This window comes from Lacrimispora indolis DSM 755 (assembly GCF_000526995.1).
GTDB lineage: Bacteria > Bacillota > Clostridia > Lachnospirales > Lachnospiraceae > Lacrimispora > Lacrimispora indolis.
In genome coordinates this window covers 4,977,938-5,900,683 of record NZ_AZUI01000001.1, presented here as the reverse complement: position 1 = coordinate 5,900,683, position 922,746 = coordinate 4,977,938, and the positions used below count along the sequence as shown (strand labels likewise).

Below are 922,746 nucleotides of genomic sequence, written 5' to 3'. Positions count from 1 at the left end.
GGAGTAAGGAGGAGTCGTGCGCAAATTTATCTGGTTAAACCCTGTGGTAACTAAAATGTATGTAAATGAAACGCTGGAAAAGTATTTGGTGGAAAAAGGTTATGAGCCGGTGTCCTGCCGGGAAGATCATATTGCTGCAGTTAAGGGGAAATACAGGTCTGCCCTAGACAGAGCCCGCACCTGTATCGCAGATGTCCGATGTCCCATGGCTGTAGACTACATAAAAGAAGTATATTCTCCGGATTTTCTGGAATTTCCACCTATTGAGCCGATTCTTATACACTGTGCCAGAGAACTGCATAAAAGGCTGTCCGGTCAGGGAGCTTTATGGATCATCACGCCCTGCAAGGCGCTTTCTGATTTGGGAAGCCGCATCGGACTGCCAGAGACAAGTTTTTGTACGTGGAAAGAATTTGCCCGTTTAGAAAATATCCCGTTACTTGGAAAGAAACTGGCTGATAGTCCGATTCCTCCGGGCTTTTTTAGCGGTCATGAGGAGCAGGTGGTCGTGTTGGATGACAGGGAAAAAATCGATCTTTACTTTTCCTCAATTAACCGGAAGTCCGAGAAAGGGATCGTGGAGCTTCTGTACTGTTCCAGAGGGTGTCATCATGGAGACGGGGTATAGGGAGAGACTATGAGAAAAATGTGGAAAGCAGCTTTGCCACTTGGACTACTGTTTCTGCTGTGGCAGACTGTATCGGGTATGGGAATATGGAGTCAATATATTCTGCCTAGCCCCGAACGGGTTTTTCAGGCGTTTCTGACTATGATTCAGAACGGTTCGCTGTTTCAGCATATTACGGTCAGTCTTCTGCGGGTTTTTACCGGGTTTATAATCGCTTTTGTGCTGGCGCTCCTCCTTGGGGTCCTGGCAGGAGTGTATCCTGCAACCACGCCGTTTTATAAGCACCTTGTGGAATTTATGCGTAATGTTCCGCCGTTAAGCCTGATCGCACTGCTGATTCTCTGGTTTGGCATCGGAGAGACATCCAAGACCATTATTATTGTCCTTGCCTCCTTTTTCCCAATGTTTCTGAATATTAAAAAAGGACTTGCAGCCTGTGATGTCAAACTTTTGGAAGTAGGATATTCGTTAGGATTTTCCAAAATGAAGGTCTTTTTTAAAATCATGCTTCCCAATGCACTTCCGGATATTCTTGTGGGCATGAGAGTGGGCCTGGGGTACAGCTGGCGCGCAATCATAGGTGCAGAAATGATCGCGGCCTCCAGCGGTCTGGGTTATATGATTCTGGATGCTCAGCAGATGTCCCGTTCTGATAAGGTGGTTGTGGGGATTTTTGTGATAGGTATTGTGGGCTATCTGTGTGACCGTCTGCTTTCCCTGGCGATCCGCAGAATATTACATGGAGGTGTGGATGACAGCTGGAGTTAAAATAGAGAAGTTATGCAAAAGTTATCAGGTGGCAGAGAATCGCATGAAGGTTCTGGATAACCTGACGGCAGAATTTCCGAAAGAGAGCATAACGGTGATTTTAGGAAGAAGTGGCTGCGGCAAGACTACGCTTCTTCGGATTCTGGGCGGATTGGAGCCCTACGACAGCGGCACCCTGGATATCCCGGACCATGGCAAGATTGGTATGGTTTTTCAGGAACCCCGCCTGATGCCCTGGCTTACTGTCTGGAAAAATATAGGGTTCGGGCTGCCCCAAAGACGCATATCCGTACCAGATATTCAGGCCCTGATCCATACCGTAGGACTGACAGGTTTTGAAAAGGCCCGTCCCATGCAGCTTTCCGGAGGTATGCAGCAAAGGGTATCCCTGGCCCGTGCGCTGGCCTATAATCCGGAATTGATCCTGATGGACGAGCCCTTTGCCGCATTGGATTATTTTACCAGAACTGTCATGCAGGATGAATTGATACGTATTTATTCCCTGCAGAAAAAAAGCATTGTTTTCGTAACCCACAGCATTGATGAGGCTCTTTTAATCGGGCAGAAAATTCTGGTTCTTAAGCAGGGAAGTGTGGAACAGGAAATTTCTTTGTCGGGCTACACCTATCCAAGAGATCTTCTTTCCTCGGATCTTATAGAAATTAAAAAAAATATTATAACTACATTATGACAAAGGAGCGATATATGAAATTGAAGCGTATTTTATCTATATTTATGTCCGCCTTAATCGGCGTTTCCGTATTGACGGCCTGTGCCGGTTCGTCTAATACACAGCCGGCAGGAACAGGAGCCCCGGCAAACTCTGCAGAATCTACGGAAGAGGAATCAGAAACGGCAGCAGAAACGGATCCTCAATTCACCGTAAGCAAGATCGGTATCACCTATGTAAAATCTCCGTTGAATGTGCCGTCTATTGTGGAAAAGGAAAGAGGAATTTTCAATGAAGTCTATTCCCAATATGGACTTGAAGTGGAATACTCCAATTTAACAACCGGTCCAGAGCAGACACAGGCGCTGGCTTCCGGCGACATTCAGTTTTTGTATGCAGTTGGTGCCACCTCCGTTATTTTGTCTGCAGCTAATGATGCGGATATAAAGATCATCAGCACCTACAGCCGCTCTCCGGAAGCTTTTCGGCTGTTCACTGGAAAGGACAGTACGATACAGACCGCTCAGGATTTAAAGGGAAAAAAGATCGCGGGACCCAAGGGAACCATCCTGCATGAGCTACTGGCTGCATATCTGGCAGCAGCGGGAATGTCGGAAAGCGATGTGGAATTTGTTTCAATGGGGATTCCTGATGCACAGGCAGCGCTTGCCGGCGGTACAGTGGATTGTGCTCTTCTGGCAGGCCCGGTGGCTTATAATATGGAAAAGGACGGTTACCGCATCGTGACCAGCGGCAAGGGACTTGTTGATGCCATTATCGTAGTCGCGACCAGCAACGAATTCTATGAAAAAAATCCTCTTTTAATAAAAACATTTCTTGAGGCTCAGGATAAGATCCAGGATTACATGAAAGATAACCCGGAGGAAATCCTGGACATTACGGCAAAAGAAACTGAACTCAGCATTGACGCCGTGAAAGAAATGTTTCCCATGTACGATTTTAACACGGAAATAACGGATGATGATATTGTATCAATGAAGAAAACAGAACAGTTTATGAGAGAGAATGGGATGATTGAAACAGAAGTAAATATTGAGGATCTGATTCTCCGCTTGAAATAACCATAGAAGAAGAGCATTTAAAAGGCACGTCTCCTTAGATGGAAAAGGCGTGCTTTTTTTGCTCAAGCAATTAAATTTATATTACAAAATTCTCTTGACAAAGCACATGAAACAGTATAAGCTATTAACAGTGTTAGTTGTGAATGCTGATACCCGTTTGAAAGCTGGAGGTGAATAGATTGAGCAGTATAGAAGAACTGGTTGATTCATTGAGTGAACTGATGTCCCGTGGAAAAGTCATGGATGAATATAATCGTTCTGGAAAAGGTGAAATTTTCATTTTACGATATCTTTATACGAAAGAAGCACCTGCATCGCCTTCTGAATTAAGTGAGGCGCTATGCAGCAGTACGGCCAGAATCTCTGCGGCCCTCCGTACCCTGGAAAAGAAGGGGCATATTCACCGTGAAATAGACACCACGAACCGGCGCTTTATTCTAGTTACAATAACAGAAGAAGGCCGTGAGCGGATTCGTGCAAACATTCAGCGAATGCAAAATCATTTGATTCAAGTGTTAACTGAAATGGGTGAAAAAGACGCAAGGGAATTTGTCCGCCTTTCCATGCGTTTCTTTGAGATTGCCCAGAGCACCAGACCTGATCCTTTTGAATAGAATAATGGGAAACGGGGAATAAGAATAGTAAAATAAGAATGCAGACCAAACAGGTCTGCATTTAAGGGACGGATATCTAACAGCGTTCAATATGAACAGTAATAATAAGGAGGCTTTTTTCTATGATTAGAATTTTTAAATATCTCAAGCCCAAAGAATGGCTGATGGCTTTTATCAGTTTGGTTTTTGTGGTGGTACAGGTATGGCTGGATTTAAAATCGCCGGATTACATGTCAGAGATAACCATGTTAGTACAAACGCCTGGTAGTGCCATGAGCGATATTTGGCTTGCCGGGGGTAAGATGCTTCTTTGCACACTGGGCAGTTTGGCAGGCGCTGTTATCGTTGGCTTTTTTGCGGCACGGATTGCCGCCGCATTTTCCAGACGTCTGCGCAGCCTGCTCTTTCATAAAGTGGAGTCCTTTTCCATGGAGGAAATCAACCGCTTTTCCACTGACAGCCTGATCACCCGTTCTACAAATGATATTACACAGATTCAGATGTTGATTACAATGGGGTTAATGCTGATTATCAAAGCTCCGATTATGGCTGTTTGGGCGATTACCAAAATCGCGGGTAAAGGCTATGAATGGTCACTTGTCACAGGAGCGGCAGTTGCGCTTTTAGTTGTCATGATCGGTATTATCATGATCTTTGTGATGCCGAAATTTAAGAAAATGCAGGCTTTAACAGATAATATGAACCGGGTTACCCGTGAAAACCTCACAGGACTTCGTGTAGTAAGAGCTTATAATGCCGAGGATTATCAAGAAAAGAAGTTCCGGGAAGCCAATGAGGAATTAACCGGTACCCAGTTGTATACAGGCCGTGCTATGGCAATTATGATGCCCATTATGTCAATGATTATGAGCGGACTGTCCCTTTCCATCTATTGGATCGGTGCCTATTTAATTCATGCGGCGCAGATGGCGGATAAACTGACGCTGTTTTCTAACATGGTGGTATTCTCCAGCTATGCGATGCAGGTTGTTATGTCGTTTTTGATGCTGGTCATGATTTTTATTATGCTCCCGCGAGCCAGCGTTTCCGCCAGGCGAATCAATGAAGTGCTGGACACCGAACCTACAATCCTTGATGGAGGCCTGACAAATGGAGTACCTGGTCTGGAAGGTGAGGTTACGTTTAAACATGTGGGCTTTAAATATCCGGATGCAGCGGATTACGTGCTGGAGGATGTGAGCTTTACGGTAAAGAAGGGGGAAACGATTGCTTTCATCGGTTCCACAGGAAGTGGTAAATCAACCCTGATCAACCTTGTGCCTCGCTTTTTTGATGCGACAGAGGGAGAAATCCTGATTGACGGTGTGGATATTAAGGAGTACACACAGGAGGCACTGCACAATAAAATTGGTTATGTGCCGCAGAAAGCGGTTCTGTTTAAGGGCTCGGTTTCCTCCAATGTGGCATACGGAGATAATGGGGGCAATGGCTTTTCAGAAGACGAAATCAAAAGAGCTGTTGCAATTGCACAGGGTACGGATTTTGTTGAACGCATGGAAGGCAGTTATGAAGCAGACATTGCCCAGGGCGGTAACAATGTATCCGGCGGGCAGAAACAGCGGCTTGCCATTGCCCGCGCTGTCTGTCGAAAGCCGGAAATTTATATATTTGATGATTCCTTTTCAGCACTGGATTATAAGACGGATCGGATTTTGCGTAATGTGCTGAAAAAGGAAACCGCAGGTGTTACCAGTATGATTGTGGCACAGCGAATCGGCACGATTATGGATGCCGATCAGATTATCGTGCTGGACGAAGGCAGGGTTGTGGGCAAAGGCAAACACAAGGATTTGCTGCAGAACTGTGAGGTATACAGGCAAATTGCCATGAGCCAGTTAAGTGAGGAGGAGCTTGTGTCATGAGTGAACAAAGAACGAACAGAAGGCCGGTAGCCGGAGGTCCTGTGGGACAGGGGGCTGTCGAAAAGCCAAAAGATTTTAAAAGAACATGGGGAAAACTGATCGCCTATTGTAAAAATTATATGCCTGCAGTGGTTGCCGCTCTTGTTATGGCAGCAATCGGAACAGTGCTGCAAATTATCGGTCCGGATAAATTGAAGGAAATGACCAACGAGATCATGAAAGGATTACCAACGATGATCAATGGTGTTCCGGTCGCCGGTGCAATCGATTTTGGTGCGGTAAAAAGCATTGGGTTTCTGCTGGTAGCTTTTTATGCAGGCTCAGCGCTCCTCAACTTTATTCAAAGCTTTATGATGACAACGGTAACGCAAAAAATCAGCAGAAATATGCGTACCGGTATATCACAGAAAATCAATAAGCTGCCTTTGAAATATTTTGACCGGGTAAGCTATGGCGATATTCTCAGCAGGGTGACCAATGACGTGGATACCATCGGCCAGACCATGAACCAAAGCATCGGAAATCTGGTTACATCCATCACCATGTTTGTGGGCTCAGCAATTATGATGTTCTACAATAACTGGATTATGGCGTTGACCGCTGTGGGATCAAGTGTTTTTGGTTTTATTATCATGGGTGTTATCATGGCAAAATCGCAGAAATATTTCGTTCAGCAGCAAGAAGATCTGGGTGTAGCCAATGGTCATATTGAAGAAGTTTATTCCGGCCATAATGTGGTGAAGGCTTATAACGGGGGGAAAGAGGCCGGACGTTTTTTTGAAAATGTGAACGAGAGCCTGTATGACAGCGGCTGGAAGAGCCAGTTTATGTCTGGATTGATGATGCCGCTTATGACGTTTATCGGTAACTTTGGATATGTTGCTGTCTGTGTGGTAGGTGCGGTGCTGGCTATGAACGGAACCATCAGCTTTGGTGTGATCGTTGCGTTTATGCTGTATATCCGTTTGTTTACCCAACCGCTTTCACAAATTGCACAGGCATTCCAGAACCTGCAAAGAACCGCGGCCGCCAGTGAGCGCGTCTTTGAGTTCTTTGATGAAGAGGAGCTGTCTGATGAGAGCCAAAAAGCAAAAACCCTTATCAACGTGAAAGGTGATGTGGAATTCCGGCATGTAAAGTTTGGTTATACCCCGGAAAAAACCATTATCAATGATTTTTCAGCTCAAATTAAAGCTGGACAGAAAATAGCCATAGTGGGTCCGACCGGTGCAGGGAAAACAACAATGGTCAATCTGCTCATGCGCTTTTATGAACTGGATGGGGGAGAGATATTGCTGGATGGCATTCCAATCAGCCAGGTGCCAAGAGAGAATGTCCATGAGCAATTTTGTATGGTATTGCAGGATACATGGCTTTTTGAAGGCACCATCAAGGAAAACATTATCTACAGCAAGCCGGGGGTGACAGATGAACAGGTGATCGCTGCATGCAAGGCAGTAGGACTTCATCATTTTATCAGAACTCTGCCTCAAGGGTATGACACATTGCTGAATGACAGGGCTAATCTTTCACAGGGACAAAAGCAGCTTGTCACCATTGCCAGAGCCATGATCCAAAATGCTCCCATGCTGATTCTGGATGAAGCAACAAGTTCCGTAGACACACGCACCGAAATTCTGATTCAGGAGGCTATGGATAAGCTGACGATAGGACGCACATCCTTTGTCATCGCACATCGCCTGTCCACCATCAAAAACGCCGACTTAATCCTGGTCATGAAAGATGGGGACATTATCGAAAGCGGCAGTCATAAGGAACTGCTGGAAAAGGGAGGTTTCTACGCGGAGCTTTACAACAGCCAGTTTGAACCTGCAGCATAGATCTGTTTAGTTTCTTTTGAAATTTCTTTCATTGATATAAATCTAAAAATACATGAAAACATCAAAAAATTCGTTCCGCCCTCTCACAAATCCGGCAGTGAGGGGGTTTTCTTCATTTCTCTTTTATCATTCAGCATCTGAATTTTTAAGTGAAAGTTTACTTTCATTTTACCGCACATTGGTGGATAAGTTTACATAGTACAATTATACTGAAGGTGAAACAAAAATGATTTTAAAGTTGTGACGCCGTTTTTAGACTGTATCAGGTCATTCGGCAAACCATAGGATAAGGAGGTGGCTTTATGCAGCTGCAATTTCCGGCCTTGCCGGAAGAACTGACCAGCGCAGAACAAAAAATTGTAGAATATATCAGCAGCCATACCGACGAATTTTTGTTTAAGCCCATAGGGCAGCTGTCTGCCTGTCTGGGAATATCGGATGCCACACTTTCCCGTTTTGCGCGGCATGTGGGATGTAAGGATTTTAAGGAGCTTAAGCATGTAGTCATGCAGCAAAGTACGGGACATGGGCTGACACAGAAAATGGCTGCAGCCTTGATGCAGGAGAGGGGATTTATATTGCAAAACTGGCTCTTGCGACAGCAGTTTTGCTTGCAGAAAACCCTGGAGCAGCTGGAAGTATCGGAATTTGAGCGTGCAATTAGGGCGATTATGGAGGCAAAATGCATCTTCATCCACGCGAAAAATGCCTCCTCCTCGCTGGGACAGCTTCTGTTTTTCCGCCTGCGCCGCCTGGGGCTTTCCGTGATGCTCCTCCCCTCCGGCAGCTCCGAGGGGCTTGAGGGTTTGGCACAGGCCGCAGCAGGAGACCTTGTCATCCTGTTTAACTTATCTAAAGTTTCCCGGGAGGGACGTATGATTCTCGATTATCAGAAAGAAGCCGCTTATCATACGCTGGCCTTTACCAGCAGACTGTATGCACCTGCTGAGCAAAAAGCGGATGTGCAGCTGTATATTTACCAGGGCGAGGAAAGGGAATACCATTCCATGTCAGCCCCTGCTGCTATCGTAGATGGGCTGGCTGTGGCAATGTCCGAACGAATAGGGTTTGAATCTGCCCCGTGGCCGTAAGGAGGAAGGTACATATGAATCCTGCAAGTATACTGTCTGAGATTCTAAACGGAGGCCACATTCGGTCGGTTTACCAGCCTATTGTTTCCTTCCAGGATGGCCTCATCTGGGGCTATGAGGCTCTGAGCCGCATAACGCTTCCTGACTGCTATTTAAACATCGAGCAGCTTTTCGAACTGGCGGTAAAAACCCGGAAACTATGGGAACTGGAAAAACTCTGCCGTACCCAGGCTCTGAAAGGTGCCCGTACCAAACCTGCCGGGATGAGACTTTTTCTCAATGTGGATCCTAATACCGTCTATGACCCAGGATTTATCGCCGGATTTACCCGTGAAAAACTTTTGAAGTTAAAACTGAACCCTGATGATATCATTTTTGAAATTACGGAAAAGAATGCCGTCAGCTCACTCTCTGTTTTTACAGAGGCATTAGGCCATTACCAGCAGCAGGGCTTTCAAATCGCCATCGATGATTTTGGTTCCGGTTACTCCGGCCTTGCCCGTGCCTGCGTCTTTTCCCCCAATTACTTAAAAATTGACATGTCCATTGTCCGGGGCATCGACAGGGACAGGAGAAAACGATCCGTTGTTCTGGGAATTGTGAAGTTCTGCCGGGAAGCAGGGATTCAGATCATTGCTGAAGGGATCGAAACCCGGGAGGAGCTGTCCGTCCTCATCGATCTTGGTGTGGATTACGGGCAGGGGTACTTTCTGGCCCGGCCCGATGAGGCGTTCCCAACCCTTCGCGGAGAGGTGGAGCTTCTGATTCGCCGGCTTTGGAAGGAGAAACAGGCTCCGGCCCCATTGCCCTTAGGATTTGATACTGTTGGATCCATCTGCCAGCGAAAACCGCCAATCTCCCCAAAGGAGCATGCCCTTCCTATCTACGAGCGTATGAAAGCAGACCCCTCGCTTACGGAACTTTGTGTGGTGGATGGGGAAGGCCGCATTCACGGCATCCTTACCCGCAGTTATCTGCTGGGGAGCTTCAGCGGACAGTTTGGATACACACTTTCTTCCCGCCGGACTGTGGGTGAGCTGCTGGGGCAGGACTTTATGGCTGTAGACTGCTGTGCGACTGTGGACGAGGTGGCAGCCCTGGCAATGGAGCGGGATTTTTCCAGTGTCTATGATGCTGTAATCGTGGTAAACCATGGGAGGTATCTGGGTGTGGTCACTGTCCGGGATCTGCTGATTGCCGCCATCAGCATACGGGAAAGAAATGCGGCAGATGCCAGCCCCCTCACAGGTCTGCCCGGCAACAATGCCATCCAGCGCACCATCTTTGCGCTGATTCAGGAGACGGAACCCTATGCCATTGTTTATCTGGATCTGGATAACTTTAAGGCCTACAACGATGCCTATGGTTTTGCATACGGGGACTGTATGCTCAAGGCTCTGGCTCAGACAATGAAGCTCTGCTGTTCTGAGGAAGATTTCATGGGCCATATCGGCGGGGACGACTTTGTGATTATCACCCGGGACATGGAGCGTTTACCAAAGCTGTGCGGTGATATCATTGTCACCTTTGCCGGCCAGATTGAGTCCCTCTATTCTCCTTCCGACTGGGAGAGGGGATACATTGTTTCCAAGGACAGGAATGGTTTTTCAGATAATTTCCCCATTTCGACCCTGTCTATTGCCGCCGTTACCAATCGTGACCATAACTTCACCGAGACCGAAGTCCTTTCCCAGACCATTGCAAAAACCAAAAAGCAATGCAAGCAGCAAAAAGGCAACGCAGTAATCATTGTATAAAGCCTGTTACTTAAAGTGAAAAATACAACATATGCAGAAAGTAGGAGTGCAATGCCAAAAACTTATGTGCTAGATACCAATGTGCTGATTCAGGCCCCTTACGCCTTAGAATCCTTTGAAGAGAACTACGTTGTCCTTCCCCTGGCGGTGCTGGAAGAGCTTGACAGGCTGAAGAACTCCGACGGAGATCGGGGCAGCAACGCCCGGCAGGCGATTCGGTTGCTGGAAAATCTGCGCCTTTCCGGAAGCCTCACCGAGGGAGTTCCCCTTCCCGGAGGTGGATTCCTGCGATTGGAGGTAAACCATGTGGATGTTCCGCTGCCCGAAGGAATGCAGCCCTGCAGTCAGGACAACCGCATTCTGAAAGTGTGCAAGGGATTGTGCAATCAAGGGGAATCTGTCATTTTAGTTACCCGGGATATTGTAGTCCGGATCAAGGCACAGATGATGGGGATTCCTGCGGAGGACTTTACTACCGATCAGGTTCCCGCTCCTTCGGGCCAGTACACTGGGCGAGCGGAAGTATATGCTCCCGATGAAGCCCTGTCCTCCTTTAAGAAAAAAGGAGTGCCGGCTGAGCTGCTTTACACCGTGGATGATGACGGAACAACGGTCCCGGTAAAACTCATTGAAAATCAGTTTGTACTGATCCGCTCGGATATTTCGGAAAAAAAGACTGTACTGGGCCGCTTTCATAAGGGAAAAGTTGTCGCGTTGGCTTACAAGAATATCCGGCCGTTCGGGGTAAAAGCACGTAACGTGGGCCAGCAGTTTTTGCAGGAAGCCTTGATGCTCCCCGCTGATGAGGCCCCCTTGGTGATTGTAAAAGGCCCTGCGGGTACGGCTAAGACATTTTACGCTCTGGGGGTGGGATTGGAAAAAACAGTGGAGCAGTCACAGAAAGAATACCGCAAGCTTCTCATCTGCCGTCCCAATGCTCAATTTGATCAGGACATAGGTTTCCTTCCGGGAAGTGAGCAGGAAAAAATTTCTCCACTTCTTCGCCCTATCGTGGATAACCTTGAAATACTTCTGGATCACGGTCCCCATGAATCCCGCTGGGATGAAAAGGAACTGCACAGCAGAATCGATTATCTTTTTACGACAGGTATTATTTCAGCCGAGGCGATGAACTTTATGCGGGGACGTTCCATCACTGATACCTGGCTTATCATTGACGAGGCACAAAATCTGACTCCGCGGCAGGTGAAAGGAATTGTTACACGTGTGGGCAAGGGCACTAAAGTCATTTTGCTGGGAGATCCGGCCCAGATAGACCATCCGCTTCTGGACGAGCGCACCAACGGCCTTTCTTACGCAGCAGAGCGGATGAAGGGCAGCCCGCTCAGTGTTCAGCTTACCATGCTCTCTGATGAATGCGTGCGCTCGGACCTGGCCTTGGATGCTGCTCAGAGGATGTAAAAGCCACGCAGAAAGAATTGGGAAGCCGGCTATGTCCGCTAAGATCAGAAGCCGCAGGCGTAAAAGCCTGCGGCTGTTTTTCACTCAACAGAGACGGACAGCTGGTAAAAATTAAAGACAAAGAATCTATAAAGAGGCCTTTATTTCTTCCGCTGTATAGCTCTTTTTACGGCTGCCGCAATATCCTGGGCCGTAAGCTCGAATGTATCGCCAGCAAGACGTAAATCTATCTGCTTTGGAGCGAATCCTAGAAAAGGCATTTAACAATGACCGGCCATGGGACGAGTTGTTTTGCTAAAGGGGCTGTTGTAAAGGTAGACTGAATCACCTACCGGAGCAGCAGCTCCGTTTTTATGCTTAAAAGCGAAAAAGCAGGTTTTGAAGAACCTGCCATCCATGGTATAATTAATTATGCAAATAAAAAATGATTCAAAGTAAAAATAGTAGAGTTGTTCATAATATGCAAAATGAATACAGGAAAAATAAAAGCGTAATATTTAGAAAGGTGGTTCCTGATTACGCATTATAAAAATATTAATTATAAAAGGAGAACTTCTAAGTTGAAAAAAATCCTCGTAATTGACGATGAGATTGCAATCAGAGATCTGATTGAATTGGTGCTGAAGAGAGAAAATTATCAGGTGAAAACTGCTGAAAACGGTGCTATTGGACTTATGGAGATCAACTCTTTTCATCCGGATCTGGTTTTGCTGGACTTAATGTTACCAGACTATTCCGGTTATGATCTTTGCAGGGAAATAGTAAAAAAATCCACAATCCCCGTAATCATGTTATCTGCAAAAAATGAAACAATTGATAAAGTGTTGGGCCTTGAGCTTGGAGCAGAAGATTATTTGACAAAACCTTTTGACAACAGAGAACTCATAGCCAGAATCAAAGTTGTATTAAGAAGATATGAACCCGGTGACCAGATCACAAACAGCAATACGAATCCGGTTATATGTGGTGATCTGGAGATTGATTTTGAAACAAAGAGGGTGATAAACGGAGGAAATCAAGTTTCTTTGACAGCAAAGGAATTTAAAATCCTTGAAACTCTTTCCAAAAGGCCTAAAAAAACATTTACCAGAGATGAACTCCTGGAAATTATATGGGGGTACGATTATATAGGTGAAAGCCGGAGTGTTGATATGACAATTATGCGGCTAAGAAAGAAACTGGAAGACGATTCCGAGAATCCAAGATATGTAAAGACCATCTATGGATTCGGTTACCAGTTTGGAGGTGATACTGATTGAAGTATGCAACCAGGCTTCTGTTAAGTTTTTTATTTTTCTCTATATTATCCTTTTCCATTATAATTATCTGGGTTAATAAAGCCATTGATCACTATAGCTTTGTGACAATAGAGAAACAGATGATGGAAAAGGCAGATATTTGTGAGCTGTCTTTTAGAGAGATACTGACAAAGTATGAAAAATCAACTGATCAGGAGGAAGCTTCCCATGTGGCAAAGGCTGTACTGGAAGTCTTAAAGGCTTCAGGAAAAGAAGTAAGAATCTATGATAATCATCTGAAGCTTTTAGGATTGGCTGAAGATGGAATTGTCGTGTATCATTCCTCTCCTAAAATTTTTATAGATAATATTAAAAATGCCTTAAAAGGAAATTATTCTTACACAGTCACTAATAAGAGTTTGATTTATTTTGCAATACCTATTCAAGATAAATATTATCAAAATGCATATATTTTCGAGATAGTAGAAGATATATCTTATTTTTACGATATTATGGATAAGATTAGATTTGTATTGATAATCGGTGCAGGTGGGTTTATCTTTCTCATAACTCTTTCAAGCTTTTACATTGCCCGTAAAACAACAAAGCCGATTAAATATCTTCTTGGAGCGACGGAAAAGTTTTCCAGGCAGCAATTTGATCCGGTCGAATTAAAAAGAAAAGATGAGCTTGGGATGCTTGCAGCAGGATTAAACCAGATGGGTATTAAATTAAACGACTATATACAGTATCAAAAGCAGTTTATTTCCAATGTTTCTCACGAGCTGAAGACACCCCTTGCCGCAATTCGGGGATTTTCTCAATATTTATACGAGGGAGAAAATGAGGATAAAGACTTAAAAAAGATATACTTCCATCTGGTAAATGAATCGGAACGACTTACAAAGCTCATCAATGAGCTTTTGACCCTTTCCAAATTTGATAATGCAGCACCGGAGCTTAACACGGATAAGGAAGATTTAGCGGAATTAACTTATCATGTTATTGAGGAGATGAAGCCAAAAGCGGAAAAGAGAGAAATATCAATAAAAGCAGATTTGGTAAAAGGAGCTTGGGCCAACGTTAATAAAATATTGATGACACACGCAATTGCAAATATTCTGGATAATGCAATAAAATACTCTGATAAAGGAGGACACATCAGAGTAGAGACTTCTATTGATCAAAATACAGCAGTTATAAAGATAAGTGATCAGGGCATTGGCATTCATAAGAGTGACCTTTCCCTTGTCCAGGAAAGATTTTACAGGGCTGGAAATTCGAATTTTGCAAATGGTTCTGGGCTGGGGCTATCTCTTTGTAAAGAGATCGTAGAGAAATTTAAAGGCCGGTTAATAATAGAAAGTGAGATTGGAGTCGGGACTAGTGTGTCACTTTTGCTTCCATTAGCATAATGTTACAAGAATGATACAAGTTTGTTATTACTCTAATAAAACTTTCATTTATAATCACACTGAGACAGAAATAAATAGACTTAAAATATTTGAAGGAGGAATAACAATGAAGGTATTTAGAAAAATGGCTATAATGGCCATATCTTTTGTATTTTGCGGAATGGTTTTAGGAGGGTGTGGTAAATCACCAGGAAATGCATTAACAGATACGCCAACCGACACACCAACTAATTCCGCTGGCGAAACCCAGGCTGGTACATCGGCTGAGACTGTAGAGGACAGTTCAACGGATGGTTCCGAAGAAATAATAAAAGAAGGCACGGTTGAAAAGAGCGGAAATGTTGTTCTAAAACAGCTGGCATTTGTGTACAAAGAGAATACCATTGCCATTTCAGACATTGCAGATGATCAGAAAATTGAGAGTATGCTGGGAAAGGCAGATGAGATTAAATCTCATACTTATTCTGAGGACGATGGTTTAAACATGGATCAGCTGAACGGATTGACAGAAAAACAGTACCAATATCCTGGTCTTGTTATAAAAACCATTGATGCGGCCGAAGATAAGAAGTCATTTATCTTTCGTATTGAAATCACTGACCCCCAATATCCTACAGTAAGAAATATCAAAGTCGGAGATAGCTTTGAAAAGCTTAAAGAGGCTTATCCTGAAGGGAATTTAATGGGAGGTGAATTGAGTGACCAAGAGGATGATTTCCGGTATGAACCGGTTAATTATGTGGATGTGATGAGCTTTCATATAAAAGATAAAAAGGTTGAAAGCATCCTGATATATTCACTTATAGATTAATGGGCAATTCAGAAAGCTGCAAGGCAGGGGAAATTTAAAATGCTTCTGTGACATCTGGAAGATTACATGAAAAACGACATAATAAAGCCAAAGGGCGGTCTTGGATAAACCAAGGCCGCTGTTCTCTTTTAAAGCATTGGTCCGGATTGACATAGTATCGTTTTTTAATAATTGTCCATGGTATTAAATTATTCCCCATTGTATCAAAGGCTAAAATTATGTATAATAACCTGGCAGTTAGTTTTGCCTAACAAAAAGTAGGAGGCCTGTTTTGAAAAAGGTAAAATTCAGTTCCGTAAATAATAAAAAGTCATTTCCTTTCAGGCTGGTTGTTGCTCTTTTATGTGCCGCCCTCATTCTGTCAGTATTTTTGGCTCTTGGGCTTGGTGCGGTACACATATCCCTTACTGATACATATGCCATCATTATGAACCGCCTGTTTGGTATAGAAAGGCAGGGAACAGGTGAAATTTTAAAGAGCGCCAATGCTTCCATCATATGGAAAATCCGCTTTCCCAGAGTTTTGCTTGGTGTTGCCGCAGGTGCCGGTCTTGCACTGTGTGGATCAGTCATGCAGGCAACAGTACAAAATCCTCTGGCAGAGCCGTATATTCTGGGGATATCTTCCGGAGCGTCGCTGGGAGCTACGATTGCGGTTTTTATCGGTACCGCGATTCCGTTCATCGGCAGCATATCTTCGGTATCCCTGCTGGCTTTTTTGGGAGCAGTGGGAGCTACCGGTGCGGTTTTATTCCTGGCCTCTGTGGGCGGACAGGCCACATCAGGCAAGCTGATTCTTTCCGGAACTATTATTAATGCCATATGCACCTCTTTTTCAAATTTTATTATTTCAGTAGCCGGCGATGGAAACGGTATGTTAAGCATAAAATTCTGGACAATGGGATCCCTGACCCGGGGAAGCTGGAATAACCTTATTTTGCCCAGCTGCGTTGTGGCTGCCAGCTGCATGTTTTTTCTCAGCCAGTACCGGACTTTAAATACCATGCTGCTCGGTGATGAGGCGGCATCTACCTTGGGCGTAAATCTCAGCTTTTACAGAAAGCTGTATATGGCAGCGGCGGCTCTTTTAACCGGCGTATTGGTCTCTGCCTGTGGTGTGATCGGCTTTGTGGGGCTTATGATTCCGCATATTGCAAGAGCTGTAGTGGGAGCGGACCATCGCCGCCTGCTGCCTGTTACGGTTTTGCTGGGCGGAATATTTCTGGTTTGGGCGGATGCGCTGGCAAGAGTTGTAATACCCAATGGGGAGCTTGCCATTGGAATTGTAACATCTATGATTGGCGCACCGTTTTTTGCCTATATTTTAATAAAACGGCATTACCGTTTTGGTTAGTGAGGTTTGAGAATGGATGTTACTGTACGGGACTTAAAAGTTCATTTAGCGGCAAATGAGATTTTAAAAGGAGTATCCCTGGAGGTTAAAAATGGAAAATTTATTGGTGTTTTAGGGCCTAACGGCAGTGGGAAATCCACGCTGCTTAAAACGGTATACCGTATGCAAAAGGCATCTGACGGTGTGGTAATGCTGGATGATAAGCCATTGCAAAGCTACAAGCCAAAAGCATTGGCCCGGGAAATGGCAGTCGTAGGGCAGTTCAACAATATAAATTTTGATTTAACGGTTGAAGAAATTGTTATGCTGGGGCGTTCCCCTCACCTGGGTGCCTTGGAAAGGGAGAAGCAGAAGGACCGGGATCTTGTGGCGGATTCTTTAGCAAAGGTAGGTATGGAAAGCTATGCAAAACGAAGTTTTGCCACCTTGTCAGGAGGAGAAAAGCAGCGGATTGTTTTGGCGCGGGCGCTGGCACAGCAGCCGTCCCTTCTTATTTTGGACGAGCCCACAAATCACCTGGATATTACATATCAGCTGCAGATTTTAAGTATTATCAAAAATTTAGGTATTAACGTTTTGGCAGCCCTTCATGATTTATCTTTGGCAGCACAATATTGCGATGCCATTTACATTTTGAACAAAGGGATGATTGATTCCTATGGATCACCCAAAGAGATTATTGACCGCGAAATGGTACGCCGGATTTATGGGGTGGATTGTAAGATAACAGAGGACAGTCAGGCAGGAATGGCAATCAGCTATTTTCCGCTTGTGTAACATGACAAATTTAACCTCATTAAGCAGCGAAGCGGATTGCGAATATCCGATTGATTAAAAAAGGAGTAAGAAATGAAAAATAACAGGATGAGAAAGAACATGGCGGCTTTTACAGCAGGTACTATGATTTTAGGAGCAATTTTAAGCGGATGCAGTCCAAAGGGGGATAACTCTCAGGTTACTGCTGCCCCACAAAGTACGTCCTCCCCTTCGTCAGAAGTTTCACAAAGCGGTAGCGTGAATACCGGGTATCCGATTACGGTAGAAACAAAAGGCAGTGACTTTGTCACCATAGGGCAGACATATAACAAGGCTCCGGACAGAGTTGTTACAGCCAATGCATCATCCATAGAACTGCTTTACAACTTAGGTCTTTCAGACAAGATTGGGGGCACAATAGCCATTGACAATGCACCGGGAGAGGAGTGGAAAGAACTGTATGATTCACTGGACATTCTGGGTGATAAGATGACCATCAGCAAAGAGGTAATTGCGGCAGCCCAGCCGGATGTTATTATCGGACGCAGCGCAACGTTTGCAGAGGGTACCTTTGGCTCCATTCCGGAACTAAATGAGCTGGGGATCAACGTTTATGCACAAAAAGCAAGTGATATGAGCACGGATGTTTCCATGAAGAATATTATTGATGACGTAACTGCCCTGGGTGAAATTTTTGATGTTCAGGATAAAGCAAATGCATATGCCGAAAACCTGACAAAGCGTTTCAACACAGTTTCAGAAAAGGTTGCGGCTTCAGCTGGAGACAAAACGTTTCGTGTGTTGGTTATGGCAACTTATAAGGAAGGAACATTTGTGGTTTTCGGTGCAAATGCGAAACTGCAAAATGGAATGCTTTCCGCATTAAATTGTGTAAATGTCATGGATAAGGGCGGTTCCAATCTAACATTGGAAAACCTTGTAGAAGCAAATCCAGATGTTATTATTTATATTACCGCGGACCGCAATGCGGAAAATGATGCAAAGGCTGTAGAAAGTATAAAAAATGAAGAAGTACTGGCATCAATACCGGCTGTCGTAAATAACAGGATCATTGAAATACCCTATGATGCTTTTATGGACTATGGTGTGCGTAACTTCGATACGTTGGAAGAACTTTCAGACTTCCTCTATAACTAATTAAGGTGGAACAAATGGAAACAATTCATGCAGCAGGGAGAGACTTGGAACTGTTGGTGCCACCCGGCTTTTCTTCCGGAACAAGCAGTTGTCCGGTTGTATATGCGCTGGATGCAGACCTCATTTTCCAGGCACTGGAAAAAATTCCGGAAGAAAAGAAATCATACCCCTTTCTTTTAGTCGGAGTGCCGCCTTTGAACCGGCTGTCCCAGTATACACCCTGGCCTGCCAAAGCGCTTCATGAACGCTTTGCCGATTTCGGAGGCAAGGGAGAGGAATATCTGGATTATTTGGAGAAGGTTCTCATTCCAAGCGTTAATAAGGAACTGTTTGGCAATGTACCTCCTGCCAAGACAGCATTATTGGGACACTCCCTTGGCGGGCTGTTTGGGATATATACTTTGTATAAGACAGATGTTTTTGATCATGTTGTTTCAATTTCGGGTTCCTTCTGGTATCCGGAATGGGCTGAGTTTGTGAAAAAAAATGCTCCGGTCAACAAAAACGTGTCCGTATTTCTTTCTTCAGGAGAAGATGAAGGGAAAGATGCCCATGATATTAAAAGAAATGCTGCACAGGCAACAAAAGAGACTTATGAAGCACTCCTGAATCATTTGCCCCAGGGCAATATAGAAATGCAGTGGAATTCTTATGGTCATCATGAAAATATACCTCTGAAATTATCCGGGGCACTGGCTTACTTGGATGAGAGGTTCCCATAACAAGCATAAACACATACGAATTAAAACCTATTTGGGAAAACACCGCAAAGGAACAGTCTGTCCTTATGCGGTGGTTTCCCTATTACCATATGGAAAGAAAGGATGGATCAAATGGAGGCTCAAACTGCTCTGAATATACTGAAACAGGCTTATCGGCTTTCCCCGTTCCGTGTGAATAATGTAATAAAGTTTGTGAAATACCCATCGGACAAGCCTACCTCTTACCAAACCATACACGGAGCATTTATCTTTCCCCTTGAGGGAGAAGCAGAGATAAGGTTCGATGATAAATGCTTTAATGCAAAGCCAGGGACAATGGTGCATGGCTGCCCTGGGTGTCAGCTTACTTTTCACGTTTTAGGGGATAATCCGTTTACTCATATCAATATTTATTACCATCAGATAAGCAGTAATTTATTGTTTTTCATGCCCATTGATTTGCCTGCTGTTTTACCGGTTTTGCAAGAACTGGCCGATGCCAATGAACAGATAGATATTCATTCCATTCTTCAAAAGCAATTGCTGTCCCGCCAGGTTTTTCAGAACATTTTCTTCAACGGTGAGAAGGATAATGCTGCCGAAGATTACCATATTGTGAAAGAGCTTGTGGACTATATAGAAGATAACTACAGGAATGCACTGACAATGGAGGATTTGGCAAATTATATCGGGAAAAGCAAATCACAGCTTTCCTATCTTTTTTATAAATACACACAATGCCGGCCCATTGATTTTCTCATAGATTACAGGATTAATGTGGCTGCTAAGCTTCTGCGGGAGCAGGGGTGTACTGTGACCCAGGCTGCGGATGCTGTGGGGTATGCGGATCCGCTTCATTTCAGCCGTTTATTCAAAAAACGCACCGGCTATGCGCCGAGCCAGATACAAAGAAAAAATGGAGAATAAGTACATTATGGTAATGTATCAATATATGCCGGATTTATCTATTACATCAGCATCATATGAACCTCATGTAAGGGATCCCAGGGGCAATAGCTCATAGTTTTCTGATTTTACTATGAATATTTTTTGGTGGTTTTAGGTTTGATTATATTTTTTGTAACAATAACATGGGCTTTTTGGGCAAAGGCCCATAAGCCATATAAGTCTTGAAATTTGATTTCGATTAATGTTCAGGCTTTGCTGAACCAATACGTTCGCTATACGTAAAGAATCATATCTATCTATACGTTCTTAAAAACTCGTTTGATCTCTTGGCTAAGCATTTGATTTTCAACGTCTCTTTTCCATTACTTATGATTTAAGAATTTATATTAACCAGTTCTTGATGCATTTAAAGTTTTGAAAGCCTTCTTGATGTTTAAAGAATTTTGATGTTCTTTGTTATAACAAAATCTTATGTATTCTTCTTTAGAAGGCCCGGAATTTGTTAATAGTTCAAGCTATTTACGAAGTTTCAGGTTTTCTTGTGCTCGTTTTTGATTTCATACTGATACAAATAAAGCGCGGTTCCACGTTCTGGAACGCACTTTATTCGTATTCTTCAGGTTCACTTATCCAACGATATAAAGAACTATAATGAATGAAAAGTTCCTTTGGCATTTCTGAAACAGACATACCATCTTTATGAAAAAGTTTTACTGCAACAATTTTAAATACTTTATCAAAGTTCCTTCTTGCTATAGCGCAGACTACCTTTCACAATATTCCCTTGACTATGTGTTTATTTTATTACACCATATCTACAACACCCTCTTTTAATATGTCCTTAACAAAGGGTGCAGTTTGCTTGTTATGATACGCTTACTTCCGATCAGTACACCGATTGGACTCAATTTTAAACACTGCTTTCATACTAATTCGTTTTCTGACAAACTTGTCACTCAATACATATTATAGGGTATAAAGAATTCAAAGTTTCTTTATATATTCTGTTTTAAATCCTGTACAGAATACTTATATGCAAAGAATTAAAACACCACACCTTAACAGGAGGGGATTATAATGAGTAATTGTAGAAATTGTAACGATAATTTCCGCTGTGATAGTCGTAGTTGTTGCGCTGGTCGCAGTTGTTGTGAGGGTTCCGGAAGCTGCCTAGGACCAACTGGCCCAACTGGACCGACTGGGCCGCAGGGACCAACAGGGCCAACTGGTCCTGGACCTATTGGAGCAACTGGCCCCACCGGCCCGACTGGTCCCATTGGTCTTACCGGAGCAACTGGCCCCATAGGACTTACCGGTGACACTGGTCCAACCGGTCCCACTGGCCCAACAGGCTTAACAGGCCCTATAGGGCTTACTGGCGACCCTGGTCCAATTGGCCCCACTGGCCCCATCGGACTTACTGGCGACCCTGGTCCAACCGGTCCTATTGGACTTACTGGAGATACTGGCCCAATTGGGCCCACCGGACCTACTGGAGATACTGGCCCAATTGGGCCCACCGGATCTACTGGAGATACTGGCCCAACCGGTCCCACCGGACCTACTGGCGTTACTGGTCCCACCGGACCTATCGGTGACACTGGCCCAACAGGCCCCATAGGGCTTACTGGAGATACTGGCCCCACCGGACCTACTGGAGATACAGGACCTACTGGCCCTATCGGACTTACTGGAGAAACTGGGCCTACTGGACCTACAGGCCCAACCGGCCCCAGCGGACTAACTGGAGATACAGGACCTACTGGACCTATCGGAGATATTGGCCCAACTGGGCCAACCGGACCTATTGGCGATACTGGGCCAACTGGCCCCATCGGACTTACTGGAGACACTGGACCTATCGGAGATACTGGCCCAACTGGGCCAACCGGACCTGCCGGAGACACTGGGCCAACCGGTCCCATCGGACTTACTGGAGATACTGGCCCAACCGGTCCCATCGGACTTACTGGAGATACTGGCCCAACTGGGCCAACCGGACCTACTGGAGATACTGGGCCAACTGGCCCTATTGGGCTAACTGGAGACACTGGCCCAACTGGGCCAACCGGACCTACCGGTGACACCGGCCTAACGGGAGCAGATGGAGTGACCGGTCCGACAGGCCCACCGGGTCAACCTGCCCAACTGTCAGGTATTCAAGTGCAATATATCATTACCTCGACGGAAACGATTAATGACGGCGACCTCATTCCGTTTAACCAGTTAATTGACAGCAATGGCACTTATATTAATTTCAATGCTAGTACAGGAGAGCTCATATTGCAACAACCGGGTAGCTATTACGTTAATTGGTGGGCAGCGGTAGGCGGTTCCCCTATAGCAATCACATTCTCACTTGCTTTACAGGTAAACGGGGTGGTTCACTCAAACTCTTCTTCGATCATTAACAGTGAGCAAATATCCGGTTCAGATTTTCTTAGCATCACAACCACGCCGGCTGTCATTACACTCAACAACGTGACGGGCAACGAAATTTTCTTTTTCGAACTTCTTGCAACCGCAAATCTGAGCATTATTTATCTTGAAGTGTAATTTTAGATAGTTTCATCATTTTGGCATTCCTGGGGCCTTCTGTTCTTAATGAGAGCTGAAGGCCCTAATGCCATTATCCTGAACGTCTTCCTCCGTAGTCCGCATTCCATTATCATTTTTTACTTGGAACGGCCAGTCTTTGAAGGGTCAAGCTCGGAAAAGTCTAGAAAAAGGCTTGGTTTTTAGGTCAAGTCCCATAAGGATTCACAGTCCCTTCTTTATACATCGGGCCCAACATGGCCCGATGTTCTGCTGTTCAGATACAGAAATACCGCTCTGCTTGTCCAATAGGGCTGTATACTGTGTAAAGGTGGCGGAACATGTTTTATTTTGAGAGTTTCTATTCGGGACATAGAATAAAGCGTTTCCCATTTTCCTTATATGTGCGCCCCTACCGGCCCCGCCGGGCTTGCTGGTGACACCGGCCCCATCGGGCTGACTCTGATTACGCAAGCATATGCAAATGCAAATATACCAGAGCAGACGGTAGCTACAAATGCTGCTGTCACGTATGGGACCAATACTACAGTTGGAACATTAGCGGCTGGGGACACCGTACAGGTTGTAAACGGAGCTGTTGAGACTGTGACACTGGCGGAAAGCCCTGGTGTTACCGGCAGTGCCGGACACCTGATGTTTTTCAGGATCGCGGATATGGGAGGATAATTTTAACGGCAAGAGCAGGCGGGAATTGGCATTCGTCAATTCCCGCCTGTCTAATGCGATTTTGTCTGAGGCATATACAGAAAAGCACTTCCATTCTCTGGACTTTATGTTTTCGACTTCTATGTAAAGCAGTAGCGCTGCATTCATTATACAAGTAAGGGATGTACCTCCGTTGTTCCGTAATCACAGCTGAAATACCTCTGCCGGAATTATTATATGGAATGCATTCTGAAAAAATATTCATGACTCTTAGCTTATTAATATTGATCAAATGGTGCAGTTGTTAAGGTGACCTTTCAGCACCAATATATATTTTTTATATTTCGGACAAGGAGGAGAGGATATTTCCCCAATATTAATATAGTGGTAGGTTTACATCAGTTCAATTGCGGGCAAAGATTTTTGTTTGAATAAATAATATAATACTTGACAAAAAGAATAAGGCAATCTATTCTATAATTGAACGTTGTTCAATTACAAAAGGGGAATAATTATGACTCATCGCAGGACAATGAAAAGTTTACGGCTAATGAGTTGCTCCAATGGAATTTGAAAAAGTGCAGTGAATTCGCTGCTGATTGCTTTCGGGCATTTAGGGAATATAACTGACTTGGTCATTATTGAAAAAACCGAAGGTGCGATTGCGGGTACAAGAACCCTCTGCACTTACGGAAAATCCAAATTCTAAGGAAACAGAAAAATGGCTATTATTTTTGAGGTAAAAGCTGTGATAGGAGAATCTTAATGAAATCGGAGAAAACCAAAGAAAGAATCGTAGAGCAAACCATAGAGCTGATTCAGGAATCCAATGGTCTGACAGAAAACATCACCATCCGGAAAATTGCTGAAAAATCAAATGTAGGTTTAGGACTGATCAATCACTATTTTGGTACAAAGGAAAAGTTGATTGAGGAATGTGTGCAGGGAATCATCAGCGGGGTGATTGGTGCTTTTCGCCCAAACTATACGGAAGAAGAGGACTGTGTTGCAGCCACCAAGCGGGTTGCCAAACAGGTGATGGATTTTTTAATGGATAATCCGGAAATATCAAAAGTCTCTATTTTGGGGGATTTAAAGCAGCCTGAGGAAAGGGATAACACCATGGGTACTGTTTACGGTTTTGGCAGCCGGCTGTCCGGCGGGAATATGCAAAACTTTCATAAGATCAATTCATTTATGATTACTGCTGTCATGCAGGTAGCATTTTTGCGTAAGGATATCCTGCGCCTGACACTGGGGATTGATCTTAATGACAAGGTACAGCGGGATGTTTTTATTGATGATTTAATTGAGAAGTTTCAATAACACGTTCACCATCGCGGGGAGCCCGCCCCAAACGAGGAAAAATTACAATTATTCAGGAGGTGATATCTTGGGGAAGAAAATAATTATTGTAACGATCCTGCTAGCTATCATGGCTGGCGTAGGTTTTCTGGCAGACTATCTTCTTTCGGTTCAAAGATACAAAGATATGATTGCCAATATTACTTATGTTAATGTCAATGCCTCCGATGTGCCGGATGGTACGTATATTGGCGATTATGATGCCGGATTTATTTCTGCAAAAGTAGAGGTTGCTGTAGAAAATGGCATGATTACCAACATAACCTTGTTAGAGCATCACAATGAAAGAGGCAAATCTGCGGAGGGCATTGTAAACGAGATCGTGGCCAAACAAAAGATTGATGTGGATGCAGTTTCCGGGGCCACCAATTCAAGCATTGTGATTAAAAAGGCGGTTGACAATGCTCTGTCTAACGTTAATTCGTATCCGGCACTGGATTAAGGTATATCAAGAGTTGAATTAAATTTAAAACGGTACATATGGTTGATGCATGCAATTAAAAAGGTAAGGATATAAAAATTGAAGTCTGGTGCAGGTTGATTATGAATAAACCCTGCTTTCCCATTGGGAAGAGCTGGAAGAAATGGTGAATGGTATGGGGAGTAATATTGAAAAATTATCAAAAAGCAGACATCAGTTAAAAACAGTGGTAATGTTAGGATCCTTTGCTTTTGGTTTAATGTCATTTGTATTGCCGATTTATAGTAAAAAAATTGGTGGAGATGCATTATCTATTGGAGGGCTGTTTTCAATATTCAGCCTTGTAACTTTGCTGTTAAGGCCAGTGATCGGGAAAGGTACTGATAAATACGGCAGAAAAGTTTTTTTCGTTGCAGCGTTTTTCTTTTATGGGCTGTCCATGTTGTTGTTCTCATATTCAACCAATATTCTCATGTTGTATATGAGCCGGTTTGTCCAGGCAATAGGTGCTTCGTTCATGTGGATTTCAGCATATTCCATTGCTATAGATACCGCAGAGGATGAAAAAAAAGGAGCGGCTATTGGGCAAGTTGATGGTGCAAGCAGTAAGGGATCGTTTTATGGTGCCTTGATAGGCTTTACATTAATGGGCAATTTCACTCTTATGAGCGGTTGGAGTATTTTATTTAAGGGATATGCAGTATTGTCCATTGCAGCAGGCTATATAGCATACAGGCATATACCGGAGACAAAATCCTTCGGACATGAACCGGCTGATTGCGGCAGCAGTGAATGGAACCATGGATTTGTAAAATTATTATTAGTAGTATTTTTCAGTGCAATATCAATATCCATGGTGAGCCCTCTGCTGATGATTTATCTTCAGGAGAAGTTTACCACTGATGTGGGTGAATTGGCGGCCGCTTTTGTGCCCGCAGCTGTAGTATATGGGTTTTTACCTGGAAAGCTGGGCAAGGTCAGTGATAAATTTGGCAGGATCATGCCCTTGGTTATAGGACTGATTGCTTCAGGTATAGTTTCTTTATGTTTCCCCGGTGTTCACAGTATGAAATTATTGGTTGTACTTTGGGTCCTGGAGTCCATAGGGGTTGTCCTGGCTTCTCCTGCAGAGAAAGCATTGGTCGCAGATATGGCGGGAGAAAATATCCGCGGTTCGGCATATGGCATGTATTTGTTTGCAGCTAGTCTGGGCGCAGTCATTGGGCCGTTGATGGGCGGATGGCTGTATGACACTTTCGGATATGGGTTTCCGTTCTATGTCAATGGGATTACGCTGTTGCTTGATGCAATTTTAGCAATAATTCTGTTGGGTCAATACAGAAAAAATGTGCCGAATAAAAATTAAATGTTTTTTATTCCGCTATTTAGATATAGCATTGAATAAACAGTTACAAGTATTCAATGCTATATTTTTTCTTTTTTATTTGCTATAATTAATCAAATCAGAATTTTAAAATGAGAGGAGTAAGACAATGATTGTTAGAAAAGCCAGTTCAGATAAGATAAATGACATCATAATCTTTTATGATAAGATGTGTAAGATGCTTGGTAATTCCTCTTTTTTACCTGAAGGAAATAAAGGAGGATTTCCCTCCGGAAGATTAATAGCAGATTCTATTAATAATGATGAATTATTTGTCGGAATTGAAGATGATTGCATTATGGCTGCATATATCATAAATCATCTTTGTGATGCTTCTTATGATAACGTAAAATGGCAGGTTGATGCCAATAAAGAAGAAGCCTCTATTCTCCATGCACTTCGAATTTCTCCGGACTATAGTGGGCGTGGTTATGCAAAGAGATTAGTTGAACACGCAATCCAGACAGCAAAACAGAATAAACAAAAGGCTATTCGCCTGGACTGTATTAAAGGGAATGATGTGCCGCAAAAAATGTACCTGTCATATGGGTTCAAGCATATCGATACTGTAGATATTTTTTATGAGGACATTGGGATAGAAAGGAAGTTTCTATTATTTGAACTTTTGCTGTAAATAAGAATCAGGTATACAGTAGTAAAATGCCGTTTACATATCAATTTCCCAGTAGAAGACTGTGAGGTGAGAACCTAATATGACACTGCAAATAAAACGAATCTATGAATCTTTTCAGGAAAGTGATGGGATCCGTTTGCTGGTGGACCGCCTGTGGCCGCGGGGGATTTCCAAGGAAAGGGCACACTTGGACGGCTGGGTGAAAGAACTGGCTCCCAGCCAACAGCTACGGATATGGTTTGGACATAAAAAGGAAAACTTCGGCAAATTTGCCATGCTTTACCGCACTGAGCTGGATACAGATGCTGAGGCACAAGCAGCTGCCCGGCAGGTCATCCATCAAAGTAAGGAAAATATGGTTACCTTGTTGTATGGGGCAAAAGACCCTCAGATAAACCATGCTGTTATTTTAAAAGAATATCTGGAATCTAAAATAGATATGGAATAATAAAGTCAATATATGGTTAAAAGAATCTGGGGTAAGATGGTCTGCTTTATGGAAAAAAGCAGCCTTGATAAATCGAATAGGAAGAATACGGAGAAAGTGCGTTTCCATACATGGAACCGCACTTTTTTCGCATCAATATGATTCTTCTCTCTTATGAATTGGATGGAATATTCACCCATTGCTGCTTCTGGTTGCTTTCAAAGATTTTACTGCACAACACCATTTCATGGAGTCCATCCTCAAAGGTGGCATACTCACGGATGACTTTAGGATTGTCAATGCTGTTATACACATTGGCAAAACACTGCTTAAAGGCGTCGGGAAAGCCCTCCAGATGACCGAAAGGATAAGCAATCAGAGGCCTGGTATTGGGATGAACCGTTGCTATGCCTTTTTCCATCACCTGGTTGCAGCTGTCCCGCTGGCCGATGGTCAGCTGATTGCAGACTTCACTGTTCCACTCCGCAGATTTCTTGTAGCCGCCTACCAATAAGTCGATTGCCACGGATTTGCCTGCGATTACCTGGGAGAAGAAGGCGCTTCCCTTTGCGCCGTTGCTGAACCGGAACATAACACTGGCATTGTCTTCTGTATCAATGGCAATGTCCTCATAATCTTCCTCTGCGAATTTTTCCTTTGAAAAGGCAATTACATGTCCCTTTGGTTTTTTGCGGGTCGGATGAATCGTTGAAAAATCTGCATTCACTGCAACGATTTTCTGACCTGTCACATATTCGGCCAGATCCATCCAATGAGAGCCGATGTCGGCAACAGCGCGTGTGCTGCCGGATTCGGAAGAATTCAGACGCCAGCTGTAATCAGTCTCGTACAATAGCCAGTCCTGGGTATAGCTTCCGGTAATAGAGAAAATTTCCCCTAATTCACCATCCTGAATTACATTTTTTAAATGGTTGTTCATGGGATAGAAGCGGTTATGAAAATTAATGGCCGCGATTAATCCGGTTTCCCTGGCTTTTGCTGTCAGTGCCTGGGCTTCTTCTATGGATACGCACATGGGCTTTTCGCAGATAATGTGAACTCCGTGGTTCATGGCGTACATTGCGATTTCAAAATGAGTATTATTGGGAGTGCAGATATGTAACACATCCAGTTTCATGGTATCGATCATCTGCTTATAGTCGGTAAAATACTGCGGAACATTCAGAGACTCAGCCGCTTCTTTTGCACTGATTGTATCGGCAAGAGCCACGACTTCAACGTTTCCAAGACGCCTAACGGTTTCAATGTGGACCCGTCCGATAAAGCCGGTTCCAACAACTCCCATTCTGTAAATTTTCATATTCCATTCCTTCTTTCCTTATTGGGTTGTGATTTGTATGGATAAAAAGCCATCATAATAATCCTTCCATAGAGCGGGATCCTGAGGCTGATATTCACGGCAGGGAAATGCCTCCTTTACCAGGGCCCGTCCTTCTTCCACAGACCGGATCTGTCCGTCAGCCATGAGCTGCATCATAATATTGCCTATGGCAGTGGCCTCTGCAGGACCGGCATATACGGGGAGGCCGCAGGCATTTGCAGTGAATTGGCACATCAGCTTGCTTTGAGCGCCGCCGCCTACAATATGAATGCCGGTAAATGTTTTTCCCGTATGCTTTTCCAGCAGCTTTAAATTCCATCGGTATTTGCAGGCCAGACTTTCGTAGACACACCGCACCATTTCTCCTACAGAAAGGTGTACATCCCCATACCGTTTCCGGCAATTGTTCCGGATCTTCTCCGGCATATTTTCCGGAGAGAAAAAACCTTCCTCATCCACATCAATGACATATTGAAAGGGGGAAGCCAAAGCGGCCATTTCCTCCAGCTGTGAATAGGAATAATCCGTTCCCCGTTCCCGGTAATAGGCTCTTATCTGCTGAATGATCCAGGTTCCCATGACATTGCGCAGGATCCGGTGATGGCCATGGTAACTGCCTTCATTTGCAATATTGTATTGAAAGCCATACTCATTGATGATGGGAAGCTCTGTCTCGGTACCGATCAGGGCCCAGGTCCCGCAGCTGATCATGGCATGGTCCTGGCCGGCCTGGGCAGCCAGAAAGGCGGAGGCAGTATCGTGTTCACATACGGCGGCGATCTGAAAGCCTTTGGTGTTTAGCTGGGCATTGAATTCTTCCGTAGTTTTTCCTATCATAGTTCCGGGATAGGAAATATCCGCAAAAATATGAGAAGGGATCTGGTAACGGTCTAAGATGACCGGACTCCAGGTCTTTAGATCATAGTCATACAGCTGACTGACGGAAGCCAGTGTGTATTCGGTCTGCTGCCGGCCGGAGAGAAAATATATCAGAAGATCGGGTATGAAAAGTAATTTGTTCCCCTCTTGATAATAATAGGTCTGTTTTTCAAAATACATGGAGGCCAGCTGCATCAGTGTATTAAAACTGGCATTCTGGTTACCGTTGACACGGTACAGCTCTGAGGGAGACATGATGCCGTATATTTCTCCGGCATGCTTAATCGTCCGGTCATCCCGGTAGCAGTGAACCTGAGAAAGCAGTTCTCCTGCCGGTGAAACAAAGGCATAGTCGTTGCAGAAACTGTCGATGCCAAGTGACCGTATGTTATCCCCGGTAATGTTTACCGCAATGCGCAGGCCATGAACCAGCTCCCGGTAGATTTCCAGGATGTTCCAGTACAGGCCGCCGGAGAGTGATACCGGGCCATGTCCGAACTGGTGCAGGGTCCGAATGGACAGGCGGTGATTCTCGTAGGTGCCAAGTACTATTTTGCCGCCGCTACCGCCTAAATCAAATGCAACGTAATTCATAAGGTTCCTCCTGGTGAAGATTGTTATTTTGCTGCAAGAACCTCCACATTGGAATATTTTAAATAAGCCAGCTGGGCCAGATCCGTTTTGCTGTCCGTAATTATATAATCAATTTCGGCTAGGTCCATTAGATATACCTGGCCAACCTGATTGAATTTGGTGTAGTCGGCTAACAGGTATTTGGTCTGGGAATGGAGAAGCAGAGCCTTTTTTATATCGATTTCGTGGATCCCGGAATCGGTTATATGGTTGCTGCTGTTAATTCCCGTGCACGAGAAAAATGCTTTGTTTGGATAATAGTGTGCAGCGTTTTCAATTGCAATATTCCCATAAATGGACAGGTTTGAGTTTTTGAAAATTCCGCCCAGGCATACAACGGTATGATTTGGGTTTTGGTTTTTGGAGCATTCAAGCAGAAAAGATATGGAATTTGTTATAAAGGTGACCTGGATATCCGGAGGTATGTATTTGTACAGAGATAAGCAGGTAGAGCTGTTATCAATGAAAATGGTATCTCCGTCCTGAATGACCGAAGCAGCCGCTTTGCAGATCAGCCGTTTTTCCTCCACATTCTGAATGTTCCGGACCTGTATGGGTGATTCATAGTTCTTCCTGTGATCAGGGGACAATGCCCACTGTAAGACAGCGCCGCCGTGAGTGCGCTTCAAAGCGCCGGATTCTTCCAGCTCGCACAAGTCTCTTCGTATGGTTTCCCTGGAGATATGGAAGAATTGGGCTAATTCCGCTACGGTAACACTGCCATTGCTCTTTAGCCGATACATAATTTCCGATTGACGTTCCAAATTGTACATACCGTTAACCCTTTGCTGTTAGTATAAAGCTTTATTCCTTTCCGATCAAGCTGCTGGTGATGGAACAGAACGCATCGCATTCAATCCGCTCCAGCATACTGTAAGCTAAATAAATATTCGGACCGGATACAACCACGCCATGAAGGGGCAGGATCACGCCGATGGGCTTTTTCATGGCCAGTTCCCGGTGATCTTCAAAATACTGGTAAACATTCATGGAAAGCTCAGGAGTATAAGCTTTGGTGTACTCAATACAGCCCACATAGCCTCTGCCCATGGTAGCTTCCGTTAAATTGGGGATAGGAGCGGATTTTGCCACAAACGGCATACAGTAAAAGGGATGGGCATGTATGGTGCATCCGATCTCCTTGAAATTTTTTAAAATAAGGGCATGCATCAGGCCTTCCCTTGAAAGCTTTCCCGTACCTTCCAGGATGTTCTCCTCGTAGTCGATCAAAAGGAAATCCTCGGGTTTTAATTCACAGTGTTTCTGCTCCGACATCAGGGACGGACTGATTAAAATCCTGTTTTCATCTGCACGCACGGCAAAATTACCGCCTGCGGCGTTGGTTAACCGGCGTTCCCACATTAATTTAGCAACCTTGCACATCTCTTCACGCAATTCGATATAGGATAAATTACTCAATGTTAACACTCCTTTTCTTATTTATAATGTAATTTTCGTTATCTGTACCTGTGATTCCAATTCCCTTGCCCGGTTTAAATCAAAGCCAACCGAGGACGAGGATTCCGCTGTGGCGGCAGAAATTGCCGTGGCCAGACGTAATGTATTGGAAAATGAATAATTTTGCTTCAAGCCATAGATAATTCCAGACAGGAAGCAATCTCCGCAGCCTATGGTATTTTTAACCGCGATCTTAGGCGGCTGTACCCGGTAAATTCCTTCCGGTGTTTTTACAATGGAGCCGTTTCCGCCTAAAGAGACCGCTATAACGGGAATGCGGTACTTTTCCAGGGATTGAATGGCATGGATTATTTTTTCATCCGTATCCAGTGTTTCATTGCAAAGGCTGGACAGTTCATCCAGATTGGGCTTGATTAAATAGGGGGATTCCTGAATGCACTGTCTTAAAGTCTCTCCGCTGGTATCCAGAAAGACCTTTAAGTCTTTGTCCTTCAGCCTCCGGATTATGGTGTTGTATATGGCAGAATCCGGACAATTGGTTGCGTCACCGGACAGAACAAGATAGTCTCCATCGTTAATCTGACTGATCATGTTTTGGATCAGCTGGTCAAGCTCCATCTGTTTCAGCAATACGCCTCTGGAAGCTAAGGTTGAGCAGTGGCCGTTCTCTTCTATAATTAAATAGTTGGTCCGGCTGTCTGTATCAGCGGTCTCATCCATAATAAAATTAGTAAGGATTCTGTGCTCATTCAATAAATGAATGATTTTTTTTCCTGTGGGACCATGGGCGATTCCAAAAGCAGCACTGTCCAGACCGAGAAGTTTCAGATTAATCGAAACATGAGTTCCTTTGCCGCCAATGGTGTCATCGGAATACTGCAGCCGGTTGGTTATGTCCTTTTGGAAATGTTCTAAATACAGAAGCTTGTCTATGGCAGGATTTAAAGTTACGGTATGTATCATTTCTTAGGTATACTCCTTTCCCTGATGTATTTTTGCTGGAGTGTGCGTTTTTGACCGTAATATTTGCGTATACGATTAAAAAATAAAGAAATCATTTAACTCCAACCACATAGTAACACGAAACGGGCACAAACGCAACATTAATTTTGATTATCTTTTAAAACACACAAAAACGGTTATCGTAATTTGTGCAAATATGACAAAAAAGAATGATATTGAAAATTTTTATTGAAATAAACGTAAATACATGATATATTACACACATAAACAAAAACAAACGCACAAATGCAAATAGGAGGACGATATGGATTACAAAAAAACATTACTAGAACCAATTAAAATAGGAGACCGGATAGCACCTAACCGTTTTTTTATTCAGGCAATGGAATGTAATTCGGAAGATGAAACGGGCAATCCCTCGGAGGAGACAACAGAAAGATACTGTAATCTGGCAAGAGGAGAGGCAGGACTTATTTCCCTGGAAGCGATTACGGTGACCAGAGAAAGCCGCGCCAGAGATAATCAGCTGACGATTTTGCCTAAGAATGAGAAACCATTGACCGCTTTTGTGGAAAAGGTCCATGCAGCCAATCCGGAATCCCTGTTTATATTTCAGCTGACACATTCAGGGGAAATATCCAATCCGGCATTTTCCAAACGGGTGACGCCCAATCCTCTTCCGGGATATGGCGGAGAGCTGCTGACGGAAGAAGATGTTGAAAGGATCATGGACAGCTTTGTGACTGCGGCAAAGATTGCTTATAACGCCGGAGCGGATGGCATTGATATGAAGTTATCCCATGGATACTTGGGATGCCAGATGATTCGTCCCCACAATAGCAGGGACTGGAAGTACGGCGGAAGCTGGGAGAACCGGAGCCGGTTTGCTTTTGAATTAATTGAGAGGATACGAAAAGAAATACCGGACCAGAAGTTCCTGGTGGGCTCAAAAATATCAGCCTGGGAAGGCTTTCCGGGAGGCTTTGGTACAGATGGCCCCGGTTCGCCTATCATGGACTTAACAGAACCGCTGGCTCTGATCAAGGGCCTGGAAGAGAGAGGGGCTAACTTTATTATTCAGTCTGCAGGCAGCCCGTCCATTACCATCAGCCTGACCCAGGTGGACAGACATATTCCATACTATGCTTATCTGCACCAGTATTGGGCAAAGGAATTTCGAAAGGTGCTCAAACCGGAAACCGTAGTCATAGGCTCCAATTTCTCTCCTTATCGAAATGGAAAGAATGACTTGTGTGCGGTAACACCGGAGGAGAGCAATCTTCTTAATTATGGCGCATGGTGTGTTGAAAATCATGTGACCGATATGATCGGTTTGGGAAGACAGTCATTTGCCGATCCGTTTTTACCGAAAAAGCTCAGGGAAGGAAAAGAAGAGGAAATCAAGTTCTGTCTCCTCTGTGACAAATGTCTGGAGCTGCTGATCCAGCAGAGCAAAGTAGGATGCTGTGCGTATGATAAGGCTGCCCATGAGGAACTGGTCAGAACGCGCAAGGAGAAAGGTAACTTAAGGATTCATCATACCTAAGTGGTGATCAAATAAAATTTAACTTATTGGAGGAGGAACAATGGTAAAAAAACTAGGAGTGCTTTTCATGACAGTGGTCCTGCTGGGAAGTATGGTTGCTGGATGCGGACAAAACACATCGAAAAGCGGAGGCAATGATGGAAAAGAGAGCTCAAGCGCAGCAGTAACCAGTAAAGAGGATCAGACTTCAGCAAGTGCAGAGGAGAAATCTGCCGGCCTGATCGGTATTGCCCTTCCCGCGGCCGACCACGGCTGGGTTGCAGGAACTATTTACTATGCGGAACAGAAATGTAAGAGTCTGGGGCTTGATGAGGGAAGCGGCTATAAAATAGTAACTTCCGCCAATGTAAATGAACAGGCCAATCAGATTGATGAATTGATTGCTCAGAAATGCTCTGCAATTGTTCTGCTGCCCCATAATGATGAAGTATCCGTAGCGGCACAAAAAATCATTGATGCAGGAATCAAGCTGATCGTATTTGACCGTAAGGTTACAGGCGATTATACCGCTTATGTTGCCGGAAATAATGCCGGCATCGGTACGAATGCAGCAAAATACCTGGGTGAAAAACTGGGCGGAAAGGGGATTGTTGCGGTCATGTCAGCTCCCAGCGTTGGCTCTGTCAGCGTAGAACGGACCGAGGCCTTTAAAAAGGAAATAACGGCATCCTATCCGGATGTCCAGATGATTGAAGTTTCTGCTTCCGGATTTACTCAGGAAGCCGGTTTGTCCATGGCTACGGACATGCTGGTGGCAAATCCTCAGATCGATGCGGTATTCTCTATTGATGATGAGCCTTCTCTGGGGATTCTCCAGGCAGTCAAGGATGCCGGCCGGACCGATGTGAAGTACATATCCGGGGGAGGCGGAGCTCAGTCCTGGTATTCTAAGATTCAGAAGGAAACCGATATCAACTGCTTTACTGAGACCTACAGTCCTTCCATGATCAGCGATGCAATTCAGGCGGCAAAGGATATTCTGGATGGGAAATACGTACCAAAGGATACCATCATTGAACCGTCCACTGTTGATTTAAGCAATGTTGCAGATTTTGTGAATTCAGATTCCCCATATTGATGAAAGAATAAGGGTGCAAAAAAAGCAGGCTGTTGTATTTCCGGTGAGATATACGACAGCCCTGCTTTCAACAGGAGTGAGTATTATGAGCGAATACATAATCAAAATGTGCGGTATTGAAAAAACGTTTGGAGCAAACTGTGTGCTGCATCATGTGGATTTTTCTTTGAAAAAAGGCAGCATTCATGCCTTGCTTGGAGAAAACGGAACCGGAAAGACGACGTTAATGAATATACTGGGCGGGGTAATTCCGGGAGATGCAGGGGAAATTGCAATTGATGGAGCTGTCAATAAAATCGGAGACCGAATGCATGGGAATCTGAATGAGATTGCATTTATTCATCAGGAACTGACTCTGATCAATGATTTAAATATTTATGAAAATCTGTTTTTGGGCCGTGAACTGAAAAAGGGCGGCCGGTTGGACAAAAAAAGTATGTATGACCAGGCGGCGGAAATCCTGGGCAGAATGAAGATCGATCTGGATCCGGCTGCAAGAGTGGAGGATATCAATGCCTCATATAAGCAGATTGTAGAAATAGCAAGGGCATTGATGAAAAATTCGAAAGTTATCATTATGGATGAACCTACCACATCACTGACCAATGTGGAAATTGCCCATGTGTTTAGTATCATGAAGGAATTGAAATCACAGGGAATCAGTTTCGTATTTATTTCCCATAAATTAAATGAAGTAATGGAAATCTGTGATGCGTATACGGTAATGAGGGATGGCTGTGTGGTCAGCAGCGGAGCTGTTGGACCTGATATTTCGGAACAGCTCCTGGCAAAGTATATGGTTGGTAAAGAACTGTCCTATAATGATTTATATATGGAAAGAACAATCGGCCCGGACATCCTGAGGGTAGAAAATTTATCCAGAGCCTCAGAATTTTCAAATATTAATTTTCATGTGGGCCAGGGAGAAATTGTTGGATTTACGGGACTGCTGGGAGACGGCAGATACGAGGTCTTTAATACTGTCTATGGCTGTAATAAGCAGTATACAGGGAATATTTTTATAAGGGATTCCAAATATAAGATGGACAGCACAGTAAAAGCCAAAAAGCTGAAGATTTCTTATTTGCCAAGAAACAGAAAAGAGAACGGCATTATTAAGGATTTAAGCATTGCCCATAATCTGTCCATATCCATTATAAAAAGGCTGCAGAAGCGTTTCTTTATTGAAAAGAAGAAAGAGAAACAATTCAATCAGGATTATGTGGAGAAATTAAATATCAAGCTGAATCATTTAAATGATCTGATCGTGAGCCTTTCCGGGGGAAATCAGCAGAAGGTTATTCTGGCCAGGGCGCTGAGCTCCAATCCGGATCTGGTTATCCTGGATAATCCAACCCAGGGCGTGGATATCGGAGCAAAGCTGGAGATATACGGTATTATCATGCAGCTTGCAAAAGAAGGAATGAGCTTTGTTGTTCTTTCCAGCGAGGCCCAGGAAGTGCTCATGCTGTGTGACCGGATTTATGTTATGTATCACGGGGAAATACGAAAGGAATTCCCTCGGGCAGAAGCAAATGAGGAGAATATTATGATTGTTGCCACAGGCGGCAAGCTATGAGGAAGATGGAAAGGTGGTATACAATGAAAGGAACTGGTTCATCAAGAGACTGGAAAAAGACAGCCAGCGATAACAGCGCTCTGATTGCATTTGTTGTACTGTTTCTTTTGGCGGTGGCATTGAAAGGGACAATGTTTCTGTCCTGGAACAACATTATTAATATTTTAAGAAACAACTCGATTATTGGTATTATCGCTCTGGGCATGACTCTGATCATTATTACCGGAGGAATTGATTTATCCGTGGGATCCCAGCTTGCCATGATCGGGTTTGTGGCAATTAAGGTGCTTAATACGACACAGAGCATTGTGCTGACCATACTGGTATCTGTGGCAACCGCAATTGTTTTCGGCTTTTTAACCGGAGTTCTGGTGGCAAAGTTCAGAATTCCCGCCTTTATCACTACCCTTGGAACGATGACCATGTACCGGTCCATATCCCAGTATTTCCTCAATGGTGGAGGCGTAATGGCCAGCGGAGAAAAAATGGATGCCTACATAAAAATATCCAATACCAATTTATTCGGCAAAATCCCGATGCCAATCATATACTGGGTGATCTGTGTGGTCATCATCCATCTGCTGGTCAACCATACCGGAATAGGAAGACATATTTACGCAGTGGGAAGCAATGAAAAAGCTACGTTGTTGTCGGGAGTATGTGTCAGCAAGGTGAAGTATTTTGTGTACACAGTATCTGCAGTTTTAGTTGCCGTTGCCACCATAGTGGAAACCTCCAGACTGGGGAGCATTAATTCCTCGTCTTCCGGCTCCAGCTATGAAATGGATGCCATCGCTGCGGCCGTCATCGGCGGAACCAGCATGTCCGGCGGCAAGGGAAAGATCCTGTTTACCGTTTTTGGCACACTGACCCTGGGGATTATTAATAATATGATGAATCTGCTGGGTGTAAACGCATTTTTAGTCGGTGCGGTAAAAGGTGGGATCATCATTGTTGCAGTCCTTTTACAGACCAGATTAAATAAAGAATAAGGGCGGAAAATGGAATTATACCGTGATCAGTTCCACGCCATAGTTGGCGAGATAGCTGCAGCTGCTTCTGTCTGCCTGACTGTCGGTGATGATATAGTCTATATTGTTGAAAGAGGATAAAAAGATCTGTCCGTCTTTCTCGAATTTGCTGTGGTCTGCCAATACAAACACCTGGTTGGACAATTCGATCATCAGCTTCTTTGTTTCCAGCTCCTGGATGCTGGAATCGGTGATCATACGGTTGGCAGAGATTCCGGAGCAGGAAAGAAACGCTTTATTGGGATAATATACCTTGGCATTATCCAGTGACATGTTGCCGTAAATGGATAAGTTGGAGCTTTTGAATATGCCTCCCAGGCATATGTACATATGGTTCTGGTTATTCAATTTAGCGGCTTCCAGTAAGAACTGTATGGAATTAGTAATAAATGTCACCGGTATATTGGCGGGAACATACTGGGCCAGATAGGCCGTTGTAGAACTATTGTCCACAAAAATGGTATCCTCCGGCTGGATATAGGAGGCCGCCAGCTTGCAGATGGCCTGCTTTTCCTGAAACCGGCGTATTCCCCGGACGGATACAGGATACTTGTCCTGCATGACGGCACTGTTTGTTTTCTGTTCCGCGGGCATGGCGCCGCCATGGGTCCGGATCAGGACTCCTTCCCGCTCCAGATCCCGGAGATCCCGGCGGATGGTTTCCTTTGATGTCTGAAACTGTGCGGCTAATTCGGCAACATTCACATTTTTGTGTGTTTCCAACAAATTTATGATTTCTGATTTTCGTTCTATATTATACATGGCGCCTCCGGATTCTTAATATAAAAATACTTGATTAAGCTCATAATATCAATTGTTCCGGGGATAGTCAATACATATTGTGATAATAAAAGTTGATTTATAACAGAAAAAATTATACAATAACAGAAACAAACGGGCATAAAAAGAGGAAGTAAACAAAGAACGAAGAAATGACAATATTGAGGAGGTAGCAAGATGAAACTGGGATTTTTTTCTGCTAATTTTAGTGAGAAGCCGTTGGAGGAGGTAGTGAAGCTGGTATCAGCCTATGGTTATGAAACTCTGGAGATCCCTGCCTACGAGGGCAATGGGCAACTGGAGACAAAGGACGTTATAAAGGGCAATGCCGCTTCCGATGTCCGGAAAATGGTTGAAAGCTATGGAATGTCCATACAGGCATTAAGCAATCATGCCGATTCCTTTCTGATTATGGGACCTGCCGGCAAGGAAACGGATTTTATTTACAAGGGGACCCCGGAAGAGAAGATCAAGCATGGGACTGAAAGTCTGATACGCACGGCCCAGGCTGCCAATGCCCTGGAGGTGCCCATTGTGGTCGGATATCCGGGAGTGGAAAACTGGGGAAGATTTTTCTTTTTTCCCTATGGAGAGGGCTGGAAAGAATACGAAGAACAGTTTGCGGAGCGTTTTACGCCGATTCTGGACAAGTTTCAGGAATATGGAGTGAAATTTGCCATTGAGATTCATCCAAACAGCTTTGTATATGATATTTACACAGCCGAAAAGGCGTTGGAGCTGGTAAATTATCATCCGGCGCTGGGATATAATTTTGATCCGGCCAATATTATGTATCTGATGATCGATCCGGCCATTGTAATCGACCGGCTGAAAGACAGGATTTATCATGTGCATGCAAAGGATGCGGAGCTGGCCTCCCATAACCTTCCCACAGGAGGAACTCTGATGCATGGAGATATGTCGGCATTAAACCATACCTACCGGTTCCGGATTCCCGGCTGGGGACAGGTGGAGTGGAAGCGGGTCATTACAGAGCTTTCCATGGTGGGCTACAACGGTTCCTTAAGCTATGAGCATGAGGATGTTACCATGAGCAGAATGGATGGAGTGGAAAAAGTGGCTCAGTATTTAAAACCCCTCATGATCAAGAATCCTTATGAGGGAAGAACGGACAAATTATTTAACAAAGAATAGAGGAGCAGATTCTCCATTACAGCCAATGTCAGGCCGTCCTGACATTGGCTTATTTTTTCAGACCCAATTATAGCAAAACAAGCTTATTTCCTAGCAATTAGGAAACAGATTTACTTCCAAACTCTCTTTGTACGGATTATAGTTAATATCAAAGAACCATTCGGTACGAAAGTACCGGCCGGTTAAATAATAAGAGAGGGGTTATACATATGGCGAGATTGGGTATTTCCGTTTATCCGGAGCATTCTACTGAAGAAAAGGACATGGAATATATCAGAAAGGCAGGGAGATTGGGTTATAAGAGAATCTTTACCTGCTTCTTAAGCGTTGAGGGGAAGAACAGGGAAGAGGTAATGGGCCGTTTCCGAAGACTGGCGGATGAAGCCCATGCCTGCGGTATGGAGATCATACCCGATGTGAGCCCTGCCGTATTCTCAAGGCTGGGAATCTCCTATGAGGACTTATCCATATTTCAGGAAATGCATGTGGATGGCATCCGTCTGGACGAAGGCTTTGACGGCATGAAGGAAAGCCTTATGACTTACAATCCTCATGGACTTAAAGTGGAACTTAATGCCAGCACCAAGCTGGCGTATGTGGAAAATATTATGGACCACCATCCGGACCGTGACAAGCTGGTCACCTGCCACAACTTTTATCCGCAGAAATATACAGGATTGAGCCTGAAGCATTTTAATGCCTGTAATGATAAGATGAAATCACTGGGGCTTAAGGTGGCGGCATTTGTTTCCTGCAATGCACCAGGAGCATACGGCCCGTGGCCCGTAAACGAGGGGCTGTGTACTCTGGAGATGCACCGTGGATTGCCGGTCGATTTTCAGGTGCGCCATCTCTTTGCCACCGGCTCGGTAGATGATGTGCTCATTGCCAATGCCTATGCCACTGATGAGGAACTGAACGCTTGCGCAGCCCTCAATCCCAGCCTCCTGACCTTTGGCATTCAGAGGGAGAAAGAACTGACTCAGACCGAGAGCCAGATCCTGGATTATGAGCTTAAGCATGTGGTAAGAGGTGATATGGGCGAGTATATGATCCGTTCCTCCGGACCCAGGGTTACATTTGCGGACCGGTCTATCCCTGCTGCTAATACCAGGGACTTAAAGCGCGGCGATGTGGTTATTTTAAATGAGGGTTATCCCAAATATAAGGGGGAACTCCAGGTCGTTACCAAGGACATGCCAAATGACGGCCGCAAAAATGTGATCGGTCATCTTCCTGAACATGAGCATGTTTTGCTGGATTATGCAAAACCATGGACAGTGTTCACATTCCGCACCCTTTGAACAGGTGTACTTACAGAAGAATGAAGAAAAGGGGTATTTAAACATGCAGAATAAGAGACAGGAGCAGCTGCTTGCCATATTATCTGAGCGGGGAGACTGGTTAACCAGCCGGAGCCTGGCCGGTCTTCTGCAGGTGTCGGACCGGACCATACGTTCCGATGTGGAATCCATCAACAGACACATGATCCCGCCTCCCATAGAGTCCAATGTGCGGCAGGGCTACCGCATCTGTGAAAAGGCCAGGCTATCGCCCCTTCCATCTAAGGAATCCCGTGAAGCGGGGATCCCCCAGACTCCCGGTGCCCGCTGTGCATACATAATACAGAAGCTCTTATTCGAAGTGAAAGAACTGAACCTCACTCTGCTCCAAAGCCAGATCTATGTCAGCGGAGCCTCCATTGACAATGATTTGAAGCGCATACGGAAGATGCTGGAACCCTATCCCGGCTTAAGGCTGGTCCGCAATAAGGAATGTATTTCCTTGAAGGGGGATGAGGCCGGAAAACGGCGGTTTTACAAGGATTTACTCATGGCCGAGGTGCAGGAGAATTTTCTCAACTTAAACATGCTGGCTAATTTATACAAAAGCTTTGACTTGATCGAGGTAAAGGATATATTCGTGGATGTGCTGAAGGAATACGGTTATTCCATTCATGAATCCATGTTTCCCATGCTTATGCTGCATGCCGGTACCAGCATTGAACGGATGAACTGTGCCAACTACATCAGCATGGAAGAGGAGATACAGGATTTGGAGGATACCATTGAGTATCAGATTTCTAAGGATTTTTTTGACCGCATCTCCAAGCGTCTCCACATAAAGATCCACGACAGCGAAGTTGGTATGTTCGCCCTTGTGGTCATGGGCAGAAAGGCTTCCAATTATACCGGTGATTTCGTGAATTTCGGCGGCAGCTGGCTCAGTACCGGGAAACTGGTAGGCGAGGCTCTGGGACAGATATACGCCTTGTTCGGGCTGGATTTCCGTCAGGATGAGGACCTTATCGCAGGCCTTAAGATGCATATTCACGGACTGGTTGAGCGGGTCAGGAACCAGGCCCGTATGGAGGATGTGTTTGTGGAAGGGATCAAGCGCAAATATCCTCTAGTCTTTGAGATGGGCATCTACGTGGTAGAATTTCTGGAAGAAAGGCTTGATACTCCCATATCCGATGCAGAGAGCTGCTATATTGCCCTCCATCTGGGAGCTGCCAGTGAGCGCATGAACGCAGGAAGGAAGTACCGTGCCGTCATGATCCTGCCCCACAACCAGTCTTTCTCTGACATGTGCTTAAAGAAAATTTCCGATATGTTTCGTGAGAGGATGGAAGTGGTGAAGGTCTTTGGTTATTTTGAAGAGGAGGCAGTATCCTCCCTGGATCCGGACCTGCTGCTCAGTACTTTTCCCTTAGAGCACGGTTTGGCTGTGGAGACAGTTTCCGTTAACCTGTTTGTGGATTCCGAGACAGAGTCCAGAATTCTACAGGCCATCAACCGTCTGGATAAGAAAGGATTCCGTCTGGAGTTTTCCTCCCACATGGGCAGCCTGATCCGGCGGGAACACTACCACACAGAGGTGGACTGCGCCAGTCCGGAAGAAATCATCCGCATGCTGTGCTCCGGCCTGGTACAGGCGGGTGTTGTGGAACCGGAATTTACAGATGTGGTTTTAAAGAGGGAACAGATGTCCCCTACCTCCTTTGTGAATACATTTGCAATTCCCCATGCTTTCGGAGCCTTTGCCAGGAATTCCGCCATTGCGGTGGCTCAGCTTAAAAATCCTGTGAAATGGGGCGTCTTTGAGGTACGGCTGGTGATGCTGTTTGCCATCAACAAAGGGGATGCCAGGCTGATTAAAATCTTCTTTGACTGGATATCCAACATCGTGAATCAGCCTGAAGAGCTGGCAAAATTAGCGGCTCCCTGCGAATATGAAGAATTTATTGACCGGATCATGGAGTGAATTTCCTAAGAGCTAGGAAATGCATTTAAGGAAAAAAAGTGAATCACTGCCTTATAATGATAATCAATAAAGGCAGCTTAAGTTAAGATGCAGCGAACAGAACAGTTTTGCTGCATTTTGCTTTTTATCAATACATACAGGAGGCAGCAATATGTTAGAGGGATTAGAAATGATTTGCTTTAAAATCATATCCAATGTAGGCGGGGCACGGTCCAGCTACATTGAGGCGATCCAGAAAGCAAAGCAAGGGGATTTTATGGGTGCAGGGGAATGTATCAAAGCCGGTCATGAAATGTTTCTGGCAGGACATGAGGCCCACTTTGAACTGATCCAGAAAGAGGCCCAGGGTGAGTTGGTGGGCAATTCCCTGATCCTGATCCATGCGGAAGACCAGCTCATGAGCGCAGAAAGCTTTAAAATCATCGCAGAGGAGATGATTGCCAGCTATGAGAGGATCGCAGAGCTGGAGGAGAAGGTGGGGAATCAATGACGGGAATAAAAAAATGCAAATAGCAAGGAGGATTTTACAATGAAACGAGTGTATTTATTCTGCAGTGCAGGGATGTCAACCAGCATGCTGGCGAGCAAGATGCAGAATGTAGCTGACGAACATAACCTTCCCATTGAAGTGGAGGCGTTCCCGGACGGCAAGATCGGCCAGATCATCGATGAAAAGCAGCCGGATGTGATCCTTTTAGGGCCCCAGGTCAAATACCGCTATGGTGAAATTGTGGAAAAGTACGGAAGCAGGGGTATCCCCATTCAGGTCATTGACCAGACCGATTACGGCATGATGAATGGTGAAAAGGTCCTTAAATCAGCAATAAAACTTTTAAAAGCTTCCAAATAACGGCTATTAAAAAACAGAACATTAATAATAGCAAAAACAAATAAAAACGGGGGAATAACAATATGTTAAGTAAATTAGAGTCAATACTCATGCCTTTGGCAGAGCGGATCGGAAAGAACAAGTATCTTATTGCAATTCGTGACGGCTTCCTGCTGTCCATGCCGCTGTTAATAGTGGGTTCCTTTTTCTTGTTAATTGCCAATTTCCCGATTCCCGGGTGGACCAACTTCTGGGCAAGGTTCTTTGGGGAGAACTGGGATGCCTACTTTGCCAAGCCAACCGATGCCACGTTCTCAATCATGGCAATGCTTGCAGTCGTTGGCATCGGCTATTCCTTTTCCGAACAGATGAAGGTAGATAAGCTGTTCGGCGCTGCCGTATCACTGGTATGCTGGTTTTTGATCATGCCTTATAAGATCATGGTAAATGATACTGCCGTGTCCGGCATTCCCCTGGGCTGGGTGGGTTCCAAGGGAATCTTCGTAGGAATTATTGTGGCATTCCTGTCTGTGCATATCTATGCGTGGGTCAATAAAAAGGGGTGGATCATCAAGATGCCTGACGGTGTCCCGCCGACTGTGGCAAAGTCCTTCTCCGCCCTGATTCCTGCCGGAATTTCCGTACTGGTGTTCTTCATCATAAACATTATTTTTGCCATGACCCCATATGATAACGCATTCAACTTTGTGTTCACCATCCTGCAGACTCCTCTCCTTAAGCTGGGCAACACCCTTCCGGCTATGGTAATCGCTTATATTTTCCTCCATCTTTTCTGGTTCTTCGGAGTAAACGGCGGTTCCGTGGTAGGGGCGGTATTCAATCCCATCCTTCAGACCCTGTCTGCGGAGAACCTGGCTGCATTTCAGGCAGGCCAGCCGCTGCCCAATATTATCTCCCAGCAGTTCCAGGATTTATTCGCCACATTTGGCGGCTGCGGCTCCACCTTGTCGCTGCTGATCGCAATGCTCTTTTTCTGCCGTTCCAAGCGTATTAAGGAGCTGGGAAAACTGGCTTTTATCCCGGGCCTCTTCGGTATCAATGAGCCCATCGTGTTTGGTCTGCCTATTTTGCTGAACCCAATGATGCTCATTCCTTTCATGCTGGTGCCCACCATCAACATTGTGATTTCCTACTTCTGTATGAGTATCGGCCTGGTTCCTCTGTGCTCTGGTGTAGCAATCCCGTGGACCATGCCTGTCATCCTCTCCGGGTTCCTTGCAACCGGCTGGCAGGGAGCCGTGCTTCAGTTGATTCTTCTTGTTCTGGGCGTATTCATCTATATGCCGTTCATTAAGATGATGGATAAACAATACATAGAAGACGAGACCAGAAAAACTGAGAAAACCGACGATGACGATATTGATCTTAACGATCTTTCTTTTGATGATCTATAAAATGAGGTATACGGTATGAAGCTTATTATGATATATGACCAGATTCAGTCAGGACTTGGAACCAAGGACGACACCATGGTTCCCCTTACAGGGAAAAAGGAGCCCATCGGCCCTGCAATCATGATGGAACCTTTCTTAAAACAGGTGGACGGACACGTAATGGCCTGCCTGTGCTGCGGCAATGGCACATACCTTGCCGATCCGGAGGAGGTCAGCCGCAAGCTTTGTGCCATGGTAAATAAGCTGCAGCCGGATGTGGTAATGTGCGGACCGGCCTTTAACTATGCGGACTACGCACAGATGTGCGCCAAAGTAGCCTGCGATATCAACGCCACCACCAAGGCAAAGGCATTTGCAGCCATGTCTGTGGAGAATGCAGATACCATTGCAGCTTATAAAGATAAAGTATGGATTGTGGAGACGCCGAAAAAGGGCGGTCTGGGCCTTAATGATGCCTTAAGAAATATGTGTATTCTGGCCAGGGCCTTAGCCGACGGTGCGGACACTTCAGAACTGATTCATGAATTCTGTTTTAAATAAAAGGAGGCCTTTGCAATGTGGGGTATGATAGCAACCTGGCGTATGGCTGTAGAAGGAATCACAAAGGGAGCTGAGATGCTGAAAGAAAGCGGCGACGCGGGAGATGCCATTGAGGCGGCCATCCGTCAGGTAGAGGACTTCCCTTACTATAAATCCGTGGGCTATGGCGGACTGCCTAACGAGGAAATGGAAGTGGAAATGGACGCAGCCTATATGGACGGCAGCACACTGGATATAGGAGCAGTGGCTGCCATCAGGGACTTTGCCAATCCGGTGTCGGTTGCCAGGCGTCTGAGTCAGGAGAAAGTCAACAGCATGCTGGTGGCTGAGGGAGCCGAAAAATTCGCCCACAAGGAAGGCTTTGAGCGCAAAAATATGCTGACAGACCGGGCAAAGGCACATTACAGGAAGCGGATAAAAGAGATGGCGGCCCAGGCGGCCGCCAAGGAGCTTAAACCTTATTCCGGTCATGATACCGTGGGTATGGCATGCCTGGATGGAAAGGGTAAGATGACGGCGGCCACCTCAACCAGCGGCCTGTTCATGAAGAAAAAAGGCAGAGTAGGTGATTCTCCCATATCCGGCTCCGGCTTCTATGCCGACAGCAAGAAAGGAGCCGCCAGTGCCACAGGCTTAGGAGAGGATCTGATGAAAGGCTGTATTTCTTATGAGATCGTCCGCCTTATGGGAGAAGGAATGCATCCCCAAAAAGCCTGTGAGACAGCGGTGAACCGGCTGGATAAGGAACTCCGGGAACGCCGGGGCGAAGCCGGTGATATATCCCTCATTGCCATGAATCCTAAGGGAGAGTGGGGGGCTGCCACAAATATCGAGGGATTTTCTTTTGCAGTGGTCACGGATGAGCTGGAACCCACGGTTTATCTGGTAACCCGCGGGGAGGACGGCCGCTGCACTTATGAAAAAGCCTCTGAAGAATGGATGGAAACTTATATGAAGACGCGCATGGCACCTATAGAGGATTAAGATATGGGATATGGAAAGATTGAAAATGAATCAGATAAGAAGATACTTGACTGCGTGGACCGGTTAAAGGACCGGTTCATCAGCAGTGTCCTGGAGCTGGTGCGCATTGACAGTGTGGAAGGGGAGGCTTGTGAGGGAGCTCCCTTTGGCACTGGTGTGAAGCGCGCTCTGGAATGTGCCCTGGATATCAGCGGACAGCTGGGATTTGACACCGTGAACCTGGATCATTATATTGGTTATGCCCAGTATGGCAGGGGAGAAGACTATGTCTGCGCCATTGGTCATGTGGACGTTGTCCCGGCGGGAGAAGGCTGGAAGCAGCCGCCTTTTTGCGGCTATATGGAGAATGAAGTCATTTACAGCAGGGGAGTGCTGGATAACAAAGGGCCGGTCATGGCCTGTCTCTATGGTCTGGCCGCCATTAAGGAGGCCGGACTTACCCTTAAGAATCCGGTGCGCATCATCTTTGGCTGCGACGAAGAATCCGGATTTGAGGATCTGAAGTATTATCTTTCAAAGGAGAGGCCGCCCCTCTATGGATTCACACCGGACTGCAAGTACCCGGTGGTTTACAGCGAGCGGGGAAGGGCCATGGTGCGGATTACAGGCGGTCTGAAGCAGCTGGAGTCATTTTTTGACTTTGTAAACAAATATTTTATCGGAGCCGGGAATACAGGTGACAGGCTGGGGATTGACTTCTGCCACAAAGAATATGGCACGATGGAGATGCGGGGATATAAGCTGAGTGTGGTTCCTGGCAGTCTGAATGGTAAGAGCCAGGCGGCCTTTGATGTCACCTTAAGCTATCCGGGAGGCGTTACCATAGACGAAATCATGAAGCGCATGGACAATAAGGTCGGAGTAGAAGGGTTTAAAGCCCAACTCATACAGAATTTTGGCCCGGTGGTATTCCCAAAGGACACGCCTATGGTTAGGGCCATGCAGGAATGCTATGAACTGGTCACAGGGCAGGACGGTACCCCGGTGACCACCACAGGCGGCACTTATGCTAAGGCTATGCCGGGCATTGTCCCCTTTGGTCCAAGCTTCCCGGGACAAAAAGGCATCAGCCACAATCCCAATGAGTGGATGAGCGTGGAGGACTTAATGACCAATGCAAAGATCTATGCACTGGCCTTGTACCGTCTGGGACAATTATAACAAATGGAGCATGATTATGTTGGAGGCTTGAAGCAAATCCCCGCCGCTTAATCTTTTTACAATTCATCTATCATATCACTTGATTATCGGATAACGGATAATCGTTTTCAATTTATCGGGAGATGTTTTGCGTGGGTCGCTTAAATACAATTCATGGTGTTTACGATTCTCTGAAAGGTCAAGCTTATATCCCGAATCAGTTATGAAGGTTTTTAAGGTTTGAATCGTTGCAGGTTCGCTGTCATAAGGGCCAGTGTGCATAATTTGAGCACAAAGTCCCTCATTAAAAATTTCAAGCCGCGCAATAGAAGAATCGAGGTTTGGTTTCTTTTTGACTAGACTCTTTTTTGCCGCTTCAAAAACTTCCGGCGTAACAAAATCAGGCATCCGTATCATGGAAGTCCAGCGAAACGCGCTCTTTTCTGTTATGCCAATTTCAAAATCGTCTGCATCCTTTGACCATAATCCTTCCAATGGGGGAACAACAAAATCATAATACCCTTTGGGTTGATTGCCGCCCATTTTACTCATTTTTACAGTATAGGACAAGCCGTATAGAACTTGTAAAGCAGTCTGGTATGCTTCGCTTTTATTTGGGTCGCCTCGCCCATCAATCATAATGAAAACCATTTCCGGCACTTCAATGACGGACGGTTTTGCGTCGGGTTGATATAAATCTTTTTGCGTCTTTTTGAAATCAGTCGCCATAGGAGATACCTCCTTTCGCAGTTTTATTTTGCTTCTTCAATACAAGATATATAACTTATACCACATATAACTGGACAGCTGTATGTCATATTAAGATGTTTTTGTTTAAATATCATTTACCCATTCAGTGTCAAGCGAATTAATATTACTGTCCGTTCGTCCCGGAGTTCGAGCTTCAAAAGATCTATATTTATGTTTTTATAAATAATATCTTCTCTTATCTTTTCCCTTCGCTCTTTTCTTATATTCTGAATATCATCACAGACCTCCTTGATTCCGGGTGAAAAGGAATTTTCATGGCTGTTGAAAACCAACAAAAAATTGTTTGTTAACAAAGCGTGTCAAGAAGCTTGCCTGTATGACAGAATAAGGATAAAAGAATATCGAAATATAGGAATAAACAAAATGAGATATATAAGCATTGAATTTTACTTTTGTATGCTATAATATTCTAAATGATGAAATGATATATAAATGAGGCAGCGCAGTGCTAAGACAAGGAGAATGATTATGGCAATTGAAAACGTAAAAGCTTTTTTTAAACAATACAACATGGATACCCGAATTCAAGAATTTGAAGTGTCCAGTGCAACCGTAGAACTGGCTGCATTTGCACTAAACTGTGAACCTGAAAGAATTGCCAAAACGCTTTCTTTTATGGTAGACAGACAAGCAGTTTTAGTGGTTACTTCCGGCGATGCGAAGGTTGACAACAAAAAGTTCAAGGAGTATTTTTGCACAAAAGCTAAAATGCTTTTACCTGATGAGATTACAGATTTGGTGGGACACGCAATTGGGGGTGTTTGCCCTTTTGCTGTTAAAAGTGACGTTGCCGTCTATCTTGATATATCCCTCAAACGGTTTGAAACGGTCTATCCGGCCTGTGGGAGCAGTAACAGTGCCATTGAGCTTACAATAAAAGAATTGGAAAAATACTCTGGTTATTCACAATGGATTGATGTGTGTAAGGGCTGGAATGATTAATTTATGGCAGCTTGCCTTGCAAAAGCATAAAAATGTGCAGAAGGAGCGTTTATGGTTAAAATCGATTGTCTGGGCGATATGTGCCCGGTACCTGTTTTGAGATTAAAAAATGTCATTCATTCCATAAAAAACGGTGAAGAATGTATGCTGGTAACGGATCATAGCTGTACGATTACTAATATTGAAGCTTTTTGCAAGGCAAATGATTTAAGTTATGCTACGGATGAAGTCATTAACGGGGTATGGGAAATCACCATTTATGCTAACAAATAGTCTCTTTTAGTATTGTTTCAATGTATTTGATGAGCTTTGAAGATTCACAATTGAGAGGGCCGCTTGCTGCATTTTTTACGGAATAATATTCATTATCAAATTCCAGGCATGGACATTCAATGATACGAAGCTGCTTATTGTAAATTTCCTTCTTGATAGCCATATAGGGGAGAAATGCAAGGCCGAAGCCGTTGATTGCGGACAGTTTAATGGATTCCGTGGATTCAAGAGTATAAGGGATATGCAGCTGATTGATGCGGATTCCGTTTTTGTTCAGCATTTTATCCAGTACCTGTCTTGTTTTTTGGGTTTTTACCAGCATCAGCAGCGGGTAATGATAAAGATCCTGGCAGTCTAACTGGGAGGGAACCTTCATTTTTTCCCCTGCAACCAGAAAAACCCGGTCAGAAAATACCTTTTTGGCAGACAGATTTTTATCCTTGGGCTTACCGATGATAATTCCCATATCAGCAAAGCCTTTTGATATTTTTTCTTCTATGATTCTGCTGGACATCATTTCCATGTTAAGCGTATATTCCGGATATTTGTTTTTTACATGGTAAAACGTGCATGGCAGGGCATAAGAATATACGCAGGGAGAAGCAAGGATGTGTATGGCTTTATTTTGATTCTGTGCGTTGGTGATATCAGCCACCATTCTGTCATAGGACGATAATATCTCAAGAGCGCGGTTATAAACAATCATACCAATGTTAGTGGGAATCACACCCTGATAGTTCCGCTCAAAAAGCCGTGCGCTGAATTCCTGTTCCATGACTCGCAGCTGCTGGCTTAATGCGGACTGGCTGATATTCATCTGTTCGGCAGTTTTAGAGATGCTGCCGGATTCCACAATTTTTATAAACATGTTCAGGTTATGAATGTTCATGTTAACCCGCCTTTCTGAATTTAACCCCAAACCATTTGATTGAACTGTTAAAAACTTAACAGTTCTTTTTTTGCCCTTTCATTATAGCAAATAAGTTTCCCTATGGCTAGTGTGATAAAATAATAGGATATAAGTAAATCTTATGACATATCAGATTCTTGATTAACTGGATTTTGATAATTGTGGTATAATTTGAATTGCGATTTCGTTATTATATTAACAAATACTATTTTAAGAAAGGGGGATTTATGTGTCAGAGGTTAACACAAGCGTAAGTGGGGAAAGAGTGCGCAAACCAAGAAAACCCAAAAAGAGCCAGATTCCATATGCAATTCTGGTTACAATCCTGATCATTGCTTTTGGATTTTATTTGGCAGGAGGGAACAATAAGCTGCCTGTTTACTGGGGATTCGGTATTGCATTCGGGTACATCCTGCAGCGTTCTCGTTTTTGCTTTACGGCAGCATTCCGTGACCCGTGTATTACAGGAAGCACATCTGTAACAAGAGCCGTACTGGTCGCAGTTGCAGTTGGCAGTGTGGGATTCTGGGCGATCAAGTATGCCAGTGTCATGGCAAATGCAGAATCCAATTACAGCATGGCCAGCGTATCGCCCATTGGTTTGCCCTTGATCATCGGTGCGGTTATGTTTGGTACAGGAATGGTCATTGCCGGAGGCTGTGCATCAGGAACTTTGATGCGCGTTGGAGAGGGGTTTGCAATGCAGGTACTGTCTTTGGTATTTTTCATAGCAGGTTCCTTCTGGGGTGCACACGATATGAACTTCTGGAGCAAATTCAATACAAATGCTCCGAAGATATTTTTACCGGACGTGTTTGGCTGGTTTGGTGCAATCCTTGTACAGGGATTGATCATTGTGCTGTTATACATAGCGGCTGTCAAATGGCAGGAAAAGAAAATGGGAAGTGCAGAATAAAATAATTTTAAATTAAAGGAGATATAAAATGGCAGAATTTACATTAGATTGTCTGGGAGAGGCTTGTCCTGTCCCGCTTATGAAAACTGAGAAGAAGATCGGTGAGCTATCCGTAGGAGATGTTTTGGTCGTATCCATTGATCATAGCTGTGCAATGAAAAATGTTCCTGAGTGGGCAAGAAAACAGGGACATAACGTAGAAATTGAAGAAGTGGATGACGGAGAGTGGGAAATTGTCATTGAAAAGACGAAGTAGATAACTTCCGTGAAAGCAGGTGAATAAATTTGAAACAATTTTTTATTAAGCTTGGCGATCATCCGATTTACAAAAAGCTGTTAAAAGAACCCTTAACATATGTGTCCGGTGCGGTTTTGCTTGCAGTTTTTCAAATCGCCCACTTTTCTGCCCTGGGCAGCGGTTGGGGAGTGACAAGCGCATTTGCCAACTGGGGCACCTGGATTTACAAAGCACTTGGGGGCGACGCAAGCGGCTGGGTATACTATGCCTCTGAAAAAATGCAGAAAGAACTGAATACCAGCTTTATGGCAGACGGCGGTTCCATCCGGAATCTGGGCATAGTGCTGGGGGCCTTTGTGGCAACGTTATTTGCCTCGCAGTTTAAAATCAAAAAGATCAAGTCTTTCCGGCAGGTGGTAGCGGCAATTCTTGGCGGTTTGTTAATGGGTTATGGAGCAAGACTTGCAAATGGCTGTAATATAGGAGCTTTATTTACTGCGATTTCAGCCTTTTCCTTATCCGGATGGGTGTTCGGGGCATTTTTACTGGTAGGTGCTTTTCTGGGAAGCAAATTATTAGCCAAATATTTTATGTGATTTGTAATCATGGGGCGATCATATTTGATTGCCCCTAAATAATATAAACGCCCTGCCACAGGAAAAAAACGGCTATGGAGGAAGAATAAGAATATTCAGAAAGGAACAGGTTGCAATGGCTAAAAAAACAGAATCATATGATGTGGTAATTATCGGAGGCGGAGCGGCCGGCTTAACTGCGGGAATCTATTGCGGCAGAGCCAGGCTTAAAACCCTGATCATAGAAAAAACCCTGGTAGGCGGGCTTGCCACATATACCAATGAAATAGAGAATTACCCCGGTTTTCCTGAAGGGGCAACGGGGCTTGGACTGATGGAATTATTCCATAAACAGGCGAAAAAATTCGGTGTGGAGTTTAAACTGACAGATGTGAAATCCGTATCCTTAGAAGGGGAGGTGAAGCTGGTAGAAACGTTCCGCACCATTTACCAGGCAAAGACTGTGATCATCGGAAGCGGCGGGAAGCCCCGTCTGACCGGTGCAAAAAATGAGGATTTATATCTTTATGATAAAGGAATTTCATTCTGTGCCACCTGTGATGCGGCGGCAAATACCGGGAAGACCGTTATGGTAATCGGAAGCGGTGACGCAGCCATTGAAGAGGGGATATTTTTAACCAAATTTGCAGACAAGGTGATCGTATCCGTTATGCATGAGAATGGCAAAATGGACTGCAATGAGATCGCAAAGGCACAGGCTCTTGCCAATTCCAAAATGGAATTTATCTGGAATACAGTTGCAGATAGCTTTGAAGGTGACGAAAGGCTGCACACGGTTGTGTTAAAGAATTTAAAAACAGAGGAGAAAATCCCAGTTCAAGTGGACAGCTGTTTTCTGTTTATCGGTTACCTGCCAAATACGGAATTATTCCGCGGCGTTCTGGATATGAATCGGGGAGGTTATCTCATAACAAATGAGCGGATGGAGACAAACATACCCGGAGTATTTGCAGTAGGAGATGTGCGTGACAAATACTTAAAACAGGTTGCAACAGCGGTGGGAGACGGAGCCGTTGCCGGATACGGTGCGGAAAAATATGTATCGGAAAGCGAAATATTTGAAAAACAGATTATGAATGAAGGCAAACCTTCCCTTGTGTATATTTATAATGCAATCGATCCCCAGTCAAGAGAACTGCTGCCGGTTTTCAAAGAGTTTGAACAGGAGCATTGCGACTTTAGGGTATCCTGCATCGATATTTATAAATCAGATGGACTTGCAAAGCGCCTTGATGTGGAGAACGCCCCCTGTATGGTCTGGATCAAAGAATGCCAGATCATGGAGAAATGTTATGGTGAATTGACACCGGAGCGCATTAACAGCGTATGCAAATAGAAAAGATGCCAGGGCTGACTATTCGTGTATCAGAGAGATTGATTGGATCGTCTATGAAAATAAATTTTTGGACTTGTTATTTATTGTAAATACATTTACAATATTTTAGAGTACCAGGTGATAGAAATTACGAATAGACAGGAGCGTGGCTATGCCGCTGTTAAATCTTTTAATTAAACCTGCATCAGGCAATTGCAACATGCGATGTGAATATTGCTTTTATGCAGATGAACTGAATAATCGTACCATCCAGTCCTATGGCAGGATGTCGGTGGGTACTTTGCAGACAATTGTTGACCGGTCGATGGTTTTTGCAGACGGAGAGTGTACCTTTGCATTTCAGGGCGGAGAGCCGACTTTAGCGGGATTGGATTTTTATAAAAGTCTGGTCAGTTATGTTGCCGCTCATCCCAATCCAAAAAAAATCAGAATTCATTATGCCATTCAGACCAATGGCTATAATATTAATGAAACATGGGCCGCCTTTTTCGCAGAAAATCACTTTTTGGTGGGAGTTTCTTTAGACGGTATGAAAGAAATCCATGACAAATACCGGGCCAATGCTGCCGGAGAGGGAACTCACAAACGCGTTATGGCGGCAATCCGTTTGCTGGAAAAGCATGGAGTGGAATATAATATCCTGACCGTTGTAACTGCCGCTGCTGCCAGAAATGGTCAAAAGATGTACAATTTTTTCAAGAAGAACCATTTTGAATTCCAGCAGTATATTGAGTGCCTTGATCCCATCGGTGAAGAACCTGGCGGTCATGAATATTCGCTGACACCGGAAAGGTATGAACTCTTTTTAAAAAGTATCTTTGATGCATGGTATTTAGACCGGAAGGCCGGAAACCATGTGTATAACCGTTATTTTGAAAACCTGATGATGATAATAGCCGGGCAGATTCCGGAAAGCTGCAGCATGCGGGGAGTTTGCGGAAGGCAGTGGGTGATCGAAGCCGATGGAAGCACATATCCCTGCGATTTTTATGCGCTGGATGAATGGCGGCTGGGGAATGTGAATACGGACAGTTTTAAGGATATGGAACAAAGAAGAGAGGAACTTGGGTTTATAAAATGGTCGGAAAAGGTACCTGAAGAATGCGGAACCTGTAAGTGGTATGGTTTATGCCGCAATGGCTGCCGCAGAAACCGGGAGCCGGTAACCTCTGAGAATACGGGAAAGAATTATTTCTGCAGTGCATACTATAATTTTTTCGAATATGCGTATCCAAGATTAATAGAGATCTATCGGAAATTGATTTGATTTTTATATCATTGGGAGTTCTCATCTGTATTTTTTCCATATGCAGAAACGGATCTTATAAAAACTGCAGCAATCGAAAGGCTTAAAAATGCCTTGGATTGCTGCAGTTTTTAATTTATTAACTTATACTTCGCCCTTGCATAAAAAATAACATAAAACCAATGGTTTTGCTATAATTAAAATTCCGTATGCTGACACCTTGCTGGACGGCTGTAATAATATTTATTCCAGTAACAGCATTCTTCTCGTAACAGAAAGAGAAAAAAGTTGTTTAAATGATGCGAAGGAAAAGAATAAACGTTCTGTCTGAATTTTATTGTATTAAACTTTTTGTATACATACTTATATACTAACATCATTTTTATTGACAACTTAATTCCTAAGTGCTATATTAATATCAGAAATTCAAGTATGCAAAATCAATTCACATATATGAATTAAGAAAAGATACCGGTAACCTTGTAAATTAATTGGCGAGGTGCTATATTTAAAAATGAATTAGTGAATTAAATTCATATATGTGAAAAGGAGAAACATATGGGAGTTAAATCTGCAGAACGCGTTTTAGAAATTTTTGAGTTATTAAAAGAGTATCCTGATGGGTTGACATCAAAAGAAATAGGTGAAGCGCTTGGGTATGCTGCAAGCAGTACATTTAATCTGGTTAAGACACTACTGGATCAGGGATATCTTTTAGAGAATGAGAACAAAAGGTATACGCTAGGGGCAAAATTGATTCAGTTGGGGGCGTACGCATCTTCCTATCTGGATTTGAACAAAATAGCAGCTCCTGTTTTGAAGCGACTTATGGAAACTTTAAAGGAAACTGTTTTTATGGCTGTTTTATCTGATGAAGACATCGTGTATGTTGCAAAAGTAGATAACTACCGCTCTATTTCAACGAATGCAAGATTAGGCGGAAGGAAACCTATTTACTGTACGGGATTGGGAAAGGCTTTTCTCACCTTTATACCGGATGATCAGCGAGAAGCGCTCATAGAGCGTTTGAAATTTGTTCCCATAACAGAACATACAATCACAAAAAAGGAGGAGTTGTATGACCAAATAAAAACATTTAAAAAGCTTGGTTATGCTGTAGATAATGAGGAGATTGAAGTAGGACTTTGGTGTGCGGCTGCTCCGATTTTTAACAGAAATGGTGAGATGGAAGCCGCGGTTAGTGTATCAGGGCCAACAGAAAGAATGAGAGGAAACAAAGAAATGATTGTGAATCTTTTATTACAGTCAACAAAAGAGATCTCAGAAAAGTTGGGGTACATAAGAAAATGATAAAAAGATAAGAGGAGTAAATATGGGAAGTTTAGCAGGAGTAAATCCACCGTCAATTACAATTTTTAATGAGATAGGACAAGTCAATTATGAAGCGATGAAACGCCACACAGATTTTATGATTGAACAGGGTGTTAATGGAATTGCTTATCTTGGAACATCAGGTGAATTTGGGGTTATGACAGTGGAACAGAAAATAGAGCTGATTCAAGTTATGACTGCATATGTAAATCACCGAGTTAATGTTTTGGTTGGTGTCGGAGACACATGTTTAGAATATACGCAGAAAATGATAGTAGCAGCACAGGAGGCAGGTGCCGATGCCGTATTGGCAGTTGCTCCGTATTTTAGTATATATGCTGAAGATAACATAGAAGTTTATTACAGGGAATTGGCAAAAATTTCTCAGCTTCCTGTTATTGTATATAACTTTCCAGATCTTACAGGGTTTGATATGAGCCCGGAATTAGTGAAAAAGTTGGCATTGTCATGTCCGAACATTATAGGAATTAAAGATACCGTTCCAGAGATGGCTCATTTAAAAGCTATGGTGGAAATTAAAAAAGATAAGCCAGAGTTTATGGTATTTTGTGCTTATGAAACGCAGGCATATGAGATGATGAAGGAAGGGATTGACGGTTTTATCAATGCAACCAGTAATTTTGTACCTCAGTATACAGTGGGGCTGTATAGGGAATCTCTGGAAAATAATGAGGAAAAGATGCAGGAGTACTTTAAAAAGATGTGTGTGGCTTCAGAAGTATATCAGTATTCGCTTCCGTTGCTGCTGGCAGTAAAGGAAGCCGTTTACCAGAAAGTGTTGCATCAGTCGGGAGCGGAGAAATTGCCGGGGTTGTCATTAAACCAAAAGGATAAAGAAAATATTCAGGAATTGCTGAAAAAACTATAGGAGGATAAGGTTATGGGAATTATGGGAAGAAAAATCATTGAAATCAGAGCTTATGTTGCTGAAGGGGGTGGAGCGGATTACCATGATCAAGGGCAAGATCACTGGATCGTAAAACAAATTTCCACGCCAATGAGTATCTATCCGGAGTATAAGGCGACTAGAACAAGCTTTGGTATCAATGCATTGAAGACCCTTGTTGTTGAAGTAGAAGCCGACAATGGGGAAATTGGATTTGGGATTTCAACCGGCGGTTATCCGGCGGCGTGGCTTATTATGAACCATTTAGATCGGTTTATTATCGGGCAGCCGGTTGAAAATATTGAGCAGATGTGGGATCAGATGTATCGTGGATCTCTGTATTATGGAAGAAAAGGTATCGTAATGAATGCTATATCTGCGGTTGACTTAGCGCTATGGGATCTTTTGGGAAAATTAAGGCAGGAACCGGTTTATGCCATGCTGGGAGGTAAGGTAAGAGAAGAATTGTCATTTTATGCAACAGGACCGCGCCCCGATTTAGCAAAAGAAATGGGATTTATAGGCGGTAAGCTTCCGCTTGTATATGGCCCAGCAGATGGTGAGGAGGGACTCAGAAAGAATGTGGGACTTGCAGAGAAAATGCGGAATGCTGTCGGTGATGATTTCATGCTTATGTGGGACTGTTGGATGTCCCTGGATCTCCCGTATGCAAGAAAGCTTATGCATGAGTCTGAAAAATTGGGATTCAAATGGGTAGAGGAATGCTTTAATCCGGATGACTATTGGGCATATCGGGATTTAAAAAAGGCAGCAGGAAATACCATGATGGTATCAGGTGGAGAGCATGAGGCTACACGTTATGGATTCCGCATGCTGATGGAATTTTGTGATATTGATTTGCTTCAGCCGGATGTAGGCTGGTGCGGCGGTATGACCGAGCTGATAAAAATAGGGAACATGGCAGAAAGTTATGGAAAAATGGTAGTGCCGCATGGAAGCGGAATTTATAGTCATCACTATGTTATTACAAAAGTAAATAGTCCGTTTACGGAGTGTATCATGATGAGTCCCGATGCAGATACAGTAATTTCACAATACTATCCGTTGATTAAGGATGAGCCGCTTCCGATCAATGGAAAGCTGAAGATAAAAGATACGCCAGGATTTGGTGCGGAACTGAATAAAGAAGGCTGCAATCTGATTGCTGTAAAAAAGGGAGGAAGGCTTTAAATCGTGAATGCGAAAGGAATCAATAAGGATAAGATCCAAAGTGCCTTAAATTTAGTTACATTTCGTTTGCAGCATCTTCAAAGGCCAGAAAAAGAGGAAGAGCTACTTAAGAATCAGGAAAAAACAAAAAAGGTTATCGGAGCATTTCCAAGGGATTTTGGGATGGATGCGTGGGACTGGCCTCAGGGAGTAGGTTTATATGGGATGATGAATCTGTATAAAATTACCGGAGATCAGGACATTAAACTGTATATTCAGCAGTGGTTCCAGAGGCATATACAGATGGGACTGCCGGTACGAAATATAAATACAACCTGTCCGCTTTTGACAATGGTAGATTTGGTAGAATCTAATGAAGAATACAGGGAGATCTGTGAGGATTGGGCAAAGTGGATTATGTATGAAATGCCTAGAACAAAAGAAAATGGTTTTCAGCATACGACGACTAAAGATGCAGCCAGGGGTTTGTTGAACATGAACGAAAATCAGATATGGATTGATACATTATTCATGACAGTGCTTTTTCTCGCAAAATGGGGAGTCTATACAGATAATGAAGCTTATCAGAATGAGGCAGTCCATCAGTATCTAATCATGCTGAAATATTTATATGACAAAGAAGCTGGATTATTTTATCATGCATGGACCTTTGATGAAAACAAGAATTTTAGTAAGGCATTCTGGTGTAGAGGAAATTGCTGGTATACTGCTTCGGTACTGGATTTTATAGAAATATTAGGAGATAAGTTAAGTCCCCCAGTGAAAGAGATTTTAATCGACGCTTATAAGGCACAGGTATCTGCATTATGTGAGTATCAGAGTGAGTCAGGATTATGGCATACGGTTTTAGATGATCCGGATAGCTATGAAGAAACATCGGGATCCGCAGGTATTGTATATGGGATACTTAAGGGACTTCGAAGTAAAGTGCTGACAGCAGACCATGTAGAAGCAGCTGAGCGTGCGGTGAATGGAATCTTAGATAAGATCAGTTCAGATGGCACAGTAGAAGGGGTATCCGCCGGAACACCTGTAGGAAGGGGTAGGGATCATTATAAAGGAATTATGATAGCTCCCATGGCATATGGCCAGTCACTATGTATAATGGCTCTTTCAGAGGCATTACAATAAAATTCAAGGAGAGAAAATTATGGGAAGATGGAGTAAGAAGGTATCGGCAGTAGTACTGTCAACCGCAATGGTGGTAGGTTTGACTGCATGTGGGACAAACGTAAAGAACAGTTCATCACAAGCGGGAAATGAGCAGCAGACAGAAGGATCTTCCAAACAACAGGAAGACACTCAGGAGGGCGGAGACAAGGACGTACGCCTTAAGATAAGCTGGTGGGGCGGTGACAGCAGACATGAGGTGACTTTAAAGGCAATAGAGGTATTTGAGAAAAAATATCCTAATATTAAAGTAGAAGCACAGTATGGAGCCTGGAATGGATGGCTGGACCAGCTCTCCGTACAAATGGCAGGAGGTACGGAACCAGATGTGATGCAGATAAACTGGAACTGGATTTATGAATTCTCCAAAGATGGAGATGGTTTTGCAGATTTAAACCAATATGGGGATGTAATTGATCTGAAACAGTACCCCGAAAGTCTGTTAAAGCAGATGACAATTGATGGAAAGCTTCAAGGAATTCCCATAGCCTCCACTGGAAAGGTGTTCTATTGGAATAAAACTACTTTTGACAAAGCAGGAATAGCGGTTCCGGCTTCCTTTGCGGAGATGATTGAGGCGGGAAAGGTATTCCAAGAGAAGCTGGGAGAAGCTTATTATCCAATGGCATTGACTCCGTTTGAGCAGTCACTGGTTATGGTGTATTATCTTCAGCAGAAATATGACAAGCAGTGGATTGTGGATCAGAAGGTTAATTTCACAGAAGAGGAAGTAGCTGACGGAATTGCATTTATAAGAATGCTTGAAGATAACCATGTATTCCCCAGCCAGGAAAAGCTGGCAGGAGACGGAGCGGATACAATGGACAAAAATCCAAACTGGATTGATGGAAAGTATGCAGGATTCTATGAGTGGGATTCTTCACAGGCTAAATTTGCCAATGCATTAGAGGAGGGACAGGAGTTTGTAATGGGCGGCTACCCTTATGACTATGGTAATGTAAAAGCAGCTACTGTAAAGATTGCAATGGCCTTTGGAGTTAGCGCTCACAGCCAGCATCCGAAAGAAGCAGCAATGTTGATTGATTTCCTGTTAAATGATCCGGATGCAATAGAAATCATGGGGCTTGAACGAGGGGTAGTATCGAATGTGAATGCGCAGAAGATACTGGAGTCCGCAGGAAAGCTTTCTGATCTGACCTATGAAAGTAATGTAGCGGCAATGGAGAATGCAGGATTTGCATTGGATCCATACTTCGAGGATTCCAAATTGAAAGATAATACAGGTTTATATTTTGAAATATTTGAAGATTTAAGCTATGACAACATTGATCCTAATGAACTGGCGGCAAGGCTGATTGATGGGATTAATAAAGTACAGGATTCAAATAAATAGAATGTAAAACTCAGGGAATCAGTCTTCAGGCGGACTGGTTCCCAAATCAGAAGATAAACGGAGCGGGCAGGATAGGTATGAAATTCAGGGTAATATTTAAAACGGCAAGGAAGATTACAATCGAACTTCTGGATGCGGGGATTTTTTATACGGATTTTACTTATGATATATATATTAATGGAAAGAATCGTATGACCAGCCGCCGTGTAGTGGAGACTGTTGATGGGTTGAAACCAGATACAGAGTATACGATACAGGTGGTAGGCGAAGGTACTAGGTCTGAGACTGTAAATGTAAGGACAGATTATGAATTTGTGACTTTGGATATTAAGAAATTTGGGGCCGTAGGGGATGGAGCTCATGATGATACCCTTGCAATTCAGGCAGCTATCAGTTCCTGTCCTCTGGATAGCAGAGTGCTTATACCAAAGGGAATTTACAGGGTATCCTCCATTTTTTTAAAAAGCAATATTACAATTGATTTGGCAGAAGGCGCCGTTCTTTCCGCCTTTACGGAACGGGAGAAATTCGCTGTCCTCCCTGGATTAATTGAAAGCTGGGATGAACAGGAAGAATATAATCTAGGAAGCTGGGAAGGAAACCCATTAAGGATGTTTTCTTCCATCATCACAGGAATTGGTGTAACCAATGTCGTGATAACAGGAAAGGGCGTTATTGATGGCAATGCCAGCTACAATAACTGGTGGAATGATTTTAGAACTATTAAAGGAGCATATCGTCCCAGGATGATTTTCTTAAATAATTGTGAGAATATCACTCTGCATGAATTTACAACCAGGAATACTCCTGCATGGAATATCCATCCGTATTTTTCCAGGAATCTTAGATTTATTGGTCTTCATATTCTCAATCCGAAAGTTTCACCGAATACAGACGGGATGGATCCCGAGTCCTGTAATGGTGTAGAAATTGTAGGGACGTATTTTTCTGTTGGAGATGACTGTATTGCAATTAAATCCGGAAAGATATATATGGGGAAAAAGTACAAAGAACCGTCTCAAAATATCGAAATTCGACAATGCTGTATGAAGGACGGACATGGTTCTGTGACATTGGGGAGTGAAATGGCGGCCGGAGTAAGAAACCTTATTGTAAAAGACTGCCTGTTTCTTAATACAGACAGAGGTTTGAGGATAAAAACAAGGAGAGGAAGGGGAAAGGATGCGGTTATCGATAATGTTGTGTTCGAGAATATCCGGATGAATCATGTCTTAAGTCCTTTTGTAGTGAATTCCTTTTACTGGGATTGTGATCCTGATGGTCATACGGAATACGTGGCTTCCAAGAACCCGCTGCCATTGGATGACAGAACACCTGTCATTAAAAGCATGGTATTTAAACATATCAAGGCTCACAATTGTCATGTCTGCGGTACATTTATTTATGGTTTGCCTGAGGCTAAGATTCAGAATATAACGATGGAAGATATTGAAATTGATTATTGTGATAATCCTACACCTGAATTTCCTGATTTGTTGGCAGATGTAGAAAAAATCACAAAAATGGGGATATATGTCCATAATGTTCAATATTTAAAAATGGATAACATACGGATAACCGGTCAGGAAGGATCGGCCTGGATCATCCACCAGGTAGATAACTTTTTTAAAGATGGAAAGAGAGTGGAGGAGGGGGAAGATGCCTCAAATGACAAATTTGAAACGGAATTTAAAAAGGATTTTGCGCAATAATGAAGGTTTTTTATATATATTACCATGGCTAATAGGATTTTTAGTATATAAAGCATATCCGTTCGCATCTTCATTGTTTTACAGTTTTACGGATTACCATCTGTTTAATGGAATTAGGGAGTTTGGATTGATGAATTATAAAGATATTTTCAATACAAAAAAGATCATGGATGCTTACGAGGTTACCTTTAAATATGCGTTTATGACAGTTCCGTTAAAACTGATATTTGCTTTATTCATTGCTTATATATTAAATTTTAAAATTAGGGGAGTGAACATATTTCGGACGGCATATTATATTCCTTCAATCCTGGGAGGTTCTATAGCAATTGCTGTGCTCTGGAAGGCCATTTTTAAGAACGATGGTATTATCAATATCCTTTTAGGGTATTTTGGGGTAGAAGGGCCAAATTGGTTGGCCAGCCGTACTCACGCATTGTTTGTAATCTGTTTTTTACGTATATGGCAGTTTGGGTCGGCCATGGTAATATTTCTTGCTGCATTAAAGGGCGTTTCACAGGACTTATATGAAGCTGCTTCCATTGACGGAGCGGGTAAATGGAGACAGTTTTTCAGCATTACCGTACCGCTTATTACACCTGTAATCTTTTATAATCTGGTTACTCAATTATGTCAGGCATTTCAGGAATTCAATGGCCCATATATTATTACTCAGGGTGGTCCCAGAGGTTCAACAACCCTTATTTCACTGTTGATCTATAACAATGCATTTAAGAGTTATGAAATGGGTATGGCCAGTGCACAGGCGTGGCTGCTGTTTCTTATTGTAATGACACTTACTGCAATTGCATTTGTAAGTCAGAAAAAATGGGTTTACTATTCGGATGAGGAAGGGAGATAGATGACATGACCAGAGATAGAAGAATGATGATTAATACATTTTTTCGGTATTTGGTATTGATTGCAGTAGGTCTTATTATGGTATATCCCCTGATCTGGATGGTAGGTGCATCCTTCAAAACAAATGCTGAAATTTTTAGCGGAATTGGGTTCCTTCCTAAAAAGCCCACCTTAAGTGGCTACCAGGGTGCTTTAAAAGGTTATGGGGGAGATATCAATATTTTTAAAGCTATGTTAAATACTTATGAGATTGTAATTTCAAAAGTAGTGTTTACGATTACGTCAGCTACTATTACAGCTTATGGTTTTGCCAGATTCCAGTTTAAAGGAAAGGGTATCTTTTTCGCAATCCTTATGTCTACTTTGTTTTTGCCTCAGGTTGTTTTAAATGTACCTCAGTTTATCATGTACAATCAGTTTAATTGGATTGATTCGCCTCTGTACCTGGCACTGATTGTACCGACCCTGTTTGCGACGGATACTTACTTTGTTTTCATGCTGATACAGTTTTTAAGAAATATTCCAAAAGAATTAGAGGAGGCAGCGAAGATTGATGGCTGTAATTCTTTAAAAACATTATGGCATGTAATTGTGCCGATGTTGAAACCATCAATTGTTTCCTGTGCCTTATTCCAGTTTATGTGGTCATCCAATGATTTCATGGGCCCGCTGCTTTATGTTAATACTCCTGCCAGATATCCGGCTTCTATTTTTGTTAAAATGTCCATGGATGCAGATGCAGGGTTTGAGTGGAACAGGGTTCTGGCTATGTCAATGATTTCGATTATACCGTCATTAATTGTTTTTTTCCTGGCTCAGAAATCTTTTGTTGATGGAATTGCAGCAGGCGGAGTTAAGGGATAGGTTTATAGGATGGAGATGACAGTGGATAAAGTAGTAAAAAAATATGTAGATGAATATTTAGATGAGTGCAAGGACTGGAATGAGAAGACTATTATGGTCCTTCTGGGCTTGAAAGCCATGTATGAGGCAACGAAGGATACTTATTACAAAGAGAGAATCCTTGAATGCATGGAAAGGTTCATTGATGGATATGGATATACAAAAGATCTTAATGGCATTGCCTCTGGTCGAGTAATGGCAGGTGTCAGGATATTAGATTTTGCTTATCAGATGACCTTGAATGAAAAATATAAAAAAGCTATAGAGCAGACCGTACAAGCGTCAGTAGAAGCATTATATCTGTTTCCCGAAGAATTTTACATGACGGAACCTTCTTATATGTTATATGAAACAATATATAATAAAAAGGAAGGATATAATCGGATACACAATCATTTTAAGGAATTAGAAGCGTATTTACTGAATGGGGTTTCTTTGAATGGTCTGGGCTGGTACATGATGGCTTTAATTGATTCATTTGGAATCATATCAGAGCAGATTTTTGAACAGATGAAGTATATTCAGAAACTATTTAAGGATCAGTTAAAAAATATCTTGGAGAAGAACATTATTTGGAATGATCAGAGTGAGCTGGTTGCACTTATGATATCTTATTCTATCATGAAGAGTTGTCGGTTAGAGGCTATTTCAAAAGAACGATATTATGATGTTGGAGCAGATATATATCAAACATTTCTACGAAAGATGGAGGAGAAAGAATTAGGAAGCGTGTTACAGGATGAAATATTTATAAGTACTTTTATGATGGCTTATAGTGAAGTCATATTGAAAAACTAAAAATATGATTTCATGTCATTGTGCGACCAATGTCATTAAGTTAAGCGAACGTAATGCAGCCAATAAGGAGCTGATCATGTAGCAATACATGGTTGGTTCTTTTTTTGTTTGTCCGCCATAGGCGGGCTCTAATACAATGTCATTAAGTTAAGATATGAGCCATACTTCTGAAAAAGAGATATGGATTTTTTATTTCATACTTGACAAACTGCCATACATATGTGGGCTCTTTACTGATCAAGGATTAGTAAGGTGCCCCTTGCAATTAGTAGATATTTTAGCTAATTACAAGGAGGTCTCGTACAAATAAAGGATAATTACTCTCATAAAAAACACTGTATAGATTAATTGATAAAAGCAGTAAGAATATAAATGATTTTGTTCAAAATTCCAATCATGATCATACTCGCAAACGAAAGATTTCTTTTGAAGACACTATTCACAAAATGCGAATACTACCTGTTTGATGAATGTAACTGTGCTTACTCCTTAGTCCGTTTTTATAAAGTCTCTTGTTATAGAAAGCATTTTGTATGCTTCCAATTATCTAAAGTAAAACATTTTTTCATACATAATTCAATGAGCAGAAATTACAGAGGAAAGAAGCTGTGCTTATTTTACGAACCATGTATGTTGGATGCCTATCTCATAAATTCCTCATTCGATAGTTGCTTCCTATGCGGGTCAGCCTTTCGATAAACTTTTTGTCAGACGCCGCTCAGGTTTGGTGCTATTAAGGTACCATACCAACAACATTTTAATTAGACATACCGGAAAGGCAGGTGGTTCTTTGAAACCTTTCGAGGCTTAGTTATCTCCTCATAAGGAATTCCGGTACTTAAGCGGAGTCATACCATAATAACGCTGGAACATGGCAATGAATTTACTGCAGTTATGGTATCCCACCTGTTTTGAAACATCGGCAACGGATAGAGAAGCTTCGCTAAGCAGATTGCAGGCAATGGACATTCTAAGAGAAGTCACATATTGATGGATGGACATGTGATACAGATGGGAAAATCCTGCCTTTAATTTCTGCGTATTCAAATACACCCGCCCGGCCAGTTCTTTTATGGTGGGCGGGGTGCAAACTTCTAAAGTGAGAATGTTGTGTGCTTCGTGAAGCGCTTTTTGATCGCTTTCACTTAACAGTATATTTTTCCCGGAAGGTAAGGTGATGATCAGCTGGGATGGCTCTGAGAAAGTTTTCGGAATAATCTTTTGTGAGTAGGTTTTGGTAAGCTCCGATATGATTTCCAATACTTTACCTTCTATGAGCATAGGGGTAAGCGTGCCCAGGTTTGCGTTATATTCAAGGTTTTGGAGAAGCTGTAGCAGTATGGGAGAAAATGAATTTTGTAAAAGGTCGGGAGGAAGATCCTCAAATCTGATGCAGTAAGGGGCATAAGCTTTCGCTAAGTATTCCTTAAAGTATCTCTCTCTTATAACAATTTCCGCTGCATGATAATGCTGCCCCCCTTTCCAGGTCTGGGAGCCTTTTCTGCCGGTTCCTGTTAATAAAAATGAAGTGGGACACAATTTAAATAAGGGTTGTCCCAAAAGCTGGTATTCACCTTCTCCTTTTAAAAGATTGCTCATCTGGAAATAACGCTCTTCAATCGAAAACTTTAGTGAGAAAGTCCGGGCAGGCGTGTAATTGCTGATGAATAACTTATAATATCCCTCTTTCTCAAAGTAATAAATCTTCCCCAAATCCGGTTTTTGCGGGTGGGAGTATATGGAATAAAACCCCATATTTTTTTGTTCAAATTGAAGCTGCTTAAAAAAACCGGCATGATAATCATCCATATTCTTATATATCATAATAGTAAGTTCCTCTGTATTCTATGCATTTCTCTGTATTATCTCATTTTAGCCCTTAACAGAAGAAATTATATCCCAATCAGATGCTGCACTTGACAACCCATATCTTATTCGTTATAATCAACCCTGTTCTGCTGGTTAGTCTGTTCTAACTATTGCATTATAGGTTATTTTCCTATGCATGTAAAGAAACTTTTATGAAAAAACACATGCAGAAGCCGGCAGAACATAGAAAGATTCGGAGGAATATCCATGGAATTAAGTGCAAAAGGGCTTTCCCTGTGTTATGAGGGGAAAGAAGTGGTTCATCAGCTTGATGCCGGAGTCAGAGAAGGAAAAATTACAGCATTAATCGGCGCAAACGGCAGCGGAAAATCCACCCTTTTAAAAGGCTTTGCAAGACTGTTAAAGCCTTCAGCCGGAGAAGTGCTGCTGTTTAATGAACCTTTGGCGGCATACGACACGAAAGAAATCGCCAGGCATTTATCCTTATTGCCCCAAAGTCCTCAGGCACCCATCGGAATCAATGTCTTTGAGCTGGTCTGCTTTGGCAGGTATCCTTATCTGAAAAGATATAAAAACGATCTGACAAAAGACGATTATATAAAAGTGGAAGAGGCCATGAAATTGACCGGTACCTGGGAATTTCGTTACAGGGATATTAATGCTTTATCAGGAGGCCAGAGGCAAAGGGCCTGGATCGCATTGACCCTGGCACAGGACAGTAAAATATTATTGCTGGATGAGCCTACTACGTTTTTGGATTTAACTCACCAGCTGGAAATACTGAAGCTTTTAAAGAAATTAAATCAGGAGTTTAAAAAGACGATTGTGCTGGTTATCCATGATTTGAATCAGGCGGCAAGGTTTGCAGACGATTTAATTTGTTTAAAAAGCGGAGAGATATTGTACAGAGGAGAAGTCAGGGATGTATTTACCAGTGAAATGCTGAGAGATGTATTTCAAATCGATGCAAAAATTGTTCTTGACCCAAGAAGCAGCAGGCCGGCATTCCTATCCTATGATCAAGTTGAAAAGGCATAAAAAATGCAGCATAAGAGTGAATACATGAAAAAAACAGATAATGGAAAAGACTTGCAAAGGAGGCTGTACAGGCTGATATTTGCCTTAGGTATCCTTACGTGCTTTCTTATAACAGCCAGTTTACTGGTGGGACTAAAAAATTACTCCTTTAAAACACTTTGGGAAAGTGTTACCGCATATGACCCTTTTAATCAGGCTCATCAGATTATATATACAGTACGCCTTCCAAGAATCATAGGCGCTTTATTAACAGGAACCATACTTGGAATCTGCGGACTGATCATGCAAAGTATCAGCAGCAATCCATTAGGAGACCCTTCTCTCCTTGGTGTATCAGGGGGAGCCAGTGTGGTAATTGCAGTCAGTTATGCCATCAGCATGAATATTGGTTCCGTTCAGCGTTCTGTCATTGCCATGGCAGGAGCTGCACTTGCCATGATATTTGTCAGTCTTTTATCCGGTAAAATGGGAAGAAGAACGGACCCCCTTAAACTGATGCTGGCAGGAACGGCTGTTTCTAATTTCTTTGGGAGCTTATCTCTGATCATAGGAATCAGAAGCAAAACCTCAAGGAGTTTAAGCTTTTGGATAGCAGGCAGCCTTGCCGGGATCAATGCAACGGACCTCTTATTTTTGACGGTCAGCTTAATCGTAATTCTTCTCATCATTCTGTACTACCGGAAAGATTTTGCACTGATGGTTTTAGGAGATGAGCTTTCAACGGGACTCGGGGCTAATGTGGACAGAGCACGCAAAGCAGGACTTCTGGTGGTGGTGATCGGTACAGGAATCAGTGTTTCTGTAATCGGAAACGTAGGATTTGTCGGACTGTGTGTCCCTCATATTGCAAGACTGCTGTTTGGAAGCCGTTTTTCTTTCCTGCTTCCGGTGGTAGCCGTTATGTCGGCATTTTTACTGGGAGCAGCAGATTTCATGGCACGTTCGGCCAGCGCGCCTCTTGAAATTCCGGTAGGTGCCATTACCGCTCTGATCGGTGCGCCGTTCTTTTTGTATCTGGCGAGAACGCAGAAAAAGAACGGAGGAAGGACTGCACAGTGAAACAAAAAGAAAAGGATGTAAGATATCTTGCTGCAAAAAGGTGCAGGGGGATATTGACCATTGGTATTATATTAATCGTTATTACAGTTGTTATTTCGCTCAACATGGGAGCCATCTCCATCTCCCCCGGTGATATGATCCGGACATTGGCAGGATTTGGAACGCCTAAAAACCAATTGGTACTGTTTTCTTTCCGTCTGCCAAGGCTGGCAATGATTTTCATAGTGGGTACCGGTATGGCTCTCAGCGGAGCTCTTTTACAGGGCATTACCAGAAATGATCTGGTTGATTCGGGAGTCATGGGAATCAATGCAGGAGCAGGCCTCTTTGTCGTGTTATACATTTTCTTTTCCGGCGGTGATGCACAGATAGTAAAGACCACCCAGTATTGGATGCTGCCTGTGACAGCCATAAGCGGAGGGCTGTTGACAGCCATGATCGTCTATGTGCTGACCTGGAATAAAGGAATATCTGCCATAAGGCTGCTGCTAACGGGCGTGGCCGTAAATGCTGTCATAAATGCCTTGATTTTAATTTTTCAGTTAAAAATGAATGAATACAATTTTAACAGAGCAATGGCATGGCTGTCTGGCGATATATGGAAAGCAGATTGGCCCCTGATCACCCTTCTTGGCGGCTGGACCCTGATCCTTTGTATTCTTTTAAACAGGCAGACACAGGAGCTTGATATTCTGAGATTGGGAGATGAGTGGGGAGTAACCTTAGGAGTTAAGACAGAAAAGAGCAGGCTTCTGCTTTTATTAACGGCTGTTGCCTTCGCCTCCATAGCGGTGGCAGCAGGGGGAACCATCAGTTTTCTGGGGCTTCTTTCGCCTCATATTGCACGAAGGCTTACAGGAGGATTAAGCAGATACTACCTGCCCGTTGCCGCATGCATTGGAATAGGAATCACCTTGTTTGCTGACGTATGTGCCAAATTCATATTTTCCCCCGATGGCATACCCATTGGGTTAATGGTTGCTATGGTAGGCGCGCCCTATTTTATCTATTTAATTGTAAAATATAATTAAAAATATATGTAATTGAAAGAAAGGATGCCGCTGAATGATCTACGCGGCTGTACTGCGAAAAAATGTAGTATATGGTATTGAAAATGAAACGAATGATTCATGTGCTGACAGGCCTGGCTTTGACTGCTGCCGTTTTAACAGGCTGCGGAGCGAATAATGGAACTGCTGTACCTGGCGCATCACAGGCCTCTGAACCTAATAAAGGCGGAACCCATACATTTAAAGCAGTAAATGGAGACGTAGAAATCCCTGATGATCCCCAGAGAGTAGTAGTGCGTACTTATCTTGGTGAAGTTATGGTATTAGGAATACCTGTCGCAGGAAGTGAAGAATGGAGTCTTGCAAATCCTTATATTGATGAAGAAAAGAAAGCTCAGATAAAAGATGTCGGCTACCCCATGAATGTGGAAGAGGTTCTTGCTCTGGATCCTGATCTGATTATTACGGATTCAGAAGAAGGTTTGGCTGAAATGGAGAAGATAGCACCTACTGTTTTTATCCCCTTTAATACCAACAGAGATATTAAGTCCTCCATTCGTTATTTTGGAGAAATGTTAAATAAACAGTCAGAAGCAGAAGCCTGGATTGCTGAATTTGAAACAGAAGCCGCTAAGGAGACAGAACGTTTAAAGGAAGCGGGAATGGATATGAATGCCAGTGTGGGTCTCTTTGAATTTGCCAACGGTAAAGTATATGCATTCGGAGATAATATGGGAAGGGGCGGACAGGTTTTAACATCAGGACTTGGCCTGAAACTCCAGGAAAAGTTACAGGAAGTCAGTGACGGACAGGGCTGGGCAGAAATATCCATAGAAGCACTGTCCCAGTATGCGCCGGATTATATGTTTGTTACTGTTTACACTGCAAATGGGGAACCAAGTAAAGATGTAGAAGAGATGAAAAAAACTTCTGTATGGAAAAACCTCTCTGCAGTACAGAATAACAGGGTCATTGAATTGCCCTTTGAACAGGTTTATTACTATGATCCGATTGCTGTGCTGCAGCAGTTAAAAATCGTAACGGATTCCATAATAAATACAATGAAATAATATTGTGCTTATAAAGAGCAAAACACCTCCTGGCTGCACAGCGTGCAGGGAGGTGTTTTCTTATACCCAATCGTTTTATTCACAGCAGAGGACTTGCCCTATAAAACTGGATTCCCTGTTGCTGTTTCCGTAGTTATCAGCTGTCTCGCTTGTTTGAGCCTCCGCACTTAAGACCGCAGCAATTTCATGCATGATCCACTCAAGGTCGATCAGGGTGATGACACGGTCATCCGCTTTTGCTATGCCGATGACAATGTTGTCTTTGTCCCCATAAAGCTCCGAATCCGGCTTTTCGATGGTTTCCCACGAAATCCGGCTGATGGCATCTGCCTGATGGACATGAAAGGCCATGCCCATCTGTTTAAATCCCATAATAATCAATAAGTCATGTTCAGGATCTTTCGAAGCAGGAAGATCCAGATATTTTGCAAGATCCACCACGGTAAACGCTTCACCCCTAAGATGTACCGTTCCTTCGATACAGGGATTGGAATGGGGGATCCGCTGAACATCCTGATACCATGCCAGCTCCTGAATCTTTGCGATGTTAATACCAAACGTGTTACCGGCAACTCCTGTTACCAGCACCTGCAGTTCATTTGTTGAACTCATTCTTTCTTCCATGATACACCCTTCCTTTTAGCTGTCAGCCGAGGGAGCATGTTTAGGTTCTAGATGCCGGGTTCCATGGGACTCCGGCTGACAAAACTGATAACTCCCCAATGATTCTTTCCATATTTTAGTATCTTCCAAAAGGATTATTTTAATCCACATTTTGATTATATTATTTCCCTTTCTTCTTATGCCAGTATATCTATTTTATATTTTTCATGGATTATGCGTGTAGTGAATTGGCGGTTTGATATCCTGAATTGAGTGTAATGGAAAAATTTTCCTCTTAAAAGATATCCGACAGCTTTTATTGAGAAATGTTATTAATAACATTAAGCACATAAGAAGCTTCATCGGATACATTAATACTCCTATCTGGTGAAAAAAGTCGTATATTGTAACATAATGTCATCCATTGCTTTGAAAGCTAATTGGGAAAAGCCATGGAGAGTCAAAAACTACTAAGGAGGAAAGAGTTATGAGCTATGAGGGTAAACGTTTATCGCTTCAGGCAAAGGGGATGGTTGGAGGTAGGGGGATTGATCGGGAAATTGGGTCTATGATGGGCAAATCAGGGCCTTTATGATGGAAAAGTGTTAAAAGAAGTGATAATTTAAATATAATAAGGCGGTGTTGTAATGAGAAATCTCAAATTACATCTTAAACTAATCATAAGTTTTGCAGTTCTGATATTATTTTCTGTTATTATAGCTATTGCAGCAATATCAAGCATGAGCACTATGAATGCGGCAGAAGATACCTTGTATTCGGAGCAGTTGACAGGGGTTGAAATTGCAGGAGAGATCAGCCAGAACTTTTATCAGCAAAAGACGTTTATACGCAATATTGTAATATACGAACCGGAAGATGAATCATTTAAGCAGGCTCTGTCCATGCTGGATCAGCTGGATACCGAGATGCATCAATTATTTGATTCATATCAAAAGACGATAAATAATCCGGAGGATCAGGTGAATTTTGATGAATTCAAAACCATTTATACTAATAATTTTGCTGCTGCAAAACGTAAGGTAACTGATTCTGGCAAGATAAATGATTCCGCCGGTGCCAAAAAGTCGATGGATGAAGCTGCGGCAGACACGGACCGGATAACAGATTTGCTCAATATAAGCAGGGATATGAATAAAAGGTATGCATATGAAATGCTGCAGTCCAATACACAAACATTTCAACGTTCCAAAATATTGATCACCCTTATCCTGCTCATCTCCCTTTTGGCAGGGGTTATCCTTACTGTTTACATAACCAAAATTATTGCCGGCCCTATTGGGAGACTGAAAAAGGTGATGGAACAGATTGCAGCCACCGGTGCGCTGGAGTTTGAAAAGGATTTACAAATGGAACTGGATAATGATAAGCAGTTTAAGGATGAGGTTGGTCAAAGTATAGCTGCTACAGAAAAGATGGTTATGCACATCGTGCATATATCAGAAGAGCTAAAAGTCATTGCCGGGAAGGATTTAAGCAGTGAAGTGAAATTATTGTCCCAACAGGATGTATTAGGCATGGCATTACTGACAATACAAGATAATTTAAATCACCTGTTTGGGGAAATCAATCTTGCTACGGAACAAGTGGCTACCGGCGCCGTGCAGGTTGCCGATGCCGCTCAATCATTGGCTCAGGGCGCCACAGAGCAGGCGGCAACTGTGCAGGAATTGAGCATGACAATAAAAGGCGTTTCCGAAGAGATGAGAAGCAGTGCTGCTATGGCCGGCGAGGCAAAAACAATGGGAGATGAAATTCAGCAAAAGGCTGAATCAGGATCCTCAAAAATGGAAGAAATGATGCTGTCCACACAGCAGGCCAATGCTGCCAGCAAAGAAATTGCTTCTGTGATCAAGATTATTGATGAAATTGCATTTCAAACCAATATACTTGCGCTGAATGCAGCCGTGGAAGCTGCACGTGCCGGTCAGCATGGAAAAGGGTTTGCGGTTGTAGCAGATGAAGTGCGCAGCCTTGCTGCGAAAAGCGCGGAGGCTGCAAAGGATACGGCAGCGCTGATTGATACGACCATAGAAAAAGCGGCCCAGGGTTCTGTAATATCCAGCCAGACATCGGATGCCCTGCAAAAGATTGTGGAAGGCGTGGTCCAAAGCAGTGAGGTTATTACAAGCATTTCCCAATCAGCAGGTAATGTGGCAGATTCCATGATACAGATCAGTAAAGCGGTTGAACAGGTATCCCAGGTTGTGCAGGCCAATAGTGCTTCCTCTGAAGAATGTGCTGCCGTAAGTGAGGAAATGAGCGGACAGGCAGCTTTACTGAAAGAGACAATTGCTCAGTTTAAATTAAAAGAAGACTTTCAGGGCATCAGAATTGGAAACACATTATATCCAATGAATCAGCAAATTTCCATAAAACCTTCACCGGAAAGCATGGGATTTTCCATGGCTCATAGTAAATACTAAAATACAACCCTTCTTAAATGACCTTTATGAGCGGTGATTTATAGTCCTTTCCACGTGAAGCTGCGGTTTTTACGGCGCCTGGCATGTTGACGCCGGAATTCCATGTCCGGAATAAGGATATCAAATGGACGGGAATTATGTGCATAAAATCTGCAAACCATGCGGTGCTTATCTGTTGATAGGTGCCGCATTGGTTTTGGAACGGTTTCGTAATATTGTGGTGCCAATTTCAGAACGAAAAATGCTGTATCCAATCAAATTGAATATTAGGAACAAAAATTGTATATATGAAAAAAAGATGCTTGCATCTTCGTGAGAGAAGGAGTAGACGGATATGATAGAAAAGCTCGACATCATGTTTTCAAAAATGGTTTACAGGAAGACTTTGCGAATCCTTCGCAGAGGGGTGTTGTCGATGATGCCGCTGGTGTTGGCCGGTTCGGTTGTTTTTGCTCTGCTTACCTTGCCGATTCCGTCCTATCACCGCTTTATGTCTGGTATATTTGGGGAAGCATGGCAGGAAATCGGCCTGTCCTTTCATTATGCCACACTTCAGATCATGGCGCTTTTGGCGTTGATTGCGGTCAGTTATGCCGCAGCTAAGGAAATGACACTTGTAAGGTCCGGTGAGGTAAGCTCTGTCAGCATTGTGATTACGGTATTTGCCTCCTATATTGCACTTACACACAGAAATCTGATTGTGCAGGCACATGAAGCAGGTTCCTCCGGTATGTTCAAGGCCCTTTTCGTATCCATAGCTGCGTCCCATCTGTTTTGTTTTTTTTATAAGCTCTGCTGCCGTACCCTGCCCTCCAATGTCATTCCCCATCTGGGAGGCGCTTTGACTCAGGCCTCCTTTCTGGCCGTTATGCCATCCTTTCTCACTGTTTTTGTGTTCAGCGGGGCAAAAGTTTTGCTGGTTTCTACAGGTATAAATTCATACCCAGGGATACTCCTGCAAAGGATAAATGAAACATGGATGACAGGAGCAAACTTTGTTTCCGCCGTGTTGCTGATCCTTTTAACCCATATCCTGTCATTCTTTGGTGTGCGGGGCGAACCAATGATAGCAGATGCAGTATCCGGTGCAACCAGGGTCGTTACCTCTTTTGAGGGTCCGAATATTCTTACCAAGGGATTCTACGATACGTATGTGTATTTAGGAGGTGTTGGGGCAACACTGGGATTGCTGCTTGCGTTTCTGCTGGCCGGTGAGAATAACCGTCTTGTGAAGATTTCCGTACCCCTTGGTATTTTTAATATCAACGATACCGTGCTTTACGGTTTTCCGGTCATCTTCAATTCCTATTATTTTATTCCGTTCCTTTTGTCACCTGTTATCCTTGGATTAAATGCATATCTTGCCCTGCTTTTGGGCTTTGTGCCGCCAGTCACACAGGCGATAGAATGGACGACCCCGATTTTTTTATCCGGGTTACTTGCCTCCGGATCGGTTTCCGGAGTTATACTGCAGGTGATAAACCTGACGGCAGCTGTGTTGATTTACCTCCCTTTTGTCCGGCTTCAGGCAAAGAATCAGCAACGTGACCGCCTGACTACCTTCCATGTTTTATCAGAGGAGCTGCAAAATACCTGGGAAAAGAGGCAGGAAAAGATCATTTCCCGCCATGACGATGTTGGTTTGCTCGCCCGCACCCTTTTGGCTGAAATCAGGAGCAGCCTCCAGGGCTGTAAAAGAAGCCTGTATCTGGAATACCAGCCAAAGGTGAACTATTGCGGTGAGGTTATGGGAGGTGAGGCCCTGCTGCGCTGGATCCATCCTGTGTACGGATACATATCGCCTCATATTGTATTAAGCATCTGTGATGAGGCCGGACTTACCAACCAATTGGGCATTTGGGTAATCCGCAAGGCTCTGTCTGATTTGCGGCGTTGGCAAGATCAAGGATATGGCGGATTATCCATTTCCATCAATTTAAACCCGAATCAGCTGAAGGATGACGATACGCTGATTGAAACTGTGGAGAGACTGATCAATGAACATGGCCTTAAGCCCGGCTGCATAGAGTTTGAGCTTACAGAAAATGCTGCAGTTGATCCCGGCGATTCCACACGGGACAAGCTTAAGCAAATCAGGGAGCTGGGTGTGGATATCTCCATTGATGATTTTGGGATGGGACACAGTTCCTTATTGTATTTGTGTGATTTCCATGCAAATATTGTGAAGATCGACGCTTCCCTGGTTCACCGCATTGCCAGCGACAGGAGGCGGCAGCAGATTGTGGAGACAATCCTTACTCTCTGCAAACAGATGAAGGTTCAGGTTGTGGCGGAGGGAGTTGAAACAAAAGAGCAGGTCCAAATGCTCCATGAACTTGATTGTGATTACTATCAGGGCTTTTATTTCAGCAGGGCCTTGAGCTGCGATAAATTTATGGAATATGTGAATCAGCACGGCATATCAGAGAATAAAAAGATGGAAAGCGTTACGGCGAGATAGAAATGCTTTAAAAGCCGGCAGCGCAATTGTCAGAATCATGGGGAAAGGTTGTGTAAAAAATCATTGACAGTGCCAAAATACTCTGATAATATCAATAATAAATAACGGATGATGAATACGAGAGAGAGCACAAATCTGTGCCGCCGAAGGGGAAGGCAGAAACTCTCAGGCAAAAGGATTGTATTCGGACGTAACTCTGGAGAACATTTATGTACCGAAGAAGTCAATCTTTCAGGTAAAAGGACAGAGGCAGACAGAAATATCTTATACGGATATTTTTCTCTGCCTTTTTTTGTGCAGATAAACGGAAGATGTTCCTGATTATGAAAATAGTAAGATGTCTTTATAACCGGATGGACGGCAGTAAAAGACACTGCCTTTATCATATAAATTTAAGGAGGGTTTACACATGGAACGAAAAACACCGCTTTATGAAATGCATTTGAAATATCATGGCAAAATGGTCCCCTTTGCAGGATATCTTCTTCCAATTCAGTATGAAGAGGGAATCATAAAGGAGCATATGGCAGTGAGAACAGGAGCAGGGCTTTTTGATGTTTCCCATATGGGAGAAATAAGCTGTAAGGGAAAAGACGCACTTGAGAATCTGCAGCGGCTGCTGACCAATGATTTTACCGGTATGGCGGACGGCCAGGCAAGATACAGCCCCATGTGCAATGACCAGGGCGGGACAGTGGATGATCTGATCGTATATAAGAAAAAAGAAGAAGATTACTTTATCGTTGTAAATGCTTCCAATAAAGATAAGGATTACCGGTGGATGCTGGAACATAAATTAGGAGAAGCGGTGTTTGAAGATATTTCGGATCAAATCACACAAATTGCCCTGCAGGGTCCCAAATCACAGGAAATACTCATGAAACTGACCACAGATATTCCTGAAAAATACTATCATGCTGTTTTTGATGGAATGGTAGGAGGGATCCCATGCATGGTATCCAGAACCGGTTACACAGGGGAAGACGGTTTTGAGCTTTATTTGGACAATACATATGCTGAGACGATGTGGGAAACGCTTATGGAGGCAGGTAAGGAATACGGACTGATGCCCTGCGGGCTGGGGGCCAGAGACACTTTAAGGCTGGAGGCCGGCATGCCGCTGTACGGACATGAAATGAATGATGAGATAAATCCTGTGGAAACAGGTCTCGGGTTTGCCGTGAAAATGCAGAAGGAGGATTTTATCGGTAAGAACCATTTGCCGGATAAGGATTCCCTTACAAGAAAACGGGTAGGCTTAAGGGTGACAGGAAGAGGGATCATTCGGGAACAGGAAGATGTGCTTGTAAACGGAAAAAAGGCAGGCTTTACAACATCAGGAACCCATTGCCCATATTTAGGCTATCCGGCTGCCATGGCCATTTTAGATAAGGAATATATAAATACAGGTACAAAAGTAACAGTAATCGTGCGAGGAAGAGAAGTAGAGGCAGAAGTAGTGCCCCTTCCATTCTATAAAAAATCAAAATAATTAATCCAGGAGAAGGAGAATCAGTCATGAAGGTATTAGAAAATCTGGTTTACACAAAAACCCATGAATGGGTAAAATTTGAAGATGAAACAACCGCTTTGGTAGGCCTTACGGATTATGCCCAGCAGACATTGGGGCAGCTAGTTTTCGTCAATCTTCCGGAAGAGGATGACGAGACGGCAGCCGGCGAAGTATTTGCCGATGTGGAGTCTGTAAAAGCTGTTTCAGATGTATATTGCCCGGTAACAGGGGTTGTATCGGAAATCAACGAAGAGCTTCTCGATTCACCGGAAAAGATCAATGAGGCTCCTTATGAAGCCTGGTTTGCAAAGATAACCGGTATTACGGAAAAAGAAGAATTCTTAACCCCAGAGGAATACGAGGAACTTGTAAAAAAAGAAATGGAATAAAGGAGATCTGCATATGGGTTCATTTGTACCGGCAACCGATCAGGACAGAAAAGAAATGCTGTCGGCGATCGGCATTGATAGCATAGAAGAACTTTTCAGGCAGCTTCCCCAGGAAGTTCTGTTAAAGGAAGGATTAAATCTTCCCCCTGGTATGTCTGAAATGGAAGTTTGTAAGAAAATGGAAGGCATTGCAGCAAAAAATACGGTATTTCCGGTCATTTTCAGGGGTGCAGGGGCGTACAGGCACTATATTCCTGCTGTTGTAAAAAGTGTGTTATCCAAGGAAACCCTTTACACGGCCTATACCCCGTATCAGGCGGAAATCAGCCAGGGAATTTTACAATCCATATTTGAATACCAGACCATGATCTGTGAGCTTACAGGAATGGATGCGGCCAATGCTTCCGTATATGACGGCGGTGCAGCGGCGGCGGAAGCGGTAGCGATGTGCAGGGACAGAAAGAAAAACAAGGCTTTTGTATCCACAGCGGTTCATCCTCAGGTGATGGAGACCATAAAGACCTATTGCTTTGGAAACGGGATGGAACTGACTGTTATTCCTGAGAAAGATGGCATAACGGATCTGGATTTTCTGAAGGAACATATTGACAGCCAGACCGCATGTGTCTATATTCAGAATCCCAATTATTACGGCAGCTTAGAACCGGCAGCTGAAATCGGAAGTACAGCAAAGGAATCCGGGGCGCGGTATATCATGGGTGTGAATCCCATTTCATTAGGTGTAATCAAGACTCCGGCAGAATACGGCGCTGATATTGCGGTGGGAGAAGGGCAGCCCCTGGGACTTCCCCTGGCATTCGGCGGGCCGTATATCGGTTTTATGGCATGTACAAAAGAACTGACCAGAAAACTGCCGGGAAGGATCGTCGGAGAAACCGTTGATTCCAACGGTAAAACAGGATATGTCCTGACCCTTCAGGCGAGAGAACAGCATATCCGAAGAGAAAAAGCATTAAGCAACATCTGCTCAAACCAGGCCCTTTGTGCATTGGCTGTAGCAGTTTATCTATCTGCTATGGGAGCCGAAGGCTTAAAACAGACAGCCATACAGTGTATGTCAAAGGCCCATTACATGGCTGACCAGCTGGAAGCAATCGGGTATCCGGTTGTAAACCGGGGTGAATTCTTCCACGAATTTGTGACCGCTTCAATAGTTCCGGCAGAAAAGATGTTGAGTGCACTGGAAGAACACGGAATTCTCGGCGGTTATCCATTAACCGGTGAAAGAACGGGGCAGATCTTATGGTGCTGTACGGAAATGAATGCAAAAGATGACATTGACCGTGTCATTGGCATTTTAAAGGAGGTGTAAGGTTATGCTGATATTTGAAAAAGGGCAGGAAGGAAGATCGATGACCATTCTGCCGGAATGTGATGTGCCGGTTAAACTGCCGGAGGAAGGCAGTTTAAGAAAAAAGAGCCTCCGCCTTCCCCAAGTGTCTGAAAATGATATAAGCAGGCATTATACGGAAGCGGCGAAAAAGGCATATGGCGTCAATGACGGCTTTTATCCTTTAGGTTCCTGCACCATGAAGTATAATCCCAAGATCAATGAAAGCATGGCAGCTCTTCCGGGATTTGCACAGATTCATCCCATGCAGCCGGAGCATACGGCACAGGGCTGTATGGAAGTGCTGAAAACGGCAGAAAAGTACTTATGTGAGATCACCGGAATGGACCGTATGACCTTTCAGCCGGCAGCAGGAGCCCATGGTGAATTTACCGGACTTTTGCTGATGAAAGCATACCACGAAAGCCGCGGTGATAAAAAAAGAACAAAAATTATCGTACCGGACTCCGCACATGGAACCAATCCGGCAAGCGCATCCATGGTGGGCTTTTCGGTAATCAGCATTCCGTCTGCTAAAGACGGGGGAGTGGATTTGGAGGAATTAAAAAAGGCAGTCGGGGAAGATACGGCCGGACTGATGCTGACAAATCCCAATACATTGGGACTTTTTGACAAAAATATATTGGACATTACAAAAATCATTCATGAAGCCGGGGGATTGACTTACTATGACGGTGCAAATTTAAATGCCGTCATGGGGCTAATCAGACCGGGAGACATGGGATTTGATGTGGTCCACTTAAATCTTCACAAAACCTTTTCCACTCCTCACGGAGGCGGAGGTCCGGGAAGCGGACCGGTAGGCTGCAAGAATCTTCTGGCCGAATTTTTACCTGGCAGCATGGTAGAGGAAGAAAACGGATATACGTTTAAAGATCCTGTTCAAAGCATTGGGCAGGTGAAAAACTTTTACGGAAATTTCCTGATCGTAGTCAGAGCCATGACGTATTTATTCATGCTTGGAAAGGAAGGAGTTCCGGAAGCTGCAAAGCATGCCGTACTGAATGCCAATTATATGATGGCAAAATTAAAGGATGTATATGATATGGCATATCCGGGACCCTGTATGCATGAATTTGTCATGAGCCTGGCCAGGCTGAAAAAAGAAACTGGCATATCCGCCATGGACATAGCAAAAGGACTTTTGGACAATGGCATTCATCCGCCGACCATGTATTTCCCTCTCATCGTACCGGAAGCGTTAATGGCGGAACCAACGGAAACGGAGTCAAAAGAAACTTTGGATGAAGTGATTTCAGTATTACGCGGCTTGCATGAAACGGCAAAAGCCCAGCCGGATACCCTTCATCAGGCTCCTGTTCACACTCCGGTCACCAGGCTCGATGAAGTAAGGGCAGCCAGAAATCCAATACTAAAGTATGATTTTTCAGATAAGGAAACAGATAAAGATGATACAGGAAATTAAATACGTAAACGGAAGCAGTCATGACCCGTATTTAAATCTTGCCATAGAAGAGTATTTATTAGAATCAGTAAGTCGGGATACCTGCATCTTATACCTATGGCAGAATGAAAATACCGTTGTGATCGGCAAAAACCAGAACCCATGGAAGGAATGCAGGATCCTGGATTTGGAGCAGGCAGGCGGCCATCTGGTAAGACGGCTTTCAGGAGGCGGCGCCGTATTCCATGATCTTGGCAATTTAAATTTTACGTTTCTTGTCCATAAGGATCATTATGATCTGGATAAACAGCTGGAGGTCATCTTACGCGCTGTCAAAAAGCTGGGAATCCATGGGGAAAAATCAGGAAGAAACGATATTACCGTATCAGGCAGGAAATTTTCCGGCAACGCCTTTTACACCAGAGGGGAGAAGTGCTATCATCACGGGACCCTGCTGGTTCATGCAGATATGGAGAAGCTTTCTAAATACTTACAGGTTTCAAAGGATAAGCTGGAATTAAAAGGAGTGGATTCCGTTAAGGCCAGGGTAACCAATCTTTCTGAATATCAGGCCGGCCTTACCATTGATATGCTGAAGGAAAAGCTTTTGGAGGCATTTGAAGAAATCTATGGATGCAAGGCGGTTTTCTGCAGCCAGGAGGATTTAGACCAGGAAGCGCTGGCCCAGGGAAGAAAGAAGTTTTCTTCCTGGGATTGGCTGTATGGACGCACCATGGATTTTCAGTATGAGCTGTCAAAGCGGTTTGTATGGGGAAATGTGATCTGGCAGTTCCAGGTTAACTGCGGGATCATACAGGATCTCCAATTGTTTTCGGATTCCATGGAGCCGGATCTTGTGGACCGGATCCCAAAGTATTTAAAGGGAAGCAAATATGAGAACCAGGATATCTGTAATAAACTGGATCAGGTGCCTGCAAAGACCCAGGCCCAGTCGATCATGATAAATGACCTAAGAGAGTTTTTTGCTGCTGCAGAATTATAAAAGCCAGGGAGGGATAGGATGGAGGAAATATACGATCTGCTTGTTATTGGTGCAGGCCCCGGAGGATATGTGGCGGCCATTAAGGCTGCAAAGCTGGGAATGAAGACTGCTGTTATTGAAAAACGGGAGGTGGGCGGAACCTGCCTAAACCGGGGCTGCGTTCCCGCAAAAGCCATGCTGCACGCTGCCAAATTGTATCAGGAGGTCCTGTCCGGAGAACGGTTTGGAATCATTTCAAAAGAGGTGACCTATGATTACGGCAAAGTGATGTCCTATAAAAATGAAACTTCCGAAAGTCTCAGACTGGGAGTGGAACAGCTCCTTAAGGGAAATAAAGTAAAGCGGATCCAGGGAACCGGAACACTGACAAAGGATGGAAGGGTCAGGATCAGGACAGAGGAAGGCGAAGAAATCCTTCAGGCAAAACATATCCTGCTGGCAACAGGCTCCAAGCCTTCTCTGCCGCCTATTGAAGGAATCCGTCTTCCTGGAGTTATGACCAGCGATGAGCTGTTTCAGCTTGATCACGTGCCGGAGAGCCTGCTGATCATAGGCGGCGGGGTCATAGGAGTGGAGTTTGCCACCGTATTCTCTTCCTTTGGTTCCAAGGTTACATTACTGGAAGCGGAAGACAGGCTTCTGCCTGGCCTGGATAAAGAAATCTCACAGAATTTAAAGCTGATTTTGAAAAAAAGAGGCGTTGACATTCATACCAAAGCATTTGTGCGGAAAATTGAAAAGGAGGGCCGGGATTTTATCTGCACCTATGGAGAGATGGCAAAGGATAAAGAAAAAATTGAGGTTTTAAAGACGCCATACCTGCTTTCTGCCGTGGGGCGCATTCCCAATACAGACGGCCTGCTGGAGGAAGGGGCATCACTGGAAATGGACCGGAGCAGGATCGTGGTAAAGGATAATTTTGAAACAAGCATGCCGGGGGTGTTTGCCATCGGAGATGTGATCGGAGGGATTCAGCTGGCCCATGCTGCCAGTTCCCAGGGCATCTGTGCGGTGGAGCAGATGAATGGGAAGGAGCCGACCATCGATCTGTCGGCAGTTCCGTCATGTGTTTATTTTGATCCTGAAATTGCATGCGTGGGAATCACGGAAGACGAAGCAAAGGAAAAGGGAATTGAGACCCTTACAGGAAAATTTTTAACCCATGGCAACAGCAAATCATTTATAACAAAAGAAGAGAGAGGCTTTGTTAAGGTTGTAACAGATAAGGAGACCGGCGTATTACTGGGAGCGCAGATGATGTGCGCCAGAGCTACGGATATGATCGGTGAGATGGGAACTGCTATTACTAATAAGCTAACTGCAGAGCAGCTTTTAAAAGCTATGCGGGCTCATCCCACCTATAATGAATCGGTAGGAGAAGCGCTGGAGGAATGCATTGGCGGAGCGATTCACGCCCTGCCACGCAGGTAATTAGTTTTAAAAATACAGATATGATAAAAAAATATATCGGTTCTGCCTTCATAAGGAACCGATATCACAATTCCTGTTAATGTCATCAAATAAACCGTCAAATTTCGATATGAAGTTTGACGGTTTATTTTTGGTGTGCCCGGCGGGCGCATGTTCTAATGAGTGCAAGTCTCGAATCCGCCCGGTAGTGGGAAGGATATAGCCAAGACCAAGGGTGTCGTCCGTGAGAACGAATCTGAAGGAAGGTGGAGGCAAATCTCTGGTCTGACGAATAGAAATCTTATCAGGCTGTAAATGGGGGTAAGGTTGCCAAACAAGCCAAAGCCCAATAACTACACGGAACCATTTGCAGTAAATAAGGCAGATAGATGGAGAGAAAGAGCATGCGAGTACCCGGGGAGATCTCACGGACGTGGAGAGTTTTTTTTTACGAACGACGGTTGAAATAAGATTTATCGTGAGAAGTCAGCAGAAACCATAGTACCATGCCAGTCGACGGGTATGGGAAGGGTGGAACTTTAGGAGGTGGGAGTAAATGAATGTTACCGAAGTCGAGAAAAGAGAAAGCACAAAACATTGCTGTAGCAATGGCTGCCGCCGGAGGGATAGTGCGGAACACGAAGAGAATGGCGGAGCGCTTATTGACAAGAGGATAACTGAAAGCAACGCCACCAACGCCGACAGAAAAGTAGATGGATTGCTGGAAATAATCGTCAGTAATGAAAACTTAAACCGTGCATACCAACGAGTGAAACGGAATAAGGGAGCAGGCGGAGTCGATGGAATGGAAGTAAATGAACTTTTACAGTATCTAAAAGACAATGGCGATAAAATAAGGAAATCCATACTGGCAGGAACCTATCAGCCAGCCCCGGTAAGGAGGGTAGAGATACCCAAAGAAAACGGGAAGAAAAGAAAACTGGGAATACCAACAGCAGTAGACCGTGTCATTCAACAGGCAATTGCCCAGATATTAACGCCCATATATGAAGAGAAATTTGTGGAAACGAGTTACGGATTCAGACCGGGAAAGAGTGCCCATGATGCCCTGTTAAAGTGCCAGACATATCTGGAAGAAGGGTATATTTGGACGGTAGATATGGACCTGGAAAAGTTTTTCGATACTGTGAACCAGAGCAAACTTATACAAGTCCTGTCAAGGGATATCAAAGATGGAAGGGTGATATCCCTGATCCATAAATATCTAAAGGCAGGAGCAGTATGGTGTGAAAAGTTCGAGGAAACAGGAATCGGTGTACCACAGGGAGGACCGCTTAGTCCTCTTTGTGGAAATATCATGCTAAATGAACTGGACCAGGAACTAAGGAATAGAGGGCACCGTTTCGTCCGCTATGCGGACGATATGGTGATATTTTGCAAAAGTAAAGCAAGTGCAAAGCAGACACTTACCCATATCATACCGTATATAGAGAAGAAGTTGTTCTTAAAAGTGAACCGGGAAAAGACGATTGTATCATATGCAGGGAAAATAAAATTTCTGGGGTATGGTTTCTATAAGAGTCGTTTGGGCTTTCGAATGAGAGTACATGGGAAGAGCAAAGAAAAGATGAAGGCAAAGGTCAAGGAACTCACAAGTAGGAGAAATATCCAAAGCTATGAAGAGTGGAAAAGAAAAATGAAACAATTCATAGTGGGATGGATAAACTACTACAAGCTGGCAGATATGGAAAATCTGTTAAAAGAGACGGACGAATGGATGAGGAGACGAATCCGAATGGTATTCTGGAAGTGTTGGAAAAGAGTGAAAACGAGGTATCGAAACCTTGAGAGCCTTGGAATCAGCAAAACCAATGCAGGAATCCTTGCAAATACAAGGAAAGGCTACTGGCGTACAGCCAGCAGCCCAATTCTAAAAGCAGCCCTGACGAATCAAAGGATAGAAAAGGACGGCTTTCAGTTTTTCAATTCTTACTACAAATCTGTGATAGCGTAAACTAGGGAAACGCCCAGTACCGAACGGTATGCTGGGTGTTGTGAGAGGTCGGCTGACTAACTAATGGTCAGCCTCCTACTCGATTTTGATTAGGTGTTAGAATAAGGATAAATGATTGCACACATGCTCAAAGCAGGAATTGGGATTGCCGATGATTTATATTCGTGGAGGTTAAGTTTATGGATGACTTTACAGAAAAAGATATGGAGGAAGCACTCCAGGCAATAACTTCAATGATCAGCAGGACTGAGAAAGCAAAAGAGAAATTTGCGCAGGGTACTTCTCAGCATACGTTACAAAAGAACAGGCTTAAAGCGCTTCATATAGCTTCATCACTGATATCAAAGGGCCTGGCAGAGAGTGATGCTGTGGATTGTTATACCGAAGAAGACTTGAAAAATGCTCTTGCACCAATCACTTCTCTGATTAGCAAATCTGAAAAGGCAAAAGAAAAATTAACGCAAGACACTTGGCAGCATTTGATGCTTAGTAATAATCTCAAAGCGCTCTATATCGCTTTGCCATTGTTAACGAAGGCATTGAGGGAGTGGCCGCATGTTTCTGAGTAATCTCAAATATACTTTTCCTTCTAGCTTCAAAAAAGACATGCTTTCCGCCAAGTTCATGATATCATAGGGTACAGTTAAAGCAAATGCTAAAAAATATTATTTTAAAGCGAAAACGTAAACAGGATACCGGGCATGATGTGGTATCCTGTTTTATGTATTTCGATTTTGGTGCCATCCTGCCGGCTATTTTAGAATTGGCTTGGAAGTTACATAGCGTGACTGATAGTGGCTGTAACCAATATAAGTAAATAATGCAATGTACAAAATAGAAATGAGCATAGTCATTGGAATAGAATAGGGACTTGCAACGCGTCCGGAAATGGCAGCCAAATGATAGCTTGGGAAAAAATAAGCAACAGCAGGGAAGCGGTCGCTGTGAATAAAAACGGCAGCTTCAATCGGTTCCATTAAAATATATAGTAAGCCTAAAACAATTATCATGGACTTTCCTTTCATAAATGTAGAAATCATGGTAAAAGCTGCTGTATACGAAAGCAGCAATAATGTTTGGGCTGCAAACATTATGAAGTAATCCGGCAGACTTATTTTTCCAAAGCCGAAAATAAAGGACAGACCCACAGTATTTACAAAAAGTCCCAATAATACATATGTCAACAATCCTTTTGTATTTGAAAAAAGCATGGATAAATAGGATTCTTTACCGCCATTTTTGGCTGTTGCCCCTGCCAATACCGCCGCACAAATGGTAATCAGTTCAGCTGACGAAGCTATGGTGTATACTGCATTTGAACCATTTGGAATAAATCCATACACGGATTGAACATTGAGCTTATGCCCCTCGATAAGCGGTGCCGTATCAAGATAGGAAATTGCCCCAATGGTAGCCAATGCGTATACAACTATTATGCAATAGATTGGCAGGTTTGTATTTCTCATTTTTGTATCTCCGCCGGGAAGGATACCATTGGCAAACAGACCGTAAAAGGCCATTAAAACCCCACACAAAACTGCTCCCGGTATGGTGAAAGTAAAGTGGATGCGCTCAAAAAAGAGCTTAATCGTATCATCTTCAAATATCATTCTGATTGCCATGTAAGTTAAATATCCGGCACATAGGTCGTTTAGAATTGGAAATTGTTCTATCAACTCCGACATTGAATCGCTGAATAGAAGCAAAATAAAAGCCCCGAATATAAGTCCGGCAAGAGCGACAACTATTTTTTTCGAGTCTAACATAGTTCCATCTGTGGAAATAATGCTGGATATGGCAATGGCGTCATCTAAGCTCATACTGATAACAGCAACTGAAATAGAAATTACGGCTTCAAAAAAGCTGTCCTTTTCTTTGTTCTCTGATTGCAGCTTTCTATCAAAGTTCTGTTTGCTATGAAGCAGCATATTAAACGTGATGTAGAGCAATAATGCTCCTCCGACAATACGGATATGCAGCCATGGTATAGCAAATAGAGCGCCTGCAATAGCAATGAAAGTCAACTTAAACACCAATGATAAACCAACACCAATTCGATGAACTTTCTTTGCCATGCCCGGCAGCAGCCCATTGGTAGCTAATGCGAATACGCCGACATTTTCACATGAAATTACCAGATTGATAAGTAAAACCTGTATGATAAAGTTCAATTTGTGCCTTCCTTTCCCGTATTTATGTCCGTATCTAATTATTATCAGTAGTATAAAAACATATTGTCACGTACCTGACAATATGCTTTTCTTATGTCCTGACTTTGTAATATTTTTTAGCAGATGTACAGGGAAAGGCTTCTGATTGGTTCCAGAAAAGTTAAAAATATTAAGTCAGGTACTTGACATTAAAACGGTCAGGTGTTACACTGATTAAAAAGTCAGGTACTTGACATATGAAAATAATAGGAATGATAGCAGGAGGACTTAACAGTGGATGAAATTAAAGGCACGATCAACGGACAACTGCAGCAGCTTCAAATGCTCATGCACCGCGCAATGTTTAACCATTTTGGCAAAATGCACAACCCTCACAGGGGGCAAGGCCGGGTGCTGGCAATTCTCAAATTGAAACCCGTAATCAGTCAAAAGGAATTGACCTATTTGCTCAATATGAGCAAACAATCAGTTGCAGAGCTGGTTGCAAAGCTGGAAAAATACGGCTATATAACCCGCGAACCGTCAGAGGACGATAAGCGGGTTATGACTATCCGGCTGACCGAAAAAGGCGCGAATGCCGCCGGCAGTACGGACGAGAGCGAGCCGGACGTTTTGAAAGTCCTTGACTGTCTGAATGATGATGAACTGACTGATTTTAGTAAATACCTGGGGCGAATCATCGGGCAGTATGAGGAGCAATTTCCTGACGAGGATTTCGAGGAGAGGCGTAAGTATATGGAGAAATTCATGTCGTCTTACGGACACGGTTATGAACATTGGCAGCACGCCGGTTATGGATTTGGTGGGCATGGACATGGACACTGCCAGACTGGAACAAGACATTCAATGTTCAAAAAAGGAGGGATTGGACATGACGAGGACGACAAGTGAAAATCCGCCCATGTGCAGTAAGGATAATTGGTCTGTGTCAACCGGGATAAGGGCCATTTTACCGGACATTATGGTTAATTATATCTGGGAAATTGCGTTATGGGGTGATTGGAGAAACGAAGAAAAACAGTCATTCGTACTTGAAGCCGGGAAACTAAGCGGACGGGACATACAGGACATATACCATGTTTGCAATGGCGGCAATTCAATGGATAAGCGTCGGGTATACGGTGTAGACCCTGTAAACTGCAAATTGCAGGTAGTTAATTATCAGGGCAGCTATCAAATGCAATTTTATATGAGCCAATGAAAAGCCGTGAGTCTGCCGAAACCTACTTAAAAGCCATTTTTCTATTGCGGCAGAAACTTGGCAATGTCCGTTCTATTGACGTTGCAAATGACCTTGGCATATCAAAACCGAGTGTCAGCGTTGCTGTGAAAAAACTTAGTAATGAGGGATTACTCACAATGGATCGTGACCGTAATCTCATTCTGACTGAGGACGGACTTAAATATGCTGCTTCTATATTTGAACGCCATGTAGTAATTGAAAACTTTCTGAAGGATATTCTCGGCGTTGGGGAAGAAAACGCACATAAAGATGCCTGCCGTTTGGAACATATAGTAAGCCCGGAAACATTCAGCAAAATCAAAGAGGTTTACGGAGAAAAAACAAAGTCAGATCGTTAATGTTTTTATAAAAACCTCATCAACAAGGGGAACGAAAAACATTGTTGTAATTGCTGAAGGGTTACACTTAAAGGAGTAGAAGGTGGTTTTGAAAATTGAAACCGCTGTCTTTCCTTTTACTCTGTCATGGAACAGGTTTTCGTTTGCACCTCGGATTTTCACTGATTGTTTAAGAAACAGCATCAAAATAATAAAGAAAAAACATGTAACGGCAGATGATCCTTGTATTGTTAAGAGACGGGATTATCTGCCATTATTCTGTTATATATACTCTTAAAAGTGAAATACAATTGGAATCGGAACCTTGATGAACGCCAGATTTCCGGATGAAAGTTTAAGCAGACTGATACTGGAAATATTATTCAATCAGGTCATTTTTGCACCGTTTATCTGAATGGGCAGTTTTACACATGTGGCAGCCTATGGTGTTTATGAATGATAAAAGCTTGTTGGAAAAAAGAAGGAAATTGTTCGAAACATGTTTCTTAAACATAAATTATTGTAAGTATTGTCAATAGCAGAAAATGAACTTGACGTATTAAAATAGTTATACATTATAGAAAGCGCTTTCTTAATCAAAATACATGAAATAGCAGGAGGATAAGAACTGAAATATATCAAAAATAAATCAATAGTATCAAAATAAAGGCGTATATTTCACTGCATTTTACTTCGTACAGAAAGCGTTGTAAATGAAGGAGATATTGGAATATGGCTACAATATACGATGTTTCAAGAGAATCAGGTTTTTCCGTTTCTACGGTTTCCAAGGTGATAAACAATTACAAAGGTGTCAATAAAGAGACCAGTGCCCTTGTAAAGCAAACCATAAAGGAACTGGGATTTGTACCAAATAATACGGCAAGAACACTGGCGACCCAGAAATCCTGGCTGATCGGGATCGTTTTTGCAGAGGAACAGGGAATGGGGATCATGCATCCCCATTACAGCGGCATTCTTCAGGGATTTAAAATGGTGGCAGGAGGTTATGGCTATGACATTGTTTTTATCAACAATTTCCTGGGAGAAAAAAAGATATCTTTTCTGGAACACTGCAAATACCGGAATGTAGACGGAGTCTTGCTGGCGTTAAATAACAGCTTCTTAGAGCAGTTTAAGGATTTGCTGGATGCTCCCCTGCCAAAAGTATCGGTGGAGGGAATATTTCCGGGGGTTCCGTCTGTCATTTCTGATAATGCCATGGCCGCCAATCAGAGCTTAAAGCATCTTTATATGCTGGGGCACAGAAAGATAGCGATTCTGGCTGGCCCTCAGGATACGGTTTCCGGAAGCGAAAGGTTTAAGGAATACAGGCGGTTCATAAGAGAAAACAATCTGGAATGGAATCCCAAGTACTGCGTGGAAGCATCCAAGTATTCAAGAGAAGCCGGATTGGAAGCGGTGAATATCCTTTTTCAGCAATGCTGGGATGAATTTCCTACTGCCATTTATGCCACGTATGATGAGTATGCCAGTGGGGCCATAGAGATCCTGAGGAAGAGGGGATTTCGGATTCCGGAAGATGTATCTGTGATCGGAAATGACGATTTGCCGGTAGCTTCCTATGTTTCACCGGGAATTACGACGATTCGCCAGGACAGGGAGCAGATCGGAGCACAGGCAGCAAGGCTGCTGGTGGAAATAATGGAAAAGAAAACAGGGAGTACGGAGACAATAAGAATTCCAACAAAATTGATTGTAAGGGAAAGCACGTTCCGGATGCCGTAAAAGAACTGAGAAAGCCTGTTTTAAGACGAAACAGAAAAAAGATAGGAACAGACGACTATGACTTTAATTCATAATCCTATTTTAAGAGGATTTAATCCTGACCCTTCTATTTTGCGGGTTGGACAGGATTATTACATTGCCACTTCTACATTTGAGTGGTTTCCGGGAGTAAGGCTTTATCATTCGACCGATCTGGTGAACTGGGACCTCATCGGATATCCCCTTGATTCAACAGAAAAAATCAATATGCTGGGGGAAGATAATTCCTGCGGGGTCTGGGCCCCGTGTCTGTCCTACAGTGAAGGGATCTTTTATCTGGTGTATACCGATGTGAAGTCCTATCGGGGCAGTTTTAAGGATACCCATAATTATCTGATTACGGCTGAAGACATCTGCGGACCATGGAGCGAACCGGTTTATATAAACTCCAGCGGCTTTGATCCGTCGCTGTTCCATGACGAAAACGGAAAAAAATACTTTTTAAACATGCAGATGGATTACCGCTCTTATCATTCCAAATTCGGTGGAATTGTTCTTCAGGAATACGATTGCAGTAAGAAAAAGCTGGTTGGAGAGCAGAAACTGATTTTTAAAGGCTCTCACATCGGATATGCAGAAGGCCCCCATCTGTACCAAAGAAACGGGTACTATTATCTGATCACAGCAGAAGGTATGACAGGCTTTGACCATGCAGTCACAGCAGCGAGGAGCCGGACGATTTCAGGGCCTTATGAGACTGCTCCCAATACGCCGCTTCTTACGACGCGCCATCTGCCGGAGTGCGGACTGCAGAAAGCAGGACATGCCAGCCTTGTAAGCACGCCGGATGGAGAATGGTATCTGGCACACTTATGCAGCAGGCCGGCCGGCGAAGACAGACGGTGCATACTGGGAAGAGAAACAGGGCTGCAGCGGGTGATATGGCGCAATGACTGGCTGTATATGGAGAACGGAACCATAGGACCGGATATGGTGCTCCAGATAGGAATGGGAGAAAAAGAAATTCCGGTTGATCCTGTGGAGCTGTTTGAGGATTTTAACGGCAGCACATGGGACAAAAATCTGCAGACACTGAGAGTCCCCCTGGGAGAAAGAGGGGATTTAAAAGCAAGAGAAGGCTGGCTGAGGCTGTATGGGGCAGAATCCTTAAATTCAAAATACAGGCAGTCTCTGCTGGCCCACCGGCAGCAGGAATTTTATGTGGAAGCAGTTACAAAAGTTGATTTTGAACCTCAGAACTTCCAGCAAATGGCCGGACTGACGTATTTTTATAATACGGACTGCTACTATTACCTGTATCTTTCCAGAGATGAATATGAGGGAAAGACACTTTCCATTCTTCAATGTGATTTGGGAAGAGGGAGCCATCCCATAGGAATGGGAGTTTCCATCCCGGAGAATAGGGAGCTGTATCTCCGCCTGAAGACATCAAAGGAAAAAGCACAGTTTTCCTATTCCTTTGATGGAGAGACTTATTTAAATATCGGAGATGCCATGGATGCCACAAAGCTTTCCGATGATTATTTTCAAAGTACCGGTCATGTTATGTTTACAGGAGCTTTTATTGGCATATGCTGTCAGGATTTATCCGGTATGGGAGGGTATGCGGATTTCGATTTCTTTTCTTACAAGGAAGAATAGGTTTTGGGAGGGATATTAATGAAGGGATTCGAGTATGTCTGGAAAAAGAAGTGGTCTTATCTGATGCTGCTTTTTCCTGTGCTGTATTATATCATTTTTAAGTACATTCCCATGGGAGGCCTGGTAATGGCTTTTCAGGACTACAATATCTTCCGTGGGGTGTTTGACAGCAAATTTGTGGGTTTTTCGGTATTTGAAAAGATTTTCAGGGACAAGCAGTTTTGGAATGTTGTCAGAAACACTCTTATGCTGAATCTGCTCACCCTGGCAATGAATTTTCCTCTTACCATAGGCTTGGCGCTGCTGCTCAATGAGGTTACCAATGCCCGTTTCAAAAAGCTGTCACAGTCTCTGCTGTATTTGCCTCACTTTATCTCCTGGGTGGTTGTAGCGGGAATCGCAATGAACCTTTTTTCAGTTACATCAGGAACTTTTAATCACATGATCAAGGCGGCAGGAGGAAATCCTGTTCCGTTTTTAAGCAGTAACGGCTGGTGGATATTTACCTATGTAATCTGCAATGTGTGGAAAGAAATCGGCTGGGGGACGGTGATCTATCTGGCGGCACTGACCGGAGTGGATGAAAGTCTTTATGAGGCTGCTTATCTGGATGGGGCTTCCAAGCTAAAACGGATTATACATATTACCATTCCAATGATCAAGCCTGTGATCATTACCATGCTGATTCTGTCAGTGAGCAAAATGATGTCCATTGGACTGGATGCGCCTCTGCTTCTCGGCAATACAAAGGTCATGGGGGTATCTGAGGTGATCAGTACTTATATCTACAGGATCGGTATTGAAAAAGCACAGTATTCCCAGTCAACAGCGGTCGGACTGTTCCAGTCGGTTGTCAATATCATTGTTTTGCTTGCAGCTGATAAGTTTGCAAAGAAGATCGGGGAAGAAGGGATCATATAGCCGAATGAAAAGAACAGGAGGATATGGAAATATGAAGGGGGATACCTACGGGAAAAAGAAAGGGATAAAGATCGGAACGGCGGCACTTTACGGGGTACTGACAGTTACGGTGATCGCCTGCATCTATCCTTTTTTAAATGTATTGGCTTACTCTTTGAGCGGAAATGCGCCTGTACTGTCAGGAAGAGTGACATTTTACCCCATAGATTTTACTTTAAATGCATATAAAGAAATTCTGGTAAAGCAGACACAGATCTGGAGCGCGATGTATGTTTCCGTCATCGTAACCATTCTGGGAAGCGGACTCGGACTGTTTTTAACCGTGGCGGCAGCCTATGTATTATCTGATCCCACCTTAAAGGGAGGGAAATTCTTAACCGGTATCATCCTCTTTACCATGTATTTTAACGGAGGAATTATACCTACCTTTTTGGTAGTGAAGGGAATTGGGCTCTATGACAGCATTGCCGGTCTGGTGATCCCGTCCGCCATGAATGTATTTAACTTTATTGTCATGAGAACCTTTTTCCGGGGAATGTCCAAGGAATTAAAGGAGGCAGCCTATATTGACGGCGCAAGTGAGATGCAGGTATTGTTCCGCATTGTCCTGCCTTTGTCTGCCCCCATTATTGCAACCATCGGACTGTTTTATGCAGTTTCCTACTGGAATGATTATTTCAGTGCCCTGCTGTATATTCAGACGCCGAATAAATATACGTTGCAGCTGCGGCTCAGACAGCTTTTGTTTGCAGGACAATTGAGCCAGGTATCTGCTTCATCGGACAATCTGGGGACTGCCGTTATGGCGGAGTCCTTAAAGATGGCCAGTGTCATAGTTTCAACCGTTCCGATCATTCTGGTATATCCATGGCTGCAGAAATATTTTGTAAAGGGTGTTATGGTCGGTTCGGTAAAAGGGTGATTTGTTTCAAAAGTGTATGAAATAAAATAAACTATAAAATGGGAGGAAATGCAAATGAAAGGAAAATCAGCAATTTGTCTGGCAGCTGTAATGCTGCTGAGCGGCTGCAGCGGAACTGGAGGCAGCAGTCAGCCGGGACAGACAGCAGCAGAATCTGCTGCATCAGAAACTGGTTATGTTACCACTTACGGAGAGAAAACATTTGATAATGTGACGATTACAGTGGAGCTTTTTGACCGGAGCACGGCACCGGCAGGCTCTACCATTACGGAAAACCGATGGACAAATTATATAAAAGAAGAAATGAATAAGGTGGGCATTAACGTAGAGTTTGTTGCGGTTCCCAGAAATGAAGAAACCACAAAGATTCAGACCATGATGGCCAGCGGCACGGCGCCGGACATTATTATGACTTATGACCCCACCCTGGCAGAAAGCTATTACGTTCAGGGTGGTACCTATGATTTAAGTCCTTATATTGACGGAGACGGTCAGGCGAAAAATTTAAAGGCATATGTGACGGATCAGGTACTTGATCTGGGCAGAAATACGGAAGGCGGATTATGGGCAATTCCTGCCAGACGTTCCATTACCGCACGTCAGAATGTGTTTATCCGGAAGGACTGGCTGAACAAGCTGGGAATGGAGATTCCGACCACAACGGATGAACTGTACAACGTATTAAAGGCTTTTAAAAATAATAATCCGGATGGAAGAACGGATGTGGTTCCGTTTTATTCTACCTACATGAAGTCCGACTGGACAACATGGCTGTCGTCAGCGTTCATGCAGACGCTGGGAGATGAGGCGGCGGCAGGTGTTTCCTATAAGATGTCAGCCTACTTAGATCCGGGATATAAGGACTATCTGCAATTTATGAATAAATTATATAACGAAGGTCTTCTGGACCCTGAATTTTATACCAGTACCGATCAGGATGGAACTCTGAAGGAAAAATTCGTAAATGGGCAGCTGGGAATCGGAGAATACAGTGCAAACGGAAATGTGGACGCCTTAAGAGGAGGGCTTTTGCAGAATCTAAAGGCCCTGGAGCCAGAGGCTGATATGGTTTCCATTCCGCCTTTAAAGAATGTGAATGACGGGAAACAGTATAATCCTCAGTATTCCCTGTGCGGAGCCTATAACATTGTTCCGAAAACCTGCAAAAATCCGGAAGCAGTGGTGACCTATCTGGATTGGCTGAGTACCAAAGAAGGCGGCTTTGCCATCTTCCATGGATTTGAGGGCGAGCATTACAACTTAGAAGACGGGGTACCCGTGGTCATCAATTCGGATTTTAATGCCGAGGATAAGGACTGGATCCGTCATGACCTGTTCCTGGTAGGAAATCAGGGATATTACGCTTCGGAAGAAGATTTCATGAAGGCCACTTCAAAGGAGATTCCAGGTTATGAGGAGTATGTAATGGACAACTTCGAAAATGCCATTGCAGGAGACCTTGTGTATGATCCCGCATATACTTCTCCTACCCAGTCAGAAAACAGTGCAAAGATCCTGCTTGCAGATGACGAATATCTTGTAAAATGTATGACTTGTGCTCCAGAAGATTTTGATAAAACCTTTGATGCATATATGGAAGCGCTGAAGGAAGCCGGAGCAGAAGAGGTGAAAACGGAAAGAGAGGAATATTTCCGGAATAAGTGATGTGGTACATAAGTCTGGTTTTGAGGCGGATTGCTTTCCGCCTCAAGACCAAAAGCTGGCGGAGAGGAAGGATAGAATATGATTCAAGTAGCGGTCATAGGTTTGGGAAATATATCGGGCAATCATTTGAACGGGCTTCTGGCCTTTCAGGAACGGTGCAGAATTGTCGCCCTTTGTGATATTTATCCGGAAAAGGCACAGGCGGCAAAAGAACGCTTCGGCCTTACAGAGGCAAGGATATTTGCCGATCATAAGGAGATGCTGGATTACGGACTGGAAATTGATTTGGTCCATGTGTGTACACCCCCATCCAGTCATGGGGAAATTGCCATAAACTGCATGAATGCCGGAAAAAACGTATTGGTAGAAAAGCCCATGGCTCCCAGCCTGAAGGAATGCGATGAAATGATTGAAGCGGAACGGCGGAATGGAGTGGTCATGGCCTGTATTGCACAGAACCGCTTCCGGAATATCATCTGGAAGCTGAAAAAGCTGGCAGACAGCGGTCTGGCAGGAAAGATCCGCTGCGCCCACATTGATTCTCTCTGGTGGAGAGGCCATTGCTATTATGATTTATGGTGGCGTGGAACCTGGAAAAAGGAAGGCGGCGGTCCTACTCTTAATCATGCCGTACATCAGATCGACATGCTGAACTGGATTCAGGGATCTCTTCCTTCGGAAGTATCCTCCATGCTCGCCAATGTGATGCATGACAATTCAGAGGTAGAAGATCTGTCCTTTGCGGCGCTTCGGTATGAAGATGGATCTGTGGCAGAGGTGACCAGCTCTGTTGTGCATCACGGCGGAGAGCAGGGAATTATGCTTCAGTGCGAGTATGCAAAAATAGCTGCCCCCTGGTCCTGTGCGGCTGAAATTACACAGGAAAACGGATTTCCGTTACCGGAAAAGAATACGGAGCTTATGGAAAAGCTGGAACAGGCTTATGGAGAAATAAAAGATCTGGAATATGAAGGCCATACCGGAGAAATCGATGATGTTCTCAGCGCCCTTGAGCACGGAAACCGGCCGTTGATCACCGGGCTTGATGGAAGGAAGACCGTGGAACTGATTACCGCGATCTATAAGGCCGGATTTGAGAAACGGACGGTGTCCTTACCCATCACAACGGATGATGAATACTATACGGCAGATGGAATTGGCAGGCATGCCATCCATTTTTATGAAAAGGCAGCGAGTGTAGAAAATTTTGCGGCGGCGGATATATCCGTCGGGAATTATGGGGAGAAAAAGAAATGACGGTAAATCAAAAAGACGGAATGAACTATGCCCCCAAAGGAAAACCGGCCCCGGTTGTGAAACCGGGGGAATTTATCATAGGGGCAGTGGGTCTGGACCACGGACATATTTATGGAATGACCAACGGACTGTTGGAAGCCGGTGCAACATTAAAATGGGTGTATGATCCGGATCCGGAAAAGGTGAAAAAATTTTTGGAGACCTACCGGGAAGAAGGTGTTATGGCGGCTGAAAGTGAAAATCAGATACTTTCAGACCCGGAGATCAGCCTGGTGGCGTCGGCATGCATCACCTCAGAGCGCGCAGCTCTGGGAGTAAGGGTCATGGAAGCCGGAAAGGACTGCTTTGTGGATAAGGCGCCTCTGACAACTCTGGAGCAGCTGGAGATGATAAAGGCCGCAGTAAAGAGGACCGGCAGAAAATATATGGTGAGCTACAGTGAACGGCTGCATGTGGAAAGTGCCGTGTATGCAGGGGAACTGATCCGGGCAGGTGCAATCGGTAAGGTTATTCAGGTACTGGGACTGGGCCCTCACAGATTAAATGCTGCTTCCAGGCCGGATTGGTTTTTTGAAAAAGAAAAATATGGAGGCATCCTGTGCGATATCGGAAGCCATCAGATTGAACAGTTTTTGTATTATACAGGTGCCAGGGACGCAACAGTGGTAAACAGTGAGATCGGAAATTACAATCACCCGGAATACCCGGAGCTGGATGATTTCGGTGACGCCACCCTGGTAGGTGACAACGGAGCCATGGGATACTTCCGTGTGGACTGGTTTACGCCGGACGGCTTGTCTGTCTGGGGAGACGGAAGGACCTTTGTCCTGGGAACGGAAGGATATATTGAGCTTAGGAAGTATGTGGATATGGAAAGGGAAGGCGCCGGTGATTTTGTGCTCTGGGCGGATAAGGAGGGAGAGCATTCCGTCAATGTCCGGGGCCGTGTAGGTTTTCCGTTTTTTGGTCAGTTGATCCTGGACTGCATCAACCGTACGGAACATGCCATGACCCAGGAACATGCCTTAAAAGCGGCGGAGCTGTGCGTAAAGGCACAGATGCTGGCCAGAAAAGTAAAATGAGAGGATGAATCGCATATGCTTAGAATCGGGATTGCAGGGCTTGGTGTCATATCGGAAGTTCACAGGAAGGTGATTGGCTCTCTGCAGGGCGAAGCAGAAGTAACTGCAGTCTGCGACTGTGATATCCGGAAAAAGGAGAAAGCCCTGGAAACTGTATTTTATACGGATCTGGCACAGATGCTTAAAAATGAAAGCCTTGACTGCCTGCATATCTGTCTGCCTCACCACCTGCATGTGCCTGCGGCAAAGCTGGCTGCATCTATGGGAGTTTCAGTTTTCATGGAAAAACCGGCTGGCTTGAATACAGAGGATATAGACGCCCTGCTTCAGAATGAGGACCTTAACCACATTCATCTTGGCGTGTGTTTTCAGCACCGCTATGATGCTTCTGTCCAGAAAATGCTCAAAATTCTGGAAGAAGGAAGCTATGGGAAGCTTTTGGGCTGTAAAGCCGCGGTCACATGGAACCGGACCGGGGATTATTATAACAGAGATCCCTGGAGAGGAAAAAAGGCAGAAGCCGGAGGCGGAGTCATGTTAAGCCAGGCGGTTCATACCATGGATTTAATGGAGTTGTTTTGCGGAAAGCCTGTCTGGACAAAAGGAATGGCAGGAAACCTTCTTCTGGAGGATATTGAGGTAGAGGATACGGCATGCAGCTTTACGATGTTTGAAAAAGATGTTCATGGAGTATTCTACGGCACGGTTACCCATTGCAGGAATTCCAGTGCTGAACTTGAGGTCACAACGGAAAAAGGAACCTTTTTTTTAAGAAACGACAAATTGACTGTGTTGAAGGATGGGCAGGAAAGCGTTTTGGCAGAGGACCATGCAGAAGGTGGAGGAAAGGATTATTACGGGTACAGCCATTCCCGTGCCATCCGGGAATTTTATCATATGCTGGCAGGCAGCGGAGGGTCTTGCATCAGTCTTAGGGAAGCCAGAAAGGTCAGCGTCCTGATCGACAAGATCCAGGAATCTGCAAAGACTGGAAAACGGGTTTATTTTGATCTGTAAACAAAAACCAATATTTGATGAGGCTTTGAATATGAAACAGAAAAGTGAAAGAGAACGCAGACTGTGGGCTCAATTTGATGCACTGCAGCTGGGAAGCGGCTGGGCAGAGGAAGATATTGAAAAGCCCCAGATCCTGATTGAAGATGTATATGGGGATTCCCATCCGGGAAGTGTCCATTTAAACCGTCTGTCAGATCAGGTGAAATGGGGTGTGCTGTCAGCCGGAGGATATGGCGCACAGTATCACGTGACAGATATTTGTGACGGCTGTGCACAGGGCCATGACGGAATGAATCTGGTACTGGCATCAAGAGAAGCCATCTGCGATATGGTGGAGGTTCATGCCGGTGCTGTGCCTTGGGATGGGATGGTTCTTTCCAGCTCCTGTGATAAATCGGTTCCGGCCCATTTAAAAGCAGCGGCCAGAATGGATATTCCAACGGTTTTTCTGCCGGGAGGAAGCATGAGGCCGGGGCCTTATATGACTACTTCTCTGGTGGCCGGAGATATATCCCTAAGGGAAAAAAGAAAGAATGAAATAACAAAGGAGGAGATCCGGGAATATAAATTGACCGGCTGTCCTTCTGCGGGGGCATGTACCTTTTTGGGAACGGCTTCCACCATGCAATGTATGGCAGAAGCTTTGGGAATGGCTCTTCCCGGCAGTGCCCTGGTTCCGGCCACCATGCGGGATATTTCGGAATACGCAAGGCGGGCGGGAAAAGCGGTCATGAATCTGGCCCGGATTGATTTAAAGCCGTCCCAGATTATGACCAGAGAGGCGTTTCAAAATGCAATCATCCTGCATAGTGCCATCGGCGGTTCTACCAATGCCACCCTGCATTTGCCCTCCATTGCATCGGAACTGGGAATGGAGCTGCCTATGGAATGGTTTGATGAAATCAATCACGAAATCCCTCATTTATGCAATCTTACACCCAGCGGAACTCAATTGACGGAAAGCTTCTGGTTTGCAGGCGGAATCCCAATGGTTCAGATGCTGTTAAAGAATTATTTGAACCTGGATGTTATGACTGTGACCGGAAAAACCCTTGGAGAAAATCTGGAGGATATCCGTAAAGAAGGCTTTTTCGAACGGAATCTGGGATATTTACATAATTACGGATTGAAACGGCAGGATGTCATTCAGGAACCGGAAGATGCAGAAGAAAAAGGTTCCATTGCAATCCTGAAAGGGAACTTAGCTCCCGAAGGATCGGTCATTAAATATTCTGCCTGTGCAGGAGAACTGCGCTCCCACACAGGAACAGCAAAAGTGTTTGACTGTGAGGAAGATGCTTTTTCTGCGGTTGTCAGTCATGAAATAGAGCAGGGAGATATTCTTGTGATCCGTTACGAGGGGCCCAGAGGAAGCGGTATGCCGGAGATGCTTATGACAACGGAAGCCATTGTTTGTGATAAGGACTTAAACGGTAAGGTTTCTCTTGTGACAGATGGAAGATTTTCCGGTGCGACGAGAGGTGCAGCCATCGGCCACGTGTCTCCGGAGGCTGCCAGGGGCGGACCGTTGGCTTTTATAAGGTCAGGAGACTTAATTCATTATGATGTGGAAAAAAGAATTCTGGATATCGTAGGGATCGCCGGAGAAAAAATGACACCGGAAAAAATTGCTGAGGAAATGGAACGGAGAAAATCAGAAGAAGATCCCAAACTGCCCGCAGGAAGAAAAGGGCTTTTTGGCAGGTATACCAGGCATGCACTGTCTGCGATGCAAGGGGCAGGTTATTAGGGAAGGAAGAATATGAAGAAAGCAAATTATTATACACCTGTTGTTACTGTCTTTGATGAAACAGAAAAGCCGGACAGCAACGGAAACCGGAAAATCTGGGAACACCTGATAAGCGGCGGCGTCAGCGGTCTGGTCATTATGGGAAGCATTGGGGAATTTTTTGCTCTTGATTATGAGGAAAAGCGCCGTCTGATATGTGATGTGACGGACTATGCAAAAGGAAGGACCAGGCTTTTAATTGGAACCGGAGGCATGAATGCGGAGGAAACAGTTTTACTTTCCAACTATGCGCTGTCAAAGGGAGCGGATGCAGTGCTGGTAATAAGTCCGTACTATTTTTCCCTGTCTGAAAGGGAAATACATCATTATTATGACACGGTATGCGGTAAAATCAAGGGGAAGGTTTATCTGTATAATTTTCCTGCCAGGACCGGCTATGACATAAGTCCCCAAACCACCCTTGAGCTTCTGCGCAGCCATGGAAATATTGTAGGTTATAAGGACACTGTGGGGGAAATGGGACATACCCGTGCCCTGATCCAGACAGTGTCACAAGAATTTCCTGATTTTGAGATATTCTCTGGTTTTGACGAATTCATGCTTCATAATATGCTCTCAGGAGGAAGCGGCTGCATAGGCGGATTATCCAATATTTATCCGGAATTGGCTTCGGCCTGGGTCCGGGTAGTGGATGAAAGAAACCTTGAGGCTTGTGAAAACATTCAGGGAATTTTTGACCAGCTTATGGAAATTTATTCTGTGGCAGAGATCTTTGTGCCGGTCATAAAGGAAGGAGTCAGGAACAGGGGAATTGAGATAAGTATTAAGTGCAGGAATCCTTTGACACCTTTGACGGAAAAACAGAAAAAGCATTTGTCAACAATTATGGCGGCTTGCGAAGACCGGATGAGGAAATGCCATATTTTGTGATATGGAATCAGGAACTTAGGTTGTGCCAGGGAAGCAGGGGGTGAAAGAAGGAATGGATGCAGTGAAAGGAAACATGGATTTATTTCTGTTTATGGGTCAGTCTAATATGGCAGGCAGGGGGATTCCGGATGGAAAAACCGGAGAGCAAGCTCCGGTAATTTTGCCTGGTGCCGGCTATGAATACCGTGCCGTGACTGCGCCGGACCGCCTTTTTTTAATGGAAGAGCCTTTTGGGAAGGAAGAAAACCGGGAAGGCGGGATCGATGATGGGGATAAAAAGACCGGCTCCCTGGCGGCTGCCTTTATCAATGCCTATTACCTTTGTACGAGAATTCCGGTTGTTGCAATTTCAGCCTCCAAGGGAGGTTCCTCCATTCTGGAGTGGCAGGCAGGAGGAGAATTTCTTGAAGATGCGAAGGAGCGTTTGCGGTCTGGCAGGAAGTATTTGGTGGAACAAGGCTTTTGTATTCGCCATATTTATATGCTTTGGTGCCAGGGAGAAACCGATGGAGACCGGGGGTTGGAGCCTGAGGAATACCGGTTATATTTTGAGAGGATGCTGGGGGAAATGAAGGAGACAGGCACGGAAAAGTGCTTTCTGATCCGGATTGGAGAATATAACGGAGAGGAAGCGGTAAATTATGATAAGATAATAAAAGTGCAGACCCAGATTCCCAAGGAACATCCCGATGTGGTTTTGGTTTCCACCGATTTTACAGAAATGAAAAAGCGAGGCGGAATGAAAGACTGGTATCATTATTATCAGTGGGCATACAATGAGGCAGGGTTAAAGGCCGGGATGAATGCCGGTATTTTTGTTAATACCGGCAGGGAACCGGTCTTGTATGATCCTCACTATAAAAATATATATTTTAGTAATCAAGATGCGGTCAACTAAAGGAACCGGTATTGTGGAAAATATTTGATATGTATTACAAAGATTATCATAAAATTTAGTCCAATTGCATAAAAAGCAGCACAGGACAATTTCCATTAGAATAAACTGAACTGAGAATGAAAATGCGTTAATTTCAAGCAGTTTGCAGGAGTTTATATGGACAATATCAGTTATAGTGATGAAGCAATGGCAAGTGCAGGATTACCTTATGATAATATAAACTGGTATAGTATTGCGGGCCAGCCTTTTGGTACTGCCTCCAAATTTAATGTTATTATTTTTAACGATGCCAATAACATTGTTGATGTTGAAGGACCTGTAGCAATAGGCGGAAGTTTTTACAGCCCAAGAGGATTGAGTGTTGGATTTGTCAGAAGAGGTAACAAGGAAGTCAGTTACTCACCGGATTTAGTACGCTTTTTAGTTGGCGGTAATGTATCTATGACCGGCCCTTTGGTTGTGATCGGCCATGTGGTTGTGGGAGGCGGATTCCGTGCAGCCAAGGGAAGTACGTATTTAATTGGAAAAGGTGGTATAAATGATGGGATACAAGAACTGAAATTTTTATACCAGGCCAATGGAGGCAGCCAATATTGGACACCATCGGATAAGGGTGATCACTATGTGGTTCCCAGTTATGATGTACCAAGATATATACCTGCAAGCAGGATAGGCGCCGATTTACCCAGATTTTTCAATGATGCCAGGGAAAACATCGGATACTACAAAGACTGTATTGAAGCATTAACTCCAAATGGAGTTGTTGTGGATAATAATTTCGAGTGGATTTTAAGAGGCAATGACCCTGTACAAAATGTATTCCTTATTGATGTAAGGCCAAATGGTTTAATCAACAAAGGAATACGTGCAGAGGTTCCACAAGGAAGCAGGGTTATTGTAAGGCTGAGAACGGGAGCAAATGCTCATTTGCAATACGGTGTTTACGGGGAAAGAAGTAAGGCAAATCAGACATTGTATTTGTTTGAGGATGCATCCAATATTTATATGGAAAAGTCCTCCGATATCTGGGGAAGTATACTGGCACCACAGGCAATGTTCCATGCACATTCTACAGGCGGCCATGTAAGCGGTAATGCTGCTTTAGGCTCGTTTGCAGTAAATGCTGAAAGCGGCTTTGAATTTCATTATTTCCCCTTTGTTGGAGGAGTGGAATGTCAGGGCATAGCACCAGCCCCTGTGGTTCCCACTCCGGAAGTACCTCAGGTATTGCCGGAAAGTGAGGAACAGCCTGCTCAGGTGTGCCCGGAATGCCCGGTGTGTCCGGCTCCGACAATTTGTCCACCACAGGAACCCTGCCCGACGTGTCCGGTGCCGCAACCTTGTCCGCTGCCTGAACCATGCCCGATACCGGAACCCTGTCCGACGTGCCCGGCGCCGCCGCCATGTCCGGAACCGGAACCCTGCCCGACGTGTCCGACGTGTCCGACGTGCCCGACGTGCCCGACCTGCCCGGCGTGCCCGGCACCACTGCCATGTCCGGAACCGGAACCCTGCCCGGTGTGTCCGCCGCCAACGCCTTGTCCTCCCTGCCCGGTGTGTCCGGTGTGTCCGGAACCAACGCCTTGTCCTCCCTGCCCGGTGTGTCCGGAACCAACACCTTGCCCGGCCTGTCCGGTGTGTCCGGAATGCCCGGCGCCAGAACCTTGCCCACCTTGTCCGGAGCCGGAAACGATATTTATTCCCGTTCCAATACCCGTACCTGCAGAGTGCCCGGAACCCGAACCCTGTCCTGTTTGTGAGGAATGCCTGATTAAACCCTGTATTATTATGGGGTGTATTTGGGGCTGCCGGTGCGATAATTTCCATGATTGGGATGTGAAATTATATGAGAGATGCAACGGCATAGACACGTTTCTGTGCTGTTTACAGATTAACGGTTGTGGCTGCTTTAAATTCACAGTTCCTTTTGAAGGCCTGTATGTTTTAAAAGTAAGGCTGTCTGATAGCTGCAGCAAGACATACCGGTGCAAACCAGTCATTACTTTTAGTAATATTGGTGTTGAATGTTTTATGATTGAATAATTTCATATCAATTTGCCGTGTGTTATTATTTTTCTGGACTGCTGCAAGCGGGTCATACCTTATTGCAGCAGTTTTTTTATTACAAAAGAATATGGTTGATTCTAAGGAGGACCGTTGGCAGCACGCTGAGGCAGTGATGCTGATTATTCATTCTTGACAGAATATGGAAAAGGGAGTAATGTTATATATGTCTAAACGACATATATAAACCATGATTTTATAAAGGAGCAATCTCATGATAGAGTTGATTATCTTAGGATTTTTATCCTATAATCATTCACTCACTTTATATGACATAAAAAAGGGAATGGAAAGAAGCACTGAATATTTTGCAAGTACAAGTCAAGGCGCAATCCATCCAACTTTAGTGAAACTTGAGAAGAATGAATATGTAACTTCAAAAGAAGAAGTTAAGAATAACAGGACAAAAAAATTATATAGAATTACAGAGAATGGAAGAGAACGATTTAGTATGTTAATGAGACATGATCTGGGTCCTGATAAGTATAAATCCACACAATTGCTAAAGATGTTTTTCTTCAATGAGTTAACCAAAGATGAACGGCTGGAATCCATTAACACCCATATTAAGAACTTTAGAGATATGCAGCGAGACCTGGTAAACATCAGAGATGAAGGAAAACTGCAGCTTGAGAAACTAGGGCTTTCTTTAGAAGACTGTAAGCCAGCCAAATATGAAAATGATGCTCTTGAGTTTGGTCTTGCATATTCCGGCTTTGTTATAAAGTGGTTTGAGGATTATTTCATAAGGATTGAGGAGGAGTCATGAAGATATCGATTTTTGATTTAGGGAAAAACACAAGAAAAGAATCACTGGCTCAGGAAATTAAGAATTATTATACGGAAAAGAATAAAGACGCTGAAGTGATTATCTATCATTCTATTGATACCGAAATAAAGGATTGTATAGGCTGCTGGAGCTGCTGGTGGAAGAGTCCTGGAAAATGTGCTTTAAATGATGATGCCTATAAATTGTATAAGGACTATATAAACAGTGATGAAGTGGTCATTCTTTTTCATACAGAAAATGGCTTTATTGACGGCAAGGGAAAAACATTTTTGGACCGTTTAATACAGCATTATTTACCCTACATTAAAATAAGAAACGGTGAATGCGGTCACCTGAAAAGATATCATAAATATCCAGTAATGAACTTCTATTTAGAAAAAAGCGGGTTGAGTGATGAGGAAGTAAAAGTCATAAAGAACCATCTTGCCCGGACAGCATACCATTTCCATAGTGCTTGTAAAGAACTTCTGTATGAAAACGAAAGCGTACAGACAATGAACTTAGAATGTACAAAACCTATGGCCGAGGTTCTGGCAAAGGAAGTTGTTGGAAGAAAAACCAGCGGTAAATGGGTGATTTATAATGGCTCTCCAAGAGGAAATCATTCTAACAGCAAGCGGATCATTGAAAAGATAATTACAGGGATGAAAGAACAGGGAGCAGAAAATATAGAGGTAAGGAATCTGATAAATGTAAAAGAACATAAAATATGGGCTGAGGATTTCAGTTCTGCAGAAAATAATTTATTTGTTTTTCCGCTTTATGTTCATGCCATGCCTGGCTCAGTAATGAAATTCTTTGAACAGCTAAAACCAATAAACAATAAAGAAGTACATATGGCATTTTTAGTTCAGTCCGGTTTTCCGGAGACCAGCCAGTCGTACTATTTGAGACCTTATCTTGAACTTATTACAAAAAGGCTGGGGGTATCCTTTGATGGAACCATTATAAAAGGCGGCGTGGAAGGCATTCAAATGAAACCGGAAAAAGCCAACAAAAAGTTCTATGATCAAATGGAGGCAATAGGACGAACCTATGCAGACAAAGGAATTATGGATTTAAGCTTGAAAAAGGAATATGAGAAGTCCGAATACCTGTCAAAGGGTATACAATTATTATTCTCCCTGTTTTCTTTAACCGGATTAACAAACTATTATTGGGACTTCAATCTTAAGAAAAATGGTGCTTATGAAAAAAGGTTTGCAAGACCATATGTGGAATGAAAGCAAGACAAATCCACAAAGCTTTAACTGCAACCGGTGCAAAAATGCCAGTTAAAAGCTGGTGTGAATCATGTTACAGTAAAAAGAAACCTGGAAAATATTAAATATAAGGAGCAATTACAATGAATGATTTTATGGATTTATGCCTTCGCAGGCAAAGCTGCAGAAATTTTAAAGATCAACCGGTAGAACATGAAAAGCTGGTCAAATGTGTTGAGGCGGCACACCTGGCACCATCTGGCTGCAATGGTCAGCCCTGGAGTTTTGTGGTAGTTGAAAATCCGGAACTCATAGAACCGGTTGCAGAATGTGCACAGCCTCTGGGAACAAATGGGTTTGCTGCCAAAGCACGGGCATTTTTTGTTGTGGTCGAAGAGTACGCCAATTTAATGCCTCATGTTAAGCGCCTTGTAGACAGTCAGTATTTTGCTCCCGGGGATATTGGGGCGGCAATTGCCTATCTTTGCCTGGAAGCTGAATCACAGGGAATCGGTACTTGCATATTGGGAATGTATGACAGAGAAAAGGTTGCTTCGCTGCTGAATATTCCCAAGGAAAAGCATATATGCGGATTAATTGCGGCCGGATATCCGGCAGACCAGACGGTACGGAAGAAATCCCGTAAACCGCTGGATGAAATTGTCCGGTTTATATAAACATATCCCTGCACTAATACAACTAGATACGGCAGATCCCCAATACATTTTAACGGAAATGGGAGTTGGATACAGATTGTTAGAAGAAACAATAACAGATATCTGATGATCATTTCATGATCTTTTCTGCATAGTTTCCGTGGAAATACAAAAACTATCGACAGATAGGAGGTATCATTATGGCAAAAGCAGGTATGAGAAGACCCAGTCCTTATGATTCAAATAATCATGGAACGGAGAATCATGAGAAAATGCACCGTCCAAAAAATGAGCAGGCCCAAGTGCCGGAAATCCAGGGAGCAGCAAAAAATGGGAATGATAAAGCTGGCCCGATCAATGCTCCAAACTGGGCCAGGGACGATTACAAAACGGGAAATAAGCATGACGGTGTTTAACCTCATCAAATAGCAAAGCGGAGAGTCCGCCCGATGGTGCTGGAAGCGCTGTGACCTTTGGTCATTGCGAATATCCGATTGAGGAAAGAGGGTTGCAGCTTCTTAGCAAATGGCTATGAAGCTGCAACCCTCTTATTATAAAGTGTTCAGACCGCTATTTAGGTGGGTTTACATCGTACCATGAAAGGAACTGAGTAAAATGCTCATAATCTTGGAGTCCGCATTTTAACCAGCTGAAGAAACCTTTCCTGTGAAGGTAAAGAATTTTGAAGCTCTTTGTATGGAAACCCTTTGTCAAATTCTTTTGCTGCTTCTTCATCAATTTCAAATATTGGGTCTTCAAAGAAGCGGCCGGAACAATTGGACAATGAACCTTCAATTAATTCAAGAGCCAGTAATGGAGCAGCATACATATGATCCGGTGTGCCGATTTTGTAAGTTTCTGCCCCAACAAAACCAAATTTACTGTAGTAGGAAGGATCACCGTAAATCAAAATTGCCTTGCAGCCCAATTCCTTTGCAAGCTGTTTGGTGTGTTCGATGAGCAATCTACCTATCCCTTGCCCTTGAAATTCGGGTAAAACCGAAATGGGACCAAAGCTGATAACCGGATAATTGTCCCCATTATCACACAGTATGGTTGCCTTTGTGTACATGATGTTTCCCACAATCTTTTCATTTTCAGCAGCAACAATGTCCAGTTCTTTTATAAATGACTGTGATTCCCGCATAATGTGCACCAAATAATGCTCATTGCAGCCGGGGACATGATGATTCCAAAACGCTTCACGGGTTAATTCTTCAACAATCCTGTAATCCGATGCGTTTTCCTGACGTAATCTAATATTTTCCCTATGCAAGATTTTCTCCCTCCAAACTCTTATATCATATAGCTTATCGGAACTTGCAGATTCCATTGCAAACCGTTGATAAGCTGTGATTTATGATTATCATACCATAGATCACAGCTTATTTCCACAGTCCTTATGAAGGCTGAGCAAGCGGATGAAGGGGAGTTTCATCTTCGATTATGTACTGGTTTTATTTCCTTCCATCTGCTGTATGCGGTTCATGTGCTGCCTCTTCCGGCTTAAAAATGACCGGTCTTAGTCCGTTACCGGAGAGGCAGACCTTTCCGCAAAAGCACAGCGCCAGAGGTCATAATAACAAAAAATACAATTAAATAAGCGACTGCAGCCATTCCGTGGGCAAACCAGGCCGCTGTGACCATAAAGATACAACCTGCGAGAGATACGCAGGGCATAAATATCCGGTTAAAAAAGTTAAGCTCTTTCCCCTTTACCATGAACATAATAAAAATAGGGATATATAGAGCATATATTGTAATAATAGGCAATTCCGAAGAATCAAAACTGAAAAATCCAAACCAATTGGAGGTTAAGTTAGCCCCATAAAAATAAAATAACCAGATGGCACAAAGAAACAACCCCATAATTGCGGAATTCACAGGCATATTGGTCGCCGGGTCTATTTGGCTGAAAACCTGGGGTTTAGGGCCAAGGCCTCTTGCGGCAATGGAATAGATTCCCCGGGTGCAGCCAAGCATCAGCCCGTTTAAGGTCCCCAGGCATGAAATGATGACGAATACAAATAAAAGGGAACCGCCTGCTGAGGTGAAAACCGTCTGGAATGCCAGCTTGGCGCCGGATTCCCCACCGGCCATCATCACCTCATTTTTAATTGTTCCGGCCAGACCGATGTAATACAGAATATAAACGGACATGGTTATAAAAGTACCCACAATCAAAGCCAATGGAAGATTTTTTTTTGCATTTCTTAATTCCGCGTTAATACAGGTTGCAATGATCCAGCCCTCATAAGCAAAACTGGCTGCTACAATAGCGGTGAATAGTCCATTGGAAGAGCTTTGGGACACGTAATGGGTGAAATTATACAAGGTCATGCCGCTTCGGAGTCCTGCAAAGGTCCCAACCACTGCCATTAAAAAGAGGGGGATCAGTTTAATGACCGTAGTGCTTACCTGAAACTTTCCGGCCAAAACAGGAGACAGGGCATTTATTGTAAAGCTTGTAACAAGGTAAAGGCAGGCAATGGTCATACATTCTCCGCCTGTAATGGAAAAACCGAAAATCACACAGGTGTACCGGGCGGAAACCCATGCAAGAACTGAGGTAATTGTGGGATAATAAATCACTGCCATAAACCAGCCGACATAATAGGCATATGTTTTTCCCATTGCGGCTTCTGCATAATCCACCACACCGTTGATATACTGATATTTGGTAGCCATGACAGAAAATGTGTACGCACAGGAAATCATGATGATACCGCCGATCACCCATGCCAGGATGCCCTCTTTTAAATTGCCTCCTGTTGCTGTGAGGATCTTTTCCGCCTTAAAAAATACGCCGCTGCCGATGACGATGCCTACAACCATTGCAATGGCTGTAAAAAGACCATATTTCTTTTCTAATTTCGGTTCCATAGTTTACCAGTCCTATTCTTCCATAGGATTCCTTTTTTGATTATTCTTTCAACATAAAAAATAATTGCCATAAAATCAGATTTGATAACATCGAGGCAATTATTTCTTGATGACGAAACTTTTTTTATTTTATCATAAAGTTAGACATAATTCAGCAAGATTTTTTCTTTTTGGAAAAAAAATTGGTAAATATAAATATTTTCCAATTCATGCAACAAATGGGCAATGGGCAGATTTCATGGCTCGGATTTCCGGTGTAAAAGACTGTTAACCGGGATTGACAGCTTTGCAGAAGATAAGGTATGATAAATTATCAAACAATGACAGCATAACTTCGCAGTAGGAGAAAACATAATCAAAGAAGAGTCTGCAGCCATGGATCCGGTTTCCGCGACGGCGGACCAACAAAGTGTGTAAACGCCGGGGATCAAAAGGGTGAAAGGAGAAAGGCATTATGGCAAAAATCAAGGAATTTACGCTGGAAAATATGGAGGAAATCTGCGAGTTCGGTAAGGCGGTCTCATCACCTGTCCGGCTGGAAATCATCAAGCTTCTGTATCAGAACAATTATTCCATAAGTCAGATCGCGGAAGCCCTTAATCTCCCTCAGTCCAGCGCTGCCTTTCATTTAAAGCTTCTTGAGGCGGCAGACTTGATCCGCATGGAAGAACAGCCGGGGAGCCATGGGACCATGAAGGTATGCAGCAGGAAGCAGGACTATGCCAATCTCTGCTTTCTCCCCAGAAACAGCCAGATCAATGAGGTCCTAAGCCTTGAAATGCCGGTGGGTGCATTTGTTGATTGCAGTATTTTCCCTACCTGCGGCTTGTACGCGCCTTTTGGGGTAGTCGGAATGGAGGATAAGGAATACAGCTTTTATCTGCCGGAGCGGATGGAGGCCGGTCTCTTATGGACTTCCAAAGGCCATGTGGAATACAGGTTCCCCAATCAGCTTCCTGCAGGAAAACAGCCAGTGCGCCTGTCTTTTTGTATGGAGATATGCTCGGAGGCGCCTGGGTATGCGGAGGACTGGAAGTCCGATATCACCATATGGGTAAACGGAGTAGAATGTGCTACCTGGCACTGCCCGGGAGATTTCGGGTCCAGAAGAGGGCGGCTTACGCCAGCTTTGTGGCCAAACGGTTCTACTCAGTACGGTCTTTTGGTAAAGTGGGAGATCCGGGAAGATGGAAGCTATATTAACGGGGAGCGGGCTTCCAAAGTCAGGATCAGTGATATCGGGCTTTCGCAAAACGCCTTTATTAGTATGACCGTTGGCAATAAGAAAAATGCAAAGTATGAGGGTGGATTTAATCTTTTTGGAAAGGCCTTCGGTGATTATGCTCAGGACATTATTATGGAAATCGAATATTGATGATATATGACGAAAGTGAAAACAGCTGTCTGGAGAATATTTATATTTTCCGGGCGGCTGTTTTTTCTCTGTCTTCCGTGTGGAGAGGAGAGGGCTTGTATTATAACAGGAATCTTATTTTTTTAAATGGAAGAGATAAATAATAAAACAGTAGTACTGTTGTAAATGTAAAAAATAAACAAATAAATATATAAAATATAGAATAATATATTGACTTACACAATGAAAAGGTGTATTGTTGATGTATTAAATCAGTAATACTGTTGCTAATTCGACTTTTTACGAGCCGGAAGGACAACAGGCTGTTTTATGGTTTATGTGGTAAAACAAACAAATCAAGGAGGTAATTATGAGAAGGGGTAAAAAATGGATGGCTGCATTAGGTGCAGCGGCACTGGTTATGGCAGCACTGTCAGGCTGCGGAAGCAGCACAGCAACACAGACGACAGCAGGATCCCAGGCAGCGCAGGAAACTCAGGAGAGCAAGGAGACTTCCGGGGGTGAAACTACGGCAGCGGCAACGGAAGAAACAAAGAATGTCAATGACGACGGAACGGTCAACAATCCGGAGCAGGTGGCGGTAGATTCCAATAAGCTGGTTATGTGGTCCCTGTTCAGCGGTGGTGACGGTGGTTTCATGAACAAGATGATCGAAGAGTATAACGGCACCAGCCCTACCAAGCAGGTACAGTCCATTATGCTGGTATGGGCAGATTATTATACAAAGCTTCAGACAGCCGTTGCCGCAGGAAAAGGGCCGGATATCGGTATTTCCCATGCCTCCTCCCTGCCTCAGCTGGTGGAAGACGGTGTGGTACAGCCCATTACTTCTTACCTTGATGAACTGGGAATCGATTTGAGCCAGCATTATTCCAAGGCCTCCATTGATGCCGTGACCTTTGATGGAGAAGTCTATGCGATACCTTTAGATACTCATGCAGAGATCATGTACTTTAACAAAGGCATATTAGAGCAGGCCGGCGTGACCTTAAATGCGGAGGGTGCAGTTGACATTAAGAACGTGGATGAGTTCTATGCCGTTTGCGATAAGATCAAGGCTGTGATCCCGGAAGACGGATCAACCATTGCAATCACCAATAACGGAGACGATCCTTACCGCTTATGGTGGGCAACCTATTTCCAGATGGGAGGAACCCCTATTGTCAGCGAAGACGGCAAGGAGGTAACCCTTGATAAGGAAAAGGCAGTTAAGGCGGCAGAATTTGTAAAGGGTCTGTATGATAAGGGCTATATTAAGGAAGGAATTGATGATCACCAGAAGTTCTTCCAGAGCGGAAAAGCAGGAATCTGCATCGGCGGAACCTGGGCAGTAGGCGCTTTTGAGCAGACGGATAATTTAAGCTTTGTTCCAATGGCTTTCCCCAAGCTTTTTGATACGGATAACTGCTGGGCTGATTCTCATACCTTTATTCTTCCTACAAAGAAAGCAAGGAATGAGGCTGACAGCAAGGCAGCAGTGGAATTTATGGCGGCTGCATCCATGAAGGGCGGAGTGACCTGGGCAAGCTCAGGCCAGATTCCCGCATGCAAGGAAGTTCTTGCAAGTGATGACTATAAGGCGCTTCCATACAGAAGCAGCTATATGTCAGAGGTAGAGAAGGCAGTCCTTCCGGCAAAGGTATCTACTTTTAACGGGATGAAGAAAGGGATGATCGACAGCCTGGATACCATCTGGACAGGAAAGGGAGATGCTGCCTCCGGTATTGATGCGCTCTATGATGAGCTTGAATCAAACCTTCCGTAATTTTATGAAACAGAGGGGGGGATCCTTCTCCCCTCTTAATATAGAAGCATTGCATGGTTGGGGAGGACAGTGATTTGAGCAGAAGCAGAAAAATAAGAGATATGGCTACAGGCCTGGGATTATGCCTTCCCTTTTTGGCCTTATATACGGTTTTTACCATATGGCCGGTTATCCAGGGGCTGTATGTGAGCCTGCATAAGTGGTCCTTAATGGGTAAGGTAAAATTTATAGGACTGGATAATTATATTAAGTTTTTTTCAGATCAGAAATTTATTGACGCATTGGGACATACGGTCTTTTTTGTCATCCTGTCCGTACCGTTTTTGGTGATCATGGCCTTGATACTGGCGCTGTTTGCCAACAGGCCGGTGAAGATCAGGCGGGGATTAAGAATCGCGTTTTATCTTCCCAGCATTATATCCGTTTCTGTTGCGTCATTTATTGCAAAATACATGTTTGCACCCTATATGGGCTTTGTAAACGGAATTCTCCATCTGACCGGGCTTTTAAGCCCGGGATCAGAAATCCAGTGGTTGATTGACACAAATCACGCATGGGCGGTAATTACCATGATGACCGTATGGTGGACCGTAGGATTTTCCATGCTTTTATATTTATCGGCTCTGCAGGACATCTCTCCGGAGATTTATGAGGCTGCGGAAATCGACGGAGCGGCAAAATGGCAGCAGCTTTTTTCCATTGTCCTGCCGCTGTTAAAGCCCACCACCTATTTGATCGTCATGCTGCAGATCATTGCCAGCTTTAAGGTGTTCGGCCAGATTTACTTAATTACCGTAGGAGGGCCGGCAGGAAGTACAAAGCCTCTGATCCAGTATATTTATGAGACAGGGTTTACCAAGAACAATATGGGCTATGCTGCTGCCATGTCCTATGTGCTGTTTGCCATTCTGGTGGTGTGCACCCTTATTCAGAAAGCGATTCAGAGGAAGGGGGAGAAGGAAGATGAAGCATAAGAAAGTAACGCCAGGGAGCGTTGTTTTAACCCTTCTGTCCGCAGCGCTTGCCGTCATTTTTCTGGCACCTGTGTTCTGGGCTTTTTTCGTATCCCTGCAGTATGAAGGCAAGCAGATCAAAAGCGTGTCCAGCTGGTTTTCTCCTCCTTATACCTTTGGAAATTATCTGGACTTAATCATCGGTTCCGATGTTGCCAAGTGGCTGTTCAACTCTGTGATCGTTGCAGTACTGGTAACGGTTTTAACTGTCATTTTTTCCGCCATGGCAGCCTATTCTCTGGCAAAAATCAAATTTACGGGAAGAAATAAGCTGTATTTCTATTTTTTATTGGGACTCATGGTCCCAGGGGAAGCGACCGTTGTTCCGCTGTTTATAACGGCCAATGGGCTGCACCTGATTGATTCTTACGCAGGGCTGCTTCTGCCGTCTGTGGCAGTGTCCATGAATCTGATCATCATGGTGACGTTTTTTAAGGGGATTCCCGATTCCCTCATTGAAGCTGCAAGGATCGACGGCGCCGGAGAGCTTATCATTTTTGCCAGGATCATCATGCCTTTATCAAAGGCAGTGGTTTCCACTATCAGCATTTTCGCATTTATCGGAAGCTGGAATAATTATCTGTGGCCTCTGCTTTGCGCCATGGACAGCAGTAAATTTACATTGCCTGTGGGCATCCCCATTTTTGCCGGGACTTACACTGTGGATTATGTGAAGCCTATGACGGCCAATATGATCGCATCCATACCTGCCATTATCATTTATCTAATATTTGAAAAACAGATTGTGCAGGGAATCACCATGTCCGGCGTTAAGGGCTGACTTAAGGAAAAAAGGAGAGGAGAATCATTACATGCTATGCTATCAAAAGGACTATCCAAGACCCCAGTTTGTCCGTAAGGACTGGACCAATTTAAACGGAAATTGGGACTTCGGTTTTGATGATGACAATAAAGGCGAAGCCGAGGGCTGGTATGAGGGCTTCCAGACGGAAAGAGAAATATGCGTGCCCTTTACCTATGAAACGAAGAAAAGCAATATCCATGACCAGGAGGTTCACCATTTTGTGTGGTATAGCCGCAGGTTTCAGGCGCAGAAGGAGAAATTATCCGGAAATAAGCTGTTTCTGCATTTTGAGGGAAGTGATTTCCTCACAAAGGTGTGGATCAACGGGAAGTTTGCCGGCATGCATGAGGGAGGATATTCCCGTTTTTCCTTTGATATCACAAACCTTGTAAAAGATGGGGAAAACCTTGTGACAGTAAAGGCGGAGGATCATATGGATCCCCAGCAGCCAAGGGGAAAGCAGCGTTGGGTTTCTGAGAATTTTGGCTGCTGGTATGTTCAGACAACAGGGATATGGAAGACCGTATGGATGGAGTATGTGCCGGACATCTGCTTAAGTTCGGTGAAGATGACTCCTAATTTACCAGAGGGCAGGCTTGAGCTGGAATATACCGTGGACTGTCCGGCTGCCCTTGACGGGAGAAGGCTGGAGGTGGAGGCGGTCGTAAGCTTTGAGGGCAGGTTTATCACCAGAACCATTACCGGTATAGGGAAAAATCCCACTAAGGTTTCCATTGACTTAGAGGCGGCTGAAGCGGAGAATCCGTGGGGGATACGCACATGGACCCCGGCAGCTCCCCAGCTTTATGATATCAGCTTCTGCACCCGGTACGACGGAGAGGTGTGTGATGAGGCAGGATCTTACTTTGGCATGCGTGAGATCCGCATCGATGGTCCCAACATTCTTCTCAATGGAGCACCGCTGTATCAAAGGTTGATCCTTGATCAGGGATATTGGGAGGAAACTCATTTGACACCTCCTGATGAGGACGCGTTGATCGAAGATATTGATAAAATCCATGCTTTGGGATATAACGGTTTGAGGAAGCATCAGAAGACAGAGGATGAACGGTTCCTTTACTGGTGCGATGTAAAGGGAATGCTGGTCTGGAGCGAGGCTCCGGCAGCCTATATTTATTCCGACCGGGCAGTGGAGCTTTTTACAGGGGAATGGCTGGATATTGTGAAGCAGAATTATAATCATCCTTCCATTATTACATGGACGCCCATAAATGAATCCTGGGGGGTTCCGCAGATTGAGACGAGCAGGAAGCAGCAGCATTTTACGGAAGGAATTTATCATCTGACGAAAAGCGTTGACCAATACCGTCCGGTGATTGTAAATGACGGATGGGAGCATACGGTTTCAGATATCATCACCCTTCACGATTACGAAGAGAAGGGGGAAGTGCTTAGAAAACGTTATACAGAATACAAGGATGAGATTATGACGGCAGAGGTTTACCACTCTACCTCTAAATCGGCTTTTGCCAATGGCTTTTCTTACAGGGGCCAGCCGGTGATGATCAGTGAATTCGGAGGCATCGCATTTGACAGTGACAAGGAAGGCTGGGGCTACGGAAATAAGGTCAATACAAAGGAGGACTTTTTAAAGAGGTTTGAGAGCATTACCACAGCCATTAAGGAGATACCCTATGTATGCGGCTATTGCTATACCCAGGTCACGGATGTGCAGCAGGAGGTCAATGGACTGATGGATATCAGGAGAAACTTTAAGGTGGATCCGGAGAAGATAAAAGAAATTAATGAAAAGAGAGTTGCTTTTTGGAGGAATGAACTCCGGTAGTACACGTCTTTTGCCAGAACTGGATCAATCATAATTTTTATTGTGGATAATTGTTAAAAAAACAGTCACTCCCGCAAAAGGATATTTGCCTTTTTGCAGGAGTGGCTGATCTTTTTTATTTTGGTGCGATGATTGTGTGAACATAAGTCAGCATTTCTTCTTTCGACTGTATGGTTTGAGTATGATCGATGATCTGCTGCTGTGCTTGAGCAGGCAAGGAAAAAAAGTAATCCATTGCCTTATATTCTTCAAGTGCCAGGCCTAAGCCTACCGGCAATTCTGCACCGCTGGTATATTTTTCCATCGTTAGCCCTCTTTTTTATTAAGATTTTTATACGGCCTTTTATTTGATTGCAGATGCTGGAAATAATCGTCAGGATTTGTCCATCATCTGTTTTTCCTGCTCTTCAATCATTTTTTTTACCATGTAACCATATTGATAAGACGTCATTTTGCCATAATCATTGCTTGTGATAGGGAAGCCGGTTTCTTCGGCAATTTCATATTTAAACCTGTCAAGTGCCTCCCTTGCTTCGGGAATTACATTGCTTTTTGGCATAGATTCACCTCAATTCGTTTTATAAGATATTATTATGTTTTTTAGGAAAAATATTCAGAAGCTTAAATTTGTGGAAGTATTCTTCAAAACGGGACAAACAGCTGGCAAACAGGTAACGTTTAGGTAAACGGATACGAAGTGAAAAGGGCAATATCATACAAGAATCCTGTTGTGGTTTGTGGTACACTGAATATCAGAGAGTCAGGAAAGGAGGACAAGTTATGAAGAAAGAGATAAGAACGGTAAAATATGATACTGAATTGAATGTGGAAGCTTATCATTTTCAAGGCATTATGCAGAAATTCCCCAATCATTTTCACGAGTATTATGTGATCGGTTTTATTGAAAAAGGCTGCCGGTATTTATCTTGTAAGAACAAGGAGTATACCATAGAGCCGGGAGATTTGGTGCTGTTTAATCCGCGTGATAATCATACCTGCGAGCAAATTGATGGTAAAACCCTGGATTACCGCTGTATCAATATTCAGCCGGATAAAATGAGCAAGGCCGTCTTTGAAATAACAGGAAACGAATATCTGCCTTATTTTACCCCTCAGGTAGTTTTCCATAGTGAATTGGCGGCAGTACTCAGTGAATTGCATCAAATGATTATGGAGGAAGAAAAGGACTTTAGGAAAGAGGAAATTTTCTTTTTCCTTTTGGAACAGTTGATTGAAGAATATACGGATCAGGCACTGCCCGCAGGAAAAACGGAGCAAAGTGCACAGGCAAGGGAAATTTGCCGGTTCTTAGAAACCCACTACATGGAAAACATTTCCCTGGAAGACCTTTGCAGACTGACCGGATTGAGCAAATACTATCTGCTTCGTTCCTTTACCAAACAAAAGGGGATTTCACCTTACAGCTATTTAGAAACCATACGGATTGACAAAGCAAAGAAACTGCTGGAACAGGGCATTTTGCCCATTGATGCAGCGTTACAGACCGGGTTTACGGACCAAAGCCATTTTTCAAACTTTTTCAAAAAATTTATCGGGCTGACGCCAAAACAGTATATGAACATTTTTAAGGATATCTAAAGCTGATTTTTTACATAGAAAGGGATTTCATGGACGGAAAAAAAGAAATTCAAGGACACTTACTTGCATTTGTGACAATTTTTATTTGGGGAACGACTTTCATATCAACCAAAATACTCTTAAAAGCGATTTCACCCATTGAAATATTGTTTATAAGATTTGCCATAGGCTTTGCCCTTTTGCTGCTGATCTGTCCTCACAGGCTCAGGATCAGGGAGAGAAAGCAGGAACTGTATTTTGCAGGGGCTGGTTTATGCGGAGTAACGCTGTATTTTCTGCTTGAGAATATTGCATTGACCTATACCTTTGCCTCCAATGTAGGGGTCATTGTATCCATTGCGCCGTTTTTCACCGCCATTCTTGCTCATTATTTTTTGGATGGAGAGAAATTGAGACTGGGGTTTTTTATGGGGTTTGTCCTTGCTGCTGCCGGAATTTTTATTATCAGCTTTAACGGAAGCAGCCGCTTGGAGCTGAATCCTATGGGAGATATACTAGCTCTTTCAGCAGCCGTGGTATGGGCGGCCTATTCTGTTTTGACAAAGAAAATCAGCGGGTTCCATTACAATACCATTCAGACAACAAGGCGAATTTTCTTTTATGGGCTGCTGTTTATGCTGCCAGCATTGCTGATATTTGGATTTCACCCAAGCATAGATCAACTGATACAGCCGGTTAATCTGTTTAATATCCTGTTTTTAGGCTTTGGAGCATCTGCCCTTTGCTTTGTAACGTGGAATTCTGCTGTGAAACAATTGGGTGCAGTGAAAACCAGTGTTTACATTTACGCGGTTCCCGTAATAACCGTTGTCACTTCCATTCTTGTGCTTCAGGAAAGAATCACAGGAATTGCTGTGCTTGGGATTGTGCTTACACTGGCGGGATTATTGGTTTCCCAGGGCAGGAGACTTTTAAAGACAAGAGGAGTGTTGAAGTATGAGTGATATGAAATGTGTTATAATTATAGATTCAGAATTACCTATTGGCATTATGGCCAACACCTCAGCTATTTTGGGCGTGACGTTGGGAAAACTTATCCCAGAACAAGTCGGTGCAGATGTAAAAGACGCTTCCGGTCAAACTCACTTAGGCATCGTTTCAATTCCTGTTACAATGCTGGGTGGGGATAAAGCCCTTCTGAAGGACTTGCGAAGTCGTCTGTACGGTTCGGAATTTGACGACCTGGTGGTTGCCGATTTTTCTGATGTAGCGCAGGGCTGTAACATATACAGCGAATATGCTGCAAAAGCGGCTGTCACAACGGAACAGGATCATAAGTATTTTGGGATTGCTATTTATGGGAGCAAGAAAAAAGTAAACAAACTGACAGGATCCATGGCGCTTTTAAGATAAAATGCATAACCTTCCTTCGCGGCAATGGATTTCGGGAAGGAAGGCTTGGAAAGAGCTATATAATAAACCACCAGACAAGAATTGTAAGCCCTGCGCCGACAATGCAGCAGATCATATCATTCATGGTATCCACAAGACCGGCAGGCTGGATTGCTTTTTCAGATACATGGTTAATGGAAGCATGGACCTTTTGCCATCGCTGTGCATTTCCATGAAATATACAATCGGTTATATATTCAAGTACCTCCCAAAACACATGAAGTGTTATGGAAAAGGTAAAACCAAAGAGCAGGATTACCAATTTTATAATATCAGAACCTATACCGGCAATTGCAATTCCAAAACCCACAAACCCAACGCCGGACAGGAAGTGTATTGACCGATCCCACCATTTATATTTATCATAAAACTGGAAGGAGCTGCCCAGGTATAATGCCATAAATATGATGATCAGATAAACAAGGATGCTGAAGGCATCAACCTGTATTTGAAATACAGCATGTAATAATTCAGGTAAGAATGACAACGCAAATACCAGGATAACGGATTTCATTAACTTATATTCCCGTTTGTAAATATGATAAATTGCCAACGCAAATAAAACACACCGAAATATAATCTCGCAGAGACTTAAAAGCTTCATATCATCACCTCACGAGTTGAGTATGCACAATGGCTGAAAAAATATGCGTTTATTGAAAATACAGGCCATTTTGTTTATTATCCTGTTCTTACCTTGCTGTTGTCTGAAGATCTAAAATCGGTAGCATTAAAAACGAAATTCCTTCTCAATCAGTTTTTCCGCATATTCTTCTACGTCCTTCTCGATCTTCCTGTAAGTCTCAAGAACTTCTTTGCCTTTCTCAGTTAAACGGGTTCCTCCCCGCTCGTTTCCGCCCTTTTCAGAAATAACAACAGGAAATCCCAATTCTTCTTCCAGGGTCCGGATCATCCGGATGGCCTTTGGATAGGAAATCCCCGTGTATTCCGTTGCTTTTTTTATGGACTTATTCAGTTCAATGGCATCCAGCATTTCTTTTACGCCTTTGCCGATAAAAATTCTTTCTTTGCCGATCCTTATTCTTGTAACTACGCGCATCATTTGCCTCCTAATGAATAAAACGAATATGCTTGCTTATCGCCTTAGATTACTATACAAAGATTTTTAATTTGTGGCAAGGGGAATGTGAAGCAGAAAAAATCTACAAATCAAAATTTTTGTTAGCTTGATTTTTTAAATCCGATATATTAATATATTTATATCGAAAAAAAGAGAAATTCCTCCTGGTTTTTAATTGGTTTGAGCAAAATAATCAATATTTGTTAAAACTTTATCATAAAAAAATTTGTGATTTATAAAAAATCAGGAGAAAAAAAAGAAAGGAATTATTTATCATGCGGAGAATACCAAAGAAGAAACGCATCTATTTGTCCGGATTGCTCTTATGCATCACACTTGCATTGAGCGCCTGCAAAGGAGCTGGAACCAATGCCGGTTCATCAGCACAGGAGACACAGACAGTAACGGAGGGCAGTTCTGCCGGGGCCGGCGAGACGGCAAAAGCAGAGAAGGAATCATCCCTTGCGGCACAAAACGATTCAGCAGTCCAGGAGGTCACGGACCACTCAGGACGTAAGCTGGAACTGCCTGGGGCCATCAGCCGCGTATATTCCACCAGCCCTATAGGCACCATGCTCATGTATACCTTTGATGACAAAATGGTGGCAGGTGTAAATGTGAACATATCTGACGGGGAAAAGGCTTATTTGACGGAATACTATGCATCCCTTCCTAATTTAGGAGGCTGGTACGGCAAAGGAAACCAGGGAAACATCGAAGAAATTATTAAAGCAGCTCCTGATGTGGTTCTTTCCAGCGGAACGGATCAGGGAAGCATTGACCAGGCAGAACAGCTGCAGAAGCAGCTGGGCATACCGGTGATATTGGTGAAAAGTGATTTGACGGATCTGCCGGAAACCTACCGCTTTTTAGGCAAGCTTTTTAACAGGGAAGATCGGGGAGAAGAACTGGCTTCCTATACTCAGAAGGCATTGGATGATGCAAAAGAAATCACAGCTCAAATTCCTGAGGATAAAAAGATACGTGTTTATTATGCAGAAGAGCAGGATGGCCTTCATACCGACCCTTCAGGTTCCTCTCATTCCCAGTTAATTGATTTGTGCGGCGGAATCAATGTAGCGGATTGCGAAATTACCCCTGGATACGGGCGCACTGCTGTTTCCATTGAGCAGGTTATGAAATGGAATCCGGAGCTGATCATCTGCAGCGTTGACAATGGATTTGCGGATTCCAGCAGCTATAACACCATCATGAACGACGGAAAATGGTCGACCATTCCGGCAGTTAAAAACGGTCTTGTGTTTGAGACACCGATGCAGCCTCAGAACTGGTTTGACAGGCCGCCTTCTGTCAATACGATCATCGGAATCAAGTGGGTTCATTCCATTTTGTACCCGGAGTATGTGGACTTTGATATTAAGGAAGAAACAAAAGAATTTTACAAGCTTTTTTATCACGTGGAACTGAGCGGCCAGGATGTGGAAAATATCACAAAGAACGCTCTTCGGAAGTGAATCAAATCATGATAACAAAGGAATTATTAACAAATAACATTGCTATGGTTTTAGAAACCTATCCCTATGCCGGCGACTTTTTTGCAGCCTCCGGCATAGATGGTTTTTCTGAACAGTCTCATTCCAGCGTCCAGCAGTATATTGACTCGGTTCCCGAACATTTGCTGGAGGATATCGGCGCGTCCCCCTCTCAGTTGGCAGATCATTTTATCCTGTTTTTAAACCGGATGGAATCTTTAAAGCAGAAAAAGAAATCCGTGGAAAAGATCACCATTATAGGAGGACAGAACAAATTCGGAGAAAGTGAAAACCTGTCCTTTACCATTGAAAAGGGTGAAATTATTACGGTTATGGGTCCTACGGGATCAGGAAAAAGCTGCTTACTGGCAGATATTGAGTGCCTTGCCCAGGGCGATACACAGACAAAACGGAGGATCCTGATAGATGACCGAATCCCCAGTGAAAGGGAGCGCTTTCAAATCGAAAACAAGCTCATTGCTCAGCTTTCCCAGAACATGAACTTTGTCATGGATCTTCCTGTCATGGATTTTTTGCGCCTTCACGGGGAGAGCCGGATGATCGAGTCCCTTGACAGCGTGACCGGGAAAATCTTTGATGCAGCCAATGACCTGGCAGGAGAACGGTTTTCTAAGGAAACACCTTTAACAGAGTTAAGCGGAGGCCAGTCCCGCGCACTGATGATCGCAGACACTGCCTTTTTAAGCACTTCCCCCATTGTGCTGATCGATGAAATCGAAAATGCGGGAGTGGACCGGAAAAAGGCGCTGCTCCTGCTCGCCCAGGAGCGAAAAATCGTGCTCATGTCCACCCACGACCCGATCCTTGCTCTAATGGGAGATAAGCGCATTATTATTGAAAATGGCGGCATGAAAGCCGTTCTGGAAACAAGTGAAATGGAAAAGAAGAATTTAAAGGAACTGGAAGATATGGACAGAAGAACAACAAAGCTGTTACAGATGCTCCGCAGGGGAGAGCGGGTGGAGATGTCGGTTTCAATGCTTTAGTCAGGAGGTTTTTTGTGATAACAGGAACAATGAAGCTAAAGGAAATCTTAAAACAGTATCCGGAAAGTTTTGAAGTGTTCCGGTCAAATGGCTTTGAATATGAAGAACCGGAGGATTTTTTAGAAGAGGTTGGGCCGGATACCATGTTAAAGACCTTGTTATATGTAAGAGGGGTCAATCAGGAACTTTTTTTATACCATCTGGATCATGCCGTTTTAAAGGCAGAAGCAGAGCGCCAGTATCTGCTGGAAGATTTTTCGCCGGGAGAGAAGCTGGATTTTTATGGAAATACCATATGCCCCCTAAAATTCACCTTCCGTGATGCATTGGAAGATCTGGAGCGGAAACACAAAGAGCACTATGGGATTTCAAGAAAGTGCTACTTGGAATTTGGGAAAATGACAAACGATACCTGCGAAGAATCCTGGGCAGACCCTGATCCAAAGCGTTTTCCCGGACTGCTGTTTTCAAAAGAATTTAATGAATACCTTGGCTTGGATTTTCAAAAGAAAATGGCCGGTATATTTGCAGGAGGCTACATCCAAAACATGAATCCTGCATTAAAGGCGGCAGGCCTGTGGGACCCGGAGGATATTTATACGGTTTACGGCGTAATGGCCGAAATGTTTATGATCGATAAAAAACGGCTGGGCAGCCTTCCGGTTCCCAGGACTCTGGAAGACTTACTTGACCCGGTTTATGAGAACAACATCATTATCTTTGGAAAAGACCGGGAAACCATATCCAATGCCATGTTTTTATACTTATATAAGCTGTATGGCGAGGAAGGGATCCGGAAATTTGCCGGGAACGTGAAACACGCCCTCCATGGAAGTGTGATGTCAAAGACAGCGGGAAGCAGCAGGCAGGAAGGAGGAGCCATTTATCTGGTTTCCTGGTTTTTCGCCCAGACCTGCGTGCGGGATGAGGTGGAGATTATATGGCCTGATGACGGAGCAATTACCTTGCCCATGTATATGCTTGTGAGAAAGGATGAGGCTGAGAATGTAAAGGATATTACGGATTATATCACCGGAAAGGACTTCGCCCAGGCTTGTGTGAAGGCCTATACGCCGCCTATGAACGGAGAGGTGGATGCAAAGCTGCCGCCTGGTGCCGCTTTTCAGTGGCTGGGCTGGGATTTTATCCGTGAACATGATATTCCTGCTTTGGCGGAACACTGCCTGGATGTCTTTTTTCAGGAGTGGCACAGGCTTCATCCCGGGGGTGTATTATGCCCATGAAATTGATTACGGTTTCCGGGCCGCCTTCTGCGGGAAAAACCTCAGTTCTGATCCGGATCATCCAACAGCTGGGAAAAGAAAAGGTGGGAGTGGCAAAGTTTGACTGCTTATCCAGCTCGGATTCAGACCGGTTCGGGGAGCACCAGATCTCTTCTGTTGTGGGGCTTTCGGGTAATTTATGTCCAGACCATTTTTTTGTCAGCAACATTGAAGAGTGTGCGGCCTGGGGCTTTAAAAATGATTTTGAATACCTTGTGATCGAAAGCGCCGGGCTGTGCAACCGCTGTTCTCCTCATTTGCGTGAATTTTTGGCGGTATGTGTCATTGATAATTTATCAGGCATTAATACCCCTCATAAAATCGGGCCCATGCTGCGTTATGCAGACCTGATTATTATTACAAAAGGGGATATTGTATCCCAGGCGGAAAGAGAGGTCTTTGCCTTCAAGGTAAAGATGGCAAATCCTAAAGCTGACATATTATTCCTTAACGGAATTACAGGACAAGGCTCTTTTGATGCCGCGGAATATTTCCGCAGGGGAAAAAACCTTCTTTCGGCGGATATGCAGGATTGCCGCCTCCGGTTTACCATGCCTGCGGCCCTTTGTTCCTATTGCCTGGGAGAGACCCGTATAGGTGAAAACTTTCAAAAAGGAAATATTAAAAAAATGAAGATAGGATGATCGGAAGTGGATCAAACAAAAAATAAAATACCGCCGGCGCAGGTGCTTTGGCTGCTTGCAGTTCTTCTGCTGGTTTCCATATTAGTGTCTTTGCTGGCAGGACGCTTCCCTATATCGCTGGCAGACGTTATGAAGGTGCTGTCAGGTTATTCGGACAATGAGCAGATCTCCCATATCATTTATCAGGTCCGGCTGCCGCGGATATTTGCTGCCATCCAGGTAGGGGGAGCACTGGCGGTCAGCGGCGCGGCGTATCAGGGGATGTTTAAGAATCCCCTTGTGTCACCTGACTTACTGGGAGCGTCTTCGGGCGCTTCTTTTGGTGCTGTGCTGGGCATTGTTTTGTCGGTTGGCATTGTTGGCACCAAGATGATGGCATTTGCATTTGGCCTTCTGGCTGTTATGATGGCCTGGTTTATTGCCGCGCGGATCGGAAAAGGCAATAACATGGTGTTTTTATTGGTCCTTGGGGGAATTTTAGTCAGCGGCCTGTTTCAGTCGTTGATCACCTTGATGAAATACACTGCGGATACGGAAAACAAGCTGCCGGAAATCACCTTTTGGCTGATGGGGAGCTTAAATAAAGCCACTTACCAGGATGCCCTGGGCATGATGGCGCCCTTTTCCATATGCATTGCGGTTTTGGTGTTCTGCAGCAATAAGATCAATATTCTTGCCCTGGGTGAGGAGGAGGCAAAGTCTTTGGGAGTGAATACACGGCTGCTTCAAGTGATCATCACTGTTTCAGCTACCGTTTTAACGGCGTATTCCATATCAGTGACCGGGACAATCGGCTGGATCGGGCTGATCGTTCCTCATCTTGCAAGAATGATGATGGGGCCCAATTTCAAATATGTGATTCCAGGCTCCCTGCTTTTAGGGGCGGTTTACCTTTTGCTGATGGATGACTTGTGCCGCAGCTTAATGACCATTGAAATTCCCCTTGGAATCACAACGTCCCTGGTTGGAATCCCTTTCCTCATATTTCTGATGAGCAGAAGAGAAAGCGGTTGGTGAAGCAAATGAAAATGGAAATGAAAGATCTCAGCTGCGGCTATCATGGCCATGAGGTGATTGAACATATCAATATGACCATCAAGGCAAAGGAAATGTGGTGTGTTCTGGGCTCAAACGGCGTGGGGAAAACCACGTTTTTTAAGACAGTCCTTCGATTGCTGGGGCCCATAAACGGCAGCATCTCATTAAATGACATTCCTCTCGAAAGCTGGAACCGGAAGGAGCTGGCAAAGCAGATCGCCTATGTTCCACAAAACCATGTCCCGCCCTTTGCTTTTACGGTTAAGGAGGTCATTGCCATGGGAAGGAATCCTCATCAGCAGGGCTTGGGCAAGCTTAACGGAGAAGACCGGAGGGCAGTGGAAGAAGCCATGGAACTGCTGGGGATCGAATATCTTTGCAACAAGGATTATACCCGGATCAGCGGAGGAGAGAGGCAGCTTACCCTGATCGCGCGGGCCATTGCCCAGCAAACGCCCATATTGGTTTTGGATGAACCTGTTTCTAATCTGGATTTCGGCAACCAGGCCAGGATCATTTCCCACATCTGCGGTCTTGTTGAAAAGCTTGACAGGACAGTGATCATGACAACCCATTTTCCGGATCACGGGTTTTTGGCGGATGCCAATGTGCTGCTGCTTTACAAAAATAAAAAGCACTGCGTGGGGAAGGGGAAGGATATTATTACGGAACAGGCTGTAAAAGAATTGTACGGTATTGAGAACAGGATCCTGTATCTGGATTCCTGCAAAAAGACGGTCTGCGTCTCACTGTGAGAAAAGGGCGGAGTGACGGCAGGGCTGTTAAGTGGCTGGCTGCGTGTCTGCAATGCAGATGTTAAAAGCTGGTATTGACCCTCAACCGTTTTTTTAGTATTATGGTACAAATAGCTGGAAAAAAGCGGGAAAAAGGAGAATGCCATGAAACATCTGGGAACGGAATATCTGGAAACACAACGGTTGGTACTGCGGCGGTTTACCCTGGAAGATGCTGAAGCAATGTTTCAAAATTGGGCTTCCGATACCGATGTAACAAAATATCTCACATGGCCGGCCCATAAGGATGCCGGCATCAGCAGAATGGTATTGAACGAATGGGTAAACGCTTATTCCAGGGCGGACAAATATCAGTGGGCGATTGCTTTAAAAGAATCACCGGCTGAACCCATTGGTTCCATAAGTGTGGTATACTTAGATGACAGCGTTGCCTCAGCCCAGATCGGATATTGCATTGGCCGCAGGTGGTGGCACAAAGGAATTACTTCTGAGGCGCTTAAACGGGTAATGGATTATTTGTTTGATGAAGTAGGGATGAACCGCATAGAAGCAATACATGACCCTTTAAATGCCAACTCCGGAGCTGTCATGGCTAAATGCGGTATGAGATATGAGGGAACAATGCGCCAGGCCGGACGTAATAATCAGGGGATCTGTGACCACTGTTATTATGCCATGTTGGCCTCTGACAGAAGATGACCTGTTGTAATTCAATGAAATGCCGGGCAATGTTTTAAATTAAGGGGCTGCCGCAAAACGGAGGATCCGGGCCGGATATTGCATATAACACATCAGTGCAGCAATATCTGGCTTTGGTCTTCTTTTTACGGCAGCCCCTTGTCATCATATCAGCAGGTTAGGTTTGATTTTATCCGTATTGTGATTATTTCCAGCGCTTAAGAGTCGGCAATAAAGCTGTCATTTCATTTCTTGCTTCTTCCTTGCCTATGGATTTACCTAAAACAGGTACGATCGTATCGATCATTTCTTCCATAGTCATGTCCGGGTCAATAAATTTTCCGCTTTTATAACAGTTTGTGCAGTAAATGCTTCTGCTTCCGTCAGGTTCTGTTGCAATAAAGTGAGCGTGTTCTCTGTTAAAAGGTAGACCGCAGCTTTGACACATAGATACTTCTGCCATTTCCATCATTCCTTTCTATGGTGACTCAGTCAACGATTTGCTTTATATTGCAAATAAAGGCTGATTTTATTATAAAGGAGATCTGTATGGGTTGTCAACGGCAAACCAGACGGCTTTTATGGGGGCCATATTTACCGGCCTGTTAAGGTTCTGATGACGGGCATTAAAATACTGTTAAGATTTCCCTTTTCCTATTCCTTTTTTTAGTGAATTTCATTAAAATGACAATAGAAAAGGAGGAGTGATTTATGAATGCCGTTATTATTTTGTTGATTGCCGTTTATGCGGTCATAGGCGGGTTGTCCACCCTGTATCTGTTTTTAAGCATGCCTGCAGTTATTGTTTGGAAGATCTACCGGAAGTTTAAATATCACATATCCTTAATGAATTAAATAGTGCATAAAATCCAAATTTTATTAAAGGGTGTCCCTAATTATGATTTTTCATAATAGAAAGGGACACCCTTATGCGTTGGAAAATGTTTCGGCTCTTTACGAGAATGGAAGGACTGACCAGGTCATTAAATATTTGTAAGTCTTCGAAACAGATTATTTACATCAAGCTGGCCATAACCCCATACGTTATTTGGATAAACAGCGGGAACTTCACGCCGTGCACCTCTTATCAGGAGACGGTTAACATCGTATCCAGTCATGGAAGTGTAATTTCCTCTGGGAATGGCCCATTCCATGATCATGGCTATAGCTCCGGCTGTGTGGGCTGCCGCTGCCCCTGTTCCGGTAATGGTTCCATACTGATTCCCCGGGCCCGGGATAGCGCAGGGAAGCTGGTAGCCCGGAGCTGCGATATCTGGTTTGACCAGGCCGTTTCTCGTATAGCCTCTGCTTGATTCAATGAGTATGCTGTCATTAAACTGGTTATAGGCAGTAACCGTCAGCTGATGGAGCCCGTTGCCGGGAGAGGTTATGGTGGTATCAGGGTTTGGATTGAGGAAAAAAGTTTCATTTGAAATAATGTCTCCGGAGGGCAGCCAGGTATGGAAGGATATGGGTTCATTTTCAGTACTTTGAACCCGGATGTTCCAGACCCCTGGCAGGGGATCCCTGAAACGCAGCAATATCAGCTGGTCTCCGGTTTCCTCCTCGAATATAAAGTTATTGACCCAAATCACGCTTGGGGTGAAAATGAAGTTGAACATTCTGCAGGAACCGATGGTGGGATAGATCAGCTGTGTGGATTCCCTGTTTGGGGAAGATACGTCAACAGCCAGCCGTCCAAGAGCGTAAGGCCATATTTCCATGGAGAACAATCGGTCCTGTTCCCCCACTCTTAATTCAAAGTCATTGTAAAAGGGAGCCTGTGTAGTGTTGTTAAAGTAATGCCTCCGGTTGTTTCCTTCATTCCCGGCTGAAACGGAAAGACCGATTCCTGGAAGCCTTCCTAAATAGTTTAAATAATTGCTCAGGGCGCCGTTGCCGTCATGGCCTTCCTGGCTGCTTCCCAGGGCGATGCATATAACCACGGGACGGCTTACACTTTGCGCATAGGCATTTAAGTAGCGTATCCCAAGAATGATATCGGATTCCTGAAAGCACAGGATGTCGTCTGATACGAAAAAGGTTTCTTTAAGGTTTTGCTTTGCATCCTTTAATTTTACAACTAACAGTTCGGACTCCGGGACAATGCCGGAAAAAGTACCTTCTATATTTGGTTTACCGGCAATCACGCTTGCGATGGAGGTACCGTGGCCATTGGTGTCAACGGAAGGCACAATGGATAAGGGATTATCTGATCTCAAGGCAAGATTAATAAGCTCTCTTTTGTATTCGGTGCCAAATGTAAATCCTTCAGGAGGGGAAGTACCCTGTATGGACTGGTCCCAGATCGAGAGGATTCTGGTGGTGTTGTCATTATAAAGGAAGGCCTGGTGCCGGTAATCAATTCCTGTATCTATGACTCCAACGATGACCCCTCTTCCAAACAGGCCTAAAAAAGGATTTCGCTGTACGGTGCCGATTCCTGATTTTTCAATGCTCACAGTGGAAGTTGGTACATAGAGAGTCGGAAAGCTGTGATAAGGATAAATACCTAAGTTGCAGGGATCCGAGTTTGTCTTAGGGATGTGGAGAAGAGAGTGCCTGAAATTCAGCATTGTAATGTTGTCCCCGGAAGCATACATGGGAATTGAAACATTATTAATAATTAGGTCGTAGTAGTTATTGTCCAGAATTTTTTCCAAATTTCAGCCTCCAGGTCTGATTCGAAAGGAGTATTTGTTTTATATTATGCAGCAGGAGTGCTATTATGAGCAGCATAAAGGTTTGTTTTCTTTTGGATTTATGCCTGAGGCTGAGAATATCTGATACTGAGCGGTCACCATGTTAAAAAAATCACCATATATTATCAATAATATATATAAGCGGAGACCAAAGGTGAATTTCGCTGTAAATAAGTGTGCACAGAAGATATACCTTCAACAAGCTCCATTTAGACAGAGAGAACTTGATCCCAATAGAATAAGTGTGCCGGTAGGTTATCAAATAGAAGTCTTTGCTCAAGGATTAAACGCGCCAATCGGTATGGTTTTTACAGATGCCGGTGATATGCTGATTGGAGATGCCGGAATCGGTACATTGAATCCACGGGTTATGCGTATAAGCAATGGAAGAATAGAAGTTGTTGCTGATGGCTTTAATGTCCCGCTGACTGGAATAAACTATAGAAATGGACATATTTATGTATCCCATAAAGGAGTAGTAACTGTCATAAATCCCAATGGTGCAAGACAGGATATTATAAGCGGCCTGCCAAGCAATGGGGACTTCAGCAATAACCGGGTTGAGCTTGGCAATGATGGAAAAATCTATTTTGGACAGGGAACGGCAACAAATTCCGGCGTAGTAGGCCTGGATAACAGCTGGGTTCTTGAGCATCCTCATTTACATGATTATCCAGGTTCCTATATATTTCTTAACCAGATCAATTTTGAAACCAGAAATTTGCTGATACCTGCTATGGAATCAGCCGTTACCGGAGCCTTTTCCCCCTTTGGGGTTCCCACAATTCAACGATATCAGGTGAAAGAGGGGAGACTTTTAGCTTCTGGCAGCGTATTAAGAGCAAATCTGGATGGCTCTGATATTGAACAGGTCGCATGGGGGCTTCGCAATCCATTTTGTATGAAATTTGACAGCTTGAATCGGCTGATCATATCAAACCAGGGAATGGATACCAGAGGAAGCAGACCGATTGCCAATGCATTGGACGAATTACATTTATTTAATGTGGGGGCATGGTATGGCTGGCCGGATTACTCGGGGGGAGCTCCAGTTACAATGCCCAGGTTCACTCCGATCAGAGGCAGAAAGCCAGAATTATTACTTAACACCATTCCGGCGTTTCCGCCAACACCAATTGCAGTTTTTCCGTCTGGTTCCAATGTGATGGGATTCGATTTTAACGGGTCATCAGATTTTGGACTGATTGGAGATATTTACATTGCGTGTTTTGGAGGAGTCCAATACGAAGAATCAAGCGATTATATACGTTCAGGTGTAGGACATAGGGTATTGAGAGTTAATGTTGTTAATGGAGATATATTGACATTTGCTATCAATAAATCAGGGTTTCCGGAAGAAAGGGGGTTAAGCAGACCCACTGACGTTGCTTTTGGACCTGATAATGCGATGTATATATCAGATATGGGGATTGATGATTTGGAGATGCGAAATGTTTATTTACCAAATACAGGAGTAATATGGAGAATTACAAAAGTAATGATATGATATGCTGGGTTTGGCGGTAAGTGACGTTATGACAGCTAAATTTGAGGGTAGCTCATTTCAGCACCAGATCATTAAAATCATTCATGACAAAATTAAAACTGTTTTTATAGAGGAAAGAAAAATCATTCCATAAAACGATCATATCCGGGTATGGTGAGTTGAGTGTGCTAATTAAGAAATCGTTGAATGCAATTGGTATTTCAAATCTCTCCCAATCTGTCAGCACGAAAAAAGTGTAGGTTTTTAGACTAACCATAATCTAGAACCTACACTTTTTTTCTTTGGCTGATGCTTTTTGGAAAAATGGAAAAATCCATAAAGCAAATTTTGCTTTTAAAAATATCTATAAGGTAATTCAACAGAATGCTTCCTGGGAACCCAATTTATATTCATATCAGTATACGGTAACATTCACAGTTTCATTAGGGAATAACAAAGCGAAAAGGACATTAATAATCGCCTCAGAGCCCTAATATCACAATATACTTAATGATTTTACTTAGGTTTTGCTTCATTATCATTTAAAGCCATCTAATTTATCTAAAATCATCTAATTACTTAATTGAACAATCGTTAAAGAGCGATTCATATAACCTAAAACTGGAAAATCTGTAATAATACTTACGCCTACTTCATCTCCTGCTGATAAGGCGGCTTGAACCACAAATGTTGAACTACTTCTATTTGCTATCTTAAAGAAAGTAGTAGTATCGCCAAAAATCGGTACACCGTTGACAGTAATTATAGCATTCAGATATGGTTGATCTGGATCCGGATCAACGGTGGCTTCAGCGTTAATAGATATCGTTATTTGATAAATTCCGCTTTCTCCTACCACTAATTCGTTGCCCGATAGGCTAACTGTGATAGTATTCGATAAAGGTCCAACTATACTAAATGGTACAGGTGTAAATATTGCCCCAGGTGTCTCTACACTACCACCTCTTAAAGATCCGTAAGCCAAAACAACTTCTCCAGTTGGGCCGGTCGGTCCAGTAGGCCCGGCAGCACCGGTGGGTCCAGTAGGTCCGACAGAACCTTCAATCCCTTGTGGTCCCTGCGGCCCCTGAGGTCCGGTGGGCCCAACAGAACCTTCAATTCCTTGCGGCCCCTGAGGTCCCTGAGGTCCGGTGGGTCCAACAGAACCCTCAATTCCCTGCGGCCCCTGAGGTCCCTGAGGTCCGGTGGGTCCAACAGAACCTTCAATTCCCTGCGGCCCCTGAGGTCCCTGAGGTCCGGTGGGTCCAATAGGTCCCTGGGCACCAGTAGCACCGGCAGGTCCGGTGGGTCCGGTGGGTCCAACAGAACCTTCAATTCCCTGCGGTCCCTGAGGTCCCTGAGGCCCGGTAGGCCCAATAGGCCCCTGAGCACCAGTAGCACCGGCAGGCCCGGTGGGTCCGGTAGGTCCGACAGAACCTTCAATTCCTTGCGGTCCTTGAGGTCCCTGAGGTCCGGTAGGCCCAATAGGTCCCTGCGCACCAGTAGCACCGGCGGCACCGGTCGGTCCGGTAGGTCCGACAGAACCTTCAATTCCTTGCGGTCCCTGAGGTCCCTGAGGCCCGGTGGGCCCGGTAGGTCCTTGCGCACCAGTAGCACCGGCGGCACCGGTAGGTCCAGTGGGTCCAACAGGTCCTTCAATTCCTTGCGGTCCCTGAGGCCCGGTGGGGCCGGTAGGTCCTTGAGCGCCAGTAGCACCGGCGGCACCTGTAGGTCCGGTGGGTCCAATAGGTCCTTCAACTCCCTGCGGTCCGGTGGGCCCTGTAGGTCCCTGAGCACCAGCAGGCCCAGTGGGTCCTTGAGAACCGGTAGGTCCTGTAGGCCCTTGAGCACCAGTAGCACCAGCAGGCCCGGTAGGTCCGGTAGGTCCTTGGGCGCCGGTAGCACCAGCAGGCCCGGTAGGTCCTGTAGGCCCTTGAGCGCCGGTAGCGCCAGCAGGTCCGGTAGGTCCTGTAGGCCCTTGGGCGCCGGTCGCGCCAGCAGGTCCGGTAGGTCCGGTAGGCCCTTGGGCGCCGGTCGCGCCAGCAGGTCCGGTAGGTCCGGTAGGTCCTTGGGCTCCGGTAGCGCCAGCAGGTCCGGTAGGTCCTGTAGGCCCTGGGGCACCAGTAGCACCAGTAGGTCCTGTAGGTCCTTGGGCGCCGGTCGCGCCAGTAGCACCGGTAGGCCCGGTAGGTCCTTGGGCGCCGGTAGCGCCAGTAGCACCGGTAGGCCCGGTAGGTCCTTGGGCGCCGGTCGCGCCAGTAGCACCGGTAGGCCCGGTAGGTCCTTGGGCGCCGGTAGCGCCAGTAGCACCGGTAGGGCCAGTAGGTCCTTGGGCGCCGGTAGCGCCAGTAGCACCGGTAGGGCCAGTAGGTCCTTGGGCGCCGGTAGCGCCAGTAGCACCGGTAGGCCCGGTAGGTCCTTGGGCGCCAGTAGCGCCAGTAGCACCGGTAGGGCCAGTAGGTCCTTGAGCGCCGGTCGCGCCAGTAGGTCCAGTGGGTCCGGTAGGCCCTACACAACGACAGCAATTGCATTGGCAGGATTTACACGCTACATTTTGTTGACCGGAGCATTTATCACATGAACATTTATTTGCATTGGCGTAATAACCGCAATTGCATGCATTCATTTCGTCAAATTCTTCAGGATACATAATGCTTCCTCCTATACATTAATAAACAGCGTAATTAGACGCTTAATGTATTATATTCGAGAAATAGTTAGGTTGATATTGGAAGGAGCTTTTGACCCTGGACAGGAAACCGAATTTTTTTTGAAAAAGAAGACGAATTAAATAAAGGGGAACATAACAGATTTGTGAATCCTATATGGAGAGAGCCGTATGTGTTGTTGGTTGCCCAGTAGAAAAACTGCTGGCTGAAAACAAGAGATTAAAAATGAAGTGTTTTAAATGGTTGGTCCGATAACTTTAGAAGCGCGATAGCTAGGCAGATGAGGACTAAAAAGGGAAATACTTGAATTGGAAGGTTTGCAAAACTCCGGTAAACGTAAAGATTTTGCCAGCGATTCATTATTATAGGAAAGAAATCAGATTGTTTGAGTCTGGCTGATTTATATGATTTGTAAGTAAATTGAACTGATATTTTAGGTTGAGCCAGCAAGGAATACAGAATAAACCTTGCTGACTTAGCTGTAATGATTAAACATTGCTCTGACTTTTTAATATACAGATTGTTGGTACATATTCATTTTATCAATGTGGTGTTTTGAAGAAAATGGATAAGCTAGATGTGATATTAATACGGTTAAGGATTAAGCGACGGATACGTTTACTGCCTGTAAACCACGAGCACCGTTAGTTGTCTCAAAAACGACTGACTGGCCATCTTCTAAAGATTTGAAGCCATCCATAGCAAGACCGGAGAAATGAACGAATATATCGTTACCTTCCTCATCGCAGATAAAACCAAACCCCTTTTGTGCATTAAACCATTTTACTGTACCTTTTTTCATGAAAGATACCTCCTTAAAATTATATTGTATTTGTCTAAAATCAAAAATCGCATATATGTGTAAATCATCAATAGAATAATGACTTACAAATATATGCGAAATCAAAACTTTATCTAAAATACTGATTTAGTGTAGCACGGTATCTCTAAGAAGTCAACCCCCAAATCATCCATTATTTTTCGATACTAAAACGACACTTATCCACAATAATGTGGAAATAATTGTGGATTACTTGTTAATGTCTGAAAATACGACACAAAAATGCAAATAGTTACAAGCTTCGCAAAGGAATGAATTTGCAAAGTTCTTACAGCAGTACATTAGAAAAACAAAAACACCGGAAAACCTCGTGTTTACGAAGAACTCCGGTGTTTCTACCGTTTATGGGAAACTGGAAGTAATGGGGCTCGAACCCATGACCTTTCGCGTGTGAGGCGAACGCTCGTCCCAGCTGAGCTATACTTCCCTATCATGGAGATAGCGAGACTCGAACTCGTGACCTATGCGTTGCGAACGCATCGCTCTCCCAGCTGAGCTATATCCCCATGAATAAATTATAGCACGATGATTCTGAATTACAAGCATTATTTGTGCAAATAATACATGAAATTTTCCAATTTTCATTCTGATTTTGTTCTACAGAATGATGTTTGACTGGCAGCCTTCCATCCAGTTTGTGATGTTGTCAAATACAATTTTTGCCCGGGCCTCCATGGATTGCTCTGAAGCAAAGGCCACGTGAGGGGTAACGATCGTATTTTTGCTTCTAAGAAGTGGATGGGCCGGATCCAGGGGAGGTTCTGTTTCAAAGACATCAATACCTGCACCGGAAAGGTAACCGGTGTCTAAGGCTTCAGCCAAAGCATTGGAATCCACCACAGGACCTCTGGCGGCATTGATTAAATAAGCGCCTTTTTTCATTTTCCCAATGGTTTCCCTGTTTATTAAATGGCGGGAGTCGTCGTTTAATGGACAATGAAGGCTTACAATATCCGCGCGGGACAGGAGTTCCTCAAGGGATACGAATTCAATGAAGGAAGGTTCGTTTCCGGTCAGGCGCCGTTTGTATGCCAGAACCTTACATCCAAAAGCGGAACAAAGCTCCGCGGCCCTGATGCCGATGGCTCCGGCACCTATGATGCCCACAGTCTTTCCCATCAGCTCACATCCCACCAGGCCATCTTTTGTTTTTCCTTCTCTGCAGCGGGCTTCCACTTGGGGCACATTGCGAAGGAGGGAGAGGATCAGGCATATGGTAAGCTCTGCCACGGCTTCCGTGGAATATCCGGCCGCATTGCTGACCTTTATTCCCCTTGATCTGGCTGCTTCCAGGTCCACATGATCGACCCCTGTAAATGCAACATCTATAAACTTTAAATGTTCGCAGGCAGATATTACCTGTCCGGACAGAGGCATATTGGCTATCATGATAATATCTGCCTGTCCGGCCCGCTGGATCTGAACTTCGGGATCAGTATCCTTCTGATAGGCGGCAAAATGGTGACCGGCCTTGATCAGCGGTTTTGCGTATTCATTTAAAAGGCTGTCCGGAATGCCCAGGGATTCTAGTAGCACGATGTTCATAAGTATCACTCCAATCATTGTAAGAATTACAGGGCCGCAGTAAATGCGGCCCTGCAGATTCTATTATAGCACTGATGGAAGGATTAAAAAAGTAAAGATTAACAGTCTTAAATATTTGCATTTAACCTGCTATCTCAGCCAGTCTTTCTATGATGGGCAGATGCTGTGTGCAAAGCTTCTCGCATTTACCGCATTTGATGCAGGTTCCGGCGGAGTCTTTTGATATCTGCCAGTGACCTTTCAGCCGTTCAAACATATCATTTCCCAGCAGCTTCATGTTGTAGGCATCCATGAATTTGGGGATATCAATATCTTTGGGACAGTGCTTGCAGTATGCACAGCCTGTGCAGAGATCGTTGCTGATCATGCCTTTATTCTCATATTCCTCATAGATTTCAGCTGCGGGACGTTCTGATAAGTTTTCTACGGCTTTCACGGCATCATCTACATGAGCTTTCGTGGTGCAGCCCGCCAGGGTGATTGTGATCTCTTTGTGGGAGGCCACGAAATTTAAGGCAGCCTGTGCTACGGTTAGGTCTGTTCCTTCAGTCAGATAGCGGAATGTATTCGGGTTTCCAGGTATCAGGCCGCCTCCCAATGGGTTCATGACTACAACACCCATACCACTGTCATAGGCGGCTTTGATGCCTGTCTGGCGGAAGCGGTAGTTGAGGGCATTGTAACCAATGAGCATTCCTTTAAATAGATTGGAAGCGACTGCGTTCTCCAGCTCATTGCCCTGCATATGGGATGAAAATACGATATTGCGGATCAGTCCTTCTGATTTTGCTTTCTCAAAGAATGAGTAAAGAATATCCACCTGTTTGGAAAAGGAATCCAGATTTAATATGCACCACAGGTGATAAAAGTCCAGATAATCCACCTTCAGCCGGCTTAGTGTCGTTTCCAGCCTTCTGCGAAAGTCTGATTCTGTATAACTGCCGCCTACTGTGCCCAGATTGGTTTTTGAGGAAATATAGTAACTGTCTCTGGGAAGCTGGGAAAGGGCCATGCCTGTGATGATCTCGCTTTTATCATCGCAGTAATAAGGAGCAGTATCAAAATAGTTGATGCCTTTTTCATGGGCGTACAGCGCAACTTCAGCGCATTTTTCGAAATTGCCTGATTTTACATCGTCTGCGTCATATCTCATACAACCCATGCCGATGGCGGAGACCTTCATATCGGTGTTCCCATATTGTTTGTAATACATGTTATACCTCCAGGATTTATTTGTGGGTTTAAAACGTTTTTAAAGATACCCCAGTGATTTTAAGTGTATTTTTAACCCTGTTTCAAGGGGGGTATCCGGCAGGCGGACACCGGCCTCCATCAACGCAGACAGATCATAGATCCGGTGACATAAGTGGCCGCTGTACTCCGGGTGTTTTTCAAGGTAACCTGTCAGCGGAATCTCTTTTATGTTCACATCTCTGTCAAGCAGCTGCCCGATGATCTCATAGTATCTTCGGTTTTCCACCGCCTTCGGTCCTCCAATACAGAAAATGCGGTTATAAGCGCCTGGTTTGTCTGCGCAGTCCAGCATGGAATTTGCTAAATCGTCCACAAATACGGGCTGGGTGAGATAGATCCCGCCGCCTACAAGAGATATTGGCTCCCGGTCCAGGATGAGCTGGGGAAGTTCCTTCTGCCTGCTGTGCTCCGGGTAGCATCCCATAAGAAAACCGGGTCCGTAGATATGACCGGGGCGAAATAGTGTGATTGCCATGGAGGTGCTTTTGAAGTTGTTCATAAAGACATGTTCCATACGGCGTTTATTGCCTGCATAGGTGAGTGCTTCAGGCTCCCCTTCTTCCTCGACGAAATATCCGTCTTCTTTCTGCGGAGTGCCTTTCCTGCGGGGATCATATACAGAATCCGTGGAAATCACTACCAGGCGCTTGGTTACTCCGGGAAATACATTTAAATCCTGCATGGCATGTCTTTCATTCATACATATGCAGTCAAAAACAATGTCCCAGACCGTATCCGCATCTAAAATCGTTTTCCGGAAATTTTCAGCATCGTTTCTGTCGGCTTTCAGAAGATGGATCTTGTCACCTAAGGGGCGCTGCCCTCTGGTAACTGCCCAAACTTCATATTCTTCTTTTGCCAGGGCAGCCAGACGGCCGCTCAGTCCTCCGCTTCCTCCGATGATGAGCGCTTTCTTCTTCATATCGATCCTCCTCTTTATTTGAATGCCTCCACATTTTTCTTCCTCTCCGGCGGGAGCAGCTTTGAAGGGGGGATTCCTTTTTTTTCTTTAAATAATTTTGAAAAATAGTATATATCGGAGAATCCGCTTTGGAGAGCTGCATCTCCCACGTTGCCCTCGCCGCTCCTCAGCATATTTTCCGCATGATTCAGGCGCAGTGATATGAGATACTGTTTGAATGTCATGCCTATGGCCTTTTTAAACAGATTTCCATAGTATACCGGATGGATATGGAACAGATCAGCCATGGTATCAATGCTTACATCTTCTGCAAAATGAGTGCTCATGTAGCGGATGCTGTTGATGATACGGATATCTTTACTGCTGATCCGGTTCTCATTGAAAAGGAGATCCAGTATATGGTAGAGGATCAGGCACATACTGGCCCTCACCTTTAGTTTGTAACCGAACTCACGCTTCAGCCACTCTTCGTGGATCTCATGGAAGCATGAAATGAGCTGGGGAACGCTGCCAATATGGCTGATTAATTCAAGGGGCAGGGAGATATCATCGCCTTTCTGATCTCTGAGGAAAAGGTTTGTGGAGTAACATTCCATCAGATCCTCAGGGACGCTGACCGCCGCTCTGTGAGTGCCTCTGGGGATGCAGATTAAATCGCCTTTCCGGACGATATATTCTGTACCGTCTATAAAGTATCTGGCTTTTCCCGCAATGACATATGTGATGTCAATGAAAGGTATGTAATCCGGGTCTATCTTCCAACTGGCAGTACATTTTCTGTGGATGTAGTAGTGCAGTTCGGGAATCATGTTATCAAAATTTACTTCCATAAGCTGCGCCTCCCATTATTTTTTTGTCATTTTTTTAGAAAAATACGGTGACTGTCTCTGATATACGTTTTTTATTGTATATTTAGTATATCTTGTTCAGTAAAGTTGTGCAATAGAGAATGCAAAGTAAAAAATATATTTAAAAATTACAAATAGTATTTTAATAATACATTCACAATATTGGAGGATTTGGCTAAAATATAAAGCATAATAAACGTTTATTTAATCAAAATGCTGACACACCCAGGAGAACTGTTTAGAGAAAGGAAGTATTATGGTAGGTATCATCGGAACGGGCGTTATTGCAGAGGCACATCTTAGGGCATACCTTACACTTTCGGACAGATGCCGGGTAGTTGCGCTGTGTGATATCTTTCCCGAGAAAGCACAGCGGCTGAAAGAGAAGTATGGCCTGGAGGCAGCGGAAGTTTATGGGGATTATAACGAGATGCTTAAAAGACAGGATATTGATCTTGTAAGTGTGTGTACCCCGCCTTTCACCCATTTGCCTGCTTCCATAGCATGTATGAGGGCAGGAAAGCATGTGCTGGTGGAAAAACCCATGGCTTTATCTCTGGAGGAATGTGACGAAATGATAGCAGTCCAAAAGGAGACCGACACTTATTTAGGAGTCGTCTGCCAGAACCGTTTTACGAAAGAAAATCAGATTCTTAAGGCACTTATAGACAGCAAACCCGTTGGCAGAGTGCTCTTTGGCCAGGTGGAGTCATTCTGGTACCGGGGCCACAGCTATTATGATCTTTGGTGGAGAGGCACCTGGGAGAAGGAAGGCGGAGGCTGTACCATCAATCATGGTGTACACCAGATCGATCTGCTCAACTGGATTATGGGTCCCCCTGAGACTGTAACGGCTGTTCTGGCAAATATTGCACATGATAACGCCGAGACAGAAGATTTGTCAGCGGCAATACTTACCTATAAAAGCGGGGCAGTCGTGACCCTTGCGGTGAATCTGGTGACCCATGGCCAGTATCAAAGGCTTGCTTTCCAGTGTGAAAAGGCGGGCATCTCCTCTCCTTATGAGGTCAGGAGCAGCAGCTCTACAGATACAGGATTTCCGGTAGACGACCCGGATACTGTGGCAGAGATAGAGAAGGTGCGGGAATCGTTCCCGGAACCAACGAAAGAAAATCATGAGGCGCAGATTGAACGTGTGATCAGCTTTATTGAAAAGGGAGAAATACATCCGGAGGACAGTGCCGATGGCCGCCTGGCTCTTGAAGTTATTACGGCTATCTATCAATCCGGATTTACGAGATCAACAGTCCGCCTGCCTTTGGGAAAGGACAGCCTGTTGTATGATAAAGACGGTATAAATGAAAACGGAAAAAATTTCCATGGGGCGAATCAAAACGCCGTCAGAGGAAATCAGGAGGAACTTAAGTGATGTCAAAAACAAGGGATCTGTGCTGGCTGAAAAAGAGAGTACATCAGCCGGATATATCCAGTTATTATATTAAAAATAGAAGAGACAGTGTTGTAATGAAAACCATAGAGAGAGAGCTGTCCCTTCTGTTTGAAGACGCAGAGCCGTCGGATGATGCAAAATCCCCGTTGGTATTATCACTGACAGGTGACGGAACAGGCGACGGATATGAGATAGAAAAGACAGAGGCAGGCTATGCAGTAACAGCCTCATCTGAGAAAGGTCTTCTCTATGGAGTATTCGGTCTGCACCGTATTCTGATCACCAAAGGACGGCTCCCCTTTAAGAGCCAACCGGACCAGAGCATCCGCATGATAAACCATTGGGATAATTTCGACGGCTCCATTGAACGCGGTTACGCGGGAGAGTCGATCTACTATGATAGAAACCACTTTAGAGGAGATATGGAGATCGTCCGCTCCTATGCCAGACTGCTTGCGAGTACAGGTATCAATGCCGTATCGGTCAACAATGTAAATGTGCATAAAAAAGAGACGTTCTTTATAAAGAGTGAGAATTTAAAAGAAATCAGAAAGATAGCCGATGTATTCAGCGAATACGGAATCAGGACATATCTCTCTATCAACTTTGCCGCTCCCATAGTGGTAGGCGGGCTTGACACGGCGGATCCCCTTTTGCCGGAAGTGGCCGCATGGTGGGAGCAAGTGACTGCTGATATATACAAAGAGATCCCGCAGTTCGGCGGTTTCATCGTGAAAGCGGACTCCGAGGGAGAGCCGGGCCCGTTTACATATGACAGGACACATGAAGATGGTGCAAATATGCTGGCGCGGACGATCAAACCTTTTGGAGGCATCATTATCTGGAGATGCTTTGTATATAACTGCGGACAGGACTGGAGAGACAGATCTCTTGACCGTGCCAGGGCTGCTTATGATATATTTATGGCTCACGACGGCAAATTTGAAGGCAATGTCATCCTTCAGATCAAAAATGGTCCCATTGATTTTCAGATCAGAGAACCTAATTCTCCGCTTTTCGGGGCACTTAGAAAGACAAATCAGATACTGGAATTTCAGATTACCCAGGAGTATACAGGGCATCAGGTGGATATTTGCTATCTGGTTCCCATGTGGAAAGAGACTTTGGATTTTGATACCTGTTATGGAAAGGATGCTTTCATAAAGAATGAGATCAAAAAGAACTCACCGGATCCCAAACGATCAGGAATAGCGGCGGTGGGAAGTGTAGGCATGGACGCAAACTGGACAGGCAACAAACTGGCTCAGGCAAATCTATACGGATATGGCAGGCTTGTATGGGACAACTCCCTCAGTTCAGAGGAGATAGCCAGGGAATGGGTGAATCTGACCTTTGAACTTCCCGAAGACCAGGCGTCGAAAATTGTGGATATTCTTACTACTTCCAGAGGCGTTTATGAAGATTATACATGTCCCCTGGCAGTGGGATTTATGTGCAGGCCCAATGTTCACTACGGGGCAGACATAGACGGATACGAATACGACAGATGGGGCACCTATCATTATGCGGACCGCAACGGAGTAGGCAGAGAACGTTCGGTTGCAAGGGGCACCGGATATACGAGACAGTATTCAGATGCCAGATTCAGAGAATATGAAGACTTATCCACCTGTCCTGATGAGCTTTTGCTGTTTTTCCATCATGTACCCTATACCCACGTCCTGCGTTCAGGAAAGACTGTCATTCAGCATATATATGACACACATTTTGCAGGAGCGGAGAAGGTTGAGCAGTACGAGAGGACCTGGGAGAGCCTGGAGCCTTTCCTGGATGAAGAAAGCTACACCAATGTGAGGGACCGTATTAAGAAACAAAAAGAAAATGCAATCAATTGGCGGGATCAAATCAATACATACTTTTACCGCAAGTCGGGAATTTCCGATGCTCATGGCAGAAAGATCTATGATTAAAAAATGTCAGTTGTGAATGGCATAAATGACCGCACATAATAAAATCAGGCGGCACGGGGGGTCACAAACCCTGCAAATATAATAAGAAAAAGAAAAGGAAGGAAAAGGTATTATGAAAAAGTGGAAGAGAAGTTCAGCTGTACTTGCAGCAGTTTTAGCGGCAACAGTCAGTTTCACCGGCTGCGGAGGCAATGGAGGAGGTTCGGCACAGACGAATGCGGTAACGTCGGGGAATGCCGGTGAGGCAAAGACAGATGCCGCCGGCTCCGGTGAGCTTGCACAAATCAGTTTTTCCTGGTGGGGGAATGACGACCGCCATCAGGCGACACAGGAAGCTATTGACGCATTTAATGCGGCTCATGCGGGCGCCATCGAAGTGACAGGAGAGCCTTCCGGCTTCGGGAACCTGGAAGAGACCTTTGCCACTCGTTACGCAGGCGGTACGGAAGCAGATATCATGACTGTCAATTATCCGTGGCTCATCAAATACAGTCCGGATGGAACTGGCTTCTATGATTTGGATCAGTTATCCGATATCATTGACTTTTCACAGTATGATGGGGGATTTTTAGAGACAGGAAAGACGGGCGGTGTGATGCAGGCTATTCCTTACGGACAGAACACTCTGGGCGTTTATTTGAACAAATCCGCATTTGAGAGAGCGGGCATTAATGAAATCCCGTCTACATTTGAGGAGTATAAGGAAGCGGCCAAAGCTATTACAGCACAGAATCCAAATGCTTATTTAATCGTAAGCCCCACGTTCCGTTTTGCTGCCGTTTATTATCTGCAGCAGAAGACCGGTAAAGGCGAATTCGATGAAAACTTAAATATGAATTATACGGTAGAAGACTACAAGGAAGCTATGACCTGGTACAAGGAACTGGCAGATCTTCATGTGTTCTGTTCCAGACAGGATTACCTGGAAAATGTAGGAAATGACCCCGTATCCATCGCCCAGAATGCAAAATATATTGACGGCGGATATTTGGGAGTCCTTGAATGGACAGGCGGTATCGCTTCCAATGCACAGACACTTGCAGATAAAGGAGATGAGCTCATCGTAGCCCCCCTTCCGACCATAGACGGAGCAGTATTTAAAGGAACCATGGCAAAACCGTCCCTGACATTTGCCATTTCAAAAAATTCCAAGCACCCCAGAGAAGCAGCAGAATTTTTACAGTATATTTTAAATGATCCGGAAGGCACAAAGCTCATGGGCTCCAAAAGAGGTATGGTGGCATCAAAGTCTGCAAAAGCTGCTCTTGAAGCAGACGGGCAGATTACGGGAGCCGTAAAGCAGGCTTATGATTTCACGGATCAGGCAGAAGTTATCAACAACTCCCCTATCTTTGAGGATGCCGTATTTACAAGCTCTTTTGAGAGCAATTATGAGAAATACGAATTGGGAGCAAGTACCGCAGACGAAGCTGCACAGGCATTCTTTGACGAGGCAGCCGCTCAGGTTGCAAAGCTGAAAGCTGAATATGGAAAATAAACAGAAATAATAACTGCCGGTTGGGAAATCAGTCCCTGTCTCATTGGTCATTGCGGGTCTGCCTGTGCAGCCCGCAATGACAAACCGGAAAGTTATAAGGTGCTTTATCTGATGTAAGAAGAACTATTTCTTCTGTTATCTGATTTGGAAACTTATTAACCATATAGCTCTTAGAGGCTATATCATTCTTAACTAGGAGGAATTTCTTTGAAAAACAGCAAGATCGGGCTTTTGTATATTCTCCCCTGGATAATCGGAATGGTTTTTCTTACATTGTATCCGTTTATTAACGCGCTTTTTATCAGCTTTACGGATTACAACCTGGTCAGGGAACCAAATTTCATAGGATTTGCCAACTATGCGAAGCTATTGAAAGATAAAGACTTTTTAGGCACATTGAGACAGACGCTTAAATATACGGTAATCACAGTGCCTTTGCAGCTTGCATTTGCACTTTTTATTGCATTTATCCTGAATTTTAAACTAAAGGCTATCAATTTCTACCGGACGGCATATTATGTACCTTCCCTTTTGGGAGGAAATGTGGCGGTTGCCGTATTATGGCGTTTTTTATTCCAGCAGGATGGGTTTATTAACCATTTTCTCGGCATATTCGGCGTGGGACCTGTAAAATGGCTATCTTCCGGACCTGGAGCCATGGCTGTTATCGTGCTTTTAAAAGTATGGCAGTTCGGTTCTGCCATGCTGATATTCCTGGCAGCCCTTAAGGACGTGCCTCAGGATCTTTATGAAGCTGCAAGCGTGGACGGAGCGACGAAGCCTTATTCGTTTTTCAAGATCACGATCCCTTTGATCACACCGACGATTTTCTTCAATTTGGTCATGCAGCTGGTCAATGCTTTCCAGGAATTCAACGGACCTTACCTGATCACAAAGAAAGGCCCTTTAAATTCCACTTACCTTACCTCTATGTTCATTTATGACAATGCCTTCCAGCTTTTTAATATGGGTTATGCAAGCGCCGCAAGCTGGGTACTGTTTCTCATTATTGTATCTGTTACGGTAGTATTATTTGCTACCCAGGACCGCTGGGTATTTTATTCGGATAAGGGGGAATAACATGGCACGGACAATGTTGATCAGCCAAGTGGAAAGACGCAGAAGAAGAAAATTCATTATAAATGCTGTTTTCAGATATACCATACTTACGGTAGTTGCTCTGGTTATGATTTACCCCATTATCTGGCTTGTGGGAGCTACTTTTAAGACGAACAATGAGATTATTTACATCAATAAATTTCATGCCCAGCAGAATCGATTTTACGCCGTATATCAATGGCTGGAAAACCAGAACGAAATTTACCTTTACCACGTTTTTTTTAAACACATTCAGTTTCGTTATACCTAAGATCCTGTTTTGTCTGATAACCAGCACACTGGTGGCCTATGGATTTGCCAGATTCAATTTTCCGCTCAAAAAGGTATTTTTCTCCATACTTATGGCGACTATGTTTTTACCGTCGGTAGTAACAAGGATACCTCTGTACATTTTATGGAAAAATCTGGGACTTTTAAATACTTATGTACCTTTGGTGGCTCCAACCTTATTTGCAAACGAGCCATTTTTCGTATTTATGCTGATCCAGTTTATGCGTTCCATACCCACATATTTAGATGAGGCGGCGACCATAGACGGCTGTAATTCGTTTGGAATTTTAACAATGATCCTGCTCCCTGCATTAAAACCGGCACTGATCAGCTGCACGATCTTTCAGTTCGTGTGGAGTTTTAATGATTTTTTAGGCCCTTTGATCTACGTGACCAGCCTTGGGAAATATCCTGTGTCACTGGCTCTTAAAATGTCCATCGACCAAAGCAGCGGTATTGTGGAATGGAATCAGATCTTGGCCATGTCATTCTTAGCTCTGCTCCCTGCCCTGATCCTGTTTTTCTGCTGCCAGAGGTATTTTGTAGAGGGAGTGACCAGTTCGGGAGTAAAGGGATGAGCGGTTTTTGTGTCACACCGTATATATCAGATCATGCAGTTCTTCAGAGAAATGAATTCATACCCATAAGAGGTACGGCTGGTGCAGGAGAGCGGGTAGAGGCCATACTTTTTAAAGAAGATGGGGGAGTGGAATTCAGAGAGGAGACCTTGACAGAAGAAGACGGAAAATGGAAACTTGTGTTTATGCCCATGGAGGCAGGGGGTCCCTATTCCATTTCCATTACATGGACAGGCGGGAGAAAAGTATTTTCCGATATTTATATAGGAGATGTCTGGCTCATGTCCGGTCAGTCCAATATGCAGCTGCCCATGCACAGGGTAAGATATCGTTTTCCTGAGGAGTATGGTAAAGTCGGGGATCCCCTGATCCGCCAGTTTACCGTGCCGGCCAAGTGGGATTTTAAGGCACCTGCAGACGAATTGCCGGACGGAAAATGGGAAAGTTATTCTTTGGAGTGCGCTGCTTACTTTTCCGCTGCAGGATATTTCTTTGGGGTGAAATTGCGGGAACGATATCATATACCCATAGGCCTCATACTCACTGCAGTGGGGGGAACGCCGATCGAGGCATGGATGAGCAGAAAAGCGCTTACGGTTTTTTCAGGAAAAACAAAGGCAGACGACCAGTGCAAATCAGATGACTATGTCAGGCATATACAAAAGGAAGACGAAGAGAGGGTTTTGTCGTGGTATAAGAACCTGGATGAGTCGGATCAGGGGATTCAGAAGGATTGGCTGAATACCGGTATACAGAATACATGGAATACAGTCAATCTTACCGATGATTTTAATGAAAATGAAGATTTTATAAAGCCAGGTTCTGTCTGGTTTAAAAAGACTGTGACCATCCCGCTTAAGCTTTCGGGCAAGCCGCTTCGTCTCTCACTGGGGACCATTAAAGATGCGGATTACACTTACGTAGACGGGCGGTGCATCGGAAATACCACTTATAAATATCCGCCCAGGGAATATCACTTAGATGGCCTGTCTCCAGGGGATCATGAGATCACCATACGGGTGATATCTGTATCCGGGCAGCTCAGCTTTACCAGGGGGAAATCTCATCAAATGATTTTTGGAACAGGAGAGGTGCTCCCTGTCTCGGAAGGCTGGAAGTATAAAAGAGGGGCATCTATGGAAGCTCTTATTCCTCCGGTCTTTTTTGAGAGAAAACCCATGGGTATGTACCAGTCTATGATAGCGCCTCTTCATGATTTTCCTATCTGTGGTATGTGCTGGTATCAGGGAGAGAGCAACGCAGACGATGATCTTTCCTATCCTCAGTATTTCAAGCGTATGATAGAGGATTACAGACGAAAATGGCATATGGGGAAGTTTCCTGTTATTTACGTCCAGTTGCCTAATTATGATCTGGAAGATGGGGGAAACTGGATTCAATTCCGAAATATGCAGCAAAGCCTTGCAAAGCTGCCAAACTGTGCCATGGTGGTCACTATAGACTGCGGCGAATACAATGACTTACATCCAACGGATAAAAAGACGGTAGGAGAGAGAATGGCCATGGCGGCCTATGAGATTGCATATCATGAGCCGGGGGAGTGGCTGTCCCCAATATTCTCCTGTGCTGAAAGGAAAGATGATGAGATAATACTTCACTTTGATCATGGGGATAGTGGATTTACTGTATCAGGCGGCCCGCCTGGCGGCTTTGAGGTCTGCATATCTGGAAAATGGACCTCAGATTGCATAGATGTCCGGACCCAAGGCGGTACGGTGATTTTGCATGTCCAAAAAGGAGAGGCAATTACCGGAATACGTTATGCCTGGTCAAACAATCCTGTGAATGGAAATCTGCGCGGGGGATCGGGGCTGCCGGTATCCCCATTTGAGACAGTGATTGTATGAATGATGGGAAAAGAAGGATAATGGCATAAAATATACAGGACCGCAGTGGACGCGGCCCTGTATATTTTATTTGTAAGATTTAAACGATGTGATTTACTTTGCTGCTTTTTCTGAATAAGTGGTAGTTACAAGGTCCTCATAGGGAACACGTTCCTTTAATTCTCCGGATTCTTCCAGAATGTTTTCCAGAAGTTCAAAACTGTCTTTTTCAAAAATGGTATCTTTTTTCCAGGTATCCTGCGCTTTATACCGTTCAATGATAGTTGCAATAGTAGCTACGTCGGTTTCTTTGAACTGGGGCTGAATCACCTTTGCGATCTCTTCTGAGGAATGGGAATTCACGTATTCCATACCTTTTTGAATGGCATTGGTGAATTTCTGGATGATTTCCGGATTCTTTTCCATATAGCTTTTCTTTGCGCTGTAGGCGGTATAAGGGATATAACCGGAATCAACGCCCAGGGAGGCTACCACGTGGCCGCTGCCTTCTTTTTCAAGGCCTGTGGCAAATGGTTCAAACTCCACGGTATAGTCTGCGTCATTGCTGGTAAAGGCCGCAGCAGTCAGTCCAAAGTTTATGCTCTGGTCAATGGTTAAGTCCGTGGCTGGATCAATGCCGTTTTTCTTCAGGATGTACTCAAATACCATTTGCGGCATTCCGCCGGCTCTCCCGCCGAGTACCTTTTTTCCTTTCAGATCCGTCCACTTAAAGTCAGGCTGAGGTTCTCTTCCTACAAGAAAGTTTCCGGCTCTCTGGGTCAGCTGGGCAAAGTTAACGGCATAGTCCTTGGAGCCATTTGCGTAAGTATAGATGCTGGCCTCTGAGCCCATAAATCCGATATCAGCATCGCCTGATATCAAGGCAGTCATGACCTTGTCGGCGCCGGCCCCGTTGACTAAGGTCAGATTAATGCCCTCATCTTCAAAATATCCCAGTTCAATGGCTGAATACTGGGGGGCATAGAAGATGGAATGGGCAACTTCATTTAGTGTGACCGGAGTTAATTCGGACGCTTTTGCTTTTGAGCCGCAGGCAGTCAGGCTAAGTATAGAAGCTCCGGTGAGTATGGCCGCCAGAAAAAAGTGATAGGCTTTTCTCATAAAATCCTCCTTTGGGAAATCTTAATACTACATTTTATTATGAGAATATGGGAAAGTACTTTGTCTCAGAAAATATTTATATTCTTCTGTCTGCGGCGGATACATAATAAAAAAGCGGCCTTATATGCTTTCTGGCCGTTGTTCTGCAGCTTGTCAGTGAGACAGCCAGCGTAAATGCCGCCAGTAGTAAGGCGATTGTCCTTTTCATATCGTGCACCCTTTCTCAGTATCTCCTAGTGACATTGTATGAAAGCGGCCAGGCTGCGGTTCCCTTTTTTCTTTCAATCTTATATTTCTGTATTTTGAGATGGAATAAGAAGAGAAACTGTGTTATACTGCTATAGTAAAATTTACATAACAGGAGAAATACAATGGACTATCGGATGATCGTGCTGGATTTGGATGGGACGCTGACGAACCGGAATAAGGAGATCACGCCCAAAACCAAGGAAGCGCTTTTTGAATTAAAACGACAGGGCGGAATTATTGTACTGGCTTCTGGAAGGCCTACTTACGGGGTGATGCCTCTTGCGAAGGAACTGGAGCTTCATGAGTCAGGAGGTTATATTCTGTCCTTTAACGGAGGGCGCATCATTGACTGCAAAACCGGGGAAACTGTTTTTGCAAAGGAATTGCCTGTGTCTTCCAATTCCAGAATTATCCGCATGGCAAAGGATCATGGAGTGAACATTCTGACCTATGAGAATGATCTCATTGTCACTCCCAATGCCGGAGATGAATATGTGGAAAAGGAATCAGCCATTAACAAGCTGGAAGTAAAAGAAGTCGGTGATATGGAGGCTTATGTACAGTTTCCGGTTGTGAAGTTCCTGATGCTGGAAGAGGGCGATTACCTTGCCATGGTGGAACCCAGGGTAAAAGCAGCTTTAGGGCGGGATTACAGCGTTTACCGCTCAGAGCCTTATTTTTTGGAGATTCTTCCCAAGGGAATAGACAAGGCGGCAAGTCTGGAGCGCCTGCTTTCAAGGCTTGGCATGAGCCGGGAAGAGATGATTGCCTGCGGGGATGGCTATAATGATCTGTCCATGATCCGGTATGCAGGGCTTGGAGTTGCTATGGAAAATGCAGTTCTTCCTGTAAAGACGGCAGCCGATTATATAACCTGCTCCAATAATCATGACGGAATAGCCTGCGTTGTAGAAAAATTTATGCTTTCCTGATGTCCGCGGAGGGTGGACTTTACAACTTTAATATGTTAAAATGCAGCTGAGAGCAAAAACAAGAAAAAGGGGATTGATCAATACTATGAATAAAAAAATTAAGACAGATGCGGTAGATCATCTGTTTGAGGCCATTTTGACCTTAAGATCATCGGAAGAGTGCTATACTTTTTTTGAGGACGTATGTACCGTCAATGAGCTGCTAAGCTTATCCCAGAGGTACGAGGTGGCGAAAATGCTGCGGGAGGGCCGTACTTATCTGGAAATCGCGGAAAAGACGGGGGCATCCACTGCAACCATCAGCCGTGTAAACCGCTCCTTAAATTACGGGAACGATGGGTATGATATGGTGTTTAAGCGTTTGGAAGAAGAGAAGAGAGAAGGTTGATGAAAACAGGGACAAGCCTGGAGTTGGTACTTGCCCCTGTTTTTATTATACCATGAAGGCAATGAGCCAAGCGCCGCAAAGCGGCATTGGCCTTATTTTTTCTTTTTCATGTTAACAGGCTCGGTTTCCCTTAAATCATCAATGATCTGTTCAATGATCTGCTTTTTTAAATACACATCAAAGGAAAGCTCACAGATCCAGGAAAAAAGGCGGAGATATTCCAGATCATCTTCCGGAAGCCCTTTGTCTTCAAAGGTTTTGCCGGCATGCTGATGTTTTTGGATAATGTCTTCTTTGATGCGGTCTATGCCCCCTTCTACCTGAGAGAAGATCTCCCTGTAGATGTCCTCTAAAGGAATCCCTTCCGGAGAATTGAAATGTTTTTCCGTAATAGGCCGGAAGAGCTGTTCAATATCATGGAAGGAAAGCAGATTTTTAAAATAATATATAAATATTAGAAGAAAAATGTGTTCTCTGGAGTATTTCTTTTTATTAGGAGCCGGAAGGAGATTGTTCTTTGCATAATTATTGATCATGGTTTTTGTCAGAACCTTGTCTTCCGGATGGCGTTTGGTATCCTTTAAATGCTCATCCATAAAAGTGGTGACCTGATCCATGTACAGATCAATATTAGGAATGGTTTCCGGTCTGATATGATCTAAGGATTCCAGATACTTTAGGATGTCCTGCATTCTTTCGTCGTTGGTTTTCATGTGTTTTCCTCTTTCCTGCCCATGCCTTTTGAGCTAAAGGTTTGCCCGCAGGGCGCCGACCTTCTGCGCGGCCGCTGCCGCACACGAGGGATGATCCCCTTTATTATATCATATTATATAGTATTCAATACCAGATGACAAGGGGGAAAAAGATATAATAAACTAAATTTTTTTAAGAATACCTTAAAAAGTTTCTTGACTTTTGCAGAATGTGTGCTAATCTAGAATTATCAGAGAGATGAACGAAAGGAGTCACATTATTATGAAAAAAGTATTAGCAACAGAAAAAGCGCCGGCAGCAATCGGCCCATATTCTCAGGGCGTTCGTGGAGGCGATTACGTATTTATATCAGGACAGCTTCCTATTGACCCTGCTACCGGCGAGTTTGCAGGTGATGATATCGTATCCCAGACAAGACAGTCGTTGACAAACATCAAGTCCATTCTGGAAAGCGAAGGCTTATCCATGGATAATGTGGTTAAGACAACCGTTTTATTAAAGAATATCAGTGAGTTTGGTGCGATGAACGAAGTTTATGCATCTTTCTTTGCAGGAGAGTGTCCGGCAAGAGCTGCATATGAAGTGGCAGCACTTCCAAAGAACGCTCTTGTTGAAATCGAAGCAATCGCTTACTGCGGCAAGTAATGAGCCGGATCAGTTTCTGAGAATTTGTTTTAAGGGAACGAATGCAGGGAGTACAGCACTTTGAGATGCTTTACAGCGTTTCAGAGGGCTTGCTCTCTTTTTGTATTTCTGTAAATATGAGGCACATTTCAAGGGCAGTTGTAGAAATAAAGGGCTTTTTGCGAAAGAAATGGGTTGCATATTGACGGACATATATTATAATAAACTAGATAGTCCGATTTTTTTTACCCGTCGGACGGCTGGTTTTCCGGATCAGGCCCCATTGGGGCGGTGTTCAGGAGGAAAATCAGGCTTGAAATTGAGATGGAAGCTGGTACACTAACGATGAAGATTGACGAAACGGCAGAAGAATATCTGGGTCGGATTCCCATGTGGACCAGAAAGAAAAACTCTCTGGAAGATATCCGGAAATTCCTTTGTGAAATGGGGGAACCGGATGAAGGGATGAAAATTTTTCATGTGGCAGGTACCAATGGAAAAGGGTCGGTATGTGCATTTTTACAGTCTGTTTTAAGACAAGCAGGCTATAAGGTAGGTACCTTTACCTCTCCTCATCTGGTGGAAATCAGAGAGCGTTTCTGCATAAACGGAGAAATGGCTGCAGAAAAGTTTTTTGAAGAAAGTTACCGGGCGGTCAGAATCGTTTCCCAGAATATGATGGAAAAGGGCTATTGCCATCCGTCTTACTTTGAGTTTCTGTTTTATATGGCAATGGACATGTTCCGTAAGTTGGAAGTGGATATTGTAATTCTGGAAACCGGCCTTGGAGGAAGGCTTGATACCACCAATGTCATAAGGCATCCCCTGGTGTCGGTGATCACCTCCATCAGTCTGGATCATACGGAATATTTAGGAGATACCATTGAAAAGATCGCATGGGAAAAGGCCGGGATCATAAAAAAAGGGATTCCTGTAGTCTTTGACGGAAACGACAATCGTGCTTCCCAGGTTATCCGCACCAGGGCAGAGGAGCTTGGTTCTCCTTTCCAAGAGGCGGACATGCAGGGGTATGAGATAACCGGATGCAAAGATAAGGGCTATGAAGTGAGATTTTTTAGAGCCGGGGGAGATTTTATTGAGGTTACCGTTCCGACTGTGGCGGAATATCAGGTGATGAATGCTTTTCTTTCCTTTAAAGCCCTTGAGGCAGCGGGGCTTGAGAAGGCCGATGGCCTTCCTATAACCCAGTTGCAGATAAAAGAGGGGATCGCCCGAATGTACTGGCCGGGAAGGATGGAAGAGGTGCTGCCGGGAGTATTCCTTGACGGAGCACATAATCCGGGCGGTATTCAGGCTTTTGCCAAGGCTGCGGCCGGTTTATGCCAAGGGAGAAAGAAACGGGCTGATCTTTTGTTTTCGTCAGTATCCGATAAGGATCATGGTAAAATGATAAGGGAAATTGCGGAGGCGCTGCCTCTTGACCAGGCGGCAGTGGCTCATATTAATTCCGAGAGAGGACTGGAAACAGGGGTCCTGCTGAAAGAGTTTCAAGATGCCTGCGGCTGCGGTGTGGAAGGATTTCAGACAGTAGAAGAGGCTGTTTTATACATGCTTCATAAAAAGGATGAAGGGCATCTGCTGTTTTGTGTGGGTTCTCTTTACCTTATGGGGGAGATAAAAGCAGTTTTAAGGAGGAACGGATATGATTGATTTTGAAGCCGAGATTAACAGCTACAGGCCAAGCCTGGAGGTTGATGCCATTGAAGATGCCATTGTAAGAAGTGATCTGACAGATATGAATGACTTAATGATGGATCTGATAAAAGAAGTCAACAAGGAATAGGCGGTTAAGATATGGATTATGAAAGAAAAACCAGGGTAATCGCAAACAGTTATTATAACATAGGGCTGGAACGGGCAAAACTCAGGGATTTGTCAGGCGCATCCGAATGCTTGAAAAAAAGCCTTCATTTTAACAAGTATATGACAGATGCAAGAAATCTTTTAGGGCTGATCTATTATGAGGTCGGTGAGGTCGGAGAAGCTCTTGTGCAATGGGTGATCAGCATGAACCTACAGCCTGAGGAAAACCGTGCGGATCACTACCTGGGCGAGATACGGAGAAAATCAGGCACAATGGAGGCTGAGCGGCGCGCGGTAAGACGGTTTAATCAGGCCTTGATCTATGCCCAGAACGGAAGCGAAGATCTGGCTATCCTGCAGCTTAACAAGGTTGTGGAAAGTAAGTCTAATTATGTGAAGGCCCAGCTATTGCTGGCACTCTTATGCATTGCCAGAGAGGATTACCAGAAGGCCGGGAAAGCAGTTTACAAGGTATTGCAGATTGACCGCAATCATCCCAAAGCGCTTTATTACAAATCCCTGGTACAGGATGGCGGGGGGAGCGTAAAAAATGAACGGGAGCCGGAAAAACGGAAGCTGAAAAATGTGCTTTCTCACAGGCAGATGGAAGATGATGATGTGATCATCCCTCCAAGCTACCGGGAAAACACCAAGGATCAGGCGGTTTGGAACATTCTTGCCGGTCTTTTGCTGGGGGCTGCGGTGGTCTTTTTTCTGGTAATGCCGGCCAATACCAAGTCTATTAATGAAGGCCATAATAATGAAATGTTAAAATACAGCGAAGCGTTGAGCCAGGCCAACCAGAAAGTCGACAGCCTGACAGCACAGCTGGAATCCCTGGATGCAGATAAGAAGACTGCAGAGGCTACCTTAGCCTCCCTCACCAGTGATTCAGACAGCGTTCTGGCCCAGTATCAGGCTGTGATCGGAATTCTTCAGGCATATAAGAAAGATGATTTTCCGTCTGCGGTACGTATTTACGCCGGGTTGAACCCGGATCTCATCGCTTCCCCTGATGTTCAGGCGGTAATCGGTGAGATAAGAAAGGATATGACGCAGAACGGCTGCCCGATTTTGGAAGGTCTTGGGGACAAGGCAATGGAGGCAGGAGATGCTCCGACTGCCCTTGCTTACTATTTAAAATGCATTGATTTAAAACCGGACAGCTGGCAGGCAAAATTCAAGGCAGCGGTCATTTATAAAGGAATGGATCAGAAGGAACAGGCCAACGGGCTGTTCTCCGACATCATAAATAACAGTAAAGATGAAGAGCTATCTGCAAAGGCAAAATCAGAACGTGGTTTTTAAGGTGCAGAAAGCAGGAAAAGACACTACAGAAGAGATTTTTTTGTGGTGCCTTTTTTGTTCTACGGTTCTTTTCCAGAGAACAAAGGCGTTCTTTTCTGGTATTACGGACAGACAATAAAGAATGGAGGAGTATTGCATATGAATCAACCATACTTTACATATGAGGCAGATGGACAAGCCTTAATCGTTCATCTGCCGGAGGAGTTGGATCATCATAACTGTTCAGGGCTTAAATACGAAACTGATTTAATCCTTTCTGAAAACTATATTAAGCGTATTGTTTTTGATTTTTCAAAAACCAGGTTCATGGATTCTTCGGGGATTGGTATTTTACTGAACAGGTATAAGCAGATGGCTTTAAGCGGGGGTACCGTTAGTCTCTACGGTGCAGGTCCCCAGGCTCTCCGCATTCTTAAAATAGGGGGCATTTTAAAATTAATGAAATTATATGACTCTAAGGAAGCTGCAGTCACAGGTTGAGGAGGAACGTATGTCAGAACAGAATAAACCAGAAATTCTGAAAATGGAATTGGAGGCCCTGTCAAAAAATGAAGAGTTTGCCAGAGTGGCAGTGGCTGTTTTTATGGCAAGGTTAAACCCCACTCTGGAAGAGGTGGATGATGTGAAAACAGCCGTGTCGGAGGCTGTCACCAATGCGGTCATCCATGGATATCAGGGGCAGGGAGGGATCATTTATTTGGAAGTGAGGGTAGACGGACAAGAGATTACCGTAACCGTTGGGGATACGGGTATCGGTATCCCTGATATCAAGCTGGCCATGGAACCTATGTATACCACAGACCCTGACGGTGAACGGTCAGGCATGGGATTTTCCTTTATGGAAGCGTTTATGGATCAGGTGGAAGTGAAGTCGGCGATCGGAGAGGGAACTGCCGTGACCATGAAAAAGAAGATTAGCAGGTGAGCCTTATGGATGAGACCATGAGATTGATACAAATGGCTCACGAAGGAGATAAAGCGGCAAGGGATCAGCTTGTGACCGACAATTTCGGGCTGGTTTGGAGTATTGTACGCAGATTTACAGGGCGTGGTTATGAACCTGAGGATTTATTTCAAATCGGCAGCATCGGCTTAATGAAAGCCATCGATAAATTTGATTTATCCTATGAGGTGAAATTTTCCACTTACGCAGTGCCCATGATAACAGGAGAGATCAAGCGTTTTTTAAGAGATGACGGAATGATCAAGGTCAGCCGCTCCATTAAGGAAATGGGGCTTAAGGTGAAAAACGTCAGGGAGGAATTGATATATCGTCTGGGAAGAGAGCCCACGGTGGAAGAAATCGCCGGAGAAATAGGGGCCAGCAAGGAAGAAGTGGCGGCTTCCATTGAGGCAGGAGCGGAAGTAGAATCCTTATACCGGTCTGTCAACAAAAATGACGAAAACAGTATTTTACTCATAGATAAAATTGAAGAAGAAAGCTCCGCACAGGAAGAGCTTTTAAACCGCATGGTACTAAGGGAGCTTTTAACGGCACTTTCTGACAAGGACAGGGAAATTATTATCAGGCGCTATTATTACAATGAGACTCAAAGCCAGATTGCGGCAAAGCTTGGAATATCCCAGGTCCAGGTTTCCAGGCTGGAAAAAAAGATTTTAAAACAGATGCGGGAAAAATTGTAGAATAAAATAATTTTATACGGCTCATACTAGCTTTGAAAAACCAGAGAAAAGGATGTGAGCACGTATGGAATCCGTAAAACATAAGCTTGTCATGGCGCTTCTTGTGTTATGCCTGATTGCAGTGGCCGCTGCTATCTGGTATATGATCGCTGTTATGCCGGATGGGGCGGAAAAAGAAGGGACGCTTGTAGAAGCCATTCCGGGATTGGAGATGATGGTTTCGTGAGCAAGACCGTTTATTTAAATATCAGCCAGATTACAGAGGTCAGGCACAAGGAGATCCAGTTAAAGGATGTGGCAGATGTTTATTGCGATGATTCGGCTATTATGAACAAGTGCAAAGCACTCCGTATCAAAACCATCCATCTGGACCGAAACAAGCGGTATATAGAAAGTACTCTGGATGTCATCAAGAAACTGACGGAAATGGATTCTACTCTTCAGATCAATAATGTGGGAGAGGTAAACTTTATCATAGACTACCATAAGCCCAAGCCTCCCAGCTGGGTCTGGGAGTGGGCCAAAACCATTTTTGTCTGCATCGTATGTTTCTGCGGCGCATCCTTTGCCATCATGACCTTTAATAATGATGCCAGTGTTTCGGACGTTTTCAAGGAAATTTACCGGATCATCATGAAGCAGGAGTCCAGCGGATTCACGATTTTGGAGGTCAGTTATTCCGTTGGACTGGCTTTGGGAATCGTGGGATTTTTCAATCATTTCGCAAAATACAAGATCAATACCGATCCAACGCCGCTGGAAGTGGAAATGCGGCTTTACGAAGACAATATCAGTAAGACCCTGATTCAGAATGATGGAAGAAAGGAGTCGGATATTGATGTTTCTTAAAGAAGTATTCCTTGTTTTTATTGGGCTCAGCGCTGGCGGCATTATAGCAGCCGGCGTTTTTGCTTTTCTGGCAATTATTGGCATATTTCCCAGGCTGATTGGAATCACCCATACAAAAAAGCATATTATGCTTTATGAATCGCTGATCATTCTTGGTGGAGTCCTTGGGAATGTATGGGATATTTATGAATTTCCCATAGGATTTGGCGGAAATCTGGTTCTTGGAATATACGGGCTGTCGTCAGGAATCTTTGTAGGCATCCTTGTCATGTCCCTTGCGGAAACATTGAAGGCCCTACCCGTAATCAGCCGAAGGATTCATCTGGCCGTTGGACTGCAGTATTTGATCCTTTCCCTCGGACTTGGCAAATTGATCGGTTCTCTGCTTTATTTTACAGGGAATCTTGGGAAGTGACAGGAGTCAAAGGATTTACAGAATGGAGGAAAAACATGGAAATAAACAAAAAAGCATACGAGGCTTATGTAAAAGAGGTGACTCCGGTCCATAAAAGATGGCCGGGGCTAATAAAGGCTTTTCTGGTAGGCGGAGCCATTTGCCTCTTTGGCCAGTTCGTTACCACCTTATTCATGAATTGGGGCCTGGAAAAGGAAGCGGCTTCTGCCTGGACCACTCTGGTTCTGATTGCAGCCAGTGTCATCCTTACCGGATTTAACATTTATCCTAAGATTGTAAAGTTTGGCGGAGCAGGTGCCCTGGTGCCGATCACGGGATTTGCCAATTCCGTTGTAGCCCCGGCGGTGGAATTCAAGGCAGAGGGCCAGATATTTGGAATTGGCTGCAAGATTTTTACCATTGCAGGCCCTGTCATACTATACGGGATATTAAGCTCCTGGATCCTTGGAATCATCGCCTATGTATTAAAGGCCTTCCGCATGCTGTAGGAATGAACCGGTCAGAGAAATGGAGAGAGAAAATGCAGATAGGAAAAGCGAGTATTAAATTTGAAGAACCTCCGATTATTGAAAGCATGGCTTCCATAGTCGGTAAAAAAGAAGGGGAAGGTCCTCTGGGAAAACTGTTCGACGTGGTGGAGCAGGATGACATGTTCGGAGCTGATACCTGGGAAAAAGCGGAAAGCGCCCTTCAGAAGCAGACAGCTGATCTGGCTATTGAAAAAGGAGATATCCGGAAAAAGGACATTCGCTATTTATTTGCGGGAGATTTACTGGGCCAGCTGATCGCCACGTCCTTTGGAACGGTGGATTTGGAAATTCCTTTATTCGGCCTCTTCGGAGCATGCTCCACCATGGGAGAGGCGCTTAATCTGGGCGCAATGACTGTTGCAGGGGGCTATGCGGACAAGGTCATGGCAATGGCTTCCAGCCACTTTGCAACGGCTGAAAAGCAGTTCCGTTTTCCTCTGGGATATGGAAACCAAAGGCCGTTTTCCGCTTCATGGACCGTTACAGGCTGCGGCGCGGTGGTGCTCACCAAGAACAGGAAAGAAGGGATCGCAGCCATAACCGGGATCACAACCGGGCGCATGGTGGATATGGGAATCAAAGACTCCATGAATATGGGAGCAGCCATGGCTCCGGCCGCCTTTCATACTATTCAACAGAATTTTGATGATTTTCAGGTGGATGAATCCTATTATGACAAAATCATCACAGGAGATTTAGGCCAGGTCGGCCGGACGATCCTCCTTGATTTCATGAAAAATAAGGGACATGACTTGGAATCGGTGCATACGGATTGCGGAATCGAAATATTTAACAGCGAGGAGCAGGATACCCATGCGGGAGGAAGCGGCTGCGGATGTGCGGCTTCCACTCTTTGTGCTTATATACTCCCTAAAGTACAAGACGGTACCTGGAAACGGGTTCTGTATGTTCCTACAGGCGCTCTCCTTTCCACAGTGAGCTTTAACGAAGGTGAGACGATCCCAGGCATCGCCCATGGGGTTGTGATTGAGAATGTAGGAAACCTATAGCCCGCATTCATAATTTGGCGGTGTATTTCCGTCAAATTATGAATGGCATGGCGTCGTATGTTTACTAAATTAAAAATGGCATTACCAACACACAGCCAGTATAAAAGAAAGGAGACAGCCATGGATTACGTGAAAGCGTTTTTAGTGGGAGGAGTGATCTGCGCTCTGGTGCAGATATTAATGGACAATACGAAATTGATGCCAGGGCGCATCATGGTCCTTCTGGTGGTGACCGGAAGCATTCTGGGAGCAATTGGAATCTACCAGCCCTTTGCCGACTGGGCCGGAGCCGGGGCAACAGTTCCCCTTCTGGGCTTTGGAAACACCTTATGGAAGGGTGTATGGAAGAGCATGGGAGAGGATGGATTCTTAGGGATTTTTAAAGGAGGGTTTACTTCCAGCGCCGTAGGAATCTCGGGAGCATTGATTTTCGGATATTTAGGATCCGTTATATTTAAACCCAAGATGAAAAGCTGATAAAGTTGTGATAAAAAAAGAAGAGCAGTTATAGAAAGGGTGCCGGAAAAGTTAATTTAACTTTTCCGGCACCCTCGTGTTTTTTTCTTAATAACCTCCCCAAGGAGGAATCTGCGTTACGCCTCCGGGATTCTGGGGCGTATATCCAGGTCCGAACTGCTGGGGAATTCCGCCGGACGAGTCTGAATCATCTCCCGGAGGAAGGATGATGGAGTTGGCGGAATGGATGGTGCAGTAGCCTGGCATAGCGTATTTGGAATCATCTGTTGCCCCTTCTTCTCCCGCAGGAATTGCCATGAATATGGCTGTAGTCCGCTCCGGACAATAAGGAGTAGGCAGACGGTGGGATACGGAGCAAACCGTAGCCCGTACGTGGTTGTTGCATACGTCCGTGGGAACAGTACCCTTTGCAAAAAATTCCGTGTATACCGCATTGCCTCTGGGGTCATTATTACAGATTCCGGAGACTGCCAGCTTGCCGGATTTTCGGCAGATCTGGGCGGTTTCTATGCTGTCAGGAACCGTAAATCCGGGATCAGACATTCCTTCATGGACCCTGGTCATGATTTTCCTCCAGATAGCTTTGTGGAAGGAAGTGCCTCCGTTTTGTTTTGTCAGCTTCTGGTTGTCATCGCAGCCTGCCCAGATACCGGCAGTGTAATAGGGGGTAAAGCCTACGAACCAGATATCATTGTTTGCGGTGGTTGTACCGCTTTTTCCTGCTGCCGACATGCCTGGAATATGAGCGGCGGCGCTGGTGGAGCTTGGCCCCGCGCTTGAAAACTTCCTGCTGCTTTCCATGGAGTCTGACATGGCATCGGTCAGAAGGAATGCGGTGGAATCCTTTAATACCCGGTGAGTTTCCGGCGTATTATCAATTAACACCTTGCCGTCGTGATCCAGAATCTTGGTAAAGAATATGGGTTTTTTATAAACCCCTCCGTTGGCTATGGTGGCAAAGGCGCCGGTCAGTTCTAAGTTGGAGACACCGGTGGTGATTCCGCCAAGGGCAAGGGCCGGGTTATAATCCGTGTCAGTTAAAGAGGTGATGCCGAAATTCTTGGCATATTCCACCCCAAGCTGAGGTGTTACGGTCTCCATCAGGCAGCGGACGGCAACGATGTTCATGGAATAGATGATTCCGTCCCGTATGCTGGAGTAACCCTGATAGCCGGAACTGTACCAGTTGGAAAACGTTTTATTGCCTACCGTGTAAACGGAATCGTAATAAACCGTTCCAAGGGTGGCCCCGCAGGTGTCAATGGCAGGTGCAAAGGCTGTTAAGATCTTAAAGGTGGAGCCTGGCTGCCGGTATGTGTTGCTGGCCCGGTTTAAGGTCAGGCTGGCAGTTTTCTGCCCCCGTCCGCCGCTAATGGCCTTTACTTCTCCTGTTGTCTGGTCCATGAGAACAAAGGAAGCCTGGGGCTGCAGCGTCTTATGAAGGCTTTCTCCCAGAATGGTATCCCCTTCTTTTAAAAGATAAGCCTTGTATCCGTCCACATCGGCCTGAACCGCTTCTTCGGAATTATATAGGCCGTCATACCCGGAATCTCCGTTTTCCCTGTGGTAATGCTTTATATTCTCCTGGGAGTAATGGGTGGTGGTTCCATCCTTGTGAGTAACTGACAGTCTGTATTCTATGGAATATCTGGCTGCGGAATAGTTTTCAGGATTGTTGATCTCCTCGTCTACAATGGTCTGGAGCTTGGGATCCTGGGTGGTATAAATGGACAGGCCGCCGCTGTACAGTAAGTTGTGGGCCTGGGTGTCCGTATACCCCAACTGATCCTTCATGGCCCGTTTGACCTGTTCCACCAGCTCATCCGTAAAATAGCTGTATGGGGAGGAAGTTTCTTTTGTGGCGGTGTCAACATTCTGGATTCTGGAATACACATCGTCGGACAGGGCATTATCCTCTTCTTCCTTTGTAATATATCCCTGGTCAAGCATGTATTGGAGAATTACTTTTTGCTTGTCCGAATTGGCCTTTTGTCCTGTGATTGGGTTAAACTTTGACGGGTTCTGGGTGATTCCTGCGAGGACAGCGCATTCTGACAGGGTTAAATCCGATACATTCTTATTGAAATATCTCCTGGCTGCTACCTTGACTCCCAGGGAATTGTTGCCCAGGTTGATGGTATTTAAGTAGTTGGTTATGATCTGCTCCTTGGACATGGCTCCGTCCAGCTTGACGGCTAAAAACCATTCCTGCAGCTTTCTTTCCAGCCGCTCCCCAAAGCTCTTTTCCATCCCCCCGCCGAATACGCTGTTTTTAATCAGCTGCTGGGTGATGGTGCTTCCTCCGCCTGCCGTGGAATCGCCTGTCAGCACGCCTTTTACAGCGCGCATAATGGAACGCAAATCAATTCCGTTGTGCTCCCAGAACCTGGAATCCTCATAAGAAACAAATGCATTGATAAGATTCTTGGGCAGTTCCTCATAGGTGGCCTCCTCCCGGTTGGAACCTGCGGTTACCAGGGTTTCAGTGACGTTGCCGGCACTGTCATAGACCGTTGTTGCATATTCATTTGGAACAATGGTTGCAATATCCACTTCAGGAGCATTGTCTATGATACCTTTTGCCATGCCAAAGCAGACGCTGGCGACAACGATGCCGCCAAATAAGCACAGCACAAATAAACTCTTTAAAAAGGCAAGAAAGACCTTGGTGGTGTATTTCCTTGCTTTTGAATTGGCAGATCTGATTTTTTTCTCTGTTGATTGTTTGCCGTAATTCATAGGAAACCTCCTTTACCGGTTCATTATACCAAAAATTGTCGTACAATTCAACACTTACCATTTTTGGAGATAATCGGACAAAATATACATGAAAGCTTGCCTGGACCAGGACTTTTGGATATAATGAAAGGAATCGGTTAAAAGAAGGAATGAGGAAGTTTATGAGAAAGGCTTACAGGATTTTGTATCAGGGAGGCACAGGGGAAATAACGGAAAAAAAGTCCCGGTTCATTGCCGGTTTAAAGCCTGTGGAAACAGAAGAAGAGGCGCTGGCTTTTATTGAGGAAACGAGAAAGCGGTATTGGGATGCAAGGCATAACTGCTACGCCTGGATCATAGGAAGGGGCGGGGAGGAAAAGCGCTTAAGCGATGACGGAGAGCCAAGCCAGACCGCCGGAAAACCCATGATGGATGTGCTGGAAGGCGAGAAGCTTGTAAACCTCTGCGCGGTGGTTACCCGGTATTTTGGAGGCACGCTTCTTGGTACGGGAGGCCTGGTAAGAGCTTATTCCAAGGCAGTTCAGGAAGGGCTTAAGAATTGTACGGCTTTGACCGTGGAACCGGCAGTAAAGCTTTCTGTGACTACGGATTACAATGGCATTGGAAAGATCCAGTATCTTCTGGGGCAGCAGGAGATCACGACCCTTGGCGTTGAGTATACGGACCGGGTGGAGCTTACGGCCCTGGTTCCTGATGGAGCTCTGGACAAGGTTCGGGCTGATATTACAGAAGCGACCAGCGGAAGAGCAGGGCTGCATATGTCAGGAGAAGTTTATTACGGCATTTTTAATAAAGAGGTGATTTTGTTTCCTGGATGAGAATTGGAAGGCTTTAAAAAAGTGTCGAAAAAACAGAAAAAATCTTGCAATATAGAATTTAGGATGTTATACTGAATAATTGTGATAATGTAAATGAAACTAAGGGCGGATACGGTCCTTAGTTTTTTATGATATGGGAACATGATTGCCTGTATTATAAAAATGTACTTTGTCCGGTATACCTTATGACGGACAAAGTACATTCTTTGTTTAAAGAAAAGAAAGAAGAGTACATTTTATGAAGATGAAAAGAGAAGACGTAAGAAATGTGGCAATCATTGCCCACGTCGATCATGGTAAAACAACGCTGGTGGACGCCCTGCTTAAGCAGAGCGGTATTTTCCGTGAGAACCAGGAAGTCATGGAGCGTGTCATGGATTCCAATGATATTGAGAGAGAGCGGGGAATCACCATTTTATCCAAGAATACGGCCGTTCATTATAACGGGACCAAGATCAATATCATTGATACTCCTGGCCATGCTGACTTCGGCGGCGAGGTGGAACGCGTTTTAAAGATGGTAAACGGCGTAATTCTGGTTGTAGATGCTTATGAAGGCGTTATGCCTCAGACGAAGTTCGTGCTTCGGAAAGCCTTGGAGCTTGGCTTATCCGTAGTGACCTGTATTAATAAGATTGACCGCCCGGAGGCAAGACCTGAGGAGGTGGAGGAAGAGGTATTGGAGCTTCTCATGGACTTAGATGCCAGCGAAGAACAGCTGGACTGTCCCTTTATCTATGCTTCTGCAAAAGCCGGCTTTGCCAAAAAAGAGCTTGAAGATGAGGAAGTTGACATGGGGCCGCTGTTTCGGACCGTAATCGATCATATACCGGCGCCGGAAGGGGACCCGGATGCATCCACCCAGCTGCTCATCAGCACCATTGACTACAATGAGTACGTCGGACGGATCGGCGTAGGCAAGGTGGACAACGGAAAGGTAAGGGTAAATCAGGAGTGTGTGATCGTTAACCACCATGATCCGGATAAATTCCGCAAGGTAAAAGTGGGAAAACTGTACGAATATGAAGGACTTAACAAGGTAGAAGTCCAGGAAGCCACCATCGGCGCCATTGTCGCCATTTCCGGAATTGCAGATATTCACATCGGCGATACCCTCTGTTCTCCGGAAAACGCGGAAGCTATCCCGTTCCAGAAGATATCAGAGCCTACGATTGCAATGAATTTTATGGTAAATGACAGCCCTCTTGCGGGACAGGAAGGAAAATTCATTACATCCCGCCATATCAGGGAGCGCCTATTCCGGGAATTGAATACGGATGTCAGCCTTCGGGTGGAGGAAACCGATTCTCCTGATTGCTTTAAGGTTTCCGGACGCGGGGAGCTTCATCTGTCTGTTCTGATTGAGAACATGAGAAGAGAAGGCTTTGAGTTCGCTGTCAGCAAGGCGGAGGTTTTATACCGCTTTGATGAGAGAAACCACAAGCTGGAGCCAATGGAGATCGCTTATGTTGACGTACCGGAGGAATTTACAGGAGCCGTTATCCAGAAGCTTACAAGCCGTAAGGGAGAGCTTCAGGGTATGAGCCCGGCCAACGGGGGCTATACAAGACTGGAATTTGCCATTCCATCAAGAGGCCTCATCGGATACCGGGGAGAGTTTATGACGGATACAAAAGGAAACGGAATCATGAATACGGCATTTGACGGCTATGCGCCATTTAAAGGAGAATTATCCTACCGCAAGACAGGATCCCTCATCGCGTATGAATCAGGGGAATCCATTACCTATGGTTTGTTTGGCGCCCAGGAAAGAGGAAGCCTGTTTATCGGGCCTGGAGTAAAGGTTTATTCCGGTATGGTTATAGGGCAGAATCCAAAGGCAGAAGACATTGAAATCAATGTTTGCAAGACGAAAAAGCTGACCAACACCCGTTCTTCCAGCGCTGATGAAGCTCTTAAGCTGACCACGCCAAGGGAAATGAGCTTGGAGCAGTGCCTTGACTTTATTGATACCGATGAGCTGCTGGAGATCACTCCTTCAAACCTTCGGATCAGAAAGAAAATATTGGATCCTACCTTGAGAAAAAGGTCATCTCTTAACAAAAAATCATTGACGTAAATTGTAATATTAAGGGGAATGCTGCCTTCATTAGCCGAAAATTCGGCAATGCGGCGGCATTCCCCTTTATTTTCTTGGGAATTCTGCCTTGTTGTGTCGATATTTTTGGATTGTTTTCTATCATTTTAGGGGATCTTATGACATAAATTTAATATTAGCTGTGAAGCATATTAGCAAATAAGTGAAAGAAGAGGGGAAATACAATGTCAGAAAAAATGATTGAAAACAACAAAGTGAGCGTTATCGGAGAGATCATCTCCGGCTTCACCTTCAGCCATGAAGTATTTGGAGAAGGATTCTATATGGTGGATGTTGCTGTAAACCGTCTCAGTGAACAGGCAGATGTTATACCGCTCATGATTTCAGAACGCCTTATTGACATAGAAGGGGATTACAACGGCTTAACAGTGGAAGCTGTCGGCCAGTTTCGTTCCTATAACCGTCATGAAGGAACAAAAAACCGGCTGGTGCTTTCTGTTTTTGTGAGAGAAATCCATTTTATAGAAGAATTTACAGACTATACAAAGACCAATCAAATTTTTCTGGATGGATATATCTGCAAAGCTCCCATTTACAGAAAAACACCTTTAGGCAGGGAAATTGCGGACCTGCTCCTTGCGGTTAACCGCCCATATGGAAAATCAGATTACATACCCTGCATCGCATGGGGGAGAAATGCCAGATATGCTTCCGGATTTTCGGTAGGAACAAGAGTAAAGGTTTGGGGTAGAGTCCAGAGCAGGGAATACACCAAAAAATTAAGTGAAACAGAATGTGAAAAAAGAGTGGCCTATGAAGTATCGGTCAGCAAGCTGGAATGTGCGGAATAGGAACTGTCATTTATAAATAAGGAATGCCTTACGGTATATCTCTGCACCCATAAAACGGTGCGGCCTTACTAAAAAAAGCATGGAAATAATAAGGAAATGTTAAGAAAACTTGCAAAAAAATTAAAATTATGATACGATAAGCGGGTTCTAACATAATATGTAAATAATTGCTTTTTAGCTGTTATGAGGTGCTGAAGGATGAATAGAGGTGCAATACAGGTTATTTGCGGGGAAGGAAAAGGAAAGACTGCAGCCGCGCTGGGTATGGGAATCGGAGCTCTGACCAGGAACAGAACTGTTATCATGATACAGTTCTTAAAAGGCTGCCCCGGCCGGGATTCATTTGATGTAATGAAATGTCTGGAGCCTGAGATGAAAATATTCCGGTTTGAAAAGTCCGATGGTTTTTTTGAAAGCCTATCCAAAGAACAGCAGGAAGAGGAACGGAGAAATATCCGCAACGGCTTAAATTTTGCAAAAAAGGTCTTATCAACAGGGGAATGCGATATGCTGATCCTGGATGAAATTCTTGGACTGCTGGACCAGAAGATCATAGAGGCAGAGGAGCTGATAAAGCTGCTTCAGTCTAAAGTTGATGAGATGGAAGTTATATTAACCGGTAAAGTATTTCAAAAGGAAATAGAACCTTATGTAGACAGTATTCTGGAAATCAACCATGTTAAAGTTGACAACACAAAATAATAATGATAGTATGGTAACATACATAATAGAGTAGAGGTTGCGTTGCTTATAAGTACTCTGTCCGATGTATCAGGTACAGATGAGGGCAGGGGGAAGGAAGAAACGCCGAAGAACGGTATGGCCTGAGCGTACCTGTTCTGGGCATATGGTTAAGAGCCATATGACTGTCATCCAATCGGATGGGGAGCTACTTAAAGAAAGATGAGATTACCAGATTCTGAACTTTAAGAGCTGACCCTGTGTCAGCTCTGTTTTTTTTCACAGGAGATTACGCTCTGTGAATCAAAATACGCTCCGCCATGGAAGCCCAGGATACACAAATGCACCATGGCCGCTAAGGTGCTCCTTTTTGGAGCGGAATCTGGTTCGCAGACTCCTTGCTCCGCAGATTATGGACCGGATGAAAGTTTACTGTGTATGACGAAAAAGAATCAGGAGGATAATATTATGGCAATTTTTGAAGGCGCAGGTGTAGCTCTTGTCACACCATTTAAAGAAAGCGGTGAGGTAAACTATGAGAAGCTGGAGGAGCTGGTAGAAGAGCAGATCGCTTCGGGAACTGACTCCATCATTGTCTGCGGCACAACAGGCGAGGCTTCGACCATGACCCATGAGGAGCATTTAGACACGATCAAATACGTATGTGAAGTGACGAAGAAGCGGATCCCTGTTATCGCAGGAACCGGCTCCAACTGCACGGATACGGCGGTTTATCTGTCTAAGGAGGCGGAAAGCCAAGGTGCGGACGGGCTTCTTCTCGTGTCTCCCTACTATAACAAGGCAACTCAGAACGGATTGAAGGCTCACTTTAAAGCCGTTGCCAATGAAGTGAAGATTCCCATTATCCTGTATAATATTCCGGCAAGAACCGGGATAAACATTGCGGCCGAGACCATAGCTGATCTTTGCTTAAATGTTGAAAACATTGTGGGCGTTAAGGAGGCGAGCGGCAATTTTACAGCCATCGCGGATTTAATGAGCTTAACAGACGGCAATGTGGATCTTTATTCAGGCAATGATGACCAGATTGTTCCCATGATGTCCCTGGGAGGAAAAGGTGTTATTTCTGTTCTTTCCAACATTGCGCCTGCCCAGACTCACGAAATCTGTGAAGCTTATTTTAAGGGAGATGTGAAACGCAGCGCCGCTTTGCAGCTGGCAGCCATTCCTCTCATCAATGCCTTATTCTGTGAGGTCAACCCCATTCCTGTTAAGGCTGCCTTAAATCTTATGGGAAAGGCCGCAGGCCCCATGCGTCTGCCCCTTACCGAGATGGAACCTAAGAATCAGGAACGCTTAAAACTAGCCATGAAAGAGTATGGAATTCTGTAATCGGTTAACGATATATGATACATGGAGGAAATACCCTGGGGATTCCTTTGCGCCCGGAAAGCGTGGGCACAGTGTGACCCAGGGAAGACGCCACAGAAGTGTCTGACCGTGGGCAGGAAAGAGGAAACACCCTGCGGGTATACCTTTATGCCCAGAAAGCGTGGGCAGGAAAGAGGAAACATGATTAGGATGATAATGCACGGCTGTAACGGGGCCATGGGCCAGGTGGTGACCGGGATTGCGGCAGAGGAAAAAAATTTAACCATTGTTGCGGGTATTGATCCCAATGATGCCGGCCAGAATCCGTATCCGGTATTTCCGTCTCTTGAGGCCTGTGACGCGGAGGCGGATGTGATCGTGGATTTTACCTCTGCCAAAGCGGTGGAGGGTCTTCTTGAATACAGCGTAAGGAAGAAAATACCTGTGGTAGTTTGTACCACCGGCCTTTCAGAAGAACAGATGAAAAAGCTGGAAGAGGCTGCAAATCATGTTGCTGTCCTTAAGTCTGCCAATATGTCTCTTGGAGTGAACCTGCTTATGAAGCTGGTAAAAGATGCGGCCCAGGTCCTTGCTGCTGCAGGATTTGACATTGAAATACTGGAAAAACATCACAATAAAAAGCTGGATGCCCCCAGCGGAACAGCCCTTGCCCTGGCAGATTCCATCAATGAGGCCATGGATCAGGAATATCATTATGTTTATGACAGAAGCCAGGTAAGGAAGGCCAGAGACAAAAAAGAGATGGGGATTCAGTCTGTCCGCGGAGGAACCATTGTTGGAGAACATGATGTGATTTTTGCGGGAAAGGATGAGATTGTCACCTTTCATCACACCGCTTATTCCAAGGCTATTTTTGCAAAAGGAGCCGTTTCTGCGGCAAAGTTTCTGGCAGGAAAAGCTCCGGGATTATATTCCATGAAAGATGTAATAGATTCATAAATTTTCCAATATCTTCCACCATAATTCGTTCATCCTTTACACATACTAATCGTAGAAAATGAAAGGAGAATGTATTATGAAGAGAATAAAACCATATGCAATTACACTTATTGTCATCATGGCAGTAATGTGTATGACTGCCTGCGGCACCACGAAGGGAAATGATGGAACTTCAGCAGGTACTACAGCGGCAACAACCCAGACAACAGCAGCAACGACGACAAAAGAAACTACTGCTGCAGGAGCTACAACAGGTGCTGATGAGAGCACTGGTGTGGTTAACGGAGTCGTTGATGATGTAGAAAAAGGGGTTGACAAAATCACAGGGGAAAGCAATGGCCAGCCAACCACTGATGCTACAAAGGCTCAATAATAAGAAGGTTGAAAAAAAGCTTCAGGCATGGAATCAATGCTTGAAGCTTTTTTTAATATAAGTTATAATGGAAACAAGACATATCTTGCCGTATTTTAAGGCATTTCTTTTGATTTTTGTTTAAACGCCCATATTCCGGACAGTTATCCAATAAAAATGTTAAAAAAATAACATGGCCTGCTTGGCAGAGAGGCAGAAGATATATGAAAGGGAAATTTGATTATTTTAAATATCAGAGGTATAATAAAAAGAGGAAAAAGCCCTGGAGAAGTCTTAAACGGTTTATTCCCAACGGAGAGGCCAGAAACATGCGCATAAGAAAGAGTCTGATTCTTTTCCTCGTTGTGGAAGGAGCAGTGATTTCCCTGTTCCATGAAGAAATTGCGGGGAGCAATGTTCCCGCCTTTCTCCTTGCCGGACAGGAAATGGCTGAGGAGAAGGAAGTGACGTCGGAAGACTTCTGGGGCCGGAAAACCGGGGAAACAAGGGAACAGGGAGTTTCTTTTGACTGGAAGGAAGGCACGGTTAAGCTGTGGCAGAAGGTGGAGCGTGTGATCCTTCAGGGGCCTGATTGAGAAACAAAATCCCATGGTGGTCATAAGTATTTATAATAATAAAACCAGTTGCAATCCCATTTTTACTGTATTATAATTTCTACTGAAACACCGTAGTTTTATTTGAAAAACTTATAAATTAATTCAGAAAAGGACAGGTGGCTATTGTGGAGAAAAAAGAATTGCTGTATGAGGGAAAAGCGAAGAAGGTTTATACAACGGAAGATCCGGATATATTGATTGTTTCATACAAAGACGATGCCACAGCATTTAATGGCCTTAAAAAAGGCACCATTGTAGGAAAGGGCGCGGTCAACAACCGGATGACCAACTTTATCTTCAAGAAGCTGGAAGCAAAAGGCGTTCCCACCCATCTGGTGAAAGAGTTAAACGACCGTGAGACCGTTGTAAAGAAAGTGGAGATCGTGCCTCTTGAAGTAATCATCAGAAACTACTCCGCAGGAAGCTTTGCCAAGAAGATGGGTATGGAAGAAGGCATAAAATTTGCCTGCCCGACTCTTGAATTCAGTTATAAAAATGACGACTTAGGTGACCCGTTCATCAACGACTATTATGCTTTGGCCTTAGAGCTGGCAACTCAGGAAGAGATTGATAAAATCACGGAATATGCCTTTAAGGTAAACGAAGTACTGAAAGAATATTTTGACGGTTTAAACATTGATTTGATCGATTTTAAGATTGAATTCGGCCGTTATCACGGGCAGGTCATTCTGGCTGATGAGATCTCTCCTGACACATGCAGGCTGTGGGATAAGGATACCCATGAGAAGCTGGATAAGGACCGTTTCCGCAGGGATTTGGGAGGCGTGGAGGACGCATACGAGGAAGTATTCCGCCGTCTTGGCATCAGGTAAACAGCACAGGGAGGAAACACCCTGGGGGTATGCCTTTACGCCCGATGCCCCATAAAGCGGGGCAGACTCTCAAGGGGGCGGGCTTTGCCCAAAAACCATGGACAGGAAAGAGGAAAGACATCTGATGAATAACGAATGGGATTTTAATTTTGAGGAAGAGTTACATGAGGAGTGCGGCGTATTCGGAATGTACGATTTTGACGGAGGCGACGTTGCTTCTACCATTTATTATGGATTGTTTGCGTTACAGCACAGAGGCCAGGAAAGCTGCGGAATTGCGGTCAGCGATACAGAAGGCCCCATGGGAAAGGTAAGCGCCCATAAGGGGATGGGGTTATGCAACGAGGTCTTTACACCGGAAATTTTAGAAAACCTCCACGGCAACATTGGCGTAGGCCATGTTCGTTATTCGACTGCGGGCAGCAGTACGAGGGAAAATGCCCAGCCGCTTGTACTCAATTACTTAAAAGGGACCCTGGCCATGGCTCATAACGGCAATCTGGTCAATGCACCGGAGCTGAGACGTGAGCTTGAATATAACGGAGCCATATTTCAGACGACCATTGATACAGAGGTGATCGCTTATCACATTGCCCGGGAAAGGGTAAATGCTGCCACAGTCGAAGCTGCAGTGGCAAATGCCATGAAAAAGATCAAGGGGGCTTATTCCCTTGTTATTATGAGCCCGCGTAAAATGATTGGAGCCAGGGATCCTTTTGGATTTAAGCCGCTGTGCATTGGAAAACGTGATAATGCTTATATTCTGGTATCGGAAAGCTGTGCCCTTGATACCATTGGCGCAGAATTTATACGGGATGTCCGCCCGGGAGAGATCGTGACCATAACAAAGGCGGGAATTGTTTCTGATACAAGCCTCTGTCCTGAGGACAAATCAAAGGAAGCCAGGTGTATTTTTGAATATATATATTTTGCAAGGCCGGACAGTGTCTTTGACGGTGTCAGCGTCTATCACTCCAGGATGTGTGCCGGACGCGCTTTGGCAATGGATTCTCCGGTGGAAGCGGATCTTGTGGTTGGAGTACCGGAATCAGGAAATGCAGCAGCACTGGGGTATTCCCTTCAGTCCGGGATTCCTTATGGGACTGCCTTTGTAAAGAATTCCTATGTTGGCAGGACATTCATTAAACCAAAGCAGAGCAACCGGGAATCATCGGTCAGGATTAAGCTCAATGTGCTGAAAGAAGCTGTGATGGGAAAGCGTGTCATTATGATCGACGATTCCATTGTCAGAGGAACCACCAGCGCCCTTATTGTCAACATGCTTCGGGAAGCAGGGGCAAAGGAGGTTCATGTGAGGATCAGTTCCCCTCCGTTTCTCCATCCCTGCTATTTTGGGACCGACATACCCAACGAGGAACAGCTGATCGCACATAACAGGACCATTGAGGAAATCCGGATTATTCTGGGAGCGGATTCTTTATCTTACTTAAGGACTGACCGGCTGGAAGAAATGGCAGAAGGGCTTCCCATCTGCAACGCCTGTTTCAGCGGAAATTATCCCATAGAACCGCCAAAAGAGGATATCCGGGGAGAGTACAGCGAGTAAAAAGTTTATTATCAGAGCCGGGACCGCCGGGCTGGCCACAGTTGAACAGGCCCGCAGGCGGTTCCTGCTTTCTCTTTTCATGACACAAAAAATATGCTATTATGAAGATAAATAAAAACCCTAAGGAGGAATATTGAGAACATGACAGATAGATACCAAAGCCCGCTGTCTGAGCGCTATGCCAGTAAGGAGATGCAGTACATCTTTTCTCCGGACAGAAAATTTAAGACATGGAGAAAGCTGTGGGTCGCCCTGGCGGAAGTGGAAAAGGAACTGGGACTTCCTATTACAGAGGAGCAGATAGAGGAATTAAAAGCCTATCAGGATGAGATCAATTACGATGTGGCGGTACAGAGGGAAAAAGAGGTCCGCCATGATGTCATGTCTCATGTATATGCATACGGCGTCCAGTGTCCGAAGGCCAAGGGAATTATCCATCTAGGAGCAACCTCCTGTTATGTGGGAGATAATACGGATCTTATTATCATGAGGTCAGCACTGAAACTGGTTCGAAGAAAACTCATCAATGTGATCGATGAACTGGCTAAGTTTGCTGACGCATATAAGGACTTACCCACCCTGGCTTTCACCCATTTCCAGCCTGCCCAGCCTACAACTGTGGGAAAAAGAGCCACCCTATGGCTTCACGATCTGACCATGGATTTAGAAGACTTAGACTATATGATCGGTTCCATTCAGCTTCTTGGCTCCAAGGGCACCACAGGGACGCAGGCCAGCTTCCTGGAACTGTTTGACGGAGATATGGACAAGGTGAGAAGGGCGGATGCCATGATCGCGGAGAAACTGGGTTTTTCCGGCTGCTATCCGGTTTCCGGCCAGACCTATTCCAGAAAGGTGGACAGCCGAGTGGTCAATGTGCTGGCAGGCATTGCTCAGAGCGCTCATAAATTTTCCAATGATATCCGCCTTCTTCAGCACTTAAAAGAAGTGGAAGAGCCCTTTGAAAAAAGTCAGATCGGTTCTTCTGCCATGGCTTACAAACGCAATCCCATGAGAAGCGAACGGATGGCTTCCCTTTCCAATTATGTTATGGCAGATGTGATGAACCCCATGCTGGTTTCTTCCACCCAGTGGTTTGAGAGAACTCTGGATGATTCTGCCAATAAGCGCTTAAGTATTCCGGAAGGTTTTCTGGCAATCGACGGAATTCTGGACCTTTATTTAAATGTCGTGGATGGGCTTGTAGTATATCCCAAGGTCATTGAGAAGCACATGATGGCTGAGCTGCCTTTCATGGCTACGGAAAACATCATGATGGATGCGGTAAAGGCAGGCGGAGACAGGCAGGAGCTTCATGAACGGATCAGGGAACTGTCCATGGAAGCAGGCCGGAATGTGAAGGTCAATGGCCTTGACAACAATTTACTGGAGCTTATCGCAGCCGACCCATCCTTTAATCTTTCCCTGGAGGACTTAAAAAAGAGCATGGATCCCAAACGATATGTTGGCTGTGCCCCTGCCCAGGTGACAGCTTATTTAGATGAGGTGGTAACCCCCCTTCTTGATGAAAACAGGGAGCTTCTTGGGCTGAAGGCAGAGATTCACGTATAAAAAGCTTACAGGCAGACATCAGGGATTTTATGAAGTCTGCCTGTGTTTTTCTCGATTTTTCATATCAGGAGGGATCCATGAGCAGCAATTTGGAATATTACAAGGTATTTTATTATGTCGCCCAGCTTGAAAGCATTACCCTTGCGGCAGAGAAGCTGTGTATTTCCCAGCCGGCAGTGAGCCAGGCGGTAAGACAGCTGGAAAAATCCATGGACAGTCAGCTTTTTTTGCGGACTTCCAAAGGGGTCCGTCTGACACGGGAGGGAGAATTTTTCTACAAATATGTAAAATCCGGTTTAGAAAATATCTGGCGTGGGGAAAGTATGTTAAACAGGCTGAAGGATTTGGATACAGGCGAGGTGTGCATCGGGGCCAGTGATATGACCCTTCAGTTTTATCTTCTGCCGTATCTGGAGAAATTCCATGAGCTGTATCCTGGTATCAAGGTGAGAGTTTCCAACGGGCCGACACCTGAAACGCTGCGGTATTTATACGACGGCAAAATCGATTTCGGGGTAGTCAGCACTCCTTTTGAAGCAAAGAGCGAGGTCAAGCGGACCGATGTAAAGGAAATCAGGAACGTCTTTGTGGCAGGGGATAAGTTCCGCTATTTAAAGGATCAGGAACTGGATTATGAGATTTTAAAGGATCTGCCCTGCATTTTTCTCGAAAAAAACACCAGCACCAGGACATTCATGGATGAGTATCTGGCAGGCCACGGTATAGCGGTGGAACCGGAGTTTGAGCTTTCCACCAGTGATATGATCGTCCAGTTTGCCATGCGGAATCTGGGAATAGGCTGCGTGATGTCAGGGTTTGCACAGATGGAGCTGGAAAAGGGAAATCTTGTGGAGTTGAAGTTCCGGGACGAAATGCCGAAACGCCATTTTACCATTGTCACTGACAGCAAAACGCCCGTATCCCCGGCCGGGAAGCGCCTGTTGCAGCTGATGACAAGTAATATAATTTGAGATTATGCCAAACATAAATAATATTGATTTTACTTATGGACGATCTTGCGCTATCATAAGTAAGTAAATGGTATTTTTCACTCGAAGGAGGAACATTCAAATGGTAAGAGCAATCGTAGGCGCCAACTGGGGCGACGAAGGAAAAGGCAAGATCACGGATATGCTGGCAAAGGAATCGGATATTATCATCCGTTACCAGGGAGGCAGCAATGCCGGGCATACCATCATTAACAACTATGGCAAATTCGCCCTTCATCTTCTGCCCTCCGGTGTATTCTATAATCATACAACCAGCATCATCGGCAATGGTGTGGCATTAAATATCCCGTTTCTGGTAAAGGAAATTGAGGATCTCGTAAGCAAGGGCGTTCCAAAGCCTGATGTTCTGGTTTCAGACCGTGCCCAGATCCTGATGCCGTACCACATTCTGTTTGACCAGTATGAGGAAGAGCGCCTGGGCAAAAAGTCCTTTGGTTCCACAAAATCAGGGATTGCTCCATTTTATTCAGATAAATATGCAAAGATCGGATTTCAGGTCAGCGAGCTTTTTGATGAAGAATCTTTAAAAGAGAAGGTGGAACGGGTTTGTGAAACAAAGAATGTTTTGATGGAACACCTTTATCACAAGCCGTCCATTGACCCGGCAGAGCTATTTAAGACTCTGCAGGAATACCGTGAAATGGTGAAGCCTTATGTATGCGATGTATCCAAATACCTTCATGAGGCCATAAAAGCAGGCAAGAACATTCTTTTGGAAGGCCAGCTGGGCTCTTTAAAGGATCCTGACCACGGTATTTATCCCATGGTTACCTCTTCCTCTACTCTGGCGGCATACGGTGCCATCGGCGCAGGAATTCCGCCCTATGAGATCAGGAATATTACCACCGTTGTAAAAGCTTATTCCAGTGCAGTAGGGGCTGGTGCGTTTGTCAGTGAAATATTCGGAGATGAAGCGGACGAGTTAAGACGGCGCGGAGGCGACGGCGGCGAATACGGCGCAACCACCGGAAGGCCAAGACGTATGGGCTGGTTTGATGCGGTTGCATCCAGGTATGGCTGCCGTATCCAGGGTTCTACGGAGGTTGCCCTCACCGTTCTTGACGTGCTGGGATACCTTGATGAGCTTCATATATGTGTAGGCTATGAGATCGACGGAAAGGTTACAAAGGACTTCCCTACGACCATAGAGCTTAACAGGGCAAAACCGGTATACACCACCCTTCCTGGCTGGAAATGTGAGATCCGGGGAATTAAGACCTATGAAGATCTTCCGGAAAACTGCAGGAATTATATAGAATTCATTGAAAAAGAAATGGAAACACCGATTACCATGGTTTCCAACGGACCGGGAAGAGACGAAATCATTTACCGCAGATAATCTGACGGGGAACTATAAAAATGGAGAACAAGGAAAAGAGCGCCTGCTTTTTTTCTGTTCTCCGTTTTTTATTATGAGCCGCGGCCCTGCTGAGCAAGAAAAGTGTGGAACCATGTGGTTTTAAATCGTCCCGATCAAACCGCTTTTGATGAAAATATAAACACCTAGTCCAATGAAAATGATTGGCACGGCAGCATGCTTATGCTTTTGTATTGCGGCCGTTATTCTGGGAAAATCAGTAATGGTACTGCCCAATAAGCACCATAATGCCATCATAAGAAAAAATACGGTCATAGTCACAACGATCTGCATGATGGAGTATCCGGTGAAGAGAGGGATATATACGCCTATGTTATCCGCTCCATTTGAAACAGCAACAACCACAACGCTAAATATCTCAGGATTAACTGCATGGAATATCGCGCACTTTGCTTTTATTAATACATATTGCAGTCTGCTATATTCCTTACCGGGTGATAATGAAATATTCTTTATCTGCTCCTCATTGATTGTTTCTGCTTTCCTGTCAATCCCGTGGCATTGAGCTGCAGGGAGGCGTTTTTTGATTTTATAATTGATCCATTCCCTGACTCCTAAAGCTATGGGGAGCAGTCCAAGAAAGCCGATATATTCTTGCGGAACAAAGTTCAAGCCGAAAGCACCTAATATACTGATCAAAACCAAAACAGCAAGTCCCAGATATTGTCCAATGACAATATGCTTCTTTTTTAGTTTTTCATCTACCTGAGCATAAAGCAGCATCATTACAAAGATATTATCTATATTCGTGCTGACAAAAGAGATGACAGATGCTGCAACTGTACCGGTCATGATTGCTTATTGCTTCCTGAAGGATCCGGGTCAGTTTTGTCCGGCTTAAGCACACGGGCGACCAGCTGAACAGCATAAAGAAGAATAGGAATAACCGCAGATGAAATAATAGCGGCCATAAGCCAGTTTTTTGATTCCGGGCTATGGGAAAAGGCTGATATAAGGGCAATGGCGTACATGGCGAGAATGAGCAACAGTCCGGCCATGGCCAGGAAACGTTTCCATTTCACGGGAATTACCTCGCTTTCTGAACATGTTTATTTTTTACTATTATAGCCTATAAAAAGAAAAATAGGAAGAAGAGCTTTTTGTTCATAAAAACTTTAAATTTGAAACCTGTACTTTTCCTTGGAAATATAGTAATATTTTAAATATAAAAAACGGAAGGCCTGGAAGGAGTGCAAAACTCTTGAGGAAACGATGGATAGCGGCAGCAGGTATTATTCTCACCCTGGGAAGCATGATGACTTCTATGGCAGCAGAAGAGATGATACAGGAAGAAAGCGAAAGCCAGCAGGCGGCATTATCGGACTGGCAGTGGCAGGAGGAGCCCGACGGCTGGAGATACGTCAATGCCGCGGGAGAACTTAAAAAAAACTGCTGGGAAGAAATCAACGGATATTGGTATTACTTTAACCATGAAGGATATATGGCTTCTGATTGGACAAGGATCAGCGGGATGAATTACTGCTTTTCCGAGACAGGGGAGCTGATACTTGGCTGGTGTTATAACGACGAGGAAGAGAAATGGCATTATTATAAGGAAGATGGCACAGCCCAGAGGGGGTGGTACCAGGAGACAGACGGAAGCTGGTACTGGTTTTCCATAAAAGGAGAGATGGCGGCTTCCGGCTATAAGACTATATCAGGGAAACGGTATTATTTCTTTGATAATGGACAGATGGCGGCCAATCAGTACGTTGGCCTTTTCTATATGGACGAAAGCGGCCAGAGAAACAAAGAATTCGATATCACCATTGACGGAAAGAAAACTTCCTCTTCTTTGTCTTCTGAGGTGAGGGATGTCTTTACGGAGGCAACCAAGAACATCCCAAGAGATTGGATAAAGAAGTTTATTGATCAGGGGTGGGAGATCATCTATTATCCCGGAAAACGGTATTTTTCTGCTCCAATGACAGAAAGCGGTATTTATTATGTGTGCCATAAACTGGATACCAATTATAAAAAAATAAAAATATGCCTGCCGGAAGATTTAACAGCAGCTTTTGGAGAATATATCGGTTATGCCTCCGGCTGCTACGGCAGTTCCAGCCAGGATGCCACGGATCTGCTCATGAGCAGGGTTTCGGTGGAGGATTTCGTGGATATACCGGATTATTTTTCAGATGACATGATGTTTTATTTTGGAAAGCTGGTGTCAGCTTATGTGGAGAGTTCTTCTACCAGAGAAGAGATGGAAGAGGAGGCGCCCCAGGTAACGGAGATTTTAAAGAGAATATTGTATGCCGGGTAAGGCAGATTAAAAAATGGAAGGCTGTCCCAAGACAGCTTTCCATTTTTTGACCCTTTATTCCGCCAGCTCTTCCCACAGCTCATAAAGTTCTTCCAGCCGCAGCCTGATGGTTTCTTTCTCTTTATTAAGTTCCATCAGCTTTGAGACATCGGTAAAAATCTCTTCTTTTCCCAGAGCTTCATCGATTTCTCCATCCCTTGTTTCTAATTGGTGGATTTCATCCTCTGTTTTCTTTAGATCATTCTGGCGCTTGCGAAGGCGGGCCTGTTCTTCCTTTTGCGTTTTCCAGTCCAGCTTTGTCTCGGAAGTCTCTTCCTGGGAAACGGCCTTTACGGAAGAAGGAGGAGCAGCATACAAATTCGTCATGATCTCTTTCTTTTCCAGATAGTAGTCGTAATTTCCGATATAATTGACCAGGGTCTGGTTGGTTAAATCCAGGATTCTGGTAGCAGTTTTGTTGATGAAATAACGGTCATGGGACACGTACAGAATGGTCCCGGTATAATTGACCAGGGCATCCTCTAAAATTTCCTTTGAAGTAATATCCAAATGGTTGGTTGGTTCGTCCAGAATGAGGAAGTTGGCTTCGGAAAGCATCAGCTTTGCTAAGGATACCCTGCCCCGTTCCCCGCCGCTTAAATCCTTTACCCGCTTAAATACATCGTCTCTGGTGAATAGAAAGGCTGCCAGGATGTTACGGATCTGTGTGTTGTTCATGGAAGGATACGTATCCTGCAATTCGTCAAACAGTGTTTTTTCCATGTGAAGCACCTGGTGCTCCTGGTCATAATAGCCGATATGTACCTTGGAGCCTAAGGCGATTTCTCCTTCATCCGGTTCTAAAATACCGTTCAATATTTTTAGTATGGTGGTCTTTCCGGTTCCGTTGCCACCAATGATAGCTATCCGTTCCCCGCGTTTTACCTCAAAATTAATGTCATCAAAAAGCAGGTTCTGTTCAAATGCTTTTTTCAGCCCACGGACGGTGAGAACATCGTTCCCACTGATGATATTGGGCTCCAGTCGGATCCGCATTTCATCGTTTATTTCCGATGGTTTTTCCAGCATTTCAATTTTATCCAGCATCTTTTCCCGGCTTTCCGCCCTCCGGATGGATTTTTCCCTGTTAAAGGACTTTAATTTGGCAATGACCTCTTCCTGATGCCTGATTTCCTGCTGCTGGTTTATATATGCTTTCATCTGGGCTTCCCGTATCATAGCCCGCTTTCCGCTGTAATCGGTGTAATTTCCCTGATATACGGTCATAAGGCCGTTATCCAGTTCAATGATCTTTGTGACCACCCGGTTCAGAAAATAACGGTCATGGGCAACGATGATAACGCTGCCGTCATAATTGAGCAGATATCCTTCCAGCCAGGCAATGGACTCCATATCCAGGTGGTTGGTTGGCTCGTCCAGGAGGATAATATCCGGTTTGGTGAGGAGAAGGCGGCCCAAGGACACCCGAGTCTTCTGGCCCCCGGATAGTGCTGTGACAGGTTTATGAAATTCCTCTTCCGTAAATCCCAGGCCTTTTAACACTCCTGTTACTTCACTTTCATAGGCATAGCCGTTTAACAGCTCAAATTCATGGTTTAACCGGCTGTAGGCGGCGAGCATGGACTCAAGCTCATCTCCGGCTGCATGCTTCATATCTACCTCAAGCCGGCGGATCCGCGCCTCCATATCCATAATAGGCCGTTTGGTTTCCAGAACCTCCTCATAAACGGTCCGCTCTCCGGACAGGTCCTGGTGCTGCGCCAAATAACCGATGGATTTTCCCTTGGAAACCACCACATCTCCTTCATCTGCGGGAAGCTCTCCGATGATGATCTTTAAAAGAGTGGATTTTCCGGCGCCGTTGATCCCGACAATTGCCGCTTTTTCATGGTCTTCTATATGAAAGGAAGCGTGCTTGATCACCTCATTGCTTCCAAATGCTTTGCTTATATTACTGCATGACAAAATCATGTCTCGTTTCCTCTTTCCTGCCTGTTTTTCAGGGCATAAAGGTATACCCGAAGGGTACAAAGGTATACCGAAAGGCGTTCTCTCCCTGTATAAATGTAAGGCAACAGAACTAGTATAATATAGGTCCTTGCTTTTTTCAAGGATACAATCACAAAACCCGTTTGACATTATTTTGTCATGCAGTTATAATGATCTTAGTTTAATTATAAGTTAAAGAAGGTGAAGAAGTGTCAGAGAGAGAAATTTCCAAAGCAGTGATTACCAGGCTTCCGAGATATTACCGGTATCTGGGCGAGTTAATGGAAGATGGAGTGGAACGTATTTCCTCCAATGAGTTAAGCAACAGAATGAAAGTGACCGCTTCCCAAATCCGCCAGGATTTGAATAATTTCGGCGGGTTCGGCCAGCAGGGTTATGGCTATAATGTAAAATATTTATATGCAGAGATCGGGAAGATACTGGGAATTGACAGGCAGCATAATATCGTTATCATAGGCGCTGGAAATTTAGGTCAGGCAATTGCCAATTATGCAAATTTTGAAAAACGTGGCTTCCTCATTAAAGGAATGTTTGATATCAATCCACGGCTGATCGGCCTTGTGGTCCGTGGAATTGAGATCCGCAGCGTAGATGATCTGGAGCAGTTTGTAAAGGACAATGATGTTCAGATTGCTGCTCTGACCATTCCAAAGACAAAGGCACCGGAGATTGCGGACCGCCTTGTAAAGGCAGGGATCAAGGCGATCTGGAATTTTGCTCATACGGATCTTAGCGTGCCCGATGATGTGGTGGTGGAAAATGTCCACTTATCGGAAAGCCTGATGCGGCTGTCTTACCGGGTCTGTAACATGCAGGATCAGAACGAGGAAGAAAAAAACAAGCAAGCTGAAAAAAAGGGGTAACATGCCTGCCGGCAGGTGAAGGGGAGACTTTTCGCTGCCGGTAGTTTTTCTATGACAAGGTTTAAGGAAACACCCTACGGGTATACCTTTACACCCGATGGAGCGGGGTGGACCCTGCCCAGAAAGCATGGGCTATAATAAGGAAAGGCGGGAGAAATATGAGATATCTGGTAACAGGAGGACAGATGAAGGAGGTGGACCGCTATACCATAGAGAAGGTGGGGATCCCCTCTCTGGTGCTTATGGAACGGGCAGCCCTGGCGGTTACAGAAGAAGTAGTAAAATACGGGAAAAAGACGGACCGGATATGGGTCTTATGCGGAAACGGCAATAACGGGGCGGACGGAGTCGCAGCTGCCAGAATGCTGCATTTAAAAGGATATGCAGTGTCAGCCTTGCTTGCAGGAGGAAGGGAAAAGGGAAGCGGTGAATATCTTACTCAGGTTTCCATTGCAGAGCATACGGGCGTCCATCTGGTGGAATTCCCTGATTTTAAACCCGGCTCCATCCATATTCTCATTGACGCGCTTTTTGGCGTGGGGCTGGACCGGGAGATCCTTGGTAAATACCGGGAAATCATTGAGGCAGTTTTTTTCTACAGGCCGGAATTTACGGTGGCAGTGGATATTCCCTCAGGCATTCATTCCGATACGGGACAGGTCATGGGCATTGCCTTAAAGGCGGATGTGACCGTCACCTTTGGCTATGAAAAGCTGGGGACCATGCTGTATCCCGGAAAAGAATACGGCGGAAAGGTTCTTGTGGCTGACATCGGTTTTCCGGGCAAAAGCCTGGAACGCCTTAAACCGGAATTTTTTACTCTGGATCCAGGGGATGAGGAACAGCTCCCTAAACGCCCGGCTTATTCCAATAAAGGGACCTTTGGAAAGGTCCTTGTTGTGGCTGGATCGAAAAACATGAGCGGAGCCGCTTATTTAAGCGCCCTTGCCGCTTACCGGACAGGGGCAGGGCTGGTGAAGATTTTTACTGTAGAGGAAAACAGGACCATCCTCCAGACAGGGCTTCCGGAAGCCATCATCACCACCTACGACGCAAAAGAGGCAGAGGCATGTACGGCAGGATTTAAAGAGCTGCTGGTAAAGCAGTGTGAGTGGGCCACCGCAATTGTTCTGGGGCCTGGGCTTGGGCAGGAAGTCTATGTGAGGAATTTGGTGGAGGAAGTCCTTGCAAATGCATATGTTCCCATTATTCTGGATGCAGATGGCCTGGGAGCCATCGCTTCAAACCCGGAACTAACCAGCTATTTCACGGAAAACATCATTGTGACGCCTCACTTAGGAGAGATGGCAAGGCTAACCGGCAGTTCTGTGGGAACCATAAGGAAAAACTTGGTGGCAACTGCCAGGGAATATGCGGACCGGTTCGGCATCACCTGTGTGCTGAAGGATGCGGCGACCATTGGAGCGTTAAAGGATCAGAGGACCTATATCAATGGAAGCGGCAACAGCGCCATGGCAAAAGCCGGTTCAGGAGATGTGCTGACAGGGATTATAGCCGGGCTTCTGGCCCTTGGCTTAGAAGAGTCGGATGCAGCGGCTTTTGGCATATGGCTTCATGGCCGTACAGGAGACATGGTAAGAGAGAAACAGGGAGATCACAGTCTTCTTGCCAGGGAGCTGGCAGAAGAGATACATTCAATATGGCAGGGACAAACGAGGTAACAGAGAGATGAAATTATACAGCAGAGTTTATGAGACAGTGGATTTGGATGCCATTGGGCACAACATGGAAGCCATGAAGGCAAATTTAAAGGAAGGGACCAGGATGATCGGTGTTGTGAAATCCGACGGATACGGCCACGGAGCGGTTCCCATAGCCTGGGCCATAGATCCTTATGTGTGGGGATATGCGGTGGCGACCGTGGAGGAAGGCGTGATCTTAAGAAAACACGGGATCAAAAAGCCCATTCTGGTCCTGGGCGTAGTGCCCTTGGATGGATACGGCCTTTTGGTGGAAAATGAAATCAGCTCTGCGGTATTTCAGCTGAAACGGGCGGAACGCCTTTCCTGTCTGGCAGAAAAGGAAGGAAAAAAAGCAGTCGTCCATCTGGTAGTGGATACGGGCATGAGCCGGATCGGATATCCGGTAACAGAGGCAGCGGCGGATGAGGCTGCAAAAATCTGCAGCCTTCCGGGAATTGCAGTGGAAGGGCTGTTCACTCATTTCGCAAAGGCGGATGAAAGGAATAAGGAAGCCACAGATAAACAGATTGAAAAGTACGAAAAGTTCGTGACAATGCTCACTGAGAGAGGGATCACCATTCCTATCCTTCACTGCTCCAACAGCGCCGGGATCCTGGATGTGCAGAAGGCCAACTTTCATGCGGTACGGGCAGGAATATCCCTTTACGGCATTTATCCCTCGGAGGAAGTTGACAGGAACACGGTAAAGCTGGAGCCTGCTATGGAATTAAAAAGCTTTATCTCCTATGTGAAAACCATTGAGCCGGGAACTTCCGTAAGCTATGGAGGAACCTTTACTGCTGACCGGGAAATGACGGTCGCTACTATTCCCGTTGGATACGGTGACGGCTATCCAAGAAACCTTTCCGGAAAAGGGGAAGTGCTTATCAGGGGACAGCGGGCTAAGATCCTGGGGAGGGTCTGTATGGATCAGTTTATGGTGGATGTGACCGGAATTCATGGAGCAGAGGAAGAGGATGAGGTGGTTTTAATCGGCAGGCAGGGAAATGAAGAGATTACGGTAGAAGAGCTGGCCAGGGTAGGCGGCGGCTTCCACTATGAGATCGTCTGCGATATCGGCAAGCGGGTGCCCCGCATTTACATAGAAAAGGGCCGGGTCATTGGCACGAAAGATTATTTCAATGATTCTTATGAAGGGTTTTGCAGGGTCTGATAACAAACTCCATGTCCAAAACATATGATAAGGTATGCGGCGGAAAAACTTAAGTGAATACACGAGTCAAAGAAGGTCAATACTAGACTTAGGCGTGATTTGTTAATTGAAGCAAGGGTTGTACAGCCAAAATTCAGCAAATCAGCCGTTCGGTGAGCTTTAAGGCGAATCGAGCTTCCTAAATAATTGACGGAGTGTGAGAGTGTGATAATCAGACGTGGAGACATTTATTATGCCGATCTAAGGCCGGTGGTAGGCTCTGAACAGGGTGGTATCCGTCCGGTTCTTATTATACAAAACGATATAGGTAATAAGCACAGCCCTACCGTAATCTGTGCGGCAATTACCTCAAGAATGAACAAGGCAAAGCTTCCTACCCATGTGGAGCTGGATACAAAAAAATGCGATATGATCAAGGATTCGGTGATTCTTTTAGAGCAGCTTCGCACCATTGATAAGCAGAGGCTGAAGGAAAAGATCTGTCATATTGATGACGAGCTTCAACAGGAAGTGGACTGTGCATTAAGGGTGAGCCTGGAACTGGATACATAGTTCACCAAATCGAACTTTCTTGACGGATTACTGAGAAGATGGTATATTTCTAAATAGTTACGAGAAAAAAATACGAATGATAATGGACAAAAGGAGTAGATTTTTAGAATGGACGATGGCAATCCGCTTTTACGCGTGATTATTTTTATTGCTTTTATCGTGCTGGACGCAATATTCTATGGGTTTGGAGCGGCGATCCAAAACGTGAATACAAGCGAACTGGAGCATCAGATGGAGGAGGGTAGTAAAAAAGCCGGTCAGCTGTTACATATTGTAAACAGGCCTACCAGGTTTGTAAATACTATCCAGATCACCACTAATTTAATAGGCATGGTAACAGGAGCTTTTGTTTTGGAACAGCTGGGAGCAAGGCTGGAGACGGTTCTCTCCAGAGGCAGGGTTTATCCCAGCCAGTGGGTATCCTTAATCAGTCTTCTGCTGGTTTCCGCGCTGCTGATTGTGCTTTTGATCAGTTTTGGCATCATTATTCCAAAACGATGTGCGGCGGAAAATCCTGAAAAATGGGGCTATCGGATGCTGCCTGCAGTATCCCTCATCATGATTCCCCTCCTCCCATTTACCTGGCTGGCAAATATGGTGGCATACTTCGTTTTAAAGCTTATGGGAATCGATATGGCATCAGATAATGAGAACGTTACAGAAGAGGACATCATGTCCATGGTGAACGAAGGCCATGAACAGGGCGTTTTAGAGGCCAGGGAAGCGGAGATGATCACAAATATCTTTGAGTTGAATGATAAGGAAGCCGGAGATATTATGACTCACCGGAAGAACCTGGTGGCTTTGGACGGAGAGATCACTCTCCGGGAGGCAGTGAATTTTATACTGAAAGAGGGATTTAATTCCCGCTACCCGGTTTTTAAAAAGGATGTAGATGACATTATTGGGATCCTTCATATGAAGGATGCTTTGATTGCTGTGGAAAATAAACGGAATGCATCCCGCCAGCTGTGTGAAATCGAAGGGTTGTTAAGAGAGGCTCATTTCATTCCGGAAACCAGGAACATTGATACCCTGTTTAAGGAAATGCAATCCAGAAAGATTCATATGGTGATCGTGGTAGATGAATACGGCCAGACGGCGGGCATTGTGACGATGGAAGATATTTTGGAAGAAATCGTGGGCAATATCATGGATGAATATGATGTGGATGAAGAATACATTGTCCCTTCTGAGGATGGCTCCTATGTGGTAAGCGGCATGACCCCCCTGGAAGAAGTGGAAAAGACCTTAAACATTGAGTTTGATGAGGAGGATTATGACTCCTATGATACGGTCAATGGTTTATTGATTTCAAGGCTGGACCGGATTCCCCAGGAAGGGGAGGAAACGGAGGTGTCCATTCTGGGATACCGTTTCAAAATCCTTCGTGTGGAGAATAAGATCATTCACACCATCCGGGTCTGGAAGGAAGAACCGGAAGAGAAGCAGGAGGAAGATCCGGAGCTTAGGAAAATGGAGGCCAATGAGGAATCCTTAGTAGAAAAAGTGTAAAATCAGCACAGCTGCCTGCGCTCCCTGTCAAATAAAGGGAGAATCGGCGGCTGTGTATTATTTTTTCTTGCAAGATGAAAAAAATAGTGCTAAAATAGGAAAGATGTTGATTTTTAAAGATCATATGGACGAAGTAGAGAAAGAAAAGGAGTGTTGGAAACAATGTCAGGACATTCAAAGTTCGCAAATATTAAACACAAAAAAGAAAGAAACGATGCTGCAAAAGGCAAGGTTTTCACTATCATCGGAAGAGAATTGGCGGTAGCGGTGAAAGAAGGCGGACCAGATCCTGCAAACAACAGTAGGCTCCGCGATATTATCGCAAAGGCAAAGGCCAACAATATGCCCAACGATACCATTGACCGCGGCATTAAAAAAGCAGCCGGCGATGCAGGCTCCGTCAATTATGAAACCATTACATACGAAGGATACGGCCCTAATGGGGTTGCAATCATCGTAGACACGCTGACAGACAACAAGAACCGGACTGCAGCAAACGTAAGAAACGCATTTACCAAAGGCGGCGGCAATGTGGGAACTCCCGGCTGTGTGTCCTTTATGTTTGATAAAAAAGGCCAGATCATCATTGATAAAGAAGAATGTGAGATGGATCCTGATGAGCTGATGATGATTTCTCTGGAGGCGGGCGCAGAAGATTTTTCTGAGGAAGAGGACAGCTTTGAGGTAATTACCGGACCTGAGGAATTCAGCGGAGTGCGTGAGGCACTGGAAGCAGCAGGCATTCCCATGGTGGAAGCAGGCATCACCATGATCCCCCAGACATGGGTGGAACTGACGGATGAGGATTCCATCAAAAAGATGAACCGGATTATGGATCTTCTTGATGTGGAGGACGACGTACAGGCCACTTATCATAACTGGGATGAATAAATAGACGATAAAAGTGAGGAAAGAGCTTTGCAGCAGGCTTTCCTCACTTTTTTTAGTTGATTTCCGTTAAATTCCTTACGGCATCTTCTATTTCTTTAACAAGTTCATGGATCCTTTGATAGACGGATCCTGAATTCTTTGAAATATCTCCGAATTCTCTGGCTACCACGGCAAAGCCCACCCCTGCTTCCCCTGCCCTGGCGGCTTCGATGGAGGCATTGATGGACAGAATGCTTTCCATGGAAGCGACTTTCTGGAGATCGTGAGTCTTGTTTGTTACCTCACTTAAGGAATTCTGAATTTTGCTTATCTCCGAATCAAAAATATCATTTCTTTTCTGGGTAATGGTTTTTATATATTCCAGATTAGCCAGCTGGTTTATAACGTTCCCCAGCATTTGCGCAGAAGCCCGGATCATGCGTTCGGACTGTACTGGGTCCGTCTGAAACTCCTCACCACAGGAGTCTTTCTTAGACTCCTTTGGAAGCCCGCCGATGATGGCTCCCGCCTTCTCCCCGTTTATGATAATGTCTGTGGAAAAATCTGTGGGGTTTGTATGGGAGGAACCGGAAAAACCACTTCCCTTTGTTATGTAATTCCCTTCTGCATCCACCACAACGGCCGCTAAGCCGGTGGATTCGTAAAATTGATCCTGGATTTTCTGTAAGGCGCTTAGGTCAAGGAACTTTTTGATATCAATCATACTCATTTTGCCGCCCTTTCTGTAGTAAAGTGCTGTACAATTTTTATATATAATATTATATAATAATGAAGGGGGAATTACAAGCAGCTACTTAAACGAAAGAGAAGAGAAATGGATGCACATCATGAAAAATGGTACGGAGTTAAAAAAATGGAAGAGGATTGAGATTATGGAAAGCGGTCGATTGTACCGGGTACAAAAAGAAGATGTGGAAAAATTAAAGGAATTGCTGACGGAATGCTTTGCAGGGGACCCGCTTTACTGCAGACTGATTCCTGACGGAAAGACCAGGAGCCGTTTGCTCCCGGAATTATTTGAATGTGATATGGAAGAATTTTTTGAGACTTGTGAAATATATGCCGACAGCCCGGAAATCAACGGGATCCTTGTGGTGGATGACGAATCCCAGCCTTATAATGCCTTTCATTATTATCTGGCGGAAGCTGCCGCCCTGTTAAAAACAGACGGTTATCTGATAAAGGAGGATCCTTCCTTTAAGACATTCTGGAATTTCTTCCAGGGAAGAGATTATTTAAATTCCAGATGGACGGACCAGCTTGACCAGGAAAAACGGCTGCACATCATTTATCTGGCAGTGCGGCCGGCCATGCAGCATCATGGAATATCGTCCCTCCTGTTAAGGGAGGCAATAAACTATGCGGATGAGAATCAGCTCATGATTTCCTTAGAAACACACAATGAAAGTAATGTATCATTCTATGAGCATTTCGGTTTTAAGGTTTTCTGCATTGTGGAAAAGCGTTTCCGGTTAAAACAGTACTGCATGGTCCGGGAAATAAAATAGGGTTTAATATATATAATAGGACAGGCTTTCTGTAATCTGAAAGCCTGCCTTTTTATATAATGCCATGGCAGGCAGGTTTTGGCCGGACACCTGAAGAAAAAGCTTTTTAGGTTTTTCCGGTCCCGGCAGTGAAAAACAGGTTTCCAGAAGCAGAAAAAGGCAGGCACTTCCCAGACCATGGTTCCGTAAATTCTCTGCAATTTCAAATCCGTAAAAATAGGCGGACTGTCCCCGGAAATCAAGATAACAGGAGCCGACAGAGCTGCCATTCATCAGAAACGTACATCGGGAGGGACCTTCTTCCGGATCATGGGCAATGGATAAGGAAAGGGACTCAGCAAGGCAGTTGCTCTTTGCCGGACCGGTTTCAGAAAAAACGGAGGCAGTAAGCTCCATTAAGTGCTCCTGATACCAGAGGACCGCTCCTAATGCGTCAAGGGTCCTGACCGTGTCTTCAGAAGTTTCATCCACAGGAAAGACCAGATCAATGTCCCCGGATTCCTTTAAAAGTTCTTCTAAAAGCAGGGCAAAATGTCCCTTCCGCCTGTTTGCCGGAAGGGTGCAGGCATAACATTCATATTCCCCGTTTTCATTAAAAAAAGCGGAAAGAGCGGATAAGAGGCTGTCTTCGTCGTATAATAAGTAAAAAGTACAGTCTTCTTCCATGGGAAAGGAGAGGGAAATATGGTCATGCTTTCTGCAGGTTTCCTGCAGGCGGAGCAGGCTGTTTTTCTGGGTATTGCTGGGGGTTTTTGTTCGTATGATATTCATGGCAGGACTCCTGTTCGTTTTCATAATGTAGTCTATCTGAACTCGCAGCGCAAATGAAGATAAAAGAGCTGCCTTTTAGCCCGTTCATCCTATTATCGAAAGCGTTTTTGCATCCGATAATATAATACAATAAAAAAATGTGAAAATTCAATAAAATATTTTCCATATTGCTGATTGTCTCTTTGAAATATGGGTGATAGAATAAACACAAGTGAAGCAGTTGGAGGGATCTATTTGAAAAAGAGAGAAGAAATACCGGTTTGCGATACCTGGAACTTGGCGGATATTCTGCCGTCTGAGAGTGCATGGGAGGATTTATTCCGTGAAACAGAAAGCTCGCTTTCAGGTTATAAGCGTTACGAGGGACATCTGGCCGACTCAGGCAAGATGCTTTTTTCCTGTCTGAAATTTGACGAGGAGATATCCCTGAAAATTGAAACTCTGTTTGTTTACGGGAAACAGAAATCCGATGAGGATACGGGCAATGCCAGATATCAGGAGTTTTCCTCCAAGGCAAGATCCCTTTCCTATCAGGCGGCCGGGCTGTCATCATTTTTGGTGCCGGAAATCTTAAGTCTGCCGGAAGAGACCCTTGCTAAGTACCGGAAGGACACCCCGGAACTGAAGCGTTATGACAGGACTCTTGAGATCATCTTAAAGAAGAAAGCCCATACTCTGTCAGCTCCGATGGAAGCTCTGCTGGCAAAGTCCATGGAAGCGACCTCCGGCCCTTCGGAGATCTTTAATATGTTTAACAATGCTGATGTGAAATTCCCTGAAATCATGGATGAAAAGAATCAGCCGGTCAGGATTACCCATGGAAATTATATTGCCCTCATGGAAAAGCAGGACAGAAGGGTGAGGAAATCCGCGTTTGAAGCCCTGTACAGCGTTTATGGGCAGTTTGTCAATACCCTGGCAAGTACTTTTTCGTCCAATGTAAAACAGGCGGCTTTTTACGCCAAGGCAAGAAATTACCCTTCTGCAAGAGCCCATTCTCTTGGAGAGAATGAAATTCCGGAAGAGGTGTATGACAATCTTATAAAAGCAGTTCATGAAGGCCTTCCCAGCCTCCATGAGTATATATCCATCAGAAAAAAGGCTCTTAAAGTGGATGAACTTCATATGTATGACCTTTATGTGCCCATGGTTTCAAGGGAAGAACACAAAATCACCTTTGAAGAAGCCAAGGCCATGGTGCTGGAAGGCCTTAAGCCTCTTGGGGAAGAATATTTGTCTCTTTTAAAGGAGGGCTTTGACAACCGGTGGATCGATGTATATGAGAATGAAGGAAAGCGGAGCGGCGCTTATTCCTGGGGAGTTTACGGGATCCATCCTTATGTGCTTTTAAACTTTAACGGGACACTTGACAGCGTTTTCACCCTGGCTCATGAGATGGGGCATGCCCTTCACAGCTGGTTTTCCGATAAAAACCAGACCTATATTGACGCAGGATATAAGATCTTTGTGGCAGAGGTGGCTTCTACCTGTAATGAGGCGCTGCTCATCCGGCATTTATTGGAAAAAACAGAAGATAAGAAGGAACGGGCTTACCTTGTTAATCATTTTATGGACAGTTTCCGGGGAACTCTTTACCGGCAGGCCATGTTTGCTGAATTTGAGGCAGAGGCTCATTGCCGCGCAGGGGAAGGCGAAGTGCTCACCGGGGAAGTCCTTTGCAGGATATATCACAGGCTGAATGAGGAATATTTTGGTCCGGATATGGTGGTTGATTCGGAAATCGGTTATGAATGGTCCAGGATCCCGCATTTTTACACACCTTTTTATGTATACCAATATGCCACCGGGTTTTCGGCTGCCATTGCCATCAGCAGCAGAATTCTTACGGGGGATGAAAATGCGGTCAAAGGTTATTATGAATTTTTAAGCGGCGGAAATTCCATGACGCCCATAGACCTTTTAAAGCTGTGCGGCGTTGATATGGGGACGGCGGAGCCGGTGAAGGATGCGCTGTCAGTATTTGCCGGGCTTTTGGAGGAAATGAGCCGGCTTATTTAAGCTGATTGTTGGATAGAGGAGAGGGGAGCAGGTATGAATCTGTATCAGATGATATTTAAAAGAAGATCGATCAGGAAATTTAAGAAGGAGCCGGTCCCGGAACAGCTGTTAAAGGACATCCTTTATTTCGGTGATAATATACCAAGGCTGCACGGGGATATTCAGATCAAAATGGAGATAAGTGAAAATCCGGATTACCACCTGCCTGTTAAGGGGCTGTGGAAAGTGGAAGCACCTTATTATCTGGCATTTTACTCCGAGGAAAAGGAGGGGTACCTGGCAAACGCGGGATATGTGCTGGAGCATGTGCTTTTGTATATGACAGGTAAGGGGCTTGGAACCTGTTATCTGGGGAGCACAAAGGTCCCGGAGCCTGTCCCTGCAGGGATGAAGCGGGTGATCGTAGTGGCTTTCGGCTATCCTAAAACCCTGCTTTACCGTGACCCGGCGACGGCCAAGCGGCTTCCTTTAAAGGAATTATGTGTGTTTAAGGAAGAAGCAGGAGAATCCATGAAGAATATACTAAAGGCTGTCCGCCTTGCTCCGTCGGCTATCAATACCCAGCCCTGGCGTTTTATCGTTTATCATGACAGGATCTATATTTTTTCCTGCAGGGAATTCCTGCCCTCATCTTCCCTTGTTGCCATGCGGGAGATAGGTACAGGGATCATGCTTTCCCATTTGACCATTGCTGCGGAGGAAATGTGGATGAATGTAAAGCTGGAAGCAGAGAAGGCCATGGAGAAAAAGTCTTATAAAAGCGGTGCATATGTGACTACGGCATTTTTAAAAGAGTATAAATGCTGATCAGCTTCTTTAACTGGTACAGACAAAAAGGGAAGACCCTCTGTTTAGGGCCTTCCCTTTTTGTCCGTACCGGTTTGATTTATTCAATGGCGATATAGCGGTTTTCCTCGATCTGCTTTGGCGCTTCTTTTGGAAATACCAGCTTTAAGATTCCGTTTTCAAAGGCTGCCTTCACATCTTCCTGTTTCAGGCCGGACCCTACGTAGAAGCTTCTTTTCACAGAGCCGCTGTAACGTTCCCTTCGGATATAATTTTTCTGATCCTTCACCTCGTTTTCAGAAACAGTTTCCGCGTAAATGGTCAGATACCCGTCTTTCAATTCGGCCCGAACATCTTCTTTTTTATAGCCCGGAAGCTCAATTTCAATGACATAGTTGGTTCCGTCGTCTTCAATGTCAGTCTTCATCAGGGACTGTCTGTTGTGATAGGTATCCGTAAAAAACGGATCATTGAAAAATTCATCAAATAAGTTGTTTCTTCTGGCTAATAACATAAAGAGTTCCTCCTTTTTTAAGTAATTTATTTGCCATCGGCTTTTCCGATGGATTTCTACTTGTTATACATGTAATATAACACACATTGTTAGCACTGTCAATAGGTGAGTGCTAATTTTTTTGAGAAAAAGAAACGAATCATTATTGAATGTAGGTTCAAGAGATGGTAGAATATCCATGTTTGTTAAGAAAAAAGCTGAGAAAACACTCTGCAGGTATACCTTTATGCCCAAGGAGTATGGGCGGAAATGAGGAAAATCATTCATGAAACGGGAAATCGATTGGAAAGAGATCTCAGATGGAAAATTATATGGCTTAAATGATATGGTAAGGGCGGATTGCGGCGACTGCAAAGGCTGTTCGTCCTGCTGCCAGGGGATGGGGCAGTCAGTCATCCTGGATCCCCTTGACTGCTTCCGGCTGACAGAAAATCTTCATTGTACTTTGGAGGCACTGCTGGCGGACAAGCTGGAACTCCATGTGGTGGATGGGATCGTGCTTCCCAATCTGAAAATGGGAGGAAAAGAAGAAAAGTGCGGGTTTCTGGACCATGAAGGGCGATGCGGGATCCACAGCTTCCGTCCAGGCGTCTGCCGCCTGTTCCCTTTAGGACGGATTTATGGAGAAGAGGGGTTCCGGTATTTTCTCCAGATCCATGAATGCAGTATGGAAAACAGGGCAAAGGTCAAGGTGCGCAAATGGATTGATACCCCTGATGTAAAACGGTATGAAACGTTTGTGTGTGACTGGCATTTTTTCCTGAAACGGCTGGAAGGGAAAATGGAAGAAAATAAGGACCAGTCTTATGCAAATCAAGTCAGCATGTACGTTTTAAAACAGTTTTATCTTACACCCTATGACAGGGGCCAGGATTTTTTCGATCAGTTTGGCAAAAGGCTTGAAGCCGGTTCCTTCTTATGATAGAATTGGTAAGAATAGAGAAAAATAAGGGCGAAGAGATCCAAGGAGGAAACTATGATCAGGCAGTTAATAGACAAAATTCAAAAAACAAAGGCACCGATCTGTGTAGGTTTGGACCCCATGTTAAACTATATACCGGAGCACATTACGAAAAAGGCATTTGAAGAATTCGGTGAAACCTTAGAAGGTGCTGCGGAAGCTATCTGGCAGTTCAATAAAGAAATCGTAGATCATGTATATGATCTGATCCCATCCGTAAAGCCTCAGATCGCCATGTACGAACAGTTTGGCATCGAAGGCCTGAAAGCGTATACAAAGACTGTGAACTATTGCCAGGAAAAGGGGCTTTTCGTCATTGGAGATGCTAAGAGAGGAGATATTGGTTCCACATCAGCCGCTTATGCTATGGCACACATCGGCCATGTGAAGGTTGGAAACAAAAGCTTTTCTGCTTTCGGTACAGATTTCCTTACGGTCAATCCATATTTAGGGACCGATGGCGTAAAGCCCTTTGTGGATGTGTGCAAGGAAGAGGACAAGGGCCTTTTCGTTCTGGTGAAAACCTCCAATCCTTCCAGCGGCGAATTTCAGGACAGGCAAATCGACGGAAGACCCCTGTACGAGCTGGTTGCGGAAAAGGTGGTTGAATGGGGAGCAGACTGCATGGATGGCGATTACAGCAATGTGGGAGCTGTTGTGGGAGCCACCTACCCGGAGATGAGCAGAATTCTTCGTAAGCTTATGCCCAGCACCTATTTCCTGGTGCCTGGATACGGCGCCCAGGGAGGAACAGCAGAGGATTTAAAGCCTTGCTTTAATAAAGATGGCTTAGGAGCCATTGTAAACTCCTCAAGAGGAATCATTGCGGCCTATAAATCTGAAAACTACGCCCGGTTTGGCGGGGAGCATTTCGGCGAAGCTTCCAGGCAGGCGGTCATTGACATGGTTTCCGATATTAACAGGGTATTATAGGGGAGAAGCAATGGCAAAAGTTAAGGAAAACGCAGTGGTTGCAAGCCAGACATGGCTTGGCGACGATGTATACAGTATGTGGATCGAGACAAAAGAAATTACTGCCCAGGCAGCGCCGGGACAGTTTGTTGACTTATATACAAAGGATGGAGCAAAGCTTATGCCCCGTCCAATCAGCATTTGCGAGATTGATAAGGAAAAGGGTCTTTTAAGGCTGGTATACCGGGTCGTTGGAGGGGGAACGGAAGAGTTTTCCCATTACAAGGCAGGGGACACCATTGAGATCCTGGGGCCCTTGGGCAATGGATTTCCACTGGAAGCAGGAGAAAAAGGAAAAAAAGCCTTTTTGATCGGCGGGGGAATCGGAATTCCTCCCATGCTGGAGCTGGCAAAGCAATTGCCTTGTGAGAAGCAGGTGGTTCTTGGATACCGGGATGCTTTGTTTTTAAACGAGGAGTTCCGCCCCTATGGGGATACCTATATTGCTACTGAGGATGGAAGCGCCGGAACAAAAGGAAATGTCCTGGACGCCATCCGGGAGAATGGCTTACAGGGAGATGTGATCTTTGCCTGCGGCCCAACTCCAATGCTGAAGGCGCTGAAGGCTTATGCTTTTGAAAATGGAATGGAGTGTTATCTTTCTCTGGAGGAGAAGATGGCCTGCGGCATTGGAGCCTGTCTTGCCTGTGTCTGTAAAAGTTCCCAGGTAGATGAACATTCCATGGTCCACAACAAGCGTATCTGCAAGGATGGTCCGGTATTTAAGGCCGAGGAGGTAGAATTTTAGATGAATACGAAAGTGAATCTGGCCGGAGTGGAGCTTAAGAATCCGGTTATGACTGCTTCCGGCACCTTTGGTTCCGGTGAGGAATACAGCGAGATGATCAATTTGAATCATTTGGGCGCTGTGGTTACAAAGGGTGTGGCTAATGTGCCGTGGCCGGGTAACCCAACACCCAGAATCGCGGAAACCTACGGAGGCATGATCAATGCCATTGGCCTTCAGAATCCGGGAATGGAGGTCTTCATTAAGAGAGACATTCCGTTTTTAAAGCGATACGATACAAAAATCATTGTCAATGTCTGCGGAAAGACTACAGAGGATTATATCCAGGTGGTGGAAAGACTGGCAGATGAGCCGGTGGATATGCTGGAGATCAACATCTCCTGCCCCAATGTAAAAGAAGGCGGAATCGCTTTTGGGCAGGATCCCAAGGCGGTGGAGGCCATAACCAGGGAAGTTAAAAAATATGCAAAACAGCCGGTTATCATGAAACTGAGTCCAAACGTGACGGATATTTGTGTAATGGCAAAGGCGGCTGAGGCCGGCGGCGCAGATGTGCTGTCTCTCATCAATACCTTAACCGGCATGAAAATCGATATTAACCGCCGCACCTTTGCGGTGGCTAATAAAACAGGAGGTTTATCCGGCCCGGCCATTAAGCCCATTGCAGTACGCATGGTATATCAGGCGGCCAATGCGGTGAAGCTTCCTATTATCGGCATGGGAGGAATCATGAATGCCGAGGATGCAGTGGAATTTATTCTTGCAGGAGCTACGGCTGTTTCCGTGGGAACGGCGAATTTCCGGAATCCTTATGCAGCGGAAGAGGTAGTCAGGGGCATAGAGGATTATATGAAGAAATATCATATAGAAGATATTGGGGAACTGATAGGCGCTGTACGGTAATCCCATGATTTTGAATAGAGAGGATAAAAAGATGGAACAGTATAAGCAGGAATTTATTGAGTTTATGGTGGACAGCAAAGTCCTTAAATTTGGCGACTTCACGCTGAAAAGCGGAAGAAAGTCCCCGTTTTTTATGAATGCAGGCTCTTATGTGACGGGGGCACAGCTTAAAAAGCTGGGTGAGTACTATGCAAAGGCTATCCACGATAATTTCGGGGATGATTTTGATGTTCTGTTTGGGCCGGCTTATAAGGGGATTCCTTTAAGCGTTGCCACTTCCATCGCCTTTCATGAGCTGTACGGAAAGGAAATAAAATACTGCTCAAACAGAAAAGAGGAGAAGGATCACGGCGGTGATGCAGGAATTCTTCTTGGAAGCCCCATTAAGGATGGAGACCGTGTGGTGATCATCGAAGATGTGACTACCTCAGGAAAATCCATTGAAGAAACCTTCCCCATCATCAAAGCCCAGGGAAATGTGGAGATCTTAGGCCTTATGGTTTCCTTAAACCGCATGGAAAAGGGAAAAGGAGATAAGGGAGCTTTGGATGAGATCCAGGAAAAGTATGGGTTTAAAGCAGCCGCCATCGTTTCCATGGCAGAAGTCATCGAACACCTGCATAACAGGGAGTTCGATGGAAACGTTATAATTGATGATGCCATAAAAGGGGCCATTGACGCTTATTATGATATCTATGGTGTAAAATAAGCCCTTTCAAGGATACCTTTATGCCCAAAGAGCGTGGGCAGGAAAGAGGAAAGGAGAGTTTGTTATGGAAAGAGTTTATAAGTCTATGAGAAATATAGGAGCCTTAAATATTGCTGTTGGAATTGTGGTGACCGTGATCGGACTAGCCGCTGGAACCGTATCAATTATAAACGGAGCAATTCTGTTGAAGAGAAAATCTGAAATTACATTTTAACTGAATCAGGCAGCGATAGCTGCTATTCGGTTATGCCCGGTGAAGCGGGGCAGGGCCTCCCCCGCATTATCGGGGACGCTGTGAGCAAGTAGCGAAGCGGATTGCAAATATCTGCTTGACCTGTTATGATCGGAGAGGATGCTGTTAAAAAGGCGAGGCTTTTGAACAGCCTCTCTCTTTTTTGCGCGAGTAATGAGCGGAATGAATATGCTTGCATATTCATTGGGCGAATACCGCGGCAGCTAAAGAAAACTTCTTTTCCTTAGCTGCCGTATATAGATGGAGCTGTTATGATTAAAAATGCGACGAAACGGCAGAAAATGGGTTGGGTAATCTTCATATTTTACCTGATCTTTTTGGCATACTTTTTATTTTTTTCCGATTATTTTGGCAGAGGCAGCCATGCTCAGGCGGAATATGCATATAATCTGACCCCGTTTAAGGAAATACGGCGTTTTATCGTTTACCGCCATGTGGTTGGAATGGAGTCCTTTCTGCTGAATATCGTAGGCAACATTGTGGGTTTTATGCCCTGCGGTTTCTTTCTTCCGGTCATCAGCCGCAGGAGCCGCCGCTGGTTTAATACGGTGCTGCTAAGCTTTTTGTTCAGCTTATGCATCGAGACCATCCAGCTTATTTTCAAAGTGGGCAGCTTTGACGTGGATGATATGATACTGAATACACTGGGAGGTATCCTTGGATACATCCTGTATAAAATCGTTCAGCACATAAGAGTAAGAGTTAGGAGGAGAAGGCGTGCAAAAGCAGAAAAGAGTGTCCTACATTAGAAAGCCCTTTGCAAAGAGGAGCTTTCTCTCCCTGGGACTTGCAGTTGGGGCATTGGCCCTTGGAATCATTGGAATCGTCAGTGCCGTGATGGCGGAAGGCCAGGCGCAGCTTAATGTGGCGGCGGTCTGCTTTTGCAGCCTGGTGATTTCCCTTTTTTCACTGGTTTATGGTGTCCTTTCTTTCTTTGAAAAGGAAAAAAAATACATACTGTCCAAGATTGGAATAGGGATCAGTGCAGCCTTGGTCATTCTTTGGGCAGTTCTTATCATTATAGGAATAAAGGGGTAAAAAATTATGGATTATCAGGTAATGTTTCAGCAGGAAAATGAAAATATTATGGAACGCTTTGAGCTGTCCATGGAACGGATCGGCCAGATTGCATCAGAACATACCGTACAGGAGCCGTATCATGATTATTTTGCCAGGACAGCAGCCTTTATCAGCATGGTGGGAGAATATCTCCGGTTCCTTGAGTCCGGAGATCAAAAGACGGCGCCCGTGGAGGTTTTAAAGGAATGGAACCAGAAGTTTTATCAGGATATTTTACCCGGCCATTATGAGGAAAGCTATGCTAATCCCTCGTATGCAGTATCAAAGCTGGGAGATGGTTACGGCCAGCTTTTATCCTATCTCTATAAGGAGATACGGGGGGACATTGTTTTTGTTCACGAATGGAGGCTTACGGACTTTACCATTTTAAATGAAACTCTTATTGAAATTTACAACATGTTTGAAGAGGGAATCCCTCAAGTGTCCGCCATTAAGGAAGTGATCTATTGGTTTGTCAGCGATTATACGGATCACACGGTTACTTTCCGGGTAAGGGAAGGCCTTGATCCGACCCTTTCTTTTGCAGCGGATATTATCCGGGAAAATGATTTAAGGGATTTGCGGTATTTGTATTATTTTGGAGAGTATATTTCCGATTCCCAGTTAAAGACTGCAGAGTTCTTAAATTCTCTTCCAGAGGAAACGGTGCGCCTTATGGCAGATACCTATACGGAAGGGTACCGTAAAGGCTTTGAGGTAATGGGAAGGGATTTAGAGAAAAAGGGAGCAGTACAGATCCGCTATGAGCTGGGCTTTGAGCGGATGGTAAAATATGCCATAGAGAATTTTGAAAAGCTTGGCCTTAAAGTAATCCTTTGCCGTTCAGCCATCTGGACGGTCAATACCAACGCAGGCCGGAAGTCCGGCTATTACAGCAAATCTCCCAACAGGCAGTATGACTATGACCATCGTTATGATGATGCTCTTTATTTAAATAAGGCATTTAAGGACCGTAAGGCAGCTGTCTTAAAGGTAGCCTATGAAACCTACAAAGAGCAGGCGGCAGCCTTTGCAGGTCCTGCGGTGATTGAAACCTTTGGAAAAGAAGGTTTTGAGCCGGTGAATAAGCCGGAAGCCAATCGTCTGGATGCCAGACAGGAAAAGCTTTCAGCGGAAATGTCCAATGAAACCTCAAGAATTCTCAATCAGTACGTACCGGGAGATGAGACCAGCTTTACCATCATCGCGTTTCCGGTGCCGGAAATCGGGGAAGATTTCGAAAAGATCTTTGAAGAGACCATTGCTATCAACACCCTGGACTATGAGAAATATAAGGCGATCCAGCAGGCGGTCATTGATGTTTTAGATGAGGCGGAGTACGTGGAGGTGACGGGAAAAGGAGACAATAAGACTCAGCTTAAGGTAGCCCTTCATCCATTGAATGATAAGGATAAGGAAACAAAATTTGAAAACTGTGTGGCTGATGTGAACATTCCTCTTGGAGAGGTGTTTACGTCCCCAAGGCTTACGGGAACGGAAGGAACTCTGGAGGTCAGCACGGTTTATATTACGGACTTTCAGTTTAAAGATCTTGTCATGACCTTTGAAAATGGCATGATAAAGGACTATTCCTGCAGCAATTTTAAAGATCCGGAGGAGGGAAAAGCTCTGGTAAGGCAGGTTATTTTAAAGAATCATGACACCCTTCCCATGGGAGAGTTTGCCATAGGCACCAATACCACGGCTTATGCCATGGCCAGAAAGTTCGGTATCATTGATAAACTCCCCATCCTGATCGTAGAAAAAATGGGGCCTCATTTCGCAGTGGGCGACACCTGCTACAGCTGGGCGGAGGATAGTCCTGTTTATAATCCCAACGGCAAAGAAATAATCGCAAGGGATAATGAAGTATCCGCACTGAGAAAAGAGGATTTATCAAAGGCTTATTTCAGCTGTCACACGGATATTACCATACCCTATGCGGAGCTGGATAAGATAGAAGCTGTAACGGCTTCGGGAGAGCGGATTCTGATCATTGATGACGGAAGATTTGTATTAAAGGGCACGGAGGAATTAAATGTTCCATTATCAGAGGCCTGATTGCTAAAAATTTAACCGAATCAAGTAAGTCCCCACTTCAAATGCGACAAGCATTAAGCGGTGGGGACTTGCTTGTGCCAGGCGGAGTACAAGCTCTGCCTGATAAGCAGCGAAGCGGATTGCAGATATCCGCTTGAGAAAAACGAAAAAGTATGCAAATATTCAACAAATTATTTTAAAGTGCTTATAAAATGGAAGAGCCTGCCGATAAGATATACGAAGGTTAAGGTTGAAAGAATAATATCTTTCAACCTTGAGTTTATGAACAGGGTGCCGGCTCTGCGGGGCATAAACTGGATATGCAGATATATCCGGTTGTTTCATCAGTATATAAAAATAGGATAGATAATGTGATTGGAGGACAAAGGTGAAGAATTTAAAGATAGGTAAAAGAATTGGACTTGCTTTTGGAGCTATCCTCGTGCTGTTTTTAATAGTTTCCACCATTTCTGTGGTAAGCTTAAGACAAAACAACGGTAAGTTTGTAGATTTTTTTAACAACGGACATCAGGTCGCAGTTCAGGCTCTTGAAATGAGACGTGATATCCAGTCCGCAGCTAAAAATGTGGGATATGCGACCATGAGCCTTGATTTACAGACCACAGGAGGTTATGTGGATGCTGCGGAGGCAGATCTGGAAGACTTCCAGAAGAGGATGGAGTTTTTAAGAGAAAATTACCAGGGGGACCAATCTCTGGTGGATAGCATTGAAAATACCTTAAATGAGGCTCAGCCTTACAAGGAAGAAGTATTTAGCCTGGCAAGGGAAAACAAGACCAGACAGGCTGCGGATATATTCTTTGAATCATTAGACCCTTATTTCACCAAGGTGCAGGAAGACTTAGTCAAGGTCAGTGATTTTGCCAATGCAAAAGCCGATGATAATTATAAGGACGCTCAGACGCTGGTAGGGATTACTCTGACCACTGTGGTGGCTTTGCAGATCCTTGCGGTGCTTGCCACCCTGGGCTTTTCCATTTTCACCACAAGAGGCATTGTGGCTCCTGTAAAAGAGATCGAGAAGGCTGCGGAGGAGATGTCAAGGGGAAGTCTCCATGTCATGTTGAATTACCAGTCAAAGGACGAGCTGGGCTCTTTGGCTGACAGCATGCGGACCACCATTTCCAATATTGGAAACATGATAGACGATATCAGCAGCATGCTGGGGGCATTGGCGATCGGTGATTTCCAGGTGAACTCCAAGCACCGGGAACAATATGTCATGGATTATGAACCGATCCTTCTGGCTATGCAGTGTATCAGGAACAACTTAAGCGAAGCGCTTTCCCGCATTAACCAGTCGGCCGATCTGGTGGCCAATGGTTCGGAGCAGGTATCTTCCGGCGCCCAGGCATTGTCCCAGGGAGCTGCGGAGCAGGCTTCTTCCGTACAGGAACTTGCAGCTACCATAAGCGATATATCAAACCAGATAAACACCAATGCAAAAAATGCGAAAGAGGCACGTTCTACCTCAGAAGAAGCAGCCAGAAACGTGGCAAAGAGCAATGAGAAAATGTCTGAAATGAACCGGGCCATGACGGAGATCAGCGATAAATCCAATGAAATCGGAAAAATCATAAAGACCATTGAAGATATTGCATTCCAGACCAATATCCTGGCACTGAATGCTGCCGTTGAAGCTGCCCGCGCCGGGGAAGCCGGAAAGGGTTTTGCAGTTGTGGCAGATGAAGTGCGCAACCTTGCAAGCAAGTCAGGGGAAGCGGCAAAGAATACCACGCTGCTCATTGAGGAAAGCATGCAGGCGGTGGAAAATGGAACCAGAATCACTTCTGAGACAACCCGGGCCATGCAGGCGGTTGTGGAAGGCAGCCAGCGTATTAATGCGATCATTGAGGAAATCGCAATGGCTTCTGATATGCAGGCGGCGGCAGTTGACCAGGTAGCGCAAGGAATTGATCAGATATCCTGCGTGGTTCAGACCAACTCAGCCACAGCAGAACAGAGTGCGGCAGCAAGTGAGGAACTGTCAGGTCAGGCACAGATTATGAAGGGACTTGTTGAGGGCTTTAAGCTTTATGATGGAGAGCTGGAAGAAGAGACTTCCAAGTCCGCAGCAGAGCCCAAAGCCAGGAAATCTTCTTCGGAAATGCCGGTTTACGTGGAACACAGGGAGGATCCGGTCCTTACCATTGATCCGGTTTATTTTGAAGAGCCTTCCGCATTTGGCGGCGGAAAGTATTAACCATACATAGCAGGCGGAAGGGCCGGAGAGAATGTTACATATCTTTCCGGTTCTCCCGCCCTTTTTATGCTCTTGTGAATGAGCTTAAATTTTTAAAGAAAACCATTGACTCAGCAGAAAAAAACTAGTATTATAATTAATAAGAAATGGTTAATTAATAAGCGATAATTATTAGCAAAACTAATAAACTGCATTACTGCAAATAATGAGTAATCACATCAAACAAAATCAAAAGGAGAATTTACTATGGCAAAGGTATCAATTGTTATGGGAAGTGATTCTGATATGCCTGTTATGGCTCAGGCGGCAGATGTATTAAAAAAATTCGGGGTGGAGTTTGAGATGACAGTGATTTCCGCCCATAGGGAACCGGATATATTTTTCGAATATGCCAAGACGGCGGAGGCAAGAGGCGTAAAGGTTATTATTGCCGGTGCGGGGAAGGCAGCTCATCTTCCTGGAATGTGCGCCGCCCTGTTTCCCATGCCTGTGATCGGCATTCCCATGAAGACCTCTGACCTTGGAGGAGTGGATTCTCTTTATTCTATTGTGCAGATGCCTTCCGGAGTTCCGGTTGCCACGGTTGCCATAGGCGGCGGAACCAATGCAGGGATCCTTGCGGCTAAAATTTTAGCAGTGGGTGATGGAGAGCTTTTGGGAAGACTGAAGGAATATTCTGAAAATCTTAAAAATGAAGTTTCAGAAAAAGCGGAGAAGCTGGACCAGATCGGCTATAAGGAATATTTATCCCAGATGAAGAAGTGAGAAAATCGGAGGCGAGGAGAAAAAATGGATTATAAGAATGCCGGAGTGGACATTGAAGCCGGATATAAGTCGGTGGAATTGATGAAAAAGCATGTGCAGGAAACCATGAGGCCGGAGGTTCTGGGAGGGATCGGAGGATTTTCGGGAGCATTTTCCATGTCAGCTTTTAAGAATATGGAAAAGCCCACCCTTGTATCAGGAACCGACGGGGTTGGTACAAAGCTGAAGCTTGCATTTTTAATGGACAGGCATGATACTATTGGCATCGACTGCGTGGCCATGTGCGTCAATGATATTGCCTGCGCAGGCGGCGAACCCTTATTTTTCCTGGATTATATCGCCTGCGGCAGGAATTACCCGGAAAAGATCGCCCAGATTGTAAGCGGAGTTGCCAATGGATGCAAACAGGCTCATGCTGCGTTGATCGGCGGTGAGACTGCGGAAATGCCGGGATTTTATCCGGAAGATGAATACGACCTGGCCGGTTTTGCAGTAGGCGTGGTGGATGAGAAGGATCTTATCACCGGGGCTGATGTGAAGGAGGGAGATGTGCTCATTGGTATGGCATCTTCCGGCATTCACAGCAATGGTTTTTCTCTGGTACGCAAGGTATTTGACATGACAAAGGAAAGCCTGGACACTTATTATGAGGAATTGGGAAAAACTCTTGGAGAGGTACTGATCGCTCCTACTAGGATTTATGTAGATGCATTGAAACGTGTAAAGAAAAGCGGAGCAGTGATCAAAGCCTGCAGTCACATTACCGGAGGCGGTTTTTACGAGAATATCCCCCGTATGCTGCCGGAGGGCATCCGCGCTGTTGTGGATAAAGACAGTTATAAAGTGCCTGCCATCTTTAAGCTGCTGGCAGAAAAAGGCGATATTGAGGAAGAAATCATGTACAATACCTATAACATGGGAATCGGAATGATTCTTGCAGTAAGCCCGTCAGATGTGGATACAGCCATGGAGGCAATCCGTGAGGCAGGAGAGCTTCCTTATGTGATCGGCCGTATAGAAAGAGGAGAGAAGGGTGTGACTTTATGCTGAGAGTCGGCGTGCTGGTTTCCGGCGGAGGAACCAACCTTCAGGCAGTTTTAGATGCCATGGACTGCGGAAGCATCACCAATGCAGAGATAAAGGTGGTCATCAGCAACAACCGGAATGCTTATGCCCTGGAAAGGGCCAGAAATCATGGAATTCCGGCTTTCTGCATTTCTCCCGGAGATTTTAAGGGGAGAGAGGAGTTTTATGAGGAACTTCTTTTAAAGATAGACGAATACTGCCTTGACCTGATTGTTCTTGCCGGATATCTGGTCACGGTTCCGGCGGCTATGATACAAAAGTACAAGAACCGGATCATCAACGTTCATCCCTCCCTTATCCCGGCTTTTTGCGGAAAGGGGTATTATGGGCTTAAGGTGCACGAAGCTGCCCTGGCCCGGGGAGTGAAGGTTACTGGAGCAACAGTCCACTATGTTGATGAGGGGATGGATACTGGTCCGATTCTTTTGCAGAAGGCAGTTGAAGTTTTAAAAGGAGATACGCCGGAGTCATTGCAGCGGCGTGTCATGGAAGAGGCAGAGTGGCAGATCCTTCCCCAGGCCATACAACTGATTGCAAACGGACAGGAGGAATCGCGATGAAGGTCTTGATCATAGGCGGCGGCGGGCGTGAACATGCCATTGCATGGAAGACAGCCCAAAGCCCTAAGGTGGATAAATTATATTGTGCCCCTGGAAACGCAGGGATCGGAGAGATTGCGGAATGCGTTGACATCGGAGTAATGGATTTTGACAGGCAGGTGGCCTTTGCCAGGGAAAAGGGGATCGATCTGACTATTATAGGGCCGGATGATCCTTTGGTAGCAGGAGCTGTGGATGCGTTTGAAGCAGCCGGGCTTCGGGTATTCGGTCCCCGGAAATCTGCGGCTTTGCTGGAAGGATCCAAATCATTTTCCAAGGATCTGATGAAAAAATATGGGATTCCCACAGCAGCATACGAAGTCTTTGACTCCCCGGAGGCTGCCTTAAGCTATCTGGAGACTGCCGGAATGCCCATTGTTTTAAAAGCGGATGGCCTTGCCTTGGGAAAAGGAGTTCTGATCTGCAATACAAGGAAAGAAGCGGAAGACGGAGTAAGAGCCCTGATGCTTGATAAGCGTTTTGGCTCCGCAGGAGACCGGATCGTGGCGGAAGAATTTATGGTTGGCCGGGAGGTATCTGTGCTCTCCTTTGTGGATGGAAAGACCGTTAAAATCATGACCTCCGCCCAGGATCATAAGCGGGCAAAGGACGGGGACCAGGGCCTTAATACAGGGGGTATGGGAACCTTTTCACCTAGTCCGTTTTATACGGAAGAAGTGGATGAGTTTTGCAAAGCTTATATCTATCAGGCAACAGTAGATGCCATGAAAGCGGAAGGACGGGAATTTAAGGGAATCATATTTTTTGGACTGATGCTGACGGAAAAAGGCCCCAGAGTGTTGGAATACAACGCCAGATTCGGGGATCCGGAGACACAGGTGGTGCTTCCTCGGATGAAAAATGATATTGTGGAGGTTTTTGAAGCCTGTATTGACGGGACTTTGGAAGAAATGGACTTACAGTTTGAAGATAACGCGGCGGTCTGCGTGGTTCTGGCGTCGGAAGGATATCCGGAAATATATGAAAAGGGGTATCCTATTGACGGGCTGGAGGCATTTAAGGACAGGGATGGATACTTTGCCTTTCATGCAGGAAGTAAGCTGGACGGCAATGGAACTGTGGTGACCAACGGCGGCAGAGTGCTGGGAGTGACGGCAGTCGGAAGAGACTTAAAGGAAGCCAGAGAAAAGGCCTATGAGGCAGCGGAGTGGGTTTCTTTTGAGAATAAGTACATGAGACATGATATTGGTAAGGGGATCGATGAAGCCGGCTGATTTTCGGCTTTGGATCAGCCGGAAAAATTAAAAAGCGTAAATGACACCCCCCGGTTTGGGCAGCTGAACCGGGGGGTGTTATATGTACTCTGTCTTTTGTGAAAGATAAACGGTTTATATCACAAATTTCATAACAATAGCCGCAATCGTGAGAACGGCACCGATCATGGATATTGTTCTGTAGATTTTTACTGATTCCAGATCGTCTTTCTCTTTGCGCAGGTAGATCATGCCCCCAAACAGCATCCCCAGACCTACGATTAGGAATAAGATAAATAATAACCATCCGTTCATTTTATTTTCCTCCATTTTAATAGCAGTGATGAATTAATAATAACGGCGACTGAGCCGGCATTGTGTACCAGCGCCCCCAGCACCGGGGTTAAGACACCTGTAATGGCAAGAGCGATGGCAATAAAATTCAGCATCATGGATGCGGTAAGGTTGACCCTGATTGTCTTCATCGTCTTTTTTGCCAGCTGCAGGAGATGAGGGATTTCCCTGATATCGTCGCCCACCAGGACGATGTCCGCTGCATCGATGGCAATATCACTGCCAATGCCGCCCATAGCAATGCCCACCAGGGCGCTTTTCAGAGCCGGTGCATCGTTTATGCCGTCACCTACCATGCAAACCGGTTCGCCTTGTTCCTGAAACCGGCGGATTTCCTCCAGCTTCTTTTCCGGCAGGCAGTCCGCCCGTACATCCTGGATTTTTGCAGCCGCAGCTATATGAGAAGCAGCGGCTTCCGTGTCTCCTGTCAGCAGTACTGTCTTCACTCCGGTTTGGTGAATTGCTTCCACCATCTGGGCAGAGTCAGGACGCAGGGTATCTGACAGCGCGATCATGCCGGCGGCAGCCTGATTCCTTGCAATATAGATGATGGTGGATCCGTCTGCCTTTGCCTTTCTTGCAGATGCCTGAAGTTTCTCTGAAATAGAAATTTTCTGCTCTGTCATGAATGCTTCATTTCCAGCGAGAATTTTCTGCCCGGAAACCTGGGCAGCAACACCTCGCCCGGCCAGCAGCTTAAATTCCTCCGGCTGTACCGGCATGGTACCGGTCTTTTGCCGGTAGTCGGCAACAATTGCTTTGCCTAAGGGATGTTCCGAACGTGATTCCGCTGAAGCAGCTAAGGTAAGCAGTGCCTTTTCCTCTAATTCCGGATCCATACTATGTATCTGCGTTACGGCAGGTTTCCCGTAGGTAAGGGTACCGGTTTTGTCAAAAGCAATGCGCTTTACCTGGGACAGCCGCTCCAAAGCATCCCCCTCCCGGACGAGTATCCCCCATTTTGCTGCGTTTCCGATACCGGCCACAATGGCGGTGGGAGTGGCGAGCACCAGTGCACAGGGACAGAATACAACCAAAATAGTAACAGAACGTATGACTTCCCCTGTAACAAACCAGGTAATTGCGGCGGCCAGCAATGCGATTACAACGATCCATGTCGCCCAACGGTCAGCAATGCCCACGATTTTTGCTTTTCCGGCGTCAGCGGACTCTACCAGGCGGATCATTCGCTGCAAGGAGCTGTCCTCGCCGACTTTTTGTGCGGTCATGTCAAAGGTACCGAATTGATTGACTGTTCCGCTGAATACCTCATCGCCTTCGCTTTTGTCCACAGGAAGGGATTCTCCTGTCATGACAGACTGATCGATGGAAGTCTGCCCCTTGAGGATGGCACCGTCAACAGCAATGGTTTCTCCAGCCAATACGCGAAGCACATCTCCGATTTTTACCTGTTCAGCAGGAATGATCTCTTCTTTGCATTCCCGCACCACACGGGCGGTGGTGGGTGTTAAATGAACCAGTTTTTCAATGCCTGCACGGGCATTGGCCACCGTGCGTTCCTCCAGATAAGCTCCAATGGCCATAATAAATGCCACTTCTCCGGCCGCAAAGATCTCTCCGATGACAATAGACGCAACAAGCGCAATGGATACCAGAACATCCGCCTTAATGTCAAATTCCGTGACCAACTGGGCGGCAGCCCCTTTTACAATGGGAATGCCGCAGAGTAAAATAGCTGCCCACGCCGGGTCAACCGGAAAATTACCAATATGAAAAAAGCTGACGATCAGTGCGGGAGCAGATAGGATGAGGAAAAGCACAGTCCGTTTTTCGTCATCTTTTATAAATGAAATCAAGTTAACACTCCTTTCCATACCTATGGGGGTATGGGTATATTATACCCATGGGGGTATGGCTTGTCAATAAAAAAACAGTTGCTTTGAAAAGCAACTGTCTTTTATTATTTGATTTCCTTATGACATTCTTGAAAAGTGTTCAACGGCCTTGGCAAAATCCGCTATGGTTTTTTCCGCGTCTCCATGCTCAATGCCTTCCCGGACGCAGTGGTTTAAATGGCCTTCCAAAATCACCTGGCCTACCTTATGCAAAGCATTTTTTGCGGCGTTTATTTGAATGAGGACATCTTCACAGGGAACATCCTCGTCTACCATTTTATCAATAGCATGAAGCTGTCCCATGATTTTGTTCAGGCGTCTGTGCAAATTTTGAGAATCCATGCATTGCCGCATAAGCTCACCTCCTTTATACCCATGGGGGTATGCATACAGTATACCATTTTTACCTGATACCGTCAACAACCCAAAGCTTAAAACAGAAAGGAATGAAATGTGAAAAGACTTTCTGTTTTCATATGGCACAGCAATCTAAAATTTGGTATACTGACATCAAAAATGAAAAGAAAATCAAGGGAAAGCAATACATTAAGGTATAGAACCGCCAGCAGCTGATCAGGGATCTAAAGGATGAGGTTCCTGTCTTACAGCTGTGGTAAAAGGTTAAAAGGGGGCCCATATGGACAGAATATTAAAAGAATACATATTAGGAGACATGATTGCACGCTATTATCTGGATGAGGAACAGCATGTTGGGCTGGAATTATATCCAGGGGATATGCCGGTTCCAAAGAATCCAGGAAAAAGGGCAAAGCTTGACGCCATGGTGCAGATAAAACTGGCAGGGGATATTTATAATGGAGCCTATGCTCCGGGCAATACTCTGCGAAACGGGGAAAGCACAGACCGTCTCCGCTATAAGAGCCAGGAAGTGATCATGGAAGGGGACTCACAGACGATCCTTACATGCCTGTGGGATGAACGGGGCTATGAAGTGCGGCACTCCCTTGAATGGGAAAAAGGGCAGACATGGGTGGAAATGTGGAATGAGCTGCTTAATGAAAGCAGGTTCCCTATAGAGGTGGAGATGATTTCCAGCTTTTCCCTGACAGGCATCTCCCCTTACCTGGAAGGCGACGGCCATAATCAGGTGATGGTGCACCGCCTGATGAGCCGGTGGAGCCAGGAAGGAAGACTTACCAGCCAGACCATGGAGGAGCTTCAGCTGGATACCTCCTGGTCCAGGGAGGCGGTAAGATGTGAACGATTCGGACAGGTAGGTTCCTTACCCGTAAACCGTTATTTCCCGTTCCTGGCCATGGAAGATAAGAAAAATCATGTGTTTTGGGGCGTCCAGCTGGCCCACGGCGCCTCCTGGCAGATGGAAATTTACCGTGTTGATGAAAACATTGCCATCAGCGGAGGACTTTCTGACAGGGAATTCGGTCATTGGATGAAAACAGTCAGGCCCGGAGAGTCATTTGTGACTCCAAAGGCCATTGGAACGGTATGCCGAACGGACTCTGTCGATATTTTAACAAAGAGGCTTACTGATGCAGGGCAAAAGGCAGCGGATGAGGGGCCTGACCCGGAACAGGACCTTCCCATGGTGTTTAATGAATACTGCACCACCTGGGGCTGTCCGTCCCATGAAAACATCCGGAAGATTCTGGAATCCATAAAGGAGAAAGGTTTTTCCTATTTTGTCATTGACTGCGGCTGGTACAAGGAGGCCGGGGTTCCCTGGGATATCAGCATGGGGGATTACCATGTATCCCGGGAGCTGTTCCCAGAGGGATTGGAAAAAACCGTAAAGGCAATCAAAGAGGCAGGCCTAAAGCCCGGCATATGGTTTGAGATCGAAAATGTGGGAAAGGCTTCTATGGCCTATCAGATGGAGGAGCATCTTCTGCACTTAGATGGAAGGGTGCTCACCACCACCAGGCGGAGGTTCTGGGACATGAACGATCCATGGGTGGAGGAGTATTTAACGGAAAGGGTCATCGGCCTTTTAAAGAAGTATGGTTTTGAGTATATGAAAATCGACTACAATGATACCATTGGAATGGGCTGCGACGGCTATGAGTCCATAGGAGAGGGGCTGCGGAAAAACGTGGAAAAATCCTATGAATTCCTGGAAAAAGTGAAACGGGAAATCCCAGGGATCGTGCTGGAAAATTGCGCCTCCGGCGGACACCGGTTAGAGCCCCGTTTTATGGCTGCCACAAGTATGGCTTCCTTTTCCGATGCTCATGAATGTGAGGAGATCCCCATCATTGCGGCCAACCTCCATCGGGCCATCCTGCCCCGGCAGAGCCAGATCTGGGCGGTGGTCAGGGAACAGGATTCCTTAAAACGGATCGCCTATTCTGTAATCAATACCTTTCTGGGGAGGCTGTGCTTATCGGGGGACGTGACAAAGCTGGATAAAAAACAATGGGAAGTCATTGAACTGGGAATGAGTTTCTATAAAAAAATTATTCCTGTCATAAAGAGCGGGCAGTCATACCGGTTTGGGCCGGATGTAGCGAGCATACGCCATCCGGAGGGCTGGCAGGCCGTGGTCCGTATAGGGGAAGACGGAGAGAAGGCCTGTGTCATCCTGCATACATTTGACGGCAGTCTGTCGGAGCAGATTGAGATCCCTCTTCCTCCAGGGTGTCCGGTGGATGTAATTGAGGTATATTCGGACACACGGGAAGAGGTTTTCGTTAAAAATAACGTATTCCGGTATCGGCCCAAGGAAAACAGGAAGGCAGTGGCAGTGCTGCTAAAAAGAATATAGGTTTACTTTCGTTTCATAAAAAGTCATTGACATGGTCGGTTTTTCATGATATTGTATCTGACAGGTGATGCGATTATGACAAAAGGTCAATTAGAAGCCAGGATCAGTGAAATTGTCAGCAAATTTGAAGTGGAATATATGGGAAGGGGTCCAAAGACCATCCGCACCTATATTTTAAGTGATATGATTATTGTCAGATTAATAGGATTTTTAAGTCCTTCTGAGAAAAAGCTGACAGAGAGTCCGCAGGGCGTCGAATTACTTAAGAAAGTCCGCACTTCATTATTTGAGGGCGGCAGGGAATATCTGGAAAAATTATTAGCAGATATCATGGATGCAGCGATAGTCAGCACTCACTCTGATATCAGCACGAAAACAGGTGAAAAAATCATTGTCATCACTGTTGATAAGAATTTAGAAGAGCTTTTTACAGTTAAATAACACCGGAAGACGTCACAAAGTAGAATTAACATTCTAAGTTGTAAGTAAGCCGATATCCATTTCATGGATATCGGCTTTATATATATCACAGGAAGGAGGCGATGAAAGGATATAAGACGGAAATGAAGGGAAATCCCTGGGGTTTTCCCGTTATAACGGAAGGTACGGGCATGAGAAGGGGAAGGTTTTTCCAGACAGCCCCGGATTGATCACATGCCTGGAATATTAAAATAGAAACTATGTAATACTTAATAAAATTGGGAACAAAGGTTGAAGAGAATCACAATTAATTACATGGTTTGTGCCGGCCCCATGTACGGCGCAAATTTCAGATGTGCATAAGGGCGTGCGCAGGAACGGAGGAAAATATGCTGGAATCTTTACGTGATATGAATTTACCCGAATATGTACAGGACATATTGGCTCAGTCAAAAGGTGTTGTTATTCCAAAGACAAGGGAAGAGCTGCTGACCCTGGCAATGGGAAATGCAGAGAATACCGAGTTTCGCATTGAATATGAAGTGAAAGGCAAAGGCACGGTATTGGAAGCAACCGCTACAAAGTGTAAAAACGGTGTTGTGGTCAATTATACGGATGACTATATGAGAAGGCGTGATCCGGACTGTCTGCTGATTGCAGATAAGAAGCCAACGGATAAACCCAGATATGAGGAGGTTTATCCGTCTGATTTTGATTCCTTAAGAACGGAAACCTTTGACTGGCTGAAAAATCAGGAGCTGATTTTTTTCCCATTTAAATCAGGCGGACTTGAATATGGATATGATTCGATTTTGATCTCGCCGTTAAACGCAGGTTTTTTTGCTGCCGGACTTGCAGATTTGCAGGGATTTTTAAATATTGACGAGATTTCTTCCGGCTTTGAGCCAAGAGCCGTTGTTTTTCTGGCTCCTCCATTCAGACATACTCATTTTGACGGAAAGCAGATCGTTGTCCATAACCGTCTGGAGGAAATTCATGAAGTATATTCCTATAATTTATATCCTGGCCCAAGCGCCAAAAAGGGAATTTACGGAGTTCTTCTAAATATCGGTGAAGAGGAAGGCTGGGTGACTGCTCATGCATCAACCGTAAAAGTCATCACCCCTTATGACAATGAGATCGTGATCATGCACGAAGGCGCCTCAGGCGGCGGGAAAAGTGAAATGATCGAAGACATCCACAAAGAAATGGATGGCAGAGCTATCTTAGGCAGAAATACGGTGACTGGTGAAAAGAACTATCTGGTATTAAATGAAACCTGTGATCTCATACCTGTGACAGATGATATGGCATTGTGCCATCCGAAAATGCAGAATGACAGCAAAAAGCTGGTTGTCAAGGATGCAGAATCCGCATGGTTTCTGCGGTTGGATAATATCAAATGCTACGGTACTTCACCCCAATATGAAAAAATACTGATCCAGCCGGAAGAGCCTCTTATTTTCTTAAATATGCAGGCAGTAGCCGGTGCAACCTGTCTGGTTTGGGAGCATACCCTGGATCAGAACGGAAAACCCTGCCCCAACCCCCGTGTCATTTTACCAAGAAGGCTGGTTCCCAAGGCCATTGACACTCCTGTGGAAGTGGATGTGAGAAGCTTTGGCGTACGGACTCCCGCATGTACAAAGGAAAACCCCACCTACGGAATCCTTGGAATTCTGCACATCCTGCCCCCCGCCCTGGCCTGGTTATGGCGTCTGGTGGCACCAAGGGGATTTAACAATCCAAGCATTATTGATTCTCTGGAAATGACCAGTGAAGGCGTCGGCTCTTACTGGCCTTTTGCAACCGGTAAAATGGTGACTCAGGCCAACCTGCTCCTTGACCAGATTTTGCATTCGACCAATACCCGGTATGTCCTGATCCCCAACCAGCATATCGGCGCCTATGAGGTGAGCTTTATGCCCCAGTGGGTTGCCAGAGAGTACATTGCCCGCCGCGGCAGCGCCAAGTTTAAACCGGAGCATCTGGTGGAAGCACGCTGTCCGATTCTGGGCTTTGGCCTTGATTCCTTAAAAATTGACGGCCAGTACATCAGAAGAGCATTTTTAAGGCCAGAGACCCAGCAGGAGGTGGGAGTGCAGGGATACGATGCCGGAGCAAAAATACTGACAGACTTCTTTACTCAGGAGCTGATGAAATATTATACCGATGATTTAAATCCGTTAGGAAAGCAGATCATTGATATGTTCCTTGCAGGGGCTACGGTTAAGGAGTACTTGGAAATCCTCCCAATGAGATATTAAAATTCCCCATACAGATCCATTTGCTGCTGCCCGGAGGCCGAAACCTCCGGGCAGCAACGTACTTGTATACTAGTGCTTGACAATGATAAGGATTTCGCTTATTCTATGTATGAACAGAATTTGAGAAAAGAGGTCATGGTATGCGGCTGACAGAACGGTATTCCAAAGAGACAGGAAGGGAATATGCACTGAGGATGTTAAAGGATAACATCATACATCTTGATTTAATTCCCGGGAGCATGTTGAGCGAAAATGAATTATCCGCGGAAATGCATTTGTCCCGGACTCCGGTACGGGAAGCCTTAATCGAGCTGTCAAAGGTGAAAATCGTGGAGATTTATCCGCAAAAGGGAAGTGCGGTGGCTTTGATCGATTATAATCTGGTGGAAGAGGCACGTTTTATGCGTAATGTCCTGGAATGCGCAGTTGTGGAGCTGGCCTGTAAGATGGCTGGAAAAGAAGCGGTCATGGAGCTGAAAGAGAATGTAAAGCTTCAGGAGTTTTATTTGGAAAACCGTTCTCCTGAAAAGCTTCTTAAGCTGGATGATGAATTTCACCGGCTGCTGTTTCACATAACCGGCAAAAACCAGGTCTATCAGCTCATGGACAGCATTACCATTCATTTTGACCGGATACGCAGCATGTCACTGATCGCTGTGAAGGATTTGAAAACGATTTCCGACCATCAGGCCATTGTGGAAGCCATAGCTGCTAAGGACGGAGCCATGGCAAAAGAATTGATGGAAAAGCATTTATCCAGATATAAGATCGATGAGGAAGCTCTGAGAAAAGAGTATCCGGGGTATTTTCGTTGATCTGGTTTGATTCATAGAACGTAATTCTTTAAGAATAAATAAGAGCGGCAATAAAAGATGAAAAGGCATCCATCTTTTATTGCTGCTTTTTTTCGTCAGCCTGAAGAGGGTTATTGAAAAATAGGAAAGCTTTGTACATAATGTATAAAAAAAAAGTGGATATTTATTAAATATGCTGATTGAACTACTAGTATACTAGATATATACTAAAAGCAAGACTTAATAGTCATAAATTATTGCGTTTAGAAAAGAATAAGGAGCAAGGAAACGGAGGTATTGCAGCATGAAAATGATTATGCGTTGGTTCCCTTTCGGGGATGACAGCGTGACGCTTGACCAGATCCGTCAGACCCCGGGAGTTTCCGGTGTGGCTACCTGCCTGCCCAAAGTGCCTGTGGGACAGGTTTGGCCCCTGGAGACCATAAAGGCCCTGAAAGAAGAGATCAATGGGGCCGGTCTTGAGATGGAGGTAATTGAAAGCGTCAATATCCATGAGGACATAAAAAAGGGCCTTTCTTCCAGGGATGAGTATATTGATGCTTATATAAAGACCCTGGAGCATTTAAGCCTGGCAGGCGTCAAATGTCTCTGCTATAATTTTATGCCGGTCATGGATTGGGCACGGAGTGACCTGGCTTTTCCGGCAGAGGATGGAAGCTATGTTATGGCATACCGCCATGATGAGGTGCTTCAGATGAATCCGGAAAAGATGGCAAAGGCCATGGAGGGAAAGGCCAGAGGGTATTCCCTGCCGGGCTGGGAACCGGAGAGGCTTTATGCCATGGCTCAGGACATTGAGTTTTACCAGAGCATGACAAGGGAACAGTATTGGAACAATATGAAATATTTTCTGGATGCAGTGGTTCCCTATGCGGAAAAGTATGATATTAAAATGGCGATCCATCCCGATGATCCGCCATGGCCTCTTTATGGGCTTCCAAAGGTCATTACCAATGCAGAAAATATCAGGACATTTCTTGCATTAAACAACAGCCCTTATAATGGACTGACTCTGTGTACAGGCAGTCTGGGAAGTGATTTAAGCAATGACCTTCCAGCTATGATGCGGGAATTTGGAGGTATGAAACGGATCCATTTTGCCCATTTAAGGAATGTACGCCATACTTCGGAAAAGGATTTTGACGAAGCTGCCCACCTTTCTTCCTGCGGGGATTTAGACATGTTCGCCATTGTGGAGGCTTTGTATGAGTCTGGCTTTGAAGGGTATATCCGGCCGGATCACGGCCGCATGATCTGGGGAGAACAGGCCCGTCCGGGATATGGGCTGTACGACCGGGCCATTGGAGCAAATTATCTGCTGGGTCTTTGGGAAGCCATTGATAAAACCCATAAAAATAAAAAATAGGAGGCATGGATTTATGAAACTGAATCAATCCTGTTTAACAAACCGGGAGGCCTGGGAAAAGGCTTCCATAAAGCTGCCGGAATTTGACTGGAAAAAAATGATAAAGACTACGGATGAATCACCCAGATGGATCCATTTTGGAGCAGGAAATATTTTCCGGGGATTTATTGCGGTGCTGCAGCAGCGTCTTCTGGAGGAAGGCCTTGAGGAAAGCGGCATCATAGCGGCAGATACCTTTGATTATGATATCATTGATAAAATATACACTCCCTTTGACAATATGACCATGATGGTCAGCTTAAAACCGGACGGAACCATGGACAGGGAGGTGATTGCCAGCGTTGCCAAAGGCGTAAAGGCCGATGTTGGCAATGAAAAGGATTTCGGATATCTGGCGGAGGCTTTTAAAAATCCGTCTCTTCAGATGGTAAGCTTTACCATTACGGAAAAAGGATATGCCCTGGCAAACTTCCGTGGAGAGCTTTTTCCTGTGGTGGAAAAGGACATGGAAGAAGGACCGGAAAAGGCCTGCCATGCCATGAGCGTGGTCACAGCCCTTCTTCTTAAACGGTATCTTGCAGGAGGCGTTCCCTTGGCACTGGTCAGCATGGACAATTGCAGCCATAACGGGGAGAAGTTAAAAGACAGCGTTGTTTCCATTGCAGGAGCCTGGACAGAAAAGGGCTATGCTCCTGAGGGGTTCCTGGCCTGGATCTCAGATGAAAACAAGGTTTCCTTCCCCTGGACCATGATCGATAAGATCACGCCCCGGCCTGCAGAGGAAGTGCAGCGGTCCCTGGAAGAAGTGGGCATGGAAGACATGGCCCCCATCATTACCAGCAAAAACACCTACATTGCTCCCTTTGTCAATGCGGAGATCCCACAGTACCTGGTAGTAGAAGACAGGTTCCCAAACGGCCGGCCAAAGCTTGAAAAGGCAGGAGCATATTTAACGGACAGAGACACGGTAAACCGGACGGAACGGATGAAGGTCACCACCTGTTTAAATCCCCTTCACACGGCTTTGGCAGTCTTTGGCTGCCTGCTGGGGTATAAAAGCATTGCAGCAGAGATGAGAGATGAGGATTTAAAAGCTCTTGTGGAGAAAATCGGCTACAAAGAGGGGCTGCCGGTGGTTACGGATCCGGGGATCTTAAGTCCGGAGGATTTCATCAGAGAGGTCATTGAATACCGTCTGCCCAATCCCTTTATTCCCGATGCGCCTCAGAGAATTGCCACGGATACAAGCCAGAAGATCCCCATCCGCTTTGGAGAGACCATAAAGGCATATCTGGCAGATGATCAGCTGGATGTGCAGAGCCTGACCGCCATCCCACTGGCCATTGCCGGCTGGCTCCGTTATCTTCTGTGCGTGGATGATGAAGGAAACCCCATGGAGATCAGCAGCGATCCCATGCTTTCAGAATTAAAGGACCAGTTAAAGGGGATTAAGCTGGGAGAACAGCCTGAGGAAAAGGAAGGACTGGAAGAAATCCTGTCCAATCCTGTTCTTTTTGGAACTGATTTAGTTTCAGCAGGCCTTTCTCATAAGATTGAAGCCATGCTTTATGAAATGCTGGAAGGTCCCGGAGCAGTGAGAAAAACGCTGCACCAGTATGTAAAATAAGTTTTTGATCATGAGGAGCCGTTGGTTATGGATTGAAATCAACGGCTCCTTGTGTTAAAATGGGTCTGTTGGAAAAAGAACCGGAAAGGCGGACAAGGCCCATGAACATACAGATTTTTGGAACCGGAAAATGCTTTGAAACCAAGAAAGCGGAGCGATATTTCAAGGAACGGGGAATCAAGTACCAGTTTATTGATATGAAAGAAAAGGGTCTGAGCAAGGGCGAGTACAATGGAGTTAAGCAGGCAGTAGGAGGACTTGACGCCATGCTTGATGAAAACTGTAAGGACCGGGAGGCTCTGGCGCTTATTCAGTACATCGCTGACGAGGACAAGGATGAAAAGGTCTTGGAGAACCAGAAGGTGCTGAAAACTCCCATTGTGAGAAACGGAAGGCAGGCCTCGGTGGGTTACCGGCCGGAAGTGTGGAAGAATTGGAGTTAGGGACTTGCAAAAAGAAAGAAGATAAGGAGAAAACAGGATGAGAGAGCCGGAGAAAAATCAAAAATGGGTATTCAATAAGGATATAGAAGGAGTACAGGCAGCAGAAGGCGTTGTCAGAAAGGTTCTGGCATACTGTGATGGTATGATGTGTGTGGAGAACCAGTTTGAGAAGGGGGCTGTCGGAAAGCTTCACAGCCACCCCCATACCCAGATCACTTATGTTGCCAGCGGAAAATTTGAGTTCACCATAGGAGATGAAAAGAAGGTAGTAGAGGCGGGGGACAGCCTGTTAAAGCAGGATGGCATCGTCCATGGCTGCGTTTGCCTTGAAAAGGGGATATTGGTAGATATTTTTACCCCTATGCGAGAAGATTTTATTTCATAGAATTAAATAGGACATGTGAAACAAACCTATTGATAAAAATGGTATTATATGCTATAAAGAAAGCACAGTGAAGTTAAAGGAGGTGATAGGATGGCAAAGTATGTTTGTGAGCCATGCGGATATGTGTACGATCCTGAAATCGGTGATCCGGATTCTGGTATTGAGCCAGGTACTGCATTTGAAGATTTACCTGAGGACTGGGTTTGTCCAGTTTGCGGAGTTGGTAAGGACATGTTTGTTGAAGAGTAAGATTGCGGCTATTATGCCAGCAATAAAACCTTCAAGCTGTCGGCAAGGATTTTGCCGGGCTTGAAGGTTTTTTGTTTTTAAGAACATTCCAGATTGGGGATTGCCGGGAAAGCATTGTATGTTTCTTTATTGTTTATAAATTACAGGTAGTATGTAGTTTTCATTATAATAAATGGAAAGTCAGGACAAGTGATGCAAATACAATGGAAACCATGGAAGTAAGCTTTATGAGAATGTTGATGGAAGGCCCGGAAGTATCCTTAAAGGGATCTCCCACGGTGTCGCCTACCACAGCGGCTTTATGCTGGCTGCTTCCCTTTCCGCCATGTGCACCCTGTTCAATATATTTCTTTGCATTATCCCATGCGCCTCCGGAGTTAGCCATCATGACTGCAAGAACAAAACCGGTAACAGTATTGCCCGCAAGAAGAGCTGACACGCCTTCCGGCCCTAATAAAAGGCCGATTACGATAGGAATGACCACAGCTATCATGGCCGGTGCGATCATCAGCTTTTGAGCCGATTTTGTACACATATCAACGCAGGAAGCATAATCCGGTTCCGTTTTTCCTTCCATAATACCGGCTATGGTCTGAAATTGACGGCGGACCTCCAATACAATGGATTGTGCGGCCTTGCCTACTGCGTCCATGGTAAGGGCTGCAAACAGGAACGGTAATACACCACCAATTAACAATCCGACCAGTACTTTTGGATTGGTTATAGTTAAATCCAGGTTCAGGTTTGGCTGAATCTGATGCACTTTATCAACATAGGAAGCGATCAGCGCAAGAGCGGTCAAGGCAGCGGAACCGATAGCAAATCCTTTTCCTGTAGCAGCCGTGGTGTTGCCAAGAGAGTCCAGTGCGTCTGTTCTCTGTCTAACGGAAGCATCCATATGTGTCATTTCAGCGATGCCGCCGGCATTATCAGCAATGGGTCCGTAGGCATCCGTTGCCAGTGTAATACCCAGAGTGGACAGCATCCCCACTGCAGACAATCCGATGCCGTAAAGTCCCAGGTTAAAATCATTGGCACCTCCGGAACAATAGTAACTTACAAGTACAGAAATGCTGACGATCACTACCGGTGCGACAGTGGAAAGCATGCCAAGAGATAACCCGCTGATGATGACTGTTGCAGCTCCGGTTTCGCTGGACTGGGCTAATTTTTGGGTTGGGCTGTATGTATCTGATGTGTAATATTCTGTAATAGCTCCGATCAACACGCCGGCAATCAATCCTGAAAGGACGGCAGCATAAAGCCCCATATGGTCAGGAAGCAGCATCCTTATGATAAAAAACGCCGCAATAATAATGACCGCCGCACTGATATAGGTACCGGTTCTAAGGGCCTTTAAAAGATTCTTCTGGGAGGCACCTTCCTCTGTTTTAACAAAAAATGTACCGATAACAGATGCGATAACTCCCAGCGCTGCCAAAAGCATCGGGATGGATACGCCCTTGATTCCATATCCTGCAGCAACTGCAAGAGCTGCCGTTGATACAATAGAACCTACATAAGATTCGTAAAGATCAGCGCCCATTCCGGCTACGTCCCCTACATTATCCCCCACATTATCGGCAATAACAGCAGGATTACGTGGATCGTCTTCGGGAATACCGGCTTCTACCTTACCAACAAGATCAGCTCCCACGTCAGCGGCCTTGGTAAAAATACCTCCGCCGACCCTGGCGAAAAGGGCCATACTGGATGCGCCCATTCCAAAGGTCAGCATATTAGCCGTTATTTCCGTAATGCGCTGGTCTACCGGAAGATTATGAAAAGCAGCATTTAAAATGAAATACCAAATAGAAAGATCCAGAAGTCCAAGCCCGACTACGGTAAAACCCATAACCGAACCGGCTGAGAAGGCCACCTGGAGTCCTTTATTTAAACTTTTTGAAGCTCCTTCTGCTGTTCTGCAGTTAGCCATAGTTGCTGTACGCATTCCTATGAATCCGGACAGACCTGAGAAGAAACCACCCGTTAAAAATGCAAACGGGGTAAAAAAGCTAAGGAAACCATTAAAAGCCATAATTAATAAAATACAAAAAACTGCAATAAAAAAAATTGCGACCCCTGAATACTGGCGTCTTAAGTAGGCATTTGCCCCTTTTCTTACAGCCTCAGAGATCCTGGCCATTTCCGAGGTGCCCTCCGGTTGCTTTTTAACACGAAGGAACATAACCCAGGCAAAGAAAATCCCCAACAATGACCCCATTGATACAAAATAAATTGCATCCATTACTTCATACCTCCTGTTTCGTATTTTGATGACTCCATTATAGTACCAACTAATATATATTTTCAACAGAAAAATAAATAAATTTACTAATAAAAGAGCGAGATTTGGCCAATAATCGTGAAGAAGTCAGGAATTTAATGCTATTTTTTAACACTTTCTTAACGGCATTCTTTAACCGAATCAAGTAAGTCCCCTACTTCAAATGCGAAAAGCATTAAGTAGTGGGTGGGACTTGCTTGTGTCAGGTGGAGTACAAGCTCCACCTGACAGGCAGCGACAGCTGCTGTTCGGTTATGCCCGATAAAGCGGGGCAGGGCCTCCCCCGCACTATCGGGGACGCCGTGAGCAACTAGCGAAGCGGATTGCGAATATCCGCTTGACTATTGTTACTGCCATTGGATGAAAAAACCCCTGTCTCTCATTGATGAGAGGCAGGGGAGTTAGGTACGCGGGCACCTTTTTAGGCAAAGTTTTGGTTGTGTTCTTCATTGAAGAGCCATTGATACAGCAATTAACTGACGCCCGGTCCCTTGCCGTCAGAGGCAGGGAGAGGAGCAGCGGTTCCTTCATTCTGGTTGTTGGTATCCTGGGCTGCCTGAGCTGTTTGTGCTGGCTGTACTGTCTGGGTAAGTGTGGATTTTCCGGCTTTTTGCAGATATTCCATGATCCCTTTTGCATCTGCCTCTCCCAGGGCCTTGTACTGTTCTTCTGTTGACAGAAACAGGGTTAAGTCGCTGGTGTGGTTTATAAAGCCGTGCTCAATGATAAAGCCCCGGATCCCATACATCTGTGAATAGCGGGGGATTGCATAATAATCGGCCTGGCTTCCGTCAGGAAACATGGTTCCGTTTTCTGAATCCCGGAGGATCAGTCCCCGGTTGTGAAGTCCCAGAGTGCTTAGCTGCTTTAAAATAGTATTGGCAGCTTCCTGGGACTGGAGGGCCAGGTCATTGTTATACCTTCCGGTTCTGGGAGCCATGGAGCTTACGCCATAAGCATTTTTTACCGTACCGTTCCCCAAAGCCGAGTCCACGTGCTGGCTTACAAAAAGGTCTGCCTGGACAGAGGCGGCAAAGGCTGCCCGCTGATCAAGAGGTACGGTTGTTTCCGCACTGTCCTTTGTTAAATAAACCGTATAGTTAGAGAACTGCTCCAGATACTGTTTTGTGTAGGAAGCAATCTTCATGGTGATCTCATCTTCATAATAGGTGATTCCGTTATATTCAAAGTGGCAGCCGGAAAAATGTCCGCCGGTCTTGCCGTGGCCGGGATCCAGGACTACTACAAAGTTGGAGTTGTTTCGCATGCCCGGTCCGATTTCAGGGGCGGTTATTTTCGTGATCGGAGGTGCAAAGGCCGGTCCGATCTCTTCTTCTGCCCATGAGACGGAAGAGGAAGCGGCGGAAATAAGGACGGTAAGGAAAAGGGCCTTTGCGGCTGCTGGCAGTAAGTTCTTTAATTGTGTCATGATGGATCCTCCAGAATAATGGCATTTTGCTTTATATTATATCACTTCCTGACAGATTCTGTAAATGGGCTTCTATGAATTTGTCACCTGATGTGGTAAAATGTACCGATATAGAATTCATAAAAGATGGAGACTGAAATATGAAGTATTATTTTGCCCCAATGGAGGGGATCACCGGCTATGTTTACCGGAACGCTCATCATATGTTTTTCAATCATATCGATGAGTATGTCACTCCTTTTATTGTACCCACCCAGAACCGGAAGTTTACCTCCAGGGAAAAAAATGATTTTCTGCCGGAGCATAACCGGGGATTGCATGTCATCCCTCAGATTCTCACCAATAAAGGAGAAGATTTTATATGGGCAGCAAAGGAACTGAAACAATACGGCTATGAGGAAGTGAATTTAAATCTGGGCTGTCCTTCTCCAACAGTGGTTTCCAAGGGCAGGGGATCAGGCTTTCTTGGGAATCCGGACCGGCTGGAGGCTTTCTTTGATGAGATATTTTCCGCACTGGACATGAGGATTTCCGTGAAGACCAGAATCGGAAAGGACAGTCCTGAGGAATGGGGAAGGCTCATGGAAATTTATAATAAATATCCCATAAAGGAACTGATTCTCCATCCCAGGGTCCAGAGGGATTTTTACAGAAATGAACCCAACTGGGAGGCCGTAAAAACAGCGGTTTCCTTAAGCAAAAACCCCTTATGTTATAATGGAAACTTATTTTCCATGGAAGATTATAAGAAATTCACCGCTTACTTTCCATCCATAGACCGTGTCATGTTTGGAAGAGGGCTGGTGGCAAATCCAGGTCTTGCAGGAGAAATAAAGAACGGGGAGAGCATGGAGAAGGGGCGGTTAAAAGCCTTTCATGACGAAGTTTTGAAAGGATACGAAGAGATCATGTCAGGGGACAGGAATATCCTGTTTAAGATGAAGGAGCTGTGGGCTTATATGATCCAGATGTTTGAGGGCAGCGAAAAACACGGGAAAAGAATCCGCAAATCCCAGCATCTTGAAGAGTATAAGGCGGCGGTGGACAGCCTGTTCGGAGAACTGGATTTAAAGGAGTATGGAGGGGCTTTTGACGGAAGATAAGGACAAAACCCCTGTTTATAAGAAAAAAATAAAATGATCATAAATTTATTTAATGAATCAACGGACATTTTGAACTTGAAGCTATAGTTACTATAGGATATATAATGACCTCAATTTTAAACGGCGGCATGTTGCCGCTTTGGGAATGGAGGAATAACATGGCTTCAAAAGTTCTGATAAAAAATGCCAAAGCAATTGTGACCTGCGATGAAAATGACCATGTGTACAAAGACGCCGATATTCTGATGGATGGGCCCAAGATTGCGGCCATAGGCCGTGAGATGGAGGAAGAAGGTGCAACAGTCATTGACGGGACAGGGAAGTTTGTATATCCAGGTCTAATTAACACCCATCATCACTTCTTTCAGACCTTTGTAAGGAATCTGATCACCATTGATTATCCCAATCTGACGGTCATGGACTGGATCCACAAGATCTACCGGATTTTTCAGATCATTGATAACGATGTCATTTACTACTCAACTCTTACGGCTTTTGCCGACTTAATCAAGCACGGCTGTACCTGCGCCTTTGACCACCAGTACTGCTATACAAAGAAAACCGGCAAGGACCCGGTGGACCGGCAGATGGCAGCGGCGGAGCTTATGGGAATCCGCTATCATGCAGGAAGGGGAAGCAACACGCTCCCCCGGAGCGAGGGAAGTTCTATTCCGGATAATATGCTGGAAACTACCGATGAATTTTTAAAGGACTGCGAAAGGCTCATCCGTCTCTATCACGACCCAAAACCCTATTCCATGCGCCAGATCGTCATGGCGCCCTGCCAGCCCATCAACTGCCGGCCGGATACGTTTATTGAAACCGTTGCTGCAGCCAGAGCCATGGGTGTGCGGATGCACACTCATTTAGGGGAAGGGGAGACGGAAGGAATCAAGGCCCGCTACGGAAAACGCACCCTGGAATGGTGCCGGGATATTGGCTTTATAGGAGAAGATGTCTGGTACGCCCATAACTGGGAAGTGCTTCCGGAGGAATACCGCATACTGGCGGAAACAGGAACCGGTATTTCCCATTGCCCTACGCCGGCCGTGCTGGGAGGCTTTCCCATTCTTGATATCAGGGCCATGCAGGAGGCCGGCGTTCTCATAAGCCTTGGCTGCGACGGGTCTGCGACCAATGACAGCTCCAATTTACTGGACGCCCTTCGTTTATCCTACATGATGCAGGCTTACCATACAAAGGAACGAGGCGGCTGCGTATCTGCCTATGATATGTTAAAAATCGCTACCATCAACGGAGCAAAGACTTTGGGAAGGCCGGATCTGGGTTCTTTAGAACCGGAAAAGGCTGCCGACTTGTTTATGATCGACGGGGAAGCATTGGAGCTTGCGGGAGCGGTCCATGATCCTAAGAACCTCCTTGCAAGGGTTGGCTTGACAGGAAACGTATGGCTCACTATGATTAATGGAAAAGTGGTTTATAAGGATGGCGTGATCACCGGAGTGGATGAGAAAAAGCTGGCTTCTGAGGGGGAGGCGGTCTGCACCAGGGTGATACGGAATCCAAGTGAGGCGTTCCGTCCGTTTTTATAGGCAGCCTGACCACGGAAAGTTGAGGAAAACGGTTTGAAGGACTTTTTATCCATTGGAGAGATGAGTTCCCTTTTCGGGTTAAATATACAGACCTTGTATTACTATGACAGCATAGACATATTTAAGCCACGGATGCGGGACATAAAAAACGGCAGAAGAAAATATGAGTTTGACCAGGTTTATGAGCTGGCAACCATATGTTATATGCGAAAGCTTGGTTATTCCCTGGAGGAAATCTCAAAGCAGCGGAGCACCCAGCACGCAAATTCCGCACTGGATTCTTTAAAACAGCGTTCAGAAGAGCTTCACAGGCAATGGAAGGAACTGATTTCCATTGATGAGGCCATTCAGAGAAAGCTGCGTTTTATTGAAGGAGAGATGAAGAATATCCGTACAGATGAAATTACTGTCCGCCATTTTGAGGACAGGGCCTACCTTGCCATTGGAGAGGAAGAGGCTCTCTACAGGCAGAATTCCTTTTATTTTTATCCCACCATCGCCTTTTATCAGGGGGAAGAAAAATATTTCGGAGCCTATTTATATCCTTCAGAAGAGCCGTTGCCGGATCATTTAAGAAAGGACCAGATACGAAGGATCCCTGCAGGCGATTTCCTCTGCGGCTATCACTTAGGCCCTTATGAGACTGTTCCCGCCACCACCATGCGCATCCGAAATGCAAGACCGGATTTACACTTTGAAGACCTTACCATTAATTTTAATATTCTGGACCAGTTTGTGGAAAACCAGAGTTCCGGCTATATCACCCATACGCAGATCCGGATATTGAAACCATAAAGCAATGACCCAATTGACCACAAGAGAGGAGAAACATTATGAAAAACATGAGAAAGCTGGCAGCCCTGGTTCTTGCTGCCTCTATGGCGGCAGCATCTTTGGCAGGCTGCACAAAAGCGGCAGAGACAAAAGAGGTGCAGGAAACAGCGGGAACAAAGGCTGAGACTGCAAAAAACTTTAAGGTGGCGCTCTGTCTTTCCGGCGCAGCAAACGACATGGGCTGGTGCCAGACCGCCTATGAAGGATTAAAGCTTCTGGAATCCGATTATGGCTGTGAAACCGCTTATACAGAAAATTTAACTCCTGATGACATTGAAGCCGCATTTGCTGATTATGCCGCAAATGGTTATGATGTGGTGATCGGCCATGGCTATGAGTTCGGTGATCCTGCCGTTGAAGTTGCCGGACAGTATCCGGATACAAAATTCATTGTAACAGAGGGTGAGGTTTCTGCCGACAATGTAGCTTCCTATGTGACCAAATGCGAAGAAGGCGGTTACGTCATGGGAATGCTTGCAGCGGGAATGTCAAAAAGCAATAAGATCGGTTTTGTAGGTCCCATTCAGGGTGCCTCCCTTGTGAAAATCATGAATGGCTTTGAGGATGGGGCAAAGTCCGTGAAACCTGACATAGAAGTACAGACTGCGTGGACCGGCTCCTTTACAGATACGGCTCTGGGAAAGGAGGCTGCCCAGGCCATGATCGATAATGGAGCTGACATCATCGGCCATTGTGCCAATGAATCCGGCACAGGCGCCATCAATGCGGCAAAGGAAGGGAAGATTTATGCCACAGGCGATTCCTATGACCAGAACGGGCTGGCTCCTGAAACGGTTCTTTCTTCTTCCGTATATCATATTCCCAAGGTGATCGAGGCTGCATTTAAGACAGTGGCTGACGGAAGCTTTGCAGGAGGAATCTATGAGCTGGGCATGAAGGAAGGGGCGGTGAGCATTGCTCCATACCATGAACTAGAGGCTCAGATCCCGGATGAGGTGAAGGCAGAAATTGAAAAGAAGGTGTCGGCCATCACATCCGGAGAGTTTACCGTTCCATGTGATACAAAGGTGAGATAGGGAGCTTCCATATGCCATTATTGGAAATGAAACACATTACAAAAGCATTTTCCGGTGTATATGCCAATCAGGATGTAAGTCTGTCTGTGGAACAAGGGGAGATCCATGCCCTGTTGGGGGAAAACGGGGCAGGAAAGACCACGCTCATGAACATTTTGTTCGGCATTTACCAGTCTGAGGCAGGAGAGATCCTCTATAAAGGAGAGCCTGTCCGGTTTAAGTCTCCTGCCGATGCCATAAGCCGTGGGATCGGCATGGTTCATCAGCATTTTTCCCTGGTAAACCGGATGACGGTGCTTGACAACATCATTCTGGGGTATGGCCATAAGAAAGAAATCCTTGACAGAAAGGCGGCCTTAAAAGAGCTTTGCCTGCTGGCAGGGAAGTACGGACTTTTTGTAAATCCCCGGAATCAGGTTGGCAGCCTGTCTGTGGGAGAACAGCAGAGGGTGGAAATTTTAAAAGCATTATACCGGAAGGCAGACCTGCTGATTTTAGACGAACCAACAGGAGTTTTGACCCCTCAGGAAACTGAAAATTTCTTTAACGTATTGAAGCGGTTAAAGGAAGAAGGGCATGGGATCATCATCATTACCCACCGATTAAGTGAGATCATGGCAATCAGTGACAGGGTCACTATTTTAAGGGATGGCAGGGCGGTTAAGGAACTGGTCACAGCGGATACTACACCGGAGGAATTGTCCGCCCATATGATAGGCAGACCCCTTTCCGGCAAAAAGGAAAAAGGTCAAAAACCATCAGAGGAAACAGCCTTAAGTCTGGAAGGTGTTTCCTTGTCAAAAAAACGAGAGAGTAAAAAAATCTTGGATAACATCTGTCTTACGGTTAATAAAGGGGAGATCCTTGGAATTGCCGGAGTGGAAGGAAACGGGCAAAAGGAGCTTTCCGAGGTAATTACGGGAATCCGTAAGCATACGGAGGGAAGCATTGTCTTCCGCGGGGAGGCCATTGACAACAGGTCTGTAAAGGAACGCTTTCATAAGGGCATTTCCTATATATCCGATGACCGCCATAAAGACAGTCTGGTCGTGGATATGACGGTAACGGAAAACCTGATTCTGCGCACGTTTAACCGGCCGCCATTTTCAAAAAATCTGATTCTGGATTATAAAGAAGCTGAGAACCGGGCATTAGAAGCCGTTACAGAGTATGGGATCCGTACGTCGGGAAAAAGCGGGATCAGGACGCCGGTAAAGCTTATGAGCGGCGGAAACCAGCAGAAGGTGATTTTATCCCGTGAGATTTCCAATGAAGCCAGGCTCATCGTGGCCAGCCAGCCTACAAGAGGCTTAGATATCGGGGCAACGGAATTTGTTCATCAGACTCTTGTCAGGCAGAAAAACAAGGGAAAAAGCGTTTTGCTCATTTCTGCCGATTTAGATGAGATCCTTTCCTTAAGCGACCGGATCGCAGTGATGTTTGAAGGACGGATCATGGGGATCCTTGACAGAAAAGAAGCCGATGTATTTAAAATCGGGCTTTATATGGGCGGAGTGACACAAAAGGAGGTAGGCAATGGACCAAATGAAAAAAATGAAGGCAGCTGAGCTGGGGAAAATTGCTTTGATTTCCATTGGTGCGGCAGCTATCCTTGTCCTTTTGTCAGGAGCTGACCCTCTCACGGCAAGCCGGATGTTTTTCAACGGAATCTTTGGCAATAGGAGCGGGTTTGGGGAAGTGTTTGTGAAAGCAACTCCCTTAATCCTCACCGGACTTGGCTGTTCGGTGGCCTTCCGGACCGGATTTTTTAATATCGGCGGGGAAGGGCAGTTTTACATAGGAGCCCTTGCCTCAGCCTGGGTGGCTTTAAATACCGCCGGAGTTCCGGGGATTTTCCGGATCTTTCTGGCAATTGCCTGCGGATTCCTGTTTGGCGGACTATGGGCATTGCTGGCAGCCATTTTAAAGGCAAAGCTTGGAATCTCGGAAATCATATGCACCATTATGCTGAATTATATTTCCATGAATCTTTTGGGCATAGCTGTCCGCACCTTTCTCATGGATCCGGCGGGAAGCATCCCCCAATCGGAAAAAATAGATGCCTCAGCAACGCTTTTACGCTTTTTAAAGCCCACCAGGATTCATACAGGTATTTTTATAGCACTTGGTGCCGTGCTTTTTGTGTGGTTTCTCATGGAAAAAACGGCCGCAGGCTATGAGTTCCGGGTAGTCGGCTTTAATAAGCGGGCTGCTGCGGTAAACGGTATTTCCGTGGTGAAGAACATCATCCTGTCGGCGGTGTTAAGCGGAGGACTTGCCGGGACCGCAGGAGCTGTGGAGGTACTGGGAGTTCAGAAAAAACTGCTGGAAGGCATTTCCGGAGGCTGCGGGTATACGGCAATTCTCATAACCCTTTTGGCCTCCAACCATCCGGTGGGAGTGCTGATTGTCTCTGTTTTATTTGCTGCCCTGGAGGTAGGCGCAAATTCCATGCAAAGGCAGATGGGGGTTCCGTCCTCCATTGTGGATTTTCTCATCGGCTTTATGGTGCTGCTCATTTTGGGCAGAGAGCTTCTTGCCGGGAAAATGAGACCAAAGGAGGGGAAATAGATGCTGGACCAGATTTTAACCGTCAGCTTTCTGACTGCCTTTTTATCGGCGGCAGTACGAATGGCTGTGCCTCTTGCCTATGCAGGGCTTGGGGAGACTATTTCGGAAAAAAGCGGAATTCTGAACATCGGAATGGAGGGAGTCATGCTTTCCGGCGCATTTTTCTCTTTTGCAGGTGCGTTTTACTCAGGAAGCATGACTCTGGGGCTTCTTTGCGGCATGGCAGGGGGAGCTGCTGTCAGCATGATCCATGGAGTCTTGTCAATTAAGCTGTCAAAAGACCAGTCAGTCAGCGGGATCGCCATCAATATTTTTGTGATGGGGGTTACCGGTTTTTTGTATAAGCTCATGTCGGGGGGACAATCCTACCAGCAGATCCAGCCTCTTCTTAAGGTACGGATCCCGGTGCTTTCCGGCATTCCGCTCATTGGAAACGCTCTTTTTTATCAGGATATTCTCACCTATCTCATGTATTTTCTGGTCATAGGGGCAGCTCTCTTTTATAAAAAAACAAACACAGGGCTTTCCTTTGCAGCCATTGGAGAAAGTCCCCGTTCCGCAGATTCGGCAGGGATACCGGTTTACAAGTACCAGTACATTTCCATGGTTTTAAACGGAGTGCTGGGGGGAATGGGAGGTGCATATCTGGTTCTGGTACAGGTGGGGAATTTTTCGGAAAATATGACCTCCGGGCGGGGCTACATTGCCCTTGCAGCTGTTATTCTGGGCCGCTATGTTCCTTTTGGAATGATGGGAGCAGCCCTTTTGTTCGGCGCCGCCAATGCGCTGCAGATCCGCCTTCAGGCAGTTGGTGTTCCCCTTCCCTCCCAGGCATTGTCCATGCTTCCCTATCTGATCACGTTGGCCGCCCTCCTGGGTACCGCTGGGAGGAGCCATGCACCGGAAGGTCTTGGAAAGCCTTATGTACGCGGTTCCAGATAAGATCTTTCTTTTAAATGAAAACGCCTGAACTCTTATTTTGTAAGAGTTCAGGCGTTTTTTACTCGTTGGTTTTTCAGCCTTTCATTTCATGATAAAAAAAGAAGAAAATATCCTGAGAACGAATATTTTGTATGTCAATGGTTGAAATTAACTATATGTTGTGGTATATTTTTACATGTGATATTGGATAACAGTTATTGATACTAATATAAATCATGGAATGGCGGGAATTATAAATGGACAAGAGAAATGGGAAACAGGAAATTCTGGAATATTTTAAAGCGGTAGAGGAACTGGAAGAAGTATTGGACGGAATCCAAAAGGAGTGGGATTCCCCATCCTATGACCTGGATCACCTTTCCATAAAATTCACAGGGTTTTGCAAGAAAGATATGAGCCTTGAGGAGCGGTTGGGAGCACTGATCCAGGCGGCGGTGGAGCTGACGACCCAGGAAGCGCCGGACTGGGAATATATAGGAGCAAGACTTCTCCTGCTGCGTTTTGACATCAGGTTAAAGGCAGAGCTTGACCAGAGGCAGATTGGCAGCTTTTACGATAAAATCTGTTTTCTTACAGAGGAGGGGCTTTACGGAGATTACATACTGGAGAATTACAAGGAGGAAGAAATCCACCGGTATGAAACGTTCATGGATCAGGAGAGAAACCATCTGTTCAACTATTCAGGGCTGGAGCTGCTGCTTAACCGGTATGTGATCCGAAGCCGTCAGAATACGCCTTTGGAAACACCCCAGGAAATGTTTCTGGGAATTGCCATGCATCTTGCCATGCTGGAAAAGGAAGACCGGGAGACTTGGGTAAAACGGTTTTACGATATGCTCAGCACCTTAAAGGTCACCATGGCCACCCCCACCCTTTCAAACGCCAGAAAGCCTTACCATCAGCTTTCCTCCTGCTTTATTGATACAGTGCCGGACAGCCTGGATGGAATTTACCGGAGTATTGACAGCTTTGCTAAGGTCAGCAAGTTCGGAGGAGGCATGGGCCTTTACTTTGGAAAAGTCCGAGCTGCAGGAAGCGCGATCCGCGGTTTTAAGGGAGCTGCGGGAGGTGTGATCCGGTGGATCAAGCTGGCCAATGATACCGCCGTGGCAGTGGACCAGCTGGGAGTGCGGCAGGGGGCGGTGGCGGTTTACCTGGATGTCTGGCATAAGGATCTGCCTGAATTTCTGACTCTGAAAACCAATAACGGCGATGACCGGATGAAGGCTCACGATGTTTTTCCTGCCATCTGCTACCCCAATCTGTTCTGGAAGCAGGCAAAGGAGAACATCGAGGGGGACTGGTACTTAATGTGCCCTCATGAAATTCTGACTGTAAAGGGCTGGGCGCTGGAAGACTCTTATGGAGCCCAGTGGGAGGAGCGTTACCTTGATTGTGTAAATGACAGCCGCATCCAGAAGCGGGTCATCCCCATTAAGGACATCATCCGTCTGGTGTTAAAGAGTGCCGTGGAGACCGGAACGCCTTTTACTTTTAACCGGGATATTGTAAATGAGGCCAATCCCAACAGCCACTGCGGCATCATTTACTGCAGCAACCTTTGTACGGAAATTGCCCAGAACATGAGCGCCGTGGAACACGTGGAGCAGCAGATCCAGACAATGGACGGGGAAACCGTTGTGGTAACAATAACAAAACCTGGTGACTTTGTGGTCTGCAACTTAGCAAGCCTTTCCCTGGGAAAAATCGATCTTAAGGATACCCGGGAACTGACGGAACTGACCAGGAGCGCCATCCGGGCGTTGGACAATGTGATTGACTTAAACTTTTTCCCTGTTCCCTATGCCCAGGTTACCAGCCTTCGTTACCGTCCGGTGGGGCTTGGGGTGAGCGGATATCACCACATGCTGGCAAAAAACGGGATCTCCTGGGAATCAGAGGAGCATTTAAAATTTTCCGACCGGGTGTTTGAAGCAATCAATTATGCGGCGATCCAGTCCAGCTGCGACTTTGCTGAGGAAAAGGGAAGATATGATCTGTATGAAGGCAGTGAATGGCAGACAGGGGCGTATTTTGATAAACGGGGATATTGCTCTGAAAAGTGGAAGAGCCTTCGGGAAAAAGTGGCTGCCCACGGAATGAGAAACGGCTGGCTCCTTGCCATAGCGCCCACCAGCAGCACCAGCATGATCGCCGGAACCACGGCAGGACTGGACCCTGTTTTAAACCGGTATTATCTGGAGGAAAAAAAGAACGGTCTGGTGCCCAGGGTGGCCCCGGACTTATCGCCGGACACATTCTGGAAGTATAAAAATGCCCATTACATTGATCAGAAATGGTCTGTGCAGGCGGCAGGAGTCCGCCAGCGCCATGTGGATCAGGCCCAGAGTATGAACCTTTATATAACCAATGACTACACCCTTCGCCAGGTGCTTGGACTTTATATCCTGGCCTGGGAATGGGGTGTGAAAACCATTTATTATATCCGCTCCAAAAGTCTGGAAGTGGATGACTGCGAGGCCTGCTCCAGCTAAAGGGCCTTTAGGAGAATAATAAAACTGGAGAAAGTGAAAAGACCGATATGGAACAATTAAAAAAGAGGCCCCTTTTTCATCCGGATGGGGAAATTGAGGTAAGAAAACGCCGGATGATCAACGGCAACACGACAAACCTTAATGATTTTAACAACATGAAATACACCTGGGTAAGTGACTGGTACCGCCAGGCCATGAATAATTTCTGGATTCCGGAAGAAATCAATTTGAGCAGGGACCGGAAGGACTATCCTTTATTAAGTCCTCAGGAGCGGCGGGCTTATGATAAGATATTGTCCTTTCTGGTGTTCTTAGACAGCATCCAGACCGCCAATTTACCGGCCCTTGGGGAATATGTGACTGCTAATGAGATCAATCTCTGCCTTTCCATTCAGACATTCCAGGAGGCGGTGCACAGTCAGAGCTACAGCTATATGCTGGATACCATCTGTGAGCCTCAGAAGCGGAATGAAGTCCTCTATCAGTGGAAGAGCGACCCTTATCTTCTTGCCCGCAATACCTTTATCGGTGATCTGTATAATGAATTTCAAAAGGACAAAAGCGCATTTGCCTTTATGAAGGCGGTTGTGGCTAATTATATTCTGGAAGGCGTGTATTTTTACAGCGGTTTTATGTTCTTTTATAACCTGGGACGGAACCATAAGATGACAGGTTCCTCCCAGGAGATCCGCTACATCAACCGGGATGAGAACACGCATCTTTGGCTGTTCCGCAACATGATCCTGGAACTGGTAAAGGAGGAGCCGGAGCTGTTTACCAGGGAACGGGTGGAGGTTTACCGGGAAATGATCAGGCAAGGCTGTGAGCAGGAGATCGCCTGGGGCTGCTATGCTATCGGAGACGAGGTGCCGGGCCTTACCAGGGAAATGATCACAGACTACATCATGTATCTGGGAAATTTACGGTGTGCAAGCCTTGGCTGGGAAAAGATCTATCAGGGCCATGACAGGGAGCCGGAGACCATGTTTTGGGTCAGCCAGTACAGCAACGCCAATTTGATCAAAACTGACTTTTTTGAAGCCAAAAGTACGGCCTATGCCAAGAGCAGCGCCCTGATTGACGATCTGTAAAAAGCAGAATTTTAATAATAATAATTGTTTTTATTTTAACGATGTGGTATGATAAGAAAAAAGACTTTTAAGGAGGCTATTTATGGAACGCATCGTTGTAATCGGGGCAAACCATGCCGGAACGGCAGCAATCAACACAATTTTAGACAAATATAAAGATAAAAAAGTCATTATATTTGATTCCAATGACAACATCAGTTTTCTGGGCTGCGGTATGGCTCTTTGGATCGGGGAGCAGATCCATTCCTCAGAAGGCCTGTTTTATTGCAACAAGGACATATTTGAAGAAAAAGGCGCAAAGGTTTACATGGAAACCAAAGTGGACCGCATTGATTATGATAAAAAGCTTGTTTATGCTGTGGGAAAGTATGGCAGGAGATACCAGCAGGAATACGATAAACTGATTCTTGCAACAGGTTCTCTTCCCATATCTCCTGATATTGAAGGGAAAGATCTGGACAACGTCCAATATGTAAAGCTGTTTCAGAATGCCAAGGATGTCATTGATAAACTGCACCATGACTCCATAAAGGATGTGGCAATTGTAGGGGCAGGGTATATTGGCGTTGAATTAGCGGAAGCATTCCGCCGCGTAGGAAAGAATGTCACCCTGATCGACAACATGCACACCTGCCTGTCAGGCTATTATGATCAGGAATTTTCCGATATCATGTCCGAGAACTTAACAAGCCACGGCATTCAGCTGGTTTATGGAGAAACCGTGAAAAAGCTGTCCGGAAACGGCAAGGTGGAAAAAGTGATCACCGACAAAAACGAATATCATGCCGACATGGTAATACTGGGAATCGGTTTTAAGCCAAATAACCAGTTAGGCAGGGACGAGCTGGAGCTGTTCTCCAATGGAGCGTATCTGGTGGACAAACGGCAGCAGACCAGCCGCCCTGATGTATATGCGATCGGTGACTGTGCAACCGTTTTTGACAATTCCATTCAGAAAACAAACTACATCGCCTTGGCCACCAATGCCGTACGTTCCGGAATTGTGGCTGCACATAATGCATGCGGCACTCCCCTGGAATCCATTGGCGTCCAGGGATCCAATGGGATCTGTATCTGGAACCTGAAAATGGTTTCAACAGGAATTTCTTATGCAAAGGCCAAAAAGCTGGGGTATGATGCGGCAGCAGCGGATTATGAGGATACCCAGAAACCGGCCTTTATTGAGCATGACAATTATAAAGTGAAAATCAGGATCGTTTATGATAAGAAAACCCGGATCATCCTGGGTGCACAGCTGTGTTCAGAATATGATATTTCCATGGCAATCCACATGTTTTCCCTTGCGATCCAGGAGCAGGTCACCATTGACCGGTTAAAGCTGACGGATATTTTCTTCCTGCCTCATTTTAATCAGCCTTATAATTATTTTACCATGGCTGCCCTGCAGGCGGAATAGGCCGGGAGAATATGAGTCTCAGGAATTGAGAGAAGAAAAACGTTAAAAATAAGGAAGTCAGCCTCCGGTCGTTCCCGGAAGGGAATGGCCGGAAGCCGGCTTCTTTTATTTTATGACAAAAAAACACAGAAAGGGAATCTTAAGGCAGCATTGCCACAAGGTAATGGCGGCAGCCAAAGCGGAGGTCTTGACAATTGGTTTCATTCATGTTAGTATGAGAATGCTCTCCAGAAGAGTACCAGTCAGGGGCAGTACTGGTTTCGACAGGGGCTATGCAGCTGGTGAAGCTATCCGCATGCGATGCGTTAAATGGCAAACCTAAATATAAACGCTAACAATAACGAATTAGCATTAGCTGCTTAATGCAGCTTGTCGGCCTTAAGGCACTCACACTTTAAGATCCCGGCATCGACGATGTGAGAAACGACGTTTGCAAAGCTTTGAGCATACGGTCGTAATATGAAGCTACTGAAGCTGTCAGGGTGTTAGTTCCCGGGCGGTGGAGGGAATGTCAATAAACTAACTATGATAGTAGAAGAACAGGGAATTGGTTTTTGGACACGGGTTCAACTCCCGTCTGCTCCACTCAAAAAAGTCTGGTATTTACCAGGCTTTTTTATTTTTGCGTTGCACATTATGTTGTGTTGGCTCATATTGCCGGTTAATATTATGGCTCAGCTTTTTTCCTGCATAGCTTTTTATGGGTTCTTAAGCATGAAAAAGGAGCAGCTGCTCCAATAGATTCTTTCATCCATTTGTGCACCAGCCCCTTTTTCTTTTATTTGGTCAAAAAAACAGTTCGTTTAAAATTCCGCAGAAGCGCAGTTGTCGCCTGAAGCGAATGTCATTTTCTTAATGTTCAACTTATCTTTTAGCAGGCTGTAGAAAACTTCTATGAGGTTTTCGCAGGTCGCAACTTTCTCAACTACCACAAGACGGCACTCAGGATAAGCTTTTGCCAACGCGGTATCAAATGGCTCGCCAACCATGGTATTGGTTTCTGCACCGTCACGGATTCCCTGTGCTTCATATACTTTTAATATTTCCGGTAAGATGGGATCTTCCTTCTGTAAAATCAGAGCATGGTCAAAGTTTTTTAAGTAATCCCAGGCAATACGTTTGATACTGTTGCAGGGGTACACAAAGCCTGTTCTGCCGTCAACATCACCATCAACCTCAATGGTAAGCAAACCGGTATGTCCGTGAAGATACTGGGCCTCTCCCTCATAATTGAGAAAACGGTGGGAGTACTGAATGTTTAATTTTGTTATAGATCGCATGATAAATACCTCCTTTTATATTTTAAGCACATACTCCTTAGAGTCATGCTTATTTGCTGTCTTTTCCCTGTCTGCAAGAAGGGCAAATATAGCTGATTTTTAAATCATAAGAAAGAACTTCTTCTCCAATTTCTTTTTTTAGATTTGCCGTTAGATCCTTAAGTACAATATCGGATAAACGCCCGCACTGTTTACAGACCAGATGATCATGTCTTATGATGTTTTTGTCATATCTATCTGGACTTCCCTCTATTACAACCTTTTGAATGAGCTCATTCTCATACAATGTATTTAAATTATTGTATACAGTTGCCAGCACGATCTTTGAGGAAGTCTCCTTCAATTTCAGATAGATCTGTTCAGCAGTAAGGTGTTCTTCTGATGAATTAATAATATCGAGAATTAGTGATGAATAAGCAGTCATATTATTACTCCTTTTAGAATTATTCTAATTATAATATCGCGGGTGGGTGTTAGTCAAGGCTAACTTTTTTGAATTATCTTTAAGCATAAACCTTGATTGTTTGTCAAAAGCAAAAGCTGATGAAACAGCGGAACATCCATCGGACCAAGCAGCCCTGTTGTCAATCACCATTTCATAGGATCGTAAAGTTTTAGAGAAACGTTTACTGCAGTTTTTCTTCTTCCGGCTTGTTTCTGAATGGCAGATAGTCTAAAAATCTCTTAACAGCGAGGGAAGCAGTTTTTTTATCTTTCATTGCTAGACCAATATTGCGGTAGGCAGGTATATCCAATTCCTTTACTGCAATCCTATACGGAATACGCTGTAAGATCAGTTCCGGCAGAATGCTGATACCCAATCCACTTTCTACCATAGACATGATAGCGTAATCGTCCCATGTCGTAAAATGAACTTTTGGTTTGATATTGCATTTTTCAAATATTTCCCATATTTCAGCCTTAGCGCCTTTTTCTAAAAGCATGAAAGGGTAATCACACAGCGCTTTTACCGGAAAGCGCTCACAATGAGCCATAGGGTGATTTTCCGGCAGAACTGCCAGCAGTTTATCTTGATCTAAAAAGGTTGTTTCAAACTCTGAAAGTGTAGGCAGTCTGAGAAAGCCGCAATCCACACGTCCCTCTAAAATCCAGCTTTCAATTTCTGTGTAGTCACCCAGCAGAAGCTCATAATCAATATTAGGGTAATCCTTTTGAAACTTTTTAATGATATTAGGGAGCCAATGAGTTGCCACGCTGGAAAACGTACCAATCCGAATCAGGCCGGACTGCAAACCGTTTAATTCGTCTACCTGTGCCTGTAATTTTTGATATTCGCTGCACACCCTTTGAGCAAATGGCAGCAGCATTAATCCATCAGAGGTCAGGCGTACACCAGCCCGTCCACGCTCAAGCAGCGAAACCTGCCATTCCTTTTCTAAATCATTAATCATGCGGCTGATGCCGGATTGGGAGTAATTCAGCAGCTCTGCTGTCTTAGTAAAACTGCCATACTCAACGGTTTTAACGAAAGCCATGTATTTCTGAATGTTCATGTCCATATAATTTCAACCTCCTTTCATCTGATTTTGTCATTCTAACCATGATAAACATTTGTTTTTGTAATTTATGAAACCATGATACACTATGAATGCCAAAAGTGCAAGGGAAAGGAAATTGATGATGTTCTTTATAAGTGATATTTATACGACTGCGCCGTCCGGGTTTAAAACGGATTTACAGGAAAAAACATACCATGCGCTTAATATTCTCCATATCCCATTTGAGCGTGTGGATACCGATGAAGCAATTACAATGGATGATTGCTTCCAGATTAATGAGAAGCTGAACGTGAAAATGGTAAAGACCTTGTTTCTCTGCAATCGCCGGCAAACAGCCTTTTACCTGTTTATTACTGCAGGTGATAAACCTTTCAAGTCAAAGGAGTTCAGCAATGCATTAGGGCTGTCTCGTGTATCCTTTGCCCCTGCGGATTTAATGGAAAAGATGTTGGGAACGAAGATTGGTGCGGCAACAGTTTTCAGCGCAATGCTTGATACCGATCATGCTTTGGAAATAGTCTTTGACAAAGATGTTGTCCGTGAAGAATGGTACGGGTGCAGCGACGGTACAACCACGGGTTATATGAAGATCGAAACAAAGCAGATTATTCACAGGTTTTTGCCGCTTACAAAACATATGCCGGCAATTGTTGAGGTGTAATATGGGATTGTATCAAAACCGAATCGTAGTAAAAGTCGGCACTTCCACGGTGACAAATGAAATCGGCAGAAGTGTTGGAACACTGTTTGCCGGGAGGGGGCAATGAATCATGCATACGCTTTGAAATCCGCCTCTTTCACATCTTGTCTAAGCGTCCCATATAATATAGTACATAAATAAAAGAGAGGTGTGAAATATGGGCTGCTTTTTCGGATCCTGCTGGAATAACTGTAGATGCAATAACAATTGCAACAACAACTGCAACAATAATTGCGGCGACCGTGATAATTGTGCAGAAGAAAGAAGAAGAGCATACTGGGCCGGCTTTAGAGATGGGTGCAATGATCCACGCTGCCGTTGGCGCAATGAAAACGATAATTGTGATTAAGGACGGAGGAGCGGAGGCCTGCATAGGATTCAGGCCTCCGCTTTTTCATGGACCTCCTGCTTTTGGATTCCTTGGTCCTGTCATGAAATAATACAGACACAATTTCCGGGACCTCTGCATATGCTGAATGATATGATAAAAGTGTCGAAGGAAATTCAGGACAATGCGCGGGGAGAAAATGTGGCGGAATCGCATTTGGGATGGAAGGCAGTATGATCATGGGGTCATCAGGCTTCAAGTAAAGGGAATATCCTGTTACAACAGGGCTGCGAAGTATGAACCAAAGATTACAAGGCAGGTCAGGGCAATGGCAAAACGGGCAGGAATGGACATGGCGGGAATGGAAAACCGCATAAAATCCAGGAATTCATATCTGAAAAAGATCCAAAGGAAATACGGTCCGGGATTTCAGGGATATGAGGTAAAGGACATATTAAGATATACTTATACGGCTCCTGCGGAAGAGCTTGCGGAGAAGGTTTTAAAAACCATGGAGCTTTATTTGGAATCAGGCTATGATACAGTTGAAATCAAGAATTACTGGCTTGACAGGCAGAGTCCTTATAAGGGAATCAATACCACCTTGCGCTCTCCTGAAGGCCAGATTTTTGAGCTGCAGTACCATACGCCGGAAAGCTTTTTAATAAAGAACGGAAAAATGCATGAGTTATATGAAATGCAAAGGCCCATAAAAGACATGAGCAGCAAAGAGTACTTAGAACTATGGAACCAGATGCTTTTACTTTCTGATTCTGTGAAGATTCCCAATGGAATAGAAAAGGTAAAGGGTTAGAAAAAAATCTGATTTCTGCAGTTGACCGCCGTGATGCCATGCCGCCATGAAAGATCCATGGCTGTTATAGGCAGCAGGGCGGAAAGTTTTTTGGACATGGGAATGGAAGCCCTAAAATGGGTTATCATAGTAGAAAATTCACAAAATTTTCAAAATTTATCGGGTTGCAAACCAGGGTATAAGGTGATATACTGCTGTATAGTTAATTAGCTAATTATTAGTAAGCTAACAGAAAGGGGAATATTTGCAAATGAAACCAATGTGTCCGTTCCGGGATAAAGGATTAAAGGGAAACCTTTCGCCGACCCATGGCGTGATGGTAAGATATATGAGGATTATGAAGCTGCACCGATATATTCTGGATGAACGCTTAAAGCAGACAGGGGTATACCGCAGTCAGCATCAGATTCTCATGATGCTTTCCGATCACTCCAATGCCTCCCAGAAGGAGATAGCAGAACGCCTTTATGTGTCCACCGCAACCATAGCTGTATCGGTAAAAAAATTGGAAAAAGGGGGATACATCACCCGGGCCGTGGACCAGGAAGACAACCGGATGAATAAGCTCTGCCTGACGGAAAAGGGAAAGCACATGGTGGAGCACAGCCGGGAATTTTTTCATAATGTGGAAGAACGGATGTTCCGTGATTTTTCAAAGGAAGAATTGGCCGCCATGGGACAATATCTGGACCGCATTTATGACAATTTATCTCAGATCCCCTTGGAAAAGGACATGACAGAAAGAGAGGATTGATAACTTGAAACGATATTGGAAATATATCAGACCGTATCTGGGAGCCTTTATCCTTGGCCCGCTCCTGATGCTCACAGAGGTTTTAGGAGAAATCATGCTTCCCAAGCTGACCTCCATGATCATTAACAACGGAGTTGCAGGAAGAGACATGGGATACATTTTAAGTATGGGCGGGAGAATGCTGGTTATCGCCCTTTTCATGGCAGCAGGAGGGATCGGAGGCTCTTATTTTTCTTCCAAGGCTTCTATTTGCTTCAGTACGGACTTAAGAAGGGATGTTTTTCATAAGGTTCAGCAGTTTTCCTTTAAAAACATCGATGATTTCAGCACAGGCTCCCTGGTCACCAGGCTGACCAACGATATCCAGCAGATTCAGAATGTGGTGATGCTGAGCCTGCGTCTGATGTTCCGTGCACCGGGAATGCTGATCGGAGGCCTTATTATGGCCTATCTCATGAACCGGCAGCTGATGGTGATATTGCTGGCAGTGGTCCCCATACTGGTTCTGGCCATATTCATTATTCTAAAAATAGCATTTCCCCGTTTTGAGGTTATGCAAAAGAAGATCGACCGCTTAAACTCCGGAGTGCAGGAAGCGTTGACAAATGTGCGGGTGATCAAGTCCTTTGTCAGGGAAGATTATGAAGAAAAGAAGTTTCAGGCCACAAATCTGGATTTAAAGGAAGGCAGCTTAAGTGCTATGAGGATCGTCATAGTAAGTTTGCCTGTGATGACCCTTGCCATGAATATCACCACTCTTGCCGTGGTTTGGTACGGAGGAAATCTGATCATAGGCGGAAACATGCCGGTAGGTGATCTTACGGCATTTACCACTTATATTGTCCAGATTCTCATGTCTTTGATGCTCTTATCCATGGTATTTTTACAGGCCTCCCGTGCTATGGCCTCTTTGAGGCGTGTGAGAGAAGTTCTGGATACAGAAATTGATCTGACCGATGACCATGCGGCGGAAAAATCTGCCCAGGTCACAAGGGGAAGGGTGGAATTTAAGAATGTTTCCTTCCAGTATGTAAAGGGAAGGTCGAAAAATGTTTTAAAACACATTGATTTTACGGCGGAGCCTGGAGAGACCATTGGAATCATCGGTTCAACTGGAAGCGGAAAGACGTCTCTTGTGCAGATGATTCCCCGCCTTTATGATGCGGACGAGGGACAGGTCCTGGTGGATGGCATTGATGTAAAGGATTATTCCATCAGAAACCTCCGAAAGGGCGTTGGAATGGTTCTGCAGAAAAATGTTCTTTTTTCCGGGACCATTGAAGAAAATCTTCGATGGGGAGATGAAAACGCCACCATGGAAGAGGTGGTGCTCATGGCGGAAAGCGCCCAGGCCGACGGCTTTGTCTCCAGTTTTACGGACGGGTATGACACGGATCTGGGCCAGGGCGGCTCCAATGTATCCGGCGGCCAGAAGCAAAGGCTTTGTATTGCCAGGGCTCTTTTAAAGAAACCGAAAATACTGATCCTGGATGACAGCACCTCTGCCGTAGACACGGCAACGGAAGCCCGTATCCGCCAATGTTTTCAGACGACTTTAAAGGACACCACCAAATTCATCATTGCTCAGAGGATCGGTTCCGTAGAAAATGCGGATAAGATCATCGTGCTTGATGACGGACAGATCGTAGGCATGGGATCCCATGAAGCGCTGCTGGAGTCCTGTGAAGCTTATCAGGAAATTTATTATTCCCAGAGAGAACGGGAAGAGGAGGCAGGTGCATGATGGATAAGCGGAAAAAAATAGACAGCCTGAAAAAGCGTTACGGCCGGACTTCTCTGCCCGTCAAGAGCCAGGGAGCAATGGGAGGGCCCGGAGGAAACCGGCAGGTAAAGGGCGGCATTCCGAAAAATGCCAAGGCAACGATCCGTCGGCTGATGTCTTATTTAAACAAATACAAGTTTTTCATGGGAGCGGCGCTTTTCTGTGTCATCATCGGCACCATTGCCATGCTGGCCGGCTCTTACATGCTGCGTCCCATCATCAATCAGTATATAGCCCCTTCCGGCGGAGGAAGGGGAAGTGTTTCAGGACTTGCAAAAGGTCTTATGGCCATGGGAAGCGTTTATTTTATTGGGGTGATCGCCAACTATGCCCAGTCCAGGATCATGCTGACGGTGGCACAAAACGCCCTGCAGGAAATAAGGGATGACCTGTTTAAAAAGATCCAGACTCTGCCGGTGCGGTTTTATGATACAAATAACACCGGAGATCTCATGAGCCGGTTCAGCAACGATGTGGATACCATCGGCCAGATGTTAAGCAATACCCTGATCCAGCTTTTTACCGGTGCTTTAAGCATCATAGGCACTCTTGTACTCATGATCTACACGAACATCTGGCTGACTCTGGTGACCATAATCATGATACCTGTGATGATGAAGGTGGGCGGCTTTGTGGCTTCAAAAAGCCAGAAATTCTTCTCCGCCCAGCAAAGCTCTTTGGGCGCTGTGAACGGATATATTGAAGAAATCATCAGCGGCCAGAAGGTGGTAAAGGTATTCTGTCATGAAGATGTGGCAGAAGAAGAGTTTGAGATCCTCAATGAGGATTTAAGGAACAATATGATCCATGCGCAGTTTTTCGGAGGCGTAATGATGCCGGTTATGGGGAATTTAAGCCAGTTAAACTACATCCTGACCGCATGCATCGGAGGACTGCTCTGTGTGCTCCGGGGCTTTGATGTGGGCGGGCTGACCGTATTTTTAACCTTTTCAAGGCAGTTTGGACGGCCCATCAACGAAATGTCCATGCAGGTGAGCAATGTTTTCTCCGCCCTTGCCGGTGCGGAACGGGTATTTTCCATTATGGATGAGGAGCCGGAGCAGGCAGATGACGAAGATGCGGCAGAGCTGGAGCCTATGAGCGGATATGTAGAACTGAAGCATGTGACCTTTGGTTATGATCCTGATAAGGTGATCTTAAAGGATTTAAGCCTTTATGCAAAGCCTGGGCAGAAGATTGCCTTTGTAGGCTCCACAGGCGCAGGAAAAACCACGATTACAAATCTTTTAAACCGTTTTTATGACATTCAGGGCGGTGAGATCACCATTGACGGAGTGGATATCCGCCATATCAAGCGGGAGAATCTCCGGCATAACATTGCCATGGTCCTTCAGGATACCCATCTGTTTACAGGGACTGTAATGGAGAACATCCGTTACGGAAGACTTGATGCAACGGATGAAGAGGTGATCCAGGCCGCAAAGACAGCTTCCGCTTATTCCTTTATCATGAGACTGCCCGCCGGCTTTGATACCGTTCTGGAGGGCGACGGGGCTAATTTAAGCCAGGGGCAGAGACAGCTTTTAAACATTGCCAGAGCAGCTATTTCAAAAGCGCCGATCCTGATCCTTGATGAAGCTACCAGCTCCGTGGATACCAGAACGGAAAAGCACATTGAACGGGGCATGGACCGCCTCATGGCGGACCGGACCACATTTGTCATCGCTCACCGGCTGTCTACGGTGCGCAATTCCAATGCCATCATGGTATTGGAAAACGGTGAGATCATTGAACGGGGAGACCATGAGGATCTTTTAGACCAAAAGGGCAGATATTATCAGCTTTATACCGGGGCAGTGGAACTGGATTAACCAAAGGCCACACCCTGCATTCCCATTTGGGAGCATTGGAGAAAACGGCAGCCATGCAGTCACTTGTGATTCCGTTTCCCAATGTTCCTTTTTTATTTATTAAAAATTCTAATAAATAAAGGGCGTAAGTGATAAAATTCATCCATTAAAACCCATGAAAAACTTTTATAAAAACGAAAATTTAACAAAAATTTCACAAAGTATAGTGTATAAATTCAAATACACTGTCATAAAAAGGGAGATTATGAGGATTAACAAAAAAAGAACCGGATTGATTGTATTTCTATGAAAACATAAAAGGCTCACTTTTTTTGAGAATCGTCATTTATTTAACACAATAAAAGGGTCTAAAACGAGGTTTTGCTCCTGATAAATGAAAAGAGTTGTATATAAAACACAGTATACAATATGTAATTATGCATTGTTTCGATTTGCGAATTATGTTATACTGTCTCAGGAGGCAAAATGCTGAAATTTTGCCGGGAGAGACAAAGAAATGTATAGAAAGAGGGTTAGTTAAATGGGTCTGGCTACATTTAAAGGCGGCATTCATCCTTACGAGGGAAAAGAATTGTCGGAAAATAAACCTGTACAAGTGTTGCAGCCAAAAGGCGAGATGGTGTTCCCAATGTCCCAGCATATCGGGGCACCGGCGAAACCTTTGGTGGCGGCAGGTGATCAGGTGCTGGTTGGACAGAAAATCGGGGAGCCGGGGGGCTTTATTTCAGCCTGCGTGATCAGCTCCGTTTCAGGTACCGTAAAAACCATTGAACCAAGACTGGTTGCTAATGGCTCTATGGTCCTGTCCGTTATAATTGAAAACGACGGGAAGTATCAGACGGTAGAAGGCTTTGGAAAAGAACGTGATCCTAAGACTTTATCAAAGGAAGAGATCAGAAACCTGGTAAAAGAAGCAGGTGTAGTAGGGCTTGGAGGTGCAGGATTCCCCAGTCATGTGAAGCTGACGCCAAAAGATGAATCAAAGATTGATACGATTATCGTAAACGGTGCGGAGTGTGAACCGTATTTAACTTCCGATTACCGGATGATGTTGGAAGAGCCGGAGAGTATCATAAAAGGGCTTAATATAATCCTTCAGCTCTTTGACAATGCAAAGGGAGTCATTGCTATTGAAAGCAACAAGCCGGAAGCCATCAAGCTGATGACAGAGCTTGTAAAGGATGAGCCAAGGATTACCGTCTGTCCTTTACAGACGAAATATCCACAGGGAGGGGAGCGTACCCTGATCTATGCTGTGACAGGAAGAAAGATCAATTCCACCATGCTTCCTGCAGATGTTGGCTGCATGGTAGACAATGTGGATACGGTTATTTCTATATATAATGCTGTTGCAAAGAACATTCCTCTGATCCGCCGCATCATTACGGTGACAGGAGATGCCGTGGCAAATCCCCAGAACTATAATGCAAGGATCGGGACCAGCTATACCGAGCTTTTAGAGGCTTCCGGAGGTTTTAAGACAGAAGCTGCAAAGGTGATTTCCGGTGGCCCGATGATGGGGCAGGCTCTGTTTAATTTAAATATTCCCGTTACAAAGACTTCCTCCGCCCTTACCTGCATGACAAAGGATGAGGTGGCGGAAAATGCGCCCAGCGCCTGTATCCGCTGCGGAAGATGCGTAAAGGTGTGCCCTGGCAATATTGTTCCACAGATGATAATGGAAGCTGCGGAACGGTCGGACATGGAGCGTTTTATAAAATTAAACGGCATGGAATGCTGCGAATGCGGCTGCTGTGCATATATCTGCCCTGCCAGAAGGCCTCTTACCCAGGCATTTAAAGAGATGCGCAAAGAAGTTGCGGCAAGCAGAAAGAAAGCGTAGGAGGAGGAAGCATGAGTAAATTGTTAAACGTATCATCATCGCCTCATGCAAGGGATCAGGTCACAACACAGAATATTATGCTGGATGTTGCCATTGCCATGATTCCTGCGTCTGCGTATGGTGTATATCAGTTTGGATATAAAGCAGCGCTGATTTTGCTGGTCAGCGTATTGTCCTGTGTTCTCAGTGAATATTTATTTGAATCCCTTATGGGAAAACCTGTTACAGTAAGTGACGGAAGCGCCCTGGTGACAGGAATGATCCTGGGCCTTAACATGCCCCCTGCCATACCTTTATGGATCCCGTTTCTGGGAGGCGTATTCGCCGTCATCGTGGTGAAGCAGCTCTATGGCGGTCTTGGACAGAACTTCATGAACCCGGCTTTGGCGGCCAGATGTTTCCTGCTCATTTCGTTTGCAGGAAAGATGACCACATTTACATACAATGATGCGGTTGCAGGCCCCACTCCTCTTGCTTCATTAAAGGCAGGAGAGGCAGTTGACTTAACGGCCATGTTCATTGGAAAGATTTCGGGAACCATTGGCGAGGTGTCTGTGATCGCCCTGCTCATTGGCGCAGCCTACCTTTTATTCAGAAAGGTAATTTCCATCCGGATTCCGGCTGCTTATATCATCACTGTAGCTGCATTTGTCTTTGTTTTCGGCCGTCATGATCTTACGTACGTGCTGACTCATATATGCGGCGGCGGTCTTATCTTCGGTGCTTTCTTCATGGCTACCGATTATGTGACAAGCCCCATCACCCCAAGGGGACAGATTATTTTCGGCGTTCTTTTAGGCGTGCTCACCGGATTATTCCGTTTGTTCGGCGGGTCTGCGGAAGGTGTTTCCTATGCCATCATCATCGCCAACATTCTGGTGCCTTTGATCGAGAAGATCTCTCTTCCGGTAGCATTTGGAAAGGAGGGGAAGTAAGATGAAAAACGGCGGATTTATGAAAGATGCAGTGATTTTATTTTTAATCACCCTGATTTCCGGCTTTTTGCTGGGCGGCGCTTATCAGATCACAAAGGAACCTATTGCAAAGGCAACGGAGGCCGCGAATCAGGCGGCGTATAAAAAGGTATTTCCGGAAGCAGCTGATTTTATATCGGATGATGAAATGAAGGCAGCCGTGGAAGTCTGTAACGCAGAACTGCTTTCCCAGAACTTTGGAAAGGCAGCCGTGGACAATGCTCTTCGGGCAGTGGACGGAAGCGGGACCGTTATGGGATATGTAATTACTTCCCATTCTGATGACAGCTACAGCGGTGTGGTGCAGATCTCCGTGGGCATTAAAGAAGACGGAGCCATTAACGGCATTGAGTTTCTGGCCATCAGCGATACTCCGGGACTGGGCTTAAAGGCCAAGGAACCGGCGTTTAAGGATCAGTATGCAGGAAAGAATCAGGAATCTCTTACCGTAACAAAATCCGGCAATGCCGGTGACGGCGAGATCAATGCCATCAGTGGAGCTACCATTACATCAAGCGCAGTAACCAATGCAGTCAATGCCGCATTGTATTACGTGCATCACAGTATTGACCGGTAGGAGGTGGGAAGATGAACAACAAATGTGTAGAACGTTTATTTAACGGTATTGTAAAAGAGAACCCGACCTTCATCCTGATGCTTGGCATGTGTCCGACTCTGGCTGTTACCACGTCAGCGGTGAACGGGGTGGGCATGGGGCTTTCCACGACCGTGGTGCTTTTATTTTCCAATATGCTTATTTCTGCCCTTCGTAAGATTATCCCGGACCGGGTGAGGATTCCGGCTTATATCGTTGTCGTTGCGACCCTGGTTACGATCGTGCAGCTTCTTTTAGAGGCCTATGTACCAAGTCTGTATTCTGCCCTTGGTATTTATATCCCTCTGATCGTGGTAAACTGTATTATTTTAGGCCGGGCAGAGTCCTATGCTTCCAAGAACGGCGTGATGGAATCCACCTTTGACGGAATCGGTATGGGGCTTGGCTTTACCGTTGCCCTTACCTGCATCGGCCTTGTCCGTGAGCTCTTAGGCTCCGGCGCAATATTCGGATATACCATCATTCCGGAAGATTTCCATATTTCCATTTTTGTCCTGGCTCCAGGCGCGTTCTTTGTGCTGTCTATTTTAACAGCCCTTCAGAACAAGTTTAAAGCGCCTTCCGCAACCAACGGTTCTTCTTCTAATTCTGAATTAGCCTGCGGCGGCAACTGTGCTGCTTGCACCGGTTCCTCCTGCATGTCCAATCATGAGGTTCTTCAGGCCAGAAAGAAGCAGATGGAAGAGGAGGCCCTGGCAGCAAAGAAGGCACAGGCAGCAAAAAAGGAAGCAGAAGCAAAAGCGGCGGCTTCCAGGAAAGATGAATAGGAGGATGGGTAGATGAAAGAATTGTTATTGATTGCCATTGGCTCCGCATTGGTCAACAACGTAGTGCTCAGCCAGTTTCTCGGCCTTTGTCCATTCCTTGGTGTTTCCAAAAATGTGAAGACCTCTGCCGGTATGGGCGCAGCCGTTATTTTCGTAATTACCATTGCAGCATTTGCTACCAGCGTGATTTATAAGGGAATCCTGGTAGGACTTCATCTGGAGTTTTTACAGACCATCGTGTTCATCCTGGTCATTGCGGCTCTGGTGCAGTTTGTAGAAATGTTTTTAAAGAAATCAATGCCTGCTCTTTATGAGGCGCTGGGAGTGTATCTTCCTTTGATCACCACCAACTGTGCAGTTTTGGGCGTGGCCTTAACCAACGTGCAGAAGGGATATAACATTCTGGAAAGTGTTGTCAACGGTGTGGGTATTTCCGTAGGCTTTACCATTGCCATTGTTATGCTGGCGGGTGTCCGTGAGAGAATCGAATACAATGACGTTCCCCATTCTTTTAAGGGGTCCCCAATTGTCCTGATTACCTCCGGCCTGATGGCAATCGCATTTTTCGGATTTTCCGGATTAATCAAATAAGGAGGAGACGAAAGAATGGTAACAGGTATCATATTAGCGGCAGCTATTGTGGGCGTCATCGGTATTTTGATCGGTGTGTTCTTAGGGATTGCCAGCGAAAAGTTTAAAGTAGAAGTAGATGAAAAAGAGATTCTTGTCCGTAATGAGCTTCCGGGAAACAACTGCGGCGGCTGCGGATATGCAGGCTGTGACGCTCTGGCCAAGGCCATTGCCGCAGGTCAGGCAGATGTTGCTGCCTGTCCTGTGGGCGGTGCAGCGGTAGCAGAAAGGATCGGCAGGATCATGGGAATTGAGGCCGGTTCTTTGGATAAGAAGGTCGCCTTTGTAAAATGCAAGGGAACCTGTGATAAGACAAAGGTCCAGTACAATTATTACGGAATTGACGACTGCCGGATGATCTCGGTGGTGCCTGGTTCCGGAGAAAAAGCCTGTGTCTATGGCTGCATGGGATACGGCTCCTGTGTGAAGGCCTGTGAGTTTGACGCCATACATGTGGTTAATGGTGTGGCAGTGGTGGATAAGGAGAAGTGCGTAGCCTGCGGCAAATGTGTTTCTGCCTGTCCAAGCAAGCTGATCGACCTGGTTCCCTATAAGGCAAAGCATCTGGTTCAATGTAATTCCCATGACAGGGGCAAAGACGTGAAGGCAAAATGTGAGGTAGGCTGTATCGCTTGTACGCTGTGTACAAAGCAATGTGAGTTCGACGCCATTCACATGGATAATAATGTTGCAATCATCGATTATGAGAAATGTACCAACTGCGGAAAATGCGCGGCAAAATGTCCTGTAAAGGTGATTCAGTAAAATAAAAAGGAGTTCGGTCTTTTAAAAAGGACCGGCTCCTTTTTTGCTTGAGGTATTACTTAATGCCGTCAGCTGGGCTGAGTTTATTGCTCCATGAAGCGGCATAAAGATGCGCATGGAAAAGGCTTTAAGCCCCTTTCCATGCGCATTATTTATTTTGAGCCATACAATTACATAGATTGGAATCATGACTTCATATCTGCAGTTTTTAATTAAATTTCAAAATTGAAATACCTTACAGCATTGTTAAAGGAAATTCCCTCAATGATTTCTTTCAGGGCTTCCTGGTCATCCGGATATTCTCCGTTTTCCACCCAGCCGCCGATCAGCTCGCAGAGGATCCTGCGGAAGTATTCGTGTCTTGTATAAGATAAGAAGCTTCTGGAATCGGTAAGCATTCCGATGAAGTTACCAAGGCTTCCCAAGTTTGCCAGAGAGGTCATCTGCTCGGTCATGCCGGCCTTATGATCATTGAACCACCATGCGGAGCCCTGCTGGATCTTCCCGGGGAATTTGCTCTGGAAACAGCCCAGGATGGTTCCTATGGAGGCGTTGTCATTGGGGTTTAAGGAGTAAATGATAGTCTTGGGTATCTCATCGGTTGCGCTCAGTGCATTTAAGAAATCAGCCATCTGTGCGGAAGGAGCGTAGTTGTTGATGCAGTCAAAACCAGTGTCAGGACCTATCTGTTCAAACATCATGGCATTATTGTCACGCTTGCAGCCATAATGAAGCTGCATCACCCAGCCCATGCGGTTGTATTCTTTTGCAGCGAACAGCATGAAAGCAGTCTTGTATTTTAATTCATCTTCCCTTGAAATGGCCTTGCCGCCAAGTCCTTTTGCAAAGATCTCATCAAGCTCCGCTTCATCGGCAGGAGCGTACATAACGTATTCAAGAGCATGGTCGGATACGTTGCAGCCCTGACTTGCGAAGAATTCCATACGGTTCTTTAAGGCAGCCTTTAAGGAAGCGAAATCCTTGATTTCCACGCCGCTTGCAGCGGATAATTTTGCCATATAGGCGGCAAAATCTGGTTTTTCGATGTTCATAGCCTTATCAGGCCTCCAGGCAGGAAGCACTTTTACTTCAAAGGAAGGATCCTCAGCGATTTTTTTGTGCCATTCCAGCGTATCTGCAGGATCGTCGGTGGTGCAGATCAGTTTGACATTGGACTGTTTGATGATATTTCGCACGCTCATGGAATCCTCATGAAGCTTTTCGTTGCATAAATTCCATACCTCTTCCGCGGTATTACCATTTAAATGGCCGGTATAACCGAAATATCTCTGAAGCTCTAAGTGGCTCCAGTGATAAAGAGGATTGCCGATCAGCTTTGGCAGGATTTCTGCCCACTTCTGGAATTTCTCGCGGTCAGAAGCATCTCCGGTAATATATCTTTCATCCACGCCGCAGGAGCGCATCTGGCGCCATTTATAATGGTCGCCTCCCAGCCATACCTGGGTGATGGTATCAAATTTGCGGTCTTCATAGATCTCCTGGGGATTGATATGGCAGTGGTAGTCTATGATGGGCATGTTCTCCCCATAGGTGTGATAAAGTGCCTTGGCTGAATCGGTAGACAGTAAAAAGTCTTTGTCCATAAACTGTTTCATGTTAGAGAGTCCTCCTTGAATATATGAAATTAAAAATTAGTAGTACCTCGTTTTACCAGCTCAGGGGTAATGGTAGTTTTCGTAGGGACGTTACCCACTTCCAGTACCTTCATGAGAGTGTTCACGGTGGTGGTGCAGAGCGCTTCCACCTTATTGTCGACGGAAGTGATCTCAGGGGTGGTGCACTTAGACAGGATGGAGTTGTTGTATCCGATGATGCTTAAATCCTGAGGCACCTTAAGTCCAGCCTTGTCTGCATACTTTACAGCTCCAACAGCCAGAATATCCTCAGAAGCCAGAACCGCATCAAAATGGACTCCGGAGCGGGAAAGCGTGTCCAGCCGGTCCATGGCAGCATCCAGATCTTTGTGGCAGAGCACCATAAGCTCTTCCCGTATGAGAAAACCGGCATCTCTTACAGCAGCCCGGTAACCGGAAATCTTGTGCAGATTACTGAAGGAATTTCCGGAATAAAGGTAAAGCACCGAGGATCGGCCGGAGTGGTAAAGCCGTAAAGTGGCATCATAGACCGCGGCGTGGTCGTCACAAACCGTGCTGTAGATCTGTTCACCGTCAAGACTTCCGTTGACCAGCATAATGGGAAGGTCCTTTGCCGCCTCTATTAGATAGGCATTGTCCTTTGCTTTTGCCTCTATATAATGGGAACCGGTCAGGATAATGGCATCCACCCGCTTGGAACGCAAAAGTTCCAGGTATTTCTTTTTGGTTTCAGGAAGATAGCCGGTGCAGCAGAGGAGGGAATCATAACCATTGCCCCGCAGCTCCTTTTCCAGATAATAGATAGCTTCCGCCAGCCACGGATCAGAAGAATCAGCGCACATGATCCCAATGGTTTTCATCGTATTTAATCCCAGACTTCTGGCAAATACATTGGGAGTATAGCCCAGTTCTTCCATGACGTCCAGAACCCGTTTCCTGGTCTTTTCACTGACATTGGGATTCCCGTTGATGACACGGGAGACAGTGGCAATGGATACGTGAGCATGTTCGGAAACATCGTAGATATTCAAAAACATCACCTCCGTAATTGTAAGTATTTACATACTCAGTTTATTATACATAATTCTGATAGATATTACAATCCCTGATTTGTGGTTTTCAAAAAATATCAAAAGAAATCCCGGTTATTTTGTAAACACTTACAAATGTTTCGCATATACGAAATTCATCTTGCTTTTTTTTGGTTTTCAGGAGTATACTAGGACATAGAAATGGAGGCAAAACCATGAAACTGAACAGAACGACACAAAGAACTGTGGAGATCTTAAAGCTGATCTCCAGAACGCCCCAGGGGGCTACCTTAGATGATCTCTGCGAAAAACTGGACTTACCCAAGACCAGCGCCTACGATATCGTGACGACCCTTGCTGAAATGGGTATGGTGAATGTGACCAGAGGGCAGAAGCAGAATTATACCATAGGTCTGATGGCCTACCGCATTGGCGTTAACTATACGAACAATCTGGACTTTATCGGAATCATTGAGCCGGTGCTGAAAGCATTTTCAAAGGAAGTGGGAAAAACGGTCTTTTTTGGAATTCCGTCGGATCATCATGTGGTATACATATGTAAGTTCGAACCGGAGAATCCTATTATTACCACAGCTACCGTTGGTTCGAAAAATCCTATGTACTGCACCTCCCTTGGAAAGGTGATCCTGGCCTACAGCGGGGAGGAAGCCAGGGAGCAGATGATCAACCGGCTGAAATTTACTCAGTTCACAGAGCGGACCATCAGAAACAGAGGACAGCTCCTTGAAGAACTGAAGAAGGTGAGGGAGAGAGGCTATGCCTTTGATGCAAGAGAAATGGAGGAGCATATGCAGTGTGTGGGAGCGCCGGTTTTTGACCGGGATGGCAATGTGCTGGGAGCCATCAGCATCTCCAGTCTTTATAAGCCTTCGGAAGATTATGAGGCTTTGGGAATGCTGGTTTCCCAAAAGGGCATGGAGGTTTCCCGTTTGTTAGGATTTCTTGGAAAAATATAAGGAATACCTGTTGACAAAATGGCCGGAAACGATTAATATTTCAGGTATAGGAATCGTAAATATGAAGTTGATTCGTATATGCGAAAATAAAGAAGGAGAGAAGAAGGATGATGAAAAAGGAACAGGTTTTATCAAGGATGAAAAAAGACTGTCTGGTAGCTGTTGTTCGTGCAAAGAATTTTGAGCAGGGCGAAAAGGTAGTTGACGCCATCATTGCAGGCGGCATCAATTTCATTGAAATCACAATGACCATGGATGAAGGAAATCCAATTGAATTCATCGCAAAAATGTCTGAAAAATATAGCAAAAATGCAGATGTAGTAATTGGAGCAGGAACAGTTCTTGATCCGGAAACAGCAAGAGCTGCGATCCTTGCAGGAGCCAATTATGTGGTAAGCCCCGGCTTAAACGTTGAGACGATCAAGCTTTGCAACCGTTACAGAGTGCCTATGCTGCCGGGAGTTATGACACCTACCGAAGCAATCACCGCTTTAGAGTGCGGCTGTGACGTGATCAAGATCTTCCCAGGCAACATCATGGGACCGGAAGCAATCAGCTCCTTTAAAGGACCCCTTCCCCAGGGAGAGTTCATGCCCTCCGGCGGCGTTGACGTTGACAACGTGGATAAGTGGATCAAGGCCGGAGCCTATGCCGTTGGTACAGGAAGCAGCTTAACAAAAGGCGCTAAGACCGGAGATTTTGCGGCAGTCACAGCAAAGGCAAAGGAATTCGTCGAGGCAGTAGCCGCAGCAAGGTAAATGGCGGCGAAGCCGGCAGAGAGGGCCCCCTGGGGCGCGCAGATAAGCTAAAGCTGATAATAAAAATAATAACAGAATTTTAGGGAGAGAATAGAAAATGGCAAAACTTGTGACCATGGGCGAGATCATGTTAAGATTATCTACCCCAAATAATGAGAAATTTATCCAGGCAGATGAGTTTGATGTAAACTATGGCGGCGGTGAGGCTAACGTAGCCGTTTCCCTGGCAAACTATGGACATGACGTTCAGTTCGTAACTGCAGTTCCGGGGAACCCCATCGGTGAGTGTGCAGTGGCTGCTTTAAGAAAATACAACGTAGGAACAAAGCACATTTCAAGAAGCGGAGAAAGACTTGGAATCTATTATTTAGAGACAGGCTCCGCCATGAGAGCATCTGCAGTGGTATATGACAGGGCACATTCCTCCATTGCAACGGCAACTGCGGCAAATTTCGATTTTGACGAGATCTTTAAGGATGCAGACTGGTTCCATTTTACAGGAATCACACCCGCTGTAAGCGATGAAGCGGCAGAACTGACTGAGGCAGCTTTAAAGGCAGCCAAGGCTCACGGCGTAACCGTTTCCGTTGATTTGAACTTCCGTAAGAAATTATGGTCTTCCGAGAAGGCTCAGAGAGTTATGACAAACCTGATGCAGTACGTTGACGTGTGCATCGGCAACGAAGAGGATGCAGAAAAGGTTCTTGGCTTTAAGCCGGGCAATACCGACGTAACTTCCGGTGAACTGGAATTACAGGGCTATGTGGACATCTTCAATCAGATGATCGATAAGTTTAACTTCAAATACGTGATCAGTTCCTTACGTGAAAGCTACTCAGCTTCCGATAACGGCTGGTCAGCATGCATCATGGATGGCCAGACCCGTGAATTCTACCACTCCAGGAAATACCGCGTTACCCCTATCGTTGACCGTGTGGGCGGCGGCGATTCCTTTGCAGCAGGCGTGATCTGCGGCCTGGTTGACGGCAAGGACTATAAGGGCGCTTTGGAATTTGCTGTTGCTGCATCTGCATTAAAGCACACCATTCCCGGAGACTTCAACCTGGTAACCAGAGAGGACGTGGAAACTCTGGCAGGCGGCGACGGTTCAGGACGTGTTCAGAGATAATTTATATAAAGGAAATTTTCACTGAGAAAATTATGCCAAAGAGATGGGGAGTCATTGGGCAATGACTCCCCTTTTAAAAATTATGGAGGAAAGTTCAAGATGAGTGACAGACCTTTTGATTTACTGAGCCTGGGAGAACTGCTGTTACGCCTGTCTCCGGAAGGTGTGGAACGGCTTGTCCGGGGAGATTCCTTTCAAAAGCAGGTGGGCGGCGCGGAATTAAACGTTGCCGTAGGCGCGGCTCTTTTAGGGCTTCATACCGGCGTGGTTACCCAGCTTCCGTTTAATGATATAGGAAATTTTGTGAAGAATAAAGTCCGTTCCTATGGAATCAGTGACGACTATTTTGTTTATGACAGCAGCTCTAATGCAAGGCTGGGGCTTTATTATTATGAATACGGGGCATATCCTAGAAAACCCAAGGTCATTTACGACAGAAAGAACAGCTCCTTTGTTCAGATCAGCACCTCATCCTTCCCGGAGGAAATGTATCAGGCAGCCACCTGCTTTCACACCACAGGCATTACCCTGGCCCTGTGTGAGAATACCAGGAAAACCGCTGTTGATATGATTAAGAAATTCAAACAGTCAGGAACCATCATTTCCTTTGATGTGAATTTCCGGGGCAATCTCTGGACAGGAGAGGAAGCCAGAGATTGTATTGAGCAGATTCTTCCCTATGTGGATATTTTCTTCTGCTCCGAAGAGACGGCCAGGCTGACCTTTAAGAAAACAGGGAACGTTAAAGAGATGATGAAGAGCTTTACGGAAGAATACCCTATTTCCGTTGTGGCCTCCACCCAGAGAATCGTTCACAGTCCCAAGAGCCATACCTTTGGATCTGTGATTTATGATGCTTCCACAAAGGAATATTATGAGGAAGAGCCTTACCATAACATTGATGTTGTGGACAGGATCGGAAGCGGAGACGCATATATTGCAGGCGCCCTTTATGGACTTTTAAGCAGCGGAGGCGACTGCATGAAGGCAGTGCAGTACGGCAATGCAACGGCTGCCTTGAAAAATACCATACCCGGGGACCTTCCCACCTCTGATTTAAGTGAGGTTAATACTGTTATTAAAGACCATAATGACAAAGGGCCACAGAGTGAGATGAGCAGATAACCTTCAAAGAGACCTTGACACCAACAAAAATCCAGCCAGGAATGACTGACCGGACTTTTGTTGTTCAAAACAGGTTTTAATTTCCGCATTCAATGCTGATCTCATTAAACTTCTCTAAAATGTGCTCCACATCCACATTGGACTTTTCTTCCCCTGCTTTATCAATGATGGCATTTCCCTGATGCATCATTATCAGGCGGTTTCCGTATTCCACCGCATAGCGGAGGTTGTGAGTGACCATAACGGTGGTCAGATGCTTTTCTTTTACAATCTTATCCGTCAGTTCCATAATGATCTCAGCGGTTTTTGGATCCAAGGCAGCTGTGTGCTCATCTAAGATCAGGAATTCGATGGGAGTCATGGTTGACATGAGAAGGGCCATGGCCTGCCTCTGGCCGCCGGAAAGAACGCCTACCTTTACATGAAGCTTATCCTCTAAGCCAAGGCCAAGGAAACGGAGCTGCTCCCTGTAATAGGAGATCCGCTGCTTGTTGGTTCCGGGAAGAAGGTTAAATGGCTTTCCCTTGGTATCAGCCAGGGCCATATTTTCCAGGATAGTCATGTTGGGGCACGTGCCCATTGCCGGGTTCTGGTAAACTCTTCCGATGCGGCGCTGGCGTTTAAACTCCGGCATACCGGTAATATCAACGCCGCCCACCAGAATGGAGCCGCTGTCCAAGGGAATGCTTCCGCAGATGATGTTTAGCAGGGAAGTCTTTCCGGAGCCATTGCTCCCCACCACTGATACGAACTGCTGATCTTTAATGGTGAGGTTAAAGTCCTGGAACAGGCACATCTCATTGACTGTTCCCTGGTTATAATATTTATTGATGTTTTGAAGTTCAAGCATGATGTTTCACCTTCTTTTCCCTGCCGTTGCTGAACACCAGAATGACCAGGAACAGCACAGACGTGATCAGCTTTAAATCCGATGCTTCCATTCCCAGATAAATGGCCAAAGACACGCAGGCCTTGTAAATGATGGAGCCGATAATGACCGCTGTTGTGGATTTTACAAATCCCGCCCGCTTAAACAGCTTTGTGCCGATGATCACATTGGCAAGGCCGATCACAATGGTACCGGTGCCCATACTGATTTCAAAAAATCCTTTTTGCTGGCAGTATACGGAGCCGGCCAGGGCAGCCAGGCCATTTGCGATGGCAAGGCCGATGACCTTTACCATGCCTTTATCCTTGGCCAGAGAGGTGACAAGTGTTTCATTGTCACCCACGGCCCTTAGTAAATACCCGGAGCGGGTCTTTAAATACTGGTCAAGTAAAAGCTTAACGATTACCACAATGAAAGCCAGTATAAGCACAACGCTGACAGCTGCAAGCTTTTCGGAAAACAGACCATTTACAAAGCTGTTTTCAAAAATAGAATCATTGTTAAAAAAAGGAACATTGGATTTTCCGGCCACCCTTAGGTTTACTGAATAAAGGGCAGTCATGACAATAATACCTGACAGAAGATCACGTACCTTTAACTTTACATGGATGAATCCGGTAATGCACCCGGCCAGAGCGCCCACGGCAAAAGCGATAAAAAGCGTTGCCACCGGGTTGATTCCGGCCAGGATCAGGGTAACGGTGATAGCGCCTCCCAATGGGAAGGTTCCATCCACGGACAGATCCGGAAAATCCAGAATTTTATAGGTGATGTAAACGCCCAGCGCCATAATGGCATAGACCAGGCCTTCTTCCAAAACGCCAAGTATGATTGACATGGTTTATCTTCCTTTCAGTTATTGTGTGATGTCTGTAAAAATTTCAGCCGCGGAGCCTGTGAGCTCTTCCGGAAGGGTGATCCCTAAATTCCCGGCTACCTTTGAGTTTCCGTAGAATGCGGCGTCCTTGATCACTTCAAAGTTAATTTCACTTGCCTTTGCTTCGCCCTTTAATACCTTTGCAGCCATCTTGCCGGTCTGCTTGCCTAAGTCCACATAATCCAGACCCATGGAAGCCAGGCAGCCGATTTTAACCTGCTCCACTTCACTGCCGAATACCGGAATGTTTTTCTTCCCTGCCTTATCAAGAATCAGCGGAAGAGAGCTTACTACCGTATTATCCGTTAAATTGTTTAAGCAGTCGACCTTTTCTAAAATGCTGTCGGTTGCCAGGGGAATGTCAGCAGTTGCGGTAACAGGGCCTTCTACAATTTCAAAGCCGTAGGCGGCTGCAGCGGCCTTGTATTCCTTGATCGCTGTTTCAGAGTTCACTTCACTGGTGCTGTAAAGGATGCCGATGGTTTTTGCATCGGGAAGAATCTTGCGGATCATTTCCAGCTGTTTTTCCACTGGAAGCTTGTCGCTGGTTCCTGTGATTTCTCCTGCCGGAGTTCCGTCCTCTTTTGCTAAAGCAGCTGCTATTGGATCCGTAACTGCCGTAAAAATAACAGGGACATCAGCTTTTTTTGCTCCGCTGTAGGCGGCCTGGGCCATTGGGGTTGCGATGGCGCAGATTAAATCCGCTTTTTTGGAAAGGAAGTTGTTTACGATCTGGCTTGCGGTGCCTCCGTCAGCCTGTGCATTTTCATACATAACCGTTAAATTCTTTCCTTCTTCGATCCCTTCTTCCGCAAGACCCTGTAAAAAGCCTTCCCGGCAGTTATCTAAGGAACCGTGCTCGGCAAACTGTCCGATACCGATGGTATAGGCTGCGCCGTCTTCGGAGTTTTCACTCTCAGAGGACGCCGCAGAGCTTCCTGCATCTGCACTGGAAGAAGCCTGGGAGGTGGAATTGTTATCAGAAGTATTTTCTGGGGCCGCCTTGGAAGAACAGCCGGAGAGTGCAGCAGCAGCTAAAGCTGCCAGTAACAGAGTCTTGATTGATTTTTTCATAATATTTCCTCCTTAAAATTGTTCCCGTTGACAGGACGAGAAAGTGAGCCGGATGGCTTGATTAAACAAAAAAAGTCCCAAGTACGTTAAAAAACGTACTTGAGACGAATCATACAATCCGCGGTGCCACTCAAATTGACTTTATAAAAGCCCACTTTTCATATACTAGCATATATGCCACGAGAAATAACGGTTGTGGTCTCCGTCAGCCCCTACTGGTACAAGGATTCAGGGCCGCCCTCAAAAGTCCATTCAGCTATCAGCTTTATACCGCACTCACACCAACGGCGGCTCTCTGAAATATTGCAGGAAAGCTTACTCTTCTTTTTCAACGGTTTATTATTATTTCATTTAATCAGTATATTAATACGTCTGTATGGATTTGTCAACTGTTAATTTGAAAAAGGCAGGCAATTGCCTGTCTTTCCCAAATGGGCTGTTGTACGTCCCGTCCGCCTTTTTTACCTTATCAGGCAGCGAAGCGGAGGCTCCGCCCGATGGTACGGAATGAGCTGTGACCTTTGGTCATTGGGAATATCCGATTGACCATGACCTCAGATGGTTGCTGTTAATAATCCAAAAAGCGATAAAAAATATATGCTTACAGGCAAAAAATGTGATAAACTATAAACAACATTTATTATCGGAGGTTTGTCCATGAAAAAGTTATTGATCGTAGTAGATATGCAGAAGGATTTTATTGACGGCTCCCTGGGAACTTTGGAAGCGGTGTCTATTGTCCCAAAAGTAAAAAGAAAAATAGAGGAATACCAGGCAGCAGGAGATGAGGTGGTCTTCACCCTGGATACCCATGAAGAGAATTATTTAAATTCCCAGGAGGGGAAAAATCTTCCCGTGGTTCACTGTATCAGGGAAACTTCTGGTTGGGAACTGGATGATTTTCTAAAGGAGTTCCAGGGAAAACGATTTGAAAAAAACACCTTTGGCAGCGCAGAGCTTGGAGAGTATGTGAAAGAAAGAGAGTATGAGTCCATTGAGCTGGTGGGTTTATGTACGGATATCTGCGTGATTTCCAATGCTCTGTTAGTCAAGGCCTTTCTTCCGGAAACTCCGGTGCAGGTGGATTCAGCCTGTTGTGCAGGCGTCACCGTAAAGAGCCATGAAAATGCACTGGAAGCCATGAAGATGTGCCAGATCCAGGTTTTATAAAAACTTTTATCCATATTATCAGAACAAGAAAGAATCCCGCAAGCGGGATTCTCCGCCTGCGGCGGGTTGCCCCAGCGACATCCAACCCTGCCGCCGCAGTGCGATCCACCCGGAGGGTTTTTATCGTATAGGACGAACTTTCCTATACGATAAAAAGATGCCGGGCTGAACTTATGTTCTCCCGGCATCTTTTCCAGTCATAAAATGGTGACTGATCCATTTCATCTCATCAATCTCTCCAGGTCCTGATAGAACTCCGGATATGAAATATTCACACATTCAGCGCCTAAAATCTCCGTTTCCCCTTCTGCGCACAGTCCGGTCACCGCAAAGGTCATAGCGATCCTGTGATCCAGTTTGCTGTCTATGACAGCGCCGTGAAGAGGTTTTCCGCCTCTGATGATCATGCCATCCTCAGTTTCCGAAACATCAGCGCCCATGGCAGATAAATTCTTCACCATGACCTCAATGCGGTTGGATTCCTTTACCTTTAATTCTGCCGCATCCTTAATAATGGTTTCCCCTTCTGCAAGGCAGGCCATGGCAGCGATCATGGGAAGCTCGTCGATCAAAGTGGGAATGATGGCACCGCCTATGGTAACGCCATGGAGAGAGCCGGATTTTACCAGGATATCCGCGGTAGGTTCCCCGGAATCCGTATTCCCATCCAAAAGGGTGATATCAGCACCCATATCCCGGCATACGTGAAGGATCCCGTCACGTGTAGGATTGATGCCTACGTTCTTGATCAGTATTTCCGAGCCTGGAATCATCAGGCCTGCAGCAATAAAATAAGCAGCAGAAGAGATATCTCCCGGCACAACGATTTTATTGCCGTAAAGCTCTTTGGCAGGAGCGATACAGGCAGTGGTACCTTCTGTTTTCACGTTGGCTCCAAAGTGTTTCAGCATGATTTCAGAGTGATTTCTGGATACATAGGGTTCCGTCACTTTTGTCTCACCCTCTGCATACAGTCCGGCTAAAAGAATACAGGATTTTATCTGGGCGGAGGCCACAGGACTGGAATAATGGATGCCATGAAGCTTTTTGCCGGTTATGGAAAGGGGAGCGCAGCCGTTTTCTTTTACACTCTTTATATCAGCACCCATCATGGACAATGGCTCCATAATTCGCTTCATGGGACGTTTCTGAATGGATTCATCTCCGGTTATGGTTACGTCAAAATCCTGGGCAGCCAAAAGGCCGGAGATCAGGCGGGTGGTGGTTCCGCTGTTCCCGCAGTCTAAGATGGTTTCCGGCCGTTTTAGTCCCCGGAGTCCGTTTCCGTGGACAATGACGGTGTTATGGTTGTTTTCAATCTGAATTCCCATTTGCCTGAAACAGCTGATAGTGGAAAGGCAGTCAGCTCCTTGAAGAAAGTGGCTGATTTCCGTGGTTCCCTTTGCAATGGAACCAAACATCACGCTGCGGTGAGAGATGGATTTGTCACCCGGTATGGTTATTTCGCCCTTTAAAGGGGAGGCTTTCATGAATTTCATAAGGATCCTCTCTTTTAATTTGAAATTAAATCGTAGTGGTACCGTTCCAGCTGTTTCCATGCGTTGTCCATGGTCTCTTTGTCATAGAAAGCAATCCTTAAAGTGCCTTCTCCATGCTCCCGGTTGTGGTTGATGCCAATGTTCTTAATGCTGATGCCTTTTGCAGCCAGGATGACGGATAAGGTGGAGATAGCACCCACTTCGTCAGCCATATCCACTGTAAAGGAATAATCCGGAGCAATGGATCCGGGAACCTTTTCTGAAAAGGAATTGCGGTAATCCCTGGAGGTTTCAAAAAGCTGGTAAATAAATTGGCTGTCATTTTCCTTAAGCTCCTTTAAAATCTTGCTTAAAGAGGAGATATAGCGTTCCAGAATCACGGAAAGATTCCCGCTGTTTGTCATGCAGATCTGCTCCCACATTTCCGGTGAGGATGAGGCGATTCTTGTAATGTCCTTAAAACCTCCGGCAGCAAGCCGCTTCATAATCCCTTCTTGATTGTCGGAAGACTTTACAAGGTTTACCAGGCTGGAAGCTATGATATGGGGAAGATGGCTGATTGCGGCGGTAATAAAGTCGTGTTCGTGATAATCAAGGACAAGGGGAATGGAGCCGATCATGCCCGCGATCCGCACCAGACGGTTTACCTGTTCTTCTGTGGAAGCAGCGGTGGGGGTGATAATATAATAAGCATTTTCAAGCAAATGGTCGGTGGAGTTTTCGTATCCGGTCTTTTCCGAACCGGCCATTGGGTGACCTCCCACAAACTGGCTTTCCATACCAAGGCGGTTTACCTCTTCATGGATATCCGTCTTGGTGCTGCCTACATCGGTGATAATGGCTCCCGGCTTTAAGAAGGGCTGGATTTCCGACAAATACTTTGCATTGTACTCCACAGGAGTGCAGAGAAAGATGAGATCGCATTCCCGAAGCTCTTCTCCGATTCCATCCAGGATGACATCTACGATTCCGTCTTCTTTTGCATGCAAAAGCCTGGACCGGGTACGCATGTAGGCCATGATCGTTGTATTGGGTTCTTCACGCTTGATCCCTCTTGCAATGGAGCCGCCGATGAGACCAAGCCCGATAAAGGCAATGGAGGCATCACTCATGAAGTTGTCCTCCCCGCAAGCCTGGCGTAAGGCTGTAATTCTTCCGTCAGCTTTTCAAACTGTTCAAAGGTCAGGGACTGAGGGCCGTCGGACAGAGCGCAGGAGGGACAAGGATGAACCTCCACGATCAGTCCGTCGGCGCCCACTGCTATGGCAGCTTTTGAGATGGGCTCAATATACGCCCGCACTCCGGTGGCATGGCTTGGATCGACGATGATAGGAAGGTGGCTCTTTGTGCGGATAACCGGTACGGCGCTGATATCCAGGGTGTTTCTGGTAGCAGTTTCGTATGTACGGATGCCGCGTTCACAAAGCACGATATTGGGATTTCCTTCAGAAGCAATGTATTCCGCCGCGTTCAGCCATTCATCAATGGTGGCGGAAAGTCCTCTCTTTAACAGAACGGGAATTCCTGCTTTTCCGGCTTCTTTTAAAAGCTCGAAATTCTGCATGTTCCGCGCGCCGATCTGGATCATGTCCACATATTTTACGGCTGTTTCAAGGGACCGCAGGCTTGTGACTTCGCATACAATATTAAGCCCGGTGGCTTCCCTGGCTTCTTTCATGTATTTAAGCCCTTCTTCCTCCAGGCCCTGGAATGCGTAAGGAGAGGTCCTGGGCTTATAGGCTCCGCCGCGCAGGAACTGTGCCCCGGCCTTTTTTACGGCAAAAGCTGTTTTCAGGAGCATATCGTGATTTTCAATGGCACAGGGACCGGCCATCATGGTGAGGTATCCTGGGCCGATCTTTGCGTTTCCAATGGTTATGACAGAATCTTCCGGATGGAATTTTTTATTCACCAGCTTGTAGGTTTCGGTCACAGCGACGATCTTGTCTACGCCTTCCAGCAGTTCGATGTTTGCGCCCTGAAGCTTTGTTTTATCGCCTACAACGCCTACAATGGTCACTTCCGTCCCTTTTGATAAATGGGCCTGAAGTCCGTTTGATTCGATTAAGTCTTTTATTTTACCGACAGCTTCCTCGGAAGCGTTAGGTTTCATGATGATGATCATATGTTTCTTTCCCTTTCTTTTGCAAATATTTAATCCCCATTGTAATCCATTGGAGGAGACTTGTCAACGCTTTTACACGTTAAACTTTGACACTTTAAAGTAAATTACTGCCGCGGAAGGACTTAAGACCATACTTTGCCAGCAAAACAGTGGAATATTTGAAGTCATTGTGATAGAATAATTAGTATAACAGCAGAAGCAATAGTATTTCCGCGAGAAATGGGCCAAAGGAATATGATGTATATACGTTTGGCCCATGCCGCGGCAGCTGAGAAAAACCTGCATAGCGTGTTTTTCTCAGCTGCCGGCAGAATAAATCTCCGGCCGGGCAGCGAGTCGCTGCCGGGATTTTCATGGTATGGAAAAAGGCCGTAATCTGCTGCGAAGTACTTCCGCACATTGCATGTGCTTCCGCCTGCGGCTTGTACGTCTTCGCATCTTACGGCATCAAATTTGTATTGCTTCTGTTGTTTTTTCGTAAATAAAGGAAGAATTTTAAAATATTACTGGTATGGAGGAGCCGATGTATCAGACAGATTTGTGGAAATACTGCACACCGGATTACTGCAGAGACATGCTGCTATCTTTCCGGCTTCTGGGGAATACCAGATGGCCGGACCAGAAGGTAATGGCATGTCTTTATGCGTTCAGCAACCACGCGGAACGCCATTATGGTATTGTATTGATACCAAAAAAGAACGGAAAATCCAGGAAGCTTCTGGTTCCGGATTACATGCTCATGAAAATACAGAGGAATATCCTGCACCACATTCTGGACGGATATTCTGTTTCCGGCTGTGCCACAGCCTATCACAAGGGTGCAGGAGTGGTGTCCAATGCCGCAGTTCATAGGGGAAAGAACGTGGTGGTAAAGCTGGATATAAAAGATTTTTTCGGAAGTATTTCATTTCCAATGGTATTAAGCAGTGCGTTTCCCGTCCAATATTTCCCTACGTCAGTAGGGACCATGCTGACTGCCTTATGCTGCTGCAACGATTTTCTGCCTCAGGGAGCGCCAACTTCGCCTGCGGTTTCCAATCTGGTTATGAAGCATTTTGATGAATCCATAAACAAATGGTGCGAAGGCAAGGGAATTTCCTATACCAGATACTGCGATGATATGACGTTTTCCGGTGATTTTAATCCGGGCCTGGTTATCAGGAAGGTTTCCGGCTTTTTAAATGCCATGGGGTTTGAACTGAATGAAACCAAGACCAGGATTTTGTACCGTAACGGGAGGCAGGCAGTTACGGGGATCGTGGTCAATGAAAAGCTTCAGGTTTCCCGGGATTACAGAAGGAAGCTGCGGCAGGAGATTTTTTACTGTCTGAAATACGGGGTAAAATCCCATATAGAGAAGTTGGGAAATGATGCACGGATCAGTGAGGATCAATATGTTCTTTCTCTTTTGGGAAAAATACGATATATCCTCCTGGTGAATCCTGAGGATCATTGGTTTCAGGAAGCGGAGGAGAAGGTTTTGGCTGTACTTGGGAGGAAGGCAGGATAATGGATGCAAATAAAAATATAACTCTGTTGATTGCAGACGATGAAGCGGCCATCCGCAACGGGCTTTCTACGGTCGTTCCCTGGGAGCAGTTCGGCATTACCATAGTGGGCACTGCAGAGGATGGCAGGGAGGCATATGATATCATAAAGTCCTGCAATCCGGACATTGTTATTACTGATATCCGCATGCCCGGCATGGATGGACTGCAGCTCATGGAACGGGTAAAACATGAAAAGCTGCAGACTAATTTCATTATATTAAGCGGTTATGGGGATTTTAAATATGCACAGAAGGCCATTCAGCTTGGTGCTAAGAATTATTTTCTAAAGCCCATTAAGATCGATGAGCTGGTGACGGAAATCAGGCAGCAAAAAGAAGAGATTCTCCAATCCAACCATATTCATTCTTATTCCGCCTATTTAAATGTTAAATCAGAGCCAAAGGAGAAATTTTTAAAAAGGCTGTTAAAGAACGAGTTTTATTCTTATGAAGAGATCCGGGATGAAATCCACCGGCTGGAGCTTAAATTAAATGACAGCCCCTTCCGGGTCATGGTTTTTTCCATTGAGGGAAAAGAGGACAGGGAACAGGAGGATGAATTCCAGCAGATCAATTATCTGATGGATATTGTGAGCGAAGAGCTTCAGGAAACCAGATATGAATTTCTTGTGTCAAGCTCCAGCGAGCTTTTGACGATTATCCATACCCTGCAGCCAAAGGCTGTGCCCGTGAATTACCGCTTCCTCGCGGCCCGGTGTTTAAAACGGGTAAACCGGGATTCCACCATGGATTTAACCGTGGGAATCGGTAAGGAAGGAGCTGCGCTTACGGATTGCTCCAATTCCTATAAGACCGCTCTCATGTGCCTGTCCTACAGCTTTTATGAGATAGAACAAAAGATCTTCGATGAAACCATCCTGTGTACCACTCCGCCTCCTGCAGCCGCTAATCAGATGGATTATAATAATCTGATATATTCTATCACAACGAATCAGACTGGGAAAATACGGGAATTCTGCCGGGAATATTTTTCTCAGCTTCTTTATGTGCCCATGCCGTCGCCCAATTATATCCGTGGGATGTGTATTTACTTAATAACGGACATTCAGAAGGCACTGGGAAACGGAAAGGAGTTTTCTCAGGCAGAGGCCGTTCTTCCCATTAATACCATACGGACCTTCGAAGAATTAAAAGCCTATATGGAGGATTTTCTCGTAGACTGTGCCGGAAAGCAGGGATCAGGAGGAAACGGTTCTAAGAACCAGATCATTCAGGCAGCGGAGTATTATATCAAATCCCATATGGGAGAAAAGATTCTGGCCAAAGACGTGGCAAGGCACGTAAACTTAAGTGATGTGTATTTTACCAGCTACTTTAAAATAAAGACTGGAGTTAATTTCAGGGATTATGTGATCCGGATTAAAATGGACTATGCCAAGGGCCTTATGGAGCGGAGGCCGGACATGCCGGTGGCGGAAGTGGCCGCTGCAATCGGCTACGACGATTACCGTTCCTTTTACAGGGTATTCAAACAGAACACTGGTGTCGCTCCTTCGGATTACACCAGAAACAGCGGAAAAGCGCCGTAATTTGGAAAGGCAGATATGATAAAACGGTTAAAAGAAACGGTTTTTAAATTTATTGGAGACAAAAAGATCGCATCCAAAATCCGGATTTGCATGTTCAGTATCGATATCATGCTTACTATTTTTATATGCATTTTTGCCCGGGGATATTTTAACAAGCTTTATTATGAAGAAGTGGAAATGCAGATGCAGGATACCATGAATGTTATTTCGGAATCCTTAAATAATATGTATGACACGCTCATTACCAATGTGAACAGCTTTGCCTCTACACCCGCCATACAAAGAGTGGTGATAAGCGGCCGGGAAGAGAGCAATTATCTAAACCCGGAAGGAGTCCAGGTTCAGCTCATCAACCTTTTAAGCAGCAACAGCATGATTGAGTCGGTGTTTATGGTCAATCGGGACGGAACCTGCCATACGGTATACGCTTACGGGGTAAGACCGGAGAAAAACCTTTCTGATTTCCTTGCTGATTACGGAACCATTGATGAAATCACCTGGCTTCCCAACTGCCAGAGTCCTTTTTTGCAGCAGCAGGACGTGATCCCTATTGTGATTCCCTTATCGACCCTGATTCCCGGTGATAACGTGGTGATTACCACAAAGGGGGAAGAAGTGGCCACCAGGCTGGTGGTCCTGTTAAATTTACAGAAGTTTCAAAGCAGGCTGTCCTTATCAAATGCCAATTACTTTGAACGCTCTTATTTTGTGGTAAATTCCATGGGGAATAACATCAGCCTTAAAAATCCCCTTTCCATGAGAATGGTGCTGGAAGACCAGGGTTTTATCAAAGGAGTAAGGGAAAACAACAAGGATACCCAGATCCGCCAGATTGCAGACCTGACGGATAATGTGGTTTATTCCCAGATGCTTCCCTTTTCGGATCTTCAGCTTATCAGCGTTCTTTCAAAAGAATCTTTAAACAGGAAGATCGCTGCCATGAATCAGTTCATTGTTCTCATGGGCGGTGCAGGCCTGATATTTTCTGTGGCATTTTCCGCTCTTTTGTCCAAATTCATTACTTCTCCCCTGGAACGGCTTATGGAGAGCATCCGGCAGATCCAGGAGAATCATTATGACGAGCCATATAAGACAAAATACAACGATGAAATCGGCCAGCTGAACACAGCGGTCAATTCCATGTACAGTACCATACAGTCTCAAATCAGCCAGATCAAGGAGGATGAGCATGAGAAATACCAGCTGGAGATCCAGGTCCTGGCAGAACAGATCAATCCCCATCTGCTCTACAATACTTTGGAAGGCATTAACCTTGAAGTTTTAAACAACCACACTCTGGTGGCATCTTCCATGATCAATAATCTTGGGACCTTTATGCGCATTGGTTTGAATTATGGGGATGAGCTCATCATGATCAGAAATGAAATCGCTCATGTGGAAGCTTACATCAATATCATGAATCACAGGACAAATAAGTCCATTTCCTTCCAGTCTTATGTAGAGGAGGGGCTTATGGAGTACCGGATTCTAAAATTGATTCTGCAGCCGCTGGTGGAAAACTCCATTAAGCATGGTTTCCGGGATGAAAAGTGGGGGGAAGCGGTGTGTATTCCTTCCATTGATGTGCGGTTTTACCGGAAAGAGGACTGGATTTTTATAGAAGTCATTGACAATGGCTGCGGTATTGATATTGATAAGGCCCATGAGTCCATTTACCGGGATGAACCTGCGGGCGGTCATCATATCGGGCTTCATAATGTTTATACAAGATTAAAAATCTATTACGGAGAAGCGGAGATGGACTTTCAGACCATTCCATATTTCAGGAACAGTGTGGTGATCCGCATTCCCGAAAATCAAGATGCTTAAAAGAGGTATCCCAAATGCCGTTCAATGGCTTACGGGATGCCTTCTTTCATTTTTTTCTGCCGTCTGCAGGGGTACAATGTTTAAAAGTGTTACATGAATCATGGAAAATGTCATGTCATATTAAAACGGAAATCGTTAGAATAATATCATCAAGGCAATACGTTATGAAACGTTGAGAAAGGAGTAGGTTATGAAAAAAAGAGCTTTAGGTTTCATGATAGCAGGAGTACTGGCTGCTGCATCACTGACCGGCTGTTCCGGTGGAGGAGGAACGGCTGAAACAACTGCGGCCCAGAATCAGGCAGGAGGAGCTGGAGAGACCAAGGAGGGTACAAAGGCTGCTTCAGCAGGAGAAACCGTGATTAAGGTATGGACCAATGACCGCCATGACTCTGAGTATGTGGATCAGAAGATCAGCGAGTTTAATGAGTCCAATGACAAGGGCATTAAGATTGAGATGACTGTGGTAACAGATGATTATGCAAATATGCTTTCCATGGCATATTCCTCCGGCACGGCGCCTGATATTGCAGGCATCAGTGCTGGTCAGAGCGGCTTTGACTTAAAGACCTTTGCAGATGCAAAAATCCTGGAGCCGATCAATGACAGAATTACAGATTCAGAATATGAGAAGGTGACCGAGGCCAGTAAGCTTCAATACGAAGGAATCAACATGATCAACGGCAATGTATACTGGATCCCCACCGGCATGAGAAGCGGCGTAAGAATGGAGTACAACAAGGATCTGGTGGAAGCAGCAGGAGTTACCGAGTTTCCAGATACCTTGGATGGCGTCATTGATCTGGCTAAAAAAGTAACGGACAACGGCGGCGGAAAGAACTACGGCATTGCTTTTACCTCAAGCGTTCCCTTCATCAGATGGATAGAAGGCACCTGTGAGACAAGCGGTATTTACCGTTATGATTATAAAAACGGTAAATTCAATTTTGACGGCTATAAGCCGGTGATCGAAAAGAGCAACCAGTTCTTTAAGGATAACAGCGTTCTTCCGGGATCCGTATCCCAGGGTGTAGACGCTATGAGAGCACAATTTGCAGAGGGGGCATTTGCTCTCTGGGGCAATGCGTCTCAGGAAGCAGGCGTGTTTACCGATCAGTTCCCTGTAACCAAATTTGACTGGGGAGTGTCTACGGTTCCCACTCTTGACGGAGAAGTAAAGGGTGCTTTGACCATTCAGCCTCAAAAGGGGTACATGATGCTTTCTTCTTCCAAGAACAAAGACGCTGCATGGGAAGTCATCAAGTTCTTTTCCAGTGAAGATTTCTTAAAGGGCTACTTAGAGGGCGGCTATTGCCTTCCCATCTCCGGCTATATGAGCGGAGTCATTGATTCTTCTAAGACCGGCAGACTGGCAGATTTTAAATTACAGGATTACGAAAGCGTATATCCGGCAGTACCGGCTGTTGCAATCCAGGGTGATGACTATGTGGCAACTCTTTGGAATGCTATTTTAGGCAATGTCAGCGCTGACGATGCCATTGCAGATTTAAACAAGAGATACAACGAAGCGCTTGACAATGATGTAAGCATGGGCAAGATTAAAAGACTTATTATTAAGGACTTTGACCCGATGCATCCAAATGCAGGAACCATTGAGTACTTAGACAAATAAGTGCAGAGAGCAGAGGGGCTGTTTTTAGAAAAACTAAAAGCAGCCCCTGTTTTAAAGAAAGGTGATACGGCTCATGAAAGAAAAATTAAGCTTTGCGGAACGAATGAAGCGGGCAGGCAGCAGGGGAGATTTTGCTTCCGTTTTGATGCTGCTTCCGGCAGTGTTTTTGCTGGTGGTGATATCCATCTATCCATTCTGCTGGCTTTTCCGATATATTTTCTATGATTACAACGGGTTTACCGCTTACTATATAGGATTTAAAAACTTTACAAGAATGTTTCAGGATGCCGTTTTCTGGCGCAGCGTCCTTCATACCTTTGAATATGCGGTGATGAAGCTGGTGATCATCATACCTTTATCCCTGCTTCTGGCTGTTTTACTTAATCAGAAGATCAAGGGAAGCGGAATCTTCCGGGGTATTTATTTCATGCCAACGGTCATAAGCTCCGCGGTTTACAGCCTGATATTCGGCTTTATCTTTGCCGTTTACAACGGGGTATTGAATGCTTATCTCCAGAAGCTTGGAATGATCCATTCTCCCATTGACTGGCTTGGAAGTGCGTCCATTGTTATGATTTCCATTATTATTGTGGCGGTATGGGGCGGCTTCGGTAACTATATGATTTTGTTCATGTCCGGCCTTTCCAGCATTTCAGAGGAAGTATACGAAAGCTGCAAGATGGATGGAGCAAATGGGGTACAGTCCTTCTTTTATATCACCCTGCCCATGCTCAGTCCTGTTTTAAAGGTCATTTTAATGCTGGCCATTACTACGGCACTAAAGGATTATGAATCCATCCTGGTACTTACCAATGGAGGACCAAACAGCAGGTCAGAGGTAATGTTTACCTATATATACAAGCTGATTTTCGGTTCACAGACAACGCCTCAGATCGGCTATGCCACCGTGCTCAGCATTATGGCAGCCCTTATCATCGGCGTGATTACGGCCATTTACATGTACCTTGCAAGAAAACTGGATGATGTGGTTTAAGGAGGCAGATATGGAAAAGACACATACCGTATATTCAAAAAAGACAAAAGCAATGCGAGGCCTTCTGTTCCTGCTTCTTCTGGTTGTTTCGTTCATCACCCTTTACCCGGTCATTTACATTGTTCTGGGATCATTTAAAGCGAATAACGAACTGCTTTTGGGAGGAACCGGCATCCTGCCCAAAACATTTATCTTTGACAACTACAAGCAGGCATGGGAAAAGGCCAATTTCGCGGTCTACACTGTGAACAGCCTGATCATAAGTCTTGGGGTCATGATATTGACCATTCTGACAACCACCATGGCCGGCTATGTGTTTGCAAGAAAAAAATTCAAGGGAAAAGAGTTGCTGTACAGCATTTTTGTGGCTTTTATGTTTGTCAACGTAGGAAGCGTAAGCTTAAGACCTCTGTTTGAGCTTGCCGTGAAGGTGAAAATGAACACTTCTCTTTTAAGCATCATCCTGATTTCCACTGGAATGGGGCAGGCAACTTATATTTTCCTGGTGAGGGGATTTATGAATACCATTTCCAGGGAGCTTGATGAAGCGGCGAAATTGGATGGCTGTACTTTTTTCCAGATTTATTATAAAATAATACTGCCCCTTTTAAAACCGGTCATCGCAACCATCGGGCTTCTTTCCTTCCGTACGGGTTGGAATGAATACATCATGCCCCTGGTATTCACCATGTCCAACGACAAGCTCCGTCCCCTGACCGTGGGTGTTGTCATGTTAAAGAACAGCGGAGACGGAACGGCTGCATGGAATCTGATGTTTGCAGGTTCCACGATATCAATCATACCGATTATAGTTATTTACATGTGCACCAGCCGCTACTTTATGAGCGGACTGACTGCCGGTGCGGTGAAGGGATAAGAAGATGGAGAAATTACATTTAAACAGATCGGGCTTTCTGACCAATTACCTGGTATCCGGCCCAAGAGAAACGGATTTTATCAATCATGAAACTGACGACAACCAGCTGCGCTATGAGAAATATTTAAGATCATTGGTTGCAGACAAACCCATGGCACCACCGGAAGGTACTGTGGCTTTGGGAGAAACCAGCCGTCTTGGTATGCCATGGAGATACTATTACCACTATGGAAACTGGTTTGTAGATGAGAGCACCTTTTATTCCACCCTTCAGAAGGTGGAGCTTGATGCCGTTACGGGAATCCTGGCCGAGAGGGATTTGACGGCAAAGGCCGTTGTATGGTCTTATGCTGCAGTGACTGTCTGGTGCAACGGGGAACTTATGTGCCATATGGAGCCGCCGGTTTACAAACCCATTCGTAAGGAGACCATGGAGCTTCAATTAAAGAAAGGGATCAATCAGATCTACGTCAGTCTCCAGACCCTGGGCGTCCGGGATACCAGAACCTTATTCGGAATCCAGATCAAGGACCATGAGGCTGAAATTGCTGTTGTTCTGCCGGATGAGGAAAAGACTGACGAACTTGTCCGGGCTGAAACCTGGCTTGGCTCCCTTTGCTTAAGGGATTCTGTCATGACTTATGAGGGAAATGCTCCCCGTGGGACCTGGCTTGCCTATGACAGCCAGAGCCCTGACTTTGCCCAGGTGGATAGCAGGAAGGAGTGGCAGGAGATCAGCGGCAGGGATAATGTGGCCCTGGACGAAGAAAGACCCGGTGTGATTTTAGTGAGTGTAAGGAAGGAACATGCCGTTCTCACCAGAAAGGTGGAGAATATCAAGGCCCAGAAGCCGGTGTATTCGAAGGAAAAGAGTTTTAAGGCAAACAGGGATGCCATTTTCCGAAGGATAGGGACCGCAGAAAGCTTATCCAGAGGAGACAAGTTCGGTTTTTCCATTTCCAATATCCTTGCAAGAAAAGCTCTTGGAATGGAAAACGGAAAGGATATGGACTTACTTTATGAGACCCTTGACCAGATTGAAAGCCGGTATGACTGCTCTGATTTTCTAGTGTGCGGCTTAATCCGGTATTTGAAAAATTATCCGGTGGATGAAAATATGGCAGAACGGGCCAAGGAGGTGCTTCTTAACTGGAGATACTGGATGGACCAGAACGGCTCCGATGCCATGTGCTTCTGGAGTGAGAATCACTCCCTGATGTTTTATACCTGCGCCATGAATGCAGGGGAAATGTATCCGGATGATTACTTTCCCCGCGGGGATATGACCGGAAAGGAGCTGTCTGAAGCAGGCAGGGCAAAGGTGGAATGCTGGCTGGAGGACGTGGAAGAACATGGCTTTGAAGAATTTTTAAGCACCGTATACATGTGCGTCACCTTTGCAGCTCTGCTAAATGTCATTGATTTCTCAGAGCCAAAGATTTCTGAACGCGCTGAAAAGATCACAGACCGCCTGTTGGAAATGCTGTGCCGCCATACTTATGACGGAGTGATTATCGCTCCCATGGGACGTGTATACCGGGAGGTAGTCCATCCCTTTGAACAGGGAGCCCAGGCGCTGATGAATCTCATCAATCCGGAAGTTCCTTATTCCTTTGGGGAGGGCTGGCTGGGCTTTTTCGCCAGCAGCAGATACCGTCTGCCTGACGGTTTGACACGGCTTATGGAAGAGCCTGCAGATGAAAGTTATTCTACGGGAAATGCCCTGATCTGTCTGAAAAAAACCTCGGAATACTGCTTGACCTCTGTTCAGTCCCCAAGGCTGGATCAGGGATTTAACCGCTGGAAGAATTTAACTCTGGACCCGGATGCAGATTCCTCAGCCTGTGAGTATACCAAGTCCCTCAATGAAAGATTCCACGGAACCACCTGCTTTGAGCCGGGGGTATACGGTTACCAGCAGCACATGTGGTATGCCGCGCTGGATAAAGAGACGGACTTGTTCACCAACCATCCGGGAGGAACCTGTGACTCCAGTTCCATGCGGCCGGGCTTCTGGTATGGAAACGGCGTGATGCCGGCTCTGGTTCAAAAGGGGAATCTTCTGGGAGCTGTTTACCACATTCCTGAGGAGCATCCCATTCATTTTACCCATGCCTATTTTCCGGTTCCCAAATTCCAGGAAACCAGAATCAGGGATCATTGGCTGTTAGGCAGGCAGAAAAGCGGATATGTTGCTTTGTGGTGCAGCGGCGTCATGGAACCAGTTGATGACCAGCTGTTTGATTGTGAATACAGGACCTACGGGGATGATATGGCATATTTCTGCGTATGCAGCAGCAGCCATGACGTTCATTCCCTGGATGAGTTTACGGCTTATGCGGAAAGCCTCCGGCCGGAATTTAATAAGGAGGAACGCACTCTGACAGCTGGCGGGTTATTAGTGAGGTTTATGGAGAATCATGATAAGACACAATATATTTAGTGAAGATACTCAAAAGGCGGTTGCTTCTGCATCCGCCGTTTTCCGCAGCCATCCCTATTTTATGAGCAATTACAAATGGTGCAAGGAGCTTCTTCTGAAAGAGAAGAACCCGGAAAAAGCCTCAGAAGCCATAGAACTGGGGATCCGGCACGCTGAAATGCTGAATCTGGATGCTTATATGCTTCCGGTGGTTTATATAGACTGGATGCTGCCGGAGGTTCTTGAGGATTCCCGGAATCAGGGGATTCCGGAAGGGATTTTTCTGGAATCCATGAAGGATGTTGAAATCTGGATCAAGGTTTATCAAAAATACCATGAGGGCAGGATAGGCCTTGACCAGATTGAATGGGTGTTACGGTCTGTTTCCGGAAAGGTGCGCCGGTTCGGCAGCCTGCAGTTTGAGGAGGTAACTTATGAATTTCCCTTCCTGATTTTTAAAAGCAGACAGACCGGCGAATACAGAGCATTGGCATGTCCAGGCTTTAAGGTGGATCAGGATGGTTATTTTTCAGGGACCAATGGAAGAAGCTTTACCAGGGAGTATGAAACCTATGTAAACTGCCTGGATAAAACGGTGACCGGCTTTTCGGCAGATTTAAAACAGGGAATGGTTAACATGGACAGGCCGGTGACCCTTCATCTGTCTGACTGGGAGCTTCATCTGGCTCCGGGGGAAAGGGCAGTGGCAGTCCATATCCCGGAAGGTGCAGATCTTTCGCCGGATAAAATTGATTCCTCTCTGGAGGAGGCAAAGGAATATTATGGAGAAAGCCTTTTTGTCTGCGACAGCTGGCTTCTGGATCCTCATCTGAAGTTTATCCTTCCGGAGAAAAGCCGGATCATAAGCTTTATGGAGCGTTTTTATAAAATGCCCTTAAAGGCAGAATGTCCCCAGATCCTGGAACGGGTCATGGGGTTTGATTGCTCCATGGAAAGACTGAAAAATTACCCGTGCAGCACTTCGCTGCAGATCTCGCTAAAAAAATATCTCCTGGAAGGGAAGGAGATGTTTACAACGGCAGGTTTCCTGCCGTGAAAATAAAACAATAAGGAGAAGGGGATATGAAAGGATATTTTGCAGGATTGGATATTGGCGGAACCAATGGAAGGCTTAAAATCTGCGATTCTCATGGAACCGTACTTGGGGAATTTACGGCACCGGGATGCAGTCTTAATACGGATGGAGCGGAGAAAAGCCGGCTTCGGTACCGGGAACTGGTGCTCCCGGCTCTGCACGGGTTAAACCTGGAACCGGGGTGCTGTCTGGGGATTTGTGTGGCAGCCAGCGGGATCGATTCTCCTTCGGATGAGCATGCTTGTAAGTCCAGCTTTGAAGAAATGGGATTTCCTCATGAAAAGCTTCTGGTGTTAAATGACTGTGAAGTATTTCTTCATATGACAAAGGAACCGGCTCTGGTAGTCATATCAGGGACCGGTTCGGTATGCTTTGGGAGAGATAAAAACGGAACCATACACCGGACCGGCGGCTGGAACCACATCATCAGCGATGAGGGAAGCGGGTTTGACATGGGCCTAAAAGTCTTAAAAGCGGTAGGAGATGATCTGTCCGGACGAATCAAATGTCCCATTCTCACACCACTTATTGCAGAGAAAACAGGGCTTGATACCCTGGAAAAGATAGACGATTTTATCAATGCAAATCTTATGGAAAAGTCTGAAATTGCGGGATTATCCCTGCTTGCATATGAGGCAGCAGCCCAGGGAGACCATGAAGCCATCCGCATTCACCGGGAATGCGGGGAGGCTTTGTGGGGCCTTATTCGGGATACTGCATCCAAAATGGAGGAAAAGAATCCGGCGGACAGGCTGGACCTCTGGCTCTGGGGCAGTGTTCTGGTTAAGAATCATTTGATACGGAAGATGGTGGAAGAGAAAGCAGAGGAAGGGCTGCCGGGCGCTGTGGTGGGGATACCGGCGATGAGTGCCTTAGATACGGCTCTTAAAGCAGCAATGTCACTGCAATAACATGATATTGCAGCCGTAGTGTATTTTTATTCCCAATTCTGTGAAAAATGTAAGGAAGAATCTTATAAAGCGGATGAAAAAAGAGAAGATGGTCAAGCCCTCTTCTCTTTTTTGTAATTAAGAAAATGTCTAAAAAATATTTGTGCAAATTGCACCTTTTGCTTGCAATTATATGACATTTTTAGTAAAATATCCTTATAGACTTAAATACCGAACAGGAGGAATGTTTATGAACGTGTATGGAACCAAACAAATCCGTAACGTCGCCTTACTTGGGCACGGGGGCGCCGGTAAAACTACCCTGGCAGAAGCTATGGCGTTGATTACCGGAGCCATCAGCAGAATGGGAAAAGTCACCGATGGCAATACCATCAGCGATTATGACAAAGAAGAGATCAAGAGACAGTTCTCCATCTCCACTTCCCTGATTCCTTTGGAGTATAAAGGAGAGGATGGACCGATCAAGATCAACCTACTTGATACTCCCGGATATTTTGATTTTGTTGGCGAAGTTGAAGAAGCCATCAGCGTTGCGGATGCAGCGGTTATTGTAGTGAATTGTAAGGCTGGTATTGAAGTTGGAACATTAAAGGCATGGGAACTTTGCGAAAAGTACAAGCTTCCCAGAATTTTCTTTGTAACAAATATGGATGACGATCATGCAAGTTTCCGTGAATTGTTGTTAAAGCTGGAAAAAGAGTTTGGAAGAAAGATAGCGCCGTTCCACCTCCCCATTCGTGAAAACGAAAAGTTCGTAGGTTTTGTCAATGTTGTAAAGATGGCAGGCCGGCGTTTTACTGTCAACAGTGATTATGAAGAATGTGAGATTCCTGAATATAGCCAGAAGAACCTGGGGATTGCCCGTGAAGCACTTATGGAAGCCGTGGCAGAAACCAGCGAGGAATATATGGAGCGCTATTTCTCCGGTGATGAGTTCACCATTGATGAGATTTCTTCTGCTCTTCGGGAACATGTGATAAAAGGAAATATCGTTCCGGTTATGCTGGGTTCCGGAATCAACGCCCAGGGTGCCAAGATGGTGCTTCAGGCTATTGATAAGTATTTCCCGTCCCCCGACTACTTTGAGTGCATCGGCGTGGACATTTCCACAGGGGAGCGCTTTACAGCCAAATATAACGATAATGTATCCCTGTCAGCCCGTGTGTTTAAGACCATTGTGGACCCGTTCATCGGAAAGTATTCCCTGCTTAAGATCTGTACCGGTACCTTAAAGCCTGATTCCGCCATTTATAACGTGAATAAGGACACAGAGGAAAAGATCGGAAAGCTTTATGCGTTAAGGGGAAAGGAAGCCGTTGAGGTTTCGGAATTAAGAGCAGGAGATATCGGAGCGGTATCCAAATTGAATGTGACCCAGACCGGTGATACCATTGCCCTTCGTTCTGCACCGATTGTATACCATAAGCCGGAGATATCCACTCCTTATACGTATATGCGGTACAGGACCAAGACAAAGGGCGACGATGACAAGGTTTCAACCGCTCTTGCAAAGCTGACGGAAGAGGATTGGACCTTAAAGGTAGTCAATGACACGGAAAACCGCCAGTCTCTTCTTTATGCCATTGGAGACCAGCAGCTGGAAGTGGTTGTAAGCAAGCTTTTAAACCGCTATAAGGTTGATGTGGAGCTGAGCAAGCCTAAATTTGCTTTTCGTGAGACCATCCGCAGGAAAGTGGAAGTTCAGGGCAAGTATAAAAAGCAGTCCGGAGGACATGGACAGTACGGTGATGTTAAGATGACCTTTGAGCCTTCCGGAGACTTGGAAACTCCTTACGTATTTGATGAATGTGTATTTGGCGGGGCTGTGCCCAGAAACTATTTCCCGGCGGTTGAAAAGGGAATTGCCGAGTGCGTCTTAAAAGGACCTCTTGCCGCTTATCCGGTGGTGGGATTAAAGGCTACGCTGACTGACGGCTCCTATCATCCCGTTGACTCCTCTGAGCTGGCTTTTAAGATGGCTGCAACCATGGCCTTTAAGAAGGGATTTATGGATGCAAATCCGGTTCTCCTGGAACCAATTGCTTCCCTTAAGGTTACTGTTCCGGATAAATTTACCGGAGATGTAATGGGAGATTTAAACCGCAGAAGAGGCCGCGTTCTTGGAATGAACTCCAACCACGGCGGAAAGCAGGTCATTGAGGCAGACGTGCCCATGTCCGAACTGTTCGGCTATAATACGGACTTACGCTCCATGACAGGCGGAATCGGAACCTTTGAATATGAATTCAGCCGCTATGAACTGGCTCCTGGTGATGTTCAGAAGAGAGAAGTGGAAGAGCGGGCTTCTAAGATTGACAGAGTTGAAGTTTAAATGAACCGCCGCTTAAATGATTGACAAAGGGCCAAAAGCCCAAAACCCATGGCATTACCTGCTTGAAAGGTATTGCCATGGGTTTTTTTGTATTTGTGTGAGCAATGCAGGGAACGGAGCCGCATCGTCTTTTCTGTCGCCTGATTCTGGGCCCGCCTATGGTTTTTCAACCGTTAAAAATTAAGCTGATTTAACAAATAATAAGAGAAAAGAATAGATATTCTGAAGATTGGTACAATAAAAAGAATGTGGTTTAAAAGAAATAAAACTAATATATTAGTATAAAAACCGACATTATTTCCGCACATTCGACATTGTTAATATATTGAATTAAAGAGAAATGAATCAAAATATTTTGTGAAAATCATACAAAAAAATCACAAGAATATTGGTACAATACCCGTATACAATCTGATATTTTAGTACTAATATATTAGTATGAGTGGTGGTTTACTGCCGCTTAAGGGGTGGCGGAAAGCTTAAGGGGCTTTCTGCAGGTTTCTATAAACTTTATTTTTTTAAGGAGGGTTCATATGAACGTCAATGTTATCATCGGCATTATCATGATTCTGTCTTTCCTGGGCATGGTATGGTATTGTGTAAAAGGCCTGAACCTCATGGTGGGATTTGCAGTCATGGCAACTTTCTGGACAGCGCTTGCGCTGGTGGGGAATTCCATTTCACCCAATACCGCTATGGAAGGCAAGTCTTTTATTGATGTGCTGACCTATGTATATGCGGACGGTCCGGCCGGGTACGCAAAATCGATTCTGGTCAACGTGTTCTTCGGAGCATTCTTCGGCAGGGTTCTGGTTGATACGGGAATCGCATCAACACTGATCCGTAAGGTTGTTGAGCTGGGCGGTGACAAACCGAGAATCACCATGGGATTGTTATGCATTGTTACAGCAATCATCTTTATGTCCATGACAGGAATCGGTCCTGTAATCTCCATTGCGGTTATTGTGCTTCCTATCATGCTGTCTCTCGGCGTACCGGCGCCAATTGCCATGTTCAGTTTCATGGGGTCCATTATGGCCGGTATATTTGGCAATATTGTTAACTTCAAGCAGTATCAGACTATTTATGCAGGCTTTAACCCGGCTGCGGAAAACTATACTTACAACGATTATTTCCAGATGGGAGTGATCTGTATGGTAGTTGCACTGGTGGTGGTGCTGATCGTAGCCAACCTATCCATGAGCAAAAAAGCGGCTCATGCCTGGGCGGCAAAATCCTTTACCGTAAGTGACAATGCTCCGGCCATCTCCTGGATTTCCGTAATTCTTCCGGTTCTGGGTGTTGTAGTTTTTCAGATCCCGATTATCCTGGGATTCTGCCTTGCAGGTATTTATGCACTGATCACTACAGGAAAGCTGAAAGGAACCTATTCCGATATCTGCCGGCTTTTTGCCAAGCTGTTTACCGATGGTTCCATTGATGTTGCTCCTATGATCGGTTTTTTGCTTACTCTGTCCATGTTCAACAACGCTGCCGCATATGCCGCACCGTATTTTACTGCGATTCTGGGAGGCTTTGTTCCAAGAAGCGCACTGATCCTTGCACTTATTTTTGCAATCCTGACTCCTCTGGGCTTCTTTAGAGGTCCTTTGAACCTTGTTGGATGCGGAACCGCAATTCTGGCAGTAGTCATTGCCGCACTTCCGGACGCACCGGTTGCTTTCTTATACCCGCTGTTTGCCATAACAACCATTGCGCCGCAGCATCTGGACATCACCCAGTCCTGGGTGGCATGGGGCTTTGGCTATACAAAGGTTTCGACAAAGGATTATATGAAAATGTCCATACCCACAGGGTGGATCGTCGGCTTTATCTGCTGTATCCTCGCCTTTGTCCTTTACGGCGGTTTGATGTAAGCCAATGGGATACTCACAATCTGCTTTGCTGCCTGATGAGGTTAAAATATGAAGTAAATAAGGAACTGGCAGGGAATGCTGCCAGTTCCCTCTTTAGAAAGGAACGGTCATAATAATGGGAAGATCAGTAAGAATGGGCATCGATGTGGGAGGCACTCATACAAAGGCGGTTGCCATTGATAATGCCACCCATGAAATAATCGGGAAGTCTTCAGTAAAGACAACCCATGACGATCCCAGAGGCGTTGCGGCAGGAGTGGTTAAGTCCTTTCAGAATTGTCTGCGTGAAAATCAAATCAGTCCGGAAGACGTAGTATTCGTCGCCCATTCTACAACACAGGCCACCAATGCGCTGATCGAGGGTGACGTGGCTGCGGTAGGTGTTATCGGCATGGCAAAGGGCGGCCTGGAAGGAATCCTTGCTAAAAAACAGACCAGACTTGCGGATATTGATCTGGGAAATCAAAAGAAAATTAAAATTGTCAATGATTTTTTGAATGTTAAAAAAATGGAAAAGTCTGCAGTGGAAAAAACTATCAGCGAGATGCAGAAAGCAGGAGCAGAGGTATTTGTTTCTTCCATGGCTTTTGGCGTAGACGACGGAGGACCGGAGCAGGAGGTCTGCGAGGCGGCCGGCAAAAGAGGTGTTCCCACTACCATGGCTTCTGATATTACCAAGCTTTACGGGCTTACCAGACGGACAAGAACCGCTGCAATCAACGCCTCCATCCTTCCGAAGATGCTGGATACCGCCAATTCTACGGAAGACTCCGTAAGAGAGGCCGGGGTTCATGTGCCGCTCATGATTATGAGAGGCGACGGCGGGGTTATGGAAATCTCTGAAATGAAAAAGCGCCCCGTTCTGACCATGCTGTCAGGGCCTGCTGCCTCTGTTATGGGTTCTCTCATGTATCTTCGCGCCTCCAACGGCGTTTATTTTGAGGTAGGAGGAACCACCACCAACATCGGCGTCATCAAAAACGGCCGTCCTGCTATTGATTATTCCATTGTCGGCGGTCATCCCACCTATATTTCTTCTCTTGATGTGCGGGTTCTCGGCGTGGCCGGAGGATCCATGGTACGTGCGAACAAGCAGGGTGTTCTGGATGTAGGCCCCCGTTCCGCCCATATTGCAGGACTGGATTATTCCGTGTTTACGGATCCGGTTAAAATCAAAGGGCCAAAGGTGGAGTTCTTCTCCCCCAAATCCGGTGATCCTGCTGATTATGTCCGGATCCGGCTGGAGGATGGTTCTGCGGTTACTCTTACTAATTCCTGCGCGGCCAATGTGCTGGGACTGGTAAAGCCGGAGCATTTTTCTTATGGAAATGTGGAAGCCGCCAGAAAAGCCATGACAGCTCTGGCCGATTACTGCGGTACCACAGCAGAAGACATTGCAAAACAGATCATGGAAAAAGCCTATGCAAAGATTGAACCGGTCATACTGGAACTGGCTGAGAAATATAAGCTGGAAAAGGATCAGATTTCCCTGGTGGGAGTAGGCGGAGGAGCCGCCTCCCTGATTGTATATTTCAGTGAAAAGATGGGGGTCAAATATTCCATACCGGAAAATGCTGAGGTCATTTCCTCCATTGGAGTTGCCCTTTCCATGGTGCGGGATGTGGTGGAACGCATTATACCCTCTCCATCCAAGGAAGATATCCGCGCCATTAAGAATGAGGCTTTAAACAAAGCAATCGAATCCGGAGCAACGGCGGAATCGGTAGAGATCCACATTGAGATTGATTCTCAGACCTCCAAGGTAACTGCGATTGCAACCGGATCCACGGAGGTTAAGACTGCAGATCTTTTACAGGAATGCGATGAATCGGAAGCCAGGCATCTGGCAGCCCAGGATATGCGGATTGCAGATGAGGATACAAAGCTTCTGGCAAGTTCGGATTACTTTTATATCTATGGGGAAAATGTTGAGGACGATTCTCCCAGTGCCATACGTATTGTTGATAAAAAGGGATTTATTAAGGTTCAGAGAGGAAGAGGTATGTGCCTGAAGATCAAAGCGGCAGATTATTTAGATGCGTTAAAACAGCTTTGGGATGATATGGCTGTTTACCAGACCGACCTGGTGATAAGGCCTGACTATTATATTTGTATGGGGGCCAGGGTCACGGATTTTGCGGCCCAGGATTTTGAACAGCTGGAATTGCTGATCGAACTGGAATTATCATCTCTGGAGCCGGATGAGGAAATTATAATTGTAGGTGCCAACGTAAAACAAAATTAAATATTTGGAGACGGATATGTCGGAAATGATATTGAGGGAAATGGCAGAAGGCCTGGCACAGGTAAATGATCTGTCCTGGGGAATGTATGCATTCTCCAGGGACATCCTCCGGGACAAAATCAGTGAAGCGGAAAAAAAGAGGATGATTGAACTTGCGATCTGCTGCGGATATGAAATGGCAGATAAGGTTATGAGCAGTCTGGGGACCTGGGATCCCTGGGAACTGGCAGAAAAATTTAAGCTGAAGGTAGAGTATGCAGACAGGGGGCAGATAGCAGACAGGGTGTTATTTGCCCTTTTTACACCTCCTGACCAGATACAGATCATGAAGGAACCCATAGAGCTGGCGGCGGAAAGCGGGCTGCCGGAAGGCCTGCTGACAATGGATCAGATCAAAAGTCTGATCCTGGGACATGAGATTTTTCATTACCTTGAGGAAGAGGAGGAGGGGATCTACACCAGAAGGGAAAAGGTGGTTCTGTGGAGATTGTTGGGCTACAAGAGTGAATCAACTGTCAGGGCGCTGTCTGAGATCGCCGGCATGTATTTTTCTAAGAAAATAAATGGATTTCTTTATTCACCATTTGCGCTTGATATACTTTTGTATTATAATTATAATTCAAACGAAGCCCTGAAGATGTACAGGGAAGTATTAAGTTATTAACGGGAGGCATTCATGGGCGGCACAGAAAACAACCAGGAAGATACCATTTATGATGTATTGAGATCCGATATACTGGATTTAAAGCTGCGCCCTGGAATGATATTCAGTATCAAGGACATAAGCGAGTCCTATGAGGTTGGAAGAACTCCGGTCAGGGATGCATTGATCAGCCTTTCCAAGGAGGGGCTTATTACATTTCTTCCCCAGCGCGGGACTATGATATCCAAGATTGATTATGATAAGGTCCGCAATGAGCGGTTTTTGAGGATCTGCGTGGAAGAAAATGTAATGCTGGAATTTATGGCAGTATGCAATTTAAAGGCGATCACCGCATTGGAGATGTCTTTAGACAGACAGGAGCAGCTTGAAAAAAAGAAAGATATCCGTGGATTTCTGGCAGAGGATATGTATTTTCATTCCATCTTCTACGATGGAGCCAACAAAGGATACTGCAATGATATTCTGGCTGCCAACTCCGGCCATTACAGAAGGATCCGGATGTTGGCCATGGCGGATTCAGGAATTGAGCCAGGGGTTGTAAAGCAGCACAGAGAAATGGTGGATGCCATCCTTGCAAAGGATTCTGAACGGCTTCACGGAGTGTTAAACCATCATCTGAACCGTCTGGTCAGCAAGGAATGGCCCCTGGTATCCAAATATCCGGACTTGTTTGACCGTGAAAGCCAAGAGATAAGAAGAGAACCGGCTGGGCTGGGCATTGACTTTCTTGTGGATACAAAACTGAAATATCATGCATAGCCCGGATCCGGTTTGAAATAACATTTAAAGCAGTGTCATCCCCAGTTCTGTGATCTCGCACCCTCCTCTGGTGCGGTTGATTTTAATGAGGCCTTCGTCGGAAAGCTCCTTTAAAATAGAACGCAGCTTTCCCTCGCTTAAAACGGTTCCCCGCAGGGTAAGCACTTCCTTTATGCCGGAGCGGCCTATACGGGGTGAGGCGGCAATCAGGGACAGAATGGAGTTTTTAACAGCACTCTGTCCGGACAGGGGCTTTTTCAGCCGTTTTCTGATGTAGGAAGGCAGCTGGGAGAGTATCAGGGGATGAGCCGCATAATTGGTGAAAAAGAAACGGGTGAGATTTAGGAGCTCCTGAACATTTCCAGGATAATCATAGCTTAACAGAAAATCCATCAGGCTTGGGGATATAATATCTTTCAGACGAAGATTGGTATCGTGGAACAGGTTTTGAAAGAAGTGCTCCATTAGTAAAGGGATGTCCTTTCTTCTTTCCCGCAGGGGAATGGTGTCAATGGAGGCTGTGTTCAGCAGAAAAAACAGCTCTTCCCGGAAGGCGCCGTTTAGAACATCCTCATATAAGTCGTGCCCGGCAGTGGCAATGATGCGGAAATTGGAAAGAGGGCGGCTCTGAAAAAAAGGGGTCTCCTGACTGCTGTTTTGCAGGACTTCAATGAGAAGATCCTGCATTTCAAGGGAAAGGAGCTCAGCCCGTTGGATGAGCAGCGTTCCTTTGTCTGAGGAATTGAGGACTCCGGTCAGCTGATGGCCTAATGTGCCTTTTTCCGGGGGCTCACAGAAAGAATGGAAAACTGCAAGGGGCTTCTGTCTTCGGTTGGAGGCCCTGTGTATGGCTGCGGCGATCATCTTTTTCTGTGTTCCGCTTTCTCCCTGGATCAGCACCGGAAAATCATAGAGAGCCAGGCGCCGGGCATATTCCAGCATGTTTTTTACCTGGACTGTGGCGGTCAGGATGTTTGAGAAACCATTGTTTAAAAAGTGGGCCTCCTGGCTGTCAGCCCGTTTAAAGGCAAGCCGCCGTTCCTCGTCCTGAGACAGAGGGGTATTTTTGCTGGTGATCAGATAAAGAGGGGAATGGTTGGGAAGGGAGAGTTCCAGGATGCTTAATCCGAGAATGCTCCCTTTTTTGTTTTCCAGTTCATAATCCGCGCTCTGGCAGAAAGTTAAGGAAGAATACTTAGCGGGAAGTAAGTCGGAAAACTGCTTCCCGCAGGCATTCGATTCCTGAATTTCCAGGTCCAGGGAGAACTGCCGGTTCATCATGGTGATTTCCCCTTCCGAAGAGATCAGACAGATCCCCTGGGAAAGGTTTTGAATGACAGCCTGCAGCAGCTGATGGGAAAAAATATAATTGCTGTAATAGGTTCCGGTCAGCTTGGTGATCTGCAGGATGCGGTTGATGTATCCCTGGGTGATCTGGTTGGAAAGACTGGCCGGTAAGTGGAAGCAGACACATAATTCATTGATGGTCGAGATGTCTATGATGCGGTTTCCTATATTGACTACATTTTTTATATAAGCTGGAACCAGCTGCGGCTCCCCAACAGTGACGGCATATTGTATGGATTCATCCGTTTCGCCGCAGCCCGGATAATAGGGGATAAACTGATACTGAGTAATTCCTGCCTCCCGAAACTGTTCAATGAGGGTTGGAATGGATTCGCCCACATCATTAACCAGATAAACTCTTTCGCCGGGAGGGATCCGGATGATCTGATCTAAAAACGCATGGTTAAAGGTCCGGGTACAGATAAGCTGCGTCACATCTTCAGGAACCTGAAGGGGAAAGGCGCTCTTTACATAGGCGCTGGAGAATAAAATGCACTGGTATCCAGTGATCTGGGAGGGCGTATGGACCTGATAGAGGTCAATGGTATCAAAAGAGATATATTTACCCAATATGGAATGAAGATACGACTGGAACTCCAGGCGTATGGCGGCGCTTATACATACGATCAAAGCATGGTATCTGGGCGTTTTCAGCATCGTTTTCCTACCTCCTCATAAAGTTATTGGGCATATTATATCAATAATGCCCCCTTAAAACAACCTAAAAGATTCAGAATCTTAATTTTTACAGAGAGGAGGTATTTGCTGCCGGAGATTTGTTTGACAAATCAGAAACGCTGCGTATAAAATGGCTTAAAAGCAAGGAAGCTTACCGGTTCAGGGGCTTGCCTTGCTCTTTTTGTATAACCAGAAAAATGAGGAGGAAATGCTATGAAAAGAGGATGGTTAACGTTGTGGACAGCGGCAATGCTCACTGCATCAATGACATTGCTTACGGCTTGCGGTTCTTCATCAGGAACGCAGAAAGAATCTGGCGGAACATCTGCTTCCGAAGCTGCGGAGACTACGGCCGGGGCAGAGGGAGATTCGGTTTCTCAGGACATGGACGTCACCGCTGCGGTGAGAGTTGATTTTACAACTATGGATCCTATGGATACCAGTGATACCCTTTCCGGCGGCATTCAGCGTATGATGATGGACGGCTTGTTTGGCTTTGATGATGAAATGAAAATTTATCCCATGCTTGCCACTGGCTACGAGGCCAATGAGGATGCCACCGAGTTTACAATCACGTTGAGGGAGGGAATTTCTTTTACGGATGGAGCTCCATGGAATGCGGAGGCAGCCATTGCAAACTTTACGAAGTGGGGCGATAAGACGCTTGGGCTAAAGCGCACCACATTTTTATGCAATACCCTGGATCATGTGGATAAGGTCGATGACTATACCATTAAGGTAACCTTAACATCACCTTTCGGCGCATTTATCAATAACCTGGCTCATCCGGCCTGTGTGATCATGAGCCCCAAACAGATCGAAGCGGGGCCGCAAGTTTGCGCCCAGGCTCCCGTAGGCACTGGACAATATAAATTTGTGGAATGGGTGGCAGGTGATCACCTGACGCTGGAGCTGAATAAGGACTGGTGGGGTTATGATCCGGATATCAGCGGAGGAACAGCGCTGGCAGACCGGGATGCCGGCTTTAAAACCATTACCTTTAAACCCGTGGGAGAGGATGCGACCCGTGTGGCTATGATCCAGTCCGGAGATGCACAGATCATATGGCCGGCTCCCACGGAAAGCGTTGAGGCGCTGAAGACAGACTCCAATGTGACGGTAAATCAGGGAGAGGGCATTGTGGTATGGTATTTCATGATGAACAACCAAAAAGCTCCCTTCAATGACGTAAGGGTGCGCAGGGCAGTCAGCTATGCTATCAATAAGGAAGCTTATGTCCAGGTCGTTATGAATGGGTTGGGAACGCCGGCTACGTCTATCATTGGTCCGGCAGTACAATATTACAAGGGAAATGATCCCCTTGCCTATGATCCGGCAAAGGCAAAAGAACTTCTGGCAGAAGCCGGATATCCCGATGGCTTTACAACCACTCTCATGTATCAGAATACTTCCGCCAACCAGAAAAAGGCTGAGTTTTACAAGCAGCAGCTGGCTGAGGCCGGCATCAATCTGGAATTGAACGGTATGGAAAGCGCCATTGTAAATGAAAAGGTTCAGGGGGCTACCGGCCCGGGCTCAGAGGTAGAGGTTGAGTGTTATTTATCCGGCTGGTCTCCTTCCACCGGTGATGCTGACTGGGGAATCAGGCCTTTGCTTGCCAGGGAATCACAGCCGCCCATGAGCTATAACATGTGTTATTACGAAAATGAGGAATTGGAAGAGTGCATAAAGGCAGGTCTTCAGAGTGCGGATGATTCGGTCCGAAGAGAGGCTTATGCAAAAGCGCAGGATATTATCTGGGAGGATGTGCCCCTGGTATGTGTTTCGCTGGATTACAATACATGGGTGACCGGCAGTAAGCTGTCAGGAGTAAAGATCTATCCCGATGGCGCCATTAACATGAAGAATGCTAAAATGACCAAATAAATGGATGTGGAATCATTGATGCGGCGGGGGTGTCTTGTTACCAGGGCACCTTTGCCGCATTGCCCCATAGAATCATAGGAGATGAGAAGGATGCTCAAGTTTACATACCGGCGCGTGCTGGGAACGATCCCCACGCTGATCATTGTAATAACCTTTGTTTTTTTCTTTGTAAGGATGATTCCCGGTGATCCTGCAAGGCTGGTGGCGGGGGAGCAGGCCACCCAGCAGGATGTGGAGGCCGTCAGGGTCCAGCTTGGCCTTGACAGGCCCATAGCAGTTCAGTATATCCGGTATATCGGAGGACTTTTAAAAGGGGATCTGGGGAATTCTCTGCGTACCAAACGTCCGGTTTCAGTTGAAATAGGGGCCAGATATTGGAATACCCTTGTCCTTACTGCAACAAGTCTTATCTGGAGTACCCTGGCCGGTGTGTTTTTTGGCGTATGGTCCGGAAAAAACAGGGGAAAATGGCAGGACTATACGGGTATGACCGTAGCGGTTTCAGGTATTTCACTTCCTGCATTCTGGGTGGGATTTCTTCTGATCATGATATTTGCCGTAAAGCTCCGCTGGTTTCCCACAACAGGAGCAGGAAAGTTTAAGAATCTGGTCCTTCCCTCCATCACCTTGGGCATCAGCATAGCGGCAGTGATCGCAAGGTTCACAAGATCCTCTGTCATAGAGGTTCTGAAAGAGGATTATATACGGACAGCCAGGGCAAAGGGACTTAAGGAAAAGGCCGTAACCTGGAGACATGCCTTTCGCAATTCCATGATATCAGTGGTTACGGTGGTGGGGCTTCAGTTTGGTTATCTTCTTGGAGGATCTGTGGTTACGGAAGCGGTATTCGCTTATCCGGGTCTTGGATCCCTTCTCATTGAATCGGTCAACTACCGGGATTATCCGGCCATTCAGTCACTGATCCTTATTTTTTCTTTGCAGTTTATCATCATCAACCTGGTTGTAGATATCCTTTATGCAATCCTCAACCCGGAAATCAAGCTTGGTTAAGGGAGGTTCCATCGTATGGCTGAAAAAAAGGAAATAAAAAAAGGATCAGATATAAAAACTCCTGTATCTGAGATGGTGCGAAAGTTCAGAAGGCAGAAAAATGCGGTTACGGCGCTGGTATTTGTGCTGTTCCTGGCAATACTCGCTCTGGTGGGACCGGTTCTGGCGCCTTACGGCATCAATGAATATGATTATTCTTCCATTCTTGAGGGGCCCGGCCCGGCTCACTTTTTCGGAACCGATGAATTTGGCAGAGATCTGTTTTCCAGGATTTTATGCGGAGCCAGGATCTCACTTTCCATCGGCCTGCTTGCGGTTACGGCGGGAGCGGTGTGCGGTACCATTTTAGGCCTTATGGGAGGTTATTACGGCGGTATGATTGATTCCGTAATCATGAGGGTTTGCGATACCCTGTTTGCATTTCCCGGGATCATTCTGGCGATTGCCATTGTGGCAATTCTTGGCAGCGGCCTGTATAATGTGGTCATTGCTGTGGCGGTATTTTCCACTCCCACTTTTGCAAGGCTTGTAAGAGGAAGGACGCTGTCTCTTAAAAATATGGTGTTTGTCCATGCGGCCAGAAATCTGGGGGCTTCGGATGCCAGGATCCTGTTCAAGCATATTCTGCCGGGAGCGGTGCCGGACATTATCGTGCAGTATACCATGTCCATTGGTTCCTCCATTCTGACAGCCTCCAGCTTAAGCTTTCTGGGCATGGGAGCCCAGCCGCCCACGCCCGAGTGGGGCTTGCTTCTGTCCAATGGAAGAACCTATATGATGACCAGTGTCCACACGACTCTGTTTCCCGGCCTTGCCATCTTTCTTACGGTCCTGAGCTTTAACATTCTCGGTGACGGTCTGCGTGATGCCCTGGACCCCAAGCTTACGGATTAATAAGGAGGCGGTAACCATATGGAAGAAAAGAGAAACATACTTGAAATTAAGAATCTTCATACTTACTTTTATATTGACAGCGGAATCATAAAATCCGTGGATGGCGTAGACATTGAACTGAAGGAAGGTGCTACCTTAGGGATCGTAGGTGAATCTGGAAGCGGTAAAAGCGTTACCGCTCTGTCTGTCATGGGCTTATTAATGGGAACCAGAGGCCGGATTGTTGGAGGAGATATCATTCTCGACGGCAGGGATATCGTACGGATCAAAGAAGAAGAAAGAAGGAAATTAAGAGGAGGCAAGATCTCCATGATCTTCCAGGAGCCAATGACCAGCCTAAATCCGGTTATGAAAATCGGAAGACAGTTGACGGAATGCGTGCTTCAGCATGAGAATATTTCCAGGAAGGAGGCTTATAAAAAGGCAGAGGATATGCTTCGTACGACCGGTGTTCCAAGAGTAGAGCGGATGATGAAGGAATATCCGTTCCAGCTTTCCGGAGGGCAGCGCCAACGGGTCATGATTGCTATGGCTCTCGTCTGCAAGCCTCAGGTGCTGATTGCCGATGAACCCACCACAGCTCTTGATGTAACGATACAGGCCCAGATTCTGGATCTGATGAACAACTTAAAAAAGGAAACCGGAACCTCTATCCTGTTTATTACCCATGATTTAGGCGTGGTGGCGGAGACCTGTGACGAAGTGGCGGTCATGTACTGCGGACGGGTGGTGGAAAAGGGGGATGTAAGATCAATTTTTGCAGCACCTGCCCATCCATATACCAGAGGGCTTCTGGCTTCCATACCAAAGCTGGGGGTTTCGGTTGACGAGCTGGAATCCATCCCCGGCAATGTTCCAAATCCCAGGTTCATGCCTGAGGGGTGCAAGTTTGCGCCGCGGTGTTCCCAGGCCTTTGACAGGTGCAGGAAAGAGGAACCGGGATTTTTTTTAATGGGCGGAGGCCATGTGAGCCGCTGCTGGCTTTGTGAAGGGAAGGGTGGTGAGGACAAATGACGGAAAACCTCTTAACTGTTAAGGATATGAAGATTTATTATCCCGTTTCCGGCCGCAAATTCGGAAAAACCGAGTATGTAAAGGCTGTGGATGGAGTTTCCTTTGAGGCAAAAACGGGGGAGGTATTCGGCATCGTGGGAGAATCCGGCTGCGGAAAGTCCACTCTGGGGAGAGGGATCTGCATGCTGGAAGAACCGACCTCCGGTGAGATTATTCTTGACGGAGAAAATATTTCCGGCTATAACAGCAGGCAGATGCGTCCGGTGCGTAAAAAGGTCCAGATGGTATTTCAGGATCCTTATGCCTCATTGAATCCAAGGATGTCGGTGTTTGATATCATTGCGGAGCCTCTGGTCATTCACGGGCTGACGTCGTCAAAGGAAGAGCGGAAGGATAGGGTCCTGGGCCTTTTGCGGAAGGTAGGGCTGGATGATTACCATGCAAACCGGTATCCCCATGAGTTTTCCGGCGGACAGCGGCAGAGGATCGGCATCGCAAGGGCCCTGGCGGTAGAACCCAGGCTTATCATCGCTGATGAGCCGGTATCAGCCCTGGATGTATCAATCCAGGCTCAGGTGTTAAACTTATTAAACCAGTTAAAAAAGGAATTTTCCCTTACTTATATTTTTGTGGCCCATGACTTAAATGTAGTGGAACACATCAGTGATCGGGTAGGGGTCATGTATCTTGGAAATTTCGTGGAGGCAGGAGTCAAAGAGAAGCTTTATAAACATCCCCTCCATCCCTATACACAGGCGCTTTTATCGGCAGTACCGGTTCCTGATCCGGAAGTGAAACGGGAACGTATCATTCTGGAAGGGAGCATTCCCTCCGCTTTAAATCCGCCTGACGGCTGCAAATTTCATACCCGTTGTCCAAAGTGCATGAGTATCTGCAGCATGAAAGCGCCGGACCGGTATCAGGCGGATGAGGATCATTACGTTTACTGCCATTTATATGATGATAAAACCGGTAAAAAATGATAACAGAGTTAAGAGGAGAAAATAATTATGGATATGGAAATGTTAGGCAGACTGTCAAATGCCTTTGGTCCAAGCGGCTTTGAAGAAGATGTGGTGCGGACGGCGGCAGGGTATTTAGGCAGATATCAGGTTGAAAACGACGCGATGAACAATTTGTATGCCTGCATGCCTGAGGCGGAGTCAGGAAAGCCAGTGATTCAGCTGGATGCTCATCTGGATGAATGCGGTTTTATGGTGCAATGCATACACAGCAACGGCTGTCTGGGGATCCTGATGCTGGGAGGATTCCATCTTACCAATGTCCCGGCTCATTCCGTGCTTGTGAAGACCAGGGACGGAAGGCTTATAAAGGGCATTATCACCTCAAAGCCCGTTCATTTCATGAACGACGAGGAACGCAGTTCCCAGAGCCTTGACATAGAAAGTATATATGTGGACATAGGAGCCTGCAGCCGGAAAGAGGCGGAAGAGGATTTTGGCATATCTGTGGGTGATCCCATGGTTCCCGATGTGTCCTTTTCTTACGACAAGGACCATGGGATCTGCTTTGGTAAAGCTTTTGACAACCGGGCCGGCTGTGCTTGCATTATTGAAACCATGAACAAGTTATATGAGGAGAGAAAGGATCTTTTTGTGAATGTCGTAGGAGCCTTCGCCTCCCAGGAGGAAGTGGGAATGAGGGGAGCCACTGTCACAAGCCAGATTGTAAAGCCGGATCTGGCCATTGTTTTTGAGGGCTCTCCCTCGGATGATTTCTTCTTTGATGCGGCTGTCACTCAGGGGAAAATGAAGGGAGGCGTGCAGATCCGCCGAATGGATAAGAGCTATATTTCCAATCCTGCCTTTGTGGAGTATGCCATAGAAACAGCCCAAAGCCTGGGAATCAAATACCAGGAAGCTGTCCGCAGGGGAGGAAGCACCAATGCAGGAAAACTCAGTCTGACGGGGAAGGCGGTTCCGGTACTAGTGCTTGGCGTCCCCACCAGATACGTTCATTCCCATTATAATTTCTGTGCAAAAGCGGATTTGGAAGCGGCCTGCCAGTTGGCAGCCGAAGTGATCCGAAGGCTGGATCTTTCTGCGATCCGCCATATCTGCCGCCAGGATCTGCTGTAAAACCATAAAAGGAGTGGTGACTTGAAAAAACCTGTGATCGGTATTATGGGCAATACATTTATGACAGAAGTGGGAATATTCAACAGCATGGAACGGGTTTATGCCAATACCGCCTACGTGGAAGCAGTACTCAGAAACGGAGGCATTCCGGTTGTCATACCGGCAACCGGGATTCTGGCCGGACCGGAAGAGGCAATGGCATTTTGCGACGGCCTGCTGTTTCCCGGAGGGGAAGATATTCACCCATGGTATTATGGGGAGGAACCTCTGCCTGTTTTGGGGGAAATCCGGCCGGAAATCGACGAAGCTCTTTTTCGGGCGGGGCAGTATGCCATAACCCGGAGCATTCCCATGCTTGGGATATGCAAAGGGCATCAGTTCTTAAATGTTCTTATGGGAGGAAGCCTTTATCAGGATATTTCTCTGCGGGAGAAAGAAAGCCTGCAGCATATGCAGAAACGGAAAAGAAGCTATCTGACCCATCGCGTGGAGGTTTTAGAAGAAACAAGGCTTGCCTCCGTACTGGGGGCAGGAACGCTGGAAACCAACTCCATGCACCATCAGGCAGTGAAAAAGCTGGGACGCGGGCTTAAGGCATCTGCTTATGCATCCGATGGAGTGATAGAGGCTTTGGAGGATAAAGAGGGGCTTATTATGGGGATTCAATGGCATCCTGAAAACTTAATTGATTCTGTTCCCGCCATGAACCGGCTGTTTTCTTTTTTTAACGGGCATTGTGCCAGGATGAAGAGTCAATAAGGACTGTAACCTCAATTCCGCCTCTTTGGTTAAATCAGGCTTTGCAGGCTGCCCATCGTGGAATAATTGCGCTTTTCTCTGATCTGTGATAAACTGATACCAACTGGCAGGAGGTATGAAAATAGTGGAAGACAGAAGAAGTGCATGGAAAGCGTTTTCAAGAGTGGGAATCGGATATGGAGCATTCCTTCTTGTGACGATTATTATACAGCTTGAGGTGGGAGTCATCGCCCTTGCCCTGTCCCGGTTCGGAATGGAAATAACCTTTGGGAACTGGTATATGGTGGTTGTTTCTCTGGCTAATTACGTTGTCGGGGGAATTATCGTCTATCTCATTGTGAAGGATATGCCGGTTTTATGCAGGCCCAGAGGGAAAAAGGCCGGGGCAGGAATGCTTGTTTCCGGATTTTTGATCTGTATGAGTGCCCTGTTTTTGGGGAATCTTATTGGTCAGGCTCTTATGAGCCTTGTCAGCGCCCTTTTGGGAAGGCCTATGATTAATCCGGTAGAGGAAGTGATAAAGGATTTGAGTACCTGGGCGATTTTTGTCACAATGGTGATAATGGCCCCTGTTTTTGAGGAGATCCTGTTTCGCAAGGTCCTGGTCGACCGGATCCGGCTGTATGGAGATAAGGCGGCGATCCTGGTATCCAGTGTTGTCTTTGGTTTAAGCCACGGAAATTTCTACCAGTTCTTCTATGCCTTTGGCATTGGTCTTGTGTTTGCCTATATTTATATTCAGACGGGAAAGCTTCGTTATACCATAATTTTTCACATGATAATCAATTTTCTCGGCTCCATTGCGGCCCTTCACATTGGAGATAATCCACTGCTTGCTGTGGGCTACTCCATATTCATGCTTGGGGCAGTTTTTGCAGGAATCATTTTGCTTTTTATCAGCCGGAGAAAGCTGGTGTTTCATCCGGGGCTTATGGAAACCTGGGGCAAAGGTTCCTTTAAAACGCTGTTTGTAAACCTTGGAATGATCCTGTTTTTCCTTCTTTCGGCTGTAACCTTTGTCGTTTCTTCTGCTTAATCGGAAGGGTGGAATGGACAGTATTTACGGAGCCCTCCGGCACATATTTGCGGAGTGTCCTGGGATTTCATAAAATGCGGTTGACACATTTCGTCAATTATGTTACATTTGTAGTTAGCAAAAATACTTTGATTAGGAGTAGTAAGCTGTCTGAAACATGCAGAGAGCCGGCGGGTGGTGGAAGCCGGTTGTGGATGACGGCTGAACTGGCCTTTGAGTAGCGTGCTGAAGGAAGCCATGCTTTCTGCGTAGGCATTGCCGGTGTCCCGACCGTTACAGCGGGCGGATATGATGATCATATCCAGTGAGAGCATACGGACATCGTATGAAATAGAGTGGTACCACGCGGCAGATCCTGCGTCTCTATGGCCTTATGAACGGCCGGAGGCGCATTTTTTATTTACTCTTAAGGTCATTATTTTATCCGCGGACATTTAAAACAGGGAAAATCCCTTTCGTAAAAGGAGGAAGCACCCTACGGGTATACCTATATGCACAAAAAGCGTGTGCGAGAAGGAGGAAATTTTGTTATGGCAGCATCATACAACCATACCGCCATTGAGAAAAAGTGGCGTGAAAACTGGGCAAAGAACCCCATCAATGTTGATGACGGAAAGAAACAGAAATATTACTGTCTGGATATGTTCCCATATCCGTCAGGAAGCGGTCTTCATGTAGGCCATTGGAGAGGCTATGTAATTTCCGATGTGTGGAGCCGTTATCAGATTTTAAAGGGACATTACGTGATTCATCCTATGGGCTGGGATGCTTTTGGCCTGCCTGCAGAGAATTATGCCATCAAGATGGGAGTCCATCCGGCGAAATCCACGGCAGAAAACGTCATGAATATCAAACGCCAGATCAATGAGATCGCAGCTGTCTATGATTGGGATATGGAGGTCAACACCACTGATCCCGGATTTTATAAATGGACCCAGTGGATTTTTGTCCAGATGTTTAAAAAAGGCCTGGCTTATGAGAAGGAATTCCCCATTAACTGGTGCCCATCCTGCAAGACAGGACTTGCAAACGAAGAAGTGGTAAACGGCTGCTGTGAGCGATGCGGAACCGGAGTCACAAAAAAGAACTTAAGACAGTGGATGTTAAAAATCACCGCTTATGCAGACCGCCTGTTAGATGATCTGGATAAGCTTGACTGGCCGGAAAAGGTCAAGAAGATGCAGACGGAGTGGATCGGAAAATCCTATGGAGCCGAGGTTGATTTTAAGGTGGACGGAAAAGAGGAAAGTATTACAGTTTATACCACCAGACCTGATACCTTATACGGAGCCACCTTTATGGTGCTGGCGCCTGAGCATGCTCTTGCCGCCGGCCTTGCTTCCCCGGAGAATAAGGAAGCGGTTGAGAAATATATTTACGACGCTTCCATGAAGTCAAATGTGGACCGCCTTCAGGATAAAGAAAAGACCGGCGTTTTTACTGGCAGCTATGCTGTGAATCCTTTAAGCGGTGCCAAGGTCCCCATCTGGCTCTCCGATTATGTCCTTGCCGACTACGGAACCGGTGCCATTATGTGCGTACCGGCTCACGATGACAGGGATTTTGAGTTTGCAAAGAAGTTTGATATTCCCATTGTTCAGGTCATCTCAAAGGATGGCAAAGAAATCGAAAACATGATCGAAGCTTACACCGAGGCCAATGGAACCATGATCAATTCCCGTGAGTGGAATGGCATGGAGTCCTCTGTCCTTAAAAAAGAAGCTCCAGTCATGATCGAGGAGCGGGGACTGGGAAAGAAGACCGTAAACTTTAAGCTCCGCGACTGGGTATTTTCCAGACAGCGCTACTGGGGAGAGCCGATTCCCATTATTCACTGTCCTCATTGCGGCAATGTCCCGGTTCCGGAAGATCAGCTTCCGCTCACCCTTCCGGAGGTGGAAAGCTATCAGCCAACCGGCACAGGAGAATCTCCGCTGGCAGCCATTGACGAATGGGTGAACACCACATGTCCGGTGTGCGGTGCTCCGGCTAAGAGAGAGACCAACACCATGCCTCAGTGGGCAGGTTCTTCCTGGTACTTCCTCCGTTACGTGGACAGTCACAATGATAAGGAACTGGTATCCAAAGAGAAAGCAAAGAAATACCTTCCGGTGGATATGTACATCGGCGGCGTGGAGCATGCCGTGCTTCATCTTCTGTATTCCCGTTTCTACACCAAATTTTTAAACGACATCGGTGTGGTGGATTTTGATGAGCCCTTTACCAAGCTGTTCAACCAGGGTATGATAAACGGAAAGAACGGAATCAAGATGAGCAAGTCAAAGGGAAATGTGGTATCTCCTGATGATCTGGTTCGTGACTATGGCTGTGATGCCCTTCGTATGTATGAGCTTTTCGTAGGACCGCCGGAGCTTGATGCAGAGTGGGATGACAGGGGAATTGAAGGCGTCAGCCGTTTCTTAAACCGGTTCTGGAAACTGGTGACGGAAAGCAGCGGTAAGAATGTGGAGCCTACCAGGGAAATGCTCCGCCTTCGCAACAAGCTGATCTTTGATATTGAACAGCGTTTCAGCCAGTTTAATTTAAATACGGTTATTTCCGGATTCATGGAATACAACAATAAATTGATCGAGTTGGCTGGGAAGACCGGAGGAATTGACAAAGAGACGTTAAAGGCTTTTGTGGTTCTGGTTGCACCCTTTGCACCTCATATCGGTGAGGAACTGTGGCTTCGGCTTGGCGGCACGACTTCCGTATTCCATGCACAGTGGCCGGAATGTGATGAAGAGGCCATGAAGGAAGACGAAATTGAGGTCGCGGTCCAGGTTAACGGAAAGACCAGAGCAGTGGTGAAGCTTCCTGTAGGCGTATCAAAGGAAGAGGCCATTGAGGCCGGCAAGGCTTTGATCCCGGATAAGATAACAGGACCCATTGTTAAGGAAATCTATGTTCCCGGAAGAATTATAAACATCGTGTGCAGGTAAAACCGTCAATGGAGTAAACCTTAATTCTATTAGTATGAAATGTGAGGGCATTATAGGCCATAGAAATATGGCTTATAGTGCCCTTATACAGCTTCAGGAACCAAGGAAATTCTCAATGATTGCTAAGTGTGGAATCTATAAAAGGAAATTTCGGTTAGAAAAAAATTGTTGACATTTTACAAATTCTATGCTATCTTTTACTCAAGAGTTGTTACTTTAAGTAGGCCACATCTATCTTGTATGATGTTGTCTGCTTTTTTTTTGTATATATCATACAAGCATTTGGATTGGTAATATTGAGGTCAGAAGAAAAAAAGAAAGGAGCTATATGAAGATAACGAAAGTAATTAATAATAATATAGTGCGCTCAATGAATGAGCGGGGGCAGGAAGTTTTATTACTTGGAAAGGCTCTTGGTTTCCAGAAAAAAGTTGGTGATGATATTCTGGATCATGCAATTGAAAAGATCTATATATTAACCGATAAACAGTATGAGAATGATTTGCTTTCACTGTTATCGGATGTTGATTTTTCCAATATCCAGGTTGTTAACAAGATTGTTGAAGATGCTGAATCTACAATGGGAAGGGAATTGCCTGCAAGTGTTTATTTTTCCTTGCTGGATCACGTTAATTTTGCTGTGGAAAGATATCATAACAATCAAATGTTTGAGAATAAACTTCACAATGAAATTAAGCGTTTCTATACGATTGAATATCATATCGGTGAAAGAGCTGTAGGAATTATTAACAGCGCGCTGAATATACAATTGCCAAATGATGAAGCATCTTTTATTGCCATGCACATTTTGAATGCACAACTTGATGATAATTACTTTAACAATACTGATTTTATGACCAAAATTATCAACCAATCCTTAAACATAGTACGTAAAAATTTGAATATTGAATTTGATACTGATTCAATCAGCTATGAAAGATTCATGACTCACCTTAAATTTTTTTCAATGCGTTTAATAAAAAACGAAAGATTACAGGTGGATAACTCAAGCATTCTGGAAGTAATCAAGAAAGAGTATGAGGAGGCATACCGCATTTCATTGGAGATCAGGAACTATATTGAGAATACGTTTGATGTAAGTGTTGAAGAAGCTGAAATCATGTATTTAGCAATTCATATCAATACTTTTATCAGAAGGAATACGAAGAATTGAGGTGGAAACGTTGAAAAAGTACCGGACGATTGTGAGTGGTGCCACTTTCCTTGGACTGGCTGTGGCATCTTGTGATCCAAACAATACGTTAATTGTTGAACGGGGCAATGTCCTGGGAAGTGACTATTACACGAGCCTTAGAATTGACCGCTTGGGCAATTACCAAATGAAAGAAGCAGCAACGAAAAAATTGTATCAAAGTATTATAAAAAACAAGCATATGTATTATGAGGATCTGTTGATTATAAGTGAAATCATGCCGGTTATAGGGAATTTTGTAAAAGAAATGAATATAAATATTCTTTTGGACTGCACGGTTATGGAAAAAGTGCAAAAATCCCATGGATTAGCGGTGGAAGCGTTTTGCCGGGATCAGGTGATGACCTTTGAATCTGACTATTTTATTGATACGACTGCTGATAATCTTAAACTCCCACATGAAATGTCGTGTTGTTCATTAGTAAGAAGCAAAGGAAGTGATCCAGTGGTTTGCCGTGATGGAAGCCATTATGATCTTGGGAATGGCGTATACTGCCTGGAGATCCCTGTGAAAACCGCAAGTATGAAAGATAACAGGAGACAGGTCCTTGCTCATTTTGAAAAACCAATGAAAAGTGAAGATGAGTTATTGATGATTGCAGAAACGCCATGCATTCGTGGAAAGTATGAGGCGGAAAGAACAGGTAATATCATTTATGCTTGCTCAAGTCTTACACAAAATGTGTTTGAAGCAATGGACAAGGGTGTCGAACTATGGAGGGATCTGTGATGCGGACGCTGAATTGGCTGGCGGATGGAGAATCCAAAATGATAGAATTGAACGAGGTAATATACGTTGATAAATTTGACGTGATTGTAGTTGGCGCAGGAACTGCCGGAAGTATTGCGGCTGTCAAGCTTGCGAGCTTGGGACACAAAGTGCTCGTAATTGAAAAAAAGAGCTTTATGGGCGGCATTTATTCAAGCACCATGTTTCAGTACTATCGGGGGTCCATTGGTGGAATATACGAAAAGTTTGATGCAATGGTGGAAAAAATGCAGGATAAGTACCAGGTATCCAAAGCATTTGGCTCTCAGCCAATGATTCGCCGTGTAGTGTATGATAAGCTTCTTGAACAGTATGGGGCAAACATAGAATTTAATGCTGTTGTTGTGAGTGTATACAAACAGGATCAAAGGATAGAAGGAATTCAGTATTTGACGTGCAAAAAAAAGGTCAATGTAGAAGCAAAAGTATTTATTGATGCAACAGCAGACGCTTCGTTATGCAGGATAGCCGGTTTGACATTACATAAGGGCCGGGAGTTTGATGGGTTGTGCCAGCCTTTCTCAAATGTAAGGCTGTATTATGATTTTCTTGCGGATCGGATAGAATTCAATAACATTGATGCCGGAACTATGAAGCAGGAGAATCCGGAAGAGTACTCAAAATCTGTAATTGATTCCACAAATAATTCAGTATATTCCAATCCGCAAGAACACCAATTCACATTGGGAATGTCTCCGATCATTGGAATCCGCGAAGGTTTTTCCATCGATGGATTAAAGAAAATTACCATGAAGGAAATCGTCGATGGGTATATTTCCAAAGAACCGTTATATTATTCAAGTGCTAATTTCGACAATCATACAAAAGAGATGGCATTTGAAAGCGAACAGCTTTGTGATTGGGTTGTTGGACTGAGCATGTGGTCAGCCTTGATATCCGTTCCCATTGAGAAAGAAGTAATGATACCAAAGGGGATTGAGAATATTATGGCGATTGGAAGAATGATGTCATTGGATCATGATATCGCATCCCATACGCGAATGATGCGTGATTGTCAGAAGTCAGGCGAAGCCAGCGCTATTGTTATTGATTCTGCTTTAAGAAATGATTTGAAATTGGCAGATGTCAAATACAGCCAAATTAAATCGCTGCTGGAAAAAGACGGCTGCCTCAATGAAGAAAACAATTACGGATTGAAGGATAACCCGCCTCCGGATATAAATACGCCTATGTGGTTTCCGGAAACAGATTCAGAAATTGTAAAAGCGATGAAATCAGATAGGCCTGGATTTGCCATGCTGGCAGCGTATAGAGGAAGAAAAACCAGATTGCTGAAAGAGGGACTGCAGTCAAATAACCAGAATATGAGGGTGAACAGCGGGATTGTTCTTGCTCTTTTAGATGATAACACCGGTCATGACATTTTAGTTCAGGCTGCGAAAAAACGTGACTCTTATAAGCCGATGACAAGTAAGTCATATAATATGCTGAGAGGTTTGAGTGCGGTATATTGTCTTGGACGATTGCATCAAAAAGAGAGCTATTCTGTTTTGTACCGTTTACTGCAGGAGCATGAGTCTTTTATTGACGATGAAATGGAATTTGATAAATTTATAGGAAGCCGCCAGGATTATCATTTCCAATACGTTGCACATATTGTAAGAGCGCTGGTTAACATTGCAGACCATAATGAAGATATGAAAGATAAAGTGACAGGCGGGATCCATCAGATTGTGTACAGAGATGATTTTAAAGTATATACGTCACTGAAATCAAATCGTAATGATTTACATGATATGACATTTAAGTTAAGGGAATTTATTCAATGGAAGCTTGGTCTGCAAGGCTCCGATTACGTGAAAGCGGCAAAAACAGGAGAGATTGACAATTGCAGCAGGAAGGGAGAATCATATGATTGAACAAAATATTATTGAACAAATTATTGAGGCAATAGGTGGAATTGACAATATTGAACGTATCAGTAATTGTATGACACGTTTTAGAGTTGTAGTTTTTGACAAAGATAAGATCGACAAAGAAAGGCTCAAAGAGATTCCCGGCGTACTTGGTGTAGCAGGGAAAAATTACAACCCACAAGTTATTCTTGGTCCGGGAAATGCTGAATATGTCCGGGGTGAAGTTCAAAAAATGATGGATGCCCGCGCGCAGAAACAGGCTGTTGTTAATAAAGCAGATATTTTCAGAGAAAAGAAAAAGAACCGAAGCGAAATATTCACGATGATTTCTCAGGTGTTTACACCGATGATACCTGCATTGGCCGGAACAGGTCTGCTTTATGGATTGTTGAGAATTTTTCAATATATTTTCATATATTTTAAAGTGGATTTCTTCAACCCTGCTGCAATCGCTGATGGGGGGTCTGTATTTATGGCGGCATTAAGCGTTATTGCAGGATCTTTCTTTTCGATTATGAATATTGCTGTTGCGTCACAAGCGGCTAAAACAATGGGAGGCAATCCCTTTGTCGGTATGGCAATTGGAGCAATTGTAACGAATGTGGGCCTTTTAAATGGTGTATCAATGAGCATCTTTAACTTAGAATTTAAAAGTGGTATGGGTGGAACCCTTGCAGCCTTGCTTGGCGGTTTCTTAGTTGCAATACTTGAAAGAAAATTCAGAAAAGTTATTCCGAATGTCTTGCAGGTACATTTTCCGGCATTATGTTCAATCTTGCTCACCGGTATTGCTGTACTGTTTGTGATTCAGCCAATCAGCGGTATGATTGCAAATGCACTTGCCAACGTTGTTATCTGGCTTGTTTACAACGCGGGAGCAGTCGGAGGTGCAATTATCTCCGGAACATTCCTGCCGCTGGTTGCTTTGGGAATCCATCACATTGTTACTCCGATCCAAACCACTTTATTACAGGAAGTTGGTTACACATCCCTGCAAGGATTCCTTTCACTTGCCGGGGCAGGACTGGCTGGTGTTGCTTTAGGATTACTTATTAAATATCGCAAACAAGAAAAATATAAAAAACTGCGTGCTGCGGTAATTGGTAATTTACCGACACAGCTGCTTGGTATATCTGAGCCAATGATTTATGGTATTTCAATTCCTTTGTGGCGGCCATTTATTGCTGCAAATCTTGGCGGTGCATGTGGCGGCTTTGTATTAGGCCTTTTCCCAGGACAAGGAGCCATTGCCATGAATGTATCGGGGCTGCTGGGTGCATTGGTTAATACCAAACCAGGTGCATACTTATTGAGCTATCTGGCGGCAGTGATCGGTGCAGCTTTCTTTACAAACATATTGGGAGTAAAGGATGAAAACATGGAGATTTTCCTTGGCAATTAAAGGCCTGTTTTTAAGATTCCATACTGACAAGAATAAAGTGCGGTTCCATGTCTGGAAACGCACTTTATTCTTATTATATCATAACCATCGGCTCTCTCTTTTTTGCAGTCCATGACAAAGGGTGCAGTTTGTCAGGTTCTCATTTTGTATTGCGTTTCATGAAGTTTTTAGAGAGCATCCGAAAGGTATCGATCCGTTTCCGCTCATTTTGATCCATGTTGGCGCTCATGATGGAGATGAGAAGATCTGTTTCCTGGTCATTAAACTGAATGCCTTTCTGGCTCGCTTCCGCATTTAAGCTTAAAAGCGTTGGAAGAAGCTGGTCTTTTGGGGTGGTTTCCACTCGTTTTGCAAATTCATTCAGCATGGATAGCTTTTGCGGATTCATGTTTTTTAGTCTGGGGTCTTGTTTCCAGTTTGCGTTCATAGATTACTGTCTTTCCTTTCTATGGGGATATGTAAAGGGAATCAAGGTAGGAACAAAGATTAATTCATCTGCTGCATGGCGGACATCATAAGCTGCATGGTTTCCAATTTGGACTGTTGATCCGGAGGCATGAAGTTCTTTAGCTGGTCAAAAGACATCCGTCCAAAGGGATTGTTATTTTGTCTTTGGTTATTGGCAGGCCTGCCGGGTCCTTCGGACTGGGTTTGGGTTTGGGACTGGGCCTGGGACTGGGCCTGAGCCTGGACAGGAATGGTGGAGCTGGGAACGGGGTCAGGGAAAGAACCGGCCAGCCTAAAGCCCTGGAAGAAGTTGATAACAAGGTCGATGAGATCCTGTTCTGCCGGATTGGCAAAGGGCTTTATGGTGTTAAGCATATCAATGGGGGAGTCGGACTGGCTTCTCTCTCCTGCGGAGCAGATTCCCATGGTCGCCACTTCTCCCTCTTCAAACAGATTGATGGTGCGCTGCAGCTCGTTTATTTTTACGAAGTAGGAGATAAAGCGCTGTTGGGAAACACTCATATAAGGCAGGGCGGCCTTCATCATCTGAAGATGATTATCACCGATAAGGGAGTCCAGATCATTGGCGCGGACATTTTCTTCATTGTTCATGGCATGAGATTCCTTACTTTTCTTGTTGACAATATATGCGTCTGCATATATTAGTATTACAGGAGAGTGATTTAGATATGGAAAGCAGATTGATCATAGATGGAAATGCAGTATATGAAATTGATGAAGAATGTATGAAAAGAAAGCAGAATAGAAACTCTTTAAAGGGCGGAAACGGCCAGAACCCTTTTCCAACGTCCGGAAAGGGTAGCGGCCAGAGCCGTTCATAAATGAAAACAGGGCCCGATCTGTGAAGAAGATCGGGCCCTGTTTTATGTTTTGCTTAGCAGCAGAAGTTATTTCCGCCACCGAAGCCGCCGCCGCCACAGCAGCACAGAAGAATGATGATCCAAATCCAACTGCCACCATCATTTCCGCAACCGCCGCAACTGTTACCGCAACTGTTGCCGCAACCGCCGCTACCGCCACCACAGAAGCACAGGATAAGAATCAGCCAAATAAGATTGAAACCACCGCTGTTGCATCCTCCGCTGTTGCAATCGCATCCGCATCCACAGTTAGTTGCTGCCAGATCACTCATATAGGTTCCTCCAAATAATTTGTTTACACTGTAAGTGTATGAATGCCAGCTTGCCACTGTTTCCACATTTTTCTCAAAATTTTTAGATTTGATGTGATTGAACTTATCCAAATGTTGTGTATAATTAGAACAACAGAGAAATGAGGAGCAAAAGATGGATAAATTATATTATAACAGACCATATGTAAAAAACTTTGAAGGGGAAGTGCTGGATTGCGTCCAGGGAAAGGACGGTTTTTTTCAGGTGCTTTTAGACCGGACAGCCTTTTATCCGGAGGGCGGAGGCCAGCCGGCTGATATGGGAAGCCTGGGAGAGGCAGCAGTCCTTGACGTAAGGGAAAAGCCGGAAGGCATTGTCCATATTACGGATAAGCCTCTGAAAGCGGGCAGCCAGGTAACCGGGGCCATAGACTGGGAGAGAAGATTCGGCCATATGCAGAATCATTCCGGAGAACATTTATTATCGGGTATCGTACATAAGCATTATGGTCTTGATAATGTAGGGTTTCATATGGGAAAGGATGAGGTGACTGTGGATTTTAACGGCCCTCTGACTCTGGAACAGATAGAAGCGGCAGAGATGGAAGTGAATGAGCTCATCTGGCGGGATATTCCGGTCCTGGAATCTTATCCGTCAAAGGAGGAACTTTCCAATATAGATTACCGGAGCAAAAAGGAATTAACCGGACAAGTACGGCTGATCGAATTTCCGGGAGGAGATGTATGTGCCTGCTGCGGTACTCATGTAATGACCTCAGGAGAAATCGGCATTCTGAAGGTGACGGGGATGATTCATTATAAAGGCGGTGTCAGGGTGACTATGGTATGCGGACGGATGGCTTTTGAGGATTACCACAAAAAACAAAAGGCAGTGTCCGGCATTTCTGTCCTGTTATCGGCAAAACCGGATGGCGTTCTGGAAGCGGTTGGCAGGTTAAAAGAGGAAGGGTTTAAAAAGGAAGGAAGGATCAGCCAGCTTTCCAAAGAGCTTCTTGAGAGAAAGGCCGCAGATTATCCACAAATGGATGAGCCTCTCTTGGTATTTGACCGTGATTTGTCACCGGTACAGCTGAGACAGTTTTGTACCATGCTGTATGAAGGAAAGAAAGGAAGCGTGGTTTTGGCATGTTCCGGAGATGAGAGAGCCTTTCAGTATGCGCTTGGAAGCAGCCAAAAGGACATGAGGGCATTGAGCAAAGCATTAAATGGAAGATTAAACGGCCGGGGAGGGGGAAGTGCCCTGATGGCTCAGGGAACTTTTCAGGCTTTTGAGGAAGAGATCAAAAAAGCTTTTTTGGAAGAGTTATAAAAGGAGAGAATGATGGAATTCAATGACAGTACAATAAAAAAAATACGGGGACTCATTGTATTTGCCGTAATCGTGGTGGTGGCAGGCTGGAATTACAGAAGCCTGTTTGCCCTGGCCATGAGGCTTATAGGGTTTGTCTCGCCCTTTCTTTTGGGAGGGGTCATGGCCTTTATCCTCAATGTACCCATGCGCAGAATTGAAAAGATGCTGCCGGTAAAGGAAGAGAGCAGGCTCCGCAGGCCATTTAGCCTTTGCCTTACCCTGGTGTTTGTGGTAGGGGTTCTGCTGCTTGTCATCTTTGTGGTGATGCCCCAGCTTTTTGAGACGATTTTAAGTCTGCAAAACAGCATTCCGACTTTTCTTGCAAGTGTGAAGGAGGAAGCGGAAAGGCTGTTTGCCCAGAATCCGGAGATCGCTGACTATATTAACAGCATCCAGATCGACTGGAAAGCCTTTTTGGAAGGAGTGGTCGGATTTTTATCCACCGGAGCGGGATCAGTGCTTTCCTCCACGGTATCAGCCGCCATGTCCATTATAAACGGAGTGACAACCTTTGTCATTGCCCTGGTCTTTGCCATTTATATTCTTCTTCAGAAAGAGACTCTTTCACGCCAGTTTCAAAAGCTGATGAAGGCCTTTCTTCCGGAAGCGGTAATGGTGCGGACCCTTGAAATTTTAAAGCTGGTCTCCGAAACCTTTTCCAATTTCCTTGCCGGACAGTGCCTGGAGGCGGTCATCCTTGGAAGCATGTTCTTTTTGACCCTGTCTGTTTTCCGCCTTCCTTATGGGCTTCTCATCGGCGTCCTGATTGCATTTACAGCCCTTATACCCATGTTCGGGGCATTTATCGGATGTGCCATCGGAGCATTTTTGATGCTGATGGTAAAGCCGCTTGATGCGGTCATCTTCCTGATCATATTTTTTGTCCTTCAGCAGGTGGAAGGAAACTTTATCTACCCCCATGTGGTGGGAAATTCTGTGGGACTTCCTTCCATCTGGGTCCTGGTGGCTGTCACCATCGGCGGCAGCGCCATGGGGATTGTGGGAATGCTGGTGTTCATCCCTCTTTGCTCCGTGGTGTATGCCATTCTCAGGGAGATCGTAAACGGAAGGCTGGAAAAGAAGAAGCCGATTAAAAACAAAAAAATATAGATGTACAACAAAAAAAGAGGGATTCATGGAACCCCTCTTTTTACTATTCACCCTGGTACATATACTTGATGAGCCGTTCCACATCCTCCGGATCATGGGCAACCAGTTCCAGTTCACTGATGATGCTGCCATTGGAAAAAATGGTAGCCATGGAAAGGTACTGGCTTAATTTGGATTTTAAATTGATCCGGTCGCCTTCCTTGGAGACCAGCTCAACAGTGCCTTTGCACTGCTCGATAACCTTAAAAAATTTTTCTACATCCGTGATATTTTGAATTTTCATGTGAATTCCTCCTTTTGGAATGTCCGTGAAATAATTGTCAATTCCTACGCCTTTATTATAGCAGTGTTTTTTCTCTGGTACAATATGGAAAAAACCAGAAAATGAACGTATTCCGAAGTTTTTTATGTATAATAAGAACATAAATGCAAAAGAGGAGGAAAGGATCATGAAGAGGATACGGGAATATGGTATTATCACGGGGAAACTGGCTCCGGGGCCCCTTAATAAAATTACCGATGTGGAAGGGGTTTTGGTGGGACATGCCACCATCAATACCAAAGATCATAAAACAGGAGTCACAGTCATTTTGCCCTGTAAGGACAATCCATTCTCCAGAAAACTGGTGGCGGCTGCCTATATCCATAACGGCTTTGGAAAGAGCCAGGGTCTTATCCAGGTGGAAGAGCTTGGAACCCTGGAAACGCCTGTGGCTCTTACCAATACGTTAAATGTAGGGAAGGTCCATGATGCCCTGGTAGATTTCATGCTTGAGCAGTGCAATAAGGAGGGAATAGAGGTCACCTCCATTAATCCCGTGGTAGGAGAATGCAATGATTCGGTCTTAAACAAAATCAGTGACAGGGTGGTTGGCCTGGAAGAAGTGAAAGCGGCTGTTGCAGAGGCCACGGCAGATTTTGAAGAAGGAGCAATAGGTGCAGGCTGCGGTACCGTATGCTATGGGTTAAAGGGCGGGATCGGCTCCGCCTCCAGAAGGTTTCAAATCGGAGGAGAGACCTATACCCTGGGGGCAATTGTGCAGTCAAATTTCGGAAGCACGGAAAACCTGATGGTGAACGGAATGGCTGTTGGAAAGGAAATTTTCCGGCTGACAGAGCCGTCAATTTTGGACAGAGGTTCCGTCATGACGATCGTAGCAACAGATCTTCCTGTCACAGACCGTCAGTTAAAACGGATTTTAAAGCGGGCAGGAGTAGGGCTGTCCAGAACCGGTTCCTACATGGGCCATGGAAGCGGGGATATTATGGTCGGCTTTACCACGGCAAACCGGATACCGGAACGGCCGGAAAAAGAGCTGATGTCCATAAGCATTTTAAAGGAAAGCGCCCTGGAAAGTGCATTTATTGCTGCGGTGGAAGCGACGGAGGAAGCGGTCCTCAATTCTCTTGCCATGGCAAAAACAACCACAGGCCACAAGGGAAATATAGTGCGTTCCCTCACAGACCTGTGGCTTTCCAAGGATCGGCCTTAGTCAAAATCTACATGGTAGACTTGATCAGTGGTGTGAATGTCAATGACGCTTAAATTAAACTGGTCTTCGAAAATCTGGATTTTATATTCAAAAAAGGTATCCTCCGTTTTCTTTGACATGAATATATATGCCCCCGGCTCCTTGTCCTCAATTTCGTCACAGATCTCGTTGTAGATTTCTTCCCCATCCACAGGGCCTTTATATCCGGCCGTGCGTATGGCTTCTTCGATTGCCTGATAGAATTCTTCCATAAAACAGTACCTCGTTTCTGATTCATTTAACCGAATTAAGTAAGCTGCTATTCGGTTATGTGCCCGGTAAAGACGGGCATAATGTGAGTAAGTGGCGGAGTGGATTGGGAATATCCGCTTGACTATGGATACTATTATAAGCAATCTTTTCCATTGCTGCAAGAACTACTTGAATCTTCATTTAGAGGGTGTATAATAGGAGGGCAGCCGCCAAGATCAGGCAAGCCTGGTTTTGGCACGTTGCCTATACGGGAATAAAATGGAGGGATTGGATATGGATTTGTTATACAGACCGAGAAGATTAAGAACATCAGATACCTTGAGAAAAATGGTACGGGAAACCAGAGTTTCAAAAGAGTCCCTGATCTATCCCCTGTTTGTGGTGGATGGAGAAGGCCTTGTGGAAGAAATCCCTTCCATGGAGGGCCAATATCGTTACAGCGTGGATCAGCTTCCGCTGATCATAGACAGGCTGATGGAAGCCGGAGTTGGAAAAGTCCTGCTGTTTGGGATTCCGGCCCATAAGGATATGTGCGGAAGCCAGGCTTATGACGAGGAGGGAATCGTCCAGCGGGCCATCCGTTTTATTAAAGAACAGTATCCTTCTGTATACATTGTCACTGATGTGTGCATGTGTGAATATACCTCCCACGGTCACTGCGGGATCCTGGAAGGGGAGTATGTGGATAATGACAGGACTCTGGAATATTTGAACCGCATTGCTCTTTCCCATGCAAAAGCAGGAGCCCATATGGTGGCCCCTTCCGATATGATGGATGGAAGGATCGGTTCCATGAGGCAGGCCCTGGACAGCGCAGGTTTTGTGAATGTGCCGGTCATGGCTTATTCCGCCAAATACGCTTCCGCATTTTACGGGCCTTTCCGGGATGCTGCCGGATCTGCGCCTGCCTTTGGGGACCGGAAGAGCTATCAGATGGATTACCATAACAGGAAAGAGGCTTTAAAGGAAGTGGAACTGGATGTGGCGGAAGGAGCCGATATTGTGATGGTAAAGCCGGCCCTCTCCTATCTGGATATTATAAGAGAGGTGGCTGACCGCCATGACCTTCCTGTGGCTGCTTACAGTGTAAGCGGAGAATATGCCATGATAAAAGCAGCTTCCAAAGCCGGTTTTATTGATGAAGAAAAGGTGGTATGCGAATCGGCGGTGAGCATATACCGCGCTGGCGCGGATATTCTCATCACCTATTATGCCATTGAGCTTGCCGGTTTTATGGACGAAGGGAAGATTGGCTGATTATAGCCCCTTTTCCCGCCGTATCCTCTTGATGTCATCAAGAAGAAGAACGGATATCCGAAGACCTCCCCGTCCGGCTCCCAAGCTGATATCAGGTTTGTTGCTTCCGTGAAAGTCTGAGCCGCCTGTGGGAAAAAGGTCATACTGTATGGCCAGTTTTTTCAGCTTGCCGCTTTCATACTGGTTGTTGGAAGAGTGATAGACCTCCAGTCCGTGAAGTCCCAGCTCCTTTAAATAGCGGACCAGTTCTTCTGTTTTTTTATCTCCCAGGTGATACTGGTATGGATGGGCCAAAACAGGGGAAGCCTTACAGCTTGTAAGGATCTTCATGGCGTGCTCCGGAGTGATCTTTTCTTTGCGGGGGCAGTAAGGGCCGCTGTAGTCTAAATATTTTTTAAATGCCTGGTCCATGTTCTTTACATAGCCCTTTTCAAGAAGGATCCGGGCAAAGTGGGCACGGGTTATGACTGTGTCAGGATTTCCTGCCATCACCTCTTCCAGTGTGATGGAAATGCCGGCATTTTGGAAGCGGCGTATTATTTCTTCGTTCCTTTTTTTCCGGATTTCCTTAAGAGCATCTGTTTCAGAGATAAATTCCCGGTCTGTCGGATCGACAAAAAGTCCCAGAATATGAATTTCTTCGCCCTGGTAAACACAGGAGAGTTCGATCCCCGGAATGATCTCAATGGGAAGGCCGGCGGCAGCGGCCTGTGCTTCCGAAATGCCGTCAATGGTATCGTGATCGGTCAGTGCAATGGCCGCAAGTCCCTTTTCTGCGGCCAGAGCCACCACTTCGGAGGGAGTGAAGGTGCCATCCGAAGCATTGGAATGAACATGCAAATCGACAAATTTCATAGAAACCTCCAAAAAGAAATAGTTTGGTAACACTATAGTAACATGTTTTTTTTAATCTGTAAAATGTAGAAAAAACGCGAAAAATAATTAAGAAAATTCATAAAATCGTAATAGCATTTCCCACAAAGTATGGTATACTACTCAGTGTAAAGCTACAAAATCATGTAAAAAGGTGAAGTTAATGAATCAGATAGATAACAGACAAAGAGGTGGGGGAAGAACCAATTCTTCCCGGAAGGTCAGCAGTAAAAGTGCATCGGAAGCAGGCCGCAGAACAGGACAGGCCTACAGAACGGGCAGCCCCTATCAGCAGAGGCGGGGAAAGAAAAGAAAGAGAGGGCCTCAGTACAGCGTCACAAAGATACTTCTGGGGATCATTCTGGCCGTTGCCGCCTTTATCTGCATCATGGCTGCCATGAAGGTTATTGGAGGAAGCAAAGCTAAGGAGGCGGAGGCAAATACCACAACCGTTTCGGAGCCGGAACTGAAGAAGGAAGTTAAAGTGGATGGGATAACCATCACCGGCATGTCCAGGGAAGAAGCCAAAGAAGCTATTGATAAACAATACCCGTGGGGGATGAAGGTCACCTATAATCAGGAGCAATACGAGCTTAAGAACCTGATGGATAAAAAAGTGGATGCCCTGCTTGATGAGATATATTCAGGAGAACCAAAGGAAAGCTATACCATTGACTTCGACGGACTGGAAGAGGATGTTCAGGCCGAAGTAGAAGCCATTGCAGGAAAATGGGATGTGGCAGCTAAAAACGGCTCCATATCAGGATTTGATAAAAATACCGGAAAGTTTATTTATTCCGGAGAGAAAAACGGAGTAGTGATCGATCAGGAGAAGCTGGCATCTGATATCATGGCACAGCTTCAGGCCAAGAATTTCCAGGCAGACATTCAGGCCACAGGCAAGGAAGTCGCTCCTAAGATAACCGAGGCCCAGGCAAAGGAGATGTATAAGGTCATCGGCACTTATACAACGACAACAACAACCAATAGTGACAGGAATAAGAATATTGAGCTGGCTTCTGATTCTTTAAACGGCCTGATCCTTCAACCAGGAGAAGAGTTTTCCTTCAATAAGGCCACAGGGGAACGTTCCACTGCAAAGGGATACCGTCCGGCAGGCGCATATTTAAACGGAGAATTGATCGAAGAACCCGGCGGAGGCGTATGCCAGGTGTCTTCCACCTTATATAATGCGGTTGTATTTGCAGGGCTTTCCACTACGGAGCGCCATGCCCACAGCTATGAACCTTCCTATGTAACACCGGGGGAAGATGCCATGGTCAGCTACGGCGGGCCTGATATGAAGTTTGTCAATAATTCTTCCACAGCCATTGCCATCAGGACCAGCTTTGCTGACAGGAAGTTAAAAATCTCCATTGTAGGGATCCCGATTCTGGAGGAGGGCGTTACCTTGTCCATGACATCAAAGAAAACAGCGGAGTTAGATGCTCCCGCACCGGTCTATGAGGAGGATCAGACCCTTCAGCTTGGAGAGGAAAAGATCGTTAAGGCAGAGACCAAGGGAAGCCGCTGGGTAACTAACTTAGTTACTAAAAAGAACGGCGTTGTAGTAAGCGATGAGCTTTTGCATAACAGCACCTACCGGGGAAAACCGGCGACCATCAAACGGAACCAATCAGGAGTCGTCATTCCGGCCACGGATCCGGCCGGCTCCGCTGCTGAAAGCAGTCCGGCAGAATCCCCGGGAAGCGGGGAAACCACCGCTCCCAACGGCAATGAGCCAGACGGAAATTCCGGCGGACCTCAGGGACCGGGAACAACGGAAACCCAACCTTCCCAGACTCAGGGACCTTCTTCTACCACAGAAGCGGCAGATGGTGACGGAGGCCAGAATGTAATTCCTCCAAACCCATTCAACTAAAAACAGATTAAAATCAGACAGGACTGGACAGATTATTCGTTCCAGTCCCTTTTTATCGGATTGTTTCGAAAATAATACTTAAATTTCCTGTTTTAATATTTGCAAATTGTTGAATAATTGTTATAATAATGTAAGGTCACTTTCCCTATACGGGAACCAATTTATACATTATTCACATTTGCAGGAGGAAATCAATAATGGCAAGAAAAATGAAAACCATGGATGGAAACCATGCAGCAGCTCATGCGTCATACGCATTTACTGATGTAGCGGCTATCTATCCGATCACCCCATCTTCACCTATGGCTGAAGCAACGGATGAATGGGCAACAGACGGAAGAACCAATATCTTCGGTCAGACAGTACAGATTACGGAGATGCAGTCCGAGGCAGGTGCAGCAGGTGCAGTACACGGTTCCTTATCAGCAGGTGCGCTGACCACCACTTATACAGCTTCCCAGGGTCTTTTACTGATGATCCCGAATCTTTATAAAATCGCAGGCGAGCAGTTACCAGGTGTAATCCACGTATCGGCACGTGCAGTTGCCAGCCATGCTTTATCTATCTTTGGTGACCACTCCGACGTATACGCATGCCGCCAGACAGGCTGTGCCATGTTATGCGAATCCAGCGTACAGGAAGTTATGGACTTGACTCCGGTTGCTCATATGGCAGCTCTTGAAGGCAAGGTACCGTTTATTAACTTCTTCGACGGTTTCCGCACATCCCACGAGATCCAGAAGATCGAAACCTGGGATTATGAAGATTTAAAAGAGATGGTAAGCATGGATGCGATCGACGAATTCCGTCATCGCGCTTTAAATCCAAACCATCCGGAATTAAGAGGCTCCGCACAGAACCCTGATATCTTCTTCCAGGCAAGAGAGGCTTGCAACCCGTATTATGAAGCACTGCCTGCAATCGTTCAGAAATATATGGACAAGGTCAATGCAAAGATCGGAACCGATTATAAATTATTCAACTATTATGGAGCTCCTGATGCAGAACATGTGATCATTTCCATGGGTTCCGTAAACGATACCATTGAGGAAACTCTTGACTATCTGCTGGCATCAGGCAATAAGGTAGGTGTGGTGAAAGTCCGCTTATACCGTCCGTTCTGTGTAGAAGCTTTCATTGAAGCTATCCCGGATACCGTAAAGACGATTTCCGTATTAGACAGAACAAAAGAGCCAGGTTCCATTGGTGAGCCTTTATACCTTGACGTTGTTGCAGCACTTAAGGGAACAAAGTTCGATCAGGTGAAGGTTTTAACCGGACGCTACGGCTTAGGTTCCAAGGATACAACACCGACTCAGATTGTTGCTGTTTATAACAACAAGGAGAAAACACCGTTTACCATCGGTATTATCGATGATGTGACCCATCTCTCTCTTGAGACAGGTACACCGATCGTTACAACACCGGAAGGAACCACAAACTGCAAGTTCTGGGGTCTTGGTGCAGATGGTACCGTAGGCGCTAACAAGAACTCCATTAAGATCATCGGCGACAACACGGATATGTACGCGCAGGCTTATTTTGATTATGACTCCAAGAAGTCCGGCGGCGTTACCATGTCTCACTTACGCTTCGGACACAAGCCGATCAAATCCACCTATTTAATCCGCCAGGCTAACTTTGTGGCATGCCATAATCCGGCTTATATCCGCAAGTACAATATGGTTCAGGAACTGGTTGACGGCGGTGTCTTCTTACTGAACTGCCCATGGGATGCAGCTGGTCTTGAGAAGCATCTGCCAGGACAGGTGAAGAAATATATCGCTGACCACAACATCAAGTTCTACACCATCGACGGTGTGAAGATCGGTATTGAGACCGGAATGGGACAGACCCGTATCAACACCATCCTTCAGTCCGCATTCTTTGAACTGACCGGAATCATTCCTTCCGAAAAGGCAAACGAACTGATGAAGGCAGCTGCAAAGGCAACCTACGGACGCAAGGGCGAAGAAATCGTCATGAAGAACTGGGCAGCTATTGATGCAGGTGCGAAAGGCGTTGTTAAGGTAGAAGTTCCGGAAAGCTGGAAAAACTGCGAGGATGAAGGACTTGATTATAAGTTCATCACAGAAGGCAGAAAAGATGTTGTTGATTTCGTTAATAACGTTCAGTCCAAGGTAAACGCACAGGAAGGAAATTCCCTGCCAGTATCCGCATTCAGCGATTATGTTAACGGTTCCACACCATCCGGCTCAGCCGCATACGAGAAGCGCGGTATTGCAGTTACCATCCCAGGCTGGGTTCCGGAAAACTGTATCCAGTGTAACTTCTGTTCCTATGTATGTCCTCACGCTGTTATCCGTTCCATTGCTCTGACTGAAGAAGAAGCAGCAGCAAAACCTGAGGAGATGAAGACCCTTCCAATGACAGGTATGCCGGGATATCAGTTCGCTGTGACCGTATCCGCATTTGACTGTACAGGCTGCGGTTCCTGTGCAAACGTATGTCCAGGAAAGAAGGGTGAGAAAGCTCTTGTTATGGTCAACATGGAAGAAAACTGCGCAGAGAAGCAGAAAGTATTTGATTTCGGCCAGACACTTCCGATCAAGCAGGAAGTTATCGATAAGTTTAAAGAAAACACCGTTAAGGGCAGCCAGTTCAAGAAACCCCTTCTTGAGTTCTCAGGAGCATGTGCAGGCTGCGGCGAGACACCTTATGCAAAACTGATCACACAGTTATTCGGTGACAGAATGTATATTGCAAATGCAACCGGATGTACTTCCATCTGGGGCAACTCTTCTCCATCCACACCTTACACCGTAAATGCAAAGGGACAGGGCCCTGCATGGGCAAACTCTTTATTTGAGGACAATGCCGAGTTCGGTTACGGTATGATGCTGGCTCAGAGCGCCATCAGAGGCGGCTTAAAGGCAAAGGTTGAAGAGCTTCTGAATTCCGAAAAGGCTTCTGATGAAATCAAGGCAGCCTGCAAGGAATATCTGGATACCTTTGAGTCAGGTTCAACCAACGGTTCTGCAACTGATAAGTTAATTGCAGCAATAGAGGGCGTTGAATGTGATACCTGCAAGGCGATCCTTAAGGATAAGGATTTCCTGGCTAAGAAATCTCAGTGGGTATTCGGCGGCGACGGCTGGGCATATGATATCGGCTTCGGCGGCGTTGATCATGTTCTTGCAAGCGGCAGGGATATCAACGTTATGGTATTCGATACAGAGATCTATTCCAATACCGGCGGTCAGTCTTCCAAGGCTACCAAGACAGGTGCTGTTGCACAGTTCGCTGCAGGCGGTAAGGAAACAAGAAAGAAAGACTTAGCAAGCATCGCTATGAGCTATGGCTATGTATATGTGGCACAGATCGCCATGGGCGCTGATTATGCACAGACTGTTAAGGCAATCTCCGAAGCAGAGGCATATCCGGGACCATCTCTGATCATCGCTTATGCTCCTTGTATCAGCCATGGTATCAAGAAGGGCATGTCCAAGGCTCAGACAGAAGAGAAGCTGGCTGTAGAGTGCGGTTACTGGAACAACTTCCGTTACAATCCAGCTGCTGAGAAGAAGTTCACCTTAGACAGCAAGGCTCCTGTATTAGAAGGATATCAGGATTTCTTAAAGGGTGAGGTTCGTTACGCTTCCTTAGCAATGAAGAACCCTGAGAGAGCAGCTGAATTGTTCGCAAGGAATGAGGCAGATGCAAAAGACAGGTACGAATACCTGAGAAAACTGGTTACTTTATACGGTAATGACTAATTGGCTAAATAATTATTTAATAGTAATCTAAAATACGCCCGGATGAGAAAATCCGGGCGTAAGTTTCACTATCTGTTTTTTCATATACAGCATACATGAAAAAATAAGGGAGGGAATCCGGATTTTGCGGATTCTCTCCCTTATTTTATTTACGTTGAGCAAGGATAATGATCCATTGTTAACTTATACGTTTATCTGGCAGAAATCTGGTTACATCGCACTGGGAAGCGTCGCCTGAATCAGGCCGTTATTGTCCAGCCTGGAAAGCTCCATGACCTTATCCATGGACAGACCTGCAGCTTTTGTAAAGCGCTCTCCATACTCAGGATCAGCCAGATAGCAGTGGACCGCATGACGGTATTTGATATTCTCTGTGACAGGAGCTATATCTCCAGCAGTATTTTCAATGAGGATCTGTTTCTTTTCTTCCGTCAGTACGCGCCATAAATCACCGCCGGCACGGAAGCAGTCATCTGTTGGGTCATCCTTTGGGTCGTAACGGTACATGGCGCCTTCCAGATCCAGAGGCGGTTCCATAACTTCAGGCTGGGCAGTCCAGGCACCGTAGCTGTTGGGAGAATACGCAGGAGCGCCGCCGTAGTTGCCGTCCACACGCATTGAGCCGTCACGGTGATACTCATTGACTTCCACCTTGGCACGGTTCACCGGGATTTGATTGTGGTTTACGCCCAGGCGGTAACGTTGTGCATCGCCGTAAGAGAATAACCGTCCCTGAAGGAATCGGTCCGGACTAAAGCCGATGCCGGGAACCACGTGAGCAGGAGTAAAGGCGGACTGCTCCACCTCCGCAAAAAAGTTTTCCGGATTCCGGTTTAGCTCCAGTTCGCCGACTTCTATAAGGGGATACTCCCTGTGGCGCCAGATTTTCGTAATGTCAAAGGGATTCTCGTAATGGTTTTTGGCCTGTTCCTCAGTCATGATTTGCACATACATGGTCCATTTGGGGAAATCGCCCCGCTCAATTGCTTCATATAAATCCTTTCCATGGTATTCCCGGTCCATGCCATTGATCTTGGCGGCTTCTTCGTTGCTTAAGTTTTTAATGCCCTGCTGGGTCTTGAAATGGAACTTGCACCAAAAACGCTCATTCTTTTCATTGTAAAAGGAAAAGGTGTGTTCGCCGAAGAAATGCATGTTGCGGAAGGAAGCAGGAATGCCCCGGTCGCTCATAACCACGGTGATCTGATGAAAGCATTCAGGCAGCAGCGTCCAGAAGTCCCAGTTATTCTGGGCGGAACGGCGGCCGGTGCGCGGGTCTCGCTTTACGGCACGGTTTAAATCGGAGAAATTATGTACATCACGGATGAAGAAGGTGGGGGTGTTATTGCCGACTAAGTCCCAGTTCCCTTCCTCTGTGTAGAACTTAACAGCCACACCGCGGATGTCCCGTTCGCAGTCAGCGGCCCCCCTCTCACCTGCAACTGTGGAGAAGCGAAGGAATAATTCGGTCTCAGCACCGGGCTGCAGAACCTTGGCCTTGGTATATTGGGAGATGTCATGGGTAACGGTTAATTTGCCGTAAGCACCCCAGCCCTTTGCATGCATGCGGCGTTCAGGGATAACCTCGCGGTTGAAGTGGGCCATCTTTTCCATCAGCCATACGTCCTGCATTACCACAGGTCCCCGGGGGCCAGCTGTGAGGGCGTTCTCATTATCAGCTACTGGAGCACCAACTTCATTGGTTAATTTCTTGTACTCGTCGTTCATGATAAAACTCCTTTCTATTTTTTATTTTTATGTAAATACCAAATGAATACCTGTGGGAAAGGTTACTTTTTGACACGATTGGGATTTTCAGGAAACCAGCCTTTTTGCACCCGCTTGGTTTGCTCCTTAAGCTCTCCGATGCTCCAAAGCATGGTGAAACCTGTTACCGCCAATGTGGCTGATAAGATGATTTGATGGGCGAACAGTGACAATGCACAAAAAATGAGTCCTCCGATTAGAAAGACAGGCCATATCCGATCCGTAAAATAGTATTGGCAATGAATCACGATCGGATGAAAGATACCGATAATAAGAAATGAAATAGCGCCGATTATTACTCCTGACCAAAGCATCACAAGATCACTCCTTTTTATTTTTTATGAAGGATTGCAGTTCACAAGGATAGGCACATGACCAGCATCCATAAATAAACGCATGTTTTTGGCAGCATCAGCATGCCTATTTTGGGATTCCGGCTGGACCAGAGCACTACCGGAAGATAAAAAACAAAGCTGAGGATAATGGCAAGCCACATGAAGCCAAGACCCGGCGTTATGCTTCTTTGCAGAAAGAACAATCCTGCAACCATGGTACCCAATAGAAAAAAAGGCACGTTGCGGAAGATTCCCCAGCTGACCGGGGGATGTCTTTCCTGCCATTTGTTATGTGGCAGAAGGCACAGCAGAATCCGAACAGCAGCCAGAAAATAGATCAGGCAGGACCAGAAGCTTATGCCCTTTGGGGAGAAAATAAGGAGTCCGATTTGCCATAGAAACAGATAAAACACGGTCATTGTGATTGAGGTGATCTGCTTTCCATGGCCAAGAGCCTCAAGCAGCCGTTCCTCTTGATGGGTGATGATTACCATCATGCGGGGCAAAAGGTGAAAGGCATCGCCGCAGACTAAAATCAAAGCCATCATACCGGCAAGCATGGAAACGCTGCTGGCGGATCTGGTTAAAAGCAGCATAAGACTGAGGGTAAAGGCGGTAATGAGATACAGCATATCAAAGACAGCTTCAAAAATACCAAATACCCGCTTCATGATTCATGTCCCTCCTTTTTTTGTTTAGCCTTGGAAATCCAGAGGATGTGGAGCGTTACAGCAGTGCCAATGGAAAAAAGCATAAGTGAAATCCAGACTGTTTGAATTACCACCATGGAAAGCACCAGCATTCCCCATAAGTAGCTTAAACTGATCGTCACCGTTTTCCTCGAAAGGCCTGTCCTGTTTTCATAGTTTTCTATGTGTTCTCTGAAAAATGAAATACTTGTAATCCACGCTCTCAGAAGAGGTGTACGGGAAAAGCAAGCGGCAGAAACCAGAACAAATGGGGTCGTAGGCCAGACCGGCAGCAGAAGCCCGATCGCTCCAAGACCCAGGAATAAAAAACCGAACCCTGTGAGCAAAATGTTTTTTATCTGCAATTACTCACCTCCTTCGATTTTATTTTACAAAAAATAACGAAATTCATTACTGTTATCATACTTCTAAAGGTAAAAAATGTCAATATATAGATTATAATATGGATATAAAGTAAGAAATTATGAATTTCAGATGGAAATGCCTCATTAAATGAAATGCAAATCATGGCATTCCCTCAGATTATTAATAAAAAGACAGGGACTTAAAGGGAGACAGGCACTGGGCATTAATGAAGGAATAAACTTACTATATAACTATCATAAAAGAGGGTTTCTATGGGAATTTTAACTTATATGCAGAATGATACGGATATGGAAACAAATCCGCCGCCAGGCCCCGAAGAAGACGAGTTTCCCACGGGAGGAGAAAACAGTGACATTACTGATGAAACAGGGGAAGAGCCGCCGGAGGAAAATAATGAGATCGTGCCCCCTCCAAATCTGGAAAAGGAAACGCCTCTTCCCAATTTCCCCTTTCCTAATACAACTACTGATGGAACCGGGAGTTCTATTATTACGGTATTTCCCAAACCCATCATCCCATGCTTTTTCTGCGGTTCCGGAGAATATGGACTTGTCCGGTTCTTAAACGCGGCGGCCGGCTATAATCCATTTCTCGTTTATATAAGCAACCAGCTGGCAGTCAATGGGCTGGCTAATGGGGAGATGAGCCAGTACGGCCGGGTTTTGGCAGGACAGCAGACTGTAATCTTAGGAGGACAGAACGGATATGTTTACTTCGAAAAGCAGATTACAGTTACAGTTAACCGCGCAATCACTGTTGCAATCATCAATACGGATTCAGGACTTGATTTAATGGAGATTGAAGATATCCATTGTAATGGGGGGATTAACACAGGCTGTTTCCGTGTGTGCAATTTATCCATAACAAACCGCAGGGTCCATGTAGCATTAAACGGCGGAGTTGTAACCTTCCGCAATGTGGATTATCAGGAAGTGACCAACTTCCAGTATGTTTTAACAGGCTTTTATATGGTTTCCGTGTCCAACGCCAATGCTTCCGGAGGAAATATCCTTTTGAACTCTAATATCTATATAAGAGGCAATGCTTCCTACACCCTGTATGTGTTTAACTGGAGCAATGCGGAGGATGCCATCCGTATCCTGATTGTGGAAGACAGGAGAACCTAGAAAAACAGAAACCTCTGATTGACAGGTCAGAGGTTTTTTGCTATACTAAGTGTATTATGAGTATTAGTACAGATTAGGAGGTGGAATATGATACTGCTTGATTATAAAGACCGCAAGCCCATATACGAGCAGGTTGTGGAAAAGCTTAAGGATCTTATGATATGCGGCGTATTGGAACAGGATGCCCAGCTTCCGTCTGTCCGCGCTTTGGCAACAGACTTATCCATTAATCCCAATACCATACAGAGAGCTTATGCAGAGCTGGAGCGAAGAGGGTTTATCTATTCCGTAAAAGGAAGAGGAAGCTTTGTAGCCGACACCAGTTCCATAAAAGCACTTAAAAACAGTGAGTTGAAAAGAAAGCTTGTGGGCTGGATCCAGGAAGCCAAACGGGCAGGAATGACAGAGGATAAGGCTCATACATGGATTGCGGAAGAATGGGTAAAACAGGAATATTTGGCAGGGGAGGAGAGAGCGGATGATAACAGCAGAGAATCTGACAAAAAAATTTGATGATATTATGGCAGTAGACCATGTAAGTGCAAAGATACGGGATGGAAGCGTTTTTGGACTCATTGGAACCAATGGAGCGGGAAAAAGTACCTTTTTAAGGATGTTAAGCGGTATTTTAAAACCAGATGAAGGAAATGTTACCATTGATGGAGAACAGATTTTTGAAAATGAAAAGGTGAAAAGCCGGTTCTTTTACATTTCAGATGACCAGTATTATTTTAATAACGCATCGCCCCTTGATATGATGGAGTTTTACAGCAGGATATACCCCAGGTTTGACAAGGAACGCTTTCATAATCTTCTTGGAAGCTTTGGGCTGGAAGCCAGAAGAAAAATCCATACGTTTTCAAAGGGAATGAAAAAGCAGCTTTCCGTCATATGCGGAATATGTGCCAATACGGACTATCTCTTCTGCGATGAAACCTTTGACGGACTTGACCCGGTGATGCGCCAGGCTGTGAAGAGCATTTTTGCCAACGATATGTCGGAGAGGAACTTAACTCCTATCATTGCTTCCCATAACTTAAGGGAGTTAGAAGATATCTGCGACCATGTGGGTCTTCTCCACAGGGGAGGGATACTGCTTTCCCGGGATTTGGATGATATGAAGCTTAACATCCACAAGCTGCAGTGTGTGTTAAAGGATGGGATGACAGCTGAAGATCTGGCAGCTCTGCAGCGTATTAAGACAGAAGCAAGAGGAAAACTCTATACCATAACGGTACGCGGAACCAGAGAAGAAGTGGAAGGGCTGATGGAATCATACCAGCCGGTATTTTACGAGATCATACCATTATCTCTGGAGGAGATATTCATTAGTGAGACGGAGGTGGCAGGATATGACATCAAAAAGCTTATTTTATAATTTATTAAGAGAAGATGGCAAAAGACGCCTTTGGTCTATGGCACTGTCATTCTTGGTATTTTTCTTTACCTTTCCGGTGAGGACCGCTCTTTCCTTAAGCGAAAGGCTGAGAGGGCAATATGATTATCCGTATATTGTATCCAGCTTAGAACAGTGGCTGGGCTTTCGCAACGGCTGGGTGGCGGCGCTGCTCATCCTCCTGTCCCTGATCATGGGAGTGACCAGCTTTTCTTATCTCCATTCCAGACAGAAAGTGGATTTTTATCACGGCATTCCAGTAAACAGGAAGCATTTGTTCTGGGTCAACTATTTTAACGGAATTTTTATTCCGGCAGCAGTATATGGGATAAATCTGATCATCACCCTGGGAGTGGTGGCAGTAAACGGCATTTCTCCTTTTGAGGTTTTGGGATCGGCCATTACGGGATTTTTGCTGTTCATGATCCATTACAGCATGATGTATTCTGTGACTGTAATAGCCATGATCCTGACAGGGCATGTCTTAATCGGCGTTTTTGGAACCATGGTCCTGCAATTTTATTTTGTTTGCGTCATAGGGGTTCTGGAATTCTGCTACAGCCGTTTCTTTTATACCAGTTATCGGGGCGGCAGGGATGTATTCAGCTATTTTATGGATAAATGTTCGGCAGTTGTCCTGTTCCTGATGAATTTAGAACGGCTTCAGCCGGGGACTCCGGCGGGAACACAGGCTGTCAGGATCTTTGCAGTTTTAGCTGTGACGGCAGTTTTGACCTTCCTTTCTTTCTTATTATATAAAAAGAGAGGTTCGGAAGCGGCAGGAAAAGCAATGGCTTTTAAGGTGAGTATGCCGGTGATCCGGATCCCCATTGTGGTTCTGTCGTCCCTTAGCGGAAGCATTTTTTTCTGGTCCATGCACACCAGTGTGGGCTGGGCGGTATTCGGGCTGATTTGCGGAATGTTTTTATCCCACTGCGTCATTGAGATCATATATCATTTTGAATTCAGAAGGCTGTTTTCCCACTGGAAGCAGATGGTGGCCTGCGCCTTGCTGGCAGCAGTGATATTCTGCGGCTTCCGCTATGATCTGTTTGGGTATGACAGCTATATACCGGCTGAAGCGTCCATTGAGTCCGTTGCAATGTCCATGCAGGATGCAACCTACTGGGTCTCTTACGGAAGCCCGCGGCAGGATTCCCTGGGAGAATATTACTGGGAATACCAGAACTCTGATGACTATGCATTCAGCCATATGGAACTGAAGGACACTGCACCGGTTCTGTCTCTGGTACGTGATGCGGTGGCCAGAAACCAGAAGCTGCACCATGAAGATGATGGTTTCAACGATTGGGAGGATGGAAGTATAAGGTATAGTTTTTCCATAAAATATACGTTGAAAAACGGTAAGGATGTTTACCGTTCCTACCAATTATCCAGCGATGAAATCCGGCCGGAGATCGTAGAGATCTTTGAAAACCAGGAGTTTAAGAAAGCAGTTTATCCAATCCTTGTTCAGACGCTTGAGGATACTTCCTGGGTCAGGGTGAGCAGAGGCGAGCAGACCAATATCGTAAGCCGTGACAGAAACGGGACAGATAAAGCCATGACTGAAAAACTGCTCTCTGCGTATCAGGAGGATCTAAGAAATTTAAAGGTGGAAACCATGGAAAATGAAAATCCAATAGCCACCATACAGTTTTTGACGAAAATGCAGGCAGAGGCGGAAACAAAACGAGATGAAACTCAAAGCTCCTGGAAGTACAGCGATGTCACTTCAAGAGGATATTACCCCATCTACCCGTCCTTTAAAAACACCCTGGAACTGTTGAAAGAGTCTCAGGTTGATGTGGAAAGCTGGGGTAATCTGGAACATGTAAAAGAAATCAACATAGATGCCAGTCAGTTTTATTCCTATAAATACACCTATGAGGATAAGGGATCACAATACTTAACCATCACCGATCCCCAGCAGATCAGCCAGATCATGAGCAATGCGGTGTTGGAGGAATATTCCAGCATGAATCCTTTTGGCAGTAAAAAAGGGGAGTGGGTCAGCTTTTCTGCTGTTACGGAATCCGGCAGAAACAGAAATGAGGTGGGATGCTCCATCTCATTGGACCGGTTGCCGGTATCTGTAAAAAATGAGATCGAAAAGATAAAAAAAGATGTGTAAACAGTCTTTCATTGACTTTTTCTTCCAATGAAGTTAAAATGGTAGAAGCATAAGTCAAAGGAGGAATCACGGATGGCATTTTTTGAAGAGCTGGGAAAGACACTTAGTGATACCGGCAAAGAGGTTGCAACCAAGGCAAAAGCGCTGACTGAAACGATACAGCTGAAGACACAGATCAGTGTAGAGAAAACGAAGCTGGAAGAAGCTTATGCAGTCATCGGCAAACAATTTTATGAAGCGAACAAAGAGCCGGAGGAAGCTTACGCAAAGGCTTATGAAGCTGTCAGGGCCAGCCGGGAAAGAATTGCCGCTCTGGAGATTGAACTGACCCAAAGCGAAGGAACCCGTATCTGTGCGGAATGCGGAGCCAAGGTTCCAAAGAATTCCTATTATTGCGGAAAGTGCGGAGCCCATGTAAAAGAGGCATCCCAGAAAGCTGATACAGAAGATGAGAATGTAGAAGAGGTTGAACAGCCAGAGCCGGCAGAGGAAGTGAATCCGGCAGCTGGAATTAATACGGTTAGTGAAGACGCATTTGAACAGACAGAAGAACAGGAATAGTTACTTAAAAGGCCGGCCCTTATAAGCCGGTCTTTCTTAATATCATAGGAAAATGTGTCCTGTGACAGTAAAAGCCTCCGGCGCAAGAGTCTGCAAAACAGGCTTTCTGTTCCTGTTATTTTGACTTTTTAAAAAAAAGTATGTAAATTTCCCGTAAAATGTGATAGACTAAATCCGACTTTGAAAAGTACTAAAAGGCAAAGAGGTATATCATGAAATTATATGTGAAGTGGCTTGGAAGGATTTTTGTATTTTCAGCCATGATAAATGTTTTTATTGAACTGGCCAGCAGAAAATCTCTGACAAGCCTTGGTCTTTATATATGGGGAAGCTTCCCTGTTTTTTTACTGAACACGCTGATCATCACCCTTCCTTTTACGGTTATATTTGTGACAAGACGCAAGGCTTTTGTATGCATTACCTTATCCTTGATATGGTTCTTTATGGGAGTGGTAAATGGCATTCTGCTTATCTTCCGCACCACACCTTTTACTGCGGCGGATTTCCGCCTGGTGAAGTATGCGGTCAGTCTGGCCACGGTTTACTTTACCTGGATGCAGATCATTTTAATCGTGGCAGGCATAGTGTTTGCAATTCTGTTTTTAGCCGCAGTCTGGCGCAAGGCGCCTGTTTCCAGGGAAAGAGTGAGGTACGGCCTTGGATCCGGGCTTATAGCCATAGGCATCGTTGTTGTTCTTGGAGCCACAAGCGCTGCCATGAAGACAGGATTGGTTGCGGTTCATTTCGGCAATATCGGAGATGCATTTAAAAGCTACGGGTTTCCCTATTGTTTTTCCAACTCCCTGTTTAACACCGGGATCTCCAAGCCTGAGGGATATGGGACTGAGACAATGGAGGCCATCCGGGATGAAGAACTGGTTCCGGAGAATACTTATGCTTTGTCAGAGGATACAAAGCCAAATGTGATCATGATCCAGCTGGAGTCCTTTTTTGACCCTTCCTTGTGGAAGGACAATCCGGTAAATTATGATCCTATCCCTTTTTTTCATCAGCTTCAGAAGAATTATCCCGGCGGCTATTTAAGCGTGCCTGCTGTGGGCGCGGGCACCGCAAACACGGAATTTGAGTCCATCACAGGGATGAACTTAGACTTTTTCGGCCCGGGAGAGTATCCTTATAAAACCGTATTAAAGAAAACTTCCTGTGAAAGCGTTGCCTTTGATTTAAAAAATCTGGGCTATAAAGCCCATGCCATCCATAACAATGAGGCCACTTTTTATGACAGGAACCGGGTATTTGCCCAGCTTGGTTTTGATACCTTTACTCCTATTGAATATATGAATAATATAGAAAGAAATCCTACGGGCTGGTGCAAGGACAAGATTCTCACCGGTGAGATCATCAGGACCCTGGATTCTACGAAAGGTCCTGACTTTATCTATACCATTTCCGTTCAGGGACATGGGAAATATCCAAGCTTTGAGTATTACTGCCAGCAGATCGGGGAAATGGACCAGTTTATCCGTTCCCTTGTCAACACCTTACGGACCAGGAAGGAACCCATTGTTCTGGTGATGTACGGGGACCATTTGCCTGGATTTGTGTGGTCACAGCATCAGATGAAAAACCGTTCCCTGTTTCAGACCGAATATGTGATCTGGAATAACATGAACCTTCCTGTGGAGAAAAAGGATGTAGAGGCATACCAGCTTGCTGCCCATGTATTGGACATGCTTAATATTCATGAGGGGACGATGATGAGATTCCATCAGAACTATTTCAGCAACCCAAAAGCAGAGGAAGAAAGCTATTTAAAGGATATGAAGACCCTGGAATATGACATTCTCTACGGTAACCGGGATGTTTACGGCGGAGAGAATCCTTACCAGTCCACGGACCTTAAAATGGGAATTGATGATATCATAATTGACCATGTGGTGTACAATGATTCCAATGTTCTGGTTTACGGAGAAAATTTCACTCCTTATTCCAGGGTCTGCTTTGACGGAAAGGCTGTGGAAACCACCTTTGTCTGGCCGGAGCTTATTATTGCCAAAAATGTTCCTGAAAAAAAGATGAAGGATTCGGAGCTTTCAGTCTGGCAGATCGGAAGGGACAAGGTACCTCTGGGACAGGGAGTAACCCGTTACAGGGCCAGGGAATTGAATTAAAGAATGAAAGGATATGGGAGAGCACAAAATCATATGCCCTCCCTTTTCGTAATTATGGTTTATATAAAACAGTATTTCTGAAAGTCTGTGGTATTACAGGGTGATCAGCTGGTATTCCTCATTTCCCAGGCCGATTTTCACCGCATGTTCAATGGAGGATCTCCAGTTGGTGTTTGGATGGGTATCTTTGAAATGGTCATGGTGATGACTGCCGTGCTTTTCCAGGATGCTTCCTGCCATAACAGGCTGGCGGTTCACCGCATGGACACAGGCCATATCCAGGGCTACCGGGTCAAAGGAAGCAAACATGCCCACATCAGGAATGATGGGAATATCGTTTTCAGAGTGACAGTCACAGTAAGGAGATACATCCATGACCAGGCTGATGTGGAAATTGGGACGGTTCCCGATCACTGCCTGGGTGTATTCCGCAATCTTGTAGTTTAGGATGTCGTTAGACTCATCAAAGTCTGTCTCAACGGCATCCACGGGACAGACTCCGATGCAGCGGCCGCAGCCTACACAATGGTTTATGTCTATGAAAGCCTTTTTGTTTTGGAAGGAGATGGCGCTGTGGGCACAGTTCTTTTCACAGGCATGGCAGCCGATACAGGTCTCCTCGGTTACATGGGGCTTTCCGGAGTTATGCATTTCCATTTTCCCGGCTCTGGAGCCGCAGCCCATTCCGATATTCTTTAAGGCACCGCCGAATCCGGTGCTTTCATGGCCCTTAAAATGGGTGAGAGAAATGAAGATATCCGCATCCATAACTGCCCGTCCGATTTTTGCTTCCTTTATGTATTCCCCATCAATGGGAACCAGGCTTTCGTCAGTTCCCTTTAAACCGTCAGCGATCAAAACGTGGCAGCCGGTTGAAAAGGGGGAGAACCCATTCTCATAGGCAGTATCCAGATGATCCAGGGCATTCTTGCGGCTTCCCACATACAGGGTGTTGCAGTCCGTTAAAAATGGTTTTCCGCCCTGGGATTTTACAAGGTCCACCACTGCTTTTGCGTAATTAGGGCGGAGAAAGGATAAATTCCCCAGCTCTCCAAAATGGATCTTAATGGCCGTGTATTTGTTCTGGAAGTCGATCTGCTCCAGCATTCCGGCGGTTTTGATAAGCCTTTTAAGCTTTTGCGGAAGGTTTTCCTGAAAGGTGGTATGAAAATTCGTATAGTAAACCTTTGATTTTTCCATAGAGGTCTCCTTTGATAAGTTTATGATATCGCTATTATACTGTAAGCAAACAGGGAATTCAAGAAGGCAATTAGGACTTTATTTCCAGATCCATTTATGATAAACTAGGAGAATCATATGACTAAGTTTTACAGGAGGAAAAGAGATGAGTCAGAACGGGCGTTCCAGAGAGACAGTTTGTATCCAGGGCGGCTGGCAGCCGAAAAGCGGCGAGGCCAGGGTGCTTCCTATTTTTCAGAGCACAACATTTAAATATGATGACAGTGATAAAATGGGAAGACTGTTTGATTTGGAGGATGAGGGGTATTTTTATACCAGGCTGGCAAACCCCACCAATGATGCTGTGGCTTCTAAAATCTGCGAACTGGAAGGCGGAGTGGCGGCCATGCTGACTTCTTCCGGCCAGGCGGCTAATTTTTATGCGCTTCTTAACATCTGTGAAGAGGGGGACCATGTGATCAGTTCTGCCACGATTTATGGGGGCTCCACCAATCTGTTTACCGTAACCTTAAAAAAAATGGGAATCGAATCCACGCTGGTGGACCCGGATGCTTCGGTGGAGGAACTTGAAAAAGCGTTTAAGCCTAATACCAAAGCAGTGTTTGGGGAAACCATCGGCAATCCTTCCCTTGTAGTTCTTGATATAGAGAAATTTGCAGGGGCTGCCCACAGGCACGGGGTTCCGCTGATTATAGATAATACATTTGCAACTCCAATCAACTGCCGTCCGTTTGAATGGGGAGCAGATATTGTAACCCACTCCACCACAAAATACATGGATGGCCATGCTACCAGCGTAGGCGGCTGCATCGTTGACAGCGGAAATTTTGACTGGGAGGGCCATGGAGAAAGGTATCCTGGACTTACCACACCTGATGAATCCTACCATGGCATCGTATATACTGAGAAATTCGGCAAAAAGGCTTATATTATTAAAGCCACAGCACAGCTGATGAGGGATCTGGGCTCCATTCCTTCCCCCATGAACTCCTTTTTATTAAATCTTGGCCTGGAGACCCTGCATCTGCGGGTTCCCCGCCACTGCGAGAATGCTTTAAAAGTGGCCCGGTATTTAAGCTCCAGGGAAGATGTGGCGTGGATCAAGTATCCGGGACTGGAAGGGGACAAATATCATGATCTGGCAAAAAAATATATGCCCGATGGCACCTGCGGCGTGATTTCATTTGGCTTAAAGGGAGGAAGGGAAGCTGCTGTTAAGTTTATGGATGGACTGAAGCTGGCGGCTATTGTAACGCATGTGGCAGATGCACGTACTTCCGTTTTACATCCGGCCAGCCATACCCACAGACAGCTGACGGATGAGCAGCTTGTTGAAGCAGGGGTTGATCCGTCCATGATCCGGCTGAGCGTTGGCATTGAAAACGCAGAGGACATTGCTGAGGATATCAGGCAGGCACTGGAGGGATAAGATTAAGATAAGGGAAAGAAACGGCGGGAAGACTGCGGTACCAGCGGTTTTCCCGTTTTTTCGGCTTAGTGGGAAAAGGGATACAGAGGCGGCAAGGTGTTGCAAGAAAAGGAGACAGGCTGTATAATTGAGGGGATATCATCAATGGAATCGGCAGCATGGGAGGTGCACAGGATGAAACAGATCAGGAGAATGCTAAGAATTATTTTTGGCCGGACTACATTTGCGGCCGTTTCTCTTATCATACAAGTGGCGATTCTTATTGCGTCATACCGTTTTTTGAGCCGTTACCTTGCGTATTTTTACGGCGGTTTTGCTCTGCTCAGTGCATTTGTTATCATTTATATCCTGAATAAGGAAGAAAATCCCAGCTTTAAGCTGACCTGGATGGTCCCTATCGCGGCTGTTCCTGTATTTGGAACGCTTTTTTACCTGTTTGTAGAACTGCAGATCGTGGGAAAGCTGATGAATAAAAGGCTTCGCGTTAACATGGGGCATACGGAAAGCTATCTGACCCAAAACCCCAGGGTCATGGAGGACTTGTCCAGGATAAGCAGGCAGAATGCCAATCTGGCTCATTATATTAAAAATTCGGGCCATTACCCGGCATATAAAAACACCAATGTGCAGTATTTTGCCCTGGGGGAAGCCATGTTTGAAGCGATGAAGAAGGAGCTGGAGGCAGCAAAACGGTTTATCTTCATGGAATTCTTTATTGTGGAGCGGGGAGAAATGTGGGATACCATATTGGAGATCCTGGAGAGAAAAGCGAAGGAGGGAGTAGAAGTCCGGTTCATGTATGACGGAATGTGTTCCCTTGTACTTCTTCCCTTTAGCTATCCAAAGGAATTGCAGGCAAAAGGGATCAAGGCAAAGATGTTTTCCCCCATTAAGCCTGCATTTACCACCTACCAGAATAACCGGGACCATAGGAAGATACTGGTGGTGGACGGCCATACGGCTTTTACCGGGGGGATCAACCTGGCAGATGAATATATTAACAGGCGTGTGCGTTTTGGCCATTGGAAGGATACGGGCGTCATGCTGAAAGGGGATGCAGTTACCAGCTTTACCATGATGTTTCTGCAAATGTGGAACATTTCTGAAAAAGGAACTGAGGATTATGGGCAATATTTAAGGGACCCGGAATATTTTTATCCCCTGGAGTTAAACATGGATGGATTTGTGATCCCCTATGGGGACAGCCCTCTGGATCAGGAGAACTTGGGAGAGCAGGTTTATTTAGATATCATAAATTCTGCCAGACATTATGTACATATCATGACGCCGTATCTGATTCTGGATTATGAAATGATCCAGGCACTTACCTTTGCTGCCAAACGGGGAGTGGAGGTTATTATCATTATGCCGCGGATACCGGATAAAAAATACGCTTTCCTCCTTGCAAGGTCTCATTACGAGGAGCTAATAAGGGCCGGAGTCCAGATTTTTGAGTACGTGCCTGGTTTTGTACACGCCAAGGTATACGCAAGTGACGACACCAAGGCAGTAGTCGGAACCATTAATATGGATTTCAGAAGCCTTTACCTTCATTTTGAGTGCGCGGTCTATTTATACCGCAGTGAGGTGATCCGGGATATTCAGAGAGATTTTCATAACACCCTGGCCCAGTGCCGGAGAATCACCATGGAAGACTGCAGAAATTATCCCTGGTATGAGGTGCTGGCAGGGCGGGCATTGCGGTTGTTTGCACCGCTTATGTAGAGCGATGGGGAATGTACTGCTGTCTATGGAAAAATGCGTCGGAAGCATATGCTTCCGACGCATTTTTATAAGATCATGGATCTTTAAAATGACTTCATATCAGTAATTACTGGGAAACTTCAAAAATAACCATGTGTGCCTGAACTGGGGTCGCACCGTAAGAAACGGTCTGCCCAGTTGTGTTAACAAGTGCAATGGTAGATGGAATAGCGCCTACAGTAATCAGGGTAATTCCGCTTAACTGGCCTGTTACGATCGGCGAGCATGATGCGATGCCGCTGCTTCCATTTATCTCTAAAGAAAATTCCACATAAGTGGATGGGCCTGCACCATCTGTAGATACCCACCAGGATACATAGTAATTTTGTTCCGCATTAAGCGTTGCAACGCCTGTTGTTGTGTTATAAGAGATATTAAGGCTCTGGTTGTTTAAAATGGTATTGAATATAACAGGACTTCCGTTTGCTACTGAAGTACCTCCAGTGAGCTGTAAGTCAAATCCACGTAACTGCGTAAATGGTCCTGCAGGGCCAGTAGGTCCGGTAGGTCCTTGAGCACCAGTAGCACCAGTTGCGCCAGTCGGTCCAGTCGGTCCAACAGGTCCTTCAATTCCCTGTGGTCCCTGAGGTCCGGTCGGCCCAACAGGTCCCTGAGCACCAGTTGCGCCGGTAGCTCCGGTAGGTCCGGTCGGTCCAACAGGTCCTTCAACTCCCTGTGGTCCCTGTGGTCCCTGAGGTCCAGTCGGTCAAACAGGTCCCTGAGCCACCAGTAGCACCGGCAGGCCCCGTAGGTCCGGCGGTCCAACAGGTCCTTCAACTCCTGTGTCCTGTGCGTCCTGAGGTCCAGTCGGCCACAGGTCCTGAGCACGCAGAGCACCAGTACGCCAGCTCGGTCCAGTCGGTCCTGAGCACCGGTAGCCACCAGCAGGTTCCAGTTGTGCCCCTTCAGGTCCTTGCGGCCTGAGCACCGGTAGCACCAGTTGCACCGTCGTCCAGTCTGTCTGGCACCGGAAGGCACCAGCAGGTCCAGTTGGCCTTCAGGTCCTTGCGGTCCCCTGAGCGCCGGTAGCGCAGTAGCGCCAGTCGCTCCAGTCGGTCCTGAGCGCCGGTAGCGCCGAAGGTCGGTCGGTCCCTGCGGTCCCGAGCGCCGGTAGCGCCAGTTGCCACCAGTCGTCAGTCGTCCTGAGCGCGTAGCGCCGGCAGGGTCCGGTCGTCCCTGCGGTCCCTGAGCCGCCGGTAGCGCCGGTAGCGCCAGTCGGTCCAGTCGGTCCCTGAGCGCCAGTAGCGCCGGCAGGTCCGGTTGGCCCTTGTGGTCCCTGAGGTCCTTGCGGTCCCTGTGGTCCCTGGGCGCCTGTAGCGCCGGTAGCACCAGTCGGTCCAGTCGGTCCCTGAGCACCAGTAGCGCCGGTAGCACCGGTCGGTCCGGTTGGTCCCTGTGGTCCCTGCGGTCCCTGAGGTCCTTGAGCACCCGTAGCACCGGTAGCACCAGTCGGTCCGGTTGGTCCCTGCGGTCCCTGAGCGCCAGTAGCGCCAGCAGGTCCGGTTGGTCCCTGTGGTCCCTGTGGTCCCTGAGGTCCTTGAGCACCGGTAGCGCCGGTAGCACCAGTTGGTCCGGTTGGTCCCTGTGGCCCCTGAGGTCCCTGAGGTCCTTGAGCACCGGTAGCGCCGGTAGCGCCGGTTGGTCCGGTTGGTCCCTGTGGTCCTTGTGGTCCCTGAGCGCCGGTAGCGCCGGTAGCACCAGTTGGTCCAGTTGGTCCCTGAGCACCGGTAGCGCCTGTAGCGCCAGTTGGTCCTTGTGGTCCCTGAGCGCCGGTAGCACCGGTAGCACCAGTTGGTCCGGTAGGCCCTTGTACTCCCTGAGGTCCCTGAGGCCCTACTGGTCCTTGAGCTCCTGCAGGTCCCTGAGGTCCTTGCGGTCCCTGAGGTCCGGTCGGTCCGGTTGGTCCCTGGAATCCTCTAGGCCCCATTGGTCCGGTTGGTCCCTGTGGTCCTCTAGGCCCCTGAGGTCCGGTTGGTCCCTGGCAGCCTCTAGGCCCCATTGGTCCAGGACATCCTCTGGGTCCCTGCGGTCCAGTTGGGCCGCAGCAGCCACCACAGCCACTGCAGCCGCAATTATCGTCCCAATTTCTATAATTATTCATTATAATTCCCTCCTGTTAAGGTGTGATATTGTGATTTTCTGCTTATAAGCATTCTGTACAAGATTAAAATCAGAATATAAAGGGCTTTCGTACTCCTTTATACCTTATCATATGTACCAAATGGCAAGTTTGTTAGAAAGATAAATCAACTTATTAACCCCGTCAGGATCACTGTATAGGGGAGGGAAACATTCTGGAATAATGGTATGGAAAGTTCTGAATTTATAGAAATTTATGGGAGAGGATAAGGTCTTTGTTTGCCTCACGGGGTTGTCCCAAAAGAATTGTAGATTATTTAACATACAGCTACAGCAGATTTTTTCAGCCTTGCCCTCACCGGGTATCTGATATGCTGTGGATTAAAAAATGCTCCTTTTTGATAAGAGTTCAAATACCCAGGAACTTATCAAAAAGGAGCTGCCCACTGTAAACATACAAGTTATTTTACCCTGCAGGAATAAGGTCAAAAGAATTTTCATATTAGATACCGGTCAATAGATATTCGCTTTTATTTCATCGATCAAAGCATTTAGCCCTAATTCGTTACAATCGTTAATGAGTCCCATAGTAATAAAACCGCCGAAGGAGTTTTTGGTTCCTTGCTTATCGTTGGAATTTAATGATTGGACCGCTTTGTCGATCAAATTCAAAGCCTCGTTGTTGATTTCATTGTGTTGATTATAATACATGGATAATTTTTGCAGTTCATTGAGTACTTTTTCATTCAGTCTGCTGTTCATGATGTTTAAGACCTGGCTGCTGGGAGCGGGCTCCTTTGCCGCCTCGGAATCGTCGGTGATCTTTCCATCCCCAACAAAACTGATTTGAAGGTTTGAATCGGCACTGTTTTTTGAAATAAGATCGCTGATTAACTCATAGGCCTGGTAGGTGAATTCTTCGTTATTGCACAGAAACGAATAAATTTTACCGGAACCGGTTTCAAAATGAATACCCTTGAATTCTTTTTGCTTCCTTTCCCAGTAAATCCACGCCGCCGGGTACAGGATCAGAGCCAGCAGGACACCAATGATACTTCCAGGGCTGGTACCAGATAAGGCAATGAGCAATAGAATAAGAACAAAACGGACAGGAAATGGTTTGTCAGGACAGTTTCCTATCCATATATGAGAAATATTTTCGGTTTTGATCATATGATCTTCCCATCTGATCGTATTTTCTTCAATCGCTATGGTAGAATCTTTAAATTTTAAATTCGTTTGATTCGCCATGAAATTCTCCTCTAAACAATTTCATTATTATTAACTACAACAGATGCAATGAGAACCGGATTTGTGATCGAAATGGTACCGGTGGTATCAAAGCTCATAATTTCTACATATACGCTGTAATTGCAGCACTTACATCCCATGGAGTCACAGTCATAAGCCGTGAAAGAAAAGGTATTTGTTTCCCCGCTGTCTGAATTTCTGCTGTAAACCAGACTGGAACTGACAGGTGTGGAAATTGTCTGGCCGCTTCCTCGCTTAAACAGCTGAAATCTAAGATGCATGCGGGCATTGGTGGTGGCGATATTACAGGAAAAATTGAAGTGGATCAAAAAGTTCCTGTAGCTGCATGTATCCATGTTAAGCGAAGCTACGTTATATGTAGCGTTCTTATCTGTATTTTCAGGTAAAATGATTCCTCCTAAAGCAGAACTCTTTAATAAAAGCTGGTTTCCAGGGGAAGGCTCACAGGTGTTTTTTTGAATATTTTGAATACTTTCGATGTGGTTGTCTTTTTTTGGCGGAGCAGGCTGAGGGCTTCTGTTTACTGCATTATGATATGGACAATTGGGACGGCATGGTATACTCATACTGAATAGGCGGTTATACATAATGACCCCAGCTCCTTATTTGAATGCTCATAGATAGAGCATTCAGCCTGGTTCAGCCAAATACCCTATCTATGAAAAAAGTTAGTTTATGCAGCTATTGGACAAACATCCCCTCGTACCCACCGTTTAAAGTTGGAATTAAAAGCAGTCGTTATCTACGATGATTGCAGCAAGAGATGCATTGTTAATGGCAGTAACGCCTACCGTAGCAACGCCGGCAACCGTAGCGACTACGCTGTAAGTGCAGCAGTCATCGCCGCAGGTATCACAATCGCAAACGAAGAAGGAGAAGGTGTTACTATCAGTAACAGCAACAAGCCGTGAGAACGTCCAGATCGATCCTACGGGAATAGGAGTCAGCTGGTTTCTGCACTGTTTGAATATCTGGAAATTCAGAGTGATAACAGCAGCAGTCGTCACGATATTACTTGCAAATTCAAATTTAATGCATGGGTTTTTTAAGCCTTTTGAATCTACGGTTACAGTGGCCAAGGTAAAAGTTGCTCCGGCAACCGTTGCTACTGGAAGGCTAACGCTGCCTTGGCTGCCGCATTTTAACATTGTTCTGTTGGGTTTAAGGTACTTTTTGGGCCGTTCGCATGTGCAGTTACAGTTGCACGCACAATCCTGGCATTCATCACATTCGCAATCACATATTCTCATATCAAGATCATTCATGATGTGGCCTCCACTTTACTTAATAAATTAGGAATATTTCGTTATACCATCATGGTATACTACATTATATTATCAAGAAAAAAATGTGCTACAACTCAATAGACAATATCTTGTACGGCTGTCATCTATTGGCTGATTTGAGGCATTTATGGATTTGATACTTGAAAAATTTTGCTGCAAGACTTCAACTGTAAGTAATAATTCTCCGTTCATAAATAATTAAAATTCTGCTTTCTTCAATTACCGGATGGTTAAAACCAGATCTTTGTTCTTCATGGTGACCAATAACCGGTATACATCATGCTTCCATGAAATTTTCAGACGTTCATCGGTGATGGGAATTACCTCTTTTTGTATTTTGGATGCACCTTCAATGAGGAAACTGCCTAAGTTTCCTACTTTAACAGTATCTCCATTTACAACCGGCTCCTCATAAAACATAAGTGATAATACCGGATATGGAAGATCCCCCTCATAGTGATCGGAAATGATAATTTCCTTTCCCTTATTAAGTACAGCGTTCCGGGTATAAGATCTGATCCGCTCATCCGGGTAGGCGGCAGCTAAATCCATGGAGATCCGGCAGTCAGAAGCTCCTAATTGGTGGGTCACGTTTTCCGCCCGGTAATCAGCTCCATCCTTTTGCATGATCTGGGTTTTTCCGTCAAAAAAGGTGGGGAGGTTATGATAGCGGGACTGCATGGTCCAGATGTCATAACGGTCTTTTGAAAAGGTCTTCTTTGTATAAGTTTCCACTCCCACATCAATAAACATGGGATTTCCATCCTTGTAAATGGTAAAGCTTCCCGTATCATTGTGGTTATGGCTGTCGTCATTATCTCCGGCTTTTACTGCAAGATAAAGGTGGCTCTCTCTGGCAATGAAAAGTCCCGCGCTCTCATACCAGAAATCCCGGTGGACAATGGGGGATTTGGCAAAGGAAACCATTTCCTGATGGGTAAAGACTGTCTGCAGGCGGTAAAATAAGTTATGTTCCTCTGCTGTTAAGGGATCTTCGCTGTTTTGGTAATCCCATGCGGCAAAGGACATAAGTTCCTTATTGCCGGTCCGCCTGCCAAACAGGAATTCCCTGGCTCCGCACCGCCCGGCAATGGGAGAGCAGTCAGCAAAGTTCACATAATAGACATCATCGATGTGGGCGGTCAGGATATAAGAAGCAATGTTCTTGATTTTCCCGATCTCATATGCAGGGAGAAAGGCATTGTCTGATATTCCGTTTAAAACCTCCAGGCAGTTAAACAGGCAAAGCCCGGCGTGACGGTAATACTGGGCTCCTTCGTCACAGCAGCCGTCTTCCCCGTACTCTGCCAGAAAATAGTCAATGCTTTTGCATGCCTTTTGAAATATGTTCTCCTTTTGGATCTGGGGAAGTTCTCTTGTAAAGGCGGAGAGAAGAACGTTCTGGGTACACCAGACCGTCCAGTTGTTCATATGGCTGTCTCCATCACCCATCCACCAGAAATGTTCGTTAAGATAAGGAGTGAAGATCCGTTCATCAAGATTTTTATTGATCATCTTTGAAAGGAAGGGAGTGACGGAAAGAAGCTCCTGCCTTAAAAGATATTCCGTCACTGACAGGACTGCGGCTGTTTCCGCTGCAAAGAGGTCGATCACAGGGCGGGTGACATCGGGAAGGATAAAGGGAGGAGTATCCCGGATGTAGGAATTGTGGGCAGGAAGCTGCCAGGCATTTTCCTCACAGATCAAATAAAGCCCGTTGATGATGTCATCAAGGAAACGTCCTTTATATTCTGCACATTCAGCCAGAACCAGGGCATCCAGAACAGTCCTTCTTAAAAACAGCTTGTCCTGGAAACGGCTTCTGTTCCCATTTCTTGTAAATTCCATATAATCTGCTGCGGTCAGGGAAGGATAATCAAAGTTTAAAAAGGTTTCCCCGCTTTTAATGAGACGGCTTTTAAGATCCTCCGGAAGAGAATCCCAGGAACTCCGGTCAGAGGCCTGGGGAAAGGGGGTAAAGCTTGATAATGGTTTCTTTTGGTCTTTTGCAAGTTCTGTGATCATGATGAATACTCCTTATTTGTTTTCGTCAGGATTGACGGTATTTTGCTGTATAAATTCCCGGGGAGAAAGCCCGGTAACTTTTTTAAATACTTTACTGAAATAAAAGGCGCTTTCAAAGCCCAGCTGATCGGCTGCCTCATAGATTTTCATGTCCTGTTCCATGAGGAGGGCTTTGGCCCGGTTGACCTTTGCCTGGGCAATGTATTCTGAAAAACCGACCCGGCAGTTCTTCTTAAACAGGATGCTTAAATAATTGGGGCTTAGGCCGAACACTCCGGCCACTTCGTTTAAGGTGAGCTTTTCGGATATATGGTTGTTGATGTATTTTTGTACATTGGTGATGACGTGGGCTTTGTAGGTTTTCCGTTTGGACCGCAAAACGTCGCAAAGGCCGTCACGGAAGATCGTCATCCATTCTGCGATCTGCTCCACATTGGTAAAGCGGTAAATGGAACGGTAGCTGTCGCTGTAGGAGGAAAAGATCTCCGTCATATTTTCTTCTCCGTCAGGCAGAAGAGAGAGGGCCAGGTAAAGGATGTTGCAGGCCCCGTCCGCAGCCTGGGAAAAACGCAGGGGATGGGCTTCAAACAGCCTAATGATTTCAGTCAGAGTGCGGTATAAGATATCCGTATCAAATTCATTAAATGCCTTGGTTATTTCATTTTTAAATACGGAAATGTTGAAAGCGTTGCGGATGGAGGCCGCATCACTGCCGGTGAACATCACGACAGGCTGTTCTGAGGAGGTCCGCCCAAAGGCCTGGCGGGCTTCCTGATAGGACTCGCTGATCTTCATGGGCTGGCTGACCGGAGTTCCGATTCCTGTGAGAACGGTCACATTAAAATAGTTGCGGATCATATCGGCTGCGTTGCGAAATGCGTTAAAAACAGCCTCTTTCCGGTAGTCTGCCTGATCGGGAAGGTGAAATACCACTGCAAAATGTTTCATATCCAGGCTTACCACATAGGCGGGAAGATGTCTGCCGATGATTTCCTTTGCCATTTGCAGAGCGCTGTTATAGAGGTTCATGAGCTTTCCGTGATCCATATCCTTACGGGCTTCCTCCCGTATCTGGCAAAGGGCCGTGAAATAACAGTTTTCCGAAAAATCCAGTCTTAAATCCCTGGACTGGAGCTCAAACTGTTCTTCGCTGTCAAAGAGGTTATGCAGGAGCCGCATGAAAAATTTTTCATAATAGCTCTGCAGGAGAGGGCGGCCGGAATCCTTATATTCCATGGAAACCTGAAGGGTCTCCAGGCGGGAAAGGGCCTTTTTGGCTGCCTCGGACAGGGAATCGGCATTTAGTTCCAGCTTGATTAGATAATCCACCGCTTCATAGGACATGGCTTCCTTGATGAGCTGAAATTCCTCGTAGCTGGTAAGAAAAATGAACAGGGGTATTTTACCGTATGTTTCCCGGCAGGACCTTGCTAAGTCCAGTCCGTTCATGATGGGCATGCGGATATCGGTAATGACAATTTCCGGTGAGTATTCTGCTATCATTTCCAGAGCATTTTTACCGTTTACGGCGGTACCGCAGATTTCAATGCCGTAATCCGCCCAGTTTATCATGGATTTTAATCCGATCTGAACCAAAGGTTCATCATCAACAATTAATAGTTTAGTCATAAAATTACCTTCCTGCTGATTTCTTTTCCGAATGAAGCACGTAAGGCATTAAGATGGTCATAGTGGTAAATTCGCCTGGCCTGCTTGTTATGGTGATGCCATATTCCGGGCCGAAGTCGTGCTTAATTCGTTTATTCACGTTGCTGATGCCGACGTGCCGGAAAAATTCTGTTTTGTTCTGATTGTCGTCTTCCTCACAAAGAACCTTGCGGATAGCCTCCTGGGACATGCCGATGCCGTTGTCCGTTATGCTTATTTTCAGCGCTTTCTTCCGGTAACCTTCCGTTGTTTCGGCGGACACTGTAATCTTTCCTGCGGTTCCTGTGGGCTCGATCCCATGGAACAGGGCATTTTCAATGATAGGCTGCAGGGTGAAGCGGTGGATCTGGCAGTCGTATAAAGCTTCAGATTCAATGAAATACTCTATGGTTACACTGCCGCCGTACCGGTACTGCTGGATCAGAAAGTAATCCTTTACCAGAGCCAGCTCATCCCTTAAGGGAATCATGGAAGCGGTTCCCTTAGATACGTTTTTAAGAAGCCTTGCCAGAGCAGTGGTCATATCCGCGATTCCGCTGGCATTCTGGATGGTGGCCATCCATTTGATGGAATTTAAGGTATTGTATAAAAAATGAGGATTGATCTGGCTCTGGAGAATCTGGTATTCCAGATCCTTTCTCTGCTTTTCATCATCCACCCGTTTTTCCATCAGCGTGACGATGTTTTCTGACATGCTGTTGATGCCCCGGCCGACCTGTCCCAATTCATGGTTCCATTCGATGGAATTGTCCCTGGAAAAATCTCCGGCCGATATATCGGCTATCTTGCCGCTGAGCCTGTGAATGGGCTCCATGATGATCCTGTTTAAGAGAAAGGCCAGCAAGACCCCAAGGGAAACGATGGTGAGACAGATGGCGAAGATTAAAAGGGTATACAGCAGCTTCTGCTGACCAAACTGCTGCTCGGAGAGAACATTGGTTAAGCTCCAGCCTTCCATTCCCTCCACCGGGCGCTCCACCAGGATCCTTTTTTTTCCATCGTCCATAGTAACGGACAGAACCCGGGTGCCTTTGGATAAGGAATCACTTTTGGTTAATTGCACCGGATCCGTATAGGGTGTCCCGATCTCCTGCCATCCACCGGACTTTAAGCTGTAGGACTTCCCTCCTATGGTAATAAAAAGCATGCTGTCCGAAGGGAGGGGATAGTGTGCTAAGTAATCGGTAAACAGGCGGGAGGAGATTTCCACATAAGTCCAGCCTATGATTTCTGTACTGAATTCATCATAAACAGGCCGGACGATGGGAATGTACTGGTCCCGGCTGATGCTGGAGAAGGGATCGTTTACAAAGCCGATCCATAAATAATCTTTAGAATCATAAAGCTTTTGAAAAAAATCGGTCTGGCTGATAATACGTGCCGCATAAGAGGAAGAGTTGTTGGCCAACGCGGCCATTTGAAGGAAATTATTTTTATTATTTGTGGAAATAATAACCCTTGACATGTATTCGTATGCCCGGTTGTAGTAATATTCCTCTTTTAAGCGGTTATGGCTGGAAAGGGCCGTAGGGCGTAAATTTTCCAGGTCCGTTGAGAGTGTGGGCAGCTTTTGATAATTCTGAAAGGCTTCCAGATAGTCTAAAATGGCACCGTTGGAGCAGCACCATTTGCTGAAATAGATGATATCCTTCATATCGGATGTTATGTTGTTGCTTACGACCTGAAGGCTGAATTCCGCGGACTGGATCTGATTTTTCCTTAAAAAAGTCTGGAAAACCGAGAAACATACCGTTGTAGTAAGAACAGTGATTAACAGGGTAACGGCGGCTGTTAGAATCATGATTTTGCCTCTTATGGTCTTTGGTAAAAACATTTTCCACATGGTAAAACTTACCCCTTCCTTATATATTGCAACATAATGCTGCTGCACTTATTATCTACAAAGGTAGCTTATTTATTGTAAAATGTCAATGAAAAACAGCGTGGTTTTTTGTGAAAAAGTGATATATTGTATACAAGAGAGAAATTTTACTGCTAATCATAAAAAAATACATGATTTAACAAAGTGTGAAAGAAATGTGAATAAAAAGTGAATATTTTATTAGATAAATTCCATTCTTAAAAAAACAGTCAGGGGTTATAATTCAGATATGGTAAATCACATGTAAAAAATGCGCGGTTTACTGAAAACAAATTCAAATCAGGAGGGAATACAATGAAAAAGAGAACACTCAGCATTGCGCTGGCATGTGCGCTGGCAGTGACCAGCCTTGCTGGCTGCGCCGGCGGCGGTGGCAATGAAACCACTGCAGCGGCTTCGGAAGGGGATAAGGCGGAGACCACTGCAGCGGAAGCGACCACCGGGGCCGGAGGACAGACTACCCTGAAATGGTCTGTATGGGATATCAATCTTGCGCCTTATTATCAGCCGCTTATTGATGCTTTTGAAGAAAAACATCCGGATGTCAAAATCGAGATGGTTGATTTAGGCTCCAGCGATTATCAGACCGTTCTTGCTACGGAGCTTACAGGCAGCGGTTCAGATTTCGATGTGGTAATGGTAAAGGATGTTCCCGGTTACATGACTCTGGTAAATAAAGGTGTATTGGAGCCGCTGGACAGCTACATTCAGTCTTCCGGTGTGGATTTAAGTCTGTATAAAGGCCTGACCGATCAGATTACCATTGACGGCAAATTGTATGAGCTTCCGTTCCGTAACGATTTCTGGGTACTGTTTTATAATAAAGATGTCTTTGACAAGGCAGGAGTGCCTTATCCAACCAATGATATGACATTTGAGGAATACGATGCCCTGACAAGAAGCCTGGCGGTTGAGACCCCGGGTCAGGAGGTTTATGGTTCCCACTACCATACATGGAGATCTGCAGTACAGCTTTTTGGTGTTCTGGATGGCAAGCATACGATTCTGGATGGCAAGTATGAGTTCTTAAAGCCATATTATGAAATGGTACTCAGCCAGCAGGAAGACGGAATCTGCCAGGACTATGCAACGTTAAAGACAAGCGGTCTTCACTATTCCGGCGCCTTTGCACAGGGCAATATTGCAACAATGAACATGGGCACATGGTTTATTTCCACCTTAATTGAAAAGATCAAAACCGGAGAATATACCAACTGCACCAACTGGGGAATTGCAAAATATCCTCATGCGGATGGCGTAGAGGCGGGTTCTACCCTTGCAACCATTACTTCCCTTGCAATTCCTACCAATGCTCCCAATAAGGATCTGGCCTGGGAGTTTGTAAATTTTGTAAGCGGTACTGAAGGCGCTGAGATCCTTGCTTCCACAGGAACGATTCCGGCAGTTATGAACAGTACGGTGGCTGATTTGATATCCAATACGGAAGGATTCCCGAAGGATGACGATACCAGCGTCGATGCACTCAATACAGCGAATCTGTATTTGGAGATGCCTGTAAATGCAAAGAATTCTGAAATTGAAACCGCATTAAATGAAGCTCATGACGCGATCATGACAGGCGGCATGTCCGTAGACGACGGCATTGCCGAAATGGATGAAAAAGTAAGCGCAATTCTGGCTAAGTAATAAGCCGAAAGAAATAAAACAGAGGCGGGCAGCAAGAAGGCCCGCCTCATTTAAAGAAAATTTCTGATTTGATTTTGATGGAATGAAAAAACGAGAAAAGGAGGATAAGCCGTTTCATTTGGCTTTCATTATAAAATATGGCTAAGACAATAACAGAAGCGCAAAGACAGGAAAAAATCGTGGCTTTAAACGAGAAACGGGAAGCTCTGAGCCTTTTGCTAAAAGATGCCCGGGGAACCCGAAAGCGCGATGGGCTGATTGCGAAAATCGAGACAATAGATGAGAAAATAAAAAAAGTGCGGACAGGGGAACGTTTCACACGTCAGGAAAAGAGGGATATGATCGCCTATTCCTTCATTGCCCCTAATTTCATTGGGTTTGCAGTCTTTACACTGGGCCCCATTATATTTGCCTTTGTCCTGGCATTTATGAAATGGGATGGAAACAGCCCCATGGAGTTTGCCGGACTTAAGAATTTTTTTGATATGTTTGTAAGCGCCAGGTTCCGGGCGTCCTTTACCAATACCATTGTATACTGTATTGCAACGGTTCCTTTGACACTGGCCTGTGCCTTAGGTCTTGCCGTGGTTCTAAACCAGAAGATAAAGGGAAGGAATTTCTTCCGTACCGTGGGCTTTTTCCCTTACGTGGCATCTTTGGTGGCAGTGGCTGCCGTGTGGAATATGCTGTTCAGTCCTCAGAAAAGCGGCCCGGTGAACATGATCCTTTATCACCTGGGAGTCCATGCCAAGAGCCTTCCAAAGTGGTCCGCAGATCCCCACTGGGTGATGTTTACCATTGTATTGTTCAGCGTTTGGAAAAATATGGGATACTATATGGTCATATATCTGGCAGGACTTCAGGGAATCAACGGAGAGCTGTATGAAGCGGCAGGCCTTGACGGCTGCAATTCCTGGCAGAAATTCCGCTATATTACCTGGCCCCAGCTTCAGCCCACCACCTTCTTTGTGACCATTATCCTGACCATCAACTGCTTTAAGGTTTACGATATCGTTTACATGCTGGCAGGCGGTTCCAACGGCATTGTAAGCTCTCAGGCAATGGTTCTTGTTTACCACATTTACGAAGAAGCGTTCCGCAACTGGAATTTAGGCTATGCAAGTGCGGTAGCCATGGTATTGTTCTTAATGGTGCTCGCAATCACCCTGGTTCAGTTCCGCGGTGAGAAGAAATACGCAAACTAAGATAAGGAGGATTAAGAAATGAAAATAAAAAGCACAAGTTATAAAATCAGCAGATGCCTCCTCTACGTGGTTTTGCTCATTCTGACAGCCGTTATGCTGATTCCTTTTGTATGGATGATGTCGGCTTCCTTAAAGCTTGACAAGGATGTATTCATTTTTCCCATTCAGTGGATACCGGAAAATCCAAGATGGCAGAATTATCTGGATATCTGGACAAAGATCCCGCTTATGACCTTTGTACTTAATACGGTAAAAATCACCCTGATCGTTACCTTTTTACAGCTTTTAACCAGCAGTTTTGCCGCTTATGCCTTTGCAAAGCTGAAATTCAAATACAGAAATCTCTTATTTACGGCTTACATCGCAACCATCGCGGTTCCGTGGCAGGTGTATATGGTTCCCCAGTTCATGATGATGAGAAATTTCGGCCTGAATGATTCCCATCTTGCCATCATCTTTCTCCAGGCGTTCTCTGCATTCGGGGTGTTCATGATGCGCCAGTTCTATCAGGGGATCCCTGATGAACTGTGTGAGGCGGCCAGGATAGACGGCATGAGTGAATATCAGATTTATGGAAAGATCATGCTGCCATTGTCAAAGCCGGCGCTGTCTACTCTCACTATCTTCACCTTTGTCAACACCTGGAACGATTTTTTAGGGCCATTGATCTACTTAAAAACAGAAGCAAAAAAGACCCTGCAGTTAGGGCTTAAGATGTTCATCAGCCAGTACAGTTCCGAATATGGACTGATCATGGCCGCGTCCGTGCTTTCCCTGATCCCGGTCCTTATCGTATTCTTATCCCTGCAGAAATATTTCGTAGAAGGCATTGCAGCAACAGGAGTGAAAGGATAAGAAAAACCGGCCTTTTTGGTCATGAAAGAATATTACAAGGAGGTAAAAAAGCGTGAACAGACAGACGGAAGCTCTTCTTAGAGAAAAACCGGAGCTTACAGAAGAAAAGTGCAGGGAGGCCATGGATTTTGCTGCGGAGCAGGTAAAGGACAATTTAAAGGAATTTACGGAGTCTTTTAAGAAGGCATACAGTGAGGATGGATTTTACAATCCCACCCCCAATGTTAACTGGACCACAGGCTTCTGGACAGGACAGATATGGCTGGCTTACGAGTGGTGTAAGGAGGATGAACTGAAAAGGGCCGGACAGATTCAGGCAAAAAGCTTTTTGGACAGGATCGACCGCAAAGTGGAAGTGGATCATCATGATATGGGATTTCTGTATACCCCTTCCTGTGTGGCGGCATATAAACTGGTGGGAGATGAATCGGCAAAGGAGGCAGCGATTAAAGCGGCAGACCAGCTGCTCAGCCGTTTCCAGCCGGTGGGAGAATTTATCCAGGCCTGGGGGCCTATGAACCAGGTGTCAAACTACCGCTTTATCATTGACTGCCTTTTAAACCTCCCCTTATTGTACTGGGCCACAGAAGAAACAGGGGATCCCCAATACCATGACATAGCGGAAAAACACATTCATACGGCAATCGCAAATGTCATAAGAGAAGATTATTCCACCTGGCATACGTTTTTCATGAACATGGAGACAGGAGAGCCGGATCATGGGGCCACCTGCCAGGGATACAGGGATGGCTCCGCCTGGGCCAGAGGACAGGCATGGGGAGTCTATGGCTGCGCCCTTGCTTACCGGTATACAAAGCGTCCGGAATACATTGAGGATTTCAAGAATGTGACCGGATACTTTTTAGACCACCTTCCCTCAGATCTGGTGCCTTACTGGGATCTGGAATTTGGTCAGGGCTCTGAGGAACCGAGAGATTCTTCTTCTGCTTCCATAGCAGCCTGCGGAATGCTTGAAATGGCAAAATATTTAAACGAAACTGATGCTGCCTGCTATATTTCCATAGCCAAAAAGATCATGGAATCGGTTGTGGAGCATTACGCAGTAAAAGATTTAAGTGAATCCAACGGACTGGTGCTTCACAGCACCTACTCCAAGAAATCTCCTTACAATACCTGCACACCGGAAGGGGTGGATGAATGCAACATCTGGGGAGATTATTTCTACATGGAGGCTCTCACCAGGCTGTCTAAGGATTGGAATCCATATTGGTAATAATCGAAATAATTCGAAAAGAGGCGAATATAGATGAAACTTGAAACAAAGAAGGATTTCCAGCAATGGATGTTTAAGGTATTAAACCCGTTAAAGCCATTGTACAGCCAGGGCCGCGCCAGGCTTTCTCTTGGGGACACCGGAGTGACATATCAGGCGGTGAGCATAGAGATGGAAGCCTTTTCCCGGCCTTTGTGGGCCTTAGTGCCCTTGTGGCTTGGGGGAGGAAGGGGATTTGAGGAGATTTACCAGAAGGGCCTTGCTAACGGTACGGATCCTGCCCATCCGGAATACTGGGGCGGTTTTAAGGATTATGATCAGAAGTTTGTGGAAATGGCAGCCATAGCAAGCGGCCTGATTTTTACCCCGGAAAAATTATGGGAGCCTTTATGTGAAGAAGAAAAGAAAAATCTGGCAAAATGGCTTTACGGGATCAATGAATACATCATTCCTGACTGCAACTGGCAGTTTTTCATGATCCTGGTGAATATTGCATTAAAAAAGCTGGACTGCCGGTACAGTGAAGAGCGGCTGTCCTCTGGTCTTGAAAAAATAGAAAGCTATTACGTGGGAGAGGGCTGGTACCGGGATGGGGCTTCCAGTCAGAAGGATTATTACATTTCCTTTGCCCTGCATTACTACGGGCTGCTGTACGCGGTGGCAATGGAGGATGAGGAACCGGAACGGTGTTTTCGGTTTAAGGAGAGGGCAAAGAGATTTGCAAGGGATTTTATATATTGGTTTGATGAAAATGGGTCTGCCCTTCCTTACGGAAGAAGCTTGTCTTACCGCTTTGGAGAAGCTGCATTCTGGTCAGCTTATGTGTTTGCAGGACTTAATGATATTCCAGCAGGGGTTGTTAAGGGGATTTTATCGCGCCATTTAAACTGGTGGCTGGAGCAGAAGATTTTTGACCGTGACGGAGTTTTAACCATTGGATACGGATATCCCAACTTAATCATGGGAGAACGGTACAATGCGCCAGGTTCCCCTTACTGGGGCATGAAGACCCTTTTGTGCCTGGGACTTCCCGATGACCATCCCTTCTGGACCGCTAAGGCCCGGGAACTGCCGAAGCTGGATAAAGTAAAAATGCTAAAGCAGGCTGACATGGTGATGCACCGTCATGGAAAGGATGTGGTGGCCTATCCGGCAGGAGTGTGTGAGAAATACGGCCATGGCCATGTGCCGGAGAAATACTCCAAGTTTGCCTATTCCACCCGTTTTGGATTTTCCGTTGCAAAAAGTCAGATCGTGCTTCATGAAAACGCCCCGGATTCCTCCCTGGCTTTTGTCATTGACGGAGATGATTACGTGTTTGTCCGGAAATACAGCGATTCCTATGAGGTTTTTCCTGACAAGGTCGTCAGCAATTGGCATCCCTTTCCGGGAATCACGGTCACATCCACAATCATTCCCAAGGAGTACGGCCATTTGAGGATCCATGAAATCCAAAGCCAGTATGATTGCACTGCTTATGACTGCGGTTTCTCCGTGAAAAAATTCACAAGTGGTTATGAACAGAAAGCAGCGGGAAATGCCGCTTCAATATCCCATACAGATCAGGGCTGCACAGTATCAGGGAAAGGCCCGGAGGCAGCAGGCCGGGTGATCGAGGCTGATCCTAATACCAATGTGCTTTACCCCAATGCTTCCATACCTGCTGTTTCCTACCGGATCAATAAAGGAGAAACCGTTCGGCTGGAGACAAAGGTGGAGAGTTTTGTATTCTAAGATGATCCGTTGATTTTAAAACTCTTTGGCTGTATAATAGGTTCATAAACAGGAACCGGCGAGGAGGGCGACGAAGATGTGGATAAATAACAAGCAGAATTTAAAGGCTTCTTATTATAACAGCTTCTTCGCCCTCATCGTCATCCCCATTCTTTTTATTATCTTACTTTCCATTCTCATCATCCGTACCATGATGGTGGATTCCTCCGTTTCCAACATCCGGCGCGCCCAGGATAACATTGCATCAGCCCTGGGAGGCGAAGTGAAGGATGTGTCCCTCCGTTTATCCCATTTCGTGTATGTCAATGACAATGAAATTATAAAAAATGCGGCCAAAACCAATACAAAGGACGTGGCTGAAAAATACCGCTATACCAAGATCCTCACCGAATCCTTTCACTATGCCATGGTTCCGGTGCAGGACATCCTGTCTGCCGTATTCTATATGAAAGACGGAGACCATATCTACATGAAGGATGACATTACCCTTGGCATGGAGGAATTGAAGGCAGCCTCCTGGTATCAGGAAGCCTTGGCAGAGCCTAACGTGGTAAAGGTAGGCTTTTATGACCGCAGTGTGACTAATTCCAGAAGAAATGCCTATACCCTGACCATTGCCGCAGGAATATCTCCCGGAATGGATGTGGACAGGGATGGAGTCATAGAGATGGCGGCGCTGTTTACTTCCTCCCGGGCAGGCTGGATGATAAAGGATTATAATAAGGAGCGGGTATTGGGATCCACCATGATTGCGGACAAGTCAGGAAATGTTATTTTTGACGCGGAAGGCACCATGGCCCTTTTGCCCCCCGGCATTTCCTTAGAACAGCCGAAGTTCCGGTACAGGGCAGACGGCAAACGGTATATGGGCGTGGTGACCGAAGAGCCGGTGACAGGCCTTAAGATCATCAGCGTGGTGGCATATGAGACCCTTACAAGAAAATTTAACCAGACAGCAGCCGTTATTGTGGCTGTTACGCTCATCCTGTTTGCATTGTTTTACCGTTTTTCCAGTTATTTCCTGAAAAGCATCATTGACCCCATTCATCATACGGTGGAGGGCATGAAGCGGGTAGAGGAGGGGAATCTTCTGGTCCATGTGGAGCCAAAAGGGCAGCCGGAGCTGCGTCTGATGATCCATTCCTTTAACCGCATGACAAGACGGCTGAAACATCTGATGCAGGAAAATGAGGAGCAGCAGCAAAAGAAGCATGAGGCGGAAATCAGGGCGCTCCAGTCCCAGATCAATCCTCATTTTCTGGTGAACTCCTTAAATTCCATCCGGTTTATTGCCCAGATGTCAAAATATGAGTCCATTGCCCGTATGGCAGAGGCGCTCATTAAGATTTTATCCTGCTCCTTCCGGAGCAATGGAGAATTTTATCCTTTAAAAGAGGAACTGGAGGTTCTGGACGGTTATATCTATCTGATGAAAATCCGTTATTCCGATGGTTTTGAGATAAATTATGACATAGAGCAGTCCTGCCAGTCCTGTCTTGTCCCCCGGCTTATTCTCCAGCCTGTGGTGGAAAATTCCATTGTTCACGGTTTCAGCGGCCTGATGGATGAGATGGGAAAGATCTGGCTGACGGCTTATGAAAAGGAGGGGTTTCTTTTCATCGAGATCCGGGATAATGGAAAAGGGATGTCTGAGGAAGAGATACGCCGGATCATGAGCGGAGAAGAGAAGCGGGAAGGGCAAAAGGACCATGTGAGCATTGGAATCACCAACGTGAAAACCAGACTGGCCCTCAATTATGGCCCAGGCTGTGAATTTAAGATGGAAAGCGGGGAAGGCCGGTTCACAAAAACCTCCATCCGCATCCCCATAAGAAGAAAGGAGCCGGAAAACATATGAGGAATGTCCTGATCGTGGATGACGATACCATTATCCGGATCACCCTGCGCTCTCTGGTCAACTGGGAAGAGATGGGGTATCATATTGCTGCCGATGCCATCCACGGGCAGCAGGCCTTGGAATATATAAAGGATCATCCGGTAGATTTGGTGATCACGGATATGAAAATGCCGGTCATGGATGGAATCGGTCTTTTGGAAGAATTGAACCGTTTGAAAAACATGCCTGCAGTGCTGGTATTAAGCGGCTATGACGATTTTAAGCTGGTTCGGGATGCGTTCCGTCTGGGTGCCCATGATTATCTTTTAAAGGCCGGATTAACGGAAGAGACTCTTGTATCCATGCTGAAACGCATGGATGAGGAGGTCTTTCAAAGCCGCAGCAAGGAAACACAAGGAGAGAGGGAACCGGCCGCAAAAGTCCCGGATTCGGCCCTCCTTGCGGACATGGCCGTTGGAAAACGGTCTCTTGAGGAATCCTTTTTTCAACATGAATATCTGGTGATGCAGTTTGAAATAGAGGATTTTCATAAAGCATCGGCCCGTTTTGGTGAGGATTTTGAAGAAGAGCTGATAAAGCCCATGCTGGAACTGGCCGGTCAGATTCCAAGGGTAGCTTCCCGCTGCATTCTTGGGGCAGTGGGGCCTTCCCGCTATTGTTTGCTGTACCGCATAACTGATCCGGGACAGTATAAGGAAAATTCGGTTTCCGCCTGCAGGCAGTTATGCAATGTGTGGAAGCATTTTATGAACCTCTCCGTGTCCGCGGGGATCAGCAGGCCGGGAAAGGGGGCGGCGGATTTCCTAAACCGTTTTGAAGAGGCAGGAGAGCGGTTAAGGCTTAAATACTTAAAAGGAAAAGGAAAGATCTGCGATCCATGGGAAAAGGATATGGTTTCCTTTAAGGAAGTCCGGCAGACAGGGCAGGATTATGAAAGGCTTTTAAAAGGGCTGATGGTGGGAGATGAGCTGGCCGTATGGTCGGAAAAGAAACGGCTTTTTTCAGAGCTTTACAAAATGGAATTAAAGGCTGCCAAAGAGACCTGCCTTTGCATCATCTGCAGTATGGCCTGGCAGCTTTCGGATAACCACGATGATATCGGCGCCCTGTTTGTGGAAGAGGTCAATTACTATGAAAAAATCGGACGTCTGGATGAGATGAGAAGCCTGGAATTATGGCTGAATAATTTTTTTCGCTGGATCATGGATTATAATGCCCACCAAACGGACCGGAGACAGGCGGATATGATGATCCGGGCAAAACGATTCATCATGGACAATTACGCCAACCCGGAACTGACCCTTGGAAGCGTGGCGGGCTTTGTTGGTCTTAATGAAAAATACTTCAGCACCAGATTTACGAAGGAAGAGGGAATGACCTTCAGCAATTATTTAACAGAGGTCCGGATCCGAAAAGCAAGGGAGCTGATGGAGACAACGGATTTAAAAATTTATGAAATCGGCCAGAGTGTGGGCTATAACAGCGTGGAGCATTTTACCAGAGTATTTAAAAAGCTGTGCGGAGTCAGCCCGGGAGTGTACCGGAAATAAAGATCTGACAAAACATCAAGTTTTCAAACCATATCTCATGGAGAAGCTTGTTTTGAAATGGTAATATAGTTATCAGAAATCGCTTTTCAGATTTCCGATAAAAGGCAGTGCTTTTACTGCCGTCCATCTGACTATGAAAACGTCTTTTTGTTTTCATAATATAACGTCATCAAAACAAGGGAGGTATTACAGCAATGAGAAAACGAGTGTTGGCTTTGGGACTTTGTGCAGCAATGGCTATGGGAACAATGGCAGGCTGCTCCCCGTCAAAGGGAACAACGGAAACCCAAAAGGAAGAAACTGCGGCAGCAGGTCAGGATGGGGCTTCCACGGAAGCAGGAAAAACAGAGGCAAAGAATGACTTGGAAGGCAGTCTGGTATTTGCAATCTGGGACAATAACCTGATGGATTATATTGATGAAAATGATATGGTTGGGAAATTCCAGGAGAAATATCCCAATGCGGAAATTGAAGTAGAAAAGATCAAGGATGATTCCGAATACTGGAATGCCATGAAGATGAGAACTTCGGCAAACCAGCTTCCGGATGTCATGTTTAACAAACCATTTACCTTATCCAGATTTAAGGATTATCTGCTGGATTTATCTGACTTAGAAGCAGCGAAAAACAACGAGCTTGCCTCCGGGTATGCAATGGATGGCAAGGTCCTGGGGATTCCCATGACAGCGGGCTATGAATACGTGTATTACTGGAAAGACATGTTTAAGGAAGCCGGCGTAGAAGTTCCCACCACCTGGGAGGACTTTGAAAAGGCTGCTCAGACCCTTCAGGATCATTACGGAAAAAATGACCCGGATTTCATGGCAATTGCTCTTGGAGCAAAGGATGAATGGCCGGATTATCCCTATATGGAATTTATGCCGGCGCTTCAGGGCGGCAATGGACAGAACTGGAATGACATGGCAAAGTCAGACGCACCTTTTGCAGACGGAACGGATATTAACAAAGCGTACAATAAGGTATACAGCTTATTCACCAAGGATGTGTTCGGCAAAGATCCACTCGGCATGGGCAATGACCAGGTAACTGCTCTGTTTGCACAGAAAAAGGCTGCCATCATTGCACTGGGAGACTGGGGCTTACAGAACATTCAGAGCGGTACGGATGACGCTTCAGAACTGGGTACCTTCTATCTTCCGGTAAGAGATACCAAGGATGATCCTTTCCGTGTCATTGTACAGGGCGATTCCTTTATGGGAGTGACCACACACAGCAAGAATCCGGAGCTGGCAAAGGCATTTGTGGAATGGTTCTACAGTGAAGACTGGTATCCCGGATACATCAACTATGTGACCAGTGCCTCCTCTATGAAGAACTTCCCCAAGGAGAAGGATCCTATTCTGGCCCAGTCGGATGAGCAGCAGCCGGATAAGGAACTGGTTATGTATGACGGCGGCGGAGACAGTTTCCAGGCGATACAGAACGAAATCGCATTTGATTATAAGAAGCTTGGATCCCAGATGTTTACCAATGGCTTTGATCTTAAGGCGGAACTGGATGGGCTTAATACAAAATGGGCACAGGCCAGAACCAAGCTGGGAATTAAATAAACAGAATGGAAAAGGGGGCAGGGTGATGGAATCCTGTCCCTTTTTCCTCCAAGGACTTATATCAGGAGGTTTCTATGAATTCATTAGAAAGACAGAAAAAAAGGTTTATTGTATGTTCCCTTGTGGTGCCTATGGCATTGCTCATTGCATTTGTGGTGTTTCCGGCCCTTGACTTGATCCGCATGAGCTTCACAAACTGGGATGGATACTCCAGGACCTACGATGCCATTGGTTTTGGCAATTACACTGCCATGTTCCGCAACAAGGACTTGTGGCTGTCCCTTCGAAACAACGCAGTGTATTTTTTCGGACATCTGATATTCATACCCATTGAGCTGATGTTCGCTGTTCTTTTGACTTCCAGGCTTCGGGGGGCAAAGTTTTATAAAACCATGGTTTTTATGCCATATATCATCAACGGAGTTGCCATTTCCTATGCTTTCTCTTATTTCTTTTCTCCCATTAACGGAGCCTTTGATGAGATATTGACCGTATTTCATCTGGAAAGCTTTATCAGGAACTGGCTGTCAGACCCTAAAATCGTCAATTTCGTCCTTACCTTTGTTTCCCTGTGGAGGTTCTCCGGGTACCATGTCATCCTTTTCATGGCAGCCCTCCAGTCTCTTCCTCAGGATGTGCAGGAGGCGGCCAGAGTGGATGGGGCCAATGCATGGCAGATGTTCCGGTACATTCAGATACCCTCCATTATGCTCATGGTGGATTTTGTCCTTTTCGACAACATCCGCGGCGCCCTTCAGGTATTTGACATTCCTTATGTCATGACCAGCGGAGGACCGGGGTATGCTTCCTCCACCTTTACCCTTTACACCATTGATACGGCCTTTAAATACAGCAACTTTGGCCTTGCTTCCACCATGGCCGTGGCGATTATGATCATGATTGTTGTCATTTATCTGATCCAGAACAAGATCATTCACGGAATCATTTTAAAAGGGGGGGAAAAATAAGATGAAAACACGTACAATGGAACAAGGCTTCAAACAGATCTTCTGCATGGGCATGGTCCTGATCGTTCTGGCGCCCATTGCTTTGACTTTGTTTGCGGCTTTTAAGACAAAGGCGGATATGGTGAACACATCCCCCCTGCTTCTCCCGCCAATTGACAGAATCACGTTTTTAAACTTTACAAAGGTGCTGGGAGATAAGTATCTGTTGATCGGCTTTAAGAATACGGGCATTATACTGGCGGTCAGCATTCTGTTTAATGTGCTGTTTGGCACCATTACCGCGTTTATTCTGGAACGTTTTGAGTTTAAGCTGAAAAAGGTGATCATGGGCCTGTTCTTCCTGGGCATGCTGATCCCCAGCTTTGTAACGGAAATTGCCAGGTTTAAGATCATTAACAGCATCGGGCTTTACAATACTCTTGGCGCTCCCATTGTGATTTATGTGGCGTCAGATTTAATGCAGCTTTACATTTACCGGCAGTTCATTTCAACCCTTCCGGTATCTCTTGATGAAAGTGCTCTTTTAGATGGCTGTTCCTATTTCGGCCTGTTTACAAAGATCATTTTCCCGCTGCTGGCACCTGCCACGGCTACGGTGGTGATCATCAAAGCCATTACCATCATCAATGACATGTACATCCCATATCTGTATATGCCAAAGAACAGGCTGCGGACCTTAACTACCTTTCTGATGAATTACGCCAATGCCCAGCAGGGATCCTGGCAGAAGCTGGCGGCCGGCATCATCATCATCATGCTGCCCACCATCCTGATCTATATCTTTTTCCAGAAATACATTCTTGCAGGAATCGCAGCCGGAGCAGTAAAGGAATAAAAGATACATGAAATCGTAAAATATGCAATGGATTCTTGAATCACAGTCGCTTATAATGGATCTAGAGTATTTATAGAAGGAGGTTTCTTTCAATGGAACAGAAAACCGCAAAACTGGAATGGCTGGAGGATCCCCGGGTCTTTGCAGTGAACCGGCTGGCCCCGCATTCCGATCACCGCTATTACGAGACGGAAGAGGAAGCTATAAGGGGGAGTATGGGGCTGCGACAGTCCTTAAACGGAACGTGGGGATTTTCTTACGCAGAAAATCCTGCTGCAAGGAAGGCGCATTTCTACGAAAGAGATTTTAGCCTGGACGGCTTTGGCACCATAGAGGTTCCGGGACATATAGAGCTCCAGGGATACGGCAGATGCCAGTATATTAATACCATGTATCCATGGGATGGTCTGGCCGATATCAGGCCGCCTCACACGGACAAGGAGAATAACCCGGTTGGAAGCTATATCAGAGAATTTGAGCTGGAGGAACCACTGAAGGGAAAACGGCTGTTCTTATCTTTTCAGGGAGTGGAAACGGCCTTTTATGTCTGGCTTAACGGGACCTTTATCGGATATTCCGAGGATTCCTTTACGCCCTCGGAGTTTGAGATTACAGACGCCCTTCTTCCGGGTACCAACCGCCTTGGGGTGGAGGTTTATAAAAGAAGCAGTGCAAGCTGGATCGAGGATCAGGATTTCTTCCGGTTTTCCGGTATTTTCCGGGAAGTGTATTTATATGCTGTTCCGGAATGCCATATAAATGATTTATTCATCCACGGAGATGTGTCTGATGATTACCGGGACGGCTTATTCCGGGCGGCGCTGACCCTTACCGGAGAAACAAAGGGAACCATCCATGCCGTATTAAAGGATCGGGCAGGGGAAACGGCCGCATCCTGGGAAGCCATTCCCGCAGAGAAAGAAGTGGAATTCTCCTGCCGCATTCCCAATGCCCGTTTGTGGAGCGGGGAGGACCCTTACCGGTATGAGCTTACGGTCACCTTATACGATGAACATGGAAATGTGAAAGAGATCGTTCCCCAAAAGGTGGGCTTCCGCCGTTTTGAGCTGAAGGACCGTCTGATGTGCTTAAACGGAAAGAGAATTGTGTTTCGGGGGATCAACCGGCATGAATTCAATGTGAGAAGAGGCCGCTCCATCACAAAAGAGGACATGCTGTGGGATATCCGGTTTATGAAACGCCACAACATCAACGCGGTCAGAACCTGCCATTATCCGGATCAAAGCTTATGGTATGAGCTTTGCGATGAATACGGGATCTATCTCATTGATGAGGCGAATTTAGAAAGCCATGGTTCCTGGCAGAAAATGGGAGCCTGCGAGCCTTCCTGGAACGTGCCAGGAAGTCTTCCTCAGTGGAAGGACTGTGTGGTGGACCGGGCAAGGTCCATGTTGGAGAGGGATAAGAACCATCCCAGCATCCTGATCTGGTCCTGCGGCAATGAATCCTATGCAGGAGAAGACATTCTGGCAATGTCGGAATTCTTTAAAGAAAGGGATCCTTCCAGGCTGGTCCACTATGAGGGCGTATTCTGGAACCGGGAATTTGACCGGACCAGTGATATGGAAAGCCGGATGTATGCCAAGCCTTCTGAGGTAGAGGAATATTTAAAGAAAGATCCGGGGAAGCCCTTTATTCTTTGTGAATACATGCATGCCATGGGCAATTCCCTTGGAGGGATGAAAAAGTACACTGATTTAGAAGACCGGTATGAGATGTACCAGGGCGGTTTTATCTGGGATTATATTGACCAGTCCTTAATGAAAAAGGATGCTTTCGGCAAGGAGCATATGACCTATGGCGGAGATTTCGGTGACAGACCAACCGATTACAGCTTTTGCGGAAACGGGATCGTTTATGCTGACAGGACCATTTCCCCAAAGGCTCAGGAGGTCAAATACTTATATCAGGATATCCGCCTGATTCCTGACTCTAAAGGCGTATCCATAGAAAACAGGAGATTATTTGCAGATACCTCTGATCTGGAGTTTGTCTATTCTGTTTTAAAGGACGGAGAACCGGTTTATCAGAAGAGCTTCCACACATCAGTAAAGCCTTTGGAAACAGGATATGAAGTTCTTCCAATTCCGGATTTCACTGAGCCGGGAGAATATGTCCTCCAGGTTTCGGCTCTTCTTAAACATGATGCCTTGTGGGCGGAATCCGGCTATGAAACAGCCTTTGGGGAGGCGGTCACAGTGGTAGAAGGCCGGCAGGAAAAATCCTGTAAAAAGCCTTTGACGGTGATTCACGGCGATGTAAACATCGGTGTTATGGGAGATGGCTTCCGGGTATTGTTTTCCAGACAGGAAGGCAGCATGGTTTCTATGGTTTATGATGGGAAGGAATGGCTGGGAAGGCCGTTGATGCCGGTATACTGGAGGGCGACGACGGATAATGACAAAGGAAATAAGTTTTCCGCAGCAAGCTCCGTGTGGTATGGGGCAGGCAGATTCCCTTATTACAGCAATGAGAATTGCAAGGTGGAAGAGAAAGAAGGAAGTATAAAGGTGACCTATACCTATGAGCTATCCACTGTTCCCCAAGCGGCAGCAGAGGTTTCCTATGAAGTAGATGGAAGCGGGGCCATTAAGGTAAGAGCATTATTTAAGGGGCAAAAGGGCTTGCCTCAGCTTCCAGCCTTTGGCATGAGGCTCATTACACCGGAAGCAGCTAAAAAGTTTACCTGGTATGGAAGAGGCCCGGAGGAAAATTACTGCGACAGGAAGGAAGGAGCAAGGCTGGGTATCTATGAGGATACGCCTGATAACAACCTTTCCCGTTATCTGGTGCCACAGGAGTGCGGCAACAGGACCGGAGTCCGCTGGCTTAAGATAGCGGACATGGAAGGCCATTCCCTCACCTTCCGCGCATCCGGCCTGGCTTTTGATGCTTCCGTACTTTCCTATACCGCGGAGGAACTGGAATCCGCCACACACAGAGAGGAGCTTCCCCTCCCAAGATATACGGTAGTGAACATTTTAGGAGCAATGAGAGGCGTAGGCGGCGATGACAGCTGGGGAGCGCCGGTTCATCCGGAGTATTGCATAAGCGGGGAAAAGGAGCTTATAACGGAATTCATTATAGAAGGAAGATCGTAAATGCAGGCGGCAGATGGCAGGAGTATAAAAAATCCTGCTGTCAGCCGCGTTTTTGTTCTGCCAAAGAGAATCAATGCTATTGATAAAAATAATCAGGAAATCTCACCCCATTTCCCCCAGATTGTACTATAATAGGATTGAACAGGCAGAAGTCAGCTGGAACCGACAGAAAGCAGCTGAAAGCAGAATGTGCAGGAGCAGATGCAAAGCCGAAAACCAGGAAGAAAAGATAGAGGAGGAAACAGGATGTCTACTGCAATTATTTGCGTAATTTTAATCATCATTTGCTATTTTGGATTGAGAAGCACCATAAAAAGGACGAAAAATGGCTGCTGTGGAAGCGGCGGCGATGAGGTGAAGAAAATCAAGGCAGCTGATAAAGATATTTCCCATTATCCTTATACCCGCACCTTAGAGGTAGAAGGAATGACCTGCGGAAACTGTAAAATGAGGGTTGAGAATGGATTCAACAGCCGGGAAGGGCTGTATGCCTCTGTGGATTTAAAGAAAAAACTGGCTGTAATCCATATGAAAGAGCAGGTTCCGGAGGAAGAGCTGAAGGACATCGTGAGAAAGGCCGGATATACCCCTGGGAATATAGAGTAAGCGTTCTGTCCATTATGATAAGGCAAAAATGTTACCGGAATTTGCAGAGAAAAGAAGATGATTGCAAACAGCAGCGGGCAATGATGGTTTGATTGGAAACCCATTATTGTCCGTTGTTTTCTGTTTTTCGGGAAAAAGAGAATTATCTGGAAAAATAGATTGTTTTTCCCTGTTATACGTGGTAAGTTGATAGCAGACAGGAGGTGGCCTGATGATAAAAGTTACATTTTATGATTCTGCAGAGGATCATTTGCTGGATTTTGCAGTCATTGTTTCCCGGTACAGGGATCAATGGATATTTTGCAAACACAGGGACCGAAACACCTTTGAATTTCCGGGAGGGCACCGGGAAAAGGGAGAGGATATCTTAACTGCTGCAAAGCGGGAACTTTATGAAGAGACAGGAGCCGCAGAATATACTTTAAAGCAGGTCTGCGCCTATTCGGTTCAGAGGCTTGATGATAAAGAGGCGGATTTAAAAGAGTCATTTGGCATGCTCTTTTATAGTGAGGTAAAAGAACTGGGAGAAATGCCTCCTGGCTATGAGATAGAAATGATCCGGCTGTTTGATGAAATGCCGGATTCTCTTACATATCCTGAGATCCAGCCGGAATTAATGGAAAAGATTCTCCGCTCTGTTTTCTGATGGCCGGAAGGCAAGAACGAATACACTAGAAGTGTAGTTTTTAGAAAATGAGAAAGGTGAGGAAGATCATGATCATTGATTTTAACGAAACAGAAGAAACCATTCTCCCCCATTTTAATGGCGGAGAAAAAGAGTTTAAGGCAAAAATGCTTGTGGATGGGAACAATAAGATCCTCTATGGAAGGCTGGAGCCAGGAGCAACCATAGGGCTGCACACTCATGATACAAGCAGCGAAATCATCTATTTCCTGCAGGGAACGGGGAAGATGCTGATCGACGGCGGGGAGGAAACCGTACAGGCAGGATTATGCCATTATTGCCCAAAAGGGCATACTCACAGTATGATCAATAACAGTGAGGCTGATTTGATTTTCTTTGCGGTTGTCCCCCAACAGTGACATACTGCTGTCATATTTGGGATGATATAATTTCAAAGAAAAGAAGGGGGAGTTATGAAGTTTCAAGGCTCTGCGCCAGCAGTAACAAACACGGAAAGGCAGGAAGAAAGGAGATCACATGCTGGAATATATACCGACCCAAGAGGAAATGACTTCACTGTTGGGAGAGGCTTTATTTGAATCATGGAAAAGCCTTTGTGAAAGAATTGAAGAAAAATATGATATGGAGTGCCAATGGAACAGGGGAGGCAAGGCGTGGAAGTATGAGTATAAATACCGCAGGGGCGGGAAAACTCTCTGCGCTTTGTATGCAAGAGAAAAGTGCTTTGGATTCATGGTGATTCTGGGGAAGGCGGAACGGGAAGCCTTTGACCAGGAACGGGAGAACTACTCCCCTGAAGTTCAAAGGGTATACGATGAATCAACGACCTATCACGACGGGAAATGGCTGATGTTTGAAATAAAGGATCCATCGCTGTTTAATGATATGATGGGGCTTTTGAGGATAAAGAGAAGGCCGAATAAAAAGTAGCCGGAATGATTGGGAGGAGATGTATGAAATATCATTGGATCGATGAATATTTGAAATCAATGAAGGGAGTATCCAGTGATTTCAAGGAGGAATGGAACTGGACCAGATATCTTCTTGGGGATAAAATGTTTGCCGCGGTATGCAAGGATGATCAGGGCAGGGATCAGCTGATCACATGTAAGCTGGAGCCGGCAGAAGGAGATTTTTTAAGGCAGAAATATGAAGATATCATACCAGGCTATTATATGAACAAGGTTCATTGGAATTCCATAAAAGCAGACGGGAACGTGCCGGATGATTTGGTGAAGGACTTGCTGGAGAAATCCTATTACCTGGTTTTGACCGGGCTGACGAAAAAGAAGCAAAAAGAATTGCTGGGAGAGTGAACCTCATCTGTTGCAGGATTCTCCGGCAGGAAGCATAAGGAATGTAGGTGTGACCCATGAAATATTTTGGAGAAGGATTAAGCGATGTTCATAAGGCTTTAAGTAAAATAATCCGCAAGGAAGAAGAGACCGGGCAGGCAAAAGCTCTCTTTTTAAACCTGCACAGGGAACTTCACCTTTCAGAAATATCAGAAGGGGAAGAAAATGAGGTGGACAGACTTCTTGGAGATCTGAAAGCAAACGAGTACGCCATCATGCCTTCCGAAAAGGATGAAACCATAGCATGGGTTTTATGGCATATTGCCAGGATCGAGGACCTGACCATGGGCATTCTGGTGGGAGGCAGGAACCAGCTTTTTGATGACGGCTGGAAACAAAGGATGAACTCTTCCATTACAGATACCGGCAACGCTCTGTCAGACGATGAGATCATGGATCTAAGCAGAAGAATCAATATTTCAGAGCTGCTGCATTACCGGAACGAGGTTGGAATCAGAACCAGGAACATAGTTAAAAGTTTAACATCAACTGATATGAGAACAAAGGTTCCGTTATCAGGGCTTGATAAAATCCTTTTGGAAGGCGGAGTGACAAAGCAGGAGGATTCTGTCTGGCTTCTGGATTTTTGGGGCAAAAAGGACAAAGCAGGGATTTTGCTGATGCCGCCTACCCGCCATGTCATGCTTCATCTCAATGACTGCTGTAAGTGGAAGGAGCTCATCAGGACAAAGAAGAGGTTTTACAAGAGTTCCTGAGGTTTTTTGCAGCAGGAAAGTGACTGGAAAATAAAGTTAATAAATTGCTTGACAAAATAAAGAATTGGCAGTATTCTAGTAATTGTACGATAAATACCAATAATTCTAAGAAAAGGAGGCAGAAACGATGAAACGTTACTATTACACAATCGGAATGAATAGAATAGCGAAGTTATTTTATATGAATTCAGTCTGCCTCAGAGAAGATAGAATCTCATGATGATATTGTTATGGGCTAAGTGACGGCTTTTATCAAAAGCCGCTTCTATGAGTATTTAACCGCAGTCTGAATGAACTGCGGTTATTTTTTTGCCATTTACCGGAAAAGGCCGCCTTATGCTGCCTTTTTCGGTTTTTTTACATATACGGGTGGTTAACCCATTCATGCTTGCAACAGGTAAAGGAGGAAAAGTATGAAAAATCTATGGAAGTATGGAAAGAAGTACAGTTTCTTGTATGTTTTGGCGGTTGTGGCCATGGTCGTCAGCATTCTTTTGGATGCAGCGGCTCCCCAGATCACAAAGCATATCATTGACGATGTCATTGTGGGAGGACAGATGCAGATTCTCATGAGGCTGCTTTTAGGGCTTGTGGGAATTGGACTTGGAAGAGCGGTGCTTCAGTACACAAAGGAGTATATTTTTGACTATGCGGCATCAGGAATCGGCTGCAGCTTGAGAAAGGATTTATTTGACCACATCCAGACCCTGTCCATGGGATACTTTGACAGCCACAACACGGGGGAGCTGATGGCCAGGATCAAGGATGATGCGGAACGAATCTGGAACGCCTTCGGATTTGTAGGAATGCTGGTTTTGGAATGTTCCATTCACACGGCAATTGTAATGGTCTGTATGTACCGTTTAAGCCCCATCCTCACCCTGATTCCGCTGGTGATTCTCCCTCTCATTGCCTGGTATGCGGTCAAAATGGAAAATGGATTGGGAGAGGTTTACGATAAGATCAGCGAGCAGACTGCTGAACTGAATACGGTGGCCCAGGAGAATCTGGCAGGTGTCCGGACTGTTAAGGCCTTTGCCAGGGAAGATTACGAGATCGATAAATTCAGAAAGCACAACAAACAGTATTATGACTTAAATATGAAACAGGCCAGACTGATCGTCCGTTACCAGCCTAACATCTCCTTTTTATCAAAGGTGCTTTTAATGGCGGTCATTGTTGTGGGCGGCATTTTAGTCATTAACGATAAGATGACCATTGGAGATCTGGGGGCATTTTCCGAGTATGCCAACAACATTATCTGGCCCATGGAAATGGTGGGCTGGCTCAGCAATGATATTGCAGCAGCCGTGGCCTCCAATAAGAAGATCAAAAAGATCATGGAAGAGCAGCCGGTCATCTGCAATCCGGAAAGTCCGGTTCTGCCGGAAAAGATCCAGGGAGAGCTTGCGTTCAACCATGTGGACTTTGAACTGGATGGAAAAAGCATTTTAAAAGATATTGATTTTACTTTAACAAATGGGAAGACACTTGGTATCATGGGTGTGACCGGTTCCGGTAAAAGCTCCATTGTCAATCTGATCGAGCGTTTCTATGACGTAACAAAGGGAGAAATTCTTTTGGATGGAATCAATGTAAAGGATCTGCCTCTATCCCTTCTCAGAGGTCAGGTATCGGTGGTCATGCAGGATGTATTCCTGTTTTCAGACAGCATAACGGAAAACATTAAGACAGGAAATAAAGATGCGACGGAATGGGAAAGCGTACAGCAGGCCTCCATTACGGCAGGCGCCCATGGCTTTATCCAGAAGCTTACAGAGCAGTATGATACGGTAATCGGGGAGCGGGGAGTCGGACTTTCCGGAGGACAGAAGCAGAGGATCAGCATTGCCAGAGCCATTGCAAAACAAACGCCTCTTCTGATCCTGGATGACTCTACCTCGGCTCTTGATATGGAGACGGAGAAGGAGATCGAGGCCCATCTTACAGAGTTAAAGGACAGTTCCAAAATCATTATCGCCCACCGCATTTCAGCAGTGCGCCGTGCCGATGAGATCCTGATCCTGGATGGAGGACAGATCGTGGAACGGGGAACCCATGAAGAGCTTATGGAAAAGCGGGGGCAATATTATAAAACCTATCAGGTGCAATATGGAGAGGAGGAGATAAAATGGCAGTCAATTCAAGCAGAATAGATGAAGATCAGAAGGAAATTTTCAAAAAGGATACCCTGCTCCGCCTGTACCGGTATCTTCTGGACTTTAAAAAGCAGATCGTCATCGTTCTTTTTATCATGTCAGGAACCATAGCCATCAGCATGTCGGCACCCCTTATGATGGAATATGCCATCAATACCTGCGTAGCCCAGAAGGATATGGGCGGCCTGATCCGGCTGGGAGCGGGAGCAACGGTGCTGTTCCTCTTATTCCTTGCAGGAACTAAGATGCGAATGCGCCTTATGGCCGATGTGTCCAACCGGGTGCTTTTAAATATCAGAGAAGAGCTTTATAAACACATTCAGACCCTGGGCTTTGGTTTTTTTGACAGCCGGCCTACGGGAAAGGTACTTGCAAGAATCATCGGGGATGTGAATTCCTTAAAAGATGTTCTGTCAGACAGCGTGACCCAGCTGATACCGGACTTACTTACAGTCCTCTGTGTGGCGGTCATCATGCTGATAAAGAATTACCGCCTGGCAATGGCAGCGCTGCTGACTCTTCCCATATTGGCGGTGGGCATGTTCCTGATCGAAACCACTGTTCATAAAAGGTGGCGGATTTACCGCAAGAAAACATCAAATTTAAACGCTTATGTTCATGAAGATTTATCCGGTATCAGGATCATACAGAGTTTTGCTGCGGAACCGGAGACAAAAGAGGTATTTCATGATCTGGTAAACCAGCATTACAAATCCTTCATGGACGCCGTCATCGTGGCGGATGGCTTCGGCCCTCTGGTAGAAGTTACATGGGGCCTGGGAGGCTTCCTGCTGTATTTCATCGGAATCAAGATTGTTGGAGTGGAAAAAATCGGAATCGGTACGTTTCTTGCATTCTCCACCTACATCGCCATGTTCTGGAGCCCCATCCGGAATCTGGCCAACTTTTATAATAAGCTGACTACCAACATTTCTGCTGCGGAACGTATTTTTGATATCATTGATACGGAAGCAGAGATCATTGATCAGGAAGGAGCCGTGCCCTTACCGGAGCTTAAGGGTGAGGTGGTCTTTGAGCATGTATCCTTTGCTTATGGGGATGAGCCGGACCGCCTGATCCTGGATGATGTGAATTTTTCCGTTAAGCAGGGAGAAACCATTGCCCTGGTAGGCCCTACGGGTGCGGGGAAAACCACCATCGTAAACCTGATCAGCCGTTTTTACGAAACAACAGGGGGAAAGGTTTTAATCGACGGTCATGAGATCAAAAAGGTGACTTTAAAAAGCTTAAGAAGCCAGATGGGGATCATGACCCAGGACAATTTCCTGTTTTCCGGAACTATTCGGGATAATATCAAATACGGACGTCTGGAAGCGTCTGATGAAGAGGTGACGGAGGCCGCCAAAGCAGTCAACGCCCATGAATTCATCATGAAGCTGGAAAACGGATACGATACAATGATCAGCGAAAGGGGGGCAGGACTGTCCATCGGACAGAGGCAGCTTCTGGCTTTTGCCAGGACCATGGTGTCAAAGCCTGGGATCCTGATCCTTGATGAAGCCACCTCCAGCATTGATACCCATACCGAGCTCCTGGTGCAGAAGGGAATCGATGTCCTTTTACAGGGCAGGACTTCTTTTGTCATTGCCCACCGCCTTTCTACCATCCGCAAGGCAGACCGCATTTTTGTCATTGACCAGGGCAATATCATGGAGGCAGGAAACCATGAAGAACTGATGGAAATGAGGGGTGCGTACTATAAACTATACCAGAGCCAGTTCTCCTAGTTTGGAAAAAGGATTGACCGGAGGGTCGAAATGCAATAAAATAGGAGGCGAGGTGATAAAATGACAGAAGGAGCATTGGTTTTAGAAGGGGGTTCCCTAAGAGGCGTATTTACGGCCGGAGTGTTGGATGTGTTCATGGAACAAGGGATCGAAATGTCCTATGTAAATGGGGTATCGGCCGGTTCCATGTGCGGCATGAGCTATGTGAGCAAGCAGATCGGCCGTACCATTAAAGTGGATTTGGATTATGTCAATGATAAACGGTTTTTAAGCTTTCGGAATATGGTAAAAAACCGCTCCATTTTTAATTTTGATTTCCTGTTCGGGGAATTATGCGATACCCTGGTTCCCTTTGACTATGATACTTTTTGGAAATCACAGCAGACCTTTGAGGTGGTTGCCACCCGCTGTAAGACGGGAAAACCGGAATATTTTGAAAAGAGTTCCTGTGATGATTTCGTCAGCGCGGTAAAGGCTTCCAGCAGCATTCCCATTTTATCCGGCATGGTTTCTGTAAAAGGGAAAAAGTATCTGGATGGAGGCTGTTCCATGCCCATTGCATATCAGAGGGCCATTGATCTGGGATATAAAAAGATCGTTGTAGTCCTCACCAGAGAACACGGGTTTCGGAAATCCCAGCTGGACAAATGGACAAAAAGAGGGTATGAGCGTTATTTCGCTCCTCTGCCTGAGTTTATGAAGGCTTTGAAGGAGGTTCCTGACCGGTATAACCAGATGCAGGAAGAGATCGACCGCCTGGAAGAGGAAGGAAAGATCTACGTCATCCGTCCGGATAAGCACGTGACGGTCCAAAGAACGGAAAAGGATAAGCGGAAGCTGGAGGCCCTTTACGAAGACGGGCGCCGTTTGGCGGAAGAACATATGGGGAAGCTGAAGGAGTATCTGGAGATTGCAGAGTGAGGAAATGTCATGGAGGCATAGCTTTGTGCCCGGAAGAATCGGGCCATAGGGCAGAAATGCAAAAGGCATACTTTTATGTCCTGGGAAGAAGGGCAGTAAAGAGGAAACTCCATACAGGTATATCTTTATGCCTTGGGGAAAAGGACAATAAAGAGGAAACTCTTTACAGGCATACCTTTATGTCCTGGAAATAGGGCAGTAAAGAGGTTACACCTTACAGGTATCCCTTTATGCCCTGGAAAAAAAGGCAGTAAAGAGGAAAGGAAAGTACGGTATAGTTTATGAGTATTTATGATACGTTAAATCCAATGCAAAAGGAAGCGGTACTCCATACGGAGGGACCGCTTCTTGTGCTGGCAGGAGCCGGGTCTGGCAAGACCAGGGTTCTTACACACCGCATTGCTTATTTAATAGAAGAGAAGAACATCAATCCATGGAACATCCTGGCCATCACCTTTACCAATAAGGCGGCAGGAGAGATGAGAGAGCGTGTAGACCGTCTGGTGGGCTTTGGGGCGGACAGCATCTGGGTCTCCACCTTTCATTCATCCTGTGTGCGCATTCTCAGGCGGCACATCGAAAATCTTGGCTATACGACGAATTTCACCATATATGATTCCGATGATCAGAAAACTCTGATGCGCCATGTATTAAAGGGCCTTGATATGGATCCAAAGATCTATAAAGACCGTGCCATGCTTGGACTTATTTCCACGGCAAAGAACGAGCTTGTGACGGCGGAAGAATTTGAACTGAATGCGGGCGGTGATTTCAGGCAGAAAAAAGCAGCTCAGATATACAAAGAATACCAGAACCAGCTAAAGAAGAATAATGCCCTGGACTTTGATGACCTGATCATGAAAACCGTACAGTTATTTCAGAATAACCAGGAAATCCTGGATTATTATCAGGAACGCTTTAAATACATTATGGTGGATGAGTACCAGGATACCAATACGGCCCAGTTTAAGCTCATAAGCCTGCTGGCAGGAAAATACAGAAATCTTTGCGTTGTGGGGGATGACGACCAGTCCATTTATAAATTCCGCGGCGCCAACATTGAAAATATCTTAAATTTCGAAAAGGCTTATCCGGGAGCAATCGTAATTAAGCTGGAACAGAACTACCGGTCCAGCCAGAGCATTTTAAATGCAGCCAACGAAGTGATCCGCCATAACCGGGGGAGGAAAGACAAAACACTGTGGACTGCCAATCAAGAAGGCCCTCTGGTGCAGTTTAAGCAGTTTGAAAATGCTTCCGAAGAGGCAGATACCATTGTCCGGGACATTTTAAACAGCTCCTCCGATTACCAGGACTGTGCTGTTCTTTACAGGACAAATGCCCAGTCCCGTCTGATTGAAGAAAAATGCCTTCAATACAATGTTCCATACCGCATGGTGGGAGGCGTGAATTTCTATCAGAGGAGGGAGATCAAAGATATCCTGTCCTATTTAAAGACCATTGCCAATGGAAGGGATGACTTATCCTCTTTGAGGATCATCAATGTGCCAAAGCGAGGGATCGGAGCTACCAGCCTGGGAAGAGTGCAGGCCTTTGCATCGGAACATGGATTTGCCATTTATGATGCATTTTGCCGGGCAAAGGCTGTGCCCGGACTTGGGAAAGCGGCGGAAAAGATCCTTAAATTTACGGAGCTGATCGAAGATTTCCGGGAAAGGCTTGAGGAAGAGACCTATTCCATCCATGAACTGATTGAGGACGTTCTGGATGAAACAGGCTATCAGAAGGAACTGGAAGCAGAAGGCGAGATCGAGTACCAGACCCGTCTGGAAAATATAGAAGAATTGATCAATAAAGCGGTCAGCTTTGAAGGAGAACATGAGCACCCCAATCTGAGTGAATTTCTGGAAGAGGTGGCTTTGGTGGCTGATGTGGACCGGATGGATGATTCGGAAAACAGGGTGACCCTTATGACCCTGCACAGCGCCAAGGGCCTTGAGTTCCCAAGGGTGTATTTAAGCGGAATGGAAGACGGCTTGTTCCCAAGTATGATGTCCATTTCTTCTGATGATAAGGAGGATGTGGAAGAGGAGCGCCGGCTCTGTTATGTGGGTATTACCAGAGCCCAGAACTTCCTGATGATGACGGCGGCAAGGCAGCGTATGGTCAATGGAGAAACCAGATATTCCAAGATCAGCCGTTTCATTGATGAGATCCCTGATGATCTTTTGGATTCTAATAAACTGGAGTCAAGGCTGTCTTCTTCCAGGACCGCTGATTATGATGACAGCGGACTGCCATGGGGAAAAGCAAGGTCAACCGGCAGAACGGCAGGTGTCAGCAGCTTTGGACCGGGGAACAACGCATATGCATCAAAAACTGCAGCGCCAGCGTCAACACCTGGCTTTGGCAAAGCCTTTACCGTTGAAAAAGCGTCTTCTTTAAATTATAAAGAGGGGGACCGGGTCAGCCATGTAAAGTTCGGGGAAGGCCAGGTACTGGAGATCAAGGATGGCGGAAGAGATTTTGAAGTCACCGTCCGGTTTGACCAGGCCGGCGTCAAGAAAATGTTTGCTTCCTTTGCAAAGCTGAAATTAGTGTGAGTTTAATTTGAAAATACATAATTTATTAAAAAAAAGCAAAAATGATAGTAAAAGAATCAATATAATGGTATAATAACTGCGACAGGCAGAGAGACTAAAACTTAGCCGGAAGATATGAAAAAATGCTTTGCAGGCATACCTTTATGCCTGAAGGGCTGGCAGAAAAAAAGCAGGGCTCTCAGAAAGGACGTGGAGACATGAACAGATTTGATGCAATGAGTAAAGAAGCCATGAGCAGGCTGGAAGATTTTATGAACTCAAGCAAGATGAATGAATTGCTTCATAAAAGGGAACAGGAAGAGAAGAAGAAAAACTGTATCCTCTGGATACTGGCTATCATAGGTGCAGTGGCTGCGGTAGCAGGGATTGCTTATACCGTATACCGTTTCTTCACACCGGACTATTTAGAAGATTTCGAAGACGATTTTGATGATGATTTCGACGATGATTTCTTTGAAGATGATAAACCGGGCGAAGGTTCTGAAGAGTAGGATCGGCATTATAAAAGGGAGAGCGTGCCTCAGACAGTGAGACACGCTTTTTTGCTCGGTTGGGAGACATGAAATACTTATGGCAGGTTATGGGGGGGGGTTGCCCCCTGCGGCAGCCGTTGGATACAGGAATGTTGGCATTCCTGTGTCTGGCCATTGTTTGCAGAAATAAAGTTAGAAGAGGAGCACGTAAAGTGAAAAAGGGTGAGATATACGAAGGGACCATCGGAAGATTTGACTTTCCGGACAAAGGGATCATGGAGCTTCCGGAAGGGAAAATTACGGTAAAGCATTCACTTCCCGGCCAAAAGGTGCGGGTTATGATAAATAAAAAAAGAGGAGGGCGCTGTGAGGGGCGGATTCTTGAGGTATTGGAGCATTCAAGCCTGGAATCGGCAGCAGATCCCTGCCCTCATTTTGGAAGCTGCGGGGGCTGTGTTTATCAGACCATTCCGTATGAGGAACAGCTTAAGATCAAGGAGCAGCAGGTAAAGGCCCTTATAGACGGTGTCTGTGAGAATTATGAATTTGAAGGGATACGTCCAAGCCCTGTGGAAGCTGAATATAGGAACAAGATGGAATTCTCTTTTGGTGATGAATATAAGGATGGCCCCCTGGCCCTGGGAATGCATAAGAGGGGGAGCTTTTATGATGTGGTGACCACTACGGAATGCAGGATTGTTAATCCGGATTTCTGCAGTATCTTAAAGGTGGCAAAGGAATATTTTGAAAACCTGGGGATCGGGTTTTATAAGAAGATGCAGCACACGGGTTATCTGCGCCATCTTTTGGTGCGCAGGGCCGTGAAAACCGGTGAAATTTTGGTGGCATTGGTTACCACGACCCAGGAAGAGGTGGATTTAAAGCCTTTTACGGAAATGCTGCTGGATCTTCCGTTAAATGGAAAAATCGTTGGGATTCTTCATATTTTAAATGACAGCCTGGCGGATGTGGTTAAGAGTGACAGGACCGATATCTTATATGGACAGGATTATTTTTATGAGGAGCTTTTAGGGCTGAAATTCAAAATTTCTCCGTTTTCCTTTTTTCAGACCAATTCCCTTGGGGCAGAAGTCCTGTATGAGACAGTGAGAGGGTATGTGGGAGATACGAAAGATAAGGTGGTATTTGATTTATACAGCGGAACCGGTACGATTGCCCAGATCATTGCTCCTGTTGCTAAAAAAGTGGTGGGCGTAGAGATTGTGAAAGAGGCTGTGGAAGCAGCAAGAGAGAATACGAAGCTGAATGGACTTGAAAATTGTGAATTTATTGACGGGGATGTTCTTAAGGTTATTGATGAATTAAAGGATAAGCCGGATTTGATTATTTTGGATCCTCCGAGGGATGGGATTCATCCAAAGGCGTTGGGGAAGATCATTGATTTTGGTGTGGACAGGCTGGTGTATGTTTCTTGTAAGCCGACAAGTTTGGTAAGGGATTTGGTAGTTCTTCAGGAGAGAGGGTATCGGGTGGAGAAGGTTTGTTGTGTGGATATGTTTCCTTCTACGGCTAATACAGAAGTTGTAGTCCTGTTGCAACGTTAAAAATATTGATGATTGGAAATGAGCAGTACCCCTTGAGCGTGAGAGCGATTTTGCTTTTGCGCTCTTTTTCTTAGAGTAACTAAAAAAATTTAATAAGGAGAATACTTTTATGAAAAAGATTACGTTTATCCCGGCTATAAACTCTTTGAAAAATACCGGAAAATTAAAGGTTGCGGCATATTGCAGAGTCAGTACCGAGCGCGAAACCCAGAAAAGTAGCATTGATCTACAGATCAATTATTATACTGACCTGATTCAGGCAAATCCTGAATGGGATTTTGCGGGCGTATTTTATGATTATGAAAGCGGGCTTAGAAAAGAGAAACGGAATGGTTTGGATGCGATTCTTAAGAAGGCATACCGTGGTGAAATTGACTATATCATTACCAAGTCTATCAGCAGATTGTCCAGAAATATATTAGATATGCTAACTATTAGCCGGAGTTTAAAAGCAAAAGGTATAAATATCTATTTTGAAAAGGAAAATTTAAATTCACTTGAATCAGAAAAAGAAATAGATATTACAGTCAATGGGATTTTAGCACAGGAGGAGAGCAGGAATTTAAGCGAAAATGTTCAATGGGGATACAAACGTAAATTTGAAAGAGGGGATGATTTTGTCGGCAAGATACCCATGGGATACAAGCGTGACAATGATGAATGGATAGTTGTGCCGGAAGAAGCTGATATCATAAGGAGAATTTACCAGTTGTATTTGGAAGGCAGCACACTGCAACAGATAAAAGAGTATCTGGAAGATCATCAGATTAAAACCGCTACAGGGAAAGACGCATGGGCAACAGCAGTTATTCAAAAGATACTGAAGAATGAGAAATATAAGGGCGATTCCTTACTTCAAAAGACCTATACAGAAGATTTTATAACAAGCAGAAAAAGCAAGAATGTTGGGCAAAGAGAACGTTACTATATAACGAATAGTCATCCGGCTATTATTACTGCCGAAGTATTTGATAAGGTTCAGGAAGAAATGTCTAGACGCGCAAGGCTAGTTCGTAAAGACGATGGCACAGTGGAATCTAGCACTAGCAAATATAGTGGCAAATATCTTTTGGGAAATCTTCTTGTGTGTGGAGACTGTGGTGCTTCATATCGGAGAAGAAAAGAAAGGGGAAAGGTGGTTTGGAGATGTGCAACGAGAATCGAAAAGGGCAAAGATATCTGTCCCCATTCCCCCACTCTAGATGAAAGATGGGTTAAAAATGTCTTAGTCGAAAAGATTTGTGAGAACGGAGTATATAACGAAGAAGTCGTCAAAAATGAAGTTGATTGTATTTTCGTGTTTAGTAGAGATTTGCAAATCCACGGCAAAGATGAAAGCATATTTAGCGTTAAGCTCTTACAGAGCAAAATGTGATTTTCTTTTCTTCGTTGACGCCTTGCATCAAATTCAAATTTGCGATGAAAAATAATAAGCAGACTTGGATAAAATGTTTTCTACTGAAAAATGGTTAATATTAAAATCTTCTGAATGTTACTGTCAGAAGTTCCCTTGACGCTATATTGGAACACCGATATAATGGCTATGGGTGATGAAAATGACAATAAAATATGGACGCTGGAAAGACAAACAGAAAAACTTATTTGGAAACTGGATTGCCAGAGAGCATTCAAAAGGCAATAAAGGAATACGTACAAGGCGAAAAGGGACAGGTGCTCTATCTCGATTGCTTGTGGGGAGAATTATATGGAGCTATTAATTCTAACCTTTGGGCTGGCTTGATGACAGAGGAACAGGCAGACTATCTGCATGTAAAATATCTTGGTACAGAGGGAAAGGAGAACAACTTTCCTAATTGATTTTACATCGTATGAGATAAATAAATTCAGCATCTACGACGAGGCAAACGGGAATAAAACTAATATTCTTTATAATGGAAATAATGATATGTTTAAATTTCCACCTGCTACAAGCCATAATAAAACCATGATTTATACCAATGGGTGTATCAGTGAATAGCCTGTTGGAGTGAAAAGATTGATAAATCAAAGGCATTCAAGATTGTAAAAGAGGAAAGAATGTGAGTTTTTTGCCTTGATAAGTACTGGAGAAAGATTGTTTTCTCCGTGAGGTAAATCTATATGTTTAAAATTGAATTTAAGATTACGGCTATAATGCGTAATTATTAAGTTGCTTTTAAAGAGTGTAAATATGGATAGAGTAATTAAAAGTGGACTATTTAGTTTCTATTTGAGGTCATTAAGATGAAGAGTACGAAAGGAGTGCGTGAAAAGTGAGACAATCAGTTATCCTGCCAAGTACACATGATCATATTTTTCTTTATGAAGCACAAGACTCGGGTTTAGTAAAGAGAATTCCTTCGTATGCGGATGAATTATATGATTCCAATGAGTTAAAAATGGCAGAGGAAGACTATAAAAATCATTTGAGAAGTATACCTGGTTTAAAACAAGAACTGTTTCAATCAATTTTACTTTTTGATGAAATAATTTTGGATAAAGCGGATATGAATTATAATTACAAAGATTTAGAAGAAACAGGACTTTTTAGAGTCATTGATTTCGAGAAATCTTATTACTATAATCCCATGCAAGAGGAAGGTCATATTGAATATGCTGGTTATTTAGAACCTGCCATCATTCCTGTTCTTTTAAAAAGATTAAATCGATATTTTCCTTTGATTCCTAAGGGAATTAATTTCACAAAGTTTGTTACTGCGTTTTACGAAATGGTTTTGATGAAGAAAAAATTAACAAAGGAATACCATAATTTAATAGAGATAAACAAAAAAGAGTTTGATAAGAAATACAAATTTGATAAATGGTATGGAAGACTAAAATCATTTCAAGCTCCCTCAATTATGTTGGAAGGTAGATACTATTATGATATACAAAGTCATGTAATAACTCTTTATGATTCTTTGTGCTGGCAATTAATGATAAGTTCTGATTATGAATCTGCAATTATGAATAGTGAGTTTGAACTGGTAAAAATAGGCTGTGAGTCATTTACTGGTAATATTGATTTATCTTTACAAGCATATAGAATATTACAAGTTGAATGTTCAAAATTAATTGGTACTTTACCAGAAGTAAACACTATGAGAGACATGCTTAAGTTAAAAGAAACGAGAAAAAACGATATTAACAACTTAAGACGGGAATTGTCTTATCTAGAACAAATCCTTCGAGATGGAGGAACTGAAAAAACAATAGAGCGAATTGCAAAAGATATAAAAAAAGCTTCCAAGGCATTGTCTACAGGTAACAATATAAGAGAGGTAGGTAAATGGGTAAATCGATTTCTAATTCCTGCCGATTTATGTACAGGATTACTTAGTATATCTTCTGAATCAATAATTCCTAAAATAGCTTTGGGTGGATTGTTGATGGCAACAGCGATAGGACAGACCGCTCCAGAAATAAGCGAATTTATAGAAAGTAAACATAAATGGTTCGAGGTAGTAACTAAATAGTTAAAAATGGGTTGATACATATCTTTTTACTATTGATATAATACACAGGTGCGTCGTTTCCCTGGAATGAGGCAGCAAAGAGTAAGATAATGCGAAGTAATCAGCAGGGGGATATTTTCGCTCCTACTGAAAATGGTTAAGGCTAAGATTTCCAGTGGGCTGGGGATCTTAGCTTAAAGTATCACATTTATATATTGCACAAGTCAAGAGAAAACATGGTATAATTGAAAGGGTTAATTATAATGTTGGTGATGGGAAAGCAAACGTGCCACAAGTATCGCCAGAAAAAGAAAAGGCTATTGAGGATGCGTTAAGATATTTTCAAATGATATAAAAAATCTGAACATGGCTTATAATATTATGAATGGAGGCAATGTATTAACATGGATGCCATATTAAAAAAAGACGCTCAATATCAATTAGGACTTTATTTATTACAATTTGAAACATTATGTCATTTTAATTTGATAAAATGTTTAGTTGAAATTTTCAAAATAGATACATTGCAGCCTAAATACGGTTGTGAAGCAGGACTAAACACTTTTATAGCAATAGGTTATCAACTTGATGCGTCTGTTATCTTATATGAAAGTATAAAGCATTTTTGTATATTTTCTGAGAAAGAAAGTAAAGCGTTTACAGAACAGCCATGTTATCCCGATTTAGAGGTAGTGCGAAATAATATTCATACATATTTTAAAGATGGTGGATTTGCTGAAAAAGCAAATACTATTATAAAAGATAAACTAAAAGAATACAAACTTGAAAAACCGGACATGTTTTCCGCATTAAGAAATGATATTTCTTTGGTGTTCCATATTAAAAATAACTCAAGACGTCTTATCGGCTGTGATTACTTTATTTATCACTGTATTTATGAAAGTGAAAATAAAAAATGGGAGGGAACAGACTATCGTGATTATTCTGAATTTCTGTCATCTAATATTAAAGCTATTGCTTCAACAGTAGATGAAATACCATATCAGTTATCTCAATTGCGCTTTCGTGAGCAAATGCCTACAGTTGAATTATTTGATTATAAAAGTGCTGATTTGATGAATTGCAGTGTGGTTTCCCCTGCATCTACTTTTAGATTAATGCTAATCTTGTATCAAATTAGCTATGCATTGCTTTTAACAGATGAAATATTCGATTATAAAATTATTGATAAAGATGATATGTGGTCTTGCTTTTTTATTAAGATTGTAGCTATTAAATATGATGAATCTTTTGATAACTTTCAAAGCTTATTAAAATTTTCCCCAAAAGAAGATATTAAAATTTTGAATAAATATTTTGAAAACGAAAAACTCAATCTCGAGAATTTAGGAGCCAGAGGATTTGCTCAAAAACTTAGAAACACATTACACTATCAAGAAATATTGTTAGACACCAATAAAATGACAGGAAATTCTACTAAAGACATTGTTACAGCAATTTACTTGTCTAACACTGAAACAAATTCTATGACGGAATTTAGAAATAAGGGCTTGAAAATGATAAATGAAATGAGATCATTACAAAGAATTATTCGTAAGATAATTTCGGTAGACAAGAATTACATTGAATAGAAAGTGCAGCGATTTAGTTTGAGAAAATATTCACCGTTTTCAAGATTTCCTAAAGACTGTTGTGGTCTTACATGTGACTTATTAGGACAGTATTTGTCTGAAAATGGTATATAAACATATCTAATGAACGGTGTATGCAAATGCGATTCATTATGGCATCATGTATGGTTATTGACTATTGATGCGATTGTAATAGACATTACTGGAGACCAATTTGTGGATAAATTGGTTTCTTCAATAGAGATTAAAGCGGTACATGTCGGAATAGAAGGAGTCATACATAGATTATTTAACTTGAGAAGACAACCTGAGAAAAATACTGTTTTTATTGACACTAATGATTTTACTGGTTTTGGGGGGCATCCAAGTCCACGCCAACAAATATTAATGGAAGTATACGAAATAATATGTCGATATTTATAATTTAAAATTGAACAAAATCGCTGAACCATAACCTTAGCAGGTTATCGCAACGCTGATTTTGTTCAATTCCAGTTTATCTCTATATAGGAATAGAAAAATACAATTGTTTTGAAGGATAGGCTTGAGGGGAATTGAACCCCTCGGTGTCCAAACATTACTTGTCTTTGTTCCTCATTTAATAGTTCTATGCAAAGCCTACACGCACCTGCACCTACCAAAATGTTTTTAAATAGTTCAATTATTGACATAAGCGTACTTCCTGAAAAGATAAATCTAAAGGTAAAGTTTCTTTTGGGGCTGGTAGCATAGAGGACGGAACAACAAGAAAATATAATACCAAGTGATGCATTAACTGGCAATTTTACTATCAGAATTATTATATACCTAATTAGCGAGAAAATCAATATTGGAGAATATAGACTCATATTATTCATATTATAATAATTAAGGGAACTATTTTTATATGAATTAGAGAAAGACAAATTCCGATTTGTGAAGAGAAATGATAGTGGATCCAAAGATAGTATTTTCTACCGAAAACTACTAAGGGCTTTATTATTAGCAGTCTTTATCTTTATTAAAATATACATCAATAAATAGGAGTCGCCATGTTCTAATTAGCATAGAATATTTGTGAAAAGGAAAGGCTGAGCGTCAGAATTATTGAAAATATAACTTGACGTCAAGGGAGGAGTGGGTTCGATGGTCATCAGAATTACAGCAACAAGGAATACAGAATGTTGCGTTCTGTTGCAACGGGAGGCAAATTAGAAAAATGAATATTTGATACACAAACAGCGTGAAGGTTATTCAAACCTTCACGCTGTTTGTGTATCAAGGAAAGGAAAACATAGTAAGCGCCAAGTATTAGGGTGGCTGGCACTTCGCCACCAAATGCTCCATAATGATAGATAGCTAGATGCAAGTACTTTACTCTGGAATGCAGCGCATTCCGTTGATAGGTGCGGGCATTTCACTACATATTCATGGAGGTAATTAAAATGTCCAGTTATCATGCCAGAGTTCCGGCAGATCAGCAATACCAGTTGATCATGGAATGTCGGAATAGTGGACTCTCCGACTATCAGTGGTGTAAGGAACACGGAATTCATCCGGGAACCTTTTACAACTGGGTTAGTCTGCTCAGAAAGAAAGCTTGCTGCGAAATCCCAGAATCCATTTCCAAAGAGAATCCGTCGCCAGCTCTTGTTCAGGAAGTGGTTCGCTTAAACCTTCATTCAAAAGCTGAGATGCAGGAATCGGTTGTTTTGGTCCCACCAGTTTTAGCGGATTCCACCAGATCATCCGGGATTGCTGCCATGATAGAAATATCACTTGGACATGCTACTATCCGGATTGCCAATGGCACAGAGCCCGCCATGCTGGATCGTATCCTGAGTCTTGTAAAAGGTGCGGTATGCTAGGCAATATTTCGGTGGCTGACAACATCTATATCATCTGTGGAACTACCGATATGCGTAAATCAATTGATGGTCTCTGCAGTATCGTACGTGACAAACTTTCCATCGACCCGGATCAGTCATCCTTGTTCCTTTTCTGCGGAAAGCGCTGTGATCGGATTAAGGTACTGCTCCATGAACCAGATGGGTATGTGCTCCTTTACAAGCGCTTGAGTGTCACACAGGGACGATACCGTTGGCCACGAAAGAGTTCAGAAGCACAGGCGATTACCTGGCGGCAGCTTGACTGGCTCCTCAGTGGTCTGGAGATTGAACAGCCCAAGGCTATCCAGACCGGATAAAAAAATCTATTGTGAAATCGCCGAAATTTTTCGGCTGTATTTCACCAACAAACGTGGATAACTGTTCCGTGTTTTCTCCTGATAGGGATAACTTTTGCAAGGCTCCAGCTATAACGGATTCTATGGCTATATGAGACATTTATGGCAGTAAATATGTTTTGTTATCCAGTCTTTTTGATTCTGCCAACGAATTATCCACCGTCATTATGACAAAGTGCGGCTCTGTCTGAATTCGCTTTTTTCTCTGTTTTCTGGTAAAATACCAGTAACGAAACAAAGGAGCGAAAAACCATGGCATCCAGCGTAAAGGATATCCAGTTCAAGGAACTGAAGGATACGATCTCACAACTGAATACAACCATACGTACCCAGAATGATCTAATCACATCCCTACAGAAGATGCTTGAGGAACGTAACGCAAAGGATGATGAAAAGGATCGGGTCATTGCAAATCTGCAGGCACAGCTTGAATATTTCAAGCAGAAGCTTTTTGGCAGTTCCAGTGAGCGGCGCAGTGACATGCCAGGTCATCTGGATCTTTTCGCCGATCCTGATTCCGAAGAGGAACCTTTGCCGGAACTTATCGAACCGGAGTTCATCGATGGGAAGGCAGGCAAACGGGAACGTAAACCCAAAGCGAGCTACGATGAGATGTTCGCAAATCTGCCAATCCACTATGAAGAAGTGTATACACTGACAGAAGAAGAAAAACAATGCCCGGTCTGTGGGATCATGATGGTACCAATTGGTCATGAAGAGATACGAACCGAAATACGCTATACCAAAGCAAAGCTGGAACGCATCGTATACGTTGCAACCACCTACGGCTGCTCAGTCTGTAAAGATACGGAAAATCCTCAGTTCATCAAGGATGAAGGGATCCCGGCTCTGATCCCGGGTGGATACGCCTCATCATCCCTCGTATCACACATCATGTACGAGAAGTATGCAGATGCCCTTCCTCTATATCGGCAGGAAAAAGGCTTTGAACTTCTTGGCGTCAGTATCAGCAGAACGACCATGGCGAGTTGGATCATCATCTGTTCCCAGAATTATCTGAAACCAGTGTATGACTACTTTCACCGCGAACTGCTGAAACGGCATTTCGTGATGGCGGATGAGACACCAATCCAGGTATTAAAGGAACCAGACCGCAGACCACAGAGCAAGTCCTATGTCTGGCTGATGCGTTCCGGAGAAGACCGGCTACCGCACATCGTTGTGTATCACTATTCAGAGACACGGGCCGGAGAACATGCCGTCAGTTTCCTGAGAGGGATCGAGGATGGTACTTACGTCATGGTTGATGGTTACAGTGGCTATAACAAACTGAAGAATATCAGGAGGTGCTGCTGTTACGCTCACATCCGAAGATATCTGATTGAAGCCATTCCAAACGGCCATGATAAGGACTATAGCCATCCGGCGGTTCAGGGCGTTGTGTACTGTAACAAGCTGTTTGAGTATGAACGCAGCTACAAGGCAAAGGAATTGCCTTATACGCAGGTTTACAAACGCCGCCAGAAGGACCAGAAGCCGGTCGTGGAAGGTTTCATGCGCTGGCTCGATGCGCAGCATCCCGAAAAGGGAAGCCGCATGGATCGGGCAGTGACTTATATCCGAAATCGAAAAGACACCTTAATGACTTATCTTGAAGACGGACGCTGCAGCCTGAGTAACAACCCATCGGAGAATTCAATCCGACCACTGACCTTAGGCCGCAAGAACTGGCTATTCAGTGACAGCCAGGATGGTGCGAATGCGAGCATGGTAGTTTATACCATGGTAGAGATGGCCAAAGCCCATGGGCTCCACCCGTACAACTACCTGCAATACTTGCTCGACAGTCGCCCTGGCAAAGATACTACCGATACAGAATTCGAAGTTCTCGCACCGTGGAGCGAAAAGGCTAGGATAGAATGCAACAAGAAATCAGAGTAAAACGCTCGCAACCCTGACATCACATGTTGGTGCCGGGGTTAGCGTGTTGGGATACCCTAACACTTGGCGCTTACAAAACATATGAAGAAAGTTATAAAATTACCAGTAAGAGATTTGGAGAGCAGTGTAAATCAAAAGAAACGGGTTGCGGCCTACTGCCGTATCAGCACGAAATTTGAAGAACAGCACAAAAGTTTAGAAATGCAAATGAGTTACTATAAAAATATGATTTTGAATAATTCAGAGTGGGAATTCGCAGGCTTTTTTTTCGACTGCGAGAGTGGTCTGAGAAAATCAAAGCGTAGTGGATTAAATAATTTGATGGCCATCGTATGAGCTGGACATATCGATTGCATATTGACGAAGTCTATCAGTCGGGTTTCGAGAAACGTGTTGGACACATTGCTGATTGTCAGAGAATTAAAAGAAAGAGGCGTTGATATATATTTTGAAAAAGAGAATCTCCATTCCATTGACAGTGCAAAAGAGATAGACATTGCTTTGGGGGCAGTATTGGAACAGGAAGAAAGCCATAATTTAAGCGGAAATGTACATTGGGGGTATAGCAGAAAATGTGAAACAGAAGCAAATATCACGCTAATCAAGCCAGTGTATGGTTTTAGATGTGAAAATAATGAACTAATTATTGTTCCACAGGAAGCATCTATTGTTAAAGAAATTTTCCGTCTATATCTGGAGGGTAAAACAGTTCGACAAATCAAAATCTCTTTAGAGGAGAAAGAAGTGCTATCGTCCAGTGGAAAAACAACTTGGGCAGATACTACAATTCAGCAGATTTTAAAATGTGAAAATATAAAGGAGATGTTATGTTTCAAAAAACTTATATTGAAGATTATCTGACCGGAAAGAGGAAAGTTAATTGTGGGCAGCGCCAGAGGTGTTATGTTACGGGTAATCATAAAGGAATTATATTCCCTGAAGTTTTTCATCAGGTTCAGGATGAGATGTTTAGCAGGGGGCACGGGTGGTTTTAAATGAAGATGGAGAACAAATTAGCACTGGGAATAGATATAGTAGTAAATATTTATTCGGTAATCTTTTGAAGTGTGGAAACTGTGGTGCAAGTTATTATCGTCGAACCGAACGCGGAAAAATCGTATGGAGATGTGGGACAAGAATGGAGAAAGGGAAAGAAGTTTGTGGACATTCACCTACTTTACAAGATGATGAAATTAAGAGTTTTTTGGGTGAAACAGTGTGCGGAAATTCCTACAATGAAGCAATTATTAAAGATAAGGTGAAGAGAATAGATGTATATGAAAAGCAAATTATCATTTGCGTATCTGGCACAGAACAATATTTTATTTGTGAGCAATAGATTTGAGATATCTGAACAGAGATAGCCGTTAGAGAATGCAAGTGTAACTCCAAGTATGTATGAAAAAAGATTTTTAATTGGGGAGAAAATTCCTTTATTATAATATAAACCAATTTCTTTTATCCTCGAATATATTTAAATCATGAGTATGAATGTAGTCACTTCAATTTATGGAATCGAGGTGAAGCAGGAAATATTGATATATGTTATTTGAATTTATAAGTAAATTACATATGTCAGTCAGAATATAAATGAATTTTCTGACTGACATATGTATTGTTGAATTATTATGTTGAGATATAATGATTTTGCATATATAATCAAATATATAGAAACAACTGGAAGAAAGATTTTCTGAGATAAAAATCGATAAAGAAAGAAAAGTTGGACGAAATGAAAACTAAAACTACAAAGAGTGAAAACGGGCAAATGTAAAATATATATAATGCTTTAAAAATATCTATAGATAAGGGGGAGAATAATATGTATTTAAAAAAAATTATTATAAAAAACTTTAGAACTTTTGATGAAGACGGTATATCACTAATCTTTAATAAAGGTGTGAATGCAATTATTGGTGAAAATAATTCTGGAAAATCTTCTGTAATAGATGTGCTTAGAATTGTTTATTCAACTGTAACATACAGAAAGGATATATTTTTTTCAAAGTCGGATTTTCATGTTAGTGAAGATGGGGGAGTGGCCAATTACGCCCAATTTGATGTATATTTGGAGGAGGTCCCGCGCAGGTTGGTAGAAATTTGGAATCCGAGGAGTGAGAGTGGTGAGGGAGGCGATTTTCATATTAAATTTGAAAAATATGTTTCTCCAAATGGAACCGAAAAGGTTAGATCAGTTTATTGGGGATTTGGAACAGAGGGAAATCAATTATCTGCCGATACGTTTGAAGCAACAGATGTAGTTTTTTTAGGTGCATTGCGGGATTCAGAAAGCGAGATGAAACCTTCAAGAAATAGTAAATTGGCACAATTACTTAGAAATTTGGTTCCGGGAGAAGAGGTCAGGGCAGAATTAGTTCAAATTTTGAATGATGCTAATAATAGTCTTCTAGAAAAAGAGCAGTTAAAAAAGACACGAAATACAATAAATCAAAATCTTGCAAGAATTGAACAGGAGTTTTTAAATCAACAAATTGACATTGGTTTGGTAGAGCCGAGATTTGATTCAATTGCCGCTTCCTTGCGGGCGTGGGTTAAGCCTAAGTGGATATTGATAAATAAATTAGATCCAGTTTATGAAAAAGCATATATCTATCATCAAAATCACAAAAAATCAAAGAAAATACAAGCTGATGAAAAAGGCATATACTTCGAAATTTCTATTTTGGCTGATGAAACTGGATTTGACAAGGAAATGGCCAACAGAATTGGTGACATTGCGAATAGCTCTTTTGAGCTATATCAGAATGGATTAGGGTATAATAATTTATTGTTTATGTCAGCTGTACTTGGCGATATGGCAATTGAGAAAGGTGGGGTTTATCAGAATCTTCTGCTAGTGGAGGAACCAGAAGCTCATTTACATCCTCAGCTGCAGGAATTGGTGCATAGTTTTCTGGCAGATGCCAATAAAAGTGATGGTAATATCCAGATTATATACACATCGCATTCTCCGACATTAGCTTCTAAAGTTGATATAGCAAGCATCAACCTGGTATATGAATATGGACATAAGAAATATTGTTTGCCTTTTTCGGAAACGAATTTGACAGAAGAAAATAAAGGATATTTGCAGAGGTATCTGGATGTCACAAAATCTCAGATGTTTTTTGCACGAGGAATTTTATTTGTGGAAGGGATTAGTGAAGCAGTTTTGCTACCTACAATGGCAAAGGCATTAGACAGACCTTTTGAAAAGTATGCAGTGGAATTAGTCAATGTAGATAGTGTTGCATTTGCACCATTTGTAAATCTTTTGTCATCTGATAGAGTAAAGACTTGTTTTTCAAAGGTGTCGATTATTACAGATGATGACAGATGTGCAAAAAAAGATGAGGAAGAATACATTGATAAAAATTATGATTTCGATGATATTTGCAATATGGTTGTTACAAAATTACAAAATGGACATCCCTCAGATAGGTGTAATAATTTAATGGTATTATGTTCCAGTGCAGGAATTAATATATTTACAGCAACCAAAACATTAGAATATGCATTGTGCTGTAGTGAAGATAATGTTTACTATATGATAAATGCATTGAAGAAATGTTATACAGATTTGGGGACTAAGTTAGAAGCAAAGGTTGCAGCCTTATCTCAATTAAGTGAAAAAGCAGCGTGTGTGTGGCTGTTTATTAGAACCAGAGATAAATGTAAAGGAGCTGTTGCACAATACATAAGCCAGGTTATCAGTAATCAGTATGAATTAAGAAAAAAAGGAGAACGAATTGAAAAGGAGTTCACTATCCCAGATTATTTAAAACATGCGATTTATAGTGTGACGGAACAATAGTATGGTAGAGAAAATGACGGAAGAACAAAAAAAGTTTTTAGCTGCAGAAGGTAAAGTGGTTGTAAAGGCTTGCCCGGGAAGTGGAAAAACGTATACAGTTGCACACAAATTATTATCTTATGTAGATAATTGGAAAGATTATCACAGAGGTGTTGCAGTGTTATCGTTTACGAATGTGGCAAGTAATGAAATATATATAAAGGCTCAAACAATTCATGGGAGTTTAGGTAAACTGGGATACCCTCATTTTGTTGGGACAGTTGATAGTTTTATTGATGAATTTATTGTGTTACGTTATGGGCATCTTCATACGGTTGGTAAGGTGCGCCCGAGGATGGCACTGGCTGATAATTGGAAAATACCATATAAATATTGGAGGTCAGAATGTCATAGAAATGGCTGCGTAGACAGTGTAGAACAATTTTATTATGGAATTGATGGGAACTTTTATAAAGGAAATAAGCAGGTGACCTGTGACCGTAAAAATGCAAGGGCACTTCCGTGTCAACAATATAAGAGGATGTTGTCAGAACGAGATATTGTTTTTCAAAATGAGACAGCTTTATTTGCATATCAGTTATTAAAGAAATATCCAGAAGTGGCGAATGCTATAACGGAAAGATTTCCGATAATTATTATTGATGAAGTCCAAGATACATCGATAAACCAAATGGCAGTTTTTGAATTGTTAAGTGACTCAGGGTTGGAATCAATGTTTTTAGTGGGAGACTCGGATCAGTCGATATATGAATGGAGAAATGCAGACCCAGAGTGTTTTATCCGGAAATTAGAGGATCCAAATTGGAAAACTATAGAACTGACCGGAAACTTTAGAAGCTCACAGAATATCTGTAATGCTACTTCACCTTTTTCTGCTAGTTTGAGGGGTACTAGTAATAATAATGCAATAGGGGATTGGAAAGATGAGAAGGAAAAACCAGTTTTATTACTGACAAAGAAAAATTCAGAGGATGATATTATCCATTATTTTTTGGATAAGTGTAGAAAGATGGGAATAGAGGAATCGCCGGAGAATGTTGCAATCTTAACTAGAGGGAGAATATATTCTGATACAGATATAACAGGATTATGGAAAAGCAAAGAAATAGAGTTGTTTGCTAAAGCAGCATATGAATGGAAACGTGGTTCGAGAAAGCGAGCATACCAAGAAGCATCAAAGGCATCCTATGATTTGATTTTTAATGAAGATGTAGATGAATATGTGATGAAGCAAAAAATCTGGGAGTACACCAACGAAGAAACATGGAAAGATTATGTCATAGATATTTTGGTAGATATGCCTGATATTGAAATGGGAATTGCGGAATGGGTAAAAAGCTTTTCGGTTATCTTTTGCTCAATATGCACTAAATACGGTTATGAAATTTCACCACATAAAGATATCAAGAATATTTTTAAGATAAAACAGAGTGACAAAAATGTACCGTATTTTAAGCAAATATCGTTAAGTAAATATTTTGAAAAGAAGATAGAAGATAAATATACCCGATCGTCAATTCATGGAGTAAAAGGAGAATCTTATGATGCAGTGCTAATTTATATCAAAAGCCGTACAGGAAGTACAATTACCCCTAAACTACTGATGGAGGGCTCTCTTGATCAGGAACTGATGCGTTTGGCATACGTTGCTATGACTAGACCAAGAAGATTACTAATGATTGCTATGCCAGATACTAAAGGAATAAAAAATTGTGGAAGATTTCCAGAAGAATTGTGGAAATATGAGTTTTTGGAAAGCGGTTCATGAAAAATATTTTGTTATATGATGATGGTGGTGTGATAGTAGGTGCTATTATATTTGGTAGCGGTCACTTGAATTTACGCAAGATTGGTCGAACTAGAAGATATCAATGTATGTTGAGGTAAATAATGAGCAAATTAGATAAATTAAGTGTATTTATATCTCTTGTATTAAGGCATAAACCAGATGCTGCGAATATTAAGTTAGACGAGTTTGAATGGATGAATACTAAATTACTTGATGGAATGAATGATACAGGCAGAAAAATCAATATGGAGGTATTAGAAGAAATTGTTGCAACGGATAATAAGCAGCGTTATAGTTTTAATGCAGATAAGACGCTAATCAGGGCAAACCAGGGGCATAGTATTCCGGTTGATGTAGAATTGATAGAGCAAGAACCACCTGAAGTTTTGTACCATGGAACAGCAGGAAGATTCTTATCAAGTATATTATCTGATGGACTAAAACCGATGAGTCGATTATATGTACATCTATCAGATGATATGGAAACAGCGATTAGAGTTGGTAAGCGGCATGATAATCCTATTGTTTTAAAAGTACATAGTGGCGAAATGTATAAGATAGATTGAAGTTCTATTTATCAATCAATGGTGTATGGCTAACAAAATGTGTAGAGAACAAGTATTTTGAATTGGAAGACTGATTTTAAAAGAGAATAAAGGCATGAATGAAAGTTGACTTTTTAATTATATTTTAGCTTATTAGGATTTCATGTAAACTATGAAATTATAATGGACGAAACAGAAAGCGTTTTATCTAAAATAGAAGCTACTTTATGATGCTGACGCATCTTGGAAATCCACCGCCCAAATGGAAGAATTATCTCATCGTGATCGAAGTATGATTGGAAAATATATCAGAAATATTTTTAGAAGAAGTGAATCAGAGAAAAAATCAGTGTGGGCAAAATCTACCCACGCTGTCTCTGATAAAAACAACGTGTAAAGTGTTCAAATTGCAAATAACTAATTAATGGATTTAATCAAGTTATACATTGCAAAGAAGTATTTCAAGATAGGAGAAGATGGAAACTTACATTTAGGAATGGGGCTATCTTTCATTTAAAATAAAAATAGCAGATCTGAGGTAGAAGTTCTCTAAAATTTCGATAATAAAAAATGAAAAGCAATACCCAAGAAGTTCGTTTCTATAAAAAAACTGCTAAGACTAAAAGTACCAGTACGCTGAGTCTTTATTGTTAACAGCTTTTACTTTTACTAGATTCGGCATCGAAAAATGAGAGTTGCCATGTTATAATTGGTATAGTTATTTTATAGAAAACAAGAGTCAAGTGTTCGTAATTGTTAAAGGTACACCCTGACACCGAGGAGATATTAAAGATGATAAAGTTGGGTTAAATTATAGGAAATTTTACATAGATAATATTAAGAACAAATAAAGAAATCGGATAACGCCGTTCATTTCATTATGAAATTTATATGTTTACTTGAAAAAGACCTGAAAGTGGTAAAATTATATACAATGTAGAATTAAAAGTCTATAGATTATCAAAAGTGATTATGATTAATGCAGTACATTTATTTAATACATAAAATGATGATAGAGGAAACAAATGAGTGAAAATAAGAATATTCAAGATGGTTATTGGGCTATAGCAGCAGAAAAACATTTAAAAAATTATATTGAAGAAAGTCAAAATTTAGATGAAGTGGACAATTTAAACATTGCAGGAAAATCGGGTCGTTTTCTCGGCACAATTAGGGGTAATGGAACAATTGAAAATATCAAAAAAATTGAAAAAATGGCTGGAAGTGTTGGAATTAGAAAAAGTACTTTACATAAAATAATTTTACCTGAGATTGAAAGAGCATCTGATAAAATTGAAATTATTAGAAATACAATTGGAGAAATCACAGGCATCGCAGAATATTTGTTTGATTCAAAAAATGTTTTGGGAATTGCTGGAGAAGTCTTTGAGAACCAAAACCCCAATATAATAGAAAAAATTGCTATTGAAACTATGGAAGCTACGAAAAAGTTGCCATATTATCAAGGAGAAATTATTGATAAATTAATAAAAAATGGATATAAGGAACAGGATATTCAATTATCAATTGCAATACAGGAGCAATTTCAATTGATTCAAAAAGTAAATTTAACTAAAACGAAAGATCCTATTATTAGTAATGAATATATCTGGGGAGAAAACCACAAAAAAATTGCAGCAGCTATAGCACCGCTTGATTTTGGAAAGAAGCAAACATTAAAGGATGTTATAGAAATAGTTCAAAATAAGCAAGGAATTCCACTTGAACAACTGCCAAATGTAGACGCAGAACTTCTTCAATTAGCCAAGAAGGTGGGAATATTAAATCCAACAATTATATCGTCATCAAGGGGGTTCAATAAAGAGTTCGAATTTTCTACTAATCTATTACATGAAGATTCACAAGACAAAGATATTTTAGACGACGTTAAATTATTATTAGCATCTATTAGATTTGGAGAAAATTATACAGAATATTCAACTATTAATGATTCGGCTAAATTTTTACGGGCATTAATAAATAGAGGAACAGTAGGTCCGCATTCATCAAATGGAACTGATTATTTGCTTTTGGAAAAGAGAGGTATTGTTAAAGTAGAAAAAAGAAGTAAATATAATTATTATACACGTCAAACTCGCGAGGGGTATTGTTTAAAATTATTAAAACAAGATATAGCGGAAGAAGCACTAAGAATTATTGAATCAAAAGAATATAGTATAAAACTAACAGAAAGTATAAGTGATTGTAATATAATTTCCGAATGTGGTTCATTTGATTCACCAGAAGAAACTAGAGTTAAAATGGGATTATTGCCAGAACCAGTAAGAGCAGCACAAGAGCATTTAAATAAGGTTTTAAGAGATGAATTAATATAGGAGGATGAAATGGACGGAACGAATAAAGAAATAAAATATGAACAATTAATATTAGATAATACTACTGATATTAATAATAATGGGACAAAACAAAAAAAGAGTATTAGTAAAGGATCATTATTAGAATATCGCATGCAAAGACTGATGTTCCATATGGGATATTATAGCAAAAGAGGAGTTATTATAAAGACATCTGCTGATGATTTGGCAGATGAAATTACAGATCTTGATGTCTATGGGATATTTATCAATAAGGATTTTTCTACAAAAAAGGTGTGGGTTGATTGCAAAGCTGGAAGAGCAAAACCGCTAGAACGAATGTCTTGGATCAAAGGTATAAAATATTCTGCTAGAATCGATGAAGCTATATTTGTAAAAAACAATGTTAGAATTAATACAAAACAGTACGCACATAAAAGTGGAATAATTATTTTGGATGATGTGTTGTTAAATAAATTGGAAACAGATTTTCATATTAAAGAAAGTGACTGGAGGGGGTCTTGGAATTATAATCAACAGTTAGATATGATCAATAAACTGAAAAAAAGTGTATCATATGATGGTAAGGAATTAAAAAGAGTAGCTCAGTATATGGAAAGTAGCTATTGGGTATTTGATCATTATGCAAGAGTAAAAAAATGTTTGAGTGGAATAAAACAATTATATGATTGCTACAATGTAGAAGGTGATGAGAAAAAAGTAATTATGAAATGGGGTATATATGAATTAATATGTTTGTTTAATTTAGCAATAATAAATATTTGTCGAGAAGTATATTATTTGTCAGATAATGATAAAAAGTTACTGATTATGGATGGGATGCTATCTGGTGAAATTCCAGCAAGAAAGCGAGAAGAAATAGTAAATGCAACATACAAGATGGCCATTGGATTAGTTAAACAGCAAATACCTGACTTTATGCCACAACAATTACATGCTAATTTTAAAATTGAACCACCAGAATATACTTATAAGCTTATAGATTTTATTTTTAGAATAACGAATAACCCGTTGGCATTTTTTGATATACTGCGACAAATCGAATTTATACTAATGGAATATGAATTGAATGAAAAAGTGGTTAATAATGAGGAGATGTCCTCTTTATTTGATAATTATGAGAAAGTTAAAATCGGAATAAAAACAAGTTTGCATTTTATTTGTGATGTTTGCAATATTCCAACTACGTTCTTTAAATATCTAAGTTCTAAATAGTCTAAAGAATCGGGGGAGGGGATAAAAAATATCGTTATCATCTGCGCACATGGACTGACTGGAATCAAGGAGGTAATAGCTATTATTTATCCTAAAACAGAATGTGAGTGCTACATCCACTAGGTACGAAAACATTAAAATGTGCCTGATTAGGAGTGTGAGTCTTTTGCTGCAGACTTAAAGATATATCAGATATTTATGTAAAAAAAGACTTTAGAATAGTTGGAGCGAGTCACAGAAAAGTGCGGATACAAATCCGTAACTGGGATCATGTATATGGAGAACTGAGAATGGTGTACGGAGGGGGCCCAATGAAGTTATTATAATCGTGTGAAAGACGGACGAAAATATCGCCTGTTTATAATATACTTAAATAGGTAGGGGATATCATGAGCCAAGGGCTGAAATCCTATCAAGAAGTAGCTTTTCTGGATATTCCGTTTAAATAGTGCACTCTTTCCGAAATTTCAGAGCACATAAATCCGGGGGTTCAGAGCAGGTGTTTCCGCTCCAGAGTGCAATCCTCTATAATGAATCCATGCACATGAAAATGTGTAAATTCATTAAGGAGGTCGATAACCATGATTGATTATCGAGAAATCATCAGACTAAAAAGTCTGGCCTTAAGCAATCTTGCGATTACGAACAGCTTGTGTTGTTCACGTAACACGGTTTCTGAAGTACTTAAGCTTGCAGAAACACATTCTTTGGGATGGCCTATCCCAGATGCACTGACTAACAGTGACATTGAGCATCTGTTTTATCCGAACAGAGGCAGCAATGAAGGAAGGGGGCTCCCGGATTACGAGTATGTCTATCATGAGCTGGCTAAGCCCGGTCTATCACTTTCTCTCTTGTGGACGGAATACTGTGCCAAATGCGAGGCGGAACATACTATTCCGTACCAGCACACGCAGTTTAACGACAAGTATCATGCTTATGCCGCATCAAAGAAAGCAACTCTTAGAATTAAACGCAAACCCGGAGAAACTCTGGAAGTAGACTGGGTTGGCGATACCCTTAAGGTTTACGACGTCGCCAGTTGTCGCGATATACCTGCCTATATATTTGTTGCCGTACTTCCGTGCAGTTTGTACGGATATGCAGAGGCTTTTTCAGATATGAAATCCAACCACTAGATAGGCGCACATGTTCATGCGTATTCTTTCTTTGGTGGTGTGACCCGCATTCTCGTACCAGACAATCTAAAAACCGGTGTTATTAAGAACACATGGACAGAGCTTGTACTCAACCGTTCCTACTATGAAATGGCGGAACATTATGGAACTGCAATCATTCCCGCCAGACCGGTAAAGCCCAAGGACAAACCCAATGCAGAGGGTACCATAAAGGTACTTGAAACATGAATTTTAGCAGCTCTTAGAAACCGGAAGTTCTTCACCTTTGATGAACTCAACAAAGCCATTCGTGAAAAGCTGGAAGAATTCAATGCAAAACCTTTCCAGAAAAAGAAAGGAAGCCGGTTGTCTGCATTTATCGAAGAAGAAAAGGACTTCCTCATGCCATTACCCGCTTCCCCGTATGAAACGGCTGTCTGGGGGGCTGCCACCATACAACCAGATTATCTCCTAACTGTCGGGAATTGCAAGTACTCTGTTCCATATGAATTTATTGGTAAGAAAGTAGACATCCGTATTACTGAAAATAGTATCGAAGTCTTCTATCATAACAACCGTATAGCAGCTCACGTGCGTAAAGCGTATTCGCATGATTCAATTTACATGCCGGAACACATGCCGGAAAATCACAGAAAATATTTTGAATACAACACGGAAAGTTTTCTTGACTGGGGCAGGAATGTCGGTCATTACACCCTCATTGTAGTAAAACATTTTTTATATATGCATAAAGTGGAGCAACAGGGATATAAATCCTGTGCATCGTTGATGAAGCTTGCTGACCGTTATGGTATGGAACGTCTGGAAAACACCTGTGCCAAAGCGCTCAGCTACACACCGAGCCCAAGTCTGAAAAATATCAGCACTATTCTGAAAAACGGTCAGGGCAAAGTGGCATTGGAATCAGAATCCGGTAACTTATCAAACAAAGAAAGCTCCAAGTATGGCATTACCAGAGGCGCTTCTTACTACGAAGGAGGTGACCGCTGATGATTCGCCAGTCAACAATAGATAAACTACACGATATGCGCTTATCTGTAATGTCAGACGCTTTTGAAAGCCAGTGCTCAGACCCTGATACCTATCAGGCTTTATCCTTTGAAGACCGTTTTGGAATGCTGGTCGACAAGGAATGGGACAAGTGAAAAAATACAAAGTTGCAAAAGCTTATCCCTAATACAGAATTCCGTTATCCGAATGCGTGCATGGAAGCCGTTGAGTATCACTTGGACAGAAATCTGGACAAAGGCCAGATGTTGGAATTCTCTATATGCCGGTATATTTCAGATAACCATCATATCATTATGAAAGGTGCATCCGGGAACGGAAAAACATACATTGCCTGTGCACTTGGTATAGCAGCCTGCCGGAATTTTATAAAAGTCCGTTATGTCCGCTTGTCGGACCTGTTAAACGAACTGGCAGTTGCGCATGGTGATGATACTCTGAAAAAAGTAATCAAGGCGTACCAGAAAATCGACCTTTTGATTCTGGATGAATTCCTTTTAAGCCCGGTATCCACCGAGCAGACACGGGAGCTTCTCGAAATCATTGAAGCACGCAGTGTAAAAAGTTCCGTTATCTTCTGCACACAGTTTGAACCGAAAGGCTGGTACAGCCGTATTGGAAGTGATTGCGATGCTACTATCTGCGGAGCAATCATTGACCGGATTATTCATAACTCCTATGAAGTAATGATTGACGGTCGTGTATCTATGAGGGAACGTCATGGCATCAAAGCTTCCCGGAAAGGAGCTGCCAATGACTAACTATTGTGCATTCAGCAAGAACAATAAATGTATTAAATGGACTGATTACGAATTAACCCGCCACGAATTAGAAGAAGCTGATGAACTATGTCATGGCAACTGGATAGAAATCCAGCACCTGCGAAATTACATCGAACAGTTACAGGCACTTTTAACGGAGCACGGAATAGAGATTCCATCTGAGTACTAATCAGCTAACTGCACTCGGCTCCGGAAAGGCATGCACCGCTTTTCCGGAAAAAGGTGCTCTAAATTTCCGAAAAGGGTGCTCATTTCAGACGGAATACTCAGCTTTTCCTCTCATCATATAGGATTTCAATCAAATTAACGGGGTGAGGGCCTATTTTGTCATGTGGTATAAACAGTATATATCAACACATGTTGAAACCGTTTGTCTGATGTTAAGACCGGGTGAGAATAGCGTAAAACAGGGCGTTTTGAACCGCTTTCGGTGAGATTTATTAGGATTGGAAACTTAGCAGTTCGCTCTGTGGAAACAGCGCTACCGGCTGATTATGAAGAATGAGCCGAATAGTTGAGTCGTTGATTTAGATGTCGTCTATTGAGACAGTGATTTAGGTGTCGGCGAGAGTTGAGTTCCCGGATTAGATGATGGTGTCGAGGATGAATGCTGGGAGGTGGTCGTGTGGCTGGAAAGAAAAAACTGGTAGAAACCATAGGGAATCCTTACACGGGCGAGCATGCTAAAATTACCGCAACAACTGAAAGTGCCCTGAATAAAAAAATAGAAACTCAGTATAAAAAATGGGGTGCTGAACAAATAAAGTGGGAAAAAGAACAAGAAAAAATCGAACAAGAGAGATATCAATTTGAACGACAAGAAGAAGCATATAGATTAAGCCGCCAGTGCTCTAAAGATTTATCTGCTATAAAGCACAGACTTCTAATTGGAGTCACGGAAGCCTCTGTTCCGGAATACTATGAAAGCCTTAAACGTGTCAGAAGGTACACTCAAATTCATCAAACTCCTAACTTGGATATAATGAAGAAAGACCTGAAGGTTCCGAAGAGAATTGCTTTTATTGAGTCAGTCTTCCCAAAGCGAAAAGTAAATAGAATCCAATTAGAGGATCTGGCGAAAAAAGAATATAACAAGTGGGTTCAAGAGTATGAGCAAGGAAAAATTTCTTATGAAGCGGAACAGGCCCAGTTTAATGCAGGAATTGACAGCAGGCAGAAAGATTGCCATGATGGTAAACCGAGTGAGGTTATGGAATATATCCTTTATGTTTTAAGTAAGGATAGCAAGAAAACACGTGGATATTACATGGGATTTCAACCAAACAACACCGTGTTCTATAGGGAGGGGCTTCTTGTGATTAATGGAGAGTTGCCGGTTATCGATTCCTTGCCTTATTCTGATTATAAATTCAATATAAGAGATGATGAAATTATTCCTATCCAGTTAAAACGTGATGAGGCCAAGAATATATATAACGGCATGATTTACAATTTGGCATTGCGTATGGTGGCAGCAGTGTTTCTCTCTGATAGTAGTGGAATAATTAATAAAATAATTTTCAATGGATATAAAACACGACTTGACACGAGCTATGGAAAATATATCGATGATTGCCTTCTAAGTTTTCAGATATCAAGGCAGGTGTTTGACGAAATTCATATTGTAAACGCCGACGGCAAAGCCGTTATTAATAGAATTAGCGGGAAAATACCAGAAGATTTCGCAAAAGATACACCTACAATAATGGAACCAATATTTGATGATAAGAGTTTGAATAAACTCTATCTTAGGGAGTAACAAAAATAAAGAGGGCAAGTCACCCTGTCGAATTTCTTCAGGGAAACCTGATCTCTTATCCGTTAATATCAATACTGATACCAGAATTGAATTTGCAAAGTAAGCGTCAGATAAAGTCATGTATTAAAAAAGAGCCAACCTTCCATTATAATTAAAGGTTGACTCTATCGACACAGTTTCTGGATCAGCGGATTCCAGAGCATGTATTCTTCCAGGTATTCCGGATATTCCAAAAACGAAGTTCCGGGAATATCATCAAGAATAAACTGGATTTATTTCATTGGACTCAGACCATTGACCTTTGCTGTTTCAATCAGGGTGTATATTACAGCGCTTGCCTCCGCACCTTTGGGGCTACCAGAGAACATCCTGTTCTCTCTGCCAATTGTAAAAGGACGAATACTATTTTCCTCCAGGTTATTTTGATATGATGCAGTTCCCATCCAGCAGGTAATGATAAGTCCTGCTTTCTGATTGGCTGCATAAGTGAATGCTTTTCCAATTTGGTCGTGGGTAAAAGAGACCTCACCGAAAGTCCTTGTGAGTTCCAGACTGGGTAAATCCATTCAGTATGCGAATAACCAAAAAGAAGGACTGATGAATTATCTTCTTAATGGCAACTGCAGCATATCAAACAATCTGGCAGAGAATAGCATCCGGCCATTTACAATTGGCCGGAAGAACTGGCTGTTCTCAGGAAGTCCCAAAGGAGCAGAAGCAAGTGCTGGTATCTATACTCTAATTGAAACGGCCAAAGCCAATGGATTAAATCCATGGAAGTATATCCAATTCATTCTCAGCAATATTCCCGGAACTTCATTCCTTGAATATCCAGAATATCTGGAAGCATATATGCCATGGGATCCGATTATTCAAAAACTTTGCCGTTAACTGACAGCCTTCAATTATAAACAGGGGCTGTCTGTTTTTCTATACACCAACTTATTTGACACTTACTTTCATTCAGTTGTAATCCTTCTTAATAATGGTGTATAATGACTTTATGTATCTTAATAGAAAACTTTATAGAGAAAATATCGTTGAATCATTATATGAATATGAATTGAGGAAGGAAATTTATTGACTAATGGATTTTTCTATAAGACCAAGAGAAACTAGGGATAGAAATATAGCTAGAAGATATGTAGAGTCATTCGATTTACTCAGTTGTTTAAAACAATTAGAGGTTAGCGAAAAAGATATCCTGCAGGCCAGAAAAGAGTATCCTCTTAGATAGTGTCAAGATTTTTTCGCAAATTGTATTTCAACCGTCTGGTAGCCGGTAGTTAGCCGGCTATGATATCAGACTCGTTTTGGAGATCCATTTCTTTTAGATGCTCCATATTCATGTAGCGCTTTGTACCCCATTGGGTCCCTGCTACGTGTCGTAGTCTGGCACATACAAGCATTAAAGCACTTTGCCCATCAGGAAAAGCGCCAATTGCCCGGGTTCTACGTTTGATTTCCCTATTAAGTCTTTCGATGGTGTTGTTGGTGCGAATTCTAGTCCAGTGCTGGCTAGGAAAATCCATGTATGTAAGGGTTTCCTCGATTCCGTCTTCGACCTTTTTAGCTGCCGAAGCTAATTTCATCTCGCGAAGTTTATCAGCTACTTGTTTTGCCTTTTCCTTTGCAGATACCTTACACTCTTGAGCATGAATAGCCTTTAGCAGCATAGAGACTTCTTTCATCTTATTACGAGGAGTGGCCGAAAATATATTCCGATAGAAGTGAACCGTACATCTTTGATACTTTGCATCCGGAAATACTTCTGGAATGGATTCGAGCATCCCAAGGCATTTATCACCAATAATTAGGCGCACTCCAGCCAGGCCACGTTCTTTTAACCATACAAAGAATGTCCTCCAGCTTTCACGATCTTCTTTCATACCTTCTGCTGTGCCAATGATTTCACGGCATCCATCTTCATTGACACCAATAGCAACAAGGATAGAGACATTTTGAACTTCACCACCCCAGCTGCGCTTTAAGTAAACACCGTCAACATAAACATATGGATAAGAACCGCTAAGTTTGCGGCTTCTCCATGTTTCAATGTGTTCATAAGCTTTTTTATTAAGATTACTTATTGTTCCAGGTGAAATTTTAGTTCCCCATAATGCCTCGGTGATATCTTCAACACGGCGAACAGAAACACCCGCGAGATACATTTCAATGAGAGCCTCTTCTACGGAGCATTCTCTGCGGCGATAGCGTTCAATAATGGCAGTTTCGAACGGAACACCCTTTAGCTTTGGCATCTTTAATTTGACCTCACCAGCTGTGGTTTGAAAGTTCCTGCTGTAATGGCCGGAACGATATCCCTTGCGTTCACCGGAACGTTCGTATTTTTCCGCATTAACGAGTTCTTCTGCTTCATGATCCAGCAAGGCATTGAGGGTTTCCTCAACGCTGTTGCGTACTAAATCTTTCAATTCGTTATGGATAAGTTCCTGATTTAATTGTATAATATTATCAGACATGTTCTATAGCCTCCTTTGAGAGTATTTTGTGTGGTAACTTAATTCTACCAAACGGCTATAGACCATGTCTATTTTTATGAAATTAAATTTGCGAAATTAATTATACGTCATCAGGCATAATCATGCTTTCCTATAATCTTTTTTACACACTCCAGAAATGTTGAAACGGTGATAAGGATGACATATTGTAGTAATAAGGACGAAAATCAGGATTAGATCACAAGATGTTGTGTTTTTTTGCTTGAAAATGAGGAAAAACGGAGCTGAAAAATGCGATTTTGGGCCCCGTTTTTTCGCTGTGTCCACGGATGGCATAAGATGTTTGAAGATAAAACCTTTTTAAATTAATAAATAGGAGAGGTGAAAAAATTATCTTAATTGGGAATTTATTGACTAAATTTCCCCCATAGTTATTTCCTTCTCTTTTTTAAGACAAAAGTGTCTCTACTAATCCCGTGCCAAATACGATATAATCAGAGCATAAAGGAGGGGAAAATATGGAGTCATTTGCAAAAAAAATAAAAGAATTGAGAGTGGCAGCTGGACTCACTCAAGAAAATCTTGCAAGACAGTTAGACGTCACAATGAAATCAATACAAAGGTATGAGGGAGGATATAGGCCAGACACTTATGCTTTAGTTAAACTTGCAACATTTTTTAATGTTTCCGCAGATTATTTGCTTGGATTGAAGGGCTATAAAGAAGAGATAGAGGAGCGCGAGTATAAATTAAAGGGAGAAGACGGTTACAATCAATTATACAGCCATTATTTGAAGTGTTTGAATAATTATGAAATAAAAAAAGAAGCGACGTATTTTTGGATTAATTTGAAAGATGATTATATTGGAGGACAAACTCAATGGGTAGGATGGGCAGATGATAAATATAAATTAGAAATCAGAAGATTACGACCAGTAAAGCCAAAGGAAGCGATAGAAACTTGTACACAAGTTATGGGAAAACCTATGGTTATTAATAGTGAGCTAGATGCTACTGTTTTCTTAATATATGGGGGAGAGGCAATAGTACGAGCAGATATATGTGAGCAATATTTACCTGAATTTTTGAAGGATTTTATCAGAGAAAGTCCATAAATAAATGTATTAATAAAACAAGATTTAAAGTAAAATACCGCCACTTCAATTATGGTCATAAATTAATCTTTTATAAGTATTATTTTTTATCTTATAGAAAAATTTATAAAAATATAAAACAAGGAATATTTGATATTTTATACTATATTTAATATGGAGATAGGGTGACAATATGTTAGAAGCAATTACATACCAGGAAATGTTAAGAGATATAAATAATAATCAAATTAAAGAAGATACAATTGGAATTCTTATTACAAGACCTGAGTTAGAGGTAGGTGAAGATATCTTGAAAAGTCTAAATCATTACCATCACCTTAGTGGAAAAAGTAAAAATTTTTATTTACCGGGATATGGGGCTTATTGGTATGGGAGTTATCCTGATGGAAGGGTAGTTACTAAAATAGATGGTATTGATTGGTCATTTAGTGATAGGGTGTTTATTAATTTTATTAACGAGCTTGAGCAGTATAGCACCTGGAAATATTCGGGAGAAAGCGAGCTTCTTATGATTGAATATAAAGATGGTATAGTATCTTTTGAAAATATGATGCGATTTTATTTGGATAATATGCTTCGTGATGGAGCGATTGTATCTGTGCCAGCATTCTTTCAACAATTATTCAGGATACTAAGTGATAAGAGATCAAATAGCGAAATTAGCAATATGCTAGGTATGAACAAAGCGTTTCAAATAACAAAACAAACGGTATTAGACAATATACCACCTGTTCTGTCTAAAATCTTTACACAGGAAAAGTATTTTTGTGTAAAAAATTATAATAAATAGTTATGGATATTCAAACATTTAACAGAAAGGAAAAATACTGAAACTCAGAAATAATGATGCTTGTCAAGGACAAGGGTAAGCGCTTAATAAAAGAGTGCCTTTAAAATTAAAAACAGGATCAGTTATAATAACCAACCCTGAGCCTTACCTCTTACATTCACTTTGTACATCCGCTGACCACGGCATCAGATCATCAAGTAATTCTGGATGGTTTCGCCAATCAGTGTCAGGCATGTAAAGTAATAAATACTCTAAGTAGGTATATACATTAAGACCATTTGCTTTTGCGGTCTCGACGTACTGTATACAGCAGCAGACGCATTCGCTCCTTTTGGAGTGTCTGCGAACAGCCAGTTTTTTCGCCCCACGGTAAATGGACGAATGGCATTTTCAGCTGCATTGTTTGAAATGGAACATCTCCCATCAAGAAGATAATTCTCCATGTAAGGTTTCTGGTTCTTTGCATAGACAACTGCCTTTCCAAGGGCAGATCCCTTGAGATAATTAAGGTTATCAAGCCAACACCAAAAGGCCTCAAGAACTGGTTTTTCTAGTTCAAGACGCTTGCTTAATCGTTCTTCTGTGGTAAGATCTTTTAATCCTTCTTCGATTTTAAAAAGCTGATTGCAGTAATCCCTTCCGATTTCAGCCTGAGTCAATGAAGCCCCCTCGGCTTTCTTTGTAGAGATGGCTTCTACAAATTTTCTTCGTAGGTGAGCCCAACAGCCGCAACGGGTTATTCCGGAAAGTTTGTTGTATCCGGAGTATCCATCTGAATGGACATACCCTTTGAAGTTCTTCAGGAAGTTTACTGCATTGTCCCCGTTTCGGGAAGGCTGGTAATCGTAAAGAACAATTGGTTCTTTTCCATCATTACCGGTACAGTATAACCACATGTAAGATTTCGTCTGTGGTTTCTTACCCTCCTCCTTAAGGACTTGGACAGGCGTTTCATCGCAATGGAGAATATCGCGTTCCAACAGCTTTTGCTGAAGGTGGTCGATGATTGGTTTAAAATAGTCATCCGAGCATCGAATAATCCAGTTAGCCATAGTTGCTCTGCTTAGAGCAATCCCCAGCTGTTCCCAATCCTTTTCCTGTCGGTAAAGAGGGATGCTATTGACATACTTTTGGTACATGACATTTGCCACGGAACTCGCAGATGCAAGGGAATGATTCATAAGTGATGTTGGAGTTTCTGCCTTCACAATATATGGATGCTCAGAGCGCTTACATTTCGAACATTCATAAACAGTCTGTATGTACCTGACGATCCGAAGTTTTGCCGGAATGTATTCCAGCTCTTCACGCAGAACCTGTGTACCAAGTACTTTTAATGGTGTACCACACTGATCACAGAACTGCTCATCTTCTGGTAGTGTACACGGAACTTCTCTTATAGGAAGATCTTTGATCAGTTCTTCGCGTTTGGTTTTTGTATTTTTACGTTTATAACCTTTGACGTCCTTTACTATAGGCTCAGGAAGAGAAGCATCTGCTTCCATTTCAGCTTCGTTGAATAAAGAAAGCTGACCATCGATTTCTTCCTTTGGAGTTTTTTCACTGGAAGAACCAAACTTCTCTTTACGGAGAAACAGGACTATTTCATTTAAGTTGCTTATCTGATTCTGTAGGTCTTGTATTGTGTTTTCGAGGTGCATGATATAAGCCTCTTTATTGTCCATTATAGTTTCAACCCTATATTTTTGATACAATAATTATACCACAAAAGTAGCTAAAAAGCCAGTGAATACAGGCTTTTCTGGCACTGGAAGCTAACAGAACGAAGCCGGTTTAGCTGGCAGAATAACCGTTTTCTGTTCCAGTTCAAGACCTTCCATCAGCCAGCGGAACTGTTGCCATGTGATAGGCTTTACGTCTTCCTCCGAGCGCGGCCAGCGGAAGCTTCCATTCTCCAGGCGCTTGTATAAAAGGCAGAATCCATCTCCTTCCCACAGCAGGCATTTGATCCTGTCACGGCGTTTTCCACAGAATAGGTAAAGTGATGGGGTAAAAGGATTTAAGTGAAACTGCTCCTGTACGACAGCGGCAAGTCCGTCAATCGACTTACGCATATCGGTATAACCGCAGGCAATGTAAATGTCCTTTGCAATAGTAATATCTCCTAACATAAGCAGTTCAGTGCAAGGAGCACAGTCTCAATGATCTGCTGCGTGGCACCATTGTGTATTTCAAGTGATGCAGCCGGAAGATGTATGATTACAGCAGCTTGTGTATGAATAGGTGTTTGCACCTCCAACTTTTTAAATAAAACCGGTTTCTCCATTGGATCAGGCAGTGCTACAGGAATCTTTTCGATTTCCTGTTCACGAATCTTCTTAAGGTAATAATAATAGGACTGTTCTTTGAAACCATTCTGGTCACACCAGGTCTTAACGGGAAGGCCACTGGCCTGGCATTCCGCAATGATCTTTTTCCATTGTTCTCTGCGGAATAAAACTTTTGTTTGAGTAACTTGATCCATAAATGCCTCCATTCCTAGAGCTTGAAAAACTTGAAAAACTATAACTCAAAAAGCTCTAATTATATGGAATTAATTATGACATGGATCTTAATCATTATATAATAAGCACTGTTTTATTAAGCGCTTACGGACAAGGTGGTAAAATTGCTAAAAACAGCCTGACGCCAAGGGGATACTAGGTGCAATGGTCATCCGAATTACAGAAACAGGGAATGTCGAAACCATAGTATTGCTGGAGAAGAAAAGCCAGTAATCAAAGGGTTTAGGGAGTTTAGGCGAGATATTTAGGTGTGCTTTTGTGGTTAATTGGGGTGAAATATATTTTGGGTTACCGTGGTGGGGTAAGGAGAATAAACGTTTTGGTAAAAGAAAGGGGGCTTACTTTTAATGGCTTAATAATGCCAATAAAAGGATTAGAAAATGAGATATGAGCCAGAGCACTTTTATTTTGATTTTAATTATTTAGAACGGAAAAATATTAGTCATGAAGAGGTTAAAAAGTATACACGTTGGGTAGATTCAAATTTCTCAAAGCTTTGTAATAATGGGTGGGACAGCCATCTCAATGTAGAATGGATAATAAGAACATATAAGTCAGCAAAAATGGTAATGGCTTCAACATTGATGTTAAATACGGCATCTTATTGTATTGAGCATAATGCTTTTATTGCAGTACCGTATCTCCTTTATTACGCTTTATTTAATATATCCAGATCATTAGTTTTTGTGGATCCACATCAACCTTGGAGTAGTATTGAAAAATTATCCCGAATTTCGCATTCTAAACTTTCTACAATAACTAAAGATATTATTGCTAAATTAAATTTAAATCTTTCGTTTGAAATTTACACAAAAATTGAGGAATTACGGAATGATAGAGAACTTTTTTCTTATGCGTTTCCTGCTAATGGTTATCAAAGAAAAATTGTTTTTGAGAATGTTGTAGGATGTTGTGGAATTGTAGCAGAGTTAGCTGAATTGACGGGATTTAGAATTCAGAACTATATAGAAAAGCATTATTTAAAAACAGAAGAACAACGTCAAGTTGCCTTAAACACATGGCAAAAAGCCGAGCTTTGTGATTTAGTAGAGGCGTATACATATTCTTCAATTATAGATTCTGAAGATTTATATCGTATTGATTATATAAAACGGAAACGAAAATTTCCCGCATCAATAATTTTTACACTAACCGAAGGAATGACAGAAGATTTTTTTGGTGCATGGTTATCAGAGAATGATGAAATACTTTCAGATGATTATTTCAAACCAGATATTAACTGGAATATAATATATCCAATTCCTTAAAAATATTAAAAATAGTCAACTGCGAATAACCTGTAAGAGATGGGGTAATATTTTACCTCGCTCCAAATTTACATAATCTGATATGCCATGTAGTATAAAAGTTTCGTCTACAGGAATGTGTAGACAGTGGTGTTGCTGAAGCGGAAAGCCTAGTAAATCAAAGGGTTTCAGGGATTTGGGCAGGATATGTAGGTGTGCTTTTGTGATTGAGCAAGGTGAAATATGTTTCCGATTACCGTGGTGGGGTAAGGGAAATAAACGTTTTGGTACAAGGTTTGAATTTTGTAGAATAAGCACTTTTGTCTTGTGGCTTAGAGATAAATTGGAATTTGCAAATTAAATTTCTAAATATAAAGGAGCTGATGATTTTGAACGGAAAAGATGTAAGGATAGGTGCGGGTCTATTAGTTGACGATATAGACAGTATGGTTCGGTTCTACAGAGATATTTTAGGCTTTTATACGGAGTGGACTGGTGGGGATTTCGCAGAGTTTGAAACTAAAAGCGGTTTGTTATCCCTATTTATGTATAGTAGGAAAGAGTTCGTGAAGGCAATCGGGGAAAGCTATATTCCACCAAAAGGAATCAATCAGACGTTTGAAATTGCCCTTTGGTTACCCAGCTTTGCTGATGTGGATATGGAATATGAGCGGTTATCAAAGCTGGGTCTACAATTTCCTACAGGCGAACCTATCACCTATCCTTTTGGCATTCGCAACTTTTATATTACCGACCCTGAGGGAAATCTACTTGAAATCGGTAGTACGAATGAAACATAAATTCCCAGTTATATCGAAATTTGAGAGAGGTGAGATAATGATAACAGGATATTACTGTACACATATTTTCTCCGAAAAAACAGAAGAGCTTATTGAATATTATACACAAATATTAGAAATACCGATTATCAAAACAGATGATGATAATACAAATAGTGTTTATTTTGGCTTTTTCGAAAATATACCTATGATTTGTATATAGGATTGAAAAAGGTGTAATCTAGAACCAACTGGACATCAATCTTTTGTTTTTCATGCCCCAAACCTCGATTCTACAATTGAACACATGAGAGAGAAAAGTGTCGTATTGTCCGATGCAATTAGATATGACTGGGGTACTTATGAAACTCGTCTGAATGATATTGATAGAAATGAGATTGAAGTAATTGAGTTTGTTTGATAAACAACTTCCAATTTGTAAGGTCGGGCAATTGGCTTTGCCATTAATTAAAAGATATTGCAGGGGAAACGGCAACAGGTGGGGGAAAATCTTACCCCATCTAAGAATCCATCAGTTTACTTCTGTCATGTAATATAAAACGTCCGTCTATAGGAATGATGAAACAATGGTAATGATAACATATTGTGGTCAAAAGGGAAGATAACACAGTTTAGCGATTATGTATAACCTTGCAAGTATTTTTTAGAAAAGACGTTGTTGAGTGAGTTTAATACTTTTTTCTAAGATACTATTAAATTGCATTTGTTTGGCAGTACTTATTCAAAGGGGGTATGGAATTTTTCCTTTTTAATACTTAATTAAAGATTAATATGAAAGGTGTGATATTGTGAAGATATATATTTCATCAGATATTGAAGGCATAAGCGGAATTACGGCTATTAATCAGGTATTACCTGGGGAGCGGGATTATCAGAGATCAAGAGAACTTATGACTCAAGAGGTCAATGCCGCTATCGAAGGAGCAATTGAGATTGGTGCAACAGAAATTGTTGTAAATGATCTTCATGGTGTCGGAACTAATATACTTATAGAATCTTTAAACAGTAAAGCTCAATTAATTACTGGTCCATCGCATAAGGGTGCAATGATGGAAGGATTAGATTCATCGTTTGATGCAGCAATATTTATAGGCTATCATTCCAGGATGAATGTAAGTGGGGTTTTGAGTCACTCTTTTCATGGAGGTGTGATTTCAAATATAAATATAAATGGTAAAGATGCTGGAGAGTTTTATATGAATGCATGTGTTGCAGGTCATTTTAATGTTCCAGTTGTTTTAGTATCAGGTGACAACATTCTGGAGCAGGAAGTAAAAGACATAAATTCTGCAATTGAAACAGTTGTAGTCAAAACATCATATGGAAGATATGCAGCAAAATGTTTAACACCATCTGTAGCATCTGAAAAAATAATGGAAAAAAGTAAAGTGGCTTTATTGAATGCAAGAAATATTAACCCTATAAAAATACAAGGGCCACTTGAAATGAGAGTTACTTTCCTTAACAGCGGTCAAGCCGAATCAGCATCAATAATGCCTGGAACAGAGCTTGTTAGCCCCAATATTGTATTATATAGTGGAAAAACAATTATTGATATCTATAGAGCATTAACAGCTATGATAAAAATCGCAAATAGCAATTAATATATTTATTGATGTTGAAAGGTGCAAACAGCTGTTTTTTAGTAAATATTGATTTTATGAATCAAATACTGGAGGATATTCAAAATTCGGAAAATAGATTAAGAAAAAAATATGATGGAGTCCAATATGAAAATCGGATTGATACAAATGCCAGTTGCAAGTGAAAAAGAAAAGAACCTTTCATATGCTGTACAGAGCATTTACGAGTGTACCAAACAAGGCGCAGAGTTGATTATACTTCCTGAAATGTTTATGTGCCCTTATGCCAATAAGGACTTTCCAGTCTATGCCGAACAAGCAGGAGAACAGACGTGGAAAACGCTGTCTGATGCGGCAAAAAATAACGGTGTATTTCTTATTGGCGGAAGTATGCCTGAAAGAGATGGAAACCAGATATTCAATACTTCGTTTGTATTTGCCCCTAATGGAAACGAAGTGGCAAGACACAGAAAAATTCATCTTTTTGACATTGACGTAAAAGGCGGACAGAGCTTTAAAGAATCTGATGTTTTTTCTCCAGGAGACAGCATTACTATGTTTGAAGTTTTCGGTATTAAAATAGGTCTTTGTCTCTGTTTTGATATGCGATTCCCTGAGCTTAGCAGTATTATGACATTGAATGGTGTGCAGATGATCGTTGTTCCTGCTGCTTTTAATATGACAACGGGTCCTGCTCATTGGGAACTTTTATTCCGCCAGAGAGCAGTTGATAACCAATTATATACTATTGGTGTGGCCCCTGCCAGGGATGAAAATGGTCCTTACATTTCATATGGAAATTCGATTGTGGCATCACCATGGGGAGACGTTATTTACCGTGCTGATGAAAAGCCGATAATCATTGTAATTGATATTGATTTGGAAATGAACAAAAGTATACGAAGTCAATTGCCTCTTTTGAGTGCCAGAAGAACGGACCTATACAAAGTTGAGGAAATATAGACTATGCTGTAGGCGCACGATGTGACAGAGCCATTCAAAAAGAGACCTACAGCCTCTTTTAGGTGGAAAAGTAAGTGGTTCGCCAAGGTCAAACTATGTCTTACGAGAATCCGAATTGCTGCCTCAACAAATACAGAATGTTGTATTCTGTTGCAACGGGAGGAGAATTAGAAAAATGAATATCTGATATACAAACAGCGTAAAGGTTGTTCAAGCCTTTACGCTGTTTGTATATGAAGGAAAGAAAAATAAATAAAGAAGGTTATAAAATTGTCAGTAAGTGATTTGGAGAATAGTGTAAATCAAAAGAAACGGGTTGCGTCCTACTGATGTATCAGCACGAAATTTGAAGAACAGCACAAAAGTTTAGAAATGCAAATGAGTTACTATAAAAATTTAATTTTAATAATTCAGAGTGGGAATTCGCAGGCATTTTTTTCGATTGCGAAAGTGGTCTGAGAAAATCCAGGTGTAGTGGATTAATTGATTGGATGGCAATTGTGCGAGCCGGACATATCGATTGTATATGTACGTTAAGGTGAATTATGAGTAAATCAGATAGGATAAGCGTTTTTATCTCTTTTGTCTTAAGACATAAACTAAATGCTGCTAATATAAAATAGACAAGTGTGATATGCTCCAAGAGTAGATTTTTGTGTAGAAGTGTAAGATAATGAACAGGGTGTATAAAAAAATCTAATTACAGAAAATATTTATTGACAAAAATCGAGAGGGAATTGACCTCCCTTAGGCATACGCATTTTTGTTATCATACAACAATAAAAGCAAAAAATCAGCTCAATTGTAAATCGAAATGCAACCCTTCCGATTCCAAATTGAGATAAAATTTATAAATTAGATATAGATACCAGAAGGTTGCATTCTGGCTTACAAAAATGATTGATGTTCTTTCATTGAATGTTGAGATTACCAGTCTTTTCCGTTTCCTTAGATTGCTTGATTCCTATATCCTAAAAGAGTTGGCGGCAGAACGGAGGATATTGGATGTCTAAATTTTTTACTTACGAAGACAGGCTCAGCCTGCAAAAATATCTTAAAGATTCTTTGTCATTTATGGAGATCGCACGCCGCATGGATAAAAATCCAACTACCATCTCCAGAGAAGTGCGTAAATACAGCTCGCACATTGCCACTGGTTATCCCGGGTTTCCTTTCAATGCCTGTAAAAGCAGATTCGATTGCCGGAAGAAAAAAATCTGTGGAAAAGAATGTACTCGTAAATCAGATAGCTACTGTAAGCTGTGCCAGTCCTGTAATGCGAATTGCACAGACTTCCTTGAAGAAATCTGTATGGCAAGATTTCGGGCACCCTATGTCTGCAATGGTTGCCAAACCATTGGTAAGTGCACTCTTCTGAAAACTGTTTATGATGCAGAGCATGCTCACATCCACGCACATGAGAAGATTTCTGCCTCAAGGAGCGGTCTTTGTGTTTCAGAAGAGGAAATCAGCAGGCTCAACCATATCATTACTCCTCTCGTGGAACAGGGGCAATCGGTCAACCAGATCTATATCAATCACCAGGATGAATTGATGTGCAGTGAAAAGACCATCTATAACTACATTGATGCATGTTTGTTTGACATCAGAAACATTGATCTGCCAAGAAAAGTAAAGTTCCGGGAGCGATACAAAAAGCCGGAATTCAAAGTTGATAAAGGCTGCCGGATCGACCGCAATTATAAGAATTTCTGTGAGTTCCTTGAGAAATCCCCTGACACGAACCTTGTGCAAATGGACTCTGTCATCGGGGAAAAAGGAGGCAAATGCCTTCTTACCCTCCACTTTGTGGAGTGCAGCTTCATGCTTGCTTTTTTACGTGATGCGAATACTTCAAAATCAGTAACCGTTATTTTTGATAACCTGCATCAGACACTGGAGCATAAGCTGTTTAAAAAGCTGTTTCCAGTAATTCTGACTGACAATGGAAGTGAATTCTCAAATCCGAAAGCAATTGAGTATGGGCCAGACCGTTTCGCCGGCTTAAGGACCAGAGTATTTTATTGTGATGCTGGGAGTCCATACCAAAAGGGGGCGATCGAAGTAAATCATGAACTGATACGCAGAGTCCTTCCCAAAGGAAAAAGCTTTAACAATCTTACACAGGATGATATCAGCTTGATGATGAATCACATTAATTCTTATAAAAGAAAAAGCTGAACAATCGTAGTCCCTACGAAACCTTCAGCTTTTATCATGGAGAAGAGGTTTTACTAAAACTTGGATGTAATCCGGTTGCCCCCGGAGACATCATGCTAAAACCTGTTCTACTCAAAAAATAATAAATTTGCATGCCGCCAACGTCTAATCTGTCTAAGGAATTAGGGGTGGATTCTCCGATTACAAAAAAATCGAGAGGGAATTGACCTCCCTTAGGCATACGCATTTTTATTATCATACAACAATAAAAGCAAAAAATCAAACTGCATTTCAGTCACAAAGGTGGCTTCTGGTTTACAAAACATGCATTTCGAGTACAAAAGTGGCTTTTCGGTTACAAATATTCAATTGTCATTTACAAAGATGGCTTTTCGAGTTACAAAGTGGCATCTCATCTTGCATTTGAGTTGATGGACAGGGTGCATAAAAAAAATGTTTCTATTTGCAGAAAATATTTATTGACAAACGATAAATATTTGTTTATAATCAAGTAAATCATAAAGAGAGAGGTGCTTTCATGAAACGCTGTTCGACTATCATCCTTCGTTGTGCTGTTGTTTTCGCTGGAGTTGTCATGCTTGCCATATGTGGTGTTATTGCATGGATTGCTTTTTTTGAAAACAGGCCTGATCCATATCACATGGAATATATCGGGTTTATTGGGACATACGCAGCGGCCACACCCTATTATATCGCGCTGCATCAAGCAATGAAATTGTTGAAATATATTGACACAGGCTGTGCGTTTTCGGAATTGTCTGTAAAGTCTTTGGATATTATTACACGCTGCGCTATTGTTGTTTTTATTATTGTTACAGTGGGAGGATTGCCTTTCTTTTATACACTGGTGCAATTAGACGATGATACACCGGGGTTTGTGTTACTGGGCTTGCTAATATCGGGTAGCGCATTTTTAATTGCCGTTTTTACTTCTGTATTGAAACGACTTTTACAGGACGCTGTCGATGTCAAATCGGAAAATGATTTGACGATATGAGGTGACGAATATGGCAATTGTAGTGAATGTTGATGTCATGCTGGCTAAAAGAAAAATGAGTGTTACAGAACTTTCGGAGGGTGTTGGGATAACAATGGCTAACCTTTCAATATTAAAAAATGGCAAAGCAAAAGCGATCCGGTTTTCAACTTTAGAAGCTATTTGCAGAGTGTTAGAATGTCAGCCTGGTGATATTTTGGAATATAAGAATAGCTGAGTGCAAAGATGCGGTTTGTCTTTCCACAGTAGAGAGGTAAAGCCTGTGGAAAAAGAGAAATGGCTTCTTTGTTCTGTTTGTAAGAATAAGACGCGAATACGGATAAGAAATGACACGGAATTAAAAGCTTTCTCAAAGATTACAGAGGCCTTCTGATAAAGCTATTCTACAGTCTTCTTTGGTTGAATGGGCATAAGAAATGAGGTTAGTTGGGAATCAAGGAGCTCATTTTGACCCGGCAGAAATGGTGAGTATGGATGATGTGATGCAGTTTATGTCATTTACAAATATTAAGCGCCAGAATTTCTGGAAATATGCTCTTACGCCAAGGGAGTATTAGGATCAATGGACATCAGAATTACAGCAACAGGGAATACAGAATGTTGCGTTCTGTTGCAACGGGAAGCAAATTAGTAAAATAAATACTTGATACACAAACAGCGTGAAGGTTTGAACAACCTTCACGCTGTTTGTGTATCAAGGAAAGGAAAATATATAAAAAGGTTATAAAATTACCATTGAAACGGGTTCCGGCCTACTGCCAACTGCCGTATCAGCACGAAATTTGAAGAACAGCACAAAAGATTAGAAATGGAAATGAGTTACTATAAAAATATGATCATGAGTGCGTATATAAAAATCTCCAGGCCATCGGTATTGGAAGTATTGCCGTGCATGATTGCTTTGTCAGAGAACTTGCTGGAGAGTATCCCATTCTTAAACAATTGGAAGTAACTGAAATTAATGTATATAAATTGGGCTATCTTGTTAAACGGCTCTGCCTTGAATAAGAATTCATGATTTTAAATAATATACAGAGCTCGCTTACAGTTTTGTATCTGTTTAAGAACACAAATTAACACTAAAAAGTCAATATCAGGATATCAAAGTATATGATTAGGGTATATAATACTTTTTAGTTAGTTTACACTAACTGACGCGTTCAAGGGCATGACGGGAGAAAACAAAGAAAGAGGATGAATTATGTGTAGTGAACAGCTAAAAGTATTATCCTGGCCTGATAAACGCTGTGATGGTGAATACGAAATCTGCAATCGGTGCAGCCCTGAGAATGCACGGTGGAATGAATCTAAATCAGAGCTTACCTTCAGAGCGCAGGAGATCATGCATGAAACATTCCCTCGGAAATTTGATCTGAGTTATATTTCGAACAGATTGTTCGTAAATAAAAGCTACTTGTGCAGAGTATTTAAGAAGGAAACCGGAATGACGCTGCTGCAATATTACAATGAAATACGCTGTGAACATGCCAGGAGGCTGCTGATACATTCTAAGCTCGGCGTTTCTTATATAGCCATCCAGGTCGGATTCTGCAACCTGTCACAATTTTGTTATGTATTCAAAAAGGTTGTCGGAACAACACCTTGTGAATACAGAAAATCATATTTAAAAGCTTTGAAGGAAAAGTAAGCGGTCTAAGCATGTATGTGCGGATCATAAGCGGCTTCGCAGGACGGATATGCAGAACAATGAACACATCACCCAGTAATTATACAGGAGGAGCAGGTATGCATGGCTATAAAAATATTAGTCCACACAACCACCCCGGTGTGCGCTCTGAGAATGCCAGAAAACAGAAGGAATATCTCTGGAGCAGCAGACAGCAGTCTGCCGATCGAGCGGACAGAAACAAAATGGCAACTGATTGGAAGCCTGAATCAATGAGGCTTCCACCAGATAAGAAAAAACAGATAGAAAGGCGGCATGTGTCAGAATATGAAATCCGACCATACAGCGAGTAATCTTTTATCAGTCCTTTTACTGGCACTGAGTATTTTTTTGACCTTTGGCACACAATTTTTGTTTCATGCCTGCAGCGTTAAGGAGGATGGCAGCTACATGCTGTGCCACTGGGCGCAGCGCGCGGTGACGGGTACGGGCGCAGTCCTGATCATCTTGTACATTCTTTGCATGATAGCAAAGGACCGAAAGATCAAAGCGGCATTTATCACGGCCGGGATACCGGTCACTATCCTTGCTATGCTGTTTCCTGATGTGCTGATATCTATGTGTATGTCAGATACCATGAGATGTCATGCGGTCATGCGTCCAGCTGTTCTGGCGGTCTGCTGTGCGATTTTGATAATAACTGCTGTATCGCTGCCGGTGAACCTTAGGAGGAAGAGGTGACATGTCAATTTTTAAAAGTCTTCCGGTTCGCAACTGTCTGCACAGACCTGTAAGAACAGCGGCGATGACAGCGTTGTCGGCACTTTTAAGCTTTTCCGTGCTGGCAGGATCATTGATGATATCAGGTCTGAAAAACGGATTGAACTCTTTGGAAACGCGCTTGGGAGCTGATATCATGGTGGTTCCTTACGAGGCGGTCACGAAGTCCGCTCTAACAGGATTAATTCTTCAGGGTAATCCGGGATATTTCTACATGGATAAATCGTATGTAGACAGACTGTCTAAGGTGAGCGGTATCGGGCAGATGTCAGAACAGTTCTTTCTGGCCTCGTCCACATCCAGCTGCTGCTCTTACAAAGTGCAGATCATAGGATTTGATCCGGCAACAGATTTTACGATTCTTCCGTGGGCACAGCGTACATATAACAAAAAACTTGGCTATATGGAGGTGCTGGTGGGCAGCGGCCTCAATGCATTTATGGGGGATGAACTGACGTTTTACGGCTCAGATGTAAGTGTGGCGGCAAAGCTTGATAAAACCGGAACTTATCTGGATTCGGCTGTATATGCCAACGAAGATACCATAAAAACCCTGATTTCAGCAGCAAAGGAAAAGAAGATATTCGATTTTGGCAGCGTTGATCCGGAACAGATCGTATCTTCTGTGCTGATCAATGTGGCTGACGGTTACTCTGCTGAAGAGGTTCTCAATGATATCAATATCCATGTAAGAGGCGTAGAGGCGGTTCAAACACAGAATATGGTCTCTGATGTGGCGGGTAAGCTTTCGGGCATTTCGGATATTGCTGGAGCACTGGTAGTGGTGGTGTGGCTGTTGGTGCTGACGATTATGGCAATCGCATTTTTTGTGCTGTCAAATGAGAGAAAAAAAGAATTTGCAGTACTTCGCCTTGCGGGTGCCTCAAGGAAAAAGCTGATTACCATTTTAATGGGAGAGACGATACTGGTCAGCGTGTCAGGAAGCACCGCCGGAGCTGCCTTTGCGGTTCTTATGGTCTCTTTATTCAGCAGCCTGATTGAAACATCTTTGAATCTGCCGTTTCTGATTCCGGGGACCGGGAGGCTCTGGATGATGGCTCTCTGTGCGATTGGCGTTTCCGTTGCAGCGAGTTCAGCGTCGGCCTCATTTAGTGCATACAGAATCAGCAGAATGGATACGGCGCTGGTAATGAGAGGTGATAACGGATGATTTTGCAGGCGGAAAAAATAAATAAAAGGTTCATGCGAAAAAACGGCGGAAGCAATTTTTTCTATGCTGTACAGGATATGTCGCTGTCACTTAATTCCGGACAGCTCATCGCTTTATTCGGACGTTCAGGCAGCGGTAAAAGTACGCTTCTTAATATATTGTCAGGTCTTTTAAAACCCAGCAATGGCTGCGTAAAACTGGATGATGACGAGCTGTACAGTATGGATGACAGCAGGCTGTCTCAATACCGTAATGAGCATTTTGGAGTTATTCCCCAGGGACAAGCTGCATTACAGTCACTTTCAGTATTGGATAATGTACTTTTGCCGTGCACGCTGTTCCGTGCAGCCGATACCGGCGAAGAAGAGCGGGCTATGGCGCTTCTTGAAGAGACCGGCATAGGTAATTTAAGAGATGTAAGACCGTCAGATCTGTCAGGAGGAGAGATGAGGCGCATGGCAATTGCCAGGGCGCTTATACGAAACCCGGATGTAATCCTGGCTGATGAACCGACAGCTGATTTAGACGATGAAAATACAGAGATCGTTCTAAAGCTTTTGAGAAATATGGCGGACCAGGGGAAGATAGTTTTTGTAGCAACCCATGACAAGGATACATTTGGTTATGCCGATTCTATCTATCGCATGGATGCCGGAATAATTAAGAAAGAAAGGTGGATTTGATGCAAAGAAAAGAAGTCAGGATAAACAGGCTGATTGCCATGCTCATCATGGTGTGCTGCCTGCTTACTTATATGACACAGACTGTGCATGCAGAGGAGTCTTACTATGCTACCTGGGCTGAATACCAGGAGTCGGGGCAGCCTGCTTCGACCTGGAATGATGTGGTAGATGCCATGGAGGCTGTATTTGAGACAGGCAAGGAGTACTATGCAGCAGGAGATGCCAAGGCGGCCTATGATTGTATCAATCATGGCTATTATGGGTATTATGAAACGACCGGTTTTGAACGGATAGCTATGGGGTATATATCCGGCTCCCGAAAGACAGAGATGGAGCTGCAATTTTCGGCCTGTAAAGCCATAGCCAAAAAAGGGGGCAGTATCGATGATTTCAATGAAGAGGTAGATCTGCTTGCATCAATGCTTCGTGAGGATGCCAATGTTTTAGATGGAACAGCATCCGGCGATGATTCTTCTGGCTCATCATCATCGTCTTCGGGCGGAACATCTGCAGCTGTAGCAACATTTACCGCGTGTTTTTCGATCATACTAAGGGAAGGCTTTGAAGCTATCCTCATCGTAGGCGCCATCATAGCATATCTGGTAAAGTCTGCGGGTGATGACAGAAAGCGCCGCAGGAAGCTGGTGACTCCGGTCTATATAGGATCGGCCGTAGGTATAGTGGGGAGCTTCGTGCTTGCATGGCTTTTAAACCAGCTGAAACTAGCCAACAGTGCTTCACAGGAGGTTATAGAAGGAGTTACAGCTCTGACAGCTGTGTGCGTGCTTTTCTATGTAAGCAACTGGATGCTGTCTAAATCTGAGACAGATGCATGGACTTCATATGTTAAGACCAAAACTGAGAAGTCCACTGCGAGAGGAAGCAGCTTTGCACTGACATTTACTGCATTTTTAGCTGTTTTCAGAGAGGGGGCAGAGGTGGTGCTGTTCTACCAGCCGATGCTGGCAAACAGTAATACCGGAAGCGTATGGGCAGGTTTCATAATCGGCTGTATATGCCTGGTGTTCGTTTATCTTGCGATTCATTTTCTCAGCATTCAGATTCCGATCAAGCCATTCTTTACTGCTACCGGCGTGCTGATGTCACTTATGTCCATATCATTTTTGGGCGCAGGCATTAAGGAACTGATTGAGGGCGATGTCATCACCATGATGTCTCCTGAATGGCTGGCATGGATTCCGACCAATGATGTTCTGGATGTTCTGGGCATCTACCCGACAGTTCAGACCCTGCTTCCGCAGCTGATTCTTCTGGCTATTGCGGTGACACTGTTTATCATACAGACCAGAAAGAATCGCGCCATCCATATCGAAGCGGAAAAGAATCGTGCGCAGGAGCGCCTGGTACTTGAAGCCGAAGAAAAGAAAGCAAAGCATGAGGCCCTGAAAAAAGAGGTAATGGAAATACTCGACGAGCTGCATATTCAGAGAGAATGATCCTGCAGCGGAAGTTTTAATCACGCTAATTCCTGAGACAGCAGTATTTAACTTAACTGTCCGGAGTTAAAATAAATCACCTATTTAAGGAGGAAATAATTATGAATAAGGCACTTGTACTGTTCATGTGCACATCAATTACAGCTTTTGCATTAAGCGGCTGCGGCAAAGGCACAGCATCTACGACTGAAGCTGAAGCAACAACGGTAGCGGCATCTGAGGCAGAGAAGGTGGAGGCCAATGTCAGCTCTGATGCTGCGGTAGCACCCGGCGAAGCTGCAGGCTTCACCGAGTATCCGATTTTTGAGGATGAGGAAGTCGGTTTTATCAATCTTTCTGCTGTTTATTTCCAGCCGGTACCTATGTCTAACGGCAATGGCAACATAGAAGACTTCGATCTCCATCTTGAGGCCGACATTTCAGCGCTCCAGAATGATCTGGGATTTGGTGTGGGTGACTGGGTTCCTTACCTGACTGTTGATTATAAGCTTACAGGCTCTGACGGAAAGGTTGCTGCAGAAGGAACGTTCATGGAGATGAGCGCATCTGACGGACCTCACTATGGGGCCAATATTGCACTTCCCAATGCAGATACATATTCTCTGGAGTTCACGATACACAGCCCTGAGGAGAACGGTTACCTGCTGCATACAGACGCTGAGACGGGCCCAGGCGGTTCTTTCGACAAGTATTTTGATGACGGCAATCTGACCTACACATTTGAGGGTTGGGATTATACTCCTCAGGAGTGGTAATCGTTCTTAAAAACACTGCGCTGTGCCGGGGGAGGTATTTCTGCGGCACAGCGTTTCTGTTCATAACAAGTTAAATCATTCATATTTAGGGCAGGTGTACAGAGTGCTAAAATATCTTGTGGAATCAACAGAACAGCTGGCAGCGCTGGCTATTATGGCAGGGATGCTTCTGGCATATATAAGAATCGCATATCAGGGCAGAGCGGCGTTTATCATGCGGATCGGTTTTATAGCAGGAATCGTCAGTGCCATAGTTATGTCTGTTACTAAAACAATGACCAGTAAGGTGGATACCGGTATATGGAATCTTTATATCTATACAGTGTCTCTGGCTGTGCTGGCACTGTTTTTTGTGTTTACTTTTTTAGGGAAAAGACTTAAAAAGCAGGCAGAGTACCTTCCGGCAGTCATGCTTGCGACAGAACTGGCCATGCTGTTTTTGTACTTTTTGCCGGCTTTTTTTGAAATGCCGCATACGATCCTCTTAACGGAGGAGACGGTCATGTCTACCGCTTTTATTGTAAAGTTCCTGGGTATGCTTTTAGGTTTTTTACTGATCATTATCATGGGAATATCCGTATACCAGGGGATGGTGTATATGGGGAAGAATACGGCGCTGGTTCTGACATCCTCAGTACTTCTTATAAATGCCTTAAAGCAGGTTGCCTCAGCCTTTGGAATACTTCTGGCAAAAAGGCTGATAGCATCTAACCACACGTTATTCGTGATATCGAAGTACGCCTCTAATTTAAGCGTCTGGTTCATATATATGACGATACTTGTTGCCGTAGTGGTGCCTGTGATACTGCTGATCAGAAGCTATTCAGCCAATGAACCTTATGAGAACAATGCTCAGCGCAGAAAGATTATAGCCAAATGGAGGAAACTAAGACGCTTCAGCGGTCTGGGTATCCTATGTTTTGCGTTCGTGATCTGTATTATGACGGCTGTTAATGCTTATGCAAACAAGGAAGTCGAGCTTTCACCCATAGAGGAGGCAAAGATTGACGGAGATAATTTCACAATACCATTTGACCAGGTAAATGACGGACATCTGCACCGCTTTGGTTATACCACTGATAATGATGTTGTCATCAGATTTATTATAATTCAAAAGCCGAATTCAGCCTCCTATGGCATAGGCCTGGACGCTTGCGAGATCTGCGGTGAGACAGGTTATTATGAAAAGAATGGGCAGGTGGTCTGCAACCTATGCGATGTTATCATGAATATCAATACCATAGGATTTAAAGGTGGCTGTAACCCGATTCCCATTGACTATAGAATTGAAAACGGCAATATTGTAGTTCCGGTAGAAAGGCTGCTGGAACATGAATCTGAGTTTAAGTAAGGGGGAGAATTGTATGTTCTTTAAAATGATTCGAGGTACACTTCTCCACCAGTGGAAGAAGATGCTTATGATCGCACTGACCATAGCTCTCGGTTCATCGCTGGCGACAGCGATGATAAGCGTGGTCATGGATGTGGGAGACAAGGTCAACCAGGAGCTTAAAACCTATGGTGCCAATATCACTGTGGTGCCGGAGCAGTCCTCTGTAGTGAGCAGCCTCTATGATGTCGATGGTGAGAAAAAGGGCGGTGCATATTTAAAAGAATCGGAGCTTGGCAATATAAAGACCATATTCTGGGCCTTTAATATAGTGGATTTCGCACCGTTTACTACCGTGCCGGCTGATCTGTCTGATGGGACTAAAGTGGAGGTGGTGGGAAGCTGGTTCGACCACCATTTAGATCTGCCAACGGGAGAACAGCTGGATGCCGGTATGAGCAGCTTGCGTTCCTGGTGGGATATACGTGAAGGACAGTGGATCGATGAAAAATCGGACATGGGCATCGATGTAGCTATGGCAGGCGCTTCATTAGCTGATAAAAAAGGTATAAAGGTGGGTGACCGTATAACGCTTAACGGCACTGCGGCATCAAAAGAACTCACCGTAGTGGGCATCTATGAGTCCGGAGGAGATGAGGACAGTCAGCTCTATGTGCCGCTTGGGGTGGTACAGGATCTGGCGGATCTGTCAGGCTGCATCGACAGCATAGAGGTCAGCGCACTGACTACACCGGATAATGAGCTGGCGAAAAAGGCAGCTAAAAATCCCTCGTCTCTGACTGTAGCACAGTATGAGGTCTGGTACTGTACAGCCTATGTCAGCTCCATATGCTATCAGATCCAGGAGGTCATCACGGATTCGGTAGCATCACCGGTCAGGCAGGTGGCTGATTCTGAAGGCGCAATACTCAATAAGACAGAACTTCTTATGCTGCTGATCATGGTGCTGAGCCTTATCGGATCGGCACTGGGTATCAGTAACCTGGTGACTGCCAGCGTGATGGAACGTTCAGGTGAGATAGGACTGATGAAGGCGATAGGAGCCTATAATCATTCCGTAACCATACTGGTGCTTACCGAAATTCTGATCGCATCTGTCATAGGAGGAATCGCAGGATTTTTCGCAGGCATAGGCTTTGCTCAGATAATCGGACAGAGCGTATTCGGCTCGGCTATCGCCATACGAACTGTAGTCATACCGATAGTAGGCGTTCTGGTTATTACCGTGACGCTTGCAGGAAGTGTTCCTGCTATTCGAATGCTGCTTGGCCTGCAGCCGGCAGAGGTACTGCATGGCAGATAAATACAGCAGCACGGAGGAAACTATATTATGAAGAAAAGAAGAATGCTGTTTCGTATGATCACCGCCTCACTTTTGAGGCGCAGATCCCGTATGCTGGTGGCACTGCTTGCAATAGCCATAGGAGCCACCATACTTTCGGGACTTGTGACAATATATGTAGATGTACCGCAGCAGATGGGCACGCAGTTTCGAAGCTACGGTGCAAATATGATTTTTATGCCGGCAGCAGATAGCTTTACTCTTGCAAAAATGCAGGAGAGCCTCGCAGTTATCCCTTCAGCAGAGCTGGTGGGGGCCGCTCCGTATCAGTACAACACCGTACGAATACATGAGCAGCCGATCATGGCAGCGGGGACTGAGATGGCTGACGTACAAAAAACCAGCCCATACTGGCTGGTAGATGGGACATATCCCGCTTATGCCCATGAAATACTGGTAGGGAAAAATGTTGCCCAAAGCCTTGAACTCAGTATTGGAGACAGTGTAAGTGTTAATTTCACACCGGAGGATAAGACCCAGATGGACAGCACCATCGACTTTACTATAACCGGAATACTGAATACAGGCGGCTCTGAAGAGGAATATGTCTATATCTCCATGGAGGATATATCAGAGCTTACAGGTAAGTCTGACAACGTGGATATAGCGGAGGTCAGCGTTTCTGCATCTTCGGCACAGCTGCAGAAGTATGTGGAGGAAATAAACGAAAGCAGCACCGCAATCAGTGCGAATCTGGTAAAAAGGGTCACGGCCTCGGAGACCACTGTGCTCTCGAAGCTGCAGGCACTGGTACTTTTAGTAACTGTCATCGTACTGGCGCTTACCATGATATGTGTCGCTACGACTATGACAGCGGTAGTTTCAGAAAGGCGAAGCGAAATAGGCCTTAAGAAGGCAATCGGAGCCACAGACAAAGGTATCATCACTGAATTCATGGGAGAAGGAGTGGTGCTCGGAGCACTTGGCGGCATATTGGGATCATTTGTCGGATTCGCATTTGCACAGTTCGTAAGTGTCAATGTCTTCAGCAGCTATATCTCGTTTCGGCCGCTACTCGTACCGATTACAATCATAGTCTCAATCGCCGTCACAAGCATTGCATGCCTGATTCCGATACGCAGCGCAACATCTGTTGACCCGGCATTGGTACTGAAGGGAGAATGATATATGAGTCTTTTAGAGTTTCAGAATGTATTTAAGATCTATGGTGACCTCCATGCTCTTGACGATGTGAATTTCTCGGTGGAGAAGGGCGAGTGGGTATCAATCATGGGCCCCTCAGGCTCAGGCAAAAGCACTATGATGAATATTATCGGCTGCATGGACAAGCCCTCTAAGGGGCATGTGCTGTTAGACGGAGTGGATGTAGCGAAAGAACCGGCCAAAAGGCTTACAGATATAAGGCGCGATAAGATCGGATTGATATTTCAGCAGTTCCATCTGGTCAACTATCTCACGGCGCTGGAAAATGTTATGCTGTCACAGTATTATCACAGTGTTCCGGATGAGAAAGAGGCCATGGAAGCTCTTGATCGTGTAGGTCTGGCAGAAAGAGCAAGACACCTGCCGAGTCAGCTTTCCGGGGGAGAGCAGCAGCGGGTATGCGTGGCAAGAGCACTGATCAATTATCCGGAAATCATCCTCGCAGATGAACCCACGGGTAATTTAGACGAGGCCAATGAAGAGATAGTCGTGGAGCTGTTTCGCAAGCTGCATGAGGAAGGCACGACACTGATCGTGGTCACCCATGACCCTGAGGTAGGAGATGTAGCGCAGAGGCAGATCGTGCTGCGAAGCGGCAGGATAGCCAGACAGACGGTGAATGAGAATTTTACCGGACATATCAGATTCACAGAGTGAGGCGGACTTTTATGAGTTTAAAAAATGGCATAGGTTTATTGATGATTATGAGCTGTATGGTTTGGCTGACTTCCTGCGGAGGAAATAAAGCAAGCTACAGCGACGGTACCTATGAAGGACAGAGCTCAGTGTATGATGAGGAGGATGGTACAAGCTATGGCAATGGTTACGGAGTGGTTGATATTACCATAAGCGGAGGAGTCATAACTGAATGCACTTTTGAGACCTATGAGCCGGACGGTACATTAAAAGCAGAAGATTATGGTATGGAGGGCGGTAAGATAAGCAACCGTGATTATTATAACATGGCACAGAAGGCTGTAGCTTCATGTGAAAAATATGCAGACCAGCTGGTAAAAGGCGGCAGTGTAAAGGAAGTAGATGCTATATCCGGAGCTACAGTTAACTATGATCTGTTCAGAGAGGCAGCTGAAGATGCCCTAAAGCAGGCCGGAAGTAAGTAGATAAGCGAGTATCGGAGACTTGGCATGTTCCGGTACGTGTGCTTTCTTAAGCAGCCCGGGAATGGCCATGAATGTTATGTCCTATACAATATGGGATACTTATGTGCCGGATTGACAGCAAATACTTATATTCCGGAGGAAGCATGATAGGATATAAACAGATTGCTGCAGCCGGAATTCTTTTGCTTATGGGAATCTCTGTAGCTGCGGCGACAGCAAAAAGGCAGGATACCTCAAAAAAGTATGTTCGCAGCGGAGTATATGATATTGTGCTTAAAGATGAGGGCAAAATTACAGATATCGTTCAAAAAAGCCTAAAGCAGCATGACAGACGTATCACACTGACCTTTTATACTGAGGGCGAATACATGGGCGATATCAGCCTGCTGGTTGAGGATCTGATGATGAACGCACTTGAAATCGATGACAAACCGACTGACGGGGATTACATACGCTATCAGTACGGTGGCTATACATTGTCTTACAGTCATATATGGCTAGGCACACAGTACCTCTATACCATAAGAATAGAACCCATATATTATACAACACCGGAACAGGAAACGAGGACAGACAGTGCGGTTAAGGAAATTCTGAAAAAGCTGGATATTGATCTGTTTGCATCGGATTATGAAAAGATACGGAAAATCCATGATTATCTGTACAGCACTGTGACGTATGACATCATTCATCAGAACAATGATAACTATCATCTGGATACCACGGCCTATGCGGCACTGATCAACCGTACTGCCAGATGCCAGGGCTACAGCGTGGCGGCGTACAGGCTGTTAAGGGAAGCGGGAATAGACTGCCGAATAGTAAAGGGAACTGTGGATCATGACGGAACCGCTCAGCTTCATGCATGGAATCTTGTGGAGCTGAACGGAGCATATTATAATTTGGACGTAACCTGGGATAAGCTGCTGGAAACGGATGATTATTTTTTGAAAAGTGATCATTCAATGCCGGATCATATTAGAGACAGTGAGTATGATGCGGAGAGCTTTAGGAGCAGGTATCCTGTGGCAGAAAATGACTATTAGAGAGGGAGAGGCGGACAAAAACTTCGATTGCCGGAGAGCGTTCAAAGGGCAATAAAGGATTATTTACAGGGTGAAAATGAACAGATACTCTATCTTGATTGCTTGTGGGACGAATTTCTTATTACCATACTAAGTAGCCAAGCACAGGAAGAAAGCCGCAATCTAAGTGAGAATACTCGTTGGGGTATTGTGAGAAATTTTGAACAATGACTGGTTCATTTCAACCATAAAAGTTTTATGGGATACACCAAGGGTGAGAACGGAAATTTTAATAAAAATGAGCTTCATCCAAGGGAGCGCCAGGTGCTGTGGTCATCAGAATTACAGCAGCAGGGAATTGTGAAGTTTGTGTCAAATTATGAAGAAAGTAATATTGAATTACATGTAAATTTATAGCCGATAGTAGATAACAAGGGACAGGGATAATAATCTGTGCCTTGTTTTCTATTGTGAGTTTTGCTTTGAACACACGGTGAGGAGGAAATCAACGGTAAGAACATTTGTTTGCGTTATCCATAATAATATGGTATATTATCTCTATCGGTAGCAATAAAAAAATTGTGATGAAGATGATGATCAATTGAGTTTGTTTACAACCGTCAAAGATTGAAAGGAATAGACCTTTAAGTGAGGCAGCTTAAATCAAAAAAAGGAGGCAGCGGGTATTTCTCGTAATTAAAATGCGTATGAACAAAAATGACAAGAAATATAAACCTGTAAAAATACCGGGACAAATTTCTTTTTTTGAAGAAAAGGAAAATCAATTAAAGCAGTTTTTGCAAAATGTCACTTCTGTTTCCCCTGAAGATGAGGCTTTTGCTGAGATTGAAATTGATGGAGGAACAAACCGCAATCAGACATTTTCTGCACCTCAGGCACAAGCAGTAAATCCTGTCGTTGATGAGAATCGTAAGATATTTAATGAAATGAGACAAATAGCAAGAGATATCCAGATTCCTTTTAAATTCAATTCTCATTTTTATGACAAACAAACACGGATTAATAATTCCAAAGTATTCTATAAACAAGCTGTTTTTATGAAGGATTACGAGGATGATTACAATGGTTATGTAGAGTTTTCAAACTACTTTCCTTATTACCAGCAAATGAGTTATGCACAGCTCAGAACATATTTCACATGGCGGACTGATATAAGGAAAGGTAATGTCACAAACGTTTCGTTATCATATGCTTTTGTTTATATTTACGAGCTGATTCACAATATCGGAGTGGTTGATTCTCAGGAAGGACTTGATAAGCTTATGTTTTTCTGGAGAGCTTTCAAGCGTTTTAACTCTTCGATTGATAAATATGTGATTAAATGGATAAAGGACTATCATATTTATTATGACCTCCCCAAGCCATTTAAGGAATTTGTCTGTGAAAATAATCTGCAAGAACATTATGCCAAAGTATTCCTGTACGAAACAGACATGAACGACAACTTTGATTTATTTTGCAATATTTCAAAGTATGATATCAGAAAATCAGTTTTTTTTACCGACGATACAAAAGGGCAGCTCAGAGATTGTTTTTGTACAGTAATCCATAAAATTAGAATTATTTTTAATAGAGCTGGTATCATTTTTGACGATTTGATTTTTTATCCGACAAATAAGATGTCTGTATGGACGCCTTTTAAGGATGCATTGTTTTATTCAGCGATTAAGATACCGGATAAGAAAGTTGTGTTTTCCGATAAAGAAATATATATATGTTCTAAAAACAATTGGTCTTTTAGCTCCACGCTGTCTATGAATAGCGGTCGGCAGCTCATTGGCTATATTATGAAACAAACAGAATCCGAGTTACGAAAAGTTACAAAATTCAAACACAAGCTGTCTGCTGATATTAATTCGGTTGACAGAGAGCTTATAAAAAAGCTTGAATCTGTGGGCCTTTCCCTTAAAAATATAATTCACGAAGCGGTGAATGAGTATTACAAAGAAGCGACAAAAATTGTTGTATCCGTGGATGAAACTTCTCTTCATAAAATAAGACTTGAAGCTGATAACACTCAGGAAAAACTAATCGTGCCAGATACCGAACCTATGATGTTTTTTGAATCAAGCACAGTAGAGACTAGTCCTGTTATATCGCAAACTGTTTTAGCCGATGTCTCTGCAGCAAGGCAGGACAATTGGACAAGTCTTTTTCATATACTCGGCGAAACAGAAGTGAATGCGCTTAAATTAATACTTCAAGGGGATACAAATCTGAAGCATTTTGCAGATGCCAACGGAGTTATGCTGGAAGTGCTGGCTGACAGTATTAATGAAAAGGCGATTGACACAATCGGTGATAACATTCTTGAACTTGACGATAGTCCGACTATATATGAAGAATATATAAATAAAATTAAGGAAATGGTGTAATATAATGGAAAATAAATTGCCGTTAAGGATAGCCAATATACTGATAAATGCATTAAAGGGCGGTGTCGTTCCCCGCATAGGACTTGAATACATCACCGTAGGGCGAACACAGGAAATTGCAGCAATTTTACATGATATTGAAATGATTGAGGATGGAAGTGCTTCTTTTCGATTTATTGTTGGTAAGTACGGCAGCGGTAAGAGCTTTTTACTTCAAACCATACGCAATTATGCTACAGCAAAAGGCTTTGCAGTGGTTGATGCCGACCTTTCACCTGAACGACGGTTTGCAGGAACAAAAGGGCAGGGACTTGCAACATACAAAGAACTGATCCAAAACCTTTCAACGAAATCAAAGCCGGATGGCGGTGCACTGCCGTTGATTTTGGAAAAATGGATATCAGGAATACAGGCGTCTATAAGAGCACAGTCCGAAGCAGAAGGCGAAGCGTTCAATCGATTAGTTGAAAAACAGATATATGCCGTAGCCGGTTCTCTTGAGGGTATGGTCAACGGTTTCGAGTTCGCCAAGGCAGTTGCTGCTTACTGGAGAGCCTACCAACAAGATGATGGCGCAATGAAATCAAATGTACTGAAGTGGTTTCGCGGTGAATATGCATCCCGCAAAGAAGCAAAGGCAGATTTGGATATCAATTTCATTGTTACGGATGAAACATGGTATGATTTTTTGAAAATATTTGCTGTTTTTTTAGTAAACGCCGGGTATAAAGGACTATTGGTTTTCATTGATGAACTTGTCAATATCTATAAGATTCCAAACTCCATCACAAGACAAAACAATTATGAAAAAATTCTGACTATGTATAACGACGTGTTACAGGGCAAAGCAAAGCATATTGGATTTTTAATCGGCGGTACACCTCAGTGCATTGAAGATAAATACAGAGGTTTGTTCAGTTATGAAGCCCTTCGGTCCCGCCTTGCAGAAGGACATTTTGCCACTGACGAGATGAAGGACTTAACCGCTCCCATAATCAGGCTGCAAATGCTTACGCAAGAAGAGGTGTATGTTCTCGTTGAAAAACTGCGGGACATTCATGCACAGCTATACAACTATACACCTACCATGAGTCATGAGGATTTACTGTACTTTCTGACAGTGGAATATAATCGTGTTGGTGCAGGCACACATATCACTCCGAGAGAAATCATCCGTGATTTCATTGAACTTGTCAATATTCTGTATCAGAACCCAAATAGAAGTGTGTCTGATATTTTAGGCAGCAACAGCTTTGAAATGGCCAAAGGTGGTCTGTCCGATGAAACCATACACAGTGATTTTTTAAATTTCGAGGTGTAAACTAAGATGGATGTATTTAACAGACTTGCTCCTTTCATACAGGATTTCATATATCAGAACAAATGGGAGGAATTACGTGGAATTCAGGTTGCCTCTTGCGAGGTCATTTGGGGCAGCGATGACAATTTACTGCTTTCCTCCGGCACAGCTTCTGGAAAAACAGAAGCGGCTTTTTTACCTGTGCTTACGGAACTGTATGAGAAACCTTCCCGTTCGGTAGGCGTAATGTATATTTCACCGCTGAAAGCTCTTATTAACGACCAGTTCAAACGCCTTGACCAGTTACTTGTTGATTCACATATTCCTGTCTGCAAATGGCACGGTGACGCATCACAAACCAAGAAAAATGAGTTAATCAAGCATCCGGAAGGGATTATCCAAATCACCCCGGAATCACTTGAAAGCCTTCTGACCAACAAGCGTGGCGCTTGCCTCCAAATGTTCTCTGATTTGCAGTTTATCATTATTGATGAAGTACATCAGTTTATGCGCGATGCACGCGGTATTCAGCTGTTGTGCATCTTAGAACGCCTTCAAAAGCTGACTGGCGTAAATCCAAGGCGTATCGGCCTTTCGGCAACGCTGGGTGATGTGTCTTTCGCTCAGAACTGGCTCAACACAGGAACCGGCCGTAACTGCGCTGCTCCCATAACGGAAGATGGAAAGAAGCGTATCAAACTTCATGTGGAACGATTTATTAACCTACACGATGAGCGTGATACCGCTGACAGCGACGCAAGCGATAACAAGGTTGTAACAGGCGGGAATATGGGTGATCGTGAGCATTACGAATATTTATTTAAAATGACGCTTGATAAAAAGACTATCATCTTTACAAACAGCCGGGAAGAAACCGAACTTGTTATGGCGAATCTTCGTGAAATTGCGTTACAAAAAAAAGCGCCTGATGTTTACCGGGTTCATCACGGAAATGTTTCTGCGCTGCTACGCGAAAACACAGAAGATGAGATGAAATCAAGTGATGAAAAAATTGTCACCGGTGCAACCGTTACATTGGAGTTAGGTATTGACATTGGTTCGCTGGATCAGGCGGTACAGGTCGGCGCCCCTCTTAGCGTTTCCAGCTTTGCACAGCGTCTTGGCAGATGTGGACGCCGAGGTCAGGTTCCGCAACTGCTATTCACTTTTGTTGAAGATATCCGAATTAATCCAGCTGATACACTGGGACCTATCAATTGGGAGTTTATCCGAACGATTGCTATTATTGAGCTGTATATAAAGGACCATTGGATAGAACCGATTTATCCCCATCATCATGCGTATAACCTTCTGTACCATCAAACGATGAGCCACTTAAAAAGCAGTGGTGAACTGTCCCCTGCAGCTCTTGCGCAGGCTATCCTTACTTTGGGCTGCTTTCGCCATATCTCCCAGGAGGATTATAAACAGTTATTGACTCATCTTATCAATATTGAGCAATTACAGCGAACAGAACATGGGGGCTTGATGATCGGCAGAGAAGGAGAAAAGATTGTAAATAGTCATCATTTTCTCACGGTTTTCCTTGCGCCGGAATATTTGCTTGTTAAAGATGAAAACCGCACAATCGGTACTGTTGATAAGATTTACCCCGTTGGTACCCGTTTTGCATTGGCGGGCATGACATGGGAAACAGTTGATGTCAATACAAAATCAAAGGTTATTTTTGTTAAAAAGGTACCAGGCATTTCTGTAGTTGACTGGGACGTGGATTTCGATGCAGAGCTGCATACTGTTTTAGTGAAAAAGGTCCGCGGCATTCTTCAGGGTGATATGTCATATCCGTACTTGAGTGAGAGGTGCCGTGAACGATTAACGGAAATACAATACATTGCTCGAAATAGCGGTATTTTAGAAAATCTGGTTACCCCTCTTTCCGATATAAAATACGCGGTATTCCCTTGGGTGGGGACACGACAGCTATTAACTCTTCACTACGCGTTGTTGAAAAGGAAAATAAGAAGTAAACATCCTTGGATTACTTGTGTCTATTTAGAGGTGAATTTTACTGGAACGAAAGAAGAATTGGAATATATTATTTCCGATATTATAAAATCTGATCTGGATTTATATGAGCTTCCTTTACCTGAGAAAGTGCAGATTGACGGTAAATATAACGAGTTTATTCCTTTTCACTTACTGCGCAAACAATTTATTGAGGACTATTTGGATTTTGAAGGGTTAAAAGAGGCATTTGAGTACAGGAGGGCTGTATTTATGGGGAACAATGTGGAAGCCCAAGAGAACTGAATGATATTTTCAAGGCCAACCACAGGAATTACCGCTACAGCAGGAATCGGAATAAAATTGTTTAGTTGATAATAAAAGAGAACATGAAAGAAGGGCCACATATTTGACGTATATCAAAAAAACATGATATAATATAAAATACTGACAAAAGCTATATCTGATGCATATTATAGAGCGGCGAGGATGACGGAATGAATCAGAACCGGGGAATTAACCAGGATGTGACACAGGAGATGAATCGGTCTCTCCTTTTAAAAAGTTTAAGAAGAGAAGGCGTATGCTCCAGGGCACATCTGGCGGCACTTACAGGGCTCAAACAGGCGACTGTGACAAACATCATGAAAGATTTCCTGAATTGGGGAATCGTAAAGGAGGTTGGTTTCTTAAATGGCAGCAAAGGGCGCCGGTCGATTGGAGTGTCCATCAATCCTGACGGCTACCGGGTCATTGGCGTGCGGCTTGCGAGAAAGCATTACAGTGTGGGACTGTTTGATTTGACGGGTAAGGAGATTGTGAAGGAGCGCGTGGATTTCGAGCCGGAAAAACAGCCCGGTGCGGAAGAAATCTTAAATCAGATTGCGGGGCGGATGTGCCTGATGATTCAGCAGTATGGGAAGGACACTGTGCTGGCTGCGGGGCTTGCAGTACCGGGGCCTTTTATTGCGAAGAAAAACCGTATTGCATTGATAACGGGTGCGGATATATGGAAAGATATTGATTTGAAAGCATTTTTTGACAGGGAGATGGATATCCCGGTGTTCTTAGAACACAATGCAAATGCCGGAGCCTATGCTCATATGTGGGATTTGAAGGACGCCTATCATGATGATATTCTGGTTTACATTGCTGCTGGTCAGGGGATTGGTGCTGGAATCGTGATGAATGGCAGAATCTACGAAGGAACGCTGGGGACAGCGGGTGAGATTGGGCATATGACCATAGACAGAAACGGAAAGCCATGTGCCTGCGGAAACAGAGGCTGCCTGGAACGCTACGCTTCTTCGCTGGAGCTTGTAAAGGCAGTGTATGGGGAGCGGGCCGGTATGGAAGGCTGTAATTTTGAGGATTTGGAGCAGGGAATCAGAAGCGGCGATACAGCCTATACAGAGCATTACCGCAGAGCATGCGAGAGCCTTGGCGTGGGAATCATAAATATTGTCAATGTGATTAACCCGGACCGGATTATTATCGGTGACGATATGGCACGCCCAAACCCGGAATTGATGGAGCAGACCGTGCGGGAGACGGTGCAGAAAGGGATTCTGCCGGATGTCTGGGAAGAGCTTACCCTTTCCATCAGCACATACCAGGGGGACCCCATCTTAACCGGCGGGGCTATCGTGGCGATTGACAGGGTCTTTGACAGCCCGGGACAGTTTATATAGAATTGAATATTGGAATTATGCTGAAACAGCATTGAAGTCATGGAACGTTTGCGCGAGAGATGACTTTGATGCTGTTTTTTTTGGCTGGCCGGTTCAGAAAGTGGAAATAACCTATTGACATTTTCATAAAAGATGTTATTGTTTAATAGAATGTATTTATTAAATGAATTAATACATAAAATGAAAATAATATTAAGGTGAATGAAAGGGGAAGAAAAATGAAATTTTTTATTGACACAGCAAAGGTAGAGGATATCAAAAAGGCAAATGATATGGGGATTATCTGCGGGGTAACAACGAACCCGTCACTGATTGCAAAGGAAGGCAGAGATTTTGTGGAAGTGATCCGTGAGATTACTTCTATTGTAGACGGACCAATCAGCGGAGAAGTAAAAGCGACAACGACAGATGCCCAGGGAATGATTGAAGAGGGGCGTGAGATTGCGGCAATCCATCCAAACATGGTTGTTAAAATTCCCATGACAGTAGAAGGCTTAAAAGCGGTGAAGGTTTTGAACGCAGAGGGAATCAAAACCAATGTGACTCTGGTTTTCAGTGCAAACCAGGCGCTGCTGGCAGCACGGGCAGGTGCCACTTATGTATCACCGTTTCTGGGACGTCTCGATGATATCTCCCAGCCAGGAATGGACCTAATCAGGACCATTGCAGATATGTTCAATATCTCAGGGATTGAAACGGAGATTATTGCCGCCAGTGTGCGGAACCCCATTCATGTAATTGACTGTGCGCTTGCAGGGGCGGATATTGCCACGGTTCCGTACGGCGTACTGGAACAGATGACAAAACATCCGCTGACTGATCAGGGGATTGAAAAATTTAAGGCGGATTACCGTGCTGTTTTTGGAGAGTAAGCTGGGAGGAGAGAGAAGATGGGGAATTATCTGGAATTGGAAAAATCGGCAAATGAAATCCGCAAAGGGATAGTGACCGCAGTACATAGTGCAAAATCCGGTCATCCCGGCGGCTCGCTGTCGGCGGCAGACCTGTTCACCTGGCTCTATTTCCGGGAGATGAATATTGACCCGGAACATCCGGCAAAAGAAGACAGGGACCGGTTTGTGCTGTCCAAAGGCCATGTGGCACCGGGGTATTATTCAACCCTGGCAAACCGGGGGTTTTTTCCGGTGGAGGACTTAAAGACCCTGCGCCATACCGGCTCCTACTTACAGGGGCATCCGGACAGAAAGCATATTCCGGGGGTGGATATGTCCAGCGGCTCTTTGGGACAGGGAATCTCAGCAGCGGTGGGGATGGCGCTTTCTGCAAAGCTGAGCAAAGAACCATACCGGGTGTATACCCTTCTTGGAGACGGGGAGATAGAAGAGGGACAGGTCTGGGAGGCAGCGATGTTTGCCGGCCATAGAAAACTGGATAATCTGGTGGTTATCGTCGATAATAATGGACTTCAGATTGATGGTTCTATTGATGAGGTCTGCTCTCCATATCCCATTGACAAAAAGTTTGAGGCGTTTAATTTCCATGTCATCAATATTGACGGACATGATTTTGAACAGATCGAGCATGCATTTGAGGAAGCAAGGCAGACAAAGGGGAGGCCAACAGCCATCATCGCGAAAACCATAAAAGGCAAGGGAGTTTCTTTTATGGAGGGCTCTGTAGCATGGCATGGGACTGCGCCTGATGACGGGCAGTATGAAATTGCGATGGCAGATTTGGAGAAAGCAGGTGAAGCATTATGCCTGAGATAAAGGAAATTGCTGTAAAGAAGATTGCCACCAGGGAAAGCTATGGCAATGCTCTGGTGGAACTGGGGAAGGCAAATGATAAAATCGTTGTATTGGATGCGGATCTGGCGGCAGCAACAAAGACCGGAATCTTTAAAAAGGCATATCCGGAGCGTCATGTGGACTGCGGGATTGCAGAGTGCAATATGATGGGAATTGCTGCCGGTCTTGCTGCCACGGGCAAGATACCGTTTGCAAGCACCTTTGCCATGTTTGCGGCAGGCAGGGCGTTTGAGCAGGTCAGGAATTCCATCGGTTATCCCCACCTGAATGTGAAAATCGGGGCTACCCATGCAGGTATTTCTGTCGGGGAGGATGGAGCCACACATCAGTGCAACGAGGATATTGCCCTGATGAGGACAATTCCGGGGATGGTTGTGCTCTGCCCGTCAGATGACATAGAGGCAAAAGCAGCGGTAAAGGCAGCGGCGGAATATGAAGGACCGGTATATATGCGGTTTGGACGTCTGGCAGTTCCTGTGATCAACGATACGCCGGATTATAGGTTTGAACTGGGAAAGGGTGTTGTGCTGCGTGAAGGAACGGATGTGACGTTGATTGCCACCGGCCTTGAAGTGTGGGAAACACTTGCAGCAGCAAAGCGTCTGGAATCTGATGGGATTTCTGCAAGAGTCATCAATATCCATACTATCAAGCCGCTGGACGAGGAACTTATCTGCAGGGCAGCCAGAGAGACCGGGAAGCTTGTTACGGTTGAAGAGCATTCAACTGTGGGCGGACTGGGAAGTGCGGTCTGTGATGCCGTGTGCAAAGAATACCCGGTTCCGGTGAAGAAAATAGGAATCCAGGATGTGTTTGGTGAGTCCGGACCGGCAAAGGAATTATTGCAAAAGTATCAGTTGGATGAAATGGGAATATACCGGCAGGTGCTGGAATTTGTCAGAGGATATAAAAAATAAAAGGGGCTGTTTGAAGTTACGCCAAAAGGAGATTGAAAGAATGGAATTTGAAAATTCAATTCTGACACTTTTTGGTGGTTGAATGTTTATATTGAAACATCTCGAATATTGTAGTAAACTATAAATTGTGGAAATCTTGCCTTCCGCAAGAATCACCAATGGTTTTATGAAGCCCAAAACCATTACTGCGACGTACTGAACGCACATACAGCCAGCTTTATTCAACATCTGCCAAACTATTTGCAAAAAGCTTTGGAATATGTACAAACCGTTTTTTGAATGCTGCTTTGTGAGCTAAAGTATTGATCTTTTAAGGAACAATTCCCGTTTTTAGTGTAGGAAGGTTGAGTTTTTATTTAAAAAAGTGGTATAACCTTTGAAATATAAGGTTTTAAATAAAAATAGGGCTATGTAACTTTACAGTACATTGAAACATGAGGGGGTGTAAATATGGATCTTCAATCATTATTGTATTTTAAAAAAATTGCGGAATTGGAACATTTCACTAAGGCTGCTAATGAACTTCATATTGCGCAGCCTTCATTGAGCCGGACAATCAATAATTTAGAAAATGAATTGGGTGTGGCGGTTTTTGATCGAGTAGGCAAGTACATTAAGCTAAATACATATGGCAAAATACTGTTAGAACGAACAAACAGGGTCTTTAAGGAGCTTGACGGTATTACTACAGATATTGAGGAGAGTAAAAAAGATTTTGACACCACAGTCATTATTTCTCTGTCATCGGCATCAAAAATACTTCCTGAAATTATAATGGAATTTAACAAAATTTACCCAACGACTAAATTTAAAATTTTGCATGGGGATTATAAAACAGCATCAAATGCCGCCCATGATTTATTTTTATACTCTACTGCTCATCCGATCTTCGATCATCCTTGCGCATGTTCGTTGTTTAGAGAAGAAATTTTAGTTGCCCTGCCTAAAAGCAATCCCTTATCAGATCAAGAAGCAATAAATTTACATGATTTATCTGAATTGGATTTTATCTGCTTGCAAAAAGGCAAAAGTATCCGTACGATAACTGACTTTTATTGTGAAATGGTGAACTTTAAGCCCAAAATTATTCTGGAAAGTAATAGTCCGGAAACGGTAAAAAATTTTATTGAAAAAGGGCTGGGAGTATCCTTTACCCCTTCTATTACTTGGGGCAAAGTATTGGGCGGTGATAATATTTCTTTGCTTCCTGTTGCATTTCCCAGGTGTTACAGCTATTTAAATTTGACGTGGCGAGAGGATGATTACTTGTCTTCGTCCGCTAAGAACTTCAGGGACTATTTGATCCGCTATTTTGAAACTTCCGACAACTATGAACCGTGCTTTTAGCTAATGCAAACATACATATTTTGCCAATGATAACAAATTTATTATAAATTTATGATAAATTAAGTATTGGAAACAAAGAAAGTTTTGTGCTAAATTAAGTATAGTACAAAACTTTCTTTGTTTTTTGCATTTAAAGCTTTGTGATTACTGACTATAAGTTGCCGAAAGGCGGAAGGGACTGGCTTTGTATATCAATGAAAAGACTACCTTATTTTATCAATGGAGAGTTTAAAGAATCAAAAACAACAAAATATTTGGATGCGTTTGACCCGAGTACGGGAGAGGTGATTGCACAAGTTCCGACTTGTACAGCACAGGAGGTTGAAGAAGCAATAGCTGCGGCAAAAGCGGCCTATCCCGGTTGGTCCGGTACACCGGTTATCAAGAGAGTGCAAATTTTATATAAATTACGTGACTTACTGATTGAGCACATGGATGAATTGACGCATCTCTTGGCTACAGAAAATGGAAAGACATGGGATGAAGCAAAAGGAGATGTTTTAAAGGCAAAAGAAGGTACGGAACAAGCAATCGCAGCGCCGTCTCTTATGATGGGTGAAAGCCTTATGGATGCGTCCTCCGGATATGACACTGTATTATACAGGGAGCCGTTGGGTGTATTTGCGGGAATCGTTCCTTTCAACTTTCCGGCAATGATTCCTATGGGATGGATGACACCTATGTGTATCGCTTGCGGTAACACAATCGTATTAAAAGCGGCTACATTTACACCGCAGACGTGTATGAGGATTGCTGAATTATATAAAGAGGCCGGATTACCTGACGGAGTGCTTAATATTGTAACTTGTTCAAGAAATGAAGCAGAAATCTTATTAAAACATGAAGACATCAAAGGTATCAGTTTCGTCGGTTCTACAAGCGTGGGGATGCATATTTATTCCACGGCAGCAGCTCACGGAAAAAGAGTGCAGGCTTTGTGCGAAGCGAAGAATCATGCTTTAGTTTTAAGGGATGCGCCTATTAAGAGGACGGCCGCAGGCATCATCAATGCATCATTTGGCTGTGCCGGAGAGAGATGTATGGCATTGCCTGTAGTGGTTGTGGAAGAAGCAATTGCGGATGAACTGGTTGCAGAAATTGTGAATTTGGCCTCTAAAATAAAAGTGGGTCCTGCGTATGATAAAGAATCAAAAATGGGCCCTGTAGTCAATGAGTCTCATATGAAATCCGTACTTTCCTGGATAGAAAAAGGTTTGGAAGAAGGTGCTACGCTTGCGTTAGACGGAAGAGGTGTGAAGGTGGAAGGTTTCGGGAACGGATTCTATATCGGGCCAACTATTTTAGACCACATCAAACCGGATATGACAATTGGAGACAACGAAATATTTGGTCCCGTACTTTGTATCAAACGTGTGAAAAACTTTGATGAAGGTTTGGCGCTTATGAATCACAATGAATTTGCAAACGGCTCTGTTATATTTACGCAAAACGGATATTATGCAAGAGAATTTGCAAGATACACAGATGGCGGCATGGTTGGTGTGAATGTTGGTATTCCCGTCCCAGTAGGTGCATTCCCATTCTCGGGACATAAGAAATCTTTTATAGGCGATTTACACTGCCTTGGAAAAGACGGCTACCGTTTCTATACAGAGACGAAAGTAGTAACGAGTCATTGGTTTGATGAAGGTGAGATCCATCAGACCGAAGTGTCAACATGGGATGGTACAATATAAGGATAGTCGCAACATAAACCGATTATAATGATAAGTCTTAAATAGGCTAGGAGTAAAATTATGAATAAAATGAGTATTCCTGATCTTGAAGCTACGGCTATTGATATCAGACGTCACATATTAAAGACAATTTTTAATGCAGGATGCGGTCATACCGGAGGCTCTTTATCCGAAGCCGATATTCTGACTGCCTTATTTTTTCGTATAATGAATATAGATACAAGCAATCCGAGAATGGAAAACAGAGATCGTTTTATCCTTTCCAAAGGACACTCAACACCCGGATATTATTGTACATTGGCTAAGAGAGGTTTCTTTCCATTGGAAGTGCTTTTGACTTTTGATCAAGAAGGAACTATTCTCCAAGGACATCCGGATATGCACAAAACACCGGGGGTTGATATTTCATCCGGATCTTTAGGTCAAGGCTTATCCTTAGGTATAGGTATGTGTACCGGCAGAGATGCAAAAAATTTAGATTTTTATGTATATACACTCCTTGGCGATGGAGAATCTCAAGAAGGTCAAGTGTGGGAAGCTGCTATGTATGCAGGGGCAAATAAAACAAAAGGTCTGATTGGTATTACCGATTATAACGGTGTTCAATTATCGGGAGAAGTAAATAAAACTCTCTCACTGGGTTCCTTAAAGAAAAAATGGGAAGCATTTGACTGGACTGTTTTAGAATGTGACGGACACTCTATGACAGAGCTTGTATCAACACTTGAACATGCTAAAAACTTATCAAATGAAGGACCTGTTATGATTTTAGCAAAGACTGTCAAAGGTAAAGGCGTTTCATTTATGGAAAATGATTACCATTGGCATGGCAAGGCTCCTAATAAAGAGGAATATGCCTTGGCTATGAAAGAATTGGAGAGATAAGTATGAATAATATGGTTGCACCAAGAGTGGCTTTTGGAAAAGCTTTAGTAGACCTCGCTGATGAATATCCTATGCTTCATGTATTAGATGCGGATGTATGTCCTTCAACACAAACACATCTTTTTAGAGAACAATATCCACAAAGATTTATCCAATGTGGAATTGCGGAGGCAAATATGGTTGGAATGGCAGCCGGAATGGCGTCTGTTGGCTGTATCCCTTTTGTTTCTGCTTTTGCTGTCTTTTTAGCAAAACGTGCGGCTGATCAAATTCGTGTTTCGGTTGCATATACAAAATTAAACGTTAAAATTAATGCTGCTTATGTCGGCCTTCCGACGGGCAGAGCCGGAGCGACACACTCATCTGTAGCTGATATGGCACTTATGAGAGCCATGCCAAATATGACAATATTAAATCCAAGTGATGCGATTGAAACTGCAGCTGCTGTCCGCTTAGCACTTGAAACACCGGGACCGGTCTATTTAAGAACTGTCAGATGTCCTGTTCCTACTATCTTTCCGGAGTCTTATAAGATGGAATTAGGAAAAGGTGTTGAGCTCATGGATGGAAAGGATGCTGCAATTATTTCAACCGGGATGATGAGTCCAAAAGCATTAGAAGCCGGTAAGCTGCTGCGGAAAAAAGGAATTAATGTTCGTGTGATTCATATGGGAACAATAAAACCGTTGGATGAAGAAATAATTATTAAAGCAGCCAGAGAATGCGGAAGAATTATAACTGTTGAAAATCATAGCAGAATTGGCGGTCTTGGCGGTGCTGTTGCGGAAGTATTAACAGAAAAACATTGTTGTCCTCTGCTTAGAATTGGTTTTCCGGATATTTTTCTTGAGTCAGGTGATGATGAAGCCATATTTAGTAAACTGAAAATGAATGTTCAGGATATTGCAGACAGAACAGAAGAATTAATTAAAAATACCGATTAAAACTATCAAGAATAATAAGGAGGTATTTATGCGTATCGCAGTAATCAATGAAGTAAGCGCTCAACAAAAAAACAGTGATATTATTAAGGCATTAGAAGGCCGGGGACATGAAGTTTTAAATTTAGGTATGACCGGAAATCCAGAATTGCCGGAACTGACATATATACATACAGGGTTAATGACAGCGATGTTATTAAACTCTGACTCAGTTGATTTTGTTGTTGGAGGCTGTGGGACAGGACAAGGATATTTAAATGCTGCGATGCAGTATCCGGGAGTATTTTGCGGACTGATTTCTACTTCTTTAGACGCCTGGCTGTTCACACAAATCAATGGAGGAAATTGTATTTCTTTACCCTTAAATCAAGGTTATGGCTGGGCGGCAGATGTAAATCTTCGTTTTATCTTTGATCGGATTTTCAGCGTTGAAAGTGGATGCGGCTATCCTGAAACCAGAAAAGAATCACAGCAAAAGTCAAGACAGACTCTTTCACGTATTTCTCAAATTGCCCATAGACCTTTTCTTGAAATACTTGATGATATGCCATATGAAATTGTAAAAGCAGTTGCCTGTTTCCCTGGTTTTATCAGTGTCTTAGATAAAAAAACACAAACTCTATTACAAAAATATATTGAGGATTAATGAGGTTTAAGTATGAATGAAATAATTGAACAAAGAAGAAAACGTGCGAAAGAGATTAAAACTTATGGCACCTTACAAAAAGCTGTAGAAGCAGGCAGCTTAAAACAATTTCAGGATATCAGTCTCAGTGAAGCTGTTGTTTTAGGCTTATTAAATCAAGGTGTCAGAACTTTTATAGGTATTTTTGGTCATGGAATGACAGATGTAGGAGAAATACTGCGTATATACGAAGAAGAAAATGCTATCAGGACAGTAAATGTCCGCAATGAAGTAGAAGCATCTCATGTGGCATCGATGCTTCGATGGAAGTATAATGAAGTTTCGGCAGTTTTTACTTCTATTGGACCAGGAGCGTTACAAGCAGTAGCCGGATCCTTAGTTTCATTGTCCAATGGCCTTGGCGTATATTATCTTATGGGAGATGAAACAAGTCATAGTGAAGGACCGAATATGCAGCAAATCCCGAAAAGAGAACAAGAGCTTTTTCTTCGTCTTTTTTCAACACTAGGATCTGCATATTCATTACATACCCCGGAAGCTGTTTTTACAGCTTTAAAAAGAGGTGATGCTACCGTCAATGGGGGTGTAAAACAATCACCGTTTTATATGTTGCTTCCAATGAATATTCAACCAAAATTGATGAAAGACTGCAATTTGCTTGAGTTTCCTCAAAGATCACAGGAGTCAAAAATCATAAGTACAGATTTAAATCTTTTTAATGACGCACTGGAGTCTATCTGTAATTCAACCAGAATCACAGTTAAAACCGGAGGCGGAGCTGCAAATGTATCTCCTGAAGTATTAGAGGAATTTTTAGACCTCATCGATGCCGCATATGTACATGGCCCTCAGGTCCCGGGCTTATATCCATATTCAAAATTGCGCAATATGGGTGTTGGCGGTTCTAAAGGATCAATTTGCGGAAATTATGCTATGAATGAATGTGACTTAATGATTGTCATTGGAGCAAGAGGCGTTTGTCAATGGGATAGTTCCGGAACTGCTTATCGAAAGGCAAGGAAAATCATTAATATTAATTGTGATTATGATGACTTGGGTCAGTATAACAATAGTGTGCGTTTACAAGGAGATGCACAGGAAGTTATCCTGAAATTAATAGATCTGGTAAAAAATGCCAAAAGTAAATCATCTGACCCTGAGTGGTTAAAAGAGTGCATAAATAAACGGAACGAGTGGGATTCTTTTAAACAATTAAGATATGATAATCCTGTTTTAGAAGATGAAAAATGGAAAAAAACTATTCTAACAGAACCGGCTGCAATAAAAAAAGCAGTAGATTTTGCTGATGTGTATGGATGCATTAAAATATTTGATGCAGGTGATGTTCAGGCAAATGGTTTCCAAATTGTGACTGATGAAAAACCCGGACAAACGATAACAGAAACCGGTGCATCTTATATGGGTTTTGCAGTTTCTTCCATGCTTGCTTTTGCATTGTCCGGGAAGAATGAATATCCTATGGCCTTTACAGGTGACGGCAGCTTTATGATGAATCCTCAAATTTTAATTGATGCAGTTCAACATAAATTAAAAGGTATGATTGTCCTGTTTGATAACCGCCGTATGGGCGCTATCACCAGTCTTCAATACTCTCAGTATGACAAAGAATATAAAACCGATGATGCAGTGGTTGTTGACTACGTACAAATGGCAGAGTCTGTAAAAGGTGTGAAAGGTTTCTATGGCGGAGAAACCATAGAAGAATTAGAAAAAGCTTTAAAGCAGGCATATGAGTATGATGGACTGTCCCTGATCCATGTTCCTGTATATTACGGAAGTGATGAATTGTCCGGTCTTGGTGCTTTCGGAGATTGGAATGTTGGCAATTGGTGCGAAAGGGTTCAGAAACTGAAGCATGAAATTGGCTTTTAAAACAACATAGTAGATCCGTTTAAATTATTAGTAGCAGATGCAAATTGCTACAGGTAAAATATAACATTAAAAAGGAGATATTTTTATGAAGTATGAAATCCCCGAGAAGATGAAAGCGTGGGTTTTGGGAAACCCCGGTGAGCTTACACTAACAGAAAAAACAGTTCCGCAACCCGGAAAAGCAGAAGTACTTGTAAGAGTTGATGCAGTAGCGATCTGTGCAACTGACTTAGAGATTATCGAACGTGGTTCACCTGCTTTGATTCAAGGTGGTTTACCTTTCAATAAAGGGTTTACACCGGGTCATGAATACATGGGTACTATCGTAAAGTTAGGACAAGGCGTTGATGAGTATAAAGTCGGTGATAGAGTAGCCGTGGAGATTCATGCCGGATGCGGAAGATGTGAACGTTGCCGTGAAGGTATGTATACCTCCTGCTTAAACTATGGCAAAAATTACGAAGGAAATGACAAAGGTCACAGAGCTAACGGCTTTACAACAGACGGCGCCTTTGCTGAATATGCTATTAACAATGTTAATACTTTATGTCATGTCGGAGACAATGTTACAGATGAAGAAGCAACACTGATTGTAACAGCCGGAACCGCTATGTATGGCTTAGATGCACTTGGCGGTTTATTTGCAGGTCAGTCGCTGGTTGTAACAGGTCCGGGTCCTATCGGTTTAATGGGAGTAGCGGTTGCTAAAACTTTAGGCGCGAGTCCGGTTATTTTGACGGGTACAAGAGATAGCAGACTTGAACTTGGAAAAAAACTTGGTGCAGATTATACGGTAAATGTCAGAAATGAAGATGTAGTTGAAGCAGTTAAAACGATTACGAACGGTGAAGGTGTTCACTATGTACTGGAATGCTCTGGAGCTGCAAGTGCTATCAATGATGCTGCCAAGATGCTCAAAAGAGGTGGAAAAATCTGTTTAGCCGCTTTCCCGTCAAAGCCTGTTGAAGTTGATGTCGCAGCTTTAGTTCGCAATAATATTTCTATGTTTGGTATTAGAGGTGAAGGTAAGAGTGCTGTTCACAGAGCTGCTTCATTAATCAGTGAAAAATATTTTGATGCTTCTCTAATCCATACTCATACATTTGGTTTTAATGATTTGCTTACAGCGCTGAAATATTCAAAAGAAAGAATTGATGACGCTATCAAAGTTGTTGTGAAGATACCGGGATAGGAGAAAAAGTTGCATGCTTCAATACAAAGACTATTATATGCCCAAATCAAAGGAAGAACTTTTCAGTATAATTGAAAGTAATGATGATTCTTTTGATATTATTTCCGGAGGAACAGACCTTTTTGCAAAAGAAAAAAATGTTTTTAGTAATCCCAAATTTGCTGTCGATATAAGCAGCATTGGAGATTTTTCTATTATAGAATCCAGAGATGATTTTATAACATTTGGTTCTAATACCAGGATTCAACAGTTTTTAGAAGATCCCAGGTTGACTGACCATGTGCCTTTGATGAAGCATGCAGCTATCTGGTTTGCTGAACAGCAAATACGAGAAATGGCAACCGTTGGAGGAAACCTAGCCAATGCATCTCCTACCGGAGATATGCTTCCGCCTTTATTAGCGATGGATGCAATCATTCATACTATTATGAAGAATGAGCAAGGCATCTGCAAAAGAGATATACCAATCGCTGATTTTATTAAGGGAGTTGGTAAAACCGCATTATTTAAAGGTGAAATTATCCACTCAGTTTCATGTCCTATATTAAAAGATTATGGATGTGCATTTAAAAAAGTAGGGCTTAGGCGTTCTTTATGCATTTCTGCTGTGAATTCTGCTTTTTTAGTAAAAGCTGATAAAACAGGTAGATATTTTGAAGATGTGAGAATTGCGTTTGGAGGAGTTGGTCCGCTTCCTGCAAGGTTAAAAGAGATTGAAGACAATTTAAAAGGTAACCTTATTTCAAAGGAAATTATTCATGAAATTGTTAAATATATTCCATCTGATATTGTTCAGTCTCGAAGCAGAAGAGAGTATAGAAAAACGGTTATTAGAAATTTTTTGCCAGATGGTCTTTATGAATCACTTGCTGAAATTAATATTGTACTGAAATAAAAAAGTAAATGTAAATTGCAATATTTCAGCCGTTTTAGAGCTTGTATCTGCCCTCGTTCCGTAAAAGTTAAGTGCTCCTCACTTGCGTTCTACGTTTTTTATATATAATTGGGTGCGCCCACAGTAATTTTCCTTCGGCAGATGTTGTGTCGTAACTCTATACTACCATCATGGAAAATTACTGTGGATTTTTTTATTTGGTTGTCTATTTCGATTTTACAATCAATCATTTGAAATTAAATATAATTTTCAAATGATAAAGAGAGGAGGATTATGAATTCACAACTTGAAAAGATTGAAATGAAAGTAAATGGAAGAAAAGTTTGTAAATATGTTGCTCCGTCCATGAGACTTGCAGATTTTTTAAGAGAAGAATTTCATTTAATCGGGACAAAAAAAGGTTGCAATGCAGGAGAATGCGGAACATGTTCCGTTTTACTTGATGGAGTACTAAAAAAAAGCTGCCTGATACCGGTTATCAAAGCTAATAACTGTGAAATTCTAACCATAGAAGGCATTGGTCTCGAAGGATTAAGCATTATTCAAAAGTCTTTCATGAAAGTTGGAGCTGTTCAATGTGGTTATTGTACTCCGGGTATGATCATGGCAGCAACATCTTTATTAAAAAAGAATAAAAATCCGGATAGAAATGAAATCAGAAGAAGCCTTAGTGGAAATATTTGCAGATGTACAGGTTATGCTAAAATAATGGATGCTATAGAATTGGCCAGGGATATATTAAATAATGAAAAAAGCGTCGATTGTTTAGAACCAATTGTTACTGATACCGACAAGATAATCGGCTCTTGTACAGAAAGAGTTGATGCGAAAGGTAAAGTTACAGGTGCTCTTGAATATGCAGCTGATATGAAGATGCCCAGAATGCTTCATATACATCTTGTCAGAAGCAAAGAAGTTCATGCTGATATTTTAAGTATTGATTACGAAAAGGCATTAAAAATGCCCGGTATTGAAGCTGTTATTACCAGTGAGGATGTACCAGGGGAGGATGGATTCGGAGTTTACTATCATGATCAACCTGTTTTGGCAAAGAGTAAAATTCGTTTTTATGGCGAACCGGTTGCAGCTATTGTTGCAGAAACTTTAGAAGAAGCTGAAGAAGCTGAAAAACTAATTGAAATTGTATATAGTAAACTTCCCATAGTTTCCGGCATTGAAGAGGCGATTAATTGTAAATCAGTAATTCATAATGATCATCCCAATAACATGGTTAGCACAACATCTGTTATAAAAGGAGATGTTGAAAGCGGTTTTAGCAATAGTGATATAATTATAGAACAAGATTATTCAACTCAATGTGTTGATCATGCCTATCTTGAAACGGAAGCAGGCCTTGCATATTTAGATCCCGATGGTGTATTGGTTGTAAAATCATGTGATCAGGATATTACGCAGCACCGTATGCTTTTAGCAAAGATTTTAAATATGCCTATAAGCAAAATCAGGGTTATTATGACACCTGTAGGCGGAGGTTTTGGCGGGAAAGAAGACATGATTTATCAAGGAATTCTTGCTCTTGCCGCACTTAAAACAAAGCGTCCTGTGAAGTTGGTCTTTTCCAGAAAAGATTCCATGATTGGCAGTGCGAAACGCCATCCTGTATTAATTCATCATAAAATTGGATTAAAAAAGAATGGCAAAATACAAGCTATAGAAATTGAAATAAAAGCAGATGGAGGAGCATATTGCTTTTCAACGAAAGGAACTGTCGCAAAAGCGGCCATGTTAGGGGCAGGCCCTTATGAAATTGATCATGTAAAGGTTATTTCTAAAGGCTATTATACAAACAATACTCCTTCCGGTGCGATGAGAACTTTTGGAGTATTGCAGCCAACTTTTGCAATTGAATCCACCATTGATATTTGTTCACAGCGTTTGGAAATTGATCCTATTGAACTTCGCTTATTAAACGGATTAAAGGATGGAAGTTCAACGCATACTCAACAAGTATTAGGCAGGGTAGGTTATACACAAACATTAAAAAAATGTGCTCAAATGGCTAAATGGGAATCAGGTCCTTCCAATATAAGAGGCCAAGTGAGAAAAGATTTAAAAGGTGATCAAGTCGCAGAACCCTTTATACCGGGAAGTGAGTTTAAATCTCCGGCTGCACTTGAACTTTGTAAATCAAGGTTTAAATATGGCCGTGGTGTCGGAACTTCATGGTATGCAATAGGACGTTCTGCAACTGCTGATAGAGCCAGTGCATTTGTCGAAATTGATGATGGCGGTACTGCTAAAGTTTTAACCGGTGTTACCGAGATTGGCGAAGGTATTCTGACAGTTTTAACACAGATTGCAGCAGATGAACTTGGAATGTATCCTGATGATATTATCATTGGGGACAATGATACAGCAAGAGCTCCTGAAGCAGCTCATGCCGGAGCAAGCAGACAAACCTATATGATTGGTAATGCAGTTTTAAACGCCTGCAGAGATGTAAAAGGAAAATTCATCAGAGAGATTGCCGCATATTGGAATGTTAATTCAACCTCTATATGTATGAAAAACAGAAGAATTTTTGTACCAGGGCATTCCAATTATAATCTTTCACTTAAAGAGGCTGTAGATATTTGTAAAAAGGTTAGAGGTATCGTTCCTTTAGGTTCAGGCACATTTACAGCTCATCATGAAGCCATAGACCCTGTAAATGGTAAAGGTAAGCCTTGGCAGGCATATGTGTTTGGAACTCAGATTGCAGAGGTTGCTGTTGATTCATCTACAGGAGAGGTTCATGTTCTTGGTATTTGGGCTTCTCATGATGTTGGAAGAGCAATAAATCCTCAAGGCATTGAAGGGCAAATTGAAGGAGGTGCTGTTCAAAGTATTGGGCAAGCCATAATGGAAAACTTTGAATTATCGGAAGGCATACCTGTAAATAAGGATTTTGCAAAGTATATTCTGCCTACCAGTGTGGATGTTCCAATGTTTCACTCCAGCATAGTGGAAGAGATAGATCCTTTTGGCCCCCTTGGAGCAAAAGGAATTGGAGAACCGGCTCCACTACCAACTATACCGGCAATTATTAATGCAATTTATGATGCTGTTGGAGTGCGTATAACTTCACTTCCGGCTAACCCGGAAAAGCTATTAAACGAAATGTCAAAGCAATAATCAGTTAGTATTTAAATTTTTAGGGGTGTATTATCAAATCGTATTGGTAAGTCAAGGTGCACAAAAATCAGGGATGAATAACTTTATCTATTCCTATTTTGATTGCAACAAGGACCGATATATGGGCAAGTAAACAACTTTCATTTTTTTTGTATATTGTGAAGAAAAACGTAAAAAAAGGAGATAGGTAATGAAAAAAATGGAAACCGTACCCGGTAAATCAAATGGTTTATCTTTAGATTTAAAAAGATGGATTTATATAGGTATTAGTATTATTGTGTTGATGTTTATTATGAATATTAGCTTGCCGGCATCTTTTACAGATATAAAGGATGCACCGTTAACAGCTGAAGGACAAAAAGCACTGGCTATTTTAGTTTTCTCTCTCATACTTTGGATAACAGAAGCAATACCTTTTCACTTTACAGGTTTACTGTCAATGGTATTATTAGCATTGGCTGGAATTGATTCCTTTTCTAATATTGTTCAAATAGGTTTTGGAAATAACACTGTTGTGTTTTTTATAGGTGTGTTTATCCTCAGTGCATTTATCAATAAATCAGGACTTGGAAAAAGAATTGTTATCAGTTGTCTTTCAATAACCGGAAATAATACAAAATACGTTTTATTAGGCTTTATAACAGTAGGTGCTTTATTATCAATGTGGATTTCAAATATGGCTGTTGCTGCTATGCTTATGCCCTTGGCCAAAGCTCTTTTAGATGATGAAGGGGTAAAGCCAATGGAAAGTAACTTTGGTAAAGCTCTTCTCATTTCTGTTGCATGGGGTAGCTTAATAGGAGGCTTTGGAACTCCTGCAGGAAATGGCCCAAATCCATTAGCAATTGGTTTTATGAAAGATATGGCGGGAATTGAAATGACATTCTTAGATTGGATGATATATGGAGTTCCAATTTCATTAATACATATTCCTGTTGCATGGGGTCTACTTTTATTAGTATTTAAACCTGAAATTAAGTATCTTAAAAAAACAAATGAAGAAATTAAAAGAGAAGCAAAAAATCAACCTAAGTTCAGTCGTGATGAAAAAGTAACCCTAATTGTTTTTGTTATTACAGTTTTACTTTGGCTATTTTCCCCTCAAGTATCAGCATTATTAGGCGTTTCAATTCCAATTTCATTGCCGGTTATTTTTACCACAATGCTTTTTTTCTTCCCGGGTGTTAGTAAAACAAAATACAAAGAAATTGAAAAAGAAATTTCCTGGAGTAGTATCATATTAGTTCTTTCCGGTATATCACTTGGTATGATACTTTATAACACTGGAGTTGCAAACTGGATCGCTCTTGGTTTATTAGGAAGCATAGGTGAATTTGGCGCCTTTATGATGATTTTTATTGTTGTATTAAGTATATCGTTTATGAATATTGCTCTTTCAAGTGCTACAGTATCTGCAAGTATTGTTATTCCAATTGTTATACAGCTTTCTATGACTATTGGAGTTCCTACATTATCTATTGCATTCCCTGCAGCATTAGCAACTTCTCAAGCATTTATTTTAATTACTTCTACTCCAACAAACGTAATTGCATATTCGGCCGGTTATTTTTCAATCAAAGATTTTGCAAAAATAGGAGTAATTATGTCTATTGCTTCTTGTGTAATAGTAGCTTTAAGCATGCTTGGTATTGGATTAATGACAGGATTATACTAATGTTTTGATGATATTTAGCATGGAACTGTCGGTTGATGCTTAATTTTAACCATTTCAAATCAAATAGGAGCATCCTCACCGGAATCAATGCTTTAACAGCATTGTACTTTCAGGTGGGGATGTTTTTTTACCTTCAGTTGGTCCGATGATCAGTCTGTTAAATTATGAATTTTAATATATTTTGCTGTAATAAATAAAAAATTAACAAATTTGATGCAAATGTTTCAAGCATTGCAAGGGAAATGTTGAAAATAATGCAAAAATAAGGTATAATTAGTCAAAATTCAAAAGGAGGAAAGTCTATGTATAATATTCTGATTGGTGGCGCTGCCGGGCAGGGCATTGACACAACGGTTGCAATTCTGGAAAAGCTGCTGAAGCATTCCGGCTATTATATCTATACCACCAGAGATTTCATGTCCCGCGTGCGCGGCGGGCACAATTTTTCCCTGCTTCGTTTCGGGACAGAGGAAATAACCTCACACAGCGATGTTTTAGATGGGATCGTTGCCTTAAATGAGGAAACCATTGATTTGCATAAGCATAAGCTGACGGCCAAAGGATTTATATTATGTGACAGCAGCTTTGCTTATCCGGATGGGGATTCCAGGGTCATTAAGCTTCCCATGAATAAAACTGCGAAAGAACTGGGGAATGTGAAGGCCTCCGGCAGCGTGGGAGTGGGCGCGGTATTGAAGCTCTTTGGCGAGCCATTTACATATGCGGTTGACGTCATGGCAGGTGTCATGAAGAAAGAGATCCTTGATGTCAATGTAAAAGCGGCTGAAGCAGGATACACGGCTGTTGAAGCGAAATTTAAGCATCTGGATGGAGGATATAAAGATTATATGCTCATTTCAGGCAGCAAGGCCCTGGGACTTGGAGCGGTGGCCGGAGGGCTTAAGTTTTATTCCGCTTACCCTATGTCTCCTTCCACGGCTGTTTTGGAATATCTGGCTTCCGTGGGTCATGAGGCGGGGATCGTGGTGGAGCAGGCGGAAGATGAGATCGCTGCAGTCAATATGGCATTGGGTGCTTCCTATGCAGGAGCAAGGGCCATGACCGGGACCAGCGGAGGCGGCTTCTGCTTAAAGGTGGAAGCGCTGGGATTTTCCGGCATTGCGGAGATTCCGCTGGTGGCCGTTGATGTGCAGAGGCCCGGCCCGGCGACCGGTCTCCCCACAAGAACAGAGCAAAGCGATTTAAAATTCGTTATTTCTGCATCACAGGGGGAATTTCCCAGGCTGGTCATAGCTTTGAGAAATCATGAGGATGCTTTTTATCAGACCTTCCGGGCGCTGAACTTAGCGGAGAAATACCAGCTTCCTGTCATACTGCTCAGTGACCAGTATCTTGGAGATACAACAGCCTGCGTAAAGCCCTTTGATACCTCCGGCTTGGAACTGATCAGTCATGCCAGAGAAGCGGAAGGGGAGTATCTGCGTTACAGGATAACGGAAGACGGCATCTCTCCCAGGCTTATTCCGGGGCTGACCAGCCATCTTGTGGCCGCTGACAGTGATGAGCATGATGAAAGAGGCTGGATAACGGAATCAGCGGAAGTCAGGAATCAAATGGTGGATAAGAGGATGAGAAAATTAAAGGGCCTTATCCAGGAATTGTTGGAGCCGGAGTTTATGGGAGAAGAGCAGTGCGAAACCCTTCTCCTGGGCTGGGGTTCTACCTATGGTCCCATCAGGGAAGCCGTATCCTTGTTAAATAAAAATGGGAATGGAAGCTATGGCGCTTTGGTGTTTGGAGATATTTATCCCCTTCCTCAGGAAAAACTGAAAACCTATGCAAAGAACAGGACTTTAATCAACGTGGAACAGAATGCCACAGGCCAGCTGGCCTCCCTCATAAGGGAGCAGACAGGCATAGAATGCCATAAAAGCATTTTGAAATATGACGGCAGACAGATATCCGGAGAAGAAATTGCAAAGCATGTGTTGGAAGGAGGTTCCAAGTAGATGGATAAATTCACAACTTATGAAACAGCCTGGTGTCCGGGGTGCGGAAATTTCTCCATATTAAACAGCCTGAAAACGGCGTTGGAGGAGCTGGGCATAAAACCAAATGAAGTGCTGATGGTGGCAGGAATCGGTCAGGCAGCAAAAACACCTCAGTATTTAAGTGCCAACAGCTTCTGCGGGCTTCACGGAAGGGCCCTCCCGGCTGCAGTTGCTGCCAAAATAGCCAATGAAAAGCTCACTGTCATAGTAAATTCCGGAGATGGGGACTCTTATGGCGAAGGCGGCAACCACTTTATTCACAACATAAGAAGGAATGTCAATATTGCACATTTTGTTCATGACAATCAGATATACGGACTGACCAAGGGGCAGGCATCACCCACCAGCGGTGAAGGACTCATTACGGGAGTTCAGACCGACGGCAACAGAAATACGCCCTTAAATCCGGTACTCCTGGCCATTGCTTCGGGAGCGGGATTTGTTGCGAGAGGCTTCAGCGGTGATTCAAAGCAGCTGGTAAGCATCATGAAGGAGGCCATCCTTTATCCAGGGTATGCGTTTGTGGATATCCTGCAGCCCTGCATCAGCTTCAACAAAATCAATACCTTTGCCTATTATAAAAAAATGGCGGCGCCTCTTGGTGACGATTATGACCCGACGGATCGGCTGGAAGCCATTAAAATGTCAATGGAAGTCAGCGAAAAAATCCCCACCGGTATCCTATACCGGGAAGAAAAAACGGAGTTTCACCGAAAAAACAGGCTTTTAAAAGACGGACTGCCACTGTTAGAACAAAAAACAGAGGAAAGCGTACTCAAGAATCTGATTCACAGTTTTATATAATTATATAAAATCAGCTGCTGCAATGAAGCTGATGGTTTTGCAGGAAGGTATTTGAATCCATCTGATATCGTCAGAGGTTATCAGATAGAAGTATTTATAAAAGTCTGAATTCTCCAGTTGAGATGGTCTTTAATGAAAAATAGTACTTTCGTAAAAGAATGGAATGTGGTAGAATGATCCCAGCTAAAACCCGGAATATTGAGACAGTTAGTTTATTATCCCGCATATAATTAGGATTAACAAAAAATTTAGAATTGCTGCAAGCAGGCGGTGACAACCATTGACAACTATTTTTGATGATGTCAAATGGAGGCCGCCTTTTCAAATATATCCAGACTGAGGGAAGGAGCAAACGAGCAGAGCGGCAGGATGGTGTACCACCAGGATCAACCATCATTCCGGCGGAAAATTGCAACTTTAGAGGAGAGCAGAGTTGAAGAACTGCTGGAAAAAATGAATAAAGACGATATTGATAAAATTTTAGAGAAGTATACTGAGGTATGGGAGGATAATGGATGTATATTGTTGCTTATCGTTTGTTGAATTTACTGAATGATTGTGAGTTTGGTTCTACAGATGCACATATCGCGAAACGTTTGCTGGATATGATATACGAGGTTGAGTTTTTGCCGATTGACCAGGTTGCGGCAAAATGCCACATTTCCAAGTCCACACTTTCTAAATTCATAAAGCGCCTTGGTTTTGAAGATTACAAAGAGTTTAGGGATAATGTCAGGAATGAGAAAAAGAGAAGCATATATACTGGAAATGAACAAAAGTTGTCGATGAACCAGTTTATAGAAGCAAAAGGAATTGAACAATATTTAAAAATCCTTTCTGGTGATATTAAGAATTTTCTGTCCGGAATTAATATGGAGCAGATTCAAAAACTGGCAGAGGCTCTTTACGAATATGAAAAGGTTGCTGCATTCGGAGCCGTTTATTCGGAAACGGTTGCTATGGATTTTATGTATATGATTGCAGAGGAGAGGAAATATATAAAAACGAATCTCTTTGATATAAAGCAGGAACAATTTATTAATCAGGCAGACGAGAATACTCTGATTATTATATTTTCTAATTCCGGACAGTATATTTACAGGGATGGGCTGAAAGCTTTAAATTCATCTAAATTATTTATAAAAAAAACTAAGGGACGGATAGCGTTGATTACTTCCAACAAAGAGGCCGCGTATGACCCTTGTATCACGTATCCGGTCTTATATCATTTAACAACAGATGTGCAGAATCATCTGATTATTGAACGTGTAGTTGTGGATCTGATCGTAGACGTGTACAGAAAAATCAGAAAAGAGAAAGAAAGATAAGCTGAGAAAAGACAGACTTTCATGTGAGAGTCTGTTTTTTTGTTAGAAATAGCTAAATTTTGTTCGGATAAATGAGGTGAAATAGCTAAAAAAGTTTCCAAAAAGCGAAATTTAAAGATTTTTAAAGTGATTATATTTATAATAAACACCAGGTTATTATGCATTATAAATTGATTAAATCAGCCATGAAAGGAGTAAAAGATGTTAGAGGGTTATTAAAAGCCGTAGAATTATGGGGAGCCTGTTGGTTTTTTAAAGAATGTTTCGGTCTATATATTTTATTTTGTTTTCCATTGCGGCAGGTTTTGCCAGCACAAAGACCGGAAGTTTTGTTCCTGTTACAAAGTTTATTTTGAGAGGAGATTCGTTTTTTATTGAAAGAGTCGTGATGTGTTGAGTGAAAACGTTAGGAGGAAGGGCTATGTATTATATTATTGCTTCACATGGCGAATATGCTGAGGCTTGTAAAAAGAGCTGTGAAATGATCTCTGGAGCAGCACCTCAGTTTACAGTTGTGACTTTTACAGAAGAAATGACAAAAGAATCGGTTGAGAATGCTTACAGAAAGATTCTTGTGGAAAAAGGATCAGAACAGTGCCAGGCAATTATTACCGACATAAAAGGAGGGACGCCTTATAACGCAGCAATTACCATAAGACATGAGTATCCATCTGTTGCGCTGGTATCAGGACTATGTCTGGGTATGCTGATTGCATTGAGTATAGGTGATACGCTGGAGAGTGCAATGGAACAGTCAAAAGAAATAATTACCGGAGAAGGGGTATCTGCGGAAAAAAAGACAAAGAAAGTTGCTGAATCTGCTGAGCCGGTGGAAAATAACGGTATTGTGAATTTCAGGCTGGATGAACGTCTGATTCACGGCCAGGTGGCAACCTTTTGGACACGTACCCTTGGTGTCACAAGAATTATGATAGTGGACAACGATATCTTAAGCGATGAGATCAGCAAAAGGGCTCTGCAGGCAGCAGTTCCGTCAGGTATCAGGCTAAGTGTCCTGTCAGTAGCTTCTGCGGCGAGGAAGCTGAACAAAGGTGCATACACAGGACAGAGAGTATTCCTCATTGTGAGAAAGACGGAAACAATCCATGAACTGCTTGAAGCAGGGATCAAAGTAAAGGAAGTAAACATTGGGAACATGGGAGTGAAAGACGGACGGAAACAAATTACAAAATCAATATATTGCACGAAAGAAGAAATTAAGGATATTCTGGATATTGAGAAATCCGGCGTACAAGTCTATGCTCAGATGGTTCCCAATGACGATAAGAAAAAATTCACGTCTTTCATAAATGAAGTGAGGAGGTATTGAGAATGGAAATTCAAGTGTGGCAGATTATAGTATTGACATTGTTAGCATTCTTTTTTATTTGTGAAGGCTTATCTACATCTATATTTGCAAATCAGCCGGTTATAATTGGGACGATCACCGGTATTGTCATGGGTGACATGGGAACAGGACTGGCAGTAGGGGCTACTCTTCAGTTAATGATCCTTGGGGTAGGAACATATGGCGGCGCTTCCATACCTGATTATGTAACTGGTGCGATGATTGGGACCGTATTTGCAATCACGTCAGGAAAGGGAATGGAGTTTGGTATGGGACTTGCGGTGCCTGTAGGGCTCTTAATGGTGCAGCTGGACGTCCTTGCAAGATTTTCCAATGTGTTCTTTTCCAAGAGAGTGGAGGCAGCAATAGAAAGGATGGACTTTAAAGGAATCGCAAAGAATACATGGCTGGGAGCTCTTTCGTGGGGGCTTTCCAGAGCCATTCCGGTATTCCTGATGCTGATTTTCGGGCAGAATCTTGTAAATACCATTACAGGGCATATGCCGGAATGGCTGATGAACGGTCTGTCAGTAGCCGGAGGGCTGCTTCCTGCAGTGGGCATAGCAATCCTGCTAAGATATCTACCTGTCAAAGACTATATTGCTTATCTGCTCATCGGTTTCATTGCAGCAGCTTATTTGAATGTGCCAATGGTTGGAGTGGCAATCATGGGAGTGGCATTGGCAATCATCGCATTTAAACAAGAGGCAGCGAAAAGCCAGAACATTGTTGCAGTAAATCAGGGTGTTGTTCAGGAGGGATTGTTAGATGGAGAATACGAAGACTAATCAGGAAAAGATTACAAGCCGGGATATAAACAGAGTAAGCAAAAGATGGATTATGGCATCACAGATTACATGGAACTATGAAAAGATGATGGCAATAGGTTACCTTTATTCCATACTTCCTGTTTTGCGTAAATTATATAAAAAAGAGGATGACTTAAGAACAGCAATGAGGAATCATGTGCAGTTTTTTAACACAACTCCACATATGGGCGGATTTATACTGGGCATTGATGCTGCAACAGAGGCAGAGGGAAAAAACAGCAGTTCAGATGGGGTTGAAACAGCAAGTGGTATTAAGACAGGTCTGATGGGGCCTTTTGCCGGTGTTGGTGATACCATATTTGGAGTCCTGATACCGACGATTTGCGGTTCTATAGCTGCTTATATGGGGCAGCAGGGGAATGTGACAGGTGTTGTTATCTGGATATTGGTTAACATTGCAATTATGGCGTTCCGTTATTTCACAGTAGGAATTGGCTACAGAGAAGGAACAAAATTAATTGCCTCTGCAAAAAACAAGCTGGATGCATTGACAAGTGCGGCAACACTGCTTGGAATTACCGTGGTGGGTGCTTTGATTCCAACTGTAGTCAGAGCAGATGTAACAGCAACTTTTACATCTGGAGATGTGACTTTGGCAGGACAGGACATTTTAGATCAGATTATGCCAAGCCTTGTTCCGGTTCTGGTTGTAGCAACAATCTATATTTTACTTGGAAAGAAAAAGATGACTTCTACGAAGGCAATCTTGATTGTTATGGCAGCATCCATCATTTTTGCTGCAATTGGATTTTTAGGATAAACAGACGGTATACCGTTCCCGGCAGACGGCAGGGATGTTCTGTGGTGCGGTAGAAAATTAAATAATACAGTAAGGAGAGATATTATGGGAATGGAGTATTTTAACAAATCAAGAAAAATTATGGACCAACTGGAGGCATCTGAACAGAAGCACATTCATGAGGCGGCCATTCTGGTTTCAGATTCTATCAGAAACGGAGGAATTCTGCAGGCATTTGGAAGCGGGCATTCCTATGCAGGTGCAATTGAAGTATGCGGAAGAGCCGGAGGTTTGATTCCAAGCAAGCTTATCCGTGACAAGGCAGAAGGAATGTATGAGAGTGTGGAAGGAAATGCACCGTTTTTAATGCGCCAGGTGAACATAGGAGAGAATGATATTTTCATACTCATATCGAACTCCGGCAGAAACCCGTTTGCAATAGAAATGGCTGATTACATAAAGAAAAAAGGCAATAAGCTGATTGTGGTAACTGCACTGGAGGTATCGAAAGGTTCAACTTCCAGACATTCTTCCGGTAAGCTTTTATATGAGTTCGCAGATGTGGTTCTGGATAACCATTCCGCATTTGGGGATGCCGCCTTGGAAGTTGAAGGGCTGGATTACAAAGTCTGCGGAACTTCTTCATTCAGTACGTGCCTTCTGCTGCAGCAAATGATTTATGAAGCAATACAGGATATGATGTCTAAAGGGTATGAGCCTCCGGTTTATAAGAGCGCTAATATTGACGGAGGAAGAGAGTTCAATCATGCTATTGAACAGAAATATGCAGATAAAATCTGGCATATTTAAAACAAAGAAGGAAGAAGTGATGGAGAATTCCAAAATCACTTTAAGGCTTTGATCCGCTTGATTTAAAAGATGCAGTACAGGGAAAAGCGGTTCCGTAAAGAGGAAGAGGTAATTATGAAACATTCAGTATTAGAAGTATGTGCAGATTGTGTGCAGTCTGCAATAAATGCGGATAAAGCAGGAGCCGACAGGATTGAACTTTGCAGCAATCTGGTAATAGGCGGTGTGACTCCGGGAAAGGCATTGTTTAAGCTGGTAAGAAAATATACGGAAGTAAAAATCCGTGTCCTTCTGCGTCCCAGGTACGGTGATTACTGCTATAATGATTATGAATTTGAACAATTAAAAGAGGAAGTACAGATGTATCATGAATTGGGAGCCGACGGTGTGGTAATCGGAATCTTAAGGCCAGACGGACAGCTGGATGAGGAAAGAATGTTCGAACTGATCAAAATAGCCGGAAACATGGACACTGCACTGCACAGAGCATTTGATGCCTGCGTAAATCCAATGGAAGCTATGGAACAGGCAGTTTCTTTAGAAATGAAAACCATTTTGACTGGCGGACAGAGTGGGAATGCGTGGAATGGCAGAGAACTGTTAAAAGAGCTTAATGAGAAAAGTGCAGGAAGAATTGAGATCCTGGCAGCAGGAGGGATTAATGCTGAATTAATCGAAAAATTAATTCCACTTACCGGAATCGCCTCTTATCATATGTCTGGAAAAGCTGTGGTGGAAAGCAGCATGACATATCGAAAAGCAGGAGTAAGCATGGGGCTTCCTGAAAGAGATGAATACGCCCTTTGGCAGACATCAAAAGAAAAAGTAATACAGGCTGTACAAGTTTTAAAAAATGTTCAGAATAAATAAAGTGGTGTAAATATAATTCCAACAAAAAATTCTTCAAAATATAACTTATTTCCAAGGGGAAACAGATACTGTGGTCATCAAGGTTTTAAATACAAGGAATTGTGAGATGCTTGTGGAATTATATAGAAAATAGATGATGGACCTATGAGGCGTGAACAGTTATGTTCACGTCTTTATTATATCTGTCATTCTATATTTCTGAATATTGTTATGGAAAAACAGATTTGGAAATGATGGTACCGGGTTTATGTAAAAGTAAAGCTGAGAATTTAATATGTTTACTGCATTAAGATAGTCTGGCTATAACATCATACATGGCTTGCCTCCTTACAAAAGAGGGAAGCAGACTGGACTAAAGCTTGCTTATTTGTTATAGATCTTGAAATAATATATATAATCCATAAAATAACAAAAACTATTATTTTTCAGATAAATAATATGATATAATGTGGATAGTGCTATTGACTACTATAGGAGGAGATAAAAAATCAGTTTTCAACAAAATTCTTGTGAATGGGTTGGATTAAAGTTCCGGAAATATACAATGATATATTAAGGTCATAACTTTGAATTTAGATAAGGAATAAGGGTGACCAATGGAGCATAACAACTATCCCCTAACTAAAACAGTACAAGAATAAAACATGCTCTATTCCGGGAATCATCCTGGTATGCTTTGCAGTTGTATACAGTTCTGCTGTCAGAATTTAAAACAGATTTGAAGATTAGCAGGTATCAAGCCGTTGCAGATAAAATCCACAGAGGAGAGATAAAGAAAAACATTGCCTATTCTGTAGGTGGCGAAGCTTGACATGAAGCAGCTGTAAGGTCATGCCTGGTGAAGCGGATTGCATGTATCCGATTGACTAAACGTACCAAAAGCAGGCAAAAATATTTCACAGGCGGTTGAGAGGCTGGAAGGCTCGTAATGGATTACTTGACTGCCAATAAAGATGAGGTGCTGAAATGACTAACTGGAAACGTAACGCAACATTATATATCATTGGGCAGTTCGTGTCAATGTTCGGCTCAATGCTCGTGCAACACGCCATAACCTGGCAGATCACACTTGAAACCAAATCAGGAGTGATTATGACGCTGTTCACCTGCGCTGCGCTATTGCCTATGACGCTGATTTCGCCGTTTGCGGGCGTATGGGCGGACAGGCACAATCGCAAACACCTTATCGTAATATCCGATGGGTGTATCGCGCTGATAACGCTGGGTTTGGCGGCCGCGTACATCTCCGGCAACAAAAATATCTGGCTTATGTTCATAGTTGTAGTTGCACGGGCATTTGGACAAGGCATACAGCAGCCTGCCGTATCCGCAATGATACCGCAAATTGTGCCGACGGAGAGTTTGCAGCGATTCAACGGCATTCAAAGCTCAATCCAGTCGCTGAATATGTTTGTCGCACCGATGGCAGCAGGGGCATTGCTGTCGTTCTTACCGATTGAATACATTTTCTTCATTGATGTGGTGACTGCGGCCATAGGAATTAGCATAGTTTTGATATTTGTTAAGGTGTCCGGCGTTCCGCACGCCGAGAAAGTAAAGCCTGGTGTAAAGGCATACTTTCACGAACTGCGTGAGGGGCTGCGGTATATCAACTCCAAGGCGTGGCTGAAGCTTATTATCATTTACAGCGCGTTCTTCAGCTTTTTCGCGTCGCCCTCTGCTTTGCTTACTCCTCTTCAGGCCGCCCGTACATTCGGGGATGATGTTTGGAGGCTGACTGCGATTGAAATTGCATTTTCCCTTGGCGCGGTCGTAGGCGGCATATTGATTTCTGTGTGGGGCGGTTTCAAAAATAAGGCCCACACGATTGTCATGGCTTGCGCTCTATTCGGTTTGACAGGTTTTCTGCTCGGTGTAGTGCCGGATTTTTGGGTATATTTAGGCGTAATGCTCGCCTGCGGCGTTACTATGCCGTTGTTTAACACGCCCAGTATGACGCTGCTCCAGAGTAAAATAGAGCCGGACAAAATGGGGCGCGTATTCAGCGTTATGATGATGTTCAGCGGGTTGGCAATGCCGCTCGGAATGGTTGTGTTCGGACCCTTGGGTGATGTGGTGCGGATTGAGTGGCTGTTGATTGCATCAGGCATGGTGATATTCGTCAGCGGTATTACGCTGCTCTGGGCACGTTCGCTGATTGAGATAGGTAAACCGTAGTAAAAACATTTCAAAGGGCTATATCACGGCGGTGGATTTTCGCCGGGTAATCATTAAAATACTCCGCTTATTCCCCCAAATTACACGGGAGAAGGGAATTTGAAATTTCATTTCATGAGATAGATACCTTTTCAAATTACAATTTTTACAGAGGGATCGGGTTGGCGTAACCGGATTCCTCTGTTTCCATTTTACTGTTATCTTTTATCTCCCAAGTCCAGGAATGTCTTGTGGCAAAATTGTGCTTAAAACAGCATAAATCATTTTTTCAGTCCGTATCAATTGTTATTTGACTTTTTATTTCAGGTCGTTCGGCCTAAAATACTCTTTTTTTTCAAAGAATTCCTGTACGGATTTTCTATATTGAAGAGGTGATACTTGCATTATGGATTTAAAGTGTCTTAGGAAAGTATTCACATTTTCATAGCCGCATTTGTCTGAAATCAAGGATATGCTATATTGACTGCTTTCCAGTAATTTAGCAGCTTCACATACCCTTACTGTATTAATATATTTAACTAAGGTCATTCCGCAGCATCGTTTAAATTCTTTGCTGATCGTTGAAGGATGTAAGAAAAAAAGGTCTCTCAGGCGCTGTAAATCTATTTTTTCCTGATAATGTAAGTTGATATACTCCTTGATTTCCAGCATTCTTTCATTCATGACAGATAGAACACGGCCCCGCTTTTTCGTCTCAAATGCACGGAACAATAATACCGCAATTTGGGTAATGATGCTTCGTTCCATTTGCGGGCGGAACGACTCATTAAATTCCACTTCATTTTTCAGATAACACAGCAGCTCGATTATTTGATGGATTATATCAGGGTTTAGGTTCTTATAATGACTCTCAAACAGCTCCGGAGCAGGTGTGGAAAAAACCTGCATCAAATCGTCTTCCAGATTTAAGCTCCTGCAATAAGAAGGTTTTATGGTAAACCCATATCTGCTATAGGGGGGCTGTAAAATTTTGCTTTGGTGATGCTCCATAGCACCGATCACTAAAATATCATTTTTTTCAACATGGTACTTTTGTCCGGATATATAATAATCGGCTGAGCCTGTTTCTATGATTAAGATTTCGCTGGAATTATGAATATGATGCATTGCATTTTTCTCATACTCACATGTTCTTGATACATTGTAATTATCCTCGTTGATGGCTTTAAAATGTTCAGGTCCGTAATAGTCATTGATTTTTATTTCCATGCTTGTTTTGTATTATATTCTCTTGTGGAAAGAGTATATATACCGGTCTACCGACTCAAATGATCAGAGTCATAATTGAGAAATTCTCAGACACAATGGAAAGATGTGTTATTATTTTATATGGTTGTCAGAGCTAACTGTCTAAACAAATACGAAAGAAGTATTCATATATGACAATAAAGAAGCAGCAGAGCAAACAATTAGTGGAAGATAGGGGGATTTCTATAAAATTACAGTCTATTTGGAAATTATATGATATAATGCCAATAGGAGCGGGGTTGTAATGAGGATATAGGCAGAATCCTATGTCTGTTCAGGTAAAACTGTAGAGGAATCATTCCGTTTTATGAAGGTGGACGGGAGGGATAAAAAATGTCTGATTTGATGGAAATTAAGGAGTTTATCCAACGGATCGCACAAGGGATCACATTTGCAATCGGAATCGACACGCAGGTCATTGATAATCGTTTGCAGCGGGTAGCAGGAACTGTATATAAACCGGTACCTAAAAGCGGGGGAGTGGTGAAGCAGGTAATTGAAACCGGAGAATATGCAATCAGTACATCCGTGGATCGCAATAGCTCGGCCTGCTTAGCCTGTAATCAAAGACAGAATTGTAAGGAAACGGGATATATACATTGTCCCATTGTGTACAATGACGAAGTTGTGGGAGTCATGGGACTCATCTGCTATGAACAGGAACATATTGAAAAAGTAAAGGATGAGCGGAGAGGGCTTCTGAATTTCATACAAAGTATGTGTGAACTGATTGAACTCAAATTAAAAGAAGAAGATGTGCGCCGTAAAGAACAAGTCATTTACAGGAAGTTAGATAACCAGAATCAAGTGTTAAATCAGGTGCTGGAGCAGATATCAGATGGATATGTACTTTTAAATGCAAATAATATCATATGTAATATCAATAAAAAGGCAATGAATCTTTTTAAGATGGAGCAAGGGGAAGCTATTGGAAAGAATATTTTGGACTTAATACCTGATCCGGTCTTCCATAATATGATTATGGAAGAAAGTGTCAATATATATGAAAATATAACAATTGGAAAAGAAAGCTATGGTGCCTTATTTTATAAGGTGGCTAACGGGCGTGAGGATTTGGCTAAAATCCTGAATTTTAAAACAATTAAGAATGTGGGGAGCCGGGTTGCTGGCGAGGCGTATCGTGAAAATCAGATCACTTTTGATAATATTCTGGGAGAAAGCATGCATATGAGGCGCCTTAAGGATATTGCAAATAAGGTGGCCAAGACCATGCCCAATATTTTATTGACTGGTGAAACCGGAACCGGAAAGGAAATGTTTGCAAGAGCCATACATAATGCATCAGACCGTTGCGGGAATCCGTTTATTACTGTAAATTGTGCTGCGATTCCCATGGAACTTCTGGAGTCAGAATTGTTCGGCTATGATGAGGGAGCATTTACAGGCGCAAAAAAAGGCGGAAAAATCGGAAAATTCGAGATGGCTAATACGGGAACGATTTTATTGGATGAAATAGGGGATATGCCGTTCCATCTTCAAGCGAAACTTCTCAGGGTCCTTCAGGAACGTAAATTGGATCGATTGGGCAGTAGTAAACAGATTGACTTAAATATCCGTATTATATCAGCTACTAACAAGGATCTTGAAAAAATGGTGGATGAAGGACAGTTCCGGGAGGATTTGTATTATAGACTTAATATTTTTGAAATTCACCTTCCTCCTCTTCGGGAACGTCCGGAGGATATTCCTCTCCTGGTACGATATTTTATGAATAAATACCGTTCATTTTTTGGGGTTAATGTGGAGGAGGTTTCGAAGGAAGCCATGGATTATCTCTGCCGCTACCAGTGGAAGGGCAATATACGGGAACTGGAAAATGTGGTTCAGTATATGATATCCATGAGCGCGGATAATCTGTCTGGTGGTATAGGAATCAGTTCATTGCCGGTTCAGATATTGGAAGTTAAAACACCGTCTGTTCCTGTGACAAAACAGATTAGCGGGGGATGCGACTTGAAAACCGTAGAAATGGCTCAGATAAAGGAAGCAATCAAAAAATACGGAAATACGACAGAGGGGAAGAAGGTGGCGGCTAAGAATCTGGGAATTAGTTTGGCTACTCTGTACAGGCGTCTCAATAAAGAAGTTTAAACAGAATTCTCATAATGAAAAAAATTTTCATTATGAGAATTTTTTAAACCTTGATCTGAGAAAAATGAGAAAAATACCCCTGCTTTTTGCATAAAAACCGTGGAAAATAAGTTGGCACGGAAATTGCTGTATATATTGACAAAGGTAATTGATTAACCTTTATCAATTTTATAAGTACAGGAGGAAATTATGCAGAGCAGAATTGTAGTAACAAAAAAACCAAATGAAGTTGTATTGGAGAACGTTGATTTGGAGGTGGGGGACAATGAAGTACTGGTGAAAACGTATATGTCATCTATTTGCGGTACTGATAAAAATTATTCCCTTGGAAAGATGCCCCGGGAGGTTCTGATTGAACAGGCAGCAAGTAACAATGAGGCACATCATGCTTATCCTTTGAAAATGGGTCATGAAGCAGCTGGTGAAATTGTTGAAGTGGGTAAAAATGTAACTGACTTTAAAGTGGGAGACAAGGTAATGTCTTTTGGCTGGTATAATACCATGGCAGATTATTTTGTGGCTCCAGTTGTACATAACGGATATGGTGTGGTGAAGGTGCCGGAAGGTATGAGTATGGAATCGGCCTCTTTAGGTGAGCCGACTGCTTGCGCAATTTATGCAGGTATGCAGTCAGGTGTGGAGCTTGGTGATGTTGTAGTTGTTGTAGGTGTTGGCTTTGCCGGACAGATTATCGCACAGGTTGTTAAAAAGATGGGTGCTGCAAAAGTTATCTGTGTTGATATTATTGATGGAAAGCTGGAGCTGGCTAAGAAAATGGGAGCTGATATTGTGTTAAATGCCAGCAAAGATGACGTAGAGGGTGTTGTCATGAAAGAGACAAACAACTTGGGCGCAGATGTGGTAATTGAAGTGGCTGGAAATGATAAGGCCATCCAGCTTTGCAGTGATGTGCTGAAACATGGAGGAATCATGGGACTTTACAGCTGGGTCCTGGAGCCAACAAGCCTATACATTAACAGATGGCATAATGATGGTTTTGATATTCGTACACTGGCGCTTATGCACCGCATTAAAATTGACCGTATTTGGTGGATTGAAAAGACCCTGCAGAATGTGGCCAACGGAATGATACATATTGATCCATTGATTTCCCATGTATTCAGTCTTGATAATGCACCAGAGGCTTTCAGGGTATCATGTGAAGATCCAAATGCATGTAAAGTGATGCTGAAATCATAAAAAACAAAAAGAAAAGGAGTCGTATTATGAAGAAGGTTATGGGGTTAGCTTTAAGTATGGCATTATTGGCGGGATTGCTTAACGGATGTTCAGGAAATAACGGAGGACAGGCATCCTCAGCAGTCAGTACACAGGCACAAACAACAGAAAGTTCCACACCAGCTGCTTCCTTTGATGGAAAGGTGGTGTTGGGAGCAACTGCCCCCTTAACTGGCCCTAACCAGTTGACAGGCGGTTATTATGTAAATGGAATGAAGATGGCTGTGGATGAGATTAATGCGGCCGGTGGGATACTTGGTAAAGAATTGGTACTGGATGTCCAGGACGAAGGCACAGACCAGTCCATAGCCATTAATGCAACCATTAAGCTGATTGAAAGCGGGGTTCCAGCCGTCATTGGTTCTTATTTCTCAACAAACTGCATGGCGGTTCTTCCTGAAATAGAGAAAAATAAAGTTCCCTATTTTGCCAATGGATCAAATCCGGATATATCAGCAGCAAACAATGAATATGTATGGCAGATACGTGTAACAGATGATTTTACCGGGCCGATTATGGCCGATATAGCAATGAATGAATTAAATATGAAAAATCCGGCTGTTCTTTATACAACAGCATCTTCTACCACGATTCAGAAGGACAATTTTGTTAAAGCAATGGAAGCCAAGGGGAATGCTGTATCTGAAAAAAATATATATGGTGCCCCTGAAAATGAATCAAATTTCAGTTCCATCATTAATCAGATTTTAAATTCTGGAGTGGACGGTTTGGTAGTGATGGGAGTCAGTGAGGCTTGGGATGTTGCCCTGGCTCAGCAGCTTCAGTCCGCAGGCTGTGACATTCCTCTTATGGGTTCATCCAGTTTTGCAAGTGCTCCATTTATTGAAGTGGCGAGGGAAGCTGCAAATGGCTGGTACACCATAGCAGATTGGTCACCTAACATTCTGGAGGGTGATCTGGATGTGCCGGATCAGGCGGTAACCTTTGAAAAACTCTATGAGGAGTTATTTGACGGTATGAGTGCCATGCAGTCTGCATGGGGATATGACTGTGTCTATCTGTTCAAAGAAGCATGTGAACGGGCTGGAACCACTGAGGACAGGGAAAAGATTAACGAAGCTATGAAGGATACGGATATGCAGGGCGCCAACAATTATTATAAGAATTATGAAGACACTTTTCATGTAATGTCAACATACATCCTGCTCTGTAAAACAACAGATGGAGCTGCAACACCCATAAGAAAGGTTAACTTCAGATAATAAGACAGGCTTTTCAGCCAGAAGGCGCAGATGATGCGCCTCTGCGCTGACAAGCGGAACGGCAGAATTGGGGGTATTAAATTGACTTTTAGTTTGTTTTTTTCATTGTTGGTAAATGGACTGTCAATGGGAATGATTTATGCAATGATAGCTATGGGGCTGATCCTATTAATCAGAGCGGTTGGGGTCCTTAATTTTGCACAAGGTGACTTACTGATGGTAGGTGCATACATAGCCTGTGTCCTGTTTATGGATTTTAAACTTCCGTTTTATGTTGCAATGCCGCTGGCATTGGTATTTTACGGTTTAATAGGATTGATATTCATGATGGTTACCTATTGGCCGCTGAGGAGAGCCTCTTATGTTGTGGCGCCGATTATTGCAACTATGGGAGCTTCTCTGGTGCTGTCCGAAGGAACCATGATTTTGTTTGGTTCCTGGCCCAGGACGATTGTTCCCCTGTTGAGTAATTCCAAGGGAAGCGCTTTGACGATCAATTTATTTGGGACAAGGCTGCAGGCCCAATTTTTATTAATTATAGCAGTTGCAGTGGTGGTAATGTCCCTGATCTATCTGCTGTTTGAAAGAACCTATATTGGTATCATGATGCAGGCCGCTGCCCAGGATAAGCCGGCTGCTGAACTTATGGGTATTTCTACGCTGATGACAACTGCAGTTACATATATACTGGTAACAGTTCTGGTATCCATAGGCGGTTACATGGTAGCACCAATCTACACAGTTACAACATCTTTGTCAGCGCTGCAGCTCCGTGCCTTTGCAGGTACGGTAATAGGTGGATTTGGAAGCATTAAGGGTGCAATTATCGGATGTCTTCTGGTTGGGACAGTGGAATCTTTTGCAACTGTGAAATTTTCTTCTTATAAAGATGCGATTGTTTTTCTGATTCTGATCATTTTCCTGATTTTCAGACCTCAGGGACTGATTGTAGACAAAGTCGCTGATAAAGCTTAAGGAGGGAATCAGAATGGATAAAACAATGATAAGCAGGGGGCGGTTTGCTGACCCCAAAAACTGGATTACAGCAGGCACCCTGATACTATTTTCCATGTTTGTGGCATTGAAAATGAATAATTATACGATTTTGGTTGTGAATATTGCATTGATTAATATGATTACGGCATATGGGCTTTCTATCATGCTGGGAATGTGCGGACAGCTGGTATTTTCAGGAGTGGCATTTATGGGAATTGGGGCCTATACCGCAGCGAACCTTTGCTCCGGACGTTTGGGTTTTGTAGTCCCCGGTGTTGGGGCTGTCTTACTGTCAGTTGCCTTTACAGCTCTTTTTTCTCTTGCAACAGGTGTTTTATTTCTTCGTTTAAAAAGTTCATTTTGTACCTTTGCGACCCTGGGATTTGTGCAGGTATTGTACACCTTGTTTTTAAATTATGAACCAGCTTTTGGGGGACCTAAGGGGATACCGGAGATACGTACATTGGCTATAGGCACTTTTGTATTTGACAGCTATAAAAAGTGGTATTTTTTATTGATTACTTTGGTCTTACTGATTGCATTTTCAGTGGAGAGGATCCGGCGTACCAGCCTGGGACGTTCCCTTGCATCCATCAGGGATAATGAAATTGCTGCGCAGACGCTGGGTGTAAATATTTATCGGACAAGGGTCATTGCATTTGTGATTGCAGGAACCTTTGCCGGGCTGTCGGGTGCCCTGCTGGCACAGCATAACCGTTTTATCTCAGGCGATCAGTTTAGTTTTGCTAAGAGCACGACCATTGTCATTATGTCTATGCTTGGAGGGATTAACAGTACTCCGGGTATTTTTATAGGCGCATTGATCGTTACCTTCCTGCCGGAGGTTCTCAGAGGGCTTGATAAATATCTGATGTTCATATATGGAATTGCAGTCATTGTCATGATGATTTTCATGCCAATGGGAATCGGCGGTGCGGTTTCAGATCTTCTCAAAAATATGAGAAGAAGACGTAAACTAAAGTAGCTGGAGATCTGAGGAGGAAATTATGGGCGAAGCAATATTGAAATTGGAAGGCGTATGTAAAAGCTTCGGCGGTGTCGTAACAGCAAAAAATGTGGATCTTAAAGTGATGCCAGGAGAAGTTCATGGACTGATTGGACCCAATGGAGCAGGAAAGAGTACAATGATGAACCTGATCAGCGGAATTTACGATGTAGATCATGGGTCCATATTTTTTAATGGCGGGCAGATCACAAAAGTACCTTCGCATATACGGGCAAGAAATGGGATCGGAAGAACCTTTCAGACACCCCGGTTTTTATACAGGTCAAATATAAGAGATAATCTGATGCTGGGAGTGGATCTTCATGATCAGCTGGGGTATTTTAAAAGTTTCATCGGTACCCGGGGAAGTGATTTTTTGAAGGAATTGGATCAGTTAATGGAATTGGCAGGATTTACATTTGACTGGGATGAGGATATTACAGCGATACCTTTTGGTCAAAGAAAAATTTTGGAAATTGTCAGATCCATGTTAGGTCATCCCAAAGTGATGTTAGTAGATGAACCTGCCGCAGGCCTTACAACACAGGAAATAGAACAGGCCAGAAACCTGCTGCTGTTTGCTGCCAAAAAGAGAAACATCGGTATTTTATTAATTGAACATCAGATGGATCTGGTTATGAGCAGTTGTGAGAATATTGATGTCCTGGTATTTGGAGAAATTCTTGCCAGAGGTGTGCCGGAAGAAATTGCTGCGAATCCGATTGTTCTGGAAGCCTACTTAGGGAGGGACTTTGATGATTAAGATAAATAATTTATATGCATATTATGGTCCGATTGAAGCTCTCAAGGGAATCCAGATGGTAGTCGGCAAAGGAAAAATCACCTGTCTGATCGGAAGCAATGGAGCAGGAAAGAGCACTCTCATGAATTCAATTTCCGGGACAATCACCCGCAAAGGCTCTATTATAGTGAATGATGAGATTGAAATATTAAAGAAAAATTCCCGTCAGATCGCCAGAATGGGGATTATCCAGGTACCGGAAGGCAGACATGTATTCCCGGGGCTGTCTGTGGAAGAAAATCTTCAGACAGGGACTATTGTATGGCATGGATATTTCGGAAATAAATCTTATGCTGCTGAGCTGGAAATGGTATATGAGATATTTCCGAGGCTAAAGGAGAGACGTAAACAGCTGGCGTGGAGCATGAGCGGCGGAGAACAACAAATGCTGGCTATAGGAAGGGCATTGATGGCCAGGCCTAAAATCCTTTTGCTGGATGAGCCATCGATGGGATTATCACCGCTATTAGTAGGAGAAATGTTTGAGAAAATAGCAGAAATCAATAAAACAGGGATTACGATTCTATTGAATGAACAGAACGCAAGGCTTGCAATGAAGATTTCTGACTACACTTATGTGATCGAACAGGGGAAGATTAAAATGCAAGGCTTATCGTCTGAAATGAGAAGTGATCCGAGAATTGCGGAAGCCTATTTGGGTAATCGTGCGGGGCAGGGCAGGAGGAGCCAGAAAGCGCCGGCAGGCTAATTCTATGGAGTAGATAGAAAGGGGTTAATAATGAAAAAACTGATTAATCAACCGGAAAATTTTGTAAAAGAGACCATGGAAGGCATTATTGCTGCCTATGGAGATAAAGTGAAATTATTAGACGGTGACTATCGGATTTTACTAAACAATTATAAAGTCAGAGAAGGAAAAGTAGGCATCGTAACGGCAGGAGGTTCCGGGCATCTTCCTGTATTTTTAGGTTATGTGGGTCAGGGGCTTTTAGATGGATGTACGGTGGGTAATGTATTTGCTTCTCCGGCAGCGTCTAAGATGGCGGGTATGATTCGTGCATGTGATAAAGGAAACGGCGTTCTGGTTTTGTTGGGAAATTACGGCGGAGACAGGATGAACTTTGAACTGGCCTGTGAAACCGTAGATATGGAGGATGACATCCGGACTGAAATGGTACTGGTTAGGGATGACATAGCCAGTGCTCCCAAAGAGAAAAGGGACAGACGCCGCGGGGTGGCTGGAATGGTTTATGCTTTTAAGATTGCCGGTGGGAAAGCGGAAAATGGCGGCACGCTGGAAGAAGTGGCAGAAGCGGCCCGGCATGCGCTGGATAATATCCGTACAATGGGAGCAGCCCTGTCGTCTTGTATCGTGCCTCAGGTTGGGAAGCCTACTTTTACAATTGCTGAAGATGAAATCGAAATTGGCATGGGAATCCATGGAGAACCAGGAGTGGAAGTCCGAAAAATGATGACTGCGGATCAAGTGGCTGAAGTACTGCTGAATAAGATTACAGAGGATATGCCTTTGAAGCCGGGAGATGAGGTTTCTGTTATGGTGAATGGTCTGGGTGCCACACCGTTGGAAGAGCAATTCATTGTCTACCGCAGGGTGCATCAGATATTGAGTGAGCAGGGGATAAGCATTTATATGCCCCATATAGGAGAATATGCGACCTCCATGGAAATGGCCGGTTTATCGCTTACAGTCATGAAACTGGACGATGAGCTGAAGGCTCTGTTAGAGCAGCCGGCCCAGTCGCCATTCTACACAAATTTCAATAAATAGACCGGGAGGATAAGGCATGGATGCACAGGGATTAGCACGGGCCATTGGCCGGATTAGCCGGAAGATAGAAGAAAATAAAGATTATCTAGTAAAACTGGATCAGCAAAACGGCGATGGAGATTTGGGAATTTCCATGAATGACGGTTTTAAAGCAGTGTGTATGATCATGGAATTATCAGAAGAAAAGGATTTAGGCAAGCTGCTTATGAAGGCTGGAAATGCGTTCAATGAAGCGGCGCCATCCAGCCTGGGAACCATCCTTTCCTTTGGTTTTATGGGAATGGCCAGGAGCTTAAAAGGAACAATGGACGCTACCCCCCGGCAGATTGCAGACGCCCTGCATGCAGGGGTGGATAAAATTATGGAAAAAGCAGGTTCCAGGCCGGGGGAAAGAACCATTTTGGATTCCCTGTATCCGGCGGTGGAAACCTTAGGGAAAAAGCTTGAAGAGGAAAATGGAGATTTGTATAAGGCTCTGAAAGAAGCGGCCAGGATAGCGGCTGTAGGGGCAGAAGCCACGAAGCAGATGAAACCTGTACATGGAAGAGCTGCTTATTATGGAGAAAAAAACCTGGGGTACTTAGACGGAGGAGCTGTTGTTGGAAGGCTGATTTTTGAAGCTTTGTGCGGGGATTGATTTGGGAGGAAAATGTGGGCGGACTATAACTTTGAATTGCATACTTTCCTTCCTTAGAAAATACATGGAGCACTATTTCAATTAATAGATTCCAGGAATATTTGGTGGTAAAATATGTTGAAAATCAACTTAATTTATCGTATCATTAAAGTATTGAAAGGAGTGCAGCTCCTGCACATTACCCAGCCCATGCTGTGGCATAGGGGAAATACCAAGAGAGTTATTGATTAAGAATGAGTTTGTATTTGTCACCGGTACTGACAGTGATCAGATTGAGGTCTTTAAAATAACGGGTGGTCAACGGAAAGACCTGGACACAGCCTTTGCCGTTTGCAGTCCAATTACCTTCTCAGTTGGCGGGAATGTTTGATTTTATTGATCCAAAGGAAACGTATGAAGGGGGAAGAAAAGAATGCAGCATAAAAGATTAAAAGATTTTCCGGAGGATTTCCTGTGGGGAGCCTCCACTTCCGCTTACCAGGTGGAAGGAGCGAATCTGATTGACGGAAAAGGACCATCCTGTCAGGATGTAAAAAAGGTACCGGAAGGAACCTCCCAACTGGATGTATGCGCGGACCAGTATCATCATTATAAGGAAGATGTGGCATTGATGGCGGAAATGGGATTTAAGACTTACCGCTTTTCCATTGCGTGGTCACGTATTTTGCCGGAAGGCACCGGAAGAGTCAATCCTAAGGGAATTGAATATTATAACCATCTGATCGATGAATGCCTGAAATATCATATTGAGCCGTTTGTCACCATGTTTCATTTTGACATGCCGGCCGCTCTTGATCAGCGGGGCAGCTGGGGAAATCCGGAATCCGTTGACTGGTTTTTAAATTATGCCAAAGTACTGTTTGAAAATTTCGGAGACCGTGTCAAATACTGGCTTACCATAAATGAACAAAATATGCTGACGCTGGTGGGGCCAGTGATCGGGACCCTGTTCCTGCCAAAAGGCTGTACAAATGTGAAAAAGGAGATCTATCAGCAGAATCACCATATGCTGGTTGCCCAGGCGAAAGCCATGGCTTTGTGTCATGAAATGCTGCCCCATGGGAAAATAGGACCGGCACCTAATATTTCATTGGTATATCCGGCCAGCTGTAAGCCGGAGGATATTCTGGCGGCTCAGAATTACAATGCCATTCGCAACTGGCTGTATCTGGATATGGCGGTTTATGGAGTGTACAACAATCTGGTATGGGCATATCTGGAGGAGCATAATGCCTGCCCGGTGTTCGCACCCGGCGATGCGGAGGCGCTTAAGAGCGGACATCCTGATTTTATCGGGTTTAATTATTATAATACTGCCACCTGCGAGGCGAGCGACGGAACTGAGACCATGGATCCGGGAGCGGATCAGCAGACTGCAAGGGGAGAGGCGGGATTTTATAAAGGGTTCAAGAACCCGCATCTGCCGGTTACAGAATTTGGCTGGGAGATCGACCCGGCGGGATTTAGGGCTACCATAAGAGAAATGTATTCCAGATACCGTCTCCCCATGATTGTTACGGAGAATGGACTTGGCGCTTACGATAAACTGGAAGGAGAAAAAGTGCATGATCCTTACCGCATTGAATATTTAAGGAGACATATCCAACAGATTCAGTTGGCAATTACAGACGGTGCTGAGATGATGGGCTATTGTCCCTGGTCGGCCATTGATCTGATCTCAACCCATGAAGGCATGGTAAAGCGCTACGGTTTTATCTATGTGGACCGGGATGAATTTGATGTGAAAAATTGTGACCGCTACCGGAAAGATTCATTTTACTGGTATAAAAAGGTGATCAGCAGCAATGGGAAGGATTTGAGTTAAAGCTGATAGACCCATTTAAGGGCTGGCAGGACAGGCTTGCGAAATCTGAGGGACGGTTGTGTTTATTTATGAAGGGGATAAAGAGGGCTGTTGCACTGATTAGTGCACAGTCCCTTTTATTTATGGGTATTAGCCTGTTGAACAAGGGTGAGTTTCTCTTTAAGAGTTATCTGTGCAGACTTTCTCTATGCGTAGAGTTGCGGATATTATAACATGGTGATAGAATCATTTTAAGAACAAAAAATTATATACTAGTGAGGTAGGGAGCGTTATGAGGGACAAAATAAAGTTAATAATCGGGCAGGAGGATAAGCGGAATCCTCTTACGGATGAAGCCATTGCCGATGAATTGGGAACACTGCGCGAAACTATAACAAAAGTCCGGATAGAAACTGGAATCCCTGCTTCATCGGAACGTAGAAAAGAACGATTGCTTCAGGAGATCCAAGGTTTATTTTATGAAATGGGATTGGTATCAGATCGTAAATTGGCAGAATTACTAAAACAACGAGGGTTTAAGATCGGAAAATTTACCGTCGGACAGCTGCATAAATCTTACCCTGAAATATGGGAGCCGGTGATTAAATATTCTCAGGATGAAACACCGGTCAGCGATAATAAGCTGGAATTTCAAGATGACATTTTCCATAAGATTATCGGTTCAGACGGTAGTCTGAAAAATCAAATCAGTAAGGCAAAGGCGGCAGTAATGTATCCACCAAAAGGGCTGCATACGTTGTTATATGGTCCTTCTGGTGTTGGTAAAAGTTTTTTGGCAGAGCTGATGCATGATTTTGCAGTCAGAACGGATAATTTCCAGGAAGAGGCTCCTTATTTCGAGTTTAACTGTGCTGATTATGCTGATAATCCTCAGCTGCTCCTGGCTCAATTATTCGGATATACGAAGGGAGCATTTACAGGAGCAACTGAACATAAAAAGGGAATTGTTGAGTTGTGTGACGGCGGTATCTTGTTTCTGGATGAAGTGCACAGGCTTCCCGCAGAAGGGCAGGAAATCCTGTTTTACTTAATGGATAAAGGCAAGTTCCGCCGTTTGGGAGAAGCAGAAACCAGCCGTGAAAGCCACCCCTTAATTATAGCGGCAACGACGGAGGATCCGGAAAGCTCGCTGCTTTTAACGTTTCGCCGGCGGATTCCAATGAGCATTGAAATTCCGGCATTGACAGAACGGCCTCTGGAGGAAAAATGGCAGTTTATCGAGTTTTATCTTACGATGGAAAGGGAACGGCTTGGCCGTGATATCCGTGTAAACCAGTCGGTATTAAACTGTCTGCTTTTGGCGGAATTTCCAGGTAATATCGGTCAGCTGAAATCAGATATCCAGGTTTGCTGTGCGAAGGCATTCTTAGAGGCAAAGCTTCATAATAAAACAGCGATAGATGTAGTTGCGGATAACCTTCCGGAGCACTTAAAGAGCTGCATCAATCAATCGGTTCCTAATGGTATACGGCATTTAATCAGCGGGGATGTCCTTTTTTCAGAGGCGGGATACCAGCAGTTTTCAGGACGTTTACACAAGATGAGCGGTACCGGTATTTACGAACAGCTGGAAGAAAGGTATACAAAGCTTTTGAAAAATGGGGTAGCAGCAGAGGAAATCAGCAGGATCTTGCAAGATGAGGTTGAAACAACGCTGGTTCAGCAGATTCGCAAAATGGAAGAGTCCAAATTCAGCCTGCATGAGCTGTCCGCAATCGTGGGAGAAGATGTACTGGAGATAACGGAATATATATATCAGGAAGCGCAGAAAGAATTACCGGGACTTAAAGATACGATTATTTTTCCCATGGCCATTCATATTCGCGCGTCACTGGATATGACCAAAGAGAGAAAAGTGGCGCTTGGAAGCAGTTTTGAAGAAATTAAAAAGCGGCATGCAAAGGAATATAAAGTTGCAGCTCATATCGTTGATAAGGTCAATGATAAATTCTATGTGATGCTTCCAGCCGACGAGGCAGTCTTTTTGGCAATGTATCTCAGTAAGTTTCAGGTAGGACAGGTTGATACAGAAGGAAAAACAGCTGTGATTGTGCTGTCCCATGGAAGAGTAGCAGGGGGAATGGCAGAGGTTGCCAATAAAATTCTGGGAGTAAACCACGCCGCAGCTTTGGAGATGGCTTTGAGTGAGGATCCGGCGGCTGCCTATGAGAAAACAAAACAACTGGTAATCGAAAGAAACCAGGGACGAGGCTGCATCCTGCTTGCAGATATGGGATCACTCCTGACTTTTGCAGAGAAGATCAGGCAGGAGACAAAAATTCCGGTTGCTGTCTGCGGGAGGGTGGACACCTTAATGGTGATCGAGTGCCTTCATAAAGTACTTTGGACAGAAGAGTCAATTGAAACAATTGTAGATGAACTTGACAGTAAAAAAACATTGCAGCCTAAAACAGCTAAATATAATAAAATTCAGCATAAAAGAGCGGTTCTTTGTCTGTGTATCACCGGACAGGGAGCAGCAAAGCTGCTTCGGGATTTTATCTCAGAGCGGTTAAAATCAGTATTGGACAATATTGTTATCATAAACAGAGGCTATATAGAAAATGAAGACGTGGAACAAATCATTCTGCAGGAAGCGGCTCAATATGAAATCCTTGCGATTGTCGGGACAATTAATCCGGAAGTAAAAAATATTCCATTTCTTTCCCTGGATGATATCTATCAGTCTTCCGGTATCTCAAAACTGCGTAAAATCATTAAAAACAGCCTATTGCTGGATCATGTCATTCTTGGTGAGGTCATTACACCGGAATTGATCTTTGTGAACCCGCCATTCCGGTTAAAGGAACAGCTTTTAGATCAGGCGATCGAGACGATGACAAGCGAGGGATATGTGGACGAGCGGTTTTTACTAAGTGTTTATAAACGGGAAGGAATGATGACCACTTATTTAAAAGGTGGTATAGCCATTCCACACGGTGATCCGGCCAGTGTTACAAAACCAGTCATATCGATAACAAAACTTGACAAACCAGTGATGTGGGATGGTACAAATACGGTCGATCTGATCTTTGTACTGGCTTTGGATGAAAATTCAAAAAAATATTTTGAACAGCTTTATCAGATGTTAAGCAGCGAAAACCTGGTAAGTTTAATAAGAAACAGCAATTCTATCAATGAAATCAGGGAAAATCTTCGTCTGGACACAAAACCGGTCAATTAAGTTGGCACGATTCTTGCTCTATATAATAGCGTAGAGGCAAGAAAGGAGTGGAAAGATGAAAAAGGAAGATTTTCCAAAGATTACAGTCATTTTGAGAGGGTATACCCATTCTCAAATCAGAACCGTGGTGAAAAGTCTTCTCGGCACCGCAATAAAATCAGTAGAAATTACAATGAATACTCCTGATGCGATTGAGATTATCAAAAGCATCAGTAAGGAATTCGGTAATGATATACTGGTCGGTGCCGGGACGGTAACCACCTATGAGGAGGCCGATGCAGCAATTGCAGCCGGTGCCAGATTCTTATTATCTCCCATTACATTCAGTAAGGAAATTATTGAGTTATGCAAAGAACAGGGGGTTATTTCTGTCCCTGGGGCTCTGACTCCGTCAGAAATTATGCAGGGCATAAGGGATGGAGCAGATATTATCAAACTGTTTCCCGCAGGAATTATGGGAGCAGCTTATTTAAAGGATATTCAGGCACCTCTTGGCAAGCTTCCTCTGATGGTAGTAGGCGGTGTAAACGGCAGTAATGTCAAGGAGTTTTTTGATGCCGGGGCTGCTTATGCGGGAATAGGTTCCGGATTGTTTAAAAAAGAGGATATAATCGGTGAAAATCTGTCCGGGCTGAAAGCATCTGTACAGAAGCTGACAGAGCAGCTGATATAGAGGAGAATATGAATGAGCGAAATAGTTTTTGATGAATCATTGATACTGGAGCTGGAAGGAATAGAGGAAAATACCGAAGCACTGACCCAGCTAACGGATTATTTGCTGGATAAAGGGTATGTGAAAAAGGGGTATAAAGAGGCTATTCTGGAGCGTGAGGCTATGTTCCCGACAGGTCTGTCAACAGGTGAAATCAATATAGCAATTCCCCATGCGGATACAAGTTATGTCAATCAGGCAGCAATCTGTGTGGGAATTCTTAAAAAACCGGTAAAATTCAGTGCGATGGATGAACCGGACCATCAAATTGATGTGAATATCATCATCATCCTGGCATTAAAAGAGGCACATGGTCATTTGGAGATGCTTCAAAAGGTTGTGGAGTTAATAAAAGATCAGGAGAATTTAAAAAAAATCGTAACAGCCAGCGATACAAAACCTGTTTACGATATGATATCCAGCCATCTATTACAGCAGTAAATATGAAATTTAACCGAATCAAGCAGCGAAGCGGATTGCGAATATCCGCTTGACCAGAAAGCAGTACTTAAAAATTACGGGATCAGATTGGAGAAGGAAATGAAAAGAATATTAGTAGCTTGTGGAAATGGAATCGCAACATCAACAGTGGTAGGTACAAAAATAAAAGAGAAATGTGAAGACAGCGGTATTGACGTTACAGTTACACAGTGTAAGCTTCTGGAAGTGGAATCCAAAGCGGAAAACTTTGACTTACTGGTTACGACAGGAAAGTTCACCGGTGGGGATGTGGGAATCCCGGTGATTGGAGCAATCTCTCTTTTGACCGGAATCGGGGAAGAGGCGACGTTGGATGAAATTATTGCAATGTTAAAGTAAATATAAAACTAAGGAGAAGTGATCATGCAGATTATATATTCTATATTTAATACGATTTTGGCTGCCGGAGCGGTTGTGATGCTTCCGATTATTATTACGGTCATCGGTTTGATTTTTCGCGTGAAATTAGCAAAAGCTTTTCGTTCAGGACTGACAATTGGAATCGGTTTTGCAGGTATTAATCTGGTTATCAATATGATGAAATCAAACCTGGGACCGGCTGCCCAGGCCATGGTAGAAAACTTTGGGATTAAACTTGATATTCTGGATGTGGGTTGGGGAGCAATTGCAGCGGTAACCTGGTCGTCACCAATTATAGCTATTTTGATTTTCTGTATACTGGCAACGAATATTATTATGCTTGTACTTAAGGCAACGGATACGCTTGATGTTGATATCTGGAACTATCATCACATGGCAATTGTCGGTATTATGGTTTATTATGTCACGAAAAGTATACCTCTGGGAATAGCCGCAACTGTGGTAATGGCAGTTATTACCTTTAAACTCTCTGACTGGACGGCGCCACTGGTAGAAGACTATTTTGGGATTCCCGGTGTTTCTCTGCCCACAATGTCCGCATTGTCTTCTGTGATCATTGCGGCACCCCTAAACTGGCTGCTTGACCGAATTCCAGGAATTAATAAACTAAATTTTGATGTAAAAAACGCTAAGAAATATTTAGGCTTTTTCGGTGAACCAACCATGATGGGATTGATATTAGGCTGTATCATTGGTGCCCTGGCAAAATATCCGGTATCAGGAATCCTGGCATTGGGGGTGAATATGGCTGCAGTTATGGTCTTGATTCCTAAGATGACCTCTTTATTTATGGAAGGCTTAATGCCAATTTCCGAGGCGGCAAAAAAATTCACTCAAAGCAAATTTAAAGGCAGAAAATTTCTTATTGGACTGGATGCTGCAGTGGTAGTTGGTAATCCGGATGTTATTACAACATCGTTGATTGTTATACCCTTAACTATTTTAATGGCAGCTGTTCTGCCTGGAAACCGTGTTCTGCCGTTTGCTGATCTGGCAGTTGTAACCTTCCGTGTTGCATTGGTGGTGGCCATTACAAGGGGCAATTTATTTAAGAATATTATCATGGGGCTTGTTTGTACTGGTGTGATATTGCTTGCCGGTACTGCTACCGCACCGGTTCTTACCGAGTTAGCAACCAGTGTTGGCTTAAATCTGGCAGCAGATGGAAGTTACATAACCTCGTTTGCGGCAACCAGCCTGACTGTGAGTTTTTTAGTTTACAAAGCATTTATCAGCAATCTGGTCATCAGCATTCCGGTATTGCTTGCAGCTATCGCCGGTACCTGGGTATTTATGAGTAATTTGAACAAGAAAAGAGCCAGAATATTAGAAGAGAAAAAGCAGAAGGAAGCTGTAAGTTTAGGAGCAGAAGTATGAAAATAACAGACGTAATCGTATATACAGTAAAACCCCGGTGGATTTTTGTGAAAATAGTCACTGACGAGGGCATTGAGGGCTGGGGGGAGATGGTTTCCGGAACGAAGACCGAGACAGTGGTAGCCGGTACAAAGGAAATGGCAAAACGGCTGATTGGAAGAAATCCGTTGGAGATTGAAACTCTCTGGCAGGAATTATACCGTGTATTTTTCCGCGGCGGCCCGATTAATATGACGATCATCTCCGGTCTTGAGATCGCACTTTGGGATATTAAAGGAAAATATTATAATGCCCCCATCTATGATTTGATGGGTGGGGCCGCCAGGGAACGGATTAAGGTCTACTCCTGGATTGGCGGAGACCGTCCCAGCGATGTGGTAAAGGATGCACAGGACCGGGTTGACAGAGGCTTTGACTCGGTAAAAATGAATGCAACAGAAGAGCTTCATTATATTGATAATTTTAAGAAAATTGATGAAGTGGTGGCACGGGTTGCCGCCCTGCGGGAGACTTTTGGCAACGATTTAAATATTGGCGTGGATTTTCATGGTCGTGTACACAAGCCGATGGCAAAGGTTTTGGCAAAGGAGTTGGAGCCATTCCGGCCGATGTTTTTGGAGGAGGTTGTGCTTTGTGAAAATCAGGAGGCGTTTAAGGAGGTGGCGGAGCATGTGGTGACACCGCTGGCGACTGGCGAACGGCTTTATACACGCTGGGGATTTAAAGATATTTTAAAAAGCGGATATATTGATATCATTCAGCCTGATGTGGCTTTAGCCGGCGGAATCATGGAAACCAGGAAGATTATCGCTATGGCAGAAGCCTATGATATTGCAGCTGCTCCCCATGCTCCCTATGGGCCAATTGCACTGGCGGCTACCTTGCAGATTGATTCTTGCAGCCCCAATGTCTTTATCCAGGAGCAGTCACTGGGAATTCATTATAACAAAGGCTTTGATCTTCTGGACTTTGTAGAAAATAAAGAAATATTCCAGTACCAGGACGGCTTTATCGGCTTACCGGATAAACCGGGTTTGGGTCTTATCATCGACGAAGAAAAGGTGAAAGAAGTGTCTATGGAAGGACTGAACTGGTCCAATCCCAACTGGAAACATTATGATGGAACAAAGGCTGAATGGTAAGATCCGTGATATATGACATACGGGGAGTATAAAATCATATAAAAGGAAAGGATCCCACACTCAGCTGCCGCCAATGAGAAAGTATCAAGTAAGCCTGACATATTACGTGCTGTTGGGAAATGCCACTATGTATTATGTTCATTTTTGTAGTGAGGCAGATAAAGTTGTACAAGCCCATTTTATCTGCCTTTTTTCAATTTACATCATAGGGAAAGATATAGTGCATATAGTTTTAAAGAAATTCACATGGATATCCCTTAATTGCCGGCAGTTTTCCCTGTACGGCGCCTGCGTGGCTTTTCCGCAGCCATTTGGAAAGATCCAGGAAGAGGCTCCTTAGAGGCTGTTCATCAGAAGTTTCCGGTTATCCTTGACTAACCGGTACTGTACATGCTATTCTAATAAAACAACTAAAAATGCTCAATTGAGGGAGTAGTTTGCGCGGCTTTTCGCGTGGCAAGTCAACATACTGACCGTGCGGTCTGGCTTGTCTTAAAAAACGAGACTCATGTGTGGTTTTCCCATGCATGGTCTTTTTTATTTGACTCATGTATGGTACAAACCATGCCTGGGTCTTTTTTGTTGGAATAAATGGAGGAGATTTTGCAATGAACGAATTTATGACAACAAAAGAGGTGCTGTTGGATCACCTCAAAACAGATTCTGAATCAGGATTGACATCACAGCAGGCAGAGGAAAACCGCCAATTATATGGTTCGAACACCCTTACCCGGCAAAAACCGGAATCATTATTCAGACGGATATGGAAATCCGCCACGGAACCGATGATTATCATGTTGATTCTGGCCGGGCTTATCGCCCTTGCCGTCAATATTTTTCGAGGGGTAACAGGCGGCGAAGCCGATTATTTGGAATGTGTGGGCATTTTTGCCGCTATTTCACTTTCGGTCATCATTACTGTTGTCATGGAAGGAAGAAGTGCGAGAGCCTTTGAAGCACTTTCTCAAATCAGTAATAATACAGTCATTAAGGCAATACGCGACGGGAACACCGTCATGCTGGATCAGAATGAAATCGTGGCTGGAGATATCCTTTTGCTTTCCACCGGGGACAAAATTCCTGCAGATGGCAGACTGCTTGAAAGTGTCGGTCTGACTGCTGATGAATCGGCATTAACAGGAGAAAGCGTTCCGGCAAAAAAGGATGCGGAATATATTATAGCGGATGAAAAACTGCCGCTTGCGGAACGGGCCAACATGCTCTACTGCGGAAATTTTATCACAAACGGCCACTGCAAGATGGTTGCCATCTCTGTAGGCGATTCTACCGAGTTTGGTAAGATTGCCCGCGAGCTGACAGAATCGAAGCAATCCAGTACGCCATTACAGGAAAAACTGGCACGGCTTGGAAAGACCATCACAATACTTGGTGTGATCGCCGCTTTTACCGTGTTTATTGCCCAGCTCATTTCTTTTGCCGTACAGGAAGGGCTGGCATTGGAAGAAGTTATGGAAGCCTTTGTCACCAGTATTGTGCTGATCGTTGCCGCTGTACCGGAAGGGCTGCCCACAATTGTGGCGGTGTCCCTCTCTATCAATATTATCAAGCTGTCGAAACAAAACGCCCTGGTCAAAAAAATGATTGCTTCCGAAACGGTTGGCTGTATAAATATTATCTGTTCCGATAAGACCGGCACGCTGACGGAAAATAAAATGACAGTAGGTGCTTTTTATGATACGGAATGGCACAGGAATACCGCTGAGCTGGTATCCGGTTGGCTGATTCATAATATCTGCCTGAACACTACCGCAGATATCAGCGAGGATGGTACATTTATCGGCAATCCAACCGAATGTGCCCTGTTGAACTTCTACGAGAATTCGTCCGGACGAAAAAGCAGCGGCAAATCATACCGCGATGAACGCAGCGATCACAATGTCCTGCACGCCTTTCCGTTTTCGTCAGAGCTCAAGCACATGACCACAATTTCAAAGGTTGATGGAAAAATTATTTCCTATGTCAAGGGCAGCCCAGAATGTATCTTTTCCATGTGCAGCCTGTCTTATGAAGCAAAAGCCCATATTGAAAAGCATATGATACATGCACAGGAAAAAGCCATGCGCGTGATCGCTTTTGCACACAAGGAACTCCTCTCTATGCGGGATTATGAGGAAGAAACAGCGCATCAGGCAATGGAAAGCGGCATGGTGTTTGACGGATTTGTGGCCATTTCCGACCCTCTGCGCTCAGATGTGTATGCAGCGGTGAAATCCTGCCGTGGGGCGGGCGTTGGGTTGAAAATCCTTACTGGCGACAACATCATAACTGCCACAGCCATTGCAAATGAATTGCATATTTTGGACAACGGTTCTGTTGCGGTTGAAGCGAAAGACATTGCGGATATGAGCGACGAGGAACTGTCTGCTAAGATACAGACCATTAGTGTCATCGCCCGGAGCACACCAACGATTAAAATGCGTATTGTAAAGCTCTTAAAGGCACAGGGCAATGTGGTTGCCGTAACAGGTGACGGCATAAACGATGCTCCGGCGTTAAAAAATGCTGATGTGGGAATTGCAATGGGGATTTCCGGCACAGAGGTTTCCAAGGAGGCAAGCGACATTGTTCTGCTGGATGATTCCTTTTCCACCATTGTCAAGGCAGTGGAGTGGGGGCGCAATATTTATGAAAACTTCAAGCGGTTTATCTGCTTCCAGCTGACTGTAAACCTTTCGTCAGTCATTGTTGTATTTACGTCGATTCTTTTGGGATTAAAAGCACCCTTCACTGCCTTACAATTATTGTGGATTAATATTATAATGGACGGCCCTCCCGCATTGACCCTGGGTTTGGAGCCAAACTACGATGATCTGATGACACGGCAGCCCACAAAGCGGGGCGAAAGCATTGTATCAAAAGCGATGCTGGGCCGGATTGCTGTCACAGGTGTTTATATGTCTGTCATTTTTCTGTGTCAGTATCTCTTTAACTTTTTGGATGCAACAACAGACCAAATGCCGACAGTTTTATTTACGCTGTTTGCATTGTTCCAGCTTTTCAATGCTTTTAATTGCCGTGAACTTCATAGCAACAGTATTTTTAAGAATTTATTAAAAAACAAGCTCATGCTGCTGGTAGTTGGCACCACCTTTATTCTGCAGGTAATCATTATTCAGTTTGCCGGTGCATTCTTTGGTACAATTCCACTTGATCTTATGATGTGGGGTAAACTCTTCGGAACGGCGTCCAGCGTGGTTGTGCTGTCTGAGCTTGTAAGGCTGTGCTGGAGATGTATAAAGAAATAGGAGAGTTAAATCAGTCAGTGCGATCGATTCCTCAGCGGCGGATCATATGATAGAAGAACTGGAAGGCAGAAGTCTTCAGTTGTTCTCTAAACGAAACAAAGAACTGATACCAATACGAAATTACGCAATTTCCAGACGGAAGAGATCACCCGGCCTCTTCCGTTTTTTCTTATAATCATTATATCTGTACACACATACTTTTTTACGGGCAAGCCTTTTATGAATAAACGTTCTTTTATGGATATTTCAAGCTGCCCTGTCATGTTGTTTCACATATCTGTTATTTTGCTTTCGTAACCACAGTTTTTATGTATATAATATGATCTTTGCAATAAAAATATCTTTTCCCTTATATTCCGAAAGATTATACGAAAAGATTCTAAGGCCGCCTGATAATCAGAAGCAAAAGTTAAACTTTTGATATGTATGTTATTGACACAAGTCCAATCCATTGAATACAATTTTTGTTGCTTCTTCCAGAATCTCATTTGTGTTCAGCTTTTATTCCTATTTTCTTATCAAAAAAAGCGGTAGCTTTGATTGCGTACTTTTCAAAACCACCGCTTGCCATAAATAATTTAGCTCAAAAGTTATTTACGTCTAACCGGCAGGACCCTGGAAAAAAATATTATATTTTGAGTAAAAATATCATTTCTTCTCCATATCCGGATCATAAATTTCTTCTGAAAATTCCGTTAAAATACGCCGATGCTCCTGTGTTCCCGCCGGATATTGTTTCTGTTGGGGCAGTTTCCGTTTGCTTGTTGCCTTTACAATTGCATAGCAGACCGTAAAAAAAGCAACGAGAACAATACCCGCAAGGAACCCCAAGGTTTGTCCTTTTAAAAATGGCATGCTGAACATGGCTATGATCAGTCCGGCCATGGTAAACAGGGAACTGTAGGGAAATCCGCACAGACGGCAGTTTCCTTCCGGTTTCCCGTTCTTTTTCCGGAAACGGATATGAGTAAACATGAGCACAATATAAGTGAAAAGCAAAGCGAATCCCCCGGAGCTGATCAAAAACAGATAGACTCCCGGAAGAAGCAGTCCAACGTACAGAAACAGCATCATACATAAGCCGGAAAATAAGATTCCCCGGTAGGGGACATCGGTTTTGTCCTTTAAGAATGCAGGACCAAGCCGTTCATCCACAAGAGAACGGAGCATTCTTCCGATTCCAAACATGGCGGCCAGCATAGTAGACAAAATTGCACTGATTAATATAACTGTCATGGCAGTGCCGGCCCAGGTCATTTGGTAGCGGTTTAAGGCCGTAACCATGGGGCTTACGTTTTCGCTTAACGAATCGCTGGGGACCAGCAGCAAAAGAACTGAAATACACAGAATGTATAGTGTTACCAGCCAGAAAACCGTTAAGTGGATGGCGCGGGGCACATTTTTTTGTTTATTTTCTGTTTCGCTGGCAGCCAGTCCGATGATTTCAAAACCTGCATAGGTGAATAAAACGATCAGCATGCTTCCTGCCAGGCTTTTTAAGCCCCCGGGGAGAAATGGCTCTGATCGCAATATGCTGCTTCCTAAGGGACGGGAGCCAGGTAATACACCCAATACGATCATGGAACCTAAAAGAATAAATCCGATAATAGCAATAATCTTTATTGCTGACAGAACACTTTCCAGATGACTTAGCTGTTTTGCACCCAAAAGATTTAATAACGTGACCCCGACGATCAAAGCAGTGCCCAGAATTGGGATTGAAACGTCCGGAAACCATGTCCGGAATAGCAAGGCAACGGCGGTAGCCTCGCTGGACATGGAAATGACCATTCCGGTCCAATAGACCCAGCCCACCACAAAGCCTGTGCCACTGTTTATATACTGAGAAGCAAATGTTCGGAAAGAAGCAGAATCCGGATTGGATACCGTCATTTCTGAAAGCGCAAATAAAATGAAATAAACCATAACAGCGCAAATCAGATAAGAAAGAATAATTGCCGGGCCGGCAGCCTGTATGGCAACCGATGAGCCTAAAAAAAAGGAACCTCCGATTACGGTTCCCAGAGCCATCATCGTTAAGCGGCCTGCAGTAAGACCTTTTGCCTTATTTTTCATAGGATTCCTCGCTTTTAATTTTTGTATTATTATTTCATATAACGGAAAAGTTATTCGAAACATTGAAAATACATTGATAAAGCTTAATTAAAGAAAAAATTTAACATCCTAATTTCCGGCATAGATCAGGACCTCAATTTTAAAGAAACCAGGAAAGAAGTTTCTGGAAATTCGACAAAATTCGTAGTATAATGAAATGGAAATCAATGATCATGAAAAAATTACAGTAATTGAGGAAAAAGGATGCTAAAACGGCTTTTGATCATCAGCGCAGTCACCATAGTTGGGGTGCTGGCGCTTCTGCTGTCCATGCTGTGGGGCAAGGAATATGTCCCGGAAACCCGGCTGACTGCAAAACAGGGCAGAATGGATGCCTCCGCGTGGAATATAGATCGTGACCCTGTCCTGCGTCTGGACGGGGAATGGGAATTTTACTGGAATAAGCTGCTAACGCCAGAAGATTTCCAGGCTGAAAGTACTTCACAATCCGCCGCTTATATGCAGGTCCCCTCCTTATGGAGTAAAAAGACGGTGCAGGGAACAACACTTCCCGTTTTTGGCTGCGCAACCTACAGGCTGGTGCTGGAGCAGGTCCCATTTCGGGGAAGACTGGCGCTGAAAAAAGTCAACGCGCGCTTTTCCAGCCGGGTATATGTCAACGGACAGGAGTTGCTTGCTGATGGAATTCCTGCACAGCAGGCAGAGAGTTACCGGTCCGGCAATACACCGCAGCTGGTTTTTTTTGAAAATTACAGCGGGAGAATTGAAGTCATAGTTCAGGTAGCCAATTATGAGTATCTCAATTCCGGCATTCCGGCATCCCTGGAGCTTGGGCGGGAGGATACCATGCTGGAGCGGCACCAGCGCAAACATCTGGCGTCTCTTTTGATTTTTGCAACCCTGTGCACAATTGCCCTTTTACATATGATTTTTTTTATCATTACCCGGGACGGTGTGCTGAAAAATCCCATGCTTTTGCTTTTTTCCCTGTTCTGTTTTTTACTGGCGTGGGGAAACGGGCTTTCTGATCAGCGTTCTTTGCTGCTTCTTTTGCCGGATATTCCCTTTACGTTGGCTTTTAAGCTTAAGGATATCTGCCTGTCCGCAGATTTTATCGTTGTGATTTGGATCTTCTGTAAATTCAGGAGCGGTCTGCTTCAGCTGCGCTTAGCCCGTCTGGTTTCGCTGGCATACAGTATCTATTTGGTGATGATTCTGGTACTGCCCATCCATGCGTATTACAAAATCCATGCAGCTGTGATGGTGTGCAATACGGTTGTTTTGCTGGTGCTTCTGATCCGGTCGGTTCGTCTATATGTCCGGAATGCGGAAGGCTTTTTACTGTTTGTGGCCCTGCTGTCGGTGAATCTGTATTCTGCGGATGCGATTTTGTTTTCTTTGGGAATCAAGGAAAGCTCCGGCTTTATTCAGGTGTTTATCCTATTTTTCACCGTAGTGATGATCGCGTACCTGTCCATGGAATACCGCAATACGGTTGAGCGCCTCCGCCGTTCCATGAAGAAGGCTCAGGAGGCGGAAATTGCTTTTCTGCGGGCACAGATCAAGCCTCATTTTCTCTACAATTCTCTCAGCGTGATCGTTGCGCAGACAACCCAGGAGCCCCAAAAGGCCAAGAACCTGCTCTATGATCTGACTGATTATCTGCGGGGCAGCTTTCACTTTGAAGCACATGACGGCATGATTCCCTTATCCGGAGAATTGAATACGGTAAAAGCCTATCTTTCCATAGAACAGGCCCGATTTGGGGACTTACTTGAGGTGGTTTATGATATCGAGGAAGGTCTGGACACCATGGTGCCTCTTTTAAGCATCCAGCCGATTGTGGAAAATGCCGTCCGCCACGGTATCTTCAAACAGGCGGAGGGCGGCAGGCTTTTTCTGCAGATCCGCAGAGAAAATGATTTTGTTGTGATCAAGGTGGAGGACAACGGCGTTGGAATTCCAATTGAACGTTTAGATGGAATTCGCCGGGGAGACTGTCCCGCTGCCGGAGTAGGATTAAAAAATATACAGGGCAGACTTGAGAGTTACAAAGGCGCCCGGTTGAAGATCGAAAGTACGGAGGGAGTCGGAACGGTGGTGACTCTTGAAATTCCATATAGGGAGGTATTGCATGAGGGCGATTTTAGTGGATGATGAGGAGATGCTGCTGCGCGAGATGGAACGGCTGCTTGCAAGCTATCCGGATCTTGAGATTGCGGGCAGCTATACAGATCCTATGGAGGCACTAAGGGAAATAGAATCAACACGGCCAGAGCTGGCCTTTTTGGATATAGAAATGCGTACCTTAAGCGGACTTGAGCTTGCCGAGCGGCTGCTGCAGCGAAATCCGGATTTGAACGTGTTGTTCGTGACGGCCTATAACCAGTATGCCGTGGAAGCATTTGAGATCAATGCCATTGACTATATTTTAAAGCCGGTCCGTCCTGAGCGGCTGGAAAAGACTATGGAGCGGATACGGCGTAAACGGGGAATACCGCAGCCGCCAGAGACTCTTCGGATACAGTTTTTTGGAAAATTCAGTATTTATCTGGGAAAAGAAGCTGTCAAATGGAACCGCAGCAAGCCAAGGGAACTGCTGGCTTATTTTCTTGCAAACGAAGGTATTTGGCTGGATAAGTTTAAAATCTGCGATGACCTCTGGCCGGAAAACAGTCCAAACCAGGCATTGCGCAATTTGCAGACAGCGGTCTGGGCCATTCGCAAATGTCTGCGGGAATATGGGATTTCTGCCGCGTCCATTGCCTATGCAAATGACAGCTATATCTTCAATTTAAAGGATTCCCAGTGGGATGTGCGGCGGTATGACGAGGCGTTCCGGCTGTTTATGGCAACCGGCAGTTCTGCTGCAGGATGTGAGGCAGCTGCCCTGTATACGGAAGATTACCTGGCGTATGAGGACTGGAACTGGGCAAGGGAGAAAAGAGCAGGTTACGCAATCAAGCAACAGAGATTACAGGAGCGGTTGTCCGCAGCAGGAAGAAGCACCGCTGTGTAGAGCAGATCAAAAGAACCGGATTAAAGTTGGCTGATAAGGCTGATTTTAATCCGGTTCTTTTGTTTTGCGCCGCTGTGTTGAGAATTCGTTGAGAGGCAGTTGATATAATCATAATTGGAATATTGTCGAAAAGGACAGAAATAGGAGAATTCTTGTATATTCCAGAAGTGGAGACAGAAGGAGGAAGACGTATGATGAAACACTTATTTTCCCGGCGCATACTGGCCATGACTTTATCGGCGGCCATGGTGCTGGGAGGGGCTCCGTTTGCGGCGATGGGTAAGACAGACATTGGCGGGGGCGGAGAAATTACGGAATTTGACTCATTGCCGTCATGGATGGCAAATCAGGAGGTGGAGGTTGGTGCTGATCTTTCGGATGTAAAGCTGCCGGATACGCTTACCGCCACAGTGCGGTTAGAAATCCCCATAAAGGATAGGGATTCAGAAGAATCGGAGCAGGAAGAAAACATAGGAGAGGATCCGGCTGAGGAGGCCCCTGCCGAGGCAACTCCCAGCTCGGCGATTCAAATATGTAAGACACAGGAAGATCCAAAAGGGATAGAAATTGTTGAAACCGCTGTTTCCATCCCCGTAACATGGGAAGCTGAACCGGAATTTGACGGCGAGACACCGGGCAGCTATGTTTTTGCACCTGAGCTGACGCGGGAATACACGCTGTCCGGGGACGCAGAGATTCCGGTAATTACCGTGACAGTAAAAAAATCCGCAATTTCGGTCAGGACTGCGGGGGCAATGATGACACTGGCAAGCGGAACCGGCTGGTCGCTGGATGAGGACGGTACGCTTACGATTTCAAGCGATATGGGTATGTCAGGCTGCAGTGGATACTTATTCAACCATACGGCAGATGCAGCGCGGGTAAAAGAAGTTATTATTGAAGACGACGTAACAAAAATCAGTGCATTTTATGGCTGTACAAATATGACACAAATAACCATCCCCGATACGGTGACAAGCATTGGGCAGCAGGCATTTAGAGACTGTGCCTCTCTGGAAAGCGTCGCCCTTCCTCCATTGCTGACAACGATTGAAGTGCAGATGTTTCAGGGGTGCAGTTCTCTTAGCAGTATTACTATTCCCCAATCAGTAACCCGTATTGGCAATTATGCCTTTGACGGCTGTTCTTCACTGACGCAGATCACCATTCCGGATTCTGTAAAGGAGGTTAATGTGTGTGCCTTTTCCGGCTGTACCGGGCTGACTGAGGTTACTTTTGAAGGTGAAGTGCCGCCAACAATAGGGCCTGATATCTTTTACAACTGCCCCAAGCTTGAGGCAATTTATGTGCCGGCTGACAGTACGGACACATACAAGACGGCAGCAAATATGTTAAGCTATGCAAGTAAGATTAATCCTATCGTCATTGATACCGGATGGACGCTGGATGACGACGGAAAGCTGACGATTAAAAACGATGCGGGCATGGCAAACTGGAGTTCCATCTACGTGTTTGATGTAGTCAGAAGTGCGGTAAAAACAGTTGAAATTCTCAGTGGTGTGACAAACGTTGATAATAAGGCATTTTATAATTGCACTTCATTGACGGAAGTTGAAATCCCCAACAGTGTAAAAAGCATTGGGTTTAATGCTTTTTACAACTGCAGCTCATTGACAACCATTGAAATTCCAGGCAGTGTGACAAAGATTTCCGAGTATGTATTTGCCACATGCGGAGCATTGCAAACGGTAACATTTGAAGGTGCGACTCCTCCGGCGACAGGCACTCAAATTTTTTATGGCTGCAGTAATCTTGAAGTGATTTACGTACCGGCAGGCAGTAAGGGCGCCTATAAGGCCATTCCAAACCTTGGTATATACGAGCAATTGATTTTTGAACTGAAGACGGCAGTAAGCAACACATCCGGTACGGGAAGTGTGACCTACAACGGCACCCTCATAGACCTTACTTCAGTATCCGGTTTGTTCATTGTAGATTCTAACGCTGGTGCAAGAACCTATAGGGTTGAATCCGGCGGTACCGGTACAGGAACAATTTCAGGAAGCAGCCTCACTGTCACTAGGGCAGGAATAATCAGAATCGGTCTGGAAACAGCGGAGACTGATACACATCAGGCCGGTTCCATGGTAATTGCTACGCTTACTGTGACCAAAGGAATACAGAGTGCCCCTTCAGGACTTGGTAAGGCGGATACAACGATTTATGGGGGAAGCGACGGAAAAATCACTGGTCTGGCCGCCAACGCGAATTATGAGTATAAACGGAACGGCGGTTCCTATTCCAAAGCAGCTTCCAATGCTGCCGGTGAAATTACCGGACTGAGTGCAGGCTCCTATGCAGTGCGTTTCACAGCAAATGATCTGTACAATGCAAGCCCGGATTCGACGGAGATCATAATTGGAGAAGTTGTCCGGCAGAGCAGTGCAAAGGATGTGACAGGAGTTACTTCTCCAGGCAGCGCCGCGATCAGCGGCACGACCATTGCCGCAACCGTTGCAAACAGCGTAACCAGCCTGACCGTAACTCTTACGGTGAGCGCAAATGCGACATGGAAGCTGTACAGTGATGCCGGCTGCCAGAATGAAATCTCAAATAAAACCATGACCCTGAACGCAAACTCAAATACGGCCTATGTGAAGGTGAGGGCACAGGATGGTACAACACAGGTTTATACCTTCACCATCACTCGCCAGAGCAGTTCCGGAGAAAGCTCTCACAACAATGGCTCTGGTGGAAGCGACTTCAGTGGAAGCTCTTCTTCCGTGTCATCCGTTAAACCCACAGCGCCAGTTACCGGTACCACGGAAAATATGGCCACCGTGGACAGTAACGGCAATGCCAGTACAACTCTGACAGATAAAAACATCACAGATTCCATTGCCGCCGCTGCGGCAAATGCCGCAAAGCAAGGCAAGAACGCCGGAGAGATTACGGTTTTAGTCCATGTTTCCATGAGTGGACTGGATGCGGACACCGTTACGGTGAATCTGCCTGAAACGACCCAGCAGCAGATCATCAGTAATAAAATTGCCGCTGTAGAGCTGACCATCGACCGCCCGGATATTGTCATGGGACTGAACAATGAGGCAATTACTGAAATTAACAGACAGGCCAACACAGACGTTCAGCTGACCGCGGCAAAAATAGACAGTGCAACCCTGGGAACAGCGGCAAAGAAGGCCATCGGCAGCCGTCCGGTTTTTGAATTCAAGGCAAGCTATCAAGGGGGTATGGGAGCTGTGACGGACTTCGGCAACGGAACCGTTTATGTGAGTCTCCCGTATACACCGGCCCAAAACGAGAAAATCGGCTATTTATATGCAGTGTATGTGGATGATAAAGGAATTGTCAGCCGTGTTCCCGGTTCAGCCTATGATGTCAACAGCCAAAGCATTATTTTTGCCACCAATCATTTTTCTGTATATGGAGTCAGCTACACTGACCCCACCGCTCAGTTTACTGATGTTTCCTCTCATTGGGCAAAGGACAGCATTGACTATGTGGCGGGACGGGGATTGCTGACCGAAACTTCAAAAGATACGTTTTCTCCCGATGCTGCCATGACGCGGGGGATGCTGGTTACAGCTCTCGGAACGCTTGCTGGCGTGGAAGAAGAAAATTACATAACCAACAGCTTCACCGACGTTAAGGCGGACAGTATCTGCCGCCCTTATATTGAATGGGCGTACAGCAAGGGTATCATTCAAGATGTGGGCAACAGCAAGTTTGCACCTGACAGGGCGGTGACCCGTGAAGAAACCGCAGCGATCCTTGCAAACTATGAAACAGCAACCGGCTGTACTATGCCGGCAATCCGCGAAGCCGTGGCTTATGCGGACGCATCTGCAATTGGAACCAGCTATCGTTCTGCGGTTACAGCCATGCAGCAGAAAGGCATTATGATGGGCGGCAAGGACAATAAATTTAATCCCAAGTCCAGTGTCACACGTGCAGAGTTTTCCTCCATGCTGCACCGGTATATCAAACTGACTATTAATCCTGCAACTGCCCAGGGCTGGGCGCTGAACGATGCCGGACAGTATTTGTACTACAAAGATGGAAAAGCCCTCACCGGTTTTAGGGAGCTTGGTATAAATGGGAACAACAAGACCTATTATTTTGCCGAAGACGGCATCATGGCAGCTGGAAAGTGGCTCCAGATCGACGGCAGATGGTATTACCTCAATGCTGAAGGCTGCCTTGAAAAAAGTACCAGAGTTGGCGAATATGAGGTAGATGAAAACGGTGTATGGAAAACAACATAAGGAAAGCAAAAAGTAAACTTATCAAAAGTCGGGGCTAAAGTTAAGAGTCTATGGAGCTTAGCCCTATGATTGTCCAGCTATGGGAAACAAAGGAGCTTGCCTTCTTTCAACAGAGAGCGGGCTCCTTTCAGTTTTCAAAGAAGCGGAGGTGATGGATACGGATTTTATATTTAAAGAGAATCATTACAGATTATTGTTTGAAAACAGCATGGATGCCATATTAATTACTACAGTGTCCGGTGAAATTTGCCGGGCAAACCCGGAAGCCTGCAGACTATTTGAAAAAACCGAAGAAGAATTATGCCGTGGCGGCCGTGCGGCGATTGTTGATTTGGGCGATCCGAAGGTAGCTCTTGCAATGAGAGAAAGAAACAAGCTGGGATCAACAAGAGTGGAGCTGACATTCATAAAAAGCAATGGAAGTAAGTTTCTGGCAGAATGTACGTCGGTAATCTTTAAAGACGAAGAAGGATTTGCTCTTATCGCAATGACCTTCCGAGATATCACTACCTATAAGCATAGCGTGGGAAATCTTATAAGAAGCAATGAAGAAATTATTTTTCTGGCAACTTTTGATTATCTGACGGGGGCTTTTAACCGGGGCAGTTTTATTCAGAAATTAAAAGCAGAGATAGAGCGGGCGCATTTCGGAAAGATCGCAATGTCCTTACTTTTGATTGATATAGATTATTTTAAACAGATCAATGACCAGCATGGCCATCTTGGCGGGGATATTATCCTCAAGCATTTTACGGAGTGTGCACAGTCCAGACTGCGTTTCCGTGATTTTCTAGGTAGACTTGGGGGCGATGAGTTTGTGGTATGTCTTGCAGATACGGTGTTGCCGGAGGCAGCAGGCATTGCCGAACAACTGAGAATGGCTGTGGAAGAGCTAAATATTTATTATAATTCCACTCTGATCAGAATCACAATCAGCATTGGAGTTGCCCAATACAAGTTAGAAATGGGAATGGATACAGATGCCATTATCTCAAAAGCGGATGAATGTCTTTACCGGGCAAAAGCAAACCGGAACTGCATAGTAAGTGAAGAATAATAGGATAGAAGATTTCAGCAATTTGTGAGCGGGTATTCGTAATTAAAAAGACAGGGGTAATTTTTTAATGCAAGAATTTGGGGTTATGTTTTTCAAAACGAAAGGCATGGCCTTTTTATTTTGCCGATATAAATGGCCTGGACACACTTTTGTTTGTCAGTAATCTGAGGCGATATGTTCCTTTAGAGGGGGCATACCGCTTTTTTTCCTTAAAATATTTGAAGTGTACATAATGTCTAAATAAAGTGAAGATATATCTTGAAAATTATAGAAAAATAAGGAGTTATGTAAGGGACTGTTAACAGGAAACTAACAAAATGCTAAAATAAAACTTGATATTAGAATAAATATAAGGTAATATATTAAGCATAAGTTAAATATAAATTAAGTAACAAAAGTTAACAAATAAAGGGAGGGTAATTGCTGAGAGGGGGTATTTTGTGAAAAAAGGCCAAAAAAAGCAGACAGAAGAAAACAGATACAGCATGAGTATGGAGAAGCGATTGAAAAAAAATTGGCAGCTATATATATTTTTGCTGCCTGCATTTGCTGGATTGATTTTATTTTCCTATGTTCCCATGTATGGAATCCAGCTTGCATTTCGGGACTATAACCCCTTAAGAGGAATACTGGGGAGCCCATGGGTGGGTTTTGAAAATTTTACCAGATTTTTTCATTCACCACAGTTTCAAAATCTTTTGATTAATACACTGTCCATCAGTTTTTATTCCTTGATTGTGGGATTTCCCATTCCTATTATCCTGGCATTGGGATTAAATTATGTGGCAAATTTGAGATTTAAAAAGGCAGTACAATCTATTACATATGCACCGTATTTTATTTCCACTGTAGTTCTGGTCGGTATTTTAAATATTTTTCTTTCCACGGATGGCGGCTTGATCAATCAGCTGGTGAAGCTCTTTGGCCGGGAACCTGTATTATTTATGGGGCAGTCAAGGTTCTGGCGTCATATTTATGTCTGGTCCGGTGTCTGGCAGAGCATGGGATGGAATGCAGTTATTTATATCGCAACACTTGCAGGAGTAAGCGCTGAGCTGCATGAAGCGGCAACCATAGACGGTGCAACCAAGCTTCAGAGAGTTTTCAGGATCGACTTGCCCATGATTTTACCTACAATAGTCATTACTTTAATTTTAAGCTGCGGTTCAATAATGGGGATTGGATTTGAGAAAGCTTATCTGATGCAGAATCCTTTGAATCTGGGAGTATCAGAAATTATATCTACCTATATCTATAAGATCGGTCTGGTAAACAGTGAGTATGGATTTTCTACGGCGGTTGGTCTTTTTAACTCTGTGGTAAATTGCATTGTACTGCTTACTGTGAATCAAGTTGCAAAACGTATGTCAAAGACGTCGTTATGGTAGGGGGAAGAAATGATAGAAAAAGTATTTGGAAAACAATTTGTAAATCAAAGCCGGGCAAATAAGGTGTTTGATATTGCAAACCATATCATATTATTTACGCTGATGATGATTGTGTTGTATCCCCTGTATTTTATTGTAATTTCCTCATTTAGTTCCCCGATTGCCGTTGCAGGCGGCGAAGTGATTCTGTTTCCAAAAGGTTTTAATATGGACGGATATAAGGAGATTTTTAAATATAAGGACATTTGGACAGGGTATCGCAATTCCATTATTTACACGGCTGTGGGTACAACAGTAAACCTGGTTTCTACAATTCCTGCCGCATTTGCATTTTCCAGAAGGGATTTGCCGGGAATCAAACCGCTCATGCTGTTATTTGTATTTACCATGTTTTTTGGGGGAGGCTTGATTCCCACTTTCCTCTTGGTACAGGCGCTTCATATGGATAATACCATATGGGCTCTGGTACTCCCTGGGGCCGTCGGGGTGTATAACCTGATTGTGGCGAGAACCTTCTTTGAACAGAGCATTCCGGAAGAACTGTATGAGGCCTCCGTTGTGGATGGATGTGATTATTTTAAATATTTTTTCCGCATTGTGCTTCCAATTTCCAAGCCGATTATAGCAGTAATGACGCTGATTTATGCAGTGGGACACTGGAATTCCTATTTCAGCGCGCTGATTTATCTGGTGGACAGAAGCAAGTTTCCTCTTCAGGTGATTCTCCGTGAAATATTAATTCAACAGCAGCAGGTGGCCGGAAACAGCGCTATGACTTTTGAAGCAGTGGAGCAGCAGCGTTACCTGGCAGAAATGATAAAGTATGGAGTGATTGTAGTGGCTTCTTTACCGGCACTGTGTATGTACCCCTTTGTTCAGAAGCATTTTGTCAAAGGAATGATGATAGGGGCAGTAAAGGGATAAGTAATAAATCTGAATGAAAAGGATGAAAGGAAGGGTGAAAATGAAAAAAAGCAGGGTCATTGCCTCGGCTTTAGTTGCTGCTATGGCATCTCTTGCAGTGTCAGGGTGCGGAAAACAAGCAGAGGAAGCAAACGCAATAACAGTAGACGTGAAGAAAACAGGGTATCCCGTTGTGGATGAGCCAATTCACATCAAAGCAATTGGTTTTGGAAAACCCGGCAACGGAGAGTGGAATGATTATCCCATTTTCCAGGATATTTCCAGGCAAACAAATGTATTCGTAGATTACCAGACCATAAGCGGCGACGGAGCGGATGAAAAGCTGAATCTGGCGCTGGCGTCAAAAAACTTACCGGATGCCGTATTCTCCGGTTTGTCTTCCCAAAAGATTCTTTCTTATGCGGAAAAAGGAATCATTCGTCCGCTGGAGGACCTTATGGAAGATTATGCGCCCAATATTAAGCGTGTGTTAGATGAAAACCCGGAGATCCGAAAAGCAATTACGTTTCCGGATGGCCATATTTATGCAATTCCGTCAATCAATGAAGACCAGAAGCCGGTGCAGTCTACCACGTTAAATATTAACAAGACCTGGCTGGATCAGCTGGGACTGGAGATTCCAAAGACAACGGCTGAATTTGAAGAGGTGCTTCGTGCATTTAAGACTATGGCTCCTGACGGAGATGGAAAAAATAACGTAATTCCATTTACCTATGAGCCAAAGACACCTTATAACATCTGGAATGGTGACGCAGGTTTTTCCGGATCGTTTGGGATTACAGACAGTTCTTCCTATTTGATGAGATCGGAAGATGAATTTTTATTTACCCCCATACAGGAAGGGTATAAGGATTATATCAAGTGGACGGCCAGGCTCTATGAAGAGGGATTGATTGATGTGGAACTGTTTACTCAGGACCATAACCAGTACATGTCGAAAATCGGTTCCAACCGTGTGGGTGTATACCTTACTAACGGACCGTTGGAGACAGATGGGGCAGAATATATTGCCATTGAACCATTAAAAGGGCCGAATGGAGATCAGTTCTGGGGTTCTCTTGATTTCAGCATTGATAAAAACAGAGGCGTGATCACCACCTCCAACCCATATCCGGAAGCCACCATGAGATATATGGATTCCTTCTTTGAGACAGAAAACTCACTGCGCTTAAGGTTTGGAAACTATTTAAAGTCGGCTGGAGATCAGTATGAGCTGATGCCATCCATCCCCGGAAAGAATTCTGAAGCGCCGGAATCCTATGTAGCAACAAATTTAAGTTCAGAAATTATGGATACATATATTATTGAAACCAAAAGCATAAAAGAGAAAAAAGAAAGAATAGAGCTTTATTCTAAATATCTGGCTCCTCCGGTTCCGTTAATTAACTTGACAATAGAAGAATCAAAGCAGATTTCCTCCCTGTTTGTGGACATTCAAAAGATTGTGGATGAGAATAAGGCGAGATGGACTACCAATCAGTCTGACATTGACAAGGATTGGGATGGCTACCTGGAGTCTTTAAACAATGTGGGGTTGGATAAGTATATGGAAATTTATAATGCGGCCTTGGCACGGTACTTAAGCAATTAATAAACAGCTGTGGGAGGAAAAGAATGAAACAGAAAAACCTGGTGATTGGATATATAGAAACCCAAAATCTTTTCCTGTTAAGAGACAGGGACATTCAATGTCTGGATGTAATAAATCTGGCATTTGCCGCGGTCAAAGATCACGGGGTAACATGGGATCCCATGGGGCACTCAGACATACTCAAACGGGCAAAGGTCCTGAATCCGGATTTAAAAATTGTATTGTCAATAGGGGGCTGGGGATGCGGCGGTTTTTCCGAAGCAGCTTCTACGAAAGAGGGCAGAGAGGTATTTGCCGCATCAGCGGCCGCACTTATGAAAGAATACAACTTAGACGGGCTTGACATTGACTGGGAATATCCCTGTGTTGGTATTGCAGGGATTGCCTGTTCTGACAATGATAAGGAAAACTTTACTCTGCTTATAAAAAGGCTGAGGGAGGAACTTGATGTTATTACAGACAGAGTTTGTACATTATCCATTGCGGCAGGCGGAGATTCTTATTATCTCCGCTGTACGCAGATGGATCAGATTGTACAGTATCTGGATTATGTGATGCTCATGACCTATGATCTAAGGGGCGGTTTTTCAGTCCAGACAGGGCATCATACGAATTTATATACGAGTAATGCAGATTTATCTGCAGCCAGCACGGATAATGCGGTAAGAATATTTGAACAGGCAGGGGTTGCTAAGGAAAAGCTTGTTATCGGCGCGGCCTTTTATTCCAGAATCTGGGAAGGAGTGCCTGACAGGAACAGGGGACTTGTACAGATGGCAGAAACCACCGGAGGGTATGGGCCGGATTATGGCGTACTGGTTAAAGATTATATTGATAAAAACGGATACACAAGATATTGGGATGAGGAAGCAAAGGCGCCTTATTTATTTAATGGCCGTAGCTTTATCAGCTACGATGATAAGGAATCTATCCAATATAAAATCAATTATATCAAGGACCGGAAACTGGCAGGCATCATGTTCTGGGAGTACAGTCAGGACGGCACCCATACATTGATCCCACTAATGGCTGAAAAATTAAAGGCGGATGATCATGAATAATTGTTGGTTTCATAAGGCAAAGCTTGGAATATTTATACACTACGGGATTTATGCAGTCAACGGAATTGGGGAATCCTGGTCCTTTTACAATGGAACCATCAGCTATGAAGACTATATGAAACAGCTGGATGGATTTTATGCGGATAAATTCCATGTGTCTGCCTGGGGAGATCTGATTGAGCGCTCAGGGGCGAAATACGCTGTCCTGACTGCAAAACATCATGATGGTGTGGCATTATTTGATACCAGATTCAGTGATTTAAGCGTGGTAAAAAAGACACCTGCAAAACGGGATATTGTAAAAGAATATGCAGAAGAAATGAAAAAGCGCGGCATTCATCTTGGGTTTTATTATTCACTCATTGACTGGTCACATAAAGATTACGCCAGCGTGTATGCGGCTGGGAAGGTTCCTGATAATCCAAAGGAAATAAACCCTTTTACATCTCCTGTTGACGGAAAAGAAGACCCGGAAAAATGGCGGCGTTTTTTAGATTTTAATAACAATCAGTTAAGAGAGCTGCTTACCAATTACGGAAAGGTAGATTTACTCTGGTTTGACGGAGATTGGGAACGCAGCGCCGGCCAATGGGGGCTGCCGGGATTTAAGGATTATTTAAAATCATTGAATCCGGATCTGATCATCAACTCCAGACTGCAAGGTTATGGGGACTATAAGACGCCGGAACAGGGAATCCCCATTACAAGGCCGGAGGGAGACTGGGAGTTTTGTACTACGATTAACGGTTCCTGGGGATACCAACCAAGGGACAATCAATACAAATCTTTAAGCCAGATCCTACGTATATTTTGCGACTGCATTTCCATGGGCGGAAATATGCTGCTTGATATCGGACCGCGCCAGGACGGGACCATAGATTCCCGGCAGGAGGCAATTTTATCAGGGCTTGGCTCCTGGATACGGGAGCATGAGGAGGCTGTATATCAAACAGATGAAGGGATTGGGACCTGCTATTATCTTGGCGGAAGTACCATATCTGCTGACAGGGAAACTTTATATCTGTTTGTGTACGATAATCCAAAGGAATCCATCTGCTTAAAGGGGCTGTGCAATCTTATAAAGAAAATTACCGTTCTGCATTCAGGCAAAGAGCTGCCGCATGAAATCCATGGCGGAGTTCCCTGGTTTGAAATTCCGGGAACCACCTGGATCAGGCTGACAGCGGATGACTGCCACGATCTGGTGACTGTGGTAAAAGTTGAACTGGAAGGAAAAATTAAGATGTATGGCAGTTCCGGGGAAGCAGTAACTCATAATGAAACCTGATAAAATACAGAATGAGCATGATGCAGATGCAGTTCAGCGAAAAGAATGGATGAAAAGGTGGCAGAATGCCGCGGCCAAAGATAAAACTGCAAGATTTACAAGGGCCGTTGATCATGTGAAAATTGGTGAATTACTTCTGAAAGGCGTAGAATAATCTGGAAATATATATTATAATGAGTGAAATGAACAAATAATAATAGCGCAGAGGTCGAGAAGGTGAAAAGGAAAAAAAACGTAACGATGCAGGATATTGCGGATTATTTGTCTATCAGTAAAGTAACCGTATCCAAGGCTTTAAATGGAAAAGACGGAGTTGGAAGGGAATTAAAAGAAAAAATCATAGCAGTCAGCAAAGAGTTGAATTATAAGCTTCCGGAAAGTTCAAAGATATGTTCCGGAAGTTCAAAAAATATTGCTGTTTTTATGAAAGAAAAGTTTGCTCATGGAGAAGCCGGGTTTTATTTAAAGTTTTATCAGAGGATTTCCATGGAATTAAACGAACGTGGTTATCTGGCTCATTTGTTTCCCCTTACCCCTAAAGACGACAGGAAAGGAAAGCTGCTTCCGCTGCTGGAAAAGTATGACATAGCCGGAGTTATTTTTCTGGGTGATATTGAAAAAACGTTTCTGGCTGAGGTGAAACAGACACAGCTTCCCTGTGTTCTGGCAGATACGTATGATAATGATTTTGATATAGACTGCGTGATCACAGAAAGCATGTACAGCATGTGTGAACTGACGACGTATTTGATGAAGTGCGGCCATAAAAACATTGGATTTGTGGGTACGTTCACAGCGACGAACAGCATTATGGACCGGTATCTTGGTTATTGCCGTGCGCATTTGAAAGCAGGACTTCCGATTTGCGATGAGTGGATCATCGGAGACCGGAATATGGAGGATGAAAATGTGGAGTTTATGCTGCCGGAGCATATGCCTACTGCTTTTGTCTGCAATTGTGATGATACAGCGTACCAGTTTATCCGTATGTTAAAGGAAAAGGGGTACCGGGTGCCGGAAGACATTTCCATTGTAAGCTTTGACAATGATATTTATGCGGAGCTTTGTGTTCCTAAGCTGACTACGGCGGAGGTGAATATTAATCAGATGGCCGGTAAATCCGTTGAGTTGATTTGTGAAAAAATAGAACAGGAGAATGCCCCCAGCAGAGGAGTTACCTTTGTAAATGCGGCAATTATTTATAGAGATTCCGTAAGAAATATGGAGTCATAATGAATGGAAACACCCTTTGGTGATATATTTTACTTCATTGCTTGGGATTTCTTTTAGATGGAAAGGTTTCTGCAGCATATTATTTAAAAGTATGAGAGACAGCCTGAATGGATTGCAGCCATTTAAGCGGTCTCTCTCTTCATTAGAATTACATTTTATATAGACCTTTGCATTTTACAGAAATTGTTCTGATTCCACTTGACTTGGAGTTAGCTCCAAGTGATAGGATATGTACAGAACATATGAGGAAAGGAAAATGCGGCATGAATAAAACAGTGGCTTTGAGCTTCAGCTTACAAGCCATGCTGCAGAAAACGTTAAGAAATCAATAAGGAGGCTAAAAAATGGAATATGTAAAACTCGGAAATTCGAACATTCAGGTTTCCCGCTTTTGCGTTGGCTGCATGAGCTTTGGTGATCCTGCCAGCAAAATGCACGATTGGACGCTGAATCCGCAGGAAAGCGAAACGATTATAAGGCATGCTCTTGATCTGGGTATAAATTTCTTTGACACCGCCAACACTTATTCGGCCGGCACCAGTGAAGAGTACCTTGGCCGGGCTATACGGAACAATGCGGCCCGTGACAAAGTGGTGCTGGCCTCAAAGGTCTATTTTAACGAGGGGCATCTTTCCAAAGAGGCAATTCTGCGAGAAATTGACGGTACGCTTAAACGGCTGGGAACCGATTATCTGGATCTTTATATCATTCACCGTTTTGACTATGGAACCCCCATAGAAGAAACCATGGAGACCCTTAACAGCCTGGTCACAGCGGGCAAGGTGAGAGCCCTCGGCGCTTCTGCTATGTATGGATATCAATTCTACAACATGCAGCTTGCCGCTGAAAGAAACGGCTGGACACCCTTCGTCTCCATGCAGAACCACTACAATCTGCTCTACCGCGAGGACGAGCGTGAATTAATTCCCATATGCAATCAGCAGAACGTCGCATGTACGCCTTACAGCCCTCTTGCGGCAGGCAGACTTTCCCGGCTTGAATGGAAAACCGATACAAACCGCAGCAAGACCGATAAAACGGCGATTTCCAAATACGATGGAACACAGGAGACTGATTACAAAATCGTATTGCGTGTCAATGAAATTGCAGAGAAATATAACGTTACCATGACCCAGGTTGCCCTTGCCTGGCAGTTTGCAAAGGGCGTTGCGGCCCCCATCATCGGTGCCACTAAGGCAAAATATTTTGATGATGCGGTGGGCGCCTTCAATATCAGGCTGGCAGATGACGATGTATCCTATCTTGAAGAACTGTATGTTCCCCATAAGGTTGTTGGCGCGCTCTGATTGAAATAAAAGGAATGAACACAGGGGGATACATTCTTTTCAGGCAGTGTGTTTTGGTGACTGATATAAAAAATAAAAGGAGAAATCAGAATGAATAGTTTTATTTATGATATACCAACAAAAGTTTATTTTGGAGAAAATCAGCTTTCCCATCTTGGGCCGGAACTTTCCCGTTTCGGCAAGCGCGTGCTGCTGACCTATGGCGGTGGATCCATTAAAAAGATAGGGTTGTATGATAAAGTAACAGCAGAAATCAAGGCCGCAGGTCTCCAGCTGTTTGAGCTGGATGGCATTGCACCCAACCCGCACATTGATTCCGTGCGCAAGGGTGCGGAGATCTGTAAAAGAGAAAAGATCGATGTTTTGCTTGCTGTAGGCGGGGGTTCTACATTGGATGCGACAAAATTCATGGCAGCCGGCGCTTGTGTGGATTTTGACCCGTGGAAGTTTCTAAGTGAATGGGCGCCAATTGAAAAAGCGCTGCCGGTTGTTACCATTCTCACACTTGCAGCCACTGGCTCGGAAATGGACTGCGGAGGAGTCATCAGCAATCCAAAAACCCAGGACAAAATCGGCCGGATGGAGTTTCCCATGCTCCCAAAAGTCTCTTTCCTGGATCCTGTCAACACCTATACGGTCAATCCATATCAGACTGCCTGCGGAGCGGCTGATATGATGTCACATATTATGGAAGTCTATTTTAACATGGATCAGGATCTGCAGATGCTGGATGGGATTATGGAAGTGTTGATGAAAACCATCATCAGATATGCTCCTGTCGCCATGGAGCAGCCTGACAATTACGAGGCCCGTGCCAATCTGATGTGGGCAAGCTCCTGGGCGATTAACGGATTTGTGAACGGCGGCAAGCGCCAGGCATGGAGCTGCCATCCCATGGAGCATGAGCTTTCCGCTATATACGATATCACTCACGGTCTGGGCCTGGCCATTCTCACACCGCGCTGGATGAAATATACGCTGGATGAAACTACGGCATCTAAATTTTATCAGTTCGGCGTCAACGTGTTTGGCATCGATGCATCTCAGCCGCATATGGAGGCAGCAAAGAAAAGTATTGAGCTTTTAGGCGATTTCTTCTTCCGGACGCTGGGGCTGAAAAGCAGCCTCCACGAAATCGGCATAGACGATAAAAACTTTGAGATTATGGCAAAAAAAGCCTGCAACGGCGGGACGCTGCCCGGCTTTAAACCTTTGAATCAACAGGATATTGAAAATATTTTTAAAATGTGTTTAAGCAGCTTTAATGGATAGCAGAAAGTCATACCGGCGAAGAACAGGATAAATATAAGTAAACAGGGATGTGAAAATCAATGACTATTGCAGAAGTGGCAAAAAAACATGGACTTACCCCTGATACGCTGCGCTATTATGAGCGTATCGGCCTGCTGCCTAAAGTTGCACGAACCGCGGGCGGTATCCGGGACTATTCTGATGAGGATTGCCGATGGGTAGAGTATATCAAATGTATGCGCTTAGCAGGAGTTTCTGTGGAAACCCTTGTGGAATACGTTACCCTTTTTCATCAGGGCAGTGATACCGTTACCGCCCGGAAAAAGCTCCTTCTGGAACAGAGGGAACAAATTGTCTCGAAAATTGAGGAATTAAATGCAGTTCTGGAAAGACTGGATTGGAAGCTGGATGGTTATGAAGAACGGATGTCCAAATGTGAAGAGAACTTGAAATAATTATACTAAAAAAAGTCCGCCTGCCGTGATCCTTAAGCAGAATGATTTTTCCCGGAATTCCCAACTCCGGCCATCTGAATGCTGTTTAAGGGTTACAGGTAATGATTAAGCAATTGCCTGGCATGTTGCTTTATATAATCAATTACTTCATATGGCTCTACTACTTTTGCATCTTTGCCCAAACGGAAAAAATACTCTGATATAAACGGTATCTCACTTTGATCAACTTCCATATCGACAAATCCGTTTCCATCTTCGGTTAAAACAATATCAGGCTCAAGCCAAGGTTCACTCTGACATTGCCGCACCCCTTCCCTTGTTAATTTGACATGGAGCTTAACCGGTGTCTTAACAATATGATCGGTCAGCCAGTTCTCTAAATCCGCCATTACAGGAAATACTTTCTCTGAATTTTCAAAGGATAAGATCCTGTCGACCCTGAATAACCGTATTGTTTGATGCTCCATATCAAAGGCAGGCATGTACCAAAATCCATCGGCCGCATATACGCCAATGGGTTTGACTTCCTTTACTTTATTCTCTGTTTTGGAATAATATTCAATTATTACAATATGGTCATTTATTGATGCTTCAATAATTTCCTTTAAATATGGAGAAGGAACACTCCTTTTTTTGCTCCAAAATAATAACACAGAATCCAAACGGTCAGTTTTTCTTTTGATATCATCCGGAAGACTTGAGTAAAGTTTTCTTGATACTGAATCAATGTTTATGCTGAACGGTAATGATTGAAAATATTTGAGTGACCGGAATGCAAAGAATATAGCAAAAGCTTCCTCTTCATCAAATAGGATAGGTGGGAGCGTTCTGCTTTTCAGAGTCCGATAGCCCCCATTTCGCCCCTGTTCTGTATAAATAGGAATGCCCATTTCACTTAACTCCATCAGGTAGCGGTGAGCTGTTCTGAGTGATACATGAAACTCATAAGCGACATCCTGGGCCGTAAAGTTCCGTTTTGTATTCACATACATGATTAAATCAAACAGCAATTTTGTTTTTGACATCGTCGGACTCCTTTCATTTTAATAATTATAAAAATAAAACATGTCAGTAATTGGCATGTTTTTATTATATATTAATATTTGTAAGAAATCAATCTTACGATGTTGATGATTATTATATGACAGGAGGCAGTATATGAATATTGTTTTAGGGGCTACAGGACAGATAGGGTTCATGTTGGCAAATAACCTTTTTAAGAAAGGCCGGCCGGTACGGGCTGTTGTTAGAGACGAGACAAAAGCCCAGGAATTAAAAAAGATGGGGATTGAAGTTTTTGTCGCAGATTATCATGATAAAGAAGCATTAATAAAGGCTTTTCATAATGGCAAAACCGCTTTTTTATTAACGCCTGAAAATCCAGCCGCTGAAAATCAACTGGAGGAAGTACGACTGGTGATCGATAATTATCGGGAGGCCATAAAGGCCTCTGGCATTCAAAAAATTGTTGGTCTGTCTTCTATGGGGGCTCAGCATGAATCAGGTACAGGAAATCTGATCGCATCTTACTTATTGGAACATGCATTTGATGGACTTCATATGGAGCAGATTTTTGTCAGACCTGCATATTACTATAGCAATTGGATGGGAAATCTGGAATTAATAAGAACGCAGGGGATCTTGCCGACCTTTTTTCCGTTAGAAATGAAATTATCAATGATTTCTCCCATTGATGTTGCAGAGTTTTTAGCTGATGTCATGATTCGGGAAGCGCCCCAGGAACGAATATACGAAGTCTGTGGCCCTTGTGATTATAGCTCCCTGGATATAGCAGGAATATTTGGGAAAGTATTCAATAAGGAGGTTGCATTACAGCAAATTTCACCTGATGAATGGAAATGTACGTTAGAGCAAGCGGGTTTTTCATCGGATGGGATAATAAATTTTATGCATATGACAAAGGCTGTAATTGATGGAAAGACAAATAGTGATACCTCTGGTCCGGTTCATCTTTTTATGGATTTTCAAACATTTCTGGAGCGAACCGTGTGATATGTAAATAATCTGCTTATCATCCTGCATAAATGAAGGAGTTACAAAAGCTTCGGATTTGCTGTAACCAGGCGTTGTGATGAACTTCAAAAGACTCCATATGATCATAAATCCAAACAATTTACATAACAGCATTATTTTTTGCATAATATTAAATAAATTATCCACTGGAACAGGGAAAATGGTGATATATGCAAAGGGTTCTGGATGAAAATTATTATGACCTGATTGCTGAAAATTCAATAGATCCGATTCGCAATGAAGATGTTAATATGACTCTATTGAACGAGGCACATCACATATTGCATGTAAGTACACATGAAATAAATATCTGTGATCAAAGACAGGTTCCTTATTATTCTTTACCTGAATTATTTACACCGATATCGATCATTGACAGAGGTAACGCAGATATTGAAAGTTTTCGGTATCATTCTGAGCCTGCTTTCTATGGTAAAGATATTATTATTGGTATTTTAAGCACAGGAATTGATTATCAGCATCCAGTATTTCTTAATGCTGATAAGACTACTTGTATTATTTCTATGTGGGATCAGTCAGAGCAAGGCGGTGTTGTTCCTGAGGGGTTTACCTTTGGCAGTGAATATACCAGAGACATGATTAATCAAGCATTGGTATCAGAAGATCCATTGTCTGTAGTCCCATCCAGGGATATAAATGGACATGGAACAGCTATTGCCAGCATTATTGCTGGCAGACCTGAGTCAAATCAGTCTTTTAGCGGTATTGTACCAGAATCTGAACTTGTAATTGTAAAACTAAAGGAAGCCAAGCAAAATCTTAAACAACTGTTTTTTGTTCCGGATGATTTGCTGTGCTTTCAAGAGACTGATCTAATGCTTGGAATAAGGTATTTAGTTACTGTATCTGAAAACCTAAAACGTCCTTTAGTTATATGCATTGCATTGGAGAGCAACCAAGGTGGTCATGATGGAATCAGCCCTATCAGTACTTATTTAAATATTATTGCAGGATTGCCTAATATAGGAGTTTGTATTGCAGCAGGGGATGGGGGAAACAAAGAAAGGCATTACTTTAACAGCACCTTTTCCCAGCCTTATTATAATGACTTCCAATTAAATGTAGGGAGCAGTGACAAGTTATTTTTCATGGAAATTTGGCCATATGCGCCAAGCACCTTATCTATTGAGGTTATATCACCTTTAGGGGAGTCTACAGAATCAGTTGACCCTTCACTGGTTTGTAAAGAGTTTACTTTTGAGCAAAGTCAGAGTATTCTCCTGATTAATAATTTTGTTTTTGAGAGTGGAGGCAGGAATCCATTAATTTTAATACGTTTTAGAAATCCTTATCCAGGAGTTTGGCATTTTCGGGCTTTAAGCATAGAAAACACACCATTTTCTTTTCATACATGGTTACCAGCTGGAAATCTGATCTCTAACGAGACCTTTTTCTTTGAGTCAGATCCGGATACCACTGTATCTTCACCAGGAACTACTACGAGTCCCATAACTGTTACTGCCTATAATCAAGTTAATAGGAGTATATTGATTGAATCGTCAAGAGGTTATACCAGAATAGGCGAAGTTAAGCCCGATATAGCAGCACCTGGTTACCAGATACCGTGTGCAGTTCCAGAGAGCCAGTATGGAGTGATCAGCGGAACTGGCGCGGCTGTCGGATATGCAGCGGGAGCTATTGCCATAGCCTTGGAGTGGGCTGGTATAAAAAGAAATTTTGTCAATATTAATGGGAATCAAATCAGAGGATTATTAACTTTTAACGCTCTGCGGGATTCTGATGTAATTTATCCAAATAAAATATGGGGATATGGAATATTAGATATTGAAAATTTATTGAATATGCTTTTAAGCACATGATAACAATGGAAGGTTATTTCCAACCAGGTTAATAATATCGCAGAAAGAGGAGGCATAAAAGCTGTAAAAATTATGAGAAAATTTTTAAAGAATAGAATTCAAATATGTAATACAGCTTTACAATAGTGAATAAGAAGATAAGATAAATCATAGGCGTGGATCCGGTACCCGGGGCACGCCTAAAAATGTGCTGCGCGATTTGCATGCGGCATGTTAATAATAAAACCAGTCATAATGCCCAGATTAATTAAACTAAAATAAATGCCGCTCTCATATGAGTTGCAGCAATAGCGGGATAATTGAAGATATGAACTCTGGATTAATTCCGTAATTCCCTTATATAATATAATTTTCTGGCTTAAATTGGAAACCAATCATAGAATGCAATTATTAAATGAATGGCATACTAAAAATAGTTTTATAATAAAAGGAGGCAAACCATGAGCAGAGATAATTCTAAAAAAAGCACAAAAAATCATAAAAAAGAAGATGGTACTTTTCATTCAAAACATATTAATCACAACCCGCAAGCAGAAAGCGCGCGAGCCGTATTTGGATTGAAAGCAGATAATTCAAAAGATAAAGAATCTTAGACTTTAAATTTCACTGAAATATCTCGCGTTCAGCCGAAAAAGCAGACAAGTATGAATCTATTTCCATATATATGGAAATGGGATCAATGAGATTTAATAGGTTTATAAAGGAGGTTTTAAACATGTCTAATTATACTGGTGTAGTTAAATGGTTTGATAACGAAAGAGGCTATGGCTTTATCTCAACCAACGAAGGCCAGGATGTTTTCGTACATCATTCACAAGTCAAAGAAAAGACTCATAATAAAGATTTACACGAGGGCGAGTCTGTTAATTTTGACGTTAGGCAAGATGAAAAAGGCTTATGCGCTTTAAATGTTCAGAAAATATAACTTATCCGAACTTGCAACGCAAGTGAGGATAAAGGAACGTTCTTTGCCCCGTCCATCCGATTATGAAAACATCTTTTTGTTTTCATAATATAATTAAAATTGTAAAGGAGTTATCTTATGAACAAAATTCATTATGATATATCAGGAATACAGAATTCGGAGATTAAAACTCAGCTTAAAAATGCATTAGATAAAATAGAAGGAATTTCAATGGTTAATATTGATGTGGCAAGAGGTTCCATTGAAGTCGGATATAATGAATCAACGGACGAAAATTCGATTAAATCTTGTATTGAAAACGTTGGATGTAGTATTATAAGCTAATTTGGCGAATTTTGAGAATAGAGTCTGTGAAAAAGACTCTATAATTTATGCTGACTTCCATAATTCTCTATGCCAACATAAAAAATATACTGCCACGTAGCAGGCAGTTTGTACTATATAAGAGTAGGGAAAAATGTCCCTATTCTTATTTTTTTGTTACGATAAGTTCAATTTGGGGGAAGAGGAGAGGTGCGGACAAAAAACTTTTTATCCGCACCCTCCCCCAAAATCAGATTTTATTTTATCAGCATTGCCCTTTTTTATCAATAGAACAAAAAGAGACAGGACTCTCCATTTTTTCGGCTTCAGCAGGAATAGTTACATACTTATCGATCTCAAAAGTTTTTTCGCCATTTTCCAATATAAAAAACGGTATTCCTATTCTTCCTGATTCCTTAACTTCCTGGAAAATACTATGGTTATCCCGGTAAGCTAAAAATTCCTTTAAAGTAGCTGTGTCACCAATAATGTTCTTGTATTCAAACTCAATATCACTAAGTACTGTTAAGCTTTTTTTAGCCTTAACGCAATCAGGACAAATTTCCGCCCCATACATGGTTACTTTCATATTTACCTCCCATTCTGCAGCAATAGATAGCGCTTAATATTATTTTGATACTACTTTTATTATAATCTCACTTCTTTGTTAAGTCAATCTGAGCGACCTATTCTAAACCGTCCGGATATTCTATACTTTTAAGTGAATAATTCAAAACACTGTTTTGCCTTGGTTAATCGAGTTGATTTCATTCAAGTTGCAAACTTTATTTATAATAGTGTATAATTGAGAGGCAATTATAATGACAAAGATTGCTGATGATTAAAGAAAGCAGCGAAACGAAGGGCCACCCGATGGTGCGTGGGGCGCTGTGCCCCTTGGTCATTGCGAATATCCGTTTGACTGAAAGAGAGAATGGGATTATGAATCAATTTTTTACTCAGGTATATGATGTTGTGGAGAGAATTCCCCGCGGTAAGGTGATTTCATACGGACAAATAGCGTATATGCTTGGAAGGCCTCGTGCTGCGCGGGAGGTTGGGCGGGCAATGCGTTTTTGCCCGGAATATTTGCCGTGGCAGCGTGTGGTAATGGCTGACGGCTCCATTGCAGGCGGCGGTTTTCCGGAAATCCGTAAGGACATGTTGGAAAACGAAGGAGTACCCTTTCTCCCGGATGGACGCGTCGATATGGCAGCCTGCCTGTGGAAAGGAGAAAGAGTGTAAGTCCCTGTTTTGCTTCATCACCGGTGTAAATAAGCCGGGACGGCAGAGGTCTATCCGATCTCTTATTCCAGCCTATAGCGAACTTCATCTGACGCCCGGTTCATGGTGCCTTTTGGATCGTGGCCAAAAAGCCACTCATCGTGAATTTCTTTTGGTAAAATCACCGGCATCCGATCGTGAATAAATGAGATGCCGGACCAGGCTGGACGTGTCAGAATAACAAAAAGCGAGTCTCCTGTTTTAGCGTCTCTCCTCGATAGCCCGGCAAGCCATACAGGACGATTGTCAGGAGCCGCCAGGGCATATTTTATCTTTTTTGAGCCTCGTTTTTCCCATTCAAAGTACCAGCTTGCCGGTATCAGGCAGCGTCCTTCCATCATGGGGTAGCGAAACATGTTTTTTTCCGCCGCTGTTTCGCTTCGGGCGTTAATGACTTCCCCTTTATTGTCATACCTTGGAAAACCCCAGCGCATTGCCGTCATGGTTCCGTTTGGCGACAAAACAGGCACAGTGTTTGTTGGATATATTTCTCCGGTTTTAACGGTCGCTTTTTTTTCGACTTCTGCAATAATGGAATTCAGTTCAATATTGTCTATTTCAATATAATATCTGCCGCACATGTTATTCGATCACCTTTCCTGTTGCTGAATCATCTGGTAGTATTGCACATGTTTTAATATTATATTACCATAACCCATTTACATGAGTCCATGAAATATGTCAATTTAAATTCCTTTAATAATTGCAGGAAAGGAGAAAATATTATCAGATGACGGCAATGTTTTGTCTAAGGCCCCAACTCCTGGTGGGAATTTGATTTAACAATTTTCAAACATTTCATAAATAACTCACACATATTCCGCCGCTATGATAAAAACATCAAATTGATAAGCTCAATAACATTAATTTTTAAGCGGAGGATTCATTATGGATAATCAAAGCAATGAAAAAAATATAGTTTACCTTGTGACAGGGATTGCCGGCAATCTGGGAAGCAGTGTAGCGGCAAGGCTTCTGGAAGATGGTAAAAAAGTGCGCGGCCTTGTTTTAAAGGGCGATCCTGCGGCTGCACGTGTGCCGGGGGAAGTTGAGATATGCATTGGCGACGTGACTGATACAGAGAGTCTGGAACGTTTTTTTACTGGAAAAGGATGAAGCGATGACCTATATGAAATACAATGCAATAAAACGTTTGGGCAGGCCGGAAGAAATTGCTCAACTGTATGCTGCCGTTTCAGATGAACGGCTGGGATATTTAACAGGTGCTGACATTCTGTGTGACGGAGGATGTGTAGCCAGCGGATGCAGTCCGTTTAAGCGTTCATGATATAGCGGATGAAACAGAATCACGGACTATACTATTAGAAATAGAAACCAGTTTGCACACTGTTTGCGTTTATGCCATGAAGCTCCGGTAAAAACTTTGTAACTGTATGAATTCAAAAACGTTGTGGTACATGGTTTTGGCAGTAAGGCGGTATTGTTATGATGGCAGGCAAAAAATATCGGATATCCGTATCCGGGATTAGGGAAGGAAGTACTTTTTCCTATTGTAAAAGGGATTTGATCGTGTTAATATTGCATTATTCTTATAAACAATGAGCCACAGGTGTGAAAACCTGTGGCTTTGGACCTTGTTTCCAGGGGAAATTGATAGAACCAACGCCAGGAGGAAATATATGCAGATTCAATACGAATCAGCCTTTAAAGGCTTAGAGAATCATATAATTGAAGTCATAAAAGAAGAGCAGATTAAAATTGGTTATAGAAGCGAAATAATAAGATTGTATTACCCCATTGAATCGATTTGTAATCTGTTAGGTACATCTTATACTGTCACGGAGTTGTTTAAGGTTTTGGATCAATTCTGTGAATTTGTAAAGGAACGGTTAGGAATAGTGGAGTACTCCAATACAGAAACAAGATTTTGCTTTACCATTCCTCCAAAGGGAGTTGACTATGTTCATGAAAGCATTGATGAAAACTATTTTTTAAGAGATTTTATTGAAAAAATAAGCATACATGATTGTTCACTGGAGGATCTGCTGAATATATTTTATAAATACTCAAGTAATGTTGTTTGTGAAAAGATGAACAATGGTGAATTTGATTACTTAATATATTTTACAGATGGGAAGCCGGATGCTTACAGGTATTGTATAAAATTTGAAGACTGCCATACTATTTATCACCGATTTATTAAAGCCGATTATGAGAATTTCGGTTTTTAATTTTCTGCCTTTTTTCAAATGGCTCAAAACAGTTTTTTGCTCAGGATTAAAATTTTAGAAAAAATGTGTATCAGGACATTGGTTTGATTAATATATAATCATATAATAGTTATTAGATGTATTGGAGATTAAGCTTGGCTGATTATTATTCATATTTGGGCTATAAAGAAGTATGCCAACAGGTTCCGATCCAGTTCCCTCCACAGCATCAGTCCGTACAACCAGGATTGGAAACACTTATGGTTCCGAAACCTGTCTTTGACAATCCAGACTATATTGGAACAGGTAAACTGGAAGATAAAGTGGCATTGGTAACGGGAGGAGACAGCGGAATTGGAAGAGCTGTGTCTTTGGCATTTGCAAAGGAAGGCGCTGATGTATGCATCGTTTATTATGACGAGCATGATGATGCGCAAATAACGAAATCCTATGTAGAAGCTCAGGGAAGAAAATGTCTTTTGATCTCAGGAGATGTACGGGACGAATTGTTTTGTCAAAACGCAGTATCCGAAACCGTTTCATCCTTAGGCAGACTTGACGTCCTGGTAAATAATGCAGGTGTGCAGTTTCCGCAAGACGGTATAGAGAACATTGCCGTTGAGCAGATGGTACTTACCTTTGAAGTGAATTTTTTCGGTATTTTCATTATGACAAAAGCAGTCCTGCCCCATTTAAAGGACGGCAGCACCATAATTAATACAACATCCGTTACTGCTTATGCTGGGAATGACCAGTTGATTGATTATTCCAGCACAAAAGGAGCAATTGTCAGCTTCACCCGATCAATGGCCCGTTCCCTGGTGTCTAGAGGCATTCGGGTAAATGCAGTTGCACCAGGTCCAATCTGGACGCCGCTTCAGCCTTCCAGCTGGCCGGCCGACTACATTCCCACGTTTGGTTCCAACACTCCCATGAAAAGAGCAGGGCAGCCGGTAGAGCTTGCCCCGACCTACGTATATCTTGCAAGTAACGATTCCTCATTTGTCACAGGTCAGGTCCTCCATGTGGACGGCGGGCAATCCATGCAATCATAAAGAAACACAGGGAAAACATAAAATAGCTGCAATTCCATTTTTGGATTGCGGCTGTTTTTTATAATTGCCCGTTTGCCTTTGGCTTCCATATCCCTTACCGTGGACAGGCCAAATGAAACGTCAATTCCATTGGCCCCAAGAAAGGCATGTTGAAAATGAATCTGCTGGATTTGCTGGAGTCCGATCATGCCCTCAATGGATAGAAACAATCAAAGCATTGGCGGAATTCGGATCAATCAGGCGTGATAGATGCTGAAACGGTCTGCCTGCTGCCTGAAAGATGTGTTGGTACTATCTTTACCTGCCTTTTTTGCTATGCTATACTAGAGACATCAAAAAAAGCGTATTTTGAACTGATGTTGGGAGCTTGTATTGTCACAGGAAGGTAAAGCATGAAAAAAAGTATTGCGGTTATTGCATTGGATCCATTTGCTGGAAAAGCATATGCCAGGCAGGTGCGGTCAGTATTTGGGGAACGGGCCGTTGTACGAAACTACAGCATGATGGATGGAACGGCAGCAAATATGGAACCCTGCGATCTTTTTATGGGCTCAACGGATGCCTTTGACGCCATGGGGGATCCGGACCGGTATATTCCGCCTGAAGCACAGCGGATGGAAATTCAGGTTACTTATTTAAAGGAAGCTGTTCGCCGTCTGGAAGAGATTCCAAAGGGCACGAAGGTCCTTTACGTTAATATCACTGAGGTCATGGCAAGGGAAGCAGTGACGCAGCTGGAACAGCTGGGAATTACTCATTTAAAATTTATTCTCTATGCTCCGGGAAGCAAACTGACTGAAATGGCAGAGATTGCTGTTACTCCGGATGAAGAGCGCTATGTGCCCAGTGGAATTTCCACAATTATAAACCTGGGACAGAGAACCTGCTCGTCTGATACAATGATAGAGGCTGCATTCCGGCTTGGTTTTGACGATTTGCTGGAAGAAGTTGAATTTAAACGTTATCAGGAGTCGGTTTGCACCAATACCTACTATTTTGATGAGATGTTTAACCGTTCCAGGAGACTGGAGAGCCAGTTTGATATTCTCATGGAAGTACTTGATCAGGGAGTGATCGCTGTAAATGAACATGGAGAAATCTATGCGGTCAACAAAAATGCTGCCGATATCACCCGGGTGCCTGAAAATCTCGGCATTTCAAAGGCGGGAGAGGAAGTGTTTCCCTATATACCGTTCCGGAGATGCTTAGAAGAGAAAAAGGAAACGAGTCCCCAGGTTGTAAGAGTTGCAGGTAATTTAGTCAGCCTTTACGTGCGCCCGGTGTTAAGGCGGGATGCCTGTGTCGGCGCATTTGCCATTTTGCAGAAGTTTAATGAGATGGAGCGCCGTCAGAACGAGCTGCGGGTTCAATTGATGAAAAAAGGCCAGGGGCATAGGGCTAAATATTGTTTTGACGATGTGATCGGGCAGTCTGCCCCCATATTAAAGACTAAATTTATTTTAAATAAAATGGCCGGTACGGAATCTCCGGTTTTGTTAATTGGAGAAACCGGGACCGGTAAGGAGCTGTTTGCCCACTCCGTTCATAACGCATCAAAGCGAAGGGACCAGCCTTTTGTGGCGATCAACTGTGCGGCTATGCCGGAGAATTTATTGGAGAGTGAGCTGTTCGGTTATGAAGAAGGGGCCTTTACAGGAGCGAAAAAGGGAGGCCGTCCGGGTCTGTTTGAATTCGCCCATCAGGGGACTCTGTTTTTAGACGAAGTGGAAGGCATGAGCCCGGCCCTGCAGGTAAAGCTGCTCCGTGTTTTGCAGGAACGTGAAATTATGCGGGTCGGCGGAAATCAAATTATCCATGTTGACGTGCGGATCGTAGCTGCAACCAATGAAGAGCTTGAACAAAAAGTAGCGGAAGGCACTTTCAGGCAGGATCTTTATTACAGACTGAATGCCTTGCCGGTGTTAATCCCGCCCCTTCGGGAGAGAGAGGAAGATGTATTTTTAATTCTGGACAGTTTTCGAAAAGAGCTGGGGGGAAGCTTTCGGCTAAGTGATGATATTAAAGAACTGTTCCGGGAATATGAATGGCCGGGAAATATACGGGAGCTGCGCAATGTTGTGGATTATTTGTGTTTTACCGGTCATACGGTAATAACAATTGATGATCTGCCTCCGGTTTTTCGTATACGTAAAAACAGACAGGAGGTAAACGGGATCAAAGGGGAAGAGCTGAATCCACGGACTTCAACAAAGCCTTCCCGATATGAAACTATATTGCACACACCCACCCAGCAGGAGCAGGTGATCCTGGAAATTCTTTACGACGCAGAGCGTAGAGGACAATCCATTGGACGGGAAAAAATTCTGCTGGAGGCGCAGATGCGTGAAATAAAGTTAACTCAGCCTCAGGTGCGCAAAATATTAGGCAGGTTAGAGGAAAACGGTTACGTAACTGTTACAAAAGGCAGAGGCGGAAGCAATATTACCAAAAAGGGAGTTGATTGGATAACTAATTAACAACCCATTTAAAACCCATTTAAAACCAATTAGCCACCAATTAATAACCAAAAAGATGAAAATTGCATTTCTCACCAAAATGTTACAAGATATAGCAAAAAATAAACGTAGAAAAGGTAGCGTTTGCAGATCTTTTCTACGTTTTTATTAATATTTTTCTTTAGGCTGAAAAGTTGGCACACGTGTTGCTCTAATATAAAAGTATAAAATGGAAAGGAGCTTTATATGAAATACAATTTTGACAACGTGATTGACAGAAGCAAAAACCGCGCGGGAAAATACGATGAGAGGCAGAAGAAGTTTGGCACCATGGATGTGATTCCGCTTTGGGTTGCAGATATGGATTTCCAGACAGCACAGCCAATCATTGATGCATGTGTGGAAAAAGCCTTGGAAGGGATCTGGGGATATACATATCGGCCTGACTCCTATTTTGATGCAATACTTGGCTGGCAGCTTCGCAGACATGGCTGGAAGATTGATAAGGAAAAGGTGAGCTGGAGCTTAGGAGTTGTACCTGCATTGTCTTCCATTATCAAGGTGTTTACTAACGAGGGAGACTCTGTTATGATTCAGACTCCTGTGTATTCTGAATTCTATGATATTACAGAAGCATGGGAAAGAAAGGTGGTCGAAAATCAGCTGATTGAACAGGAGGGAGGCTGGACCATTGATTTTGCAGATTTCGAAGAGAAAGCAAAAGATCCCAACGTAAAAATCTTTCTTCTGTGCAGTCCCCATAATCCTCTTGGCATCGTCTGGAGGAAAGAACAGCTGGAGAAGATGTTTGAAATTTGCCGTGCCAATGATGTGCTGATGGTTTCTGACGAAATACACTCTGACCTGGTGTTTCATGGAAAGAAACATATTCCGACAGCCATGATATCTGACGAAGCCAGAGATCATGTCATAAGCTGTATCTCCGGTACTAAGACATTTAATCTTGCGGGATTGCAGGCATCAACCAATGTTTTCCCCAATCTGGAAATGAAGGCTGCCTTTGATAAGTTCTGGATGAATTTAGACATTCACAGGAACAATGCATTTAGCTCAGTGGCAATGGAAGCGGCGTTTAATGAGGGAGAGGAGTGGTTGGAGCAATTGCTCCCATATCTCTCTGAGAACTTTGATTTTATCAAAGATTATTGTGAGAAATACATTCCGAAAATCAAACCTAATATACCGGATGCCACTTATCTGGTATGGCTGGACTGCCGGGAATTGGGGCTGGATAATGAACAGTTAAGAAAGTTCATGATCAAGGAAGCAAAGCTGGGCTTAAATGAAGGTTATACCTTTGGCCGCAGTCTTTCAGGTTTTATGAGGTTAAATGCCGCATGCTCCCGAAGCGTGCTTGTAAAAGCCATGAAACAGCTGGAGGCCGCGGTAAACCGTCTGTGAGATAAAAATGATGAAAGTCACTTAAAGTCAAAATTATGGGGTAAAAAGGAGAAGTGAATTTATGAATAAAAGTGATATTTGGAAAAGCTATCGGTTCCCTATTTTATTGGTGTTGGGAATCTTAATTGGGTCAGTTTTCGGATTGGTTGCAGGAGAGAAAGCTACAATTGTGAAACCCCTCGGTGATATTTTTCTTAACCTGATGTTTACAATCGTTGTACCAATGGTCCTGGTTTCTATTTCAAGTGCAGTGGGAAGCATGGTAAATATGAAACGCCTTGGGAGTATTTTGGTAAATCTCATTATTGTTTTTATCGGCACCGGCGCAGTGGCAGCCGTACTTGTTCTGTTTGCAGTGAACATTTTTCCGCCTGCTGCAAACACCACAATTGCCATGAGCGCAGCAGATGTCGGAGAAGCCGCTTCGGCTGGTGACATGATTGTCGGAGCTCTTACTGTTTCAGATTTTCCGGATCTTTTAAGCCGTCAGAACATGCTTCCGCTGATCATTTTTTCTGTTATGTTTGGATTCTGTGTCAGTGCATGCGGCGGTGACGAGAGTCCAGTTGGAAAAATGCTAATAAACTTAAATGATATCATCATGAAGATGGTTAATTTGATCATGAAGTTTGCTCCCATTGGCCTGGGCGCATATTTTGCCAACTTAGTAGGCGAGTTTGGACCGAGCCTGATTGGTGATTACGGCCGTTCCATGATCTTGTATTATCCGCTCTGCCTGGTTTATGTGGTAATATTCTTTCCATTATATTCCTATATAGCAGGCGGAAAAGAAGGGATTCGCCGTATGCTGAAATTTGTTCCTACTCCGGCAGTGACTGCTTTTGCAACTCAAAGCTCAATGGCCACCCTGCCGGTGAATCTGGATGCATGTGACAAAATGGGAGTCCCAAAGGATATTAGGGAAATTGTTCTTCCCATGGGAGCAACCATGCATATGGATGGTTCGGTGTTATCCGCCATTGTTAAGATTGCATTTTTGTATGGAGTATTTAATCAGCCGTTTACCGGTGTGGGAACTTATGCCATGTCAATTGTTGTAGCGATTTTGTCTGCGTTTGTATTGTCAGGAGCGCCGGGGGGCGGCCTGGTAGGTGAAATGTTGATTGTCGGTCTTTTTGGTTTTCCTCCGGAGGCATTTCCGCTGATTGCAACGTTAGGTTTTCTGTTTGACCCTGCAGCTACCTGCTTAAATTCATCTGGTGATGCTATTGCCTCCATGATGGTAGCCAGAATGGTTGAAGGGAAAAAGTGGATTAATAATCACTTAACAGGGAGCAGCGAAGAATTAGTTGAAAATCCGGATGTTACCGCATAAAGGAAAGGAAGAATGACCATGAAAGTAACAATCATCGGAAGTCACTTATGTCCGGACACACTGTATGCAATGTATAAACTGATTGATGGGAAGGCTGATGTGGACTTCAAAAATTTGTCAGCGGATTTAAAGGACTTGAAAGCGTATCTTGCTGCCCGTGAAACAGAGCCGGCTTATGAGGCGGTTAAGAAAAGCGGCGGCATTGGGATTCCATTCTTTATTTTAGAAGACGGAACGAAAACTTTAAGCCTGGCTGAAGTGCTGGAAAAGCTGTAATATTCATAGAAGGTGATTGGTTCTGTTTTTAAATATTGAGTAATAAGTCTAAGGCAATTCGTTATATGTTTAGAAGTAAAAGCAATAGCATCTGTATGAGGAGGTATGATTATGGTTTTAGGTCAGGAAAAAGTCTCATTATTGAATTTACCCACTCCTTTGGAGTATCTTAAAAATATCTCAGAAGAGTTAGGGATTAAATTCTACCTTAAGCGCGATGATATGACTGGTCTGGGCATGGGAGGCAATAAGCTTCGGAAGCTGGAGTATATTTTAAAGGAAGCCCAGGATAAAGGGGCAACGATGCTTGTTACTGAAGGCGGAGTGCAAACAAATCATGGACGTTTAACAGCGGCAGTGGCTGCTAAATATAATATGAGGTGTGCCATTGCTGCAATAGGGGATTATCCCGGAGAATTGTCTGCAAACTTATTATTGGACCGGTTGATGGGGGCTGAAGTAATAATAAAAAAAGATGATGGCCGTCCATCTGCGGAACAGTATAAAGAACTGGTCAGGGATGCAATCAGAAAATATGAGGCACAGGGGGAAACCGTTTACTACATACCCCTTGGAGGCTCAGATGATATAGGCATTCTTGGGTATTATGAATGTGCAGTGGAGATCACAAAGCAGGCGGCAGACATGGGAATCGGTGATGCACGGGTTATTTCTGCAGTAGGCAGTATGGGTACCTATATGGGACTGTATTGCGGGCTCAATAATGAAGACTCCGGCCTGAAATTAACCGGTGTGGCAATTTCTCCGTTTGATGATGATAAAGAGAAGGCCATTGTGGAACTGTTTGACAGCGTAAAAGAAAAATATGGAATGAAAATAAGTGCCGGACAAAAGGATTTTGATATTGAAAAGGATTATGTCCGGGGCGGATATAATCTTCCTTCAAAGGAGGTAAGGGATTCCATTTGTCTGATGGCAGGAAAAGAAGCCGTTTTACTCGATCCGTGCTACACAGGTAAATGCTTTGCCGCAATCATTGATATGGTTCAGGAGGGGAAAATCAGAAAAGGTGAGAAGATCATCATGATTCATACAGGAGGGGCGCCGGGATTATATACGAAGCATCATAGGGTGGAATTTGAAAAGGAATTAATTGATGGAGTTACAATTCTTGGTTAAATAAAGGGACGATATAAGAGCAAGTCCTTTAAAAGGCGGCGTTCTTGATGGGAAAATGAGCGGAGCGATGGACAGCTTCGCTCTTTTCAAGATTAAATAAGTTGATATGGATTTTGATTTGTAATATACTTAGATGGTATTATATTTGTAATGCAATACTATAATGTGATATACCGGATCAATTAAGAAGGGAGGCGGCTATGAAACAAAAATTAACTGTTGAACAGCGTCAGTTATTGTCTCAAAACCAGATATCTTCCCTGGAATTGCTTGCATTATGCAATTACGAGCTGAACCGGTTTATGGAAAATGAATATATGGAAAATCCGTTGCTGGAACAGACTAATACTGGGACCGAATCTTATGATCAAGAAGAATATCAGACCTGGTATCGGTCAAATTACTGTAAGCCTTTAACTAATTCTGCCGGATTTTATGAAGAAGGTATAGGAACAAACGACCAGGATTTGGAAATCTCAAACACTAAAAATATTCATAGCCACGTTTATGATCAGCTGGCCTTGGATCGTTACCCGGATAAAGAATTGAAAGTCATTGATTTTTTAATTCATAGCCTGGATAGTAATGGGTTTATAGATTTAGAGGTTCCGGAGATCGCTCAACTGACGGGTGCAAGTGAGCGGGTGATCGAAAAATGTTTAATAGATTTAAAAAAGCTGGAACCCGCCGGTATTTTTGCAAAGAATCTGGAAGAATGTTTATTAATTCAGATTGGAATACTGGGATTGGATGATGAAAACTTAAAATATATTATTTCTCATCATTTAACAGATGTATCTCAGGGAAAGCTCAGTTCAATTACCCGTGCGCTTGATATCTCTTCTGCGCAGGCGAGGAGATATGTTGCTCTTATCAGCACATTAAATCCAAGGCCCCTGCAAGGGTTCGGAGAGAGCCAAAAGCAATATATTATACCGGATGTTATCGTTACTATGGACACGGATGGGAAATGGAATATAGAAATCAATGATAATTGGTGCGGGAGTTATCAATTGAATGATTATTATCTCCAGATGATGGCTGAAGTAAAAGAGCCGGAGCTTTTTGAATATTTTAAGAAAAAATTAGAGCGGGCGAGATTTCTGATTCATGCAGTGGAACAGAGACGTAAGACGATTATTCAAATAACAAATATAATACTGGAAGAGCAGGAAGAGTTTTTCCGGTATTCAGGGAAGCTTAAACCATGCACCATGACCCAAACGGCAGAAAGGATGTCAGTCAGTACTTCAACCATAAGCCGTGCTGTTAAAGATAAATATCTTCAGTTTCCTGCAGGCTGCATTCTGATGAAAAATCTGTTTTCAGCGCCAGTTCCTGGAAATGACGGCAGCTTGATTAATTCGGATGGTGTTAAACAATTCATACGGGAACTGGTGGATGGAGAGAATAAAGAAAAGCCATATAGTGATTCAAAGCTGGCAGAATTACTGGGTAAGAAGGGGGTTGACCTTTCCCGCAGGGTTATAGCCAAATATCGTGAAGACATAGGCATTCCCGGCAGCTTTGATCGGAAAGTGAAAAATGATATCAATAAAAGAGTCAACTAATATAGTTTTGGTTGACTCTTTTGAATTGTACAAAGGGATCAGTCAATAACAAAGTTTTCAGAACTGAAATTGGCATAGTACCGGCCTGTCTGGGCTGTAAACTTTAAAACACAATAATCCGGATCAGTAACGCCTTTGGGATAATACATGGTATCACCTTCTTGCCAGATCATTTCCTTGCTTTCTTCATCCTCTAAGACTTCCATGGTACCCTTTAACATAACCCCCCGGAAAAAACGTTTGTCACAAAAATAAATACATGCCTTTGGATTCCTGTGAAATTGAGCGGCCCGCATGGAAGACGTATTTGTAGTAAAATAAAAGGTTTTGATCCCATCCCGTTTTCTTGGCGGCAGCATTGCCTTTGTATTGGGAAAGCCATCCTCATCCAAGGAGCTTATAAAAGAAACTCCCTGCTTATCGATTAAATTGCCGATGGTCTGCACTGCATCTCTCATCATCTTATATCCCTCCTGAATTTATCTGTGGAAAAACTATAACACAAAAAAAGCTGACAGTAAATTACACACATTTTTGTGGGTATGCCTAGTCTATAAAACCGTTTTCTTTTAAGAAGTCAGCCATGTCATTTTCTTTCATAATGTCAATGCCTATGGTTTGCATGATCGTAATGGCATCCAACAGCTTTTTGCCTCGTTCAGTCAAATAGTATTCAACTTTTAACGGATATCCCTCAAAGGAATGCTTGGCTATCATTCCGTAATCCAACAGTTCTTTTAGCTGTTCAAGAAGCATTTTCTGATTAATGCCCTTAATGTCTTTCTCAAGCTGGGACAAAGACATAACGCCTTTTCCAAGCTGCCATAAAATGATGGGTTTCCACTTCCCTTTTGTAATATCATGGGTCAATTCCAAGGGGCAAGTGTATACATCGCGTATTTTCATATCGTCACCTGCAAACCTTTCATTTATTTGTGTTTTGGTGATTTCCCAATTTCCTGTGCCAGGACTCCCCAATAGATTCGATTCTGATCAACACATCAGCCGCGGTCACCATTACAGACATCCTAATTCCTCCCATTGTTTTTGTCAACGGTGATGTGAATACGAAAAGTCTTGTTATTTTGCAGATTTGGAATGGGGTATGATAAACATTGATAAATAAGTTGTTTCAGCATATAGTAATTTACAAAAAAATAAAATTGCGCGTAACATTTTGTATGCCGTAAGCGTCTTTATGTATGTACGTACCATGATCCGGATTACAACAGCCAGTCAAGCGGAAATTCGAAATCCGCTTTGTTACTTGCTCACAGCGTCCCCGATAGTGCGGGGGAGGCTCTGCCCCGCTTTACCGGGCATAACCGAATAGCAGCTATCGCTGTTTGTCAGGTGGAGCTTGCCTTAACTGATTCGGTTAAAATATAGGATGCATGTTGCAACAGTATGGAGGCAGGAATGAGGAACAGACAAAACAACAGGGAAATGATTGAAAAACTTTGCGCGGATACCTGGCGGGAGCTGTATGGCTTCATTTATTATAAAGTCCAAAATCGCGAAGAAGCGGAGGATATAACACAGGAAACCTATGTAAAGGCGATTTCTTTTTTAAACAGGAATGATGTTACCATCCTTGAATGCAAAAAATATTTAAAGATCATAGCAATGAATGTCATTCGAGATCAATGGAGGGCGAAAAAAAGGCGGAACAGCAGTGTCAATATAGAAGATGTGAAGCCGGAAGAGATCGCCCTGGAGGATTTTGCGGATTCACTGACCGAAAGGAGCCGGATAGAAGAGGCCATGGGCTGTCTGACCAAGGAACAGCAGACGGTTATTGAATTAAGGATCATCAAAGGGTATACGGTTGCTGAAACTGCGAAGCTGATGCAGAAAAGTGAAGGAGCTGTCCGCGTTTTACAGCTGCGCGCGGTAAAGACCCTGGCGAAGATCCTGGAAACAGTATAAGGTAAGGAGGAAAGATGAGAATGGATGAAAGGAAATTATCCCAATACATTGATAATTTAAATGCCGGTAAGACGCCCAGGGAGCACATAACCAGATTACAGGAGGAAGAAAAAGAGGATGAGATTCTGTTTGAAACCGTAAGAAAAGTCAGAACACTCCGGGAAATCGAATATCCGGATGATTCATTCCAGCAGCGTCTTGTAAATTCCGTAACAGGGAGAGAAAAGTCAAAAAGAAACCCGTTCAGAAAATATGCATTGCTCTGTACTTCCGCTGCTGCAGCCATACTGCTTTTTGTGACAGCCTACTATTTCCTTCCCAACAGGGACGCTGGTATCGTATATGCGATGGAAAAGGCAATGAAGGGGATCCAGGCCTATCATGGAATCATAGAAGTAAGTGAGACCAACGGATTAGGGGAAACCATAACCCAGTCAAAAAGAGAGGTGTGGGCAGATAAGAATGGGAATTACTATATTTTAGACCTTGAAGGGACTTCCAAAGGAACCGTAACAGCCAACAATGGGAAACAGAAGTGGCAGCTTCGGCCGGAGGAAAAGGCAGCTTACCTTTTACCTGCATTTCCCGATGGGTTCCGGTTTACCTTTGAGCTTGGAAATGAAATTAACAATGTTTCAAGGGCACAGACAGTTAAAACAATTGGTCCGGAGGTCATCAGTGGAAGAGATGCCACAAAGCTTCAAATCACTCCGGAAGGAGGGGACCCATATTTTCTCTGGGTTGATGATGAGACAGACCTGCCTCTGCAAAGAGTTTCGGCAATGCAGAATGCAGTCCAGATCAAGGCAGAATACACCTCAATGGAATTCATTGATGAAATTCCCCGGAACCTTCTTGCCTATGATACGCCGGAGGGTTACGAAACGGTTGATACGAATGAGGAACAGGAGGTTGCTTCTCTTGAAGAAGCAGAAAGGCTGGCCGGCTTTATGCCCGAGCTTCCGGATCAGACAGCAGAAGGGTACACATTGAATCGGATTGCCGTTGAAAAAGAGCAGGGGGCAATCAAGCTGTATTACTCAAACGGAGATTTAGAGGACACCATTCTCCTGGTCCAGTCGGAAGCATCAGAAGCACTTGTGCCGTCTTCTGCGGCAATTCTTGGAGCTGTGAATGAAAATAAGGCTGAAATCATAACTATAGAGGAGACCCAATCAATTCGCTGGCAGGAGGGCGGCATGGAATACCGTATACTTGGAGCTGTACCCTTAGATAAATTGGCCATTTTTGCAGAGGGCCTGTCCCAAGGAAAGGTAGTGATACCGGAACGTGGTGAACATACCGGAGAACCGCAGATTAAGGTTGAAGTGGACCAATCAGTGGAAGAGAATGAGCAGAAGAGCGTTGATGCAGGCCACTCTCCATGGAAGCTGGATCCGGTTTTTGTGTCCCAGGTATTTGCAAGTCTGCTTTTGTCGCCGGAAGGCATTGTGGGAGATTATCCCATTGCTTATGAAAACATCGAAATCATTTCCAATAACGGGATTGATGCGGTTGCAGAAATCAAGGATGACAAATCTGTTGCAAAGTACGTTTATTTAAAACGTCTTATACGCAAGGATGATACCGGTATCTGGACTGTGGTCGGATATGATCCTGCTGGATCATAAACTTTAATAAGTGTATGGTCTTGTAACGTGTAATATCAAAAGAGGACATAAGGGACATTTTTGTGAAAACAGAGAAAAGGATTGCAAAAATTCTCTGAAATTGTATAATAAAGGAGTAAAGATATAGTATATAACCCATGCCGAATGAGCATGCAGGTGCAGACGGGCAGCAGATAAAATACCATGAAGGAGTGTCCGCTCCGGTTACGTATTTTATTATGAGGCCGGGGTAAACTCCAATAAGGAGCTGCACGAAACGGTTCACGTAATTTGTGGAGAAATGGAGAACCTTGCTCTGCTCCGCAATGCAAATATAACCGGAAGACAGGCTGCAACAATTTTGACGATTTCTGTTACAGCCTTTTCCAGGGAAGAAGTCCCGCACAGGGCAGGCAGACAAGCGTCCATAATATGAACAGGGCTGCGCATGGAGCGAGCTCATGATGAATTCCTGGAAGATTGCTGTTTGCGGCTGCAGGGAACGGATCATTTAATGAATCTGCAGGGAGGGAATATGAAACGATTTAAACGTGTTTTTGTAGTTGTTATTGATTCTTTAGGAATAGGCGCCATGGATAATGCCGCCCAGTACGATGATGAGGGCAGTGATACACTTGGGCATATTGATGCTTCCGTGGATCATTTAAACCTGCCTAATATGGAAAAGTTTGGTTTGGGGAATTTACGTCCCTTAAATCATGTAAAGCCTGTGGCTGAGCCTATGGCGTATTATGGAAAGCTGAATGAAGCCAGTGTTGGAAAAGACACCATGACAGGTCATTGGGAGATGATGGGCCTTTACATTACAAAGCCTTTCAAAACCTTTACGGAAACAGGCTTCCCAAAGGAACTGTTAGATGAATTGGAAAAGCGCACCGGACATAAAATTGTGGGAAATAAATCCGCCAGCGGTACGGAAATCATGGATGAACTGGGAGAGCATCAGATAGCCACCGGTGACATGATCGTTTATACTTCTGCTGATTCGGTTCTTCAGATCTGCGCCAATGAGGAAACCTTTGGCCTGCAGGAGCTTTACCGCTGCTGTGAAATTGCAAGAGAACTGACCTTAAGGGACGAATGGAAGGTGGGCAGAGTGATTGCAAGGCCTTATGTAGGCATGAAAAAGGGCGAGTTTAAGAGGACTGCCAACCGTCATGATTACGCCTTAAAGCCCTTTGGCACCACAGCCCTCAATATATTAAAGGATGCAGGCCTGGATGTGATCAGTGTAGGAAAGATCTATGATATTTTCGACGGCGAAGGGCTCACAGAAGGCAACAAGTCCCAAAGCAGTGTTCATGGTATGGAACAGACCATAGAGCTCGCAAAAAGAGATTTTAACGGGTTGTGCTTTGTGAATCTGGTGGATTTTGATGCTCTCTGGGGACACCGCCGGGATCCCTTGGGATATGGTGCGGAACTGGAGCGGTTTGATGAAAAGCTGGGAGAACTTCTTCCTCTCTTAAAGGAAGACGATTTACTGCTGATTACGGCAGACCATGGCAATGATCCTACTTACAAGGGAAGCGATCATACAAAGGAAAAAGTGCCGTTACTGGCCTATTCACCGTCCTATGATCATTGCGGGGAATTAAGAGAACGGGATACCTTTGCAGTGATCGGAGCGACCGTATTGGATAATTTCGGTTTGCATAAAGCTGAGAATATGATCGGTGAACCCATGGAGGAATTGCTTTAGGAACTCCAGATGTCCGGAGGATTCACCTGCGTAAACAAAAGTAAAAATAAAAAGACAGCACTTGATTTTTTCTGGGATGATTTTCATGTCATTCATCAGAAACAAAGTCAGGTGCTTTTTTTGATATTTCCCATGGGGGAGTATGCCCTCACCATCCGTTTTACACAAAGTAATCCCCGTAATTTTCCTTTAAATAAGCTTCTATCTCAGGCTCGCTTTTTCCGCCGATTTCCGACACAAAGCTGGCGGTTAAGAAGCGGTGCTTCCGTGTTGAAAAGCCGTGTGCCAAAAGGGTTTCCATATCACTGCTGTCCACAAAGAAATTCATGCGGATGACAGGAAGGTCCTGGCTGTTAAGGAGGTTAAAAATACGGGATGAGAAACAAAAGATGTAATCATAATCCATGCCTTTCAGCTTATGGATTTCGTTAATGTTCAGAGTGCCCATCCATTGCAGCTCTACATATTCCTTTGTCTGCTCCAGAAAAAAGCTGACCCGTTCAAAGTTGATGCTGGTCATCACCACGATTTTCTTATAATGCCGGGTTATGGTCCGGTTGCGCAGGATGTGTTTTTGCACCAGCAGGGTCAGGGTGGAAACGTGTTCGTCCATAAAGGAAAAATTGTAGGAGGCCTTAAAGTACACCTCATATTTTCTGATGGTTTCATACAGATATGAAAACTGTTCTTTCGTATTTTCTACGGTTTTGTCCACAAAGGTACAATGGAAGTGGTTCAGGGTGATCTCCCGGTAGAAATAGCTGTATAGCTCATTGATAAATTCTTCCTGGATGGTAAAGGGGGTTTTTAAATGATTCACCACCTGTTCCGTAAACTGTTCCGTGGTATGCCACAATCGTTTGTCAAAGGGAAAATCCAGGCTCCGGGAAAAGTTCATCATGCTGAAAGCCACATTGTACAGCTTGTTTTCCCGAAGGCCGTCAACGAAGCGGATATTAAGCGGCGCCAGGGGCAGCCGGTAGCAAAAGTCCATGGATTCATCAACAGGCCGGATTTCCATGATGCAGATAAACAGCAGAAGAAACTTTTTGGAAGGGTAGTTCAGGGACAAGTTGTATTCTGTTAAAAAGGAATTCAGCTGTTCCACTGCCTGGCGGGACACTGGCTGTAAATAGGTGCCCGCCAGATCATAGCTTTGTTTTTCCAGAGGAGTGTTGGCATAACGGGCCTCGATCCTGTTTTCTGCTGTAAATTCCAGCAAAGGGTGAAGGATGTCGATCACAAGAAACCTTAACTGCAGCTCATCACCTTCAATGGTAAGTCCTTTTTTCTTTAAGGTGAGAAGGGACAGGCCGTGCCTGGACAAAAATTGACGGAGATGGGCGGTATCCTGCTTTTTCGTGGTCAGGGAAAGCCCCCAATATTCATACAGGGAAGAAGCGTTGACATAGCCGTTGAAAAAAATGGTCACAATCATGACGCGGATCCGCTCGATGTAAGAACTGGTATAATCGCCCATGGTAATCTGCTGGATAAAATCCACAAATTCCTTGTAGCTTAAACGGCTTAGGCAGAAGCCTTTTTGTATTTCCACCATTGGCTCTGGAGAGAAAAGATTGATCCGTTCAATAGTCCGCCGTATGGATATTTCATCCTTTTGAAACTGCAGGGCCACCTTTGATAAGGAAATGCGCTGCCTTTTTTGCAGAAAACGAAGCAGGCTTAAATCGCTGTAGCTTAATCCCATAGTGTGTTCCTCCTGTGCCGTTGTGGCTGTAATGGTTTCATTATAAATTTAAGGGCAGCTAAACGCAACAATAAAATGTAATTTTTTTGCCTTGAAGCAACTGATCGAATCTGCCATAATGAACACAGTTTCAAAGGCGCCTTAAAAAACCACAATGTCATAACAAAGGAAGGGAAAAAATATGAGCAATAAAAAGTCTAGCTGGAAAGACGGCATCCAAACGTTTGGGCGGTCTCTCCTTCTGCCAATCGCGCTTCTCGCCCCTATTGGTATGGTTATGGGTATTTGCAGTGCATTAGGGCAGTCTTACATGATAGAGAAATTCCCGTTTTTGGGAAGTCAGGTTTTAAAGCTTATCTTATCCAGTTTACAGACCATTACAAGCATTGTTTTTAACAATATTCCATTGCTGTTTGCCATGGGCGTTGCCCAGGGAATGGCAAAGAATGAAAAAGGAATCGCCGTTTTTTCGTCGGTTGTGGGCTATTTGACCTTAAATGTGGTCATGAGTGTTTATCTGAAGCAGACGGGAACCCTGGCTGATCCGGAGATCGCGGCTCAAGTGGGGCAGGGGACCGTTCTTGGCATTCAGACCTTAAAGATTGAGGCGCTTGGGGGCCTGATCTCAGGTTTGGTGGCTGCCAAGGTAGCGGACCGGTTCTACCGTCTGGAGCTTCCCCTTGCATTTGCATTCTTTGGGGGAAAGAAATCCATTCCCATCATCACTTTTGGATTAATGATTCCCATCGGTCTCATCATCCCCGTATTCTGGAATCTGCTGACCAATTTTCTCATCAGCATTTCCTTTATTTTTACAACGCCGTACATAGGAAACGCCATTTATTACGCCTTAAACCGTGCGTTGATTCCATTTGGCTTACATCATGTTCTTTCCTCAATGGTACGTTTTACTGAGGCAGGCGGAACCTATATGATCAACGGAACCGAATATGTGGGAATCCTCAATGCAACCAATGAAGTTTTGTTTAACTTAGGGCCCGGCAGCGAATACTGGGGCCAGCTCATGCCCACCCTTACCAGCTATTTAGGAGGCGCACAGATGCTGACCACTCTGTTCCGGGTGCCGGCTGTTGGCCTGGCCATGTACCGCACCTCCTATCTGAAAAACAGAAAGATTGCAAAGGGTGTGATCCTTACCTGCTGTTTGACTGCGTTTTTAGGGAATATCACAGAGCCGCTGGAATTTTCATTCCTGTTTATTTCACCGCCGCTGTTCATTCTGTACTGTGTTATGAGCGGCATTGGTTCCATTCCATATCAAATGCTTCATATCTCCATCGGCTATATCAGGGGTACAATTTTTGATTTTGGAATTTTTGGACTTTTGTATGAAAATACTCATTGGTTCAATCTCATTCTTTTGGGAATCGGGAACTTTGTTGTGTTTTACTTTGTATTCAAATGGTTTATTGAAAAATATAATCTGGAAACACCGGGACGGGAAGGATTTGAAATTGAAGAATCCGCAAGTGTTCTGCTGAAGGAAAAGAACTGGCCGGCGATCGCTGAAATCGTCATCAAAGGCCTGGGCGGCAAGGACAATATTCTGAGTGTGGAAAACTGCATTTCCCGCCTGCGGGTTGACTTAAAGGATCCTTCCAAGGTAGATCAGATCAAAATCAAGGATTCCGGCTGTGCGGGCATCTTCTTCCCGTCAACGGATCACATTCACGTTGTTTTTGGGCCTCATGTGGAATTTGTCCGTCATGCGGTAGACGATGCTATGAAAAAATAAGGGGTGTACGATGAGAGCTTTCTATGATTCTAAGAGTAAACTGGATGACAGAGGAATTAAAAAACTGTTAGGCGAAACAGTCAAATACGAGACGTGGCTGAAGGTGGAGGCAGCTCTGGCACTTTCCCAGGCAGAGGAGGGCTTTATTCCCATGGAGGCTGCCAGGGACATTGGGGCGGTCCGGCTTGAGGATCTGGACTTAAATGAAATGGAGCAGATCAAAGCCAGGGTGGGCCATGGGTTTGTTCCCTTTGTAAAAGTGCTGGTAAAAGCGTGCAGGGGAGAAGGGGGGAAATATGTCCATTACGGAGTCACCACTCAGAATATCCAGCAGACCTCCCAGCTTTATATTGCAAAGCAGGTAAATTCTGTTTTCAAAAGCTTTCTTGCAGATATCCTGGAAAGCTTAGGCAGGCAGGCCCGTGACCATAGGGATACAGTTATGGCTGGGAGAACTCATGGCAGGCATGCCATACCCATCACCTATGGGTATAAGGTTTCTGTCTGGATCAGCGAGCTTCTCACCTCCTTAGAGCGATTGGAGGAAAGCGAGAAGCGGGTATTCGTGACCATGATGGGAGGGGCTGCGGGAGGCTTTCATGCCCCTGGCCTTGCAGGTCCCAGGATTCAGGAACGGGTTGCCAGGAAACTGGGAATGGGTTCCATGGAGGTGCCCAGCCGGAATATGAGCCAGATGAAGCTGGAATATTTAATGAATCTGGCGCTCTTATGCAATACCTTTCACAAAATGGCAGAAGAGGTTTATTATACTGGAATCGAAGAGTTTTCAGAAGTCAGCGAATCCTTTACACCTGGAACCATCGGCAGCTCCACTATGCCTCAGAAGATCAATCCCAAGCTTTCCAAGGGGATCATCGCCAATTCCCAGAAGCTTTACTCCCTTCCCGCTGTGGGATTATACTCTGCTGTGCGGATGTTTGAGGGAGACAGCAGCTCCTATATGCTGTTTGACGGCATTATGGAGGAAGGACTTCAGCTGACTGCCGAGGTACTGATCCGGGCCGAGGAGCTGAGCCGGACCCTGCAGATCAACAAAGAGCAGATGCTTAAAAATGTGAATTTAAATCAGGGACTTGATAACAGCGAATTTGTAATGATGAATGTGGCTGAAAAAATCGGCAAGGACAGGGCCCATGAGCTCATGTACGAGAAAGCCATGGAAACGGAGCTGGAAGGGAAGGATTATTATCATGTACTGACAGAGGATGTAACACTGGCTTCCATGTTTACGGCAGATGAGCTGAAATCCATGATCGATCCTGCAAATTATACAGGGCTTTGCAGCGTACTTGCAGAAGAGATGGGGCAGAAGGCGCTAAAAAGGGCTGAGAAATTAAAGAGAACACTGGAGCCGAAAGAGAATGGCGGTGACAGGGAGGCTGCGGCTGACCAATAAAGGGGCAGTATTTATTCAAATAAGGGGATGTGGCAGTATTTTGCGGCATTCCCTTTCATCATTAAGAATACAAGGAGAGTAACATGAGAAAACAACATGTGATTACGATTTCCGGAGCAGGAAGTGCCCGGGTGCCTGCACTTGTGGGGACACTGGTCAATTATAAGGAACGTTTTCCTCTTTCAAAAATCATCTTCTATGATATCGATAAGGAGCGCATGGGATTGATGGAGGATTATGACCGTTTGGTGTTAAAGTGCTATTATCCTGAATGCCAGGCAGTGTTTACCACGGATGAGGATGAAGCATACAGGGAAACCGATTTTGTTTTCTGCCAGATGCGGGTGGGAAAGACTAAGATGCGTTCCCTGGATGAAAAGATCCCTTTGCGCTACGGGCTGGTTGGACAGGAAACCTGCGGCCCCGGCGGATTTGCCTATGGGATGCGTTCCCTGGGAGCCATGAAGCAAATGGTGGAAAAGGTCCGTTCCTATTCCAGGGATACCTGGATCTTAAACTATACCAATCCTGCCGCCATTGTGGCCTTAGGGCTTGACAGGCTGTTTCCTGATGATAAGCGCATTTTAAACCTCTGCGACCAGCCCTATTCCCTGATGAAGAGCTATTCCAAGATTCTTGGTGTGCCCCAGGAAAGACTTCGGGCGCGTTATTTTGGATTGAACCATTTCGGATGGTTTACGGAGCTTAAGGATGCGGAGGAAAATGATTACTTTGATGCCTTACGTTCCTATTTAAAGGATCATGATTTTAAGCCCTTTAATGCGGAACAGCGTTCCAAGTCATGGCTGGATACTTATGTAAGGGTGAACAAATACATGAAGCTGATGGATGAATACATTCCTACCACCTATTTGCAGTATTACATGTTTCCGGATGAGATCGTGGCTGAAAGCGATCCGGATTACACCCGTGCCGATGAATCCAGGGATTCCAGGGAAAAGGAAGTTTTCGAACTGTGTGCACGGGCTGTGGGAAAGGACCGGATGGATGGACTGGAAATGCTTACCAACAGCGTGTTTGGGAACCTGATGGTGGAGGTGGCGGAATCCATTGCGTATGACTTAAACAATGAATTTATTGTGATGGTGAAAAACCAGGGGATCATTGATAACTTTGAACCGGAAGCAATAGTAGAGGTAGCGGGAACCATTGGAAAGGAGGGGGCAAAGGGATATCCTTTTGGGTCAATAAAGCTTTATTACAAAGGGTTAATGGAAGGACAATATGCCTATGAGCTGTTGACAGTGGAAGCATTTATGGAAAAAGATTATACAAAAGCGCTGATGGCCCTGACCTTAAACCGCACTGTGGTGGACCCTTCTAAGGCAAAAGCGGTGCTTGATGACCTGATGGCTGCAAACAAAGATTATTGGACATTAAGGTAGGTGGATCATGGTACTTTATTCAAAACATATCATTCTTGAACATGAGGAATTTGACGGATTTTTAGAAATAGAACATGGAAAGATCAAAGCATTGCATAAGGAGTTTACAGGGGCATATGAGGATTTTTCCGATTACATCATCCTGCCCGGATTTATTGATATCCATATTCACGGCTGGGCCACAGGTTCTTTTTGGTTTGAAAAAAGTTCCGGAGCATTAAGGGAGATGTGCCGTACCCTTCCTTATGCCGGGGTCACTTCTTATCTGGCAACTTCAGGAGCAGATACCATATCAGAAATCAAGCGCTGTATCAAAGCTGCAGACGATGCCTTTGAAGCAGGTTTTCCAGGCGCTGAAATGCTGGGAGTCCATTTAGAAGGACCCTTTATCAATCCCCAATACCGGGGGATGCAGCGTGAGGAATGCTGTATTTTGCCAAGGCTTGAAGTGATGAAGGAAATTTACAACAGCTTTCGGAACAAGGAACTTTGCCGCTATATGACCATTGCCGTGGAACAGGAGGGGGCAAGAGAGGTGCTGGAATTCTGCAAAAGCCATGGGATACAGACTTCCATTGGCCACAGCGGAGCCACCTTCTCCCAGATTAAGGAGATAAAGGATGCCGGTGTGGGTGGAGTTACCCATATGTTCAGCGGAATGCGCGGATTCCATCACCGGGAACCGGGAGTGGCGGGTGCGGCTCTGTATTTTGATGATATGATGTGCGAATTTGCCAAGCAGACAGGTATGACCGTGTCTCATGAAGCATTTGATATCGCTTTCCGGATCAAGGGCAGTGAGCGGATCATCATGACCACCGACTGCAGCGGCCTTGCCCAGACCCAGACGGAATTTGACCATTATGTCCGGAAAATGAAGTTCATAAAGGCTGGAGACCAGGTGAGGATCGAGCACTATGACGGCAGAGTGGAGTGGCTGGATCCAAAGGATTATCAGGCAGTCAGGGAGATAGAACTGAGTTACATTGGTTCTGTTCAGAATATGGCAAAACATACCCGTGTGGACTGGTTTGATATCATGCGGATGACCAGCTTAAATCCTGCCCGGTATATTCATGTGGATGACAGGAAAGGCAGCATAGCACCCGGCAAAGACGGGGATCTTACAGTTGTGGATTCTGATTTAAACCTGGTCAGCGTATTCTGCCGGGGAAAGGAGATGCGGGATGGGGATGAAATGTGCTGTAAGTGACTTTGACAGGACCTTGTATATAGACGGCTGTATCAGCCCTGAAAACTTAGAGGCAATTAGGGAGTGGCAGGAGGCAGGGAACCTGTTTATCATTGCGACTGGACGAAATGAGACCTCTATCCGTGGTTTTTTGGAGAAATACTCTTTAAAACCCGATGCTCTCATACTCAACAACGGCGCTTTGATTTTAGACGGAACAGGGGAAGAACTGTTTTGCAGAACCATAGACGATGCTGCGGCTAAGGAGGTGCTTCGGTTCCTCCATGGCCTTGGGGAGGAAGGGAGCGGCGTGTCCATGCGAAGGGCCAAGGTTAATGTCCTCTCAGGCTCCGGCATCACCACCCAGAAGCCCTGCAAGGAGCAGGTTTCCATAGACCAGATCGATGGTCTTAAGGAGATCCTTCAAATTCACAGACGCAGGCAGGATAAGGTGTGGATCAGAGAATTGTGTGCCCGGTTAAACGCCAGGTTCCCATTGATTTCCGCTTACGCAAACGTGTGGAATGGAGATATTGTGGCGAAAGGCGTAAATAAGTCGGCTGCAGTGGATTTGGTTTCAAGGCATTGGGGCGGATTTGATGAAATAAGGGTCATTGGTGACAGCGCCAATGACATACAAATGATAAGGGACTACGGAGGCGCCGCATTACGCCGGGCGGATCCGGAGGTTCGGGCTGCTGCCGCAATGATTGTGGAGGATGTGGCGGAATATTTATCAATGCCTTAAGAGATTTTTGATAATCTTTAAAGGTCGGTCTCCATATTTTTTCGGAAACTTCCTATTATAATGCATAATGGCAAAGGGGAAATGACACCCAGCCAGCCAGAACAGCTTTTGCTGGATCGCGGCTGGCTGGGTGTCATTTCTCCTTTTTGCCCCTCGGTCATTGGGAATATCCGCTTGACTGCAAGAACAAGGCTATGGAAGAATGGGGAGTGCCCAAACAACTAATACATCAATTTGAACACAAGTAAAACAATGATAAATTTGATTGCAAATATTGTTTATTGATTTAATACTGTTTTATCTGGAAGAAGATGGATGAATATATATAATATTGAAAATCAAATATTGAATAGGACACAAAACAACAAAAATCACAAATGAATACAATATAAAACAAAATAAATAAATAAAATCAAATAAAAATATTGCAAAACCGGATACAATATGCTACAATTTCTACAGGAAGGACAGGTTGGTGTGTCCGGAATAGAAAACTATATAATATATTTTTAAAGGAGGTTTACTTTATGAAAAAGAAGTTAGCAATGGTGCTTGCGGCAGCAATGGTACTGTCAATCACTGCATGCGGCAGCAGCGGCACATCCGCAACAACAGCTGCTCCGGCAACCACGGAAGCAAAGACGGAAGCTGCTAAGACCGATCAGACGACTGCGGCGGAGAAGGTAGAAAATGCCCAGTCCACAGGCTCTCTGGCAGGAAAGAAAATTGCCGTTGTGCGGAACCTTGCAGCAGGAGACCATACCCAGCAGTTCTTAGACGGCTGTGTATCGGAAGGCAAGAAATTTGGCTGGACCGTAGACACCTTTGTAACGGATGGCGATGATGCAAAGGCTCAGGAGACTGTAGCTCAGGTCATTGCAAAGGATTATCAGGGAATTATCGTATCTCACGGACAGCTGTCCTATTCCTACGACATGTTAAAGCCTGCCAGAGACAAGGGAATGGAAGTAGTAACCTTTGATACCATGCCATTTAAGGGCGGCGATGCAAGCGGTGAGCTTCTTTCCGGAGTAACCTCTACGGCTCAGAACGATCAGGCGCTGGCCGAGCTTTCTCTTGGTTACATGATGAAGGAATTTGAAGCAAAAGGCGGAAAATACCCGATGAAAGTTTTAAAGACCTTTATGGGCCCTGGAATCCCGCCTCTTGACAGACGTAACGAAATCTATACCAAGCTGGAAGCAGAAGGCAAGATCCAGACTCTGGAAGTGATTGCACCGTCTGATTCAGCTAATGCCCGCGGCGATATGACCAACAAGACAGCCGCTATTCTTCCAAAGTATCCGGAAGGTTCCGTAGATGCCATCTGGGGCTGCTATGATGAGCTGGCAAAGGGTGTTTTACAGGCATTAAACGATGCCGGACGTACGGATATTCCTATGTACACCATCGATGTATCCAACGACGACATTCAGTTAATGGTTAAGAATCCTGACGTATGGAAATCTACTGCAGCTGTTGATCCGAAGCTGATCGGCATTGTAGATGCCCGCCTTCTGGCTCTGAAATTTATGGGCGAAGAGACTCCTGATTACTTTAACTTAAATGCATGCAACATTGAAACAACTCAGCTTACTGCTCAGACCACCATGAGTGATTTGGGAAGTATCATTGATGGTTGGGGCGATGCCGAAGATCCAAAGGGCGCTTTATATACCGATGCGATCAAGAACAACTATGTAAATTAAAAAATGCTCTGTATTCAATACATAATTAAGGAAGAGATGCCATGACCAAAGTAAATCTTGAAATGAAAGATATATCCATCGAATTTCCTGGAGTTAAGGCTTTGGATGGAGTTGATTTTAGTCTGGAAAGTGGTACGATTCATGCGCTCGTGGGTGCAAATGGCGCAGGTAAGTCCACCTTGATGAAAGTGCTTGCCGGTGTCAATACGCATTATACAGGACAAATTTACGTTGGAGGGGAACCGGTGGAAATCCGGTGCCCCAAAGACGCAAAAAATCTTGGAATAGAAATCGTGTTTCAGGAGGTCGACACCGCACTGATTCCCTATCTGTCTGTGGCTGAGAATGTCATGTTCAACACCCTGGTCAACAAAATGGGGCACAAACAGATCGTACACTGGAAAGAAATCAGGCAGGCAGCAGAAACGGTATTAAAAAAACTAAATGTAGATGTAGATATTAATAAACAGGTATCAGGACTTACTTTGGCACAAAAGCAAATGGTTCTCATTGCCAGATGCGTGGCGGAAAAGTGCAGGTTCCTGATTTTAGATGAGCCGACAGCCCCTCTTTCCAATTCCGAGACTCTGGAATTGTTCCGGGTGGTGCGGGAACTGGCAAAAGAGAATGTGGGAGTGGTGTTTATTTCCCACCGCTTAAGTGAGCTTTACGAAATCTGTGAAAGTATTACCATAATGAGAGACGGCAAACTGGTGACCAATCTGCCGCTTTCTAAGGAACTGGAAGTGAACACTCTTGTGGAATATATGTTAGGCCGCAGCTATGAGGATAATTACATCAAGAAAAAGTGCGAGATCGGCGGGCCGTTGCTTGAGATAGAAAGCCTTATGGAAAAAGAAGGAAAAGTAAAGAATATCAACATGACCGTCTGCAAAGGAGAAATTGTGGGAGTGGCAGGTCTGGTGGGTGCAGGAAAGACAGAGCTTTGCAAGACTTTGTTTTCTGCTTACCAGCAGGCAGGCGGCACCATGAAGCTTAACGGAAAAGTGATCAAGGCAAAAGGGCCGACTCAGGCTGTGAAGCATGGGCTGGCACTGGTGCCGGAGGAGAGGAGAAAAGAAGGCGTCCTGATCACGGATCCGGTTGTATCCAATATCTCCGTAGCTGCCATGGAAAAATATACGGGCTGGCTCTCTGTGGTGAATAAAAAGAAAGAAAAGGACGATGCCAGAAATATGATACGGGGCCTTGGGATCAAGACGCCATCGGAAAATCAGATCGTTGCGCTGCTGTCCGGCGGAAACCAGCAGAAGGTGGTCGTGGGAAAATGGCTTAACAAGGATTCAGAGGTCTATATTTTCGATGAGCCTACCAAGGGAATCGATGTGGGTGCCAAGCAGGACATGTACGAGCTGATTGAAGGCCTGGCAGCTAAGGGAAAAGGTGTTATATATGCCACCTGCGAATTCCAGGAAATATTAAGTATCTGCGACCGCATCTATGTGATGTATGACGGAGAAATCATCAAAGAATTAAACTCAGCGGATACAAACGAAAAAGAACTGCTTTATTATTCGACAGGAGGTAAATGATATGTCTGGGGCAGAGAAGGTAAAAAAGAAAAGGAACGTCGGGGATTTTGTGACAAAATGGGGTACCATCGCAACGATGCTCATCATGTTCATCCTGTTCACATTCGGAAACTGGAGTAAGGATACGGGAGCGAGCATGTTTCTGACCCAGTCTAATATGATCACCATCCTTCGTGCGGTATCCATTACCACCATCATTGCAATCGGGCTTACGTTTGCCCTGGCGGTAAACGGCATGGATCTTTCCATTGGAGCTACGGCCCAGTTTGCCAACGTTTTTGTTATGACATGCTTTGTATGGCACAATATTAATATCGGTGTTTCCATCATCCTTACGGTGCTCATTTGCTTAAGCGTTGCAGTCATCAACAGCATTTTGATCGTTAAATTCAAGATACCGGATATGGTTGCGGCACTTTCCGTAATGTTTATGTATCAGGGAGTTTCCATGACCTATTCCAAGGGCGGTGCAATCACCGAACGCATGACCCGTGCCGATGGGACCCAGGCTCCCGGTCTTGTTCCTGAAGCCTTCCGGGCATTGGGAAAGGAACCGTGGCTGATCATCATCATGATCTGTGTGGTTCTGTTTGCATACTTTTTCTTGAATTATACAAAACACGGCAGATACATGTATGCGGTAGGAGGAAATCCTGAGGCTGCCCAGCTTTCCGGAATTCCGGTAGCAAGGTATAAGATACTGGCATACTTTTTGTCAGCCATCTTTGCATCCATCGGCGGAATCTGTCTTGCGGCCCGTGTGGGAACGGCCCAGATTTCAGCAGGTGACGCATACTTAATGCCTTCCGTATGTGCGGCTTATATCGGGTTTTCTGTATTGGGCGCAGGAAAAGCCAATGCATTCGGCACCTTTGCGGGAGCGGTGCTTGTGGGTATGCTGGAAAACGGTCTTATCATGATGTCCGTGCCGTATTATGCCATGAACATCATTAAGGGAGCTGTTCTTGCCATTGCCCTTGCCATGACCTATGCAAGCGGCAAGACAAAAAATGTAAACTAATAACAGAAGCATTAAAATGATCAGGGGAAGGTGACAGGAATGTCTAAATACGACAGTTATTTTTTGATGAAAGCGGAAGAAGTACCGGGTTATGTTCAGGAGAAGCTCACCTATTTTGATGAGGATGCCAGGCTGGAATGCAAAGAGATCGGAGACGGAAACTTAAATTACGTGTTCCGTGTGAAGGATCCGGCAAGCGGTAAATCCATCATCGTCAAGCAGGCAGGAGAGGCGCTTCGTATTTCAGCAGAAATGCATGTTTCCACAGACAGAGGAAGAATCGAAGCAAAGATCCTGGGGATCCAGGATTCCTATGCGCCGGGGCTTGTTCCAAAGGTTTATTTATATGACGGAACCATGTGTGCCATGGTCATGGAAGATATGACTGGTCATACCATGATGCGTACCGGCCTGTTAAAACATGAGATCTATCCAAAGTTCGCAGACCATGTGACAACGTTCATGGTAAATTCCCTTCTGCGCACAACGGATGTTGTTATGGGGCACAAGGAGAAAAAGGAGCTGGTCAAAAGCTTTATTAATCCGGACCTTTGTGAGATTTCGGAGGACCTTGTATACAGTGAGCCATTTATCGATTACAACCACAGGAACAATGTATTTCCTCCTAACGCAGATTTTGTAAAAAAGGAATTATACGAGGATCAGGCCCTGCATCTGGAGGCTGCCAAGCTGAAATTCGAATTCATGAACAATGCCCAGTCCTTGATTCATGGAGATTTACATACCGGATCCGTATTTATCAATAAAGAGCATACTTATATCTTTGACCCGGAATTCGCCTTCTTCGGCCCCATGGGCTATGACATCGGCAATGTCATTGCAAATATGTTTTTTGCATGGTGCAACGGCGATGCCACCATAGAGGATGAAAAAGAAAAAGAAGAGTTCTGCGGCTGGTGCTTACGCACCATCTCCGACATCGTGGACTTATTCATTGAAAAATACAACCAGGTGTTTGATGAACATGTAACAGAAACCATGGCAAAGGTCCCTGGATTTAAGGAGTGGTATCTGGAAGGAATTCTCTCCGACACCGCCGGTGTGGCAGGGCTTGAATCCATCCGCCGGACCGTGGGAATGGCCAATGTAATTGATATTACCACAATTTCTGATGAGGAAAAACGGGCAAGAGCCGAAAAAATCATCATCACTCTGGCAAAGAATTATATAATGAACCGCCGCAGCTTCCGTTGCGGAGCAGATTACTTAAATGCAATAAAAGAAGCAACAGGCAAGTTTTAAGGCCGGCAATGAGGATCGTGAGCCGGAAAGATAAGAAGGGGATAAGGTTGAAAGAGAAAACACCCTTCAACCTTGAATTAGCGAGTCAACTGGATATGCAGGTACATCCGCTTGATTCATCAGGAGGCAGAAATGAGCGAAGAAACAAAAAAATCCATCATGGACTATGACACTGTGGCTCTTGACGAAGAAAAGAACGCCCTGGTGATCATTGACCAGACACAGCTTCCGTATCATACGGAAATCCTTTCCCTGACAAAACAGGAGGATATTTGGAATGCAATCTATTTATTACAGGTAAGAGGAGCTCCTGCCATCGGTGTGGCAGCGGCTATCGGCATTTATCTGGCAGCAAGAGAGATCAAGGCGGATGGCTTTGATGAGTTTTATGCAGAATTTCAAAAGGCAAAGGACTATCTTGACTCCGCACGTCCCACTGCTGTCAACTTGTCGTGGGCGCTTAAACGGATGGAACAGGTAGTTTTAAAAAACAAAGAAAAAACAATCCCTGAAATCGTAGAGCTTCTCCATAAAGAGGCTGTGGAGATACGGGAAGAGGATATCTGGGTCTGCAGGATGATCGGGGAATACGGCTTATCTCTCGTAAAGCCGGGGGACGGCCTTCTGACCCACTGCAATGCCGGACAGCTGGCAACGGTAAAGTACGGAACAGCGACGGCTCCCATGTATTTAGGACAGGAAAAAGGGTATGGCTTCCGCATCTTTTCCGATGAGACCAGACCTCTTCTTCAGGGCGCAAGGCTGACCTCTTTTGAATTAAAGGAATCAGGCCTTGATGTCACCGTGATCTGTGACAATATGTCTGCCACGGTAATGAGAAACGGCTGGGTTGATGCTGTTTTTGTAGGCTGTGACCGGGTGGCAGCAAATGGGGATACGGCGAACAAGATCGGAACCTCCATGGTGGCCCTGGCCGCCAAACGGTACGGTGTGCCCATGTATATTTGCGCCCCTACTTCTACCATTGATTTAAACACTCCTACGGGCAAGGAGATCCACATTGAAGAGCGTCCGGCAGAGGAAGTGGTGGAAATGTGGTATAAAAAAAGGATGGCCCCGGAAGGTGTAAAGGTATTTAATCCTGCATTTGATGTGACAGACAATGATCTGATCGCAGGGATCGTAACAGAGTACGGGATCGCCAGAGCACCTTATACAGAATCATTAAAGGAAATATTCAGGAAAAAGGAAGAGGCCCTGAAAGCAAAGAAAGTGTGAGCTTCAGTATATCCGCCGGATTGTGAAGGAAAAAGCTGAGCTTGGCATATGAAAAGAGGATGTCTCAAAGAAACTGAGACATCCTCTTGCCAAAATCAGACTATATTTCCGCTGCTTCGTAAAGCTCCACATTATTTTTTGAAAGATATTCTCTCCACTGGTCGTCCATCCGTTTGTCAGTAACCAGCCCTGTGATGGTCTCAAAGCCGGATATCCGGATAAATGAGGTCTTATCAAATTTGGAGTGGTCTGCAATGAGATAGACGTGATTGCTCCTGGTCATCAGCATCTGGCGTATGGCGGCAATGGCTTCATTGGAATCGGTGATACCGTGTTCCTTGGAAACGCTCCGGCAGGACATAAAGGTCTTGTCCAGATAAAAAGATTCCAGATTTTTAAGGGCGGTATTTCCCACAAAAGCTTTGTCCCGGGGTGTATAGGAGCCTCCGATGGAAATGAGGCGGATGTCCTCTTTGTCATACAGCTCATTGATGATCAGCAGGGAGTTTGTTACTACGGTAAGGCGCATTCCCTGTAAGGCCTTTGCCAGCTGAAGGGCCGTGGTAGAAGCATCCAGGAAAATGGAGTCTCCGTTATGGATGATTGACAGGCATTTTTTCGCAATGGACTGCTTACTCTCCATATATGCGGTTTCCCGGATCGTTAAATCTACGTTATTCTCAACCCCGTCTTGTATAAATGCACCGCCGTATGTTCTGGTCAGGAACCCGTCATCCTCTAATTGCTTTAAATCCCGCCGGATGGTTTCCTCGGTTACGGAGAAAATTTTGGAAAGTTCGGTTACCGTAACACTTTTCTTTTCTAAAATAATATCTTTGATTCTGGCTTTCCTTGTTACTGCTAACATAGGCATATTCCTTTCTTTATGGCAATAAATGTTAATTTAACCGAATCAAGTGAACAGGCAGCAAAGGCTGCCATTCGGTTATGCCCGGTGAAGCGGGGCGCGCTGTGAGGAAGTGTGGAAGCGGAGGATCTGCCTCTTGGTCATTGTTAAATCCGCTTGACAAATAAAATACAATATAAAACCATAGAAATCAGGTGGTATATAAGTATATTGTATAATTATTTTAAATAAATGTAAAGAAGAAAAGGATGAAATAAAGATAAAACAGTAAAATCAAAAATAAAACAACATGAAATATTGACAAACAGACATAAAAATGGTACAAATACAGTATAAAAGAGGAAGGTTCGGACAGAAAGAACATGTAGTTGTTTGGACTTTGGAGGTAAAGATATGATGACAGTTCAAGGCGTAAAGTACATGTCTGATTTTGAGGCCAAAAAGGCAATTTTGGACATCGGCAGACGTATGTACGACAAAGGCTTTGTAGCCTCAAATGATGGAAACATCAGCTGTAAGGTAGGGCCGAACACCATCTGGACGACGCCCACCGGGGTATCAAAGGGATTTATGACCCAGGATATGCTGGTGAAAATGGATTTAAACGGAAAAGTGCTGATGGGAAGATGGAAACCCTCCTCAGAAGTAAAAATGCATTTGCGGGTTTATAAGGAAAACCCGGATGTGCAGGCAGTCACCCACGCCCACCCCTTAGTTGCCACCAGCTTCGCCATTGCAGGGATCAGCCTGGATGCCGCGGTCCTTACGGAAGCGGTGCTGGGGCTTGGATCCATACCGGTTGCAAAATACGCGACGCCTGGCACGGATGAAGTTCCGGATTCCATTGCCCCCTTTGTGAACACCCACAATGGCGTGCTTCTTGCAAACCATGGAGCACTGACCTGGGGGAAAGATATTTACCAGGCATTTTACAGGTTGGAATCCATTGAATATTATGCGACTATATTGATGTATACGGGCAACATCATCGGGCGCCAGAATCTTCTTTCCTGTGACCAGGTAAATAAGCTTTTGGATATCCGGCATAAGCTTGGCATCACAGCAGGCGGAATTCCTCCCTGCAGCCTGGAGGAAACCAATATGCAGGATGTGGTTTCAGCTGCAAATGTCCGTCAGGCAGAGCGGACAGGGACTGAGCCTGTATTAAAAGGGGTGACTTCCATTGTAAGGCCGGGAGAGAATCTGGCTCCATCAGGCTGCGGCTGTACCGGTGTGACACGGCAGATTATGGCCTCAGAGGAACAAAAGCCTGTGGAGGCGGAGATCTTAGGCAAGGCAAAGGAGGAAATCATAGCCGAAGTGGTGAGAAGAGTGATAGAGCAGCTAAACTAGGAGGCAGATCATGGAAATTGGGGCAAAAGAGATAGAACTGATTGTAAGGGAAGTGCTTGCAGGAATAGAAAGCAGGGGCATAAAGCCTTCTTATACCCCCTCCCGGAGTGAAGACGGGGTATTTGAACGGGTGGAGGATGCCATTGAAGCGGCATACGCAGCCCAACGGGAGTGGGTAGAGCATTACCGGGTAGAAGACAGACGCAGGATCATTGAGGCCATCCGGGTGACGGCAAAAAGCCATGCAGAATCCCTGGCTAAGATGGTTTGGGAAGAAACCGGCATGGGGCGGTTTGAAGACAAGATCCAGAAGCATATGGCTGTTATTGAAAAGACTCCTGGCGTGGAGTGCCTGACTACGGAGGCCATTTCCGGTGACGGAGGGCTGATGATCGAGGAATATGCTCCTTTTGGGGTAATCGGAGCCATCACGCCCTCCACCAATCCTACGGAGACCATCATCAATAACACCATCAGCATGATAGCAGGAGGGAATTCTGTTGTATTTAATGTCCATCCGGGTGCGAAAAGGTGCTGCGCCCATTGCTTAAAGATTCTTCATCAGGCCATTGTGGAAAACGGAGGCCCGGCAAGCCTCATCACCATGCAGAAAGAGCCTGACATGGAAGCGGTAAGCAAATTGACGTCTGATCCCAGGATCCGGCTCATGGTGGGTACAGGAGGAATGCCCATGGTAAATGCCCTGCTGCGTTCCGGAAAGAAGACCATTGGAGCGGGTGCGGGAAACCCGCCGGTCATTGTGGACGATACGGCAGATGTCAGCCTGGCGGCAAGAGAGATTTACCGGGGAGCTTCCTTTGACAACAATATCCTGTGCCTGGCGGAGAAGGAAGTCTTTGTCATGGAACGGGCTGCTGATGAGCTGGTGAACAAGCTTATAAAGGAAGGCGCGTACTTGCTTAGTTCCCTGGAATTAAGCGAGATCCTTAAGTTTGCCATGGTTGAAAAAAACGGCAGCTATGAAGTGAATAAAAAATGGGTGGGAAAGGATGCGGGCCAGTTTTTGGAGGCAATAGGGGTTTCCGGCCATAAGGATGTCCGCCTTCTGATCTGTGAGACAGACAGGAGCCATCCATTTGTCATGGTAGAGCAGTTAATGCCCATCCTTCCCATTGTGCGTTTAAGGACCTTTGAGGAATGTGTGGAGAGTGCGTTAGCAGCGGAGTCAGGAAACCGCCATACTGCTTCCATGTTTTCCAGGAATGTTGAGAACATGACGAAATTCGGAAAAATAATCGAGACCACCATTTTTACGAAGAATGGTTCGACCTTAAAAGGAGTGGGGATCGGCGGAGAGGGTCATACGACCATGACCATTGCAGGTCCTACCGGAGAAGGGCTTACCTGTGCAAGAAGCTTTACAAGAAGACGCAGATGCATGCTGGCAGAGGGTGGCTTGCGGATCATCTAGAGAGGGGAAGGTACATATGGCCATCGGCTTTTTGGAATGTGCAGGATATGGGGCTGTTCTCTATGCCATGGATAAGGCATGTAAGGCGGCGAATGTGAGGATCATCGGTATTGATACCATTAATCCCAAGGATGCAACTGCATTCATTCCCCTTACGGCCCAGGTGAAGTTTGAAGGCGGGATTGACGATGTAAAAGAAGCCTGCGAAGTGGCAAAAAGGGCGGCTCTTAAGATCAACAGGCCGGAAGAGGTCCTGGTAGAGATGATCGAAAAACCATATGAAGGAACAAGGGCATTGTCTCATATCACAAAGGTAGATCTTGTGGAAGAAAATATTGAAAATTTCAGGAGGTAGCAAAAATGGCATCTACATCAATTGGATTAATTGAAACAAGGGGGTTGACCGCATCCATCGAAGCGGCAGATGCAATGTTAAAGGCAGCGGACGTTGAGCTTGTGGGGACCGAGAAGATCGGCTCCGGCCTTGTAACCGTTATTGTAACCGGAGAGGTAGGCGCGGTGAAAGCGGCCACCGAGGCAGGCAGTGAGGCGGCTTCCAGAGTGGGTGAGCTGGTGGCAGTCCATGTGATCCCAAGGCCCCACCAGGACATTGCCAAGATTTTGCCGAAAGTCAAAGGGTAAAGGGAAGCAGCTTTCTAATAACAGGCATCAGCAAAGGTGGGCGTCATGAAAACGAACCGAAACGCCATAGGGGTTTTAGAAGTTAATTATTATGCAAATACCGTTGTGGTGGTGGACCAGGCTTTAAAGGCGGCTGAAGTGGAGATCGTAAGCTGCCACAAGAAGCTGGGAGGCAGGATGTGCCACACGGTATTGGCGGGTGAGACCTCCGCGGTCCGTGCCGCCGTGGAAGCGGCCAGAGAGGCCGGGAGGATGGTGGGAGACGAGAATGTGAAGGTGTCCGTTTCCATCGAAAACCCTCATCCGGAAGTGTTGAAACTTTTAAATATGATAGACAGGCATGAGAGCGAAAAGGATTCTGCAGAAGCAGAGGAAGAACAACGCAGGAATAAGGAGGAAAATTAAATGGCAGAGGCGGCAGTAAAAAAGGGAATGTTAGCATTGGGAATGATCGAGACAAGGGGACTTACGGCCTCCATCGAGGCGGCAGACGCCATGTTGAAGGCAGCGGATGTTGAAATGGTAGGGACCGAGAAGATAGGCTCAGGACTGGTATCCGTCATGGTCCAGGGAGATGTGGGAGCCGTCAAGGCGGCAGTGGAAGCAGGAGAGGAAGCAGCCTCCAGAGTGGGAGAGGTAGTAGCGGTTCATGTGATTCCAAGACCCCATAATTCCATAGGCGGAATCCTTCCGTTTCTTAAATAGGAAGAACAGGAAATTGACTGAGGGCGGAGGCTTACAATGGAAAACAGGGAAGAACTGATTCAAAAGGTAACCTCACTGGTCCTGGAAAACTGGAAGAGACTGAGTACACGGCCCTTTCAGGTTCCTGTAGGAATCTCGGCAAGGCATGTGCATTTGTCCAGAGAACATGTGGAAATGCTTTTTGGAACCGGTTACCGGCTGACTCCCAGTAAGGCTTTAAGCCAGCCGGGCCAGTTCGCCTGTGAAGAACAGGTGGCTGTCTGCGGCCCGGCGGGAACCCTTCCTAAGGTGAGGATTCTTGGGCCGGAGAGAAAGCAGAGCCAGGTGGAAGTGGCTTCCAGTGACTGCAGAGTTCTGGGAATACAGCCAGCCGTAAGATCGTCAGGAGACTTAAAGGGAACTCCCGGAATACTGTTAAAAGGGCCAAAAGGAGAGGTGCTTCTGACAGAGGGAGTCATCATTGCGGACCGCCATATCCACATGACGCCGGAAGATGCCCGGTGGTTCGGGGTATTGGATCAGGATCGGGTAAGCGTTGTGGTCAATGGACCAAAAGGCGGTGAACTGGGTCAGGTGCTGATCCGTGTCACCCGTGACAGTAAGCTGGATTTCCATGTGGATACAGATGACGCCAATGCATTCCAGCTGAAACAGGGACAGTGGGTGACCATTAGAAAGGAAGAGGCTAGGTGATATTAGGAACAATAATGGGAACAGTGGTTTCCACGAGAAAATGCAAAAGCCTGGTTGGGTTCAAGCTTCTTTTGGTAGAGCCTTACTATGGAGATAAGAAGGATATTTTTGTGGCTGCCGATACCATAGGTGCAGGAATTGGGGAACTGGTACTGGTAACCACCGATGATACCACCCAATATGCGCTGGACCGTTCGGCGCCGGTAGATGCCTACATTGTGGGCATCGTGGATGCGCCGCCTCAGCCGGGGAAGTGAGAAGGAGAGGGAACGCTTATGGAACAGGAAACGCTTAAGGTTTTGGCAGTGGCAGATCCGGCAGTAGAAGGCTATCTGGATGAAGAACTGGGAATATTAAAGGGGTATGGAGGAAGAGTAGATTTCCATATCGTTCCCTGGGCGGATTACTATCCCATGATGATGAAGGCATTTGCAGGGGAAGCAGATTATGACATTGTCATGGTTGCGGGCCATTTATGGCTTCGCGATTTTGTAGAAAAGGGATATCTTTCTGAGCTTGATTTTGAGGAGGAAGACATACTTCCTGTCATTGCAGAGGAAATGAGGTACAAGGGAAAGGCATACTTGTCTCCCTCCTTTTGTGACGGCCATATGATTCTTTACCGCAAGAGCTTGCTTCACCAGGTCTTGGGAAAGGAACTTGAAAATGTCATAACACCCCAGGAATACATAGAGACGGCAAAGGCTTACAAGGAGGCCTGCGGGAAGCAGGCAGTGGCAATGAAAGCTGATCAGTCTGAAATCTTTACCGATGCACTTCCCTTTCTCCGCATGTATGGAGGAGATGCTTATGATCTTCATGGAACAGCGGCCTGCGGGAAGGAAGAAACGGTAAAAGGGCTTCAGTCTTATGTGGAATTGAAAACTTGTGCAGTTGACGGCACGGAAGCCTTCGGAAACGGGGAAATTGCGTTGGCTATCCGGGAGAAAAGAGCGGCAATGGCTGTCACCTGGAGCGGTCAGATGGGGGAAGTTTTTAAGAAAGGCTGTCTGGAACCGTGGGATCTGGGATTTTGTACCTTTTCTACGGCCTGGAACGTGACCTGGTCTTTTGGGATCTGCTTAAGCTCAGGGAAAAAGAAAGCTGCAGAGGAATTTCTTAAGTACCTCCGGTCCCCAGAAGTGGATGGAAAGGTGGGAAAAAAGAGCGGAGCTCCCGTAAGAAGGGGGAGTTATCTGGAAGGAGCCGGGGAGTGCCCCTGGTTTCCGGTGCAGCAAAAGATGATGGAGCTTGCAAAGCCTCTCCCCCGTTTATCAAAGGCAGGGGAGAAAAACGGTGTTTTTTATGAAAAAATCTTTGAGGCATTTACCGGAAAAAAGACGGCACAAGAAGCTATGAGAGAGGCCGGTCAGGCAATTGACTCTATGATATGATCAGGGAGAAAACATGAAGATTATTATAATTGGAGGAGTTGCGGCGGGCATGAGCGCTGCTTCCAAAATCCGCAGGGTGGACCCGGGTACTAAAGTAACGGTCTATGAAAAAGGCGGTTTTCTTTCTTATGGAGCGTGCGGACTTCCTTATTACGTGGGAGGATTTAACGATGACTACCGCAAAATGATCGCCCGCACCCGGGAGACCTTTACCAAAATGGGAATAAATACCTTTCTCCGCCATCAGGTATTGTCTGTTGATGCAGAAAGAAAAGAGGTTCTTGTAAAAAATCTTGAAAATGGTCAGGAATTTAAGGATACATACGACAAACTGATGATCGCTACAGGGGCATCGTCCGTGGTTCCCCCTTTTCCCGGCAAGGAGCTTATGGGGGTCCATGTGCTGAAATCCATGGAAGACGGGATCTTTTTAAAGGAATACGCCAAATTGCCTGAAATCCGGAACGTGGTCATCGTTGGAGGCGGATATATTGGAGTGGAATGTGCGGAAGCGTTTTTAAACCTTGGAAAAAAAGTCCGCATCCTGGAAGCGGCAACCAGAATTCTGGCGCCTTTTGATGAGGAGATGGCCGCCTTGGCTCAGGAAGAGCTGGTAAGGTCCGGAGTGGAGCTTAATACCGGAGAAAAGGTAGAAGAGTTTTTCGGAGACGGTCTTTATGTGAAACAGGTAAAAACAGACAGAGGAATTTATGAGGCGGATTTAGTGATCGTTGCGGCAGGCGTCCGACCCTGTACGGAATTTTTAAAAGATACGGGAATCTCCATGGGAAAAAACGGTGCATTGATCGTGGACAGGGAGATGAGAACCTCTTTGCCTGATGTGTATGCGGCAGGAGACTGTATCCTTGTCTATAACGAAGTCTTAGAGGAAGACAGCTTTTTGGCCCTTGGTACGGTGGCAAACAAATGCGGAAGGATCGCAGGCGCTAATCTGGCAGGCGGTCACGAGCAGTTCCTGGGCGCCCTGGGATCGGCTGCGATCAAGGTGTGCGGGCTGGAGCTTGGGCGCACAGGCATGGGAGAAGCAGATGCCAAACGCCTTGGAAGGGATTACAAGACCCTTGTCATTGAGGCCAATGACCATCCGGCTTATTATCCAAATCCCACACCCATCACCATAAAGCTGATTTATGAAAAGGGGACAAAAAGGCTGCTGGGTGCACAGACTTGCGGGCAAAAAGGAGCTGTTTTGCGGGCGGATGTGTTTGCGGTGGCAATCCATAGCAGAATGACCACGGCAGAACTGGGAATGACGGATCTTATTTATGCGCCTCCTTTTTCCGGCGTGTGGGATGCCATCCAGATTGCCTGCAATGCGGCAAAGTAATGGAGTGAAGGATAGAAAGTGAGGTCAGACCATGAACAAAGTCATGTCTTTGCAGGAGGCGGCAGCCCGGATCCATGACGGGGATATCCTTGGTCTTGGAGGCAATGTGCTCCACCGGGCGCCCATGGCAATGGTGCGGGAGCTGGTCCGGCAGAATAAAAGGGATTTAAAGCTGGTAAAGACCGCTGGGGCAATGGATGTGGACATTCTCTGTTTCGGAGGCTGTGTTTCCAGCGTTGATGCCGGCTTTATCAGCTATGAGAGCGAATATTCCCTGGCAGGCCATTACCGCAGGGCGGTTGAGAGCGGAGCTGTAAAAGGAAATGAACATGCCTGCTATACGGTGATCTCTGCCCTGCGGGCTGCCAGCTATGGGGTGGGCTTTATGCCGGTAAAGGGACTTGTGATCAGCGATCTGATCGATGCAAATGATTATTTTGTGCGGGTCGAGGATCCATTTACAAGGGAGCCGGTTACCGTGGTACGGGCCATAAAGCCGGATGTTGCGGTGATTCACGTTCAGGAGGCGGATAAAGAAGGAAACGCCAGGATCACAGGACCGTTGTTTGAGGATGTTTTATTTTCAAGGGCAGCAAAAAAGGTCATCCTGACAACAGAAAATATTGTCCACGGATCTTCCTTTACAGGAAGCTTAAAAAAGTCGGATATCCCCCATTTTCTGGTGGAAGCGGTGGTCAGGGTGCCTAAGGGAGCTTCGCCCTGTTCCTGCCCGGGAGTCTACGATATTGACGGAAAGAACTTAAGGGAATTTAAAGAACTGAAGGATTTGGACGGCCTTAAGGCTTATTTAAAGGCATTTGAAACGTCTGACTATAAAGGATAAGGGGGCGTGGCCTGATGGAAGAAAAATACAGAATCTGTGATATTATGGTCTGCGCCATGGCCCGCCTCATACCCAACGGCGGCAAGGTCTTTCACGGGGTATCCTCCCATATGCCCATGACCGCGCTGCTGCTGGCAAAGGCGCTTCATGCGCCTGAGGCAGTGCACTTGAATATTCCGGGAGGAGTGGACCCGGATCCAATGAGGCTTAAAAAATATACCAGTGCAGGTCCGGAGCTTTTGGAGCGTTCTACAGGATATTTTCCTTTAATGGAAGTATTTGACCTGGCCATGAGAGGGGAGCTGGATATGGCATTCTTAAGCGGGATCCAGTTTGATTTTCACGGCAATGTCAATGCGTCGGTCATTGGAGATTATAAGAAACCAAAGGTAAGGATGCCGGGAGGAGCGGGCAGTGCCGTTCTCATTCCAACGGCAAAGAGGGCGATTCTCTGGAGAACAAAGCACGATAAACGTACCTTTGTAAAACAGGTGGATTTTGTGACTACCAGGGGAAACGTGGACCGGATCGTCACTCCTTTATGCATCTTTAAAATGGAAAACGGGGAAATGGTCCTGGAAACCATTCATCCAACTTCCAGCCTGGAAGAGGTAAGGGATAATACCGGATTCCCCATAAAATACTCCCATATCGACTATACGCCCCTTCCCACAAGGGAAGAACTGAACGCGCTGAAACGGATCGATCCGGGAGATTTCAGAAATATAGAATTCTAAGGAGGCCCTTTATGGCGCTTGAAAGGATCAATGCAGTAGGAACCAGCTTTTTTGGCCGCGGCTCCATTGGACTGCTGCCGGCTGAGCTTAAGAAACGGGGATTTAAACGGGGGCTTATCGTTACGGACCCGTTCCTGTATAAAAATGGTACCGGAGATAAGGTGGGAGCCTGCCTTTTAAAGGCCGGAGCGGAATATGCCATTTACTATCTGGTGGAACCCAATCCTTCCACAAACGTCGTAAATGAATGCCTGGAGGCGGCAAACGCTTTGGAGGTGGATCTTTTAGTGGCGGTAGGAGGAGGTTCTGCCATTGACACGGCAAAGGCGGTCAGCATTGTCATGGCAAACGGCGGCAGGGTGGAGGATTTCGAGGGCGTGGACCGTTCCCGGAAACCGGGGATTCCCATTGTCGCGGTAAATACCACTGCAGGCACCGGTTCCGAAGTGACCTCCTTTTATATCGTGACCGACCCGGCAAGGCATTCCAAGATGTGCATGGTGGACCCCAATTCCATGGTCACCATTGCAGTCAATGATGTGGAGCTGATGATGACCATGCCAAAGGGTCTTACGGCTTCCACAGGAATGGATGCCATGACCCATGCCATTGAGGCGGCCGTGGCAAAGAGAGCCACCCCTTTTACCGATAAAGACGCCCTTTGGGCAATGGGCGTGATCAGAGAATACCTTCCGGAAGCGGTGTCTGACGGAAGCAATGAGAAAGCCAGAGAGATGATGGCTTATGGAGAATACAGCGCAGGAATGGCCTTTTCCAATGCAGGTCTTGGCATGGTCCATGCCATGGCCCATTCCCTGGGAGGGCTTAAGAATCTGCCGCACGGCATCTGCAACGCGGTTTTGCTGCCCTTTGTTATGGAATTTAACGGAAGCAGGCCGGAGGCCGCCAAACGGTATAAGAAGGTGGCAGAGGGGCTTAAGCTTCCCGGGGCAGCTGCAATGACGGGGGAAGAGGCTGTAAAGGAATCGGTGTCCTGCATCAGACGGCTGTCAAAGGAAGTTGGGATTACGCAGAACTTACGGGAACTTAAGGTAGATCCTGAAGATTTTAAGGATCTGGCTCAAGTGGCGATGCGGGATTCCTGCATGGAGGACAATCCCTTCAAACCGACGGTCCGGGAAGTTATAGAAGTATATGGGAAAGCGTATGGCCTTTAAATGATGGGAAGGAGAGGGAAATAAATGAAAAAACTGATTAATGTGCCGGAAAACTATGTAAATGAAATGCTGGAGGGGATTTATCTTGCCCATCCCGGCTATGTCACTTATACAGCAGGCGACCTTCGCTGCCTGGTCACCTCCAATAAGGTGGAGGGAAAGGTGGGAATCGCGACCGGAGGAGGTTCGGGGCATCTTCCCCTGTTTCTGGGATATGTGGGAAAGGGGATGTTAGATGGCTGCTCTGTGGGAGATGTCTTCCAGTCCCCCAGTGCGGAGCAGATGCTTCAGGTTACAAAAAGCATTGATTCCGGAGCAGGCGTTCTTTATATTTACGGCAATTATAACGGGGATATCTTTAATTTCGACATGGCTGCAGAGATGGCGGATATGGAAGAGGATATTTGTGTGGAAAGTGTGGTTGCAGGGGAAGATGTGGCATCTCCCAAGGCAGCCCCCGGAGAGAAGAACACCAGAAGAGGGGTAGCCGGTATCTTCTTTGTATTTAAGTGTGCCGGAGCGGCAGCTGCAGCAGGAAAGGATTTGCAGGAGGTAAAGCGGATCGCCAAAAAGGCGGCTGCCAATGTAAGGACCATGGGAGTGGCCCTGACCCCCTGTACGGTGCCGAGAGTAGGCCATCCGGGATTTGAGATCGGAGAAGATGAGATGGAGATCGGCATGGGGATCCATGGAGAGTCTGGAATCCGCCGGGGCAAGCTGGAGAGCGCAGATGAGATCACGGCGGAGATGATGGAACGGATTCTGGCAGATATTCCTTACAATGCCGGTGATGAGGTGGCGGTTCTTGTAAACGGATTGGGAGCCACCCCTCTTGACGAACAGTATATTGTGGCAAGAAAGGTCAATCAGATTCTGGAAGAGAAGGGGATTAAGGTTCACCGTTATTATGTAGGAGAGTATGTGACTTCCATTGAAATGGCCGGCTTGTCCATTTCCCTTTTGAAAATGGATGAGGAACTAAAGGGCTATTTGGATGCTCCGGCAGATACCCCGTTCTTTAAGCAGGGAACAGTGTAAAAGCCATGCTGTAAAAAAGACAGAAGCCATACCATTGTCACGATTATATATGCCGACAATACAGCGGCAGAATGGAGGAGGATATGAACCAGCAGGAACTGATAGCCATGCTTGAACGAATAAGTAAGATCATGGGGCGAAACAAAAACTACTTAATTGAGCTGGACAGTGTTGTGGGAGACAGTGATCTGGGGCTGACCATGACAGATGGATTTCAGGCGGCTTATGATTCTGTTTCAGACGGGACTGAGCCGGATCTGGGCAAGCTTTTGTACAAGGCCGGGAAAACCATGGGAAATAAGGTTCCTTCCACCATGGGGACCTTGATGGCGGCAGGACTGATGCGTGCCGGAAAGGTTTTAAAAGGAAAGACGGAATTGTCCGGTGCGGATGTTGCCGTTTTGTTTGAAGCTTATGAAGCCGGCGTTGCTGATTTGGGCAAGGCAAAAGTAGGAGATAAGACCTTTTTGGATGGATTTCATCCCGGCGTGGAAGTGCTTAAGGCCCAAGTGGAAGCCGGAGCGTCCCTGGAAGAAGCTTTTGGGAAAGCGGCAGAGGCGGCATGGAATGGTTTTGAGCATACCACAACCATGATCGCCGTTCATGGAAGGGCTGCAACCAGAGGAGAGGCCTCCCGCTCCCTAAAGGATCCCGGAGCCGCTGTGGCAGCTCTTATGATGAAAGCAGCTGCAGACAGATAAAGTAAAACCGGAGCAAACAAAAAAATAGTTTGCTCCGGTTTTCATTTGTCAATTTATAGCACTGTGTATTAAAGGCGTAAGTCATATAAAAATTAAGCCTTGTTATTTTATTAGTTCTTCTTTATAATTAATAAACAGTAAGGGGGCTGAAATATGACTTTTCAACAGCGGGTTTTGTCCCATGAATTCCAACTGAATGACACCGATGATTTGATCGTTGACTATATCAATCTCCACAGGAAAGAGATCATGAACTTATCTATACGGAAAATAGCGGAAGATATTTACGTTGCGCCCAATGCCGTCATGAGATTTTCAAAGAAGATAGGATACAGCGGTTTTTCTGAGCTGAAATATGCCTTAAACAATGAGGATGAACCGGAGGCCGGAGATAAGACACTGGTCCATCAGCTCATGGAGCATTTGCCGCAGAATATTGTGAAAACATTGGATACGATTGACGAAAGTGTCATTAAAAAAGTATCCAAAACCTTAATCGAGGCGGACTGCTGTATATTTGCCGGACTGGGTGATTCCTATCATTTTTGCGAAATGATGAAGAATAATCTCCGGTGCTTTGCAAAAAAGGTAGAATGTGAAATTCACATTCATGATATGTTTTACTGTGTGGAGCATGGCAAAAGCAGTGATGTTCTGGTTGTCATAAGCGCCCGGGGAGAACATGAACGGCTGCTGGAGCTGACGCAAAAGGCAAAGGCAAAAGGAATGAAGACAATCAGTATCACTCATTTTAACAAGAATCCACTGGCTGATATGACGGATCTGCAGCTGTTTTTCTGGGGAGAGTACCGGGTTGTGAATGATTATAATGTAACGGACCGGTGTGGCCTGATGGTATTGCTGCGGCTTCTGAGTGAGGATTTCTGGAATACGTATTACATGGTTTAGTTTACTTATGTATGGCAGGTATTGTTTAAATACAATACCTGTTTTTGTGTATTTGTATCATATCTGCTTAAAAACCTGTGTGCAAATTACCAAAATGCAGTTTTATGAAAAATAAGTGCTATAGTGTTCTTAACAAAGAAATAAGGAGGAAGGGTTATGAATCTTCAAGGGGTAACAAATGAAAAATTGATTGCTTTAAACCGCAGCTATAAAAGCAAGGATGAGGCAATCCGTGATTTAATTGAAAAGCTTTATGAAGAAAAAAAGATCCGGTCAAAAGAAGAGTTTTATCAGGCAGTAAAAGAGAGGGAAAGCTTATCCGCCACGGGAATTGATAAGGGAATCGCCATTCCCCATGGAAAAAGCAAGACGGTCAATGATGCGGCCTTTGCATTTGCTTCTGTCAGAGAGCCCATAGACGACTGGGAGAGCTTGGCTCCGGATAACAAAGTGCGATACGTGTTTTTGCTGGCAATTCCCGAGGCAGAGGCCGGAAGCACCCATTTGGAGCTGCTGGCAGAATTAATGACAAAGGTATCGGATCATCGTTATCTGGAACATCTTCTCTCGTCCAAAACCAGCCGGGAGTTTTACACAAATCTTTCTTATGAACCGGTAAAAGCGGAAACTAAAAAGACATATGAAAAAACAATCGTAGCTGTGACAGCCTGCCCGGCAGGAATTGCCCATACCTATATGGCCGCAGAAGCGCTGGTTCAGGCAGGGGAAGAAATGGGAGTTAAGGTTTATGTGGAAAAGCAGGGGGCCAATGGCGTGGAGGGCCGCCACACCGCAGAGCATTTAAAGGAAGCTGATGCTGCAATTTTTGCGGTTGATGTGGCGGTGAAGGATTCCCAGCGTTTTGATCACCTTCCGCTTTATAAAACCAAAGTGTCTGCTCCCCTTAAAGACGCAAAGGGCATTATCAGTGCAGCCTTGGATAAAGCGAAAACCCAGGAAAAAAGGGAGTATACGGGAAGCAGGGAAGAGGATAAACAGAGCTTTGGAAGTGAAGTCAAACAGGCGGTGCTCACAGGAGTATCCTATATCATCCCAATCATTGTTGCAGGCGGTATGATCAATGCGTTCGCAGTATTGATAGCCCAGGGCTTTGGACTGCAGGATCTTTATAACCTGGATAACAGCTGGCTGTGGCTGTTTAGAAAGATGGGAGGCAATACTCTTGGAACACTGATGATCCCAATGCTTTCTGCTTATATGGCTTACTCTCTTGGAGATAAGACGGCGCTGGCTCCCGGATTTGCTGCCGGAATTGCCGCAAATTTGATTAACGGCGGATTTTTATGCGGAATGCTGGGAGGCCTGGTTGCCGGTTATACGGTGAGAGCCTTAAGGAAGTATATCCCTGCAAAAGGTGTATTTTCAGGATTCGTTTCGTTTTGGGTATATCCTGTGTGCAGCACGTTGATTGTTGGAATCGTCATCATTTTCCTCCTTGGAAAACCGGTTGCATGGCTGAATCAGTCTCTGATTCAAGTACTGGGAAGTATGAGCGGATCCAATGCCGGACTTCTTGGCGCCATTATTGGAATTATGGTATCCTTTGATCTTGGCGGTCCGGTAAATAAAGCGGCATATACATTCTGTGTCGGTGCCATGTCAGAAGGGATTTTAATGCCGTATGCAGCATTTGCTTCTATTAAAATGGTATCTGCATTTGCAGTAACCTTTGCAACCCTTGGATTTAAAAAGTATTTTACCCAGGAAGAAAAAGAAGCCGGGATGTCCACCTGGATTCTGGGACTTGCCGGAATCACCGAGGGTGCCATCCCTTTAATGATGGCGGATCCGCTACGGGTGATCTTCTCTTTATGCGCCGGATCTGCAGTAACAGGTGCAATTGTGGCCATGTGTAATATCGGCTTGGATGTACCTGGGGCAGGCATTTTCTCCCTGTTCTTATTAAAGGATGGATTAGGCGGACTTGCCAATGCCGCCATATGGTTCTTTGCGGCTGTATTGGGAGCGGTTATTTCTACAATTCTTCTTGTATTATTAAAAAAGGCAAAATTCGAGAAACAACAGAAAGCATAGAAAAGAAAGGCGGAGAAACGTTTGGCAGATCGTATACATATAGTTCCACATTTTCATTGGGATAGGGAGTGGTATTTTACTGCGGAAGAATCCAGGATCTTACTGGTGCGCGACATGGAAGAGGTTCTCACCATGCTGGAAACCAGAAAGGAATACCCCTGCTTTGTCTTAGATGGACAGACCTCAGTTTTGGAAGATTATTTTTCTGTGAAACCGGAAAATTATGAGCGTGTCAGGAGACTGGTAAAACAGGGAAAGCTGATCATAGGTCCCTGGTATACCCAGACCGATGAGATGGTAGTAGGAGGGGAATCCATAATCCGTAATCTGCTTTATGGCATGATGGACTGTGAAAAGCTGGGGCCGCGTATGGATATTGGGTATCTGCCGGATTCTTTTGGGCAGACAGCCCGGCTGCCGCAGATTTTAAATGGGTTCGGAATCAAACGGTGTATATTTTGGCGCGGGACCTCGGAGCGAATGGGTACGGACAAAACCGAATTTTACTGGGAGGGACCGGACGGATCAAAGGTTCTGGTCCAGCTTCTGCCCCTGGGGTATGCAATCGGAAAATACCTGCCAACAGAGTCGGATGAGCTGAAAACAAGACTGGATAAATACCTTCCGGTATTGGATAAGGGAGCCGCGGCAAATGATATACTCCTTCCTAACGGCCATGACCAGATGCCAATTCAAAAAGATATTTTTCAGGTGATGGAACAGATTAAGAAGCTGTATCCCGAAAGAACGGTTTCCATAGGTCGTTACGAAGAGGTCTTTCGGCGCACAGAGGAATTGGAAGGCTTAGATACGCTTAGGGGAGAATTTCTGGATGGGAAATATATGCGTGTTCACAGAAGTATTTATTCATCCAGAGCTGATTTGAAATCTGCAAATACCAGGATTGAAAACAAAGTAACGAATTTACTGGAGCCCTTGATGAGCATCGCATATAGTCTGGGGATCCCATATGAGCATGGATTAATGGAGCAGCTATGGAAAGAGCTTTTGCAAAACCATGCCCATGATTCCATTGGCTGCTGCTGCAGTGATAAAGTACATCGGGCAATTGGGGACCGTTTCTTTCTTGCGGAAGAACGGGCCGATCAATTAATGGATTTTTACATGCGCCAGATTGTCGACAGCATGGACAGCAGCATATCTGTGGATAAACTTACTGCATTTAATCTCCTTGCGTATGAAAGAACCGAGGTGATAACAGGGGAGGTTATAACCAGGATCCGTAATTTTGAGCTGGAAGATGAAGCAGGCAGGAGGATCCCCTTTGAAATCTGCAGAAAGGAAACCATTGATCCGGGATTGATTGACAGACAGATCGTACACTATGGAAATTATGAACCCTTTGTGAAATACCAGATTGTTTTCCAGGATACCATACCGGCTATGGGATACCGGACCTATTTTTTAAAGGAATCACAAAAAGAGAATCGGAGTGCAGCCGGGGGCACTTTAACGGATGTGATCGAAAACAGATATTATAAGATTGAAGTGTTAAAAAACGGTACTTTGTGTATTACGGATAAGGAGAGGGGAAATACCTATTCGGAAGTCCTTTTGCTGGAAGACGGCAGTGACGATGGGGATGGATACGATTATTCTCCTCTTGAAGAGGATTTTATGGTTACAGGCAAAGACGTTGAGGCAGATGTGAAGATCCACTGCTTAGACCATATGACAAAAGCGGTCATCCGGTATTCCATGCCTGTTCCCAAAAATCTGGAGAGCAGAAAAAAAAGGAGCTGTGATGTTGTACTGGATGTGCTCTGGAATATCACTTTAAAAAAGGATTCCAGGATGATTGAGATTACGGCGGAAGTCCATAATCATGCAAAGGATCACCGCCTTCGGGTGCTGGTCCCCAACGGAATGGGAGCCCAATATTCTATCTGTGACAATCAATTGGGAATCATACGGCGGCCGGTAAAAGACCCTGGGATGGAGGTTTGGGAAAAAGAAAACTGGTCAGAGCGCCCGGATTCCATCTATCCCTTCCTTTCCTACGTACACCCGGAAGGTGACAGGGGAATTGCAGTCCTCACCAATTCTGTACGTGAATATGAGATGACGGGCCGGGAGTATGACACCACGGCAATTACCCTGTTCCGCTGCGTTGGAGTGCTGGGCAAGGAGAATTTATGCCGCCGGCCGGGAAGACCTTCCGGAATTAAGATGGAAACACCGGATTCCCAGATGCAGGGCGTGCAAAGATTTGATTTTGCCCTGACAACCTGGATTCCATGTGCTGCACAACAGGCAAAAGAGTATATCACTCCGGTTGTCACATACAATAAGATGCCATATCATGCCATGAAATTAAATCCAACGGAAATCAGTGTGCCATATCAGTATAGCCTTCTGAAGATAGAGGAAAAACAATTGATCTTAAGTGCACTTAAAAAAGCAGAAAAAGCAGAAGAGCTGATTCTCCGCTGCTATAATCCATCTGACCGCAGCCTTCCGCTCCGCATAGATTCAGACCGGCTGGTCTGGAGTGAGTGCAGGCTGGATGAAAAGAAAATAAGGGAAAGTGCAGACTGCAGTTCTATAGTTGTAGAGCCTGGTCAGATCAGGACCCTTTCGGTAAGGCCGGAAAAATAATAGAGGTTTCAGAAATACAGGAGCAGACAGGAAAGAAACGTATGCTCCTGTATTTTTGTAAATAATAGACGATTTTTGTATTGAAAAATTGGGGAAAACGCAGAAAATTTTAAAATCGGTTGCATCAAACTGCAAACAGTGTTATATTGTGTCTAGTTGAGTACAACTAAATAGCAAAACAGGAAGACGTGTTACTGGTAATGCAGGCAAGATCGGATTGAGCAAAGGGTTATAAGACTGATTATTTTTGTGGTCTTATGACTGAGATAGCTTGATCGGGTCTTTTTTATTTTGTTATTCCGGCCGGATGACAGGATATTATAACACTTGAAAGGGGATTGAAAAATGAATTATAATCAAATAGCCAAAGACATCATAGAAAATGTCGGCGGCTCTGAGAACATAAGGGGGCTTACCCATTGTTTTACCAGGCTAAGGTTTCAGCTAAAGGATTCAAAGAAGGCAAAAAAAGAGATAATTGAACATCTGGAAGGTGTCATTTCCGTAGTGGAAAGCGGCGGTCAGTTCCAGGTCGTGCTTGGTACAAAGGTCACAAAGGTTTACGAAGCCCTCCTTCCTATGGTATCCTTAGAGGAAGATACAGGCAGCAGCGAAGAAAAGGGGTCCATTGGGAACCGGATCCTCATTGCCATTTCCTCCATGTTCACACCCATGGTTCCGGCGATCGCGGCTTCAGGACTTTTAAAAGGTTTACTGACCATTGCCAGAATCACAGCCTCCAATCATGGGATGGATATTACGGTCAACCAGACTTATATCCTGATTATGGCTGCCACAGATGCATTGTTTTATTTCATGCCAATTATTCTCGCCTATACAAGTGCAAAGGTATTTAAGGCAAATGAATTCATTGCAATGGCTCTTGGCGGCACCATGTGCTATCCGGCCGTGGTTTCCCTCATGACCGGAAAAGATGCAGTGAGTATGTTCGGAATTGCCATTACCAAGGCAAGCTATGCGTCATCGGTTATTCCCATTATTATCGGAGTATTTATTCTCGCATATATACAGAAGTTTTTAGAAAAGATAATTCCGGAAGTATTAAAGATCATACTGGTTCCCGGCATATCCCTTTTGATCATGATACCGGCAACTTTTATGGTGTTTGGTCCCATCGGTATCTACATCGGTAATGCCATTAACTTCATTTACACCGGGATGATGAATTTAAGCCCTGCCCTGTGCGGCGCGTTTGTAGGCGGCATGTGGTGTGTGTTCGTTATTTTCGGGGCACACAGGGCCTTGCTTCCCATTGGAATCAATGATGTGGCCCAGTTTGGCCATCAAAACCTGCTGGCTTTTGCCGGCGCGGCGAATTTCTCCCAGGGCGGTGCAGCACTTGGTGTTATGTTAAAAACGAAAAGCAAGGATTTAAAAACAGTTGCAGCTTCCGCGGCCATATCCGCATCTGTCTGCGGAATTACGGAGCCAGCTATTTACGGCTGTAACCTGCGGTTAAAGAGACCTATGATCTATGCCATTATCTGCGGCGCCATAGGAGGTGCCATCATGGGTGTGGGAGGCGTTTACGGTGATTCCTTTGCCAACAATGGAGTGCTTACCTTTGCCACCTATGCGGCTTTTGGAATGAAAACGTTTATTTATTATCTGGTCGGTGTCGGTGTATCCTTCTTTGGCGCCATGGCACTCACCTTCCTTTTTGGATTTGATGATATTACAGCAAAGGCCGGGCAAGCTTCCGGTTCAGGAAAAGCATCTTCAGGCGCAGCAGCGGAAGAAATGGCTGAGTCACAGGATGTTTTGGAGATCACTTCCAGCGCAGACATACTGATCAGCTCGCCGGTAGAAGGCCTGGCAGTTCCCATGACATCGGTAAACGATGAGGTTTTTTCTTCCATGGCCCTGGGAAACGGAATTGCCATTGTCCCGGAAAAAGGGGAAGTCGTGGCTCCGGAAGACTGTACCGTGACCCTGGTTTATCCGACCCTTCATGCACTGGGGCTTATGCTGGATAACGGAGCTGAAATGATCATTCATGTGGGGATCAATACGGTCCGGCTGGAAGGGAAGCATTTTGAGAAATTTGCGGAAGAAGGCGCCCATGTGAAAAAGGGGACCAGGCTTCTGACCTTTGACTTGGATGCCTTAAAAAAGGAAGGATTTGATACGGTTGTTCCCATCATCATCAGCAATACAGCTGCCTTCCGTGAGGTGACCGGAATTACCGGAGCCGGGGCTTCTGTGGAAAAGCCGGTGATCGCAATTAAAAATAATCAGTAAAGGAAGATAGATATGGAAGTAAGGAAAGCAAATTTTCCGAAGAATTTCTTGTGGGGAGCCTCCTCTTCCGCATTTCAGATCGAAGGCGGCTGGGATGAAGGGGGAAAGGGGCTGACAGTTGCAGATGTAAACTCCTTTAAGCGTTCGGATATCCAGGCTGACAGTAAGGTTGCCAGTGATTTCTACCATCATTGGAAAGAAGATATCCGTCTGATGAAGGAGCTGGGACTGCAGATTTACCGGTTCTCCATTTCCTGGGCCAGGATCGTGCCTGATGGGGATGGGGAGATAAACCAGTCAGGGATTGATTTCTATAATCAAGTCATTGACTGCTTGCTGGAACAGGGGATTGAACCCTTCATTACCTTATATCACTTTGACCTTCCCTATGCCCTTGTTGAGAAATATAACGGCTGGGAGTCCAGGGATTGCGTGAAAGCCTTTGAACGTTATGCAGGCATATGCTTTAAAGCCTTTGGTGACAGAGTCACCTACTGGCAGGTCCACAACGAGCAGAATCTCATGGTAAGGGTGAATGAACGGGTGAACATTACCGCGTTGGATTCATGGGAGGCCGACCGCCAGAGGGCCCAGATGGATTACCACATGTTTCTGGCTCATGCCTTGGCGGTGAAAGCCTGCCACTGCCTCATTCCAAACGGAAAAATCGGCCCCGCAGTATCCTCCACCTGTACTTATCCGGAAAGCAATAAGCCGGAAGACGTATGGGCGGCCAGGCTGAATGACTGGTTTAAGACGGATTATTGCCTGGATATGCATTATTACGGCCGTTACCCCGGCTATTACATGGCTTATCTGGAGGAAAGGAACATTGTCCCGGTTATGGAGCCGGAAGACGAGGAAATTTTAAAGGGCGCGAAGATGGATTTTATTGCCCTGAATTATTACCGTACCTTATGTGTCCGGTATCTTCCGGCAGATGAGAAGCATCCGGCGGGAGAGAGAGCATTCCCCATCAATGAAGTGGATTTTGACCAGTATGGTTATTTTCATCATATTAAAAACGAACATCTGGCTTCCAGCGAATATGGAGCCCAGATCGATCCCCTGGGCCTTCGGACCGTATTAAATAATTATTATCAGAAATACCATCTTCCACTCATTGTTACGGAAAACGGCCTGGGAGCCGCCGATACCCTGACAGTGGACGGAAAAGTCCATGATGAGTACCGGATCGGCTACTTAAGAGCTCATATCCAGGCATTAAGCCAGGCAATAGAGGATGGGGTCCAGGTCATGGGATATTCTCCATGGTCCTTTATGGATTTGTTAAGCTCCCACGAGGGCTTTCGAAAGCGGTATGGTTTTGTTTATGTCAATCGGGATGACCAGGACTTAAAAGATATGGACCGCGTCAAAAAAGACAGTTATTTCTGGTACAAGCGGGTGATTGAAACCAATGGAGATGAACTCTGAGTCATATAACTGGCTCATAACTCCTGGGAGCAGCCGCCAAAGTCAGGCAGGTGTGACTTTGGTTCGCTGCTTTCGTGAGAATAACAGAAATGGGGTTGGGTTATGAGGGTTGTAAAAGTAATGAATAATTCCCTGCTGCTGGCACTTGACGACAGCGGCAGGGAAGTGATCCTGATGGGCAAAGGAATTGGATTTAATAAGTCCATTGGACATCACTTAAAAAGTGAAGACATTGAAAAGGTATTTGTCTTAAAGGACCGGTCAATTTCCAAGAATATCATCCGGCTTGCATCGGAAATAGACAGCACCTATTTTGAACTGGCCAAACAGGTCATTGATTTTGCCATTGATACTTATGGAATGGTGCTGATGGAACATATTTATCTGGGGCTTACGGACCATTTATCTTTTGCTGTAAAAAGAAACAATGAGGGGATTTTAATACAAAATTTTTATACACAGACATTAAAAAGGTTTAATCCAAAGGAATACCAGGTGGGCTTATATGCCCTGCAGCTTGTGAGGGAGCGGCTGAAAGTGGAGCTGCCGGAGGATGAGGCCGGAAACATTGCATTTCATTTTATCAATGCCCAGACAAATAACTCTGACAGTATGGATAACCAGAAAATATTTGAAACAGTCAAGGGCATTTTAGATATTGTAAAATATAATTTCTCCATTCTCTACGATGAAGACGGCATCGGCTATACCCGGTTTGTGACCCATCTGCGCCTCTTTGCACAAAGGCTTGTAAATGGAAACCAGGATCTCTATGATTATGAAGATTCCTTCTACACACATGTGCTTGAGAGCTGTCCAAGGGAATATGAATGCGTGAAAAAGATCGGCATTTTTATTATGGAAAAATTTGATTCCAATCTGTCTAAGCAGGAAGAAATGTACCTAGCCGTCCACATTCACAGGATTTTGGAAGAATATGCTCAGAGGAAGATGACATGAAACAACAGACTTTAAAGGAACTGACTTTTACCCGCAGACAGGAAATCCATTACCTTGCCATGGTATCCCTTTTCTGGTTTGCCCAATATGTGTATATTCCGTATCAGACCACTTTTTTGACTGCAGTTGGAGCCGGCAGCGCATTTACCGGAATGATTGTTGGAGCCTATGGAATTTCCCAATTGCTATTAAGATTTCCCATAGGGCTTTGTGCGGATTCCGTTGGCAGGCATAAATATTTTATTATGGCAGGAGCTCTTGCATCAGGAACGGCCTCTGTTTTCCGGGTATTCTGGTGCAATGGCACCGGTTTTCTGGTGGCCAATCTTTTCTCCGGACTGGCTTCCGCCATGTGGATCTCTTTTATGGTGTTTTACACCAGCCATTTTTCCGCCAGGGATCAGCAGGCGGCCACCAGCCGGATCGTGCTGTTCAACAATTTTGGAATGCTTCTCGGTTTCTTATGCAGTGCGGTAAGTTATCAACGGATAGGCATGGCCGGGATCTGTATATTGAGCATCTTTGCAGGCCTTTTGGCTTTTCTCCTTTCAGCAGGGATTAAAGAAACGGATGTCCATCCCGGCATGCATAAAACCAGGGAACTGCTTTCTGTTTGTAAAAATAAACGTTTATGGATGTTTTCTTTTGCAGCCCTGATCCAGCAGGGGATCCAGCTGACCACTGCCATGTCATTTACAAACCAGATATTAAAATCATTGGGAGCGTCCAATGGGATCGTAGGGATTTCCTCAGTCGTCTATATGATGTCGGCAGTAGGGTTTGCGGCCTTTGCAGCTTCCGGCATCTGCAGCTCCAGGGGGCCAAGGTTCTGGATCCCTCTGGTATTTGGAGTTGTGGCCTTATATTGTGTGCTGGTTCCGGCTGCAGGGAGCATCCCTGTGCTTTTGCTGCTGCAGATTTTACCGGGGATGTCCACCGGTATCTTGTTTTCTTTTGCAACCTCTGAAGCAATGGAGGAGATTCCGGCAGAAAGTAAATCCACTGCCATGGGACTGTTTCAGGCCGTATATGCGTTAGGAATGACCACATTCCCTGTTTTTACAGGGGCACTGGCCTCTGGTAAGGGAATGGAGACCGGTTATGTGCTTCTGGGTGGGATAGCCTGCCTGGGAGGCATTGTGGTGGCTTTGTTTTATAAAAGAAATGCTGCCGATCATGGGATCGGCAGCTAAAGCTTTTTTATTCTTCAATTAACCCGCTCATCAAATTGCGGCTATTCTTTGAAACATTTTGTATACGTCTATTTGCCCGTACCCCCAGATATTATTGGGATAAGTATAGGCGTCGCTTCGATATGCCCCCCGCATCATCATGTGATTGATCTGGAGCCCTGTGACGGCTGTGTGATTTCCTTTGCAGAACCCCCATTCCAGGACCATGGCTGCTGCTCCGGCTGCGTGGGCCGCCGCCGCACCGGTACCTGTAATACTTCCATACAGGCCTCCGGGGAGGGCACAGGGAATGTGGTAGCCGGGAGCAGCAACATCGGGAACGATCTCACCCAATCGGGAATAACCTCTTCCGGATTCTTCCAGAATGCTGTCGTCAAACTGGTTATAGGCAGCAACTGTCAGAGGATTTCGGGCATTTCCGGGGGCTGTTATGGTGGTGTCCGGGCTTGAGTGGTAAAAATATGTTTCGTTTGAGATCAAATTTCCTGACGGAAGCCAGGCATGAAAGGAAAAAGGCTCGCTTTCAATGCTGGAAACCTGAAAATACCAGATTCCGTGTGTGGGATTGTCAAAACGCACTAAGATGAGCTGATCCCCGGTAGATCCCTCCAAAAGGCTGTTGTTGATCCAAATGGTAGTTTGGCCAAAGGAAAGGTTGAATTTTTGGCAGTCCCTGGAAGAAGGAGGTATGCTTCGAACGATTTCCCGGTTGGGTGAGAAAATTTCGATGGTTATTTTACCGGGAGGAAAGGGCCAGATTTCCATGGAGAATTTTTTGTCGTTTTTTCCTATTTTTAAATTAAAATCATTACAATAGGGCGATGCTGCTGACTGATAGAAATAGTGTCTGCGGTTCTTTCCTTCATTTCCTGCCGCCACTGATACGTTGATTTTTGGAAGCTGTACGATCTGATCCAAGTAGGAGCTGAGGGCACCCTGCCCGCCATGGCCACCCTGGCTGCTTCCCAAGGCAATGCATATGACGATAGGGTGGTCTGTTTTTTGTGCAACGGAGAGAAGATAACGGATTCCCAGCATAATATCTGATTCCTGGTAGCACAGGGAGTTTTCCGGAACAAAGAACAGTTTTTTTAAATTCTGTTTTGCTTCTTTTAATTTTACGACCACAAGCTCTGTCTGGGGAACAACGCCGGTAAAGGATTGTTTTTCATTAGCAGCACCGGAGGCAATGCTGGCGATTGCTGTGCCGTGTCCATTGGTGTCTTTCGTAGGAACAATGGACAGAGGATCGTATGATCTCAACGCAGTATTTATGTGATTTTTGCTGTATTCCGAGCCGAAACTAAAATCTTCCGGAGGCCTGCCGCTTTGGTCGGTCTGATCCCATATGGATAGAATGCGGGTGGTGCCGTCATAATTTTTAAATGCAGGATGCTGGTAGTCAATGCCGGTATCTATGATGCCGATGAGCACCCCCAGCCCCATAAGGCTTAAATGGGGATGTTTGCGGGTATTGCAGATGCCTGATCTTTCAATGCTTACCTTAGAGGCAAGAGTGAAAAGAGAGGGGAAATTATCGTAAGGATACAGGCCTAAATCGCAGGCATCCATATTATTTTTCTGTATATGAATCAAAGAATAATTGTCATTTAAAACAGTAATATTATCCCTGTCAAAACGGGGAACCAAAGAGTTGCTTACAATCAAATCATAATATTCATTATCAAATATTTTATTCATGAGAAAGCCCCCAACCTGCTACTTTAGACGCAGTATATATTTATCTTATGCATGGATATGGGGGTTCATGAAAGGTTATCAGCCTTTGGGAAGCTCCAGGTCCTTAAAAGAGTTGAAGAAAACCGTATGTTCTGTATCAAACCGCTTTTCGTGATAGGGGCTGGGGGTGCAGTCTTCCCTGGGGTAGCCCATGGGAAGCAGTACCACAGGAATTAAATGTTCCGGGATGTCAAAAGCCGCACAGATGGCTGCGGGATCAAAATGACCAACCCAGGTACTGCCTAATCCCAACTCAGATGCTTCAAGCATCATTTGTGTGGCTACAATGCCGGCGTCAATGTCTCCCATGTCCTTATTATCGTAAGATCTCTTCCAGCTGACCGTGGAATCATAGCATACCAGCAGAGCCAGAGGGGCATGAAAATGATAAGGAGTGCAGGGTTTTAATTTGGTGAGATTTTCCGCGCTGTCAATGACAAGGATCCGCTGGGGCTGAAAATTCACTGCAGTAGGAGCGACCCTTCCGGCTTCCAGGATCAGATCCAACTTTTCCTTTTCTATTTTGCGGTCGCTGAATTTCCTGACGGAGTAACGTTCTTTTGCCAATTGTAAAAATTCCATAACAACATCTCCTTCTGTTTTTTTATATCCTTACTATAGCATAAAAGGGAAGCAGAGCAAAGTGTCCAGTGATTTTTCAGTCACTTTCTACAGGAGGGGATTCTTTCGGGGGCTCTTTACCATGAAAAAAGACGGAACCAATCCATAGGACTGTCCGTCTTTTTATGATATACATTTAGCTGAGAGGAGTAGCTTTTCCTGTCCCTTCGTCATACTGAAAAGCCACGCTGCTGGTGTTATAATCAAACAAATAAGAGGCAACATAAATCAGGGTGTTATCAGGCTGGCGCTTATATGCCCTGACCGTATAATAATTCTTCCCGTCTATTTTAGATAATCCAGGTGATGCGATATATTCATAAGATTCCACGGTTTCCGGCAGACCTAGCTTTTCCTGGCTCTGGGCGCGGACTGTTTCCTCTGCCTGTTCAATGGTATTGGTGGCTTTCGGCTGTTTTTCAAAATCCGCAATTATCTTTTTCTGCTGCTTCCACTGGTCTTTAAAAAAGGTGTTCCAGGGCTTGTCTTCCTTACATGTAGTTACCGTATAGCTGTCAGCTTCAGATTCCAGGGTAATGGAAAGGTAGGAAGAGGAGTCTTTGGAGGGACCGGCAAGTCTGTAGATCTCTGTGCCGGCTTTTTCAGTTTCTTCTGTGGAAGTCTGTTCTTCCTGAAGGGATTTGTCCGTTACATCAATGAAATTTTTTACTCCCTCTAAATAGTCCTTGTAGCTTTTTAAATCAGCAGAGGTGTCTTCTACATGAAAGTACTTGTACCGGTCCTCCGGGCCGGCTGCTTGTGTGGAGGAAGGAGCAGAAGATTCTCTGGCTTTTTGTGTCTGGTCATCGGTTTCTTTTGTTTCCGTTTCCTGGACGGCTTCAACAGCCGGCTGCTTTTCAAAATCACGTTTTCCCACGACTTCCGTTACGGAAGAAATTCCTTCATCTTTTGAAAAGTAATAGGAGGGCGCCTGCTGCACCTGTTCTTTCGTGGTATCCTTCTTTTTTGCGGTGAGCAAAATGATGGCCTGGGCAGATCCTATAATCATGATCATCAGAGCCGCTACCAGCAAAACCAGGACCCTTTTATTTTTAGGCAATAGGCTTTTCCCTTTGGCTTTTGGAGCTTTTGCTGGTTTTGCCTTCACTTTTTTGGCCTTTGCGGCCTTTACTTTTTGGGGTTTTGTCTTGGGAGCTTTCTCTTTTTTGTTTTTTATAAATTTTGGCATAATGATCATCCTTGTGTATTTACTGATGCGGAATACAGATCAAATGGCTGCTTAACATCGCTATCCATATATCGGTTAATTCCTTTAGAAAAATAAGGATTTGGAATAAAATTGATTTTGTTTACACGGCAAGAAGCTTTTTTGCAGTTCCCATAATCACTTTATCAACAAATTCGGCCACTTCTTCCTTAGGCTGCTGCATATCCGTATCAAGCCATTGTTTTAGAACGCCCGTCAGCCCGTAGGTAATGAATTCAAGGTAATAATTTAAGGTCACTTCCTTTGCATCAGGATACTGTTCTTTGATGATTGCCGTACCGTTTTTTAAGACCAGGGTATGGAAACGGTTTACGAAATCATTGGAGGAGCTGTTCTCAAACAGGATCTTACATATCTTTTTATTCTCCTCAATATAATGAATGATTGGGATGACAACGGGCAGGAGCGAGTCCTTTTTAAAAGCATAGCGGCGGTTGCTGACCATATCCTGAAAATCATTTAAGACTTCAGATTCCATCTCCTGCAGCAGGCTGTATGTGTCGGCGTAGTGAAGATAAAAAGTACCCCGGTTTAAATCAGCCAGTTCCGTGATGTCTTTTACGGAAATATTCTTAAAATCTTTCTTTTCCATGAGTTCAAGAAGGCTCTCCTTTAACAGCTTCTGGGTTTTTCGGATGCGTCGATCCTGTTTTTGTGTTTCCATATCATTCCTCCAATTGTGATTCTATGCTTGCTTCTCATTTCAGACCCTGAAAATTATGAACATTATGGCAAAAAGTGTTGAGTACTGCATTAAGAAATAACTTGTGACTGTTAATAGAATTATCGCTAATGATTGATTATTGAAACTTATTTACAAGAGTATTATAATGTACACGTGTTCAAAAGTCAATAATGTATCTATTAGTAGAATCAGGATGGGTAATGGAGGAAGACATGAAAAAAGACAAAAGTTTATTTGACAGAATCGTGCACGTGATTGTATTCTGTGGGAAGGAAATAGAGGCCTTTTTCTTTCTTGCGACCATCATCTGTGCAGTTTGTTTTCCTTTTGTAAAGGTAAACTACGATTTAAGCAAATATCTGCCCCAGTTTGCTCAGACAAAACAGGCTCTCGATGTAATGGAGGATGAGTTTGGGTACCCTGGCATGGCCCGGATCATGGTAAAGGATGTAAGCCTTCCGGAAGCTAAGAGAATAAGAGAGCAGATATCGGATCTGGAAGGGGTGGACCTGGTCATAGGCCCGGACCTGACCACTGATGTGTATATGGGGGCCTCCTTTGTGAATCAGGGAATCACAGATATGATGTCAGTGGATGCTTTTTCCATGGAGGATTACTACCATGACGGATATGCACTGATGGATGTGATCTTTGAAAATGGTGATGACAATCACCTGACCCGTGAGGCGGTGGACCATATTTACCGCATTGTGGGAAAGGACAGAGGCTCTTTTGCCGGAAGCGCTGTATCCAGCAAGGAGCGTGAAGAGTCCATAACAAAGGAGATCACCATGGCGATCGGAATGGCTCTGGTGATCATCTGGCTTATATTGACCCTTACCACCACGTCCTGGATGGAACCGTTTTTGTTTATTTTTGTCATGATCGTGGCCATCATCATGAATATGGGGTCTAACCTGATGTTCGGCACCATATCATTTTTTACATTTTCCACGGCAGCCATTTTACAGCTGGCAGTATCCATGGATTATTCTATTTTCCTTTTACATACTTTTACGGCGATCAAGAATACGGGTATTGAAATACATGAGGCTATGGAGCTGGCGGTAAAGGAATCCTGCAGTTCCATTCTGGCCAGCGGGGCCACCACCATTGTAGGGTTTCTTGTGATCGCATTTATGCGTTTTACCATTGGCAAGGATGTGGGATTTGTGCTGACCAAGGGAATCCTCTGCAGCCTGGCCACCGTACTGTTCCTCATGCCGACTCTGATCCTGCACTTTAATGATAAGATTGAAAAAACGGCCCATAAACCGTTTCTTCCTTCTTTTGACCGGTTTGCAAAATTGATGAACAAGATTCGGAAGCCTGTTTTCGTTGTTGCCATTTTTCTGGCTGTTCCCTGTTACTTTGGTCAGAATATGAACGTTTTTTATTACGGAGATGATGCCATTGGAGCCGGACCGGGAACCAGGGTATATGAGGATACCAGGGCAATCAATGAGGAATTCGGAAAATCCAACATGATCATTGGCATAGTTCCCAACGGCGACCTGGTTACAGAAGGGCAGCTGACGGATTCTTTAGAGGACCTGGATTTTGTAAATTACGCCATATCCATGGCGGGAACAGTGCCCAAAGGAATTCCGGAAAGCTTTCTTCCGGAAAAGGTGAGCGAGCAGCTTAGAAGTGAGCGGTATGCCAGACTTTTGATATCCTTAAATACGGTCCAGGAAAGCCCGTATGCCTTTGAATGCAGCCAGAAGCTGGAAGGCGTGATCAGGGAATATTATCCGGAGGATGCTTATGTTATAGGCATGACTCCCACAACCATTGACATCCGCGACATATTGACCGATGACTATAATAAGGTATCCTTATTATCATTGGCGGGAGTGGCTCTGGTGGTTTTTGCGACCTTCCAGTCGGTCCTGGTCCCAATCCTTGTTATCATACCCATTGAGGTGGCCATTTATTTGAACATGACACTGCCCTATGTGCTGGGGGACAGCATGGTATACATTGGATACATCATCGTAAGCTGCCTGCAGCTGGGAGCCACCATTGATTATTCTATCCTGATGACCAACAATTATCTGGGTTTCCGTAAAACCATGAATAATACGGATTCCGCCATGTCCGCCATTTCAAAAAGCACCCTTTCCATACTGACGTCAGGCGGGATTCTTACGGTCGTAGGTTATCTATTGTATTTTACATCGTCCATACAGGCCATTTCCCAGGTGGGACGCCTGGTGGGGAGGGGAGCGGTCTTAAGTATGGTTCTGGTGCTTTCCCTTCTTCCGGCGCTTTTAAGCACCTTTGACAAGCAGATCCAGAAACAGCAGCGGAATGCGGCAATGAGGAAGGAAAAACGGCGTTTAAGATATGGAAAAGTGAAATTAAAAGGAGAGAATGACCATGAAAAAGTATAATAGAATCCTGAGTATGGGCCTGGCTGCCATATTCTCCCTTCAGCCGGTTCTGTCGGCCCTGGCCGCGCCGGAAGTGCCCCAGTATGATGAAACTCTTTATGTAACCATGGATCCTTATGGAGAAATAAAGGAAAGCAGCATCGTAAAAAATTACCAGATGAATGGAAGCAGCAAGGTGGTGGATTACGGTGCTTATGAGAAGGTAATGAACTTAACGGATCATTCGGAACCTGTTTTGGGAGAAGACGGTTCCATCACATTTTCTCCGGAAGAGACGGGAAAACGGTTTTATTTTGAAGGCAGGACCCAGACAGAGAAATCCCAGCTTCCCTGGGATATTAAGGTGAGTTACCGTTTAAATGGGGTGGAAAAAAAGGCGGACGAACTGGCTGGAGAAAAGGGATTAATCGAGATCAATGTGGATCTGACCCCCAATAAAGGGCTCTCCGACTACTACCGGAATAACATGGCCCTAATGGCCAGCACAGTGGTGGATATGGATAAAAATCTAAGCCTGGAAGCCGAGGGAGCACAGGTGCAGGCTGTGGGAAATTTAAATATGGTTGCTTTTTTTCAACTGCCGGGGGAGGAAGGCCATTATTCCATCCGCATCGGCTCTGAGGATTTCAAATTCTCCGGCATTGTCTTTGCCATGGTGCCTTTGACAGTAAGCCAGCTTGAAAAGGTCAATGATTTAAGAGATGCCAAGGAAACTGTGGAGGATTCGGCGGATGCCATCAGCGACAGCCTGGATGTGGTTTTGAATACCATGGGCAACATGCAAAAAAGCATTGAAGATACGGCAGACGGCATCAGAGGGCTGGATAGAACCAGGCAGATATTTGCTGATTCCAAGGGCAAGGTGTATCAGAATGCCGACGAGGCACTGGCAGCTCTTGATGGCTTATCCCAGACCCTGCGTCCCTTTTATAATCACACTCAAAACGCCGGAAATGCCTTGAATGATATCAGAACCCAGACAAACCATACGGTGGAAATTCTTGATGATTTATCACCGGACCTGGGTGATTTGCAGGACAGTGTCCGGCATTTGCGAAATGAGGTGGAAGAGCTGCGGAAAATGGCAAAGGACTCCCAGACGGATATGAAATCCCAGGCCTTTCTCGGGCAGGCAAAAAAGATAGAAGAGCGCTTAAATACCCTGACAACTGAGCAGCAGAAGCTGGCAAAGGAGCTTGCTTCCCTTGGACAGTCCCTTCCTAAGCTGGCTGCACTGAACAGTACTCTCAGCAAATCGGCGGCAGGAATTGAGGCTGAGGAATTACAGGACTTAATCCAGGAAATCCAGGATGAAGGGCTTATGGATGAAGATGAGATATCCTCCTACCTGTTTAATGAAAAGGACTATTCCCTTCCGGAAATCAATGCGCTCACTGCCTACCTGTCCTCCGCACTGGAAAGCGGCAACACAGCAACTCCCAGCAATGGGTCTAAAGCCGCGGTGGAAGCGGCCGCTCCCCTGGCCGCCCTTCTTCCCCAGCTTGCCGACAGCGGTGCAGGACTGACGGGAGATCTGGCAAAAATGCTTGGGATGACCCAGATGCTGGTGGCAGATTTATATTCCTTAAGAGGCCCTGTAAACGGGGCATTTGACGGAGCTATGGGCATAGCAACTGCAGCAGGGAACATCTGTGACACTGCCGATGATTTAATCAGCGCTGCCGATGAATTAAATGGTATTTTAAACCGTCATCACGACGAAATGATTGCCACTTTAAATGATGTCGGAAAAATGACAGACAGCGCATCAAGGGGCATTGATTCCATGAATGTATTTTTCCGGTCAATGGAAAGCCAGATGAAGACCGTGGGAGATTCTTTAAACGGAAGCACAGAAAAAACCTTAAACGGTCTGGCCGGCGCTTTGGATGAGGCGGGAAATGGGCTGAATCAGACCGATGTATTAAAAAACGCAAAGGATACCATTAAGGGAATGATCGATGACAAATGGGATGAATATACAATTGATAAGACGACTATTTTAAACATTGATACAGAAGCTTCTCCTGTGTCCATAACATCGGCAAAAAACCCTTCTCCCAGGAGTATTCAGATGATTCTGCGTACAGAGGAAATAAAGGATAAAAAGGATAATGCTGATGTAGATGTGGATGAGGATTTTTATCCTGATGGAAACATTTTTCATAGAATTGGAAATATTTTTAAACATATCTGGAGGTCAATCACCTCTGTTTTTAAGTGATGGTATGACAAACTGTTGGTGCTTTGCTCACCGTGGTATTATGAGAGGTCATGAGGACAAGGCTTACGTCCGGATTGAGCAAAGTTCTGGTAATCAGCTGCGCGGCAGGATGAGAACCGGAATATAACGGATATGTGCCGGAATCAACAGAAGGAACCCGGATGCGGATTCAAAATAAAAGAGTTTTTTGTTTATTTAAGGCAGCGGTTAAAGAGAGGGGGCAGGATTTTCTCTTTGACTGCTGCTTTCTCCGGAATATTTTAAGAATTGTCACAAGTTTCCATGATGCTGATTTGAAAAAACAGAACATACATTCGAAAAAAGGGCTTGAAAAAACAGTCTGCTTATGTTACAATAAAGCAAAAGAACATGTGTTCGAGGTGGAAAATGCTGATTCAGGAAGAATTAAGTGTACAGGAAAAGCTTGAAATATTATCAGATGCCGCAAAATATGACGTTGCCTGTACCTCCAGCGGGGTAGACCGGAAGGGGAAGGCAGGGACTCTTGGGAATACGACGGCGCCCGGGATCTGCCATAGCTTCTCTGCAGACGGCAGATGTATCTCTCTTCTGAAAATATTGTTTACTAACCAGTGTATTTATGACTGCAAATACTGCATCAACCGATGCTCCAACGATGTGGTGAGAACTGCGTTTACTCCGGAAGAAGTGTGCCGGCTGACGATTCAGTTTTACCGCCGCAACTACATTGAAGGGCTGTTTCTCAGCTCAGGAGTTCTTTACAGTGCGGATTATACCATGGATCTGATCTATCAGACCCTTAAAAAACTCCGGGAGGAATATCATTTCCACGGTTATATCCATGTAAAGGCCATTCCAGGGGCAGACCCGGTTCTCATTGAAAAGACAGGGTTTCTGGCGGACCGTATGAGCATCAACCTGGAGCTTCCCACGGCTGATGGGCTTAAGAAGCTGGCTCCCGGTAAAAGCAGGAGCAAGATCCTTACGCCAATGAAGCAGATACAAAAAGGCATTAAGGCCAATCGTTACGAACTGATGGAATACAGGAAAGCACCATCCTTTGTGCCCGCTGGACAAAGTACTCAGATGATTGTAGGTGCCACTGGAGAAAATGATTTTCAGATGACCATGGTGGCGGAGGCTCTTTATCAGAATTATGATTTAAAAAGAGTTTTTTATTCCGCATTTGTTCCGGTCAATCAGGACAGCAGCCTGCCGGCTCTTCCCGGAGGACCGCCCCTTTTGCGGGAACACAGGCTGTATCAGGCAGACTGGCTCATGCGTTTTTATGGATTTCGTGCTGGGGAATTGCTTTCTGAGGAACGCCCTAATTTTAATGTGCTTCTGGATCCCAAGTGTGACTGGGCCTTGCGCCATCTGGAACAATTTCCTGTTGAAGTAAATAGGGCAGATTATTATACGCTGCTGAGAGTTCCCGGAATGGGAGTGAAGTCAGTAAAACGGATCATTGCGGCCAGAAGAAACGGGCCTCTTGATTTTGATGCTTTAAAAAAGATCGGTGTCGTATTAAAGCGGGCGATTTATTTTATTACATGTTCCGGCAGGATGATGTATCCGGTCAAGATTGAGGAGGATTATATATCCAATCACCTCATTGGAGAGGAGCAGAAAAAAATATGGGACATCGGTTCAACGGGAACGTTTCGTCAGCTTTCCTTGTTTGATGACATGAATTTGCCTGCTTTGAGAGATTTTGGAGGAATCCGGATATGAAGACAGTCTATTTGTGTGAGGACAGCGTGGAAGGCATTTTCAGCGGTGTATATGCAGCGTGGACCAGCAGGAAGGGACATGATCATGTGAAGCTTGGTCTCCTGGGAAATGAGGATACCATGGAGCTGTTCTGCCAGTATGAGGAGGTTCCGGTCAATGCCGGCAATGCGGATAAGGTGGTACAGGCTGTCAGGAAAAAGATATCGGAAGAGGCCTATGCTGCCGTATACAAAGCCGCATTAAGCAAGGAAAGAGATCGTGCGGATAAAATTTACCGTTTTTTGATTTATGGTTTCCACGTTGGGGCAAGAGTTGTGAACATGCTTCAGATCCAGGAAGTATACGATATTTTTCAGATGTGCCGTCATATTGATAATGAGACCCATCTGCTTACGGGCTTCGTGCGCTTTGTGGAAATGGAGGGGGATCTTTTGGTGAGCCGGATCGGCCCGAAGAATGATGTGCTTGTTCTTCTGTCTCCTCATTTCGCGGACCGCATGTCAGGAGAAAATTGGGTTTTATATGATGAAAACAGAAAAAAAGCTGTTTTGCATCCGGCTCTGCGGCCATGGTTTTTGGTGGATTTAATTTCGTCTGAATGGGAGGAGAAAATGCAAAAAGCGTCGGATGAGGATGAATATGAGGTGCTTTTTCAAAGCTTCAGGAAAAGCATTTCAATAAAAGAGAGGAGAAATCCGACTTGTCAGCGCAATCACATGCCCCTCCGTTACAGGGCATATATGCCTGAGTTTTCCCATGGCTTAAGGGATCTTTGACTCCTGGGATGTCCTTGTTATATAAGGCGGGATCATGGAACGGGAAAAAAGCATTGCCTTTTTCCCTTTTTTCGGTTATCATAAATACAGGTTCCGGTTCAGGAACATTCCAGATGCGTTTCTGCATATTTTCCAGGTTTATTGTTAGTGAAACAGAAGTATGAAATACCCTGCGGGTATACCTTTACACCGGTGAAGCGGGGCGGACTCTGTCCAGAAAGCATGGGCATACATAGGAAAGGAGAAGCGGTTTTGTACAGTAAAGTCCATAGTGTGGGTATTAAGGGAGTAGAAGGGGTCCCCATTCTGGTGGAGGCGGATGTCAGTGACGGACTCCCAGGCTTTTCCATGGTCGGTTATCTCTCCTCTGAGGTGAAGGAAGCTCAGGACCGGGTGAGAACGGCACTGAGAAATTCCGGATTCCGCCTGCCTGCAAGAAAAATCACCATTAATTTGTCACCTGCCGACATACGCAAGGAGGGAACTGCTTTTGATCTGCCCATTGCGGTGGCTGTATTGACTGCTGCCGGCATGATAGAACCTGTTGCCTTGGGGGATTGCGTGATATCCGGGGAATTGGGCTTAGATGGAGAGATCAAACCTGTACGGGGTGCTCTTTCCATCACAGCGGCTGCAAAAAAGGACGGAAAGCGTCAATGTTTTCTACCCAGTGAAAACGTCAGAGAGGGCTTAGTAATAGAAGGAATGGAAATTATTGGAGTAGATCATTTAAAGGATTTAACCGATCAGCTTAATTTTCCGGAAAAGCAAAAAGCAGGCTGTAATAGCCAAGGCAGACTGATGCATCAGGAGGAAGTCTATGGAGTTGACTTTTCTGAGATCGGAGGTCAGGTACTTTTAAGGCGGGCCACAGAGGTGGCGGTGGCAGGTATGCACAACATTGTTTATATCGGTCCGGCAGGGACCGGAAAGACTATGCTGGCCAAAAGAATCCCAACGATCATGCCTTCCCTGTCAATGGAGGAGGCTGTGGAGATATCAAAGATATACAGCGTATGCGGGCTTCTTTCCCAGGAAAATCCCTTGATGACAAAACGGCCCTTTCGAAGCCCTCATCACACCATCAGTCCGACGGCTTTGGCCGGGGGAGGACGGATACCAAGACCAGGTGAGATCTCCCTGGCATCCGGAGGCGTTCTGTTTCTGGATGAATTACCCGAATTTGAAAAAAATACCATAGAGATCTTAAGGCAGCCCCTTGAGGAGAGGAAAATAACGATTTCCAGGATGTACGGCGCATATGATTTTCCTGCGGATTTTATGATGGCTGCCGCCCTAAACCCTTGCCCTTGCGGTTTTTTTCCGGACCGGACAAGATGCAGATGTTCGGAACAACAGGTGCGCAAATATTTAAGCAAAATATCAAAACCCCTGCTGGATAGGATCGACATATGTGCAGAGTCCCGGGCGGTCACATACGAAGAACTGCAGGAAAGAAAAGGCGGTGAATCCTCTGCTTCCATCCGGAAGCGGGTGGAGGAAGCCAGAATGATTCAAAGAAAACGTTTTAAGGGTCAGGGGATATATTTTAACAGCTCCATGAATAAGGTTCAGATTGAGGAAGCATGCTGCCTGGGAAAGAGAGAGCAGGAGTTTTTAAAAAGAGTTTATGAAAATCTGGGCCTTAGTGTGAGAGGCTACGAAAAGATACTGAAGGTATCCAGGACCATAGCGGATTTGGAGGGCTCCGAAAAAATAAGAAAAAACCATTTAGCAGAAGCGGTGGGACTGCGCAGCCTGGAAGGAAAATATTGGGGAGAAATTTATGGAAGATCATGAAGAAAAGGAGTATTTATATTGGCTTTGTCATGTTCCCGCTTTAGGCGCAGTGAAAATAAAAAAGCTGTATGATTACATTGGAAGCTACAAAAGAATATATAATATAGAAGGAAAAGAGCTGGAACGTTCAGGGCTTTTAAAACCGGCAGAAGCTTCATTTTTTCAGGAGATGAAAAGAAACAGGGATTCCTGCAGATCAGAGCTGGCGGGGCTGGAAAACAGAGGAATTCGTTTTGTCACCCCTCATGACAGAGAATATCCAAGACGGCTTCTGGAAACATATGGGTATCCTATGGGAATTTTTTTCAGGGGAAAGTTACCGGAAGATGACAAGCCTTCGGCTGCCATAATCGGAGCCAGAAACTGCACAAATTATGGAAAACAAATGGCCTCTTACCTGGCCAGGGAGCTTTCCGCGGCAGGGATTCAGATCATCAGCGGCCTGGCATGGGGAATTGACGGAGCCGGGCATTTAGGAGCGCTGGAGGCAGGCGGGGACACTTTTGGAGTCTTAGGCTGCGGGATCAATATCTGCTATCCAAAGGAAAATTTTGGATTATATGAACGGATGGCTGTCCAGGGCGGAGTCATTACGGAGTTTATGCCAAATGAAGCGCCAAGACCCTGTAATTTTCCCATGAGGAACCGGATCATCAGCGGACTGTCGGATATAATTTTAGTTATTGAGGCCAGAGAAAAAAGCGGTTCCCTTATCACGGTAAATTTAGGACTTGAACAGGGAAAAGAAATTTTTGCCCTTCCCGGAAGGGTGACAGATCCCTTAAGCGCCGGCTGCAACAGGCTTATTTCTGAAGGTGCCGGAATTTTGTTAGACCCCGGTTCTGTGCTGGAATATTTCAAATTACAGAGTGGTAATATATTAAGAGTTCATGAAAAAGATAAGAACGGACTTGTCAAAAATGAAAAAATGGTGTATAGTTGCCTAGATTTGCAACCGAAAAATCTGGAAGAGATTATATCTTTAAGCGGATTGTCTGTCAGCGATTGTATGAGCGCCCTGTTGGAATTAGAGTTTAAAGGCCGTGTTGTACAGACGTCCCATCAATATTATGGTAAGAAACTATAGGCGAGGAGTTTGGTATGGCGAACTGTTTAGTAATTGTGGAATCACCGGCAAAGGTAAAAACGATAAAAAAGTTCCTGGGAGCGAACTATGAAGTAGATGCTTCCAACGGGCATGTGAGGGATCTTCCGAAAAGCCAGATGGGAATTGACGTAGAGAATGATTTTGATCCTAAATATATAACAATCAGAGGAAAGGGCGATATTCTGGCCAAGCTCAGGAAAGAAGTGAAGAAGGCCGATAAGATTTATCTTGCCACTGACCCTGACCGGGAGGGGGAAGCGATTTCCTGGCATTTAATGAAAGCTTTAAAGCTGGATGAACTGAAGGAAAAGCAGGTATACCGGATCAGCTTTAATGAGATTACGAAGAATGCGGTAAAGACTTCTTTAAAGACTCCAAGAGCGATTGATATGGATCTTGTGGATGCCCAGCAGGCCAGAAGGGTTCTGGACCGTATGGTGGGATATATGATAAGTCCTCTCCTTTGGGCAAAGGTAAAGAGAGGTTTGAGCGCCGGCCGTGTCCAGTCCGTGGCGCTGCGGCTGATCTGTGACCGGGAGGAAGAAATCAACGCGTTCATTCCAGAGGAATATTGGAACCTGGAAGCTGTTTTAAAGCAGGGAGGAAGCAAAAAGCCTCTTGCAGCAAAATTTTACGGTGACAAAGACGGCAAAATTGCCATCCGGAGTAAAGAAGAGCTGGAAAAGATTCTGGCAGGTCTTGAAAACCAGACCTATCAGGTGGAGGAGGTTAAAAATGGAGAAAGGGTTAAGAAAGCCCCCATACCGTTTACCACCAGCACCCTTCAGCAGGAAGCCTCCAAGGTACTGAATTTTTCGACCCAAAAAACCATGCGTTTGGCTCAGCAGCTGTATGAAGGCGTGGAAGTTGCAGGACGAGGAACCGTGGGTCTTATCACCTACCTAAGAACTGACTCCACTAGGATCGCGGAAGAAGCGGATGTTGCGGCAAGGGAATATATTGGAAAGCAGTATGGCAGCCAGTATGTGGCAAATGGAGAACAGGCGAAAAAAAGCAATGCAAAGATCCAGGATGCCCACGAGGCCATCCGTCCTACGGATATTTCTCTGACGCCGGTTATTGTGAAAGAATCCCTGCAGCGGGATTTGTTCCGGCTTTACCAGTTGATCTGGAAACGTTTTACAGCCAGCAGAATGCAGCCCGCCGTTTACGAAACCACTTCAGTCAGGGTGGGAGCCGGGAACTATGTTTTCACGCTTTCTGCCTCCAGACTGTCCTTTGACGGTTTTATGTCCGTCTATGTACAGGAGGATGATAAGGAAGAAGCCAATGTATTGCTGGGCAATCTGGTAAAAGGCAGTCCCCTTAAGCTTGATAAACTTGAGAGCGGGCAGCATTTTACCCAGCCGCCGGCCCATTTTACGGAAGCCTCTCTTGTAAAGGCAATGGAGGAACAGGGAATCGGACGCCCCAGTACCTATGCCCCTACGATCACCACAATCATAGCCAGACGGTATGTGGCAAAGGAAAATAAAAATCTTTATGTGACGGAGCTGGGAGAAGTGGTCAACAGTATGATGAAGCATAGCTTCCCAAGTATTGTTGATATCACTTTCACTGCAAATTTAGAATACCTGCTTGATAAAGTGGGAGACGGATCTGTCCAGTGGAAGACGGTTGTGAAGAATTTTTATCCGGATTTAAAAGATGCGGTGGATAAAGCCCTTGTGGAATTGGAAACCGTGACCATTGCCGATGAGGTGACAGATGAGATCTGTGAGCTGTGCGGACGGAACATGGTTATAAAGTATGGCCCTCACGGGAAATTCCTGGCTTGTCCCGGATTCCCGGAATGCAAGAATACAAAGCCTTATCTGGAGAAGATCGGCGTGCCTTGCCCGAAATGCGGAAAAGAAGTGGTAATAAAGAAAACCAAAAAGGGAAGAATTTATTACGGCTGTGAGGCAAATCCGGAGTGTGATTTCATGTCCTGGCAGAAACCTTCCACCAAAACCTGCCCCAAGTGCGGAGCTTATATGGTTGAAAAAGGAAACAAATTGCTTTGCTCAAATGAGCAATGTGGATACAGTGCTGATAAATAGGAAAAAGAAATATTATTAAGAAAATCGAAAATCTTCAAAAAACTATTGTTATTTGAAAATAATAATGTTAATATTTAATCATTAGAGATGTATTTTAGTTTTTCACATAAATTCTTAAGGAGGTTTTCGGCTATGAGCGTACAGTTGTTGGACAAAACTAGAAAAATTAACAAATTATTGCATAACAATAATTCGCATAAGGTTGTATTTAACGATATCTGTGAAGTGCTGACCGAGATCCTGAATTCGAATATTCTTGTGATCAGCAAGAAGGGAAAGGTGCTGGGCATTGGCCTGACACCGGACATCGAGGAGATTCAGGAGCTGATCGCGGACCAGGTAGGCGGTTATGTTGATACGATGTTAAATGAGCGTTTGCTCAGTATTTTATCGACTAAGGAGAATGTCAATCTGGAAACGCTGGGTTTCACTGGTGACGATATCAGAAAATACCAGGCAATTATCACACCGATTGATATTGCAGGGGAAAGGCTTGGAACCCTGTTCATTTATAAATCCAATTCCCAATATGATATAGACGACATCATTTTAAGCGAATACGGAACCACGGTGGTAGGGCTGGAAATGATGCGCTCCGTCAATGAGGAGAATGCGGAAGAAACCAGAAAAGTGCAGATTGTCAAATCAGCGATCAGCACCTTGTCCTTTTCTGAATTGGAAGCCATCACCCATATCTTTGAGGAGCTGGACGGCAACGAGGGCATTCTGGTAGCCAGTAAGATCGCTGATCGTGTAGGGATCACCCGTTCTGTCATTGTAAATGCTCTTCGGAAATTCGAAAGTGCAGGAGTGATCGAATCCAGATCTTCCGGAATGAAGGGGACTTACATCAAGGTATTGAATGATGTGGTATTTGATGAATTAAAAACCATTAAAGCCGGAACCATTAAAAATATGCCCGAACGCCGGGATATAAAAGATATATAAATCAAAGTCAAAAGAAAAAGGAGCAGAAGAAAAACTGCTCTTTTTTTAATAAAAATCATTGTATATCCAGTTGATTCATTAATACACAAAATATGGTAGGATATGTTTGTTTTGCACATAAAGTATAAAAAAATACTTGCATCGTGTAGAAAGATATGCTATACTGGCTAGGCTGACAAAAAACACGTCTGCGGATTTCAGAGGATGGTGCCGGGTACCGGTCTCCTTGGAAGCATGAGAAGCAGGCGGAAGTAAAAACCAAATGGAGGTAGTAACATGAGTGTTATTTCAATGAAGCAGCTTTTGGAAGCTGGCGTACACTTCGGTCATCAGACAAGAAGATGGAACCCTAAGATGGCTCCGTACATTTACACAGAGAGGAACGGCATCTACATCATTGACTTACAGAAGTCTGTAGTAAAGGTAGATGAGGCTTACAAGGCAGTATCCGATATTGCTACAGAAGGCGGCAAGATTCTTTTCGTAGGAACAAAGAAGCAGGCTCAGGATGCCATCAAGTCTGAGGCAGAGCGTTGCGGCATGTATTTCGTTAATGAGAGATGGCTTGGCGGAATGCTTACAAACTTTAAGACAATCCAGTCCAGAGTTGCAAGATTAAAACAGATCGAGACTATGTCCCTTGACGGTACATTTGATGTTCTTCCTAAGAAAGAAGTAATTGCTCTTAAGAAAGAATGGGAGAAGTTAGAGAAGAACTTAGGCGGAATCAAGGAAATGAAGAAGATTCCGGATGCAATTTTCGTTGTAGATCCTAAGAAAGAAAGAATCTGCGTTCAGGAAGCCCATACACTGGGAATTCCGTTAATTGGTATCGCTGATACAAACTGTGATCCTGAAGAACTTGATTTCGTGATTCCAGGCAATGATGATGCGATCAGAGCCGTTAAGTTAATTGTATCTAAGATGGCAGACGCAGTGATCGAGGCAAACCAGGGCGAGGCAGTAGCTGAGGAAGCAGAAGCAGCTCAGGAAACAGAAGAGACTGTGGAAGCTTAATTATTCAGGCGATTAAATGCTTCGACCTGCTTTGAGAAAGCGGGTCGGAGCTTTTTTACTGGAAAAAAGTTCCTGTGAATTAAATAATGAATCAATTGATGGAGGGAAATCAAATGGCAGCAGTTACAGCTGGAATGGTAAAAGAATTAAGAGAAATGACCGGAGCAGGTATGATGGATTGCAAGAAAGCTCTTGCAGAGACAGATGGCAATATGGAAAAGGCAGTGGAGTTCTTAAGAGAAAAAGGACTTGCAGCTGCTTCCAAGAAGGCAGGAAGAATTGCAGCAGAGGGTATCGTCACCACGATCGTGACAGAAGACGGAAAGTCTGCAGCAATTGTAGAAGTAAACAGTGAGACAGACTTTGTTGCAAAGAATGCTCAGTTCCAGGGATATGTTGCAGATGTTGCAGCTCAGGCACTTGCTTCCCAGTCAAAAGACATGGATGCATTCCTTGCAGAGCCTTGGGCAAAGGACAGCTCCTTAACAGTTGCCCAGGTATTGTCCAGCCAGATCGCAGTAATCGGGGAAAACATGAACATCAGAAGATTTGAAAAGATCATTACTGACGGTGTGGTTGTTGATTATATCCACGGCGGCGGAAGAATCGGTGTTTTGATCGAGGCTGATGCAGAAGTTGTGAATGATACTGTAAAGGAAGCTTTAAAGAATATTGCAATGCAGATTGCAGCGTTAACACCAAAGTATGTAAAGAGAGATGAAATTCCTCAGGAATTCATTGATCATGAAACGGAAATCTTAAAGGTACAGGCTAAGAATGAGAACCCGGATAAGCCGGACAACATTCTTGAGAAGATGATTGTGGGCCGTTTAAATAAGGAATTAAAAGAATTCTGTCTGGTAGACCAGGCTTATGTAAAAGACGGAGATTTAACAGTTGGCAAGTACTTGGAGCAGGTTTCCAAGGAAGTCGGCGGCAAGGTAGAAGTGAAAAAGTTCGTACGCTTTGAGACTGGTGAAGGTCTTGAGAAGAAGGAAGAGAACTTTGCAGAAGAAGTTGCAAAGCAGATGCAGTAATCTTGTAACAGGATTCTGGGGGGAATCCCATGGGTATCCATGGGATTTTTCTATTCAATCAATGTCCGTTTACCATTGACAAATGTTTCCATAATAGGCGGACATCACTATACCAAAGGAGTTGAGGAAAGTGGCTAAATATATTTTAAAGCGTATCGCTATGGCGATTGTAACCATCTTTGCTGTTGCAACGGTTACTTTCTTTGTCATGAACATGGTGCCAGGCGGCCCCTTCATGTCTGAGAAGGCCATCAGCCCACAGGCCCAGGCGGCCCTTAATGAAAAGTACGGCCTGGATAAACCGTTAGGTGAACAGTATGTAACCTATATGAAGGATCTGCTTCATGGCAATTTAGGATTGAGTGTAAAACAGCGCGGCCGTACGGTGAATATGATCATTGAAACAAAGTTCCCGGTATCCGCAAGGATCGGCGGGATCGCGATTCTGACCGCTGTTTTAGTCGGAGTTCCCTTAGGCAGTATTGCTGCATTCAAGAGAGGAACCGCTGTTGACAATATTATTATTGTGTTCAGTACATGCGGCATTGCTGTACCAAGCTTTGTAGTCTGTACCATATTAATGTATGTTTTGAGCTTAAAGCTGGGACTCCTTCCCACATTTGGACTGGCATCGTGGAAAAATTACATCATGCCCGTAATTGCTTTGGCATTTTATCCCTCCTCTTATATCGCACGTCTGATGCGTTCATCCATGCTGGATGTTATGGGACAGGATTATATGAGAACAGCCCGCGCCAAGGGGCTTTCCCAGATGGTCAGCATTTTTAAGCATGCGCTTCGTAATGCCATTCTTCCGGTTGTTACATACTTAGGTCCCCTTTTAGCCTATACCGTAACAGGAAGCTTTATTGTTGAGAAAATATTTACGATTCCCGGCCTGGGATCTGAATTCATTGGTTCCATTACAGGACGTGACTATCCTCTCATTATGGGCACTACGATTTTCCTTGCTACTTTAATGGTTGTCATGAATGTTCTGGTAGACGTTGCTTATAAATTCATCGATCCGCGAATTAATCTGAAGTAAGGGAAAGGAGAAAGAAGATGCCAAAGAATAAATTATCAATGCAGCTTAATGTGGAAGACTTTCTCCCGGCAAGCGATGCAGAAAAAGAAAGCCTGACTGTTATGCGCAAAAGCGTTGGATTCTGGAAGGATGGAATAAGACGCCTTAAAAAGAACAAGATTTCAATGATCAGCCTTGCTGTAATCATTATTGTATTTATTTTGTCATTTATTGTGCCGCAGCTCTACCCCTATAGCTATGAGCAGCAGATCAGGGGAAGTGAAAACCTTGCTCCAATGCAGTATTCCCAAAAGGAACTGACTGCCATGGATGCTGGAGAAGATGTATTTCCTCATATTTTAGGAACGGATAACTTAGGCAGGGATTATGCGATCCGTGTTATGATGGGAAGCCGTGTTTCTCTGATGGTCGGTCTGATCGCTTCCTGTATCATTTTACTTATTGGCTCCCTATATGGATCCATTGCAGGTTTCTTCGGCGGATGGGTGGATATGATTATGATGCGTATCGTAGATATGATCTATACTGTGCCGGATATTCTGATTATCGTACTTTTATCTGTTGCTTTTGACCAGCCTTTGAAAGCGTTGTCTCAAAGACCTGGTTTTCAGTGGATCCAGGTCATCGGCGTTAACTTAATCAGTATTTTCGTTGTGTTTGCCCTGCTTTACTGGGTAGGTATGGCACGTATTGTGCGAAGCCAGATCCTGATTTTAAAGGAACAGGAATATGTAACTGCGGCAAGGGCCCTTGGCGCTTCCAGCGGTCATATCATTAAGAAGCACCTGCTTACAAACTGTATCGGTACTCTGATTGTTACGACTACGCTGCAGATTCCTTCTTCTATTTTTACGGAGAGCTTTTTAAGCTTCCTTGGCCTTGGCGTTGCTGCGCCCATGCCTTCTTTGGGAAGCCTTGCAAGCGCTGCGTTAAATGGTCTGCAAAGCTATCCACACCGTTTGTTTGCACCGGCACTTATGATTTCTATCATTATTCTAAGCTTCAACCTGCTGGGCGATGGTCTGCGTGATGCATTCGATCCAAAGCTGAAAGATTAAGGAGGAGAGATTCCATGAACGAATATTTGGTTAATATTGAAAATGAACGTCTTTCCTTCTTTACCCCGGCTGGAGAAGTTAAGGCTCTTAATGATGTATCCCTTCATCTTCGTGAAGGAGAGGTTCTTGGCATTGTAGGTGAGTCCGGTTCCGGTAAGTCTGTAACAGCCTACAGCCTTATGGGACTTACGGCTTATCCTGGACGGCTGATTGGCGGATCTCTTCAGTTTAACGGCCACCAGATTGAGAAGATGACAGAGAAGGAGATGAGAAAGATCCGGGGAAATGAAATTTCTATTATTTTCCAGGATCCCATGACCAGCTTAAATCCGGTTTACACGGTTGGAAACCAGATCACTGAAGTGGTCATGCTTCATACAAATAAAAACAAACAGCAGGCGAATGAAAGAGCAAGGGAACTTCTAACCCTGGTAGGGATCAATGAGCCTGATAAGCGTCTGAAGCAGTATCCTCACGAGCTGTCCGGCGGTATGCGTCAGCGTATCATGATTGCCATTGCTCTTGCGTGTGAGCCAAAGCTTTTGATCGCGGATGAACCGACTACCGCTCTGGATGTAACCATTCAGGCACAGATTCTGGAACTGATGATGGAACTGAAAGAAAAGCTTGGGATGGCGATCATCATGATCACTCATGACCTGGGTGTGGTTGCGAATATGTGCGACCGAATTGCAGTTATGTATGCAGGAAAAGTAGTAGAATACGGCGATACGGATGATATTTTTTATAATCCCAGCCATGAATATACAAAAGGCCTGATCCGAAGCATTCCGAAGCTTACAGAGAAAGAACACAACAAACTGGTTCCCATTGAAGGAAGCCCTGTAGATATGCTCAATCCGCCCGCAGGCTGTCCCTTTGCGCCCAGATGCAGGGCCTGCATGAAGATTTGTCTTCGTGAGATGCCGCCATATACGGACATATCTGATATTCATTACAGTGCCTGCTGGCTGCTTCAGAAACAGGAATATGAACAGGCGCAGAAGGGAGATGCATGATGGAAAATAAAAATCTTGTAGAGGTGAAAAATTTACAGCAGTATTTCCCTGTCGCCGGAAGCAAATTATTTGAGAAAAAGGTAGTAAAGGCAGTAGATAACGTTTCCTTTGGAATCAAAAAAGGTGAAACTCTGGGACTGGTTGGAGAATCCGGCTGCGGAAAGACCACAACAGGCCGTACTCTGCTCCGGCTTTACGAGCCTACCGCAGGAAAGATCTTTTTTGACGGGCAAGATATTACAAAGGTAAATATGCTTCCTTACCGCCGGAAAATGCAGATCGTGTTCCAGGATCCATATGCCAGCCTGGATCCCCGTATGACCGTGGGAGATATTATCGGTGAAGCCATCGACATCCATCACCTTGCTTCCAGCAAAAAGGACCGTCAGGATCAGATTATTTCCGTTCTGTCAACTGTGGGACTTAATTCAGAGCATGCAAACCGTTATCCTCATGAATTCTCCGGCGGACAGCGCCAGCGTGTGGGCATTGCCCGGGCTCTGGCAGTGAATCCTCAGTTCATTGTCTGTGATGAGCCGGTATCAGCTCTGGATGTTTCCATTCAGGCACAGGTTGTCAATATGTTTGAGCAGCTTCAGGAGGAAATGGGCCTTACCTACTTATTTATTGCCCACGACCTTTCGATTGTAAAGCACATTTCCAACCGGATCGGCGTTATGTATTTAGGAAAAATGGTAGAGCTTGCGGACAGCTATGAGCTGACCTTCCACAGCGTGCATCCATATACCAAGAGCCTGATTTCCGCCATTCCCATCGCGGACCCGGAAACCAGCCGCAAGTCCAAGAGAATCGTCTTGGAAGGAGATGTGCCAAGCCCGGTGAATCCACCATCCGGCTGCCGTTTCCGCACCCGTTGTCCTTATGCCGATGAGCTTTGTGCGGCCCAGGAACCGGAGTGGAAAGAGGTTTCTTCCGGTCATTATGCAGCGTGTCACCATTTGGACAAAGTTAATTGATTTCCATTGCCATTTTATAGCTTTTATGTTATGCTAAAAATAAATCGGCACAGTATACAGATGACGTTTTACTGTGCCGACAAATATATTTTATAGGAGGAAATTTATGAAGAAAATGTCACTTATACTGGCTGCTGTCATGGCAACCGGTATGATTCTGTCCGCTTGCGGTGGGAATAATACTGCAGGCACAAAAGCAGGCTCTGACACAACTGCGGCAGCTGGTGGCGAAACTGCAGCCCCTGCGAACGGAACTTCCACGGCGCTTGATCTTGCTGTACAGGTTGGTCCAGATCCTGAAACCATTGATCCGGCATTAAACACCGCTGTAGATGGTGCAAATATTGTTGTTCATGCGTTTGAACCTCTGATGATCGTTGATTCGGAGAACAAGATAGTGGGCGGTCAGGCTGAATCTTTTGATTTATCTGATGATAGCCTTACCTATACCTTCCATCTTCGTGATGGCTTAAAGTGGAGCGATGGCACACCGCTGACAGCCGAAGATTTTGTATATTCATGGAAGAGACTTGCTGATCCTAATACGGGAGCTCCTTATGCAGGAGATATGCTGGGTTATGTAAAAGGCTATGAAGAGGCAGCTGCAGGCAATCCAGATGCTCTGGCTGTTTCCGCTCCTGATGAAAAGACCTTTGTGGTTGAACTGTCAGTTCCCTGTGTATATTTTTCAAAGCTGATCACTCATGCATCCATGGTTCCTGTACAGAAGGCTGCGATTGAGGCAAATGGTGACCAGTGGACCTTAAAGCCGGAGACTTATGTAAGCAATGGTCCTTTAAAGATGATTGAATGGGTGCCAGGTTCCCACATTACCTTTGGTAAGAATGAAAATTACTGGAATGCAAGTAAGGTTACTTTAAATACCTTAAAGTTTGTCCTGATGGAAGATGCCAACGCAGCTTACAGTGCATACCAGGCAGGTGAAGTTTCCTTGATCAAAACTCTTCCTACGGATGAAATTCCAACCCTGAGAGATACCGAGGATTTCCAGATTGGAGCCACCATGGGCACATATTATATAAGCTTCCAGACCCAGAAGGAACCGTTTAACAACCCGGATGTACGTAAGGCACTGAGTCTTGCAATTGACCGTGATTATGTTGCTAATACGGTTATGCAGGGAATTTACGCTCCGTCAACGAATTTCGTTGGCCCTGGTATCTCTGATGCAGAAAGTGGTTCTTCCTTTGAAGAGGTGACCCGTAAGAATAACGGCGGCGATTTCTTTAATATCTCCGATCATGACGCTGATATTGCAAAGGCAAAAGAGCTTCTTGCAAAAGCAGGATATCCGGATGGTCAGGGATTCCCAACTATTGAATACATGACCAATGACCAGCTGTTCCATAAGCCAATAGCTGAGTATTTACAGAGCTGCTGGAAGGAAGCGCTGGGAGTTAATATGGACATTAAGATCGTTGAATGGTCGACCTTTACACCTACCCGTCGTGCAGGTGATTTCCAGATTGCACGTAACGGCTGGTTACTTGACTATGACGACCCCTCCAATATGCTGAACTTATTAATGTCCACCAGCGGTAATAACGATGGTAAGTACAATAACCCGGAAGTTGATAAGAAACTTAATGAAGCAAACTCCACTCCTGATGTTGCAAAGCACTATTCATTGCTGCACGAAGCAGAGAACATGATTTTAGAGGATTCTGCTATCGCTCCGATCGCTTATTACAGCCAGCCATGGTTACAGGATCCCAAGTTAAAAGGTTCATGGTATTCTCCATACGGATACTGGTTCTTCCAGTACGCTACCATGGAATAATAAAGATTGTCTGAATATGAAGAGAACACCCAGGAATTGTTTCCTGGGTGTTTTATTTATACCCGGTCTTTCTTCCCGGCCTGCAAACGGGAGTGGTTTATCAAAAACCATATTGAAACATAATGTTATTTTTAACGAACAAAATGCCGTTGTAAATATGAATGGAACATGCTAGGATTAATTCAAATTTAAGCAAAGGAGAGTCTGGTAATATGAAGAAAAAACCGGTGATAGGAGTTTTGCTGGGGGATTATTCCGGAATTGGAACCGAATTGGTGGTGAAATGCCTGCAGTCGGGGGAATTAAGCAAGGATGCAGTTCCTTTGATTATCGGGCATGAATCCATATTGAAAAGGGAAATGGAGCTTTTACAGGTCAGCTTAGATTATGAAGTGATCAGCAGTGAAACGGATTTAGCAAAAATGGAACAGGAAAACCTGGGGAGAATCACAGTTTATGAATTGCAGGAGGCGGAACTGGGCGGGATTGGATATGGGAAGTTGAATCCTGTTTGCGGTCAGGCAGTTTTTGTTATGATCGCAAAGGCGGTGGAGCTGTACCAAAAGGGAATCATTGACGGGATCTGTTATGCACCCTTTAACAAAGGAGCCATGAAGCTGGTCAGACCGGATGTTGAAAGTGAGCTTCAGCTGTTTCAGGAAGCCATGGAATACACCGGCCTGACCGGGGAGATGAATGTGGTGGAAGGCTTGTGGACTTCCCGGGTGACAAGCCATATTCCTCTGGCCAGGATCGGTCAATATTTAAGCCGCGATAAAATAGAAGAAGCCATTCTGCTGGCAGATCAGACCATGAAGGCGGCCGGCATCGCAGCACCGAGAATTGCAGTATGTGCCTTAAATCCCCATGCCGGTGAAAATGGGCTTTGCGGCAGAGAGGAGATTGATATGATCCAACCGGCCATTGCTGCTGCCGTAGAGAAAAGGGTCTGTGTGTCAGGGCCATTTCCTTCGGATACTATCTTTATCCGGGCCTTCCGAGGGGAATTTGACGGGGTGGTGACCTTATATCATGATCAGGGCCAGATTGCACTGAAATTGAAAGATTTTGCAAATGCCGTTACGGTGGCCGCCGGACTTCCGGCTCCTGTTACCACTCCGGCTCATGGAACTGCTTTTGACATCGCCGGGCAGGGGGCAGCATCTGCCAATGCTTTTCTTAGTGCCTATCGGATCGTTGCCGCTCAGGCTGCCGGGCGGACCTGCCGGGAGCATGTCTGAACTCATTGTGCCAATGTGTTTTCCGGCTCACAAAGTGGAATATACATTTTAACTCAAGCAGTTTTCAGTCACTCCTAATTAACCAGTTCCCTCTTTGAGAATTTCGAAGGGGGAACATTGAATTTTTTTTTGAACATCCTGGAGAAATTCAGGACATCGGAGTAGCCGCAGGCCATGGCGGCATCACCGGTTGTCATTCCCTTGAAGGCAATGAGTTCGGCTGCTTTGCTCAGCCGCAGATCCATCAGATAGGCCTGGGGGGATTTGTCCATATACTTCTTAAACAATGTGCTGAAATAACTTCTGTCCAGATTGATTCGGTCGGCGATCTGGGCGACGGTTAGATCAGGATTTTGATAATTGACCTCTATAAAATTCTTGGCAGCTAAGATATATTCTCTGCTTTTGTTATTTTCCTTGTGCTTCTTTTTATTGATCAGCGCTAAAATCTCAAAAACCTTTGCACAAATAAAATATTCTTTCAGGCTTTCCATGTGCTCGCACTCCATAATTAGACGGAATAGATAGTCGCATTCCGGCGCTGAGATTACATCCTCATCCAGAATGGTTGAAAGATCTAAGCCGGACATAAACCCCACCCAACGATAATGCCAGGGCTGTCCTTTGTCGGCCTGGTAGCTGGTGACTTCAAATGGGCGAATCACGAAGATCTGACCTCTGTCAACCGAATATGTGCCCCGGTCGGTAATAAAGGTTCCTTTGCCGGAGGAAACGTAGTGAAGCAGGTAATATTCACGCATCTTAGGTCCGTACATATAGCCTGGCTCACAGTATTGTTCTCCGCAGGTAAGGGGATTAATATCCGTCAGCTGCTGATTGATGATCATGATGTCTTTTCGGCCTGTCTCGTGCTCGTAGTTGCCGGGGGCGCAGGGATCGAAGACTGTCTGTTTTATGGTATCCATATATTGCTGTTCAGAAATTTCATAATTGTTCTTCATCGTTAAACCACCCTTTATCATTTTTATAATTCCAAAATTATAACATATAAAACAAACAAAACACAATATGTATTTTTTAAATTATATGTTATCATGTATGAAAAGATATACAAACAAAAAAGATGAAAAACAAAAAAAGATGTTAATATGCATAAAAAATAAAATGATTTTCATCTGTATTAGTCATAATTATGATTTTGTTTTTTGAATTGTGATATTTTTATCAATAGGAAGGATTGGTGGAGGATTTTTAGAAAAATAAAAAAGTCTGTTTGTTTGGAAATGAAAAAACAACATAATGCAAAAAAAGGATGGTGGGATTATTGGCGAAAAGAGCAGCGACAGATGTAACTTTAAAAAAACGTCCGTTTTGGCAAAATATAAAAATAGTGCCTTACCTTTACATTTTGCCCAATATGATTTTATTCATGGCGTTTATGATCATTCCCCTTATTATGACCGGGTATTACAGTCTGGTCAAGTGGAAGGGGCTTGGAAATCCGAAGTTTGTAGGTTTGGATAATTTTAAGAAAATATTGACTGATCAGATATTTTTAACCTCATTACAAAATACGGTTAAATTCTCCGTCATAACGGTTCCGCTGTTGATGACTCTGGCTCTGGGATTAGCGGTGCTGTTAAACAGAAAGATGGCGGTCCGGGGATTTTTTCGAAGTGCATTGTATATTCCGTCTATTATATCCATGGTAGCGGCAGGTATGATTTTTATATGGATTTTTAATCCGCAGCTGGGACTGATTAACTATCTGTTGGAATCAGCAGGGCTTACCAGGATCGACTGGCTCAATGACCCGCGTTTTGCGATGATCATGATTGTGGCAGGTACGTTGTGGAGCAGGGTCGGATACAATATGGTGATCTATCTGGCCGGGCTTCAGGGAATATCCTCGGATTATTTTGAGGCGGCCACCATTGACGGTGCCTCTGGCTGGCAGAAGTTCTTGTACATCACATTTCCCCTGCTTCAATCCACTCACGTATTTATACTGATTACCTGTATTATTTATTCGTTTAAGACCTTTGATCTGATTTATATCATGACCAAGGGAGGCCCCCTCAACGCTACCAAAACCCTGGTAGTGTATATCTATGAGACGGCATTCCTTAAAAATAATTATGGGCCGGCATCGGCGTCAGGAGTAATCTTGTTTGTGATTTTGTTCCTGTTTACATTGTTCCGCTATAAATTCCAAAAGGAGGAAAGCTGATGGTCAAGAAAAGAATAACTGCCCTGGATGTGTTCACCTATATCGCAATTATCTGCATCACCATTATTTTTCTCTTTCCGTTTTATTGGATGTTTGTGACGGCGGTTAAGCCGGTGGAGGAAATATTTGCCTATCCGCCCACCCTGTGGCCCAGCCGGTTTGAGTTTGGTAATTTTGCTAAATCCTTTCGGGAAAACAACTTTCTGGTGTATTTTAAGAATAGTACCATTGTAACTGTCTCAGCCACCACGATAACTGTTTTTATTAACCTTCTGGCAGGATTTGCATTCGCTAAATATAAGTTTAAGGGTAAGGAACTGTGTTTCCTGATCATCTTAAGCACACTGATGATTCCGGTGCAGGTGACCATGATCCCTAACTTTATAATCCTGTCAAAATTTAAGATGGTCAATACTTATGCGGGACTGATTCTGCCGCCATGTGCGGAAGCTTTTGGACTGTTCTTGTCAAGACAGTTTATGTCAGAAATTCCGGATGAACTGATTGAAGCAGCCAGAATAGACGGCGCAACCGAGTTTCAGATTTTTACAAAGGTCATTTTACCCAACACAAAGTCTTTGATCAGTGTTCTGGTGATCTTTACAGTTATGTGGCGCTGGAATGATTTTCAATGGCCTTTGATCGTATTGTCAAAAAGCAGCATGTATACGGTTCAGATAGGGCTGCAATTACTCAATGGGGCACAGTTTGTCAATTGGAACATGCTGATGAGTGCCGCATTGATCACTACGATACCGGTGCTGATTGTGTTTTTGATATTTCAGAAGCAATTTGTACAGGGTATCGCATCATCGGGTATCAAGGGATAGTGAAATATAATCTTAATAAACAGGAGGAGCAGAATGAAATCAAAAACAGGAAAGATGTTAGCAGCAGTTCTTATGATGTCAGCCATTGTGTTGTCATCAGGGTGTTCGGGAAAAAGCACACCGCCGCCGGCCGCAGCCGGCCAGACCGAAGCAAATACCCAGGAGACAGGAGCACCGGCTCAGGCCGAAGCAGCAAATGAAGAAGAATTAAAAGCAGAAGATGGTGCGGTGATCAAGTTCGCTTATTGGGAAGGCTCTCCATCGGATACAGCAGCCTGGAAAGCAGTTCTTGACCGGTTCCGGAAAGATCATCCGGAGATAGAGCTGGTTGCGGAAGCTTATCCATCCAAAACCTTCCGGGATCAGCTGGATACCATGATCGCCGGCAATGAATGGCCGGATGTAATGCGGTATACCTATCAGAGATTAGGTAAATTTAAAGAAGCGGATGTGATGCTTGATCTGACCGGGAAAATTTCACAAGAAACTTTAGATGATTTGATTCCGGCTTATAAAGAAGCTCTTACTTATAACGGAAAGCTGGTTGGTTTGCCCCATCATACCGATACCATTGCGATCTTCTACAATAAGAAAATGTTTGAGGAAGCGGGAATCCGGATTCCAAAGAATACCACTGATGGCTGGAGTTTGGAAGAATTGACTGAGATTTCCAGAAAGCTGAAAGCAGAATATGATCTGGATACGGCATTTTCGGGAATCTGGGAGAATGGTAATGGTTACCGGTTCCTTCCCCTCCTTTACATGAACGGCGGTAAAATCTTAAGTGATGACGGAACTGAAATTGCTGTCAATTCTCCGGAGACTCTGGAGGTCTTAACCATGCTGGGCGATTGGACGAAAGAAGGACTGATGCCTAAGGCGAGCTTTCTGCAGGATGCCCAGACCAACATGATGTTCTCGGCACAAAAAACTGCATTCGTATTTGCCGGAAGCTGGCATACTACCTTTATGGATGAAAACTTCAAAGACGGCTGGGCTGTTACATACATGCCGCAGGTCAATGGGAAAACAACTTCTGATCTTGGCGGAAACGGATTATTTGCTTATAAAGAAACCAAATACCCCAATGCCTGTGCCATCTTTATCGACTATATCGCCAGAAAAGACAATATGAAGCTTTTCTGCGAAGAAGGCAATTTTATTCCTGTTTCCCAGAGTCTGATTGCAGAAGGGCTTGAATTTAAGAATTTTCCTGAGGAAATGAAGGTTTTCTTAGAGATAGCAGCAACCGTAGATCCTAAGATGGCTCAGGATGAGACCTCCAGCAGGTTCCAGCAATTAAACGTAATCTGGTGCGAGCAGACCGAAGCGCTGATTGTAAACGGTTCCGTAAGCCCTGAAGATACCATGAAAAACCTGGAAGAAAAAATGCAAGAGGCTTTAGACGAATAAGGCGAAGGGAGCACAAAGCAATGAAAATCACATTTTTGGGCGCAGGCAGTTCTGTGTTTGTAAGAAACGTCCTGGGTGATTGCATTTTAACACCTGAAATAAACGATGCCACATTTGCACTGTATGATATTGACCAAAGCAGAGTGGAAGAGAGTTACCGGATGATGGTAAATATCAATGCCAATTCAAACAACAGCCGTGCTGTATTTAAAAAATACGTCGGTCTGGATGAATTGCCAGAGGCTTTAAAAGATGCCGACTTTGTCATCAATGCCATTCAGGTCGGCGGATATGATCCTTGCACCATCTGGGATTTTGAGATACCTAAAAAATATGGTCTGCGCCAAACCATAGGAGATACCATGGGGGTCGCAGGTGTATTCAGGGCTCTCAGAACAATACCTGTCATGGAGATATTTGCAGAGCAGATGAACCGCTGCTGCCCCAATGCTCAGCTTTTGAATTACACCAATCCAATGGGAATCCTGACTGGCTATATGCTGCGGCATACGGATGTTAAAACAGTAGGGCTGTGCCATAGTGTTCAAAAATGTACAAGAGAATTGCTGACAGGGCTCGGTCTGAAAGATGACACAGATATTCAGTCAAAAATTGCCGGTATTAACCATATGGCCTGGCTGCTGGAGATATCAAAGAACGGAAAGGATCTGTATCCTGATCTAAAAAAGCTGTACCGGGAGAAGGGCTGTGTGGATACGGATAAGGTGCGATTTGAGATCATGGATAAATTCGGCTACTATGTAACGGAATCCAGCGAGCATAATGCGGAGTATATGCCCTATTTCATCAAGGCAGCCTATCCTGAATTGATTGATTATTACAATGTTCCCCTGGATGAGTATCCACGGAGGTGTGTGAGAAATATCAAACGTTGGGAAGACATCAAGGCGGAGCTGACTGAGAATTCCAGATTGACCCACGAAAAGTCCATTGAATACGCAGCCTATATCATACAGTCATTTGCAACCAATCAGCCATATAAGTTTGGAGGCAATGTAATCAATAATGGAATGATCTCCAATCTTCCCATGGAGGCTTGTGTAGAAATTCCCTGCATTTCTGATTCCACCGGTATCACCCCGACCTATATCGGAGCATTGCCGGAGCAGTGTGCGGCTCTCAACCGGACCAACTTAAATGTACAGCTGCTGACCATCGAGGCAGCCAGAACCCGGAGTAAAGAAGCGGTCTATCATGCCGCTATGCTGGACCCTCACACAGCGGCAGAGCTGCCTCTTGATAAGATTATCAAACTTTGTGACGAGCTGTTTGATGCACATAAGGACTGGATGCCGGTTTATCATTAAATATGAAGTGCAAGGCAAATATCATCTGAATGTTAAGAGAACATCCGGGAATTATTCCCGGGTGTTTTGTCTTTGGCCGGCCTTTGTTCCCTGCATGCAAACTTCCTCTTTCCAACCATCCGAAAGTATGCTATAATCTCCTAAGACAATACAAAAGTACAGGAGAGTTAAAGGCTATGAATCCAAGACGAGTATTATTAAAACTCAGTGGCGAAGCTCTTGCCGGTGACAATAAGACAGGCTTTGACGAAGCTACTGTTAAGGAAGTTGCACGGCAGGTTAAAATATCCGTAGAGGCAGGTGTCCAAGTGGGCGTTGTCATTGGCGGAGGTAACTTCTGGAGAGGCAGAACCAGCGATGCCATTGACCGCCCAAAAGCGGATCAGATCGGCATGCTTGCAACCATAATGAACTGCATTTATGTTTCCGAGATATTCCGCAATGCCGGGATGAACACTCATATTCTGACTCCCTTTGAATGCGGTTCCATGACAGAGCTTTTTTCCAAGGACAGGGCTAACGGGTATTTTGACCAGGGTGAGGTGGTATTTTTTGCAGGAGGAACAGGACATCCTTATTTTTCAACGGATACGGGCGTTGCGCTTCGGGCTATTGAGATGAATGCGGGCTGCATTCTGCTGGCAAAATCCATTGACGGAGTTTATGACAGCGATCCCAAGATAAATCCCGATGCTATTAAATACGATACGATTTCCATTCAGGAGGTCATTGATAAACAGCTTGGTGTCATTGATTTAACAGCTTCCATCATGTGCATGGAAAATAAAATGCCCCTTGCGGTATTCAGTTTAAATGAAAAAGATGGCATTGCCAACGCAATGCAAGGAAAAATAAACGGTACCATAGTGACCGCATAACCAGGAGGACGATATGCAGGAGAGTTTACAGGTTTACGAAGACAAGATGAACAAGACATTAAAGGCGCTGGAGAACGAGTTTATGACGATCCGCGCAGGACGTGCCAATCCACATGTACTGGATAAAATAAGAGTGGATTATTATGGAACCCCCACTCCTATCCAGCAGGTAGGCAATGTTTCCATTCCGGAAGCCCGTATGATCGTAATTCAGCCGTGGGAGAGAAACTTGCTGAAGGCAATTGAAAAGGCAATTCTCACTTCCGAGCTGGGGATCAATCCAACCAATGACGGCAATGTGATCCGCCTTGTATTTCCGGAGCTTACAGAGGAACGCAGAAAAGAACTGGTAAAGGATGTTAAGAAAAAGGGAGAGGCTGCTAAGATCGCCATCCGCAACATCCGCCGTGATGCCAATGACGCCTTCAAAAAACAGTTAAAGGCAGAAGAAATTTCAGAGGATGAGCAGGCAGAGGCTGAAGACAAGATCCAGAAACTGACAGACAAGATGGTTGACAAAGTAGAAAAAGCAGTTGAGGAAAAGTCAAAAGATCTTCTTACTGTATAAAAATCTTGAACAGGGGGGCAGGCATTTTGCCTGTCCTGTTTTGTGTTTTTAAAGGAGCGGCATTGTATGGATAAAATGAACGAGAATATGGTGATTCCCGAGCATGTGGCCATTATATTGGATGGCAATGGCAGATGGGCAAAAAAACGGGGACTTCCAAGGAGCATGGGCCATAAGGAAGGCTGCGTAGTCGTGGAGAAGACGGTAGAGGATGCAGCCAGGCTGGGAATCAAATATCTGACCGTTTATGGTTTTTCGACAGAAAACTGGAAGCGCACTTCCGATGAAGTGGGCGCCTTGATGCAGCTGTTCCGTTATTATATGGTCAGGCTTTTAAAGATTGCCAAAGCCAATAACGTGCGTGTGAAGATGATCGGGGACCGGAACCGGTTTGATCAGGATATTATAGAGGGGATCGGCAGACTGGTGGAGCAGACAAAGGACAATACCGGTTTAACCTTTGTTATTGCGGTCAACTACGGAGGACGTGATGAGATCATACGGGCGACCAGGAATATCATGAAGGATTCGGCCGGGGGTAAGCTTTTGCCTGAGGATATGACCGAAGAGGTTTTTGCCTCTTATTTGGATACGGAGGGAATTCCGGATCCGGACCTTCTTATACGCACCAGCGGTGAGTTGCGGCTTTCCAACTATCTGCTGTGGCAGCTGGCCTATACGGAGCTTTATGTTACGGACTGCTATTGGCCTGATTTTAATATGGATGAAATGAAAAAGGCAATTGCAGCGTACAATAGTAGGGAACGAAGATTTGGGGGAGTGAAGTGATTCGGAGGGAGGAAGCGCGATGTTTACAACCAGACTGATAAGCGGAGTCATTCTCGTTTTAATTGCTCTTTTTACAGTTGGAAGCGGGGGAATTCTGCTTTTTGTTACAACCATTTCCATTTCCATGATTGGTTTGTTTGAGTTGTATCGTGTGATGAAGATACAGAAAAACCCATTGGGGTATATGGGGTATATAACGGCCCTGTCCTATTATGGGCTGCTTTGGTTTCGTGGAGAGCAGTTTATGATGCTCATGTCCATTGCATTTTTGATGATCCTCATGAGTATTTATGTATTTACCTTTCCAAGATATCAGATGGAAGAGGTGACAGTGGCCTTTTTTGGGGTATTCTATGTAGCTGTCATGCTGTCCTATCTTTATCAGGTCCGCACCATGGCAGATGGAAAATACCTGGTGTGGCTGGTGTTTTTAAGCTCATGGGGGTGTGATACCTGTGCTTATTGTGTGGGAATGCTTATAGGAAAACACAGGCTGGCTCCTGTACTCAGTCCCAAAAAATCCATAGAAGGTGCAGTGGGCGGAGTGGCTGGCGCAGCGCTTTTAGGATTCCTTTACGCATCAGTTTTTGGAGGGGCCATGCTGGAGATACGCGATCCACAGGTTGCCTGCGGACTGGCCTGCGCCATTGGGGCGGTGATCTCCCAGATCGGAGATCTGGCTGCATCTGCAATCAAGCGCAACCATCAGGTAAAGGATTATGGAAAACTGATTCCGGGTCACGGGGGAATTTTGGACCGCTTTGACAGCATGCTCTTTACGGCTCCTGCCATTTATTTTGCGGTGACATTTTTGCGTTAAAAGGATATTTTTGGAAAAGAAAAGGAGTAAGCAGCATAAGATGAGGAAAATAGCAATCCTGGGTTCAACAGGATCCATTGGTAAACAAACTCTGGAGGTAGCTGAAAATCAAAGGGACATAGAAGTAACTGCCCTGGCTGCAGGCAGCAATATTAGCCTGCTGGAGGAGCAGATCAGAAAGTTTCAACCAAAAGTTGTATGTGTGTGGAGGGAAGATAAGGCCAGGGAGCTGGCGGTTTCGGTAAAGGATTTACCGGTCCGCATTGTTTCCGGAATGGAAGGGCTAATGGAAGCGGCCTCGGAAACCGATGCGGAAATCGTGGTCACTGCCATTGTTGGAATGATAGGAATACGTCCGACCATTGCTGCCATTGAAGCTGGAAAAGACATTGCCCTTGCCAACAAGGAAACCCTTGTGACTGCCGGACATATCATTATGCCCCTGGCAAAGGAACGGGGAGTGAAGATCCTTCCCGTGGACAGTGAACACAGCGCCATCTTTCAGTGCTTAAACGGAGAAGATAAAAAGGCAGTACATAAGATTCTTTTAACGGCTTCCGGCGGCCCTTTCCGGGGAAAGACCAGAAAAGACCTGGAAACTGTGCAGGTGGAAGATGCCTTAAAACATCCTAACTGGACTATGGGAAGGAAAATTACCATTGATTCTTCCACCATGGTCAACAAGGGCCTTGAAGTGATGGAGGCCAAGTGGCTTTTTGGTGTGGAAATGGACCAGATTCAGGTGGTGGTCCAGCCTAAGAGCGTGATCCATTCCATGGTGGAGTTTGAAGACGGAGCCGTCATGGCCCAGCTTGGAACGCCGGATATGAAGCTTCCGATCCAGTATGCACTTTACTATCCGGAGAGGAGATTCCTTCCCGGCGAACGTTTGGATTTCTGGACCATTGGTCAAATTACTTTTGAAAAACCAGATATGGTAAATTTTCCCGGATTAAGATTGGCTTATCTTGCCGGCAGAGAAGGCGGAACTCTTCCAACAGTTTTCAATGCTGCCAATGAACGGGCAGTTGCCAAATTTTTAGATAGAGAAATTTCATATCCAGCTATAACTGATATGATAGAGGGGGCTATGAACGGGCATACTGTAAAGGAGAATCCGACAGTAGAGGAAATTCTTGAAGCAGAAGCTGCAGCTTATGAATATATAGAAAGCAGGTGGTAAATTGTCCAGTGTTATCGTAGCGGTTCTGGTTTTTGGACTGATCGTATTAATTCATGAATTAGGGCATTTTTTATTCGCAAAAATGAACGGGATTGCGGTGGTTGAATTTTCAATCGGCATGGGGCCAAGACTGATCCGATTTAAAAAGGGAGAAACAACTTATTCCATTAAGGTGCTGCCCTTAGGCGGTTCCTGTATGATGCTGGGAGAAGACGAGGAAAACCCGGATGAACGGGCCTTCCAGAACAAATCCATTCCCGCCCGGATGTCGGTCATTGCGGCAGGTCCCATATTTAATTTTATTTTAGCCTTTATCCTGGCAGTTCTCCTGGTGGGAATGAACGGATACGATACTACCTATATAAAGGAAGTAACGGAAAACTCTCCTGCCTATGACGCGGGAATCCGTCCCGGAGATAAGCTTCTTAAGATCAATGGGGAGAATGTGTCCATGTACCGGGATTACATTCTTTATAAGCTGTTAAGACCAGAGGAGAAGATGAGCATGGTGGAATTTTCCAGGGTTGACCCAGCCACCGGCAGTGCGAAAGTCCAATCTACTTCCGTTACTCCTCAGTATTCCAAGGAAAGCGGAAAATATTTAATCGGTATTACCATTGCTCCTGAAAATAAAAAGGCAGCTTCTTTTGGTGAACTGGTTAAATACGGATATATGGAAATGGAATACGATGTGAAGCTGACTGTAAAAAGTCTTGGCATGCTCTTTACCGGTAAGGCAAGCGTCAATGATTTAAGCGGTCCTGTAGGCATTGTGGTTATGATCGATGATTCTGTTAAGGCAGGACTTACGGTCAGCATCGTAGCTGCGCTTATGAATGTGATCAGCATGTGTATTCTCTTAAGTGCAAACCTTGGCGTTATGAATCTTCTTCCAATTCCGGCCCTTGACGGAGGGCGGCTTTTGTTTCTGATCATTGAAGCGATCAGAGGCAAGCGCATGGATCCGGAGAAGGAAGGCCTGGTAAATATGATCAGCATGGCGGCTCTCATGGCTCTTATGATTTTTGTGGTGTTTAACGATATCAGCAGGTTTACGTAACCAAACCGTATTTATGCGGGCAATTAGCCGGACCGGCATGCCCGCATGTATACATGGCGCTGCCGTAATAACCGGATGGAACTCGTTTGACGGGGTGCTTCCGGTTTTAAGGCATGCACAGGATTTGCAGTATGGAAAGGCGTGCACAGAATGGAGGAACCAATGAGCAGAGAACGAACAAGAGTAATCCGGATCGGAGACCGGGTGATCGGCGGAGGAAATCCGGTCCTGATCCAGTCCATGTGCAATACAAAAACACAGGATGTGGAAGCAACCGTGAGTCAGATCAAAGCTCTGACAGAGGCCGGCTGCGATATCATCCGGGTTGCTGTGCCGGATATGGAGGCTGCTGAAGCCTTAAAACAGATAAAAAAGCAGATTTCTATCCCTCTGGTAGCTGATATTCACTTTGATTACCGGCTGGCCATTGCCTCCATAGAATCAGGAGCAGATAAGATCCGGATCAATCCCGGGAATATCGGTTCAGCCGACCGGGTCCGGGCAGTGGTGGAAAAGGCCAGAGAATATGATATCCCCATCCGGGTGGGTGTAAACAGCGGCTCCCTTGAGAAGAATCTCATTGAAAAGTATGGAGGGGTTACTGCGGAAGGAATTGTGGAAAGTGCTTTACATAAGGTTCGTATGATTGAAGAACTGGGGTATGAAAATCTCGTTATCAGCATTAAATCTTCTGATGTGCTCATGTGCGTCAAAGCTCATGAGCTGATTGCGGGACAGTCGGATTATCCCCTTCATGTTGGAATAACAGAGGCAGGTACTTATGTTTCCGGGACAGTAAAATCCTCCGTTGGTCTGGGAATCATTCTTTACGAAGGAATCGGAGATACTATCCGCGTTTCCCTGACCGGAGATCCGGTAGAAGAAGTAAAGACCGCAAAACTGATTTTAAAGGCACTGGGCTTAAGAAAAGGCGGTGTTGAGGTGGTATCCTGCCCGACCTGCGGAAGGACCAGGATCGATCTTATCTCCCTGGCAAATCAGGTGGAAGAAATGGTTTCAGGCTTTGACCATCTGGACATTAAGGTGGCTGTCATGGGCTGCGTGGTAAACGGGCCGGGAGAGGCCAGAGAAGCGGATCTTGGAATTGCGGGAGGAATCGGTGAGGGTCTTTTGATGAAAAAGGGAGAGATCATCCGCAAGGTTCCGGAAGATCAGCTCCTGGGTGCCCTGAAGGAAGAGCTAATGAAAATGCAATAGGTGATGGAATGGCAAAAAGATTTTTGGAAGTTTTTCCAGGCTTACATATCACAGATGAATTACGGGAGCTTTTAAATCTGGTAGAAGTGGAGAAAGTCACTTTAGGCAGGGATAGAGGCTCTATTCGTATTTACCTGCTGAGCCAAAGACTGATACATAAACAAAATATTTACGCTCTGGAAAAGGGAATCAAGGACCAGCTCTTTCCCTCCAAGCGGCTTACTATAAAGATCATAGAGCGATTCCGTTTGTCAGGCCAGTATACTCCTCAAAAGCTTTTAAAGGCCTACCGGGAGAGCTTATTAACGGAGCTTAAAAATTACAGCATTATTGAGTACAACATGTTCCGCAAAGCGGAATACCGGTTCCCGGAACCGGATCTTCTTAAAATGACGGTAGAGGATACCATTGTTACCCATGAAAAGGCCGGTGACTTAAAGCGGATCCTGGAGAAGATTTTTCATGAACGATGCGGTATGCCGGTGGAGGTCCAGTACGAATATGTGGCTCCAAAGGAGAACGAGCTGGCAAAGCAAAAGGAGCTGCAGATGCAGCGGGAGGTGGAGGAGATCGTAAGCCGGACTTCCCTGGCAGTCAGAAAGGGAGGAGACCAGGAGGAGTACGGCGCCGGAAGCAGCGGGGGAAATGCAGGACCTTCCATGCTGGAAGGTGCTTCCTTAGATGCCCTGACTGCAGGATATGTGGCTTCCGTTGCTTCTGACCAGGCTCCGAAAGCCCCTGCCCCTGGGCTGCGCATGGGCGGAAAAAAGGAAGGTTTTAAGGGCGGGGATTCGGATTCCGGGAAAAAGGAATGGAAGGATTATAAAAAGGGGGGCGGTTCCTATGGACGCCGCTCGGATAATCCTGACGTATTATACGGCCGTGATTTTGATGGGGAAACCATTGAAATAGAAAAAATCGACGGTGAAATCGGCGAAGTGGTCATCCGGGGCAAGATCCTAACCGTGGACAGCAGAGAGCTGAGAAGCCAGAAGACCATCATGATCTTTGATGTGACGGATTTTACGGATACGATCACTGTAAAGATGTTTGCCAGAGAAGAGCAGATTGAGGATTTAAAGGCGGCTGTGGTACAGGGAACTTTTATACGCATTAAGGGAGTTACCACCATTGATAAATTCGACGGAGAACTGACCCTTGGGTCAGTGGTGGGAATTAAGAAATCAGAGGACTTTACCGGGAAGCGGGTGGACAACAGCCTTGAGAAACGGGTGGAGCTCCATTGCCATACGAAAATGAGCGATATGGATGGGGTTTCTGAGGTCAAGGACATTGTGAAACGGGCAAAAAAATGGGGGATGCCTGCTATTGCCATAACAGATCACGGCTGTGTCCAGTCATTTCCTGATGCCAATCATGCCCTGGACAAGGGGGATACCTTTAAACTGATTTATGGAGTGGAAGGGTATCTGGTGGATGATTTAAAACAGCTGGTGGAGAATTCCAAAAACCAGGGTTTTTCGGATTCCTATGTGGTGTTTGATATTGAGACAACTGGCTTTAGTTCTTCCAGGAACCGGATCATTGAGATCGGAGCGGTAAAGGTGAAAAATGGAGTGATAACAGATAAATTCAGCACCTTTGTAAATCCGGATGTACCCATTCCCTTTGAGATCGAGCAGCTTACGGGCATCAATGACAATATGGTCTTGCCTTATCCCAAAATCGATGAAATCCTGCCTCAGTTTCTGGACTTTTGCGAAGATTCTGTCCTGGTAGCCCATAATGCCTCCTTTGACGTAAGCTTTATCGCCTATAATGCGGGGCGGCTTAACCTGCCCTTTCAGCCCACAGTCATTGATACTGTGGCACTTGCAAGGCTTCTTCTTCCAAACCTTAACCGCTTTAAGCTGGATACGGTTGCAAAGGCGCTGAGCATTTCGCTGGAAAACCATCACAGAGCGGTTGATGATGCGGGCTGTACGGCTGAGATATTTGTAAAATTTGTGAAAATGCTCCGGGAACGGGGGGTGGAAACTCTTGATCAGCTGAACGGGTTAAGCGCCATGTCTGCGGATATGATTAAAAAGCTTCCGACCTATCATGTGATCATACTGGCTGCCAACGATGTGGGAAGGGTGAATCTTTACCGCCTGATCTCTTGTTCCCATATTGATTATTATGCCAGAAGGCCCAGGATTCCCAAAAGCGTGCTGAACCAGAACCGGGAAGGGCTGATCGTAGGCTCTGCCTGTGAAGCCGGCGAGCTTTACCAGGCCTTGCTTCGGGGTGTTTCTGATGCAGAGGTTGCAAAGCTGGTGAACTTTTATGATTATCTGGAAATACAGCCTTTGGGAAACAACGCGTTCATGCTCAGGGATGAAAAAAGTACGGTAAAGTCAGAGCAGGATTTGATCGACATCAACAAAAGGATCGTGACCCTTGGAGAGCAGTTTGGAAAACCGGTCTGCGCCACATGTGACGTTCATTTTCTGGATCCTGAGGATGAGGTTTACAGAAGGATCATTATGACAGGCCAGGGCTTTAAGGATTCTGACGATCAGGCGCCTTTGTATTTACGGACCACAGAGGAAATGTTAAAGGAATTTGAATACTTAGGCCCCAATAAGGCAGAAGAAGTGGTAATAAAAAATACAAGAAAAATTGCCGACATGTGTGAAAAGATCTCTCCGGTACGCCCGGATAAGTGTGCGCCTGTCATTGAAAACTCTGACGAGGATTTAAGAAAGATCTGTTATGACAGAGCCCATGCCATCTATGGAGAAAACCTTCCGACGATTGTTACGGAGCGGTTGGAAAGGGAGCTTCATTCCATCATTTCCAACGGGTTTGCGGTTATGTATATCATCGCCCAGAAGCTGGTTTGGAAATCCAATGAAGATGGGTATCTGGTAGGTTCACGAGGATCTGTAGGTTCTTCTTTTGTGGCTTATCTCTCAGGTATTACGGAGGTAAACTCCTTAAGCCCTCATTATTATTGCGCCTCCTGTCATTATTATGATTTTGATTCAGAAGAAGTAAAAAAGTTTTCCGGTATGGCGGGATGTGATATGCCGGATAAGGTTTGTCCGGTGTGCGGACGTCCCCTGGCAAAGGACGGATTTGACATTCCTTTTGAAACCTTCCTGGGCTTTAAGGGAGATAAGGAACCTGATATTGACTTAAACTTCTCCGGTGAGTATCAAAGTAAAGCCCATGACTACACAGAGGTCATTTTCGGCAAGGGCCAGACCTTCCGTGCAGGAACCATTGGTACTCTGGCGGATAAAACAGCTTTTGGTTATGTGAAAAATTATTACGAAGAGCATGGAGTGAGAAAGCGTAATTGTGAAATCGGCAGGATCGTGCAGGGATGTGTGGGGGTCAGAAGGACTACCGGACAGCATCCGGGCGGAATTATCGTGCTTCCTCACGGGGAGGAGATCTATTCCTTTACTCCGGTTCAGCGGCCTGCAAACGATATGACTACCATGACGGTGACCACGCATTTTGACTACCACTCCATTGACCATAACTTGTTAAAGCTTGATATTCTGGGGCACGATGATCCTACCATGATCCGTATGCTTCAGGATCTAATCGGATTTGACCCGGTAAAGGATATTCCCTTGGACAGCAAAGAGGTCATGTCCCTGTTTCAGGACACCTCAGCCTTAGGGATCACGCCTGAGGATATTGGAGGATGTAAGCTTGGAGCGTTGGGCGTTCCGGAGTTTGGTACGGATTTTGCCATGCAGATGTTGATTGATACACAGCCCAAGTATTTTTCTGACTTAGTGCGCATTGCCGGCCTTGCCCACGGTACGGATGTGTGGCTGGGAAATGCCCAGACCCTGATCCAGGAGGGGACGGCGACCATTCAGACGGCGATCTGTACCCGTGACGATATCATGATCTATTTGATATCAATGGGTATTGAAGAAGGCTTATCCTTCTCCATCATGGAGAGCGTCCGAAAGGGAAAGGGGTTAAAAGAGGAGTGGGAGAAGGAAATGATTGCCCACAGAGTTCCTGACTGGTATATCTGGTCCTGTAAGAAGATCAAGTACATGTTCCCTAAGGCCCATGCTGCTGCCTATGTTATGATGGCCTGGCGAATTGCCTATTGCAAGGTGTTTTATCCTCTGGCTTATTATGCCTCCTTTTTCAGTATCAGGGCCAATGGCTTCAGCTATGAGCTGATGTGCCAGGGGCGGGATAAGCTGGAATATTATCTGGCTGACTATAAGAAGCGGATGGATACTCTTTCCAAAAAGGAACAGGACACCTTAAGGGATATGAGGATCGTACAGGAGATGTACGCCAGGGGGTACGACTTTATGCCCGTTGACATTTACCGGGCAAAGGCAAGGCATTTCCAGATCATTGACGGCAAGCTGATGCCATCCTTAAGCAGCATTGACGGACTGGGAGAAAAGGCGGCCGATGCCGTCGTGGATGCGGTAAAGGATGGAGCCTTCCTGTCCAGAGAAGATTTCAGAAACAGAACAAAGGTCAGCAAGACCGTATGTGATCTGATGGGGGATTTAGGCCTTCTTTTTGAGCTGCCGGAATCCAATCAGCTGTCCTTGTTTGACCTGGGCTGATGAGGGAAAATGAGAGCCTCAGATGCCCGGGAGTTTCTCTGACAAGATGGTAACTGAATTTTATGGGAATTTTTCCAGAATTTTAAAATAATAAAAAAATTTTGAAAATAAGGTTGACATACGCTGGGATTTGTATTATACTACCTAACGTAATCGAGGCGTGGCTCAGTTTGGTAGAGCGCTGCGTTCGGGACGCAGAGGTCGCAAGTTCGAATCTTGTCGCCTCGATTCTGCAACAACTATATTTGTTTCATGGCCTATTGGTCAAGCGGTCAAGACGCCGCCCTCTCACGGCGGAAACCCGAGTTCGATTCTCGGATAGGTCATAATAAAAACCTTCAGGGCAGCCTGGGGGTTTTTGCGTTAAGCAGATCATTTTTAAAATATGGGCAAGAGGATATCCAATTTTTTATCAGATGGAGAAAAAGAGATGCTTGCCTTTTACGGAAAAACCGTTGCTTTTACATATAGGGAAACAACATTGCCACTTATAAATTATGTACGGGATTTATGAGTATTGCGAGGTGAAAATGGATCATATTTCGCTGGATGAGATAAAAGATAAACTGGATTTCTTTTATAAAATGTATGATGTGGTACGCCTGGTGGATCCGGTCCACAAAAGGGTGCTGGACTACCGGCAGTCATCCCTGGCTGTCACACAGGATGTATGCTATCATTATTGGGGGAACAACAGGATTTGCGATAACTGTATTTCTGTAAGAGCTTATCAGGAAAACAGAAGCTTTGTGAAGATGGAAAGAAGCGGGGATGAAGTTCTTCTTGTGACGTCAATTCCCATTGAAAATGCCGCCAGCCCGGCAGTGTTGGAGCTGTTAAAAAATGCCACGGATACAATGTTTATCGGAACCGGTGATTATAATGAAGGAGAAATCTTTTCCCGCTTTATCAAGGAGCTTAATGATGCGGCTGTGAGAGATCCTCTCACCTCTATTTATAACAGGCGCTTTGTGGATGAGCGTCTTCCTGTTGACATTATTGATGCTTCCCTCAAGCATGCACCGCTGTCTGTATGTTTTATTGACCTTGATAATTTCAAATCCATTAATGACCTTTATGGGCATGATGCGGGAGATTCGGCCATTAAGGCGGCCGGTGAAGTCATTTCCCGGAATATTTGCCTTGAGGGCGTGTGGGCCGCAAGGTATGGGGGAGATGAATTCCTTCTTTGCCTGAGTGGAACTGATGAAGGGCAGGCCAGGGAGGTTGTGGAGCGTATAAAAAGAGATATTGAAATAACGCCCATGGGAGAGATCCCTCTCTCCATTTCTTATGGAATAGAAACCATGAAGGATGTTCCCGTGACTGCAGAGGAACTGATTCACAGGGCAGATGAAAAAATGTACAAGGCTAAAAAGGAAAAAAGTTCGGATGCATGATGGGAAGGCTGATTTATAATGCTGCTTCATGATCCCTTGCTGATATAAGGATCACATATGTGATATACGAACTTTGAGACCGGTAAAAGAACGATCTGGAAAAAAGAGGAAAGAGCAGGAGATAAAAGAGCTGGTTATAAAGAATTTGGAATGGGCATCCTACATAAGGCTTGGAATGTGTCAATTCAGCAGTCAAAACATTCTAAAAACGAAAGAAATCCTGTTGATTTATTCATGTGATTGGAATTATACTTTATATAATAAAAAATTTAAATAACGGAGGTAAAAACATGTTCAATCCTATGATTGCTGCATTGAAAGAGCAGAAGAGAAAAATCGTATTTACAGAAGGCACTGACCCCAGAATCTTAGAAGCAGCAAGCCGCCTTTACAAAGAAGGCATCCTCACCCCCATTCTTCTGGGGAACCCTGATGAAATCGAAGCAGCTTCCAAGGAATGTGGCTGGTCCATTCATGGTATCGAGAAAATAGATCCCCTTAGCTATGGGGAAATTGAAGAAATGGTAACCAAAATGGTAGAGCTGAGAAAAGGAAAGATGGATGAAGCGGCCTGCCGCGCTGCGCTTGCAAAATCCAATTACTTTGGCACCATGCTGGTTAAAATAGGGAAAGCGGACTGCCTGCTGGGCGGAGCCACCTATTCCACTGCTGATACAGTAAGGCCTGCCTTGCAGCTGATCAAAACCAAGCCTGGCAGCAAAATTGTTTCCAGCTGTTTCATTCTCTATCGTGAGGCAGAAGAGGGAAATGAAATGTATGCCATGGGTGACTGTGCCATTAATGTTAACCCTGATGAAAACGAGCTGGTTGAAATTGTATTGGAAACGGCCAGAACAGCAAGGACCTTTTCCATTGATCCGAAGGTTGCACTGCTGTCTTACAGCACTCTCGGTTCCGGCAAAGGGGAATCTGTTGATAAGGTGCACAATGCAGCTGAGAAATTAAAGGCAATGGATCTGGACTTCCCTGTGGATGGAGAACTGCAATTTGACGCAGCATTCTCTCCTGTAGTGGCTAAGACAAAAGCTCCTGGTTCTTTAGTAGCAGGACATGCCAATACGTTTGTTTTCCCTAACATTGATGCAGGCAACATTGGGTATAAGATTGCACAGAGATTGGGGGGCTTTGAGGCATTTGGTCCTATTTTGCAGGGGCTGAACGCTCCTATCAATGACCTTTCAAGAGGCTGTAATGCAGATGAAGTCTATAAGATGTCGATTATAACGGCTTCTCTGATATAAAACTTAAAATTTCCGGGATTGAGTAGAAAGAATACAAATTTGCTGATTTGTGTTCTTTCTTTTTTATGCCGATAATATGGAAGATTTTGGAACCAGCTGAGCTGGATTTTACCGAGAATTGAGATCAAAAGGACTAGATTTAATAGCTTAATATAAATAAGAAAAAACCCCGCAAACACGAGGTTTTACATAAGCTCCCGGGGGGACTCGAACCCCCGACCCACGCATTACGAATGCGTTGCGCTACCAACTGCGCTACGGAAGCAATCCGGTTTTTCAATATAACATTTGAACCTTTGATAGTATACCAGCAAAGGCATAAAAAATCAACCCTTTCATGAAAAAAAACTTAAATTACGTAATGATTGCCAAACCTTCCATAAAAAGCTATAATTAGTGAAAGGTTCTAATAGAGAAAGCTTATTTCTAAGGGGTTAATTTTCTATGCAAAAGATGGAAGACGTAAAAATTAAAAAAGGAGGAATGTTGGTTCCTGTGTTCCTTTGTTTGATTTTTGTTACATGCTGTTTTACGTTTTTAACATATATGGTAAAAAAAAATGAGCAAAAGGATGTTGCATATTTTTACAGTGCGGCAAAACAGAATCAGGTGACCCTTAAGAATCAAATGGAGGGGGATTTTCATGCTCTTAAAGGCCTGGCTGTATGCCTTGAAGCCTTGGATCCGGATAATAAGGAACAGATGGACCGGATCATAAATGAGATTAACGATGGAAGCCGGTTTATGAAGGTGGGCTTTGCAGACGGCTCTGGTTGGATGGAATCGGACCATTATGATGATTATTATAAAGTTCCTGTAAGGAACAGAGAGGATCAGCCTGTAGGTCTTCTTTATGCCACAAATTCCGGAGACATGGTGCGCAGCATGATTGATGCCGCTATTCTGGCTGGAGAAGGCTTTTCGGAAATTCTTGACCAGCATGGAAGAGTGATCGCAGGAAGCGCCGGAGTAAGGGAGCAGGAGAAGGTTCAGGAAGCAATAAAAAAGGGAAGTCAGATCCCTTTTACCATGGTCTCTCAGGACAACCGGCGTCAAACGGCTGTTTTGATTCCTCTGGGAATCAATGACTGGTATGTATTAAGCGTTTTTCCTCAATACAGCATGAGGACCAGGCACATAGAGGCGGGAATCGGAACGTTGATTTTGCTGTCCTCGGTACTGTTCCTTTATTTTTTCTGCCGTCAGTGCAGAATCATCAATCAAAATCAGGAGGCCCTTCTGGAACTGGCCTATAGGGACAGCCTGACCGGGTGCAGAAATTTTTCTTCCTTTAAAAGAGAAGCGGAGCGGGCAATTCAGGAAGATGATATTTCTTCTTATGCAGTGTGGTATTGCGATATAAAGAAATTTAAATTTATCAATGATATTTTAGGATATGAGGAAGGGGATAGAATCCTCACTTCCATTGCCAATCTGTTTCGGGATTATGGGGAAGAGGAATCGCTATTTTGCAGAGTATCAGCCGATAATTTTGCAGGACTTCATAAATACAAATCCAGGGAGGATATGCGCAGCTGGTTTAATAAGCTGGTTGAGTTTTTTCAAAGCAGGGAGCTGCCTTCCAGTAAAAGAATTACCATGGAGCTGTGCATGGGCGTTTATTGTCTGGAAGAAGAAGATCGGGAATTGTCCGTTGAACGGATCGTAAACCGGGCGAATATTGCTCAGAAGCATGTAAAAAGCCAGCCAGGAAATCAGTTCGGCTTTTATAATAAGGAAATACGCAATAAAGTGGTATATGAATCCGAGTTGGAATCCGAGATTGACAGGGCAATCAGGAACCAGGAATTTAAGGCATTTATCCAGCCCAAGGTATCCATTCAGAAGGGAAACCGGATTGTAGGGGGAGAAGTTTTGGTGAGATGGGAGAACCCACGTAAAGGCACCATACCGCCAGGGATGTTCATACCTCTTATGGAGCGTGACGGAAAGATCGTGAAGCTTGACAGATATATGTTTGAAGTCGCCTGTCAATGGCTTTGCAACTATTTAAAGTCCGGCAGGGAACCGGTGAACCTGGCTGTCAATGTTTCCAAGATCGGAATGCTGCGGGAAGATTTTGTGGATTTTTACGGGAGAGTGAAAGAAAAATACCAGATACCTGACGGCCTTCTGGAACTGGAGTTTACGGAAACGGTCATGCTGAATGATGACACTGTTTTCAGCGGTTTAGTGAGCCGGCTGCATAAAAAGGGGTTTGTATGTTCTTTGGATGATTTCGGTTCAGGATACTCTTCCCTGAATCTGTTAAAGAATCTTCCCATTGACGTACTAAAGCTGGATATTATGTTTTTCAGGAAAAGCACGGATATAAAACGGGAAAGGATCGTCATATCCAATATCATAAACATGGCAAAGGAACTTCAGATAAGAACCATCGCAGAAGGGGTGGAGTACGTAGAAACCGTGGATTTTTTAACATCAGCTGGCTGCGATGTGATCCAGGGATATGTGTTCGCCAAGCCAATGCCGGTTGAAGCCTTTGATGAGATGCTATTAATGAAAAAAGGAGAAGCCCTGATACCCCAGGATGTCAGGGCATAGGTGACAGTAATGGAAAAATGGGAAAAGATCCGAAAGCACATTTATGTCAGCGGTCGGGTTCAGGGAGTGGGATTCCGCTTCCGTGCCCAGCAGCTTGCCAGGGGCTTTGGCCTAACGGGCTGGGTAAAGAACTTAGATGACGGCCGGGTGGAAATGGAACTGCAGGGAACAGAGGTGGAAATGGACCGCCTGTTTGAACGTTTGAGGCAGGATCGTTACATCAGAATTGACGGTTTCCAGACAGAACGGATATCTCCGGTAGAAGAAAATGGATTCCAGGTCAGGTATTAAGCGCATATATTGAAACTGAGACTCCCAGAGCTATATACTGGGAGTTTTTGCTTTATTAAAGAGCTTTATTTCTTCACGATAGAATGTTAACGCTATGATTGCAGCTACTCCGTCAGCAATCGGACCGGCATATAATATCCCATCAATTCCTAACCATAGTGGGAGCAGTAAGACAAGCGGCAGAAAGAGAAATACTTGTCTGCTTAAAGACATCACTGTACCCCGCATTGCCCGTCCGATGGAGGAAAAGAAGCTGGATGTTAAAATTTGTATTCCGTTTATGAATGAAAAAAAGAGGAAGATTCTAAAATAACGAATGCCAAATTGATAGTACAATTCATTGCCTTGTCCGAATATCCGAATAATCTGTCCGGGAAACAGTTGAAAGCACAGAAATGCCGTAGTACCAATCGCAACGATGATTGTTGCAGCGCATTTATATGCTTCTTTTACGCGCTTATAATTTCCTGTTCCATAATTAAATCCCATAATTGGCTGGCAGCTTTGTGAGATGCCGAACATAACAGAGGTAAAAATAGAGCTTACTTTTGATACGATACCAACACAAGCCAGAGGAATATCTCTGCCATAAACAGAAAATTCTCCATAATGTCCAAGAGAGTTGTTTAAAACAACCTGGACAACCGTTACGGCTAACTGGTTCATGCATGCTGCCATGCCCAGGGAAGCAATATCTTTAACTGTAGATAATCGAAGTATAAAATGAGCCTTTGTCAGTTTCAGTGAACGGAATTTTCTGAAATAGAAAAGTATGATAGCAGAAGAAACTATTTGTCCGGTGATTGTTGCAAGAGCGGCGCCCTGAATTCCCATATCAAAAGTAAAGATAAACAGCGGATCTAAAACCGTATTTAAGATAGCACCGAATAAAATGCTGAACATGGCATATCGGGGGCTGCCGTCAGCTCTGATCTGTTGGCTTAAAGCGGAACTGACGACAGCGAAAGGAATACCTATTGCTGTAATGCCTGTGTATTGCTTTGAATAAGTTAAAACGTCACCTCTCGCACCGAAAACAATCATAAGCGGGTGCAGGAATATCAGTACAATAACGGCAAGAAATACTCCCGAAATAACTGCCAGAATGATGCTGTTGCCAATATAACGGCCGGCTTTTTCTTTATCATTCTGCCCTAGTTTAAGGCTGAACTGTGATGCGCCTCCAATTCCAATCATCATGGATAAAGCTGTCATTATGATAACAAGCGGAAAGGCGACATTTGTTGCGGCATTTCCCAGCGGTCCGATGCTTTGGCCTATGAAAATCTGGTCTACAATATTGTATAAAGAGTTTACAAGTCCGCTGATTGTTGCAGGTATTGCGAATTTTCGAATCAGCTTCCATATGCTGTCGCTTTCTAAAGGGTTCTTTTGTATGCTGCATGATATGTCACTCATCTTGCGGGTCCTCCTCTGATGTCAATAATACTGCGCGTAAATTGTCCTGTAATCTTTCCAAACTGCATTTCAGATAAGATAATTCCTGCTCAGAAAAATTTTTTTCAAGAGACTGATGAAGTCTGGTCTGCAGATGTCTTATATGCTTAATCACTTCGTCCGCTTTTTCTGTTGCATATATTTTTTTTGAACGATGATCAGATGTATCAGATTCGATACGTATATATCCTTCTTCATATAGACGCTTTAATCCTTTTGAGATTGTGCTTTTCTCAGCATAAAAAGTGTCCGTCAGGGTTTGTGAGTGAATGCCTGGATTGGTATAAATATATTCCAACAAAAATTGCTGTGCCCAGCCTATTTTATATTTTTGAAGGCCTCTGTCATAATAAATTCTTATTCCCTTATTTATGCCGGGAATATATTGATCGATATTTTTCATTTTTTTTCCTCCTGAAAAGTATTATAATGCAAAATAGTTTCCATAGCAACTATTTTTTGAAATAGGAAATTTATGCCCGATCCGAAAAATTATTTATGTATTATATATTGAGAGTTTGGCTCATAAAAGGAGTGGCCGGCAAGATCGGGTGGAATCCTGCCGGCTGTATGAAAAAAAGGTTTTATTTAAAAATGTCTTACAAGGCAGAATCTGGGATTCTCGTTCTCTGGACCATACCCGATTCGTAATTGGGAGGAGCATAAAAAGATGAGATTTTAAGCGGCTCATTGCCAATATTAATGATGTTATGCCATGTACCTGCGGGTACGAATACTGCATAATTTGTAAATGCCAGATATTGTCCGTACATTGAGAACTTATCTGCCCCCAGCTGAACCAGGCCTAAACCTTCCTCTATTCGTAAGATCTGGTCGTGATCAGGGTGGACTTCCATTCCAATGATCTCACCCACAGGAATGTTCATCAGAATCACCTGTAAATAAGTTCCTGTCCATAAAGCCGAGCGGAAATTATCGTTTTGCTGTGCCGCTTTGTTAAGATCAATAACAAAGGGGTTCGGTCCATAATCTGATGGAAAGGTTGGCATATTACCAGCATCAGGATTTGAGTTTTCGGAAATAAACATGCGGTTAGTCACCATTTATACATTTTATTCTAATATATGTGTCATAAAAAACACTGTTATAAAAAATCGGGAATTTCAGAAAAAAGGAGATGTAGAATTGAATTTCCTGCTGCAGGAAGTGCAAAAGGTATTTATTAGGCTGGCTAATGCTGCAGATTGTGACCAAGACAAAGGATAGCTGGCAGTTTTTTGCAATATGGTAATATAAAGCAGGAATATAATACGCCCAATAGCCGGATAAAAGTTTAGACTGTGCCATGAACATGACATACTGTTGTCTTAATTCATGTGATATGCTTGTTTCAAATGATAAACAGGAGGTAAATGGGATGAATGAAGAAATGATTGCTAGAGCCGGAGAAATGATTGCTAAAAAGACCGGTGGAGGAAATGAGGGGTATTGCGTATTGGCATTGATAGACAAAGATGGATATCCAACTGCCTCCACCATATCCGCATCAAAGGCAGACGGTATCAACTGGATTACATTCTGCACCGGGCTTGAAAGCAATAAGTCTGATCGCATTAGAAAATGCAACTTGGCAAGTGTTTGTTTTAATGCAATAGACCACAATATCACACTGGTGGGTACAATAGAGATATTAACGGACCCGGATGTAAAGAAAGAGATGTGGTACGAGGGTCTTGAAGATAATTTCACCGGACCGGAAGACCCAGACTACTGCGTTTTGCGTTTTAAGACAAGTCGCTACAATCTGTTTGTTGATTGGAAAGAGGCAAAAGGTTCTTTATAAATGAGTGTATAACCAACTATCAATATACGGTAGTTGGTTTTTTATTGCCGGAAGAGGCCCAGCCGGAGCGTGTTCCCGAAATATTCAATGTGAGACAGGACCGTGTCGGCGTTTAAGCATGGGAGTTTGTGTCTGGACCCGGGGCTGGGGAGATTTGTCGGTGAAAAGAAAGTGGAGCCCTAAAACGGAATATATAAAGAGCCCGACTATATTTAGTCGGACCCTACCAAAGATTACATGAATGTGGCTAAACATTCATCTAAATTATAACACATAAAAATGTATATTTCAATCATTATGATGAATTTTTATTCATATTTTTTAAATTAAAGAAGGAAAGCAGCGGAAATAGATGAAGACATTTTGATTAAATATTCCGAAACACTGGCTTAACCGGAGCTCATGGGACAGCAGCGTTCACTGGATTTCCAGCAGCAGAATCAAAGAGGGGGCCGGGCCTGGGAAAAACAAAAAAACCTGGCATTTACAAGGAATTCTTGCATTTACCAGGGTAAAATAAAAAGCAGATAACGGGAATCGAACCCGCCTCCTCAGCTTGGGAAGCTGATGTTCTTTGAAACTGGTTTTATCATGGTCTATCATGCTTTATCTCATAGAAAACTGGTGGTTTTCTTTTTATCATGTTTTATCAGTATTTATAGAAAGTGGTGTCAAAGTGGTGTCAAAAGGGAATAAATATTCCTTATGTCACGAGGACTGAAATTAAGTTTTTCGTGGAATGCTAGTGACCCTAACACCAGATCAGGACGGGGTCTTGAGGCAGTCAGGTGTAACAGTTTGGTGGCTGATTCGTCCGGTTTATACTTTTCTCATATTTTATCCGGGTAAAAGACCTCCTAGAGATAGAGTATCTTTTACTTATACCAATGAATGGTAGCCATAACTAATATGTATTTTACTAATCAGAACAAATGTTCTATACTAATTAGACAAAGCAATCTACAATTTTTTGGAACGTTTTCCCATTAGACGTGTGATATAATAAAGAAAAATGTCGATGGGGGGATGATTATGAATTTGCATCGCGTTAGTGAACTGTTGATTAAAAATGATTTGACTCAGGCGCTATATTTTGTAAGGAAAAAGAAAGAGGGATATATTTCTTATTCACCGGAAGTTGATCCTACTATATTCGGAACGTTGCGTGAATACATAAGAAGTTATATTGAAGATTTTCAAGAATATGAGCAGGTAGAATTTAATCCAACGGGGTATAGGGATGGAACAATCGAGACTTGCAATATTGACTATGTTGGGAATTTCGAAGAAGTTATAGGAAGTCTTGATATTGGTAACGTGGAAGACGCAGAAGAAGAAGCAGACAATTTTTCCTTTTATTGCTTGAGTCTTGAAGATAATGAGGGTAATAGCATCAAATTGTTTAGACGCGTTACAAAGTTTAAGCGCCTTTACTCTAAAGGACTGATAGCTGCATTCCATGGAAATATGCTGAATCGAATCGATAGTAAAATGTTGGGGCTCGATGGGCAAATAGATATTATCGTATTTGAAGATGAGATTGCAATTTTAAGTCATGTGGCTTTGGAAAGAATATTTCGTTTAAATGAGCAATTTGTTAATAAAGCGCAAACTGCAATTGACCGCATTCGTTGTGCCGATAAAATTATAAATATGGATCTATTTGAAGAAGATTGTATGAATGACATGAGAATCCAAAAGGTTTTGACAAAAATGCTTAAGGAGGAAAATGACTTGGAAAATTGTTTTGACAATTTTAGTAACGTTGTTGAAACTATAGAGTTGTTTGAGTTACAAGTAGAAATACAAGCAGTTCCAAGAGAAGGCATAATTTATGAACACAAAGGGCAATTAATGGATATAATAAGATTAGCTAGAGATTCTTATTATATGAGCTTAATAAAAGAAAAACCAGGAATTGATAATAAAATTTAGGGAGTGATGCAAAATAAAACGATTGACAGTAAAAATGTCTATGTTTATTTCTTCTTATTTCCCATTGTATATTATGCTTCTTATCTTGCATTTTGGTAAATTGAAAACGGTTTTCGACGTATTAACAATAAAGAAAGTCGCTTTTTTAATATGCATGGGCATAGGTATTTTAGTATCTCTGTTAAGTACTTTGATAATTCTAAGAGGTACTGGAACAAAGCAATTAATAATTACTGAGTTGGAGCGACCAGATGATACAATTATAAGCTATATGATGACTTATATTATTCCTATTCTATCAATAGATTTTCAAGATTACGGAGTTATTGCTGTTAATTTTATAATGTTTTTGTTGATAGGATATCTGTATATCAGGCTTAACCTTTTATATCTTAATCCGTTGTGGTCTATCGCGGGGTTCTTGGCTTATAGGGTTAATTCAGAAGTTGTGGTAATCACAAATATTAAGTATGCTGAATTAAAAAGGATTAATAAGTTAAAGGGTTATTATGTAGCGAATGACATTTTCATTGCACGAAAGGAAAGTAATAAAGATTGAGGCACCCACCCGGTGTCTCTTTTCTTTTACTGCTATCAGTGATATGATAAAAGAAAAGCAAAGGAGATAGCTAATGTCAATTATGATGCTTGCAGGCGTAGCGGTTGCCATTATAGTAGTAACGGCTATTATTATAGCTATAACAAGAAGATAGATTATCTCAGAGGCGGGCTACCCCGTCTATTTTCCTTGGGTGAATTATAGTAAAATGCTGAAGAGCACGCTGATTGCAGAACCTGGAAAGTTTTACTTCTGGATAGAGATAATAAAATGGTTGTGGAGCCGTTAACACTTACACCAGATCAGGAATAGGTGATGCAATATCCTTGCTTGAAATATGCTAATTATAAAAGAGGTTGAGTATGATAAGATTAGAAGAATACATAGCCAAAAGAAAAATGGAAGATCATCTAAATGAATTTGATATGGAGCTAAAGGTAAGCAACATTAAAAAGTCAATTGAATACATATTTGAATATTTCAGCAATTATCTTCCCTTGGAAGGTGCTGAAGATCACTCGGCAGAAGAAAATGAACGAATAAATAAATATGAGAAAGCTCTTAGAGAGTATTCTCCCGAACTTAGTAGATGGTTTGTGACAATATATGACGAAACAGGTCATCAAGTAAGTAAAACCATACAAAAATACTGTGATAATACATCTGGTTTTCTTCTTACATTTGAAGATAGTGAATTTCGCACAATATCCTATAATTGCTATGCTGAGTTGATAAAGAAACGTCCTTGTTTAAGAGATGAAACAGAGAGGTTATACCAGTTTATAAAAGAATATCATGCTGTAGTTACAAAAAGAGAATATGAGTACTTTGGCTTTCCTCAAATTTCCGAAAAGATTACCACATGGCTTAATGATACATATATCAAGTATAATGTAAATTTAGCCGTTGCTATTAAGAAGTATTTGACGGAAGAATTTTATAACAATGTAGATATGTTGCCTTCTGGTAGCAAAAACAAATCAGATCACCCATATAGAGGCCATATCTATAAATATAACTATAAAAATAGAACAAATTTATTTAATATAAATGGATATTATAGTAGATTTGGAAACAAACCATTTTTGAATGGTAAAAAGAAGTCTATTGAAATTTTAATGATGTTTACATGGCTTGGGGATGTTAGTGGTGAGGATTCTGATTTCTTTCAAAAGTATTTAGCAGAATTCAAAGAATATTGATAATTGTCAATCCTAAGTTTTAGATCATTGGTGTATCAGGTATCATGGTGTCTAAAAAAGTGTTTAAAATAAGACTTTTCGCTTGAATTCCCCTCCCCATCTGGCATTATATTTATAAGCATATAAAATATTGACAAGCACTCCAGGACGCAACTTGGAGGATATAACAATGCGTAGGAATAGGATAGTCCAGTTTTGGATTGCCTGTTCCTACGCTTTTTGTTTGTAAAAATCTGATAATTGAGCAAGGAGGTAAGTGCTTTAATTATTAATCCCGTGGAAAATGCAAATTATCAAAGGAAAGATTAGGTGTCATTTTTACTTTGTGGATTTGAGCTGATCATACCATACTTTACGTTCTATTTCTCTTTCAGTTATACTAAGGATGGCTTTTATATAATCCTGAAATAATTGATATAATTCGGCTGGTAGTAAATCTATGGTTTTGCCATCCGATAAGCGGATTATTTGGCTAGAGTGCTCTTCTACTAATAGTGTCTTCTGCAGCACCTCGACAAAAGATGGACAAGATGGATTACTTTTTATGTTTTTAAAACGTGTGATATCAGGACATAATTTAATATCTAAGTCATAGCCACAATGGTGTAGAATGGCCTTGATTCCATTTTTTAATAGAGTATCTATATCTTTTTGCGGAGGTGTTTCGAAGTGCTCAAATTTAGTCTTGCAATCTGTTTCACATAATAAATATCTATAATCAATATCATCAAAATCATCATAACCAATGGCCACAAAGCCATTTTCAACATCATCGGCATATTCTTCCTTATCTTCTGCAGAAAGTTCACGGTAAGGCATTTCTATTAACTGCGTTTTAGTTGGAGATGTTTTGTTTAAATAATCTGCAATAGATATTGCCATATCTTTGGTCAGACGCCTTTTTCCATTGATAACATAACTTATATGTTGCGGTGTATAGTTTAATTCTTCGGCAAGTTCATTGCTTTTTATATTACGGTCCCTCATGCATTCTTTAATTCTTTCGCCCTGAATTCTACGAATATATGAGTTTTGATCATTATTGTCCATTATTTATCCTCCTAGGCTCTTAACTTTATATGGCGTACATTTAGTTGATGGCTAAAAGTTAACATTTATGTTACTATAATACTATAAATAGTGACTGATATCAATCATTATTTAAACAAAGTTAAACAGAAAGAGAGGAAAACAAGATGAGACTAAGGGCAATGAATACAGTATCAGGAGAAAGCCGTTTGATGGATACGGAAGAGTTACGAGCCTACACAAACCTCGGGCGTAATAATGCTATGAAGTTGGGTGAAGAGATTGGGGCCAAGGTGAAAGTTGGAAAACGCGTTCTTTGGGACCGGGTAAAAATTGATCAGTACATCAATGAATTAACGGGGGCATGACTATGCAGGAAGAAAAACGCACAGGGCTAATGGAAGAAGCCCAGAATCACACACCAATGCAGGAAACGGCGGCAACCGTAGAACCTGACAAAACCTTACCGTTTATAGTTATGGAGGCTTTACAGACAGGAAAGGAAAATGCTATCAGCGCACAGGAATTATGTACATACCTTAAGTTTGATAATGTCCGGGAACTGCAAAAGGAGATCGCAAGAGAGAGGACGGCCGGAGCAGTAATACTTTCTACCTGTCACGATGGAGGAGGCTATTTCCTGCCGAGCAGTGACCAGGAGGTGAAGCAGTTTATAAGAACACTGGAAAGCCGAGCCAGAAATACCTTTGCGGCTTTACGGTCAGCAAGAAACTATATAAGGCAACAGGGGGAAATAAAATAAATGGCTAATAGGCGCATGTTTAGTCTTGACGTGGTGGATACGGATAATTTCCTTGAGATGTCCGCCACTGCGCAAAACTTGTATTTTCATTTGGGGATGCGAGCAGACGATGACGGATTTGTATCATCACCAAAAAAAATAGCAAAGGTAGTTAATTGCGGTGAAGATGATTTGAGGCTACTCGTCATGAAAGGCTATATACAGCCATTTGAGAGCGGAGTTATTGTAATTCGGCACTGGGGGCAGAACAATTATATTCAGAAGGACAGATACAAGTCAACAATATACATAAAAGAGCGTGAAATATTGAGGGTTGACAATGGAATTTACTCTCTGGATACAGACTGTATACAAGATGTTTCCAAAATGGAAGCACAGGTTAGGTTAGGTAAGGATAATAAAAGCTCTTGTGCAGCAGAAGCCGCACGAGATACTCCAGTGCTTGAAAAACAGAGAGATGATTTCGAGAAAATTTACACCATATATCCTAAAAAGCGGGGAAAGGCAAAAGCATTTGAATATTATCGCGGCTTTGTCGGAAAGACCGGGAGGCTGATTAATGGTCAAAGGTATCGCCTGGACCGGCGGCAGATATATATAGCTGTTGCCAGCTATGTGAATGAACGGCAGCAGGAAGGAACCAAAGTCGAATTTTACAAGAACTTTGATACCTTCATGAACAAGAATATCCTTGACTACATAGAGGGGAGCGAAATATGAGCAGATTAGCAGAACGATCAATTATAGGTGCGCTGCTGATGGATATCAACTCAATTAACACCGTTTATGATGAACTCAGGCCGGAGATGTTCCGGGAGGAACTATACCAAAAAGTTTATATTGAAATTGTCAGGATGTATGATACTGGTGAACGAATTAATCTTGTAAGTCTGTCTCAGAGGCTACAAGGATATGGATATCCTGAAAACATTATCCTTGATGGACTGAGAGAGTGTATCAACTCAACAATGACCACAACAGAGATAAGGAGTTATGCGGATGTACTGACCAGTAATTACAAGGCTGCACAGTTATTGGCTATATTAAACTCTGTTAAAGTATTGCCAGTTGATATTGAAAACCAAATTGGATTATTAATGAATGACCTTGAAGCCCTGAAAAGTTCAGAACATACAAAGCTACGGAGCATGGTGCAGATTGTAGCAGAACATGAGAGGAGCCACTTTGCAGAGCATGAATCAAATGGTATCAACCTTGGATTCCCCCGGCTAGATGATATGCTTGTGGAACTGGAAAAGGGGGACATAACGGTTATAGGTGCGCGTCCGGCAGTTGGAAAGTCAGCGTTTGTGACGCAGATTATCCGGAGCCTGTCAACCAGCGGCAAGCGTGGAGCATTTTATAACTTGGAAATGTCCGACAAGCAGATTTATGAGAGGATGCTATCGTCAGAAACCGGTATCGGGCTAAAGCGGATACGAAAAGCGCAGGCTTATATAGGTGATGAACAGCCCAAGGTGTCCGCGGCCAACAGCAAGATTAGTCAGTATCAGGTGATGGTTCGCAGCGGCTCGGTGAAGCCAACCGACATCAGGAATGAATGCCGACATCTGGATTTGGATTACATAGTTATTGATTACCTGCAATTGATGAAATCTGATACGTGGTATAGTAATCGGGCAAGCGAAGTCGGTGCCGTATCTAAAGCGATTAAATCACTTGCGATGGAATTACAGGTACATATAATCTTATTATCCCAGCTAAACCGGGTAAGTGAAGGCAGGGATACCAAAGAACCGTCAATGGCAGAAATTCGCGAATCCGGGGACGTGGAGCAGGACGCAAGTGCTATAATTCTGCTATGGAATACTGATCCGGATGATATCAGTCAAAAGGGAATCAAGGTTGAGAAGAACCGGCAGGGCGAACTTGGCAAAATACCTTTCGGATTCGATGGGGCTACAATGCAGTTTGTTGAGAGAGAAGGTACCATAATAATGCAACAGGAAGGCTTTAAAAGGACTAAAAAGACACCATTTGATGATTAGGGGAAAAAATGTTGAAGAATGAGCAATTACAGCAAGAATTTGATTTATTTGCAGATGTGTGGAAGTTATTCAAATATGCGCAGCCGGTCGGCTCCAGGACGGATGTTAAATATTGGGATTCTGTAAATCAAAAAGTCATCGAGATTATGGAGAAATATCCAGGCGAATTTGCAACAGAACTATCTTTGACAATCCTAAACGAACTGGAAAGAAAGGGGAATCTTTATGAAGATAAGGACACAGGATGCAAGGCGATTCCTTGAATTAAGCGAGTGCTATATCGAAGATTGCATGAATGGGTGTGGTATTTACGTAAAGAGTCGCTACAGCCGAAATTCGGTACTGGCTGGAAAGTATGAAGACGAAGCTAGGGCAAAAGGGGTAATGCATGAGATTTGTATCGCAGAGTCCAGGCTGGAGCGGATTTTCTATATGCCGTCGGACTGACAATATGTTAACTTTTTAAACATTTGGGTGTGGATGTTGATAAGGCAATGAGATAGGGTTTTACTGGAAGTGAAATTCGTGGTTACTGCGCGCTAAAAGGTAGTAACCACAGAAAAAGATTGATAGGAGAAAAAACGATGGAATCAGTAAAAGATCAGGCTTTAACAGCAATCAAAGCAAGGAGGGATTTAAGTCCGCCATTGATCAGCGTGTATAACCTTTTAAAAATAGACAAGGTGGAAACATGGGCCGGATTATGTTGTGATCGCATAGCAGATGCAAATCTGATTGACATGGAGGACGTACAAATCGATTTTATTAATATGCCAGGACTTTGTCTTACTGCTAATGGAATTATGATGTGTCGGGACATTCTGGAAGCTTACATTGGCAAAGATACTCTTCGTGATGCATTCAAGTGGATGTGTTCTAAGGAATCCATAAATGCCAATATTAATATTGCTGCTCAAGTCTTGCGGGATATGAGTAATTCGCGCTTAACAGAGTTGTACAGGGAAGCAGAGTCATTACAATTACCAGAATGCGTCAGTGCCCGGGAGTTGATTCAAGAAGAGATGCGTCAGAGACTGCCTTTTATGGCGCTGGTTCGCAAAGTCAGAAAAGAATACCGGCTACTGCCTGTTAGGCGGATTCTTTTAAGAACAAAAAGCAATCAGTAATGGGTAGTAAAAGGTGTGGTTACTACAGTTTATAAGGCAGTAACTACGGGAAGGGAAACGGATGTACTGCGTTATTCAGGAAATTGAGAAAAAAACAGTGCCGGTGGGTGAGCCAAAGGAAATTGAAGTACGTAAAACCAACTGGACGATGAATGGAGAATCTTACACCTCTTATGGGTATCAATATAGCCAAGAGTGCTATGAACGCCAGATCAGGAAGGCTTACCGCATCAGTATCCATAAAAGTTTCCGGGAAGGTGGCAGAGTTTGCAAAAAGCAAACAGTAATATGCACCATTGGATATTATGATCTCATTGATTGTAGTAGCTGGATCGGTGATTACATAAGTGGCAGCAGATGGAGTGATAAGGTTAAAGAAATAGGCCTGCCGGAGGAAGAACTTGTAAGCATGATTTATGAGAAGTTTCAGCCCATCGTTGATCTGGTAGAAGCAGAATTTCATCAGACAGAGGAATATAAGGCGAAGGAAGAACACAGACGTATTTTAAAGGAATATCAACAGAGAGTTGATGAATTCATAAAAAAGTACGAGGCTACTGAGCGTGATTATAAGTGCTGTTATGATGTTTTTGGAAACCTGATGAATTCGGATTCTCTAAAAAGAATCGAAGAGAATTATAAACAAAGGCGTGAATATGAGCGTAGGAGCCAAGAACAGAGCCGTAGTTATTATGAAAATTTCTATAATAACTACACTGGAAGCAGTTCCAACAGCTATGGTTCCGCAGGCGGTCAACAAAATGAGGCGAGCAAAGCCACTCTTAAGCAGTTTTACCGGACACTTTCAAAGGTATATCACCCGGATAGCAACCCTGGAAAAGATACATCTGAGGAAATGAAGGTTCTTAATCAGCTTAAAACGGAGTGGGGGGTGTAGTGGTTTGCAGCAGTATCTAAATCAAAGGCTCAGACCTTGAAAATAAAAGAGGAAAGGAACTTAAAAACATGATAGCAATTGGTATTTTATTATTCGTAATTATCTGCGAATTAGCAGCAATCTACGAAAAGATGGAGGAAAAGAAGCATGAATAATACACAAAACCAAAGGGATATGATTTCAATGTGCTTAGGTAGGTTAACGGAGGCAGTAAAGGGTTTTGAACCTATCGTGAAGCAGGTAGAGGAGGCCATGCCTTACGCTCTTAAGGCAACATCGGAATCTCTGCAGAGGGGAGCAGAAAGCCTGAGAGAACAAAAGGAGCAGTACGAAGCAGCAATGAAGCAATATGAGAAAGCAATGATGGAGGGAAATATTAATGAGTAATAAAATGCAAAGTATCAATTTTTCGGACGGTTATAAATCTTTCTGTATTAACGATGACCCGGACAGGGTAATCCGGTTTAACCCGACTGATATTGACATCGTGAAACGATTTAATCAGGCAATGAAAGAACTGAGAGAAGAAAAGGACGGGCTGGAAGATGTAAGTCTTAATCCAGATGGGACCGTTGTGCTTGATGATGATGCTACATTGGAAAAGACTTCGGAAGTACTGGAGCAGTTTAATCAGGTAATTCGTGAAAAGCTGAATTTTATTTTTAAATCTGACGTATATGACACCATATTTGACGGCCAATCTCCCATGGCTATTGTGGGAAAAGAAAGACAACTGCTGTTTGAGGCATTTATGGATGCCGCTTTTCAGGTGATTAATGAAGAGGTGGAGAAAGCCACCAGGGAAAGGGTTGGCAAGTATACGGCGAAATATAAGAAAAAAGATAACCGGAGTTGAGGAAACATGAATGAAGAGATGCAGAAAGTGATAGAAGAAATACATAGCCGGGGGAATACGGTGGAAATCAAACAGCGTAAAGATGATGTTATCATTTTGGAAGTAGTTAAAAAAATTGTATATAAGTATGACAGGCAAAAAGGTGCTTGTTAATGGCTAAGTGGTGCCGATGGCTTTCAGAAATGGGAGCTGTCGGCCTTTTTATTTAAGGTGGTGGAACATGGAGCAATACGATGGCTCAGTACTTATTGATTCGAAAATAAATACTGATGGGGCAGAAAAGGGAACCAGAAATTTAAAATCAGAATTTGAAAAAATAGTGTCCAGCGCTCAAAAGGCGGGTGACAGAGTAAAAGATGTTTTCTCAAAGTCCATGAAGGAAGTAGGGCAATCATCACAAGGTGTTGGCTCCGGTTATGATCCAAAGGCAATGGAAATGGTATTTGGTAAGTCTGCAGCTCAAATCAGGAACTATGCGCAGGCAGTCCAACTATATGGGCAGCAGGCAGGACTTGTAATGAATCAAATAGATGTTGAAAGCCAGCAGGCGGCCTCTTCTTTGGGAAACGTATCAAATGCGGGAAAGCAGGCAGGGGGAGCATTGAAAGGAATTGCCAGTGGAGGGAAAACGGCTTCTGATTCACTAAATTCAACAGCTTCTGCCGGTCAGGCCTCAATGGTAAGCCTGAAAGATTCTGTTTTATGGGGAATGAACACAGTAAAAAAAACTTTGATTTCTACGATTGTTAATATTCCCAATATTGTACGATCTGGATTTAGTAAGCTTCCTGTTATTGCGGGAGCTGCATTGAAAGGTATGGCAGCAGCAGGAAAGGCGGCTTTTGCTTCTCTTGGTAAGTTGGCGAAGAGGGCATCAGGACAGATGTTAAACCTTGCTAAAAGTGTAATGAAGTCAGTCGGGCAAATTGCAAGATCTTTGTTAGGTCTTAGAAAGAATACACAGAAGACAGGGAAAAGCTTTAACTTACTGGGTATGCTTTTTCGTACACTTGTATTTAGTGTGTTTTACCGGGCAATTAATGGAATCACGTCTGCGGTAAAAGAGGGAATTGATAATCTCGCCCGATATTCCGATAAGACCAACCAGACAATTTCTGAATTGAAATCATCATTAACAACACTAAAGAACAGCTTTGCGGCAGCATTTGCGCCCATCATAGAATTTGTGACACCGGCATTAACAAGGCTAATATCCAAAATGGTGGAGCTAAACAACTGGATTTCGCAAATACTGTCAGCTCTGGCCGGGAAAGATACTTTTGTAAAGGCGGTACAGGTACAAGAAGATTATGCAGCAAGTCTTGATGCAACAAAAAAAGCTACAAGGGAAGCTGCAAAGGAAACCAAAAAGGCCACATTTGCATTTGATACCTTGATACAGGCACAGGGCAAGAATACTGACAAAGAAGAATACACCGGACCGTCACCGGATCAGATGTTTAAAACAGTGGAAGTTGCGGAGAATGTACAGAAGGCCGCAGACAAAATACGAGAATTGTTCAACAGTGAGGATTTCTCCGGTATTGGGGAATTATTGGGGCAAAAAATCAATGCAGCAATAGCCCGTATCAGTTCATTGATTGACTGGAATAATGTGGGGGATAAAATTACTCAAATCGTATCAAGGTTTGTAAGCCTGTTCAACTCCATGGTATCAACCGTTAATTGGGACTCCCTGGGAAGAATGGTGGGTAAGGGCATTAATACGATTGTAAACACCTTATATCTTCTGTTAAATGGGATTGATTGGGTGAAGTTAGGGGAAGCATTAGCAAAAGGCCTAAATGGGCTTATTTATGAGGTGGATTGGAAAAAATTTGGCGCTACAATCGGGAGTTTTATCCAGGCAAACATAGACCTGTTATATGGTTTTGTGACAACTGCAGACTGGCCGGCTATTGGGAAAGCTATGGCTGATGGCATAATGGGGCTGATAAACAGGATTGATTGGGCAAGGTTTGGAGAAACGCTGGGAAAGACCATATCAGGAATTATAAGCAGCATACATAATTTTATTCAAACAATAGACTGGACAGGGTTAGGACAGAAAATTTCCACTACTCTAAACAATTTCTTTGCAAATATTGATTGGGCAGATATGGGTCAGACTTTGAGTGATTTTGCATTGGGCCTCCTTGAAACTCTGCGTACAGCATTAAAAGAAACTGACTGGGAAGCTATAGGCCAGGACTTAGGAGAATTCCTTGTAAACGTTGACTGGTGGAGCGTTTTCACAAGTGTTGTTGATGTAGTTGCCCGGATAGCTTTAGCAGTGGTAAAGGCCGCATGGGCAATGCTGAAAGTGGTGGGAAAGGCCCTATGGGATGGCATTACAGAAGGAATTGCAGAGTTTTCAGAAAACCCGGGAGAATGGATCAAGAAACATATTGTTGAACCATTCATAAAATGGATCAAGGATTTATTCGGAATTCATTCCCCGTCTACGGTTATGGCTGCAATCGGCAGATATTTAATTGAGGGATTAATACAAGGGCTTGAGAATTCAATGAGTAATCTTGTTCGGCCACTGACAAATCTATCTGAAAAGATTAAAAATGGCTTTCAGAGTGCGTTTGACGGTGTGAAGAATATTGCGGCGAATGCAATAAACTCTATAATTGATATTCTGAATAAATTAAAGTTTGATGTGCCTGACTGGGTTCCTGAAATCGGCGGGAAATCTTTTGGATTTAATATAAAGCATGTGGCTTTCTCTGGAAGTGGCTTTTCTTCCTCTGGTTATCCGGCATCTGCCTACGCTGCATATACCTCCTATATGCCCCGGCTTGCGACCGGCACAGTGGTGCCCCCGAAGGCCGGAGAGTTCGCGGCAATTCTGGGAGACAACAACCGGGATTATGAGGTTGTGTCACCGTTGGGGACGATTAAGCAAGCAGTATTAGAAGCCATTAAGGAAGCGGGCGGAATTGGCAACGGTACCGCAAAGGCAGACTTGATCATTGATGGCACAAAGTTCGGCCAGTTAGTTTATAAGTACAACAACAAAGAAACTGAGCGCGTAGGCGTTAGAATGGTAACGAATGGTGGGTAAGTACCTCCCAAAATCTCATTTTCTATTTTAGTAGAAGTATTTGAATTGAATGGGGAGGTATTAAGATCTGGCTGAAAGTTCAGTGAGAAACTATCTTGCAAAGATGAATAAAAAGCAAGCTATTATGCTAAAGACTTCGGATGTCCATATCTTGGACATCCGAAAATTAAACAACGCAGGTGAAAAAGTTCTTACCGAAACTTCAATGATAAACAGGTTTTAATGGTTAAAATTTAGATATGCATAATATGCACATCCCTACAAAGCTATGAAAGGCAGGTTGCTCGGGGTGGGTGAGCCGAAAACCAGTCATCTCTCGTACTGTTTGAGAATGATGTTGAAAAAAGTTTAAGTTTCAACCTATATTGTTAAATGCAAGGAGGCAGCAGGACATGACAAACGAGGAACTTGTAATCAGGATCAAGGCTGGTATTGATCCGGCGGAGAATATGCTTGCCCTATATGAGCAGGTAAAGGCCTTTATTAATTCTATTGCCTGGAAGTATCATGGACGGGAAGAAATTGAGGATTTAGAGCAAGAGGGCTATCTTGCCTTGTACGATGCCATTGACGGTTATGCCCCGGATACTGGCTATAAATTCCTCACCTATGCAAAGCCCTGGATCATTCAGCGCATACAGCGGTACATAGAAAATTACTCCTGCTGCCTGCGGCTTCCTTCCCATATACAGGTCCTATTAAGGCAATATAAGCAGTTTCATGATTCTTTCATGAAAGAACATGACCGGGAGCCTGCAGAGGACGAAACAGCCTATTTCATGGGATTAAGCATAGAACAAGTAAGGGAAATACATAAAAACGCCGCTACGGCAAATATGACAAGCCTGAACGCACCTGTAAAGAACCTGGAAGAGGGAGAATACACGGTAGGAGATGTTATCCCCTCCGGTGAGGACATGGAAGAGGATACGCTTGAACGCATTCAGCAGGAGCAGCTTAGTGCGGTGCTTTGGGAAATGGTGGATGGCTTGCCGGGCAGACAGCCGGAGGTTATACGGAAACGCTATCAGGACAAAATGAGTATGACGGCGGCAGGGGAAGAAATGCGGGTTGGGTGCAGTGAGGTTCGGAAAGAAGAGCTTAAAGCATTGCGAGAATTACGGAAGCCGCATAATGCCAATAAACTACGGCCATTTCTGCCGGAGAATGAGGTGATCTACAACATGGGAATAAGTGGAACCGGATTTGAAAGATTTAATCAGACATGGACCAGTGCAACGGAAAGAGCAGCCCTCAGATTTGAGGGGCGATACAAATAAAAATTTATTTGTAGTCCTCTCATGCTTTTTCTGAGTTTTGAGTTTTAGCATGGATGACTGACGTAAAGTTTAACGTCAGTGACTATTTTATTGAAAGCTCAGACTTTCATTATCATGGGGAAAATGATTACCTGCGCACTTTAATATATTTTGTCTTGTGATATACTGGAAATATACAAAAAAAGGAGAAAAACAATTGTGGACAAACAGTTTCTAACAATTAAAGACTGCATGAAGCGCCATGGGAAGAGCTACGACACAATAGCAACCTTGTTCAAGAAAAAAGGATCTCCTGCGGTGCGCGTTGGCCATGAATGGCAAGTGGATATAAACAAGTGGGACCAGTATCTGCTTAAGCTCGCAGAAGATGACAAAGGCTAACCACAGGTACCGTGGACATGCCAGAACATTAAAAGAGGAGGACACATGAACGAATTAACTGTAACAGGAAAACAGAATTTTATGGGAATTAACATCCCGGTAGTGCTTGGAGGATTTGGTAAGGACAAGAAGTGCTTGTCTGATAAGACCGTTGCAGAGATTCACGGCCAGCCAAATTATAAAATTAGAGAACGCATATCAGATAACATTAAGCGTTTTAAAGAATCAGTTGATTACATTGACTTAAAAAAAGGTATCCGTGAGGCGGATACGTTAGAAATCCTCTTAAGCTTGGGTTATGCAAAGCAGTCTATCACTCAGGCCGATCACATTTATATGTTATCAGAACGTGGCTACGCGAAACTGATTAAGATAATGGATTCCGACCTTGCATGGGAGATTCACGACAGATTAATTGATGAATACTTTGAACTCAGAGAAGAAAAGAAGCAGGCAAAGGCCCGCGCCGAACGCCTCGCCAGTGTCAACAACGCGGTAAAGATTTTCACTGCAATGTTGGAAAAGGCAGTAATGGCACGAGGTAACGATTCGTTAGGTCATCGAAGGAAGATATCCTAAATATTCGGGAGCCTTGGCAGTTTGATAAAGAGTAAAGTGGAGGTAAGAAAGATGGTAGAGCCATATAAACCGCTGTACACAGTTCGGGAGGCTGCAGAACTCCTCATGGTAAACAAAGATTTTGTAAACAGGGAAATTACCCAAGGGCGGCTTCCATCTTTAAATTTGGGTCGTAGAAAGATTCGTGGAAGTGACCTGGAAAAATACATAGAAAACTACCCGGCAGACAATCTGGTAATAAAGGAGGGCGAGATGAAATGAAAGTATCGTGAAAAGTAAAAAATTAAGTTTGATATATTTACATGAAGACACAAATCAAGGTAACACTGTAAAATATTAATCTCATGAAGTTGGTGAAAGAAGGAAGATATGCATTACATTGACATAAAGAGCGTAATGGAAGTTATGAAAGGATCAGAGTTATCACGGACAGACCAATCTAATGCATACCTTTCCATTGACAATCAGCCGTTCCATGTAAAAATAACATATCAAAAGACCGGATTTGGAGAAAAGCCTTTTCTATGTTGTCCTAAATGCGGCAGCAGGCGTGTAAAGCTCTATCTGTATTCTGAAAGACTATTGTGCCGGGAATGCCTTCCGTATTCGCTTTATAGCGGTCTTACACATACAACGAAAGGCGGCCACAAATACATAAGATATCGAATGCAGCGGTTGGCTGCCCGAAATGGGATTATTTTAAAGGGACCGTTTCATTATGACGAATATCCAAAGCCAAAGGGGAAGAATGATGATGCATGGGAAATGATTCTTAAGAAGCTTCAGGGATTGGAAAACATGCGAATCCAGGCCCTTTCTTTCAATAAGAGATATTCGGATAAGACAATAAGAAGTGTGCTGCTGGAGAAGAATATTCTGCTTTATGTCCTTGACCTGTATGACATTGATAGATACTTTTATAACTGGGATAAAGGCTATATAGATTTTCCGGGGAATCCAAATGATATAGAGGTGTCGGGAATTTTTAGTAATGTGAACGCATACCAGAGTGTTGTACTAGAATCGTTGTACTAAAATCATCTTAGTATTTTGTATTTTTGAAAAACAATCCAAATGGTGAAAATGGTCTTTAATATTGATCTTTCGGTTATTTTGTATGCATCTTTTGTATGCAGCGCAAAGCGAACGTTGCAAACGTTCGGTAATCTCGTGGCGGAAAATTCCGCCGCCAATATATAAGCTGGTACGGCAATTTTGCCGACTCAGAGCAATCAAGAGTAATATACTGTTTGTAGGAAAATGTTGACATTTGTTGGTGTTTCAACCTATATAGCGGGAATACCCCATATAGCGTACAGACGGTTGCAAATAGTTGCATGATTAATTATATAGCTGATGGGTCCGCCATGAACAAAATATTTAAATAAATGATGACTTATGATGCCATATCTGTACATATAGCGGTTTATTTAAATGGACAGCGAATGTTGAAGAATGTTGAGGTATTTTCATTTATAGCTAAAGTACCAAGAGGAAGTAGATACAGCCTGCGTAGAAAATCTCACGGCCCCCAATTTAGTCGCTAGATAATTCTTTTAAATGAGCTTATCTTATAGAACCTTCATCAATCTAAAATGTTGACATTTGTTGACCTATCGGCCTATATAGTTACTTCCCAATAAGAAAGACTGGGGAAGAAACGAAACGTTACAACCTTTTAAGGCAGACTACAATGCAGCCGGGGACCTCAGAAAACCTCAAATTAAAACCTATATAGTGGAACTTTCTTTTTACTTGATTGCATAGAAAGTAGCGTTAAGGAAAACAGTTTGAAGCAGCTGGGCAGCAGGTCAGAGCGGAAAATTGCGTTGTGATGGGATACTTTTACATAAGGAGATCCGTATAGAAGCAAAATCAAATAGAATGGAAAATTCCGTTGTACTGAAATACCTGGTAGTTCTTGTGGTAAAGAATTCGGACTCCTCAATTTTGAGGAGTCCTGGTGGAGTTCTCCATTTGCGGAGAAAAGAAACCAAATTAAGCAGAGCCGAAAATTCAGCTGAGTAAAGGACAACGCAATTTCGCACAGTCAGGAAGAAGGGAACGTCAATATGTCACCCACCTCTTGGGGGAGCATATTGATAAATAGAAAGAAAGAGAAAAAAGGAGTGAATTCGTGAGCAAGTTAATGATGAAAGCGTCGGAAGTTGCTGAAATCATGGAAGTATCTGAACGTACTGGATACAACATAATAAAACAACTAAACAGTGAATTAGAATCAAAAGATTTTTTAATCAGGCCTGGAAGGATTCCCAGGAAGTATTTTTTTGAGCGGACGGGTTTGGAGCTTACATCTGAATCGAGAGATGAGTAACCTCATGCGAATTCACTTTAAGGCATCAGGCAATTATTGGCGGTATATATACGTAAAATAATATATTAGATTATAAAAATTAAAATTCAATAGAGAAAATCACAGTGAAAAAAAGTCATGCGATGCAACGAGCCGATGAATTAAAAATACTTATAGCCACAGTAAAAATCAAGCACAAGCTTACGAATGCTCAGCTGGCGAAGAAGCTCGATATCCCTCTTAGTACTTTCAATTACTGGAAGTCACATATTGAAAGATTCCCGGCCGGGAAGATATGGCTATTGGAAGTAATGGCAGAAAAATAAAAAAGGTGGCAATATGATCGATTTAATGATCTTTGAAGGAAATGAAGTAGAAGTATTTGAATTGAATGAACAGGCGTTATTTAACCCGTATCACGTTGGGAAGTGTCTGGATCTGGGTGAAAGCTCTGTAAGAATGGCAATATCCAAAATGAACAAGAAGCAGGTTATTAAGGTTACTAATTCTAATGTCAAAGATATTGACTTTAGAAAATTACACAATACCGGAGAGAATTTTCTTACTGAAAGCGGATTATGTTGATTTAAAAAGTCGTGCATCAGACGCACAACAATTATTAACATCACTGGGCTATAGTAAGTCATAAAACTGAAAAATTCAGATGTGACAATTAGTAACTTCCGAAAACTGAATAACGCTGGAGGGATCTTCGTACACATAACAACGCAGTTTTTGCACGGCCCAGATAAAAGGATAGCTAAATTTTGAGCTGTCAGGGCGGAGTTCTCCACCATGGGATTGATAGCTTAGTTGCCCGTTTGCTTGATGGATCAACTATCCCTCGAATTGAGGGAGGGTCAACAATATAGTTGAATGGGGTCACGGATTGATACCCCTTCTGGTAACCGAAGATCGGATTAAGGGATTGTTCGCACCTTTGTGTGGGAAGTACGAAAAGCGTACCGCTGGCTTTGTGGTAATGGCCAGTATCTAAAATAGGATAGTCCTCATATATGGAAACACCTGGAATAGAATGGGAAATCAACGCTGCTTGGTTTAGTTTCTTTCAGGGCTGGTAAACAGGCAAGCGATAAGGAATAGGCCATTGACATGCGTTCGTGGCAAATCTCGCTTAAGGATATTGAAAGGCAGGAAACGGCAAATGCAGAGCACATAGAGGCACTACAGAAGGGGAGGGGAAGAAAACGGCAGCAGAACCGTTGTGGCCTACTGCCAAAGGGGAGATAGTTACAAATTCTAAAGTTGCTAAATACAACGTTAGCTGGTAAGGGCCAGCTGTCGGTAAAAGTAATTGCACATTGAAATGGGATATGTTACCATAGTGGCATGGAACAATCGTGTCACTGCAAGGGCGTTGGCCTTCCATCATACATAGATGGGAGGTGGTGCGGATGAAATATGACTTTAAAGACCTGATGGCCTTTGGTATGTTCATAGTCGCATTACTTACCTTTATTTTCGTTAATTGTAAGTAGCGTTTTTCTATAAAGTCCTGGAAACAGGCATAGAAAAACCACCCTTGTAAACTTTGGTCGGTTTGAGGGTGGAATTTTCTATCTTATTCATGGCCAACCCCTTGTAGGGGGCGGTTGTTCCTTTTGTAATTCTAATATAGCATATCTGCAATTCAAAATCAAGAGCTTACAATGCAATTATGGGCAGTCCTCCTTGTCATAATTGTTCTTCCGGTTTAAAAAATCCCTCCAACTCCATTCTCATATCAATTGCTTTTTTGATATAGCTGTTTATCTTTTCGTTAGATGCCTCAGCAGCAGATTTGATATTATCGTATTTGTCCCTCTGAACGTCAAGAGGGATACGCTTAACATTTTCTTTCCGGTATTTCATATTTGCGCGCTTTTGTGCTTCGGTTAGTGTCATGCTTCACCGCCTTTCATACTATTGTAGCCATTTGGACATTAAAAATGATGTCACCTACTCCACCTTACAATAAGAGTATAGCATAAAATCAACAATGTGTACACATATAAAATTACACAAATATATACGTACACATTTGGTTAATATCACTATTGATATATGCGTACACATATAATATAATAAGTACATAAGATAACAAAACAACAAAGCACCGATACCCCCGAAAAGGTTATGAAATTCCGGTCAATATCCCTGTGAGTGAGCCAAGGCAAAACCAATAGTCAGGAAGATTACCGGAACGGTACAAGGATTCAATCCCGGTGAGGAGGTGCCAAGACTGGCGAACAATAGCCCGGTAAGAATCCACCAGAAGGAAAGGAGATCAACTACATGGGAGAAAGAGCCATTGTAAACAGAGTAAAAAAGTTAAAGGCCATTGAAGAGCAGCAGACAGCGCTTAAGGCAGAAGCGGATAAGCTGAAAGAGGAAATCAAGAAGGAAATGCATGCAAGAGGAGCCGAGGAATTAAAGGCCGGGGCTTTCCTGGTACAGTGGAAAACAATCATCAAGAACCGATTCGATTCCAAGAGCTTCCAGAAAGAGCACAAGACGCTTTACAGCCAGTACATGAGTCAGACAAGCGAAAAGCGGTTTACCGTAGCATAACAGGCCTGTAAGTGCTCAGGGCCAATAAAAGAATAACAAGCAGCAGTGAGTAACGGCAATTACATGGACCTGCTGCCAGATCACACACCAAATGTAAAAACCCCATGCATCGGCAAACGCACAGGGCTAATAAAAAAATTCAACCCGTTCACACACCATGCAAAAGGGATACTCTGATTATAGCACAGATTTATCCCTTTGCAACCCCAAATGTAAAGGAGAGGATTTGGAAATGACAAGAGAAGCGATTATTGATAAAAAAATCTTGGATATTGAGACATCGGTCCGAAAAATTCAAGTGATGATTGGTGATTTATTTGAAAGCTATTTTTGCGAAGAAGTCATATCCGAAGTGGATACATGGAAAATCTTGTCTCATTATTATGACGATGCAGGTGTGAAGGTTTGTATTATTGGTGATTTAGTGCTGAACCTTTGTAAAAGTCTGGAAGAACTGAAAAACGCCGTAAATATTACTGGTGAAGCAGAAGATACTCATGTACAGTTTCCAGAGGGAAAACAGGGGGATTTGAAATGATTGAAGAAAAAAGATCAACATATAAAATGGTTGAGCTGTTATGTAGTCTCAATTTAGAAGAACTTAAAGCCCTTAGACCGCTATTGTTAAAAGAGGTCGAGAAGTTGGGCGGTGGAGATGCATTACAGCAGTGTAGTAACAAATTAATAGATTTATTAATCCACGGTAAGCAGACGGAAATGAGGGAAGAGTATGCAGAAAATGATTCTTGTGCCTGTTGAGCAGTACAACTGCATGATAGAAAACTATGACAAGGCTATGGAGGAATTACAAGAGGTAAAGGGGCAGCTTAAGGCCATAAAGCACCAGGACGATGATGTGGCCCAGGAACTCAAATTGTATGAGATTATGGATAAGCATAACTGTGATCGGGACGTTGCCGAACTTCTTTTCCAGGATCAAGAGGAAAAATAGAGAGAACCTTCATGTTGAAAAATATTGAGGGAATGCAGCATATAGCAATTATATTGTTGCATTCCTTATAAGGAGTAAAATAATATGGCAGTAGATAAGAACGGGAAGCCGTTACCGAAAGGGATTACCCTGCGTTCTGACGGGAGATACATGGCCCGCTTTCAGTATGATGGGGAGAGGTATACCATATATGATATAAATATGAAAGACTTGCTGGAGAAAATGGAAAACATGAAATATGAGTTAAAGCATGGTATTTTCTGCAAGCCTAAAGATATTACGGTTTCTGCCTGGTTTGAAACATGGTTGGAACAATATAAGAACAATACAAGCAAAGCCTCAACGATACAGACGTATAAACAGACATATTCAAGCTACATTGGGCCGGTTTTAGGAAAAAGGAAAGTGACGGACATACAGCCCCAGGCCTTACAGAAAATCATTAATGACCTTTACAAGAAAGGGTTTTCTAAGTCACGTGTTAATTTTGCATTTGTTATTTTATCGGGAATGTTCAATCAGGCACAAAAAAATAAGCTGATAATAAGTAATCCGGCTGACGCTTTGGTTTTTCCTAAATACAGGAAAAAGAACCAGAATGAAAAGAGAGTAATGTCACTGGAAGAGCAGCATACTTTTTTGAAATATGCAAAAGGGTCTGTATACTATAATTTCTATGTAATGGCTTTATCAACGGGCATGCGTGTCAATGAGATAACGGGCTTGCAATGGTCTGATATTGATTGGAAGAATAAACTGATCCATGTAACAGGGACCCTGGTATATCTTCGTGAGGGATCAGGCCGGTACAAGGATAGCCCGAAGACAGAGAGCAGCCGGAGAGATATACCAATGCTTAATAATATAGAAGAACTTCTGAAAAATATCAGGCATAGGCAGCTTGAAAACCGGTTAAAACTGGGCGAAAAATGGAAAGAAGAAGATAACCTAAAAAATATGGTCTTAACTTATGAAGATGGTGGAGCATTTTGGGATACTGGGATCCGGGTAGACATGAAAAAAATCGCCAATAAGATCAAGAAAGATGGTATGGAATTTGATCCGATAACTCCACATACCTTACGCCATACATTTGCCACAAGAGGCCTGGAACAGGGAATTCCGTTAAAGGTCATGCAGGTGATCTTAGGCCATAGCAGCCTTGCCATGACTGCAGATTTATATTCGCATGTACTGCCAGATACGAAAGCCGAGGAAATGAAAAAGATCGAAAAAATACTGTAAAAAAATAGAAGTGGTGTCAAAGTGGTGTCAAGTCAAAAAAAGAGGACTATCCAAATTATTTTGGAAGCCCTCTTTTTCCTTGTAAATAAAAGGTTTAGAGCAGATAACGGGAATCGGACCCGCCTCCTCAGCTTGGGAAGCTGATGTTCTACCAATGAACTATATCTGCTTAGTGTTATTTGACACGTTTTATATTATAGCATAGGGGGTCAGGAAAATTCAATACTTTTTTATGAAATTTAGCAAAAAAATTGCCAGTAACTTGCCAAATATGGAAAAGGCATTGTATAATGGGAAATGACAATACTAGATGTGGAGGAGTATCATGGCAAAAGCACAGTATAATGCGGACAGTATTACCGTACTGGAAGGTCTTGAAGCGGTGCGGAAACGTCCGGGCATGTATATAGGCAGCGTTGGGACAAAGGGATTGAATCATTTGATATATGAGATTGTAGACAATGCGGTGGACGAGCATCTGGCCGGTTACTGCGATCAGATATGGGTGACCCTGGAAGCAGACGGGTCCTGCACCGTTAAGGATGCAGGCCGGGGAATTCCGGTGGAAATGCACACCAAAGGCGTATCGGCAGAGCGTGTGGTTTTGTCTACGCTTCATGCAGGCGGCAAATTTGATAACGATGCCTACAAAACCAGCGGCGGTCTTCACGGAGTGGGCTCTTCCGTGGTAAATGCCCTGTCCGCCCACATGAAAATCAAAGTATATAAAAATGGTCTGATTCATTATGATGAGTATGAGCGGGGCATACCAACGGTCGAACTGGTGGATGGCCTGCTTCCCACGTTAGGAAAAACAAAGGAAACGGGAACAGAGATCAATTTCCTGCCGGATGGGGAGATCTTTGAGAAAACGCGTTTTAAGGCGGACTGGCTGAAAAGCCGTCTTCATGAAACCGCCTATTTAAATCCGGCCCTGAGAATCATCTATATGAACAAACGGCAGGGCGAAGAGGAGACCATCGTCTATCATGAACCGGATGGGATCATCGCCTATGTAAGGGAATTAAATACCGGAAAAGAAGCAGTCCATGATCCGATATATTTTAAGGGAACAATGGACAAGGTGGAAATTGAAGTGGCTCTGCAGTTTGTGGACACCTTTGAAGAGAATATCCTGGGTTTCTGCAACAATATTTTCACCCAGGAAGGGGGAACCCACCTGGCAGGTTTTAAGACCCGTTTCACCCAGATGATTAACACCTATGCAAGAGAGCTTGGTGTTTTAAAGGAAAAAGATACCAACTTTACAGGAGCCGATACAAGAAACGGCCTGACAGCCGTTGTTGCGGTTAAGCATCCGGACCCGATTTTTGAAGGGCAGACAAAGACAAAGCTGGCCAGTGCGGATGCCACTAAAGCGGTATTCACCGTGACCGGCGACGAGCTGCAGCGGTATTTTGACCGTAATTTAGAGGTTTTAAAAGCAGTCATCAGCTGTGCGGAAAAGTCTGCAAAGATCCGGAAGGCAGAGGAAAAAGCCAAGACCAACATGCTTTCCAAATCCAGATTTTCCTTTGACAGCAACGGAAAGCTGGCAAACTGTGAAAGCCGGGAGGCAGAAAAATGCGAAATCTTTATCGTAGAGGGAGATTCCGCCGGAGGCTCCGCAAAAACTGCCCGGAACCGGCAGTATCAGGCCATTCTTCCCATACGGGGAAAGATTTTAAATGTGGAGAAGGCCTCTATGGATAAGGTTTTGGCAAATGCGGAGATCAAGACCATGATAAACGCCTTTGGCTGCGGATTTTCCGAAGGCTATGGCAATGATTTTGACATTTCAAAGCTGCGGTATCATAAGATCATCCTCATGACTGATGCGGATGTGGATGGAAGCCATATCGATACCCTTCTTCTCACTTTTTTATACCGCTTTATGCCGGAGCTGATTTATGACGGCCACGTGTTTATCGCCATGCCGCCGCTGTTTAAGGTCATTCCCAAGCGGGGGCAGGAACAGTACCTTTACGATGAAAAGGAGCTGGAGCGCTACCGCAGGACCCACACTGGGGAATTTACCTTACAGCGTTATAAGGGCCTTGGTGAAATGGATGCCGAACAGCTCTGGGAAACGACCCTTGACCCGGAACGGCGTGTGTTAAAGCAGGTGGAAATCGAGGACGCCCGCATGGCTTCGGAAATAACGGAAATGCTCATGGGCAGTGACGTGCTTCCAAGACGGCTGTTTATCTATGAACATGCGGATGAAGCTGAGATAGACGCATAAGGAGGCGATGAGGAAATATGGCAGAAAAAATCATTAAAACAGAATACTCCGAGGAAATGCAGAAGAGCTACATGAACTATTCCATGAGTGTCATCACAGCCAGAGCGATCCCGGATGCAAGAGACGGATTAAAGCCGGTACAACGGCGTGTATTATATGATATGAGCGAGCTTCGCTTAAACCACGATAAGCCTCACAGAAAGTCGGCCCGTATCGTGGGTGATACCATGGGTAAGTACCATCCCCATGGCGACAGCTCCATATATGAAACCCTGGTGGTTATGTCCCAGATATTTAAGAAGGGAATGCCTCTGGTAAACGGCCACGGAAACTTCGGTTCCATTGAAGGGGACGGGGCGGCGGCCATGCGTTACACGGAAGCTAGGCTGGAAAAATTTGCAGAGGAAGTCTATTTAAAGGATTTAGATAAAACGGTTGACTTTGTTCCCAATTACGATGAAACGGAAAAGGAACCTGAGGTCCTGCCGGTCCGGGTGCCGAATCTCTTAATAAATGGAGCCGAAGGCATTGCGGTAGGAATGAGCACCAGCATCCCGTCCCATAACCTGGGGGAAGTCATTGACGCGGTACAGGCTTATATTGACAATCCGGATATTTCCATCAGGGAGCTGATGGAATACCTGCCTGGTCCGGATTTTCCCACAGGCGGCATTATAGCCAATAAGAGCGATCTGCCCGCCATTTATGAAACGGGAGCAGGAAAGATCAAGCTCCGGGGAAAGATTGAGGTGGAGCTGGGAAAAAGGAAAGCGGATAAGGACAAGCTGGTGATCACGGAAATCCCTTATACCATGGTGGGAGCCGGGATCAATAAATTCCTGGTGGATGTAGCCGAGCTGGTGGAAAGCAAGAAGCTGGGGGATGTGGTGGACATTTCAAACCAGTCCAACAAGGATGGAATCCGGATCGTCCTGGAGCTGCGAAAGGATGCGGATGTAGAAAAAATCCGCAACATCCTCTATAAGAAGACAAAGCTGGAAGACACCTTTGGAGTCAACATGCTGGCCATTGCGGACGGCAAGCCGGAAACGCTGAACTTAAAGGGGATCCTTAAAAACTACCTGGATTTCCAGTATAAAAATGCCACCAGAAAATACCAGAGTCTTTTGGAAAAAGAGCTGGAAAAAAAGGAAATCAAGGAAGGCCTTATTAAGGCCTGCGACATCATTGACTTGATTATTGCAGTTTTAAGGGGTTCCAAAAACTTAAAAGACGCAAAAAACTGCCTCATGACCGGAGACATTTCAAACATCAATTTCAGGGTCAAGGGATTTGAGGAGGATGCAAAGACCCTGCATTTTACAGAGAAACAGGCCACAGCCATATTAGAAATGCGCCTTTACAAGCTGATCGGCCTGGAAATCCTTCAGTTGGAAAAGGAGTATAAGGAAACGTTGGCTAAAATTGCGGAATATGAAAAAATCCTCTCCAGCCGGAAAAATATGGACACGGTGATCAAGGATGACTTAGCCCGGATCAAACAGGAATATGCCACTCCCCGGAGAACCTTGATCGAGGACGGAAAAGAAGCCGTCTATGATGAAACAGCTGTTGCCGTGTCTGAGGTGACTTTTGTCATGGACCGTTTCGGCTACTGTAAGGTCCTGGATAAAGCGACGTATGACAGAAATAAAGAAACCATTGAAACAGAGAATCCATATGTGGTAAACTGTTTAAACACGGACAAGATCTGCATCTTTACCAATACAGGAAATTTGCATCAGGTGAAGATCCAGGATATTCCAAACGGAAAGCTGCGGGATAAGGGAACGCCCATTGATAACTTAAGCAAGTTTGACGGAACCAGGGAAGGGATCGTGTACTTGGGCCATGGAGCAGGGCTTAAAGGGCATAAATTCCTGTTCGCCACAAAGCAGGCCCTTGTAAAGCAGGTGCCCGGAGAAGAATTTGAAACCAATAACAGGACCGTGGCTGCCACAAAGCTTACTGATGACGACATGCTCTTAAATGTCCAGCTTGTAAACGGGCAGACAGATGTGGTGCTTCAGACGTCGGCAGGCGTATTTTTACGATTCCAGACAGAGGAAATCCCTGAGATGAAAAAAAATGCAAGAGGGGTAAGGGGGATCAAGCTGGCTCCTGGCGAAGAACTGGAGGCGGTGCACTTATTAGGTGAGGATCCCATCATCACTTACAAGGAAAAAGAGGTCCACTTAAACCGGCTGAAAATTGGAAAACGTGACGGAAAAGGCAGCAAGGTGCGCCTTTAGTGCTTTACAGCAGCATACATTTTGATGAAATGTGTTCGTACCGCGCACAAATGTATTTTTATGGCGAATAAATGTTGATTTTTTTTTCACTTTGTTATAGGATAGTTAAGACTTTAGCATATCATAGATTACAAAATGAAAAGAAAAGAGGAGAAAGTTATGGAAAAGAAATTGCGAGTCGGTGTTTTAGGAGCAACCGGTATGGTGGGACAGAGATTTATTTCTCTTCTGGAGAATCACCCCTGGTATGAGGTGGTAACAGTGGCGGCAAGCCCCCGTTCTGCCGGCAGGACTTATGAGGAAGCAGTGGGCGACCGTTGGAAAATGACCACCCCAATGCCGGAATCCGTAAAAAAATTATCTGTTATGAATGTAAATGAAGTGGAAGCGGTCGCTGCCGGTGTTGATTTTGTTTTCAGCGCTGTAGATATGACAAAGGAAGAAATAAAGGCCATTGAGGAAGCTTATGCAAAGACCGGGACACCGGTAGTATCCAATAACAGCGCCCATCGGTGGACTCCTGATGTTCCCATGGTGGTGCCGGAGATCAATCCGGAACATTTTGAGGTCATTGAGGATCAGAAAAAGCGTTTGGGCACTGACCGGGGATTCATTGTGGTAAAACCCAACTGTTCCATCCAAAGCTATGCTCCTGTTTTAACGGCCTGGAAGGAATTTGAACCTTATGAAGTGGTGGCTACCACCTATCAGGCAATTTCAGGAGCCGGAAAGACCTTTAAGGACTGGCCGGAGATGGTAGAAAACATCATTCCTTATATAGGCGGGGAAGAAGAAAAGAGCGAGCAGGAGCCGCTTCGCCTCTGGGGAAAGGTTGAAAACGGAGAAATCGTGAAGGCCAGTGAACCGGTCATCACCTGCCAGTGTATCCGGGTGCCCGTATTAAATGGACACACAGCAGCTGTATTTATAAAATTCCGCAAAAAACCTACCAAAGAAGAACTAATTGACCGCATAGTGAATTTTAAAGGCTTACCCCAGGAGCTGGAGCTTCCAAGTGCTCCTAAGCAGTTCATCCAGTATCTGGAGGAAGATAACCGTCCTCAGGTAACCCTTGATGTGGATTTTGAAAAAGGAATGGGAATCTCCGTAGGGCGTTTAAGAGAAGATTCGGTTTACGATTATAAATTTGTGGGTCTGTCCCACAACACGGTCCGCGGTGCGGCCGGCGGTGCAGTTCTCTCAGCAGAGCTTTTAACCGCAAAGGGATATATCAAGGCCAAGGAATGATTGGATTGTAAGGCTCCCGGCCTGCAAGGAGGGAGCTTTCAGTAAAAAGGTATATGGAGGAAGGAAAATGGCATACAAGAAAGAGCTTTGGGGAAACATGCCCGATGGAAGAGAAGTGTATTTGTATACACTGGTAAACAGAAACGGAGTTTCCGCTTCTTTTACGAATCTGGGTGCAGTTTGGGTTACCATGAACGTGCCTGACAGGAATGGAACAATGGTTGATGTGGTCTTAGGATTTGACAGTGCGGACCAGTATCTTTTAAACCCGCCTCACTTTGGAGCCCCCATCGGAAGGAACGCCAACCGCATTGGAGGAGCGAAATTCAGCATTAATGGAAAAGAGTACAGGCTGGAAGCAAATAATGGGCCGAACAATCTTCACAGCGGTCCGGATCTTTACCAGAGCCGCCTTTGGGACAGTGAGGCCGAGGAAAACGATTTGGGCACCAGCGTCAGTTTTTCCCTTTTTTCGCCGGATGGAGATCAGGGATTTCCAGGAAATGCCAACATTACCGTGACATATACCCTTACTGCTGATGACAGCCTTGAAATTTCCTATCACATGATCTGCGATGCAGATACAGTGGCAAACTTCACCAATCACAGCTATTTCAACCTGGATGGACAGGATGGCTCAAATGTCATGAAGCAGCGCGTCTGGATCGATGGGGATGCCTTTACCAGGACCGATGAGGGTTCCATTCCCACCGGAGAACTGACTCCTGTTAAGGGTACTCCCATGGACTTTACGGTTATGAAGCCCATTGGGCAGGATATTAACGAAGAATATGAGGCGCTTATTTTTGGCAAAGGCTATGACCATAACTGGGCCTTAAACCACCCGGATGGAGAGATTTCCCTATGTGCCGCAGCGGAATCCGATCAGACAGGCATTCGGATGGAGGTATATACAGACCTTCCTGGAATACAGTTTTACACGGCTAACTTCCTGGCAGATGGAATGGCCGGCAAGGGCGGAGTCGTTTATGGAAAGCGCTGCTGTTATTGCTTTGAAACCCAGTATTATCCGGATTCTGTGAACAAACCGGAATTCCAGTCCCCGGTTTTAAAGGCCGGAGAGGAATATAAGACAGTCACTGTTTACAAATTTTCCAATATAGAATAAACAAAAAGATAATCCAGGGACGCAGGGTGCTGCGCCCCTGCTCTTATGTGAAAGGACATCAGGTGTACATATGAACAAACTGGACGGAAAAGGGATCAAGGCATTGTCTGTTTTGGGTCTGATTATAACAACGATTATATGGGGCAGTGCCTTTGTCGTGATGAAGAATTCGGTGGAAGTGATCACTCCCGCCTATCTGCTGGCTCTGCGCTTTACCATCGCTTCCGCTGCTCTGGTGGCTGTATTCTGGAAACGGGTGAGAAAGATCCGTAAGACCGATGTGATGTGCGGCGGGCTTTTGGGAATATTTTTGTTTATCAGTTATTTGTTTCAGACCTATGGTCTTAAATATACCACTGCCAGTAAAAATGCTTTCATCACCACATTGTATGTGATCCTGGTGCCCTTTTTTCATTGGTTTTACAATAAAAAGAGGCCTACGGCAAACAATGTGGCAGCTGCGGTGATCGCAGTATTCGGCCTTGCATTTTTATCCCTGGAAGGAGACCTTTCCGTGAATATAGGAGATGTGATGACTTTGGTATGCGGCTTTTTCTTTGCATTTCACATTGTTTTCATTGACCGTTATACAGAAGATCATGACCCGATTGTTTTGACAGTGATCCAGATGATCGTGGCAGCAATACTAAGCTGGGCAATCGCTTTGCCGTTGGAAGGCTCCTTTGATTTTCGCGTGATCGGCCCGTCTATGATGACCGGTCTGCTGTACCTGGGGATATTCAGCACAATGCTTTGCTTTCTCATGCAGAATATGGGGCAAAAGCATTTAAGTCCTAATACTTCTTCGATCATATTATCCTTTGAATCCGTATTCGGATTGATGTTTTCCGTGATCTTTCTTGGGGATCCTGTGACGTTAAAACTGGGAGCAGGATGTGTGCTGATGTTTGCTTCTGTTATCCTGTCTGAGTATAAAAAGAAAGGGACGGCAATATCATAGTTGCCGGAAAGAATTGCTATTCGTGAATTTTAGTGGTATAATAGAACGGTTACTATCATAAGGCGGTAGGGAGAGATATGTCAAAATCGTTATACATTGCAGAAAAACCAAGTGTGGCCCAGGAGTTTGCCAATGCTTTAAAGGCTAACGGAAGGCGCAGGGATGGATACATGGAATCGGACCAGGTGATCATAACCTGGTGCGTGGGGCATCTGGTAACGATGAGCTATCCGGAAAGTTATGATCCCAAGTACAAGCGGTGGAGCCTTTCCACCCTCCCATTTCTTCCAAGGGAATTCAAGTATGAGGTGATCCCAAGCGCTGAAAAGCAATATAAGATTGTGAGCAGTCTGCTGAACCGTCCTGATGTGGATACGATATATGTGTGCACGGACTCCGGACGGGAAGGAGAGTACATATACCGTCTGGTAGCACAGATGGCAGGAGTCAAGGACAAGAAGCAGAAGCGTGTGTGGATTGATTCCCAGACAGAGGAAGAAATTTTAAGAGGCATCAGGGAGGCAAAGGATGAATCCGAATACGATAATCTTTCAGCATCTGCCTATTTAAGGGCAAAAGAAGATTATCTCATGGGAATTAATTTTTCCCGATTGCTTACACTAAGGTATGGACAGAACATTTCCAATTACTTAAAGAGCGGAAAAAATACGGTAATATCCGTTGGCCGCGTCATGACCTGTGTCATGGGGATGGTTGTTCGGAGAGAGCGGGAGATCAGGGAGTTTGTAAAAACCCCGTTTTACCGGGTGATCGGAACCTTTTTAAGGGAAGATCCGGACCGGCCCGAGCTGTCGGGAATGGATTTTGACGGGGAATGGAGAAGTGCCCCCGGATCTAAGTATTTTGAATCCCCGTTCCTTTATAAGGAAAACGGCTTTAAGGAACGAAAATATGCGGAAGAGCTGATAAATGCCCTGTCCCTCATGGAACCCATGGAAGGGACCGTTGCTTCCATAGAAAAGAAAAAGGAAACAAAGAATCCGCCCCTGCTTTACAATCTGGCGGAGCTTCAGAATGATTGTTCCAGGATGTTTAAGATCAGCCCTGATGAAACCTTAAAGCTGGTTCAGGAACTTTATGAAAAGAAGCTGGTCACCTATCCAAGAACTGATGCCAGAGTTTTATCCACAGCGGTCGCGAAAGAGATCCATAAGAACATCGGCGGACTTAAGGGCTTTGAGCCATTGGCAGAAGCGGCAGCAGAGGTCATGGAAAAGGGTTCCTACCGGACCATTGAAAAAACCAGGTATGTCAATGATAAGCAGATAACGGACCACTATGCCATCATACCTACCGGACAAGGTATTGCTGCATTAAAAGGGGCATCTCCTTTGGGAACCAAGGTTTATGAAGTCATAGCAAGAAGATTCTTAAGCGTTTTTTATCCGCCGGCTGTTTATCAGAAATATGCTCTGGAACTAGTGGCGGATGCAGCGTACCCTGCTTTAAATTCCGCCCCGTCTCTTCAGGAACCGTGTAAGGAACATTTTTATGCCAATTTCCGTGTCATGCTGGAAGCGGGCTATTTAAAAATTGCAGAGGTATCTTGGGGGAAAAAGAAACAGCAGGAGGAAGGAAGTGGAGAAGCCCCCCCTGAGGACGGAAGCCAGGAAGAGAATAATCCGGAATCTTCTCAGAATCAGATGGATAATCCGGCATTCGTCGCCATGCTTGGAAGTTTAAAAAAGGGAATGAAGCTTCCCCTTAAGAAATTGATCATCAAAGAAGGAGAAACCTCCCCTCCCAAACGCTATACCTCCGGTTCCATGATCTTAGCAATGGAAAATGCCGGACAGCTTATAGAGCATGAAGAGCTCCGCGCCCAGATAAAGGGAAGCGGGATCGGGACCAGTGCCACCAGGGCTGAAATATTAAAAAAACTGTTTCATATTAAATATCTTTCCCTAAACACTAAGACCCAGGTGATCGTTCCCACACTTTTGGGAGAAATGATCTTTGATGTGGTTAATGCTTCTATCAGGCAGCTCCTTAATCCGGAATTGACGGCAAGCTGGGAAAAAGGGCTGAATTATGTGGCCGAGGGGACCATAACCCCTGAAGAATATATGGTGAAACTGGAGAACTTTGTTGCCGGGCGGACTGCAGGAGTTTTAAGGCTCAACAATCATTATGACCTGCATAGCATATTTGACGCTGCGGCAGCTAATTATAAAAAACAAAAATAGGAGATTATAAAATGAAAAAAGAAGATATGACAAACCAGGACTTATTTGATACCAGCCATACCATAGCCAAATTATTATTTGAACAGACCACTTACCCATGGGAGATCCTTCCGAAAATCAGCGAATTTATTGTTTCCCTGGGAGAGCGTCTTCCAAAGGATGAGTTTGTTCATGTGGGAAAAGCGGTATGGATCCATAAATCCATCAATCTTCCGCCAACAGCCTGTATGGGTGAGAATGTGATCATCTGCAAGGGAGCACAGATCCGCCATTGTGCATTTATCAGAGGCAATGCCATCATTGGAGAGTTTGCTGTAATTGGAAACTCTTCTGAAATTAAGAATTCCATTCTTTTTGACGGCGTGCAGGTTCCTCATTATAACTATGTAGGAGATTCCATCTTAGGCTATAAGTCTCATATGGGCGCTTCTTCTCTGGCTTCCAACGTAAAATCCGACAAGTCTCTGGTTACTGTCCATGCAGAAGACGGTGATATTGAGACAGGACTTAAGAAATTCGGAGCCATCATAGGCGATTTCGCTGAAGTAGGCTGCGGAGCAGTTTTAAATCCCGGAACAGTGATCGGACCGAAATCCAATATTTATCCTCTTTCCTGTGTCAGAGGCTGTGTAGAAGCTAACTCCATCTATAAGAACCAGGGAGAAATCATTGAGAAAAATTTGATTGAGGAATAAGGAACAGTACAATGGATAAACAACACACTGCGGCAAAGAACGGAACCTTTGGTTCACGGATCGGGTTTATTCTTGCCTCTGTCGGCTCTGCGGTAGGTATGGGAAACATCTGGATGTTTCCCTACCGCCTGGGTCAATATGGGGGAGCCGCTTTTTTACTGGTGTATTTTGGCTTTGTTTTTTTATTTGGCATGGTCGGGCTTTCCGGTGAGTTTGCCTTTGGAAGGCTGACCGGGACAGGCCCCATTGGATCTTATGACTATGCCATGAAGACCAGGGGGAAGAAGGGAGGAGCCTTTCTTGGAGCAATTCCTTTGATCGGCTCTTTTGGCATTGCCATAGGCTATGCCATCATTGTAGGCTGGGTCCTGAAATATCTGTTCGGTTCCCTGACCGGCGTAATGATGAACTCGGATACAACGGAATACTTTTCAGGCATGACGGGAAAATTCGGCAGTGTACCCTGGCATTTTCTTGTGGTGGCCATTACTGTGGCAGTGCTGGCAGGAGGCGTTTTAAAGGGCATTGAAAAAGTAAATGCAATCATGATGCCGTCCTTTTTTATCCTGTTTGCCATCATTGCGGTACGGGTCTTTTTTCTTCCGGGAGCTTTGGCAGGCTATGAATATCTTTTGGTTCCCAGATGGGAATACTTGCTGAAACCGGAAACCTGGGTGATGGCCATGGGCCAGGCATTCTTTTCCTTATCCATTACGGGTTCCGGGATGGTCATTTACGGAAGCTATTTAGATAAGAAGGAAGACATTCCCAAGGCAGCCATTACCACTGCGTTTTTAGATACAATCGCCGCGCTTTTGGCTGGTTTTGCCATCATTCCGGCAGTCTTTGCCTTCCAGATGGACCCGGCCAGCGGTCCGCCTCTTATGTTCATCACAGTACCTAAGGTCTTTTCCATGATTCCTGCAGGAAGATGGGTGGCAGTGCTGTTTTTCCTTTCTGTGCTGTTTGCAGGAGTGACTTCCCTGGTGAACATGCTTGAGGTATGCTCGGAGGCTGTTCAGACACATTTGCACTTTTCTCGAAGAAAAGCTATCTTTTTGGTAGGAGCTGCTGTATTTATTCCGGGACTTTTCATAGAATATGAGCCGTATATGGGATTCTTTATGGATCTGATTACTATATACGTGGTTCCCTTTGGCGCTGTTTTATGCGCTATAATAATTTACTGGGTTTTAAAGGACGGCAGGATCACGGAAGAATTAAACAGAGGCCGAAAGAAGCCTTTAGGGCCGGCTTATCTTTTTACTGCAAAATATATTTATGTTTTTCTTGCGGCACTGGTGTTTGCACTTAGCATTATATATAAAGGAATCGGATAAGATATAAATGAAAGCGCGTTTTGAATCGGCTGTATAAGCCGGATCAAAGCGCGCTTTTTATGCAGGTTCAAAGGGTGTTTTCTGACAGCCCCTTTGCAGTCTGCTATTTTGTACCGAAAATCCTGTCACCTGCATCACCCAGTCCAGGACAGATATAGGCGTTTTCATTTAACTGGCGGTCCAGATGTCCGATGTAGATCTGAATGTCCGGATGTGCTTCCCTAAGTCTTTTTAAGCCTTCAGGAGCGGCAATAATGGCCATGAACTTAATGTGCTTTCCGCCATGCTGTTTGATGAAATCCACGGCAGCAACTGCGGAACCGCCGGTGGCCAGCATGGGATCGGTCACAACAATGGTTCTCAGCTCAATAGGACTTGGCAGCTTGCAGTAATATTCATGAGGCTCGTGGGTGACTTCATCCCGGTAAAGACCGATGTGGCCTACTTTTGCGGAAGGAACCAAAGCCAGGATGCCGTTTACCATACCCAGCCCTGCACGAAGGATGGGTACCACAGCCATTTTTTTACCGGAGATCATGGGAGTCATGCAGGTCTCAATGGGAGTTTCCACCTCCACATCCTGTAAGGGGAGATCTCTTAAAGCTTCAAATCCCATCAGCATTGCAATTTCCTCAATGAGGGCGCGGAACTCGTTGGTGCCTGTTTTCTTATCTCTTAAAATAGAGATCTTGTGCTGAATGAGTGGGTGGGTAAAAATGGTTACGTTGTCCATTGAAAAGTCCATAGTAATTTTAATCCTTTCTTTCATCTCTTGCTGTATCAGGGGTTCCGGCAATGTGAGGCTTATGTGGACACCGGTCACGGCTGAGGGAACAGACCTGAAATGTTTAGTGTGATGGAGCCTGCTTCAACATGAAATCCTCTTAGCTGGAAAACTTAGTGATCCATTTGAAGCCTTGGCAAAAAAATGGGATATTGATTCATGACGGGAAAGCAATGGCAGAATAATCCATATGGAATACATTTGCAGTTCCTGACATGATGGATAACAAGCAATTTGCCGTAATTCCCATGAGAATGGGAACCGGCATAAAATAGCCCTGGGCAAAATAAATTCCACTCTGTGCTAAAGTACGTTTCCTGGGATCACGGTTCCTTCCGGCCGGATAATTGCGGTGACAGGGGCCAGAAAATCGAAGGAGGAACCAGGAAATACAGGAACCTTAAATTTAGTACAGCAGTGGAATATTAAGATGCCGACGCCTGCAAAGGATAATGCCGGCGATGGATTGAACTGTCAGTAAGGGGACCAGTACGGTGGCGCCGAATATGGCGGACAGATGCTGGATACTGAGCAGATAATACCGGGTGGTCAGTTTTGCATTGTTACTCATTTTTCTACCCCATTTCTTTTTATTTCCGTCCTATTTTATCAAAGAAAGGGGAAAATGGCAACTATTTTTCCTATTTTGTCTCAGGAGTATATTTAATAAGCGCAAAATCTCCTAAACTGTGAGGTACGGGGATGGAAACGATAATGGTGCCGTGATCCTCATAGCTAAAGGATTCCGGGAAAACAGGAGTGTTGTCTGAAGAAGCTGCTTTTGTGGAAAAATCTGCATTTTGGAACATTTTCACATATGCTTCCAGACTGGTTTCACCAAGTAAAGGGAATAAAGCTTCCTTTAGCTCAGGGGAGGCATCAAAAAACTGGCAGTCCTCTGAGCGGATGTATTCAGCCAGCCCCTTGGGGTCCGCATAATCCGTGAGCCTTATATTCTTTGCCTGGTTCATATCCACTGTGTTTGTAAAAAACAGATTTACCGGATAAGCCGCTCCTTCTCCATAAAACAGCCCGGTATATACCACGGTGATCCGTTTCCTGTCCACAGAAATTACCTCAGCTGTAATGGAAAGGCTGTCCTTTTCCGGATTGACCGGGTATGCTTTTAGTATTTCCAGGGCATTGTTTTTTAACAGATTGTTGATCTTTTCTTTCTTCGCCTCATCCTCTAATCCGGAGACAGCCGGATATTGTATGGAAGCTTTTCCTTCCTCATAGGTATGAAGGCCAGAAGTGATGGAGCCAGCAGAAGTATCCTTGTTTGCTTCGCTTTCCGGTGCTTTATTGTCAGAGGTTCCGGTCTTTTCAGGTTCCGGTGCATTTGTGCCGGAGGACATGGATTCTTTAGCAGCAGCGGTAGCTGATTGGTCTGTTTTCATATAATTCTTGTTTCCGCATCCGCTTAAGATCAGGGCGCAGCCGATGAAAAGGGCTGGAATGAATGAGTTTCGTTTCATAGAATGGCCTCCCTTCATTTTCAGTGATTTTTTACAGTATATCACAAATATTGCAGTTGTGCCGGGATTTCCCTCGAATTAAGAAAATTATAGGAAATTATTGGAAAAGGATGACGAAGAGCAGAGAAAAGGCCTTGGAAATCTGAAACGATTCAAATTTCCAAGGCCTTGCTCCCTGCCAAGGGTGTAGTGCCGGCAGTGGGACTTGAACCCACACGATGTTGCCATCAACGGATTTTGAGTCCGCCTCGTCTGCCATTCCGACATGCCGGCGCTGCTTACAACGTTCATTATTTTATCATAGGATTTTCCATTTGGCAAGTGTTTTTTTGCGATTATTAAATTGAAAATAGGCAGAATATATTGTATGATAGACAGAAGATGTGTTTAAGGAGGTGTCTGGGCCATGACATGTAAGGAAACAGAACGTCTGGTCATGCCATACATCAAGGATGAACTGACGGACGAAGAGCTGGGGGAATTTCTGAAACATATGGAATCCTGTCCGGATTGCCGTGAGGAATTGGAAATATATTTTACTGTGGACGTAGGAATCAGGCAGCTGGACTCCGAAACGGGGAACTATAATATAAAAGGGGCGCTGGAAGCCGCCATAGAACAGTCCAGGCAAAGGCTTCAGGTCATACGGTGTATTAAAATTGCCAAATATGCGGTGTCTACAGTAAGTATAATGGCGCTGATCTTTACGGTCCTTCTGCAGTGCCGGATTTGGATGCAGTGGGGCTTACTATGATGGGAAGAGTACCCGGTAAGTGCCTGTATGCCTGAAAGTGAGGGCAGGAAGCAGGAAACATCCTGGGGTATATCTTTATGCCCAAAAAGCGAGGCAGAAAAGAGGAAAGACCCAATGGGTATACCTTTATGCCCAGAGAACATGGGCAGGAAAGAGGAAACACCCTGCGGGTATACCTTTATGCCCAGAGAACATGGGCAGGAAAGAGGAAACATGGATAGAAAAAAAGTTATATTGATTGACGGAAGCAGCATGATACAGAACGCTTTTTATGGACTTCCTTCCAATGGAGCGAAGGGGGTTCAAAGCCTTGTAATGAATCTGGTGGAAGGGGGAGAAGCGGACTTTCTGGCCGCTGCCTTTGATTCCGGAGCAGACAGCAGAGGTAAAAAGATTCATAAAAACACCGGGGTGAATGAAGAGCTTTTAAAACAGGAAGAGCTTTTAAAGGAGGCTCTTCTTTCCCTGGGGCTTCCTGTTCTTAATAAGGAAGGTTATACTTCTTCCGATATTCTGGCGTCACTGGCAAAAAGATGCAAGGCAGAAGATGGAGAAGTCACCCTCCTGTCCGGAGATCGGATGCTCTTACAGGCAGTGGAAGAGCATGTGACACTTAAGCTTCCGGCTGTGGGGGAAGAGGGCCTGGAATTTAAGCCCTATTCCATGGAGACTGTCCGGGAGGAGTTCGGCCTTGAACCGGAGGATTTAAAAGGTGTTTTTGCGTTGGCCGGAACAGGGGGAATTGGAGAAAAGACTGCCTGTCAGCTGATAAGAGAATATCACAGCATTGAAAATATTTATAATGAGATGGAAAAAATAGAGTCTCACAGGATCAGGGAAGCCCTTGCCGGAAGTCAGGAAGAGGTAAGGAAGAAGGAAGAACTTGTTACCCTGCGAAAGGATTGCGATATCCGTCTGGATTACACAAAAACTCTGGAGCAGGCGGAGATCCAGAAGATCATAGACATGGATTTTGTTCCCGCCGTTTTTCCGGGAGAAGAGGAACCCACCCTGGAATCAGGCTTTCATGCGGTTACGGATCTTTCAGAGGCTGAAGAAATATTCTTAAAATGCGTGGAGGGCTGCCGGCCTGGCATCCAGCTGGTGGTCGAGGACAAGACCGTATCAGCCCTGTCTCTTTGCCTCAGTGAAACAGAATGTTACTGCTTCATTCCTCAGGGGCTTCTCAAGCCGGAATATCTGGCGGAGAAAGGGGCGGAGATATGTAAAAGGGCAGGCTTGACAGCTGTCCTTCATTTAAAGAGCCAGCTGTCCTTCTTAAGGCTTACGCCGGAAAGCCCGGTGTTTGATGCCAGTATTGCCGGATATTTGCTGGACCCATTAAAGGATTCTTATGAATACAACGATCTGGCGGCAGATTATCTGGACCTTTCCATTCCTTCCAGAACGGAGCTTATAGGAAAAAGCTCCTTTAAACATGCCTTGGAGGAAAACAGGGAAAAAGCCGTTTCCTGTATCTGTTATATGTCCTATGTTGCACTAAGGAGCCAGAGCCTGCTTCATGAGGAATTGAAAAAGTCGGGCATGGATAAGCTGTTTTATGAAATTGAAATGCCTTTGATCTACAGCCTGTTTCGTATGGAAGAAGCTGGGATCCGGGTGGAAAGGGAACGCCTTAAGGAATATGGGGATCGTTTAAAGGTCCGTATTGCGGAGCTGGAACAGAAGATATATGGGGAAACAGGAGAAACCTTTAACATCAATTCCCCCAAGCAGCTTGGAGAGGTACTCTTTGATCATATGAAAATTCCGGGAGGAAAGAGGACAAAAACCGGTTATTCAACGGCTGCGGATGTATTGGAAAAGCTGGCCCCTGACTGGCCCGCTGTCAATCTGATCCTGGATTACAGGCAGCTGACAAAACTAAATTCCACCTATGCGGATGGGCTGGCAGCCTATATAGGGCCTGATGAGCGGATTCATGGGACCTTTAACCAGACGATTACAGCCACCGGAAGGATCAGCAGCACGGAACCCAACCTGCAGAATATTCCCGTCCGCGTGGAGCTGGGAAGGGAGATCAGGAAGGTTTTCGTGCCTCAGGAGGGCTGTGTGTTTGTTGATGCGGATTATTCTCAGATTGAGCTGAGAGTACTGGCCCATATGTCAGGAGACCAGCGTCTTATCGGTGCATACCGGCAGGCAGAGGATATCCATGCTATCACGGCTTCCCAGGTGTTCCATGTCCCCCTTCATGAGGTGACTCCTCTTCAGAGAAGGAATGCAAAGGCCGTGAACTTTGGCATTGTATATGGAATCAGCTCCTTTGGTTTAAGTGAAGGCTTAAGCATCACCAGAAAAGAGGCTTCAGAATACATTAACAAGTATTTTGAGACTTATCCGGGAGTAAAGTCATTTTTAGACGGTCTGGTGGCTGAGGCCAGGGAACAGGGCTATGCTTCCAGCATGTTCGGCAGACGCCGCCCGGTTCCCGAGCTGAAATCCACCAACTTTATGCAGCGTTCTTTTGGAGAACGGGTAGCCATGAATTCTCCCATCCAGGGCACTGCAGCAGATATTATCAAGATCGCCATGATCCGGGTGGACAATGCCTTGAAAAAACAGGGATTGCGGTCCAGAATCGTTCTTCAGGTTCACGATGAACTTCTCATTGAAGCGTACCGGGATGAAGTGGACCAGGTAAAGGAGCTTCTGGTGGAAGAGATGAAGCATGCAGCGGACCTTGCGGTATCCCTTGAGGTGGAGGCTAATGTAGGAGATTCCTGGTTCGATGCAAAGTAAAATCCTTGCAGCAGCCTGCAAGGGATTTTACCTCATGGGCAGCCGCCGGATGGACATCCAGGCATATCGGGCTGGCCCAATGCATTCATAGGGATAAAGGGTTGGTGACAGGATGAGAGTGATTGGACTGACCGGAGGTGTTGGAGCCGGAAAAAGCATGGTTCTTTCTATTTTAAAGGAAGAATACGGTGCGGAAGTAATCAAGGCGGATGAAGTGGCCCGCCAGCTGATGGAGCCGGGAATGGAAGGCTATCTGGCGCTGACGGAAGCCCTGGGAAAGGGCTTCCTAAATCAGGAGGGAGCCATTGACCGCAAAGCCCTGGCTGCACGCATTTTTCAGGATGACAGCGCAAGGAAAATTGTAGATGGAATCATTCACCCTATGGTATGGAAAACCATAAGTGATAAAATTTCTGCTTCCCAAGCAGGGCTTATTGTGGTAGAATTTGCAATTATGAATGAAGAAATGGATGACAGCTGGGAAGAAATGTGGTATGTCCGAACTTCAAAGGAGAACCGGATCCGCCGTTTGGCGGAAAGCAGGGGTTATACAAGAGAGCATTCGGAACGTATCATAGCAAGCCAGGCCTCTGAATCAGAGTTTTTAAGCCGTTGTACGCGGGTGATTGAAAATGACGGTTCCATGGAAGAGGTGAGAAGCCAGCTGGCTGAAATATTGAAAAACAGGGGATAGAAAATCCCTGCTTATGGCTCAGCAGATGTGCTGCGAAAGGAAATACCCAGGGGTATGCCTTTATGTTTAAAAAGCGTGGACAGGAAAGAGGAAATCATGAGATTGGTAAGTATTGCAAGCGGAAGCAGCGGAAACTGCATTTATGTGGGCTCCGATACTACACATGTCCTGGTGGATGCCGGGATCAGCAACAAACGGATCGAACAGGGATTGAATGAGATTGGAATAAAGGGTAATGAGCTGACCGGAATCGTCATTACCCATGAACATTCCGACCATACGAAGGGGCTGGGAGTTCTGGCCAGGAAGTATGGAGTCCCCATTTACGGAACAAAGGAGACCCTGGAAGAGATATCAAAGCAGAAGTATCTGGGGGAATATCCCAGGGAACTATTTTGCGCCATCAGGCCTGACGTGGATTTTTGTGTGGGGGATCTGGAAGTAAAGCCGTTCTCCATTGATCACGACGCGTCAAACCCGGTAGCTTACCGGATCCAGCACGGGCGCAAGTCTGTTGCTGTGGCCACGGATATGGGACATTACGACCAGTACATCATTGAACATCTTCAGGGACTTGATGCAGTGCTTTTAGAGTCCAACCACGATGTAAATATGCTCCAGGCAGGCCCTTATCCCTATTATTTAAAGCGCCGGATCCTGGGAGATCACGGACACCTTTCCAATGAGAATGCAGGGCGGCTCTTGTGCTGTATTCTCCATGATAACTTAAAGAAGATTTTGCTGGGCCACTTAAGCAAGGAGAACAATTATGAGGAACTTGCTTATGAGACCGTAAGGCTTGAGATTACAGAAGGTGATAATCCATTTAAGGCATCGGATTTTTCCATAGCGGTTGCAAAAAGGGACCAGATGTCGGAAATTATTACAATATAGCGAGCTGAACTGTGGGCTTATAAACTAATTGAAGAGGAGAAGTATTATGAACAAAACGATTATTACAGTAGTTGGAAAAGACACCGTTGGGATCATTGCAAAGATCTGTACTTATCTGGCAGGCAACAGGGTGAACATATTGGATATTTCCCAGACTATTGTCCAGGGCTTCTTTAATATGATGATGATCGTGGATATCAATGACGCAGCAAAGCCTTTCGGGGAGCTGGCCGATGAACTGGAACAGATTGGCGATGAAATCGGCGTAAAGGTAAAATGCCAGCGAGAGGAAATTTTTACCAGTATGCACCGTATCTAATGATAAGGTAAAGGCTTAAGAAAAGGATGGGTTCTTGATATGCTAAATATGTTTGAAGTAAATGAGACCAATAAGATGATTGAACAGGAAATGCTTGATGTGCGTACCATTACCATGGGCATCAGCCTCCTTGACTGCTGCGACGGTGATTTGAAGGCAATGAATGAAAAGATTTATAACAAGATCACGACTGCTGCAAAAAACCTTGTGGAAGTAGGCAGGGAGATTGAAAAGGATTTTGGTATCCCCATTGTAAATAAAAGAATTTCCGTGACCCCCATTGCCATAGTCGGCGGAGCTGCCTGCAAAAGTCCGGAAGATTTCGTGACCATTGCACAGACTCTTGACCGTGCGGCCAAAGAGGTGGATGTGAATTTTATCGGCGGATACTCCTCTTTGGTAAGCAAGGGAATGACTGCTGCGGATAAAAATCTGATCCTCTCCATACCGGAAGCCCTTGCCTGCACGGACCGGGTATGCAGCTCCGTCAATGTTGGCTCCACAAAAACAGGCATTAACATGGATGCAGTGGCCCTTATGGGAGAGATTGTGGTGGAAACGGCAAAGGCTACCAAGGATAAGGATTCCCTTGGCTGTGCCAAGCTGGTGGTATTTTGCAATGCACCGGATGATAATCCCTTTATGGCAGGAGCGTTCCACGGGGTAACGGAAGCTGAGACAATCATTAATGTGGGAGTCAGCGGCCCGGGGGTTGTTAAGACGGCCATTGAAGCGGCCAGAGGAAAGGATTTTGGGGTTCTGTGTGAAACCATTAAGAAAACCGCCTTTAAGATAACCCGGGTGGGACAGCTTGTAGCCCAGGAGGCTTCCCGAAGGCTGAATGTTCCCTTTGGAATCATTGACTTATCCCTTGCACCGACGCCTGCCGTTGGCGACAGCGTGGCTGAGATCCTGGAAGAGATCGGACTGGAACGGGTTGGCGCGCCGGGCACCACGGCGGCTCTTGCCATGTTAAATGACCAGGTAAAAAAAGGCGGCGTTATGGCCTCCTCCTATGTAGGCGGTTTAAGCGGCGCGTTTATTCCTGTCAGCGAAGATCAGGGAATGATTGATGCGGTGGCAATGGGAGCACTGAACATAGAGAAGCTGGAGGCAATGACCTGCGTTTGTTCCGTAGGCCTTGACATGATCGCAATTCCCGGGGATACGCCTGCTACCACCATTGCGGGCATTATTGCAGATGAATCTGCTATCGGTATGGTAAATCAGAAGACCACTGCCGTCCGGATTATCCCTGTCATTGGAAAGTCTGTGGGTGATACGGTGGAATTCGGCGGACTTTTGGGATATGCTCCTGTTATGCCGGTCAGCCGGTATTCCTGTGAAAAATTCATTACCAGAGGCGGACGGATTCCGGCCCCGATCCACAGCTTTAAAAATTAAAAGGCAGCAGAGGAAGGATTGGGAGATGAACATTTATTTGATTCGCCATGGACGGCAAAACAGCAGGCTCTGTAATATTGATGTGAATTTATCGGAAGAAGGACTCCGCCAGTCGGCTCTGATGGGAAAACGGCTTGCCGCCAAAACCATTGAAGCGGTGTATTCCAGCCATTTGATCCGGGCGGTGGAAACCGCAAAAGAGGCAAACCGTTACTGGAATGCAGAGCACATCATAAGACAGGAGCTTAGAGAAATTTCCTTCGGGGAAATGGAAGGCCTGGCGGATGAGGAGATTGAGGCAAGGTTTAAGGAGTTTAAGAAAGAACAGGAGCAGATGGAACTGGATTTGCCCTATCCCGGCGGTGAGTGCGCAGGGGAGGTCATAAGGCGGGCAATGCCTGTTTTTGAGGAAATCACCGCAAGCGGCTTCCAGAATGTGGCGGTGGTGACTCACGGGGGCCTGATCCGCATCGTGATCACGGCACTGCTTCATATGGATCCGAAATATTACCGTCTCCTTGGAAACTCTCTTGAAAACTGCAGCATCACGGAAATACACTGGAATGAAAAAACAGGGCGTTTTACAGTGGAACGATTTAATGATTTTGCACATCTGGAACCATATCCCCAGCTTTTGCGGGCAAGCTGGGTGGAGACAGAAAACTGAAACACCCTGCGGGTATACCTGTATGTCCAATGGGCATGGGCAAGTAAGAGGAAACACCCTGCGGGTATACCTGTATGTCCAAAGATCATGGACAGGAAAGAGGAAAGGAATTGCCAGATTTCATGGAAGAAAAGGAAAGAGAAAATCTAATTCAGATCGGAAGGGAATTTCTGGATGAAAATCTGCTTCGGATCGTAGTCAGCAATCCGGCGGATAAGCAGGGCGTTTCCAAGGTAAAGGTACGCCCGCTTTTGCTAAAAGGAAGCCTGATCTTTCAGGCGGAGGAGCTGGTTGGGAACCAGGCCTTCCATAAGAATTATTCTGCAGAGGAATGCATGTCCTATATAGCGGACTTGCTGGATGGGAAGCTGCGCCAGATGGAACTGGATTCCGGGAAGGGCCAGGTAAGAGTTTTGGTGAGTAAAAAAGGGAATCTCAGCATCAAGGTGAAGCGGCAGCAGAAGATTGCAGCGCCTTCCCCAGTTCTTCAGCATAACAGACAGAAGACCTATATTTTAAAAGAAGGGACAACCGTTCCGTTTCTGGTGGATTTAGGCGTCATGACGGAGGAAGGGAAGATCATTGCCTCCCGGTATGATAAGTTCCGGCAGATCAACCGGTTTTTGGAATTTATTGAGGATATTCTTCCAAGGCTTGATAAGAACAGGGAGAATGTGATCATTGATTTTGGATGCGGGAAATCTTATCTGACTTTTGCCATGTATTACTATCTTCATGAGTTAAAAGGGTATTCTATCCGCGTCATTGGGCTGGATTTAAAACAGACGGTCATTGATGACTGCAACCGTTTAGGAGAACGGTATGGGTATGATAAGCTGAAATTTTATCATGGGGATATTGCCTCCTATGAAGGAGTGGATCATGTGGACATGGTTGTAACACTTCATGCCTGCGATACCGCTACGGATTATGCCCTTGCAAAGGCAGTTAAGTGGGGAGCTTCTGTCATTTTGTCGGTTCCCTGCTGTCAGCATGAACTGAATAAGACCATGGATCAAGAGCTTATGGCTCCTGTATTTCAATATGGCCTCATCCGGGAACGGATGGCAGCGCTTTATACCGATGCCCTCAGAGCGGAAATTCTGGAAAGCCGGGGATACCGCACTCAGATCCTGGAATTTATCGATATGGAGCACACTCCCAAGAATATTCTGATCCGCGCAGTAAAGCAGGGCGGAAAGAAGGACAACCGAAAGGAGATAGGGGAGATCCTGGAATTTCTTCATGGAAAACTGACTCTTGCAAACCTGTTGCTGGAAGATGATACAAAATGGAAAGCAGATGGTAATTTCTGATGATATGTGGTATGATATAAAAAATACTTTAAGGAGGAGCTATCAATGCCTTTTATTAATTCCAAAGTAAATGTTACATTATCAGAAGAAGAAAAAACAGCCTTAAAGGCCAGGCTTGGACAGGCCATCAGCCTCATTCCCGGCAAGTCGGAAAGCTGGCTCATGGTTGGTTTTGAAGATAACTGTTCTCTTTACTTTAAGGGTAAGAATGATACAAAGATGGCTTTTGTGGAAGTGAAGATTTTCGGTCATGCATCAGAGCAGGATTATGACCGCCTGACTGCTGAGATCTGCAAGATCCACAAGGACGTGCTTTCCATTGCACAGGATAAAATTTATGTGAAGTATGAGGAAGTGGATCACTGGGGTTGGAACGGCGGAAACTTTTAACTGCATCAGATGATTCTTAGGTCGGGAGGAATGGCTTATGGAGCTTTGGGATGTTTACGATGAAAACAGAGTGGCCACCGGAAAAACCCATGTCAGGGGTGTACCGCTGGCCCAGGGGGAATACCATCTTGTAGCAGATGTCTGGCTGGTAAATGAAGATCAGGAAATTTTGCTGACAAAGAGGCATCCGGATAAGCCCTATGGCCTTATGTGGGAATGCACCGGAGGCTCTGCTCTTACGGGGGAAACAAGTGTGGAGGGAGCCCTTCGGGAGCTTTCAGAAGAAGTTGGAATACGGGCGGAAAAAGATCAGCTCTTTCTGATCCATACCATCCGTCAGAAAGAGCGTTTTGTAGATACCTATATTACCAGGCAAAAGGTCACCATAAAAGATATAACCATTCAGAAGGAAGAAGTGGTGGATGCAAAATTTGTTACATTTGAGCAGCTCCTTGAAATGTGGAAACAGGGGATCGTGGTTCCAAAATCCCGGTTTCTTCTATATAAAGACAGGATCCAGGAATTCCTTCAGCCGCTGTCATAGAATGACGACGGAATGGGTGAACTCGTTTTTCATTTTTATGGGATATTTGTCCTGCACAATGGTCTGATAAATGTGGGAGCAGTAAAAATCCTGCCGGAGCATGGACCAGGCAACGCCGGAAAGGATGAGCCTGGCATCGGCGGTTTTTGTTATGAGAGGGATGCTCCCTCTCTTTTTTATTTCTCCCATAAGGGGGGCGGATGTCTTTTTAAAGCCTAAAACACGGGCATATGGAGCATAGCCGGCGTTCCGGCCCAAAACGACCTGATGGGAAGTGATCCCCAAAGCGATATGGAGAAGGGCCCGGCTGATCCGGGTGTAAGTATACTGTCTTGTTTTTAACTGGTTGATCCGTTCTTCAAAGGGAAGGAAATCTGTAAGCTGCTTTAAAAGCCTTGACGCCAATTCCTCCGAAACATCGGCATATTTCTGAAAGGGAATCCCTTCATAATCCAATTTCAGCAAGGAGGTATTTAACAGGGCGCTGAAATCATCAGGAAACACAGGGAAGCCCTGAGACATCATCTGCTTTACGGCATCAGGCACCTGTATCTGAGAGGAATCGGCCTGCTCCAGGATATCCGGGTTTTCATGAAGGGCTTTCCGGATCCCGGTGGCAGAACTGTAATGCTCTGAGGCCAGGCTGGTATCGTGATAGCCGCTGCCTTTTCTGGAAAGGGTGACAGGAGTCATCGGGCTTTTTTGCCGGTAAAGGGCCTTGCAATATTCGATCCCAAGGATGTTGTTTGGGGAAGTCAGGATGGAGGCCTCCTCCTCTTTTAGTATTCCGCAGGAAATCAAAGCCTGATTCCTGGCTTCCGGAAAGGTGGCCCCCTTTTTCAGCTCCCTGCGCAGCTCCTTCGTATAAACAGGGGGTTCGGTGGCTAAAATAGAAGCAATACCGGAAAGTTTTTCCACATCTCCGCATTCGCTTCCAAAACAGAAGGCACCCGTCACTCCCAGATTGTTAAGGAGAGCGACTGCGCAGGCGGCAAAGTCTTCTGCGCTGCTGGAGGCAAAAACAGAGGGTATCTCGATCACAAGGTCGGCTCCGCAGGACAATGCCATGGCTGTCCTGGTATATTTATCATAGATGGCAGGCGCTCCTCTTTGGACAAAATCTCCGCTCATGACTACGATGCAATAGTCTGCCTGTGTCATTTCCTTAGCCTTCCTGATATGGTAGGCATGTCCATTGTGGAAGGGGTTGTATTCGGCGATAATGCCAACGGCAAGAGAATGTTTATTTTTCACCATAAGAAATGTCCTTTTTCTTTTTTTATACTCTATTATGCTATTGTTCCGCAAAAAATGCAAATTATTTTAGCACAAGACTTGAAAATTTTAACGAATACACATAGAATAGAGTGAGAATCAATGAAAAACATTGATTACAAGAACAGGAGATCAGATAGGTATGAATTTTATCGTTGAAACATCAGCTCGTCATGTACATTTATCTCAGGAACATCTTGAGATTTTATTTGGACAGGGCTATGAGTTAACAAAGAAAAAATATTTATCCCAGCCGGGTCAGTATGCATGTGAAGAGAGAGTAACCGTTGTAGGTTCCAAGAGTGAGTTTAAAGGAATTTCCATTTTAGGACCGGTTAGAAAGGCGACTCAGATAGAGCTTTCTATGACCGATGCCCGTTCCATTGGAATTGCCGCACCTTTGAGAGAATCCGGTGACGTTGCAGGCAGCGGTGCATGCAAGATTATTGGACCTGCCGGTGAAATTGAAATAACAGAGGGTGTAATCGTTGCAAAGCGTCATATTCATGCAACCCCCGCAGAAGCAGAACAGCTTGGTGTGAAAGATGGTGAAATCGTTTCTGTAAAGGTTGACACGAACGGAAGAAGCCTGATTTTCGGAGATGTGGTTGTGCGTGTAAATGAAAATTATGCTTTGGCTATGCACATTGATACAGATGAATCTAACGCAGCAGGCTGCGGCAGAGAACAGTACGGTGAAATTATTAAATAATAAAGGAGAATCAAAGGAATATGAAAATTTTAGTTATTAACTGCGGAAGTTCTTCCTTAAAGTATCAGCTGATTGATATGGAGAACGAGGGAGTTCTGGCAAAAGGCTTATGCGAGAGAATCGGCATTAACGGTTCCAAGCTGTCTCACAAGGCAGAAGGAAAAGAGGAAATGGAAGTAGAGAAAGAGATGCCGAACCATACCGTTGCTATCAAGCTGGTTATGGATGCATTGGTTGATCCGGAATACGGTGTAATCAAGGATACCAGTGAAATTTCTGCAGTAGGACACAGGGTTCTCCATGCCGGCACGATTTACAGCGATTCCATCGTAGTAAATGAAGATGTGAAAAAAGTTATCCGTGACTGCTTTGATTTAGGACCTTTGCATAATCCTGCAAACCTGGTAGGAATTGAGGCATGTGAGGAAGCAGTACCTGGAGTTCCCAATGTAGCGGTATTTGATACTTCTTTTGGTATGGGTATGCCTGAAAAAGCCTCCATGTATGCAATTCCTCATGAATACTATGAGAAATACAGCATTCGCCGTTACGGCTTCCATGGTACAAGCCATAAATTTGTATCCAATGAAGCGTTAAGCTATTGCGGTTTAGATCCTGAGAAGGGCAAGGTAGTTGTTTGCCATTTAGGAAACGGAGCCAGCATTTCAGCCTCCATCGGCGGCAAGTGTGTGGACACCAGCATGGGACTGACTCCTTTAGAGGGCCTTATCATGGGAACCAGAAGCGGTGATATTGATCCTGCTGTTGTACAGTTTATCTGCAATAAGGAAGGCAAGAGTGTTAATGAAGTATTGGATATCTTAAATAAGAAATCCGGTATTCTCGGCATGTCCGGAGGCATTTCCAGTGATTTCCGCGATGTGCAGAAGGCTCAGGGAGAAGGCAACCATCTGGCTGATGTTGCTATTCAGGCATTTATTTACCGCGTAGCAAAATACATCGGTGCTTATGTGGCAGCCATGAACGGTGTTGATGCCATTGTATTTACTGCAGGTGTCGGTGAAAACGATAAGCCGATCAGAGGTGCGGTTTGCGAATATTTAGGTTACCTTGGCATTACCATTGATCCGGAGATCAATAAGGCAAGAGGAAAACGTGTCATGATTTCCACACCGGATTCAAAGGTAAAGGTATGTGTCATTCCTACCAATGAAGAACTGGCCATTGCAAGAGAGACAAAGGCTCTGGTATAATTCGGGTGAAACGGTACATGATGTTGTATATGGGATAAAGGTCGAAAGAAAATCCCCTTGATTCATTCGTATTCAAATATGGAAATATTTGTTGACAAATGTTGCACCCATATGTATAATAACATAGGTGCGTATTAGGAGACTAGTATGCTTATTAATTTAACTGAGTTGTTTACCCTGGAAGGGAAAGAGAAAACTTATACACCCGAACTTGAAATGAAGGTCTATCATGGGCCCAATGGCGATTATGAAGTGGTGGATGCAGAACCTGTGCTGCTGCGGATTATGAATCTGGGGGACAAGAGGCTGGAAGTGGAAGGAAAGGCGAAACTCGCTTTGCTTATTCCATGCGACCGCTGCTTAGAGCCGGTGCGTGTTGACTTAGATTTTGATGTGATCCGTGCTCTTGATTTAAGTGAAACGGATACGGGGATAGTAGAAGATTTTGAAGAACAACCATATGTTAACGGTTATAATCTGGATGTAGACCAGTTGGTTTGTGATGAACTCATACTGAACCTGCCTATGAAGGTTCTCTGCAGTGAAGACTGTAAGGGGATTTGTAATAGATGTGGAACAAATCTCAATCATGAGACTTGTGACTGCGATATTAGGCCTACAGACCCTAGAATGGCAGTCATCCAGGATATTTTTAAACAGTTTAAGGAGGTGTAACCATGTCTATTTGTCCAAAGAACAAATCTTCTAAAGGAAGAAGAGACAAACGCAGAGCAAACTGGAAAATGAGCGCTCCAAACTTAGTGAAGTGCAGTAAGTGCGGTGCACTTATGATGCCTCACAGAGTATGCAAGGCTTGCGGTTCTTACAACAAGAAAGAAATCATTTCTGTTGAGTAATCTATTTGAAAAAGAATAAGCTGTAAAGGCTGATAAAATCAAGGCTTTCCTATAATAAGGGAAGTCTTGTTTTTTGCATTGATTGCCTTTTGGTCAAAAGGCGAAAAGAATCGGTTCTCATCATCTTGCATCTAAGTCTGAAAATCTGATAAACAGTCAGAATCAATAAAACACTTCCAAGGATAATCTCATAAAAATAAATAATCAAATCATTCAGTATGCACTTGTTGCATGAGTCATTGTGTAAAAGAACAATTACCCAGGGATATTTCCAATAAATGCATAAACATAGTCCGTATGAATTGACAAAGAAATACTGCTGGTCTAAAATGACAACGTAGGACAAAAGGAGAACGGAAGGAAGGTGGAGGTTATTCAGAAAGCAAATATGATACAGATAGCCGAGCACTGCGGTGTGTCCCTAAAGACGGTATCGAGAGTGCTCAATCACCCGGAACAGGTAAGCCCCAAAACGAGAGAGGCAGTCAGACGTTCCATGGAGCAGTGCGGGTTTCAGGTGAACCTTTTGGCAAAGGGCTTAAAGCAGAACAGAACCAACATCATTATCGTGTTTCTGGATAAGCACAATGATGCATATATGAATCTGTGGAGAAGCGAGATGCTGAAACATATCTTTCGCTACTCCAGTAAGATTGGTCTGAAGGTAATTGTATCGCCGTCAGATTGCTATGGATTCCGGGAGGACGAGACAGATGGATTTTACCTTCTATCCAGCGGGATTGCTGATGGAGCCATTCTTTTGGAATACATGATAAAGGATCAGCGGATCGAATATTTAAAGCGTACAGCTACTCCCTATGTGGTGCTGGGACAGCCCAAGGAGAAGGATATTCCAGCTGTCAGTCTGGATAATTTTGATGTGGGACTGTCTGGCGGCAAATATTTGAGGGAAAAGGGCTTTCAGAACATCTGCTATCTGACCAATGACGAGAACTTCTATTCCACAGAGCTGCGTGTAAACGGCTTTTTAAAGGCAGTACCGGATGGACAAGTGATCTACGGTGTGAAAGATGCCAGAAGCGCTTATGAAAAGACAAAGGAGCTGTTAGCTGACGGGAAGACGGACTGTATCTTCACAAACGGTGACAACCGCTTCCTGGGAATTTATAGGGCGGCATTCGAAAGCGGAAAAAAGATACCTGAGGATTTGGGGGTGCTGTCAGCCGATAACTTGTCCATCAACGAGGAGGCTTACCCGGCCCTGTCATCTTTAGGCCAGGACTTTGAAAGGCTGGCAAAAGAATGCATCAGCCTGCTTCAGCTGCTTCTCCAAAAAGATCAGAACAATGAAGAACTAAAAAAGACACAGATGTTTCTGCCATCCACGATTATTGAACGGGAGTCCACCCGATGAGGCAAATGCAGGGATAATAAATCAGCCGGAGGAAATCATGAAAAAGTTAGTTGCAACAGCACCCAGAGTGGCCGAATTAAAGGACTATGAGGATCGGCCCATTGAAAGCAATGAGGTGAGAGTCAAGGTTGAATTTGCAGCTCCGAAGCACGGGACGGAGCTGGCCGATTTCAGAGGAACCACCCCTTTTATCGACGGAAAGTTTGACAGTGACTGGAATATTTTTACCCAGCGGGAGAAGGAGGAACCGCGGGGCATCGAATTCGGAGATCTTCCCATTGGCAACATGTTTGTGGGAACCATCATTGAGACCGGAGCAGATGTGACGGATTATGCAGCAGGAGACCGGGTATGTTCCTATGGTCCGATCCGGGAGACCGAGATTGTCAATGGAGTAAATAATTATAAGCTGAGAAAAATGAGAAGGGATGCCTCGGAAAAAAACGCAGTCTGTTACGATCCGGCACAGTTTGCCCTGGGTGGGATCCGGGATGCCAATATCCGCCCCGGTGATAATGTAGTGGTGATTGGCCTTGGAGCTATTGGCCAGATCGCGGTTCAGCTGGCGAAAAAGCTGGGGGCGGCCGTGGTCATTGCTGTTGATCCCATTGAAAAGAGACGGGAAATTGCAGCGCGCTATGGAGCCGATGTCTGCCTTGACCCGATGGCATGTGACGTAGGCTATGAAATTAAGCGCTCCACCGGAAAGCTGGGAGCGGATGGGATTTTGGAGACAAGCGGAAGCGTGCAGGCGCTGCAGTCTGCGCTGAAGGGCCTGGCTTATGGAGGAACGATCGCCTATGTAGCGTTTGCAAAACCATTTCCAGCCGGTTTGTGGCTGGGACAGGAGGCTCATTATAATTATGGAAAAGTCATTTTTTCCAGAGCCTGCAGTGAACCGAACCCGGATTATCCCAGGTGGAACCGGAAGCGGATCGAGGATGTAGTATGGGATATGCTCATGAGCAGTTATCTGGACTGTTCTGAAATCATTGATCCCATTGTGAAGTTTGAGAATTGTGCGGAAGGCATTTGTACCTATATGGATCGGGAACCGGAAAAGAGCATCAAAATGGGCGTTGTATTCGGAGGTGAGGCGTGATGTTGCTGGGAACACAGGAGCGGGATTTTTTTCCGAAGGATCTGACAGAGAAATTCAAGTTTATGAAGGCCATTGGATTTGAGTGCTTTGAGGTGGATGGAAAAGTCCTCATGGAACAGGCTGAGGAAATAAAACGCGCCATTGATGTCTCGGGACTTCCGGTATCCAGCGCATGCGGCGGTTACCGCGGCTGGATCGGTGATTTTATTGAAGAGAGAAGACTGAACGGCATCGATGATTTAAAGGTGATTATCCGCAATTTAAAGGAAGTGGGAGGAACCGGAGTTGTAGTGCCGGCTGCCTGGGGAATGTTTACATACCGCCTTCCGCCAATGGTTTCCCCAAGAAGCAAAGAAGGAGACCGGAAAGCAATTCTGGATTCTTTGAGGCAGCTTGACGAGACGGCTGATACATATGGAATAAACATCTGCCTGGAGCCGCTGAACCGTTATCAGGATCATATGCTCAATACCACAGAAGACGCGGTTTCCATCATTGATGAGGGAAAATTTAAAATGGTAAAAGTTACGGCAGACTTTTATCATATGGCGATTGAGGAGGACGATATCTCTGAAACGCTGGAGAAATATAAAGATTACATCGGCCATGTTCATATTGCCGAAAATCACAGATATCAGCCGGGCAGCGGCAGCATTGATTTTAAACGGCACATGGAGACATTAAAGCGAATGGGTTATGAGGGTGCGGTTGTCAATGAGGGGAGAATACGGGGCGAAGATCCGCTTAAGGCTTATGAGAATTCCATCGCTTATATGAAACAGTTCATATAGAAACAGGAGGGACTCATGAACAATTTAAGGGTGGCAATAATCGGAGCCGGGCAGGTTGCCCGGACTTCTCATATCAAATATTATCAGGACATGGACGGAGTGGCGGTTGATGCTGTCTGTGATATCAATGGGAAAGCTGCCGAGGATACGGCAAAGGACTTTGGAATTCCCCGATGGTACAGCGATGTTTTCCTCATGCTTAAGGAAGCAGAGCCGGATGCGGTCAGCATCTGCGTGCCCAATAAATTTCACTGTGATATGACCTGTACTGCCTTGGAGCATGGCTGTCATGTTCTCTGTGAAAAGCCGCCGGCAATAACGGTAAAGGAGGCTGAACAGATGAGGGATACGGCAAAGCGATGGGGAAAAGTTCTGACCTTTGGATTCCACTTTCGTTATGCCGAACGGATTGCATTTCTGAAGAAACAGATCGAAAACGGGGAGCTGGGTGCCATTTATGCCGGGGACGTAACCTGGATGCGCCGGAGGGGGATCCCGGGCTGGGGGAATTTTACTGATAAAGAGCTTCAGGGCGGCGGGCCGTTGATTGACATTGGAGTGCATATTCTGGATCTGGCGGTTTATCTCATGAACTATCCGCTTATTGACTATGTCTGCGCCACGGCTTCCGACAGGATCGGCAAAAGGGGAGGGACGGGCTTCCTGGGAAATTGGGACAAAGAGCGGTTCGGTGTGGAGGACGGATTATTTGGTTTCATTAAATTTGCCGACGGCAGTTCCTTAAATATCAGAACCTCTTATGCAGTTAATATTGGGGAAAAGGAGAAACGAACGCTCTGTCTGTATGGTGATAAAAAGGGCCTCAGTGTATTTCCTGCGGAGCTGTACGGGGAAGAAGACGGATGGCAGGAAAACCGGACATACCCCTTTGATGAGCTGCGGGACTGGCATTATGACTGCGTCAGGCATTTCGTGGAATGCTGCCGGGAGGAGGCTGTTAGTCTGGTGACACCGGATCAGGCCGTCTATGTTCAGAAACTGATTGCCGGTCTGTATCGTTCGGCAGAGACCGGAAAACCGGTTGTATATGGGGCTGGAAACGTTGATCTAATATAGAATTGAAAATCTGTTTGATGTGATTGTGGACGGGCTTTCCATAACCAGGGCAAAGCCTGATCCGGAAGTATTTCTGACTGCGGCAGAGCGGTTTTCCGTTGATCCTGGAACATACGGGTCTGCTTCTGGAAACAGAATATAAATCATTCTTTTGAAGTCCTGGAAAGTGGGAGATCATATGTACCAGAATTACTTAAATACAGAAAATGCGCAAAAAATTGCAGATGGGATCATGAAGATCATTCCCTGCAACATCAACATAATGGATACAAACGGGGTGATCCTGGCAAGCGGCGACAAAAGAAAGCTTGGAACCCTTCATCAGGGGTCTTTGACGGCCTTAAAGCGGAAGGAGTCTTACGTGGTGTATGAGACAACTTCCACGGAGCAAAAGGGTATCAGTCTGCCGATCATCTATAACAACAGTATTCTTGGCGTGATTGCTATTAACGGAGAGGTGGAGGAAGTGATGCCAATCGGCCAGATCTGCCTTTCAATTGCGGTTTTGATGATAGAAAACCGGCTGTTAAGTGATATGACGGCGATCAAGGAAAACCGTCTGAAGGATTTTCTTTACGAGTGGATTGGCCTGGGACAGGAAGAATATAACGATGCTTTTTATGATCAGGCCGCCTACTTAGGGATTAATCTGAAGATTCCCAGGACCGCGGTGATCATAACCAGCGGCCACATCCGTTACAGCATCATCGACATCATAAAGAACCGTCTGAGTACGGATGAATATATTGTCCGTCAGGGCATGGACGAGGTGCTGCTCCTCTTTCAATCAGGAGAACGGCTTAAGGCAAGGCTGGAAAAGATTATGGAGGTCAGCGGTGACTTAGAGCACTGTTATATCGGGGAATCCAACATCGTTGCAAGCAGGGCTACCAGTTCCGTGATGCAGACGTTTCACATTGCCAGTGCGCTGAAGATCAGGAAACGGATTCTGTGTTACCATGAGGTGGCATTGGAATGCCTCTTAAATAACATCGAGATGACCAGGGAACTGGATGAAATCATTCATTTGCTGGAAGCGCAGGATGTGGATGGGGTGCTGAGGGAGACCATATCAGCTTATGTGGAACATAATGACAATTATTCTCAGATATGCGAAAAGCTCCACATCCACCGCAATACCCTCAATTACCGGCTGGCCAAAATCGAAGAGCTGTTAAACAAAAACCCCAGGCGGGCAAAGGAGCTGATTCTGCTTTACATCGCCACCATCAAGATGAGCAGCCGATGAAAGCCGTGTTGCGGGCTGTGCAAATGAACAATGATAAAGTGGGAGTTTGGTCTCGTCCACATTGTAGCGGAGGAGGCTTAATGATAAAATACTATAAACATATAAGTAAAGACTAACTATTAAAAGTCAAGTCTAAAAAAGAAAGTTTATGAATGAATTGCAGAAATGCATTTCAAGTAAATCAGTACCTTGAAAACCGCATGACAAACAGAGCATCTTTACAGGTGCTCAAAAAGAAAATTATTAAACAGAAAAGTTAAGAGACTTTGTTGTATGCCTGTCCCGATTTTTCTAACCGATAAATGACTCTGACCAGCTTCTTCGCAGCATGAGAAACAGCAACGTTATAATGCTTACCCTCCGCCCTCTTTTTTGCAAGATAGGCGGCAAATACCGGATCCCACTTACAGACAAATTTAGCAGCATTAAAAAGTGCGTAGCGCAGATACCTGGAACCACGCTTTTCCATATGTGAATGAGAAGATTCCAACTGTCCGGATTGGTAGGTAGAGGGAGATAATCCAGCATAGGCAAGAATCTTATCAGGAGAGTCAAAACGGGAAAAATCACCGATTTCAGCTAGAATCATGGCGCCCATCCGGTAACTGATTCCAGGAATCGTAAGAATAGGGGAATGGAGTTCATCCATGATACGTTTTATTTCCTGTTCGATTTCATCAATTTCGGCATCTAATTCACCTATCAGCTTTAGGGTGTGTTTCAGTTCCAGAGATTTTACAGGCATATTCGAACCGATAGAGGCTCTGGCTGTTTCCCTGAACAGGATGGCGTTGTCTCTGCCGTAACGACCCTTAGAGGTTTCGTAAAGCAGATTGGTCAGTCTGGTAAGATGAGCAGAAGCAATCTGAAAAGCACCGGGGAATTCGCTTAGTAAAGCGGAAATGGAAGGCATATGAAGAGTGGGAACCAGCTTTTCCAGTTCAGGAAAAAGAATCGTAACCAGACGGGAAACAGAAGTTTTAAGCTTGGCGCGCTCCCTGACTTTATCAAAACGGTAACGGGTTAGTGACTTTAATTCCTCGTTGTGGTAAGATATGTCTGAGTAGGACTTTAAGTTCACATCAGACATAAGCATTGTAGCAATCGTATGGGAATCAACTTTATCCGTTTTCGTCTTTCTAAGGCTTAGACTTTTTCTGAAAAGACTGGTATGTAACGGATTGATAACAAAGGTGGTCAGACCTTTATCAAGAAGAAAGCCCAAGATGTTATAACTGTAGTGTCCAGTGGCTTCAAGGCCTACTTTTACATTGGTTAAATCATCTGTAGTGGAAGTGATCTTCTGATAGAGGACCTCAAAACCTTCCCGGTTGTTGGGAATGGTAAAGGATTTAAAGAGAATCTTCCCATCTGAGTTGGTGATAAAACAATCATGCTTATCCTTGGAAACATCAATCCCTGCGTATATCATAGCGAAACTCCTATTAAATGAATTTGATACTGTTTTAGACCACGGTGGCTCTCTGCGATTGTAACCTTGTTCTAAATAAACCGTCATGCGGTATCTAACTGATTAACAAGTGAACAAAGAGACTGTGGTTAGAGCCTTTACTAAACCATCAAGTGGTAGGAGAAATGAACTAATCCACAGTATCTAAAACAGCATAGCTCATACCTAAGAAAAGGTAAAGAAAAGCTATGACTATATAATACAAGGAGAGGGAATCATGAAAAAAAGTTTATCAAAGAAACTGACAGTACTGGGGCTTTTGATGGTGACCGCAGCAGGTGCGGCGGGGTGTTCATCAAAACCGGCTGAGACGAAAGCTGTTGAAACAAAGGCTGAAGAGACTGTGGCTCCGGCAGGGGAAAGTACCAGTGCCGGTGGGGAAAAGGCCTCAGGCGGGGATGTTTTAAAGGTTACATACAGCGGCACACCGGAAATCCATGAAAAACAGTATCTGATGGATTCATTCTTTAAAAAATTTGAGGAAGAAAATAATTGTAAAGTAGAAGTTGATTTTGTAGCACAGGCCGATGCGATCAAGAAGGTTCAATCGGAGCAGGAAGGAAAGAACTACATCACTGATATTATTTATGCGGACACAGCCAATATGGCACCCTATGTCAACGGCGGCTGGATGCAGAATATCACGGATCTGGTCAACAGCACCGGCTCTACTTATACACAGATGTTTGATAATTCTACAAATAAGGATGGAATACGTTACTTTGTCCCCATGAGTTTTGACGTATACGTTACCTGCGCAAACAAAAAGGCCCTGGATTATTTACCGGAAGGACTGACCGAGGAAGATGTTGTTTCCGGTATTACCTGGGAACAGTATGCTGAATGGGCAGTGGCAATCGCGGCAGGCGAAGGGGAAGGCAAAACCATGATGCCGGCCAACTTAACCGGTTCCCAGCTGCTTTACCCCATGGGCGGCATGAGCCTGGCTTATGGCGGCGGATTCCCGGAATTCACATCTGATGGTTTTAAGGACGCTCTCGGCATCATTGCATCAATCGCTGCAGGTAACGGCTTCTATGCGGAGCAGGATCAGTATACGGCTCCCACTGACCCGTTGAACAGCGGCGACGTATGGCTGACATTTGCTCATATGGCTCCGGTGGGCGCAAGCTACAATGCGGCTCCCAACAACTACGTAATTGGTGCGGCTCCCAAAGGCAGCAAGGGCGCAGGCTCGACTTCCGGTGCATGGTGCTATGGGATTGCCCAGGGGGCTCCGAACCAGGAACTGGCTGAGAAGTTTATCAACTATATCGCTGATCCGGAAGTAAACTATGATTTCTGTTCCAACTACGGCGGTTCTTTAAGCCCAATTGAAGAGGTGGGTGATATTCTGGGCTCAGATGACGTTGTCATGAGAGCTGGTATCGAAATGTTGAAAACAACGATTGTTACCGGTGTGCCGGCATCTGAGTATTCCGATTGGAACGCAGTGAAGCTGCTTTATGGAGATGTGTTTAACAGCGTTTTAAAGAACAAGGCAGTTCCCGGGGAGGATTTCCTTGCAGATGTTCAGAGCAAGATGGAGGCATTAAAGAACTGATGAACTAATCGTGTAAAAGCCTGGAAGGATGCAATGCGGACCAGGCGCCGCTGCATACTTCCAGGCTTTAAATTTACCGGAATTGCTTTCTGTAAATTTAAGACGCTCCGCGGGAGACGTACTTTGCACTGCAGACTTATATATAGAAACGGGGGATTTATTTGAACGAAAATGTCAGCAAACAGATTTTGGAAAAACCCATGCTCAGCAAAAAAAGTATTCCCTACTTTCTCCTGTTGCCGGCCTTCCTTTTTTATGCAGTATTCTGGCTGCTGCCGGTACTTTCCGGTATAAAAGAAGTGTTTACCGATTTTGACGGCAACTTTACACTTCTGGGCAATTTTAAGCTGATGGCAGAGTCTGATTTGATCAGCGCTGCAATTTTTAACACTGCCGCATTTGCAGCGGTATCCGTGATCCTTCAATATTTTCTGGCCCTTCTTCTGGCAGTGCTGCTGTCGAGAAAGTTTAAAGGTGCCAAGATCCTGATGTTCGTTTCCATGATTCCAATGGCCATCACACCTACGGCGGTGGCGATTCTCTGGAAGACCGGACTTGTGAGGGACGGCTGGATCAACACGGTTTTAATGGGGCTGCATCTGATAGAGAAGCCGATTGTATTTATGGGTGCAGAAGGACTGTCCGCAGTTTTTTTAATCATTCTCATCGATACCTGGACAGTTACACCGTCCGTCATGATCATCCTGATTGCCGGCCTGCAGGGAATGCAGCGGGAGCTGAAAGAGGCAGCCTATCTGTTCGGCGCCAACAAATGGCAGATTTTTAAGGATATTGTTATCCCGATTTTAAAACCTTCGATCACAACATCCATTATTATGAGGCTGATTGCAGCTATCCAGGTCTGGGCTATTGCTGTGATGGTTCTGGGTTACAGCAAAGTGCCGTTTTTGGTGGAGCGTGTTGCTTTTTATGTGGAGGCGGTACCTGGGGTCAGCACAAGCCAAAAGCTTGCCTTTACCCTGTCCTTCCTGACAACCATTATCGTCCTGTGTGCAACCGTGGTCTATCTTAAGGTTTCCAGGGGCGGAAAGAAGGAGGCGGCGAAATAATGGATAAACTGAATATTGTACAGAAAACCGTTATGGCAATCATCTTGGCAACCATGTTTCTGCTGGTGGCAATTCCGCTTCTGGCTTTCACAACGGTTGCATTCTCCAACGCTGCGGAAATGACGGAGTTTCCCAAAGGGCTGCTTCCGAAGTTTAAGGTCACAGTCAAAGTGGAGGCAAACCCGAAAGAAGAGTTTGAGATCTTCTATGACAGTGGGGAAGGTTATGAATCGATTATCACCACGAAAAGACCGTCCAAGCTGGAGTCTCATTTCACCAGACAGTACGCGGTGACTGTTCCCGGCGAGCAGCTTATGGAGGATTTCAGTCAGACCCTGACGGATGGGCCCATGGAATTTACCTATAAAAAAGATTTGTTTTACAATTTTAAAACCTTTTTCAGCATTGTGCCCAATGCTGCTTCAGCGCTTAAAAACAGCATGATAGTTTCCCTTTATACGATTCTGATTTCCCTTGGAGTCGGAAGCCTGGCAGGGTTTGCCATGGCCCGGTTCCAGTTTAAATTCAAGGAGCAGATCAATGTTTCACTCCTCATTGTGAGAATGTTTCCGGTGGTTGGGATCAGCATCCCAATGGCCATGCTGCTGATCAGATTCGGGCTCTTTGATACGAGGATCGGCCTGGCGCTGTTGTATTCGGTTCCCAATATTGCACTGACGGCCTGGATTACCAACAGCATTTTTATCGGCATCAGCAAAGAGCTGGAGGAGGCGTCGATGATCTTTGGGGCGGGCAGTGTACAGACCTTTGTCAGGATCACCCTGCCCCTGGCATTTCCGGCACTGGCTGCCAGTTCCATGTATTCATTTTTGACTGCCTGGAATGATACCATCTCGGCATTGATTCTGACCAATAAAAATCAGACGCTGTCCCTGGTTGTCTACAAGGCAATCGGCACAACGTCAAGCGGCATCCAGTATGCGGCAGCTGGAAGTATCGTGCTGATTCTTCCTGCACTGGTATTTACCTTTATTATCAGAAGATACATCGGACAGATGTGGGGCGGAGTCGAATTATAGGAGGAAGCTATATGAGCTATTTGGAGATTAAAAATTTACAGAAGAGATATACAAAAGATGGTCCTCTGATTGTCAACAACATGAATTTGCTGATCGAGAAGGGCGAGTTTATTGTCTTTCTGGGCCCGTCAGGCTGCGGCAAGACCACTACAATCCGGATGATCTCAGGGCTTGAAGATATCAGCGGCGGCGAAATACTGATTGATGGGGAGAGCATTGTTGGAAAGAAGCCGAAGGACCGGGGCGTTTCAATGATTTTCCAGAGCTACGCCATCTGGCCCCATATGACAGTGTTTGACAATATTGCCTATCCCTTAAAGCTTCAGAAGGTGCCGAAAGAGGAAATCAAAGAGCGGGTGACCACGGCGGCCAGGGCAACCGATATTGAGGGCTTACTGGATCGCTATCCGGCACAGATGTCCGGCGGACAGAGACAGCGGGTGGCCGTATCCAGGGCGATTGTTGTGAAGCCGAAGATTTTCCTGATGGATGAACCTCTCTCTAACCTGGACGCAAAGCTCCGGGTATCCATGAGAACAGAGCTGAAAAACATTCACCTCCAGCAGAACTCCACCAGTATTTTCGTGACCCACGATCAGTCTGAGGCGATGAGCCTTGCTGACCGGATTGTGGTTATGTACAAAGGTAACATCGAGCAGATCGGAACCCCGATGGAGGTTTATCAAAACAGTGCCACAAAATTCGTGGCAGAGTTTATCGGAACCCCGCCGACCAACTTTTTTAAGACAAAGATACAGAAAGCAGAAGACGGGCTGGTGGCGGCAAATGAACATATCTGCTATCAGGTGCCGGACGCTCTTGTACAGGCGCTTTTACCCTACGCCGGAAAAGAAGTTCATATGGGTGTCAGGCCGGAATATATCGATTTATCGTTTTCACTGGAAAAAACACCGGGATATATGTGTGATGCCACGATAGATTTTGTGGAGCCGCAGGGATCCCATGCCATTTTGATTACAAAGATAGGCGGCAATGAAGTGAAAATTCATACCACGGCCTATATGGAGATGGCACCTAAGACAAAGGTGGCGCTGCAGGTGAAAGAAGAACGGGTCATGTTCTTTGACTGTCAGACAACACTGCGCATCAGATAATTAGATTTGGAGATAAAATATGGACAGCATAAAAGAACATTTACAACATTTATATCCGGATTGCCACGAGGAACTGGCAGAACGGATCCATGGATTGATAGAAACCTGGAAACCGAAGATCAAGGAGTCATATCCCTGGGTAGACAAAGGCGATATCATGTTGATTACATACGGCGACGGGATTAAGCGGAAGGGGGAAGCACCTCTGGCCACTCTGCGGGCATTTCTGAAGGAAGAGCTTGCCCGTACGGTTTCTGCAGTTCATTTACTGCCGATGTTTCCCTATACTTCAGATGACGGCTTTTCTGTTGTGGATTTCAGGGAGATCAACCGGGAACTGGGAGACTGGTCTCATATCGAAAAGCTTCGTGAATCCTATGACATGATGTACGACGCGGTCATCAATCATGTGTCAAAGTCCAGTAAGTATTTTAAAGAATATGCGGCGGGTAACCCTAAATACAGAAATTTCTTTATTGAGGCGGATCCGGCAGGGGATTACAGCTCGGTCATCCGGCCGCGGGCACTGCCGCTCCTGACAGAATTCGAGACCGGTTCGGGCAAAAGATATCTCTGGACCACCTTCAGCGAGGATCAGCTGGATTTGAATTATAAGGATCCTGAGGTGGTGTTGGAAGTTCTGGACATTCTCCTGCTTTATGCGGCAAAGGGAGCCAGGTTTATCCGCTTCGATGCCATCGGATTTGCGTGGAAGGAGCTGGGGACAACCTGTATGCATCTGCCCCAGACCCATGAGCTGATAAAACTCATGAGGTGCGTGCTGGAGGCTTGTGTCAGCGGCTGTACTATCATTACGGAGACGAATGTACCACATAGAGAAAACATCAGTTATTTTGGCAACGGCTACGATGAAGCCGGTCTGGTCTATCAGTTTCCGCTGCCGCCTCTGACGCTCTATTCTTACTTAAGCGGAACAGCCGTCTATCTGTCGGACTGGGCGGCCGGTCTGGAACCGACTACCGAAGCAACGACATACTTTAATTTCCTGGCCTCCCATGACGGCATCGGGATGCGGCCGGTGGAGGATATCCTCAGTGAGAGAGAACGCCGGTTCATGGTTGAGCAGGTGCTGGCCCGGGGAGGTGAAGTGGGATACCGATCGCTGTCCGACGGAAGCCAGGTCCCCTATGAATTGAATATCAATTACTTAGATGCGGTTGCCGGAAATGAGACGGATCCCGTTCTGATGGTCCGGAAATTCCTGGGCTCCCAGTGCATCCTGCTGTCTTTGATGGGGATGCCGGCGATCTATTACCACAGTCTTTTAGGTTCCAGGAACTGTTATAAAGATTATCAGGAGTCGGGCATCAAACGGCGTATCAATCGTGAAAAGCTGGATGCAGACCGGCTGAGGGAAGAACTTTCCCACCCGGATTCCATAAGAAGCAGAGTGCTTTCCGGTTACCGGAAGATGCTGGCTGTAAGAAAACAGGAGGAGGCCTTTGCGCCGAACAATTTACAGCAGGTCCGCCGGCTGCATGACAAGGTCTTTGCCGTGGTGAGAGGAGCAGCGGGGAACCAGATATTGGCGATTGTCAACGTATCCGGGGATCAGGTGGAAGTAAAAACCGGACTGGACGGAACCGATCTGCTTTCCGGTAAAATCATGAAACAGAATGTTTCATTGGAACCATATGAATATCTGTGGTTCAAAATAAACGGCTGAACGGCATAAATAAGGAGAGTGCAGTTATGGACAGAGATTACAGTTTTTTAGATTCTCTTGACAGGGGAATGTATTTTGAGAAAAAAGAATATGACGGAGTTCCCTATCTGAAATACGACGAAGTAAAAGACTTACTTCCGGCACCAATTGTAACGAATCATCAGGAGTGGGTGGATTGCTATCATTATGCGGTTCGTATCCTGTATACCAATATTCATCAGCCTGCTGAGGGCAGTGGTTTTGTGAGCAATTTTGTGGATGCGGCTTTTAATAATGATATTTTTTTATGGGACACCGTCTTCATGACACTGTTCTGCAATCTGCTCCACCCTTTTGTGCCGGGAATCTGTTCCCTGGACAATTTTTATTGCAAGCAGTTTGATGACGGAGAGATCCCCAGGGAGATGGTACGGGATACCGGCAAGGATTTTCTGCTGTGGGTCAATGCCTTCGACAGCCCGCTGTACTCTTATTTTCACAACCATTATGGTTTTCGTATGCTCAAAGAACTGGGGACGCTGGCCTATGAGGATATGTATAAACCGAATATGGGGCGTATTATCGAAAAGAAGCCTTATCTGACTCTGGATAATTTAAATCATCCGCTGCTGGCTTTTGCGGAATGGGAGAGCTATTGCCATACCAAAGACGTGAAACGTCTCCGCATGGTGCTGGAACCACTGTACCGTTATTATGAAGCACTGAAATACCATCTCCGCCATCAAAATGGTCTGTACGTGACCGATTGGGCCAGCATGGACAATTCAACGAGGAATAAGCATCTGGGCCTGGCAGTGGATACCAGCTCGGAGATGGTGATGTTTGCCGGCAACCTGACTGACATAATGGATGAGCTGGTAAAATACGGCTATGATGTGCCGGATTATGAGAAACGGCGCGAAGAACTTGTCAGAGACAAAGCCATCCTGATTGAAAAAATCAACCGTTATATGTGGAATGAGCATGAGGGCTTTTATTATGACATTACCTTTGGTGAGCGCCAGACCAGAATCAAGACGATCGCCGGATTTTTTCCCTTGGTGTCAGGTGTTGCCGATGAGAAGCAGGGGAAACGCCTGATTGAATGGCTGGAGGATAAAGAAGCATTTAACCGCCCCCACCGGATTCCGGTGCTGGCTGCCGATGAAGAGGGATATGACCCACGGGGCGGCTATTGGCGAGGTTCCGTATGGGCGCCGACCAACGCCCTGGTGCTCCGCGGCCTGGAGAATCATGGTTTTCATAAACTGGCCAGAGATATTGCCGTCAATCACCTGGATGTTATTTCCAAGGTATATGAGCAGACAGGAACGATCTGGGAAAATTATCCGGCTGATGAGATTTCCAGCGGTGATTCTGACAAAAATGAGTTTGTCGGCTGGTCTGGTCTGGGTCCGATTCTCTGCCTGATCCAGTATGCCGTGGGTCTGTCACTGGAGCGCAAAGAAGGCGAGCCGACGGTCCGCTGGGAGATTTCAGGGAATCTTATTAAGGGCGGTATGCTGGGCTGTAAGAAGTACTGGTTTGCAGGAAAGACGGCGGACTTTGAGGCAAAGGACATGGGAGGGTCTCTTGATGTGACCATTCACACGGAGGACTGCTTTAAACTGAACTTAATTTACCAGGGGGCACAGCATTCCATCTCCGTGCAGGGAGATATGAAGCTGACATTTTAACCGAATCAAGCAGGGGCGCGGATTGCGAATATCCGCTTGACGGGAAGTAAACACCCTTAGGCAGAGGGAAAACCATGTGTCCGGCAAAACCTATACAAAGAGGTGCTGCTGAAGTTCCTGGCCGGCTGCCGGGCACGGACCGGAGAAAAGGAGATGTATAATGAAAAAGCTGGTAATATACGGCGACAGTATTTCAACGGTTAACCACGGCCAGGGCGGCTATGAGGCGTTGATTAAGGAAGCTCTCTGTGTGGCAGAGATCTGCAATTTTTCGGTTGGTTCCAGCGGTTTGACAAAAGCCACACCAGGGAACATGCTGGAAGTCCTGGAACAACATCCGATTCCAAAAGACGCAGAACTGTTTTTGGTCTGGCATGGAAGCAATGACTGGTATTGGGGGAGTTCCCTGGAGGAATTTTCTGCAGCTGTCCGGATTGCATCTGATAAGCTGCGAGCCGCAGCACCGGCGGCTCTGCTGGCCTGGGTAACCCCCATATACCGTTTTCAGCGGCCGGACGGTGTGACGCAGGAAGGGGAGGCGTATGATCTTCCCAATAAAAAAGGATACATGATGCTGGACTATTATGAGGAGCTGGAGCGTTCCAGCAAAAAACTGGGATTTTTACTGATAGATATGCGCCGGCTTTGCGGAATTCACCGCAATAACGCGGAGTTGTATCTGGAGGACCGGGTTCACCCCAATCACGAGGGATATGTGAGAATAGCGGCGGTAATGAGCAATGAGATCAGGAGGATTCTGTTATGAAACAGGATTGTGTCCGGGCGGATGACTTTATTGCGGATAAGCGGCATGCCGTCCGGGGGTTAAGAGAGGCTGTCAGATGTGCTGTGAAAACAGGCTGCTTATGTGTCTGCCTGGGAAGGGGAACTTATATACTCGACGAGTATGAGACGATTGAGACCAATTCCATTGCCCATGACGATGGCTGCGGAGACATCCGGGAGAAAGACTGTTTTCTTTTTCTTTCAGGAATTCAGGGGCTGACAATCAGAGGAACATGCACAAAGGCTGGAGAACCGGCAACTGTTTTGGCAGGACTGCATGAGCAGGATCCCCAGATACTGATGCCGGCTATTTTATGGGCAGAAAGCTGCAGCAGCCTGAAGCTTGAGAACATTGCCGTGACCAGAATTCCGGAAACGGCCAGTGCCGGTGTGGTGAAGCGGGTCTCAAAAGATGAGGTGGAGGTGGAGGTTTTCCCGGATCTGCCCTGTGAGGATGGAATGGTCCCATACTGTATGAACCGTTTTGATACCGGGGGCAATGACCGGGGGAATAGGAAGGAATGCCGTCTGATGGGGGAGAGTCTTACCTATGGATTTGGTTATGACCGTCGGTTTATCAAAACAGGGGAAAGAACCATGTGCCTTCCGGACGCAAAGATCGCGGGAAAGGTAAAGGTTGGGGAGGGATTATCCTGGCATCAGTCAGGGCGCACGGATTTCCAGCTTTTTTTCGGCGGCTGCGACGGTTTGAGCCTGTCCAATATGCGTATTTACAATACAAACGGGTTTGCCATTCTGACGGAGAACTGCCGGAATATAACGGCCAGGCGTCTGGTTATAAAACCGGCCGGCGACCAGTTTTTTACCGGACCCAGGGATGGCTGGAAGATCTACCGCTGCGGCGGAGCGATATTGCTGGACCGGTGTCATGTGGAAGGCGTACGGATGGACGGTCAGAACGTGCACAGTAATTTTCTTATTGTGGAAAGGCGGATTGGCAGGCGAGAACTCATCTGTACCTGCAAATATGCACCTGTTCCGCTGCGTTTGCCTTCTGCCATAGGGATCTATGACGGCATCTCCATGTCTGAGTTCCAGCTTGAAAGCTGGGAGTTTGCCGGCGGTTTTAAGGAGCGCAGCGTACAGCCGGAGGAAAAGACTGCCGGTGCCGCTGTAGCGGGGACGGTCAACCAGATAACAAGATATCGTCTGGTGGTAAAGGAGGATCTGCCTGATTCTGCGGCGGCAGGTTCCCTGGTGCATGCACTGTGCTGGGAACCTGATTCCTATGAGTGCAGGGACAGCGTGTTTAAAAATATTGCCGGTGCGGGCCATCTGCTTCGATGCAGAAATGTAACTATTCGGGGCTGCCGCTATGAAAACCTTATGAATGCCGGGATTTTGATCGGTGCTGAATTCAGCACACACTGCGAAGGCGGGCACGGAGAGAATATAACGATCCAGGATTGCAGCTTTATCAACTGCGGGTTCAAGCCCCGGTATGGCTCTTACGGCATGGGCGGAATTGCTGTGAAATCCCAAGGCTTTTCCGGTCCGTACAACCGCAATATCATCATTTCAGGTTGCAGGTTCGAAGCTTGCCGCCAGGGGATTGAGCTTTGTGATGCGGGTCAGGTTGTTATGTCGGATTTGTGTTTTGTGGATGTGCAGCAGCCACTTAGGATAGAAGGGAAAACGACTGAAAAAGTCGAGGCAGATAATATCCTTGATTCTTCTCAAATCGAGGTAAAATATTTATAGAACAAATAGATAGAAAACTCTATGTGTTCATGCTATAATAAAACAAATATAAATTTGAACGAATCAAAGTGAGGATAAGTCAATGCCTACGATCAAGGATATAGCTGCAAAAGCCGGTGTCTCCCATGGCACCGTTTCCAATGTGCTGAACAAGAGAGGAAACGTTAGTGCTGAAAAAATTCAATTAGTGGAACGGATAGCCAATGAGATGGGGTATAAGATGAACGTCCAGGCACAGCAGCTGCGTGCCGGTATGGCGCGCAGAGTCTGCATCATTGTACCTAAAATCACTTTGAAGTGCTATAATGACTTATATTTTGGTTTAGAACAGTATTTACGGGATCATGATTTCAGCATAGAATTAATTTGTACCAATAATCTGGAATGCGGTGAGGAACGGGCAGTAAAAAAGGCTCTTTCTTTAAATCCCATGGCTGTGGTGGTGGTCAGTTCCCTGTTAAAGAACCGGGGGCTGTATACGTCAGAAGCAAATTTTTTCTTTGTGGAACGGAAGGTAAAGGGAATGCCGGAAGGTGCTGTTTACGTTTCGTTTGCATTTGATAAGGCAGGACAAGATATTGCCATGAGGTGCATTGCAGACGGTCATAGAAATGTGGCATTATTCTGTGAAAACAGTATTTATTCCAACAGCAAGAGTTTTATAAACGGAGCGGTGGATGTATTTGAGGATAACAACTGCTATTATAAAATATTTCCAAGTGATGACAGCAAATGGTTTAATAAGGCGTTTGACATTTTAAACTCCCAGGAGGAATTTGATGCGGTCATTGCAATGAGCCGGGAAGATGCGGATTATGTAAAGGCAGCCCACCAATATAATCCGGATAAAAAGATGCCGGTTATTTATGCTCTCACAAGTAAAAGCATTGGCATTGATCCTGAAGTGTGCAAATATGAGTTGAATTATAAGCTGCTGGGAAGGATTATTGCGAAACGAATTGTTGGAATCAGCGAAGAAGAACGGGAATTAAGTCAGCCTGAAAAGGCAAAGGAGCAAGGGAAGAGCCGGATGGAACAGGTTCTTGTGGAAAATGACGGGTTTTATCAGGAGGCTCCTTTTTGCAGTAAGGACAGTTCCCTCTGTTTTCTGACTATCCAGAATCCCACCAGTAAAGCCATTAAGATGCTTCTTCCTTCCTTTACCAAGGAAACTGGAATTAAAGTAAATATGATAGAGGTTTCTTATGATGAACATTATAAGATGTCCCGTGCATGCAGTCAGAGCAATCCTTACGATTTGATTCGGATTGATATGGCGTGGATGACAGAATTGGGAGATAAGATATACCGTCCTTTGGATGATGCCAGACCGGTGGTAAGATGGCTGAGAGAGCAGATTTTGCCTACATTATCTGATAATTATTCCATAGTAAATGGTATTCGGTATGCGTTTCCGCTGGACGCCTGTGTGCAGATGTTGTTTTACCGGAAAGATTTGTTTGAGGATGAGCTGATTAAACGGGAGTTTTTTGAAACGTATAAAAGGCGTCTGGAGATTCCCAAGACCTTTAAAGAGTATAATGAAGTGGCAAGATTTTTTACGAAAAAGGAAAATCCGGCTTCCAGAACCAGATATGGAGCGTCAGCTACTTATGGTCGGACGTTTCTTGCTGCCTGTGATTTCCTGCCAAGGTTTAGGGAATTTAAGAAGGATATCTTTGATGCAGACGGGCATGTGAATATCATGATTCCTGAAATGAAGCAGGCGATATTAAATTACCTGGACACCTGCCGCTATACCAGCAATGACATTTACCAGTGGTGGCAGGAACCAACGCGGCAATTTTCAGAAGGAAGCACTGCCATGCACATTGTATTTTCCAATTATGCTTCTGAGATGATTCACAATTTGGATTCCAAGGTAGTGGGAAGAATTGCCTATGGGACGGTCCCTGGCGGACAGCCTCTGTCAGGAGGCGGTTCTGTCGGTGTTTCTAAATTCAGTAATAAGTATGAAGAGTGCATGATGTTCTTAAAGTGGCTGTACCGAAAAGACATTGCCGAAACCATTACCTATCTTGGCGGTTATGTATGTAATCATGAAATCAGCAGGAATATGGACATACTGGAGCTTTATCCCTGGCTGGAGGATATGGAGAAATCCTTTGAACCTGGCTGGAGAATATCCCATCACGACAAAAACCATGTTTTTAATGAATTCCTGTTTGAAGATATTCTGGGAAAAGCGGTCCGTTCTATTGCTTCGGGCATTGAGGAAGCAGATATTGCCCTGGAAAAAGCACAGGCAGAATGCAGCAAAACTTTTAACCCTGTACCAAACGTTCTTAAATAATATAAAATTCAGAAAAGGTGTTGCAGCAGGAGTTTCAGTAACCGATTGCCGGTTAAACTCTGCTGCAGCACCTTTTTGTTGTGTTAATTGGAGAAGAAAGTTGTGAATAATAATTGAACGTGTCAATAAAAATGAAGAAAAAACATGTGAAAATGCGAGTGGCACATCATAATGTGCACAAAAAAATGTAAAATTCTTGATAAAATCATGTAAAATAAACAATTAAATCAGAAAATGATATTGACACGTTCCAATTAATGGTGTATAAAATAGATAAAGAACCAAGGAGGTAAGGATCATGTACACAAAGAATCAACCAATTAAAAATCTTATCGGGAGAAATAAGATTTTAATTGCGGCGCATCGTGGAACCTGCGGGGGAAATGTGGTCCAGAATACATGCATGTCATATAAGAATGCATTGCTTCATGGAGCAGATATGATCGAGGTGGATGTTTCCATGACATCTGACGGAGTGTTTTATGCGTTTCATAATGGGGAAGAACCGTTGGAACTTGGGGTTGACCGGGATATCAGAACGATGACTTCAAAGGAGGTGGATCAGCTTTATACTTTGAATTCCGTTAGGCATGTATGCAGGCAGAAGCTGGAGTATCTGGAAGAGGTTCTGGAATGTTTCCGGGGGAAATGTCTGATCAATATTGACAGATCATGGTTTTACTGGAAGGAAATCATAGCACTTCTGGATCGAATGGATATGAAGGATCAAATCCTTTTAAAATCAGGAGTGGAGGAAGATCTCCTGAGGGAACTTGAGGAAAGCGGCACAGAGATCATGTATATGCCCATCATGAAACATCCGGAAGAATGGGATATTTTAAAGAAATATAATATCAATGTTGCAGCAGCGGAATTGATTTTTACAGATTTAGAAAGTGAATTTTTAAATCCGGAGTTTATGGGGCAATTAAAGGAGGCAGGAATTGCACCATGGGTGAATGCCATTACACTGGATGATGATACGATTCTTTCAGGGCTTTTGGATGATAATAATGCCATTAAGATCGGTTATGAGGAAACATGGGGAAAGTTAATGGATCTGGGATTTGAAATTATCCAGACTGATTGGCCGGCGTTGTTAAAAGGATACATATTAAATAAATTTAAGGAAAAATAGGAGAAAAGTCATGAAAAATTTAAAGAAGTTTGCAGTACTTGGATTATCTGCAGCTATGGCATTGTCGCTGGCTGCCTGCGGGTCAGGCGGCAAAGAAACAACGGCCGATGGGACTGCTCAGACAACAAGCGGTGAGGTGGATAAAAGCCAGAAGCTGATCGTCTATACCAACTCAGGTTCAAATGGCAGGGATGCGTGGTTAAAGGAACAGGCTGCTGCGGCAGGCTATAACATCGAAGTTGTGCAGATTCAGGGCGGTGATTTAGCTAACAGAATTATTGCAGAAAAGAATAATCCCCAGGCAGACATGGTATTTGGATTGAATTCCATTGAATATGAGAAACTGAAAAAGGAGAATGTGCTTGATCAATGGGAACCTTCCTGGGTTGGAGATGTGGATATGTCCCTGGGAGATAAAGACGGATATTACTATCCGATCGTCATTCAGCCATTGGTGAATATCATGAGTGCTGATTTACAAAATCCGCCAAAAGATTATACAGACCTGGTGAATCCGGAGTGGAAGGATAAGTACAATATCTTAAATTTTGGCGGCGGCACGGGTAAGACAATTCTGGCCAGTTTGCTGATTCGTTTCAGAGATGACAGTGGGGAATATGGCATTTCTGATAAAGGCTGGGAGTTTGTAAAGAACTGGATTCAGAATGGACATATGGAGCAGCAGGGCGAAGATTACGTTGGAAATGTAATTTCTGGTTCTATCCCGATTACAGAGATATGGGGCAGCGGTGTGCTCCAGAATCAGACAGAGAGAAATTACAAATTCCAGATCATGGTCCCGGAAGCGGGTGTTCCGTATGTCACAGAGCAGATTGCGATGATCAAAGGCTCCCGGAAGAAAGACCTTACGGTTGATTTTGCAGACTGGTTTGGTTCTGCAGAGACACAAACAGCCTGGATGAAGCAGTTTGGTACCATTCCGTGCCAGCCAAAGGCACTGGAGGAGGCTCCGGCAGATATTAAAGAATTTATTGATCTGGTTCATCCCCAGGATATGGATTGGGGCTTTGTAGCTGAGAACATTGACCAGTGGGTCGAGAAATGTGAACTTGAATTCTTACAGTAGGTGATGGAGGGCGGTATGGTTTATGAGAATAAATGATACCGCCTTTTTGCAAGGAGAAACAGGATGATTGAATTTAAAAATATAGAAATAAAATACGGGGATTTTACGGCAATTAAAGATTTGAATTTAACAATCCAGGATGGGGAGTTTTTTACATTTCTTGGCCCCTCAGGGTGCGGCAAGACGACTACCTTAAGGTCTTTGGTGGGGTTTATCGAGCCAAGTGCCGGTCAGATCGTGATTGATGGGAAGGAGGTTACTCATACACCGGTGGAGGAGAGGAAAATCGGCATGGTGTTCCAGAGCTATGCCCTGTTTCCCACTATGACGGTATATGAGAACCTGGCATTTGGTTTGAAGGTCAAGAAGCTTTCAGCGGCAGAGATTGATCGGAAGGTAAAAGAGGTCGCGAAAGTAATTGAGGTAAAGGACGAACATCTGGTGAGAAATGTGTCGGAATTATCCGGCGGGCAGCAGCAAAGGGTGGCACTTGCAAGAGCCATTGTCTTAGAGCCGAAGATTCTGTGTCTTGATGAGCCCCTCTCTAATCTGGATGCAAAATTAAGGGTGGGACTTCGAAGCGAGCTTAAAAAGCTGCAAAAAAACCTGGGGATTACCACGTTGTATGTCACCCATGATCAGGAGGAAGCGCTTACCTTATCTGACCGGATCGCCGTATTTAACAACGGATTCGTAGAGCAGGTAGGTAAACCATATGATATCTATAACCATTCCAAATCCGAATTTGTCTGTGATTTTATCGGTGAAATCAACCGTTTGAATCCAGTGGTGATCAATGAACTAAAGAGGCAGACAAATTGCAGGCTGGATGAAAATAAAAGTGCCTATATCCGCCTGGAGAGAATCAGCTTAGAAGAAAACTCAGGCTATGGGAAGCTGAGCGGAATGATAAAAGATTATGATTATAACGGAGTTATGACCAAATACTCTGTAGATGTTATGGGCTGTATGCTTCGTGTCATCCATATCAATGACGGAATGCCATTTTTAGAACCTGGTCAGACATTGGATTTATACATTGAGCCGAAAAACATCATGCAATTTTAAAAGGAGGGTGTTTGTATGAAGCATATAATCAGAAAGCAGTCTTTCAGTATACAGACCTTGATCTTAAAAATTGTTATAATATGGGCGATTGCTGCATTTGTCATATATCCTAACGTGAACCTGATGATCGGTATGTTTTATAAAAACGGCCAGTTTTCCACTGAAGTATTCAGTAAGGTATTTAGCTCAGCCAGAGCCATGAAAAGTCTTGTAAACAGTTTTATTCTGGCATTTACTCTTGTTGTCACCGTGAATATAGTGGGAACGTTAAGTGTCCTTTTGACAGAATACTGGGATATTAAGGGGGCCAAGGTATTAAAACTTGCTTACATGAGTTCTTTGATCTACGGAGGAGTGGTCCTTGTATCCGGCTACAAATACGTTTATGGGGCTAATGGATTGCTGACAAAAGTATTACTGATGATCGTTCCGGGCATGAATCCAAACTGGTTTGTAGGATATGGGGCAGTTGTATTTGTTATGACGTTCTCCTGTACCCAGAATCACATGATGTTTTTAAAAAATGCCATTCACGGACTGGATTATCATACCATCGAAGCTGCAAAAAATATGGGGGCTTCCGGCAGCAGAATTTTCTTTAAAATTGTCATGCCTGTATTAAAACCCACCTTTTTTGCCATCACAATTCTTACGTTCCTTACAGGGCTGGGAGCCATGTCAGCACCGTTAATTGTTGGGGGAGATGCTTTTCAGACCATTAATCCCATGATCATTACATTTGCAAAGTCCAGTTATTCCAGAGAGGTGGCAGCGTTCCTGGCAATCCTGCTGGGACTTGCAACCATGCTTTTATTGGCAGTATTCAGCAAAATTGAAAAAGGCGGCAATTACATCTCAGTATCCAAAACAAAGGCGAAACTGCGCAAACAGAAAATCAACAATCCTGTGTGCAGGTTACTTGCCCATGCTGTTGCCTATGTTATGTTTGTCATATATGTCATTCCGATTATTTTGGTGATTGTGTATTCCTTCTGCGATTCCCTTACCATTAAGACAGGTAATATTACCATGGCTTCGTTTACTGCAGCTAATTACCAAAAGCTGTTTACAAGTGCAGATGCCGTTAAACCGTATCTGGTAAGCATCGTGTATTCCCTGCTGGCAGCGGTTGCAGCAGCAGTAATTGCTGTTATCTGCGTCAGATTCGTGCGGGCCGCTAAACACAAATATGATGTATTCTTTGAATGGGGAATGCTGGTTCCGTGGCTGCTGCCGTCTACCTTAATTGCACTTGGCCTGACCATAACATATGGAGAACGTCATGCAATTCTGTTTCATTATGTTATGGTAGGTACCCTGGTGCTAATGCTTGTGGGTTATACGGTAGTCAAGCTTCCGTTCTCTTACCGGATGATAAAGGCGGCATTCTTTAGCATTGACGATGATCTGGAGGAGGCTGCAAAATGTATGGGCGCCAGTACCTTTTATACCATGGTAAAGGTAATACTGCCGGTCATTTTCCCGGCAATCATGTCCGTCATTATTTTAAATTTTAATGGTATGCTGTCAGATTACGACCTATCCGTATTTCTGTACCATCCATTATTCCAGCCCCTTGGCATTGTTATTAAGGCAGCTTCCGACGAGTCTGCAGCTATTGATGCCAAAGCGATGGGTTTTGTATATACGGTTGTTTTAATGATTCTTTCCTCGGTCGCTTTATATTTTGGACAAGGAAATGGAATGGCAGCAATCAGACGGTTCAAACAGAGACGTATCCAGAGGAAAACAATAAAAGAATTAAAATAAAGCTGGGATTCTTTTCGTCATAACATTGGAAGGAGGGGGGCAATACTTAAAAAGAGCCGGTTTAGAACATGTAATAGAGGAGGAAGTATGAGGACGGTAGCTGAAGCTGTAGAATATTTGGAAAGGATAAATTCAATTTCAATCAGTGTGCGCATTCTGATGTCTATGATTTGCGGCGGAGTGATTGGCATTGAGCGGGGAAGATCCCGCCAGCCGGCTGGAATGAGAACCTATATGCTGGTTTGTATGGGAGCTGCTGTGGTTATGATGACAGGACAGTACATGTACGATCATTTTCAGAGTGGTGATCCGGCGAGGCTGGGAGCTCAGGTAATCAGCGGCATTGGTTTCCTTGGAGCCGGAAGTATCATTACTTTTGGAAAGACAAAAATCAAAGGATTAACCACGGCGGCAGGTCTTTGGACAGCGGCATGCATCGGTCTGAGCATTGGAATCGGATTTTACATAGCCGGAATCATTGCTACGTTGGCAGTATCTCTGATCATGACACAGTTTAAAAAATTGGAGTATTATCTGATTTTTGATGATGCGTGGCTCAGCTTGTATGTGGAAATGTCAGAGGATGCCAACATGGCGGATATTTCCAGGGAAATTGCAGGTTTTGGTTTGGAAATTGGTGAGGTGCAGGTTGGAAAGAAGAGGAAAGGATTTCAGAAGGCTGTTATTAATCTGAAAAATACAGAGCATAAAGGCCGGGAGGAAGTGCTGAAGTATTTAGAAAATATGGAAGAGCTTCAGTTTGTAAAATATACGTCTTAATGAAAAGCCGCCATACCTGTGGGTGTGGCGGCTTTTGCCATCACACGAAAGTGCGTCAAAGGCCCCTGTGTATTCCCTTCATATCCAGCACTATTTTCTCCTTACATCAAAAAGTTTCCAATACCATTGTAAAAAATGATAAAAAAGGCTTTACATTCGCCGGACAATGTGTTAATATGCATATGTAACCGGTTACATAAAGGAGATATGACATGAATATACGGGATATTGCCAAAAAAGTGGGCGTTTCTTCTGCGACCGTGTCCAGAGTGATAAATCAGTCCGGATACGTAAAGGACGAAACCAAGCAGAAAGTTTTAGCAGCGATTGAAGAGGCGGATTTCGTACCCAATGCCATAGCAAGAAGTTTAAGCATCCGCGACTCTTCCAGTATCGGGGTTATTGTTCCTGATATAGCCAATGAGTTTTTTTCCAGCATTATAAGCGGAATGGGAGAGATGGCGGCCAATAACCAGTATAACATTGTTTTGTTTGACACAGGTGAAATGCAGGAAAGAGAGCATCAGTACTTACAGGTGGCAGAAGGCCAAAGGCTTTCCGGTTTGATCATAACCCCGGTTTCGGAACTGGATATGGTGACCAGGGATAAGCTGATACAATTCGAAAATAAAGGAATTCCGGTGGTGTTGGTTGACCGTAATATTAAAAATTCCAGCTTAGATGGGGTTTTTGTAGAGAATGACGCCGCTGCTTATAAGGGAGTGGAAGCGCTGATCCATGCCGGTCACCGGAAAATTGCAATCATTACAGGTCCCAGTACTTCTATGCCGGGAAAGGACCGGTTAAAAGGATATAAAGCTGCCTTAAATGATTATGAGATTGAACTTAAGGAAGAGTATATTGTATCCGGAGATTTCAAGATCATCAAGGCATATGAACGGACAAAAGAATTGCTGGAGCTTCCGGATCCTCCGACTGCAATTTTTGCTTCCAATAACCAGACCAGTCTGGGAGTGCTTAAGTATCTCACAGAGCACAAGCTTAAAATGGGCAGGGACATATCAATGGTGGGCTTTGACCAGATTGAATCCCTTAAAATAATTGATTACAGATTATCTACCATCGAACGTGATGCAAAGAAGCAGGGACATGACGCAATGGCAATGCTCATTGACAAGCTGTCCCATAAGGAAAGTAAAAGCTCCGGAAGAAAAATCTTTGTTCCGTATCAGGTAGTGCTTCGCGGGTCAGAGTTAATAAAATAGGCTGCGGTAAGCAGTTTATTTTTCCCCTGAGTATGTAACCGGTTACATACTCAGGGGATGATAGATCATGAAAGAAAAGAGGAGAAGAAAATGAATATTGCAAAAATGGTGGATCACACGATGCTGAAGGCAGATGCAACGTCAGAAACGATCAGAAGATATTGTACAGAAGCAAAAGAATATGGATTTGCATCCGTGTGCGTGAATACATGCCAGGTGCCTCTTGTTGCCCAGGAATTAAAAGGCAGCGGGGTAGCTGTCTGCTGTGTGGTCGGCTTTCCTTTGGGAGCGATGCTGACTAGTGCAAAGGCCTTTGAAGCCTCCGAAGCAGTGAAGGCTGGGGCAGATGAAGTGGATATGGTAATGAATATCGGCGCCATGAAGGACAAGAATTATAATATGGTGCGTGACGATATAAAAGCAGTTGTGGAGGCTTCCCAGGGCAAGGCTGTTAAAGTTATTTTAGAGAACTGCCTTTTAACGAAAGAAGAAATCAAAATGGCCTGCGAGATTTCAGTAGAAGCCGGGGCTCATTTCGTTAAAACATCCACTGGTTTTAGTACAGGCGGTGCGGTAACCGAGGATGTGGCACTTATGAAGCAGACGGTAGGAGACCGGGCAAAAGTAAAGGCAAGCGGAGGGATTCGAACACCGGAAGAAGCCCAGGATATGATAAAAGCCGGAGCAGACCGGATTGGGGCAGGTAACGGAATAGCCTTGTTATAAGGAGAGGAGAAGGGTCATGGGGAAAAAAGTAACAGTTTTCGGGAGCTTTGTAGTGGACCTGATGGGGAGATGCCCTCATCTTCCGGTTCCGGGAGAAACCGTGAAAGGAAGTATTTTTAAAATGGGTCCTGGCGGCAAAGGATTCAACCAGGGGGTAGCTGCCCATAAAGCGGGAGCTGATGTGACCATGGTGACGAAGCTTGGAGAGGATACATTTGCAGATGTGGCATTATGTACCATGATGAAGCTGGGAATGGATACCGGACGGATATTCCGTACCGGAAAGACAGAGACCGGCAGTGCCCTGATTATGGTGGATGAAAACACCAGCCAGAATGAAATTGTTGTGATTCTGGGGGCCTGTGACACGATTACAGACGAAGAAGTGGAATCTATATCAGACCTGTTGGATCAGTCGGAATTTCTGCTGACCCAGCTGGAAACCAATCTTTCCTCCGTGGAAAAAGTCATTGATATTGCATATGAGAAAGGCGTAAAGATCATTTTAAATACAGCTCCTGTACAGCCGGTCAGCGACAGCATGTTAAGCAAGGTGGATTTAATCACGCCGAATGAGGTAGAAGCCGGCATATTAACCGGTATACCGGTAGACGGGGAAGAAAGTGCTGGAAGAGCTGCAGACTTCTTTTTTGAAAAAGGAGTGAAAAATGTTCTGATCACCATGGGCGGAAAAGGAGTTTATCTGGCAACTCTTAAGAAGAGGGGACTTCTGCCTGCTTACCGGGTCAATGCAATTGATACCACAGGGGCAGGAGATGCGTTTAACGGCGGCCTGGTGGCGGCACTGGCAGAAGGAAAGGATTTATGGGAGGCTGCAGCCTTTGCCAATGCATTAGCTGCTATTTCGGTACAAAGAATCGGAACTACGCCGGCCATGCCTGACCGGGAAGAAATTGACTCATTTATCAGGGAGCATGAGAAGGAGGAACGGTCATGTTAAAAACAGGAATTTTACACCCTCAATTAGCAAGGGTCATGGCAGAGCTCAGACATATGGATATGCTGGTAATCGGTGATGCCGGGTTACCTATTCCCAAGGGAGTGGAACGGGTGGACTTAGGCTGGAAGCCGGGAAACCCTTCTTATCTGGAGGTATTGGAAGAAATAGAAAAGTATATGGTAACGGAAAAGGCCATATTTGCAGAAGAGGCACTTGCCGTAAGCCCGGAGCTTCATAAGAAGGCCCTGGCGCTTCTGCCGGAAGAAATACCGGTAGAGTATGTGCCACATAAGGAATTAAAAACGATCACGGAAGGGGCCAAGGCGATCATCCTGACAGGCGAGTTTACAGGATACACAAATGTCATATTGGTCTCAGGCTGCGCATATTGACCAGAAGCAAAGGGGAAGTGGTGAAATCATATGGGAGGAAGGTTAGTTTTAAAACTGGAATCAATCGTAAAGACGTTTCCCGGTGTCAAGGCACTTGACAGGGTGCATTTAGAGATTTATGAGGGAGAGGTTCATGCTCTGTGCGGAGAAAACGGGGCGGGGAAATCCACCTTGATGAAAATAATCGCGGGGGCACAGCCTTATACTTCCGGTGCCATGTATCTGGATGGGAAAGAGGTGGTGTTCCATTCCGCCAAGGATGCAGAAAAACATGGAATCGCCATGATCTATCAGGAATTTAATATGGTTCCGGAATTATCGGTGGCAGAAAACATGTATCTTGGAAGACTTCCTGTGAATCAGTTTGGGAAAGTGGATTGGAACAAGCTATACCGGGACGCACAGGAAAATCTGGATCATCTGGGTTTAAAGTTCAGTGCAAAGGCCAGGGTACGGAATTTATCTGTGGCAGAGGCACAGATGACGGAGATCGCCAAGTGCCTGACCATCGGCGCCAAAATCATCATTATGGATGAGCCCACGGCAGCGCTGGCGGAAGAAGAAATTCAGATTCTCTTCCGGACGATTGAGGAACTGAAGAAAAAGGGAATTGCGATCATTTACATTTCCCACCGGATGGATGAAATTTTTCGTATTTCTGACCGTCTTACGGTTTTCCGAGACGGAAAATTTGTGGCGACCAAATTCATTGGAGAGACAGATTATGAAGATGTGGTATCCATGATGGTTGGGCGGAATGTATCTAATCTGTACCCGGTAAGGGATTATAAACCTCAGGAAGTGGTATTTGAAGCAAGAAAAGTAAACAGCCGCGGGGTTCATGACGTCAGCTTAAAGCTCCATAAAGGGGAAATCTTAGGGATTACAGGACTTTTGGGTGCTGGTACCATAGAGCTTTCCAAGTTGATTTACGGCGCCATGCCAATGGAAAGCGGAGAAATTTATGTACACGGTGAAAAAAAGGATTGTTCCTCTCCAAGAAAAGCATTGGAAGCAGGAATCGGGTTTGTCTCAGATGACAGGAAGCAGGAAGGGCTTGTTTTAATAAGAAGCATCAAAGAAAATGTTTCCATGTCTTCTTTAAAAAAGCTGACCAAAGGATTCCGGCTGGACAACAGACTGGAAATGGAACGTGTAAAGGAACAGGTTAAGGCGCTGAATATTAAAATCAGTTCCACGCAGCAGCTTGCCGGAAAGTTAAGCGGCGGAAACCAGCAGAAAATAGTGTTTGCAAAAGTGCTTTTAGCGGATTCTGATATTCTGATTTTAGATGAGCCTACACGGGGAGTCGATGTGGGGGCGAAGGCAGAGATCTATGCCATTATGAACAAGCTGACAGAGGCCGGTAAAAGCATCCTGGTTATTTCCACGGATTTACCGGAGCTGATCGGAGTCAGTGACCGCGTCATTGTCATGCGGGAAGGACGGACGGTATTAGAAATCTCCAAACAGGAAATGAATCAGGAAAAAATATTAGCGCATGCGTCTGGAGGGGTAAGTGAAAATGAATCAGGAAACTAAGAAACGGTTAATCAACCAAATAAATATATATCGTTCGGTTTTGATCTTGCTGGTCATCTGTATCTTTGCCGCTTTTTTGTCAAAAAGTTTTTTAAGTGTTTCCAACTTATTTAATGTTTTTAAGCAGGTGACAGTTGCCGGTATTATCGGATGCGGCATGACCTTTGTAATTCTGACCGGCGGAATCGATCTGTCCGTTGGTTCCATTCTGGGGTTTGCAGGAGTGGTAGCCTCCGGTGTGCTGGCTTCCACCGGCAATACTTTACTGGCAGTATTTACAGCAGTTGCAATCGGAATTACCTGCGGGATCGTCAATGGATTTTTTATTTCCCAATGCGGCATTCCCCCGTTTATTGCCACTCTGGGCATGATGACCCTGCTTCGGGGCTGTGTTTTGATCTATACCAAAGGTTCTCCTATTCCGGTAAAAATAGATTCTTATAAATTTATTGGAAAAGGTACGGTTCTGGGGGTTCCTGTGCCTGTTATTATCCTTATAGCGCTTTTCCTGCTGGCCCATTACATTTTGACACAAACCAGCTTTGGGCGCAGTATTTATGCATTTGGTGGAAACAGGGAAGCTGCCCGTTTATCCGGAATTTCTGTAAAGAAGACGGAGTGGATGGCTTACATCATCAACGGTTTATTAAGCGGCATTGCGGCAGTGGTTTTAACAGCCAGACTGGGGTCTGCCCAATCCACCAGCGGACAGGGGATCGAGATGGATGCCATTGCAGCGGTCATACTTGGAGGAACCAGCTTAAGCGGAGGAACCGGATTTGTACTGCCTACGGTGGTAGGCGCCATGATCATGGGAATAATCGATAACATTCTTACGCTTATGAACGTCAATCCACATGCCACCAATATTGTAAAAGGCGCAGTTGTGCTTATTGCAGTTCTGGTGGACAAAAAGGTCAAGGATTTATCTGCGAAAGCAGAATAAATAAAACTATTAATGTAAAAAAGAAGGGAAGGTAAAAAATTATGATGAAAAGAAAACACATGGCAGCAATGGCAGCAGCAGGACTTGTTCTGGCATCACTGGCAGGATGCAGCAGCGGAGAGAAGGCGCCTGAAACCAAGCAGGAGACCACACAGACAGAAGCAGCCACCACAACAGCGGAAGCCCAGTCCAATGCAGAGGCTAAGCCGGCGGACAAGAAATACGTGGTAGGACTTGCCATGAATACTCAGACAAATCCGTTCTTTGTAGACGTAAAAGACGGGGTACAAAAAGCCGCAGACGAATTAGGAGTGGAGCTTTATATCACAGATGCCCAGGATGATCCTACGATCCAGATGAAGGACATCGAAAATCTGATCACCAAAAAGCCGGACTGCATCATCATTGATACCTGTGATTCAGATGCAATCGTTTCTTCCATTGAAGCTTGCAACGAAGCCGGTATCCCGGTGCTTACCATGGACCGTGAAGCCAGCGGCGGAGAAGTTGTTTCCCATATCGGCTACGATGCCATTAAATCCGGGAAACTGGCAGGCCAGTATCTGGTGGACACACTGGGAGGCAAAGGAAATATCGTAGAAATCCAGGGTATTATGGGAACCAACGTGGCTCAGAGCCGTTCCAAGGGCTTTAACGAAGTGATAAGCCAGAATCCGGACATGAAGATCGTTGCATGCCAGGTTGCAGATTTTGACCGTTCCAAGGGCATGAGCGTAATGGAAAACATCCTTCAGGCCAATGACCACATTGACGGATTATATGCGGCAAATGATGAAATGCTTCTTGGCGCATTGGAAGCAATTGAAGCCGCAGGCCGTCTGGATGAGATCACCATGATCGGCTGTGATGCCATTGATGATACCATTGAAGCCATTAAAGCAGGAAAAGTTGAGGCAACCATTGCAGAACCCCCATTCTTCCTGGGAAAAGCAATTATGAACTCTGCATACAACTATCTTCAGGGAAAAGAAGTAGAAAAGTATGTGATCCTGGACAACGAACTGGTAACAGCTGATAATGTAAATGAATTAGTTACAAAAGAATAATCCGGATTTATGCCGGCTGGGGCATCAGACTGAGTGGATCGGTCTGGTGCCCCGGCTCTTTCTGTTGCTGTGATCATATTTGTAAATTTTGAAAAGATTTTCATTACAGTTTGTGATATAATTTTTACAGCTGCCAGGCATTGTTTCCAATCCGCTTCGCAGACTGATTCGGTTAAATAATGGCGGCTGTAATCAAAAATCTGAGCCAGGAGGTGTTTTCATGATTATTTCCCTCGATCCAATGACTGTAGAAAAATTAACAAAGACAGAGCTTGAAATCGTAAATTTTATCAACACCCATGAAGATACCCTTCCTGAAATGTCGATTGTAGATATTGCATTTGAGACTTATTCTTCTCCCTCTACCGTTTCCAGAGCAATCCGCAAGTGCGGATTGAACGGATTTAATGAGCTTCGCTACCGTTCGGTCAATCATGCAAAGAGCGAGGAAATACAAGAGATGAATGAGATACTCAATAAGACTCTTATTGAAGCTCAGAAGGTTCATGAACGTATTTCCCTTACCAATGTTTTGGAAATCATAAAATGTCTGGACTCTGCCCGGCAGATATCGGTGTTCGCAAGAGGTCCCACAACTTATGTAGGCCAGGAGTTTTCTTTAAAACTTCAGCTTCTTGATTACGATGTCTTTTTTACGGATGATCCCAATATCATGCAGGTAAAAGCTTCAAAACTAAAGGCAGATGATGTTTTGTTTCTCCTGTCTTTAAACGGGGAAACTCCGGAGCTGATATCCTCTGCTTTTACAGCTTTTCATCGGGGAAACCGGGTGATCACCTGCTGCTGTAATGAGAAGTCCAAACTGTTCTTATACAGTCAATATTCTCTTGTGGGATATAAGCACTCTCATCAGGCTATTAAGGAATTTGAGGTCTCATCAAGAATTGCATTGCATATGATTTGCAGAATTATCATTGATTATATATCAACCTATCGCAAGAAATAACAGGGCGGATGAAAAATCCGGCCCTTTTTTTATATCTTAACCTTGCTTTTACAGGAAATGGGTTTTCAAATTCTGAAAAGATTTTCATGTGGTTTCCCTATATAATGGCAAATGAGCAGAAGTTCTGAAAAAAGGTGAGGTGCAATAAAGATGATCTATACTTTGACTACAAATCCTGCGATTGATATGAATATTTCAACCAATGGGATACAGGCAAAAGTTGTAAACCGGACGTATGGTGCTGTTTATACTCCCAATGGAAAGGGCCTGAATGTAAGCTATTGTTTGAAGCGGTTTCATATCCAGTCAAAAGTTCTTGGCTTTTTCGGAGATTTTTCAGGAAAGTATATCGTTGAGGAGACTCAGAAGAAATCCATTGAAACCTTTCCTGTCTGGGTGGAAGATATTACGCGGATAAATATTTTTTTAAACGATGGGAAAGAGGAGTACAAATTTGTGAATGAAGGGTCCTATGTATCTGACAAAAAGCAGGATGATATGCTCCGGATTATGAAAGGACTTGCTGATTTAGATACGCTGGTAATCAGCGGAAGCCTGCCAAAGGGGATCGGAAACCAATTTTATGACGAGGTAATGGAAATCTGCAGAAAAAGACGGGTGAGGGTGATTTTAGATATCAGTTCCGATTATTTAAAGGAATTGATGCATTACAGGCCATATTTAATTAAGCCCAATGATGATGAGGTAAAAGATATTTTTGGAATCATTATACGGGATGAAGATGATATGATAGATGCCCTGCACGATCTCCATGAAAAAGGGGCGCAAAATATCCTAATAACACTGGGGGACAAGGGGTCTTATTTTTATAATGGAAAATCAGTATATTTTGCAGGCACAAAGAACGTGGAGCTGGTCAGTTCTGCCTGTGCGGGAGATGCGTCCCTTGCCGGTTTTTTAAGCATATGGCTTGATCAGCCCGAAGAGGTGGAACATGCATTAAAGCGTTCTGCCGCTGTGGGAGCAAACGTGGCTGAGAGCAATGGACTTGGGCCTATGGACCGGGTAGATGAGTATGAAAAGGAAATTGCAGTCAGAAGAGTGGAATGAGCATGAAGTTGTTACATGATTGTCGCAGGAATAGGAGAGATAAAAATGCCGTTAGTTACTTCTAAAAAAATGTTACTTGATGCCCAGAAAGGGAAATATGCAGTTGGCGCCTTTAACGTGGAAAATATGGAAATGGTCATGGCGGTCATAGATGCCGCAAAGGAGCTTCAGGCGCCGGTGATTTTGCAGACAACGCCGTCTACAGTAAAATACGGGGGCTTAAACCTGTACTATGCCAATGTAAAAGCAGCAGCCGAACGCGCTTCTGTCCCTGTTGCCCTTCATCTGGATCATGGAAGCAGCTTTGAGCTGGCCATGCAGGCCTTTCGTGAGGGGTACACCTCCATTATGATCGACGGATCCCATTTTCCCCTGGAAGAGAATGCGGCTTTATCAAAGTCCGTTGCAGATGCCTGCCATCCGTCTTGTATACCAGTCGAAGGGGAACTGGGCCGCGTAGGAGGAAAAGAAGATGATTTGGAAGGCGGCAAAGGAGGACTGACATCACCGGATGAAGCTGCTTATTTTGTAGAAAAGACAGGGATCGATTATCTTGCGGTGTCCATTGGAACCGCACATGGCGTATACTCAGGGGTTCCAAATATCCGGGTCGATATACTGAAGGAGATCAAGAAAAAGGTGTCCATACCCCTTGTACTTCATGGAACTTCCGGGCTTGCAGATGAAACAGTGCGGGCGTGCATTCGGGAAGGTATCTGTAAGGTCAATTATGCGACGGATTTACGAATCGCCTTTAGTGAAGGGGTGAAAGCGGTTTTAAATGAAAATCAATCTGTAATTGATCCAAAGACTTATGGAAAAAGAGGCAGAGAGTTTGTGAAGCAATATGTAATGAGTAAAATTTCAGTTTGCGGCAGTGTGAGGAAAGCAGGAAATTATGAATAAGCTGATTAATTGCCAGAACCGGATTGTAGAGGAGATGCTGGAGGGTTATCTGTCCCTGAATCCGGACCTGTATTGTAAAGTACCTGGTGTTATGGGAATAAAAAATAAAAGAGAAGTAGATAAGGTTTCGGTGGTCATTGCCGGAGGGTCAGGGAATGAACCATGGGTTCTTGGATTTGTTGGAGATGGCCTTGCTGACGGGGCCGCCCTGGGAAATGTCTATACAGCTCCGCCTTCCCGTACCGTATTGGAGGTGACAAGGTCAGTGCCACATGATAAGGGAGTTATCTTTATCGCGGCAAACCATGCCGGAGATGTACTGAATTTTGAACTGGTACGTGAGCTGGCTGAATTAGAAGGAATCAAGTCCCATTGCATTTATGTATCCGATGATATTTCTTCGGCTCCCCTGGAAGAAAAGGAGGATCGAAGGGGGATCGCAGGTATTTCCTTTGTGGTCAAAATTGCGGGGGCAGCATCAAAGGAGGGGTATTGTCTGGAAGAAATGAAACGGGTGGTTGAGAAAGCAGGCAAAAACACAAGAACCTTTGGTGTGACCACATCACCGGGATATATGCCAGGCTCAGGAGAGGCAATGTGTGAATTGCCGGATGGTTATGTGGAGTTTGGAATGGGATTTAATGGAGAACCGGGAATAAAAAGAGAGGTGCTGTCATCAGCAAATAAGATAACAGAAGCGCTCATGGAACAGCTGTTATATGAGGTGCCTACAGGCTGCGAAGCTGCGCTTATGGTGAATGGTTATGGATTCACCAGCATGCTGGAATTGTGTATTGTAAGCCGGAAAGTGATTGAGATCGCAGAGACAAAAGGAATTGTCAATGTCCATTCATTTATTGATACTCTTTTTTCTCCTCAGGGGACCGGCGGCTTTTCCGTATCAATCCTGATTCTGGATGATGAGCTGAAAAAATTATACCAAAGACCCTGTAAATCTCCGTTATTCCGGTTTCAAGGAGGCAGCAGATGAATGTGGAGAAGCTAAATACAGAACAGGTGAAGCAGCTTTTCCTGTATGCTGCAGACGGGATTGTGAAGAGTGAGCCGTATTTGACGGAAATTGATATGAAAATAGGCGATGGAGATCATGGCACGGGAATGGAACTGGGATTTAAGGCAGTCCTGGAACAGCTTCCCTCACTGGAAGCGAAATCTGTAGAATCCGTTTTTCAGGAATTGGGCCGGATCTTGCTTGATACCATGGGCGGCGCCTCAGGGGTTTTGTTTGGCACAATGTTTATCAGCGGCGTTATCAGGCGAAAGCCCTCGCCTTATTATGAACTTTCAGATTTTGCGGAAAGCTTCCGTATATCCTTAGATGCCATTATGCAGAGAGGGAAGGCCAGGGTCGGAGATAAGACCATGGTTGATGCATTGGAGCCGGCCGTTGCTGCCTTAGAATACGCAGCTTCCCAGGGACTGGATATTCATGAGGGATTTTTCATGGCTGCGGAAGCGGCAAAAAAAGGTGTTGAATATACAAAAGAAATAAAAGCCAGATTTGGAAGGGCAAAGTATTACGGGGACAAGGCCATTGGACTTCAGGATGCGGGTGCTACATCCGTATGGCTGATCTTTCAGGCAATGTCGGATTGGATATCAAATCACTTGATATAAATAAAATTTATGGGAGGTTACGTAACATGAAGAAAGCATTAAAAAGAATCTTAGTTGCCGGAGCAGTGGTTTTAAGTCTGGCGGGATGTCAGAAAGTCAGGCAGGAGGCGCCAAAGGTTGCTAGTGAAGGAAACCAGACAGCTGCAGAAACCAAGGAAGCTACGGATGCTGCAGAAGCGAATGCAGAAGACGGGAAACCTATTACGGTCGGCGTCAGTCTGTTAAACAATGCTCATGTTTTCTACAACAACATTGAGGCGGCTATGAATGAAAAGGCAAAGGAAATGGGCTATCAACTGGTTATCCAGGATGCAGCAGGAGACGGAAATAAACAGCTGAATCAGGTGCAGGATTTTATTACACAAAAGGTAGATGCCATTGTCATTTGTCCCACCAACTCCGCCGGAAGCAAGTCAATGGTAGAACTGGCTGACGCAGCCGGTATACCGGTATTTACCATGGATGTTGCGTCAGATGGAGAGGTAATCAGCCATATTTCAACCGACAACTACAGAGGCGGAGAACTGGCGGCAGAATATGCGGTGGAACATATTTTGAAACAGAAAACCGGCCAGGCGGCAGTTATTACATATGCGGAGATTGAAGGCTGCGTACAGCGTGAAAAAGGCTTCACAGAATGGCTTGGCAAAAATGCTCCCGATGTATCGGTTGTAGATGTGCAGAACTATTCCGGTGACCAGGGAAAAGCGGCAGAGGTTATGCAGAATATGCTGTTAAAGCATGAAAATCTTGATGTGGTATTCTGCGTAGGCGATCCGGCAGCCGTTGGTGCCATGTCCTCCATCAATGCGGTGGAAAGTGATGTGAAGGTGATCGGTTTTGACGGAAATCCGGAAGGCATTGAGGCAATTTTAAGCGGAGGAAACTGGATTGCAGATATTGCCCAGGACCCCACGGCCATTGGAACCACAACCCTGGAATGTATTAAGAAGTATTTAACCGGTGAGTCTGTTGAAAAATTAATTCCTATCCCACCAAGAGTCATTGATGCAAGCAACTTAAAATAGCAATATAACCTACAACGGAAGGAGTGAGATGCAATGGAAGAACAGGCTTTCGTTGCTTTGGAACACATTAGTAAATCCTTCCCTGGCGTAAAAGCATTGGATGATGTTTCCATCAGCTTTTCCCCTGGCAGAGTTCATGTTCTGCTGGGGGAAAATGGTGCAGGAAAATCTACAATTATTAAGATTATTTCAGGTGTATATCAGTCGGATGAAGGGAATCTGATTGTCAGAGGAAATAAAGAGAGATTTGAGAACACCAGAGAATCTTTAGCTAAGGGAATCAGCGTGATCCATCAGGAACTGAGTGTGATACCGGATCTGACCATTGCTGAAAACATCTTCCTGGGAAGGGAACCTAAAACGCCCTTAGGGTTGATTGATAAGCAGCAGATGAACCGGGAAGCAGGTAAATTGCTGGAAGCATTGGGAATGCATTTAAATCCAAAGACATTTATCAAAAAACTGACCAATGGGGATAAGCAGATGGTTGAAATCGCAAGAGCGGTATCCCAAAACAGCTCACTGGTCATTATGGATGAGCCTACTTCCTCTTTATCAGATAAAGAAGTGGGGGCTTTGTTTAACGTCATAAAGTCTTTGAAGGAAGAGAATGTTGCGGTTATTTACATATCCCACCGTTTGCAGGAAATACGTGAGATTGGTGATGATATCACAATTTTAAGGGATGGGAAAGTTGTGATGAGTTTGCCCCTGCCGGAAATTTCAGAAGAAGAAATGATCAACAAGATGGTTGGCAGAGAAATGAAGCAGTTTTATTACCGGTCTGAAAATGCGGTGACGGATGAAATCGTGTTGTCAGTAGACAATCTGGGACGAAGCGGTTCTTTTCACAATGTCACGTTTCAGCTGAGAAGGGGAGAAATCCTGGGTGTTGCGGGATTGATCGGCGCCGGGCGGACAGAAGTAATGAGAACTGTTTTCGGCGCGGATGCCCCGGACTCTGGTTCCATGCTTGTTTATGGCAGGCCATACCAGCCTAAAACAGTGAAGGATGCGGTTGCTTCCGGTATTGGTCTGGTTCCGGAGGACAGAAGGGGCCAGGGACTTCTTCTGGAAAAGAGTGTTGCCGTCAATACAACCTTATCTAGTCTGCGTCGAAGATCAAAAAATGGGTTGATTGATTTTGCATGGGAAAAGACGGCATCTGAGGAATATGTTAAAAAGATGGGAACGAAAACTCCCGGGATTAAGACCAGGATTAAAAATCTCTCAGGAGGAAACCAGCAGAAGGTGGTAATTGCAAGATGGCTTCTTGCAGGCTCACGCATTTTGATTATGGATGAGCCTACCAGAGGAATTGACGTCAATGCAAAAGCTGAAATCTACAACTTAATGAAAGAGTTTGTAGAGGCCGGAGGAAGCATTATCATGGTCTCTTCTGATCTGCCTGAAATTCTTGGAGTCGCAGACCGGATTATGATCATGAGGGAAGGAACTGTTTCCGGATTTTTAGATACGAAAGAGGCTTCGGAAGAAAGGATTATGGGATTGGCAAGCATCAGCACAGAAAGTTCCGGGAGGGCAAAAGAATGAACACACAAAAACCAAATAAATATCTGACATTTGTAAAAGACAATACCATGCTGATTTTCCTGATCCTCTTATTTGCACTTTGCCTGCTTTTTGTTCCCAGGTTTGCTACCATCGGGAACTTTAAGAATGTATTGATTCAAATTGCGATTAACGCATTGATCGCAACGGGCATGACATTTGTAATTCTCTCTGATGGGATTGATCTATCTGTCGGCTCCGTTGCAGCACTTGCAGGTATTGCTGCGGCAGCCTGTATTAAGCTCTTTCCGGATGCTGGGATAGGGCTGAGCTTGTGTGTGATTGTGGCATCGTCTGTTGCGGTAGGAGGAATTTGCGGAAGCATCAACGGATTATTTGTATCCGTTTTAAATGTTCCGCCTTTTATCGCCACCCTGGCGATGATGAATGCCGCAAGGGGGCTTGGATATGTTTTTACAGATGCAAAGCCAATTTTCGGACTTCCGGCTTCCTTTGGCTGGGTGGGGCTGCGCTCCGTTGGTCCGGTACCGGTGTCTGTTATACTTATGTTTTTAATAATAGGCACTGCCATTTTTATACTTGCCAGAACGTGTTACGGCAGATACATTTATGCAGTAGGAAGCAACACTGAGGTTGCAAAGCTCAGCGGCATACAGGTCAGGAAGGTCAAAATGTCCGTTTATATTATCTGCGGAATCCTGGCAGCTCTGGCAGGCGCTGTACTGGCCTCCAAGCTGCAAAACGGGCAGGCGACTGCGGCAGCCGGGTATGAGTTGAATGCGATTGCCGCTGTGGCAATGGGAGGCACCAGCATGTCCGGAGGACGGGGCGGCATGGTGCAGACGATCTTTGGCCTCTTTGTTATAGGGATCATTAATAATGCGCTGAGCTTGCTGGGCATATCCTCATATTGGCAGACCATTGCCATGGGCGTCATTATTCTCATTGCGGTGGTGGTTGACCGGTTACAGAGCAATGAGTGATGCCGGTAATAATATATTTCCCTGCAAAGGATTGTTTTTTATTCTGAGCCTCTTTGTGGTATGATGAAACTAAAACAGGAGAAGATTCTGGTAAGAGCATGTAAAATTCTATGATTTCTGATATTAACCGCACATAAAATCAGGCAGAGTTCTGTCAAAGGATGTTGGTAAAACGGAACATTTGCTGAACATAAAATCTGTGATTATCCGCAGCAAAAATATCAGGAATTTAATCAAAAACTCATGTATGATTGTTTTGAAAGGAGGAATAGGCAATGAATACGCTGGCTCAATTTAATGATGTTATGGCTTATATAGAAAGAAACTTGATGCATGATATGGAACCGGGTCAGATTTCACGTATATCCGGCTGCTCGGAATACCATTTCCGCAGAATGTTTTCTTTTCTTGCGGGAATGCCATTAGGTGAATATATTCGCCGCAGGCGGCTGTCGGTAGCTGGGCTGATGCTGCAGACGGAATCAGTAAAAGTCATTGATTTGGCGTTACAGCTTGGCTATGAATCACCGGAAGCTTTTAGCAAGGCGTTTCAGGTGATGCATGGAGTGCCCCCATCCCAGGCTAAAAAAGAGAATACTGAACTTAAAGTCCTGCCCCCAATGACCTTTCAATTAACAATCACAGGAGGAATGGAAATGAATTATCGTGTTATAGAAAAAGAGGAATTTCATATTGTTGGATTTAAAAAGAGGATTACAATGCAGTTTAAAGGGATCAATCCGCAGATGGACTCATTGGTACAAAAACTAACGCCTCAAGTTATTGAGGAGTTAAAAGGTTTATGCGATGTGGAGCCTAAAGGAATTCTCAGTGTTTCTGCTGATTTTAATGAGCGTACCACAGAAGGCTCCCAGCTTGACCAATATATCGGTGTTGCCACTTCAAAGGCGGTTTCAAACGGCTATGACATCCTGGATGTTCCAGCCTCAAATTGGGCGGTATTTAAAGCGGCAGGTACTTTTCCGGATGCGATTCAGGATACATGGGCTAAAATATATTCGGAATGGTTCCCTGCATCAGGATATGAATTGACCGGTGGGCCAGAGCTATTGTGGAATGAAACCCCTGATACCAGTAAGCCGGATTATAAAAGTGAGATATGGATCCCTGTCCGCAAAATTGACGGTAAATAAAAGCCGTCTTCCGGCAGGCAATATGTTGTGTACAATAAGATATGGATAGTCATGGGGCGGTTTTGCAATCGGAAAGATTCAAAGCCGCCGCTTTGCTTTGGGATAGGTGATTTGCTGGCGCGGAAAACGCCTGCTTGAAATTTTGAATTACTTATGTAATGATAGAGATATGGAAAAACATTTTTTGCAGGATCATGTACCCCTGCAGTTTTATGATAATAGGGTAAATAGAATAAATTTGAACCAATAAATGAAATAATAAGAAGAGATTTATAATAAAGGCGAAATCAAAACAGGGCTTCTGAACTTTCAGAGCCTTGTTTTTCATTTTCTGCAACTTTTTTACATAAGAAATCATCTATATAACAGAACGGCAAAAATGTCTGTGAAAGGACAGAAAGGGTAACAAATGAGACAAGAGATCTATGATAAAATGACAGGCTATATTATTGAAAATCAGAAAAAATTTTATCGGCTGGCCTTCAGCTACGCCCAAAACCAGGAGGATGCCCTGGATATTGTTCAGAATGCTGTATTAAAAGCCCTGGATCATTATGAATCCTTAAAAAATCCCGACGCAATCAAGACGTGGTTTTACAGAATTCTTGTGAACGAAAGCATTTATTTCCTAAAGAAGGATAAAAAGGAGATCGCATCGGGAGAAGAACTGGGTCTGGAGATCCCCTATTATGAGCAGGGCTATGAACCATCGGAGGATCTTTATGATGAGATCAATCAGCTGGATACGGAAACACAAAACATCATTAAGCTTCGCTTTTTTGAAGAAATGTCGCTGAAAGAAATTGCAGAGATCACCGGTGCCAATTTAAATACAGTGAAGGCAAGACTGTACCGGGGGCTAAAATTGTTAAAGCAGAATATTCAGGAGGTAAATTTATGAACCAGTTGGATGATGCAAAAAGAAGATACCATGAGACTCCCATTCCGGAAGAATTAAGCATACGCATACAGGGAGCCATAGAGCAGTTTGAAGGAAGAAAGGCGGCAGGCAGCCGGAATGGATTTCGAGGCGGGAGAAAACAATTCTATAAATGGGGACTGGGAACAGCAGCCGCTTTCCTTATTACATTTACCGCGGCGCTGAATACAAACACAGCCTTTGCCAGGGAAGTGCACCGCCTTCCTGTCGTAGGCGCTATCGCCCGAATCCTGACCGTTAGCTCCTACAAGAAGACGGTTGGGGATGAAAAGATCTCGGTAGAAGTGCCGGGGCTGGAATTTATCCAAAACGATACCCACGGACTTTCCAAGCAGATAAATGAAGAAATCCGTGAGATATGCAGCCAATATGCGGATGAATCGTTGGAGCGGGCGGAGGAATACAAAAAGGCATTTCTGGATACAGGAGGAACAGAGGCAGAATGGGCGGAGCATAAGATCGAGATCAAAGTATGGTATGAGATCAAGGCCCAAAGCGATGCTTATCTTTCCTTCGCAGTAAAGGGAACAGAGAGCTGGACCTCTGCTTACAGCCAGGAAAAGTATTATAACATCGATTTAAAATCAGAAAAGCTCCTGACCCTGGAGGATGTCCTGGGAGAGGATTATATCAATAAGGCCAACGAAAGCATTAAAAGCCAGATGGAGGAAAAATCCCGCCAGCTTGGGATCTTATTCTGGACTCCTGAGGAGGGCGGCTTTAAGACCATTTCCCATGAGACAAAATTTTATATAAAGGATAATGGAAATCCGGTCATTGTTTTTGACAAATATGAAATAGCACCTGGAGCGGCCGGGGCGGTTGAATTTGAAGTGAAAAGATAGGAAGACTGGAAAACAAGCGTGTTATTCGTTGTGAACGATGCGCTTGTTTTCCTTTGCAGGACGGCAGCTTCCGCACTCTTGCACTTTTTATTCTCATAAGATACAATTAAACCCTCCACTATAACACCAGACTCTTATACGATGTTATTATTGCGGAAAAGAATGGCGGTGACAGAATAAAATGAATACTTACAATACATCGGAAATTGCTCACAGCATAGGAATCCATCCCAATACGGTACGTCTTTATGAAGAGCTCGGGCTCATTCCAAAGCCAGAGCGGAGGGCAAACGGTTATCGTATTTTTACAGATCTTCATATGGAACAGATGAAGTTCGCAAGAATCGCACTAAAGGTTGAGGTTTTGCAAAATGGGTTGAGAAAACAGGCAATTGCTATTATTAGGACCTCGGCTGCCGGAAATTTTAACAAGGCGGTTGGTTTGACGGAACATTATTTGCAGCAGATAAAAAATGAGCAGAAAAATGCGGAAGAAGCCATTGAGATTACCCAAAGGCTGTTATCAGGCGGCAGCCAGGGACAAAAGACCGGAACCATGGTTTTAACCAGAAAAGAAGCGGCTGATTATTTACAAATCTCAATGGATGCTTTAAGAAATTGGGAAATGAACGGCCTGCTCACTGTAAAACGGAAACAAAACGGTTACCGGATTTATACGGAGGAAGATATGCATCGGCTTAAAATCATACGTTCCCTGCGCTGCGGGAATTACTCCCTTTCAGCAATCTTGCGGATGCTGAATGCCTTATCCCAAAACCCAGAAGCAGATATCAGGCAGGTAATTGATACACCGGACAAAGATGATGATATTATTTCCGTATGTGATAAGCTTCTCACCTCCTTGCATTACGCCGAGGAACATGCGGAAGTTATGCTGGCCCACCTTAAGAAAATGAAAATACAATTTGAAACAGACCCTACACTTTAACACCAGACTTTACTCTGGTGTTATTCTTTTTGTGAATAGAAAAAACAGGAGGGATTTTATTACATGGAAACAACTATTGAAGTGAAAGGGCTGTGTAAGTCCTACTCCCAGGTGAAAGCCATAGAGCATATTAATATCTCGATTTGCAGCGGGGAGGTGTTTGGCTTACTGGGAGCAAACGGAGCGGGTAAAAGTACTGCAATCGAATGTATCCTGGGAACGAAAAAGCAGGATAGCGGAACAATATCTATTTTAGGAATGGATCCGCAAAAAGACCGGAAAAGGCTTTTTCAGAAGGTTGGCGTTCAATTTCAGGAGGCCAATTATCAGGATAAAATCAAGGTATATGAGCTTTGTGAAGTTACTGCTTCGCTTTACAAAAACACTCTGGATTATGGGATTCTTCTGGAACAGTTCGGACTTTCGGAAAAGTTAAAAAGCATGGTCAGTGAACTTTCAGGCGGTCAGAAGCAGCGGCTTTTTATTGTGCTTGCGCTGATCCCGGATCCGGATGTTGTGTTTTTAGACGAGCTGACAACTGGATTGGATGCCAGGGCACGGCGGGAAGTGTGGAAGAGTCTTTTACAGTTAAAAGAAAAAGGGATCACCATTTTACTTACCTCTCATTTTATGGATGAGGTGGAGGCCCTTTGTGATAAGATTATGATTTTGAAAAGCGGGGAAAGCATTTTTTGCGGTACCGTACAGGAAGCGGTTGCTGCCTGTCCATATGAAAAGCTTGAGGATGCATATCTTTGGTATACCGACGGGGAGGGTGAATATGAAAGCATTTAGAACTTTGCTTAAAACAGAAGGGAAATTGTCTCTTCGCGGATTGGATATGTTTATTTTTGCTATCTGCATGCCGGTTGCGGCGGTTGTAATTTTAGGAGCAGTATTTGGAAACAAGCCCGCTTTTGACAGCGCAGAATATACGTTCCTGGAACAGTCCTTTGGTGCGGTATCTTCTATTGCCATTTGTGCCGGAGGCGTGATGGGGCTTCCCCTGGTTGTGTCTGATTACCGGAGCAGAAAGATTTTAAAACGGTTTAAGGTTACACCCATTGACCCCGCCCTTATCCTGGCAGTGCAGGCTTTCATTTACGCCCTTTATTCCATTGCATCCCTTATCCTTGTTTACGCAACAGGAGCGGTATTTTTCGGATATGAATTAAAGGGCTCATGGCTTCTTTTTTTGGGGGCATACTTACTGGTTATGCTGTCCATGTTCAGCATTGGCCTGTTGGTGGGAGGAATTTCGCCTGACACGAAAATAGCCGGTGCTGCAGCCAGCCTGCTGTATTTTCCAATGCTGATTTTTTCGGGTGCAACTCTGCCTTACGAGGTGATGCCGGCTGTGTTCCAAAAAGCAGCGGATCTCCTGCCATTGACACAGGGAATAAAACTTCTTAAGGCCGCCTCACTGGGTCAGCCAATGGACAACGTTTTCATTCCGGTTATGGTGATGATTGGGATTGCAGTGATATGCATCAGCATTTCACTCCGCTTTTTCAAGTGGGAATGACAGATTGTATTGGCCGGTTTGACGGAATTAACCATATCCATGGATTATGTCTGCTTTTCTTTTTTACACTACTTCCTTCACATGGACGAACATGCTATAATGTCATAAGAAACGGGGCATAGCAGGGGGATAATCATGTTAAAAGTATTGATAGCAGATGATGAAGAAAAGATCTGCCAGTTGATTGAAAAGCTGATCGACTGGCAGGCACTGGATATGAAGCTCAGCGGTGTGGCGAATAACGGGATCGAGGCGCTTGAAAAGATAGAAGCCCTTTCTCCTGATGTGGTGATCACAGATATCCGGATGCCAGGATATGACGGCCTGGACCTGGTGAAAAAGACCAGGGAACTGAATGTGGGAGTGGAATTCGTCATTATCAGCGGATACCGCCATTTTGAGTATGCCCAGACGGCGATCAAATATGGGGTCAGCGATTATTTGCTGAAGCCCATAAAAAAACAGGAACTGACGGAAACTCTGGAAAAGATCAGGGAGAGGTACAATGAAAAAAACGAACAGCTGACCTACGAAGAACGGGTCAGGCTTGCAAGAAAAAGTGATGCGGAGAGGCTGCGGACCACCTGGTTTTCCAGTGTTCTGTACAGGGACAGGAGCGAACAGGATTGTACCGGATTGGAAGAAATCAATAAGCAGTATTATTATCAGTTAAAGCCGGGCTGCTTTCAAATCGTCTGTGTTAAATTTGACGGAATTTCCATGCCAGATGAGAAAAACCTGGAATTTCTGACAGAAAAGACAACTCAGATTGCTGAACAGATGCTGAAAGGCCATGTATTTGACTGGGAATTGTATGTGGAAAACAGCCATATTTACATATTCCTCAATTATGGGGAGGAGAGCAGGAAGCTCATCCGCAGGCAGTGTAAAAATATATTAAATGAACTTGCTGTTCTGGAATCCATTCTGGAGGGGCTCCGGGTGACCATTGGATTTGGAACAACCGTACGGGATGCCGCCCAGCTAAGAAATTCCCTTAAATCTGCCAGGCATCTGGTGGAACAGCGGCTGGTGGCCGGAAACGGCAAGCTTTTGGAAGGCGAGCTGCGCAGCTCCTTTCATCTGGCATCAAGCCAGTGGTTCACCCAGTTTAACCAGAGCATGAATACGGCACTGGAAAGCCTGGACCGGCAGCAGGTAGGAGACTGTCTGATGAAGCTGAAGGAAGGGCTTTTGGAACAGCCGGATATGACCGGACATGAGATTTTGCAGATGTGCCGGGAAGTGTGCAATCTTTACTTGTTTTTCATGAAAAACCATAAGATTCCCATTGAGCAGAATTTCATGGAACGGTTTAATCAGGGAGTGGAATTTTGTTCCTCTGCAAGAGAGGTCCTGCGCTTTCTGATAAAGGAAATCTCTTCTTCCTATGACAAAGCCGTAGCAGGAAAGATGCAGGAAAATAACCGCCCCATCCGCATAGCCAAAAAATATATCAGGGATCATTATAAGGAGGCCATTACTCTGGAAACCGTCAGTGAAATCGCAGGATTCAATCCTACCTATTTCAGTTCTCTGTTTAAAAAAGAGACAGGAAAGAACTTTCTGGAATTTTTATCTGAGGTGCGCATGGAACAGGCAAAAAGCCTGTTAAAGGAAACCAATTTAAGTGTGGCGGCCATATGCGGGGAAGTGGGCTACAGCGATGTAAAGTACTTTACTAAAAATTTCACAAAGTTTTCCGGATTAAAACCAAATGAATACCGGAAGCTTTATTCCTGACAGGGAGGAGGCATATCATGAAGGAAAAGTTTCGGTTTCTGTCCGTCAGAGTGATTCTTCTCTTGTCAGGCCTTTTTGTGGGATTCTTGCTTTTACTTGGATATGCCCTGTATTTAACCATGGGTACGCCGGCACAAATGTGGCTTTTCATGGCAGCAGCCCTTTTGATCGCCCTGTTTTTTTACGGAGGATATTATGGGATCTATAAACCTTTGGAGGAAACCAAACGGGTAGAGCGGCAGTTTGCCTCAGGCAGTGTTTTAAATGATTTATTTAAAATCCGATATCCTTACGACTTGGAATCCGAGCAGGTTAACCAAAGATTCTTAGAAATGCTTGGAACCAGAGAACTGATCAATGTATCAAAAAAGCAGGCGGAATATCTGGCCCTGCAAAACCAGATCAATCCCCATTTTTTGTACAATACCCTGGAAGGAATACGAAGTGAGGCCTTGACCCTGGGAGTTGACAGCATCGCAGAAATGACGGAGGCCCTTGCCACCTTTTTCCGCTATACCATTTCCAATGTGGACCATCTGGTGAACTTGGAAGATGAACTTGCAAATATTGAAAACTATTATTATATCCAGCAGTTCCGTTTCGGAAAAAAATTGCAGTTAAGCATTCAGTATGCCTTTTCAGAGGAGCTGGATGAAATGGAAATCCTGCAGTACCGCCTGCCAAAGCTGACCCTTCAGCCTGTGGTTGAAAACTCTATTTTCCATGGGATCGAACGGAAAATAGGAGAGGGCCACCTGATCATTAAAATTTCGGTGACGGATTCCCGGTTGATCATCAAGGTTTCTGATGACGGGCTTGGTATGGAGGCAGACCGGGTGAAAATGCTGAACGAAAAGCTTAAAAGCCTATCCTTAGATGACGTAAATCCTGATACGGACCGGAGAGGCGGCATTGCAATTCAGAATGTGAACAACAGAATCAAGCTGCTTTTTGGAGAAGAATATGGCATCCACGTCTACAGCCAGGTGGAAGCGGGGACAGATGTGGAGATATCCCTTCCCATTGTAAAGGATTGATGACAGAGAGGTGATGAAATGAGAAAGGAAGTTCTCCGGCTGAATCATGTTACCCTGGAAGAAAACGGGGAGCGTTATCTGGATAATCTGGATTTTTATATTCTCCAGGGAGAAATTATGGGGTTCATCATTTCTGATGCAAAAGGCTGTACCCAGCTGATTCGTCTCATCTGCCATAACATTCCCATTAACTTTGGCGGAGTCTATTATGAAGGAAACCGTGTGAACCATTATTCCCATTCGGACTTCACGGACAACCGGGTCTATGTGATTGAGGAGAGGGGAAGGCTCATTGACAGCCTGACCATATCCGATAACTTATTTGTTATGCGAAAGGGATTTAAAAAGTATATCATCAACAGCAAAGTGCTGGATCATCAGGTGGAGCTTTTGATGGGATCCCTGGGGCTGACCATTGACCCTAAGCGCCGGGTCTCCACCTTAAGCGCTTTTGAACGGTGTGTGACGGAGCTTTTAAAAGCCATTCTGGCAGGGTGCCAGTTCATCATCCTGGACCGGATCAGCAATTTCTTAAGCCAGATGGAACTAAAGCAGTTTCAGGACATTATCCGGGAGCAGGCAAAGCGGGGGATCGCATTCCTTTATATGGGAAACCATCATCAGGAGGTGTTCCAGATCGCAGACAGGGCAGCCCTTTTTCATCAGGGGTCCATTTGGAAGGTTTTCGAGAAGGAAGAAATGGTGGAAACGGCTCTTCAGCCCTATACCATATCCTTTGATTTATCCGGCAGTCAGATCAGGGAGCCAAAGGAGGAAGCTGCTCTTAAACTGGAAGGGGTTCATTTAAACGGGAAAGAGCTGGTTGGTTTTTCTCTTAGAAAAGGGGAATGTCTGATGATACTGGACACGGATAATCAGACCTGGGAGCCTTTGGTGGAGGTTCTTTCCGGCAGCAGGGGGATCAGCGGAGGCAGGATCTGTCTGGGAGAAAGGTTGTTTGCAGGAGAGGAGCCTGTGGACTTTTTTAAGGAAGGGGTGGCTGTTATTCCCGATGATCCGGCAGAAACCTTCCTGTTTCGGGATATGAGCTACATGGAAAACCTGACTTTTCTTTTAGACAGAAAAGTCAGGTTCGGGAATTTAAGACGGGGCCATCTTCGCAGCGTACGGAAAGAGTATATGAAAAAGGTTGGTCCTTGCATTGACGCGGTGAAGATTGATCATTTAAGCCTTCGGGAAAAATACGGGCTGGCTTATTACCGGATCCATCTGCTTCATCCTAAGGTCGTTGTGTGCGTCCAGCCTTTGGCTAAGGGAGATATGTACTTAAGGCGGTATGTGCTTGATCTGATCCAGGAGCTGAAAAACAGCGGGATATCGGTGCTCATTCTGACCAGCAACCTTGCTGACAACATGGATGTATCGGATCGGATGATAATTCTCCAGGATGGAAAGGCTGCGGCAGAGTACCCAAAAGAGGAATTTTATAAAGTGGGCTGGTGACGGAAGGAAAAAACAGGCAGCTTGTCTGCCTGTTTTTCGTTTCTGCAAAATTTGATTGCCAAAGATTGCCCCCCTTAAACGAAAGAATCTCCCCTACTATCCCGCCGCTTCCAATGCTATACTGGTTACAGAAGCTTACAGCAGCTGAATTGTGACGAATTTGAGAGAAGTATGAGGGTGAGAGTTATGCAGGAAGATATTGTGCGGATGCAGAATATTACAAAAACATTCCCTGGTGTAAAAGCGCTTGACGATGTTTCTTTTTACTTAAAATCAGGAGAAGTTATGGCATTGTTAGGTGAAAACGGCGCGGGAAAATCAACGCTTGTGAAAATATTAAGCGGCGTCTACCCAAGGGATGGGGGGACCATAGAGGTGTTCGGCAGCCATATCCGGGAAATGACCACGCAGAGAGCAAAGGAACTGGGAATCGCGATCATCCATCAGGAACTGAACATGTGCCAGCATCTGACCGTAGCAGAAAATATTTTCCTGGGGCGGGAGCGGACGAAGGGGATGGTTCTTTCTGAAAAAGAGATGAACAAGGCGGCGGCTGAAATTCTCAGCCGTATGAATATTGAATTAGACCCTGAGGAGCTGGTAGGAAACTTAGCAGTGTCCAAGCAGCAAATGGTGGAGATCGCCAAGGCCCTTTCCATGAATGCCAGGATCCTGATCATGGATGAACCCACATCAGCCCTGACATCAAAGGAGATCAATGATCTGTTCACCATCATCAGAAAGCTTAAAAAGGAAGGCTGCGGAATCGTATACATATCTCACCGCCTGGAAGAGCTGAAGCATATTGTGGACCGGGTCACCGTCATGAGAGACGGTAAATTTATCACATCAATGGATTTTGACCAGAATCGGATGGAAGAGATCATCTCCCATATGGTAGGACGTGAAATAAAACAGAAATTCCCCCGGGTGACCTGCCAAAAAGGGAAGAAGATCCTGGAGGTGCGTCATCTAAATGCAGGGCATCTGGTGCGGGACATCAGTCTGGAGCTTCACGAAGGCGAGATCGTAGGTATTGCCGGATTAATGGGAGCAGGAAGAACAGAGACCACCAGAGCCATATTCGGAGCGGATCCAAAGGAATCAGGACAGATCTTTCTGGATGGAGAAGAAGTTGTCATTCATAAGGTGGAGGATTCCATAAAAGCTGGCATCGTGCTGGCTCCTGAGGACAGAAAAAAGGATGGCCTCTGCACAAAGCTCAGCATACGGGATAACATTGCTCTTCCCAACCTGGATATTCTATGCGGAAAGCTGGGGATCGTAAACAGGAAAAAAGAAAGGGAAATGACGGATAAAACAGTGGTTTCCTTAAAAATCAAGCTGCCTAACACAGAGGTGGATGCCGGAAGCTTATCAGGCGGAAACCAGCAAAAGGTGGTGGTAGGTAAATGGCTGGCAAGGAACTCACGGGTGGTGATTTTCGATGAACCAACCAGAGGCATTGACGTGGCGGCAAAGGTAGAGATCTATAACCTGATGAATGAATTAAAGCAAAAGGGGATCGGCGTTTTGTTCGTTTCATCGGAAATGCCGGAAGTACTGGGCATCAGCGACCGGATCATTGTCATGTGCGACGGGAAGATTACAGGGCAAATGAAAACAGCTGAGGCAACACAGGATCTGATCCTTAAATATGCGACTCAGTTTGAAAGTAAGATCAGCTAAGAGAAGGGCAAGGAGAGGTAACATGAATAGTAAAAGACAGAGTTGGTATAAAAGGCTGTTCGCCGTTCGCGGGATGGGACAGGTAGTCACCGTTGGCATTGGACTCATCGTCATGTGCATTGTTTTTGGCATCATAAACCCTACATTTTTTTCCGGGAAAAATGTTGCAAACCTTTTACGCCAGATTGCACCGATTCTGTTAATCGGCATCGGCCAGTCCTATGTGTTGATCACCGGAAACATTGACTTATCCATTGGTTCTGTGGTTGGCATGAGCTGTATGATATCCGCCACCATGATGACAAAAGGAATGAATCCATGGGCAGCGGTAATCCTCACCCTCATGTGCTGTCTGATCGTAGGAGTTGTCAACGGCCTTCTGGTAGCGAAATGCAAGCTTCCGCCCTTTATCGCAACCTTGGGCACCATGACAATCGCAAGAGGTATTGCCCAAATCGTCAATAACAACTATAATACAGACGCCATCGGAGACGGGGCAAAGGGTTTTCGGGATTTCTTTTATTACGGAAAGGTTGCCGGAGTATATAATACGGTGATCATATCCATTGTTTTATGGCTGATATTTAATTTCTTATTGAGTAAAACCAGGACAGGGCGGCACATTTATGCAATCGGCAGCAACATAGAGGCCTCCAAGCTATCCGGAGTAAATATCGTATCAACCACCACAAAGGCTTATCTGGTCAGCTCCTTTTGTTCCTGCATCGTAGGACTGGTGATCTGTGCAACCAGCGGCATGGGCACCATGGATGCGGGCAATGCCTATGAAATGTATGCTGTAGCTGCTTCCGTAATCGGAGGAGTCTCAACTCTGGGAGGCCAGGGAATCCTCATTGGCACGGTGATCGGCGCTTCCATCTGGGGAGTGCTTCAGAACGGACTTCAGTTTGCAGGAGCACCGGTTGCTATCCGGAATATTGTCATCGGCGCCATTGTGGTGATCTCCGTATTGATCGATGTGATCGTAAGAAGCGGAAAGCTTGGAAAGAAAAGTAAGCAAGAAACGTAAACAAGGTATTGGAGCCTGAGGCTTTAATATAGGTAAATTTTAAAATATCCAAATTTAAGGAGGAAAAGGTTTATGAAACGGAAGGTATTGGCGGCTGTTCTTTCTATTGGAATGATTGCGTCCATGTGCGCAGGCTGCAGCAGCGGGCAGAAGGAGGCCGCAGCTACAACTGGTGCAACAACTGCAGCAGCGACTGAAGCAGCAACGGCTGCAGCAGGAGAAACAGCGAAAGAGGCAGCTTCAGGGGGCGGCTCGTACAAGGTTTACTTAATTACCATGGACCAGATGGACCAGCACTGGGTAAACGTAGATGCAGGTGCCCAGAAAGCGGTAAAGGAGCTTGGGAATGTAGATTATAAATGGCTGGCTCCTGATGTGAAGGATGATGCAAAGCAGATCGAATGCATTAACAATGCCGTCGCAGGCGGCGCTCAGGCCATATTGCTGGCGGCTAATGGCCCTGATGCAGTTACTGCATCTCTACAGGAAGCCATTGACGCAGGTGTAAAGGTAGTATACGTAGACTCCGCAGCATCCCTGCCGGCGATCCAGACCCTTGCAACGGATAATAAGGCTGCAGGAAAAACTGCAGGAGAAGAAATGATCAAAGCCTTAAAAGACAAAGGAATTGAATCCGGTAAGATCGGTATCGTCAATGTCAATGCGGCAACTGCATCCACAGTAGCCAGGGAAGAAGGCTTCCGCTCTGCATTTGAGGGAACCAAGTTTGAGATTCTGGAAACCCAGTACGGTGAAGGCGATGCGGCAAAATCCAAGGATATTGCGGCAAACTATATCACTCAGGGCTGTGTAGGCATCTTCGGAGCCAATGAAGGCTCTACTGTTGGAGCCGGCAATGCCATTCAGGAGGCGGGCGAGACCGTCATCGGCGTGGGCTTTGACAAATCCGACATGATCCTTCAGCTGATCAAGGATGGCTATCTTCTGGCAACCATGGCTCAGAACCCTGACGTTATGGGATATGAGGGAGTGAAGACGGCGGTTAATGCTCTGGAGAGCAAGGATACCGGCGACAAGAACGTGGACACAGGAGTTTCCGTTCTTACAAAAGACACCATAAAATAACCTGGAGTTAAACGCAAAGAACGATTTCATAACAGGAATAGAGCAGGGCCGGCATGCCGGTTCCTGCTCTGTTGTGGTATTTCATGATAAAAAAAGGACTGAGGTATTACGATGCATGTAGTAGGGTTTGATATTGGAGGAACAAAGTGTGCAGTGCTGCTTTGCCGCTTGGAGGGAGAAACTGTTGTGTGGAATGACCGGGTGGAAATACAGACAACGCCTGACTGGAAAGGAGTTTTAGATGACTTATGCCGTCACGCAGAGCGGATGCTTGAGACCCATGGGATTAACCGGGCGGACTGCCGGATCGGAATCTCCTGCGGAGGCCCCTTAAGTCCTGACCGTATGGTCATATGTTCCCCGCCCAACCTTCCCGGGTGGGTTTCGGTCCCTGTTGTGGCCTATTTGTCGGAAAAGCTTCAAATGACTGCCAGGATGTTAAATGACGCCGATGCCTGCGCCCTTGCCGAATGGAAGTATGGGGCAGGAAAGGGATCTCTTCATATGATATTTCTTACCTTTGGCACCGGTCTTGGCGCAGGACTTATTTTAAACGGGCGTCTATATACGGGAGCCTGCGGCATGGCAGGAGAAGTTGGCCACGTCCGCCTAAAGGAGGAAGGGCCGGTGGGATACGGAAAAGCGGGAAGCCTGGAAGGCTTTTGCAGCGGCGGCGGGATCCGTCAGATGGCAGTAAAAAAGGCGGAGCAGATGGAAAAGGAGGGAAAAAGAGCCTCATTCCAGACGGGAGAAAAAGGATCGGTTAAAGCCAAGGATGTGGCAGAGGCAGCCAGAGCAGGCCATGAGGACGCTGCAGAATTATTAAGAGAGTCCGGAACATATTTTGGAAAGGGGCTGTCCATACTTATCGATATCCTGAATCCGGAAGTGATTGTGGCAGGAAGCATATATGCCAGGAGTCATGAGTTTCTGGAAACAGCCATGTGGGAGGAGATCCATAAGGAGGCTCTTGCCCCTTCGGCTGCAGCCTGCAGGATCGTGCCTGCTCAGCTGGGGGAAAAGATAGGAGATTATGGGGCCGTTATGGCTGCGGTTTATGAATAATGGAGATATGGGATTTTTTTGAAAAAGAACGGTGACAATAGAGACGGAACGTGGTAAAATAGCCCTTGCGCTTCTTAAAAAGGCGACAAAATTTTTTGGCAGGGGATGGAAAAAAATGGAAACTGATATGACAAGAGGCAATCCGCTTCCGATCATTTTAAAATTCACGCTTCCGCTTCTGATGGGAAATATCTTTCAGCAGCTTTATAACATGGCAGATACCATTATTGTAGGCCGTTTTGTAGGGCCGGATGCCCTGGCAGCCGTTGGCTCCACAGGCACCATTATGTTTCTGGTCATTGGATTTTCCCAGGGGATGAGCACCGGATTTACGGTTCTTACCAGCCAGAGGTTCGGAGCAGGGGATGAAAACGGGGCAAAGCGTTCCGTAGCTAACGGGATCATCCTGTCATCGTTTGTTATTGCAGTAATGACGGTTTTAAGCCTTGCATTCATGAAAACACTTTTACGGGTCATGAATACGCCTGAGAATATTTTTGAGGATGCATACACCTATATCTCCATCATCTGCATGGGAATTGTTACGAATGTATTTTACAATCTGTTTTCATCCTATCTCCGTTCTGTTGGAAACAGCCGGATTCCCCTTGTGTTCCTGATGTTTTCTGCCTGTTTGAATGTAGTTCTGGATCTTGTTTTTATCATTAACTTTAAAATGGGAGTGGCAGGAGCAGCATGGGCCACGAACCTTTCACAGGGGATATCAGCGGTTCTCTGTATTTCCTATATTTATAAAAAGGTGCCGGTCTTAACTCCAAAGAGCCAGCACTGGAAGCTGAACGAGGCAGATACAAGGCGCCAGCTTTCTGTGGGGATCCCTATGGCTCTTCAGTTTGGGATCACGGCCTCAGGAACCATTATCATGCAGTCAGCAGTCAATCTGTTCGGTTCAACCGCAGTAGCTGCCTATACGGCCGCCAATAAGTTTCAGGGCATGGTCCTTCAGGGAATGGTTGCCATGGGTCAGACAATGGCCACGTATTCCGGCCAAAATTACGGAAAGGGAGATATAAAAAGGATCCGCCGCGGCGTTAAGCTTGTGCTGGGGACAGAGATCGTCTATTCGGCTCTTTCTTCTGTCATCGTCTGCCTGATCCTACCCTATGCATTAAAGCTGTTTTTCTCGGGAGATGTGGATATAACGGAGATGCTCCCATGGGCCAAAACCTATATTTACCTGTGTGCCATTTTTTATATTCCCTTGGGAATGATCTTTATATTCAGAAATACCATGCAGGGATGCGGCTATGGTTTTCTTCCCATGCTGGGAGGCGTTGTGGAGCTTGCGGCAAGATTGATAACTGCGGCATTGGCTATCCGGTTTTTAAGTTATCCATTGGCAAGCGCCTGTGATCCGGCAGCCTGGGCCAGCGCCGGACTGTTTACGGCAATCTCATATGTCTACATCATGAAAAAGGTTGAGAAAAACAGGGAAAACAGCGGTTCTGTATGATCTTTTAAATTTCTTAATTTATTGTTGATTTATATAATAATATTTAGTATATTATGTAATAGATTATCTTAGGCGGTATACGAAAGGAGAATCACGATGATAAAAGTAGCTGTAGACGCTATGGGCGGTGACTATGCACCGATAGAAATGGTTGCCGGAGCCGTAGAGGCTGTAAATGCGAATAAAGAAATCCAGGTTCTCTTAGTAGGGCAGGAGCATATTGTATCGGAAGAGCTGAAAAAGCATACGTATCCAAAAGAACAGATACAGGTTGTGAATGCGTCAGAGGTAATCGAGACGGAAGAACCTCCGGTGAACGCCATACGAAAGAAGAAAGATTCTTCCGTCGTAGTGGGAATGAATCTGGTAAAACAAAAGGAGGCGGATGCGTTTGTATCGGCCGGCAGCTCTGGTGCCATACTGGTTGGCGGACAGGTGATTGTCGGACGGATAAAAGGGGTGGAACGACCACCGCTGGCTCCGCTTATTCCTACGGATAAAGGTGTTTCCCTGCTGATTGACTGCGGAGCCAATGTGGATGCAAGACCGTCCCATCTGGTACAGTTTGCCAGAATGGGGTCCCTTTACATGGAACATGTAGTGGGGGTGAAGAATCCAAGAGTGGCTATCGTCAATATCGGCGCAGAAGAAGAAAAGGGAAATGCGCTTGTAAAGGAGACCTTTCCGCTGTTAAAGGAGTGCAAGGATATCCATTTTACCGGAAGCATTGAAGCCAGAGAGATTCCACGCGGCGGCGCAGATGTCATTGTTTGTGAGGCATTTGTAGGCAATGTAATCCTGAAGCTTTACGAAGGAGTAGGCGCAACCTTAATAAACAAGGTGAAAAGCGGTATGATGGGAAGTTTAAGGAGCAAAATCGGAGCTCTGCTTGTAAAGCCAGCTTTGAAGGAAAGCCTAAAGTCGTTTGACGCATCTCAGCACGGGGGAGCGCCGCTTCTGGGACTTAATGGCCTGGTAGTAAAGACACATGGTAATTCAAAGGCGACAGAAGTGAAGAACTCCATACTTCAATGCGTAACCTTCAAAGAACAGGGAATTAATGATAAGATAAGAGAAAGTCTTAGAAAAAGTGAAGAAACGCCCTTAGGGTATACCTTTATGCCCCAAAAGCATGGGCAGGACTAAGGAACGCCCTTCGGGCATACCTTTATGCCCAAAAAGCATGGGCGGAAATAAGGAAATCAAGAATAGGAGAGAGGAAGGAAAAGAAATGGAATTTGAAAAGCTACAGAACATAATTGCAGAGGTATTAAATATTGAGCCGGATGAGGTGACCATGAACTCCACATTTGTGGATGACCTTGGCGCTGACTCCCTTGATGTGTTCCAGATTATCATGGGCATTGAGGAGGAATTTGATATTGAAATTCCGACAGAAGTGGCAGAAAACATCGTAAGTGTCAGCGACGCAGTAGAACAGATCAAGAATGCTTTAAATTAATAGATGTGGGTGCTGCCGGGGACTTTTAAGTCTGTCCGCAGCACCTTCTTTCATAATGAGAGAGAGGTGTATAATGAGCAGGAATTTAAAAGAACTGGAGGAACGGATCGGCTACCGTTTTTCGGACAGGCATCTCATGACACAGGCCATGACTCACAGCTCCTATGCCAATGAGCACCGGTTAAATAAGCTGGAATGCAACGAGCGCCTGGAATTTTTGGGGGACTCCGTGCTGGAGGTGGTTTCCAGTGACTGCCTGTATCACAAATATCCGGAGAGACCGGAGGGGGATTTGACTAAGATACGCGCCAGTATTGTATGCGAGCCGACTCTTGCCTATTGCGCGGAGTGCATAAAGCTTGGGGAATACTTACTTTTGGGCAAGGGAGAAGAGGCCACAGGAGGCAGGGGGCGTGCGTCGATCGTGTCTGATGCTATGGAAGCGCTGATAGGGGCCATTTATCTGGACGGTGGTTTTGCTAATGCAAAAGAGTTTATCCTTCGTTTCATTATGAATGATCTGGAACATAAGCAGCTCTTTTATGATAGCAAGACTATCTTGCAGGAGATCGTACAGAGTAAAACGGACGAACCTTTAAGCTATGAGCTTTTGCGGGAAGAAGGGCCGGATCACAACAAGGTATTTGAAGCCCAGGTCCTCATAGGCCAGGAGATAATCGGACAGGGAACCGGACGGACTAAAAAGGCTGCGGAGCAGGTGGCTGCTTATCATGGGATCTTAAGCCTTAAGAATGGAGAAGGGTATGTATTTAAAAAGTATTGAAATCCAGGGTTTTAAATCTTTTGCCAATAAGATCGTCTTTGAATTTCATAACGGAATTACCGGTATCGTGGGTCCTAACGGCAGCGGCAAGAGCAATGTTGCCGATGCCGTGCGCTGGGTCCTTGGTGAGCAGAAAGTAAAGCAGCTCCGAAGCTCCAACATGCAGGATGTGATTTTTTCGGGAACAGAACTGAGAAAACCTCAGGGCTTTGCCTACGTTGCAATTACCCTTGATAATTCTGACCATCACCTGACCATTGATTACGACCAGGTAACGGTTTCCCGAAGAGTTTACCGTTCCGGCGAAAGCGAGTACATGATCAATGGCAGTGCCTGCCGTTTAAAGGATATTTATGAATTGTTCTATGATACGGGAATCGGAAAAGAAGGTTATTCCATTATCGGACAGGGACAGATTGATAAGATTTTAAGCGGAAAGCCGGAAGAGCGAAGGGAATTATTTGACGAGGCTGCCGGTATTGTTAAATTTAAACGGCGCAAGCTCATTGCCCAGAAAAAGCTGGAAGATGAAAAACAGAATCTCATCCGTGTGAGTGACATCCTCACTGAGCTTGAAAAGCAGGTAGGGCCCCTTGCAAGGCAGTCCGAGGCGGCAAAGGAGTATCTCCGACTGAAGGAAGATTTAAAGAAATACGACGTGAACCAGTTCCTGATGGAAACAGAAGGGATTCAGGTTCAGATGAAGGAAAACCGGGAAAAGGAAAATATCGTATCCCTTGATCTGGAAGATGCAAAACAGGCATCAGAAGGGATCCGGGAAGAATATGACATTCTGGATACATATCTGGCGGAGCTGGAGAGGTCAGCCGGCGCGGCCAGAAATGAGAAGAATAAATCCAACGTGGAGATGGGAAGCCTGGAAGGCCGGATCAATGTATTAAAGGAACAGATTAATACAGAGCAGATGAACGCCGAACACATTGCCGGACGGGTGAGGGCCATCCATGGGGAGATCCAGATGAAAATGGCTCAGGCGGCCTCCTATGAGGAAGAACGGTCCCTGATTGCCGGCCAGGTAAAAACCGCAGTAACAGAGCTTAGAGATGCGGAAGAGACCTTAAGTTCAGAGGACGAGAAAATCCGCCTTTTGGAACAGCAGATTGAAGAGGGCAAGGGAGGCATTATTGACATCCTCAATGAAAAAGCTTCTCTGACTGCAAAACAGCAGCGGTATGAAACCATGCTGGAACAGGTGAATATGCGCCGTTCCGAGGTCTGCCAAAAGCTTTTAAAATTCAAAAGTGATGAGTCGGAGCAGGATGAACAGCTGACGGCTCTTCAAAAAGAAGCAGATGAGATCGAGGCCGGAATTGCCGAGGGCCAGAAGGCCCAGTCCCTTAGTGAAGGAAAGGCAGAAGAGCTGGAAGGCGAGGTCAAAAGGCTTAATAAGAATTTAAATGATAAGCAGCAGGAATACCATACCAGTTATACAAAGCTGGAGTCCTTAAGAAACATTGCCGAACGGTACGAAGGCTATGGCGGCAGCATCCGCCGGATTATGGAGGTAAGAGACCGGGTCCACGGCATCCATGGAGTTGTGGCGGATTTATTCACAGTGCCGAAAAAATATGAGATCGCCATTGAGACCGCTCTTGGAGGCAGCATTCAGAATATCGTTACTGATTCTGAGGCCACTGCAAAACATCTGATTGAATATTTAAAGAAAAACCGATATGGAAGGGCCACCTTCCTTCCATTGACCAGCATTGCAGGCAGGGATTCCTTCCGCCAGGACCGGGCGCTGACGGAGCCGGGAGTCTTAGGGCTTGCCAATACCCTTGTGGAAGCTGACGGCCGGTATGAAGGCCTTTTAAACTATCTGCTGGGCCGTGTGGTTGTAGTGGATACCATTGACCATGCCATCGCCCTTGCAAAGAAGTTCCAGTATTCTTTCAGGATCGTAACCCTGGAAGGAGAGCTTTTAAGCGTAGGCGGTTCCATGACAGGAGGCGCATTTAAGAATACAAGCAATTTACTGGGACGGAAACGGGAGATGGAGGAACTGGAAGGGATCTGCACCAAAGCTCTTTCTGATGTGGAACGCCTGGAAACAGAGCTGGTAATGAACGAGGGACTCCTTGCAGAATGCAGGGAGGAACTGGAAAAGATCCGTTCAGAAAAACAGCAGCTTTATTTAAAGCAAAATACGGTTAAAATAAATATACGCCGTATTGAGGATAAAAAAGAGGAAATCAAGGAATCCTACGGAGATCTGGAGCGGGAAAACGGTCAGCTGGAAGTGCAGATCCGGGAGATCGGCGCCAGCCAGCAGGAGCTTCTTTCTGCGGTTGATAAGCTGGAAAATCAGAATCAGGATACGGTAGAAGAACTGGAGCGTTTAAACGGACGTCTGGAAAAAGCCAGGTCAGACAGGGAGCAGTATTCCAAAGATTTGTCATCTGTCCAGTTAAAAGCCTCAGTTCTAAAGCAAAAGGATGATTTTGAACAGGAAAATATCCGGCGTGTAAAAGAAGAAATTCACCGTTTGGAAGAGGAGCTTGGCGGGCTTTCAAACGGTACCGACGGTTCCAACTCCATCATTGAAGAGAAACAGAAAGAAATTGAAAGCTTAAAGGGCCGGATTCAGGAAGAACTGGTACGCTCAGAAGAACTGGAAGGGGTCATTAACGAAAAGTCCGCACAAAAAGAGGCCAGTTCCAGGGAGCAGAAGGAATTATTCCGAAAGAGGGAAGAGCTTACCGGAAGAATCAGCCTTTTGGATAAAGAATTGTTCCGCTTACAAAGCCAGAAGGAAAAGCTGGATGAGTGGATGGAGAGTCATGTCAATTATATGTGGAATGAATACGAACTGACCTATTCCACTGCAAACGACTTAAGAAATGAAGAGTGGACGTCACTGCCGGAGATCAAACGCATGATCCAGTCTTTAAAAGAGGACATCCGCAAGCTTGGCAACGTCAATGTCAATGCCATCGAAGATTATAAAGAGGTATCAGAGCGCTACACCTTCATGAAGACCCAGCACGATGACCTTGTGGCAGCCGAAGCCACTCTGCTAAAGATCATTGATGAACTGGATACGGGAATGAGAAAACAGTTCGAAGAAAAGTTCCGTGAAATACGTATGGAGTTTGACAAGGTATTTAAGGAGCTTTTCGGAGGAGGACGGGGAACTTTGGAATTAGTGGAGGATGAGGATATTCTGGAGGCGGGAATCCAGATCATATCTCAGCCCCCAGGCAAAAAGCTTCAGAATATGATGCAGCTTTCCGGCGGGGAAAAGGCATTAACAGCCATTGCATTGCTGTTTGCCATTCAGAACTTAAAGCCCTCTCCATTTTGTCTTCTCGATGAGATTGAGGCAGCCCTGGACGATTCCAATGTGGACCGTTTTGCAAAATATTTGCATAAACTGACAAAATCTACTCAGTTCATTGTCATCACACACAGGCGTGGTACAATGATTTCTGCAGACCGTTTGTATGGTATTACCATGCAGGAGAAGGGCGTTTCAACCCTTGTATCTGTAAATCTGATTGAAGAAAATTTAGAAAGTTAAGGAGACCGACTATGGGTGAGAAAAAGGGATTCTTTGGGAAGCTGGTTGCTGGACTGCAGAAGACAAGGGATAATATTATTGCAGGCGTGGATTCCATTTTCAGCGGGTTTTCAGCCATTGATGATGAGTTTTATGAAGAGATTGAAGAGATCCTGATCATGGGGGACTTAGGTATCCAGACCACCATGTCCATCATGGAGGATTTGAGAAAGAAGGTAAAGGAACAAAACATCAAGGATCCGTTAGAATGCAAACAGCTCCTCATGGACAGCATCATGGAACAGATGGACTTAGGGGAAAATGCCTATGAATTTGAAACACAGCGGTCTGTTCTTTTGATTATTGGCGTCAATGGAGTGGGAAAGACCACTTCAGTGGGTAAGCTGGCCGGTCAGATGAAGGATGATGGAAAAAAGGTCATTGTAGCTGCAGCGGATACCTTTCGTGCTGCAGCCATTGAACAGCTGAGTGAGTGGGCAAAAAGGGCAGGAGTGGATATTATCGCCCAGCAGGAAGGCTCTGACCCTGCGGCAGTTGTTTATGATGCAGTTGCCGCGGCAAAATCAAGACATGCGGATATTTTGATCTGCGATACCGCAGGCCGCCTTCATAACAAGAAAAACTTAATGGAAGAGCTTAAGAAAATCAACCGGATCATTGACAAGGAATATCCGGAAGCTTACCGGGAGACTCTGGTAGTGTTGGACGGCACAACAGGACAGAACGCTCTTGTACAGGCAAAGCAGTTTATGGAGGTTGCTGATATTACCGGCATCATTCTCACAAAGCTTGACGGAACCGCAAAAGGGGGAATTGCGGTGGCGATCCAGTCAGAGCTGGGAATTCCGGTCAAATACATTGGGGTAGGAGAGAAAATTGATGACCTGCAGAAATTCAATGCAAAAGAATTTGTAAGCGCATTGTTTCACGTAGAAGAGAAAGAAGAGGCGTAAATATGATGACACTGGAAAAGTTTGAAGAAGCAACGGAAGTCGTTAGCAAGGTTATCCTGGAAACAAAGCTGATATACAGTGAGTATTATTCCAACCAGACCGGCAATAAGGTATATTTCAAGCCGGAGAATATGCAGTATACCGGCGCCTACAAGGTGAGGGGAGCTTATTATAAAATCAGCACCCTTTCCCAGGAGGAGAAGGCAAAGGGCCTTATTACCGCCTCCGCAGGAAATCATGCCCAGGGTGTTGCCTATGCGGCAAAGCTGGCGGGAATTCCGGCCACAATCGTCATGCCTACCACAACGCCCCTTATGAAGGTCAACCGAACCAAAAGCTATGGCGCGGAGGTGATACTGGAGGGAGATGTATTTGATGAGGCATGTGATTACGCCAACAAGCTTTCCGAGGAAAAGGGACTGACCTTTGTTCATCCCTTCAATGATCTGGACATTGCGGCCGGACAGGGAACCATTGCCATGGAGATCGTGAAGGAGCTCCCTACGGTTGATTACATTCTGGTTCCAATCGGCGGCGGCGGTTTGTGCACCGGAGTTTCCGTTTTAGCCAAAATGCTCAATCCCAAGATCAAGGTCATCGGCGTGGAGCCTGCAGGCGCCAACTGCATGCAGGAATCTCTGCGCCAGGGAAAGGTGGTGGAACTGCCCAGTGTCAATACCATTGCCGACGGAACAGCAGTCAAATGTCCGGGAGACAAACTTTTTCCCTATATTCAGGAAAATGTAGATGAAATCATTACCATTGAGGACTCTGAGCTGATCGTAGCATTTCTGGATATGGTAGAAAACCATAAGATGATCGTGGAAAATTCCGGGCTTTTGACAGTTGCGGCTTTAAAACACATGAATGTGGAGAATAAAAAGATGGTTTCCATATTAAGCGGAGGAAATATGGATGTGATCACCATGGCCTCCATCGTTCAGCACGGACTGATCCAGAGAGACCGTATCTTTACCGTATCCATTCTTCTGCCGGATAAACCAGGAGAGCTTGCAAAGGTATCCGCTCTCCTTGCAAAAGAACAGGGTAATGTCATCCGCCTGGAGCACAATCAGTTTATCAGCATCAACCGGAATGCGGCGGTGGAGCTTCGCATCACTCTGGAAGCCTTTGGAACCGATCATAAGAATGCCATTATGGCTGCGCTCACAGCTCAGGGTTACAGGCCAAAGCTGGTGAAGTCAAAAGGAACTTATGCGGATTAAAAATCCGGACTGTTGAAAGGCAGTTTTTCTCATCAGCCGTTATAGAAGATGGGAATCCATATACAAAGTAAAAGCACGGGATTTTACCGTGCTTTTATCTATTTATGAGATGTTGCCTGATTCCAGATATTCAAATGCAATTCTTGGACTGCCGTTTTCCGCATATATGGTCCCGCATTTTACAAACCCATTCTTTTGAATCAGATACTTCATAATCTCATTATTTTCATGGGTATCTATTCTGAGATGAGAGCTTTGTCTTTTACAATAGTCCAGGCATTTTGAAAGTATGCCTTTTATTGCTCCGTCACTGGCGACCCGGTGAATGGCACCGTAACCTGTGTCAGATATCCAGGAGCCGTTTTCAATATGGCTGTAAGTAGGATCATCTCCCAGGATAAAAGCAAATACACCATGTATCTGTTCCTCATTGATATAAACATATAGCTGGTTATTTTTAATATCCTCTTCAAGCAATTCTGCAGGAGGGAAGGTATTTCCCCATTGCGAGGCGTTTCCGTTATCAACCATAAACTTCCTTGCAATCTCATATACTTTCAAGATTGCCGGCAAATCCTGTATTTTCGCATTTCTTATCATATAAATTCCTCCTAAATCCTGATCTAAGCAGACAGGAATCCATTGTAACAAATTTTCACTTAAGGAACCAAAGAAATTATAATATTTTCCTGCTATCATTAACGATTGATTTTTCGGACAATCTCCATAAGCCTTGGAAGACAATGGTCAAAAAAAATCTGATAGGATCGGCAGAAGTAATTGCGGCCGGATTCTTCCGGGGACATGATGCGGTGGCGGTAGCAGCCTCCTCTGCACAGTGGAAAATAGGAACAGGCCTGGCACTGGCTGTCAGGCGCTTTTTTGGAAGCAAGAAAGCCTGTTTCCAACCTCTTTTTGTGTATTTCATCAAAACCCGTATTGTTTAAATTGCCCAGCTTATATTCGTCCAGAACAAAGAAGTCACAGGGATATACCTCGCCGTCAGCTTCGATGATGTTTTGAATGCTGCATAACCCGTTCATGTCACAGGATTCCGCACTTCCGGTCAATATAATGGAGAGGTAATTATAAAACTGCCGGATGTAGATTTCGTTTCCGGCAATTATATCCTCATACCACAAATCAAAGAGGTCACACAGGAACTGTCCGTATAATTCCGACGTCAGGGAATATTCCATGGCGCCTGCGGGAGCCTCCAAAGGATCCAGACAGGGGATGAACTGCAGATAACGAAAGCCCATCTTCTTATAATACCGGTATATCTTGCCGATGGAGGAAGCGGTTCTCCTGTTTACTACGGTGAGAATGTTGTATTCCACTCCATGCTCATTGAAGCTGTCCACAGTCTTCATGATATTTAAAAACGTATCGCTGCCGTCACCGCCTTTCCGGTAAGCATCATGGGTATGTATGGTCCCGTCGATGGAGATTCCTATCAGAAAATGTTCTCTGGCGAAAAATTCCGCCCATTCCGGGCCTAAATTATAGCCGTTGGTCTGAAGGGCGAAATGTAATTCCAGATTTTTTTTATTATATTCCTTTGAAAGCCTTACAGCCTGTTCAAAAAAGGGGAGTCCGGCCAGAGTGGGTTCCCCTCCCTGAAAGGCGATAGTACAGGCAGTATCTGCGTAATCCAGGGCCTTTTTTATGACATTTCTTAAAGTTTCCACGGACATGAGACCATAAGAGCTTTGTGTTCTTTTTTCCGTAATATCATGGTAAAAGCAATAATGGCATCTCATGTTGCACATGCCGGAGGCCGGTTTGATCAAAAGATTAACTGGAGGCATGGATTTAACTCCCTTCATCTGTGTACGGATAAATGATCCGGTTTTCATGTTCCCTGGGTGATATGCCTGTAACCTTTTTAAATACCTTGCTGAAATAATAGGGGTTATCAAAGCCCAGCTTATCAGAAATTTCATACATCAGGTACTGGTGGGTATCAATAAGCTCCATGGCGTGCTGTATCTTCACCTGTGCAATATAATCAGACAGGGTGGTCCCTGTCAGCTTTTTAAAGGTATTGCTTAAATGGCCAGAGCTTATGTTTAAGGCTTCCGCAACATCGGCCAGGGTCAGCTTTTCCATATAGTGCTCTTTGATATAGCTTCTGGCTAAGTCCACCAGTTTGTCGGAACGGGTGGATTTCCTGTCGTCCAAAAGCCGGCAAAGCTTCTGGCAGAAGCTTCTCAGCCATTCCAGGATGTCCTCTAAGCTGTTAAAATGATTCAGCTGCTCGGCAATGTTGATGGTGTAAGGGAAAATGTCCTGGTAGCTGTCATCCCCTGTTTCAAAAAATGAATAGAGATAGGTGTAAATGTTGATGCAGGCGCTGGTAGCCTGTTCCTTGCGGGGCTTGTTTTCCCAGAACAGGGTGATGATGTCTTCAAAAATGGAGGCCAGCTTTTCACTGTCGTTCTGACTGATATAAGCTGCCAGATCCTTTTTAAATACATTAATGTTAAATTTCTTTGCCTGGCTGAAATGGGAGGCCTGCCCCTGGTAAAATACCACCTGGGAGGAAGAGTCAAAGTAGTAATATTCCAGTGCTGTTAAGGCTTCGGAAAACGCCTCCAAAAGCTCTGAAATCTTTTCCTTCGGCCTGCTGACCCCATAAACGGCGGAAAGCTCAAAATAAGTTTTTAAAGCAACGCTGAACTTCTGGCAAAACTCCCTGACAGAGCTTTGAGAAAATGCTTCCTCTTTTAAGGAAGCAGTAATGAGAAAGGTATCCTGCCGGTATTCAAGGATCGTATAATGAAAGAAAAATCTTGCTGCGATCCCGCCCAGGATATCGATCAGCTGCCTGCTGACGGAATGCAGGTCATAGCTTCCTCCTCCAGCTTCAAAGTCTATATTAATAGGATTTAAGGAAAACAGGATGATAAAAGGAGCCGGATATTGCACTTCAAGCTCCTCCGGAATATCAGCAAGCTCTTCCTGAGAAAGGAAAAGGCGGCGAAACGTCGTCTTTGCCAAGTCCTCCTGGTTGTTTTTAAGCTGACCGCCCGCCATCTGGTGCTGCTTATTGATAAGCAGGTCACAGGCTTCCTTGGCCCGCTCTAAAGCGGTTATTAAGGCCTCTTCGTTTAAATCGATTTTTACCAGATAGTCAGAGGCACCCAGTGATAGAGCTTTTTTCACCAGATGGAATTCCTCTAAGTTTGTCAATACGATAAAAGCAAAAGTGCAGCCGTTTTCCTTGCATTTTTCCACCAGATCCAGCCCGTTTAATACGGGCATCCGGATATCCGTTATAACAATATCCGGATGAAGCTCCATGATCATGTCATAGGCTGAAGGGCCGTTGGTTGCCTTTCCGATAATGGTGCATTCATAATTTTCCCATATGATCAGGGAAGCGATGCCGGCCAGGATGAGCGGCTCATCGTCTATAATAATAATTCGATACATACTGTTTTAATACCCCTTTGTCAGCCCTTTCTAAAATTCCAGAGGAAGGGCAATGGTAATCAATGTATATTGATCTAATTCGCTTTCCAGCTTTAATCCGTATTCTTCTCCATAAACCAGTTTTAATCTCCTGTCCACGTTTGGAAGCCCGATTCCGCTCATGTTGCTTCTGGTGATGCGGGAGGTATCCGTCAGGAGCCTTTCCATGTTTTCCGGAGAAATGCCGATGCCATTGTCCTTTACTGTAATATAAAGGACGCCGTTTTCGGCAAAAACGTGTATCTGTATGAGCCCGTTTCTTCCGCTTGGCTCGATCCCGTTAAAGATGGCGTTTTCTACAATGGGCTGAAGCGTCAGCTTCACGATTTTGGCATCGTATAAAACCTCCTGGTCAACCTGGGTTGTTACATCAAAGAGTTCAATATATCGGATTTTCTCTATAATAACATAATTCTGCAGAAAATCCAATTCCTGACGGAGAGTTACTTTTTCGTTGAAGCCTTTTGCCATATTTTTCAGCAGGGAGGACAAGGCGGTGACCACCTGGACGATCCCGCTGTTTTTCTGCATGGTTGCAATCCATTTGATGGAATCTAAGGTGTTATAAAGAAAATGAGGATTGATCTGGGCCTGTAGCATTTTGATTTCCAGATCCTTTTTTTCTTTTTCGCTTTGAACCCTTGTTTCCATAAGGTTGGAGATCCGGTTGGACATCTGGTTGATCTGTTTTCCTATGCTTCCGATCTCGTCGTCTGTTTCAATGGAACGGTCCGGGTCGAAGTTTCCCCTGGAAATGAACTCCAGACGTTTTTTCAAGCGGCTGATGGGAGCGCTTAACTGGCGGGATATGAACCAGGACAAAGTCAGGCCAATGGCAAAGCAGAAAAAGAATATGAGTCCAATGGTGCCTCCGATCACTCCGTGATCCAGGTTTAAGTCTGAAATCGGAAGGACCTGAAAGAAAATCAGCCCGCTGACTGCTTGTCTTTCATAGGCAATGATGCATTCCTTTCCATCCAGCCAGGTGCGGAAATTGCCCTGGGGGTCTTTAAAGTCTTTTAAAGTGGCCAGCAAAAGGTCAACGTCAAAAGAATCCCCATTCACAGAGGAAATAATACTTCCATCCGAAGTGGCCGCGTAAAGAATCTGACCATCCCCCATGCTTTTCAGTGTGTCGGAAAACAGGCGGGGAGAAATAGCCAGAAAGATCCAGGCATCTTCCGGCTGGCCGCTGGAAGCATATTTTAATGGTCTTAAAAGAGGAAGAAGCTTTGGAGTATAATTCGTAGGAGAAAAAGGGTTGTCCTCCAGAGAAAGAAGGTACTGGGTATTTTCTCTGGAAAGCAAATCATGAAACCAGGGGGCATTTTGAATGTCACCGGCATCCCGGGTGGACCCGTAAGCATTACCGGCCTGTAAAACTTCCCCATTATTATAAAGTGTGATTTTATAAATATATTTGCTGTAGCCTGATATGGCGCAGAAATCTCTCAGCACATTGGAGGCATACAGCTTAATATAGGTAGATTCACCGTAGTCTGACAGTCTTAAAGAGGCAGAAGAAAATAAAGATTTTCGTTCGGAACAGGTCACAACAATGTTGACCATTTCTTCATAGGCTACTTCCATACGATCTGAGAGAATCTGAATCCGGTTGACGGTATTTTCCGTTTCATTTTCAACAGCATCCTTATAATAAGAGTGATAGTTATAAAAACTAACAGCACAGGCAATGCTTATAACCACCAGAAGATTATACAAAAGAAATTTATACTGGAATGTGCGGGGCATGGCATGATCCTTTCTGAACCCCGTGAGCAGTCGCAAAAGCCAGGTAAGCTTAACTTTGGCTCATTGCCTTCACGAGAATAAATTCAGTAATATCATATCCTTTATTCCATAGAAATTCAATGAAATAGAAATTAATCTTAAAAAAGTATAAAAATCTGAATAAAATATATGTTTGGAAGCGTGAAAACATGGGAAGCGTAAAAAAAATAATAGAATTATGCAAATCGTTTATTCCGCTATAACCTCAAATCTGGTATCTTTATATCATAAAGAACACGCGCGTAGTTCTAAAAAAAGGGAGGTTTCAAACCGATGAGATTAAAAAGAGTTTTATCTATGGTGTTAGCAGCCGGAATGGTATGCACATCATTGACTGCATGTGGCAGCAAGGCAACTGAAAGCAGTGCTGCAGATACAGCTGGAACATCTGCTGCAGAATCAACGAAAGCAGACGAAAAAGCACAGGATTCAGGCGAGAAGAAGGTTCTTTCCGTTACAACATGGGATTATGATTCATCACCACAGTTCCAGGCAGTCGTTGATGCCTATATGAAAGAAAATCCAAATGTGGAGATCAAGGTAATTGACACATCAGCTGACGAATACAACAATTCCTTAGGAATCAGCTTGTCCGCGGCTCAGCCGGATCCGGATATCATTTGGGTAAAGGATATGGGCTCCATGCTTCAGATGGCTGATAAAAAGCAGCTTCTTCCTCTTGATGATTTCATGAAAAAAGATAACTTTGATACATCCGTTTACAATGGTGCGGCAGAGCAGCTTCAGTACAACGGAGTGACCTACGGACTTCCGTACCGTTCCGACTGGTATGTATTATATTACAATAAGGATCTTTTTGACGCAGCAGGCGTTGAATATCCTTCCAATGATATGACATGGGAAGAGTATGATGCACTGGCTGCAAAGATGACTTCCGGCGAAGGCAGCTCAAAGGTATATGGCGGACATAACCATACCTGGCAGGCTCTTGTAACAAACTGGGCCGTTCAGGATGGCAAGCACACAGTTGTTGAAAAGGATTATTCCTTCTTAAAGCCATGGTATGAATCAGCTGTTGCCTTACAGGATAATGGATATATCCAGGATTACTCTACTTTAAAGACAGCAAACATCCATTACTCTTCTGTATTTAAGAATCAGCAGTGTGCTATGATGCCGATGGGTACCTGGTTTATTGCAACCATGATCCAGTCCCGCGCAGCAGATGAGACTTCCTTTAACTGGGGCATTGCAAGAATTCCTCATCCTGCTGACACAGAAGCCGGTTATACGGTAGGTGCTCTTACTCCTCTCGGAATCAGCGCTTATACCGACGAGCCTGACTTATCCTGGGATTTTGTGAAGTTTGCAACCAGCAAAGAAGCAGCAAATATTCTGGCTGAACAGGGCGTATTTACCGGTATCCAGACAGAGGAATCTTTAAAGACCATCGCTTCTGCAGAGTTCTTCCCAGAGGGAGAGTCAAATATTGAAGCACTGTCTTATACTCACTACACATTTGACCGTCCTTTAGATCCACAGATCGAAGAAATCCGTAAGGTGCTCGATGAAGTTCATGAAATGATCATGATCAAGCAGTACACGGTTGATCAGGGAATCGAAGAGCTGAACAAACGTGTTGCAGAAATCAAAGGCTGGTAAAATATAATTGATTGCCCGGAGAGCGCCTTTTCTAAAACAACAGCAAGGCGCTCTTTTTGTGGCAAAAAGCAGGTGAAAAGGAGGTTAACCCTGTATGAAGGAAGTAAAAACGACATTGACGTCGCATCAAAAGAAGGCAATCCGAAGTAACCTGATCGGTTATTCATTTATTCTGCCTAATTTAATCGGGTATGCTATTTTCGTATTCATTCCCGTCATCTTTTCCTTTATTTTAAGTGTTATGAAATGGGATGGTTCCCAGGCTCCCATGGAGTTCGTAGGATTAAAAAATTTTGCTCAGATTTTCGGTGACAGGATATTTGTTCAATCCTTTATTCACACCATTCAATATGCATTGCTTACGGTATTCCCAACCTTAGTGCTGGCGCTTTTACTGGCAGTTCTGTTGAATCATAAATTAAAGGGGATCGCGATATTCCGTACCGCGCTGTATTTCCCTTATATTGCTTCCATCGTGGCAGTAGGTGCGGTATGGAACATGCTGTTTCAGCCGGATTTTGGACCGATCAATGAATTTTTGAAATTCATCGGCATTTCCAAGCCTCCCAGATGGGTTGTTGATGTGAAATGGGCTATGGTGGCCATTTCCGTGGTAAGTGTATGGAAATACATGGGATACTATATGATCGTGTATCTGGCGGCCCTTCAGGGAATCTCAGGTTCTCTTTATGAAGCGGCCGGTATAGATGGGGCCAATGGCTTTCAGAAGCTTCGGTATATTACCATTCCCATGCTGACACCGACCACATTCTTTGTGCTGATCATGCTTACGATCCAGTGCTTTAAGGTGTTTGACCTTGTATATGTAATGACAGGCGGAGGTCCCGGCAACGCCACCAAGACCCTGGTCAATTACATTTATGAAAAGGCATTTACCTCATGGCAGTTCGGACCGGCAAGTGCGGGAGCCATTGTTCTGTTTGCAGTAGTGCTTGTGATCACCCTGATTCAGTTTGCGGGTGAAAAGAAGTGGTCTAAGGATTTGATGTAAGGAGGGAAAGCGATGAAAACAAAAACAAAGGATTTAAGGATACTTCTGTATCTGGGATTGATTGCTTTATCCCTTTTTATGCTGGTGCCCTTTTACTGGATGGTAATTTCTTCTTTAAAGCTTAATAAAGATGTATTTTCCATACCAATGAAATGGTGGCCCGATACGTTGCATTGGGAGAACTACAAAATCATCTGGAAGAAGCTGCCCCTTGTGACCTTCTTTTTCAATACCGCCAAGCTTACGGTCATTACGACCATCATCCAGCTGTGCACCAGCTGCTTTGCTGCTTACGGTTTTACAAAGACGCGTTTTAAAGGCAGGGACTTGATTTTCCTTATGTATGTTACTACAATAGCTGTTCCATGGCAGGTCTACATGGTTCCCCAGTTTATTCTGGTTTCCAAGCTGGGCCTTAACGACACTCATTTAGGATTGATCCTGATGCAGGCCTTCTCCGCCTTCGGCGTATTTTTGATCCGTCAGTTTTATATCAGCATTCCGGATGAATTATGCGAAGCAGCCAGGATCGACGGGTTAAACGAATACGGCATATTCGGAAAGATCGTGTTCCCTCTTGGAAAGCCGGCAATGGCGACCTTGACCATCTTTACATTCACCAATGTATGGAATGATTTCATGGGACCGCTCATCTATTTAAAGACAAAAGAATTAAAAACCATCCAGCTGGGTATCCGGATGTTCATATCCCAGTTCGGAGCTGACTATGCATGGATCATGGCGGCCTCCGTATGCTCATTGGTCCCGGTTATCATCGTATTTTTAAGCTGTCAGAAGTTCTTTGTAGAGGGCGTTGCAGCCAGCGGAATCAAAGGATAACAGGAAAGGAGAGGCATATGGCACAGACATTGGAACAAATAAAAACCTATCCTGGAATGGAAGAGGGTATGGTTCAAAAAGCTCTTGACGATGCGGTGAAGCTCGTTAAGGAGAACCTTTCGGAATTTACGGATAAATTCCAGTCTTCCAACAGCTTTGACGGATTTTATGAGGCAACAGAAAATGTGGAATGGACAACAGGATTCTGGACAGGAGTGATCTGGCTGGCTTACGAGCACACCGGTGATGAAGCATTCCGGAAAGCCGCTGAAGTACAGGTAGAAAGCTTCCTGAACAGAATTGAAAATAAAATTGACGTAAACCATCATGATATGGGATTTTTATACAGCTTATCCTGTGTGGCAGCTTATAAGCTGACCGGCAATGAACATGCAAAAAAGGCGGCTTTATTGGCGGCTGATCATTTGGCAGAACGCTACAGGGAGAGAGGCAAGTTCCTTCAGGCCTGGGGAAATCCGGGGGAACCTAAGGAATACCGGCTGATCATTGACTGCCTGTTAAATCTTCCCTTACTTTACTGGGCAACGGAAGTGACAGGAGATCCATCGTATGAAGAAAAGGCGGAGAACCATATAAAAACTGCCATGAAATGCATTTTGCGCCCGGATCATTCTACCTACCATACCCATTTCTTTGATGTGGAAACAGGGGAACCCACCTATGGAGTAACCCACCAGGGGAACCGCAACGGTTCTGCATGGGCAAGAGGTCAGGCCTGGGGGATTTATGGAATCGCCTTAAGCTACCGGTATTTGAAAAATCCGGAGTACACGGACTTATTCTGTAGTGTGACTGATTATTTTATTGAGCATCTGCCGGAAGATCTGGTTCCTTACTGGGATTTTGACTTTGACACAGGAAGCACGGAGCCGAGAGATTCCTCCGCATCTGCCATTGCCATCTGCGGAATCCTGGAAATGGCGAAATATCTGGAAAAAGAGAAGGCACAGGTATATTTGGCTGCGGCTGACCGGATGCTTAAGGCGCTGACAGATCTTTGTGCCAACAGGGATTTCAAAAAATCCAATGGATTGCTGCTTCACGGCACCTATGCAAGGGATTCCAAAGAGAATACCTGTACCAACCGTGGTGTAGATGAGTGCAATACATGGGGTGACTATTTTTACATGGAGGCTCTTACCAGGCTTTCCAAGGACTGGGAGCTGTACTGGTAAGTGCTGGTGGAAGAATAAGGAGAAAAAAGAATGAAAACAAATCTGCTGTATGTATTTGCCGACCAGTGGCGGGCACACGCCATGGGATTCATGAACATGGACCAGGTGGTGACTCCAAACATTGACTCTTTTGCCCGGGAGAGCATGAGGTTTACCAATGCTTACAGCACGTACCCATTATGCTCTCCCCACAGAGCGTCTCTGATGACAGGGAAATATCCCTTCCGCGCAGGAATGTGGACTAATTGCAAGATTGGACTGGAAGAAAAGGTCATGCTGAGGCCCCAGGAGATCTGCATCGGAGATGTGCTGAAGGATGAGAGATACCGGACGGGCTACATTGGCAAATGGCATCTGGATGCTTCAGAGCTTAATTTTACTTCCAATCCAAAATCAGGCGCGCGGGACTGGGATGCTTATACGCCTCCAGGGGAAAGAAGGCATGGATTTGATTACTGGCTGTCTTACGGAGCCTGGGATGATCACCTGGATCCCCATTATTGGCAGGATGATGAAAAACAGATAAAGCCGGGAAAATGGTCAGCAGAATTTGAAACAGACAAGGCCATTGAATACATGGAAGCAAGGAAAGAGGATGAACAGCCGTTTGCACTGTTTCTATCCTACAATCCGCCCCACCTTCCCTATGAACTGGTGCCGGACCGGTATTATGAGAAGTTTCAGGGTCTGGAGGTCTGCTATCGTGAAAACGTTCCTGAAGAGATGAGGGAAAAGGGAGGACTTCTGGAAACCCAGACAAAACAGTATTATGCTGCGATTTATGGAATTGATGAGCAGTTTGGAAGAATCCTTCAATATTTAAAGGATCATAATATGGAGGAGAATACCATTGTCATCTTGTCTGCAGACCACGGGGAAATGCTTGGCTCTCATGGATTGATGAGTAAAAACATCTGGTATGAGGAATCCCTCCATATCCCGCTCATGATTCGCCAGAAGGGGAGAATCGAGGCTGTGGACAATGACGGGATATTTGCCAGTCCTGATCACATGCCAACTATTCTGGAGCTTCTGGAAATTCCCGTACCAAAGACATGTGAGGGATATAGCCATGTCAAAGGCATGTTCGGAAAGGATGAGAATGAGCCTCAGGATATGCTGATCTGTTCTTATCCGGGAGGTGCGGAGATGGTAAAGGCTTTTTCTGATAAAGGTCTCAGCCATAAGGCTTACGGATGGAGGGGTATTAAAGACAAACGCTATACCTATGTCATTTCCAACGGCTATGCTCCGGGAGAGGAGCAAAAGGAATATCTTTATGATAATCTGGAGGATCCTTATCAGATTAATCCACAAGTATTGGAGCCGGAGTGCCAAAGAGCGGATATTTTGGTGTACCGGGAAAAGCTGAAAAACTATCTGAGTCTGACGGACGATCCGTTTTTGTGGGAACGATAGAAGATTAATGAAATAGGAGGTAGCCGAGCATCTCGGCCGCCTCCTATTTCGCTATAGATGGATGAAAACTGTTTAAAGCTTTCTGAACTTTACCAAGCATACGTATGGATACGGAATAAGTTTCTTTGTTATCCATGAGAAGCAAAGCGTTATCTCTGGAATATTTTAATACATGCTTTAGATTTACGATGGTAGAACGGTTGCATTGGCAGAAACCAGAATTTAAGGTCACATGGAATTCTTTTAACGAGCCTGAAATCTGCCGGACTCCGGTTTTAGTATGTACTATAAGCTTATGGGGATCGTCGCCGGTTGTAATGGCGACAATATCATTTTGATCCAGAATTAAGGAATCTTTATCAACCTTTATGGATAAGAGGCGGTTGGAGGAATCCAGCTGCGCCTTATAATTTCTTTCAACGTTCTGAATACAAGAACATATTTGCTGGGGTAAGGTATCCGATTCATCTTTAATAATAAAATCCATTGCTTCAACTTTGTAGCGAAAGGTAAGAACAGCCATTTCACTGTGAGTAGTTACGAAAACGATATAACCGCGAGGGTCATATTTTCGTATCTCCTGGGCCAGTTCAATTCCATTTTTATTTGACTGCAAATCAATGTCCAAAAAATAAAGTCCGGTAGTGCTTGATCTTCTCCGCATGGAAAGCAACTCTTCCGGTTTTGAGGCGGAACAGTAAAGCTTGGCTTCCGTTGGGTTCATCAATAAATATTTTTCTATAATGTCTACCCAGCGATTTAATTGTCTTTTATCATCTTCACAAAGATATATGTGGATCATTTTTGTACTCCTTATTATTCGTTATGCATTAGGATTAGTTCTTGTGTGAAATAAGGTTCTTCATATGTAGTATTCCAAACAACATTTTTATAGCCTTTTAGAATCATATCCACGTTAAAAAGGCCGATTCCTCTATTTTCTCCTTTTGTTGAAACGTTATGGTTTCGAAGTTCTGATATGGCATAATCTGGAGGAAGGGCCGTGTTTTGAATAATGAGATAGAGATCCATCTCCTTATAAAACATGCAAAAATGCACTTTCTTTTCTTCTGTCTCCATAGCAGCTTCCATGGCATTGTCTAAAAATATGCCGATGATCCTGGATAGATCCAGGCAATCTATGGTAAGTTCGTCGATTGACTCAGTCAATTCTATTTCTATTTTGATACCTACCTCCATCATATAGACGAATTTAGAGGAGAGCAGGCTTTTTAAGGCGGTGTTTTTAATATTGGAGAGAATTCCCAGCTTGGTGTCTGATTCTGTAAATGCACGGCTGATGGGGAGGATTCTATCACTGTAATATTCCTTTAGGCCATCCATATCATTTTCTTTCATAAATCCAGACATTGTAATAAGTATATTCATATAGTCATGCTTGAATTTACGCATAATTCCGTAGGAATTTTCCAAACGTTCCGTGTAGGTGCGAAGGTTTTCAAATTGTGCCATACGATGTTTGTAAGCTTGTTCGCCCATTGTGACTTTATAAACAGAATACATGAGAAAGACTGTGACTGTAAACAATAATAAAAAAATGATTCCATTTAATGCAATAACACCGTAATTATATCCAAGGCGCTCTCCATAAGAAAAGTTGAAAATGTAAAAGAGCACCAAGAGAAAAAGATTAATAAAAATAGCTTTTAGCATATGGTGGTTGGTTAAATATTTTGTTATATTTAATTTTTTATGAATATAATGACCAATTAGTTTTGTTGTAGTTCCACAGAATAAACAATAAATGCAAGAAAAAATGATAAGCAAAAAATGGTGAGTTATTAAAGCCTCCATATCCATTTTAAATATGAAACCGGCTCCCCACATAAACAAATAGTTAAATGTAATTGTATAAAGATAGCCAAATAAATAACAGGATAGGCTCAAATAGTGATTACTAGTAAAAAGATAAATTATAAGTGTGAGCCCTGAAAAGGTAATGAATGTGCTGGCTTGTCCGAAAATTCGGTTAAAAAGAAAAGCGGTGCCAAAAGTATATAAAAATAAAATAAACCGCCTAAGAATTGTCAACTTATTAGGGAGTAAGTGCACACAAAAAAAGTAAACACATAAGGCCCCTGTAAATGTATAAATAAAATAAGTCATGATGTATCTCCTTGCCAGTAGATGTATGTATATATTTTACCTTGTTATAAATGGAAAGTAAAGAAAATTGTATGAAAAGTAGATGCATTTTACGCTTAGGAAGAAATATACTACGGAAACTACAAAAATATTTTGTTGGCATAAATATATGCTAGTATATGGTCAAATGGTGGTGATAAAATGAGTATTTCCAAAGTTGCTGTCGGTTTTTGCGATTGGTTGAATACAATAAGTCCTAGAAGTCCAGAAGAAAATAAGGTAATTCAATATGGGGTGGAATTGTTGTTGGACAATATTATTAAGCTTATTGTTATCGTGCTTATTGGAATTGTCCTGGGAAAAGGGTTTGAGACCGTTGTGGTGTTATCTGCATTTTGTGCCTTGAGATTACAGGCTGGTGGTATTCACGCTAAAACAGGTTTGGGCTGTGGATTTAGTGTGTTGTTAGTTTGGGCAATATCTATTTTAGGTGATACATATTTTGATATAAAAACGTCATTTTTGCCTTGTATCTATATAGTTTCTGTTCTTGTTGTTATTTGCTGTGTTCCTAGAACTATAAATATTAAGTACTTTAGTGTACAAGACAAATTAAGAAAGAAGTTATATTCAATTGTTGTTTTAACATTAATGATGACAATTGCATTTTTAAGTCCATTTTTAAGAGGGCTGATTATTTATCCTGTTATTTTGGAAGTATTAACTCTGCTTCCTAAAAGTAAAGTAAATGTAAAAGGAGAGAATTGATGATGAAAAAAATGGCTGCAGAAGAATTACAAAAAGCATTAGTAAAAGTGTCCCTAAATTCAGTAGGGAGAAGCATTCCGGCTTTAATTTATGAAAGAAAAATTCCGGAAGCAGTGTTAAAGATGCGTAATGAGAATACAAAGTAAGAAATTAGTGAGGGAAAGAATTTTGGCTTTTAATTTAAGTTCAAACAGTCCGGTATGAGTTCTATAATGACAATGTGGTAATTATAGAAAGAAAAAGCGCCTTTATGCCCATGAAAATAATGTATATAAATTTTATGGGATTTTCAATTCCAACTAGTTGGAGTGTGTATAATATGATTACTGTAGTAACAAGGGGGAAACTTTTGCCTGGATTAATTATGATTCCTATAAAAAGTTAAATGAATATATGGAATTTGTTCTCATTCAGAAGTTTTATGGATACTCAGTAAAATAAGGTTAAAATAATTTCTGCCCTTTGAATTAATTCAAAGGGCAGTTAGTTAATTGAATGGAACTGGCTGGATACTTTTTAGACTGTTCTATATGTATAGTGTCAGCGTGCATCTTTCTATACAAGGGGATGACAAAATAGGAGATAAGGCAGATGAAAAATAATACATTTCGAAAATTTTTAAGACTGAAAAAGAATTTATCGACTGATCCTATGCAAAAGAGTGCCATGTCAAAACACAGAAAGAGAAAGATCATTCCGGATGAATATTTTATTGATGTGATAACTACTATACCAGAAAGAAATGCTGTGATGGTGAATATTGATTTTTAACCAGGATAGGTAGTTAACGGAATATTGGTAAAAGCAGTTCTGTATGGCTCCTATAATGCAATTATTATGGAAAGGAAAAGTACCACTATGCCAAAAACACAAATATAAATTTATTGTAAGGTTTTTAAATTCGGTAATTGGAATTTGTTTTCATTCAAAGGTTTTATAGTTACTCAGTTGAAACCAGATAAAAATAGTAATTACTGGCTTTCGAATCACTTCCGATAGGCAGCTATGTTTATAAGTAAGATAATCGATGCCAGTATTTCAAAGACGGCCAGTGGTTACACGGAAAATTTCTGGAAATATTTCAGCTTCATTAAAATGGGACTAGTATCTGAACTGGTTTTTCAAGCTTTTACGGAAAAGTGTAGGAGTGAATACGCATGAAAATAAATTTATTTCAAAAAATTCTTAGATTGGAAAAGAATATAGCAGATGCTTATCTACGAAAGAGCATTATGTCTAAGTACAGAAGTAGAAAAATCATCCCAGACGAATACTTTATTGATGTGATAACAACCATACCGGAAAGAAAAGCCGTGGTGGAGAGTAGTGATATTTAACTAGAGAAAGCAGCTGATATAATGTTAATATAGACAAGTATCGAATAGGAAATGTCTCAAAGATTGTGAACACCTTCAAACTGATGTAAGTAGGGTAGAATTACTCAGTGTGGGGGTTTTTATTTCTATAGGGCTCTAAGTAGTGAGATAAGAGTAAATCTTTCTGCTTCCTTAGATTATGAGAAATGCCTAATTTTTTAAAAGTCCATTCTTTATTGAATTGTTATAATATGTCAGATAAATATACATATATCTACCAGTAAGGAGTTACATCATGAATTATTTTTTTTATATTTTTTCGGGAACCTTATGCCATTACTTTTTTTGTACATATTTACTTCCGGATAACTTGACAATTATGAAACGACTTGTTATATTTTTATATACTTTTAGTACACTTTTTCTTTTTACTCGAAGCTATGGACAGACCAGTACGTTTATCTCCTTTGGGGGAACCATGCTTTTGTTATATTTTTTTACACATAATCGTTACTTAAGTCTATCCTGTTATTTATTTGGCTATCTTTATGGAATTACATTCAACTATCTGTTTTTATTGTTGGTTTATTTCATCTTTAAAATAGATATGAAGACACTAATTGCACGTAATTTGTCTCCTATAATTTTTTCTTGTATTTATTGTATGTTTTGCGGAATCACTACTAAATTAATTGGTTATTACATTCATGAAAAGCTAAATATTGCTAAGTATTTAACAAATCACACTTTACTAAAAGCTATTTTTGTTTATCTTCTTTTATTAATGCTTTTTTATATATTTAACTTTTCATATGGAGAACGCCTTGGCTATACTCATGACGTCATTGCATTAAATGGAATTATTTTCTTAGTGCTATTTGTTATCACAGTGTTTCGTTTGCATTCAATCTATAAAATCTTAAGCGCAAAATAGGTCCTTTCCAATAGTTGCCTTTTCAACAAAGTCTGAAAAGATGAATATACTTATGGGGTGGGTTCTTCCACGATTATCCGTTTAGCATTTCTTTTAACCGTCATTTTAGTGCTCAATATTTTTTCAGTTAAATCAAACTCCTGAGCAAGTGAAGTATGTCCTTTTAAATAAAATTATAATAATAGTATTCGACAAGAATCTATATATTTTACATTAATTTAAATGGAAAATAAAGGAAATTGTGTAAAAAGAACACAACAAACATATAAATAAACAAATTATACATTCAATGAAAGAAGCCAAAAACCAAGAAGAGGAATCAGATGAAACTTGGCATACCCGAATATTTTGCACACCAAGCGGCTAATAGTCGAAGAAAACACTGGTATGTATCGGGAATGGGTGCTGTCAACAGAGCACTAACAAAAGAAAGACTGATAATCAGTGGCTTTTATGACTTAGCCACAGCTTATCAGTCTGCGCACATCAACTATTGAAAGCACCGTGTACCGAATGGTACGCACGGTGCTGTGAGAGGACGGCGGTTAGTCACCGCCTCCTGCTCGATTAATCATATCTTAAAATTTACTTACATTCTTCCAAAAGCATCTTCGGCTCAGCAACCATGGAATAATTGGTGTGATAGATAACAAAGCCAGGCGCAGCTCCGGCCACCTTCTTAATCTGCTTTTTCTGAACATAATCCACTTCCACCTTATCATTTTCACGGCCTTTGGAATAGTAGGCGGCTAAGGCAGCGGCTTCTTCAAAAGTCTTGTCAGGAAGTTCCCTCCCTTCCGATTTTACGATCACATGGGATCCAGGGATTCCTTTGGCATGGAACCACCAGTCGCTGTTGCCAGCCACCTTAAAAGTCAGTTCTTCATTCTGGTAATTATTTTTCCCTACATAAATATGAAATCCGTCGGAAGATAGATAGTGGAAGGGCTTGCTTGTGATCTTTGGCTTCTTGTCGCCGGACCGGCGATGCTTAATATAACCGTATTCCATCAGTTCTTCCTTGATCTGTACAAGATCCTCTTCCATTAAGGCGATATCCAAAGCAGCACTTACGGATTCCAGATGATCGATTTCCTGTTTTGTTTCAGCGATTTGTTCCGTTACGGCCTCAAAGGTGCGCTTTAGCTTGTTGTATTTATCAAAATATTTCTGTGCATTTTCCTTTGCAGACAGCTGGTCATCCAAAGGAATTGAAATATCCTCATTGGTGTAATAATTAAGGCAGACAAGCTGCTTTTCCTCTCCGGTCAATTCATATCCATAGGTATTGATAAGCTCGCCGTAAACCTTATACTTGTCCCGTTTGTCCGTATCCTTCAGCTGTTTGGCCTGTAAGTCGAATTTTTTATAATTCCGCTCCAAAGCGGTCTGTACGATTTTCCGTAAATCCACGGATTTTTGCCGGATTCTGGTGATGGTGTTTTTTGAAGCATAATAGGTTTCCAATAGTGCGCTGATGGAATCAAAGCACTGGGAAACATAACCTTCCCCCTGGTAACAGGTTAAGGGGAGAGCGGAGAATTCCACAGGTTCCTCTTTTTTATATATGATATTGGGAGTAAAGTGCCTTTGTCTTACATCTTCTATTATAAAGGAAAACATGTGATATAAATGAATCAGTTCCAACTCAGACAATCCGTTTGCAGACCGGTCTCCGTCAATGGAAGCCAGGAAGCAGAGCTCATGGCCCATGATGGGGCTTATACCGGTCAGTCTCATATACAGCGCCTTTTGTATGGGGGCGGCCGTATGCCCGATCACATCAATGAATTCTTCCTGAGTCACGGTCAAAGGGTCTTTTTTCTCCATTGTCTGAGGGATGAAATAGGTTCTTCCCGGCAAAACTTCCCGCACAGAGCTGACCTGGGCTGAAATATGCTTGATGCTGTCTAAAATTAAGTCCTCTTCATTGCAAAAAATGATGTTACTGTGCTTTCCCATGATTTCAATGATCAGTTTTTTAATCCTCTTGTCACCTAGTTCATCGAAATGCTCCACTTCCATGCACAAAATCCGCTCCAGCCCCGGCTGGCTCACCCGGATAATGCGCCCGTTTCCAATATGTTTTCTCAAAAGCATACAAAAATTTGGGGCGGTCATGGGACTCTGCTTGTTTGCTTCTGTAAAATAGATGAGTGGGAGACTGGCGCTGGCCGAGATTAAGAGTCTCCATGTATTTTTCTGGTTTTTAACTGTAAACAGCAGTTCATCTTTTTCCGGCTGGGCAATTTTTGCGATTTTTCCGCCTTCCAGCCGGTCTTTCATCTCTGCTGCGAGATTTGCCATAACAATTCCGTCTAATGCCATTTTCTGTTTCCTCTTTCCTGCCCACGCCATTTGGGCATAATGGTTCCCTGGAAGGGTTTTCCTCTTTCCTGCCACGCTATCTGGGCATAATGGTATCCCTGGAAAGGGTTTCCTTCGGTAAATGGTCTTTACAATAGGGATAGTATAGCACAGAATCATGTTTCTGTAAAATTCAAAAGCAATTGACTTGTTTTTTATTATGACTTATAATGGATGATATCTATGGCGAAAGAGAGGCATATGGAATGATCAAGAGCATGACAGGTTTCGGCAGATGCGAAACCGTCACGGATGAATATAAGATTTCCGTAGAGATGAAGGCTGTAAATCACAGATATTTGGATTTAAGCATAAAGATGCCGAAAAAGTTTAATTTCTTTGAAGCAGGGATCAGGAATCTGTTAAAGAATTATATCCAGCGTGGAAAGGTTGATGTATTTATCAGCTATGAGGATTACACAGAGAATAAGCTGTGTTTAAAGTATAACAGCGCGCTGGCTGCCGAATATATGGATTATTTCGCAAAGATGGAGGCACAGTTCGGGATTCAGAACGACATCAAGGTATCGGCCCTGTCCAGATGCCCGGAGGTCCTTACCATGGAAGAGGTGCCGGAGGATGAGGAACAAATGTGGAAGCTTCTTTCGGAAACCATTGAGGAAGCTGCAAAACGTTTTGTGGAAACCAGAATGACTGAAGGAGAAAACTTAAAGAACGATCTTCTTGGAAAGCTTAAATTTATGACTGAGCTTGTGGAATTTATTGAAGAACGTTCCCCCAGGATCCTTTTAGAATACAGGACAAAGCTGGAGGACAAGGTAAAGGAACTGCTGGCAAGCGCTTCCGTTGACGAAGGAAGGATTGCCACGGAGGTTACGATTTTTGCTGATAAAATCTGTGTGGATGAAGAGACCGTGCGGCTCAGAAACCACATTGAAAATACCTGTGCAGAGCTTAACGCAGGCGGAAGCGTGGGAAGAAAGCTGGATTTCATCGCTCAGGAGATGAACCGGGAGGCAAATACCATTCTTTCCAAAGCCAATGACCTGGAGATTTCCGATAAGGCCATCGCACTGAAGACCGAGATTGAAAAAGTAAGGGAACAAATCCAGAATATTGAGTAGGAGAGAAACGAAGAACATGAATGAACATGGCATATTGGCAGTCGTATCCGGATTTTCAGGGGCCGGCAAGGGAACCTTGATGAAGGAGCTTCTGAAACGGTATGATAATTACGCACTGTCCATTTCCGCCACCACCAGAAATCCCAGAGAGGGAGAGGAACACGGCAGGGAATATTTCTTTGTGACAGAAGAACGTTTTAAGGATATGATGGTAAAGGAAGAATTGATCGAATATGCCCAGTACGTCAACCATTACTATGGCACTCCCAAGGAATATGTTTTGAACCAGATGAAAATGGGGAAGGATGTAATCCTGGAAATTGAGATTCAGGGAGCACTTAAGGTAAAGCAACATTTCCCTGCTGCGATTTTGATTTTCGTCATGCCTCCCAATGCAGAGGAATTAAAGCGCCGTCTCATCGGCAGGGGTACGGAAAACATGGATGTGATTAATGCCAGGCTCCGCCGGGCGGCTGAGGAAGCAGAAGGCATGGAGGCCTATGATTATATCCTTATTAATGATAAAATAGACACTTGTGTGGAAGAGATGCACCGCATGATCCAGGTCCAGCATAACCGGGCTTCCAATAATATGGCATTTTTAGCCCATATCAGGGAAGAATTAAAAAATATATAGAGCCGATTGAGAAAGGGGAATAAATGATGTTACATCCATCTTATTCAGATTTGATTAATGTAGTAAACAGCGAGGTAGAGCCAGGAGAGGCTCCTGTTGTACAGAGCCGTTATTCCATTGTAATTGCCGCAGCTAAGAGAGCAAGGCAGATCATCGGCGGCTCGGAGCCGGAGATTTTGGGAGCCGGTAAGAAACCGCTTTCTGTTGCCGTAGAGGAACTGTATGAGGGCAAAGTGAAGATTTTAAGCGAAGCGGATGCAACAGAAGAAGACGATAAATAGGAAGAAGGCCGTCTCACTTTTGGATGAGATGGCCTTTCCCATGGAATAATCTGCTTAACAAAGGCTTTGGGGCTTAAGTTTTGTTGATTAGCCATTTCCTTTTATAAAGAAAGACAGGAGTTTAAATATGAAGTTATTATGTGTTTCACTAGGCTGCGACAAAAATCTCGTGGATACGGAGATGATGCTGGGCCTTCTGAATAAGGACGGATATACGTTTACAGATGATGAATATGAGGCGGATGTGATTGTGATCAACACCTGCTGCTTTATCGGTGATGCAAAAGAAGAAAGCGTAAACACCATACTGGATTTGGCCCAGAGAAAAATTGACGGCAAATGCAAGGCGCTGATCGTCACCGGCTGTCTGGCTCAGCGGTATAAACAGGAGATCATAGACGAGATTCCTGAAGTGGATGGAATTCTGGGAACCTCTACCTATGATGAGATATCTAACGTCCTGGCGGAAGCCCTTGGCGGAAACCAGCATGTTCAGCGCTTTCATGAGCTGGACGAGCTTCCTGAGGTGGAAACGGAACGGATCCTTACAACAGGAGGCCATTATGCATTTTTAAAGATTGCGGAAGGGTGCGATAAGCATTGCACCTACTGCATCATTCCTTCCCTGCGGGGGAATTACCGCAGCGTACCCATGGAACGGCTGATAAAGGAAGGGGAACGTCTGGCTGAGAAGGGGGTAAAAGAGCTTATTTTAGTAGCTCAGGAGACGACTCTTTACGGCGTAGACCTATATGGAGAAAAATCACTTCCAAAGCTTCTTAAAAGCCTATGCCGCATATCCGGGATCCAGTGGATCAGGATTCAGTACTGTTATCCGGAAGAGATTACGGATGAGCTGATTCAGACCATAAAGGAAGAAGAGAAGATATGCAATTACCTTGATCTGCCTATCCAGCATGCCAGCGACCGGATTTTAAAACGCATGGGACGGAGAACTTCTAAGGCCCAGCTTCAGGAAATCGTGGAAAAGCTCAGGAAAGAAATCCCGGATATGGCGCTGAGAACCACGTTGATCTCAGGATTTCCGGGAGAAACACAGGAAGATCATGAAGAACTGATGGAATTCGTAGATGAGATGGAATTCCAGCGTTTAGGCGTGTTTGTATATTCCGCAGAAGAAGATACTCCTGCTGCTGAGTTTCCGGATCAGGTTGAACAGCAGGTAAAGGAAGAACGCCGGGATGCCATTATGGAGCTTCAGCAGGAAATCTCTTTTGATTTTTCCAAGTCCATGATCGGAAAAACCCTGGAGGTCATGATTGAAGGCAAGGTAGCGGATGAAAACGCTTATGTAGGCCGTACCTATATGGACGGGCCCGGTGTGGATGGAATGATTTTTGTTCAGACAGGGGAAGAACTGATGTCAGGTGATTTTGCCAGTGTCCGTGTCACAGGGGCCATGGAATATGATTTGATAGGAGAGTTGGAGGATGAATTTACCGAATAAGCTTACGATTTTAAGGGTTATTATGATTCCGTTTTTTGTTCTGTTTCTGCTGCTTGACGGAGGTGTCAATGCCACATACCGTTACATTGCAGCCGTTATATTCATTGCGGCCAGCTTTACGGACTTTCTGGATGGGAAGATCGCCAGAACGTATGGCCTGGTGACGAATTTCGGCAAGTTTATGGATCCTCTGGCGGATAAACTGCTGGTCTGTGCAGGACTGATCTGTTTTACGGCTCTTGGCCAGCTTTCTGCCTGGATCGTTATCGTGATCATAAGCCGCGAATTTATTATCAGCGGTTTCCGTCTGGTTGCCTCGGATAATGGTGTGGTGATTGCGGCAAGCTACTGGGGAAAGTTTAAGACGGTTTCCCAGATGATCATGTCGGTTCTTCTTATCCTGAACATTCCGGCATTGTCCTTTGTTACAATTGTGTTTATCTGGATCGCCGCCATCCTTACAGTGGTATCACTGGTTGATTATATAGCAAAAAATTATCGTGTTCTTATGGAAGGGAGTATGTGATCATGGTTGTAGAACTGATTTCGGTTGGAACGGAGCTTCTTCTTGGAAATATTGTAAATACCAACACTCAGTACCTGGCGGAAAAATGTGCTCTTTTGGGACTTTCCATGTATCATCAGGTTACAGTTGGTGATAACAGAGAAAGGCTTTCGGAAAGCCTGGAGACTGCCTTAAAGCGTTCTGATGTTGTCATTTTGACCGGCGGCCTGGGGCCTACGGAGGATGATTTGACAAAAGAGGTCTGTGCAGAAGTCATGGGCTTTTCTTTGGTGGAGGATGCCCATACAAGGGACAGAATCAAGGCATATTTTAAAAACAGCATTTATAAAGAGATTCCGGGCAATAACTGGAAACAGGCTCTTGTTCCCCAGGGAGCGGTTGTGCTTGATAATGATAATGGTACGGCTCCCGGACTTATTTTGGAAAAAGATGGAAAAGCCGCAATTTTACTGCCGGGACCTCCTAATGAATTAAAGCCTCTGTTCCAGGACCAGGTATTTCCCTATCTGCAGAAACGTCAGCCAGAAGTGATCCGCTCTCAGATGATCAAAATCTGCGGCCATGGCGAGAGCCAGGTAGAGGATAAGATTCTCGATCTCATTGACGGTCAGTCCAATCCAACCATTGCCACCTATGCAAAGACAGCTGAAGTGCACTTAAGGGTCACAGCAAAGGCGTCAGATGAAGAGGAGGCAAAAGGTCTTTTAAAGCCGGTGGTAAAGGAGATCAAAAACCGTTTTGGGGATGATGTATATACCACAAAAGAGGAAGAGACCATTGAGATGGCGGTTGTCCGTCTCCTTAAAAAATATGAACTGACGGTGACCACAGCGGAATCCTGCACAGGGGGCCTGATTGCAGGGCGTCTGGTAAACGTACCGGGAGCTTCCCAGGTGTTTCGGGAAGGCTTTATCACTTATTCCAACAAGTCAAAGAGAAAGCTTCTTGATGTGAGCAAAAGTACTTTGAAAAAACACGGTGCGGTCAGCGAACAGACTGCAAAGGAAATGGCTATCGGAGGTGTTTTTGCTGCCGATGCTGATGTCTGTATTGCGGTGACAGGAATCGCAGGACCGGATTCGGAAGGGGAAAAGCCGGTAGGCCTTGTTTATATGGCCTGTTATATGAAAGATAAGGTTTCAGTGGAAGAATATCACTTTAAGGGGAACCGGGAAAAGATCAGGGAACAGTCCGTGGTAAAGGCTCTGGATTTACTGCGCCGTTCCATTCTCAAGAATTATCATTGATAAAACCTTCCGGGAGGAGAGAAATATGGATACCCGTTTGCTCAAAAAACAGATGACTGCAGCGTACCAGTACTCCTATGTAAGGCTGGTGCTGAATTATTATACTTTATTTGAAACCATAGGAGACGAGCCGGTGATTTCCCAACAGATCATTTCCTATTGCCTGCAGCTAAGCGGGCTGCTTAAGGAGCATTTTTCCGGGAAGGATACAGAGGAAGAGCTTCTTAAGCTCCGGGAGAACATTACTCATGAAGTGGAAGTACTGACTTCCTATACGGACTGCTTTCAGATTTATGAATATGTTCTAAACCGCATGGAACGAAAGTTTCGGTTACTGCCGGAAACAGGGCTTGATGATGAAAGCTTTGCAAAACGTCTTACAGGATTTGTGACGGATACTAAGGAAACTGCCGTTATGAACGGAAGGATCAAACAGATCATCGGACAGCTTCCGGTCCGTCTGACCAAACAGAAGTTTTTCAGTCTTGTTATGGAAGGACTATCTGTTTACATCGGTTCTCCCAGGGAAAATCTTCAGGATATGATGTATACCCTTCGCACGGAATCCATGACAAAGCTTCCTTTTGGAATGGAAGAAGGGCATAAGGACCTTTTTGAGCTTTTGGAACAATTCCGCCATACTGATTATAAGGCAATGACTGCTGAAGGATATGAAGAAGCCGCTGCAAAGCTTGCTCTTGCATGTGAAGGGCTTATGGATGAATCCGGGCTTTATATCATGCTTCAGGACATTATCAATGATTTTTGTGTTCTGGTTTTTGCCAGGTCGGAAGCGGTCATTGATGTGAAGGAGGAGGAGCTTTATGCCTCCATGGCAGGGGAGATTCTGGAAAAATTCAGCAAAGAGGATTATTCCCCCGTAAAAGACGGTTTTTTTGACAGGCTCACCCAGCTGGAGGGAAGACAGGAAGCTTATTATGAACGCTATTTAAGGGCAGAACTGCCGGAAGAGAGCGACGAATGGAATATTGATCCTGATTATGTAAAGGCAGTCAATGTGGACAGGCTTTTATCAGGAAGCAGTTTCGTGGAATTAAAGAAAACAGGCCAAAAGGATGGATCGGCTGTTGTTGACCGTTCTTGTCTGGAAGAAACGGCAGGGGAGTATTTTAGGGAACTGGAAGAGGTATTCTCCTATGTTCCCAGGCCTGTGGCCCGGGCCATAATGGCCAAGGTCTTATCAGACCTTCCTGTCTACTTCAATTCTATTGATGATATACAGACATATATTGAAGGCAGTCTTAAAAGCTGCCTGGACGAAGCAGAAAAGGAAACTTGCAAGGAATTATTGGAAGAGCTGATGGATTATGAAAATAAGCTGGTATGACCGTTTGTACGCAGGAGAAAAAGCGAAGAAGAAACGTTACCGGATCATTCAGGGGATCCGTAAGTCAAAGCCTGGCACCGGGATTTATGTGATTACGCCTGCTGCAAATGGGAATAATATACTTGATATCTATCCGGCAACGACGCTTTTATGGCCTCTTTACCGGGAAGAGGAGTTTCTCATTCTGGGCATTGCGTCCGGTTACTGGGAGGCGTTAGAGGTAGCCGGGAATATCGTCAGTGATATGTACCGGAAAACAGGAGGCTTCGATCTGCCTGCATTTATAGGGAACGAGGCCGGTAAGGTGTGAGGTGTTCATGCTTCATATAATTTTGTTTATACTTAAGATCTTAGGGCTGCTGGTGCTCATTGTTTTAGGGCTTATCCTTACTGTGGTTCTGCTGATTTTCCTGGTTCCTGTCCGGTATCAGGCAGAGGGATCCTATGACGGGAAGGTGAAGGGAAAGGCCAGAATCACCTGGCTGCTACATATCCTTTCCGTAAGGGTTCAATACGAGGGAGACGTGCTGGCGACGGTCCGCTTTTTCGGCTTCCGTATTGGAAAGCCAAAGAAGCTGGACTCGGAGCTTAAGGAGGCGGAAGAGATCATGGTTCACGCCATGGAAGTAGTGGAACCGGAAGCCGTAAAAGAAGTACGGGAAGTAAAAGATGAGATTCGTGACAAGGTCAAAGAAGAATCCCAAAATCTTCCCCCTCCAAAGACAGAACCAAAGGCAGCAGCAAAAGAAAAGCCCAGGAAAAAGCCAGAGGAAAAGCCTGATGAGAAAAAGAGATTCTGGGTGCCGAAGTTATTGGAAAAGCTTAAAAAGAAGGTTTTTGTTGCGTATGCAAAACTTAAGTTTTTTTTCCGGCGGATCTGTGATACACTGAAAACTGTAAAAGATAAAAAGGATGAGATTCATGCCTTGATTTCCGATAAGGATAACCAGAGAACAGTAAAGCTGCTTTTTAGGCAGGGAAAAAAACTGCTCCGCCATATCCTTCCCCGTAAAGGAAAGGGAAACATAACCTTTGGCTTTGATGATCCATATTTAACCGGTCAGGTGCTTACCTATGCAAGCGTTGTTTATCCGCTGTGCCATAAGCATTTGAACCTGTATCCGGTGTTTGACCGGGAGGTTTTTACAGCGGAAGGAACGTTTCAGGGCAGGATTCGAATGGGGACGGTTCTTTTTATTGGATCCAGGATGCTGTTTGATAAGAATTTTAGGCGTTTGTTAAAGAAATGGCTTCGATAAAGGTGTCTGCAGCTCTGATATTTTGCTGCGCTGATTGAAGCTATTGCGTGGTTTGAAACGATAAAGGAGGAATTGCTTAACGTGGCAGAGAATTATTTTACATCTACGGTAGAATCGCTGTTTAAGGGTATGGATTCTTTTGTGGCGACAAAAACCGTGGTAGGAGATGCAGTAAAGGTGGATGATACCATCATCCTGCCTTTGGTGGATGTTACCTGCGGCATGGCTGCCGGATCCTTTGCGGAAAATGCAAAACAGAACGGGGCCGGAGGCATGCATGCAAAGATGAGCCCCAGTGCGGTGCTGATCATTCAGAATGGAGTGACTAAGCTGGTAAATATCAAACAGCAGGATGCTGTGACGAAAATTTTGGACATGGTTCCTGATTTTGTCAATAAATTTGCCGGCGGTTCCAAAGAGGTTTCTCCGGAAGCCTTAAAAGTGGCGGAGGAGATGGCCGCTGCAGAAGAGAAGAAAAAAGCGGAAGAATAAGAAGGGGATAAGCAGCATAGGATGTCATATAGCCTGAATGGATTGAGGGATGATATGAGAAGAGTATGCGGACTTATGCTGTTCTGCTTCGGAGCGGGTATGGCGATCCTGCTTTTTATCCCGGCGACTATCGTTACGATCCTGTTTATTATCGGATGTCTGGTACTGGGATATAACCTGTTCTGCTGCTGATCAAGCAATGCTGTTAAAATAAATGGGGCCTTTTTAGGAAGGCCCCATGAAAAGAACAAAAAAATACTCCTGACTGATATCAGCCAGGAGTTTCCTTCGATTAAGCTCTTTCAACTAATCCGGATCTTAAGCAGGAAGTACATACGTACATCTTCTTAGCGCCGCCGTTAACTTTTACTTTAACGGACTTCACATTTGCTTTCCACATCTTGTTGGATCTTCTATGGGAATGGCTCACTGCGTTGCCAAAGTGAGCAGCTTTTTCACAAATTGCACATTTAGCCATGATTGCACCTCCTTAAAAGTAACTTGGATTTTTTATGATTGAAAAATCCACAACAAATGTATGATAACAGAAAAACCATGGATTTGCAAGTGAAAAATAAAAATTTGTTTCTTTTTTTGGAAAAATCATGTATAATCAAATAAGACAGAAAGAACGGAGGTAGAGACTATGAAGGGTTATATTAATAATAAACTGGGCGAGATCCAGGTGAGCCCTGATGTTATCGCTATGTATGCCGGAACGACTGCAGTAGAATGCTTCGGTATTGTCGGTATGGCGGCTGTCAGCATGAAAGACGGTCTTGTTAAGCTTTTAAAGAGAGAAGGCCTGACTCACGGAATCAATGTGAACATCCAGGACAACCATATTACCATTGATTTCCATGTTATTGTAGCTTATGGGGTCAGTATTTCTGCAGTGGCAGATAACTTGATTGAAAATGTAAAATACAAAGTAGAAGAATTCACCGGTATGACGGTAGATAAGATTAACATCTTTGTCGAAGGCGTAAGAGTGATTGATTAAGGAGGAAACTACCTGTGGGTATGAAGTATATAGACGCCAAAATGCTGCAGAAGGCATTTCTGGCAGGAGCAAAAGGACTGGAAGCGAAGAAGGAGTGGATTAACGAACTGAACGTGTTTCCAGTTCCGGATGGGGATACCGGAACCAACATGACCATGACGATCATGGCGGCGGCTAAGGAAGTGGCTGCCATTGAGAATCCTACCATGGAAGCCTTGGCTAAGGCGATTTCCTCCGGTTCTTTAAGAGGAGCAAGAGGAAACTCCGGCGTAATCCTGTCCCAGTTGTTCCGGGGATTCACAAAAGAGATTGCCACTGTGGAACAGGTGACAGCTACTGTTTTGGCAAATTCCTTTGTAAGGGCAACAGAAACTGCATATAAAGCGGTTATGAAGCCCAAAGAGGGAACCATTCTTACCGTAGCCAGAGGCATGGCTGAAAAGGCTGCCGAACTGGTTACAGAGACAGAGGATATCCTTGAATTCTGCCAGACGGTGATCGATCACGGTGATTACGTATTGAGTCAGACTCCGGAAATGCTTCCCGTATTAAAGCAGGCGGGAGTGGTGGATTCCGGCGGACAGGGGCTTATGCAGGTCATGAAGGGAGCTCTTGACTGCCTTATGGGCAAGGAAGTGGATGTATCCGTAGAGGGAATAAAACGGCCGGATATCATTGCAGGAGCCCATGGAGCAAAGACTGATGACATTGATATTAAATTCGGTTATTGCACGGAATTTATCATCAATCTGGAAAAACATTATGATGATAAAGCGGAGCATGAATTCAAGGTTTATTTAGAATCCATAGGTGATTCCCTTGTGGTTGTTTCAGATGATGACATGGTGAAGGTCCACGTCCATACCAATGACCCTGGGCTTGCTATCCAGAAGGCACTTACTTACGGCTCTTTATCCCGTATGAAGATCGATAATATGAGGGAAGAGCACCAGGAAAAGCTGATCAAGGAATCGGAAAAGCTTGCGGCACAGCAGAAAGCTGAGGAAGAAAAAAAGGCGGAGAAGAGAAAATCCTATGGTTTTATTTCCGTATCTGCCGGGGAAGGCCTTGACGGAATATTCCGGGGGATCGGAGCCGATTATCTGATCCAGGGCGGCCAGACCATGAACCCCAGTACCGAGGACATGTTAAATGCTATCGACCGGGTGAATGCAGATACCATTTACATTCTGCCGAACAATAAAAATATTATATTGGCTGCCGAACAGGCGAAAAGCCTGGTGGAGGACAAGAAGGTCATTGTGATCCCTTCCAAAACCATACCGCAGGGCATCACCGCCATCATTAATTTTGCGCCGGATCTGTCTCCAGAGGACAATGAAAAGATCATGACAGAGGAGATGAGCCGTGTGAAAACCGGACAGGTCACCTATGCGGTCCGCAATACCATGATTGATGATATTGAGATCAAGGAAGGGGACATCATGGCTCTGGGGGACAATGGAATCCTGGCGGTTGGAAAGAACATAGAGCCTACGGTTCTGGAAGCTTTAGAGGCCATGGTGGAAGAGGAATCTGAATTGGTGACCGTTTATTACGGCAAGGATGTCAAGGAAGAGGATGCAAAAACGCTTAAGGAAAAAGCAGAAGAATTGTTTTCCCACTGCGAGGTAGAGCTTCATGCAGGGGGCCAGCCGATTTATTATTATCTCATATCCGTAGAATAAAAAGGGCCAGCGGCATTTTTTATACCGGGCAGATGGAGTCCTGTCTGCCCGGTTTTGCTATGCAGGAAACAAAGAAAGGAGGGAGCCTGTCTTTGAACCGAGAGTCAATTGATTCCTTAAAGGGAATCGGAGAAAAAACAGGAAAATTGTTTCAAAAGGTGGGAGTGATCACTGTTGGGGACCTTTTAGAGTATTATCCGAGGGCTTATGACACCTATGAGGAGCCTTCTCCCATTGGGGAGCTGAAACCGGATCAGGTGATGACTGTGGCCGGAATGCTTTATAAGACTCCGGATGTAAAACGGTACAGCCACATCCAGGTCATCACAACGACTTTAAAGGATATGACAGGTACCCTTTTGCTTACCTGGTACAATATGCCTTATCTTCATTCCACCTTAAAAGCAGGGATGCGGGCTGTTTTCCGAGGCCGTGTGGTGAAGAAAAACGGCCGCTTAACCATGGAGCAGCCTGAGGTATTTACGGCAGAGGCTTATGATCAGGTGGTCCATTCCATGCAGCCTGTTTACGGCCAGACCAAGGGACTGAGCAATAAAACCATTGTCAGGGCCCAGAAGCAGGCCTTAAGCCAAAGAAGCATGGTACGGGATTATATGCCTGCTGATTTGCGCAAAAAGCATGAACTGGCGGAATATAATTTTGCTATTGAACATATTCATTTTCCGACGGACCGGAGCGAGCTGTTATTTGCCAGAAAAAGACTGGTGTTTGATGAGTTTTTCCTTTTTCTCATGGCAGTCCGGCGTTTAAGGGAGCGAAGAGAGGATAAGAAAAGCGCATATGTCCTGAGTCTGTCCCCGGAGGTAGAGGCCTTAAGAAAAAGCCTTCCCTATTCCCTTACCGGTGCCCAGCAAAAGGTTTTAAATGAGATATACGGCGATTTATCTGGGGGGCGGGTCATGAACCGCTTAATCCAGGGAGATGTAGGCTCCGGCAAGACGATTATTGCCATCCTCTCCCTTTTACAGGCAGCGTATAACGGATATCAGGGAGCGCTTATGGCTCCTACGGAAGTGCTGGCAAAGCAGCATCTTGAATCCATGACAGAGCTGTTTGCAGCCCATCAGATCGATAAAAAGCCCATACTTGTTACAGGCTCCATGACTGCAAAGGAAAAAAGGATTGCCTATGAAAAGATCGCTTTCCATGAAGCAGATATCATTATCGGCACTCATGCCCTCATTCAGGAGAAGGTGGTATACGACAATCTGGCGCTGGTAATTACCGATGAACAGCACCGGTTCGGAGTCAGCCAGCGGGAAATGCTGGGAAAAAAGGGAGAAGAGCCTCATGTGCTGGTAATGAGCGCCACGCCAATCCCCAGAACTTTAGCCATCATCATTTACGGGGATCTGGACATTTCTGTCATTGATGAGCTGCCTGCCAACCGTCTGCCCATTAAAAACTGTGTTGTGGATACAGGATACAGGAAAAAAGCCTATGAATTTATCAGGAAAGAGGTGACAGATGGGCGCCAGGCCTATGTGATCTGTCCCATGGTAGAGGCCAGTGAGATGATTGATGCGGAAAATGTGCTGGATTATACGAAAACCCTGCGGGAGGCGCTTCCGGGAATTTCGGTGGAGTATCTTCACGGGAAAATGAAACCAAAGGAAAAAAACGGGATCATGGAGAGGTTTGTCGGCGGGGATATCAAGATCCTGGTTTCCACCACTGTTATCGAGGTAGGGGTGAATGTTCCCAATGCAACGGTTATGATGATTGAAAATGCGGAACGCTTCGGCCTGGCCCAGCTTCACCAGTTAAGGGGGCGGGTGGGGCGGGGGAAACACCAGTCTTACTGCATTATGGTAGGAACCTCCGATCAGGAGGGGACGAAAGAACGCCTGGATATTTTAAACCAGTCCAACGATGGTTTTTTTATCGCCTCAGAGGATTTAAAGCTTCGGGGACCAGGTGATATTTTCGGCATCAGGCAGAGCGGGGATTTGGAATTTAAACTGGGGGATATTTTTACAGATGCAAACCTGTTAAAGACTGTATCAGAGGAAGTGAAGCGACTTTTTGAGGAGGATCCTGAGCTGGAAAAAGAGAAACATCAGGAACTCAAGGAAAAATTGAAAGAGTATCTTGAAAAAAGCTATGATAAGCTTAATTTGTAGCGAAAGTTTTCCGATTTCATGATTTTGCAGTAAATAATTGCAATTATTGGCAAAAACTGATAAAATTATCATCGTAAAACCAATCGCAGCAAGGAAACAGGAGGAATTATATGAGTAGAGAAGCTTTAAAAATGGATGCAAAGGCTGCCATGAGAGAGGCGCTTGTAAGTCCTTATATGGTAACAATAATTTTAGGAGTTATTACGATCGTATTCTCCGCCGTACAGGGATTTCTGGACATATGGGAAGGCATGATAGAAAATGCCGGCGCTTATGGGGACATAGGTCAGAGCGGAGCATTTGCGGTAAGCAGCATTATTTTCATGATTGTTTATTTTATTGTTAGCACCATTATCCAGTTTGGGTATCAGTCTTACTGTTTAAAGGTTGCAAACAGGGATCAAACTATGTCATATGGAGATCTGTTTGGTTCCGTAAGATATTTATTGAAAGCCATGGGGCTGGTTTTGATGATGTCTCTGCTTACTATATTATGGTCGCTGCTTCTCATCATTCCGGGAATTATTGCTGCCTACCGTTATTCACAGGCCATTATTATTATGGTTGAGGATCCGGATAAAGGCGTGATGCAGTGCATACGGGAAAGCAAGGAAATGATGGCAGGTCATAAATGGGAATTTTTTGTTCTGGAACTGTCCTTTATTTTATGGCAGCTTTTAGGCCTTGTCACATGCGGTCTGGCTTTCATTTATGTATATCCTTATACAAAGGTTACTTTAGCTAATTATTATAATGAAATAAAGCCAAAAACGGTTGTATATGAGGAATCGTACATGTTTGAGTAAACAGTCCAAAGGGTTCAATTCTTTTTAAGAAATTGAACCCTTGGATTATTTATGAAGATTTACAGCATATGCCGCAAATAAATGGAGGAGCACGGAAGATGAATTGTGTGTTAATTGGAATTGCCGGAGGGACCGGTTCGGGGAAGTCTACCTTTACCAACCGGCTGAAGGCTGCGTTTGGCGATGACATTGCGGTGATTTACCATGATAATTATTATAAAAAACAGGATGAACTTTCTTTTGAAGAGAGAAAGAAAATGAATTATGACCATCCCGAAGCTTTTGAAACAGAGCTTTTGCTGGAACAGCTCCAGATGCTGCGGGATGGAAAGGCGGTTGACTGCCCTGTTTATGATTATTCCATGCACAACCGTTCTCAGAAGCAGGTGAAGGTGGAGCCTAAGAAGGTTATTTTGGTCGAGGGAATCCTGGTTTTTGCAGATGAGCGCCTAAGGAGCATGTTTGATATTAAAATTTTTGTAGAGGCTGATGCCGACGAGCGTATCCTTCGCCGCGTAATCCGCGACGTAAAAGAAAGAGGCCGGGATATTGAGGGTGTTGTGGAGCAATATCTTACTACAGTGAAACCCATGCACTATTTGTACGTAGAGCCTACAAAACCTCTGGCGGATGTGATCATAAACAGCGGCATGAATGAGGTTGCGTTCCAGCTGGTGAAAACCAATATTGAAAAGATATTGGAGACCGGAAATGAGGAGTAATGGACCTTCTGCATGAGAATATTTATGAAGGCTCAATTTTTTTCCTGAAAATAACATTTTACGAAAAACCTTCTAGTGTATTTCATTCTATTCTTGCCATAATAGGAGTGTAGCACAAAACACACCATGAATTAAATAAAACAAAAACATGGTGAATAGATGAAAAGGAGGCATATCATTATGTCAGGAAGATCTAATACTACAAATGTACCAGAGGCAAAAGAGGCAATGGATCGTTTTAAAATGGAAGTTGCCAACGAAATCGGTGTTCCGTTAACCAACGGTTATAACGGTAACTTAACATCTGCACAGAATGGTTCCGTAGGCGGATATATGGTCAAGAAGATGATCGAAGCCCAGGAAAGACAGATGGCAGGCAAATAAACCTGTAAAAAACAAAAAAACACCCTTCGGAAATAAAGAACATGTCCGGTAAACACGGATAACGGAAGGGAAACCGGGAGCCGCAGATTCGTAACTGACAATCAGTTATGGGAGCTGCGGCTCCATTTTTTTATAAATGCGTTGCCCTGATACGTCAACCACAGGACATTGACCAGGTAAAAACGCAACTTTTGGTTGTATATCTCACAAATTCATACTATAATATCCACGAAAGCAATGAGCAGTGCGAAACAGGATGTTTAAAGAGATTCGTCGTGCCTGCACGTAAGAATCTCTTTAAACATCCTGTTTCATAGGGCGAACGCCCGTGAGCGGGTGAATCCCCCGGATTCACCCGCTGCACTGCGGACTTATACCATAGCAACCGGTAAAAACAAAGTGAGGAATTCTATCATGAGAGTAATCGCAGGAAAAGCCAGAAGGCTTATATTAAAAACCATAGAGGGACAGGAAACCCGGCCCACAACAGACAGAATAAAGGAGACGCTTTTTAATATGATTCAAGGGGACATGCCTGGCCGCAGTTTTCTGGATCTGTTTTCCGGAAGCGGAGCCATCGGAATCGAAGCCCTTAGCCGTGGAGCCGGTCTGGCAGTCATGGTAGAACAAAATCCCAAAGCTGCGGAATGCATCCGTGAAAATTTAAAGACCACAAAGCTGGAGGATGACGCAATAGTCATGAACTGTGACGTCATGACAGGACTAGGCAGGCTGGAAGGAAAGGGGCATGTATTTGATTATATATTCATGGACCCTCCCTATAATAACGACTGGGAAAAACGGATTTTCCAGTATCTGTCCGATTCCCCGCTGATTCATGAGGACACAACCATCATCACGGAAGCCTCCTTAAACACCCCCTTTGAATATCTGGATGAAATGGGATACCAGATCATTAGAGAAAAGGATTATAAAACAAACAAGCACGTCTTTGCATCAAGGAAAAAATCATAACAAATGCCCAAACCATACAGGCAATCATAAAGAAAAGGAAGAGACCACATGAGAAAAGCAGTGTATCCGGGAAGCTTTGATCCGGTGACTTTTGGTCATCTGGATATTATAGAACGTTCTGCCAGGATGTCAGATCATTTAATCATAGGAGTTTTAAATAATAATTCCAAAACGCCGTTGTTTTCTGTAGAAGAACGTGTTAATATGTTAAAGAGCCTTACTAAAGACCTTCCCAATGTGGAGGTAAAGTCGTTTGGAGGGCTTTTGGTTGATTTTGTACGAGCTAATCAGGCGGATGCGGTCATTCGCGGGCTTCGGGCTGTAACGGATTTTGAATATGAATTGCAGATCGCACAGACAAACCGGGTTATGGCACCGGAGATTGATACTGTGTTTTTGACGACGAATTTAAAATATTCTTACTTGAGTTCCAGCATTGTGAAGGAGATAGCCGCCTATGGCGGAGAGATAAACACGTTTGTGCCTGCATGTGTCGCGCAGCGTGTAATGAAGAAGATGGAAGATAGAATGAAATAAGAGTAAGGAGTGTTCGTATTATGATGAGCAGAATTGAACAGTTAATCGGTGAAATTGAAGAATATATTGACAGCTGCAAGTACCAGCCTCTCTCCAACAGCAAGATCGTGGTTAACCGGGATGAGCTGGAAGAGCTTCTGGTGGAACTTCGTCTGCGCATTCCCGATGAAATCAAGCAGTATCAGAAGATTATCAGCAACCGTGACGCAATTATGAATGAAGCCCGTCAGCAGGCGGATTCCATTCTGGCCCAGGCCAATGCTCAGACAAATGAGCTGGTCAATGAGCATGAAATCATGCAGAAAGCATATGCCCAGGCCAATGATATCATTGAACAGGCCAATCAACAGGCCCAGCAGATCGTGGAACAGGCGGTGGCCGACGCCAATGGCATCAGGCAGAGTTCTGTTCAGTATACGGACGACATGTTAAAAAGTCTTCAGACCATTATCAGCCATTCCATGGAAGGCGCCCAGGGCCGTTTTGACGCTTTTATGACTTCCATGCAGTCAAGCTATGATATCGTCTCTTCTAACCGCCAGGAGCTGACAGGAGCTGTTACGCCCGCGGCAGGACCAGAGGAAAACGGGCCAATAGAATAAAAAGTATGATGGTAAGGAGGCTGTGAAGCACTTTCCAGGTTACATAGTGCCGGATGGATAATCCGGCATTTTTTATAACACTCTTTGTCTGAAAGATACCGGACAATCCTCCGAATGCGGTCACAACCCCGATCCATAAGCCTCCTGATATTCCTGAAAAGGCCTGGGAAACGGCCTTGATCCCGGTGGTGATCTCCACAAAACCCAGGATGACGGCTTTATATTGAGGAACATTTATAGGAAGTTTTGTTATGTAAAGAGCCAGGATGGAAAACAGCATAATATATCCTCCGATTTTTACCATGACCTCGCAGGAATCCATCAGGCTATCGTCAAAGGATTTATAGGATTCTCTTGTAACAGGCAGAGATCCGGCCGGCCCGCTGATGCCATAAAAGCTCCTTGCTGCAATGGAAAGAGGGAATATGGGCAGGTACACACAGGTAAGGAGGAGCCAGACCGGCAGTGACGGCGGGAGAGCTCCGGCGGCATAACCTAACAGGAACATGGGGCTGGGATGATTGCAGATGGCTAAAAGGTATTTCCCTTCCTTTTCGGAAATACGGTTATTGTCCATAAAATCGCTGCAGGTCCTGGCTCCCATGGGATATCCGCAGAGAAGACCGGAAATCAGGGTATAGCTTCCCGCATCAGAGAGGCAAAAGAACTGGTGCAGGATCCTTCTTACCGGGAAAATAAGGATGCGGATGGCATTTAAGGCCACGATGACATTGGAGCAGATCATAAAGGGCAGAAGGGTGGGCACCACCACAGAGCCCCATAAAACCAGTCCGTTTCTCGCTCCTTCAAAGGCTGTAGACGGAAAACGGAGCAGCAGGATTAAAGCGGCAACGGAAAGCAGACGGAAAAAGGATTTTTTCATGTACACCTGAATAGATTGTTTTATACAATTATATGAAATGGCATGACTGATATGATGGTGATTCTTCTTTTCATCCTGATCCTTTCCGTTTTCCAGGTGACCATGATCGATTATCTGTACAATAATCCTACATTTTACCAGCTGGATGCTTATACCTGGGAAAGTGATGATTTCAGGAGCTTAAAGCTTGGAAAAATGGTGGCGGAATGGGATTCTCTTGATTATGATACTTTGACATCCTTAATGGTGGAGCACCAGTATGATTTAACTGGGGTCACAGACAAGGATACCCATACGGACAGACTTTTAAAGGTAAAGCCAGCGGAGTACCGGAAGCTCCGCCAGGCCTATGAAATACTTTTAAATGATTTGAAATTTTTCCCCATACCATTGACCACTCTTTCCGGTTCCCCGGATATAAGCTATCAAAACGGCTGGATGGAAGCCAGGACCTATGGAGGCGAACGGGGACATGAAGGCTGCGATATTATGGGAACAGACCAGCCCAGAGGACATTATCCGGTGGTCAGTATGAGCGACGGGGTGGTGGAAAAGGTGGGGTGGCTGGAAAAGGGCGGCTGGAGGATCGGGATACGGGCTCCTAAAGGCGCGTATCTGTACTATGCCCATCTTTACGGCTACAGCAGACAGTGGAAGGAAGGGGACGAAGTAAAGGCAGGGGAGCTTTTGGGATTTATGGGGGACACCGGCTACAGTCAGGTGGAGGGGACCACAGGCAATTTCCCGGTCCATTTGCACGTGGGAATTTATTTGCGGACCGACCATAATGATGAGATGAGTGTCAATCCCTACTGGGTCTTAAAATATCTGGAGAAATACCGGCTGAAATATTCGTATTAGCTATATTTATGAAAACAAAAAGATGACTTGCCTTGCAAATTTCCGCAAGCTATATTAAGATTATTTCCATAGGCATGATTTACTTAAGGCAGGGGCACACCCTGAATTTTGCAAAAAAGCCATCCGAGGAGCCAAAGGCGAATCGAACTTCCTTGAAACAAGATGGGAGCGACAACGTGAAAGAACGAAAGATTTCGGAAGAATTTTTAAACAGGATGAAAGATTTATTAGGGGAAGAGGAGTATGAGGCGTACTTAAAAAGCTTTGAAGAGGAACGGCTTTACGGGCTGCGGGTCAATACCCTTAAAATAAGCCCTGACAAATTTGCAGAAATGACAACCCTTAAGCTTAAGTCCGTTCCCTGGATCCATAACGGTTTTTACTATGAAGGAGAAGAACGTCCGGCCAAAGATCCTTACTATTACGCCGGGCTTTATTATCTCCAGGAACCCAGCGCCATGACGCCGGCAAGTCTGCTGGACGTGGTTCCGGGAGACAAGGTCCTTGATCTGTGCGCAGCGCCCGGAGGGAAAAGCACGGAGTTGGGGGCAAAGCTGAAGGGTCAGGGACTTTTAGTGTCCAATGACATCAGCAATTCCAGGGCAAAGGCATTGCTTAAGAACTTAGAATTATGGGGGATCGAGAACATTTGTGTCACCAGCGAGGAACCAAAGAAATTAAAGGAAGCCTTCGGTGAATTTTTTGATAAAATACTGGTTGATGCTCCCTGCTCAGGAGAAGGCATGTTCCGCAAGGATGCTGATATGGTGAAAAGCTATGAGGAACGCGGGCCGGAGTATTATGCAGAAATCCAAAAAGAGATCATGGACCAGGCGGTAGACATGCTGGCGGCCGGCGGGCTTCTTTTATATTCCACCTGCACGTTTTCAGTCTGTGAAAATGAGGATATCATCAGCCGGACCCTGGAACGCCATGAGGAAATGGAGCTGATCCGGCTTCCTCTTTTTGAAGGGGCAAGCGGAGGGATCGGTCTTTTAAGCTGTCTGCGCCTCTTTCCCCATAAGATCAGAGGAGAAGGCCATTTTATGGCACTGCTGAAAAAGAAAGGATCTCAGGCAGGACATGAGGTCCATGGAAATAAGTCCATGAAACAGCTTCCTCTTCCTCAGGAGCTTTCTGATTTCCTTTCCATGGTTTCAAAACCTCTGGAGAGCTCCCGCATCCGGATAAAGAATGATGTTGTTTACTACCTTCCGGAATACTTCCCGGAGAATGCTAACGGCCTTCGTTATCTCAGGACCGGACTTTTGCTGGGAGAAATGAAGAAAGGCCGTTTTGAACCGGGGCAGGCCTTTGCCATGGCGTTAAAACCGGAAGAGTTCAAACAGACCGTTTCCTGGAAAAAGCAGGATGAGAGAGTGATCCGCTATTTAAAAGGGGAGACCATCTTTTTAAAGGAAGAAGAGGGGCCGATAAAAGGCTGGTGTTTAGTCTGCGTGGAAGGTATTCCATTGGGCTTTGCCAAGGGAAGCGGGGCCGTGCTGAAAAATAAATACTATCCGGGATGGCGGTGGCAGTGATGAAGGAACTGAGACTTGATAAATATTTAACAGAAATGGGAGAAGGAACGCGAAGCCAGATTAAGGAAATGGCCAGAAAAGGCAGGATTTCAGTAGACGGAATCCCTGAGAAAAGGGCGGAACGCAAGATCCATCCGGAGCAGAACCAGGTAACTGTTGATGGACGTCTGGTGTCTTATGTCCGGTATGAATACTATATGCTGAACAAGCCTCAGGGTGTGGTATCTGCCACTGAGGATTCCCGTTACGAAACCGTGATAAGTCTCATAGGGGATCGGAAACGGGATGATCTTTTTCCGGTGGGGCGGCTGGATATTGATACGGAAGGACTTCTTCTCATCACCAATGACGGAGATCTGGCCCATCAGCTTCTGTCTCCGAAAAAGCATGTGGACAAGATTTATTTTGCCCGGATCGAAGGAGAGCTTCCGGCTGACGCAAAGAGGCGGATGGAGGAAGGGCTGGTGCTTTCTGATGGTACAGTTACCATGCCTGCTTATTTGAAAGTTCTGGAGCAGGGAAAGGAAGAAGAACCTTCCGAAATCCTTCTGACCATTCGGGAAGGAAAATTCCATCAGGTGAAGCGGATGTTTGAAACTCTAGGGTGCCGTGTGGTATACTTAAAGCGGATGTCCATGGGAAGCCTTGCACTTGATGAGGTTTTGAAGCCGGGAGAATACCGCCCGCTTTCAGAAGAAGAGATCCGGAAATTAAAAAGTCATGGTAACGTACGTGGGTAAGATTAAGGAAACACCCTTCGGGTATACCTTTATGCCCAAAGGACATGGGCAAGATTAAGGAAAGGGAGACAAAAGCAGAGGATGTTAGAGGAAAAGAGAGCTGTTATTTTTGATCTGGATGGGACTTTGGTTGATTCCATGTGGATGTGGAAATCCATTGATATAGAATTTCTTGGCAGCAGAGGACTTGTTTGTCCGGATGATTTGCAAAAAGATATTGAGGGGATGAGCTTTACGGAAACCGCTTTTTATTTTAAAGAGCGTTTCAGACTGAAGGAATCCTTAGATGAAATCAAGAGTGTGTGGACGGATATGTCCATTGAAAAATACCGGAATGAGGTCTGGCTAAAGCCGGGAGCAGGTGAATTTCTCAAATATATTGCTGAAATGGGATTAAAGGCCGGAATTGCCACCAGCAACGGAAGACAGATGGTGGATGCGGTGATTGATTCTTTAAATATCGGGCAATATTTTCAAGTAGTGGCTACCTCCTGCGAGGTGACTGCCGGAAAGCCTGCACCGGATATCTATTTAAAGGTAGCGGGAGAGCTTTCCGTGCCTCCGGCTCACTGTCTGGTTTTTGAGGATATTCCTGCCGGGATCATGGCAGGAAAACGGGCAGGAATGACGGTCTGTGCCATTGACGATGAATTTTCCAGAGAGATGGAAGAGGAAAAGCGGCAGCTGGCCGACTATTTTATATACGACTATCACCAGATACTAAATAGAAATGGAGTAAAATCATGATCCACGATTATCTTCCCATGGGCCGGTCCGATATGAATATCAGAGGGTGGAAGCAATGTGACTTTATTTATGTCACCGGTGATGCCTATGTGGACCACCCGTCCTTTGGCCATGCCATCATCAGCCGGCTTTTGGAAGCCCATGGATACAAGGTGGGCATTATATCACAGCCGGATTGGAAAGACCGGGCAAGCATCCAGGTTTTAGGGGAGCCCCGCCTTGGATTTCTGGTTTCAGGCGGCAACATGGATTCCATGGTAAATCATTACTCTGTTTCAAAAAAGCGCAGACAGCAGGATGCTTATACGCCGGGGGGAGTTATGGGAAAGCGCCCCGATTATGCTGTCACGGTTTACTGCAATCTCATCCGGTCCGTATATAAAAAGGCGCCTGTTATCATCGGCGGCATTGAAGCCAGTCTAAGGCGTCTGGCCCATTACGATTACTGGTCGGACCGGCTAAAGCATTCCATCCTGATCGATTCCCAGGCGGATTTAATCTCCTATGGGATGGGGGAAAGATCCATTGTGGAAATTGCAGATGCTTTAAACAGCGGGATTGACATCAAGGATATCACTTTTATAGACGGCACTGTTTATAAGACGGACAGTCTGGAATCCGTATACGATGCTCTGATCCTCCCTTCTTTTGAAAAGATGAAGGCTAATAAACTGGAATATGCAAAAAGCTATTACATTCAGTATAACAACACAGATCCGTTTACAGGAAAACGCCTGGCAGAGCCTTATAAGGACAATCTGTTTGTGGTTCAGAACCCTCCTGCAAAGCCTCTTTCCATGGAGGAGATGGATGAGGTATACGCCCTTCCTTATATGAGGAATTATCATCCTTCCTATGAGGAGCTTGGGGGAGTGCCCGCCATCCGGGAAATCAAGTTCAGCCTGATCAGCAACCGAGGGTGTTTTGGTGCCTGCAGCTTTTGTGCACTCACTTTCCATCAGGGCCGGATCATACAGGCCAGAAGCCATGATTCCCTTGTGGAAGAGGCAAGGCTTTTAACGGAGGAGCCGGACTTTAAGGGATATATCCATGATGTAGGAGGACCTACGGCAGATTTTCGGTCTCCGGCCTGTGATAAGCAGATGACAAAGGGAGCCTGCCCCAACCGGCAGTGCCTGTTTCCGGAGCCTTGCAAGAATTTAAAGGCGGATCACACGGACTATATTGAACTGTTGAGAAAATTAAGAAACTTACCAAAGGTAAAAAAGGTATTCATCCGTTCCGGTATCCGGTTTGACTATGTGCTGGCCGAGCCTGGTAAAAAGTTCTTAAAGGAGCTTTGCCAGTACCATGTGAGCGGACAATTAAAGGTTGCCCCGGAGCATGTTGCTGATAAGGTGCTTTCCAAAATGGGCAAGCCCAGGAATCAAGTGTACCGCCAGTTTGTAAAGGAATATAACGATATGAATGGGCGGCTTGGCATGAAGCAGTATCTTGTCCCTTATTTAATGTCCTCCCATCCAGGTTCCGGGCTTTCAGAAGCCGTTGAGCTTGCGGAATATTTACGGGATTTAGGTTATATGCCGGAGCAGGTTCAGGACTTTTACCCAACACCTTCCACCATATCCACATGCATGTATTATACCGGATATGATCCCCGCACCATGGAAAAGGTGTATGTGCCAGTCAATCCCCATGAAAAGGCAATGCAAAGGGCTCTGATCCAGTACAGGAATCCGAAAAACTATGAACTGGTTTCCGAAGCCTTAAGGCTGGCAGGCCGTACGGATTTGATCGGGTATGATAAAAAATCCCTGATCCGTCCGAAAATAAGTGCTCCGGGAGGTTTTTCAGACAGCAAAGCAGGGAAAAATTACAGCAGCGGGAAGAAAACAGGAGCCAGGGAAGCGGAAGGCCGCCGGGAACCAAAGAAAAAGACCATAAGGAACATTCATAAAAAGGCAGGAAAAAAGTAAAACTCCTTAATTTAACCGAATCAAGCAGCGATAGCTGCTATTCGGTTATGAGCAAGTAGCGAAGCGGATTGCGAATATCCGCTTGACAGAAGTACTCATTGGGTATCCAAAGCGGGGGAGGGCTCTGCCCGGAGCATGAGGACAACAATAAAAGAAAAGAAGGAATTGATTATGAAGATTGCCATTGTGACAGGTGCGTCTTCCGGCATGGGAAGAGAGTTTATTATGCAGATTGCCGACCGTTTCAGCGGGATCGGAGAAATATGGGCCATTGCCAGGAGAAAAGAACGGCTGGAGGAATTATCCCCTCTTGTTCCTGTCAGGGTCCGGTCCTTTGCCATTGACCTGACGGATAAAAGCCGGCTGACAGATTTAGAAGATCTCCTGATGAAGGAAAAACCGGAGGTAAAGTGGCTGATCAATGCGGCAGGCTATGGAAAGATCGGTGATGTGGGAACAATAAACTTAGGGGATGAGATGGGCATGGTGGATTTAAACTGCAGGGCCCTTTGTGCGGTGACCCATATGGTTCTTCCCTACATGTCGAAGAACAGCAGGATCATACAGTTTTCCTCTTCTGCTTCCTTTTTGCCCCAGCCTGGTTTTGCCATTTATTCGGCCACAAAATCCTTTGTGTTAAGCTACAGCAGGGCACTGAATGAAGAACTGAAAAAAAAGGAGATCTATGTGACGGCAGTATGCCCGGGACCAGTAAAGACCGAATTTTTCGATATTGCAGAGACCACAGGACAGATCCCTCTTTACAAGCGGCTGATGATGGCTGATCCCAGGAAGGTAGTGCGCCTTGCATTGCGGGACAGCATGATGGGCCGTCCGGTTTCTGTCTATGGAACCACCATGAAAACCTTCCGGCTTTTATGCAAAACAGTACCTCACACTGCCATTTTCAGCCTTATGAAAAGGCTTATGAAGACTATGCCCGGTGAGGCGGGGGCGCTGTGACCCTTGGTCATTGTGACTATCCCATTGACAAAAGCAGGCAAAGGAAGAGGAATACGAAAGTGAAACGATACAGGAAGGGACAGTACGGTTATCGTAATTATCATAAAAAGGCAGAACTTGGAAAGATCCTTGCAGGGGCGGTCCTGATCCTGGCACAGCTTTTGGCCCGGGGGCTGGTTGATGGTTCATCCTGGAAAAACATCCTGACCATCACGGCGGTTCTTTCCGTGCTTCCGGTTGCTAATGGGGCTTCTCCCCTATTAGCAGCCTGGAGGTATAAAACCCTGCCGGAGGAGCTTTATATAAAAGCTTCTTCTTATGAAGGAAAAGTCAGACTGCTTTATGATCTGATCATCACCTCCAGGGATGCAGTCCTGCCGGTGGATGTGGCCGCGGTTCATCCTTCCGGCGTCTATGTTTACTGTACGGCCAAAAGAGTGGATAAAGAGAAGGCAGAATGTTTTTTTAAGGATATGTTTCTCAGCCATCAGCTGAAGCCGGAGGTAAGGCTCTTTTTGGATGAAAAGGCGTTTTTAAACTTCCTTTCCGGCTTAGGACCGGAAACAGAGTATAAGGATGACGGCAGCGTGGAGCGCGCCTCCTCCCTGTTAAAAAGCCTGTCCATGTAAGTGACAGGAAAGAAATACCCTTTGGGATTAGCCCTGCCAAAGTTCATGGCAATAATCACAGAAAGGACAGATCATGCAGTCTTTGATCGTATCACAAAATGAAGCAGGGCAGCGTTTGGATAAGCTGCTTTCCAAATATTTGAATCTTGCAGAAAAAAGCTTTCTGTATAAGATGATGAGAAAGAAAAATATCACCTTAAACGGAAAAAAGTGTGACGGTTCGGAAAAGCTTGTACAGGGAGATGAGGTCAAGCTTTTTCTTTCCGATGAAACCATTGGAAAATTTTCTCAGATAAAGCTTCCAGAGGTAAAGAAGGTATCTTTAAACATTATATATGAGGATGAGCACATTCTTCTGGTAAACAAGCCGGCAGGCATGCTCTCGCAGAAGGCCAGGGAATCGGATGAATCTCTGGTGGAATACATGATCGATTATCTGGTTTCAAGCGGCCAGTTATCCACAGAACAGCTAAGGAGCTTCCGGCCTTCTGTGTGCAACCGTCTGGACCGGAACACCAGCGGACTGGTGGTGGGAGGAAAGTCCTTGGCGGGCCTTCAGCTCATGTCTGCCTCCTTTAAGGACCGGAGCATTCACAAGTATTATCAGTGCGTGGTAAAGGGAAAGATTTCAGAAAGACAGGTGATCACAGGCTATCTGACAAAGTCAGAGGCTTCCAATCAGGTGACAGTTCATAAGCAGCAGGTACCAGGAAGTGTCCCTATTGTAACAGAATACGAACCGGTTCAATATCATGAAGGATATACGCTTTTAAGGATTACGCTGATCACAGGACGTACCCACCAGATCCGCGCCCATTTATCTTCCATCGGGCACCCCATTGCAGGAGATTATAAGTATGGGGACAGCAGGGTCAATGAAGAAGCAAAGAGGCTTTACCATATCCATTCCCAGCTTCTTCATTCTTACCAGGTGATTTTCCCGGAACTTCCGGAGCCTCTTTCCTATTTATCGGGACAAAGCTTTTTCGCGCCTCTGCCAAAAACCTTTTCAAAGATATGCAAGGATTGGAGGTAAGATAGAAAGATGGGAACCTGGAATACAAGAGGATTAAGAGGCTCTGCCTTAGAGGATTTGATCAACCGGAGCAATGAAAGCTACCGGGAAAAAGGCCTGGCTTTGATTCAGAAAATACCCACGCCCATCACGCCCATTTCCATTGATAAGGAAAGCCGCCATATTACACTGGCTTATTTTGACCAGAAGAGTACGGTGGACTATATTGGGGCCGTCCAGGGGATACCGATTTGCTTTGACGCAAAAGAATGTTCGGCGTGCACCTTTCCCCTTCAGAACATTCATCCTCATCAGGTAGCCTTTATGGAAGAATTTGAAAGTCAGGGAGGAATTGCCTTTATCATTTTATCCTATACCCAGAAGAATGAAATCTATTACCTGACCTTTGACCAGCTGAAACGGTTCTGGAAACGGATGGAGGATGGAGGACGTAAAAGCTTTACCTATGAGGAAGTTGATAAAGCCTGGAGAATCCGGAGCTTTCGGGATATTTTCGTTCATTATCTGGAACTGATCCAGAAAGATTTGGATAGAAGAGATTGACAAGAACCACTTTTTCCCCTATAATTGACTACACGTTATCGAATTATCACTTTACTATAAGAAAGTGGTAAAAAATGATGAGTCGTGAAAATAATTTTCTTCACTGCTTTTTTGACGGCTCACTGTGGATATGCGAAGCAGAAGACGGAGGTTGTTATGGCAAATAAACTGTTACATACACCGGACGGAGTCCGGGATATCTATGGAGTAGAGTGTACGAGAAAGGCTGCCCTGCAGGAGAAGATGCTGAAGGTTTTCCATTTGTGCGGTTATCAGGACATTGAAACTCCGACCTTTGAATTTTTTGATATTTTCAATGAATCCCGGGGAAGTGTCAAGGCAAAGGAGATGTTTAAGTTTTTTGACAGGGATAACCACACTCTGGTGCTGCGCCCGGATGAGACGCCTGCCATAGCCAGATGTGCGGCCAAGTATTTTCTGGACGAGGATATGCCCATCCGTCTTTGCTATATTGAGAGGACTTTTATAAATAATTCCAGCTATCAGGGCAGGCTGAAAGAATCCAGCCAGACTGGAGTGGAATTTATCGGCGATGATTCTGCGGATGCGGATGCAGAGGTTCTGGCCATGGTGATCGGGGCTTTAAAAGCAGCAGGTCTGACGGAATTTCAGGTGGAATTAGGGGAAGTGGATTTCTTCAAAGGGCTGATAGAAGAGGCCGGCATGGATGAGGAAATGGAAGAAGCTTTAAGGGAGCTTATTGAAAATAAGAATTATTTCGGCGTGGAAGAGCTGGTCATGGCACAGCCCATTTCCAAGGAGCTAAAGCAGGTGTTTTTAAAGCTCCCGGAGCTGTTCGGCTCTTTAGAACAGATTCAGGCGGCCAGGGAGCTGACCTCCAATCCAAGGGCCTTAAGGGCCCTCCGGCGTTTGGAGGAGGTATACCGGATCCTTGAACATTATGGGCTTTCTGATTATATTTCCTATGATCTTGGGATGCTGAGCCAATACCAGTATTATACCGGCATTATTTTCAAGGCTTACACCTATGGGACCGGGGATTATGTGGTAAATGGCGGCAGATATGATAAGCTTTTGGAGCAGTTTGGAAAGGATTCTCCTGCTGTTGGCTTTGGAATCTCTGTGGATGAGCTTTTGCTGGCTCTTTCCAGGCAGAAAATTGAGACAGAGGTTTCTGTGGTAAATACCATCATCCTTTATGAAAAGGAAGCCAGGGAAAATGCCATCCGCCTTTCTGATCATTTCCGGAGTTCCGGCATGGCAGTTCAGCTTCAGCGAAAGGATATATCCCGTTCCCTTGAAGAATATCAGGCCTATGCAAGGCGCAGGGAATTAAACAATCTGCTGTATTTGGACCACAGCGGTTTTTCTGTAAGGGTCATGAACCTTGTTCTGGACCGTACAGATGAGATACCGCTGGCGGAATATTTAAAATAATCGGGGGAACGTATGAGATATCTGACTTTTGCCCTTGCAAAGGGGCGGCTGGCAAAACAGTCACTTGAAATGTTTGAAAAAATCGGGATCACCTGTGAAGAGATGAAGGATAAGGATTCCCGGAAGCTGATCTTTACCAATGAGGAACTGGGCGTGCGGTTCTTCCTTGCAAAGGCCAGCGATGTGCCTACCTACGTGGAGTATGGGGCAGCCGACCTTGGAGTGGTGGGTAAAGACACCATTCTGGAGGAAGGAAGAAAGCTATATGAGGTCATGGATCTGGGGATAGGAAATTGCACCATGTGCGTTTGCGGCCCCCAGTCGGCGGTCGAGCTTTTAAAGCATCATGAAAGGATCCGCGTGGCCACCAAATATCCGGCCATTGCCAAGGACTATTTTTACAACAAAAAACACCAGACGGTTGAGATCATAAAGCTTAACGGTTCCATTGAGCTGGCGCCCATTGTAGGGCTTTCTGAGGTCATTGTGGACATTGTGGAAACGGGAACCACCCTGAAAGAAAACGGGCTTACGGTATTGGAGGAAATTACCCCCTTATCTGCCCGCATGGTGGTGAACCAGGTAAGTATGAAACGGGAGAACGAAAGGATCACAAAGCTGATCCATGATTTACGTATCCTGCTGCAGGAGGAGAACCGATGAGAATTGTAAAACTGGACGAAGCTTCCAAACAAAATATTCTTGCTGATCTGTTAAAAAGAGATCCCAATAATTATGAAACTTACGCGGATACGGTTCAGGAAATCGTGGAATCTGTAAAGCGGGATGGAGACAGGGCGGTATTTGCCTATACAAAGAAATTTGATAAAGCGGAGATCAATGGGGAAAACCTTAAGGTGACTGAAAAGGAAATTGAGGAGGCCATGAAGGAAGTGGATCCAAAGCTCATGGAGATCCTTCAGAAGTCCATGAAAAACATCCGACGGTTTCACGAAAAGCAGAGACAGTACAGCTGGTTTGACAGTAAGCCTGACGGCACCATCCTGGGCCAGAAGATCACGCCTTTAGAAAGCGTAGGCGTTTATGTTCCGGGGGGAAAGGCGGCATACCCGTCGTCGGTCCTTATGAACATCATTCCGGCAGAGGTGGCCGGAGTGAACCGCATTGCCATGGTAACCCCTCCGGGAAAGGATGGGAAGGTCAATCCGGTCACTTTAACGGCAGCCCATCTGGCGGGTGTTACCGAGGTCTATAAGGTGGGAGGAGCCCAGGCGGTGGCTGCCCTTGCCTTTGGAACAGAATCCATCCCAAAGGTCAACAAAATCGTAGGGCCTGGAAATATTTTTGTGGCTCTGGCAAAAAAGGCGGTTTACGGCCATGTGAGCATTGACAGCATTGCCGGGCCAAGCGAGATCCTGGTGCTTGCAGATGAAAGCGCCAATCCCCGTTTTGTGGCGGCGGATCTATTGTCCCAGGCAGAGCATGATGAACTGGCATCCGCCATATTAGTTACAACCAGCATGGAACTGGCTGAACGAGTGTCAGAAGAAGTGGAACAGTTTACCAGAGAACTGTCACGGACAGAGATCATTGAGAAATCCCTGGAAAATTATGGCTATATTCTGGTGGCGGACACCATGAAAGAAGCTGTTGCAGCAGTCAATGAGATCGCTCCTGAGCATTTGGAGATCATCACCAGGAATCCTTTTGAGGACATGACCAGGATCCAGAATGCAGGCGCCATATTTATCGGAGAATACAGCTCAGAGCCTTTGGGAGATTATTTTGCAGGACCAAATCACGTGCTTCCGACCAATGGAACGGCTAAATTTTTCTCAGCCTTAAGCACAGATGATTTCATAAAGAAATCCAGCATCATTTACTACTCAAAGGAAGCCCTGGAAGCGATCCATGAGGATATTGAAGCCTTTGCTGAAGCAGAGCATCTGACCGCCCATGCCAATTCTATAAAAGTGCGGTTCTTTCCACGATAGCGATGAGCAGTGCGGAATAGGACGTGATAAGATTTTCGTTGTGCTTGCACATAAGAAAATCTTATCATGGCCTATTCCATAGGGCGAATGCCCGTGAGCTCGTAAAACCTGCGGTTTTACGAGCTCCACTGCGGACTTATTTACTTATTTAGCACTGCGGACTTATTTACTTATCCAACAATAAAGCAATGAAAGAAGGATAAAAAATGGAACGAATTGCAGATATTTCCCGGGTAACCCATGAGACAGATATCCAGTTAAAGCTTGACTTAGACGGCACCGGAAAGGCTGAAATCCACACTGGGATCGGTTTTTTCGACCACATGTTAAACAGCTTTGCACGCCACGGTCTTTTTGACCTGAACTTATCAGTAAAGGGAGATCTTGAAGTGGACACCCACCACACCATTGAAGACACGGGCATTGTCCTTGGAACTGCCATCAAACAGGCTCTTGGAAATAAAGCCTCTATTAAGCGCTACGGCAGCATGATCCTTCCCATGGATGAGACCCTGATCCTCTGCGCCGTTGATTTATCAGGCAGGCCATATCTGAGCTATGATGTTTTGCTCACTGCGGAACGGGTGGGGGATTTTGAGACAGAAATGGTGAAGGAATTTTTCTATGCCGTTTCCTATGCCTCAGAAATGAACCTGCATATCAGAAAACTGGCAGGAGAGAACAATCATCATATCATCGAAGGGACTTTCAAAGCCTTTGCAAAGGCCTTAGATGAGGCGACCTCACCTGACCAGAGGATCACAGGGGTGCTGTCCACAAAGGGAACATTATAAAGGAGAATCATATATGCAGCTTTATCCAGCAATTGACTTAAAAAACGGGCAGTGCGTCCGTTTGAAACAGGGAGAATTTAAGGAGATCACCGTTTATTCTGACAAACCGGAGGAGGTAGCTGCCCTCTGGCAGTCTCAGGGTGCCACATTTCTTCATCTGGTGGATTTAGACGGAGCTTTGGCAGGCCGCTCAGTGAATGATGAGGTGATCAAAAAAATAGTGGATACAGTATCCATACCCATTGAAATAGGCGGCGGCATTCGAAGCGAAGAGGCCATTGAATCCATGCTCTCCCTGGGAGTGGCAAGGGTAATCATTGGAACAAAGGCAGCAGAGAATCCGGAATTTATCCGGGATATGGTGAAAAGGTTCGGCCAGGAACGGATCGTGGCAGGGGTTGACGCCAAGGACGGAATGGTGGCTGTGGAAGGCTGGGAAAAGATCAGCGGAATTTCCGCATCAGAGCTTTGCAGCCGGATGAAAGAGTACGGAGTCCGCCATGTGGTGTATACGGACATATCCAGGGATGGGATGCTGACCGGTCCCAATGTGGAATATACGAAAAAATTGACAGAAGAAACAGGAATGGACATCATTGCCTCCGGGGGAATGTCTTCCATGGAGGATTTAAGGCAGCTTTACCAGGCGGGTGTTCATGGCGCAATTATCGGGAAGGCGCTGTATGAAAAGCGGATCGATTTAAAAGAAGCTATTGAAGCCTTTGAAAAACAGGGCCGTCAGGGGAGGATATGATGATGGAGTATAAAAAGCTGATTGCGGGTTTTGGAATCCGGGAAGGAAAGGCCGTCAGGCTTGAAGACGGTCAGATGTGCTATGGGGAAGATCTTTTGTCCCTTGCCTGTTTTTATGGGGACAGCGGAGCCGATGAGCTTTTCCTCCACGATTTGTCGGAATCGGAGGAGGATCATGAGCGGACCATCGGCCTGATGAAGGAAATTGCCAGACTGTCTGATATTCCTGTGATTTTAGGGGGAAGAGTAAAACGGCTGGAGGATGTGAAGAAATATCTTTACGCAGGAGCAAAGGCAGCGTTTCTCGACGTAAGCCTGGATGAAAATGTGGATATGATGAAAGAGGCGGCTGACCGGTTCGGAGACGATAAGATTTATGCTTATCTTCCGGACTGTTCGTATTTGGAGCGGACCAAAGAATATGCCCAGCTGGGAGCCTCTGTCATGATTCTGGGAGATCCGGAAATCACGGAGGAAAAGCTTCAGGCCGTTTCAGATTGTGAGGAGGCCTTTCTGGTCACCGGCTGCGGGGAAGATGCGGCCCTCTTTGCCTTTGCCCTTGTGATAGAAAACGTGGAGGGCCTGGTGGGAAGCTTTGACGGAGAGGTGAACTGCATGGATCTAAAGCAGGAACTGAAATCCCTGGGGATCGGGGTGGATACCTTTGAAAGTCCGGTAAGTTTCCGGCAGTTTAAGCTGAATGAGGATGGTCTGATCCCGGTGATCACCCAGGATTACAGGACAGGGGAAGTGCTTATGCTGGCCTATATGAACGAAGAGGCGTTTTATGAAACTTTAAAAACCGGCTGCATGACCTATTACAGCAGAAGCCGCCGCAGCCTTTGGCGAAAAGGGGAGACCTCCGGCCATTACCAGTATGTAAAGTCCCTGTCCTTAGATTGCGACAATGATACACTTCTTGCCAAGGTGAACCAGATCGGGGCCGCCTGCCATACAGGGGCGAGAAGCTGCTTTTATCAGAATCTGGTGAAAAAGGAATATCAGGAGAGCAATCCCTTAAAGGTGTTTGAAGAGGTATTTAAAGTAATTCTTGACAGAAAGACCAATCCAAAGGAAGGCTCCTATACAAATTACCTGTTTGACAAAGGCCTTGACAAGATATTGAAAAAGCTGGGAGAAGAGTCCACGGAAATTGTAATAGCAGCCAAGAATCCAAATCCAGAGGAAGTGAAATACGAGATTTCAGATTTCCTATATCATATGATGGTGCTGATGGCTTACAAAGGCCTGTCCTGGGAAGATATTACCAGGGAATTATCTAACCGTTGATCCTTATAAAACGCTGGGAAGCTGATGTCTTTCCAGCGTCTTTTGGTACCTGCAGCAATGGACAGCCTGACCGCCCTATGGTATAATTAGGAAATTGAGACAAAAGGAGGCCATGAGTATGAAAACACAGATGTCCCGGAGGATGAAACGAATGACACAGCTTTACCGCTGGGTGATACCGGTGGTTCTCCTGTATATCATTGCTCTTTCCTTTTTTCTGGCTGGAATGGGAATGAAGCTTTTGGGAAACACGGAACTTAAGGAAGAACCGGCGGAGTTTCATGTGTATGACGGGGCGGATATTTACAGCAGCTTAAAGGCTCAGATGATGACTCTGGAGTTTGCGTCGGATTTTAAGGAGACGAATCATTATTACTTTGCTTATGACGAAGAGCTTTTGCCCTTTATTGTACAGGTTCATGGTGATCTGTCTGAAGAGTATTTAAGGATCCAGTCCTATTTGTATGATGAGTCCGAGGTAGCGCCGGAGCCGGCTGCATTTTATGGCATGTCTGCGCCCATTGAGGAAGATATCCGGAAGTATGCCATAGAAAGCTACAATGATATGTGGGGCCAGGAACTTGTGACAGAGGCTAATTTTTCGGACTATTTCGGAGAATACTATCTGGATACCACAAGAAAACCGGTATCCAATGCCTGGAAAACAATTTCTGTCATTTTTCTGTATGCATTTACGGCTGCGCTGGCCGGAACCCTGATTCTGGTATGGAACCTTAACAGCCGGAGATTAAAGAGGAGCCGCACCACATTAAAAGCTTGGCCGGAAGAAAGGCTGCTTCAGCTGGACGAACAGCTGGCTGGAGCTCTTTCCCTTGTTTATGGAAAAAAGCTGCTTTATCTGACAGAGGATTATATGGTTACTGACGGGGAAGGGTTTGATATCATCCCGTACAAGGCCGTTGACAGGATTTACGATACCTCCACCGTAACAGAAAAAAGGCTTTCGGCTGAAACAAAGGATGGGGAACACCATACCCTTGCCTTTATAAAAAGAGGAGGGCACATAAAGGAAGCAGCGTTCCAGGAGCTGATCAACCAGGTGAAAAAGAAAATAGCGGATAAAAAAGAGGAATTTCCGGAAGATCTCCTGCCAGATAGATATCCCCTTGGCCCGGAACATGGGGAGCCGGAAGCAGCCCTTCAAATATCTGCCTCTCTTGAACTGAATCCGTCTAATCCCTTCCTTGGAGTGATCGGCGCACTGTTTGCCTCGCTTTTGGGAGTTGGGTTGTGGGTGCTCATCGGACAGGTGGGGTTTGTCGCCGGGATAGCAGGATTTGTAATGCTGAAGCTGGCTTTAAGCGGTTATGAGAAGCTTGGAGGTTCACTGGACAAAAAGGGAGCCGTCATTTGTCTTGTAATAACAGCGGGAATGATAGCAGGGGCCAATCTTCTGGATTATGCAGTATCCATGGTAAGGGCATATTTTCAATATGAAGCCAGTTTTGAAACCCTGGTCTATATTTTCACAAACTTTGGAAGCCTGATGTCTGATATGGACATGTGGAACGGATTTTTCCTTGATCTGGCCATCGGTTACGGCTTGTCCATATGGTCCGCAGCAGGTGCCATCAAAGCCATTATTAATATGGAAAAATAAAATTTTAGAAAAAGAGGCGATTGAATCATGTCAGCAGTATTGAACAATTTTTTAAAGTATATATCCTTTGACACCCAGTCCAAAGAGGATATGGAGGCAGTTCCCAGTACAGAAAAGCAGAGAGTATTAGCAAGAGAACTGGCAGCCCAGCTTCACTCCATGAAGGCGGAAAACGTGATGGTGGATGACCACAGCTACGTTTATGCTACCATACCAGCTACCACAGAAAAGGCTGTACCTGTTCTTGGGTTTATCGCCCATATGGATACATCTCCGGCCTATTCAGGGGAAGGAGTGAAGCCGCAGATCGTGAAAAATTATGACGGCGGTGATATTCTGATGAATAAGGAAACCGGCCTGGTTATGAAACCCTGCGATTTCCCGGACCTTTTAAATTACAAGGGGCAGGATATTATTACAACCGACGGAACTACTCTGCTTGGTGCAGATGACAAAGCAGGAGTTGCCGAGATCATGGCTATGGCGGAATATCTCCTGTCCCACCGGTCGATCCCCCACGGAACCATCCGCATTGGCTTTACACCGGATGAAGAAGTTGGAAGAGGGGCTGATTTCTTTGATGTAAAGGGTTTTGGTGCTGATGTGGCTTATACCGTAGACGGCGGCGGATTGGGAGAGCTGGAATATGAGAATTTCAACGCAGCTTCTGCAAGAGTCATTGTGCACGGCTCCAGCATCCATCCAGGGTCTTCCAAAGGAAGGATGAGAAATGCCCTGCTCATGGCCATGGAGTTCCACAATATGCTTCCAGCTGCGGAAAATCCTATGTTTACAGAAGGATATGAGGGATTTTATCATCTGGATCACATGAACGGAACCGTGGAGGAAGCCCGTATGGATTACATTATACGGGATCACAACAAAGATAAATTTGAAGCAAAAAAGGCATTTATGGAAAGGGTGGCGGAATATCTCAATAGCCGCTATTGTCCAGGAACCGTGGAGCTTACCTTAAAAGACAGCTACTATAACATGAAGGAAAAGATACAGCCTCACATGTACTTAATCGACATTGCAAAAGCCTCCATGGAAGAAATCGGAATAGAGCCAAAAGTGACCCCTATCCGGGGAGGCACAGATGGAGCCCGTTTGTCTTATGAAGGTCTTCCCTGTCCGAACCTGTGTACAGGAGGTTATAATTTTCATGGAAAATATGAGTTCATCCCTGTTCAGTCCATGGAAAAGGTGGTGGAACTCCTCCTTAAGATCGTAGAGAAATTTACGGAAAGAGAATAACAGAGATCAATGGTACCCTGCAGGTAAGACACATAAAGATGTGTCTTACCTGCAGGGTATTTTTATGTGCTTTCGCCTGTTTTGCATGGTTGGGTTTCTCTTTAGAAAAGTAACTCCCACGTTGCAGGTACTTTGCTTTCATGAGTCCAATTTTGCGCAATGGTAAAATTGATAATTGTACACAATGGTTGTGGATATGGGAATAGCCCAATGGTATAATTTGCACATAACAAATTGCTTTGACAATTACCGGTAAAAGATAAGCATAGAAGGAGGTTACATTTGAAAAAGGATATGTTATTTCGGGAACTGGTTCAGCTGGACTGGGAAGCGGCGGATCAGACCGAAGTCTTTGAACGGATGGCAGACATTCTGTTTAAAAACGGGTTTGTAAAAGACACTTATCTGGAGTCACTAATGGCAAGGGAGGAAAGTTATCCCACAGCACTTCCCATTAAGCCTTACCCGGTCGCTATCCCTCATACGGATACCAGCCATATCCTACGGCCGTTTATCGCTCCTATCCGGCTGAAGAAGGCTGTTGAGTGGAGGGAAATGGCCAATAATGATGAAATCCATCAGGTCCGGTTCATTTTTATGCTGGGATTTTTAAAATCAGAGGAGCACATTGATTTACTTCAGATATTGGTGGAGAACTTTCAGGACGAGGAATTGATGGAGCGTTTGAATCATGCCGGGACAGCGGATGAATATTTTGAAGCGGTCAGCGGCATCAAGGGTATGGAATCATAAACAGCCGTAAGAAAATCGGAGGAGGTTTTGACTATGGGAATCAGAGTTATTGTGGCCTGCGGAAGCGGTGTGGCTACCTCACAGACAGTGGCAAGCAAGGTAAACAGAATGTTAAAGGAAAAGAAGGTGGATGCTTTGGTGGAGGCGGTAGATTTAAAGTCCGTTGACCGCTATATGGACGGCAGCGCGGCCTATATCACCATTGTAAAGAATGCCAAGGAATATCCCATTCCAGTGATCAATGGGATCGCATTTCTGACAGGTATTGGGAAAGACCAGGAATTTGATAAACTGCTGAAGGCAATCGAAAACTACAAAAAGAAAAGTCTATAAAAATAAGGAGGTAAATGAGAATGCAGATGTTAGCGAATACGGTTAATTTCTTTCTGGGGCTTGGGGCGGCTGTGTTTGTGCCGGTTATCATTATTATCGCCGGTTTGATTGTTAAGATGAAAGTAAAAGACGCTGTTTCATCAGGCATTACCCTTGGTGTGGCTTTCTCCGGAATGAGCATGCTGATCAACTATATGACCGGAGTGATCACACCGGCGGCAACCGCCATGTTAAAGTTTTCCGGCATTGATCTTCCCATTACCGATGGGGGCTGGACCACCATGTCAACCATATCCTGGTCCTGGCCTTATGCTTTTTTAATGTTTCCCCTGGTGATTGTGATCAATATTATCATGCTGGCAATGAAAAAGACGGATACCTTTAATGCGGATTTATGGAATGTATGGGGGAAAATTTTTACGGCAGTTGCAGTATATTACATAACCCGCAATGTCATGGCAGCATTTGCGGTTGCGGCGGTTCAGGTGGTGTTTGAATTGAAATCCGCTGATTTCCATCAGCACCGCATTGAAAAGCTTTCCGGCATTCCGGGAGTTACATGTACCCATAAGATGGTTTTTCTTGCGGCTCCTATGTATATTGTGGACTGTATACTGCGAAAGATCCCAGGCTTGAATAAATCCTTTAATGCAGAGGACTTAAAGGAGAAGCTGGGTATTTTTGCGGAAAATCACATTTTAGGCTTTCTTTTGGGAATCATTTTCGGATTTTTGGCAAGATATGACCTGGCAGGAATACTGACCCTTGGAATACAATGTGCCACCGCTTTGACCCTGTTCCCAGTAATTTCCAAATATTTCATGCAGGCCCTGGAGCCTATTTCCAATGCTGTTTCAGAATTCATGCAGGGTAAATTTGCGGACAGAGAAATGTATGTCGGACTGGACTGGCCGTTCCTTGGAGGTGCAAATGAAATATGGCTGGCCGTTATCTGGACAGTGCCTGTGACGCTGATTATGTCCTTTATCCTTCCCGGAAATAAGATCCTGCCCTTTGCCGGCATTATTAATATTGCAATTGCAGTGCCCGCGTACCTTGTATGCAGGGGAAACATCCTAAGGATGCTTATCCAATGTACCATTTTTACGCCTGTATTCTTGTGGGTCGGAACTGCATTTGCTCCCTTTATGACAGAACTGGCCAACACCACAAAGGCTGTGGAGCTTGCTTCCGGACAGATGATTTCCAACTCAAGCATTGACGGCCCTATATTTACTTATGCATTTTCACACGCAGTAAAGGCGCTGCAGGGAGAGTTTCTTCCTCTGATCATTCTGGTTCTGTGGATCGTATGCTTTGTTCTTTATTCAAAAAGCCTGATTCAGGAAAAAAAGGAAGATATATCCGCCTGATTCCTTAGGAGGCAAATCATGAAAATCGGCCAACGAAATTGCTTGATTTTGAAAGAAATTGTTAATCATAGTGCGTCTGTCACCGGAAAGGATCTGGAGGCAAAGCTGCATCTTTCCAGAAAACAACTGGAGTATGGAATTACTAGAATTAATGAATATCTGGAGGAACAGCAGCTGCCGATTCTGGAACGGGTAAACAATGGGAGGATCCTCATCCCAAATGAAGTGATTGAGCAGCTGGATTTCAACCGGCTGGAACAGGAAAATCAGGATGTCTGGCTGTCCAAGGAAGAGCGGGAGGATATTATTCAGCTGATGCTGCTGACAAAGCAGCAGGAACTGTCGCTGCAGCATTTTATTGCCGAATTAAAGGCCAGTAAAAATACGGTGCTGGCAGATTTAAAGCGATTAAAAGATGAAATGCCTGGTTCCAGCCTCCAGCTTACCTACAGCAGGGAAAAGGGGTATAGGCTGGAAGGCAGGGAATATGACCTAAGGCAGCGGCTGTTCCTTATACTGCGAAATATTTTGTCCGGAAGAGGGCGGCAGGCCATGGTTTTCCGGATGGGAAAAATCACCGCAAAGCAGGTAGAGCAAATGAGGAATATGACGGAAACCATCGAAGGGGAATTAAAAACCCGCTTTACCGATGAAATGTTCGAGGTGAACCGGTGCTTTTTTATCCTGGTTCTCAGGCGGATCCGGGACGGCCTGGTTTTAGACACGGTTCCGGAAACCTTCCGTCATATGGCAGGAACAAAGGAATATATGGTGATCAAATCCTGCCTGTCTGCCGAGGGTGTGAACAGTATTTATGAGACCATGTATTTTACCGCCCATATCCAGAGCATGAGAATTAACTCCCATTTAGAGGCTGTTGCAGGGCAGGAAGAGGTTTACCATGCTGTGGAGGAGACGATCAGCAATTTTGAGCGGATCGCCTGTATTTGCTTTGAAAATAAAGATGATACCTTCCATCTGCTGATGAACCACAGCCTTCCTGCCCTGTACCGTATCAGATATAATTTTCACATAGGTCCAGATATTTCAGAATATGTACTTCCTGCCTACCAGGAAGTACATGACATGGTGAAAAAGTCTGTGGCACCACTGGAGAAACTGATCGGAATGTCTTTTCCGGAAAGCGAGCTGGTTTATATCACCCTGATTTTTATTGCCCAGACCAGCAGAGAGGATGAGGAAGAGAAAACTGACAGACGCCCCCGTGCGGTGGTGGTGTGCCAGAACGGTGTTACCGTATCCCATTTTCTCCTGACCTCCTTAAAACGGACCTTTCCGGAAATCGACTTTTTAAACTATATGTCGGCGCGTCAATTTGATCACTATGGGGAAGAATTTGACCTGGTGTTTACAACGGCACCCTTAAAAACGTCAAAGAAGCAATTTGTGATCGAACCGCTGATGGACAAAGAAAGAAGAAAAAAACTTCGTAAAAATGTGTTTGAGAGTCTGAAAAATTCAGGAGAAATCTTTCCCCAGGTAGAAACCATACTTCAAATTATCAAGAAACACACAAATGAAAGCGTATTTCAGAAGCTCCGGATGGAAATTGACTCGTATATGGTACAGTCCGATCAGGGAGCAGGAGGAAAGATAGAAAAACGGAAACCGGAACTAAAGGAACTGCTGACAATCTCCAATATCCGGATCATTAAGGAAAGCATGGGCTGGAAAGAAGCCATAGAATTTGCAGCAGTGCCCCTGCTGTACAAAAATATCATCAAATACCAGTACGTTGAAACGATCATTTCCAATATCATCAAATACCGGCAGATTATGCTGATTGCAGAGCATGTTATGATCGCCCACGCGGGGATCGATGCAGGGGTATATGATGTGGGCTTCTCCATGCTTCTCCTGCCTCAGACCATTATGGTAAATGATTATATGGAGGTAAAGGTGATTTTTGTGTTGGCAACTCCGGATTATGAGAGCCATTTGGCAGCGTTAAACCAACTGATCAATATTTTAGAGGATGAAAAGAAGCTGGCAGCGATGAAAGAAGCTAAAACAGCAGATGAGATTCTGGAATTGCTGTAGCAGGCCATTATAAAGCCATTTCATTAAATCGGCAAAAACGAAGCAGAAAAGAGGAAAAAGAATGCTTGAAACATTAAAAAAGGATGTGTGTGAAATAGCAAAACGTGCGCAGAGAGATGGATTATGCAAGCATAAATCCGGAAACTTCAGCGCACGGGATCTGGAGACCGGTTATGTGGTAATCACCCCCACCAGTGTGGACAGGGAATTACTGACTCCCAGGGATATGGTTGTCATGGACTTAGATGCCAATGTCATTGAAAATCTGTCCGGCTTAAGACCCACCAGCGAGACCCTGATGCATCTGATGATCTACCGCCAGAGGCCGAAAGCAGCGGCAGTCGCCCATACACACTCTGCCTATGCCACTGCATTTGCCTTGTTAAATAAGCCTCTTCCGGCGGTTGTATATGAAGTGGCTAATTTAGGGCTGACAAAGGCTCGTGTCCCTGTGGCCCCTTATGGACGGCCCGGAACCACAGGACTGGCGGAGAGCGTCATTGAAAGCTGTTTAGAAGCGGACTGCTTTTTGCTGGAAAAGCATGGTGCTGTTGCAGTGGATGAACGTGATATTTACGAAGCATTTTTAAAGGCAGCTTATATAGAAGAGCTGGCAGAATTATATTATCTTGCATTGACGGCAGGCGGTGGAAAAGAGCCGGAGGGCTTTATGCCGGAGGAGCTGCAAAGATGGGAATATCCCAAAGAGATTTCATTTCCCAATGCAAAATAAGGAGGGCTCATCTTTGAAACTATATCTGATCCGGCATGGGCGGCAATGCGACAAACGGTGTAATGTGGATGTTTCCCTTTCGGAAGAAGGGATTCGTCAGGCCAGGCTTACCGGAAAACGAATGAAGGACTGGGGGATCGAAATGGTCTATTCCAGTGACATGCTTCGGGCAAAGGAAACCGCATACCATGCAAATCAATACTGGAATGTTCCCCATGAAATTATACCGGAATTCCGGGAGCTGTGCTTTGGTCAAATGGAAGGCCTGTCCGACGAAGAGATCCAGGAAACGTTTAAGGATTTTAAGGCAAGGCAGGATGAGATGAAGGTGGATATCCCCTATCCGGGTGGTGAATCAGCAACAGAGCTGGTTCATCGGGCAATGCCCCGGCTTATGGAGGTAGCAGAACATCATAAGGGGAGTGTTGCCATTGCAACCCATGGAGTATGGATCCGCGCAGTTCTATGCCATGTTCTCGGCATAGATATGGCAAGATGGAGGACCATTGGAGTCACCTTTGAGAATGGAAGCATTACGGAACTTCATTACCAAAAGAGTAAAAATAAGTTTACCTTGGAACGGTTTAATGATTATGCGCACCTGGATCCATATCCTGAGCTGCTTCGCGGTGCATGGGGAGTAGAGGAAAATTAGCTGGATTTCTGTCTCAACAATAGAAGGAGCTGGATTGTATGAAAAAGATGATTAACAGCGCGGATACATTTGTCCAGGATACCATGGAAGGTATTATCTGCGCATACGGTGATAAGTTAAAGCTGTTACATAATGATTTTCAGGTGCTGGTATCCAATTATCCCGCCAGCAAAGGAAAGGTGGGAGTGGTAACGGCCGGAGGAAGCGGCCATCTTCCGGTATTTTTAGGATATGTGGGAAAGGGATTGCTGGACGGCTGTGCGGTAGGGGAAGTATTCGCCTCCCCGGCGGCGGCTAAAATGGCCGATATGATCCGCGCCTGTGACAGGGGCAGCGGAGTGCTGTGCTTATATGGAAATTATAACGGCGACCGTTTTAATTTCACCATGGCCTGTGAGGAAGTGGAGTTTGATGACATTCAGACAAAAGCGGTGCTTGTAAAGGATGATGTTGCCAGCTCTCCAGCAGAAAATGCGGAGAAACGCAGGGGGGTTGCAGGCATGGTATATGCCTTTAAAATTGCGGGAGCCGCCGCGGATAAAATGATGAACCTTGAGGAAGTGGCAGCTGTAACTGCCAAAGCCCTGGACAACATCCGTTCCATGGGCGTTGCCTTATCTCCCTGCATCGTTCCAAAGGCAGGAAAGCCCACCTTTACCATTGCAGAGGATGAGATCGAGATCGGAATGGGAATCCATGGAGAAGCAGGCATTGAGGTAAGAAAAATGATGACTGCTGACGAGATTGCAGAAACCCTGGTAAATGTGATCATAAAGGATATGCCTTTAGAAGACGGGGAAGAAGTTTCTGTTTTGATCAACGGACTTGGGGGGACACCTTTAGAGGAGCAGTTCATTGTTTATAAAAAAGTATATCAGATGCTTAACGCTTTAGGAGTCAGGATAATAATGCCCCACATTGGAGAATATGCCACCTCTATGGAAATGGCCGGCCTTTCTATAACGATTTTCAAGCTGGATCAGGAATTAAAGGAATTGCTGCTGGCTCCGGCAGAATCTCCATTCTATACCAATTCAAATAAATAGGGGGACCATTGTATGGATCAAAGATCAATAAAGGGAATCATTGAGGCGATCAGCGGGGAAATGCTTGCAAACCGGGATTATTTGGTGGAACTGGACCAGGTAAACGGAGACGGGGATTTAGGGATTTCCATGGATGACGGCTACCGGGCAGTGGCAGAGTATTTAAAAACTGCTGAGGAAAAGGATCTTGGAAGGCTGATGATGGCATGCGGCAAGGTATTCAATGCCTCCGCCCCGTCTTCTCTGGGAACGATCACTTCCTTTGGCTTTATGGGAATGGCTAAGGCGCTGAGGGGAAAAGAAGTGGTGAGCTTTGAAGAAGCAGCAGGAGCAATGCTTATTGGAGTGGAAAACATCATGAAAAAGGCGGAATCAAAAGTGGGAGAAAAGACCATTCTGGATTCTCTGTATCCGGGAGTCCTTGCCCTGGTAAAGTATGCTTCTGATCCGAAGACAGCAGTAATGGAGGCAGTAAAAGCAGCAGCAGAAGGCTCAGAAGCAACAAAGCAGATGAGGGCAGTTCATGGACGTGCCGCATATTCGGCAGAGCGGAGCATCGGCATATTAGACGGTGGCTCTGTGGTGGGGAAGTTGATTTTTAAGGGGATTGCTGATTATTATGAGGCAAAGTAGTAAAAATTTATCTTGTAAAAAACTTAGGGATAATTTTAAGCCAAAAAAGAACCGGATTCTTTGACTAATGATCCGGTTCATAAGGCAGCAGATAGTTTTGTAAGCAAGAGCAGATACCTTATAAGGAAGTATCTGTTCTTGCTTTATTTATGGCAGCTTCAGGCTGACATAATGACATTAAAGTGCAGTCCCCTTTTTCGGTACAAACAGGAGAGAGGTATCCACACCCTCCAATTCGAGTAATTTTGTTTTTACTCCGATGCCCCCGGCGTATCCGGTCAAGCTGCCGTTTGACCCCACGACCCGGTGGCAGGGGATTATTATAGAAATAGGATTATGCCCGACAGCACCGCCTACCGCTTGACTGGACATACTCATCCTGTTCATCTTTACAGCCATTTTCTTTGCTATGTCTCCATAAGTAATAACTTTACCATATGGGATTTCACATAATATATTCCACACGCCCTGGCGGAATTCCCCGCCAATGGGACCTAGCGGCAATTCGGAAATCTCTGGCTTTTCTCCGGAAAAGTACCTGTCCAGCCATTTCTTTGCAGTATCAAACACCGGCATGTCATTTCTTTTCGTCATTTCTCCGGGTATCGTATTGCCATGATATTTTTGCCCTTCAATCCATAGGCCAAGAAGGTTGTCTCTGTCGCACGCCAGAGTCATCAGCCCTACAGGCGATTGGTAAAATGTAGAATAATACATAGTTATCTCTCCTAATATGTGTGAGTTCAATTGTGAGCACCAAAGGATGATAGTAGCGTAGCCGCTCTATTTCCTCTATTTCAATCAATTTTTTGCTATGTGAGATATAAGCTCCTTTTCATATCAATGTCAGTACAGGAAAAGTTTGTAATATTCCGCTATTATTGTTTGTCACCATATATTCATATTCTTATTTGAACTTGTCCAAATTATACCACGGTTTTTTAAAAAATGCTATTTTTTAGTATAGCCAGGGAATTAAATTTTCTCCTATTTATCTACTTTTCAGATACTTTGAAAAAACGAGACATGCAGCAGTAGGCTTTACTCCTCGTATCAAAGTGCTTATATATCTATTTTGGCCCAAAACAATGTGTCTGTTAAAATACTACAAAAAACGTGTTTTATAATTCGGTAAAATGGTATTTAAAAAGATATAGTTGTCTATTTTGTATAAAAACACAATATTTATATGGGGAATATTGACATTTTGTAAGGTTTAGTGTATATTGATACCATAGTTAAGCACATTAACTATTTAAGTGGTTTACAATGCACACAAAAAAAGGAGAGGAGGTATTTATGAATATCAAAAAATTATTTGATGCTCATGAAAATGAAATCATTGAAAACCGTCGTTGGTTTCACAAACACCCGGAGGTATCATTCGAAGAAAAAGAGACCTCTGAAAGAATTTGTAAGAAGTTAGAAGCGATGGGGATTCCTTACGAGAAATTGCTGCCCAATTACGGGATTGTGGCAACAATCGAGGGGCAAAGAAAAGGAAAAACACTTGTGCTTCGTGCGGACATTGATGCGTTGCCTGTCACCGAAGAAACAGGACTTTCTTTTGCATCTGAACATTCTGGCAGGATGCATGCTTGCGGGCATGATACTCATGCAGCTATGCTGCTTGGTGCCGCTTATGTACTCAATGAGGTGAAGGAAGAACTTTGCGGAACAGTTAAATGTGTTTTTCAGGTTGCGGAAGAAATTGGGGGCGGTTACCAGGAAGTATTAGATTATTTAGAAAAAATTGGCGGTGTGGATGGCATTATTGGTCTGCACATCTGGAGTGCGATACCGGAAGGGCAAATTTTGCTCTATCCTGGTGCTGTGTTTGCTGGTGCTTTGGGTTACACAGCAAATATTACCGGAAAAGGAGGGCATGGTGCCCGGCCGGATTTAACCTGTGATCCTATTAAAGCGGCCTGTGAACTGGCTCTTCAGTTTGCATCGATACCTTCCAATTTCTATGATGTTCTGGATCACTCTGTAGTAAATGTTGGTATTATTCAGGCGGGAACACTTGGCAACATCATTCCTTCTGAAGCGATGCTAAGAGGAGGGCTTCGCTGGTATAAAGATGGGGGAGGAGAGAAGATTCTGAAGCTCATGAAACGTATGGCAGAAGGGATCGGCATTGCGCATAATGTAATATGCGAACTCTCTGTTGATGGCGGTGTTCCGCCGGTAATGAATAATATACCAATGCTTGAACGGGCGAAAACACTTTTAAAAGATATGGAAGGTTTACGTATTTCAGATCAAGCGGATCCTATTTGTGCGGGCGACAATTATGGTTACTTGGTACAGGCTTATCCTGGGTTTTACGGTATCTTAGGCGGCGGTAAGAGTGATGAGGAAGTTTATCCTCAGCATCATCCCAGGTTTGATGTGGATGAAAAAGCCTTTCGAAAAGGAGCCGAATTTATGACCAGATATGCAATTGATTTCTTAAGATAAGGGAGAACGTATATGAGTATAAATCCTGGTAAAGAAAAGAAGGCATTTCGGATGCCACACCTGTTTTGGATTATGATGGCTCTTCTTCTGTTTGCTTGCTTATTGACTTATATTGTGCCGGCAGGCGAGTTTGCTGTGGATGGCAATGGAAAGATTATGGGAGAGCAATTTATTTACAAGGGCAGCCAAAGCCCGGTTTCACCTTGGCGTATGCTGCAGTTGGTTCTAAATGGATTGAATGAATCTGGTTTGGTTATCTGGACAGTATTGATATCCGGTGCAATGACAGCAGTTGTTATGACAACAGGTGCCATTGATGAGCTCCTCAATTGGGCTATTTATAAGCTCAAAGATTCCAATGAAAACATCCTCATTTCCATTTTGTTTATCCTGATGGTTTATCTGGGTGCATTTGGAGGGACCGATGCATTGATTGCAGTAGTACCTATTGGTGTTATTTTCTGTAAAAAGCTGAAACTTGATTCGATCTGTGCTATTGGTGTTACCAGTTATGCAACCTTGTTAGGTTTTGGTACTGGTCCTACAAAGCAGTTTGTAACGCAAATGATGATGGATGTACCTGTTTACGGAGCCTTTTTCACAATGTTTATCAGTATGAATATTTTTCTGGCATTGGGGCTATTTTTTCTGCTTCGTTATATAAGACGTATTCGTAAGGATCCGAAAAAATCTTTGATGTGGAGTGAAGGCTGGAATCCTGACAGTGTAGTGGTTACTGAAGAAGATGAGCAGAAGCTGGTGGCTGGAACAAGTCTATCCATACGCTCAATTCTAATTATGTTTATATTCCTGGCTCAATACGGTGTTATCGTAGCATATCCCCTTATGGGTGGAAATACTGCATATCTGATGCACCTGATGACAGCATTAGCTTTATTGGTTGCTATAATCTGTGGTTTTATAGGCAGATTCTCTTTTGATAAAATTGGTGATGAGATTGTGAAAGGACTGCAAGGTCTGGTATTTGTTGGTTTTGTCATTGGTCTGGCTCGCGTCATGTCACTGGTATTAACCGAAGGGTACGTAATACATACACTCGTTTATGGGCTCACGCGCCCGCTGATGGGTTTAAACCGCTCCGTATCTTCCATTGCAATGACCGCAATTATCTCTGTTATCAATTTGTTAATTCCGTCTGCAACATCGAAGGCAGCGATATTGGTTCCTATTTTGAAACCAATTGCTGAGACTTTGCGTATGGATCCCAATCTGGCGGTGCAGGCATTCCAGTACGGAGACGGCTTTACGAATATGATTTCACCTTTCCTGGGATGGACGGTTGGTTCTTGTGTTATGGCAGGTGTTCCATTCCCTAAATGGTTTAAGTGGGTAATACCAAAAGTTATTGCTTTTATGCTTCTTTCTTTTGTAATGATGTTTATTCTGACCGAATCTGGTTGGGTTGCGTTTTGATTATTATGATATAAAGCAGAATTAATGCAGATAAATGACTTAATAAATATAGTAAGGAAGAGTAAATTTATGAAATATAATTTTGATGAAATGATTGATCGCAGCGGCACTTTCGCAGCGAAACTAGATGCGATGCCAGAAGGGGCTGTGGAGGGTTCTCTTTCAGTATGGGTAGCCGATATGGACTTTGCCTGTGCTCAACCTATTTTAGATGCACTGCATGCCCGTATTGATAAAAAGATATTTGGTTATACCATGTACAGCAATGATGAGTTATCTAATGCAGTTACCGGTTGGTTTCGCCGCAATTATGATTGGGAGATACCGAAAGAAGATATTTTCTTCAGCCCCGGTGTGGTGCCAACACTTGCTTTTCTATTAAATATATTGACAGAAGAGGGAGACGGAGTGATTATTCAGCGCCCGGTTTACTACCCGTTTACGAATAAGATCACAAGCAACGGGCGCCGGGTTTGCAACAGCTCACTTTTGTACGAGGCTGACGGCTACAAAATGGATTTTGCCGATCTTGAAGAGAAATTTTCTGATCCTGAAATAAAGGGCATGATTTTATGCAGTCCACACAATCCGGTTGGACGTGTCTGGTCTAATACCGAATTGCGTCAGCTAGTAGATATTGCAAAAAAATATAATAAGTGGATTATTTCGGATGAAATCCATATGGATCTGACACGGAAAGGAGTCACTCATACGCCTCTTTTAAAAGTGGCTCCCGATTATGCGGATCAGATTGTGGTTTGTACGGCACCTTCCAAAACCTTTAACATGGCAGGGATGCAAATATCCAATATCATTATTTCTAATAAAGACTGGCAGCAGAAATGGACGGATCTGGTTGAGGGAAAATACTCAGTAAATATGGCGAATCCCTTTGGAATAGTGGCAACCATTGCGGCTTATAACGAAGGACAGGAATGGCTGGATCAGCTTCGGGACTATCTGGACAATAATATTGAACTGATAGAGGACTATTTGAAAAAGTATTTACCGAAGGCCAAAATGTTTGTGCCGGAAGCAACCTATCTGGTTTGGATTGACCTGAATGCTTATGAAAGCGATCCCCAAAAACTTGAGTATAATATGCAAAAGAAAGCCAAAATTGCATTTGATGAAGGTTATATTTTTGGTGAAGAGGGGAATGGTTTTGAGCGTATCAATATTGCTATGCCAAGCAGTAGGGTGTTGGAATGTCTTGACAGAATGACGGCAGTTTTAAATACAATTGATTAGATAGCCAGATGTAGTTTACAAAAATAGCCGGAAAGGTTTTCAAACCATTCCGGTTGTTTTGTTTGTATCACAGTAAGAAAATCCCCTGCCCTGAAACCACAAAGAAATGATGAAATAAAAGAATAATTTAATAGAATCTGTATTCACCAATCCCATTGGAGACAATCGCCCTTGTGCTTGTTGTTGGATTATATTATAATGATAAAAGTCATGGCCTGAAACAGTAAGGAGATATTGCTATATGGAAAACAGATCGAAAACAAAATTAACTGACCACATTGGATTTCACATGCTTTTGGCGGCAACAGGCGGATTTATGGATGCTTATTCATACGTTGAAAGAGGCAATGTATTTGCCACAGGACAGACCGGGAATTTTGTCCTGGCTGCGATCCGTTTTTTCTCAAAGGATTACAAAGGCATGGGCCAGGCCTTTGTACCCATCGCAGCATTCTTTGCCGGAGTTTTCCTTGCAAGACATTTTTATTATGAAATTTATAAAGAGGAGCATACCAATTGGATATCCGGTATTTTATTTCTGGAAATTGCGGTATTGTTTTTGGTCGGCTTTATCCCTAATACGGTACCTCATCTGTTTGCCAATACAGCGGTATCATTTGCTGCTGCAGTACAATTTTGTACCTTTCGCAATTTCGGAGGAAACTCCGCCTATGCGCCGGTCTTTTGTACTGGAAATATGCGTTCCTGTGCGGAAATGTATTATGAAGGCTTTGTGAGAAAGGACAAGGTGTGCAGGAAAAGGGCATACCACTACACCGGGATCCTGACCGCTTTCTTCGCCGGAGCCCTTACAGGAGGCGGACTGTCCGTCTGGATTGGGGAAAAGGCGATCTGGATGGTATGTGCGCTGCTGCTGGTATCATGGAAAACCGTTGACATGGAAAAGAAAGGCCAAAAAGCAGAGCAGCTTCTGCCGTCATAAACAACGGATCCGGAGGTCCTCTGACTAATGGCACTTTCTTTTACATAAAAACATTATAGCGTACATGAAGATCATGAATTCTTTTTAATATATATCTTTAACGCTTTGATGATCAGATACAAAACGTATACGCCAACTCCTATGGCTAACACATAAAGAAGTAAAAGAATAAGATTAATAATACTAAAAACAGCCATTTCAACACACCTCCTTACATAATGGTTACAAATCAGCCTACAAATATTATCATACCATAAGAAAATTGTTTTTACCACAAAATGACCCATGGATCATAGATTTTTCGTGTTGATTAATCGTTGGAGGTATTCTGTCTTTTTGCATGGTTTCATTAGATGACGGCTAGAGAAATAAACAGGCGTCTCTTGACATACCTAGAGTTTCTATGTATAATATACCTAGAAACTCTAGGTGTTATTTATTATTGATAAGAGGTGAAACAATGGATAAGAAAATGATGGCATTTGGAACATCGCTGCTGATTCTAAAGCTTTTGGAAACAAAAGAGATGTATGGTTACCAGATAATCAAAGAATTGGAAAGACAGAGCCAGGATCTGTTTGTGCTGAAGGAAGGAACCCTGTATCCCATACTGCATAGTCTGGAACAGCAGGGCGCAATTATAAGCACTGAAAAAGAAGGTCCCAATGGCAGGCTGAGAAAGTACTATATTTTAACAGATGAGGGGCATCGGCTGCTAAAGAAAAAGGAACTTGAATGGAAGCAATATAGCAGTGTGGTAAGTCAGATACTTGGAGGTGAGATTATTTATGCGGGATTATAAGAATAACGATGATGTCAGGCAGTTCATGCAGGATGTACAAGACCAGATTCAGTATAAGCCAATCGTACCAGAACTCTGTAGTGAATTGTATCAACACATGGAGGAGCGGCAGGAAGAGTATATGGATCAGGGAATGGATCAGGAGAAAGCAGCCAGAGCAGCCTTACAGGATTTGGGTGATCCATCTGAAATAGGTGTCCGACTAAATCAGATTCACCGGGTGGAGAATCCCGGGTTTTTACTTTGGGGTATTCTGGCACTGGTGGTGATGGGCGGCATTTACCAAATTACTTATCATATCCAATCTTATTGGTATGCGAAAGGCTCTGCAGCCGTCCAATTGATATATCTGATTAAAGAAAATATACATATTATGATGGGTATTCCACTGTTGTTTGCTGTCATTTATCTGGGATACCCATGGCTGATTAAGCACTGCCTCAGACTCCTGAAAGGTTTTCTGGTTTACAGCATCATTGTATTTTTGTTAAACTTGTTAAATATGGCTGGTTTTACACAAGACAATTTACGGCCGTTTTTGTGGAATATATATATGCTGGAGCTGCCCATATTAATGCTTTCGGTGCCTATGCTGATGATATTTTCATATAAGATAAGAAATAAGTGGCGTTATGCTTTTCTGATTTCAATTGCCGTATACGCTGTTATAGCTTTCTTTGGTGCTCACCGTTCCGGCGGGTTTGTAGGTTTCACTTATCAAGTGATATTTTTAATTGCTTCCTTTTTCATGTTCCTGTTTATGGCATATAAACGATTTTTTTCAGAAAACAGGAAAAAGAGCATGATTGCAGCCACCTTGCTTTGCGTAACAGTTTTGTCAGTCTGGGGGGCTTATAAATGGGAGTCACTGGAGTACTATTTTAAACAGTGTTTTTATCCTGATACTGTAGCGAATGATCATCTTTCTGATGCATATAACAGTCTTTTAATAAAGGATTTACTGAGCAGAGCTGATCTGATTGGTGAAGTAGAGTTATCGGAGCAAGAAATGCTGTCTTACTTTGACTATAGCTGGTATTATGATGGGATCATAAGGGTTGATAATCGTGAATGGAGAAGAGAGCCGGCAGAGCTTCCCGTATTGGAAGATATTCTGCCGCAGCATTACCACAATAACTATATGATTGCATATTTTATTTTATCCTATGGCTGGCTCCCTGGAATATTTTTGTTTTTACTTCTGTCTGGAATTTGTTATTGGCTTTTTTCTATTGCATTGCAAATTCGTAATCCGATCGGGCAGCTGACTGCTTTGCCCGCAGCATTATGTATTACACTGCAGACAGCTTTATATATAATGGGCAATTTAGGATACCAATTTGGCTATTTTTGCGTTTTGCCTTATTTATCAGAAGGTAAAGTAAATCATATTACCAACATATTGTTAACAGGTATACTTCTCTCTGCATTCCGCTATGATAAAGTGATAAAAGAACCTGGAGAAAATGATGCTGTTTTCTGGAGAACAGAAAGCACCTGATATCCATATAACATGAAACGGACAATGGAGCATGAGCGTTCAATCATGCTCTTTTGTTTTGTAAATAGTGCAAGGCCCGATTTCATGCCAATCCACACAGCTCATCAGCACATGGCTGATGATGTGCTCATGAGGGATGAATATATTGTCCGGCAGTCAAAACCATGTGAACGGTACCGGGTCCCTGTTTGATGAATTGATTAAGTAACCATTGATTGCAAATTAGATATGGAGTATCCACAAGAAGTATGCTATACTAACTTTGTTTATGTTTCGGTTACTCCTTCATAGGGAAGAATTCTAATGAATAATACAAGTATTTTTTATGAGAATGAAACTTGGCATCATAATATCAAGGCTATTCATAACAGAACAATCCAGTATGGAAGTAAATGTTTTGTATCAGGAGACGAAGCTTAAATAATTTCTGAAAAACAACTTCTTTATTTATACCAGGTGATTACAAAACTTAAGAAGTTTTTGATGAAGAAGAATAAATGTATTTTATGTATCGGCCAAACTAATAAAAAGGAATTAAGTATGAGAAAATTAGCATTAAGTGATGAAATATTATTAAGGGTTGAAAAACCTGCCAGGTATATCGGCAATGAAGTAAACGCAGTGGTAAAAGATCTTCAAAAGGTGGACATCCGTTTTGCCATGTGTTTCCCCGATGTCTATGAAATCGGAATGTCCCACTTAGGGATGCAGATTTTATATGATATGTTTAACCGCAGGGAGGATATTTACTGTGAACGTATTTTTTCTCCCTGGACAGACTTGGATCAGATTATGAGGGAGCAGAAGATCCCTCTTTTTGCCCTGGAATCCCAGGATCCCATTAAGGTGTTTGATTTTATCGGAATCACTCTTCAATATGAAATGTGCTATACAAATATCCTGCAGGTCCTTGATTTGGGACAGATCCCCCTTCACTGGGCAGACCGTACGGAGGAAGATCCTATCATCATAGGCGGGGGACCGTGTGCTTACAATCCTGAACCATTGGCAGAATTCTTTGATATGTTTTACATCGGTGAAGGGGAAACCGTTTATTTTGAACTCATGGACCGTTACAAGGAAAATAAGAAGAAAGGTGGAAGCCGCCGGGAATTTTTAGAGATGGCGGCGGAGATCGACGGTATCTATATACCGGCTTTTTATGATGTATCCTACAAGGAAGACGGCACCATAGAAAGCATGAAGCCAAACAATTCCCATGCAAAGGAAAAGGTGACAAAGCAGCTGGTCGTCACTATGGACGAGGCATACTACATTGAAAATCCGGTGGTTCCTTTTATCAAAGTGACTCAGGACCGGGTGGTTCTGGAAGTCATGAGAGGCTGCATCAGGGGCTGCCGTTTCTGCCAGGCAGGAAATGTATACCGGCCTTTAAGGGAACACAGCCTGGAATATTTACAGGAATACGCCTGCAAGCTGTTAAAGAGCACCGGCCATGAGGAAATTTCCCTTAGCTCCTTAAGTTCCAGCGACTACACTCATTTAGAGGGGCTGGTGAATTTCCTCATTGAAGAATTTAAGGACAAAGGGGTCAATATTTCCCTGCCCTCTCTTCGTATTGATGCCTTTTCCCTTGATGTCATGAGCAAGGTCCAGGATATCAGAAAAAGCAGCCTGACCTTTGCTCCGGAAGCCGGCTCTCAGAGACTTCGTGATGTAATTAACAAAGGGCTGACAGAAGAGATCATCTTAAAAGGAGCAGGCGAAGCCTTCCGCGGCGGCTGGAACAGGGTAAAGCTTTATTTTATGCTGGGACTGCCTACGGAAACCGTAGAGGACATGGAGGGGATCGCAGAGCTTTCGGAAAAAGTGGCGGAGATCTACTATGAAATACCAAAGGACCAGAGAAACGGAAAGGTCCAGGTAGTGGCAAGCTCCTCTTTCTTTGTTCCAAAACCCTTTACTCCGTTCCAGTGGGCAAGAATGTGCACAAAAGAGGAATTTTTGGAGAGAGCCTATATTGTTAAGGACAAGTTTAAAAAAATGCTGAATCAGAAGAGCCTGAAATACAATTACCATGAAGCTGACTTAACAGTTCTGGAAGGCGTTTTGGCCCGTGGTGACAGAAAGATCTCCTCTTTGATCGAAGAGGTATATAAAAACGGTGCTATTTACGATTCCTGGTCCGAACATTTTAAAAATGATATCTGGATGAAGGCTTTTGAAACCTGCCGCCTGGATGCGGATTTTTATACTGTAAGGGAAAGGGATTTAGAGGAAGTGTTCCCCTGGGACTTTATTGATGCAGGCGTGTCAAAAGAATTTTTAAAGAGAGAATGGCAGAATGCCGTCAGTGAGAAAGTCACCCCCAACTGCCGGGAAAGGTGTTCCGGCTGCGGGGCCATGAATTTCAAGGGAGGTGTCTGTTATGAAGTTGAGAATTAAATTCTCCAAACAAGGCCCAGTCAAATTCGTGGGGCATCTGGATATTATGCGTTACTTCCAGAAGGCCATGAGAAGGGCTGACATTGATATAAAATACAGCGAAGGCTTCAGCCCTCACCAGATCATGTCTTTTGCATCCCCCTTAGGAGTGGGTCTTACAAGCAACGGCGAATATATGGATATTGAAGTGAACCCCGCAGAGGATTGGAAGACGGTCATGAGCCGGTTAAATGATGCAATGGCAGAAGGGATCCGGGTTACGGAATGCCATATCCTTGACGAACGGGCGAAAAACGCCATGTCACTGGTTGCTGCTGCAGACTATACCCTGACGTTCCGGGAAGGAAAACAACCGGAGGATTTGGAGGCATTTTTAAATGGTCTTTCGGAATTTATGGAACAGGATCATATCCTTATCACGAAAAAGACGAAAAAGGGCGAGAGAGAAGTGGATCTAAAGGCATTTATCTATGAGCTTTCAGTTCGCGGAGAAACGATTTTTATGAAGGTATCTGCCGGAAGCGCAGATAATTTAAAACCTGAGCTGGTGATGGAGGCTTATTATCAGTGGCTGGGACAGACTTGTCCGGAATTTGCCCTCCAGATCCAGAGAGAAGAGGTATACGGCAATACGGCCGATGAGGAACAGCAAGTTTGGGTGCCCTTGGGGCTTATAGGAGAATCCCTTGAATAAGTTAATCATAACAAGATGGAACGGCTCAGTCATTACCCTTCTTCAGTCAGGAAGGGTGACGGTTCAGGTTGACATTGAACCAGAGGAGAGCCGCCCCGTTTTAGGCAATATTTATATAGGAAAGGTCAATCACATCGTAAAAAATATCAACGCAGCCTTTGTAGATATAGGAGGCGGGCAGATGGGATACTTAAGTCTGTCAGATGCCTGTATTTATTTTGCAGACCAGAGACTCTACGAGGGAAAGCTGCGCCAGGGTGATGAGATCATTGTCCAGGTTGAGCGGGACGCAGTAAAGACAAAGGCCCCGGTCCTCACCGGAAATTTAAATTTCACCGGCCGCTATTTCGTGCTGACCTCCGGAAAAAAGCAGATCGGTTTTTCCACCAGGATCACGGATCAGGCATGGAAACAGGAGATGAAGCCCTACCTGGAATCAAGAAAGGAAGAGGACTTTGGCATTATCGTCCGTACCAATGCTTATAGGATCCCAAAAGAAGAACTGGAAGCGGAACTGATCCATCTAAAGGAATCCTTCAGGAAAATGCTGGACAATGCAAGGCACAGAACCTGCTACAGCCTTCTTTACAGCTCCGCCCCTTCTTATTTGACCGGTTTAAGGGACAGCCTTAAGGCTTCTCTGGAGGCGGTGGTTACTGATGAACCGGATATTTACGAAGCCGTAAAAGAATATCTGACTCAGTGCCAGCCGGAAGACTTAAGGCTTCTTACACGGTATGAGGACAAGCTCCTTCCGCTGGGAAAGCTTTACCGGATAGAAAAGACCATGGAAGAAGCTTTGGGGAAGAGGGTCTGGCTGAAATCAGGGGGATACCTGGTTATTGAACCTACGGAAGCACTGGTGGTCATTGACGTTAATACCGGAAAATTTTCCGGAAAAAAAGAGCTCCGGGAAACCATTAAAAAGGTCAACTTAGAGGCTGCCGAGGAAATCGGGCATCAGCTTCGCCTCAGGAATTTATCCGGCATCATTGTCATTGATTTTATTGACATGGAAGCAGAGGAGGATAAGCGTGTCCTTATGGAACGGCTGGAGGAAATTCTGTCCAAAGATCCTGTCAAGACAACTGTTGTTGAAATGACAAAGTTAAATCTGGTGGAAGTGACCAGAAAGAAAATACGAAAGCCGCTTTATGAACAGGCATTGCAGATGAAGGAGAAAGTTTCATTATGAAAATCATTATAGTGGGTTGCGGTAAGGTAGGGACAACCCTCGCGGAACAGCTGAACAACGAACATCATGACATTATGCTCATCGATAAAAACGCCGGTGTTATCAATTCCATAACAGAGAGAATCGATGTTATGGGCGTGGTGGGCAATGGAGCAGTTTATAAGGTACAGATGGAGGCGGGAATTCAAGAGACTGATCTTTTGATTGCAACAACCAATTCCGATGAGCTGAACATGCTTTGCTGCCTGATCGCAAAGAAAGCCGGAAACTGCCATACCATTGCCAGGATCCGTAATCCGGAATATGATTCCGAAATCAGATATATCAGAGAGGAGCTTGGCCTTTCCATGACCATTAATCCGGAAATGGCTGCGGCTATGGAAATAGCCAGGCTGCTTCAGTTTCCTTCTGCAATTAAAATTGATACCTTTGCCAAGGGCAGGATCGAGATCTTAAAGTTCCTTGTACCGGATCAATCCATCCTTGATAACATGATGGTGAGGGAAGTGCTGACCAAGCTTCACTGCAATGTTCTGATCTGTGCCATTGAGCATGGCAATGATGTCATCATTCCAAGCGGGCAATCCGTCATGACGGCGGGAGACAAGATTTCCTTTATCGCTTCCCCTTCTGAAGCCAACAAATTCTTTAAGCAGGCAGGGATCGATAACAATACGGTTAAAACGGCCATGCTGGTAGGAGGCGGAAAGATTACATACTACGTGGCGAAATTGCTGGAAAACTCAAAGATTAACGTAAAGATCCTGGAACAGAATCTGGAGCGCTGCAATGAACTGAGCGAGCTTCTGCCAAGAGCCATGGTCATCCATGGTGACGCTTCCAATCAGGATCTGCTTCTTCAGGAAGGAATCGGGCAGATCGATGCCTTTGCCTCACTTACCGGATTTGATGAGGAGAACATCATGCTTTCTCTTTATGCGGCCAGCCAGTCCAAGGCAAAGCTGATTACAAAGGTGAACCGGATCGCTTTTGAAAATGTCATTAATTCCATGAATTTAGGAAGTGTGATCTATCCAAAGCTTATCACGGCTGAAACCATTCTCCAATACGTCCGTGCCATGCAGAATTCCATGGGAAGCAATGTGGAAACGCTGTATAAAATCGTGGCAGACAGGGCAGAAGCCCTGGAATTCCGTGTGGCAAAAGAGCCGTCCATCGTAGGAATTCCATTGGAAAAGCTTGAGCTTAAAAAGAACCTTCTCGTGGCCAGCATCAGCCGGAGGGGACGATTTATCAGTCCGCGGGGAAAGGATACCATAGAAGAGGGTGACCGGGTGATCGTCGTCACCACGGTGACCGGGCTCAATGATTTAAGGGACATACTACGGTAGGAAAAGGCGAAAAAGGCTATGAATAAAAAAGTTATCATCTATGTGATGGGCTGGATTTTAAATATTGAGGCAGTATTTATGCTGCTGCCGTGTATTACGGCATTAATTTACAGGGAAACAAGCGGTTTCTGGTTTCTGGCAGTCATGGCAGTCTGCGGAGGCATTGGTCTTATTTTTACACGGAAAAAGCCTGAAAACATGGTTTTCTTTGCAAAAGAAGGCTTTGTTTCCGTTGCGCTGAGTTGGGTCGTTTTAAGCTTTTTTGGGGCATTGCCCTTTTATTTAAGCGGAGAAATCCCCTTATTTGAAGATGCCATGTTTGAGGTTATTTCCGGCTTTACTACCACCGGAGCCAGTATTTTACCTGATGTGGAGTCTTTTTCCAAATGTATGATCATGTGGAGGAGTTTTACTCATTGGATCGGAGGTATGGGAGTTTTGGTATTCATTTTATCAATTCTTCCCCTTGCAGGTGGTTATAATATGTACATTATGAAGGCGGAAAGCCCAGGCCCATCCGTAGGAAAACTGGTTCCAAAGGTTAGGACGACCGCCAAAATCCTTTATAAAATCTATTTAGCCATGACAGCGCTGCAAATCATTCTTCTGGTAATAGGAGGTATGCCCCTTTTTGATTCCCTGGCAATCAGTTTCGGTACAGCAGGTACAGGTGGATTCGGGATTAAAAACAACAGCATGGCTTTTTATGACAGCTATTATCTGCAGGGAGTTGTTACCGTATTTATGATTTTATTCGGTGTAAACTTTAATGTATATCACCTGTTTTTGACCCGTCATCCCAAGGAAGCCCTCCAAAGTGAGGAGGCCCGGGCTTATCTTGGAATCATTGCTGCTTCTATTTTGCTTATTACCGTAAATATCCGCGGAGGCTTTGGAAACCTGTTTTCTGCTTTCCACCATGCGGCCTTCCAGGTCGCTTCGATCATCACTACAACCGGTTATTCCACCGTGGATTTTGATTTGTGGCCGGAATTTTCAAAGGGAATCCTGGTTGTTCTCATGTTTATCGGTGCATGTGCAGGAAGTACCGGCGGAGGCATTAAGGTATCACGAATTGTTATCCTTTTAAAGGCTGTGAGAAAAGAACTGGGATCCCTGCTCCATCCCAGAAGCGTAAAGGTTTTAAAGCTGGAGGGAAAACCCATTGAGCATAATGTACTCCGGTCCATTAACACATTTTTAGGCGCTTACATTGTGATTTTTACAGCCTCCGTCCTGCTTGTCAGCCTGGACAACTTTGACTTTACCACGAATTTTACGGCTGTTGCAGCGACCTTTAACAACATCGGACCAGGACTTGGGGGAGCCGGCCCGGCCCAGAACTTTTCCCATTTTTCTCCCTTATCCAAATATGTAATGATGTTTGATATGCTGGCAGGACGTTTGGAGATATTCCCAATGCTGCTGATTTTTGCACCTTCCACATGGAAAAAGGGCTGATAAAGAAAACGGCCGCAGATTTTGAAGCCTGCGGCCTTTTGCGTGTATGGAGAATGATGCTGCTAAACTTCTTTTGTGTCTCTTTCCGGAATCCAGGTATTTCCGTTATGGTTGCCGCAGTAGACACCCTTCTTGATCGGGGCAAATAAAAAGCCAAGAAGGCAGCCCAACAGAAATGAGGATAGGATTAATAATCGTTTTTCGGCAAAACTCCATTCTCTGTTAAAAAAGATTCTCATAGTCAGATCTCCTTTCAACTGTTTATTAATAAATCTAAGGTTGATAACTGTTTGTATCATAATTATGATCAGGGGAATGATCTGCTGAATCGCTGCCGTCAGGGCATTGTGGTGCGTCATCAAACGTATCCCCTTGATTTATCCTGTAAATTCTATTATACTAATCATCAAAAAGAAATACAAGCAAAAACCAGATTGCAGGCGGAAAAAACAGATTATTTTTATTTAAAAACGTTGACAGAACTGTATGTAGGTGATATATTAATACAGTATGCCGCACAATGAGGTCTAAAAGTTTCCATATCCATCGGAACACCATAGTTGGCGAGTAATGATAATAGGAGGTGCCATATGTACGCGATTATTGCAACAGGTGGTAAGCAGTACAAAGTAGCGGAAGGCGATATCATTAAAGTTGAAAAGCTTGGTATTGACGCTGGTGAAGCTGTCACATTTGACCAGGTGCTTGTTGTAAACAATGGTGAATTAGCTGTTGGCTGCCCGAATGTAGCAGGTGCTACCGTAACAGGTACAGTTGTAAAAGAAGGCAAAGCTAAGAAAGTTATTGTTTACAAGTATAAGAGAAAATCCGGATACCATAAGAAAAATGGTCACAGACAGTCTTATACTCAGGTTAAGATCGAAAAGATCAATGCTTAATTATGATAAGAGTAACCGTAATGGTTGATTCAGAACAGCATTATACAGGGATTCAGATGTTGGGACATGCCGGCTTAGCGGATGATCATCAGGACGGACAGGAAATTGTCTGTGCTGCAGTATCGGCGCTTACGTTTAATATGGCCAACAGTGTGGAACAGTTTACAGAAGATTCCTTTGAAGTGGACCAAGAGGAAAAGACAGGCGCTTTTTGCTTTCGTTTTACTTCAGATATTAGTTCAGGATCACAGCTCCTTATGAATTCTTTGATATTCGGATTACAGAATATTGAAGAGGAATATGGAGAACCATATATTAAAATCCGATTTAAGGAGGTGTAAGTAATGTTAAGAATGAACCTTCAATTTTTCGCTCATAAAAAGGGTGTTGGTTCTACCAAGAACGGCAGAGATTCCGAGTCTAAAAGATTAGGCGCTAAGAGAGCTGATGGTCAGTTCGTATTAGCCGGCAATATTCTTTACAGACAGCGAGGAACTCACATTCACCCAGGCATCAACGTAGGCCGCGGCGGTGATGATACATTATTCGCTTTAGTGGATGGCGTAGTAAGATTTGAGAGAAAAGGCAGAGACAAAAAGCAGGTTTCTGTTTATCCAAAAGCAATTAACGAATAATTGGACCGGCTTCATACCTTAAACGTATGGAGCCGTTTTTATGATACAGGGACTGTCCGGCCGCCTGTATTTAAAAATTCGCTGCTCATGCTCAAATTAGGGTTGAACCCTTTAAGAAAGGGGCTTAACCCTTTATAAGAAAGGGTTGAACCCTAATTTTAAACAAAGAGAAACGTCCTGCAGGCATATCTTTATGCCTATAACACATGGGCAGGAAAGAAGAAAAGCCCTGCAGGTATACCTTTATGCCCAGAATGCATGGGCAGGAAAAAAGAAAGGGAACAGGTGAATGAATGTTTGCCGATAGAGCAAAAATATTTATAAGATCAGGAAAAGGCGGTGACGGTCATGTCAGCTTCCGGAGAGAACTTTATGTTCCGTGCGGCGGTCCTGACGGTGGTGACGGCGGCCGCGGCGGTGATGTTATATTTGAAGTAGACGAAGGGCTTAACACATTAAGTGATTTCCGTCATATTCACAAATATACCGCACAGGACGGAGAGTCAGGCGGAAAACGCCGTTGTCATGGAAAAGACGGCGGAGATATGGTGATCAAGGTTCCGGAGGGAACAGTGATCAAGGATTTTGAATCCGGAAAAGTCATTGCCGACATGTCCGGAGAGAACCGCCGGGAGGTTATTTTAAAGGGCGGTAAAGGCGGCCAGGGAAATATGCATTATGCAACTCCTACCATGCAGGCTCCCAAGTATGCTCAGCCCGGACAGGCTTCCCAGGAACTTTGGGTACAGCTTGAATTAAAGGTTATTGCTGATGTGGGACTTGTTGGGTTCCCTAATGTAGGGAAGTCCACGCTTCTTTCCAGAGTCAGCAATGCGAGGCCTAAGATAGCTAATTACCATTTTACCACCTTAAACCCTCATTTGGGTGTTGTGGATATAGATGGTGGAAAGGGCTTTGTGATGGCTGACATTCCAGGCCTTATTGAAGGCGCTTCCGAAGGCGTTGGATTGGGACATGATTTTCTCCGCCATATTGAGCGGACAAGAGTTCTGGTTCATGTGGTTGATGCCGCATCTACGGAAGGGAGATATCCAATTGCGGATATTCATGCAATCAATAAGGAGCTGGGCGCATATAATCCGGAACTGTTAAAGCGGCCTCAGATCATTGCAGCTAATAAGACGGATGCGATCTATGATGACGGTGAGGATCCGGTTGAAAGGCTTAAGACGGAATTTGAACCTCAGGGTGTTAAGGTTTATCCAATATCTGCAGTAAGCGGCAAGGGCGTAAAGGAACTGTTATATGCCATATATGAACTGCTTCAGACTGTGAACTTAAGTCCGATCATATTTGAAAAAGAATTTGATGTAAAAAATCTGACTGATGCATTGCTTCCGTATACTGTGGAAGTAACAGAGGATGGGGTATATGTGGTAGAAGGCCCCCGCATTGAAAAGATGTTGGGCTATACGAATCTGGAATCAGAAAAAGGCTTCAGTTTCTTCCAGAAGTTCTTAAAGGATAATGGAATTTTAGAAGAGCTGGAACAGGCGGGGATTAAAGAAGGAGATACAGTCCGCATGTATGGTCTTGAATTTGACTATTACAAATAGTACGAGGAGAATAATATGACAAGTAAGCAGAGATCCTATTTAAAGGGATTGGCGATGAATATAGATCCTATCTTCCAGATTGGAAAATCCAGCCTGACACCGGAGATTACCAATGCGGTTGCAGAAGCGCTGGAGGCCAGAGAATTGATAAAGATTACTGTGCTGAAGAATTGCCTGGATGATGGAAGCAGCATTGCCGGTGTATTGGCAGAGAGGACTCATTCCGAGGTCGTTCAGGTGATCGGAAGGAAGATTGTCCTTTATAAGCAGGCGAAAGAGGAAAATAAGAGGAAGATCGTTCTTCCGAAATAATCCTGTTTCGTTTATGAGTCAGGGAGTCGAATATTATGGGTAAAATCGGCATTATGGGTGGTACGTTTGATCCAATCCACAATGGACATTTGATGCTTGGTGAACAGGCATATAAGGAATATGGCTTAAAGGAAGTCTGGTATATGCCTTCCGGGCATCCTCCTCATAAAAAAAGCCGCAATGTAACAGAACCGGCCATTCGTCTTGCTATGACGGAACTTGCTGTGAAAGCTTATAAAGGCTTTGTTTGTTCGGATTTTGAGATAAAACGGACCGGGTATACGTATACGGCACAGACATTAAGATTATTGCATGAAGCATATCCGGAGCATTCCTTTTATTTCATCATTGGAGCGGATTCTTTATATGAGATTGAGAACTGGTATGAGCCGGACCTGGTGCTGGCTCAGGCGGTCATACTGACTGCCTGGCGGGAATATGAGGAGGCGGACCGTTCCATGGAACGGCAGATCGCTTATCTGGCTTCCAAGTATAACGCGGACATCCGCACGCTTCACTGCGGGGAAATGGACATCTCTTCCGCGGAGCTGCGGCGCATGATAGCCAGGGACCAGTCAATATCAGACTATGTTCCGGGTGAGGTTGTGGCTTATATCAAAGCCCACGGTTTATATCAGGAGTTGGAACAATGAAAGATCTAATCTTAGAGTTAAGAAATGATTTAAAGGGAAGATTAACATCTTCCAGGTTTGAGCATACAATCAGTGTATCATTTATCTGCACTGCATTAGCAATGCGTTATGGCTGCGACTTAAATAAAGCGGAGCTTGCCGGTTTGCTCCATGACTGTGCCAAGCCTTATGGAGATGATGAGATTATCAGAAAATGCAGGAAACAGGGTCTTCCATTAACTGACGATGAACTCAAAGCCCCAGTGGTGCTTCATGCGAAATATGGAGCATGGCTGGCAGAGCATAAATATCGTATAAATGACGAAGAAATCATAAACGCCATCCGTTGGCATACCACCGGCAGGCCGGAGATGTCAACACTGGAAAAAATCGTTTTTACGGCCGATTATATTGAACCAAGGCGTGACAGGGCGGCCAATCTGACGCTTGTACGGTCGATGGCATTTGCAGACTTAGACGAGTGTGTTTATCTGATCCTTAAGGATACATTAGATTATCTGGCAGGAAAGGGCAGTTTTGTGGACTCCATGTCAAAACAGGCATATGCTTATTATAAGCAGGTTCATGAAGAAAAGAAGGGAGAGCAAGGATGAATCAGTCAATTGAGATGGTAAAAACCGCTTATGCGGCTTTATCTGATAAGAAAGGTGAAGATATCAGAATCATTGATATACACAAAGTATCAGTAATGGCAGATTATTTTATTATTGCCAGCGGTACTAATACAAATCAGGTTCAGGCAATGGTTGATAATGTAGAGGAAGAACTTGGAAAGAAGGGATTCGTCTGCAGACAGGTAGAAGGCTATCAGTCTGCCAACTGGATACTCATGGATTACGGCGACATCATTGTCCATGTATTTGACCGTGATAATCGTTTGTTCTATGATTTGGAAAGAATCTGGAGAGATGGAAAGATGATTGAAGCTGAGGATTTGGAAGCTTTATCATAGTTTATCACAAAAACTGAATGAATTAGGTAAAACGGCTTAACAGAACCTGTGAGCCGTTTTTTTTGATCCATTGGAAATTCATTCAGGTTCTATGGATCCGGCATAAATGGATGTTCCGATATGAATGTGCATTCGGCTGCCCAATCCGTTCAAATGCAGTATGGGCAGCTGAAGCAATTGTGTTCGGCGCAAAAAAATGCCTTGCAAACTCTTTATTCCTAATTTTTGTTATTCTGGATATTTATATCCCTGGAGTTTGCATAATTTTATTATGTAAACTCCAGGGGAGGTAATCAAGTCTCTCTGAAATTTCAATGAATCCCTAAACGGAATAAACCGATTACCTTACCCAGGATTTCTACATTATCGACAATGATCGGCTCCATGGAATCGTTCTCCGGCTGCAGGCGGTAATGGCCCTTTTCTTTAAAAAAACGCTTCACAGTCGCAGAATCTTCAACCAATGCCACGACAATTTCTCCGTTATGGGCGGTTGGACAATGTTCAACGATAATCTGATCGCCCTCCAGAATACCTGCATTGATCATGCTGTTTCCCTTAACCTTTAACATAAAGGTCTCTGCGTTTGGAAGAAGGTCAGACGGTATGGGATAATAATTTTCAATGTTTTCTTCTGCATATAGAGGCTGTCCGGCTGCTACAGTTCCCAGAAGCGGTACATTTACAACCTCCCGGCGTGTCAGCTGAAAGCAGTCATCAATGATCTCAATGGTCCTGGGTTTGGTGGGATCTCTTCTTATGTATCCCTTTTCCTCAAGAGTCTCCAGGTGGGAGTGGACGGATGAAGTTGATTTCAAACAGACAGCTTCGCAGATCTCCCTGACTGCCGGCGGATAGCCCTTCTTTAAAATCGTCTCTTTTATATATTCTAAAATTTCCTGCTGCTTTGGGGTAATTCTCTCTTGCGCCATGACACGGCCTCCTCAATCCTTATTAATTAAGACTATAGTAACATATGTTCGATGAAAATGCAAACCTTTGTTCGAAAAAGTGCAAAACCAATTGACAAACATATGTTCGCAATGGTATGATAAGAACATAAAAAGAACAGATGTTCTGCCGTGAATTGTTTTAAAGGAGGTATGCATATGATAAAGCAATTGATTGCATTGTCACTGATTGTTTTTCTGGGTTCCCATTTTTTTGGTCATTCCATAATGAATGCCCTCGCCGGAGAGACGGAAGCGCCGGCGATGGAGAAATATTACACCAGCATAGAGATTCAAAAGGGGGACAGCTTATGGACCATTGCCGGATCTTATTTAGAGAACAGCGGGATGACTACTGCCCAATATGTGAAGGAATTAAAGAACATGAACGGATTAAAGGAAGATACCATTCATAGCGGACAGTATCTGACCGTTATGTATTTTGCTCCTGATTCTGATTCAGGAGAGAGATGAACAGGATTTTATAGATTTTGTTGATTTTATTGAGGATATATCTTAGAATAATAGAAGCGCCGTCTGTTTAAGAGACGTTTTTAATCTCAGAATGATTCTTATAATCAAAGGACTCAATATAATTATGAAGATAACTTTCGGAATTCTGGCCCATGTGGATGCCGGAAAAACCACCTTTTCAGAACAGGTTTTATATCGAGAACGGGTAATCAGGACCTTGGGCCGCGTAGATGCAAAAAATGCATATATGGATCATAATGATATTGAACGGGCAAGAGGGATAACCATATTTTCAGATATGGCCTGCTTTGTTCATGACGATGATACATATTATCTGATCGATACACCCGGTCACACGGATTTTTCAGCTGAAATGGAACGTGCCCTGGAGGTAATGGACTATGCAGTTCTGGTCATTAACGGGACGGATGGCATTCAAGGCCATACGGAGTCTATCTGGAGCCTTCTGGAGCGTTATAATATCCCCGTATTTTTATTTATTAATAAGCTTGACGTGGTTTCAGCATCTTATGAACGGGTTTTATGGGAAGTTCGGGAACGATTTTCCGATAACATCCTGGATTTTCAAAACATGCACCTTGAGAAGGGGATAGAAGGCACTTTAACAGATGATCTGATTGAGAATGTATCTGAATGGGAGGAGGAATTCCTTGAGAAATGGCTGGATGGAACCATTACCCTTGAGGAGCTAAGGCCTGCTATAATTTCTCAGATTAAGAATCGGAGATTATTCCCCTGCTTTGGCGGCTGTGCTTTAAACGGAGAGGGAATAGAACAGTTTCTCAATGCTTTTTATTATTTAACAGAGGCTTCCTATCCAACATCAGCACCTTTTAGCGGGAGGGTATTTAAGATTCGTTATGATGGACATGGGGAGCGAATGACATATTTGAAGATATTAAGAGGCTTTCTACGGGTTCGGGATTCTCTGTCTGAGGAAGAGAAGGTCCATCAGATACGGATTTTTCAAGGAGAACGCTTTTCTTCCATTCAGGAAGCTTCTGCAGGAGATGTGGTGGCCATCACCGGACCGCGGGCAACAAGGGCGGGCCAGGGGCTTGGAGAATGCCATGAAATGATCTTCCCGGTGCTTCAACCCACCCTTCAGGCAAAGGTCTTATATCCGCCTGAGGTTCCTGACAGGACAATCCTGCAGATTTTTCACGTTTTGGAAGAGGAAGAACCCGCGTTAAGTGTAGTATGGGAAGAATCTTTGAAGCAGTTAAAAGTAAATATCATGGGGAAAATTCAACTTGAGGTTCTGGAGCAGGTTGTTTTAGAAAGGTTTCAAATATCAATATCCTTTGGACAGCCTGAAATCATATATATGGAAACCGTAGCAGAGCCGGTTACAGGATATGGGCATTTTGAACCTCTCCGCCATTATGCGGAAGTTGCATTGAGGATAGAACCAGGTGAGAGAGGGAAGGGAGTTTCATTTGAGAGTCAATGTCATGTAGACAGACTTGGGATTAATTATCAAAATCTGATACGTACTCATGTTTTTGAGACTATTCATAAAGGAGTTTTAACCGGGTCTGAACTGACGGACGTTAAAATCATCCTGGTTGATGGACTTTCTCATATCAAGCACACGGAAGGCGGTGATTTCCGGGAGGCGGTATACCGGGCAATACGTCAGGGTCTGATGAAGGGCAAAAACCTTCTTTTGGAACCTTATTACAGCTTTACTATATCGGTTTCTGATTCCTTAACGGGAAGGGTTTTAAATGACATCACAAAATATTCCGGCCGGTTTGAAGCGCCGGTTCCGGATGGAAGAGGAAGAACGGTGATTAAGGGCCTGGCTCCTGTTGCTTCTTTTATGAATTATGGAGAAGAGCTGATGATCATGACAGGAGGGAAAGGAAGTATTTCTATGGTATTTTCTCATTACGATAGATGTCACAATGAAGATGAGGTTCTTAACCACTTTCAATATAATCCTAATGAGGATACTGATAATCCTTCATGTTCCGTATTCTGCAAAAAGGGAACTTCGTTTGTGGTTAATTGGGATCATGCGGAAGAGTATATGCATACCCTTTCATGATTGTTATCATCTGTCAGATTGAATCTTAGGTTATAATAGAGTGCTGATAAGACTTCTGAAGCCAAAAGAATCTTTGCATGGGTTTTAAGAAGATTTTATCGTCAAACAAGCGTATTGTTCCAAGTGATTGATACGCTTGTTTTTTTGTTTATCCTGTTCTCATAGCAGTTAACCATTATACAACCAAGAACACAAGAGAGGGAATTTATTGATGGGAGAATAAGGCAGATACGCTGAAAATCTCGTTGACCTTTTAGGTAAACAAGAGTATAATGGAATTAACCTAACAGGTAAACGAGGGGAAGGATAATTATTTATGATTATAAAATTATTAGAGTTAGAACCTCTAAGGCTTAATGCCATCTTAAATGCCGCACTAAAAGAATTTACACTTAAAGGATATAATGACGCATCTACAAATGTAATTGCAAAAGAAGCAGGGATGTCTAAAGCTTTGATGTTTCATTATGTGAAGAATAAACAGGAACTTTTTCTGTGCGTATACGACTATTTTGCTGATCTTCTTGATAAAGAATATTATATGAAAATAGATTTCACTGAAAAGGATATTTTTAACAGGCTACGTCAATCATATATTCTTCAAATTGAATTACTGAAACAATATCCGTGGGTTCTTGAGTTTAACAAACTTTCTGCTGCAGTTAACTCTGATGAAGTAAACAAAGAACTTGAAAAAAGAGCCCTTAAAAAGCAACCTTCATGTTGTACTCACATATTTGAAATGATTGATGAGTCCAGATTTAGAGTAGGGTTGGATGTTGAAAAGTGCAAACAGTTTATTCTTTGGGCCAATGTCGGATTTACTAATGAGATATTAGATGATATTAGAAATACAGAATCTTCGGCATTAAATAATGAACTCATTATTGGAAAACTTGATGGATATTTTGAGGAACTTAGAAAAATATTCTATAAGCCAAGCAAGAAATAGGTAGGATTGACAGGGGCAAGAAGGATTTAAAACTACATCTAATTGTATAGGTCGTAGTTTGTGTGCCAAGGTATGCTCTGAACAAAATATAAGAATTGGTGTACACGATATCAAAATCCTAATGTTAAAGCAGAAAATAGTATCAACAGCTAGGAGGTGTGGAATGATGGAAGCAGGTAAACCTATAATCGTAGAATTTCCTTTGAGGGGAGAGTGGCTTTCTCCTAATACTCCTGGAAGAAGAATTCCCAGCCATGGGACAGACCGATTAGGAACAAGGTATGCTTATGATTTTTTGCAAGTAGACTGGAAAAGAAAAGGTTGGCCAAGCTATCGTATTCACTGGTTCCAGTATCTTATTTTTGGAGTTTCTTTAAACAAATGTTATTGTTGGGGACAAGAAGTATATGCGCCCTGTGATGGGATAATTGTTCACGCCAAAGATGGTTATAAGGAAAGAGCCAAAGCACATTTATTTGCAGATATGGTTGTTGCAATAAAGAGTGCGCATACCTTTAACCCCCAAAAAGACAATATTCAGTCCCTTGCCGGCAATTATATCATTATGAAATGTGAAGAGAATATATATGCTGGATTTGTCCATCTTCAAAAAGGATCTCTAATGGTTATGGATGGGCAAAGAGTGAAAAAAGGCGATGTTATTGGTAGAGTAGGTCATTCAGGCAACTCTTTTTCACCTCATTTACATTTTCAGCTTATGGATAGCAGCGACATACGTTCGGCAAATGGACTGCCCTGTGCTTTTGAGCAATATGAATTATTTCTTGATGGAGAATGGCATAAAGTGTTTAACGGCATTCCTACAGATAAAGATAGAATAAGGTTCAAAAATTGATCCTAAAGAAGGAGGAGTGAGGGTCGATAAAGTCCATTTTAATCAAATGGTCAACCTGCCACGGCAAATATCATGCCCGTATCCGTGACCGGAATTATATGGTAGACCATAAGTACTATCATAAAAAACTCCGCCATTTTCAAATACTGGTTCACGCATTCTACCATATGTTCTGTAATTACGGAAAGAGGTTGAATCAAATATGTATCAGAAGGTATTCTTTTTACCGCAAGAGCAATTGGAGTTAATGGTAAAAAATAATCTACACCTGTAATTTCCTTTACGATTACTGGATTATCAGTAAGATAATATTTTTTTGTTCCGGAACCTTATAAGTTTCTATAGGAGAAATTTCTGTCATACAAATCAAAAACTTGACAATTGTCAGATTTATACTATAATATTAATTATATGCTATTTTAAACTCTATGTGATTTATTAAATAATAAATAAAATAAGTTTGTATTAAAGAAATAAATTCAAAATTAATTCTAGTATAACTTATTTAAAATACTTTTGCTTTGATACGTATATTTTCTTTTGACAATTTGTGTTTTGTTATGTTAAATCACATTGAAATTTAGGTAACAGGTTTTCATCATTGAATCATAAGATTTTAGATGATTGCCATAATATAATTATAAATCAAGGAGGCTTATAACTATGGAAAATACTGGAGTTATGAACGTTGAGTTAAGAAAAAGTACCAGAAAGGGTGACAATAATCAGTTAAAAAGAGAAGGATATTTACTGGGAAACATAGCTGGTAAAGGTGTTGATTCAATCTCAATAGCTGTTAAGAAAGATGTATTTAGAAGATCAATGAAAGAGTTTGGCCGGAATGGCATTTTTAAACTGGTTGTTCCTGATGGCCAGAGTTATACCGTAATGGCAAAAGAAATACACATTGAACCTGTTAAAAACGAAATCTCTCATTTGGATTTTCAAATGGTATCTTTTTCGGAAAAAATCAAACAAGAAGTGGCTATAAAAATTACCGGAGCAGAACTTCTTGAGTCAAAACGATTGTTGATTAACAGTACCATAGATTCAATTTTACTGGAGGGCTTACCTCAGGATATTCCCGATGAAATAGTAATTGATGTTTCTAATATGGAGGCTGGTGAAAGTATTCAATTTAGTGATATTAAACTTCCGGAAGGACTTACCTCAACTATTGATCCGGCACAAAAAATGATAACAGTTGTTGGCTCTAAGATACGTGAAGCAGTTGAAGGTGAAGAAGAGGCCGAAAGCTAAGAGGAATAACGGCATTTACTTTTCGTATGAAAATATTATAAGAGCCTGATGATAAAGGTGAAAAAAGAAAGCTCTAATTTAGATATTAGATGCTTTCTTTTTTTATAACAAAAAAATCAAAAAGATAGATAGCAACTTCCCATTATATTTATATCAGGTCCTTACGTACATGTGTCATGTCCTCTTACATAAGACACATGCTCGCAGACCATTCGCCAAAGCCTTCAAAGTTCCCCAAAAGACAAAAAGGAATCCGCCAGGGATACTTAAATTTCCCGTAATTTCACCTTGTTTCGGGCGCTGCGGCGACGTTCATCCTCCAAAGCAGCATAGTGTTTCTTTGTGGTGTTGACGTCAGAGTGTCCTAAAACATCTGCAACCAGATAGATGTCACCTGTTTCTTTGTACAGGCTTGTTCCATAGGTGCTGCGCAGTTTATGGGGGGTAATCTTTTTTAACGGAGTTACGAGTCTGGAGTATTTCTTTACCAGATTTTCAACGCTGCGGACTGCAATACGTTTTTTTTGAAGAGATAGAAAGAGGGCCTTTTCATGGCCGTCTTCAGGAATTACCAGACTTCGTTCTTCCAAGTAATCCAAAAGGGCATCTTCCACTTCAGAGCCAAAATATACCGTGACTTCCTTTCCTCCCTTTCTGTGGATTCGGATCCCACCATTTTTTAAGTCAATGTCATCAATATCCACTCCAACACATTCCGATACACGGATTCCAGTTCCCAACATAAGAGTTAAAAGTGCCAAATCACGGATCTTGGTTTTTGCGTGATAAGCCTTTTGTTTCTCAGTTAAAGCTTCTCCACTTTCCACTTCATCAAGCAAAAGAGCAACCTCGTCAATATCCAGCCGGATAATATCCTTTTCATGAAGCTTTGGAAGCTGCACCAGAGCAGCGGGATTTGTTTGAAGTCGTTCATTCCGGAAATAATAATTATAGAAGCTTTTCAAGGAAGAGATTTTCCGCATAATTCCCCGCTCTTTGTTGGTTACTTCCTGATTCTTATCATTAAAACGATATTTTAAATACTCCATATATTCTTCTATATCCACGACCCGAAGGGAATCCAGGTGTTCTAACGTGATATCCTGAACATGGAGCTTGCTGATAACGGGGTTCTCCTTAACCAGAAAGTCAAAAAATACCCTTAGATCATAAGCATAAGCGATCCTGGTGCGGGAGGAGGTGCGAGGTTCAATCCCTCGGAAGAAGTCTCCGCAAAAGCGAGGAAGTTCTTTTACCAGCTGGCGCAGGTGCTTAACATTTTCAATATCTTTTTGCTGATGATAGGAGAGAGGAGCACTCATAATTCGACCTCATTTCTTTTTATATTTGATTAATGACCTTACTAAAAGTCCGGTCATTTGAGATCACTTTTCCGGACTTAGTATGGCACATGTTTGTGTCAGAGTCTGGTACAGAGAAAGTAAGATCCCAGGTGCAGATCACAATATGAAACATGCATAGCATAACGTAAGATAAGAAAAACACAAATTGAGTATAAGTGATAAATTTCCTTATGTGATAATATTAAAAATCAAATAACAGTATTCATGTTTTCTTTGCCAACTATTCGTTAAACTAGACTTTCGCGAATAGTTTAAACTGTCTGTATTAATCTTACCATTTCTGCGTTTCTGTGTCAAATCCAATTTCCCCTGTAGTTTTGGGGTCCTCATGAAATTTAAACGTTGTTGTTTGTCGCTGCTACTTTCTTTTTGATTGATATTGTCTGTGCTGGTTTCTTCTTTAGCTGACCTGGGCACTGACATCAGGCTGTATATGATTCTTACAATGAAGCCATTCAACCAAGGGCTTTTTAGTATCTCGCCTTTTAGTTCTATTCCATCTGTAACTAATACGATTAATCGTGGTCTGGAATCATGATGATTTGTTCTCCTGGTTCTCGGATCGGCTTGGTTTCCTCTCCTTTCCCATTGATTTGTTGGCTCAGCTTGCGGAAATGTTTCTCGGCTCCTCTTCCACTGATTTTGTTGTCACACTCTTCAAGAGTCTCTGTTATCTGTCTGGTGGTCATTCCTTCTGCATACATAGAAATAATTTTCTGGTCAATATCAGATATATCTTTCTGACGTTTTTTTACTACTTGTGGTTCAAACGTAGACTTACGATCCTGAGGGACGTCAATCGTCATACTTCCGTAACGACTGTTTACCTATTTGCCTTTATAACCATTTCGATAAAATAGAGGATTACTCATTAAACCATGCCCTGTTATTCAGAAATTGCCATGGACGGCTATTTCCTACGCTTTCTTGAATACCCTAAAAAAGTCTGTCTTACCAATTGATCTTCTCTATTTAAATGGTTTTCACTTATATAAGCTAATAAGATCCTTCACAAATATTTCTTCATTTGTAATTTGAATTTTATTATTGCTTAAAAATCCATCCAATGATTGGATTGTTTTCTCGATAATAGAAATTTTCCATTTTTTGCTTAAATCTTTTTTAAAACTAATATAAATTTCATTTTTTAATGGTTCATATACTATTGAACACAGAGTATCCTCCTGACTAGTTTTACTTAAAACTTCAAAGGCTTCATTTATTCCAAAGCTATGAATATTATTATGAATATATTCATGAGCACAAATATATCTATCAGCACCTCTACCATATACTTTATGATAATTTGATTCCTTAAAATCCCCATTTGGAAAATTAGTCATAATAATAAAATTATTGTGACTAGGACTTATTATATTTGTATCATTTCCTTCTTCCAGAATAAATGCATCACCAGTTTTATCAGCGATAATAGTATGTAGCCCTAAATCTGGGAATAATGGATTTCTAGGATACGAGATTACTCTTTTATTAAGAATTTCAAAAAATTCAGATGTTTTTTTTGTTTTCTTTAGCGCCTCATCAAAAATATCAAAAGCAAACCAATCATTTTCGTTACAACTAGATTTAAAACCTGGACTATATTCTACTGCTTGAGTACAGATAAAAAGACCCTTACTATTAAAACCAGCGATATCCCTGTATTTGTTATCTAATAAGCCTGAGAAGTAAAATAAGTTTATATCATTATAACTAGTGACTTTAAGTTTTAAATCAATATCATCAGCATCGAAATTCATACCATAAATAGCTTTTTCTTGACTGTATACTGCAAAACTTGTACACATTTTGGAACCCCCTTTTAATATATAATTTTGTCATATAATATGCTTAGAGTATTTAGAGAATCATTTAGCTATTTTACCATTAGCTTCACCACTTTCTTAAACTTCCATCCATATGATATTACTAGACATCTCGATGGTTCAACCTACAACATTTTCAGAATCAAAAATGCGCCACTTAAGCTTATGCTTTATGACGCATTTTGTTATTCGTTGCCTTTTTTCATTTCAAAAGTAATTTTCTGTATACTTTTGAGAGATAAATAATATATTTCAGAAAGAACTTTTGTAGATATACCCTCTTTATATTTCATATAAATGTCTGCGTTTCTAATTGAAGTTCCCCTTTTACTTCTGGTTGTTTCGCAAAATGGATATAGAATTTTCAATTAGATATCCATTTTATACCTTTTAATATGTGTTTATTATATCAAATTTATATTCAAAAATATAGCACCATAATTCCATATATTAGTATTTAGTGATAAATAATAAGTCAAAAACTATAATTATGTTTTCAGAGCCAATTAAGACTCAGACATAATTGAATTTACATGGCATCTTTTAAAACCACCCTTATAGATAACATCGGGTTCAATAAAGAAAAGGCACCAATCATTTCTGACTGATGCCCTGTAATGCGCTCTGGTTGTTAATCTTCTTTTCTTATTTATTTAAGAAGCATATCTTTCTTATCAATAATAGCTTCTACAGCTGCGCAAGCCGGACAATCACAATATTTTGCTCCGGCAGACTTTATTTCCTTTGCATGTGCTGTGATATGCTTAGCAGTGTCTGCTCCAAAAACATGAATTCCAGCATCAGATTCTGCAAAACCGATTAAACCGTCAATCGGCATAATATCTGCCTCCAGCTCATCAATATATTTTTGGGTTTCTTCGGTTTCCTTTTCAGTTCCAATTGCATCTAACCAAGTCTGAGCTGCTGATTTTGCTTCGCTGCTGCATGACGGAGCATTTATTAATTCGTGTGTTTTTTCAACAGCATAATTTAATACTTCTTTATCCATAATTGATATTCCTTCTTTCTTCTGGATTTTTTCTATATTCTACCATAATAATTGAGCGTTTGCAATTCTAAGATGTATATGAACAGTTGCTTCTGCCGTCTGTATTTGTATTTTAAAATTAGTCTCTCAACACCGCTCCTCTTGCTATTCTTCCAGTGTCTTATCTTTAATTGTACCCCCTATTCACTTCAGATTAAGCCCTGACCATCAAATAAAGATGAATTTCACTCCCCCACTCTCCTGCTCATTTACGGCTATTTTATAATCATTATTCTGATTTTTTTGAGCCATATTATTGTTTAATTCTTATCAATATGCAAAATTGTATTTAAAAGTACATTAGCTCCTTTTAAACAGTTTTCCACCGGAGTATATTCAATCTCACAATGGCTATGCCCTCCTACACTCGGTACAAAAATCATGGTAGTTGGGACCAGATCTATAGTAAACTGGGCATCATGACCAGGACCGCTGTATATTCTCCGATTGGAGCAGCCGAGTTCCTGTGCACTGATTTCCACATAATCAACCAGTTCGGTAGTAAAGCTTACGGTATTACGTGACCATGCTTCTTCATAGTTCACTTTGCATTGTTCTACAACGCCTGGAATATTTTTAATAACTGCAACTACCTGCTTGATCACATCAGGATCCTGGTGCCTCGCATCCAGGGTAAATTTTACTTCATCAGGTATTATGGTGTGAATATTCGGATGGGCAGATATTTTTCCTGTGGTATAAACCAATTTGCCATCTAACTGGTCCAGCTCATCATGGAGATATTGAATGGTTTTTACTGCAGCATATAGAGCATCCTTACGGTATTTCATAGGTGTTGTTCCTGCGTGGCCGGCCTGCCCGGTAAAAGTAAATTCATAATTGATCATGCCGCAGACACCTTCTACTACTCCAATATCAACACCTTCTGCTTCCAGTACCGGGCCCTGTTCAATATGAAGTTCCACTAAAGCTTTTGTTTTAGACGGATCCAGCCGGTTTTCTTCCTTTCCTTTAAAGCCGCTTTTTTCCAAAGCCTCTCCAAAAGTATACCCTGGAATATCTTTTGCCTGTGAAGTCAGCATGGTATCCTTATTGAATTTTCCACAAATGACACCGGAAGACATCATTGCCGGTTCAAATCTGGCACCTTCTTCGTTGGTCCATACAATAACCGTAATCGGATGCCTGTGAGGTACTTTTTCTTTTACTATGGTTTCTGCCACTTCCATTGCTGTTAAGACTCCCAGAATCCCGTCATAATTTCCGCCTTGCCGTACGGAATCCATATGAGAGCCTGAGACAATGGCAGGCAAATCTTCTGTTCCGGCAAAGGTTGCATATATATTTGCCATATCGTCTGTTGCGATGGAGGCACCGATAGCCTCCATGCGCTTTACGAATTCTTTTCTTGCGGCTAAGGCTTCATCTGATAAAGAAAATCTGGTAATTCCGCCTTTTCCTGTATCACCAAACCGGCTGAAAGTTTTAATCTTTTCTTCCATTCTTTCATAATTGCACTGAATCATGTTATTTGCCTCCTATTATGTACAACTTATTTAAAATTACTTTTTAAGGATTTGCTGATTGTCAAATGAAATATTGCTGCTTATATGATGCAAATCAATATAAAAATTTATTATTTTATCTATGGATTGTGGAGCATAAGCTGTTCAAAATTATACTTCACATATTTTATGTAGCAATATGAAATGCAATCTCTTGCCTTTTTTTATTCATTTGACCGTGTAATCTATGATCGCTTTATGCTGCTCAAACACCTGGGACCTGATGCTATAGCAAAGTACCTGATAAGTGCCTAATACTTCAAAACAGTAAAATATAATGCTTTATACTTCCCCGCTTCTATTATTTACAAATACCATCATAACATAAGGTGGAATATATTACAAATTTGGGATCGTGAACGTTATGTGAAGAATTCGGTAATAGGAGCAGGAAGCGTTGTAACGGATGATATTCCTTCCAATGTAGTTGCTTTAGGTGTGCCATGCCGGGTTGTCAGAGAAATTGTGGAGAAAGACAAAAAGTACTTTTTTAAGAATAGAGAGTTAGATGTATGGGAGTAATATGAGAAAGAAATAATGGCCGCTTCAGCCAACACCTGTTGGCGAAGCAGCCATTATTTACATTGACCTGATAAAAGATTAAGATCCTAATGCTTATTGAATCCATACCCCATTGCTGTCAACTTGCCTGCCATCTGGAGTCATGGCGTTCATGTATAATGATCCACGGGAACGGGAGTGACCTTCTGGTTTTTTATATTCCCATTTTCCCTCATTCAGCGTCCAACCGGATGAACCTTCGGCCTGCGGGGTGAAATAATACCATTTTTCATCAATACAGATCCAGCCTTCGGCCATCTTCCCGGAAGAATCCAGATAATACCAGCATCCATCCATTTGATCATAGATCCAGCCAGTCTCCATGGCACCATCTGACCCCAACCGGAACCATTTCCCATTGTCGAAAAGCCAGCCGGTCATCTTAACGCCTTTATCATTGAAATAGTACCACTTTCCGTTTGCTTTTTTCCAGCCGGAGACTTCTGCGGCCGAATCAGAGCTTCCCTCTTCATTCAGGCTTATTTTCCGGAATTCACCGGTAATATATGTATCTTGCTGAAGCAGGAACTCATATTTGCCGGTTTTATCCGGAGACACATTCTTTCCATTAACAGATAGATGTCTCAATCGGTATCCAATATCAGGAACTGCTCTTACCATCACTTTTGTTCCCTTTTTTCCTTCTGAGATATTTGCAGTGATTCTGCCGCCCTCAAGGCTTTCATCTGTTGACACCTGGAAGCGCTCTTCTTCCCCTCCATTGCTTCCTGTTATGATTAATGTCACCGTTCCGTTATCCGTCATCACAAAGGAAATTTTATTCCTTCCATGATCCTGATATATTGGTAATTGCCTCTGTTTTCCATCCGACCCATTAAAAATTGCAATTATTGAATTCCAGTTATTTCCCTGCTCAGGAATGTCCATCCACACTTTCACCGGAGCGGTTAAGGAAAGTGGCCTTCTGGTTCCATGCTTATCCTCCAGCTGCAGCTGAAGCTCGAAAGATTTACGATATTCTTCTTCTGTTTCCGATACACTGCTGTCTATGACTGACATAACTGCCAAACGGACTTCCTGATCATCATCCTCATCTGCAAAGATCCTGAAAGCGGATGAGGGAGAGGCTTTGGCTGCATCAGAGGCAGTCGCTCTGATTGCATTGGAAGGACTTGCACTGCTTTCCGTGATTTTAATGGGTATGCTTAACGCCGCTCCTGCAATTTCAATGCCAGTCATTCCAGTCTCAGTGGTATCCACCATGCTGTCTATCATACAGTCATTTGCGGCCATGGCGGCCTTATACAGCTCTTCCAATGTGATTAGCTGATTCATCATATACTTTGCCAATTCCTCATTGGAAACGGCGGTCAATGCATTAACTGCCGACCTGATGGCCTTTTGTACCTTGTAATTGCTGTAATCATCGTTGCTTAATGCTTCTGATACCGCATTTTCAATAAGGGACTGGACTTTTTGAATGTTCTTCGGCAATTCTGTCTCCGATTTTCCGCCTAAAGAGACAAAGGCCTGAAAAGCTGTCCCATTTTCCAGTTCAGCAGTTACCTTTAACCGGGTGTTTTCTTCGTAATCGTCAATCTCAAGGCAGCCTTCCCCATCAATGCCGGTACCTGATTCCAGTGGTTTGTCTCCTTCGACTTTCCAGGAAATATTCCCTACGTCATTGGAATAATCATTGACTGCAAAGGACATGCTTTGCCCGGGAGCAAGGGTAACTGCCTGAGGATACAGGGAAGCAGCCAGCTGCATTGTTGCATAAGAGCTGGAACCGTTCGTCCCTTTTGCCTGAATAGTAAGTTTTGCTCCATATTCTGTCAGTTCTGCTGTTACGTTTTCATCTGATGAAAGGATTTCCGTTACTGGTTTTTTGATTTCCACCACAATAGTCCCTATATTTTTCATCGTTGGGTCAGAGACAGAAACAGTCAGAATTCCATTCTCATCTTCTTTTGCCATCAAAGAGGCAGCGCCCTTGATGGATAAGTCTCCAATTTTCGCAGCAGAATCTGTCCAGATATTAGCTCCAAGTATATTTTCGGCTCTGCTGTAAACAGCCTGCATTTGAGGAGTGTTGGTCAGTACCGTGATTTGTGGTTCTCTGGAGTACTCCTGGGTTTCTTCTGAGGTCATACCTGGGAGAAGAACATACTCATAGGCAGCATTTTCAGGATTTTTTCCGTGGTCAAACCACATTTCCAGATAGTTCTCTTCCGCTTTTCCATTTGATGTTCCCACCAGCGACCAGTCTCCGGCATTCCTTGCCTTTCTTACCGATATGGTTTGAGAACCGGAGGGGAAATAATAACCGATATCACTTCCAGCCGTATTTCCCTCCAAATGAGCCCATGAAACATCAGAAAGCGTTGTTCCTGACACATCTACTTTTCCTTCTACAATATCTTCTAAAGATGCGGACTCTGTCATAAGATCTTTTTTCTCTCCGTTGATGATCAGAGCATTATCACCCTCCTGCCTCAGACGCCTGTTTTCAATAATGCTTTCCACCGGATATTCTTCACCGGAATTTGTAATACCGGCGCCAAGGCATACGATCTGTTCTCCAAGCATAAACCAGGATTTTTTACCTGACAGATGAGGAGAATAAGTCACAGCAGGAGAACCCTCTCCCTCCTTGACCCGTACCTCGCCGGTTAAGGACATTCCGTTAATTCCGTCATTTTCTATGGTGGTGCCTCCGACCCAGGATTCTCTTGAACGGAAATCGCCGCCCTGGGCAAAGCTTGAACTGTCCGGCTGACCATTGCCGATATTCTTAGAAACAAGGGTCGTTCCCGCCAGACGTAGGGGATTCACAGTATTCCAGAAATTTTCAGTATACTGCATGGTGTCCTGATTGTATAAGTAGGTCATACCGCTTCCCTGATGCCAGCCATAGCGGTTTTCATGGTTCATGATTTCAGTATTCTGAATACGTTCTGAATACATGGACAGTGCCATGAGAAACTTATCGGTACGGTGAATCGCCCGGTCCATGAGAGGCAGGTTTTTATGTATCGAAGCAATGGAGGTCGTGATGGAATCATCCTCCAGAATGTCCAGGGCCTTTGCCTTTATCATTATATACTCTGCTCCGCTTAAGGTTTCTATAAATCCGGGATCAATTTCCATCCAGGCTTTTAATGAACTTTTTAATTCATCCTGTACCTCAATGGAAACGGAATCCATAAGCTGGATCATGAGAATCATTGCTTCTCTTCCTGAATCCCGGTTACTGCCGGCTGGTCTGGATACAGAACGTCCTTTCAGGGAATCCAGCATCAGACCGTCATACATTCCATTCAAAAATCCTTCTTTTAAATAGAATTCCAGATTTTCCTGCACTTCTCTTGGATATTCCCATGGTGTTCCGGCAAATAGCGGCGGCATACCTGCTCCGCCTTTAAGAAACTCAATACCGTAGGATCCTAAATATGGCACATGAGAATGGTCCAGATAAGAACCGTCTGCATAAAAACCGCTGATATAGCCCTGATCTGCTATCTTGGTACTGTCTTTCAGGCTCTGAATGATAAAGGTCTCTGAAGAAGCTTTTTGAGCCAGGTAAACAAGCTCATTATCTTCTCTGAGAATTCCCAGCCCTAAGGCGATCCTTGAACAGTCAATAATATTAGCTCCCTGGGCCGTCCGGTATCCCTGGGCATGGGTGCTTCCGGTTCCAATGATGCCTTCATGATAAGGATCCGGCTGAAAGAAATATAGTCCCTCGGTATAAAGGCTGATTTCTTCCTCTGTCAGCTGGTCATATAAAAGGACTAATATGGGAATTAAGTCTTTGGGAACGCCGATTTCCCATGTCCACCAGTTATCTGTTTGGGTTTTTGATGAGTAACAGCGGGAACACAGGTAATTCAGGATCTGCTTCATATCCTTTAACAGCTCATCATTTTGATAGTAAAGGTTACCCTTGGCTGCATATGCCTTTGCCATTGCCAGCACCTTTTTAAAGGCCGGACGAAACTCTACCGCATCATCCTCAAAAGGAATGTCCGGGTTGCCGGCAGCTCCTTCATCCTGCGGCCAGGGGATTTTGTCACAGGAGTTCTGTCCTTTATAATCGTATGCTTCCCAGGCAGATTTTGCCTGAGCTTGAATGTCGTCAAGGATCTCACTGCCCCCATCAAGTTCAGTTAAGTCATTTCCAATGAGGGAATCCTTCCAGCGTTTGCGGATAATCTCGTAATCTTCCGGTTCTGCCTGAGGCAGATTTGCCGGATCTTCATAAAGGACTGTGACGTTCCACTTTTTTTGTTTTCCGCCTTCATCAGTGGCCAATACTGTGACGACTCCTTTTTCATTTGCCGTCAGCAGTGCACCTTCATCGGAAAGCTTTCTGACAGAAGCAATGTGGCTTCCATCAGTATCTCCGGCTTTTCTGGTTCCATCCGTTTCGCCTTCCAGCAGTTCTCTCTTAATTTTACTGCTTCCTGCATTGCGTACATAGTTCCCGTCACCTTTGGGAATTTTAACTTCCCACTGTATGCTGCCGGACAATTCATCCGGTTTCTCGATCCTGCCTTCTTCTCCTCTTACCAAAACAATCGCATCTCCAGTTACTGTTTCCGCAGCCTTTCCTTCAATCGTCAGGACCACAGGTTCTGTTCCCATTTTGGAAGCATCAAATTTAAGGGAAATCTGGGAGTTAAAAGCAGATTCTGCTAATGCCGTTGGGTTTGAGTTTGTTAATATTCTTGTTCCACGGGTTTCCAATGTTACCTCCGGATAACCATCGTTCTGGCTGTCGGGTTTTGCTATATTTAAGGTTATGTTGCCGGTAGAAGGATCCTTTTTTACAGTAAGTGCCATACATTCATTCATTGTCAATGGCACTACCTGATTATCCAGCCTGATGCTGCCGGAGGACCACTTGTTTACAGATACAATCCCCTCTCCGGTGCTGGAGGCGGCCTGTATCTGCGGTGTATTCATGAGCAGCCTTGCATCTGTTCTGTACAGACTTGAATTGGAATAATCGGAGGTGGTCTTACCCGCGACCATGGTATACTGGTAGGTCTCCCCTGGCGCAATAAAAAATTCGGCTAACCGGGCCTTATCAGACTCTTTTGTGTTCAACCGATAATATACGTTAGAGGCAGAAAGATGGGATCCAGTCTCTCCATCTCCAAATACATAGGACCATTCCAGCTTATTATCAGATAAAGCAGATGCGCTGAGCCAGTTTCTCTGGGTATGGACTCCTTTGGTCGGAGTATTGATGAGGGAGCTCCACACTCCCTGGTTTGCACTTGCTGTCAGTACATTCCGGTATCCGTTGCTGGGATTTGTCAATGCCAGCTTTGTATCCTTTGTAACCGGAATGTTATCTACAATGGTTATGATCTGCCCGCTATTTTCTGTTTGTGCCTGGAGGCCTGCTCCTGCACAAAGGATTTCGCTGCCAAATAAAAACCATGACTTTACTCCATGAACCTCATTCCCCAGCTTCACTCCTTGCACACCGTAGGTTTCTGAAAGCGACTTCATTGACATTTCTGTTGCGATTTCGGCCCCTCGAAAATGGTTTTCCCCCTCCCAGAACATGGTTGTTCCAGGTATCAGTGCTTCATCCATGGTGTTCCATGCCGAAGCCGTATCGCTGTTTTTTGATAGTGACAGACTCCCCCCTCCCACTGTAGGATTAATGGCCGCAGCGTAATGCCCTGTGTTTAATATTTCTGATCCGGATATTTTGGGTAACGTCTGTCCGGCAGCTGGAACTGTAATGATCATCTGCATTGCAAGACACATGCTTGTCACTCGCTTCCATTTGTTCCTAATCTTTTGCTTCACACAAAATTCCTCCTTTTTATTAAAGTAATTATATGAATGATTTTCCTGATTTTCTTCCTCTTAAAAGGAATGTACATGTTCCATAAAAACAGTCAAAGTCATAATATAAAAATTTATTTAAGTATATGGAATTTTTTGACAATAATAAATGAAATATCTTAAAGATAATTGTAATATTTTAATGTTTTTAATAATAATAAATTTAATTTTATATTATTTTTGTAAAAGATGTATTATTTGTGGAAAAGACTTTTTACTTCAAAACAATAAAATTGAACACGTCATACTTCCTAAACATTAGAAGTATAACGTGTTCAAATTCTGTTTTTAATATTTTAGATGAATTTTCGGCATGTTAATATCATCATTAAATCTTTTCGATTTAAACTTTCTCTGATTTTTCTATAAGAAAGCATGTGGGCGATTTTCATCTTCAGCTATTTGTAAATAACCATTTCTCAAAAGCTATAGACAGTTAACTTCCTGGGTTTTTGCAGCATCATTTAAAAATTTAACGCCAGCATGAAAATATTGATAAAACCGGAATTCCATCTCCAAAATATGAATTCCACTAAACCCTTCCAATAAAGGCAGCACCGATCCCCAGGGTATCTCACCCCAGGCAGGAGGCAGATGCAAATCCCCGATTCCTTTTGAAAAATTATCCATATAATTTTTCATTTCACCGTGTTTTCCGAAATTATCATGGACATGAAGGTGCACTGCCAAAGAAGCCATCTTACGGATATCCGACACATAATCCCGGTCATAGTTTATGGCCGACAGATAAGCATGGCCGAAATCTAATGTAATCCCACAATTGTCACAGCCTATCCTCTTAATATGTGCTGCTAAATTTTCTGGATTTACTCCCAGCATTGTCCGGAATTTTTCAATATCTCCGGAGTAATACGGATTTTCTATGCCAATCCGGATACCTCCGGCATACTGGGCTATTTCTTTATAATAATCAATGTCCTTTAAAAGACTGTCTTCATCTTCCACTCCTATGGGACTGGCATGGACAGTTATATTCTGAGCCCTGATTTCTTTTGCAAAGTCAATACATGACCTAAAAAATGCTATACTTTCCACCTCTCCCATGGAAAGAGAATGAAAGCTATAGGGCATATGAATGGAGTAGGTAAAATCATAATCCATCAAAATATGCTTTACAGCCGAAACCCTCGGCTCCAACAGTCTGCCGTTTAGGAGTACATCCATGGAATGCATAATCAGTTCACAGCAATTTCCTCCCGATTTCCGGGCCAGTTCCAGGCAATACCGCAGTTTCCTGTCATCGCCGTCTATCCAGTCGGCATTCAGGCCAATCCCAATCAGCTTATTCACGTCCTCATCTCCTATATAAAATATATAAACCTCAAGCAAGTTTTAAGGCTTCAAGGGAACTTTAAAAAACGAGTACTTTTGAATGCGAAGCCACAGCCTTTCACCGGCTTCAAATTCCTCATCCGCAATAACGGTCAATTCCAAACCCGGTTCCGCCTCGACCACACAGTTTACACAGTTGCCCCGGTATGCCGCACTTTTCATAGTAACCGGAAAAGTCCCTTCTTTTTGTTTGCGGTCAAGAAGTGCATGCTCCGGACGAAAACATAGCTTCACATTTCCCGATTCCTGATTACCGGTGCTAAGGGGTAAGGTTTTTCCTGAATGAGTGATGAAAACGTCATTTGATATAGTTCCTTCTATAAAATTACTGGTGCCCACAAACTGTGCTACAAACGGATTCGCCGGGTTTTTATAAATCTCCTGTGGCCTTCCGATTTGCTGTACAACTCCTTTTTCAAATACCGCAATCCGATCCGAAATTTCCAGTGCTTCTTCCTGGTCATGAGTCACATATACAACCGTGATGCCTACCTGGCGCTGTAAATCCTTTATATCCTTACGCATTTTAATGCGCAGCTTTACATCCAGGTTGGAAAGCGGCTCATCCAGCAAAAGGGCCTGGGGCTGAATCACCAATGCCCGGACAATTGCCACCCGCTGCTGCTGCCCGCCTGAAAGCTGGCCGGGATGCCGTTTTTCCATTCCCTCCAGGCCGCCAACCGACAATGCCCATCTCACACGTTCATCAATGGCATTTTGCGGAAGCTTTCTCATCCGCAGTCCGTAAGCAATATTTTCATAAATAGACATATGAGGCCAAAGAGCATAGTTCTGAAATACAAAGCCAACGTTTCGTTCCCACGGATTCAAAGAAGAAATATCCTTTCCATCAAAAGAAATATGTCCGCCGGTCAACTCCTCAAAGCCGGCAATCAAACGCAGCAGAGTTGTTTTTCCACAGCCTGAGGACCCTAATAATGTAAAAAATTCTCCCGGTTGAATATTAATATCAATTCCTTTTAATACTTCTACTTTACCAAATTTTTTTACCACATGATCAATTTTTATTGATGCCGGTTTCAGCGATATATTTTCATTCATAATTCCACTCCTTAGCCTTTCTCCTGAAACTTAACATTTTCCCGTCCCATCTTGCTTAAAAGATACATGGGCACAAATACGAAAATCATCAGCAGTACAGCCATGGAGGATGCAATGCCAAAATCAGTGTTGGCTGACATAGCCTTTTGAAAGATAACCACAACCATGTTTTCCCACGGCGGCCTGTATAGCATGATATTGGTGCTGAACTCAGTCATGATCTGTGTAAAGGCCAGGGCACTGCCGCTTAATACCCCGCCCATCATGAGCTTAAGGGTAACATCAATGAACACCCTGCCTGGCCTGGCCCCTACCATTAACGCTGCTTCCTCCAGGGAAGGATGGACCTGATACAGGGCAGCTTCTGCGTTTTTAACGGAAAACTGCAGCTTCCGGATAAAATAGGACAATACTAAAATCATCCATGTGCCGGTCAGAACAACAGGCGGTTTGTTGAACACAACAATGTAGCCGATGGCCATGGTCATCCCAGGCACCACATAGGGAATAATAATTGAAAAATTCAAAAAAGGGGAAAACAGCTTATACCGTTTGCGCACAATGATAAATGCAATGCCAACACCCACCACAATATTTAAAACAGTGGCCAGACCGCACATGAAAAAGGTCATTAAAATCGGGCGGTAGTAATGGGAAAACAGGTTATAATAGTTTTCCAGTGTAAGCCTGATTATGGGCAGTCCGTTTGCTGCAAAATCGATAATCGGCTTTCCGTTCTTAAACCGGAACAGAGAATACACCAGCAGTGTTATGTGGGGCATAAATGAAATTATAACGTAAAGAAATATAACAACGGTTATTGCAAAACCAAGCAGCCTGCCCGGTGTTTTTTCCGCATACCGTTTTGCTGAAATAGAGGAATACGCCTTTCCGGCCAGTATAATCCGCTGCAATGTCAGAAATGCACCTGCAATAAACAACATAATGATACCGGCTGTAGCTGCCTTTGATAAGTTGCCTCCCATCTCACTTACAAATTCATTGTAAATGACGACCGGCATAACCGGAAACTCACCGCCCAGCATATAAGGCGCACCAAAGTCGGAGAAAGCTCCAAGGCCTGCCATCAGCAGTCCTGTCAGAATTCCCGGCAGAGCCAGGGGCAATTCAATTTTAAACAACGTATTGATTTTATTGCCGCCCAGGCTTAAAGAAGCTTCCTTATGAGCAGGATCCTGAGCGATAAAAGCTTCATAGCAGGTAAGAAACACCAGGGCGGAAAGGGGCCAGATATTTACCCATACAATTCCGGGAATCCCCTTTAGGCTGAAAGGTACGTCAATACCAGTTGCCAGTTGGATCAGCCAGTTAAAAAATCCAAATCGTTTCAGTAAAATCACCCAGGCCTGTGCCCCCAAAAAGGGAGGGGCACAGGAAGCCATGGTAATTAATGTAATAATCAGGTTTTTATTCCTGATTTTATACCGCGCCATAAAGTACGCGATGGGAACGCCAATCAGAGCTGTGACAGGGGTAATAATTGCAGTCAGTATCAAACTGTTTTTAAAAGCGCTCTTCGTGGTTCGCTGGGTAAAAAATTTAATAAAGTTTATGAGAGATACACCGCCCTCTTTGGGCATCACAGCGGAAGCAAAGATCCAAAACATGGGAATAATAATTGCAACGATGCTGAGAATAACAAAAAGGGAAGTCAGGTATATCCAAGGGTCTTTCAAACGTTTCATACAACCTGTCACCTCTTACTTTTTATTCTCTGGCAGCATCCAGCGTCTTGGCAAAGTTATCCAGTACTTCATCCTTGGAATTAAATTTTGATTCAATCAGCTTATAAGAGCTTAAATCACTTAAACCTTCCGGCGGTGCCATGTCAGTACGGGCTGAACGTCTTTTTACAACATCCTGTAAAACTTTATGTACATCCCTGCTTAAAATAAAGTCCAGAAACAGCTTGGCATTATCCATGTTTTTGGCGCCATTGATGATCCCGGTTGCTTCCACGTTATATGTAACCCCATCTTCCGGATAAATGTTCTTAACAGGCTCGCCGCTCATTTCCCATTTATAACCTAAGTCCTCATTAATAAAGCCCACCGGATTTGTCGCATCTTTTACAGCAGCAAACATGGCATCCGAGCTTGGATACACCTCAGTGTTTAAAAGCAGCTGCTGCATATAATCCCAATCATATAAAGAGGCCATGCCCTTTACAAGGGACAAGCCGGTCCCTGACTTGGAAGGGTCTGCCAAGGCGATTTTATCCTTTTTCCACTTTGGATCTGTTAATTCCTTTAAGGTCTTTGGATAGTCTGCCTCTGATTTTAAAAGCTTTGTATTTACCAAAATGGTTTGAGGCATGATTACGTAGGAATGCCATTTGTGGTCCGGGTCCTGGGTGATCATAGCCGCATCTTCTTTGGAGTCATAGGTTTCGAACAGATCCGGATTGGACAGATACAAAAATGTATCACCGCCCCAAAGCACATCGCCGCCGGGATTATCCTTTTCCGCGCTGATCCTGGCCAGTAATTCACCGGTTCCGCCCTTTACCTCCTCAATATCAATGTCAGGATATTTTTCTTTCCACAACGCGTAAATAGGTTCGGTAATCTCCGGACCGCTGCCGGTGTAAATAACAACTTTACCGGATGGACCTGCTGCCGTTTCCGGTGCCTTTGATGTGTCCGCTGCGGTTGTTTGAGCGGCTGCAGCTGCTGTTGCAGCCGCTGTGGTGGTAGCTGACTGACTTAAACTGCACCCTGTTAAAGCGGAAGCCCCCATGACAGCTGCCATTGCATAACCCCAAATTCTTTTCATGATAATTCCTCCTTTTTAATGATTCCATTCTCCTAAATAAGTTTTGTGTGCGTTTAATATATCTTCCACCAGCACTTTTGCCAGTGGATAATCGCCGATTAAAGGATGTGCCATTAAGGCGGCCTGGGCAGTTTGAACGGACTTTGTGTTAATTGCTTCCACAGTCAGATTCTCATATGCCTTTACACTCTGAATAATGGCCTGGGCTGCCGGAGAAAGTTCCCCTCTTTCCTCCACCAGGATGCCGTCTTTTGTAATTCTGCAGGTGATTTCCATAACATCTCCCGGATTCATGCCAAAGTGCCCCACTGAATCCGGAATGGATAAAACCATTTCCCGCTCTTCTCCTGTAGCCATGGTCAAAAGATAATTCATCATGACCCCCGCATAACCTTCCGCATTGGGTATCTGCCCGTCAAAAGGCTTATGAGCCAATGCCTGTTTGGTTTCATTAACCATGTAGGTAGACTCCCTGTTGTACATAAACCGTAAATAAGTCTGCAGCATTTCCTCGATCTGTGTCTCCGGGTCCATTTGTGAAAGAGCTTTAAACATTTCAAGGTTGTTTTCCATTACAGCCCGTCCCCGTGGCTTTTGGCTGCCCTGAACATTTTGGTTTGCCTTGTTCCGGTAAAAGAAATAGTATAAATATTCATTGGGCAGATGCCCCATGGTACGGATCACATCCGGCTCAAACATGGAAAACTCTTTTACTTTCCCTAAAAATTCATCATTCTTTAATAACTCCGGCAGTAATTCTTTCCCGTTATGTAAAACACTTGTTACAAAGGACAGATGGTTCAGTCCTGCAAACTGTACCCTTAGTTCGCCGGCAGGAATCCCCAGAGCTTCCGCCATGTTGATCTTTGTGCCGCTGGGAGCATCACAGATACCCAGCACCCTGTCATACCCGGCATTCCGAAGGGCCTGGGTTACCAGGCCGGAGGGATTGGTGAAGTTAAATATCCACGCCTTTGGTGCAAGTTCCTTTATAATCCGGCAATATTCTTTCATTACCGGGATGGTCCTGAGAGCCATGGAAAACCCGCCGACTCCGGTGGTTTCCTGACCAAGCACACCATGTTTCATGGCAATGTCTTCGTCGGTCACACGGCCTTCGTCATATCCCACCCGGATTGTGGTAACTACATAATCCGCTCCCGTAACAGCTTCACGTATATCCAAAGAGGTGCTGACTATCAGTGACGGATTTGCTTTCTGCGCCGCATATTTGGATAATGCCCCCATAATAGCCAGCTTTTTTTCGTCCGTATCAAAAAGAACCAGCTGGGTAATGCCCATAAGATCCGCTTTTTGGGCCACGCCATTGGTAAAAAATACAGTTCTTACACCTGCTCCGCCCAGAATTACTAATTTCATTTTAACTCCTCCTTTATTTGTTTTAGATTTGGAACTGTTTTATATCCGCCATATCCCTGTACTGAGGAGGCACCGCAAAAGTTAGCCGCCTTCAAACATTTTTCAGGGGATAATCCGTTTAAGAATCCATATAAATACCCGGCATTGAATGAATCTCCGGCGCCGGTGGTATCAAGTGGAGTTACGGGATAAGCGTTACTATGAATGACCTCACCGCCTGTCAACAGCCTGGATCCGCTGGCCCCCATTTTTACGGCAGCATGGGAGCAGTAACCGGTCAGTTTTTCAATCCCGGCATCGAAGCTTTTTGTACGGGTGTATTCCATTAATTCCTTATCATTGATAAAGAAAACGTCAAGTTTCTTTGTTATTTCGAATAAGCATTGATCCCAATCCCCTGTATCGTCCCAGCCTACATCCATGGAAACGGTAACTCCGGCTCGATGGGCAGCTTCAATAAAGTCCAGGTATTCCTCCAGATCTGTGCGCCCCCTGTAATTAGTCAGATGTGTATGCCGTGCTTTTTCCAGCAGGACCTTGGGAATATCCTTTGGTGAAACCTCATTTACACAGCCGTCGTATGTGATAAACCGTCTGTCCTTGTCTACATCCAGGGCGATTGAAATACCGGTACTTTTTTCAGAAGGTATGGTTTCAATTTGTACCCCGTATTTTTCCATTTCCCGTAAGATGAATTCACCAAATAAATCATTATGTACCGCACCATAGATCATGGTCTTCATTTCCAGCCTGCTGAGTCCAATGGCTGTAATTGCCACACCGCCGCCGCACTGCACATACATATTGTCCACCCGTATTTCCTCTCCCGGGCCCGGCAGCTCGTCGTATGGCGGTACAATCAGATCAATATTAGGCGTACCTGCTATGAGGACATCTATTTCTTTCATGGTTTTTTGCTCCCTTGTAACGGTATATTTCCATGTGTAAAGCTTTACACATGAAGCAAAAATTTCTCCCTTTAAGGAAAAATTTTTATGCAACTGTCCCTCTCAATAATTTTATGGGGAAGTACCAGGCTTGAATATTGCCGTTCATCCTTTTCGATTAAGTCAATCAGCGTGTTTACCGAAAAATATCCGATTTCTTCTATAGGCTGATGAACGGTAGAAATGGCCGGACGCATGCTGGCTGAAATTTCACTGTTATCAAAACCCAGTATGGAAAAATCCTCCGGAATACGGTATCCGAAATCAAACGCACAGTTCATGATACCTACTGCCACATCATCACTTCCTGCAAATATGGCGGTAGGCAAATCATCCTTACAGGTTTTAATCAGGTTTTTCATCATTTTATAACCATGCTCTATCTTTAAACCGGAAAGCCAGACATATTGCTCTTTCATAGGGCAGCCTTTATCAGCCAGTGAGTCCCTTACCCCTTCATATCGCTGGCGGCCTACGGTAAAATCGTGAAGCTCTGCGCCTAAATAAGCTATTTTTCTATGCCCCAGCCTATATAGATAAGAAATGGCATCGTACGCTGCCTTATAATCATCAATATTAACACTGGCACATGGAATTCCATTGATATGGCAGCTGCAGGCGATCATGGGAATATCGGACATGGCGGCCAGCTGGCCCAGCAATTCCTCATCCGTCTGTTCATTGGTCAGGATGATTCCGTCCACGCACATGCGTTTAAATACGCTTAAATACTTTTTTTCTTTTTCTAAATCCTCTTCAATATTGCAAATCATAATGCTATAATCTTTTTCGGAGGCACAGTTTTCAATGCTTTTTAATATTTTTGAAAAAAAGCTGGTGCCAATATCAGAAACCACAACGCCGATGATATTGGTTTTTTGCTTCAGTAAACTTTTAGCCAGGTAATTAGGCTCATAGTTTAACCGTTTTGCAGCTTCCACCACTTTCTTATAAGCACTTTCACTTACATAACCTTCGTTGTTTAACGCTCTTGATACGGTTGCAATGGATACTCCCGCCTCTTTTGCCACTTCTTTGATACCAATGCCCATTCTTTTATCTCCTGCCTTTCCCCCGAATGAAAGCAAGGGGGAGATTTTCTGTGTAAAAGTTTTGTGTAAACCTTTACATATGTGTTTTTTAAAAAATGCCAGGTAATTTAGCACAATGAAATTATATCATTCATATGTTTTTTTGTCAATAATCTAAATTCTATGACATTTATTCTGTTTCCAGCTTTTTACCCATATTCTGTTTTCCCCTTCTTAATATTATTTATAAATTTATCATGCCATAATTGGACATATATTACAAATAACGGAATTTATTGTATTGATTTTTATATATAGTTGACTAAGTAACAACTTTGCTGATATAATTAAGTTGTTGCTTTAAAAAATATATATGTAACTTTTATTGTTAAGGATTCACAGAAATGATTTACCCAATCTGGCATGATAAATTCATCATCACATCTTAAATTTGTAAATATTGATAATTGTTCATTTTCCGGCAGGCGAAGGCACGGTCAGGCTGATTGGCCCATAAAGCTGCGGACTTACCGGAACATTTTAAAAGATGTTTGCCCAATCATCCCATATAAGATTTTATAATAAAGTTTAAACAAACCGCTGTTTGTTTCGTTAATAGAAAGAAGCTTTCGTTTTTCATTGTAAAAATAACCGCTGGAAGTTTGTTTTTCACGGAATGAATAAAATATGTAAGGAGAAATCAAATGGAAAAAAACAAAAAACGACAGGTATCAATTGAAAGGGCAGAGGAATTAAAAGGAAGGATCGAAGATTTTTTAGAGGCCCGGAAGGGGATTCCAAAGGGAATGGATATGGAAGAAAAGTTCGTTAAAAGGAAAGCCAAAATATTAGAGATATTGGATGCCACGGAAGAAAACTGGAATAATTATCAGTGGCAGCTTGCCCATAGAATAACGGATATTGAAACCATTAGCAAGATCATTAACATAAGTGAAGAAGAAAAAGTGCGCATTAAAGAAGTTGAGAAAAAATTCAGATGGGCTGTATCTCCGTATTATTTAAGTTTAGCTGACCCGGATGACAGATATGACCCTATACGGTTATTATCAATTCCAACCTATAGTGAATTGGATGATTCCTACACCGACCTTGATCCCATGGGCGAAGAATATACAAATCCGGCAGGCAGTATCACGAGACGTTATCCGGACCGGTTAATTATTAATGTGACCAATGAGTGTGCCATGTACTGCAGACATTGCCAGAGAAGAAGGAATATTGGAGAGAAAGATGTCCATGGGTCCCGTAAAATGATTCAGGAATCCATTGATTATATAAGAGAAAATGAAGAAATCAGAGATGTGCTGATCACCGGAGGGGATGCGCTTTGTCTTTCTGATGAGTACCTTGAGTGGATGATAAAGCAGCTGAAAGAGATTTCCCATGTTGATTATATCCGCCTGGGTACCAGGTGCCTGGTGACCATGCCTCAAAGGATCACGGATCAATTATGCTCCATGTTAAAAAAATATCATCCGATCTATATTAATACTCATTTCAATCATCCCATAGAGATTACCGAGGCATCAAAAGCGGCATGTGAAAAACTGGCTGACTCCGGAATCGTTCTGGGAAATCAGGCTGTATTGTTAAATGGAATCAACAATGATAAGTACATCATGCGAGTGCTCAATCATGAACTGCTCAAATGCAGGGTAAGGCCTTACTACATCTTTCATGCAAAGCATGTTCAGGGAACCGCTCATTTTAATACATCCATTGAAGACGGCATAGAGATCATGGAATACTTACGGGGCTATACTTCGGGCATGGCAATTCCCACGTTTATAGTAAATGCTCCCATGGGACAAGGAAAAACGCCGATCTTTCCCAATTACATTGTTTCCCGGGGGCCAGGCTATGTTCAGCTGAGAACCTGGGAAGGAAATATCGTTAAATATGAAGACCATGAAACAAAGAATATCCGGGATTACCTTGAATTTTAATGCCCGGCCAAAGCTGCGGCATAGGTCTTTATGGATTTGCTGTCACTTAAGAATTTTACTGATTTATATCACAATTCCTCACTGACGGCAGGACAAGACATAGGGATGAGGCAATCAGTACCAGCGCCCCAGCAATCAGAAACCACTTTTCAACCCCGTATTTCTCTGCAAAAACTCCGGAAACGGAAAGGCCTATTGGACCGCTTATTAACCGGATGCTGGCAGAAAGGGACATGATCCGGCCTAAATACTTCGCTTCAAAGTTACTTTGCAGCAATGGGGTATACATTCCCCAATAAAACGGACCGGATATTCCCATTAAAAAGGAGCAGACAGCAAAGACAAAAAAGTCTTCCGGCAGTAAAAATCCGGACACAAACAAACTAAAACTCATGAGCAGAAAAGAACCAATAATCGTATAAATTCTATTTTTAGTTCCGCCCCATCTGCCTAAGATCAAAGAGCCGATAAGCAGACCAACAGAAAATACAATTTCAACTACACTTGCATTTGTACTGGTTCCATTAAAGTAAGACATACTCATTAGCGGAAACAATGCACTGGCCGGCATCAACGCCAAAGTATAAAGCGTACTTATCAACACTAAGCCCAGCATTCCTTTTCTTGTATAAAGTATTTGTAAGCCTTCTTTTGCTTCACTTAAAATATGTATTTTTTCTGCATTTTCATTGTGATTTAATTTGGGGATTTCTGATATTACCAAGGTGAATACTGCAATCAATGCTCCAATGACATCAAGGAAAATGGTACCGCTTAAGCTCCATGACTGATAGAGAACTGCCGCTAAGGCCGGACCAGATAATTGAGAAACAGATTCCAGAGCCTGAGAGTATCCGGAACACCTTGTAAGTTGGTCCTCCGGAACAATCTGTGGAGTTGCTGCCTGAAGACAAGGAGTGTGAAAGGCAGAACCGATGGAGCGAATCAGTAAAACGAATAAAATAAGTTCTGTTGACAAACCCCCCGTCTGCTCCGCAACGATCATGGCAAAACCGGCTGAAGCAATGAGCAGGTCAGACGCAATCATAATAATCTTTCTATTATAGCGGTCAATAAATACACCTATGAAAGGGCCTAAAACTCCCTGCGGCAGGAACCCTGCCATCATTGCAGCGGATAAAATCAAAGCAGAACCGGTCTTATCAGTCAAATACCATACAATCGCGAATTGGAGAACAGAGCTTGAAAATTGAGAAATGGCCTGGCCGGACCATATCGTATAAAAATTTCGCTTCCAGTTTGCTATGGATGAATTCATGATTTTTCTCTCCCTAATTTGGTTACTAAATAGCTATTATAATTTTCAAATCGATAAATGTCAATATATTATGCTGCTGAATCGTCTTGCAGCCCCTTAAACTTATTTTCCATTAAAAAATGAGATCAAGGCTACCTGCAATTTCGCTGCCTTGATCTCATTTTTATATAATTATAGAATCGGACACAGCACCCTATACTCCTGGACCGATCTCACCTCCAGCTCCCGGACCAGACTGCTCTTCCGCACTTTCTCCGGGTTCTTCTCTTGTTTTTATTTCCTTTTCTGTTTCCTTTTCTGTTTTTTTCTCCGGTTTCTTCTCTTCCTTTGTTTCCTTTATATTGGCTCCAGGTCCGATCAGGCTTCCGTCATCGTTTGTTGGGACTTCCGTTTCCTCCTGCTCCGTTGTTTCCGGAATTGTTTCTTTTGTACTTTCTTCTGTGGTCTCTTTCACACTTTCTTCTGTGGCAGCCTCTGTTTGTGCAGGTGCAGTCTCCTTTGGAGCAGAAGAATCACCTTTTTTCTTGCCGCCTGAATTTCCGCCGGATGGAGCATTCTTTCCAGGTTCTGTGATGCCGCTTTCCTGAGAGATTTTTTCGCTTATCTTTTTTACAGCTGAAGACGGTGAATAATCCTCTTTGTTATACAGGAACTGATGAAGCTGGACGACATTGCTCTCCAATGTGGAGGGAATAACGCAATCCATCCTTCCGATCTTCATGGTGGTCCGTGAAAATGGGAAACCGGCTGTTTCTCCTATATGGTATTTGCTGATGCCCTTTGCTATGGACAGGACATCGTTCATACCGATGCTGGTAGATATTTGTGGAAATACGGTAGAAACCAGGGTGCTGAGGGTGCCGAAATCAGCCTTTTTCGCTTTCTCCATGGCAAGGTTCACCACCTTACGCTGCCGCTCCGTCCTGTTAAAATCCGTATCCATAAGGCGGAGTCTGGCATAGGCCACAGCTTGTACCCCATCCAAATGGTTCATTCCGGCCTTTTTTAACTGATAAGAGCCGATTCCCGTGGAATTAACAGTTTCAGTAATAAAACCGTTGATATAGGCGAATTCTGAATCCGTAATTTCCAAGTCGACTCCGCCAAGAATATTAATGGCATCGGCAACGGCTTTCCAGTTAAATGTGGCATAATCGTCTATGTTAAGATCCAGATTTTCATTTAGCGCATCAACTGCCTGTTTATGGCCGCCTTTAAAATAAGCCTCATTGATCTTGTGATAGGTTCCTTTGCTGTTGATCTTTAAATATGTATCCCTGTAAACCGATACCAGTTTTATTTCGCCCGTAGCTTTATCAATGTTACAGATCATTTCCACATCAGATAAGGCGCCCTTTTCCAGAGTTCCGTCTCTGGAATCCACACCGAAAACGGCAATGGTCCAAAATCCTTTCTGATGGGTGCGCTGGCGAAACAGGAAAAATCCGGCAAGCAGTACCAGAGCCAGAACTGCAAGCTCCACCAGTATTACTCTCTGCTTATGTTTACGCTTCCGCTTTTTATCCGCCTTATGTTTGGCATTTTTTTGCGGCCCGTTATAGCGGACACGTGGGTTTCTTCCATCACCTGTACTATAATAGGTCCTGTCCCCTTTTACCGTATGCGGCTGATGCTTTCTTTCCCCGGACTGCGCTCTGTCTGCACTTCCGTTTTTTTTGCTGCCCTCCCGCTTTTTGCGGGCCCGCATGCGGTCTAATTCATCCTCATAATCCATGACCGAATATTCAATCCTTTCCAATATTTTCTTTGGCAGATCCTATCTATTCTATCAGAAACCAGACTGAAATTTCTTGCTTTTCTCTTAATTTTATCAGTCAATCAGCTTTCTGCAGTACGGCCAGTTTGCATCCATGGTTGAAATCGTAACATTATTAACCAATGCGCTGGACTCGTGGATCACTGTCATATTTCCGTTGCTTTCCCAGCAGAAAAACATGACCACATGGGCGTCGTCTCCTGTCTTTAAAATGATATCGCCTGGCTGTAAGTCATTTCTCTGAGTGGGGGTTCCGCAGGAAGCCAGGCCTCCTGTGCTCTCACAGGACAAACGCTTGTTAAGAGCGGACCAGTATACCCAGCTGATCCAGCCGGAACAGTCCAGCCCTTTCATAGAACGGCCTTTTTCATCCGGTGATATCAGGGAGCCGAAAGAGTTTTTATCATAGCCTGCAGATGACGGTTTTCCGCCCCAGTAATAAGGAACTCTTCCCACGGAAGACAATGCATAACGGATCAGTTTTTTCCGGTCTTCTGAAAGATTCTCAGGAAGGCGGCTCATGTAACTGTCAATTTCCTCATAGGAAAGAGGATTTGTAATAAATGAAGGGGAAAGAGTGAAACCATAGCGTTCTGTCCAGTCCTGTTTTGCAAGTTCAAAAGTACAGGCTTTGTTTTCCTCCGTCCATCCCTTCCAGCTGCTCCCTTCCGTTGTTTCATTCCCAAGGGAATCAAGGGAAAATAATCCTTTCTTGGAATCGGAAAGCCCTGCAATCACCGCTTTAACATGAAGATCCACATGTCCGGGACAGGTGGAAGGCAAGGGCGCTTCTGTCTCTGCGGGAGTTTCCCCTTCAGCTTCTGCAGCCGCAGCGGCAGCTTCCCTAAGTGCGATGCCAGGGCCGATTTCCTTTGCAGGTTCTGTTCCTTTGGCCTCTTGAGTATCACTGGAAGCATCTGAACTGTCTGAGGCGGTCTCCGGTACGGCAGAGGATTGGGGAATCTCTTCCATATCTGCCTGGGCAGGCGTGGCTGTTTGCTCTGATTGGACTGCAGCAGGCTTTTCCTCCAGGGAACCGCCGCAATCATAAATATCGCTGATGGAATATTGGAAGCTGTGAGAGCTTTCCCACAGCTTAAGGGCATAATCTAAAAAAGCATCATAATCCTCCGGTGCTGTATAATAAAAATATGTATTGGCCATTGCCATAATTTCCTGAATATTGGACTGAGGAGAAATGGATCTTCCGTTTTCATCGTAAAAGGTGATATGGATTTTGTTAAAAGAAAGCCCCTTTAATTGGCCTGCGGTCATTCCCAGGCTTAAAGCAACCTGCTCAGGGCTTTCATTGGCCAGTTGGTAAATGGAAGCCAGCCAATCCGATTCCCTGCGGGAAAGGGCTTCTGCCGCTTCTGTTCCCAGGCTTTTTTCCTGGCTGTCTCCTTCTCCATAAAGAAATGCAAGATTAAATGCATCAAGAGAAGGGACAAAAGGAGCAGGTGCTTCTGCTGCTGTTGCCGTTTCTGCTGGAGTTTCCATTAATTCGGCTTTTACCGGAAGGATGGTTTCTGCTGCAGGTATGATCTTCAGTTTATCGTAAGGTGAAGGGTAAGATTGGGAATATGTGCAAAGGCACACTCCCGTAAGAGCCATAAACATGGCGGCTAAAATCTGTACTCTGACCGGTTTTTTCAAATTCATCTGCTATCGTTCCCGTAATATTTTTATAGAATAGAACTATAGCATAATCAGCGGCCAAAATACAGAGAGAAAGATTTAATAGTTTATTAAGATTGGTGAAAGAATCAATAGACAGCGGCTGCTTCAGAGAGGATCAGGGCGTCTATTGCAACAGCAACTCCATCTTCGTCGTTGCTTCTGGTTATGAGACGTGCTTTGCGTTTAATCAGTTCCGTAGCATTGCCCATGGCAATGGTATATCCTAAGGGAAGGTTCAGCATGGAAAGATCGTTTTCACTGTCCCCCATTGCAAGGATTTCCCTGGGGCGGACTTCAGTGTTTGCCGCATATTCCATAAGGGCGGACCCCTTCTGCGCCCTTATATGGGTCAGTTCCAAATTGGAGGGAGCGGATGAAGCAACGGAGATCCCTTCCTCCATTTCCAGGGAAAAGCGAATCTGTTTTAAGACTTCCGGATCTTCATGGACAACAGACATTTTATAAATATCCCAGGAAGAACCCAGAATCACTTCTTCTGTGGTGAAATGAAACCGCTGTACAATTGATTCATACGTATGCTCATCAGAAACCATTGGAAGAAAAATCTTATCCTCAAAGCTTTTACGGAATTCTTCCATGGTGGAGGTGGTGCAGCTTCCCTCTTCTGTCATAAAATCATAAAGAACCGAAAATGGACGGCAAATGCTGAGTATGCGGTTAACCTGTTTTTTTAACAGAGGCTGTTTCCGCATCTGCCTCCCTCTGCTGTCAAAAACGGCGGCGCCGTTCATGCAGATGATATCGCAGGAAATTCCGGCTTCTTTTAAGGGCAGGGAAGCGTCTGCAAAGCTTCTGCCTGTGCAGACTACAAAATTGATATTTTTCCGCCTGAGAGCTTCAATGGCGGCAATGTTTAAGGAGGATATCTTTCCAAATCGGTTTAAAAGAGTTCCATCCATGTCAGATGCTACTAATCGTATCATGTAATTTTCCTTTCTTATCTACAATTTCTTTTGCAATGTCAGGATAATCGGTAATTATGACTTCGATCTCCTGATCTGCAAGGTATTCCATCATGTCTTTGTCATTTACGGTCCATACGTGAAGGGGAAGCTTCTTTTTCTTCGCTTTCCTGACCAGCTTCTTGGACCGGAGGTGGTTTAAGGACGGATGAAGTGCGTCTGCCCCTATTAATTTTGCATAAGCCGGTACATTGATAAAACCGTCCGAGAAAAGTAGACCTGTCAGAGCCTTGTGATCTAATTTCTTCACCTTTATGATGCTGGGGTGATGGAAGGAGGAATAGATGACCCGCTCCTCCATTCCGGCTTTTTTTACCTGCTTTAATGCTTCTTTCTCAATTCCCTTGTAACGGAAAACTCCTGTTTTCAGTTCAATATTGACAGTGAGACCGGAAGGTTTTACAAGCGCCAATACCTCTCTCAGCTCCGGAATGGCTGAGCTGTTAAATTCCGGCCAGAGCCTGCCGCAGCGAAAGGCTTTCAGCTCTTCCATGGTGAAATCCTTTACATAACCGCTTCCATCCCAGAGGCGGTCAATGGTTTCATCGTGTATTACGGCCAGTTTTCCATCCTTTGTCATCTGTATATCCAGTTCAATTCCATCGGCTTTCTGCCTGATGGCCAGTTCAAAAGCCTCCAGCGTATTTTCCGGCGCATAAGCAGAAGCGCCTCTGTGAGCCCAAACCTTTGTTCTCATCTGTCAATATCCTTTCTAAATTGCTATTTAGTTGTTAATAAGATTATAGTCTTCAATGGACTTATTAATGCTATCTGCCATCTTTGCAACTGCATCTTCCGGGGTGCCTTTGTTGTTGATCATGTTTTCGATCTCTGTTTCCACGATCTGCCTTGCTTCAGGGAATATGCTGAGAAGCGCTCCTGCGGACTGAGGTGTGGAATCATGAAGCTGGTCAATGGCTGTTTTAAACTGGGGGTATTTTGCAATGTTATCCTTGAATACAGCTTCATCGTGAGCGGCAACCGTAACAGGAAAATAACCGGTCTGGGAATTCCAGTAGGCCTGGCTTTCCGGGGAAACAAGGAATTTTACAAATTCCCATACAGCCTGCTGTTTTTCTTGGTCCTCATTATTCAATGCCCATAAGGAACCTCCGCCAATGGAAACACCTCCTTTATCGTCGTCACTCACTTTTGGAAAATATGCGGTCCCCACTTCAAATTTGCCGTTTACATCATTTAATATCTGCTTTAGTGAGGCGGTGGATCCCAGAGTCATGGCTGCCTTGCCTGCACTGAAATCGGCAAGTCCCGCATCTCCGCCCCGTCCCACATTGGGAGCATACCCTTTGTCTGATAAGTCCTTCCACGCTGTCAGGGTCTTGGCACCGGCTCCGTTTTTATCAAAATCCACAGCCGTTGCCGCTGCCTCTCTTCCGTTTCCGTTATCAGCGTACTGTGCCTGCTGCTTGCAGGTAAACTGTTCAAAGAACCAGCCGTATATGCCTAATGAGATCACCTCTCCTGCTCCGCCCTTGTTGATGAGATCATCACCGATCTTTTCAATGCCCGGAAGGCTGTCAGGGATTTCCGTAATGCCTGCCTTATTAAAAATATCCTTGTTATAATAAAGGATGGGCGTTGAAGAGTTAAAAGGCATGGAATACAAGGTGCCGCTTACTGTGTAATAGGCAGCAATGTTTGGCTCAACCTGGCTTAAATCCCATTGATCCGCATCGATCAGCTCCTGCATGGGAATGACCCAGCCGGAATCGATCATAAAGCGGGTGCCAATGTCGTAAATCTGTACCAGATCAGCGCCCATGCTGCCAATCTGAGCACTTTTCAGCTTGTTGATGGCATCGTCATAGCTTCCCTGGTACTGGGCCTCTACGGTAATGCCGGAAGTGTTTTCTTTATTGAAATTATTTACAAGTGTATCAATGGCTTCCCCGTTTACGCCGCCCATGGAATGCCAGAAGGTTATGGTGGTGCCTTTCGGACTGACGGTGGTTTCCGCTGTCTGGGCTGCAGTTGTCTGGGGTTGTGCTTCGGACGAACCGCCGCTGCTGGTTTCTGTTCCTGTCTGACTGGCGCAACCGGACAGCGCTCCCGCTGCCATCATGACCGCCATACTCATGGCAAGTACTCTTTTCTTCATCTTCTTTCCTCCAAAATTTATTTTTTCTTTATGAAATCCGATTCGCCTGTTGGCTCATCGAACGGCTGACTTTCTAAGCTTAAGCGCACTTTACTTTCTTCCGCCGAGAAAATCATGCCTCTGAACCAGGTCAGCCTTTGACTGCACCTGAGAACATTCCCCTGATCAATTGCCTCTGCCCTGCAATGAAAACAGAGATGGATGGAATGATGATCATGACAACCCCTGCGATCATCATGGATATGGACTGAGAGTCCACGCTGTCTAACATGCCGATCCCGATCTGAACCGTTCTCATGCGGTCAGAGCCGGTGACCAGCAAGGGCCACATGTACATGTTCCAGGCATTGATAAAGGTATAGACGGCCATGGCCCCGATGGCTGATTTGGTAAGCGGGATCAGGATGCTGTAAATGAATCTTAAGTTGGAGCAGCCGTCAATCCTTGCCGATTCAAATAGGGAAATGGGAAAGGATTTATAAAACTGACGGAAAAGGAAAATTCCCATAGCTGAGGTGAGATAAGGGATAATCAACACCTTATAGCTGTCAAGCCATTTTAATCCGCTTACGGTTAAGTAATTTGAGATGATGGTGGCCTCTCCCGGGATCATCATGGTGGCCATGACAATCATAAACAGAAGGTTTTTTCCCTTAAAATCCAGAAATGAGAAAGAAAATGCAGCCAGGGAACAGGACAGGATCTGCCCGAAGGTAATGCAGCCTGCCACAAAAAAGGAATTGACGATAAACCGGTTTAAGGGGATTTTAACCATTGCCTGACGGAAATTCTCAAGGGTTGAATGATCGGGGATTAAGTTCATCTCTGTTGTGAACAGCTCGCTGGAGGGCATGAGTGCAATGCTGACCGCATACAAAAGCGGAAGCAGAATAAAAACGGATACAGCCAGGTTTACGATCACCAAAGCCAGCTTTCCCGCTCTCCTGCGGAAAATGGCTTTCTGGCTGGCGGACCGCTTCAGTTTTTCCAGCTCATCCCGGTCCATATCTTTGACTGCTGCAGTAATGACGGATTCCATCAATAGCTTACCCCCTTCTTTTCCAGATGGAACATACATAAGGTGAGAATCATTATTATGACGAACAACAACACGGACTGGGCGGCTGCGCTGCCAAAACGGTAGTTGAAAAAGGCATCCCGGTAAATCGAATAAACGATCAAGTTTGTAGATTCTCCAGGTCCGCCCTGAGTCAGAACCTTAACCTGTCCAAAGGACTGGAATGCCTGAATGATATTGACTACCAGGGTGTAAAACATGATAGGGCTTAAGCCTGGAAGAGTCAGGCGGAAAAATTTCTGAAGGCCATTTGCCCCATCCACAGAAGCCCTTTCATAAATGGTCTCATCAATGTTGCTTAACCCGGCGCTGAAATAAAGAAAGTTGATTCCGCTGTTCAGCCAGGCAGTCAGAAGGGCCACACAGGCCAGGGCATACTTGGGATCGCTGATCCAGTTTATATGAAATCCCAGAAGCTTATTTACGATACCAATGGAAGGGTGAAGCATAATTTTAAATATCATGGCTGCAGAGCTGGAAGCAATTGCCATTGGAAGGGCGTAAGCGGTGCTGAATATCCGGATCCCTGGAAAGGTTTTGCTGCAAAGAACTGCGGCAATGAGCCCTAAAAGCATGCTCACCGACACAACGATAAGAACAAAAATTGCCGTAACCAGAAGGCTGTTGAAAAAAGACCGGGAATTTAAAAGGTCCTTGTAGTTTAACAAACCGACAAAAAGCTTAGCCTGCCCCATTTTATTGGTCTTGTAGAGACTTAAATATATAGTCTTGAAAAACGGGAAAAACAGGAATACTGCAAATATTATCATAGCCGGGACCATATAAACATAAGGCCCTGCTTTCTTCACAATTGTTTTTATGTTCATAAGAAAACTCCTAAACGTATAAAATATTTTGTTCTGTATCCATATCGAAGAGCCTGATCCGGTCCATATCCGCGTAAACAGGCAAACTCCCGCCTGGTTCTGCCTTAACATTGGGGGTTAACCGTGTACATACCTCTGCCCTTCCGATCCTGCCATAAAAAAGCACTTCAGCACCAAGAACCTCTTTCATTTCCACGTTTAAAAGAAGCTTCTCTTCTTCCGGTCCGGATTCATGGAAATCCTCTGGCCGGATCCCTAAGTAGACACGCCTTCCCACATAGCCGCCTTCCACCAGCCGTTTTGCACAGTTTCCATTGACAAAGAGCCTGTTTTTACTGAATTCCAGGCAGATCCTCCCCTCTCGACCCGCTACCCAGACCGGCATGAAGTTCATGGATGGGGAACCGATAAAGCCTGCCACAAATTTATTGACGGGATTCTGGTAAAGGTCATTTGGAGATGCTGCCTGCTGGATCACTCCGCTGTTCATGACTACGATCCTGGTGCCAAGAGTCATTGCCTCTACCTGGTCATGGGTGACGTAAATGATGGTCGCCCCCAGTTCCCTGTGTATTTTGGCAAGCTCCACCCGCATCTGAGCCCGCAGCTTTGCGTCTAAGTTGGATAAGGGTTCATCCATCAAATAGGCTTTTGGCTGGCGGACAATCACGCTTCCAATGGCAACCCGCTGCTTCTGCCCTCCTGAAAGGGCAGAAGGCTTCCGGTCAAGCAAATGGCTGATATGAAGGATTTCTGCCGCACGGCTGACTCTTTTATCTATTTCTTCCTTTGGAACCTTGTGAACCTGTAATCCAAAGGCCATGTTCTGGTAAACTGACAAGTGGGGGTAAAGGGCATATGACTGGAATACCATGGATAAATCCCTGCTTTGAGGGCTTGTCATATTCATAAGCTGACCGTCTATCCATAATTCCCCGGAAGAAATATCTTCAAGCCCTGCTATCATACGCAGCGTTGTGGACTTTCCGCAGCCGGATGGGCCTACCAGGATCAAAAATTCCCGGTCTTTGATATCAAGATTAAAATCCTTTACAACGGTCTGGCCATTTTTATAGGTTTTACATACATTTACAAAAGACAAACTTGCCATCAACTTTTGTTCCTTTCTGCATATCTTAATCTCATTTTATAGAAGCCATGTAAAATGAAAAAGGAACTTTTCGTAAAATGAATGTAAATCATGGTATTGACGCACAAACGATCACAGGATATAATAAACTAGATTTATGAAGGAGGCATAAATATCAATAGCAAAGCTAAGCGCCATGCACCTGTTGATACGATCGTGAACATTTTTCTAGGAAAAATGGTATCAAAGGTTGACGAGGTGAAGGGTTATCGAATTTTCGGCGGATGCCCTTCCATGCCCCTCCGGGCGTGTATCTTACGTGAAATATGCGGGTAACTGCAAAACAAACACGTTGGAACCGGAGATATAATTGGATGTGATAATGGACAAAAGCTGCCGTTTTTTAAAATTGAGGCCAGACAGCTTACTTTTTGTCTGCCATTTTTTAAGGACAAGAGCAAAACTAAAACGAATATATAAGGAGATTACGAAATTATGTGTGGAATTATAGGATATACCGGACCTTTAGACTCTAAAAAGATATTGATTGATGGATTGTCCCAGCTGGAATACCGGGGTTACGACAGCGCAGGCGTTGCCCTTTTTATGGAGAATTCCCATATACGCCTGGTCAGACATACAGGAAAAGTATCTAATTTAAAGGAAGAATGTAAAAAAATCACAACAGTGTCCCATTGCGGGCTTGGGCACACCAGATGGGCAACACACGGAGGTGTGACAACCCAGAATACTCATCCCCATCAGGCCGGACGGGTCACCCTGGTTCATAACGGCATTATAGAAAATTATCACCAGCTGACCCTTGACTTTCATCTGCAAGGAAAACTTCGTTCCGAAACCGACAGCGAAGTGGCTGCCTGGGTTTTGGAAAGCATTTACCAGGGAGATCCTGTGGAAGCCATTTCAAAATTTGTTTCTTATTTAAAGGGTTCTTACAGCTTTTGTGTGATGTTTGAGGATCATCCCGGTGAGATTTATGCCATCCGAAACGTCAGCCCGCTGGTAGTAGCCTATACCCGGTCCGGTTCTTTTGTCGCATCGGATCTAACTGCTCTCATTCCTTATACCAGGCAGTATTTTGTGGTTCCAGAAGATCATATTGTGAAGCTTACCTCCTACAAGGTCCACCTTTACAACTTAAAACGGCAGGAAGAAGTTCCTGAGATCATGGAGGTAAACTGGAACATGGATGCCGCCATGAAGAACGGATTCCCTCATTTCATGCTGAAAGAGATCCACGAACAGCCGGAGGCTCTTAAAAACACCATATTGCCCCGTCTGGTTAAAGGGCTTCCGGATTTTGGCGATGACGGCATTCCGGATTCCGTGTTAGAACAGTGCAGCCAGGTTCACATCGTGGCATGCGGAACTGCCATGCATGCAGGGATGGTGGCCAGGGCTCTTATGGAACCGTTACTGAGGATTCCTGTTACAGTTTCCATTGCTTCCGAGTTCCGTTATGAGGAACCCCTTATTGATGACAAAACCCTGGTAATCATCATATCCCAGTCAGGGGAAACCATCGACACCCTGGCTGCCTTGCGGCTTGCAAAAGCCTTCGGCGCTGCCACTCTTTCTGTTGTCAATGTAAAAGGCTCCACCATTGCCAGGGAAAGCGACTATGTCCTTTACACCCATGCAGGACCGGAAATTGCAGTTGCCAGCACTAAGGCATATTCTGTACAGCTGGCTGCCCTTTACATGGTATGCTGCCGGATGGCCTTTGTCCGAGGGAAATATAGCCATGAAGAAGCCGAGGATTTTATAAAAAAGCTCCTTGATGCCATACCGGCCATGGAGGCCATGATTGAAAAAAGAGATGAAGTAAAGGCTTTGGTGACCCACTTGATCAATGAGCCGGATGCCTTTTTCATCGGGCGGGGACTGGATTACGCATTTTCTCTGGAAGGTGCCTTGAAGTTAAAGGAGATTTCCTATATTCATGCGGAAGCCTATGCCGCCGGGGAATTAAAACACGGAACCATTGCTCTTATTACGGATCAGGTTCCTGTTATTGCCATTGCAACCCAGGAAAAGATTTTTTCAAAAACCATTTCCAACATCCGGGAAGTAAAGGCAAGAGGCGCATTTGTGATTTTGCTGACAAAGGAACGATCAAAGGTTGAGCCTGGGATCGCTGATGCTCAGATCAATATTCCGGAAATAGGCGACAGGTTTACGGTATTCCCCATAGTGGTTGTCCTGCAGCTTATTGCATATTATGCTTCTGTGGGAAAGAACTTAGATGTGGATCAGCCCAGGAATCTGGCTAAGTCTGTGACTGTTGAGTAATTTCGCCGGGAAAGAAAAAAACAGGAAGGAAACGGCAAAGGCTGTTTCCCTCCTGTTTTTATCTTATAGAAAAGTTCTCTGAACTTTCCTGTCCGCCGCAGACGCAAGGGTCTGCGATGCAAATCTGGATTCTATAAGCTTTAGTTTCAAAACTTCACTCTTTTAATAATGATAAAAAGGATTTGCCGTTTTCCGGAGGATTTGTGTTAAAATAATCACAAACAGTTGCACCAATGTCTGACAAGGTTTTTCTCCTTCCCAGACTTCTTCCTGTAATACCTTTTTTATAAACCAGAAGGGGGACACGTTCCCTGGTGTGCTTGCTGTGACCGATATTGGGGTCATTTCCGTGATCAGCCATGATTACCAGAATGTCCTGGGAAGACAGCACAGGTAAGAGTCTGGTGATTCCCTGATCTGCGATTTCCAGAATCTTTTTGTAAGTCGTAGTGGACTGGGAATGTCCGGCCAGGTCTGTCTCCTGCACATTGGTACATAAAAATCCATGATTCAAGGCTTTTGTTTCCCGAAGCGTTAAATCCATCACTTCCTGAGTCGGTACGCAGGAAATACTCAAACCTCCATCGTTTAATACAATATCCGCTACTTTTCCAATCAGAGTGCAGTCAAAACCTGCTTTTGTCAGAATCGTAGGTGCCTGTACCTTCTGATCCACTCCATACCCCAAATGCCTGCACTGGTAGCCTTGTTCGTAGGATTTGGATTTTGCAGATGCAATGCCGATGAAACGGCCCTGCTTTACTTCCTCAGCATTCCAAAGGTCTTCCATGGTATTTCCGGTTCCGCCAAAGACGATCACCCGGCCTACGGTTACCACTTCCCTTACCTTTCTGGCTATGGCATATTCCTCTTCAAAGGAGATCAGATCCAGGGGCGCCGTTACGTTATAACACATCCCTAAGTCAGCTTCCAGATTATCGGCTACAGTCACGCAGTGATCTACCAGCAGATAGCGCAGTCCCTGCCGTTCTATGAATTGTACCTGATGTCCATTTGCCTCCAGATGTGCTTTTACTTCTTCTGCTTTTTCCTGAAAGGGATGGACTTCCGGTTTTTTGGGAAGGGTTCCCATAATTTCCTGATGGCCCATAAATGTGTCTGCCCCAAAATGCATGAGTTCGCAGCTTCCGAAGTTAGCCTCAGGTGAGAATTTCATAAAGGCACTCTCCTCCCCATAGGCATTCATAAGTCCCAGCCTTTCCAGTGCCGGAAGCTTTAAATCAGGGTGGTCCCTTAAAATGCTCCTAAGGGTATTGGCTTTTTCATCCTCCGGCCTGGACAGCCTTGCATCCTCCATGGCTCCGATACCGAATCCATCTAAAACAATGACAATCAATCTTTTTTTCAAAATTTGCCTCCTAAGTGAATGAAACAGGTATGAAAATTTATGTTTCAATCTTTCTCCCCATGCTGTCATATATTCCAACGATTCTGGGTTTTTTCTTTTTCAGCCCTTCCACCAGCACCACATCTGACCGGGTAACAAAGATCTGGTAACGGAAAGCCATAATGACCGTATTACCTACATTTCCTTCTTTTGTCAGGCCAAAATGATAATCAATGCTGTCATCGGAAGGGGGAATCACTCCCATTGCCGTGGAATTTTCCAGACCAGTCCCAACCAGGGCTGATTTTACATGGGACCGCCTGTAATGGCCGCCGCCGTAACAATAAGCCTGCCCATTAAAATTGTGGGATATTTCACTTACATAAGTGACACAGGGAACTTCCGCCAGCATATGGTCCGCATGCATGGGAGTGGTTCCTGTCAGGCCATGGCCCGGCTCGGCGCAGTTACCTCCCAGCTCCCTGATCTTATTAAGCGTGTAGGTACAGGAAGCGGAAGGCGTATTGATAATGGATAAATGCAATCCCTGCTCCTTTAAAAGCCCTGCCGCCTGATTCACAGTCTCCATATTTTTGGTGGGGATTAAGTCATGGGAAGTTTCATCATATAAGAAACAGGGAAAAGACGTAACACCTGCGATCCTTACACAAGGATACCTGGTTTTGACACGCTCTGCCAGATCTTTTAATTCTTCAAGGTGGAACCCTGCTGTCTGTCCAGAGTAGATCGTATCCTGATCGCCATAAACACGAAGAACGATCTCCTGCAAAAGTCCCAGTTTCTTTGCCGCCTCATGGATCTGGCTGATCTTTTCCTCGGAATAAACTGTGATCATCCGTGGTCTGTATGCCACCAACGCCTCTATCTGAGCGGTAGGAATCTGCACCAGATGTCCGGCATTTGCGATTGGGATCCGGTGATCCATCATCACTCTGGCTTCCTTATAATCCACCACAACGGCACCTTCGTAACCCAGCTCTACCAGTTTTCTTGCCAGATAGGCATTTCTTCCAGCCTGCTTCAGCATAAAAAACAGCCGGATCTCCTTTTCCTTTGCCTCTTTTAACATAAAAGAGGCATTTTCCAGAAAGGTATCTACGTCTATCACATAAGAGTCCGGCTGGATCTGGCCGTTTTGATGAAGGTCAAAAGCCACTTTGATCAGTTCCGGGTTTCGTTTTATGGTCTGTTCTAAAAACATTTATATCACTCTTTCTATTGCTTCATTTATAATGCGTAAAATGGTATCCGTCCCGGAACGCATGGGATTTATGCGGATCATGCGTTTTTCCAGTGCTGGATCCGCATTGCGGAAAGTACCTGATATCCTGTAAAACATAGGAACCAGCTCATATTTTGATTCCGCACCAACCGGATTCGGCGCTGCCCCCAGCTTTTCGGCTTCAATAAGAACCTTTTCAGCAATGTTCTCATAAAACTCCACCAACAGTACCTTTGACTGGGCATTGGCAAGAAATGCCTGTTTTACATGAGGAATTTCACCTGCATTCAAACGCTTTACACATTCTTCATTTACCTGGGCCTGGATGGCCAGGGACACAGGCGCATAAACAAGGCCATGGAGTACATCCAGGGCTTCATGGCCCTGAACCTGCATGCCTCCGGAATAGCTTTCTTTCACAAGCTTTTCAATATAACATGCCTTCCCCACAATAACGCCTACGCCCTCCGGCCCCAACAGCTTAAATGAGGAAAAGCAGGAAAGGTCAGCTCCACACTGGATGCCGATCCGTTTTACTTTCATGGCAGCGTAGTTGTCATCAGTCAATATGGGAATATCGCTGCACTCCTTAATGGTCTTTACCACCTGGGTCAGATCGTAGCGGTCATCCGGCTTTTGCCGGGTGTATTGGATGAGGGCGCCTTTTATATCATTGTTTTCTTTCATCACCCGCCGTATATCACCCGGATCATTGAAATCAGCCTCTATGGCCGGAATATTCAGCATTTCCAAAGATGTGGCGGTGGTGTTGTAAACAGGTGCCTTATGCACCAGGATCTTTTCGCACGGATTTAACATGCTGTGAAGCCCAAACCGGATGGCACCGCTTCCGGCTCCTCTCACCAGGATACAAGCCTCTCCATCAAATAAATCTGCAATCACCCTCTCCGCCTTTTTTGTGGTGATTGGCTTATTAAGTCCCGGAACAACACCTAAATCTCCCCGGTTTAAAATTTCACGGCCGCTGAATTCTTTTGTGATACAATCAATCACTTGAAACTGCAGCCTGGCAGCCTCCTCCACGGAGATGCTGGATAAGGGATAAGTCTCCATATTTCCTGCCTCCTTATTTCAGAATCCGGTCCGGATTGTCAATGAGCAGCATATCAATTTGTTCTTCAGATAACCCATATTCTAAAAGCTGCGGAAGAAAGGTTTCAAACAGATAGGCGTAACCCAGACCTCCCCATTTTTTTAGATGGGATTTTCTTGTAATATCCATAGACAATACCACCTGTCCCAGAAATCCTTCTTTTGCGATCCGCTTTAATGTTTCTGCACGAAACCGGTCAGGACAGTAATTGTTTTTTCCCACAGTATCAAATCCAATGTTAACGCCTTCCTTCAGTACCGAAAGAATGTAATCTGAGTCCTGGGAAAGGTCTAAATGACCGATGATGATTTTTTCCGGCTTTACCCCTGCTTTTTTTAGGTATTCCGCCTGCTCCAAAGCCAGGGTTCCCAGAGTGGTATGGGTGGTGACCACTGCACCGGTACGTACCGCCGCAAGAGCCATGGAATGAAACACTTTTTTTTCCATTTCCGTCATGGTTCCTTTGCTGGTTCCAAATTCTCCTATGACACTTGCCTTGATTCCAGAAGCTTCAATTTCCTCCGTCACTTCCTTTTCCACCAGTTTTGCCAGCTCCATTTCAGACATGGAATACACAAAATCCGGAAGAAAAGGCTCTTTATAAAAGCCGGTGGACTGCAAAATACGAATGCCGGTGGCTTTTTCCATCCGTCTTACATATTCCGGATTCCTTCCCATACCCATGTTGGTCACATCCAGAATGCGCCTGACACCAAGCTGATATAAGCCGCAAAGCTCTGCTTTTGTTTCTTCAAAGCAGTCCAGCCGGCAATCCTGGTCCTTTTTGACCCCTGATAGGTCTATGGTAATGTGTTCATGCATCAGGGTATAACCTTTTTCCATATTTCTCCTCCCAATGAATCAAGCCCTGCTTTTTTAGAAATACATATCAAAATTCATAAAATACCGCTGGATCAGCAGTGATCCTTTGCAGGTCAGTGACCTGGCCTTTTGGAACATGGCTATGATGTCCTCTGGTTTGCTCTCACAGATGAGAACGGTACAACACCCTAATTCCCTTGCAGGAATGGTCAGTGCTGATTTTCCGCACATGTTGGCAACCCGCATCAGTCCTTTTCCTGAATGAGCCTGGCATTGTTCTGTTTCTTTATCAAAATGGCCGTAAATGCTGTCACCCATGGAATTTACATCTACAGGTCCTTCCTTTGAAATCAGGATGGTATTTGGACTTAAGATTCCGTTTAAGTATTCAATCAATGGTTCCCGGCGGCCATAGATATCCGGCTGGCTTTCACTGGGAATTACTTTCCATTCCCAGCCGTCCTCTCCGTATACGGATTCCTCTGCCATGTTTATTCCAAGCAGTGGATTCAAAACCTGTTCCAGGGTTTGAAGATCCCTGGCAATGGCACCAATGCTTGGAGAAAACAGAATTCCGTCCGTGGAAGATTTTGAATACAGCCTCGTATGCTCCTGTTCTATTAATGGAGAGATGAAGCCAAAAAGATTGAGGGCAGCGGCAGGTGCCAGCACACTGCCGCCTCCGTCTGTTCCGATCCCAACATCATTGATCCCATAAAATACATTAAGGGCTGTACCGCTGCTGGAGCCGGTCATCCATCTTCCTGTAATGGGATTAATAAGCTGTAAATCCACCGCTCTTCCGCCCAAAGCCATTTTATCGTCGGTATGCGGCAGAAATCCCTTTTCTTTAAGACTCACTTTTAGTTTTTCGGGAATGACCGGGGTATCCTTGATTCCGGTATACCATGCAAACCCGTGCTCCTGAAGAGCCGGGGCAACCAGATCAATGACCAGGGGATAGACTTTGTTTACAGTACAATAAGGATTTTTAAGTGCCAAAAATGTTTTTTTTGCATAGGTTTCTATTCTTTCCATAACGATTCCCGGATTATTTGGGGGCCGGAACTGCAATGAGGCCGATTATGAGAAGCAGGTTCATCAATACTCCGAAGATGATACATGCCACAGGGCCCACAGCCAGATCTACAATCGGCTTTTTCGCTTTCTTATTTAACAGGAAGGCTCCGATTACAAACAATGCCCCTATTCCGGTGTATCCGGAAGAAGCGGCAGCCATTTTTTCTGCAGCAACAATACCGCCTGCCAGCAAACAAATTTCCAGAACCTTGTTCATGGATGTTCTCACATACTCTCCCATATCCTTGACTCCCGGGAATTTATCCATGTATTTTGCAAAAATATTAATAAGGAAGATCTCAGCCACCATGACTGCAAATCCCAGAACAAAAGCAATGATCGGATTTCCATGGAGGAACAGTCCCACTACAAATACAAAGGTGCAGCCGGCCGCACCGTACACACCTGTAACAATGGCGGTAGTAAATACCAGAGGGATAAAACCAATGGCTCTTGCCAGTGCGGTTAATCCTGCGTTGCTGTATTCCTGGCTGGCTAAAAGGGCCAGGGAAGCCGGGTCGCCGGCAATAATGGAAAGGCTGGTTCCCGCTGCAATCAGACCTCCCATAATGGCCAGCAGCAGCCAGTTTTTACGGATGCGCAAAATATTTCCCTCAAAGCCCTGGGTCAGCCCCTCATTGGTATGTTCCGTTCCTTTCTGCTGAGCGGCATAAAGGATCATCATGATCATACCTGCCAGCATTGCCATACCTTCTGCATTTAAAGAAACCTTGCCGGCACCAATGGCAAAGGTACCGAATTTTTTTACAAGAAAATATACCAATACGGTTACAGTTCCTGCAGTCATTCCCTTTTTAAATCCATGCTGATAAGCAATGCCAACTGCCGGAAACGCGGCAAATGCAACCGTTACATATCCTGAAACGCTTCCTAAGTCACTGGTAAAGTTATATGGCATATAGCTGAACAATTTCACAACAAACTCCAGACCTGCCAGGATCGCCAAACCATAAGCAGCTCCGATGACAGCGGAAAGGATCATCCCGTTCCTGCTGTTATTACAGAAAGACCCGATGATATCGGTAGTCAGCAGCAGACAATGGATCAGGATAATGCTGGCTGCAATGGATGTGGGAATACCAAAACCGATGACCAGGCCGAAACTGATGGCAAAGCTCATGGCAGCCAGTTCTTTCCGGCTGATTTCCCCGTTAAAATACTGTCCCACAATTGGCCGGAATCCGTCATTAAATACTGCGATCCCCTGATTGGACAGAACGGAAGCCAGTGCTCCGATTAATGCAATAACTATGTATTTCATATTAGTTAAACCCCCTCTTTCTCAATAATCGCCTTCAGCAGAACCGGAAGTACCTCTTCTTTGTGCTGAGCTGTAAACCCAAATGCCTTTTTTCCCTTTTGTACCTCTTCTCTGATATAATCCCCGCTCTTTACATTTCCTGGCATGGAAATCGTAGAACAGAGCCCGGAACCCAGCATGGCCATAGCCATAGCCAGTGCTCCGCCGCCGCCGGTATTGCAGGCGCCAACGTAATAATCATACTTCCCGTTTTTTACGCCTAGTGCCGCATCTAGATCCCCTTTGATCTCGATCTCTGCCCTGCCTTTCATCTGCAGAGCCACCAGTTTGGCAATTTCTTCCTTGTCAATCTGACCACCAACCACAATCTTCATTGCTGCTATCCTCCTTTTATCCTTGTATCATTTTCTTATAAAGGCTATTCGGCCCTGATACCTTATTATGTGAGCAGATTGCACAGATGAACGGTCAGGAAATCCTGCTCCGCTTCCGGGAACCGAATATCCGTTTCCTTTAACAGCTCATCTTTTAACTCTGCCGCCCTTTGGTAAACCAACTCTTTTTTAACCCCGTCAAGCAGTGTGTTATCCAAGGGGTGTTCCTCCACTCCATCTAAAACCCTTTGCCCTGCCATAGCCAGATGAGTGATGAACATTGCCGCCTTATCCTCCTCTGTGTCAGGCTTTTCTTCCAGGATCCGTTCCACTGCCCTTTTGGAATAATCCGCGACTTTTTTGCAAATCACATGGTTCTCCTCCAGAATGTCCAGACGCTGGTTTAAAATATCTCTTAAATCCATTGAATGCCCTCCTTGATTGAATATACATTATTTTGTACTTTGCGATAAAAAGACACCCTTTAAAAATAGGGCTCTCTTTTTTTCTCTCTTACTTCCCGGATAATATCCACTACCTTTGGTACGCTGACATACTTTTTCAGCAGGGTTTTTAAATACTCATCCTCTTTTCTGATAACCATTACAGCCGTTGAAAACAGATTGTTATAATCGGAGTCATCTAAAAATATTACGTTTAATTGTTCGTGGCTGTGCTCCTGGATATCGTCATAGTTCCATACACCGGCATCTATGATTCCAGCCATCAAGGAGTTAACGGTCTGCTGGGTCCGGATGGGAACCAGGGTAACCTTTTTGCCATGGATAATATTTCTGGTAATGCAGCTTTGGTCAATGGAGCTGCTGTCATATGCTACCCTCATGCCATCCTGAATGCTGTCATATCTGGGATCTGATAAAAGAAGTACGTGCCTGGAAAGAAAGCTTCCGGGACCAAAGTTTATAGCCACCTCAATCTGCCTTCCTTCTTTTATGGATTGTTCCGCCGCATACTGGGAACAAACCGCAAAATGGTAGGTGCCCGATTCTACCAGTTCAATACGCCCCACCGCACCTCTGGCATAAGCCATGTTAAAGTTGAGGGGTGCGAACTGGAGGTACATGGCCGTAGCAAAGCCCTCGTAAGTCACAGAATAGGGAAGGGGCATAATTCCGAGAATTTCCCTGCGCATGCAGTTTTCCTGCAGTTTTTTGTAATCAATCTCTTTGATGCAGGTTCCCTGATGTCCATGATTTTCCAAAATTACAGCATTACACTCCTTTAAACAGGCAAATGCATTTTGAATAGTCCCCCTGGATACGCCGAACTTATCCTGGTATTCTGAGATAGGAAGAATCCGGTCCCCTGCATTTCTGGACATGAGATCCAGTGCCAACAAATTTTTTGCCACACCTATTTTCTGATATAGGTTTCCCGATTCTATACATTTGTTTTTCATGGGATCACTCACCTTTATCAATTTACATTATTTTGTATATTCAAACAGTATCATAAAGCATGTGCAATGTCAACAATATTTTTTTACATATCTTAATTTTTTGTACAGGAAATACAAATTTCCATACAAAGGTCTCATACATAAAACGGACATTTCCGTTATATCACAGAAATGTCCGTCTTTTCCCGATTCAATGAAAATAATATAGTGCTTTTTTCTTCCCATAATATAGGCTTTATATGATAATTCATTCCTTACCTGTGCGCTTTATTCCATTCCATCTTTGCATCTACAAAATTGCGGATCAGCTTCACGGTCCCATCCACACCGATAGAGCTCCGGTTAATACATAAATCATAACTTCTTACGTCTCCCCACTTCTTATTGGAATAATAATTATAGTAGCTGGAACGTTTTTTATCCGTTTTGACCATAATGTCTTTTGCTTTTGTATCATCCACATGATACAGCTCCTTTAAGGACTTGATCTTGTCTTCTTCATCGGCTGTAATAAATACGGATACAAGATTGGGATATTCCGCCAGAGCATAATCAGCACATCTTCCCACGATTACACAGGATTCTTCATCTGCAAGCTGTTTGATGGTATCAAACTGTGCTAAAAAGATCTTATGATTAATTGGCATATCCATGTAACCGGAGGTAGTAAATCCCATGGAATATGTATCCATCACCAGGGAGTACAGAAAACTGTTGGTTGGCTTTTCATCATGGGTCTGGAATAATTCTTCGCATAACCCGCTGTTTTTTGCTGCAAGTGCCAGGAGCTCCTTGTCATAGCACTTAATTCCCAGTTCTTCTGCCAATTTCTGTCCGATGACTTTTCCAGAACTTCCGCATTGTCTTCCAATTGCAATCACTAAATTTCCACTCATATAGACAGCTCCTTCCAGTTATCTTATACTTATATTATACATCGAAGTTTCTGAAAAATCTATAATTATATTTTAATTTAACAGTTTTTTAAGAAGAAATCTTTTGGTTAACCTGTTAAGTTGTCCGTAATATTCTTAATAATTCTTCAAAATAATCAGGAAGAGGGGCTGTAAATTCCATGTATTCTCCGGTCCTGGGGTGAATAATTCCAAGTATGCCGGCATGAAGGGTCTGCCCTGTAAGGCGGAACGGGCACTTGGCAGGTCCATAAACAGAATCTCCTAAAAGGGGATGCCCAATGCTTGCCATATGAACACGGATCTGATGGGTACGCCCCGTTTCAAGCTGGCATTGGATATAAGTAAACTGCTTAAAACGTTCCAGAACACGGTAATGGGTCACTGCTTCTCTGCCGTTTTTTTCATTGATGCTCATTTTTTTTCGGTCCACCGGATGACGGCCGATGGGGGCATTGATGGTACCCTCATCCTCCTTTAAGTTCCCGTGGACAATGGCCGCATATTTTCTTGTAATGGAATGTTCCTTCAGCTGTTCAGAAATGGAATTGTGAGCCATGTCATTTTTACATACAATAAGAACCCCGGTAGTATCCATATCGATCCTATGGACGATTCCAGGGCGCATCACTCCGTTTATTCCCGATAAATCATTGCGGCAATGGGACATGAGTCCGTTGACCAGGGTTCCGCTGTAATGGCCTGCGGCGGGATGGACCACCATCCCCTTGGGCTTATTGATTAGAATGATATCCTTATCCTCATAGATGACATCAAGGGGGATTTCCTCCGGCAGGATTTCCGGTTCTTTTATTTCCGGAAGGGACAGGGAGATCAGGTCCCCTGTATTCACTTTATAATTGCTTTTTACCGGTTTTTCCTTAACCAGCACGGATTCCTCCTTTAAAAGCTTTTGAAGGTAAGAACGGGATATGTCCTGGCACCGGTCAGATAAATACCGGTCTATCCGGACACCGGCTTCTTCCTGAGCGACTACAAACTCTTGCTTCAAGTCTGCTCCTCCTTTTTATGAAGGGAAAGACAGGATAAGTCTTCCTCTTTGTAGTAAAACAGAAACAAAAGCATAAAAAGGAACATGGAAACCGTAACATAGCAGTCAGCAACATTAAAAATAGGGAAATTGATCAGCTTAAAATACAGAAAGTCCACCACATAGCCTCTGACAAAGCGGTCGATCATGTTCCCAACGGCTCCTGCCGACAAAAACATGGCGATTACGTGCAGCGGCAGGTATTTTCTGTCAGCAGGCATGCGGCTGACGGCAAAGGCCGCTCCTGACAGCACTGCCAAGGCCACCAGCAGGAAAAACACCTGTTTTCCCTGAAGCATTCCAAATGCTGCTCCACGGTTTTCAGAATAAAGAAGCTCAAATACACCATCCCATATGACTAAGGGTGTCTGGTTCATAAGATGCTTTACTGCAAGAAGTTTTGTCCATTGGTCCAGGCCGATGGAAAGAAAAAAGCCGATGATCATTCCAATGATCAGTTTTGTTTTTTGATTCATGTAAATCTCCTTAAGCTAAGATATGGCGAAGCCCTTCTGTCATTTCAGCTTCGGTGACGGTCTTGTGGACGCAGGCTTTTCCGATCTGCTCTAACAGAATAAACCGGATGGAACCGGAATCCATTTTTTTATCGCTTCTTGTAGTGAGAACAATATTTTCCGGGGAAAGTCCGCCCACTGTAACAGGCATGCCAAATTCCTCCATTACTGTTAACAGTCTTGGAAGCTCTTCTTCCCGGATCATTCCTCTTTTTATGGAAATTGCCATGGCAGCGATGCAGCCAAGGCCTACGCAATGGCCATGCAGCAGCCGGAAGTCAGAAAGCTTTTCTATGGCATGGCCAAGGGTATGTCCCAGATTTAAAAGAGCCCGTTCTCCCTGTTCGGTGGGGTCTTTTTCTACCACATCACGCTTGATCCGGTTGCTTGCAAGCACCATTTCACTTAATACAGTTAAATCCCTGTTCCGGATCTTAAGGGCGTGTTCCATAAGCCATTCGTAATATAATGCGTCTTTAATCAACCCATGCTTGACGACCTCTCCCATTCCTGAAGAAAACTGTTCTTCTGAAAGAGTTTTTAAGGATGCAATATTGGAATAAACCAGCTTTGGCATGTGAAAGGCTCCTACCATATTTTTGTAGGAGTCAAAATCAACGCCGGTTTTCCCGCCGATGCTGGAATCCACCTGGGACAGCAGGGTGGTAGGCACCTGGATGAAGGATATTCCCCGCAGATAGGTGGCTGCTCCATAACCGCATAAATCCCCTACAACGCCCCCGCCTAAGGCCAGCAGATAATCATGGCGGTCAAACTGCTTTAAAATAAGGGTTTCATATAAGTTCCTGACTGTATCCAGATTTTTGTTCTCTTCTCCGGCAGGGAAAATAAAGTGTTCTGTTTTTTTACAGCAGTCAGAAACAATGGTTTCTACCTCCTCAAGGTAGAGAGGGGCAACATTGGAATCCGTGACAATACAGACCTTGCGGTCTTCCAAGTTTAACTTTTTCAGTTCTTCCTTCAACCCGTTAAACCCAGTTTCCATGACAATCTCATAAATTAAGGTACCGTTCATGTGTACCGGAATTCTATATCCCATGATATTCTCCTCTTTCTTGTCCATGTTTTTGGACAGCCAGGCATGCCCGCAGGACGTTCCTCTTTTTTGTCCATGTTTTATTTAACTTATAAGCATGTCCCAAGGGCGTTCATCCGCTGTATTATTTTATATCCCTATATCATGGAAGAAAGCAAACAATCTTCCGTCCCGCTCCCTCCATTGCAATGCTGCAACGATTTGAGGAAGGGGGTAATGTGGAAAATCGTCTGCTTGTACCATTCAAAGAAATGTATGATGTCTTTTTTACAGAAATCTGTTAAAGGCGTAAATTCATCCCGCCCATGTCCAGGCTTCCATTATTTAACAGGTCCTGAAAATCACCGGAGAGCTCAACGGATTCCGGCGTTGCTATGAATATGTAATTTGATATCTTCTGCAAATTACCATTCATGGAGTAAGTGGCGCCTGAGGTAAAGTCGATGATTCTCTGGGCGACTTCCGTATGAATGCCCTCCATATTTAGGACAACAGCCTTTCCGGCCAGCATATAATCGCAAATTTCCTTTGCATCTTCAATGGAGGTCGGTTTTACCATGGATACTTCCATCGTACGGCTCTGCTTCATAGGCACTACCTTTGGAGAACGGGACAGAAAACGAGGCTTTTGCTCATACTCTTCTTCATCCTCGTAGTAATCCTCTTCACTCTTTTTTGAAAAAAGGGTCCTTTTCGCAGGTTTATCGTTTTCATCTTCGTAATCATCATCTAAATAGTAATCGTCATCTTCTGTATCATTTAAGCGCATGCTATCCATCAGTTTGCCTAAAATGCTCATACTTCATTCTCTCCAATCTTATGCCATGGCCCTAAGCCGGAAAATAACTTTCCAGTGCCCAGACATATAATCTCACTAAATTCATGTCTGATCTGCACAGCAGAATCTGCTCCGCTTCTCTCCCACTCATTAAGTGTTCATATAATACAGCTTATCCGAACTTGCAAAGCAAGTAAGGATAAAAGAGGCGTTCTTTGCCCCGTCCATCCGATTATGGGAAGTGCTTTTTACTTCCCATAATATCTTGTACCGAAAATTCCGGTACCGACTCTTACCAGAGTAGCACCTTCTTCTATGGCGACTTCATAGTCTCCGGTCATACCCATTGAGAGCGTATTCATATTAACATTATCAATGTTTTTGCTTTGCATGTCAACATAAAATTGTCTTAATTTTTTAAAAACTGGGCGATTTTCTTCAGAATTTTCTACAAAAGGTGCAATAGTCATAAGACCTTTTATCCTTACATGGGGAAGCCTGGCGATTTGGCGAATGGCGCTTTCCGTCTCCTCCAGTTTAAATCCAAATTTGCTTTCCTCTTCTGCCACATTCACTTCCAGAAGAATATCCGCAACCAAATCCTTTCTGGCCGCATCCTCTTCAATCTGCTCTGCCAGGCGGATGGAATCCACGCTGTGGATCAGCACGGCTTTATCAATGACTTGTTTCACTTTATTCCGCTGCAAATGACCGATCATGTGCCACCGGATATCCTCCGGAAGGGCAAGGTGTTTTTCACACAGCTCCTGCACTTTATTTTCTCCAAAATCCCGGCATCCGGCAGAGTAAGCCTCTGATACCATGGAAGCCGGCTTTGTCTTGCTTACCGCTATTAAGGTTACTTCTTCCGGATTTCTTCCAGCTCTCTTACAGGCAGCCAAAATCCGGCTGTTCACTTCTTCCAGATTTTCCTTTACCAAACCAATCACCTCTTATTTATTTATAAATTAGTTCCCCTTCACTGACAGACTCTGCATTCAAGACGATGTGATCGTATACTGCCAGCCCATAGGTCATGTTCTTTTTCACTGTGTAGTATTCATCATTGGAAGCCAGTACATCAATCTGCTTAAAGACAGCATACCCTTTGTTTATGTTATATACTCCCTGAAGGGAAGCGCTTGTCCCGATCTGATACCGTTCCGTGGAATTAGGCTTTACAATATAATCTCCAGACTTAAAGCCATCTTCTGCTCCCATTTCAATATAATAATTGTTTCCTTCGGAATAATAAATCTCCGTAGGGACAAAGACAACAGAAGTCCCTGATTGGGAATAGATCTCCTTGTTAAAACCGGTGGACTGGCTGTCGCCGCCCTGGGTAACATATTCCATGGGGACCAGATAAAAATCTTTTTTCGTAACGGCCGTAACAGGAATCTTTAATCCATCCACCCGGTCGGAAACTATTTCAAAGTCAACATACCGGTCAGATGCAAATTGAACCATGTACTTATCAAAATCCAGTTTTCCAAAGGTTTTTCCATCGGTTCCGGTCAACACGGAAAAGCTTCCGGATGCCCTTAACCCCCGCCCGGAAAATTCTATGGTAAGACTTGTTTTGTCTCCGTAGGATTTGGCGTCTTCTTCTGTCATTGGAAACACAATGGACCACAAATCGGAAGAGATGATTTTATAGACAGGAGCGCCCTTTTCTATCAGTTTTCCGGATTTTGTAATGGTCTTTGTATAGGTGCTGCGGTCAAATGCAGTCTCTGAGATCGCATTTGGCTGAAGTCCTTCATAGGAATCCACTCCATAGGAGACAATGCCCGCCTTGTCCGCTTTTACCTGTTCAAAATTAATGCCCGCCTGATCCATCCGGTCTCCAAGGTTATCCAGAGCATTAAAATTCATGTATTCCATGACTTCGGCTTCCAGGGCGTATTTCGTATCATAGACGGAATGGAACTGGTTATTATCATAAGTAAGGCTGAATGCGGTCAGCTGCTTTTTCAGTTCAGAAAGATTCTCCGGAGTCAGTGTAACCTTTTCCTCTGAATTTTCTGCAAGAAAAGAGGTGAGATTTCCTGTCTCGTCAATGGAATAAACCCGGGTGCCGTTGGAAGCCCGTTTTCCTTCCCTTACATAGTAATTCACATAGCCGGAACGGTCTGCATTCTTCACTTCTTCCTGCCGGAGGATGATTCCCGTGTAGTTCTTGTTATTAACGATACTGCCTTCCTGTACTTCATAAAACTGTACTTTATCTCTTCGGATATAGGCAGTAACACTGAATACCATATAAACAAAGATCAACGCAAAGATGATCATGCCAACATTAATATTCAGAGGCCGCCGGTACCGGATGATCTTTTTATTCTTCTTTGGGTGGGCAGCCCGTTTTAATGGCTGCAGTACCTTCTGTTTTACCAACCTGGCGCCTCCTTTCCCTATTCCTGCCCATGCTCTCTGGGCATAAAGGTATACCCGTAGGGTGTTTCCCTATTTCTGCCCATGCTCTTTGGGCATAAAGGTATACCCAGGGCATTCCTTTCTAGTATTATAAAAGGAAAACCCAAAAAATTCAAGCAAAACAAAGGAGACTGCCGTGCAGCCCCCTTTTCTTTCATGTATGATTATAATGAAACAACCACATTGGCCTTGGCATTCTCAGGCATATTCTCTGCATCCATGGAAACGCTGAGAACAAAGGTTACGTGATACTTTTCACCGATTTTTTCCAAAGTTGCAATGGTCTCAGAAATGTCTTCCCCTTCTAAGCAGGCCAGCTTTAAAAAGCTGTCAAAAAACATCATTTCCAAATCATGATCCTGGGATATGATACCACAGATAAAACCTATAAATCCTTCGCTGGATGTAATCGGATACTCATTGACATTAATGAGACGGATCTTGTTGCTTAATTCGTACATATGCTTGGAACTTTTGTCCAGGTACGCAATAGAACCCTTTGATTCTTTTACAATGGAATTAGCTCTGTCTAACAGATGTTTTGTCTTCCCCTTACCCTTTTTTCCTGCTATTATCTGCACCATAGCAATCTCCTCCTTGCGTTATATAATTTGTATAAAAAGTCTATTCGGATTAATATAATTATAGTACAAATCAATAAGAAAGGCAATGACTATTCTACAATTTTATTCAATATATTTGTCATATTATCGTAGAGGCCTGCATGGTTGGGCGCTTTTAAAACTACGGTAACATATTCCCGATCAGCGGAATCCGAGCTTCCCATGATCAGACAGCTTCCGGCCGCTTTTGTTGTACCTGTTTTTCCTCCCAGGACGGTAAGGCCCTCCGGCATCTTCCGCTCTCCTGTCATATACCAGTTGGTACCTTTCCAGGTGGCATTTACCGGGTTTCCTGCTCCATCCTGATAGGTGGCAGCATATTCTGTTGTATCGATGATCTTGCGAAATTCGGGATACTTTAAAGCTTCGTTGAAGATTAAGTACAGGTCATAAGCCGTAGTATAGTGATTTTCATCGTTCAGCCCGTGAGGGTTGAGGAAATGAGTGCCAGTGGCCCCGATCCTCTTCGCTTCATCATTCATCATTTGAGAAAACTGATCAATTCCACCGGCCATATGGGTTGCAATGGCAGCTCCTGCATCATTTCCTGAAGGAAGCATGAGACCATATAATAGCTGTTCCATGGTGAGCTTATCCCCCGGCCTTATTCCGCATAAGCTGGCACCGGCTTCCGTAATGACGGCATCTCCGGTTACCGTGACCTCATCGGTTAAGTTTCCGTACTTCAAAGCAATAAGAGCTGTCATGGTCTTTGTGATGCTTGCAGGATACAGCCGCTCAAAAGGATTCTTTGCAAACAGGACCTTTTTATCTGTCAGATCAAAGACAGCGGCAGCTTCGGCAGTGACCGCATTATCCTGGCCGGAAGTATCCTCTGCCACGATGCAGAGATCATGGGCAAAGGGCTCCGATTTGCCTGACACTGCACTGGACTGATAAAGAGCGGTCCTTTCTGAAAACACATAAGGATTTTCAAGGCTCTTTAAACCGGCGCAGCCTGTGAGAAATACACTACATAAGGCAATGCAGCCTGATTTTACAAAAACTCTTTTCTTCACGGAATCTACCTCTGTTATTTATACATCTCACGCCATTCCAAGTCACCGCGATCCAGAGACTTGATCAAAAGCTCTGCGGTGGCCAGATTGGTTGCAAGAGGAATGTTGTGCATATCACAGGTACTCATAATGTTTACGATATCCGGTTCATGAGACTTTGGTGTGAGGGGATCTCTTAAAAAGATGACCAGATCGATCTCATTGTGTTCAATCTGGGACCCTAACTGCTGCTCACCGCCCAGATGTCCTGCCAGATACTTGTGAACATTTAAGTTTGTTACCTCTTCAATCAGACGTCCGGTAGTTCCTGTAGCATATAACATGTGTTTACTTAAAATTCCCCTGTAGGCAATGCAGAAATTCTGCATAAGTTTTTTCTTTGAATCATGTGCAACTAGTCCTATATTCATGACGATATACCTCCTTATTAATTACCGATTTTGCGTTGAAGCCCAACATTCAGTACCAATCCCATACCCATAAAAATGCTGATGAGCGAACTGACTCCCGAGCTGATAAAGGGGAGCGGAAGGCCTGTATTGGGAAATATTTGTGTTGCCACGGCGATATTGGCAAAGGCCTGAAAGCCGATTAAGGCTGCCATGCCGGTACAAATCAGTTTTCCTGACATATCCTTGGATTTGGATGCCAAATAAAGACATTCAAATACAACCAAACCAATAAGAACAATGACGATAACGCTGCCTCGAAATCCCATCTCTTCGCCTATAATGGCAAAAATAAAGTCGGTTTCTCCGGCTGATAAGAAATTTCCATCTTTCACCGATGCAATGGTTGTATTAAAAAGTCCTTTCCCTTGAAGCTGTCCGGAACTGATTGCCATAATTGAATTTTTTTGCTGGTACAGATTTTCGGCATACTGCTCTGCATGAGGATAAATCCATGCAAGGATACGCCGTGCCTGATAGTCGTGGATAAAAGGGATCAGACCCTTAGTCAGCAGAAATATGAAAAGCGCTCCTGCCGGTATTGCTACGGCAAGGACGCCGCCGATCCACCGGTAGCTGATTCCTGCGGAAAATACCATGCACAGAATAATGATGGACACCACAAGGCTGGTGGATAAGTTGGGTTCCGCAAAAATAAGGCCGATGGGAATGGCCGCAAACAAGGCGGCCAAGCCTATCATCACCGGCGTGTTCAGCCTTTCCTGGTATTTGCTCCAATACCAGGAAAAGAACACGATTAATCCAATTTTTACGAACTCAGACGGCTGTATCCGTCCGATACCGGGAATGTTGATCCACCTGGTAGCCCCTCCGGCCGTATGTCCCATAACAAGAACAGCACCCAGCAAAAGGATGCAGACTGCATAATCCAGAGCATAAAGCTTTATGAGTTTATGATAGTCTATGATGGAAAGCCCGATAGCAAGGGCAAATCCCACCATCACGCCGATAATCTGTTTTGTCACTGTAGCAGAATCCTGGTTGGAGGCGCTGGCCACCACAAGAATTCCAATAACGGACAGCGACAGCATGTACAAAACTAACCGGTAATTATAGTATTTAAAATTGTAGTCAGAAAACATAATTAGTATATCCCCTTTTCAGGTACATCGCGAATAGGGATGTTTGCATAAAGCACCGGTGTAAAGCGTTCGCAATCCGGCTGTTTCAGCTTTTTCATCTGTATCTCTATTCTGTCGGAATCTATATCCATGTATCTTGAAACAACACGGACCATATCGTCTTTTATCATCTGCATGATCTCAGGAGAACAATCAGCCTTGTCCGCAACCAGCAAAAGTTTCAGACGATTTCTTGCAATTTCTCCTGAATTCTTCTTGCGGAATACAGGAAGCAGGCTCATACCACACCCTCCTATGCTCTTTTTAGGAGGTGCGAGAGCTTAAAGAACAGGCCTTCACGCACTGCCGGATTATGAAGGGGGATATTTTCCCCGGTAATCCGCCTGCAGATATCCATATAAGCCTGTCCAGCCGGGGTTCCCATACCAACAAGAGGTTCTCCCTGGTTTGAGGAAATGACGATGTCCTCGTCATCCGGCACAGCGCCGATAATATCAACGGCAAGGATGTCCATGACGTCGTCAAGAGACATCATGTCTCCCCTTTTCACCATATCCGCCCGAATGCGGTTTACGATGAGTTCAATGGTCCCCATGTCAGCAGCTTCCAAAAGACCGATGATCCGGTCTGCATCCCGGATTGCGGACACCTCCGGGGTTGTCACGACAATGGCTCTGTCAGCGCCTGCAATGGCGTTTTGAAAGCCTTGTTCGATACCTGCAGGACAATCCAGCAGGATATAATCAAACTCTTCTCTTAAATCATCAACCAGCTTCACCATTTGTCCGGGGGTGACAGCTGTCTTGTCCCTGGTTTGTGCCGAGGGAAGTAAAAATAAGTTTGGGTATCTTTTGTCTTTTATCAGGGCCTGCTTCATACGGCAGTTCCCCTCCACCACGTCCACTAAATTGTAGACAATGCGGTTTTCCAGACCCATAACGACATCCAGGTTCCGAAGTCCGATATCTGTATCAATCAGAACTACTTTCTTACCCAGGATTGCCAGTCCGGTACCAACATTGGCAGAAGTTGTTGTCTTGCCTACCCCGCCTTTTCCAGAAGTGATTACGATGATTTCGCTCATATCATATCCTCCTGATTTTTATACCATATTCTATTTTACCTTAATTTTTGGAATATTTCCACACTTTTTTTCATTGGTTTAATTATGACTTTGTTATTTTCCATATAAGCCTTCATAGGACCCCGTCCCAGGCGCTTGCCTCTTCCGTCAAGACCTGAGGTACAATCTGCGATACGCAGTTGAATGGGAGCCATATCAAGAGCTGTGATAAGCGCCCCCCGGTTGCCTGCCACACCTGCACATACCGTTCCGGAAAGCTTTCCGAGAACGATTACGTTGCCTTTTGCCAAAACCTTTGATCCCTTGCACACATCACCAATGATGACAATGCTGGCTTCGGATTCCAAAGTCTCTCCGCTTTGTAGATTACCTTTGAAGAACTGGCCTGTCTGGCAGGACAATTCCATCAGTTTCTCGTTCAGTGCTTTTTCACAGCGCTCCATGCGGTTTATATCCGTATCAACCAGGCAGATGATCTCCACATTGGAATTTTCCGTGATCTGGTTGATGATTGCGAATTCTTCTTCGGAAGTCAGTTCCCGGCCCTCCAGGGTCAGGGTCATTTGTACGGATCCCCAGAATTTTGCATGATCCCCGAATTTTTTCCCAATATCAGAAAGAAGCTGAGGGAAGGGGATATCTGGGTCCAGGATGACAGTCATACCTGCTCTGTTGCTTTTAATTACTACGGTATTATGCATCATATCACCTCTTATCCTAGTTAATCGCGAATGTTGACCTTCGCTGCATCCAGGGCGCCGGCATTTATAATGGATTCTAAGTCCGTGTAGCCGTAATAATACTTATAGACATTCTTCGCAATATTGGCGGCGTTGGATGATGAATAGCCATACGGAATATTCACGGTAACACAGATTTCCGGATTGTCATATGGCGCATAGGAAATAAAGAATGCGTGATTGGGTTTGTTGCGGGCTTCCTGAGCGGTACCGGTCTTGCCGGCGATCTCCACTTCAAGATCTGAAAACAGCCTTTTACTTGAACCATTTGTAATCACTTCTCTCATTCCCTGTTGTACAGTATCCCACGTTGAAGCCGCCGCGTCAATATGAGAAGAAATCTTAGGGGTATAATCTTGTATCAGATTGCCTTCAGAATCCGTTGTCTTATCCAATAAGCTGAGTTCAAACACGGTTCCCTTGTTTGCAATGGCAGACACATATCTGGAAAGCTGCACGTTTGTATAAGCGTGGCTTCCCTGTCCCATGGCGGAACGCTCCGGTGCTTCTTTGGAAATCTGAGGGTCAAGCTCTGCGATCTCCACTCCGGACTTGTGATCCAGTCCGAACATGGACGCATATTTCCGTAAGACGTCAAGTCCTAAGTCAGGAGAATATACTCCGCTGGCATCCATTGACAAACGGTGTCCCAGATCAGCAAAGAAAAAGTTACAGGAATTTTCGATTCCGCCTACAATATTTAAAGGACCATGCTGGCCGGAATAGATCCAGCACTTAATGGGCGGTTCTACATCCGTGTAAATACCTGTACAGTTAATGGTTTCATCTGTTGTAACGGCATGCTCTTCCAGAGCGGCCACCGCAGTAATTGGTTTAAAGGTGGAACCAGGTGCTTTTCTCGTCTGGGTGGCATTATTGTATAGCGGCAGAGACAAATCCGCCTGCAGCTGACTGAAATAAGTGCCGTCGCCGATCCGGTTGTTGTCATATCCCGGATAAGAAACCAAAGCAAGCACCTCCCCCGTTTTATCGTTTGTGACCACCACACCTGCATTACAGGGAGATAACGCCAGCTGGGCAGGCGTAATTTCCAAGGTGGACAGTTTCCTGATCAGAAAGGCGTAGGCATCACCGGTAGCTCTAAGCTCTGCAGCATCCTGACCATTGTCTGTTAAAACTCCCTGGTCGTATAAAGCAAGGCATAGCTCCTGTCCTGTGATGATGTCATCGTTGATCAGATACCGGTATATCCTTTTCGTAAAGTTCCGGTCATCCTTTAACTTGTCCAGCACATAGTCTATAAGAGCTTTAAATGTGTCGTCTGCGCTAGAATATTTGGAGCCGGTTTCCAGTTTGGTTGTGTCTACCCAGCCATTGGCTATTCCATAATACAAATAGTCCCTTAAGCTGATCTCATCTGCTTTCCATGCCTGATATTCCCCGCTGGAGGTATCAATGGCGTCCTCCTTGATGATTCCCACCGTAGGGCCGGAAAGGTAGGTATATATATAAAACATATAGGCTTTCATATCTTCCGAAAGATCCTTCATGGCTGTGGCATGAGTGCTCATCAGCTCATTGTTTAAGTTAGTAAAAATCTGCTGTTGGGAAGACATATATTTCCGATATATGTTTTTTTCAGTTTCAGAGGCGTCCTCTCCCTCCATTTCTTTCAGGGAAAGAACATTGTTGTTGATAAGCTGATAATAAGCATCCTTGACCGGGATCTTCATATTGGAACCGTCGGTGGTACTTCCTGCCTGATAATCACCGTTTACAATGGTCTTAATGAGAACGCCTGCCAAAGACTGTTCAATTAAGTGGTAAATGCCTTTCTGAAGATCGGCATCCAGAGTTAAAAACACATCATTTCCAGCGGAAGCGTCGGTTTCATCCTTTGTTTCCCGTATCCGGCCTACGCTGTCCTTATAAATCGTTTTCTTCCCTTTTGTGCCTTGAAGCTCATGCTCCATGGTATATTCAATACCGGCCCGCCCTACGGTGTCATTGATATCGTAATCGTCTTTCTTCTTCTGAAGGCCTTCCAATTGGTCCTCCGGGACCTTTCCGGTGTAGCCGATGACTGGAGCAAAAGGAATGCTGTCATTGTAAGCGCGGATGGTGGTCTCCTCCACATTCACTCCCTGCATTTCCCCAATGTGTTCCAGAATATCCGCCACGGTTTCATCGGATACCTGGCTGGCGACTGTAGTGGCTTCATATTTACGGTAGGACATGAGGCGAAGGGCATATTTGATGTTGATAATGTCCAGTGCTTCCTGGTCTGTCAGGGTAACAGCCTTTCCATCCTGATCTTTCATATCTGTGAGTCCACTGTCCTTGCAGGCCCACTCAAACAGCTCGCGTGCGCTTAAATTTGAGGGATAGGAGCCTTTTTCATCATCTAAGTCTTCCACTTTCTTCAGACCGTAATAGTCCCGCAGAAAGCGCTTTCTGGCAGATTCGGAGGAAGAAGTATAAACCATATCACCGTTGGGATCAATGGCGATTTCAAATTTTCCCTGTATGGTTTCCCCATGTTTTTCCAGGATCTGTACCAATCTTAAGTACATGTTGTTTCTGGCGGCAGCATTCTTATAAACTCCTGTATCCTGTACGGTAACAGAATAGGCCAGCTTGTTATAAGCCAAGACTTTGCCGGTCCGGTCATAGATATTGCCTCTTGTTCCTGCAGTTGTAATGGTCTGTTCCGTAAGCTGTAAATATTCGTTAAGAGCTTCTTCGCCGTTGACGATCTGCATGTTGAAAAGTTTATTTATTAACCCTGCGTACATAAAAAAACAGATGATTCCAAGTATAAAAAGCCGTGAAGATACTGCTTTTTTAAAAGTTTCCTTTATGATGTCTAATAAATCACTAAACAATTGCCGAATCACCTCTTTTTCCTATCTCTTCCAAGTGCCGGTTCAAAATCAGGAATACCCGATAAAGAAGCAAGGTCGTTACGACGGTAAAAATGATTTCAGGCAGCATCAGATTAATGAAATAATATCCGACTCGAATTTTCTGGCGGATCAGGAACCTGAAAACATAAATATACAGGTTATAAGCCAATTCGTTCAGTACGCTCAGAATTAAAGGCAGTGTAATGTAATCTTCATAATAGTATTTGGTGCAGATTCCGTTGACATAGCCCACATAGATGAAAATCAAGGTGTAAAAACCAAAAGGCCCGCTGTAAAATAAATCCATGAGAAGCCCGGCCAAAAGCCCGTAATACATCCCGGCCTCTTTTCCATGCATGAAACCAAAGGAAAAGGTGAGGATCAGGAGCAGGTTGGGAGATGCCGATAAAAACGGCATCAACGGAAAAATGCAGTTTTGAATGGTAAATGCCAGAATTATCATCAGCACATTAAAAAATATCCGTCTCATGTTGCTCCTTTCATTATTATCGTCCATGCTTTTTGGACATAGAGGGACACCCGAAGGGTGTTTCGTCGTTATTGGGCAGTAGTTTCTGTTGTTTCTGCCTCAGAGGAAGCCGCATCTGGGGGGGCCGTTTCCTCTTGGGGGGAAGCTGCTTCTTCCTTCATCATGTCGGATTTCAGTTCCGTGATCACTAAGACCTCCTGGAGGCTGTCAAACTTTGCGGCAGGAATCAAATATCCCGATTTGGTAACGTTGTTGGTATCATTGGTAATTTCGGAAGCATACCCCACCAGAATGCCCGGCAGGAATACGGAACTGATGTTGGAGGTCACAATCTTATCTCCGTCTTTTAAATCGCTTTCCTTTAACACGTTGGTGATCCGCAGCCGGCCTTCCTTAAACAAGGTCAGGTCACCTGCAACGATGCAGCTGTTTCCAGACTGCATGGCCATACCGCTGACACGGCTGGAATCATCAATAATGGAGCGGACGGTGGCATAATTTGCTCCCACATCCGTGACAATGCCCACCAGGCCACCTCCGGCCACAACATTCATATCCGGGGCAATCCCATCCTTTGAGCCTTTGTCAATACGGAACACCTGAAACCAGTTGCTGGAGTCATTAGCAATAACCCTGGCTCCCACCTTATCATACTGGCTGTATTCCTGATCCAGGCTGTAAAGCTGCCGAAGCCGTTTTAGTTCGAATTCCTCCGACTGAAGCCTGGTATTCTCCGCTGTCAGCTGGGTGATGATATCCTTCATTTCTTTATTTTCTTTCATTGCATCGTGAAGCTTTGTGTAATCGATAATTTCATCATAAATGGCCGAGCCAACCGCATTGACTCCCGATTGCACCGGGATCAGGACATATCCCACCCCGGTCCGAAGGGGCGTCAGCCATTCGTCATGAATGGAGGTCAGCCCGATCAACAGGACACAAAATACCGTTAAAGCAATGAGAACATATTTGCTGCGCTTTGATTCCATCTATAAAATTCCCCGTTCCTTCAAACTGATATAGGAATTATCTCCTATGATAATGTGGTCCAACAGCCGGATGCCAACCAGATCTCCAGCTTCCTTTACCCTGCGGGTGAAACTTAAGTCTTCCTTACTGGGAGACGGATCTCCGCTTGGATGGTTATGGACCAGTACCAGGCTTACTGCATGATATTTCATAGCCTCAATGAAAATCTCCCTGGGAGAAACCGCGGAAGCATTCACCGTTCCCTGAGAGATCATGATGTCCCTTATCAGGGCTCCTTTTGTATTCAGGAGCGCAATATAAACCAGCTCCTGTTCCTTATGGCGCATATCTTCCACAAAGTAATTTACAATATCAAGGGGACTGCAAAATGATGTCCCATGGGTATTGGCGGTCCTTTTCCAGATTCGCCTGGAAAGCTCTCCCACACATAGAAGCTGGGCGCCTTTGACGGTCCCGATTCCCTTGACTGACATAAGTTCCGGCATTGAAAGATGCAAAAGCCCTAAAATACCCTCTTTGGGATAATTTAAGGCCAGTATCTTCTGTGCCAGCGCCAGGGAGTTGCTCTCCCTAGAACCTGTGCGGATGATAATGGATAAAAGTTCCGCATCGCTTAAGCCTTCCGGCCCTTCCTTTAAACACTTTTCATAGGGCCTTTCATCCGTAGGGATGTCTTTCATCGTTATTCGTTTCATATGCCTCCTGACCGTTACTCTCCAGGCACCTTAAGAAAGGACATATGTAGGACAAAGCGGACATTCCAAGTCCAATCCACTTCGTTTCTTGCTCATGAACTCAGGCGTTCAAATTAACCGATACATAATGAGGGCCGCCGCCACTCCTATGATGCCAGCCATGGTAATTTTAATATTGATGCCAAAGGTGATTACCAGAATGCCGAAATTGACCACCAGGGGAGTGTCAAATCCAAAAGCTTGTCCTGCATTCAGCCAGGACAGCCATGAAATCCCCTGAGCCAGGTTTCCGATAAAGCCTCCCAGAACCACACCGGCCAGCATAAGAAGAAGCAGTACCCAGCAGTTTTTGTATTTCATCTGCTTTGTTACCCCTTTTGGTTTTATGACAAAAATGTCCATACCTATCAAATCATTCTAACATAGTTTTCCAATTGTGTATACCGTTTTTTTACAATTTACCTCCAACGGTCGGGTGCAGAAACAAGCTTCAGCATTTGACCCGCAGCACAGAAGTAAAGATTTGTTTTTACACCTGGATCAAGCCTGCTTCCAAAAGCTTTTGCACTGACATTAGTATTCCCAATTTTGCGTGGTACCAGGTAAGACCTCCCTGAAAATAAACTGCATAAGGCGGTTTAATAGGGCCGTCCGCGCTCAGTTCAATGGAAGAACCCTGTACAAAAGCGCCGGCAGCCATGATGACAGGGGCATCATAGCCAGGCATATCCCAGGCTTCAGGAGTGACAAAGCTGTCAACAGGAGCCGCCGCCTGAATTCCCTGGCAGAATGCAATGACTCCTTCCGGCTTTCCGAAGGTGACGGCCTGTATAATGTCGTGGCGGGACTGGGAGCCGTCAGGCACCACAGAAAAGCCCAGGCTTTCATAGACATTGGCAGCAAAAACAGCTCCTTTTAAGGCTCCTGCAACTACGGTAGGAGCTAAAAATAACCCCTGAAAAAAGGACTGATTAAGGCCCAGAGTGGCCCCCACTTCCTTTCCAAGGCCAGGCGCTGTGAGCCGGTAGGAAGCCCGGTCAATGCAATCAGTCTTTCCCGCAATATAACCGCCGATAGGGGCGATTCCGCCGCCGGGATTCTTTATGAGAGAACCTACCACCATGTCTGCTCCCACGTCGGATGGCTCAATCCTTTCAACAAATTCCCCATAACAGTTGTCAACCATGCAGATGACATCCGGTTTCAGCTTCTTTATGAAGGAAATCAGCTCTCCGATCTGAGCAACGGAAAAGGTAGGACGGGTATCGTAACCCTTAGAACGCTGGATGGTGACCAGTTTTGTCTTTTCATTTACCGCTTTTTCTATGGCTTCATAGTCAAAGGTTCCATCGGTCAGAAGGTCCACCTGTCTGTATACCACGCCATATTCCTTTAAGGAGCCAACACTGTCCCTGATTCCAATCACTTCCTCCAGGGTATCGTAGGGCTTTCCAACCGGCGAGAGAAGTTCGTCACCGGGGCGGAGATTTCCGGAAAGGGCAACGGTCAGGGCATGAGTCCCGCTGATGAGATTCGGCCTTACAAGAGCGCTTTCCGTGTGGAATACGCTGGCATAAACCGCTTCCAAGGTGTCACGGCCCAGGTCATTATAGCCATAGCCAGTGGTCGCTGCAAAATGAATATCACTGACCCGGTTCTCCTGCATGGATTTGATGACCTTCATCTGATTGTATTCAGCCGTTTCATCGATTTCTTGAAACCGGTCCTTTAAAGCTTCTTCGATCTCTTTTCCCAAGCCCATCACCTGGCTGCTGATTCCCAGGCTTTCGTACATTGCATTTATTTCCATGGTTTATTATTCTCCAATCCGTACATCTCATATATATCCTGTAAAATTTTTAAAAGCACCTGATCCAGGTCATGGTTAAAATCAGGAAGGTTCAGCCATCTCACATCCCGTTCCCGCTTAAACCAGGTGATCTGGCGCTTGGCAAAATGCCTGGTATCCCGCTTCAGCACATAGACGGCCTCTTCCAGTGAGTATATTCCCTGTAAATAATCCAGGATCTCCTTATAGCCAAGGCCCTGCATGGAAACCATGTCCCTGGACAGGCCCATATCCTTTAAGTGCATTACCTCTTCCACAAGCCCCTGCTCAACCATCAGATCCACGCGCCGGTCGATCCGCTCATAGAGCAGGGCCCGGTCAGTATTCACTACATAAAAAAGAAAATCATAGGGGGACTTTTTCTGCTTTTCCCGTTTGTTGTGCTCTGAGATTTGCTCTCCGGTCTGTCGGTAATATTCAATGGCCCGGATCACCCGTTTCATATTATTCTCATGGATCTCAGCTGCGGAATCCGGGTCAATGTCCTTCAGGAGGCTGTGGAGAAAACTTACTCCCCTCTCCTGTCCCAGCTTTTCCAATTCCCTGCGAAGGGAAGTATCCCCTCCATCTTCCGTAAAATCGATGTCATAAAGAAGGGACTGGATGTAAAAACCGGTTCCGCCGGCCACAATGGGGATATGTCCGTGGGAATAAATCTCTTCCACGGCTTCCTTAGCCATTTTTTGAAAAACCGTCACATTGAATTCCTCATCAGGATCAAGGACATTGATCAGATAATGAGGAACACCTTCCATTTCCTCCTTTGTGATCTTTGCGGAGCCGATATCCATATGGCGGTATACCTGCATGGAATCAGCGCTTATAATTTCTCCTCCCACCGCCTTTGCAAGGCGGATGGACAGGGCGGTCTTTCCCACGGCTGTCGGCCCGGTTATAATAATCAGCGGTTTCATTATACGATCCTCTTAAATTTTTTCTCTAATTCATATCTGCTCATGGAAATGATCGTCGGCCTTCCGTGTGGGCAGGCATAAGGGTTTTCCAGGCTTAAAAGCTGGTCAATAAGCTCATTGGCTTCTGCTGCAGATAAGCTGTGTCCTCCTTTTACCGCTGCCTTGCAGGATAAAGAGGCAACCTTCTCATAAATGATATCAGGATTATGGGATGAGCCATCCTCTGACAATCCGTCGATCATCTCAATGAGAAGTTCTTTTTTTGCAATAGAAAATAAGTTGGCCGGAACCCCTCTGACCGCATATTCCCTGCCGCCAAAAGGCTCGATTTCAAAGCCCATATCTGTAAAATATTTTAAATGGCGTTTTAATAAAACCTCTTCATTCTGATTTAAGGTCAGAATGATAGGAGGACTTACCAGCTGGGAAATACATTCCATATCTTTAAGTGTTCCCATGGTTTTTTCATATAAAACCTTTTCATGAGCAGCATGCTGATCAATAATATATAGCTGTTCATTAAACTCCACCAGCCAGTATGTATTAAACAGCTGTCCAATGAGCTTATGTAAGGACCGGGCCTTTGGTTCCAGAAGTTTTCCGTCAAACAGATCCAATTGCTCCGGCTTTTTTTCCTGCTTTGCGGCTACCGCTTCCTGTGGACTTTCCTGTCTTACTGCCACTTCTTCCGGCGGATTTTCCTGTTTTGCCGCCGATTCTTCTGGCGGAGCTGTCAATGGCCTTTGAAAGGCCGCCTGGGCCTGGGGTTTTAACCAGTTATCCGACAGATCATCCCTTTCCTTTACAAGAGAAGGCTGGGGAGGCGTTAATCTTTTGGGGAAGAGGCCGGCTGTTTCCCTTTTTTCTTCTGTAACAGCCTGCTGCTCCATGGCCATAAGGCGGCGCTTTTCAAAAGGCTCTGGACTGGGCTCGTGTTTTTTTCCCGCAAAGCCCTGTTTTTCCTCTGCCTTTTTTTCCAGCTCCACTTCCGGGATCAGTTCCTTGTGGGCAAGAGCGCTTGCTACTGCCTGGTATACCATGTGATAGACCATTTCCCCATCCCGGAACCGAAGTTCCATTTTGGTGGGGTGGACGTTTACATCAAGCATTTCCGGCTCAATGTTGAAATGAAGCATGGTAAAGGGATATTTATGCTGCATCATAAACGGCTTGTAAGCTTCCTCAATCGCCCTGGAAATAATGCTGCTTTTAATGTATCTGCCGTTGATGAAATAGTTTTCGTAATTTCGGTTGCCTCTGGCAATCACCGGCTTTCCGATATAGCCGTTAATGGAAACCTCGGATTTTTTCACAGCGACCTGCAGAAGATTTGATGCGATTTCCCGGCCAAAGACTGTGTATACAATATCCTTTAAATTGTGGTTTCCGGAAGTGTGAAGCTTGTTCTGATTGTTCTGAATAAAGCGGATGGATACCTCTGGATGGGATAAGGCCAGCTTTTCCACCAGCTCCGCCACATGGGCGCCTTCCGTCATGGGCGTTTTTAAAAACTTCTTTCTGGCCGGAGTGTTATAAAATAAATTTCTGGCAATAAAGGTAGTCCCCTCAGGAGCTCCGATCTCTTCCAGGGACCGTTCCTGGCCTCCGTCGATCTGGTACCTGATACCGGTAAGTCCTATGCTGGTTTTGGTAATGAGCTCCACCTGGGAGACCGCAGCAATGCTCGCAAGGGCTTCTCCGCGGAACCCAAGGGAGGAAACGGTAAATAAATCCTCAACGGATTTGATCTTGCTTGTGGAATGGCGCAGAAAAGCCAGAGGGACTTCCTCTTTTTGGATTCCGCAGCCATTGTCGGTCACCCGGATAAAGGAGGTCCCCCCCTCTTTGATCTCCACGGTGACTGCAGTGGCTTTTGCGTCAATGGCGTTTTCCAAAAGCTCCTTTACAACAGAGGCCGGACGTTCTATGACTTCTCCTGCCGCTATTTTGTTGATAGTATTTTGATCCAGTACGGTTATATTCGGCATAGCACCTGCTCCTTTCCACTTATTTGCCCACGCTTTTTGGGCATAAAGGTATGCCCGCAGGGTGTTTCCACTCATTTGCCCACGCTTTTTAGGCATAAAGGTATGCCCGCAGGGTGTTACCTACTGCCAGCGGTTTTTAAGTTTTGTCTGCAAACGGTATAAGGTGTTGAGCGCATCAATGGGAGTCATGTTTCCCAGCTCCAGATCGCCCAATTCCTTGATGATATCATCGTCCTTTACGGTGTCAAAGAGGGACATCTGCTGTAAATCCACTTCATCTGGCCTGGGAACCGCCTTTCTCTGGATAATGTTGGCATTGCCCCCGGCAATTTCCCTGGCTTTGGCCGTGATGTCCGCGTCACTTAATTCTGCCAGAAGCTCCTTTGCCCTGACAATGACGGAATCCGGCACGCCGGCCAGCTTTGCAACCTGTACGCCGTAGCTTTTATCGGCCCCGCCTTTTATGATTTTTCTTAAAAATACGATGTCATCACCCTGCTCTTTTACTGCGATGCAGTAATTATTCACCCCGCCCATGGTTCCTTCCAGCTCGGTAAGTTCATGGTAATGGGTCGCAAACAAGGTTTTCGCTCCCAGGATTTTGGGATTGCTGATATGTTCCACCACGGCCCAGGCAATGCTGAGCCCGTCAAAGGTGCTGGTGCCCCGGCCGATCTCATCTAAGACGATCAGACTGTTTTTTGTGGCATTCCGAAGAATGTTGGCAACCTCGGTCATCTCCACCATAAAGGTACTCTGGCCGGAAGCCAGGTCATCGGAAGCGCCTACCCGGGTGAAGATCCGGTCGCAGATTCCGATGCTTGCCTCTTCTGCGGGAACAAAGCTTCCGATCTGAGCCATGAGGACGATCAAAGCCGTCTGGCGCATATAGGTAGACTTTCCTGCCATGTTGGGACCGGTGATGATGGAAACCCGGTTTTTACCGTTGTCCAGATATGTATCATTGGAAACAAATAAGTCATCCCGCATCATCTTTTCTACAACCGGATGGCGTCCGTTTCTAATGTCGATCAGCCCCTTTTCGTTGATCTGAGGCTTTATGTAGTTGTTCCTTGTGGCAACAGAGGATAAGGAGGTCAGGACATCGATCCCTGCGATGGCTCTGGCGGTTTTTTGAATTCGGAGAACCTGATCTGCTACCGAATCCCGGACCTCACAGAATAAGCTGTATTCCAGGGAAAACAGCTTGTCCTCAGCACCCAGGATCACATCCTCAAGCTCCTTTAACTCGTCAGTGGTGTAACGCTCTGCGTTGGCAAGGGTCTGCTTGCGGATAAAATAATCCGGTACAAGATCTTTAAAGGAATTGGTCACTTCAAAATAGTATCCGAAGACTTTATTGAATTTCACCTTCAGATTTTTGATCCCGGTTTTCTCTTTTTCCCGCAGCTCCAAATCAGCCAGCCAGTTCTTTCCTTCTGTCTTTGCGCTTCGAAGTTTGTCAGCTTCTTCATGGAAACCGTCCTTGATGATCCCGCCGTCTCTTAAGGTCACAGGCGGATCATCGATAATGGCATTATTGATCAATTCACTGACATCCTCTAAGGGATCCAGTTCTACCCACAAATCTTTCAGCATGTCGCTGGTGAATTCGTTTAAAATGTTTTTGATATGAGGGAGCATTTCCAGGGAGCTTTTAAATGCGATTAAATCTCTTGGATTGGCCGTTTTGTAGCTGATCCGGCCGATCAGGCGTTCCAGGTCATAAATGGGATTTAAATATTCGCAGATCTCCTCCCTTGATATGAAGTTCATATTCAGCTCTTCAATGGCATTCTGGCGTTTTATGATCTCTGACTTATGGATCAAAGGCTGTTCAATAAAGGTGCGCAGCATTCTTGCTCCCATGGCTGTTTTCGTCCTGTCCAGGACCCATAGAAGGCTTCCCCTCTTCTGCTTTTCCCTCAAGGTTTCCAAAAGCTCCAGATTCCGTCTGGTAGAAGTGTCAATGATCATGAACTGCCCGGTGGAATAGGGGGTAATGGTTGTTATGTGGGAAAGGCTGTTTTTCTGGGTCTCGTACATGTACTCCATAACCGCCCCGGCAGCTATGACTCCGGTGTCATAATCATCCAGTCCAAGCCCCGTAAGCGCGCCTACCTTAAAGTGTTCTTTTAGAATTTTCCGGCAGACTTCATCGGAAAAGAAATGATGATCCAGAGATGAAATGACCGCATGGTGGCGGTTCTTTATTTCCTCAATATCCACTCCTGAAACATAAAATGCTTCGTTGCAGATAATTTCAGAGGGGGTAAACTTGTTGATCTCATCCGTCAGCTCCCGCTCCGATTCTACCTCAGTCACAAGAAAATCGCCGGTGCTGATATCCGCAACTGCGATCCCAAAGGTTTCACCCACATAGACGATTCCCATGAGGTAATTGTTTTTTGTTTCGTCAAGTGCCTGGGCGCTTGTAATGGTTCCAGGTGTTACCACGCGGATGACCTCCCGCTTTACCAGCCCCTTGGCAAGCCTGGGATCCTCCATCTGCTCGGCAATGGCAACCTTATAGCCTTTCTGGACAAGACGGTTTAAATATGTATCAACGGCATGGTAAGGAACGCCGCACATAGGCGCCCGTTCCTCCAGTCCGCATTCCTTTCCGGTTAAGGTGATTTCCAGCTCTTTTGATACGGTGACTGCATCTTCAAAAAACATTTCATAAAAGTCCCCCAGTCTGTAAAACAGGACACAGTCCGGGTATTCCTTTTTTGTTTCCATGTAATGGGCCATCATTGGTGACAATCCAGCCATGCTCTTTTACTTCCTCTTTTCTTTCTCTTCTGTTTATGGTCTTAAGGTTCCCATGTAGTAAAATCCTCTGGATTCATCCAGATATACGTCCACGATTTTTCCAATAAGTGAGGAATCTCCTTTAAAATGAACGGTAGTATTATTGCCCATGCGGCCGGTTAAAAGACCTTCCTCGTGATCATTTTTATCTTCAACCAGCACCTTCTGAACGGTGTGCTCATCTTTTCCGCAGACTTCGGAGGATATCTTCTGAACTTCAGCAAGCAGACGGTCAAAACGTTTCTTCACCAGTTCTTCCGGTACCTCCTCCATCTTTGCTGCCGGTGTTCCCGTACGCTTGGAATAAATAAAGGTAAAGGCACTGTCAAAGCGTACCTTTTTCACCACTTCAAGGGTTTCGTTAAAATCTTCTTCCGTCTCTCCGGGGAAGCCTACGATGATATCTGTGGTCAGAGAAATATCCGGCATGGCTGTCCGGATTTTTTCTACAAGCTCCAGATACTGTTCCTTGGTGTATTTCCGGTTCATGACCTTTAAAATCCGGCTGCTGCCTGACTGAAGAGGCAGGTGAAGATGATTGCACACCTTTTTTGAGTTTTTCATGGCTTCGATCAGATCGTCTGACAAATCCTTTGGATGAGAAGTCATAAAGCGAATCCGCTCCAGGCCTTCCACCTGGTCGATCTGGGTCAGAAGTTCTGCAAAGGTTACGGGTGTTTCCAGGTTTTTTCCATATGAGTTGACATTCTGCCCTAAAAGCATGATCTCCACAACGCCGTCATCTGCAAGCTGCTTTACCTCCTCTAAAATGTCTTTGGGGCTGCGGCTCCGCTCTTTGCCCCGCACATAAGGCACGATGCAGTAGCTGCAGAAATTGTTGCAGCCAAACATAATATTAACGCCGGACTTAAAGGGGTACTTCCGGTCCGTTGGGAGATCTTCCACGATCCGGTCCGTTCCTTCCCAGATGTCTACAACCATCCTTTTTTCTTCCAGGCGTTCATACATAAGCTCTGCCAGTTTAAAAATATTGTGAGTGCCGAAAATAATATCCACAAACCGGTAGCTCTTTTTAATCTTGGCAACTACTTTTTCTTCCTGCATCATACAGCCGCAAAGAGCGATCATCATATGAGGATTTTTCTTTTTTAAGCTGTTTAAATATCCAAGACGCCCGTAAACTCTGTCATTGGCATTTTCTCTGACCGTACAGGTATTATATAGAACAAAGTCCGCCTCTTCCGTATCGGTTTCCACAAAACCGATTGCTTCTAAAATTCCCTGAAGCTTTTCAGAATCTCTGGAATTCATCTGGCATCCGAAGGTGGCGATGTGAAAGGTAAATTGTTCTTTCCCTGATGATTTCTTTAATTGATCCAGAATATCCCGGTAACGCTCTATAAAATAGTACTGTCTTGCAGGTTCTTCCTTTGGTGCCTGGCTGAGGGCTTCCTCATAAGTCATATTTATAAAATCCATTTGCATAACCTCTTAATTTTTATTCGGTTTTCCCATTATATCATAAATACCTTTTATTGCAAATAACAAAATCGGCTTTTCCAATGGAATACCCCTTTAGATGAACGGTAATATAGAAAAGAGCAGCAGCCAATTTATAACTCCACCACCCCGGTGGCCACCTTACGGGTAAACGCATCGTCATGCTCTACAAGCAGCATAGTCGGCTGGAACTTAAGGATCAGATCCTCGATCTGAATCCTGGAATACACATCAATGAAATTAAGAGGTTCATCCCAAACATACAGATGGGCCTGCTCACAGAGGCTGCGGGCAATAAGAACCTTTTTCTTCTGTCCTTCGCTGTAGGATTCCATCGGCTTCTCCAATTGCTCCCTGGAAAAGTCCAGCTTGCGGAGAAGCGCCTTAAACAGGGAATCTTCAATACCGCTTTCCCGGGAATATTCCGTCAGACTCCCTTGTAAAAATGAAGTATCCTGGGATACATAGGATATCCTAAGACCGCTGGCTATTTCCTTATCCCCCTCATAGGAGATGCTCTCGCCTGTAACGGCTTCACCTAGGACCAGCTTCAGTATACTGGATTTTCCGCAGCCGTTTCGCCCCTGTAAGGATATCCTCTGTCCCTGTTCCAGAGTAAAACTGACAGGTTCACAAACAGGCACCTCATAGTATGGAACCACATTTTTTAAGGTGAGAATTCTTGACGAGCGGTATTTTAAAGGATAAAGCTTAAGGCTCTCCCCTTCTTCAATGTTTTTAAGCAGGTCTTTTTTATCATCAATGGCACGGTCCTGTCTGCGTTCCAGATTCTTTCTCCGCATCTGCATCCGTCTGGACTTTTCTCCAACATAAGCCCGCGTACCAATGGATTTTTCGTGTATCATGGACTTTTTTCCGATTTTTGTTGATTCTACCTGGTCCGCCCATTCCCCGGATTGCCTTGCGGCCGCCTCCAGATGCCTGATGTCCTTTTTTAAACGTTCATTTTCAGATCGTTCATACTGATCCTGCATCTGCTTATTCTCATACCAGGAAGAGAAATTGCCCTTCTGGATCTCAATGTTGGTTTTGTTTATGGACAAGATATGGTCCACGGATGCATCCAGGAAGTTCCGGTCATGGGACACCAGGATAAATCCCTTTTTACTGTTTAAATACTGGCTTACCAGTTCTCTGGCTTCCCGGTCCAGATGATTGGTGGGCTCATCAATCAGCAGAAAGCGGCCTTCTCTTAAGAACAGGGCTGCTAAGAGGACCTTGGTCCTCTCCCCGTTTGAAAGCGTGTAAAAGGGACGGTATAGCACATCCTCAGAAACCTTCAGTTTGGACAGCTCTCTTTTAAGCTCCCAGAAAGGATACTCTCCAAGAAGGGAATCCAGAATTTCTAAAGTATTCATCTCCTCATCCGGTACAGGAAATGGGAAATAATCAAACAGGACATTGGAAATAATGGTTCCTGTGTATTTGTAACGGTTCATCAGAAGATTTAAAAATGTGGTCTTTCCTCTTCCGTTTCTTCCTGTGAATCCCAGCTTCCAATCCGTATCAATCTGAAAGGAAACGTGCTCGAACACGGGATCCGGGCTTCCATCGTAGGTAAATGACAAATCAGTGACCTGTATTAATGACATAGATATTCCTCCATTCAGGCAGGAAATAAAATTTCCGCACAAAAAAACGACTGCAAGAATCTTTTTCTCACAGCCGTCCGCATCAAAATAAGCCCTTTGGGCAAACCTTCCGCTCTTTCCATGTCTCATTATGACAGGAAAAGGTATGAGAATGAAATAATATTCTTGCAAAAACAGGCATGACAAAAAAAGACAATGTCCTTTCCCTCTTATCATGCAGTTACTTCAGCAAGAATTATTAATTCATCCTTTCACCTCATTTCGTTTAATATGCCCGTAGTCTATCATAAATATATGGAATTGTCAAATAATACTTAAAGAAAAACATAAGATTAATCATAGTATGCACGAATTCTTCCTAATTAGCCCGTCCCGTAATGGTAATTTCTACCCGGCGATTTTTGGCTCTCCCATCTTCCGTATCGTTGGAAGCAATGGGATTATAATGAGAATTTCCCTCAATGGACAGCTGCCACCGCATCTCCCAGATTGTGCCCGGTGACATGATTTTTCAAAGCCTGGTATGCTCATTGATCAATTTGATAAAATCCAGCGCATCATCAGCGGGAACCATCTGGGCCGTAATAATTACTCCCTGTTTTGACAGATAAAGAAAATCTGCAATATCTTCTTCTGATACACTGACGGCCTTTTTCAGCATTCTGGTATTCTGCTTTCCTCCCATATTTCCTACATTCACTTGATCCATGTGGAAGCCAGCATCGTAAAGCCTGCGCATGGTTTTGGGGCTTTTGGCGACCAGAAAGACCCTTTCCTCCTGGTATTTTCCGGCACACAGATTGGCTGCTGCCTTTTCTACCGTAAGAATTGACAGCTTACACTGCTTCGGGCAGGCCAGCTTAAGAGCCTCCTTATTGATTGTATCCTTTACAACCTGATCATCTACCACCATGATCCTGGTTGCTCCTGTAACCTGGCTCCAGACAGTTGCTACCTGTCCGTGAATCAGACGGTCATCAATCCGGACATTTACAATCTCCATCATCAAATAGTCCCCTTTCATTTATCTTTTACGGATATAAATACAGGTGAGGTCCAGGCCGCATCTCCATTTTTCTGCCAGATACGAAGCCGTAAGTTTCCGCTTTGTTCCATCCGGATCCTTCTTTTTCCGGTAACCTTATAAGAGTTTTCGGGATACGCCTTGCCTACGCGGATTTTATAGGCATTATGCCACCATGGATCATCCCGGTAATGAGTGATCTCTCCCCAATGTTCCTTTGTAAGGCTGTTCACTTCATCCCAAAGAGCCATGACCTGGGAGCTGTTAAGCATTTTCCTCACAGGAAGGAGATATTCCTTTCCATTGATGAGCAGGCGCAGAACGCTGTCCACATCCGCTTCCACCTCAAAGATAAAACCCTCTGCCACCGTCTTCTCCGCGCCCATCCATTTACCGGAAGCCGGAGACTGGTATGTGGTCATGGTAAAGCTGCAGCTCTTGTCATCATGGTGATAAATATCCTGGCCATAGTGATTCCAGCACGGTTCAACGGAAAGCAGCTTTCCATCCGTCTCCAGACGTCCTTCCCAGTCTTTTATAAGGTGGTCACGGTAAACCCTGGTATCCGGTCCCCAGCCAAGCTCCAGACGGAATTTAAACCGGATCCGTCCAGCCTGCTTCTCCCGTTCCCATGTACCTGAATGCACAACCATTTCCTCTAAGATATTATCTCTTAAAATTTCCACCCTGTCTACTGCTCCGGTACCTTTTATGTAAAATTCTAAATCCACTTGGCTGTCTGTTTCAATTTCAGAGCCCATTGGTGCTGAATTCACATAATAGTCCACTTCAATCCTGCTTCGGGATACCCCATAGGTTCTTCGTTTTCTTAAGCCTTCCCATATGGACTCCTTTGAACAGTCCTCTGCAAGCACACACATGCTTCCATTTTCAAACACGCCGGGAATGCTGTGGTTATCACCTGCTGCGATGGCGCCGATTTTATACCCTCGTTCAAGGCCATTTTCATAGGTCGTCTCTCCTGTCCGCGGCCCCATGTGAATGTGTCGGTCCATGGACAGAGGCCCATCGTCATTTTCACTGGAACCGTGGCTGGAATAAATTTCTGCAAAAGGAGAAAATATTTCATTGTGAGTATCCCAGTTTTTGCCTCTGGAACCTGGCTGATATGCCAGATGATGAGGAATTCCAATGACCTCCTGGCCCTCATAGGCTGCCACAAGTTCCTGGTACCGCATGGGATGCTCCTGTTTCCCGTCATTGTGGAGGAAAAACACATTATGATCTCCATCCAGTCCGGCACCCTGCCATTCATAACCCATAAACATGGGAAATCCCTGTCTGCTGGCTTCTTCGGTAAAGCTTCTTAACAACTCCCAGTCCCTGGCAATGATTTCATCGTCGTATCGGTCTTCAACCGACAGTCCTGACGGTGTGGGACGCATGTAAAACGGGTAATAAGCCACCGGCCAGAAATCCATCTGCTTTTTTATATGCTCATACCACACCGGGAGCTCTTTCATCTGCTCATGATGAATATTACTGTGCATGTCTGTCCAAAACTTTTTGTAATTCATGGAATCCTCCCATTACTCTCTTGGATTTATGAGTGTGTTACTATCAATTTTCATGGTTGCCCATTCTTCCGGTTTTTTCGCCGCTCCCCATGCTTTCAGCCGTCTATGCCCGTATCTGGTCTCCCGTTCCCGGTCAGACAAATCCCTGATCTCATTTTTTCTTAAGAAGCCGTTGTCTTCTGCCTCTTTCATAAGCTCTTTCAGCAAGCCTTCTCTGGTCATTGACAGATCATGCTCTTCATCGGGATCTTCCTGTAAATCATAAAGACCAATGGTTTTATATCCTGACTTAACTATTTTGTATTGTCCAAGAACCACCGTTTCTATAAGCAGCGGGTTGTCATCACTTCCCACCATCTGCTGAATTCTTACAGGTCCGTTTTTATTGCTTCGGAAACCACTGAAATCAAGCCGCTTTCCCTGATGCCAGGAATAATCTTCATTTCTTCCTGCCTCTTCCAAAAGTGTGCGGGATACATCTAAAAGACTTACCGGCATTTTTGTTATACCCGGAGATATCCCTGTGCCTGCTGCCAGCAGCGGGACACGAACCGCAGCTTCATACATGGTCTGTTTTCCAAACAGTTTTCGTTTTCCAAGCTGCTCACCGTGATCGGAGGTGTAGAAGAATAAATATTCCCTTCCGTTTTCAACAGACCGGATTTTATGATAAAGCTCCCCTACATACCGGTCTAACTGTTCTACCAGACCGCAATAAGCGGCCTTGCAGTTTCTCATATGCTCTGGTTCACATTCCTGCAGAAATTCACTATAAACAGGAAGAGAAGGAAGCCTTGCCTCCTTTTCACACTCCTCTGCAGAAAAGCGGCTTTGGTACTTTCTGTAATCCTTATCTGCACAGGTAAAGGGAAAATGAGGGCCATAGAATCCAATCACCAGAAACAGCGGTTTTCTATTTTCCTTTTTCCTTCCCCAATTCTCAAGAAAATCCATGGCCGACTGAAATACCATCTCGTCATAAAGCATAACCGGGGAAATTCCCCCTCCAACCCCATTGAGGCAGTTTTTCCGGTTGGTAGTTCCGGCATACACGCCAAAATCCAGGCGTTTTTTTCCACCGGTTCCCCAGAACTGAGAGGTAATATCTCCGCAATACCGTTCATCAAATCCGTGCTTCTGGTCTTCTCCTTTAAAATGCATCCGGCCGGCCAGAACAGTCTGGTATCCCAGGCGTCCCATTTCATGGGCAATGGTAGGTACATCACCGCCAAGCGCGGCATCATTATTAAAAATGCCAAGCTGTGACGGTAATTTTCCGGTTAGAAATGACATGCGCGAAGGGACACAAAGGGGTGAATTGCAATAGCAGCGCTCAAACAGCAGACCTTCCTCTGCGACCTTTTTAAGCCCCGGCGTTTCAATCCGTTCATCCGCAAATCCCGTGTAATCCCAGCCGTGCTGGTCTGACATAATTAAAACCATATCTTTCATAAGAGAATCTCCTCAGAGTCAGGCATTTTCCGGTTATCCTGCATTTACATAATTTTCAAAAACACCATAACAGCCGCAAACCCGGTGATACCGAGAATGATTTTTGTTGCGGACCACTTCTTTTTATCCATCAGATACCACACTGCCAGCGTAAGCAATAGGGGGAGTATTCCTGGCATGATTTTATCAAAAATCTGTTCCTGTAAAGAAAGAGACATTTCACCGCTTACAAACTGGTAAATTACATTTGCTTTTACAGTGGTTGCAGCGACTCCGCCTATTACGATCAGCCCCATCATGGTGAGTCCGGTCGTGATTTTATCCGCAAGCGTTCGGTTGGTAAAAAATAAGTTTGCCGCACCGATACCCATATTATATCCCTTATGAAACAAATACCACTGCATGCCTACCACGGTGGTAAGCCATACTGCGCAAAAGAACAGAGGGCCAACGGGATTTCCGTCGCTGATGCACATGCTCATGGCAATACTTAAAAGAATCGGGCTGTAGGTGCCGATTAACATAGAATCTCCGATTCCGGCAAAGGGTCCCATAAGCGCATTTTTGGTATTTACAATCAGCTCTTCACTGACATCTTCTCCCATGGCACGGGCTTCCTCCATGGCAATGGTAATGCCGGGGATCAGGGCGCCCAGCTGAGGCTCTGTGTTGAAAAACTGCATATGGCGCTGAAGGGACCGTTTGTATTCACCAGAATCGTTTTTATAGAGTATCTTTAAAATCGGTTCCAGCACATGACAAAAAGCAAGTCCCATCATACGTTCAAAATTCTGGGTTGCCTGTATAAAGAAAATATAAGACCAGGCAGCCTTGTTAATATCCTTTTTAGTGAGCAATGAATTTTCTCTTTTATTCTTCATAACAGTCATCCTCCTCTGTGCTATGTACCGGTGCCGGTACGGCCGTTTGCGTTCCACCCTGGGCCATAACAAAGATAAATGCAATTGCAGTTGCAAACACAGCCAGTGCAGTTACAGACATACTGGTAGAGCCGATCAGAATCCAGCCCATGAGAAACAATACAAGCATCCATTTCCTGGAAAGGGACTGCTTAAGCAGCATGGCGAATCCAATGGCAGGCAGCATCTTGCCGGCTACCTCAAAAAAGTGCAGGAGCCCCTGAGGCATACTGCTGATCAAAAATTCTGCCAGCGGCGTGCCAAGGTAACAGATCAGCATGGCGGAACCTGCCCGGAGAATGAAGCTTGGAACGGCTGCCAGATAAGTGGCACGGTGAATTCCGGCCCCATCTCCCTTTTCTGCAGCCCGGTCTCCCATATGAGGGAAATATGCATTGATTGTCATGATAAAGTTAAAAAGCCCAAGTCCCAGCATGCTGAGAGGAACAGATAACGCCACTGCCTGTTCTCCGGTACCTCCGGCTGCCAGTGCCAGCGGAATACCGATATAGGCTGCCCAGTTCACATCCGCGGGCATAGCGCCTCCGGGCGTGATCTGTCCGATGAAGAGTGCCTGAACCATGGCACCTGCAATGACACCGCCTCTTACATCACCTAAGATCAAACCAACAATCAAACCGGCTACAAGAGGACGTCCGATCATATTCCAGCCTCCTGTCACCCCAAAAAACCACGGCGTACGTTTGCTGCCCAAATAGGCAAATATCCCAATCAGTAAAGCCTGTAAAAAAGTCATACCTTTTTCCTCCATTTATTATTCTTCGTAATCCCCTTCTGCTAAAGCAGATTCTTCAAACTGTACCATTGCATTTTTCCCGGCATTCAAGCTCTTTTCGGCAATTTCAGAAGAACTGTCCATGGAAGGTCTTGACATATACCCTTCCAGTACGGACGGCAGATTTGCTCCGCCGATTACCGATATTTTTTCAGGTTGTTCCATTTTCATACGGACTGAGACATTAAAGGGGGATCCTCCTGTTAAATCCGTATAAATCAAAATCCCGGTGCATTGGGTAAGCCGCCCGGCAGCCGCAGTTAATTTTTCGGCAAGAATATCCAAAGAATCTTCCTGCAGAAAATCCACTGCTTCGTAATACATAAGCTCTCCGGCCAGCAGCTTTAGTCCGCTTGTGATTCCTGTGGCAAAGCTTCCATGACCGGTTACTATCATACCTACCATTTTTACCTCCTTTTCAATTTCCAAAACTGATATAGTCTTCTGGATTTTTTGAACTTGCAGCCTTACACTCCTTTCTGTTTATTTTCCATTCTGGTTTTATATTAATTTCACCTTTTAGAATCGGATCCCCTGTCTTTTCCTGATAAACCAGTAATCTCCCGCTCATTTCTTTCAAAACGGAAGCGTATTCCCGGTTATATACCAGATTATTGCGTTCTCCCGGATCATAGAGGAGATCGTAAAGCGCTTCTTCAAACTTTGTCTGGTTTTCCAGATCCTGCTTTAAAAAATAATCTTTTGTCAAAGATTCATCAATGTTGGACTGGTTAATTTTCAAATAGGATGTATCGTAATAGCGGATATATTTATAGCGCTTCGTGCGTACACAGCGGACAGGCTCATAGGATGTATGGAAGTTGATTTCAGCGAAAATGTCGGACCTGATTTCCTCCTTTTCTCCTGTCAGCAGAGGAACCATTGACCTTCCTTCCAGATATTCCGGTTTCTCCAGTTCAAGGAGTTCACAAAGAGTAGGAAAAACATCCACATGGGAGACAAGACTGTCTGTTACGGTCCCATTCCCAAAGGCTCCCGGTGAACGAAGCATTAAATTCACACCGATCCCACTATCAAACAGCGTACATTTTGAAAAAGGATTTGGCAGGCCGTGATCTGTTGTAAATAGTATAATGGTATTTTCCCACAATCCCTCTTCTTTCAGGCAGGAAATCACCTGGCCAAAACAGGCATCCGCGCATTTCACACTCATCAGATAACCTGCAAAATCTTTCCGGGTATCCCCGGTATCGGGAATCGGATAAGGAGGAAGGGCATATTCAGGGTCGATATCTTCATCAATTTTATCAGGAAACCGCCGATGAGTTGCATACATTCCATAAGAAAGGAAAAAGGGTTGTTCCTTGTCATAATTCTTCATCCACCGGCAGACCTCACGTGCATTTTCCTTATCCCAGTCCACCAGCTCTTCCTGAGCATATCCGGAATTATCTGTGGTCAGCTCTTCCTGATAGCCGATCTCGGCAGCCCCCTGTTTCCTGTCCAGGTACCAGCCCGCTTCATGCTGGATTCCGCAAAGAACGGTATGGTAACCATTGTGATTTAAATACTGAACCATATGTCTGCTGTAATCCATGACAAAGCCTCTTTGAGCCAGACCTAACATGCCATTTTGATGCGGGTATGTACTTGTCAGCATTGCTGCCCGGCTGGGCGAGCAAGTCGGGCCCGCACAATACGCATTCCGGAACACCGCTGCAGACCTGGAAAAGGATTCTATATTTGGTGTGGGAACTTTATAACCATAGGGACTTAATACCCGTCCGGAATCATGAGTATGAATATACAATACATTTTTCACTAATTGTACCTCCTGCTGGTTAAGCGAGGGGATATTCACAATCCACTTCGCTGTATGCTCACAGTGTGCCCCGCTTTACCGGGCATAACCGAATAACAGCTATCGCTGCTTGCCAGGTAGCGCTTTTATTCCACCTGACTGGGGCTAATTCCCACCAACCATTTAATATTTTTCATATTTGAAGGGTTGGACTTACTTGATTCGGTTAAAATGTATTTATCACTATGCAATATGTATTATCATTGTCATGAACAATATACTATAATTGTATTATAATGTCAATACATTTTGTTTAATTTGTGTTGTCATAGAGTTGCTGAAATATCCAATCATATGATTAGCACTTCTCATAATGATTTAAAAATGTATTGTCATTTGCTTCAAAGTATAATACAATTAAAGAACTGGTTTGATAAGAAAATGAGGTGATGATTATGGCAGAGAAAAGAATTGCCCAATATAAACAGATTGAAAATGACCTGCTTCAAAAAATAAATTTAGGTTATTATAAAAAAGATGATCTGATTCCCACAGAGCTGGAGCTTTCCAACACCTATCATGTATCAAGGGTGACCGTTCGAAAAGCAACAGATAATCTGGTAGCAAAGGGACTGCTCACTAGAGTTGCCGGAGTGGGAACATTTGTGTGCCACCCTTCCGTTACATTAAACCCCAGCTCCATTCAGGGATTTTCAGAGGTGATGCATGAACAGGGAATTTCCGTCCGGACAGATGTTCCCACCTTTATGATCCAGAAAGCGCCTTCCAATATCGCTTCCATCTTAAAGATCGAAACAGGAGAACCCATTTATTTCATTGAAAGAATCCGGTATGCAAATGATGAAATATTTCAGTTTGAAACAACCTATATGTCCAGCCGCTTATATCCCGATATCTCCATGCAGGTGCTGCAGCAGTCCAAATATCAGTATTTTGAACAGGTGAAGGGAATGAAAATTGCATACAGCGACCATACCGTAACCCCCATTCATCCTTCAAAAAATATCGCTGAAATGTTTGGGATATCTTTGGACACTCCCATTTTGAGAGTTGCCAACACCACATATCTGACCAATAATCAGATCATGGATTATACAGAATTAACACTTAACTCACCTAAATATCAGTTGACCTACGTCAAAAGCTGATTTTCAAAAAACACTCCATAGAAGGGTTAAAGCAATAAAAACGGCTGCAAGAAATTTCTTTCTTACAGCCATTTTTATTTAGAGACAGCAATCTCCGTGAAATGCTTCTCTATGTTATAAGGGCAAACATGCAGGCTATGGACGTACCTGACCGTCACCATATATGATATATTTGGTTGTTGTCAGTTCCTTAAGACCCATGGGGCCTCTAGCATGGAGCTTTTGAGTACTGATGCCGATTTCCGCACCAAAGCCAAATTCAAATCCGTCAGTAAATCGGGTGGATGCATTGACATAAACGGCTGCCGCATCAATTTCATTTAAAAACTTCTGGGCATTACTATAGTCTGACGTAATGATGGATTCAGAATGTTTGGTGTTATAGCGGTTAATGTGAGAAATAGCCTCTTCCGCAGAACCAACAATCTTTAAGGACAGGATATAGTCTAAGTATTCACGGCCCCAATCGTCTTCTGTTGCCGGTACAAAGCCTTCTGCCATGGCACAGGCCTCCTCATCTCCTCGGATCTCAACGGATTTTAAAGAAAGCCTTTCTTTCAATAAAGGCAAAAACTGAGGCGCTATGTCTCTGTGAATGACAAGGGACTCACAGGCATTGCACACGCCGATCCTCTGTGTTTTTGCGTTGAAAATAATATCCAGGGCCATATCAAAATCAGCAGATTTGTCGACAAAAATGTGACAATTCCCGGTTCCTGTTTCAATGACCGGAATAGTGCTGTTATCCACAACGGTTTTTATTAATCCTGCGCCTCCTCTTGGAATCAGCACATCCACATATTCCCTGAGCCGCATGAATTCCTTTGTCACTTCCCTGTCTGTGTCAGTAATGAGCTGTATGGCATCTTCCGGAAGACCTGCATTCCTAAGGCCGGTCCGAAGCCATTTTACAATGGCCTTATTGGATTCCAGGGCATCACTTCCGCCCTTTAAGATCACGGCATTTCCCGCTTTAAAGCATAGTCCAAAGGCATCAGCGGTCACATTAGGCCTGGCCTCGTATATAATGCCTACAACGCCCAAAGGAACCCGCTTCTGGCCGATGGTAAGGCCATTGGGGCGTACTTTCATGGAAAGCACCTCTCCCACCGGGTCATCCAGTGCGGCCACGGACAAAAGTCCGTCAGCCATGGCTTCTACTCTCGCAGGAGTCAGTTCCAGACGGTCAATCAGTCCGGCGCTCATCCCGGAAGCAGCTGCCTTAATGACGTCCTCCTGATTTGCGGTGAGGATTTCAACTTCTCCTTCCAGCAGAGCAGCCGCCGCTGCCTTTAAGCCTTCATTCTTTTTTGCCGAACCAAGAATCCCTATGATTCCGGCTGTTTCTTTTGCTGTCTTTCCCATCTCAGTAATCGTCATAAAAGCCTCCTCCAATCCTTTCCTTATTATTGTCCATGAACTTTGGGCATAAAGGTATACCCGCAGGGTGTTTCCTTATTATTGTCCATGAACTTTGGGCAGGATATTTCCTTAATCCTTAAGGAGTGATAATCCGGTCCACACGTTTGTCATGAGGTTCCGTCGGAATATGGTCAAAGATCTGAAAGCCGTAGGCTATGGCAATGCGGGGATGATCTGGTTCCCTCTCAAAAAAACGGTCATAATATCCGCCTCCATAACCGATCCGGTTTCCGTACCTGTCAAAAGCAATTCCGGGAACAATAACAGGAGCTTGCGGGTCATGAACTCTTAAACAGGATGACTTTGGTTCCATAATTCCCATGACGCCTTCCTCCAGATCGGTTTTTCCGGAAATGGAATAAAATTCCAGGTCTCTTCCAACGACCTTTGGCACAGCTACGCATTTTCCCTGCTTTAATAAACTCTCCATGAACCTCCAGGTCCCCGCTTCCCGGCGAAAGGATACATAGCAGTAAACACAAAAAGCCCTGAGGATATCATCAATGCTTAAAAGCTGCCGGCAGATGGAATCATTCCAAACGCACTCGGCTGTTGTCTCCAAAGCCATACGCTGCTCTTTTACGAATATCCTGATATCATTCTTCGCCGACTTTTCCATATTTTTTACCCAGATCCGTTATGGTACCGTCTTTCTCCTCAATGGAAATATTGTTTAAATTTCCCCGTAAACTATTGCGGATGGCTTCAATATACTCCCTCCGCAAAGCAGCCTGCTCTGCAGCCTCTTTTTCTGTTAATCCTACTGACTTTGATTTATGATAAAGTGTATTGATCCGGTCGATTTTTTCCTGATTCATAAGTTCTCCTTAATACTCGTGATTAATATAGTCCATCAGGTCAAAGTCATGGTTTGGATGAGCCAGGAACAGGGTTCCCTTTTCTTCTCCCTCCACGATCTGACTGATGGCCTCCACCTGGTCTCCGTTGGCAATGACCATATCGCAGCCGCTGTCCGTAGCAATACGGGCGGCAGCCAGCTTCGCAGCCATGCCTCCGGTACCCACATCGCTTCCTGAGGTGGATTTTCCCATATCCAGAAGCTTGGGAGTGATTTCCCTAACCAGTCCGATAAATTCTGCTTCCGGGTTTTGTCTTGGGTCATCGGAATACAGGCCGTCAATATCCGATAATAATATTAAAAGATCTGCCCCTATTAGAGCGGCTACAATGGCAGACAGCCGGTCATTATCGCCGAAATTATCCACCAGAGGAATTTCGGAGGTGGATACGGTATCGTTTTCATTGACAACGGGGATGGTTCCAAGTTTTAAAAGTTCATCAAAGGTGTTCTGGGCATTGTAACGGTTGCTGTCATTAACCATAGTATTTTTGGTTAACAGGACTTGTGCAGCTATTTGATTGTATTCTGCAAAAAGCTTCTGGTACACCATCATGAGCCTGGCCTGGCCCACAGCGGCAAATGCCTGCTTTTCCGATATGGTAACAGGCCTGGTATGGTGTCCCAGAGCCTGGCGTCCTGCTGCGATGGCACCGGAGGAAACCAAAACCACCTGTTTCCCCTGCCCCTTTAAGTCACTGATTACACGAACCAGTTTTTCGATTTTCATCAGGTTCAGATCCCCGGTGTAGGCATGGGTTAAGGATGAGGACCCTATCTTTATTACAATCCTTTTTTTGTCTTTTAGTTTCTCTCGTTCCTCGACGTTCATCTTCATTATCATCTGCTTTCTGTAATTCTTTTTGTTTCATATCTTACATCATTTTTATGATTTCGTCAATTTATAAAGGAAACCCTTGAAATCCGGTAGCAATGGCTTCCGCTACCTTCAGGCCATCCATTGCCGCAGAAGTGATCCCCCCCGCATATCCTGCACCTTCTCCGCAGGGATAGATTCCTTTTACGCTGCATTCAAAAGCTTCATCTCTGGGGATCCTGACCGGGGAAGAAGTCCTGCTTTCCACGCCGGCCAAAATGGCATCGGGCCTGGAAAAGCCACGGATCCGGTGATCAAAGGCCTCCACACCCTCAATGAGAGATTCTGATAAATATTCGGGAAGAAACTCTCTTATATTGGCAAATCCACAGGCGCCTTTAAAAGCGGGTTCCACACTGCCAAAGTCTTTTGAAGGCTGATTCTTTTTAAAATCCCCGTAAAGCTGAACCGGAATTTTTCCGCTGCAGCTTAAAAAAGCCGCCTCTTCCAACTGCCTTTGATAAGCGATACCGGCAAGAGGGGTTGTATTTCCAAAGTCTTCGGGTGTTACGGTAACGATCAAAGCGCTGTTGGCATTCACACCATCCCTTTTGTGATAACTCATTCCGTTTACTGCAAGCCTTTTTTCCTCAGAGGAAGCGTTGACCACATATCCTCCCGGACACATGCAGAAGGTATAAACCCCTCTTCCCTTTGTACACTGATGGGTCAGCTTGTAATCCGCAGGGCCAAGTATAGGGTGGCTTCCGGTCCCATACTGAGAACGGTTTATGCTTTCCTGAGGATGCTGGATCCTTAAGCCTACTGCAAAGGCTTTTGCTTCCATGGGAACTTTTCTTTTATTCAGGATTTCAAAGGTATCCCTGGCGCTGTGCCCGATGGCCAGCACAAGAACCTCTGCCATGATCCGTTCCTTTTCATTGATCACAACCCCATGCAGCCTGTTATCTTCTATTATAAAATCGGTCACAGTGCTGTTAAAACGGACCTCTCCCCCAAGGCGGATGATTTCCTCTCTCATCCCTTTGACAATGCCGCTTAAAACATCGGTGCCTATATGGGGTTTATTTACATAGAGAATAGAAGGGTCTGCCCCGAATTCCACGAAAAGCTCCAATACCTTCCGGTTCCTCATAAGAGGATCTTTTACAAGAGTATTCAGCTTTCCGTCGGAAAAGGTGCCTGCTCCTCCCTCTCCAAACTGCACATTGCAATCAGGCCTTAACATTCCGCCCTTCCAGAATAAGTCCACAGCCTCCATGCGCTTTTCCACGGACTCACCCCGTTCCAGAAGCAGGGGCTGATACCCATGCCTTGCCAGCATGATCCCGCAGAAAAGTCCGGCCGGTCCGGTTCCGATGATCACCGGCCTGTCAGTCATTTTTTTCGTTCCAGGCTTTGGAAACACATATTCCTTTTTTTCCGATATCCCAATATCTCTGCTCTTCGCTTTATGTACCACAGACTCTTCTTTTTCGGTCTCCACGTCAATGGAGTAAGTAAAATGGATGTCCTCTTTTTTTCTGGCATCAACAGACTGTTTTATTATTTGAATGGAACGGATATCCTTTACCGGAATTTTTAATGCTTTTGCCGCCTTTGCCCATAAGGCTTCTTGGGTATGATCCACAGGCAGCTTTAATTGATTAATTCTTATCATTGTTTTCCTCATTTTTCTTGTTTCTGACCTCGGTCAGATGCCTCTGTGGCATCTTCCCTGGGCCACACTGCGCCCATGTTCTTTAGGCAAAACCCGCCCCGGTTTATGGGGCATATGTCCGCAGGACATTCCTCTTCCCGCGCAAGTACCTGCCAGTATGCCGCAAGACCATGCCCACTGAAGGTTATAGCCTCCGCAAATGCCGTCAACATCAAGGATTTCTCCTGCCAGGTAAAGCCCCTTAATAAGTTTTGATTCCATGGTATCCGGATCCACTTCCCCGGTATCAACGCCACCGCTGCACACCTGGGCCTGATCAAAGGAATTGGCGGCAATGATCTCTGTTTCCAGTTTCTTTAAGACAGAAGCCAGCTTTTTTATCTGGGCAGGCCTGATATCTTTGACAATGCCATTGCTTCCCACATCGGCTTCCTTTAACAGGATCCTAGCCAGCTTATGATTTAATACGCCGTTTAAAAATTCCTCTGCCGGCCGGCAGCTGAAACGCTTTACCCGTTCCTCAAGAAACTGCCGGGTATGGTTAAAATCCATGGAAGGGAGGAAATCCAGCTCCGCTGTCACCGGCCGGCCGGCATCCAGTCCTCTGGCAGCAAAGCGGCTGATCTGGAAGACCGGAATGCCGGAAATTCCGTAATCCGTAAGCTGAAGCTCTCCCCGGTCGGCTGCCACTGTTTTTCCATCTATTTTAAGGGTCACGCAGGCCTCTGTCCTGACTCCGGCCATCTGCTTGTACCATTTTTCCCTGCACCTAAGCTGTACCAGGGCAGGCAGTGGTTTTACGATGGTGTGGCCAAGAGCCTTTGCCAGCTCATAACCGCTTCCATCCGAGCCTGTTTTAGGAGCCGCCATAGAGCCTGCGGCTAAAATAACGGCATCTGCCCGCTTCTTTCCCAAGGAAGTCACAAGGGACAAATCCTTCCTTATTTCCTCTACCTGACAGTCTGTAACTATGGAAACCCCTAAGTGGTCCAATTCAAAGAGAAGAGCTTCCAGAACGGAGGCAGCCTGTCCGGAATTTGGATAAACATATCCGTTCCTGTCAGTAAGGACAAGACCAAGATCCCGGAAAAATTCCAGAGTCTGTTCCACAGTGATATTTTCCAGCACCCTTTTTATAAATTCCGGCCGGCCTCCACGGTAAGCTCCGTCAGGGATCATCAGATTGGTTAAATTGCATTTTCCATTTCCCGTGGAAAGAAGTTTTTTTCCCGGCTTGGCTGTATGTTCTAAAACGGTAACAGAAGCGCCCTGTCTGGCCGCCTGGATCGCCGCTGTCAGACCGGAAGCTCCTGCTCCTACGATGATTACCTGTTGTTTCATAAAATCCTCCTGTATCCTCAGACAGACCTATTGTATCCAGTTTGTCCCTTTATTTCAAGTGTTTCTTTAGCTTGTATAGGATTCCAGATAATTAAATACCTCAATCATGGAAGAAAACCATATACCTTCCATCAATTTTCCCCGTTCTTCCTCAGGGAAATCGGTGATGGGCATATGGGTATAAAGACAGATGGTTGTTTTATCCTGGTAGAGGACGAGAAGATATCCGTCCTCTGAAACAAGATAATATTTTTCCTTACCCGTTGCATTTACCGGCTCGGCCTGTTCCTCTTCCTGGTTTATTACGATCTGCGCTTCCGTCACAGTTTCTGTTTCTATGGTCGCCCCAGGCAGGGCTTCCTCAGGCCTTACGCTGTCCTTTGTAATGGCAAACCCGATCCCCAGGCAGATGGCAGATGCCGCTACGAACAAAAGAAAGCAGAACATATACTTCTTCATGAGATGATACCTCCTTCAAGTAAGTATAGTATCTGCCTTCTTCCTGGGTTTTAATCACAAAAGATGGAATTTTCTTGCAATGCGCACCAGCTTCTTCCCTCCCGGCACGCTTAAAAGCTCCGATTCGTCCACACAGCGCAGTTTTAAAAGGAGAATCCCATAAACCACCACAGCCACTGCTATGGCGGAAAGTACACCAAACACATTGCGCTTTAAGGTCAAATGCACCAGGAAATAGGTGCCGTAAGCAGCCGCTCCCATGACCCCGGAAGCCAGGATTGGAAGAATAAATGTTTTCTTCATTTCCTGCCTGTAATTTAAAAATCTTCGTATCGCAGCCCCGTTTAAAATACACATGGTAAACGCAAACAGGATGTTGGAATACACCACGCTGTAGATCCCCATCTTAAATCCAAAAAGCATGACACACAGAATTATCACGTGGAGGATCAGGGAAATGACCGCATTTCTTAAGGGAACCTGCATCCGGTTGATTCCCTGGAGCACTCCGTTGGTCACTGTGGAAAGAGAGAAAAATACCACTGCCGAGGATCCGTATATCATCATCTTAATAAGGGCTGAGTTGTCATTTCTGCTGAACAACAGATTGCAGATGGGCCCTGCCAGAACAGTAAGGCCCACCGTAGCCGGTATGGCAATGAGCATGGAAAAACGGATCACCATGGAGACCTTGCTTTTTAACTGCCCCCTCTGCCCTTCTGCCATTGCCCTGGAAAGAGAGGGGATGAGGGCGGAGGAAAGGGAATTGGCAATTGCCACCGGAATGTTAAAAAGAAGCTGGTACTTCCCTGTAACGCCCCAGTTGGAAGCGATCTCCGAAGCTCCCATTCCCATGGCCGTCATACCGTTCCCATAAATGCTGTTGTCGATAACCGTGCTGATGTTATATGCCACACTGCTTAATACTATGGGAAAGACTGTCATGAAAAGGGCGCCGGAAAGCTCCCCATAGGATTCCCGGCGTCTTGTCCTGTCCCTTCTTGCCTGCTTTTTTACGATCGGCAAATAGCTGAATAAAATAAACAGGAGAAACAGCAGGGCAGCCACAGCCCCTGCCCCTGTTCCAATGGTCCCTCCCGCCGCTCCAAGGGCAAAGGAGTATTCTGTGGACCCATGAACCAGATTGGACTTAATCCCTGCCTGAAACAGCCTTGAGGCCGCATAGACGCTGATGACCGCATTGACGATCTGCTCCAGCACCTGGGATATGGCTGTGGGAAGCATGGTTCCGATTCCCTGGAAATAGCCGCGGAACACCCCAAGATAGGCGATCACCCAGATGGTAGGAGCCAGGGTTTTTAAGGCATAGAAGGTATAAGGCATTTTTAAGAAACGGCTGGCAAATATATCTGCTCCAAACCAGAGCACAGCGGCTCCCAGCCCTCCTGCCACGGTTCCGTAAAACAGGGCAACCTTTAACACCCTGACGGAGTTGCGGTATTCCTTTCTGGCCAGCCTGGTGGCAATCATCTTGGACACCGCCGTAGGCAGGCTGTAGGAGGATATGATCAGAAGAAGGGAATAAATCGTAAATGCAGAGCTGTAATAACCGTTTCCTTCATTCCCCAAAATATCTGCAAGAGGAATACGGTAAAACATGCCAATGACCCGGACGATGATCCCTGCCACCGCAAGGATAACGCCCTGGATCAGGAAATTGGAGGCTCCCTTCTTTGTTGGTTTTCTGCTTGTCCTATTCTTTTCCATATAATTTCACATTGGGAGAATCCTGTGCGGAAATAATGCACACCCAGGTTTTTCCCTGGTTCAGGATAATCTCGTTATTCTCCATGTCGTAATAATGTGTTGGGCCGAACTCTCCTTCCTTAGTCCACTTTATGGGGATGGAACGGCCTTCCGTCACGTAACAGCCATAAGAGTCATCCTGTACGTTGATGTTTAGATACTCTGTCGTTGCATAATGGGCGGAAGGGCAGTACTGCAGGATGATGTTCTTAACCTTGATCTGTCCTTCATCTCCCTTGTGGGGGGCCCCATACTGGTACCGGTAGTAAAGCCCGTCATCCTCGTGATATTCAAACCAGGGCTTGTTGAGCACATAACCCGGATAAACCTTATAAGCATCGCTGACACTGTTTGCTCCTTCAAGAGTCACCTTACGGCCGTCTTTTGCAAAGCGGTAGTGGCCGTGGTAGGACGTATCATAGGATTCCGTGTAACCAAGCTGCAGGATGGCTTTGCTTAACCGCTCTCCGCTGGTATAGGCGTTATGGGGGGATTTCCGGTCCTTGGTACGAAAATAGGCCACCGTGCCGATGGCATCCAGCCCATTGATGTTATCCACATTGGCCAGATAAGGCTTTGCAAAGGTGCTTTGACCGTAGTGGGCATAAATAGCATCAAATTCACGGGCAAAATATGTATAGTAGGTGCGGCAGCTTCTAACGGAACCGATCCGGTCCAGATCATCGTAATTTTCCATGATAGCCATGTAGCGGTTCATTCCCCCTTCTGCCGGCGCTTCATAAACCACCCCTGCCCGGTTGATTCCATATTGGGGAAGAGCCTCTTTGTCATTGCTCATCATGACTGCCACCGGCCTCCGGTTCCCGATGGCAGTGCTGACCATCTCCCCGGTAAGATAGCTTCGTATCTTCCCGTCCTTTTCGGTGCGCTCTTCAAAGGTATAGTATTCACCGGAATTCGCCTCCGGCCCATCGGCCGCTTCTGTGGTGCTGCTGATCTTGATTTCTTTTGTTTCCCCAGCCCCGGAGGTTTCCACAGATTGTTCCGAGACCCATACCTCCTCATATTTTTTACTGCAGCCGAATAAAAAAACGGCAGAAACAATGATACCGGCGAACCCTAACCATACCCTTTTCATCATCTCGTATATCCTCCCAGGCTTAAGATTTCCTCCTGCTTCTTTTCCATGATCAAACGCTCTTCGTCTTCCATGTGATCATAGCCGCACAGATGAAGCATGCTGTGAGCGACTAAAAAAGCAAGTTCCCTTATTTGGGAATGACCGTATTTTTCTGCCTGTTCTTCTATCTTATCTACAGATATTACAATATCTCCCAGCAAAAGTTCTCCTGATTCCGGGTGAAAGCAGTCATCTCCCGTCTCTTCCAGACGCTCAAAATCAGAAGGTCTTTCATAATCAACCATCGGAAAGGAAAGGACATCCGTTGGGCTGTCTATATTCCGGTATTCCTGATTGATCTGGCGGATATCTTCGTTGCCGGTAATGAGTACATTGACCTCAGCTTCATAAGGGCAGTTTTCATAATCCAGCGAATCCTCCACCACCCTTTTAATAATATCTTCATATGGGATGTCCAGCTTTTTTTCCGCCTCATATTCAATATTAATCGTCATAACGTGCCTTTCTGCCGCCAATGGCTTTTGCCTTTCGTTCAGCCGGCTTTTTCTTTGATTCATAATCATCATAAGCCTGTACAATCTTCTGTACCAGAGGATGACGAACTACGTCGCTGCTGGTCAAATGGCAGAAACCAATGTCATCAATTCTCTTTAATATGCGGATTGCCATGTCAAGTCCTGACGCGGCTCCGGAAGGCAGGTCCTTTTGCGTCTGGTCGCCTGTTACGATCACCTTTGATCCAAAGCCGATTCTGGTGAGGAACATCTTCATCTGAGCCGGTGTGGTGTTCTGGGCTTCATCAAGGATAATATAGGCATTGTCAAGGGTACGGCCTCTCATGTAAGCCAGAGGAGCTACCTCAATCAAGCCTTTTTCTGCGTTGTGAAGATAGCTCTCCGCTCCCATGATCTGATAAAGGGCGTCATATAAGGGCCTTAAGTAAGGATCTATTTTACTTTGCAAATCTCCTGGAAGAAAGCCCAGCTTTTCACCTGCCTCTATGGCAGGCCTGGTCAGGATGATCCGGTTTACCTCCCCGTTTTTAAAAGCCTGGATGGCCATTGCCATGGCAAGGTAGGTCTTGCCTGTTCCGGCAGGCCCGATGCCGAACACGACCATTTTTTTTCTGATCTGATCCACATACTGCTTTTGCCCAAGGGTCTTGGGCTTTACCGGCTTTCCGGTGATGGTCCTGCAGATAATGTCCTTGTCGATTTCCAGGATCTGGCTGTCGTTTTCAGAAAATGACAGAGAGAGGGCATAATCTACATTTTGCTCTGTAATGGCATTCCCACGCTTGGAAAGCTCAATCAGGTTACTAAATACGCTTTTTGCTTTCTGGACCATCTGTTCCGGTCCTATGATCTTAAGGGCCCCATCCCGTCCGATCATGGTAACATGAAGGGTCCGTTCTATTTTCTTTAAGTAACTGTCAAACTGTCCGCAAACATTTTTCTCGTGTTCAGCTGGGATGTCTATGATTGTCTCAATTACGCTCATTTGAATGATTTGTCTCCTCCGGTTCCTCTGTTCTTTGTATCTTCAGCGCCTCCGGCCTGCCAACAGGCTCCTCGGTCACAAAATCTATGGCAACCTGGCATAAAGATTCATTATCTAGTATTTTAACATGATTTTCCAGAATTTGTACCCCTTTTTCCAATAAATTTTTTTTGTACCTTTCGTTCATATCCTCAGCCAGCTGTTTTTTCTCTTCCTCTGTGTAAGGGCGCTCGTAGGATATGTATTCTCTCCCTGTTATTTTACCAACATAAATGGGGAGATAGAAATTCTGAAATAAATGAAGCTGCTCTTCTTCCATGGTCTGTCTCCATGAAGTTCCTTCTGGTCTGGGCCTTATGAGAAGAAAGGATAAATCGAAAGCCTTCATATAATATCCTTTCCTGACCTTTCCTGTCTCCACGTCCACTTTCCGAAAAAGGGGCATTTGTCTTGTGAATTGATATTCCGTTCTGGCCGTTATATCTCCATCAGAGCGCACATAGTGGGTGTTGATCACCTCTTCACTGTCTCCGATAATGGGAAGAATGCCGCTGACCAGAACCTGCCCCTGTTCTATTGTATCGCCTATGGAGACCATTGGAACGCCGCTGCGCACGATCATGGAGGTGATCACTCCGTCTTTTTCTGCCACAATGTCACAGGGAGTTTCATCCTTTACAGGAATTTCCGACAGCACTTCATTTTCTTTTATTTTAACCAAAAGGCGTGTTCCTGATACCCTTGCCGACACCCAGGTTATTTCAGGAAACTTGCTTCGGAAGGATTCTTCCAGAATGTCACAATCAATTTTGGATTTTCTCATGCCATATCGGATTTCTTCTGATTCACAGAATTTTAAAAGGGTGTCATAGGTATACATCCTGTTGCCTTCAAATTCAATATCCCAGATGAACAGGGAAAGAGAATAAAGAATCAGAAAAAAGCTCATAAACCCGGCAGCATACAGCTTCCGCTTTTTGTTCCTGTATAAAAAAAAAGGAAGTCCAAACTTTTTTAAAATCCTAAGTCTGACCTTCGATTTACGGACGAGAGGCTTTATTTTCCGAAACCCTTGTACAGTCATAAAAAGCCGATAGGAATGCCCGGCATTTATGACTTCCCATAATTCAATTTCATGTACGCTGCACATATTTAGAAAACGCTCAGGGGAAAAGCCGGTCATTTCTATGGAAAGATAACCGAATAAATAATGATTCAGCCATGCAAGCACTATATTACACCTCCAGTTTCCCTTATTATTCAAATTCCAGGGATTTTATATAACCGTTGATTTTCATCTCCTCATTGGTGTAATACTCAATCATCAGCCTGCTTCCGCAGATGACCACACGGCAGTTTTTGGCCTGAAGTTTGATGGAACAGTCTGTATACAGGATAATGCTACGGTAGTTTTCTATTACAACGCTATGACGTCCCAGAAAAGATACGAGCACTTCTCCCAAAACCACATCCTTCGGAAGCTTTAAGGCGGAAGCTGCTTTTTCCTTTGATTCCTCAAACATAATCCCTTTTCTGCCCCTCTCTTTTTATTTCTGCAAGCAATGAGCCGGGCGCAGGAATTTTCCATTCCTGCATCTGGCGAATGCTGTAAGAGGCCAAAAACCCATTAGCTTGCTTTAGGGTTTTTGGCCCCTTTATACTATATGCAATTCAGATGCGGAAAATTCTAAGGCCTTAAAAGTCGAAAAAACCCCTGGTCACGATAAAACGGGACCAGGGATTCATCTTTTAACTATTAGTTATATTTACGTTTTCTTGCAGCTTCAGACTTTTTCTTACGTCTTACGCTTGGTTTTTCGTAATGTTCTCTTTTACGAATTTCCTGCTGGATACCTGCTTTTGCACAGTTTCTTTTGAATCTGCGTAAAGCACTATCTAAGGTCTCGTTGTCTTTAACGATAACATTTGACATAGCTCACACCTAACCTCCCTCCAGTTGTGTACTTGTGCATAATACAACTGTTTGGGTATTTTATAGCACTGATATGATTATAGCATAATTTTGCCATACGTCAAGAAAAATTTTCATTATTTTACATATCAGTTCAGCTGCTCTGCAACAACTTCCCCAACTTTTTCAAGGCATGCATCCACACCTGCCGGATTTTTTCCGCCTGCCTGAGCCATATTGGGACGTCCGCCGCCTCCGCCGCCAACCAAGGAAGCAATGGCTTTAATCAGGTTGCCTGCATGGGCCCCCTTCTTCTGGGCTTCTTCCGTAACAGCTGCCATCAAGTTCACCTTATCATCCTGAATGGAGGCGATTACAATGACTCCGTCACCTAATTTATCTTTCAGCTGATCCCCCAGATTGCGGAGCCCGTTCATATCCACATCAAGGACTTTTGTGGCAAGGACTTTTACTCCCTTAACCTCTTTTACCTGATCCATAACATTTCCAAGGGAGTCCTTTGCAAGCCTGCTCTTTAATTTTTCATTTTCAGAATGCAGGGACTTTATCTCTTCTAAGAGGGATTCAATTTTTGCTGTCAGAGCTGAAGGCGTTGTCTTGGCAGCTTTTGCCGCCTCATGAAGCTCTTTTTCAGTCTCCTGATAATAAAGCATCAGACCGTCTCCTGTCAAGGCTTCAATTCTCCTGACACCGGCTGCAATGCCGGTTTCGGACAGGATCTTAAAAGAACCGATAACTCCCGTATTGTTAATATGGGTACCGCCGCAAAGCTCTGTGGAGAAATCTCCCATTTTTACTACGCGGACCGTATCTCCGTATTTTTCCCCAAACAGTGCCATAGCACCGGATTTTTTTGCTTCCTCTAATGTCATGATTTCCGTTTTTACAGGAAGGGATTCCTTGATCTTCTCATTTACAAGAGTTTCCACCTGATGGATCTCCTCGGTCGTCATGGCTGAGAAATGGGTGAAGTCGAAACGCAGCTTGTCCCCGTCAACAAAGGAACCGGCCTGCTCCACATGGCTGCCCAGAACCGATCTTAAGGCTTTCTGGAGAAGATGAGTGGCGCTGTGGTTTTTCCCCGTATTCTGACGGTTTTCTTCACAGACCTTTAAAGTAGCCACATCGCCGGTCTGGAGCATACCTTTTACCATTTTGCCTACATGGCCGACCTTTCCGCCCTGTAAATGGATGGAATCTTCCACCTTGAATTCGCCTTTATCCGTTACGATACAGCCTACATCGCCCTGTTGACCGCCCATTGTGCCATAAAACACAGTCTGCTCTGTCACAATGGTTCCCGTTTCACCATCAGTAAGAGCTTCTACTATGTCTGTCTCTGAGGTGAGGACAAGGATCTTAGATTCGCAGGTCAGCTTATCATAACCAATGAACTCCGTTGTTATGGACGGATCAATGGACTGATAAACGGTGACGTCAGCGCCCATATAATTGGTGGTCTTTCTGGCGTTTCTTGCGGTTTCTCTCTGCTTTTGCATGGCAGCCTTAAAGCCTTCTTCATCCACTCCGAATTTCTTCTCTTCCAGAATCTCCAAGGTCAGATCAAGTGGGAACCCGTAGGTATCATATAATTTAAAAGCATTCTCACCGGAAAGGATTGTTTCATTCTTTTTTATCATTTCCTCTTCCAGTTCCCCAAGAATGGCAAGACCCTGGTCAATGGTCTTATTGAACTTGTCTTCTTCCTGGGTCAGAACCTTTAAAATCATGGCTTTCTTTTCTTCCAGCTCCGGATATCCGTCCTTGGACAGCTGAATCACGGTGGTGGATAAGTCTGCAAGAAACTTTCCTTCAATGCCTAAAAGCCTTCCGTGGCGGGCAGCTCTTCTTAAGAGGCGGCGGAGAACGTAGCCCCTTCCTTCATTGGAAGGCATGATACCGTCAGAGATCATAAAGGTACAGGAACGGATATGGTCGGTGATCAGCCGAAGGGATACATCCACATCCGCATCCTTTTTATACTCTGTACGGGCCAGTGCGGCAACCCGGTTTAAAAGAGCTTTAATAGTATCCACATCAAAGATGGAATCCACATCCTGGACCACTACGGCCAGACGTTCCAATCCCATGCCTGTATCAATGTTTTTCTGCTTTAATTCTTCATAGTTTCCATGGCCGTCATTTTCGAACTGTGTGAATACGTTATTCCACACTTCCATATAGCGGTCGCAGTCACAGCCAACGGTACAATCCGATTTTCCGCAGCCATACTTTTCTCCCCTGTCGTAATAAATCTCAGAACAGGGACCGCAGGGGCCTGCACCGTGCTCCCAGAAATTATCTGCCTTTCCAAAGCGGAAAATGCGTTCAGGGGCAATGCCGATTTTCTTATTCCAGATTTCGAAGGCTTCATCATCTTCCAGATATACGGATGGATACAGCCTGTCCGGGTCAAGTCCGACCACATCGGTCAAAAACTCCCATGACCAGTGAATGGCCTCATCCTTAAAATAGTCCCCAAAGGAAAAGTTTCCCAGCATCTCAAAGAAGGTGCCATGGCGGGCTGTCTTGCCTACGTTCTCAATATCCCCTGTCCGGATACACTTCTGACAGGTAGTCACCCTTCTTCTTGGCGGAATTTCCTGGCCAGTGAAATATGGCTTAAGGGGAGCCATGCCCGAGTTGATCAACAACAAGCTGTTATCATTATGCGGAACCAGGGAAAAGCTTTTCATAGCCAGATGTCCCTTGCTTTCAAAAAATTCAAGGAACATTCTCCTCAGTTCATTCACACCGTAGTTCTTCACGTTACTGTCCTCCGTTTACTATTTTGTCTCTTTCGTCACGCTGCCGTTATTCCCGGCATCTTTATGATCTCTGTATTTCTTGCCGCACACGATTCCGCCCCATGCAAGGAACAGGAAAAACAGGAATTTGATTGCGGTCCCCAGGAAACTTGCGAATATTGCTGTCATATTTTTTTCCTCCCGAAAATTCATATAGTATCACTCATTTTACTATCCTATCATAAGGAATTTTATTTATCAAGATGTTGCAATGGAATTTTTTTTGCTGCAGGCATTCCTTTGCCTGGTTCACTGCCTGCAGAAAATAAAAAAGTACGGCAAATACCGTACTTTCTACTGTCCCTCTCCCGAGGATAGGACATCCATATATTCCGCTACCAGATCATAGGCCCTTGCCCTTGTGGACTCTGTGAGAGAAGCGGTGTATTCAAGCTCTTCCAGGCTTCCGCCGCTGTACCTTTTAGCGGCCTCCTCTGCCTTTGCGTCCCTGCCTTTGATCCATTCCTGCTGCGAGATTTCAAGGTCTTTTCTGTCTTCCTCGTTAAGCCCTTCTGAAATAGCCGCATAAATGGTATTCTGCTCCCTGTTCCAAAGCTTTAGCTCTTTATCTACCAGGGCCTTCATGGAATAGGTATTGGAATCTCCTGATTCCTCCCGCATCTTTTTTATCTGGGCATCTAAATCCAGCAAACGCTTCTGATAGTAGGCGGCTCCCTCGGAAGAAGCAGCAGAGTTAAGCGTCCTGTTTTTTGTATCCGGATTTATGGGAGACATGACGGTTTCTTCGATGGAAGCCTCTTCGGAACTCTCGGTCTCCTGAGGAACAGGCTCTGTCTGATCGGAAACCGGAGCGCTTTTCATCCTCAGTCCTGCTTCCGCCGGCTGAGACTTATTTTCCGGAGCGGTTTCAGCCTTTGCGGCAGCAGCCGGACCGTTTTTCCTAAGCATTGGTTCCTCTCCCGCTGCAGGAGCTTCCTGGGGAACTGCTATATCCGCGGAAAACAATTCCGGTGCTCCGCCGTAGGCGTTTGCTTCCTCAGGAGCATCCTGGATTTCAGAACTTGAAAATCCGGTGATTCCCGCAGAATCCCCAGCATTTTCCTTGCTTTTCACAAAACTGGAGGTGGCAAGGGTTATGAGAATCCCAATGACCAGAATGCTTCCGATCACAATCCAAATTCCTCTATTTTTATTCATGAAATATCATCCTAACCTGTTTGATGAATTTAACATATCACAAATAAAAAAGAAAGAAAATAGGAGTCTGCAATTAGTAAGACTTTGTAAGAGATATGTAAGTTTTTGGTATTTTCCAAGATATGGAGGCTCATATCCCTTCATCTACCAGCAGATCCTCCCCATCTGCAGCGCTTGTGGCCAGCATGTCGCACCGTTCGTTCTGAGGATGGCCGGCATGTCCCTTTACCCAATGAAAAG

General features: G+C 44.4%; 827 protein-coding genes, 7 tRNA genes, 1 other RNA gene, 9 pseudogenes, 3 riboswitches and 2 other annotated features (1 of these 849 running past the window's edge). Of the genes and pseudogenes, 642 read left to right on the top strand and 202 right to left on the bottom strand.

Going from position 1 to position 922,746, the window contains the following annotated elements:
- The first annotated feature begins 16 nt into the window (after positions 1 to 16).
- From K401_RS0128635 to K401_RS0128540, 18 genes are all read left to right on the top strand, one after another.
- Entirely contained in the window at positions 17 to 628 is a 612-nt protein-coding gene (locus K401_RS0128635; protein ID WP_024296166.1) for a hypothetical protein, read from the top strand.
- A 141-nt stretch (positions 629 to 769) separates the two neighbouring features.
- A complete protein-coding gene (locus tag K401_RS0128630; RefSeq protein ID WP_330363187.1) occupies positions 770 to 1,396 on the top strand; it encodes an ABC transporter permease in 627 nt (208 codons plus the stop codon).
- On the top strand, positions 1,380 to 2,087 hold the full coding sequence (locus tag K401_RS0128625; RefSeq protein ID WP_024296164.1) for an ABC transporter ATP-binding protein: 708 nt from the start codon (positions 1,380 to 1,382) through the stop codon (positions 2,085 to 2,087). The genes K401_RS0128630 and K401_RS0128625 overlap by 17 nt, the downstream gene beginning before the upstream one ends.
- 14 nt (positions 2,088 to 2,101) lie before the next feature.
- Positions 2,102 to 3,148 carry an ABC transporter substrate-binding protein gene (locus K401_RS0128620; protein ID WP_166435303.1) on the top strand — a complete coding sequence of 349 codons (1,047 nt, stop codon included), beginning with the start codon at positions 2,102 to 2,104 and terminating at the stop codon, positions 3,146 to 3,148.
- Positions 3,149 to 3,327: 179 nt separating this feature from the next.
- Positions 3,328 to 3,762, top strand: coding sequence for a MarR family winged helix-turn-helix transcriptional regulator (locus tag K401_RS0128615; RefSeq protein ID WP_024296162.1), 435 nt, complete (start codon positions 3,328 to 3,330; stop codon positions 3,760 to 3,762).
- A gap of 122 nt (positions 3,763 to 3,884) precedes the next feature.
- Positions 3,885 to 5,645: an ABC transporter ATP-binding protein gene (locus K401_RS0128610; RefSeq protein WP_024296161.1), complete on the top strand. Its 1,761-nt coding sequence runs from the start codon at positions 3,885 to 3,887 to the stop codon at positions 5,643 to 5,645.
- The gene (locus K401_RS0128605) at positions 5,642 to 7,486 is read left to right on the top strand and encodes an ABC transporter ATP-binding protein (RefSeq protein ID WP_024296160.1); all 1,845 of its coding nucleotides are present in this window, start codon (positions 5,642 to 5,644) and stop codon (positions 7,484 to 7,486) included. Before K401_RS0128610 ends, K401_RS0128605 begins: the two co-directional genes overlap by 4 nt.
- A gap of 302 nt (positions 7,487 to 7,788) precedes the next feature.
- Positions 7,789 to 8,577: a MurR/RpiR family transcriptional regulator gene (locus K401_RS0128600; protein WP_024296159.1), complete on the top strand. Its 789-nt coding sequence runs from the start codon at positions 7,789 to 7,791 to the stop codon at positions 8,575 to 8,577.
- Between the two features lie 14 nt (positions 8,578 to 8,591).
- A complete protein-coding gene (locus K401_RS0128595; protein WP_024296158.1) occupies positions 8,592 to 10,334 on the top strand; it encodes a GGDEF domain-containing protein in 1,743 nt (580 codons plus the stop codon).
- Positions 10,335 to 10,385: 51 nt separating this feature from the next.
- Positions 10,386 to 11,756: a PhoH family protein gene (locus tag K401_RS0128590; protein ID WP_024296157.1), complete on the top strand. Its 1,371-nt coding sequence runs from the start codon at positions 10,386 to 10,388 to the stop codon at positions 11,754 to 11,756.
- Positions 11,757 to 12,316: 560 nt separating this feature from the next.
- Entirely contained in the window at positions 12,317 to 13,015 is a 699-nt protein-coding gene (locus tag K401_RS0128580; RefSeq protein ID WP_024296155.1) for a response regulator transcription factor, read from the top strand.
- Complete coding sequence (locus K401_RS0128575) at positions 13,012 to 14,409, top strand: sensor histidine kinase (RefSeq protein ID WP_207641468.1); 1,398 nt, start codon at positions 13,012 to 13,014, stop codon at positions 14,407 to 14,409. The genes K401_RS0128580 and K401_RS0128575 overlap by 4 nt, the downstream gene beginning before the upstream one ends.
- Before the next feature lie 106 nt (positions 14,410 to 14,515).
- Positions 14,516 to 15,220: a hypothetical protein gene (locus K401_RS0128570; RefSeq protein WP_024296153.1), complete on the top strand. Its 705-nt coding sequence runs from the start codon at positions 14,516 to 14,518 to the stop codon at positions 15,218 to 15,220.
- Between the two features lie 271 nt (positions 15,221 to 15,491).
- Positions 15,492 to 16,574: a FecCD family ABC transporter permease gene (locus tag K401_RS0128560; RefSeq protein ID WP_024296152.1), complete on the top strand. Its 1,083-nt coding sequence runs from the start codon at positions 15,492 to 15,494 to the stop codon at positions 16,572 to 16,574.
- A 12-nt stretch (positions 16,575 to 16,586) separates the two neighbouring features.
- Positions 16,587 to 17,351 carry an ABC transporter ATP-binding protein gene (locus K401_RS0128555; RefSeq protein ID WP_024296151.1) on the top strand — a complete coding sequence of 255 codons (765 nt, stop codon included), beginning with the start codon at positions 16,587 to 16,589 and terminating at the stop codon, positions 17,349 to 17,351.
- Positions 17,352 to 17,423: 72 nt separating this feature from the next.
- Positions 17,424 to 18,488, top strand: coding sequence for an ABC transporter substrate-binding protein (locus tag K401_RS0128550; RefSeq protein WP_051153156.1), 1,065 nt, complete (start codon positions 17,424 to 17,426; stop codon positions 18,486 to 18,488).
- A gap of 14 nt (positions 18,489 to 18,502) precedes the next feature.
- Positions 18,503 to 19,210, top strand: a complete 708-nt coding sequence (locus K401_RS0128545; RefSeq protein ID WP_024296149.1) for an alpha/beta hydrolase — start codon at positions 18,503 to 18,505, stop codon at positions 19,208 to 19,210.
- A gap of 111 nt (positions 19,211 to 19,321) precedes the next feature.
- A complete protein-coding gene (locus K401_RS0128540) occupies positions 19,322 to 20,116 on the top strand; it encodes a helix-turn-helix domain-containing protein (protein WP_024296148.1) in 795 nt (264 codons plus the stop codon).
- Between the two features lie 585 nt (positions 20,117 to 20,701).
- Here the strand turns inward: K401_RS0128540 and K401_RS34300 are convergent.
- Positions 20,702 to 20,854: a transposase gene (locus K401_RS34300; protein WP_084493009.1), complete on the bottom strand. Its 153-nt coding sequence runs from the start codon at positions 20,852 to 20,854 to the stop codon at positions 20,702 to 20,704.
- A gap of 321 nt (positions 20,855 to 21,175) precedes the next feature.
- Here K401_RS34300 and K401_RS31615 point away from each other — a divergent pair, with 321 nt between their 5' ends.
- The 7 genes from K401_RS31615 (at position 21,176) to K401_RS0128505 (ending at position 27,551) form a co-directional block, all read left to right on the top strand.
- Positions 21,176 to 22,654, top strand: a complete 1,479-nt coding sequence (locus tag K401_RS31615; RefSeq protein ID WP_024296147.1) for a collagen-like domain-containing protein — start codon at positions 21,176 to 21,178, stop codon at positions 22,652 to 22,654.
- A 381-nt stretch (positions 22,655 to 23,035) separates the two neighbouring features.
- The gene (locus tag K401_RS0128530; RefSeq protein WP_024296146.1) at positions 23,036 to 23,320 is read left to right on the top strand and encodes a hypothetical protein; all 285 of its coding nucleotides are present in this window, start codon (positions 23,036 to 23,038) and stop codon (positions 23,318 to 23,320) included.
- 744 nt (positions 23,321 to 24,064) lie between these two features.
- Positions 24,065 to 24,625 carry a TetR/AcrR family transcriptional regulator gene (locus tag K401_RS0128525; RefSeq protein ID WP_024296145.1) on the top strand — a complete coding sequence of 187 codons (561 nt, stop codon included), beginning with the start codon at positions 24,065 to 24,067 and terminating at the stop codon, positions 24,623 to 24,625.
- A gap of 67 nt (positions 24,626 to 24,692) precedes the next feature.
- Positions 24,693 to 25,106, top strand: coding sequence for an FMN-binding protein (locus K401_RS0128520; protein ID WP_024296144.1), 414 nt, complete (start codon positions 24,693 to 24,695; stop codon positions 25,104 to 25,106).
- A 142-nt stretch (positions 25,107 to 25,248) separates the two neighbouring features.
- Positions 25,249 to 26,451, top strand: coding sequence for an MFS transporter (locus tag K401_RS0128515; RefSeq protein ID WP_024296143.1), 1,203 nt, complete (start codon positions 25,249 to 25,251; stop codon positions 26,449 to 26,451).
- Positions 26,452 to 26,578: 127 nt separating this feature from the next.
- Positions 26,579 to 27,103, top strand: a complete 525-nt coding sequence (locus tag K401_RS0128510) for a GNAT family N-acetyltransferase (protein ID WP_024296142.1) — start codon at positions 26,579 to 26,581, stop codon at positions 27,101 to 27,103.
- Between the two features lie 79 nt (positions 27,104 to 27,182).
- The gene (locus K401_RS0128505) at positions 27,183 to 27,551 is read left to right on the top strand and encodes a DUF488 domain-containing protein (protein ID WP_024296141.1); all 369 of its coding nucleotides are present in this window, start codon (positions 27,183 to 27,185) and stop codon (positions 27,549 to 27,551) included.
- Positions 27,552 to 27,702: 151 nt separating this feature from the next.
- Here K401_RS0128505 and K401_RS0128500 read toward each other — a convergent pair whose 3' ends face one another.
- From K401_RS0128500 to K401_RS0128480, 5 genes are read right to left on the bottom strand one after another with little or no spacing between them, the layout of a single operon-like run.
- Complete coding sequence (locus K401_RS0128500; RefSeq protein ID WP_024296140.1) at positions 27,703 to 28,851, bottom strand: Gfo/Idh/MocA family protein; 1,149 nt, start codon at positions 28,849 to 28,851, stop codon at positions 27,703 to 27,705.
- 18 nt (positions 28,852 to 28,869) lie between these two features.
- Positions 28,870 to 30,345, bottom strand: a complete 1,476-nt coding sequence (locus K401_RS0128495) for a rhamnulokinase (protein ID WP_024296139.1) — start codon at positions 30,343 to 30,345, stop codon at positions 28,870 to 28,872.
- A 23-nt stretch (positions 30,346 to 30,368) separates the two neighbouring features.
- Entirely contained in the window at positions 30,369 to 31,157 is a 789-nt protein-coding gene (locus K401_RS0128490; RefSeq protein WP_024296138.1) for a DeoR/GlpR family DNA-binding transcription regulator, read from the bottom strand.
- 31 nt (positions 31,158 to 31,188) lie between these two features.
- Positions 31,189 to 31,803, bottom strand: a complete 615-nt coding sequence (locus K401_RS0128485) for a class II aldolase/adducin family protein (RefSeq protein WP_024296137.1) — start codon at positions 31,801 to 31,803, stop codon at positions 31,189 to 31,191.
- Between the two features lie 21 nt (positions 31,804 to 31,824).
- On the bottom strand, positions 31,825 to 32,766 hold the full coding sequence (locus K401_RS0128480; RefSeq protein WP_024296136.1) for a 1-phosphofructokinase family hexose kinase: 942 nt from the start codon (positions 32,764 to 32,766) through the stop codon (positions 31,825 to 31,827).
- Positions 32,767 to 33,070: 304 nt separating this feature from the next.
- Here K401_RS0128480 and K401_RS0128475 point away from each other — a divergent pair, with 304 nt between their 5' ends.
- The 4 genes from K401_RS0128475 to K401_RS0128460 all read left to right on the top strand — a co-directional run bounded on the left by K401_RS0128475 (position 33,071) and on the right by K401_RS0128460 (position 37,961).
- Positions 33,071 to 34,312: an oxidoreductase gene (locus K401_RS0128475; protein WP_024296135.1), complete on the top strand. Its 1,242-nt coding sequence runs from the start codon at positions 33,071 to 33,073 to the stop codon at positions 34,310 to 34,312.
- Between the two features lie 40 nt (positions 34,313 to 34,352).
- Positions 34,353 to 35,390, top strand: coding sequence for a substrate-binding domain-containing protein (locus tag K401_RS0128470; RefSeq protein WP_024296134.1), 1,038 nt, complete (start codon positions 34,353 to 34,355; stop codon positions 35,388 to 35,390).
- Between the two features lie 85 nt (positions 35,391 to 35,475).
- Positions 35,476 to 36,969: a sugar ABC transporter ATP-binding protein gene (locus K401_RS0128465; RefSeq protein WP_027352279.1), complete on the top strand. Its 1,494-nt coding sequence runs from the start codon at positions 35,476 to 35,478 to the stop codon at positions 36,967 to 36,969.
- On the top strand, positions 36,966 to 37,961 hold the full coding sequence (locus tag K401_RS0128460) for an ABC transporter permease (protein WP_207641467.1): 996 nt from the start codon (positions 36,966 to 36,968) through the stop codon (positions 37,959 to 37,961). The genes K401_RS0128465 and K401_RS0128460 overlap by 4 nt, the downstream gene beginning before the upstream one ends.
- A gap of 15 nt (positions 37,962 to 37,976) precedes the next feature.
- Here K401_RS0128460 and K401_RS0128455 read toward each other — a convergent pair whose 3' ends face one another.
- Positions 37,977 to 38,762 (bottom strand): DeoR/GlpR family DNA-binding transcription regulator, encoded by a 786-nt coding sequence (locus K401_RS0128455; protein ID WP_024296132.1) that lies wholly within the window; start codon positions 38,760 to 38,762, stop codon positions 37,977 to 37,979.
- 195 nt (positions 38,763 to 38,957) lie between these two features.
- Between K401_RS0128455 and K401_RS0128450 the strand changes: the two genes are divergently transcribed.
- From K401_RS0128450 to K401_RS0128410, 9 genes are all read left to right on the top strand, one after another.
- Complete coding sequence (locus tag K401_RS0128450) at positions 38,958 to 39,935, top strand: sugar phosphate isomerase/epimerase family protein (protein ID WP_024296131.1); 978 nt, start codon at positions 38,958 to 38,960, stop codon at positions 39,933 to 39,935.
- A gap of 209 nt (positions 39,936 to 40,144) precedes the next feature.
- Entirely contained in the window at positions 40,145 to 41,239 is a 1,095-nt protein-coding gene (locus K401_RS0128445; RefSeq protein WP_024296130.1) for a DUF871 domain-containing protein, read from the top strand.
- Positions 41,240 to 41,282: 43 nt separating this feature from the next.
- Entirely contained in the window at positions 41,283 to 43,202 is a 1,920-nt protein-coding gene (locus K401_RS0128440) for a BglG family transcription antiterminator (protein ID WP_024296129.1), read from the top strand.
- Between the two features lie 151 nt (positions 43,203 to 43,353).
- On the top strand, positions 43,354 to 43,692 hold the full coding sequence (locus K401_RS0128435; protein ID WP_024296128.1) for a PTS sugar transporter subunit IIA: 339 nt from the start codon (positions 43,354 to 43,356) through the stop codon (positions 43,690 to 43,692).
- Between the two features lie 39 nt (positions 43,693 to 43,731).
- Positions 43,732 to 44,052, top strand: a complete 321-nt coding sequence (locus tag K401_RS0128430; protein ID WP_024296127.1) for a PTS sugar transporter subunit IIB — start codon at positions 43,732 to 43,734, stop codon at positions 44,050 to 44,052.
- Between the two features lie 62 nt (positions 44,053 to 44,114).
- Entirely contained in the window at positions 44,115 to 45,446 is a 1,332-nt protein-coding gene (celB, locus tag K401_RS0128425; protein WP_024296126.1) for a PTS cellobiose transporter subunit IIC, read from the top strand.
- A 15-nt stretch (positions 45,447 to 45,461) separates the two neighbouring features.
- Positions 45,462 to 45,986 (top strand): GrdB-related putative oxidoreductase, encoded by a 525-nt coding sequence (locus K401_RS0128420; RefSeq protein ID WP_024296125.1) that lies wholly within the window; start codon positions 45,462 to 45,464, stop codon positions 45,984 to 45,986.
- Between the two features lie 15 nt (positions 45,987 to 46,001).
- On the top strand, positions 46,002 to 46,970 hold the full coding sequence (locus K401_RS0128415) for a glycosylasparaginase (protein ID WP_024296124.1): 969 nt from the start codon (positions 46,002 to 46,004) through the stop codon (positions 46,968 to 46,970).
- Between the two features lie 3 nt (positions 46,971 to 46,973).
- Entirely contained in the window at positions 46,974 to 48,131 is a 1,158-nt protein-coding gene (locus K401_RS0128410; protein WP_024296123.1) for a Sapep family Mn(2+)-dependent dipeptidase, read from the top strand.
- A gap of 75 nt (positions 48,132 to 48,206) precedes the next feature.
- On the opposite strand, the gene K401_RS0128405 is transcribed toward K401_RS0128410, so the two are convergent.
- Positions 48,207 to 48,839, bottom strand: coding sequence for a GyrI-like domain-containing protein (locus tag K401_RS0128405; protein WP_024296122.1), 633 nt, complete (start codon positions 48,837 to 48,839; stop codon positions 48,207 to 48,209).
- A 510-nt stretch (positions 48,840 to 49,349) separates the two neighbouring features.
- Between K401_RS0128405 and K401_RS0128400 the strand changes: the two genes are divergently transcribed.
- Together K401_RS0128400 and K401_RS0128395 are read left to right on the top strand one after the other, a co-directional pair.
- Positions 49,350 to 49,823, top strand: a complete 474-nt coding sequence (locus tag K401_RS0128400; RefSeq protein ID WP_024296121.1) for a YbaK/EbsC family protein — start codon at positions 49,350 to 49,352, stop codon at positions 49,821 to 49,823.
- Positions 49,824 to 49,874: 51 nt separating this feature from the next.
- On the top strand, positions 49,875 to 50,096 hold the full coding sequence (locus K401_RS0128395) for a sulfurtransferase TusA family protein (protein ID WP_024296120.1): 222 nt from the start codon (positions 49,875 to 49,877) through the stop codon (positions 50,094 to 50,096).
- Here the strand turns inward: K401_RS0128395 and K401_RS0128390 are convergent.
- Positions 50,086 to 50,985 carry a LysR family transcriptional regulator gene (locus K401_RS0128390; RefSeq protein ID WP_024296119.1) on the bottom strand — a complete coding sequence of 300 codons (900 nt, stop codon included), beginning with the start codon at positions 50,983 to 50,985 and terminating at the stop codon, positions 50,086 to 50,088. The two genes, K401_RS0128395 and K401_RS0128390, sit on opposite strands and share 11 nt — an antisense overlap.
- 250 nt (positions 50,986 to 51,235) lie before the next feature.
- Here K401_RS0128390 and K401_RS0128385 point away from each other — a divergent pair, with 250 nt between their 5' ends.
- From K401_RS0128385 to K401_RS0128320, 14 genes are all read left to right on the top strand, one after another.
- A complete protein-coding gene (locus K401_RS0128385) occupies positions 51,236 to 51,922 on the top strand; it encodes a YeeE/YedE thiosulfate transporter family protein (protein ID WP_024296118.1) in 687 nt (228 codons plus the stop codon).
- 28 nt (positions 51,923 to 51,950) lie between these two features.
- On the top strand, positions 51,951 to 52,178 hold the full coding sequence (locus tag K401_RS0128380) for a sulfurtransferase TusA family protein (RefSeq protein ID WP_024296117.1): 228 nt from the start codon (positions 51,951 to 51,953) through the stop codon (positions 52,176 to 52,178).
- A 29-nt stretch (positions 52,179 to 52,207) separates the two neighbouring features.
- Positions 52,208 to 52,756 carry a YeeE/YedE thiosulfate transporter family protein gene (locus tag K401_RS0128375; RefSeq protein WP_024296116.1) on the top strand — a complete coding sequence of 183 codons (549 nt, stop codon included), beginning with the start codon at positions 52,208 to 52,210 and terminating at the stop codon, positions 52,754 to 52,756.
- Positions 52,757 to 52,871: 115 nt separating this feature from the next.
- Positions 52,872 to 54,092 (top strand): FAD-dependent oxidoreductase, encoded by a 1,221-nt coding sequence (locus K401_RS0128370; protein ID WP_024296115.1) that lies wholly within the window; start codon positions 52,872 to 52,874, stop codon positions 54,090 to 54,092.
- A 151-nt stretch (positions 54,093 to 54,243) separates the two neighbouring features.
- Positions 54,244 to 55,359, top strand: coding sequence for an anaerobic sulfatase maturase (locus tag K401_RS0128365; protein WP_024296114.1), 1,116 nt, complete (start codon positions 54,244 to 54,246; stop codon positions 55,357 to 55,359).
- 537 nt (positions 55,360 to 55,896) lie between these two features.
- Entirely contained in the window at positions 55,897 to 56,649 is a 753-nt protein-coding gene (locus tag K401_RS0128360) for an IclR family transcriptional regulator (RefSeq protein WP_024296113.1), read from the top strand.
- 22 nt (positions 56,650 to 56,671) lie between these two features.
- Complete coding sequence (locus K401_RS0128355; RefSeq protein WP_024296112.1) at positions 56,672 to 57,559, top strand: dihydrodipicolinate synthase family protein; 888 nt, start codon at positions 56,672 to 56,674, stop codon at positions 57,557 to 57,559.
- Positions 57,560 to 57,571: 12 nt separating this feature from the next.
- Complete coding sequence (gene rhmD, locus K401_RS0128350) at positions 57,572 to 58,768, top strand: L-rhamnonate dehydratase (RefSeq protein ID WP_024296111.1); 1,197 nt, start codon at positions 57,572 to 57,574, stop codon at positions 58,766 to 58,768.
- A 3-nt stretch (positions 58,769 to 58,771) separates the two neighbouring features.
- Entirely contained in the window at positions 58,772 to 59,899 is a 1,128-nt protein-coding gene (locus K401_RS0128345) for a glycoside hydrolase family 88/105 protein (protein WP_024296110.1), read from the top strand.
- 19 nt (positions 59,900 to 59,918) lie between these two features.
- The gene (locus tag K401_RS0128340; RefSeq protein WP_034620068.1) at positions 59,919 to 61,292 is read left to right on the top strand and encodes an ABC transporter substrate-binding protein; all 1,374 of its coding nucleotides are present in this window, start codon (positions 59,919 to 59,921) and stop codon (positions 61,290 to 61,292) included.
- A gap of 77 nt (positions 61,293 to 61,369) precedes the next feature.
- Entirely contained in the window at positions 61,370 to 63,004 is a 1,635-nt protein-coding gene (locus K401_RS0128335) for a glycosyl hydrolase family 28 protein (protein WP_024296108.1), read from the top strand.
- Positions 62,961 to 63,866, top strand: coding sequence for a carbohydrate ABC transporter permease (locus K401_RS0128330; RefSeq protein WP_024296107.1), 906 nt, complete (start codon positions 62,961 to 62,963; stop codon positions 63,864 to 63,866). Before K401_RS0128335 ends, K401_RS0128330 begins: the two co-directional genes overlap by 44 nt.
- A 5-nt stretch (positions 63,867 to 63,871) precedes the next feature.
- Entirely contained in the window at positions 63,872 to 64,729 is an 858-nt protein-coding gene (locus K401_RS0128325) for a carbohydrate ABC transporter permease (protein ID WP_024296106.1), read from the top strand.
- A gap of 21 nt (positions 64,730 to 64,750) precedes the next feature.
- On the top strand, positions 64,751 to 65,566 hold the full coding sequence (locus K401_RS0128320; RefSeq protein WP_156945325.1) for a glycoside hydrolase family 88 protein: 816 nt from the start codon (positions 64,751 to 64,753) through the stop codon (positions 65,564 to 65,566).
- Positions 65,567 to 66,385: 819 nt separating this feature from the next.
- On the opposite strand, the gene K401_RS0128315 is transcribed toward K401_RS0128320, so the two are convergent.
- On the bottom strand, positions 66,386 to 67,390 hold the full coding sequence (locus K401_RS0128315; protein WP_024296104.1) for a helix-turn-helix domain-containing protein: 1,005 nt from the start codon (positions 67,388 to 67,390) through the stop codon (positions 66,386 to 66,388).
- A 252-nt stretch (positions 67,391 to 67,642) separates the two neighbouring features.
- Here K401_RS0128315 and K401_RS0128310 point away from each other — a divergent pair, with 252 nt between their 5' ends.
- From K401_RS0128310 to K401_RS0128295, 4 genes are all read left to right on the top strand, one after another.
- Positions 67,643 to 68,434, top strand: coding sequence for an ABC transporter ATP-binding protein (locus K401_RS0128310; RefSeq protein ID WP_024296103.1), 792 nt, complete (start codon positions 67,643 to 67,645; stop codon positions 68,432 to 68,434).
- A gap of 24 nt (positions 68,435 to 68,458) precedes the next feature.
- On the top strand, positions 68,459 to 69,493 hold the full coding sequence (locus tag K401_RS0128305; protein ID WP_024296102.1) for a FecCD family ABC transporter permease: 1,035 nt from the start codon (positions 68,459 to 68,461) through the stop codon (positions 69,491 to 69,493).
- Positions 69,490 to 70,524, top strand: a complete 1,035-nt coding sequence (locus K401_RS0128300) for a FecCD family ABC transporter permease (RefSeq protein WP_024296101.1) — start codon at positions 69,490 to 69,492, stop codon at positions 70,522 to 70,524. The genes K401_RS0128305 and K401_RS0128300 overlap by 4 nt, the downstream gene beginning before the upstream one ends.
- Positions 70,525 to 70,607: 83 nt before the next feature.
- On the top strand, positions 70,608 to 71,573 hold the full coding sequence (locus tag K401_RS0128295) for an iron-hydroxamate ABC transporter substrate-binding protein (RefSeq protein ID WP_166435302.1): 966 nt from the start codon (positions 70,608 to 70,610) through the stop codon (positions 71,571 to 71,573).
- 75 nt (positions 71,574 to 71,648) lie between these two features.
- Here K401_RS0128295 and K401_RS0128290 read toward each other — a convergent pair whose 3' ends face one another.
- A complete protein-coding gene (locus K401_RS0128290) occupies positions 71,649 to 72,197 on the bottom strand; it encodes a chemotaxis protein CheW (protein WP_024296099.1) in 549 nt (182 codons plus the stop codon).
- Between the two features lie 626 nt (positions 72,198 to 72,823).
- Here K401_RS0128290 and K401_RS32125 point away from each other — a divergent pair.
- From K401_RS32125 to K401_RS0128235, 10 genes are all read left to right on the top strand, one after another.
- A complete protein-coding gene (locus K401_RS32125; protein ID WP_024296098.1) occupies positions 72,824 to 74,620 on the top strand; it encodes a methyl-accepting chemotaxis protein in 1,797 nt (598 codons plus the stop codon).
- A 334-nt stretch (positions 74,621 to 74,954) separates the two neighbouring features.
- The gene (locus K401_RS0128275; RefSeq protein ID WP_024296097.1) at positions 74,955 to 77,081 is read left to right on the top strand and encodes an EAL domain-containing protein; all 2,127 of its coding nucleotides are present in this window, start codon (positions 74,955 to 74,957) and stop codon (positions 77,079 to 77,081) included.
- A gap of 108 nt (positions 77,082 to 77,189) precedes the next feature.
- Positions 77,190 to 77,272, top strand: a riboswitch (glycine riboswitch).
- Positions 77,273 to 77,338: riboswitch (glycine riboswitch) on the top strand.
- Between the two features lie 152 nt (positions 77,339 to 77,490).
- On the top strand, positions 77,491 to 78,573 hold the full coding sequence (gene gcvT, locus K401_RS0128270; RefSeq protein ID WP_024296096.1) for a glycine cleavage system aminomethyltransferase GcvT: 1,083 nt from the start codon (positions 77,491 to 77,493) through the stop codon (positions 78,571 to 78,573).
- Positions 78,574 to 78,599: 26 nt separating this feature from the next.
- Positions 78,600 to 78,983, top strand: a complete 384-nt coding sequence (gene gcvH, locus K401_RS0128265; protein ID WP_024296095.1) for a glycine cleavage system protein GcvH — start codon at positions 78,600 to 78,602, stop codon at positions 78,981 to 78,983.
- 13 nt (positions 78,984 to 78,996) lie between these two features.
- Positions 78,997 to 80,316, top strand: a complete 1,320-nt coding sequence (gene gcvPA / locus K401_RS0128260; protein ID WP_024296094.1) for an aminomethyl-transferring glycine dehydrogenase subunit GcvPA — start codon at positions 78,997 to 78,999, stop codon at positions 80,314 to 80,316.
- Positions 80,317 to 80,320: 4 nt separating this feature from the next.
- The gene (gene gcvPB / locus K401_RS0128255; protein ID WP_024296093.1) at positions 80,321 to 81,781 is read left to right on the top strand and encodes an aminomethyl-transferring glycine dehydrogenase subunit GcvPB; all 1,461 of its coding nucleotides are present in this window, start codon (positions 80,321 to 80,323) and stop codon (positions 81,779 to 81,781) included.
- A complete protein-coding gene (lplA, locus tag K401_RS0128250) occupies positions 81,765 to 82,763 on the top strand; it encodes a lipoate--protein ligase (RefSeq protein WP_024296092.1) in 999 nt (332 codons plus the stop codon). The genes gcvPB and lplA overlap by 17 nt, the downstream gene beginning before the upstream one ends.
- Positions 82,764 to 82,781: 18 nt before the next feature.
- Positions 82,782 to 84,194 (top strand): dihydrolipoyl dehydrogenase, encoded by a 1,413-nt coding sequence (gene lpdA / locus K401_RS0128245; RefSeq protein ID WP_024296091.1) that lies wholly within the window; start codon positions 82,782 to 82,784, stop codon positions 84,192 to 84,194.
- A gap of 535 nt (positions 84,195 to 84,729) precedes the next feature.
- Positions 84,730 to 86,148, top strand: a complete 1,419-nt coding sequence (gene ltrA, locus K401_RS0128240; RefSeq protein ID WP_024296090.1) for a group II intron reverse transcriptase/maturase — start codon at positions 84,730 to 84,732, stop codon at positions 86,146 to 86,148.
- A gap of 179 nt (positions 86,149 to 86,327) precedes the next feature.
- Complete coding sequence (locus tag K401_RS0128235; RefSeq protein ID WP_024296089.1) at positions 86,328 to 86,717, top strand: hypothetical protein; 390 nt, start codon at positions 86,328 to 86,330, stop codon at positions 86,715 to 86,717.
- 183 nt (positions 86,718 to 86,900) lie between these two features.
- Here the strand turns inward: K401_RS0128235 and K401_RS0128230 are convergent, their stop codons facing one another.
- Positions 86,901 to 88,319 carry a TerC family protein gene (locus tag K401_RS0128230; protein WP_024296088.1) on the bottom strand — a complete coding sequence of 473 codons (1,419 nt, stop codon included), beginning with the start codon at positions 88,317 to 88,319 and terminating at the stop codon, positions 86,901 to 86,903.
- A 273-nt stretch (positions 88,320 to 88,592) separates the two neighbouring features.
- Here K401_RS0128230 and K401_RS0128225 point away from each other — a divergent pair, with 273 nt between their 5' ends.
- From K401_RS0128225 to K401_RS0128135, 20 genes and pseudogenes are all read left to right on the top strand, one after another.
- The gene (locus tag K401_RS0128225) at positions 88,593 to 89,210 is read left to right on the top strand and encodes a MarR family winged helix-turn-helix transcriptional regulator (RefSeq protein ID WP_024296087.1); all 618 of its coding nucleotides are present in this window, start codon (positions 88,593 to 88,595) and stop codon (positions 89,208 to 89,210) included.
- Positions 89,191 to 89,520 carry a hypothetical protein gene (locus K401_RS0128220; RefSeq protein ID WP_024296086.1) on the top strand — a complete coding sequence of 110 codons (330 nt, stop codon included), beginning with the start codon at positions 89,191 to 89,193 and terminating at the stop codon, positions 89,518 to 89,520. Before K401_RS0128225 ends, K401_RS0128220 begins: the two co-directional genes overlap by 20 nt.
- The gene (locus K401_RS0128215) at positions 89,517 to 89,900 is read left to right on the top strand and encodes a metal-dependent transcriptional regulator (RefSeq protein WP_024296085.1); all 384 of its coding nucleotides are present in this window, start codon (positions 89,517 to 89,519) and stop codon (positions 89,898 to 89,900) included. Before K401_RS0128220 ends, K401_RS0128215 begins: the two co-directional genes overlap by 4 nt.
- 711 nt (positions 89,901 to 90,611) lie before the next feature.
- Entirely contained in the window at positions 90,612 to 91,628 is a 1,017-nt protein-coding gene (locus K401_RS0128210; RefSeq protein ID WP_024296084.1) for a LacI family DNA-binding transcriptional regulator, read from the top strand.
- 57 nt (positions 91,629 to 91,685) lie between these two features.
- Positions 91,686 to 93,269, top strand: a complete 1,584-nt coding sequence (locus tag K401_RS0128205; protein ID WP_024296083.1) for a glycoside hydrolase family 43 protein — start codon at positions 91,686 to 91,688, stop codon at positions 93,267 to 93,269.
- Between the two features lie 18 nt (positions 93,270 to 93,287).
- Positions 93,288 to 94,190 (top strand): ABC transporter permease, encoded by a 903-nt coding sequence (locus K401_RS0128200; protein ID WP_024296082.1) that lies wholly within the window; start codon positions 93,288 to 93,290, stop codon positions 94,188 to 94,190.
- Between the two features lie 31 nt (positions 94,191 to 94,221).
- Entirely contained in the window at positions 94,222 to 95,112 is an 891-nt protein-coding gene (locus K401_RS0128195; protein ID WP_024296081.1) for a carbohydrate ABC transporter permease, read from the top strand.
- Between the two features lie 54 nt (positions 95,113 to 95,166).
- Positions 95,167 to 96,777 carry an extracellular solute-binding protein gene (locus tag K401_RS0128190; RefSeq protein WP_024296080.1) on the top strand — a complete coding sequence of 537 codons (1,611 nt, stop codon included), beginning with the start codon at positions 95,167 to 95,169 and terminating at the stop codon, positions 96,775 to 96,777.
- Positions 96,778 to 96,855: 78 nt separating this feature from the next.
- Entirely contained in the window at positions 96,856 to 98,034 is a 1,179-nt protein-coding gene (locus K401_RS0128185) for a Gfo/Idh/MocA family protein (protein ID WP_024296079.1), read from the top strand.
- On the top strand, positions 98,031 to 99,116 hold the full coding sequence (locus K401_RS0128180) for a Gfo/Idh/MocA family protein (RefSeq protein WP_024296078.1): 1,086 nt from the start codon (positions 98,031 to 98,033) through the stop codon (positions 99,114 to 99,116). Before K401_RS0128185 ends, K401_RS0128180 begins: the two co-directional genes overlap by 4 nt.
- A 15-nt stretch (positions 99,117 to 99,131) precedes the next feature.
- Positions 99,132 to 100,133 carry a Gfo/Idh/MocA family protein gene (locus tag K401_RS0128175; protein WP_024296077.1) on the top strand — a complete coding sequence of 334 codons (1,002 nt, stop codon included), beginning with the start codon at positions 99,132 to 99,134 and terminating at the stop codon, positions 100,131 to 100,133.
- Positions 100,134 to 100,164: 31 nt separating this feature from the next.
- Positions 100,165 to 101,883, top strand: coding sequence for a dihydroxy-acid dehydratase (ilvD, locus tag K401_RS0128170; RefSeq protein WP_024296076.1), 1,719 nt, complete (start codon positions 100,165 to 100,167; stop codon positions 101,881 to 101,883).
- Positions 101,884 to 101,895: 12 nt separating this feature from the next.
- On the top strand, positions 101,896 to 102,813 hold the full coding sequence (locus K401_RS0128165) for a dihydrodipicolinate synthase family protein (RefSeq protein WP_024296075.1): 918 nt from the start codon (positions 101,896 to 101,898) through the stop codon (positions 102,811 to 102,813).
- A gap of 52 nt (positions 102,814 to 102,865) precedes the next feature.
- Positions 102,866 to 103,711 carry a sialate O-acetylesterase gene (locus tag K401_RS31610; RefSeq protein WP_029701044.1) on the top strand — a complete coding sequence of 282 codons (846 nt, stop codon included), beginning with the start codon at positions 102,866 to 102,868 and terminating at the stop codon, positions 103,709 to 103,711.
- A gap of 156 nt (positions 103,712 to 103,867) precedes the next feature.
- Positions 103,868 to 104,863 (top strand): annotated as a pseudogene (locus K401_RS34295) (collagen-binding domain-containing protein); the annotation flags it as partial.
- 296 nt (positions 104,864 to 105,159) lie between these two features.
- Positions 105,160 to 105,471: a hypothetical protein gene (locus K401_RS33765; protein ID WP_242842338.1), complete on the top strand. Its 312-nt coding sequence runs from the start codon at positions 105,160 to 105,162 to the stop codon at positions 105,469 to 105,471.
- Between the two features lie 518 nt (positions 105,472 to 105,989).
- Positions 105,990 to 106,544, top strand: coding sequence for a PadR family transcriptional regulator (locus K401_RS0128150; RefSeq protein WP_024296072.1), 555 nt, complete (start codon positions 105,990 to 105,992; stop codon positions 106,542 to 106,544).
- Complete coding sequence (locus K401_RS31605; RefSeq protein ID WP_024296071.1) at positions 106,541 to 107,788, top strand: flavodoxin family protein; 1,248 nt, start codon at positions 106,541 to 106,543, stop codon at positions 107,786 to 107,788. Before K401_RS0128150 ends, K401_RS31605 begins: the two co-directional genes overlap by 4 nt.
- Before the next feature lie 122 nt (positions 107,789 to 107,910).
- Positions 107,911 to 108,444, top strand: coding sequence for a nitroreductase family protein (locus tag K401_RS0128140; RefSeq protein ID WP_024296070.1), 534 nt, complete (start codon positions 107,911 to 107,913; stop codon positions 108,442 to 108,444).
- A gap of 179 nt (positions 108,445 to 108,623) precedes the next feature.
- Positions 108,624 to 108,839, top strand: a complete 216-nt coding sequence (locus K401_RS0128135) for a hypothetical protein (protein ID WP_024296069.1) — start codon at positions 108,624 to 108,626, stop codon at positions 108,837 to 108,839.
- Between the two features lie 203 nt (positions 108,840 to 109,042).
- Here the strand turns inward: K401_RS0128135 and K401_RS0128130 are convergent, their stop codons facing one another.
- Both K401_RS0128130 and K401_RS0128125 read right to left on the bottom strand, forming a co-directional pair.
- Complete coding sequence (locus K401_RS0128130) at positions 109,043 to 109,756, bottom strand: GNAT family N-acetyltransferase (protein WP_084493005.1); 714 nt, start codon at positions 109,754 to 109,756, stop codon at positions 109,043 to 109,045.
- A gap of 197 nt (positions 109,757 to 109,953) precedes the next feature.
- Positions 109,954 to 111,306 carry an APC family permease gene (locus K401_RS0128125; RefSeq protein ID WP_024296067.1) on the bottom strand — a complete coding sequence of 451 codons (1,353 nt, stop codon included), beginning with the start codon at positions 111,304 to 111,306 and terminating at the stop codon, positions 109,954 to 109,956.
- A 454-nt stretch (positions 111,307 to 111,760) separates the two neighbouring features.
- On the opposite strand from K401_RS0128125, the gene K401_RS0128120 reads away from it, so the two are divergent.
- The 5 genes from K401_RS0128120 to K401_RS0128095 all read left to right on the top strand — a co-directional run bounded on the left by K401_RS0128120 (position 111,761) and on the right by K401_RS0128095 (position 118,071).
- The gene (locus tag K401_RS0128120) at positions 111,761 to 112,681 is read left to right on the top strand and encodes an ArsR/SmtB family transcription factor (RefSeq protein ID WP_024296066.1); all 921 of its coding nucleotides are present in this window, start codon (positions 111,761 to 111,763) and stop codon (positions 112,679 to 112,681) included.
- Between the two features lie 349 nt (positions 112,682 to 113,030).
- Entirely contained in the window at positions 113,031 to 114,446 is a 1,416-nt protein-coding gene (locus K401_RS0128110; protein WP_024296065.1) for an extracellular solute-binding protein, read from the top strand.
- Between the two features lie 74 nt (positions 114,447 to 114,520).
- Positions 114,521 to 115,420: a carbohydrate ABC transporter permease gene (locus K401_RS0128105; protein ID WP_024296064.1), complete on the top strand. Its 900-nt coding sequence runs from the start codon at positions 114,521 to 114,523 to the stop codon at positions 115,418 to 115,420.
- Positions 115,410 to 116,240 (top strand): carbohydrate ABC transporter permease, encoded by an 831-nt coding sequence (locus K401_RS0128100; RefSeq protein WP_024296063.1) that lies wholly within the window; start codon positions 115,410 to 115,412, stop codon positions 116,238 to 116,240. The genes K401_RS0128105 and K401_RS0128100 overlap by 11 nt, the downstream gene beginning before the upstream one ends.
- A gap of 31 nt (positions 116,241 to 116,271) precedes the next feature.
- Positions 116,272 to 118,071: a glycoside hydrolase family 2 protein gene (locus tag K401_RS0128095; protein ID WP_024296062.1), complete on the top strand. Its 1,800-nt coding sequence runs from the start codon at positions 116,272 to 116,274 to the stop codon at positions 118,069 to 118,071.
- A 115-nt stretch (positions 118,072 to 118,186) separates the two neighbouring features.
- Here K401_RS0128095 and K401_RS0128090 read toward each other — a convergent pair whose 3' ends face one another.
- Both K401_RS0128090 and K401_RS0128085 read right to left on the bottom strand, forming a co-directional pair.
- Positions 118,187 to 118,375 carry a hypothetical protein gene (locus K401_RS0128090; protein ID WP_024296061.1) on the bottom strand — a complete coding sequence of 63 codons (189 nt, stop codon included), beginning with the start codon at positions 118,373 to 118,375 and terminating at the stop codon, positions 118,187 to 118,189.
- A gap of 69 nt (positions 118,376 to 118,444) precedes the next feature.
- A complete protein-coding gene (locus tag K401_RS0128085; protein WP_024296060.1) occupies positions 118,445 to 118,630 on the bottom strand; it encodes an alpha/beta-type small acid-soluble spore protein in 186 nt (61 codons plus the stop codon).
- Positions 118,631 to 118,851: 221 nt separating this feature from the next.
- On the opposite strand from K401_RS0128085, the gene K401_RS0128080 reads away from it, so the two are divergent.
- Genes K401_RS0128080 through K401_RS0128070 form a run of 3 tightly spaced genes read left to right on the top strand, consistent with a single transcriptional unit; the run spans position 118,852 to position 121,023 of the window.
- The gene (locus K401_RS0128080; protein WP_024296059.1) at positions 118,852 to 119,670 is read left to right on the top strand and encodes an AraC family ligand binding domain-containing protein; all 819 of its coding nucleotides are present in this window, start codon (positions 118,852 to 118,854) and stop codon (positions 119,668 to 119,670) included.
- Positions 119,671 to 119,699: 29 nt separating this feature from the next.
- Positions 119,700 to 120,614, top strand: coding sequence for a DMT family transporter (locus tag K401_RS0128075; protein WP_024296058.1), 915 nt, complete (start codon positions 119,700 to 119,702; stop codon positions 120,612 to 120,614).
- Positions 120,607 to 121,023 carry a DUF2000 domain-containing protein gene (locus tag K401_RS0128070; RefSeq protein WP_024296057.1) on the top strand — a complete coding sequence of 139 codons (417 nt, stop codon included), beginning with the start codon at positions 120,607 to 120,609 and terminating at the stop codon, positions 121,021 to 121,023. The genes K401_RS0128075 and K401_RS0128070 overlap by 8 nt, the downstream gene beginning before the upstream one ends.
- A gap of 55 nt (positions 121,024 to 121,078) precedes the next feature.
- On the opposite strand, the gene K401_RS0128065 is transcribed toward K401_RS0128070, so the two are convergent.
- Positions 121,079 to 121,666, bottom strand: a complete 588-nt coding sequence (locus K401_RS0128065) for a DUF2238 domain-containing protein (RefSeq protein ID WP_024296056.1) — start codon at positions 121,664 to 121,666, stop codon at positions 121,079 to 121,081.
- 126 nt (positions 121,667 to 121,792) lie between these two features.
- The gene (locus K401_RS0128060; RefSeq protein ID WP_084493003.1) at positions 121,793 to 122,125 is read right to left on the bottom strand and encodes a winged helix-turn-helix domain-containing protein; all 333 of its coding nucleotides are present in this window, start codon (positions 122,123 to 122,125) and stop codon (positions 121,793 to 121,795) included.
- A gap of 293 nt (positions 122,126 to 122,418) precedes the next feature.
- Here K401_RS0128060 and K401_RS0128055 point away from each other — a divergent pair, with 293 nt between their 5' ends.
- The 7 genes from K401_RS0128055 to K401_RS0128025 all read left to right on the top strand — a co-directional run bounded on the left by K401_RS0128055 (position 122,419) and on the right by K401_RS0128025 (position 129,062).
- The gene (locus K401_RS0128055; RefSeq protein WP_024296054.1) at positions 122,419 to 123,618 is read left to right on the top strand and encodes an ABC transporter substrate-binding protein; all 1,200 of its coding nucleotides are present in this window, start codon (positions 122,419 to 122,421) and stop codon (positions 123,616 to 123,618) included.
- Between the two features lie 8 nt (positions 123,619 to 123,626).
- The gene (locus tag K401_RS0128050) at positions 123,627 to 124,643 is read left to right on the top strand and encodes an ATP-binding cassette domain-containing protein (RefSeq protein ID WP_084493001.1); all 1,017 of its coding nucleotides are present in this window, start codon (positions 123,627 to 123,629) and stop codon (positions 124,641 to 124,643) included.
- A gap of 14 nt (positions 124,644 to 124,657) precedes the next feature.
- The gene (locus tag K401_RS0128045) at positions 124,658 to 125,887 is read left to right on the top strand and encodes an ABC transporter substrate-binding protein (protein WP_024296052.1); all 1,230 of its coding nucleotides are present in this window, start codon (positions 124,658 to 124,660) and stop codon (positions 125,885 to 125,887) included.
- On the top strand, positions 125,878 to 126,570 hold the full coding sequence (locus tag K401_RS0128040; RefSeq protein WP_330362360.1) for a GTP-binding protein: 693 nt from the start codon (positions 125,878 to 125,880) through the stop codon (positions 126,568 to 126,570). Before K401_RS0128045 ends, K401_RS0128040 begins: the two co-directional genes overlap by 10 nt.
- Before the next feature lie 6 nt (positions 126,571 to 126,576).
- Positions 126,577 to 127,587 (top strand): FecCD family ABC transporter permease, encoded by a 1,011-nt coding sequence (locus K401_RS0128035; protein WP_027352292.1) that lies wholly within the window; start codon positions 126,577 to 126,579, stop codon positions 127,585 to 127,587.
- Positions 127,588 to 127,592: 5 nt separating this feature from the next.
- Positions 127,593 to 128,363, top strand: a complete 771-nt coding sequence (locus K401_RS0128030) for an ABC transporter ATP-binding protein (protein WP_024296051.1) — start codon at positions 127,593 to 127,595, stop codon at positions 128,361 to 128,363.
- Positions 128,364 to 128,507: 144 nt separating this feature from the next.
- The gene (locus K401_RS0128025) at positions 128,508 to 129,062 is read left to right on the top strand and encodes a GNAT family N-acetyltransferase (protein ID WP_024296050.1); all 555 of its coding nucleotides are present in this window, start codon (positions 128,508 to 128,510) and stop codon (positions 129,060 to 129,062) included.
- A gap of 184 nt (positions 129,063 to 129,246) precedes the next feature.
- Here K401_RS0128025 and K401_RS0128020 read toward each other — a convergent pair whose 3' ends face one another.
- Entirely contained in the window at positions 129,247 to 129,504 is a 258-nt protein-coding gene (locus K401_RS0128020) for a zinc ribbon domain-containing protein (protein ID WP_024296049.1), read from the bottom strand.
- 248 nt (positions 129,505 to 129,752) lie between these two features.
- Between K401_RS0128020 and K401_RS33340 the strand changes: the two genes are divergently transcribed.
- The gene (locus tag K401_RS33340; protein ID WP_166435301.1) at positions 129,753 to 129,896 is read left to right on the top strand and encodes a hypothetical protein; all 144 of its coding nucleotides are present in this window, start codon (positions 129,753 to 129,755) and stop codon (positions 129,894 to 129,896) included.
- A 128-nt stretch (positions 129,897 to 130,024) separates the two neighbouring features.
- Here the strand turns inward: K401_RS33340 and K401_RS0128010 are convergent, their stop codons facing one another.
- Positions 130,025 to 131,704, bottom strand: coding sequence for a S8 family peptidase (locus K401_RS0128010; protein ID WP_024296048.1), 1,680 nt, complete (start codon positions 131,702 to 131,704; stop codon positions 130,025 to 130,027).
- A 139-nt stretch (positions 131,705 to 131,843) separates the two neighbouring features.
- On the opposite strand from K401_RS0128010, the gene K401_RS0128005 reads away from it, so the two are divergent.
- On the top strand, positions 131,844 to 133,250 hold the full coding sequence (locus K401_RS0128005) for a PQQ-dependent sugar dehydrogenase (RefSeq protein WP_242837923.1): 1,407 nt from the start codon (positions 131,844 to 131,846) through the stop codon (positions 133,248 to 133,250).
- Positions 133,251 to 133,800: 550 nt separating this feature from the next.
- On the opposite strand, the gene K401_RS33895 is transcribed toward K401_RS0128005, so the two are convergent.
- From K401_RS33895 to K401_RS0127955, 8 genes are all read right to left on the bottom strand, one after another.
- The gene (locus K401_RS33895; protein ID WP_024296046.1) at positions 133,801 to 135,879 is read right to left on the bottom strand and encodes a collagen-like protein; all 2,079 of its coding nucleotides are present in this window, start codon (positions 135,877 to 135,879) and stop codon (positions 133,801 to 133,803) included.
- Between the two features lie 620 nt (positions 135,880 to 136,499).
- Complete coding sequence (locus K401_RS0127985) at positions 136,500 to 136,700, bottom strand: cold-shock protein (RefSeq protein WP_024296045.1); 201 nt, start codon at positions 136,698 to 136,700, stop codon at positions 136,500 to 136,502.
- A 392-nt stretch (positions 136,701 to 137,092) separates the two neighbouring features.
- A tRNA-Val gene (locus K401_RS0127980) sits at positions 137,093 to 137,166 on the bottom strand.
- 6 nt (positions 137,167 to 137,172) lie between these two features.
- A tRNA-Ala gene (locus tag K401_RS0127975) sits at positions 137,173 to 137,245 on the bottom strand.
- 91 nt (positions 137,246 to 137,336) lie between these two features.
- Positions 137,337 to 138,284, bottom strand: coding sequence for an NAD(P)-dependent oxidoreductase (locus K401_RS0127970; RefSeq protein ID WP_024296044.1), 948 nt, complete (start codon positions 138,282 to 138,284; stop codon positions 137,337 to 137,339).
- 121 nt (positions 138,285 to 138,405) lie between these two features.
- Complete coding sequence (locus K401_RS0127965; RefSeq protein WP_024296043.1) at positions 138,406 to 139,497, bottom strand: aldo/keto reductase; 1,092 nt, start codon at positions 139,495 to 139,497, stop codon at positions 138,406 to 138,408.
- 39 nt (positions 139,498 to 139,536) lie between these two features.
- A complete protein-coding gene (locus K401_RS0127960; protein WP_024296042.1) occupies positions 139,537 to 140,460 on the bottom strand; it encodes an NAD-dependent epimerase/dehydratase family protein in 924 nt (307 codons plus the stop codon).
- A 14-nt stretch (positions 140,461 to 140,474) separates the two neighbouring features.
- Complete coding sequence (locus tag K401_RS0127955; RefSeq protein ID WP_024296041.1) at positions 140,475 to 141,290, bottom strand: helix-turn-helix transcriptional regulator; 816 nt, start codon at positions 141,288 to 141,290, stop codon at positions 140,475 to 140,477.
- A gap of 274 nt (positions 141,291 to 141,564) precedes the next feature.
- On the opposite strand from K401_RS0127955, the gene K401_RS0127950 reads away from it, so the two are divergent.
- The 7 genes from K401_RS0127950 to K401_RS0127925 all read left to right on the top strand — a co-directional run bounded on the left by K401_RS0127950 (position 141,565) and on the right by K401_RS0127925 (position 149,983).
- On the top strand, positions 141,565 to 142,698 hold the full coding sequence (locus K401_RS0127950; protein ID WP_029701035.1) for a Gfo/Idh/MocA family protein: 1,134 nt from the start codon (positions 141,565 to 141,567) through the stop codon (positions 142,696 to 142,698).
- A complete protein-coding gene (locus tag K401_RS0127945; protein WP_024296039.1) occupies positions 142,698 to 144,650 on the top strand; it encodes an alpha-glucuronidase in 1,953 nt (650 codons plus the stop codon). The genes K401_RS0127950 and K401_RS0127945 overlap by 1 nt, the downstream gene beginning before the upstream one ends.
- Before the next feature lie 112 nt (positions 144,651 to 144,762).
- Complete coding sequence (locus K401_RS0127940; RefSeq protein WP_024296038.1) at positions 144,763 to 146,148, top strand: ABC transporter substrate-binding protein; 1,386 nt, start codon at positions 144,763 to 144,765, stop codon at positions 146,146 to 146,148.
- A gap of 258 nt (positions 146,149 to 146,406) precedes the next feature.
- Positions 146,407 to 147,228, top strand: coding sequence for a carbohydrate ABC transporter permease (locus K401_RS0127935; protein WP_334291481.1), 822 nt, complete (start codon positions 146,407 to 146,409; stop codon positions 147,226 to 147,228).
- A 1-nt stretch (position 147,229) separates the two neighbouring features.
- Positions 147,230 to 147,517 (top strand): hypothetical protein, encoded by a 288-nt coding sequence (locus K401_RS34005; RefSeq protein WP_330363213.1) that lies wholly within the window; start codon positions 147,230 to 147,232, stop codon positions 147,515 to 147,517.
- Positions 147,411 to 148,115, top strand: coding sequence for a carbohydrate ABC transporter permease (locus K401_RS31595; protein ID WP_330363212.1), 705 nt, complete (start codon positions 147,411 to 147,413; stop codon positions 148,113 to 148,115). The genes K401_RS34005 and K401_RS31595 overlap by 107 nt, the downstream gene beginning before the upstream one ends.
- Positions 148,112 to 149,983 carry a sialate O-acetylesterase gene (locus K401_RS0127925; protein ID WP_024296036.1) on the top strand — a complete coding sequence of 624 codons (1,872 nt, stop codon included), beginning with the start codon at positions 148,112 to 148,114 and terminating at the stop codon, positions 149,981 to 149,983. Before K401_RS31595 ends, K401_RS0127925 begins: the two co-directional genes overlap by 4 nt.
- A 93-nt stretch (positions 149,984 to 150,076) precedes the next feature.
- Here the strand turns inward: K401_RS0127925 and K401_RS0127920 are convergent, their stop codons facing one another.
- On the bottom strand, positions 150,077 to 151,084 hold the full coding sequence (locus K401_RS0127920) for an ABC transporter substrate-binding protein (RefSeq protein WP_024296035.1): 1,008 nt from the start codon (positions 151,082 to 151,084) through the stop codon (positions 150,077 to 150,079).
- Between the two features lie 371 nt (positions 151,085 to 151,455).
- Here K401_RS0127920 and K401_RS0127910 point away from each other — a divergent pair, with 371 nt between their 5' ends.
- Both K401_RS0127910 and K401_RS0127905 read left to right on the top strand, forming a co-directional pair.
- On the top strand, positions 151,456 to 152,265 hold the full coding sequence (locus tag K401_RS0127910; RefSeq protein WP_024296034.1) for a Cof-type HAD-IIB family hydrolase: 810 nt from the start codon (positions 151,456 to 151,458) through the stop codon (positions 152,263 to 152,265).
- Positions 152,266 to 152,350: 85 nt separating this feature from the next.
- Positions 152,351 to 152,653, top strand: a complete 303-nt coding sequence (locus K401_RS0127905; protein ID WP_024296033.1) for a YerC/YecD family TrpR-related protein — start codon at positions 152,351 to 152,353, stop codon at positions 152,651 to 152,653.
- Positions 152,654 to 152,745: 92 nt separating this feature from the next.
- Here K401_RS0127905 and K401_RS0127900 read toward each other — a convergent pair whose 3' ends face one another.
- The gene (locus K401_RS0127900) at positions 152,746 to 153,366 is read right to left on the bottom strand and encodes a DUF1836 domain-containing protein (RefSeq protein ID WP_024296032.1); all 621 of its coding nucleotides are present in this window, start codon (positions 153,364 to 153,366) and stop codon (positions 152,746 to 152,748) included.
- Positions 153,367 to 153,628: 262 nt separating this feature from the next.
- On the opposite strand from K401_RS0127900, the gene K401_RS0127895 reads away from it, so the two are divergent.
- The 13 genes from K401_RS0127895 to spoVAE all read left to right on the top strand — a co-directional run bounded on the left by K401_RS0127895 (position 153,629) and on the right by spoVAE (position 162,048).
- On the top strand, positions 153,629 to 154,012 hold the full coding sequence (locus K401_RS0127895) for a RidA family protein (RefSeq protein ID WP_024296031.1): 384 nt from the start codon (positions 153,629 to 153,631) through the stop codon (positions 154,010 to 154,012).
- A gap of 324 nt (positions 154,013 to 154,336) precedes the next feature.
- On the top strand, positions 154,337 to 155,662 hold the full coding sequence (locus K401_RS0127890; protein WP_024296030.1) for a bifunctional folylpolyglutamate synthase/dihydrofolate synthase: 1,326 nt from the start codon (positions 154,337 to 154,339) through the stop codon (positions 155,660 to 155,662).
- Positions 155,655 to 155,795, top strand: a complete 141-nt coding sequence (locus tag K401_RS33335; RefSeq protein ID WP_166435300.1) for a hypothetical protein — start codon at positions 155,655 to 155,657, stop codon at positions 155,793 to 155,795. The genes K401_RS0127890 and K401_RS33335 overlap by 8 nt, the downstream gene beginning before the upstream one ends.
- A gap of 11 nt (positions 155,796 to 155,806) precedes the next feature.
- The gene (locus tag K401_RS0127880; RefSeq protein WP_024296029.1) at positions 155,807 to 157,123 is read left to right on the top strand and encodes a tetratricopeptide repeat protein; all 1,317 of its coding nucleotides are present in this window, start codon (positions 155,807 to 155,809) and stop codon (positions 157,121 to 157,123) included.
- 138 nt (positions 157,124 to 157,261) lie between these two features.
- Positions 157,262 to 157,603 (top strand): STAS domain-containing protein, encoded by a 342-nt coding sequence (locus K401_RS0127875; protein WP_024296028.1) that lies wholly within the window; start codon positions 157,262 to 157,264, stop codon positions 157,601 to 157,603.
- A 10-nt stretch (positions 157,604 to 157,613) separates the two neighbouring features.
- Positions 157,614 to 158,048, top strand: a complete 435-nt coding sequence (gene spoIIAB / locus K401_RS0127870) for an anti-sigma F factor (RefSeq protein WP_024296027.1) — start codon at positions 157,614 to 157,616, stop codon at positions 158,046 to 158,048.
- A gap of 5 nt (positions 158,049 to 158,053) precedes the next feature.
- Entirely contained in the window at positions 158,054 to 158,767 is a 714-nt protein-coding gene (gene sigF / locus K401_RS0127865; RefSeq protein ID WP_024296026.1) for an RNA polymerase sporulation sigma factor SigF, read from the top strand.
- 64 nt (positions 158,768 to 158,831) lie between these two features.
- Entirely contained in the window at positions 158,832 to 158,993 is a 162-nt protein-coding gene (locus tag K401_RS33330) for a hypothetical protein (RefSeq protein WP_166435299.1), read from the top strand.
- Positions 158,990 to 159,616, top strand: coding sequence for a stage V sporulation protein AA (locus K401_RS0127855; protein ID WP_024296025.1), 627 nt, complete (start codon positions 158,990 to 158,992; stop codon positions 159,614 to 159,616). The genes K401_RS33330 and K401_RS0127855 overlap by 4 nt, the downstream gene beginning before the upstream one ends.
- Entirely contained in the window at positions 159,603 to 160,031 is a 429-nt protein-coding gene (locus tag K401_RS0127850) for a stage V sporulation protein AB (RefSeq protein ID WP_024296024.1), read from the top strand. The genes K401_RS0127855 and K401_RS0127850 overlap by 14 nt, the downstream gene beginning before the upstream one ends.
- Positions 160,032 to 160,066: 35 nt before the next feature.
- Entirely contained in the window at positions 160,067 to 160,519 is a 453-nt protein-coding gene (locus tag K401_RS0127845; protein WP_024296023.1) for a SpoVA/SpoVAEb family sporulation membrane protein, read from the top strand.
- Positions 160,520 to 160,551: 32 nt separating this feature from the next.
- On the top strand, positions 160,552 to 161,571 hold the full coding sequence (gene spoVAD, locus K401_RS0127840) for a stage V sporulation protein AD (protein WP_024296022.1): 1,020 nt from the start codon (positions 160,552 to 160,554) through the stop codon (positions 161,569 to 161,571).
- Between the two features lie 120 nt (positions 161,572 to 161,691).
- Complete coding sequence (gene spoVAE, locus K401_RS0127835; protein WP_024296021.1) at positions 161,692 to 162,048, top strand: stage V sporulation protein AE; 357 nt, start codon at positions 161,692 to 161,694, stop codon at positions 162,046 to 162,048.
- 87 nt (positions 162,049 to 162,135) lie between these two features.
- Here spoVAE and K401_RS0127830 read toward each other — a convergent pair whose 3' ends face one another.
- Positions 162,136 to 164,787 carry a transglycosylase domain-containing protein gene (locus K401_RS0127830; RefSeq protein ID WP_024296020.1) on the bottom strand — a complete coding sequence of 884 codons (2,652 nt, stop codon included), beginning with the start codon at positions 164,785 to 164,787 and terminating at the stop codon, positions 162,136 to 162,138.
- A 161-nt stretch (positions 164,788 to 164,948) separates the two neighbouring features.
- On the opposite strand from K401_RS0127830, the gene K401_RS0127825 reads away from it, so the two are divergent.
- The 13 genes from K401_RS0127825 (at position 164,949) to K401_RS0127755 (ending at position 178,778) form a co-directional block, all read left to right on the top strand.
- Positions 164,949 to 165,605, top strand: a complete 657-nt coding sequence (locus K401_RS0127825; RefSeq protein WP_024296019.1) for a YigZ family protein — start codon at positions 164,949 to 164,951, stop codon at positions 165,603 to 165,605.
- Positions 165,606 to 165,843: 238 nt separating this feature from the next.
- Positions 165,844 to 167,685, top strand: a complete 1,842-nt coding sequence (gene typA / locus K401_RS0127820) for a translational GTPase TypA (protein WP_024296018.1) — start codon at positions 165,844 to 165,846, stop codon at positions 167,683 to 167,685.
- A 203-nt stretch (positions 167,686 to 167,888) separates the two neighbouring features.
- Positions 167,889 to 168,515 (top strand): single-stranded DNA-binding protein, encoded by a 627-nt coding sequence (locus tag K401_RS0127815; RefSeq protein WP_024296017.1) that lies wholly within the window; start codon positions 167,889 to 167,891, stop codon positions 168,513 to 168,515.
- Positions 168,516 to 168,713: 198 nt separating this feature from the next.
- Positions 168,714 to 169,217, top strand: a complete 504-nt coding sequence (locus tag K401_RS0127810) for a cob(I)yrinic acid a,c-diamide adenosyltransferase (RefSeq protein WP_024296016.1) — start codon at positions 168,714 to 168,716, stop codon at positions 169,215 to 169,217.
- Positions 169,218 to 169,240: 23 nt separating this feature from the next.
- Positions 169,241 to 169,415, top strand: a riboswitch (Lysine riboswitch).
- 249 nt (positions 169,416 to 169,664) lie between these two features.
- Complete coding sequence (gene dapA / locus K401_RS0127800; protein WP_024296015.1) at positions 169,665 to 170,549, top strand: 4-hydroxy-tetrahydrodipicolinate synthase; 885 nt, start codon at positions 169,665 to 169,667, stop codon at positions 170,547 to 170,549.
- 180 nt (positions 170,550 to 170,729) lie between these two features.
- Positions 170,730 to 171,488, top strand: coding sequence for a 4-hydroxy-tetrahydrodipicolinate reductase (gene dapB, locus K401_RS0127795; protein ID WP_024296014.1), 759 nt, complete (start codon positions 170,730 to 170,732; stop codon positions 171,486 to 171,488).
- 76 nt (positions 171,489 to 171,564) lie between these two features.
- Entirely contained in the window at positions 171,565 to 171,861 is a 297-nt protein-coding gene (locus tag K401_RS0127790; protein ID WP_024296013.1) for a hypothetical protein, read from the top strand.
- A 203-nt stretch (positions 171,862 to 172,064) separates the two neighbouring features.
- The gene (locus K401_RS0127785; protein WP_024296012.1) at positions 172,065 to 172,436 is read left to right on the top strand and encodes a hypothetical protein; all 372 of its coding nucleotides are present in this window, start codon (positions 172,065 to 172,067) and stop codon (positions 172,434 to 172,436) included.
- A gap of 146 nt (positions 172,437 to 172,582) precedes the next feature.
- Positions 172,583 to 173,290, top strand: coding sequence for a phosphoribosylaminoimidazolesuccinocarboxamide synthase (purC, locus tag K401_RS0127780; protein ID WP_024296011.1), 708 nt, complete (start codon positions 172,583 to 172,585; stop codon positions 173,288 to 173,290).
- A gap of 124 nt (positions 173,291 to 173,414) precedes the next feature.
- Positions 173,415 to 174,857, top strand: coding sequence for an amidophosphoribosyltransferase (purF, locus tag K401_RS0127770; protein WP_024296010.1), 1,443 nt, complete (start codon positions 173,415 to 173,417; stop codon positions 174,855 to 174,857).
- A gap of 141 nt (positions 174,858 to 174,998) precedes the next feature.
- On the top strand, positions 174,999 to 176,429 hold the full coding sequence (gene purB, locus K401_RS0127765; RefSeq protein ID WP_024296009.1) for an adenylosuccinate lyase: 1,431 nt from the start codon (positions 174,999 to 175,001) through the stop codon (positions 176,427 to 176,429).
- Between the two features lie 77 nt (positions 176,430 to 176,506).
- The gene (locus K401_RS0127760; RefSeq protein WP_024296008.1) at positions 176,507 to 177,400 is read left to right on the top strand and encodes a LysR family transcriptional regulator; all 894 of its coding nucleotides are present in this window, start codon (positions 176,507 to 176,509) and stop codon (positions 177,398 to 177,400) included.
- A 100-nt stretch (positions 177,401 to 177,500) separates the two neighbouring features.
- Positions 177,501 to 178,778: an adenylosuccinate synthase gene (locus K401_RS0127755; protein WP_024296007.1), complete on the top strand. Its 1,278-nt coding sequence runs from the start codon at positions 177,501 to 177,503 to the stop codon at positions 178,776 to 178,778.
- A 120-nt stretch (positions 178,779 to 178,898) separates the two neighbouring features.
- On the opposite strand, the gene K401_RS0127750 is transcribed toward K401_RS0127755, so the two are convergent.
- Together K401_RS0127750 and K401_RS0127745 are read right to left on the bottom strand one after the other, a co-directional pair.
- A complete protein-coding gene (locus tag K401_RS0127750; RefSeq protein WP_024296006.1) occupies positions 178,899 to 179,609 on the bottom strand; it encodes a cadmium resistance transporter in 711 nt (236 codons plus the stop codon).
- Entirely contained in the window at positions 179,606 to 179,839 is a 234-nt protein-coding gene (locus tag K401_RS0127745; protein WP_024296005.1) for a hypothetical protein, read from the bottom strand. The genes K401_RS0127750 and K401_RS0127745 overlap by 4 nt, the downstream gene beginning before the upstream one ends.
- Positions 179,840 to 180,018: 179 nt before the next feature.
- On the opposite strand from K401_RS0127745, the gene K401_RS0127740 reads away from it, so the two are divergent.
- Positions 180,019 to 181,083, top strand: a complete 1,065-nt coding sequence (locus K401_RS0127740) for an N-acetylmuramoyl-L-alanine amidase family protein (protein ID WP_024296004.1) — start codon at positions 180,019 to 180,021, stop codon at positions 181,081 to 181,083.
- Between the two features lie 54 nt (positions 181,084 to 181,137).
- Here the strand turns inward: K401_RS0127740 and abc-f (K401_RS0127735) are convergent, their stop codons facing one another.
- Complete coding sequence (gene abc-f / locus K401_RS0127735; RefSeq protein ID WP_024296003.1) at positions 181,138 to 183,054, bottom strand: ribosomal protection-like ABC-F family protein; 1,917 nt, start codon at positions 183,052 to 183,054, stop codon at positions 181,138 to 181,140.
- 227 nt (positions 183,055 to 183,281) lie between these two features.
- Here abc-f (K401_RS0127735) and K401_RS0127730 point away from each other — a divergent pair, with 227 nt between their 5' ends.
- The 6 genes from K401_RS0127730 to K401_RS0127705 all read left to right on the top strand — a co-directional run bounded on the left by K401_RS0127730 (position 183,282) and on the right by K401_RS0127705 (position 189,791).
- A complete protein-coding gene (locus K401_RS0127730) occupies positions 183,282 to 183,956 on the top strand; it encodes a redox-sensing transcriptional repressor Rex (protein WP_024296002.1) in 675 nt (224 codons plus the stop codon).
- A gap of 158 nt (positions 183,957 to 184,114) precedes the next feature.
- Complete coding sequence (locus tag K401_RS0127725; protein ID WP_024296001.1) at positions 184,115 to 185,638, top strand: bifunctional ADP-dependent NAD(P)H-hydrate dehydratase/NAD(P)H-hydrate epimerase; 1,524 nt, start codon at positions 184,115 to 184,117, stop codon at positions 185,636 to 185,638.
- 7 nt (positions 185,639 to 185,645) lie between these two features.
- Entirely contained in the window at positions 185,646 to 186,833 is a 1,188-nt protein-coding gene (alr, locus tag K401_RS0127720) for an alanine racemase (protein WP_024296000.1), read from the top strand.
- Positions 186,834 to 187,037: 204 nt separating this feature from the next.
- Positions 187,038 to 187,385: a type II toxin-antitoxin system PemK/MazF family toxin gene (locus K401_RS0127715; RefSeq protein ID WP_013272276.1), complete on the top strand. Its 348-nt coding sequence runs from the start codon at positions 187,038 to 187,040 to the stop codon at positions 187,383 to 187,385.
- Between the two features lie 108 nt (positions 187,386 to 187,493).
- Positions 187,494 to 188,900 (top strand): hemolysin family protein, encoded by a 1,407-nt coding sequence (locus K401_RS0127710; RefSeq protein WP_024295999.1) that lies wholly within the window; start codon positions 187,494 to 187,496, stop codon positions 188,898 to 188,900.
- 162 nt (positions 188,901 to 189,062) lie between these two features.
- The gene (locus K401_RS0127705; RefSeq protein WP_024295998.1) at positions 189,063 to 189,791 is read left to right on the top strand and encodes a YebC/PmpR family DNA-binding transcriptional regulator; all 729 of its coding nucleotides are present in this window, start codon (positions 189,063 to 189,065) and stop codon (positions 189,789 to 189,791) included.
- A 52-nt stretch (positions 189,792 to 189,843) separates the two neighbouring features.
- Here K401_RS0127705 and K401_RS0127700 read toward each other — a convergent pair whose 3' ends face one another.
- The gene (locus K401_RS0127700) at positions 189,844 to 190,494 is read right to left on the bottom strand and encodes a methyl-accepting chemotaxis protein (RefSeq protein ID WP_024295997.1); all 651 of its coding nucleotides are present in this window, start codon (positions 190,492 to 190,494) and stop codon (positions 189,844 to 189,846) included.
- A gap of 169 nt (positions 190,495 to 190,663) precedes the next feature.
- On the opposite strand from K401_RS0127700, the gene K401_RS0127695 reads away from it, so the two are divergent.
- Positions 190,664 to 191,299 (top strand): GNAT family N-acetyltransferase, encoded by a 636-nt coding sequence (locus K401_RS0127695; protein ID WP_024295996.1) that lies wholly within the window; start codon positions 190,664 to 190,666, stop codon positions 191,297 to 191,299.
- 3 nt (positions 191,300 to 191,302) lie between these two features.
- Here K401_RS0127695 and K401_RS0127690 read toward each other — a convergent pair whose 3' ends face one another.
- Positions 191,303 to 192,070 carry a GNAT family N-acetyltransferase gene (locus K401_RS0127690; protein WP_024295995.1) on the bottom strand — a complete coding sequence of 256 codons (768 nt, stop codon included), beginning with the start codon at positions 192,068 to 192,070 and terminating at the stop codon, positions 191,303 to 191,305.
- 234 nt (positions 192,071 to 192,304) lie between these two features.
- On the opposite strand from K401_RS0127690, the gene pepF reads away from it, so the two are divergent.
- Both pepF and K401_RS0127680 read left to right on the top strand, forming a co-directional pair.
- Positions 192,305 to 194,089, top strand: coding sequence for an oligoendopeptidase F (gene pepF / locus K401_RS0127685; RefSeq protein WP_024295994.1), 1,785 nt, complete (start codon positions 192,305 to 192,307; stop codon positions 194,087 to 194,089).
- A 33-nt stretch (positions 194,090 to 194,122) separates the two neighbouring features.
- A complete protein-coding gene (locus K401_RS0127680; protein WP_024295993.1) occupies positions 194,123 to 194,896 on the top strand; it encodes a nitroreductase family protein in 774 nt (257 codons plus the stop codon).
- A gap of 79 nt (positions 194,897 to 194,975) precedes the next feature.
- Here the strand turns inward: K401_RS0127680 and K401_RS0127675 are convergent, their stop codons facing one another.
- Positions 194,976 to 195,389, bottom strand: a complete 414-nt coding sequence (locus K401_RS0127675) for an Hsp20/alpha crystallin family protein (protein ID WP_024295992.1) — start codon at positions 195,387 to 195,389, stop codon at positions 194,976 to 194,978.
- A 265-nt stretch (positions 195,390 to 195,654) separates the two neighbouring features.
- Between K401_RS0127675 and K401_RS0127670 the strand changes: the two genes are divergently transcribed.
- The 14 genes from K401_RS0127670 to purD all read left to right on the top strand — a co-directional run bounded on the left by K401_RS0127670 (position 195,655) and on the right by purD (position 208,943).
- Positions 195,655 to 196,311: a YkgJ family cysteine cluster protein gene (locus K401_RS0127670; RefSeq protein ID WP_024295991.1), complete on the top strand. Its 657-nt coding sequence runs from the start codon at positions 195,655 to 195,657 to the stop codon at positions 196,309 to 196,311.
- 54 nt (positions 196,312 to 196,365) lie between these two features.
- Positions 196,366 to 197,283: an orotidine-5'-phosphate decarboxylase gene (gene pyrF / locus K401_RS0127665; RefSeq protein WP_024295990.1), complete on the top strand. Its 918-nt coding sequence runs from the start codon at positions 196,366 to 196,368 to the stop codon at positions 197,281 to 197,283.
- Between the two features lie 10 nt (positions 197,284 to 197,293).
- Entirely contained in the window at positions 197,294 to 198,070 is a 777-nt protein-coding gene (locus K401_RS0127660) for a dihydroorotate dehydrogenase electron transfer subunit (RefSeq protein ID WP_024295989.1), read from the top strand.
- On the top strand, positions 198,071 to 198,973 hold the full coding sequence (locus K401_RS0127655) for a dihydroorotate dehydrogenase (protein WP_024295988.1): 903 nt from the start codon (positions 198,071 to 198,073) through the stop codon (positions 198,971 to 198,973). It begins immediately after the preceding gene.
- Positions 198,974 to 199,004: 31 nt separating this feature from the next.
- Positions 199,005 to 199,682, top strand: a complete 678-nt coding sequence (pyrE, locus tag K401_RS0127650) for an orotate phosphoribosyltransferase (RefSeq protein WP_024295987.1) — start codon at positions 199,005 to 199,007, stop codon at positions 199,680 to 199,682.
- A gap of 64 nt (positions 199,683 to 199,746) precedes the next feature.
- Positions 199,747 to 199,896, top strand: coding sequence for a hypothetical protein (locus tag K401_RS33325; protein ID WP_024295986.1), 150 nt, complete (start codon positions 199,747 to 199,749; stop codon positions 199,894 to 199,896).
- A 290-nt stretch (positions 199,897 to 200,186) separates the two neighbouring features.
- Positions 200,187 to 200,684: a VanZ family protein gene (locus tag K401_RS0127640; protein ID WP_024295985.1), complete on the top strand. Its 498-nt coding sequence runs from the start codon at positions 200,187 to 200,189 to the stop codon at positions 200,682 to 200,684.
- Complete coding sequence (locus tag K401_RS0127635) at positions 200,653 to 200,973, top strand: hypothetical protein (protein WP_024295984.1); 321 nt, start codon at positions 200,653 to 200,655, stop codon at positions 200,971 to 200,973. Before K401_RS0127640 ends, K401_RS0127635 begins: the two co-directional genes overlap by 32 nt.
- Positions 200,974 to 200,979: 6 nt before the next feature.
- On the top strand, positions 200,980 to 203,055 hold the full coding sequence (locus K401_RS0127630) for an aminopeptidase (protein ID WP_024295983.1): 2,076 nt from the start codon (positions 200,980 to 200,982) through the stop codon (positions 203,053 to 203,055).
- 367 nt (positions 203,056 to 203,422) lie between these two features.
- The gene (locus tag K401_RS0127620) at positions 203,423 to 205,258 is read left to right on the top strand and encodes a methyl-accepting chemotaxis protein (RefSeq protein WP_024295981.1); all 1,836 of its coding nucleotides are present in this window, start codon (positions 203,423 to 203,425) and stop codon (positions 205,256 to 205,258) included.
- Between the two features lie 246 nt (positions 205,259 to 205,504).
- Positions 205,505 to 206,023: a 5-(carboxyamino)imidazole ribonucleotide mutase gene (gene purE, locus K401_RS0127615; RefSeq protein WP_024295980.1), complete on the top strand. Its 519-nt coding sequence runs from the start codon at positions 205,505 to 205,507 to the stop codon at positions 206,021 to 206,023.
- A gap of 24 nt (positions 206,024 to 206,047) precedes the next feature.
- Positions 206,048 to 207,073, top strand: a complete 1,026-nt coding sequence (gene purM / locus K401_RS0127610) for a phosphoribosylformylglycinamidine cyclo-ligase (protein WP_024295979.1) — start codon at positions 206,048 to 206,050, stop codon at positions 207,071 to 207,073.
- Entirely contained in the window at positions 207,067 to 207,669 is a 603-nt protein-coding gene (gene purN, locus K401_RS0127605) for a phosphoribosylglycinamide formyltransferase (RefSeq protein WP_024295978.1), read from the top strand. Before purM ends, purN begins: the two co-directional genes overlap by 7 nt.
- Complete coding sequence (purD, locus tag K401_RS0127600) at positions 207,666 to 208,943, top strand: phosphoribosylamine--glycine ligase (protein WP_024295977.1); 1,278 nt, start codon at positions 207,666 to 207,668, stop codon at positions 208,941 to 208,943. Before purN ends, purD begins: the two co-directional genes overlap by 4 nt.
- Before the next feature lie 114 nt (positions 208,944 to 209,057).
- On the opposite strand, the gene K401_RS0127595 is transcribed toward purD, so the two are convergent.
- The 3 genes from K401_RS0127595 to K401_RS0127585 form a co-directional block, all read right to left on the bottom strand.
- Positions 209,058 to 209,237, bottom strand: coding sequence for a hypothetical protein (locus K401_RS0127595; protein ID WP_024295976.1), 180 nt, complete (start codon positions 209,235 to 209,237; stop codon positions 209,058 to 209,060).
- Positions 209,234 to 211,093: a heavy metal translocating P-type ATPase gene (locus tag K401_RS0127590; protein WP_024295975.1), complete on the bottom strand. Its 1,860-nt coding sequence runs from the start codon at positions 211,091 to 211,093 to the stop codon at positions 209,234 to 209,236. Before K401_RS0127590 ends, K401_RS0127595 begins: the two co-directional genes overlap by 4 nt.
- Before the next feature lie 117 nt (positions 211,094 to 211,210).
- Positions 211,211 to 211,486 carry a metal-sensing transcriptional repressor gene (locus K401_RS0127585; RefSeq protein ID WP_024295974.1) on the bottom strand — a complete coding sequence of 92 codons (276 nt, stop codon included), beginning with the start codon at positions 211,484 to 211,486 and terminating at the stop codon, positions 211,211 to 211,213.
- A 283-nt stretch (positions 211,487 to 211,769) separates the two neighbouring features.
- Between K401_RS0127585 and K401_RS0127575 the strand changes: the two genes are divergently transcribed.
- From K401_RS0127575 to rd, 9 genes are all read left to right on the top strand, one after another.
- Positions 211,770 to 213,875 (top strand): glycoside hydrolase family 36 protein, encoded by a 2,106-nt coding sequence (locus K401_RS0127575; RefSeq protein ID WP_024295973.1) that lies wholly within the window; start codon positions 211,770 to 211,772, stop codon positions 213,873 to 213,875.
- 75 nt (positions 213,876 to 213,950) lie between these two features.
- Positions 213,951 to 214,316 carry a Na-translocating system protein MpsC family protein gene (locus K401_RS0127570; protein WP_024295972.1) on the top strand — a complete coding sequence of 122 codons (366 nt, stop codon included), beginning with the start codon at positions 213,951 to 213,953 and terminating at the stop codon, positions 214,314 to 214,316.
- Between the two features lie 368 nt (positions 214,317 to 214,684).
- The gene (locus tag K401_RS0127560) at positions 214,685 to 216,562 is read left to right on the top strand and encodes a DUF4914 family protein (RefSeq protein WP_024295971.1); all 1,878 of its coding nucleotides are present in this window, start codon (positions 214,685 to 214,687) and stop codon (positions 216,560 to 216,562) included.
- A 140-nt stretch (positions 216,563 to 216,702) separates the two neighbouring features.
- A complete protein-coding gene (locus K401_RS0127555) occupies positions 216,703 to 217,377 on the top strand; it encodes a GntR family transcriptional regulator (RefSeq protein WP_024295970.1) in 675 nt (224 codons plus the stop codon).
- Positions 217,378 to 217,660: 283 nt separating this feature from the next.
- On the top strand, positions 217,661 to 218,743 hold the full coding sequence (gene uxuA / locus K401_RS0127550; RefSeq protein ID WP_024295969.1) for a mannonate dehydratase: 1,083 nt from the start codon (positions 217,661 to 217,663) through the stop codon (positions 218,741 to 218,743).
- Positions 218,744 to 218,756: 13 nt separating this feature from the next.
- Positions 218,757 to 220,370 carry a mannitol dehydrogenase family protein gene (locus K401_RS0127545; RefSeq protein ID WP_024295968.1) on the top strand — a complete coding sequence of 538 codons (1,614 nt, stop codon included), beginning with the start codon at positions 218,757 to 218,759 and terminating at the stop codon, positions 220,368 to 220,370.
- A 101-nt stretch (positions 220,371 to 220,471) separates the two neighbouring features.
- Positions 220,472 to 220,813 carry an arsenate reductase family protein gene (locus K401_RS0127540; protein ID WP_024295967.1) on the top strand — a complete coding sequence of 114 codons (342 nt, stop codon included), beginning with the start codon at positions 220,472 to 220,474 and terminating at the stop codon, positions 220,811 to 220,813.
- A 37-nt stretch (positions 220,814 to 220,850) separates the two neighbouring features.
- Positions 220,851 to 221,198 carry a cupin domain-containing protein gene (locus K401_RS0127535; RefSeq protein WP_027352298.1) on the top strand — a complete coding sequence of 116 codons (348 nt, stop codon included), beginning with the start codon at positions 220,851 to 220,853 and terminating at the stop codon, positions 221,196 to 221,198.
- A 90-nt stretch (positions 221,199 to 221,288) separates the two neighbouring features.
- Positions 221,289 to 221,447 carry a rubredoxin gene (rd, locus tag K401_RS0127530; RefSeq protein ID WP_024295966.1) on the top strand — a complete coding sequence of 53 codons (159 nt, stop codon included), beginning with the start codon at positions 221,289 to 221,291 and terminating at the stop codon, positions 221,445 to 221,447.
- Positions 221,448 to 221,610: 163 nt separating this feature from the next.
- Here rd and K401_RS0127525 read toward each other — a convergent pair whose 3' ends face one another.
- Positions 221,611 to 223,695, bottom strand: a complete 2,085-nt coding sequence (locus tag K401_RS0127525; RefSeq protein WP_024295965.1) for a sodium-translocating pyrophosphatase — start codon at positions 223,693 to 223,695, stop codon at positions 221,611 to 221,613.
- 511 nt (positions 223,696 to 224,206) lie between these two features.
- The gene (locus tag K401_RS0127520; RefSeq protein WP_024295964.1) at positions 224,207 to 225,163 is read right to left on the bottom strand and encodes an N-acetylmuramoyl-L-alanine amidase family protein; all 957 of its coding nucleotides are present in this window, start codon (positions 225,161 to 225,163) and stop codon (positions 224,207 to 224,209) included.
- A 140-nt stretch (positions 225,164 to 225,303) separates the two neighbouring features.
- Between K401_RS0127520 and K401_RS0127515 the strand changes: the two genes are divergently transcribed.
- From K401_RS0127515 to ssrA, 11 genes are all read left to right on the top strand, one after another.
- A complete protein-coding gene (locus K401_RS0127515; protein ID WP_024295963.1) occupies positions 225,304 to 226,266 on the top strand; it encodes a tRNA dihydrouridine synthase in 963 nt (320 codons plus the stop codon).
- Between the two features lie 158 nt (positions 226,267 to 226,424).
- Complete coding sequence (locus tag K401_RS0127510; RefSeq protein ID WP_024295962.1) at positions 226,425 to 227,819, top strand: amidohydrolase; 1,395 nt, start codon at positions 226,425 to 226,427, stop codon at positions 227,817 to 227,819.
- A gap of 33 nt (positions 227,820 to 227,852) precedes the next feature.
- Entirely contained in the window at positions 227,853 to 228,614 is a 762-nt protein-coding gene (locus tag K401_RS0127505) for a MerR family transcriptional regulator (protein ID WP_024295961.1), read from the top strand.
- 38 nt (positions 228,615 to 228,652) lie between these two features.
- Positions 228,653 to 229,690 (top strand): BMP family protein, encoded by a 1,038-nt coding sequence (locus K401_RS0127500; protein WP_024295960.1) that lies wholly within the window; start codon positions 228,653 to 228,655, stop codon positions 229,688 to 229,690.
- Positions 229,691 to 229,701: 11 nt separating this feature from the next.
- Positions 229,702 to 231,258, top strand: a complete 1,557-nt coding sequence (locus K401_RS0127495) for an ABC transporter ATP-binding protein (protein ID WP_024295959.1) — start codon at positions 229,702 to 229,704, stop codon at positions 231,256 to 231,258.
- Positions 231,227 to 232,261, top strand: a complete 1,035-nt coding sequence (locus K401_RS0127490; RefSeq protein ID WP_027352299.1) for an ABC transporter permease — start codon at positions 231,227 to 231,229, stop codon at positions 232,259 to 232,261. Before K401_RS0127495 ends, K401_RS0127490 begins: the two co-directional genes overlap by 32 nt.
- On the top strand, positions 232,262 to 233,203 hold the full coding sequence (locus K401_RS0127485; protein WP_024295957.1) for an ABC transporter permease: 942 nt from the start codon (positions 232,262 to 232,264) through the stop codon (positions 233,201 to 233,203).
- A gap of 236 nt (positions 233,204 to 233,439) precedes the next feature.
- Positions 233,440 to 235,698 carry a ribonucleoside-diphosphate reductase subunit alpha gene (locus tag K401_RS0127480; protein WP_027352300.1) on the top strand — a complete coding sequence of 753 codons (2,259 nt, stop codon included), beginning with the start codon at positions 233,440 to 233,442 and terminating at the stop codon, positions 235,696 to 235,698.
- 47 nt (positions 235,699 to 235,745) lie between these two features.
- The gene (locus K401_RS0127475) at positions 235,746 to 236,789 is read left to right on the top strand and encodes a ribonucleotide-diphosphate reductase subunit beta (RefSeq protein WP_024295956.1); all 1,044 of its coding nucleotides are present in this window, start codon (positions 235,746 to 235,748) and stop codon (positions 236,787 to 236,789) included.
- Between the two features lie 82 nt (positions 236,790 to 236,871).
- Positions 236,872 to 238,206: a H2O-forming NADH oxidase gene (gene nox, locus K401_RS0127470; RefSeq protein WP_024295955.1), complete on the top strand. Its 1,335-nt coding sequence runs from the start codon at positions 236,872 to 236,874 to the stop codon at positions 238,204 to 238,206.
- A 245-nt stretch (positions 238,207 to 238,451) separates the two neighbouring features.
- Positions 238,452 to 238,794, top strand: a transfer-messenger RNA (tmRNA) gene (gene ssrA, locus K401_RS32640).
- Between the two features lie 215 nt (positions 238,795 to 239,009).
- On the opposite strand, the gene K401_RS0127455 is transcribed toward ssrA, so the two are convergent.
- The 3 genes from K401_RS0127455 to K401_RS0127445 all read right to left on the bottom strand — a co-directional run bounded on the left by K401_RS0127455 (position 239,010) and on the right by K401_RS0127445 (position 241,006).
- A complete protein-coding gene (locus tag K401_RS0127455; RefSeq protein ID WP_024295953.1) occupies positions 239,010 to 239,486 on the bottom strand; it encodes a 6-pyruvoyl trahydropterin synthase family protein in 477 nt (158 codons plus the stop codon).
- 49 nt (positions 239,487 to 239,535) lie between these two features.
- Positions 239,536 to 239,910 (bottom strand): Fur family transcriptional regulator, encoded by a 375-nt coding sequence (locus K401_RS0127450; protein ID WP_024295952.1) that lies wholly within the window; start codon positions 239,908 to 239,910, stop codon positions 239,536 to 239,538.
- Positions 239,911 to 240,112: 202 nt separating this feature from the next.
- The gene (locus K401_RS0127445) at positions 240,113 to 241,006 is read right to left on the bottom strand and encodes a LysR family transcriptional regulator (RefSeq protein WP_024295951.1); all 894 of its coding nucleotides are present in this window, start codon (positions 241,004 to 241,006) and stop codon (positions 240,113 to 240,115) included.
- A 118-nt stretch (positions 241,007 to 241,124) separates the two neighbouring features.
- On the opposite strand from K401_RS0127445, the gene K401_RS0127440 reads away from it, so the two are divergent.
- On the top strand, positions 241,125 to 241,667 hold the full coding sequence (locus K401_RS0127440) for a prolyl-tRNA synthetase associated domain-containing protein (protein WP_242837924.1): 543 nt from the start codon (positions 241,125 to 241,127) through the stop codon (positions 241,665 to 241,667).
- Positions 241,668 to 241,803: 136 nt separating this feature from the next.
- Here the strand turns inward: K401_RS0127440 and K401_RS33105 are convergent, their stop codons facing one another.
- Positions 241,804 to 242,079: a hypothetical protein gene (locus K401_RS33105; protein WP_156882362.1), complete on the bottom strand. Its 276-nt coding sequence runs from the start codon at positions 242,077 to 242,079 to the stop codon at positions 241,804 to 241,806.
- 154 nt (positions 242,080 to 242,233) lie between these two features.
- Here K401_RS33105 and K401_RS0127430 point away from each other — a divergent pair, with 154 nt between their 5' ends.
- The 10 genes from K401_RS0127430 to K401_RS0127380 all read left to right on the top strand — a co-directional run bounded on the left by K401_RS0127430 (position 242,234) and on the right by K401_RS0127380 (position 252,812).
- Complete coding sequence (locus tag K401_RS0127430) at positions 242,234 to 242,848, top strand: hypothetical protein (RefSeq protein ID WP_156945323.1); 615 nt, start codon at positions 242,234 to 242,236, stop codon at positions 242,846 to 242,848.
- Positions 242,849 to 243,098: 250 nt separating this feature from the next.
- Positions 243,099 to 243,602: a MarR family winged helix-turn-helix transcriptional regulator gene (locus tag K401_RS0127420; protein WP_024295947.1), complete on the top strand. Its 504-nt coding sequence runs from the start codon at positions 243,099 to 243,101 to the stop codon at positions 243,600 to 243,602.
- 4 nt (positions 243,603 to 243,606) lie between these two features.
- On the top strand, positions 243,607 to 245,346 hold the full coding sequence (locus tag K401_RS0127415) for an ABC transporter ATP-binding protein (protein ID WP_024295946.1): 1,740 nt from the start codon (positions 243,607 to 243,609) through the stop codon (positions 245,344 to 245,346).
- On the top strand, positions 245,346 to 247,217 hold the full coding sequence (locus K401_RS0127410) for an ABC transporter ATP-binding protein (protein WP_024295945.1): 1,872 nt from the start codon (positions 245,346 to 245,348) through the stop codon (positions 247,215 to 247,217). Before K401_RS0127415 ends, K401_RS0127410 begins: the two co-directional genes overlap by 1 nt.
- Before the next feature lie 520 nt (positions 247,218 to 247,737).
- Positions 247,738 to 249,060, top strand: a complete 1,323-nt coding sequence (gene rsxC, locus K401_RS0127405; RefSeq protein WP_024295944.1) for an electron transport complex subunit RsxC — start codon at positions 247,738 to 247,740, stop codon at positions 249,058 to 249,060.
- Between the two features lie 11 nt (positions 249,061 to 249,071).
- Positions 249,072 to 249,995 (top strand): RnfABCDGE type electron transport complex subunit D, encoded by a 924-nt coding sequence (locus K401_RS0127400; protein ID WP_024295943.1) that lies wholly within the window; start codon positions 249,072 to 249,074, stop codon positions 249,993 to 249,995.
- Position 249,996: 1 nt separating this feature from the next.
- Positions 249,997 to 250,611 carry an RnfABCDGE type electron transport complex subunit G gene (locus tag K401_RS0127395; RefSeq protein WP_024295942.1) on the top strand — a complete coding sequence of 205 codons (615 nt, stop codon included), beginning with the start codon at positions 249,997 to 249,999 and terminating at the stop codon, positions 250,609 to 250,611.
- 11 nt (positions 250,612 to 250,622) lie between these two features.
- Positions 250,623 to 251,417: an electron transport complex subunit RsxE gene (gene rsxE / locus K401_RS0127390; protein ID WP_024295941.1), complete on the top strand. Its 795-nt coding sequence runs from the start codon at positions 250,623 to 250,625 to the stop codon at positions 251,415 to 251,417.
- Between the two features lie 12 nt (positions 251,418 to 251,429).
- Complete coding sequence (gene rsxA, locus K401_RS0127385; protein ID WP_024295940.1) at positions 251,430 to 252,008, top strand: electron transport complex subunit RsxA; 579 nt, start codon at positions 251,430 to 251,432, stop codon at positions 252,006 to 252,008.
- A gap of 15 nt (positions 252,009 to 252,023) precedes the next feature.
- Positions 252,024 to 252,812 carry an RnfABCDGE type electron transport complex subunit B gene (locus tag K401_RS0127380; RefSeq protein ID WP_024295939.1) on the top strand — a complete coding sequence of 263 codons (789 nt, stop codon included), beginning with the start codon at positions 252,024 to 252,026 and terminating at the stop codon, positions 252,810 to 252,812.
- Positions 252,813 to 253,024: 212 nt separating this feature from the next.
- On the opposite strand, the gene uxaC is transcribed toward K401_RS0127380, so the two are convergent.
- Entirely contained in the window at positions 253,025 to 254,428 is a 1,404-nt protein-coding gene (gene uxaC, locus K401_RS0127370) for a glucuronate isomerase (protein WP_024295938.1), read from the bottom strand.
- Positions 254,429 to 254,457: 29 nt separating this feature from the next.
- On the bottom strand, positions 254,458 to 255,459 hold the full coding sequence (locus K401_RS0127365) for a LacI family DNA-binding transcriptional regulator (protein WP_024295937.1): 1,002 nt from the start codon (positions 255,457 to 255,459) through the stop codon (positions 254,458 to 254,460).
- A gap of 215 nt (positions 255,460 to 255,674) precedes the next feature.
- Here K401_RS0127365 and K401_RS0127360 point away from each other — a divergent pair, with 215 nt between their 5' ends.
- The 4 genes from K401_RS0127360 (at position 255,675) to K401_RS0127345 (ending at position 259,448) form a co-directional block, all read left to right on the top strand.
- On the top strand, positions 255,675 to 256,436 hold the full coding sequence (locus K401_RS0127360) for an IclR family transcriptional regulator (protein ID WP_024295936.1): 762 nt from the start codon (positions 255,675 to 255,677) through the stop codon (positions 256,434 to 256,436).
- A gap of 110 nt (positions 256,437 to 256,546) precedes the next feature.
- On the top strand, positions 256,547 to 257,194 hold the full coding sequence (locus K401_RS0127355; RefSeq protein ID WP_024295935.1) for a bifunctional 2-keto-4-hydroxyglutarate aldolase/2-keto-3-deoxy-6-phosphogluconate aldolase: 648 nt from the start codon (positions 256,547 to 256,549) through the stop codon (positions 257,192 to 257,194).
- A 97-nt stretch (positions 257,195 to 257,291) separates the two neighbouring features.
- Positions 257,292 to 258,323: a sugar kinase gene (locus K401_RS0127350; protein ID WP_024295934.1), complete on the top strand. Its 1,032-nt coding sequence runs from the start codon at positions 257,292 to 257,294 to the stop codon at positions 258,321 to 258,323.
- 99 nt (positions 258,324 to 258,422) lie between these two features.
- Positions 258,423 to 259,448: a sugar kinase gene (locus K401_RS0127345; protein ID WP_024295933.1), complete on the top strand. Its 1,026-nt coding sequence runs from the start codon at positions 258,423 to 258,425 to the stop codon at positions 259,446 to 259,448.
- A gap of 76 nt (positions 259,449 to 259,524) precedes the next feature.
- On the opposite strand, the gene K401_RS0127340 is transcribed toward K401_RS0127345, so the two are convergent.
- From K401_RS0127340 to K401_RS0127330, 3 genes are read right to left on the bottom strand one after another with little or no spacing between them, the layout of a single operon-like run.
- The gene (locus K401_RS0127340; protein ID WP_024295932.1) at positions 259,525 to 260,298 is read right to left on the bottom strand and encodes an ABC transporter ATP-binding protein; all 774 of its coding nucleotides are present in this window, start codon (positions 260,296 to 260,298) and stop codon (positions 259,525 to 259,527) included.
- Complete coding sequence (locus tag K401_RS0127335; RefSeq protein ID WP_024295931.1) at positions 260,291 to 261,175, bottom strand: ABC transporter permease; 885 nt, start codon at positions 261,173 to 261,175, stop codon at positions 260,291 to 260,293. The genes K401_RS0127340 and K401_RS0127335 overlap by 8 nt, the downstream gene beginning before the upstream one ends.
- Before the next feature lie 18 nt (positions 261,176 to 261,193).
- Complete coding sequence (locus K401_RS0127330; protein WP_024295930.1) at positions 261,194 to 262,288, bottom strand: ABC transporter substrate-binding protein; 1,095 nt, start codon at positions 262,286 to 262,288, stop codon at positions 261,194 to 261,196.
- A 97-nt stretch (positions 262,289 to 262,385) separates the two neighbouring features.
- Positions 262,386 to 262,629: a binding site (T-box leader), on the bottom strand.
- 316 nt (positions 262,630 to 262,945) lie between these two features.
- On the opposite strand from K401_RS0127330, the gene K401_RS0127325 reads away from it, so the two are divergent.
- Positions 262,946 to 263,458 carry a cysteine hydrolase family protein gene (locus tag K401_RS0127325; RefSeq protein WP_024295929.1) on the top strand — a complete coding sequence of 171 codons (513 nt, stop codon included), beginning with the start codon at positions 262,946 to 262,948 and terminating at the stop codon, positions 263,456 to 263,458.
- Positions 263,459 to 263,679: 221 nt separating this feature from the next.
- Here K401_RS0127325 and aroA read toward each other — a convergent pair whose 3' ends face one another.
- From aroA to aroF, 3 genes are read right to left on the bottom strand one after another with little or no spacing between them, the layout of a single operon-like run.
- A complete protein-coding gene (aroA, locus tag K401_RS0127320; RefSeq protein WP_024295928.1) occupies positions 263,680 to 264,957 on the bottom strand; it encodes a 3-phosphoshikimate 1-carboxyvinyltransferase in 1,278 nt (425 codons plus the stop codon).
- A gap of 14 nt (positions 264,958 to 264,971) precedes the next feature.
- Complete coding sequence (locus K401_RS0127315; RefSeq protein WP_024295927.1) at positions 264,972 to 266,069, bottom strand: prephenate dehydrogenase; 1,098 nt, start codon at positions 266,067 to 266,069, stop codon at positions 264,972 to 264,974.
- Positions 266,066 to 267,082, bottom strand: a complete 1,017-nt coding sequence (aroF, locus tag K401_RS0127310; RefSeq protein ID WP_024295926.1) for a 3-deoxy-7-phosphoheptulonate synthase — start codon at positions 267,080 to 267,082, stop codon at positions 266,066 to 266,068. The genes K401_RS0127315 and aroF overlap by 4 nt, the downstream gene beginning before the upstream one ends.
- Positions 267,083 to 267,605: 523 nt before the next feature.
- Here aroF and K401_RS0127300 point away from each other — a divergent pair.
- The 14 genes from K401_RS0127300 (at position 267,606) to K401_RS0127235 (ending at position 287,821) form a co-directional block, all read left to right on the top strand.
- A complete protein-coding gene (locus K401_RS0127300) occupies positions 267,606 to 268,592 on the top strand; it encodes a reverse transcriptase family protein (protein ID WP_024295924.1) in 987 nt (328 codons plus the stop codon).
- Positions 268,592 to 270,181, top strand: coding sequence for a response regulator (locus tag K401_RS0127295; protein WP_024295923.1), 1,590 nt, complete (start codon positions 268,592 to 268,594; stop codon positions 270,179 to 270,181). The genes K401_RS0127300 and K401_RS0127295 overlap by 1 nt, the downstream gene beginning before the upstream one ends.
- A gap of 15 nt (positions 270,182 to 270,196) precedes the next feature.
- Positions 270,197 to 272,011, top strand: coding sequence for a sensor histidine kinase (locus K401_RS0127290; RefSeq protein ID WP_024295922.1), 1,815 nt, complete (start codon positions 270,197 to 270,199; stop codon positions 272,009 to 272,011).
- A 190-nt stretch (positions 272,012 to 272,201) separates the two neighbouring features.
- Positions 272,202 to 273,644 carry an ABC transporter substrate-binding protein gene (locus K401_RS0127285; protein ID WP_024295921.1) on the top strand — a complete coding sequence of 481 codons (1,443 nt, stop codon included), beginning with the start codon at positions 272,202 to 272,204 and terminating at the stop codon, positions 273,642 to 273,644.
- A gap of 73 nt (positions 273,645 to 273,717) precedes the next feature.
- Complete coding sequence (locus K401_RS0127280) at positions 273,718 to 274,638, top strand: carbohydrate ABC transporter permease (RefSeq protein ID WP_024295920.1); 921 nt, start codon at positions 273,718 to 273,720, stop codon at positions 274,636 to 274,638.
- Between the two features lie 10 nt (positions 274,639 to 274,648).
- Positions 274,649 to 275,515, top strand: coding sequence for a carbohydrate ABC transporter permease (locus K401_RS0127275; RefSeq protein WP_024295919.1), 867 nt, complete (start codon positions 274,649 to 274,651; stop codon positions 275,513 to 275,515).
- Between the two features lie 4 nt (positions 275,516 to 275,519).
- On the top strand, positions 275,520 to 277,958 hold the full coding sequence (locus tag K401_RS0127270; protein ID WP_024295918.1) for a hypothetical protein: 2,439 nt from the start codon (positions 275,520 to 275,522) through the stop codon (positions 277,956 to 277,958).
- Positions 277,936 to 278,994, top strand: a complete 1,059-nt coding sequence (locus K401_RS32120) for an acyltransferase domain-containing protein (RefSeq protein WP_024295917.1) — start codon at positions 277,936 to 277,938, stop codon at positions 278,992 to 278,994. The genes K401_RS0127270 and K401_RS32120 overlap by 23 nt, the downstream gene beginning before the upstream one ends.
- Positions 278,995 to 279,020: 26 nt before the next feature.
- Positions 279,021 to 279,944 carry an N-acetylglucosamine kinase gene (locus K401_RS0127260; RefSeq protein WP_024295916.1) on the top strand — a complete coding sequence of 308 codons (924 nt, stop codon included), beginning with the start codon at positions 279,021 to 279,023 and terminating at the stop codon, positions 279,942 to 279,944.
- Positions 279,945 to 280,173: 229 nt separating this feature from the next.
- The gene (locus K401_RS0127255) at positions 280,174 to 282,276 is read left to right on the top strand and encodes an elongation factor G (protein WP_024295915.1); all 2,103 of its coding nucleotides are present in this window, start codon (positions 280,174 to 280,176) and stop codon (positions 282,274 to 282,276) included.
- A 533-nt stretch (positions 282,277 to 282,809) separates the two neighbouring features.
- Positions 282,810 to 284,153, top strand: a complete 1,344-nt coding sequence (locus K401_RS0127250) for a hypothetical protein (RefSeq protein ID WP_024295914.1) — start codon at positions 282,810 to 282,812, stop codon at positions 284,151 to 284,153.
- A gap of 115 nt (positions 284,154 to 284,268) precedes the next feature.
- The gene (locus K401_RS0127245) at positions 284,269 to 286,398 is read left to right on the top strand and encodes a hydantoinase/oxoprolinase family protein (protein WP_024295913.1); all 2,130 of its coding nucleotides are present in this window, start codon (positions 284,269 to 284,271) and stop codon (positions 286,396 to 286,398) included.
- 16 nt (positions 286,399 to 286,414) lie between these two features.
- The gene (locus K401_RS0127240; protein ID WP_024295912.1) at positions 286,415 to 287,062 is read left to right on the top strand and encodes a hypothetical protein; all 648 of its coding nucleotides are present in this window, start codon (positions 286,415 to 286,417) and stop codon (positions 287,060 to 287,062) included.
- Positions 287,063 to 287,074: 12 nt separating this feature from the next.
- Positions 287,075 to 287,821 carry a GntR family transcriptional regulator gene (locus K401_RS0127235; RefSeq protein WP_024295911.1) on the top strand — a complete coding sequence of 249 codons (747 nt, stop codon included), beginning with the start codon at positions 287,075 to 287,077 and terminating at the stop codon, positions 287,819 to 287,821.
- Positions 287,822 to 287,845: 24 nt separating this feature from the next.
- Here K401_RS0127235 and K401_RS0127230 read toward each other — a convergent pair whose 3' ends face one another.
- Positions 287,846 to 289,825 carry a sigma 54-interacting transcriptional regulator gene (locus K401_RS0127230; RefSeq protein WP_024295910.1) on the bottom strand — a complete coding sequence of 660 codons (1,980 nt, stop codon included), beginning with the start codon at positions 289,823 to 289,825 and terminating at the stop codon, positions 287,846 to 287,848.
- Positions 289,826 to 290,059: 234 nt separating this feature from the next.
- Here K401_RS0127230 and K401_RS0127225 point away from each other — a divergent pair, with 234 nt between their 5' ends.
- The 13 genes from K401_RS0127225 (at position 290,060) to K401_RS0127165 (ending at position 306,752) form a co-directional block, all read left to right on the top strand.
- Positions 290,060 to 291,733: an ABC transporter substrate-binding protein gene (locus K401_RS0127225; protein WP_024295909.1), complete on the top strand. Its 1,674-nt coding sequence runs from the start codon at positions 290,060 to 290,062 to the stop codon at positions 291,731 to 291,733.
- A gap of 90 nt (positions 291,734 to 291,823) precedes the next feature.
- Positions 291,824 to 292,744 (top strand): ABC transporter permease, encoded by a 921-nt coding sequence (locus tag K401_RS0127220; protein ID WP_024295908.1) that lies wholly within the window; start codon positions 291,824 to 291,826, stop codon positions 292,742 to 292,744.
- A 15-nt stretch (positions 292,745 to 292,759) separates the two neighbouring features.
- Positions 292,760 to 293,638 (top strand): ABC transporter permease subunit, encoded by an 879-nt coding sequence (locus K401_RS0127215; protein ID WP_024295907.1) that lies wholly within the window; start codon positions 292,760 to 292,762, stop codon positions 293,636 to 293,638.
- 18 nt (positions 293,639 to 293,656) lie between these two features.
- Complete coding sequence (locus K401_RS0127210; RefSeq protein ID WP_024295906.1) at positions 293,657 to 294,652, top strand: ABC transporter ATP-binding protein; 996 nt, start codon at positions 293,657 to 293,659, stop codon at positions 294,650 to 294,652.
- A complete protein-coding gene (locus K401_RS0127205; protein ID WP_024295905.1) occupies positions 294,649 to 295,635 on the top strand; it encodes an ABC transporter ATP-binding protein in 987 nt (328 codons plus the stop codon). Before K401_RS0127210 ends, K401_RS0127205 begins: the two co-directional genes overlap by 4 nt.
- Before the next feature lie 27 nt (positions 295,636 to 295,662).
- On the top strand, positions 295,663 to 296,751 hold the full coding sequence (locus K401_RS0127200) for a M42 family metallopeptidase (protein WP_024295904.1): 1,089 nt from the start codon (positions 295,663 to 295,665) through the stop codon (positions 296,749 to 296,751).
- A 21-nt stretch (positions 296,752 to 296,772) separates the two neighbouring features.
- Complete coding sequence (locus K401_RS0127195; RefSeq protein WP_024295903.1) at positions 296,773 to 297,510, top strand: gamma-glutamyl-gamma-aminobutyrate hydrolase family protein; 738 nt, start codon at positions 296,773 to 296,775, stop codon at positions 297,508 to 297,510.
- 124 nt (positions 297,511 to 297,634) lie between these two features.
- Entirely contained in the window at positions 297,635 to 298,546 is a 912-nt protein-coding gene (locus K401_RS0127190) for a CPBP family intramembrane glutamic endopeptidase (RefSeq protein ID WP_024347741.1), read from the top strand.
- Positions 298,547 to 298,665: 119 nt separating this feature from the next.
- Positions 298,666 to 298,914 (top strand) — a binding site (T-box leader).
- A gap of 162 nt (positions 298,915 to 299,076) precedes the next feature.
- Positions 299,077 to 301,491, top strand: coding sequence for a leucine--tRNA ligase (gene leuS, locus K401_RS0127185; RefSeq protein ID WP_024295901.1), 2,415 nt, complete (start codon positions 299,077 to 299,079; stop codon positions 301,489 to 301,491).
- Between the two features lie 328 nt (positions 301,492 to 301,819).
- Complete coding sequence (gene licT / locus K401_RS0127180) at positions 301,820 to 302,665, top strand: BglG family transcription antiterminator LicT (RefSeq protein ID WP_024295900.1); 846 nt, start codon at positions 301,820 to 301,822, stop codon at positions 302,663 to 302,665.
- A 10-nt stretch (positions 302,666 to 302,675) separates the two neighbouring features.
- On the top strand, positions 302,676 to 303,434 hold the full coding sequence (locus K401_RS0127175) for a hypothetical protein (protein ID WP_024295899.1): 759 nt from the start codon (positions 302,676 to 302,678) through the stop codon (positions 303,432 to 303,434).
- Entirely contained in the window at positions 303,434 to 305,353 is a 1,920-nt protein-coding gene (locus K401_RS0127170; protein WP_024295898.1) for an FAD-dependent oxidoreductase, read from the top strand. Before K401_RS0127175 ends, K401_RS0127170 begins: the two co-directional genes overlap by 1 nt.
- Positions 305,346 to 306,752, top strand: coding sequence for a PTS transporter subunit EIIC (locus K401_RS0127165; RefSeq protein ID WP_024295897.1), 1,407 nt, complete (start codon positions 305,346 to 305,348; stop codon positions 306,750 to 306,752). Before K401_RS0127170 ends, K401_RS0127165 begins: the two co-directional genes overlap by 8 nt.
- A gap of 139 nt (positions 306,753 to 306,891) precedes the next feature.
- Here K401_RS0127165 and K401_RS0127160 read toward each other — a convergent pair whose 3' ends face one another.
- Together K401_RS0127160 and K401_RS0127155 are read right to left on the bottom strand one after the other, a co-directional pair.
- Entirely contained in the window at positions 306,892 to 307,179 is a 288-nt protein-coding gene (locus tag K401_RS0127160) for a hypothetical protein (RefSeq protein ID WP_024295896.1), read from the bottom strand.
- A gap of 59 nt (positions 307,180 to 307,238) precedes the next feature.
- Positions 307,239 to 307,811 (bottom strand): hypothetical protein, encoded by a 573-nt coding sequence (locus K401_RS0127155; protein ID WP_024295895.1) that lies wholly within the window; start codon positions 307,809 to 307,811, stop codon positions 307,239 to 307,241.
- A gap of 77 nt (positions 307,812 to 307,888) precedes the next feature.
- Here K401_RS0127155 and K401_RS33320 point away from each other — a divergent pair, with 77 nt between their 5' ends.
- Entirely contained in the window at positions 307,889 to 308,041 is a 153-nt protein-coding gene (locus K401_RS33320) for a hypothetical protein (protein WP_166435298.1), read from the top strand.
- A 53-nt stretch (positions 308,042 to 308,094) separates the two neighbouring features.
- Here the strand turns inward: K401_RS33320 and K401_RS34125 are convergent, their stop codons facing one another.
- Positions 308,095 to 308,352 carry a hypothetical protein gene (locus K401_RS34125; RefSeq protein ID WP_084492998.1) on the bottom strand — a complete coding sequence of 86 codons (258 nt, stop codon included), beginning with the start codon at positions 308,350 to 308,352 and terminating at the stop codon, positions 308,095 to 308,097.
- A gap of 154 nt (positions 308,353 to 308,506) precedes the next feature.
- Between K401_RS34125 and K401_RS0127140 the strand changes: the two genes are divergently transcribed.
- Together K401_RS0127140 and K401_RS0127135 are read left to right on the top strand one after the other, a co-directional pair.
- On the top strand, positions 308,507 to 309,661 hold the full coding sequence (locus K401_RS0127140; protein WP_024295893.1) for an alanyl-tRNA editing protein: 1,155 nt from the start codon (positions 308,507 to 308,509) through the stop codon (positions 309,659 to 309,661).
- 12 nt (positions 309,662 to 309,673) lie between these two features.
- The gene (locus K401_RS0127135) at positions 309,674 to 310,813 is read left to right on the top strand and encodes an AI-2E family transporter (RefSeq protein ID WP_024295892.1); all 1,140 of its coding nucleotides are present in this window, start codon (positions 309,674 to 309,676) and stop codon (positions 310,811 to 310,813) included.
- 43 nt (positions 310,814 to 310,856) lie between these two features.
- On the opposite strand, the gene K401_RS0127130 is transcribed toward K401_RS0127135, so the two are convergent.
- On the bottom strand, positions 310,857 to 311,096 hold the full coding sequence (locus K401_RS0127130) for a hypothetical protein (protein WP_024295891.1): 240 nt from the start codon (positions 311,094 to 311,096) through the stop codon (positions 310,857 to 310,859).
- Between the two features lie 166 nt (positions 311,097 to 311,262).
- Between K401_RS0127130 and K401_RS0127125 the strand changes: the two genes are divergently transcribed.
- A complete protein-coding gene (locus K401_RS0127125; protein ID WP_024295890.1) occupies positions 311,263 to 312,306 on the top strand; it encodes a P1 family peptidase in 1,044 nt (347 codons plus the stop codon).
- On the opposite strand, the gene K401_RS0127120 is transcribed toward K401_RS0127125, so the two are convergent.
- On the bottom strand, positions 312,303 to 312,557 hold the full coding sequence (locus tag K401_RS0127120; RefSeq protein WP_024295889.1) for a hypothetical protein: 255 nt from the start codon (positions 312,555 to 312,557) through the stop codon (positions 312,303 to 312,305). The two genes, K401_RS0127125 and K401_RS0127120, sit on opposite strands and share 4 nt — an antisense overlap.
- 274 nt (positions 312,558 to 312,831) lie before the next feature.
- Between K401_RS0127120 and hemB the strand changes: the two genes are divergently transcribed.
- On the top strand, positions 312,832 to 313,815 hold the full coding sequence (gene hemB / locus K401_RS0127115; RefSeq protein WP_024295888.1) for a porphobilinogen synthase: 984 nt from the start codon (positions 312,832 to 312,834) through the stop codon (positions 313,813 to 313,815).
- Here the strand turns inward: hemB and K401_RS0127110 are convergent, their stop codons facing one another.
- The gene (locus tag K401_RS0127110) at positions 313,816 to 314,670 is read right to left on the bottom strand and encodes a PHP domain-containing protein (RefSeq protein ID WP_024295887.1); all 855 of its coding nucleotides are present in this window, start codon (positions 314,668 to 314,670) and stop codon (positions 313,816 to 313,818) included.
- Positions 314,671 to 314,851: 181 nt separating this feature from the next.
- On the opposite strand from K401_RS0127110, the gene K401_RS0127105 reads away from it, so the two are divergent.
- Both K401_RS0127105 and nifJ read left to right on the top strand, forming a co-directional pair.
- Positions 314,852 to 316,570, top strand: coding sequence for a VanW family protein (locus K401_RS0127105; RefSeq protein ID WP_024295886.1), 1,719 nt, complete (start codon positions 314,852 to 314,854; stop codon positions 316,568 to 316,570).
- A gap of 197 nt (positions 316,571 to 316,767) precedes the next feature.
- Positions 316,768 to 320,307 (top strand): pyruvate:ferredoxin (flavodoxin) oxidoreductase, encoded by a 3,540-nt coding sequence (nifJ, locus tag K401_RS0127100; RefSeq protein ID WP_024295885.1) that lies wholly within the window; start codon positions 316,768 to 316,770, stop codon positions 320,305 to 320,307.
- Between the two features lie 210 nt (positions 320,308 to 320,517).
- On the opposite strand, the gene K401_RS0127095 is transcribed toward nifJ, so the two are convergent.
- From K401_RS0127095 to K401_RS0127080, 4 genes are all read right to left on the bottom strand, one after another.
- The gene (locus K401_RS0127095; RefSeq protein ID WP_024295884.1) at positions 320,518 to 322,035 is read right to left on the bottom strand and encodes a catalase; all 1,518 of its coding nucleotides are present in this window, start codon (positions 322,033 to 322,035) and stop codon (positions 320,518 to 320,520) included.
- A 62-nt stretch (positions 322,036 to 322,097) separates the two neighbouring features.
- Positions 322,098 to 322,388, bottom strand: coding sequence for a DUF4491 family protein (locus K401_RS0127090; protein WP_024295883.1), 291 nt, complete (start codon positions 322,386 to 322,388; stop codon positions 322,098 to 322,100).
- Positions 322,389 to 322,429: 41 nt separating this feature from the next.
- Positions 322,430 to 323,080: a hypothetical protein gene (locus K401_RS0127085; protein ID WP_024295882.1), complete on the bottom strand. Its 651-nt coding sequence runs from the start codon at positions 323,078 to 323,080 to the stop codon at positions 322,430 to 322,432.
- On the bottom strand, positions 323,077 to 323,463 hold the full coding sequence (locus K401_RS0127080) for a YbaN family protein (protein ID WP_024295881.1): 387 nt from the start codon (positions 323,461 to 323,463) through the stop codon (positions 323,077 to 323,079). The genes K401_RS0127085 and K401_RS0127080 overlap by 4 nt, the downstream gene beginning before the upstream one ends.
- 273 nt (positions 323,464 to 323,736) lie before the next feature.
- Here K401_RS0127080 and K401_RS0127075 point away from each other — a divergent pair, with 273 nt between their 5' ends.
- The 6 genes from K401_RS0127075 (at position 323,737) to K401_RS0127050 (ending at position 330,835) form a co-directional block, all read left to right on the top strand.
- Complete coding sequence (locus tag K401_RS0127075; protein WP_024295880.1) at positions 323,737 to 324,612, top strand: DUF4397 domain-containing protein; 876 nt, start codon at positions 323,737 to 323,739, stop codon at positions 324,610 to 324,612.
- An 87-nt stretch (positions 324,613 to 324,699) separates the two neighbouring features.
- The gene (locus K401_RS0127070) at positions 324,700 to 325,125 is read left to right on the top strand and encodes a GntR family transcriptional regulator (RefSeq protein ID WP_024295879.1); all 426 of its coding nucleotides are present in this window, start codon (positions 324,700 to 324,702) and stop codon (positions 325,123 to 325,125) included.
- Positions 325,091 to 325,990, top strand: a complete 900-nt coding sequence (locus tag K401_RS0127065) for an ABC transporter ATP-binding protein (protein WP_024295878.1) — start codon at positions 325,091 to 325,093, stop codon at positions 325,988 to 325,990. The genes K401_RS0127070 and K401_RS0127065 overlap by 35 nt, the downstream gene beginning before the upstream one ends.
- A complete protein-coding gene (locus tag K401_RS0127060; RefSeq protein ID WP_024295877.1) occupies positions 325,965 to 328,142 on the top strand; it encodes a DUF6449 domain-containing protein in 2,178 nt (725 codons plus the stop codon). Before K401_RS0127065 ends, K401_RS0127060 begins: the two co-directional genes overlap by 26 nt.
- A 72-nt stretch (positions 328,143 to 328,214) precedes the next feature.
- Positions 328,215 to 328,703, top strand: coding sequence for a zinc ribbon domain-containing protein (locus K401_RS0127055; protein ID WP_024295876.1), 489 nt, complete (start codon positions 328,215 to 328,217; stop codon positions 328,701 to 328,703).
- A gap of 212 nt (positions 328,704 to 328,915) precedes the next feature.
- On the top strand, positions 328,916 to 330,835 hold the full coding sequence (locus tag K401_RS0127050) for an LTA synthase family protein (RefSeq protein ID WP_024295875.1): 1,920 nt from the start codon (positions 328,916 to 328,918) through the stop codon (positions 330,833 to 330,835).
- A gap of 93 nt (positions 330,836 to 330,928) precedes the next feature.
- Here K401_RS0127050 and K401_RS0127045 read toward each other — a convergent pair whose 3' ends face one another.
- A complete protein-coding gene (locus K401_RS0127045; protein WP_024295874.1) occupies positions 330,929 to 332,035 on the bottom strand; it encodes a DUF362 domain-containing protein in 1,107 nt (368 codons plus the stop codon).
- Between the two features lie 145 nt (positions 332,036 to 332,180).
- Here K401_RS0127045 and K401_RS0127040 point away from each other — a divergent pair, with 145 nt between their 5' ends.
- Entirely contained in the window at positions 332,181 to 333,464 is a 1,284-nt protein-coding gene (locus K401_RS0127040) for an O-acetylhomoserine aminocarboxypropyltransferase/cysteine synthase family protein (RefSeq protein WP_024295873.1), read from the top strand.
- A gap of 174 nt (positions 333,465 to 333,638) precedes the next feature.
- Entirely contained in the window at positions 333,639 to 335,189 is a 1,551-nt protein-coding gene (cls, locus tag K401_RS0127035) for a cardiolipin synthase (RefSeq protein ID WP_024295872.1), read from the top strand.
- 106 nt (positions 335,190 to 335,295) lie between these two features.
- Here cls and K401_RS33745 read toward each other — a convergent pair whose 3' ends face one another.
- The 9 genes from K401_RS33745 to K401_RS0126995 all read right to left on the bottom strand — a co-directional run bounded on the left by K401_RS33745 (position 335,296) and on the right by K401_RS0126995 (position 345,359).
- Entirely contained in the window at positions 335,296 to 335,499 is a 204-nt protein-coding gene (locus K401_RS33745; RefSeq protein ID WP_242842337.1) for a hypothetical protein, read from the bottom strand.
- A 155-nt stretch (positions 335,500 to 335,654) separates the two neighbouring features.
- Positions 335,655 to 336,005: a hypothetical protein gene (locus K401_RS33890; RefSeq protein WP_278246379.1), complete on the bottom strand. Its 351-nt coding sequence runs from the start codon at positions 336,003 to 336,005 to the stop codon at positions 335,655 to 335,657.
- Positions 336,006 to 336,225: 220 nt separating this feature from the next.
- Positions 336,226 to 337,329: a collagen-like domain-containing protein gene (locus tag K401_RS0127025; protein ID WP_051464102.1), complete on the bottom strand. Its 1,104-nt coding sequence runs from the start codon at positions 337,327 to 337,329 to the stop codon at positions 336,226 to 336,228.
- Between the two features lie 491 nt (positions 337,330 to 337,820).
- On the bottom strand, positions 337,821 to 338,558 hold the full coding sequence (locus K401_RS0127020; RefSeq protein WP_024295870.1) for a hypothetical protein: 738 nt from the start codon (positions 338,556 to 338,558) through the stop codon (positions 337,821 to 337,823).
- Positions 338,559 to 338,569: 11 nt separating this feature from the next.
- Positions 338,570 to 339,166, bottom strand: coding sequence for a DUF4489 domain-containing protein (locus K401_RS32115; RefSeq protein ID WP_024295869.1), 597 nt, complete (start codon positions 339,164 to 339,166; stop codon positions 338,570 to 338,572).
- Between the two features lie 138 nt (positions 339,167 to 339,304).
- Positions 339,305 to 339,844, bottom strand: coding sequence for a DUF4489 domain-containing protein (locus tag K401_RS0127010; protein ID WP_024295868.1), 540 nt, complete (start codon positions 339,842 to 339,844; stop codon positions 339,305 to 339,307).
- Between the two features lie 240 nt (positions 339,845 to 340,084).
- Complete coding sequence (locus tag K401_RS0127005; RefSeq protein WP_024295867.1) at positions 340,085 to 341,890, bottom strand: heparinase II/III domain-containing protein; 1,806 nt, start codon at positions 341,888 to 341,890, stop codon at positions 340,085 to 340,087.
- Positions 341,891 to 341,902: 12 nt separating this feature from the next.
- Positions 341,903 to 343,519: a response regulator gene (locus K401_RS0127000; RefSeq protein ID WP_024295866.1), complete on the bottom strand. Its 1,617-nt coding sequence runs from the start codon at positions 343,517 to 343,519 to the stop codon at positions 341,903 to 341,905.
- Between the two features lie 4 nt (positions 343,520 to 343,523).
- Complete coding sequence (locus K401_RS0126995; protein ID WP_242837925.1) at positions 343,524 to 345,359, bottom strand: sensor histidine kinase; 1,836 nt, start codon at positions 345,357 to 345,359, stop codon at positions 343,524 to 343,526.
- Between the two features lie 375 nt (positions 345,360 to 345,734).
- Here K401_RS0126995 and K401_RS0126990 point away from each other — a divergent pair, with 375 nt between their 5' ends.
- The 46 genes and pseudogenes from K401_RS0126990 to K401_RS0126775 all read left to right on the top strand — a co-directional run bounded on the left by K401_RS0126990 (position 345,735) and on the right by K401_RS0126775 (position 398,311).
- Positions 345,735 to 347,087 carry an ABC transporter substrate-binding protein gene (locus K401_RS0126990; protein WP_024295864.1) on the top strand — a complete coding sequence of 451 codons (1,353 nt, stop codon included), beginning with the start codon at positions 345,735 to 345,737 and terminating at the stop codon, positions 347,085 to 347,087.
- Between the two features lie 338 nt (positions 347,088 to 347,425).
- Positions 347,426 to 348,292 carry a carbohydrate ABC transporter permease gene (locus tag K401_RS0126985; RefSeq protein ID WP_156882370.1) on the top strand — a complete coding sequence of 289 codons (867 nt, stop codon included), beginning with the start codon at positions 347,426 to 347,428 and terminating at the stop codon, positions 348,290 to 348,292.
- A gap of 18 nt (positions 348,293 to 348,310) precedes the next feature.
- A complete protein-coding gene (locus tag K401_RS0126980) occupies positions 348,311 to 349,147 on the top strand; it encodes a carbohydrate ABC transporter permease (protein WP_024295862.1) in 837 nt (278 codons plus the stop codon).
- Positions 349,148 to 349,268: 121 nt separating this feature from the next.
- Positions 349,269 to 350,381, top strand: coding sequence for a glycoside hydrolase family 88 protein (locus K401_RS0126975; protein WP_438830328.1), 1,113 nt, complete (start codon positions 349,269 to 349,271; stop codon positions 350,379 to 350,381).
- 33 nt (positions 350,382 to 350,414) lie between these two features.
- Positions 350,415 to 352,115: a DUF2264 domain-containing protein gene (locus K401_RS0126970; RefSeq protein WP_024295860.1), complete on the top strand. Its 1,701-nt coding sequence runs from the start codon at positions 350,415 to 350,417 to the stop codon at positions 352,113 to 352,115.
- Between the two features lie 76 nt (positions 352,116 to 352,191).
- Entirely contained in the window at positions 352,192 to 353,973 is a 1,782-nt protein-coding gene (locus K401_RS0126965; protein WP_024295859.1) for a sensor histidine kinase, read from the top strand.
- Complete coding sequence (locus K401_RS0126960) at positions 353,970 to 355,523, top strand: response regulator transcription factor (protein WP_024295858.1); 1,554 nt, start codon at positions 353,970 to 353,972, stop codon at positions 355,521 to 355,523. Before K401_RS0126965 ends, K401_RS0126960 begins: the two co-directional genes overlap by 4 nt.
- Before the next feature lie 194 nt (positions 355,524 to 355,717).
- Positions 355,718 to 357,094, top strand: a complete 1,377-nt coding sequence (locus K401_RS0126955; protein ID WP_024295857.1) for an ABC transporter substrate-binding protein — start codon at positions 355,718 to 355,720, stop codon at positions 357,092 to 357,094.
- Between the two features lie 74 nt (positions 357,095 to 357,168).
- Complete coding sequence (locus tag K401_RS0126950; protein WP_024295856.1) at positions 357,169 to 358,062, top strand: carbohydrate ABC transporter permease; 894 nt, start codon at positions 357,169 to 357,171, stop codon at positions 358,060 to 358,062.
- 1 nt (position 358,063) lies between these two features.
- Positions 358,064 to 358,897, top strand: coding sequence for a carbohydrate ABC transporter permease (locus K401_RS0126945; RefSeq protein WP_024295855.1), 834 nt, complete (start codon positions 358,064 to 358,066; stop codon positions 358,895 to 358,897).
- A 92-nt stretch (positions 358,898 to 358,989) separates the two neighbouring features.
- Positions 358,990 to 362,019: a beta-galactosidase, LacZ type gene (lacZ, locus tag K401_RS0126940; RefSeq protein WP_024295854.1), complete on the top strand. Its 3,030-nt coding sequence runs from the start codon at positions 358,990 to 358,992 to the stop codon at positions 362,017 to 362,019.
- Between the two features lie 246 nt (positions 362,020 to 362,265).
- Entirely contained in the window at positions 362,266 to 362,625 is a 360-nt protein-coding gene (locus K401_RS0126930) for a heavy-metal-associated domain-containing protein (RefSeq protein WP_024295853.1), read from the top strand.
- A 211-nt stretch (positions 362,626 to 362,836) separates the two neighbouring features.
- Entirely contained in the window at positions 362,837 to 363,271 is a 435-nt protein-coding gene (locus tag K401_RS0126925; RefSeq protein ID WP_024295852.1) for an NUDIX hydrolase, read from the top strand.
- Between the two features lie 68 nt (positions 363,272 to 363,339).
- Positions 363,340 to 363,669: a cupin domain-containing protein gene (locus K401_RS0126920; protein ID WP_024295851.1), complete on the top strand. Its 330-nt coding sequence runs from the start codon at positions 363,340 to 363,342 to the stop codon at positions 363,667 to 363,669.
- Between the two features lie 118 nt (positions 363,670 to 363,787).
- A complete protein-coding gene (locus tag K401_RS0126915) occupies positions 363,788 to 364,201 on the top strand; it encodes a DUF3788 domain-containing protein (protein ID WP_024295850.1) in 414 nt (137 codons plus the stop codon).
- A 23-nt stretch (positions 364,202 to 364,224) separates the two neighbouring features.
- Positions 364,225 to 364,587, top strand: coding sequence for an MmcQ/YjbR family DNA-binding protein (locus K401_RS0126910; protein WP_024295849.1), 363 nt, complete (start codon positions 364,225 to 364,227; stop codon positions 364,585 to 364,587).
- Between the two features lie 56 nt (positions 364,588 to 364,643).
- Complete coding sequence (locus K401_RS0126905) at positions 364,644 to 365,342, top strand: DinB family protein (protein ID WP_024295848.1); 699 nt, start codon at positions 364,644 to 364,646, stop codon at positions 365,340 to 365,342.
- A 413-nt stretch (positions 365,343 to 365,755) separates the two neighbouring features.
- Positions 365,756 to 367,498 (top strand): ABC transporter ATP-binding protein, encoded by a 1,743-nt coding sequence (locus tag K401_RS0126900; RefSeq protein ID WP_024295847.1) that lies wholly within the window; start codon positions 365,756 to 365,758, stop codon positions 367,496 to 367,498.
- A complete protein-coding gene (locus K401_RS0126895; protein ID WP_024295846.1) occupies positions 367,474 to 369,249 on the top strand; it encodes an ABC transporter ATP-binding protein in 1,776 nt (591 codons plus the stop codon). Before K401_RS0126900 ends, K401_RS0126895 begins: the two co-directional genes overlap by 25 nt.
- 60 nt (positions 369,250 to 369,309) lie before the next feature.
- A complete protein-coding gene (locus tag K401_RS0126890) occupies positions 369,310 to 370,170 on the top strand; it encodes a patatin-like phospholipase family protein (protein WP_024295845.1) in 861 nt (286 codons plus the stop codon).
- 281 nt (positions 370,171 to 370,451) lie between these two features.
- Entirely contained in the window at positions 370,452 to 372,734 is a 2,283-nt protein-coding gene (gene pcrA, locus K401_RS0126880; protein WP_024295844.1) for a DNA helicase PcrA, read from the top strand.
- A gap of 197 nt (positions 372,735 to 372,931) precedes the next feature.
- A complete protein-coding gene (locus K401_RS0126875) occupies positions 372,932 to 373,225 on the top strand; it encodes a hypothetical protein (RefSeq protein WP_024295843.1) in 294 nt (97 codons plus the stop codon).
- 194 nt (positions 373,226 to 373,419) lie between these two features.
- Entirely contained in the window at positions 373,420 to 374,772 is a 1,353-nt protein-coding gene (gene rlmD, locus K401_RS0126870) for a 23S rRNA (uracil(1939)-C(5))-methyltransferase RlmD (protein WP_024295842.1), read from the top strand.
- A gap of 109 nt (positions 374,773 to 374,881) precedes the next feature.
- On the top strand, positions 374,882 to 376,147 hold the full coding sequence (locus K401_RS0126865) for a recombinase family protein (RefSeq protein ID WP_024295841.1): 1,266 nt from the start codon (positions 374,882 to 374,884) through the stop codon (positions 376,145 to 376,147).
- A 194-nt stretch (positions 376,148 to 376,341) separates the two neighbouring features.
- Positions 376,342 to 376,590, top strand: a complete 249-nt coding sequence (locus K401_RS31585; RefSeq protein ID WP_024295840.1) for a hypothetical protein — start codon at positions 376,342 to 376,344, stop codon at positions 376,588 to 376,590.
- Between the two features lie 434 nt (positions 376,591 to 377,024).
- Complete coding sequence (locus K401_RS0126855; RefSeq protein ID WP_024295839.1) at positions 377,025 to 378,227, top strand: hypothetical protein; 1,203 nt, start codon at positions 377,025 to 377,027, stop codon at positions 378,225 to 378,227.
- A 383-nt stretch (positions 378,228 to 378,610) separates the two neighbouring features.
- Positions 378,611 to 379,798 carry a hypothetical protein gene (locus K401_RS0126850; RefSeq protein ID WP_024295838.1) on the top strand — a complete coding sequence of 396 codons (1,188 nt, stop codon included), beginning with the start codon at positions 378,611 to 378,613 and terminating at the stop codon, positions 379,796 to 379,798.
- Positions 379,799 to 380,014: 216 nt separating this feature from the next.
- Positions 380,015 to 380,221 (top strand): hypothetical protein, encoded by a 207-nt coding sequence (locus K401_RS33090; protein ID WP_156945321.1) that lies wholly within the window; start codon positions 380,015 to 380,017, stop codon positions 380,219 to 380,221.
- Positions 380,222 to 381,222: 1,001 nt separating this feature from the next.
- On the top strand, positions 381,223 to 381,645 hold the full coding sequence (tnpA, locus tag K401_RS0126840; protein ID WP_034620072.1) for an IS66 family insertion sequence element accessory protein TnpA: 423 nt from the start codon (positions 381,223 to 381,225) through the stop codon (positions 381,643 to 381,645).
- Positions 381,639 to 381,983: an IS66 family insertion sequence element accessory protein TnpB gene (tnpB, locus tag K401_RS0126835; RefSeq protein WP_024295836.1), complete on the top strand. Its 345-nt coding sequence runs from the start codon at positions 381,639 to 381,641 to the stop codon at positions 381,981 to 381,983. Before tnpA (K401_RS0126840) ends, tnpB (K401_RS0126835) begins: the two co-directional genes overlap by 7 nt.
- 291 nt (positions 381,984 to 382,274) lie before the next feature.
- Positions 382,275 to 383,924 carry an IS66 family transposase gene (gene tnpC / locus K401_RS31580; protein WP_024295835.1) on the top strand — a complete coding sequence of 550 codons (1,650 nt, stop codon included), beginning with the start codon at positions 382,275 to 382,277 and terminating at the stop codon, positions 383,922 to 383,924.
- 81 nt (positions 383,925 to 384,005) lie between these two features.
- Positions 384,006 to 384,437: pseudogene (locus K401_RS33995) on the top strand (recombinase family protein); the annotation flags it as partial.
- A 96-nt stretch (positions 384,438 to 384,533) separates the two neighbouring features.
- On the top strand, positions 384,534 to 384,785 hold the full coding sequence (locus K401_RS33990; protein ID WP_330363211.1) for a recombinase family protein: 252 nt from the start codon (positions 384,534 to 384,536) through the stop codon (positions 384,783 to 384,785).
- Positions 384,752 to 384,919, top strand: coding sequence for a hypothetical protein (locus K401_RS34120; RefSeq protein WP_334291572.1), 168 nt, complete (start codon positions 384,752 to 384,754; stop codon positions 384,917 to 384,919). Before K401_RS33990 ends, K401_RS34120 begins: the two co-directional genes overlap by 34 nt.
- Complete coding sequence (locus tag K401_RS33985; RefSeq protein WP_330363182.1) at positions 384,910 to 385,263, top strand: recombinase zinc ribbon domain-containing protein; 354 nt, start codon at positions 384,910 to 384,912, stop codon at positions 385,261 to 385,263. Before K401_RS34120 ends, K401_RS33985 begins: the two co-directional genes overlap by 10 nt.
- Before the next feature lie 483 nt (positions 385,264 to 385,746).
- The gene (locus K401_RS0126815) at positions 385,747 to 387,738 is read left to right on the top strand and encodes an ATP-dependent nuclease (RefSeq protein WP_024295834.1); all 1,992 of its coding nucleotides are present in this window, start codon (positions 385,747 to 385,749) and stop codon (positions 387,736 to 387,738) included.
- Between the two features lies 1 nt (position 387,739).
- Positions 387,740 to 389,506: an ATP-dependent helicase gene (locus K401_RS0126810; RefSeq protein WP_024295833.1), complete on the top strand. Its 1,767-nt coding sequence runs from the start codon at positions 387,740 to 387,742 to the stop codon at positions 389,504 to 389,506.
- A gap of 122 nt (positions 389,507 to 389,628) precedes the next feature.
- Positions 389,629 to 390,167: pseudogene (locus tag K401_RS31565) on the top strand (RNA 2'-phosphotransferase).
- A 930-nt stretch (positions 390,168 to 391,097) separates the two neighbouring features.
- The gene (locus K401_RS0126800; RefSeq protein ID WP_024295832.1) at positions 391,098 to 392,408 is read left to right on the top strand and encodes a hypothetical protein; all 1,311 of its coding nucleotides are present in this window, start codon (positions 391,098 to 391,100) and stop codon (positions 392,406 to 392,408) included.
- 9 nt (positions 392,409 to 392,417) lie between these two features.
- The gene (locus tag K401_RS0126795; protein WP_024295831.1) at positions 392,418 to 393,623 is read left to right on the top strand and encodes a hypothetical protein; all 1,206 of its coding nucleotides are present in this window, start codon (positions 392,418 to 392,420) and stop codon (positions 393,621 to 393,623) included.
- A 581-nt stretch (positions 393,624 to 394,204) separates the two neighbouring features.
- Positions 394,205 to 394,762 carry a hypothetical protein gene (locus K401_RS33725; protein ID WP_242842336.1) on the top strand — a complete coding sequence of 186 codons (558 nt, stop codon included), beginning with the start codon at positions 394,205 to 394,207 and terminating at the stop codon, positions 394,760 to 394,762.
- Positions 394,763 to 395,107: 345 nt separating this feature from the next.
- Positions 395,108 to 395,752, top strand: a complete 645-nt coding sequence (locus K401_RS33720) for a Mu transposase domain-containing protein (RefSeq protein ID WP_242842335.1) — start codon at positions 395,108 to 395,110, stop codon at positions 395,750 to 395,752.
- A complete protein-coding gene (locus tag K401_RS33980) occupies positions 395,752 to 395,907 on the top strand; it encodes a hypothetical protein (protein ID WP_330363180.1) in 156 nt (51 codons plus the stop codon). Before K401_RS33720 ends, K401_RS33980 begins: the two co-directional genes overlap by 1 nt.
- A 60-nt stretch (positions 395,908 to 395,967) precedes the next feature.
- Positions 395,968 to 396,531, top strand: coding sequence for an ATP-binding protein (locus K401_RS31555; protein WP_334291571.1), 564 nt, complete (start codon positions 395,968 to 395,970; stop codon positions 396,529 to 396,531).
- On the top strand, positions 396,491 to 396,721 hold the full coding sequence (locus tag K401_RS34115; RefSeq protein WP_334291570.1) for a mobility-associated LCxxNW protein: 231 nt from the start codon (positions 396,491 to 396,493) through the stop codon (positions 396,719 to 396,721). The genes K401_RS31555 and K401_RS34115 overlap by 41 nt, the downstream gene beginning before the upstream one ends.
- A 456-nt stretch (positions 396,722 to 397,177) precedes the next feature.
- Complete coding sequence (locus tag K401_RS0126775) at positions 397,178 to 398,311, top strand: hypothetical protein (protein WP_024295828.1); 1,134 nt, start codon at positions 397,178 to 397,180, stop codon at positions 398,309 to 398,311.
- A 272-nt stretch (positions 398,312 to 398,583) separates the two neighbouring features.
- On the opposite strand, the gene K401_RS34110 is transcribed toward K401_RS0126775, so the two are convergent.
- Positions 398,584 to 398,877 carry an IS66 family transposase gene (locus K401_RS34110; RefSeq protein WP_024295827.1) on the bottom strand — a complete coding sequence of 98 codons (294 nt, stop codon included), beginning with the start codon at positions 398,875 to 398,877 and terminating at the stop codon, positions 398,584 to 398,586.
- Between K401_RS34110 and K401_RS32100 the strand changes: the two are divergent.
- A pseudogene (locus tag K401_RS32100) lies at positions 398,816 to 399,202 on the top strand (IS66 family transposase); the annotation flags it as partial. The gene K401_RS34110 and the pseudogene K401_RS32100 sit on opposite strands and share 62 nt — an antisense overlap.
- Before the next feature lie 395 nt (positions 399,203 to 399,597).
- Here the strand turns inward: K401_RS32100 and K401_RS0126765 are convergent.
- Complete coding sequence (locus K401_RS0126765) at positions 399,598 to 400,794, bottom strand: IS256 family transposase (RefSeq protein WP_024292811.1); 1,197 nt, start codon at positions 400,792 to 400,794, stop codon at positions 399,598 to 399,600.
- Between the two features lie 497 nt (positions 400,795 to 401,291).
- Here K401_RS0126765 and K401_RS32095 point away from each other — a divergent pair, with 497 nt between their 5' ends.
- Positions 401,292 to 401,888 carry a helix-turn-helix domain-containing protein gene (locus K401_RS32095; RefSeq protein ID WP_024295825.1) on the top strand — a complete coding sequence of 199 codons (597 nt, stop codon included), beginning with the start codon at positions 401,292 to 401,294 and terminating at the stop codon, positions 401,886 to 401,888.
- A 172-nt stretch (positions 401,889 to 402,060) separates the two neighbouring features.
- Positions 402,061 to 402,678, top strand: a complete 618-nt coding sequence (locus K401_RS0126755; protein ID WP_024295824.1) for a hypothetical protein — start codon at positions 402,061 to 402,063, stop codon at positions 402,676 to 402,678.
- A gap of 144 nt (positions 402,679 to 402,822) precedes the next feature.
- Here the strand turns inward: K401_RS0126755 and tnpC (K401_RS31545) are convergent.
- From tnpC (K401_RS31545) to tnpA (K401_RS0126740), 3 genes and pseudogenes are all read right to left on the bottom strand, one after another.
- Positions 402,823 to 404,363 (bottom strand): annotated as a pseudogene (gene tnpC, locus K401_RS31545) (IS66 family transposase).
- A gap of 90 nt (positions 404,364 to 404,453) precedes the next feature.
- The gene (gene tnpB, locus K401_RS0126745; RefSeq protein ID WP_024292370.1) at positions 404,454 to 404,810 is read right to left on the bottom strand and encodes an IS66 family insertion sequence element accessory protein TnpB; all 357 of its coding nucleotides are present in this window, start codon (positions 404,808 to 404,810) and stop codon (positions 404,454 to 404,456) included.
- Positions 404,804 to 405,163 (bottom strand): IS66 family insertion sequence element accessory protein TnpA, encoded by a 360-nt coding sequence (gene tnpA, locus K401_RS0126740; protein WP_024292369.1) that lies wholly within the window; start codon positions 405,161 to 405,163, stop codon positions 404,804 to 404,806. The genes tnpB (K401_RS0126745) and tnpA (K401_RS0126740) overlap by 7 nt, the downstream gene beginning before the upstream one ends.
- A gap of 420 nt (positions 405,164 to 405,583) precedes the next feature.
- On the opposite strand from tnpA (K401_RS0126740), the gene K401_RS0126735 reads away from it, so the two are divergent.
- The 48 genes and pseudogenes from K401_RS0126735 (at position 405,584) to K401_RS0126485 (ending at position 460,713) form a co-directional block, all read left to right on the top strand.
- The gene (locus K401_RS0126735) at positions 405,584 to 406,471 is read left to right on the top strand and encodes a hypothetical protein (protein WP_024295823.1); all 888 of its coding nucleotides are present in this window, start codon (positions 405,584 to 405,586) and stop codon (positions 406,469 to 406,471) included.
- A 368-nt stretch (positions 406,472 to 406,839) separates the two neighbouring features.
- Positions 406,840 to 407,250 (top strand): VOC family protein, encoded by a 411-nt coding sequence (locus K401_RS0126730; RefSeq protein ID WP_024295822.1) that lies wholly within the window; start codon positions 406,840 to 406,842, stop codon positions 407,248 to 407,250.
- Between the two features lie 788 nt (positions 407,251 to 408,038).
- Positions 408,039 to 408,854, top strand: coding sequence for a M55 family metallopeptidase (locus tag K401_RS0126720; protein WP_024295821.1), 816 nt, complete (start codon positions 408,039 to 408,041; stop codon positions 408,852 to 408,854).
- 126 nt (positions 408,855 to 408,980) lie between these two features.
- The gene (locus tag K401_RS0126715; RefSeq protein WP_242842334.1) at positions 408,981 to 409,796 is read left to right on the top strand and encodes a carbon-nitrogen hydrolase family protein; all 816 of its coding nucleotides are present in this window, start codon (positions 408,981 to 408,983) and stop codon (positions 409,794 to 409,796) included.
- A gap of 1,005 nt (positions 409,797 to 410,801) precedes the next feature.
- Positions 410,802 to 412,099, top strand: a pseudogene (locus tag K401_RS31535) (IS30 family transposase).
- 395 nt (positions 412,100 to 412,494) lie between these two features.
- A complete protein-coding gene (locus K401_RS0126705; protein ID WP_024295819.1) occupies positions 412,495 to 412,974 on the top strand; it encodes a DUF2975 domain-containing protein in 480 nt (159 codons plus the stop codon).
- Between the two features lie 10 nt (positions 412,975 to 412,984).
- Complete coding sequence (locus K401_RS0126700) at positions 412,985 to 413,191, top strand: helix-turn-helix domain-containing protein (protein WP_024295818.1); 207 nt, start codon at positions 412,985 to 412,987, stop codon at positions 413,189 to 413,191.
- Entirely contained in the window at positions 413,192 to 413,347 is a 156-nt protein-coding gene (locus K401_RS34290) for a cysteine-rich KTR domain-containing protein (RefSeq protein ID WP_367401698.1), read from the top strand.
- Between the two features lie 828 nt (positions 413,348 to 414,175).
- The gene (locus tag K401_RS34285; protein ID WP_024295817.1) at positions 414,176 to 414,622 is read left to right on the top strand and encodes a helix-turn-helix domain-containing protein; all 447 of its coding nucleotides are present in this window, start codon (positions 414,176 to 414,178) and stop codon (positions 414,620 to 414,622) included.
- A 98-nt stretch (positions 414,623 to 414,720) separates the two neighbouring features.
- A complete protein-coding gene (locus K401_RS33310) occupies positions 414,721 to 414,954 on the top strand; it encodes a hypothetical protein (protein ID WP_024295816.1) in 234 nt (77 codons plus the stop codon).
- Positions 414,929 to 415,342 carry a DUF4418 family protein gene (locus tag K401_RS0126685; RefSeq protein WP_024295815.1) on the top strand — a complete coding sequence of 138 codons (414 nt, stop codon included), beginning with the start codon at positions 414,929 to 414,931 and terminating at the stop codon, positions 415,340 to 415,342. Before K401_RS33310 ends, K401_RS0126685 begins: the two co-directional genes overlap by 26 nt.
- Position 415,343: 1 nt before the next feature.
- Positions 415,344 to 416,552: an ABC transporter permease gene (locus tag K401_RS0126680; protein WP_024295814.1), complete on the top strand. Its 1,209-nt coding sequence runs from the start codon at positions 415,344 to 415,346 to the stop codon at positions 416,550 to 416,552.
- A complete protein-coding gene (locus tag K401_RS0126675) occupies positions 416,549 to 417,235 on the top strand; it encodes an ABC transporter ATP-binding protein (protein WP_024295813.1) in 687 nt (228 codons plus the stop codon). The genes K401_RS0126680 and K401_RS0126675 overlap by 4 nt, the downstream gene beginning before the upstream one ends.
- Positions 417,235 to 418,692 carry an FTR1 family iron permease gene (locus K401_RS0126670; protein ID WP_024295812.1) on the top strand — a complete coding sequence of 486 codons (1,458 nt, stop codon included), beginning with the start codon at positions 417,235 to 417,237 and terminating at the stop codon, positions 418,690 to 418,692. Before K401_RS0126675 ends, K401_RS0126670 begins: the two co-directional genes overlap by 1 nt.
- A 101-nt stretch (positions 418,693 to 418,793) precedes the next feature.
- Positions 418,794 to 419,447: an iron transporter gene (locus tag K401_RS0126665; RefSeq protein ID WP_051153050.1), complete on the top strand. Its 654-nt coding sequence runs from the start codon at positions 418,794 to 418,796 to the stop codon at positions 419,445 to 419,447.
- A 103-nt stretch (positions 419,448 to 419,550) separates the two neighbouring features.
- Complete coding sequence (locus K401_RS0126660) at positions 419,551 to 420,798, top strand: Fe-S-containing protein (protein ID WP_156945320.1); 1,248 nt, start codon at positions 419,551 to 419,553, stop codon at positions 420,796 to 420,798.
- Between the two features lie 13 nt (positions 420,799 to 420,811).
- Complete coding sequence (locus K401_RS0126655; RefSeq protein WP_024295809.1) at positions 420,812 to 422,101, top strand: ABC transporter permease; 1,290 nt, start codon at positions 420,812 to 420,814, stop codon at positions 422,099 to 422,101.
- Positions 422,102 to 422,128: 27 nt separating this feature from the next.
- On the top strand, positions 422,129 to 423,265 hold the full coding sequence (locus tag K401_RS0126650; RefSeq protein ID WP_024295808.1) for an ABC transporter permease: 1,137 nt from the start codon (positions 422,129 to 422,131) through the stop codon (positions 423,263 to 423,265).
- Between the two features lie 3 nt (positions 423,266 to 423,268).
- Positions 423,269 to 423,961, top strand: coding sequence for an ABC transporter ATP-binding protein (locus K401_RS0126645; RefSeq protein WP_024295807.1), 693 nt, complete (start codon positions 423,269 to 423,271; stop codon positions 423,959 to 423,961).
- A gap of 11 nt (positions 423,962 to 423,972) precedes the next feature.
- Positions 423,973 to 424,425 (top strand): FMN-binding protein, encoded by a 453-nt coding sequence (locus K401_RS0126640; protein WP_024295806.1) that lies wholly within the window; start codon positions 423,973 to 423,975, stop codon positions 424,423 to 424,425.
- 143 nt (positions 424,426 to 424,568) lie between these two features.
- Entirely contained in the window at positions 424,569 to 425,471 is a 903-nt protein-coding gene (locus K401_RS32090; protein WP_024295805.1) for a transglutaminase domain-containing protein, read from the top strand.
- A 686-nt stretch (positions 425,472 to 426,157) separates the two neighbouring features.
- Positions 426,158 to 427,846, top strand: a complete 1,689-nt coding sequence (locus K401_RS0126620; protein ID WP_024346830.1) for a TerB N-terminal domain-containing protein — start codon at positions 426,158 to 426,160, stop codon at positions 427,844 to 427,846.
- Positions 427,847 to 427,850: 4 nt separating this feature from the next.
- Positions 427,851 to 429,167: an ATP-binding protein gene (locus K401_RS0126615; RefSeq protein ID WP_024295803.1), complete on the top strand. Its 1,317-nt coding sequence runs from the start codon at positions 427,851 to 427,853 to the stop codon at positions 429,165 to 429,167.
- A gap of 6 nt (positions 429,168 to 429,173) precedes the next feature.
- Entirely contained in the window at positions 429,174 to 431,417 is a 2,244-nt protein-coding gene (locus K401_RS0126610; RefSeq protein WP_024295802.1) for a DEAD/DEAH box helicase, read from the top strand.
- 191 nt (positions 431,418 to 431,608) lie between these two features.
- A complete protein-coding gene (locus K401_RS0126605; RefSeq protein WP_024295801.1) occupies positions 431,609 to 432,802 on the top strand; it encodes an ROK family protein in 1,194 nt (397 codons plus the stop codon).
- Between the two features lie 218 nt (positions 432,803 to 433,020).
- Entirely contained in the window at positions 433,021 to 433,674 is a 654-nt protein-coding gene (gene fsa, locus K401_RS0126600; RefSeq protein WP_024295800.1) for a fructose-6-phosphate aldolase, read from the top strand.
- 18 nt (positions 433,675 to 433,692) lie between these two features.
- Positions 433,693 to 434,532 carry a transketolase gene (locus K401_RS0126595; RefSeq protein ID WP_024295799.1) on the top strand — a complete coding sequence of 280 codons (840 nt, stop codon included), beginning with the start codon at positions 433,693 to 433,695 and terminating at the stop codon, positions 434,530 to 434,532.
- A complete protein-coding gene (locus tag K401_RS0126590) occupies positions 434,520 to 435,488 on the top strand; it encodes a transketolase family protein (RefSeq protein ID WP_024295798.1) in 969 nt (322 codons plus the stop codon). Before K401_RS0126595 ends, K401_RS0126590 begins: the two co-directional genes overlap by 13 nt.
- 450 nt (positions 435,489 to 435,938) lie before the next feature.
- The gene (locus K401_RS0126585; protein ID WP_024295797.1) at positions 435,939 to 436,835 is read left to right on the top strand and encodes a LysR family transcriptional regulator; all 897 of its coding nucleotides are present in this window, start codon (positions 435,939 to 435,941) and stop codon (positions 436,833 to 436,835) included.
- A gap of 194 nt (positions 436,836 to 437,029) precedes the next feature.
- Positions 437,030 to 438,532, top strand: coding sequence for a CoA-acylating methylmalonate-semialdehyde dehydrogenase (locus K401_RS0126580; RefSeq protein WP_029701020.1), 1,503 nt, complete (start codon positions 437,030 to 437,032; stop codon positions 438,530 to 438,532).
- Positions 438,533 to 438,601: 69 nt separating this feature from the next.
- Complete coding sequence (locus K401_RS0126575; protein ID WP_024295795.1) at positions 438,602 to 439,417, top strand: transketolase; 816 nt, start codon at positions 438,602 to 438,604, stop codon at positions 439,415 to 439,417.
- A 2-nt stretch (positions 439,418 to 439,419) separates the two neighbouring features.
- Positions 439,420 to 440,361, top strand: coding sequence for a transketolase family protein (locus K401_RS0126570; RefSeq protein ID WP_024295794.1), 942 nt, complete (start codon positions 439,420 to 439,422; stop codon positions 440,359 to 440,361).
- A 28-nt stretch (positions 440,362 to 440,389) separates the two neighbouring features.
- Positions 440,390 to 441,004 (top strand): RpiB/LacA/LacB family sugar-phosphate isomerase, encoded by a 615-nt coding sequence (locus K401_RS0126565; protein WP_024295793.1) that lies wholly within the window; start codon positions 440,390 to 440,392, stop codon positions 441,002 to 441,004.
- A 12-nt stretch (positions 441,005 to 441,016) separates the two neighbouring features.
- A complete protein-coding gene (locus tag K401_RS0126560; protein WP_024295792.1) occupies positions 441,017 to 442,897 on the top strand; it encodes a thiamine pyrophosphate-dependent enzyme in 1,881 nt (626 codons plus the stop codon).
- A gap of 85 nt (positions 442,898 to 442,982) precedes the next feature.
- Positions 442,983 to 444,089: a zinc-dependent alcohol dehydrogenase gene (locus K401_RS0126555; RefSeq protein ID WP_024295791.1), complete on the top strand. Its 1,107-nt coding sequence runs from the start codon at positions 442,983 to 442,985 to the stop codon at positions 444,087 to 444,089.
- Between the two features lie 13 nt (positions 444,090 to 444,102).
- Positions 444,103 to 444,984: an FAD binding domain-containing protein gene (locus K401_RS0126550; RefSeq protein WP_024295790.1), complete on the top strand. Its 882-nt coding sequence runs from the start codon at positions 444,103 to 444,105 to the stop codon at positions 444,982 to 444,984.
- Positions 444,985 to 445,257: 273 nt separating this feature from the next.
- Positions 445,258 to 448,119: a molybdopterin-dependent oxidoreductase gene (locus K401_RS0126545; RefSeq protein ID WP_024295789.1), complete on the top strand. Its 2,862-nt coding sequence runs from the start codon at positions 445,258 to 445,260 to the stop codon at positions 448,117 to 448,119.
- Between the two features lie 190 nt (positions 448,120 to 448,309).
- Positions 448,310 to 449,794, top strand: a complete 1,485-nt coding sequence (locus tag K401_RS0126540) for an SLC13 family permease (protein WP_024295788.1) — start codon at positions 448,310 to 448,312, stop codon at positions 449,792 to 449,794.
- 302 nt (positions 449,795 to 450,096) lie between these two features.
- Entirely contained in the window at positions 450,097 to 451,764 is a 1,668-nt protein-coding gene (locus K401_RS0126535; protein ID WP_024295787.1) for a 2-oxoacid:acceptor oxidoreductase subunit alpha, read from the top strand.
- Positions 451,765 to 452,610, top strand: a complete 846-nt coding sequence (locus tag K401_RS0126530; RefSeq protein ID WP_024295786.1) for a 2-oxoacid:ferredoxin oxidoreductase subunit beta — start codon at positions 451,765 to 451,767, stop codon at positions 452,608 to 452,610.
- A gap of 306 nt (positions 452,611 to 452,916) precedes the next feature.
- On the top strand, positions 452,917 to 453,153 hold the full coding sequence (locus K401_RS0126525; RefSeq protein WP_024295785.1) for a hypothetical protein: 237 nt from the start codon (positions 452,917 to 452,919) through the stop codon (positions 453,151 to 453,153).
- Entirely contained in the window at positions 453,126 to 453,938 is an 813-nt protein-coding gene (locus K401_RS0126520; RefSeq protein ID WP_024295784.1) for a MurR/RpiR family transcriptional regulator, read from the top strand. Before K401_RS0126525 ends, K401_RS0126520 begins: the two co-directional genes overlap by 28 nt.
- 421 nt (positions 453,939 to 454,359) lie before the next feature.
- Positions 454,360 to 455,268 carry a PTS sugar transporter subunit IIAB gene (locus K401_RS32085; protein WP_051153048.1) on the top strand — a complete coding sequence of 303 codons (909 nt, stop codon included), beginning with the start codon at positions 454,360 to 454,362 and terminating at the stop codon, positions 455,266 to 455,268.
- Positions 455,269 to 455,270: 2 nt separating this feature from the next.
- Entirely contained in the window at positions 455,271 to 456,074 is an 804-nt protein-coding gene (locus K401_RS0126505) for a PTS mannose/fructose/sorbose/N-acetylgalactosamine transporter subunit IIC (protein ID WP_024295782.1), read from the top strand.
- Positions 456,055 to 456,876, top strand: coding sequence for a PTS system mannose/fructose/sorbose family transporter subunit IID (locus K401_RS0126500; protein WP_024295781.1), 822 nt, complete (start codon positions 456,055 to 456,057; stop codon positions 456,874 to 456,876). Before K401_RS0126505 ends, K401_RS0126500 begins: the two co-directional genes overlap by 20 nt.
- 84 nt (positions 456,877 to 456,960) lie before the next feature.
- Positions 456,961 to 457,665, top strand: coding sequence for an SIS domain-containing protein (locus tag K401_RS0126495; protein ID WP_024295780.1), 705 nt, complete (start codon positions 456,961 to 456,963; stop codon positions 457,663 to 457,665).
- Between the two features lie 114 nt (positions 457,666 to 457,779).
- The gene (locus K401_RS0126490; RefSeq protein WP_024295779.1) at positions 457,780 to 458,535 is read left to right on the top strand and encodes a copper homeostasis protein CutC; all 756 of its coding nucleotides are present in this window, start codon (positions 457,780 to 457,782) and stop codon (positions 458,533 to 458,535) included.
- Positions 458,536 to 459,501: 966 nt separating this feature from the next.
- Positions 459,502 to 460,713: an MFS transporter gene (locus tag K401_RS0126485; RefSeq protein ID WP_024295778.1), complete on the top strand. Its 1,212-nt coding sequence runs from the start codon at positions 459,502 to 459,504 to the stop codon at positions 460,711 to 460,713.
- Positions 460,714 to 461,010: 297 nt separating this feature from the next.
- Here K401_RS0126485 and K401_RS0126480 read toward each other — a convergent pair whose 3' ends face one another.
- The gene (locus K401_RS0126480; RefSeq protein WP_027352306.1) at positions 461,011 to 461,922 is read right to left on the bottom strand and encodes a helix-turn-helix domain-containing protein; all 912 of its coding nucleotides are present in this window, start codon (positions 461,920 to 461,922) and stop codon (positions 461,011 to 461,013) included.
- Between the two features lie 372 nt (positions 461,923 to 462,294).
- Here K401_RS0126480 and K401_RS0126470 point away from each other — a divergent pair, with 372 nt between their 5' ends.
- The 17 genes from K401_RS0126470 to K401_RS0126380 all read left to right on the top strand — a co-directional run bounded on the left by K401_RS0126470 (position 462,295) and on the right by K401_RS0126380 (position 484,093).
- Positions 462,295 to 464,073, top strand: coding sequence for a sigma-54 interaction domain-containing protein (locus K401_RS0126470; RefSeq protein WP_024295777.1), 1,779 nt, complete (start codon positions 462,295 to 462,297; stop codon positions 464,071 to 464,073).
- 189 nt (positions 464,074 to 464,262) lie between these two features.
- Positions 464,263 to 465,273, top strand: coding sequence for a zinc-dependent alcohol dehydrogenase (locus K401_RS0126465; RefSeq protein ID WP_024295776.1), 1,011 nt, complete (start codon positions 464,263 to 464,265; stop codon positions 465,271 to 465,273).
- Positions 465,274 to 465,299: 26 nt separating this feature from the next.
- Positions 465,300 to 466,535: an ABC transporter substrate-binding protein gene (locus K401_RS0126460; RefSeq protein WP_024295775.1), complete on the top strand. Its 1,236-nt coding sequence runs from the start codon at positions 465,300 to 465,302 to the stop codon at positions 466,533 to 466,535.
- Between the two features lie 30 nt (positions 466,536 to 466,565).
- Positions 466,566 to 467,510, top strand: coding sequence for a branched-chain amino acid ABC transporter permease (locus tag K401_RS0126455; protein ID WP_084492990.1), 945 nt, complete (start codon positions 466,566 to 466,568; stop codon positions 467,508 to 467,510).
- A gap of 13 nt (positions 467,511 to 467,523) precedes the next feature.
- Entirely contained in the window at positions 467,524 to 468,516 is a 993-nt protein-coding gene (locus tag K401_RS0126450) for a branched-chain amino acid ABC transporter permease (RefSeq protein WP_024295773.1), read from the top strand.
- 22 nt (positions 468,517 to 468,538) lie between these two features.
- The gene (locus tag K401_RS0126445; protein ID WP_024295772.1) at positions 468,539 to 469,300 is read left to right on the top strand and encodes an ABC transporter ATP-binding protein; all 762 of its coding nucleotides are present in this window, start codon (positions 468,539 to 468,541) and stop codon (positions 469,298 to 469,300) included.
- A complete protein-coding gene (locus K401_RS0126440) occupies positions 469,293 to 470,048 on the top strand; it encodes an ABC transporter ATP-binding protein (protein WP_024295771.1) in 756 nt (251 codons plus the stop codon). The genes K401_RS0126445 and K401_RS0126440 overlap by 8 nt, the downstream gene beginning before the upstream one ends.
- Before the next feature lie 30 nt (positions 470,049 to 470,078).
- Positions 470,079 to 471,089 carry a dihydroxyacetone kinase subunit DhaK gene (locus K401_RS0126435; protein ID WP_024295770.1) on the top strand — a complete coding sequence of 337 codons (1,011 nt, stop codon included), beginning with the start codon at positions 470,079 to 470,081 and terminating at the stop codon, positions 471,087 to 471,089.
- A gap of 16 nt (positions 471,090 to 471,105) precedes the next feature.
- Positions 471,106 to 471,726 (top strand): dihydroxyacetone kinase subunit L, encoded by a 621-nt coding sequence (locus K401_RS0126430; RefSeq protein ID WP_024295769.1) that lies wholly within the window; start codon positions 471,106 to 471,108, stop codon positions 471,724 to 471,726.
- 412 nt (positions 471,727 to 472,138) lie between these two features.
- The gene (locus tag K401_RS0126420) at positions 472,139 to 473,551 is read left to right on the top strand and encodes a glycoside hydrolase family 1 protein (RefSeq protein ID WP_024295768.1); all 1,413 of its coding nucleotides are present in this window, start codon (positions 472,139 to 472,141) and stop codon (positions 473,549 to 473,551) included.
- Between the two features lie 271 nt (positions 473,552 to 473,822).
- Entirely contained in the window at positions 473,823 to 476,735 is a 2,913-nt protein-coding gene (locus tag K401_RS0126415; protein ID WP_024295767.1) for a sigma 54-interacting transcriptional regulator, read from the top strand.
- Between the two features lie 55 nt (positions 476,736 to 476,790).
- Positions 476,791 to 477,408, top strand: a complete 618-nt coding sequence (locus K401_RS0126410; RefSeq protein ID WP_024295766.1) for a bifunctional 4-hydroxy-2-oxoglutarate aldolase/2-dehydro-3-deoxy-phosphogluconate aldolase — start codon at positions 476,791 to 476,793, stop codon at positions 477,406 to 477,408.
- A gap of 12 nt (positions 477,409 to 477,420) precedes the next feature.
- The gene (locus K401_RS0126405) at positions 477,421 to 477,888 is read left to right on the top strand and encodes a PTS sugar transporter subunit IIA (RefSeq protein WP_024295765.1); all 468 of its coding nucleotides are present in this window, start codon (positions 477,421 to 477,423) and stop codon (positions 477,886 to 477,888) included.
- A 99-nt stretch (positions 477,889 to 477,987) separates the two neighbouring features.
- Positions 477,988 to 478,266, top strand: a complete 279-nt coding sequence (locus K401_RS0126400; RefSeq protein WP_024295764.1) for a PTS sugar transporter subunit IIB — start codon at positions 477,988 to 477,990, stop codon at positions 478,264 to 478,266.
- Between the two features lie 24 nt (positions 478,267 to 478,290).
- A complete protein-coding gene (locus K401_RS0126395; protein ID WP_024295763.1) occupies positions 478,291 to 479,685 on the top strand; it encodes a PTS galactitol transporter subunit IIC in 1,395 nt (464 codons plus the stop codon).
- Complete coding sequence (gene dgoD, locus K401_RS0126390) at positions 479,682 to 480,827, top strand: galactonate dehydratase (RefSeq protein WP_024295762.1); 1,146 nt, start codon at positions 479,682 to 479,684, stop codon at positions 480,825 to 480,827. Before K401_RS0126395 ends, dgoD begins: the two co-directional genes overlap by 4 nt.
- Positions 480,828 to 481,435: 608 nt before the next feature.
- The gene (locus K401_RS0126380) at positions 481,436 to 484,093 is read left to right on the top strand and encodes a calcium-translocating P-type ATPase, PMCA-type (RefSeq protein WP_024295760.1); all 2,658 of its coding nucleotides are present in this window, start codon (positions 481,436 to 481,438) and stop codon (positions 484,091 to 484,093) included.
- Between the two features lie 648 nt (positions 484,094 to 484,741).
- Here the strand turns inward: K401_RS0126380 and K401_RS0126375 are convergent.
- Positions 484,742 to 486,169 carry an amino acid permease gene (locus K401_RS0126375; RefSeq protein WP_024295759.1) on the bottom strand — a complete coding sequence of 476 codons (1,428 nt, stop codon included), beginning with the start codon at positions 486,167 to 486,169 and terminating at the stop codon, positions 484,742 to 484,744.
- A gap of 243 nt (positions 486,170 to 486,412) precedes the next feature.
- Here K401_RS0126375 and K401_RS0126370 point away from each other — a divergent pair, with 243 nt between their 5' ends.
- The 14 genes from K401_RS0126370 to K401_RS0126305 all read left to right on the top strand — a co-directional run bounded on the left by K401_RS0126370 (position 486,413) and on the right by K401_RS0126305 (position 504,990).
- A complete protein-coding gene (locus K401_RS0126370; protein WP_024295758.1) occupies positions 486,413 to 488,326 on the top strand; it encodes a sensor histidine kinase in 1,914 nt (637 codons plus the stop codon).
- Positions 488,304 to 489,188: a response regulator gene (locus K401_RS0126365; RefSeq protein ID WP_024295757.1), complete on the top strand. Its 885-nt coding sequence runs from the start codon at positions 488,304 to 488,306 to the stop codon at positions 489,186 to 489,188. The genes K401_RS0126370 and K401_RS0126365 overlap by 23 nt, the downstream gene beginning before the upstream one ends.
- 191 nt (positions 489,189 to 489,379) lie before the next feature.
- Positions 489,380 to 493,435: a leucine-rich repeat protein gene (locus tag K401_RS32080; RefSeq protein ID WP_024295756.1), complete on the top strand. Its 4,056-nt coding sequence runs from the start codon at positions 489,380 to 489,382 to the stop codon at positions 493,433 to 493,435.
- A 151-nt stretch (positions 493,436 to 493,586) separates the two neighbouring features.
- Entirely contained in the window at positions 493,587 to 494,492 is a 906-nt protein-coding gene (locus tag K401_RS0126355) for a sensor domain-containing diguanylate cyclase (protein WP_029701018.1), read from the top strand.
- Positions 494,493 to 494,932: 440 nt separating this feature from the next.
- A complete protein-coding gene (locus tag K401_RS0126350) occupies positions 494,933 to 495,880 on the top strand; it encodes an ABC transporter permease (protein ID WP_024295754.1) in 948 nt (315 codons plus the stop codon).
- Positions 495,881 to 495,889: 9 nt separating this feature from the next.
- Positions 495,890 to 496,804 carry a carbohydrate ABC transporter permease gene (locus K401_RS0126345; protein WP_024295753.1) on the top strand — a complete coding sequence of 305 codons (915 nt, stop codon included), beginning with the start codon at positions 495,890 to 495,892 and terminating at the stop codon, positions 496,802 to 496,804.
- A gap of 40 nt (positions 496,805 to 496,844) precedes the next feature.
- A complete protein-coding gene (locus K401_RS0126340) occupies positions 496,845 to 498,395 on the top strand; it encodes an extracellular solute-binding protein (RefSeq protein WP_024295752.1) in 1,551 nt (516 codons plus the stop codon).
- A gap of 23 nt (positions 498,396 to 498,418) precedes the next feature.
- Positions 498,419 to 499,456: a glycoside hydrolase family 18 protein gene (locus tag K401_RS0126335; RefSeq protein WP_024295751.1), complete on the top strand. Its 1,038-nt coding sequence runs from the start codon at positions 498,419 to 498,421 to the stop codon at positions 499,454 to 499,456.
- Entirely contained in the window at positions 499,449 to 500,744 is a 1,296-nt protein-coding gene (locus K401_RS0126330; RefSeq protein WP_024295750.1) for an alpha-L-fucosidase, read from the top strand. Before K401_RS0126335 ends, K401_RS0126330 begins: the two co-directional genes overlap by 8 nt.
- Complete coding sequence (locus K401_RS33085; RefSeq protein ID WP_156882303.1) at positions 500,734 to 500,898, top strand: hypothetical protein; 165 nt, start codon at positions 500,734 to 500,736, stop codon at positions 500,896 to 500,898. Before K401_RS0126330 ends, K401_RS33085 begins: the two co-directional genes overlap by 11 nt.
- Positions 500,899 to 500,960: 62 nt before the next feature.
- The gene (locus K401_RS0126320) at positions 500,961 to 501,977 is read left to right on the top strand and encodes a LacI family DNA-binding transcriptional regulator (RefSeq protein WP_024295749.1); all 1,017 of its coding nucleotides are present in this window, start codon (positions 500,961 to 500,963) and stop codon (positions 501,975 to 501,977) included.
- Positions 501,978 to 502,321: 344 nt separating this feature from the next.
- Positions 502,322 to 503,284 carry an aldo/keto reductase gene (locus K401_RS0126315; protein ID WP_024295748.1) on the top strand — a complete coding sequence of 321 codons (963 nt, stop codon included), beginning with the start codon at positions 502,322 to 502,324 and terminating at the stop codon, positions 503,282 to 503,284.
- A 90-nt stretch (positions 503,285 to 503,374) separates the two neighbouring features.
- On the top strand, positions 503,375 to 504,556 hold the full coding sequence (locus tag K401_RS0126310; RefSeq protein WP_024295747.1) for an iron-containing alcohol dehydrogenase: 1,182 nt from the start codon (positions 503,375 to 503,377) through the stop codon (positions 504,554 to 504,556).
- 59 nt (positions 504,557 to 504,615) lie between these two features.
- Positions 504,616 to 504,990: a MerR family transcriptional regulator gene (locus K401_RS0126305; protein WP_024295746.1), complete on the top strand. Its 375-nt coding sequence runs from the start codon at positions 504,616 to 504,618 to the stop codon at positions 504,988 to 504,990.
- Between the two features lie 92 nt (positions 504,991 to 505,082).
- Here K401_RS0126305 and K401_RS0126300 read toward each other — a convergent pair whose 3' ends face one another.
- Positions 505,083 to 506,015 (bottom strand): helix-turn-helix transcriptional regulator, encoded by a 933-nt coding sequence (locus K401_RS0126300; protein ID WP_024295745.1) that lies wholly within the window; start codon positions 506,013 to 506,015, stop codon positions 505,083 to 505,085.
- A 133-nt stretch (positions 506,016 to 506,148) separates the two neighbouring features.
- On the opposite strand from K401_RS0126300, the gene K401_RS0126295 reads away from it, so the two are divergent.
- From K401_RS0126295 to K401_RS0126275, 5 genes are all read left to right on the top strand, one after another.
- The gene (locus K401_RS0126295) at positions 506,149 to 507,003 is read left to right on the top strand and encodes an NmrA family NAD(P)-binding protein (protein WP_024295744.1); all 855 of its coding nucleotides are present in this window, start codon (positions 506,149 to 506,151) and stop codon (positions 507,001 to 507,003) included.
- Positions 507,004 to 507,194: 191 nt separating this feature from the next.
- Positions 507,195 to 508,865 (top strand): S8 family peptidase, encoded by a 1,671-nt coding sequence (locus tag K401_RS0126290; RefSeq protein WP_024295743.1) that lies wholly within the window; start codon positions 507,195 to 507,197, stop codon positions 508,863 to 508,865.
- A gap of 440 nt (positions 508,866 to 509,305) precedes the next feature.
- Complete coding sequence (locus K401_RS33305) at positions 509,306 to 509,458, top strand: CPC_1213 family protein (protein WP_166435296.1); 153 nt, start codon at positions 509,306 to 509,308, stop codon at positions 509,456 to 509,458.
- A gap of 122 nt (positions 509,459 to 509,580) precedes the next feature.
- The gene (locus K401_RS0126280) at positions 509,581 to 509,790 is read left to right on the top strand and encodes a cold-shock protein (protein WP_024295742.1); all 210 of its coding nucleotides are present in this window, start codon (positions 509,581 to 509,583) and stop codon (positions 509,788 to 509,790) included.
- A 117-nt stretch (positions 509,791 to 509,907) separates the two neighbouring features.
- Positions 509,908 to 510,114 carry a heavy metal transporter gene (locus K401_RS0126275; RefSeq protein ID WP_024295741.1) on the top strand — a complete coding sequence of 69 codons (207 nt, stop codon included), beginning with the start codon at positions 509,908 to 509,910 and terminating at the stop codon, positions 510,112 to 510,114.
- Positions 510,115 to 510,358: 244 nt separating this feature from the next.
- On the opposite strand, the gene K401_RS0126270 is transcribed toward K401_RS0126275, so the two are convergent.
- Positions 510,359 to 510,682 (bottom strand): glutaredoxin, encoded by a 324-nt coding sequence (locus K401_RS0126270; RefSeq protein WP_024295740.1) that lies wholly within the window; start codon positions 510,680 to 510,682, stop codon positions 510,359 to 510,361.
- A 353-nt stretch (positions 510,683 to 511,035) separates the two neighbouring features.
- On the opposite strand from K401_RS0126270, the gene K401_RS0126265 reads away from it, so the two are divergent.
- Positions 511,036 to 511,338 carry an MGMT family protein gene (locus tag K401_RS0126265; RefSeq protein ID WP_024295739.1) on the top strand — a complete coding sequence of 101 codons (303 nt, stop codon included), beginning with the start codon at positions 511,036 to 511,038 and terminating at the stop codon, positions 511,336 to 511,338.
- Positions 511,339 to 511,400: 62 nt separating this feature from the next.
- On the opposite strand, the gene K401_RS0126260 is transcribed toward K401_RS0126265, so the two are convergent.
- Positions 511,401 to 511,958 (bottom strand): SOS response-associated peptidase, encoded by a 558-nt coding sequence (locus K401_RS0126260; RefSeq protein ID WP_024295738.1) that lies wholly within the window; start codon positions 511,956 to 511,958, stop codon positions 511,401 to 511,403.
- A 307-nt stretch (positions 511,959 to 512,265) separates the two neighbouring features.
- Between K401_RS0126260 and K401_RS0126255 the strand changes: the two genes are divergently transcribed.
- From K401_RS0126255 to K401_RS0126240, 4 genes are all read left to right on the top strand, one after another.
- Positions 512,266 to 512,493, top strand: a complete 228-nt coding sequence (locus tag K401_RS0126255) for an NAD-dependent epimerase/dehydratase family protein (RefSeq protein ID WP_024295737.1) — start codon at positions 512,266 to 512,268, stop codon at positions 512,491 to 512,493.
- A gap of 4 nt (positions 512,494 to 512,497) precedes the next feature.
- Positions 512,498 to 512,665: a hypothetical protein gene (locus tag K401_RS33080; RefSeq protein WP_207641466.1), complete on the top strand. Its 168-nt coding sequence runs from the start codon at positions 512,498 to 512,500 to the stop codon at positions 512,663 to 512,665.
- A 352-nt stretch (positions 512,666 to 513,017) separates the two neighbouring features.
- Positions 513,018 to 513,569, top strand: a complete 552-nt coding sequence (locus K401_RS0126245; RefSeq protein WP_024295736.1) for a DUF3877 family protein — start codon at positions 513,018 to 513,020, stop codon at positions 513,567 to 513,569.
- A gap of 116 nt (positions 513,570 to 513,685) precedes the next feature.
- Positions 513,686 to 514,603 (top strand): SDR family oxidoreductase, encoded by a 918-nt coding sequence (locus K401_RS0126240; RefSeq protein ID WP_029701013.1) that lies wholly within the window; start codon positions 513,686 to 513,688, stop codon positions 514,601 to 514,603.
- On the opposite strand, the gene K401_RS34280 is transcribed toward K401_RS0126240, so the two are convergent.
- Positions 514,561 to 514,791 carry a hypothetical protein gene (locus K401_RS34280; protein WP_024295734.1) on the bottom strand — a complete coding sequence of 77 codons (231 nt, stop codon included), beginning with the start codon at positions 514,789 to 514,791 and terminating at the stop codon, positions 514,561 to 514,563. The genes K401_RS0126240 and K401_RS34280 overlap by 43 nt on opposite strands.
- A gap of 204 nt (positions 514,792 to 514,995) precedes the next feature.
- On the opposite strand from K401_RS34280, the gene K401_RS0126230 reads away from it, so the two are divergent.
- From K401_RS0126230 to rpoN, 6 genes are all read left to right on the top strand, one after another.
- Positions 514,996 to 517,080 (top strand): sigma 54-interacting transcriptional regulator, encoded by a 2,085-nt coding sequence (locus K401_RS0126230; RefSeq protein ID WP_027352311.1) that lies wholly within the window; start codon positions 514,996 to 514,998, stop codon positions 517,078 to 517,080.
- Between the two features lie 225 nt (positions 517,081 to 517,305).
- Positions 517,306 to 518,481 (top strand): MalY/PatB family protein, encoded by a 1,176-nt coding sequence (locus tag K401_RS0126225; RefSeq protein ID WP_024295733.1) that lies wholly within the window; start codon positions 517,306 to 517,308, stop codon positions 518,479 to 518,481.
- Between the two features lie 61 nt (positions 518,482 to 518,542).
- Complete coding sequence (locus K401_RS0126220; RefSeq protein WP_024295732.1) at positions 518,543 to 519,817, top strand: dicarboxylate/amino acid:cation symporter; 1,275 nt, start codon at positions 518,543 to 518,545, stop codon at positions 519,815 to 519,817.
- A gap of 18 nt (positions 519,818 to 519,835) precedes the next feature.
- Positions 519,836 to 520,093, top strand: coding sequence for a glutaredoxin (locus K401_RS0126215; protein ID WP_024295731.1), 258 nt, complete (start codon positions 519,836 to 519,838; stop codon positions 520,091 to 520,093).
- Positions 520,094 to 520,204: 111 nt separating this feature from the next.
- Positions 520,205 to 521,233 carry a 1-aminocyclopropane-1-carboxylate deaminase/D-cysteine desulfhydrase gene (locus K401_RS0126210; RefSeq protein ID WP_024295730.1) on the top strand — a complete coding sequence of 343 codons (1,029 nt, stop codon included), beginning with the start codon at positions 520,205 to 520,207 and terminating at the stop codon, positions 521,231 to 521,233.
- Positions 521,234 to 521,433: 200 nt separating this feature from the next.
- A complete protein-coding gene (gene rpoN / locus K401_RS0126205; protein ID WP_024295729.1) occupies positions 521,434 to 522,804 on the top strand; it encodes an RNA polymerase factor sigma-54 in 1,371 nt (456 codons plus the stop codon).
- A 38-nt stretch (positions 522,805 to 522,842) separates the two neighbouring features.
- Here the strand turns inward: rpoN and K401_RS0126200 are convergent, their stop codons facing one another.
- Both K401_RS0126200 and K401_RS0126195 read right to left on the bottom strand, forming a co-directional pair.
- Positions 522,843 to 523,262 carry a pyridoxamine 5'-phosphate oxidase family protein gene (locus K401_RS0126200; protein WP_034620499.1) on the bottom strand — a complete coding sequence of 140 codons (420 nt, stop codon included), beginning with the start codon at positions 523,260 to 523,262 and terminating at the stop codon, positions 522,843 to 522,845.
- 88 nt (positions 523,263 to 523,350) lie between these two features.
- On the bottom strand, positions 523,351 to 523,710 hold the full coding sequence (locus K401_RS0126195) for a winged helix-turn-helix transcriptional regulator (RefSeq protein ID WP_024295727.1): 360 nt from the start codon (positions 523,708 to 523,710) through the stop codon (positions 523,351 to 523,353).
- Positions 523,711 to 524,223: 513 nt separating this feature from the next.
- On the opposite strand from K401_RS0126195, the gene K401_RS0126185 reads away from it, so the two are divergent.
- The 3 genes from K401_RS0126185 (at position 524,224) to K401_RS0126165 (ending at position 528,066) form a co-directional block, all read left to right on the top strand.
- Positions 524,224 to 524,733 (top strand): RNA polymerase sigma factor, encoded by a 510-nt coding sequence (locus K401_RS0126185; protein ID WP_027352312.1) that lies wholly within the window; start codon positions 524,224 to 524,226, stop codon positions 524,731 to 524,733.
- A gap of 20 nt (positions 524,734 to 524,753) precedes the next feature.
- Positions 524,754 to 526,364: a LolA-like protein gene (locus tag K401_RS0126180; protein ID WP_051464099.1), complete on the top strand. Its 1,611-nt coding sequence runs from the start codon at positions 524,754 to 524,756 to the stop codon at positions 526,362 to 526,364.
- A gap of 514 nt (positions 526,365 to 526,878) precedes the next feature.
- Entirely contained in the window at positions 526,879 to 528,066 is a 1,188-nt protein-coding gene (locus K401_RS0126165; RefSeq protein WP_024295724.1) for a phosphopentomutase, read from the top strand.
- A 160-nt stretch (positions 528,067 to 528,226) separates the two neighbouring features.
- On the opposite strand, the gene K401_RS0126160 is transcribed toward K401_RS0126165, so the two are convergent.
- Entirely contained in the window at positions 528,227 to 529,774 is a 1,548-nt protein-coding gene (locus K401_RS0126160; RefSeq protein ID WP_024295723.1) for a helix-turn-helix domain-containing protein, read from the bottom strand.
- A 181-nt stretch (positions 529,775 to 529,955) separates the two neighbouring features.
- On the opposite strand from K401_RS0126160, the gene K401_RS0126155 reads away from it, so the two are divergent.
- The 10 genes from K401_RS0126155 (at position 529,956) to mtnA (ending at position 543,078) form a co-directional block, all read left to right on the top strand.
- Entirely contained in the window at positions 529,956 to 531,530 is a 1,575-nt protein-coding gene (locus K401_RS0126155; protein ID WP_024295722.1) for a PTS transporter subunit EIIC, read from the top strand.
- Positions 531,531 to 531,540: 10 nt separating this feature from the next.
- On the top strand, positions 531,541 to 532,947 hold the full coding sequence (locus K401_RS0126150; protein WP_024295721.1) for a class-II fumarase/aspartase family protein: 1,407 nt from the start codon (positions 531,541 to 531,543) through the stop codon (positions 532,945 to 532,947).
- Positions 532,948 to 533,030: 83 nt separating this feature from the next.
- Positions 533,031 to 534,353, top strand: a complete 1,323-nt coding sequence (locus tag K401_RS0126145; protein ID WP_024295720.1) for a family 4 glycosyl hydrolase — start codon at positions 533,031 to 533,033, stop codon at positions 534,351 to 534,353.
- Between the two features lie 7 nt (positions 534,354 to 534,360).
- A complete protein-coding gene (gene nagA / locus K401_RS0126140) occupies positions 534,361 to 535,566 on the top strand; it encodes an N-acetylglucosamine-6-phosphate deacetylase (RefSeq protein ID WP_024295719.1) in 1,206 nt (401 codons plus the stop codon).
- Complete coding sequence (locus tag K401_RS0126135; RefSeq protein WP_242842333.1) at positions 535,541 to 536,293, top strand: HAD family hydrolase; 753 nt, start codon at positions 535,541 to 535,543, stop codon at positions 536,291 to 536,293. Before nagA ends, K401_RS0126135 begins: the two co-directional genes overlap by 26 nt.
- Positions 536,294 to 536,820: 527 nt before the next feature.
- Positions 536,821 to 538,002: a sugar ABC transporter substrate-binding protein gene (locus tag K401_RS0126130; RefSeq protein ID WP_024295717.1), complete on the top strand. Its 1,182-nt coding sequence runs from the start codon at positions 536,821 to 536,823 to the stop codon at positions 538,000 to 538,002.
- A 41-nt stretch (positions 538,003 to 538,043) separates the two neighbouring features.
- The gene (locus K401_RS0126125) at positions 538,044 to 539,555 is read left to right on the top strand and encodes a sugar ABC transporter ATP-binding protein (protein ID WP_024295716.1); all 1,512 of its coding nucleotides are present in this window, start codon (positions 538,044 to 538,046) and stop codon (positions 539,553 to 539,555) included.
- A 1-nt stretch (position 539,556) separates the two neighbouring features.
- Entirely contained in the window at positions 539,557 to 540,576 is a 1,020-nt protein-coding gene (locus K401_RS0126120) for an ABC transporter permease (RefSeq protein ID WP_024295715.1), read from the top strand.
- 39 nt (positions 540,577 to 540,615) lie between these two features.
- Positions 540,616 to 541,839 carry an S-methyl-5-thioribose kinase gene (gene mtnK, locus K401_RS0126115; RefSeq protein WP_024295714.1) on the top strand — a complete coding sequence of 408 codons (1,224 nt, stop codon included), beginning with the start codon at positions 540,616 to 540,618 and terminating at the stop codon, positions 541,837 to 541,839.
- 132 nt (positions 541,840 to 541,971) lie between these two features.
- Complete coding sequence (mtnA, locus tag K401_RS0126110) at positions 541,972 to 543,078, top strand: S-methyl-5-thioribose-1-phosphate isomerase (protein WP_024295713.1); 1,107 nt, start codon at positions 541,972 to 541,974, stop codon at positions 543,076 to 543,078.
- 100 nt (positions 543,079 to 543,178) lie between these two features.
- On the opposite strand, the gene K401_RS0126105 is transcribed toward mtnA, so the two are convergent.
- Positions 543,179 to 543,946, bottom strand: a complete 768-nt coding sequence (locus K401_RS0126105) for a DeoR/GlpR family DNA-binding transcription regulator (RefSeq protein WP_024295712.1) — start codon at positions 543,944 to 543,946, stop codon at positions 543,179 to 543,181.
- 393 nt (positions 543,947 to 544,339) lie between these two features.
- Here K401_RS0126105 and K401_RS0126100 point away from each other — a divergent pair, with 393 nt between their 5' ends.
- From K401_RS0126100 to K401_RS0125995, 22 genes are all read left to right on the top strand, one after another.
- Positions 544,340 to 545,299 carry a class II aldolase/adducin family protein gene (locus K401_RS0126100; RefSeq protein WP_024295711.1) on the top strand — a complete coding sequence of 320 codons (960 nt, stop codon included), beginning with the start codon at positions 544,340 to 544,342 and terminating at the stop codon, positions 545,297 to 545,299.
- Positions 545,300 to 545,309: 10 nt separating this feature from the next.
- Positions 545,310 to 546,731, top strand: coding sequence for an aldehyde dehydrogenase family protein (locus K401_RS0126095; RefSeq protein ID WP_024295710.1), 1,422 nt, complete (start codon positions 545,310 to 545,312; stop codon positions 546,729 to 546,731).
- A 16-nt stretch (positions 546,732 to 546,747) separates the two neighbouring features.
- Positions 546,748 to 547,086, top strand: a complete 339-nt coding sequence (locus K401_RS0126090) for a BMC domain-containing protein (RefSeq protein WP_024295709.1) — start codon at positions 546,748 to 546,750, stop codon at positions 547,084 to 547,086.
- Between the two features lie 5 nt (positions 547,087 to 547,091).
- The gene (locus K401_RS0126085) at positions 547,092 to 547,373 is read left to right on the top strand and encodes a BMC domain-containing protein (RefSeq protein ID WP_024295708.1); all 282 of its coding nucleotides are present in this window, start codon (positions 547,092 to 547,094) and stop codon (positions 547,371 to 547,373) included.
- A gap of 45 nt (positions 547,374 to 547,418) precedes the next feature.
- Complete coding sequence (locus tag K401_RS0126080) at positions 547,419 to 547,778, top strand: BMC domain-containing protein (protein ID WP_024295707.1); 360 nt, start codon at positions 547,419 to 547,421, stop codon at positions 547,776 to 547,778.
- Entirely contained in the window at positions 547,779 to 548,078 is a 300-nt protein-coding gene (locus K401_RS0126075; RefSeq protein WP_024295706.1) for a BMC domain-containing protein, read from the top strand.
- Between the two features lie 36 nt (positions 548,079 to 548,114).
- Positions 548,115 to 548,771: a phosphate propanoyltransferase gene (locus tag K401_RS0126070; RefSeq protein ID WP_024295705.1), complete on the top strand. Its 657-nt coding sequence runs from the start codon at positions 548,115 to 548,117 to the stop codon at positions 548,769 to 548,771.
- Positions 548,768 to 549,028, top strand: a complete 261-nt coding sequence (locus tag K401_RS0126065) for a EutN/CcmL family microcompartment protein (protein ID WP_024295704.1) — start codon at positions 548,768 to 548,770, stop codon at positions 549,026 to 549,028. The genes K401_RS0126070 and K401_RS0126065 overlap by 4 nt, the downstream gene beginning before the upstream one ends.
- Positions 549,029 to 549,046: 18 nt before the next feature.
- A complete protein-coding gene (locus K401_RS0126060) occupies positions 549,047 to 550,165 on the top strand; it encodes an extracellular solute-binding protein (protein WP_024295703.1) in 1,119 nt (372 codons plus the stop codon).
- Between the two features lie 13 nt (positions 550,166 to 550,178).
- Positions 550,179 to 551,513 carry a CoA-disulfide reductase gene (locus K401_RS0126055; RefSeq protein ID WP_024295702.1) on the top strand — a complete coding sequence of 445 codons (1,335 nt, stop codon included), beginning with the start codon at positions 550,179 to 550,181 and terminating at the stop codon, positions 551,511 to 551,513.
- Positions 551,514 to 551,544: 31 nt separating this feature from the next.
- Positions 551,545 to 552,357 (top strand): CoA transferase subunit A, encoded by an 813-nt coding sequence (locus K401_RS0126050; protein WP_024295701.1) that lies wholly within the window; start codon positions 551,545 to 551,547, stop codon positions 552,355 to 552,357.
- Positions 552,358 to 552,371: 14 nt separating this feature from the next.
- Positions 552,372 to 553,094, top strand: coding sequence for a CoA-transferase subunit beta (locus K401_RS0126045; RefSeq protein WP_024295700.1), 723 nt, complete (start codon positions 552,372 to 552,374; stop codon positions 553,092 to 553,094).
- Positions 553,095 to 553,105: 11 nt separating this feature from the next.
- Positions 553,106 to 554,272 (top strand): iron-containing alcohol dehydrogenase, encoded by a 1,167-nt coding sequence (locus K401_RS0126040; protein WP_024295699.1) that lies wholly within the window; start codon positions 553,106 to 553,108, stop codon positions 554,270 to 554,272.
- A 24-nt stretch (positions 554,273 to 554,296) separates the two neighbouring features.
- Positions 554,297 to 555,310, top strand: a complete 1,014-nt coding sequence (locus K401_RS0126035; protein WP_024295698.1) for a dihydroxyacetone kinase subunit DhaK — start codon at positions 554,297 to 554,299, stop codon at positions 555,308 to 555,310.
- Positions 555,311 to 555,393: 83 nt separating this feature from the next.
- Positions 555,394 to 556,011: a dihydroxyacetone kinase family protein gene (locus K401_RS0126030; protein WP_024295697.1), complete on the top strand. Its 618-nt coding sequence runs from the start codon at positions 555,394 to 555,396 to the stop codon at positions 556,009 to 556,011.
- Between the two features lie 153 nt (positions 556,012 to 556,164).
- Complete coding sequence (locus K401_RS0126025; RefSeq protein WP_024295696.1) at positions 556,165 to 556,920, top strand: MurR/RpiR family transcriptional regulator; 756 nt, start codon at positions 556,165 to 556,167, stop codon at positions 556,918 to 556,920.
- 156 nt (positions 556,921 to 557,076) lie between these two features.
- Positions 557,077 to 558,975 carry a PTS 2-O-a-mannosyl-D-glycerate transporter subunit IIABC gene (mngA, locus tag K401_RS0126020; RefSeq protein ID WP_024295695.1) on the top strand — a complete coding sequence of 633 codons (1,899 nt, stop codon included), beginning with the start codon at positions 557,077 to 557,079 and terminating at the stop codon, positions 558,973 to 558,975.
- A 21-nt stretch (positions 558,976 to 558,996) separates the two neighbouring features.
- Entirely contained in the window at positions 558,997 to 561,594 is a 2,598-nt protein-coding gene (mngB, locus tag K401_RS0126015) for a mannosylglycerate hydrolase (protein WP_024295694.1), read from the top strand.
- A gap of 345 nt (positions 561,595 to 561,939) precedes the next feature.
- Positions 561,940 to 563,856 carry a beta-glucoside-specific PTS transporter subunit IIABC gene (locus K401_RS0126010; RefSeq protein WP_024295693.1) on the top strand — a complete coding sequence of 639 codons (1,917 nt, stop codon included), beginning with the start codon at positions 561,940 to 561,942 and terminating at the stop codon, positions 563,854 to 563,856.
- Between the two features lie 12 nt (positions 563,857 to 563,868).
- The gene (locus K401_RS0126005; protein WP_024295692.1) at positions 563,869 to 565,293 is read left to right on the top strand and encodes a glycoside hydrolase family 1 protein; all 1,425 of its coding nucleotides are present in this window, start codon (positions 563,869 to 563,871) and stop codon (positions 565,291 to 565,293) included.
- A gap of 102 nt (positions 565,294 to 565,395) precedes the next feature.
- A complete protein-coding gene (locus K401_RS0126000) occupies positions 565,396 to 566,253 on the top strand; it encodes a PRD domain-containing protein (RefSeq protein WP_024295691.1) in 858 nt (285 codons plus the stop codon).
- On the top strand, positions 566,250 to 567,446 hold the full coding sequence (locus K401_RS0125995; RefSeq protein WP_024295690.1) for an MFS transporter: 1,197 nt from the start codon (positions 566,250 to 566,252) through the stop codon (positions 567,444 to 567,446). Before K401_RS0126000 ends, K401_RS0125995 begins: the two co-directional genes overlap by 4 nt.
- 30 nt (positions 567,447 to 567,476) lie before the next feature.
- Here the strand turns inward: K401_RS0125995 and K401_RS0125990 are convergent, their stop codons facing one another.
- From K401_RS0125990 to K401_RS0125975, 4 genes are all read right to left on the bottom strand, one after another.
- On the bottom strand, positions 567,477 to 569,147 hold the full coding sequence (locus tag K401_RS0125990; RefSeq protein WP_024295689.1) for a S8 family peptidase: 1,671 nt from the start codon (positions 569,145 to 569,147) through the stop codon (positions 567,477 to 567,479).
- Between the two features lie 78 nt (positions 569,148 to 569,225).
- Positions 569,226 to 569,768: a nitroreductase family protein gene (locus K401_RS0125985; RefSeq protein ID WP_024295688.1), complete on the bottom strand. Its 543-nt coding sequence runs from the start codon at positions 569,766 to 569,768 to the stop codon at positions 569,226 to 569,228.
- Between the two features lie 175 nt (positions 569,769 to 569,943).
- A complete protein-coding gene (locus K401_RS0125980) occupies positions 569,944 to 570,996 on the bottom strand; it encodes a hypothetical protein (RefSeq protein WP_024295687.1) in 1,053 nt (350 codons plus the stop codon).
- A 121-nt stretch (positions 570,997 to 571,117) separates the two neighbouring features.
- Positions 571,118 to 571,699: a TetR/AcrR family transcriptional regulator gene (locus K401_RS0125975; protein ID WP_024295686.1), complete on the bottom strand. Its 582-nt coding sequence runs from the start codon at positions 571,697 to 571,699 to the stop codon at positions 571,118 to 571,120.
- A gap of 233 nt (positions 571,700 to 571,932) precedes the next feature.
- Here K401_RS0125975 and K401_RS0125970 point away from each other — a divergent pair, with 233 nt between their 5' ends.
- The 16 genes from K401_RS0125970 to K401_RS0125885 all read left to right on the top strand — a co-directional run bounded on the left by K401_RS0125970 (position 571,933) and on the right by K401_RS0125885 (position 593,949).
- Positions 571,933 to 574,116: an efflux RND transporter permease subunit gene (locus K401_RS0125970; protein ID WP_024295685.1), complete on the top strand. Its 2,184-nt coding sequence runs from the start codon at positions 571,933 to 571,935 to the stop codon at positions 574,114 to 574,116.
- Positions 574,103 to 576,340 (top strand): hypothetical protein, encoded by a 2,238-nt coding sequence (locus K401_RS0125965; RefSeq protein WP_084492984.1) that lies wholly within the window; start codon positions 574,103 to 574,105, stop codon positions 576,338 to 576,340. The genes K401_RS0125970 and K401_RS0125965 overlap by 14 nt, the downstream gene beginning before the upstream one ends.
- Positions 576,341 to 576,727: 387 nt before the next feature.
- Entirely contained in the window at positions 576,728 to 578,056 is a 1,329-nt protein-coding gene (locus tag K401_RS0125955) for a putative DNA modification/repair radical SAM protein (RefSeq protein ID WP_024295682.1), read from the top strand.
- Positions 578,053 to 578,832, top strand: coding sequence for a TIGR03915 family putative DNA repair protein (locus K401_RS0125950; RefSeq protein ID WP_024295681.1), 780 nt, complete (start codon positions 578,053 to 578,055; stop codon positions 578,830 to 578,832). Before K401_RS0125955 ends, K401_RS0125950 begins: the two co-directional genes overlap by 4 nt.
- Positions 578,833 to 579,084: 252 nt before the next feature.
- Positions 579,085 to 580,632 (top strand): YifB family Mg chelatase-like AAA ATPase, encoded by a 1,548-nt coding sequence (locus K401_RS0125940; RefSeq protein WP_024295680.1) that lies wholly within the window; start codon positions 579,085 to 579,087, stop codon positions 580,630 to 580,632.
- Positions 580,619 to 581,719 (top strand): DNA-processing protein DprA, encoded by a 1,101-nt coding sequence (dprA, locus tag K401_RS0125935; RefSeq protein WP_024295679.1) that lies wholly within the window; start codon positions 580,619 to 580,621, stop codon positions 581,717 to 581,719. The genes K401_RS0125940 and dprA overlap by 14 nt, the downstream gene beginning before the upstream one ends.
- A 14-nt stretch (positions 581,720 to 581,733) precedes the next feature.
- On the top strand, positions 581,734 to 583,803 hold the full coding sequence (gene topA / locus K401_RS0125930; RefSeq protein WP_024295678.1) for a type I DNA topoisomerase: 2,070 nt from the start codon (positions 581,734 to 581,736) through the stop codon (positions 583,801 to 583,803).
- 132 nt (positions 583,804 to 583,935) lie between these two features.
- A complete protein-coding gene (codY, locus tag K401_RS0125925; protein WP_024295677.1) occupies positions 583,936 to 584,751 on the top strand; it encodes a GTP-sensing pleiotropic transcriptional regulator CodY in 816 nt (271 codons plus the stop codon).
- A 276-nt stretch (positions 584,752 to 585,027) separates the two neighbouring features.
- On the top strand, positions 585,028 to 585,768 hold the full coding sequence (rpsB, locus tag K401_RS0125920; RefSeq protein ID WP_024295676.1) for a 30S ribosomal protein S2: 741 nt from the start codon (positions 585,028 to 585,030) through the stop codon (positions 585,766 to 585,768).
- Positions 585,769 to 585,881: 113 nt separating this feature from the next.
- A complete protein-coding gene (gene tsf / locus K401_RS0125915; protein ID WP_024295675.1) occupies positions 585,882 to 586,805 on the top strand; it encodes a translation elongation factor Ts in 924 nt (307 codons plus the stop codon).
- A 130-nt stretch (positions 586,806 to 586,935) separates the two neighbouring features.
- The gene (locus K401_RS0125910; protein WP_024295674.1) at positions 586,936 to 587,853 is read left to right on the top strand and encodes an ABC transporter permease; all 918 of its coding nucleotides are present in this window, start codon (positions 586,936 to 586,938) and stop codon (positions 587,851 to 587,853) included.
- A 17-nt stretch (positions 587,854 to 587,870) separates the two neighbouring features.
- A complete protein-coding gene (locus K401_RS0125905) occupies positions 587,871 to 588,911 on the top strand; it encodes an ABC transporter permease (RefSeq protein ID WP_024295673.1) in 1,041 nt (346 codons plus the stop codon).
- A gap of 14 nt (positions 588,912 to 588,925) precedes the next feature.
- Positions 588,926 to 589,930: an ABC transporter ATP-binding protein gene (locus K401_RS0125900; protein WP_024295672.1), complete on the top strand. Its 1,005-nt coding sequence runs from the start codon at positions 588,926 to 588,928 to the stop codon at positions 589,928 to 589,930.
- The gene (locus tag K401_RS0125895) at positions 589,930 to 590,907 is read left to right on the top strand and encodes an ABC transporter ATP-binding protein (RefSeq protein ID WP_334291476.1); all 978 of its coding nucleotides are present in this window, start codon (positions 589,930 to 589,932) and stop codon (positions 590,905 to 590,907) included. Before K401_RS0125900 ends, K401_RS0125895 begins: the two co-directional genes overlap by 1 nt.
- Positions 590,908 to 591,013: 106 nt before the next feature.
- Positions 591,014 to 592,708 carry a peptide ABC transporter substrate-binding protein gene (locus K401_RS0125890; protein WP_024295670.1) on the top strand — a complete coding sequence of 565 codons (1,695 nt, stop codon included), beginning with the start codon at positions 591,014 to 591,016 and terminating at the stop codon, positions 592,706 to 592,708.
- A 212-nt stretch (positions 592,709 to 592,920) separates the two neighbouring features.
- Positions 592,921 to 593,949, top strand: coding sequence for a 4-hydroxythreonine-4-phosphate dehydrogenase PdxA (locus tag K401_RS0125885; protein ID WP_024295669.1), 1,029 nt, complete (start codon positions 592,921 to 592,923; stop codon positions 593,947 to 593,949).
- A gap of 74 nt (positions 593,950 to 594,023) precedes the next feature.
- On the opposite strand, the gene K401_RS0125880 is transcribed toward K401_RS0125885, so the two are convergent.
- Positions 594,024 to 594,911: an AraC family transcriptional regulator gene (locus K401_RS0125880; protein ID WP_024295668.1), complete on the bottom strand. Its 888-nt coding sequence runs from the start codon at positions 594,909 to 594,911 to the stop codon at positions 594,024 to 594,026.
- A gap of 323 nt (positions 594,912 to 595,234) precedes the next feature.
- Between K401_RS0125880 and K401_RS0125870 the strand changes: the two genes are divergently transcribed.
- From K401_RS0125870 to pta, 16 genes are all read left to right on the top strand, one after another.
- A complete protein-coding gene (locus K401_RS0125870) occupies positions 595,235 to 596,140 on the top strand; it encodes a carbohydrate ABC transporter permease (protein WP_024295667.1) in 906 nt (301 codons plus the stop codon).
- A complete protein-coding gene (locus K401_RS0125865; protein ID WP_024295666.1) occupies positions 596,140 to 596,970 on the top strand; it encodes a carbohydrate ABC transporter permease in 831 nt (276 codons plus the stop codon). The genes K401_RS0125870 and K401_RS0125865 overlap by 1 nt, the downstream gene beginning before the upstream one ends.
- Positions 596,971 to 597,003: 33 nt before the next feature.
- Entirely contained in the window at positions 597,004 to 598,383 is a 1,380-nt protein-coding gene (locus K401_RS0125860) for an ABC transporter substrate-binding protein (RefSeq protein ID WP_024295665.1), read from the top strand.
- Positions 598,384 to 598,403: 20 nt separating this feature from the next.
- Positions 598,404 to 599,711 (top strand): alpha-glucosidase/alpha-galactosidase, encoded by a 1,308-nt coding sequence (locus tag K401_RS0125855; protein WP_024295664.1) that lies wholly within the window; start codon positions 598,404 to 598,406, stop codon positions 599,709 to 599,711.
- A 176-nt stretch (positions 599,712 to 599,887) separates the two neighbouring features.
- Entirely contained in the window at positions 599,888 to 600,589 is a 702-nt protein-coding gene (pyrH, locus tag K401_RS0125850; protein WP_024295663.1) for a UMP kinase, read from the top strand.
- A gap of 13 nt (positions 600,590 to 600,602) precedes the next feature.
- The gene (frr, locus tag K401_RS0125845; RefSeq protein WP_024295662.1) at positions 600,603 to 601,157 is read left to right on the top strand and encodes a ribosome recycling factor; all 555 of its coding nucleotides are present in this window, start codon (positions 600,603 to 600,605) and stop codon (positions 601,155 to 601,157) included.
- Positions 601,158 to 601,223: 66 nt separating this feature from the next.
- Positions 601,224 to 601,946, top strand: coding sequence for an undecaprenyl pyrophosphate synthase (gene uppS, locus K401_RS0125840; RefSeq protein WP_024295661.1), 723 nt, complete (start codon positions 601,224 to 601,226; stop codon positions 601,944 to 601,946).
- 19 nt (positions 601,947 to 601,965) lie between these two features.
- A complete protein-coding gene (locus K401_RS0125835; protein WP_024295660.1) occupies positions 601,966 to 602,766 on the top strand; it encodes a phosphatidate cytidylyltransferase in 801 nt (266 codons plus the stop codon).
- 40 nt (positions 602,767 to 602,806) lie between these two features.
- Positions 602,807 to 603,949 (top strand): 1-deoxy-D-xylulose-5-phosphate reductoisomerase, encoded by a 1,143-nt coding sequence (locus K401_RS0125830; RefSeq protein WP_024295659.1) that lies wholly within the window; start codon positions 602,807 to 602,809, stop codon positions 603,947 to 603,949.
- Between the two features lies 1 nt (position 603,950).
- A complete protein-coding gene (gene rseP / locus K401_RS0125825) occupies positions 603,951 to 605,009 on the top strand; it encodes an RIP metalloprotease RseP (protein ID WP_024295658.1) in 1,059 nt (352 codons plus the stop codon).
- Between the two features lie 150 nt (positions 605,010 to 605,159).
- On the top strand, positions 605,160 to 606,227 hold the full coding sequence (ispG, locus tag K401_RS0125820) for a flavodoxin-dependent (E)-4-hydroxy-3-methylbut-2-enyl-diphosphate synthase (protein ID WP_278246378.1): 1,068 nt from the start codon (positions 605,160 to 605,162) through the stop codon (positions 606,225 to 606,227).
- Positions 606,228 to 606,235: 8 nt separating this feature from the next.
- Positions 606,236 to 610,795: a PolC-type DNA polymerase III gene (locus K401_RS0125815; protein ID WP_024295656.1), complete on the top strand. Its 4,560-nt coding sequence runs from the start codon at positions 606,236 to 606,238 to the stop codon at positions 610,793 to 610,795.
- A 154-nt stretch (positions 610,796 to 610,949) separates the two neighbouring features.
- Positions 610,950 to 611,023: transfer RNA gene (locus K401_RS0125810), tRNA-Pro, on the top strand.
- A 26-nt stretch (positions 611,024 to 611,049) separates the two neighbouring features.
- A tRNA-Glu gene (locus K401_RS0125805) sits at positions 611,050 to 611,121 on the top strand.
- 204 nt (positions 611,122 to 611,325) lie between these two features.
- Positions 611,326 to 612,195 (top strand): GGDEF domain-containing protein, encoded by an 870-nt coding sequence (locus K401_RS0125795; protein ID WP_024295655.1) that lies wholly within the window; start codon positions 611,326 to 611,328, stop codon positions 612,193 to 612,195.
- 290 nt (positions 612,196 to 612,485) lie between these two features.
- Positions 612,486 to 613,457 carry a phosphate acetyltransferase gene (gene pta, locus K401_RS0125790; protein WP_024295654.1) on the top strand — a complete coding sequence of 324 codons (972 nt, stop codon included), beginning with the start codon at positions 612,486 to 612,488 and terminating at the stop codon, positions 613,455 to 613,457.
- A 192-nt stretch (positions 613,458 to 613,649) separates the two neighbouring features.
- Here pta and K401_RS0125785 read toward each other — a convergent pair.
- A tRNA-Thr gene (locus K401_RS0125785) sits at positions 613,650 to 613,722 on the bottom strand.
- Between the two features lie 179 nt (positions 613,723 to 613,901).
- On the opposite strand from K401_RS0125785, the gene K401_RS0125780 reads away from it, so the two are divergent.
- Positions 613,902 to 616,022, top strand: a complete 2,121-nt coding sequence (locus K401_RS0125780; protein ID WP_024295653.1) for a GGDEF and EAL domain-containing protein — start codon at positions 613,902 to 613,904, stop codon at positions 616,020 to 616,022.
- A 9-nt stretch (positions 616,023 to 616,031) separates the two neighbouring features.
- The gene (locus K401_RS0125775) at positions 616,032 to 616,313 is read left to right on the top strand and encodes an acylphosphatase (RefSeq protein ID WP_024295652.1); all 282 of its coding nucleotides are present in this window, start codon (positions 616,032 to 616,034) and stop codon (positions 616,311 to 616,313) included.
- Positions 616,314 to 616,343: 30 nt separating this feature from the next.
- Here K401_RS0125775 and K401_RS0125770 read toward each other — a convergent pair whose 3' ends face one another.
- The 3 genes from K401_RS0125770 to K401_RS0125760 all read right to left on the bottom strand — a co-directional run bounded on the left by K401_RS0125770 (position 616,344) and on the right by K401_RS0125760 (position 618,820).
- Complete coding sequence (locus tag K401_RS0125770; RefSeq protein WP_024295651.1) at positions 616,344 to 617,732, bottom strand: MATE family efflux transporter; 1,389 nt, start codon at positions 617,730 to 617,732, stop codon at positions 616,344 to 616,346.
- Entirely contained in the window at positions 617,725 to 618,174 is a 450-nt protein-coding gene (locus K401_RS0125765) for a MarR family winged helix-turn-helix transcriptional regulator (protein ID WP_024295650.1), read from the bottom strand. Before K401_RS0125765 ends, K401_RS0125770 begins: the two co-directional genes overlap by 8 nt.
- A 196-nt stretch (positions 618,175 to 618,370) precedes the next feature.
- On the bottom strand, positions 618,371 to 618,820 hold the full coding sequence (locus K401_RS0125760) for a cupin domain-containing protein (RefSeq protein ID WP_024295649.1): 450 nt from the start codon (positions 618,818 to 618,820) through the stop codon (positions 618,371 to 618,373).
- Positions 618,821 to 619,149: 329 nt separating this feature from the next.
- Here K401_RS0125760 and K401_RS0125750 point away from each other — a divergent pair, with 329 nt between their 5' ends.
- From K401_RS0125750 to K401_RS0125725, 4 genes are all read left to right on the top strand, one after another.
- Positions 619,150 to 619,575 (top strand): pyridoxamine 5'-phosphate oxidase family protein, encoded by a 426-nt coding sequence (locus K401_RS0125750; protein ID WP_024295647.1) that lies wholly within the window; start codon positions 619,150 to 619,152, stop codon positions 619,573 to 619,575.
- A 1,032-nt stretch (positions 619,576 to 620,607) separates the two neighbouring features.
- Complete coding sequence (locus K401_RS0125740) at positions 620,608 to 621,510, top strand: Kiwa anti-phage protein KwaB-like domain-containing protein (protein WP_024295645.1); 903 nt, start codon at positions 620,608 to 620,610, stop codon at positions 621,508 to 621,510.
- A gap of 34 nt (positions 621,511 to 621,544) precedes the next feature.
- Positions 621,545 to 622,069: a KwaA family protein gene (locus K401_RS34415; protein ID WP_024295644.1), complete on the top strand. Its 525-nt coding sequence runs from the start codon at positions 621,545 to 621,547 to the stop codon at positions 622,067 to 622,069.
- Positions 622,070 to 622,431: 362 nt separating this feature from the next.
- On the top strand, positions 622,432 to 623,271 hold the full coding sequence (locus tag K401_RS0125725) for a hypothetical protein (RefSeq protein ID WP_024295643.1): 840 nt from the start codon (positions 622,432 to 622,434) through the stop codon (positions 623,269 to 623,271).
- 318 nt (positions 623,272 to 623,589) lie between these two features.
- Here K401_RS0125725 and K401_RS0125720 read toward each other — a convergent pair whose 3' ends face one another.
- Entirely contained in the window at positions 623,590 to 624,321 is a 732-nt protein-coding gene (locus K401_RS0125720; protein ID WP_024295642.1) for a helix-turn-helix transcriptional regulator, read from the bottom strand.
- Between the two features lie 191 nt (positions 624,322 to 624,512).
- Here K401_RS0125720 and K401_RS0125715 point away from each other — a divergent pair, with 191 nt between their 5' ends.
- The 18 genes from K401_RS0125715 to K401_RS0125615 all read left to right on the top strand — a co-directional run bounded on the left by K401_RS0125715 (position 624,513) and on the right by K401_RS0125615 (position 638,165).
- On the top strand, positions 624,513 to 624,668 hold the full coding sequence (locus K401_RS0125715; protein ID WP_334291578.1) for a DUF6462 family protein: 156 nt from the start codon (positions 624,513 to 624,515) through the stop codon (positions 624,666 to 624,668).
- Between the two features lie 2 nt (positions 624,669 to 624,670).
- Complete coding sequence (locus K401_RS0125710) at positions 624,671 to 625,063, top strand: hypothetical protein (RefSeq protein ID WP_024295640.1); 393 nt, start codon at positions 624,671 to 624,673, stop codon at positions 625,061 to 625,063.
- Positions 625,064 to 625,783, top strand: a complete 720-nt coding sequence (locus tag K401_RS0125705) for a hypothetical protein (RefSeq protein WP_024295639.1) — start codon at positions 625,064 to 625,066, stop codon at positions 625,781 to 625,783.
- Positions 625,780 to 627,072 (top strand): replicative DNA helicase, encoded by a 1,293-nt coding sequence (locus tag K401_RS0125700; RefSeq protein ID WP_024295638.1) that lies wholly within the window; start codon positions 625,780 to 625,782, stop codon positions 627,070 to 627,072. Before K401_RS0125705 ends, K401_RS0125700 begins: the two co-directional genes overlap by 4 nt.
- 8 nt (positions 627,073 to 627,080) lie before the next feature.
- Complete coding sequence (locus tag K401_RS0125695) at positions 627,081 to 627,335, top strand: hypothetical protein (protein ID WP_024295637.1); 255 nt, start codon at positions 627,081 to 627,083, stop codon at positions 627,333 to 627,335.
- A 321-nt stretch (positions 627,336 to 627,656) separates the two neighbouring features.
- The gene (locus K401_RS0125690) at positions 627,657 to 628,199 is read left to right on the top strand and encodes a hypothetical protein (RefSeq protein ID WP_024295636.1); all 543 of its coding nucleotides are present in this window, start codon (positions 627,657 to 627,659) and stop codon (positions 628,197 to 628,199) included.
- Positions 628,200 to 628,260: 61 nt separating this feature from the next.
- Positions 628,261 to 629,097: a hypothetical protein gene (locus tag K401_RS0125685; protein WP_024295635.1), complete on the top strand. Its 837-nt coding sequence runs from the start codon at positions 628,261 to 628,263 to the stop codon at positions 629,095 to 629,097.
- Between the two features lie 147 nt (positions 629,098 to 629,244).
- Complete coding sequence (locus K401_RS0125675; protein WP_024295634.1) at positions 629,245 to 629,484, top strand: hypothetical protein; 240 nt, start codon at positions 629,245 to 629,247, stop codon at positions 629,482 to 629,484.
- Complete coding sequence (locus K401_RS0125670; RefSeq protein ID WP_051464095.1) at positions 629,477 to 629,953, top strand: hypothetical protein; 477 nt, start codon at positions 629,477 to 629,479, stop codon at positions 629,951 to 629,953. The genes K401_RS0125675 and K401_RS0125670 overlap by 8 nt, the downstream gene beginning before the upstream one ends.
- A 6-nt stretch (positions 629,954 to 629,959) precedes the next feature.
- A complete protein-coding gene (locus K401_RS33300; protein WP_166435295.1) occupies positions 629,960 to 630,106 on the top strand; it encodes a hypothetical protein in 147 nt (48 codons plus the stop codon).
- 448 nt (positions 630,107 to 630,554) lie between these two features.
- Positions 630,555 to 633,026, top strand: a complete 2,472-nt coding sequence (locus K401_RS0125660; protein ID WP_156945318.1) for a phage tail protein — start codon at positions 630,555 to 630,557, stop codon at positions 633,024 to 633,026.
- Between the two features lie 392 nt (positions 633,027 to 633,418).
- Complete coding sequence (locus K401_RS0125655) at positions 633,419 to 634,306, top strand: sigma-70 family RNA polymerase sigma factor (RefSeq protein WP_024295631.1); 888 nt, start codon at positions 633,419 to 633,421, stop codon at positions 634,304 to 634,306.
- Positions 634,307 to 634,504: 198 nt separating this feature from the next.
- Positions 634,505 to 634,687, top strand: a complete 183-nt coding sequence (locus tag K401_RS0125650) for a hypothetical protein (RefSeq protein WP_024295630.1) — start codon at positions 634,505 to 634,507, stop codon at positions 634,685 to 634,687.
- A gap of 45 nt (positions 634,688 to 634,732) precedes the next feature.
- Positions 634,733 to 635,266 (top strand): ORF6N domain-containing protein, encoded by a 534-nt coding sequence (locus K401_RS0125645; protein WP_024295629.1) that lies wholly within the window; start codon positions 634,733 to 634,735, stop codon positions 635,264 to 635,266.
- 51 nt (positions 635,267 to 635,317) lie between these two features.
- The gene (locus tag K401_RS0125640) at positions 635,318 to 635,527 is read left to right on the top strand and encodes a helix-turn-helix domain-containing protein (RefSeq protein ID WP_024295628.1); all 210 of its coding nucleotides are present in this window, start codon (positions 635,318 to 635,320) and stop codon (positions 635,525 to 635,527) included.
- A gap of 108 nt (positions 635,528 to 635,635) precedes the next feature.
- A complete protein-coding gene (locus K401_RS0125635; protein WP_024295627.1) occupies positions 635,636 to 636,301 on the top strand; it encodes a hypothetical protein in 666 nt (221 codons plus the stop codon).
- A gap of 1,102 nt (positions 636,302 to 637,403) precedes the next feature.
- A complete protein-coding gene (locus K401_RS0125625) occupies positions 637,404 to 637,601 on the top strand; it encodes a hypothetical protein (protein ID WP_024295626.1) in 198 nt (65 codons plus the stop codon).
- A gap of 318 nt (positions 637,602 to 637,919) precedes the next feature.
- Positions 637,920 to 638,165 carry a hypothetical protein gene (locus tag K401_RS0125615; protein WP_024295624.1) on the top strand — a complete coding sequence of 82 codons (246 nt, stop codon included), beginning with the start codon at positions 637,920 to 637,922 and terminating at the stop codon, positions 638,163 to 638,165.
- Between the two features lie 1,110 nt (positions 638,166 to 639,275).
- Here the strand turns inward: K401_RS0125615 and K401_RS0125605 are convergent.
- Positions 639,276 to 639,485 (bottom strand): hypothetical protein, encoded by a 210-nt coding sequence (locus tag K401_RS0125605; RefSeq protein ID WP_024295623.1) that lies wholly within the window; start codon positions 639,483 to 639,485, stop codon positions 639,276 to 639,278.
- Positions 639,486 to 639,875: 390 nt separating this feature from the next.
- On the opposite strand from K401_RS0125605, the gene K401_RS0125600 reads away from it, so the two are divergent.
- From K401_RS0125600 to K401_RS0125580, 5 genes are all read left to right on the top strand, one after another.
- A complete protein-coding gene (locus K401_RS0125600; RefSeq protein WP_024295622.1) occupies positions 639,876 to 640,151 on the top strand; it encodes a hypothetical protein in 276 nt (91 codons plus the stop codon).
- Between the two features lie 232 nt (positions 640,152 to 640,383).
- Positions 640,384 to 640,689: a hypothetical protein gene (locus K401_RS0125595; protein WP_024295621.1), complete on the top strand. Its 306-nt coding sequence runs from the start codon at positions 640,384 to 640,386 to the stop codon at positions 640,687 to 640,689.
- Positions 640,686 to 640,910, top strand: coding sequence for a hypothetical protein (locus K401_RS0125590; RefSeq protein ID WP_024295620.1), 225 nt, complete (start codon positions 640,686 to 640,688; stop codon positions 640,908 to 640,910). The genes K401_RS0125595 and K401_RS0125590 overlap by 4 nt, the downstream gene beginning before the upstream one ends.
- Entirely contained in the window at positions 640,882 to 641,103 is a 222-nt protein-coding gene (locus tag K401_RS0125585; RefSeq protein ID WP_024295619.1) for a hypothetical protein, read from the top strand. The genes K401_RS0125590 and K401_RS0125585 overlap by 29 nt, the downstream gene beginning before the upstream one ends.
- An 84-nt stretch (positions 641,104 to 641,187) precedes the next feature.
- Positions 641,188 to 642,348, top strand: coding sequence for a tyrosine-type recombinase/integrase (locus K401_RS0125580; protein WP_024295618.1), 1,161 nt, complete (start codon positions 641,188 to 641,190; stop codon positions 642,346 to 642,348).
- Between the two features lie 98 nt (positions 642,349 to 642,446).
- Here K401_RS0125580 and K401_RS0125575 read toward each other — a convergent pair.
- Positions 642,447 to 642,517: transfer RNA gene (locus tag K401_RS0125575), tRNA-Gly, on the bottom strand.
- Between the two features lie 156 nt (positions 642,518 to 642,673).
- Here K401_RS0125575 and K401_RS0125570 point away from each other — a divergent pair.
- The 8 genes from K401_RS0125570 (at position 642,674) to K401_RS0125535 (ending at position 654,425) form a co-directional block, all read left to right on the top strand.
- Positions 642,674 to 644,593 carry a DNA gyrase/topoisomerase IV subunit B gene (locus K401_RS0125570; protein WP_024295617.1) on the top strand — a complete coding sequence of 640 codons (1,920 nt, stop codon included), beginning with the start codon at positions 642,674 to 642,676 and terminating at the stop codon, positions 644,591 to 644,593.
- A 17-nt stretch (positions 644,594 to 644,610) separates the two neighbouring features.
- Positions 644,611 to 646,845 (top strand): DNA gyrase/topoisomerase IV subunit A, encoded by a 2,235-nt coding sequence (locus tag K401_RS0125565; protein ID WP_024295616.1) that lies wholly within the window; start codon positions 644,611 to 644,613, stop codon positions 646,843 to 646,845.
- A 159-nt stretch (positions 646,846 to 647,004) separates the two neighbouring features.
- On the top strand, positions 647,005 to 648,093 hold the full coding sequence (asd, locus tag K401_RS0125560; RefSeq protein ID WP_024295615.1) for an aspartate-semialdehyde dehydrogenase: 1,089 nt from the start codon (positions 647,005 to 647,007) through the stop codon (positions 648,091 to 648,093).
- Between the two features lie 67 nt (positions 648,094 to 648,160).
- On the top strand, positions 648,161 to 649,222 hold the full coding sequence (locus K401_RS0125555) for an aldose epimerase family protein (protein WP_024295614.1): 1,062 nt from the start codon (positions 648,161 to 648,163) through the stop codon (positions 649,220 to 649,222).
- A 70-nt stretch (positions 649,223 to 649,292) separates the two neighbouring features.
- Positions 649,293 to 650,183, top strand: coding sequence for a DMT family transporter (locus K401_RS0125550; RefSeq protein WP_024295613.1), 891 nt, complete (start codon positions 649,293 to 649,295; stop codon positions 650,181 to 650,183).
- Between the two features lie 77 nt (positions 650,184 to 650,260).
- Entirely contained in the window at positions 650,261 to 652,390 is a 2,130-nt protein-coding gene (locus K401_RS0125545; RefSeq protein ID WP_024295612.1) for a DNA topoisomerase, read from the top strand.
- Positions 652,391 to 652,401: 11 nt separating this feature from the next.
- The gene (locus K401_RS0125540; protein WP_024295611.1) at positions 652,402 to 653,085 is read left to right on the top strand and encodes an LbetaH domain-containing protein; all 684 of its coding nucleotides are present in this window, start codon (positions 652,402 to 652,404) and stop codon (positions 653,083 to 653,085) included.
- A gap of 11 nt (positions 653,086 to 653,096) precedes the next feature.
- Positions 653,097 to 654,425, top strand: coding sequence for a sodium-dependent transporter (locus tag K401_RS0125535; protein ID WP_024295610.1), 1,329 nt, complete (start codon positions 653,097 to 653,099; stop codon positions 654,423 to 654,425).
- A 103-nt stretch (positions 654,426 to 654,528) separates the two neighbouring features.
- Here the strand turns inward: K401_RS0125535 and upp are convergent, their stop codons facing one another.
- The 4 genes from upp to K401_RS0125520 form a co-directional block, all read right to left on the bottom strand.
- Positions 654,529 to 655,158, bottom strand: a complete 630-nt coding sequence (upp, locus tag K401_RS0125530) for a uracil phosphoribosyltransferase (RefSeq protein WP_024295609.1) — start codon at positions 655,156 to 655,158, stop codon at positions 654,529 to 654,531.
- Between the two features lie 457 nt (positions 655,159 to 655,615).
- A complete protein-coding gene (locus K401_RS32620) occupies positions 655,616 to 655,780 on the bottom strand; it encodes a hypothetical protein (protein WP_330362319.1) in 165 nt (54 codons plus the stop codon).
- 70 nt (positions 655,781 to 655,850) lie between these two features.
- Complete coding sequence (locus K401_RS0125525; RefSeq protein ID WP_024295608.1) at positions 655,851 to 656,687, bottom strand: polysaccharide deacetylase family protein; 837 nt, start codon at positions 656,685 to 656,687, stop codon at positions 655,851 to 655,853.
- A 190-nt stretch (positions 656,688 to 656,877) separates the two neighbouring features.
- Positions 656,878 to 656,960 (bottom strand) — tRNA-Leu (locus K401_RS0125520).
- A gap of 133 nt (positions 656,961 to 657,093) precedes the next feature.
- Here K401_RS0125520 and K401_RS0125515 point away from each other — a divergent pair.
- The 11 genes from K401_RS0125515 (at position 657,094) to K401_RS0125465 (ending at position 666,432) form a co-directional block, all read left to right on the top strand.
- Positions 657,094 to 657,441, top strand: a complete 348-nt coding sequence (locus K401_RS0125515) for an anti-sigma factor family protein (RefSeq protein ID WP_024295607.1) — start codon at positions 657,094 to 657,096, stop codon at positions 657,439 to 657,441.
- Between the two features lie 77 nt (positions 657,442 to 657,518).
- Positions 657,519 to 657,662, top strand: a complete 144-nt coding sequence (locus K401_RS33070) for a hypothetical protein (protein WP_156945317.1) — start codon at positions 657,519 to 657,521, stop codon at positions 657,660 to 657,662.
- The gene (polA, locus tag K401_RS0125510) at positions 657,655 to 660,204 is read left to right on the top strand and encodes a DNA polymerase I (protein ID WP_024295606.1); all 2,550 of its coding nucleotides are present in this window, start codon (positions 657,655 to 657,657) and stop codon (positions 660,202 to 660,204) included. Before K401_RS33070 ends, polA begins: the two co-directional genes overlap by 8 nt.
- 112 nt (positions 660,205 to 660,316) lie before the next feature.
- Positions 660,317 to 660,898: a dephospho-CoA kinase gene (coaE, locus tag K401_RS0125500; RefSeq protein ID WP_024295605.1), complete on the top strand. Its 582-nt coding sequence runs from the start codon at positions 660,317 to 660,319 to the stop codon at positions 660,896 to 660,898.
- Positions 660,899 to 660,994: 96 nt separating this feature from the next.
- A complete protein-coding gene (locus tag K401_RS0125495) occupies positions 660,995 to 661,792 on the top strand; it encodes an MBL fold metallo-hydrolase (RefSeq protein ID WP_024295604.1) in 798 nt (265 codons plus the stop codon).
- A 46-nt stretch (positions 661,793 to 661,838) separates the two neighbouring features.
- The gene (locus tag K401_RS0125490; protein ID WP_024295603.1) at positions 661,839 to 662,111 is read left to right on the top strand and encodes an ACT domain-containing protein; all 273 of its coding nucleotides are present in this window, start codon (positions 661,839 to 661,841) and stop codon (positions 662,109 to 662,111) included.
- Between the two features lie 39 nt (positions 662,112 to 662,150).
- Positions 662,151 to 663,515, top strand: a complete 1,365-nt coding sequence (locus K401_RS0125485) for a PFL family protein (RefSeq protein ID WP_024295602.1) — start codon at positions 662,151 to 662,153, stop codon at positions 663,513 to 663,515.
- A 25-nt stretch (positions 663,516 to 663,540) separates the two neighbouring features.
- Entirely contained in the window at positions 663,541 to 664,182 is a 642-nt protein-coding gene (locus K401_RS0125480; protein WP_024295601.1) for a histidine phosphatase family protein, read from the top strand.
- A 122-nt stretch (positions 664,183 to 664,304) separates the two neighbouring features.
- Positions 664,305 to 665,498: a class I SAM-dependent methyltransferase gene (locus tag K401_RS0125475; protein ID WP_024295600.1), complete on the top strand. Its 1,194-nt coding sequence runs from the start codon at positions 664,305 to 664,307 to the stop codon at positions 665,496 to 665,498.
- Between the two features lie 45 nt (positions 665,499 to 665,543).
- Entirely contained in the window at positions 665,544 to 665,888 is a 345-nt protein-coding gene (locus tag K401_RS0125470; RefSeq protein ID WP_024295599.1) for a phenylpyruvate tautomerase MIF-related protein, read from the top strand.
- Positions 665,889 to 665,925: 37 nt separating this feature from the next.
- Positions 665,926 to 666,432 (top strand): NUDIX hydrolase, encoded by a 507-nt coding sequence (locus K401_RS0125465; protein WP_024295598.1) that lies wholly within the window; start codon positions 665,926 to 665,928, stop codon positions 666,430 to 666,432.
- On the opposite strand, the gene K401_RS0125460 is transcribed toward K401_RS0125465, so the two are convergent.
- Positions 666,427 to 667,689, bottom strand: a complete 1,263-nt coding sequence (locus K401_RS0125460) for a nucleotidyltransferase (protein WP_024295597.1) — start codon at positions 667,687 to 667,689, stop codon at positions 666,427 to 666,429. The two genes, K401_RS0125465 and K401_RS0125460, sit on opposite strands and share 6 nt — an antisense overlap.
- Before the next feature lie 160 nt (positions 667,690 to 667,849).
- Here K401_RS0125460 and pduL point away from each other — a divergent pair, with 160 nt between their 5' ends.
- The 9 genes from pduL to K401_RS0125410 all read left to right on the top strand — a co-directional run bounded on the left by pduL (position 667,850) and on the right by K401_RS0125410 (position 676,084).
- Positions 667,850 to 668,419: a phosphate propanoyltransferase gene (gene pduL, locus K401_RS0125455; RefSeq protein WP_024295596.1), complete on the top strand. Its 570-nt coding sequence runs from the start codon at positions 667,850 to 667,852 to the stop codon at positions 668,417 to 668,419.
- A gap of 20 nt (positions 668,420 to 668,439) precedes the next feature.
- Positions 668,440 to 669,633, top strand: coding sequence for an acetate/propionate family kinase (locus K401_RS0125450; RefSeq protein ID WP_024295595.1), 1,194 nt, complete (start codon positions 668,440 to 668,442; stop codon positions 669,631 to 669,633).
- Between the two features lie 147 nt (positions 669,634 to 669,780).
- Positions 669,781 to 670,308 (top strand): YceD family protein, encoded by a 528-nt coding sequence (locus K401_RS0125445; protein ID WP_024295594.1) that lies wholly within the window; start codon positions 669,781 to 669,783, stop codon positions 670,306 to 670,308.
- Positions 670,309 to 670,310: 2 nt separating this feature from the next.
- Positions 670,311 to 670,490, top strand: a complete 180-nt coding sequence (gene rpmF / locus K401_RS0125440; protein ID WP_013272565.1) for a 50S ribosomal protein L32 — start codon at positions 670,311 to 670,313, stop codon at positions 670,488 to 670,490.
- A gap of 364 nt (positions 670,491 to 670,854) precedes the next feature.
- Complete coding sequence (locus K401_RS0125435; RefSeq protein WP_051153042.1) at positions 670,855 to 671,865, top strand: LacI family DNA-binding transcriptional regulator; 1,011 nt, start codon at positions 670,855 to 670,857, stop codon at positions 671,863 to 671,865.
- 37 nt (positions 671,866 to 671,902) lie between these two features.
- The gene (locus K401_RS0125430; protein WP_024295592.1) at positions 671,903 to 672,967 is read left to right on the top strand and encodes a zinc-dependent alcohol dehydrogenase; all 1,065 of its coding nucleotides are present in this window, start codon (positions 671,903 to 671,905) and stop codon (positions 672,965 to 672,967) included.
- The gene (locus tag K401_RS0125425) at positions 672,967 to 673,758 is read left to right on the top strand and encodes a sugar phosphate isomerase/epimerase family protein (protein ID WP_024295591.1); all 792 of its coding nucleotides are present in this window, start codon (positions 672,967 to 672,969) and stop codon (positions 673,756 to 673,758) included. The genes K401_RS0125430 and K401_RS0125425 overlap by 1 nt, the downstream gene beginning before the upstream one ends.
- A 15-nt stretch (positions 673,759 to 673,773) precedes the next feature.
- Entirely contained in the window at positions 673,774 to 674,835 is a 1,062-nt protein-coding gene (locus K401_RS0125420; protein WP_024295590.1) for a Gfo/Idh/MocA family protein, read from the top strand.
- A 178-nt stretch (positions 674,836 to 675,013) separates the two neighbouring features.
- Positions 675,014 to 676,084: a CdaR family transcriptional regulator gene (locus K401_RS0125410; RefSeq protein ID WP_024295589.1), complete on the top strand. Its 1,071-nt coding sequence runs from the start codon at positions 675,014 to 675,016 to the stop codon at positions 676,082 to 676,084.
- Positions 676,085 to 676,340: 256 nt separating this feature from the next.
- On the opposite strand, the gene K401_RS0125400 is transcribed toward K401_RS0125410, so the two are convergent.
- Complete coding sequence (locus tag K401_RS0125400; RefSeq protein ID WP_024291828.1) at positions 676,341 to 677,516, bottom strand: IS110 family RNA-guided transposase; 1,176 nt, start codon at positions 677,514 to 677,516, stop codon at positions 676,341 to 676,343.
- A 256-nt stretch (positions 677,517 to 677,772) separates the two neighbouring features.
- On the opposite strand from K401_RS0125400, the gene K401_RS0125395 reads away from it, so the two are divergent.
- The 49 genes from K401_RS0125395 to ilvA all read left to right on the top strand — a co-directional run bounded on the left by K401_RS0125395 (position 677,773) and on the right by ilvA (position 735,325).
- Complete coding sequence (locus K401_RS0125395) at positions 677,773 to 679,119, top strand: ABC transporter substrate-binding protein (RefSeq protein WP_024295588.1); 1,347 nt, start codon at positions 677,773 to 677,775, stop codon at positions 679,117 to 679,119.
- Between the two features lie 161 nt (positions 679,120 to 679,280).
- Positions 679,281 to 680,189, top strand: coding sequence for a carbohydrate ABC transporter permease (locus K401_RS0125390; RefSeq protein WP_024295587.1), 909 nt, complete (start codon positions 679,281 to 679,283; stop codon positions 680,187 to 680,189).
- Positions 680,189 to 681,229, top strand: a complete 1,041-nt coding sequence (locus K401_RS0125385) for a carbohydrate ABC transporter permease (RefSeq protein ID WP_242837874.1) — start codon at positions 680,189 to 680,191, stop codon at positions 681,227 to 681,229. Before K401_RS0125390 ends, K401_RS0125385 begins: the two co-directional genes overlap by 1 nt.
- A gap of 11 nt (positions 681,230 to 681,240) precedes the next feature.
- Positions 681,241 to 682,344: an ABC transporter ATP-binding protein gene (locus K401_RS0125380; RefSeq protein ID WP_024295585.1), complete on the top strand. Its 1,104-nt coding sequence runs from the start codon at positions 681,241 to 681,243 to the stop codon at positions 682,342 to 682,344.
- Between the two features lie 19 nt (positions 682,345 to 682,363).
- On the top strand, positions 682,364 to 684,031 hold the full coding sequence (locus tag K401_RS0125375; RefSeq protein WP_024295584.1) for a sugar phosphorylase: 1,668 nt from the start codon (positions 682,364 to 682,366) through the stop codon (positions 684,029 to 684,031).
- A gap of 26 nt (positions 684,032 to 684,057) precedes the next feature.
- Positions 684,058 to 685,707, top strand: coding sequence for an MGH1-like glycoside hydrolase domain-containing protein (locus tag K401_RS0125370; RefSeq protein WP_024295583.1), 1,650 nt, complete (start codon positions 684,058 to 684,060; stop codon positions 685,705 to 685,707).
- A 160-nt stretch (positions 685,708 to 685,867) separates the two neighbouring features.
- Positions 685,868 to 686,473 carry an SGNH/GDSL hydrolase family protein gene (locus K401_RS0125360; protein WP_024295582.1) on the top strand — a complete coding sequence of 202 codons (606 nt, stop codon included), beginning with the start codon at positions 685,868 to 685,870 and terminating at the stop codon, positions 686,471 to 686,473.
- The gene (locus K401_RS0125355) at positions 686,470 to 688,215 is read left to right on the top strand and encodes a right-handed parallel beta-helix repeat-containing protein (protein WP_024295581.1); all 1,746 of its coding nucleotides are present in this window, start codon (positions 686,470 to 686,472) and stop codon (positions 688,213 to 688,215) included. The genes K401_RS0125360 and K401_RS0125355 overlap by 4 nt, the downstream gene beginning before the upstream one ends.
- Positions 688,216 to 688,297: 82 nt before the next feature.
- Entirely contained in the window at positions 688,298 to 690,529 is a 2,232-nt protein-coding gene (locus K401_RS0125350; protein WP_024295580.1) for an extracellular solute-binding protein, read from the top strand.
- Between the two features lie 298 nt (positions 690,530 to 690,827).
- Entirely contained in the window at positions 690,828 to 691,667 is an 840-nt protein-coding gene (locus K401_RS0125345; RefSeq protein WP_024295579.1) for a glycerophosphodiester phosphodiesterase family protein, read from the top strand.
- A gap of 10 nt (positions 691,668 to 691,677) precedes the next feature.
- The gene (locus tag K401_RS0125340) at positions 691,678 to 692,754 is read left to right on the top strand and encodes an extracellular solute-binding protein (protein WP_024295578.1); all 1,077 of its coding nucleotides are present in this window, start codon (positions 691,678 to 691,680) and stop codon (positions 692,752 to 692,754) included.
- 63 nt (positions 692,755 to 692,817) lie between these two features.
- Positions 692,818 to 693,822, top strand: a complete 1,005-nt coding sequence (locus K401_RS0125335) for an ABC transporter ATP-binding protein (RefSeq protein WP_024295577.1) — start codon at positions 692,818 to 692,820, stop codon at positions 693,820 to 693,822.
- Between the two features lie 15 nt (positions 693,823 to 693,837).
- A complete protein-coding gene (locus tag K401_RS0125330; RefSeq protein ID WP_027352320.1) occupies positions 693,838 to 695,592 on the top strand; it encodes an ABC transporter permease in 1,755 nt (584 codons plus the stop codon).
- Between the two features lie 87 nt (positions 695,593 to 695,679).
- The gene (locus K401_RS0125325; RefSeq protein ID WP_024295575.1) at positions 695,680 to 696,372 is read left to right on the top strand and encodes an MgtC/SapB family protein; all 693 of its coding nucleotides are present in this window, start codon (positions 695,680 to 695,682) and stop codon (positions 696,370 to 696,372) included.
- A gap of 212 nt (positions 696,373 to 696,584) precedes the next feature.
- Positions 696,585 to 697,598: a LacI family DNA-binding transcriptional regulator gene (locus tag K401_RS0125320; RefSeq protein ID WP_024295574.1), complete on the top strand. Its 1,014-nt coding sequence runs from the start codon at positions 696,585 to 696,587 to the stop codon at positions 697,596 to 697,598.
- A gap of 90 nt (positions 697,599 to 697,688) precedes the next feature.
- Positions 697,689 to 698,324: a deoxyribose-phosphate aldolase gene (gene deoC / locus K401_RS0125315; protein ID WP_024295573.1), complete on the top strand. Its 636-nt coding sequence runs from the start codon at positions 697,689 to 697,691 to the stop codon at positions 698,322 to 698,324.
- Positions 698,325 to 698,340: 16 nt separating this feature from the next.
- Positions 698,341 to 699,285 (top strand): ribokinase, encoded by a 945-nt coding sequence (gene rbsK, locus K401_RS0125310; RefSeq protein WP_024295572.1) that lies wholly within the window; start codon positions 698,341 to 698,343, stop codon positions 699,283 to 699,285.
- Positions 699,279 to 699,677, top strand: coding sequence for a D-ribose pyranase (rbsD, locus tag K401_RS0125305; RefSeq protein WP_024295571.1), 399 nt, complete (start codon positions 699,279 to 699,281; stop codon positions 699,675 to 699,677). The genes rbsK and rbsD overlap by 7 nt, the downstream gene beginning before the upstream one ends.
- Before the next feature lie 30 nt (positions 699,678 to 699,707).
- Positions 699,708 to 701,219 carry a sugar ABC transporter ATP-binding protein gene (locus K401_RS0125300; RefSeq protein WP_024295570.1) on the top strand — a complete coding sequence of 504 codons (1,512 nt, stop codon included), beginning with the start codon at positions 699,708 to 699,710 and terminating at the stop codon, positions 701,217 to 701,219.
- Positions 701,203 to 702,165 (top strand): ABC transporter permease, encoded by a 963-nt coding sequence (locus K401_RS0125295; protein WP_024295569.1) that lies wholly within the window; start codon positions 701,203 to 701,205, stop codon positions 702,163 to 702,165. Before K401_RS0125300 ends, K401_RS0125295 begins: the two co-directional genes overlap by 17 nt.
- A 41-nt stretch (positions 702,166 to 702,206) precedes the next feature.
- On the top strand, positions 702,207 to 703,232 hold the full coding sequence (locus K401_RS0125290; RefSeq protein WP_242842332.1) for a substrate-binding domain-containing protein: 1,026 nt from the start codon (positions 702,207 to 702,209) through the stop codon (positions 703,230 to 703,232).
- A gap of 220 nt (positions 703,233 to 703,452) precedes the next feature.
- Positions 703,453 to 704,199 (top strand): MurR/RpiR family transcriptional regulator, encoded by a 747-nt coding sequence (locus tag K401_RS0125285; RefSeq protein ID WP_024295567.1) that lies wholly within the window; start codon positions 703,453 to 703,455, stop codon positions 704,197 to 704,199.
- 150 nt (positions 704,200 to 704,349) lie between these two features.
- On the top strand, positions 704,350 to 705,270 hold the full coding sequence (locus K401_RS0125275; protein ID WP_024295566.1) for a 1-phosphofructokinase family hexose kinase: 921 nt from the start codon (positions 704,350 to 704,352) through the stop codon (positions 705,268 to 705,270).
- Positions 705,271 to 705,315: 45 nt separating this feature from the next.
- Positions 705,316 to 706,176: a class II fructose-bisphosphate aldolase gene (locus tag K401_RS0125270; protein ID WP_024295565.1), complete on the top strand. Its 861-nt coding sequence runs from the start codon at positions 705,316 to 705,318 to the stop codon at positions 706,174 to 706,176.
- Positions 706,169 to 707,167, top strand: coding sequence for a dihydroxyacetone kinase subunit DhaK (locus K401_RS33295; protein ID WP_024295564.1), 999 nt, complete (start codon positions 706,169 to 706,171; stop codon positions 707,165 to 707,167). Before K401_RS0125270 ends, K401_RS33295 begins: the two co-directional genes overlap by 8 nt.
- Entirely contained in the window at positions 707,164 to 707,814 is a 651-nt protein-coding gene (dhaL, locus tag K401_RS33290; protein ID WP_027352321.1) for a dihydroxyacetone kinase subunit DhaL, read from the top strand. Before K401_RS33295 ends, dhaL begins: the two co-directional genes overlap by 4 nt.
- Positions 707,815 to 707,840: 26 nt before the next feature.
- On the top strand, positions 707,841 to 708,842 hold the full coding sequence (locus K401_RS0125255; RefSeq protein WP_024295562.1) for a substrate-binding domain-containing protein: 1,002 nt from the start codon (positions 707,841 to 707,843) through the stop codon (positions 708,840 to 708,842).
- A gap of 33 nt (positions 708,843 to 708,875) precedes the next feature.
- Positions 708,876 to 710,396: a sugar ABC transporter ATP-binding protein gene (locus K401_RS0125250; protein ID WP_024295561.1), complete on the top strand. Its 1,521-nt coding sequence runs from the start codon at positions 708,876 to 708,878 to the stop codon at positions 710,394 to 710,396.
- The gene (locus tag K401_RS0125245) at positions 710,393 to 711,358 is read left to right on the top strand and encodes an ABC transporter permease (RefSeq protein WP_024295560.1); all 966 of its coding nucleotides are present in this window, start codon (positions 710,393 to 710,395) and stop codon (positions 711,356 to 711,358) included. The genes K401_RS0125250 and K401_RS0125245 overlap by 4 nt, the downstream gene beginning before the upstream one ends.
- A gap of 275 nt (positions 711,359 to 711,633) precedes the next feature.
- Entirely contained in the window at positions 711,634 to 712,512 is an 879-nt protein-coding gene (locus K401_RS0125240) for an AraC family transcriptional regulator (RefSeq protein ID WP_024295559.1), read from the top strand.
- 409 nt (positions 712,513 to 712,921) lie between these two features.
- Complete coding sequence (locus K401_RS0125235; protein ID WP_024295558.1) at positions 712,922 to 713,413, top strand: RNA polymerase sigma factor; 492 nt, start codon at positions 712,922 to 712,924, stop codon at positions 713,411 to 713,413.
- Entirely contained in the window at positions 713,410 to 714,297 is an 888-nt protein-coding gene (locus K401_RS0125230; RefSeq protein WP_024295557.1) for an RsiV family protein, read from the top strand. Before K401_RS0125235 ends, K401_RS0125230 begins: the two co-directional genes overlap by 4 nt.
- A gap of 181 nt (positions 714,298 to 714,478) precedes the next feature.
- Positions 714,479 to 715,246 (top strand): MerR family transcriptional regulator, encoded by a 768-nt coding sequence (locus K401_RS0125225; RefSeq protein ID WP_024295556.1) that lies wholly within the window; start codon positions 714,479 to 714,481, stop codon positions 715,244 to 715,246.
- Positions 715,247 to 715,309: 63 nt separating this feature from the next.
- Positions 715,310 to 716,041, top strand: a complete 732-nt coding sequence (locus K401_RS0125220) for an ABC transporter ATP-binding protein (protein WP_024295555.1) — start codon at positions 715,310 to 715,312, stop codon at positions 716,039 to 716,041.
- Complete coding sequence (locus K401_RS0125215; RefSeq protein ID WP_024295554.1) at positions 716,028 to 716,771, top strand: ABC transporter permease; 744 nt, start codon at positions 716,028 to 716,030, stop codon at positions 716,769 to 716,771. Before K401_RS0125220 ends, K401_RS0125215 begins: the two co-directional genes overlap by 14 nt.
- Positions 716,772 to 716,906: 135 nt before the next feature.
- Positions 716,907 to 718,514, top strand: coding sequence for a response regulator transcription factor (locus tag K401_RS0125210; RefSeq protein ID WP_024295553.1), 1,608 nt, complete (start codon positions 716,907 to 716,909; stop codon positions 718,512 to 718,514).
- A 17-nt stretch (positions 718,515 to 718,531) separates the two neighbouring features.
- On the top strand, positions 718,532 to 719,551 hold the full coding sequence (locus K401_RS0125205; RefSeq protein ID WP_024295552.1) for a sensor histidine kinase: 1,020 nt from the start codon (positions 718,532 to 718,534) through the stop codon (positions 719,549 to 719,551).
- Positions 719,552 to 719,569: 18 nt separating this feature from the next.
- Positions 719,570 to 721,015 (top strand): ATP-binding cassette domain-containing protein, encoded by a 1,446-nt coding sequence (locus tag K401_RS0125200; RefSeq protein ID WP_024295551.1) that lies wholly within the window; start codon positions 719,570 to 719,572, stop codon positions 721,013 to 721,015.
- A 186-nt stretch (positions 721,016 to 721,201) separates the two neighbouring features.
- On the top strand, positions 721,202 to 722,704 hold the full coding sequence (locus K401_RS0125195) for a sugar ABC transporter ATP-binding protein (RefSeq protein ID WP_024295550.1): 1,503 nt from the start codon (positions 721,202 to 721,204) through the stop codon (positions 722,702 to 722,704).
- Positions 722,705 to 722,726: 22 nt separating this feature from the next.
- Positions 722,727 to 723,734 (top strand): ABC transporter permease, encoded by a 1,008-nt coding sequence (locus tag K401_RS0125190; RefSeq protein WP_024295549.1) that lies wholly within the window; start codon positions 722,727 to 722,729, stop codon positions 723,732 to 723,734.
- A 72-nt stretch (positions 723,735 to 723,806) separates the two neighbouring features.
- On the top strand, positions 723,807 to 724,820 hold the full coding sequence (locus K401_RS0125185; RefSeq protein WP_024295548.1) for an ABC transporter substrate-binding protein: 1,014 nt from the start codon (positions 723,807 to 723,809) through the stop codon (positions 724,818 to 724,820).
- A gap of 111 nt (positions 724,821 to 724,931) precedes the next feature.
- Positions 724,932 to 725,885: an ROK family protein gene (locus K401_RS0125180; RefSeq protein WP_024295547.1), complete on the top strand. Its 954-nt coding sequence runs from the start codon at positions 724,932 to 724,934 to the stop codon at positions 725,883 to 725,885.
- 115 nt (positions 725,886 to 726,000) lie between these two features.
- On the top strand, positions 726,001 to 727,359 hold the full coding sequence (locus tag K401_RS0125175) for an MATE family efflux transporter (RefSeq protein WP_024295546.1): 1,359 nt from the start codon (positions 726,001 to 726,003) through the stop codon (positions 727,357 to 727,359).
- 96 nt (positions 727,360 to 727,455) lie between these two features.
- Positions 727,456 to 728,505, top strand: a complete 1,050-nt coding sequence (gene plsX, locus K401_RS0125170) for a phosphate acyltransferase PlsX (RefSeq protein ID WP_024295545.1) — start codon at positions 727,456 to 727,458, stop codon at positions 728,503 to 728,505.
- Positions 728,506 to 728,590: 85 nt separating this feature from the next.
- Positions 728,591 to 728,821 (top strand): acyl carrier protein, encoded by a 231-nt coding sequence (acpP, locus tag K401_RS0125165; RefSeq protein WP_013272586.1) that lies wholly within the window; start codon positions 728,591 to 728,593, stop codon positions 728,819 to 728,821.
- Positions 728,822 to 728,894: 73 nt separating this feature from the next.
- On the top strand, positions 728,895 to 729,605 hold the full coding sequence (gene rnc / locus K401_RS0125160; protein WP_024295544.1) for a ribonuclease III: 711 nt from the start codon (positions 728,895 to 728,897) through the stop codon (positions 729,603 to 729,605).
- Positions 729,586 to 733,146: a chromosome segregation protein SMC gene (gene smc / locus K401_RS0125155; protein ID WP_024295543.1), complete on the top strand. Its 3,561-nt coding sequence runs from the start codon at positions 729,586 to 729,588 to the stop codon at positions 733,144 to 733,146. The genes rnc and smc overlap by 20 nt, the downstream gene beginning before the upstream one ends.
- A gap of 11 nt (positions 733,147 to 733,157) precedes the next feature.
- Positions 733,158 to 734,099 carry a signal recognition particle-docking protein FtsY gene (gene ftsY / locus K401_RS0125150; protein WP_024295542.1) on the top strand — a complete coding sequence of 314 codons (942 nt, stop codon included), beginning with the start codon at positions 733,158 to 733,160 and terminating at the stop codon, positions 734,097 to 734,099.
- A 2-nt stretch (positions 734,100 to 734,101) separates the two neighbouring features.
- Complete coding sequence (ilvA, locus tag K401_RS0125145; RefSeq protein ID WP_024295541.1) at positions 734,102 to 735,325, top strand: threonine ammonia-lyase; 1,224 nt, start codon at positions 734,102 to 734,104, stop codon at positions 735,323 to 735,325.
- Between the two features lie 102 nt (positions 735,326 to 735,427).
- Here the strand turns inward: ilvA and K401_RS0125140 are convergent, their stop codons facing one another.
- From K401_RS0125140 to K401_RS0125125, 4 genes are all read right to left on the bottom strand, one after another.
- Entirely contained in the window at positions 735,428 to 735,925 is a 498-nt protein-coding gene (locus tag K401_RS0125140) for a GNAT family N-acetyltransferase (RefSeq protein WP_024295540.1), read from the bottom strand.
- 98 nt (positions 735,926 to 736,023) lie between these two features.
- Positions 736,024 to 737,136 carry an anaerobic sulfatase maturase gene (locus tag K401_RS0125135; RefSeq protein ID WP_024295539.1) on the bottom strand — a complete coding sequence of 371 codons (1,113 nt, stop codon included), beginning with the start codon at positions 737,134 to 737,136 and terminating at the stop codon, positions 736,024 to 736,026.
- A gap of 4 nt (positions 737,137 to 737,140) precedes the next feature.
- The gene (locus tag K401_RS0125130) at positions 737,141 to 738,763 is read right to left on the bottom strand and encodes a response regulator transcription factor (protein WP_024295538.1); all 1,623 of its coding nucleotides are present in this window, start codon (positions 738,761 to 738,763) and stop codon (positions 737,141 to 737,143) included.
- A gap of 30 nt (positions 738,764 to 738,793) precedes the next feature.
- Positions 738,794 to 740,554: a sensor histidine kinase gene (locus K401_RS0125125; RefSeq protein WP_024295537.1), complete on the bottom strand. Its 1,761-nt coding sequence runs from the start codon at positions 740,552 to 740,554 to the stop codon at positions 738,794 to 738,796.
- 312 nt (positions 740,555 to 740,866) lie between these two features.
- Between K401_RS0125125 and K401_RS0125120 the strand changes: the two genes are divergently transcribed.
- The 5 genes from K401_RS0125120 (at position 740,867) to K401_RS0125100 (ending at position 746,683) form a co-directional block, all read left to right on the top strand.
- The gene (locus K401_RS0125120) at positions 740,867 to 742,216 is read left to right on the top strand and encodes an ABC transporter substrate-binding protein (protein ID WP_024295536.1); all 1,350 of its coding nucleotides are present in this window, start codon (positions 740,867 to 740,869) and stop codon (positions 742,214 to 742,216) included.
- A gap of 94 nt (positions 742,217 to 742,310) precedes the next feature.
- Positions 742,311 to 743,228: a carbohydrate ABC transporter permease gene (locus tag K401_RS0125115; protein WP_029700998.1), complete on the top strand. Its 918-nt coding sequence runs from the start codon at positions 742,311 to 742,313 to the stop codon at positions 743,226 to 743,228.
- A gap of 12 nt (positions 743,229 to 743,240) precedes the next feature.
- Complete coding sequence (locus tag K401_RS0125110; RefSeq protein ID WP_024295534.1) at positions 743,241 to 744,068, top strand: carbohydrate ABC transporter permease; 828 nt, start codon at positions 743,241 to 743,243, stop codon at positions 744,066 to 744,068.
- Between the two features lie 17 nt (positions 744,069 to 744,085).
- Positions 744,086 to 745,264 carry a glycoside hydrolase family 88 protein gene (locus K401_RS0125105; protein ID WP_024295533.1) on the top strand — a complete coding sequence of 393 codons (1,179 nt, stop codon included), beginning with the start codon at positions 744,086 to 744,088 and terminating at the stop codon, positions 745,262 to 745,264.
- 30 nt (positions 745,265 to 745,294) lie between these two features.
- Positions 745,295 to 746,683 carry a sulfatase family protein gene (locus K401_RS0125100; RefSeq protein ID WP_024295532.1) on the top strand — a complete coding sequence of 463 codons (1,389 nt, stop codon included), beginning with the start codon at positions 745,295 to 745,297 and terminating at the stop codon, positions 746,681 to 746,683.
- 43 nt (positions 746,684 to 746,726) lie between these two features.
- On the opposite strand, the gene K401_RS0125095 is transcribed toward K401_RS0125100, so the two are convergent.
- On the bottom strand, positions 746,727 to 747,485 hold the full coding sequence (locus K401_RS0125095; protein ID WP_024295531.1) for a LytR/AlgR family response regulator transcription factor: 759 nt from the start codon (positions 747,483 to 747,485) through the stop codon (positions 746,727 to 746,729).
- 14 nt (positions 747,486 to 747,499) lie between these two features.
- Positions 747,500 to 748,810, bottom strand: a complete 1,311-nt coding sequence (locus tag K401_RS0125090; protein ID WP_024295530.1) for a sensor histidine kinase — start codon at positions 748,808 to 748,810, stop codon at positions 747,500 to 747,502.
- A gap of 180 nt (positions 748,811 to 748,990) precedes the next feature.
- On the opposite strand from K401_RS0125090, the gene K401_RS32070 reads away from it, so the two are divergent.
- From K401_RS32070 to K401_RS34105, 5 genes and pseudogenes are all read left to right on the top strand, one after another.
- Entirely contained in the window at positions 748,991 to 749,557 is a 567-nt protein-coding gene (locus K401_RS32070) for an accessory gene regulator B family protein (RefSeq protein ID WP_024295529.1), read from the top strand.
- Positions 749,557 to 749,703: a hypothetical protein gene (locus K401_RS0125080; protein WP_024295528.1), complete on the top strand. Its 147-nt coding sequence runs from the start codon at positions 749,557 to 749,559 to the stop codon at positions 749,701 to 749,703. The genes K401_RS32070 and K401_RS0125080 overlap by 1 nt, the downstream gene beginning before the upstream one ends.
- Positions 749,704 to 750,148: 445 nt before the next feature.
- Entirely contained in the window at positions 750,149 to 750,328 is a 180-nt protein-coding gene (locus tag K401_RS0125075; RefSeq protein WP_024295527.1) for a hypothetical protein, read from the top strand.
- 386 nt (positions 750,329 to 750,714) lie between these two features.
- A complete protein-coding gene (locus K401_RS0125070; RefSeq protein ID WP_024295526.1) occupies positions 750,715 to 750,894 on the top strand; it encodes a hypothetical protein in 180 nt (59 codons plus the stop codon).
- A 1,206-nt stretch (positions 750,895 to 752,100) separates the two neighbouring features.
- Positions 752,101 to 752,304 (top strand): annotated as a pseudogene (locus K401_RS34105) (group II intron reverse transcriptase/maturase); the annotation flags it as partial.
- Positions 752,305 to 752,392: 88 nt separating this feature from the next.
- On the opposite strand, the gene K401_RS0125055 reads toward K401_RS34105, so the two are convergent.
- A complete protein-coding gene (locus tag K401_RS0125055) occupies positions 752,393 to 754,135 on the bottom strand; it encodes an Rqc2 family fibronectin-binding protein (protein WP_024295524.1) in 1,743 nt (580 codons plus the stop codon).
- 245 nt (positions 754,136 to 754,380) lie between these two features.
- Between K401_RS0125055 and K401_RS0125050 the strand changes: the two genes are divergently transcribed.
- The 11 genes from K401_RS0125050 to K401_RS33285 all read left to right on the top strand — a co-directional run bounded on the left by K401_RS0125050 (position 754,381) and on the right by K401_RS33285 (position 762,709).
- A complete protein-coding gene (locus K401_RS0125050; RefSeq protein ID WP_024295523.1) occupies positions 754,381 to 755,259 on the top strand; it encodes a YicC/YloC family endoribonuclease in 879 nt (292 codons plus the stop codon).
- Positions 755,260 to 755,275: 16 nt separating this feature from the next.
- Positions 755,276 to 755,896: a guanylate kinase gene (gene gmk, locus K401_RS0125045; RefSeq protein ID WP_024295522.1), complete on the top strand. Its 621-nt coding sequence runs from the start codon at positions 755,276 to 755,278 to the stop codon at positions 755,894 to 755,896.
- A 26-nt stretch (positions 755,897 to 755,922) separates the two neighbouring features.
- Complete coding sequence (gene rpoZ, locus K401_RS0125040; RefSeq protein ID WP_024295521.1) at positions 755,923 to 756,177, top strand: DNA-directed RNA polymerase subunit omega; 255 nt, start codon at positions 755,923 to 755,925, stop codon at positions 756,175 to 756,177.
- Positions 756,178 to 756,304: 127 nt separating this feature from the next.
- The gene (rimO, locus tag K401_RS0125035) at positions 756,305 to 757,645 is read left to right on the top strand and encodes a 30S ribosomal protein S12 methylthiotransferase RimO (protein WP_024295520.1); all 1,341 of its coding nucleotides are present in this window, start codon (positions 756,305 to 756,307) and stop codon (positions 757,643 to 757,645) included.
- Entirely contained in the window at positions 757,629 to 758,171 is a 543-nt protein-coding gene (gene pgsA, locus K401_RS0125030) for a CDP-diacylglycerol--glycerol-3-phosphate 3-phosphatidyltransferase (RefSeq protein ID WP_024295519.1), read from the top strand. Before rimO ends, pgsA begins: the two co-directional genes overlap by 17 nt.
- Positions 758,172 to 758,173: 2 nt before the next feature.
- Positions 758,174 to 759,418: a competence/damage-inducible protein A gene (locus K401_RS0125025; protein WP_024295518.1), complete on the top strand. Its 1,245-nt coding sequence runs from the start codon at positions 758,174 to 758,176 to the stop codon at positions 759,416 to 759,418.
- Between the two features lie 25 nt (positions 759,419 to 759,443).
- Positions 759,444 to 760,766: a hypothetical protein gene (locus tag K401_RS0125020; RefSeq protein WP_024295517.1), complete on the top strand. Its 1,323-nt coding sequence runs from the start codon at positions 759,444 to 759,446 to the stop codon at positions 760,764 to 760,766.
- On the top strand, positions 760,747 to 761,076 hold the full coding sequence (locus K401_RS0125015) for a hypothetical protein (protein ID WP_024295516.1): 330 nt from the start codon (positions 760,747 to 760,749) through the stop codon (positions 761,074 to 761,076). The genes K401_RS0125020 and K401_RS0125015 overlap by 20 nt, the downstream gene beginning before the upstream one ends.
- 7 nt (positions 761,077 to 761,083) lie before the next feature.
- Entirely contained in the window at positions 761,084 to 762,025 is a 942-nt protein-coding gene (locus K401_RS0125010; RefSeq protein WP_024295515.1) for a DUF2953 domain-containing protein, read from the top strand.
- Between the two features lie 81 nt (positions 762,026 to 762,106).
- Entirely contained in the window at positions 762,107 to 762,517 is a 411-nt protein-coding gene (locus K401_RS0125005; protein ID WP_024295514.1) for a GerW family sporulation protein, read from the top strand.
- A 54-nt stretch (positions 762,518 to 762,571) separates the two neighbouring features.
- A complete protein-coding gene (locus K401_RS33285; protein WP_013272624.1) occupies positions 762,572 to 762,709 on the top strand; it encodes a hypothetical protein in 138 nt (45 codons plus the stop codon).
- 100 nt (positions 762,710 to 762,809) lie between these two features.
- On the opposite strand, the gene rpmB is transcribed toward K401_RS33285, so the two are convergent.
- A complete protein-coding gene (gene rpmB / locus K401_RS0124995) occupies positions 762,810 to 762,995 on the bottom strand; it encodes a 50S ribosomal protein L28 (protein WP_006775035.1) in 186 nt (61 codons plus the stop codon).
- Between the two features lie 168 nt (positions 762,996 to 763,163).
- Between rpmB and K401_RS0124990 the strand changes: the two genes are divergently transcribed.
- From K401_RS0124990 to K401_RS0124945, 9 genes are all read left to right on the top strand, one after another.
- A complete protein-coding gene (locus K401_RS0124990; protein WP_024295513.1) occupies positions 763,164 to 763,520 on the top strand; it encodes an Asp23/Gls24 family envelope stress response protein in 357 nt (118 codons plus the stop codon).
- 14 nt (positions 763,521 to 763,534) lie between these two features.
- A complete protein-coding gene (locus tag K401_RS0124985) occupies positions 763,535 to 765,208 on the top strand; it encodes a DAK2 domain-containing protein (protein ID WP_024295512.1) in 1,674 nt (557 codons plus the stop codon).
- 59 nt (positions 765,209 to 765,267) lie between these two features.
- Complete coding sequence (gene recG / locus K401_RS0124980; protein WP_029700997.1) at positions 765,268 to 767,352, top strand: ATP-dependent DNA helicase RecG; 2,085 nt, start codon at positions 765,268 to 765,270, stop codon at positions 767,350 to 767,352.
- 110 nt (positions 767,353 to 767,462) lie between these two features.
- A complete protein-coding gene (locus tag K401_RS0124975; RefSeq protein WP_024295510.1) occupies positions 767,463 to 768,158 on the top strand; it encodes a DUF975 family protein in 696 nt (231 codons plus the stop codon).
- 98 nt (positions 768,159 to 768,256) lie between these two features.
- Complete coding sequence (gene udk, locus K401_RS0124970; RefSeq protein ID WP_024295509.1) at positions 768,257 to 768,880, top strand: uridine kinase; 624 nt, start codon at positions 768,257 to 768,259, stop codon at positions 768,878 to 768,880.
- A gap of 180 nt (positions 768,881 to 769,060) precedes the next feature.
- On the top strand, positions 769,061 to 769,264 hold the full coding sequence (locus K401_RS0124960; RefSeq protein WP_013272630.1) for an alpha/beta-type small acid-soluble spore protein: 204 nt from the start codon (positions 769,061 to 769,063) through the stop codon (positions 769,262 to 769,264).
- A gap of 414 nt (positions 769,265 to 769,678) precedes the next feature.
- Positions 769,679 to 770,239, top strand: a complete 561-nt coding sequence (gene rsmD / locus K401_RS0124955; RefSeq protein WP_024295508.1) for a 16S rRNA (guanine(966)-N(2))-methyltransferase RsmD — start codon at positions 769,679 to 769,681, stop codon at positions 770,237 to 770,239.
- 48 nt (positions 770,240 to 770,287) lie between these two features.
- Positions 770,288 to 770,776, top strand: coding sequence for a pantetheine-phosphate adenylyltransferase (coaD, locus tag K401_RS0124950; protein ID WP_024295507.1), 489 nt, complete (start codon positions 770,288 to 770,290; stop codon positions 770,774 to 770,776).
- 20 nt (positions 770,777 to 770,796) lie between these two features.
- Positions 770,797 to 771,378: a vacuolar family H+-ATPase subunit H gene (locus K401_RS0124945; protein ID WP_024295506.1), complete on the top strand. Its 582-nt coding sequence runs from the start codon at positions 770,797 to 770,799 to the stop codon at positions 771,376 to 771,378.
- On the opposite strand, the gene K401_RS0124940 is transcribed toward K401_RS0124945, so the two are convergent.
- Positions 771,335 to 772,261: a nucleoside recognition protein gene (locus tag K401_RS0124940; protein WP_024295505.1), complete on the bottom strand. Its 927-nt coding sequence runs from the start codon at positions 772,259 to 772,261 to the stop codon at positions 771,335 to 771,337. The genes K401_RS0124945 and K401_RS0124940 overlap by 44 nt on opposite strands.
- Before the next feature lie 51 nt (positions 772,262 to 772,312).
- Between K401_RS0124940 and K401_RS0124935 the strand changes: the two genes are divergently transcribed.
- The 25 genes from K401_RS0124935 (at position 772,313) to K401_RS0124815 (ending at position 797,934) form a co-directional block, all read left to right on the top strand.
- Positions 772,313 to 773,122: a M23 family metallopeptidase gene (locus tag K401_RS0124935; RefSeq protein ID WP_034620521.1), complete on the top strand. Its 810-nt coding sequence runs from the start codon at positions 772,313 to 772,315 to the stop codon at positions 773,120 to 773,122.
- 176 nt (positions 773,123 to 773,298) lie between these two features.
- On the top strand, positions 773,299 to 774,663 hold the full coding sequence (locus K401_RS0124930; protein ID WP_024295503.1) for an RsmB/NOP family class I SAM-dependent RNA methyltransferase: 1,365 nt from the start codon (positions 773,299 to 773,301) through the stop codon (positions 774,661 to 774,663).
- Positions 774,663 to 775,403 (top strand): pseudouridine synthase, encoded by a 741-nt coding sequence (locus K401_RS0124925; RefSeq protein WP_156945316.1) that lies wholly within the window; start codon positions 774,663 to 774,665, stop codon positions 775,401 to 775,403. The genes K401_RS0124930 and K401_RS0124925 overlap by 1 nt, the downstream gene beginning before the upstream one ends.
- A gap of 81 nt (positions 775,404 to 775,484) precedes the next feature.
- Positions 775,485 to 776,150, top strand: coding sequence for an HAD family hydrolase (locus tag K401_RS0124920; RefSeq protein ID WP_024295501.1), 666 nt, complete (start codon positions 775,485 to 775,487; stop codon positions 776,148 to 776,150).
- The gene (locus K401_RS0124915) at positions 776,147 to 778,087 is read left to right on the top strand and encodes a YgiQ family radical SAM protein (protein WP_024295500.1); all 1,941 of its coding nucleotides are present in this window, start codon (positions 776,147 to 776,149) and stop codon (positions 778,085 to 778,087) included. Before K401_RS0124920 ends, K401_RS0124915 begins: the two co-directional genes overlap by 4 nt.
- A 171-nt stretch (positions 778,088 to 778,258) precedes the next feature.
- Positions 778,259 to 779,050, top strand: a complete 792-nt coding sequence (locus tag K401_RS0124910) for an SDR family NAD(P)-dependent oxidoreductase (RefSeq protein ID WP_024295499.1) — start codon at positions 778,259 to 778,261, stop codon at positions 779,048 to 779,050.
- Between the two features lie 59 nt (positions 779,051 to 779,109).
- Entirely contained in the window at positions 779,110 to 779,679 is a 570-nt protein-coding gene (locus tag K401_RS0124905) for a hypothetical protein (RefSeq protein ID WP_024295498.1), read from the top strand.
- Positions 779,680 to 779,752: 73 nt separating this feature from the next.
- Positions 779,753 to 780,715: an RluA family pseudouridine synthase gene (locus K401_RS0124900; RefSeq protein ID WP_024295497.1), complete on the top strand. Its 963-nt coding sequence runs from the start codon at positions 779,753 to 779,755 to the stop codon at positions 780,713 to 780,715.
- A 9-nt stretch (positions 780,716 to 780,724) separates the two neighbouring features.
- Positions 780,725 to 781,258: a Holliday junction resolvase RecU gene (locus tag K401_RS0124895; protein WP_024295496.1), complete on the top strand. Its 534-nt coding sequence runs from the start codon at positions 780,725 to 780,727 to the stop codon at positions 781,256 to 781,258.
- A 156-nt stretch (positions 781,259 to 781,414) separates the two neighbouring features.
- On the top strand, positions 781,415 to 782,677 hold the full coding sequence (gene hisZ, locus K401_RS0124890; RefSeq protein ID WP_024295495.1) for an ATP phosphoribosyltransferase regulatory subunit: 1,263 nt from the start codon (positions 781,415 to 781,417) through the stop codon (positions 782,675 to 782,677).
- A gap of 12 nt (positions 782,678 to 782,689) precedes the next feature.
- Positions 782,690 to 783,340 (top strand): ATP phosphoribosyltransferase, encoded by a 651-nt coding sequence (gene hisG, locus K401_RS0124885; RefSeq protein ID WP_024295494.1) that lies wholly within the window; start codon positions 782,690 to 782,692, stop codon positions 783,338 to 783,340.
- On the top strand, positions 783,337 to 784,632 hold the full coding sequence (gene hisD / locus K401_RS0124880) for a histidinol dehydrogenase (RefSeq protein ID WP_024295493.1): 1,296 nt from the start codon (positions 783,337 to 783,339) through the stop codon (positions 784,630 to 784,632). The genes hisG and hisD overlap by 4 nt, the downstream gene beginning before the upstream one ends.
- Before the next feature lie 206 nt (positions 784,633 to 784,838).
- The gene (gene hisB / locus K401_RS0124875) at positions 784,839 to 785,426 is read left to right on the top strand and encodes an imidazoleglycerol-phosphate dehydratase HisB (protein ID WP_024295492.1); all 588 of its coding nucleotides are present in this window, start codon (positions 784,839 to 784,841) and stop codon (positions 785,424 to 785,426) included.
- 13 nt (positions 785,427 to 785,439) lie between these two features.
- The gene (gene hisA / locus K401_RS0124870; RefSeq protein ID WP_024295491.1) at positions 785,440 to 786,180 is read left to right on the top strand and encodes a 1-(5-phosphoribosyl)-5-[(5-phosphoribosylamino)methylideneamino]imidazole-4-carboxamide isomerase; all 741 of its coding nucleotides are present in this window, start codon (positions 785,440 to 785,442) and stop codon (positions 786,178 to 786,180) included.
- Positions 786,180 to 787,469, top strand: coding sequence for a bifunctional phosphoribosyl-AMP cyclohydrolase/phosphoribosyl-ATP diphosphatase HisIE (hisIE, locus tag K401_RS0124865; protein WP_024295490.1), 1,290 nt, complete (start codon positions 786,180 to 786,182; stop codon positions 787,467 to 787,469). Before hisA ends, hisIE begins: the two co-directional genes overlap by 1 nt.
- Positions 787,470 to 787,587: 118 nt before the next feature.
- Positions 787,588 to 789,090 (top strand): hypothetical protein, encoded by a 1,503-nt coding sequence (locus K401_RS0124860; RefSeq protein WP_024295489.1) that lies wholly within the window; start codon positions 787,588 to 787,590, stop codon positions 789,088 to 789,090.
- Between the two features lie 27 nt (positions 789,091 to 789,117).
- Positions 789,118 to 790,347, top strand: coding sequence for a peptidase T (gene pepT, locus K401_RS0124855; protein ID WP_024295488.1), 1,230 nt, complete (start codon positions 789,118 to 789,120; stop codon positions 790,345 to 790,347).
- A 282-nt stretch (positions 790,348 to 790,629) separates the two neighbouring features.
- A complete protein-coding gene (locus K401_RS0124850; RefSeq protein WP_024295487.1) occupies positions 790,630 to 791,100 on the top strand; it encodes a PTS sugar transporter subunit IIA in 471 nt (156 codons plus the stop codon).
- A 33-nt stretch (positions 791,101 to 791,133) separates the two neighbouring features.
- A complete protein-coding gene (locus tag K401_RS0124845) occupies positions 791,134 to 791,433 on the top strand; it encodes a PTS sugar transporter subunit IIB (RefSeq protein ID WP_024295486.1) in 300 nt (99 codons plus the stop codon).
- A gap of 20 nt (positions 791,434 to 791,453) precedes the next feature.
- The gene (locus K401_RS0124840) at positions 791,454 to 792,806 is read left to right on the top strand and encodes a PTS galactitol transporter subunit IIC (protein WP_024295485.1); all 1,353 of its coding nucleotides are present in this window, start codon (positions 791,454 to 791,456) and stop codon (positions 792,804 to 792,806) included.
- Between the two features lie 18 nt (positions 792,807 to 792,824).
- Positions 792,825 to 794,867 carry a BglG family transcription antiterminator gene (locus tag K401_RS0124835; RefSeq protein WP_024295484.1) on the top strand — a complete coding sequence of 681 codons (2,043 nt, stop codon included), beginning with the start codon at positions 792,825 to 792,827 and terminating at the stop codon, positions 794,865 to 794,867.
- A 61-nt stretch (positions 794,868 to 794,928) separates the two neighbouring features.
- Positions 794,929 to 795,600: a class II aldolase/adducin family protein gene (locus tag K401_RS0124830; RefSeq protein WP_024295483.1), complete on the top strand. Its 672-nt coding sequence runs from the start codon at positions 794,929 to 794,931 to the stop codon at positions 795,598 to 795,600.
- A gap of 13 nt (positions 795,601 to 795,613) precedes the next feature.
- Positions 795,614 to 796,255, top strand: a complete 642-nt coding sequence (locus K401_RS0124825) for a histidine phosphatase family protein (RefSeq protein WP_024295482.1) — start codon at positions 795,614 to 795,616, stop codon at positions 796,253 to 796,255.
- A gap of 38 nt (positions 796,256 to 796,293) precedes the next feature.
- On the top strand, positions 796,294 to 797,301 hold the full coding sequence (locus tag K401_RS0124820) for a dihydroxyacetone kinase subunit DhaK (RefSeq protein ID WP_024295481.1): 1,008 nt from the start codon (positions 796,294 to 796,296) through the stop codon (positions 797,299 to 797,301).
- A gap of 12 nt (positions 797,302 to 797,313) precedes the next feature.
- Entirely contained in the window at positions 797,314 to 797,934 is a 621-nt protein-coding gene (locus tag K401_RS0124815; RefSeq protein ID WP_024295480.1) for a dihydroxyacetone kinase subunit L, read from the top strand.
- A gap of 177 nt (positions 797,935 to 798,111) precedes the next feature.
- Here K401_RS0124815 and K401_RS0124810 read toward each other — a convergent pair whose 3' ends face one another.
- A complete protein-coding gene (locus K401_RS0124810; protein ID WP_024295479.1) occupies positions 798,112 to 798,651 on the bottom strand; it encodes a methylated-DNA--[protein]-cysteine S-methyltransferase in 540 nt (179 codons plus the stop codon).
- 582 nt (positions 798,652 to 799,233) lie between these two features.
- Here K401_RS0124810 and K401_RS0124805 point away from each other — a divergent pair.
- The 11 genes from K401_RS0124805 to K401_RS0124745 all read left to right on the top strand — a co-directional run bounded on the left by K401_RS0124805 (position 799,234) and on the right by K401_RS0124745 (position 813,436).
- Positions 799,234 to 800,397, top strand: coding sequence for a M20 metallopeptidase family protein (locus K401_RS0124805; RefSeq protein ID WP_024295478.1), 1,164 nt, complete (start codon positions 799,234 to 799,236; stop codon positions 800,395 to 800,397).
- A 12-nt stretch (positions 800,398 to 800,409) separates the two neighbouring features.
- Complete coding sequence (locus K401_RS0124800; protein WP_029700995.1) at positions 800,410 to 801,831, top strand: AbgT family transporter; 1,422 nt, start codon at positions 800,410 to 800,412, stop codon at positions 801,829 to 801,831.
- Between the two features lie 69 nt (positions 801,832 to 801,900).
- Positions 801,901 to 803,082 (top strand): MalY/PatB family protein, encoded by a 1,182-nt coding sequence (locus tag K401_RS0124795; protein WP_024295476.1) that lies wholly within the window; start codon positions 801,901 to 801,903, stop codon positions 803,080 to 803,082.
- 241 nt (positions 803,083 to 803,323) lie between these two features.
- On the top strand, positions 803,324 to 804,025 hold the full coding sequence (locus tag K401_RS0124785) for a YoaK family protein (RefSeq protein WP_024295475.1): 702 nt from the start codon (positions 803,324 to 803,326) through the stop codon (positions 804,023 to 804,025).
- Positions 804,026 to 804,485: 460 nt separating this feature from the next.
- Positions 804,486 to 804,827, top strand: coding sequence for a PadR family transcriptional regulator (locus tag K401_RS0124775; RefSeq protein WP_024295474.1), 342 nt, complete (start codon positions 804,486 to 804,488; stop codon positions 804,825 to 804,827).
- Positions 804,814 to 806,328: a permease prefix domain 1-containing protein gene (locus tag K401_RS0124770; protein WP_024295473.1), complete on the top strand. Its 1,515-nt coding sequence runs from the start codon at positions 804,814 to 804,816 to the stop codon at positions 806,326 to 806,328. Before K401_RS0124775 ends, K401_RS0124770 begins: the two co-directional genes overlap by 14 nt.
- A 540-nt stretch (positions 806,329 to 806,868) precedes the next feature.
- A complete protein-coding gene (locus tag K401_RS0124765; protein ID WP_024295472.1) occupies positions 806,869 to 808,734 on the top strand; it encodes a TIGR03960 family B12-binding radical SAM protein in 1,866 nt (621 codons plus the stop codon).
- Entirely contained in the window at positions 808,718 to 809,428 is a 711-nt protein-coding gene (locus K401_RS0124760; protein WP_024295471.1) for a TIGR03936 family radical SAM-associated protein, read from the top strand. The genes K401_RS0124765 and K401_RS0124760 overlap by 17 nt, the downstream gene beginning before the upstream one ends.
- A complete protein-coding gene (locus K401_RS0124755; protein WP_024295470.1) occupies positions 809,421 to 810,623 on the top strand; it encodes a ribonuclease E/G in 1,203 nt (400 codons plus the stop codon). The genes K401_RS0124760 and K401_RS0124755 overlap by 8 nt, the downstream gene beginning before the upstream one ends.
- The gene (gene trkA / locus K401_RS0124750) at positions 810,620 to 811,975 is read left to right on the top strand and encodes a Trk system potassium transporter TrkA (RefSeq protein WP_024295469.1); all 1,356 of its coding nucleotides are present in this window, start codon (positions 810,620 to 810,622) and stop codon (positions 811,973 to 811,975) included. The genes K401_RS0124755 and trkA overlap by 4 nt, the downstream gene beginning before the upstream one ends.
- Before the next feature lie 18 nt (positions 811,976 to 811,993).
- Complete coding sequence (locus tag K401_RS0124745; protein WP_024295468.1) at positions 811,994 to 813,436, top strand: TrkH family potassium uptake protein; 1,443 nt, start codon at positions 811,994 to 811,996, stop codon at positions 813,434 to 813,436.
- Positions 813,437 to 813,498: 62 nt separating this feature from the next.
- Here K401_RS0124745 and K401_RS31500 read toward each other — a convergent pair whose 3' ends face one another.
- The gene (locus K401_RS31500) at positions 813,499 to 813,795 is read right to left on the bottom strand and encodes a hypothetical protein (protein WP_034620119.1); all 297 of its coding nucleotides are present in this window, start codon (positions 813,793 to 813,795) and stop codon (positions 813,499 to 813,501) included.
- Positions 813,796 to 814,026: 231 nt separating this feature from the next.
- On the opposite strand from K401_RS31500, the gene rplU reads away from it, so the two are divergent.
- The 8 genes from rplU (at position 814,027) to rsfS (ending at position 818,464) form a co-directional block, all read left to right on the top strand.
- Positions 814,027 to 814,335, top strand: a complete 309-nt coding sequence (gene rplU, locus K401_RS0124735) for a 50S ribosomal protein L21 (RefSeq protein ID WP_024295467.1) — start codon at positions 814,027 to 814,029, stop codon at positions 814,333 to 814,335.
- Between the two features lie 2 nt (positions 814,336 to 814,337).
- The gene (locus tag K401_RS0124730; RefSeq protein ID WP_024295466.1) at positions 814,338 to 814,676 is read left to right on the top strand and encodes a ribosomal-processing cysteine protease Prp; all 339 of its coding nucleotides are present in this window, start codon (positions 814,338 to 814,340) and stop codon (positions 814,674 to 814,676) included.
- Positions 814,677 to 814,679: 3 nt separating this feature from the next.
- Complete coding sequence (gene rpmA / locus K401_RS0124725; RefSeq protein WP_013272669.1) at positions 814,680 to 814,970, top strand: 50S ribosomal protein L27; 291 nt, start codon at positions 814,680 to 814,682, stop codon at positions 814,968 to 814,970.
- A 293-nt stretch (positions 814,971 to 815,263) separates the two neighbouring features.
- On the top strand, positions 815,264 to 816,547 hold the full coding sequence (gene obgE / locus K401_RS0124715; RefSeq protein ID WP_024295465.1) for a GTPase ObgE: 1,284 nt from the start codon (positions 815,264 to 815,266) through the stop codon (positions 816,545 to 816,547).
- Between the two features lie 15 nt (positions 816,548 to 816,562).
- Positions 816,563 to 816,859, top strand: coding sequence for a ribosome assembly RNA-binding protein YhbY (gene yhbY, locus K401_RS0124710; protein WP_024295464.1), 297 nt, complete (start codon positions 816,563 to 816,565; stop codon positions 816,857 to 816,859).
- Between the two features lie 35 nt (positions 816,860 to 816,894).
- Complete coding sequence (gene nadD, locus K401_RS0124705) at positions 816,895 to 817,512, top strand: nicotinate-nucleotide adenylyltransferase (RefSeq protein WP_024295463.1); 618 nt, start codon at positions 816,895 to 816,897, stop codon at positions 817,510 to 817,512.
- Positions 817,509 to 818,105 carry a bis(5'-nucleosyl)-tetraphosphatase (symmetrical) YqeK gene (yqeK, locus tag K401_RS0124700; protein WP_024295462.1) on the top strand — a complete coding sequence of 199 codons (597 nt, stop codon included), beginning with the start codon at positions 817,509 to 817,511 and terminating at the stop codon, positions 818,103 to 818,105. Before nadD ends, yqeK begins: the two co-directional genes overlap by 4 nt.
- Positions 818,102 to 818,464, top strand: a complete 363-nt coding sequence (rsfS, locus tag K401_RS0124695; RefSeq protein ID WP_024295461.1) for a ribosome silencing factor — start codon at positions 818,102 to 818,104, stop codon at positions 818,462 to 818,464. Before yqeK ends, rsfS begins: the two co-directional genes overlap by 4 nt.
- A gap of 311 nt (positions 818,465 to 818,775) precedes the next feature.
- Here rsfS and lexA read toward each other — a convergent pair whose 3' ends face one another.
- Entirely contained in the window at positions 818,776 to 819,396 is a 621-nt protein-coding gene (gene lexA, locus K401_RS0124690; RefSeq protein ID WP_024295460.1) for a transcriptional repressor LexA, read from the bottom strand.
- 177 nt (positions 819,397 to 819,573) lie between these two features.
- On the opposite strand from lexA, the gene yneA reads away from it, so the two are divergent.
- The 5 genes from yneA (at position 819,574) to K401_RS0124665 (ending at position 825,030) form a co-directional block, all read left to right on the top strand.
- On the top strand, positions 819,574 to 819,888 hold the full coding sequence (gene yneA / locus K401_RS0124685; RefSeq protein ID WP_024295459.1) for a cell division suppressor protein YneA: 315 nt from the start codon (positions 819,574 to 819,576) through the stop codon (positions 819,886 to 819,888).
- 124 nt (positions 819,889 to 820,012) lie between these two features.
- Positions 820,013 to 821,962, top strand: a complete 1,950-nt coding sequence (locus K401_RS0124680; RefSeq protein ID WP_024295458.1) for a GTP-binding protein — start codon at positions 820,013 to 820,015, stop codon at positions 821,960 to 821,962.
- A 316-nt stretch (positions 821,963 to 822,278) separates the two neighbouring features.
- Positions 822,279 to 822,914, top strand: a complete 636-nt coding sequence (locus K401_RS0124675; RefSeq protein WP_024295457.1) for a TetR/AcrR family transcriptional regulator — start codon at positions 822,279 to 822,281, stop codon at positions 822,912 to 822,914.
- A gap of 163 nt (positions 822,915 to 823,077) precedes the next feature.
- The gene (locus K401_RS0124670; RefSeq protein WP_024295456.1) at positions 823,078 to 823,770 is read left to right on the top strand and encodes a M23 family metallopeptidase; all 693 of its coding nucleotides are present in this window, start codon (positions 823,078 to 823,080) and stop codon (positions 823,768 to 823,770) included.
- A 663-nt stretch (positions 823,771 to 824,433) separates the two neighbouring features.
- Positions 824,434 to 825,030 carry a 50S ribosomal protein L25 gene (locus tag K401_RS0124665; RefSeq protein ID WP_024295455.1) on the top strand — a complete coding sequence of 199 codons (597 nt, stop codon included), beginning with the start codon at positions 824,434 to 824,436 and terminating at the stop codon, positions 825,028 to 825,030.
- A gap of 266 nt (positions 825,031 to 825,296) precedes the next feature.
- Here the strand turns inward: K401_RS0124665 and K401_RS0124660 are convergent, their stop codons facing one another.
- The 5 genes and pseudogenes from K401_RS0124660 to K401_RS0124640 all read right to left on the bottom strand — a co-directional run bounded on the left by K401_RS0124660 (position 825,297) and on the right by K401_RS0124640 (position 830,755).
- Positions 825,297 to 826,352: a tyrosine-type recombinase/integrase gene (locus tag K401_RS0124660; RefSeq protein WP_024295454.1), complete on the bottom strand. Its 1,056-nt coding sequence runs from the start codon at positions 826,350 to 826,352 to the stop codon at positions 825,297 to 825,299.
- 695 nt (positions 826,353 to 827,047) lie between these two features.
- Positions 827,048 to 827,248 (bottom strand): annotated as a pseudogene (locus tag K401_RS34100) (transposase); the annotation flags it as partial.
- Between the two features lie 129 nt (positions 827,249 to 827,377).
- A complete protein-coding gene (locus K401_RS0124650; protein WP_024295452.1) occupies positions 827,378 to 828,202 on the bottom strand; it encodes a C45 family peptidase in 825 nt (274 codons plus the stop codon).
- A gap of 667 nt (positions 828,203 to 828,869) precedes the next feature.
- Positions 828,870 to 829,229, bottom strand: coding sequence for a hypothetical protein (locus K401_RS0124645; protein WP_024295451.1), 360 nt, complete (start codon positions 829,227 to 829,229; stop codon positions 828,870 to 828,872).
- 299 nt (positions 829,230 to 829,528) lie between these two features.
- The gene (locus K401_RS0124640) at positions 829,529 to 830,755 is read right to left on the bottom strand and encodes a Zn-dependent hydrolase (protein WP_024295450.1); all 1,227 of its coding nucleotides are present in this window, start codon (positions 830,753 to 830,755) and stop codon (positions 829,529 to 829,531) included.
- Between the two features lie 411 nt (positions 830,756 to 831,166).
- Between K401_RS0124640 and K401_RS0124635 the strand changes: the two are divergent.
- A pseudogene (locus K401_RS0124635) lies at positions 831,167 to 831,316 on the top strand (sugar O-acetyltransferase); the annotation flags it as partial.
- 93 nt (positions 831,317 to 831,409) lie between these two features.
- Here K401_RS0124635 and K401_RS0124630 read toward each other — a convergent pair.
- From K401_RS0124630 to K401_RS0124595, 8 genes are all read right to left on the bottom strand, one after another.
- Positions 831,410 to 837,145, bottom strand: coding sequence for a polysaccharide lyase family 8 super-sandwich domain-containing protein (locus tag K401_RS0124630; RefSeq protein ID WP_051464090.1), 5,736 nt, complete (start codon positions 837,143 to 837,145; stop codon positions 831,410 to 831,412).
- A gap of 465 nt (positions 837,146 to 837,610) precedes the next feature.
- Complete coding sequence (locus K401_RS0124625; RefSeq protein WP_024295447.1) at positions 837,611 to 838,495, bottom strand: sugar phosphate isomerase/epimerase family protein; 885 nt, start codon at positions 838,493 to 838,495, stop codon at positions 837,611 to 837,613.
- A 42-nt stretch (positions 838,496 to 838,537) separates the two neighbouring features.
- Positions 838,538 to 839,599 (bottom strand): ABC transporter ATP-binding protein, encoded by a 1,062-nt coding sequence (locus K401_RS0124620; protein ID WP_024295446.1) that lies wholly within the window; start codon positions 839,597 to 839,599, stop codon positions 838,538 to 838,540.
- Between the two features lie 11 nt (positions 839,600 to 839,610).
- The gene (locus tag K401_RS0124615) at positions 839,611 to 841,305 is read right to left on the bottom strand and encodes an ABC transporter permease (RefSeq protein ID WP_024295445.1); all 1,695 of its coding nucleotides are present in this window, start codon (positions 841,303 to 841,305) and stop codon (positions 839,611 to 839,613) included.
- 22 nt (positions 841,306 to 841,327) lie between these two features.
- Positions 841,328 to 842,395 (bottom strand): ABC transporter substrate-binding protein, encoded by a 1,068-nt coding sequence (locus tag K401_RS0124610; protein ID WP_024295444.1) that lies wholly within the window; start codon positions 842,393 to 842,395, stop codon positions 841,328 to 841,330.
- 15 nt (positions 842,396 to 842,410) lie between these two features.
- Entirely contained in the window at positions 842,411 to 843,775 is a 1,365-nt protein-coding gene (locus K401_RS0124605) for a family 4 glycosyl hydrolase (protein WP_024295443.1), read from the bottom strand.
- On the bottom strand, positions 843,772 to 844,683 hold the full coding sequence (locus K401_RS0124600) for a carbohydrate kinase family protein (protein ID WP_027352323.1): 912 nt from the start codon (positions 844,681 to 844,683) through the stop codon (positions 843,772 to 843,774). The genes K401_RS0124605 and K401_RS0124600 overlap by 4 nt, the downstream gene beginning before the upstream one ends.
- Before the next feature lie 71 nt (positions 844,684 to 844,754).
- Positions 844,755 to 845,774, bottom strand: coding sequence for a LacI family DNA-binding transcriptional regulator (locus K401_RS0124595; protein ID WP_024295441.1), 1,020 nt, complete (start codon positions 845,772 to 845,774; stop codon positions 844,755 to 844,757).
- A gap of 683 nt (positions 845,775 to 846,457) precedes the next feature.
- On the opposite strand from K401_RS0124595, the gene eam reads away from it, so the two are divergent.
- Positions 846,458 to 847,720: a glutamate 2,3-aminomutase gene (gene eam, locus K401_RS0124590; protein WP_024295440.1), complete on the top strand. Its 1,263-nt coding sequence runs from the start codon at positions 846,458 to 846,460 to the stop codon at positions 847,718 to 847,720.
- A gap of 55 nt (positions 847,721 to 847,775) precedes the next feature.
- Here the strand turns inward: eam and K401_RS0124585 are convergent, their stop codons facing one another.
- From K401_RS0124585 to K401_RS0124545, 9 genes are all read right to left on the bottom strand, one after another.
- The gene (locus tag K401_RS0124585) at positions 847,776 to 848,999 is read right to left on the bottom strand and encodes an MFS transporter (protein ID WP_027352324.1); all 1,224 of its coding nucleotides are present in this window, start codon (positions 848,997 to 848,999) and stop codon (positions 847,776 to 847,778) included.
- Between the two features lie 193 nt (positions 849,000 to 849,192).
- Positions 849,193 to 850,734: an LCP family protein gene (locus K401_RS0124580; protein WP_024295439.1), complete on the bottom strand. Its 1,542-nt coding sequence runs from the start codon at positions 850,732 to 850,734 to the stop codon at positions 849,193 to 849,195.
- A gap of 96 nt (positions 850,735 to 850,830) precedes the next feature.
- Positions 850,831 to 852,438, bottom strand: a complete 1,608-nt coding sequence (locus K401_RS0124575; RefSeq protein WP_024295438.1) for a C40 family peptidase — start codon at positions 852,436 to 852,438, stop codon at positions 850,831 to 850,833.
- 104 nt (positions 852,439 to 852,542) lie between these two features.
- A complete protein-coding gene (locus K401_RS0124570; protein ID WP_024295437.1) occupies positions 852,543 to 853,400 on the bottom strand; it encodes a Cof-type HAD-IIB family hydrolase in 858 nt (285 codons plus the stop codon).
- A complete protein-coding gene (locus tag K401_RS0124565) occupies positions 853,378 to 854,136 on the bottom strand; it encodes a glycerophosphodiester phosphodiesterase (RefSeq protein ID WP_024295436.1) in 759 nt (252 codons plus the stop codon). The genes K401_RS0124570 and K401_RS0124565 overlap by 23 nt, the downstream gene beginning before the upstream one ends.
- A gap of 27 nt (positions 854,137 to 854,163) precedes the next feature.
- The gene (locus K401_RS0124560) at positions 854,164 to 855,558 is read right to left on the bottom strand and encodes an ABC transporter substrate-binding protein (protein ID WP_024295435.1); all 1,395 of its coding nucleotides are present in this window, start codon (positions 855,556 to 855,558) and stop codon (positions 854,164 to 854,166) included.
- 130 nt (positions 855,559 to 855,688) lie between these two features.
- Positions 855,689 to 856,597, bottom strand: a complete 909-nt coding sequence (locus K401_RS0124555; protein WP_024295434.1) for a carbohydrate ABC transporter permease — start codon at positions 856,595 to 856,597, stop codon at positions 855,689 to 855,691.
- Positions 856,597 to 857,463: a carbohydrate ABC transporter permease gene (locus K401_RS0124550; RefSeq protein WP_024295433.1), complete on the bottom strand. Its 867-nt coding sequence runs from the start codon at positions 857,461 to 857,463 to the stop codon at positions 856,597 to 856,599. Before K401_RS0124550 ends, K401_RS0124555 begins: the two co-directional genes overlap by 1 nt.
- A 10-nt stretch (positions 857,464 to 857,473) precedes the next feature.
- Positions 857,474 to 858,574 carry an ABC transporter ATP-binding protein gene (locus K401_RS0124545; RefSeq protein WP_024295432.1) on the bottom strand — a complete coding sequence of 367 codons (1,101 nt, stop codon included), beginning with the start codon at positions 858,572 to 858,574 and terminating at the stop codon, positions 857,474 to 857,476.
- A gap of 474 nt (positions 858,575 to 859,048) precedes the next feature.
- Between K401_RS0124545 and glmS the strand changes: the two genes are divergently transcribed.
- Entirely contained in the window at positions 859,049 to 860,866 is a 1,818-nt protein-coding gene (gene glmS, locus K401_RS0124540) for a glutamine--fructose-6-phosphate transaminase (isomerizing) (protein ID WP_024295431.1), read from the top strand.
- Positions 860,867 to 861,020: 154 nt separating this feature from the next.
- Here glmS and K401_RS0124535 read toward each other — a convergent pair whose 3' ends face one another.
- The 42 genes from K401_RS0124535 to K401_RS0124325 form a co-directional block, all read right to left on the bottom strand.
- Positions 861,021 to 862,235 carry a phosphopentomutase gene (locus K401_RS0124535; protein WP_024295430.1) on the bottom strand — a complete coding sequence of 405 codons (1,215 nt, stop codon included), beginning with the start codon at positions 862,233 to 862,235 and terminating at the stop codon, positions 861,021 to 861,023.
- Between the two features lie 37 nt (positions 862,236 to 862,272).
- Positions 862,273 to 863,436, bottom strand: a complete 1,164-nt coding sequence (locus tag K401_RS0124530) for a YhfX family PLP-dependent enzyme (protein WP_024295429.1) — start codon at positions 863,434 to 863,436, stop codon at positions 862,273 to 862,275.
- A complete protein-coding gene (locus tag K401_RS0124525) occupies positions 863,437 to 864,531 on the bottom strand; it encodes an aminotransferase class V-fold PLP-dependent enzyme (protein WP_024295428.1) in 1,095 nt (364 codons plus the stop codon).
- Between the two features lie 13 nt (positions 864,532 to 864,544).
- Positions 864,545 to 865,414, bottom strand: a complete 870-nt coding sequence (locus K401_RS0124520) for a phosphotriesterase family protein (protein ID WP_024295427.1) — start codon at positions 865,412 to 865,414, stop codon at positions 864,545 to 864,547.
- A gap of 33 nt (positions 865,415 to 865,447) precedes the next feature.
- Positions 865,448 to 866,431, bottom strand: coding sequence for an amidase family protein (locus tag K401_RS0124515; RefSeq protein ID WP_029695253.1), 984 nt, complete (start codon positions 866,429 to 866,431; stop codon positions 865,448 to 865,450).
- A 13-nt stretch (positions 866,432 to 866,444) separates the two neighbouring features.
- The gene (locus K401_RS0124510; protein ID WP_024295425.1) at positions 866,445 to 867,755 is read right to left on the bottom strand and encodes a YhfT family protein; all 1,311 of its coding nucleotides are present in this window, start codon (positions 867,753 to 867,755) and stop codon (positions 866,445 to 866,447) included.
- Between the two features lie 5 nt (positions 867,756 to 867,760).
- Entirely contained in the window at positions 867,761 to 868,129 is a 369-nt protein-coding gene (locus K401_RS0124505) for a DUF2620 domain-containing protein (protein WP_024295424.1), read from the bottom strand.
- A 65-nt stretch (positions 868,130 to 868,194) separates the two neighbouring features.
- Positions 868,195 to 868,554, bottom strand: a complete 360-nt coding sequence (locus K401_RS0124500; protein WP_024295423.1) for a PRD domain-containing protein — start codon at positions 868,552 to 868,554, stop codon at positions 868,195 to 868,197.
- Positions 868,555 to 868,613: 59 nt separating this feature from the next.
- Positions 868,614 to 869,549, bottom strand: coding sequence for a GntR family transcriptional regulator YhfZ (gene yhfZ, locus K401_RS0124495; RefSeq protein ID WP_024295422.1), 936 nt, complete (start codon positions 869,547 to 869,549; stop codon positions 868,614 to 868,616).
- Positions 869,550 to 869,803: 254 nt separating this feature from the next.
- The gene (locus K401_RS0124485; RefSeq protein ID WP_024295421.1) at positions 869,804 to 870,445 is read right to left on the bottom strand and encodes a cytidylate kinase-like family protein; all 642 of its coding nucleotides are present in this window, start codon (positions 870,443 to 870,445) and stop codon (positions 869,804 to 869,806) included.
- Positions 870,446 to 870,560: 115 nt separating this feature from the next.
- The gene (locus tag K401_RS0124480) at positions 870,561 to 871,475 is read right to left on the bottom strand and encodes an RluA family pseudouridine synthase (protein ID WP_024295420.1); all 915 of its coding nucleotides are present in this window, start codon (positions 871,473 to 871,475) and stop codon (positions 870,561 to 870,563) included.
- Positions 871,472 to 871,990: a signal peptidase II gene (gene lspA / locus K401_RS0124475; RefSeq protein WP_024295419.1), complete on the bottom strand. Its 519-nt coding sequence runs from the start codon at positions 871,988 to 871,990 to the stop codon at positions 871,472 to 871,474. The genes K401_RS0124480 and lspA overlap by 4 nt, the downstream gene beginning before the upstream one ends.
- 10 nt (positions 871,991 to 872,000) lie before the next feature.
- Positions 872,001 to 873,089 (bottom strand): 3-dehydroquinate synthase, encoded by a 1,089-nt coding sequence (gene aroB, locus K401_RS0124470; protein WP_024295418.1) that lies wholly within the window; start codon positions 873,087 to 873,089, stop codon positions 872,001 to 872,003.
- Between the two features lie 277 nt (positions 873,090 to 873,366).
- Complete coding sequence (locus K401_RS0124465) at positions 873,367 to 873,885, bottom strand: cell division protein SepF (RefSeq protein ID WP_024295417.1); 519 nt, start codon at positions 873,883 to 873,885, stop codon at positions 873,367 to 873,369.
- Between the two features lie 227 nt (positions 873,886 to 874,112).
- Positions 874,113 to 874,805, bottom strand: a complete 693-nt coding sequence (locus K401_RS0124460) for a YggS family pyridoxal phosphate-dependent enzyme (protein WP_024295416.1) — start codon at positions 874,803 to 874,805, stop codon at positions 874,113 to 874,115.
- 16 nt (positions 874,806 to 874,821) lie between these two features.
- Positions 874,822 to 876,261: a biotin/lipoyl attachment domain-containing protein gene (locus K401_RS0124455; protein ID WP_024295415.1), complete on the bottom strand. Its 1,440-nt coding sequence runs from the start codon at positions 876,259 to 876,261 to the stop codon at positions 874,822 to 874,824.
- A 203-nt stretch (positions 876,262 to 876,464) separates the two neighbouring features.
- Complete coding sequence (locus K401_RS0124450) at positions 876,465 to 876,884, bottom strand: hypothetical protein (protein ID WP_024295414.1); 420 nt, start codon at positions 876,882 to 876,884, stop codon at positions 876,465 to 876,467.
- An 89-nt stretch (positions 876,885 to 876,973) separates the two neighbouring features.
- Positions 876,974 to 877,942 (bottom strand): D-alanyl-D-alanine carboxypeptidase family protein, encoded by a 969-nt coding sequence (locus tag K401_RS0124445; RefSeq protein ID WP_024295413.1) that lies wholly within the window; start codon positions 877,940 to 877,942, stop codon positions 876,974 to 876,976.
- A 14-nt stretch (positions 877,943 to 877,956) separates the two neighbouring features.
- On the bottom strand, positions 877,957 to 878,352 hold the full coding sequence (gene mgsA / locus K401_RS0124440) for a methylglyoxal synthase (RefSeq protein WP_013272704.1): 396 nt from the start codon (positions 878,350 to 878,352) through the stop codon (positions 877,957 to 877,959).
- 17 nt (positions 878,353 to 878,369) lie between these two features.
- On the bottom strand, positions 878,370 to 879,494 hold the full coding sequence (locus tag K401_RS0124435) for an FtsW/RodA/SpoVE family cell cycle protein (RefSeq protein WP_024295412.1): 1,125 nt from the start codon (positions 879,492 to 879,494) through the stop codon (positions 878,370 to 878,372).
- A 2-nt stretch (positions 879,495 to 879,496) separates the two neighbouring features.
- Entirely contained in the window at positions 879,497 to 879,775 is a 279-nt protein-coding gene (minE, locus tag K401_RS0124430; RefSeq protein WP_024295411.1) for a cell division topological specificity factor MinE, read from the bottom strand.
- 11 nt (positions 879,776 to 879,786) lie between these two features.
- Complete coding sequence (minD, locus tag K401_RS0124425; protein WP_024295410.1) at positions 879,787 to 880,578, bottom strand: septum site-determining protein MinD; 792 nt, start codon at positions 880,576 to 880,578, stop codon at positions 879,787 to 879,789.
- 35 nt (positions 880,579 to 880,613) lie between these two features.
- On the bottom strand, positions 880,614 to 881,279 hold the full coding sequence (locus K401_RS0124420) for a septum site-determining protein MinC (protein ID WP_024295409.1): 666 nt from the start codon (positions 881,277 to 881,279) through the stop codon (positions 880,614 to 880,616).
- Between the two features lie 20 nt (positions 881,280 to 881,299).
- Positions 881,300 to 884,164 (bottom strand): penicillin-binding transpeptidase domain-containing protein, encoded by a 2,865-nt coding sequence (locus tag K401_RS0124415; protein ID WP_024295408.1) that lies wholly within the window; start codon positions 884,162 to 884,164, stop codon positions 881,300 to 881,302.
- Positions 884,157 to 884,675, bottom strand: a complete 519-nt coding sequence (mreD, locus tag K401_RS0124410; protein ID WP_024295407.1) for a rod shape-determining protein MreD — start codon at positions 884,673 to 884,675, stop codon at positions 884,157 to 884,159. Before mreD ends, K401_RS0124415 begins: the two co-directional genes overlap by 8 nt.
- A gap of 68 nt (positions 884,676 to 884,743) precedes the next feature.
- Complete coding sequence (mreC, locus tag K401_RS0124405; protein WP_024295406.1) at positions 884,744 to 885,664, bottom strand: rod shape-determining protein MreC; 921 nt, start codon at positions 885,662 to 885,664, stop codon at positions 884,744 to 884,746.
- Positions 885,665 to 886,360: a RadC family protein gene (gene radC / locus K401_RS0124400; protein ID WP_024295405.1), complete on the bottom strand. Its 696-nt coding sequence runs from the start codon at positions 886,358 to 886,360 to the stop codon at positions 885,665 to 885,667. It abuts the gene before it with no gap.
- Between the two features lie 108 nt (positions 886,361 to 886,468).
- On the bottom strand, positions 886,469 to 886,720 hold the full coding sequence (locus tag K401_RS0124395) for a DUF4321 domain-containing protein (RefSeq protein WP_024295404.1): 252 nt from the start codon (positions 886,718 to 886,720) through the stop codon (positions 886,469 to 886,471).
- A 169-nt stretch (positions 886,721 to 886,889) separates the two neighbouring features.
- Complete coding sequence (locus tag K401_RS0124390) at positions 886,890 to 888,170, bottom strand: methionine gamma-lyase family protein (protein ID WP_024295403.1); 1,281 nt, start codon at positions 888,168 to 888,170, stop codon at positions 886,890 to 886,892.
- On the bottom strand, positions 888,161 to 889,126 hold the full coding sequence (gene miaA / locus K401_RS0124385; RefSeq protein WP_024295402.1) for a tRNA (adenosine(37)-N6)-dimethylallyltransferase MiaA: 966 nt from the start codon (positions 889,124 to 889,126) through the stop codon (positions 888,161 to 888,163). Before miaA ends, K401_RS0124390 begins: the two co-directional genes overlap by 10 nt.
- Positions 889,123 to 891,111, bottom strand: coding sequence for a DNA mismatch repair endonuclease MutL (mutL, locus tag K401_RS0124380; RefSeq protein ID WP_024295401.1), 1,989 nt, complete (start codon positions 891,109 to 891,111; stop codon positions 889,123 to 889,125). Before mutL ends, miaA begins: the two co-directional genes overlap by 4 nt.
- 120 nt (positions 891,112 to 891,231) lie before the next feature.
- The gene (gene mutS, locus K401_RS0124375) at positions 891,232 to 893,886 is read right to left on the bottom strand and encodes a DNA mismatch repair protein MutS (RefSeq protein WP_024295400.1); all 2,655 of its coding nucleotides are present in this window, start codon (positions 893,884 to 893,886) and stop codon (positions 891,232 to 891,234) included.
- Between the two features lie 33 nt (positions 893,887 to 893,919).
- Positions 893,920 to 895,365 (bottom strand): tRNA (N6-isopentenyl adenosine(37)-C2)-methylthiotransferase MiaB, encoded by a 1,446-nt coding sequence (gene miaB / locus K401_RS0124370; protein WP_024295399.1) that lies wholly within the window; start codon positions 895,363 to 895,365, stop codon positions 893,920 to 893,922.
- A 134-nt stretch (positions 895,366 to 895,499) separates the two neighbouring features.
- Positions 895,500 to 896,999, bottom strand: a complete 1,500-nt coding sequence (abc-f, locus tag K401_RS0124365) for a ribosomal protection-like ABC-F family protein (RefSeq protein WP_024295398.1) — start codon at positions 896,997 to 896,999, stop codon at positions 895,500 to 895,502.
- 358 nt (positions 897,000 to 897,357) lie between these two features.
- Entirely contained in the window at positions 897,358 to 897,504 is a 147-nt protein-coding gene (locus K401_RS33065) for an OmpA family protein (protein WP_156882291.1), read from the bottom strand.
- A 6-nt stretch (positions 897,505 to 897,510) separates the two neighbouring features.
- Complete coding sequence (locus tag K401_RS0124355) at positions 897,511 to 898,005, bottom strand: PTS sugar transporter subunit IIB (protein ID WP_242837869.1); 495 nt, start codon at positions 898,003 to 898,005, stop codon at positions 897,511 to 897,513.
- 14 nt (positions 898,006 to 898,019) lie between these two features.
- Entirely contained in the window at positions 898,020 to 899,561 is a 1,542-nt protein-coding gene (locus tag K401_RS0124350) for a PHP domain-containing protein (protein ID WP_024295396.1), read from the bottom strand.
- Between the two features lie 12 nt (positions 899,562 to 899,573).
- On the bottom strand, positions 899,574 to 901,013 hold the full coding sequence (locus K401_RS0124345; RefSeq protein WP_024295395.1) for a sulfatase-like hydrolase/transferase: 1,440 nt from the start codon (positions 901,011 to 901,013) through the stop codon (positions 899,574 to 899,576).
- Between the two features lie 44 nt (positions 901,014 to 901,057).
- Positions 901,058 to 901,894 carry a PTS system mannose/fructose/sorbose family transporter subunit IID gene (locus K401_RS0124340; protein ID WP_024295394.1) on the bottom strand — a complete coding sequence of 279 codons (837 nt, stop codon included), beginning with the start codon at positions 901,892 to 901,894 and terminating at the stop codon, positions 901,058 to 901,060.
- Positions 901,884 to 902,690, bottom strand: coding sequence for a PTS mannose/fructose/sorbose/N-acetylgalactosamine transporter subunit IIC (locus K401_RS0124335; RefSeq protein ID WP_024295393.1), 807 nt, complete (start codon positions 902,688 to 902,690; stop codon positions 901,884 to 901,886). Before K401_RS0124335 ends, K401_RS0124340 begins: the two co-directional genes overlap by 11 nt.
- Positions 902,691 to 902,708: 18 nt before the next feature.
- The gene (locus K401_RS0124330) at positions 902,709 to 903,134 is read right to left on the bottom strand and encodes a PTS sugar transporter subunit IIA (protein WP_024295392.1); all 426 of its coding nucleotides are present in this window, start codon (positions 903,132 to 903,134) and stop codon (positions 902,709 to 902,711) included.
- A 13-nt stretch (positions 903,135 to 903,147) separates the two neighbouring features.
- Positions 903,148 to 904,512 carry a sulfatase family protein gene (locus K401_RS0124325; RefSeq protein WP_024295391.1) on the bottom strand — a complete coding sequence of 455 codons (1,365 nt, stop codon included), beginning with the start codon at positions 904,510 to 904,512 and terminating at the stop codon, positions 903,148 to 903,150.
- 434 nt (positions 904,513 to 904,946) lie between these two features.
- Between K401_RS0124325 and K401_RS0124320 the strand changes: the two genes are divergently transcribed.
- Positions 904,947 to 905,660: a GntR family transcriptional regulator gene (locus K401_RS0124320; RefSeq protein WP_024295390.1), complete on the top strand. Its 714-nt coding sequence runs from the start codon at positions 904,947 to 904,949 to the stop codon at positions 905,658 to 905,660.
- A 135-nt stretch (positions 905,661 to 905,795) separates the two neighbouring features.
- Here K401_RS0124320 and K401_RS0124315 read toward each other — a convergent pair whose 3' ends face one another.
- The 18 genes from K401_RS0124315 to rnhA form a co-directional block, all read right to left on the bottom strand.
- On the bottom strand, positions 905,796 to 907,040 hold the full coding sequence (locus tag K401_RS0124315; RefSeq protein ID WP_024295389.1) for a glutamate-5-semialdehyde dehydrogenase: 1,245 nt from the start codon (positions 907,038 to 907,040) through the stop codon (positions 905,796 to 905,798).
- A gap of 118 nt (positions 907,041 to 907,158) precedes the next feature.
- On the bottom strand, positions 907,159 to 907,701 hold the full coding sequence (locus tag K401_RS0124310; RefSeq protein ID WP_024295388.1) for a 5-formyltetrahydrofolate cyclo-ligase: 543 nt from the start codon (positions 907,699 to 907,701) through the stop codon (positions 907,159 to 907,161).
- Positions 907,679 to 907,900, bottom strand: coding sequence for a DUF896 domain-containing protein (locus K401_RS0124305; RefSeq protein WP_024295387.1), 222 nt, complete (start codon positions 907,898 to 907,900; stop codon positions 907,679 to 907,681). The genes K401_RS0124310 and K401_RS0124305 overlap by 23 nt, the downstream gene beginning before the upstream one ends.
- Before the next feature lie 9 nt (positions 907,901 to 907,909).
- Entirely contained in the window at positions 907,910 to 908,773 is an 864-nt protein-coding gene (proB, locus tag K401_RS0124300) for a glutamate 5-kinase (protein ID WP_024295386.1), read from the bottom strand.
- Between the two features lie 70 nt (positions 908,774 to 908,843).
- The gene (locus K401_RS0124295; protein ID WP_024295385.1) at positions 908,844 to 910,439 is read right to left on the bottom strand and encodes an NAD(P)/FAD-dependent oxidoreductase; all 1,596 of its coding nucleotides are present in this window, start codon (positions 910,437 to 910,439) and stop codon (positions 908,844 to 908,846) included.
- Between the two features lie 33 nt (positions 910,440 to 910,472).
- Entirely contained in the window at positions 910,473 to 911,780 is a 1,308-nt protein-coding gene (locus K401_RS0124290) for a BaiN/RdsA family NAD(P)/FAD-dependent oxidoreductase (protein WP_024295384.1), read from the bottom strand.
- Between the two features lie 66 nt (positions 911,781 to 911,846).
- The gene (locus K401_RS0124285; RefSeq protein WP_024295383.1) at positions 911,847 to 912,239 is read right to left on the bottom strand and encodes a hypothetical protein; all 393 of its coding nucleotides are present in this window, start codon (positions 912,237 to 912,239) and stop codon (positions 911,847 to 911,849) included.
- Between the two features lie 54 nt (positions 912,240 to 912,293).
- Positions 912,294 to 913,967, bottom strand: a complete 1,674-nt coding sequence (locus K401_RS0124280) for a putative polysaccharide biosynthesis protein (RefSeq protein ID WP_024295382.1) — start codon at positions 913,965 to 913,967, stop codon at positions 912,294 to 912,296.
- Positions 913,954 to 915,108, bottom strand: coding sequence for a DUF3048 domain-containing protein (locus K401_RS0124275; protein ID WP_024295381.1), 1,155 nt, complete (start codon positions 915,106 to 915,108; stop codon positions 913,954 to 913,956). Before K401_RS0124275 ends, K401_RS0124280 begins: the two co-directional genes overlap by 14 nt.
- Positions 915,105 to 915,602, bottom strand: a complete 498-nt coding sequence (gene ybeY, locus K401_RS0124270) for an rRNA maturation RNase YbeY (RefSeq protein ID WP_024295380.1) — start codon at positions 915,600 to 915,602, stop codon at positions 915,105 to 915,107. Before ybeY ends, K401_RS0124275 begins: the two co-directional genes overlap by 4 nt.
- A complete protein-coding gene (locus tag K401_RS0124265) occupies positions 915,592 to 916,608 on the bottom strand; it encodes a PhoH family protein (RefSeq protein ID WP_024295379.1) in 1,017 nt (338 codons plus the stop codon). The genes ybeY and K401_RS0124265 overlap by 11 nt, the downstream gene beginning before the upstream one ends.
- Entirely contained in the window at positions 916,595 to 917,839 is a 1,245-nt protein-coding gene (gene yqfD / locus K401_RS0124260) for a sporulation protein YqfD (RefSeq protein ID WP_024295378.1), read from the bottom strand. Before yqfD ends, K401_RS0124265 begins: the two co-directional genes overlap by 14 nt.
- Before the next feature lie 25 nt (positions 917,840 to 917,864).
- On the bottom strand, positions 917,865 to 918,131 hold the full coding sequence (locus K401_RS0124255) for a YabP/YqfC family sporulation protein (RefSeq protein ID WP_024295377.1): 267 nt from the start codon (positions 918,129 to 918,131) through the stop codon (positions 917,865 to 917,867).
- Between the two features lie 233 nt (positions 918,132 to 918,364).
- A complete protein-coding gene (gene rpsU, locus K401_RS0124250) occupies positions 918,365 to 918,541 on the bottom strand; it encodes a 30S ribosomal protein S21 (protein ID WP_008975787.1) in 177 nt (58 codons plus the stop codon).
- A gap of 128 nt (positions 918,542 to 918,669) precedes the next feature.
- Positions 918,670 to 921,276 carry an alanine--tRNA ligase gene (gene alaS, locus K401_RS0124245; RefSeq protein WP_051153070.1) on the bottom strand — a complete coding sequence of 869 codons (2,607 nt, stop codon included), beginning with the start codon at positions 921,274 to 921,276 and terminating at the stop codon, positions 918,670 to 918,672.
- 51 nt (positions 921,277 to 921,327) lie between these two features.
- The gene (locus K401_RS33280) at positions 921,328 to 921,477 is read right to left on the bottom strand and encodes a hypothetical protein (RefSeq protein WP_166435294.1); all 150 of its coding nucleotides are present in this window, start codon (positions 921,475 to 921,477) and stop codon (positions 921,328 to 921,330) included.
- Between the two features lie 165 nt (positions 921,478 to 921,642).
- Complete coding sequence (locus tag K401_RS0124235) at positions 921,643 to 922,506, bottom strand: lysozyme inhibitor LprI family protein (RefSeq protein WP_024295375.1); 864 nt, start codon at positions 922,504 to 922,506, stop codon at positions 921,643 to 921,645.
- A 130-nt stretch (positions 922,507 to 922,636) separates the two neighbouring features.
- A protein-coding gene (rnhA, locus tag K401_RS0124230) for a ribonuclease HI (RefSeq protein ID WP_024295374.1) crosses the window boundary here: on the bottom strand, positions 922,637 to 922,746 show its final stretch. 367 nt of this gene lie beyond the right edge of the window; the window shows 110 of its 477 coding nt (coding positions 368-477); its start codon lies off the right edge, out of view; its stop codon occupies positions 922,637 to 922,639.

Coding starts and splice junctions, on each gene's coding strand:
- K401_RS0128630 (WP_330363187.1), top strand. CDS start 770: ATGATTCAGAACGGTTCGCTGTTTCAGCATATTACGGTCAGTCTTCTG.
- K401_RS0128625 (WP_024296164.1), top strand. CDS start 1,380: ATGACAGCTGGAGTTAAAATAGAGAAGTTATGCAAAAGTTATCAGGTG.
- K401_RS0128620 (WP_166435303.1), top strand. CDS start 2,102: ATGAAATTGAAGCGTATTTTATCTATATTTATGTCCGCCTTAATCGGC.
- K401_RS0128610 (WP_024296161.1), top strand. CDS start 3,885: ATGATTAGAATTTTTAAATATCTCAAGCCCAAAGAATGGCTGATGGCT.
- K401_RS0128605 (WP_024296160.1), top strand. CDS start 5,642: ATGAGTGAACAAAGAACGAACAGAAGGCCGGTAGCCGGAGGTCCTGTG.
- K401_RS0128600 (WP_024296159.1), top strand. CDS start 7,789: ATGCAGCTGCAATTTCCGGCCTTGCCGGAAGAACTGACCAGCGCAGAA.
- K401_RS0128595 (WP_024296158.1), top strand. CDS start 8,592: ATGAATCCTGCAAGTATACTGTCTGAGATTCTAAACGGAGGCCACATT.
- K401_RS0128590 (WP_024296157.1), top strand. CDS start 10,386: ATGCCAAAAACTTATGTGCTAGATACCAATGTGCTGATTCAGGCCCCT.
- K401_RS0128570 (WP_024296153.1), top strand. CDS start 14,516: ATGAAGGTATTTAGAAAAATGGCTATAATGGCCATATCTTTTGTATTT.
- K401_RS0128555 (WP_024296151.1), top strand. CDS start 16,587: ATGGATGTTACTGTACGGGACTTAAAAGTTCATTTAGCGGCAAATGAG.
- K401_RS0128550 (WP_051153156.1), top strand. CDS start 17,424: ATGAAAAATAACAGGATGAGAAAGAACATGGCGGCTTTTACAGCAGGT.
- K401_RS0128545 (WP_024296149.1), top strand. CDS start 18,503: ATGGAAACAATTCATGCAGCAGGGAGAGACTTGGAACTGTTGGTGCCA.
- K401_RS0128540 (WP_024296148.1), top strand. CDS start 19,322: ATGGAGGCTCAAACTGCTCTGAATATACTGAAACAGGCTTATCGGCTT.
- K401_RS31615 (WP_024296147.1), top strand. CDS start 21,176: ATGAGTAATTGTAGAAATTGTAACGATAATTTCCGCTGTGATAGTCGT.
- K401_RS0128530 (WP_024296146.1), top strand. CDS start 23,036: ATGTGCGCCCCTACCGGCCCCGCCGGGCTTGCTGGTGACACCGGCCCC.
- K401_RS0128525 (WP_024296145.1), top strand. CDS start 24,065: ATGAAATCGGAGAAAACCAAAGAAAGAATCGTAGAGCAAACCATAGAG.
- K401_RS0128515 (WP_024296143.1), top strand. CDS start 25,249: ATGGTGAATGGTATGGGGAGTAATATTGAAAAATTATCAAAAAGCAGA.
- K401_RS0128510 (WP_024296142.1), top strand. CDS start 26,579: ATGATTGTTAGAAAAGCCAGTTCAGATAAGATAAATGACATCATAATC.
- K401_RS0128505 (WP_024296141.1), top strand. CDS start 27,183: ATGACACTGCAAATAAAACGAATCTATGAATCTTTTCAGGAAAGTGAT.
- K401_RS0128500 (WP_024296140.1), bottom strand. CDS start 28,851: ATGAAAATTTACAGAATGGGAGTTGTTGGAACCGGCTTTATCGGACGG.
- K401_RS0128495 (WP_024296139.1), bottom strand. CDS start 30,345: ATGAATTACGTTGCATTTGATTTAGGCGGTAGCGGCGGCAAAATAGTA.
- K401_RS0128490 (WP_024296138.1), bottom strand. CDS start 31,157: ATGTACAATTTGGAACGTCAATCGGAAATTATGTATCGGCTAAAGAGC.
- K401_RS0128480 (WP_024296136.1), bottom strand. CDS start 32,766: ATGATACATACCGTAACTTTAAATCCTGCCATAGACAAGCTTCTGTAT.
- K401_RS0128475 (WP_024296135.1), top strand. CDS start 33,071: ATGGATTACAAAAAAACATTACTAGAACCAATTAAAATAGGAGACCGG.
- K401_RS0128470 (WP_024296134.1), top strand. CDS start 34,353: ATGGTAAAAAAACTAGGAGTGCTTTTCATGACAGTGGTCCTGCTGGGA.
- K401_RS0128465 (WP_027352279.1), top strand. CDS start 35,476: ATGAGCGAATACATAATCAAAATGTGCGGTATTGAAAAAACGTTTGGA.
- K401_RS0128460 (WP_207641467.1), top strand. CDS start 36,966: ATGAGGAAGATGGAAAGGTGGTATACAATGAAAGGAACTGGTTCATCA.
- K401_RS0128455 (WP_024296132.1), bottom strand. CDS start 38,762: ATGTATAATATAGAACGAAAATCAGAAATCATAAATTTGTTGGAAACA.
- K401_RS0128450 (WP_024296131.1), top strand. CDS start 38,958: ATGAAACTGGGATTTTTTTCTGCTAATTTTAGTGAGAAGCCGTTGGAG.
- K401_RS0128445 (WP_024296130.1), top strand. CDS start 40,145: ATGGCGAGATTGGGTATTTCCGTTTATCCGGAGCATTCTACTGAAGAA.
- K401_RS0128440 (WP_024296129.1), top strand. CDS start 41,283: ATGCAGAATAAGAGACAGGAGCAGCTGCTTGCCATATTATCTGAGCGG.
- K401_RS0128435 (WP_024296128.1), top strand. CDS start 43,354: ATGTTAGAGGGATTAGAAATGATTTGCTTTAAAATCATATCCAATGTA.
- K401_RS0128430 (WP_024296127.1), top strand. CDS start 43,732: ATGAAACGAGTGTATTTATTCTGCAGTGCAGGGATGTCAACCAGCATG.
- celB (WP_024296126.1), top strand. CDS start 44,115: ATGTTAAGTAAATTAGAGTCAATACTCATGCCTTTGGCAGAGCGGATC.
- K401_RS0128420 (WP_024296125.1), top strand. CDS start 45,462: ATGAAGCTTATTATGATATATGACCAGATTCAGTCAGGACTTGGAACC.
- K401_RS0128415 (WP_024296124.1), top strand. CDS start 46,002: ATGTGGGGTATGATAGCAACCTGGCGTATGGCTGTAGAAGGAATCACA.
- K401_RS0128410 (WP_024296123.1), top strand. CDS start 46,974: ATGGGATATGGAAAGATTGAAAATGAATCAGATAAGAAGATACTTGAC.
- K401_RS0128405 (WP_024296122.1), bottom strand. CDS start 48,839: ATGGCGACTGATTTCAAAAAGACGCAAAAAGATTTATATCAACCCGAC.
- K401_RS0128400 (WP_024296121.1), top strand. CDS start 49,350: ATGGCAATTGAAAACGTAAAAGCTTTTTTTAAACAATACAACATGGAT.
- K401_RS0128395 (WP_024296120.1), top strand. CDS start 49,875: ATGGTTAAAATCGATTGTCTGGGCGATATGTGCCCGGTACCTGTTTTG.
- K401_RS0128390 (WP_024296119.1), bottom strand. CDS start 50,985: ATGAACATTCATAACCTGAACATGTTTATAAAAATTGTGGAATCCGGC.
- K401_RS0128380 (WP_024296117.1), top strand. CDS start 51,951: ATGGCAGAATTTACATTAGATTGTCTGGGAGAGGCTTGTCCTGTCCCG.
- K401_RS0128370 (WP_024296115.1), top strand. CDS start 52,872: ATGGCTAAAAAAACAGAATCATATGATGTGGTAATTATCGGAGGCGGA.
- K401_RS0128365 (WP_024296114.1), top strand. CDS start 54,244: ATGCCGCTGTTAAATCTTTTAATTAAACCTGCATCAGGCAATTGCAAC.
- K401_RS0128360 (WP_024296113.1), top strand. CDS start 55,897: ATGGGAGTTAAATCTGCAGAACGCGTTTTAGAAATTTTTGAGTTATTA.
- K401_RS0128355 (WP_024296112.1), top strand. CDS start 56,672: ATGGGAAGTTTAGCAGGAGTAAATCCACCGTCAATTACAATTTTTAAT.
- rhmD (WP_024296111.1), top strand. CDS start 57,572: ATGGGAATTATGGGAAGAAAAATCATTGAAATCAGAGCTTATGTTGCT.
- K401_RS0128340 (WP_034620068.1), top strand. CDS start 59,919: ATGGGAAGATGGAGTAAGAAGGTATCGGCAGTAGTACTGTCAACCGCA.
- K401_RS0128335 (WP_024296108.1), top strand. CDS start 61,370: ATGAAATTCAGGGTAATATTTAAAACGGCAAGGAAGATTACAATCGAA.
- K401_RS0128330 (WP_024296107.1), top strand. CDS start 62,961: ATGACAAATTTGAAACGGAATTTAAAAAGGATTTTGCGCAATAATGAA.
- K401_RS0128325 (WP_024296106.1), top strand. CDS start 63,872: ATGACCAGAGATAGAAGAATGATGATTAATACATTTTTTCGGTATTTG.
- K401_RS0128315 (WP_024296104.1), bottom strand. CDS start 67,390: ATGATATATAAGAATATGGATGATTATCATGCCGGTTTTTTTAAGCAG.
- K401_RS0128310 (WP_024296103.1), top strand. CDS start 67,643: ATGGAATTAAGTGCAAAAGGGCTTTCCCTGTGTTATGAGGGGAAAGAA.
- K401_RS0128305 (WP_024296102.1), top strand. CDS start 68,459: ATGAAAAAAACAGATAATGGAAAAGACTTGCAAAGGAGGCTGTACAGG.
- K401_RS0128295 (WP_166435302.1), top strand. CDS start 70,608: ATGAAACGAATGATTCATGTGCTGACAGGCCTGGCTTTGACTGCTGCC.
- K401_RS0128290 (WP_024296099.1), bottom strand. CDS start 72,197: ATGGAAGAAAGAATGAGTTCAACAAATGAACTGCAGGTGCTGGTAACA.
- K401_RS32125 (WP_024296098.1), top strand. CDS start 72,824: ATGAGAAATCTCAAATTACATCTTAAACTAATCATAAGTTTTGCAGTT.
- K401_RS0128275 (WP_024296097.1), top strand. CDS start 74,955: ATGATAGAAAAGCTCGACATCATGTTTTCAAAAATGGTTTACAGGAAG.
- gcvT (WP_024296096.1), top strand. CDS start 77,491: ATGGAACGAAAAACACCGCTTTATGAAATGCATTTGAAATATCATGGC.
- gcvH (WP_024296095.1), top strand. CDS start 78,600: ATGAAGGTATTAGAAAATCTGGTTTACACAAAAACCCATGAATGGGTA.
- gcvPA (WP_024296094.1), top strand. CDS start 78,997: ATGGGTTCATTTGTACCGGCAACCGATCAGGACAGAAAAGAAATGCTG.
- gcvPB (WP_024296093.1), top strand. CDS start 80,321: ATGCTGATATTTGAAAAAGGGCAGGAAGGAAGATCGATGACCATTCTG.
- lplA (WP_024296092.1), top strand. CDS start 81,765: ATGATACAGGAAATTAAATACGTAAACGGAAGCAGTCATGACCCGTAT.
- lpdA (WP_024296091.1), top strand. CDS start 82,782: ATGGAGGAAATATACGATCTGCTTGTTATTGGTGCAGGCCCCGGAGGA.
- ltrA (WP_024296090.1), top strand. CDS start 84,730: ATGAATGTTACCGAAGTCGAGAAAAGAGAAAGCACAAAACATTGCTGT.
- K401_RS0128235 (WP_024296089.1), top strand. CDS start 86,328: ATGGATGACTTTACAGAAAAAGATATGGAGGAAGCACTCCAGGCAATA.
- K401_RS0128220 (WP_024296086.1), top strand. CDS start 89,191: ATGACGAGGACGACAAGTGAAAATCCGCCCATGTGCAGTAAGGATAAT.
- K401_RS0128215 (WP_024296085.1), top strand. CDS start 89,517: ATGAAAAGCCGTGAGTCTGCCGAAACCTACTTAAAAGCCATTTTTCTA.
- K401_RS0128210 (WP_024296084.1), top strand. CDS start 90,612: ATGGCTACAATATACGATGTTTCAAGAGAATCAGGTTTTTCCGTTTCT.
- K401_RS0128205 (WP_024296083.1), top strand. CDS start 91,686: ATGACTTTAATTCATAATCCTATTTTAAGAGGATTTAATCCTGACCCT.
- K401_RS0128200 (WP_024296082.1), top strand. CDS start 93,288: ATGAAGGGATTCGAGTATGTCTGGAAAAAGAAGTGGTCTTATCTGATG.
- K401_RS0128195 (WP_024296081.1), top strand. CDS start 94,222: ATGAAGGGGGATACCTACGGGAAAAAGAAAGGGATAAAGATCGGAACG.
- K401_RS0128190 (WP_024296080.1), top strand. CDS start 95,167: ATGAAAGGAAAATCAGCAATTTGTCTGGCAGCTGTAATGCTGCTGAGC.
- K401_RS0128185 (WP_024296079.1), top strand. CDS start 96,856: ATGATTCAAGTAGCGGTCATAGGTTTGGGAAATATATCGGGCAATCAT.
- K401_RS0128180 (WP_024296078.1), top strand. CDS start 98,031: ATGACGGTAAATCAAAAAGACGGAATGAACTATGCCCCCAAAGGAAAA.
- K401_RS0128175 (WP_024296077.1), top strand. CDS start 99,132: ATGCTTAGAATCGGGATTGCAGGGCTTGGTGTCATATCGGAAGTTCAC.
- ilvD (WP_024296076.1), top strand. CDS start 100,165: ATGAAACAGAAAAGTGAAAGAGAACGCAGACTGTGGGCTCAATTTGAT.
- K401_RS0128165 (WP_024296075.1), top strand. CDS start 101,896: ATGAAGAAAGCAAATTATTATACACCTGTTGTTACTGTCTTTGATGAA.
- K401_RS31610 (WP_029701044.1), top strand. CDS start 102,866: ATGGATGCAGTGAAAGGAAACATGGATTTATTTCTGTTTATGGGTCAG.
- K401_RS0128150 (WP_024296072.1), top strand. CDS start 105,990: ATGATAGAGTTGATTATCTTAGGATTTTTATCCTATAATCATTCACTC.
- K401_RS31605 (WP_024296071.1), top strand. CDS start 106,541: ATGAAGATATCGATTTTTGATTTAGGGAAAAACACAAGAAAAGAATCA.
- K401_RS0128140 (WP_024296070.1), top strand. CDS start 107,911: ATGAATGATTTTATGGATTTATGCCTTCGCAGGCAAAGCTGCAGAAAT.
- K401_RS0128135 (WP_024296069.1), top strand. CDS start 108,624: ATGGCAAAAGCAGGTATGAGAAGACCCAGTCCTTATGATTCAAATAAT.
- K401_RS0128130 (WP_084493005.1), bottom strand. CDS start 109,756: ATGGAATCTGCAAGTTCCGATAAGCTATATGATATAAGAGTTTGGAGG.
- K401_RS0128125 (WP_024296067.1), bottom strand. CDS start 111,306: ATGGAACCGAAATTAGAAAAGAAATATGGTCTTTTTACAGCCATTGCA.
- K401_RS0128120 (WP_024296066.1), top strand. CDS start 111,761: ATGGCAAAAATCAAGGAATTTACGCTGGAAAATATGGAGGAAATCTGC.
- K401_RS0128110 (WP_024296065.1), top strand. CDS start 113,031: ATGAGAAGGGGTAAAAAATGGATGGCTGCATTAGGTGCAGCGGCACTG.
- K401_RS0128100 (WP_024296063.1), top strand. CDS start 115,410: ATGAAGCATAAGAAAGTAACGCCAGGGAGCGTTGTTTTAACCCTTCTG.
- K401_RS0128095 (WP_024296062.1), top strand. CDS start 116,272: ATGCTATGCTATCAAAAGGACTATCCAAGACCCCAGTTTGTCCGTAAG.
- K401_RS0128090 (WP_024296061.1), bottom strand. CDS start 118,375: ATGGAAAAATATACCAGCGGTGCAGAATTGCCGGTAGGCTTAGGCCTG.
- K401_RS0128085 (WP_024296060.1), bottom strand. CDS start 118,630: ATGCCAAAAAGCAATGTAATTCCCGAAGCAAGGGAGGCACTTGACAGG.
- K401_RS0128080 (WP_024296059.1), top strand. CDS start 118,852: ATGAAGAAAGAGATAAGAACGGTAAAATATGATACTGAATTGAATGTG.
- K401_RS0128075 (WP_024296058.1), top strand. CDS start 119,700: ATGGACGGAAAAAAAGAAATTCAAGGACACTTACTTGCATTTGTGACA.
- K401_RS0128070 (WP_024296057.1), top strand. CDS start 120,607: ATGAGTGATATGAAATGTGTTATAATTATAGATTCAGAATTACCTATT.
- K401_RS0128065 (WP_024296056.1), bottom strand. CDS start 121,666: ATGAAGCTTTTAAGTCTCTGCGAGATTATATTTCGGTGTGTTTTATTT.
- K401_RS0128060 (WP_084493003.1), bottom strand. CDS start 122,125: ATGATGCGCGTAGTTACAAGAATAAGGATCGGCAAAGAAAGAATTTTT.
- K401_RS0128055 (WP_024296054.1), top strand. CDS start 122,419: ATGCGGAGAATACCAAAGAAGAAACGCATCTATTTGTCCGGATTGCTC.
- K401_RS0128050 (WP_084493001.1), top strand. CDS start 123,627: ATGATAACAAAGGAATTATTAACAAATAACATTGCTATGGTTTTAGAA.
- K401_RS0128040 (WP_330362360.1), top strand. CDS start 125,878: ATGCCCATGAAATTGATTACGGTTTCCGGGCCGCCTTCTGCGGGAAAA.
- K401_RS0128030 (WP_024296051.1), top strand. CDS start 127,593: ATGAAAATGGAAATGAAAGATCTCAGCTGCGGCTATCATGGCCATGAG.
- K401_RS0128025 (WP_024296050.1), top strand. CDS start 128,508: ATGAAACATCTGGGAACGGAATATCTGGAAACACAACGGTTGGTACTG.
- K401_RS0128020 (WP_024296049.1), bottom strand. CDS start 129,504: ATGGCAGAAGTATCTATGTGTCAAAGCTGCGGTCTACCTTTTAACAGA.
- K401_RS33340 (WP_166435301.1), top strand. CDS start 129,753: ATGAATGCCGTTATTATTTTGTTGATTGCCGTTTATGCGGTCATAGGC.
- K401_RS0128005 (WP_242837923.1), top strand. CDS start 131,844: ATGTTAAAAAAATCACCATATATTATCAATAATATATATAAGCGGAGA.
- K401_RS33895 (WP_024296046.1), bottom strand. CDS start 135,879: ATGTATCCTGAAGAATTTGACGAAATGAATGCATGCAATTGCGGTTAT.
- K401_RS0127985 (WP_024296045.1), bottom strand. CDS start 136,700: ATGAAAAAAGGTACAGTAAAATGGTTTAATGCACAAAAGGGGTTTGGT.
- K401_RS0127970 (WP_024296044.1), bottom strand. CDS start 138,284: ATGAACATCGTGCTACTAGAATCCCTGGGCATTCCGGACAGCCTTTTA.
- K401_RS0127965 (WP_024296043.1), bottom strand. CDS start 139,497: ATGTATTACAAACAATATGGGAACACCGATATGAAGGTCTCCGCCATC.
- K401_RS0127960 (WP_024296042.1), bottom strand. CDS start 140,460: ATGAAGAAGAAAGCGCTCATCATCGGAGGAAGCGGAGGACTGAGCGGC.
- K401_RS0127955 (WP_024296041.1), bottom strand. CDS start 141,290: ATGGAAGTAAATTTTGATAACATGATTCCCGAACTGCACTACTACATC.
- K401_RS0127950 (WP_029701035.1), top strand. CDS start 141,565: ATGGTAGGTATCATCGGAACGGGCGTTATTGCAGAGGCACATCTTAGG.
- K401_RS0127945 (WP_024296039.1), top strand. CDS start 142,698: ATGTCAAAAACAAGGGATCTGTGCTGGCTGAAAAAGAGAGTACATCAG.
- K401_RS0127940 (WP_024296038.1), top strand. CDS start 144,763: ATGAAAAAGTGGAAGAGAAGTTCAGCTGTACTTGCAGCAGTTTTAGCG.
- K401_RS0127935 (WP_334291481.1), top strand. CDS start 146,407: ATGGTTTTTCTTACATTGTATCCGTTTATTAACGCGCTTTTTATCAGC.
- K401_RS34005 (WP_330363213.1), top strand. CDS start 147,230: ATGGCACGGACAATGTTGATCAGCCAAGTGGAAAGACGCAGAAGAAGA.
- K401_RS31595 (WP_330363212.1), top strand. CDS start 147,411: ATGCCCAGCAGAATCGATTTTACGCCGTATATCAATGGCTGGAAAACC.
- K401_RS0127925 (WP_024296036.1), top strand. CDS start 148,112: ATGAGCGGTTTTTGTGTCACACCGTATATATCAGATCATGCAGTTCTT.
- K401_RS0127920 (WP_024296035.1), bottom strand. CDS start 151,084: ATGAGAAAAGCCTATCACTTTTTTCTGGCGGCCATACTCACCGGAGCT.
- K401_RS0127910 (WP_024296034.1), top strand. CDS start 151,456: ATGGACTATCGGATGATCGTGCTGGATTTGGATGGGACGCTGACGAAC.
- K401_RS0127905 (WP_024296033.1), top strand. CDS start 152,351: ATGAATAAAAAAATTAAGACAGATGCGGTAGATCATCTGTTTGAGGCC.
- K401_RS0127900 (WP_024296032.1), bottom strand. CDS start 153,366: ATGAAAACCAACGACGAAAGAATGCAGGACATCCTAAAGTATCTGGAA.
- K401_RS0127895 (WP_024296031.1), top strand. CDS start 153,629: ATGAAAAAAGTATTAGCAACAGAAAAAGCGCCGGCAGCAATCGGCCCA.
- K401_RS0127890 (WP_024296030.1), top strand. CDS start 154,337: ATGAAGATTGACGAAACGGCAGAAGAATATCTGGGTCGGATTCCCATG.
- K401_RS33335 (WP_166435300.1), top strand. CDS start 155,655: ATGATTGATTTTGAAGCCGAGATTAACAGCTACAGGCCAAGCCTGGAG.
- K401_RS0127880 (WP_024296029.1), top strand. CDS start 155,807: ATGGATTATGAAAGAAAAACCAGGGTAATCGCAAACAGTTATTATAAC.
- K401_RS0127875 (WP_024296028.1), top strand. CDS start 157,262: ATGAATCAACCATACTTTACATATGAGGCAGATGGACAAGCCTTAATC.
- spoIIAB (WP_024296027.1), top strand. CDS start 157,614: ATGTCAGAACAGAATAAACCAGAAATTCTGAAAATGGAATTGGAGGCC.
- sigF (WP_024296026.1), top strand. CDS start 158,054: ATGGATGAGACCATGAGATTGATACAAATGGCTCACGAAGGAGATAAA.
- K401_RS33330 (WP_166435299.1), top strand. CDS start 158,832: ATGGAATCCGTAAAACATAAGCTTGTCATGGCGCTTCTTGTGTTATGC.
- K401_RS0127845 (WP_024296023.1), top strand. CDS start 160,067: ATGGAAATAAACAAAAAAGCATACGAGGCTTATGTAAAAGAGGTGACT.
- spoVAD (WP_024296022.1), top strand. CDS start 160,552: ATGCAGATAGGAAAAGCGAGTATTAAATTTGAAGAACCTCCGATTATT.
- spoVAE (WP_024296021.1), top strand. CDS start 161,692: ATGGATTACGTGAAAGCGTTTTTAGTGGGAGGAGTGATCTGCGCTCTG.
- K401_RS0127830 (WP_024296020.1), bottom strand. CDS start 164,787: ATGAATTACGGCAAACAATCAACAGAGAAAAAAATCAGATCTGCCAAT.
- K401_RS0127825 (WP_024296019.1), top strand. CDS start 164,949: ATGAGAAAGGCTTACAGGATTTTGTATCAGGGAGGCACAGGGGAAATA.
- typA (WP_024296018.1), top strand. CDS start 165,844: ATGAAGATGAAAAGAGAAGACGTAAGAAATGTGGCAATCATTGCCCAC.
- K401_RS0127815 (WP_024296017.1), top strand. CDS start 167,889: ATGTCAGAAAAAATGATTGAAAACAACAAAGTGAGCGTTATCGGAGAG.
- K401_RS0127810 (WP_024296016.1), top strand. CDS start 168,714: ATGAATAGAGGTGCAATACAGGTTATTTGCGGGGAAGGAAAAGGAAAG.
- dapA (WP_024296015.1), top strand. CDS start 169,665: ATGGCAATTTTTGAAGGCGCAGGTGTAGCTCTTGTCACACCATTTAAA.
- dapB (WP_024296014.1), top strand. CDS start 170,730: ATGATTAGGATGATAATGCACGGCTGTAACGGGGCCATGGGCCAGGTG.
- K401_RS0127790 (WP_024296013.1), top strand. CDS start 171,565: ATGAAGAGAATAAAACCATATGCAATTACACTTATTGTCATCATGGCA.
- K401_RS0127785 (WP_024296012.1), top strand. CDS start 172,065: ATGAAAGGGAAATTTGATTATTTTAAATATCAGAGGTATAATAAAAAG.
- purF (WP_024296010.1), top strand. CDS start 173,415: ATGAATAACGAATGGGATTTTAATTTTGAGGAAGAGTTACATGAGGAG.
- purB (WP_024296009.1), top strand. CDS start 174,999: ATGACAGATAGATACCAAAGCCCGCTGTCTGAGCGCTATGCCAGTAAG.
- K401_RS0127760 (WP_024296008.1), top strand. CDS start 176,507: ATGAGCAGCAATTTGGAATATTACAAGGTATTTTATTATGTCGCCCAG.
- K401_RS0127755 (WP_024296007.1), top strand. CDS start 177,501: ATGGTAAGAGCAATCGTAGGCGCCAACTGGGGCGACGAAGGAAAAGGC.
- K401_RS0127750 (WP_024296006.1), bottom strand. CDS start 179,609: ATGACCGGTACAGTTGCAGCATCTGTCATCTCTTTTGTCAGCACGAAT.
- abc-f (WP_024296003.1), bottom strand. CDS start 183,054: ATGATTTTGTCATGCAGTAATATAAGCAAAGCATTTGGAAGCAATGAG.
- K401_RS0127725 (WP_024296001.1), top strand. CDS start 184,115: ATGAGATATCTGGTAACAGGAGGACAGATGAAGGAGGTGGACCGCTAT.
- alr (WP_024296000.1), top strand. CDS start 185,646: ATGAAATTATACAGCAGAGTTTATGAGACAGTGGATTTGGATGCCATT.
- K401_RS0127710 (WP_024295999.1), top strand. CDS start 187,494: ATGGACGATGGCAATCCGCTTTTACGCGTGATTATTTTTATTGCTTTT.
- K401_RS0127705 (WP_024295998.1), top strand. CDS start 189,063: ATGTCAGGACATTCAAAGTTCGCAAATATTAAACACAAAAAAGAAAGA.
- K401_RS0127700 (WP_024295997.1), bottom strand. CDS start 190,494: ATGATTGATATCAAAAAGTTCCTTGACCTAAGCGCCTTACAGAAAATC.
- K401_RS0127695 (WP_024295996.1), top strand. CDS start 190,664: ATGGAAAGCGGTCGATTGTACCGGGTACAAAAAGAAGATGTGGAAAAA.
- K401_RS0127690 (WP_024295995.1), bottom strand. CDS start 192,070: ATGAATATCATACGAACAAAAACCCCCAGCAATACCCAGAAAAACAGC.
- K401_RS0127680 (WP_024295993.1), top strand. CDS start 194,123: ATGAATCTGTATCAGATGATATTTAAAAGAAGATCGATCAGGAAATTT.
- K401_RS0127675 (WP_024295992.1), bottom strand. CDS start 195,389: ATGTTATTAGCCAGAAGAAACAACTTATTTGATGAATTTTTCAATGAT.
- K401_RS0127670 (WP_024295991.1), top strand. CDS start 195,655: ATGAAACGGGAAATCGATTGGAAAGAGATCTCAGATGGAAAATTATAT.
- pyrF (WP_024295990.1), top strand. CDS start 196,366: ATGATCAGGCAGTTAATAGACAAAATTCAAAAAACAAAGGCACCGATC.
- K401_RS0127660 (WP_024295989.1), top strand. CDS start 197,294: ATGGCAAAAGTTAAGGAAAACGCAGTGGTTGCAAGCCAGACATGGCTT.
- K401_RS0127655 (WP_024295988.1), top strand. CDS start 198,071: ATGAATACGAAAGTGAATCTGGCCGGAGTGGAGCTTAAGAATCCGGTT.
- pyrE (WP_024295987.1), top strand. CDS start 199,005: ATGGAACAGTATAAGCAGGAATTTATTGAGTTTATGGTGGACAGCAAA.
- K401_RS33325 (WP_024295986.1), top strand. CDS start 199,747: ATGGAAAGAGTTTATAAGTCTATGAGAAATATAGGAGCCTTAAATATT.
- K401_RS0127640 (WP_024295985.1), top strand. CDS start 200,187: ATGATTAAAAATGCGACGAAACGGCAGAAAATGGGTTGGGTAATCTTC.
- K401_RS0127630 (WP_024295983.1), top strand. CDS start 200,980: ATGGATTATCAGGTAATGTTTCAGCAGGAAAATGAAAATATTATGGAA.
- purE (WP_024295980.1), top strand. CDS start 205,505: ATGGCAAAGGTATCAATTGTTATGGGAAGTGATTCTGATATGCCTGTT.
- purM (WP_024295979.1), top strand. CDS start 206,048: ATGGATTATAAGAATGCCGGAGTGGACATTGAAGCCGGATATAAGTCG.
- purN (WP_024295978.1), top strand. CDS start 207,067: ATGCTGAGAGTCGGCGTGCTGGTTTCCGGCGGAGGAACCAACCTTCAG.
- purD (WP_024295977.1), top strand. CDS start 207,666: ATGAAGGTCTTGATCATAGGCGGCGGCGGGCGTGAACATGCCATTGCA.
- K401_RS0127595 (WP_024295976.1), bottom strand. CDS start 209,237: ATGAACGGATGGTTATTATTTATCTTATTCCTAATCGTAGGTCTGGGG.
- K401_RS0127585 (WP_024295974.1), bottom strand. CDS start 211,486: ATGCGGCAATGCATGGATTCTCAAAATTTGCACAGACGCCTGAACAAA.
- K401_RS0127575 (WP_024295973.1), top strand. CDS start 211,770: ATGGACAGAATATTAAAAGAATACATATTAGGAGACATGATTGCACGC.
- K401_RS0127570 (WP_024295972.1), top strand. CDS start 213,951: ATGACAAAAGGTCAATTAGAAGCCAGGATCAGTGAAATTGTCAGCAAA.
- K401_RS0127560 (WP_024295971.1), top strand. CDS start 214,685: ATGCTGGAATCTTTACGTGATATGAATTTACCCGAATATGTACAGGAC.
- K401_RS0127555 (WP_024295970.1), top strand. CDS start 216,703: ATGCGGCTGACAGAACGGTATTCCAAAGAGACAGGAAGGGAATATGCA.
- uxuA (WP_024295969.1), top strand. CDS start 217,661: ATGAAAATGATTATGCGTTGGTTCCCTTTCGGGGATGACAGCGTGACG.
- K401_RS0127545 (WP_024295968.1), top strand. CDS start 218,757: ATGAAACTGAATCAATCCTGTTTAACAAACCGGGAGGCCTGGGAAAAG.
- K401_RS0127540 (WP_024295967.1), top strand. CDS start 220,472: ATGAACATACAGATTTTTGGAACCGGAAAATGCTTTGAAACCAAGAAA.
- K401_RS0127535 (WP_027352298.1), top strand. CDS start 220,851: ATGAGAGAGCCGGAGAAAAATCAAAAATGGGTATTCAATAAGGATATA.
- rd (WP_024295966.1), top strand. CDS start 221,289: ATGGCAAAGTATGTTTGTGAGCCATGCGGATATGTGTACGATCCTGAA.
- K401_RS0127525 (WP_024295965.1), bottom strand. CDS start 223,695: ATGGATGCAATTTATTTTGTATCAATGGGGTCATTGTTGGGGATTTTC.
- K401_RS0127520 (WP_024295964.1), bottom strand. CDS start 225,163: ATGACACAATTAAAGAACTTACTGCCAGCAGCCGCAAAGGCCCTTTTC.
- K401_RS0127515 (WP_024295963.1), top strand. CDS start 225,304: ATGAAGTATTATTTTGCCCCAATGGAGGGGATCACCGGCTATGTTTAC.
- K401_RS0127510 (WP_024295962.1), top strand. CDS start 226,425: ATGGCTTCAAAAGTTCTGATAAAAAATGCCAAAGCAATTGTGACCTGC.
- K401_RS0127500 (WP_024295960.1), top strand. CDS start 228,653: ATGAAAAACATGAGAAAGCTGGCAGCCCTGGTTCTTGCTGCCTCTATG.
- K401_RS0127495 (WP_024295959.1), top strand. CDS start 229,702: ATGCCATTATTGGAAATGAAACACATTACAAAAGCATTTTCCGGTGTA.
- K401_RS0127490 (WP_027352299.1), top strand. CDS start 231,227: ATGGACCAAATGAAAAAAATGAAGGCAGCTGAGCTGGGGAAAATTGCT.
- K401_RS0127485 (WP_024295957.1), top strand. CDS start 232,262: ATGCTGGACCAGATTTTAACCGTCAGCTTTCTGACTGCCTTTTTATCG.
- K401_RS0127480 (WP_027352300.1), top strand. CDS start 233,440: ATGGACAAGAGAAATGGGAAACAGGAAATTCTGGAATATTTTAAAGCG.
- K401_RS0127475 (WP_024295956.1), top strand. CDS start 235,746: ATGGAACAATTAAAAAAGAGGCCCCTTTTTCATCCGGATGGGGAAATT.
- nox (WP_024295955.1), top strand. CDS start 236,872: ATGGAACGCATCGTTGTAATCGGGGCAAACCATGCCGGAACGGCAGCA.
- K401_RS0127455 (WP_024295953.1), bottom strand. CDS start 239,486: ATGCGATCTATAACAAAATTAAACATTCAGTACTCCCACCGTTTTCTC.
- K401_RS0127450 (WP_024295952.1), bottom strand. CDS start 239,910: ATGACTGCTTATTCATCACTAATTCTCGATATTATTAATTCATCAGAA.
- K401_RS0127445 (WP_024295951.1), bottom strand. CDS start 241,006: ATGGACATGAACATTCAGAAATACATGGCTTTCGTTAAAACCGTTGAG.
- K401_RS0127440 (WP_242837924.1), top strand. CDS start 241,125: ATGATGTTCTTTATAAGTGATATTTATACGACTGCGCCGTCCGGGTTT.
- K401_RS33105 (WP_156882362.1), bottom strand. CDS start 242,079: ATGCAGGCCTCCGCTCCTCCGTCCTTAATCACAATTATCGTTTTCATT.
- K401_RS0127430 (WP_156945323.1), top strand. CDS start 242,234: ATGTGGCGGAATCGCATTTGGGATGGAAGGCAGTATGATCATGGGGTC.
- K401_RS0127420 (WP_024295947.1), top strand. CDS start 243,099: ATGAAACCAATGTGTCCGTTCCGGGATAAAGGATTAAAGGGAAACCTT.
- K401_RS0127410 (WP_024295945.1), top strand. CDS start 245,346: ATGGATAAGCGGAAAAAAATAGACAGCCTGAAAAAGCGTTACGGCCGG.
- rsxC (WP_024295944.1), top strand. CDS start 247,738: ATGGGTCTGGCTACATTTAAAGGCGGCATTCATCCTTACGAGGGAAAA.
- K401_RS0127400 (WP_024295943.1), top strand. CDS start 249,072: ATGAGTAAATTGTTAAACGTATCATCATCGCCTCATGCAAGGGATCAG.
- K401_RS0127395 (WP_024295942.1), top strand. CDS start 249,997: ATGAAAAACGGCGGATTTATGAAAGATGCAGTGATTTTATTTTTAATC.
- rsxE (WP_024295941.1), top strand. CDS start 250,623: ATGAACAACAAATGTGTAGAACGTTTATTTAACGGTATTGTAAAAGAG.
- rsxA (WP_024295940.1), top strand. CDS start 251,430: ATGAAAGAATTGTTATTGATTGCCATTGGCTCCGCATTGGTCAACAAC.
- K401_RS0127380 (WP_024295939.1), top strand. CDS start 252,024: ATGGTAACAGGTATCATATTAGCGGCAGCTATTGTGGGCGTCATCGGT.
- uxaC (WP_024295938.1), bottom strand. CDS start 254,428: ATGAAACAGTTTATGGACAAAGACTTTTTACTGTCTACCGATTCAGCC.
- K401_RS0127360 (WP_024295936.1), top strand. CDS start 255,675: ATGAAACTGAACAGAACGACACAAAGAACTGTGGAGATCTTAAAGCTG.
- K401_RS0127355 (WP_024295935.1), top strand. CDS start 256,547: ATGAAAAAGGAACAGGTTTTATCAAGGATGAAAAAAGACTGTCTGGTA.
- K401_RS0127350 (WP_024295934.1), top strand. CDS start 257,292: ATGGCAAAACTTGTGACCATGGGCGAGATCATGTTAAGATTATCTACC.
- K401_RS0127345 (WP_024295933.1), top strand. CDS start 258,423: ATGAGTGACAGACCTTTTGATTTACTGAGCCTGGGAGAACTGCTGTTA.
- K401_RS0127340 (WP_024295932.1), bottom strand. CDS start 260,298: ATGCTTGAACTTCAAAACATCAATAAATATTATAACCAGGGAACAGTC.
- K401_RS0127335 (WP_024295931.1), bottom strand. CDS start 261,175: ATGTCAATCATACTTGGCGTTTTGGAAGAAGGCCTGGTCTATGCCATT.
- K401_RS0127330 (WP_024295930.1), bottom strand. CDS start 262,288: ATGAAAAAATCAATCAAGACTCTGTTACTGGCAGCTTTAGCTGCTGCT.
- K401_RS0127325 (WP_024295929.1), top strand. CDS start 262,946: ATGAAAAAGTTATTGATCGTAGTAGATATGCAGAAGGATTTTATTGAC.
- aroA (WP_024295928.1), bottom strand. CDS start 264,957: ATGAAATTCATGAAAGCCTCCCCTTTAAAGGGCGAAATAACCATACCG.
- K401_RS0127315 (WP_024295927.1), bottom strand. CDS start 266,069: ATGAGTGATGCCTCCATTGCCTTTATCGGGCTTGGTCTCATCGGCGGC.
- aroF (WP_024295926.1), bottom strand. CDS start 267,082: ATGATCATCATCATGAAACCTAACGCTTCCGAGGAAGCTGTCGGTAAA.
- K401_RS0127300 (WP_024295924.1), top strand. CDS start 267,606: ATGTATCAGACAGATTTGTGGAAATACTGCACACCGGATTACTGCAGA.
- K401_RS0127295 (WP_024295923.1), top strand. CDS start 268,592: ATGGATGCAAATAAAAATATAACTCTGTTGATTGCAGACGATGAAGCG.
- K401_RS0127290 (WP_024295922.1), top strand. CDS start 270,197: ATGATAAAACGGTTAAAAGAAACGGTTTTTAAATTTATTGGAGACAAA.
- K401_RS0127285 (WP_024295921.1), top strand. CDS start 272,202: ATGAAAAAAAGAGCTTTAGGTTTCATGATAGCAGGAGTACTGGCTGCT.
- K401_RS0127280 (WP_024295920.1), top strand. CDS start 273,718: ATGAAAGAAAAATTAAGCTTTGCGGAACGAATGAAGCGGGCAGGCAGC.
- K401_RS0127275 (WP_024295919.1), top strand. CDS start 274,649: ATGGAAAAGACACATACCGTATATTCAAAAAAGACAAAAGCAATGCGA.
- K401_RS0127270 (WP_024295918.1), top strand. CDS start 275,520: ATGGAGAAATTACATTTAAACAGATCGGGCTTTCTGACCAATTACCTG.
- K401_RS32120 (WP_024295917.1), top strand. CDS start 277,936: ATGATAAGACACAATATATTTAGTGAAGATACTCAAAAGGCGGTTGCT.
- K401_RS0127260 (WP_024295916.1), top strand. CDS start 279,021: ATGAAAGGATATTTTGCAGGATTGGATATTGGCGGAACCAATGGAAGG.
- K401_RS0127255 (WP_024295915.1), top strand. CDS start 280,174: ATGAACGTGTATGGAACCAAACAAATCCGTAACGTCGCCTTACTTGGG.
- K401_RS0127250 (WP_024295914.1), top strand. CDS start 282,810: ATGAACGTCAATGTTATCATCGGCATTATCATGATTCTGTCTTTCCTG.
- K401_RS0127245 (WP_024295913.1), top strand. CDS start 284,269: ATGGGAAGATCAGTAAGAATGGGCATCGATGTGGGAGGCACTCATACA.
- K401_RS0127240 (WP_024295912.1), top strand. CDS start 286,415: ATGTCGGAAATGATATTGAGGGAAATGGCAGAAGGCCTGGCACAGGTA.
- K401_RS0127235 (WP_024295911.1), top strand. CDS start 287,075: ATGGGCGGCACAGAAAACAACCAGGAAGATACCATTTATGATGTATTG.
- K401_RS0127230 (WP_024295910.1), bottom strand. CDS start 289,825: ATGCTGAAAACGCCCAGATACCATGCTTTGATCGTATGTATAAGCGCC.
- K401_RS0127225 (WP_024295909.1), top strand. CDS start 290,060: ATGAAAAGAGGATGGTTAACGTTGTGGACAGCGGCAATGCTCACTGCA.
- K401_RS0127220 (WP_024295908.1), top strand. CDS start 291,824: ATGCTCAAGTTTACATACCGGCGCGTGCTGGGAACGATCCCCACGCTG.
- K401_RS0127215 (WP_024295907.1), top strand. CDS start 292,760: ATGGCTGAAAAAAAGGAAATAAAAAAAGGATCAGATATAAAAACTCCT.
- K401_RS0127210 (WP_024295906.1), top strand. CDS start 293,657: ATGGAAGAAAAGAGAAACATACTTGAAATTAAGAATCTTCATACTTAC.
- K401_RS0127205 (WP_024295905.1), top strand. CDS start 294,649: ATGACGGAAAACCTCTTAACTGTTAAGGATATGAAGATTTATTATCCC.
- K401_RS0127200 (WP_024295904.1), top strand. CDS start 295,663: ATGGATATGGAAATGTTAGGCAGACTGTCAAATGCCTTTGGTCCAAGC.
- leuS (WP_024295901.1), top strand. CDS start 299,077: ATGGCAGCATCATACAACCATACCGCCATTGAGAAAAAGTGGCGTGAA.
- licT (WP_024295900.1), top strand. CDS start 301,820: ATGAAGATAACGAAAGTAATTAATAATAATATAGTGCGCTCAATGAAT.
- K401_RS0127170 (WP_024295898.1), top strand. CDS start 303,434: ATGCGGACGCTGAATTGGCTGGCGGATGGAGAATCCAAAATGATAGAA.
- K401_RS0127165 (WP_024295897.1), top strand. CDS start 305,346: ATGATTGAACAAAATATTATTGAACAAATTATTGAGGCAATAGGTGGA.
- K401_RS0127160 (WP_024295896.1), bottom strand. CDS start 307,179: ATGAACGCAAACTGGAAACAAGACCCCAGACTAAAAAACATGAATCCG.
- K401_RS0127155 (WP_024295895.1), bottom strand. CDS start 307,811: ATGAACAATGAAGAAAATGTCCGCGCCAATGATCTGGACTCCCTTATC.
- K401_RS33320 (WP_166435298.1), top strand. CDS start 307,889: ATGGAAAGCAGATTGATCATAGATGGAAATGCAGTATATGAAATTGAT.
- K401_RS34125 (WP_084492998.1), bottom strand. CDS start 308,352: ATGAGTGATCTGGCAGCAACTAACTGTGGATGCGGATGCGATTGCAAC.
- K401_RS0127140 (WP_024295893.1), top strand. CDS start 308,507: ATGGATAAATTATATTATAACAGACCATATGTAAAAAACTTTGAAGGG.
- K401_RS0127135 (WP_024295892.1), top strand. CDS start 309,674: ATGGAATTCAATGACAGTACAATAAAAAAAATACGGGGACTCATTGTA.
- K401_RS0127130 (WP_024295891.1), bottom strand. CDS start 311,096: ATGAAAATTCAAAATATCACGGATGTAGAAAAATTTTTTAAGGTTATC.
- K401_RS0127125 (WP_024295890.1), top strand. CDS start 311,263: ATGAAGAGGATACGGGAATATGGTATTATCACGGGGAAACTGGCTCCG.
- K401_RS0127120 (WP_024295889.1), bottom strand. CDS start 312,557: ATGGAAGAATTCTATCAGGCAATCGAAGAAGCCATACGCACGGCCGGA.
- hemB (WP_024295888.1), top strand. CDS start 312,832: ATGGATTTGTTATACAGACCGAGAAGATTAAGAACATCAGATACCTTG.
- K401_RS0127110 (WP_024295887.1), bottom strand. CDS start 314,670: ATGAAATTTGTCGATTTGCATGTTCATTCCAATGCTTCGGATGGCACC.
- K401_RS0127105 (WP_024295886.1), top strand. CDS start 314,852: ATGAATCAGATAGATAACAGACAAAGAGGTGGGGGAAGAACCAATTCT.
- nifJ (WP_024295885.1), top strand. CDS start 316,768: ATGGCAAGAAAAATGAAAACCATGGATGGAAACCATGCAGCAGCTCAT.
- K401_RS0127095 (WP_024295884.1), bottom strand. CDS start 322,035: ATGAACGACGAGTACAAGAAATTAACCAATGAAGTTGGTGCTCCAGTA.
- K401_RS0127090 (WP_024295883.1), bottom strand. CDS start 322,388: ATGCTTTGGTCAGGAGTAATAATCGGCGCTATTTCATTTCTTATTATC.
- K401_RS0127085 (WP_024295882.1), bottom strand. CDS start 323,080: ATGAAGCGGGTATTTGGTATTTTTGAAGCTGTCTTTGATATGCTGTAT.
- K401_RS0127075 (WP_024295880.1), top strand. CDS start 323,737: ATGGGAATTTTAACTTATATGCAGAATGATACGGATATGGAAACAAAT.
- K401_RS0127070 (WP_024295879.1), top strand. CDS start 324,700: ATGATACTGCTTGATTATAAAGACCGCAAGCCCATATACGAGCAGGTT.
- K401_RS0127065 (WP_024295878.1), top strand. CDS start 325,091: ATGATAACAGCAGAGAATCTGACAAAAAAATTTGATGATATTATGGCA.
- K401_RS0127060 (WP_024295877.1), top strand. CDS start 325,965: ATGACATCAAAAAGCTTATTTTATAATTTATTAAGAGAAGATGGCAAA.
- K401_RS0127055 (WP_024295876.1), top strand. CDS start 328,215: ATGGCATTTTTTGAAGAGCTGGGAAAGACACTTAGTGATACCGGCAAA.
- K401_RS0127050 (WP_024295875.1), top strand. CDS start 328,916: ATGAAATTATATGTGAAGTGGCTTGGAAGGATTTTTGTATTTTCAGCC.
- K401_RS0127045 (WP_024295874.1), bottom strand. CDS start 332,035: ATGGAAAAATCAAAGGTTTACTATACGAATTTTCATACCACCTTTCAG.
- K401_RS0127040 (WP_024295873.1), top strand. CDS start 332,181: ATGAGTCAGAACGGGCGTTCCAGAGAGACAGTTTGTATCCAGGGCGGC.
- cls (WP_024295872.1), top strand. CDS start 333,639: ATGAAACAGATCAGGAGAATGCTAAGAATTATTTTTGGCCGGACTACA.
- K401_RS0127025 (WP_051464102.1), bottom strand. CDS start 337,329: ATGAATAATTATAGAAATTGGGACGATAATTGCGGCTGCAGTGGCTGT.
- K401_RS0127020 (WP_024295870.1), bottom strand. CDS start 338,558: ATGGCGAATCAAACGAATTTAAAATTTAAAGATTCTACCATAGCGATT.
- K401_RS32115 (WP_024295869.1), bottom strand. CDS start 339,166: ATGTATAACCGCCTATTCAGTATGAGTATACCATGCCGTCCCAATTGT.
- K401_RS0127010 (WP_024295868.1), bottom strand. CDS start 339,844: ATGAATGATCTTGATATGAGAATATGTGATTGCGAATGTGATGAATGC.
- K401_RS0127005 (WP_024295867.1), bottom strand. CDS start 341,890: ATGATCACAGAACTTGCAAAAGACCAAAAGAAACCATTATCAAGCTTT.
- K401_RS0127000 (WP_024295866.1), bottom strand. CDS start 343,519: ATGACTAAACTATTAATTGTTGATGATGAACCTTTGGTTCAGATCGGA.
- K401_RS0126995 (WP_242837925.1), bottom strand. CDS start 345,359: ATGATTCTAACAGCCGCCGTTACCCTGTTAATCACTGTTCTTACTACA.
- K401_RS0126990 (WP_024295864.1), top strand. CDS start 345,735: ATGAAAAAGAGAACACTCAGCATTGCGCTGGCATGTGCGCTGGCAGTG.
- K401_RS0126985 (WP_156882370.1), top strand. CDS start 347,426: ATGATCGCCTATTCCTTCATTGCCCCTAATTTCATTGGGTTTGCAGTC.
- K401_RS0126980 (WP_024295862.1), top strand. CDS start 348,311: ATGAAAATAAAAAGCACAAGTTATAAAATCAGCAGATGCCTCCTCTAC.
- K401_RS0126975 (WP_438830328.1), top strand. CDS start 349,269: ATGGATTTTGCTGCGGAGCAGGTAAAGGACAATTTAAAGGAATTTACG.
- K401_RS0126970 (WP_024295860.1), top strand. CDS start 350,415: ATGAAACTTGAAACAAAGAAGGATTTCCAGCAATGGATGTTTAAGGTA.
- K401_RS0126965 (WP_024295859.1), top strand. CDS start 352,192: ATGTGGATAAATAACAAGCAGAATTTAAAGGCTTCTTATTATAACAGC.
- K401_RS0126960 (WP_024295858.1), top strand. CDS start 353,970: ATGAGGAATGTCCTGATCGTGGATGACGATACCATTATCCGGATCACC.
- K401_RS0126955 (WP_024295857.1), top strand. CDS start 355,718: ATGAGAAAACGAGTGTTGGCTTTGGGACTTTGTGCAGCAATGGCTATG.
- K401_RS0126950 (WP_024295856.1), top strand. CDS start 357,169: ATGAATTCATTAGAAAGACAGAAAAAAAGGTTTATTGTATGTTCCCTT.
- K401_RS0126945 (WP_024295855.1), top strand. CDS start 358,064: ATGAAAACACGTACAATGGAACAAGGCTTCAAACAGATCTTCTGCATG.
- lacZ (WP_024295854.1), top strand. CDS start 358,990: ATGGAACAGAAAACCGCAAAACTGGAATGGCTGGAGGATCCCCGGGTC.
- K401_RS0126930 (WP_024295853.1), top strand. CDS start 362,266: ATGTCTACTGCAATTATTTGCGTAATTTTAATCATCATTTGCTATTTT.
- K401_RS0126925 (WP_024295852.1), top strand. CDS start 362,837: ATGATAAAAGTTACATTTTATGATTCTGCAGAGGATCATTTGCTGGAT.
- K401_RS0126920 (WP_024295851.1), top strand. CDS start 363,340: ATGATCATTGATTTTAACGAAACAGAAGAAACCATTCTCCCCCATTTT.
- K401_RS0126915 (WP_024295850.1), top strand. CDS start 363,788: ATGCTGGAATATATACCGACCCAAGAGGAAATGACTTCACTGTTGGGA.
- K401_RS0126910 (WP_024295849.1), top strand. CDS start 364,225: ATGAAATATCATTGGATCGATGAATATTTGAAATCAATGAAGGGAGTA.
- K401_RS0126905 (WP_024295848.1), top strand. CDS start 364,644: ATGAAATATTTTGGAGAAGGATTAAGCGATGTTCATAAGGCTTTAAGT.
- K401_RS0126900 (WP_024295847.1), top strand. CDS start 365,756: ATGAAAAATCTATGGAAGTATGGAAAGAAGTACAGTTTCTTGTATGTT.
- K401_RS0126895 (WP_024295846.1), top strand. CDS start 367,474: ATGGCAGTCAATTCAAGCAGAATAGATGAAGATCAGAAGGAAATTTTC.
- K401_RS0126890 (WP_024295845.1), top strand. CDS start 369,310: ATGACAGAAGGAGCATTGGTTTTAGAAGGGGGTTCCCTAAGAGGCGTA.
- pcrA (WP_024295844.1), top strand. CDS start 370,452: ATGAGTATTTATGATACGTTAAATCCAATGCAAAAGGAAGCGGTACTC.
- K401_RS0126875 (WP_024295843.1), top strand. CDS start 372,932: ATGAACAGATTTGATGCAATGAGTAAAGAAGCCATGAGCAGGCTGGAA.
- K401_RS0126865 (WP_024295841.1), top strand. CDS start 374,882: ATGAAAAAGATTACGTTTATCCCGGCTATAAACTCTTTGAAAAATACC.
- K401_RS31585 (WP_024295840.1), top strand. CDS start 376,342: ATGGACGCTGGAAAGACAAACAGAAAAACTTATTTGGAAACTGGATTG.
- K401_RS0126850 (WP_024295838.1), top strand. CDS start 378,611: ATGGATGCCATATTAAAAAAAGACGCTCAATATCAATTAGGACTTTAT.
- tnpA (WP_034620072.1), top strand. CDS start 381,223: ATGTCCAGTTATCATGCCAGAGTTCCGGCAGATCAGCAATACCAGTTG.
- tnpB (WP_024295836.1), top strand. CDS start 381,639: ATGCTAGGCAATATTTCGGTGGCTGACAACATCTATATCATCTGTGGA.
- tnpC (WP_024295835.1), top strand. CDS start 382,275: ATGGCATCCAGCGTAAAGGATATCCAGTTCAAGGAACTGAAGGATACG.
- K401_RS34120 (WP_334291572.1), top strand. CDS start 384,752: ATGTTTCAAAAAACTTATATTGAAGATTATCTGACCGGAAAGAGGAAA.
- K401_RS0126815 (WP_024295834.1), top strand. CDS start 385,747: ATGTATTTAAAAAAAATTATTATAAAAAACTTTAGAACTTTTGATGAA.
- K401_RS0126810 (WP_024295833.1), top strand. CDS start 387,740: ATGGTAGAGAAAATGACGGAAGAACAAAAAAAGTTTTTAGCTGCAGAA.
- K401_RS0126800 (WP_024295832.1), top strand. CDS start 391,098: ATGAGTGAAAATAAGAATATTCAAGATGGTTATTGGGCTATAGCAGCA.
- K401_RS0126795 (WP_024295831.1), top strand. CDS start 392,418: ATGGACGGAACGAATAAAGAAATAAAATATGAACAATTAATATTAGAT.
- K401_RS33725 (WP_242842336.1), top strand. CDS start 394,205: ATGATTGATTATCGAGAAATCATCAGACTAAAAAGTCTGGCCTTAAGC.
- K401_RS33980 (WP_330363180.1), top strand. CDS start 395,752: ATGATTCGCCAGTCAACAATAGATAAACTACACGATATGCGCTTATCT.
- K401_RS31555 (WP_334291571.1), top strand. CDS start 395,968: ATGGAAGCCGTTGAGTATCACTTGGACAGAAATCTGGACAAAGGCCAG.
- K401_RS34115 (WP_334291570.1), top strand. CDS start 396,491: ATGGCATCAAAGCTTCCCGGAAAGGAGCTGCCAATGACTAACTATTGT.
- K401_RS34110 (WP_024295827.1), bottom strand. CDS start 398,877: ATGGATTTACCCAGTCTGGAACTCACAAGGACTTTCGGTGAGGTCTCT.
- K401_RS0126765 (WP_024292811.1), bottom strand. CDS start 400,794: ATGTCTGATAATATTATACAATTAAATCAGGAACTTATCCATAACGAA.
- K401_RS32095 (WP_024295825.1), top strand. CDS start 401,292: ATGGAGTCATTTGCAAAAAAAATAAAAGAATTGAGAGTGGCAGCTGGA.
- K401_RS0126755 (WP_024295824.1), top strand. CDS start 402,061: ATGTTAGAAGCAATTACATACCAGGAAATGTTAAGAGATATAAATAAT.
- tnpB (WP_024292370.1), bottom strand. CDS start 404,810: ATGTTAGGAGATATTACTATTGCAAAGGACATTTACATTGCCTGCGGT.
- tnpA (WP_024292369.1), bottom strand. CDS start 405,163: ATGGATCAAGTTACTCAAACAAAAGTTTTATTCCGCAGAGAACAATGG.
- K401_RS0126735 (WP_024295823.1), top strand. CDS start 405,584: ATGAGATATGAGCCAGAGCACTTTTATTTTGATTTTAATTATTTAGAA.
- K401_RS0126715 (WP_242842334.1), top strand. CDS start 408,981: ATGAAAATCGGATTGATACAAATGCCAGTTGCAAGTGAAAAAGAAAAG.
- K401_RS0126705 (WP_024295819.1), top strand. CDS start 412,495: ATGAAACGCTGTTCGACTATCATCCTTCGTTGTGCTGTTGTTTTCGCT.
- K401_RS0126700 (WP_024295818.1), top strand. CDS start 412,985: ATGGCAATTGTAGTGAATGTTGATGTCATGCTGGCTAAAAGAAAAATG.
- K401_RS34285 (WP_024295817.1), top strand. CDS start 414,176: ATGTGTAGTGAACAGCTAAAAGTATTATCCTGGCCTGATAAACGCTGT.
- K401_RS33310 (WP_024295816.1), top strand. CDS start 414,721: ATGCATGGCTATAAAAATATTAGTCCACACAACCACCCCGGTGTGCGC.
- K401_RS0126685 (WP_024295815.1), top strand. CDS start 414,929: ATGAAATCCGACCATACAGCGAGTAATCTTTTATCAGTCCTTTTACTG.
- K401_RS0126680 (WP_024295814.1), top strand. CDS start 415,344: ATGTCAATTTTTAAAAGTCTTCCGGTTCGCAACTGTCTGCACAGACCT.
- K401_RS0126675 (WP_024295813.1), top strand. CDS start 416,549: ATGATTTTGCAGGCGGAAAAAATAAATAAAAGGTTCATGCGAAAAAAC.
- K401_RS0126670 (WP_024295812.1), top strand. CDS start 417,235: ATGCAAAGAAAAGAAGTCAGGATAAACAGGCTGATTGCCATGCTCATC.
- K401_RS0126665 (WP_051153050.1), top strand. CDS start 418,794: ATGAATAAGGCACTTGTACTGTTCATGTGCACATCAATTACAGCTTTT.
- K401_RS0126655 (WP_024295809.1), top strand. CDS start 420,812: ATGTTCTTTAAAATGATTCGAGGTACACTTCTCCACCAGTGGAAGAAG.
- K401_RS0126650 (WP_024295808.1), top strand. CDS start 422,129: ATGAAGAAAAGAAGAATGCTGTTTCGTATGATCACCGCCTCACTTTTG.
- K401_RS0126645 (WP_024295807.1), top strand. CDS start 423,269: ATGAGTCTTTTAGAGTTTCAGAATGTATTTAAGATCTATGGTGACCTC.
- K401_RS0126640 (WP_024295806.1), top strand. CDS start 423,973: ATGAGTTTAAAAAATGGCATAGGTTTATTGATGATTATGAGCTGTATG.
- K401_RS32090 (WP_024295805.1), top strand. CDS start 424,569: ATGATAGGATATAAACAGATTGCTGCAGCCGGAATTCTTTTGCTTATG.
- K401_RS0126620 (WP_024346830.1), top strand. CDS start 426,158: ATGAACAAAAATGACAAGAAATATAAACCTGTAAAAATACCGGGACAA.
- K401_RS0126615 (WP_024295803.1), top strand. CDS start 427,851: ATGGAAAATAAATTGCCGTTAAGGATAGCCAATATACTGATAAATGCA.
- K401_RS0126610 (WP_024295802.1), top strand. CDS start 429,174: ATGGATGTATTTAACAGACTTGCTCCTTTCATACAGGATTTCATATAT.
- K401_RS0126605 (WP_024295801.1), top strand. CDS start 431,609: ATGAATCAGAACCGGGGAATTAACCAGGATGTGACACAGGAGATGAAT.
- fsa (WP_024295800.1), top strand. CDS start 433,021: ATGAAATTTTTTATTGACACAGCAAAGGTAGAGGATATCAAAAAGGCA.
- K401_RS0126595 (WP_024295799.1), top strand. CDS start 433,693: ATGGGGAATTATCTGGAATTGGAAAAATCGGCAAATGAAATCCGCAAA.
- K401_RS0126590 (WP_024295798.1), top strand. CDS start 434,520: ATGCCTGAGATAAAGGAAATTGCTGTAAAGAAGATTGCCACCAGGGAA.
- K401_RS0126585 (WP_024295797.1), top strand. CDS start 435,939: ATGGATCTTCAATCATTATTGTATTTTAAAAAAATTGCGGAATTGGAA.
- K401_RS0126580 (WP_029701020.1), top strand. CDS start 437,030: ATGAAAAGACTACCTTATTTTATCAATGGAGAGTTTAAAGAATCAAAA.
- K401_RS0126575 (WP_024295795.1), top strand. CDS start 438,602: ATGAGTATTCCTGATCTTGAAGCTACGGCTATTGATATCAGACGTCAC.
- K401_RS0126570 (WP_024295794.1), top strand. CDS start 439,420: ATGAATAATATGGTTGCACCAAGAGTGGCTTTTGGAAAAGCTTTAGTA.
- K401_RS0126565 (WP_024295793.1), top strand. CDS start 440,390: ATGCGTATCGCAGTAATCAATGAAGTAAGCGCTCAACAAAAAAACAGT.
- K401_RS0126560 (WP_024295792.1), top strand. CDS start 441,017: ATGAATGAAATAATTGAACAAAGAAGAAAACGTGCGAAAGAGATTAAA.
- K401_RS0126555 (WP_024295791.1), top strand. CDS start 442,983: ATGAAGTATGAAATCCCCGAGAAGATGAAAGCGTGGGTTTTGGGAAAC.
- K401_RS0126550 (WP_024295790.1), top strand. CDS start 444,103: ATGCTTCAATACAAAGACTATTATATGCCCAAATCAAAGGAAGAACTT.
- K401_RS0126545 (WP_024295789.1), top strand. CDS start 445,258: ATGAATTCACAACTTGAAAAGATTGAAATGAAAGTAAATGGAAGAAAA.
- K401_RS0126540 (WP_024295788.1), top strand. CDS start 448,310: ATGAAAAAAATGGAAACCGTACCCGGTAAATCAAATGGTTTATCTTTA.
- K401_RS0126535 (WP_024295787.1), top strand. CDS start 450,097: ATGTATAATATTCTGATTGGTGGCGCTGCCGGGCAGGGCATTGACACA.
- K401_RS0126530 (WP_024295786.1), top strand. CDS start 451,765: ATGGATAAATTCACAACTTATGAAACAGCCTGGTGTCCGGGGTGCGGA.
- K401_RS0126525 (WP_024295785.1), top strand. CDS start 452,917: ATGGAGGCCGCCTTTTCAAATATATCCAGACTGAGGGAAGGAGCAAAC.
- K401_RS0126520 (WP_024295784.1), top strand. CDS start 453,126: ATGTATATTGTTGCTTATCGTTTGTTGAATTTACTGAATGATTGTGAG.
- K401_RS32085 (WP_051153048.1), top strand. CDS start 454,360: ATGTATTATATTATTGCTTCACATGGCGAATATGCTGAGGCTTGTAAA.
- K401_RS0126505 (WP_024295782.1), top strand. CDS start 455,271: ATGGAAATTCAAGTGTGGCAGATTATAGTATTGACATTGTTAGCATTC.
- K401_RS0126500 (WP_024295781.1), top strand. CDS start 456,055: ATGGAGAATACGAAGACTAATCAGGAAAAGATTACAAGCCGGGATATA.
- K401_RS0126495 (WP_024295780.1), top strand. CDS start 456,961: ATGGGAATGGAGTATTTTAACAAATCAAGAAAAATTATGGACCAACTG.
- K401_RS0126490 (WP_024295779.1), top strand. CDS start 457,780: ATGAAACATTCAGTATTAGAAGTATGTGCAGATTGTGTGCAGTCTGCA.
- K401_RS0126485 (WP_024295778.1), top strand. CDS start 459,502: ATGACTAACTGGAAACGTAACGCAACATTATATATCATTGGGCAGTTC.
- K401_RS0126480 (WP_027352306.1), bottom strand. CDS start 461,922: ATGGAAATAAAAATCAATGACTATTACGGACCTGAACATTTTAAAGCC.
- K401_RS0126470 (WP_024295777.1), top strand. CDS start 462,295: ATGTCTGATTTGATGGAAATTAAGGAGTTTATCCAACGGATCGCACAA.
- K401_RS0126465 (WP_024295776.1), top strand. CDS start 464,263: ATGCAGAGCAGAATTGTAGTAACAAAAAAACCAAATGAAGTTGTATTG.
- K401_RS0126460 (WP_024295775.1), top strand. CDS start 465,300: ATGAAGAAGGTTATGGGGTTAGCTTTAAGTATGGCATTATTGGCGGGA.
- K401_RS0126455 (WP_084492990.1), top strand. CDS start 466,566: ATGATGCGCCTCTGCGCTGACAAGCGGAACGGCAGAATTGGGGGTATT.
- K401_RS0126450 (WP_024295773.1), top strand. CDS start 467,524: ATGGATAAAACAATGATAAGCAGGGGGCGGTTTGCTGACCCCAAAAAC.
- K401_RS0126445 (WP_024295772.1), top strand. CDS start 468,539: ATGGGCGAAGCAATATTGAAATTGGAAGGCGTATGTAAAAGCTTCGGC.
- K401_RS0126440 (WP_024295771.1), top strand. CDS start 469,293: ATGATTAAGATAAATAATTTATATGCATATTATGGTCCGATTGAAGCT.
- K401_RS0126435 (WP_024295770.1), top strand. CDS start 470,079: ATGAAAAAACTGATTAATCAACCGGAAAATTTTGTAAAAGAGACCATG.
- K401_RS0126430 (WP_024295769.1), top strand. CDS start 471,106: ATGGATGCACAGGGATTAGCACGGGCCATTGGCCGGATTAGCCGGAAG.
- K401_RS0126420 (WP_024295768.1), top strand. CDS start 472,139: ATGCAGCATAAAAGATTAAAAGATTTTCCGGAGGATTTCCTGTGGGGA.
- K401_RS0126415 (WP_024295767.1), top strand. CDS start 473,823: ATGAGGGACAAAATAAAGTTAATAATCGGGCAGGAGGATAAGCGGAAT.
- K401_RS0126410 (WP_024295766.1), top strand. CDS start 476,791: ATGAAAAAGGAAGATTTTCCAAAGATTACAGTCATTTTGAGAGGGTAT.
- K401_RS0126405 (WP_024295765.1), top strand. CDS start 477,421: ATGAGCGAAATAGTTTTTGATGAATCATTGATACTGGAGCTGGAAGGA.
- K401_RS0126400 (WP_024295764.1), top strand. CDS start 477,988: ATGAAAAGAATATTAGTAGCTTGTGGAAATGGAATCGCAACATCAACA.
- K401_RS0126395 (WP_024295763.1), top strand. CDS start 478,291: ATGCAGATTATATATTCTATATTTAATACGATTTTGGCTGCCGGAGCG.
- dgoD (WP_024295762.1), top strand. CDS start 479,682: ATGAAAATAACAGACGTAATCGTATATACAGTAAAACCCCGGTGGATT.
- K401_RS0126380 (WP_024295760.1), top strand. CDS start 481,436: ATGAACGAATTTATGACAACAAAAGAGGTGCTGTTGGATCACCTCAAA.
- K401_RS0126375 (WP_024295759.1), bottom strand. CDS start 486,169: ATGAAAAATAAGGCAAAAGGTCTTACTGCAGGCCGCTTAACGATGATG.
- K401_RS0126370 (WP_024295758.1), top strand. CDS start 486,413: ATGCTAAAACGGCTTTTGATCATCAGCGCAGTCACCATAGTTGGGGTG.
- K401_RS0126365 (WP_024295757.1), top strand. CDS start 488,304: ATGAGGGCGATTTTAGTGGATGATGAGGAGATGCTGCTGCGCGAGATG.
- K401_RS32080 (WP_024295756.1), top strand. CDS start 489,380: ATGATGAAACACTTATTTTCCCGGCGCATACTGGCCATGACTTTATCG.
- K401_RS0126355 (WP_029701018.1), top strand. CDS start 493,587: ATGGATACGGATTTTATATTTAAAGAGAATCATTACAGATTATTGTTT.
- K401_RS0126345 (WP_024295753.1), top strand. CDS start 495,890: ATGATAGAAAAAGTATTTGGAAAACAATTTGTAAATCAAAGCCGGGCA.
- K401_RS0126340 (WP_024295752.1), top strand. CDS start 496,845: ATGAAAAAAAGCAGGGTCATTGCCTCGGCTTTAGTTGCTGCTATGGCA.
- K401_RS0126335 (WP_024295751.1), top strand. CDS start 498,419: ATGAAACAGAAAAACCTGGTGATTGGATATATAGAAACCCAAAATCTT.
- K401_RS0126330 (WP_024295750.1), top strand. CDS start 499,449: ATGAATAATTGTTGGTTTCATAAGGCAAAGCTTGGAATATTTATACAC.
- K401_RS33085 (WP_156882303.1), top strand. CDS start 500,734: ATGAAACCTGATAAAATACAGAATGAGCATGATGCAGATGCAGTTCAG.
- K401_RS0126315 (WP_024295748.1), top strand. CDS start 502,322: ATGGAATATGTAAAACTCGGAAATTCGAACATTCAGGTTTCCCGCTTT.
- K401_RS0126310 (WP_024295747.1), top strand. CDS start 503,375: ATGAATAGTTTTATTTATGATATACCAACAAAAGTTTATTTTGGAGAA.
- K401_RS0126305 (WP_024295746.1), top strand. CDS start 504,616: ATGACTATTGCAGAAGTGGCAAAAAAACATGGACTTACCCCTGATACG.
- K401_RS0126300 (WP_024295745.1), bottom strand. CDS start 506,015: ATGTCAAAAACAAAATTGCTGTTTGATTTAATCATGTATGTGAATACA.
- K401_RS0126295 (WP_024295744.1), top strand. CDS start 506,149: ATGAATATTGTTTTAGGGGCTACAGGACAGATAGGGTTCATGTTGGCA.
- K401_RS0126290 (WP_024295743.1), top strand. CDS start 507,195: ATGCAAAGGGTTCTGGATGAAAATTATTATGACCTGATTGCTGAAAAT.
- K401_RS33305 (WP_166435296.1), top strand. CDS start 509,306: ATGAGCAGAGATAATTCTAAAAAAAGCACAAAAAATCATAAAAAAGAA.
- K401_RS0126280 (WP_024295742.1), top strand. CDS start 509,581: ATGTCTAATTATACTGGTGTAGTTAAATGGTTTGATAACGAAAGAGGC.
- K401_RS0126275 (WP_024295741.1), top strand. CDS start 509,908: ATGAACAAAATTCATTATGATATATCAGGAATACAGAATTCGGAGATT.
- K401_RS0126270 (WP_024295740.1), bottom strand. CDS start 510,682: ATGAAAGTAACCATGTATGGGGCGGAAATTTGTCCTGATTGCGTTAAG.
- K401_RS0126265 (WP_024295739.1), top strand. CDS start 511,036: ATGAATCAATTTTTTACTCAGGTATATGATGTTGTGGAGAGAATTCCC.
- K401_RS0126260 (WP_024295738.1), bottom strand. CDS start 511,958: ATGTGCGGCAGATATTATATTGAAATAGACAATATTGAACTGAATTCC.
- K401_RS0126255 (WP_024295737.1), top strand. CDS start 512,266: ATGGATAATCAAAGCAATGAAAAAAATATAGTTTACCTTGTGACAGGG.
- K401_RS33080 (WP_207641466.1), top strand. CDS start 512,498: ATGACCTATATGAAATACAATGCAATAAAACGTTTGGGCAGGCCGGAA.
- K401_RS0126245 (WP_024295736.1), top strand. CDS start 513,018: ATGCAGATTCAATACGAATCAGCCTTTAAAGGCTTAGAGAATCATATA.
- K401_RS0126240 (WP_029701013.1), top strand. CDS start 513,686: ATGTATTGGAGATTAAGCTTGGCTGATTATTATTCATATTTGGGCTAT.
- K401_RS34280 (WP_024295734.1), bottom strand. CDS start 514,791: ATGATCGGACTCCAGCAAATCCAGCAGATTCATTTTCAACATGCCTTT.
- K401_RS0126230 (WP_027352311.1), top strand. CDS start 514,996: ATGAAAAAAAGTATTGCGGTTATTGCATTGGATCCATTTGCTGGAAAA.
- K401_RS0126225 (WP_024295733.1), top strand. CDS start 517,306: ATGAAATACAATTTTGACAACGTGATTGACAGAAGCAAAAACCGCGCG.
- K401_RS0126220 (WP_024295732.1), top strand. CDS start 518,543: ATGAATAAAAGTGATATTTGGAAAAGCTATCGGTTCCCTATTTTATTG.
- K401_RS0126215 (WP_024295731.1), top strand. CDS start 519,836: ATGAAAGTAACAATCATCGGAAGTCACTTATGTCCGGACACACTGTAT.
- K401_RS0126210 (WP_024295730.1), top strand. CDS start 520,205: ATGGTTTTAGGTCAGGAAAAAGTCTCATTATTGAATTTACCCACTCCT.
- rpoN (WP_024295729.1), top strand. CDS start 521,434: ATGAAACAAAAATTAACTGTTGAACAGCGTCAGTTATTGTCTCAAAAC.
- K401_RS0126200 (WP_034620499.1), bottom strand. CDS start 523,262: ATGAGAGATGCAGTGCAGACCATCGGCAATTTAATCGATAAGCAGGGA.
- K401_RS0126195 (WP_024295727.1), bottom strand. CDS start 523,710: ATGAAAATACGCGATGTATACACTTGCCCCTTGGAATTGACCCATGAT.
- K401_RS0126185 (WP_027352312.1), top strand. CDS start 524,224: ATGAGGAACAGACAAAACAACAGGGAAATGATTGAAAAACTTTGCGCG.
- K401_RS0126180 (WP_051464099.1), top strand. CDS start 524,754: ATGGATGAAAGGAAATTATCCCAATACATTGATAATTTAAATGCCGGT.
- K401_RS0126165 (WP_024295724.1), top strand. CDS start 526,879: ATGAAACGATTTAAACGTGTTTTTGTAGTTGTTATTGATTCTTTAGGA.
- K401_RS0126160 (WP_024295723.1), bottom strand. CDS start 529,774: ATGGGATTAAGCTACAGCGATTTAAGCCTGCTTCGTTTTCTGCAAAAA.
- K401_RS0126155 (WP_024295722.1), top strand. CDS start 529,956: ATGAGCAATAAAAAGTCTAGCTGGAAAGACGGCATCCAAACGTTTGGG.
- K401_RS0126150 (WP_024295721.1), top strand. CDS start 531,541: ATGAGAGCTTTCTATGATTCTAAGAGTAAACTGGATGACAGAGGAATT.
- K401_RS0126145 (WP_024295720.1), top strand. CDS start 533,031: ATGAGAAAACAACATGTGATTACGATTTCCGGAGCAGGAAGTGCCCGG.
- nagA (WP_024295719.1), top strand. CDS start 534,361: ATGGTACTTTATTCAAAACATATCATTCTTGAACATGAGGAATTTGAC.
- K401_RS0126135 (WP_242842333.1), top strand. CDS start 535,541: ATGGGGATGAAATGTGCTGTAAGTGACTTTGACAGGACCTTGTATATA.
- K401_RS0126130 (WP_024295717.1), top strand. CDS start 536,821: ATGAAAAAGAAGTTAGCAATGGTGCTTGCGGCAGCAATGGTACTGTCA.
- K401_RS0126125 (WP_024295716.1), top strand. CDS start 538,044: ATGACCAAAGTAAATCTTGAAATGAAAGATATATCCATCGAATTTCCT.
- K401_RS0126120 (WP_024295715.1), top strand. CDS start 539,557: ATGTCTGGGGCAGAGAAGGTAAAAAAGAAAAGGAACGTCGGGGATTTT.
- mtnK (WP_024295714.1), top strand. CDS start 540,616: ATGTCTAAATACGACAGTTATTTTTTGATGAAAGCGGAAGAAGTACCG.
- mtnA (WP_024295713.1), top strand. CDS start 541,972: ATGAGCGAAGAAACAAAAAAATCCATCATGGACTATGACACTGTGGCT.
- K401_RS0126105 (WP_024295712.1), bottom strand. CDS start 543,946: ATGTTAGCAGTAACAAGGAAAGCCAGAATCAAAGATATTATTTTAGAA.
- K401_RS0126100 (WP_024295711.1), top strand. CDS start 544,340: ATGATGACAGTTCAAGGCGTAAAGTACATGTCTGATTTTGAGGCCAAA.
- K401_RS0126095 (WP_024295710.1), top strand. CDS start 545,310: ATGGAAATTGGGGCAAAAGAGATAGAACTGATTGTAAGGGAAGTGCTT.
- K401_RS0126090 (WP_024295709.1), top strand. CDS start 546,748: ATGGCCATCGGCTTTTTGGAATGTGCAGGATATGGGGCTGTTCTCTAT.
- K401_RS0126085 (WP_024295708.1), top strand. CDS start 547,092: ATGGCATCTACATCAATTGGATTAATTGAAACAAGGGGGTTGACCGCA.
- K401_RS0126080 (WP_024295707.1), top strand. CDS start 547,419: ATGAAAACGAACCGAAACGCCATAGGGGTTTTAGAAGTTAATTATTAT.
- K401_RS0126075 (WP_024295706.1), top strand. CDS start 547,779: ATGGCAGAGGCGGCAGTAAAAAAGGGAATGTTAGCATTGGGAATGATC.
- K401_RS0126070 (WP_024295705.1), top strand. CDS start 548,115: ATGGAAAACAGGGAAGAACTGATTCAAAAGGTAACCTCACTGGTCCTG.
- K401_RS0126060 (WP_024295703.1), top strand. CDS start 549,047: ATGGAACAGGAAACGCTTAAGGTTTTGGCAGTGGCAGATCCGGCAGTA.
- K401_RS0126055 (WP_024295702.1), top strand. CDS start 550,179: ATGAAGATTATTATAATTGGAGGAGTTGCGGCGGGCATGAGCGCTGCT.
- K401_RS0126050 (WP_024295701.1), top strand. CDS start 551,545: ATGAACAAAGTCATGTCTTTGCAGGAGGCGGCAGCCCGGATCCATGAC.
- K401_RS0126045 (WP_024295700.1), top strand. CDS start 552,372: ATGGAAGAAAAATACAGAATCTGTGATATTATGGTCTGCGCCATGGCC.
- K401_RS0126040 (WP_024295699.1), top strand. CDS start 553,106: ATGGCGCTTGAAAGGATCAATGCAGTAGGAACCAGCTTTTTTGGCCGC.
- K401_RS0126035 (WP_024295698.1), top strand. CDS start 554,297: ATGAAAAAACTGATTAATGTGCCGGAAAACTATGTAAATGAAATGCTG.
- K401_RS0126030 (WP_024295697.1), top strand. CDS start 555,394: ATGAACCAGCAGGAACTGATAGCCATGCTTGAACGAATAAGTAAGATC.
- K401_RS0126025 (WP_024295696.1), top strand. CDS start 556,165: ATGACTTTTCAACAGCGGGTTTTGTCCCATGAATTCCAACTGAATGAC.
- mngA (WP_024295695.1), top strand. CDS start 557,077: ATGAATCTTCAAGGGGTAACAAATGAAAAATTGATTGCTTTAAACCGC.
- K401_RS0126010 (WP_024295693.1), top strand. CDS start 561,940: ATGAATTATAATCAAATAGCCAAAGACATCATAGAAAATGTCGGCGGC.
- K401_RS0126005 (WP_024295692.1), top strand. CDS start 563,869: ATGGAAGTAAGGAAAGCAAATTTTCCGAAGAATTTCTTGTGGGGAGCC.
- K401_RS0126000 (WP_024295691.1), top strand. CDS start 565,396: ATGAGGGTTGTAAAAGTAATGAATAATTCCCTGCTGCTGGCACTTGAC.
- K401_RS0125995 (WP_024295690.1), top strand. CDS start 566,250: ATGAAACAACAGACTTTAAAGGAACTGACTTTTACCCGCAGACAGGAA.
- K401_RS0125990 (WP_024295689.1), bottom strand. CDS start 569,147: ATGAATAAAATATTTGATAATGAATATTATGATTTGATTGTAAGCAAC.
- K401_RS0125985 (WP_024295688.1), bottom strand. CDS start 569,768: ATGGAATTTTTACAATTGGCAAAAGAACGTTACTCCGTCAGGAAATTC.
- K401_RS0125980 (WP_024295687.1), bottom strand. CDS start 570,996: ATGCCAAAATTTATAAAAAACAAAAAAGAGAAAGCTCCCAAGACAAAA.
- K401_RS0125975 (WP_024295686.1), bottom strand. CDS start 571,699: ATGGAAACACAAAAACAGGATCGACGCATCCGAAAAACCCAGAAGCTG.
- K401_RS0125970 (WP_024295685.1), top strand. CDS start 571,933: ATGAAAAAAGACAAAAGTTTATTTGACAGAATCGTGCACGTGATTGTA.
- K401_RS0125965 (WP_084492984.1), top strand. CDS start 574,103: ATGAAAAAGTATAATAGAATCCTGAGTATGGGCCTGGCTGCCATATTC.
- K401_RS0125955 (WP_024295682.1), top strand. CDS start 576,728: ATGCTGATTCAGGAAGAATTAAGTGTACAGGAAAAGCTTGAAATATTA.
- K401_RS0125950 (WP_024295681.1), top strand. CDS start 578,053: ATGAAGACAGTCTATTTGTGTGAGGACAGCGTGGAAGGCATTTTCAGC.
- dprA (WP_024295679.1), top strand. CDS start 580,619: ATGGAAGATCATGAAGAAAAGGAGTATTTATATTGGCTTTGTCATGTT.
- topA (WP_024295678.1), top strand. CDS start 581,734: ATGGCGAACTGTTTAGTAATTGTGGAATCACCGGCAAAGGTAAAAACG.
- codY (WP_024295677.1), top strand. CDS start 583,936: ATGAGCGTACAGTTGTTGGACAAAACTAGAAAAATTAACAAATTATTG.
- rpsB (WP_024295676.1), top strand. CDS start 585,028: ATGAGTGTTATTTCAATGAAGCAGCTTTTGGAAGCTGGCGTACACTTC.
- tsf (WP_024295675.1), top strand. CDS start 585,882: ATGGCAGCAGTTACAGCTGGAATGGTAAAAGAATTAAGAGAAATGACC.
- K401_RS0125905 (WP_024295673.1), top strand. CDS start 587,871: ATGCCAAAGAATAAATTATCAATGCAGCTTAATGTGGAAGACTTTCTC.
- K401_RS0125900 (WP_024295672.1), top strand. CDS start 588,926: ATGAACGAATATTTGGTTAATATTGAAAATGAACGTCTTTCCTTCTTT.
- K401_RS0125895 (WP_334291476.1), top strand. CDS start 589,930: ATGGAAAATAAAAATCTTGTAGAGGTGAAAAATTTACAGCAGTATTTC.
- K401_RS0125890 (WP_024295670.1), top strand. CDS start 591,014: ATGAAGAAAATGTCACTTATACTGGCTGCTGTCATGGCAACCGGTATG.
- K401_RS0125885 (WP_024295669.1), top strand. CDS start 592,921: ATGAAGAAAAAACCGGTGATAGGAGTTTTGCTGGGGGATTATTCCGGA.
- K401_RS0125880 (WP_024295668.1), bottom strand. CDS start 594,911: ATGAAGAACAATTATGAAATTTCTGAACAGCAATATATGGATACCATA.
- K401_RS0125865 (WP_024295666.1), top strand. CDS start 596,140: ATGGTCAAGAAAAGAATAACTGCCCTGGATGTGTTCACCTATATCGCA.
- K401_RS0125860 (WP_024295665.1), top strand. CDS start 597,004: ATGAAATCAAAAACAGGAAAGATGTTAGCAGCAGTTCTTATGATGTCA.
- K401_RS0125855 (WP_024295664.1), top strand. CDS start 598,404: ATGAAAATCACATTTTTGGGCGCAGGCAGTTCTGTGTTTGTAAGAAAC.
- pyrH (WP_024295663.1), top strand. CDS start 599,888: ATGAATCCAAGACGAGTATTATTAAAACTCAGTGGCGAAGCTCTTGCC.
- frr (WP_024295662.1), top strand. CDS start 600,603: ATGCAGGAGAGTTTACAGGTTTACGAAGACAAGATGAACAAGACATTA.
- uppS (WP_024295661.1), top strand. CDS start 601,224: ATGGATAAAATGAACGAGAATATGGTGATTCCCGAGCATGTGGCCATT.
- K401_RS0125835 (WP_024295660.1), top strand. CDS start 601,966: ATGTTTACAACCAGACTGATAAGCGGAGTCATTCTCGTTTTAATTGCT.
- K401_RS0125830 (WP_024295659.1), top strand. CDS start 602,807: ATGAGGAAAATAGCAATCCTGGGTTCAACAGGATCCATTGGTAAACAA.
- ispG (WP_278246378.1), top strand. CDS start 605,160: ATGGAGGAACCAATGAGCAGAGAACGAACAAGAGTAATCCGGATCGGA.
- K401_RS0125815 (WP_024295656.1), top strand. CDS start 606,236: ATGGCAAAAAGATTTTTGGAAGTTTTTCCAGGCTTACATATCACAGAT.
- K401_RS0125795 (WP_024295655.1), top strand. CDS start 611,326: ATGGATCATATTTCGCTGGATGAGATAAAAGATAAACTGGATTTCTTT.
- pta (WP_024295654.1), top strand. CDS start 612,486: ATGTTCAATCCTATGATTGCTGCATTGAAAGAGCAGAAGAGAAAAATC.
- K401_RS0125780 (WP_024295653.1), top strand. CDS start 613,902: ATGCAAAAGATGGAAGACGTAAAAATTAAAAAAGGAGGAATGTTGGTT.
- K401_RS0125775 (WP_024295652.1), top strand. CDS start 616,032: ATGGAAAAATGGGAAAAGATCCGAAAGCACATTTATGTCAGCGGTCGG.
- K401_RS0125770 (WP_024295651.1), bottom strand. CDS start 617,732: ATGAGTGACATATCATGCAGCATACAAAAGAACCCTTTAGAAAGCGAC.
- K401_RS0125765 (WP_024295650.1), bottom strand. CDS start 618,174: ATGAAAAATATCGATCAATATATTCCCGGCATAAATAAGGGAATAAGA.
- K401_RS0125760 (WP_024295649.1), bottom strand. CDS start 618,820: ATGTTTATTTCCGAAAACTCAAATCCTGATGCTGGTAATATGCCAACC.
- K401_RS0125750 (WP_024295647.1), top strand. CDS start 619,150: ATGAATGAAGAAATGATTGCTAGAGCCGGAGAAATGATTGCTAAAAAG.
- K401_RS0125740 (WP_024295645.1), top strand. CDS start 620,608: ATGAATTTGCATCGCGTTAGTGAACTGTTGATTAAAAATGATTTGACT.
- K401_RS34415 (WP_024295644.1), top strand. CDS start 621,545: ATGTCTATGTTTATTTCTTCTTATTTCCCATTGTATATTATGCTTCTT.
- K401_RS0125725 (WP_024295643.1), top strand. CDS start 622,432: ATGATAAGATTAGAAGAATACATAGCCAAAAGAAAAATGGAAGATCAT.
- K401_RS0125720 (WP_024295642.1), bottom strand. CDS start 624,321: ATGGACAATAATGATCAAAACTCATATATTCGTAGAATTCAGGGCGAA.
- K401_RS0125715 (WP_334291578.1), top strand. CDS start 624,513: ATGGATACGGAAGAGTTACGAGCCTACACAAACCTCGGGCGTAATAAT.
- K401_RS0125710 (WP_024295640.1), top strand. CDS start 624,671: ATGCAGGAAGAAAAACGCACAGGGCTAATGGAAGAAGCCCAGAATCAC.
- K401_RS0125705 (WP_024295639.1), top strand. CDS start 625,064: ATGGCTAATAGGCGCATGTTTAGTCTTGACGTGGTGGATACGGATAAT.
- K401_RS0125700 (WP_024295638.1), top strand. CDS start 625,780: ATGAGCAGATTAGCAGAACGATCAATTATAGGTGCGCTGCTGATGGAT.
- K401_RS0125695 (WP_024295637.1), top strand. CDS start 627,081: ATGTTGAAGAATGAGCAATTACAGCAAGAATTTGATTTATTTGCAGAT.
- K401_RS0125690 (WP_024295636.1), top strand. CDS start 627,657: ATGGAATCAGTAAAAGATCAGGCTTTAACAGCAATCAAAGCAAGGAGG.
- K401_RS0125685 (WP_024295635.1), top strand. CDS start 628,261: ATGTACTGCGTTATTCAGGAAATTGAGAAAAAAACAGTGCCGGTGGGT.
- K401_RS0125675 (WP_024295634.1), top strand. CDS start 629,245: ATGAATAATACACAAAACCAAAGGGATATGATTTCAATGTGCTTAGGT.
- K401_RS0125670 (WP_051464095.1), top strand. CDS start 629,477: ATGAGTAATAAAATGCAAAGTATCAATTTTTCGGACGGTTATAAATCT.
- K401_RS33300 (WP_166435295.1), top strand. CDS start 629,960: ATGAATGAAGAGATGCAGAAAGTGATAGAAGAAATACATAGCCGGGGG.
- K401_RS0125655 (WP_024295631.1), top strand. CDS start 633,419: ATGACAAACGAGGAACTTGTAATCAGGATCAAGGCTGGTATTGATCCG.
- K401_RS0125645 (WP_024295629.1), top strand. CDS start 634,733: ATGAACGAATTAACTGTAACAGGAAAACAGAATTTTATGGGAATTAAC.
- K401_RS0125640 (WP_024295628.1), top strand. CDS start 635,318: ATGGTAGAGCCATATAAACCGCTGTACACAGTTCGGGAGGCTGCAGAA.
- K401_RS0125635 (WP_024295627.1), top strand. CDS start 635,636: ATGCATTACATTGACATAAAGAGCGTAATGGAAGTTATGAAAGGATCA.
- K401_RS0125615 (WP_024295624.1), top strand. CDS start 637,920: ATGATCGATTTAATGATCTTTGAAGGAAATGAAGTAGAAGTATTTGAA.
- K401_RS0125605 (WP_024295623.1), bottom strand. CDS start 639,485: ATGACACTAACCGAAGCACAAAAGCGCGCAAATATGAAATACCGGAAA.
- K401_RS0125600 (WP_024295622.1), top strand. CDS start 639,876: ATGGGAGAAAGAGCCATTGTAAACAGAGTAAAAAAGTTAAAGGCCATT.
- K401_RS0125595 (WP_024295621.1), top strand. CDS start 640,384: ATGACAAGAGAAGCGATTATTGATAAAAAAATCTTGGATATTGAGACA.
- K401_RS0125590 (WP_024295620.1), top strand. CDS start 640,686: ATGATTGAAGAAAAAAGATCAACATATAAAATGGTTGAGCTGTTATGT.
- K401_RS0125585 (WP_024295619.1), top strand. CDS start 640,882: ATGCAGAAAATGATTCTTGTGCCTGTTGAGCAGTACAACTGCATGATA.
- K401_RS0125580 (WP_024295618.1), top strand. CDS start 641,188: ATGGCAGTAGATAAGAACGGGAAGCCGTTACCGAAAGGGATTACCCTG.
- K401_RS0125570 (WP_024295617.1), top strand. CDS start 642,674: ATGGCAAAAGCACAGTATAATGCGGACAGTATTACCGTACTGGAAGGT.
- K401_RS0125565 (WP_024295616.1), top strand. CDS start 644,611: ATGGCAGAAAAAATCATTAAAACAGAATACTCCGAGGAAATGCAGAAG.
- asd (WP_024295615.1), top strand. CDS start 647,005: ATGGAAAAGAAATTGCGAGTCGGTGTTTTAGGAGCAACCGGTATGGTG.
- K401_RS0125555 (WP_024295614.1), top strand. CDS start 648,161: ATGGCATACAAGAAAGAGCTTTGGGGAAACATGCCCGATGGAAGAGAA.
- K401_RS0125550 (WP_024295613.1), top strand. CDS start 649,293: ATGAACAAACTGGACGGAAAAGGGATCAAGGCATTGTCTGTTTTGGGT.
- K401_RS0125545 (WP_024295612.1), top strand. CDS start 650,261: ATGTCAAAATCGTTATACATTGCAGAAAAACCAAGTGTGGCCCAGGAG.
- K401_RS0125540 (WP_024295611.1), top strand. CDS start 652,402: ATGAAAAAAGAAGATATGACAAACCAGGACTTATTTGATACCAGCCAT.
- K401_RS0125535 (WP_024295610.1), top strand. CDS start 653,097: ATGGATAAACAACACACTGCGGCAAAGAACGGAACCTTTGGTTCACGG.
- upp (WP_024295609.1), bottom strand. CDS start 655,158: ATGGACAACGTAACCATTTTTACCCACCCACTCATTCAGCACAAGATC.
- K401_RS32620 (WP_330362319.1), bottom strand. CDS start 655,780: ATGAGTAACAATGCAAAACTGACCACCCGGTATTATCTGCTCAGTATC.
- K401_RS0125525 (WP_024295608.1), bottom strand. CDS start 656,687: ATGAAACGAAACTCATTCATTCCAGCCCTTTTCATCGGCTGCGCCCTG.
- K401_RS0125515 (WP_024295607.1), top strand. CDS start 657,094: ATGACATGTAAGGAAACAGAACGTCTGGTCATGCCATACATCAAGGAT.
- K401_RS33070 (WP_156945317.1), top strand. CDS start 657,519: ATGCCCAAAAAGCGAGGCAGAAAAGAGGAAAGACCCAATGGGTATACC.
- polA (WP_024295606.1), top strand. CDS start 657,655: ATGGATAGAAAAAAAGTTATATTGATTGACGGAAGCAGCATGATACAG.
- coaE (WP_024295605.1), top strand. CDS start 660,317: ATGAGAGTGATTGGACTGACCGGAGGTGTTGGAGCCGGAAAAAGCATG.
- K401_RS0125495 (WP_024295604.1), top strand. CDS start 660,995: ATGAGATTGGTAAGTATTGCAAGCGGAAGCAGCGGAAACTGCATTTAT.
- K401_RS0125490 (WP_024295603.1), top strand. CDS start 661,839: ATGAACAAAACGATTATTACAGTAGTTGGAAAAGACACCGTTGGGATC.
- K401_RS0125485 (WP_024295602.1), top strand. CDS start 662,151: ATGCTAAATATGTTTGAAGTAAATGAGACCAATAAGATGATTGAACAG.
- K401_RS0125480 (WP_024295601.1), top strand. CDS start 663,541: ATGAACATTTATTTGATTCGCCATGGACGGCAAAACAGCAGGCTCTGT.
- K401_RS0125475 (WP_024295600.1), top strand. CDS start 664,305: ATGGAAGAAAAGGAAAGAGAAAATCTAATTCAGATCGGAAGGGAATTT.
- K401_RS0125470 (WP_024295599.1), top strand. CDS start 665,544: ATGCCTTTTATTAATTCCAAAGTAAATGTTACATTATCAGAAGAAGAA.
- K401_RS0125465 (WP_024295598.1), top strand. CDS start 665,926: ATGGAGCTTTGGGATGTTTACGATGAAAACAGAGTGGCCACCGGAAAA.
- K401_RS0125460 (WP_024295597.1), bottom strand. CDS start 667,689: ATGGTGAAAAATAAACATTCTCTTGCCGTTGGCATTATCGCCGAATAC.
- pduL (WP_024295596.1), top strand. CDS start 667,850: ATGAATTTTATCGTTGAAACATCAGCTCGTCATGTACATTTATCTCAG.
- K401_RS0125450 (WP_024295595.1), top strand. CDS start 668,440: ATGAAAATTTTAGTTATTAACTGCGGAAGTTCTTCCTTAAAGTATCAG.
- K401_RS0125445 (WP_024295594.1), top strand. CDS start 669,781: ATGCTTATTAATTTAACTGAGTTGTTTACCCTGGAAGGGAAAGAGAAA.
- rpmF (WP_013272565.1), top strand. CDS start 670,311: ATGTCTATTTGTCCAAAGAACAAATCTTCTAAAGGAAGAAGAGACAAA.
- K401_RS0125430 (WP_024295592.1), top strand. CDS start 671,903: ATGAAAAAGTTAGTTGCAACAGCACCCAGAGTGGCCGAATTAAAGGAC.
- K401_RS0125425 (WP_024295591.1), top strand. CDS start 672,967: ATGTTGCTGGGAACACAGGAGCGGGATTTTTTTCCGAAGGATCTGACA.
- K401_RS0125420 (WP_024295590.1), top strand. CDS start 673,774: ATGAACAATTTAAGGGTGGCAATAATCGGAGCCGGGCAGGTTGCCCGG.
- K401_RS0125410 (WP_024295589.1), top strand. CDS start 675,014: ATGTACCAGAATTACTTAAATACAGAAAATGCGCAAAAAATTGCAGAT.
- K401_RS0125400 (WP_024291828.1), bottom strand. CDS start 677,516: ATGATATACGCAGGGATTGATGTTTCCAAGGATAAGCATGATTGTTTT.
- K401_RS0125395 (WP_024295588.1), top strand. CDS start 677,773: ATGAAAAAAAGTTTATCAAAGAAACTGACAGTACTGGGGCTTTTGATG.
- K401_RS0125385 (WP_242837874.1), top strand. CDS start 680,189: ATGGATAAACTGAATATTGTACAGAAAACCGTTATGGCAATCATCTTG.
- K401_RS0125380 (WP_024295585.1), top strand. CDS start 681,241: ATGAGCTATTTGGAGATTAAAAATTTACAGAAGAGATATACAAAAGAT.
- K401_RS0125375 (WP_024295584.1), top strand. CDS start 682,364: ATGGACAGCATAAAAGAACATTTACAACATTTATATCCGGATTGCCAC.
- K401_RS0125370 (WP_024295583.1), top strand. CDS start 684,058: ATGGACAGAGATTACAGTTTTTTAGATTCTCTTGACAGGGGAATGTAT.
- K401_RS0125360 (WP_024295582.1), top strand. CDS start 685,868: ATGAAAAAGCTGGTAATATACGGCGACAGTATTTCAACGGTTAACCAC.
- K401_RS0125355 (WP_024295581.1), top strand. CDS start 686,470: ATGAAACAGGATTGTGTCCGGGCGGATGACTTTATTGCGGATAAGCGG.
- K401_RS0125350 (WP_024295580.1), top strand. CDS start 688,298: ATGCCTACGATCAAGGATATAGCTGCAAAAGCCGGTGTCTCCCATGGC.
- K401_RS0125345 (WP_024295579.1), top strand. CDS start 690,828: ATGTACACAAAGAATCAACCAATTAAAAATCTTATCGGGAGAAATAAG.
- K401_RS0125340 (WP_024295578.1), top strand. CDS start 691,678: ATGAAAAATTTAAAGAAGTTTGCAGTACTTGGATTATCTGCAGCTATG.
- K401_RS0125335 (WP_024295577.1), top strand. CDS start 692,818: ATGATTGAATTTAAAAATATAGAAATAAAATACGGGGATTTTACGGCA.
- K401_RS0125330 (WP_027352320.1), top strand. CDS start 693,838: ATGAAGCATATAATCAGAAAGCAGTCTTTCAGTATACAGACCTTGATC.
- K401_RS0125325 (WP_024295575.1), top strand. CDS start 695,680: ATGAGGACGGTAGCTGAAGCTGTAGAATATTTGGAAAGGATAAATTCA.
- K401_RS0125320 (WP_024295574.1), top strand. CDS start 696,585: ATGAATATACGGGATATTGCCAAAAAAGTGGGCGTTTCTTCTGCGACC.
- deoC (WP_024295573.1), top strand. CDS start 697,689: ATGAATATTGCAAAAATGGTGGATCACACGATGCTGAAGGCAGATGCA.
- rbsK (WP_024295572.1), top strand. CDS start 698,341: ATGGGGAAAAAAGTAACAGTTTTCGGGAGCTTTGTAGTGGACCTGATG.
- rbsD (WP_024295571.1), top strand. CDS start 699,279: ATGTTAAAAACAGGAATTTTACACCCTCAATTAGCAAGGGTCATGGCA.
- K401_RS0125300 (WP_024295570.1), top strand. CDS start 699,708: ATGGGAGGAAGGTTAGTTTTAAAACTGGAATCAATCGTAAAGACGTTT.
- K401_RS0125295 (WP_024295569.1), top strand. CDS start 701,203: ATGAATCAGGAAACTAAGAAACGGTTAATCAACCAAATAAATATATAT.
- K401_RS0125290 (WP_242842332.1), top strand. CDS start 702,207: ATGATGAAAAGAAAACACATGGCAGCAATGGCAGCAGCAGGACTTGTT.
- K401_RS0125285 (WP_024295567.1), top strand. CDS start 703,453: ATGATTATTTCCCTCGATCCAATGACTGTAGAAAAATTAACAAAGACA.
- K401_RS0125275 (WP_024295566.1), top strand. CDS start 704,350: ATGATCTATACTTTGACTACAAATCCTGCGATTGATATGAATATTTCA.
- K401_RS0125270 (WP_024295565.1), top strand. CDS start 705,316: ATGCCGTTAGTTACTTCTAAAAAAATGTTACTTGATGCCCAGAAAGGG.
- K401_RS33295 (WP_024295564.1), top strand. CDS start 706,169: ATGAATAAGCTGATTAATTGCCAGAACCGGATTGTAGAGGAGATGCTG.
- dhaL (WP_027352321.1), top strand. CDS start 707,164: ATGAATGTGGAGAAGCTAAATACAGAACAGGTGAAGCAGCTTTTCCTG.
- K401_RS0125255 (WP_024295562.1), top strand. CDS start 707,841: ATGAAGAAAGCATTAAAAAGAATCTTAGTTGCCGGAGCAGTGGTTTTA.
- K401_RS0125250 (WP_024295561.1), top strand. CDS start 708,876: ATGGAAGAACAGGCTTTCGTTGCTTTGGAACACATTAGTAAATCCTTC.
- K401_RS0125245 (WP_024295560.1), top strand. CDS start 710,393: ATGAACACACAAAAACCAAATAAATATCTGACATTTGTAAAAGACAAT.
- K401_RS0125240 (WP_024295559.1), top strand. CDS start 711,634: ATGAATACGCTGGCTCAATTTAATGATGTTATGGCTTATATAGAAAGA.
- K401_RS0125235 (WP_024295558.1), top strand. CDS start 712,922: ATGAGACAAGAGATCTATGATAAAATGACAGGCTATATTATTGAAAAT.
- K401_RS0125230 (WP_024295557.1), top strand. CDS start 713,410: ATGAACCAGTTGGATGATGCAAAAAGAAGATACCATGAGACTCCCATT.
- K401_RS0125225 (WP_024295556.1), top strand. CDS start 714,479: ATGAATACTTACAATACATCGGAAATTGCTCACAGCATAGGAATCCAT.
- K401_RS0125220 (WP_024295555.1), top strand. CDS start 715,310: ATGGAAACAACTATTGAAGTGAAAGGGCTGTGTAAGTCCTACTCCCAG.
- K401_RS0125215 (WP_024295554.1), top strand. CDS start 716,028: ATGAAAGCATTTAGAACTTTGCTTAAAACAGAAGGGAAATTGTCTCTT.
- K401_RS0125210 (WP_024295553.1), top strand. CDS start 716,907: ATGTTAAAAGTATTGATAGCAGATGATGAAGAAAAGATCTGCCAGTTG.
- K401_RS0125205 (WP_024295552.1), top strand. CDS start 718,532: ATGAAGGAAAAGTTTCGGTTTCTGTCCGTCAGAGTGATTCTTCTCTTG.
- K401_RS0125200 (WP_024295551.1), top strand. CDS start 719,570: ATGAGAAAGGAAGTTCTCCGGCTGAATCATGTTACCCTGGAAGAAAAC.
- K401_RS0125195 (WP_024295550.1), top strand. CDS start 721,202: ATGCAGGAAGATATTGTGCGGATGCAGAATATTACAAAAACATTCCCT.
- K401_RS0125190 (WP_024295549.1), top strand. CDS start 722,727: ATGAATAGTAAAAGACAGAGTTGGTATAAAAGGCTGTTCGCCGTTCGC.
- K401_RS0125185 (WP_024295548.1), top strand. CDS start 723,807: ATGAAACGGAAGGTATTGGCGGCTGTTCTTTCTATTGGAATGATTGCG.
- K401_RS0125180 (WP_024295547.1), top strand. CDS start 724,932: ATGCATGTAGTAGGGTTTGATATTGGAGGAACAAAGTGTGCAGTGCTG.
- K401_RS0125175 (WP_024295546.1), top strand. CDS start 726,001: ATGGAAACTGATATGACAAGAGGCAATCCGCTTCCGATCATTTTAAAA.
- plsX (WP_024295545.1), top strand. CDS start 727,456: ATGATAAAAGTAGCTGTAGACGCTATGGGCGGTGACTATGCACCGATA.
- acpP (WP_013272586.1), top strand. CDS start 728,591: ATGGAATTTGAAAAGCTACAGAACATAATTGCAGAGGTATTAAATATT.
- rnc (WP_024295544.1), top strand. CDS start 728,895: ATGAGCAGGAATTTAAAAGAACTGGAGGAACGGATCGGCTACCGTTTT.
- smc (WP_024295543.1), top strand. CDS start 729,586: ATGTATTTAAAAAGTATTGAAATCCAGGGTTTTAAATCTTTTGCCAAT.
- ftsY (WP_024295542.1), top strand. CDS start 733,158: ATGGGTGAGAAAAAGGGATTCTTTGGGAAGCTGGTTGCTGGACTGCAG.
- ilvA (WP_024295541.1), top strand. CDS start 734,102: ATGATGACACTGGAAAAGTTTGAAGAAGCAACGGAAGTCGTTAGCAAG.
- K401_RS0125140 (WP_024295540.1), bottom strand. CDS start 735,925: ATGATAAGAAATGCGAAAATACAGGATTTGCCGGCAATCTTGAAAGTA.
- K401_RS0125135 (WP_024295539.1), bottom strand. CDS start 737,136: ATGCCTCCAGTTAATCTTTTGATCAAACCGGCCTCCGGCATGTGCAAC.
- K401_RS0125130 (WP_024295538.1), bottom strand. CDS start 738,763: ATGTATCGAATTATTATTATAGACGATGAGCCGCTCATCCTGGCCGGC.
- K401_RS0125125 (WP_024295537.1), bottom strand. CDS start 740,554: ATGCCCCGCACATTCCAGTATAAATTTCTTTTGTATAATCTTCTGGTG.
- K401_RS0125120 (WP_024295536.1), top strand. CDS start 740,867: ATGAGATTAAAAAGAGTTTTATCTATGGTGTTAGCAGCCGGAATGGTA.
- K401_RS0125115 (WP_029700998.1), top strand. CDS start 742,311: ATGAAGGAAGTAAAAACGACATTGACGTCGCATCAAAAGAAGGCAATC.
- K401_RS0125110 (WP_024295534.1), top strand. CDS start 743,241: ATGAAAACAAAAACAAAGGATTTAAGGATACTTCTGTATCTGGGATTG.
- K401_RS0125105 (WP_024295533.1), top strand. CDS start 744,086: ATGGCACAGACATTGGAACAAATAAAAACCTATCCTGGAATGGAAGAG.
- K401_RS0125100 (WP_024295532.1), top strand. CDS start 745,295: ATGAAAACAAATCTGCTGTATGTATTTGCCGACCAGTGGCGGGCACAC.
- K401_RS0125095 (WP_024295531.1), bottom strand. CDS start 747,485: ATGATCCACATATATCTTTGTGAAGATGATAAAAGACAATTAAATCGC.
- K401_RS0125090 (WP_024295530.1), bottom strand. CDS start 748,810: ATGACTTATTTTATTTATACATTTACAGGGGCCTTATGTGTTTACTTT.
- K401_RS32070 (WP_024295529.1), top strand. CDS start 748,991: ATGAGTATTTCCAAAGTTGCTGTCGGTTTTTGCGATTGGTTGAATACA.
- K401_RS0125080 (WP_024295528.1), top strand. CDS start 749,557: ATGATGAAAAAAATGGCTGCAGAAGAATTACAAAAAGCATTAGTAAAA.
- K401_RS0125075 (WP_024295527.1), top strand. CDS start 750,149: ATGAAAAATAATACATTTCGAAAATTTTTAAGACTGAAAAAGAATTTA.
- K401_RS0125070 (WP_024295526.1), top strand. CDS start 750,715: ATGAAAATAAATTTATTTCAAAAAATTCTTAGATTGGAAAAGAATATA.
- K401_RS0125055 (WP_024295524.1), bottom strand. CDS start 754,135: ATGGCATTAGACGGAATTGTTATGGCAAATCTCGCAGCAGAGATGAAA.
- K401_RS0125050 (WP_024295523.1), top strand. CDS start 754,381: ATGATCAAGAGCATGACAGGTTTCGGCAGATGCGAAACCGTCACGGAT.
- gmk (WP_024295522.1), top strand. CDS start 755,276: ATGAATGAACATGGCATATTGGCAGTCGTATCCGGATTTTCAGGGGCC.
- rpoZ (WP_024295521.1), top strand. CDS start 755,923: ATGTTACATCCATCTTATTCAGATTTGATTAATGTAGTAAACAGCGAG.
- rimO (WP_024295520.1), top strand. CDS start 756,305: ATGAAGTTATTATGTGTTTCACTAGGCTGCGACAAAAATCTCGTGGAT.
- pgsA (WP_024295519.1), top strand. CDS start 757,629: ATGAATTTACCGAATAAGCTTACGATTTTAAGGGTTATTATGATTCCG.
- K401_RS0125025 (WP_024295518.1), top strand. CDS start 758,174: ATGGTTGTAGAACTGATTTCGGTTGGAACGGAGCTTCTTCTTGGAAAT.
- K401_RS0125020 (WP_024295517.1), top strand. CDS start 759,444: ATGGATACCCGTTTGCTCAAAAAACAGATGACTGCAGCGTACCAGTAC.
- K401_RS0125015 (WP_024295516.1), top strand. CDS start 760,747: ATGAAAATAAGCTGGTATGACCGTTTGTACGCAGGAGAAAAAGCGAAG.
- K401_RS0125010 (WP_024295515.1), top strand. CDS start 761,084: ATGCTTCATATAATTTTGTTTATACTTAAGATCTTAGGGCTGCTGGTG.
- K401_RS33285 (WP_013272624.1), top strand. CDS start 762,572: ATGAGAAGAGTATGCGGACTTATGCTGTTCTGCTTCGGAGCGGGTATG.
- rpmB (WP_006775035.1), bottom strand. CDS start 762,995: ATGGCTAAATGTGCAATTTGTGAAAAAGCTGCTCACTTTGGCAACGCA.
- K401_RS0124990 (WP_024295513.1), top strand. CDS start 763,164: ATGAAGGGTTATATTAATAATAAACTGGGCGAGATCCAGGTGAGCCCT.
- recG (WP_029700997.1), top strand. CDS start 765,268: ATGCAGGAAACAAAGAAAGGAGGGAGCCTGTCTTTGAACCGAGAGTCA.
- K401_RS0124975 (WP_024295510.1), top strand. CDS start 767,463: ATGAGTAGAGAAGCTTTAAAAATGGATGCAAAGGCTGCCATGAGAGAG.
- udk (WP_024295509.1), top strand. CDS start 768,257: ATGAATTGTGTGTTAATTGGAATTGCCGGAGGGACCGGTTCGGGGAAG.
- K401_RS0124960 (WP_013272630.1), top strand. CDS start 769,061: ATGTCAGGAAGATCTAATACTACAAATGTACCAGAGGCAAAAGAGGCA.
- rsmD (WP_024295508.1), top strand. CDS start 769,679: ATGAGAGTAATCGCAGGAAAAGCCAGAAGGCTTATATTAAAAACCATA.
- coaD (WP_024295507.1), top strand. CDS start 770,288: ATGAGAAAAGCAGTGTATCCGGGAAGCTTTGATCCGGTGACTTTTGGT.
- K401_RS0124945 (WP_024295506.1), top strand. CDS start 770,797: ATGATGAGCAGAATTGAACAGTTAATCGGTGAAATTGAAGAATATATT.
- K401_RS0124940 (WP_024295505.1), bottom strand. CDS start 772,261: ATGAAAAAATCCTTTTTCCGTCTGCTTTCCGTTGCCGCTTTAATCCTG.
- K401_RS0124935 (WP_034620521.1), top strand. CDS start 772,313: ATGATGGTGATTCTTCTTTTCATCCTGATCCTTTCCGTTTTCCAGGTG.
- K401_RS0124925 (WP_156945316.1), top strand. CDS start 774,663: ATGAAGGAACTGAGACTTGATAAATATTTAACAGAAATGGGAGAAGGA.
- K401_RS0124920 (WP_024295501.1), top strand. CDS start 775,485: ATGTTAGAGGAAAAGAGAGCTGTTATTTTTGATCTGGATGGGACTTTG.
- K401_RS0124915 (WP_024295500.1), top strand. CDS start 776,147: ATGATCCACGATTATCTTCCCATGGGCCGGTCCGATATGAATATCAGA.
- K401_RS0124910 (WP_024295499.1), top strand. CDS start 778,259: ATGAAGATTGCCATTGTGACAGGTGCGTCTTCCGGCATGGGAAGAGAG.
- K401_RS0124900 (WP_024295497.1), top strand. CDS start 779,753: ATGCAGTCTTTGATCGTATCACAAAATGAAGCAGGGCAGCGTTTGGAT.
- K401_RS0124895 (WP_024295496.1), top strand. CDS start 780,725: ATGGGAACCTGGAATACAAGAGGATTAAGAGGCTCTGCCTTAGAGGAT.
- hisZ (WP_024295495.1), top strand. CDS start 781,415: ATGGCAAATAAACTGTTACATACACCGGACGGAGTCCGGGATATCTAT.
- hisG (WP_024295494.1), top strand. CDS start 782,690: ATGAGATATCTGACTTTTGCCCTTGCAAAGGGGCGGCTGGCAAAACAG.
- hisD (WP_024295493.1), top strand. CDS start 783,337: ATGAGAATTGTAAAACTGGACGAAGCTTCCAAACAAAATATTCTTGCT.
- hisB (WP_024295492.1), top strand. CDS start 784,839: ATGGAACGAATTGCAGATATTTCCCGGGTAACCCATGAGACAGATATC.
- hisA (WP_024295491.1), top strand. CDS start 785,440: ATGCAGCTTTATCCAGCAATTGACTTAAAAAACGGGCAGTGCGTCCGT.
- hisIE (WP_024295490.1), top strand. CDS start 786,180: ATGATGGAGTATAAAAAGCTGATTGCGGGTTTTGGAATCCGGGAAGGA.
- K401_RS0124860 (WP_024295489.1), top strand. CDS start 787,588: ATGAAAACACAGATGTCCCGGAGGATGAAACGAATGACACAGCTTTAC.
- pepT (WP_024295488.1), top strand. CDS start 789,118: ATGTCAGCAGTATTGAACAATTTTTTAAAGTATATATCCTTTGACACC.
- K401_RS0124845 (WP_024295486.1), top strand. CDS start 791,134: ATGGGAATCAGAGTTATTGTGGCCTGCGGAAGCGGTGTGGCTACCTCA.
- K401_RS0124840 (WP_024295485.1), top strand. CDS start 791,454: ATGCAGATGTTAGCGAATACGGTTAATTTCTTTCTGGGGCTTGGGGCG.
- K401_RS0124835 (WP_024295484.1), top strand. CDS start 792,825: ATGAAAATCGGCCAACGAAATTGCTTGATTTTGAAAGAAATTGTTAAT.
- K401_RS0124830 (WP_024295483.1), top strand. CDS start 794,929: ATGCTTGAAACATTAAAAAAGGATGTGTGTGAAATAGCAAAACGTGCG.
- K401_RS0124820 (WP_024295481.1), top strand. CDS start 796,294: ATGAAAAAGATGATTAACAGCGCGGATACATTTGTCCAGGATACCATG.
- K401_RS0124815 (WP_024295480.1), top strand. CDS start 797,314: ATGGATCAAAGATCAATAAAGGGAATCATTGAGGCGATCAGCGGGGAA.
- K401_RS0124810 (WP_024295479.1), bottom strand. CDS start 798,651: ATGTATTATTCTACATTTTACCAATCGCCTGTAGGGCTGATGACTCTG.
- K401_RS0124805 (WP_024295478.1), top strand. CDS start 799,234: ATGAATATCAAAAAATTATTTGATGCTCATGAAAATGAAATCATTGAA.
- K401_RS0124800 (WP_029700995.1), top strand. CDS start 800,410: ATGAGTATAAATCCTGGTAAAGAAAAGAAGGCATTTCGGATGCCACAC.
- K401_RS0124795 (WP_024295476.1), top strand. CDS start 801,901: ATGAAATATAATTTTGATGAAATGATTGATCGCAGCGGCACTTTCGCA.
- K401_RS0124785 (WP_024295475.1), top strand. CDS start 803,324: ATGGAAAACAGATCGAAAACAAAATTAACTGACCACATTGGATTTCAC.
- K401_RS0124775 (WP_024295474.1), top strand. CDS start 804,486: ATGGATAAGAAAATGATGGCATTTGGAACATCGCTGCTGATTCTAAAG.
- K401_RS0124770 (WP_024295473.1), top strand. CDS start 804,814: ATGCGGGATTATAAGAATAACGATGATGTCAGGCAGTTCATGCAGGAT.
- K401_RS0124765 (WP_024295472.1), top strand. CDS start 806,869: ATGAGAAAATTAGCATTAAGTGATGAAATATTATTAAGGGTTGAAAAA.
- K401_RS0124760 (WP_024295471.1), top strand. CDS start 808,718: ATGAAGTTGAGAATTAAATTCTCCAAACAAGGCCCAGTCAAATTCGTG.
- trkA (WP_024295469.1), top strand. CDS start 810,620: ATGAAAATCATTATAGTGGGTTGCGGTAAGGTAGGGACAACCCTCGCG.
- K401_RS0124745 (WP_024295468.1), top strand. CDS start 811,994: ATGAATAAAAAAGTTATCATCTATGTGATGGGCTGGATTTTAAATATT.
- K401_RS31500 (WP_034620119.1), bottom strand. CDS start 813,795: ATGACGCACCACAATGCCCTGACGGCAGCGATTCAGCAGATCATTCCC.
- rplU (WP_024295467.1), top strand. CDS start 814,027: ATGTACGCGATTATTGCAACAGGTGGTAAGCAGTACAAAGTAGCGGAA.
- K401_RS0124730 (WP_024295466.1), top strand. CDS start 814,338: ATGATAAGAGTAACCGTAATGGTTGATTCAGAACAGCATTATACAGGG.
- rpmA (WP_013272669.1), top strand. CDS start 814,680: ATGTTAAGAATGAACCTTCAATTTTTCGCTCATAAAAAGGGTGTTGGT.
- obgE (WP_024295465.1), top strand. CDS start 815,264: ATGTTTGCCGATAGAGCAAAAATATTTATAAGATCAGGAAAAGGCGGT.
- yhbY (WP_024295464.1), top strand. CDS start 816,563: ATGACAAGTAAGCAGAGATCCTATTTAAAGGGATTGGCGATGAATATA.
- nadD (WP_024295463.1), top strand. CDS start 816,895: ATGGGTAAAATCGGCATTATGGGTGGTACGTTTGATCCAATCCACAAT.
- yqeK (WP_024295462.1), top strand. CDS start 817,509: ATGAAAGATCTAATCTTAGAGTTAAGAAATGATTTAAAGGGAAGATTA.
- rsfS (WP_024295461.1), top strand. CDS start 818,102: ATGAATCAGTCAATTGAGATGGTAAAAACCGCTTATGCGGCTTTATCT.
- lexA (WP_024295460.1), bottom strand. CDS start 819,396: ATGGCGCAAGAGAGAATTACCCCAAAGCAGCAGGAAATTTTAGAATAT.
- yneA (WP_024295459.1), top strand. CDS start 819,574: ATGATAAAGCAATTGATTGCATTGTCACTGATTGTTTTTCTGGGTTCC.
- K401_RS0124680 (WP_024295458.1), top strand. CDS start 820,013: ATGAAGATAACTTTCGGAATTCTGGCCCATGTGGATGCCGGAAAAACC.
- K401_RS0124675 (WP_024295457.1), top strand. CDS start 822,279: ATGATTATAAAATTATTAGAGTTAGAACCTCTAAGGCTTAATGCCATC.
- K401_RS0124670 (WP_024295456.1), top strand. CDS start 823,078: ATGATGGAAGCAGGTAAACCTATAATCGTAGAATTTCCTTTGAGGGGA.
- K401_RS0124665 (WP_024295455.1), top strand. CDS start 824,434: ATGGAAAATACTGGAGTTATGAACGTTGAGTTAAGAAAAAGTACCAGA.
- K401_RS0124660 (WP_024295454.1), bottom strand. CDS start 826,352: ATGAGTGCTCCTCTCTCCTATCATCAGCAAAAAGATATTGAAAATGTT.
- K401_RS0124650 (WP_024295452.1), bottom strand. CDS start 828,202: ATGTGTACAAGTTTTGCAGTATACAGTCAAGAAAAAGCTATTTATGGT.
- K401_RS0124645 (WP_024295451.1), bottom strand. CDS start 829,229: ATGGATAAAGAAGTATTAAATTATGCTGTTGAAAAAACACACGAATTA.
- K401_RS0124640 (WP_024295450.1), bottom strand. CDS start 830,755: ATGATTCAGTGCAATTATGAAAGAATGGAAGAAAAGATTAAAACTTTC.
- K401_RS0124620 (WP_024295446.1), bottom strand. CDS start 839,599: ATGAATGAAAATATATCGCTGAAACCGGCATCAATAAAAATTGATCAT.
- K401_RS0124615 (WP_024295445.1), bottom strand. CDS start 841,305: ATGAAACGTTTGAAAGACCCTTGGATATACCTGACTTCCCTTTTTGTT.
- K401_RS0124610 (WP_024295444.1), bottom strand. CDS start 842,395: ATGAAAAGAATTTGGGGTTATGCAATGGCAGCTGTCATGGGGGCTTCC.
- K401_RS0124605 (WP_024295443.1), bottom strand. CDS start 843,775: ATGAAATTAGTAATTCTGGGCGGAGCAGGTGTAAGAACTGTATTTTTT.
- K401_RS0124600 (WP_027352323.1), bottom strand. CDS start 844,683: ATGAAAGAAATAGATGTCCTCATAGCAGGTACGCCTAATATTGATCTG.
- K401_RS0124595 (WP_024295441.1), bottom strand. CDS start 845,774: ATGGGCATTGGTATCAAAGAAGTGGCAAAAGAGGCGGGAGTATCCATT.
- eam (WP_024295440.1), top strand. CDS start 846,458: ATGGAAAAAAACAAAAAACGACAGGTATCAATTGAAAGGGCAGAGGAA.
- K401_RS0124585 (WP_027352324.1), bottom strand. CDS start 848,999: ATGAATTCATCCATAGCAAACTGGAAGCGAAATTTTTATACGATATGG.
- K401_RS0124580 (WP_024295439.1), bottom strand. CDS start 850,734: ATGGATTATGAGGATGAATTAGACCGCATGCGGGCCCGCAAAAAGCGG.
- K401_RS0124575 (WP_024295438.1), bottom strand. CDS start 852,438: ATGAATTTGAAAAAACCGGTCAGAGTACAGATTTTAGCCGCCATGTTT.
- K401_RS0124570 (WP_024295437.1), bottom strand. CDS start 853,400: ATGATACGATTAGTAGCATCTGACATGGATGGAACTCTTTTAAACCGA.
- K401_RS0124565 (WP_024295436.1), bottom strand. CDS start 854,136: ATGAGAACAAAGGTTTGGGCTCACAGAGGCGCTTCTGCTTATGCGCCG.
- K401_RS0124560 (WP_024295435.1), bottom strand. CDS start 855,558: ATGAAGAAAAGAGTACTTGCCATGAGTATGGCGGTCATGATGGCAGCG.
- K401_RS0124555 (WP_024295434.1), bottom strand. CDS start 856,597: ATGGAATCCGTCATTACTGCAGCAGTCAAAGATATGGACCGGGATGAG.
- K401_RS0124550 (WP_024295433.1), bottom strand. CDS start 857,463: ATGAACATAAAAACAATTGTGAAGAAAGCAGGGCCTTATGTTTATATG.
- K401_RS0124545 (WP_024295432.1), bottom strand. CDS start 858,574: ATGGCAAGTTTGTCTTTTGTAAATGTATGTAAAACCTATAAAAATGGC.
- glmS (WP_024295431.1), top strand. CDS start 859,049: ATGTGTGGAATTATAGGATATACCGGACCTTTAGACTCTAAAAAGATA.
- K401_RS0124530 (WP_024295429.1), bottom strand. CDS start 863,436: ATGTTTTTAGAACAGACCATAAAACGAAACCCGGAACTGATCAAAGTG.
- K401_RS0124525 (WP_024295428.1), bottom strand. CDS start 864,531: ATGGAGACTTATCCCTTATCCAGCATCTCCGTGGAGGAGGCTGCCAGG.
- K401_RS0124520 (WP_024295427.1), bottom strand. CDS start 865,414: ATGGAAAAAGGTTATACCCTGATGCATGAACACATTACCATAGACCTA.
- K401_RS0124515 (WP_029695253.1), bottom strand. CDS start 866,431: ATGGAAAGAATAGAAACCTATGCAAAAAAAACATTTTTGGCACTTAAA.
- K401_RS0124510 (WP_024295425.1), bottom strand. CDS start 867,755: ATGAAATACATAGTTATTGCATTAATCGGAGCACTGGCTTCCGTTCTG.
- K401_RS0124505 (WP_024295424.1), bottom strand. CDS start 868,129: ATGAAGATTGTGGTTGGTGGTCAGATTGACAAGGAAGAAATTGCCAAA.
- K401_RS0124500 (WP_024295423.1), bottom strand. CDS start 868,554: ATGGATTTAAGAGATATTTTAAACCAGCGTCTGGACATTCTGGAGGAG.
- yhfZ (WP_024295422.1), bottom strand. CDS start 869,549: ATGAAAAACAAATGTATAGAATCGGGAAACCTATATCAGAAAATAGGT.
- K401_RS0124485 (WP_024295421.1), bottom strand. CDS start 870,445: ATGAGTGGAAATTTAGTGATTGCAATTGGAAGACAATGCGGAAGTTCT.
- lspA (WP_024295419.1), bottom strand. CDS start 871,990: ATGAATCAAAAAACAAAACTGATCATTGGAATGATCATCGGCTTTTTT.
- aroB (WP_024295418.1), bottom strand. CDS start 873,089: ATGGGATATAGAATTCCGGTACACATGAACGGTACCTTAATTTATGAG.
- K401_RS0124465 (WP_024295417.1), bottom strand. CDS start 873,885: ATGAGCATTTTAGGCAAACTGATGGATAGCATGCGCTTAAATGATACA.
- K401_RS0124450 (WP_024295414.1), bottom strand. CDS start 876,884: ATGGTGCAGATAATAGCAGGAAAAAAGGGTAAGGGGAAGACAAAACAT.
- mgsA (WP_013272704.1), bottom strand. CDS start 878,352: ATGAATATAGGACTAGTTGCACATGATTCAAAGAAAAAACTTATGCAG.
- K401_RS0124435 (WP_024295412.1), bottom strand. CDS start 879,494: ATGTTTTCTGACTACAATTTTAAATACTATAATTACCGGTTAGTTTTG.
- minE (WP_024295411.1), bottom strand. CDS start 879,775: ATGAGCCTGCTTCCTGTATTCCGCAAGAAGAATTCAGGAGAAATTGCA.
- minD (WP_024295410.1), bottom strand. CDS start 880,578: ATGAGCGAAATCATCGTAATCACTTCTGGAAAAGGCGGGGTAGGCAAG.
- K401_RS0124420 (WP_024295409.1), bottom strand. CDS start 881,279: ATGCATAATACCGTAGTAATTAAAAGCAACAGAGCAGGTATGACTGTC.
- mreD (WP_024295407.1), bottom strand. CDS start 884,675: ATGAGACGGATATTTTTTAATGTGCTGATGATAATTCTGGCATTTACC.
- mreC (WP_024295406.1), bottom strand. CDS start 885,664: ATGGAATCAAAGCGCAGCAAATATGTTCTCATTGCTTTAACGGTATTT.
- radC (WP_024295405.1), bottom strand. CDS start 886,360: ATGAAACGAATAACGATGAAAGACATCCCTACGGATGAAAGGCCCTAT.
- K401_RS0124395 (WP_024295404.1), bottom strand. CDS start 886,720: ATGAAATACAAAAACTGCTGGGTACTGCTTCTTCTTATGCTGGCCGGT.
- K401_RS0124390 (WP_024295403.1), bottom strand. CDS start 888,170: ATGGAAATAAATGCAATGTACGAAAGCCTGGGAATCAGCAGCCAGGTG.
- mutL (WP_024295401.1), bottom strand. CDS start 891,111: ATGCCGAATATAACCGTACTGGATCAAAATACTATCAACAAAATAGCG.
- mutS (WP_024295400.1), bottom strand. CDS start 893,886: ATGGCTGGATTGTCACCAATGATGGCCCATTACATGGAAACAAAAAAG.
- miaB (WP_024295399.1), bottom strand. CDS start 895,365: ATGGATTTTATAAATATGACTTATGAGGAAGCCCTCAGCCAGGCACCA.
- abc-f (WP_024295398.1), bottom strand. CDS start 896,999: ATGTCATTAATACAGGTCACTGATTTGTCATTTACCTACGATGGAAGC.
- K401_RS33065 (WP_156882291.1), bottom strand. CDS start 897,504: ATGTCACCGGGCACAATCTGGGAGATGCGGTGGCAGCTGTCCATTGAG.
- K401_RS0124355 (WP_242837869.1), bottom strand. CDS start 898,005: ATGATGGAGATTGTAAATGTCCGGATTGATGACCGTCTGATTCACGGA.
- K401_RS0124350 (WP_024295396.1), bottom strand. CDS start 899,561: ATGAATTACAAAAAGTTTTGGACAGACATGCACAGTAATATTCATCAT.
- K401_RS0124345 (WP_024295395.1), bottom strand. CDS start 901,013: ATGAAAGATATGGTTTTAATTATGTCAGACCAGCACGGCTGGGATTAC.
- K401_RS0124340 (WP_024295394.1), bottom strand. CDS start 901,894: ATGAAGAATAAAAGAGAAAATTCATTGCTCACTAAAAAGGATATTAAC.
- K401_RS0124335 (WP_024295393.1), bottom strand. CDS start 902,690: ATGACTTTTTTACAGGCTTTACTGATTGGGATATTTGCCTATTTGGGC.
- K401_RS0124330 (WP_024295392.1), bottom strand. CDS start 903,134: ATGGTAGGTATGATAGTAACCGGTCATGGAAGCTTTGCCACAGGAATC.
- K401_RS0124320 (WP_024295390.1), top strand. CDS start 904,947: ATGGCAGAGAAAAGAATTGCCCAATATAAACAGATTGAAAATGACCTG.
- K401_RS0124315 (WP_024295389.1), bottom strand. CDS start 907,040: ATGACGATTACTGAGATGGGAAAGACAGCAAAAGAAACAGCCGGAATC.
- K401_RS0124310 (WP_024295388.1), bottom strand. CDS start 907,701: ATGGAAAAGTCGGCGAAGAATGATATCAGGATATTCGTAAAAGAGCAG.
- K401_RS0124305 (WP_024295387.1), bottom strand. CDS start 907,900: ATGAATCAGGAAAAAATCGACCGGATCAATACACTTTATCATAAATCA.
- proB (WP_024295386.1), bottom strand. CDS start 908,773: ATGAACGTCGAGGAACGAGAGAAACTAAAAGACAAAAAAAGGATTGTA.
- K401_RS0124295 (WP_024295385.1), bottom strand. CDS start 910,439: ATGATAAGAATTAATCAATTAAAGCTGCCTGTGGATCATACCCAAGAA.
- K401_RS0124290 (WP_024295384.1), bottom strand. CDS start 911,780: ATGAAACAACAGGTAATCATCGTAGGAGCAGGAGCTTCCGGTCTGACA.
- K401_RS0124285 (WP_024295383.1), bottom strand. CDS start 912,239: ATGAAGAAGTATATGTTCTGCTTTCTTTTGTTCGTAGCGGCATCTGCC.
- K401_RS0124280 (WP_024295382.1), bottom strand. CDS start 913,967: ATGGAAAAGAATAGGACAAGCAGAAAACCAACAAAGAAGGGAGCCTCC.
- K401_RS0124275 (WP_024295381.1), bottom strand. CDS start 915,108: ATGATGAAAAGGGTATGGTTAGGGTTCGCCGGTATCATTGTTTCTGCC.
- ybeY (WP_024295380.1), bottom strand. CDS start 915,602: ATGACGATTAATATTGAATATGAGGCGGAAAAAAAGCTGGACATCCCA.
- K401_RS0124265 (WP_024295379.1), bottom strand. CDS start 916,608: ATGAGCGTAATTGAGACAATCATAGACATCCCAGCTGAACACGAGAAA.
- K401_RS0124255 (WP_024295377.1), bottom strand. CDS start 918,131: ATGTTTGAGGAATCAAAGGAAAAAGCAGCTTCCGCCTTAAAGCTTCCG.
- rpsU (WP_008975787.1), bottom strand. CDS start 918,541: ATGTCAAATGTTATCGTTAAAGACAACGAGACCTTAGATAGTGCTTTA.
- alaS (WP_051153070.1), bottom strand. CDS start 921,276: ATGTTCCTTGAATTTTTTGAAAGCAAGGGACATCTGGCTATGAAAAGC.
- K401_RS33280 (WP_166435294.1), bottom strand. CDS start 921,477: ATGACAGCAATATTCGCAAGTTTCCTGGGGACCGCAATCAAATTCCTG.
- K401_RS0124235 (WP_024295375.1), bottom strand. CDS start 922,506: ATGAATAAAAATAGAGGAATTTGGATTGTGATCGGAAGCATTCTGGTC.